This window comes from Serratia marcescens, from assembly GCF_029846115.1.
GTDB classification, from domain to species: Bacteria; Pseudomonadota; Gammaproteobacteria; order Enterobacterales; family Enterobacteriaceae; genus Serratia; species Serratia marcescens_L.
The window spans coordinates 684,864-1,607,609 of the sequence record NZ_JARVZZ010000001.1 but is presented as its reverse complement, the minus strand read 5'-3'; the positions used below and the strand labels follow the sequence as shown (position 1 = coordinate 1,607,609).

Below are 922,746 nucleotides of genomic sequence, written 5' to 3'. Positions count from 1 at the left end.
CAGCCTGCGGCGTGGCGATGGGCGGGCGCATTCGCCAACCGGCCGGCGTCCGCCGCCAGCAGCTGCTGCACCAGCTCGACGCAGCGCAGGAAACGCTCTTCGTAATCGCTGGACTCAACGTGCACATACTCGATGTTGTTGGCGCGCAACATCTCCTCCAGCAGGTGCTGGAACGCCAGGCGATCGGCGGTGCTGCCGAGGCTGCGCAGGCCGTCCGCCACCCACGGCGTGTTGTTTTCCAGCAGGATCACCAGATCGAAACGGTATTCGTCGATCAGCGCCTGCACGAAGGGATGCTCACGCCCCTCGTACTTTTTGCAAAACGCCTGGGTGGTGACGAAATCGGTATCGATAAACGCCACCTTGTTGGCGTACTTGACCGCGAAATCCACGTATTGCGCCTGCCCCAGGGCAATTTTGTCGTAGTCGGAGTACTGCAGTGCCATCTCGTCGCCGCCCAGGTGCGAAAACACGTAATCGCGGCCATATTCCCAGGCGCTGGTGGTGTTGAAGATGTTGGCCAGCTTGTTGACCAGCGTCGACTTGCCGCTCGACTCGCCGCCGAGGATCGCCACGGTGCGCACGAAGAACGGCTTCACCTCGGTCGGGATGTAGTCCCAATAGCGGAACGGATCCTGGCGGATCTGATTGCCGCTGATGTTCATGAACGAACGCTCGGGATCGACCAAGATGGTTTCGATGCCCAGATGCTCGCGGTAGCGCGGCGCATCCTGCGCTTCGCTGGAATAGATGAAGCTCGGCACGATGCCCTTCTGTTCCATAAAGGCCTTCATGCCGTCACTCCACACGTTCCACCCGTGCGGATAGGGCTCGATCCCCTGCTCGTCGAACGAGTGGATATGGATGTTTTTCTGGTACTTGAAGGTCTGCAGCAGCCAGCGCAGGCGATCGCTGACCGTTGGCTGTTGCGACATCGAACTGTTCTCGAACAGCTCGCGGTCGCGTGGCTCGTCGTGGCACAAGATAACGTGCAGTTCGTCCACCTGGCTGCAGGCGCGCTGGATCAGGTAGATGTGGCCGGTGTGCAGCGGGTAAAATTTACCAAACACCACGCCGACTTTAACCTCTTTACGCGGGAACTCCAGCCCGAGAAAACGGTGCAGCGCTTCGAGCTTTTGCGCGCTCGGACTTTTGATCTTGTCGTTCAACAGCTGGCTCAGATAGCCCTTGGTCATGCCGCTGGCATCCGCCACCTGCTGCAAAGTACAGCCCTTTTGCTTAATGGACGTCTTCAGGTAATCAAATTGCGGCATGGCCACCTCCGTTTAGTATGCTAAACAAAATAGCATATCTTTCTCGCCGTCGGCGACATTAATAAAACTCTTCCAGCACGTCGAGCGCGTCCGCCAGCTTCTTGACCCCGAACACCTGCATGTTGGCCGGCGGCTTCTTCGGCATATTGCCGTGCGGCACGATGGCGCGCTTGAAGCCGTGCTTGGCCGCTTCGGAGATGCGCTCCTGGCCGCTCGGCACCGGACGGATTTCTCCCGCCAGCCCCACTTCGCCGAACACCACCAGATCGTTTGGCAGCGGCCGATCGCGCAGGCTCGAGACCAGCGACATCAGCAGCGCCAGATCGGCGCTGGTTTCACTGACCTTCACCCCGCCGACCACGTTGACGAACACGTCCTGATCCGACATCTGCAGCCCGCCGTGGCGGTGCAGCACCGCCAGCAGGATCGCCAACCGGTTCTGCTCCAGGCCTACCGCCACGCGGCGCGGGTTGGACATCATCGAGTGATCCACCAGCGCCTGGATCTCCACCAGCAGCGGCCGGGTGCCTTCCCACACCACCATCACCGAGCTGCCGGAAGTGACTTCATCGCCGCGGCTGAGGAAGATTGCCGAAGGGTTGCTGACTTCGCGCAGCCCCTGTTCGGTCATGGCAAACACCCCCAGCTCGTTGACCGCGCCGAAGCGGTTCTTGTGGCTGCGCAGGGTGCGGAAGCGGGAATCGGCGTCGCCGTCCAGCAGTACCGAACAGTCGATGCAGTGTTCCAGCACTTTTGGCCCGGCCAGCGAGCCGTCTTTGGTGACGTGGCCGACCATGACGATCGCCACGCCGCGCGTCTTGGCGAAGCGCGTCAGATAGGCGGCGGTTTCCCGCACCTGCGCCACGCTGCCCGGCGAAGACTGAATGTCCGCCATGTGCATCACCTGAATCGAGTCGATCACCATCAGCTTTGGCTGCTCCTGCTCGGCGATCAGGCAGATCTGCTCGATGCTGGTTTCCGACAGCATGTTCAGGCCGCCGGTCGGCAGCCCCAGACGGTGAGCGCGCATCGCCACCTGCTGCAGCGACTCCTCGCCGGTGACGTACAGGGTTTTCATCTGTTCGGACAGTTTGCACAGCACCTGCAGCAACAGGGTGCTCTTGCCGGCGCCGGGGTTACCGCCGATCAGAATGGCGCTGCCGGGCACCACGCCGCCGCCCAGCACGCGGTCGAACTCGAGAAAGCCGGTGGTGAAGCGCGGCAGCGCCTCAAGGCTGATTTCCGACAGCTTCTGTACCTTGCTGACGCCGGCGTCACCGGCATAGCCGCTGAGGCGATCGTTGCGCGCCGCTGCGGGCGACGCGGCCAAACGCACTTCCGTGATGGTGTTCCAGGCATGGCAGGCGCTGCACTGCCCCTGCCAACGCGGATAGTCCGCCCCGCACTCATTGCACACAAATGCCCGTTTTGCCGCTTTTGCCACGTCTTACCTCAATCTTTCGTTATCGCACTTCGTGTTTCAGGCTGCCGGTGAGAATACACAGCACGCCCATCAGATCCGCATGCCGGATCGCCACCTGCGCTTTTTCATACACTTTCGGTTTGGCGTGGTAGGCGATGCCCAACCCCGCCGCCTGCATCATTTTCAAATCGTTGGCGCCGTCGCCGATGGCCACGGTCTGCGCCAGCGGGATCTCCAGCTTCTCTGCCAGCCGCAGCAGCGTGTCGGCTTTGAACTGTGCGTCCACCACCGGGCCCAGCACTTCGCCGGTCAGCTTGCCGTCGCGGATCTCCAGCTCATTGGCCGCTGCCGCCACCAGCCGCAGCCGGTTGCGCAGGTATTCGGCGTAGTAGGTGAAGCCGCCGGAGGCGATCGCCACATGCCAGCCCATCGCCTGCAGCTTGCCCACCAGGCTGGTCAGCCCCGGCATCAGCGGCAGCTCGTCGCGCACCTGCTTGAGGATGTTGGCGTCGGCCCCTTTCAGCGTGCCGACGCGCTGGCGCAGGCTGGCGGTAAAGTCCAGCTCGCCGCGCATCGCGCGTTCGGTGACTTCCGCCACCTGCTCGCCGACGCCCGCCAGCTTGGCGATCTCGTCGATGCACTCGATCTCGATCGCCGTCGAATCCATGTCCATCACCAGCAGCCCCGGCGTGCGTAGGTGTGGGATCTTGCCGAGCGGCGCCACGTCCAGCCCGCTCTCCGCCGCCAGCAGCTTGGCGCGCGGCGTCAACGTGCCCGCCAGGCGCACCACCTGATAATCGTCCACGCCCCAGGCGGTGACGATCACCATCGCCGCGCCCAGCTTGCGTTGGAATTGCGTAATGCGCGCCTTGTCCAGCTTTCTGCCGTATAACAGCCACCCGGTATTGCCCGCCCGGTAGTCCAGCGGCATCACTTCGTCGCCGCTGAGCGAAAGGGGAAGACCCGGCCATTGGGAGATCTCCGCCGGAAGATCGCAATAGGTCAGACTGTTTGACATCATTGACTCCTGAATGGACAAAAACGCTGCATGATAAAACGACGCATCAAGCTATCCTATCGCCAGCGGTTCTGGCAACATAAAGTGTCCCCGATGCCCAAGGAACCTGCATGGCTCGCGCTAAACTGAAATTTCGCCTGCACCGCACCGCTATTATCCTGATTTGCCTGGCTTTGCTGGTGCTGCTGATGCAGGGCGCCTCTTATTTTAGCCTGAGTCACCAAATGGCGCGATCCGAGCAGGTTGAAGAGTTGGCGCAGACGCTGACCAAACAGGTCGCCTACAGCCTGGCGCCGCTGCTGGACGACGACGGCAACACCCCGCGCATCGACGCCATCCTCAAGCAGCTCACCGATCACAGCCGCATTCTCGACGTCAGCGTGTATCAGCTGGACGGCACGCTGGTCTCCCACGCCGGGGAGCAGATAAGTATACGCGATCGCCTGTCGCTCGACGGCAAACGCGCCGGCAGCTACTTCAACCACCAGTTGGTCGAATCCATTCAGGGCAAAGACGGCCCAATCGGCTTTATCCGCATCACCCTCGACACCCACGTGCTGGCGACCGAATCCAAGCAGGTGGACAACACCACCAACCTGCTGCGCCTGATGATCCTGCTGGCGCTGGCGATCGGCATCATTCTGGCGCGCACCCTGCTGCAACACCGCCGCAGCCGCTGGCAGCAGTCGCCGTACCTGTTGACCGCCAACACGCCGTTGGCAGAAGGCAATACGGTGGAAGACGACGAAGAGGATGCGTCGGAAACAAAACAGGAAGCGCCGAAGAAGGGGTAACTCAAGCCAGGCGCTGAATGCGCTCGTGCAGCTTCTGCAGTTGCACCAACATTTGCTCGGCAATCGCCCGGAACGCCTCGCTGATGTCGTCATGTTGCGCGGTTCGCCGCCAGAACTCGAGAGCCAATAGCTCCGCTTGCCGCCAGACGGCGCCGCTCACCTCGTTGCTCAAACGGATCTCCACCGCGTCGCGGCGCAGATTACCGCTGCTTGCCGGGGCAAAAGCCATCGGCAACATATCATACAAAGGCGCCAACATGACCGGCCGCTGGGTTATTCGCAAGAACGACAGGTTGCCTTGATGCATATCACTGTTGGCGATCAACCGGCCAAAGGCCCAATACAGGGCAATCCGTTGGTAGACTGAGTGATTGATCACCCCTTGCTGCAATAGCCGCTCGGCGGCCACGACCCAGTTGGCGTGGCCGCTGCCGCTGAACTCGGCATCCAGTGCCTCCAGCGACACCATCGCGACCCGCCCTTCTTCACCGATGCGATCAAAGCGCTCAATCTCTAAAAAACATTGCCGGTCGGCGCCGAACAGGATTTGCGCCGATGCGGCAGGCAATCCCGCAGCGGCGACCGTCTGCAACGCCAGTGACTCGGCGATCAGCAAATCGCTCCAGCGCTGTGCAATGACATGCGTCGGCGCCAGGCTGAACTTCACCAACACATGCGCGCGGTGCCCAGGCGCCAGCTCAGCATAGGCGGCAAATTTGGGTTGCTCGCCACCGACGGAAGAGCCCACCAGTTCCCCGGCCAGCGCCTGGACAGACAATGCGGCGTAACGCTCGGTTTTATCTTCCACCGTGATGGCGACGGCAGTATCCCGCATTAACCAACGCTGATAGCTGTCGGCACCAGGCAGCAGATCGCCGGTTATGTCCTCGCCATAACGGCAGAGCGCCAACAAGCGTTGACCTTCATCCCATCGCCGCACATCCTCCGGCAAATTCAACTCGCGCGCCGCTGCTTTTCCCCAGGCTCGCCCGAGAAAGCCAATCGGCCGCAGGTCGTTCAAATACCATGGCATGCCGTCATAAAGCTGCCACTCTCCGCTGCGCTCATCGCACACCGCACAGTTATCGGCAGGATACAGCGGGTAAAGTGTGGCAAACAGGTGCGCCTTACCCCGTTCATCAACCCGATACAGCGGAAACTGCCTCTCACCGCCGATCCCGCGCCGCAATACATAGCGCGTCGCCTTACCTTTACCGAGGATCAATACTGCGCCCGCCAGTTCGCGGATACGGCGCGATAGCGTCGGCTGGCTGATGCCTAACGCTTCTGTCAGTTGACGAGCCGTAGCTGGCCCATGACGCAAAACTTGTTCAACGGTGATCATCAGATGAATAGATTGATGAATAGATTGATAGAGGAAGTAATAGCGTTAAACGGCAGAAAGGTAAAGCGTTAGCCAAAACTGGCCAAGCGGAATGAATAGATTGACAGGCGGGCGCCATGATGACGCCCGCCGGAGTATTACGCTTTGTCGCCCAGCAGTACGGATTCCAGCGCGATAACGATCATTTCGTTAAAGGTGGTCTGGCGTTCCGCCGCCGTGGTCGCCTCGTGACGCAGGATGTGGTCGGACACGGTGCAGATGGTCAGCGCCTTGCAGCCGAACTCTTCGTACAGCTCCGCCGCCACGCCGTAGATGCCGGCCGCTTCCATTTCCACGCCCAGGATGCCGTACTTCTTCATCACCTGGAACATGTCCGGATCCGGCGTGTAGAACAGATCGGCGGAGAAGATGTTGCCCACGCGCGCCGGGATGCCCTGCGCCGCCGCCGCGTCGACCGCATTGCGCACCATGTCGAAGTCGGCGATCGCCGCGTAGTCGTTGTCCTTGAAGCGCAGACGGTTCACCTTGGAGTCGGTGCACGCGCCCATGCCGATCACCACGTCACGCAGTTTGATATCGTCACGCACCGCGCCGCAGGAGCCCACGCGAATGATCTTCTTCACGCCGAATTCGGCGATCAGCTCGCGCGCATAGATGGAGCAGGACGGGATGCCCATGCCGTGGCCCATTACGGAGATGCGGCGGCCTTTGTAGGTGCCGGTGAAGCCCAACATGCCGCGCACGTTGTTCACTTCCACCGCGCCTTCCAGGAAGGTTTCGGCGATGTATTTTGCACGCAGCGGATCGCCCGGCATCAGTACTACGTCAGCGAAATCACCCATCTCAGCATTAATGTGCGGCGTAGCCATAATTTTCTTCCTTTAGAAATCTTATTTAATAAAAACGTCAAACATCTAAGCCTTGAATTTCGAGTTGCAGCTAGGCAGCTAGCGGGTGAATCCCCAGGAGCTTACTTGAGTAAGTGACTGGGGTTCACGCGTGAAGCTAACAACGCTGCGGCTTGAAAGACAGGGCTTAGAACAGGGTCTTACCGTAATCCATCGGCGACAGGCCAAAGTAATTGGCGACGGTCTGGCCGATGTCGGCGAAGGTCTCGCGGTGGCCCAGTGAGCCCGGCTTCACTTTCGGGCCGTAAACCAGCACCGGGATATGTTCGCGGGTGTGGTCGGTGCCCGGCCAGGTCGGGTCGCAGCCGTGGTCGGCGGTGAAGATGATGATGTCTTCGTCTTTCACCAGCTTCAGCAGCTCCGGCAGGCGGCGGTCGAACAGCTCCAGCGCGGCGGCGTAGCCCGCCACGTCGCGGCGGTGGCCATAGGAGGAGTCAAAGTCCACGAAGTTGGTGAACACGATGGTGTTGTCGCCGGCCTTTTCCATTTCGATCAGGGTCGCGTCGAACAGCGCGTCGATGCCGGTCGCCTTCACCTTCTTGGTGATGCCGACGTTGGCGTAGATGTCGGCGATTTTACCGATCGACACCACTTCACCGCCCTTCTCGTCCACCAGCTTTTTCAGCACGGTCGGCGCCGGCGGCTCTACCGCCAGATCGTGGCGGTTGCCGGTGCGCTGGAAGTGGCCCGGCTTGTCGCCGACGAACGGACGCGCGATCACGCGGCCGATGTTGTACCCGCCTTCGGTCAACTCTTCACGCGCGATTTCGCACAGCTCGTACAGGCGATCCAGGCCGAAGGTTTCTTCATGACAGGCAATCTGGAACACCGAGTCGGCGGAGGTATAGAAAATCGGCTTGCCGGTTTTCATGTGCTCTTCGCCCAGCTGATCGAGGATCACGGTGCCGGATGAGTGGCAGTTGCCCAGGTAACCCGGCAGCTTGGCGCGCTCCACCAGCTTATCCAGTAGCGCCTGCGGGAAGCTGTTGTGCTCGTCCTTGAAGTAGCCCCAGTCGAACAGTACCGGTACGCCGGCGATTTCCCAGTGGCCCGACGGCGTGTCTTTACCGGAAGAGAGTTCGCTGGCGTAAGCGTAAGCGCCGATGATGTCGGCGTTGCGATCCAGCCCCTGCGGGAAGTTGCCGGTGGATTCTTCCGCTGCTTTACCGAGGCCCAGACGGCTGAGGTTAGGCAGCGTCAGCGGCCCCTGGCGGCCCACGTTGGCCTCACCGCGCGCGCAAACCTCGGCGATGTGGCCCAGGGTGTCGGAACCCTGGTCGCCAAAACGTTCGGCGTCTTCGCTGGCGCCGATGCCGAAGGAGTCCAATACCATAATAAATGTGCGTTTCATCTGTGCTCTCCTGCGTGTTCTCACGCTATTGCGACCGCAAGACTGCAATCGCCCTTATTCTCTAAATTTAGACCCAATGGATTTCAAGTTGTAGCTAGGCGGCTAGCGCGTGTATCCCCAGGAGCTTACTCAAATAAGTGACTGGGGTGCACGCGTGCAGCCAACAACGCTACGGCTTGAAAGACGAGGGTCATCACGCTTGAGTGATGCGCTTATACACCACCGGCGTCGCCTCCGGCGCCTTGTCGCTCAGCGTCATTGCGCTGCGCACCGCATCGGCCGCCTGCTGCCAGCTCTCTTCATCGTTGGCGTGGATCATCGCCAGCGGCTGCTGGGCATCCACTTTATCGCCCAGGCGCGCCACCTCGGTCAGGCCAACGCTGTAGTCGATGGCGTCGCTCGCCCGACGACGGCCGCCGCCCAGCGACACCACCGCCATGCCCAGCGCGCGGGTATCCATGGCGCTGATGATGCCCGACTTTTCAGCATACACCGGCTTGCTCAGCGTTGCCGCCGGCAGATAGCTATCGTAGCGTTCGACGAAGTCTATCGGCCCCTGCTGCGCCGCCACCATGCGGCCAAACACCTCCGCCGCCTTGCCGTTGTCCAGCACCGCCTGCAGTTTGGCGCGCGCATCGGCCTCGTCTTGCGCCAGGCCGCCGGACAGCAGCATTTCCACGCACAGCGCCAGCGTCACTTCCAGCAGGCGCGGGTTGCGGTATTCGCCGGTCAGGAAGCGCACCGCTTCGCGCACTTCCACCGCGTTGCCGGCGCTGGAGGCCAGCACCTGGTTCATGTCGGTCAGCAGCGCGGTGGTCTTGCAGCCCGCGCCGTTGGCCACGCCGACGATCGCCTGCGCCAAGTCTTGCGACAGCGCATAGGTCGGCATAAAGGCGCCGGAGCCGACCTTCACGTCCATCACCAGCGCATCCAGCCCTTCCGCCAGCTTCTTGGCCAGAATGGAGGCGGTGATCAGCGGGATCGAATCCACGGTGGCGGTAATGTCGCGAGTGGCGTAGAAACGTTTGTCCGCCGGCGCCAGCGAACTGGTCTGGCCGATGATCGCCACGCCGACGTCCTGAATGATTTTGCGGAAGGCGTTATCGTCCGGGAAAATATTGAAGCCCGGAATGGCTTCCAGCTTGTCCAGCGTGCCGCCGGTATGCCCCAGGCCACGGCCGGAGATCATCGGCACATAGCCGCCGCAGGCCGCCACCATCGGGCCAAGCATCAGCGAGGTCACGTCGCCCACGCCGCCGGTCGAATGCTTGTCGACGATCGGGCCATTCAGCGCCAGACTCTTCCAATCCAGCACGGTGCCGGAATCGCGCATCGCCATGGTGAGCGCCACGCGCTCCGGCATGCTCATGTCATGGAAGTAAATGGTCATCGCCAGCGCGGCGATCTGCCCTTCCGACACCACGTTGTCGCGAATGCCGTTGATGAAAAAGCGGATTTCCGCTTCGCTTAACGGCTGGCCGTCGCGTTTCTTACGAATAATTTCTTGAGCCAGGAACAAGGCATCCCCCTGTGTCGCCGAGAGTCGGTGCAGACGGGCGCGCCTGGCGCCCGCCAACGAAATCGATCAGTAGCCGCCGCCGGCGGTCTGGGTCTGGTGGCCCAGCGCGGTCAGCAAGCTGGCCAGCAGGCTGGAAGCGCCAAAGCGGAAATGCCGCGCATCGGCCCAGCCTTCGCCCAGAATACGATCGGCAAGTTGCAGATAATGCAGCGCGTCTTCCGCGGTGCGCACGCCGCCGGCCGGCTTGAAGCCCACGGTCTTCGCCACGCCCAGATCGCGGATCACCGACATCATCAGCTCGGCGCTCTCCAAAGTGGCATTGACCGACACCTTACCGGTGGAGGTCTTGATAAAGTCCGCCCCGGCCTTGATGGCAATCTCGGACGCCTTGCGGATCAGGTCGGCCTGCTTCAGCTCACCGGTTTCGATGATCACTTTCAGCAGCACGTTGGCCGCCTGACAAGCCTGCTTGCACTGTTTCACCAGCTCGAAGCCGACCTGTTCGTTGCCGGCGATCAGCGCGCGGTAAGGGAACACCACGTCCACTTCATCCGCGCCATAGGCGATGGCCGCGCGGGTTTCCGCCAGCGCGATGTCGATATCGTCGTTGCCATGCGGGAAGTTGGTCACGGTGGCGATACGGATATCCGGCGTGCCTTGCTCGCGCAGCGCCTTGCGCGCTACCGGAATAAAACGCGGGTAGATACAGATGGCCGCCGTGTGGCCGGCCGGGCTGTTGGCCTGACGACAGAGGGCGATCACTTTCTCGTCGGTGTCATCATCATTCAGCGTGGTTAAATCCATCAGGTTCAGCGCACGTTGCGCTGCTGCGGTTAATTCGGTCATAAAACTCTCCAACTGAGTACCTGGGTGTTGGCGAGCGGACTTGGTTCCATGAAGATAGCGCAGGGGAACGGCGTTCCCGCGGCGGCAACTGAGATCCTTCTCACCGCACATGGCCACCCGCCTTGCGGCCGGCCAGTAATAGCTATTTGAACACGAATGCCGGGGGCGATTCGCGTTCATCGTCACACTATATGAAATAGCACTGTAACAGACCGGAATTATATGTGAAGAACATCACAAAATAACGCGATATCGTTCACAAATTCGCTAAAGAAGCGGCTGAAGATCGCGGGTGCGGCAAGCACCCGCGTTGCTTAGAGTATAGGCGGAGTCCCGCGATCGGTCGCGCCGTCGCGGGCTCCGGGATGGCTTACAGCGCCAGGAAGAAACCGGCGATGGTAGCGCTCATCAGGTTGGACAGCGTGCCCGCCGCGACGGCCTTCAGACCGAAACGCGCGATGTCGTGGCGACGGTTGGGCGCCATGCTGCCCAGACCGCCCAGCAGGATCGCCACCGAGGAGAGGTTGGCGAAGCCGCACAGCGCGAAGGAGATGATCGCCTTGGTATGGGCCGACAGCACCTGCAGGCCTTCCGCCGCCACCACGTCGTCCGGACGCAGATAGGCGCCGAAGTTCATGTAGGCGACGAACTCGTTGACGATGATCTTCTGGCCGATAAACGAACCGGCGGTCATCGCCTCGCTCCACGGCACGCCGATCAGGAAGGCGATCGGCGAGAACACCCAGCCGAGGATCAGTTCAAGCGACAGCTGCGGGTAATCGAACCAACCGCCGATGCCACCGAGAATGCCGTTGAGCAGGGCGATCAGCGCGATAAACGCCAGCAGCATCGCACCGACGTTCAGCGCCAGCTGCATGCCGGAAGCCGCGCCGGAAGCCGCCGCGTCGATCACGTTGGCCGGACGCTCTTCTTCGGCGATCAGTTTCATCGCATCGTCTTTATCGTGGGTCTGCTCGGTTTCCGGCACCATCAGCTTGGCGAACAGCAGCCCGCCCGGCGCGGCCATGAAGGACGCGGCGATCAGGTATTCCAGCGGCACGCCCATCTGGGCGTACCCCGCCAACACCGAACCGGCTACCGAGGCCAGGCCGCCGCACATCACGGCGAACAGTTCTGACTGGCTCATGGTGGCGATATACGGACGCACCACCAGCGGCGCTTCGGTCTGGCCAACGAAAATGTTGGCGGTCGCCGACAGCGATTCGGTGCGCGAGGTGCCCAGCAGCTTGTGCAGGCCGCCGCCCAGCACGCGGATCACCAACTGCATGATGCCGAGGTAGTACAGCACCGCAATCAGCGAGGAGAAGAACACGATCACCGGCAGGACGCGCAGCGCGAACACGAAGCCGCCGCCGCCGAACACCTCGAACATCTTGTCGGACACCAGCCCGCCGAAAATGAACGAAATGCCCTGATTGCCGTAGGCGATAACGTTTGCCACACCGTTAGACATACTGCCGAGGATGCTGCGGCCCAGCGGCACGTACAGCACCAGCGCACCGATGCCGACCTGGATGATGAACGCCCACACGACGGTGCGCAGTTTGATGGCCCGGCGGTTGCTGGAGAGCAGCACCGCAATGGCGATCAGCACCGCCATGCCAACCAGACTCATGATGAGTTGCATGCAAAGTTTCCCTGTTGCAAAAAATAAAATACATCCCTGCTCATGAAGAGAGGTCTGCTATTGGAGAGTTTCGGGGGGGATTATACTGAGCGAGGTCACCCTCGCACCGATTTATGTCACAAATGTATACAACGAGACGCAAATGAAAATCCTATAACGTGACACAAGTCACGTTATGTTGATCTCAATTCGGCATGACGAACAGCGTTTGGGTATTGCGTTGCAGGTGAGCGGCGATCTCATCGGCCGGTTCCGGCCGCAGCTCGCACAGCGTCTGAAACACCTCGGCGGCGCGTTCGGGGCGATTCGGCTGCCCCTGATAGCCGGCCAGCGGCATGTCCGGCGCATCGGTCTCCAACAGCAGCGCCTCGAGCGGCAGCTGCGCCATCACGCCGCGCGTTTTCTGCGCCCGCTCATAGGTGATGGTGCCGCCCACGCCGATGTAATAGCCGAGGCGGATAAACGCCTGCGCCTGCGACAGGCTACCGGCGAAGCCGTGCACCACGCCGCGACGCGGCAGCTGCATGCGCCGCAGCGCCGCAGCCAGCTGATCGTGGGTGCGGCGCGAATGCAGGATCACCGGCAGGTCATGCTGTTTCGCCAGCTTCAACTGGGCCAGTAGCACGCTGTGCTGGCGCTCGAACTGCGGGTTGTCCATATACAGATCGAGCCCAATCTCCCCTACCGCCACCAGCTTGCGCGGCCGCTCGGCCAGCAGCGCCGCCAACTGTTCCAGCTGCGGCTCATGATGCTGCGCGATATACAGCGGGTGTAGCCCCAGCGCGGCGAACAGCGGTGCGTGATCCTGCGCCAGCCGCAGCACCCGGGCAAAGCGATCGGCGATGACCGTCGGGACGATGATGCGCTGCACGCCGGCGCTTGCCGCCCGCGTCAGGCTCTCGGCCTCATGCCCGGTAAAGGGCGGAAAATCGAAATGGCAGTGGGTATCGGTAAAGGCGTAACTCACAGCGCGCCCCCTTCACCCGGCGGCAAATCGCCCGGCAGAATGATCTTCGGTGCCGCCACGGCGGCCTCCGGCTGCGCTGCCAGATCGGGCGGCATGACGATGTCGGTCACGATCGGCGAAGGCATTCTGACGTTCTCCGGCTGGATCAGGCGGCGCGACAGCGTTTTTTTCACCTTCATGCCGTCCGGCTCCGGCTGCGCCATCCACTGGCCGACGGTGGCCAGGAAGTAACGGCCGCAGCGGCGCCCCAGGTGATAATCCTGATTGAGCGACCCCAGTCGGCTGCCCAGCGCATTGCTGGCCAGCGGTTTCGGCGGAAAAATTTCGAAGATGCGCAGCTTGCCCGGCGGCTTCTCGATAAAGCGCTGGATGCGGTGATAGCTTTGCTCGTGATGCTGCAGGATGCGCACCATCTGCTGCAGGCTGCTGTCGCTCAGCCAGTGCTCCATGCGCTTCATCCACTGCGGGGTGTAGTACATCTGCGAAGGTACGGTGCGGATCACCACGATGGTGTCGGCACCGCGACGATAGGCCTCTTCCACCGGGATCGCATCGCTGATGCCGCCATCCTGGTAGCTGATGCCGTCCAGCTCCACGCCCTGGCGATAAAAACCGGGAATGGCGCTGGATGCCTTGATGGCCGGCAGCCAGCGTTCGCGCTGCGCCGGCAGATAGGTCGGTTCGAAATCGTCGCTGCGACAGGCACACAGCAGGAACTCGCGTCCGTCGGTAAGATGCTGTTCCGCCACGTCCATCGCCAGCGGCATCTGTGCCGCCGCCGTATCAACCAGCCAATCGAGATCGATCAGATGCCCGCCGCGCACGAAGCGCAGCGGATTGAAGAATTGGGCCGAGGTGGTGTAACGGGTGATCACCCGGCGCGCGTAGCCCATCTGCCCGCAGATATAGGCAGACAGATTCTGGGCGCCGGCCGATGTGCCGATCATCAGGTCGAAAGGGTTAAAGCCCGCGCGCTGAAACTCGTCCAGCACGCCGGCGGTGAAAATGCCGCGCTGGCCGCCGCCTTCGCAGACCAGCGCCATCTTGCCTGGCCGAAAGGGTTTAGACGCCAGCGGTTCTATATTGCCGAGCGTGATGGGTATTCTGTATCCCAACTTGGCATCCTCAGTGAGACGTTTTCTCCGAGGATACCGCGTCTCGCTCTCTTCCGTAATCCTCTTGCAGCACACCGGCGAGGAAATCATTACTGCCGGCCAGCCAGGCGCAATCGCTGCCGGACCATTCGGCCAATGCCTGCCATACCTGGCCTTTCAGCTGTTTCCAGCGCCCGACGATGATGTCGCTGTTCATGGCCGGCCCTCCCCGACGTGAGAAAAGGAATTAAGCTTTGTTACAGTTTGCAGGAAAAAGCCGGCCGGCTAAGGGCGCCGACGGCCGGTGAACAGGCTGACCAGGAACAGGATGATACCGACGACGAACACGATTTTAGCCGCCCAGGCAGCAGTGCCCGCCAACGAACCGAACCCTAACGCCGCAGCGATAAGCGCGATAACTAAAAAGATAATGCCCCAACGAAACATAAGCTTCTCCTTACCATTGTGAAAAATTCGCTGCTGCCTACCGCCCCGACAACGGGACGTCGGCGGCAAATCAGTTTCTTTTTTTGGTGGTACATGCCGGGCCGCCTTCACGGCCCGACAGATGTGGCTTGTTGTTGCTTGTTACGGGCGCCTGGCGGGGTTACTGCTTGACCACCAGGTCGTTTTTCACGCTTTTCACGCCGTCGATGGCCTTGGCGATGCTTTCCGCACGTTCAGACTGCGCCTGCGTTTTCACCTCACCGGACAGCTGCACCACGCCATCGGTGGTTTCCACTTTCACATTGCGCGACGGCACGATGTCATCGGCCAACAGCTTGGCTTTCAGCTCGCTGGTGGTGGCGGTGTCGCCGGCATACGATTTGATCGACTGGTTGGCTTCATCTTTCACGTGCAGCTTGTCGCTGACGGTCTTGACGCCTTCCACCTTACCGGCGACCGCGACCGCATGCTCCGCCTGCGCCTGGCTGCCGACGAACCCGCTCAGGATCACGGTGCCTTTTTCGGTCTTCACCGAAATGTCGGCGCTTTTGATGGTCTTATCTTCCACCAACGCACTTTTAACTTTAGCCGTTATCGCGCTGTCATCCATGTAACCATCAACTTTTTTCATGGAGCTATCGATTTTGGCACCGGCACTATCCGCGGCGTTAGACGCCTTGTTGAGCAGACTGTCTTCGGCCAGCGCACTGCCGCTTACCAAAACAGAACCCAATACGACAGCCATCAGCGAGTGTGCAAATTTGGTCTTTTTCATCGATCTCTTCCTTTTGTTGGGGGCCCGTAGCGCCAGAGCGCCGGAACCCTGCGGCCACCTTCACGCGGCCTTCTCGGTAAATACTTCATCATCGCTATACGATTAAGCGTTCACGACAGGAATATTGCAACAGCCGTGCCAACTCAAGAAATACCTTAATTATCAAATAGAAAAATATTTCAGTCGGATTTTTAATCAAAAAACTGTCGTCTATTGACGACAGGCTAAGTTACACAAAACTGAAATATAGCTATCTCATTGATATTTAAAGACACTGACTATCTCCAATCGGCAACACATCAGAATAACTCACCAAACAAATAACGTATTACAGTGATTTACTCTCAAGCAATGTGCGGACATCTCGTTAAAGATAGACCATCAGACGGAAAACGCAGGCCGAACGAACATCGCCTGGCGATAGCGGTTCGCAGGATAAAATATGAGGAAGGTTTATTAATTAGCGCAGTGAGGATGGAGGAAACGTGCAGGGCGCACTGGGCGCCCTGCCGAGCAATCAGTGTTCGCGCGTCTTGCGGAAGGTCACGTCAGGATAGCGTTCCTGCGTCAGGTTGAGGTTCACCATGGTCGGCGCGATGTAGGACAGGTTGTCCCCACCGTCCAGCGCCAGGTTGAGCTCGTTCTTGCGCTTAAACTCTTCGAACTTCTTCACGTCGTCGCACTCGACCCAGCGCGCCGTCGACACGTTGACCGATTCATACAGCGCTTCCACGTTGTACTCGCTCTTCAAACGCGCCACCACCACGTCGAACTGCAGCACCCCGACCGCGCCGACGATCAGATCGTTATTGGCGATCGGACGGAACACCTGCACCGCGCCCTCTTCGGACAGCTGCACCAGCCCCTTCAGCAGCTGTTTCTGCTTCAGCGGATCGCGCAGGCGAATGCGGCGGAACAGTTCCGGCGCGAAGTTCGGGATACCGGTGAACTTCATGTCTTCACCCTGGGTGAAGGTATCGCCGATCTGAATGGTGCCGTGGTTGTGCAGGCCGATGATGTCGCCCGGATAGGCTTCTTCCACGTGCGAACGGTCGCCGGCCATAAAGGTCAGCGCGTCGGAGATCACCACGTCTTTGCCGGTGCGCACCTGGCGCAGCTTCATGCCCTTCTCGTAGCGGCCGGAAACCACGCGCATAAAGGCCACGCGGTCACGGTGTTTCGGATCCATGTTGGCCTGGATCTTGAACACGAAGCCGGTGAATTTCTCTTCCGCCGCCGTCACTTCGCGGGTATCGGTTTTGCGCGGCATCGGTGCCGGCGCCCAGGCCACCAGGCCGTCCAGCATGTGATCCACGCCGAAGTTACCGAGTGCGGTACCGAAGAATACCGGGGTCAGCTCACCGCTCAGGAAAGCTTCCTGATCGAACTCGTGGGAAGCGCCCTGCACCAGCTCCAGCTCATCGCGCAGCTGCGCCGCCAGATCTTCGCCTACCGCCGCATCCAGCTCCGGGTTGCTCAGGCCTTTGACGATGCGCACTTCCTGAATGGTGTGGCCTTTACCGGTCTGGTACAGGTAGGTTTCATCCTTGTACAGGTGGTAAACGCCCTTGAACAGTTTGCCGCAGCCGATCGGCCAGGTGATAGGCGAGCAGGCGATCTTCAGTTCGCGCTCGACTTCATCCATCACTTCCATCGGATCGCGGATGTCGCGGTCCAGTTTGTTCATGAAGGTCAGGATCGGCGTATCGCGCAGACGGGTCACTTCCATCAGCTTACGGGTACGATCCTCAACGCCCTTGGCGGCATCGATCACCATCAGACAGCAGTCGACGGCGGTCAGCGTACGATAAGTATCTTCGGAGAAGTCTTCGTGCCCCGGAGTATCCAGCAGGTTGACCAGACTGTCGCGGTACGGGAACTGCATCACGGAGGTGGTGATCGAGATCCCACGCTGCTTTTCCATTTCCATCCAGTCGGATTTGGCGTGCTGGCTGGAGCCGCGGCCTTTTACCGTACCGGCGGTCTGGATCGCCTGTCCGAACAGCAGCACTTTTTCGGTAATGGTGGTTTTACCGGCATCGGGGTGCGAGATGATGGCGAAAGTTCTTCTTTTAGAGACTTCGCGGGCAAATTCACTAGGAGACATGGTTTTCAGGTTCTACGGTTAGTCCGCCCTGCGACATCATCAGAACGCGCCGATCGCGGCGCCGGGCAAAGCGGTGAATAAAAGATAACAGCCGGGCATTTTCGCCGATTTGCCAACCGGTGACAATCAATGCTTTTTCCGGCCAGGCGGATTACGCCAGCGGCAGCGCCATCACGATCGCGTCTTCGCGGCCGTGGGCGCTCGGGTAATAATTGCGGCGCACGGTGACCTCGTTAAAACCGAGATCTTCATACAGCGCGATCGCCGCCTGGTTGGAAGCGCGAACCTCCAGCCACAGCGTGACTACGCCGCGGCTCTCCAGCTGTTCGATCACCGCGTTGAGCAGCAGGCGGCCAAAGCCCCGACGCTGGTACTGCGGATGAATAGCGATGTTGAACAGCGTGGCTTCGTCCAGCACGATCTGCGTGATGGCGAACCCCGCCATCTCCCCGTCGGCGTTCAGCTTCAGGTTAAGGTAGCGATCGCCCTGGTTGCTGGCGAAGGTGGTTTCCGTCCAGGGGAAAGCGTGGCTGGCTTGCTCAATGGTGAAGGCCGTGGCCAGGTCGGCCGCCGTCAGGGTAGAAATCGTGTTCATGATGACAAATCTGCTGCCAGAGGGCACGTTTGGCCCCCGCGTCTTGGGAAAGCTCGGCCAGCGCCGGGCTGTGTAGCTGCGCGCCGGCGACCGCAAGCGGCTCCGCCACGCCCAGCCGCCAACTGTTGCATGCGGTCTCTTCAGGCAGCATCGCCGCCTGTTCCGGCGTCAGGCTGTAGGTTTGCGCCGGCGTCAGCCCCAGGCTGCGCAGCACGTCGCAAAACAGCGGATCGTCGGGTGCGGGCAGCGTCTGTGCCACCACCAGCAGGCGCGCCTCGGGCGGCAGACTGACCGCCACTTCGCCCTGCAACACGCCCGGGCGGCGCAATGTCCACTGCGTAATACCCAGTTGTTGTAACAGCCAGTCGCGTTTTGATGCCATGCCGATTCCTACCCGTTGTAGTGCGCCATGCCTGCCATGCGCCGCGCTATGCTAACAAACCCGCGCAGCCCGCGCCAACAAACCCGTCGAACATATCGCCACAAAGCTCTATAATCCCCGGTCTCATTTCCAGGAGCCAATATCTGATGTCTGCATTAACCCCCGCCAGTGAAGTCATGCTGCGCCACAGTGATGAATTTATCGAACGCCGCGTGCTGTTTGCCGGCGACCTGCAGGACAGCCTGCCGGCCCAATTCGAGGCCGCGGACGTGCGCGTCCACACTCAGCATTACCATCACTGGCAGTTACTGAACCGGACGATGGGCGATAACGTGCAGTTCGGTTTGACCGTCGATCCCGCTTTCGTCGCCGACTGCGACACGCTGGTTTACTACTGGCCGAAGAGCAAGCAGGAAGCGCAATTCCAGCTGTGCAACCTCCTGGCGCTGTTGCCGGTAGGCGTGGACGTGTTCGTGGTCGGTGAAAACCGCAGCGGCGTGCGCAGTGCCGAGCCAACGCTGGAAGGCCACGCCACGCTGGTGAAAATCGACAGCGCGCGCCGCTGCGGCCTGTATCACGGCCGCCTGGACGCACAGACCGAGTTTGACCTGAACGACTGGTGGGACAGCTATCAGCTGCACGATCTGGAAGTGAAAACGCTGCCGGGCGTGTTCAGCCGCGACGGCCTGGACGTCGGCAGCTCGCTGCTGCTGTCGACGCTGGAAAAACACATGAAAGGCAAGGTGCTGGACATCGGCTGCGGCGCCGGCGTGATGGCCTCGGTGATGGCCAAGCTGTCGCCGAAGGTGAAACTGACCCTCAGCGACGTCAACGCCGCCGCGGTGGAATCCAGCCGCGCGACGCTGGCCGCCAACGGCATCGAAGGCGAAGTGATCGTCAGCAACGTTTACTCCGACATCACCGGTCGTTTCGACATGATCATCTCCAACCCGCCGTTCCACGACGGGCTGCAGACCAGCCTGACCGCCGCCGAAACCCTGATCCGCGGCGCGGTGAAACACCTGCCGATCGGCGGCCGGCTGCGCATCGTCGCCAACGCCTTCCTGCCGTACCCGGACATTCTGGACGCCACCTTCGGCAGCCACGAAGTGCTGGCGCAAAACGGCCGCTTCAAGGTGTACCAAGCCACCGTCGGCCGCCCGCCGCGCGCGCCGAAGAAAAAATAATTCGCCGTTGGCGGAAAACGACAGAGCGCGGCCTGAGGCCGCGCTTTTTTTAACCGTTGATATAGGTCATCGACTCGGCGCCATAGCGTTCGCCGGCCGCCGCCCTCAGCGGGAACACCGCTTCGATCGCAGCCAGTTCGGCCGCGCTCGGCGTTATCTCCGCCGCCGCGACGTTCTCTTCCAGATAGCGACGGCGTTTGGTGCCAGGGATCGGCACGATGTGCTCGCCCTGCGCCAACACCCAGGCCAGCGCCAGCTGTGAAGGCTTGACGCCCTTCTGCGCCGCCAGTTCGCCCACCTTCTCCACCAGCGCCAAGTTGCGGGCGAAGTTTTCCCCCTGGAAGCGCGGATTGCCGCGGCGGAAATCGTCCTCGGCCAGATCCTCCGGCCGCCGGATAGCACCGGTAAGGAAACCGCGCCCTAACGGGCTGTAAGGCACAAAACCGATACCCAGGCGCTCACAGGCCGCCAGCACGCCCTGTTCGGCATCGCGCGTCCACAGCGAATACTCGGTCTGCAGCGCCGTGATCGGATGCACCTTGTGCGCCCGCTCCAGCGTGGCGACCGACGCCTCGCTCAGGCCGATATAGCGGATCTTGCCTTCGCGGATCAGATCCGCCATCGTGCCCACGACGTCTTCGATCGGCACCTGCGGATCGACCCGATGCTGATAATAAAGATCGATCTCCTCTACGCCCAAGCGCCTCAGGCTGCCCTCGACGGAGCGCCGGATATACTCGGGCCGGCTGCTGACGCCGCGCGCCGAAGGATCCGCCGGATCGCGCAGGATGCCGAACTTGGTGGCCAGGAACACCTGTTGCCGTTTGCCCTTGATCGCTTCCCCCACCAACTCTTCGTTGGTGTGGGGGCCATACATGTCGGCGGTGTCGAGCAGCGTGACGCCCAGCTCCAGCGCCCGGTGCAGCGTGGCGATGGCCTCCTGCCGATCGGCGCCGGTGGAGTAAAAGTCGCTCATGCCCATGCATCCCAGCCCCAGGGCGGAGACGACGGGACCGTGGGAACCCAGTTTACGATGTTGCATTGTGCTGCCCTCATGCGATGAATGGATAACGCAGCAAAGTCTGGTTATTTACGCTACAAAGATAAATAATGCAGATTGCACATCACTGTTCAAAAATCACCAACAATCCGGAGTGGACATGGATCAGGTTCAAGCCATGCGCATTTTTACCCGCATCGTCGAACTGGGCAGCTTCAGCCGGGCGGCCGAGCGTCTGCAGCTGCCGCGCGCCACGGTCAGCAACGCGCTGAAACGGCTGGAGCAGCGGCTGGGCGTGCGCCTGCTGATCCGCACCACCCGCCAGGTACAGGTGACCAGCGAAGGCAGCCTTTACTATCAACGCTGCGTACAGCTGCTGGGGGCGCTTGAGGAAGCAGACACGCTATTCAGCCACCATAAGCTGCAGCCGTCCGGCAAGGTGCGCATCGACATGCCCCATTCGCTGGCGCGCCAGATCGTCATTCCGGCGTTGGACGACTTTTACCGCCGCTATCCCGACATCACCCTGGCGCTGGGTGCCAACGACACCCACGTTGATCTGTTGCGCGAAGGCGTAGACTGCGTGCTGCGCGCCTGGGAAACCGAAGACGACAGCCTGGTGGCGCGGCGCATCGCCCAATTGCCGCAGGTCACCTGCGCTTCCCCCGCTTACCTGCAGGCCCACGGCACGCCGCTCGACATCGATAGCCTGGCGCCGCACCGCGCGGTGGGGTATTTTTCCCTGGCCAGCAACCGCGATTACCCACTGGAATTCTGCCGCGGCGGCAAAGTGGAACTGCGCGAGCTGCCTGCCCGCCTGAGCGTCAGCGGTGCCGATGCCTACATCGCCGGCGCACGGGCCGGCATGGGATTGATTCAGGCGGCGCGCTATTCGCTTGCCCCCTGGCTGGAACGGGGCGAACTGGTGGAAGTGTTGGCAGGCACGCCGCCCCCGCCGATGCCGATTTACATCATGTATCCGCCCGGCCGTTTCCTGGCGCCACGGGTCAGGGTGTTGATTGATTGGCTGATTTGGCTGTTTGACCAGCAGAAAAGCGTCGATATGGCTGTTTTTCCAGCAAACGCCTGCAAAGCGGGGAAATAACTGTTGACGTGCCCGCCAAAATCTCTAGAATTCGCCTCCGTGGTAACGTTACTCCGGTAATGTTTCTGGTACGCGAAGGTGGCGGAATTGGTAGACGCGCTAGCTTCAGGTGTTAGTGTCCTTACGGACGTGAGGGTTCAAGTCCCTCTCTTCGCACCAAATAACCACATGATTTATATTGCACTCAGCATCGATGCGAAGGTGGCGGAATTGGTAGACGCGCTAGCTTCAGGTGTTAGTGTTCTTACGGACGTGAGGGTTCAAGTCCCTCTCTTCGCACCAAGCTGGCGACGTAATATAAATCAAAGCAACAACATCGACTGTGCGAAGGTGGCGGAATTGGTAGACGCGCTAGCTTCAGGTGTTAGTGTCCTTACGGACGTGAGGGTTCAAGTCCCTCTCTTCGCACCAATTGATGATCTCTCCGGTAATTACTTCAAAAAAATCCCAACACATTGATAATAAACACGCCTAAGCGTGGTTTTGCCGTTTCCGGCGTTTCACCCGAAGCTGAAGTTGAGGCTGATTGCCGCCAGGCCGCCCGCCAGCGCCATGCAGGAAGGCAGCAGCAGATAGTGGCGCAGCCGGCTGTTGAACAGCATCACCAGCGTCGCCAACATCGCTATCACAATCAGGGTGCGCAGCTGCATCATATCCAGATCGATCAAGGCCAGCAGCGGCATCAGCGCGCATGGCAGCAAAACGCCCCAGGCGCTGGCCAGGCGATCGCCGAGGCACCAGCTGACGCCCCACAGTCCACACGCGGCAATCATGGCAGTGAGCATGACAACCCCCTTAAGTGATAATGATAACCAATATCATATAACACTTTTTTGGCCGCCGCATCATTTTCACTGCAGTGACCAAACCCAGATGACACCAGCAGGAAAAAATGATAATTTGACATAAGAAAATTCCTAGTCCTGTTTGCATGATAATAATCACAATCATCAACCATGCAACTTCCGTGGATATTTCGCGCCGAGGGAATGCTTCTCAACCTTAATTATTCGACAGTACGACTTTGCAAAGAGTGACCTCCGTATGAACGCCCGTTCTTATCAGGAATTACTGAACAGCAAGCAGCGCCTGGCATTATTTCTTTTTCTAATGATGAATGCCGCCTCTTCCATATTTACGTTATTGTTCCCTTTTAGGGATGTCCCTTCTTTTACTCTGCCTTTATTATGCATACCGTTATTTTGTCTGGCGGCGGCGCTATTTTCTCTGCACGCGCCGCGGCAATACCTGTGCAAACTCAACCTGTTCGCCAGCGTGCTCGGCCTGCTGTGGGCTGCACATATCTACGTTAAAAGTCAATATTGCCTGCCGAATAACCAAGATTTTTTATTAATTAGTTTGTTCAGCATCTTTTTTATCAGCGCTATTTCTCTGACGGATAACTTTACCGCCTTTTGTTTACACGCCGTGCCTTCCGCAATGATGATCCTGGCATTAGATGGCATGCATAATACCCTGCGGATATTATTCACCACGCTATTACCTATTATCGCTTTCTCCATTCATCACCTGATGTTGAAACGCAGTGAAATCTTTACCCACGCGCTGGTGGCCAACCTGTATAACGAACGGGACAAATTCAATAATTTGAGCATGCTCGATCCCCTGACCGGCCTTTATAACCGTCGCGGACTGGAGAATAAGATCAACATGCTGCTGGAACCGCAAACCGGCCGCCACTACGTGCTGCTGCTGGATATCGACCATTTCAAGGTCTACAACGACAGCTACGGCCACGCCATGGGCGACCGGGCGCTGGTGCAGGTGGCGATCGCCATCCGCGATGCGGTGCGTTCGCGCGACATCGTGGTGCGCTACGGCGGGGAAGAGTTTTTGGTGCTGCTGACCAACGTGCACGAAGGCTATGCGGCGCAGCTGGCCGAGCGGGTGCGCCAACGGGTGGCGGAACTGAATATCCCGCACGGCGCCAGCCCGCAGCACAGCGGCACGCTGACGCTCAGCGCCGGCATCTCCGCGCTGGAAAAGCTGGACGTCGAATCGGCGATCGGCGCGGCCGACGCCGCGCTCTATCATGCAAAAAACAACGGCCGCAACAATATTCAGCTGGCGCAAAACGTTCAGCCCGTCGTCATTCACCCTTAAGCCGCCGCCGAAACGGCGCGGCGGCCGCCAGTAAAACTTAAGCGGGGATGAAACGCAGCCCGTTCAGCAACAGATTCAAACTGGCCAAGGCCTGCTCCAGCGCTGCGTCTTTTTCCGGGTGATGGGCGACCCACAGCGCGGCATCCATCAGGCCGCCATTGATCAAATGCGCCAGCGATTCCGGCTCGGCGACGGCAATGCGCCCTTGTACCATCAACGCCTGCAATGCGCCCGTCATCCAGACAATGCACGCCAGCTTACTGGCCTGCAGATACTCAGCCCCCAGTACCGAAGGTGAATCGCGCAGCAGAATGCGCTGCGCTTGCGGCTCCGTCATCATGATCAAATAACCGCGACAACGCGCCGCAAACGCCTCCCAGTCATCCGCCGCACTTGCGGTAATGTCGGCCAGACACGCATCCATTTCAGCGTCAATCGCCTTCACCACTGCCAGGAACAACCCCTTTTTATCGCCAAAATGGTGATAGAGCGCGCCGCGCGTCATGCCGGCTTGCGCGGTAAGTTCATCCATCACCGTCTCGGCATACCCCACGCTACCAAACTGCTGACGGGCCGCCGCCACCAGCTTTTGTCGGGTTTCTTCAATCATTTCGGTGCGCGCTTTACGTGCCATGGGTCCACTCCCATCTCGTTATTGATGACGTTATAATTGACATACATGACGTATGTCAATTAACGTAACATACGTGGCGTATGTCAATGACGAACATTGAGCGAATACTGAGCCGCCAACATTCCGGAGCCCTATCCATGGCAAATCCTTATTTCAACCTGTTCAACGCCCCGGGCAGCAAGGCGTTTTCCTCCGCCGGGCTGATCGCGCGCCTGCCGGTCTCAATGACCGGCATCGGCATCATCACCATGCTCTCGCAGGTACGCGGCTCTTATTGGTTGGCGGGCGCGGTGGCGGCGACATTCGCCTTTTCCATGGCGCTGCTTGCGCCGCAAATCGCGCGCGCGGCGGATCGTCACGGCCAAAGCCGCGTGCTGCCATATGCCACTGGAGTCAGCGCGATCGCCCTGCTACTGCTGCTGCTCTGCACCCACTATCGGGCGCCGGACTGGACGTTGTTCATCTTCGCCGCACTCGCGGGCGGTATGCCCAGCATCTCCGCGATGGTCAGGGCCCGCTGGAGCGAAATTTATCGCGGCACGCCACAGCTGCACACGGCATTTTCATTCGAGTCCGTGTTAGACGAAGTGGCCTTTATCATCGGCCCACCGATCGCCGTGGGGCTTAGCGTTTCACTCTTCCCTGAAGCTGGCCCTCTGGTGGCCGCGCTGCTTCTGGTGGCAGGCGTTGCGGCATTCGCCTCGCAAAAAAGCACCCAGCCCCCGGTTTACACCCGCAATAACCAGCGGCAGCGCGCCATCCTGGCCATGCCGTCGATGCAGATCCTGGTGGTGGCGCTGATCGCCCTCGGTACCATCGTCGGCACCGTGGACGTCATCAGCGTGGCCTTCGCCGAGCAGCAAGGGCAACCGGCCGCCGCCAGCATCGTGCTATCGGTTTACGCGTTCGGCTCCTGCCTGGCCGGGCTGATGTTCGGCGCAATGAAGATCCCCATCCCCTTGCCTCGTCTGTTCTTATACGCGGCGCTCGCCACCGCCTTCACCATCTTGCCGCTGCTGTGGGTGCACAATGTCTTGACGCTGGCGGCGGCGATGTTTGTTGCCGGATTGTTTTTTGCGCCGACCATGATCATTGCCATGGGGCTGGTTGAAAACATCGTGCCGCCCTCCCGGCTGACGGAGGGGTTGACCTGGATGGTCACCGGTCTGGGGATAGGCGTGGCGCTCGGCGCCGCATTGGCGGGCCTGGCGATCGATGCCGCCGGGATAACGGCCGGTTTCAGCGTCACGCTCACCGCCGGACTGATCGTGCTGCTGGTGGCGGCCGGCGGCTACCGCTTAATGCGGCGAACGCTGGCCTTGAAAGCGGCGTGAATCGCCCGCGCTAAGCAGTTTCCCAAATCGCCTTGCCCTGCCAGCGCCGTTCGATCGCCGCCAGGAACAGTTTCACCTTGGGGGAGAGATGGCGCCGGCTGGGGTAGACGGCGCAGATCGGCGGCCCCGGGCGACAATAGCGCTCCAGCACCGGCACCAGCGTGCCGGCCGCAATCTGTTCGCCGACCAGAAACGCCCCCACCTGGCACAGGCCGGCCCCGGCGACAGCCGCATCCCGCAAGGCCTCGACGTTATTGAAACGCATCCGGCCACGCACCGGCCGTTCGTGCAGTTGGCCGTTGACCAAATAGCGCCAGGGCGCCGGCAGCCCCTGATGGCTGAAGACCAGCGTCTCGTGATCGCCCAGCGCCTCCGGTTTCGCAGGCGTACCGTGCCGCGCCAGATAATCCGGCGCCGCGCAGGTGATCAGGCGATGCGGCGCGAGCACCCGCCGCACCAGCCGGCTGTCGTCGCTGCCGCCGACGCGGACAGCCACGTCGATGCCGTCGCGCACCAGATCGCTGTACTCATCGGAGAAGCTGACGTCGGCGTCCACCTCCGGCCACTGCGCCAAAAACTCCCGCAGAATCGGCAAGATATGCAATCGCCCCAACGAGACCGGCAGATCCAGCCGCAGCCGCCCGCGCGGTGTTTGCCGCCGCGTATTCAGCGCCGTTTCCGCCTCTTCGGCCTGCGACAAGATGCGCTGCGCATACTCGTAAAACACCGCGCCATCTTCGGTCAGGCTGACGCTGCGCGTGGTGCGCTGCAGCAGCCGGGTGGCCAATCGCTCCTCCAACCGGTTCACGCATTTGCCCGCCGCCGATCGGGAAATGCCCAGCCTCTCGGCCGCCAGCGTGAAGCTGCAGGCGTCGGCGACGCGAATGAACACCAGCAAGTCGGTCAGATTATCCAACGGCATAGACGGTAAATTAGCCACGATGTGTCCCCAATGTTGCGCATTCAGACCAGTTTATCAGCCATTTTGGCGCGGATACACTGAGGCTCTTCATCTGTTGGGAGAGTCATTATGAGTGCCTTACACGCCGACGGCGGCGCAAAGCCCTGGCTGGCGACCTTCGCGATCGGCCTGTCCACCTTTACCGTCGTCACCGCAGAAATGCTGCCCGTCGGGCTGCTGACTCCGATCGTCAGCACCTTGAACGCATCGATAGGCCGCGCCGGGCTGCTGATTTCCCTGCCTGCCCTGTTTGCCGCGCTGTTCGCCCCGCTGGTGGTGCTGGGCGCCCGGCGCACGGATCGCCGCAGCCTGCTGATCGCCTTTCTGCTGCTGCTGATCGCCGCCAACCTGCTGGCCGCCGCCGCCACCTCCATGGCGCTGCTGTTCGCTGCGCGCATCCTGCTGGGTTTTTGCATCGGCGGCATCTGGGCCATCGCGGGTGGGCTGGCGGAACGTCTGGTGCCGCCGGCTTCCGTCGGATTGGCGCTGTCCGTCATCTTCGGCGGCGTAGCGGCGGCCTCGGTGTTCGGCGTGCCGCTCGGGGTGTTCCTCGGCGAAGCGCTGGGCTGGCGCATGGCGTTTCTGGCCGTCGCCGTCCTCGCGGCGCTGACCCTGCTCCTGCTGCTGTGCGTGCTGCCGCCGCTGCCGGTCACGCAGGCGATAAGCTGGCGGTCATTCACCGCGCAGCGTGCGAATCGTCGGCTGCTGACCGGGCTGCTACTGACGTTTCTGCTGGTCGCCGGCCACTTTATGGCTTACACCTTTGTCCGCCCGCTGCTGCAGACGGTCGCCGGCATCGAGGGCCGCTGGGTGGGGCCGCTGCTGTTCGCCTACGGCGTCGCCGGTATCGCCGGGAATTTCATCGCCGGCCAGGCCGCCGCCAAACGGCTGTGCCGCACCCTGGCGCTGATCGCCCTCGGGCTGGCGCTCGCCGTCCTGCTGCTGCCGCTGCTGGGCCACGCCCCGATGAGCGGCGGCGCCTTCCTCCTGCTGTGGGGCATCGCCTATGGCGGCGTTTCCGTTTCGCTGATGGCGTGGATGCTCAAGGCGGCCCCTGGCGCGGTCGAGGTCGCCTCTTCGCTGTATATCGCGCTGTTTAATCTGGCGATTTCCTGCGGTTCACTGGCGGGCGGGCTGGTGGTGGACGCCGGAGGTTTGACGATAAACGGCGTGCTGTCCGGCATGGTGCTGCTGCTGGCGTTGGCGATCCTGATGCGAACGCGCCCGCAGGCGCTGACAACGGCGGCGAAGGCCGATTCGCCGCCGGGTTGAATCAGGCGCGGCGCTGCCGCAGGCCGTAAACCAGCACCACCGCGAAGCACAGCAGCGGCAGCAGATAAGAGAGCGCGGTGCTGTAACGGTCGGCCAGCGCGCCCATAAAGTACGGCATGATGGCGCCGCCGACGATCGCCATGATCATAAAGGAACTGGCGCGCTTGGTGTGTTTACCCAGGTTTTTCACCCCCAGGGCGAAAATGGTCGGGAACATGATCGACATAAAGAAGAATACCGCGATCAGCGCCACCACCGACACGCCGTCAACGCTCAGCATCACCACGCCGCACAGCGCGATGTTGATCAGCGCATAGGCCGCCAACAGCGTCGCCGGCTTGACTCGCCCCATCAGCCAGGTGCTGAAGAAGCGCCCGACCATAAAGCAGATCATGGCGATTGACAGCAGGTAAGAAGCGCTCTGGTTAGACACCTCGCGCCAGTGTTCGGTGGCGTAGTTGATGAAAAACGCCCCCACGCCCACCTGCGCCGCCACGTAAAAGAACTGCGTGATAACCCCGCCGACGAAATGCGGATGCTGCCACAATCCCTGCGCTATCACGCCGTGCACCGGTTTTTCCTCTTCGCGGATCGCCGGCAGCCGGGTGCGGCTGAACAACAGCGCGATCAGCAGCACCAGCACGGCGATCGCCACATAGGTCATCTTCACCGCGCTCTGATCGCCGCCGCCGGCGGACTGGCTGGCAGAGAAGAACAGCGTGCCGCCGATCAACGGGCCGATAAACTGCCCGAGGCCGTTGAACGACTGGGCCAGATTCAGCCGCCGTTCGGCGCCCTGCGCGTCGCCCAACACCGTGGCGTACGGGTTGGCGGCCGTTTCCAGGCAGCCCAAACCGCTGGCGATAACGAACAGCGCGAACAGGAACACGCCGAAGCTGTTGGCCGACGCCGCCGGCACGAACAGCAGCGCCCCCAGCGCATACAGGCACAGCCCGACCAGAATGCCCGCCTTATAGCCCTTGCGGTCCATAAAGTATCCGGCGGGCAGCGCCACCAGGAAATAGGCGCCGAAATAGGCCGCCTGCAACAAACCCGACTGCGCCTTGGTAACGTGCAACGTCTCCTGAAAATGTTTGTTTAATACGTCCAGCAGGCCATAGGACAGCCCCCACATAAAGAACAGGCTGGTGACCAGGATAAAGGCCCAGCGCAGATTGGCGGTCACGGCGACGCCCGGCTGCGCGGAGGCCGCACTTTTTTCAGCAAGCATGGTGATACCCTCGTATCGTCTGGCGATGATGATGTTGGCGTTATTGCTGTTGCAGAGAAAATATCCGCGCCATTTCCACCCATTTTTCGCCCTGCGGCGTCCAGGGGGTGGCGGCCTGGTAGTGCCACATCAGCGCTTCCCATCGCTGTACTTCGGGGTTGTTCAGGCTGGCGGCGTCAAAACGCGCGGCGTCGAAATCGGCGCTGACCTCCACGATCATGAACAGCCGGGTGCCCAACCGGTAAATCTCCATGTCCAGAATGCCGTGCTCACGCAAATGCGCGGCGATGCCCGGCCAGATGCGCTGATGCTGCTGCTGGTACTCCGCAATCAGCGCCGGTGAGTCAATCAGATCGAGCGCCTGGCAGAAACGGCGCCGCCCTGCCGCCGCGCCGCTCACGTCAGCGCCCGATCGAGATGCAGGTAACCGCCGTCCACCGACAGCCACTGCCCGGTGGTGTGCGACGACCGCGACGACAACAGGAACGCCACGGTATCGGCGATCTCCTGCGGCGTGGTCATGCGCTGCCCGAGCGGAATGCGCGCGGTGATTTTCTCCATCTGCCGCTGCGGCTCGGCGAAGGTGTTGAGCCAGCGCTGGTACTGCGGGGTGATCACCTCCGCCGGCACCACCGCGTTCACCCGCACGCCGTCATGGCGCAGCGACACCGCCCATTCACGCGTCAGCGCCAGCACCGCGCCCTTGGCGGCGGTGTAACCGCTGGTGCCGCCCTGGCCGCTGAGTGCGGTCTTGGAGGCGATATTGACGATGGCGCCCCGGCTCTCCTGCAGCGCCGCCTGGCACAGGTGCGCCATCAGGTAGTAGTGCACCAGGTTCTTTTCCAACGAGCCGACGAACGCTTCGCGCCCCGCCTCCAGCCCGACGCCGTCGTTGACCCCGGCGTTGTTTACCAGTCCGTCAATACGGCCGAAGGTCGCCAGCGTCTGGCTGACCGCGCGGCGGCAGGCCGCCTCGTCGCACAATTCGGTGAGGATCACCTCGGTGCGCGGCTGCAGCCGCTGCAAATCGGCCAGCAGCGCCGCCTCCGGCGCGGCGTTGGTGACCAACACCGGGATCGCCCCTTCTTCGGCCAGCACATGAGCAATCGCCGCGCCGATGCCGGCACCACCGCCGGTGACCAGCACCACCTTATCTTGCAGATACAGATCCATAACCAGACTCCGTTAAACCGTAAATTCGCCAGGCGGTGTCGCCCCAAATCGCCGCCTGCTCGGCGGCCCCCAGCGTCAACAGCGCCCGTTCGCACAGTTGCACCACCTGGCGGTAGTCGCCGGCCAGCAGGCACACCGGCCAGTCGGAGCCGAACATCAGCCGCTGCGGGCCGAACGCCTCCAGCGCGGCGTCGAAGAACGGCAGCAGTTCTTCCGCCCGCCACCGGCCACCCGGCGCCTCGGTGATCAGCCCCGATAGCTTGCAGGCCACGTGCGGCAGCGCCGCCAGCGGCCGGATTTGCTGCGCCCAGTGCCGCGCGCCGCGCGCGATGTCCGGCTTGCCGAGATGATCCAACACCAGCCAGTGCTCATCGTGGCGGGCGGCGAACGCCGCCGCAGCCGCCAGATGCCGGTGCGTCACCAGGATCTCGTACACATACCCGGCGCGCTGCAGCGTTTGCATGCCGCGCCCCACTTCCGGCCGCGCCAGCCAGGCCGCCGGATCCGCTTCGTCCTGCACCTGATGGCGCACCCCGCGCAGCGCGGTATACGGCCGCAAAGTCTCCAGACGCTGCGCCAGCTGCGGCGCGGCGATATCCAGCCAGCCCACTACGCCGCATACGCCCTCGCCCTGTTCAGCCAGCGCCAGCAGGGCCAGCGTCTCGTCCTCGCTGGGGCACGCCTGCACCGCCAGCGCGCCGTCGAAACCGTGTTCCTGCAACCGCGGCCGCAGCCGGGGCGGATCGAAATCCTGCCGCAGCACGCTCATCCGCTCGTCGATCCACGGGTAGTGCCGTGGGTGATAGCGCCAGTAGTGCTGGTGAGCGTCGATGCGCGGCACGCGATCCTCCCGCCTCACCCGCGGAACCGATACTGCGCGATCGACGACGGATGCATCTCGATCGAATAGCCGGGACGGCTCGGCGGCATGTAGGCCGCGCCTTTGATCACGCAGGGATCGACAAAGTGTTCATGCAGATGATCGACATACTCGATCACCCGGCCTTCGTGGGTGCCGGCAATGCACAGGTAGTCGATCATCGACAGGTGCTGCACGTACTCGCACAGCCCGACGCCGCCGGCGTGCGGGCAGACCGGCAGCTGGTATTTGGCCGCCATCAGCATCACCGCCAGCACTTCGTTGACGCCACCGAGGCGGCAGGCGTCGATCTGCACCACGTCTACCGCGCCGCGCATGATGAACTGCTTGAACATGATGCGGTTCTGGCACATCTCACCGGTGGCCACCTTGACCGGTGCCACCCCTTCGCGAATGCGGCGGTGCCCTTCCACGTCGTCCGGGCTGGTCGGCTCTTCGATAAACCAGGGTTTGGCGAACGCCAGATGCCTCACCCACGGAATGGCTTCATCCACCTCCCACACCTGGTTGGCGTCGATCATCAGCCGGCGATCCGGGCCGATCACCTCGCGGGCGATGCGCACCCGGCGAATGTCGTCTTCCAGATCGCGCCCGACCTTCAGCTTCAGGTAGGAGAAACCGGCGTCGACCGCTTCCTGGCACAGCCGGCGCAGCTTGTCGTCCGGATACCCCAGCCAGCCGGCGGAGGTGGTGTAACAGGGATAGCCCTCCTGCAGCAGCCGCGCCAGGCGCTCTTCTTTGCCCTCGGCCCGCTGCTTGAGCAGCGCCAGCGCTTCCTGCGGCGTGATGCAGTCGGTGATGTAACGGAAGTCGATGCAGCGCACCAGCTCCTCCGGCGTCATCTCCGCCACCAGCCGCCACACCGGCTTGCCGACCGATTTGGCCCACAGATCCCACACCGCGTTGACCACCGCGCCGGTCGCCAGATGGATAGCGCCTTTGTCCGGCCCGATCCAGCGCAGCTGGCTGTCGCTGGTGAAGCGCCGCCAGAAGGCGCCCATGTCGGCGGCGATATCCTCCAGCCGCTCGCCGACGATCTGATGCTCCAGCGCGCGGATCGCCGCGCAGCAGATCTCGTTGCCGCGGCCGATGGTGAACGTCAGCCCGTGGCCGCTGAGATCCGCGCGATCGGTCTCCAGGATCACGTAGGCGGCGGAATAGTCGGGATCCGGATTCATGGCGTCGGATCCGTCCAGCCCCAGCGAGGTGGGGAAACGAATGTCTTCAACCCGCAGTGCGGTAATGGTGGTCATGGCGGCGCTCCCGGTTAGGCCTGTACGGTTTGCTGGCGCTGTTCGCCCAGCCCTTCGATGCCCAGACGCATTGTCTGGCCCGCCCGCAGGTAGATGGGCTGCGGTTTCTGCCCCATGCCGACGCCCGGCGGCGTGCCGGTGGAGATCACGTCGCCCGGCTGCAGGCTCATAAAGCGGCTGAGGTAGCTGACGATCTGCGGAATGCGGAAGATCATGGTGCTGGTGTTGCCGTCCTGATAGCGCTTGCCGTCCACCTCCAACCACAGGTTCAGGCTGTGCGGATCGGCGATCTCATCGGCGGTGACCAACCAGGGGCCGATCGGCCCGAAGGTGTCGCAGCCTTTGCCCTTGTCCCAGGTGCCGCCGCGCTCAATTTGATATTCGCGTTCTGAGACGTCGTTGATCACGCAGTAACCGGCGACGTGGCGCATCGCGTCTGCTTCGCTGATGTAGCGCCCGCCCTGGCCGATCACCACGCCCAGCTCCACTTCCCAGTCGGTTTTCTGCGAGCCGCGCGGGATCTCCACCCGATCGTGGGGGCCGACCACCGCGCTGGTCCATTTGTTGAACACCACCGGTTCTTCAGGAATGGCCGCACCGGTCTCCGCCGCATGATCGGCGTAGTTCAGGCCGATGCAGATAAACTTGCCGATGCCGCCGACGCAGGCGCCGAGGCGCGGCTGCCCCTCGACCAACGGCAGCGCGGCGCTGTCCAGCGCACGCAGTTTGGCGAGCGATGCCGGCAATAACGCGGCGCCCCCCACGTCGGCGATATGCTGCGACAGATCGCGCAGGCGGCCCTGCGCATCCAACATGCCGGGGCGCTCTTGCCCGGGTTGCCCGTAACGTAAAAGTTTCATGCCTTCCTCTCTCAAAAATGGCGGCTCAGTTGCTCCAGCCGCCGTCGATGATCTGCACCGTGCCGGTGGTGTACGAACTGGCGTCGGAGGCCAGATACAGCGCCAATTGGGCGATTTCCTCGGTGGTGCCGATGCGCCCGATCGGCTGACGGGCGACGAACGCCTGATACACCTCTTGCTCGCTGCGCCCCTGCTCGCGCGCCTGCTCGGCGATGCGCTGGCGCAGCGACGGCGACTCTACCGTGCCGGGGCAGATGGCGTTGCAGCGGATGCCCTGCGTGACGTAGTCCGCCGCCACCGAGCGCGTCAGGCCGATCACCGCCGCCTTGCTGGCGCTGTAAGCGAAGCGATTTGGCACCCCCTTCACGCTCGAGGCCACCGAGGACATGTTGATGATCGAGCCTTTGCCGCGCGCCAACATGCCCGGCAGGAAGGCGCGGATCATGCGGAACATCGCGGTGACGTTGAGATCGAGCGCGAACGCCCACTGATCTTCGCTGCAATCGAGGATCGATCCGCTGTGCACCACGCCGGCGCAGTTGAACAGCACGTCGATCGGGCCGATCGCTTCCGCCGCCGCCGCGATGGCGGCCGGATCGGTGACGTTCAGCGTCAGCGCGCGGATCCCGGCAGAGCCCTGCAGGCGCTCGAGGTTGATATCGCTGGCGATCACTTCGGCGCCGGCGGCGGCGAACAGCCTGGCGGTGGTAAAACCGATCCCTTGCCCGGCGGCGGTGATCAGTACGCGTTTCCCGGTTAAATCCATCTTGACTCCTCGGCCTAAAGGTCTAATGGTCAGTCCACTAAAGGCGGTTAAAGGTCAGGCCTCTAACATGACAAAAGACGCTTTACGCGTTATCGTTGGGGGAAGAAGTTAATAAAACAGCCTTGAAACCGCATTTCAATTAACCATTTTTTTACACTTGAATAACGATTACTCAAGCGCCTTATCGCATAATTGTGCGCCAAATCACTGAACGCCGAATCGTCAAAGGTCAAAAATGCCGATTACCCGACTGGAAAACCCAAGGATTTACAGACAGATAGCTGACCAGCTCAAACGTCTTATCGAGAATAACGAATTTCCGCCGGGCAGCCGCCTGCCCTCGGAGCGGGATCTCGCCCAGCAGTTGCAGGTCAGTCGCGCGTCGGTGCGCGAGGCGCTTATCGCGCTGGAAGTGATCGGCCTGGTGGACGTCAAGGTCGGCAACGGGGTGATCGTGCGCTCGCCAACGCCGCTGGCGCCGTCGCAGGAGCCGGTGATGGCCCAGGCCGGCCGTAACCAGTGGGCGGAGATCGACGACGAACTGAACATCGAGCTGGATTTCAACGCCGAGCTGCCGCCGTTTTCTCTGCTGCAAACCCGTCTGCTGATCGAACCGGAGACCGCCGCGCTGGCCGCGCGCCACGCCACCGACGAAGAGCTGGCGGGCATCCGCGCCGCCTATGAGCAGAACTGCCGCGATAACCGCGCCGGTTCCGCCACCCACCCCGGCGATCGGCTGTTCCACATCCGCATCGCCCAGGCCAGCGGCAACCCGGCCTATGCATTCATCATCGGCCACCTGCTCGGCCACCGTTACGGCAGCATGTTCCGCGTGCTGCAGCGCCACTATACGCCGGATGACATGCCGCATCGTTCCGAGCTGGAACACCGGGCGATCCTGGCGGCGATCGAAGCGCGCGACGTGCGCGGCGCCCGCAAGGCGATGAAGGCGCACCTCGATGAAGTGATCGCCATTTTCGCCCGCGCGCAGTAGGCCGCCGGCGGTGAAAAAATTTTATCGCCACCGCTCTTTTTTCTACATGCAGCCGGGGCCTGAGCGCATTACACTGGGCGACGAATAAGCCCTTTCCCCGCTGCATTGTTAAATGGATAACGACCGTTGAAGAACTCTGTCTCCGCTTTATTGCTGGCGCTGGGCCTGTGCGCCGCGCCGCTGGCCGTGCAGGCCGCGCCCCCGCAGCTGGCTTCGCAAATCGTCGACCAGTATGCCGAACATATTTTCTACAACAGCGGCGCCACCGGCATGGCGCTGGTGGTGATCGACGGCAATCAGGTGGTTAACCGCAGCTTTGGCGATACCAAACCCGGTAACAACCTGCGCCCGCGTCCGGATTCGCTGATTCGCATCGCCTCGATCACCAAGCTGATGACCAGCGAAGTGATGGTGAAAATGGCGGCGGCAGGCCAGGTCAAACTGACCGACCCGCTGCGCAAGTACGCCCCCAAAGGCGCCTATGTGCCGGCTTACAACGCCGGCCAACCGATCACCCTGCTGAACCTGGCGACGCACACCAGCGCGCTGCCGCGCGAGCAGCCGGGCAAAAAGCCGCCGAAGACGCCGGTGTTCACCTGGCCGACCAAGGCCCAGCGCTGGCAATGGCTGGCGCATGCCAACGTTACGGTGCCGCCGGGCGTACGCGCCGCCTACTCCAACCTGGCGTATGACCTGCTGGCCGACGCGCTGTCGCGCGCCGCGGGCAAGCCCTACAACGCGCTGCTGAAAGAGAAAATCACCGCGCCGCTCGGCATGGTCGACACCACGCTGACGCCGAGCCCTGAACAATGTTCGCGTCTGATGGTGGCGGCCGCCGGTCCGAGCGCCTGCCGCGACACCACCGCCGCGGCCGGCAGCGGCGGCGTCTACTCCACCCCGCGAGACATGCAGCGCTGGATGCAGCAGTTCCTCTCCTCCAGCGCCAGCGGCCCACGCAAAGCCACCGCCGCCAGTGAGCAAACCATGTACTTCCAGCGTCACGATCTGGTGTCGCTGAAGGGCATGGACGTGCCGGGGCAAGCGGATGCGTTGGGGTTGGGCTGGGTGTATATGGCGCCGAAGGACGGGCTGCCGGGCATCATTCAGAAGACCGGCGGCGGCGGCGGGTTCATTACCTACATGGCAATGATCCCGGCGAAAAACGTCGGGGTGTTCGTGGTGGTGACCCGCTCTGAGCTGAGCAAGTTCACCAACATGAGCGATCCGGTCAACCGCCTGGTGAGCGACCTGGCGACCAACAAGAGTTGAAACGTGGGGCGCAACAGGCTGCGCCCCAACGCCTCAGGCCGGCACCGCCATCTGGTGGATCACCGAATGGAAATTGCGCTTGAAGTAGATCAGCCCGTTGCCGGCTTCACTCAGCGCGATCTGCTTGATCTGCACCAGGTACATCTGGTGGGTGCCAATGCTCTGGATCTGCTCGATCTCCCCTTCCAGGCTGGCCAGGGTATTGCGCAGCACCGGCTGCCCCAGCGCGCCGAGCTGCCACTCTTCCAGCCGGAAACGATCTTCCATGCTGACGCCGGTCATGCCGGCGAAGTGGCGCGCCATCAGCTCCTGCTCGTGGTTGAGCACGTTGACGCACAGCCTGCGGTTTTCCTGAAACACCGGGTTCATCGCGCTATTGCGGTTGATGCACACCAGCAGCGTCGGCGGCGTATCGGTTACCGAGCACACCGCCGTGGCGGTGATGCCGCAGCGCCCCGCCGGGCCGTCGGTGGTGACGATATTCACCGCCGCCGACAGGCTGGCCATGGCGTCGCGAAAGCGCAGGCGCTGTTCATTTTCCTGAGACATACAACCTCCTCCTGAATTACTTCAGCAGATTATCCAACTGATTAATATCGTCATTGTTCCGCAAGTGCGGCACCTTCCATCCGTGCTGATCGTAATCGGCCAGGCACTTGTCGACCATCTGCATCATGCGATCCATGTTGCCGGATCCCTGCGCGTGGCGCAGGCACTGCAGGCGGATCTCATCCTGACTGCCGGCGTAGTTGATCTCATACAGCTCGTGACGGCCGCCGAATTCGCTGCCGATCGCATCCCACATCAGCTTGAGGATCTTGATGCGTTCGACGTGATCCATACCGTCCGATCCGCGCACGTAGCGCGCCAGGTACTTGTCGATTTCTGGGTTGTTCATGTCGCGCACGCTGGACGGCAGGTAGATCAGGCCGCTGGTGACGTTCTTCTCGATGATGTGTTTCACCTTGGTGTAGGCCATCGGCGCCATCACGCGGTAGGTTTGCAGCGCGGCGGAATCCGGCAGGTAGGCGCCATTTTCCCATTTTGTGGCTTCGGCGCACATCGCGTCGCTCAGCGACCAGAACAGGTTGCGCCAGGCCACCACTTCGCCCAGATCCGCCTGCACGCCGCGGAACTCCAGCACGCCGGTGCAAGAGAGGCTCTTTTGCAGCAGCGCGGTGATAAAGTCCATCTTCACCGCCAGGCGCACGCAGGCCTGCAGCGGGAACAGCCGGGCGAAACCGCCCTGGGTGCTCCAGCGGCGGCAGCGGTCGAAATCGCGGTAGATCAGCACGTTTTCCCACGGGATCAGCACATGATCCATAATCAGGATCGCGTCGTTCTCGTCGAAGCGGCTGGAGAGCGGGTAGTCGAACGGCGATCCGGTGGCGCCGGCCACCAGCTCGTAGGAGGCGCGCGAAATCAGCTTCACCCCTTCGGCGTCCATCGGTGCCACGAACATCAGCGCGAAGTCCGGGTTATCGCCCATCACCTGCGCCGAACCGAAGCCGATGAAGTTGTAGTGGGTCAACGCCGAGTTGGTGGCCACCACTTTGGCGCCGCTGACCACGATGCCGGCGTCGGTCTCTTTCTCCACCTGAATGTAAACGTCCTTCACCTCGTTGACCGGCTTGTGGCGGTCGATCGGCGGGTTGACGATGGCGTGGTTGAAGTAGAGCCCGGTTTCCTGAATGCGTTTGTACCAGTGGCGCGCGTTGTCGGCGAACTGGCCGTAGAACTCCGGATAAGCGCCCAGCGCGCAGCCGAAGGCCGCCTTGTAGTCCGGCGTGCGTCCCATCCAGCCGTAGCTTTGGCGCGACCAGTCGGCGATGGCGTCGCGCTGCTGGCGCATCTCTTCCGGGCTGCGGGCATAGCGGAAGAACTTGTGGGTGTAGCCGCCGTTGCCGGTGTCGGTATTCCAACACAGGCGATCCTGGCTGGCCGGATCGTGCAGCGCGTCATACAGCTGGCCGACAGACGCCGCTGCGTTGCGGAATGCCGGGTGGGTGGTGACGTCTTTCACGCGCTCGCCGTAAATATAGATTTCGCGGCTGTCCTGCAAACTTTTCAGGTATTCGGCGCCGGTGAACGGGCGTTTGCTGTCGGCACGAAAGTCTTCTGGTTTCATCGGGTCTTCCTCGTCATCGGCATTTTTCAGGCCGTGGAGTCGGCCATTTGTTAAAATAATGTTTTCTTTTGGTTGCTTAATTGAAGCTGCCAAAGCCGGTTTCGAGAAGAGACTTTTGCGGCAATCGCCGGTACTTTTCAGGTCAGTTTGCCGCTTTCGCGGCAAACTGTGATCGCGGTTACGAAAGGGCGTGTTGCGCCGCGCGGTAGGTCGAGGGGGAACAGCCTTCCAGCCGATTGAAAAAACGGGCGAAATAGGCCGGATCCTTGAAGCCGAGGCTGTAGGCAGTTTCATGCACCGTACAGGCGCTGAACAGCAGCATGCGTTTGGCCTCGCGCAGCAGCCGATCGAAGATCAGCCGCTTGGGCGGCCGGTTGGCGAAGCGCCGGCACAGGTCGTTGAGCCGCGATTCGGTCACTCCCAGCGCCTGCGCATACTCCGGCACCGGCAGGTGTTCGCGAAAACGCTCGTCCACCATCTTGTTGAACCGCTGAAACAGCTGCAGTTCGCCGCGCACGCCGCTGTTGGCGCTGTCTTCCAGCGCGGTATTGCGCAGCAGCAGCGTGAACACCGCCTGCGCCAGCAGCGCCAGCGTCTGTTCGCGCCCGGCCAGGTTCTGGCCGAACTCGCGGCGGATCAGCGCCCAGTAGTGGCTGAGCGCCGTCAGCTCCTGCGGCGCGTCAGCCAGCGACAGGCAGATGCCCGGCATGTCCAGCGCCAGATTGCTGCCGGGATACAGGCGCTCCAGCAGCGGCCAAATAAGCTCCTGGCGCACCGTCAGCACATGGCCGTCGCTGTCCGGTTCGGTGAAGAACGCATGCGGCACCGACGGCGGCGTGAGGATGAACAGCGGCGCCTGCACCGAATAGTGCTGATCGTCGAGCTGCAGCTCTATCTTGCCGGTCTCCAGGAAATGCACCTGGAAGAAGCAGTCGTGCCAATGCACCTGCATGTCGCGGCCGAAGAATGCCGCCAGCCCGGCGAAGGTTTCGTAGTGCACCTCGTCGGCAGCGTAGCGCGCGTCATACTCTTTGCAAATATCGATGTTGGCGATAAAGCCGGTACTTTTCCGCACCTCATGACCTCCTGCAATCATGCCCACTTGCGCATCAAGGCGTCGCTCTCGGGCGCGAATCCTTCATCGGAATGCGCCATACCAACACGGCGCCGACGATCAACAGCGCCGAGACGAAATACAGCCCGGAGTTGAAGCTGCCGGTCAGATCCTTGAACCAGCCGATCAACAGCGGGCTGAGCGCCGATCCGATGTTGCCGGTAGCGTTGATCACCGCGATCCCCACCGCCCGCGCTTCCAGACTGATCGACTGATCCGGCGTGGTCCAGAAGATCGCCATGGCGGTAAAGGAGCCGACCGAGGCCATCACGATCCCGAGTAACTGGATCAGGCTGTGATCGGTGGCGGACGCCAGCAGCCAGCCGGCGGCGGCGAACAGGTACGGCAGCGCGGTGTGATGCTTGCGCTCCTGCAGCCTGTCGGATCGTTTACTCCACCACACCATGCCGGCGATGGTGCAGATCTGCGGGATCGCCGCCAGAATGCCGATCGTCACGTTGCTGCTGCCCTGGTTGAAGCTTTGCAGGATCTGCGGCGTCCAGATGTTGATCGCGCTCAGGGTGTTGGTCAGGCAGAAATAGGCCAGCGTATACATCAGCACGATCGGCGTGCAGATCTCACGCCACAGGCTGCGTTGCTGCAGCGCGCGGTGGCTGCTCGGCCCATTGGGTTGCACCAGTTGCAGCTTGTCGGCCTCCATCATCGCCTGCAGGCTGGTTTTTTCCTCGTCGGTCAGCCACTTGGCCTTGGCCGGCGTATCGTCGAGGTAGAACCACACCACCACGCCCAGCAGCACCGACGGAATGCCTTCCACCAGGAACAGCCACTGCCAGCCCTTCAGGTTCATCACCCCGTCCAGCGCCAGGATATAGCCGGAGACCAGCGAGCCGATCGCCATGGTCACCGGCATGGCGATCATGAACAATGCATTGGCGCGAGCGCGGTAGAACGCCGGGAACCAGTAGGTGAGGTACACCAGAATGCCCGGCAGGAAACCGGCCTCGGTGATGCCGACGATCATGCGCAGCACGTACAGGCTGGTCGGCCCGGTGGCGAACATGGTGCAGGTGGAGGCGATGCCCCACAGCACCATGATGGTGGCGATCCAGCGCCGCGCGCCGACCCGGCTCAGCATCATGTTGCTCGGAATGCCGAAGATCACGTAGGTGACATAGAACAACGTCGCCGCCAGCCCGAACATGGTCGAGCTGAGGCCGAGATCTTTGCCCATCGTCAGCCCGGCGAAGCCGATGTTGATGCGATCGAGGAAAGAGAAAACAAACAACACGAACAGGAAAATGATCAGGCGCCGAAACAACTTTTTAATCACCGATTGCTCGGCGGCGGTTAACGCTTTATGTTGCTGCGCCGGGTTGGCCGGCGGCAGCGAATCGACGTGGTTCATGGTTCAGTAGACTCCCGATGAAGGCGCTTGCGCCCCGCCCTGTTTGAACTCGTCCGCCAGGGCTTCCGCCGCCCGCGCCAGCAGGGTGGTATCCACCCCCACCGCAACGAACAGCGCGCCGGCCGCCAGATAGCGCTGCGCCAGCGCCTTGTTGGCCATCAAAATGCCCGGCGCCTTGCCGGCGGCGCGGATGCGCGCGATGGCGTCGTCGATGGTGCGCTGCACCTCCGGGTGCTGCGGATTGCCGGCAAAGCCCATGTCGGCGCTGAGATCCGCCGGGCCGATAAACACGCCGTCCACCCCTTCCACCTGCAAAATAGCGTCGAGGTTTTTCACCGCTTCGCGGGTTTCAATCTGCACCAGCACGCACATCTGCTCGTCGGCCTGCTGCAGGTAATCGGGCACCCGGTTCCAGCGCGAAGCGCGCGCCAGAGCGCTGCCGACGCCGCGCACGCCGTGTGGCGGATAGCGCGTGGCGCGCACCGCGTCGCGCGCCTGTTCGGCGTTTTGAATCATCGGGATAAGCAAGGTTTGCGCGCCGACGTCCAGCAGTTGCTTGATGATCACCGCATCGTTCCACGGCGGCCGCACCACCGGCTGGCTCGGGTAAGGCGCGACTGCCTGCAACTGCCCCAGCACCGTTTGCACGTTGTTGGGCGCATGTTCGCCGTCGATCAGCAGCCAGTCGAAACCGGCGCCGGCCAGCAGCTCGGCGCTGTAGCTGCTGCACAGCCCGAGCCACAGCCCGATCTGCGGGCGTTTTTCCTGCAGCGCACGCTTGAAGTGGTTGGTTAACATCGCATTCTCCCTGACAAGCGGGCGCAGCGCGTGGCCCCGCCCGGTTTATTGCGGCCCGGTTCGCCGAGCCTGCTTTTTAGACGAAGCGGCAGCTGATGCAGCCCATCGGGCCGTAGTCGACGTGGAAGGTATCACCGCGCCGCGCCGGCACCGGCCGGGTGAAGGAGCCGCCGAGGATCACCTGCCCCGCTTCCAGCTCCACCTCATACGGCGCCAGCTTGTTGGCCAGCCAGGCCACGCCGTTGGCCGGATGGTTGAGCACCGCCGCCGCCACGCCGGATTCTTCAATCACGCCGTTGCGGTACAGCAGCGCGGAGATCCAGCGCAGATCCAGCGCATCCGGCTTGATCGGCCGCCCGCCCATCACCACCCCGGCGTTGGCGGCGTTGTCGGAGATGGTGTCGAACACCTTGCGCGGCCGCTGAGTCTCGGGATCGACGTTGTGGCTGCGCGCGTCGATGATCTCCAGCGCGGGAATGACGTAGTCGGTGGCGTTGTAGACGTCGAACAGCGTGCAGTTCGGCCCGCGCAGCGGCTTGGCCAGCACGAACGCCAGCTCCACCTCCACCCGCGGCACGATAAAGCGATCGATCGGAATGTCGCTGCCGTCATTGAAGAACATGTCGTCCAGCAGCGCGCCGTAGTCCGGCTCGGTGATCTGCGAGCTCACCTGCATGGCGCGCGAGGTCAGGCCGATCTTGTGGCCTTTAAGCGTGCGACCCTCGGCGATCTTCAGCTCCACCCACTGCCGCTGAATGGCATAAGCGTCTTCGATGGTGATCTCGGGATGATCGAGCGACAGCGCGCGGATCTGCTCACGACTCTTTTCCGCCTGATGCAGGCGCTGCACGGCGCGGTTAACCTGCTCTTTATCCAGCATTTACGACCCCTTATTCACGCCTTGTTGAACAGCGCGTGGACATTGTTCTGTTTGTAATTCAGCACCGGATCCAGCTCTTCCATGGTGAAAGAGAGCGCCAGGTAACGCTGCGCCATCAGCGCGGCGAAGTGTTCCTTGATCAGCGCAAACAGCATCTCGCCCACCTGCTGTCGGCTTTCCAGACTGCGGCCGTGGCCGATCTTCAGCGTCATGTGCACGAAGGCGTAGTCCTGCTTGCCGTCGGCCATCTGCCAGGTGTCGAGCCAGATGGCGCGGCTGCGCACGCCGGCCAGCGGAAAGATGCCGGTCGCCGCCAGCGCCTCATTGACCTTGGCGAACAGGGTGGGCAAATCCGCCTCGCGGCGGATGTTGTCGGTACATTCAGCGTAAAAATGGGGCATAGCGTTCTCCAGACGGCGCATAGGCGCGGGCGCAGGCGCGGCCCGCGCAGCGGCATTTACAGCGTATTGCCAAGCTTGAAACCTTTTTCCGTATCGCCCTCACGGGTATAGGAAAAACCGTCTGCGCCGATGGTGACGGCCATTTCGCTGGGCGCACTGCGCTCGATGACCGGCTGTGGCTGCCCATCGAGATCCAGCACCAGCGAACCTTCGGTATACCAGCTCGGCACCACCGGATTGCCCCACCAGTCGCGGCGCTGGTTGTCATGCACATCCCAGGTCACGGTCGGGTTGTCCGGATCGCCGGTGTAGTAATCCTGCGTGTAGATTTCCACGCGGTGGCCATCGGGATCGCGCAGGTAGAGGTAGAACGCGTTGGAGACGCCGTGACGGCCGGGGCCGCGTTCGATCAAATCGGATTTGCGCAGCGCGCCGAGCTTGTCGCAGATGGCCAAAATATTGTGCTTTTCATGGGTGGCGAAGGCGATGTGGTGCATGCGCGGCCCGGCGCCACCGGTCATCGCGGTATCGTGCACCGTCGCCTTGCGGCGCATCCAGGCGGCGTAAACCACGCCGTCTTCATCGCGGATGTCTTCCGTTACGCGAAAGCCCAGCCCCTGGATGTATTCCACGGCGCGCGGCACATCAGGGGTGATTTGGTTAAAATGGTCGAGGCGCACCAGCGCGCCCGGCGTATACAGATCGTAGCGCCAGGCCAGACGCTCGACGTGCTGCACGTCGTAGAAAAACTCATACGGGAAACCGAGCGGATCCTCTACCCGCACCGCATCGCCGATGCCTTTGGCGAACCCGTTCACCCGACGCTCGGTACGGCAGCCAAGCGCCTTGAAATACGCTTCGGCGCGATCGACGTCTTCCGGCGTGCGCACTCGGAAAGCAAACGCCGCAACGGCGGCGACCGGGCCTTCGCGCAGCACCAGGTTATGGTGAATGAACTCCTCCATCGAACGCAGGTAGAGGGTTTTATCCTCTTCGGCGGTCACGACCAGGCCGAGGATATCGACGTAAAATTCACGTGCGGCTTTAAGGTTCGTGACCTGAATTTCCATGTAGGCACAGCGCACGACGTCGGGAGCAGGGACAGCATCAGTGGTAAGTTTTGTCGTCATTGTTCTCATCTCTTTCGTTATTATTGTGGCCTGAGGCTCAAACGCCCCATTTCGGGATCGGGTGGTCGCCCATGGAAATGCACACGTTCTTCATTTCGGCGAACACTTCGAAGCTGTATTCGCCGCCTTCGCGGCCGGTGCCGGAGGCTTTCACGCCGCCGAACGGTTGGCGCAGATCGCGTACGTTTTGGGTGTTGACGAAAACCATGCCCGCTTCAATGCCGCGGGCCAGGCGCAGAACCTTGCTCACATCCTGCGTCCAGATGTACGACGCCAGGCCGTACTCCACGTCGTTGGCCATGCGCAGGCCGTCTTCTTCTGACTTGAACGGCAACAGGCAGGCCACCGGCCCGAAGATCTCCTCCTGCGCCACGCGCATCCGGTTGTCGACATCCGCCAGCACCGTCGGGCGCAGGAAGTTGCCGTGGCTCAAGCCGGCCGGTTTGTCCGGGCCGCCGGCCAGCAGGGTCGCCCCTTCTTCCACCCCGAGGCGGATATAGCCGGAGACTTTTTCCCAGTGCTGCGGGCTGATCAGCGCCCCCACCTGGGTGTTGGGATCTTGCGGATCGCCCACGCGCAGGCGGTTGGCGCGCTCGGCAAAGCGTTTGACGAATTCCGGGTAGATGCTCTCCTGAATGAAGATGCGCGAACCGGCGGTGCAGCGTTCGCCGTTGATCGAGAAGATGGTGAACAGCGCGGCGTCGAGCGCCCGCTCGATGTCGGCGTCTTCAAAGATCAGCACCGGCGACTTGCCGCCCAGCTCCATGGAGAATTTCTTCAGCCCGGCGCTTTCGATGATGCGACGGCCGGTGGCGGTGCCGCCGGTGAAGGAGACCGCGCGCACGTCTTTATGGCGCACCAGCGCGTCGCCGGCGGTGGCGCCGTAGCCCTGCACCACGTTCAGCACCCCGGCCGGAATGCCGGCCTCCAGCGCCAGCTCGCCCAGACGATCGGCGGTCAACGGCGACAGTTCGGACATCTTCAGCACCGCGGTATTGCCCAGCGCCAGGCAAGGCGCGGTTTTCCAGGTGGCGGTCATGAACGGTACGTTCCACGGCGACACCAGCGCGCACACCCCCACCGGCTGCACCAGCGTGTAGTTGAGCATCTTGTCGTCCACCGGGTAGGTCTTGCCGTTCATCTGCTGGCACACCTCGGCGAAGAACTCGAAGTTGTGCGAAGCGCGCGGGATCAGCACGTTTTTGGTCTGGTGGATCGGCAGGCCGGTGTCGGCGGTTTCCAGTTCGGCGATCTGCGGCACGTTCTGGTCGATCAGCTCGCCCAGGCGGCGCATCAAGCGCGCGCGCTCTTTCATCGGCGTGTTGGCCCACTTGGGGAACGCCTCTTTCGCCGCCGCCACCGCCTGGTCGATCTCTAGCTGACCGCCGGAGGCCACCTCCGCCAGCACCTCACCGTTCGCCGGGTTGGAGGTGGTGAAGTACTCTTTGCTGGCGACGTTCTTGCCGTTGATCCAGTGGTTGATGGTTTTCATCGCAGGCTCTCCTCGTAATCTTTTTCACTGATAATGTGGTTAACCAGACGGCCGACGCCCTCGATCTCCACCACCACTTCGTCGCCCGGCTGCACGTCGGCCAGCCCTTTCGGCGTGCCAGTGGCGATCATGTCGCCCGGCTGCAGCGTCATGAATTCGCTCAGGTAGGCGACCAGGAACGGAATGTCGAAAATCATGTCGGCGGTGCTGCCGCGCTGGCGCAGCTCGCCGTTGACGTAGGTGCTGAGCGCCAGCCGGTGCGGATCGGCGACGTCGTCGCGATCGACGATGTAAGGCCCGATCGGCGTCAGGGTGTCGCGGCTCTTCACCCGCAGATTCGGCCGGTAGTAATTCTCCAGGTAATCGCGGATGGCGTAGTCGTTGCACAGGGTGTAGCCCGCCACATACTCCATGGCGTGCTCGCGGCTAACGTTGCGCGCGGTCTTGCCGATCACCGCCACCAGCTCGGCTTCGTAATGCATGTACTCCACGCCGGCCGGGCGCACCGACACCTGGCGGTGACCGGTCAGGGTATTCGGCGCCTTGAGGAACACCAGCGGCTCTTCCGGCGCCTTGAATGCCAGCTCGCTGGCGTGGTCGGCATAGTTCAGCCCCAGGGCGAACACCGTACCCTGCGCCGGCGGTAACCATTCCACTTCGCGCTCCTGCAGCACCTCGCCGTTCGGCAGCGTGACGCGCAGTTGCTCGTCCACCTGCACGTTGAAGACCTGGCCATGATGGCGAATACGGGCATGTTTCATGATGCGGCTCCTGCCTGAGTGACGCGGTTGGTCAGCGTGGGCAGGCCGGCGGCGCGCACCGTCACCTCATCCCCCGGTTTGATCTCCACCCGCTGATGAGGGGTGCCGATCAGCACCGCATCGCCCGGCTGCAGGGTGATGAAATCGCTGATGGCGGCGATCAGCTCCGGCACCGAGCGCACCAGATCGGCGGTGGACCAGCGGTCCTGCTCCACGCCGTTGATCTCGGTGACGATCTCCAGCCGATCGGCAGTCTCCAGTTGGCCGATCTCTCCCAGCGGGCAGAACCCGTCGCGGCATTTGGCCTTGATCGCCGGGCGGTAGAAGCTGCTCTCCGGCAGGCTGACGTCGTTGGCCAGCGCGTAACCGGCCAGATAATGGCTCACCTGCGCCGCCGGCACCTTGCGCGCGGTATCACCGATGATCACCGCCAGCGTGCCGCCGCTGTGCACGGTTTCACCGGCCGGAAACGGGATCGCCCCGCCGTTGGCGAGGTGGGTGTTGCGCGGTTTGATAAACCACACCGGGGTTTTGGGTGGGGTCTGATACGGCGGCTGGTGAAACGCCTGATCCCAGGCGTCCAGTTGGCTACGGTGATTCAGCGCAACGGAAAAAACGGTGCCTTTCATGCGAACTCCTCCAATGGCAAAACATGACAACCGGCATTCATTAACATATTAATGATTACTTTTATACGCTGTGCAGCTTTTACGCAACGCGCTTGGAGTGATTTGTGATCGTGATAACAAAATATTCACAAATAACGAACATTAGCGTGATTATTCAATGCATTAATCATTTTTTGCGCCATTTTTCGCTGCGCCACGCATTTTTGCTTTATCCCTACGGGTAACTTTGGCTACTATTAAGTTATTAACAAAATCGGGCTTTGTGGGGCAGGCGCCCCCATAACGAGCGCCGTAACAACGAACACCTTGATAGCTAAGGCCAAACTTATGCATGAATCGTTAACCATCGCCCTGCTGCAGGCGCGTGAAACCGCCATGGGGTTCTTCCGCCCGATCCTGAAAAGCCACAATTTGACCGAACAGCAGTGGCGCATCATCCGCGTGCTGGCCAACAGCCGCTCGATCGAATTCCACGAGCTGGCGGCGGAAACCTGCATCCTGCGCCCCAGCCTGACCGGCATTCTGTCGCGCATGGAGCGTGATAAGCTGATCTTCCGCCTTAAGCCGGTTAACGATCAGCGCAAGCTGTACGTGTCGCTGACCCAGCAGGGCCAGGATCTGTATGAAGTGGCGCGCCATCAGGTGGAACAGGGCTACGCCGAGATTGAAGCCGCTTTCTCGCGGCAGAAAATGGACCAACTGATGACGCTGCTGGACGAGCTGATCACCCTGGGCGACAGCCTGCCCGCCAACGTCACCGCGCATCCCGCCAAGAAGTGATTTAACCAACCGGAATTCTCAAATTAATTGGCGTTGCAGCGAGGCGGCCAAGGCGTAAATCCCCAGGAGCTTACTCAAGTCAGTGACTGGGGTGCGCGCCTGCAGCCAACAACGCTGCAGCGTCAAGTAAGCAGAGAATTCGTTTCCGGCAGCAGCGCGCCGCCGTCCACCACCAGCGTCTGTCCGGTGATGTAGGCCGCCGCCGGCGAGGCGAGAAACACCATCGCCGCGGCAATGTCTTCCGGTTCCCCCAGCCGCCCGAGCGGCACCGAGGCGGCGATCGCCTGATTCACCTGCGCGTCGCCCAGGTTGGCCATCGCCGGCGTGCGGATCATCCCCGGTTCCACGCCGTTGACGCGAATGTTCTCCGCCGCCAGTTCCAGCGCCGCCGCGCGAATAAACCCGTTCACCCCGGCCTTGGAGGCGGCGTAGTGCGCCAGCCCCGGGTAGGCTACCCGCGGGCCGGTCACCGACGAGGTCACCAGAAGGCAGCCGCCGCCCCGGCGGCGCATCCACGGCAGTGCCGCCTGCGCCAAAAAGAACGGCGCCATCAGATTGACGCTCAGCGTGCGTTGCAGCAAGGCCGCGTCAATGGCGGCGAACGGCGTCAGCGGAAAGTAAGCGGCGTTGTGGATCACCACGTCCAGCCGTTGATGCCGCTCACCCACCATCGCCACCAACTCGGCGATCTGCCCCGGTTCGGCCAGATCGCAAGCCAGCGCCTGCACGCTCAGCCCTTCGTCCCGCAGCGCCTGCGCCGCCACCTGCGCCTGCGGCAGCTGCACGTCCGCGATCGTTACCTCGGCGCCCAGCCGGGCAAAAGCGCTGACGATCGCCAGCCCAATGCCCTGAGCGCCACCGGTCACCAGCACCGCCTGCCCCGCGAAGGCGTCAGCCGCATAGGTTGCGCTCATCGCCCTATCCTCGCGGGTGGCGCGTGGTGTTCAGCACCTGCGCATGGGCGCCGACCGCAAAGTTGCTCAGCGCGCTGAAATCGCTGCCCTGATAACCGAGGATCTTGCCGTCGGTGCGCATGCCCTGCAGATCGATCATCACCACGCCCAGCGTCGGGATGATCTTCTCGCGCCAGACGAACAGATAAAGCTGCTCCGCCACCTTCACGTAGTGGCAGCGATCGACATCCGCCAGCCCTTTCTCCACCCCGTCCAGACACTGCCAGGCGTAGAAGTTGTCGTTCAGGTAGATGTGCTCGTACCGTTCGGTCGGGCTGTAGGTGTACATATTGCGCATGCCGATCAGCTCATCGGTAAAGCCCGGTGGCGCCACGTCGGCGTCTTCCAGCGTGCCGAAGCGGAATTCGGCCTCGACCGCGGTCAGCGGCAGCCCCTGCTCCACCCGGCTGAAGGCGTCGAGCCGCGCCTGCGCTTCGTCCGGCAGTTGGCCATACACCGCGGTGAAGTTGCCCTGATTGCGGTCGCACACCAGCGTAATGCTGGCGTTGGCGCGGGCAGGATCGAGAAAATCGATGAACAGCACGCCGGGGCGAATGCTGGTGGCGCGATAGGCAACGCCGCGCCGTTCGCCCCACTCCAGCGTCTGCTCGTCGGTAAACCGGCAGCGCTGCGTCGCGCCGTCGCTAAAGCGCAGCGTCAGCGTGCTGCCCGCCAGCCCGTGCTGCCGTTCCAGCGTATTGCTGTGCGGCGCAAAGCCTTCCGCCAGCGCGCCAACCTGAATGAATACCGCTTCTGAACTCATGGAAATGCTCCTTACAGGGAAGTGAAAGCCAGGGTCGGCACATCGACGATGGTGGAGCCGCCGTCGGCCACCAGCGCCGCGCCGGTAATGATTGAAGCCTCGCTGGAACAGAGGAAACGGCAGACGCGGGCGATCTCCTCGGCGCTAGCCGGGCGGCGCAGCGGCACGTCGCGGCAGACCATCTGGTAAGCCTGCTCCAGCGAAATCTGATGGGCATCCATCAGCAGTTGCATCTCTTCGTCCGCCATCGGCGTGGTCACCCAGCCGGGGCACACCGCGTTGGCGCGCACGCCCAGCGGGCCATAGTCGCGGGCGATGGAACGCATCAGCCCGATCAACGCATGCTTGGCGGTAACGTAACCGCAGACCTCCGGCCCGGCGGCCAGCGAGGCGATCGAGGCCACGAACAGCAGGTTGCCGCCGCTTTTAATCAGCGCCGGCAGGCAGGCGCGCGCGCTGGCGAAAGCGCTGTTGAGGTTGCTGTCCATCGCCCCTTGCCACTGCGCATCGGTCATATCGGTGATGCGCTTGAAGCCCATGCCGCCGGCGCTGCCGATCAGGCAGTCGATGCGCCCGGCGTCGCGCAGAATGGCCGGCAGCAACGTGTGGTTCCAGCTCTCGCCGCTGGCGGCATCGCCCACCAGCGCCTGCGCGCCGATCTCTTGCGCCAGCGCCGCCAGCGGTTCCGGGCGGCGGCCGATGATGAACACCCGATCGCCCTGCGCCGCCAGCAGACGGGCGCAGGCAGCGCCGACGCCGGTGCCGCCGCCGGTAATCACAACCACTCTATTCATGATTCAGCTTCTCCATCAGTTGGCCGATCATCAGCAGACTGCTCAACAGCAGCCGCCGCTGTTCGGCATCCAGCCGCAGGTAGCGGCGGCCGGCCGGCAAACGGCTGACCACCTCCGATGCGGCGAAATGCTCAATCTCCACCTGCCAGCGCCCGTCTTTCACCGTCAGCCGCACGCGGCGAAAATCCAGCTGCGCCAGCGTCTCGCCGATCTGCGGGTAGCGCTGCAGGCCGTCATGCACCCGCTGCGCGGCCGCATGACGCTGGCGCAGCAGATAACGCACCCCGCGCCGCCGCAGCCAGCCGCCGGTCACCACGTCCAGCGTCAGCGGAAGTTGCATCGCGCTCGCGCCCTGCAACCGAAAGCGGTGGCTGACGATATGCGCCATAAACAGCCCCTGCACCTGTTCGCCGATCTCGATCTGTGGCCCCTGCGGCAGCGTCAGCCGCAGCAGGCTCGGTGCCAGGCGTTCGCACACGTAGGGTTCCAGGTTGCGTGCCAGACGATCCAGCGCGGCGCCCGGCCGATAGCCCGACGGCGCTCGCCGCCAGGCGCGATTAAGTGAGGGAAGTAAGCCGATCAAACTGCGCCTCCTCGTTTTCACCCTTGGCGAACGCGTTCTCCAGCACCTGCTCGACCGGCACCGGCTTGAACGGATTCACTTTTTGCACGCACAGCGTCCAGAACAGCGCATAGGCGGCGGTCAGGCCGATCATCCAGCCGAAGGGAATGTAGATATCGCTCGGGTTCATTCCCGGCGGCGTGATGTAAACGATGGCCAGCACGATGCCAACGCTGGAAACGATCTGCGGCAGCGGGAACCACGGCGATTTATAGGCGCGCGGTAGATCGGGGCGGCGTACGCGCAGGATCACCACCGAGCAGGTCACCAGCAGGTAGGCCACGCCCCAGGCGCACACCGCCGCCAGCACCAGCGGAATGATCCTGTCGAGGTTGCCCTGAATGGCGAAGGCGTGTACGCAGGGGATTAACACCGCCACCAGAATGCCGACCACCGGCGTTTTAAAGCGCGGGTGCAGATAAGCGAACATGCGCGGCAGCGCGCCGTCCAGCGCCATGCCGTACAGAATGCGCGGCACCGCCGCCATCAGCGTGTTGATGGTCGCAGCGCCCGCCAACAGCAGGCCGACGCCGAGCCAGTATTTGCCGAACTGGCCCATCACCTGGCCGGCGAACGCCGGGATGGCCATCGGCGTTTCCAGCAGGCGCGTGCCGCTGGCGGCGTCGATCACCACGTTTTCCACCTGGTGGCTGAGCGCCGCGCCATACAGCGCCATGCACACCGCCACGCCGCACAGCCCCAGCGCCATCGCGCGCGGGATCACTCGATCGCAGCGTTTGATCTCAGGCGCCATCGGCGTCACCAGCTCACAGCCGACGAACATGAACATCGCCATGCCGATCAGGCTGAACACCGCGAAGGGATCGTTCAGGTTCAGCGTGCTGCCGAACCAGCCCTCGAGCGGCACCGCATGCGGCGACAGCAGCCCGACGATGCCGAAAATCACCAGCGTGCTCCACATGGCGAAGGTCAGCACGATCTCCGCCTTGCCGAAGGCCTCGATGCCGAACGCGTTGAGCAGGCCGAACACGATTACCAGCCCGACGCCGACCATCCAGGAGGCGTTGTGGCTTTCCATCAGGGTGTTGAGGTGTTCGAAGTTCACCAGCGCCATGATGCCGGAGAGAATGGTCTCGGCGGTGCCGGCGAAGATGTGCACGATCAGGTAGGCCGACAGCGCGCCGGTGATGGCGAAAAAGCGCCCCATGCCGCAGGAGATGTAGTCGTAGACCGAACCGGAGGTCGGCAGCAGCGCCGCCGCTTCGGAGAAGGTGGTGAGCTGCGCCTGCATCATGATGAAGGCGATCAGCATCGCCAGCGCGAAGGTGTCGCCGCCGATGCCGAAGCCGCTGGTGACCGTCAGGATCACCGGGCTGGCCATGATCACCCCGACCGAACTGGCCAGGGTGGTGGGAAAGCCGACCTTGCCTCGAGCCAGGTGGGCGTGCAACCGCGACGACAGGTTCATGGTTATTTCCTCTTATAGTTTTGGCCTGATGCATGCAGGTGCTTGCAGGTTTTTCGCCGCCAGCGGCGGTAATCTCACTATAGAGAGGAAAGGAAAATGCTGACTATCGTCCTTAAGGACGAGACGCTTTCAACCTGCGGCGGCGCTCACGGCGGCGCGCCACTGCCTCGCCCCCTGCGGGCTGCGCGGGTAGGCGCGCAGCGGCGCCAGCAGCGCGGAAAAGAAGGCGTAATAGCCGGCGCAAAGCCGGTTGTAGCGATCTTCGCCCACGTGCGCCGGGCAGCCGCCCTGGCAGACGCTTTTCACGCTGCAGCGTTGGCACTCGCGGCGCAGGCTCTTGTTTTTACCGAACGGCATCTCCGCCGCCCTTGCCGCCAGGGTGGCGAGCGGCGTGTGGCGATCGGCATGGCCGAGCAGGTGCTGCGCGTTGATCAGATGATCGCAGGCGTAAAGCCGCCCGTCCGGCTCCATCACCAGATTGCCGCCGCAGCGTTCGGCGTGTACGCAACTGGGGCTGACGTGGGTGAAATACTGCGCGTAGACCTGCTCGATGTTCATCACGAAGACCTGGCCGACGTGCCCGCGGCTGCGCCAGCGGCGGTATACCGCCAGCATGAAGCGCCCCCAGTTGGCGGCGCTCAGCCCATAGCCGGCGGTGGGCGCATCCCCTTCCAGCATCAGCGGCTGGAACTGCAAATAGCGCGCCCCGATCGCCACCGCATGATCGTAGATCGCCTCGGCGCGATCCGCGACGCCGTCGTGCACCACCATCAGCAGGTTGAAGTCGATCTGATGGCGCTGCAACAGCGCAATGCCGCGCAGCGCCGCGTCATAGCTGGCGCCGCCGCGCTTGTCCGGCCGGTGGGCGTCCTGCACCTCGCGGTCGCCGTCCAGGCTGACGCCGAGGATAAAGTGATGCTGCCGGAACAGCCGGCACCAGGCGTCGTTCAGCAGGGTACCGTTAGTCTGCAGGCTGTTGCTGATCCGCACGCCCGGCGGCGCGTAGCGGCGTTGCAACGCCAGCGCCCGCTTGTAAAAACCAATCCCCGCCAGCAACGGCTCACCGCCCTGCCAGACGAAGTTGATCTCGCGGCTGTAACGCGGCTGGGCGGCGATATAGCCGCGAATAAATTCCGCCAGCAGGTCGTCGTCCATCTTGCGCGTCCGCTCTGGCTGGCGCTGCGGATAGTAGCAGTAGCGGCAGCCCAGGTTGCAGCCGGCGCCGATCGGCTTCACCAGCAAATGAAAAGGCGCCGCCGCGCGCGGTTCGCTCTCTACCGGGATCTGCTGCGCCCGCAGCTGGGCCAGGTTCATGGCGCCGCCTGCGGCAACGGTTTGTGGGTCTGCGGATCCAGGCCGATGTAGTCACCGGTGCTGGCGTCTACGCCGAGGTAGTCGATCGCTGCGCCTTTGGCTTCAATAATCATGCCCTGCTGCGCAAAGCGGCGATACGCCTCGCTCAGCCGTTTGACTTGATCCGGGTTGGCGGCGGCCAGATCGCGCGTTTCCAGCGGATCGTCATGCAGGTTGAACAGCCCCCACGGCGCCATCTGCGCCGTCGGCCCGGCCTTCACCAACCGCCGCAGCTTCCAGATACCGTCCACATAGGCGGCCTGGTTATGCAGCTCCACGCCGTAGGTCGCGCGCGGCACACCGTCGGCCTCGCCGCTGAAATAGCGCTTGAAGCTGACGCCGACCATCGGCAGCGTCGGTTTGGCCTTCAGCGATTTGTTGGCGTCGATGCCGGCATAGTCATACAACGTCGGCGCGATGTCATACACCGCCATCGGCGTGCGGTCGATGCCACCACGCCCTTTCAGCCGTGGCGCGGAGATGATGAAATCGGTATTGATGCCGCCCTGCGCGCTGGTGGTTTTGTGGTAGTTGGCGTACGGCGCATTGCTGACGTTGGCCCAGTGCGGCCCGTAGGAGATGAACGATCCCTTGCGGCCGAGGTTGGCGTAGCTGTTGTCGAACTGCCGCCAATACTCCGGCTTCGAGCCGTAGTAGAAGCCGCTGGCGGGGTTGGCGCCGTTGTCGGTGGCGAACACGATCACCGTATTTTGGTCGCGGCCGGTCTGCTTCAGGGTGTTCAGCACCGCGCCGACCTGATCGTCCATGTAAGCGATCATCGCCGCGTACACCTGCATGGTCTTGGCTTCATATTTTTGCTGCTCGGGCGTCAGCGCATTCCAGGCCTTATCCAGCGCCAGCGTCGGCATCGGCGTGCGATCGGAGATCAGCCCCAGCGCCTTCAGGCGCTGAATGCGCCGCTGATAGGCCTGCTGGTAACCGGCGTCGTATTTGCCGTCGAATTTGGCGATCCAGTCATCCGGCGCCTGCAGCGGATCGTGCGGCGCGGTAAACGCCAGATAGGCGAAGACGGGCTTGCTCTGCGGCGTATCGCGGATCCACTGTTCCAGCTGATCGGCATAGGCCTTGCTGGAATAGAAATCTTTGGGCAACGGCACGCGTTTGCCGTTCAGGGTGTAGAAGGTATGGAACGCCTCCACGGTGCCCAGCGGTTTCGCATCGTCGAAATGGCTGGTGCCGCCCCCCATAAAGGCGAAGGCGCGCTCGAAGCCGCGATCGGTCGGTTTGGCGCCGTCGACATAGCCCAGGTGCCATTTGCCCGCCATCATGGTGGCGTAACCCGCGTCGCGAAAACGCTCCGGCAATGTGGTCACGCGGTCGGTCAGCCGCATTTCATAGCCCGGCTGCGCGGCGGTGCTCTCATACCACCACATGCCACCCATGCCGGCCTGCTGGTTGGTGTTGCCGGTCATCAGCATCGACCGCGCCGGCGCCGACATCGGCGAGGTATAGTACTGGCTCATGCGCACGCCCCGTTCGGCCAGCGCCTGCAGGTTGGGCGTCGGTATCTCGCCGCCGAACGGGCTGATGTCGGAGTAGCCCATGTCGTCCACCAGAATGATCAGCACATTGGGGCGATCGGCGTCCGCCCCCTGCGCCAGGCCCGATAAGGCGCCGCTCAACGCCACCGCCAACGTTTTTTTCTGCATCGTTCGTTCCCCGTATGGTCATGCGGACTGAACAACCCGACGCCTCAGCCCGAGAAAGGTCATCATTTTTTCGTCTTATACGTTTGGCGCCGCCTGGCGCTATCTTCAATTCGCAGTGTAGGAAGCAGCGGAAAAGCCTGGCTATCGTTCTTAAGAACGAGGAACGGCTCCACTCGTGCCGGTTGTAGCACGCGCAGGGTGGCGAGGGCTTCGTCCGGGCAAGCACTGAAAAGCGCTGTAAATTCAGCGGGAAAAGTGGTGAATTATTTCATTAACCTATTAATGAAAATCGCGGAAAATCCGCCATGAAAAGCCCTGATTAACGCAGTGTCATCTTGTTATTTATGTGTTTTATTGCAATCGGCCTCACGTTGTTAATATGTTTTTATTGTGTTGCCAAATTGCTACAACTATGCTTGTATCGTTCATATATTGACCGGCAACCTTCTCCAGATTGAATGATAAAGGGAGGAACACGAATCATGCACAGCACCGCATCCGATGCCTTTATCAACAGTTGTTTGGCGACCATTACGCACCTGATCCCGGTGTCTGCCGGGGTGTTTTATCTGGTCGATCGCGACCTGCGGCCGGATCACTACATCCTGCACGGCATGCCCGATAAAACGCATCAGCAGTACCTGAACCACTTCCAGCAGATAGATCCGCTGCAGCCGGCCAATTTCCATCGCCAGGACATCACCATGGTCGGCATGAGCCCGGCGGCGATCGCCGGCAACCGCCGCTATTACCACGACTTTATGCTGCCGAACGACATGCGCGACATGACGGAGATCTTCATCCGCCAGCGCAAGCGCATCGTCGCCGGGGTATCGCTGATCCGCGATACGCCGTTCACTGAAGTGGAGCGCGGCCGCCTGCGCGCGGTGCTGCCGCTGATCGAGCTGGCGACGCGCGATCTGTTGCCCGACAGCGAGGCACAGTTGCTGACCGCCAAAGAGCAAGAGATTGTCAACCTGGTGCGCGAAGGCGCCAGCAATAAGCGCATCGCCCTGAAGCTGGGCATTTCGCTGTCCACGGTGAAAACCCATATGCGCAATATTTTCGCCAAAACCGACGTGGTGAACCGCACCGAACTGGTCGCCGGCGGCTTTCTCGCCCACGGTTAACGCCTGATCACGGCCGCCGCTGCCGGCGGCCGGAAAATAACGCCAGAACGTATTCGCCATTTATGGCGCGGCCTCCCCTTGCCCGCAATCGGGCCAGGCGGGTTATTTCATCGTCACTTAACGCTTGGGGAATAAGGTTTATGTCCAGTGATTCGGTTTCCGCGCCCGCCGTCGGCGCGGCGCTCCCCTGCCCGCCGCGGCTGCTGACCGCCATTATCGTCTTCGCCGCCATCGCGCCGGGCATTCTGATGACCGCCCCCGCCGTGGCCGCCCAGCTCGCCGCGCAGTGGCAGCTCGGCCCGGCGCAGATCGGCCACCTGTTCTCCACCGAACTCGGCGCCATGAGCCTGGCCACGCTGCCGGCGTGGTGGTGGATCGGGCGCATCAACTGGCGGCGGGTCGCGACGCTGTCGGCGCTGGTGTTTATCGTCGGTAACCTGGTTTCGGCACTGGTGCAAGATTTTACCCTGCTGCTGCCGCTGCGCTTTATCGCCTCGCTGGCGGGTGGCACTCTGATGATCCTGTGCATCACCTGCGCCGCCGGCACCGCCAACCCCAGCCGGGTCTATGCCTTCTGGGTGCTTGGCCAGCTGGTGCTGGGCGCGGTCGGGCTGCTGGTGCTGCCGCCGCTGTTCGCGCATTTCGGCCTGATGGCGGTCTACCTGATTCTGGCGGCCATCATGCTGTGCTGCCTGCCACTCATCCCGGCGTTCCCCAACGGTTTCACCGCCGCCCGCTCCGCCCGCAGCGGCCCCGCCGCCTCGCTGGCGCGCAAGCTGTGCGCCGTGCTGGCGGTACTGACCTTTTACATCAGCCTGAGCGCGGTCTGGACTTTTATCGGCGGCATCGCCGCCGGCGCCGGGCTGTCGCCAGCCCACAGCGGCCAGGTGCTGGCCGTCGCCACCTTGCTCGGCATCGTCGGCGCGGGGGCCGCGGCGTTGATCGGGGCGCGCTTCGGCGGCGGACGCCTGATCGTACTGGGGTACGCCCTGCTGCTGGCCAGCGTGGCGCTGCTGACGGGCCAGCCCCTGCTGCTGCGCTTCGCCCTGGCGGCCCTGCTGTTCAAATTCACCTGGACCTTCGTGCTGCCGTTCATTCTGGCGCGGGTCGCCGGGTTGGATAACGACGGCAAGCTGATGAACGGCATCAACCTGGTGATCGGCGGCGGCATGGCCATCGGCCCGACGCTGGCCGGCTCTCTTATCGAATCTTTCGGCGGTTTCAACGCCTTGCTGTTCGGCGCGCTGGGCTGCGCGCTGCTGTCGCTGCTGTTGATTTCGCTGGCTTCACCGCGCGCACCGCGCCGTATAACAGGAGGAGAAAGGTGAAAAGAACAACCGGTTTCTTGTTTGATGAACGCTGTTTCTGGCACAGCACCGGCCTGCACGCCACCACCTTGCCGGTCGGCGGCTGGGTGCAACCGCCCTCGGGCGCCGGCCATGCCGAGTCGCCGGAAACCAAACGGCGCATGAAGAACCTGATGGACGTATCCGGCCTGTCGCGCCAGCTCACCCTGCTGAGCGCCGAACCGGCGACGGAAGAAGACCTGCTGCGCATTCACCCCGCCCACTACCTGCAGCGCTTCAAACAGGTGAGCGACAGCGGCGGCGGCCTGCTGGGGGAGGAAGCGCCGCTGGGGCCGGGCAGCTATGAAATCGCCAAACTCTCCGCCGGGCTGGCCTGTGCGGCGGTGGAGGCGGTGCTGCAGGGCGAACTGGATAACGCCTATGCGCTGTCGCGCCCGCCGGGCCACCACTGCCTGCCGGATCAATCGATGGGCTTCTGCTTCCTTGCCAATATTCCCATCGCCATCGAGCGCGCCAAGGCCCGCCATGGCCTCGGCAAGGTGGCGGTGCTCGACTGGGACGTGCACCACGGCAACGGCACCCAGCACATCTATTGGCAACGCGGCGACGTGCTGACGCTGTCGCTGCATCAGGACGGCTGCTTCCCGGCGGGCTATTCCGGCGAGCAGGATCGCGGTGAAGGTGACGGGGCGGGCTGCAACGTTAACGTGCCGATGCTGGCCGGCGCCGGCGACGACGGCTACCTGCACGCCATGCGGCGCATCATCATCCCGGCGCTGGAAAAATTCGAGCCGGAGCTGATCATCGTCGCCTGCGGCTACGACGCCAACGCCCTCGATCCGCTGGCACGCATGCAGTTACACAGCGACAGCTTCCGCGCCATGACTGCGCTGGTGCAGGACGCCGCCGACCGGCTGTGCAGCGGAAAGCTGGTGATGGTGCACGAAGGCGGCTACGCCGAATCCTACGTGCCGTTCTGCGGGCTGGCGGTGATGGAACAGCTGAGCGGCGTGCGCACTGAAGTGCAGGATCCGCTGCTGGCGTTTATCCAGCAACAGCAGCCGCGCGACGCCTTCAACCGCTTCCAGCGCGAAGCGCTCGATGCGCTGGCGCGCCAGTTCGGTTTGTAACCTCCTCTCTGCGGGCGCCGCACCCGGCGCCCCTGACAACCTCGCTGCCAGCCGCTACGCTGAAGGGCAACCCTACCCACCATGAGAACAATAACATGCCCGAACAAACCGTCAGCTTTATCAAAGGCCGTCACGGCGACATTGCCGTGCACGACTGGGGAAACGACCAGCCGCGCTATCTGGCGCTGCTGATACACGGCTACGGCGAGCATCTCGGCCGTTACCAATACGTGGCGCGCACGCTGCAGGCGCAGGGCGCGCGGGTGTTCGGCCCCGACCATCTCGGCCACGGCCTGTCGCAGGGCGAACGCGTGCTGATCGAGGATTATGACGCCGTGGTCGACGACGTGCAGCGCGTAGTCAGCCATTTTCGGCAGCAATACCCCACCTTGCCGCTGGTGGTGATCGGCCACTCGATGGGCGGCATGATCGCCACCCGCTACGTGCAGCGCTACGGCGAGGAAGTGCACGCATTGGTGTTGTCCGGCCCGCTGCTCGGCGACAGAACGGCGATCTCCGACCTGGCCGAACTGCCGGCGATCCCCGACGCGCCGCTGGATACCGCCACCCTGGCGCGCGATCCGGCGGTTGGCGCGGCGTATCAGGAAGATCCGCTGGTGTGGCACGGGCCGTTCAAGCGCCCCACCCTGCGCGCCATGCAGCGGATCCTCGCCGCCATCAACGCCGGGCCGGGCTTCGGCGCACTGCCCACGCTGTGGATCCACGGCGACGACGATCGGCTGGTGCTGATGAGCGAAACGCAAACCGCGCTCGATCGTCTGCGCGGCAACGATTTCGAACGGATGATCAATGCGGGCGGGCGGCACGAGAGCTTTAACGAAACCAATAAGGATCAGATCCTCAAGCGGGTGACCGATTTTATTGCGCGGGCGTTAGGCTAAGGTGCTCCCCCTCGGCATTCAGCATGCTGAGGGGGCATGACGACGTCAGCCTTCGACGATGGCGAGGTAGTGTTTGACGAAGCGATCCGAGGTGATGTCCCAGCGCACCGGGGTGCCCTTCTCGACGAACCAGGAATCGCCGGCCTGATACTGCATCGATTCGCCGGTGCGTTCGTTGGTCAGGGTCGCGCTGCCTTCCCACACCGTGGCGTGCTCGGCAAACGGATACTCCATCACGAAGCTGCCGCGGGTGCAGCTGAACACGCCGCAGTTCAGGTTATCGGTCGGTTCGCCGAAGATGCTGGCCACGCCGACGGTCGGCGTGCCGGCGATCACCGTGGCGCCCAGGTTGCTGACGCTGCCGATCTCCAGCAGTTCCGGCAGCGGTTGTTTAAGCAGTAACGGTTTCATGTCATTCTCCTCTGAGGGTTAACGGCGGCCTTTCCAGTAGCCGGATGTCTGGTGCCAAACCTTACCGGCGGTGGTCATCACCCGCCGCAGCTTGTCCTTGCCGAAGATGTTGACGTGCGGGATCGAGCTCATCAGATCGTAACGATCGGATCCTTCGCTCATGCCCTCCGCCAGCACCTTGCACACGATGTGGCTCGGCGTCACGCCGAAGCCGGAGTAGCCCTGCACGTAAAACACATTGTCGCGATCCGGCAGCGTGCCGATCTGCGGGAACAGGTTGGCGCTGCAGCACAGCGGGCCGCCCCAGGCCAGATCGATCTTCACGTCTTTCAGGTACGGGAACACCTTCAGCATCAGGTTGCGGTTCCAGGCCTTGAGATCCGACGGGAAATATTCGATCAGGCGGGTGGCGCTGCCGAACAGCAGCCGGTTTTCGTTGGTCACCCGGTAATAGTCGATCACCGGGCGGATGTCGCTGTAGGCGCCGCGGATCGGGCTGATCTGGCGGATCAGATCGTCAGACAGCGGCTCGGTGGCCAGCTGGAAGGCGTAGGTATTGATGGTCTTGCGGTAGATCTGCGGCTCCATGCCGTTGAGGAAGCCGTTGCAGGCCCACAGCATCTTGTTGGCGCGCACCGAGCCCATGGCGGTGCGCACCGTGATGCGCGGCCCGTACTCCACGTTGAGCACGCTGCTGTTCTCGAAGATTTTCACCCCGTAGCCGCTCAGCGCCTTGGCCTCGCCCAGCAGCAGGTTGAGCGAATGCACGTGGCCGCCGCCCATGTGTTTCAGCGCGCAGGTGTAAGCGTCGGAGCCCACCACCTGCTTCACCTCCGCCCCGGTGTAGAGCTCAATCTCCTCCTGCGGCGCTACCGCCTTGAACTCCTTCAGCCAGCCGCGCAGGGTCTTCTCCTGGCGCGCGTTGCTGCCGAGATAGCCGTAGCCGAAGCAGAAGTCGGCGTCGATGTCATATTTCTTGATGCGCTCGCGGATAATGCCGGCGCCGAGGTTGCTGATTTTGAAGATGGTTTCCAGCCCGGCCGGGCCAACGTGGCGCTTGATCTTCTCCAGATCGTGGCCGATGCCGGCCATCACCTGACCGCCGTTGCGCCCGGTGCCGCCGTAGCCCAGATAGCGGCCTTCGAGAATGGCGATGTTGGTGATGCCCTTCTCCGCCAGCTCCAGCGCGCTGTTGATGCCGGAGAAGCCGCCGCCGATGATCACCACGTCGACGTCCAGATCCTCTTCCAGCGTCGGGAAGCGCAGATCGTATTTTTTGGTCGCCGCGTAGTAGGTTAAGGACTCGATTTCGTTGTTCACTGCCGCACTCCCGATTGCCTATGCTATGACATCGGATTATCGGGAGCAGTGGATTAGTCCGCTATGTCCCCTTAGGGACATTCGCTACAAAAAATTAACATTCACGCGCTGCGGCGCTGCGGGGCGGTCAGCAACAGGCTGAACAGTTCGGCCTGCGAGCCGATGTTCAGCTTGCCGTAGATGTTCTTGCGGTGATTTTTTACCGTGCCGAGGCTGATGAACAGCCGGTCGGCAATCTGCTGCGAACCGCAGCCGGCGAGGATCAGATCGACGATCTCGCGCTCGCGCGGCGTCAGCAGATAACGCGCCTGCGCGCCATCGTCGTTCCCCATGTCGGCCTCGGCCGGTGCCGCCACCACTTCGCCGTGCAGCCGCGCCACGCTTTTCACCAGCGTCAGCGCGCTGCGCAGATCCGCCCGCTGCGGGTAGCGCACCGCCACCGTGCGGCACGCCGAGCCGAAGAACACCCCCAGCCCGCGCTCCGGCGTCAGCTGCAGCAGTACGCCGGCCTCATCGTGCCAGCCGGTCTTGCGATAAAAATTACGGTAATAGTCGCTGTGATAAAACCCGCAGGGCGCCAGCTGGCGCAGCGTGAGCACCTCGCCTTCGCCGCCGTCGTTCAGCGCGCGGTAAAACGGATCCTGCAGATAGGCGCCCTGTTGGTAGATCTGGTTAACCGCATCGCTGTTTTCCCGCTCGGTTTTGATCAGGCAGCGCGGCGGCCGGCCGCGTTCGAAGGCATAGACGATGGCGTTGTCGAAGGCGAAAAAACCTTCCAGCCAATTCAACAGGCTGGGATAAAAGCGCGGGCTGGCCACCGCATCGATCACCGCAGACAAGCGTTCAACCTGAATATCCATACCCGCCTCGCCATTATTAATACATTAACAATCTACCGATTTCGGATGGGGTTAGCCGCATGGCGGCCAGTACTGTTAAAAAAAGCATCCGGCGCGCCGAAATGCAAGAACGCGATCGTTTACATGTTAAACAACTCACAAGTTGCCGCAGCGGGGAAAGCGGTGGCCGCTCCGCGCCCGCTGGCTTATGCTGTGGCATCGCGCCCTGCAACGCCGTCAAGGAGACCTCATGTCCGTCAGCCACATCATCGCCAACCGTCAGACCTGGTTCGGCCACGGCAGCATCCAGCAGCTGCCGCCGCTGCTGCTTGCCGATCCGCAGCCGACGCTGCTGTTCAGCTGCCGATCTTTTCTCAACGGCCCGGTGTACGCCGGCCTGCGCGAATCGCTGACGCCGCTGCTCATCGGCACCGAGATCGTCAGCCACGAGGCGTCGCCGCAGGAAATAGACGCCTGGGTGGCGCGCTGGCGCGGCCAGGCACGGCGCGTGGTGGCCATCGGCGGCGGCAGCGTGCTGGATGCCGCCAAGGCGTTCTCCGCGCTGGTGGAGCATCCGCTGCCGACGCTGCGCTATATGGAAAAAGTGGGCGACAGCAAAATCAGCGGCGCCACCCTGCCGCTGATCGCCATTCCCACCACCGCCGGCACCGGCAGCGAGGTGACGCAGAACGCGGTGATCACCGACACCCAGGTCAGCAAAGTGAAAGCCTCGCTGCGCCACAATAACTTCGTGCCGTACACCGCCATTCTCGATCCGCAGCTGCTGGCCGGCGCGCCGGACAAGGTGCTGGCCTACTGCGCCATCGACGCTTTTACCCACCTGTTCGAGGCCTATCTGTCGAAAACCGCCGGCGCCATGACGCGCGACATGTCGCTGAGCGGCATCCGCCATTTCCTTGCCGCCTGGCCGGCGCTCAACCGCAGCGACGCGGCGCGCGAAGCGATTATGCAAGCTTCGTACCTCGGGGGGCTGACGCTGAGCGCCGCCGGGCTGGGGGTGATCCACGGCATCGCCGGCGAGATCGGCGCGCTGCGCGACTACCACCACGGCCAGGTCTGCGGCCGCCTGCTGCTGCCGTTCCTTGCCCTGCTGGAAAGCAGCGAACAGCCGCAGCAACGCGCGCTGATGGCCGAGCTGGCCGCGCGCCTGTACCCGCACTGGCAGGGCAGCCCGGAGAGCTACCTGACCGATTTCATCACCCGCCACGCCATCGCGCCGTTCTGGCAGGACGATTTGCCGATTTCCGGCCAGGAATTGGCGGTGGCGCTGGAGAAATCCAACAGCAAGAATTCCTGGATCGACTATGCGCCGGCACAGCGGCAACGGATGATCGAAGAGGCGTTTCGCGTCGAATGATTATTTCTACCCTAAATAGTTGGAGCTGCATCCCGGCGGCAAGAGGTGGCTCGCCAGGAGCTTACTCAAGTAAGTGACTGGCGTACGCACTCGCAGCCAACACAGATGCAGTTTCAAGTATGACGGGTATAATCAGATCAACGTACTAGCAGGAGTTAAGGAAATGGGCATCATCGGCTGGATCTTCGCCGGCATCGCGGTCGGCATCCTGGTCGGCGCGCTGATCAGAATCTTCGGCAAGAAGAAAGAGCAGTAAGCGACTTTTCAACAACAAGCAGCATCAACTGCCTGCTCGACAATACCGTCTTTTCTCAACAAATAGCGGCGGTGTGTTCCCAGTTCGAGCAGGCAAAGCGCCCCACGGTTGGCGATATCAAACGCGCCATAATCCAGGTTGCACATATTGCCCAATTGGCGTGCACCTTCACTTGGCGTATGCCCGCACAGTACATAACCGACATTCATTATTGGCCCATCGTATTTGGCACGGTTACGCCGGCGCCCAAAAAGACAGCTATGCGTACTCACCGGGTCTCCAGATTGCAACCCTGTAAGGAACGTTTCGAGGCAATCTATTTCAGGAGGCACCTCAGCATGAATCACGCAATAATCGACTTGAGCGACGGTGAGTTTAATCACCCAAGGGAGCATCATGGCTAGCTGCTGGCAGCGGTACCGCATCGCATCGTCCAGTTCAAAAAACCAATCCCCGCCCATCATCTTCCATCTCTGAGCGATCTCACTTTGCCGTTGGCTCTCGGTCGCTTGCCTATAATCAAGCAGCACTTTCTCATGATTGCCCAATACAGAAAAAAACCAGGGCTGCTCAAGTAATGTCAGACACCCCAAACTGTTCGTGCCACGATCGATTAAGTCACCCACGGCAACCAGACGATCACGGCGTGTGTCGAACCCGACATGCTCAAGCAGCACACGTAACTCATCCAGGCAGCCGTGCAGATCGCCAACGGCAAAATCTCGTCCCTGTTCATTCTTGGCCAATTCGGTAATCATCCTTCCTCACCTGTCGAGTAATCACTTGCAGCACACCACTTTTGTTCATAGTATTAATTCGTTCACGACTCATGAACAAAAGGAGAGTATGAACAAATGTATAAACCAGGAACCGAAGATGCACTTTTGACAGCAGTAAGCGCGAATTTGCCGACCAACCTGCACCTGACGGTGAAACGCTCTTTGAACAATGAGGGCTACGACGGTCTGGCAATCCTGACTGTCGGACGCGATCAAACCTTTGACTTCAAGATAGAGATAAAATCGATTCACCGGAAAGAAAATCTCTTTTTGCTGAAAAAAGCATGGCACGACGATGCAACAGACCAACGTCTGCTTATCTGCCCTCACCTAACCGCCGCTCAAGCCGAGATTTGTGAAGAACTGCGTCTCAATTTTATTGATGCCGCCGGTAATGCCAGCATCGTTACTAAAGGGCTGTTTCTGCGTATTTCCGGCAAAAAGCCGGTTAAATCCCTCACTAATAGTGATAATAGTGCAGCCAGAATCAGTGAAGGAACACTAAAACTGCTGCTGGTGTTGTTAAACGACGAACAGGCGATCAATGCAACCTATCGCGAACTCTCCGCCGCTGCGGGCATCTCACTGGGGATGGTCAGTAAGGCATTCGAGTATCTGGAAAGTCAGCGCTATTACCGCAAATCGAAAAGCGGACGCAGATTATTGTCACCTGAATCGCTGACGGCGCTTTGGCTGCGTGAATATGCAGTCATGATCCGACCAAAGTTAAAAAGGCTAAATCTGGTAGCACCAACAAACTGGCAAGACCTGACGTTGAAGCCAAACGAGATTTGGGGAGGAGAAGCGGCCGCGGCGCTGCTAACCGAAGGTTATCTTTACCCCGAGACCCTGATGCTGTTTACCCACACCCCATTGCAGCAACGTAGAAAAGAGCTGGGTATGCTTCCTCAGCAACATGGCGGGCTGCAAATGACCGGTGCATTTTGGGGTGAGACGCTGAAACTCACCCTACGTTCTCAGGCCATGCTCAGCATCGCTGAATTACTCGCCAGCCGAGATAGCCGTAATCTCGAAGTCGCCAGGATGATAAATGACAAATACCTTGGTCTTACAGATAGCGCTCTCTTCAGAGACTGAAAGGCTGCTCACGCAAATTGTCACCGTTTGCGCGCAGCAAAATGTGGCTTTCTTCGTTGCGGGCGCAACGGCACGCGAAGTGCTGATACATCATATCCATGGCCGAAGGCCGGGGCGCAGGACCAGCGACATTGATATCGCCATCTTTGTCGATGATTGGTCGTCGTTTACGGACCTGCAGACGGCTTTCATCGCCGAAGGCGCAACAACCACAAAAGGCAACCCGCACCATTTGATCTGGGCGGAAAACCACTTGGATATCATTCCGTTCGGCGGCGTAGCGGAAGAGAATAAAATCGCCTGGCCTCCCGACCGAGCGATAGTCATGAATGTCGACGGCTTCCGGGAAGCCTTTGAGCATACGGTCGTCGTGCGCTTGTTTAACGGTGCTGAACTGCCGTTTTGCTCTTTACCGGGATTAGCCATGCTAAAAATTTTCGCCTGGCAAGCCCGCGGACATGGGAACGGGAAGGACGCCATCGACCTTTTCACCATCATTAGCGAATATGGCAATATTGAAGAAGAACGCATTTGGGACGCCCCGCTTGAAGAGGAAGACCTGGGCACGGATCTGGAGAGAATGGGTGCATTTCTGCTTGGTCTCGATATTGCCGCACTTCTGCAACAAAGTTCACACGGCATTACTGCCGCTCAATTATTGTCGCTGCAAAGCCATAAAATTGTCGATGCGATTGTCTCCCAAAATACCCGGGAAACCCCAGATCGCATTGAACAACTGGTCGAGGATTTTTGGCACGGCATCGCGTTCAGGGAATAATCCTCATTCCATTCCGTGGGCCGCCAGCAGGCACTCATGGAACAGCTTCACCACCCGCTGCGGCACCGGCGAGCGGCGCAGCACGCTGGAGTATTCGCAGTGATAGCGGAACAGCGCCGGTTTGATCGCCCGCATCAGGTTCTGCGCCACGAAAAACGCCGCGTAGTGATCCGGCAAAAAGCCGACGTATTTGCCGGACAGGATCAGCGTGGCGATCGACTCCTGCGCGAACCCCGTCGCCTTGCGATGCAAATGTTGCTGCAGGCTCAGTTCCATATTCGGCGAATGGTAGCCTAATCCGGCGAAGGCATAATTGTGCAGCAGATCCCAATTTAACGTTTCATGGGGGGCGGAAAATAATTCATGCTGCGCGCCGCAATATAAGAACATCCTCTCACTGAATAACGAATGATAAGATAAACTTTCCGCGCTGCGATGCATGGGAATAACGCCAACCTGAAATTGTCCGTCAATGACGCCGCGTTCAATGGTATTAATCGGCTCCACGTACATTTGCAAAGAAACCTCCGGCGCACGCTCGCTGAATAACGCGATGGCCCGGCCGATCTGCGCCTGCGGATTGCTGACCGTATGGTCGAAGATCGCCACGTGCAGCTGCCCACCCATGCGCTGGTGCACCTCGTCCACCCCGCGCCGGAACGCCTCGGTGGCCGCCAGCAGGTTGACGGTTTCCTGGTAGATCAACAGCCCCTCATCAGTGACTGCAAAGCCCTCACGCCCGCGCTGACACAGCGTCAGACCCAGCCGCTGCTCCAGATCCTTGATGTGCTTGCTGATGGTCGACAGGCTGATGTTCAGCTCCAGTTCGGCGGCGCTCATGCCGCCGCAGTCGACCACGGCCTTGAATACCCGCAGCAAACGCAGATCCATATCCGACAATTGCCCTAACAGCGCGCGCTTTTTTACTTGCATAAAACCTTAAGTAAGTTTCGACATATGATTATTCACAGTAGAGAACAAGCGGTACATAGTCAATTTCGCACAACAATTCGTTAACAACTCGGTTTATTTCATTAATCGCTCTTATTTTCCTGTTCGGAGGAAAACATGGCCGCTGAAAATCACCCGCTAAATAGTCTCGATGCCGAAGGGTTAGAGGCCCATTGGATGCCTTTTACCGGTAACCGTAATTTTAAAGCGCAGCCGCGCATCATTACTCAAGCCGCGGGGGCGTATTACACCAGCCATGACGGCAGAAAGATTTTCGACGGCCTGTCCGGATTATGGTGTTGCGGATTGGGGCACGGCCGGCAGGAAATCACCGACGCCGCCCAGCGCCAGCTGGCGACGCTGGATTACTCGCCGGCGTTTCAATTCGGCCACCCGCTGTCGTTCGAACTGGCCAACAAGATCAAGACACTGACGCCGGCAGGGTTGGATTACGTGTTCTTCACCGGCTCCGGATCGGAAGCGGCGGACACCTCGCTGAAAATGGCGCGCGCTTACTGGCGCGCCAAAGGCCAGGCGGGCAAAACCTGCTTTATCGGCCGGGAAAAGGGCTATCACGGCGTTAACTTCGGCGGTATCTCGGTCGGCGGCATCGCCGGCAACCGCAAGACGTTCGGCGCAGGCGCCGAGGCGGACCACCTGCCGCACACCCTGCTGGCCGGCAACGCCTTTTCGCGCGGCATGCCGCAACAGGGGGCAGAGCTGGCGGAAGAGCTCAACCGCATCATCGCGCTGCGCGACGCCTCAACGATCGCTGCGGTGATCGTCGAACCCTTCTCCGGCTCCGCCGGGGTGATCGTGCCGCCGGTCGGCTACCTGCAGCGCCTGCGCGAGATCTGTACCCAGCATGACATCCTGCTGATCTTCGACGAAGTGATCACCGCCTTCGGCCGCTGCGGCGCGATGACCGGCGCCGAGGCGTTCGGCGTCACACCGGACATCATGAACATCGCCAAACAGGTGACCAACGGCGCGCAGCCGATGGGCGCGGTGGTGGTGCGGCCGGAGATCTACCACACCTTCATGAACGGCGGCGAGCCGGACTACCAGCTCGAATTCCCGCACGGCTACACCTACTCCGCCCACCCGGTCAGCTGCGCGGTCGCGCTGGCGACGCTGGACATCCTGCAGCGCGAACAGATGGTGGAGCGCGTACAGGCGCTGGCGCCCTACTTCGAGCGCGCGGTGCACAGCCTGCAGGGAGCCAAACACGTCGCCGACATTCGCAACATCGGCCTGGCGGCCGGCATTACGCTGGCGGCACGGCCCGGCGAACCGGCGCGGCGCCCCTTCGAGGCGGCGATGCGCTGCTGGGAAAGCGGGTTTTACGTGCGCTACGGCGGCGACACCCTGCAGCTGGCGCCGCCGTTCATCAGCAGCGAAGCGCAGATCGATGCGCTGATCAACGCCGTGGGCGACGCCCTCAACGCCACCGAATAAGGAGAGAACCATGACCATTACCCATTGGATCAACGGCGAGCCCGCCGCCGGCGGCGAACGCAGCCAGCCGGTTTACGACCCGGCCACCGGCCAATCGGCGCAGGAGGTGCAGCTGGCCGACCGCGCCACGGTGGAGCGCGCCATTGCCGCCGCCGAACAGGCCTATCCCGCCTGGCGCGACACCCCGCCGCTGAAGCGCGCGCGCATCATGATGAAGCTCAAGGATCTGCTGGAGCAGCACGCCGACGCCATCTGCCAACTGATCACCGCCGAGCACGGCAAGGTGCTCAGCGACGCCCTGGGCGAACTGCAGCGCGGCATCGAGAATATCGAATATGCCGGCTATGTGCCGGAGCTGCTGAAGGGCGAACACAGCAAAGAGGCCGGCCCGGGCATCGACAGCTGGAGCGAGTTTCAACCGCTGGGGGTGGTGGCGGGCATCACGCCGTTCAACTTCCCGGCGATGGTGCCGCTGTGGATGTGGCCGATGGCGGTGGCGTGCGGCAACACCTTCGTGCTGAAGCCTTCCGAGCGCGTGCCTTCCGCCGCGCTGTATATCGCACGGCTGGCGGCGGAAGCCGGGCTGCCGCCGGGGGTGCTCAACGTGGTCAACGGCGATCGCGAAGCGGTGGAGACGCTGCTGCATGACGGGCGCGTCAAAGCGATAAGCTTCGTCGGTTCGACGCCGGTGGCGGAACACATCTATCACACCGGCTGCGCGCAGAACAAACGGGTGCAGGCGTTGGGCGGCGCCAAGAACCACGCGGTGGTGCTGCCGGACGCCGATATCCCCGGCGCGGTCGGCGCGCTGATGGGCGCCGCCTTCGGCTCCTGCGGCCAGCGTTGCATGGCCATCCCGCTGGTGGTGGCGGTGGGCGACGGCACCGCTGAAGCGCTGATCGCCGGGCTACGGAAACAGATGGCCGCCATGCGCGTCGGCCCCGGCAGCGACAACCGCAACGACATGGGGCCGCTGGTGACCCAACAGCATTATCAGAAGGTCAAAGGCTATATCGATCAGGGCGTGGCCGAAGGCGCCGAGCTGCTGGTGGACGGCCGCGAACTGAGCGTGATCGGCGCCGACGGCCGCCCCAGCCAGGGGTATTTCCTCGGCCCGACGCTGTTCGATCGCGTGACGCCCGGCATGCGAATCTATCAGGAGGAGATCTTCGGCCCGGTGCTCGGCGTGGTGCGCGCGGCGTCGCTGCCGGAGGCGATGGCCTTGATCGACGCCCACGAATACGGCAACGGCACCTGCCTGTTCACCCGCGACGGCGAAGCGGCGCGCTACTTCTCCAGCCGCATTCAGGTCGGCATGGTGGGGATCAACGTGGCGCTGCCAGTGCCGGTGGCCTACCACTCGTTCGGCGGCTGGAAACGCTCGCTGTTCGGCGATCTGCACGCCTACGGCCCGGACGCGGTCAGGTTCTACACCAAACGCAAGACCGTGACCCAGCGCTGGCCGGCCTCCGGCGATGCCCGGCGCGCCAGCTTCAGCTTCCCGTCGGGACAGGGGTAATCCCAGCATAACGAAAAGTCCCTTCCGGGGAAGTTCGCTTCCCCGGTATTTCCACGCGCTCCATTTCATCTTTACGCAGGACAACAGAGTCGCCCTTCTGGCGACAACAACAATTCACCCAAGCGTTAATGGAGTAGTTCCCAATGAAAGAGTCCGCCCCTGAACACACCTTCAAAGGCAATCTCAGCGTCCTCGACGTGGTGATGATCACCGCGTCCGGCGTGACGCCGGCCAGCTCCATCTTCGTCATCGCGCCGCTGGCGATCGCCAGCGCCGGCAGCGGCGCCTTTCTGTCGTTTCTGATCGCCGCCTGCGTCGCCGCCGCCATCGCGCTGTGCTATGCCGAGCTCGGCGCCGCACACCCCAGCGCCGGCGGTGAGTACAGCATCATCAAGCGCCTGTTCGGCACCCTGTGCGGGTTGCAGACCTACCTGTTTATCCTCAGCGCCTCGCTGTTCGTGCCGGCGGTGCTGGCGACCGGCGCGGTGCCCTACCTGAACACCGCGCTGGGCACCCAGTTCGACGCCTCGACCGCCGGCATGCTCACCGTGCTGGTCGGCGGCATCTGCGCCATTTTCAACATCAAGGCCAACGCCCTGCTGACCGGCGCCTTTCTGGTGGTGGAAGTGGCGGTGCTGGCGCTGATCGCCTGGCTCGGCTTCAGCCACCCGCATCAGAGCACGGAGATCCTCACCGCGCCGGTGATGCTGGACGCGCAAGGTAGCCTGGCGCCGGTATCGCTGCCGCTGATCGTCGCCATGGTCGGGGTCGCGCTGTTCTCCTACAACGGCTACGGCGCGGCGGTGTACATGGCGGAAGACATGCGCGAACAGGGCAGGCCGATGGCGGTCGCGATCATGCTGACGCTGGTCATCGTGGTGCTGGTGGAACTGGTGCCGTTCACCGCCCTGCTGCTCGGCTCGCCGTCGCTGACGGAGATGGCCAAACAGGCCGATCCGGTCGGCTATGTGGTCACCGAGCTCGGCGGCCCGACGCTGGCGCGGGTGGTAAGCGGCGCGATTTATCTGTCGGTGTTCAACGCCATCATCGCCATCGTGGCGCAGTTTAGCCGCATGATGTTTGCCAGCGGGCGCGACGGTTTCTGGCTGCCGACGTTTAACCGGGCGCTGAAAATCATCCACCCGCGCTTCGGCACCCCCTGGATCGCTACCCTGCTGTTCGGCGTGCCCTCGGCGCTGCTGGCGTTTTGCTCCGATCTCGAATCGCTGACCTCGTTCACCGTGATCCTGCTGCTGCTGGTGTACATCATCATGGCGGTGGCGGCGCTGATCAGCCGCCGTCGCCGCCACTTCCACCACCCGTACCTGATGCCGCTGTGGCCGCTGCCGGTGGTGGTGGCGCTGCTGTGCTGCCTGTACGTGCTGTGGACGATTTTGATCGCCAGCAGCCTGAAAGACTTTATTATCATTGCCGGCATCATCGGCTTCGGGCTGGCGCTGAACCATCTGCGCGGCCGCCAGGCGGCGCCCCTCGCCGCCCCCTCAATAGAAGGAGAATAACCATGACGCAGCGCGCTCAGGATCTGGGCATTATCATCGGACAGGGCACGCCCGGCCCGCTGAACGCCATCACCGACGTGCCCGGCGTGCGCGTCGGCCATGCCAGCATTCATGCCGATTTAGCGGACGGGCGCAGCGTGCGCACCGGCGTGACGCTGATCGAACCGCGCCCCGGCTCCGCCCGCCACGCCCCCTGCTTTGCCGGCGTGCACGTGCTGAATGGCAACGGCGACGCCACCGGCCTGGAATGGGTGCGCGAAGCGGGCCTGCTGACCAGCCCAATCGCCTTCACCAATACCCACAGCGTGGGCGTGGTGCGCGATGCGCTGATCGCGCTGGAGCGTGAAACGCTGCCCGCGGGCGACCACGCGGTGTACTGGAATATGCCGGTAGTGATGGAAACCTTCGACGGCCTGCTCAACGACATCAACGGCTTTCACGTCAAGGCCGAGCACGTGCGCCAGGCGCAACAGGCGGCCCAGGGCGGCTTGCCGCAGGAAGGCGCGGTCGGCGGCGGCAGCGGCATGATCTGCCATGAATTCAAAGGCGGCAGCGGCACCGCATCGCGCCGTTTGCCCGCCGATCAGGGCGGCTGGACGGTGGGCGCCATCGTGCAGGCCAACCACGGCAAGCGCGAGTCGCTGCTGGTCGGCGGTTACCCGGTAGGCCGGCATCTGGGGCATCTCCCCTCGCCGTTCACGCCGCAGTTGCCGCATCCCGGCATGGGCTCCATCGTGGTGGCGCTGGCGACCGATGCACCGCTGCTGCCGCACCAGTGTGCGCGGCTGGCGCAGCGCGCCAGCATCGGCATCGCCCGCACCGGCGGCGGCACCGAGGACTCGAGCGGCGACATTTTCATCGCCTTCGCCACCGGCAACGACGGCCTGCCGCCCGCCGACTACGCCAATAAAGGCGCCTTCACCACGCCGCTGCGCATGGTGAACAACGACTACATTTCGGCGCTGTTCGCCGCGGCGGCGGAAGCGGTGGAGGAAGCGATCGTCAATGCGCTGCTGGCGGCCAATACCGTCAGCGGCAACGGCCACCGGGCGGAAGGGTTAAGCGCCGAACAGCTGGTGAGGGCGCTGGAGAAAACCGGCTGGCGGCGGTAAAAAAATCAGGGCGCGGGGGTTAACCGCGCCCTGCTTATCAGGATTCGCCGCCCGGCTTGGGCGTCGGGTAGTCGTAATCCAGCCGCAACGGTTCGGCGTAGACGCTGTTCCACAGCTGTTGGTACAGCTGGTCCAACCGCCCGCTCATCGCCGCGCTGCGCATCACCAGCTCCAGATTGCGCGAGTTGTCCAGATAGCCGCCGGTCCAGTTGCTGGTGCCCACCCAGGCAATCTCATCGTCGATGGTCATCAGCTTGCTGTGGATCACCCGGGCAAACGGAATGAAGCCACTGCTGGCCGGTGGAATGGTCACCACTTTGATCTGCACGTTCGGCACCAGCGCCAGGCTCTTCAGCCAGGCGATATCCGGCTTTTTGGTGTTCCAGTTGGCCACCATCAGTTCGATCTGCACCCCGCGCGCCGCCGCGCTGCGCAGCGCGTTGTCGATCACCGCGTAGAAGGGGCGACTGCGCTCCGGGCCGAACGACAGCGGCGCGTAGTCCATCACCTGCACCCGCACTCGCCGTTTGGCGTCGGCCAGCAGACGCGGCAACTCGGCCTGCGAGTCAATCACCCCCTCCGGATTGTAGGCGCGCGGGCTGGCCACCAGATAGTTGCCCTGCGGCTGCGCCGTCGTCGGCGAATCGGGCAGCGCCGGCACCGGCTTATCCTGCGCCAGCAGCGCCTGCGCCCGCCAATCCTGCTCGAAGATCGCCTGGATCTGCCCCACCACCTTGACGTCGCTGATGCGCAGCCCTGTTTCGTGAATGTGCTCCAACGCGCGCCAGTCGAAGTTCTGGCTGCCGACGAACGCCTGCTCGCCGTCCACCAGCAGATATTTGGCATGCAGAATGCCGCCGCTCAGCTTCTGATAAGGAATGATGCGCAGCTCCAGATTGGGGATCGCCTTCAGCTGTTCCAGCGTCTCGGCGGTAGAAATGCGAAGGCCCTTCTCTTCCACCAAAAAGCGAATTTTCACCCCGCGTTCGCCGGCCGCCTTCAGGTGCTGCAGCACGCCGTCCAGCAGCGAACCGTCCTGATTCGCCACGTAGAACTGCCCCAGATCGATGCGGGTTTTCGCCGCGTCGAACATCTCGCGCCACACCTCGGCGGTGTTGCGCAGGTCGTCGGCCTGCAGCGCGGTTTCCACCGGCGCGGTGTACACCAACTCATAGCCGGGAATAGCAAAACGCGCCGCAGCGCTCTGGCTCAACATCAATAAACAACCGCCCCACAATGCCGTATAAAGGCGGCCGAGCGGCCGCCGTACTGGATGGCCATTAGGCATAGCGCGGCGCCCCGCTGTCAACCCATTGTTCACCGCTGCCGCTCTCCGGGCGGCTGGCCGGTTGGCCGGCGCGGATCAACAGCACCTTCAGCAGTTCGTTGATGCGCTCCATGCGGCTCTGCAGGAAGTTGTTGGCCACCAGGCACAGCAGCGCGATGGCGATGCCGAGGCCAGTGGCGTACAGCGCGGTGCCCATCCCGGCCGACACCAGGCTCGGCTCGGACACCCCCGAGGCGGCCAGCGCCTTGAAGGTTTCGATGATCCCCATCACGGTGCCGAGCAGCCCCAGCAGCGGCGCGGCGGTGACCACGGTTTCCAGCAGCCACAGGCCGCGCGCCATCGGCGGCTTGCTCAGCAGGTACTGGGCGTCGATCAGATCGCCGATCGCCTCACGGTCGCCGGCGTGGTGTTTCTGCGCCAGCACCGGCGCGATCACCGCCATCGGTAGGCTGTTGCGCTGGGTCAGCTCGTCCGGCAGATCGGCGGTGCGGCGCACGTCCGGCGTCAGCGCCTGCTCCAGCTTGCGCGCCTGGCGTTGGGTGTAGGCGAAGTACAGCGTGCGTTCGATGATGATCACCAGCGCAATCGCCAGCGCGGCGTACATCACGTAGAAAATAATGTCGTGCAACAGATTGGCGTCCATACAGAGTTCCTCTTCCCCGCCGCCCGGCAGGCGACGGGGTATTCAGTTAAAAGGTGGCTTCCAACGAGACGCTGAAGGTGCGTTCTTCGCCGACGTTGTAATACGGCGTGCTGGCCTTCACGCCGCCGTAAGGCGCCGCGTTGAAGGTGGTGGTGCGCGCCGAGGTCAGGTATTCCTTGTCAAACAGGTTGCTGATGCCAAAACGCAGCGCGGCGCTCTTGACGATTTTCTTGTCCACCGGCAGATGCACGCCCGCCGCCAGATCGAACACCGTCCGGCCGCCGATCTTCTCGTCGTTAGTCAGATCGCCGTAGAACGAACTGACGTACTTGCCGCTGACGCTGCCGTAATACCGCCCGTCGTCATAACCCAGCGTCATGTTCAGCAGGTTTTTCGGCACGTTCGGCACCTCTTTGCCGGAGGTCGGCAGTGGCAACCCGTTGCTGACGATGTCGCTCTTCTGCTTCGATTCGGTGTAGGTATAAGAGGTGTAGTAGTTGAAGTTATGCGGCAACTGGCCGCTCCACTCCAGCTCCAGCCCTTTGTTCTCCACGTTGCCGATGTTCATCATCTCGTAGTCGCCCGACGAGTTGGTGGTGGAGATTTGGCGATCGCTGTAACGCATGTAGAACAGCGTGGCGCTCAGCAGCATGTCTTCCTGCTGGAAACGCCAGCCCAATTCATGGTTCCAACTCAGTTCCGGCTTGGTGCTGAGCGAGTCTCCGGCGTTGTACAGCACGTAGTTCGGCGGCGTGCGCATGTTGCGCGTCAGGTTGTAGAACACCTGATTTTCCTGATTCACCTTATAACTGGCGCTGAAGTTCGGCAGGAACTCATGGTAAGTGGCGTTTTTGCTGTCCGGCCGCTCGGTCAGGCTGCCGTACCGCTGTCCCTTGCGCTCAACGTATTGATAGGCTAACCCACCGACGAAGGTCCAGTCCGGCGTGGCGAACCAGGTATCCTGCAGCCACACCTTCTGCGCCGGGGTGATGGTGTACTGATTGCGCCCCTGCACCGTATTGCCGTTGGCGTCCTTCACCTGATCGGAACCGCCCGGTTTACCCGAGATTTGCGCCGGATTGCCATCATCTTTGATGCTGATGAACGGTTGGGTCTGCAGCTGGCGCGCGCGCTCGTACCAGTAACCGATGTCCAGGCTGTGCTGATCGTTGATGTCCCACTTCAGCTTGGTAGTGATACCCGGCCGCCAGGTTTGGGTCCACGACGGGCGGTAATAGGTATTGGACTGCAGATTGCTGAGGTCATACTGCCCGGCCTTGCTGGAGGTGCTGGACAGCACCGACGCCGTCTGGCCGTTGAAGCTGCCGCCGTTGCCCCAGTAGTAATACGGTTGCAGAGTCAGCGACAGGTTGTCGCGCAACTGCAGCTTCTGGCTGAACGACAGAGTGAAGGTTTCGAACGGGTTGCGCTCGATCTTGTAGTACTTGTTCAACTGCCCTTTGCTGTTGTACTCCGGCGTGGTGGCGTAGTCGGTATCACGGCCATCGTTTTGGAACTGCGCCTTGCTCAGGGTGTTGTAGTTGGTGTTGTTCTGGCGGTTGTACTTCATGATCAGGTTGCTGCTGTTGCCGTTGCCGTCTTCGTACAGCGAGTTCATTTCGAACTTGTCGGAGTACAGGCGCCCTTCACCGCGCCATTTCTTCGCCTCGGTGTGCGAATAAGATATCCAGTTGCTGAAGCCGTTGTACTCGCCGGTCTCCAGGCGGGCAAAGGTTTTGCTCAGGTTATTGCTGCCCAGCGTCTGCTTGAGGAAACCGCCGAAGTCTTTCGCCGGGCGGCGCGTCACCAGGCCAATGTTGCCGCCGCTGGAACCGATGTGCGGGCCATCCGCTTCGGAGGAGCCCTGGGTGACGAACACCTCCTCCAGGTTTTCCGCATCGCCCAGCAGGTTCGGGTACACCGCGTAGTTGCCGGAGTCGTTGATCGGAATGCCGTCCATCGACAGGCCGATCTGATCCGAGTTCATACCGCGCATGGTGTAGTCCACGCCGCTCAGGCCACTGGCGTCGTTGCTGTTGACGTTCAGGCCCGGCGTGTATTTCAGCTTATCGATGGCGTTGCCCGCCGCCGGCATTTTTTCCATCGCCTCTTTGGTGACGGTGGAGCGCGCCTTGGCGCTGTCATCCTGCACCATCATGCCGCCGCCGAGCGACTGCCCCTTGACGCTGATGGTGCCGACATCGGTGGCGTCGGCCGCCAGCGCGGTGCCCGGCAGCATCGCCGACATCACCGCCAGATAGATCCCAGAACGATTAAACGATTTCATTGTGTGCATCCCATAAAAATCAAACGATTAACCCTTGCGCTAAGGCGCCTGATAATTGAACGTTGCGGTAAATCTTTTGGTTGTTTGCCCGGCGAATGCCTCGCTCGGGAACGGCTTTACTGAACTGATGCTTTGCAGGCTGCTCATCGCCGCGCGGTTCAGCAACATGCTGGCGGCTTTGTTGGCGATGCCGGAAGAGAGCACCCGCCCGCTGCGATCGACTTCCAGCCACACTTCGACGTTGCCCTGCGGGCGCTCGAGCGAAGCCTGGCGCCCGCTGGGGTAGCGCTTGCGCTGTTCCAGCTCGCGGCGCAAGGCCAGCAGATAGCCGTTTTCAATCGCCTGTGCGTTCACCTTCGGCGCAGCCGGGGCGGCCGGTGCGGGCTGCGCCGCCGGTTTGCTGACCAGCGCACGCGGGGCGGCAGGCGCCGGCGTCGGTTTAGGCTTCTCTACCGGTTTGGCTTTCTCTTTCACCGGTTTGGGTTTGGGTTTCGGCTGCGGTTTCGGCACCGGCTTGGCTTCTACGATCGGCTCCGGCGCCGGCACCACCGGTTCGGGGAGTGGCTCCGGCTCGGGCGGCGGCGGTTCGGGCAGGGGTTCCGGCGGCGTTTCCGGTTGGGGTTCAGGCGCCGGTTCAGGCTCCACCAGCGCCAGTTCGATGGCGGTTTCGTCGTAGCGCGGTTGGATCTTCAGCGCCGCCTGCTGGCTGGCGAACAGCAGGCAACCGGCGACAATCAGCGCCGGCAGCCAGCTGAAAAGATGACGTGAGCGATAGAGCAGATACATGTCACAGCTTCCGTGTCGCGATGGAGACGGAAAAGAAACCGCCCTGGCGCAGGTTGTCCATGACCGCCACCAGCCGCTCAACCGCCACGCCCTTGTCGCTGTTGACGATGATGGTGGTGGTCTGGTTAGCCTGCTGCTGTTGCTTCAGCGTGTTGACCAACGCGCCGAGCGCGATCGGTTGGCCATCCAGCTGCAGCTGTTCGTCGGCCCCCAGCGTGATGATCGCTTTCTTCTGCGGTTTCAGCTGCTGCGCGCTGCCGGCAGACGGCAGCTGCGTTTTCAGCCCGAGCGCCGGAATGACGTTCAGGCTAATCAAGACGAAAAACACCAATAAAAACATCATCACGTCGATCATCGGGATCAGCTCGATGTGCGCTTTATTCTTTTTCGGTTCGTTCCAGTTACGCATGACACTCCCTCCCAAAAGCGAAGCAGCCAATATAGGAGGGGTTTGTTTACCTTTTGTTACGCTTGTGTGATCTTATTTTCACAGTGTGGATTTTTTGCGAGAATTTTTTCAATGGCAGGCGATAACGGAGAAGATATAACTTATTAATTAGCGATAGTTTTTATTGGAATAATTGCGATGCGGGCATTTCAGAGAATCAAAGCCAGAGGGGATAATGTGATAATAGTGACAGCCCAAACGGTCACTACAACAAGACCTCAAGCCCGTGCTTGCGTACGATCGAAAGCAGCTTAAGCGACACGCCCCCCGGCCGCTTCACCCCCGTTTCCCATTTCTGTACGGTCGACACGCTGGTATTCAGATAACGGGCAAAAACCGGTTGGCTTAAACGTAACTGCTCGCGCAACGCTTTGATCTCCTGGGGCTGCAACATCTCGACCGGAGCAAGGCAAGACTCGTCGAAACTACGTAGGGTTTCCAGAGAAATGGCGCCAGTACGATGCAATCCTTCAGCCGCGCTGTGAATCGCCTCAAAGGCCGGACTCCGAAACGTTTTTTCCTTCTTCATGGCAAATCTCCATCCATTCGTTCTTCACGACCAAGGATTGGAGCATTTCGTCGCTCAACGCGCCAAAATGCACCGCCAACTTGCGAAAAGCTTGCAATTCCGCCCCAGAGATATTGGCCTGGACCTGCTTGGCAAACAAAAAAACATACACCCAATGCCGACCGTTTTTCGCTAATACCAACGCGCGGTCCCGATTGTGATTAAGACGTTTTTTAAATACACCACCGCCTAAATCCACAGCCAAACCCCGTTGTACATCGTGTACCGCCCGACATAATGCCTTATCGGTAATGCCGTGCGCCTGAGCCTTCTTGCTAAACCAGCGAGTTTTAAATGTACGCATTGCGATGAGTTTCCCGTAAAAACATAGCACTTAGTGAAATGCTTTTCCAGAGCATTCCTTCCCGTCAGCATCACCTCAAACGTCGATGATGACCACCATGAGAAACCCGATTTGCATGATGGCGCGCATCATGATTTCTTGCTGTGCAACGTTGAGGGCATCATTGCGCACGCACACGCAACAGCATGTTTTGCATGTTTTACGGGCATAAAAAAAGACGCCCGCAGGCGTCTTCTTGGCATTTTCACTGAGGCCGGAGGCAATCAGTTCACTTTCACCGGCATACCGGAACGGGCTTTGATCGCCGCGTCCACTTCGCTCTGGTTGACGCCGGCGTCCATCAGCACTTTGCCGACCGGCGCGGAAATGGTCAGCGGCACCGGATCTTTCGATTGCAGCTGCTCTTCGTTGGCCGACAGCGGGTTGTGCACTTCCACGTAGCGCGAGCCGTCCGGTTCGACGGTGGCTTTCATCGGTTCGTTGATGAACTGCACGCGGGTGCCGACCGGCACGTTATCGAACAGGTACTTGATGTCGTCGGCGCGCAGACGCACGCAGCCGTGGCTCACGCGCAGGCCGATGCCGAAGTTGGCGTTGGTGCCGTGGATGGCGTACAGGCGGCCGACATACAGCGCATACAGCCCCATCGGGTTGTCCGGGCCGGCCGGGAACACCGCAGGCAGGATTTCACCGTCGGCCGCGTATTCGGCGCGCATCTTGGCGGTCGGCGTCCAGGTCGGGCCGTCTTTCTTGCGCTGCACGGTGGTGGTCCAGTTCAGCGGGGTGTCTTTACCCAGCTGGCCGATGCCGATCGGCAGCACCACCACGGTGTTGGACCCTTTCGGGTAGTAGTACAGACGCATCTCGGCGCTGTTGATGATGATGCCTTCACGCGGCGCGTCCGGCAGGATCAACTGCTGCGGAATGGTCAGGGTGCTGCCGGCCTTTGGCAGGAACGGATCCACGCCCGGGTTGGCCTCCAGCATGTTGCTCAGCCCCATCTGATACTGGGCGGCAAAGCTTTCCAGCGGCAGTTTGCTGTCTTCCGGTACGGTGATTTGGATATTCTCGCCCACCAAACGGCTGTCTTTTGGCGGCAGCGGGTAGACGACGGCGAAGGCAGCCTGGCTGAATGCAACCAGTGCCGTAAACAGGGTTAATAACGCGCGAATGCTCATTTTCATCTTCGTGTTGGTCAAGGCCACTGGCGATTAGGGATATCGGTTTCTACGGCCACCTTGCCCCGATGAATTTCAGCCGGCAGCCAACGGCGCTGCGGCCTGAAAAGCCAGGGGGATTTGACCGGATGCGCATTATATGTGCACATCAATCAAAGTGTGAACCATTACCGATGTAATATCGCAATTTTTTGTAACCTGACGCGCCATGATGGCGATTTTTTGCGAGAACCGCCGCCTAACCGGCGGCGGCCAACGCTTCCACCCGCCGGATAGGGATCAGATACTCGCAGCGGATCGCCGCGCCGCCAAGCGGGCAGCTGCCCTCCTGCGCTGGGTAGAAACGCTCGATATCCTGCCCCGGCCGGCGGACGGCGTTCATCTGCGGCATCGCGGTGTCATACAGCCGCGCGATAAAGTTTTGTAACCCTTCCGCCTGCCCTTGATAGGTGAAACGGGCATACTCCCCCTGTTCGATAGTCACCCGCTCCCCCATCGCCCCTTCGTCCGGCAGAGCGGCGGTATAGGCCATGCGCGGGTTACCCCGGCGTTGCCTGTCAACCTCCAGACTGGTGAGGCCGTATACCACCTCCGGCAGCGCCTGCGGCTGCAGCAGTTGCCGCCAGGCGTGGCGGCGCAGCTCGCACTTGGAAGCCGCCAGCTGCCCCAGCGTAAAGCTGCGACGCTGGGTGTTGCCCACCAGCTGCATGGCGGGCAGCGTCACGATATCGGCCTGCGGCAACGGCGTTTCGGTCAGCCGCAGCGGCGGCTGCAGACCGTAGCTCGACCAATCCTGGCTGCGGCGATAGCTGGCCGGCGGCAGACCGAACTGCTTGCGGAAGCAACGGGTGAAGGTCTGCTGCGAATCGAACTGGTAAGTATCGGCGATGCAGGCCACGCTGGTGCCGGTCAGGCGCAGTTCGCGCGCGGCGGCGGTCAGCCTTCTGCGACGGGCGTAAGTGCCGAGAATATGGCCGGTATGCTGCTTGAACATTCGCTGCAAATGCCACTTGGAGTAGCCGGACTTGGCGGCAATGTCGTCCAGCGTCAGCGGCTGATCCAGGCTCTGCTCGATCCAGGCCAGCAGCTGTTCAATCACCTGTTGCTGGTGCATGGTATTCCCCTTATTTTAACAATAACGTCTGCGCCAATACCCGCCCTGCGGCTTCATCGGCGGCCACCAGCACCGGATAGCCCCAGAACTTGGCGCCGTATTCGGCGAATTCTTCCGCCGCCGCGCGTTTGGCGTCGTCCGGTTCCAGCATGATCATGCCTTTCACCCACAGCTTCAGCGCCTCGCGGTTATCGCGCTTCCACAGCGCGACCTGGGTGCGGGCATCGCGGTCATGTTCTTGTTCTTCATCGCCGACGCTGCGGTCGGTCATCAGGACAAAGGGTTCGGCGCGCGCCAGCAGCGCGCTGAATTCGGCCAGCTCGGCCTGGGTATCGCGCCCGTTTTGGCGCATCCATACCAGCGGAAAATCGGCGGTATCCAATGACATAATCAGTTTCCTCACGAAATGGTTTAGGACTGGCGCTTACTTTATCGGCACCGGCGCTAGACCACATTGCGCAATCAGGACATAATACTTTTCAATTCCGCCAAATTGAGAATTGTTCTCATGAAAGTACAGATCCCCCGTCACTGTCTGGATATCGATCAGGTGCCGCGTCCGCTGTTTGCCCTGCAAGGTTCGACCCTTGAGCAGGATTGGGAAGTCGAGCCGCACCGCCACCAGAAGGCGCAGTTGATCTATACGGTACGCGGCATGATCCGCTGCGAAGTGGAAAACGGGCTGTGGCTGGTGCCGCCGCAGTGCGCGCTGTGGATGCCGGGCAACGTGTTGCACAACGCCCAAGGCGCCGGCTCCACCGAAGCCTACTGCCTGTTCGTCGATCAACATGCCGCCGCCGGTCTGCCGCAAAACTGCTGCACGCTGTCGGTCTCGCCGCTGCTGCGCGAGCTGCTGCTGCAGGCCAGCACCTTCGAGCCGCTCTACGACGAACAGGGCGCCGAGGGGCGCCTGACTGCGGTACTGCTGGACCAGCTGGCGGCCGCGCCGATCGAGAATCTGCACCTGCCGGTGTCCGACGACGCGCGCATTCGGCAGTTGACCGAAGGCATGCTGAGCAGCCCGGCGGACAAATCCACCCTCGGGCAGTGGGCGCAGCGCATCGGCATGAGCGAGCGCTCCCTCAGCCGCACCTTGCAACAGCAGATGGGCATGAGCTTCGGCCACTGGCGGCGCCAGCTGCACGTGATGCTGGCGCTGCAGCGCCTGACGCAGGGCGAGAGCGTACAGACGGTGGCGCTGGATCTGGGCTACGAGAGCGCCAGCGGCTTCGTCACCATGTTCAGAAAGGCGGTAGGCAAACCGCCGGCGCGCTACCTGGCGGAGCGCAACGCCTCTGGAGAGACCCTGGGCGGCGCAATCACCATGTGAAAAAGCCGGCGCAGGCGCCGGCTTGAAGCAGGTGAGAATCAGAAGTCGTAGAACACCGTAATCCAGGTGGAGTCCGGCTCGTTGTCGCTGCTGTTGGCCAGCGTGCGCTCCACATACACCGACAGACCGTAACCGATGGTGGTGCCCGCGCCGAGGTAAACGTGGTTGGCGTGATACGCCTCGTCACCCTTCAGCCGCAGCGAGTCCGCCGCCACGTAAGGCTGGATCGATTTGAGGAACGGCTTGTCGATATTGAAGGTGTAACCGACAAAGCCTTCCAGCCCGTAGCCGTCACCGGCGAAGAAGTGCGACAGCGTGCGCTGGCGGGTGCTCGGCACATAGTCTTTGTAATAGCTGGCGGTGCCGACGATGTACCAGTTGTTCGGCTGCCAGGTTAACGCGGTGCCGGACAGCTGCTGGTGATAATCCTTTTCGCTGTACAGATTGTCTTTGATCTTCGCGTCGGTATAACTGTAGGCCGCGCTGAAGGTAAAATCTTTCGTCACCTTGTAATCGAAGCCCAACCCGCCACCGCCCTTGCGGCGATAAATCAGGTTATCCGCGGTGTGCAGATCGTCTTCCGGCAATAAATAGTTGGCGTACAGCGTTACCGGCCCGAAATCATTGGTGTACTTGATGCTGTTTTTCGGTTTATTGCCGCCGTCGTAGTCGCCGGAAATACCGATGCCGGTGCCGCCCGCATGGCCATCGTTATCCCAGACGTCGCTTTTGATGCCGACCACCGAATAATAGATGCCGTATTGATGGCCGTAGGTCAGGGTGCCGTAACGATCGTCTTTGAAACCGGCGTACAGCTGGCGCTGATAGTCGCGCTTGCCGTCTTCGTTATAGTGCCCGTCCCAGCTGAGCGCGTGCGCCAGATCGACGCCCCACTCGTAATAGCCGATGATCGAGGTGTCCTGCGTCAGCGCATAGTCGCCGCTGAAGCGAAAACGCGTGCCGCCGTCGTGGCCGTTTTTGTCATAGCCCGGCTCAGGGCCGTTATTGAAGATCCACTCGGGGCGAATGCTGCCGCCCACTTTTACACTGAGCGGCGCCAGCAACACATTGCTTTGCGGGTTTTTATCCAGAATGGTGATCTCGGCCTGTGCGCCAGCGGATAACGCCGACAGCAAGACGCCGCCAATGAATATTGGCGTTGTATTTTTTCTCATTATTACCCCTGCCCGAAAAAATTATTGTTATAAACACGGTGGTCTTAAGCCACGCAGAAATAATTACCCGATGTGAACAGCGCACGCAAGATATAAAAATTCACGCCATAACCTGTCATTATTTCAGGTTGGATTTAATTTCAGCAAAAACGTGTTCATCTGTAACGCGGAGAAAAATAATGTAATAGCCGCAGCACGAAATAAACCAATCCGCACGTTTCACCCAAAATAAACCGGCGTGATTATCCGGGAATAAAAATAGCAAATAACAAATAAATATTATTGCCGCAGGTAAACCGTCACGCAGGGGAATTAACTGATGAGGGGAAATAACGACGGAGCGCGTTGCGCGCTCCGAGAGAGAATTCACTACTGCGCCAGCCAACCGCCGTCCATGTTCCAGGCGGCACCGCGCACCTGCGCCGCCGCATCGCTGCACAGGAACAGCGCCAGCTCGCCGAGCTGCTCTGGCGTGACGAACGCTTGCGAAGGCTGCTTCTCCGCCAACAGCTCATCGCGCGCCCGCTGCGGATCGGTCCCGGCGGCAATGCGTTTGTCGATCTGCTGCTGCACCAGCGGCGTCAGCACCCAGCCGGGGCAGATGGCGTTGCAGGTGACGGGCGTGCGTGCAGTCTCCAGCGCCAGCGTCTTGGTCAGCCCCACCACGCCGTGCTTGGCCGCCACATAGGCCGACTTGTCTTTCGACGCCACCAGCCCGTGCACCGACGCCACGTTGATGATGCGCCCCCAGTTGCGCTCGCGCATCCCCGGCAGCGCCAATCGGCAGGTGTGGAACACCGCCGACAGGTTGATGGCGAGGATGGCGTTCCATTTCTCCACCGGGAACTGATCCAGCGGCGCCACGTGCTGAATGCCGGCGTTGTTCACCAGAATGTCCACGCCGCCGAACTCGCGTTCGGCATACTGCATCATGTCCGCTATCTGGGCCGCATCGCCGAGATCGGCGCCGTGATACCCCGGCGCGGCGCCCAGCCGCGCGACCTGCGCTTGCGCCTGCTCCACGTCGCCGAAGCCGTTGAGGATCACGCGCGCGCCGGCGGCGGCCAACACGGACGCTATCCCGAGGCCGATGCCGCTGGTCGAGCCGGTCACCAGCGCGGTTTTGCCTTGTACACTCATGGTATCGCTCCTTTAAACAATGCCGGTCAGGTAGAACACGCCGATCACGAACAGCACCGCGGCGCTCTTGATCAGGGTGATGGCGAAGATGCCGCCATAGGCCTGCCGGTGGCTGAGGCCGGTGATCGCCAGCAGGGTGATCACCGCGCCGTTGTGCGGCAAGGTGTCCATGCCGCCGCTGGCCATCGAGGCCACCCGGTGCAGCACCTCCAGCGGAATCTGTGCCGCATGGGCGGCGGCGATAAAGCTGTCGGACATCGCCGCCAGCGCGATGCTCATGCCGCCGGAGGCCGATCCGGTGATGCCGGCCAACAGGGTGACGCTGATCGCTTCGTTCAGCAGCGGATTGGGGATCGCCGACAGCGCCTGCGACAGCACCAAAAAGCCCGGCAGCGCGGCGATCACCGCGCCGAAGCCGTATTCGGAGGCGGTGTTCATCGCCGCCAGGATCGCGCCGCCGACCGCCGTCTTGCTGCCTTCCGCCAGCCGGCCGCGAATATTGCGAAAGCCGAACACCACCACCAGCAGAATACCCGACACCAGCGCCGCTTCCACCGCCCAGATGGCGGTGATCTTCGCCACGTCGGTGGCGATCGGCTTGGCCAGCCCCGGCAGCGTCAGCTCATGGCTGGCGCCGTACCACTGCGGGATCCAATGGGTGAAGCCAAGGTTGAATACCCCGACCAAAATCAACGGCAGGATGGCGATCAGCGGGTTCGGCAGGTTGATGTCGTCCGGGGTTTCCGGCTCGTTCAGCAGATCGGTGCCGTATCCCTCTCCCTTCAGCTGCGCCTTGCGCCGCTGGCGTTCAAGATACAGCAGACCGACCGCGATGATGAACAGCGAGCCGATCAGCCCCAGCCAGGGCGCGGCCCAGGCATTGGTGCCGAAGAAGCTGGTCGGGATGATGTTTTGGATCTGCGGCGTGCCCGGCAAGGCGTCCATGGTGAAGGAGAAGGCGCCGAGCGCCACGGTGGCCGGGATCAGCCGCTTGGGGATACCGCTCTGGCGGAACAGCTCGGCGGCAAACGGATAGACCGCGAACGCCACCACGAACAGCGACACCCCGCCGTAGGTCAGCAGCGCGCACACCAGCACGATCACCGGAATGGCGTGACGCCGGCCGAGAATGCGGATCGCCGCCGCGACGATCGAACGGGAAAAGCCGGACAGCTCGATCAGCTTGCCGAACACCGCCCCCAGCAGGAACACCGGGAAGTAGAGCTTCACGAAGCCGACCATCTTCTCCATAAACAGCCCGGTGAAGGTCGGCGCCACCGCGCCGGGATCGGTCAACAGCACCGCGCCCAGCGCGGCGATCGGGGCGAACAAAATCACGCTGTAGCCGCGGTAGGCGGCCAGCATCAGTAATCCCAGTGCTGCCAGGGCAATCAAAACGCTCATCGGTCACCTCAGTATCGTTGTTATTGTCAGGTACGGAGTGCGAAATTACGGTTTCAGCGCAAAGCGCAGCTGATGCGCCCGTCGCCGTTGAATGCGTTCCCTGCGTGCGTCATCCCAAAGATAAAATCCCCGGCCGCTGCGCTGGCCGGTATCGCCGCGCTGCAGCCGCTGTTCCACCAGCGCCATCATCTCGTCGCCGGTCGCCAGTTCCGGGAACAGGTGGCGGACGATGTCCGCCACCGTCGGCAGCCCGGTCATGTCGGCGGCCTCCAGCGGGCCGACCATGGCGTAGCGCCGGCCCAGCGAGGCGCGCATCACCTGATCCACCACCTCGGCGCTGGCGATGCCGCTGTGGACGATGTGCAGCGCCTCGCGCAGCACCGCAAACTGCAGCCGGTTGCCGACAAACCCCGGCGCGGCGCGCTCCAGCAGCACCGCCTCCAGCGCCATCCCGCCGAGCAGCGCCTGCACCGCCGCCAGATGGCGCGGATCGGTGGCGCGGCCGGGCACGATCTCCACCAGCGGGATCAGGTGCGGCGGGTGCCAGAAGTGGGCAATCAGCAGGCGCTGCGGGTGGGTCATGCGCGCCGCCAGCTCGTCCGGCGGCAGGCCGCTGGTGTTGCTGGCAATCACCGCGTCGTCGGCGATCAGCCCTTCCAACTGCTCATACAGCGCGTGCTTCAGCTCGAGCCGTTCCGGGATCGCCTCGATAAGCAGCCGGGCGCGCGCCACGTCGTTCAGCTCGCCGGTCACGCGCAGGCGCGCCAGCGCCGCGTCGCGCTCATCGTTATCAAACTGCCCAACGTCGCTCAGCTCGGCCAGAATGCCGCTCGCCACCGCCGGCGCCTCCACCCGGCGCTGCGGATCCGGGTCATACAGCAGCACCTCATGGCCGTGGCGAATAAAGTGGGTGGCGATGCCCACCCCCATCAATCCGGCGCCCAGTACCGCATAGTCAGATGACTGCATCGTGCCCTCCTCGGTTGTTTACGGGCGCTCTACCGCCAGCGCCACGCCCTGCCCGCCGCCGATGCACAGCATCGCCAGCCCCTTGTTCACCCCGCGGCGCTGCATTTCGTACAGCAGCGACACCAAGATGCGACAGCCGGACGCGCCGATCGGATGCCCCAGCGCGATCGCTCCGCCGTTGACGTTGACCCGCTCCGCCTCCCAGCCCAGTTCTTTGCCCACCGCCAGCGCCTGCGCAGCGAAGGCTTCGTTGGCCTCGATCAGATCGACCTCGTCCAGCCGCCAGCCGGCCTTTTCCAGGCAGCGGCGCGCGGCCGGCACCGGGCCGATGCCCATGATCGCCGGATCGACGCCCGACGAGGCGTAACCGGCGATGCGCGCCAACACCGGCAAGCGCAGCGCGGTGGCTTTTTCCGCGCTCATCAGCAGCACCACGGCGGCGCCGTCGTTGAGCGATGAGGCGTTGCCGGCGGTTACCGTACCCTCCTTGCGAAACGCCGGGCGCAGCCGCGCCAGCGCCTCCAGGCTGGTGTCGCGCGGCTGTTCGTCGTGCTTAACAAGCAACGCTTCGCCCTTCGGCTTCGGCACCGTCACCGGCGTGATCTCCTGCGCGAAACGCCCGGCCTGCTGCGCCGCCTGCGCCTTCTGCTGCGAGCGCAGCGCAAAGCTGTCCTGTTCGGCGCGGCTGATGGCGTATTTCTCCGCCAGGTTCTCGGCGGTGATGCCCATGTGGTAGTCGTTGAACGCGTCCCACAGGCCATCGTGGATCACGCTGTCCACCATCTGCGCGTGGCCGAGGCGCAGACCGGCGCGCGCACCGGCCATCAGGTAAGGCGACTGGCTCATGCTCTCCTGGCCGCCGGCGATCACCGCCTCGGCGTCACCGCTGCGGATCGCCTGCACCGCCAGATGCACCGCCTTCAAACCAGAGCCGCACACCTTGTTGATGGTCAGCGCCGGCGTTGTAACGGGCAGCCCGGCATTCAGCGCGGTCTGGCGCGCCGGGTTCTGCCCGCAGCCGGCGGTCAGCACCTGGCCGAGGATCACTTCATCGATCTGCTGCGGCGCCACCCCGCTTTGCGCCAGCAGCCCTTGCACCGCCGCCGTGCCCAGTTCCACCGCCGTCAACGGCGCCAGCGCGCCGTGAAAACTGCCGACCGGCGTGCGCGTTGCCGCCACGATCACCACTTCACGTTGTTGCACATTCACCTCCCGATTCAGAAACGCATTTCCGGCACTTGCTCCGGCACGATCAGCCGGCCGGCGGTTTTGGCGACAATCTCCGCCACGCTGACGCCCGGCGCGCGTTCGCGCAGCACGAAGGCGCCGTCTTCAATTTCCAGATAGGCCAGATCGGTCAATACCTTGCGGATGCAGTTGGCGCCGGTCAGCGGCAGCGTGCAGCGCGGCAGCAGCTTGGACTCGCCGCCTTTCGCGGCGTGGGTCATCACCACGATGATGTTCTCCGCCCCCGCCACCAGATCCATCGCACCGCCCATGCCCTTGACCATCTTGCCGGGGATCATCCACGAGGCGATGTTGCCCTCGACGTCCACTTCAAACGCCCCCAGCACGGTCAGATCGACGTGGCCGCCGCGGATCATGGCGAACGACTGCGCCGAATCGAAGATCGACGCGCCGAGGCGTGCGGTGACCGTCTGCTTGCCGGCGTTGATCATGTCTGCGTCCAGCTGCTGCTCGGTCGGGAACTCGCCCATCCCCAGCAGGCCGTTTTCCGACTGCAGCATCACGTCCATGCCCGCCGGCACGTAGTTGGCCACCAGCGTCGGGATGCCGATGCCCAGGTTGACGTAGTAACCGTCCCGCAGCTCTTGCGCCACGCGCTGCGCCATTTGTTCACGGGTAAGCATGCAAATTCTCCTTATGCCCGCAGGGTGCGTTGTTCGATACGCTTCTCGAAGGTGCCCTGGATCAGCCGATCGACGTAGATGCCGGGGGTGTGGATCGCCGCCGGATCCAGCTCGCCCGGCGCGACGATCTCTTCCACTTCCACCACCGTGATGCGCCCGGCGGTCGCCATCAGCGGATTGAAGTTCTGTGCGGTGTGGCGGTAGATGACGTTGCCGAAGTGATCGGCCTTCCAGCCTTTAACGATGGCGAAATCGCCGGTGATGGCGGTTTCCATGATGTAAGGGCGGCCGTTGAACTCGCGCACCTCTTTGCCTTCGGCGATCGGCGTGCCGTAACCGGTGGCGGTGAAGAACGCCGGGATACCGGCGCCGCCGGCGCGGATCTTCTCCGCCAACGTGCCCTGCGGCGTGAGATCCACCTCCAGTTCGCCGCTGAGCGCCTGCTGCTCGAACAGCGCGTTTTCGCCGACGTAAGATCCCACCACCTTGCGGATCTGCTGGGTTTCCAGCAGCCGCCCGAGGCCGAATCCGTCGACGCCGCAGTTGTTGGAGACCACCGTCAACCCGCGCACGCCGCGCCGGCGGATCTCTTCGATCAGGTTTTCCGGGATGCCGCACAGGCCAAAGCCGCCCGCCAGCACCGTCATGTTGTCCGTCAGGCCTGCCAGCGCTTCCTGGTAGCTGCCGACGCGTTTGTCGAGCCCTGCCATATCGTTGCCCCTGCATGTTGCGGCGCAGGGCGAAATGCCCTGGCTTGCGTGAGGGCATCTTCAGGTCACAAAAATGATTTGTTAATTTTGTTTTTATGCCGCATTCATTTAGAATTTTTATTAATCAGTCGTTAACCGACAATTAACAAAGAGTTAACGCCAGCCAAAATGAAAATGAGCATCAAACAGTTACGTGCGTTTTTAGCGGTAGCTCACACTCTGAACTTCGCCCAGGCCAGCGAGCGGCTGAATATTTCTCAGCCGGCGCTCAGCCTGGCGATCCGTGGGCTGGAAGACGCACTGGGCGGGCCGCTGCTGCTGCGCACCACCCGCCGGGTGACGCTGACGCCGGAGGGGGAAACCTTCTTCCCGATGGCGCGCCAGCTGCTGGCGGATTGGGACAACGCGGAAGAGGCGATGCGCCAGCGCTTCACCCTGCAGATGGGCAAGGTGGCGATCGCCGCCATGCCGTCGTTCGCCGGCAACCCGCTGCCGCCGATCCTCAAGGCGTTTCGCGATCGCTACGCCGGCATCAACGTGGCGGTGCACGACGTCATCAACGAGCAGGTGTTTGAAATGATCCGCGAAGGGCGGGTGGAGATGGGCATCGCCTTTGAACCGGAGCCGAGCGACACCCTGCACTTCACCCCGCTGTGCCGCGATCGCTTTCTGGCGGTGGTGCCGAAGGATTCGGCGCTGGCGCGCAAGGCGCAGGTAAGCTGGAAAGAGCTGCTGACGCTGGATTTCATCACCCTGCAGCGGCCATCGGCGGTGCGGCTGCTGCTGGAGCAGGAGCTGGCCCGCAGCGGGCGAACGCTGGAGGTGGCGTTTGAAAGTCACCAGCTGGTGACGGTCGGGCGCATGGTGGCCAACGGCCTCGGCGCAAGCGCGGTGCCGGCGCTGTGCGAGAAACAGATGGATGAGCTGGGGGCGGTCTGCGTGCCGCTGATCGGCCCGATCATCGAACGGCGCGTGGGCCTGATCCGCCTGGCGCAGCACCAACTCTCATCCGCCGCGCAGGCGCTGGCGACGGTGATCGAACGGGAAATGGCGGGGAGTGGCGCACAGCCTGCACTTAAACCGTAAACCCGACGTGCTTGCCGCCCGGCAGCTCAACGTCCAGGCGCAGCGTGCCGCCCATCGCTTCCACGTAGCGTTTCAGGGTCGAAATCTTCAGCTCATTGCCGCGCCCTTCGATGGCCGCGACAGAAGGCTGGGAAATGCCCAGCGTTTTCGCCAGTTCCTGTTGGGAAATATTCAGCGCTTCCCGCAGCTGGTGCAGGTGCGCTTCAAACAGCATCTCTTCGGCCATTTCCTCGATGCGCCGGCGGCTCTCCGGGGTGCGGGAGGCCAGCAGTTGCTTTAAGGTGCTCATGGGTTACTCCTTGCAAACTCTTTCGTTGTCATTACCGTCCACATGGCATCGCCTGATTATAGAGTACAATCTATGACAAGACGATAGACCGGAATATATAATTTTCTCCAGACCGCCATTGGCGTTTTGCCTGGCTGCTCGAAAAAACAGTGATGATTGCCTTGCGGCTTGAGCATGGAATGCGACGAGATACGGGAACAGCGGCATCAGTATCGGCCAGAGAAGAAAACATGCGGATTTGGGGAGGCAATAAAGCACGCAACCCGGCGTTTTTATTTTTGAATATATATAAAAGAAATAAAATCATTTTTCATATCAATCAATAGATTGCACCCAGCATCCATTTGCCTTTCCATCTTGTGAGCGAACGCAAAAGATTGTGACAAAGTGGGTTAATCATGTCTGAACTTTCGCTATGGTGTTTTTTTCATGTTTTAACGGATTAAAACCATGGCCACAACTCAAGGAAACGCCAGAAAACTTACGGCCGGTGAACACCGATTTTATCTCTCTTTGCTATGCGCACTGCTACTGAACGGCTGTCAATCCACTCCCCCCTGGTACCATCCGTTGGATGTCTCGCTAAAAGACAACCAACCTTGCTTTGCCGTGCCTATCAACAGCGTTCGCAGCGGCGACAGCCTGCAAAACCGGGGAGTGATCGTCTCACGACAGGAACAACAGCAATGGCATATCGTCTGGACCTCACCAGAAGTCACTCCGTTGCCTGACCTGAAACCCGGGCAATGCGTCACTTATCCGCAAGTAAACTGGGCTGAGGGAGAATACTCGGTCTTGCTCGGCGTCTCGATGAATAACGATACGGAAAGGCGTAAATACATGAGAACCTTTACTTTGAGCATCGAGCATAATGGAAAGACACTATTACGTAGCGATCATTAAGCTACCCATCGTTGTATTTTCAGATGATACTTCGGCCGCGAACAGGAGTGCGCCAAGATCGCGGTTAAGGGATACAGTCATTTTGCGGCAAGTACTGCGGCAGGTATTTTGGGGGGTGAAGGTGGTGCGATGTTAGCAATGACGGCTTGTAGTATCGTCTTAGGCGCCTCCACGTTTGGTACCGGTATTTTAGCTTGTGGTATAGCAGGCGCTGCTCTGGGTGGCGCAGCTGGCAGTTGGGGTGGCGGTGCAGCCGCCGACAGCATTACTGGTTTCATTTTTGGTGAATAATGAAAATCGCTATCGTTCTGTTCTTCACTCTGGCATTGATTAGTGCCCTGGTTCAGTATTTTTACTATCGGCGCTATAAAGACGAATTTTCTGAATTCTATCAACGTTATGTGCAAAGCGCCCACCCCTTGCCTCCATTTGTCATCTTCGCGGATAACCTTGGTTTGCTCGGTGTATCTATCAAAGCGCAATGGTTCCATTGGATATTGAATGGCAGAAAAATAAAGATAGGGAAAAACGCTTTTCTGAGCCCAAAAACCTACGAATTCGTGAATGAAAATACATCTCAACGCCTCAAAAACTGGCTTCGAAAAGACTTCATCTTAAGCGTGCTGAAAATGGGGTGTTTGGCGTTGATGTGTATCTTTGCTTTTTTGAGCAAGGCATAACGCCCCTTGAACCTTAGCCGGCGGCTTATGAAAACAGCATCACTTATTGCAGCCGCGCTGCTCTTACTTTGTTGGCTTGTTCAAGATATTTACTCTCGTCGCTATAAACGCGAGTTCGATGTTTTTTATCAACGCTATATCCAACAGGGCCACTTTGTCCCTGCTCACGTCGCGATTGCCGATGGCCTCGGCTCTTTAGGTACTTCCATCAAAGCCCAATGGTTCAGATGGATCCTTTGCGGCAAGAAAATCAAGGTAAAAAAAAACCAATATCTTCCCGCCAAGACCTATGAATTTGTTCGTCTTTCATCATCTGAACGCTTGCAGACCTGGATGAAAAACAACGGCACGTTTTTGGCGCTGGAAGGCATGCTCTTCATCATGGCATTGATCTTTATGATAATAGCGAGAATGTCGTGATTCAGGCTACTCAATGAAAACCCTTGTCATATTATGCTTAACGCTGCTGGTTTTAAGCGCCTTCATCCAATTCATTGGCTACCGTCGCCATAAAAAAGAGTTTGACGCTTTCTATCAGCGTTACGCCGGCAGCGGACATTTTATTCCGCCCTATGTCGCCTTTGCCGACGGCCTCGGCATGCTAGGTATCTCATTAAAGGCACAGTGGTTTCTTTGGATCCTGAAGAGGAAAAAAATCAAGATTAGGAATCAGGTTTGGCTCGATGCGAAAACCTACGACTTCGTGCAAAAAACCACCTCTCTTGAGCTACAAAAGTGGCTGGCGATGGATTTTATACTTTTGCTCGTAGAGGTCGTTATTATCGCCGTGGGTTGTATTTTTATTTACCTCATCAAGCATCAAGGTTGAGCAGACGCGTTGCTCCCCTCCACCGCCTGCACCGCCGCCTTCTGCGTGGTGCGCTGATATAAGCACAGCTCCCTGCCCGGCTTGTTTTTCATAAACGGCTGCGGGTAGCGCCCGCCGATAAACAGCGCCGAATAGCCGACGTCATCACCGTAGTGAACGATCGCCCCTTCCACCCTGGCGTTTTTTAGCCCGCTGACTTTCAGGCAGGCGACGCGCATCGCCCTTTCGCTCTCGGCCCACGCCTGTGGGGAAGACGCGGTGGCGTTGAACGCGGCCAGCGCGGCGATAAGCAGCCCTATTTTCTTCATCATTATCTCTCCTTCAACGGCCCGTCTCGCCAGTATAGACCGTGCCGGCGCGGCCAACCCGCCAACGCCGCCGCACTCTTTACGGCATTTTTATTCCGCGCCCCGTTAACGTTACGGCGTTTTTACAGACAGTTTTTGCCGCCGCAGATACCCTTTTCACATCGCCACTATGGCCTCACAAGAGAGTTGTCCCATGCGTTTATCCCTGCCTCTAGCCGTGATCGGTCGTCGTTCTGGAGCACGCCATGCATGCTAATATCATCGGCTTCAATCCGCTGCTGGCGGAGCTGCCCGCTTCGCCAACGCGCGCCTTCCACAAAGAGCTGGAACACTACCTGCAGCGCTATCCGCAGACCGAACAGCTGGATATTTATCTGCACGATCTGAACGGCCAGCTGCGCGGCAAGCGGCTGCCGATCGCCGAAGCCTTTGGGCTGGAGAAAGGCTGCTACTTCCCGCTGTCGATTTACGCCCTGGATCTGCACGGCCGGGTGATCGAAGAAAGCGGGCTGGGGCAGCGGGCGGGCGAGCCGGACCGTCTGTGCCTGCCGGTGCCCGGCACGCTGCGCCCCTGCGCGCGCGATCCCGAACGCCACGCCCAGCTGCTGCTGACGATGCAAAACGCCGACGGCGGCGCCTGCGAGCTGGAGCCGCGTGTGGTGCTGCAACGGGTGCTGAAGCGCCTGCACGAGCGCAACTGCTTCCCGGTGGTGGCGGCCGAACTGGAGTTCTACCTGCAGGATCCACAGCATCCCGCCGAGGCGGAAACCTGCCCAACGCAGAGCTTCGCGGTGGATGCGCCCGAGCGCCACCATGCGCTGCTGAGCGACATCGAACGGCACGCGCGCCTGCAAAACCTGCCGTTGACCGGCGTGGTGGCCGAAGCCGCCTCCGGCCAATACGAGCTGAATCTGCATCACAGCCGGCGCGTGCTGGAAGCCTGCGACCAGATCATGGCGCTGAAGCGCCTGACGCGGCAGATTGCCGAGCAACACCACCAGCACGCCTGCTTTATGGCCAAGCCCTGCGCCCACGCCGCCGGCAGCGGGCTGCATTTCCACATCAGTTTGCAGGACGAGCACGGCGAGAACCTGCTGACCGGCGCGCCGGGCGAACTAAGCGACAACATGCAGCAGGCGATGGCGGGCATGCTGGCGCTGATGCCGGCGTCGATGGCGATCCTGGCGCCCAACATCAATGCGTTCCGCCGCTTCCGCCCCGGCATGCACGTGCCGCTGCGCGCCTCCTGGGGCCACAACAACCGCACGGTGGCGCTGCGCCTGCCCTGCGCCGACAGCGCCAACCAGCGCATCGAATACCGCCTGGCCGGCGCCGACGCCAACCCCTATCTGGCGCTGGCGGTGATGCTCGGCGGCCTGCTGCACGGCCTGGAAAACCCGCTGCCGCTGCCGCCCGCGGCCAACGGCTGCGAGAGCGACAACGCCGCGCCCTTGCCACTCGGCCAACAGGAGGCGCTGACGCTGTTCCGCCACAGCGATCCGCTGCGTGAGCTGCTCGGCCCGGCGTTCTGCACCCTGTGGCACACCTGCAAAAGCGCCGAACTACGCCGCTTCGAGGAACAGGTCACCGCCGCCGAACTCGGCTGGATGCTGTAACCACCGGTTCATTAACCTAAGGATAATCATGAATATGCAACCGCAACGGGCGTCCGCACAGCCGCTGCTCTGCTGGCGCAAAGGCGTTTTTCATATCAGCACCGATCGGCAGTTGCTGGATATCGATGCGATCCAGCGTTTCCTCAACCTGCCGGATCGGGCGGCGGCCGAGCGCCTGGCGCGCCACGGCCTGTGCTTCGGGCTGTATCGCAAGTGCCACCTGCTCGGTTTCGCCCGCATGGTGACCGATTACGCCACCTTCGCCTCGGTGAGCGAACTGTTCGTCAGCGCCGAATACCGCGGCGTCGGGCTGGGAAGCTGGCTGACGCGCTGCTGTCTGGCGCATCCGGCCTTGCGCGGCCTGCGCGTCACGCTGCCCGCGCTGCAAGCGCCCTGGCGCGCCGATGGTTCGGCGCACGCCCTGCGCGCCCTTCACTGATAAGGAGACCCCCAATGTCTCGTTTGGTGCTGATTTCCAACAAGCAGTGCGACGGTAAGGATCTGGCCTGCGCCGGCCAGACGCTGGCGGCCGACGCCGAACCGGGGCTGTGGCTCGGCTGGAACGGCGACGTGCAGAATTTCGCACAGCGCCCGATCAGTTGCCGCCAACGCACCGGTTACGATCAGGTGACCTTTCCGCTGTCGATCGAGGAGTTTCGCCGCCACTATCAGGGCTATTACCACGACGGCCTATGGCCGGTGTTCCACAACCAGCCGGAGAAGGCGCACTTCACGCCGGAAAACTACCGCGCCTACCGGCAGCTGAACCGCCGTTTTGCCGATATCGCCTGCGAGCACCTGTGCCCCGGCGACACCGTCTGCATCGACGACTACCAGCTGCTGCCTTGCGCCCAGGCGCTGAAGGAACAGGGGCTGCTGAACGCCTGCGCGTTCTTCTTCCACCTGCCGTTCCCGTCGGCGGCGCTGCTGCGGCGCATCCCGGAACATCGCCAGCTGATCGCGTCGCTGCTGTTCTACGATCTGATCGGCTTTACCACCACGGACGATCGCAACGCCTTTCTCAGCTGCCTGACGGCCGAGTTCCCGCTGGAGATGCTGCCCGACGATCAGATCCAGGCCAACGGGCATATTTTCGCCACCGGCATTTTCCCCGCCGGCATCAACGGCAGGCAGGTTTATTGATTTACGGCGGCGCCCCCCCTTCAGGCGCGCCGTTTTATTTCGCCGTGATTTATTTCCCCGTCTTTATCGCCACCACCATGCGTTATTTTATTTTCCGGATATAGCGATTAAAAAATGAATATTTATCCTGTTACACATCAACCGTAAAAACCCTACGCCGCCAATTGCTTTTTATTAGCGAAAAACATTACCCTCTTCCTGCCATATTTAAACCGAGGAGGGCCCCATGGGCGATGAAAGTTTTAGTTTTACGCTAATGCTATTGGGCGTCTTTCAGTAATGCCATCCAGGTTGCATTCTGAAAGACACGGAATGCGGCAACCGCTCCCCTTCTGACGGCCTTTCCCGCTCTGCCGGCCCACCCATCGCCCCGCTGCGAAAACAACGTCTGTCTCAACCGCTACGGCGGTATTTATCTGGTGTCGCCGGGCATATTCCCCGAGCGGCGACGGATTTCTTATGGGAAAAATAAGGTATTGCGTTATGCAAAATAACCGGGGTACATCTGTTTTCAAAAAGTCGTATTTAAATGACTTTATCGTTATCGCCATCGGTGTTTTTTTCATTGCCTTTTTTATTCGTGCCTGGGGTGACATGCACGGTGACTTCAATGAACAAAACGTCTCTGCCATCAGTCTTGATGCCTGGAACCTGCTTTATTATTCGCTCAGAACCAGCATGCGCTTTCTCCTCGGCATGGCCTGGTCGTTGCTGTTTTCTGTGGTTTTCGCCGTGCTGGCCGCGCGCTATACGCCGCTGCGCCGGGTGATCCTGCCCTTCGTCAACTTTATGGAGTCGGTGCCGCTGGTGGGGTTCCTGACCTTCACGACCGTGTATTTTCTCAACCTCTACCCGCACAGCGTGATGGGGCTGGAGTGCACCGCCATCTTCGCGGTGTTTACCGGCCAGGCCTGGAACATGATGCTGACGCTGTATCAGACGCTGCGCATCGTGCCCAAAGAGCTGGATGAAGCCGCACGCAGCTTCAATTACAACCCGTGGCAACGCTTCTGGCGGCTGGAGTTCATCTATTCAGTGCCGGGCCTGCTGTGGAACGCCATGGTGTCGCAATCCGCCGCCTGGTTCGCCCTGGTGGCCTCCGAGGCCATTCCGGTCGGCGATCGCTCGGTCGAACTGCCCGGCGTCGGTTCCTACATCGCCGAAGCGCTGGCGCAGCAGAACGTGCCGGCGATCCTGTATGCGATCGTCGCGCTGGCCGCCAACATCGTGCTGCTCGATCAGCTGGTTTTCCGCCCGCTGGTGCGCTATACCGCGCGCTTCAAATACGAAGACGTCACCGCCAATCGGCCGCTCGGCAATCCGTGGTTTTACAACAGCCTGGCCTTCTCGCACGTCGGTGCGGCGCTGGGCCACACGCTGCGCGCGCTGGCTGACCTGTGGCTGTTCAAGCTGCCGCGGCTGTGGTATGCCCTCGGCCTGCACCGCCTGTTCAGGCTCGCCGCCAAGGGGAACTGGCTGTGGCGCAGCCTGTGGTATCTCGGCGTGGTGCTGGCCTGCGTCTGGTTCGGTTACCGGCTGTGGGAATACTTCCCCAAACAGTACTTCGCCATGCTGCCGGAATGGATGCTGCTCACCACCGCGCGCGTGGCCGCGGCCATGCTGCTCAGCGTGGCGATCTTCACGCCGCTGGGGGTGTGGATCGGCATGAATCCGCGGCTGGTGAAGATCTTCCAGCCGATCATCCAGATCCTGGCGGCCATTCCGCCCAACATTTTCTACCCGCTGATCGCCGCCTTCATCGCCATTTATCATCAGGATCTCGGCTGGTGGGCCATCCCGATGATCATGTTGGGCACCCAGTGGTACGTGTTGTTTAACGTGATCGCCGGCGTTTCCGCCATTCCGACGCAGATCACCGAGGTCAGCGAAACCTTCGGGCTGCGCCGCTTCCGCTGGTGGCGCTACTACATGCTGCCGGCAATTTTCCCCTACATCGTGACGGGCATCATCTCCGCCGCCGGCGGCGCCTGGAACAGCGCCATCGCCGCCGAGGTGATCCAGTGGGGCAGCACCACCCTCAGCGCCACCGGGCTGGGCGCGTTCATTTCCGTCGTCACCGACGCCGGCAAGAACCCGGAGTCCGCGCTGGGCTGCGCCGCGATGTGCGCGCTGGTGGCGCTGTGCATCATCTTCGTCTGGCAACCGCTGTATCGCATCGCGGAAACCAAATTCAAATATGACTGATCAAAGGGGAACAACATGGTGACTCAAGAGGTGATTATCAGCGCCCGTCGGCTGAACAAGACGTTTATCGGCGAAAACAAGCGCCCCAACCCCGTGCTGCGCGACGTGACGCTGACCGTGCACGCCGGCGAGTTCGTCACCATTCTGGGGCAATCCGGCTCGGGCAAGTCCACGCTGCTGCGCATGCTGGCCGGGCTGATCCCACCGGACAGCGGCACACTCACGCTGGCAGGCAAACCGGTCGACGGCCCAAGCGCCAACGTCGGCATGGTGTTTCAGTCCTACGCGCTCTATCCCTGGCTAACGGTGTACGACAACATCGCCTTCGGGTTGCTGGCGCAACGGCTGCCGCCGCAGACGATCGCCGAGCGGCTGGGAGCGCTGCTGCGCCTGGTGGGCCTGACCGGCTATGAGCACGCCTGGCCGCGCGAGCTCTCGGGTGGCATGCGTCAACGGGTGGGCTTCGCCCGGGCGTTGGCGGTAGAGCCCGACCTCTTGCTGCTGGACGAACCCTTCTCCGCCCTCGATATCTTTACCGCGCAAAAACTGCGGGGCGACCTGCTGGCGCTGTGGGGAGACAACCGGCTGCGCACGCGCGCCATGGTGATGGTGACGCACGACGTCGAAGAAGCGGTGCTGATGTCCGATCGGGTGCTGATCCTGGACGCGACCAGCAAACGGATCGACGACGAATTCAGCGTCAACCTCCCGCGTGCGGTGCGCAACCGGGAGAGCCTGCGGCACCTCACCGATCGGATCCGCAGCTGCCTGTACAAAAAAATCGCGCAAGCGCAATCGGCCGGTTAACGGCCCTGTTTTCATTCACTTGGGGAACTGAAATGAACCATAAAAGCGTGCTGATGACGCTGTTCATCCTGCTGCCGGCCGCCGCCACCGGCGCAGAAATCGTCAATAAAGACGGCAATAAACTGGATCTGTACGGCCAACTGAACGGCGTGCATGACTTCAGCAGCGACGCCGACAATAACGGCGACCGCTCCTATACCCGCTTCGGCTTCAAAGGCGAGACGCAGATCGGCGACGGGCTGACGGGGTATGGCCAATGGGAATATCAGGCAGGGCTCGATCAGCCGGAGAGCGCCGGGCCGGGCGACAGCTATACCCGCCTGGGCTTTGCCGGATTGACGTTCGGCCACTGGGGCAGTCTGGATTACGGCCGCAACTACGGCCTGCTGTATGACGTGGCCGGCTGGACGGACGTGCTGCCTGAATTCGGCAACGACAGCTACGAAGCGGCCGACAACTTTATGACCGGCCGCGCCAACGGCCTGCTGACCTACCACAACCGCAGCCTGGGCGGTCTGGTCGACGGCCTGGATCTCGGCCTGCAATATCAGGGGAAGAATCGGGGGGACGACGCTCAACGGGCGAAGGATATCCAGACGCAAAACGGCGATGGCTACGCCTTTTCCGCCACCTACAACACCGGCGTGGGGCTCAACGTTGGCGCCGCCTACGCCAACTCTGCGCGCACCCTGGCGCAACAGCGCTTCGGCCTGGCTGACGGCGATCGCGCCCGGGCCTGGACGCTGGGGCTGAAATACGACCAGGACAACCTCTACCTGGCGGCAAGCTACGCGCGTACCGAGAACATGACCTACGTCGACGGCGATCGCTACGCCGGCTTCGCCCCCCGCGCGGACGCCGTCGAGGCGGTCGCGCAGTATCACTTCGATTCCGGCGTCACGCCCTCGCTGGCCTACCTGCAAACGCGCGGCCGCAACCTGCCCGGCATCGGCGACGCCGATCTGGTCAAATACCTGGATCTGGCGCTGAATTACAGCTTCAACGCCAACATGTCTACCTACGTGGAGTACAAACTCAACCTGCTGCAACAGCAGAACGCCGTCGGCGCCGGCGCCGACGACATCGTCGAAACCGGCATCATGTATCAGTTCTGATCCCCATCCCGGCCGGAGGGCGCTCTCCGGCCGGTTTATTATGTGACTTTCCGCTCGCCTCTTATTCTCTCGTTTAATTCAGGTTTATATTTCCGTAAAATGATGCCTATATTCATTCTTGCGCCTTCCGTTTACGCCCCGTTTAATGAATAAAGAAAATCTTTCCCGCATTCATATTAAATTACATTTTGCCGCCATAATTCGGCGTAACCACATTGAATAACAGGCTATGGCACGCGTATTATGGCCACACGAAAAATAACGGGAGAATGATATGGACGGCGACAGTTGGTTGTTTATTTTATTGTTGGAATCGCTGAGGTCACAGGAGCAATAGTCATCCCATTGCATCCTGAAAGTGTCAGGATATGAGTCAGTTATAGCATCCCTTCGCTTTACCCTTCAGCCTCTGGCCTGCGCGCATGCCGCACCGGCACGCCCGATGGGCTAACCCCTCCAGCATAAGCGTATTAACAGTCCGATAACGGTCAGGCTTATTTGCACCCGCATTTATTTTACGCCTGCCCGGCGATAAATATCGGCCCTTTTTCCATGCTCATATTTTTAATTGGGTGGAGACGGATCATGATGGTAAAAAAAACCACGCTGCTGACGGTCAATAACGTCAGCAAAAGCGTTCAGCCTACCGGTAAAGAAAAACGTCTGGTACTGAATGAAATCAATTTGCGCCTTTACGACAACGAGGTCGTCAGCATCTTGGGGCAGTCCGGCTCGGGCAAATCCACCCTGCTGCGCATTCTTTCCGGCCTGATCGCGCCGGATCTGGGCACCGTGATGCTGGGGGATAAAAAAGTCTCGGGGCCGAATCCGCAGATCAACATGGTGTTCCAGACCTTCGCCATTTTCCCGTGGCTGAATGTCTACCAAAATATCGCCTTCGGGCTGCAGGCGCAGGATCTGCCGCCGCAGGTGGTCGAAGCCCAAACGCTGAAAATGCTCGATCTGGTCGGGCTCGCGCCCTACCGCGACGCCTACCCGCGCGAGCTTTCCGGCGGCATGCGCCAGCGGGTCGGCTTCGCGCGCGCGCTGGCGGTAGAACCGATGCTGCTGTTGCTGGACGAGCCCTTTTCCGCGCTGGACGTCTATACCGGCGAACACCTGCGCAGCGATCTGCTGCGTATCTGGAGCACGCGCCAGATCAAAACCCGCTCCATCGTACTGGTCACCCACAGCGTAGAGGAAGCGGTGATGATGTCTGACCGCATCCTCCTGCTGGGCGCCGGCACCCTCGACGGCTGCTATCACATCACGCAGCGCCGCGAGGCGCGCACCCGCGAGGGGATGCAGCCGCTGACGGACAAAATCAGCGAGACGCTCAGCCGGCAGATCGCCGCCGCGCACTGAGCGCCGCCGCGCACTGAGCGCCGCCCTGGACTGGCGGGACGGAATCCCGCCAACTTAACTACCTGTTTATCAAGAGTTACCCCGCCACGGGTGGCTCATGATAAGCGGATAATACATCGAGTTATTATCATGCATTTCATTCATACACTGCTGACGCTGCTGACCGCGTCCGTTCTGGGCGCCGCCATCGGCTACGAAAGACAGTTCCGCCAGCGCACCGCCGGGCTGCGCACCAACACGCTGGTGGCCACCAGCGCGGCGATCTTCGTCCATCTGGCCATGACCATCGACGGCAGCGGCGGCGCGGTGCGCGTCATTTCCTACGTGGTCTCCGGCGTCGGCTTTCTCGGCGCCGGGGCCATCATGAAGGAAGGGATGAACATCCGCGGCCTGAACACCGCCGCCACGCTCTGGGGCTCCGCGGCGGTCGGCGCCTGTGCCGGCTGCGGCCTGTACGGCGATGCGCTGGCCGCCACGCTGTTCGTGCTCGCCGCCAACACCCTGTTGCGCCCCCTGGTCAATATGGTCAACAAACAACCCTTCAATGACGTTAACGGCGAATCCACCTACCAGATTTGCGTCATTGCCTTCGAGCATGAGCAGCGTGAGGCGCTGGCCAAATTCAAACAGGTGCTGCAAGGGGAAAACTGCTTTATCTCGCATCTGGATATCGAACCCTTTGGCGACGACGACGTGGAGATCACCGCCACCTTGATGCCGGCCTCCGTCACCACGCCGGTGCTCGACCAGACCATCAATAAATTGCTGAACGACAGCATGATGAAACAGGCCTATTACAGCCGCATCGCCGGCTCCGGCTGATGCCGTTCACTTCCAGGGAGATCAACCATGAAAACCATGCCGAAGCTGGCTCATCTGACGATGTTCAAAGACATTGTCCACTGTGGAAGCTTGCACGAGGCCGCGAAAAAGCTGGCCATCTCGCAGCCGACGCTCAGCCGGGTGCTTAAAGAGCTGGAAATGACCATCGGCGCGCGGCTGCTGGAGCGCAGCAACCGCGGCGTGCGCCTGACGGCGGTCGGTGAGCTGTTTTACCGGCGGATAGACGCCGCCACCAATCAGTTGCTCAACGCGTTTGACGAACTGCGCGGCCTGAGCGCTGACGGCGAGAAGCGCCTGCGGGTGGGGATGAGCGTCGATCCGCTGCTGTGCTACCTGCCTCAGGTGCTCGAAGGCTTCAACCGCCGCTACCCGCATACCCGGGTGACGGTGGTGGAAGACGGCCCGGAAGGCCTGCTGGCCCGGCTGCGAAACTGCGAGCTGGATTTGGCGGTCAGCAGCCTGAACGGCGCGGCGGGCGGCGCCGATCTGACCATGCAGGCGCTGAAAAGCGAGCGATTCTCGCTCTATCAGGGAGGCGACCGTACCGCAGCCGGGCAGCCGCCGGCCGAAGCCAAATGGGTGGTGCCGCGCTCCTGCTCGGTGGGGCATGCCGCCATCCGCGAGATCGCCGAACGCTACACGCCGCATGGCCAGATCGTCGAGACCGACTCCTTTCTGGCGACCTGGTGCCTGGTCAGGCAGCAGGGCTATATCGCGCTGCTGAGCGATCGGGTGGTCGCACACTACGCCCCGCAGCTGCACCTGCAGAAAATCCCGACGCAGGAGATCGACATCAGCGCGCGCTTTTACGTCTTTACCCGCCATGAGCCGGCCACGCCGCCGCTCAGCGCCGCGTTTATCCACCTGCTGCAGGCCATGCAGACGGTTTGAGGAGACAGGCCGCCGCCCGCCGGCGGCCGACTCTCTTCTCCTGGCCGCCAACCGCTTACTCCGCCAATCCAACCGTTCACCCGGCGGATCTGACCGCTGAGCGAAATACGCCTGTCTTCCCCCCTTACCCCCGGCGATGATGAGCTGTTCCTAAACCCGCCTTACCTCGGGAAAGACGCTACGGCTCACCGCGCCACTCTGACATCTCTTACAAGCGGATGAGTTCATTCATATTTGCAGACTGGAATTAAGGATACCTCATGAAACGAGAGGGGATTTTAAAGCACATTCCGTGGATGCTGCTGGGGATACTCGGCGCAGCCTGCCTCGGCGTGGTAGCGCTGCGCCGCGGCGAACACATCAGCGCGCTGTGGATCGTCGTCGCTTCGGTGGCGGTGTATCTGGTGGCCTACCGCTACTACAGCCTGTACATCGCCACCAAGGTGATGAAGCTGGACGCCGGCCGCGCCACCCCGGCGGTGGTCAACAACGACGGCCTGAACTACGTACCGACCAACAAGAACGTGCTGTTCGGCCACCACTTCGCCGCCATCGCCGGCGCCGGACCGCTGGTGGGGCCGGTGCTGGCCGCGCAGGTCGGCTACCTGCCCGGCACGCTGTGGCTGCTGGGCGGCGTGGTGCTGGCGGGGGCGGTGCAGGACTTTATGGTGCTGTTCATCTCCTCGCGCCGCAACGGCGCCTCGCTCGGTGAGATCATCAAAAAAGAGATGGGGCCGGTACCGGGCACCATCGCGCTGTTCGGCTGCTTCCTGATCATGATCATCATCCTGGCGGTGCTGGCGCTGATCGTGGTGAAAGCGCTGGCGGAAAGCCCGTGGGGCGTGTTCACCGTCTGCTCCACCGTGCCGATCGCGCTGTTTATGGGCATCTACATGCGCTATCTGCGCCCCGGCCGCGTGGGTGAAGTGTCAATCATCGGCATCGTGCTGCTGGTGGCCGCTATCTGGTTCGGCGGCGTGGTGGCGCACGACCCGTACTGGGGCCCGGCGCTGACCTTTAAAGACACCACCATCACCTTCACGCTGATCGGCTACGCGTTCATCTCCGCCCTGCTGCCGGTGTGGCTGATCCTGGCGCCGCGCGACTACCTGGCCACTTTCCTGAAAATCGGCGTGATCGTCGGGCTGGCGATCGGCATCGTGATCCTCAACCCTGAGCTGAAAATGCCGGCGGTCACCCAGTTCGTCGACGGCACCGGCCCGGTGTGGAAAGGTACCCTGTTCCCGTTCCTGTTCATCACCATCGCCTGCGGCGCGGTCTCCGGCTTCCATGCGCTGATCGCCTCCGGCACCACGCCGAAGCTGCTGGCCAATGAGACCGACGCGCGCTTTATCGGTTACGGCGCAATGCTGATGGAGTCCTTCGTCGCCATCATGGCGCTGGTGGCGGCTTCTATCATCGAGCCGGGCCTGTACTTCGCCATGAACACCCCGCCGGCGGCGCTGGGCATCACCATGCCGGATCTGCACCGCTTAGGCACCGAAGACGCGCCGATGATCATGGCTTCGCTGAAGGACGTGACCGTGCACGCGGCGGCGGCGGTCAGCTCCTGGGGCTTCGTCATCAGCCCGGAACAGATCCTGCAGACCGCCACCGACATCGGCGAACCTTCGGTGCTGAACCGCGCCGGCGGCGCGCCAACGCTGGCGGTGGGCATCGCCCACGTGTTCCATCAGATCATCCCGGGCGCCAACATGGGCTTCTGGTACCACTTCGGCATTCTGTTCGAAGCGCTGTTCATCCTGACCGCACTGGACGCCGGCACCCGCTCCGGCCGCTTTATGCTGCAGGATCTGCTGGGCAACTTCGTGCCGTTCCTGAAGAAAACCGACTCGCTGGTGGCCGGCATCGTCGGCACCGCCGGCTGCGTCGGGCTGTGGGGCTACCTGCTGTATCAGGGCGTGGTGGATCCGCTCGGCGGCGTGAAGAGCCTGTGGCCGCTGTTCGGCATCTCCAACCAGATGCTGGCCGCCGTGGCGCTGGTGCTGGGCACCGTGGTGCTGATTAAGATGAAGCGCACCCAATACATCTGGGTGACCGTGCTGCCGGCGGTGTGGCTGCTGATCTGCACCACCTACGCGCTGGGGCTGAAGCTGTTCAGCGACAACCCGCAGCTGGAAGGCTTCTTCTTCCTGGCCGGCGAGTATAAGCGCAAGATCGCCGAAGGCGGCGCCGAGCTGAGCGCCCAGCAGATCGCCAACATGAACCACATCGTGGTGAACAACTACACCAACGCCGGGCTGAGCATTCTGTTCCTGCTGGTGGTGTACAGCATCATCTTCTACGGGGTGAAAACCGCGATGGCGGCGCACAAGAACCCGAAACGCACCGACCAGGAAACGCCTTACGTGCCGGTGCCGCAGGCCGCACCCGCCGACGGCGTAACTGAGGGGGAGGTCAAAGTTTCGACCCAGCATTGATGTGATTTAACGGATACCCTGCATAATGAAATCAGTTATGCAGTACCGACATGAAAGCTAACCGGTACCCAAAGGATTTCGGGCCGCAGCAAGGCGGCAAGTGAGCGAATCCCCAGGAGCTTACTCAAGTAAGTGACTGGGGTTCGGGAATGCAGCCAACACCGCTGCGGTTCGAAAGACGAAGGGTAAGCAGGGTATTTGGGAGTAAGAAACTATGTTCGGAAATCTCGGCCAGGCGGGGAAGTACCTCGGGCAGGCGGCGCGCATGTTGGTGGGCGTGCCTGACTACGATACCTACGTCCAGCACATGAAAGACAACCACCCGGACAAGCCGGTGATGACCTATAAAGAATTTTTCCGCGAGCGCCAGCAAGCGCGCTACGGCGGCGACGGCAAAGGCGGCATGCGCTGCTGTTAACCCGCAGTCACAAGGACCTGTATGAAACCCATTGCAGTCACCATCCTGACCGGCTTTTTGGGCGCCGGCAAAACCACCCTGCTGCGCCACATCCTGAACGCCGAACACGGCTATAAAATCGCGGTCATCGAGAACGAGTTCGGCGAAGTGCCGATCGACGACGCGCTGATCGGCGATCGCGCCAGCCGCATCACCACGTTGAGCAACGGCTGCATCTGCTGCAGCAAGTCCAACGAACTGGCGGACGCGCTGCTGGATCTGCTGGACGGCGTCGACAGCGGCCTGCTGGCGTTCGATCGGCTGATCATCGAATGCACCGGCATGGCCGATCCCGGCCCGATTACCCAGACCTTTTTCTCGCACGAGATCCTGTGCGAGCGCTTCCTGCTGGACGGCATCATCACCCTGGTGGACGCGGCGCACGCCGAGCAGCAGCTGAGCCAGTTCAGCATCGCCCAGGCGCAGGTGGGCTACGCCGACCGCCTCCTGTTGACCAAAACCGACGTGGCGCCGGACTGCGAGGCGCTGATCCAGCGGCTGCAGCGGATGAACGCTCGCGCGCCGGTCTACCAGGTAACGCACGGCGATATCGATCTGAGCGTGCTGTTCGACATCGAAGGTTTTACGCTGAACGACAAGCTCAACCTGACGCCGCCCGCCCCGCTGTTCCGCCGCATCCCGCAGCCGCAGAGCGACATCCGCTCGATCGTAGTGACGCTGGAGCGCCCGCTGCCGCTGATGCAAATCTCCGACGTGATGGAAGGCCTGCTGCTGGAATACGCCGACAACCTGCTGCGCTACAAAGGCATTCTGTCTATCGAAGACGAGCCGCGCCGCCTGCTGTTCCAGGGCGTACAGCGGCTGTATAACGCCGACTGGGATCGGGAATGGCTGCCTGAGGAACAGCGCAAGAGTACGCTGGTGTTTATCGGCGTGGATCTGCCGGAGGAGGAGATTCGGGGAAGGATTGGGGGGCTGGGGTAAGGGCGAAAAACCGCGCCCACGGGGCACGCTGACGCATCGCAACGCGCTGCGCTTTAGCGACATCGCCGTGTTGGCATGCTAAAATATGACCAATAATGGAGGATGCCCCATGACCCAAAGAGCTATCGTTAACGTTGCCAGCTATGTCCATAAACTGGCTAAAGACCATGAAATTACACATTACCGCGACGGCATGAGCCGTATGGCGGTGGCCATTACCGGTCTGGCTGACGATGCTGTCGAATTGGATGAGGTGGAACAATTACTGGTTAACCTTAAACGAAAAGGTGTCCTGACCAAGTCTGAAATTCTCAGTCTTCAGGGGCGTTATTTCCGCGAACAGAGAGCCGTTCGCAAGAAATTCAAAGCATGATGTTTGATCCTTTCGGCGATTTTGATGCCAACGGCTATCTGCAAAATAAGGCCTGGATGGCTTGGATAAAGAAAATATCTCCTACGGCAGCATGGACGATCCTGAAGTACAGAAAATTTACATGACTTACCGTGGCGAAGAATAAGCCAATCCGACCGTTTTACCTCTTTTGAAAATACGGCCCCGCCGCCACCGAGTCGCGCTCGATCAGGCTGGCCGGGAAGCTGGGGCGTTTGCTCAGCTCGCCGCCGTCCAGCATCGACAGCAGGCGGTTGATGGTCTCCTGGATCATCTCGGTGACCGGCATCTTCATGCTCGACAGCGACGGCACGGTATAGGGCGCCAGCGGGATGTCGTCGAAGCCGATGACCGATACCGCCTCCGGCACCGCTACGCCGCGCTCCGCCAGCCGCTTCATCGCACCGATGGCCATCTCGTCGTTGCCGGCGACGATAGCGCTGAACGGTTGCCCGCCGGCCAGCAGCGCATCGACCGCCGCCACGCCGCTTTGCGCATGCCATTTCCCCTCGACGATCAACGCCTCGTTAACCGCGATGCCCTGCTGCGCCAGCGCGGATTTGTAGCCGGAAAGCCGCTCCAGCCCGGTGGGGGAATCGAGCGAACCGGTGATAAAGGCGATGTCGCGATGCCCGCGCACGATCAGGTGCGCCACCGCCGCCGCGCCGGCGGCGTGCTGATCGCTGAAGATGCAGTAGCTGTCGTTCAGCCGCAGCCGCCGGTTGATCACCAGAATCGGCTGGCGGTGTTGGGAGACGATCTCGTCCATTTCCGCAATCGACAGAAAACGCGGATAGATGATCACCCCGTCGCAGCGCAGATCCAGCAAAAACTGAATGGCGGCCCGCTCCTCTTCGGCGGTGTGCTTGCCGTCCGCCAGGATCAGCTGGCGGCCGTTCGCCTCCATGATGCGCGCCGACTGCGCCATCAGTTCGCTGAAATAGTTGCCGCTGTAGAGGGTGTTGGTGACCACCAGGCCGAGGGTTTGAGTGGTGTTGGTCGCCAGGCTGCGCGCCAGCAGGTTGGGCCGATAGCCGGTTTCCGCGATGGCTTTATCCACCAACGCGCGTTTCTCCTCGCTGACATAGCCGCTGCCGGACAACACGCGCGACACCGTCGCCTTTGAAACGCCGGCCTTTTTCGCCACCTCGAGTATCGTTGCCATCTGTGCGCCGCCAAAATCCATGGGTTCAGCGCAGTCTACCCAAGACGCCCGGCGTTTGGAACGCTTTCACGCCCCTGTGCGTCGATGCGTACTTACCTCTGGCGATCCAGATCACGAAAACGAAACACCAAAAATCATAGTTCTTGCCAACAACAAAACACCAATACATGATTTTGTGAAACCGGTTTCTTATGGGCGTTTCATACGAATGGAACGACGGATCGCCCAGGCAGTAAATATTCGCCTTTGGGCTATCCGAATTGCTATCTGAGAGACGACACGCCATGCCGAAGAACTACGCAGAGATCTCGCACGCCATCGTGGCCGCCCTGGGCGGCACGGGCAATATCGAGGCCATGACCCACTGCATGACCCGCCTGAGATTCGTGGTGAAAGACAAAACCCAGATCGACACGCCGGCACTGAAGGCCATCGATGGCGTGCTGGGCGTGGTGCACAACGGCGAGCAGTGCCAGGTGATCATCGGCAACGAGGTGGCCAAGGCCTATCAAGCGGTGCTGGCACTCGGCATGCCGAGCCCGGCGGCCCCCGCTACCCCGGTAAAACGCCAGCTCACCCTCAAGGGCATCGGCGCCGGCATTCTCGACGCGCTGGTGGGCACCATGTCGCCCCTGATCCCCGCCATCATCGGCGGCTCGATGGTGAAGCTGCTGGCGATGATCCTGGATATGGCTGGGGTATTCGAAAAAGGCTCCTCGACCCTCGTCATCCTCAACGTGATCGGCGACGGCGCGTTCTTTTTCCTGCCGGTGATGGTCGCCGCCTCGGCGGCGCTGAAGTTCAAAACCAACATGTCATTGGCGATCGCCATCGCCGGGGTGCTGGTGCATCCCAACTTTATCGATCTGATGGCCAAGGCGGCGCAGGGCCAGGCGGTGGAATTCGCCTTCATCCCGGTGACGGCGGTGAAATACACCTACACGGTGATCCCGGCACTGGTGATGACCTGGATCCTGTCGCACATCGAACGCGGGGTGGATCGCATCACCCCGGCGGTGACCAAAAACTTCCTCAAGCCGATGCTGATCGTACTGATCGCCGCGCCGATCGCCATTCTGCTTATCGGCCCGCTCGGCATCTGGATCGGCAGCGGCATCTCTGCGCTGGTCTACACCGTGCACGGCTACCTGGGCTGGCTCTCCGTGGCCATCATGGGGGCGATTTGGCCGCTGCTGGTGATCACCGGCATGCACCGGGTGTTCACCCCGACCATCATCCAGACCATCGCCGAGACCGGCAAAGAGGGCATGGTGATGCCTTCGGAGATCGGCGCCAACCTGTCGCTGGGCGGCGCTTCGCTGGCGGTGGCGCTGAAAACCAAGAACCGCGAGCTGCGCCAGACCGCGCTGGCCGCTGCCGCCTCCGCCATCGTGGCGGGGATTTCCGAACCGGCGCTGTACGGCGTGGCGGTGCGCCTGAAGCGGCCGCTGATCGCCAGCCTGATCAGCGGCTTCGTCTGCGGCGCGGTCGCCGGCATCGGCGGGCTGGCCAGCCATTCGATGGCCTCGCCCGGGCTGTTCACCAGCGTGCAGTTCTTCGATCCGGCCAACCCGATGAGCATCGTGTGGGTGGTGGCGGTGATGGCGCTCTCGGTGGTGCTGTCGTTCGCGCTCACGCTGATGCTGGGCTTCGAGGATCTGCCGGAAAACGCCGCCGCGCCCGGCCAAACCGCACCGGCGGCGAACGCCGCCAGCGCAACGCATTAACGTATATTTATACCCTAAATAGTTGGAGCGGCATCAAGGCGGCAAGAGAGCGAATCCCGATGAGCTTACACAAGTAAGTGATTCGGGTGAGTGAACGCAGCCAACACGGATGCAGCTTCAAGTATGACGGGTATTGAGGATTGCATGTCTGACTCAACATTCCCTAAAGGATTTTTATGGGGCGGCGCTTTAGCCGCCAACCAGGCGGAAGGCGGCTATCGCGAGGGCGGCAAAGGGCTGACCACCGTCGATATGATCCCGCACGGCCCGCACCGCATGGCGGTCAAACTCGGGCTGGAGAAGCGTTTTAGCCTGCGCAACGACGAGTTTTACCCCAGCCACGACGCCATCGATTTCTACCATCGCTACCGCGACGACATCGCGCTGATGGCGGAGATGGGCTTTACCGTGTTCCGCACCTCCATCGCCTGGAGCCGGATTTACCCCAACGGCGACGAGCTGGCGCCCAACCCCGAGGGCATCGCCTTCTACCGCAGCCTGTTCGAAGAGTGCCGCCAATACGGCATCGAGCCGCTGGTGACCCTGTGCCATTTCGACGTGCCGATGCACCTGGTGACCGAATACGGCTCCTGGCGCAGCCGCAGGATGGTGGAGTTCTTCACCCGCTACGCCCGCACCTGCTTCGAAGCCTTCGACGGGCTGGTGAAATACTGGCTGACCTTCAACGAGATCAACATCCTGCTGCACAGCCCGTTCTCCGGCGCCGGGCTGGTGTTTGAAGCGGACGAGAACCCCGAACAGGTGAAATACCAGGCCGCGCACCACGAACTGGTGGCCAGCGCGCTGGCGACGCGCATCGCCCACGAAGTGAACCCCGCTAACCAGGTGGGCTGCATGCTGGCCGGCGGCAACTTCTACCCGTGGTCCAGCAAGCCGGAAGACGTGTGGGCCGCGCTGGAGAAAGACCGCGAGAATCTGTTCTTTATCGACGTGCAGGCGCGCGGCGCTTACCCCTCCTACGCCGCCCGCGTCCTCCGCGATAAAGGCGTGAGCATCGCGATGGCGCCGGAAGACGCCGACATCCTGAAGCACACCGTCGACTTCGTCTCCTTCAGCTACTACGCCTCGCGCTGCGCCTCCGCCGACATGAACGACAACAACAGCAGTGCCGCCAACGTGGTGAAATCGCTGGCGAACCCGCACCTGCCGCGCAGCGACTGGGGATGGGGCATCGATCCGCTGGGGCTGCGCATCACCATGAACATGATGTATGACCGCTACCAAAAGCCGCTGTTCCTGGTGGAAAACGGCCTGGGCGCGCACGACGAGTTCAATGCAACAGGCGAGATTGAGGACGACTACCGCATCAGCTACCTGCGCGAACACATCCGCGCCATGGCCGACGCCATCGCCGACGGCGTGCCGGTGATGGGTTACACCACCTGGGGCTGCATCGACCTGGTGGCCGCCTCGACCGGCGAAATGAGCAAGCGCTACGGCTTTGTCTACGTCGACCGCGACGACCAGGGCAACGGCACTCTCGCCCGCACCCGTAAGAAATCGTTTTGGTGGTATAAGAAAGTGATCGCCAGCAATGGGGGGGATTTGGGGTAGGTTGAGGCTGATAAGGTTTGAGCGGTGGGGTTGGGGGGCTTAAATTCGTTTAAGCTGCTCCAGCTTTTGCTCTGTTTTTCGTTGCAATATGGCAAAGAACGCTACCGCTGTAGTGCCCCAGCTCTCCGGCATAAATTCATCTGAAAAATGCTCCGCCATGCCCTCGTTTATACGCCCCGCATAGGCGGCCTGAAATTCTTTAGTCTCCTCGAGGATATCGCGGATGACTTGACTGCCGTTTTGCTCAAGGAAGCCGTCAGTCACCCCCTCGGCCGTGTCGGCATCAGTAAACAGATCATAATCCTGACCGAAGTAAATACTGAATAAGCTACTGAGCTCGCTGAAGTGATTGCGAATCACGATGGTGCCCAAAGCGCTTTCACTGCAGCGCTTCTGGCCTGTTGCAGGAATGCGGAAACCGTGGTTCCCCATAGCTCCGGGCTGAAGGTAAAGCCGAAACGTTGATTGAATAATGACTCCACATTATCCTGCGCCAGTAGCTCATCGATCTCATTGACCAAAGCCTCGCGCTGCTGACGAGTCGCCAGACGAATGTACTCTGCGATCAGCGCAGTAATATCGCCCTCTGCATTTATCAGGTCATAATCTTGACCAAAATAAACGACGATCAGGTTATCAAGTTCGCTGGTTTTCATCGGCTTATCTCGCAGGGAAAGCGCTAAGGATAAAGTAAGGTTTGCCATTATAGCGGGTAAATTCAATCACAACGCCAACCCGGTGACATTGATAGACGTCAGCACTGCCGCGTAACACGCCGTAACCTACGGATTCTGTGAAATTGTGATACACGCTCAGACGACTGCCGGGAGACGCGTACCTCATCCAATTCACAATATCTGCGCGGTTCGCCTTTACCGTGACAGAAACATACTTTTCGGCCTCCTTTACCGATCTGAAGGTGCTTGCTGCGATCAGTTTCGGGCGCCTGGCTAGCCTGGCAATAAGCGCTTCCGGAGCTATGTTTATATGTCGAGCCAATGTGTGCCCGCCCGGATATTTACCGCTAACGGACTCGTGCTCAATCAGCTTAACCCGCCCCATGCGCACGGATGCGACTCTGGCTGCGCCAACCGCTCCGGCAAAGACAAAAGGCACGGCAATATCGACCGTTAAACCGACGTTATAGGCCGTTTCCCGATCGGCACCCAGTGTTTGCGCCAATAAAACGGCAGACTGATAAGTGTCAGTCGTCGTTGGCTGCCCGGTAATCATCTGGTTGGAAGCGGCCTTGATGCTGTCCAGGCTATGCGTTCCCACCACCACGCACCCGACTTTGGTGATAAACGTCGGATCCGGCGTATAGCACAACACCCCCGCCCCCATCAGCTCAACGACACCACCGGCAAGCCCCAAACCGCCGAGCAGACGGTTACTGAGCGTTTCACCTTCAGTGACACTCTCATCAGAAAGCACCGCCGCAAGCTGCACTGGCGATAAGGCAATACGCAGCTCATCTTCATTCGCCATGTTCGTTCATCCGTGAATTAGCAAAGCCGTATGAGTAACATAAGCTCTAGAAAGGATAAATACTGGAACGGTTAACGCCAAATTGACCTGCACCTTATCTGCAAGATTCGGACATCACTGAAGCACTGTTATTTCAATAGAGCGCCTCGTTATTGGATGTTTTCGATAGCAAAGTGATTATTGAATCTTTTCACTTTGAAGTGAGCGATAAAGGCCCTGCCGGAAACATCCTGCAGATTTCTGCGCTTATCAATCGGTATAAAATTCAGCCTCATGCTGTAGATATGATTTTCATGAAACGGGTAATCGTTCTGCGTAACGCAAATGCCCTTTTTCAGATCCTGATTCGCCACCTCAATCAATTTCTCATCCGTATCACCAATGAGATAGAGCGTATCTTGCATTTCGTTTTCCTTTGGTGACGGATAGATGCAGATGTCGCCATTCGCTTTAGCATGGGCAGTGATAGGGGTGTCCGGCGCATAGCGCTGATCGAGGCAGTCGCCAGTGCAGGCGCTCAGTAATGCTGCCCCGAAAGCGATAAGTAAGAAATTAGCTTTCATCATATTCCATTATTTATACATTTTCATGAATAAATATAATCCATGAATGGATGACTAATAATTCAACGCAAAGATGATATGCCGAATTGCGAGGTACATTCCAATCCTAAAAGTAAATAAACTGTAATTCCATACAGCTTATTTTTTCCTTTTACTGATAACGTTATAGTTTTTCCGCTGCGGCCAAATCCGCAGCCGGAGTTAGCGTTCCGAATCTGACATACTACCGCTGTATTATGTAATAATGCAGCAGCTTTAGTTCACTCCAAATAATGGTGGCTCAGGCGGGGGCTTCGCAAGAAGCGCCGGTTCGTATGTCCCGGTGACGCTAACCCCGTCTGGGCTACCACCCGAGTTTAGCGTCTCTGGTGATAGTCATTAACTAATGACATACGGAGATGCACCCATGACAAAGGTTCCCACTACAGAATCCGTTGCAAGCCCCCTTACCCTCTACCGCCAACTGTTTAACCACCTCGATCTTAGCGCTTTCAATCCCTCAGAACTTTTAGACCTGGCCGCCCTCTCTGCCGAACAGGCGGAAGGTTTGTGCCACGGGCTGATGCTGTTCGGCCACTTGCTGCAAAAGCACCCACAGCTGGATGCCGAAAACTGGGAGCAAATGAATCACTACCTCAACGCCACGGCACATCTGGTTCCTGCGTTGTGTAACCTGTATGGGCGGGCGTTGCGGGAGATGGAAGCCTGCGGCTAACATAAATGGCAATCAGGGCGATGCTCATCGCCCTTCCCACTCAGGATTTACAATAGATCTGACTGACATATCACAACAAAAGCATTCATCAAGGTAGGCATTTCCTCCCCTACCTGGCATAGTTAACGCATTCGGTAAATCGATGAGTTAACTGCTGGGTATTGATGCATACTGCTCTCGTCAGCAAGCACATTGCTCAGAGTCTACTCGGCAATGTGAGGGAGTGGTTTTGGCAACTGCAATAGAGGCGTTATCTTCAAAAGAATCCGTTTTAAAAGCCATCGAAGAATATAAAAAACTTGGCCGAGATGAATTCTTAAAACAACATAAAATTAAGCGATTTAAAAAACACACCCTTCTTTATAATGGCGAGAAGTACGATATACGAGGCATTGCCGCTAGAGCATACAGTGAGCAGCATGGCTATCCGTTAAAGGGAATCAACACCGATAGCGGAACGGAAAAAGCCATCCAATTTCTCAAAGTTCTCGGTTTTGAGATCGTCGAAACGCCACATCCTTTTGACTATTTAACCGAAGGCAAACTGTACACACGCAAAGCGCTGATCGAGCTCTACGGCGGGCAGCTGCAAGGCGGTATCTGGACCCCGCGGGAATTCTCGGTGATCTTTATCTTCACCGGAGAAAGCGGCGAAACCTACGGCTATAAAGATGGATGGACAGCCGAAGGCAGCTTCTCTTATACGGGAGAAGGCCAAAAAGGCCCTATGGAATTTATTCGGGGTAATAAATCCATCCGCGACCATAAAAAAGACGGCAAAGACATCTTCCTGTTCGAAGACAACAAGAAAGAAAAAGGCGTCCGCTATCTTGGCATGTTTGAGTGCGATTCTTGGGATCATATTCAGTGCTTAGACTTAGAAAATAACCTGCGGCAAGGCATTACCTTTAACTTGTTTAAAGTCTCATCACTGCACGCGGTTGAAGAAGAAGCAGAAACCGATGAAGCCGATACGCAGACAGAAACGCTCGAACAGTTGCGCAAGAAGGCACTGCAGTCCTCACAGCAATCTGGCCAGCGCCAACAGAGCGACAGCAAAAAATCCTGGTTCAAACGCAGCGAAGACGTAAAAAAATACGTGCTCAAGCGCGCCAATGGTATCTGTGAAGCCTGCGACCAGCCGGCCCCATTCAAGAGAAGGAACGGCGAGCCCTACCTCGAACCCCACCACACCAAACGCTTAGCCGACGAAGGCCCCGATCACCCGCAGTGGGTGGGCGCCATCTGCCCGACTTGCCATCGGCGGATTCATAGTGGGGTGGATGGGAAAGAAGTGAATAAGCAGCTGATGGGGAAGTTGGAGCTGAAAGAGTCTATAGAAAAATAGTTATACCATCCTATTTTTAAAAATATCATTTAATTTTATTTTCACCATAGCCGAAACGAAAATAGCTTCACATAAAATTTATTTATAAATCAAATAATTACAAGAAATCAGTAAAGCTCAGGGCTAACATCGTTAGCCCCATTTCAATAGAACTATATACTTGAATTCACCTCACCCAATAGTAACCAACATTAACTACTCCAGACACAATAAATATAAAACCAATAATTACACCCCTGACTTAAATAAGTGAAAAATAGTATAAAACAGATTCACTTACTCATTTTAATTTGTTATAAACCATTATATTGATAATTTATAAAGCGGAGATTTTCTTATGATTACTCGGCGTATAGCTTATGCTTATTATGATCCTAACTGGGACAAACGGATCCATGGTATTCCACTACTTATCCGTAATGAAGTTGAACCACTTGACTATCAATTAGTTATGAAAAGTCATTTAATTTGCCCTCAATGCTACGAACCCCTCATAAGAGTACCTTCAGATCCTGAATCGTCTATAATGTCTAATGGCCGAGACGCTTTATTTCGTCATTTGCCAGATCTTGATGCTCCTTTCTGCTTACTTAGAAGCGGGTCCGTTACAGGGAAACGTTACTCTAACGAAGAAGAGGCCAAGAAAGCTGTTGAGGACGAGGAATTAATCGTTATCAATGGATTTTTGCAAGAGAAGCCTGAGAATGCTCCTCGTGAACCTCACAATGGTGACGAACAGCCGATTGACACCTACTATGAAAGTAAAGATGGTCCGATTGTCAATGTCCCTGTAGCACGACATAATGGCCAAACATTTAAATTACCCAGCAAAATAACAAGCATTCAATCTCTTTGTGCCAATTTTAGAAAAAACTATTATAGGGAGATATTCATTGTTGATGAGTCAGGTCACTCTCTTCGCTATCTTTTCTGCGATACTTTAAAGGATGTCAATCACATAAACAATGAAGTTGAAATCCCTAATTTTTACTTTGGTCAGGTTTCTAAAATAGACAAGCATATTAATCACTCAACCATTTGGATTAAATTAGCAACTCCGAAGAGCTATGCCGATTTTAGAGTGAGAGTCCCGAATAAAGTCGCTGAGCCAAGAGGTATTGTTTCAGGTAAAGCTGAAAACCGCATAGTGGTGTTCTATGCATCAATTGAATCAGTAGGAACAGGATATTGGACCAAAGAACTTACCTGGGGTGAGGTTGCACTTTTACCTGACAAATACAAAGATTTTCTTCTGAACGATTATGAAAGAAAACTAAAAAATTATAAATAAATCATATAGTTATATGAAATATACTCATTAAATTAATTCTTAGACAAACGGTCCTTACATATCAGTAAGAACAGTTTGTCTAGTTTTAACAAATAAAACTAACTTTCCATCTGCCGTTCAAAAGCTTGAGTCACCAATGCCATTATATAAGATAAATCTTCTTTATTTTCAAAAGCAACCTCAACATCACCGTTCCCCCAGCGGCCTAACTTCGTCACGTCTCGACTCAAACCTCGAGGATCCTCGAGCTCCGAAATCGGAATGTTTAGAGAAAGTAATATACGCTTAGCCTGAGGAATAACATCCACAAAATTAACTTCGGCTTTATAAGCAATATAGAGTTTAAGGAACACTTCAGATACACAAGGATCAAGCGCTAATACTGCTTTTCGAAATACCTCAAACAGCACATTCACCTGCTCTTTTGCTAAGTGTGGATGATCGTCAATACTGTAGGAACGACTGATTTCATCTTCAGGTTTGTATGTATTAAGAACCTCTACGGACAGATCCACTGCTGGCCATACAATACTGGCTTTCTCAGCCATCGTTTTGGCTCGAGCTTGAATTGCAGGCTCGTCCCAGTTTTCTACAATGGATAATCCCTCATTCAAGCGAAGTGGGCTGTGCTTAAATCCACCATCCATGTCGCGCTTTTCAGTAAAGGATTTATTACTATACTCAGAGTTATAACCAGTCAACGTTAAGTTACCTAGTGTATGGCGCCAAGTTTCCCACACACGTTGCCATTCGGTACCGAGCGTCTTCTGCCATACTAAAGGTACTTTCTCCACATTATTATTACACTGAGGCATGATATGTTCGATGGTATATTCTTCGACATGAACACGCTCTTTGTGATTAAAGTTCTCAAATTTTCTAAGCCAATAACTACGACTTCTAAAATTATACAGATCGCGATGAGTTATTTCTCGTTTAAACTCGTCATCACTAGGAAAACGACGATATGAAGGAAGCATAATAAATGCCGCTTGAACACTTTCCAGATAGCGATCTTTTTTGAAACATTTACTGAGACCGGCAAACGTTTTATTCATTGAGTTGGTAGGAATAGCACATACTGCCCGACGGAAAACATAGCTTTCTATTAATCGCAAAACAGTAACGAACTCAGAATGTTGTAGCTTTTCACCCTGGTAATCATTATACAGCTCTAAAATGAGTGGATATGCCACGTCCATACGCAGTTCACGGATGTCCTGGAATACCTCTTTTAGTTTTTTGTCTTTTTCTACTCCGAGTACAATGGCGCAATAATACACCGCATATTGGTAAATATCAGCAACAACGGAATCAACTGACTGTTTACTCCGGTAGAAATGTTGCTTGAATGTCTCATAAACGTCGTCAACCTTCGGAATCTCGCCGGTTTTAACCGTTAAATAATGACGCATGAAGAAATCAAACTGTTCTGAGTAAGCCTCTTGGCCAAAAAGCAGTTCCATTTTTCGCCAGTAGTCATTATACAGCTCAGTTTGACTTTCGTTATCCAGCCCCATTAAAATGTAGTTTCTGATCAAATCAGCCTGACTCAACTTCTTCCCTGTTGAGTTCATACTCTCAAAAATCAACTGTGGATTGTCATAACCACGCTGCAATGAAATATCGACCACAATAAGCTTGTTAAGTCCTTTACATACTGTTTCCTGTAACTCTTTATTTTTTAATTTATCTTGGAAAAACTCAAAATTTTCTTTAATCCTGATCGAGTAAGCTTCCGGCTGCGATTTCCTGTCAACAATAGCGCGTAACGTTGCATTATCCGTTTGAGACAATACTAATTTATAACGTTTTTCGCCAGACAACAGCGGGTTGGTCAAATAAAATCCGCGTAGTTGTTCCTGATTAAACCCCTCGATAAACTCGTCTTGTCCTACAGCCTCAGCTAAGGCTGCGATTAACAAAGAGGCTGTAGTAACACGCTGTTGTCCATCGATTATGAGTAACGGAGACTGTGACGTAACAGAATAAAGGCCATGCTCAATATACACTACTGAACCAATAAAATGACCGTTATTACTTTCATCTTTACCGCAGCGAATAATATCGTCCCACAACTGCTCACACTCTTTCAAACTCCAAGAATAAAGACGCTGATAGATAGGTATAACTAACTGCGGGGCTGTGCGTAGAAAATCGAGTAATTTTGCTTCTTTGGCTTTCATCCTGATTATTCTCTTTTTGATATCCTGATTACATGCAGGCCAGTGCAAATGTGCACCTACTGACGTCACTTGAACTGGGCCTTGCTCAAGGGTTGATCAGGTAAGGAAAACAATCAAGGGTAAACATCACAAACATTACATAGTTTTATCTTTTTGATTAAAAACACCCGCTGACAACGTGACCTGCTACCCACGGATTTTTACAATACTTGAGATAATGGTCTCGCATCTATCCCCATTTGAGGCGGCAATCAGTCACACATGAGACTTCATACCAAACCTCAAATTGATAAATCAGCTATGCAAATACTTCTTAAAGTTTTCCGCCTGCTCCAGCACGCTCTTGTAGACCTCATCATTGGCTACCGGGGGGAAGCCATAGCGGTGTAGGAGAAGGATAAGATCTACTTTCAGTTTAGCCTTGATGTCGTCGCGGTTGCTCCAGTCGGGGTATTGAGCGCTGTCATCGACAATCACCTTCATATCCTTGGCCAATTCCAACATCTTATCCTTGTCATAGGTGAAATCGTACTTCTCGCACATATGCGCCAGGATATCGAGAAAGGCCTTCTCTTCCATGTCGATGCCGATATCAGCAAACGACATCATCTCGGTCTTAATGTCGTAGATCATGTCGGCCATCTGCTGGGTGAAAGCGTCGAACTCTTCGCCGTTGAGCACGTCGTTCTCTTTACGCTGATTGTACTGTTCAACCAATGCTTGGAAACGCTTGGAGAAATTGATGCCCTGAAGCTGGTTCACCTTTTGAAAATCACTAATAGCTTTTGCCAGCATCTTTTGCAGCAGTTGCATCCGGGTATTAGGCAGCTTGATCTTGCCAATGCGAGCCATGTACTCATCATCAAAGATATCGATGGTCTCAGCTTTATCTTCGCCTAAGGTGAAGATCTCCTCTACTCCTTCAGCCTTGAGCGCCTCGGCAATCATCTCACGCACTTCCTGGTTCATCTGCGCGGTGTCCGGCGCATCGCCCTTTGTAAGCTTGTAGACGATAGAACGCACGGCCAGATAGAAATGAATTCGCTCACGCTCTTCCTGGGTGATCTCTTCACTGCCAACGCAAACGTCATAGGCGGCTTTCAGGCGTTTCACCAATCCCATAAAACGAAGCTCAATTTTCTTGGTCTGCAGGGCAAACTCGGCGGCCCTATTGAGGCAGTCTAGTTGCAAAGTGGGTGTCCCAGAGAAGTAATCACGGCTGTCGAACGTATGAAATATCTGAGCAAGCAGATGCAGGTGATTACGCACCTCAATCAGTGACTGTTGGACATCTTCAAAGTTGGATTTATCAGCCTTCGAGTACATGGCCAATGCCATGTTCATCCGGCTTTTAATGCCGATGTAATCGACTACCAACCCCTTTTCCTTACCCTCAAACCGGCGGTTTACACGCGAGATAGTTTGGATCAGGTTGTGCTTTTGCAGCGGCTTATCGATGTAAATGGTATCTAGTTCAGGCACGTCAAAACCGGTCAGCCACATGTCCACCACAATGGCAATTTTGAAGTTGGACTTAGGATTCTTGAACTGCTTGTCCAGCTCCCGGCGGTACTCCTTAGTACCGAGCAAGTTATACATGGCCTCTTCATCATCCTGGCCCCGGGTCATGACCATATTGACCAGAGGAAGACTCATCAATTCTTTTTTCTCTTGCTCGGTAAGAGTGGCACCATCGATAGCCTGTTTCGCCTCGAACCAATCGGGGCGCTGTAGCTTCAGACTCTTATAGAAATCGTAGGCAATCTCGCGGCTGGCACAAACAAACATCGCCTTGCCTTTAATGGTCGAGCCTTCTGTTACCCGTTTTTCGTAATGCTGGGCGAAATCCTTGGCCAATGCTTCGATGCGATCCGGATCGCCCAAGATGGAATTCATATTGGCCGTGGTTTTCTTGCTCTCTTCAATCTGGTGTTCACTGGCACCCAGTTTTTCGCATTCTTGATAATACTGCTCGATCTCTTCCAGCTTACTGTTATCAAGCACCACTTTGGCAGCTCGCCCTTCGTAGACAATCCGCACCGTGATTTCATCGTTAACCGACTCGGTCATAGTGTAGCTATCGATGGTGGGGCCAAATACATCCAGAGTGGCGTCGATAGGGGTGCCGGTAAAGCCAACATAGGTAGCGTTAGGCAACGAGTCGTGTAGATACTTAGCAAAGCCGTAGGTCTTTTTCACCGTTCCGGTTTCAGCATCGATGCTGATCTTCAGGTCGAGGTTTATCTGGCTTCGGTGGGCTTCGTCAGAAATACAGATAATATTGCTGCGATTGGAGAGCAGTTGAATATCTTCAGTAAACTTGTGGATGGTGGTCAGGAATACCCCGCCGCTGGCGCATCCGGCCAGCTTATCTCGCAGATCCTGACGGCTGGTGACCGGTTCAATCACCGCATCGCCGATAAAAGCGGTAGCATTGCAGAATTGCTTCGCGAGCTGTTCATCGAGATCGGTGCGGTCGGTAATGAGAACAATGGTCGGACTGGCAAAATCGACGCTCTTCATCAACAACCGGGCAAGGAACTGCATGGTATAGCTTTTGCCGCAGCCCGTGGCACCAAAGTAGGTTCCCCCTTTACCGGTGCCACCAATATTCTCCCCAATGGCCGTTATCTGCTTGCGCTCTTTTTTAATGTTGTAGTAAAGCTTGCGGGCGGCGTAATACTGCGGGTAGCGACAGCAGATCTTCACTTCCTGTTTGCTGGTGTCTGGGAAGAAAACGAAGTTCTTCAACACGTCCAGCAAACGGACCGGATGAAATAACCCCTGGATGAGGGTGTAGAGACCACTGATGCCATCTTGCTCGGTGGATTCGTTACCGTTCACCTTACGCCAAGCGTAGTAGAACTCGTAAGGTGCAAACAGGTTTCCCAGCTTATTATTCACCCCATCGCTGAGAATACACAGCGCGTTATAGACAAACAACCTAGGAATATCGCGCTTGTAACGCACACAAAGTTGGCGCCAGGCGTCATAGGTGGTGGCTTCTTCTTCACGTACCGCCGATTTAAACTCGAATACTACCAGCGGCAAGCCGTTCACATACAAGATGCCATCGGGGATGCGCAGTTGCAGCCCGCCGTCACCGGTCTGACCTTCTATCTCCAATTGATTAACCAACCGGTAGATATTATTACCCACCTCGACCATCTCTTCGCCATGCCCTGTAAATAAGCAGGCTAACTGCTCTGACAAGGTGCTGGTATCCATCAGCTCGATATAGAGGTCTTTCTTATTACGATCTTCACGTTTAAGTAAAAAGCCGTTGCTGAGCCAGTGGCAAAAGATTTTATTGCTCTGATAGAGATCGCTGGCAGGAAGCGTCTGCAACTGGTGGAGGATGTGAGAAATCTCCCCTTGCGTGATCCCCTCAGCCTGATACTGGTTGGCCAGATACTGGCGCAGGTCATCCGTAATCAGCACCTCACTTTTATCTTTTCGCGGCACATTGCTACCGACAAAATGAGGGTAACAGGGTTGGCCTTCCGCATTCGAGCGCTGCCCTAGTAGGGAGATAATGGCCTGTTCCAGCTTCGCTTCCGTGAAAATATGGCTCATGGCAATGGCTTATTGTTCGGTTGTTAATGGTTATAGGGCTACGTAACCCATCGCTACATCGCCCCGCGTACTTAACTGACGAGTTCGGTCTCAATTTCATCGAGGTGAAGTTCACCAGAAATCAGTTTGGGTAGAAGAGTATCTCGTACTTTTAAAAGACTTTGAGACTGCTCATTACTCGAGCTGCCCCATTCAATAAATGATTTGACCCGCTGATGAAACAAATGTTGTACTTCTTTTGTAGGCAAAACTATAGGTTTTCGGTCTAGCGAACCTTTCCACTTAGCATATGGGATGGTTGATCCTTCACAATGAAGGGTTGCATATTTCACAGTTGATTCTTGATATGCTTGGAAAAAAGAGAAATATAGGGATTCCGAATCTTTAGCTGTGAGAGTAAAAACTGTTGAGCGAGTAACTCCATTAAATGGAGCAATGCATACCTTATGGAAATATGGACGCATTGCTCCGAATAGAATATCCCCTTCCTTAAACAAAATCAGACTACTGTTAGCTTCTTCACCAGATTTTGATTCTGAAAGGAGTGGTTCCTTTGTACCAATGCATTCAATTGGCACATATGGAATACGTCTAGTTTCACTCGATGGTTTTATCCGTTCATTTCTTAGTAAAAGAACATCACCTAGTTCTCCAGCCTGCCAACCTTTAGGTATCCATCCTTCCAAACCCAATGAAGGCTCGACGCACTCTTCAAAAGCGGCAGGGAATTGCTGACGAATATCGTTCGATAATGGCTTGAAATCGCTGCTTTCACGCGCAGCTTTACGGAACTCAGCACGGCGCAGTAACTCATCAGAAAACTCTAAATCCTGCTCGAAAAAACCTGCATCCAAGGCGTTATCGACCACCGGATCAAAGTCAACAAACCAAGATTTAAACAGCGCTTGTGCCATTTGCTCTAGGGTTTGGTTGATTTGGCGGTTGAGGGTGATCTTTACATCTAACGCATCAAGAGTTTTTGAAACTTTTACTTGTTCATCAATAGGTGGCAACTCAACTAGGAAGTCGCCAATTTTTTTCACTGGGACTCGCGCCTGATTAGCGCTACCTTGCGCTACATTAACCACCCATTCAGAAAAGCATTTTGTTTTCAGTAAATAGTAAAGGTAATTTTGGTTAACTAAGTCACCTGGAATAACGCTACATGTATTTTGATTCTGTATTGCGCCCTGCGTTTCTATCGGAGCCCTTACTACCTTGCCAACAACAGATGACCAGTTAGGTGGCCAAGAACCAACAGTCGCAATTAAAATGTCATTAGCTTTTATTCGATGGGAAACCCACTTTCTTGCATGCTCAATATCAACCTTTGTAACACCGGTAATATCAATGGAGTCTTTTGTAAAATTTGATACCTTTATAAGGTCTATACCAAATTGATCATCGGTAAAATATTCTTGCTTTATGGCCGCCCCGTTGCGTAGGCTGACTAGGTCAATTAGCTTATAAATTTTTCTCTTACTCTCCATAACCCAACGCCTCCATATTGGCACGGATCGCTTGATCCAGCGTTGCCGCTTCATCCAACTGTCGATAAAGAGTTTGGGTCAGCTCCTGCATCTTGGTTTCAAAAGCGATGCCGTCATCCTCAATATCAGCTGCACCCACGTAGCGGCCAGGAGTCAGCACAAAGTCGTTAGCCTTCATCTCATCAAGGGTCGCAACCTTACAGAAACCGGCTTGGTCCAGATACTTCTCAACACCGAGCTCCTTGGCCTCGATGCGGCGCTTGAGTTCACTCTCGCTGCTGCGCCAAGCGTGGAAGGTATCAGCGATGCTAGCGATATCCTCTTTAGTCAGCTCTTTTTGGGTGCGGCTCACCATAGCGCCAAGATTACGGGCATCGATAAACAAGGTCTCGCCGCGACGATCGCGGTAGCCATATTGAGGATTGGCTTGCTTGCTTCTGCTGATAAACCATAGGCAGACCGGGATCTGGGTAGTGAAGAACAACTGCCCCGGCAAGGCAATCATGCATTCGATACGGTCATCTTCAATCAGCTTTTGACGGATCTCTCCTTCGCCGCTGGTATTCGAGCTCATGGAGCCATTGGCCAGTACAAAGCCCGCAGTGCCGTCTTCGCTCAGCTTGGAGAGCATGTGCAGGATCCAAGCATAGTTAGCGTTGCCGGTAGGAGGAGTGCGAAAACCTGCAAAACGCGGATCGTTGGTAAGCTCAGCCTCGTTACGCCAATCCTTCAGGTTAAAGGGTGGATTGGCCATGATGAAATCGGCCTTGAGATCTGGATGCTGATCGGCAAAGAAGGTATCGGCCGGACGCTCTCCCAGATTGCCGGAAAGCCCGCGCACCGCTAAGTTCATTTTGGCCAGCTTATAAGTGGTACTGGTCAGCTCCTGGCCGTAAATAGCGATGTCTTTACTCTTACCTTGATGGCTTTCAACAAATTTGAGGGACTGCACAAACATACCGCCTGAGCCGCAGCAGGGGTCGTAGATCTTGCCCTGATAAGGTTCAAGCATTTCAGCCAGCAGGGTCACTACTGCTTTGGGGGTGTAGAACTCGCCACCACCTTTGCCTTCGCTTGCTGCAAACTTGCCAAGGAAATATTCGTAAACCCTACCTACCAAGTCCTCCTCGGTCAGATCGCATTCGTTGGCGAGGGTGTCTATGTTCTCAATGGTATCAATGAGAGAAGCGAGCCTTTTCACCTCTAATCCCTGACGGGAGAAGTAGTTATCCGGCAGGGCACCGGTCAGCGACGCATTGCGTTTTTCTATAGTAGAAAGGGCCGTGTCGATAATCACCGCGATGTCATCTTGCTTCGCTCGGGCTTTGACATAAGACCAGCGGGCTTCTGGTGGCAGGAAGAAGACGTTATCCTGCTGATAGAAAACATCCATATCGACAAAGGCTTCCTGGCCGTTGGCGATCAGTTGCTTGCACTTGGCTTCGAACTTGTCGCTGATAAATTTCAGGAATACCAGACTCAACACTACGTGCTTGTATTCGGAGGATTCCACGCTGCCACGCAGCTGATTGGCGGTATCCCAAAGTGTTTCTTCGAAGCCTTTGCCAGCTTTCTTGGTTGGTGATTTAGTCATGTAAATGCGTTCTCTTTTTTATGAAAAACAATCGGTTCCCTCGATTTGGGAGCGAACCCCTGATGAGAGGAAACCTCATTATGGGTTAATCCCTATGCTAGTGGTCGCCAATGTATACAAAGCGATATTGACTGTGATTATCTCATAAATGCTGCCGGACTTAATTGTCGTAAGCCAAAATGGGTACAAATTTTCTGAAGCTCAGCTTTGAGCCAAAAGTGTAGAAAACTTCACGAGGACGCTTGCCTGATGCCAAATTGCTAAAAAGTATCTGATGAGCTTACGACTCCTACTAGAGTCCTGAGAAAAGATGAGCATTACATGGTCCTATAGGCTGCACACACTTAATGCATGTCTCTCGCTCTAACTGAGTGTAATCTCTGTTAATTAACGAAAGGATAAAAAAACACGCCATGACAGCTCCTTCCCAAATTGACACAACCAGCTTACTCACAATACTGGGCGTCATCGCCGCTGTATGGGCGTTGATATCTCCTACGAGCAGACTACGACTTCGATTCTGCATGGCTTGGTGGGATTGGTGTATCGGTGGCGTGGTCTTTCTCCTCATTCACTATTTAGTATTTGCTCCTGTTTTAGAGAAGCTTGGGCTGTACTACAGCCTAGGGCCATGGAAATGGGGGCTCAATAGCTCAAGTGCGGTTTACCTACTTCTTCTCTCTGTCGCCTTATACTACTTTTGGCGCACAAGGTCTCCTAAACTGGCCAGAGGAAGAGTTCGCATCTTCCGCGAGCTAATTGAAAATTTTCATCTTACAAAGCGTTACGACGAGTTGGTGTTGCTAGTTGAACCCCAATTGTCGAAACTTATTTCCTTAACTAAGCAGCAATCTTGGCTTGTTCGCATAATTAATCATCTAGACAAACCCAACATTGACATGTCTGCTCTATTTAACGGGATTAAACCTAAAGCAAGACCAGCTTGGCGCGTATACATAAGCCCTTTACTCCAGTATTTGAAGTCGTGCCGTTTGGCTCGCAAAGAGGCCAACATAGAAGCCCGTGAAATCCTCTTAAATCTAGTCACCTCTCCTGAGCTGACAATTCACCTGGCTCTTAGCCACCCGCATTTTTGTCTCAAGCTCCTTCAAGCCGACGAAGTGATACGCTCCGACTTCATTGAAAACTACATGGATGCGTTACTCGATGCACCGGGAAGCCGCCTCTACGTGGAGTTAAAGAATAACCAAAATCTGCATCGTGGAAATCGTCTGCTGCTACCGGAGAACAACCGATTACTTCGATTCTTCTTCGCCGATGCAACTTTGGCGATGAATAACGGTCTGGATAATGCCATTGGCACTGCGGTGTGTCGGCGACTGGATGAAGATAACAAACTAGCCGAGAGGTTGAACAAATCATTGGGATCCTACTATGACTCAGGAAGATTTCGTTGCCCGATCAATTCGGGCTTAACGCTCTTTGAGATCATGGTCCATGAGGGTATTCATCAGGGCCTGCAAGACCATATGTGGTTGCATTACTTCGGGCACTTCGCAGAAAAAATTTTGAAGCAAATGGATACGTCACCCGATGAAGAAACCTATCAGGAATGGCCGACACCGTTTCATTATCTTCTTTACCGCTTAATTAGTATCGCTACCGATTGGGCCGAACAGTGTGCGCTCATTGATGATTCAGAGATTCCGGAGGCGACACGCTCCGCTGATAAATTTGACCAGCACTATATTTCTAAAGAAGCGACCAAAGTCCTTGGGGTGATGCTCGAATACATCATCCCAAGCGAGAAATTATCTCCTGCATTCAAGAGATATCTGGTGGAAGTGGTCGTACGTTGTTACATCAAACTTGAGAACAATCCCAGGTTGTCTGATGTCGCATTGGCACTCTTGACTAACGTAATTATGGGTAAGGATCTTCCGACAAAAATCTCTTATCGTTTCAAACTTCGGGATGAATTTAGGAGTATTGACCACATAATGAGGAAGGATGCTTTGAGGTTTGAACAAACCTTAGATGAATCACTTGCGTGATGTCCAAAACGGATTAGAGTGAAAAGTTAGCATAAGCTATTAATCCTCTGAAAGCGCATGACTTACTTAAGCCTGCGTTGCTGACATTCACGTGAACTCAGGGAAAAAATTTGCCTATAAAAAACCTGCTTGTAAGCTGGCTTTTTGGCTCTTTTGACTTAGGTCACCGTTGCTTGAGACGCATAACCAAAAAAATGCAACACCTTGAATAAAAAATAATTAATGCCAAATGTGTTGTGGTTTTCACCACTTTTTTGGCGTATGAAGCAACCATTGGGTTAACGTAATCGTAGCTTTAAAATTTGGTTGAGCCTAGCTAAGGTATCTGTTCTATGGACGAGTAATCTATTGGAGGTTGCATTGATCGTTCCTCTTCAAAAAAAAACTGAGGCTGGAAAACCTTACACACGTATACCTGAAAATGAAATCAGGTTGGTGGAACTTAGCTCTGTTTCAGATGGAGATCTGGTAGAGCTGTGTCGGCAGAGTAGGACACATCCGCAATACGTTCCCATCGAATGTCTTCTTTACTACGTCCGACGCTGCGCATCAACTAACCCATCCCTTTTTGAACAGCTCTTCAAGGTTCTTTCAGAACGAATACTTAGGAAGCTTCCGAGATCCCAAAGCCAAGGCGGAAATACCGTATCAATGACAAATAGCGACATCCGAGAAGGTGTGTATGACCGCTTCATTGAGATGCTTATGATCGACAAAGCAGGCTACGAGGAACGATTGGACATGTTCGAAGTGCGTTTTGATCTGGCTTTATCGAGATTAAAAAAAGACGCTCAAAGGAAATTTTATCGGGCTGAGAATAGAAATACCGATTTGGGGTTTGATGATGATTCGGCCGACCTTAATCCAGAAGTTGAGACTACATCTGAGGGGTATGATCCTTTTGAGGCAACAGATATCGACAATTATCGTTACCGTTGTAGGCTTGATGCAGCGATTGAGACTCTACCTGAATTACAGCAGAGAATCATTGAAATGACCCGATTAGATATTCCAATAGACTCGATTGACCCAAATGAGGTGACTATTTCCAGGGCACTCGATAAGGTTGAGAAGACCATTCGTAATCAAAAAAAGAAGGCACTCGCAAGTCTTCGTATACTGCTTCAAGGGGACCTATGATGACAGGACTTTCACCTCAAGCATCCCTGGAAGAGGTACTAGAGTCATTCTCTATAGAGCATGATGTAGGTACAGCAACCTTGCAAAAATATCTTACTGCATATCCAGCATTTTCCAATGAAATCATCGATCTATCTCGTGAAATGGCAAGAACATTAGCAGAGGATGAGGAACCGCTATCTGAATATGATCGCTGCTTGATCAGTTCGGCCGTCACACGCATCCAAAATGCTCCAGGAAAAACGATGATAGATCCATTCGCTGATCTCTCAGTTCAAAAAATGCGTGATATCTCCAAAACACTAAACTTACCTCGACAGGTAGTCATGGCATTTAGGGAGCGAACCGTAGCTCCCGGATCTATTCCTCAGCGATTTTTAAGCAGATTCGCTGAACTGCTGCAAAGCAGTGTACAGCAGCTCACAACCTCACTTGAACAGCCACCCATGGCGGTTGCAGGAAGTTATAAGTCCGACGGAAAACCGTGCAATGTGCAGAAGATTACGTTCGAACAACTCCTTCGAGATGCTGATTTGTCTGAAGAAGATATCGCTACCTTAATAGAAGAGGACATTTAACGTGCAAGCCGTGGAATTGGCCCGCGAGGCCGCTGCTGTTCTACATGATCAAGCTGTAGCTTCCGGACATGACCCATGGAGACCATACGAGTTTGCTGTTGCAGAGGCGGACAGAAGAGGCTTTGACGTAGAGAGCACAAAGAAAGGCTCACCCAGCCTCAGAGGCGCGCGAGCACGTTTCTTCCCAATGGAGAAGTTCATTCTCCACGAAAAATGCACAACCCTTTTTGAACAAGCGTTCCTAGTTGCCCATGAAATCGGTCACGCTGAACTTGGCGACGGCATTGAAGAGGATGACCAAGGTTATACTATAGACCCAACAAGAACCTCAGAAGCTTCTCCGATGGGGGCTGAGCGGGTTGTAGACTATAGTCGCAGGCAGCGTCGAGAGGTCCAAATGGATCTATTTGCGCGTGAGTTTCTGCTTCCCCGGCATGTAGTAAAAACGCTTTATCTGGATGGGATAAGTGCGTTAAGTATTGCAGAGAAGCTTGGTGCGCCATTCGATGTGGTTGCGCAACAGATCTTTGATGCATTGTTACTCCCCCCACCTTTACCTGAAGATACAAAGCCCGCAATTGAATACCCATTGAACGCTGAGCAGGAGAAAGCCGCCGCCCATCGAGGCCCCGCCTTTCTGCTTGAGGCCGGGCCTGGTACGGGCAAGACTCAGACTTTAGTGGGACGGGTAAAAGGATTGCTTGCCGATGGCGTAGATCCACGAAAAATCCTTTTGCTGACTTTCTCTAACAAAGCTGCGGGAGAAATGGCTGAAAGGATCGCTCGCGTTGACGCGGAATCTGCGGCTGCAATGTGGATTGGCACTTTCCACTCATTCGGCCTCGATCTGATTCGTCGATTCCACGACGAACTGAATCTGCCGCTCGATCCTCGGCTGCTGGACCGGACGGAAGCAGTAGAACTGCTGGAGCATGAGTTTCCCATATTAGATCTGGTTCACTATCGCAATCTTTACGATCCAACTCGGATTATTGCTGACATCCTCACCGGCATCTCGCGTGCCAAGGACGAGGTAGTCGATGCAAATACCTACCTCGCGTTGGCACAGGCCATGCGCGATAGAGCTGTTGGGATTGAAGATATAGCAACGGCAGAAAAAGCCATTGAAGTCGCCAGGGTATACGCTACTTACGAAACCCTTAAAAGGCAGGCTCGATGCGTTGACTTTGGGGACCTGGTTTCATTGCCAGTGAAGCTTCTTGAAGAAAATGAAGCCATTCGATCTCACATCCAATCCACTTATGAGCACGTTCTAGTCGATGAATATCAGGATGTGAACCATAGTAGCGTACGACTGCTAAAAGCCCTTTGTGGCGATGGCGAAAACTTGTGGGTGGTTGGAGACGCTAAGCAGTCAATCTATCGCTTCAGAGGCGCTTCGTCGTTCAACATGATTCGTTTTGGGAATGAGGATTTCCCTGGCGGGTTGCGATATCGTTTAAAAATGAACTACCGCTCCGTACCCGAAATAGTGTCGGCGTTTTCAAATTTTGCACTGAATATGGCTGTAGGGGATGCTGACAGCGGTTTATGCGCAGAACGGACAAGTGATGCCCAGAAAACTGAGCTGCGTTGCGTGGATCAAGGACTTCTTCAAATACCCTCTATTGCGGACGCGATAAAGGAGATGCTGGACTCTGGTTACAAATACAGTGATCAGGCAATCCTGTGCACAGGTAATGAGAAGCTCTCAGAAATCGGCCAACAGCTTGAGCTCTTAGGCATCCCTGTACTTTATTTGGGAAGTGTATTTGAGCGTCCCGAGATTAAGGATTGGCTGACGCTGCTCTCCCTCTTAGTAGATCGTCGTGCAATGGGCTTGGTGCGAATAGCTTGCCTGCCTGAGTTTACGATGTCACTGGATGATGTTGGCAGTATCCTTACACATTTACGGGAAGATGAAACCGGAAGTGACTGGAAAACCAAAATCGATGACTTTCAAATCTCAGACAATGGGCGCACAGCCTTAGATCGGCTTGCCAAAACACTGAGAGGTCTTAGCGCAAATGACTCCCCCTGGAGCGTACTGGCAACTGTACTTTTAGACAGGACGCGAATCGCGGCCCGTATGGCAACATCAACAGACTGCAGTGTCCGCTCCCAATGTATTGCAACTTGGCAGTTGCTCAATTTTTTACGAGCACAACCATCCAGCGGTGAAGGGGCATTTATCACTCGCACATTAGATCGCATCCGCCGTTTGGTTCGGCTAGGGGATGATCGCGATCTTCGGCAGCTTCCGGCGGCAGCACAAAGCATTGATGCAGTGCGCCTCATGACCATTCATGGAGCAAAGGGGCTCGAATTCCCTGTGATTCACGTACCCGGCATGAACGCAGACACTTTACCCGGTAATCCGCAGAAGCAGGTTTGCCCACCACCCAATGGCATGATTGCAGGTGGTGAGTCCAACGCCAAGGAGCAATTTAATCTGGAATATAAGGCGGAGAGAGAATGCTTATTCTACGTTGCCTTGTCCAGAGCTGAAGATCGGCTATTTCTCTATGCTACTACGCGGAACGCTGCTGGCAGCACCCGAAAGTTATCCGACTTTTTAAACCGTATAGGGTCCAGCTTGGTTCAAAATAACGTGGAGCCTCTACATGCGGTAATCGAAAAGCCCGAGTCATTACCTGTGGATTGGGTTGTCAGCGGAGACCTAGTTCTAAGTGGTGCTCAGATTTCCCTGTATGAGTCCTGCCCTCGCCGTTTCTTCTATACGCACATTCTCCAAATTGGAGGACGACGTACTCCAACGCCATTCCTAAAGATGCACGATGCTGTTCGCAATGTATTCCAAGAGTTGGTCAACACTGCGCCCGTAAAAATAACGGACATAGAAGACAGGGTCACGCAGGCATTTACTGTCGAAGGCCTAGCTGAACACGGTTACGCTCCTGAATTTAAATCACTAGCTATTGGCATGGTTAGCTATTTCGCTTCGATCAGGGAAAGCCACAACTCTGAAGCAACCTGTGCCTTCACAATGAAGCTTGGGGAAACCTCTATCACCATAAAACCTGACGATGTATTGGTTCATCCAGATGGACGTAAAACATTTCGCCGGGTGAGGACAGGACATAAAAGAGATAAAGAAGAATCTGACTTAGGCGCGGCTGCCTTTGTACTCGCAGCACGGCAGGCTTTTCCAGATGCGATAGTGGAGTTAGTACACCTTTCTGACCAAACAGTGACCCCAATCGATCTGACCGCTAAGCAGTTGGATAATAGGTATAAAAAAATTCTTACTACCCTTGACTCAATAGTTAAAGGAGTCTTTCCAGCAGAGTCATCATCTCGAGTATGCCCCTCCTGCCCGGCATTTTTTGTCTGCGGATTGACTCCTGCAGGCGTACTTCAAAAAAATCTAAAAAAAATTTACCGGTCTGATTGACCTGCATCGATTGAGTAGTAGAGCCAGACATCGTCTGGCCAAACTCAAAAGGTGATGCAAAATGAATACTGAAAATATAAACGATATTGACGATGTAGGAGAAGCGATTCGCGAAGGCCGTGCTCTGCGTTCGGCACGCACCTACCGCATCCTGTTCGCACAGGAAAACCTGGTTTTTCGCGCAATCGAAGTCAATGATCCTGTGCCACTGGGTCGTCAGATACTGATTGCTGCTGGTCTACGTGCAAATGATGATTATAGCCTGTTTGCCATTCTGGAAACGGGGGATTTCGAAGACTTGCGCCTTGATGAAACCTTCGATTTACGCGGTCGTGGCGCAGAGCGCTTTGTGGCCTTCCAGACCGATCGCGATTTCAAACTGACTATTAATGAGAGTCAAGTATCATGGGGCAAGCCCGCAATTACAGGCTCCGCGTTATACGACCTGGCGAAACCCAGTGACGGAGATGCCGTTTTCATGGTTATTCGTGGTGGAAACGATCGTCAGATTGAACCGAACGAGGCCGTAGATCTTACCGCCCCGGGAGTTGAGCACTTCATCACTGCGCCAAAGCGCAAACCGAAGATTGACATCGTAGTCAATGGCCGTGAAGTCCAGGTATGTGATAGTCACCAAACTTTCGAGCAGTTAGTCGCTATCGCTTACCCAGGTGAAGCTCCAGCACCTGAGATTGTGTACTCAATTACATATCGCGGCGTGGCCTCAAAGCCACATAGTGGTGAATTGGCCGCTGGTGGCTTTGTTGAAGTAAAAAATGGGAGCGTAATCAATGTCAGCCGCACCATTCAGTCTTAATAGTGACCTTAAGCGCTTGCGTGAGGAAGGATACTACGTCCAAATCGTGGGTGGCTTCTTGGTAATGCGTGAAGTGCCGTACGTTAACGCGCAGTTGGAAGTTAAGACCGGCACACTCATCTCAAGCCTTTGCATGTCTGGAAACGTTACTCAAAAACCAGAACCGCACACGATTCACTTCGATGGAGACTATCCGTGCACATCCCAGGGTACGCCCATCCAAGCTATTGCACATCAGAGCGTAGCGGTGGATCTGGGGCATGGGTTAAGTGCTCAGCACATGTTCTCCAGTAAACCCGGGCCAGAGGGTTACAGCGATTATCATCAGAAGATGACGACGTACGCGACAATCATTTCTGGCCATGCAGCTATCCTCAGACCTGACGCTACTCCACGTGTGTTTAAAAATCCCGACGAGGAGGATGGCTGTGTATTTAACTATCTGGAAACTGCTTCAGATCGGGTGGGAATAGGGGCGTTGACCGCACGACTTGAAGGTCAACGTATTGCTATCCTTGGTACTGGTGGAACAGGATCCTATGTGCTGGACCAGTTGGCGAAAACACCAGTGAGCGAGATACGTCTCATCGACGGTGATGATTTTCTTCAACACAACGCTTTTCGTGCGCCAGGCGCACCGTCGATAGACACTCTCCGTGAGGTACCAAAGAAGGTGGATTACCTAGCGAGTATCTACAGTAAGATGCATCGCCATATCGTGCCACATGCGGTGCAGATGGACATAGATAACCTCAACCTTCTGGATGGAATCAACTTCGCTTTCCTTTGCATGGACGCTGGCGAGCCGAAGCGCCTGGCTGTGCAGAAGCTAGAGGATATGGGAGTATCCTTCGTAGACGTGGGAATGGGCCTCGAGCTGGTAAACGGCTCGCTTGGTGGCATTCTCCGTGTGACGGCAAGTACCCCAAATAAGCGCGATCACATTCGCAAGCGCGTGTCTTTCGAAGGTGGGGGAGCAGAAAATCTTTACGCGTCAAATATCCAAGTCGCAGAACTAAATATGATGAACGCGGCACTTGCCGTAATTAAATGGAAGAAACTCCTCGGCTTTTATCGTGACTTAGAAAACGAACATCACTGTTCCTATACGACCGACGGAAATATGCTGCTGAATGGTGACTCGCTATGATTCGTCATAACCAGCTTACCCCCAGCTTTGTAAAGGGGGTACCGCGTATACTTGAACCTGGCATTTTGTACGTTTCAATGGAATACGGTACCGTGGTCCACAGTTGCTGTTGTGGCTGTGGCCTTGAAGTAGTGACACCTCTGACTCCAACGGACTGGAGGCTAACCTTTGATGGCGAAGCAATTTCGCTTTGGCCATCGGTCGGCAACTGGAATTTACCCTGTCGATCGCACTATGTGATTCAAGGTAATCGAGTGGTAGAGGCTGGGCCTTGGGACAAAGCTCAGATTGATGCAGAGAAGCGTCGCGACAAAGCAGCGAAGGCGCGCTACTACTCGCAGATTGAATCCTCTGGGGACCTGAAAGAGTTGAAACCGAAGCCTACCAATGGGCCTGCTATGGCGACGGGGAAGAGAGAGACCATTTGGTCCAAGTTACGGCGGTGGTTAGGTTAGGGTCATGGCTTCAAAATTTTTTCATGTTGCTGCGGTTGGCTTAATGGGCGCGGTTCAATTAATGCATTTTTATACGGCAATAACCGTAACCGTCGACCGCATTTAGAACTTAGTGGGCAAAATTCGCCAATTGGTGGTGGGGTTGAATGAGTAAACCTAGGACTATACTCGGCATTAGGTGTTACTAAACCACTATCATGTACGGGCTTTTCACAGGCAATACATCGTAATTCAGGATATTTTTCCCGTGAGATGCCCTCCACCCTCCGCTCAAAATCTTCAAGGTCAGTTTCAACCCAACAATTCCTTACTCTGACTTCTGCTTTATCCATAATGTCTTGTCTTTAATAATGTTGATCTAATCACTTTATGAGCAGTAAACATCACTGAATCAAAATGAAGCCGCAAGCTATTTTTGCTGTAACCCTCCCGCAGTTAATCAAATTGTTAATTACTACACCTCAAGCTTTCCCATCCCACATCCTTGTGATGTTATTCGAAAATCTATTTTCTCAAAGTGCCAACTTTCCCAAAATCGAACGGACTCACCCCCTTCTCCCGATTAGCATCCAGATAATCAGCCCACCATTGCACCATCAGCCTCCGCTCCCCTAAGTGCTCGGCCTTATGAATATAAGCCGCACGCACAGAGTTACGTTCCTGGTGACTCATCTGCCGCTCTACCGCATCCTTCGACCACAATCCCGACTCAATCAATGAACTACAAGCCATTGTTCTAAAACCGTGACCACAAACTTCCACCTTCGTATCGTAGCCCATTACTCGTAGTGATTTATTAACCGTGTTCTCACTCATCGGTTTACGTGGATCATGGTCACCAACGAAAATCAGCTCACGGTTTCCACTCATGCTTTTGATCTTTTCTAGAATGGCGAGAGCTTGCTGCGATAAAGGAACAAGATGAGGAGTACGCATCTTTGATCCTCGATGTGAATGCTTCACACCTTCAAGCGGATCACGCTCCCCCGGAATCGTCCACATAGCAGTTTCAAAATCTACTTCTGACCAGCGTGCGAAACGCAGTTCACTAGATCGTATGAATACTAATAGCGTTAGTTCCACCGCCAGTCGAGTGAGAGGTCTGCCAGTGTAGGTATCAATTCGATGAAGTAGTTCAGGAATGCGATTAAGTTCTAACGCAGCGCGATGCTGTCGCTTAGCTGTAGCAACCGCTCCAGCGATCTCTTGTGCGGGGTTGTAATCGATTAAACCGCTCTGCACGGCAAATCGCATAATTGCTGTTGTTCGTTGTTGTAGACGCGCTGCCACCTCAAGACGTCCAGACATCTCTACGGCTTTAATCGGTGTAAGCAGATCTCGGGTTTTTAACTCTGCGATACTTCGCTTACCAATCGCATCGAACAAATTATCTTCCAGACTTTTAAGAACACGGCCACGATGCGACTCAGACCACTTTTGATTGCTGGCGTGCCAGTCTCTGGCTACCACTTCAAACGTTATCGCCTCTTGCTCCTGCTCTACCTTAACGGCTTTCTTGCTCTCACTGGGATCCATGCCATTAGCTAACTGCTTACGCGCATCGTCACGTCGTGCCCTTGCATCCGCCAGCGACACTTCAGGGTATTTCCCCAATGCCAGCATCTTTTCTTTACCACCGAAGCGATAGCGTAACCGCCAGTATTTCGAGCCGTTAGGGTGAACCAGCAATACCATGCCTTCACCGTCAGTAAGTTTATAGGCTTTTTCTTCAGGCTTAGCCGTACGAACCTTTACATCACTCAGAGCCATGTTGAGTATCCTTTCAAGGGTTCTGTGTGGGTACAAACATTATCGAACCGGGTTATACCCACATTTGTACCCGCATCAGTAAGTTGATGTAGATTGAATCAGGTTGACTTATGTTGACTGAAAAAGCGAGAGGAGCCTTGCGGGGACTGGATTTTAGGCATAAAAAAAGACCTCAGTTGAGGTCTATTTACATACTAATGGTGCCGAAGGCCGGACTCGAACCGGCACGTATCTCTACGGTTGATTTTGAATCAACTGCGTCTACCGATTTCGCCACTTCGGCACTGAAGTAGTATGCGGAAAACGGGTGAATTATACCTTCCCGCGACCAGCACGCAACACTTATCCGTTGTTCAATGAGTTAAGTGTCGAAAAAACCGCCGCAACGCGCGTTTGCCCGCCCCGCCTTCCCGCTGCGCGCCCTTCACAACCCTGTGATGATGAGCATGCTACATCCACAGGCTGTTGCAATGAGCATCCAGGATCAGCGTAATACCGTCCGATTCCAGATTCCAGCATCGTTGCACAAAGCAATGATGGCTCATGTGCCGAGCGCCACTCACTCTCAGTAGCCAGAACCGCTCGCCCAACTGGCGAAACAAGTTCAGGAGTCCGCCACGCCGTTGGCCACACCGGCCTCCCCCATCACCACTGTCTCACCCAGCGTCTATCAAAAACAAAATAATCCCCAGCCGCAATGGCAATGCTGCAAATAATTGCATACTCATGTGTCAGCGAATAAAGAATGAGGTTACGTAACATTCCGTGAACACTATTTTTTCATTGGTTAATATCAGACAGGAAATAAAAGCGTGGAATAACGCCATTAAGAAAGAGACGGTATTTTCGGCTGGATAGGCTTCTAACTAAAATCACCAGAAAATAGCGTACATACGTAACAAAATAGCCACTCAAGGCCTAAAAACCAGCTGAGATCGCTTGCCTCTGCGGAGTTAATAGCTTTAAGATGGTGCAAGAAAATTTTCCCTGGTGTTGGCCAATATTGGCAACCTGGCCCTACGCGGTCAGGTTTTTTTTTGTATTTTTATCAAAATATTACCGGGAAGTGTATCGCCTCAAGGAATGAAAAACTAGTTAGACTAAAGTGCAGTCCCTTACTAGACCTTTATCAGTTCATGCATGTTATTATTTCATATTGCAGAGATCAGGGCAGGCACTCTATATTACGTCCTCAACGTGAACCGACACGCGGCCAAATCAATACCAATTAACGCTCGTCATTTCCCGAATCGAAAGACGCTGTTTGCTAGCCGATATTTTCTACCTTCTCAGACGTCCCCCGGCCGATGAGTTCTGCGCAGCCGTGGGCTAGCGTACCTGTCATTCCACCGGCTTAATCAGCCGAAGCTCCATCCCCAGGCGCACGGCATGTCGGGCATTCGTTACCCCCAGCTTTTTGACGACGTTGGACATATGAAACTTGATGGTGCCGGTCTTTATGCCCAGGATCATCGCCGTTTCCTGGTAGGTTTTACCCACGCTGGCCCAATAGAGAATTTCGTTTTCCCTGTCGGTAAAGCGGGCGTTGCTCTCCAGGGCTGCGGCGTTTTTTTCTGACAGTCGTGACAGCGCCAGATAGGACTCGTGTATCGAGGCCAGCAATACCGAGATTTCACCTTTACGTTCGATAAGCGCCGGGATGGCTTCCGCTCTCTGCTCAAGGTTGAAGGCAAAGGAAAGCGTGACGAGGTTATCGTTATAATCGTGCAGCACGAAGGTATAACCGTGCGTCACACCAAACTCGCGCGCCTGCTCGAACAGTTCGGGAAAGTGCAGCCCCGCGTCGGCCATGATTTGCTCGTCCCAGGCGAACGGAGTCAGGCGGTTGCGGGCGGTAAGCACCACCGGATCAATGTACTGTAACCCCTGTTCTTGATACTTTTTTACCCAGTCACTCGGGTAGTTGGTGACGCCAAAGATGCAGGCAATGTCCTTTTTGGATAACACCACATACGCCCACAGGAGATCGCCCAACTCCCCAAGTGCCGCTTCCAGGCGCTTGCCGATGATATTGCTGAGATTATATTCATCTTCCATTGACTGCCCGCTCCCTCTATCCGCATGCCGCTGGGTTGACTATAGCACGACGAAAAGCGACAGGTCGGGGGACGGTTTTATCGGGAGGCATGTCGCACCCACAAAAAAGGCGCGGCCCCACGGCCACGCCTTTCTTCACTACCGATTGCCCTGCTATTTGCGCTTGAGCAGCATATACACGCTGATCAGCAGGAACAGCATGCTCGGCAGCAGCGCACCCAGCACCGGCGGCATGCTGTATACCATGCTCAGCGGGCCGAAGATCTGATCCAGCACGTAGAACAGGAAGCCGAAGCTAATGCCGGTCACCACGCGGATGCCCATCGGCACGCTGCGCAGCGGGCCGAAGATGAACGACAGCGCCATCAGCATCATCACCGCCACCGACAGCGGCGAGAAGATTTTGCTCCACATGTTGAGCTGGTAACGGTTGGATTCCTGGCCGCTCTGCTTCAGGTACTTCACGTAGTTGTGCAGCCCGCTGATGGAGAGCGAATCCGGATCCAGCGCCACCACGCCCAGCTTGTCCGGGGTCAGGTTGGTTTTCCATTCGCCGGTCAGCGTCTGGGTGCCGGTCACCTGTTTCGGGTTGGTCAGATCCGAGGTGTCCACCTGCGAAAGCTGCCACAGGCCGTTCTCGAAGCTGGCGGTAGCGGCATAGCGCACCGTCTCGAGGCGACGCTGGTCGTTGAAGTGGTAGATGTTCACGCCGGAGAGTTCTTTGTCGCCGGAGACGCGCTCGATGTAGATGAAGTCGTTGCCGTCCTTCGCCCACAGCCCGCTCTTGGTGGAGAGCAGCGAGCCGCCGTACATCTGCTGGGCGCGGTAGTTGCGCGCCATCTGCTCGCCCTGCGGCGCCACCCACTCGCCGATCGCCATGGTCAACAGCACCAGCGGAATGGCGGTTTTCATCACCGAGCCGGCGATCTGCATGCGGGTGAAGCCGGAAGCCTGCATCACCACCAGTTCGCTGCGCGTCGCCAGTTGGCCCAGGCCGAGCAGCGCACCGAGCAGCGCCGCCATCGGGAAGAAGATCTCGATGTCTTTTGGTACGCTCAGCAGGGTGTACATGCCGGCGCTCAGCGCGGTGTATTCGCCCTGGCCGACCTTGCGCAGCTGATCGACGAACTTGATGATGCCGGACAGCGACACCAGCATGAACAGCGTCATGATGATGGTGTTGAAAATCGTTTTACCGATATACCGGTCTAATACGCCAAACATCAGGCCGCTCCTCTCAGGCGTGCGCGCAGCTTGCGCATCGGCACGGTATCCCACAGGTTCAGCGCCAGCGCAATCGCGAAGTAAACGCCGTTAACCAGCCACAGCCACAGCATCGGATCCAGCTTGCCCTTGCCGGCGTTGGAGCGCAGCGAGGTCTGCAGCAGGAAGAAGATCAGATACAGCAGGATGGCCGGCAGCATGCTCAGCACGCGGCCCTGGCGCGGGTTCACCACGCTGAGCGGCACCACCAGCAGCGCCATCAGCGCCACCGACACCACCAGCGTCAGGCGCCAGTGGAACTCCGCGCGCGCGTCCGGATCGTCGGATTCCCACAGCGTCTGCATCGACATCTGTTCGGATTCGGTGTTGTCCGCCGCCACGGTGCGGTGGCCAATCACCGCCTTGTAGTCGGTGAAGTCGGTAATGCGGAAGTCGCGCAGCAGCGCGGTGCCTTCAAAGCGGGTGCCCTTGTCGAGCGTCACCACCTGCGAGCCGTCTTTCTGCTGCACGATGTTGCCGTGCTCGGCCACCACCACCGACGGGCGTTGGTTGCCGTTCGGCCGCAGCTGCGCCAGGAACACGTCGTTGAAGGTGCTGCCCTTCACGTTGCCGATAAACAGCACCGCGTTGCCGTCCTGCGAGGGTTTGAACTGCCCTTCCGCCAGCCCGGCGATGCTCGGGTTGGCCTTGGCTTCGTTCACCACCACGTCCTGATAGCGCGAGGCCCAGGGGCCGGCCCAAAACACGTTCACCGCTGCGACCGCAGAGGTGAGCAGCGCCAGGATCATGGCGGCGATAATCAGGGTGCGTTTGCCCAGCCCGCAGGCGTGCATAACGGTGATTTCGCTCTCGGTATACAACCGCCCAAGCGTCATCAGCAAGCCGAGAAACAGGCTCAAAGGCAGGATGAGCTGCGCCATTTTCGGCACGCCCAACGCGAGCAGGGAGAGTACTAAGTTTGTCGGGATATTGCCGTCCACCGCGTCGCCCAACACCCTGACCAGGTTCTGACAAAAGAAGATCAGAAGCAGGATGAACAGGATGGCGATTTGGCTCTTGAGCGTTTCCCGTACCAGATATCTTATGATGATCACGCTTATTACGCCTGTGAAAACTTGTCTTTTTGCAGGAAAATCGATAATTTCATCGTTAATCCGCCATTTATTCTCATCATATGGCAACCTTCACAGCTAAAATAGTATTACAACATCAAGCCGTTTGGGTGTCCTATAGGAACTTGCTTATAGTCGCCAAAACAGAGCAATTTATGCCGTTCAGGTTAACATAATCCGTTAACTCAAATGGCAGGAGATCGTTACGGAGTCGGTTATTCTAGCCGTAGCGTCCGCCTTTGTCTTTAAGATTCAGGAGAGTGCATGGAGTTCAGTGTAAAAAGCGGTAGCCCGGAAAAACAGCGCAGTGCCTGTATTGTAGTCGGCGTTTTCGAACCGCGCCGCCTGTCCCCTATCGCAGAACAACTCGACAAAATCAGTGATGGTTATATCAGCGCATTGCTGCGCCGTGGCGAACTGGAAGGCAAGGTCGGGCAGACGCTGCTACTGCACCATGTGCCCAACATTCTCTCCGAGCGCATCCTGCTGATCGGCTGCGGCAAAGAGCGCGAGCTCGATGAGCGCCAATACAAGCAGGTGATCCAGAAAACCATCAATACCCTCAACGACACCGGCTCAATGGAAGCGGTCTGCTTCCTGACCGAGCTGCACGTGAAAGGCCGCAATACCTACTGGAAAGTGCGTCAGGCGGTGGAAACCGCCAAAGAGACGCTCTACACCTTCGATCAGCTGAAAAGCAACAAGGTGGAGCCGCGTCGTCCGCTGCGCAAAATGGTGTTCAACGTGCCGACCCGCCGTGAGCTCACCAGCGGCGAGCGCGCTATCCAGCACGGCCTGGCGGTGGCTTCCGGCATCAAGGCGGCCAAAGATCTCGGCAACATGCCGCCGAACATCTGTAACGCCGGCTACCTGGCCTCGCAGGCCCGCCAGCTGGCGGACGCCTTCAGCACCCACATCACCACCCGCGTCATCGGCGAACAGCAGATGAAAGAGCTGGGCATGAACGCCTATCTGGCGGTCGGCGCCGGTTCGCAGAACGAATCATTGATGTCGGTGATGGAATATAAGGGCAACCCAAATCCGGACGCTAAGCCGATCGTGCTGGTAGGCAAAGGGCTGACCTTCGACTCCGGCGGCATCTCGATCAAACCGGCCGACGGCATGGACGAGATGAAATACGACATGTGCGGCGCGGCGACCGTGTACGGCGTGATGCGCGTGGTGGCGGAGCTGAACCTACCGCTGAACGTGATCGGCGTGCTGGCCGGCTGTGAAAACATGCCGGGCGGCCGTGCGTATCGTCCGGGCGACGTGCTGACCACCATGTCCGGCCAGACCGTCGAGGTGCTGAACACCGACGCCGAAGGCCGCCTGGTGCTGTGCGACACCCTGACCTACGTCGAGCGCTTCGAACCGGAGCTGGTGATCGACATCGCCACCCTGACCGGCGCCTGCGTGATCGCCTTGGGCCATCACATCACCGGCCTGATGTCGAACCACAATCCGCTGGCGCACGAGCTGCTGGGCGCTTCCGAGCAGGCCGGCGACCGCGCCTGGCGCCTGCCGATGGCCGACGAGTACTACGAGCAGCTGGACTCCAACTTCGCCGACATGGCGAACATCGGTGGCCGCCCTGGCGGTGCCATCACCGCCGCCTGCTTCCTGTCGCGCTTCACCCGCAAGTACACCTGGGCGCACCTGGATATCGCCGGCACCGCCTGGCGTTCCGGTAAAGCCAAGGGCGCGACCGGCCGCCCGGTGGCGCTGCTGTCTCAGTTCTTGCTCAACCGTGCAGGCCTGAACGGCGACGATTAAATCTGAGCGGTAATTCAGGTATAATCCCAAGGGGCACAGCATGCTGTGCCCCTACATTTTTTTATCGGCAGCGGTGGATCTTTAATGAAACAGGCGACGTTTTATTTGCTCGACAACGCGGAACCGTCAGGCGCGCTCAGCGCCCATGAGGCCGTGGCCTGCGCCGTTGCCGCCGAACGCTGGCGCGCCGGCAAGCGGGTGCTGATCGCCTGCGAGAGCCAGGAGCAGGCCCAGCGGCTGGACGAAGCGCTGTGGCAGCGCGAGCCGCATGAATTCGTGCCGCACAACCTGGCCGGCGAAGGGCCGCACTATGGCGCGCCGGTGGAACTGTGCTGGCCCGGCAAGCGCGGCAACGCCCCGCGCGATCTGCTGATCGCCCTGCTGCCGCAGTTTGCCGATTTTGCTACCGCTTTCCATGAAGTGGTAGACTTCGTTCCTTACGAAGACACTCTGAAACAGTTGGCGCGCGACCGTTACAAGGCCTATCGCAGCGTCGGCTTCCATTTGACCACGGCTACGCCGCCAACTCACTGAATACGATAAAGAATGGAAAAGACAAACAGTCAGCTCGACACCGCATACGACCCAAAACAGATCGAACAGAAGCTGTACGATCACTGGGAGAATCAGGGTTACTTCAAGCCGAACGGCGACACCAGCCAGGAAAGCTTCTGCATCATGATCCCGCCGCCAAACGTCACCGGCAGCCTGCACATGGGCCACGCGTTCCAGCAGACCATCATGGACACCATGATCCGCTATCAGCGCATGCAGGGTAAAAACACCCTGTGGCAGGCGGGCACCGACCACGCCGGCATCGCCACCCAGATGGTGGTGGAGCGCAAGATCGCCGCGGAAGAAGGCAAAACCCGCCACGACTACGGCCGTGACGCGTTCATCGACAAAATCTGGCAGTGGAAGGCGGAATCCGGCGGCACCATCACCCGCCAGATGCGCCGTCTGGGCAACTCCGTGGACTGGGAGCGCGAGCGCTTCACCATGGACGAAGGCCTGTCGAACGCGGTGCGCGAAGTGTTTGTCCGTCTGCACAAAGAAGACCTGATCTACCGCGGCAAGCGCCTGGTGAACTGGGATCCGAAGCTGCGCACCGCCATCTCCGATCTGGAAGTGGAAAACCGCGAGTCCAAAGGTTCCATGTGGCACCTGCGCTACCCGCTGGCCGACGGCGCGAAAACCGCCGAGGGCAAAGACTACCTGGTGGTCGCCACCACCCGTCCGGAAACCGTGCTGGGCGATACCGGCGTGGCGGTCAACCCGGAAGATCCGCGCTATAAAGACCTGATCGGCAAAGAGATCATTCTGCCGCTGGTCGGCCGCCGCATCCGCATCGTCGGCGACGAACACGCCGATATGGAAAAAGGCACCGGCTGCGTGAAGATCACCCCGGCGCACGATTTCAACGACTACGAAGTCGGCAAACGCCACGGCCTGCCGATGATCAACATTCTGACCTTCGACGGCGACATACGCCAGGAAGCGGAAGTGTTCAACACCCTGGGCGAAGTCTGCACCGACTACTGCAACGAGATCCCGGCCGAGTTCCGTGGCCTGGAGCGCTTCGCGGCGCGTAAAGCAGTGGTTGCCGCCTTCGAAAATCTGGGCCTGCTGGACGAGGTTAAACCGCACGACCTGACGGTGCCTTACGGCGACCGCGGCGGCGTGGTGATCGAGCCGATGCTGACCGACCAATGGTATGTGCGCACCGCGCCGCTGGCCAAAGTGGCGGTGGAAGCGGTCGAACAGGGCCAAATCGAGTTCGTGCCGAAGCAGTACGAAAACATGTACTTCAGCTGGATGCGCGACATTCAGGACTGGTGCATCTCGCGCCAGCTGTGGTGGGGCCACCGCATCCCGGCCTGGTATGACGTGAACGGCAAAGTCTACGTGGGCCGCAGCGAAGAAGAAGTGCGCAGCGAGAACAACCTGGGCGCCGACGTGGTGCTGACCCAGGACGAAGACGTGCTGGACACCTGGTTCTCATCCGGCCTGTGGACCTTCTCTACCCTGGGATGGCCGGAGCAGACCGACGCGCTGAAAACCTTCCACCCGACCAGCGTGATGGTCAGCGGCTTCGACATCATCTTCTTCTGGATCGCGCGCATGATCATGCTGACCATGCACTTCATCAAGGATGAAAACGGCAAGCCGCAGGTGCCGTTCAAGACCGTCTACATGACCGGCCTGATCCGCGACGACGAAGGCCAGAAGATGTCCAAGTCGAAAGGCAACGTGATCGATCCGCTGGACATGGTCGACGGCATCTCGCTGGAAGACCTGCTGGAAAAACGCACCGGCAACATGATGCAGCCGCAGCTGGCGGAGAAAATCCGCAAGCGCACCGAGAAGCAGTTCCCGAACGGTATCGAGCCGCACGGCACCGACGCCCTGCGCTTCACCCTGGCGGCGCTGGCCTCGACCGGCCGCGACATCAACTGGGACATGAAGCGCCTGGAAGGCTACCGCAACTTCTGTAACAAGCTGTGGAACGCCAGCCGCTTCGTGCTGATGAACACCGAAGCGCACGACTGCGGCTTCAACGGCGGCGAGAAAGTGCTATCGCTGGCGGATCGCTGGATCCTGGCCGAATTCAACCGCACGGTGAAAGCCTACCGCGAAGCGCTGGACACTTACCGCTTCGATCTGGCGGCCAACATCCTGTACGAATTCACCTGGAACCAGTTCTGCGACTGGTATCTGGAGCTGACCAAGCCGGTGGTGAGCAACGGCAGCGAAGCGGAACAGCGCGGCACCCGCCACACGCTGATCACCGTGCTGGAAGCGCTGCTGCGCCTGGCGCACCCGATCATTCCGTTCATCACCGAGACCATCTGGCAGCGCGTGAAGCCGCTGACCGGCACGACCGCAGACACCATCATGCTGCAGCCGTTCCCGGCCTATGACGCCGCGCTGGAAGACGAGCAGGCGCTGAACGATCTGGAGTGGATCAAGCAAACCATCATCGCCGTGCGCAACATCCGCGCCGAGATGAACATCGCGCCTAGCAAAGCGCTCGACGTGCTGCTGCGCAACTGCAGCGCCGACGCCCAGCGCCGCGTGCAGGAGAACCAAAGCTTTATCGCCCGTCTGGCGCGCCTGGAATCCATCGCGCTGCTGCCGGCCGGTGAGAAAGGCCCGGTCTCCGTCACCAAGCTGGTGGACGGCGCCGAGCTGCTGATCCCGATGGCCGGTTTCATCGACAAGGACGCCGAGATCGCGCGCCTGGCGAAAGAGATGGGCAAACTGGATGCGGAAATCGCCTCGATCGAAGGCAAGCTGGCGAACGAAGGCTTCGTGGCGCGCGCGCCGGAAGCGGTGGTCGCCAAAGAGCGCGATCGTCTGGCGGCCTGCAAAGAAGGCAAAGTGAAGCTGCAGGAACAGCAGGCGACCATTGCCGCGCTGTAATCCACCGGCTCATGCCAACGCCTGAAAAACAGCGGGGTCTTCCCCGCTGTTTTTTTATCGCCGTTGCATCCGGGCCGGGTTAGATGTTATTACAAGATATTACTGCTGCAGGGACGCCGCCGGGAAATAACCCCCGGCGCGTTTCGTGCTGCGATAAAAATGAAAAACGAACGTGGTCTCTTTCAATGGCGAGTGTAAACATGACAACAGCAACCCCGGCGCGCCTGCTGGTGCGCCCCATCACGGCGGAAGATAATCCCGCCATTGCTCACGTCATTCGCGAAGTCTCCGCCGAGCACGGCCTGACGGCGGATAAAGGCTATACCGTCTCCGATCCCAATCTGGACGCCCTGTATCAGCTCTACAGCCTGCCGCGCAGCGCTTACTGGGTGATCGAGGTGGACGGCCAGGTCGCCGGTGGCGGTGGCATCGCGCCGCTGCAGGGCGGCGCAGACGATATTTGCGAATTGCAGAAGATGTATTTCCTGCCGGTGTTGCGCGGCAAGGGATTGGCGAAACGCCTGGCGCTGCAGGCGCTGGATTTCGCCCGCCAGCACGGCTTCCGCTGTTGTTACCTCGAGACCACCGCCAGCCTGACGCAGGCCGTTGCGCTGTACGAACACCTGGGCTTCGAACACATCGACCACGCGATGGGCGCCACCGGCCACGTCGATTGCGAAGTCACCATGCTGAAAACGCTGTAATCGCCCCCGCCTGCACATCAGGGCGCAGCTTGCTGCGCCTTTTTATTAATATCGCAATCAATCAGTAAAACTCACTATAACGCCGTTTTTCAAGCAGATAAACTGACGTTAAAAACCACTACGTAAATTTAATGTGAAGTTCGTTAATAAATTAACGATCGTAAATTGACCGCTTTTCCCCCCGCGTTACTCTGCCAGTATCCCAATCGCGCACGGAGAGCTGTCATGTCGGAAAATACCTTTGATTACATCATCGTCGGCGCCGGTTCCGCCGGCTGCGTGCTGGCGGCTCAGCTGATCCGCCGCACCCAGGCGCGGGTGCTGCTGATGGAAGCCGGCGGCGACGACAATAACCTGTTCATCAAGATGCCGGCCGGCGTGGCCAAGATCATCGCTAAAAAGAGCTGGCCCTACGAGACGGAACCGGAACCGCACGCCAATAACCGCCGCATGCAGATCGCGCAGGGCAAGGTGCTGGGCGGCAGCAGTTCGGTCAACGGCATGATCTACCTGCGCGGCCAGCCGCAGGACTACGACGACTGGGCCGACCGCTACGGCTGCACCGGCTGGAGCTACCGCGAGGTGCTGCCCTATTTTAAACGCGCCGAGGCCAACGAAAGCCTGTCGGACGACTACCACGGCGCCGACGGGCTGCTGCCGGTCAGCGAAAACCGCTACCGTCACCCGCTCAGCATGGCGTTTATCCGCGCCGGCCAGGAGCTGAACCTGCCCTACCGCAACGACTTCAACGGCGACAGCCAGCACGGCGTCGGCTTCTACCAAACCACCACCCACAACGGCGAACGCGCCAGCACCGCCCGCACCTACCTGAAGGCGGTGCGCGACGAACGGCGGCTGGTGGTGAAACTGAACGCGCTGGCGCACCGGCTGACCTTCGAGGGCAACGTCGCCACCGGCGTGGTCTACAGCCAGAACGGCGGCGCAGAAGTCACCGCGCACGCCACCAAAGAGGTGATCGTCAGCGCTGGCGCGGTCGGTTCGCCGAAGCTGCTGATGCTCTCCGGCATCGGCCCGCGCGACCACCTGCAGCAGTTGGGCATCGAGGTGCGGGCGGATCTGCCGGTGGGCAAAAACTTCCACGACCACCTGCACATGTCGATCAACGTCAGCACCCGCGAACCGATCAGCCTGTTCGGCGCCGATCGCGGCCTGCAGGCGCTGAGCCACGGTGCGCAGTGGCTGGCGTTTCGCAGCGGCGTGCTCTCGTCCAACGTGCTGGAAGGCGCCGCCTTCACCGACAGCCAGGGCGACGGCCGGCCGGATGTGCAGATCCACTTCCTGCCGCTGCTGGACAGCTGGGACGACGTGCCCGGCGAGCCGCTGCCGAACATTCACGGCTTTACGCTCAAGGTCGGCTACCTGCAGCCGAAGGCGCGCGGCGAAGTGCTGCTGCGCAGCAGCAACCCGCACGATCCGGTCAAGCTGCACGCCAACTACCTTGGCCACCCGGACGATCTGGCCGGCAGCGTGCGCGCGGTGAAGTTCGGCCTGGGCTTCCTGCAAACCGCGGCGCTGAAGCCGCTGATCAAAGATCTGCTGATGCCGCAGCCGGAGTGGACGCGCGATGAGGCGCAGCTGGAAGCCTTCGTGCGCAACTTCTGCAAGACGGTGTATCACCCGGTGGGCAGCTGCCGCATGGGGCTGTCGCCGCAGGACGCGGTGACCGATCCGCAGCTGCGGGTGCACGGTTTTGAACAGCTGCGGGTGATCGACTGCTCGGTGATGCCGCAGCTCACCAGCGGCAACACCAATGCGCCGACCATCATGCTGGCAGAAAAGGCGGTGGATCTGTTGCTGGGCGCGCCGCAGTAGGGGCGCCCTTCAACGTCAGGCGGCGGCGGGCACGCCGCTGTGGAAACGCAGTTCGCTGTCCGGCGACAGGATCAGTTCAGCCTCAAGGCGGCCGAAATGCGCCACCCGTTCGCTGATGTCGCCGCCGGCGATCTGCTCGGCCAGCGTCAGGTAGTCCTGATAGTGCCGCGCTTCGGATCGCAGCAGCGAGACGTAAAAGCGGTTCAGCTCGTCGTCCAGATGCGGTGCCAGCTTGGCGAAGCGTTCACAGGATCGCGCTTCGATGTAGGCGCCGCAGATCAGTTTGTCGATCAGCGTCGCCGGATCGTGAGTGCGGATCTCGCGGATCATGCCCTTGGCGTAGCGGCTGGCGGTGATCTTGCGATACGGGATCCCGCGCGCCTGCATGATCTCCAGCACCTGCGAGAAGTGATGCAGCTCTTCCTTGATCAACAGCACCATGCGATCCGCCAGATCCTGGCCGTAGGCCGAGCCGTTTTTCGGCAGGATCTTGCGGGTGAACTGGCCCTGGCGGAACAACGTGTCCGGCGCGCTCTGCGCCTCGTGCAGAAACGCCTCGTAGGGCCGCAGCAGCGCCAACAGCGCGTCGCCGCTCTCTTTGTCCGCCACGTAGCGGCGGATCAGCCACATGCCGGTCTGCGCGGCTTTCAGCTCGCACACCAGGTGGTCGGTCAGCAACAGCTGCAGGTTTTCCGGACGGCGCGCGGCGTCGATCCAGGCGTCGGGCGTTTCACAGTGCAGGAAGCTTAAAATCGGGGCTAACAGGGATTGGTATGTCATGGCGTTTATCAGGGGCCGGCGAGAACCGGCCCATGTGAATAAGCGGGGTTAATCAGTGGCGTTTGCCGTCGTCGTCTTCGTCGATGTAGTCGCCGTCTTCGTCTTCCTCACCGTCTTCACCGTTCGGATCTTCGAAGTAGGTGCCCCAGCCGTCATAGTTGACGCCGCAGCGTTCCGCCAGCGCCACCAGCTGCTCGACCTGAGCGTCGATCAGCTCGGCGTTCAGGCCGACTTCGCTGATCACGTCGCAGCACATCACCATCGAACCGTCTTCCACTTCCAGCTCCTCGGCGTCGGTCACTTCGTAGCCCAGCTTGAAGGCTTCAACGGCGGCCTGCTCCAGAACCTCAAATTTCTCGGCGGACAGATGGTGCTCGATGGTGTAGAGCGCGTCCGGATCGCTGCCGTCTTCCAGCAGTTCTTCGATGATCAGGCGGGTCTCTTCACGTTGTTCTTCCAGCAATTCGCGGTTTGCCATGCCTATATCCTCAAGTCAAATGGCCTTCATTCCTTCTATTTTCACACACCGCCGACATTGCTTCCACGATAAACGTGAAAGATTTCCTCGCTGGGGTTGAAATTGAATATTCATACATATAAAGTGAATTTTAATTCAATTAAGCAATCAGGGAATCGGACTATGAGCACCGGCAATGCGTTCTACCAACGTCACTTTCTGAGGTTAATGGATTTCACCCCCGCCGAGCTGCAGGCGCTGCTGCGGCTTTCGGCCGATCTGAAGCAGGCCAAGAAGCAGGGGCAGGAACAGCGCCGGCTGCAGGGCAAAAACATTGCGCTCATCTTCGAAAAAGACTCGACCCGCACGCGATGCTCTTTCGAAGTTGCCGCATTCGATCAGGGTGCGCAGGTCACTTACCTCGGCCCAAGCGGCAGCCAGATCGGCCATAAAGAGTCGATGAAAGACACCGCCCGGGTGCTGGGCCGCCTGTACGACGGTATTCAGTACCGCGGCTACGGCCAGGCGCTGGTGGAAACCCTGGCGGAACACGCCGGCGTGCCGGTATGGAACGGCCTGACCGACGAGTTTCACCCTACCCAATTACTGGCGGATCTGCTCACCGTGCAGGAGCACCTGCCGGGCAAGGCGCTGAGTGAAGTGAAGCTGGCGTACGTCGGCGACGCGCGCAACAACATGGGCAACACGCTGCTGGAAGCCGCCGCGCTGGCGGGTATGGATCTGCGGCTGGTGGCGCCGAAGGCCTGCTGGCCACAGCCGGAGCTGGTGGCCGAGTGCCAGGCGCTGGCGCAACAAACCGGCGCGAAACTCACCCTGACCGAAGACATCGCCGAAGGGGTGCAAGACGCCGACTTCCTCTACACCGACGTCTGGGTTTCGATGGGTGAACCGAAAGAGACCTGGCAGGAGCGTATCGCGCTGCTGCGGCCGTATCAGGTCAACATGGCGATGCTGAAGCTGAGCGGCAACCCGAACGTGAAGTTCCTGCACTGCCTGCCGGCGTTCCACGACGATCAAACCACGCTCGGCAAGCAGATGGCGCAACAGTACGATCTGCACGGCGGCATGGAAGTGACCGACGAAGTATTCGAATCGGCGCACAGCGTGGTGTTCGATCAGGCGGAAAACCGGCTGCACACCATCAAGGCGGTGCTGGTCGCCACGCTGAGCGAAACCCTCTGATTGTCCCCCCTCCGCCCTGGCGCCCCCGGCCAGGGCGGCTAATATATTCCTGGAATATCAAATAGCGGATTGACCTTTGCCCGCCGCCGGCAAAGGTTCTACCGTGACAGGCCGACGGCGCCCGCGCCGTAAAAACCAACGATAACAAACCGTTCTCAGCGCCGCCTTGCGGCGCCTTCAGGGGATACACATCGATGAAAACCAAACTCTTGCCGCTGTTCCTGCTCGCTGCCCTGCCCGCCGCCGCGTTAGCCGCCACGCCGCCGAATACGCTGGTGGTGGTGCAATCGCTGGATGACATCGTCAGCCTCGATCCGGCAGAAGCCAACGAACTCTCCAGCATCCAGACGGTGCCCAGCCTGTACCAGCGATTGGTGCAGGCGGATCGCGACGATCCGGCCAAGGTGGCGCCGGTGCTGGCGGAAAGCTGGCAGAGCGATACGGCGGCCAAAACGCTGACGGTGAAACTGCGGCCGCAGGCGACGTTTGCCTCCGGCAACCCGCTGACCGCCGACGACGTGATCTTTTCCTACAGCCGCGCGGTCAAAATGAACAAATCGCCGGCGTTCATCCTCAACGTGCTCGGCTGGCAGCCGGACAACATCGACGCGCAGCTGAAGAAGATCGACGAACATACGGTGCAGCTGCGCTGGACGGCGGACGTCAGCCCGGCGGTAGCGTTGAATATCCTCTCGACGCCGATCGCCTCGATCGTCGACAGCAAAGCGGCGCTGGCCAACGTCAAAGACGGCGACTTCGGCAACGCCTGGCTGAAAATGCACTCCGCCGGCAGCGGCCCGTTCAAAATGCGCGTCTATCAGCCGCATCAGGCGATCGTGCTGGACGCCAACCCCACCACGCCGGGCGACAAGCCGCAGCTGAAAAACATCATCATTAAAAACGTGCCGGATCCGGCCACCCGCCGCCTGCTGATCCAGCAGGGCGACGCCGATATCGCCCGCGAACTGGGCGCCGATCAGACCGACACGCTGAAAAACCAGCCGGGCGTCAAGGTGCTGGAGATCCCGTCCGCCGAGCAAAACTACCTGGTGTTCAACACCGGCAACGGCGCCAATCCGCTGCTGAATAACCCGGCCTTCTGGGAAGCGGCGCGCTACCTGGTGGATTATCAGGGCATCACGAAGGATCTGCTGAAGGGCCAATACTTCGTGCACCAGAGCTTCCTGCCGGTCGGGCTGCCGGGCGCGCTGGAGACCAATCCGTTCCGCTACGATCCGGCCAAGGCGAAAGCCATCTTGGCCAAGGCGGGCATCACCCACGCCGCCTTTACGCTGGACGTGGAGAACAAGCCGCCGTTCATCACCATCGCGCAGGCGCTGCAGGGCAGCTTCGCCGCCGCCGGCGTGAAGGTCGAGCTGCTGCCGGCCGCGGGCAGCCAGGTTTACTCCCGCGTGCGCGCCAGGCAGCATCAGGCGGCGATCCGCCTGTGGATCCCGGATTACTTCGACGCCCACTCCAACGCCAGCGCCTTCGCCTACAACGACGGCAAAAGCAGCACGGTGGCCGGGCTGAACGGCTGGCAGATCCCGCAGTTGAACCAGCAGACGCTGGCGGCGCTGGCCGAAGCCGATCCGGCCAAGCGCCGCGCGCTGTACACCGCCATGCAGCAGGAACTGCAGCGCAGTTCGCCGTACGTGTTTATCGATCAGGCCAAAACCGAAGTGGTGCTGCGCGACAATGTCAAAGGCTACCAACAGGGGCTGAACGCCGACATGGTCTACTACGATCGCGTCAGCAAATAGCCGGCGGGCGGCCATCGCCGGCCAATCGATTGCGGGGCGGCAAAAAACGGCGTTTTAACGCTTGCAGTGGCGAAAAGCGCGAGTATAATGCGCCACAATTTGCCAGGAGAAAGCATGAAAAACGACGTTTGTTTTGTTAGCCGCAATCGACAAAACCGACTGCCTATCGGCGGCCAGCTGCCGTTGTTTCTCCTGTTGCTAAACCGATCGTTTCAAGCCCCTCATTGAGGGGCTTTTTTTTGCCTTAAAAAATTATGCCCGAAAGATTTCGGGGCGCAGCCAGGCGGCAACCGCTGGAGTCCCCAGGAGCTTAGACCACTAAGTGATTGGGGTGACGGCGGGCAGCCAACGCCGCTGCGGCTTGAAAGATAAAGGGCATACCCAAAGTCCCGCGCCACGGGCACGCGTCGAGGAGGAGTGAAAAATGGCCAACCCGCTGTATCACAAACACATCATCTCTATTAACGATCTCAGCCGCGAGGATCTGGAGCTGGTGCTGCGCACCGCCGCCGGTCTGAAAGCCAACCCGCAGCCGGAACTGTTGAAACACAAGGTGATCGCCAGCTGCTTCTTCGAAGCCTCGACCCGTACCCGCCTGTCGTTCGAAACCTCGATGCACCGCCTCGGCGCCTCGGTGGTCGGTTTCGCCGACGGCAGCAACACCTCGCTCGGCAAGAAAGGCGAAACCCTGGCCGACACCATCTCGGTGATCAGCACTTACGTGGACGCCATCGTGATGCGTCATCCGCAGGAAGGCGCGGCGCGCATGGCCTCGGAGTTCTCCGGCAACGTGCCGGTGCTTAACGCCGGCGACGGCGCCAACCAGCACCCGACCCAGACCCTGCTGGATCTGTTCACCATCCAGGAAACCCAGGGGCGCCTGAGCAATCTCAGCATCGCCATGGTCGGCGACCTGAAGTACGGCCGCACCGTGCACTCGCTCACCCAGGCGCTGGCCAAGTTCGAAGGCAACCGCTTCTACTTCATCGCCCCGGACGCGCTGGCGATGCCGGCCTACATCCTGAAAATGCTGGAAGAGAAAGGCATCGAGTACAGCCTGCACAGCAGCATTGAAGAAGTGGTGCCGGAGCTGGATATTCTCTACATGACCCGGGTACAGAAAGAACGCCTCGATCCTTCCGAGTACGCCAACGTGAAGGCGCAGTTCGTCCTGCGCGCTGCGGATCTGGCCGGCGCGCGCGCCAACCTCAAGGTGCTGCACCCGCTGCCGCGTATCGACGAGATCGCCACCGACGTGGATAAAACGCCGTACGCTTACTACTTCCAGCAGGCGGGCAACGGCATCTTCGCCCGCCAGGCGCTGCTGGCGCTGGTACTCAACGCCGATTTGGCTCTTTAAGGGGGAACCGCCATGACTCACGACAACAAACTGCAGGTCGAAGCGATCAAATGCGGCACGGTGATCGACCACATTCCGGCGCAGATCGGTTTTAAACTGCTGACGCTGTTCAAGCTGACCGCCACCGACCAACGCATCACCATCGGCCTGAACCTGCCCTCCAACGAGCTGGGCCGCAAGGATCTGATCAAGATCGAGAACACGTTTCTGACCGAGCAGCAGGCCAACCAGCTGGCGATGTACGCGCCGAAGGCCACGGTGAACCGCATCGACAACTATGAAGTGGTGCGCAAGCTGACCCTCAGCCTGCCGGATCACATCGACGGCGTGTTGACCTGCCCGAACAGCAACTGCATCAGCCGCAGCGAGCCGGTGGCGTCGAGCTTCAGCGTGAAGCCGCGCGACGGCGAAGTGCACCTGAAGTGCCGCTACTGCGAAAAAGAGTTCGAGCATCAGGTGGTGTTGCAGGCCGACTGAATTCTGCCCTTTTAACGGGAGCGGCGCTGTTAATCTGCGCGTCACTCCCTATAATAGGTGCCTGAAAATAACTCTACCCACGTTGCTACCCACCGAATTTCAAGCTGCGGCCGACCGCGCGGCGGCGTGAAAGACAACGGGTCTATCAGGAGAAAACATGTCACGTAACATCAGCACTGAACTCGCCCCGGCAGCCATTGGTCCTTACGTGCAGGGCGTTGATTTGGGCAGCATGATCATCACTTCCGGCCAGATCCCGGTCGATCCGAAAACCGGCGCCGTTGCCGACGACGTCGCCGCTCAAGCGCGCCAGTCGCTGGACAACGTCAAAGCGATCGTCGAAGCCGCCGGCCTGATCGTTGCCGACATCGTGAAAACCACCGTGTTCGTGAAAGACCTGAATGACTTCGCCACCGTCAACGCCGCGTACGAAGCCTTCTTCACCGAGCACAGCGCGCCGTTCCCGGCCCGCTCTTGCGTAGAAGTGGCGCGTCTGCCGAAAGACGTGAAGATCGAAATCGAAGCCATCGCCGTGCGTCGTTAATCGGCACGCTTGCGAATGACGGTCAGCTTCGGCTGGCCGTTTTTATTGATAAGAATTTTATTAATCCAATTAATTTATAGCGATAGCGCAATATTGTTCACATTTACAATTCCACAATAAAAATACGCCTATAATTGTTTTTCACCCGGCCGGGTCATTGCTGTTTCATTTCGTTCACCCCGTGAATAATGACAGGAGATAACCATGGCACCTAGCGTATTGGATTATTTTATCCAACAAGCTTCCCGTTATCCGGAAAAACTTGCCGTCGTCGGCGATAATAAGCGCCTGACCTACCGTCAATTGGATGAAGCCAGCAGCGCACTGTGCGCGCTGTTGCGACGGCGGGGCGTGGCGCCCGGCAGCTATGTGCCGCTCGTCACGCTGCGCACGCCGGAAATGCTGATCGGTATGTTGGCGATCGTCAAAGCCGGCGCAGGCTATATTCCCATCGATGCCCGTTACCCGGAAAAAAGAATACAGGATATCGTTACGCAAAGCGGCTCCCCTTTAATACTCGCCAGCAACGCGACGATAGCGCTTTCGGAAAATAACTTCAGCGAGGATATTATTTATATTGATAATATATCAACTTCTTCGCAGGAGCATATAACGTTAATTTCTCCGTCTCCCGATGCCATCGTTTATCTCATTTTCACTTCAGGCACCACCGGCAAACCGAAAGGTGTGCTGATAGAACATCAGTCGCTGCTGAATTTAATTCTCTGGCATAACAAGCAATTCGCTATGGATGCCGAAAGTCGTTCTACGCTGATCGCCGGCTTGAGTTTCGACGTCGCGCAATGGGAGATCTGGTCGCCTCTGACCAGCGGCGGCACATTGTATCTGCCGCCGGAAGACGCTCGCCTGCAGCCGGAAGTCCTGCTGGCCTACTTTGCCGAACAGGGCATTACCCACGCCAGCCTGCCCGCCGTACTGGTCGCCGACGTGGTCGGCGCGCCGCAACCGGCCAATCTGGCGCTGCGGTATCTGTTCAGCTCAGGGGAGAAACTTCATCCGGTCGATCTGCGCGGCATCGATTATTCATTGATCGATTACTACGGCCCGACAGAAGCCACCATATTCGTCACCTGCAACCGGGTGGCTTGCGCCACGCAAAACCCGCCCGCCAGCATTGGGCGGCCCATCGGCGATACCGAAATATTCATCCTCGATGACCAACTACAGCCCGTGATCGGCGATCGCCCCGGCGAGCTGTATATCAGCGGTCGTTGTCTGGCGCGCGGCTACCTGAACAATCCGGCGTTGACCGCCGAGCGCTTCATCACCCCGCCTCACTTCGCCGGGTTACGTCTGTACCGCAGCGGCGATCGGGCTCGCTGGCTGGCGGATGGCCGCATTCAATATCTGGGCCGTATCGACGATCAGGTCAAAATCCGCGGCAATCGCATTGAACTGGGCGAAATCGAAAACGCCATGCTGCAGGTGGCGGGCGTTCGTAAAGCGGTGGCCGCCGTGGCGATGGCAGATGATCCGCTGGGCAAGAAAATCGTGGCGTTTCTGATCGCGAAGAGTGACGGCGAAAGCGTGATCGCACGCGTCCGACAGAAACTGAAAGAAACGCTGCCCAGCGCATTTCTGCCCGCCGATTATCGTTTACTGCAACACATGCCGCTGAACAACAACGGCAAGATAGACAAAGCGGCCCTGTTGGCGCATTACCAACCGGTCAGCGCCGGCGTTGCGCAGCCGCTGACCGCCGACCAGCGCGTCGTCGCCGATCTGTGGCGCTCGTTGCTGAAAGTGGAACAGCCTGCAACCGACGATGATTTTTTCTCGCTGGGCGGCCACTCGCTGTTGGCGGCCAAGCTGATGGCGGCGCTGGCCAAGGCGTTCGCCGTCGAGACCTCGGTGCACGACATCTATGAATATCCCACTCTGGGTGCCCTGGCGCAGGCACTGGCACAACGCAGAGACCGGCAACCGACACAGCGGCAAGGCGCAGCGCGTGCCTTGCAAGATGATGTGTATTTGCCGTCGGATCTCGTCATCGATCCGACGTTCGATCCGCGGCAAATCAGCGCGCCGCGCGCCATTTTGCTCACCGGCGCCACCGGTTTCGTCGGCGCGCATCTGTTGGCCGATCTGCTGCGCACCACCGATGCCGAGCTGTACTGTCTGGTGCGCGACGGCGCCAAACTGCCGCCGAGACAGCGGCTTGAGGCAGTGCTGCAGCGCTACCGGATCGCGCTGAACGCCAGCCAGCACGCGCGCATTCATATGGTGCCTGGCAACGTCGCGGAACACGACTTTTCGCTGACGCCTGCGGCCTACAGGACGTTAAGCCGAGATATCGACCTGGTTTACCATTCGGCCAGCGCGGTGAATTTTATCCAGCCTTACGCCTACATGAAGCGCGACAACGTGCAGGGCCTGCGGGAAATCATTCGCTTCGCAGCGCAGAGCCGCACCAAACCGCTGATGCTGCTGTCGACCATCTCCGTTTACAGCTGGGGGCATCTGCACACCGGCAAACGGGTGATGCGGGAAAACGACGATATCGATCAAAACCTGCCGGCGGTCAGCCGCGATATCGGCTACGTACGCAGCAAATGGGTGATGGAAAAGATCGCCGATTTGGCGGCGGCGCAAGGCCTGCCGCTGATGACCTTCCGCCTGGGCTACGCCACCTGCCACAGCCGTACCGGCGTCAACGCCGATTACCAATGGTGGGGGCGGCTGGTGAAAACCTGCATCAGCAGCGGCACGGTGCCGGATTTACGGGATATGCGCGAAGGGTTGACCACGGTGGATTACATGACCCGGGCCATCGCCCACGTCTCTCGCAATCCGCAAGCGCTGGGGCAGAAATTCAACCTGATCCATCAAAGTGACAATAATCTGACGCTGCGTGAGTTTTTCAGCCTGCTGGAGCGCGAGTTCGGTTATCGTTTTCGCCCCTTGCCCTTCGCACAGTGGCGGGCCCAATGGGAAAACGACAGCGACGCGCCGCTGTACCCGCTGCTCAGCCTGTTCAAGGACCACATGGTAGACGAGCTATCGACGGTGGAGCTCTATCAAGACACCTATCGGTGGGACTGCAGCAACCTGCAACGCTTCCTGCAGGGCAGCGGCATTGATGAGCCGCGCTTCACCCGCCAGCTGCTGCTGAATTATCTGCAGCACGCCATCGGGTATGCGCCGCTGTCGCTACGGGCGTAACAAAACCGGGGCTCAGCTGGCCGAGCCCCGTCACCCTCACTCCGTTTTAAGGCCGCGCAGCAGCGCCTCCAGCGGGTACACCGCCGCAATCACCACTTCGTCGCGCGTCTGCGCCGCCGCATCCAGCCGGCGCTGCGCTTGCTCGGCCTCGGCCCGGCTCAGCGGTTTGCCCTGCTGATAGCGATCCAGCAGCGTTAAGCCCAGCGTGGCCAAAGCGTCAACGTCCTGCGCCACCGGCGCCAGCTCACGCAGCGTGCGGTTGCCCGCGATCGCCGTCTGCACTGCCGCGCCGTTCGCCTGCCAGCGCTGCAGCCGTTCGCGCAGCGCCTGCGCCGCCGCCTTATCGCGCTTATCCTTCAGCAAGGCCGCGACCTGGGCATGCATGTCGCGTACCGCGCCGCTCTCCGGCGGCAGCGCATCGGCAAAGCGGTTCAGCGGTTCGAACTGGTGATAGTTGCCGGCCTGGAACTTCAGGTGCTGGCGGGTGTAATACTGCGCCGGCTCCACCGCCTCGGCCAGGATCTGCAGCGGCAGGATCTGCACGCTGTTGCTCAGCCGGGTGAATTCGCGCGCCGTTTCCGCGTGCTGCTGCAGGCCGACCGACACCACCGACCAGGCGTCGATCGCCGCCAGCCGCCGGTACATGTTGCTTTCGTCGGTGACGTCCTGTGCCGACCACAGCCGCTCCGCCACCGCGAAGGCGCGCGGCCACAGCTTGAGATCGAGAAGCGGCGCACGCACGTTTTCCGCCCACAGCGCCGCTTCACCGCCGAGAATGTTGGCTTGCCCTTTCTCGTCCGGCACCACCGGCATCTTGCCCGCCGGCACCGCCGCCAGTTTGTCGCCCTGGGTGGGGTAGCGCACGTTGCCGACCAACATATAGCCGCTGAGCTTGTCCTGCTGCAGCGTGAACACCGGCCGCGTGTCACCCATCCAGGTATCGACGCGGAACGTCACCTGCTGCGGCGTGCGCCAGACGATGTCGTGCACCGCGCGGCGCGATTTGCCGGTGAAATCGATAAAGCCGCGCCAGCCCTGTTTGCCCTCGATCAGCGTGAAGCTGCCCTCCACCGCGCTGCCCTTCAGGCGCGGCATGCTGAAGCGCCAGCTTTGCGCCTGCTCGCCAGGTTGCACCGCCGTCTCGACCCCCAGCGGCTGCGGCAGAATTTCATTGCGGTAGTGATAGGCGGTGCTTTGCGGCTGATCGAGGTAGAAACCGGTGGAGAGAATGCCCTGATAGCCGTCCTGCGCGCTGGCGCCCAGCGAGTCTTGCCCCTGCCAGGACTGAATGACGATCGAGCGCGGCAGCGACGGATGGTAGATCTCGTCCCAGCCAACCATCTGCCGTTGGTGTTTCTCGAGGATCTTTTCCAGCTTCTGGTTGAAGTAGGCCTGCAGCGCATGGGTATCCGCCAGCCCGTTCTTCTGCATAAACGCCTGAATCGACGGCGACGCCCGCCACTGGCTGGCGTCAACTTCGTCGCCGCCGATGTGCAGATAAGGATCGGGGAAGATCGCCGCCAGCTCGCCGACGATCGTGTCGACAAACTGATACACCTCGTCGCGGGTCGGATCGAGCGTCGGCTTATGCACGCCCCACTCGCGCTCCATGCGATACGGCCCCGGCGCGCTCATCAGGTCGGGATAGGCCACCGCGATGCTGGAGGCGTGCCCCGGCATGTCGATTTCCGGCACCACGCGAATGCCGCGCGCCGTGGCGTAAGCCACCACCTGCCGCATCTGCTCGCGGGTATAGAACTGGCCGTCGCTGGCCTGCTGCTGAAGCTTGGGGTAATGCTCAGAGGCAAAGCGCCAGCCCTGATCGTCGGTCAGGTGCCAGTGGAACACGTTAAGCTTGGCCGCCGCCATGCCGTCGAGCTGGCGCAGAATGTCCGGCAGCGGCAGGAAATGACGCGCCGAATCCAACAAAACGCCGCGCCACGGGAAGCGCGGCACGTCGCGGATATCCACCAGCGGCAGGAAGGTATTTTGCCCGTCGGTCTGCAGCAGCTGCAGCAGGGTTTCCATACCGCGCAGCGCGCCGAATCGGGTGTTGGCGGTCAGCGTGGCGCCCTGCGGCGTGACCGCCAGCCGGTAACTCTCGTCGCTGCCCGGCAGCGGCTGCGCCGCCACCCGGTCTTTAATCATCACCCTGATCGCCGCGCCGTCCTTCGCTTCACCCGCCGGCGCCAGTGTCCAGCCGGTCTGCAGTTCGATGCGCTGGCGCCAGCGCGGCAGCGCGTCGCCCAAGTCGTCACCCTGCAGCGTCAGGGACAAACGGTGATCCAGCACCAGCTTGCCCGCCGGTTGCGTCACTTCCACCTGCTGCGGCCAGGGCATCAGCGGCAGATCGCCAGCCGGCTGCGCCAGCGCGCCGCAAGAAAACCATAACGATGAAGCCAGTAGCGTATAACGGAAAGGTCTGTGCATCGGAAATTCCTCAGAGGAAAAAAACAAAATATCCCCAATGAATTTCAAACCACCGCTAGGCGGCAAGCGCCCGCATCCCCAAGCGCTTAGGTCTGCTAAGTCACTGGGGGGCGGGCGTACAGCCAACAACGCGGTGGCTTGAAAGGCGCAGGGGAAAACAGCCAACGCTGTAGATAAAGACTCAGCCCAGAACAGATGTCCAACCGTTGCGGTGAAAAAGCGGACGGGATCACAGTTGCCCCCTCCCGGCCGGAGGGGGCGAACGGGTTATTGCCAGCCGTAGCGGCGCACGAACCAGCCTTTCACGCACTGGGTCAGCACCATGTAACCGGCGAGGATCAGCACCAGCCACGGGAAGTAGCCGAGCGGCAGCGCCTGCAGCTGCAGGAAGCCGGCCAGCGGCGAGAACACCAGGCCGATGCCGGTGGCGATCACCGCCAGCGTCATGATGCACAGCGGCCAGGACGGGCGGCTCTGGATAAACGGAATTTTGCGCGTGCGGATCATGTGCACGATCAGCGTTTGCGACAGCAGCCCTTCCACGAACCAGCCGGACTGAAACAGCGTCTGCATGTCCGGCGTATTGGCCTTGAATACCCACCACATCAGGCTGAAGGTCAGCACGTCGAAGATCGAGCTGATCGGCCCAAAGAACACCATAAACCGCCCCAAATCGGCGGAGTTCCAGCGCTGCGGCTGGGTGATCTGATCGTCGTCGACGTTATCGAACGGGATGGCGATCTGCGAGATGTCGTACATCAGGTTCTGAATCAACAGGTGCAGCGGCAGCATCGGCAGGAACGGCAGGAAGGCGCTGGCGATCAGCACGCTGAATACGTTACCGAAGTTGGAGCTGGCGGTCATCTTGATGTATTTCAGCATGTTGGCGAAGGTACGGCGCCCTTCGATCACTCCCTGCTCCAGCACCATCAGGCTTTTTTCCAGCAGGATGATGTCCGCCGCTTCCTTGGCGATGTCCACCGCCGAATCGACGGAGATGCCGATATCGGCCGCGCGCAGCGCCGGCGCGTCGTTGATGCCGTCGCCCATAAAGCCCACCACGTGCCCCTGGCGGCGCAGCAGTTTGACGATGCGCTCTTTGTGCAGCGGCGTCAGCTTGGCGAACACCGTGGTGCGCGCCGCCGCCTGCGCCAGCTGCTCGTCGTCCATCTGTTCGATCTCGCTGCCGCGCAGCAGGTGCTCGGCCGCCAGCCCGACGTCCCGGCATACTTTGGCGGCCACCAGCTCGTTGTCGCCGGTGAGGATCTTCACCGTGACGCCGTTCTGTTTCAGCGCCGCCAGCGCTGGGGCAGTGCTCTCCTTCGGCGGATCGAGGAAGGCAACGTAGCCTTCGAGGATCAGATCCGACTCGTCCGCCACGCCGTATTCATGGGTTTGCGCCGGCAGGACCTTGTTGGCCACCGCCACCACCCGCAGCCCCTGCTGGTTGAGATCGTCGGTGATGCGGCGAATGCGCGCCAGCAGCGCCTCGCTCAGCGGGATCACCTCGTCTTCGTGGCGCACGTGGCTGCAAATCGCCAGCATCTCTTCCAGCGCGCCCTTGCACACCAGCTCGTGATACTCGTTGTCCTTGGCCACCACCACCGACATGCGGCGGCGCACGAAATCGAACGGGATCTCGTCCACCTTGCGGTAGTTTTGCAACGCTTCCGGCTGCCGATTCTGCTCAGCGCAGCTCAGCACCGCCACGTCGAGCAGGTTTTTCAGCCCGGTCTGGTAGAAGCTGTTCAACCAGGCGTAGCGCAGCACCCGCTCGCTGCCGGCGCCGAACGCATCGGTGTGGCGCTCCAGCACGATCTTGTCCTGGGTCAGGGTGCCGGTCTTGTCGGTGCACAGAATGTCCATGGCGCCGAAGTTCTGAATGGCGTCCAGGCGTTTGACGATCACCTTCTGGCGCGACAGCTTCACCGCCCCTTTGGCCAGCGTCGAGGTGACGATCATCGGCAGCATTTCCGGCGTCAGCCCGACCGCCACCGACAGCGCGAACAGCGCCGCCTCCCACCAGTCGCCCTTGGTGTAGCCGTTGATCAGCAGCACGATCGGCGTCATCACCAGCATAAAGCGGATCAGCAGCCAGCTGACCTTGCTGATGCCGCTCTGGAAGGCGTTCGGCTGCTCATCCTGGCTGGTGACGCGCTGCGCCAGCTGGCCAAAATAGGTGCCGCCGCCGGTGCCGATCACCATCGCCAGCGCGGTGCCGCTGACCACGTTGGTGCCCATGAAGCACAGGTTGCGGCAGTCGAGGGGATCGGCCGCCAGCGCCTGCGGCGCCGCGGATTTTTCCACCGGCAGCGATTCGCCGGTCAGCGCCGCCTGGCTGATGAACAGATCCTTGGCCGACAGCAGGCGCAGATCCGCCGGGATCATGTCGCCGGCCGCCAGCTTGACGATATCGCCCGGCACCAGCTGCGCGATTGGCAGCTCCACGTGTTCGCTCTTGCCGGTGAGCGCATCGCTGCGGATCACCGTGGCGGTGTTGCTCACCATCGCTTTCAGCGCATCAGCCGCCCGGTTGGAGCGCGCCTCCTGGATGAAGTTCAGCAGCGTGGAGATCAGCACCATCAGCGCGATCACCAACGCGCCGGTGAGATCCTCGGTGGCGTAAGAGATCATGCCGAGCGCGGTCAGCAGCAGGTTGAACGGGTTGCGGTAGCAGTGCCAGAGGTGCTGCCACCAGGCCTCTTTCTGCTGATCGTCGATGACGTTCTCGCCGCAGCGCCGGCGCATCTGTTCCGCCTCATGGGCGGTGATGCCTTCCGGGTGGCTGTGGAAACGCTCAAACAGCTGCATTGTCTCTGCGGCGGCACAGTCCAGCCGCTGCTGCGCCAGGCCGGCCGGCATATCGCGCGCAGCGCCGCCGACGCCGTCCAGCAGGCTGTCGCGGCGCACCAAACGGCGCGGAAGGCCGCGGGCGAACAGGCCCAGCAGCTGACGGGGGAGTTTTTTCAGTTTCATGGTTCGCACCTCGTCGCCCGGTGCCTCACGGCAGCGGGTAAACGGGGATCGTCACCGGCCGGGCGGATGGCGGGCACGCCAAAAAGCCTCTGCCAACGCAGATCCTTATTCTTTTTCAGCAGCAGGAGCGAACGACGAAGCGCGCGCCACCGGTTACCGTGATGTACTTCACCGGTAAAACAGCAGCGCCAGGCGGAGAGGTTTTACCGGTGAACCGAGTGAGTGTCTAAAGCAGTCGGGTCGGGGTCCATATGGGGAATAACCTCCGGTAAAGGGAAAAACAGAGCGGCAGGAGCGGCCGTTCATCGCAATGTCACAATCCCGTTTTGCCTCAAGATCCGCGTGGGAAAATGAGCTATGCTGACGGGCATTGTTTTACAGGCCGTTATGTTACGCCTGTCCACTTCAACGAAAAGTAAACCATGCAAAACCGGCTGACCATCAAGGACATCGCACGCCTGAGCGGCGTAGGCAAATCCACCGTCTCACGCGTGCTGAACAATGAAGGCAGCGTGAGCCCGCAAACCCGCGAACGGGTGGAAGCGGTGATCCGTCAGCAAGGGTTTACCCCCTCCAAGTCGGCGCGCGCCATGCGCGGCCAGAGCGACAAGGTGGTGGGCATCATCGTTTCCCGTCTCGATTCGCCGTCGGAAAACCAGGCGGTGCGCACCATGCTGCCGCTGCTGTACCAGCAGGGCTTCGACCCGATCGTGATGGAGAGCCAGTTCGAAACCCGCCTGGTGCAGGAGCACCTGCACGTGCTGCGCCAGCGTAACGTCGACGGGGTGATCCTGTTCGGCTTCACCGGCCTGACTGCGGCGATGCTCAAACCGTGGCAGGAAAAAATGGTGGTGATGGTGCGTGAATACGACGGCTTCTCGTCCGTCTGCTACGACGACGCCGGCGCGGTGAACCTGCTGATGGATCGCCTGTACCGGCAAGGGCACCGGCATATCGGCTATCTGGGGGTGCAGCTCAGCGACGCCACCACCGGCCAGCGCCGCTATCAGGCCTACCTCGACGCCTGTGAACGCCTCAAGCTCACGCCGCGCGCCACGTTGGGCGAGCTGAGCTACCAGAGCGGTTTCCAGCACGCCGCCGAAGTGATTGATACACACACCAGCGCACTGATCTGCGCCTCCGACAGCATCGCCCTGGGGGCGATAAAGTACCTGCAGCAGCAGCCGGCGCGCGCCATTCAGGTATGCGCCATCGGCAACACCCCGCTGCTCAGCTTCCTGTTCCCCGATACCCTGTCGGTCGAGTTCGGCTACGGCAGCGCCGGCCTGCTGGCGGCGCAGCAGCTGCTGGCGCAGCTCAGCGGCGAACAGGGGATCCGCCGCTTGGTGGTGCCCAGCAAACTTTCCTGATTAAAAAGCGACCATTTTTTGTCATTTTGTGATCCTCGCCCCAAACCGGGAACGTTCCCATTCCATTAAAAAAGCCGAGTGACTAAGCTTTGATCATTACTCAGTCAACACCTCTGCAGGTATCCCATAATGAGCAAAGTAAAACAGCAGGATATTGACCGCCTGATTGTTTTGGTCGGCGGCCGCGAGAATATCGCCACCGTCAGCCATTGCATTACCCGGCTGCGTTTCGTCCTCAATGACCCCAGCAAGGCCAGCCCCAAAGAAATCGAAGAGCTGCCGATGGTCAAAGGTTGCTTCACCAACGCCGGGCAGTTCCAGGTGGTGATCGGCACCGACGTCGGCGACTACTATCAGGCGCTGATCGCCAGCACCGGCGTCAACGAGGCCGACAAAGAACAGGCCAAGGTCGCCGCGCGCCAGAACATGACCTGGACCGAGCGCACCATCTCCCACTTCGCCGAGATCTTCTTCCCGCTGCTGCCGGCGCTGATCAGCGGCGGTCTGATCCTCGGCTTCCGCAACGTGATCGGCGACATCCCGATGTCCGACGGCCAAACGCTGGCGCAGATGCACCCGGCGTGGAAAACCGTTTACGACTTCCTGTGGCTGCTCGGTGAAGCGATCTTCATGTTCCTGCCGGTGGCCATCTGCTGGTCGACGGTGAAAAAGATGGGCGGCACGCCGGTGCTCGGCATCGTGCTGGGCGTCACCCTGGTGTCGCCGCAGCTGATGAACTCCTACCTGCTCGGCCAGCAAACGCCGGAAGTGTGGAACTTCGGCTGGTTCGTGATCCAGAAAGTCGGCTATCAGGCGCAGGTGATCCCGTCGATCCTGGCGGGCATGGCGCTGGGCTGGATCGAGACCCGGCTGAAAAAGATCGTCCCCGATTATCTCTATCTGGTGGTGGTGCCGGTGGTTTCGCTGCTGCTGGCGGTGTTCCTGGCGCACGCGCTGATCGGGCCGTTCGGCCGCATGATCGGCGATGGGGTTGCCTGGGCGGTGAAAGCGGTGATGACCGGCAGCTTCGCCCCGGTGGGCGCCGCGCTGTTCGGCTTCCTGTATGCGCCGCTGGTGATCACCGGCGTGCACCAGACCACGCTGGCCATCGACATGCAGATGATCCAGAGCATGGGCGGCACCCCGGTGTGGCCGCTGATTGCGCTGTCCAACATCGCGCAGGCCTCGGCGGTGCTCGGCATCATCATCATCAGCCGCAAGGCCAACGAGCGTGAAATCTCGGTGCCGGCGGCGATCTCCGCCTACCTCGGCGTGACCGAACCGGCGATGTACGGCATCAACCTCAAATACCGCTTCCCGATGCTGTGCGCGATGATCGGCTCCGCGATCGCGGGCCTGATCTGCGGCCTGGACGGCGTAATGGCCAACGGCATCGGCGTCGGTGGCCTGCCGGGCATCCTGTCTATCAAGCCGCAGTTCTGGCTGATTTACTCGCTGGCGATTCTGGTGGCGATCGTCATCCCGCTGGTGCTGACCATCATGGTCTACAAACGCAAGGCCGCCCGCGGCGAGCTGCCGGTTTGATTGACGCAAAATACGCAACATGAATGTAGGGGCTGGAAATACCCTATAGCTTTCGAGCTGTAGCTAGGCGGCAAGGGTGCAAATCCCCAGGAGCTTACTCAAGTAAGTGACTGGGGTGCAGCGCCAGCAGCCAACAACGCTGCAGTTTGAAAGATGAAGGGTACAGGCCCGTTGTCACGATTCAAAGGTATTGATCTATGAGCAACCCAACCCCCTGGTGGCAGAACGGCGTCATCTACCAAATTTATCCGAAGAGTTTTCAAGACAGCACCGGCAACGGCTACGGCGATTTGGCCGGCGTGACCCGGCGGCTGGACTATCTGCAGGAGCTGGGCGTCGACGCCATCTGGCTGACGCCGGTCTACGTCTCACCCCAGGTGGACAACGGCTATGACGTGGCGGACTACTGCGCCATCGATCCGGCTTACGGCACCATGGCGGACTTCGAGCAGCTGGTCGCCGCCGCCCACCGGCGCGGCATCCGCATCGTGATGGACATGGTGTTCAACCACACCTCGACCGAGCACCCGTGGTTCAAGGCCGCGCAGGATCGCCACAGCCCGTATCGCCAGTTTTACGTCTGGCGCGACGGCGAGGGGGATACGCCGCCGAACAACTGGCGCTCCAAATTCGGCGGCAACGCCTGGCAGTGGCACGCCGACTGCGGCCAGTACTATCTGCACCTGTTCGCCGTCGAGCAGGCGGATCTCAACTGGGAACACCCGCCGGTGCGCGAAGAGCTGAAGAAAGTGTGTCAGTTCTGGGCGGACAAAGGCGTCGACGGCCTGCGCCTCGACGTGATCAACCTGGTGTCCAAGCAGCAGGATTTCCCGTCCGACAGCCAGGGTGACGGCCGCCGCTTCTACACCGACGGCCCGCGCATTCACGAGTTCCTGCAGGAAATGAGCCGCGACGTGTTCCAGCCACGCGGCCTGATGACGGTGGGCGAGATGTCCTCCACCACGCTCGAGCATTGCCAGCAGTACGCGGCGCAGAGCGGCGAAGAACTGTCGATGACCTTCAACTTCCACCACCTGAAGGTGGACTACGCCGGCGGCGAAAAATGGACGCGGGCGGCGCCGGATTATGTGGAACTGAAGCAGATCTTCCGCCACTGGCAGCAAGGGATGCATAACCGCGCCTGGAACGCGCTGTTCTGGTGCAACCACGATCAGCCGCGCATCGTGTCGCGCTTCGGCGATGAAGGCGCACTGCGAGTGCCGGCCGCCAAAATGCTGGCGATGGTGCTGCACGGCATGCAGGGCACGCCTTATATCTATCAGGGTGAAGAGATCGGCATGACCAACCCCGGCTTCCGCGCCATCGAGCAGTATCGCGACGTGGAAAGCCTGAACATGTACGCCGAACTGAGCGCCCAGGGCCGCGGCGACGCCGAACTGCTGGCGATCCTGGCGGACAAATCGCGCGACAACGGCCGCACGCCGATGCAGTGGAGCTCCGCGCCGCACGCCGGTTTCACCACCGGCACGCCGTGGATCGGCTGCGCCGAGAACTACCCGCAGATCAACGCCGACGCGGCGCTGGCCGATCTCGACTCGGTGTTTTACGCCTACCGCCAACTGATCACCCTGCGCAAGCAGTATCCGCTGCTGACCCACGGCGACTATCAGGATCTGGCGCCGGATCACCCGGCGCTGTGGTGCTATCAGCGCAGCTGGAACGGCCAGCGCCTGCTGGTGGTGGCCAACCTGAGCCGCGAACCGCTGGCCTGGGCGGCGGAAGGCGTGGAAGCCTCCGCCCAGTGGCGCCCGCTGATGAGCAACTACAGCGACTCGGCGGATCAGCCGCAGGCGCTGACGCTGCGGCCGTTCGAAGCGGTGTGGTGGCTGCTCGAAGACTAACCCCGCAGGGCGCGGCGAGCGCTGCGCCCTACAATGTCTCCATCAGCGCCACCACCCCGGCGGCCGCTTGCGCCAACTGCTCATCGCTCATGTCGGTCACGCCCTGCACCAGATGCGGCGGCAGATAATCCATGCCGGTCAGGTTAGCCAGCGCGTGGAACGGCAGCAGCAGATCCTGCACCGGATAGCGGTTGTAGCCTGCCGGCGTGTAGGCCTGCGCGTTGCCGCCGGTGCTCACCACCAGCTGCAGCGGCTTGCCGTGCAGTTTAGTGCCCTCGCTGCCGTAGGCGAAACCATAGGTTAATACCGCGTCCTGCCATTCGCGCAGGATCGCCGGCGAGCTGTACCAGAAAAACGGGAACATCATCACCACCGCATCATGACTTTCCAGCAGCTCCTGTTCACGCGCCACGTCGATGCGGTAATCCGGGTAAGCGCGGATAAGCTCGTGCACGGTCACGTTAGGCAGCGGGCGCACGGCCTCGATCAGCGCCTGGTTGATGCGCGACTCGTCGGGGGTGCGGTGGGCGGTTAACACTAAAATGCGTGACATAAAGGATTCCTTGAACGTAAAGAAGATGAGGCATTTTTCCATTTCTGCCGCTTCGGGTGTAGGCTGTTCAAGGTCACTTCAATTTCAACCGAAAGTATCAACCACTATGTCGCTGCCCTTTGACGTGCACCGCCTGCTGCCGGCCTTCCTCGCCGCCGCGCAGGCGCAAAATTTCTCCGCCGCCGCCCGCCAGCTGGGCGTCACGCCGGCGGCGGTCAGCAAAAATATCCGCGCGCTGGAAGAGAAGCTGGCGCTGCGGCTGTTTCAGCGCAACACCCACAACGTGCTGCTGACCGACGAGGGCAAAGCGCTGCTGGCGCAGGTGGCGCCGCTGTGGCAGGCGTTGGCGGCGACGCTGGAAAGCGCCGGCGGCGAACGGCAGGCGCCGGCCGGGGTGGTGCGCGTCACGATGATCCCCGGCTTCGGCCGCCAGATGCTGATGCCGTTGATCCCGCAATTTCTGGAGCGCTACCCGCAGATCGATCTCGATCTGTCGCTGGACGCCCGGGTGGTGAATCTGGTGGGCGAAGGTTTCGACGTCGGCATCGGCAGCCGGGTCGATCCCGACAGCCGGCTGGTGGCCCGCCCGCTCTACCCGATGCACATGGTGCTGGCGGCGTCGCCCGACTATCTGGCGCGGCGCGGTGAACCGCAAACGCCACACGACCTGCTGCGGCACGACTGCCTGCTGCACCGTAACCCCAGCAACGGCCGCCACGTCAAATGGCAGCTGCGCCATCAGGGTGAAACGCTGGCGCTGGATCTGAACGGCCGATTGGTGGTGAGCCGCCCGGAAATGTTGCTGGATGCGGCGCTGGCCGGGCTGGGCATCGTCAACCTGGCGCGCTGGTACCTCGAAAAGCACTTTGAGCAGGGCACGCTGCGGCCGGTGCTGGCGGAGTGCTGGCCGCGCCCGGTGCAGCTGTGGCTCTATTACGCCTCGGCGGATCTGCCGCCGCGGGTGCGCGTCTGGGTCGACTTTCTGCTGGAACATTTTCGCGATCGGCCAGTGAGCGATTGACGACTGTTCAGCTTGCGCACGCTCTTCCGATTTCCTTGTCCTACATCAAAAGAATCGCGCCAATATCTATATATAGTGCATTAAGAATTGCGAACACCTATATATAGTAGTTATCCACAAAATCATCCACACGCCGCCACAGCCCTTGCGCGCTGCGGCTTTGCCCTGTGGATAAGCGAAATTTGACGGTTGCTCGCCACGCCAGGCGGGTATGAACGCTCCCTCGGGGAACAAGGAGTACAACGTGAAACCAGTAGTGATTAAGCGGGACGGTTGCCAGGTACCTTTTGACGAAGCGCGCATCGCGCAGGCCATCGAGCGCGCCGCGCTGGCGGTGGGCGTGGTCGACGCCGACTACTGCGCCACCGTCGCCCGCGTGGTCGCTCAGCGCATGGAGCAGCAGCCGCGCGTCGATATCCACGAGATCCAGCAGGCGGTGGAAAACCAGCTGATGGCCGGCGAGTACAAACAGCTGGCGCGCGCCTATATCGAATACCGCCACGATCGCGACGTGGCGCGCGAGCTGCGCGGCCGCCTGAACCAGGAGATTCGCGGCCTGGTCGAGCAGAGTAACCGCGCGCTGCTGAACGAGAACGCCAACAAGGACAGCAAGGTGATCCCCACCCAGCGCGACCTGCTGGCGGGCATCGTCGCCAAACACTACGCCAAGCAGCACATCCTGCCACGCGACGTGGTGCTGGCCCATGAACGCGGCGAAATTCACTACCACGATCTCGACTACTCACCGTTCTTCCCGATGTTCAACTGCATGCTGATCGATCTGAAAGGCATGCTGACCAACGGCTTCAAGATGGGCAACGCCGAAATCGAGCCGCCGAAGTCGATCTCCACCGCCACCGCCGTGACCGCGCAGATCATCGCCCAGGTTGCCAGCCATATCTATGGCGGCACCACCATCAACCGCATCGATGAAATTCTGGCGCCGTTCGTCGACGAGAGCTTCCGCAAACACCTGCAGGTGGCGGAGGAATGGCAGATCCCGGACGCCAAAGGCTATGCCATGGCGCGCACCGAGAAAGAGTGTTACGACGCCTTCCAGTCGCTGGAGTACGAGGTCAACACCCTGCACACCGCCAATGGCCAGACGCCGTTCGTCACCTTCGGCTTCGGCCTCGGCACCAGCTGGGAGTCGCGCCTGATCCAGCGCTCGATCCTGAAAAACCGCATCGCCGGGCTGGGCAAAAACCGCAAGACCGCCGTGTTCCCCAAGCTGGTGTTCGCCATCCGCGACGGCCTCAACCACCAGTACGGCGATCCGAACTACGACATCAAGCAGCTGGCGCTGGAGTGCGCCAGCAAGCGCATGTACCCGGACATCCTCAACTACGATCAGGTGGTGAAGGTCACCGGCTCGTTCAAAACGCCGATGGGCTGCCGCAGCTTCCTCGGCACCTACGAGCAGGACGGCGAACTGGTGCACGACGGCCGCAACAACATCGGCGTCATCAGCCTCAACCTGCCGCGCATCGCGCTGGAGGCGATGGGCGATGAGTCGCGCTTCTGGGCGCTGCTGGATCAGCGCCTGCAGCTGGCGAAAAAGGCCCTGATGACGCGCATCGCCCGGCTGGAAGGCATCAAGGCGCGGGTGGCGCCAATCTTGTACATGGAAGGCGCCTGCGGCGTGCGGCTCAAGGCCGACGATAACATCGCCGACATATTCAAGAACGGCCGCGCTTCAATTTCGCTGGGCTATATCGGCCTGCACGAGACCATCAACGCGCTGTTCGGCGGCGAAAACCACGTGTATGACGACGAAGCGCTGCGCGCCAAAGCGGTGGCGATCGTCGCGCGCCTGCGCGCCGCCGTCGACGCCTGGAAAGACGAGACCGGCTACGGCTTCAGCCTCTACAGTACGCCGAGCGAGAACCTGTGCGATCGCTTCTGCCGGCTGGACACCGCCGATTTCGGCGTGGTGCCGGGCGTCACCGACAAGGGCTATTACACCAACAGCTTCCACCTTGACGTGGAGAAGAAGGTCAATCCGTACGACAAGCTGGACTTCGAAGCGCCCTACCCGCCGTTGGCCAGCGGCGGCTTCATCTGCTACGGCGAATACCCGAACCTGCAGCACAACCTGAAGGCGCTGGAAGACGTGTGGGACTACAGCTACAGCCGGGTGCCTTACTACGGCACCAACACGCCGATTGACGAGTGCTACGAATGCGGCTTCACCGGTGAATTCTCCTGCACCAGCAAAGGCTTCACCTGCCCGAAATGCGGCAACCACGACTCGGCCAAGGTCTCGGTCACCCGTCGGGTGTGCGGCTATCTCGGCAGCCCCGATGCCCGGCCGTTCAACGCCGGCAAGCAGGAAGAGGTGAAGCGCCGGGTGAAACACCTCGGCAACGGGCAGCTTGGTTGAAAGGCACCGCGCAGCTTATGCAGAAGCCTGTTCATCAGGCGTGATTGTCGCCGCCAGTTTGCCTTCGGCCAGCGCGCACCAACCGGAGCGTACACGCAGTACGTGAGGATTGGCAGCACTGCCCGGAGGCAAAATGGCCAGTAAAATAGCCTGATGGGCAGGCCTCACATGAATTATCACCAGTACTACCCGATTGACGTCGTCAACGGCCCCGGCACCCGCTGCACGCTGTTTGTCGCCGGCTGCGTGCACCAGTGCCCCGGTTGCTACAACAAAAGCACCTGGCGGCTCAACTCCGGCCAGCCGTTTACCCCGGCGCTGGAAGACCGCATCATCACCGATCTGAACGATCCGCGCGTGCCGCGCCAGGGGCTGTCGCTCTCCGGCGGCGATCCGCTGCATCCGGCCAACGTGCCGAGCATATTGCAGTTGGTGAAACGGGTGCGCGCCGAATGCCCCGGCAAGGATATCTGGCTGTGGACCGGCTACCGGCTGGCGGAACTGGACGCGCAGCAAATGCAGGTGGTGGACAGGATCAACGTGCTGATCGACGGCAAGTTCGTGCAGGATTTGAAAGACCCGGCGCTGATCTGGCGCGGCAGCAGTAACCAAGTGGTGCATAGGTTGCGATGAGCTAGCAGTATGTATCTCAACAGTGTTGATCCAGAGTCGACTGGAGACGGCTACGGCATAAAGCAAATCTGACGGACGGGTATTGTATGTGCCTGGAGCAGAGGTTGCTAGGAGGCATGTCAGTCAATGATTGTTTTATTGGGACGCTTATACCAACAACTAATTTTTACTTTTAAGGCCCTAACTTTAGGGCCATTATTTTAAATTTTTTAGCACTAGGATTTTAGCAACACGCTAGAAATTTCATCAATAATCGCTGAGTACTTGGTAATTTCTTTTTCGTGAAAACATCCAAATTTCTCATTAAATTTCACCAATGAAATTAAATAAGAACGATAACCAGCCAGCTTATTATGAAACTGAGAGTTATAAAACTTCATTACAAATTGATCTGCATTATTTTTGTACTTAACACTTGGTGGTTTTACTGAGAATACCTTTTGGCAGATATGTTCTTTAGAATACCCTTTTTTATATTTATCCAATGCTTTCCTTATCAAGTAGGTCTTCCCATTAGATATTCTCAAGCTTCCTCGCTCACCTCCTCCATCTTTATTCTCAATCACATAACCATTCAGTGAAACAATACCTCTTTTAAATATTTTTTTATGTACATTGAGGTTCAGTCCTGCAATGTTAACAATGGAGGATATTTCTTTATCAAAATGCTCGCTTCCAAGAAGGTTGTCTTTTCCAGAACTTGAAAAAAGCATATCATCGGCATAGCGCGTGTACATAATGCTTCTTTTGTCACACAGATTTTTAATTAAAATATCTAACTTTCTGAAAATTATATTGGATATAAATGGTGATGTAGAAAATCCCATTGGGAATATTCTTTTTTTCTTATCATTGAGTTCTACTTCAACAGATAAACTATTCAAAAAAGCGTCAACAACTTTTATTTTTTTATTTACTAAATATTCATCTTCAAAGTAGGATTTAAAACATTCTCTTGCATAATCGTAGTTTATATTATGAAAAAAATTACACAAGTCAATTCGACAAAAATTTTCACCATAGATATGAGGTTCTAAAAAATGTAAATAACTTAATTTCTTACGATAGGCAATTGCGGGTGAACTAAGGGGTACCTTTTGCAGGAAATTTCTTATGATTCTTTCTTGTATTTTTTTATGTGGAGAGTTTTGTTTAATAGAGAAAAACACTCTATTGTTAAATGAAATATTTTGATATTCACTATTGGTAATATTAGGAACTCCGTGAGTCATAATAATATCATCGGTGAACGTTTCTCTAAGGTAAAAATTTTTGTAAAAATCACTGCTAATTTTCGTAATTTTGTGCTTCATAAAAAAGCTTCCTCTTCGATACCAATAACATCTTTACACCCCGTGAGGCTTAAAGCGGCTTGGCGGACGCAAGATAATCCGAGCTAGTGTTTGCTGGAGCAAGTGACGGCATGCGTCAACTCATTTGAGTCCTCCAGCTTCTATCGAAGAAGAAGCATGATCAATAATATGTGATAATTCAGGGAAAGCCAAGCGAAAATTTTTTCCGACATTTTCTTTATCTAGGCTTACATAATGATTTATACTAAAATCAATGAAGCTAGTGACCCAACCAGAAGTCTTTCCCATGTAAGAGTTCAAAAAAGAGAAATTTTCCGACTTCAGTTTTTTAATATAATCTAATATATCTTGACAAATCGGTTTTTGAGCAATTTTGTAATGCATTTCAAGACTTACTAATGTTTCTGTTTTGCCGCTAAAAGCAAGGCGAAGAATAGCCAGCTGATCCTTTACATCAGGGATATTTTCTTTAAACTCTTCAATTATTTCTTTCACATATCTAATTTTAATAATATTCAATAGTCTCATATGACGTAATGACAAGTCATGATTAGATCGACAATTCGAAAATATTTTTAAAAATAGATGTTTAGATTGAGTTTTAATGTCATATTTACGCAATAAGGCATCAATCATTTTGGAGGGGTTATTATTATTTATACCAAAATCCTTCATTATTAAATCTCTAATCCATAAAGAGAATAAGTCTAAAGAAGATTCATTAATCAATGAGCCTTCTATAGTTGTAGATGTATAATAAACATTATCTCTAGAGGATAGAAAATTAACTGCATTTATAACTCTGGCGATACTAAACCGTCTAAATCTTAAGCCATTATCACTAAATGCCACTTTTCTTCCATCTTGACTTTCAAGAAACTTAGCTGTATCAAAAAAAGGTTTTCTATGTTTTGAAAAATAAGTTAGCCTGTCATTCTTTATGCATTTATTGATAATTGCCTTTCCCTTTGCATTAAATCTAAACCTCCCTTGCTCGAAGTCAATTACAGCAATCTGATCAATATCTTTTACTATCAGAAATGGAATTGCTGCATTTGAATAGCTTGGCTTTATATTTTTCAACATTACTTCATCGCAATCATACACATCTAACCTTTTAAACACAGGAAACAACTTTTGCAAATTATAATTTCTAAATAATTCAACTTCAGTAGAACCCTCTACAAACAGTATATATTCACTAAAGAAAAGACGAGCCTCATTATCGCTAAGCATATTTATAAACCTAGCATCATCATATTTGGAATTTAATTTCGATACTATGGTCGAGCCATCACTTCCTTTTGAAAAATGTAAAACCTGTTGCTTTCTTAAAAAAGATTTTAATGTTAGCTTTAGCAAACTCGAAGAGTGAGTGCTAAATATAAATGTTGGATATGGCGTTGAATATTTATTAATTTCAATTTCTTTAGAAGTTTTATCGTACTTTTTATATGTCAGGCTTAAGTTTTCAATAAAACTCTCACTTAGTTTTGGATGCAACCCAATTTCAGGTTCATCAATATATATAATTGGGTTGATGAATTCTGTTCTCGTTAATGAAATTAATAAGTTAAGTATAACTTCAAGGTATTTATGGGAATTTGTACCATCAGACTGAACATGTAACTCTTCACCTTTGTTTGTAAAAATATCACCATCTAAAACTATCTTGAGATAATTAACAACTTTATCTTTATATGTATAAGGTTTCGTGTGAATTACATTTTCAACTCTTTCTATATACTTCTTGTAACTCCCTCGTTTAGTTGATATTTTCTCATCCAAGAACTCGAGAAGGTCTTCTTTCTTAATTTCAGAAAAATTAAACGAATTTATACTACTCACCATTTTCCAAATACTATTCCAATCGTATAAATTAATATGTCTGGTTTCAATATGGAAAAAAGGGAATAAAGTTTTAATTAAACGTCGAGCATTTTGATCTTTAATAGACCAAGTTATAGAATCATCTTTGGAAATTGTGAGAGTTATACTATAAGTACTTTTACTCTGAAAACTAAAAGGGAAAGTAAAAGGGAAAACTAATTCATGTGGCTTTCGGATAAATGATTGTGGCCTAAACAATGTGTTATAAATATGTTTATGGAAGCGACCATTATTGTTGGGATTCATTGCAATCTTCTTTATTCTTGTCACATCATAGGTTAATGTTATTGATCCTGAGGGAGTGTAACTAGAATTAAAGTCGGGAGGTATTACTTTTATATCATCAAGTTTGTCATAAAAATATCTCAACATTTTCATAAGATTAGATTTTCCAGCATTATTCATTCCTATAATGCAATTGACATCCTCTAACGAACTTATTGTTACATCATCAAAGGATAGCAAATTCTTTATTCTTATACTTTGCAAGCCCATAAAAGACACTCCTTATAAAAATAAGATTTTATATTTCTACACACCGGTTAGTATCTCAACCGCCCGTCCGGGATAGTTCTAGTTTATTTTTCAAACTGTGGCTTTGATTATTATATATGAATGATACATTTACAAATCCTATTTTTATTTGATAACTACTTCCACACAAATAATATAATTTCTTTTATATGCAGCGTCGGCTTCTCACTCAAACCTGCTGCCAGATAAAATTCTGCTCTATCCACAGAACCTGCCAGCCCTGCACAAATCCCCCTCAATCCCCCCGCCAATAACGCCCCCGGACTTTCGCTTTAAAGATAGCCATTCGTTTTTCTACCTCCGAATGGCTGAGATAAACCGCGGTGCCGTTTCTTAAGCGTTCAAGGGCGGCATCTACCCTTTCACGCAACGCTTGCTCCAGGAACATCGCCTCTACGTCCATTTCAGATTTATTCCGCTGTTCCATTGCCATCTCCTCCTTGAGACAGCATCGGGCCACTCAGCAACAGCGGTAAGTTACACCAACCCCATCCCCACCACGCCGGTCAGTACGCCGCACAGCGCCACCAGCGCCGCCGTCAGGCACAGCGCCCGGGCGGAGAAGGCCTTGTTGAGCATCAGCAGCGAAGGCAGGCTGACTGCCGGCAGGGTCATCAGCAGCGCCAGCGCCGGGCCGGCGCCCATGCCCGCCAGCATCATGGTCTGTACGATCGGGATTTCCGCCGCGGTGGGGATAACGAACAGGCAGCCGACGATCGCCAGCGCGATGATCCACAGCAGGCTATTGTCGACGGCGCTGTCGGCGTGTGGGAACAGCCAGACTCGCGCCGCGCCCAGCGCCAGCACCGCCAGCACGTAGATCGGGATGGTCGACCAAAACAGCGCCCACAGCGCTTTGCCCCAGCGGGCAAGGAACGGCCGCTCGTCGCTCTGCGCCGTCATCACCAGCGGCTGCGGCGCGGCAGGCTGCGGATCGTTGGCGGTCATGCGCTGCACCAGCCAGGCGATGCCCAGCACCATCACCACGCCCGCCACCAGGCGGATGGCGGCGAACGGCCAACCGAGCACAAACCCCATGAATACCAGCGTCGCCGGGTTCAGTACCGGGTTGGCGAGCCAAAAGGCCAGCGCGGCGCCGCTGGATACCGACTGGCGGCGCATGCCGGCGGCGACCGGCGCGGCGCAGCAGGTACACATCATGCCCGGCAGCGCGATCAGCGCCCCCAGCACGGTGCCGGAAAAACGCCGGTGGCCAAGCGTGCGCGCCAGCCAGTCGCGCGGGATCAGCACCTGCACCAGCGAACCTAACAGCACCCCGAGCAGCGCCGCCTTCCATACCGCGGTGAAGTAGACCAGCGCGTACTGCCAGGCCGCCAGCCAGGGGCTCGCGGCGCCGTCGGCCAGGATCGATTTGCCGATCGAGTGGCTGTCCGCCGCCACGAAGGCCTTGCCGTAGTAAGGCTGCCATTTGACGTAGTAGAGGCCGACGGCCACCACCAGCAGAAACAGGATCGGTTTCCACAGCGGCCAGGCGCGTGGGGCGTGTTCAGGGGCGTTCAGAGATTGCGGCATGGTAGCGGCCAGAGTCAGTCAACAGTGGCGCCAGCATAGCGCGCCGCCGCCGCCCGTGCACGCCCGGGCTGTCCTAAATAGTTCATCTGTTCGCCACCGAGGCGTAACGCGATTGTCATCTGTGCCCGGCACCATGATGCCAACTTGAAAACCACAGGGTAGACGCACGATGAAACGCACCGCTTCCGCCTTCATCGCACAGCCATCGGTATGACGAGGTTTTTATTATGATGGAGTTATCTAGACATCCGACCACTTACCCCACCCGCTATCAGCAGATCGCCGCGCAGCTGGAACAGGAGCTGCGCACGCAGTACCGCTGCGGCGACTACCTGCCTTCGGAACAGCAGCTGGCCGAACGTTACCAGGTCAATCGCCACACCCTGCGCCGCGCGGTGGATCAGCTGGTGGAGCGCGGCTGGCTGCAGCGCCGCCACGGCGTCGGCATTCTGGTGCTGATGCGGCCTTACGACTACCCGCTGCACGCCAATACCCGCTTCAGCCAGAACCTGTTCGAGCAGGGCAGCCACCCCACCAGTGAGCGCTTACTCGCTGTCTTGCGCCCGTGCAATGGGCATGTCGCCAGCGCACTCTCGCGTGAAGAAGGCGAAATGGTGATCCACCTGCGCACCCTGCGCCGGGTCAACGGCGTGCCGATGAGCGTGATCGACCACTATCTGCCCGATCTGGACTGGTGGCCAGCGCTGCAGCAGTTCCACAGCGGTTCGCTGCACCAGTTTATCGAACAGCACCTCCAGCAGCCGCTGACCCGTCGCCAGACGCGCATCAGCGCGCGCCGCGCGCAGGCCAAAGAGAGCCGGCTGCTGGAGATCGCCACCCACGCGCCGCTGCTGTGCGTGCGCACCCTTAACGTCCGCAGCGGCGGCGAAGACGTGGCGGAATACTCCGTCAGCCTGGCCCGCGCCGACATGATTGAACTGACGATGGAGCACTGAATGCAAGCCTTAGAGTCGAGACAACGCTGGATGTCGGTGCTGGCGCACAGTCGGCCCGAGCAGCTGCGCAGCCACTGGCAGGCGCTGAACCTCAGCCCGGGTTACCGCAGCATCCGCGCGCCGGAGATCGGCCTGGCCCAGCTGCAGGGGCGCATGGGCGCCACCGGCCGCCGCTTCGTGCTGGGGGACATGACGGTCACCCGCGCGGTGGTGCAGCTGGACAACGGCGGCTACGGCTACAGCTATATCGCCGGGCGCGACAAGGCGCACGCCGAGCTGTGCGCGCTGGCCGATGCGCTGCTGCAACAGCCGGAACACGGCGAACGCCTGCAACAACAGCTGATCGCGCCGCTGGCCGCGCTGCAGCACGAGCAGCGCCAGCTGCGCGCCCGGGCGATCGCCGCCAGCCGGGTGGATTTCTTTACGCTGGTGCGAGGGGATTAAGCCATGAGTTTATTGACCGGTTTTGAGCAACCGATAGACCAATCGCAGCACGCTTTCCGTTTGATTCTTAAAGCCTTGAGCGAACCGGGCCACCGGGTGACGCTGCCGAACGGCCCGGCCTGGGCGCCGCTGAACGCCGCCAGCACCGCCGCGCTGCTGACGCTGGCCGATCAGGAAACGCCGCTGCAGCTGTGCACTGCGCTAAAAAGTGAGCAAGTGCTAACAAACATTCGTTTTCACAGCGGTGCGCCGCTGGCCGCCACGGCGCAGGAGGTCTGTTTTGCCCTGTTCGATGAGCAGCTGCAGGCCGCCGATCTGCAGGCGTTGCCGCACGGCACTGAAATCTCGCCGGAGTTCGGCGCCACGGTCATCGTGCAGCTCACCGAGCTGGAGAACGGCGCCGCGCTGCGCCTGACCGGCCCCGGCATCGAGAGCCAACGCCTGATCGCGCCACGCCTGCCGCCGGCGCTGCTGGATTACCTGGTCAACCGCCCGCAGCGCTTCCCGCTGGGGCTGGATATTTTGCTGACCTGCGGCGATCGCCTGCTGGCGATCCCGCGGACCACCCGCGTGGAGGTGTGCTGATGTACGTAGCGGTAAAAGGGGGCGAAAAAGCCATTGAGGCCGCCCATCAGCTGCAGGAACAGCTGCGGCGCGGCGACGACGCGCTGCCGGCGATCGGCGCGGAACAAATCGAACAGCAGCTGGGGCTGGCGGTGGATCGGGTGATGACCGAAGGCGGCATCTACGATCGCGAGCTGGCGGCGCTGGCCATCAAACAGGCCAGCGGCGATCTGGTGGAGGCGATCTTCCTGCTGCGCGCCTATCGCACCACCCTGCCGCGCCTGGCGGTCAGCGAGCCGCTGGCCAGCGAAAACATGCGGCTGGAGCGGCGCATCTCGGCGGTTTACAAGGACTTGCCCGGCGGGCAGGTGCTGGGGCCGACCTACGACTACACCCACCGGCTGCTGGACTTCGCGCTGCTGGCGGAAGGCGAGGCGCCGCGTGCGCCGCAGGCCGACGAACCGCTGCCGGACAACTGCAGCCACGTGTTCGATCTGTTGTGTCGCCAACAGCTGGCGCGGGAGGAACAGGACGACGGCAGTACGCCGGACGACATCACCCGCAACCCGCCGGTTTACCCCTGCTCGCGCTCGGCGCGCCTGCAGCAGCTGGTGCGCGGTGACGAAGGTTTTCTGCTGGCACTCGGCTACGCCACCCAGCGCGGCTACGGCCGCAACCACCCGTTCGCCGGCGAGATCCGCACCGGCCACGTTTCGGTGGAGATCGTGCCTGAAGAGCTCGGTTTCGCCATCGATATCGGCGAAATCCTGCTGACCGAGTGCGAAATGGTCAACGGCTTCGTCGATCCAAAGGATCACCCGCCGCACTTCACCCGCGGTTACGGGCTGGTGTTCGGCCGCGCCGAACGCAAGGCGATGGCGATGGCGCTGGTGGACCGCGCATTGCAAAGCCCGGACTACGGCGAAGGCGTCGCCGGCCCGGCGCAGGACGAAGAGTTCGTGCTGGCCCACGCCGACAACGTCGAGGCCGCCGGGTTCGTCTCCCATCTCAAGCTGCCGCACTACGTCGACTTCCAGGCCGAACTGGAACTGCTCAAGCGGCTGCGACAGGAATACAGCGAGCGTCAGGAGGCCCGCGATGAGTGAAGTATTGACCGGCTATAACCTCGGCTATCTGGACGAGCAGACCAAGCGCATGATCCGCCGCGCCATCCTCAAGGCGGTGGCGATCCCCGGCTATCAGGTGCCGTTCGGCGGCCGCGAGATGCCGATGCCCTACGGCTGGGGCACCGGCGGCATTCAGCTCACCGCCAGCGTCATCGGCCGCGCCGACGTGCTGAAGGTGATCGACCAGGGCGCCGACGACACCACCAACGCGGTGTCGATCCGCCGCTTCTTCCAGCGTGTCGCCGGGGTGGAAACCACCGAACGCACGCCGGAGGCTACGCTGATCCAGACCCGTCACCGCATCCCGGAAACCGCATTGCGCGAAGACCAGATCCTGATCTATCAGGTGCCGATCCCGGAGCCGCTGCGCTTTATCGAACCGCGCGAAACCGAGACCCGCAAGATGCACGCGCTGGAGGAGTACGGCGTGATGCAGGTGAAGCTGTATGAAGACATCGCGCGCTACGGCCATATCGCCACCACCTACGCCTACCCGGTGAAGGTCAACGATCGCTACGTGATGGATCCGTCGCCGATCCCGAAATTCGACAACCCGAAAATGCACATGATGCCGGCGCTGCAGCTGTTCGGCGCCGGGCGCGAGAAACGCATCTACGCCCTGCCGCCGTTCACCAAGGTGGAGAGCCTGGACTTCGACGACCACCCGTTCAGCGTGCAGCAGTGGGACGAACCCTGCGCGCTGTGCGGCTCGCGCCACAGCTACCTGGACGAGGTGGTGCTCGACGATCGGGGCAACCGCATGTTCGTCTGTTCGGACACCGACTACTGCCGGCAGCAGCTGGCGCAATCTTCGCAAGAGGCGCAGCACTGATGACTTCCACCCCTTTGAGCACCACCCCGCAGCTGTCGGTGAACCGGCTCACCCACCTGTACGCCCCCGGCAAGGGCTTCAGCGACGTGTCGTTCGACATCTACCCCGGCGAAGTGCTGGGCATCGTCGGCGAATCCGGCTCCGGCAAAACCACGCTGCTGAAATCGATCTCGGCGCGGCTGGCACCGCAGCGCGGGCAGATCCTTTACCGCCCGCAGGCGGGCCAGGAACAGGATCTGTACGCCATGGCGGAGAGCGATCGCCGCCGCCTGCTGCGCACCGACTGGGGCGTGGTGCACCAGCACCCGCTCGACGGGCTGCGGCCGCAGGTCTCCGCCGGCGGCAACATCGGCGAGCGGCTGATGGCCATCGGCCAGCGCCACTATGGCGACATTCGCCGCCAGGCCGGCCAGTGGCTGGAAGACGTCGAAATCCCGCTGTCGCGCCTCGACGATCTGCCGACCACCTTCTCCGGCGGCATGCAGCAGCGGCTGCAGATCGCCCGCAATCTGGTGACCCACCCCAAGCTGGTGTTTATGGATGAGCCGACCGGCGGGCTGGACGTGTCGGTGCAGGCGCGCCTGCTCGATCTGCTGCGCAACCTGGTGGTGGAGATGCAGCTGGCGGCGGTGATCGTCACCCACGATCTCGGCGTGGCGCGGCTGCTGGCCCACCGCCTGCTGGTGATGAAACAGGGCGAAGTGGTGGAGAGCGGCCTGACCGACCGGGTGCTGGACGATCCGCACCATCCCTACACCCAGTTGCTGGTTTCTTCGGTGCTGTCGTAACCCAAGGCGATAACAGATGACTATGCAAATCCGAGTTGAACATCTCAGTAAAACCTTTGTGCTGCATCAGCAGTACGGCACCCGCCTGCCGGTGCTGCACGACGCCAACCTGACGGTCCACGGCGGCGAATGCGTGGTGCTGCACGGCCACTCCGGCAGCGGCAAATCCACCCTGCTGCGCTCGCTGTACGCCAACTACCTGCCGGACAGCGGCCATATCTGGATCAACCACCAGGGCGACTGGCTGGACATGGTCAGCGCCGATGCGCGTCAAATTCTGGCGGTGCGCCGCCATACGCTGGGCTGGGTCAGCCAGTTCCTGCGGGTGATCCCGCGCATCAGCGCGCTGGAGGTGGTGATGCAGCCGCTGCTGGAACAGGGCGTCGAGCGCGCCGAGTGCCGTGAACGCGCCGAAGCGCTGCTCGCCGCGCTCAACGTGCCGCAGCGCCTGTGGCCGCTGGCGCCGTCCACCTTCTCCGGCGGCGAGCAGCAGCGGGTGAACATCGCGCGCGGCTTTATCGTCGATTACCCCATTCTGTTGCTGGACGAACCGACCGCCTCGCTCGACAGCCGCAACAGCGCGGCGGTGGTGCAGCTTATCGAACGCGCCAAGGCGCGCGGCGCGGCGATCGTCGGCATTTTTCACGATGAAGGCGTCCGCCAACAGGTCGCCGACCGGCTTTATGACATGCAGGCGCCGCAGGCGCTGGAGGCCCTCTGATGATCGTCAATAACGTTAAGCTGGTGCTGGATGACCAGGTGGTGCAAGGCTCGCTGGAGATGCAGGACGGCGTGATCCGCAGCTTCGCCGACGGCCCGAGCCGGCTGCCGCAGGCGCTGGACGGCGACGGCGGCTGGCTGCTGCCGGGGCTGATCGAGCTGCATACCGACAACCTGGACAAGTTCTTTACCCCGCGCCCGAACGTTGACTGGCCGGCCCATTCCGCGATGAGCAGCCACGACGCGCTGATGGTGGCCAACGGCATCACCACGGTATTGGACGCGGTGGCGATCGGCGACGTGCGCGACGGCGGCCACCGGCTGGAAAACCTGCAGAAGATGATCGACGCGGTGATCCACAGCCAGCGCGCCGGGGTGAACCGCGCCGAGCACCGGCTGCACCTGCGCTGCGAGCTGCCGCACGAGAGCACCCTGCCGCTGTTCGAACAGCTGATGGACAAGCCGGGCGTGTCGCTGGTGTCGCTGATGGACCACTCGCCGGGCCAGCGTCAGTTCGCCTCGCGCGAAAAGTATCGCGAATACTATCAGGGCAAATACCACCTCAACGACCAGCAGATGAGCGAGTACGAGGAGGAGCAGGTCGCCCTGTCCGCCCGCTGGGCCGCGCCGAACCGCGAGGCGATCGCCGCCCACTGCCGCGCGCGCCGCATCTCGCTGGCCAGCCATGACGACGCCACCGCCGCGCACGTGGCCGAATCCTGCGCGCTGGGCAGCGCCATCGCCGAGTTCCCCACCACCGAGGCGGCCGCCCGCGCCTCGCACCAGCAGGGCCTGCAGGTGCTGATGGGCGCGCCGAACATCGTGCGCGGCGGCTCCCACTCCGGCAACGTGGCGGCGCACCATCTGGCGGCGCTGGGGGTGCTGGATATCCTCTCTTCCGATTATTACCCGGCCAGCCTGCTGGACGCGGCGTTTCGCCTCGCGGCGGACGAGCGCAACGCCTACGATCTGCCCCAGGCGGTGCGCATGATCACCCGCAACCCGGCGCGGGCGCTGGATCTGCAGGATCGCGGCACCCTCGCCGAAGGGCTGCGGGCGGATCTGGTGCTGGCGCGGCCGCACGGTGAGCACGTTTATGTGCAGAACGTGTGGCGCCAGGGCAGGCAGGTGTTCTGATGGCGCAGCTCATCTACCTGATGGGGCCTTCCGGCGCAGGCAAGGACAGCCTGCTGGCCGCGCTGCGGGCCGACGCCGACCGCGCGCCGCTGGTGGCGCACCGTTACATCACCCGGCCGGCGGACGCCGGCTGCGAGAATCATATCGCGCTGAGCGAACCGGAATTTCTGCGCCGCCGCGCCAAGGGGCTGTTCGCGCTCGACTGGCAAGCGCACCAGCAGCGCTACGCGTTCGGGATCGAAGTGGATCTTTGGCTGCTGCAGGGGATCGACGTGGCGGTCAACGGTTCGCGCGCCCACCTGCCGCAGGCGCAGCAGCGCTATGGTGCGCAGCTGCTGCCGGTGTGCCTGCAGGTCAGCGCCGCGATCCTGCGCCGGCGCCTGCAGGATCGCGGACGAGAAAGCGCCGAACAGATCGAGCAGCGCCTGGCGCGGGCGGCGGAATATCAGCAGAGTCTGCCCGCCGGCTGCCGGGTGCTGCACAACGACGGCCCACTCGACGACACTCTGGCGGCGCTGCTGGCGCTGCTGCCTACCGCCACCCGACAAGCTCAGGACGCGACGCCATGAACGACTTTGCCCAGCCGAAAATCGGCGACAACGTGACCCTTAACCGCACCCGGCTCGGCCAATATGTGCATCTGGCCGACGATGCGATCCTGGAAGAGGTGGAAATGGGGGACTACTCCTACACCGCCGGGCACAACCAGATCTTTTACGCCACCATCGGCAAGTTCGTCTCCATCGCCTCCTATGCGCGCATCAATCCCGGCAACCACCCGACCTACCAGCGCATCGCGCAGCACCACTTTACCTACCGCGCCTCTGAATACGGGCTGGGGGAAGACGACGCGGCGTTCTTCGACTGGCGGCGCGAGCACCACGTCACCGTTGGCCACGACGTGTGGATCGGCCATAACGCCATCCTGATGCCGGGCGTCAGCGTCGGCAACGGCGCGGTGATCGGCAGCGCGGCGGTGGTCACCAAGGACGTGGAGCCTTACAGCATCGTCGCCGGCGTGGCGGCCAAGAAGATCGGCATGCGCTTTGACGACGCGCTGATAGAACGCATCGAACGCAGCCAGTGGTGGCACTGGGATCACGCCACGCTGCAGGCGCGGCTGGTGGATTTTCGCGACATCAACCGCTTTGCCCAGAAGTACCTTTAACGGAGGGGAGCGATGCAACTGACCTTTCTCGGCACCGGCGGCGCGCAGCAGGTGCCGGTGTTCGGCTGCGACTGCCTGATCTGCCAACGGGCGCGGCGCGAACCGGCATTTCGGCGGCGAGCGTGCAGCGCCATGCTTAACTATCAGGGGGAAACGACCTTATTGGATGCGGGATTGCCGGCTTTGGAGCGGCGATTTTCGGCGGGGCAAATTCAACGTTTTTTACTGACACATTACCACATGGATCACGTTCAGGGGTTATTTCCTTTGCGTTGGGGGTGCGGAAATTCCATTCCGGTGTATGGCCCGCCGGATGAACAGGGCTGCGACGACCTGTTCAAACACCCCGGCATTCTGGCGTTTCAGCCGCCGCTGGCGCCCTTTGCCACCGTCGAGCTGGGCGGCATGCGCATCACCCCGCTGCCGCTGCAACACTCCAAACTGACCCACGGCTATCTGATCCAGGCGGCGGGCGCTGCGCTGGCCTACCTGACCGACACCGTCGGCCTGCCGCCGGCCACCGCCGACTATCTGCAAAACGTGGCGCTGGATCTGCTGGTGCTCGATTGCAGCCTGCCGCCTCAGCCGCAGGCGCCGCGCAACCACAACGACCTGACCCGCGCGCAGGAGACGCAGCGGTTGCTGCAGCCCAAACGCACGCTGCTGACGCACATCAGCCATCATCTCGATCTGTGGCTGCTGGACAACGAACTGCCCGCCGGGCTGGAGCTGGCGTTCGATCACCTCAGCGTCAGCCTCGGTAGCAGTGCAGCCGATCCGACTCCAGCACCCTGACCCCTTCGCCCGGCGTGAACGCCTGTTGCAGCAGCGTTTGCGCCACGTCTTTGGCGGAGACGGCACGCCATTTACCGGGCAGCAGCCTGAACAGCGGCAGCGTGAGACGCTCCATCAGGCGCGGCGCGGGGCGATCCCCCACCAGCATGGAAGGCCGCACCAGCGTCAGGCGCGGCCAGTGCTGTTCGCGCAGCGCCTGCTCCATCTCGCCTTTGGTGCGGTTATACAGGAAGGTGGAATCCGCGTTGGCACCCAACGCGCTCACCACCAGGCAGTGCTGCGCCCCCAAGCGGCGGCCGGTCAGCGCGCTCTCCACCACCAGTTGATAATCGACGTAGCGGAAGGCATCGGCGCTGCCCGCCGCCCGGCGGGTGGTGCCCAGGCAGCAGAACACCAGATCAACCGGTTGCTGTAGGCTACTCAGCAACTCGAACAGCGCATCGCCGATCGGATTGGTCAGCTTGCCGTGCGGCGGCAGCGGCGTGCGCGTCGGCGCCACGATGGCCGTTATCTGCGGATCGCTTTGCAACAACTGCAACAACTCGCGCCCCACCAGCCCGGTTGCGCCGACTAACAGTGCTCGCGCCATGCAATCTCCCGTTGTAATCAATACGTCGACTTAAAGTATAGACCGCGCCCAATGCAGCTTCTTGCCGAAGCCGAGGGTGTTGTCGGTCATCTTCACCTCGTGCAGATCCAGCCGCCAAACCGAGGCCTTCATCGCCCTGGCGATCGGGAAGCGCTTGCAGTAACGCGCGCGCGCCGCCTCGGCTTCTTCGCCGCTCAGCAGCACCGCCTCGGCGCGGTACTGCACGCCGCGGATCAGCGCGATGCTTTTCGGCTTCGGCGCGATGGTGCCGACCACCCGGCCGTTGTTCAGCATCAGCCCGCCGTGGCGGGTGTGCGGTTCGGTCATCAGCCACAGCGCCATCGTCGCGGCGTCGAACACGTAAAAACAGTTGGCGCACCACATGTCGAGACCGTCGCCGGCGCACAGCGTCAACACGTGCTGTTTGCCGATGAAATCCGCAATCTGCTGCCGTTGTTCTGGGGTATTCAAGGTTACTCGCCTCCCTGTTCACTCACTTCATCTTACCCTGCGTTGTTGAGGCGAGTCACAAATAACGATAATCATCAAAAACTAAAAATGAATATAAAAACACAATAAATGCATTTTTATCAATTTAAGCCCAAAGCGGCTTTATAACATAAAAAATACAAGACGGATTTATTTGATCGTTATGCAACCGGTTAATCGAGCGATTTTATTGTTCCCATCCTGATGGTACGTAAATTTAGTGCCCCCGTCCGGAGCCGATTATCAATTCGTTTACATGCCCGCTAGCCCGCCAGAACGCTGTTTATGCAACTCATTGCATAACAGGTGAATAGTTATTTATAAATACCGGCATTTATGTGACTACCATCACAATTTTTAGCCCGCCTTGCGTTAAAATAGCGCCATCTTTTCACTCAGCAAGGTGGATTAGAAAATGGAAAACAATAACCGCAAAATGGCGCATATCAGGCGCACAACCCATATTATGATGATGGCTCATCGCAGCTGCTTTAGCTTCGCATTCTTCAACTACAGATAACCCTCCCCCCTCGCTCTTACGCCGTTAATAAGAGTGTCATTGCGTTTTTATTTATTCTCCGCACTCCGGTGATAATACCTCTTTCTCGCTAACCGGGAAGGACACGCAATTCATTCTTAATTTCGGCCAAGCGCATCCAAGCTAAATAAAACAGCGAACACAGTTAATGCCTTTCGGCATCACTGGGTTCTCGCACACCTTTATTTTCGTGAAGGCGTTAGCGGCAAATGGAATTATTTGCCGGCGGACGGCCTTTGCCTGAAGAATGAGAAAAATGAAAAAATTAAAAATTGCCGCCAACACCCAAACCCTCGGCTGCTTTGAAACTGAACGCGACATCGTCGATGTGCATCACAGCGATTTTAATGACGTCGCCGCCATCGTGCTGTCGGTAGATGATGTCACGCAAGGTATGTTGGCGCGCATCGAAGAACACGGCCTGAACATTCCGCTGTTCGTCGCCGTCTGCTGCGAAGAAGAGCTGGATAACGCCGTATTGCCGGCGCTGCACGGCGTGTTTGAGCTGTGCGGCAAGAATACCCAGTTCTACGGCAAACAGCTGGAGGCCGCCGCCGCCAAATATGAGAGCGAGCTGCTGCCGCCGTTCTTCAACACGCTGACGCAGTATGTGGAAATGGGCAACGCCACCTTCGCCTGCCCCGGCCACCAGGGCGGCGAGTTCTTCCGCAAACACCCGGCGGGCCGCCAGTTCTTTGACTTCTACGGCGAAACGCTTTTCCGCTCCGACATGTGCAACGCCGACGTCAAACTGGGCGATCTGTTGATCCACGAAGGCGCGCCTTGCGCCGCTCAGCAGCACGCCGCCAAGGTGTTCAACGCCGACAAGACCTACTTCGTGCTCAACGGCACCTCGGCCTCGAACAAGGTGGCGACCAACGCCCTGCTGACGCGCGGCGATCTGGTGCTGTTCGACCGCAACAACCATAAATCCAACCACCACGGCGCGTTGATCCAGGCCGGCGCCACGCCGGTTTACCTGGAAACCGCCCGCAACCCGTTCGGCTTTATCGGCGGCATCGACGCGCACTGCTTCGACGAACGCTACCTGCGCCAACAGATCCGCGAAGTGGCGCCGGAACGCGCCAACGAAGCCCGCCCGTTCCGCCTGGCGATCATCCAGCTCGGCACCTACGACGGCACCATCTACAACGCCCGCCAGGTGGTCGACAAGATTGGCCACCTGTGCGACTACATCCTGTTCGACTCCGCCTGGGTGGGCTATGAGCAGTTCATTCCGATGATGAAAGACTGCTCGCCGCTGCTGCTGGAGCTGAACGAGAACGATCCTGGCATCATCGTCACCCAGTCGGTGCACAAACAGCAGGCCGGTTTCTCGCAGACCTCGCAGATCCACAAAAAAGACAAGCATATCAAAGGGCAGAGCCGCTACTGCAACCACAAGCGCTTCAACAACGCCTTTATGCTGCACGCCTCCACCAGCCCGTTCTATCCGCTGTTCGCCGCACTGGACGTCAACGCCAAGATGCACGAGGGCAAAAGCGGCCAGCGCCTGTGGCAGGAGTGCGTGCGCGTGGGGATCGAAGCGCGCAAAATGCTGCTGGACACCTGCACGATGATCAAACCCTTCGTGCCGGATCAGATCGACGGCAAACCGTGGCAGGCCTATGACACCGCGGCGATGGCCAACGATCTGCGCTTCTTCAACTTCGTGCCCGGCGAAAAATGGCACGCCTTTGAGGGCTATGCCGAATCGCAGTACTTCGTCGATCCGTGCAAACTGCTGCTCACCACGCCGGGCATCGATACCGCCACCGGCAGCTACAGCGAGTTCGGCATCCCGGCGACCATTCTGGCCAACTACCTGCGTGAAAACGGCATCGTGCCGGAAAAATGCGATCTCAACTCGATCCTGTTCCTGCTGACGCCGGCGGAAGACATCGCCAAGATGCAGCATCTGGTGGCCCTGATCGCCCGCTTCGAGAAGCACATCGAGCAGAACTCCCTGCTCAGCGAGGTGCTGCCTGCGGTCTATAAAAACCACCAGCAGCGCTACAAAAACTACACCATCCGCCAGCTGTGCCAGGAAATGCACGACCTTTACGTCAGCTACGACGTTAAAGAGCTGCAAAAAGAGATGTTCCGCAAAAGTTATTTCCCGCGCGTGGTGATGAATCCTCAGGACGCCAATACCGAGTTCGTGCGCGGCAATGTGGAATTGGTCTCGCTGGCAAAAGCCGAGGGCCGCATCGCCGCCGAAGGCGCCCTGCCTTACCCGCCTGGCGTGCTGTGCGTCGTGCCCGGTGAAATTTGGGGTGGCGCCGCGCAGCGTTATTTCCTGGCATTGGAAGAAGGCATCAACTTATTGCCGGGATTCGCACCGGAATTGCAGGGCGTTTATATCCAACAGGATGAGGACGGCTGGAACCGCGCTTACGGCTACGTCATGAAAAATTAATCACCTTACGGGGCGGCGATTATTCTCGCCGCCCGGATCGCATCCTAAAAGAGAAAATGATCATGAGTAAGTCCAATAATAAAATGGGGGTCGTGCAATTAACGATCCTGACCGCCGTGAATATGATGGGTTCCGGCATAATTATGCTGCCGACCAAGCTGGCCGAAGTGGGCACGATTTCGATCGTTTCCTGGCTGGTGACCGCCGTCGGCTCGATGGCGCTGGCCTACGCGTTCGCCAAATGTGGCATGTTCAGCCGTAAATCCGGCGGCATGGGCGGCTACGCCGAATACGCCTTCGGCAAATCAGGCAACTTTATGGCGAACTACACCTACGGCGTTTCGCTGCTGATCGCCAACATCGCCATCGCCATTTCCGCCGTCGGCTACGGCACCGAGCTGTTTGGCGCTACGCTCAGCCCGCTCGGGATCTGTATCGCCACCATCGGCGTGCTGTGGCTGGCGACCGTCGCCAACTTCGGCGGTGCGCGCATCACCGGCAAAATCAGCGGCATCACCGTCTGGGGCGTGATCATTCCGGTGGTGGGCATCTCGGTTGTCGGTTGGTACTGGTTCAGCGGCAGCGCCTACGTCGCCGCCTGGAACCCACATCAGGTGCCGACCTTCGAAGCCATCGGCGCCTCGATCTCGATGACCCTGTGGGCGTTTCTGGGGCTGGAATCCGCCTGCGCCAACACCGACGTGGTGGAAAATCCGGAGCGCAACGTGCCGATCGCCGTACTGGGCGGCACCCTCAGCGCGGCGGTGATCTATATCATTTCGACCAACGTGATCGCCGGCATCGTGCCGAACATGGATCTGGCCAACTCCACCGCCCCGTTCGGGCTGGCGTTCTCCCACATGTTCAACCCGACGGTCGGCAAGATCATCATGGCGTTGATGGTCATGTCCTGCGTCGGCTCGCTGCTCGGCTGGCAGTTCACCATCGCTCAGGTGTTCAAATCCTCCGCCGACAGCGGCTTCTTCCCGAAAATCTTCTCCAAGCTGAGCAAGGCCGACGCGCCGGTTAAAGGCATGCTGACCATCGTCGTCATCCAGAGCGGCCTGTCGCTGATGACCATCAGCCCGTCGCTGAACAAGCAGTTCAACGTGCTGGTGAACCTGGCGGTGGTGACCAACATCATCCCTTATATCCTGTCGATGGCGGCGCTGGTCATTATTCAAAAAGTGGCGAAAGTGCCGGACAACAAGGCGCGCATCGCCAATATCATCGCCGGCATCGGCGCGCTGTACAGCTTCTACGCGCTCTACAGCTCCGGTGAGGAAGCGATGATGTGGGGCGCCATCGCCACCTTCCTCGGCTGGACGCTGTACGGCATCGTCTCGCCGCGATTTGAGCTGGCGGGAAAAAAGGGGTAAAGCGGTAGGGCACCGGCGGCCGGGGATGGGATTGTGATGGCGAACATGCCATCATACGCCGACCCTGGCCACCAAAACGGCGTACGATGACCGACAACTCCCCCACTCCCTGGCACCTCTACATGCTGCGTTTACCGAGTGGCATGCTGTATACCGGCATCACCACCGACGTGGCGCGCCGCCTGGCGCAGCATCAGGCCGGCAAAGGCGCCAAGGCGCTGCGCGGCAAAGGGGAATTAACGCTGGCGTTTCACTGCCAGGTGGGGGATCGCTCAACGGCGCTGAAGCTGGAATACCGCGTCAAACAGCTGAGCAAAATACAAAAAGAGCGGCTGGTGAATCACCCGCCGCTGTCGTTGGAGTATCTATTACCCGTCGTCGTTAAAAGCGATTAAACGGCGCCGAAAAAGCCACTTCGCCGCTGACGCCATTCAGGGCATCTTCCGCCAGCGGATACACCTGGAACGAGTTTTCCGTCTCCGACCAGCGGCAGTGCAGGCCATAGGCGGCGGCCGGTTTAAAGCCGAAGCGGCCGTAGTAGGCCGGCTCGCCCAGCACCACCACCGCGGCGTAGCTGAATTCGTTCAGCGAATCCAAGCCTTCATACACCAGCTTTTCAGCCAGCCCCTGGCGGCGCAGGCTTTCGTCTACCGCCAGCGGCGCCAGCGCCACCCATTGGCGGTCTTCGCCGGCCACGTCCACCGGGCTGAACGCGGCATAACCCACTACCCCGCCTTCGTCGTCAGTGGCGACCACGCCCAGCGTCAGCAGGCCGTCTTCCCGCAGCTGCTGCACCAGATCGGCTTCGTCGTCGCGGCCAAAGGCGCGGCGCAGCAAGGCGTCGATGCCCGCCGCGTCTACCGGGATCTCTACGCGGATCAGCATGATACCGCCACACGGGAAGCCGACGCCGTGCCCTCCTGCAACCCTGCTTCGACAAAATCAGCCAACTGCAACAGCCCCATGCGCAGCGGCGCGGGCATGCTTTCCAGCTCGATGGCGTCCATCAAATTTTTCACATACAGGCCCAATTCGGTATCCCCTTCAATCTGCAGCCGACGCTGAAAGAACAGCGTATCCGGATCTTGCTTGCGCGCCGCGATCAGGATCAGATCGTTGGCGTCACCGCTGAAGCTGACGTCCGCTTCGGCGTGCTGGCTGACCACCAGTTTGTCGTTTTCTACCGTCATAAACCATTGTAGCGCCAGATCGCGAACTTCGATCTTCAGCCAGCGCGATTCGAGAAATTCCAGATCCCCATCCGCCAACGCCTGGCGGAACTGCCAGCTCAGCACCTGTTGCAGCAGCTGACGCTGCAGGGCGAACGGCGTGAATTTCAGCGGGATGCGCAGCAGCGACGGCCCCTGGCGCACAAGGCGTGCTCGTAGTTGTTCCAACACGGTCATCCACTCCTTTCAATACGGACTACCGCTATTTTGCCACACTGGCGCGCGGCTTCAGCGGTCTATATCAACAAATAGTGCATTTCACCGCCATGTTTATCAATACGCCATAAGCTGCCTCAAATCAAAACCTGTGTGCGCCCCTTTGCCTAAAATGGCCTCCCCGATTCGCGTTTGCCGGCGGAACACCGCCGTCGGCAACCTTTAAAAGACAGCGTGCGCCCGGCCGGGCGCACGGCTAAGCCAGGATAAATCTATGGAGCTGCTTTGTCCCGCCGGCAACCTGCCGGCCCTGAAGGCCGCGGTGGATAACGGCGCCGACGCCGTTTACATCGGCCTGAAAGACGATACCAACGCGCGCCACTTCGCCGGCCTCAACTTCACCGAGAAAAAGCTGCAGGAAGCGGTCGATTACGTACACCGCCACGGCCGCAAGCTGCATATCGCCATCAACACCTTCGCCCATCCCGACGGCTACGCCCGCTGGCAGCGCGCGGTGGATATGGCGGCCCAACTGGGCGCCGACGCGCTGATTCTGGCGGATCTGGCGATGCTGGAATACGCCGCCCAGCGCTACCCGCAGCTGGAGCGCCACGTTTCGGTGCAGGCCTCCGCCACCAACGAGGAAGCGATCCGCTTCTACCAACGCAACTTCGAGGTGGGCCGGGTGGTGCTGCCACGCGTGCTGTCGATGCATCAGGTGAAACAGCTGGCGCGCACCAGCCCGGTGCCGCTGGAAGTGTTCGCCTTCGGCAGCCTGTGCATCATGGCTGAGGGGCGCTGCTATCTCTCTTCCTACCTGACCGGCGAGTCGCCGAACACCGTCGGCGCCTGTTCGCCGGCGCGCTTCGTGCGCTGGCAGCAAACCCCGCAGGGCATGGAGTCGCGCCTGAACGACGTGCTAATCGACCGCTATCAGGATCATGAAAACGCCGGTTACCCGACGCTGTGCAAGGGCCGCTATCTGGTGGATGACGTGCGCTACCACGCGCTGGAAGAGCCCACCAGCCTCAATACGCTGGAGCTGCTGCCGGAGCTGCTGGCCGCCAACATCGCCTCGGTGAAGATCGAAGGCCGCCAGCGCAGCCCGGCTTACGTCAGCCAGGTGGCACGCGTCTGGCGCCAGGCGATCGACCGTTGCCAGGCCGATCCGGCCGCCTACCGCGCCGACGCCGCCTGGATGGAGACGCTGGGCGCGATGTCCGAGGGCACCCAAACCACGCTGGGCGCCTATCACCGCAAATGGCAGTAGCCGGAGGAAACATGAAATACGCACTGGGGCCGGTACTCTACTACTGGCCGAAAAACGACATCGCGGCGTTCTATCAACAGGCGGCGGAGAGCAGCGCCGACATCATTTACCTCGGCGAGAGCGTCTGCACCAAGCGGCGCGAGATGAAGGTCGGCGATTGGCTGGCGCTGGCGCGCGAGATCGCCCGCAGCGGCAAGCAGGTGGTGATCTCCACGCTGGCGCTGCTGCAGGCGCCGTCCGAACTGAATGAGCTGAAACGCTATGTGGAGAACGGCGAGTTCCTGCTGGAAGCCAACGATCTGGGCGCGGTGAACATGGCGGCGGAACGCGGCTTGCCGTTCGTCGCCGGCCATGCGCTGAACTGCTACAACGCCTATACCCTGCGCCTGCTGCGCCGCCAGGGCATGATGCGCTGGTGCATGCCGGTCGAACTGTCGCGCGACTGGCTGGCCAACCTGCTGGCGCAGTGCGACGAGCTGGGCTTCCGCCACGATTTCGAGGTGGAGGTGTTGAGCTACGGCCATCTGCCGCTGGCCTACTCGGCGCGCTGCTTCACCGCGCGTTCGGAGAACCGCGGCAAGGACGAGTGCGAAACCTGCTGCATCAAGTATCCGCAGGGCCGCATGATGCGCTCACAGGAGCAACAGCAGGTGTTCGTGCTCAACGGCATTCAGACCATGAGCGGCTACTGCTACAACCTCGGCAACGAGCTGCCGAGCATGCAAGGACTGGTAGACATCGTGCGGCTGTCGCCGCAGGGCGCCGAGACGCTGGCGCAAATCGATGCCTTCCGCGCCAACGAACGCGGCGAGCAACCGCTGGCCTTGACCGACCACGCCGACTGCAACGGCTACTGGCGCCGGGTGGCGGGGTTGGAGTTGGTGGGGTGATCCTCGCTCCCCTCCTCACGGAGGGGAGTTTTCAATCAATTCGCCCGACGCTTCCTGAACATCCCGCGCAGCGCCACGCTGTTGCGCAAGAAGCCGACGCCAAAGCCCAGCAGGGTGTAGACCACGCCGAGCACCAGCATCATCATCACGTCGCCCCACACTTCGTTCAGCGACAGCCCCATCTGGTTGACGCCGGCGATCGCCTTGGTGCCCCAGGTGGAAGGAATGCTGTACGAGATGGCGCGCACCCAGGCCGGCATCGACTGCAGCGGCCAGATGGTGCCGGACAGGTAGAAGATCGGCGTGGTGATGAACGCCAACGTCAGGTAGATCATTTCGACGCTGCGCAGGCACTCGGTCACCAGCTTGCCCAGCCCCAGTACCGCCAGCAGGAACGGGAAGGTCAGCAGCAGCAGTTCGGCGATGTTCGCCGTCTGCCGATAGCCCAATACCCACGGCCACAGCACGAACAGCACGATCGACAGGAACAGCCAGATCGGCAGCAGCGCCGTCAGCCCGCCGAGGTGCGCCGCCAGCGGCGCCTTGCCGCCGGGCATGCTCTTCATGGCGATGTTGACGCGGATACAGGCGATCAGCAGCGAGTGCTGCAACAGCATCACCAGCAGGCCGGGGAAAATGATCGCCGCGAAGCTGATGCCGGGGTTAAACACGTCCAGCGTTTGCCCCAGTATCGGCGTCAGCAGTATCTGCGCCTGCCGTTCGCTGAAGCCGCTGCGCAGCAGCAGGCCGTTATTGTACTCCGTCAGCAGCTGCTGGTAGGCCGCCACCACGTCCTGTTGGATCTGGCCGTTGGCCAGGCGGTTGGTGGCATCGCCGTACACCGGCACCACGATGTTCTGCCCGCTGAGGATCTTCTTCTCCAGATCCACCGGCATGATGATCACCGCAAACAGCTTGCGCCAACTGAGATCGCGCTGCGCCTGCTCCAGGCTGTCGTAGGTTTCAATCGCGATCTTGGAGGTGGCGTCCAGCTGGCGGATCAGCTGCCGGCTGGCGGTGCTGTGATCCTGATCGACCACCCCCACCGGCAGATCCCACACCGTGCGATTGGCGTACACCATGCTCATGATGCACAGCGACAGGATCAGCATCAGCCACACCGGCCGCTCGAGCATGCCGAGCAGCACCTTAACGAAGGTTTGCCAATAGAGCTTCATCCGGCGTTCCCCTCTTTTGCCAGCCGCGCCGGCAGGCGATTACGCACCAGCAGCGCGGCCACCAGCGGATAGACCGCCAGCAGCGCACACACGCTGAAGATGGCGCTGGCGTGCACCTGCCGCAGGAACACGTCGAACATCGCGTACAGCGCGTGGGTCAGCGGCTCGATGTTGGAAATGATACGCGCCGGCAGCGGCATCGACAGCTCAGGCACCGCCATGCCGGAGAAGGTCATCGCGATACTGACCAAAATACCGATCAGGCTGTAAGCGGTGATAGTGCTGCCGGTAAAGGTATACAGCAGCAGGCCGATGCTCTGCGCCGCCATCACGTAAAACAGGCCGATCATCAGCATAAACAGCGGATTGCCGCTGACGCGGGCGTCAAAGATGCCCACCAGCGCCGCGATCTCCACCATCAGCAGGGTGGTGAAACACAGCGTGTAAGGCGCCAGCTTGCCGAGCAGCGCCAGGCTGAACGGCTTGGCCTGCAGCAGCGACTTGCTGCGCGCCAGCACGTAGATCATGCAGGTCACCGCGAACAGCTGCAGCAAATGGATGGTGGCGGCGAACTGCTGGTAATAGATATAGCTGCCGCTGGCGTTGAACAGGCTGCCGTAGGAGAGCGTCACGTCCGCCAAGGGCGGCAGCGTTTTGCCCATCTCGGTGGCGATGATGCTGCGGGTGCTGGCGTTGATTTCGTTCATCAGGCCGCCAAAGTCCTGGGTGGAGTACAGCCCGGCGCCGTAGAACAGCGCATTGTAGTACATCACCACGCTCGGCTGTTTGCCCGACAGCGCGTTGGCCTCAAAGTCCGGCGGGATGTACAGCAACGCGTAATCCTGTGCGCTGCGCAGGCGGCTCAGCGACTCCGGCAGCCCACCGCCGTAGGCCTCGACGTGGGCGTGCGACCCGGCGTCCAGCCGCCGCGTCAGCGATTTGGAGAGCGGGCTATGATCGCTGTCCACCACCGAGACCGGCAGATCGAGCAGCGTGCCTTCGGAGAAGTTGCTGCTGATCAGCCCAAACAGGATCAGCGGAAAGATCCAGCTCAGCCAGTGCACTACCGGGCTGCGAAAGGCGACGCGGCACTCTTTATCGAACGCGTGACTGAAGCAGCGCCAGCCGGCCCTTACTCTTTCCATTGCCATAAGGTGCTCATCCCCGGACGCAGGCCGTCCACCGGCTGTGACGGATACAGGCGCACTTCGAAGGTTTTCAGGTCGAAGTCGCCGGTGGCGCGGGTGGCGCGTTTGGTGGCGTAATCCCCCAGCGGCGCGATGTAGCGCACCTCGGTGTCGATCATTTTATCCTTCAGCGCCGGCACCCGCAGCTTGACCTTGTCACCTTTGCGCACGTGGGCCAGGATGTCTTCGCGCAGGTTAAACACGAAATAGGCATCCGGTACCCGGATCAGCGTCACCAGCGGGCTGCCGGCGTTCAGCAGCTCGCCCACTTCGGCCGGAATCGGCCCCACTTCGCCGTCCACCGGCGCTTTCACCTGCAGATCGTCGCTCTGCGCCTGGATCTGCAGCAGGTTCTCTTCCGCCGCCCGCAGCGCCGCCGCATATTGCTGCCGCTGCTCGACGCGGTCGCCGTTAATGCCTTCATCCAGGTTAGCCTTGGCGGCCTGCACCTGCTGGAAAGCGGTGTCGCGCGCCCGGCGCGAAGCGTCCAGCTCGGACTTCGAGATATAGCCCTTGCCGGCCACGCTCAGATTGCGGTTGTAGTCGTTTTGCGCATTGCGGTACTGCGCCTCGGCCTGCGCCAGGTTGGCGCGCAGGTTGCGGATGCTCTCTTCACGGGTGCCGTGCAGCGACAGCTCAAGCTGCGCCTTGGCCTCGTCGCGCGTGGCCTGCGCGGAACGCAGCTGCGCCATCAGTTCGGGGCTGTCGAGCTGGATAATCAGCTGGCCGCTTTTCACGTCGTCGCCGCGTTCAATCAGGCGTTCAACCACCCGGCCTTTCGCCTTGGAAGCGACGATCACTTCGGGGGCATCCACTTCACCCTGCAGTAACAGATCCTGATTGTGTGCGCGGAACAAGATCGCCAATGCGATCGCCACCATCATCAGCAACAGGGTAAACAGCGTCTTTTTTTTCATTATGTCGGCTCCCGGAACGGTAAGCGGCGGGCGGGGATCATCATTTCCATGTCTCAAATTGCTCCAAAAAACACCATTGCTCTCATGAGGATATCACAAGCACATATCTCCTCTTTTATAACTATAAATTGGATTATGCTTTTAACACTAAAAAGCATCATTTTCGGCTTTTTGGTATGCAGACTCCTGCAATCGCCCTTTAAGCGATCCACTCTCTGATGGACGATGTCATGACTGAAAACACTGCCGTACCGCTGTCGGTACTGGATTTATCGCCAATCCCGCAAGGGGCCAAAGCGCGCGACGCTTTCCACTGTTCGCTGGATTTGGCGCAGCATGCCGAACGCTGGGGCTACCGGCGCTACTGGCTGGCCGAGCATCACAACATGACCGGCATCGGCAGTGCCGCCACCTCGGTGCTGCTGGGCTATCTGGCCGCCGGCACCCAGAGCATTCGCCTCGGCTCCGGCGGCGTGATGCTGCCGAACCATGCGCCGCTGGTGATCGCCGAGCAGTTCGGTACGCTGGAGTCGCTCTATCCCGGCCGCATCGATCTGGGGCTGGGCCGCGCGCCCGGCACCGATCAGCGCACTATGATGGCGCTGCGCCGCCACCTGTCCGGCGATGTGGATACCTTCCCGCGCGACGTGCAGGAGCTGCAAAACTACTTCTGCGACGCGCAGCCCGGTCAGCCGGTGCAGGCGGTGCCGGGCCAGGGGCTGCACGTGCCGCTCTGGCTGCTCGGCTCCAGCCTCTACAGCGCGCAGCTGGCGGCGCAGCTCGGCCTGCCGTTCGCCTTCGCCTCGCACTTCGCCCCGGATATGCTGTTCCAGGCGCTCCAGCTGTACCGCGAGAACTTCAAACCGTCCAAACAGCTGGCACAGCCGCACGCCATGGTGTGCGTCAACGTGATCGCCGCCGACAGCGATAGCGATGCGCGCTTCCTGTTCAGCTCGATGCAGCAGCAGTTCATCAACCTGCGCCGCGGTTCGCCCGGCCCGCTGCCGCCGCCGGTGGATAACATCCACGCGCTGTGGACCGCCGGTGAGCAATACGGCGTCGAGCAGGCACTACGGATGTCGATCGTCGGCGATGAAAAAACCGTGCGCCACGGGCTGCAAACGCTGCTGCGTGAAACCGATGCCGACGAGATCATGGTCAACGGCCAGATCTTCGATCATCAGGCGCGGCTGCGTTCGTTCGAGATTGTCGCCGGGGTGCAAGGCGACATCGTGAAGGGATAAAACGCGAAAAGGCGGTGGGGAGCTCCACCGCCTCGGCGTTAACGCTGGATCAGATAGCGGATGGTCGGCCCGTCCTGCTGGATATCCAGCACCTTATAGCCGTGGTTGCGCGCGTCGAGCGGAATGTTGTTGATCGACTGCGGACAATCGCTGATCACCTCCAGGATTTCCCCCGGCTTCAGCTGCGGCATCGCCTCCAGCGTCGCCACCGCCGGGTACGGGCAAGGCTCGCCCAGCATGTCCAGCCGGTAGTCCGGCACTATCGTCGTCTCTTTCATGGCAGGCTCCTCAAATTCACCACCTGCGCCTCAGGCCGGGCGCGGAAAAAGCGTTTCTCCCACCACAGCATGGCGGCGAAAGTCAGCGCCAGCAGCAGGTAGGTCACCAGCAGGCCGCCGATCGGGCCGAAGGTGTCGAGCAGGTTTATCTTGTCGTAGTCGGTCGCCAGCGCCGGCGCCAGATCGTCCCAGTAATAGGCCAGCAGCGTGGCGCCGATGATGTTGCCCAGCCCCACCCACCAGTAGTGCACCTGCCCTTCCACCGCGCGGTACATCCAGCCGGTCTCGCAACCGCCGGCCAGCACGATGCCGAAGCCGAACAGCAAGCCGCCCAGCACCGCATTCGGGCCGGCCCACATGATCTTCGGCGCCACGCCGAGCTGCACATAGCTGAATATGCCGATGGCGCTCACCGCCATGCCGATGATGATGGCTTTCGCCATGTGGGTGCGGCCGGTGATCCACAGATCGCGGAACGCCGAGGTGAAGCAGATCTGCGCGCGTTCGATCAGCAGACCGAAGCCGATGCCGAACAGCATGGCGATGCCGAGCTTCGGCGCATCGAACAGCGTCCACAGCGACCAGGCCACCGCCAGGCCGAAGACCGCCATGCCCAGACGGAAGCGGCGGCGCGCCTGCTCAGGCTTCTGCGTCAGCGGCGCGGCGGCCTTCACCTTTTGCAATTTGACCGGGATGCGGAACATTGGCAGCAGCGTGAATTTAGCGCCGAAGTACGAACCTGCAGCGGTCGCCAGCGCGAAGAACCAGGCGTGCAGCGAAAACTGAGGAATACCGGTGAAAAACGCCGCCAGGTTGCACCCCATCGCCAGGCGCGCGCCGAAACCGGCGATGATGCCGCCCAGCAGCGCCTGCACGATACGAATGCGGTGCTGCGGCTGGCGCAGCTTGATGTTGTTGGCCCACAGCGCGGCAGCGATGCAGCCGGCGAACATGCCGATGATCATGCGACCGTCGATGCGCTCCAGCGGCGTGCCCTGCAGGCCGATAACCTTGAAATAGCCCCACTGCTCGGGGTGCAGGCCGAACCACTGCAGCACATGGCCGCCCCAGCGGGTGAACTCGCCGGTCACCGCCCAGAAGGTGCCGGTCATGCCGAAGTAGTAGGTAGAAAGGATCCCGGCGGCGATCACCGCCGGCAGCGGCGCCCAAAAGCGCACCAGGTATTGAGATTTGAACTGCTGCCAACTCATGGCATCTCCCGTGCATATCATCCGTAAGAAAAAACCTTATGAATGATACGCCATTCAGGGACGTTTGACGGCAACTTTCAGGCATAAAAAAACCAGCCCGCAGGCTGGTTTTTCAGAGCGCTTCATTCATCGCGAACGATGCGTCGGCAATTACGCGTCGCCGAAACGACGACGAGGTGCAGCAGGTGCTGCGTCATCACGGCGTGGTGCCGGCTTGCCGTCACGGTTGAAGTTACCGCCACGACGCTCGCCGCCGTTACCGCCTTCACGACGTTCGCCGAAGGAACGACGTGGGCCGCCTTCGCGACGTTCGCCGTTGAACGGACGACCGTTACCGTTGCCGCGACGCTCGCCACCGTTGCCACCGTCACGACGCTCGCGACGTTCGAACGGCTGTGCATCGCCCAGCAGCTGCATGTTCATCGGCTTGTTCAGGATGCGAGTGCGAGTGAAGTGATTCAGGATCTCGCCCGGCATGCCTTTTGGCAGCTCGATGGTGGAGTGGGAAGCGAACAGCTTGATGTTACCGATGTAACGGCTGCTGATGTCGCCTTCGTTAGCGATCGCGCCAACGATGTGACGGACTTCTACGCCATCGTCACGGCCCACTTCGATGCGGTACAGCTGCATTTCGCCAACGTCACGACGTTCGCGACGCGGACGGTCGCCGTCACGGCTATCGCGGCTGTCGCGACGGTCGCCACGATCACCGCGACGATCGTCACGGTCGTTGAACTCGCGGCGCTGGCGCGGTTTGAAGACCGGATCCGGCGGCAGGATCAGCGGACGTTCGCCCTGTGCCATTTTCAGCAGCGCGGCGGCCAGGGTTTCCATATCCAGCTCTTCTTCCGGCTGCAGTTTGGTCAGCAGTGCGCGGTACAGATCCAGATCGCTGCTTTCCAGCTGCTGCTGAACTTTCGCGGCGAACTTGGCCAGACGACGCTCGCCCAGCAGTTCTGCGTTCGGCAGTTCCACTTCCGGGATGGTCAGCTTCATGGTGCGTTCGATGTTGCGCAGCAGGCGGCGTTCGCGGTTTTCCACGAACAGCAGCGCGCGGCCGGCGCGGCCCGCACGACCGGTACGGCCGATACGGTGAACGTAAGACTCGGAGTCCATCGGGATGTCGTAGTTAACAACCAGGCTGATGCGCTCAACGTCCAGGCCACGGGCCGCAACGTCGGTCGCGATCAGGATATCCAGACGACCGTCTTTCAGGCGCTCCAGGGTCTGCTCACGCAGCGCCTGGTTCATGTCGCCGTTCAGCGCGGCGCTGCTGTAACCACTGCGCTCCAGCGCTTCGGCCACTTCCAGGGTCGCGTTCTTGGTACGGACGAAGATGATCGCCGCGTCAAAGTCTTCAGCTTCCAGGAAACGCACCAGCGCTTCGTTTTTACGCATGCCATACACCGACCAGTAGCTCTGGCTGATGTCCGGACGGGTGGTCACGCTGGACTGGATGCGCACTTCCTGCGGCTCTTTCATGAAGCGGCGGGTGATGCGACGGATCGCTTCCGGCATGGTGGCGGAGAACAGCGCGGTCTGATGTTCAGCCGGGATCTCAGCCATGATGGTTTCTACGTCTTCGATAAAGCCCATGCGCAGCATTTCGTCGGCTTCATCCAGCACCAGACCGCTCAGGTTAGAGAGGTTCAGGGTGCCGCGCTTCAGGTGGTCCAGCAGACGGCCTGGGGTACCCACAACGATTTGCGGGCCCTGACGCAGAGCGCGCAGCTGCACGTCGTAACGCTGGCCGCCGTAAAGGGCTACCACGTTGACGCCGTTCATGTGTTTGGAGAAATCGGTCATCGCTTCGGCAACCTGAACCGCCAGTTCGCGGGTCGGTGCCAGCACCAGGATCTGAGGTGCTTTCAGGTCTGCCTGCAGGTTGTGCAGCAGCGGCAGCGAGAACGCTGCAGTTTTACCACTACCGGTCTGTGCCATGCCCAGCACGTCGCGGCCGTTCAACAGGTGAGGAATACACTCAGCCTGGATCGGAGATGGTTTTTCATAGCCCAGATCGTTCAGGGCGGAAATGATTGGAGCAGACAGCCCCAGATCAGCAAAAGAGGTTTCAAACTCAGTCGTCATGTACACGTGCCTCATTAATAATGGCAGCCAGTCTACATAACTCGTCGAGAAAATTTTCAGTCATTTTCATTGAAAAGTGTGAACCGGCTCAAATTAGATTATAAAACGAACAAAAAAGCCCTCGCCCGTTAAGGCGATAACTTTGGTTAAAAACCAATGTTCATCAGGCTGATTGGTGTTCGTCAGCTATTGCTGGTCCGATTCCGATAGGTCGTCTTGCTCTTGGCCCAAAAGCGCCAATTCCAACAATGCATAGCGGTGCTCAACGAAGTTATGAACGTTGTTAGACACCGTCAGTTTGAACAGCGCCGAAGCGGTGTCCTTGTCCCCCAGACTCAGGTAGTGTTTACCCAAATAGAAGTCAGTTTCACTGAGATGCTCAGCGAGCGAAGTGTTATCCGTTGCATCTGCCTTGAGGCGTTCCATCAGCGTTTTTTCGCTGATCTTGCCCAGGTAGAATTCGACAATATTCCATCCCCATTGCCCTCTGTCCGCTTTGTCATAGCGCTGCTGAAGCGCTACCTCGGCCTTCTTGGGATCGATTTCTCGCTCCACCAGATACAGCCATAACGAACGGAAGGGATCGTTTGGGTCGTCTTGATAAAACGCCTGCAGATCATCCTGCGCCAACGGGAAGCGGCCGCCATAATACAGTGCGATGCCCCGGTTTAAACGCGCGTAATTGTAAGTTGGATCAAGCTCTAGTACAGAATCAAACGCTTCATAGGCAGCATCAAAATTGCCTGCCTGCGTTAAGTAAATGCCCAGGTAGTTGAAAACTTCCGGCATGTCGGGACGTATCGCCAGCGCCTGCGAGAAATCATTGCGCGCTAATGCACGTAACCCGAGGCTATCATACAGCACACCGCGCTCATATAAAAGCTGTGCGCGTTCGTCGTCCGTCAGTGCCCGACTGGCAAGAATTTGTTCCATGCGCGCCAGGATCACTTCCTGCTGCAACGTAGGCTGCAACGGGATTGCCAAAACTTCGTCTTTACGCCAATCATGGTTGCTGCATCCTGCCAGCATGAGTGCTGTCGCAACGTAACACCAGCGCAAGAAAGGCTTCATTTCCCACTCCCGAAGACAAACATTGGATGAACGTCCTGTCCTCCGTTTGCTAATACGCGGGCATCCTACCCGCGCGATACGAACAGCTCCCAACCCCGTGGCGGGGAGCTGTAAAACTATCTATACAGTTATTCTGCTTCAGGCGCAGGTGAACCCGCTTCTGGCGCCATCGCTTCTTTGATGCTCAGACGCACGCGGCCCTGACGGTCAACTTCCAGTACCTTAACCGGCACTTCCTGACCCATCTGCAGATAGTCGGTCACTTTCTCGACGCGCTTGTCGGCGATCTGAGAAATGTGTACCAGACCTTCTTTACCACCGCCGATGGCGACGAATGCGCCGAAATCAACGATACGGGTCACTTTACCCTGGTAGATACGGCCCACTTCGATCTCTGCCGTGATCTCTTCGATACGACGGATAGCGAATTTCGCCTTCTCACCGTCGGTCGCAGCGATTTTAACTGTACCATCATCTTCGATTTCGATGGTAGTGCCAGTCTCTTCGGTCAGCGCGCGGATAACGGAACCGCCCTTACCGATCACGTCTTTGATTTTATCCGGGTTGATGCGGATAGTATGAATACGCGGTGCGAATTCGGAGATATCGCCGCGCGGGGAGCTGATAGCCTGTTCCATCACGCCCAGGATGTGCAGACGCGCGCCCTTGGCCTGGTTCAGAGCCACCTGCATGATTTCGCGGGTGATGCCTTCGATTTTAATGTCCATCTGCAGCGCGGTGATACCGTCGCGGCTACCGGCCACTTTAAAGTCCATGTCACCCAGGTGATCTTCGTCACCCAGAATGTCTGACAGAACCACAAAGTTATCGGCTTCTTTCACCAGGCCCATCGCGATACCCGCAACGGCAGCCTTGATTGGCACACCGGCGTCCATCAGCGCCAGAGACGCGCCGCACACGGAAGCCATGGAAGAAGAACCGTTGGATTCGGTGATTTCAGACACTACGCGAACTGTGTACGGGAAATCTTCCGGTTTAGGCATCATAGCCAATACGCCGCGTTTCGCCAGGCGACCGTGACCGATTTCACGACGCTTAGGAGAACCGACCATGCCGGTTTCGCCTACGGAGTACGGAGGGAAGTTGTAGTGGAACAGGAAGCTGTCGGTCTTCTCGCCCATCAGCTCGTCCAGGTTCTGCGCGTCGCGCGCGGTGCCCAGGGTCGCGGTAACCAGCGCCTGAGTTTCACCACGGGTGAACAGCGCGGAACCGTGGGTGCGCGGCAGTACGCCGGTGCGCACGTCCAGGCCACGGATCATGTCTTTTTCACGGCCGTCGATACGCGGCTCGCCACGCAGTACGCGGCTACGCACCACGTTCTTCTCGACGTTGCCCAGGATATCCTGGATTTCGCCGGCGTCCAGCGTTTCGTCCTGCGCCAGCAGGGTTTCAACAACGCTGTCTTTGATCGCGTCAACCTGAGCGTAACGCTCTTGTTTTTCGGTGATGTGGTAAGCGTCGCCCAGGCGAGCTTCAGCCAGTTCAGCCACGCGCGCGTGCAGCGCTTCGTTGACCGCTGGGGCCTGCCAATCCCACTTCGGCTTACCGGCTTCGGCAACCAGGGAGTTGATGTTTTCAATAACCACTTGCTGCTGGTCGTGGCCGAACACCACGGCGCCCAGCATCTGATCTTCGCTCAGCACTTCCGCTTCGGATTCAACCATCAGCACCGCGCCGGCAGTACCGGCAACCACCAGGTCCAGACGGCTTTCTTTCAGCTCGTCAGTCGTCGGGTTCAGCACGTACTGATCGTTGATGTAACCTACGCGCGCTGCGCCGATCGGGCCGTTGAACGGAATGCCGGACAGGCTCAGGGCGGCAGAGGCGCCGATCATCGCAACGATGTCCGGGTTCACCTGCGGGTTAACGGAAACCACGGTCGCGATCACCTGAACTTCGTTCAGGAAGCTGTCCGGGAACAGTGGGCGGATCGGACGGTCAATCAGACGGGAAGTCAGCGTCTCGCCTTCGCTCGGACGGCCTTCGCGACGGAAGAAGCTGCCTGGGATACGGCCGGCGGCGTAAGTACGCTCTTGGTAGTTAACGGTCAGCGGGAAGAAGCTCTGGCCCGGTTTGGCTTTTTTCTGGCCAACGACGGTAACGAATACGGCGGTGTCATCCATGCTCACCATAACGGCGGCGGTGGCCTGACGAGCCATCATACCGGTTTCGATGGTGACGGTATGCTGGCCATACTGGAATTTGCGAATGATCGGTGTCAGCAAAATTATATCCTTGATTAGCGGCGCGCAATCGCATTGACGACTCGACACGCCTGTGACTCGATTTGCCTTCTCACTACATCCTCGCGACTAATGACAATCCTTATCTCAGGCGGGAGATAAAGCCTCTCATTAGCCGCGCGAACCTCTGTAACGGAAGAACCTGTTTGGAAACATCAGTAATACATTAACCTGATTTGCTTATGCTTCCTAGAAGAAAGGGGCCAAAATAGGCCCCTTTCCACTGAAACTTGCTAGATTAGCGACGCAGACCCAGACGCTCGATCAGGCTGGTGTAACGTGCTACATCTTTACGCTTCAGGTAGTCCAGCAGCTTACGACGCTGAGAAACCATACGCAGCAGACCACGACGGCTGTGGTGATCTTTTTTGTGCTCGGAGAAGTGGCCTTGCAGATGGTTGATCTGCGCAGTCAGCAGGGCAACCTGAACTTCGGTAGAACCGCTGTCGTTAGTACCACGACCGAAATCAGCTACGATTTGAGCTTTAGCTTCAACACTTAGAGACATTGTAATACTCCAGATTATAGATAATAAAAACAGGCGCCGATCTCTAATTCAGCAACCCAATGCATAAGCTGCGCCATTCTACTCTTAGCGCAGTGCGATCGCAAGGCGACGCAGTGCCCCGCCGTCAGTCGAAATGCTCGACCACCAGGCGGCGCGGCGCCACGCGACCATCCTCGGCGATGTCGCCAACGCCGATGAATTTTCGCTCTTCACCCTCGGTGATGCGCACCAGGCCGGAAGCCGGCGCGCCGGCCACTTGCACCGGTTGCCCCTGCTTGACGTAGCCCGCTACCACCGGCAGCAAATTCACTTCCGGATAGTTCTCAACCGGGCTGTCCATCGGCATCAGCAGCGGATCGAGCAGCTCGCCGGGCGCGATCGCCTGTTCCTGCGCCTGCGCCAGCAAGGCGTTCAGCTGTTCCAGCGTCACCATGCGCGCGATCGGGTAAGTCGCCACCTGCAGGCGGCGCAGATAGATCACGTGCGCGCCGCAGCCCAGCAGCTCGCCGAGATCGTCGGTGATGGTGCGGATGTAGGTGCCTTTCGAGCAGTGGATCTCCAGCTCCAGCTCATCCCCTTCCCAGCGGATAAACTGCAGCTCGTACACCGTGATGCTGCGCGCTTCGCGCGGCACTTCAATGCCCTGGCGCGCATACTCGTAGAGTTTCTTGCCCTGGTATTTCAGCGCCGAATACATCGACGGCACCTGCTGGATATCACCGCGGAAGGTGTCCAGCGCCGCATCGAGCTGCGCCTGAGTGAAATTCACCGGGCGCTCCTGCACGATCTGGCCGTCGGCGTCGGAGGTATCGGTACGCTGCCCCAGCTTGGCGATCACCCGATAACGCTTGTCGGAATCGAGCAGGTATTGCGAAAACTTGGTTGCTTCGCCCAGGCAGATAGGCAGCATGCCGGTCGCCAACGGATCGAGCGCGCCGGTATGGCCCGCCCGGTTGGCGTTGTACAGGCGTTTTACTTTTTGCAGCGCATCGTTGGACGACAAGCCCTGTGGCTTGTCCAGCAACAGCACGCCGTGGATATCACGGCCGCGGCGACGAGGGCGACTCATTAATCCTCCTTGTCATCGCCTGAGGCGGAACGGCGCTCGGCGTCGTTCTTCACCACGTTGGTCACCAGGTTGGACATGCGCATGCCTTCCACCAGGGAGTTGTCGTAGGCGAAGGTCAACTCCGGCACCACGCGCAGGCGCATCGCTTTGCCCAGCAGGGTGCGGATGTAACCGGAAGCGTCCTGCAACGCTTTAATGCCGTTGGTGACCAGATCCGGATCGTGGTTCTCGGTCAGCACGTTCAGGAAGGTGACGTAAACCTTGGCATACGCCAGGTCACGGGACACTTCCACGCCGGAAACGGTCGCCATGCCGACGCGCGGATCTTTCACTTCACGCTGCAGAATGATCGCAATCTCTTTCTGCATCTCTTGCGCCACGCGTTGACCGCGGCTGAATTCTTTTGCCATTTTGGATTCTCCAGACAAATCGGGGGGCACAAAGGCCCCCCGTAAACAGATATAAGCAGATGTGCAATCGTTAAGCGATGGTGCGTTGGATCTCAATGATTTCGAACACTTCGATCATGTCGCCGACGCGCACGTCGTTATAGTTCTTAACGCCGATACCACATTCCATGCCGTTACGGACTTCGTTAACGTCATCCTTGAAGCGGCGCAGGGATTCCAGCTCGCCTTCATAGATAACCACGTTGTCGCGCAGTACACGGATTGGGTTGTGACGCTTGATGGTCCCTTCGGTAACCATACAGCCGGCGATAGCACCGAACTTAGGCGATTTGAACACGTCGCGCACTTCGGCCAGGCCGATGATCTGCTGCTTGTATTCCGGCGCCAGCATACCGCTCATCGCCTGCTTCACTTCGTCGATCAGGTTATAGATCACGGAGTAGTAACGCAGATCCAGGCTTTCCGCTTCGATTACGCGGCGCGCAGAAGCGTCGGCACGCACGTTGAAGCCCAGGATGATGGCGTTGGATGCCGCAGCCAGCGTCGCGTCGGTTTCGGTGATACCACCTACGCCGGAGCCGACAATCTTCACCTTCACTTCGTCGGTGGAGAGTTTCAGCAGCGAGTCGCTGATCGCTTCGCAAGAACCCTGTACGTCGGACTTCAGTACGATGTTCAGCTCGGACACTTCGCCGTCGGTCATGTTGGCGAACATGTTTTCCAGCTTGGACTTCTGCTGACGCGCCAGTTTGACTTCGCGGAATTTGCCCTGACGGTACAGCGCCACTTCACGCGCTTTCTTCTCATCACGCACCACGGTCGCTTCGTCACCCGCTGCAGGCACGCTGGACAGACCCAGGATTTCCACAGGGATAGACGGACCGGCGGAGGTCACGTCACGGCCCAATTCGTCGCGCATCGCACGCACACGGCCGTATTCGAAGCCGCACAGAACGATATCGCCCTTGTTCAGCGTACCTTCCTGAACCAGCACGGTAGCCACAGGGCCACGGCCTTTATCCAGGAAGGACTCGATCACCACGCCGCTCGCCATGCCGCTGCGAACTGCTTTCAGTTCCAGAACTTCGGCCTGCAGCAGGATAGCCTGCAGCAGCTCGTCGATACCGGTACCGGCTTTCGCGGACACGTGGACGAACTGCGCTTCGCCGCCCCACTCTTCCGGCATAACGCCGTACTGAGACAGTTCCTGCTTAACGCGGTCCGGATCGGCTTCCGGCTTGTCGATTTTGTTCACCGCAACCACCAACGGCACCTGCGCCGCTTTCGCGTGCTGGATAGCTTCGATGGTCTGTGGCATCACGCCGTCGTCGGCCGCCACCACCAGAACCACGATGTCAGTCGCCTGAGCACCGCGAGCACGCATCGAGGTAAACGCGGCGTGGCCCGGAGTATCCAGGAAGGTGATCATGCCGTTCTCGGTTTCTACGTGGTAGGCACCGATGTGCTGGGTAATGCCGCCGGCTTCGCCCGCCGCCACTTTGGTGGAGCGGATGTAGTCCAGCAGAGAGGTTTTACCGTGGTCAACGTGGCCCATGATGGTCACGACCGGCGCGCGCGGCTCGGCCGCAGCGCCCGTATCACGGTCGCTCATCAGCGCTTCTTCCAGCTCGTTTTCACGGCGCAGGATAACTTTGTGCCCCATCTCTTCGGCAACCAGCTGTGCGGTTTCCTGGTCGATAACCTGGTTGATGGTGGCCATGGCGCCCAGCTTCATCATCACTTTGATGACCTGAGAACCTTTTACCGCCATCTTGTTGGCCAGCTCGGCCACGGTGATGGTTTCGCCGATCACCACGTCACGGTTAACCACCTGCGCCGGCTTGTTGAAGCCCTGCTGCAGAGCGCTAGGCTTGCGTTTGCCTTTACCGCCACGGGTAACGGCACGCGCCTCTTCACGATCCGCTTTGGATTCGGACAGCTTGTTGCCTTTCTTCTGCTTGGTGGCTTTGCCGCCGCGGGTGCGGCTGCGACGATCGCCTTCAACTTTGGCGTCGTTTTCGTCTTCAGCGGCACGGGCGTGCTGAGAGGTGGTCACGTGATAGTCGGCGCTTTCAACCGCGGCGCTTGCCGCGTCTGCCTGGGCCCACTTCTCGCCGTTCTCTTCGGCCATGCGGCGGGCTTCTTCCGCCACGCGCTTGGCTTCCTCTTCAACCTTGCGGCGCACTTCCTCTTCCGCTTTGCGTTTCAGTTCCGCGGCTTCGGCTTCACGGCGTGCTTTTTCCGCCTGAGCTGGCTTGGTCATTTCGTCGGTATGTTGATTGGTCACTTTTTCTTTTTCCGCTGAATTACGCTTAGCAATCTCCGCGGCCTCACGTTTGGCTTGCTCTTCGGCTGCGCGCTTCGCTTCCGCTTCGCGTTTTACGAGCTCTTCCGCTTCGCGCCGTGCCTGCTCTTCCGCTTCACGCTGTGCCTGCTCTGCCGCTTCAGCCAACTGGGCTTCCTGCGTATCGCGATTTACATAAGTGCGTTTCTTGCGGACCTCAATTTGCACCGATTTACTTTTACCGCCGGTGCTCGGGATATTCAAGGTGCTGCGCGTTTTGCGCTGCAAAGTGAGTTTACCCGGCGCGCTGCCGTGTTCACGGTTCAGGTGCGCCAGCAATGTTTCTTTTTCTTGCTGGGTAACAGAGTCCGACTCGGACTTGTTGATCCCTGCATCAGCAAACTGCTGTACCAGGCGATCAACCGGAGTCTGAATCTCTGCTGCCAGCGATTTTACGGTTACATCTGTCGTCATGCTGTTCCTTCCTGCTACAGTTATTACGCGTTGTCGCCAAACCAACAGATATTGCGTGCAGCCATGATCAGCTCACCGGCTTGCTCGTCGCTAAGCCCTTCAATATCAGCCAGATCGTCAACACCCTGCTCGGCAAGATCTTCCAGCGTACAAACCCCACGCGCGGCCAGTTTAAAGGCCATGCTGCGCTCAAGACCCGGCAGGTTGAGCAAATCGTCGGCCGGTTTGTTGTCGCCCAGGCTTTCTTCTTGTGCCAGGGCCAGCGTGGTCAATGCAGCTTTGGCGCGTTCGCGCAATGCTTCAACCGTATCTTCATCCAGACCGTCGATTTCCAACAGCTCTTTGATCGGCACGTAGGCCAGTTCTTCCAGCGTGGAGAAGCCTTCTTCAACCAGTACGGTGGCGAAATCTTCGTCGATATCAAGATACTTGGTGAAGGTATCAATAGCGGCATGAGCCTCGGCCTGGTGCTTGGCCTGCAGGTCGTCCGCCGTCATCACGTTCAGTTCCCAACGATCGTCGCCGCGGTGTTGTTTCAGCAGCTGGGAAGCCAAACGCACGTTTTGGCCGTTACGGCCGATCGCCTGTGCCAGGTTGCTGGCTTCAACGGCGATATCCATGGTGCAGTTATCTTCATCTACCACGATCGACGCGACGTCGGCCGGCGCCATGGCGTTGATGACGAATTGCGCTGGGTTATCATCCCACAGGATGATGTCGATGCGTTCGCCGCCGAGCTCGCTCGACACGGCCTGAACGCGCGCACCGCGCATACCTACGCAGGCGCCGACCGGGTCGATGCGCTTGTCGTTGGTTTTCACTGCAATTTTCGCGCGGGAGCCTGGATCGCGGGCTGCCGCTTTAATTTCGATCACTTCTTCGCCGATTTCCGGCACTTCGATGCGGAACAGCTCTTTCAGCATTTCCGAGCTGGAACGGCTGACGAACAGCTGCGCACCGCGAGCTTCAGGACGCACGGCGTACAGTACGCCGCGAATGCGGTCGCCCGGACGGAAGTTTTCGCGCGGCAGCATGTCTTCACGGCCAATCACCGCTTCAGCGTTGTTGCCCAGATCCAGCGCGATGCTGTCACGGTTCACTTTCTTCACCACGCCGGTGACGATCTCACCTTCGTGCTCACGGAAAGCGTCGACCACCATCGCACGCTCGGCTTCACGCACTTTCTGCACGATAACCTGCTTGGCGGTTTGGGTGGTGATACGGTCAAAGGTCACGGATTCGATCTGATCTTCGACGTAGCCGCCGAGCTCGATGCTCGGATCTTCAAACTGAGCGGCTTCCAGCGTGATTTCACGCGTTGGCTGAGTCACCTCGTCTACGGCGACCCAACGGCGGAAGGTGTCGAAATCGCCGGTTCTGCGGTCAATGCTGACGCGCACGTCGATTTCCTGCTCGTATTTTTTCTTGGTTGCGGTGGCTAATGCAGTTTCCAGCGCTTCGAAAATCTTCTCGCGCGGAAGGGATTTTTCATTGGAAACTGCTTCAACAACAGCCAGAATCTCTTTGTTCATCCTAGTTGCCTCTTCCAAACTTTAAAAGTGGGGTACCAGGTTCGCTTTCTGGATGTTGCTCAGCGCGAACACTTCATCTTTCCCTTCCACAGTAACCGTGATCATCTCGCCTTCGACAGACTTGATAATACCCTGCCACTTGCGACGGTTCTGTACCGCCATGCGCAGGACCAGGCTGACTTCTTCACCGAGGTAACGCGTATAGTGTTCTGCGGTGAACATCGGGCGATCAAGGCCAGGAGAGGAGACTTCCAAGTTGTAAGCGACCGTGATTGGATCTTCGACGTCCAATACAGCGCTGACCTGGTGGCTGACATCAGCGCAATCATCAACATTGATGCCGTTATCACTATCAATATAGATGCGGAGCGTCGATTGGCGCGCACGAATGAATTCGATGCCTACAAGCTCAAAGCCCAACGCTTCTACCGGTGCCGAAAGCATCTCTGTTAACTGTTGCTCTAATGTGGACAAGCCCACCCCCAAGACATAAAAAAAGGGCTAAATAGCCCAGTGATTCTGTTGCCAAATAACAAAAAACCCCGAAAAATCGGGGCTTTATGCAACTGGACCCTGTTTGCCGCTAGGCGGCCTCGGTACAACTTTCGAGCAAGTGTCATTTTCAAATGTTGATCGAGAAAAGCGGGTTTCAATCGAAAAGTGTATTTGAAAATAAACACTTAAAGGAAAGTGGTTGCGGGGGCCGGATTTGAACCGACGACCTTCGGGTTATGAGCCCGACGAGCTACCAGGCTGCTCCACCCCGCGTCCGAAAACGTGGCAAATACTACGCCGATAATCGCAAAATTGCAAGTTATCTCTGGGATTTGGTACCGAGGATGGGACTCGAACCCACAAGCCCGTTAGGGCACTACCACCTCAAGGTAGCGTGTCTACCAATTCCACCACCTCGGTACTGATTCTTACTGCTAACGGCCGTTGTTTTTTCGAGTTCACAACCACCGTTTACAAACTTTTTTGCGGCTTACTGCGGGATGTCGCTGCTCGGCTTGGCAGGTGCTGCCGGCGCGGTTGTCTGCTCAGTTTTCACTGGCTGACCCAGGTTTTCCCACTCGCTGCCTTTCTTGCTTTGGTTGCTGCTGAGGTTGCCCAGAATCAGGCTGATGACGAAGAACAGCGTCGCCAGCACAGCAGTCATGCGGGTCATAAAGTTACCGGAACCACTCGAACCGAACAATGTGCCTGATGCACCTGCTCCGAAAGAGGCTCCCATGTCAGCGCCTTTACCTTGCTGCAACATAATCAGAGCAACCAGCCCGATTGAAATCAGCAGGAAAATTACCAGAAGAGCTTCGTACATAGTAGTACCCGTATCCTTGCGGCCTCACCGCATGCCAAATGCTTCACACTCATCAAGCAGGCGTTTTTATAAACTGCCTACTGAAGCGGGTGTGAATACTAACCAAAGCCGCCAACCCGCGCAAGGGCAATTTGCAGCCGCCGGCGCGTTTGCGGAAAAAAACGCCAACAATCGCCTCTCCGGGCTCAGCTTTACCGAGCCCGGCGGCTAACTGACTGTTTTAACCGGCGGATTTCACCGCGTCGGCGATGCGATGCGCCAGCGTGGTCACCTGCTGCTCGTCCTCGCCTTCCACCATTACGCGGATCAGCGGTTCGGTACCCGATTTGCGCAGCAGCACCCGGCCGCGGCCGGCCAGTTCGGCTTCCACCTGCTCGGTGACTTTACGCACCGCTTCAGACTCCAGCGGATTGTGATCGCCGGCGAAGCGCACGTTGACCAGAATCTGCGGCAGCAGCTTCATGCCGCTGCACAGGTCATGCAGGCTCATGTGGTTGCGCACCATGGCGGTCAGCACCTGCAGCCCGGCCACGATGCCGTCGCCGGTGGTGGTTTTGTCCAGCAGGATCACATGACCGGAGTTTTCCGCACCGATGCGCCAGCCCAGCTCCTGCAGCTTCTCCAACACATAGCGGTCGCCCACTTTGGCGCGAGCGAACGGAATGCCCAGCTGTTTCAGCGCCAGCTCCAGCCCCATATTGCTCATCAGAGTGCCGACTGCACCACCGCGCAGCTGGCCCTGACGCAGGCCTTCGCGGGCAATGATGTACAGGATCTGATCGCCGTCCACCTTGTTGCCCAGGTGATCCACCATCATCACGCGGTCGCCGTCGCCGTCAAACGCCAGGCCCACGTGCGCTTTTTCCTGCAGCACGCGCTCCTGCAGCTGACGCACGTCGGTAGCGCCGCATTTTTCGTTGATATTCATGCCGTCCGGCTCAACGCCGATGGCGATCACCGTGGCGCCCAGCTCGCGCAGCACGCTCGGTGCGATGTGGTAAGTCGCTCCGTTGGCGCAGTCGACCACAATTTTCAGCCCCTTCAGGCTCAGCTCGCTCGGGAAGGTGCCTTTGCAGAATTCGATGTAGCGGCCGGCGGCGTCGATGATGCGGCTGGCTTTACCCAGCTCGGCGGACTCCACGCAGGTCAGCGGCTTTTCCATCTCGGCTTCGATAGCTTCTTCGACGTTGTCCGGCAGCTTGGCCCCGTCGATCGAGAAGAACTTGATGCCGTTGTCATAAAACGGGTTATGCGAAGCGGAGATGACGATGCCCGCTTCAGCGCGGAAAGTGCGCGTCAGATAAGCCACCGCCGGGGTTGGCATCGGCCCGGTGAAAGAGGCGGACAACCCTGCAGCCGCCAGGCCGGCTTCCAGAGCGGACTCCAGCATATAGCCGGAGATGCGCGTATCCTTACCGATGATGATCTTGCGGGAACCGTGACGCGCCAGCACTTTACCGGCCGCCCAGCCCAGCTTCAGCACGAAGTCCGGCGTGATGGGGCTGTCCCCGACCTTGCCACGGATGCCGTCGGTGCCAAAATATTTGCGCTCGCTCATGTCTCTACTGTCCCTTAGCTGAAAGTGTTGCCTCGACGACACGCATCGCCTCGACGGTTTCTTTAACGTCATGCACTCTGACAATCTGCGCGCCCTGCATCGCCGCGATTACCGCGCAGGCCACGCTGCCGATAACCCGTTGATCCGGTGGTACGTTCAGCAGTTGTCCTACCATCGATTTGCGCGACATGCCGACCAACAGCGGCAAACCGAAACGATGAAACTCCGACAACCGTGCCAGAAGCTGATAGTTGTGCGCCAAATTTTTACCGAAACCGAAGCCTGGGTCGAGCAGCAATTTCTGATTTGTTATCCCCGCCTCGTTACAGCGCCGGATATGGTGCTCGAAAAACGCCTGAACGTCGGCAATCAGGTCATCGTAGTGCGGCGCCTGTTGCATGGTGCGCGGCTGCCCTTGCATATGCATCAGACAGACCGGCAGCTCGCTTTCCACCGCCGCCGCCAGGGCACCCGGCTCCTGCAGCGAACGAATGTCGTTGATCAGATGTGCGCCGGCGTGCGCCGATTCGCGGATCACGCCCGCTTTCGAGGTATCGACAGAGATAAAGACTTCAAAACGCTGCGCCAGCGCTTCCACCACCGGCACGACCCGCTCAAGTTCCTCCTCTTCGCTCACTTCCGCCGCCCCCGGTCTTGTCGATTCACCGCCGATATCGATCATCGTGGCGCCGGCCGAAATCAGCGCATGCGCATGCACCAGTGCCTGGTTCAGGGTGTTGTGGCGGCCGCCGTCGGAAAACGAATCCGGCGTCACGTTGAGGATACCCATCACCTGCGGATGGGAGAGATTGAGCGTCATGTCGCGCACGGTTAACTGCATGGTTGGTCCACCTTACTGTTGCCTGGTTCACTGCCCGCCGGGCAAAAAAAAACCCCGGCATGCCGGGGTTTGATGTTATTACACAGCCGCTGTTACTTGTCGAGCTGTTCGGACATGGTGTTGCCCGGCGTTGGGGTGCGAGGCTCATCTACCGGCGTCGGGGCTTTCGGGGTGCCACCGTTGTCAGAGCTGTTGCCTTTGTTCGCATCGTCCCAGCCCGCCGGCGGACGCACGTCTTTGCGGTTCATCAGATCGTCGATCTGCGGCGCATCGATGGTTTCATACTTCATCAGCGCATCCTTCATCGAGTGCAGGATGTCCATGTTTTCCATCAACAGCGAGCGAGCACGCGTGTAGTTACGCTCGATCAGCGACTTCACTTCCTGGTCGATAATACGCGCGGTTTCATCCGACATGTGCTTCGCCTTGGCCACGGAACGGCCCAGGAACACTTCGCCCTCTTCTTCCGCATACAGCAGCGGACCCAGCTTCTCGGAGAAGCCCCACTGGGTCACCATGTTGCGGGCGATGGAGGTCGCCACTTTGATGTCGTTCGACGCACCGGTAGAGACTTTTTCCGGCCCGTAGATGATCTCTTCCGCCAGACGGCCGCCGTACAGGGTGGAGATTTGGCTCTCCAGCTTCTGACGGCTGGCGCTGATCGCATCCCCTTCCGGCAGGAAGAAGGTCACGCCGAGCGCACGGCCACGAGGAATGATCGTCACCTTGTGTACCGGATCGTGTTCGGGAACCAGGCGGCCAATGATGGCGTGGCCCGCTTCGTGATACGCGGTCGACTCTTTCTGCGCTTCGGTCATCACCATGGAGCGGCGTTCCGCACCCATCATGATCTTGTCTTTGGCTTTCTCGAACTCCACCATCGACACCACGCGCTTATTGCCACGGGCGGCGAACAGCGCCGCTTCGTTGACCAGGTTAGCCAGGTCAGCACCGGAGAAGCCCGGCGTACCGCGCGCAATGACGGAGGCGTCGATGTCTGCGGCTAACGGCACGCGGCGCATGTGCACCTTCAGGATCTGCTCACGGCCACGCACATCCGGCAGCCCGACCACGACCTGACGGTCGAAACGGCCCGGGCGCAGCAGCGCCGGGTCAAGCACGTCCGGACGGTTGGTAGCCGCGATGACGATGATGCCCTCGTTGCCTTCGAAACCGTCCATCTCAACCAGCATCTGGTTCAGAGTCTGCTCGCGCTCATCGTGACCGCCACCCAGGCCGGCGCCACGCTGGCGGCCGACGGCGTCGATTTCATCGATGAAGATGATGCACGGCGCGGCTTTCTTCGCTTGTTCGAACATGTCGCGCACGCGGGATGCACCCACGCCGACGAACATTTCGACGAAGTCGGAACCGGAAATGGTGAAGAACGGTACCTTCGCTTCGCCGGCGATCGCTTTCGCCAACAGCGTTTTACCGGTCCCCGGCGGGCCAACCATCAACACGCCTTTCGGGATCTTGCCGCCCAATTTCTGGAAACGGCTCGGCTCGCGCAGGTATTCCACCAGTTCGCTCACCTCTTCTTTCGCTTCGTCACAACCGGCGACATCGGCGAAAGTGGTCTTGATCTGGTCTTCCGTCAGCATGCGGGCCTTGCTCTTGCCGAAGGACATCGCGCCCTTGCCGCCGCCGCCCTGCATTTGCCGCATAAAGAAGATCCAGACCCCGATCAGCAACAGCATCGGGAACCAAGAGATAAAGATAGAAGCCAGCAGGCTCGGCTCTTCAGGCGGCTCGCCGACAACTTTCACATTCTTCGTTAACAACGTATCCAGCAACTTAGGATCGTTGACAGGGATGTAGGTCGTGTATTTGTTACTGTCTTTCTTGGTAACGTTAATTTCACGTCCGTTGATTCGCGCTTCGCGAACCTGATCTTGGGTCAGTTCGGACATGAAGGTAGAGTAATCCACCCTACGGCCATTCGACTCGCTGGGCCCAAAGCTCTGGAATACAGACATCAACACTACCGCGATGACTAACCAGAGAATTAGGTTTTTCGCCATGTCACTCAAGGGATTAACCTCATCTTACAACTGTGTTAACAAACAGCGTTAGGGTACTACAGTTTGCGCCCTGTCGCTACAATGTACACTTCGCGCGAACGAGCGCGGGAAGCGTCTGGCTTACGAATCTTAACCTTCGTAAACAGGGAGCGAATTTCCCGTAGGTACTCGTCAAAGCCATCTCCCTGGAACACCTTCACCAGGAAACTTCCACCTGGTGCGAGGACATCACGACACATATCCAGCGCCAACTCCACCAGATACATCGACCTTGGAATATCGACCGCCGGGGTGCCACTCATATTCGGGGCCATATCGGACATGACCACCTGAACCTTACTCTCGCCTACTCGTTCCAACAGCGCCTTCAGCACCAGTTCATCACGAAAATCGCCCTGAAGGAAATCGACGCCAACGATAGGATCCATTGGCAAAATATCACAGGCGATGATACGCCCGGTACCGCCGATTTGGGTGACCACATACTGCGACCAGCCACCCGGCGCGGCACCGAGATCAACCACGGTCATGCCCGGTTTGAACAGTTTGTCGCTCTGCTGTATTTCATCAAGTTTAAACCAGGCACGGGAACGCAGTCCCTTTTTCTGCGCCTGCTGTACATATTTATCGCTAAAGTGTTCTTGTAACCAGCGACTGGAGCTAGCCGAACGCTTTTTATTAGCCATCTCGTTTTCCAACTATCATAAAAAGAGTCTTATGTCAGGGTCGCTGCTCACGTAGACTCACACCGGTGAAGACCGATTTGGTGATATACATGAGATGGCGGTAGAATGTACCGTTTTCAATCCCAACTTAAGCAAAAAAGACAATGAATCTGAATAATAAACAAAAACAGCACCTGAAAGGCCTGGCGCATCCGTTAAAACCGGTGGTGATGCTGGGCAATAACGGTCTTACCGAAGGGGTGCTGGCTGAAATTGAACAGGCTCTGGAGCATCATGAGCTGATCAAGGTAAAAATCGCCGCTGAAGATCGCGAAACCAAAACCCTGATCGCCGATGCTATCGTGCGTGAAACGGGTGCCTGCAATGTGCAAGTTATCGGCAGTACGCTTATTCTTTACCGCCCGTCGAAAGAGCGCAAGATCAGTCTACCGCGTTAATAACCATCAGGTTAACGAAAAGGTGCCATGCGCCTGACCAAGATAAAAGGCCGCTCGCGGCCTTTTTCCTATCTTTACAAAACGTTGGCGCATTAGTGACCAACGGCCTCGATCAGAGATACTCGACCTTCAGGATCTCATACTCAACGTCGCCGCCGGGGGTTTTGATCACCACTACGTCGTCTTGCTCTTTGCCGATCAGGCCGCGCGCCATCGGTGAGTTTACCGAAATCAGATTTTTCTTGAAATCGGCCTCATCGTCACCAACGATGCGGTAAGTCACTTCTTCTTCACTGTCCAGATTCATCACCGATACGGTGGCTCCGAAGATCACTCGGCCGGTGTTCGGCATCTTGGTGATATCGATCACCTGAGCATTGGACAGCTTGGCTTCGATTTCCTGAATGCGGCCTTCGCAGAAACCCTGCTGTTCGCGGGCGGCGTGGTACTCGGCATTCTCTTTCAAATCGCCGTGCTCACGGGCGTCAGCGATATCCGCAATGATTTTCGGGCGGCGCACGCTTTTCAGATATTCGAGCTCTTCGCGCAGTTTTTCAGCGCCAAACAAGGTCATCGGAATTTGGTTCATCGTATAAATACCTCTAAATCTTTCCTGTTCAAATAACCGTCATCCTGACGTATTCGTATGAAAACACGGTTGGCATACCGCCACCCGCCTCCAGGCGACAAACAAAAGAAACCTGACTCGGAACGAGGCCCAAGCCAAGATTGGTTTTGCATTTTGATACGCATTTTAGCCTAGAGTTCCTTGAGGGTCATCGTTTACTTTTTCCCTGATTGCACCGTAGTATGACGGCACGTTATCCAGCTGTTATCCCGAGATTATGCGTTTTTCACGAATTGTCAGTGCATTGGCTTGCGCATTTGTTCTGAATGCGAATGCGGCCCCGGTTGAAGAGTACACACAATATCTGCCTGATGGGGCCAACCTTGCCCTGGTCGTTCAGAAAATCGGTGCCGGCGCGCCGACGATCGATTATCACTCTCAGCAGATGGCGCTGCCGGCCAGTACCCAAAAAGTGCTGACGGCGCTGGCGGCATTGCTGCAACTCGGGCCCGATTACCGTTTCACCACCACGCTGGAGAGCCAGGGCGATATCCGCGACGGCGTGCTGCGCGGCAACCTGATCGCCCGCTTCAGCGGCGATCCGACCTTCAAACGCCAGAGCCTGCGCAATATGGTGGCCGTCCTGAAGAAACAGGGCGTGCGCCAAATCAGCGGCGACGTGCTGGTCGACACCTCGGTCTTCGCCAGCCATGACAAGGCGCCCGGCTGGCCGTGGAACGATCTAACGCAGTGCTTCAGCGCACCGCCGGCCGCCGCCATCGTCGATCGCAACTGTTTCTCGGTCTCGCTCTACAGCGCGCCGAATCCGGGCGACATGGCGTTTATCCGCGTCGCCTCCTATTATCCCGTCAATATGTTTAGCCAGGTGCGCACCCTGGCGCGCGGCTCTGCAGACGCGCAGTACTGCGAGCTGGACGTGGTGCCGGGCGAGCTGAACCGCTTTACCCTGACCGGCTGCCTGACGCAGCGCAGCGAACCGCTGCCGCTGGCCTTCGCCATCCAGGACGGCGCCAGCTATGCGGGCGCCATCTTGAAAGACGAACTGACGCAGGCCGGTATCCAGATCGACGGGCATTTGAAACGCCAGACGCGCCCTGGCATCACCGGCACGGTGATCGCGCAAACCCAGTCGGCGCCACTGCACGATCTGTTGAAGATTATGCTGAAGAAATCGGACAACATGATCGCCGATACCGTCTTCCGCACCATCGGCCACGAACGCTTCGGCGTACCGGGCACCTGGCGAGCGGGTTCCGATGCGGTGCGGCAGGTGCTGCGCCAGAAGGCCGGCATCGATCTGGGCAATACCATCATCGCCGACGGTTCCGGCCTGTCGCGCCACAACCTGCTGGCGCCGGCGACCATGATGCAAGCGTTACAGTACATCGCGCAGCACGACAACGAGCTGAACTTCATCTCGATGCTGCCGCTGTCCGGCTATGACGGCACCTTGCGCTACCGCGGCGGCCTGCACGAAGCCGGCGTCGACGGCAAAGTGTCGGCCAAAACCGGCGCGCTGCAGGGCGTGTACAACCTGGCGGGCTTCATCACCACCGCCAGCGGCCAGCGCATGGCGTTCGTGCAGTATCTTTCCGGTTACGCCGTACCGCCGGAAGATCAGAAACAGCGCCGCGCACCGCTGGTACGCTTCGAAAGCCGCCTGTATCGGGATATTTACCAAAACAACTGAGGATCGCCATGAAGCTGCTGGTCGTTGAGGATGATGAACTGCTGCAACAGGGGCTGGCGCTGGCGCTGACCGGCGAAGGCTACGTCTGCGACTGCGCCGCCACGGCGGCGGAGGCCAACAGCCTGCTCATCACCAGCCAATACAGCATGGTGATCCTGGATCTCGGCCTGCCGGACATGGACGGCGCCGCGCTGCTGCGTCAGTGGCGCCGCCAGCAGATCGATCTGCCGGTGCTGATCCTGACCGCCCGCGATGCGCTGGAAGACCGCGTCGACGGGCTGGATGCCGGCGCCGATGACTACCTGGTCAAACCCTTCGCGCTGGTCGAATTGCAGGCGCGCGTGCGCGCCCTCCTGCGGCGCTACCAGGGCCACAGCGACAATCTGATGCAGGTGGATGACCTGCAGTTGAACCTCTCCAGCCAGCAGGTCTATCTGCAGCAGCAGCCGGTGGAGGTCACGCCGAAAGAGTTCGCCATTCTGGCGCGTCTTATCATGCGTGCCGGCCAAACGGTCAACCGCGAACTCCTGCAACAGGACCTCTACACCTGGCAGGACGACTTGGGTTCCAACACGCTGGAAGTGCACATCCACAACCTGCGCCGCAAACTGGGCAAGGATCGCATCCGCACCGTGCGCGGCATCGGCTACCGCCTGGAACCCTCGTCATGATCAGCATGCGCCGCCGCCTGCTGCTGATGCTGGCGCTGATCCTGCTGGTCACGCAACTCATCAGCGCCTTTTGGCTGTGGCACGAAAGCCAGGAGCAGATCAGCTTCCTGGTGGACGAAACCCTGTCCGCCAAAGTGCGTACCGAACGCGTCGATACCGAGATCGCCGAGGCCATCGCGTCGCTGCTGGCGCCTTCGCTGATCATGATGGTCGTCACGCTGCTGGCGTCGTTTTGGGCCATCAGTTGGATCATCCGCCCGCTCAACCAATTGCAGCAGCGGCTGGAAAAGCGCTCTGCCGATAACCTGACGCCGCTGCCAATCACCAGCGACAGCCAGGAAATGGTGGCGGTCACCAATGCACTCAATCAGCTGTTTTCACGGCTGGATAACACCATTCAACAGGAACGCCTGTTCACCGCCGACGCCGCCCATGAGCTGCGCACGCCGCTGGCCGGCATCCGCCTGCATCTGGAACTGATGGAAAAGCAGGGCGTCAAGGGCAGCCAGGCGCTGATCGCCCGCATCGATCAGCTGATGCACACCGTCGAGCAGTTGCTGATGCTGTCGCGCGCCGGGCAAGACTTCGCCAGCGGCCATTATCAGCATTTCGATTGGGTAGCCGATGTGATTCAACCGCTGCGTGAAGAGCTCGACGAAATGACCGCCCAACGCGGGCAGACGCTGGATTGGCAATTGCCGGCCGTCGCCGCGGTGAACGGCGATCCGGTGCTGCTGCGGCTGCTGCTGCGCAACCTGGTCGAAAACGCCCACCGTTACGGCCCGGAAGGCGGGGCGATACAGGTGCGGTTAACGCCGCAAGACAACGGCTATCTGCTGCAGGTCATCGACGATGGCCCAGGTATCAAGGAGGAGATGGTCGGGGAGCTGACACAGGCGTTTCGCCGCATGGATCAACGCTACGGCGGCAGCGGACTGGGCTTGAATATCGTGATCCGCATCGCGCAACTGCATCAGGGCCGTTTGACGCTGGAAAACCGCCGCGATGTGCGCGGCCTGAACGCCCAGTGTTGGCTGCCGGAAAAGGCGCTTAAATAACAAGGGCCCAGCGTTGCTGAGCCCTTTATCACCGAATCACTTCTGGTAAATGATTTCGACGCCTTCGTCGTCGTCTTCGTCCCAGTCGTCATCCCAGTCATCTTCCGCTTCGGCTTCCACTTCCGCGATTTGCTCGCGGTGGTAGTCATCCCACATGAATTCGACTTTTTCCGGTGCGCTTTCTTCGATCGCCATCGCTTTCGGCTGAGTGTTGATGAAGTTCATCACGTCCCAGCACAGCGCATTGACGCCTTCGCGGTTGGCGGCGGAGATCATGTAGTACTTCCCTTCCCAGCCCATGCCTTCCACAATCGCTTTGGCGCGTTCGGCGGCTTCTTCCTCACCAATCACATCAATTTTGTTGAACACCAGCCAGCGCGGCTTCTGCGCCAGATTTTCGCTGTATTGGTTCAACTCGTTGATGATCACTTTGGCGTTTTCCACCGGATCGGTTTCGTCGATCGGCGCGATATCCACCAGGTGCAGCAGCACGCGGCAACGCTCCAGGTGTTTCAGGAAGCGAATGCCCAGGCCCGCGCCTTCGGAGGCACCCTCGATCAACCCCGGAATGTCGGCAACCACAAAGCTCTGCTCGTGGTCCATGCGCACCACGCCCAGGCTCGGCACCAGCGTGGTAAACGGATAATCGGCCACCTTCGGCTTGGCGGCGGACACCGCGCGGATGAAGGTCGATTTACCGGCGTTCGGCAGCCCCAGCATGCCTACATCGGCCAGCAGCAACAGCTCCAGCAACAGGTCGCGCGCTTCGCCGGCGGTACCCAGCGTTTTCTGACGCGGTGCACGGTTGACCGAAGATTTGAAACGGGTGTTGCCCAGGCCGTGCCAGCCGCCTTTGGCGACCATCAGCTTCTGCTCATGGCGGGTCATGTCGCCGAGGATCTCGCCGGTGCCCTGATCCTTCACGCGCGTGCCGACCGGCACCTTGATGATGACGTCTTTACCGCGTTTACCGGTACAGTCGCGGCTCTGGCCATTCTGGCCGCGCTCGGCGCGGAAAGACTTCTCAAAACGGTAGTCGATCAGGGTGTTGAGGTTCTCGTCCGCCAGCAGGTAGACGTCGCCGCCGTCGCCGCCGTCGCCGCCATCAGGCCCACCGTTGGGGATATATTTTTCGCGGCGGAAGCTGACGCATCCGTTACCGCCGTCGCCTGCAACGACCAGAATCGCTGCTTCATCTACAAACTTCATTTACCGTCTCCGTAAATCATTCACCGGGCTGCTTCAAAGGAGCAACCAGGGGGGGTTCTGCCCGTCGCGGCCACCACCGGTGACCAATTGCGGAAAACATGGCGCCCGCCACAACCACAAACGCACCGACATAGCCGACGATGTTCAGCGTCGGCGCGGCGAAAGTCTGGGGCCAGGCCAGCGCCAATAAATCTGAAAACAGCAGGGTAAACAGCGGGGTCAGCGTAACCAACGCGCTCACCTGCGCCGCCTGCCAGCGCGCCATCGCCTCTGCCAGCGCGCCATAGCCGATCAGCGTGTTGGCGCCGCAAAACAGCAGACACGCCAATTGCCAGCCGCTCAGCTGGAAAATCACCTCGGGTTTGGCCAGAGGGAACAACGCTATCGCACATAAAGTGTACAACATAACCAGGATCTGCGGCGAAGCCAGTCGGCGCAGCAACACCTTCTGGGCCACGCCGTAGCTCACCCAGACCATCGCCGCGCACACGCCCAGCATGACGCCCAGCGTGTAGTCCGTCAGCCGGGTGAAGATCTCTATCAGACTGACGTTGAAAAACAGCATCAGTCCGCAAATCAGCATCAGGGCGCCAATGACCTGGGTGATACGCATGCGTTCTTTTAAAATCAGCACGCTGGCGAACATCATGCCGACCGGCGACAGCTGGCCAATCACCTGCGACGCCGTCGGGCTCAGGTATTGCAGCGAGGAACTGAAGAACACAAAGTTGCCCAGCAGCCCCGCCGTCGCGATCGCCAACAGCAGCAGCCAACGCGGCTGGCGGAACATCGTCAGCGGCGGCAGCTTGCCGCGCACCGCGAGGATCACGCCCAAGCCGATGGCGGCCATGGTAAAGCGATACCAGACAACGGTAAACGGCTCCATCACCACCAACACTTCTTTCATCGCGATCGGCAACGCGCCCCAGCAAACCGCCGTGGTTAACGCCAGAGAAATGCCAACGCCGACCTGCTGCTTCGTATCCATATCACCTTCGCCAACGCTGACGGGCCTGCCCTCAGGCAACCCATAAATGTAAAAAGCCCCGCAACGAATTGCGGGGCTTACATCTATTTCGTAAGGCTCGAAAAATTATTCAGCTTCGATGCTGATGAATTTACGATTGCTCGGGCCTTTAACTTCGAATTTGACTTTACCGTCTTTCAAAGCAAACAGAGTGTGGTCTTTGCCGCAACCCACGTTGGTACCAGCGTGGAATTTGGTGCCCCGCTGACGAACGATGATGCTGCCTGCCAGTACTGCTTCGCCGCCAAAGCGTTTTACGCCCAGACGTTTAGCTTCTGAATCGCGACCGTTACGAGTCGAGCCGCCAGCCTTTTTGTGTGCCATTAATCCGCTCTCCTAACTTAAGCGCTGATGCCGGTGATTTTAACGTCAGTGAACCACTGACGGTGGCCCTGCTGCTTACGGTGGTGTTTACGACGACGAAACTTAACAATTTTAATTTTCTCGCCACGACCGTGAGCAACAACTTCAGCTTTGATCTTGCCGCCATCGACGAAAGGAACGCCGATTTTGATATCTTCGCCATTAGCGATCATCAGAATCTGGTCAAACTCAACCGCTTCACCAGTTGCGATGTCCAGCTTTTCCAAGCGAACGGTCTGACCTTCGCTTACTCGGTGTTGTTTACCACCACTTTGGAAAACCGCGTACATATAAAACTCCGCTTTCCGCGTGCCCGACTGTGTTAGTTCAGAGCGCGCTATAAATATTCACAATAGGGCGCGAATTCTACGCAAAAAAGCAGCGCATGACAAGAGCAGAATAAGACCAGAACAAGAAAAAAGAAGAAAAAAAGCGCAGTTTCTTTCGTGGCGTTTATCTGAACCGTTTTTCAAGTACAATCATAGGGACAGTTACCGCCATGTACCGATGTGAGCAGCGATCTCAACGCGGTGAAGAGAAACACAGCTGAAAAAAACACAATGAACCTAGAGCAAATTACCGAGTTAACCGCGCAAGATATGGCGGCCGTGAACGCAACAATTCTCGAACAGCTGAATTCCGATGTCACGCTCATCAATCAGCTTGGCTATTACATTATCAGTGGTGGCGGTAAGCGCATCCGGCCGATGATCGCCGTTCTGGCGGCGCGGGCGTTGGGCTATGAAGGCAACAAGCACGTCACCGTGGCCGCCCTGATCGAATTCATCCATACCGCCACGCTGCTGCATGACGACGTCGTCGACGAATCGGACATGCGCCGCGGCAAAGCCACCGCCAACGCGGCGTTCGGCAACGCCGCCAGCGTGCTGGTCGGCGACTTTATCTATACCCGCGCCTTCCAGATGATGACCAGCCTGGAATCCCTGCGCGTGCTGGCGCTGATGTCGGAGGCGGTCAACGTCATCGCCGAAGGTGAAGTGCTGCAGTTGATGAACGTGCACGATCCCGACATCACCGAAGAAAGCTATATGCGGGTGATCTACAGCAAAACCGCCCGCCTGTTCGAGGCGGCGGCGCAATCGTCGGCGATCCTGTCCGGCGCCAGCGCCGAACAGGAGCAGGCGCTGCAAGACTATGGCCGCTACCTCGGCACCGCTTTCCAGCTGATCGACGATCTGCTCGACTACAGCGCCGACGGCAGCACCCTGGGTAAAAACACCGGCGACGATCTGAACGAAGGGAAACCGACCCTGCCGCTGCTGCACGCGATGCACAACGGCGACGACGCGCAGCGTGACATGATCCGCGGTGCGATTGAGCAAGGCAACGGTCGTCACCTGTTGGAGCCGGTACTGCAGGCGATGCAACAATGCGGTTCACTGGAGTACACCCGCAAACGCGCCGAAGAAGAAGCCGACAAGGCGATCGCCGCGCTGCAGGTCTTGCCGGCATCGGAGCACCGTACGGCGCTGGAAGGCCTGGCCCATCTGGCGGTGCAACGCGATTTTTAAGAAATAAATATTTCTTAAAAAACATCAGGCCCGCGTACGCGGGCCTGCCTAGCTATTGCTCTCTTCGTCGATGCGCGCCAACAGGCCGCCGATCCCTTCCCGCATCAGGAAAGCCACCATTTTCTCGCGCTCGCTCTCCGTCAAATGGTAGTAATACTCGATCCAGACCGCCAACGGTTCCTGGCGTTCTACGTCATATGCCGCCCCGTCTTCCTTCAGCACCAGCAGGTTACGCACACCTGAAGGCAGGCTGTCGATATGGTACTCCAACGCTTTTCCCTGCACGCCTTTACGCCTGCGGCTGACCCAGCCTTCGCGCCGGGCCATCAGATTGATTCCCTGTGGTGAGGAGGGTAATCCTGCGATGCCTGTCAGTTCCTTGGCGGCAAACCACTCGTTTTTCATAGCCATCATCTCTGGGCAATAGTGGGCAACGTCATTTTTTGGAAATTACTCGGGTATTTTTTAGGAAATTTAATGGTATTCTGGTTTCCTAATAAGCGTTTCACGTTGTTCAAGCACTTAACCTTGACCCGTTAGTTATACCACTAACGCAACTTTGGCTAATCAGAAAAGGAATGTAAACATGAATTCAAGGAACCCAGATTGGCACCCGGCAGATATCATCGCGGCGCTACGCAAGCAGGGCACCACGCTGGCGGCAGTGTCGCGCAAGGCCGGATTGAGCTCATCGACGCTGGCCAACGCGCTATCGCGCCCGTGGCCGAAGGGGGAATGGCTGATCGCCGAAGCGATAGGCATCCACCCTTCGGAAATCTGGCCAAGCCGCTATTACGATCCGCACAACGATTGCCTCCTGGATCGTAAGGCACGCATAAAATCGTGAACGCGGAGCAAAAAAAACCGCCGGAACAGCGTCCGGCGGCGTTTATCGGCTGACTATCGGCAACGATCAGTTATTGATGAACTTCTCGCCCAGCTCGATATCTTTGTGCAGCACGTCCAGCATCTCGTTAAGCGCTTTCTGCTCGAAGGCGCTTAAGGTGCCGATATCTTTGCGTTCTTCAACGCCGTTCTTGCCAAGCACCAGCGGCTGCGCGAAGAAGCGAGCGTATTTACCGTCGCCTTCAACGTACGCGCATTCCACCACGCCTTTCTCGCCCTGCAGCGCACGCACCAGAGACAGACCGAAACGGGCGGCCGCCTGGCCCATGGACAGCGTTGCAGACCCGCCGCCGGCTTTGGCTTCCACCACTTCGGTGCCGGCGTTCTGAATGCGTTTGGTCAGATCCGCCACTTCCTGATCGGTGAAGCTCACACCAGGGATCTGCGACAGCAGAGGCAGGATGGTCACGCCAGAGTGGCCGCCGATGACCGGCACGTTCAGCTCTTCCGGCTGCTTGCCTTTCAGCTCGGCCACGAAGGTGTTGGAACGGATGATATCCAGCGAAGTCACGCCGAACAGTTTGTTCTTGTCGTAAACGCCGGCTTTTTTCAGCACTTCCGCCGCGATGGCGACCGTGGTGTTAACCGGGTTGGTGATGATGCCGATGCAGGCTTTCGGGCAGGTTTTCGCCACTTGCTCAATCAGGTTACGCACGATGCCGGCGTTAACGTTGAACAGATCAGAGCGATCCATGCCTGGCTTACGGGCCACGCCGGCGGAAATCAGCACCACGTCCGCACCGTGCAGAGCCGGGGTCGCGTCTTCGCCGCTGAAGCCTTTGATTTTAACTGCGGTTGGGATGTGGCTTAAGTCGACGGCAACGCCTGGGGTAACAGGGGCAATGTCGTAGAGAGAGAGTTCAGAACCTGAAGGAAGCTGGGTTTTGAGTAGAAGGGCGAGGGCCTGGCCGATACCGCCAGCAGCACCGAGAACTGCAACTTTCATCCTATACTCCTTTATTATCTTAAATATATAAAGCGCCGTGAATGTGTTGGTTACGGACCTTAAGTTATTACACCTTTAAAAACAATAAATTAGCCAATTCTTGCCTGCAGGTGTAATAAAACGGCCGCTGTCGCGCCCATTTTAGATTAAATCGCTTACGCATGAAGGGCATAGCGCACACTAATCAAAAATAGTGCGAGGTTATTCACGAGCAAGTTAACCGGCCGTTACATTACACCCTTACGCAACATCAGAACAACATCATTTTAATAACATTTTATTTACCACCGCAGGCCGATTTTCCGTCGCCAAAAGGGCATATTCATCGCGGCCGCATTTTGTTAAAATGGCGCCCTTTCCTCGCCGCCCGGTCATGTTTATTTTCTTTGGGTCGGCCTTTGTTGCATAAAAATTCATCTATATGCATAATCATGACTTCCACTATCAACATTCCACGGTGCAAAATGCGTAATCCCGCAAAACAGGAAGATCTGATCAAGACGTTCAAAGCGTTATTGAAAGAAGAAAAATTCAGTTCTCAAGGCGAGATCGTTTTGGCGCTGCAAGAAGAAGGCTTCGAAAACATTAACCAATCCAAAGTATCGCGCATGCTGACCAAGTTCGGCGCGGTACGTACGCGCAATGCCAAAATGGAAATGGTGTATTGCCTTCCTGCCGAACTCGGCGTGCCGACCACTACCAGCCCATTGAAGAATCTGGTGCTGGACGTCGACCATAACGACGCCGTCGTGGTGATCCACACCAGCCCAGGCGCCGCACAGCTGATCGCCCGCCTGCTCGACTCATTGGGTAAATCCCAGGGCATCCTCGGCACGATTGCCGGCGACGATACGATTTTCGTCACCCCGTCCAACGGCTTTACCGCTCAGAAACTGCATGAAGCTATTCTGGGCGTATTCGAGCAAGAGCTGTGAAACCTGGCGCTAACAAAGTACGGCTGTAGCCCGCACTTTGTTAGCGCTTCTTTAACCTTCGCCTTACCTTTCCTACCCGCCACCGCGTTTAACACTGCTTTTTTATCCCTCAGCAACACATTTCCATGACATCTCCATGTAACCAGCAGTACCCACTGTGATCTTCCGCACTTTTGGTCAAAAGCACTTACCTCATTGAAATTACATAAATTTAACATCAAAAGATCGTTTTATGAGCGTTTTTTATTCCTTGTGGTTATAAAAAATAAGGATCATGAGGTTAAAGTTTCACTAGCAACTGTTAGCGAACTATTAATTTTTCACGTTACTAGCTGTATACTCATTTCCGTGAACTGAATCACAGTTCGTTGGAACTGATAAAAGAATACGATGAGGTGAGATGATGAAAATTAAAACTACCGTTGCAACCCTGAGCGTTCTGTCCATGCTTTCATTTGGTGCATTCGCAGCACAATCTGTTGACGCAACTCAGGCCGCAAAACTGCAGCCGGCCGGTGTGATCACCGTGAGCGGCGTCGCCGCTGCGCCTTCTGACATTCGTCAGGCGCTGTCCGACAAAGCTGACGCCAAAGGGGCGACCGCTTACCGCGTGATCGAAGCCCGCAATGAAGGCAACTTCCACGCAACCGCTGAAATCTACAAATAAGTACCGGCATTACCCGGCAACGGGCAATACATCTCTGGAATCAAACGCTGTCGTAACGGCCTTCAAGAATAAAAATCGCTGCCAAGCCCTTCCAGGCTGTTATGACCAAGGATCGCTACCATGAACATGAAAACTACTCTTGCTGCATTCGGCCTGCTGTCTGTCATCGCCTTCGGCGCGTCTGCCGCCCAGCTGGTGACTAACGATCAGACCGCCAACCTGCAATCTATCGGCACCATTACCGTCAGCGGCATCGACGGCGCGCCGACCGACATTCGCCAGGCGTTGTCGGAGAAAGCCGACGCTAAAGGCGCGACCGCCTACCGCGTGATCGAAGCGCGTAACGAAGGCAACTACCACGCCACCGCCGAGATTTACAAATAACAACTCTGGGAACGGCTTTGCAGAGCTGATTACCCTCGTCACTGCCACTGCCGAGTTCTGACGCAAACGCCGATTTCCCAGAGACCCTCTCGTCGTCCTATCCGACGAACCCCGTTGCCCTCGCTCGCGAGGGCTTTTTTATGGGCGAAAAAAAGGCCGCGAACGCGGCCCTTGATGTGGTTGAGCGATCAGTAGGTGACTTTCGGTTCCTGCTTTTTCGCCAGCGCGTCCAGCAGACGATCGTGAATACCGCCGAAACCGCCGTTGCTCATCACCAGAATGTGATCGCCCGGCTGTGCGGTTTTCACCACCATGTCCACCAACGTGTCGAGATCCGCGCTCCAGTGCGCCGGCTGCACGCAGGCATCCGCCACTTCCGCCACCTGCCACGGAATGTGGTGCGGCTGGAACAGGAACACTTCGTCGGCACGGCCGAGCGAAGGCGCCAGATCGTTTTTGCTGATGCCCATTTTCATGGTGTTGGAGCGCGGTTCCAGCACCGCCAGAATGCGCGCCGTGCCGCCGACCTTGCCGCGCAGCGCGGCCAGGGTAGCGAGGATCGCCGTCGGGTGGTGCGCGAAGTCGTCGTAAACCGTGACGCCGTTGGCTTCGCCACGCAGCTCCAGGCGGCGGCGGGCATTGATGAAATCGCCCAACGCGCGGCAGGCGTCCGCCGGCTGTACGCCGACATGACGGGTGGCGGCGATGGCCATCAGGCCGTTATGCATGTTGTGCTCGCCCACCAGCGCCCAGTTCACTTCACCGACCTGTTCGCCGTCGAGGAACACCGCGTAATGACTGGCGTCCGGCGTCAGCTTCTGCGCGCGCCAGGTACCCTCTTCCCCCACCAGCTCCTGCTCGCTCCAGCAGCCCATCGCCATCACCTGCTTCAGGTGGCTGTCGTTGTCCGGCAGGATGATCTTGCCTTTGCCCGGCACCAGGCGCACCAGGTGGTGGAACTGTTTCTGGATGGCTTTCAGATCGTCGAAGATATCGGCGTGGTCGAACTCCAGGTTGTTCATGATCAGCGTGCGCGGGCTGTAGTGCACGAACTTGGAACGCTTGTCGAAGAACGCGCAGTCATACTCGTCGGCCTCGATCACGAAGAACGGGCTGCCGCCGAGGCGGGCCGATACGTCGAAGTTGCCCGGCACACCGCCGATGACGAAGCCGGGCTGATAGCCGCAGGCCTCGAGGATCCAGGTCGCCATGCCGGCGGTGGTGGTTTTGCCGTGGGTGCCGGCGACCGCCAGTACCCAGCGATCGCGCAATACGGCGTCGTGCAGCCACTGCGGGCCGGAAACGTAAGGGATACCACGCTCCAGCACCGCCTCCACGCACGGGTTACCGCGCGTCATGGCATTGCCGATGATCACCAGATCCGGTGCCGGATCCAGCTGGGCTGGATCATAACCCTGAATAAGATCGATCCCCTGGTTCTCCAGCAGCGTGCTCATCGGCGGATAGACGTTGGCGTCCGAACCGGTGACGTCATGCCCCAGTGAACGCGCCAGCATCGCCAGCCCGCCCATAAAGGTGCCACAGATCCCAAGAATGTGAATGCGCATAGGTTTCTCATGTGAGTGCATCGAATGTCGGCATATTCTAACGCTCAGAATCGTCCAGAAGAAATGGATTTGCCTATGAATAACGCGCATCTTTGGGCTACACTGCACGCGAAAACGTTGGCGGTTTGTTAACAGGCCGCTATCCATCCGTAGATTCAGGGATTGTGTCATGAAAACGTTAGGCGAATTTATCGTCGAGAAACAGCACGACTTCTCTCACGCCACCGGCGAGCTGACCGCGTTACTTTCTGCAATTAAACTGGGCGCCAAAATCATCCACCGCGACATCAACAAGGCCGGCCTGGTTGATATTCTGGGAACCAGCGGGGTGTCCAACGTACAGGGCGAAGTTCAGATGAAACTGGACCTGTACGCGAACGAAAAACTGAAAGCGGCGTTGAAAGCGCGTGGTGAAGTTGCGGGTATCGCTTCCGAAGAAGAAGATGAAATCGTGATATTCGACGGCGAGCGAGCTGAAAATGCCAAGTATGTCGTTTTGATGGATCCGTTGGACGGTTCGTCCAACATCGATGTCAACGTCTCGGTCGGTACGATTTTCTCTATCTACCGTCGCATCACGCCGGTCGGCACGCCGGTGACCGAAGAAGACTTCCTGCAGCCGGGCAGCGCCCAGGTCGCAGCGGGTTATGTGGTTTACGGTTCGTCCACCATGCTGGTGTACACCACCGGTTACGGCGTCCACGCCTTTACTTACGACCCGTCTCTGGGCGTATTCTGCCTCTCCCACGAGAAAGTGCGCTTCCCGGCGAGCGGCAACATGTATTCCATCAACGAAGGCAACTACATCAAGTTCCCTCTCGGCGTGAAGAAATACATCAAGTACTGCCAGGAGCAGGATGAAGCGACGCAGCGCCCTTACACCTCGCGCTACATCGGTTCCCTGGTGGCGGACTTCCACCGCAACCTGCTGAAAGGCGGCATCTACATCTACCCAAGCACCGCCAGCCACCCGCAAGGCAAGCTACGCCTGCTGTACGAATGCAACCCGATGGCGTTCCTGGCCGAACAGGCCGGCGGTAAGGCCAGCGACGGCAAAAACCGCATTCTGGACATCACGCCGGTGAAACTGCACCAGCGCGCACCATTCTTCGTCGGCACCAAGTCGATGGTAGAAGACGCGGAACGCTTCATCGCCGAAAACCCGGACGAGTAACGCATTTCTGGCAAGGGTTCGGCGCCGCGCCGAACCCTTATCGCCTTACAGCTTGAACGCCGCCATGCTCTGCGCCAGCAGCTGAGCCTGATCTTCCAGCGAGCGCGTCGCCGCCGCCGACTCTTCCACCAGCGCCGCATTCTGCTGCGCCACCTGATCCATCTGCGCCACCGCCAGGTTCACCTGTTCGATACCGCTGCTTTGTTCGCGCGTCGCTGCCGAGATCTCACGCATCAACGCCGTCACCCGGCCTACTTCGCCGGTAATGCCGCTCATGGTCTGCGCCGCCGATTCCACCATCTGCTCGCCTTCCTGCACCCGGTTTTGCGACGCTTCGATCAACCCTTTGATCTCTTTCGCCGACTGGGCGCTGCGCTGCGCCAGGCTGCGCACTTCGCCAGCCACCACCGCGAAACCGCGGCCCTGTTCGCCGGCCCGCGCCGCTTCTACCGCCGCGTTCAGCGCCAGGATATTGGTTTGGAAGGCGATGCCGTCCATCACGCTGATGATGTCGGCGATGCGGCGCGAACTGTCGGTGATCGCCTGCATCTTGCTCATCACCTGGCTGACCACGTCGCTGCCCTGGTTGGCGATATCAGACACGCTCAGCGCCAGCTGATTGGCCTGCTCGCAGTTCTCGGCGTTCATTTTCACCGTCGAAGTCAGCTGTTCCATGCTGGCGGCGGTTTCTTCCAGCGAAGCGGCCGATTCTTCGGTGCGCTGCGCCAGATGCAGGTTGCCGGCCGCCAGTTCGCGTGAACCGGTGTCGATCTGGCTGCTGGCGTCGCGCACTTTGCTGACCGAACTGGCCAGCGCCTGCTGCATGCGCTGCATCGCTCGCACCAGGCGGCCCATCTCGGTATCGCCCTCGCCGCGGATCTCATGGGTCAGATCGCCGCCGGCGATGTGTTCCAGCTGCGCGATGGATTCGTCCAGCGGACGCAGAATGATCACCCGCAGCGCGAACCAGGTCAGCACCGCCAGCAGCACGCTGAGCAGGCCCGCCACCACGATCAACGAGATCTTGGTGTTGGCGTTGCTTTCCGCGTCATACACCTGCTGCGCGCCGAGCTTCATGGCAAAGCTGCGGAAATCGCTGAGATCCTTTTCAAACGCGATGCTCAACGCGGAGATGCGCGTCTCCTGAATGTGATAATACTCATCAATCTTGCCGGCTTTGATAGCGGCGGCCATCGGCTTCACGCCCTGCTCCAGATAGGCGTGATAGCTGTTTTGCAGACGATTGGAGAGTTCGCGGCCGCGATCGGTCACGGTGCCGACGCCGACAAAGCGCGCCATTTCCTTGTTCGACTGTTCGAGGTAACCGTAGATGCGGCCCACGGTGGCATCGGACACATCGGTCTGGCCTATCTCCCGTTGGCGCACCGCCAGCGAGGCGGCGGTTCGGGCGCGCAGCGTCAGATTGGAGCTGTTGGCCAGCGAGCCCAGCTCTTCGCCGAGGATCTGGTTCAAGGTATGGATCGAGCGCGATCCTTCGTTAATCGCGTTGACGCCAATAACGCTGACCATGATCAGCAGCATGGTCATCAGGCTCAGCAGGGCGATCAGCCCAGCCTTCACCGTAATCTTTTTTAGCATGAGTTCTTCCCGGCTTCAGAATAGTGAGATCAGACGTAGTAGGGGTGGCAAAACGCGGAGCCAGCTTTGCTGGCTCATTATTGTTTGTTGAAGTTATCGGCAGGCGGAGGCAAAACTTCATGCCGCGGCGGGATTAATCTGGAAATTCTCCGTGCGCCGGCACGCTGGGTTTTCAACGATGAAAAGGGCAGGAAATCGCAAAAGAGTCCGCTATAATAGCCGCCACTCCATTTCTGGTTTGATGATTAAAGGAAACCGACATGAGCTTGAATCTGGTCCCTGCTGGCAAAGACCTGCCGGAAGACATCTACGTAGTAATCGAAATCCCGGCCAACGCCGATCCAATCAAATACGAAATCGACAAAGAAACCGGCGCGCTGTTCGTTGACCGTTTCATGTCCACCGCGATGTTCTACCCGTGCAACTACGGCTACATCAACCACACCCTGTCTCTGGACGGCGACCCGGTTGACGTGCTGGTTCCAACCCCATACCCGCTGCAGCCGGGCTCCGTGATCCGCTGCCGTCCGGTTGGCGTGCTGAAAATGACCGACGAAGCCGGTGAAGACGCCAAGCTGGTTGCGGTACCGCACAGCAAGCTGACCAAAGAGTACGATCACGTGAAAGACGTGAACGACCTGCCGGAACTGCTGAAAGCCCAGATCGCTCACTTCTTCGAGCACTACAAAGATCTGGAAAAAGGCAAATGGGTGAAAGTGGAAGGCTGGGCAGACGCTGCCGCGGCTAAAGCGGAAATCATCGCCTCCTTCGAACGCGCCGCCAAGAAGTAATTTCGCCGCCGTCCGATGAAAAAACACCGCTCATTGAGCGGTGTTTTTTTTTCTTACTGTTCTTCGAGGCGTTTCAGCCAGTCACCGCTGGTAATTCGCGGGTAACCATCCACGCTGTGTTTATACAGGTAGATCCACGCACTCCCATAAGGCGTCTGAATCAGCTCGCGCTTATAGTCCTTGGTGTTGCTTTTCAGTTCGTCCAGCTCTGCCAGAATCGATGAGTTAATACGATACACCTCGCAATGTATCGTGCCCTCTCCAGGGATCGCCGCCGGGTAATGGCCCAGATTATAAATCTGGTAGCCTTCGAGCTCGTGCTCGCCGAGCCATTGGGCGTTGGTCATCCAATGGCTGTTTCCCTGTTTGCGCCGTAAACTGCCGTAGACAATTATTCGCATCGCTAAAACTCAAACTGATAGAGCAAATCTAATGCCTGGTCGAGACCAGACACCGCTTCAAGATACAACTTAGGCATCAGGCGATAACGCAACGTCAGCGTGGCCAGCGAGTCGAAAATGCCCACCCCATATTTTACTTGTAAGCCTGGGAGGACATAGCCGCTCACGACAACTTGGGAATTGTCGCCAACCCCTTGGGTGTCCAGAGCCAAATTACTCACGCCGAATGCCTCGCCGATTTTACCCACAAGTTGACCACTTTGTGCAACCCCCATGCCGATTAACATCGACGTCATGGCGTTGCCGTCGGCGCCGGAGCTGCTCAAGCCCTGACCGCGCAGCAGATAAGACAAGGCTTCCTGCTGCGATTTGGCCGGATCGGAGAACACTTCCAGCTTCGGTGCATCCGCCAGGCCGGTCACGCGCACGCCGGCGGTCACATCATCCTCGGTAGATTCCGGGTTGCGGATCGCTTCGATATTGAGCAGCGGCTGATCCGGCGGGCCGGAGAACATCAGTTGCCCTTTACGCACGATCAAATCCTGACCATAAGCATGGAAGCGACCGGAAGGGATGTCAATCTGGCCATTGAGGCCCAACCCTTTCTTGTCCTGCACCACTTTCAAATCGCCCTTCAGCCGGGCTTTCAAGCCGAAGGCATCCAGCCGCACGTCGTTACCGACGTGGATCATCAGGTTGCTGTTGATCGGGATCGAGGCGGTCTTCGGTTGAATCGGCTTGAGTTGGTCGTCCAGCATCACCTCATCGGAAGAAACGCCCACCGCGCTTTCCGGCAGCTCCTGCACCGTGATGCGCGCCCAGGGAATGTCGACCTTGCCGTTGAGCGAGAACAGCTGCGGCGTGGCTTCAAACACCAGATCCGGCGACACATCGATGCGGATCATCGGCGGCACCGTCACCCGCAGCTTGTCGCCTTTGGCGGCAATCCGCGCACGCCAGGCGTTGATGTCACGCCAGTCGGCGTCGCCCGCCAAATTCAGCTGGCCGCGCGTGGTGCTGAGCAACCCTTCCAGCGTCGAGGTCATGCCGTTGAAATTTACCGCCAGCCGCGCGTCGGTCATGTCGAACGGCATCCAGTGCCCCTGCACCTTCGCCCGATCCAACGCCAGGCGCCCGAACACCAGCGGCTTCTGCGCGCTGCCGCCCAGGCGCAGGTTGGCATTCAGCATGCCCGCCGCGCTTTCGCCCTTCATCAGCGCCGGGTTGATCAGCGCCAGCGAGATATTGGTGATATTGACGTTGCCGCTAATGGTGCGCCGCACCTGCGGATCCGCCACCTGGATATTGCCGTCGAACTGGCCGTTGTTGGTCAGCTTGATCCGCCAGTCGGCCTGCGCGCGGCCGTTGTTCAGGCCGGCGTTGAGGGTCAGCGTATCGAAGGCGATCGGCAGCGCGTTGCCCTGCACCTGCTGCACCACCTTGACGCCGTTGCCGGCCAGCGTGACTTTCGCCTCCGGCAGCGCGCCGCCCGGCTTCCAGCTGACGTCGGCCCGGCCGGTGAACACGCCGCTCAGAGCGGTTTCCGGGCCGAGGAACGGCTTGATCATCGCCAGGTCGAACCGGTTGAGCACCACGCTGGCCTGGCCGCTCTGGCCGGCTTCAATGGTCTTAGGCACACACAGCTCGGCGTTCGGGTTCTGCCAACAGTGCGGCCCGACGCTGATTTTCTGCTCGGTGTTCAGGTAGTCCAGCGCGATGGCGCGCGTCAGGCGCCATTCCCCGACCGGCGTATCGAAGCGGGTGTTGTTCAGATTGCCGCGCCAACGCTGCTGCTGACGATCGAAACTGCCCTGCAACGCTAACTGGCCGGAGACCGGCTTGCCGTCAATCTTCAGCTGCAGCTGGTGCTGCTTCTCGCTGCCTTTGGCGTCGAGGGTCAGCAAGCTGACCTCCAGCGCGTCCTGCTTCAGCTGTTCGACGCGTACCGCCAACTGCCCCTGGATCTGATCCGTGGAGCGCACGTCGCCGTCTATTTTCACGCGGTTAATGCGCAGCGCCTGCCACTGCAAGCCGGAAGCGGTCAAATCTGCCAGCAGCTGCGGCGCCTGCAGATTGCCGCGCAGCTTCAGCAGCCCTTTGGCGGTGCCGCCCAGGCCCGGCAGCGCGCCGTCCAGACGCGGCGCGTCGATGTTGGCGTCCAGGTTCCAGCTCTTCTCGTCCAATTGCCCTTTGACGTTCAGTTGGTTACGCCCCAGCGCCAGATCGATGCCGGGGATTTTCCACTGCCCGGCGGCGTTGCCGCTCAGCGTACCGCGCGCCGTGACCTTGTTCTGCTTCACGTTGCCGTCCAGCTGCAGCACCGGCACCTGCAGCTGCCAGCTGCCGCCGTGCAAACTGCCGCGCGTGGTGATCTTGCCGTCGAGTTTCGCCGGCCATTCCGGCCACTGCTTGGCGGTATTGATGCCGCTCAGCGTCAATTGCGAGGTCCAGCTGATGGCTTTGCTCCAGTCCACCAGCGCGGTGAGATCGGTATTGCCCTGCAGCGCCGCCAGCCGCAGTCGCTCCAGCTTGAACTGCTCGACGTTGCCTTTGCCGTCCAGCGTCAGCACCGCCGACGGCAGATCCTGGCCTTTCAGATTGGCACGCGTCGACAGCGCATAGTCGGTCGCCTTGCCGTTAAAACGCAGGCGGAAATCGTTGACCTGGTATTGCGCCTCACCGCTCAGCGGCCATTTCAGCTGTTTGCTCTGCAGCGTCAGCGCCAGCGGCAGGCCGGCTTCGGCCAGCCGGGTTTGCACATCAAGCTGGGCGCCGACCGGGCCGGACAGGTTCAGCGCGACCTTCAGCTCGTCGCGCAGCCCGCCGCCGATGTTCAGCTTCACCTTCTCGCCCTTCAGCGGCTCAATGTTCAGCGCGCTATTGGCGGTCAGGGCCACCGGCCAGCCGCCGGTCAGGGTCGCCTGCCCCTGCACCGACAGCGTGCCCTGCGGCGACTTCACGTCGAAGTTCTCCAGCTGGATATGTTGATCCTGCGTGCTGGCCTGCAACAACAGGCTCGTGATCAGCACGTCGGTATCGCCGGTCAAGCGCAGCTGCTCGCCGCGGATCTCTTTCACGGTGATATCCAGCGGCAGCCGAATGTCCGGCAGATCCGGCAACAGCGGTTTGGCAAACAGCTCCTTCAGCGTTTCGCCCAGCGGCTTCTCTTCCGGCTGCGGTGCCGGCTTCGCCGCGTCGGTAACCTGTTCGCCGACCTTTTTCGCCACCTCGGCCGCCGGCTGCATCGCTTCCGGCAACGGGTTTTGCGGCGTTTTCGGCAATGCGATCAGCAGCGAGCCGATCTTGGTCGGCATCAGCGTCAGCGCGCGCTCTTGCCACTGCGCGCCGGTGCGGAACTCGGCCAGCGAGATGGCGGTATCGTCGACGGTGACCTTGACGTTGTTCAGCGCCAACAGGCGCAGGGTGATCGGATAAGGGGTGCTGAGATTGGTGGTCGGCTCACTGCTCTCCTCCACCGGCGCGGAGGGCGCCATCTCTTTGGTGTTCACCGCCACGTCCACATCCTGGGCGGTCAAGGCGTTGACGCACAGCGAGCTGCGCTTAAAACAGGACAGGTCAAGGGACAGATGGAACTGCCCGGCGTTGACCGTCACGCCCGGCATCTGATACTTCACGCCCTTCAGCGTCAAATCGCGCCAGCCGCCGCTGACGCCGGCGATCTCCAGCCCCGGCACCCAGCGCGCCGCGCCGTTGATGACCATATGCAAACCGGTGGTGGTACCCACCAGGAAGGCCAGACCGCCGATCAGCAACAGCAGAACGACCAGAAATCCGAGACAAATCTTTTTAACCAGGCTCATAGTTCAGGCCCCAAACCGATGTAGAACTGCATCCCGTGGGTGTCCTTGTCCCCCACGGGCGCGGCGATATCCAGCTTCACCGGCCCCACCGGCGACTGCCAGCGCACGCCTACGCCGGCGCCGGTCTTGAAGTTGCTCTTCTTGATATCGTTCACCGCTTCACCGGAGTCGACGAACATCGCCCCCCACCACTTGCCGGTCACGTTGTATTGGTACTCCAGCGATCCGGTCAGCATCTTGGAGGCGCCGGTCAGCTTGCCGTCGTCATCGCGCGGCGAAATGTCTTTGTATTTGTAGCCGCGAATGCTGCGGTCACCGCCGGCGAAGAAGCGCAGATCCGGCGGCACCTTGTCGAAGTCGTTGGTTTCGATCCAGCCCACCTGCCCGCGCGCCACGAAACGGTGCTTGTCGGCCAGGGTACGGATCCAGACGTTTTGCGCCTGCATCAGCGCGAAGTCCACGCCGGAACCCCAGGTGGTGTCGGACACGTCGATAGAGTAGCGCTGGCTGTCGCCCCAGGTCGGCATCAGGCCGCCGCGCGAGCGGGTGCGGTTGAAGCTGACGCCGGGGTACAGCAGCATGGTGGTGTTGCTGACGTTACCCTGGGTAAAGTTATCCCAGCGCCAGGTCAGGTTGATCGCCCGCTGCCAGCCGCTGGAAAGATCCCAGTTGCGCGAGGCCACAACTTTGGAGGTGACGGATTTAGTGTCGTTAAGATTGACGTTCTTGAGGCCGCCCTGCAGCAGGTAATACTGCTCCAGCGGGTTCTTCAGCAGCGGGATCTTGTAAGTCAGATCCAGCTGCTGCTCCGGCGCCGACACGCTGGCGCTGGTTTCCAGGCTATGCCCGCGATCGTTGAGCCAGGGCTTTTTCCAGGTGCCTTTCACCCGCGGGCCGACGTCGGTGGAGTAACCGATACCGGTTTCGACGGTGTTGCGCGTGCGCGGCGTCACCAGCGCGTCCAACGGCAAAATCTTGTTCTCTTTGGCATCGTTGAAATCAGGGGACACCACCACCGAGTTGAACCAGTTGGTGGCGGACAAACGGCGGTTCAGCTCGGCCAAATCCTCCGAACTGTAGTAATCCCCCTGATGAAAGGGCACCAGATTTTGCAGATAGTCTTCGCGGATTTGCGAACCGGTGAATTTCACCTTGCCGAAGCGGTAACGTTCGCCGCTGTTGAAATCGATATCCCAAAACGCCTTGTGCAAATCTTCGGCCACGCCGAGCTGGCTTTTGGTCATATCGGCATCGAAATAACCTTTGCGCAGCGCCAGGCCGGTGAGCGAGCCTTTGAAGCTGTCATACTTGCCGTGGTTGAGGATCTCGCCGATGGTCGGCCGGCCCTTCTTTACCAACGTCAGGTAATCCTCATCGGTTTTCGCGCCACCTTCCAGCACGATGTTGGCGCCGGCGATACGCACCGGTTCGCCCGGATTGACCTTGGCATGCAGCACCGGGCGCGACATCCCCGGCCGGTCGTCCAGCGTAAACTCGATGGTCGGCTGGTAATAGCCAAGCGCGCGCAGCCCCTGGCGCACCGCCTCATCCACCCGCGCGCGGAAGCGGCCGTCGGTGCCGACCTCTTCAGGCGTGATCGACGACAGGCGCACCCGGACGTTTTTTTCCAACTCTCCGCTTAACCCCTCCACCTGCAACCGCACGTTCGCCGCATAGGCCGCAGGTGCCGCAAGCAACACAGCTATCAAGCACATGACCGGGTACTTTGGCACGTGTTCTCCTTATTGATTTTACTTTCCTGTTATGGTGTTCGCTCCGGGGCCAGGGCAGACTCCGCGCTATCATGACGGCAGCCCTCTTCAGCCTTGTTCCGGACGCCGCCCGCCGCGCTTTGCCACCGCCGCGCAACAGGCGAATTCTTCACTTTTGGCGCTCAAAATACTGCGTTAAGCTTATACAAAATCCAACTTGCCACTTATTGTGGGCAAAGACGCGGTGAGATACAACCGAACCGCCGCCATGTAGGGTCAATTCTTACTGTGACAACAGGAGTCAACCGTGGTGCCATTTTTTGATAAATCACAAACCGTCGATAAGGCAAGCGCGCTGCCAGGCCGCACCACGCCAATGCCTGTCGCAACGCTCAACGTGGTCACCGAACACTCGATGACCCAGGTGCCGGCAGGCATGGAGGTGGCGATCTTCGCCATGGGCTGTTTCTGGGGCGTCGAGCGCCTGTTCTGGCAGCAGCCGGGCGTCTACAGCACCGCCGCCGGCTACAGCGGCGGCTATACGCCGAACCCGACCTACCGCGAAGTGTGCAGCGGCCAGACCGGCCATGCCGAAGTGGTGCGCGTGGTGTTCGATCCGCAGGTCGTCAGCTACAAACAGCTGCTGCAGGTGTTCTGGGAAAATCACGATCCGGCGCAGGGCATGCGCCAGGGCGGCGACGTCGGCACCCAGTACCGCTCGGCGATTTATACGCTGAGCCCGGAGCAGCAGGCCGAGGCGGAGAGCAGCCTGCAGCGCTTTCAGCAGGCGATGGACGCGGCGGGCGACAAGCGCGTCATCACCACCGAGATCGCACCGGCGCTGCCGTTCTATTACGCGGAGGACGATCATCAGCAGTACCTGTTCAAGAATCCGGAAGGCTACTGCGGGCTGGGCGGCATCGGCGTTTGCCTGCCGCCACAGGGCTGATCCGATGCCGGCCGGCGGCACTTTTTTAACCGCTGGCGGCCCCTGTGGGGCAACTGCTATACTATGCGGGCCGCTTCTGCGGCCCGATAGCTTCCCTTCTGGTTGTTATCGCTGCTTTTTTTACTATGTACTACCCTTCCTCAAGAGCGCCGGCATCCCGTCGGCACGTATGGATAGATTATGTTAAACAGTATTTTACTGATTCTTTTTCTGATCGCGGTGAGTGCGTTTTTCTCACTGTCGGAAATCTCTCTGGCCGCCTCGCGCAAGATCAAACTGAAGCTGATGGCGGACGAAGGCAACATCAACGCCGCCAGAGTGCTTAAACTGCAAGAAACCCCAGGCATCTTCTTCACCGTGGTGCAGATCGGCCTGAACGCCGTGGCCATCCTCGGCGGTATCGTCGGCGACGCGGCTTTTTCTCCCACTTTCAAGGTGTTGTTCGATCGTTTCCTGTCGCCCGAACTGGCGGAACAGGTCAGCTTCATCTGCTCCTTCGTGCTGGTGACCAGCCTGTTTATCCTGTTCGCCGATTTGACCCCGAAGCGCATCGGTATGATTGCACCAGAGACGGTCGCCGTCCGGATCATCAACCCGATGCGTTTCTCCATCATGATCTTCCGCCCGCTGGTGTGGTTCTTCAACGGCATGGCCAACCTGATCTTCCGCATGTTCAAGCTGCCGATGGTGCGTAAAGACGACATCACCTCCGACGACATCTACGCGGTGGTGGAAGCCGGCGCCCTGGCGGGCGTGCTGCGCAAGCAGGAGCACGAGCTGATTGAAAACGTGTTCGAACTGGAATCGCGCACCGTGCCGTCTTCGATGACCTCGCGCGAAAGCGTGGTGTACTTCGATTTGCGCGAAAGCGAAGAAAGCATCAAGGAGAAGGTCTCGACCCATCCGCACTCCAAGTTCCTGGTGTGCGACGGCCATATCGATCAGGTGGTCGGTTACGTCGATTCCAAAGACCTGCTGAACCGCGTGCTGGGCAACCAGAGTCTGGTGCTGAGCAGCGGCGTGCAGATCCGCTCGGCGCTGATCGTGCCGGATACGCTGACGCTGTCCGAAGCGCTGGAAAGCTTCAAGACCGCCGGCGAAGACTTCGCGGTGATCCTCAATGAATATGCGTTGGTGGTGGGCATCATCACCCTTAACGACGTGATGACCACGCTGATGGGGGATTTGGTCGGCCAGGGCCAGGAAGAGCAGATCGTGGCGCGCGACGAAAGCTCATGGCTGATTGAAGGCGGCACGCCGATCGACGACGTGATGCGCGTGCTGGATATCGACGAGTTCCCGCAGGCGGGCAACTACGAGACCATCGGCGGCTTTATGATGTATATGCTGCGCAAGATCCCGAAACGCACCGACTTCGTCAAATACGCCGGCTACAAGTTCGAAGTGGTGGATATCGACAGCTACAAGATAGACCAACTGCTGGTCACCCGCCTGAGCGACAAACCGGCGGCGGTGCTGCCGAAAGCCCCGGAAGACACCCCGGCGGCTTGACGGCAGCCGGCAAAAACATCAGCGGCCCCATCGGGGCCGCATTTTTTTTACCGCTGTCAGCGAGGTGTTACCCCATCTCGGTCTGCAACAGCAGCACCTGACGGTTCACTTCAGACATCACGCTGAAATGGCGCTTGTCACGAATCTTCGGCGGCAGGATTTTCCCCTCGTCGAATTCAAATGCGCCTACGTCCTTGATATACAGCCTTCCGCGAAACAGGGTCTTAACGTACTTTGCCACTTTCAAAGGGTTATAACGCTGGAAGATTCTCATTCTTTTACGCTCCTCCCGTTGATCCATGCGCTCAGCGAGCCGCCAAAAGTGGCAGCCTCGAAATTCAGAACGCAACTTGATTGCATGTAGTAGACCCAGTAAAGACCAGAACGTTCACTTCTGCCCGGATATCTACGCTGGATTTACACTTTTTGACAGAATTGTATATGATAATTTATAACGTTTTCAGGATATCCCTTCAAAATCTGATGATTAGCGAACCAAGGGAAAATCTGCGATCCGGTTAACAGGACAGACCTCTTATCACATCCTATGCTTTAGGCTGTCGAAGTGCTGTCGCACAAATTCCCCCCATTACAAGGAGAAAGCATGAAAACAAGTCGCATGCTGATGGTATCCCTGCTGCTCGCCCCGCTTTTCGCTTCCGCGCACAACTTCCAGCTCCAGCAGCGCGTGGCGCCGGTTGGCGTCAGCGACAAAGGAGAGCTCAATTACGCTGACGGTAATTTTAGCTACCAGAACTGGAACAGCGCGCAGCTCAGTGGAAAAGTGCGAGTGATACAACATATTGCCGGCCGCAGCTCCGCCAAAGACATGAACGACCCACTGATTGAAGCGATCAAGAAGGCGAAGCTACCACACGATCGTTACCAAACGACGACAATCGTCAACACCGACGATGCCCTGATGGGCACCGCGATGTTCGTGCGCAGCAGCATTGAAGACAGCAAGAAGGAGTTCCCGTGGTCGCAGTTTATCGTCGACAGCGACGGTAACGTGCGCAAGGCCTGGGATCTGCAGCCGAAAGGCTCCGCCATCGTGGTGCTGGATAAGCAAGGGCGTATTCAGTTTGCCAAAGACGGCGCGCTGACGCCGGAAGAGGTGCAGCAGGTGATGTCCAAGCTGCACCAGCTGTTGGCGAACTAACTCAGAACAGCGACACCCGGAAGCCGGGGTTGAGGAAGGATTCACGCGGGGTATAGAGCAACGGCTTGCCCTGCCAATCGTGAATTTGCGCCCCGGCGGCCACCGCCACCGCATGCCCTGCGGCGGTATCCCAAATGTTGGTCGGCCCGAAGCGCGGATAAAGCTGCGCCTTGCCTTCCGCCACCAGGCAGAACTTCAGCGAGGAGCCGACGGACACGGTCTGGTGCTCGCCCAGTTGCTGTAAATAATCTTTCAGCTCGTCGTCGATATGCGAGCGGCTCACCACCACCAGCGGCGGATGCGCGTTGCTGACGCCGATTGCCTGCCGCACGCCCTTCTCTTCTTTCCAGGCCTTGCCGCGCTCTGCCAGATACAACACGTCGATCGCCGGGGCATACACCACCCCCATCACCGCCTGCCCCTCTTCAATCAGGGCGATATTGACCGTGAACTCACCGTTGCGGTGCAAAAACTCTTTGGTGCCGTCCAGCGGATCGACCAGCCAGTAACGCGTCCAGTTGCGGCGCTCTTCCCACGCCGGCGGATCTTCTTCAGACAACAGCGGCACCTCCGGCGTCAGCGCCGCCAGGCCGCGCTTGATGATGTGATGCGCCGCCAGATCGGCCGCCGTCACCGGTGAGTCATCTTTTTTCTGTGCGACATCAAGCGGTTGTTCACCGTCGTACACCGCCATGATCGCCGCCCCCGCCTCGCGGGACAGTTGGCAAATTCGCTCTAACATCATGCACCTCAACTCTGCATCTCCGTGGGAAATTTCCCTCTGTCTCTGCTAGCAGACTAGTTTTTTTTACGCCGAATATCCATCTCAACCGGCTAACCCCCAGGAATTCCTCAGATCTTGTTGGGCACAACTGTGAACTTCCCCGCGTTACCTGCTACCGTTTTCTGCCACACTTCACAGTTTGCTGTGGCAAGCAGTGTTAATTACATTTCCCTCTGCGATAACACTCGAATAATGGAATGGAGAGAGCCCAAAATGATGAAGCATCCCCTGACGCTGTCCGCGCTTGCGCTACTGGTATGCGCCTCGGCGCAGGCGGCCACCGTCGACCTGCGCGTGCTGGAAACTACCGACCTGCACAGCAACATGATGGACTTCGATTACTACAAGGACACACCGACCGATAAGTTTGGTCTGGTACGCACCGCCAGCCTGATCCAGCAGGCGCGCCAACAGGTTACCAACGCGGTATTGGTGGACAATGGCGACATCATTCAGGGCAGCCCGCTCGGCGACTACATGGCGGCCAAGGGGCTGAAACCGGGCGACGTGCACCCGGTCTATAAGGCGATGAACACGCTGAACTACGTGGTCGGCAACATCGGCAACCATGAGTTCAACTACGGGTTGGACTACCTGAAGAACGCCATCACCGGCGCCAAATTCCCGTACATCAACGCCAACGTCGTCGACGCCAAAACGCAAAAACCGCTGTTCACGCCGTACATCATCGTCGATACGCCGGTGAAAGACCGCGACGGCAAGGCGCATACGCTGCGCATCGGCTACATCGGCTTCGTGCCGCCGCAGATCCTGGTGTGGGACAAGGCCAACCTGCAGGGCAAGGTGACGGTGGACGACATCACCGCCACCGCCAAACGCTACGTGCCGGAAATGCGTAAACAGGGCGCCGATCTGGTGGTGGCGATCCCGCATTCAGGCCTGTCCAGCGAGCCTTACAAGGCAATGGCGGAAAACTCGGTCTACTACCTCAGCCAGGTACCGGGCATCGACGCCATCATGTTCGGTCACGCTCATGCGGTGTTCCCGAGCAAGGACTTCGCCAATATCAAAGGCGCGGATATCGATAAAGGCCTGCTGAACGGCGTACCAGCGGTAATGCCGGGCCAATGGGGCGATCATCTCGGCGTGGTCGACCTGCAGCTCAACAACGATAGCGGTAGCTGGAAAGTGACCGCCGCCAAAGCGGAAGCACGGCCGATCTACGACAAAGAGAACAAGAAATCGCTGGCGGTGGAAGACGCCGCGCTGGTGAAAGTGTTGGCGGACGATCACAAGGGCACGCGCGAGTTCGTCAGCCAGCCGATCGGCAAATCAGACGGCAACATGTACAGCTACCTGGCGCTGGTGCAGGACGATCCGACGGTGCAGATCGTCAATAATGCGCAGAAGGCCTACGTTGAACATTACATTCAGGGCGATCCGGATCTGGCCGATCTGCCGGTGCTGTCGGCGGCGGCGCCGTTCAAGGTCGGCGGCCGCAAGAACGATCCGGCCAGCTTCGTCGAAGTGGAAAAGGGCCAGCTCACCTTCCGCAACGCCGCCGATCTCTATCTCTACCCCAATACCCTGGTAGTGGTGAAGGCCAGCGGCAAAGAGGTGAAAGAGTGGCTGGAGTGCTCCGCCGGCCAGTTCAACCAGATCGACGTCAACAGCGCCAAGCCGCAGGGTTTGATCAACTGGGACGGCTTCCGTACCTATAACTTCGACGTGATCGACGGCGTCAACTACCAGATCGACGTCAGCCAGCCGGCGCGCTACGACGGCGAATGCCAGTTGATCAACGATAAGGCGGAGCGCATCAAGCAGCTGACCTTCAATGGCAAGCCAATCGATCCGAACGCCACCTTCCTGGTTGCCACCAATAACTACCGCGCCTACGGCGGCAAGTTTGCCGGCACCGGCGACAAACACATCGCCTTCGCTTCGCCGGATGAGAACCGTTCGGTACTGGCGGCCTACATCAGCGCCGAAACCCAACGGCACGGCGCGGTACACCCGCAGGCGGACAACAACTGGCGTTTGGCGACCTTCAGCAGCAAGCAGCCGCTGGATATCCGCTTCGAGACCTCGCCGTCGGACAAAGCGACGGCGTTTATCAAGGAGCACGCTCAATATTCGATGACCGCCGAGGGCAATGACCGCATCGGTTTCGCGGTCTATCGCATCGATTTAAGCGCGAAATAATCACCCGGCCGGGGCAATTCCCCGGCCATCTTCGCTATTTTCCCACTGGCGCGCCCTTTAAATTGCATTTAAAATGCATGTTATAAAATTCCTTCGTTTAAAGAGGCACTACCATGGATTACCGCAACCAATCCCTTGGCGCGCTCGCTATCGCCATTCCCCGGGCATCCCGTCTGTTTCGCCAGCATCAGCTGGATTTCTGCTGCGGCGGCCGGCAATCGCTGGCACGCGCCGCCGAGCGCAAAGGGCTGGACATCGACCAGTTGGAGAACGCGCTGGCCGCTCTCGCCGCCACGCCGGAGCAAAGCCGGGACTGGCGCACGGCGCCGCTCGGTGAGGTGATCGATTACATTCTGCCGCGCTTTCATCAGCGGCACCGCGAGCAATTGGCCGAACTGGTGCTGATGGCGGAAAAAGTCGAACGTGTGCACGGTGACAAACCCACCTGCCCGCGCGGACTGGCGAAGCAGCTGAACCTGATCCGTCTGGATCTGGAGAATCACATGATGAAAGAGGAGCAGATCCTGTTCCCGCTGATCAAACAGGGCATGGGACCGCAGGCCGCCGGACCGATCTCGGTGATGGAGCATGAACATGACGAGGCGGGTGAACAGCTGGAGGTGGTGAAGTTCCTCACCGATAACGTCACGCCACCGGAGGGCGCCTGCACCACCTGGCGGGCACTGTACAACGGCATCGACGAGTTCATCGGCGATCTGATGGAGCACATCAGCCTGGAAAACAATCTGCTGTTCCCGCGCGCGCTGCGCGGCGCATAAAATAAGGGCGCCACGAAGGCGCCCGGAGCAATCCTCGGTGGGATTACAGAATTTCCAGCAGTTCGACGTCGAACACCAGCGCGCTGAACGGCGGGATGGACGCGCCTGCGCCACGCTCGCCGTAGGCCAAGTTGTGCGGGATATACAGCTGCCATTTGGAGCCGACCGGCATCAGGGTCAGCGCTTCGATCCAGCCTGGGATCACGCCGCTGACCGGGAATTCTGCCGGCTGACCGCGCTCGACCGAGCTGTCGAACACATCACCGTTGATCAGACGACCGGTGTAGTGCACACGCACGCGATCCTGACGGGACGGGATTGGGCCGTTGCCCTGCTCCAGCACGGAGAACTGCAGGCCGGACTCGGTCAACGTCACGTCGTCGCGCTTGGCGTTGTCATCCAGGAATTTCTGGCCTTCAACGGCCATCGCCTGCTGGCGCTCACGGCGCACCGCGTCCGCACGCTCGTGGATTTCACGCAGCGCACGGTGCACCACGTCTACCGGAACCGCCGGGGCATTCCCTTCCAGCGCGTCACGCAGGCCCGCCAGCAAAGCTTCCGGTTGCAAACCTTCCAGCCCGGACTCTTGCAGCTGCTGGCCGACCTGTAAACCAATCCCGTAACTTGCTTGCGCTTCAACGCTGTCAAAAGAAGGGGTTGTCATGGGGTTTTCCTTAAGTCTGTAAAAAGTCGAAAGCGCAGCATAACAGCGCGTCAATGCCGGGTAAAATCTTGTGTGGAGAATGATGACTTTTGTCGTAGAAAAAGAAACAATAACCTTCTGTTAACGCCCGCAGCCGCAAACCCCGGCCCTGCCGCTCAGCCGCCTTTCACTTCAATCAGTTAGCGGACTATACTGAAAGCAGGATATCGGGCAGGCGACGCGCTTGCCGCGCCGCGCTCATTATTACGCCGTCGAAGAGAGGTCACCATGGGCAGAATCGCGCCCAGGAGAAGGAAAACCACCCGCATCTACCAGCCGCTGCTGCGCACCTGGCTGAACGTCAGCCAGCGCCTGAAATCGGGCGCAGCACCCACGTCTGAAGGCGCGGAACCGCCATCGGAGCCACCGCCGGCCAACGATAAAATGCAGCAGGTCAAAGCGCTGCTGGCCAAAGTCTGGCATCTGCCGGACGGTTTCCATTGGATGGAGCCGCTGCCCTACTTCCACCGTCGCTGGGTGCTGATCTTCGGCATCATCCTGCTGTTGGCCCTGCTGTGGCCCTACTCGCCCGAAAGACAGCCGTTCCCTGTTTCCCAGCAGGAAACCAGCGTGCCGCTGCAGGCCGATCTGCAAAACGGCGGCGGCGCCACTTCAGCCAACGAACCGACACCGGCGGGCAACTGGCAGCGTTATCAGATCCAGCCCGGCCAGACCCTGGCCCAGCTTTTTCGCGACAACAATCTGCCGGTAAATGAAGTGTTCGCCATGGCGCAGGTGGAAGGCGGCGACAAGCCGCTGAGCAACATGAAAGCCGGCCAGGAAGTGCGCATCGAACGCGATGCCAACGGCGTGATTAACGCGCTGTCGGTCACCACGGTGGACAACAGCCAGGCGCTGTTCCGCCGCCAGGCCGACGGCAGCTACCGCCGGGAACGCTAATCCCTACAGCTGCGCCAGCAAAAACTCGCGCAGCACCACGCCCTGGTTGTGCTCGGTATCTTTGCTGCCATACAGCAGCGTCAGCGCTTGCCCCTGCCGTAACAGCACCACCAGCGGCTGCCAGGCGTCGTTGGCCGCCAGCTGTTGGCGGTAACGCGCCTCGAAGACCGCCCACTGGTCGGTATGCTGATGGAACCACTTGCGCAGCTCATCATCCGGCGCCACCTGTTTCAGCCACTGCACGCCCGTCAGCCGCGCCTTGCTGATGCCGCGCGGCCATAGCCTGTCTATCAGATAACAGTGTTCCGGCGCCGGCGCGCTGAAATCGTAAACCCGCTGTAGCGTAATCTTTGCCATCGCACGCTCTCCTTTTTATCCCGTCTTCAAGCGTAGCGCGTTTTGCCGGACGCAGAAAAGCAAAACGCCAGCACGAGGCTGGCGTTTTAACCGGGTTAACAGCAGCGTAAATTACGCTTCTGCAACCACAACTACATTCAGCTGTGCGAACACGTCGCTGTGTACCTGGAAGTGCACTTCGTGCTCGCCAGTGGTACGCAGAACGCCGTTCGGCAGACGAACTTCGCTCTTGGCAACTTCAACGCCTGCCGCAGTCACTGCGTCAGCGATGTCGCGGGTGCCGATAGAGCCGAACAGTTTACCTTCGTCGCCAGATTTGGAAGCGATGGTGACTGAACCCAGTTCGTTGATCTTGGTTGCGCGAGCTTCAGCAGCAGCCAGAACGTCAGCCAGTTTGGCTTCCAGTTCAGCACGGCGTGCTTCGAAGAACTCAACGTTTTTCTTGGTAGCAGGAACAGCTTTGCCCTGTGGTACCAGGAAGTTACGAGCGTAGCCCGCTTTAACGTTAACTTGATCACCCAGGCTGCCCAGGTTTGCTACTTTATCAAGCAGAATAACTTGCATTACCTTATCCTCTCAAAGTCGTTAATGGACAGTGGCCGATTACTGATGACGATCAGTGTACGGCAACAAAGACAGGTAGCGCGCGCGCTTGATAGCACGGGCCAGCTGGCGCTGATATTTTGCACGAGTACCGGTGATACGGCTCGGTACAATTTTACCACTTTCGGTGATGTAGTTTTTCAGCGTAGCGATGTCTTTATAGTCAATCTCTTGAACGCCTTCCGCGGTGAAACGGCAGAACTTGCGACGACGGAAATAACGTGCCATTTGGCTAGTCTCCAGAATCTATCAATTCAATCTGCTCGGCATGCAGAACCAATTTGCTCAGCCCGTTGCGCCCTTGATGGCAGCTTACAAAGCCTTGCACGGTAATCTGACTGCCGACCGTTAATCTTTGAGTTAGTGCTTGTGACTGTTGTCCGCTGACAACCACGGGCATTCGGCACCATGCTTGTCTGCTGAATCCGGCTTCCGTCTGCTGCGAACGGTGCTCTAGCACAAATTGGCAGTGCGGTATCCCGGAAGGACTCACTTTTCGAACCGGCGCCTTGCACACAGTGCCCGACAAAACCAGACGATTAGCCGTCACGGCGGCAATTACTCTTCAGAATCCCCAGCATCTGCATCATCTGCGGTTTCGTTAGCGAAGTCTTCGCGGCGATCGCCACGACGTTCGTCTTTCGCTTTAACCATCGGAGATGCTTCAGTTACCGCGTGCTTAACGCGCATAACCATGCTGCGGATAACGGCGTCGTTGAAGCGGAAGTTAGTTTCCAGCTCATCGATCGCTTCCTGCGGCGCTTCAACGTTCAGCAGAACGTAGTGAGCCTTGTGCAGTTTGTTGATCGGATAAGCCAGCTGACGGCGGCCCCAGTCTTCCAGACGGTGAATCTGACCTTGCGCGTTAGTGATGGTAGCACTGTAACGCTCGATCATGCCCGGAACCTGTTCGCTTTGGTCAGGATGGACCATAAAAACGATTTCGTAATGACGCATCGAATTGCTCCTTACGGATTATTCAGCCTCCTGTCAGGGTCAACCGCGGCCCATGGAAGCAAGGAACGTGTTTAGTGTGCGGCTGAAAAATGACGCGTAATCATACTGACGCAGGGCGGGAAACTCAAGGACTGCGTGGGTTTTATTCGCGTTAATGCGAGGCGTTATGGGAAATAGCACGATTTGCTCGTGGGAGAACCTATGTACGCCGATCCATCGGTTTCAAAAATCTTTCAATGAAATCAGCGCTGAGTCACAAATCTATTTCACTTTTTTTGAAGGAGGCCATCAAAAGACCCCGCTTTTTAATCCACCGCAACGGACTAAAATTAACCTTATCCGCCGCAGACAGCGCGACGAAAAAGATTCCAGGTTATTCAATGCAGATAAATGACTTTTTGCCGCAGCGACACTCGCTGTCAGGCCGTAACGGCAAAAGTAAGAGAGGCACTATGAAACGCATCATTCTCGCGACGGCGCTGGCCGCCCTTTTCTCCGCCAACGTGATGGCCGCGACGGAGATTACCTCGCACCAGGCCGATCAACGCCAGAGCGTCGGCTTCGTCACCCTGAACCAGAACGTGGTTTCGCCGGATGACGCCAGCAGCCAGGTCAGCAAAATCGCCGATCAACGCGGCGCAAGCTCTTATCGCATCATCGCCCTGCACGAACCGGGCGACAACAGCACGATGCACGTCAGCGCCGAGCTGTACCGCTAAAGAAACGCACCACGCCAGGGAAATCCCCAGGGCTTCATCAGAAAGCCCGTCCAGCCCGCATCGGAGCGCCGCTCGTTGGGCGCTCCGCTTCTCTCATCAGAGTTTGAGCAGCGTCGGCATGCTGAACGCCTTGCCCGGATTGTGCAATTGCAGCGCCGTCCGCAGATAGTTCGTTCGCGTTTGCAGCAGCTCGGCGCTTTCCATCAGGGTCGCCCGCTGTTCGAACGAGAGCGTACCGGCTGCCGCGGGGTGAATGGGCGCCGCTTTCGGCGCGGAGGCAAACAGCGCCGTCATGTTTTGCACCGTCTGCGCGGTGATGCGCGACAGCGGATTCGCCTTGTTTTGCCGCGCCTTGCCGTCGACGCTCCCCAACATCTCGCTGAATGCCACTGAGTTAAGCTCGGTGCGCGCTTTCATCGTTCCCATTAAACCGGCCGTACTGCCGATGTTTTTTATCATGCCCTCTGCTCCTTGCTGCCCTGAAAGAATTCACGCTGACATTCTCCCCATCATTCGGCCAAACGATGGCCGAAACAGCAGGCACAGAGCGGTGCAATTCCAGGCATCGCGCCCGGCGCTGCATCACAGTTCGCGGCGGAAAAAGTCGGCCGTGGCGGACAGCGCCAGCGGCGTGATGCGGTGCTTCACCCCCGGTTCGACGAGCGAGGTCAAACGGCTGTCCGCACCTTGCTGCCGCAGTTCAGCCGCCAAACGCAGGCTGTCCGCCGCCGGCACCACGTCGTCCGTCTCGCCGTGCCACAGCAGCAGCGGCCGCCCGGCGATCGCCGCCAAACGCCCTTCCAGCTCATACTCCGCCAGCACGGCGGTGCGCGCCGCAAACGCCGCCGGCGAGAGCGCCTCGCCCTCTTCGCCCAACGGCGGGAACAGCGTTTGCGCCAGCGAACGGTAATAGCCGGAACCCATCAGGCTGGCGGCCGCCCGGACCCACGGGAAGCGCACGAAGGCGCCAAGCGCGGTCATGCCGCCCATTGAGGCGCCGGCCATGCCGATGCGCCCGTCGGCAATCAGGCCGAGCCGCTCAAAATGCGCCTTGATCTGCGGCAGCTCGTCGATATTGCTGCGCAGGATCTCCCAAAACGTGGCCAGACGCCGCGCCTCATCGCCGTCGAAGCGCTCGCCGTGCCGATCGGCATCCGGCAACACCACCCGAAAACCGGCGCGCGCCAGCGCATAAGCGAAGTACGCGTACACCTCTTTTGACGAGGTATAGCCATGACAGAAGAACACCGTCGGCAACGGCCGATGGTACTGCCCCGCCGGCACAGCATGGATCACCGCGATATCGCCCGCCCGCTCGTCATGAATTTCGATCATCCGTTCATCCTCACTCACCTGTTGGCTTTCATCATGACAAACTTGCGCCAGCCAGCGTTAGCTCAATCTGTTCCAGCTTATATTGCGTTACACTGAAGCCATCTACCGGCTCTTTCGAGGTCACCATGACGCTTGCCCGCACACTCATCGCCCTGACGCTGGCCGCACAGCTTTCTGCCTGCGGCATCATGACCACCACGCCGAAACCGCCGCCGCCGCCCACCGCACAGGCGCAGGAGATCGTGCGCGCACAGACCGCCGAGCTGGTGAAAATGGGCAGCGTCACCGCCGTGGTGCGCGGCAGCCCGATGGACGTGGAAGCGGAGATCCAACGCAAGGCCACCGCCGCCGGCGCCCGGTATTACGTGATCATCATGAACAGCGAAACCATCGTGCCGGGCCAGTGGTATTCCCAGGCGATCCTGTATCGTTAAGGCGGGGATTTTTTAAGCAGATTTACACTGGCTTTGCACTGGCTGAAGAAGGGTGTTGCACACTGAGGGACAGCATGCCGCATGTTGCGGGTGTCGATTCAGGATCTGACGAAGGGGAACGCCATGAAACGCTCCACCGCACTCACCTCCCTCCTGCTTTCAGTAGGGCTGCTCAGCACCGGCGCACAGTCCGCCGAGCTGGCGCCCGCCGATCGCGTGACGCCGCTCAGTGAAATCGCCGAGATCACCTTCAGCGATCTGCCCGGTTCGCCGCAGGAGGCGGAGCAGGCCATCGCCCGCACCGCCGGCCAACACGGCGCCAGCTATTACCGCATCCTGCGGATGGAAGAACAGGCGCACCCGCTCGGCTGGCGCGCCTCGGCCATCTTATACCTTTAGTAGCTCATGCAAGCCGCATTCAACACGCCGCCGCTGACGGAGACGCCCCCCAGGAAAATCCCGGCGGCCAGATGATTCGCTTCGATCTTTTCGCTGATGCGCGGCATGTAGATCTTCACGGCCGCGAACAGCAGCAATTGCACCACCAGCGCCACTACGCCCCACAGCAGGTAATCCAGCAGGCTGATCGAGTTGATCGCCGCGCTGGCCAACGGGATCACATACCCCAGGCAAGCGCCGATGAAAGCAAAGGCGGCGGATGGATTATCGGCCTTGATCAGCGCCCATTCGTCGTGCGGGGTGATGCGGGTATAGACGAACAGAAACACCAAAATCATGGCGAAACCGCTGAAGAAATAAGAGGCGAACGCCGCCAACGCGCTGAGAATATCCATGTGCATTTTCCTGTCAGAGTGAGGCTGAATTAAAAAGGTTTTCGCCGCCGCGCGCCACCCTTTTCCCTAACCGCCGATAGCGCGGTTGAGCAGCAGTTCGCACACCTCGGCCGACAGCAGGCTCTCGCCGCGGTGATCCAGCGTCAGGTGGCACCAGGCGTCGGCTATCTGCGGGCTGGCGTGCAGCAGCAGCTGCGCGGCGCAGCACAGGTCGAACAGCTGCTGGGTCAACAGCCGCCCCATCTCTTCACGCGGTTGCCGGGCACGCTGCTGCCACTGCCGCCAGGCGTGATCGAACAACCGATTCTGGCCGCGCACCGGCTGCAGCTCGAACTGCAGCATCTCGAGCGCGCCCGGCAGCTTGTGCAGGCTGCGCAACACGTCCAGGCACATGATGTTGCCGGAACCTTCCCAGATGCTGTTGACCGGCATCTCGCGATACAGACGCGGCAGCTCGCTCTCTTCGCAGTAGCCGATACCGCCCAGCACCTCCATCGCCTCAGCGATGAACGGCATGCCCTGACGGCAGATGCTGTATTTGGCCGCCGGGGTCAGCAGACGGCTGTAGATCAGCTCGCCTTCATTGCTGCGGCTCTCCCAGGCGCGGGCCAGCCGGAACAGCAACGCGGTATGCCCTTCCAGCCGCAGTGCCATGCGCGCCAGAACCTGACGCATCAGCGGTTGTTCGATCAAGAGCTTGCCGAACGCCTGCCGCTGCAGCGCATGATACAGCGCCACCGACAGCCCGCGGCGCATCAGGCCGTGGCTGCCGAGCGAACAGTCGAAACGGGTCAGGCCGCCCATTTTCAGGATATGCCGCACGCCGTCGCCCTCATCCCCCAACAGCCAGGCGGTGGCGTCCTGAAACTCCACTTCGCTGCTGGCATTGGAGCGATTGCCCAGCTTGTCTTTCAACCGTTCCAGGCGAATGGCGTTGCGGCTGCCGTCGGGCAAAATACGCGGCAGGAAGAAACAGGACAACCCGCCTTCGGCCTGCGCCAGCACCAGGTGCGCATCGCTCTGCGGCACCGAGAAGAACCACTTGTGCCCCACTAGCCGGTAGGCCTCACCCGGCCCGCGCGCGCCGAGCGGCGCGGCGGTGGTGGTATTGCTCAAGACATCGGAGCCGCCCTGTTTCTCCGTCATGCCCATGCCGATCAGCAGGCCGCGCTTTTGCCCGCCCGGCAGCAGGTGAGCGTCATAACGATCCGACAGCAGCGGCGTCAGCCAGGAGCGAAACTCAGCCGGCAACGCCTGCAGCAACAACGGTGTGGCGCCGAAGGTCATGGTCACAGGGCACAGCGTGCCGGCCTCGACCTGCGCATGCAGCATAAAGCGCGCGGCGCGCGCCACGAAGGAACCGATGCGCGCATCCTCCTGCCAGGGCAGGTTGTGTACCCGGTTGGCGATCAGCCCCTGCATCAGGATATGCCAGGCGGGGTGAAAACGAACGTCGTCCAGCCGCTGGCCGGTGGCGTCGTAGCGCAGCAGCTCCGGCGGGTTGGCGTTGGCCAGGCGCCCCAGCTCCAGCGACTCCTGGGTGCCGAGCTGCTGGCCCAGCGAGGCCAATACCTCGGCGTCCCAGCCGCCCTGCTCGCGCTGCAACGCTTCGCGCAGCGGCGTATCGGAGAGAAACAGGTTGCTGTTGCCCAGCGGCTTGGGTTGGTTAAAAACGGTGTGCGTAGTCCAGACCATGAGAGTGCTCCCTGAGAAAAGCGTCAGGAGTAAGTATGGTCGGCGCAGAGATTTCTGCCGAAGGCGGGATCACAAGAGGGGGAATTAACGGGGGCGCAGGCCCCCGTCAGGAGAATCAGCCGCGCTGACGCACCGCTTCGAACAGGCAGATGCCGGTAGCGACCGACACGTTCAGCGAAGAGACGGTCCCGGCCATCGGAATGCTGATCAGCTCGTCGCAGTGTTCACGGGTCAGACGGCGCATGCCTTCGCCTTCCGCGCCCATCACCAGCGCCATCGGGCCGGTCATTTTGCTTTGATACAGCGTATGGTCGGCTTCGCCGGCGGTGCCCACCACCCAGACATTCATTTCCTGCAACAGACGCAGCGTGCGCGCCAGGTTGGTCACGCGGATCAACGGCACGTTTTCGGCGGCGCCGCAGGCCACTTTCTTGGCGGTGGCGTTCAGCTGGGCGGAGCGGTCGCGCGGCACGATCACCGCGTGTACGCCGGCAGCGTCGGCGCTGCGCAGGCAGGCACCGAGGTTGTGTGGGTCGGTCACGCCGTCCAGCACCAGCAGGAACGGGGTCTCCACGCTTTCCAGCAGGCCCGGCAGGTCGTTCTCCTGATACTGGCGCCCTTCGCGCACCCGGGCGATGATCCCCTGGTGCACCGCGCCTTCAACCTTGTCATCCAGCCACTGGCGGTTCGCCACCTGGATCACGATGCCGGTCGCTTCCAGCTCGGCGATCAGCGGTTGCAGACGGCGATCTTCGCGGCCTTTCAGAATAAACACTTCCAGGAAGCGTTGCGGGTCGCGCTCTAACAGGGCTTTGACGGCGTGGATGCCGTAAATAATTTCGCTCATGATGCTCTTTTAAATTCGTGCGGCCGGCGATAACCGGCCGATGATAACGATGTGCGGCAGGTTAGGCCTGCTCGGCACCTTTCTTCTTGGCTGCGCGTTTGGCTTTGGTCGCCGCCGCGATTTTCCGCGTTTTGTCGGACGCTTTCTTGGCTTTCTTCTTCGCCTTCTTCACGTTGTCCGCGGGCTTGGCGTCATCCTGCTTGCGGAAGGCGCTGTCCGGCTCGAAGTTGGCCGGCGGTTTGCCGCCGCGACGCTTGCCGCGCCCCGCGCTGCCGTTGTCGCGCAGCGTACGCTGGCCGCCCTTCTTGGCGCGATCGCGCTCGGTTTTGCCTTCACCGCGCGCTTTGCGGGTGCTGGATACCAGCGCGAAATCGATCTTGCGCTCGTCCATATGCACCGCGTCCACGCGGATCTCCACCGTATCTCCCAGGCGATAGACCGTGCCGGAAGACTCGCCGATCAGGCGCTGGCCGATATTATCGTAGCGATAGTAATCATTATCCAGCGTTGATACGTGCACCAGCCCGTCGATGAACAGATCGTTCAGGCGCACGAAGAAGCCGAAGCCGGTCACGCTGGAGATGATGCCGCTGAACACTTCACCGACGTGATCCTGCATGAAGTCGCACTTCAGCCAGTCAGCGACGTTGCGCGTCGCTTCGTCCGCGCGGCGCTCGGTCATCGAGCAGTGTTCGCCCAGCTGCAGCATCTCTTCGAATTCGCTGTGCCAGCCGCCGGTCGGCGTCCAGCGCTCTTTCGGCTCGCCGTGTTCTTTGGCCAGTTGGTATTTGATCGCGCGGTGCAGCGCCAGATCCGGATAACGGCGGATCGGCGAGGTGAAGTGGCCGTAAGACGCCAACGCCAGGCCGAAGTGGCCGCGGTTTTCCGGATCGTAAATCGCCTGCTTCATCGAGCGCAGCAACATGGTTTGCAGCATTTCGTGGTCAGGGCGTTCAGACACTTCATCCATCAGCACCGCATAGTCCTTCGGCTGCGGCTTGTTGCCGCCGCCCAACGTCAGCCCCAGCTCGCTCAGCACGCTGCGCAGCGCGGAGATGTGGTCGTCGCTCGGACGATCGTGCACGCGGTACAGTGCCGGCTCGTTGTGTTTCTCGACGAAGCGCGCGGCCGCCACGTTGGCCATGATCATGCACTCTTCGATCAGCTTGTGGGCGTCGTTGCGCACCGTCGGCTCCACGCGCTCGATGCGGCGTTCGGCGTTAAAGATGAATTTGGCTTCTTCGGTTTCAAATGCGATGCCGCCGCGCTCGGCGCGCGCCTTATCCAGCACCTTGTACATCGCATGCAGCTCTTCCAAGTGCTTGACCAGCGGATGGTAATGCTCGCGCAGCTCCTGATCGCCCTGCAGAATGTGCCACACCTTGTTGTAGGTCAGGCGGGCGTGAGAACTCATCACCGCCTCGTAGAACTTGGCCGTGGACAGGCGCCCCTGAGCGGAGATGGTCATCTCGCACACCATGCACAGGCGATCGACCTGCGGGTTCAGGGAGCACAGCCCGTTGGACAGCACTTCCGGCAGCATCGGGATCACCTGCGACGGGAAGTACACCGAGTTGCCGCGGCTGCGCGCTTCATCGTCCAGCGCGGTGCGCGGGCGCACGTAGTAACTGACGTCGGCGATCGCAACCCACAGACGCCAGCCGCCGCCGCGTTTTTTCTCGCAGTACACGGCGTCATCGAAGTCGCGCGCGTCTTCACCGTCGATGGTGACCAACGGCAGCTTGCGCAGATCGACGCGGCCCTTCTTGGCCGCTTCCGGCACCTGTTCGCTGAGATCGGCCACCTGCTTTTCCACCTGCGGCGGCCAGGTATGCGGGATCTCATGGGTGCGCAGCGCGATGTCCACCGCCATGCTGGTGCCCATCTTGTCGCCGAGGATCTCGACGATCTTGCCGACCGCCTTGGTACGGCGGGTCGGACGCTGAGTCAGCTCCACCACCACCATAAAGCCCATGCGCGCGCCGCTGACGCTGTCTGCCGGGATCAGAATATCGAAGCTCAGACGGCTGTCGTCCGGCACCACGAAGCCGGTACCGGCATCCATGAAGAAGCGGCCGACAATCTGGCTGGTTTTCGGCACCAGCACGCGCACGATGCGCGCTTCGCGGCGCCCTTTGCGATCCGCGCCCAAGGCCTGCGCCAGCACCACGTCACCGTGGATCGCCATTTTCATCTGTTCGGCAGACAGGTACAGATCGTCTTTGCTGCCTTCAACGCGCAGGAAGCCGTAGCCGTCGCGGTGGCCGATCACCGTGCCGCGCAGCAGATCCAGACGTTCCGGCAGCGCGTAGCACTGGCGGCGGGTAAACACTAACTGGCCATCGCGCTCCATGGCGCGCAGGCGGCGGCGCAGCGCTTCCAGCTGCTCTTCACCGCTGAGGCCCAGTTCGTTGCCCAGCTCTTCGCGGCTGGCCGGCGTTTCTCGTTTCGCCAAATGGGCCAGGATATATTCACGACTGGGGATAGGGGATTCGTATTTTTCTGCTTCTCGTTCCAGGAATGGATCTTGTGACATTGCGGTTCCTCCGTTGTCATCAGCAGGATGACGTTGAGCCTTGTCTTCTCAACGTCGTTTTATTCGACAAGCAATAGCTTGTAGAGCGGCGGATTGTCTTCGACCATGTCGGCCAACGTATGCTTATCCAGCTCTTCAAGGAAATTCTGTACGCCCTGGTGGAGCACCTGCTTCAATCGGCAGGCAGGGGTGATGTGGCAAAAATCACTGCTGCAGTTAACCAGCGCAAGCGGCTCCAGCGCCCGCACCACGTCACCGAGGCGGATGCTCTCGGCCGGTTTGCCCAATCGAATGCCGCCATGCTTGCCGCGCACCGCCGTGACAAAACCTACCCGGCTCAACTGATTGATGATCTTCACCATATGGTTGCGAGACACGCCATAAACCTCGGTCACTTCCGAGATGCTGGTCATCTTGTCCTGCGGCAACGAGGCCATGTAGATCAACGCCCGCAGACCATAATCAGTAAAACTTGTTAACTGCACATCTTACCTCTGGGTATCACTTTACCCGTCTGATACGCCGCTTTTCGGCGCTATTCAAAAGATTACTCATTGGATAATAAACCAGCCGGAGAGTTCGTCGCTAATTATTTAGCGAATCCCGCGCCCTAAGGCGGGTTTATGAAAGGATTTTTTGACGTGAAACCGCAATCGGAGGGAGTCAGGATAAAAACAAACCGGGACGCGCCCGGTTTGTTTAATGCCGCAAAGCCTGATTATGCGTCGAACGGGTCGCGCAGGATCATGGTTTCGCTGCGATCCGGGCCGGTAGAGATAATGTCTACCGGTACACCGGTCACTTCTTCGATGCGCTTGATGTAGTTCAGCGCAGCCTGAGGCAGCTTGCTGTGCTCTTTCACGCCAAAGGTGGTTTCGCTCCAGCCTGGCATGGTTTCGTAGATAGGCTCGATGCCTTCCCAGCCTTCAGCCGCCAGCGGAGTGGTATCCACTTCACGGCCGTCCGGCATGCGGTAGCCCACGCAGATCTTCACTTCTTTCAGGCCGTCCAGGACGTCCAGTTTGGTCAGGCAGAAGCCGGACAGGGAGTTGATCTGCACGGCGCGACGCACCGCTACGGCGTCCAGCCAGCCGGTACGACGACGACGGCCGGTGGTGGCGCCGAACTCGTTACCCTGCTTGCACAGGTACTCGCCGGTTTCATCGAACAGTTCGGTTGGGAACGGGCCTGCACCCACGCGAGTGGAGTAGGCTTTCACGATGCCCAGCACGTAGTCCACATAACGCGGGCCGATGCCGGAACCGGTAGCCACGCCGCCGGCAGTGGTGTTGGAAGAGGTGACGTACGGGTAAGTACCGTGGTCGATATCCAGCAGGGTGCCCTGAGCGCCTTCGAACATGATCAGATCGCCACGCTTGCGCGCGCCGTCCAGCAGTTCAGAAACGTCAACCACCATGGCGGTCAGGATGTCGGCGATAGACAGCACGTAGTCCAGCGTCGCCTGATAATCGACGGCTTCAACTTTGTAGTAGTTGACCAGCTGGAAGTTGTGGTAATCGACGATCTCTTTGAGCTTAACGGCGAAGGTTTCTTTGTTGAACAGGTCGCTGACGCGCAGGCCGCGACGAGCCACTTTATCTTCGTAAGCCGGGCCGATGCCGCGACCGGTGGTGCCGATCGCTTTCGCGCCGCGCGCTTTCTCACGCGCGTTGTCCAACGCGACGTGGTAAGGCAGGATCAGCGGGCAAGCTTCAGAGAGTAACAGACGTTCGCGTACCGGGATGCCACGCGCTTCGAGTTCACCCATTTCTTTCATCAACGCGTCCGGCGCCAGAACAACACCGTTGCCGATGATGCTGGTGACGTTTTCACGCAGAATACCTGAAGGAATTAAATGAAGGACGGTTTTTTCACCGTTGATTACCAGAGTGTGGCCAGCGTTATGGCCACCTTGGTAGCGCACAACATATTGAGCCCGTTCAGTCAGCAGGTCTACAACCTTGCCTTTACCTTCGTCACCCCATTGGGTGCCCAGTACGACGACGTTCTTACCCATTTTTCAAAATCACCGATTGCTTAAAAATGGATTCTACCACCGTAATTTTCGATTTTCAGCACTTTTAGCATACGATTGCATAAATTTTGGGCTAGACTTTAAAGACCCGTGCGGCCGCTCAACATGTAGTAGATCACGCAGCCCGCAACCACTATTCCACCGCCAAATCGCCGCAGCGTCGCGTCCGGCAGCTGCGACATCGCCACGATCATTTTGCGCCAGGCCTGCGGAAACAGCATCGGCCCCAATCCTTCCAACACCAGAACCAGCCCGAGCGCCAGCCAAATCGTTGAGTTCATGCATCCCCCAAAAACGAGAAAGGGCCCGCGTAAACGGGCCCTCGATCAGATTGCCTGCCGCGCTTATTTGCGCAGGGTATCAGGCGACTTCATGTAGCGGAAGAAATCGCTGTCCGGGCTCAGTACCAGCACGTCCTGGTTGTCCTTGAAGCTGGCTTCATAGGCACGCAGGCTACGGATAAAGGCATAGAAGTCCGGATCCTGGCTGAACGCGTTGGCGAACAGCTTGGCCGCTTCGGCATCGCCTTCACCGCGGGTGATACGCGCCTGACGCTCGGCTTCCGCCAGGGTACGGGTCACTTCGTAGTCCGCGCTGGCGCGCAGCTTCTCGGCTTCTTCCTGGCCCTGCGAGCGCAGACGACGGGCTACCGCTTCACGCTCGGCGCGCATACGCTGGTAGATGGCGTCGGACACTTCCGCTGGCAGGTTGATCTGCTTGATACGCACGTCGATCACTTCGATGCCCAGCGCCGCCATGCTGTTCGGGTTAACCTGCGGCTGTTTGCCGGTAGTTTCCCGTTCAACGCGCGCCGCCGCAGAGGCGATAGCGTCATCGGCTTCGGTGGTCGCCACTTCTTCGCCGTCACCCACGGTGCCGGTGTTCAGCGCATCACGCACATCGGACATCAGCTTGCCGCGCGAGTCGGTCACGATGTCTTTCACGTCCAGGCGGCCGATTTCAGAACGCAGACGGTCGCTGAACTTGCGTTTCAGCAGCACTTCGGCCTGGGAGACGTCGCCACCGCCGGTCGCCAGATAGTAACGGCTGAAGTCGCTGATGCGCCACTTCAGATAGGAGTCAACGATCAGGTCTTTCTTCTCGCTGGTCACGAAGCGATCGGCCTGGTTGTCCATGGTCTGGATGCGCGCATCCAGGTTCTTCACGGTCTCGATGAACGGGATCTTGAGGTGCAGACCCGGCGCATACACCAGCGGCTTGTTTTCGCCGTCGCGCAGAACCTTGCCGAAGCGCAGCACGATGCCGCGCTGGCCTTCCTGCACCACGAACAGCGAAGCGTACAGCACCACCAGCACCGCGAGGACAATAACTACAAAAGACTTACGCATTGATTACTCTCTCCCTACGCGAGTGGTGTCGTCACGCTGCGCATTCGCCCGGCGCTGATCCATAATCGAACCGCCGCTGGTGCGCGGGGCGCTGCTGTTGGCAGCCGGCGCAGGATTCGGATTGAGGCGAATCAGGCTGGTATCCTTGTTGCCGCTCTCCGGCGCCGCGCCTTGACCGCGCAGCATCTGATCCAGCGGCAGCACCATCAGGTTGTTGCCTTTGTCGCTCACCAACACCTTACGGGTATGGCCCAGCACTTTTTCCATGGTTTCGATATACAGACGCTCGCGGGTGATCTGCGGTGCGGACTTGTATTCCGGCAACAGCTTGGCAAAGCGCGCCACCTCACCCTGAGCTTCCAGGACGGTACGGTCCTTATAAGCCTTGGAGTCTTCCAGCAGACGCTGCGCCTGGCCGTTCGCACGCGGCTGAACTTCGTTGGCGTAAGCTTCCGCTTCACGAATGTATTGCTGCTCGTTCTCACGCGCGGCAATCGCATCGTCGAACGACGCCTTCACCTCTTCCGGCGGACGCGCCGCCTGGAAGTTGACGTCCAGCAGCGTGATGCCCATGTTGTAAGGACGGATGGTCTCTTCCAGCATGCGCTGCGTATCGTTACGCACCACGGTACGGCCTTCGGTCAGGATGCGGTCCATCGAGTATTTGCCGATCACGCCGCGCAGGGCGCTGTCGGTCGCCTGGCTCAGGCTGTCGTCGGCATTGACGACGCTGAACAGGTACGCTTCCGGGTTGGTCACGCGGTATTGCACGTTCATTTCCACGCGCACCACGTTTTCATCGGAGGTCAGCATCACGCCGGACGCCGCCAGCTCGCGCACGGATTCCACGTTCACCGGACGCACGTCGTCGATGAAGGTCGGCTTCCAGTTCAGGCCCGGCTGCACCAGGTGGCTGAACTTGCCGAAACGCGTCACGACGCCGCGCTCGGCTTCCTTGATGGTGTAGAAGCCGCTGGCGGCCCAGATCACCACCACGGCCACCGCCGCGATACCGATAATGCGGCCGCTGAAGCCCGGACCAGAGGTGCCGGTGCCGCCGCTATTGCTGTTGGAGCCTTTGCCCCCGCCGAAACCGCTCAATTTCTTGCTCAGTTTGCGGAAGATATCGTCCAAATCAGGTGGCCCTTGATCACGACCGCCTTTGTTGTTACCGCCAGAGTTGCCGCCATTGTTATTGCTGCTCCCCCACGGGTCGCGGTCCTGTCCGTTATTACCGGGCTGATTCCACGCCATGTTTTAGCTCCATATTCTGTGATTGGGTACTTCAGGCTTTCGCGAAGCATAAATGTAACAGGATATGATCATACGATAAAGTCAATCAGGTCCTGTTCTTGCTTGCAGAGACGACGCCATTCGACGATCGGCATTCGCACCACCACGCCAATGCTGCCGTCTTCTTCGTTCCACTCTTTTTCAATCGCCTGAAGCTGGTAAAAACGGCTGCGAAGACGGCCTGCCCGTGGCGGTAAGCGCAATTCGTAATGCGCGATCTCCCCCGATAAGCGCTCCGTCAACGCCTGATACAGCAACGGAATTCCCTCTCCGCTGGCGGCGGACAGCCACACCCGGATCGGCAGGTTTTCGTCGTTGCGGTCGATACGCGGCACAAAATCGTCCAGCATATCTATTTTGTTCATCACTAACAGTGTAGGGATTTCATCCGAGTCTATCTCCGCCAGCACGGTGTTCACCGCTTCGATGTTCTCATCGACGCGCGGATCTGCGGCATCGATGACGTGCAGCAGCAGAGATGCCTGGCGCGTTTCCTGCAGCGTTGCCTTGAAGGCGGCCACCAGATCGTGCGGCAGGTGCCGGATAAAGCCTACGGTATCCGCCAACACGGTATCTCCTACGTCCGGCACGTCGATGCGCCGCAACGTAGGATCCAGGGTGGCAAATAGCTGGTCCGCCGCATACACCTCGGCAGACGTTATTCGATTAAACAGGGTGGATTTGCCGGCGTTGGTGTAGCCCACCAGCGATACGGTCGGCACATCGGCGCGGGTCCGCGCACGTCGGCCTTGTTCACGCTGCTTTTCTACCCGCTCCAGGCGGCGCAGAATCAAGCTGATGCGATCGCGCAACAGGCGACGGTCGGTCTCAAGCTGGGTTTCCCCCGGCCCGCGCAGGCCAATCCCCCCTTTTTGCCGCTCCAGGTGCGTCCAGCCGCGTACCAGACGCGTGGCAATGTGACGCAACTGCGCCAGCTCCACCTGCAGCTTACCTTCATGGGTGCGGGCACGCTGGGCGAAGATGTCTAAAATCAGCCCGGTGCGATCGATCACCCGGCATTCGCACAGGCGCTCGAGGTTTCTTTCCTGCGCCGGGGAAAGGGAATGATCAAACAGGACAACAGACGCGCCGCTGGCTTTCACCGCATCTGCAATTTCTTCGGCCTTTCCTTCGCCGACAAAGTACTTCGGATGCGGGGCTTTGCGGCTACCAGTCACCACTTGCAAAGCTTCGACACCGGCTGAGGAAACCAACGACTCGAACTCGTTGAGGTCTTCCGTATCTTTGTCTTGCGAGAAATAGATATGAACCAGTACGGCCTGCTCACCGGCTTCATAACGGTCAAACAAGCGTGCAACCTCTCAAACGGACACTCACCGTGAGTTTGGGGGACATAAACAGCCCGCGGCTGCTTATGCTCCCCGTCATGGTTGACTTGCAACGCGCTTTATTCAGCGTCATCGCTTTCCTGCTGCGGCTGTTGCTGCGCAGACGGATTGTTGCCATGGTGATAGTTGCTTGAACCGCCGCTCGGGTTGTTGCTGTGATGCGAAACCGGGCGTGACGGGACAACGGTAGAGATAGCGTGCTTGTACACCATCTGGCTCACCGTGTTCTTCAACAGGATGACAAACTGGTCAAAAGACTCAATCTGGCCTTGCAGCTTAATACCATTCACCAAATAAATAGAAACCGGAACACGTTCACGACGCAATGCGTTCAGGAACGGATCTTGCAAAGATTGCCCCTTAGCCATTCTATCTTTTCCTTATTTGCTTGTTGTTTGTAACTAAGAACCTGTCGGCTCTAAAATAAACGACGTAAAAAATTTGCGCGCTGAATACTCAGCAATTGTACACAATCACCCAACCTATGCACTAACAACCTGTGTCACCGAGTCCAAAGCCTCTCCCGGCTTTTCACTGTCCAACCAATGGACCGACTCCCAACCCCGTAACCAGGTCATCTGGCGTTTAGCCAACTGACGTGTTGCGCAAATACCACGATAAACCATCTCATCGTAACTAATTTCACCAGACAAGTATGACCACATCTGGCGGTAACCGACACAGCGAATGGAGGGCAAGTCCGTATGCAAATCACCCCGTGCGAAAAGTGCACGCGCTTCCGTCTCAAAACCCGCCGCCAACATTTGATGGTACCGCAGCTCGATGCGTTGATGGATCAACTCACGGCTGGTCGGCGCTATCGCAAATTGGTGAACTTGATACGGTAACGATTCACCCGAAATTTTAGTCAGTTCCGTTAAAGTTTTACCCGAAATAAAAAAAACTTCCAGTGCTCTGGACAGTCTCTGCGGATCATTCGGATGAATTCTCACTGCCGCGACCGGATCGATCGCCTGTAACTGGCGGTGCAACGCCTCCCAGCCCTGCTCCGCCGCTTGCCGTTCGATGCGCTCGCGCACCGCGGGATCGGCGGACGGCAGCGGCGACAATCCTTCCAGCAACGCCTTGAAATACAACATGGTGCCGCCAACCAGCAGCGGAATGCGCCCGGCGGCGGTGATGTCGGCCATCTCCTTCAGCGCGTCGGCGCGGAACTCCGCGGCCGAGTAAGCTTCGGCGGGATCGCGGATATCGATCAGCCGATGCGGCGCCTGCGCCAATTCTTCGGCGCTCGGCTTGGCGGTGCCGATATCCATGCCGCGGTAGATCAGCGCGGAATCGACGCTGATCAGTTCCACCGGCAGGCGTTCGCGCAGCGCGATCGCCAGCGCGGTCTTGCCCGAGGCGGTCGGCCCCATGATGAAAATAGCCGGGGGACGTGGTGTCATTTCAGTGTTAGTCATGCTTGAGGGCCGCCAGTGCGACCTGTAAATCAACGGGTTGTAAAAGTCCGCTCGGTGGCGATTTGACCAGCTGCGGGCAAAGTCGTTCAACGTCGGTCAGCAATTGTATCGCTTGCGAGGTGTTCCACTGTTCATGCTCGCTGCCAAGACGGCGAGCGAGCCAGGTGGCCAGCACCGCGGGCGACATCTCCTGATGTTCGGCCAGATAGCCTAACAGTTCGGGTATCAGTTTTTGTAAATTTTGTTGGCGTAATGGTAAAGGCACTGCGCGCAGCGTCACACGGCCGTGATCCGCCTGCAGATCCAGCCCCATCATCGTCAGCAGCGCCTGATGCCGTGCAATGGCCGCCGCTTCGCTCTTTTCCAACGTCAGCTTGACTGGGATCAGCAGCGGCTGCGGCCGCAGCCCTTCCGTCGGCGGGTTGAGCTGCGCCTGGCGCAGCCAGCGCTCGGCCACCGTCAAATTGAGCAACGCCGGCTGCTGGCGCTGTTCAATCAACGCGTAGCACGGCGGATGAATCATCAGCACCCGGCCAAAACTGTGCGAGCCGCCCGCCAACGGCGTTTCCGCTGCGGCTTTCGCCGGCGGGAACAGCGGCGGCTTGCTTGAGACTTCCGGCGCCGCATCGGCCTGCGGCTCGGCGACGGGCTGCATCAGTTTACCGTACAGCTCGCCTTCGCGTTTCTGGTAACCGCCGGTCGTTTGCCAACCCGGCTGCGGTGCACGCTCGCGGGCGGTGCCGGCCGGTGGCGGCGTTTCGCGACGCGGCGCAGGCTGAGAAAAATGGTTGCCGCCGGCGGCGACGCGGTTTTCCTGCTGCCAGACCGGCGCGGGCGCTTCGTCAGGCGTTTCCGCCAGCGGCAGCGGCGGCGTCTGACCGGCCTGCTGCAGCACGGTGGTTACCGCCTGGTAGATAAAATCGTGCACCAGCCGCGCCTGATGGAAACGCACCTCGTGCTTGGCGGGATGAACGTTGACGTCCACCTGGTGCGGGTCGACCTCCAGATACAGCACGTAAGCGGGCTGCTGATCGTCCTTCAGCTGATCCTGATAGGCCTGACGAATAGCGTGATTGATCAAGCGATCGCGCATCATGCGGCAGTTGACGTAGCAGTATTGCATTTCACCCAGTTGGCGCGCCCCGGCCGGATCCGCTACCCAACCGCGGATGCTCAGATCGCCGTGCTGCCAGTCGATGTTCAGCGCATGCTGCAAAAACGCCGGGCCGCAGATACTGCCCAAACGGCGCTCGTGCTGGCTTTCTTCTTTCGCCGCCCGGTATTGGCGGATCAGTTTGCCGTTGTGGCTGAGATTGATCGCCACATCGAAACGCGCCAGCGCGATGCGCCGCACCACTTCATCGATATGGCCGAATTCGGTTTTCTCGGTGCGCATGAACTTGCGGCGCGCCGGGGTGTTGTAAAACAGATCCAGCACTTCCAGCGTGCTGCCGACCGGGTGCGCGGCGGGTTTGACGGTGACCGCCTGCTCGCGCCCTTCGGCATAGGCTTGCCACGCTTCACTCTGCTCGGCGGTGCGTGACGTCAGGGTCAAACGGGAAACCGAGCTGATACTGGCCAGCGCTTCGCCGCGAAAACCGAGGCTGACGATCGCTTCCAGATCGTCGAGCGTGCTGATTTTACTGGTAGCGTGCCGCGCCAGCGCCAGCGCCAGATCGTCCTTGCCGATGCCGCAGCCGTTGTCGCGAATGCGGATCAGCTTGGCGCCGCCGCGTTCAATATCGATATCGATGCGCGTCGCCCCGGCGTCCAGGCTGTTTTCCACCAGCTCCTTGACGACCGACGCGGGGCGTTCAACCACCTCTCCGGCGGCGATCTGGTTGGCAAGCTGTGGCGGTAACACCTGGATAGGCATGCTGACTCCTGTAGCGATGGCGCTAGGCCTGCGGAATGGTCAGCGTCCGATCCAGCGGCGCGACGTCCGACTTCAGATTATTGACCCGTTTCAGATCGCCGACGCTGACCCCGTAGCGAGAAGCGATGGAGGAGAGCGTATCCCCGCGGGTCACTTTATGTTTAGACGGCTTCTTGGCCGGCGTTTTCGCCTTGGCGACGGTGGTGACGGCGGCGGCTTTCCCCGCCGGCACCTTCAGGCGTTGCCCCACCCACACGCCGTCTTTCTTCAGTTTGTTCAGATCCCGCAGCGCCGCCATGGTCGTGCCGTAGCTGTCGGCGATGCCGGACAGCGTTTCCGCCCGCTTCACCACGTGGATCTGGGTCTTGCCGCTTACGCTGCGGCTCGCGCCGGCCGAGCTGACGATAGGCTCAGGCTGGCGCACGTCTGGTGTTGAGGTGTTAACCGCCGCTGCGACGTCCAGCGGTCGGTTTTCCACCTTTGGGTCGGCTTGCAGCGGATGCGCCAGGAAGTAGCTGCGCAGGCCGTTATGAATGGCCTTGGCAATCTTCTCCTGATACGCGCTACTGCCCAGCAGCCGCTCCTCCGTGCTATTACTGATAAATCCTGTTTCCACCAGCAGCGATGGAATATCCGGCGAACGCAGCACGCCCAGGCTGGCGTGTTCCGGCCGGCGTTTATGCAACGATCCGACGCTCTGCAACTGCTGCAGCACTTTCACCGCCACATCGTACCCGACGCGCTGCGAGTGGCCGAACTGCAGATCCAGCACCGCCTGGCTCAGATAAGGATCGGCCTGGCTGTTGGCCAGCAGATCGCCGGCACCGCCGAGCAGTTCGGATTGCTTCTCATGCTGTTCAAGCCAGCCGGCCATTTCGCTGTTGGCGCGGCGATTGGACAGCACCCAGACGGAGGCACCGCTGGCGCTGCGGTTTGGCGCGGCGTCGGCATGGATGGAGACCAGCACGTTGGCGCCCTGTTTACGCGCAACGTCGGAGCGCCCCATCACCGAGATGAAATAGTCACCGGTACGCGTCAGCACCGGTTTGAACTGCGGATCGGCGTCCAGCATCGCCTGCAGGCGACGCGCGATGGCGATGGTGACATTCTTTTCTTTCAGCCCGCTAGGGCCAATGGCGCCCGGATCCTGGCCGCCGTGGCCGGCGTCGATCGCCACCACCACCCGATCGCCGGAACCGGCGGAAACGCGGCTGCTGCGCGGCGTGACCTCTGTGGCGGTGCCTGCAACCACGGTCTGTTTATGGGTAAAGGGATTCGATCCCGCCGGCGTTTTGCGCAGCGGCGGCTCCGGCGCTTCACGCACCACGACCGGCGCCTGACGCGGCGGTGGGTTGACCGCAACCGGCGCAGGCGTTTGCACCGGCGCCTTGCGCACCACCGTATTGGCACTGCCTTCGGCCGTAATGGTGAACACCACGGTATGCACCCCGCCATTCTGGCGGGTGGCGACGCGGGTTTTGGCGCGCTGGGTCAGATCAAACACCAGGCGCACGCTCTGAGCGTCTTTCGGCGCGCTGGAGCGAATGCTTTTCACCAGGTTTTGCCCGCTGAAATTGAGCGGCAGGCCGCCGACCTTGCCCTTCTGGTTAACGTCCAGCACCACGCGTTCCGGGCCGTGCAACGGGAAAAACGCGTAGTCCGGCGGGCCATTGAAGCTCACCGACACCGTCGCTTCGCGTTGGGCGTTCGACACTTTGATATCGGACAGCGAGGACGCCGCCAGCGCGTTCAGCGCGCCGAGCGGCCCCAGCACGGCGATCAGCATGATGACCGCAAATTTTTTCAACACGTGCGTCATTGCAGCATCATCCCTGTGATCCATGAATGCGGTCTAACAGCCGGCTGCCATAAGCAGAAATCGCCTCGATCTTCGCCTCTCGCCCCTCGCCCTGATAGCAAAGATGCAGCGCCAGATCCGGCTCCGGCAGCACGCCGGTGCCCTGCTGCGGCCATTCGACCAGGCAGATGGCGTCTTGCGCGAAGTAATCGCGAATGCCCATGAATTCAAGCTCTTCCGGATCGGCCAAGCGATACAGATCGAAGTGATACACCGCCAGCGGCTGCAAGGCATAGGGCTCCACCAGCGTATAGGTCGGGCTTTTGACATTGCCCTGATGCCCTAACGCCTGCAGGAAACCACGGCTGAAGGTGGTTTTACCGGCGCCCAGGTCGCCGTAGAGATAGATGACGCTGGCACGATCGCAGGCCTTGGCCAAAGTGGTGCCCAAAGCGACAGTCGCTGCCTCGTCTGGTAGAGGTAAAACGAGTTCTTTCATTCGATAAAGTCTATTTTGCCCACTCAGGGTTAACGAAATGAAGGATGTCCGGCAGTAAATCGGTCGCCAACATGCCTCTTGTTCCTTGTCTTTCCGCTACGCGATCGCCGGCCGCGCCATGTACGACGCAGCCCGCACAGGCGGCATCATACAGCGAGAGCTTTTGCGCCAGCAAACCGCCGATGATGCCCGACAGCACATCGCCCATGCCGCCGGAGGCCATGCCGGCGTTGCCGACGTCGGCAATCGCCATCTGCCCCTGCTCATCGGCGATCAGCGTACCGGCGCCTTTCAGCACCGCCACGCCGCCGTAGCGCGCCGCCAGCTTGCGCACGGCAAGTAAGCGATCACTCTCGATGTCGGCAGTGCTGCAGCTCAACAGCCGCGCCGCCTCTCCAGGATGCGGAGTCATCACGCGATTCTGCCGTTTCTCGGGATTTAATGCCAGCAAGTTCAGCGCATCGGCGTCCCACAAGGCCGGTTTATCGCTGGTTTGCAGCACGTTCAAGGCGTTTTTGCCCCATTCAGCCTGGCCCAGTCCCGGGCCAATCACCAGCACATCCGCCCATTGCATCGCCTGCCGCAGCGTCGCCTCGTCCAGCGCCTGCGCCATCAGCTCCGGCCGGGCCGCCAGCAGCGGTGCGACGTGATCCATGTGAGTAAGCACTCGCACCAATCCCGCCCCGCTGCGTAGCGCCGCCTCCGCCGCCATGCGAATGGCGCCGCCGAACCCGCGGTCGCCACCCACCAACAGCAGGCGGCCATGCTCGCCCTTATGGGCGCAGGGACGACGCGGATGCAGCCAGCGCGGCAATACCTCGGCGGTAAGCCGCTGAATCTGCTCCGGTTGCTTCGCCAACCAACCCGATAAGCCTAGCGCATTCTGATGAAGTTGCCCGACCCAGTCGCGCGCCTGGCCGGTCAGCAACCCCGGTTTGAGGCCGATGAACGTGACGGTGTGCGCGGCACGCACGACCGCGCCCGGCGCCGCGCCACTTTCCGCCAGCAGGCCGGACGGGATATCGAGCGCTACCACCGGCGCCGCATGGCGGTTGGCGGCCTCTATCAGCGCGTCGTAAGGCGCACGCGGCGCGCTGCCCAGGCCAGTGCCTAACAGGCCGTCGATGATGAGAGAGACGGACGCCGGCCAGCGGCTGTTTGCAGGCAGAATATCACCGCCGGCGGCCAGCCAGGCCTGACGGGACGCTGCGGCTTCCGGCGGCAAAGGCCGTGCGCCTTCGCAGGCGATCAACGTCACCTGCAGGCCCGCCGCCTTCGCCAGGCGCGCCACCACATAGCCGTCGCCGCCGTTGTTGCCGTGGCCGCACAGCACCAGCCAGTGGTCGCGGGAGGGGTACGCGTTGCGCGCCAATGCGTAGGCCGCCTGACCGGCGCGCTGCATCAAATCGTAAAGAGAAATACCGAGCGAGGCCGCCGCCGCGGGTTCCGAGCGCCGGATCCAATCCGCAGGCCAGACAGAGTGTGGTAAACTGTCAGCGTATGCTTTTTCACTGTGGCCCGTCATGACGCACCCCCTCGATCTTCATCAACTCGCCCAACATATCAAGCAATGGGGGCAATCGCTAGGATTCCAACAGGTTGGCATCTGCGATACCGATCTGAGCCTTGAAGAGCCGAAACTGCAGGCCTGGCTCGACAAGCAGTACCACGGCGAGATGGCATGGATGGCGCGCCACGGCATGCTGCGCGCGCGCCCTCACGAACTGTTGCCGGGCACGCTGCGAGTGATCAGCGTACGCATGAACTACCTGCCGGCCAAGGCGGCGTTTGCCAGCACCTTGCAAAACCCGCAACTGGGCTACGTCAGCCGCTATGCGCTGGGGCGCGACTATCACAAACTGTTGCGCCAGCGTCTGAAAAAGCTGGGCGATCAGATCCAGGCCTATTGCGGCGAGTTGAATTTTCGCCCCTTTGTCGATTCTGCGCCGGTGATGGAACGCGCGCTGGCCGCCAAAGCGGGCATCGGCTGGGTTGGTAAACACTCACTAATTCTCAACCGTGAAGCCGGGTCGTGGTTTTTCCTCGGCGAACTGCTGATCGACCTGCCGCTGCCGGTCGATCAGCCGCAGGAAGAGCAGTGTGGCCGCTGCGTCGCCTGTATCACCACCTGTCCGACCGGCGCCATCGTCGCCCCCTATACCGTCGACGCCCGGCGCTGTATCTCCTACCTGACCATCGAGCTGGAAGGCGCGATCCCGGAGGAGTTCCGCCCGCTGCTCGGCAACCGTATCTATGGCTGCGACGACTGCCAGCTGATTTGCCCGTGGAACCGCTTTTCACAGCTCACCGACGAAGACGATTTCAGCCCGCGCGCCACGCTGCATGCGCCGCAACTGATCGATCTGTTCAACTGGACGGAAGAAAAGTTCCTGCGCATCACCGAAGGCTCGGCGATACGCCGCATCGGCCACCTGCGCTGGCTGCGCAATATCGCCGTGGCGCTGGGCAATGCGCCCTACGGGGACAGCGTCGTGCTCGCACTGCGCACGCGCCTGGGTCAGGATGCCATGCTGGACGAACATATCCACTGGGCGCTGACGCAACAGCTCGCCCGCCGCGAAGCGCAGGGCGTCGAGGTGCAGACGGCGCAGAAAAAACGGCTGATACGGGCTGTGGAAAAAGGTTTGCCGAGGGACGCCTGACGGCGTGCGCCGCGCGGCCATCTCACCGGATGTCTCACTCTGTGGATTTGTGCATAAAAATAAAAACACGTTGTCTTTCAACTGCAACAAAAAGAGCAAGTGATCGGCATAACGTTTTGGGATAAATAAATAAACTTATAAATCAGAGAGATAAATATTTAATTTGTATGACGTTGATTTTTCAGGCAGACGAGTTTATGTACAGAGGCTGTGGATAACTCTGTTCACAACATTTTTACGAGGCATGTAAAAGGGACAAAAACCCGCGCCGGATAAGGCGTTGGATTTGAGTTTGAAACGAAGAGAAAATTGGAGCGGGAAACGAGACTCGAACTCGCGACCCCGACCTTGGCAAGGTCGTGCTCTACCAACTGAGCTATTCCCGCATTGAGATGCTTTTGGCATCCGGCCACCAAACACTGGCGTGACCTTTGAATTTTTGGAGCGGGAAACGAGGCTCGAACTCGCGACCTCAACCTTGGCAAGGTTGCGCTCTACCAACTGAGCTATTCCCGCGTCGCATAGGTACTGCTTTATTTATTCATCATGCCGCATCGCGACATTGTTGAATAGAAAATAGGAGATAAGACAGATTACTTATCCCTATCTGATTGATTTTATTGAAATTTTCAAACAAAGCTCAATCGATGGACAGCATTATGGACTAGTCATCGCGCCTTGGCAACCCCCCCTATGGTGAAAAATGCAAAATACGGGGCGTTTGCTCAATTTGCAATCGAAGATACCGTTAAACCGGCGACCATGTAACACGGAGACCGGCCAAGGGGGGTATCGCGGCGTCACCCTACCTGATACTCCCCCGTCGGGATCGTTAGAATCGGTAGCGCGCGTTCAGCATCCCACCGTAACCCTGCTGGCCATTATGACCCGCCTGCCCGAACACATGCCCGGATATCTGCAGTTTCTCTCCTGCATTTCCCGCTGCGCCAAGCTTCATCTCCAGTATGTTGCGCGCTGGCGAAGCCCTCATGCCGGAACTGCCCATTTGTACCGAAGCCTTTTCATCATGATGCAGCCAATTGGTTTCCAGGAAAGGGCGAATGCCTGTTTCATTCTGGGGGTAGAGACGTAAACCGGCGCGAGCAAACCACGTGTTGTCTACGTTATTCCTCATCCGTGTGCCTTGCAACACCGCATCCGAGGCGCGGTAATCGCTGTAGACCAGTTGGGCATTCGGTTCTATGACCAGGCCACCCAACGCGGATCCGGTTGCGAATGACGTTACCGCATACCCCATCTCCAGAGAACCGGACCATACATTCGAATGGTAGCCTACCGTTCCGAGCTCGCTGCCGATTTGATTGGAGTAACGGCCATATTGCAACCATGCGTCCGCATACCCTCCATGATGGGTTACGTCGTTTTCATAAACAGTGGCATACAACCCTACCGTATACCCTGACATTTTCCCTTTTGCTTTTGCCTGTGCGCTGACATCGTTACCAGGCAACATCAGGGTAGAAACCGAGTGCGTACGCACCGTGCCATACCCGCTCATGACGCCTGCATGGGCTGCGCCATTGTGACTCAGAGGGAAATGGATAACATCCCCGCCCAATTGCAGAAGCGTGCTGTCTGATTTCATGTTGACCCTCCCCTCCGCGAGGCTCATCCCTTTGTCATGCCGCCCCTGGGAGCGAATCCACAATCCCTGTTCGTCTGCTGCAAGATGGCCCTCTGTAGAAACCGGAACGCGATCTCGCAGGTTATGGATAAACAGCCTGACGCCGGCAAGCTGATTGCCGATATAAGCGCCGCTTTCCGGTGACACATTGCTCACACCGGGAACCACCGGGGGCATAATAATTTCCCCTGGCGGTGCAACTGGCGGCGGCACGATAGCCGGAGGCTCTGTGATTGGAGGGGTTACCACCGGGGGTTCCACCGTGGGAGGCGTGACCGGCGGCGTATAAGCCGAGGTCAGATACCAGTCATCCGGCACGCCTTGATTCCCGCCGCGCACCAGACTGTAATCGTAGCCATTGATGGCCAGAGTAGCCGTTCCCGCTCGATAACCTGTTGAACCTGCATCAAGTCGAAACGCGTCTACATTCGTTGTGCCACCGTTAATCGTCTCGACCAGGCGTATGCCGCGCTGAGTAAAATCGCCGCTACCACCGGCATTGATAACGCGTAATTTGCTTTTCCCCTCCGCCTTTCCGCCATCAATCACCAGCCGGTCAGTCGGCGAATTGTCATCACCGAGCCGGGTATTCAGCACCAACGTTCCGTTGCCCTGGTAGTGATTAACCGCCACCGTTTTGAAATGGCCATTGCCACCTGGCGCCAAGAAGGTCACTGTGCCGTCATTTTCCAATCTCTCCAGCGTGGAATTATTCCGTACATCCCAGCGACTGTCGTTGTCTAGCGCCAAAAGTTTAACGCGACCTTGTTCTCGTTGATTCACGGCGCCGACCCACAGGGAAGCGTTGCTCAATAAAATGTTGGCAGAGCCACTATCAATCAGAATATCGCCCGTTAGTTGGCTATGCTTCGCATCCAACAAGACAGTGCCCGTTTGAATCTCTTTTTCTTCGCCTTGTTCGGTAATCCTGGCTGATTTGGCATACAGCAGTAGACCTCGATCTTCGTCGCCTTCCGTTCTTGCCGTGATGGCTGACTGCTCCAGGAAGAACGCATGATTGCCGCCGTTGGCAAATAACCCTAGGCCATCTTGCGTCTCGACCTGCGACCCCTTGGTCAAAAAGAGAGTATTAGTGGTATCCTCGGCGGTGGCATAGCTCCAGATACCGTGTGATTGCTTCCCTGTCGTCGTTAAGTGGACATTATTCAAGTTGACCGTTGGGCTGTTGCCGATGAACAAACCGGCCGAGGAAGCCCCTAAGGCCGTGACCGTCGTGTTTAGCGCTGTCAGACTGGCCCCTTTCCCAACAGCATAGAGGCCGTAAGCCTCGGTGCCGTAGGTCTTGATGTTCACGTCTTCAAGAGCGAGTGACGAGCCGCTGAATCGCGACAACGCGCCGACTGCCCCCGCACCCTGTGTTTCTATCTGCACTTTTTTCGCCGTGGTCGAGGCCTTGTTATTGGCTAAGGCAGCCACATAAAGCGCATGGCCACTGCGGCCTTCCGTCGTCAAAACGCCCTCATCCAATAAGACCGTTCCTGCACGATTATCTATACCGAGATAAGCGGCGCGAATATCGAAGCGGTTTGCCGTCAGGCGGGTACCGACTGAAGGTAACCAGGCGCCGGAACCATAAGGACCCTGCGCAAGGATCTGCACATTTTCAATGTCGGCGCGCGAATTCTTCGTATTGAGATTGAGACCATAGCTAAACTCGCCGCCTGTAATCAGTTTGGCGTCGCTTATCGTTATCGTGGGAGAAGGGCCGTTATAGAGAGCCGTCAGTCTGACCACATCACCCGCCGCCGTCAGCGTGCCTCCCGTAATGTCGACGGTGCCGCTCTGCACAATGACGGCGGGCCCTTTTGCTGAAGAGACGTCGGTATCCTGCAGGGTAATCAACGCGTTTGCACCACTCGCATAAATCGCCGCTTCATTGTCTCCTTGAGTGGTGACGGTTGAATGGTCCAAACGAATCGAAGCCCCTGGACCTGCGTAGGCGCCTCTCCCTTTAGCTGAGCTGATCGTCACGTTTTTCACCGTAATGTTGGCTTTTGCGTCTTTCGCGTACAAACCACTACTTGAGGCCCCCGTCACCGTGATAACTCCGCCATTTAATATGATCTTTCCGCCGGCCTGCGCCATCGCACCGTGCGAATTGGGCCCTTCTGTGGATAATGTGACGCCCGTACCTGCAATACTGCTGCCAACATCTCGTGCATACAGTGCGTGGGCATTATTGCCGGTTCCGACGCCTTCGACGGTACTCTTGCTCAAGAACACCACGCCACCAGCCCGCGCCAACACGGCAGGGGTATCACCGCTATCAGTGGAGTCCGCGCGAATGGTGATGTTGTCGCCGGCAAAACTATTGCCAACCTGAGATACCAAAACGGCGGCCCCGTGACCAGTGTGGTTCACCGTATCGCCGGGAGCGAGAATGAGTTGGACATTGCCTTTAGGATCGTCCAAAACGATTTGCCCATGCTCCTCAGCAACGCTGAAACCCGAACTAAATAACGCCAGCGTGACGGCACTATAGCGGAATACGGGATGCGTAAGGGCTTGGGGTAAAGGAGCTCCCCCCCTCTCCTGCCCATTATTACCGCGCCCTGCGGTCAACTCAGACACGGCCTGAAATACTTGCAAAGCCGAATTGAATACGCTGCGAAATACATGATTCATTATTATTTCCTCCAGCCTTCCGCGCACGCCGGCAGCGATTCAAATATTATTGAATCGTTTCGAAACGCACCAAAAAGGTCGTCTGACAAATTTCCATTTCATGAGGCTCCGTGTGCCGAGCACTTGCAACGTCTGACTTAGGGAACGCAAACCGCTTGCAATGACTGCCTGGACTCGCCGGAAGGGCGGAGCTTGTCGAATGCGGACGCAACATGCTCCGCCATGTAAAACGAACGGGATCGCAAATTCAGCTATGGATTTTCTTGATTCAATCCCCATCGTATTTACATCACCAGGGATGATATCCGCCTGGTTTCATTCAACATAACATTGAAAACCCAATATAAAGAAACGATAGATTCCCAAAAATCGAAAATTCAGAAACTCCTTAACTTATCAGGCGGGATTTAATAAAAATAAATAATGATAAAAAATAATTCATTTTAATTTTTTATTAAATAAGCACGAGAGAAACCGCCTGGCTATATATACCCGAGTCAACAACAGAGAAAGAACGGTATGATGCAGAGAGGTGTTTAAACGAAAGAAACACCGTAAGATGGGCCATTCGACGTTGCGGCACATGACAGGCGCGGGAGAAATACAAAAACGAAAAAGGGGCAAAAGCCCCTTTCTCGTCATCTGCAGAAAACTCTACAGCGTATAATTTTGGAGCGGGAAACGAGACTCGAACTCGCGACCCCGACCTTGGCAAGGTCGTGCTCTACCAACTGAGCTATTCCCGCCCGGCGTATCGATGGTGGAACGTTACGAAATTCTTCATCGGTACGGGGTGCGCATTATACGAGAAATCCTTTTTGTCGCAAGCCCCTGAAAGCAAAAAAACGCGATTTTTGTTTGATTGCCGATTAAAGCGCCAGATTGGCGAATTAAGCGGCTAAACCGGCGTTTTTTCCCCAGAGGGGCCGCCATCGCCTTAAAGCTGAATGAAATGTTCGCGGTAATAAGCCAGTTCGGCCACCGATTCGCGGATGTCATCCAGCGCCTGATGGGTGCCCTGCTTCTTAAAACCGGCGAGAATTTCCGGCTTCCAGCGGCGCGCCAGCTCCTTCAGCGTGCTGACGTCCAGGTAGCGGTAATGGAAGTAGGCCTCCAGCTCCGGCATATAGCGGAACAGGAAACGGCGGTCCTGGCCCACGCTGTTGCCGCAGATCGGTGATTTGCCGGCCGGCACCCACTGTTGCAGGAAGGCTATCGTTTCCAGCTCGGCGGCGCGATCGTCCTGGCGGCTGGCTTTCACCCGCTCCACCAGCCCGCTGCCGGTATGGGTGCGCACGTTCCACTCGTCCATCAGCGCCAGCTGCTCGTCGGACTGGTGCACGGCGATCACCGGCCCTTCCGCCAGGATGTTCAGGTTAGCGTCGGTGACCAGCGTGGCGATCTCGATAATGCGGTCACGCTCGGGATCCAGCCCGGTCATCTCCAAATCGATCCAAATCAGGTTATTTTCGTTTCCTGTCATGATGTTTCCTGCCTAAAAGCCGAGAGAAAAACGCTGTGCGGACGAGACGACGGGCGCCGCCGGTGGCGACGCGCCGCAGCCGGCGGCTAACAACGGTTATTTAATATAAAATAGCGTGTATCATAGTCTTTTTGGTCGCCCTGGGCGACATATACCCCTATGGGTTCAAGGCTGCGGCCGGGGAAATCCCCTACCGCCGCCGTACGTGTAAAGGTATAAAACCGAGTCAAGTGAGGCGCAGTGAGTAAGAACAAACTGTCCAAAGGTCAGCAACGCCGCGTGCAGGCGAACCATCAGCGTCGCCTGAAGCGCACTGATAACAAACCGGAACCGGATGATTCCCAACTGGGCGAGCCGCAGGAAGGCATCGTCATCAGCCGTTTCGGCATGCACGCCGACGTTGAGGCGCCGGATGGCACTCAGCACCGCTGCAACATCCGCCGCACGCTGCGATCGCTGGTCACCGGCGATCGCGTGGTGTGGCGCCCCGGCCTGGGCACCCATGAAGGGGTGAAGGGCATCGTGGAGGCGGTGCACGAGCGCACCTCGGTGCTGACGCGCCCAGACTTCTACGACGGCGTGAAGCCAATCGCCGCCAATATCAATCAGATCGTCATCGTGTCGGCGATCCTGCCCGAGCTGTCGCTGAACATCATCGATCGCTATCTGGTGGCCTGCGAAACGCTCGAAGTCGAGCCGCTGATCGTGCTCAACAAAATTGACCTGCTGGATGCCGAAGCGCGCAAGTTGGTCGACGGCATGATGGATATCTATCGCAAGATTGGCTACCGGGTGCTGGAAGTCTCCAGCCAAACGCGGGAAGGCATGGCGGAGTTCGAACAGGCGCTGGCCGGGCGCATCAGCATCTTCGCCGGCCAGTCGGGGGTCGGCAAGTCCAGCCTGCTTAACGCGCTGCTGCCGCCGTCTGATGAGCAAATTCTGGTAAATCAGGTTTCCGACGTCTCGGGCCTCGGGCAACATACCACCACCGCCGCGCGGCTGTACCATTTCCAGCACGGCGGCGACGTGATCGACTCCCCAGGGGTGCGCGAGTTTGGCCTGTGGCACCTGGAGCCGGAACAAATTACCCGCGGATTTGTCGAATTCCGTGATTATTTAGGCGGTTGCAAATTCCGTGACTGCCGCCACGATACCGATCCCGGCTGCGCCATCCGCGCGGCGATGGAGAAAGGCGATATCGCGGAAGAGCGTTTCGACAACTATCACCGCATTCTGGAAAGCATGGCGCAGGTGAAGGTTCGCAAGAACTTCACGGACGCCGCAGACTGACACTGACGGGCGGGCATTGACGACGGCGGAACCCTCGTTACAATGCGCGCCCTTTACCCTGATTCACGAGGTTAACGTGCTGGATAGCATTAAGATTAAATTGCAATATTGGCTGCCGAAGCTGGCGCTGACCCGCCTGGCGGGCTGGGGCGCCGACAAACGGGCCGGCTGGCTGACCCAACTGGTGGTCAAGGCCTTCGCCCGCTTCTACCGCGTCGATATGCAGGAAGCGAAAAATCCGGACCTGGCGTCTTACGCCACCTTCAACGACTTCTTCGTGCGCCCGCTGCGCGACGGCGCGCGCCCGATCGTCGCCGACGCCAACTGGCTGGCGCTGCCCGCCGATGGCGCCATCAGCCAGCTCGGCCCGATCCGCGAGGACCAAATCTTCCAGGCCAAAGGCCACCATTACAGCCTGGAGGCGCTGCTGGCCGGCAACTACCTGCTGGCCGAGCCGTTCCGCAACGGCCTGTTCGCCACCACCTATCTGGCGCCACGCGACTACCACCGCGTGCACATGCCGTGCGCCGGCGTGCTGCGCGAAATGATCTATGTGCCGGGCGATCTGTTCTCGGTCAACCCGCTCACCGCCGCCAACGTGCCTAACCTGTTCGCGCGCAATGAGCGCGTGATCTGCGTGTTCGACACCGACATCGGGCCGATGGTGCAAATCCTGGTCGGCGCCACCATCGTCGGCAGCATCGAGACCGTCTGGGCCGGCACCGTTACGCCGCCGCGCGAAGGCATCATCAAACGCTGGACCTACCCGGCCACCGGTGAAGAAGGCGCCATCGCGCTGGAAAAAGGCGCCGAGATGGGCCGTTTCAAACTCGGCTCCACGGTGATCAACCTGTTTACCGCAGGTAGCGTGCAGTTCGCGCCGCAGTTGCATAACGGCAGCGTCACCCGCATGGGTGAGGCCTTCGCCGAAATCCCGGCCGCCGCTAAAACACCACAGACCCCGATCTAAAGGAATCGACGCCGTGCGCCTGATCATCACGCTTTTGCTCGGTTGCCTGCTGTGGCAACCGGCGCTGGCCGCCCCCGTGCCGACCGAGAACCAGCTCAAACAGGAGCTGAAGCAGGCGGAAAGCAGCAAAAACGCGCCGAATCAGGCGGAGACCACCGAGGCGCTGCAAAGCGCCCTCAACTGGCTGACGGAGCGTAAAGAGTCGCAGACTCGCTCCGAGCAGTATCAGAGAGTGATCGACGATTTCCCGAAGATGACGCAGGAACTGCGCCGTCAGCTGGTACTGGAAAGCAACAAGATCCTGCCGAACGGCGACGATCTGCCGGCCGCCGAGCTGGAACAGCAGATCCTGCAAACCAGCAGCCTGCTGCTGGAACAGGCGCGCCTGCTGCAACAAGAGCAGGATCGCACGCGGGAAATCAGCGATTCGCTCGGCCAACTGCCGCAGCAGCAGACCGACGCCCGCCGTGCGCTGACGGAAGTGCAGCGCCGTCTGCAAGCGCAGCCCGCCAACCCGACCACGCCATACGCGCAGGCCGCTCTGGCCCTGCTGCAGACCGAAGCCGCAGCGCGCAAAGCCAAAGTGGACGAGCTGGAGCTGGCGCAGCTGTCGGCCAACAACCGTCAGGAGTTGGCGCGTATGCGCGCCGAAGTCTATAAAAAGCGCCACGAGAAAATAGACGTTCAGCTGCAGGCGCTGCGCAACAACCTCAATGCCCAACGCCAACGCGAAGCGGAACTGGCGCTGGAAAAAACCGAGCAGTTGGCCGAGCAGAACGGCGATTTGCCAAAAAGCATCAGCCAACAGCTGCAGATCAACCGCGAACTGTCCGCCGCGTTGAACAGCCAGGCTCAGCGCATGGATCTGATTTCGTCGCAGCAGCGGCAGGCGGCGGCGCAGACGCTGCAGGTGCGTCAGGCGCTGAGCACCATCATCGAACAGGCCCAGTGGCTCGGCTCATCGTCGGCTTTGGGGGAAACCCTGCGCGCCCAGGTGGCGACGCTGCCGGAAATGCCCAAACCGCAACAGCTGGACGGCGACATGGCCCAGCTGCGCGTGCAGCGCCTGCAGTTTGAAAATCAGCTGGAAAAACTGTCGCAGCGCGAATTCAAACGTGACGACGGCAGCGCGCTGACCAACCAGGAGCAGCGCATCGTCGATGCCCAATTGCGCACCCAGCGCGAGCTGCTGAACTCGCTGCTGTCCGGTTGCGACACCCAAATCCTCGAGCTGACCAAGCTGAAGGTGGCCAACACCCAGCTGATCGAAGCGTTGAACGAAATTCGCGACGCCACCCACCGCTATCTGTTCTGGGTGCCGGACGTCAATCCGATCAACTTCTCTTATCCGCTCAACGTGGCGCACGATCTGACGCGCGTCCTGTCGCTGGACACGCTGTCGCAGCTCGGCGGCGCCTTCATGATGATGGTGACCAGCCGCGAAACGCTGATCCCGATCTTCGGCGCCCTACTGCTGGTGATTTTCAGCATCAGTTCGCGCAAGCACTATCACGCTTTCCTCGAGCGCGCCAGCAGCCGCGTCGGCAAGGTGACGCAGGACGAATTCTTCCTGACGGTGCGCACCGTGTTCTGGTCGATTCTGGTGGCAATGCCGCTGCCGGTGCTGTGGGCCGCGCTCGGTTACGGCCTGCAGAGCGCCTGGAACTACCCGGTGGCGGAAGCGATCGGCAAAGGGGTGACCGCCACGCTGCCGATCCTGTGGCTCTGCATGATCTGCGCCGCCTTTGCCCACCCGCAGGGGCTGTTCATCGTGCACTTCCGCTGGCCGGCGAAGCAGGTTTCGCGCGCCATGCGCTACTACAAGATGTCGATCTGGCTGATCGTGCCGCTGATCATGGCGCTGATCACCTTCGATAGCCTGAAAGAACGCGAGTTCGCCAACACGCTGGGGCGGCTGTGCTTCATCCTGCTGTGTCTGGCGCTGGCGCTGGTCACCCATAGCCTGAAGCGCGCCGGCATCCCGCTGTATCTGGATAAAAACGGCTCCGGCGACAACATGCTCAACAGCGCCTTCTGGGGGCTACTGCTGTCGGCGCCGCTGCTGGCGGCGCTGGCCTCGACCGTCGGTTACCTCACCACCGCGCAGGCGCTGTTGGCGCGCCTGGAAACCTCGGTGGCGATCTGGTTCCTGCTGCTGGTCATCTACCACATCATCCGCCGCTGGATGTTGATCCAACGGCGGCGCATCGCCTTCGATCGCGCCAAACAGCGCCGCGCCGACATTCTGGCCCAGCGCGCCCGCGGCGAAGACGAAACCTCGCACACCCCGAACAGCACCGAAGGAGCCATCGATCCGGACGATTCGGACTTCGATCTGGACACCATCAGCGCCCAGTCGCTGCGGCTGGTACGTTCGATCCTGACGCTGATCGCGCTGGTGTCGGTGATCGTGCTGTGGTCGGAGATCCACTCCGCGTTCGCCTTCCTGGAAAACATCTCGCTGTGGGACGTGACCTCGACGGTGAACGGCGTGGAAACCGCCCATCCGATCACCCTCGGTGCGGTTCTGATCGCCATTCTGGTGTTGATCATCACCATGCAGCTGGTGCGCAACCTGCCGGCGCTGCTGGAGCTGGCTGTGCTGCAGCACCTGGATCTGACGCCGGGCACCGGCTACGCCATCACCACCATCACCAAGTACCTGCTGCTGGTGTTCGGCGCGGTGCTCAGCTTCGCCTGGATCGGCATCGAATGGTCGAAACTGCAATGGGTGGTTACCGCGCTCAGTCTGGGGTTGGGCTTCGGCATGCAGGAGATCTTCTCCAACTTCATCTCCGGCCTGATCATCCTGTTCGAGAAACCGATCCGCATCGGCGACACCGTGACGATCCGCAACCTGACCGGCACCGTCACCAAGATCAACACCCGCGCCACCACCATTTCAGACTGGGACCGCAAAGAGATCATCGTGCCGAACAAAGCCTTCATCACCGAGCAGTTCGTCAACTGGTCGCTGTCGGATAATCTGACCCGTGTGGTGCTGACCGTGCCGGCGCCGGGCGAAGCCAACAGCGAAGAGGTGACCAAGATCCTGATGAACGCCGCCGAGCGCTGCTCGCTGGTGCTGGATAACCCGGCGCCGGAGGTTTACCTGGTCGATCTGCAACAAGGTATCCAGATCTTCGAGATGCGTATTTACGCCGCCGAGATGGGCCACCGCATGCCGCTGCGCCACGAGATCCACCAGCTGATCCTGGCGGGCTACCGCGAGCACGGCATCACACTGCCGTACCCGCCGTTCCAGGTGCGCACCGAGACGCTGTCGCGGCTGACCAACAACGGCCGTACGCCACCGTCTACACCGGCGCCGAACACCAAGCGCGACGCCGGGGGCCTGTAAGCGCTTCTCGCGATAAAAAAAGGGCCGGCAAATGCCGGCCCTTTTGCTTTTCTCACCGCCTGAAACGTCAGGCGATCCCGACCGGGAAGGCCAACACGTCGCTCAGGCTCTCGGCGCCCAGCGCCAGCATCACCAGGCGATCCACGCCCAGCGCCACGCCGGAACATTCCGGCATGCCGTGCTGCAACGCCGCCAGCAGGTTGTAGTCGATCGGCTGCTGCGGCAGGCCGCGCTCCGCGCGTTTGCGATTGTCCTGCTCGAAGCGCTGCTGCTGTTCACGACCGTCGGTCAGCTCGCGGAAACCGTTCGCCAGCTCAATGCCCTTGAAGTACACCTCGAAACGCTCCGCCACGCGGTGATCCTCGGTGCTGATCTCCGCCAACGCCGCCTGGCTTGCCGGGAAGTGGTAAACGAACGCCGGCTTTTCACGGCCGATATGCGGCTCCACGCCCACGGTGAACAGCAGCTGCAGCAGCGTATCGCGATCTTCTTCGGTATCGGCGATGTTGCTCAAGTCGAGTTTGGCCGCCGCTTCGCGCAGCTGCGCCTTCTCCGCCGACAGCGGATCGATGTCCAGATGGCGCAGGAACGCCTGCTGATAAGACAGGGTCTCCGCGCTCTCGCAGTCCAGCACCTGTTGCAGCAGATCGTCCACTTCGTTCATCAGGCGGTACATGTCGTAGTGCGGACGGTACCACTCCAGCATGGTGAATTCCGGGTTGTGATGCCGCCCGGCTTCTTCATTGCGGAAGCTGCGCCCCATTTGGTAGATCGGGCCGCTGCCCGCCGCCAGCAGGCGCTTCATGTGATATTCCGGGCTGGTCATCATGTATAGCGTCAGGCCCTCTGCCGCCCCCGGCCCGACGAAACGCGTCTCGAACGGGAACAGGTGAACGTCGGTGACCGTCGCCTGGCTCATGGTGGGCGTCTCAACTTCCAGCACGCCACGATCGGCGAAGAAACGCCGGATCTCAGCCAGAATCGCTGCGCGTTTCAACAAATTGGCGATGGGTGCACTAGGCTGCCAGCTTGCCGTTTCGCTCATGGTAATTAACTCCGAAATCAAACAGGGGATGCAGTCTACTCGCATCCTTGCAGCCAAACAAATTCTTCACGATGTACAACCGGCCATAACGCCAATTTCCGATAAATGGGCGGCAAAAGCGCGTTAAAAAGGGTAAAGCAGGCCGAACGCGCAAAAAAACAGACAAGCCTGTTGGGCTAGCGTTAATCGACAAAACAATCGATCACATCAAATTTCGACTACTTAACTTTAGGTATAGTTAATTCCCCATTATTGGTGGGAGATATCTATCCTTAACCTTTAAGCAACATTAATCGGTTCAATTAGTTAGCACCCGAAGAGTTCGCTAAATTTTAAGCATAGATATTTAACTTGCCGTTCTTAACAAGAACATTGGAGGAATGCAGTGCAAACCTTTAACGCCGATCTTGCCATTATTGGGGCCGGGGGCGCTGGTTTACGTGCAGCAATAGCCGCAGCGGAAGCCAATCCCCAACTAAAAATCGCGCTGATCTCTAAGGTCTACCCGATGCGCAGCCACACGGTCGCCGCCGAGGGGGGCTCCGCCGCCGTCACCCAGGATCACGATACCTTCGACTACCACTTCAACGACACCGTCGCCGGCGGCGACTGGCTGTGCGAGCAGGACGTGGTCGATCACTTCGTGCATCAGTGCCCGCGCGAGATGACCCAGCTTGAGCAATGGGGCTGCCCGTGGAGCCGCAAACCGGATGGTTCAGTCAACGTTCGGCGCTTCGGCGGCATGAAGATCGAACGCACCTGGTTCGCCGCCGACAAGACCGGCTTCCACATGCTGCACACCCTGTTCCAGACCTCGCTGAAATACCCGCAGATCCAACGCTTCGACGAGCACTTCGTGCTGGATATCCTGGTGGATGACGGCCAGGCGCGCGGCCTGGTGGCGCTCAACATGATGGAAGGTACCCGCGTGCAGATCCGCGCCAACGCGGTGGTGATGGCCACCGGCGGCGCCGGGCGCGTTTACCGCTACAACACCAACGGCGGCATCGTTACCGGCGACGGCATGGGTATGGCGTTCCACCACGGCGTGCCGCTGCGCGACATGGAGTTCGTGCAGTATCACCCGACCGGCCTGCCCGGTTCCGGCATCCTGATGACCGAGGGCTGCCGCGGCGAAGGCGGCATCCTGGTAAACAAGGACGGCTACCGCTATCTGCAAGATTACGGCATGGGCCCGGAAACCCCGCTGGGCGAACCGAAGAACAAATACATGGAGCTGGGCCCGCGCGACAAAGTGTCCCAGGCCTTCTGGCACGAATGGCGCGCCGGCCGCACCATCGCCACCCCGCGCGGCGACGTGGTCTACCTCGATCTGCGCCACCTGGGCGAGAAAAAGCTGCTGGAGCGGCTGCCGTTCATCTGCGAATTGGCCAAGGCCTACGTCGGCGTCGATCCGGTGAAAGATCCGATCCCGGTGCGCCCTACCGCGCACTACACCATGGGCGGCATTGAAACCGACCAGAACTGCGAAACCCGCATCAAGGGGCTGTTCGCGGTCGGCGAATGCTCCTCCGTCGGCCTGCACGGCGCCAACCGTCTCGGCTCCAACTCGCTGGCAGAACTGGTGGTGTTCGGCCGCGTCGCCGGTGAGCAAGCGGCCCGCCGCGCGCTGGAAACCGCGCCGGCCAACGGCAGCGCGCTGGATGCGCAAACCCGCGACGTCGAAACCCGTCTGAGCAACCTGATGAAGCAGGAAGGCAATGAAAACTGGGCGAAGATCCGCGACGAAATGGGGCTGTCGATGGAAGAAGGCTGCGGCATCTACCGCACGCCGGAGCTGATGCAAAAAACCATCGATAAGTTGGCGGAGCTGAAAGAGCGCTTCAAGCGCGTCAACATCACCGACAACTCCAGCGTGTTCAACACCGATCTGCTGTACACCATCGAACTGGGCTACGGCCTGGACGTCGCCGAATGCATGGCGCACTCCGCGTTTAACCGCAAAGAGTCGCGCGGCGCTCACCAGCGCCTGGACGAAGGCTGCACCGAGCGTGACGACGTCAACTTCCTCAAACATACGCTGGCGTTCCATAACCCGCAGGGTGCGCCACGCCTCGAATACAGCGACGTGAAAATCACCAAGCTGCCGCCGGCCAAACGCGTCTACGGCGCAGAAGCCGAAGCGCAGGAGAAAAAGAATAAGGAGCAGGCAAATGGCTGAGATGCAAACCCTGAAGATCGAAGTCATGCGCTATAACCCGGAAAGCGACGCCGAGCCGCATTTCGTCACCTACGCCGTGCCTTACGACGAACAGACCTCGCTGCTCGACGCCCTGGGCTACATCAAGGACAACCTGGCGCCGGATCTCTCCTACCGCTGGTCCTGCCGCATGGCGATCTGCGGCTCCTGCGGCATGATGGTCAACCGCGTGCCGAAGCTAGCGTGCAAAACCTTCCTGCGCGATTACGTCGGCGGCATGAAGGTCGAAGCACTGGGCAACTTCCCGATCGAGCGCGATCTGGTGGTGGACATGACCCACTTCATCGAAAGCCTGGAGGCGATCAAGCCGTACATCATCGGCAACGATCGCAAACCGGAGGACGGCCCGAACGTGCAGACCCCGGCGCAGATGGCCAAGTACCACCAGTTCTCCGGCTGCATCAACTGCGGCCTGTGCTACGCCGCCTGCCCGCAGTTCGGCCTCAACCCTGAGTTTATCGGCCCGGCGGCGATCACGCTGGCGCACCGCTACAACCTGGACAACCGCGACCACGGCAAGAAACAGCGCATGCCGCAGCTTAACGGCCAAAACGGTGTCTGGAGCTGCACCTTCGTCGGCTATTGCTCCGAAGTCTGTCCGAAACACGTCGATCCCGCCGCCGCCATCCAGCAGGGCAAGGTGGAGAGCGCCAAAGACTTCATGATCGCCATGCTGAAGCCGCAATAAGGGAGAAAATTGCCATGACAACTCAACGTAAGCCCTATGTGCGCACCATGACGCCCACCTGGTGGCAAAAACTCGGCTTCTACCGTTTCTACATGCTGCGCGAAGGCACCTCGGTGCTGGCGGTCTGGTTCAGCATCGTGCTGCTCTACGGCGTGTTCGCGCTGAAGGGCGGCGCCGAGAGCTGGGCCGGCTTCGTCGGCTTCTTGCAGAACCCGTTGGTGCTGTTGATCAACGTCGTCGCCCTGCTGGCGGCGGCGCTGCACACCAAAACCTGGTTCGATTTGGCGCCGAAGGCCGCCAATATCGTGGTCAACAGCGAGAAAATGGGACCGGGCCCCATCGTGAAAGGGCTGTGGGCCGTCACGATCGTCGTCAGCGTGGTCATCCTGGCCGTGGCCCTGATCTAATCCGGAGGAAACATGATAAATCAAGCACCTAAACGCTCCGACGAGCCGGTTTTCTGGGGATTGTTCGGCGCCGGCGGCATGTGGGGCGCGATCGTCGCGCCGGCCATCGTGCTGCTGGTCGGCATTCTGCTGCCATTGGGGCTGTTCCCCGGTGAAGCACTGGGTTACGAGCGCGTGCTGGCGTTCTGCCAGAGCCTGATCGGCCGCCTGTTCCTGCTGCTGATGATCATTCTGCCGCTGTGGTGCGGCCTGCACCGCATCCACCATGCGATGCACGATCTGAAGATCCACGTACCGGCCGGCAAATGGGTGTTCTACGGTCTGGCGGCGATCCTCAGCGTGGTCACCGTTATCGGCGTCGTCACCCTGTAAACCGCTCAGGCGGCCAACGCCCGTTGGCCGCCCTTTGCTCATCGGCTACACTGTCTACTCGCCCCCGGTAAACAGGAGTCACCGATGCGTTTATGGTCAAAGCTTAGCGTCATGCTTTCCGCCCTGCTCTCCGTCGCCTGCAGCGTCTCCCCGCCCAAAGACATCAAGGTCGTGAACAATTTCGACAGCCAGCGCTATCTCGGCACCTGGTACGAAATCGCGCGTCTGGATCATCGTTTTGAACGCGGTTTGCAGCAGGTGACCGCCCACTACAGCCCACGCGCCGACGGCGGGCTGAAAGTCATCAATCGCGGCTTCAATCCGCAGAAACAGCAATGGCAAGAAAGCGAAGGCAAAGCCTACTTTATCGGCTCACCGCAGGTCGCGGCGCTGAAAGTGTCGTTCTTCGGCCCCTTCTACGGCGGCTATAATGTGATTGCCCTGGACCCGGACTACCGCTACGCGCTGGTTTGCGGCCCTAACCGCGACTATCTATGGATCCTGTCGCGCACTCCGACGCTTGACGCCGGCGTACGCGACAGCTTATTGCAGACGGCCAAAGGCTACGGTTTCGCCACCGATGCGCTGATCTGGGTGCAGCAATCCGCCGATCAGTGACTGCTGAACTTCAGCCCGAGGATGCCGACCACGATCAGGCACAGGCTGATGATACGCGCGATATTGGTCGATTCCCCCAACAGCACCATGCCCATGATGGCCGCGCCCACCGCGCCGATGCCGGTCCACACCGCATAGGCGGTGCCGGCGGGCAGCGTTTTCATGGCGTTGGCCAACAGCAACATGCTGACCACCATCGCGGCGATGGTGATGATGCTCGGCGTCAGCCGGGTAAAACCGTGGGTGTATTTCAGACCGATAGCCCAAACCACTTCGAGCAAACCGGCGATAAGCAGAATAATCCAGGCCATGAGACGGCCTCCTACCACTGGGGTCGTCCCCGATATAATGACGCGTAAACGGGTCGTCCCGTTCAGCGGGGTGATAAACGGCGGGTAACCTCACCCGCACTGCGGCAGGATAGCAGCAGCGTTAACGCTCAGGCAAGAGGAGGAAATGCGGCGGCCCTCCGCGCGCGGAACGCCGCCGGGTGGAGAACGGATTATTCCGCGCTGCGCTGAATGGCCTTGCCGCCGGCCTGAATGTCCTCACCCACACCGCGGGTGGTGTTACAGGCAGTCAACGAGGTCAAAATCATCAAAGAGAAGATCGCGATAATACTTTTCTTCAGCATAAGAAAGTCCTTATTTGTCGTTGATGAAAAAGTACGGCTTTCTAAGCTTAGTCAAAATTGGCGCGGGGAGTGGGATCGCCACCGGCTTTGTGGCGCAAATACATCGGGTTAAAGGGCGGAATCAGCTGGCCGTGCGAGAGATGGCGCCGCCGAGATGCTGAACGTCTTCGCCGAAACCGCGAAACGTATTGCAACCGCTAAGGGAGAAAAGGAACAACAGGGAGAGCACGGCCAACAACGTTTTCTTGAACATGCGGATTTTCTGCCAACGAACGGGGATGGGATAAAACAGAGGAACCGCGGGGGTTCCTCTGCTTTGAAACTTACTTAACGCGAGAGACGTATTCGCCAGAGCGAGTGTCAACCTTGATCACTTCGCCGATCTGGACGAACAACGGCACTTTTACCACGGCGCCGGTGCTCAGGGTAGCCGGCTTGCCGCCAGTCCCTGCGGTATCGCCTTTCAGGCCAGGATCGGTATCGGTGATTTCCGCTTCGATGAAGTTCGGCGGCTGAACGGCGATTGGACGGCCATCCCACAGGGTGATGATGCACTCTGCGTTATCCTGCAGCCATTTGGCCGCGTCGCCGACGGTTTTACCGTCAACCTGATGCTGTTCGAAAGACTCAGGGTGCATGAAGTGGTAGAACTCACCGTCGCTGTACAGGTAGTTCATGTTGGTGTCCATCACGTCTGCGCCTTCGCAAGAATCGGTAGACTTGAAGGTTTTTTCCACGCGGGTGCCGGTCAGCAGACGACGCATTTTCACGCGTGCAAACGCCTGGCCTTTACCTGGTTTCACGAACTCGCTGGCTTCGACGGCGTAAGGTTCGCCCTCGAACATGATTTTAAGACCCGGACGGAAATCGTTGCTAGAATAAGTCGCCATGATGGCCCTCTGAATATTTGAACTGGTAGCTTAGCCAAAAAAATGGCACACATTATAACCCAAAGTACGGCACATAGAGAAGATTGGTTGCATCAACTCGCCGATGTTATTACCGATCCTGATGAATTACTGCAGCTTTTGTCACTGAATACGCACCCGGAACTGCCGCAGGGGCGCGATGCCCGCCGGCTGTTCGCCCTGCGCGTGCCGCGCGCCTTCGCCGCACGCATGCGCCCCGGGGATGCCAACGACCCGCTGCTGCGCCAGGTGCTGACCGCCAGAGAGGAGTTCATCAACGCCCCAGGGTTCACCACCGATCCGCTCGATGAGCAGCGCAGCGTGGTGCCGGGCTTGCTGCACAAATACCGCAATCGCGCACTGCTGCTGGTCAAGGGCGGCTGTGCGGTCAACTGCCGTTACTGCTTCCGCCGCCACTTCCCCTATCAGGATAATCAGGGCAATAAGAACAACTGGCGGCAGGCACTGGATTATATCCGCCAACACCCGGAACTGGACGAGATCATTTTTTCCGGCGGTGATCCGCTGATGGCCAAAGACAGCGAGCTAGAGTGGCTGGTCGATGAGCTGGAGGCCATCCCGCACCTGAAACGCCTGCGCATTCACACCCGTTTGCCGGTGGTGATCCCGGCGCGCATCACGCCGGCGCTGTGCCGCCTGCTGTCGGCCTCGCGCCTGCAGGTGCTGATGGTCACGCACATCAACCACGCCAACGAAATCGACCGCGATCTGCAGAGCGCCATGGCGCAGCTGCGTCTGGCCGGCGTCACGCTGCTCAATCAGAGCGTGCTGCTGCGCGACGTCAACGACGATGCCGACACGCTGGCGGCGCTCAGCAACGCGCTGTTCGACGCCGGTATCCTGCCCTACTACATCCACGTGCTGGACAAGGTGCAGGGCGCGGCGCACTTCATGGTCAGCGACGATGAAGCGCGCGCCATCATGCAGGCGCTGCTGAGCAAGGTGTCCGGTTATCTGGTGCCGCGCCTGACGCGCGAAGTGGGCGGCGAACCGAGCAAAACGCCGATCGACCTGCGCCTGATGCAGGAGTGACGCACGCCCAATGCCGTAACGAAAAGAGGAATGCCGGGGCATTCCTCTTTTTTTATCTCTTTGCGGCTGCGGCCTCAGCGCCTTAAGGGCACTTGTAAACCTGGCCGACCATTTTGCTGTCCAGCGGTGCGAAGCTGGAGAGCAGATTCTGGCTCGGGCTGTTAGCACCGTAGATCACGTTGCCGCCCATGGCCGCCGCCTTATTGCGCAGATCGTTGGCCGCACCGCGCATGGAGCTGCCTTCACCGCCGTTGCCGGACAGCCAGTTGCTCTGGGTGCCGGTCACTTCCCCCAGCAGTTGGCATTCCGCCGCCGGCTTGCTGTCGGTGAACTTGATCTGCTGACCCGCAGCGGTCAGTTCATGAGTGGTGCTGCAACCCGCCAGCAGCATCGCTGCCGAGAGACCCAGTAAGGCTTTAATCCGCATCTTGTTCCCCATTCGATGTTGAGAATTACGCAAAAGCTTATCAGAAAGCGATGCCATCTCTTAAGCATCCGTTGCCACGCGAGCGGGCCAACGTCTTGAGCGACAGCTGATGACTTACCAGTTTACCAGCTAAATCGCCCCCGGCGGCAAAAATATCATCAAATACAGTGCGGCGGCGAGCAGGCATAAAAAAACCCCGGCCATTTGACCGGGGTTCTCAGCACACAAGCGTGTGGGGGATGATTACATCATGCCGCCCATGCCGCCCATGCCGCCCATGCCGCCTGCTGCGCCCATATCCGGTGCGTCAGCTTTCGGCAGGTCGGTGACCATGCATTCGGTGGTGATCATCAGGCCAGCCACGGAAGCCGCGTACTGCAGAGCAGAACGGGTCACTTTGGTTGGATCCAGGATGCCCATCGCGATCATGTCGCCGTATTCTTCGGAGTAAGCGTTGTAGCCGTAGCTGCCTTCGCCCGCTTTCACCTGGTTGGCGATAACGGAAGCTTCTTCACCGGCGTTGACCACGATCTGACGCAGAGGGGCTTCCATTGCGCGCAGCGCAACTTTGATACCCACGTTCTGGTCTTCGTTGTCGCCTTTCAGCGCGGCGATTTTGCCTGCAACGCGGATCAGCGCTACGCCACCGCCGGCCACCACGCCTTCTTCCACTGCGGCGCGGGTCGCGTGCAGGGCGTCTTCAACGCGGGCTTTCTTCTCTTTCATTTCAACTTCAGTGGCTGCGCCAACCTTGATAACGGCAACGCCGCCGGCCAGTTTCGCTACGCGCTCCTGCAGTTTTTCACGATCGTAGTCAGAGGTCGCTTCTTCGATCTGCTGACGGATCTGAGCAACGCGGCCCTGGATGGTCGCTTCGTCGCCCACGCCATCGATGATGATGGTGGTGTCTTTGTTGATGACAACGCGTTTCGCCTGGCCCAGGTCTTCCAGGGTGGCTTTTTCCAGCTCCAGACCGATCTCTTCAGAGATAACGGTACCGGCAGTCAGGGTCGCGATGTCCTGCAGCATGGCTTTACGGCGGTCGCCGAAGCCAGGCGCCTTAACGGCAGCCACTTTCACGATGCCGCGCATGGTGTTGACCACCAGGGTCGCCAGCGCTTCGCCTTCTACGTCTTCAGCGATGATCAGCAGCGGTTTGCCTGCTTTGGCAACGGCTTCCAGCACCGGCAGCATTTCGCGGATGTTGGAGATCTTCTTGTCAGCCAGCAGGATGAACGGGCTTTCCAGCTCAACAGAACCGGTTTCCGGCTTGTTGATGAAGTATGGGGACAGGTAACCGCGGTCGAACTGCATACCTTCAACCACGTCCAGCTCGTCTTGCAGGCCGGTGCCTTCTTCAACGGTGATAACGCCTTCTTTGCCCACTTTCTCCATCGCTTCCGCGATCAGTTTACCCACGGTTTCGTCGGAGTTGGCGGAGATGGTGCCTACCTGAGCGATAGCTTTGGAATCGGAGCAAGGTACGGACAGTTTTTTCAGTTCTTCAACCGCAGCGATAACCGCTTTGTCGATGCCGCGCTTCAGATCCATCGGGTTCATGCCTGCAGCAACCGCTTTCAGGCCTTCGGTGATGATGGATTGCGCCAGTACGGTTGCCGTGGTGGTACCGTCGCCCGCCGCGTCATTCGCTTTGGAGGCCACTTCTTTCACCATCTGTGCGCCCATGTTCTCGAACTTGTCTTCCAGTTCGATTTCACGCGCAACGGAAACGCCGTCTTTGGTGATGGTCGGTGCGCCGAAAGATTTATCCAGCACTACGTTGCGGCCTTTCGGGCCCAGGGTCACTTTTACTGCATCAGCGAGAACATTCACGCCGCGGAGCATTTTCACGCGAGCGTCATTGCCGAATTTTACGTCTTTAGCTGCCATTGGTATTTCCCTTCAACTCGTTCAGTTCAGAAGATAAAGCGCAATTACGCTTCAACAATTGCCAGAATGTCGCTTTCGGACATGATCAACACTTCTTCATTGTCGATCTTCTCTGCTTTCACGCCGTAGCCGTCGTTGAAAATCACGATATCGCCAACTTTCACATCCAGCGGTTGGATGTTGCCGCTTTCCAGCACACGCCCTTTACCCACTGCAACCACTTCACCGCGAGTGGATTTACCCGCAGCGGAGCCAGTCAGGACGATGCCGCCAGCAGATTTTGATTCAACTTCTTTGCGCTTGACGATAACGCGGTCATGCAATGGACGAATACTCATTGAACGCTCTCCTGTAAGAAGGTCTCTATCAGATTTAGGGTTGTACACCGGAAGGTTGTTATTACCGGCCTCGTGGGATTTGAGATGGGGGCGTTCCAGCCCCCTTCAAGGGGGCTAGCGAAAAAAATTTCGCATTTTGGGTCGCGCGGGTGCGACAGAGATGAAAAACGCGGCCTGAGCCGCGTTTGCTTAACGATCGTGAGGCTTGCGCTCCTCGTCCGGGCGGTGTTCCAGCACCGGGCGCTCGTCCTCCTTGCGCTGGAATTCGCCGTCGAAGGTGTTGCCATTGGCGGCGTCGCCCCCCGTCCAACCGCCGGGGCGATAAACCGACAGATGCGGCATCAGCTTCAGCGTCAACGATTTTTGCACCGGCGGCAGCAGCAGCAACAGGCCGAGGAAGTCGGTGAAGAAGCCCGGGATCAGCAGCAGGAAGCCCGCCAGCACCAGCGAAACGCTTTTCACCATTTCCGCCGCCGGGCTTTCGCCGGCCGCCAGTTTTTGCTGCATCTGCACGAAGGTTTTCATGCCCTGATTGCGCACCAGCGAAATGCCGACGCAGGAGCTGAACACCACCAGCAGCAGGGTGACAGCCACGCCGAGCACGGCGGCGACTTTGATAAAGATGGATATTTCTATGTAAGCCAGCAGAAATATCAGCAGTAGCGGTAACCAGCGCACCTGGTTCTCCTATCGGTAGGTAAAGCGCGGCCGCCACGGGGCGACGGCGCGAAAAAAGAGGCCGTAAACGGCCGACACCATTACAATGAGGGCATCACCCCACCATTTCAACCGAGAGCCGGTTTTTATTGCTAAAGTTCACAAACGTGAAAGAAGTCACAGAACCGGAAAAGGGCATATCCTTAAACACCATAAGGTGATCTGGATTCAGTCATTTCTTACCAACCAGCATATGATCTGGGCAGCAACGGGCGATTTGGTTAATCGTTTCACGCCCCAAGCCTTCGGCAATATTAATTTAGGCTGTGCCCTTACTAGCCTTGACCTGACAAATTATTAATTCGGCAGCAACACATAGAGAAGGTTCTCATGTCAAACAACATTCGTATCGAAGAAGACCTGTTAGGAACACGTGAAGTCCCCGCAGACGCTTACTACGGAGTTCACACTCTGCGTGCGATTGAAAACTTCTACATCAGCAACAGCAAAATCAGCGATGTCCCCGAGTTCGTTCGCGGCATGGTGATGGTGAAAAAGGCCGCGGCGATGGCCAACAAAGAACTCAAAACCATCCCGCGCAAAATCGCCGACGTGATCATCCAGGCCTGCGACGAGGTGCTGGATAAAGGCAAATGCATGGATCAGTTCCCGGTGGACGTGTTCCAGGGCGGCGCAGGCACCTCGCTGAACATGAACACCAACGAAGTGCTGGCGAACATCGGCCTGGAGCTGATGGGCCACCAAAAAGGCGAATACCAGTATCTGAACCCGAACGATCACCTCAATAAATGCCAGTCCACCAACGACGCCTACCCGACCGGGTTCCGCATCGCGGTGTACGCCTCCAACCAGAAACTGATCGACGCCATCAACCAGCTGCGCGAAGGCTTCGACCGCAAGGCGAAAGAGTTCGAAACCATCCTGAAAATGGGCCGCACCCAGCTGCAAGACGCAGTGCCGATGACCCTCGGCCAGGAGTTCCACGCCTTCAGCGTGCTGCTGAACGAAGAGACCCGCAACCTGCACCGCACCGCGGAGCTGCTGCTGGAAGTGAACCTGGGTGCCACCGCCATCGGCACCGCGCTCAACACCCCGGAAGGCTACCAGCCGCTGGCGGTGCAAAAACTGGCGGAAGTCAGCGGCCTGCCGGTGGTGCCGGCGGAAGACCTGATCGAGGCCACCTCCGACTGCGGCGCCTACGTGATGGTGCACAGCGCGCTCAAACGCCTGGCGGTGAAACTGTCCAAAATCTGTAACGACCTGCGGCTGCTCTCCTCCGGCCCGCGCGCCGGCCTGAACGAAATCAACCTGCCTGAGCTGCAGGCAGGCTCGTCCATCATGCCAGCCAAAGTGAACCCGGTAGTGCCGGAAGTGGTCAATCAGGTGTGTTTCAAGGTGATTGGCAACGACACTTGCGTTACCATGGCGGCCGAAGCGGGCCAGCTGCAGCTGAACGTGATGGAGCCGGTGATCGGCCAGGCGATGTTCGAGTCGATCCACATCCTGACCAACGCCTGCTACAACCTGCTGGAAAAATGCATTAACGGCATCACCGCGAATAAAGAAGTCTGCGAACACTACGTCTTCAACTCGATCGGTATCGTCACCTATCTGAACCCGTTCATCGGCCACCATAACGGTGACATCGTCGGGAAGATCTGCGCCGAAACCGGCAAGAGCGTGCGTGAGGTGGTGCTGGAACGCGGCCTGCTGACCGAAGCCGAGCTGGATGACATCTTCTCCGTGGAGAACCTGATGCACCCGGCCTATAAAGCCAAACGCTATACGGATGAAAATGAACAATAACAGACCTACCCGGTAGCCCTGAAAGGCACGCTAAATCCTCTGGATAGCGTGCCTTTTTACTTTCCGGCGCCCACAAAATTTTAACGTTTTATTTTCAATTTACACCCTAAATCATTGGGACTGCATCAAGGCGGCAAGCGCGCAAGCCCCGGGAGCTTACTCAAGTAAGTGACTGGGGTGAGCGCTCGCAGCCAACACCGATGCAGTTTCAAGGATGACGGGAAATCTCATTTTAAGGAGTAAACACTATGCTAGCCTTGGAATTGGTTATCGTTCTGCTGGCCATCTTTTTAGGGGCCAGGTTGGGCGGTATCGGTATCGGGTTCGCGGGGGGATTGGGCGTTCTGGTCCTGGCGCTGATCGGCGTCAAGCCGGGCAGCATTCCCTTCGACGTGATTTCCATCATCATGGCGGTGATCGCGGCGATCTCCGCGATGCAGGTCGCCGGGGGGATGGATTACCTGGTGCAGCAGACCGAAAAGCTGCTGCGCAAGAACCCCAAGCACATCACCATTCTCGCCCCTATCGTCACCTACTTCCTGACCATCTTCGCCGGCACCGGCAACATCTCGCTCTCGGCGCTGCCGGTGATCGCCGAAGTGGCGAAAGAACAGGGCATCAAGCCTTGCCGCCCGCTGTCGACCGCCGTGGTGTCCGCCCAGATCGCCATCACCGCCTCGCCGATCTCCGCCGCGGTGGTGTACATGTCTTCGGTGATGGAAGGCCACGGCGTCAGCTACCTGCACCTGCTGATGGTGGTGATCCCGTCCACCTTCTGCGCCGTGCTGGTGATGTCGCTGCTGGTGACCTGGCTGTTCGACTCCAAGCTGTCTAACGATCCGGTGTACCTGAAACGCCTGGAAGAAGGCCTGATCACCCTGCGCGGCAACAACGCGCTGGCGATCAAACCGCGCGCCAAAGCCTCGGTGCTGCTGTTCCTGCTGGGCGTGCTGTGCGTGGTCGCCTACGCCATCATCAACAGCCCAGGCTTGGGCCTGGTGGCCAAGCCGCTGATGAACACCACCAACGCCATCCTGATCATCATGCTGAGCGTCGCCACGCTGACCACTCTGCTGTGCCGCGTCGACACCGACATGGTGCTGAACTCCAGCACCTTCAAGGCCGGCATGAGCGCCTGTATCTGTATCCTCGGCGTCGCCTGGCTGGGCGATACCTTCGTGCAGGCCAACATCGACTGGATCAAAGAAACGGCCGGCAGCGTCATTCAGGCACACCCGTGGCTGCTGGCAGTGATCTTCTTCTTCTGCTCGGCGCTGCTGTACTCGCAGGCCGCCACCGCCAAGGCGCTGATGCCGATGGCGCTGGCGCTGAACGTATCGCCGCTGACCGCCGTCGCCTCCTTCGCCGCCGTCTCCGGCCTGTTCATCCTGCCAACCTACCCGACGCTGGTCGCCGCGGTGCAGATGGACGATACCGGCACCACGCGCATCGGCCGCTTCGTGTTCAACCATCCGTTCTTCATTCCCGGCACCATGGGCGTGATCTTCGCGGTGGTATTCGGCTTCCTGCTCGGCAGCATCATGCTGTAACGCTTCGACCGGGGCTGCGGCCCCGGTTTTCCTCCTGACGATAAACTCGCCTTCTAGCCAATCCGCCTTCAGGGTATAGTGCCCATTCGAACCGATGAGAGGGCTGAAGATGTCTGATTGCGAAGCTGTCGTCATACTCTGTACCGCACCCGATGAAGCCAGCGCCCAGGAACTGGCGGCGCGGGTCCTGGGCGATAAGCTGGCGGCCTGCGCCACGCTGCTGCCCGGCGCCACCTCGCTGTATTACTGGGAAGGGAAACTGGAACAGGAATACGAAGTGCAGATGCTGTTCAAAAGCGATCGCCGCCGTCAGCAGGCCCTGCTCGACACCCTGAAACAACATCACCCTTACCAGACGCCCGAGCTGCTGGTGCTGCCGGTGATGGCCGGAGATAAAGACTACCTGTTATGGATCAACGCTTCCTTAAACTGATTTTGCTGCTGTGCTGCCTGTTCTTCCTGCCGCAGGCGGTGCAGGCTTCGCTGTTCGCGCCGAAGGGCGGCAGCCAGTTCGTGCCTGTCGATCAGGCCTTCGCCTTCGATTTCAAACAGCAAGGCAGCCAAGTAATACTGAACTGGCAGATCCGCCCCGGCTACTACCTGTATCGCCAGCAGATCAAACTGGTGCCGCAGCAGGCTACGCTCGGCGCCTTTACCCTGCCCGAAGGGTTGAGCCACAAGGACGAGTTCTTCGGCGAAGTGGCGATTTTCAAACAGCAGCTGAATCTGCAGGTGCCGTTGCAACAGGCGGCGGCCAACGCCAGCCTCAGCGTCACCTATCAGGGCTGCGCCGAGGCCGGCTTCTGCTATCCGCCGGAAACCCGGATCATCCCGCTGGACGCTGTCAGCGCCGGCGCGGCCGCCCCGCTCCCGGCAGCTACCTCTGTGCCAATCGAACAGCCCGCTACACCGGCCAGCCTGCCGTTCTCGCCGCTGTGGGCGCTGCTGATCGGCATCGGCATCGCTTTCACGCCGTGCGTGCTGCCGATGTACCCGCTGATCTCCGGCATCATCCTCGGCCGCGATCGGCCGCAAAGCAGCGGCCGCATTCTGGCGCTGGCGGTGGTTTACGTGCAGGGCATGGCGCTCACCTACACCCTGCTGGGCCTGGTGGTGGCCGCCGCCGGATTGCAGTTCCAGGCGGCGCTGCAGCACCCTTACGTGCTGATCGGCCTGTCGGTGCTGTTCATCGCGCTGGCGCTGTCGATGTTCGGCCTCTATTCCCTGCAGCTGCCCTCGACGCTGCAAACCCGGCTGGCGAACTGGAGCAACACCCAGCGCGGCGGCTCGCTGACCGGCGTGTTTCTGATGGGCGCCCTGGCCGGGCTGATTTGTTCCCCCTGCACCACCGCGCCGCTCAGCGCCATCCTGCTGTATATCGCCCAGAGCGGTAACCTGTGGGCCGGCGGCGGCACACTGTACCTGTACGCACTGGGAATGGGCATTCCGCTGGTGATCGTCACCCTATTCGGCAACCGCCTGCTGCCGCGCAGCGGCCCGTGGATGCAGTACGTGAAAGAGGCCTTCGGCTTCGTCATTCTGGCGCTGCCGGTGTTCCTGCTGGAACGGGTGATCGGCGATTTGTGGGGCATGCGCCTGTGGAGCCTGCTCGGCCTGGCGTTCTTCGGTTGGGCCTTCGCCCTGAGCCTGAGAAGCGCGCGCGGCTGGGCGCGCGCCCTGCAACTACTGCTGCTGGCGGCGGCGGTGATCGCCGCGCGGCCGCTGCAGGACTGGGTTTTCGGCGCCGACCAGGCGCAGCAGGCGGCTCAACCGCATCTGGCCTTTACCCGCATCAACAACGTCGAGCAGTTAGATCTGGCGCTGCAAAAGGCGCGGGGCAAGCCGGTGATGCTGGACCTGTATGCCGACTGGTGCGTAGCCTGTAAAGAGTTCGAAAAATACACCTTCAGCGATGCGGCGGTGCAGGCGAGCCTGGCCAACGCGGTGCTGCTGCAGGCGGATGTGACCGCCAACGGTGCGGAACAGGCGGCGCTGCTGAAGCACCTGCAGGTGCTGGGGCTACCGACGATCCTGTTCTTCGATCCGGCGGGCCAGGAGCTGACGGCCCAGCGGGTCACCGGTTTCATGAAGGCAGAAGCCTTCAACGCGCATTTGCAGAAAGTGATGCGACATACCCTATAGCTTTCGAGTTGCAGCTAGGCGGCAAGCACAGGAGTCCCCAGGAGCTTACTAAAGTAAGTGACTGGGGTGACAAATCTGTCGGGAGTAGATTTGAACACTGCCTACAGTGGCCCCGCAAGGGGTGAGGCCCATGGAGGGGCCGAATAACGGTGAGCAGCCAACAACGCTGCGGCTCGAAAGATGACGGGTATAATAAATAACACTGAGGTTCTGAACTGAAGAGGAGGAAGCACAAGTGCAACGTGAACACGTCCTTGATACCGCGCTGGGCCTGTTGGAACAACAGGGCCTGGCGACCGCCACATTAGAGATGCTGGCGGAAAAACTCGACGTTCAGCCCGGCGATCTCAAACGGTTTTGGCCGGATCGCGAAGCGCTGCTGTACGACTGCCTGCGCTACCACGGCCAACAGATTGACACCTGGCGCCGCCAGCTGTTGCTGGACGAAAACCTGAGCCCGCAGCAAAAGCTGCTGGCACGCTATGACGTGCTGGCGGAATACGTGCAGCAAGACCGCTATCCCGGCTGCCTGTTTATCGCTGCCTGCAGCTTTTTCCCGGAAACGGATCACCCGATCCACCAACTGGCGGAGCAGCAAAAGCTGACCTCGCTGGAGCTGACCCGCGAACTGCTGCGTGAAATGGACGCCGACGACGCCGACATGGTGGCGCATCAAATGGAATTGATTCAGGAAGGCTGCCTGAGCAAACTGCTGGTAAAACGCCAGCTCCAGGATGTATCGGTCGCCAAACGGCTGGCGGAAGACATCTTGCAGGTGGCACAGTGCCGCCGCAACGGGGCGCTGAGCTAAGCGAGCCGCGCTTGCGGCGCCGCCAACCCAAGGTGATAGCCGGAACAGGCGCATTTTTTGCGCCCTTTGCCTGAAAAGCCAGCAACCGGTGGCATTTTAACGTCTTTCACGCATAAAGCCGTTGACGGCCATCGGCCAATACGGTTTAATGCTGCGCGTTGCCCGGATAGCTCAGTCGGTAGAGCAGGGGATTGAAAATCCCCGTGTCCTTGGTTCGATTCCGAGTCCGGGCACCATATTTAGAGAACCCAGCCTATGGCTGGGTTTTTGCTTTTCAGGGACAGGACTCTCCATCGAACTGCGTTCGATTATTCGGCCAAAGGCCTCACCCTGCGGGCCAGCGCTAAAGCGCTGTTCAATCCGGCACATGCACCGGTTGTCCGAGTCCGGTCGCCCTATTTAGAGAACCCAGCCTATGGCTGGGTTGCTACTTTTTAGCGTGGGGAACTCGTCCTGGTCATTGAAACTCGTCTCCCCACTACCGCAATCCCCCTGAAACCTCTATTTTCCTGCTGCATCAATCGCCGTCTTTTTATATGTTTCGCATGCTGAAAAAATGAATAAAGGCTCAAAAAAAACAAGAATACTGCCAGAAATAACAAATTCATTTTACCTTCCTTGGGCAGCGTTTACTGACCCTCGTTATTTCAAAAGAAACCTCACGAGATACCGGAACGATATTACTCCCCGGCTTATCTGTAATGCCAAGCTGATAGCTTTTTAAGTGGGGTAGAAAAAATCAGGCCTACCCCTGTAGTTCAAGACGGATAATTACTGTCGGCAGATGGCGGCATATTTTTTCATGAAGGGTGAAGAACAAACGGATTTTAACGTCTCACTCCGCTCTTTTTCTTTGGGTTTGGCGGTGCCGTTACTTTCCCCTACGCACTGCCCGGCATTTTGGCCATTGCCATTAATGCATACCCCGACATTGTTGTTGCCGGCACCGTCGCCTGCCCCCTCATTTCCCGATACTCCTTGATTGCCGTTGAACCCGGCATAAGTCTGCGGTGCCATAAGCAGGCAAGCCACAATAAATGGCAGCGTCGTTTTCCACATAAATAGTATTCCCTGAAAATGAATAGTTAGAAAAATAAAATTCACACCATCAATTTATTGATAGCATTCATTTCATATCGTCAGGCATCACAAAGACAAGATAACAAAAACCTGAAAATAGACTATCCCTCGTAAAAGTTAAGAACATTCTCCCTCTTGAGAGAGCAACCAGTAAATAAAATCATGATGCCGGCTCAGCATTAATTTTTTCATCACCGCTCGCTTATGGCTATGCACCGTTTTGACGCTCACGCCCAACACTCGAGCGGTTTGCGACTGGTCAAACCCTCTTCTGAGGTAATTCACCACCTGACGCTCACGACGCGTAAAAGGCTGATATTCAAAACGGTCCGCAATTCGGGTATTGCCCAGCGTATCGGCCAACAGCTTAAACAATTTCTCCGGACTATCCGTTCGGTACAGCACGCAGAACGCTTCATGCGCAGTCACCGGCCTATCCTCTATGGTGACAACGGGCGGCCCCCCTTCATCATAGGCCGCTCTGCGCCAGCGCTGAGCGATGCGCCTTGATGAAATGAACATCACATCCGGCCGCACTGCCGCACCCTGCTTTAAAAAACAAATGGCCTTATTATTGGTTTTGGCATATTCGTTTATGCTGCTTTGCAGACCCGCGGAAAAATAGCTATTATCATCATCAATGATGATATTGATTGCCTTCATCCTTAACCTCTCTAATAGTCACAGTGCCGTAGAGTCTGCAATAAAATGCAGCGTCTGCCTGCCGTTATGACGACAGGCGTGAAGTTTCCCCGCCATTTTTAATAGCCAGCGTAGGTTTTCAATTCCTGACAGGCAGCAAAAAACCGCCCAATCATTGCTTAATAAGCATTGATGATTAGAATGCCATTACCGCTGAACGGACCTTCTTCAATATTACCGACGGTATGCAGGGTAGATTCCAAATCAATGGGCACACCACCCGTCGGAATGGTGATTTTCTTGCCGGTAATGCCAGGCACACCATCCACGGTGATGGTGGAATAGAGGCTGCCGTCGCCTTTTAACATGATTTTTTCATTGGCATTATTGCTCACCACCGACACTTCCGCGTTAGCCGGGTAGGTGCAGGAGATGCGGAAGCTCTCTCTTTTCCGATGGCCATTTACCTCGTCGGTGCCTAACTGACCGTGATCCAGCGTGACGGCGCCCGCATCAATGTTGCATTCATTATTGGGCGGCGTCGGGCCAATACAGCCTTGCCCAGGAAACACGTAATAGTAAGACGATGAAACTTTACGATAAACCAATGCATGACAGACTTTTGAATAGGCTTCCCACCTATTTTTAATAATGCATCCTGATGCCGGGTTAACGCTAGGGTCACAATAATTCCGCACACCCCCGTACCCTCTGCTCTCCATACCCACCTGCAGCTTGCCATAATATCCATTTTGACTTAGAAAAGTATACAGTTCCCCCATGGTCTTCTTTTTCAGGATATCAGGGTAATTCGTCGAGCTCCAGGTGGGCGCCGTGGCGGAAGGCACATACTCCAGCGGAAACTGGGTGTAATTATGAAAAACGCCAAACGTTATGAAGCAGCTTTCATTAGTACTAACAAGATTATTACAAGGATTCGGCGTCGGATCGTTGAAATCGATACTCACCAGTCGCCCTAACGCGCCATAGGAATAAGTGACTGCCTGGTTAATCAGCCCATCGACGATAGGCGCCTTCTCGGTGTGCCACACCATGCCGGCACCGGCTTTAGCGGTAAAAAAAACCATCAAAAAAGAAAACAAAACAAACTTACCTTTCCATGCAAGCTTATTTTTAAAAAAACATAAATTATAATAATTCATGGGGACCTCTTAAATGAACACCGGTGCATCAAAAAAAAAAAATAAAACAAACACTAACGCAATCATTAACCCGCATTCAGGTTAACGCACACAGAAAAATTGCCCTGCGTATCACTACGCCTTACTGCCCCCGACTAAGCGCCATACCCTCACGCCACGCCATCACCGCTTTGCCTGTTGAGCCTTTCACGCCACCCGCCCTGGTTTCCTGCAACCCGGCGTAGGCCACCCAGTTGCAGGAACCGTGATTACTCATACTCTGCAGTTAACGTCGCCGTTCCGGTAAAATTGGCCCCCACCAAAATGGTGCTTGGGCGCGCAATCGGCACCGCGTACAGTTTGGTCGGGTTGGCGGCATCAATGATCAGTTTGGTATCGCTGACGTAGGTGGTATCACCCGAGCCTTGCGTGATGCGCAGCCCCAGATTGCCCACGCTGGATTGCAGCGGTTTGCCATCGCCCCAGGACACTGGCGCAAAGCTCAGCTTCACTTTCAGATCGCCGGCATTCGGCGAACCGCCGCTACAGGAAACGCTGTAGGGGATTTCCATTTTTTTGTACGCGACGCCGTCAATTTTATTAATGACGACGTTGGCAAAATCCACGCTAATGTCTTTGCCATCATTCAGCGTACAGGTCGGTTGCTCCACCAATGTCCCGTTGAACTTGACGTTCACCGCTTGCGCAGGCTCCAGGTTCAGCATGCCCATGCAAAGCACCGCCGCTATGCCAGAGAAACGCATCACCTTCATTTTTTCCATATTCATTATCTTCATGTTCATCTCCTTATTATTGAACTTCTACGACTAATGTGGCGCTACTGGAAAAGCCCATTCCTTTCAGCGTGGCGCCGCTGCGTTTCACCGGCACGGCATATAACGGCGGTACGATCGGGTAGGTAAAATTAAGCCAGCCATTTAACCGCAGCTGTTGACCGTTCTCTTGCAGCAGCTTAATCGCCAAATCGTTATTACTGGTACGTAACAAGCCGTCACCAAAATCCGGCCCCAGCCCCTGCAGGCTCACTTTCAACAACCCGGCGGTCCCGGACGTATTGCCGCTGCAGCTCACCCCGTACGGAATCGGCCGCTTGCCGTATTTTTCGCCATCTATTTTGGTGGTGATCAGCTCATTGAAGTTCACGAAAATATCCTGGCCGCCGTTAACTTCGCATTTCGGCTTAGCGACAACGACCCCTTTCACCGTGACTATCGCCGTCGCCGCCCACCCGCTTTGGCTGAGCAACAACACCGCCAATACCGTGAGCGCCGAGGCGGCCGTCATGGTGGCCGCCAGGGCGCAGAAAAGCCGCAGACTTTCCCCCGCCCTTCGCCATGCGCTGCCCATCGCTTTCGCCTCAGTCATAGTTCATCCGAAAGTCAATGGCGGCCTGATAGGCGCCGGCCACCAGAGGCGCGCGCGTGCGCTCCGCCATCACATAGAAATTCAGCGCGTCGCTTCCCACCGCCAGCAACTGTGGCCGGCTGCGGCTGCCCATGCGCACATCGTTTCTTTCGCTATCCACTAAGCGCAACGCCAGCCCGCCGGCCCCGCGCACCTTAACCAACTGTGGGTTATCCGCATCCGCAGGCGCATTGAAACTCACCGTCACAGCCGGCTGGTAAGCATCCCAAACCTGGCTGCCCCGGCGTTGATCCTGCGTTGCCGCCCCCGCGCGCAGGCAGTCTCTCAGACGAAGCTGGAAAGCGACCGGCGGAGTGCGAGCCCCGACGTTGGCCAGGCTGCCCGTCGTCGCTTCCCCCAGCCCAACGTCCTGGTATGCCGAGGCCATATCCAGCCGGCAAGCCCCCTCCGTCAATGCGCCATGAACGAATAACACGCCGTGATTCCCTTCTTCCGCCTTCGCGGAACCGGCCATCAACCAGGTCAGCGCCAACATGACGCCCAGGCCGCTTCGCCGCTTCAAAAAATCGCCCTTCACATTGCGATCCCCTTCGTCCTTTCCTTGCATGGCTTCCTCCCCGCTTGCTGCAACCGATAAACAGGCCACCGGTTTCGGTTACCCTTTGGCGTCAGGCACAACCTGGCAATCACTGGCGCCGCATTTGAAGGTCAACGCAGGGCGACCGCCGTAATCATTGATGTAGGTCAGCACCGGCGCATTACCCAGCCCAGTGGCCCCCAGCGCGATGCTTCCCTTCGGCGGCACCATCAACGGTTCAAAGCCCTGCGCCGTTGTTCCCTTTTTGCTGCTGCTGGCATCGACCAGCGTGATGTAATAAGGCGTAGGATTATTCACCTGGAAGCCCGCCCCCTGGCGCGTCAGCGTTAACTTCTCCTGCCACGGCGCAAAGGCGCTGCCTTTGTCTGGCGCAATCGCCGCCGGGCGGTAGAACAGCTTGATGCGGGTCTGCAAGGCGATTTGCAGGGTGTTAGCCTTCTCGCTTTTCGGCGGTATTTCTCGCAGGTTGAAATAGAACAGGGTTTCACGATCCTGGGCCAGCAGATTGACGGCCGGCGTCGCCTGCACTTTTATTTGGCTCTGCGTGCCTGGTTCCAGGCGCTGCACCGGCGGCAAGACCACCAGCGGACTGGTAATCTTCTTGCCCTCGGCATCTTCCAGCCAGCCCTGCGCCAAATACGGCAACTGGGTATTTTTATTGCTGATATTCAGGCTTACCGATTTCTCCGCACCGTTAAAAACCACGCGGGTCCGGTCCAGTGCGATGGCGGCCTGGGCCTGGCTGCTCAATACCGTTGCCGACAGCACGCCAGCCACTGTGAATGTTTTTACCATGTTGTTTTTCATAAAATTGTTCCGTTTCATCACGCTTGTTCTTACTGAAATGGTCCTGGGCGCGGCGGCTTACTCCGCCCTCGCCTCGGTATGCTCCCGGCATGGCAACAGCAGGTTGCTCAACGCGATATCCGTGCGTATCTTCGGCAATAAGATCCGGCATTGCGCTTTGCCATCCCAATTCACCGTCATCTCCGTGTCGGGCTGAATGCCGCTCAGGTACACGCTGCCATCATCATTGACCAGGCCGGTTTGTTGACGCCTGCTGTTGTAGACCAGGGCGCCAAACGGCGGAGCGCTACCGTCAGCCAGGCGGATCACCGCCATCGCCTTTTGCCCGGAAATTACGTTGAAGCGCCGATAGCCAATCGCCCCTTCGGTCAGCGTCGCCTGCACCACCGACTGCGTGGCATCCGCGTTATCCGGCAAAGTGTTGAGATCGATACTCGCCTTGCTGCGGTAATAACTGCTGACGTCCGCAACCACCGCCTTGCCAAACCTGTTAGTACGCGTCGTCGCGCCAAATCCGCGAACCGGCACGTCGGCCACGCCTTCGGTATCCAGCAACAGACGCGTTCCGCCATAAATGCTATTCCGGTGCAGCGCCGCCCCTTTGGCGGTGGCCGTCATCCCGCCTTGCAAAGAGAGCCCCATAGATGAGTAGCTGCCCCCCTGGTAACTGGCGTTGGCACCTATGCGCGCGTTATCCCCCTCATGGTTATAGAAACCGCTGGCTGAGCCTCCCCGGCGCGAAAGACCGGTACTCAACTGATAGTTGTTGTGCTCATCCAACCGTTCGTAATACCCCACCCGCTGTGTGTTTTCGTTGCGGTTCCACGCGCTGCTGTAACTGACGTTGGCATTCACCCCCCACGGCAAGGTGAAGGACAAATACAGGCCATCGTCATTGGCCCCCTGATATTTATTTCGAAACGCCGTGATCGACGCGCTGATATTTTTCATCGGCCCCATATCGAAATAGCGAGAAAGCGCCAGGTTGTAGCGTTCATTCACGGGCTGATCCCAATACGTCTGGTGGCTGTAATTGAGATAAGCGCTTAGGCCCAAATCACGAAACTGTTTATTCAACGTGATGGTGTACATTTCCCGGCTTTTCCCGAGGCGGCTATCCCCATAGCGGGCGTCGAGGTATTCACTCATCGTCATAAAGTTCTGCTCAGAGAAACGGTAGCCGGCAAAGGTGATTTGGCTGTCGTATTCGTCAAAACTCTTGGAATAACTGACCCGGTATGATCCCCCGCCTTTAGTGCCGCCCTGTTGCGGCACTTCCGCGCGCGATTGCGTGGAATCGAACGACAGCGCCCCGAATGCCAGCAGGTCACGGCCTACCCCCATGGATAAGGCCTTGTAATCCCCGCCTGCCAGTGCCCCACCGTACAGCGACCACCCGTTGCTCACCCCCCAGGAGAATTCACCGGTGGCGAACAGAGGGCCATTGACATGGTGATTCCAGTCCGAAGGCCTGCCGCCGGCAAATTTGTAACGCACCGTGCCGGGCCGCGTCAGATAAGGAATATTGGCGGTATCGACTTTAAATTCCTGTACGCTGCCATCTTGCTCTTCCACCCGGACATCCAACTGCCCGTTGATCGAGTCATTAATGTCCTGAATGCGGAATGGCCCCGCCGCGACCCGGGTTTCATACAGCACGCGCCCCATCTGGCTAATCACGACCTTGGCGTTGCTTTTGGCAATCCCCGTTACCTCCGGCGCGTAGCCGCGCAGGTTGGGCGGCAGCATGCTGTCATCTGAACTCACGCTGAAACCGGTGTAACGGAAGCTGTCGAAGATATCCGTCGTCAGATAATCCTCACCCAGACTCAGCCGGGCCCCCCAGTTAGGCAGTGCGCGGAACGCGTAGTACCGGCTCCAGTCGAAATCTTGCTGCGTCGATAAACCGGAACCGGTTTGATGATTGATGTTCATCTGCCAGTCGGCCCGTAAACGCCAGGCCCCCAGATTGGCCCCCGTCGTTCCGTTTCCGCTGAGGCTATAAGACTGTTGGCTATTTTGCTGAGTGCGTTGCACCTGTGAATTAAGGTTGTAATCCAGCAGCAACCCCGGAATGCCTTCATCCCAGCGTGACGGGGGATCCCAGTCTGGTGATGAATACTCCAGGTAGGCCTGCGGAACGTTCAAATACAGAGTGGACGTCGCCAGATCGCCTTTTGCTTCCAGACCATTAAGGCTGGTGAGATCCAGACACTGTTCGTCATGCCACCAGCGCAACTTTGCCAAGGCATCTGACTTAAACCCGAGCTTTTCAACCAGCGCCGGCGAGATGCAAACCTCACTGCCTTTGGCATCATTTTCCGGCGCATAGAATGCGACAGGTTCTTCAGGTAACACCTGCGCGTTCAGGCTCACCGACATGACATAGTTCCCCGGCATGATGAAACCACCGCGAGAAAACTGGCTCAGATCGATGTTTTTTCTGTCATTAAGCTCTAACACGTCGATGTTAAATTGCACCTCCTCACTCGCCTGCAATTGAAAAGGGACGCTGCCTATCGCCAAAGCAACACACATGCCCAGCAGGCTCAATGAAGGTGTCTTTGAGTTATTCGCGTTCGATTTCATCGTTCCGCCAGCCTTTAACTTATTTATAATCAGTAGTAATTCAATTTAAAACGGATAGCGGTTCTATAATCCCCGGCACGCAAAATCTGGCGATTAGCCACCAGTTGCATGGAATAATTTACGTAATTCTCTTTTATCGCGGTGCCATCAATTGGCATGGCCGAACCGGGATAAATAATATTGCCGACGCTGTCTGAAATGCGTAATGCGATTCCCTTTGCCTCGCCTGTCACTCCGAATAACCCATTATCGGTTTGACCATCAAAGGTCATTTGAAAATGTTGGCGACCAGGCTGTATTCCCCCCACGTCCGACACACTGCAATTTAATAACCGCAAACTGAATGCTTTGGTCAGGCCATGACCCTCACGGGCAATTTGCTCTACCGGTAATGTTTGCATATCGATGGTTTGATCGCGGCTTGCCGCTTCAATAGCGCACGCGGCATTAACAATGGCACCTTCCATATTGACCTTTCCCCACCCAATCACAGCACTCTGCGCCACCGATGGCTGGGTAATAAAAAATGTGATCAACAGGGAAGGGGCCACTAAGATATGGGCTTTCCGAAACATAGCGCGTTCCTGGCAATGAGATTCCATTTAAAAAAGCATGCGGTTAACCCGCATGCTGGATACGTTTATAACTATTGCTTATTGATAATCCAGGGCGAAGTTAACCACGCTGGTGAAGGCACCTGGAACGATGGTGTCCAGAGCGCCGCCATTCCCTTTCAGGAAGGCCTGGAATTTCAGCTCAGCCTGGGTGGTACCGACATCGAGCAGCTGACCGGCAGTCGCAGTGCCCAGCTCAATTGGCTTATTGTTATCGGTAATCACAACGCTTGCGCCTTTAGCGGTGCTGCCGCTGCCAAAAGCAACCATTTTCTTGTCAGCGCCGGTAGTGCCGCCCGGTGCACCGGTAAAGGTGGTTTTCACTGTCTTAGCCGTTGCAAAAGCACAGTCTTCCAATTTGATCGAGAAGTCTTCCTTCACGTCAGACTCACGGCCATCTTTCAGGCTCAGGTTAGAAATTTGGCCCAGCGGAATGGTTTGGTCGATATTGTCAGCAGCAATAGAACATGGCGCATCGATAATTTCACCGGTGAAGGTAACGGAACCGCTGCCCTGATTTGCCGCGTTAGCGAAAGAGGAGACACCCATAGCCATCACTGCGGCCAGCATAATTTTATTCAGTTTCATATAAAGCCCTTACATTCCTTAGCAAGAAGAGGATTCAATCCAATTTATAAGTCATCACTTCGACTTCAACATTCAACGCCACCGTTTTAATACCGGCCACGTTTCTTGTGGTCGCTGAGACGTAACGTTTACCGCTCCGTTTCAGTGGGAACAAATTTACCCTCTCAAAACAGAAAATAAAATGTTATGTCGTGAAAATACAAAAACACAGGATTTTTATAAAAAAAATAGCAAACAAATAGATTTTAACACCATAAAATACAGATTAATTATCAATATTTATTTTAAAAAACTTGTCAATTAATAAACACTTCACGCTATATATACCCATATAGAGAAAAATCTGATTTACACCTGTCAGCAAGGATTGAAAAAAGCCTGAATAGGTCTCAGAATCATCTCTCGACAGGAAGGTTGATGGGTAAATAAAATGATTTACTGTATAAATGACAGCATCCTCTATAACGAGGAGGAAGGGACATTGGCGCATATCGATAACGTCAATAATAAAATAGCTTTACTCAAACCTGCCAGTCGCCTGCTTTCCTTATTTATCAGGAATAATAATAAGCTGCTGCTTCGTGATAGATTACTTAATGAGGTTTGGGTTGAGCATGGATTGAAAGCGTCTAATAATAACCTGAACAACTACATTTCAGGATTACGCAAGTCGCTGGCGCAGTTCGGTGCGGAGGAAATTGTTATCACCTACCCGCGACAGGGGTTTAAATTCAGCGCCAAAAATATTCATGAAATGAATATTCACCAAGAGGAGTCAAACAACCGGGATGAAAGTACAATTGAAAATATGACCCTGCCCGCTTCCCAAAGGAGCGACCCCAGCATGCGGCACGCTATACAGCGATTAATTATGATCGCCGCCGCGTGTTTAGTGCCGTTTGCCGCGGTCGTATTATACCAAAACAGCACGCGCATTAATGTTTATCCGCTGGGTAACTATCAGCACTGTCAAATCTATAGCATGACGCTAGGCAACGGAAATATAGAAAAAGTTAAACGTATGATTCAACAGGCGGGCCTCAGCTGCCAACAACGGGCGGATGTCTATTACTACGATAGTATTCTTAACGAGAGCTCACAACGCCATGAGGAGCAAATAACCTTCTGCCCGCGCGATGCCCGTAGCCCATGTATCAATAACTACAAAGATCATAACGAGCGCTAGTCTTTTTTACTTTATCCAACCAGGTGTGAACGTGTTTATGGGTTCCCTTCATTGCCAAGGGAACCCCCTATTACGAGGCCACGGTACAGACAAATAACGGTTCCGAATTACTGACGAACAGGAAATGTCGGCTGTCTATCTGCTCAATACGTAAATGATACTGCTGGCCCACCATAGGCAAGCGCCGATTCAGCTCCGGTAATGTTAAAGAATCATGGGGCCTTTTGTTGTTCGCTACCATCGTGAAAGTATAGTTGTTGCCCTGCCGCTGATAGTCCGCCACCACGACCCGGTCAATGCTGTATCGAGCATCCCCGACAAAAAAGCTGCCGTTGACGATCAGATTGGCGCGCCGCGCCCCGTTCGGCACGACGCTGATCAATAACGCACGCCGCAGCGTTTCGCCTTCCAGCCGATTCGTTGCCCATATTACCGCCCGACATTCTGGGATCTGAGGTTTGAACCACAACGAGTAACAGGCCACTGCACCACCGAGCAACGCCAAAAGCGCCAACAGCACATAGCGATAACGATGGAAAAATTTATAACCCGCTGTTTTCATGGAAATTCTCGCATTGTACCTGGCCGGCCTTCATCTGCGCCTGTGGGCAGTAGTAGAAGTAAGACACTCTCACCCGCCCCGTGGTATTCGGTGTTATCGAAAGGCTGTCGTAATAAAACAGCGTGCCGGGCTCGCTGCAGTTGATGTGATTCCGCTGTTCCAGCAGCGTTTTCAAATGTGCCAAATCGACCTCACCGGGCCCCGGTTTATGGTAGGAAGAGACGAAGCGGACTTCACAGCTGCCGATTTTCCCCACCGGGATTGCGCTGACAGGAGGATAGCCCGCCTCCAGCCACGCCCAAATACCGCTGCCTAAGGCCAACAGAACCAGCGCCACGGCGGCGAGTTTCCACCACGGGCTTTGCACAGCGCCAGAAGAAAGCGCCGCCTTTTCTGGCGGTGTCGGTACCGCCTCCACCGTTTGCAAGCTTTCCGCCAGGCTATCGGCCGTATTCAGCTCACCGGCGGTAAACATAAATCCCTGCCGCGGCAGGGTGACGATGATCTCTTCCTCGCCGAGCGAAGAAAACGCTTTGCGCAGAATCGAAATGGTGTTGTTGAGGTTGTTGCCGGAGGCGACCTGGCCGTGCGCCTCCCACACCTGCATCAACAGCGTTTCGCGGGAAAGCACCAGGTTATTGTTGCGCACCAGCGCGGAAAGCAGGCGGTTCAGCGTGGCCGTCAGCACAATCGGCGGGGTATCGTCATGCAGCGAGACCAGCTCCGATCTATCTTCATGATATTTAATATTATTATTAATTATGTATCTCATAATTCCCTGCGCGATAAACTTATTAACGCCAATTATCCCCTACCAAACATGGCGATATTAGCATAGCGCAGAGGATAAGAAAATTCTTAACAAAATACACAAAGAATATATAAAACAAATACATAAAAATAAATCATCCGTAGTATTAGAAAGAATATTTTGCCGTATAGCCATAATCCAGTGAGCCCCTAAAGGGGTTAACAACCTGAACATAAATAAAAAAACCCGCCATAAGGCGGGCCTGATCAACGTCGGAAAATACTCAGCGCAGGCGGCGAATTTGCCGGTCTTGCCAACCGGCGAACAGCAGCAAACCGCATAGCGCGCCGAGCAACGCGCAGAACATGTCGGACTGGGTATCCCACGGGTCGCCCTGGGTGCCGAGAAACTCGTCGGCGCCCTGGCCCAGCGCCAGCGCCGCCCACCACTCGATCAGCTCATACACGGCGCTGATGGCCAGCGCGATGCAACACACCACAAAGCCCAGCATCTTGCGGCCCTGCACATAACCGCCGCGCTGCAGGATCTCGCGCGCCACCAGCGCCGGCACCAGCCCCTGGAAGAAGTGCCCCAGTTTGTCGTACGGGTTGCGGTCAAGATCCAGCCACTGCTGCACCTCAAACCCCAGCGGCACGCGGGCGTAGCTGTACATGCCACCGAAAATCAGGATCAACGCATGGAAGAAAATCAGCGTATAGAGCAGCGGCGTCAGCGGATAACGGCGATGGGTCAGCCACAGCAGCGGCAAGGCGATCAATACCGGCGCCACCTCCATCAGCCAGGTGGTGCGATCGTAAGGGCGAATGCCGCTGTGGATCAGCGCGGCCAGCAGCATCAGGGTGATAATGGACAACAACAGCGGGGTACGCGAGGCGGACATAACCAACGTTCCTTCGGGTTAACGGATCAATGCACTCTTTATACCGCAGATCCTGGGGCGAAAAAAAACAGGCGAAGCGTCGCCGCTTCGCCTGTTCGATGTGCGCTTACCCTGCGTGGGATTATTTCAGCGCTACGCGGATCACATCGTCCGGCGCGGTGGCTTCTTTCTCGCGGCTGGAGGCCTGCTTGACGCTGACGTACAGCGTCTGGCCGTCCGGCGACAGCGCCAGGCTGTTCGGGTGGGTCGGCGTCTTGATGGTGTTCAGCACCTTGTAGCTCTTGGCGTCGATTACGCTCACTTCACCCGCCTGGCGATGGGTGACGTAAACTTCATTGCGCGCCGGGTTGAACAGCACCGCCAGCGATTCCGGCACGTCGATCTTGCTCAGGATGTTGCCGTTGCGCGTATCCACCACCAGCACCTGCGGCTGCTTGGAATCGGTGATGAACGCGCGATGGGTAGCGGTATCCAGGCTGATGTTCAGGAAGAAGTGCTCTTTGGACTCATCCAGCTTCTTGCGCGACAGCACCTTGTTGGATTGGGTGTCGATGGTCACCAGCTCGCCGTCGGCGTTGGTGACGTACAGGCGTTTGGCGGCGGCGTCCAGCGCCAGGCCGGTGCCGTATTTGCCGGTGTCGGTCACGGTGGCGCGCAGGGTCAGATCCTTGCCGTCCACCACCCACACCACGCTGGATTCACCCAGCCCGGTGATGTACAGGGTATCGCTGTCGGCATCCGCCACCAGTTCGCGCGGCGCCAGCGGCTTGACGGTCTCGGAACGCTTGCGCGCGTCCAGCACCAGGCGGCCTTTCACGTCGCCGGTCTTGGCGTCGATGGCGGTCACCGAGTTATTGACGGTGTTGCCGAAGAACAGCGTGCCGGTCTTGGCGTTAACGGCGGCGCCGAACGGCTTGATGTCGTTATGGATAATTTGGGTCACGTCCAGCGTGGTCGGATCCAGACGGTAAACGATGCCGCCCTTGTCCAGCTTGCGGCTCTGCGACGTTGCCAGGTAGAGCGCGTTCTCGCTCGGGCTGTAGGCCATTTCATAGGCGCCCTTGCCAACCGGCTTGCGCAGCACTTCCGGCGCGGTCTGCGCCAGCAGCGAGTTGGAGAACAGCAGCGTGGACAACAGCATCAGCGGAAATGCCGCACGTTTTCCCTTGGTGATCAACGTATTCATTAAAATCTCCTTATAGAGCCAACGGGGCGGCCGCTCGGCCGCCCTCTCTCGTTATTAAAATCAGGCTTTCTCTTCGGAAAGCAGCGCCCACCAGCTGTCGATGGTCGGGTTGCGCGCCAGCGCGATAAAGTCGATGTCGCCGCGGATCTTGCGCCAGCGGGTCGCCAGCTCCATGATGCGCACCGAATCCAGGCCGTAATCGATCAGGTTCTCATCGTTGCCCATGTCTTCGCTGTCTTCGTCCAACAGCGGCAGGATCTGCTGACGCAGCGCATCGATGCTGGCGATACCGGCAGTCGGCAACAGAGACGCGGTGGTCACTACCCGGCCGCAGCGGCCGGCGGTGTAACGCAGCGCCATCAGGTGTTCGTCGCGCGAGAAATCCGCCAGGCCGTCGGCCACCATGAACGGCTGGATGTTGCGCATGAAGGCGTCGATGGCGGTGGTCAGGCAGCCGATGTGCGCATACACGCCGCAGATGATCAGCTGATCGCGGCCGGACTCCTGCAGGATCTCCTGCAGCGGCGAGCGGTGGAAGGCGCTGTAGCGCCATTTCACCAGCACCGTGTCGTCTTCGTCCGGCGCCAGCGCGGCGGTCACCGCCTGCTGCTCGGGGTGTTTGTTCAGGCCCGGCCCCCACATGTCGTTCAACAGCGCGCGATCTTCATCGCTCTGCTGGTTCGGCTGCGCGGTATAGAACACCGGAATGCCCTGCTGTTTGCAGTAGCGGCGCAGGCTGGCGATGTTCTCCACCACCTGTTTAATCAGCGCACTGTCTTCGCCCCAGAAATTGAGGAAATACTGCTGCATGTCGTGGATCAGCAGCGCGGCGCGCTGCGGTTCTACCTGCCAGGTGACTTTATTTTGCGGCAGTTCGTCCGCCGTCGGCAGCGCGTAATCATTAAGTTTTGGAATGGCCATCGATTAATCTCCCTGAGCCTGAGTCTGTAGTTGCGCGTCGAGCTGCTGGCGCAGCCGTTTTTTGTCCACTTTGCCGACCGGGGTCAGCGGCAGGCTGTCCACCTGAATAAAACGATCCGGCAGTTTGAAGTCCGCCACGCCCTGCTCGCGCAGGTGGCGGCGTAGCACCACCGGTTTCAGCGGCGCGTTGGCGATAATATAGGCGCAGCTCTTCTCCCCCATCAGCGCGTCCGGCATCGACACCAGCGCGGCGTTGATCACGTCCGGATGACGCAGCAGCAGGTTCTCGATCTCCTCGGCGGCGATCTTTTCCCCGCCGCGGTTGATCTGGTCTTTCTGCCGCCCCTGCACGGTGATGTAGCCGTCTTCGCTGATGCTGATCAGATCGCCGGAGCAGTAGAAACCGTCGGCGTCGAAGGCATCGGCGTTGTGCGCCGGGCTCTGGTAGTAACCGCGGAAGGTATAAGGCCCGCGCGTCATCAACCGGCCGACCTCGCCCGCCGGCAATGAATTGCCGTCGTCATCCGCCACCCACACCTCGTCGTCCGGCGACATCGGCCGCCCTTGCGTCGCCAGGATGTGGCGTTCGTCGTCGTCCAGCCGGGTGTAGTTCACCAGCCCTTCCGCCATGCCGAACACCTGCTGCAGTTGGCAGCCGATTTCGTTCTGAATGCGCGCTGCCAGCGTCTCGCCCAATTTGGCGCCGCCCACCTGCAGCAGTTTCAGGCTGGCGAGCTGGGCATTGCCACCCCACTCTTCGATCGCCTGCAGCCACAGCGTGACCGCCGGCGGCACCAGCGCCGTCACGTTGATTTGGTACTGTTCGATCAGGCGGAAGCACTGCCCGGCGTCCGGATCGGCGGCGAACACCACCAGCCCGGCGCCATAAAACACGCCCAGCACGCCCGGCGAGCTCATCGGGTAGTTGTGCGCCACCGGCAGCGCGCACAGATAGCGGGTCTGCGCGTCGAAACGGCAGATCTCCACGCTGCGGCGAATGCTGTAGTAGTAATCATTGTGGGTACGCGGGATCAGCTTCGGCGTACCGGTGCTGCCGCCGGAAAGCTGGAAGAACGCCACCTGATCGGCCGCGGAAGGCTGCGCGACGAAACCGTCGCTGGCTTCGCCCAGCCAGGCGGCCAGCGCCAGCTCGCCCTCGGGCTGGCTGCGCAGCGCCACAACCCGCAGCGAAGGATGCGCATCGCGAAAGGCGTTCAGGAATTGATCGTCGGCAAACAGCGCGTGCTGGCGATCGGCGATCAGCAGCGCCGGTTTGATCTGCTCGGCATAGGCGTTCAGCTCGCTGCGCTGGTGGCTGAACAGCGCGTTGACCGGCGCCACGCCAATTTTCAGCAGCGCGAAGAACACGATATAGAACTCCGCCACGTTGCCCAGCTGCACCAGCGCGGTGTCGCCGGATTTCACGCCGCGGCGCTGCAGAGCGGCCGCCAGGCGATCGGCGCGCTGCTGCAGCTCGCGGTAGGTCAGGCTGCCCTGGGCGTCGATAATCGCCGGGGCGTCGTTGTTGGCCTGGCGGTCGAGAATTTCGGTCAGCGGCTTGTCAATCCAGTAGCCGCGCTCGCGATAGCGGCTGGCGAACTCCGCCGGCCAGGGGGTAAAGGCAATGCTCATCTTGTCGTTATCCTTGATTCATACCAAAGGCACGCAGAATGGTGCTGAGTTTGGTGCCTGTTTCATGCCATTCAGATTCGGGTGAAGAGTCTTCCACGATGCCGGCGCCGGCGAACAGCCGCACCCGGTTGCCGTCAACGGTGCCGCAGCGGATAGTCACTACCCACTCGCCGTTGCCTTCGTCGTCGCACCAGCCGACGATGCCGCCGAACAGGCCGCGATCGAACGGCTCCAGCTTGCCGATCAGGGCGTGCGCCTCGGCCGTCGGCATGCCGCACAGCGCCGGCGTCGGGTGCAGCAGGCAGGCCAGCGACAGGGCATTTTCGTCTGGAGACGCCGCCTCGCCGTCGATCGGCGTGGAGAGGTGCCACAGCGTCGTGGTGGTCAACAATTCGGGGGTGTGCGGCACATTCAGGTAGCGGCAGCGGCCGGCCAGCACGTCACGCATGCTTTCGGTGACGATGCGATGCTCGTGGCGATCTTTCGCCGAGGCCATCAGCCGCTCTCCCACTTCGCGATCGCGTTGCGGGTCGGCCTCGCGCCGGGCGGAACCGGCCAGCGGGTTGGAATAGAAACGGCCGCCGTCCTGGCGCAACAGCAGCTCTGGGCTGGCGCCCAACAGCGCGCCCTGCTCCAGCGGCACATGGAAATGGAAACCGTGCGGGTTCTGGGCAATCACGCGCGCCATCAGCGCATGGCGATCCACCGGCTGACGCGTTTCGATCTCCAGCAGGCGCGACAGCACCACTTTATCCAGCTCACCGGCCTTCATCGCGTCAACGGCATCGCTGACCATGTTCATGAACGGCTGCTGCGGCGGCAGCTCCGTCACGCCGGCCAGTTCAGGGCCGTTCGCCGCCGGCCGAACGCCGGCCATAAAGGCGGCGCGATCGAACCAGCGGCTCTGCTGTGGAATAAACAGCGCCGAAGGCTGCCGGGTATCGAACGGGATGGCGCCGCACAGCAGCGGGTTTTTGATGCCGGCCTGACGGGCATCGGCAAACGCCTGCCGCACGCTACGCTGGAACTCGCCGTTCAGATCGGCGCCGTCCGCGGCCGGCAGGCGAATGCGGCTGAAACAACCGGTGGTGGTCAAGCTGCGGAAAGGGGAGGTAAAGAAGAAGCCCGACGCCGGAGAAAAATCAGCGGCGAACCGGTGTTCTTCGCGCTCCTGCATTTCCTTTCGATTGATGTCGTTCACGGCAGTATCCATCGCTTCGCCCTCAAGGATTTGAAGTGATAACCAATATAATAATGATTATCATTTGAGTTAATTCCGCGCTAAATTACTCGCCGATATTTGCTATGTCAATAAACGTAAGCACTTCTTTCATTTCGAAATCATGACATAAACGCTGTGGGTTTTACGCATGCCGATGATAAGCATTGCTATTTGATCCCACAGCGTCGCATTAGCGCATGACGTTACTTTTCGCTGGCTGGTTGCGCCTCGTTCTGCGGTTCCGGTTTGTGCAGCGTCACCTGGCGCAAACCGGTCATGGCGAACAGCAACAGGATGCCGAGCAGCGCCGCGCCGAAGCCGAAACCGCTGGCGCTCATCGCCGGCAGCATGAAGGCGCCCATCGCCCCCAGCAGCAACGCGCCCAGCGCATCACCCACCACGTTCTGCGCCGTCCACAGGCCGTTGATGCGGCCGAGGAAGTTGTCCGGCGTCAGGCTCTGGATCAGGCCGTATTGCAGCAGCGAGTTCAGTGCGCTCAGGTAGCCGAACGCCACCAGGCACAGCAACGCCAGGCTGTACCACGGCATCAGGCCGAACAGGCCAATGGCGGCGAACGCCGCGATCGCTGTCAGCAGCATCACCCAGCCGGGGCGCGCCACGTGCGCCACGCGCCCGCTGGTGAACGCACCGATGGCCGCGCCGAGCGGCACGGCGGCGTACATATAGCCGAGGTGGGCAGCGTCGATGTGCCAGCTTTCCGCCATCGCCGGGTACAGCACGCGCACTGCGCTGGCCATGGTCAGCAGCGCGCCGATCAGCGCCACCATGCCGATCACCTTGTTCTGGAACAGGAAGGCGAAGCCGCCCGCCAGCGCGCGCAGCGGGTGTTCACGCGGCTGCGGCGGCGGCATCAGCTGCGGCAGGCTCAGCAGCGGCAGCAGCGTCAACAGGGTGCCAAACGCCGCCAGGCCGTAGTTCCAGGCAATGCCCATATGGGCGATCACCAGACCGCCAATCGCCGGGGAAAGAATCGAGCCGAAGCGCACCGTCAGCATGCTGATGGCGCCCGCCTGCACGATGTTTTCGCGGCCCACCAGCGCCGGCGTGGCCGCCAGCAGCGCCGTCACCCCCACCGCGCCGAAGAAGCCGTCCCACACCGCCAGCAGATAAATGGCCGCCAGCGAAGGCGACGGCAACAGGGCGTTGAGGCACAGGCCGACGAAGCCGACGCCGCAGGTAGAACGCGCGAACAGGATCAGCCGGCGCCGCTCATAGCGATCGGCCAATACGCCCCCCATCAGCAGCCCGGCGAACATGCCGCCGCCGGCCAGCGTCACCGCCAGCCCGACCTGCAGGGTGGAACCGGTCAGCGCCTGGATCTGCACCGGGATGGCGATCGCCATCAGACCCAGCGCCACAATGGAGATAAAGCGCGCGCAGAATACCGCGCGGAAAGCCCGGTTGGTTTTCAACAGGCTAAAATCAAGCAGGATGGAGGGTTTGCTACTCATCGGTTGTTCACCACATCTTTAAACGGGGATTCTGCAGTTGCGGGGCGCTATGCTAGCACAGATGACGAAATCAATAATGATAATAAAACTCATTGATATTCAACTGTGAGCGACCGCAAGAAACGCCGCCACACGCGGGGTCATCCCCGTGCCTGGCGGCGAGATAACGGCGCGATTACAGCGTGCGCAAGATCCGGTTCAGCAGCGGCCCCAACACTTTGAACGACGCCGGCGAAACGATATCGACATGCGCGCAGTCCAGCTCGTGCACCTGCAGCGCATCGACGTACTGCGACCAGGTCTGATGCACGTCCATTCCTTCCTGCAATGTGCGTTTGGCGACGAACAGCGTCGCCTGGCCGAGGAAACGGGCGGTGCGCGTGTGCGACAGCAACCGCACCGAATCGGCGTAGTTGGCCTCGATGTTGTCGAACATCGCGGTGCGCGTCTCGCCCAGCGCCGGATCGAGCGTATCCTGCGACACCGCCAGGAACTGCTCGCGCTCGCGCTGCACTTCCTTCAACACGTTGTCGTCCAGCATCACGTCCCAGTTTTGGGTCTCCGGCGGATAGGTATCCAACAGGCCGAGGAACGCCACCTGCTCGCCGCGCGCCTGCAGCCGGGCGGCGATGCCCTGCGCCAGCGTGCCGCCCAGCGAGTAGCCGATGAAGTGGTATGGCCCGTGCGGCTGTACCTGCAACACCGTCTGCAGGTGGGCATCCACCACCTGATCCATATCTTCGCTCAGCGCCAACGGGCCGTCCGGCCGCGGTGACTGGATACCGACCAGCGACCAGTGCTGATCGAGATAGCGCGGCAATACGCTGAACTGCCAGGAGAAACCGGACGCCGGGTGCAGACAGAACAGCGTCGGCCCCTCGGTGACGCGCAGCGGCAATACGCTGTCGAAGCCGCTGCGATCGGCCTCTTCCTGCGTGCGATCTTCCGCCAGCAAGGCGGCCAGCTGCTCAACGCGCGACGCCACCATCACCTGGCCGACGGACACCGCCTTGCCCAGATCGCGGCGCAGCTCCGCCGCCAGCCGCATCGCCAGCAGCGAATGGCCGCCGAGCGCGAAGAAATCGTCGTCGGCGAACACCTGCTCGCGCTGCAGCAAACGGGCGAATACCGCCGCGATCTCGCTTTCCAGCCCGGCCTGCGGCGGCCGTCCTGCCTTGCGTTCACCGCCCTGCGGCTGCGGCAAGGCCTTGCGATCCAGCTTGCCGTTGGCGCTCAGCGGCAAATCGCTCATTTCCACCAGCGCCACCGGCACCATGTGCGGCGGCAGGCGGTCGGCCAGCGCCGCACGCAGGGCTTCCGCATCCCAGCTCGCGCCGGGCTGCATCACCAGGTAACCCACCAGTTGGCGCGCATCGCCGCCAGCGTCCACCGGCGTGCCCTGCAGCACCAGCGCGTGCGTCACCGCCTGGCGCACGCCCGGCAGCGACAGCAAGGCGTGGTCGATTTCGCTCAGCTCGATACGCTGCCCGCGGATCTTCAGCTGATCGTCGCTGCGGCCCAAATATTCCACCGCACCGTCCGGCAGCCAGCGCGCCACGTCGCCGGTGCGGTACATGCGCCCGCCCTCGCCGAACGGATCGGCGACAAAGCGGCTGGCGGTCAGATCCGGCCGGCCAAGGTAGCCGTGCGCCAGCTGCACGCCGGTCAGATACAGATCGCCCGCCACGCCCGGCGGTACCGGCCGCAGGCGCGCGTCAAGAATGCGCAGCCCGGTGTTCCACACCGGCAGGCCGATCGGCACGTTGGCGCCGGTCACCTTCGCCAGCGCGTCGCCGTAGGCCGGATGCCAGGTCACATCCACCGCCGCTTCGGTCGGGCCGTAGAGGTTGTGCAACGGCACCGCCGTGCGGCTTTGCCACAGGCGGCACAGCTCCGCCGGCAGCGCTTCGCCGCTGCAGAACACCTGGCGCAGCGCGGCGCAGCTCGCCACCGCCGCGTCGTCGTCCAGGGCGGCCACAAAAGCCGCCAGCATCGACGGCACGAAGTGCAGCGTGGTAATGCGGTGTTGCGCGATCAGCTGTTGCAGCTGCTGCGGGTCGCGATGCGCCTCCGGCGGCGCCATCACCAGCCGGGCGCCGACCATCAGCGGCCAGAAGAATTCCCACACCGAGACGTCGAAACTGCACGGCGTTTTCTGCAGCACCGCGTCGTCCGCCCCCAGTGGATACTGGTGCTGCATCCACAGCAGGCGGTTGACGATCGCCTGATGGCCGACCAGCACGCCTTTCGGACGCCCGGTGGAGCCGGAGGTAAAGATAATATAGGCCGCATGGTCCGGCGTCGGGCCCGCAATCGCCACCCCGGCGGCGTGATCGGCCGCCAGCGGCGCGTCATACAGCAAGATTTCGCCCTTGTCGGCGAAACGCGCCTGCTGCGCCGGGTTGGTGATGACCAGCCGCGGCGCGGCGTCTTCCAGCATCATCGCCAGCCGCTCGTCCGGATAACCGGTGTCCAGCGGCAGATAGGCGGCGCCCGCTTCCACGATCGCCATCAACGCCAGCGACAGGAACACCGAACGCGGCAGCGCCACTGCCACAATGTCGCCCGGCCGCACGCCCTGCGCCACCAGCTCGCGCGCCAGCGCCGTAACCTGCTCGCGCGTTTCGCGGTAGGTAAAGCTGAAATGCGCATCCGCCAGCGCCGGTGCGTCCGGCGTGGTTTGCGCCTGCTGCGCCAGCAGCTGGCTCAGCGTGGTCGCCGGCACCGGGTGCACCGTGTCGTTGACCCGCGCCAGCAGCGCGTGATCGTCGGTGGTCAGCATATCGGCTTCGCCGATCGGCAACGTTGCCTGCGCGGCGAACTGCGCCAGCAGCAGCGGCAGCCGCTGCAGGTGCGCCTGCAGTTCCTGGCGGCTGTATCGCTCGGCGTTGGCCAGCAGCTCCACCTTCAACTGATGGTGTTCGTCGATAAACAGCGCAATCTCCAGATCGCGCACCGGTCCGGAGGCCAGATCGTGGGTGATGCCTTCGATACCGGCGAAGTCCAGCTGGTAATCGAACATTTTGAAGTTGAAGACCGTGCCGTACAGCGGTTCGCCGTCGCCGATGCGCCCCAGATCGCGCTGCACCTGTTCGGCGTCGTAGCGCTGATGGCGGCGCACCGTTTTCAGCTCGCGGCTGATGCGGGCGGCGGCCTCATACAGCGTGGCCTGCGGCTCGAGGTGCATTTCCATCGGCAGCACGTTGATCACCGGGCCGGCGGCGCACAGGGCGGCCGATCCGGTGCGGCGCATGAAGATAAAACCGGCGCTGAAGCTCGGTTGGCCGCTCAGGCGCGATACCCACAGCGCCACCAGCGCCACCGCCATATCGGCGGCGTTCAGCTTCTGCTGCGCGCCGCACTGCACCAGTTCGGCGAAGGCCTGCGGATCGCAGCGCTGTTCCAGCCGGTGGATGCGCGGCGTGGGGGTTTGCCCGGCCAGCGGCTGCGGGCAGAGCGTGGCCGGCGGCGGCAGCTGCCGCGCTTTTTCGAGCCAGAAATCGGCGTCGCGTTGCCAGGCCGGCGCCTCCCGGTAAGCCTGGTATTCCGCCACCACGTCACTGAACGCCGTGAAAGGCGTCGGTTCCAGCGCGTCGCCGCGGCAAAGATGGGTGTAAATCGCCGCCACGCGGCGAGCGATGGCGGTGAAGCTGAAACCGTCCACCAGCAGATGGTGATAGCGCTGATACCAGAACCAGCGGTCATCCGCCAGACGCATCACCACATGGCGATACAGCGGCGCGCCGCTGCCGGCGCGCAGATCGCTCGCCAGATCGATATCCATCAGCGCGCGCGCGGCGGCTTCGGGATCCGGCGACGTCGTCAGATCGACGAGTTCCGGCTCATGCACCGACAGCGCGTCGTCCAGCCATTGCACCGGCACGCCGTCGCGTTCCGCAAAACGCAGGCGCAGCATATCCACCTCGCCCAGGCCCTGGATGATGGCCTGCAGCAGAGGCTCTACGGCAATGGGGCCGTTGAGTTCGATGGCATGGGCCACCGCATAGGCATTGCGATGTGGAGAAATTTGATCGGCGACCCAAATGCCGGGTTGCGCCGCGACCAGCGGCCATTCGCCCGCAAGCGCCGGGCCGCTGAGAGAGTTAGGGGTGTGTGACACTGCTTATTGCTCCCGTGATTACCTGGCGCCGGTCACGCCTCGCGTGCTGCGACCGGCAGAATGCCTTGCCAATGCTGTTCCAGCCATTCGGCGCACGCGGTGTGCGCCGCCGGGCCGAAGACGATCGTCCAATCGGACGGAATGGCGCGGAAATCCGGCCACAAACTGTATTGTTGTTGTACGTTGCGCAGCACCAGGCTGCGCTGCTGTGGATCATCGAACGGATTCAGGCTTTCCATCATGTGTTCCTCGTGCCGTCGCCGATGCCGGGTAAGCGGTGGCGAAAGCGGAGGCCCAGACCGCCTGCAGCCCGTCGGTCAGGCCACTGCGCCAGCACAGCGCGTCGTGCCCGCCTTCCACCACCCGGTAGTGCACCCGATGGCCGGCGTCGCTCAGGCGCGCCGCCATTTCGCCGCTGACCCGGTGCACCAGCTTTTCCTGCGAACCGGCTTCCATAAATACCTTCAGCGCGCCGTGGTTGCCCAAGCCGTGCCGTTCTACCTGCTGCATCAGCCAGCAGGCGTCGTCGGGAATGCTCGGCAGCTGCAGCATGTCGCGCCGCGGCCACCAATAGGAACCGGACTGGGTGATCACCGCGCCGAAACGCTGCGGCCAGCGCAGCCCGGCATACAGGGAGGCCAGACCGCCAAAGCTTTGCCCCGCCACCACCGTATCGGCCGGTTTGTCGCTGTGCGGCGCCCAGTCGGCCAGCTGCGGCATCAGTTCTTCCTGCACCGCCAGCCAGAAATCGTCCTTGCAGGTTAATTCTCGCGCCCGGTGCGGCAGATCGATGATGTCGATCAGCACATACACCGCTTCCGGCAACGCCCCCTCGCGGGTCAGTTGCATCAGCGGCTCCCAGACCGGCATCTGCTTCGCCCAGAACTGGCCGTCGAGCAGGATAGCCAACGGACGCTCGGCCGGCTTGCTGTCGCCTGTCGTGTAGATCCAGACATCGCGGCTGTTGCCCAGGCGTTCGCTCTGCCAGGTATGGCGCTGCAAACGCGCCGGCAACGGCGGCGTGCAGCGCCCGCTGGCGATCTCGTACTCGTCGAACGAGCGCCATACCGGCTGCGGCGGCGCATCCGGCATGTGCAGGCCGGAGACGCTGTGGCCGCTGGCGCTTTGCCAGGAGCGATACGGGTTGAGCAAATCGGGGGTGGCGCTGGCGAACACCTGATGCCACCAGTGGCGCAAGTTGTGCATGTTGGCGTGCGCATCGTCGCCGCTGAACGCCGGCGGCCGCTCGTCAAAGCAGGGGATAAAGCAGTAGCTGCCGCGCCAGGCGCCGCTCAGCTCGGTCTGCCAGTACCACACGTCGGTGCCGGCCAAACGCTGCAGGCTTTGCGGCGGATTCGGCTGATGATGGTCGGTCAGGCAGTTAATGTTGATCCACACGCGACGGTAGGCGGAGGTCAATTCGCATCCCTGAGGATCGCGCCAGAAAAAGGTGGTTCGCCAGCGGCCGTTACCCGCCGGTTCTACCCATGGCGTACCGCGCCGTGCCACCGTCAACCACCACCCTGGACTGCCCGCATTGCTGCTGGCCAATAATCTGCTGCTTTCTGACTGTAGTTCTGTATTCACAACGCCTACCCATTTTGTAGTTGGCGGCACCGGGAACGTCGACTTTTCCCTATCGCCGGCCACCGCCCGAACGCACTGTACGCCAAATACTATTGATAATAATTTGCATTTGCAATAGTGTGTAAGGCTTGGAGATCGTGCTGGTATTGCGCGCAACGGACAGGGATCGGGGATATATCAATGGCATCCCTTGCCGCAGCCGATTTTCTATTTCCGACTACACAAAAACTACAACCGCCCTTCCCCCCGTTCGGCGAGGGATGGCAGCAAGGTAGGACACTCAAATGAAAAGCAAGCTATCACGTTATTCTTTAGCCACTCTTATCGGCTTGGGATTGGGCGCGTCCGCGTTCGCCAACGCCGCACAGCAGACCGACACCCCCACCACGGAAGAAAACAGCGGCGCAGCGGATAAAAAACCGCGCGGCGAAGACACCATCGTGGTGACCGCCGCCCGGCAGAACCTGCAGGCACCGGGGGTGTCCACCATCACCGCCGACGAGATCCAAAAACGCCCGCCGGCGCGCGACATCAGCGAACTGATCCGCACCATGCCCGGGGTTAACCTGACCGGCAACTCCACCAGCGGCCAGCGTGGCAACAACCGCCAGATCGATATCCGCGGCATGGGCCCGGAAAACACCCTGATTCTGATCGACGGCAAGCCGGCCTCCAGCCGCAACTCGGTGCGCCAGGGCTGGCGCGGCGAGCGCGACTCGCGCGGCGATACCGCCTGGGTGCCGCCGGAAATGATCGAGCGCATCGAAGTGCTGCGCGGCCCTGCCGCAGCGCGCTACGGCAACGGCGCCGCGGGCGGCGTGGTCAACATCATCACCAAGAAGGCCGGCGATGCGCTGCACGGCTCGCTGAACGGCTACTTCAACGTGCCGCAGCACAAGCAGGAGGGTGCCACCAAGCGCACCGACTTCAGCCTGTCCGGCCCGCTGAGCGATTCCCTGAGCTTCCGCCTGTTCGGCGGCTACAGCAAAACGCAGGCCGATGCCTGGGACATTAACGAATCACACAAGTCCGAACGCGTCGGCGCCTACGCCAACAGCGTCCCGGCCGGGCGCGAAGGGGTAGTCGATAAAAACATCGACGCCTTGCTGCACTGGGACTTCGCCCATCTGCAGTCGCTGGAGTTCGAGTACGCTTACGGCCGCCAGGGCAACCTGTACGCCGGCGATACCCAGAACACCAACACCAACGCCCTGGTGCAGAGCAACTACGGCGAAGAGACCAACCGCATCTACCGTGAAACCTTCGGCCTGACCCACCGCGGCGCCTGGGACAACGGCGTGAGCACCAACAACTACGTTCAGTTTGAACGCACCCGCAACACCCGCCTGAACGAAGGGCTGGCCGGCGGCACCGAAGGCATCTTCGACACCAAAAACACCGGGTTCGGCACCACCAAACTGGACGACTTCCTGGCGCACAGCGAAGTCAGCGTGCCGTTTGAACTGGGCGTCGCCCAGACCGCCACGCTGGGTACCGAGTGGACCCAGCAGCGGATGAAAGACGGCACGTCCACCAGCCAAACGCTGATGGGCGGCACCATTCCCGGCATGACTACCGGTACGCGCAGCCCTTACGCTTCCGCGCATATCTTCTCGCTGTTCGCCGAAGACAATATCGAGCTGACCGACACCACCATGCTGACGCCGGGCCTGCGTTACGATCTGCATTCCGAATCCGGCAACAACTGGAGCCCGGCGCTGAACCTGTCGCAGGAACTGGGCGACTACTTCACGCTGAAGATGGGCATCGCGCGTTCCTATAAAGCCCCGACGCTGTTCCAGACCAACGGCAACTACCTGCTGTACAGCAAAGGCCAGGGATGTGCCGGCAGCGATACCAAAAACGGCTGCTACCTGCTGGGCAACGACGATCTGAAAGCGGAAACCAGCGTCAACAAAGAGATCGGGCTGGAATTCCATAACGAAGGCTGGCTGGCCGGCGTGACCTACTTCCGCAACGATTACCACAACAAGATTGAGGCGGGTAACTCTCGCATCGCCACCAGCAGTACCGGCACGGCGGTCTATCAGTGGGAAAACGTACCGAAAGCGGTGGTACAAGGGCTGGAAGGCTCGTTGAACGTGCCGGTCAGCGAGACCGTCACCTGGAGCAACAACGCCACCTACATGATCGAGAACAAGAACAAGACCACCGGCGATTACCTGTCGGTGATCCCGAAGTTCACCGTCAACTCGACCCTCAGCTGGCAGGCCACGCAGGATCTGTCGATGCAGTCCACCCTGACCTGGTACGGCCGTCAGAAACCGAAGAAGTACAACTACCAGGGTAAACCGGCCACCGGCGGCGAAACCCGCGAGGTCAGCCCTTATGCCGTCGTCGGCGCCAGCGCGACCTATGACCTGACCAAAAACGTCAGCCTCACCGCCGGCATCGACAACCTGTTCGACAAACGCCAGTTCCGCGCCGGCAACGCGCAGAACGTGGGCGATCCGAACACCGGCGCGATTAACATCGCCGGCGCGGGCGCGGCCACCTACAACGAACCGGGCCGTACCTACTACATGAGCATCAACACCCACTTCTGATGACATGGTCCAATAACAAAGGGGCGCCGCGGCGCCCCTTTTTATTTTCGCTTTTTCGTTACCTGGTATGCAGCTGAATACGCACCACGCTTTCCGGCTTACCGGCCTTGGTGGAAGCGCCGTCGTTTTTCACCGTCACGAACAGCGCGTCGCCTTTCGGATCCAACGCCAGGCTGTTAGGGTGCGGCGGCAGGTCTACGGTTTGCAGGCGCTTGAGCGTCTTGGCGTCGAACACCGTCAGCGTCCCGGCGCCATGATCCACACGCACGCCTTTGCGGTTGGCGACATACAGCCGCTGGCTGCGCTCGTCGAGCAGCAGGCCGATCGGCACCTCATCCGTCAGCTCGCTGGCCAGCACCTTGCCGCTGTCCGCATCCAGCGCAAACACCCGATGGCCGCTGCTGCGCTTCACGTAGTCGTGCCCCAGATGATGGTTGCGGTAGTCGTCGCGATCGATGCCCTGATCGACGCCCAACAGGCGATTGCTCGCCGGATCATACACCAGGTTCAGCAGCTGATCGGCCTGTACTTCGTGCGTGGCGGTGATCGCCAGCGTGTCGGCGTTCAGGGTGATCACCTGCCCCTGCATGTTGGAGACGAATACCCGACGGCCCTTCTCATCCAGCGTGATGCCCACCGCGTTGTAGCCGAAGCCCGGGATCACTTTCTCCAGCTTGCCGGCCTTGGTATCGACCACGTACAGCACGCTGTCGACGCCGAAGCCCAGGCCCGGCAGGAACAGACGGCCGCTTTGCGCGTCATACTTGAGCTCGCGGAGGCGGTACAGGTAGTCCTCGGTGATTTTGAATTTCTTCAGCTCCGCCAACAGGAAATCCAGGCGCTTGCCGCTGATGCCCGCCTGCTTGTAAGCCTGCTCCAGCACCGCTTTGTCCAGCAGCTTGATGCTGCCCAGCGCGTGGTTGGTGGTGGTGTCCACCACCCCGACTTCGCCGTTGAAGGCCTGCGTCAGGTATAGGCGATTGCCCGCATCGTTCAGCGCCACGCCGAAGCCTTTCACCTGCAGCGGGATCTCCGCTTTGATCGCCAGGGTGTTGGGATCCAGCCGCAGCACGCGGGAGCGCGCCTCTTCCTTCCAGTCTGGTGCGCTGACGAACAGCGCCTGTTGCGAGGTGCTGTAGGCCATCTCCACCACCGTCGACGACAGCGCCTCGCGCTTGATGTCCTGCGGTTTGATGCCGGCATCGTCGGCCTGCGCGGCGCCGGCGACCACCAGAGAGGCCGCCACCAGCAGCGACAGTAACGCGCGCGGGGTTGCTAGGGTTCCAGACATCCTTTTATCTCCTTGAAAATCATGCTTTCGGTTAGAGTGAAACAACGTCATGCGGGCGGCAGCGCCGCCAGAGCGATATCGCCAGCGATGTGCTGCGCAAACTGGGTAAAGACGTGCTGAACGCCGTCGGCGATCAGATTGGCCTGCTCCCGGCTGTAGTGGTCCTGGCGGTAGGTCATCATCACCCGCAGGGATTTCTTCCCGGCCAGATCGTCTTCCATCACCTCAAACTGCAGGCCGAGCAACGATTCGGCTTTCTCCGGCTCCACCTGACGGTAGGCGATCGCGCTGCCGTCCTGCAGCCGGAACTCGCCGTTCAGCTTGATGCGGCTGTGGATTTGGATGAACACTTCGAACATGTGGTTCTTGCGGTCGGCGTCCACGCCGAACAGCCCTTCCTCCACCAGATCGATCGGAATGTCGGTGTACGGCAGCGAGCCGTTGATGGTGTTTTTCACCTGGCTGACCAACCCGGCCACCGTCAGCCCTTCGTCGAAGCGCACGCGGTGCACCACCACGGTGGTGAAGTAGCCGACGGTATCGAAGAACTCGGCGTCGTTACGGCCGGAGGTCGAGGTGCCCACCAGCAGATCCGCCGGGCCGCCGAGCAGGCGCAGCGCCGAGGTAATCCCGGCATACACCACGTTGAACAGCGAAGCGTTGTTGCGGCGGGCAAGCTGATACAGGCCTTCCGCCACGGCAGGATCGACCTCGAACTCCAGCCAGCCGCCGTTGACGTCCGCCGGTGCCGGCACCGCCGGGTGGGTGGATGCTTCTTGCCGGAAGATCGGCTGGCCGACCGGTGCGCCGCGCAGCGCATCGAGCCAGTAGTCCAGATGTTGCTGCTGCACCCCGGAGGCCCGCTGCTGACGGGCGAAGGTGTGGAACTGCGGTGGTTGCCCACTCCACTGCGGTGCCTGGCCGACGACGCGATGGCGATAGGCGACGCCCAGCTCGTCCATCATCAGGTTGAGCGACCATTCATCCAGCACCACATGGTGGAACAATAGCGACAGCAGCTGCTGGCCGTTGTCCGCATCGCGCAGCAGCGTGGCGCGCAGCGGCAGCTCGGCGGCCAGATCGAACCGGTGCTGGCCGGCGTCGGCCAACAGGGCGGCGGCGTTGCCCGCCGGCGTTTCGTGGGAGAAGCGGAACCACGAGTAATCCGAGAGTTCGGCGGCCGGCACCACCACCTGTACCACCTCTCCCTGCTGCTCGACGAAGCGTGAACGCAGCACGGTATGGCGAGTCATGACGTCGATAAACGCCTGACGCAGCGCCGTTTCGTCTACTGCATCGAAGAAGCGCAGAGAGAACGGCAGGTTGAAAATCTCGTCATGGCCGAAGGCTTCATACACCTTCCACAGCGATTCCTGCGCCAGCGACAGCGGCGCCTGCGCGCGATCATGATCGTCGGCGGTGGCCACCGCGGCATTCGGCTGCGCGACGTTCAGGCGTTTGGCGTAGCCCGCCAACCCGCGCGCCGTCGGATGGCTGAACAGATCGTTAATGTTGATTTCGATCTGATGCAGGCTCAGCAAGCGACCGATCACCCGGGTGGCGACCAGCGAATGGCCGCCGCGATCGAAGAAGTCTTCATCCAGGGTCATTTCCGGCGCCACCAGCGCCTCACGGAACTCCTGCAAAATCAGCGGTGCAACGCTTTCGTCCGCGTCGCCGTTCGCCGCCGGCGCGGCCATCGCCGGGGAAGCGGCCTCAGCCGCCGGCAGTGCGACGGCAATCCGCTGCCCGGCCAGGAAGGCGCTGAACTGCTCCAGCAAGAAAGGTGCCACATGGGGAGACAGGCGCGGGTCGGTGACCAGCTCGAGCGTCAGCGCTTCCGCTTCCGGCAAGCCCAGCAGCAGCGCCAGTTCGAACGGCGTATGCAGCGGCGGCAGCAACAGGCGTTCGGCGTGAACGCCTTCCAGCCGCCACTCTGCGGCCAGATCGTCGCGCCAGGCCACCAGCAGTTGCGCCCGTTGCGGGTCCGGCTGTTCAGCCACGGCCTGCGCCAGCAGCCGCTGCCCGACGTCGCTCTCGCCATGCTGCACGGTCAAACGCATCAGCGGCGGCGCCGTCAGGCCCAGCTCCAGGCCGACGCACTCCGCCGTCTCCGCCGCCGGCACGCACAGCTGCACCGCTTGGCCGCCGGCCTGCGCGGCGACGAATTCGGCAAACCGTGCCGCCACCGCCGCCAGCAAGGCCCGCGGCGTGTCGTTGGCGAGCAACAGCGAGCGATCAATGCGCGTGACCACGCGCGAGCCCACCGGCGGCAACGCATCAGCGCGCTGCGCCGGGCTGCGATAATCCTGCAGCGAGACCGCCTGGCGCACCCACGGCAGCTGCGGCTCCGAGGTTTCCGCCAGCTCGACCGGTTCCACCGCGAAAGGCAGAGGCATCACATCCCCGTTATAACGGGCGGACAGCATCGCCGGCAGGTGGCGCCACGGCAGCGTTTCCGCCAGGATGTCATGCAAGACCACGCCCAAAATCACCGCATCGCCCGGCGTGAGCAACAGCAGGCAGCGCAGCGGCGCTTCGTTTTCCAGCTCAAACGGCGTTGCCTGCGCTTGCAGCAGGCAACCCATGGCGTGTGGTTCGTCCACCACCTGACGAAGGCTCACCGGCAACGGCGCCGAGCCGGCGGGGCGTTTCTCAAGACCGTTTTCGTCATCAAAAACGTAATGCACGTCCACGCCCGGCGTTTCCCGCACCAACGCCTGCAGCGCCGCCGTCAGTTGGGCGATATCCACGTCCCCCGTCAGGCGCCAGGCCAGCGCCCGCTGCCCGCGAGCGTCACCCTGTTGCAGATGGGCGAACCACGCCCGCTCTTCGGCTTCGCTTACCGGCCGATCGCCGTTCACCGACGCCGCGCCCAGCGCCTGAAAGGCGCTCTCCAGCCGCTGGGCCTCTTCATCGCTCAGAATGCTGTCAAAATCACCGATCACTGCGTTATCTCCTTTGCCCGGCCGTGCCGGGATGACGCATGAAACGGGGGACATTCGTCCCCCGTCATCGCGATAGCGTTAGAAATTCAGCTCAACTGCTGCGCCGACCAGACGGCCTCGCTGGAGAGTCGCCGTGTAGATGTCGTTGCTTCTGACCATCTCGCGGCGGTCTGAATCAAACAGGTTTTTCGCATACAGCGTGGCGCGACCGTAGTCGAAGGTGTAAGCCAGCTGGGCGTTGGCCGTCCAATAGGAGCCGATGCGCCCGCGCGAATCGTTGTCGTATTGCGAATAGTAGGAGTCGGTAAACGCCACGTTGCTGCTCAGCTCCCACCCTTTCAAGAACTGATATTTAGCACCCATGTTGGCGGTGTAAGCCGGTGCGCGCGCCAGCTCATGCCCTTCCACGCCGCTGCCCGAGAACTTCTTGATGTCGGTTTTCAGCAGGCCGAGGTTGCCGAACAGTTCGAAGTCCCAACGCGGCTGCCAGGTGGCGCCGATTTCCGCGCCGTAGGTTTCCACCTTGTCGGCGTTACGGATCACGCTGGAGTTCTCACCCAACGAGTACGGCAGCTGCATATCTTTGTAATCGTTGTAGAAGACGTTAGCGGTCAGCACCACGTTGGCGTCTTTCAGATGGTGGCGAGTGTACAGCTCGTAGTTCCACACGTACTCGGAACCGTAGGTGTAGCTGACCACCGGCGTGCCGATCGTGATGCCGCCGCCGCCGGCGTTATAGCCGCGCGCGATCTTGGCACCGTAGGTTTGGGTATCCGTCGGTTTCCAGGCCACGTCCAGCTTCGGCAGAAACACGGTATAGGTTTCATCAAAGTCGATGCGCACCGCCTGGCTGCCGCCATCGCGGCGACGGTGTTCGCGTTCCAGACGGCTGGCGGCGGTCACGTCCACCTGCGGCGTCAGCGCATAGGTCAGCTCGGCGAACGCCGAATGGGTATCGGTTTTATCCTTGAAGGTCGATCCGCCGAAGATGTTGACGAACTCATCCTGCGTGCCGTGGAAGTAACGCAGCCCCGCCAGCCCGTGCAGGCGGCTGTCCGCGCCGCCGAAGCGCACCACCGGCTCTACGTGAACTTCCTGGCCATCGATCTCGGCGTACTGGATATTGTAAGCCGTCGGACGGTTGATGTTGAAGTCGGTGTAGATAACGCGGTTTTCAAACGTCAGCGCATCGGAGGCCTCCCAGGCCAGATCCCAGATGGTGCTGTTCATGTTGCTTTTGAACACGGCGCGGCGCGGATCGTGGCGCGGATTGGTCGGGTGCGGCTGCGGGTTGAGGCTTTCGTTCTGTGGCGCGGTGCTGCCGAAGTGGTTAAAGGTCAGCTTGGTGGTCAGGTCGCGCAGGCCGGCCGGGTTGAACAACAGCTTGGCGCGGGCGGTGGTGGCTTCCACTTCACGCGGATCGCCCACCGGCGCATAGGCCGGCAGGTCAGCCTCGCTGCGGCGGCGCTGGCGATCGACGCTGACGCGGAACGCCAGCTGATCTTCCACCAGCGGGCCGGACGCCATGGCCGCCAGCTGTGAAGAGTGCTGGTTGCCGGCCCCGCCCTTGAAGGCGCTTTCCCATTCGAAGGTCGGATCTTTACTGGCCATGACGATGGCGCCGGCGATGGCGTTGCGTCCCTGAATATAGCTTTGCGGGCCGAGGAACACTTCGACACGATCCAGATCCCACAGCGACTGTGGGCCGAACGCCTGTTCGTTATAGGTCAGCGAACGGCCGTCCAACGACAGATTGAGGCGCGGGCGGGTGCCGCTGAGGAAGGCGTTGGCGCCGACGTTCGGGCCGGAGCCGTCGATGCCGCGCACGGTCGGGAGTTCGTTGCCGATGCCCAGATCCACCACGTTGGGGGTCATGCGCAGCAGATCGGGGATCTGTACCGCGTCGGGCATCGAGGCGATACGGTTGCTGTCGAACACCTGCACGCTGGAGCCGGTGTCGAAAATGGAACGTTTGATCTTCTCACCGGTGACCAGCAGCGTTTCCGCGTCCTGGTAGGTTTCGTTGCTCTTGGTTTCCGCCGCGTTGACGTTACCGATCGCCAGTGAACAAACCCCTAAAAATACGGAGGAAAACGCCCCAATGGCTTTCAACCCCGCTTTTTCCCCGTTTCCTACGCTTTCATGCCGTTGAGCCGCAAAATGCTTGCCCATAGATGTCTTCTCCTTTCATCCCAGAGGTGCACAAAATTTGATTTTTTTTACACAACCTACATCGACACTCACACAGACCTTGACGCTCCGGCCTTCCCGGCCTTTGTGTTGCTTATCCCTGCGGCAAACCCATGCCTTGCGCGGCCGAACGGGCGCGGCCCCGTCCACGGCCAAGCCGCCGGCGGAGCGGCCGGCGGCTTGTATAAAAACGTAAAATAATGTTAAGAATGATAATATTTTGCATTTTCTAATGCAAATCATTATCAACAAAGATGAGGGGCCGAGCACGCAAACAGCCAGAAGGCCTTATACTTTTGCAGGTAAAACACGCGCTGCAATAACAAGCAATCATTGCAATGCTAAGAATAATATAAATAAATTATTCACACTCAACACCATCTGCGCCATCCACCGCTAAAACCCCTTATAGATAGCACCTCCGCGTCAAATGGATCAAATAATAATAATTTTCATTCCTATTAACATTTGGATATATTCTTGCAGTCTCGTTGGCTGAATCAAAATGGATACCCGATGAAAGCTTTAACCACGATGCAGGCCGCCTATTGGGTAGGCCGACAGTCCGCTCCTCCTCTCGGCGGCATGGCCGCCCACCTGTACGCGGAATTCGACGGCGGCGAGCTGGACATCGCCCGATTGCGCCAGGCCGTCGATGCGTTGTACCTGCATCATCCGCTGTTACGCCTGCGCATTACCGATGATGGCCGCCAGACCATCGCGCCTCCCGGCCCCCGGCATACTTTGCATCTCGACGACTGGCGGCACGCCGATACAGCGACGCTGGCGGCCGCGCTCGCCGCCAAACGCCAGGCGAAAAGCACCCAGTTGCTACCGCTGGAACAGGGCGTGCCCTGCGATATCAGCCTGAGCCTGTTGCCGGAAGGGCGCAGCCGCCTGCATGTCGATCTCGATATGATCGCCGGCGATGCCATGAGCTTTCGCCTGTTGATGGAAGATCTGACGGCGTTTTATCACCAGTGCCCACCGTCCCCCTCCCATGACGCGCTACCGGCCTACTTCGACCACCTCGAACGGCGCGACGCCGACGAGGCGCTGCGCCAGCGGCGCGAACGCGGCCAGCGTTGGTGGCGTGAACGCCTGGCGCAGGTGCCCCCGGCGCCGCGCCTGCTGCGCACGCCGGACCGCTGCCGCAGCGATCGCCTGGCCGTACAGCTGAATGCGGAAGAAAGCCGCGCGCTGGAGAACGTCGCCAAACGGCACCACACCTCGCTCTCGACGCTGTTTTTAGCGCTGTTCGCCCTGGCCGTCGGCCAGGGTTGGAACATGACGCGCTTCCGGCTCAACGTGCCGCTGTTCCACCGCGAGAGTGAACGGGAGGACGCGCATCGCCTCATCGGCGATTTCTCCAACCTGGTGCTGCTCGGCGTGGAACTGAATCCGACGGAAAATCTGAGCGCCTTCTGCCGGCGCCTGATGACGCAGCTGGCGGAATTGATCGAGCATGCGGATTACCCCGGTGTGAGCGTGATGCGCGATCTGTCGCGCCTGCACGGCAGCCTGCAGCCTTCGCCGGTGGTGTTTACCGCCGGTTTTGGCATCCGCGGCAAGACGCTGTTTTCCGAACGGGTCACCGACACCTTCGGCCGTCTCGGCTGGGTCATCTCTCAGGGGCCGCAGGTGGCGCTGGATGCGCAGGTCGCCCACGTCGACGACGGCATTCTGATCAACTGGGACGTGCGGCTGGATGCGTTCCCCGAGCAGGTGCTGCCACGCCTGCTGGCCTGTTACCGGGCGCTGCTGCACCTGGCCGCGCGGCAAACGGCGGCGTTCGATCGCCCGCTGTCGCAGCTGCTGGCGCAATGCACGCCCGACGCGCTGGCGCAGCAAGCGCCGGTGCGCCTGGTGCTGCACCGGCTGCTGGCGCGAGTGGCCCCCGAGGCTAGCTTGCACGACCACGACGATATCCGCCGCTTGGCCTTGCCGGATGCCGGGGTGAACGCGCTGCTGACGGTGCTCAACAAGTATCTGGCGGCAGCGCTGACGGCGCAGGATCTGGCGGCGCACTCCTCCCCTGCGGCGCTGGCGGCGCTGATCTGCCAACGCTCGCCCGAGGCAGGACGGCATGCGAAAACGCTGCTCGCCGCGCTGGCGCCGCAGCACTGAGATCGGTTTCCGGGCGCGCGACGCCCGGCTCGTTTTAATCGGTTAGCGACTATAGGGAAGTACCATGGAGACAGCATTAACCGCACTGCAGCAGGCCTATCTTCTGGGCCGCAGCGATCGATGGCCGCTCGGCGGCGTGGCGATGCACGACTTTCGCGAATACCGCGCCCGGCAGCTGGATGTACCGCGCCTTGAAGCGCGCCTGACCGAGCTGGTACAGCACTACCCAGCGTTGCGCACCTGCATCGATGTGCAGCGCGGCACGCAGCACGTACGCCCGGAGGTGACGCTGCATCTGGATCGTCACGATCTGCGCGCCCTTGATGGCGAAGCGTCGCAGCGCCAGGTCGAACAACTGCGCGAGCGATACTCCCACCAGCGCCACGATCCGAGCCAACCGCTATGGCGCATCGCCGTGATCCAACGGGCCGAACAGCAGGATCCGACGGGATCGCCGTACGATACGCTGATCTTCACCAGCTTCGATGCGTTGATCCTCGACGGCCAGGGGATCTCCACCGTGATCGCTCGCCTGTTTGACGATCGCCCTCTGGCGCCGACCGCCGCTGCGCTGCCGCTCCCCGCCGCACCGGCGGCGCAGCGGCAGGCCGATGCCGCCTACTGGCGCGAAAAGCTGCAGGATGTCACCACCCCGTCGGCATTGCCGTGGCGCGCCCCGCTCGCCAATCTCTCCTCGTCACGCTATCGCCGCGTCAGCCTGACGCTGCCGCACGATACGATAAAACAACTCGGCCGTCTGGGATCGCCGCATGCTCTGCTGCGCAACAGTCTGCTGTCGGCGCTGATCCTCGATACGCTGGCCCACTGGACCACCGACGGCGAGCTGTGCGTCGGCGTGCCGGTGGCATTCCCCGCCGCCGACGGCGCCCTGGGTAACGCCTCCAGCTTCGTGGCGGTGCGCTATTCCCGTCACGGCGAAGATTTTATCCAGCGCGCGCAAGCCCTGCAGGACGACGTGCTCGGCGCGCTCGACCACCTGACGTTTTCCGGCGTCGATCTGGCGCGGCAGTTGCTCGGCCAAAGCCAGGGCGGCCCGGCGCTGCCGGTGATCCTGACCAACTGTCTGGGCTGGGAAACGCTGCCGGCCGAAGCGCCGGTACGCTTCCACGACGGCCTGACCCAAACGCCGCAGGTCGCCATCGACATTCGCCTGACGCTGGACAGCGAAAAAAACCTGCAGCTGTGCGTGGACTACGCCGAGCAGGCGCTGCATGGCGAGCAGGTAGAAGCCATGCTGGCGGCATTGCAGCGACGCATCCTGCACAGCTGCCAACGGGCCGACCTGGCGATCGCACCGCGGGACTTCATCGATCTGGCGCATTACCGTCACAACGACAGCGAAGCGAATTACGCACCTTATCCTTATCTGGCGCAGCTGGCCGAGCGGCTGTTTGGCGCACAAAACGGCGGCAACGCGCTGATCTGCGGTGAACAGACGCTGACCTACCGCGAGCTGGGCCAGCGGATCGCCACGGCGATCGCCAACCTGCAGAGCCGCGGCGTGCAGCCGGGCAACGTGGTGGCGCTTTATCTGCCGCGCAGCCCGGAACAGATCATCCTCAGCCTCGCCTGCGCCCTGCAGGGCGTGATCTGGGTGCCTGTCGATATCAACTCGCCGCCGGAACGCACCGCCTACCTGCTGGAAAACTGCCGGCCGACGCTGGTGGTGCACGGCGGCGATCTGGAGACGCCGATCGGCGTGACGCCGGCGACCCTGCTGACGCCGACGGATCGCGCGCCTGCGCTGCCGGATGAGCAGACGCTGGTTGAACGCAGCGCCAGCCTGGCCGCGAGCTACTACCTGTATACCTCCGGCACCACCGGTAAGCCCAAATGCGTGGTGCTCAACAACCGCGCTACCGCCAACGTCGTCCACCAGACCCAGCAGCGCTGGGCGGTCACCGCCGACGACGTCTTCATTTCCGTCACGCCGCCGCACCATGACATGTCGATGTTCGATCTGTTTGGTTCGCTGTGCGCCGGCGCCACGCTGGTGCTGCCGGCGCCGCATCAGGAAAAAGACGCCATCAGTTGGAACCAGTTGGTGGAAAAGCACCGGGTTAGCCTGTGGTGTTCGGTGCCCGCCATTCTGGAGATGCTGCTCACCTGCAAAACGGCCGACAGCCTGCGCTCGCTGCGCCTGGTGGCGCAAGGCGGCGACTACATCAAGCCAGCGACGGTGCAAACCCTGCGCACCTTGCGCCCGGATCTCGCGCTGTTCTCACTCGGCGGACCGACCGAAACCACCATCTGGAGCATCTGGCACCCAATCGCCCCGCAGGAGAGCGGCACCGTGCCTTACGGCCGCCCGCTGCCGGCCAACCGCTACTTCATCTGCCATGACGACGGCAGCCACTGCCCGGCCGGCGTGGTCGGCCGCATTCATACCGCCGGGGTGAACCTGGCGTTAGGCTATCTGGAACAGGGGGAGCTGAAGCAGCATGACTTCGTCACCCTCGAAGGGCCGGACGGGCAACCGCTGCGCGCTTTCCGCACCGGCGATCAGGGCTACTACCGAACGGACGGCAACATCATGTTCGCCACCCGGGTGAACGGCTATGTGAAGATCCGCGGCGTGCGCGTCTCGCTGCCGGAAATCGAAGACGTGCTGCGCCGCCATCCGGCGATCCTGGATATGGTGGTGGTGGATTACCCCAGCGGAGAGAACAACGAGGCGGCGCTCGGCGCCCTGTATCTGACCCGCGACGGCAAACCACTGCCGCTGTCCGAGATCCGCGCCTTCGCCACCGGCTATCTGCCCTGTACCCATATTCCTACGCGCTTTATCCATGCCGAGGCGCTGCCGTTGTCCGCCAACGGTAAAACCGACCGCCATCGTATCCGCGCCGACATGAGCCACCAGCAAACCGCACCGGCGTTGAACGCCTGCGCGGCCCCGCCGCCGAACGCACCGTTGGCCCGCAGCGCAGAGATCCTGACCATTTACTGGCAGGCGATCGGCGTGACGCCGCGCCCGGAATGGGGGGAAGAGACGGCGTTTATCGCCATGGGGCTGAAGCTGCCGCATATCAAACAGGTAGCGGCACGCCTCAATGACGCTTTCGGCACCCGTCTGGTAAGCAGTTCGCTCCTGCCGTGCAAGAACGCGCGCGAAGTGGCGGCGTTGCTGGCCAGCTGAAACCACATCACTCGGGCGGGGTCATCCCCCGCCCGCATTTTATCAGGCGGGCAACGCCGTCAGGGCCGCCAGCGGTTGCTCCCAGGCCTCCCGCTGCAGCGCGCGCATCAGAAACTCTTGCAGCGCCTCGCCATAGTCCAGCGCATCCTCCGTCGGGAACTGCTCCAGATAGATATCGATATCCACCTGCAGATCGCGGGCGTCGGTGCGGCCGCGATAAGTCAGGTTAAAACCGTCGCCCGAGCCGCCGGCCAATACGCTGCGGGTGCCGCTACAGCCGGTAAAGCGGGGCGCATCGAAGGGTTGCACATTGATGAAGGGGGAAATAAAGAAGCGCGAACCTGGCTCCACGCCGCGATCGGCGGCCAGTTGACGCAGGCGGTAGCCGGCATGGCTGCGCAGCTCCCGCAGCAGCTGCGCCATCATCGTCAGAAAATCTCCCAGCGTCGCCGACGGGGGTGGCGACACCAGCAGCGGCAGAGTGTTGACCGCCAATGAAGGCACGTTGGTGGCGGCCTGCCCGCGGCGATTCATCGCCGGCATCCACATCGGCAGCGTATCGCCTTGCCGGGTGTCGCGCGGCATCACCTGAAACAGCCAGGCCGCCGACAGCGCCACCAGCAAGTCGGGCCAATTGATGCCGCTGCGCTCCGCCAGCTGCGCCAGTCGTTGCGATACCGCCGCCGGCAGCCGGTGGTGGGTGCTCAGACGCCGCACGCCATAGGCCTCACCGCCCTTGCGCACCGTCGGCAGCGCCTGCGACAGCGGCAGGTAGGTTTGCCAAAAGCGCCGATCGCGCTCGCATCGCTCAGAATCAGCGTAGGCCAGCTCGGCCTGTTGAAAGACGTCGAAGGTGCCCAGGGGCATACCCGCGCTGCCTTCACCCAGATAGTGCGCATATAACGCGGCGCAGCGGTGTTCAATCAAGGCCATGCCGAAGCCATCAACCAGAATATGGTGCGCACGCACGTACCAGAGGTAGCGCTCCGGCCCCAGCTTGAGCAGCCAGGCGGCGGCTAGCGGCTCGCTGTGCAGCGCCCGGCGCTGCGCGATATCTTCGCGCATCAGGTTTTGCGCCGCCTGCCAGGGATCGCCGTGCGTTTGCAGATCGATGCGTTGTAATGGCGGTATGCGCTGTGGATCGTGCCGTAACGGCGGAGGAGCATCGCCACGCCGCTCACCAAAGCGCAGGGCAAACGCCTGCGTCTCGGCGAGGGTGGTGGCGATCGCCCGGCAGAGCGTCTCTTCCTCTACCGCACCGCACAGTTCGGTGCAGTGTGCGACGGTGGACAGGGTCTGCCCGGGGTGCAAGGTGTGTTCTTCCCAGAAATCAAGCTGCGCTGGCGCCAGCGGCAACCATTCAGAGGCCAAAGCGGTGTCCGACATGTTACCTACCTTTGATAAGCCCGAATAAAGACGCCGAACGGGCGTAACCCGCCGTTCAACGGCTTTTGCGTGTCTCCATACATCATCAAATGAAAATGATAATAACATCTATTATCATTTCTATTAATTTGGTAACACTTTAGATTCTGTTAAGCGGGGATGCAAGTCACGCAGTAGGGACGGAGGAAAGAAAGTGACGGGTAGAAGGCTCATAAAAGCAAAACGCCCCGGCACAGCTGCCTGGGGCGTTTTAACGTCGGCGATGTTCGATGATTAGGCCTGATTGGCCGGCTTCACCTTCTGCGCCAGAAACTCCGTTTCGTAGGCCAGCGCCTTCTTGCGATCGAACTGGTGTTCCCACTTGGCGATCACCAGCACCGCCAGCGCGTTACCCACGACGTTCAGCGCGGTGCGCGCCATATCCAGGATACGGTCCACGCCGGCGATGAACGCCAGGCCTTCCAGCGGAATGCCGACGCTGCCCAGCGTAGCCAGCAGCACCACGAACGAGACGCCCGGCACGCCGGCAATCCCTTTCGAGGTGACCATCAGCGTCAGCACCAGCACGATCTCTTGCCCCAATGACAGCTCGATGCCGTACAGCTGGGCGATAAAGATAGCGGCGATGCTCTGGTACAGCGTCGAGCCATCCAGGTTAAAGGAGTAGCCGGTCGGCACCACGAAGCTGGTGATCGACTTGGGCGCGCCGTAAGCCTCCATCTTTTCGATGATGCGCGGCAGCACCGTTTCCGAGCTGGCGGTGGAATAAGCCAGGATCAGTTCGTCTTTCAGGATGCGGATCAGCGTCCAGATGCGCAGGTTGCACAGCCGGGCGACCGCCCCCAGCACCACCAGGGCGAAGAACGCGATGGCGAAGTATACCAGCACCACCAGCTTGGCCAGCGGCAGCAGCGAAGCGAAACCGAAGTTGGCTACCGTAACCGAAATCAGGCCAAACACCCCGATAGGCGCATAGCGCATGATCATGTGGGTGACTTTGAACATGCTTTCGGACACCGCCTTGAACACCTTCAGCAACGGCTCTTTGGTCTCTTTCGGCAACGACGACAGCCCCAGACCAAACAGCACCGAGAAGAAGATAATCGGCAGCATGTCGCCCTTGGCCATCGACGAGAAGACGTTCGACGGGATCAGCGACAGAATGGTCGCCACCAGACTGTGCGAACCGCTTTGCACCTGTTCGGTGGTTTTCTCATATTGCGAAATATCCACCGTGGTCAGCGTCGACATATCGATGCCGTGGCCAGGTTGGAATACGTTGGCCAACGTCAACCCCACCACGATGGCGATGGTGGTGATCACTTCGAAGTAAATAATGGTTTTCAATCCGATGCGGCCCAGCTTTTTCGCATCCCCCACGCCGGCAATACCGACGATCAGCGTGGAAATAACGATCGGCACCACAATCATCTTGATCAGGCGAATAAAGATATCACCCGCCGGGCTGAGAATATTGCTCACCAGCCACTCACGAGATTCGGTCTGGTTGTGCAACACTGCGCCAACAATAATACCCAGTACCAACGCGATCAGGATTTGCCAAGCCAGGCTAATTTTTACACTTTTCATACCCAAAAAGTCCTCAAAGACTCTTTTCACCGTACAAAGTCGCAACACGGCGAAAAGAATACTTAATCATTTATTACAGGCTTATGTTAATTCAGTGGAAGCGTTCACCGGCCCTAGGTGCAACGCAGTATAAATCTGTATCATCCGGGCGGCATGCTCTGCAAGCCTTGATTTGTCAGGGTTGAGCGCTGAATCGAATCACAAAAAATTTCGCGTAACTATTTCAAACGGCATAATTGGTTGTTATTAAAAACATAATTTTTCATACAATGAAGTACATAACCGCGCCGACGACGTTTTTTTGAACACAATTGAAATGCGTTATTTTTCGCCCATTCTGCATATTTAGTCCGCGTTAAATGTTTATATTTTGTTACTTAAAAGTCAAATAAATGAGAATTGGCCGAGTGACATGCTCCTCTATAAATGCAGAGCTACTTTATATTGCGATTAAAAAACGAACGATATTGCAGGCTGAATATCCTCGGGTATCTCCCGACCTTTCATCAGGAATTAAAGGTTAATAAAACGTTATTTCACGATATGCCGTCCATCGTTATATCGCGTTAATACCAACTTCGAATATTAATAGCGAAAAATAATCCAAAAAGATTTATAGCGCGAAATAACGCAGGCCTTTCCACCGATTTATTTGGCACGGGGCAAATAACTTTACCTTTGTTTATTCTTTTTTGTTCTTTAGATAAGTGTTTTTGGCTAAAAACACGGGTTTATGATGATTTAAACGCCAAAGAGATAGATACGTCCTGCAAATGCGACAGAACGATTACAAATCAATATCTTTGTTGCGTGATCTGCCGCGCAAAAAAGAAACAAAGAATCGTAGCAAACTATACTTAACCTTCAGTTGACATATCATTAACAACTTCAAGGAGAAAAGCTATGAGCCAACTGCATAAACACGCTATTCCTTCTGCAATTGCAGAACGCGCCCTGATTAATCCGGCACAATACCAACAGTATTATCAACAGTCGGTTCAAGACCCAGAGGCTTTCTGGGGTGAGCATGGCAAAATCCTGGACTGGATCAAACCCTATACCAAAGTCAAAAATACCTCGTTCGATCCCGGCCACGTCAGCATTCGTTGGTTTGAAGACGGCACGTTGAACCTGTCAGCCAACTGTTTGGACCGCCATCTGGCTGAGCGCGGCGACCAGACCGCCATTATCTGGGAAGGCGATGACCCGACCCAATCCAAGCACGTGACTTACAAACAGCTGCACCATGACGTCTGCCAGTTCGCCAACGTGCTGAAAAAGCTCGGCGTGAAAAAAGGCGACGTGGTGGCTATCTATATGCCGATGGTGCCGGAAGCGGCGGTCGCGATGCTGGCCTGCGCGCGCATCGGCGCCGTACATTCGGTGATCTTCGGCGGTTTCTCGCCGGAAGCGGTCGCCGGGCGCATTATCGACTCCAACGCCAAACTGGTCATCACCGCCGATGAAGGCCTGCGCGCCGGCCGCGCCGTACCGCTGAAAAAGAACGTCGACGATGCGCTGAAAAATCCCGGCGTGGTCAGCGTGGCCAACGTGGTGGTATTCCAGCGCACCGGGAAACCGGGTTACTGGCAGGAAGGGCGCGATCTGTGGTGGCATGAGCTGACCGAGGGCGTTTTCGCCGACTGCCCGCCGGAAGAAGTGAACGCCGAAGATCCGCTGTTTATCCTGTACACCTCCGGCTCGACCGGCAAGCCGAAAGGTGTGCTGCACACCACCGGCGGCTACCTGGTGTACGCCGCGATGACCTTTAAGTATGTGTTCGACTATCACGACGGCGACATTTACTGGTGTACCGCCGACGTGGGCTGGGTCACCGGCCACAGCTATCTGCTGTACGGCCCGCTGGCCTGCGGCGCCACCACGCTGATGTTCGAAGGCGTGCCTAACTATCCGGGCGTCAATCGCCTGTCGCAGGTGATCGACAAGCACCAGGTCAACATTCTGTATACCGCGCCGACCGCCATTCGCGCCCTGATGGCCGAAGGCGACAAGGCGATCGAGGGCACCCGACGCGATTCGCTGCGCATCATGGGCTCGGTCGGTGAACCGATCAACCCGGAAGCCTGGGAGTGGTATTACAACAAGATAGGCAACGCAAAGTGCCCGATCGTCGATACCTGGTGGCAAACCGAAACCGGCGGCTTCATGATTACCCCGCTGCCGGGCGCTACCGAGCTGAAGGCCGGTTCCGCCACGCGGCCTTTCTTCGGCGTGCAGCCGGCGCTGGTCGATAACGTCGGCACACCGCAGGAAGGCGCCTGCGAAGGCAACCTGGTGATCGTCGACTCCTGGCCGGGCCAGGCACGTACCCTGTTCGGCGATCATGACCGCTTCGAGCAAACCTACTTCTCGACCTTCAAAGGCATGTACTTCAGCGGTGACGGCGCTCGCCGCGACGAGGACGGTTACTACTGGATCACCGGCCGCGTCGACGACGTGCTGAACGTCTCCGGCCACCGTCTGGGTACCGCCGAGATCGAGTCTGCGCTGGTATCGCACCCGAAAATCGCCGAAGCGGCAGTGGTCGGTATTCCTCACAACATCAAAGGCCAGGCGATCTACGCCTACATCACGCTGAACCACGGCGAAGAACCGACGCCGGAGCTCTATACCGAAGTGCGCAACTGGGTGCGCAAAGAGATAGGGCCGATCGCCACGCCGGACGTGCTGCACTGGACAGATTCGCTGCCCAAAACGCGCTCCGGCAAGATCATGCGGCGTATCCTGCGCAAAATTGCCGCCGGCGACACCAGCAACCTGGGGGACACCTCCACGCTGGCGGATCCGGCCGTAGTCGACAAGCTGTTGGAAGAAAAACAATCAATGAAAGTGCCGTCATAATTTACGCCGCTTCAGGCCGCTCATTCGGATAACGTGCCGTTGAGCGGCCCTGGCGCGGCGTACTCTCTCAATACCGACTGGAGACACTCTGATGAATGACACCATTTATCAAGGGATTGAAGAAAACCCGCGCTTTAAAGAGCTGGTGAGAAAACGCGGCCGGTTCGCCTGGCTGCTTTCACTGATTACGCTGGCGCTGTACGTCGGCTTTATTCTGTTGATCGCCTTCGATCCGCAATGGCTCGGCACGCCGATCGCCGCCGGATCGACCATCACCCGCGGGATCCCGGTCGGTGTCGGGCTGATCGTGATCTCTTTCGTCTTGACAGGGATCTACGTGTTTCGCGCCAACGGCGAGTTCGATCGCCTCACCGCAGAAATCCTGCGTGAGGTGAAACAATGAAGCGCTTATTGTCCACCGCCGCGCTGCTGTTGCTGCCCGGTCTGGCCTGCGCCGACGCCATCGGCGGCGAAGTGCATCGTCAACCGCTGAACATCCAGGCGATCGTGATGTTTATCCTGTTTGTCGGCGCCACCCTGTACATTACCTATTGGGCTTCCAAACGCACCCGTTCCCGCCAGGACTACTACACCGCGGGCGGGCGCATCACCGGCCTGCAAAACGGCCTGGCGATCGCCGGCGACTTCATGTCCGCCGCTTCGTTCCTCGGTATCTCCGCCCTGGTCTACACCTCCGGCTATGACGGCCTGATCTACTCCATCGGCTTCCTCATCGGCTGGCCGATCATTCTGTTCCTGATCGCGGAGCGCCTGCGCAACCTCGGCCGTTATACCTTTGCCGACGTCGCCTCTTACCGTCTGCAGCAGAAACCGATCCGCACCCTGTCGGCCTGCGGCTCGTTGGTGGTGGTGGCGCTGTATCTGATTGCGCAGATGGTCGGTGCCGGCAAGCTGATCCAGCTGCTGTTCGGGCTCAACTACCACGTGGCGGTGATCCTGGTCGGCATTTTGATGGTGCTGTATGTGCTGTTTGGCGGCATGTTGGCCACCACCTGGGTGCAAATCATCAAGGCGGTGCTGCTGCTGGCCGGCGCCAGCTTTATGGCGCTGATGGTGATGAAGTCGGTTAACTTCGACTTCAATACCCTGTTCGCCGAAGCGGTGAAGGTGCACCCGAAAGGCATCGCCATCATGAGCCCCGGCGGCCTGGTGTCCGATCCGATTTCCGCGCTGTCACTCGGCCTGGCGCTGATGTTCGGCACCGCCGGTTTGCCGCATATCCTGATGCGCTTCTTCACCGTGAGCGACGCCAAAGAAGCGCGCAAGAGCGTGTTCTACGCCACCGGTTTTATCGGTTACTTCTATATTCTGACCTTTATCATCGGCTTCGGCGCCATCTTGCTGGTCAGCGCTAATCCGGCGTTCAAAGACGCCACCGGCGCGCTGCTGGGCGGCACCAACATGGCGGCGGTGCACCTGGCCAATGCCGTTGGCGGCAACTTCTTCCTCGGCTTTATCTCGGCAGTGGCCTTTGCCACCATTCTGGCGGTCGTCGCGGGCCTGACGCTGGCCGGCGCCTCGGCCGTTTCCCATGACCTGTACGCCAGCGTGATGAAAAACGGCAAGGCAACCGAGCGCGACGAACTGAGAGTATCCAAGATCACCGTTGTGGTGCTAGGCATTGTCGCCATTGCCCTGGGGATTTTATTCGAGAAGCAGAACATCGCCTTTATGGTCGGGTTGGCGTTCTCCATCGCCGCCAGCTGTAACTTCCCTATCATCATTCTGTCGATGTACTGGTCACGTTTGACTACCCGCGGCGCGATGATTGGCGGCTGGCTGGGCCTGTTGACGGCGGTGATTCTGATGATCCTCGGCCCGACGATCTGGGTGCAGATCCTAGGCCATGAAAAACCGATTTACCCGTATGAATACCCGGCGCTGTTCTCGATGATCGTGGCCTTTGTCGGTACCTGGCTATTCTCGATCACCGACAGTTCGCTGGCCGGGCAGCAGGAGCGGGAACGCTTCCGGGCTCAGTTTGTCCGTTCGCAGACCGGGCTGGGCATCTCTCAGGGCAGCTCGCATTGACCGAATAATAAGTGAAAAAAGCAAACACACCCTAATCAAAGGCCCTTCGGGGCCTTTTCTCTGGCTGTCTGTCGGAGAGAAGCTGGGAAAAGCAGCGCAGCGTAGCTGCGCTTTTTTGCGTTTTACGCATAGCAAAAAGCCCTGAACGTCAGTTCAGGGCTTTCGGCTTGGTTTGATGCCTGGCAGTGTCCTACTCTCGCATGGGGAGACCCCACACTACCATCGGCGCTACGGCGTTTCACTTCTGAGTTCGGCATGGGGTCAGGTGGGACCACCGCGCTATTGCCGCCAGGCAAATTCTGTTTCATTCCAACCGCTTCACTCTCGTGTCGCCATCAGAACCAATCTGTAAACAAGCTGAATATTGTCTCGGTCTCACCAAAACACCTTCGGTGTTGTAAGGTTAAGCCTCACGGATCATTAGTACTGGTTAGCTCAATGCATCGCTGCACTTACACACCCAGCCTATCAACGTCTTAGTCTTAAACGTTCCTTCAGGGACCTTAAAGGCCCAGGGAAGACTCATCTTGAGGCAAGTTTCGCGCTTAGATGCTTTCAGCGCTTATCTTTTCCGCACTTAGCTACCGGGCAATGCCATTGGCATGACAACCCGAACACCAGTGGTGCGTTCACTCCGGTCCTCTCGTACTAGGAGCAACCCCTCTCAATCTTCCAACGCCCACGGCAGATAGGGACCGAACTGTCTCACGACGTTCTAAACCCAGCTCGCGTACCACTTTAAATGGCGAACAGCCATACCCTTGGGACCTACTTCAGCCCCAGGATGTGATGAGCCGACATCGAGGTGCCAAACACCGCCGTCGATATGAACTCTTGGGCGGTATCAGCCTGTTATCCCCGGAGTACCTTTTATCCGTTGAGCGATGGCCCTTCCATTCAGAACCACCGGATCACTAAGACCTACTTTCGTACCTGCTCGAGCCGTCACTCTCGCAGTCAAGCTAGCTTATGCCTTTGCACTAACCTCACGATGTCCGACCGTGATTAGCTAACCTTCGTGCTCCTCCGTTACTCTTTGGGAGGAGACCGCCCCAGTCAAACTACCCACCAGACACTGTCCTCACCCCGGATCACGGGGCCGAGTTAGAACATCAAACATTAAAGGGTGGTATTTCAAGGATGGCTCCACGCAGACTGGCGTCCACGCTTCAAAGCCTCCCACCTATCCTACACATCAAGGCTCAATGTTCAGTGTCAAGCTATAGTAAAGGTTCACGGGGTCTTTCCGTCTTGCCGCGGGTACACTGCATCTTCACAGCGAGTTCAATTTCACTGAGTCTCGGGTGGAGACAGCCTGGCCATCATTACGCCATTCGTGCAGGTCGGAACTTACCCGACAAGGAATTTCGCTACCTTAGGACCGTTATAGTTACGGCCGCCGTTTACTGGGGCTTCGATCAAGAGCTTCGCCTTGCGGCTGACCCCATCAATTAACCTTCCAGCACCGGGCAGGCGTCACACCGTATACGTCCACTTTCGTGTTTGCACAGTGCTGTGTTTTTATTAAACAGTTGCAGCCAGCTGGTATCTTCGACTGGCTTCAGCTCCATCCGCAAGGGACTTCACCTACATGCCAGCGTGCCTTCTCCCGAAGTTACGGCACCATTTTGCCTAGTTCCTTCACCCGAGTTCTCTCAAGCGCCTTGGTATTCTCTACCTGACCACCTGTGTCGGTTTGGGGTACGATTTAATGTTACCTGGAGCTTAGAGGCTTTTCCTGGAAGCAGGGCATCAACTACTTCTGCACCGTAGTGCATCGTCATCACGCCTCAGGGTTAGTATGCAACCGGATTTACCAGGTCACACCCCCTACACGCTTAAACCGGGACAACCGTCGCCCGGCTAGCCTAGCCTTCTCCGTCCCCCCTTCGCAGTAACACCAAGTACAGGAATATTAACCTGTTTCCCATCGACTACGCTTTTCAGCCTCGCCTTAGGGGTCGACTCACCCTGCCCCGATTAACGTTGGACAGGAACCCTTGGTCTTCCGGCGAGCGGGCTTTTCACCCGCTTTATCGTTACTTATGTCAGCATTCGCACTTCTGATACCTCCAGCAACCCTCACAGGCCACCTTCAACGGCTTACAGAACGCTCCCCTACCCAACAACGCCTAAGCGTCGCTGCCGCAGCTTCGGTGCATGGTTTAGCCCCGTTACATCTTCCGCGCAGGCCGACTCGACCAGTGAGCTATTACGCTTTCTTTAAATGATGGCTGCTTCTAAGCCAACATCCTGGCTGTCTATGCCTTCCCACATCGTTTCCCACTTAACCATGACTTTGGGACCTTAGCTGGCGGTCTGGGTTGTTTCCCTCTTCACGACGGACGTTAGCACCCGCCGTGTGTCTCCCGTGATAACATTCTTCGGTATTCGGAGTTTGCATCGGTTTGGTAAGCCGGGATGGCCCCCTAGCCGAAACAGTGCTCTACCCCCGAAGATGAGTTCACGAGGCGCTACCTAAATAGCTTTCGGGGAGAACCAGCTATCTCCCGGTTTGATTGGCCTTTCACCCCCAGCCACAAGTCATCCGCTAATTTTTCAACATTAGTCGGTTCGGTCCTCCAGTTAGTGTTACCCAACCTTCAACCTGCCCATGGCTAGATCACCGGGTTTCGGGTCTATACCTTGCAACTAATCGCCCAGTTAAGACTCGGTTTCCCTACGGCTCCCCTATACGGTTAACCTTGCTACAAAATATAAGTCGCTGACCCATTATACAAAAGGTACGCAGTCACACCACGAAGGTGCTCCCACTGCTTGTACGTACACGGTTTCAGGTTCTATTTCACTCCCCTCGCCGGGGTTCTTTTCGCCTTTCCCTCACGGTACTGGTTCACTATCGGTCAGTCAGGAGTATTTAGCCTTGGAGGATGGTCCCCCCATATTCAGACAGGATGTCACGTGTCCCGCCCTACTCATCGAACTCACGACCTGTGCATTTTAGTGTACGGGGCTATCACCCTTTGCTGCGCGACTTTCCAGACGCTTCCACTAACACACAAGCCGATTCAGGTTCTGGGCTCCTCCCCGTTCGCTCGCCGCTACTGGGGGAATCTCGGTTGATTTCTTTTCCTCGGGGTACTTAGATGTTTCAGTTCCCCCGGTTCGCCTCATGCCACTATGTATTCATGACATGATAGTGTGTCGAAACACACTGGGTTTCCCCATTCGGGTATCGCCGGTTGTAACGGTTCATATCACCTTACCGACGCTTTTCGCAGATTAGCACGCCCTTCATCGCCTCTGACTGCCTAGGCATCCACCGTGTACGCTTAGTCACTTAACCTCACAACCCGAAGATGTTTCCATCGTTCGCGCTGCAAACATTTGAGAGACTCTATGACAGGTTACTCTTTATCCCAATACATCTACGGAGGGATAAATTTCAGCCGTCATGTTTCAATTTTCAGCTTGTTCCAGATTGTTAAAGAGCAAAATACTTCGCAGCATACTGTTTCCAATATACTCTGAAGTATTGAAATACCGGACTATATGGTGGAGCTAAGCGGGATCGAACCGCTGACCTCCTGCGTGCAAGGCAGGCGCTCTCCCAGCTGAGCTATAGCCCCATACAGTCACGTGCAGTACCTTTTCCACTTCGAAGAAGTGGTAGGCCTGAGTGGACTTGAACCACCGACCTCACCCTTATCAGGGGTGCGCTCTAACCACCTGAGCTACAAGCCTATAAAGGTATTTCTGCTCGTTACTTTCTATCAGACAATCTGTGTGAGCACGCCACTCGAATCAATATCTTTAGGTAAGGAGGTGATCCAACCGCAGGTTCCCCTACGGTTACCTTGTTACGACTTCACCCCAGTCATGAATCACAAAGTGGTAAGCGCCCTCCCGAAGGTTAAGCTACCTACTTCTTTTGCAACCCACTCCCATGGTGTGACGGGCGGTGTGTACAAGGCCCGGGAACGTATTCACCGTAGCATTCTGATCTACGATTACTAGCGATTCCGACTTCATGGAGTCGAGTTGCAGACTCCAATCCGGACTACGACATACTTTATGAGGTCCGCTTGCTCTCGCGAGGTCGCTTCTCTTTGTATATGCCATTGTAGCACGTGTGTAGCCCTACTCGTAAGGGCCATGATGACTTGACGTCATCCCCACCTTCCTCCAGTTTATCACTGGCAGTCTCCTTTGAGTTCCCGGCCGAACCGCTGGCAACAAAGGATAAGGGTTGCGCTCGTTGCGGGACTTAACCCAACATTTCACAACACGAGCTGACGACAGCCATGCAGCACCTGTCTCAGAGTTCCCGAAGGCACCAAAGCATCTCTGCTAAGTTCTCTGGATGTCAAGAGTAGGTAAGGTTCTTCGCGTTGCATCGAATTAAACCACATGCTCCACCGCTTGTGCGGGCCCCCGTCAATTCATTTGAGTTTTAACCTTGCGGCCGTACTCCCCAGGCGGTCGATTTAACGCGTTAGCTCCGGAAGCCACGCCTCAAGGGCACAACCTCCAAATCGACATCGTTTACAGCGTGGACTACCAGGGTATCTAATCCTGTTTGCTCCCCACGCTTTCGCACCTGAGCGTCAGTCTTCGTCCAGGGGGCCGCCTTCGCCACCGGTATTCCTCCAGATCTCTACGCATTTCACCGCTACACCTGGAATTCTACCCCCCTCTACGAGACTCTAGCTTGCCAGTTTCAAATGCAGTTCCCAGGTTGAGCCCGGGGATTTCACATCTGACTTAACAAACCGCCTGCGTGCGCTTTACGCCCAGTAATTCCGATTAACGCTTGCACCCTCCGTATTACCGCGGCTGCTGGCACGGAGTTAGCCGGTGCTTCTTCTGCGAGTAACGTCAATTGATGAACGTATTAAGCTCACCACCTTCCTCCTCGCTGAAAGTGCTTTACAACCCGAAGGCCTTCTTCACACACGCGGCATGGCTGCATCAGGCTTGCGCCCATTGTGCAATATTCCCCACTGCTGCCTCCCGTAGGAGTCTGGACCGTGTCTCAGTTCCAGTGTGGCTGGTCATCCTCTCAGACCAGCTAGGGATCGTCGCCTAGGTGAGCCATTACCCCACCTACTAGCTAATCCCATCTGGGCACATCTGATGGCAAGAGGCCCGAAGGTCCCCCTCTTTGGTCTTGCGACGTTATGCGGTATTAGCTACCGTTTCCAGTAGTTATCCCCCTCCATCAGGCAGTTTCCCAGACATTACTCACCCGTCCGCCGCTCGTCACCCAGAGAGCAAGCTCTCCTGTGCTACCGCTCGACTTGCATGTGTTAAGCCTGCCGCCAGCGTTCAATCTGAGCCATGATCAAACTCTTCAATTAAAAGCTTGATTTGCTTCCACTCGAGAAGCGATGCTCAAAGATTTACTGCATGAATTTTACTTCAGTTAGTCACTCTTCAAGACTTGATATTTTTTTGCATCCGAAGATGCTGGATATCGTCTTGTGGAGTGCCCACACAGATTGTCTGATAAATTGTTAAAGAGCAGTGAGTTAGGTGCTTTCGCTTGCTAACTCGAGGTGGCGTATATTACGCTTTCCTCTTTCAGAGTCAACCCTAATTTTCAGGATTTTTTCTCTGCGACCCCCGGATACTCTGTGAAGTTGTTCACATGTTCCGTGTCGATGGAGGCGCATTATAGGGAGTTCCTCGCAGGCCGCAACAGGTATTTTCAGCAAAAACGATCGTTCGCTGCATTCCACAGCAAAACCCCGCCTTATACCCACTTGCACACAGTGTTATCCACAGATGCGATTTGTACGGAAAATTTACGAGCGCCACGCAAACGTTTTCGCTACAATTCCCCGCGACGAAACGATCCCCCTTTTTATGGGGGCGTTACCTGAATATGTGCCTGACCCTCCCTTTATAAGGCAAAAACCCTTCCTTATAGAGAGAACGAGGTGGACATTCACGTAACGCTCTTTAATTGCGACTCAAAGCCAAGGGATAAAACCATGCAACAACCTCGTCCAATCCGCCGGGCCCTGCTCAGCGTGTCTGACAAAGCCGGTATCGTTGAATTCGCCGAAGCGCTTTCCCAGCGCGGCGTTGAACTGCTCTCCACCGGCGGCACCGCTCGCCTGCTGGCAGACGCCGGTCTGCCCGTTACCGAAGTTTCCGACTACACCGGCTTCCCGGAAATGATGGACGGACGAGTTAAGACCCTGCACCCGAAAGTTCACGGCGGTATCCTTGGCCGCCGCGGCCAGGACGACGCCGTCATGAATCAGCATGACATCAAGCCTATCGACATGGTGGTCGTCAATCTGTATCCGTTCGCCCAAACCGTGGCGCGCGCGGACTGCTCGCGGGAAGACGCGGTCGAGAATATCGATATCGGCGGCCCGACCATGGTGCGCTCCGCCGCCAAGAACCATAAAGACGTCGCCATCGTAGTGAAGAGCAGCGACTACGCCGCCATCATTACCGAGATGGACAACAACGACGGCTCGCTGCGCTATGCCACCCGCTTCGATCTCGCCATCAAGGCCTTCGAGCACACCGCCGCCTACGACAGCATGATCGCCAACTACTTCGGCGCGCTGGTGCCGGCGTACCACGGCGAGACCGAACAGCCGTCCGGCCGCTTCCCGCGTACCCTGAACCTCAACTACATCAAGAAGCAGGATATGCGCTACGGTGAGAACAGCCACCAGCAGGCCGCCTTCTATATAGAAGAAGAGGTAAAGGAAGCGTCCGTCGCGACCGCCGAGCAGCTGCAGGGCAAGGCGCTGTCTTATAACAACATCGCCGATACCGACGCCGCGCTGGAATGCGTGAAAGAGTTCGCCGAGCCGGCCTGCGTGATCGTCAAACACGCCAACCCTTGCGGCGTGGCGATCGGCGACGACATCCTGGCCGCTTACGAGCGCGCTTACCAAACCGACCCAACCTCCGCCTTCGGCGGCATCATCGCCTTTAACCGCGAGCTGGATGCCGCCACCGCGCAGGCGATCATCAGCCGCCAATTCGTGGAAGTGATCATCGCGCCAAACGTCACCCAGGAAGCACGCTCCCTGCTGGCCGCCAAACAGAACGTGCGCGTGCTGGCCTGCGGTCAGTGGCAGCAACGCGTGGCGGGGCTGGACTTCAAGCGCGTCAACGGCGGCCTGCTGGTGCAGGATCGCGATCTGGGCATGGTGACCGCCGCCGAACTGCGTGTGGTATCCGAGCGCCAGCCGACCGAGCAGGAACTGCGCGACGCGCTGTTTTGCTGGAAAGTGGCCAAGTTCGTGAAATCCAACGCCATCGTTTATGCACGTGACAACATGACCATCGGCATAGGTGCCGGCCAGATGAGCCGCGTTTATTCCGCCAAGATCGCCGGCATCAAAGCAGGCGACGAAGGGCTGGAAGTGAAAGGGTCCGCCATGGCCTCCGACGCCTTCTTCCCGTTCCGCGACGGCATCGATGCCGCGGCGGCGGTCGGCATCACCTGCGTGATCCAGCCGGGCGGCTCGATCCGCGACGACGAAGTGATCGCGGCCGCCAACGAGCACGGCATCGCGATGCTCTTCACCGACATGCGTCACTTCCGCCATTAATTCCTTTTGCCGCGTGCGCTCCGGCGCACGCCATTCGTGGAGCCCCTGATGAACATTTTGATTATCGGCAACGGCGGGCGCGAACACGCGCTGGCCTGGAAAGCCGCCCAGTCTCCGCTGGCGGACAAAGTCTACGTTGCGCCGGGCAATGCCGGCACCGCGCTGGAAGCCAATCTGGAAAACGTGGCGATCGCCGCCACCGACATCCCTGCCCTGGTCGCTTTCGCCCAGAGCCATGACATCGGTCTGACCATCGTCGGGCCGGAAGCGCCGCTGGTGATCGGCGTGGTCGACGCCTTCCAGGCCGCCGGCCTGAAAATCTTCGGCCCGTCGCAGGCCGCCGCGCAGCTCGAAGGCTCCAAAGCCTTCACCAAGGATTTCCTGGCGCGCCACCGCATCCCGACCGCCGAATATGAAAACTTCACCGAGGTAGAGCCGGCACTGGCCTATGTGCGCCGCAAAGGCGCGCCGATCGTCATCAAGGCCGATGGCCTGGCGGCCGGTAAAGGCGTGATCGTCGCAATGACGCTGCAAGAAGCGGAAGAAGCCGTGCGTGACATGCTGGCCGGCAACGCCTTCGGCGACGCCGGTCATCGCATCGTCGTGGAAGAATTCCTCGACGGCGAAGAAGCCAGCTTCATCGTGATGGTCGACGGCGAGAACGTGGTGCCGATGGCCACCAGCCAGGACCACAAACGCGTCGGCGACGGCGATACCGGCCCGAACACCGGCGGCATGGGAGCCTACTCCCCGGCGCCGGTCGTGACCGACGAAATCCACCGGCGCGCCATGGACCAGGTGATCTGGCCGACGGTGCGCGGCATGGCGGCGGAAGGCAACACCTACGTCGGCTTCCTGTACGCCGGCCTGATGATCGCCGCCGATGGCCAACCGAAAGTGATCGAGTTCAACTGTCGTTTTGGCGATCCCGAAACCCAGCCCATCATGCTGCGCCTGCGTTCCGATCTGGTGGAGCTGTGCCTGGCGGGTGCCGAAGGCCGCCTGAACGAGAAGAGCTCTGACTGGGACGAACGCCCTGCGCTCGGCGTGGTGCTGGCGGCCGGCGGTTATCCGGGCGACTATCGCAACGGCGAGGTGATCCAGGGATTGCCGCAGCAGGAAAGCGCCGACGGCAAGGTCTTCCATGCCGGTACACGCCTGCAAGGCAATGACGTCGTCACCAGCGGCGGCCGCGTGCTGTGCGTAACCGCGCTGGGCGACACCGTGGCGCAGGCGCAGCAACGCGCCTACCAGCTGGCCGAAGGCATTGAGTGGCCGGGCAGCTTCTGTCGCAAAGACATCGGTTATCGCGCGATTGCGCGCGGCAAGTGATTTGACCGTATAAGGTCATGACGAGAGGCTCCGCAGCGCGGGGCCTTTTTTATAGCTGGTCTTCTTTCGGTTCCCAACTGCAGAAATCGTCGTTCGCCACCAGCAGCAGTTCGCTGCCTTCCGGCGCTTCCAGCCAGGCGACGCTCACCGGCCGGCTGCTGCTGCGGGCACGCTTCTCGATCCAGACGATGGAGGCGGCGTCCAGCCCCGGTTTCATGCGTTGGCCGTCGCAGGTTTGCACCTCGCCCTGCATCCAACGCCCCTGCAGCAATTTGACCTTGCCGGCGCGCAGTGCATTGCTCACTTCGAGGATCCGCCGCGCCTGATATTGGTACAGGGCGATTTCATCGCTGGTCAGCGGTTCGCGGCGTGTCGCCAGCTGGCGCTGCATAAAGCTCACCGTGCCGTCATCGGCAAAGCGCAGTTGAATAGAGTCCCGATCGCCGTCGGCGTCGTTACGTTTGATTTGGCGCAGCACGTCGCCCTGATAGGTGTACAGCGTGGTGATGGTACCCGGCCCCCGGTAGGGGCTATAGACGCTGACCAGCACCTGCGGGCGATGTTGCTCATCGTCTTTACGCCACAGGCGTATCACGCCCTGATCGGCCACAAAGCCGCTGGCGGTAAAGCTCGGAATATCGGAATGGAAACTGCAGGCGCTCAGACCGAGGGCGATGCCGGCGGCCATGAGCACCCGACGAGTAAACAAAAGGGGCGCCATCGCCCCTCTGTTTAATCTTTTCACCGAGGCGCGGTCTTATTTAACAGCGTCTTTCAGTGCTTTGCCAGAAACGAACGCAGGCACGTTGGCTGCTGCGATTTTGATTTCTTTGCCAGTCTGTGGGTTGCGGCCAGTGCGCTCGCTACGATGGTTTACTTTGAAAGTACCGAAGCCAACCAATTGTACTGCATCACCTTCTTTCAGAGACTCAGTAATAGCAGCCAGGGTGGATTCCAGAGCCAGTTTAGCTTGTGCTTTGGAAAGGTCAGCCTTGTCCGCGATTACATCAATCAGTTGAGTCTTGTTCATAAGTTATCCTTACAGTGTGTTTATCGTTTGCAAAGCATCGAGTGCGACGGATATGCCGATTGACAGCACTCTCCTGCATACACGCACCGATAGCCACTTTTTTTACGCCCCCCAAATGTAGACCAGACAGGGTGCGGATGTGAAGCCTTAAGGCATGACAAATCAGGCGTTAAATCACGTTTTGTTGCCTTATTGCGCTAAATTTATCCCGATGTTGCTGACACCCGCCTCTCGCAGGTCGGATCGCAGCCCCTTGATCAGGTCTATATCGCGCTCTTCACAGGCGTCCAACAGGCGGAAAATTTCCCATTGAATGTCCCATTCTTCCTCTACCGCAGGCAAACTTCCCAACTCTTCGTCGGTCATTTCCTTACCGGCTTGAGTCATTTCCAACATCGCCACGGTGCGAATCGATGTTTCGCTGATGGCGATGGCGTGCTCCAGCGTCTCCCCGCCGAGCCGCGAATGGATCAGTTCCCCTAATGCGATACAGGCATCAATTGCCGGGTAAACGCCGTAAAGATCGTAATCTTCCGCCGACGGAATCGCCTCTTCCAACTTCTCGAGCTGGCTGTCGAAGTTGACCTTGGCGTCCTTCACCACCAGCGTTTCCCACACCAAATCCAGAATGCGGCGATAAACCGCCGGATCGCCAAACTCGGTCTGTTTGCAGAACATCTGGTAATTCGGGTACATACGCTCGCACAAACTGGCCATAAAGGTCAAATGTTGCCAAGCCTCGTGCCGTTCCAGACGTAAATGAATCGGGTTACGTAGCATGCTTTACTCTCTTACGCGTTATCTGCGGCGCAGTGTACCCGAAATCGCTCATGGCGACACCTCCGGATGCTGCTGCAACCAACGCTGAAACGCCGGGCGCCGCGACGCGATAGCGTCGGCCCAGCGGGTCGGCTCCGGTAAACGGTAGCCCGCCATGCAGCGTTGCACCCACGCCAGCGCGCTGTCGACGCTCACGCGATGGCCGGTAGAGATGAACAGCGGGTTGCAACGCGCCTTGCTGCGCCACACCCAGCCCAGCTGTTCACCCTTGTCTTCCAACGGCGTCAGCGCGCCGACGGCGGCGTCCAGCGGCGCAAATTTGCCGCACAGGCGCTTCTTGGCCACGCCGATGGTCGGCACATCGACCAGCAGGCCGAAATGGCTGGCGACGCCGAGACGCCGCGGATGCGAAATACCGTGCCCATCGACGAAGATCAGCCCCGGTTTCTGCTGCAGCTGCGCCCAGGCGGCCAACAGCGCCGGGTATTCGCGAAACGACAGGAAGCCCGGGATATAGGGCATGACGGTGGCGATGCGCGCCACCTGATACTCCACCAGCTCCAGCGACGGATAGCGCAGGATGGCGATGGCGGCGCGCGTCACCGCCCCTTCTTGCTCGAAGCCCACGTCGGCGCCGGCGATGAAGGCCGGCGGTTCGGCCGGCAGATCGTCGTAGCGAATGACTTCAGCCGCGCGCCGCAGCTGTTCGGCGCGCAGGGCCGCCATATCGGTCACATCAGATCCTTAACGATGGTATTTTGCCGAGTGCGCGTGTACCGCCTCGACGAAGGCGCCGGCGTGCTCCGGCGGCACATCCTGATGGATGCCGTGGCCCAGGTTGAACACATGGCCGTTGCCGTGGCCGAAACCGGCCAGAATGGTCTCCACTTCTTCCGCGATGCGCGCCGGGGAGGCATAAAGCATCGACGGATCCATATTGCCCTGCAGCGCCACTTTGTCGCCCACGCGCCGACGTGCGTCGGCGATGTCGGTGGTCCAATCCAGCCCCAGCGCATCGCAGCCGGTGGCGGCCATCGCCTCCAGCCACTGCCCGCCGCCTTTGGTGAACAGCGTCACCGGCACGCGGCGGCCGTCGTTTTCACGCAGCAGCCCGTCGACGATCTTGTGCATGTAGTGCAAAGAGAACTCGCGATAATCGCGCCCGGTCAGCACGCCGCCCCAGGTGTCGAACACCATCACCGACTGCGCGCCGGCTTTGATCTGGGCATTGAGGTACAGGATCACGCTGTCCGCCAGCTTGTCCAGCAACAGGTGCAGCGTGGCCGGTTCGGCATACATCATCTTCTTCAGCTTGGTGAAGGCCTTGCTGCTGCCGCCTTCGACCATATAAGTCGCCAGCGTCCACGGGCTGCCGGAGAAGCCGATCAGCGGCACTTCGCCCTTCAGCTCGCGGCGAATGGTGCGCACCGCGTTCATCACATAGCCCAGCTCCACTTCCGGATCGAACACCGGCAGCTTATCGACGTCGGCGCGGCAGGTAACGGGAGAGCTGAAACGCGGGCCTTCGCCGGCTTCAAAGTACAGGCCGAGCCCCATGGCGTCGGGAATGGTGAGAATGTCGGAGAACAGGATGGCGGCGTCCAGCGCATAGCGGCGCAGCGGCTGCAGCGTGACCTCGCAGGCCAGCTCCGCGTTCTTGCACAGCGACATGAAATCACCGGCCTGGGCGCGGGTCGCCTTGTACTCCGGTAAATAACGACCGGCCTGGCGCATCATCCATACGGGGGTCACATCCACCGGCTGGCGCAACAGCGCGCGCAGGTAGCGATCGTTCTTCAACTCAGTCATTTATGGGGCTCCCTTAATAATCTGCCGGCCATTGTACATTATTCTGCCCGGCACAGCGCCACGGTGTCCTCAATCAACCGGCGCGCCACGGTGCCGGGCGGCGGCAACAGCGGCAATTGGTCGTAGCGATACCAGCCGGCGTTGAGCAGCTCCTTGGGATCGTGACGAATGTCACCCTGATGGTAATCGGCCATAAAGGCCATCATCAGCGAGTGCGGGAACGGCCAGGGTTGTGAAGTGACGTAGCGCAGGTTCTTGATTTCGATATTGCTCTCTTCCATCACTTCACGCGCCACCGCCTGTTCCAGCGTTTCGCCCACTTCGACGAAGCCGGCCAGCACCGTGTGGATGCCACCGCGATGACGCACGTGTTGCGCCAGCAGGATCTGATCCTCGCGCCGAATGGCGACGATTACGCAGGGTGCAATCTGCGGATAGTACCGCTCTTTGCAGTGGCCGCACAGGCAGGCGCTTTCGGAGCGACTGAGGTGCATCTCATGGCCGCAGTAGCCGCAGTAGCGATGGGAACGGTAGAAATCCGCCAGCTGCACGCCGCGCCCGGCAAGCTGGAACAGACCGCGATCCTGATCCAACAGCTGACGCACCGAGCCCATCTCCCGCGGCATCGCCTGGCGCACCAGCCAGACCGGCGCGCCCTCCCATTCACCGATGGTGCGCGCCATGTGGCCCCGCAGCCCAAGAGCGGCGGCAGTCCCCGACGGCAATTCACCGTTCGGTAACCAAAGTTTGCTTTCATGGCTGACAATCCACCAGCCGTTTTCATTGCCCGTTAATGCAAGTTCCATATCGTTGTTGCACAACCTCAGCTTCACTGGCACTCTACGAATCGGCTTTGTTACATTTTAATAACTTACCGGTTACTTTTATTACTTACACGGAGTCAAACATGCTCAACCGTTTGGAAAGGCTGACTCAGCGCGTTGGCGGTAGTAATGAATTAGTTGATCAATGGCTTCAGGCCCGCAAACAGTTGCTGGTCGCCTACTGCACGCTGGTAGGCCTCAAACCGAATAAAGAAAAGCATACGCCGCTGAATGAAAAAGCGCTGGAGAACTTTTGCCACAACCTGGTGGATTACCTCTCCGCAGGGCATTTTCATATCTATGACAGAATTATCAAACAAGTGGAAGGCGCAGCCAGTCCGAAAATGTCGCTGGCGGTGAACATCTACCCCAAGCTGTGGGCCAATACCGAACAGATCATGGCGTTCCACGATCGCTATACCGAAGTGGATATCGATCAGGAGGTTTGTCTGGAATTCCACCAGGCCTTGTCGGATATCGGCGAAACGCTGGCGGCGCGCTTTGCGCTGGAAGATAAGCTGATCCAGTTGGAGGCGGAAGCCGCACAGCAACCGCTGCCGGACCAGACGCTGGATCCGGCGCGTTAAAATTTTATAGTTTTTTTTCTTATCCCTCCTATACTGGGGGGCATCTTGTCGGAGTGCCTAGCGCCTGATTTGTTCATCGAATCAGCCAGGCTGAGACCGTTAATTCGGGATCCGCGGAACCTGATCGGGTTAATACCCGCGAAGGGAACAAGAGTAATCTATCGCCACAGGCACGGCCTTCCCCTTGTGGGCGCCCTGCCTGATCGGCCACCATCATTACTCCCTCCGAGCTCCAGACAAGCAACTTTCCCAACCCAACACACTGGTAGGAACTTGCTATGTCTAACGTTAATCCACCGCGCGCTCGTAAAGCGCAACGCGAAGCCGCCCAGCAGTTTATCGACACCCTGCAAGGCATGGCTTTCCCGAACTCACGCCGCATCTATCTGCAAGGCTCGCGCAGCGATATCCAGGTGCCGATGCGCGAAATTCAGCTCAGCCCGACCCTGCTTGGCGGCAGCAAAGACCACCCGCAGTATGAACCCAACGAGGCGATCCCGGTGTATGACACCGCCGGCCCCTACGGCGATCCGCAGGCCGAGCTCGACGTACACGCCGGCCTGGCCAAGCTGCGCGCCGACTGGATCGACGCGCGCGGCGATACCGCCACCCTCAGCGGCGCCAGCTCCGGCTTCACCCAACAGCGGCTGGCGGACGAGGGGCTGGATCACCTGCGCTTCGAGCAACTGCCGCTGCCGCGCAGGGCGCTGCCGGGCAAGTGCGTGACCCAGCTGCACTATGCCCGCGCCGGTATCGTCACCCCGGAGATGGAGTTCATCGCCATCCGTGAAAACATGGGGCGCGAGCGCATTCGGGGCGAGGTATTGCGCCACCAGCATCCGGGCCAGAGCTGGGGCGCCAACCTGCCGGACAACATCACGCCGGAGTTCGTGCGTCAGGAAGTGGCCGCCGGCCGCGCCATCATTCCCGCCAACATCAACCATCCGGAGGCGGAGCCGATGATCATCGGCCGCAATTTCCTGGTGAAGGTGAACGCCAATATCGGCAACTCGGCGGTCACGTCGTCGATCGAAGAAGAGGTGGAGAAGCTGGTGTGGTCCACCCGCTGGGGCGCGGACACCGTGATGGATCTCTCAACCGGTCGCTATATTCACGAAACCCGCGAGTGGATCCTGCGCAACAGCCCGGTGCCCATCGGCACCGTGCCGATCTACCAGGCACTCGAGAAGGTCAACGGCGTGGCGGAAAACCTCACCTGGGCGATGTTCCGCGATACGCTGCTGGAACAGGCGGAGCAAGGGGTCGACTACTTCACCATCCACGCCGGCGTGCTGCTGCGCTACGTGCCGATGACCGCCAAACGCCTGACCGGCATCGTGTCGCGCGGTGGCTCGATCATGGCCAAATGGTGTCTGTCGCACCATCAGGAAAACTTCCTCTATCAGCATTTCCGTGAAATCTGTGAGATCTGCGCCGCCTACGACGTTTCGCTGTCGCTCGGCGACGGCCTGCGCCCCGGCTCGATTCAGGACGCCAACGACGAAGCCCAGTTCGCCGAGCTGCATACGCTGGGCGAGCTGACCAAAATCGCCTGGGAATACGACGTGCAGGTGATGATCGAAGGCCCGGGCCACGTGCCGATGCAGATGATCCGCCGCAACATGACCGAAGAGCTGGAACACTGCCACGAAGCGCCGTTCTACACCCTCGGCCCGCTGACCACCGATATCGCCCCGGGCTATGACCATTTCACCTCCGGCATCGGCGCGGCAATGATCGGCTGGTTCGGCTGCGCCATGCTGTGTTACGTCACGCCGAAAGAGCACCTCGGCCTGCCGAACAAAGAGGACGTCAAACAGGGCCTGATCACCTACAAGATCGCCGCTCACGCCGCCGATCTGGCCAAAGGCCATCCGGGCGCGCAGATCCGCGATAACGCCATGTCCAAGGCGCGTTTCGAATTCCGCTGGGAAGATCAGTTCAATCTGGCGCTCGATCCGGCCACCGCGCGCGCCTATCACGACGAAACCCTGCCGCAGGAATCCGGCAAGGTCGCCCACTTCTGCTCGATGTGCGGGCCGAAATTCTGCTCGATGAAAATTTCGCAGGAGGTGCGCGACTACGCCGCCGCCCAGGAAGCCGCCAAGCCGATCGAAGTACAGCTGACCGGCATGGAGAAAATGTCCGCCGAGTTCCGCGCCCGCGGCAGCGAGCTGTATCACAGCGCCGGCACCCTGCAAGAGGAGACAAGCAATGACTGATATCACGACCCCCTTCCCGGCTACGCCCCACAAGCTGGGGCTTTACCCGGTCGTCGACAGCGTGGCGTGGATCGCTCGCCTGCTGGAGGCCGGCGTCACCACGATCCAGCTGCGCATCAAGGATCTGCCTGACGAGCAGGTCGAAGAGGATATCGCCGCCGCCATCGCGCTGGGCCAGCGTTATCAGGCGCGACTGTTCATCAACGACTACTGGCGGCTGGCGATCAAACACGGCGCCTACGGCGTACATCTGGGCCAGGAAGATCTCGATACCACCGATCTGGCGGCCATCCACCGCGCCGGGCTGCGGCTGGGCGTATCCACCCATGACGACGCCGAGCTGGCGCGCGCGCTGGCGGTGAAACCGTCCTACATCGCGCTGGGGCACATCTTCCCTACCCAGACCAAAGACATGCCTTCGGCGCCGCAGGGGCTGACGGAGTTGAAGCGCCATATCGCCGATTTGGCGGATTACCCGACGGTAGCGATCGGCGGGATCAGCATCGATCGCGTACCGGCGGTGCTGGCGTGCGGCGTCGGCAGCGTGGCGGTGGTCAGCGCCATCACCCAGGCGCCGGACTGGCGCGCGGCGACGGCCGAGCTGCTGCGGCTGATCGAAGGCGAGGATCCGAACGATGCTTAACGATCAGGAATTCCTGCGCTACAGCCGTCAGCTGCTGCTGGAGGACGTCGGCCCGGAAGGCCAGGAGAAACTCAAGCGCGCCACGGTGCTGATCGTCGGTTTAGGCGGGCTCGGTTCCCCGGCTTCGCTGTATCTGGCCGCCGCCGGCGTCGGCACGCTGCTGCTGGCCGACGACGACCAGCTGCACGTCACCAACCTGCAGCGGCAAATTCTCTACCGCAGCGCCGATACCGCCACCGGCAAGGCGGCGCTGGCGCAACGCCACCTGCAGGCATTGAACCCGTTGGTAGAATCCATCCCGCTGGCGCAGCGGCTGCAGGGGCAAGCGCTGCGCGACGCGGTCGCCCGCGCCGACCTGGTGCTGGATTGCTGCGACAATATGGCGACCCGCCATGAGGTCAATGCCGCCTGCATTGCCGCCGCCAAACCGCTGATCAGCGGCAGCGCGGTCGGTTTCAGCGGCCAGCTGCTGGTGCTCGAGCCGCCCTATGCGCATGGCTGCTACGCCTGCCTGTACCCGGAACAGGAAGAGCCGCAACGCAACTGCCGCACCGCCGGGGTGCTCGGCCCGGTGGTGGGCGTGATCGGCACTCTGCAAGCGCTGGAAGCCATCAAAATGCTGGCCGGCATGCCTTCCTCTCTCAGCGGTAAACTGCGGTTGTTCGACGGCAAGCAGCAGAGCTGGAGCACGCTGCAACTGAGCCAGGCCCGCACCTGCCCGGTATGCGGAGGCGCGGCATGAAGATCCGACTGAACGATCAACCGCTGGAGCTGGCGCAGCCGCTCAGCGTCGCCGCCCTGCTGACCCAGCTGGAACGCCACCAGCCGGGCACCGCGCTGGCGATCAACCAAACCATCATCCCACGCGCCGACTGGGCCGACCATCAGGTGCAGGACGGTGACGACATTTTGCTGTTTCAAGCGATCGCCGGAGGCTGACATGCTGAAAATCGCCGATACCACTTTTACCTCGCGCCTGTTCACCGGCACCGGCAAGTTCGCCACCCCGGCGCTGATGTTGGAGGCGCTGGCGGCCTCCGGCTCACAGCTGGTGACCATGGCCATGAAGCGCGTCGATCTGCGCGGCGGCAACGACGCCATTTTGGCGCCGCTGCAGCAGTTGGGCGTCAGGCTGTTGCCCAATACCTCCGGTGCCAAAACCGCCGCCGAAGCGGTGTTCGCCGCCCGGCTGGCGCGCGAAGCGCTCGGCACCCACTGGGTGAAGCTGGAGATCCATCCCGATGTGAAATACCTGCTGCCGGATCCGATAGAAACGCTGAAGGCGGCGGAAACGCTGGTGAAAGACGGTTTTGTGGTGCTGCCCTACTGCGGCGCCGATCCGGTGCTGTGCAAACGGCTGGAAGAGGTGGGCTGTGCGGCGGTGATGCCGCTCGGCGCCCCTATCGGCTCCAACCGCGGTCTGCGCACCCGCGACTTGCTCGAGATCATCATCGAACAGGCCAAGGTGCCGGTGGTGGTCGATGCCGGCATCGGCGCGCCGAGCCACGCGCTGGAAGCGATGGAGCTGGGCGCCGACGCGGTGCTGGTGAATACCGCCATCGCCGTGGCGCGCGATCCGGTAGGAATGGCACGGGCGTTTCGCCTGGCGCTGGAAGCCGGCGAGCTGGCGCGCAGCGCCGGATTAGGCTCAAGCCAGCGCAGTGCGGCCGCCTCCAGCCCGCTGACCGCCTTCCTCAGCCAGCCAGAGGAGGCACAGTGATGGCCGACGATTTCAGTAGCCGCTGGCAACAGCTGGATTGGGACGATATTACGCTGCGCATCAACGGCAAAACCGCACGCGACGTGGAACGCGCATTGAATGCCGACAAGCTGACGCGCGACGACTTTATGGCACTGATCTCCCCCGCCGCCGCGCCGTATCTGGAACCGCTGGCGCAGCGCGCGCAGCAGCTGACCCGTCAGCGCTTCGGCAACGTCGTCAGCTTCTATGTGCCGCTGTACCTCTCTAACCTGTGCGCCAACGACTGCACCTACTGCGGCTTTTCAATGAGCAACCGCATCAAGCGTAAAACGCTCGATGCGGCGGAGATCGCACGCGAGTGCGAAGCCATCAAGGCGCTGGGGTTCGAACACCTGTTGCTGGTCACCGGCGAGCATCAGACCAAGGTCGGCATGGACTATTTCCGTCAGCACATTCCGGCGATCCGCCGCCACTTCAGCTCGCTGATGATGGAAGTGCAGCCGCTCGCGCAGGACGAGTACGCCGAACTGAAAACGCTGGGCCTGGACGGCGTGCTGGTGTATCAGGAAACCTACCATCCGGCCACCTATCTGCAGCACCATCTGCGCGGCCAGAAGCAGGATTTCCATTGGCGCCTGGCCACGCCGGATCGCCTGGGGCGCGCCGGAATCGACAAGATCGGCCTCGGCGCGTTGATCGGCCTGTCCAACAGCTGGCGCACCGACTGTTACCTGCTGGCGGAACATCTGTTCTACCTGCAGCAAACCTACTGGCAGAGCCGCTACTCGATCTCGTTCCCGCGTCTGCGCCCCTGCGCCGGCGGTATTGAACCGGCGTCGATCATGAGCGAGCCCCAGCTGGTGCAGCTGATCTGCGCCTTCCGGCTGTTCGCGCCGGACGTTGAGCTGTCGCTGTCTACGCGTGAGTCGCCGTACTTCCGCGATCACATGATCCCGGTGGCGATCAACAGCGTCAGCGCCGGATCCAAGACGCAGCCCGGCGGCTATGCCGACGACGTACCGCCGGAATTGGAACAGTTCGAGCCGCACGACGGCCGCACGCCGCAGCAGGTCGCCGAGGCCATCAGCAATGCCGGGCTGCAGCCGGTGTGGAAAGACTGGGACGATTATCTGGGACGCAGCGCGCAATAAACGGCAACGTTTACCGCCGCGTGAAGAAAACGCTGGAACGGCCGCGCAATGCCGAACGGTGGCGCTGGCGCCGGCAAGCTCTCCGGCTATAGTGGCCTTGCCGGCCACCAAACCCGGTGCCGGCCGGGGCCGTCTCCCTCTCGATGGCCCCGCCTTATCCCATCCCGGATCGCGTCGGAGATTCTCTTGCGCGACGCCGGGCCCTCGTCCGCGGCAACGCGCATGTCGCGTATCACGGCTTGTAAAAGCGTACGGGCAGGTTGTCTTGTCGGCTAATGGGCAGTCAGAAAGATGGTCTAGTTGCGTTCGGTATTCACGCAGGAGTGATATTCATAGGGCGCTGTTACGGCAGAAAAGTGAGGAACGGGGAAAAAGAAGATACAGCGACGAAGAGAGGTTCGAATGGTCATCCCCGGTACTGCCAATGGCCCTGGTGTTGGCTGCAGAGCTTTTTTGCCGCCTGCTCCCTGCTTACGGACAAGAGCAGGCGGTTTATTTTGTGAGACTGGCACCCCCCCAGGACGCGAATCACACAGTATGTGCGCTAATTAACCATACAAACGATTAAATGTGAATGTCTTTTGAGTGTTTTTTTATTTGATATCGAGTGTGTTATGAGTTTGCCAAGGAAAATCAAACTGATATCGCCGCAACCGCCGGGGCATCATCTATAATCCAGCACGGGTCCTCGCGCAGGTTTTTCAGCGCTCGCGGTCAACATCAAAAAAAGCCAAGGTTGTCATGAAGAAAACGCCAAATTACATCGATGCAATCAGCGCGTTGCTCACTCTGAAAGGAGTTGGCGACAGAAAACATGCCTCCACGATGGCCAACATACTGAACCTTCAGTACAACAGCGCCAAACAGAAACTGGATGGCAAAAGGGGCATCACCCTCGATGAAGTCAAAAAGGTTTTCCAGTACTTCAACGAGCCCTTCGCCGGCCAAAGGACGCATAACGGCGTCTTTATCATGAACAGCATTCACAAGCGCTGCAGCATTGAAGTCGACGAGTGCCCAGTCACGCAAGCGGACAACGACGAAACCTACGCCTACAAAAAAGACGATCTTTTCATCATCAACACCAATCGGGAACATGCCGCCGAGGCTCCGCTGTACAAAGTCAACAAGATTGACTTTCTGCCGGCCCCGCGTATCGCGATCCTGGATAATGACGGCGATATTCTCGAACTGTTGAAGAAGATCGCCAGCCGATACGGCATCGAGACTGAGACCTTTCAGACGGCGGACGCCATGCTGGCCGCGCTGGAACAGCAGTCCTTTGAGGCGTTTATTCTGGACTGGCTGTTGGACTTCGGCGAGACCTCCGAACGCGTCGTGAAGAAAATTAAAGACGCCCTCGATCCGCACGCCCGCATCATCATTCTGACCGGCCAGCTGAATCACTACGAGAAAAACATCGGCGATATGATCTTGCACTATGACGTGCATCTGGTGGAAAAACCGACCAAGCCGCTGATTATCTCTTCGCTGCTGCTGTCGAACCTATTCTTTAATTAGTTTGACCGGGATGCGGACCAAGAACGATGAGCCCACCCCTTCGACGGATTTGGCTCTAATGGTGCCTTTCATCGTCGTGACGTAATTTTTGATAATGGTCAGCCCCAGCCCCAACCCCTGCCGCGTTTCCCTTTCCACCCCCTGATTGAACGCCTTATATAACCGATCCAGGTTATCGACGTTAAACCCGATGCCGGTGTCTTTTACCCGCAAATACAGATTACCGTGACACACCTTCACATTGAGGGCGATCGCGCCGTGGTGGGTAAATTTGTCCGCGTTGCTGAGCAGGTTGGCCAATATTCGGTAGAGCTTGTATTTATCAGAACCAATCAGGCCGGCATAAGACGAACGGTGAATCATGAGGCGATTGCCGCGCCCGGCGCCGATACCGGTTACGGCATCGTCCACCACCTCATTCAGCCGGAAGGTGGAAATATTGATTTTGACTTCCCCCATCTCAAGCCGTGAATAATCCATCACCTCGCGCGTTTGTTCGGCGATCTTATTACCGTGATAGGAGACCAGGCGGGCTTCTTTTTTCAACTCTTCCTGCGCCAGCTCGTGCTCCATGATATCCGCGGCAATGACGATGGCCTGGGTCGAACCGGCGATCTCGTGGTAGATGGAAGAGATAAAGATGTTCTTGTTCTTGATGATCTCTTTCAACGAGAAGGCATTTCTCAGCACCAGGAACATCATCAGGAATACCAAAATCAGCGAAAAGAGGGCGAACATCTCGGCTTTACTCGAGTTGTCCTGGATGATGCCTTTCACTTCGGTAAAGTTTTTAATCTGTATCCGATAAATAATTTCCTGGATATCGACCAGCGTGCCCTCAATATCATCCATATAAGAGAGAATGTCCGCCTTGTTTCTCTGCCCCACCAGCAAGCCGGCGGAGAGCTCATCCAACGTGCGGTACTGCTGCTTCAGCAGCGCGACATTCTTGATGAACTCGTCGTCGTAATAAAAAGAGTCGCTGAAGGTCGAACGGCTCTCCAGGATCTGAATCTTCGAGTAGAAGATTTTCTTTTTGATCTGGAAGGCGTCGTAGTCGTTGTTTTTACTGAGCAGCAGCGCGGTTTTGGTCCTTTCAAACGCCAGAAAGAGGATCTCGGCCACCGAGTAGTTGTCCAGATTGGGCTCGATCTGCTTATAGCGTTCTTTTACGCCGCCGAAGTTAATAGCAATCAACAAAATCAATAAGGAAAAGATGGCAACCAACGCGATAAGAGTACCGATCAGTTTTTTGCTCATCTTATTTCAGATCCAACCGTTTAACTTGCCAGACGGTTTTCGCATTCACATCCAGGTTATTCAGCTCGGCGTAGCCATCGCGCGGATAAATAATGGCGAACGGCCCCAGTTCCCCAACGTCGATCGGCTTACCGCCGCGCTGGTAGGCGACGATCACGCGGTATTTAATCATCTCATCGATCGGCATCGAATAGGAGTAATCATCCCAGGCGAAGGCGCGCACCGACTGGCCTTTCAGGTGATAGGCTTTCACCAGCTCCGCAAACTCAACGCCGGTGAACGTATCTTCCGGGGTGAAATTGGTCGAGGTTTTAATCGTATGCCGCGGCATCGCTTCCAGCATCTGCCGAGTTATCTTGATCTTCTCGCCGTCGAGCGGTTTGAGGTAAAAATAGTCAACGGCCGCATACAGCGGCGCGCTGAACAGCGAAAGCAGCAGGAACGTCATCAATCCTTTGATTGTCATTATTCACCCTCTTTGCGTTTCACCAGTTCGGCCTGGCCAAACTCATCCTGCCCGACCACGACCCAGCCATGATGTTGATAAAAGCCTTCGGCTTTGGAGCCGGGATCGGTGGTTAAGTGGATCGCTTCGGCGCCGTGCTCAAACATCCAGGTAGTGACCCGTGCCAGCAAGGCGGAGCCGATCCCCTTCGACTGGTATTCCGGCTTCACGAACAGGCCGCCGATCAGCGGTTCAGGGATGAATAACCCGAAACCAACGCCGGCATAGTCGTCGCCATGCTTGCAGATCCAGCCGCCGCCCTGGTCGATATCCTCCAGCGCCTGTTTGCGCTGCAGATACTGGATCTGATGCGGGTGCAGCAGGTTTTCTTCAACGGAAAAGCGGATCTCATACAGGTAAGGCAGGTGTTGCGCCGTCAGTTTCTCGAAGGTAATGAGGCTGTCCATGTTCGCACTGTCCTTGGTTATCAGGTAAAAAGCGCCGGTCAATTTCTGCTGTAACCATAGTAGCAAAGTTTGCTCTTCCCCGGCATGAGGCGAAAAAAAACCGCCCCCGAGGGGGCGGTTTATCTGGCGATGGGCCCGGCATGCCGGGCCCGCGGCGCGGATGACGATTACTCGTCGTCGCTGCCGCCCAGGCCTGCGTTGAGCAGCTCGGCCAGGTTAGCCGTCGCTTCTTCCGCGCTGACTTGCGGAACAACCGGCGCTTCACCCTGAGCACGACGACGCATGCGATCCTGATGATAAGCGTAACCGGTACCGGCTGGGATCAGACGGCCCACGATGACGTTCTCTTTCAGGCCACGCAGTTCATCACGCTTGCCGGCTACGGCAGCTTCGGTCAGAACGCGCGTCGTTTCCTGGAACGATGCAGCGGAGATGAAGGACTCGGTCGCCAAGGAAGCCTTGGTGATACCCAGCAGATCGCGCGAGAAGGTTGCCGCGATTTTACCTTCAGCTTCCAGCTGACGGTTGGCAATCTTGACGCGAGACACTTCAGCCTGCTCGCCTTCCAGGAACTCGGAGCCACCAGCGCTAACGATGGTGCCTTTACGCAGCATCTGACGAACGATAACTTCGATGTGCTTATCGTTAATCTTAACGCCTTGCAGACGGTAAACTTCCTGCACTTCGTTGGTGATGTAGCGGGTAACCGCATGCACGCCACGCAGACGCAGAATGTCGTGCGGAGACTCTGGGCCGTCAGAAACGACGTCGCCACGCTCCACCACTTCGCCTTCGAACACGTTGAGCTGACGCCATTTCGGAATCATCTCTTCGTAAGCGTCGCTGCCGTCCAGCGGAGAGATCACCAGGCGACGTTTACCTTTGGTCTCTTTACCGAACGAGATAATCCCGCTGATTTCAGCCAGGATTGCCGGCTCTTTCGGACGACGTGCTTCGAACAGGTCGGCAACGCGCGGCAGACCACCGGTAATATCCTTGGTACCGCCGGATTCCTGAGGAATACGCGCCAGGGTATCACCCGCACCGATCTGAATGCCGTCTTCCAGCTGAACGATCGCTTTGCCCGGCAGGAAGTATTGAGCAGGCATATCAGTACCTGGGATCAATACGTCTTCGCCCTGAGCGTCAACGATTTTCAGTGCCGGACGCAGGTCTTTACCGCTACCGGTACGCTCTGCGCTGTCCAGTACGACCAGAGAAGACAAACCGGTCAGTTCGTCGGTCTGGCGAGTAATGGTCTGGCCGTCAACCATATCCGCGAAGCGAATGAAGCCGCTGACTTCACTGATGACCGGCATGGTGTGCGGATCCCAGTTAGCGACGGTTTCGCCGCCGTTAACTTCTTCACCGTCGCCTTTGCCCATCACGGCACCGTAAGGCACCTTGTAGCTTTCTTTGGTACGGCCGAATTCGTCGATCAGTTTCAGTTCGGTGTTACGCGAGGTGATCACCAGCTTGCCCGCTGCGTTCATAACGAACTTCACGTTGCTCAGCTTGAGGCTACCCTTGTTTTTCACCTGGATGCTGGATTCAGCAGCCGCACGAGATGCCGCACCACCGATGTGGAACGTACGCATCGTCAGCTGTGTACCCGGCTCACCGATGGACTGGGCCGCGATAACGCCGATGGCTTCACCTTTGTTGATGATGTGGCCACGTGCCAGGTCGCGACCGTAGCAGTTTGCACACACACCAAAGTCGGTTTCACAGCTCACCACGGAACGGACTTTAACGCTGTCGACAGAGTTCTCTTCCAACAGGTCACACGCCTTCTCGTTCAGCAGGGTGTTGCGTGGCACCAGAATGTCCGCCGTACCCGGCTTGAGGACATCTTCTGCCGTCACACGGCCCAGAACGCGTTCACGCAGCGGCTCTTTCACGTCGCCACCTTCGATAACCGGAGTCATCAGGATGCCGTCGTGAGTGCCACAGTCGTCTTCGGTCACCACCAGATCCTGCGCCACGTCAACCAGACGACGAGTCAGATAACCGGAGTTCGCGGTTTTCAGTGCGGTATCCGCCAGACCTTTACGAGCACCGTGGGTGGAGATGAAGTACTGGAGTACGTTCAGACCTTCACGGAAGTTCGCGGTGATTGGCGTTTCGATGATGGAGCCATCCGGCTTCGCCATCAGACCACGCATACCGGCCAGCTGACGAATCTGAGCGGCGGAACCACGCGCACCGGAGTCGGCCATCATAAAGATGCTGTTGAAGGAAACTTGCTGTTCCACTTCGCCGTCACGGTTAACCACGTCTTCTACCGACAGGTTTTCCATCATCGCTTTCGCAACGCGTTCGTTCGCTGCTGCCCAGATATCGATCACTTTGTTGTAGCGTTCGCCGGCGGTAACCAGACCAGACTGGAACTGCTCCTGGATCTCGGCAACTTCGGTTTCCGCTTCTTCGATGATCTCCGCTTTCTTGGCCGGGATAACCATGTCGTCGATACCTACGGAAGCGCCGGAACGGGCTGCGTAAGCAAAACCGGTGTACATGATCTGGTCAGCAAAGATAACGGTCGGCTTCAGGCCCAGGATGCGGTAACAGGTGTTCAGCATCTTGGAGATCGCTTTCTTGCCCAAAGGCTGGTTAACGATCGAGTACGGCAGACCTTTCGGTACGATCATCCACAGGATGGCGCGGCCGATGGTGGTGTCGATGATGCTGGTCTGAGAAGTCCATTCGCCTTCGGCGTTCTTGACGTCTTCGGTGATACGCACTTTAACGCGCGCATGCAGAGACGCCAGGCCGGCGCGGTAAACACGCTCAGCTTCTTTGGAACCGTTCAGCACCATGCCTTCGCCCTTGGCGTTAACACAGTCGCGGGTCATGTAGTACAGACCCAGTACAACGTCCTGAGAAGGAACGATGATTGGCTCGCCGTTCGCTGGGGACAGGATGTTGTTGGTGGACATCATCAGCGCACGCGCTTCCAGCTGGGCTTCCAGCGTCAGCGGTACGTGAACAGCCATCTGGTCACCGTCGAAGTCGGCGTTATAGGCCGCACAAACCAGCGGGTGCAGCTGGATCGCTTTACCTTCGATCAGAACCGGTTCAAACGCCTGGATACCCAAACGGTGCAGGGTTGGTGCACGGTTCAGCAGTACCGGGTGTTCGCGGATCACTTCGTCCAGGATATCCCAAACGACGGCTTCTTCACGCTCAACCATTTTCTTGGCGGCTTTGATGGTGGTGGCCAGGCCACGCAGCTCCAACTTGCCGTAGATGAACGGTTTGAACAGCTCCAGCGCCATCTTTTTAGGCAGACCGCACTGATGCAGACGCAGGTATGGACCTACGGTGATGACGGAACGGCCGGAGTAGTCAACGCGTTTACCGAGCAGGTTCTGACGGAAACGACCCTGCTTACCTTTGATCATGTCGGCCAAAGATTTCAGAGGACGTTTGTTGGAACCGGTGATGGCACGACCGCGACGACCGTTATCCAGCAGGGCGTCTACCGCTTCTTGCAGCATACGCTTTTCGTTGCGCACGATGATGTCAGGCGCAGCCAGATCCAGCAGGCGTTTCAGACGGTTGTTACGGTTGATCACGCGGCGATACAGATCGTTCAGATCCGACGTCGCGAAACGACCGCCATCCAGCGGAACCAGCGGGCGCAGATCCGGCGGCAGTACCGGCAGCACGGTCAGGATCATCCACTCCGGCTTGTTGCCGGACTGTACGAACGCTTCCAGCAGCTTGATACGCTTGGTCAGCTTCTTGCGCTTGGTTTCGGAGTTGGTTTCGTTCAGCTCTTCACGCAGCTGCTCGCACTCGGCTTCCAGATCCATGTTTTTCAACAGGGCCTGAATGGCTTCCGCACCCATCTTGGCGTCGAATTCGTCACCGAACTCTTCCAGCGCGTCCAGATACTGCTCTTCGGTCAGGATCTGACGACGCTCGAGGTTGGTCATACCGCCTTCGACCACCACATAGGATTCGAAGTACAGTACGCGTTCGATGTCACGCAGCGGCATATCCAGCAGCAAACCGATGCGGGATGGCAGCGATTTCAGGAACCAGATGTGCGCGGTCGGCGAAGCCAGCTCGATGTGGCCCATGCGCTCACGACGCACTTTGGTCTGGGTCACTTCAACGCCGCACTTCTCACAGATCACGCCGCGGTGTTTCAAGCGCTTGTACTTACCGCACAGGCACTCGTAATCTTTTACCGGCCCGAAGATACGGGCGCAGAAAAGGCCGTCACGCTCAGGTTTGAACGTACGGTAGTTAATGGTTTCCGGCTTCTTAACTTCACCGAACGACCACGAACGGATCATGTCTGGCGAGGCCAGAGCAATCTTGATCGCATCAAACTCTTCGGTCTTAGTTTGCGCTTTCAGAAACTTCAATAAGTCTTTCACGGATTGGCTCCTGTCGGAGTTAAACCTGTTGGGTACCCACAACCGCAGTAGGTACCCGTGTGACCTGAACAACCACCCTCAGGCTCCCTTAGGCGGGGAGCCTGAGCCGGAATGACGATTACTCGTCTTCCAGTTCGATGTTGATGCCGAGCGAGCGGATTTCTTTCAACAGTACGTTGAAGGATTCCGGCATGCCTGGCTCCATCCGGTGGTCGCCATCCACGATGTTTTTGTACATCTTGGTACGGCCGTTAACGTCATCCGACTTAACGGTGAGCATTTCCTGCAGGGTATAAGCCGCGCCGTATGCTTCCAGTGCCCACACTTCCATCTCACCGAAGCGTTGACCACCGAACTGCGCTTTACCACCCAGAGGTTGCTGAGTCACCAAGCTGTAAGAACCGGTTGAACGGGCGTGCATTTTATCGTCAACCAAGTGGTTCAGTTTCAGCATGTACATATAGCCGACAGTAACCTGGCGCTCGAATTGCTCACCGGTACGGCCATCGAACAGCGTGATCTGACCGGAGGTCGGGATACCGCCCATTTCCAGCAGTTGCTTGATTTCAGTCTCTTTCGCACCGTCAAACACCGGCGTTGCGATCGGCATACCTTTTTTCAGGTTCTCTGCCAGACGCAGCACTTCGTCGTCGCTGAAGGTGTTCAGATCAACTTTCTGGCAAACGTCGTCGCCCAGATCGTAGGCCTTCTGGATGAACTCACGCAGCTTGGCCACTTCCTGCTGCTGCTTCAGCATCTGGTTGATCTTCTCACCGATGCCTTTCGCAGCCATACCCAGGTGGGTTTCCAGGATCTGACCGATGTTCATACGTGATGGTACGCCCAGCGGGTTCAGTACGATGTCTACCGGCGTGCCGTTTTCATCGTAAGGCATATCTTCGATCGGGTTGATCTTGGAGATAACACCCTTGTTACCGTGGCGGCCCGCCATCTTGTCACCCGGTTGGATCTGACGTTTAACGGCCAGATAAACCTTGACGATTTTCAGCACGCCCGGCGCCAGATCGTCGCCCTGAGTGATCTTACGACGCTTGGCTTCCAGCTTCTTCTCGAAGTCGGATTTCAGTTCGTCGTACTGCTCAGCCAGCTGTTCCAGCTGGTTTTGCTTCTCTTCGTCGGTCAGGCCCAGTTCCAGCCAGCGATCGCGCGGCAGCTTGCTCAGCTTGTCGGCTTCGATGCCACCGGCAACCAGCACCGCGTGGATACGCGCAAACAGGCCAGCTTCCAGGATCTGCAGTTCTTCAGTCAGGTCTTTCTTCGCCTGCTTCAGCTGCATCTCTTCGATTTCCAACGCACGCTTGTCTTTTTCCACGCCATCGCGGGTGAAGACCTGCACGTCAATAACCGTACCGGAAACGCCGTTCGGCACACGCAGAGAAGAGTCTTTAACGTCAGACGCTTTCTCACCGAAGATCGCACGCAGCAGTTTCTCTTCCGGCGTCAGCTGGGTTTCGCCTTTAGGCGTTACCTTACCGACCAGGATGTCACCGCCGGTCACTTCCGCACCGATATACACGATACCGGATTCATCCAGCTTGGAGAGCGCAGCTTCACCCACGTTAGGGATGTCGGCGGTGATCTCTTCAGGCCCCAGCTTGGTGTCGCGAGACACGCACGCCAGTTCCTGGATGTGGATGGTGGTGAAGCGATCTTCCTGCACCACGCGCTCGGAGACCAAGATGGAGTCTTCGAAGTTGTAGCCGTTCCAAGGCATGAACGCTACGCGCATGTTCTGGCCCAGTGCCAGTTCGCCCAGGTCTGTCGATGGGCCATCCGCCAGCACGTCGCCGCGCTCGATTGGCTCACCCAGACTCACACACGGCATCTGGTTGATGCAGGTGTTCTGGTTAGAACGGGTGTACTTGGTCAGGTTGTAAATATCGATACCTGCTTCGCCCGGGTACATCTCGTCTTCGTTAACTTTGATAACGATACGGGAAGCATCCACGTACTGGATCACACCGCCGCGTTTGGCAACGGCGGTTACGCCGGAGTCAACCGCTACAGCGCGTTCCATACCGGTACCGACCAGCGGCTTGTCAGCGCGCAGGGTAGGTACGGCCTGACGTTGCATGTTCGCACCCATCAATGCACGGTTGGCGTCATCGTGTTCCAGGAATGGAATCAGTGAAGCACCAACGGAAACAACCTGTTGGGTGGATACGTCCATGTAGTCAACCTGGTCGCGGCTGAACAGGCTTGATTCGCCTTTGCTGCGACAGGTGACCAGGTCTTCTACGAAGCGGCCTTCTTCATCCAGGTTGGAGTTCGCCTGGGCGATAACGAAGTTGCCTTCTTCAATAGCAGACAGGTAGTTGATTTCATCGGTCACCACGCCGTCACGCACGCGGCGGTACGGGGTTTCCAGGAAGCCATACTCGTTAGTCTGTGCGTACACGGACAGGGAGTTGATCAGACCGATGTTTGGACCTTCCGGCGTTTCGATTGGGCACACGCGGCCGTAGTGGGTCGGGTGTACGTCTCGAACTTCAAAGCCGGCGCGCTCACGGGTCAGACCGCCCGGGCCCAGTGCGGAGATACGACGCTTGTGCGTGATCTCGGACAACGGGTTGTTCTGGTCCATGAACTGGGACAGCTGGCTGGAGCCGAAGAACTCTTTCACCGCCGCCGAAATCGGCTTGGCGTTGATCATGTCCTGAGGCATCAGGGTATCCAGATCGCCCAGAGACAGACGCTCTTTCACCGCACGCTCAACACGCACCAGACCTACGCGGAACTGGTTCTCGGCCATTTCGCCGACGGAGCGGATACGACGGTTGCCCAAGTGGTCGATATCGTCCACTTCGCCCTTGCCGTTACGGATATCGATGAGCTTCTTCATCACTTCGATGATGTCGTCTTTGCTCAGGATGCCCGAACCTTCAATCTCGTCGCGCAGCAGAGAACGGTTGAACTTCATACGGCCAACCGCGGACAGGTCGTAGCGGTCTTCGGAGAAGAACAGGTTCTCGAACAGGCTTTCGGCAGCTTCGCGCGTTGGCGGCTCACCAGGACGCATCATGCGGTAGATTTCTACCAGCGAGCTCAGACGATCGCTGGTCGGATCGACACGCAGCGTTTCAGAGATGTACGCGCCGTGGTCCAGATCGTTGGTGAACAGCGTTTCGATGCGCTTGTGGCCGGACTGGCTCAGCTTGGCCAGCAGATCCAGCGACAGCTCCATGTTGGCTGCGCAGATCAGTTCGCCGGTATTGGTATCGATATAGTCTTTCGCGACCACTTTGCCCGCGATGTACTCTACCGGTACTTCAATGCTCTGAATGTCGTCTTTTTCCAGCTGACGGATATGACGAGCGGTGATGCGACGGCCTTTCTCTACGTAGATCTTGCCGTTGGCTTCGATATCGAACGAAGCGGTCTCACCACGCAGGCGCTCTGGCACCAGCTCCATCTGCAGCTTGTTGTCGCGGATTTCGAAGACGATCTTGTCAAAGAACAGGTCGAGGATCTGTTCAGTGGTGTAGTTCAGCGCGCGCAGAATGATGGTCGCAGGCAGTTTGCGGCGACGGTCGATACGCACGAACAGGTTGTCTTTCGGATCGAACTCGAAGTCCAACCATGAACCGCGGTAAGGGATGATGCGTGCGTTGTACAGCACTTTACCCGAGGAGTGGGTTTTACCCTTATCGCTGTCGAAGAATACGCCAGGACTACGGTGCAACTGAGATACGATAACCCTCTCAGTACCGTTGATCACAAAGGTGCCGTTTTCGGTCATGAGCGGAATTTCGCCCATGTAGACTTCTTGTTCCTTGATGTCTTTGACCGTACCTTCAGGCGCTTCGCGCTCATAGATAACCAGGCGCAGTTTTACGCGCAGCGGTGCAGAGAACGTCACACCACGGATCTGGCACTCTTTGACGTCGAAGACCGGCTCACCAAGACGGTAGCTAACGTATTGCAGCTCCGAATTGCCACTGTAGCTCTGGATAGGGAAAACAGAACGGAATGCGGCTTCAAGGCCGTACTGCCCTTCTGGATCTTGCTCGATAAACTTCTGGAACGAGTCAAGCTGGATAGAAAGGAGATATGGTATGTCCAGCACTTGTGGACGTTTACCAAAATCCTTACGAATACGTTTTTTCTCGGTATAGGAGTAAACCATAGGGTTCCTCAGCTCGCTGATCAGTGACCCAATCTGTCCGTCCGATTAGGGACAGTTCATGCAACACCGTTTTGTCGACCGGAAAGCGGGAACACTTTCCGCAATGTCTCTTGCTATCACGCTTAAACCATTTCATCGCGTCTTCCCCCAGAACTCCTGGTAGTGCAAAGACCGCGGTATATTAAGTCGTCAACAGAAACAAACATTGGGAGGCGAAACCAGCAGCCAAACAGTGTGAAACGCTACTGGCGCCCTACAGCGCAAAAAGGCTGGTGACTAAAAAGTCACCAGCCATCAGCCTAAAAGACTAGGCTGCAACCGGAAAGGTTGGCTTATTTAACTTCAACTTCTGCGCCAGCTTCTTCCAGAGATTTTTTCAGAGCTTCTGCGTCATCTTTGCTCACGCCTTCTTTCAGAGCGGCTGGAGCAGATTCAACCAGGTCTTTAGCTTCTTTCAGACCCAGGCCGGTAGCGCCACGTACTGCTTTGATAACAGCAACTTTGTTAGCGCCTGCAGCTTTCAGGATAACGTCGAATTCAGTTTTCTCTTCAGCAGCTTCAGCTGGGCCAGCAGCAACAGCTACAGCAGCAGCAGCAGAAACGCCGAATTTTTCTTCCATAGCGGAAACCAGTTCAACAACGTCCATTACGGACATAGCGGCAACTGCTTCCAGGATTTGGTCTTTAGTGATAGACATAACAATTGTTCCTAAAATTCAGAAATAGTTTAAATACGTTAGCAAAGGCTAAGAAAGAGTGGCTTACGCCGCTTCTTTCTGATCGCGTACTGCAGCCAGAGTGCGAACCAGTTTGCCGGCAGCGGCTTCTTTCATGGTTGCCATCAGGCGTGCGATTGCTTCATCGTAAGTTGGCAGCGTCGCCAGGCGGTCGATTTGCGCCGCAGGGATCAGCTCACCTTCAAAGGCCGCAGCTTTAACCTCGAATTTTGCATTCGCTTTCGCGAACTCTTTGAACAGACGAGCAGCAGCGCCCGGGTGTTCGTGAGAGAATGCAATCAAGGTAGGACCGACAAACGTGTCTTTCAGGCATTCGAATGGAGTGCCTTCAACTACGCGACGCATCAGGGTGTTGCGAACAACACGCATGTAAACGCCAGCTTCACGACCTGCTTTACGCAGTTCAGTCATTTTATCTACGGTAACGCCGCGGGAATCCGCAACAACCGCAGACAGCGCGCCTTTGGCTACTTCGCTGACTTCAGCAACAATCGCTTGTTTGTCTTGAAGATTTAATGCCATTAGCTTTTTGCTCCTGGATTAGCCGGGGAAAATTCCCCGGAACTCACTTCACTCAGCGCTTTGTCACACGCCACGCTGAGCGGCTTAACACGGTGAGCAGAATCCAGCAAAGACATTCTTTTATAAAAAAGAAAAATTTTCTTAGGCTCTGTCACCGTCTACGCAGGAAGGATTAAGTATCTTGCGATACACCTGCGGTCTTGGACGGAGGCCTGGATAGGCCAGGCTCCAACCGAAAAATCTTTGTTTTGCCTACGGCATAGCCAATAGCAAAACCTTGGGGCATAAGATTCTAGACAAATCTTGGCCCCAAGTCAAAGCGATAATCGCAAATGCGATTAGTTCGCTGCGGCAGACAGACCGCTCTGATCGATAGCAACGCCAGCACCCATGGTGGTGGAGAGGCTAACTTTCTTGATGTACATGCCTTTCGCCTGAGAAGGTTTTGCTTTTTTCAGCGCAACCAGCAGGGCTTCCAGGTTTTCTTTCAGTTTGTCTGCGTCGAAATCAACCTTACCGATAGTGGTATGGATGATGCCGTTTTTGTCGTTACGGTAGCGAACCTGACCTGCTTTAGCGTTTTTCACTGCTTCAGCAACGTTCGGAGTAACGGTACCCACTTTCGGGTTTGGCATCAGGCCGCGTGGACCCAGGATCTGGCCCAGTTGACCTACAACGCGCATTGCATCCGGGGAAGCAATAACAACGTCGAAGTTCATTTCGCCTTTCTTGATCTGGTCAGCCAGATCGTCCATACCTACCAGCTCTGCGCCGGCAGCTTTCGCTGCTTCAGCGTTAGCGCCTTGGGCAAATACGGCAACGCGAACGGAACGACCGGTACCGTGTGGCAGAACGGTAGCGCCACGAACGTTTTGGTCAGATTTACGAGCGTCGATGCCGAGGTTAACGGCAACGTCAACGCTTTCTACGAATTTAGCGGTGGCCAGCTCTTTCAGCAGAGCAACAGCTTCAGTGATGTCATACTGTTTAGTAGCATCAACTTTGTCACGGATCACGCGCATGCGCTTGGTCAGCTTAGCCATCTCTTAATCCTCCACTACCAGGCCCATGGAACGAGCGGTACCTTCGATGGAGCGAGTCATCGCTTCAACGTCAGAACCAGTCATGTCCGCAGCTTTGGTTTCTGCGATTTCACGTACCTGAGCACGGGTCACTTTACCTACTTTGTCTTTGTTCGGCTTACCGGAACCAGACTTGATACCAGCCGCTTTTTTCAGCAGAACTGCTGCTGGCGGGGTTTTGGTAACGAAAGTGAAGGAGCGATCAGAATAAACGGTGATAACAACCGGAATCGGCAGACCTTTTTCAACGCTGTCAGTCTTAGCGTTGAATGCCTTACAGAATTCCATGATGTTAACGCCCTGCTGACCCAGAGCTGGACCCACTGGTGGGCTCGGGTTCGCCATACCAGCTGCAACTTGCAGCTTGACGTAGGCTTGTACTTTCTTAGCCATTTAAATTTCCTCGGTTTGGGTAGTATCGCCTCGCAAGAGGCTCCCCGTGTTTCACCTCGCCCAACATGCGTCAGGCAAGGCATCTAAAAACAAAAGGCGCGAAATTGTAGTTCAATTTCGCGCCTTTGACAAGCGGCAACGGGCCACTCGTTGCTGATTATTCGATCAGCCTTTCTCAACCTGGCTGAAGTCCAGTTCCACCGGCGTTGCACGGCCAAAGATGGAAACGGAAACTTTCAGGCGGCTCTTCTCGTAGTCGACTTCTTCGACCACGCCGTTGAAATCGGCAAACGGGCCGTCGTTGACGCGCACCAGTTCGCCCGGTTCGAACAGCGTTTTCGGACGCGGCTTATCACCGACCTGCTGCAGGCGGTTCATGATCGCATCAACTTCTTTATCGCTGATCGGCGCTGGACGGTCAGACGTACCACCGATGAACCCCATGACGCGCGGTACGCTGCGCACCAGGTGCCAGCTGGCGTCATTCATCACCATCTGCACCAGCACATAGCCAGGGAAGAACTTGCGTTCGCTCTTGCGACGCTGGCCGCCACGGATTTCAACCACTTCCTCCGTAGGCACCATCACTTCGCCGAACAGCTCTTCCATATCGTGCAGTTTGATGTGTTCACGCAGCGATTGTGCTACGCGACCTTCAAAACCGGAAAACGCCTGAACGACGTACCAACGTTTTTTTGGAGCTTCAGACATTTTAGAACCTCAGGCCAGTAATAAACGACACCAGACGGACCAGAATACCATCCAGCCCCCACAGAATCAGTGACATCACGGCGGTTACCGCGGCAACGATCAACGTGGTGTGTAGCGTTTCTTGACGAGTTGGCCAAATCACTTTACGTACTTCGGTACGCGCTTCGCGGGCAAACGCAACGGTGGCTTTGCCTTTGGTGGTCATCAGAGCCACTGCACCTGCAACGGCGATGATCAGCACAACTGCCAGCGCGCGCAATGGCAGGCTTAAATCACGGTAGTAATAGTTACCGACAATAGCCACAACCAACAGAACGGCGACGATCAGCCACTTTGCCGCTTCCAGGCCGCGTCCGCTCCCTTGAGCCTCGGTATTCGCACTCATAAACCAACCTGTCACAATGATGATTCAGAACAAACAACTTTGCCTCGCAATGCGAGGCAAACCAAACCGATCGGATACCGCGTTAGCGATATCCCGGTGTTTTACGCTATGACGTATTTCAGTCAATACGGTTTAAGAGCCCATCTCACCAATGATTATGACTGCAAAATCGCTGATGAGATAGGTTCTAGTTCACAGCGTAGAAAAAGGGCATCAAATGATGCCCTTTTACCGCGTGTCGCGTCAAACTTTATCAGCGATTAAGCGATAACTTTAGCAACAACGCCTGCGCCAACGGTACGGCCGCCTTCACGGATTGCGAAACGCAGACCGTCGTCCATCGCGATTGGGTGAATCAGGGTGACAATCATGTTCACGTTGTCGCCTGGCATTACCATCTCTACGCCTTCTGGCAGTTCGATGGTACCGGTCACGTCAGTGGTACGGAAGTAGAACTGTGGACGGTAGCCTTTGAAGAATGGCGTGTGACGACCACCTTCATCTTTGCTCAGGATGTACACTTCAGATTCGAACTGGGTGTGTGGCTTGATAGAGCCTGGCTTAGCCAGTACCTGACCACGTTCGATGTCTTCGCGCTTGATACCACGCAGCAGAACACCTACGTTCTCACCCGCACGGCCTTCGTCCAGCAGTTTGCGGAACATTTCAACGCCAGTACAGGTAGACTTAACGGTGTCTTTGATACCAACGATTTCAACTTCTTCGCCAACTTTGATGATACCGCGCTCAACACGACCGGTAACAACGGTACCACGACCGGAGATGGAGAATACGTCTTCGATTGGCAGCAGGAACGGCTTGTCGATAGCACGCTCTGGCTCTGGGATGTAGCTGTCCAGGGCTTCGGCCAGTTCGATGATTTTCGCTTCCCACTCAGCTTCGCCTTCCAGCGCTTTCAGCGCGGAACCGCGGATTACTGGCAGGTCGTCGCCTGGGAAGTCGTAAGCGGACAGCAGTTCGCGAACTTCCATTTCTACCAGTTCCAGCAGCTCTTCATCATCAACCATGTCGCATTTGTTCATGAATACGATGATGAAAGGAACGCCAACCTGACGACCCAGCAGGATGTGCTCACGGGTCTGAGGCATTGGGCCGTCAGTCGCAGCTACTACCAGGATCGCGCCGTCCATCTGAGCGGCACCGGTGATCATGTTTTTCACGTAGTCGGCGTGCCCTGGGCAGTCAACGTGCGCGTAGTGACGAGTCGGGGTGTCATACTCAACGTGAGAGGTGTTGATGGTGATACCACGAGCTTTTTCTTCTGGCGCGTTATCGATCTGGTCGAAAGCACGTGCAGAACCGCCGTAGGTTTTAGCCAGTACGGTAGTGATCGCTGCAGTCAGGGTAGTTTTACCGTGGTCAACGTGGCCGATAGTACCGACGTTAACGTGCGGTTTTGTACGTTCAAACTTTTCTTTAGACATCGATTGTCCCTCTAAGACACGGATAAATCGGTGGTATCACCACATCAACCAAGCATTTGCTCGTTGAATCCAGAACAGAAAGAAAATCAGGGGGCGAGAAATTAAGAAGTGGTGCTGATAGGCAGATTCGAACTGCCGACCTCACCCTTACCAAGGGTGCGCTCTACCAACTGAGCTATATCAGCACATCTTGGAGCGGGCAGTGGGAATCGAACCCACATCATCAGCTTGGAAGGCTGAGGTAATAGCCATTATACGATGCCCGCATCCTGGAACTCGGCTACCTGATTTTTCTGTAGAATTTTGGGATGGAGCAGGATTGTTCATCACTCGGCTCGCATCCTTCGGGCCGCCTGCGCCTTGCGCTGCACAGCTCGAACCTTGCCGAAGGCTTCCGCCCTCTCCTCCCGCCATCAACCGTTGCGGCATTTATCGCATCTCAGTTAATCGCCGAAGGCAAGATTTGGTGGTGGGGGAAGGATTCGAACCTTCGAAGTCTGTGACGGCAGATTTACAGTCTGCTCCCTTTGGCCGCTCGGGAACCCCACCAGATTTTAATTACTTGTGACTTGAATGGTGCCGGCTACCGGAATCGAACTGGTGACCTACTGATTACAAGTCAGTTGCTCTACCTACTGAGCTAAGCCGGCATCAAGTGCAGCGCATTCTAGGTAGAGCGGGCGACCTATGCAACAAAAAAATTGCTTTACGCGCACTTTCGCTCATAAATCAGTCAATTTTGCATACTGTCATGCAATTCGCTGCCTGCGGCGTGCAAACATTCATCACTCGCGGCAATCATTCTCTACAATTTTATCCACTTTTTGCAAGCCTTGAGCGCCGCTTTCTCCGTGTCGGGCTTCTCAAAACACTTAACCCGCGACGGTAAACTGTGAGCGGGATCGATGCACCAAAAAGGGGATACCTGCCCCGGACTGCGGCGCGGGCTACACTGATCCCTTGCCCTTTTGCCGTCGCCATGCCTTTCACCGCTGTGGCTCAGTTATTGCTTCTCTTCATTACCCCGCTCCCAGGAGGAATGACCGATGAAAATAGTGCCTATCAACGCCGCTACGCTGCCGATTTACCGCGATGAATTGGCCCGCCTGTTGACCGATGCCGTCACGCACGGCGCTTCTGTCGGTTACGACACCTTAATTCCTCAGGAAGACGCCGAGAGCTACTTCCACAGTCTGCGACCGGCCTTGGCCAAAGGTGAACTGCTGCTGTGGATTGCCCGTGACGAGCGCGGCGTCGTTGGCACCGTGCAACTCGAGCTCTGCCAGAAGCCGAACGGCCGTAATCGTGCGGAGGTGGTGAAGCTGTTGGTGCATAGCCGCGCTCGTCGCAACGGCGTAGGTCAGGCTCTGATGAAAACACTGGAGCACGCGGCACTGCAACAGCAGCGCGGGCTATTGTACCTGGATACGCAGGCCGGTTCGGCGGCAGAAGCGCTTTATCGCAGCCTGGGTTATCGCTGTTTGGGCGAGCTACCGGATTATGCGGCGGGGCCCGATGGGCATTACCATCCGACCGTCATTTATTACAAACGTCTGTTCAGCGTGAACCAACCCTCGCGCGCCATCGCCAGCTAGCCTTCAGGCGGTATCCGGCCCTGATGATACCGCCTTGCAACCCCGCTTTATCAACTGCGTGCCGCTTCGCACAATTGACATAAACTGCTGCCTATCGACAACTTTTGCGAAAAAAGTCTACGCCAAAAACGAAGCTGTCTATAATATGCAGCTTGTTTATTCTCTGGAGTTGGCGTCCGCCGCCTTTCCCAACCTGCGTTAACAGGCAGAATTTGGCTTATGATAAAAAGAGATCAATCTTTAGCAACGCCTTACCTACAGTTCGATCGTACCCAATGGGCTGCGTTGCGAGATTCGGTGCCGCTGACGTTGTCGGAAGAAGAGATCGTTAAACTGAAAGGGATTAACGAAGATCTCTCGTTGGAAGAAGTTGCGCAGATTTATCTGCCTCTGTCACGTCTGTTGAACTTCTATATCAGTTCCAACCTGCGCCGACAGGCGGTGCTCGAGCAATTCCTCGGCACCGACGGGCAAAAGATTCCCTATGTCATCGGCATCGCCGGCAGCGTAGCCGTAGGCAAGAGCACGACCGCACGTCTGTTGCAAGCGTTGTTGAGCCGTTGGCCGGAACACCGCAGCGTTGAGTTGATCACGACCGACGGCTTCTTGCATCCTAATAAGGTGCTGAATGAACGCGGTCTGATGAAGAAAAAAGGCTTCCCGCAGTCTTATGATATGCATAGCCTGGTGAAATTCGTGTCGGAAGTGAAATCCGGTGCCAAACGCGTCACCGCTCCGGTTTATTCGCATTTGATCTATGACGTTGTGCCCGAAGGTAATAAAGTCATCGAGCAACCGGATATTCTGATCCTGGAAGGGCTTAACGTATTGCAAAGCGGCATGGATTATCCTCACGATCCGCATCGCGTATTCGTTTCCGATTTTGTTGACTTCTCTATATATGTCGATGCTCCGGAGACGCTATTGCAAAGCTGGTATATCAATCGCTTCTTGAAATTCCGTCAAGGCGCATTTTCCAATCCCGATTCTTATTTCCATCACTATTCAAAATTGCCGGAACCGGAAGCAGTTAATATCGCCACCCAATTATGGAATGAAATTAACGGGTTGAATTTGCAGCAGAATATATTACCTACACGCGAACGCGCCAGCCTAATTATGACCAAAAGCGCTAACCACGCCGTTGAAAGCGTGCGTTTAAGAAAGTAAGCCTACCGATCGATTCAGGGGACGTTACCGTCCCCCTTTCTCTAACTATTCCGCACTTCGCAGCGATATCTCTCCACCGATGAAGGGTTTGATCTCCCCGTCTTGTTCCAGCAGCAGTGCGCCCTGCGCATCGATTCCTCGGGCGATACCCACAATCTGCCGCTCGCCAATCAGCAACTTGACCGGCCTGTCGATAAAGTTATCCAGGGTACGCCAGCGACCGATAAAGGGTGCCAGTCCGTCTATCTCAAACTGTTTCAACGACTGACGCAGTTCATTAAGCAGGGTTGCAGCCAGCTCATTGCGATCGATCTGAATTCCCGCTTCCTGTAGATTAATCCATCCCTGGGTAATGGCACTGGCATTGGTATCACGCATCGCCAGGTTGATGCCGGCGCCGATGACCAGTTGAGCCGCATCGCCGGTTTTTCCCGTCAGTTCGACCAAGATCCCAGCCAATTTACGATCGTTCAGATAAAGATCGTTAGGCCACTTCACGCGCACATCAGCCGCACCGAGACGCTGCAGAACTTCCGCCATCACCATCCCGATCACCAGGCTAAGCCCCATGGCCGCAGCCGGACCCTGCTCCAGCCGCCAGAACATCGACAGGTACAAATTAGCGCCGAATGGTGAGATCCACTGCCGCCCGCGGCGTCCTCGCCCTGCCTGTTGGTATTCAGCGACGCAGGCGTCACCAGAGTGCAATTCGGCGATGCGGTCCAGCAAGTATTGGTTGGTGGAATCGACCACCGGCAACACGCTTACGCGCTTGTCTTCCAGCAGGCTGAGGATGCGCTCGGCTTCCAACAGCTGGATGGCGCCAGGCAGGCTGTAGCCTTTTCCGGGCACGGTAAAGACATCCAGTCCCCATTCGCGAATGGTCTGAATATGCTTATTGATCGCCGCACGGCTCATGCCCAGTGACTCACCGAGATGTTCCCCGGAATGGAATTCGCCGTCGGCCAGCAGTGCGATCAGTTTTAACGGAACCTTGGTATCTTTCATGACAGCACCGCTACGGCATTCAGCTCACCGGTCGCGCCAATAAAACGCACCTCAGGTTCCAGCCACACACCGAATTTATCGGCCACCGTCTTGCGTACGTGGCTCGCCAACGCCACCACATCCTGACTGTGAGCGTTGTCGATGTTCACCAGCACCAGCGCCTGCTTGCGGTGTACCGCAGCACCACCGATACGATATCCTTTCAGTTCGCATTGATCGATAAGCCATCCGGCCGCAAGCTTCACCTGGCCATCCTGCTGCGGATAATGCGGCATGCCGGGGCATTTGGCGATGAGTTCTGCGGCTTTCTCTGCGCTCACCAGCGGATTCTTGAAGAAGCTGCCGGCATTGCCTGTTTCACGCGGATCGGGCAGTTTGCTGCGGCGCATGGCGCATACGGATTCAAATACCTGAAGTGGCGTCACCGTGGCAGGATCCAGCTTGGCCAGATCGCCGTAGCTCAATTTGGGTTGCCATTGTTTATTGAGACGAAGACCCAGCCCAACAATGACATGCCCGGTTTGGAAACGGTGTTTAAAAATACTTTCCCGGTAGCCAAAACCACACTCGGCAGCCGGAATGCGATCGATAGCACCGGTAGAGAAGTCCAGCAGATCGACATATTCGCAGACGTCTTTCAATTCGACGCCGTAGGCGCCGATGTTCTGGATAGGGGCGGAGCCCGCTAATCCAGGAATCAACGCCAGGTTTTCCAGGCCACAGATCCCGGCCTGCAACGTATATTGCACCAGGTCATGCCAATTTTCACCGGAGCTGACGTGGAGATGCCAACCATCGCTATCTTCCCGAACGTCGATACCCTTCAACTGATTGACCATTACCGTGCCAGAAAAATCCTCCAGGAACAGCACGTTGCTACCTTCACCGAGAATCAGTAGCGGCTCCTGACGCTTGCGCGTTTGTTGCCACACCTTGAGCATCAGCTCAATTCTATCGGCTATGATCAGGTGCGCTGCGTTGACCGGGAGCGCAAACGTATTGTGGTTTTTTAAAGACGCGCTTTCAGTAGACATAACGTTCAGTACCCATACGGAAATAATCTTTCGCCTAGTCTACTCGATTCGAGGCGTCTGGCTAATATTTGTTTTAATTAACGTGAAATTCATCGACTAATACACTGAAGAATTAAGATTTATCTTTGATATATCCGGATAATTCTCATCAACATGTTCATAGATAGATATTTTTATTATTTAAATAATAATCTGGAGCTATCAATTATATATTGAGCTAGCCACTTTTCTGGCAAAAAACATTATGCTGCCTTATAAGACTAAGCTACATATGCCAAAAAAGCTATTTCCCAAAGTAATAGATACAGTCAGGATATTTATTTTATGCATAGCAAAAAGCCCTGAACGTCAGTTCAGGGCTTTCGGCTTGGTTTGATGCCTGGCAGTGTCCTACTCTCGCATGGGGAGACCCCACACTACCATCGGCGCTACGGCGTTTCACTTCTGAGTTCGGCATGGGGTCAGGTGGGACCACCGCGCTATTGCCGCCAGGCAAATTCTGTTTCATTCCAACCGCTTCACTCTCGTGTCGCCATCAGAACCAATCTGTAAACAAGCTGAATATTGTCTCGGTCTCACCAAAACACCTTCGGTGTTGTAAGGTTAAGCCTCACGGATCATTAGTACTGGTTAGCTCAATGCATCGCTGCACTTACACACCCAGCCTATCAACGTCTTAGTCTTAAACGTTCCTTCAGGGGCCTTAAAGGCCCAGGGAAGACTCATCTTGAGGCAAGTTTCGCGCTTAGATGCTTTCAGCGCTTATCTTTTCCGCACTTAGCTACCGGGCAATGCCATTGGCATGACAACCCGAACACCAGTGGTGCGTTCACTCCGGTCCTCTCGTACTAGGAGCAACCCCTCTCAATCTTCCAACGCCCACGGCAGATAGGGACCGAACTGTCTCACGACGTTCTAAACCCAGCTCGCGTACCACTTTAAATGGCGAACAGCCATACCCTTGGGACCTACTTCAGCCCCAGGATGTGATGAGCCGACATCGAGGTGCCAAACACCGCCGTCGATATGAACTCTTGGGCGGTATCAGCCTGTTATCCCCGGAGTACCTTTTATCCGTTGAGCGATGGCCCTTCCATTCAGAACCACCGGATCACTAAGACCTACTTTCGTACCTGCTCGAGCCGTCACTCTCGCAGTCAAGCTAGCTTATGCCTTTGCACTAACCTCACGATGTCCGACCGTGATTAGCTAACCTTCGTGCTCCTCCGTTACTCTTTGGGAGGAGACCGCCCCAGTCAAACTACCCACCAGACACTGTCCTCACCCCGGATCACGGGGCCGAGTTAGAACATCAAACATTAAAGGGTGGTATTTCAAGGATGGCTCCACGCAGACTGGCGTCCACGCTTCAAAGCCTCCCACCTATCCTACACATCAAGGCTCAATGTTCAGTGTCAAGCTATAGTAAAGGTTCACGGGGTCTTTCCGTCTTGCCGCGGGTACACTGCATCTTCACAGCGAGTTCAATTTCACTGAGTCTCGGGTGGAGACAGCCTGGCCATCATTACGCCATTCGTGCAGGTCGGAACTTACCCGACAAGGAATTTCGCTACCTTAGGACCGTTATAGTTACGGCCGCCGTTTACTGGGGCTTCGATCAAGAGCTTCGCCTTGCGGCTGACCCCATCAATTAACCTTCCAGCACCGGGCAGGCGTCACACCGTATACGTCCACTTTCGTGTTTGCACAGTGCTGTGTTTTTATTAAACAGTTGCAGCCAGCTGGTATCTTCGACTGGCTTCAGCTCCATCCGCAAGGGACTTCACCTACATGCCAGCGTGCCTTCTCCCGAAGTTACGGCACCATTTTGCCTAGTTCCTTCACCCGAGTTCTCTCAAGCGCCTTGGTATTCTCTACCTGACCACCTGTGTCGGTTTGGGGTACGATTTAATGTTACCTGGAGCTTAGAGGCTTTTCCTGGAAGCAGGGCATCAACTACTTCTGCACCGTAGTGCATCGTCATCACGCCTCAGGGTTAGTATGCAACCGGATTTACCAGGTCACACCCCCTACACGCTTAAACCGGGACAACCGTCGCCCGGCTAGCCTAGCCTTCTCCGTCCCCCCTTCGCAGTAACACCAAGTACAGGAATATTAACCTGTTTCCCATCGACTACGCTTTTCAGCCTCGCCTTAGGGGTCGACTCACCCTGCCCCGATTAACGTTGGACAGGAACCCTTGGTCTTCCGGCGAGCGGGCTTTTCACCCGCTTTATCGTTACTTATGTCAGCATTCGCACTTCTGATACCTCCAGCAACCCTCACAGGCCACCTTCAACGGCTTACAGAACGCTCCCCTACCCAACAACGCCTAAGCGTCGCTGCCGCAGCTTCGGTGCATGGTTTAGCCCCGTTACATCTTCCGCGCAGGCCGACTCGACCAGTGAGCTATTACGCTTTCTTTAAATGATGGCTGCTTCTAAGCCAACATCCTGGCTGTCTATGCCTTCCCACATCGTTTCCCACTTAACCATGACTTTGGGACCTTAGCTGGCGGTCTGGGTTGTTTCCCTCTTCACGACGGACGTTAGCACCCGCCGTGTGTCTCCCGTGATAACATTCTTCGGTATTCGGAGTTTGCATCGGTTTGGTAAGCCGGGATGGCCCCCTAGCCGAAACAGTGCTCTACCCCCGAAGATGAGTTCACGAGGCGCTACCTAAATAGCTTTCGGGGAGAACCAGCTATCTCCCGGTTTGATTGGCCTTTCACCCCCAGCCACAAGTCATCCGCTAATTTTTCAACATTAGTCGGTTCGGTCCTCCAGTTAGTGTTACCCAACCTTCAACCTGCCCATGGCTAGATCACCGGGTTTCGGGTCTATACCTTGCAACTAATCGCCCAGTTAAGACTCGGTTTCCCTACGGCTCCCCTATACGGTTAACCTTGCTACAAAATATAAGTCGCTGACCCATTATACAAAAGGTACGCAGTCACACCACGAAGGTGCTCCCACTGCTTGTACGTACACGGTTTCAGGTTCTATTTCACTCCCCTCGCCGGGGTTCTTTTCGCCTTTCCCTCACGGTACTGGTTCACTATCGGTCAGTCAGGAGTATTTAGCCTTGGAGGATGGTCCCCCCATATTCAGACAGGATGTCACGTGTCCCGCCCTACTCATCGAACTCACGACCTGTGCATTTTAGTGTACGGGGCTATCACCCTTTGCTGCGCGACTTTCCAGACGCTTCCACTAACACACAAGCCGATTCAGGTTCTGGGCTCCTCCCCGTTCGCTCGCCGCTACTGGGGGAATCTCGGTTGATTTCTTTTCCTCGGGGTACTTAGATGTTTCAGTTCCCCCGGTTCGCCTCATGCCACTATGTATTCATGACATGATAGTGTGTCGAAACACACTGGGTTTCCCCATTCGGGTATCGCCGGTTGTAACGGTTCATATCACCTTACCGACGCTTTTCGCAGATTAGCACGCCCTTCATCGCCTCTGACTGCCTAGGCATCCACCGTGTACGCTTAGTCACTTAACCTCACAACCCGAAGATGTTTCCATCGTTCGTGCTGCAAACATTTGAGAGACTCTATGACAGGTTACTCTTCATCCCAATACATCTACGGAGGGATAAATTTCAGCCGTCACGTTTCAATTTTCAGCTTGTTCCAGATTGTTAAAGAGCAAAATACTTCGCAGCATACTGTTTCCAATATACTCTGAAGTATTGAAATACCGGACTATATGGTGGAGCTAAGCGGGATCGAACCGCTGACCTCCTGCGTGCAAGGCAGGCGCTCTCCCAGCTGAGCTATAGCCCCATACAGTCACGTGCAGTACCTTTTCCACTTCGAAGAAGTGGTAGGCCTGAGTGGACTTGAACCACCGACCTCACCCTTATCAGGGGTGCGCTCTAACCACCTGAGCTACAAGCCTATAAAGGTATTTCTGCTCGTTACTTTCTATCAGACAATCTGTGTGAGCACGCCACTCGAACTAATATCTTTAGGTAAGGAGGTGATCCAACCGCAGGTTCCCCTACGGTTACCTTGTTACGACTTCACCCCAGTCATGAATCACAAAGTGGTAAGCGCCCTCCCGAAGGTTAAGCTACCTACTTCTTTTGCAACCCACTCCCATGGTGTGACGGGCGGTGTGTACAAGGCCCGGGAACGTATTCACCGTAGCATTCTGATCTACGATTACTAGCGATTCCGACTTCATGGAGTCGAGTTGCAGACTCCAATCCGGACTACGACATACTTTATGAGGTCCGCTTGCTCTCGCGAGGTCGCTTCTCTTTGTATATGCCATTGTAGCACGTGTGTAGCCCTACTCGTAAGGGCCATGATGACTTGACGTCATCCCCACCTTCCTCCAGTTTATCACTGGCAGTCTCCTTTGAGTTCCCGGCCGAACCGCTGGCAACAAAGGATAAGGGTTGCGCTCGTTGCGGGACTTAACCCAACATTTCACAACACGAGCTGACGACAGCCATGCAGCACCTGTCTCAGAGTTCCCGAAGGCACCAAAGCATCTCTGCTAAGTTCTCTGGATGTCAAGAGTAGGTAAGGTTCTTCGCGTTGCATCGAATTAAACCACATGCTCCACCGCTTGTGCGGGCCCCCGTCAATTCATTTGAGTTTTAACCTTGCGGCCGTACTCCCCAGGCGGTCGATTTAACGCGTTAGCTCCGGAAGCCACGCCTCAAGGGCACAACCTCCAAATCGACATCGTTTACAGCGTGGACTACCAGGGTATCTAATCCTGTTTGCTCCCCACGCTTTCGCACCTGAGCGTCAGTCTTCGTCCAGGGGGCCGCCTTCGCCACCGGTATTCCTCCAGATCTCTACGCATTTCACCGCTACACCTGGAATTCTACCCCCCTCTACGAGACTCTAGCTTGCCAGTTTCAAATGCAGTTCCCAGGTTGAGCCCGGGGATTTCACATCTGACTTAACAAACCGCCTGCGTGCGCTTTACGCCCAGTAATTCCGATTAACGCTTGCACCCTCCGTATTACCGCGGCTGCTGGCACGGAGTTAGCCGGTGCTTCTTCTGCGAGTAACGTCAATTGATGAGCGTATTAAGCTCACCACCTTCCTCCTCGCTGAAAGTGCTTTACAACCCGAAGGCCTTCTTCACACACGCGGCATGGCTGCATCAGGCTTGCGCCCATTGTGCAATATTCCCCACTGCTGCCTCCCGTAGGAGTCTGGACCGTGTCTCAGTTCCAGTGTGGCTGGTCATCCTCTCAGACCAGCTAGGGATCGTCGCCTAGGTGAGCCATTACCCCACCTACTAGCTAATCCCATCTGGGCACATCTGATGGCAAGAGGCCCGAAGGTCCCCCTCTTTGGTCTTGCGACGTTATGCGGTATTAGCTACCGTTTCCAGTAGTTATCCCCCTCCATCAGGCAGTTTCCCAGACATTACTCACCCGTCCGCCGCTCGTCACCCAGAGAGCAAGCTCTCCTGTGCTACCGCTCGACTTGCATGTGTTAAGCCTGCCGCCAGCGTTCAATCTGAGCCATGATCAAACTCTTCAATTAAAAGCTTGATTTGCTTCCACTCGAGAAGCGATGCTCAAAGATTTACTGCATGAATTTTACTTCAGTTAGTCACTCTTCAAGACTTGATATTTTTTTGCATCCGAAGATGCTGGATATCGTCTTGTGGAGTGCCCACACAGATTGTCTGATAAATTGTTAAAGAGCAGTGCCGAGAAACTCATCGGCGCGGGCTGCGTATACTACGCTTTTCGCCCTGAGAGTCAAGCGTTTATTTCGCTTTCCTCTCGCTGACCCGGCGGCTTGTCAGTCGTTGTTCCCGGTCAGTGGAGGCGCATTATAGGGAGTTCTCGGCGGGCCGCAACCCCTAAATGCAAAAAACTTTTCAAACGCGGTTTTTTTCGGCAAAACGCTGGCCAAACCCGCGTTTTTGTCACTTTTCGTACTGGATCTGGCTAAATTCCTGGGCGAAACGGTCGACCTGCTGCCAATCGGTGTACTCTACTTCCTTACTGGTATCCGTTTCACCGCCCGTCATACGCATAATAAATTGAATCATGATGCGGTCGAACCAGCGATAACGCGGATAACGCAATGCGCCGGCAAACACCGCGCACTGTTTTGGCTGCCACGGCGAGGCCAGCAGGAACTTGCGGGTATAAGCGTTGGTTTGCGGCGAGCGCTTTTCCGGTTTACGCGCGGTCAGGTTCACGGCAAAGAACGCGCTCGGCATTCGATTCAGTTGCTCGGCATGCCGTTTGACGAATTTATCCAGCGCCGGGTTAAAGTGCCCGTAACGGATAGAAGCGCCGATCATCACCTGCTGATACTGGCTAAGATCGACCTGTTCCGCCTGCAGCAGATCGATCACCTCACAACGCAGCGTGTCCTGCAGCTTGCTTGCTATATAAGAAGCGATAGCGCGTGTTTGCCCGTCACGGCTCGAATAAAGTATCAATGCCTTCATGGCGTACTCCTTATATCAGGCTCACTCACGCCAGAAGGTTGGCGTGAACAGCACCAGCAATGTAAACACTTCCAGGCGCCCGAACAGCATCGTCACCACCAGGATCCACTTGGCCGCCGCCGGCATCGTGGTGAAGTTATCCGCCACCACGCCCAGGCCGGGGCCGAGGTTATTGAGCGTTGCCGTCACTGCGGCGAACGCGGAAAAGTCGTCGACGCCAGTGGCAATGATCGCCAGCATGCTGACAATAAACACCAACGCATAGGCGGAGAAGAATCCCCACACCGCCTCCAGAATACGTTCCGGCAGCGCACGATTGCCCAATTTGATGGTATAGACCGCGTTGGGGTGCACCAGCCTTTTCAACTCGCGCGAGCCCTGCAGGTACAGCAGCAGGATACGGATCACTTTCAGGCCGCCGCCGGTCGAGCCGGCGCAACCGCCGATGAACGCCGAACACAGCAGCAACATCGGTAAGAACAGCGGCCACTTGGCGATACTATCGGTCGTAAAACCGGCCGTGGTAGCCATCGATACCACCTGGAAAAATGCCTGATTGAGCGTTTCCATACCGCTCTTATAGACGCCATGTCCCCAGAGCACCAGCGTGCACACCACCACCAGCGTTAGTTGAACGAAGATGAACATGCGGAATTCAGGATCGCGCCCGTACACCTTCAGACTGCGCCCGCTTAGCAAAGCGAAGTGCAGGCCGTAGTTACAGCCGGAAATCAGCAGGAACACGGCGATGATGGTATTAATGGTCGGACTGGCGTAATAACCGATACTGGCGTCGTGGGTAGAAAACCCGCCGATGGCGATGGTCGAGAAACTGTGGCCGATGGCGTCGAACACCGACATCCCAGCCCCCCAGAGCGCCAGCGCACAGGCGACGGTCAGCAACACATAGATTAACCACAGGGTCTTGGCGGTTTCGGCGATGCGTGGACGCATCTTGTTATCTTTCAGCGGCCCGGGCATTTCTGCCCGATACAGCTGCATGCCGCCGACGCCGAGTATCGGCAGTATCGCCACCGCCAATACGATGATCCCCATGCCCCCCATCCATTGCAGCATTTGGCGATAGAACAGAATGGCCTTCGGCAACGAGTCCAACCCCACCAACGTCGTCGCACCCGTGGTCGTCAATCCCGAGAAGGATTCAAAGAAGGCGTCGGTCAGCGACAAGTTGGGCCGCTCCGAAAACAGGAACGGCAATGCCCCTACGCTGCCCAGCACGGTCCAGAACAACACGACGATCAGGAAGCCTTCACGGGGCTTCAGTTCGTGTTTTTGTTTGCGGTTCGGCCACCACAGCATCAGACCGATGATCAGCGCCACGAAGAAGGTTTGGCTGAACGCGCGCCCCGCCCCATCGCGGTAAATCAATGCCACCAGGCCGGGAATAAACATCGTCCCGGAGAACAGGATGACCAGCAGACCAACGATACGGGTTATGGCGCGAAAATGCATTTCAGCACGATCCTTAGCAATTCAATTGGGAGGAATTATTGCGAAATGGGGGTTAATTGCAAATTACCGCGACTGAGATCACGCAATTTATTTCCAAACAACTCGACCTCGGTGGCCGGCAACGCCAGATGCAGCACGACGGCGGCACCGTATTCGCCCTGCAGGATCCGACCTGCGGTTTGCTGCAGCAAGTTCTCCACCAGCGCCAATTGAGCATAGTCGCACTGCAAGATATATTCGGCTTCCGGCACCTTTTGTACCAACGCCAACTGCTTCAACGCCTGTTGAACACCGTTACCATAGGCTTTCACCAGCCCGCCGGTACCCAGCTTGACGCCGCCATAGTACCGGACGACCACGGCGGTCAATTCGCCGATACCGCTGCCCATCAGCTGCGCGAGGATCGGTTTGCCGGCGGTGCCCGACGGTTCTCCATCGTCGGAGAACCCCAGCAGCTGCGAGTCATCAGGGCTGCCGGCGACGAAAGCCCAACAATGGTGCCTCGCCGCCGGGTGCTCATCCCGCACCTGCTGAATAAACGCCTTTGCCGCCTCCACCCCGCTGGTCGGCGCCAGCAAGGTGATGAAACGGCTCTTCTTTATTTCTTCGGTAAAGCGGGTTGCTTCCGCCGGTATCGGGTACGGCCGCATCAGGCCAGGTTCAGATCGCGCGTCATGTTCTCGATACGCTTTTCGTGGATCACAATGTTGTCTTCAATACGGATGCCACCATACGGCTTCAGCGCATCGATGCGATCCCAGGCGAAGTGCTGCTTGAACTCACCGCTGCGCCACGGCGCCAACAGAGATTCGATGAAGTACAGACCCGGCTCGATGGTCAACACCATGCCCGGCTGCAACACGCGGGTGCAACGCAGGAACGGATACCTGGACGGCGCCGCCAGATGGGTGCCTTGCTCGTCCTGCATAAAGCCGGCGGCGTCGTGCACCTGCAGGCCCAGCGGATGGCCCAGCCCGTGCGGCAGGAACGGCGTGGTAATACCCGTTTCAACCATCGCCTCTTCACTGAGGCCGTTCACCAACTTGTGACTCTTGAGCAGCTTGGCGATGCGCTGATGCATTTGCACATGGTAGTCGGTATAGCGCACGCCGGTCTTGATGGTGTCGATCAGCGCCAGCTGTTCACCGTTGAGATCTTTCACCAGGTGGGCGAACTCGCTGCCGCTTTGCGCCGCGTAGGTGCGGGTCAGATCGGCGGCGTAGCCGTTATATTCCGCGCCGGCGTCGATCAGGAAACTCAGGGATTCGGCCGGCGGCTGATGATCCAGCTTGGTGTAGTGCAATACCGAAGCATGTTCGTTCAGCGCCACGATGTTGTCGTAAGGCACGTCGGTATCGCGGTGGCCGGTCGCCGTCAGGTAGGCCAGGTTGATGTCGAACTCGCTCATGCCGGAGAGGAAGGCCTCATGCGCCGCACGATGGCCGGTTACCGCCGTCTTCTGCGCTTCGCGCATGCAGGCCAGCTCATAGCCGGTTTTGATCGAACGGTGGAAATCCAGGTAGTTCAGCACCGTTTTCGGGTTGATGTTCTCAGAAGGGATGCCGAGATCGCGGGCGCGCTGTTGCGCATAACCGATATAGCCCACGCGTTCGCGCTGCGGCGGAAGCTGCTGGGCGATGGCGTCAGCGTTGGCCAGCGGCATCAATTCAAGGGATTTGGTCCAGAAACTGTCCGGCAGCGGCTCTACGCTGTGCCAGTAGTCGACCGGGGAGTAGAACCACAGCTTCGGCTTATTGACACCGTCGATCCACAACCAGCAGTTCGGCACCGACGTCACCGGCACCCAGGCTTTGAAATGCGCGTTCACTTTGAACGGATAGCTATGGTCGTCCAAAAATACCTTTTGCAGTTCCCCGGAGTGAATCAGCAGCGCATCCAATTTGTTGCGCTCCAGCACTTCGCGCGCGCGTTTTTGCAGCTCTGCCAGGTGGTCGTTATACAAAGAAGCCAGCGTTTCCATCACAGTACCCTTATGCCTTAGCACGAAAGAAGTCATCTTAACACAGCGCTCCGACGCACCAACCTCATCGCGTTGGGCATGCGGAGCAGCTCGCAATTCCCTGCAAATGCCGTTACATCCGCAGTTTAACCATTAGCCAGCCGGCCAGGCCGAGCAACGCTATCGCCAGCGCCCATAGGCCATGATGCTCCAACAATACCGCGCCGGCCGCGGCGACGCCCGCCAGACTCTGCTGCAGAAAGCCGCACAGCGCCATCGCATAGGCGCCGTACTCTTTGGCGTCGCTGACCGCCATCGCCATGCTGTTGGGAAATAACACTGCCTGGCCAAAAATAGTCAGACAATACAACGCGATGAATAATGCCATACCGGAAAGGCCAGCCAGGATATCGCTCCACCACAACAGCAGGATCGCCGCCGTCGCCAGAGCGACGATACCGCTGCCGGTTTGCATCAGTTTTTTCCCGCCGACACGCGCCACCGTGCGGTTCACCGTCAACGCGCCGCTAAAGTAGGCAATGCCGAGCACCAATCCCAGCGCGCCAAACGCCGTGACGTTGAGGCCAAAACCCTGCTGCATGACGAACGGGCTCACCTCCTGCAGCGTCACCGTGGTGGCGAAGCCCAGCCCACCGGCGCAGGTCGGCCAAAAAAATCCCGGCCGCCGCAGGATGGCGAAGTAGGTGGCCGCCATCGCCGGGCGTGGCCCGCATGCGCGCCCCGCCTCCAGCGGCAGCGTCGCCATCAGCGCCAGAATGGCCAAACCGGTGACGCCCATCAAGACGAAGCCCATCTGCCAGTGCGAATATTGGCTGAGCAGGCCGCCGACAAACTGACCGCCGCCCAGCGCGGTGATAAAAGCGATGGAGAGCACCGACAAACGCCGCGCCAGCTCGTCGCCGCTCCAGTTATCCCGCACGATGATACGCGCAATGATCGCCGCACCACCGGCGCCCACGCCCTGCAGCGCACGCAGCGTCAACAGCTGAGTGCCGTTGCTGCACAGCGCCAACAGCCCGCTGCAGCCAATAAAAAGAAGCAGGGAAAGCATCAGCGGCGCTCGGCGGCCAAAGCGATCGGCGGCCGCGCCCCAGAACAGCACCGGCAAGGCAGCGCCGATGACGAAGATCGAAATGGACAGCTCGGTGGCGCGCCGGCTCATTGCCAGCTCGTGCATCACCGTCGGCAGAGAAGGCAGATACACGGTCGTCGCCATTTGCGCCATAAACACCAACAGACACGCCAGCGTCATGGTTCTGGCGGGAATGCTCCATAAGCCGCTGCGTTTAACACAAGCCGCTTTATTCATGCCTCACCTCGTCTGAATGATAAATCGCTGCAGGCAAGTGTATGAGGGCTGACAAACTCCAGCAAATGCCGATAGCACATAAAATATAACTTCTTTTTAAATCAAAACACTAACTTGGTGAGATGTGATCAGACCTGCAAATATGCAATCTCTCATTTGCATATTTTTAACATAAAAACCACACTCCTCATCATCTGGTCATACCAGATCATACGCTGATTCAGGAGATAGACATGCTCTACCAAGGCGAAACATTACAACTGCACTGGCTCGATAACGGCATCGCCGAGCTGGTGTTTAACTCACCGGGCTCGGTCAACAAGCTGGACACCCGCACCGTCGCCAGCCTGGGCGAAGCGCTCACCGTGCTGGAAAACCAGCCTGAGCTGAAGGGGCTGTTGCTGCGCTCCTCCAAAGCCGCGTTTATCGTCGGCGCCGATATCACCGAATTCCTTTCTCTGTTCGCCGCACCGGCTGAAAAGCTGCACGAGTGGCTGGTGTTCGCCAACAACGTCTTTAACCGACTGGAAGATTTGCCGGTGCCGACCATTTCGGCCATTAACGGCTATGCGCTCGGCGGCGGTTGCGAATGTATTCTGGCGACCGATTTCCGCGTCGCCTCACCGGACGCGCGCATCGGCCTGCCGGAAACCAAATTGGGCATCATGCCGGGCTTCGGCGGTTCCGTCCGCCTGCCGCGCCTGCTGGGTAACGACAGCGCGCTGGAAATCATCGCCGCCGGCAAAGACGTCAGCGCCAAAGACGCGTTGAAAGTCGGCCTGGTGGATGCGGTGGTGGCACCAGAAAAACTGGCCGAAGCAGCGCTGAAAATGCTGCAACAGGCGATCGACGGCAAGCTGGACTGGCGCGCCGCGCGTCAACCTAAGCTGGAGCCGCTGAAACTCAGCCCGATTGAAGCAGCGATGAGCTTCACCACCGCCAAAGGCATGGTGCTGCAGACCGCCGGTAAACATTACCCGGCGCCGATGACCGCAGTGAAGACCATTGAAGCCGCCGCCAAACTGGGCCGCGATGAAGCGCTGAAACTGGAAACCGCCAGCTTTGTGCCGTTGGCGCGTTCCAACGAAGCGCGCGCGCTGGTCGGTATCTTCCTTAACGATCAGTTCGTGAAGGGCCTGGCGAAAAAGCTGGCCAAGAATGTGGATGCGCCGAAACAGGCGGCAGTGCTGGGCGCCGGCATCATGGGCGGCGGCATCGCTTACCAATCGGCGCTGAAAGGCGTGCCGGTGATCATGAAAGACATCAGCGACAAGTCGCTGACGCTGGGCATGAACGAAGCGGCCAAGCTGCTCAATAAGCAACTGGAGCGCGGCAAGCTGGATGGCCTGAAAATGGCGCAGGTGCTCTCGACCATTCAGCCGACGCTGGACTACGCCGGCATCGAGCGCGCGCAGGTGATCGTTGAAGCGGTCGTCGAGAATCCGAAGGTCAAAGCCGCCGTGCTGTCGGAAGTGGAAAACCTGATCGGTGAGGACACCGTGCTGGCGTCGAACACCTCGACCATTCCGATTAATCACCTGGCAAAATCGCTGAAGCGCCCGCAAAACTTCTGCGGCATGCACTTCTTTAACCCGGTACACCGCATGCCGCTGGTTGAAATCATCCGCGGCGAGCTGACCAGTGACGACACTATCGCCAAAGTGGTGGCCTACGCCAGCCGCATGGGCAAAACGCCGATCGTGGTGAACGACTGCCCGGGCTTCTTCGTCAACCGCGTGCTGTTCCCGTATTTCGCCGGTTTCAGCCTGCTGCTGCGCGACGGCGCCGACTTCCGTCAGATCGATAAAGTGATGGAAAAACAGTTCGGCTGGCCGATGGGCCCGGCCTACCTGCTCGACGTCGTGGGCATCGACACCGCGCACCACGCGCAGGCGGTAATGGCCGCCGGCTTCCCGGATCGCATGAGCAAAGACTATCGCGACGCCATTGACGTGATGTTCGACAACCAGCGCTTCGGTCAAAAAAATCAATTGGGCTTTTACCGCTACAGCCAAGACAGCAAAGGCAAACCGCGCAAGGACAACGACGAGCAGACCGATGCGCTGCTGGCCGAAGTGAGCCAACCGCGCCAGACCATCAGCGACGAAGAGATCATCGCGCGCATGATGATCCCGATGATCAACGAAGTGGTTCGCTGCCTGGAAGAGAAGATCGTCGCCAGCCCGGCGGAAGCCGATATGGCGTTGGTCTACGGCATCGGCTTCCCTCCGTTCCACGGTGGCGCGTTCCGCTACCTGGATACGCTCGGCACCGCCAACTACGTTGAGCTGGCCCAGCGTTACGCACACCTCGGCGCCCTGTACCAGGTGCCGGCCGGTCTGCGCGCCAAGGCCGAACGCAATGAAAGCTACTACCCGGTGGCGACACCGCTGTCCGACGTCGCTACCCGCCAACCGGCATGAGGTCATAAAGATGGAAAACGTAGTTATTGTTGATGCCGTACGCACGCCGATGGGCCGCTCCAAGGGCGGCGCCTTCCGTCAGGTACGCGCCGAAGATCTCTCCGCTCACCTTATGCGTGAAGTGCTGAGCCGCAACCCGGCGCTGGACGCCGCCGAGATCGATGACATTTACTGGGGCTGCGTGCAGCAGACGCTGGAACAAGGCTTCAACATCGCCCGCAACGCCGCGCTGCTGGCCGAGATCCCGCACCGCGTGCCGGCGGTAACCGTCAACCGCCTGTGCGGGTCGTCGATGCAGGCGCTGCATGACGCAGCGCGCGCCATCATGGTTGGCGACGCGCACGTCAGCCTGATCGGCGGCGTGGAACACATGGGCCATGTGCCGATGAACCACGGCGTGGATTTCCATCCGGGGCTGAGCCGCAGCGTGGCCAAAGCCGCCGGGATGATGGGGCTGACCGCCGAAATGCTGGCCAAGATGCACAACATCAGCCGCCAGATGCAGGATGAGTTTGCCGCCCGCTCCCACCAGCGCGCGCATGCGGCGACGCTGGCCGGTTACTTCAAAAACGAGATCATTCCGACCAACGGCCACGACGCCGATGGCGTGCTGACCCGTTACGATTTCGATGAAGTCATTCGCCCGGAAACCACCGTCGAAAGCCTGTCGGCCCTGCGTCCGGCGTTCGATCCGGTCAACGGCACCGTCACCGCAGGCAGTTCTTCCGCCCTGTCGGACGGCGCTTCCGCCATGCTGCTGATGAGCGAATCGCGCGCCAAAGCGCTCGGTTTGAAGGCGCGCGCCCGCATCCGCTCGATGGCGGTCGTCGGCTGCGATCCTTCCATCATGGGTTACGGCCCGGTGCCGGCCAGCAAGCTGGCGCTGAAACGCGCCGGTCTGAGCGTGCAGGACATCGATCTGTTCGAGCTGAACGAAGCGTTCGCCGCCCAGTCGCTGCCGTGCATCAAGGATTTGGGGCTGATGGACAGCATCGACGACAAGATCAACCTGAACGGCGGTGCCATCGCGCTCGGCCACCCGCTGGGGTGTTCAGGCTCCCGCATCTCGACCACCCTGTTGAACAACATGGAACGTCGCGACGCACAGTTCGGCCTGGCGACCATGTGCATCGGCCTGGGCCAGGGTATCGCCACCGTCTTTGAACGCGTTTAGCTGTGTCTATCTTGGGATGACCGCGTCACCACTTCAAATCGCGGCATCCCGCCAAGTTTAGTTGCCGTTCTTCCCGCCTGTCAGGGGCGGGTTTTTTATGCCTGAAGTTTGCCGGCGCCCAAATAAAAACGGGGCGACACTCGGCCACCCCGTTCACTGCGCATCGCATCGGTCAGATAAACGAAAACGCGTCGCCGAACATATGCGCTTCCAGCGCGCCGCGCTCGGCGCAGAAACGCTCACGGGCGATTTTCGCCATCTCGAAACGCCCGGCGATATAGATGTCGTGCTCCGCCAGCGTGCCGAAATCCTGCAGCACCGCGCTGAGCACGGTGCCGCTGCGGCCGCGCCATTCGGCTTCCGGCTGCTCGACCACCGGGATCACCTTCAGATTCGGGTGCTGCAACGACAGCGCTTCCAGCTCGCTCAGATCGTACAGGTGCTTCAGCTCGCGCCCGCCCCAGTAGATAGAAATGTCGCGATCGGGCTGCTGCTCCAACGCGGTCAACAAGATTGAACGCGCGTAGGAGAAACCGGTGCCGCCGGCTATCAGCACCAGCGGACGGCTGCCCTCTTCCCGCAGCCAGGCGTCGCCGTGCGGCATATCGACGGTGATCGCCTGCTCTTTCAGGATGCGATCCATCACCGCCATGGCGTACAGATTCAGCTCCGAAGCGCCGATGTGCAGCTCGATGTAATCTTGCTGCGTCGGGGTAGATGCCAGCGAGAACGGGCGCTTGTCGCGCTCGTCCATCACCACCATCAGATATTGCCCTGCCTTGAAAGAAAACGGCTGCTCAGGCACCAGACGTACCCGATAAACCGTATCGGTAATGGCCTCTACCGAGGTCACTTTACAGCTCAATATTGTCATGCGTTCCCTCTGTCGGGTCATCAATGCAAAGCTGAGAACAGGGCCTGACGCTACAGCGTCGGTTCCCTGTCACTGAAGATTGCGAGCTCATCCCAGATTTCGTCGACGCGCGCACGTACCTTTTCATCCATCTGAATCGGACGGCCCCATTCGCGATCGGTTTCACCCGGCCATTTATTGGTGGCGTCCAGCCCCATCTTCGAACCCAGGCCGGAAACCGGCGAGGCGAAGTCCAGATAGTCGATCGGCGTATTCTCCACCAGAACGGTATCCCTTGCCGGATCCATTCGTGTGGTGATCGCCCAAATCACGTCGTTCCAGTCGCGCGCATTGACGTCGTCATCGCAGACGATAACAAATTTGGTGTACATAAACTGCCGCAGGAACGACCAGACGCCCATCATCACGCGTTTAGCGTGGCCAGCGTACTGTTTCTTCATGGTCACTACCGCCAGGCGGTACGAGCACCCTTCCGGCGGCAGATAGAAATCGACGATTTCCGGGAACTGTTTTTGCAGGATCGGCACGAACACTTCATTCAGCGCCACGCCCAGGATCGCCGGCTCATCCGGCGGGCGGCCGGTGTAGGTCGAGTGGTAGATCGCGTTGCGGCGCTGGGTGATGTGGGTGACGGTGAACACCGGGAACTGGTCGATTTCATTGTAGTAACCGGTGTGGTCGCCGTAGGGGCCTTCCGGCGCCATTTCACCCGGCTCGATATAGCCTTCCAGCACGATTTCGGCGCTGGCTGGCACTTCCAGATCGTTGGAAAGGCACTTGACCACTTCGGTTTTATTGCCGCGCAACAGCCCGGCAAAAGCGTATTCAGACAGGGTATCCGGCACCGGCGTAACCGCACCGAGGATGGTGGCGGGATCGGCGCCCAGTGCAACCGCGACCGGGAAACGCTCGCCGGGGTGCGCCTGGCACCATTCCTGATAATCCAGCGCGCCGCCGCGATGCGACAGCCAGCGCATGATCACTTTATTCTTGCCCAGCACCTGCTGGCGATAGATACCGAGATTTTGCCGCTCCTTATGCGGGCCGCGAGTCACCGTCAGCCCCCAGGTGATCAGCGGCGCAGCGTCTTCCGGCCAGCAGTGCATCACCGGGATACGGCCCAGATCGACATCATCACCCTGCCATACCTGCTCCTGACAAGGCGCGGAACCCAGCACCTTGGTCGGCATGTTCAGCACCTGCTTGAACTTCGGCATTTTGTCGAACAGATCGCGGAAGCCTTTCGGCGGCTCCGGTTCTTTGAGGAACGCCAGCAGTTTGCCGACTTCGCGCAGCGCGCTGATGTCTTCCTGCCCCATGCCCATCGCCACGCGATTGGCGGTGCCGAACAGGTTGCACAGCACCGGCATGTCGTACCCTTTCGGGTTTTCAAACAGCAATGCCGGGCCGCCTGCCCGCAGGGTGCGATCGGCAATCTCCGTCATTTCCAGGTAAGGATCGATCGGCTGGCTGATGCGTTTTAGTTCACCTCTCTTCTCCAGCAACGAGAGGAAATCGCGTAAGTCACGGTATTTCATGCTGATCATTATAACGGCCAGTGGGGAGGGCATTATAAGCCCTCTTCACGGTTGTTGCTGCAATTTTGTTAACGCCGCCCGCTGCCGGGTGGCCCTCAGCCACAGTTGAACGGCACCAGCGTGGCCAGCGCACGCGTATCCTGATATTCGCGCGTCTCCTCGCCGTGGCGGAACACCTTGAAGCCTTGCCCGTTAGCGCTGAAGTAACGCAGCGCATTGCCTTCAACGTGCAGCAGGCTGCCTTCACGCAGCGCCACCACCGATTCGCTCGGGTTGATCGCGCAAAACTCCGCCAGGCGCTCGTCACGGGTTTCGCCCATGTGGCCGCTGATATGCGCGTCGATATAATGCGGGTTGATCTGCACCGGGAACAGCCCCAGCGCCGGCAGCACCACGCTGCAGCGCACCGGCATATCATTGGTGGTGCGAATGCTCGGCGTGGCCACGTTGCAACCGGCGCTCCAGCCGACGTAAGGCACCTCACGCTCGCGCACCGCGCGCTGGATGGGCACAATCAGGCCTTGCTCGTGCAGCATTTGGTTCAGCAACCAGGTATTGCCGCCGCTGACCAAAATGCATTCCGCCTGCGCGATCGCCGCTGCCGGCGAAGCGGCGTGGTGGATGCTGGTGACTTCGATGCCCAGCGTTTGCGCCAGCTCCTGCGCACGCTGGTCGTAGTCGTAACGGATCAGCGCATAAGGGATAAAGACGGCGGATTTGATGCCGCGACGCGCAATCATCGCCAGCAGTTGGCTTTTGGCGTACCCCAGCAGCTCGGCTTCGCCAGACAGCTTGCCGTTGCTCAACAGAAACAGCTCCATTTCTTTTCCCCCTCGGTCAAAAACGATGAATAGCGTCACAGCCGGTGGCATAACGCCTTGTCATACTGTGACGGTAACAAATTTTTAGCCCTCTGTTATACCAGCGCCGCATCGATAAGTGTGTGACCCCTCGCTAATAGCCGCATATTCATAGAGATAGGTGATGTTACACGCTGAAACTTGCATCACTATGTATCCGGAATAGCTTTTGATATGCTTACCGGCTGGCAGAAAGGCATGTGAAATTATGGAATCCTGGTATCTACTTTATTGCAAACGCGGTCAGCTGTTGCGAGCGCAGGAACATCTGGAACGGCAGCAGGTAAACTGCCTCAGCCCGATCATCACGCTGGAAAAGATCGTGCGTGGCAAGCGCATCGCGGTCAGCGAACCCCTGTTTCCCAACTATCTGTTTGTGGAGTTCGACCCGGAGCGCATTCACACCACCACCATCAGCGCCACCCGCGGCGTCAGCCACTTCGTGCGTTTCGGCGCGCTGCCGAGCGTCATCCCGAGCAAGGTGATCGATGAGCTGCGCACGCACGCCAGCGAAACCTACGTCGATCCGGAAACCCCGCAGCCGGGGGATACCGTCCTGATCGTCGACGGCGTGTTCGAAGGGCTGCAGGCGATCTACACCGAGCCGGACGGCGAGGCCCGCTCGATGCTGTTGCTCAACCTGATCAACAAACAGGTCAGTCAAAGCATCGACAACCGACAGTTCCAGAAGATGTAATGCAAAAGGCGCCCTCAGGCGCCTTTTTGTTGGCTCATTTTGCGCTTAACGACGCATCGCGTCGTCGTGCAACCACTGGGCAACACGCTTGGCGAAGTAGGTCAGCACACCGTCGGCACCGGCGCGTTTGAAGCACATCAACGACTCCATCACCGCAGGTTGCTCCTGCAGCCAGCCGTTCTGAATCGCCGCCATATGCATGGCGTACTCGCCGGACACCTGATAAGCGAAGGTTGGCACGCCGAAGGTATCCTTCACGCGGCGCACAACGTCGAGGTACGGCATGCCCGGTTTCACCATCACCATGTCCGCACCTTCCTGCAGATCCTGTGCAATCTCCTGCAGCGCTTCGTCGCTGTTGGCCGGATCCATCTGATAAGTCTTCTTGTTGCCGCCCTTCAGGTTGCCGCTGGAGCCCAGCGCATCGCGGAACGGGCCGTAGTAGCAGGAAGCATACTTGGCGGAGTAGGCCATAATCTGGGTATTCACCAGGCCCTGCAATTCCAGACGATCGCGGATCGCCCCGATGCGGCCGTCCATCATGTCGCTCGGTGCCACGATTTCCGCGCCCGCTTCGGCATGGGACAGCGCCTGACGCACCAGAATGTCTTTGGTCACGTCGTTAATCACGTAACCCTGCTCATCGATGACCCCGTCCTGCCCGTGGGTGGTGTAAGGATCGAGCGCAACGTCGGTCAGAATGCCCAGCTCAGGCACCGCGTCTTTCAGCGCACGCACCGTGCGCTGCACCAGCCCTTCCGGGTTATAGGCTTCTTCCGCATGCAGCGATTTCAGACCCGGTTCGATCACCGGGAACAGGGAGATCACCGGCACGCCGAGTTTGGCGATGGTTTCCGCTTCCTTGACCAGCAGATCGATCGTCATGCGCGATACGCCCGGCATCGAGGCCACTTCTTCCTGGCGGTTGCTACCTTCCATGACAAACACCGGATAAATCAGGTCGTTGACCGTCAGTTGGTTCTCGGCCACCAGGCGGCGGCTGAAGTCATGACGGCGCACGCGGCGCATACGGCGACCTGGGAAGGTGCCCGGAAATGCATAGCTCATAGTTTTCTCCTAGCTCAAACCAGCCGGAATAGCCGGCGGGCGTTCTCATCGGTTTTTTGCCCCAACCATTGCGGCTCTTCCTGTCGCCAGACGGCGACCTGATGCACGATATGGGGCAGGAAACAGGGTTCGTTGCGGCGAGATGCGGGTTTAGGTTGTAAATCCCGGGGCAACAGATAAGGGGCGTCCGTTTCCAGCAGCAGACGCTCGGCCGGGATCTGCGGCAACAGGGCGCGCAATTCCAGGCCGCGCCGCTCGTCGCAGACCCAACCGGTAATCCCGATCGATAGGCCCAGCGCCAGGCAGCTTGTTAATTCTTCGGCGGTGCCGGTGAAGCAGTGCACCACGGCCGCGGGCAGTTTATCCAACCACGGCGTCAGTAGCTCGGCAAAACGTGCGTGTGCGTCGCGGCAATGAAGAAATACCGGCAGCGCCAATTCCGCCGCCAGCGCCAGCTGCGCGGTGAACGCCGCTTCCTGCTGCGCGGGTGTCGAGAAATTGCGGTTGAAATCCAGGCCGCATTCGCCGATCGCCGCCACTTCAGGGCGCGCGGCCAACGCATAAATCAGCTCGGCGGTGTGTTCATCCCAACCGCTGGCGTAGTGCGGATGCACGCCGGCGGTTGACCAACAGTAGCCCGCATGTTGCTGCGCCAGTTCGGCGGCCTCGCGGCTCTCCGCCAGATCGGTGCCGGTAATCAACATCCCTGTCACGCCCGCGGCGCGGGCGCGTTCCACCACCGCCTGGCGGTCTTTGGCGAATTGGCTGCTGGTGAGATTAACGCCGATATCAAACATGGTTTTTTCCAAAGCAAAAGCCGCCCAATGGGCGGCTTCGCAATCAATGTGGATCAAGGTGTTGGAGGTTCGTCACCCTCGTCTTCTTCTTCCGCTTGTGGACGACGTTTTCCGGTATAGAAGCGAGCGAAGAACACCCCCACTTCAAACAGCAGATACATCGGTATTGCCAACAGGGTTTGCGAGAACACGTCCGGCGGCGTCAACAGCATGCCGACCACAAACGCGCCGACCAACACATACGGCCGTTTCTTCTTCAGATCTTCCGGCGAGGTGACGCCGCTCCAGCACAGCAGAATAATGGCGACCGGCACTTCGAAGGCGACGCCAAACGCCATAAACAGCGCCATGACGAAATCGAGGTAGTTTTTAATGTCGGTCGCAATGGTCACCCCCATCGGCGCGGTCTTGGCAAAGAAGCCGAAGGCCAGCGGGAACACGATGAAGTAGGCGAAAGCCATGCCGAGGTAGAACAGCAGGCTGCTGGACACCAGCAGCGGCATCATCAGGCGGCGTTCATGCTTGTACAGCGCCGGTGCGATGAATGCCCACACCTGATACAGAATCATCGGCGCTGAGACGAACACCGAGACGATCATGGTCAGCTTGATCGGCGTAAAGAACGGTGACGCCACGTCGGTAGCGATCATGCTCGCCCCGGCCGGCAGCTGCTTGAGCAGCGGCGCAGAGACCAGCTGGTAGATGTCGTTGGCGAAAAACACCAGCACCACGAACACCGCCAGCACGCAAATAATCGAGTTCAACAGCCGCTTGCGCAGCTCTATCAGATGACTGATAAGGGGTTGGGTATCTTCAACAGCCATGTATTAACGATCGCCACTAGGTTGGTGAGACGCTGGGGTTTTATCCGCAACAGGGTCGACAGGTGCCGGCGCGGTTTCCACCGGCGCTTTAGCCTGCTGCGCTGGCACTGGCGCGGCCGGTGACACAGGCGCGACGGCCTCAGGCTCCGCTGCCGGTTTTGGCACGGCGGCGGGCGCGCTGGCGCTGGTTGCCGCTTCCGCCGGCGTCACGCCGTCGTGCAAGGCTTCCGGATCGGTGACCTGCGGGTTATGAATGGTGTTCGCCAGCTCTTCTTTCTCGCCCCGGTAGGTGCGTTTCAATGATTCCGCCGCGTCTTTCAGCTCATCCATTGACGCCTTCAGCTCCGGCGTCAGGTTCTGCAAACCGGCCTGTTCCGCTTTTTTCAGGCTGTCCTGCAGCTCCTGCAGCTTCAGTTCCTGAGACAGTTCGTGCTGCACCGAGGCCGCCAGCGAGCGCAGCGCGCGGATCCAGCCCGACACCGTTCTGACCGCGACCGGCAACCGTTCCGGCCCCAGAACAACCAGGCCGATCACCAGCACCAGCAGCAGCTCACTAAACCCAATGTCAAACACGGTTTATACCTGCTCTTTGTTCTTCGACTCTTCCGGTTTCACTTCCGGCTGCTTATCGGTAATAGGCTTGGCCGAGAAGTCAGCGTCATCCAGGCTGCTTTTCTCAGCCGTGTTGGGGGTCGACGGCGTGTCGTCGCCGATCGCCTTCTTGAAGCCCTTGATCGAGGCGCCGAGATCGGAGCCCAGCGTGCGCAGTTTTTTGGTACCGAACAGCAGCACCACGATCACTGCGATGATCAACAATTGCGTAATACTAATACCGCCCATTTTAATTACCTCTAATTTTAAAGGGTCTTTCAAAGCCAGCCCGCATTATAGGGCCGACTTTACCAGAGTGACGAATTAAATCAGGTGGTTCGCTTCCAGCCAATCACCCAGCATACGATGCCGGCGGCCATCATCCAGGCAGGAAACACCTCGATTTGCCCCAGCAGCAACAGCGTGCCGCTTACCAAGAGTGTAGCGCCAACGCCGAACAAATAACGTGACTGCCCCTGACGAACCCGCTGAGCCTGCATTTGGTTGGTCAGCTTATCAACGCTTTGTTGCAACAGTTTATGCTGCTGCAGGCTGTCGTAAAACAGCTCGGGCAGTTCCGGCAGCTTCTCCGCCCAGAACGGCGCTTTTTCTTTGAGCGCGCGCACCACGGCAGGGATGCCGACCTGATCGCGCAGCCAGCTCTCGAGGAACGGCTTGGCCGTGGTCCACAGATCCAGCTGCGGGTAGAGCTGGCGCCCCAGTCCTTCAACATACAGCAAGGTCTTCTGCAATAACACCAGCTGCGGCTGCACTTCCATATTGAAGCGGCGTGCGGTGTTGAACAGGTTCAGCAGCACGTTGCCGAAGGAAATCTCCGCCAGCGGTTTCTCGAAAATCGGCTCGCACACGGTGCGGATGGCGAATTCAAAGTCTTCCACATTAGTGTCGCGCGGCACCCAACCGGAGTCGACGTGCAGTTCCGCCACCTTGCGGTAATCACGGTTGAAGAAGGCGATGAAATTTTCCGCCAGGTAGCGTTTATCATCCTTGTTCAGCGAGCCGACGATGCCGCAGTCGATGCCGATATAGCAAGGATCTTCCGGATGTTCGTAGCTGACGAAAATATTACCGGGATGCATGTCCGCATGGAAGAAGCTGTCGCGGAATACCTGGGTAAAGAACACCTGAACGCCGCGTTCCGCCAACAGCTTCATGTTGGTGCCCTGCTGCTCCAGCGTGGCGATATCCGAGACCGGAATGCCGTAGATGCGCTCCATCACCAATACGCTTTCACGGCAGTAGTCAGAATAAACTTCCGGTACGTACAGCATCGGGCTGCCGTCGAAATTGCGGCGCAGCTGAATGGCGTTGGCCGCTTCGCGCAGCAGGTTCAATTCGTCCAGCAAGGTTTTCTCGTACTCACGCACCACTTCGCGCGGGCGCAGACGGCGGCCGTCCGGCAACAGCTTCGGCACCCAGCCGGCCAAACGGTACATCAGGCGCACGTCGGCCTTGATGATCGGCCCGATATCCGGCCGGATCACCTTCAGCACCACTTCCTGGCCGGTGGTTTTGAGCCGCGCGGTATGCACCTGCGCGATCGAAGCAGAGGCCAACGGCTGCTGATCGAAATCGTCGAACCAGGTTTCCAGCGGGCCGCCCATCGCCAGTTCAATATGTTTACGCGCCAGCGCGCCGTCGAAAGGCGCGACCCGGTCCTGCAACAAAGTCAGCTGATCGGCAATCTGCGGCGGAAACAGATCGCGGCGGGTCGACATCATCTGGCCGAACTTGATCCAGACCGGCCCCAGTTCCTGCAGCGCCAGCCGCAGGCGTTCACCCAGCGGCTTGTCCTTGTGCCGATTCGGCATCCAGAACAGCAGCCGGCGGCCGAAGCGCAGCGGCAGCGTCAAACGCATTTTAGGGATCAGTTCGTCCAGCCCATAGCTGAGAAAAACGCGGACGATAAAATACAAACGGCGCAGTTCGCCTGGGGTCATCGCTTGCCCTCCAACTTGTCCATGCGGGCAGACAGCGCTTCCGCGCTGCGGGCGAGTGCATCAACTTCCTCGTTGAACCACACCACTTCCAGCGGCCCCGGTGCCAGACGCCACTCTTCCGTCAATGCCTCCGCCATGTCCTGCTGCCGGCGCATAAAGCCGGTTTTCAGCAGCGAGGCGCCTTTTCCCAGCGCCTGCGTAATGCCCTGGGCGGCGATATCGCCGATATAGGGCGCCAGCCACTCCGCCGGATCCCACTCCGCCAGATCGAGCAGGCCAACCAGCTGTTGCACCACCTGAATATCGCCTTCCACCGTCAATTCGCCGCTGCGCATCAGCACCGGCAACTGCTGGCGATCGCGCAGCTTCAGTAAGGCGGGAATGCGGCTGCGCACGGTGCAATCGGCGCTGTCCTCAGACTGCCCCAGCACGTCCACGCGCAGTTCGCTGAACACCAGCACCAGCGGTGAAGCCAGCTCTTCCAGTTCGATACGCAGCACCTTGCCCGCCAGGCGTTGGCGAGCGGCTTTCATGCTGCGATCGCGAAACAGCAGATTATTCAGCGAGGTTTCCAGCGCACCGGTCAGCAGAGGGGTAAACAGCATCGGCATCTCCCTCTCAGAACTTGAAGCCGCGATGCAGGGCGACAATCCCACCGGTCAGGTTGAAATAGGTGACGTTTTCAAAACCGGCGTTGCCCATCATGCCCTTCAGAGTTTCCTGATCGGGGTGCATGCGGATCGATTCCGCCAGGTAGCGGTAGCTGTCCGGATCCTTCACCACCAGCTCGCCGATCTTCGGCAATACGTGGAACGAGTAGGCATCGTAAGCTTTGCTCAGCGGCGCCAGCAGCGGCTTGGAGAATTCCAGCACCAGCAGGCGGCCGCCCGGCTTCAGTACGCGGAACATCGAGCGCAGCGCTTTGTCTTTGTCGGTGACGTTGCGCAGGCCAAAGGAGATGGTGATGCAATCGAAGTAATTGTCCGGGAACGGCAGCGCTTCGGCGTTGGCCTGCACGTAATTGATGTTGCCGACGATGCCGCGATCGCGCAGCTTCTCGCGTCCCATCTTCAGCATCGAATCGTTGATGTCCGCCAGCACCACCTGCCCCTGCTCGCCGACCATGCGGGAGAACTTGGCCGCCAGATCGCCGGTACCGCCGGCCAGATCCAGCACGCGCTGCCCACGGCGCACGCCGCTGCAGTCAATGGTGAAACGCTTCCAGATACGGTGGATGCCGAACGACATCAGGTCGTTCATCACGTCATACTTTGCCGCTACCGAATGAAAAACGTCCGCCACCATGGCCTGTTTTTCGTCTCTAGCGACGGTGCGAAAACCGAAATCGGTGGTTTCCTGCGGTTGATCTGCCATTGTCCTGCCTGCTATTCAGTCAATTTTGTGTGGATGAGTGTACCAGAAGCCTGGGGAATACCCCACCTCGCCACGGCCTCAGCCGTGCGAAACGAAGCCCGGTTCCCCGGCGGTATCGTCATCGTCTTTCGTCTGCGGCAGCGCGGCGACATCATCGTCGTTCGCCTCTTCCGCTTCATCGTGTTGCGCGCCGGCTTGCTGCGCCAGCAGCGGGTTGATCGGCCGTTTGACCTCAACCCCCAACGCGCGGAAACCTTCAATTTGGCCGATAAGGTTACCACGGCCTTCGCTCAGTTTGTTCATCGCCTGACGATAACTGCCCTGCGCTTTGTCCAGGCTCTGCCCCAGCGCGGACATATCGTCCACGAACAGCCGCATCTTGTCATACAGTTTCGCCGCGCGATCGGCGATGCGCTGGGCGTTCTGGCTTTGATGCTCATAGCGCCACAGGTTGGTGATAGTGCGCAGCGCCACCAGCAACGTGGTCGGGCTGACCAGCATGATGTTGTGCTTGAGCGCTTCGCTGATCAGCTCCGGCTCGCGATCGATAGCCAGCAGGAAGGCAGGCTCGACCGGAATGAACATCAGCACATAATCCAGCGAGCGCAGCCCCGGCAGCTGCTGATAGTCCTTGCGGCCCAGCATGCGAATGTGGCCACGCAGCGAGGCGATGTGTTCGCTCAGCGCCGCTTCGCGCTCCACCTCGTCTTCACCGTTGAAATAGCGCTCGTAGGCGATCAGCGACATCTTGGCGTCGATCACCACGTCCTTGCCCTGCGGCAGGCGCACGATCACATCGGGCTGCATGCGGCTCTGGTGATCCACCCGCACGTTGACCTGCGTTTCATACTCGTGCCCTTCGCGCAGGCCGGAGGCCTCCAGCACCCGGCTCAGCACCACTTCGCCCCAGTTGCCCTGCGTTTTGTTGTCGCCTTTAAGCGCCTTGGTGAGGTTAATGGCCTCGCGCGCCATCTGTGCGTTCAACTGCTGCAGATTACGTATTTCGTGCGTCAGCGTGTGACGTTCCCGCGCCTCCTGACCAAAGCTGTCCTGCACCTGACGGCGGAAACCGTCCAGCTGTTCACGCAGCGGCAGCAGCAACCGATCCAAGCTTTGCTTATTTTGCTCGTCCACCTTGCGGCCGCTGTGTTCAAAAATGCGGTTGGCGAGGTTTTCAAACTGGGTGGTGAGGCGTTGTTCGCTGTTGATAAGCAGGCGCTGCTTCTCCTCCGCCGCCATGCGCGTCTCTTCCAGACGGATGGTGACTTCGCGCAGCTCAGCCTCCTGCGCGCTGTTAACCTCGCGCTGGGCGCGCAGCTCCTGGTTGAGCAATTCGCATTCGTTGCGCCAATGGTTGAGCTGTTGAAGCTTTTCATGCCCGGCCGCCAGCTGGCTGTGCAGGTTACGCAGCTCCAGCTCGCTCTGCCGCAGTTGCTGCTCGTGGCGCTGCAGAACCTCCTGCCGCGCCGCCGTTTCCTGCTGCGCCTGCTGCAACGCTTGCTCCAGCAACCGCAGTTCGGTTTCATGCTGCGCATTCGTCTGTTGCACCCGCAGACTGGCGATCAACCACCCCAACAGCATGCCGATCGTTACGCCGCCAATCCCATAAATCAGACTGGTATCCACCCTGCCTCCTGTTGCACCTTGCCGTTCCGGCGTTTCGCACGCCCATTGCCCGTCACGTTAAGGGGAGCCTGTATGGATGTCCAGCCTGATTTTGTTTCCCGCAATTAAATTAACTAAGTAGATGAGGCAGATGGAGATTAGAGTGGATTTGTTTTTGAAAAGACAAAAGCCGCATGAGCGGCTTTTGATAATGATGCTTTAGACAAAAATTTTTCTAATTAAACGTGCATATTTTTACAACTTAGCTTGTTGGGAAGTGTCGCTGCCACTCGCCGGGTGATTTTTTTGCTCTTACAGACTGGACCATCACCAAGGTGCTCGCACGAACCCACATCTCTCTCGAAATGCTTCATATTTAAAGAGCCAAGGGCGTATGTTGGCTCCAGAACAAAGGAACAAGCAAGGACTCTTCGTTTGTTCTGGGGAGACTATAAGGTATCCACTAACAGATTGCAAGTTAGCTAAGATCGCTTAGCAAACATACTGACTGAGTACAACTCACGTTGAACCGACTAAGCTCATTGGCCGCACTAACTAGAGTTGTACCGGTCGAAAGTAAATCATCAACAAGTATAACCTCAATTTCTTGCAAAACAGTAACATCGAACTGTGGATTCATCTTGAGGGGACAAAAATATTCCCTAACACGATTAGGGACATGTTTCATGGAAAAGATACTATTAACTGGCGCTTTAGTTAACTCAGCAATAACCTTATGAACATCTGATTTATGAGATTGCTTTATCATTGGTTTAGCAAGCTCAAAATCTGACAACATCTCGCCAGCCGTACGTTTTGAAAACGCATTTTTGATCAACTCACATCCAAGACCTCTGGCTACTTTCCGTGCGAATTGAAATACCAGCGGAGAAGATGAAGGCATCACGAGAACCACCCTTGGTCCCTGCGTTACTTTCGCTACTGTATTAGTGAGAATTGCATAAAAGGACGGCCTAAAACGGTATAAATCCGCATTTGTAATAGTATATCGATGTAACCCCTTAAGGGCATAGATGAGCGGGTTTCCATCGCGTTCGTAATCACCGGTTTTTGTTCGGCGATAAATACTAAAAACAGTAACCTTTGGATTTTTCCCTATCCGCTTGATTTTTGGATTCTTATCGATACTAGTTACGACTCTATGATCGTGCTCAGCATTAAATGTCACAATTCTATTGTGACTGACATCGACACCCAAGCTCCCACCATATACATAAATATTTTAATATTAAATTCTATCAGAGAACTCTTGTTTTATAAAAACATGAGAACCGTTATGTGAGCTATCAATCAAACTTCTAAACTGCATTACATTATGCAATTTAGCGAGAAATCAGCCCAGCCACTGGCTGAGCCACTTGATGCCGAATGCCCCCGGCGCCAGAATGCCGAACGCCCAGATCATCGCCGACGTGACGTTGGCCAACTGGAAATAACGCTGCGGCATCCCGCAAATGCCGCCCACCAGCGGCACCACGGCGCGCAGCGGGCCGAAGAAGCGGCCGATGAAGATGCCTAGCACGCCCCAGCGTTCAAAGAACGCGTGGCCGCGCGCCAGCAGTTGTGGATTGCGCGACAGCGGCCACATATGCGCCACGCGGTCCTGATAGTGATAGCCGATCCAGTAAGAGAGCCAGTCGCCGAAAAACGCCCCGACGGCGGCAGCGGCCCAAATCGGCCAAAAGGCGATGCCGCTTTCGCCGATCAGCGCGCCCAGCGCCAGCAGGATCACCGTGGCCGGCAGCAGCAGAGACAAAAACGCCAGCGACTCGCCGAACGCCAGGAAGAAGATGATGGGAATGGCCCAGCCTTCGTGCTGACGCACGACGTCGCTGACCCAGTTGATAACGTCATTGAGGCTCAATGCGGGGCTCCTGATACGCGATAATTCGCCGCCTAGGATAGGCCGGGGCGAGTTAAACCCCGGCTAAACGCGCGGCGATTTACTCGAGGTAGAACGCCTGCAGCGCTTCGCGCTGGGCCGCGCCCAGGCCGTATTCCGCTTCCAGCCAACGGTCGGTGGAACCGTATTGCTGACGGATGCAGCCCAACGCCGTCATCAGGAACTCCTCGCGCGCGCTGAGCACGTAGGCGAATTGCTCCAGCGCCGCCGCATTCAGCTTGATAGACAACTGATCCAGCATCTGCTCGCGGAAAGTGGCCAGCGTGGTTTCGGTCAGCAGATAGTCTTCCAGCACCGTCGCTTCGTCGGCGCCCAGCGCGAACAGCACCAGCGCCGAACCGACCCCGGTGCGATCCTTGCCGACCGCGCAGTGTTGCACGATGGCGCCACTGCCAGGATTACTCAACAGCTGTGCCAACCGCTGATAGGCCGCATTGCCGAACGGCAGGCGGCGATACAGCTCCAGCATGAACGCGCGGGCGTCGAAAGCGGCCAACGTTTCGTTGGTGAGCTTCTCCAGGTTGGCGTTGACTTCGCTGCTCAGCGGGTTGGCCGGCACGTGGTGATAGTCGGCGCCATTCCACAGAATATCCGGCTTGGCCTGCACCTCGTCGGCATCGCGGTAGTCCAGCACCGAGCGCACCGGCACGCCGGCGAGAAAGGTGCAGTCGTTTTCCGTCAGCCGCTCGAGGGAACCGGAGCGGAACAGCAGGCCGCGCTTGATGCGGCGCCCGTCGGCCACGCCGTTGCCGCCGAAGTCGCGAAAATTGATGCCGCCGTCGAGCGGCGCGAGCGAAGGATGAAGCAGGATCTGGGCGGTCATAAACGTCCTCGTTGTTTTTGTTATGACAACGCGCGGCAGCCATCGGCGCAGCGCTGAGGAGTATCACCGTAACAGATTCGCCGCGAATGGAAAAACGGGCCGCGTCGGCGGCCCATTGAGGGAATGGCGATTACAGCAGACGGCGGGCAGCGTCCACCACGATCTGCACCGCTTTGCTTTCGGTGTTTTTCATGGTCTCGGCGTTCGGGATCTCTTGCTGGGTGCGGTTCACGATCACCCCGGCCACCATGCCAGCACGCAGGCCCTGGCTGGCGCACATGGTCAGCAGCGTTGCGGATTCCATTTCATAGTTCATCACGCCCATCGCTTGCCATTCTTCCATCGAGCCTTTGAAACGGCTGACTACGCGGCCGGAGTAGGTATCGTAACGTTCCTGGCCCGGATAGAAGGTATCGGAAGAGGCGGTCACGCCAATGTGCGTGGTGGCGCCGCTGGCCTTGGCCGCTTCCACCAGCGCGGTGGTGCAGGCGAAGTCCGCGACCGCCGGGAACTCCATCGGCGCAAAGTGCAGGCTGGCGCCGTCGAGGCGTACCGCCGCCGTGGTGACCAGCACGTCGCCGACGTTGATGTTCGCCTGAATGGCGCCGGTGGTGCCGATGCGCAGGAAGGTGCGAATGCCCAGCTGCGCCAACTCTTCCACCGCGATAGAAGTAGAGGGGCCGCCGATACCGGTAGAGCAGACGATCACCGCCTTGCCGTCCAGCTCCGCGCGCCAGGTAGTGAATTCACGATGGGAGGCCAGATGCACCGGATTTTCCATCAGCTTGGCAATCTTCTCTACGCGCTGCGGATCGCCCGGCACGATGGCAAGCTGGGCCCCTTGTAAATCGTTCTTGGTGAGGCCGAGATGAAAAACGTCAGACTGAGACATACGAGACTCCTCATGGATCATGTTTATTGGGAGGAACAAAAAAGCACTCTACTGAAAATCGCCGCTTCATTTCGTGACGACAGTCACTATGAAAAGAGAAACAAATTACATGCTACATATTTTTTGTGATTTTTATCACAAAAAAAGCACTGTGACGCTCCCTGAAGGCACCGCTCTACCTCAGTCTAGCCGACAAATCTTGCCGCCCTCTGCCCGTTGATTGCCGGCTGAAACTATTTAGCTGATCAATTCAAAATACCCTCATCTTATCGGCTGCTTAGGGACAAAAAAGCCCTTTAACGCACCTTATGGCACTTACGCAGGCCAAAACGCGTAATAACATGATAAAAAGCGTTTAAAAATGCCGCAAAGCCAGATAATTAGCCGTTTTTTATCGACTTGTCCGAAAGTGCGCCACGCAGCGCCAATAATGGGTAATCTTTCCTATAGTTAATCTCAGCGCTTTTTTCTATTGCACGGAGACCGCAATGAAAACCGAACATGTGATGACATTAGAACAGGCTCAGGGGGGATTCGCCCCGGCCGCCGCGCCGTTGGCCGCCTCCGCGATTATCACCGACGAACAGGGCATTCACGCCGGGCAAACGACCATCCCTTCTCAGGGCGACGCCCTGCCGGCCTACGTCGCCAAACCCGCCGACCAGAGCGGCCCCTTCCCCATCGTCCTCGTGGTGCAGGAAATCTTCGGCGTCCATGAACATATTCAGGATCTGTGCCGCCGCCTGGCCAAGCAGGGCTATCTGGCGATCGCGCCCGAGCTCTATTTCCGCCAGGGCGACGCCAACGACTACACCGATATCGGCGAGCTGTTCCAGCAGCTGGTCACCAAGGTGCCGGATCGTCAGGTGCTGTCGGATCTGGATCACGCCGCGCACTGGGCTATCCGCCACGGCGGCGACGCCGGCAAGCTGGCGATCACCGGTTTCTGCTGGGGTGGCCGCATCACCTGGCTGTACGCGGCGCACAACCCGCAGTTGAAGGCGGCGGTCGCCTGGTACGGCAAACTGGTTGGCGAGAAAACGCTGAATTCACCGAAGCAACCGGTCGACGTCGCCACCCACCTGTCGGCGCCGGTGCTGGGGCTGTATGGCGGGCAGGATAGCGGCATCCCGCTGGAGACGGTGGAAACCATGCGTCAGGCGATCCGCGCCGCCAACGCCGAGGCCGAAATCGTGGTGTACCCCGAGGTCGGGCATGCGTTCAACGCCGACTATCGCCCCAGCTACAACGCCGAAGCGGCGCAAGACGGCTGGCAGCGCATGCTGGCGTGGTTCGCCCAGCACGGCGTCAAATAATTTCCTTCACATAAAAAAGGGCGCCGAAGCGCCCAATCATCACACCAGTAAATCTATAAGCGGCGGTTCATCCGCCGCACGGCATCACGCGTGCTCGCGCAGGCGCTGTGCCGCCAATACCATGTTGGCCAGCGACTGCCGGGTTTCTGGCCAGCCGCGGGTTTTCAGGCCGCAATCCGGGTTAACCCACAGGCGTTCCGCCGGGATGTTCTGCGCCGCTTTACGCAGCAGCGCTTCAATCCATTCCACGCTCGGCACGTTCGGCGAGTGGATATCGTAGACGCCCGGCCCGATTTCGTTCGGGTATTCGAACTCCTTGAAGGCTTCCAGCAGATCCATATCGGAACGCGAGGTCTCGATGGTGATCACGTCGGCGTCCAGCGCGGCGATGGAGTCCATGATGTCGTTGAACTCGCAGTAACACATGTGGGTGTGGATCTGGGTGTCGTCCCGCGCCACGGCGGCGTTCAGTTTGAAGGCGTCCACCGCCCACTTCAGGTAAGCGGCCCAGTCGGATTGACGCAGCGGCAGCCCTTCGCGCAGGGCGGGTTCGTCGATCTGGATGATGCCGATGCCGGCTTTTTCCAAATCCTCTACTTCGTCGCGCAGCGCCAGCGCAATCTGCTTGGCAATCACTTCGCGGGTCACGTCTTCACGCGGGAACGACCAGCACAGGATGGTCACCGGCCCGGTCAACATGCCTTTCACCGGCTTGTCGGTCAGCGACTGGGCGAATTTGGCCCATTCGACGGTGATGGCTTCCGGGCGGCTGACGTCACCGATGATGACCGGCGGCTTCACGCAGCGGGAGCCGTAGCTCTGCACCCAACCGTTTTGGGTAAACACGAAGCCGTCGAGGTTCTCGCCGAAATACTCCACCATGTCGTTGCGCTCGGCTTCACCGTGCACCAGCACGTCCAGCCCGAGGCGCTCCTGCTCGACGATCGCCTGTTTGATGTGCTCACCGATGCTGGTGCGGTAGTTGTTGCCGTCCAAACGGCCCTGTTTGAAGTCCAGACGCAGGCCGCGGATCTCGGTGGTCTGCGGGAACGAACCGATGGTGGTGGTCGGCCAGGCCGGCAGGTTGAAACGCTCGCGCTGCGCCCTGGCACGTTCGGCGTAAGCGCTATGGCGTTCGCTGTCCTGCGCGGTGATCGCGGCCAGGCGGCGCTCAACCTGTGGGTTATGCACGCGGCTCGACTGACGGCGGGCGCGAATCGGCGCACTGTAGGCGTCCAGTTCGGCCTGCTTGGCCCCGTCAGGCGCGTTCAGCGCCGCAGTCAGCAGTGCCAGCTCGGCGCATTTTTGCAGCGCGAAGGCGAACCAGCTTTTCACTTCTTCGTCCAGACGGCTTTCCACGCTCAGGTCGATCGGGCTGTGCAGCAGTGAACAGGAGGTGCCGATCCACAGCGGGCGGGTGCCCACCAGCGGCTGCAGACGTTCGAACCAGCGGCTCAGATCGGCGCGCCAGACGTTGCGGCCGTTGATCACCCCCAGCGACAGCAGCCAGTCGTTCGGCAATGCGGCACTCAGCGCGGCAATATCGTCATGGCCGGCGACCAGATCGACGTGCAGCCCCTGCACCGGCAGCGTGCGAATGGTGTCGAGGTTGTGGCCGACGCTGTCGAAATACGTGGTCAGCAGCAGCTTCACCTGCCCCTGCAGCGCGTCGTAAGCCGGTTTGAACGCATCCAGCCAGGCTTGCGGCAGCTCCAGCACCAGCGCAGGTTCATCAATTTGCACCCACTCGACACCGCGTTTCGCCAGCTCGGCCAGCACCTGTTGGTAAACCGGCAGGATATCTTTCAGCAGCGACAGACGGTCGAACGGCTCGCCCTTCACCTTACCCAGCCACAGATAGGTCAGCGGGCCCAGCAGCACCGGCTTGATGCGATGGCCGAGCGCCAGCGCTTCGTCCACTTCGTCCAGCAGCTGAGTCCAGCCCAGCTTGAACTGCTGGCCTTGCTGGAATTCGGGCACCATGTAGTGGTAGTTGGTGTTAAACCATTTGGTCATTTCCGCCGCGGCCGCCGGCTCGCCGGTCGGTGCTCGGCCACGGCCGATGCGAAACAGCGTGTCCAGATCGATCGAGCCATCCGCATTCTGATGGCGCGCCGGCACGTTGCCCAGCAGCAGGCTGGTAGTCAACACATGATCGTACCAGGCGAAATCGCCGACCGGCACCAAATCCACCCCGGCCTGCTGTTGCTGTTGCCAATGACGAGCGCGCAGCTCGCGGCCAACCGCCAACAGCTCTTCCTGCGTTGAGTTGCCGGCCCAGTAGCTTTCCTGAGCTTTTTTCAACTCACGTCGTAGCCCAACGCGAGGAAAACCCAGTGTGTGATTCAAAATTGCCATCGTCATATTCCCCATTTAGCCGTCCAGATGTTTACACATCCATAATCAGCAGGTACTGTATTAACCACAAGCGCAATTTATTCACTGTCAATGTGAAGGACTCTCATGATCGAACTGAAACATTTACGGACGCTGCAGGCACTGCGCAACAGCGGTTCGCTGGCGGGGGCGGCGGCCCAACTTCATCAGACGCAGTCTGCCCTGTCGCACCAGTTCAGCGATCTTGAGCAACGTCTGGGCTTCAAGCTGTTCGTACGCAAGAGCCAGCCCCTGCGCTTCACCGCCCAGGGCGAGATCCTGCTGCAGTTGGCGGAGCAGGTACTGCCGCAGATCCAACAGGCGCTGCAGGCCTGCCACGAGCCGCACCAGACCACGCTGCGCATCGCCATCGAATGCCACAGCTGCATTCAGTGGCTGACGCCGGCGCTGGACAACTTCCGTCAGCGTTTCCCGCAGGTGGTGATGGATTTCACTTCCGGCGTCACTTTCGATCCGCAGCCGGCCTTGCAACAGGGCGAACTGGATCTGGTGATGACGTCGGATATTCTGCCGCGCAGCGGCCTACACTACTCGCCGATGTTCGATTTCGAAGTGCGCCTGGTGCTGGCGCCGGATCATCCGCTGGCCGGTAAGCCGCACATCGAGCCGGAAGACTTGAGTGACGAAACGCTGTTGATTTACCCGGTGCAGCGCCAACGGCTGGATATCTGGCGGCATTTTCTGCAGCCGGCGGGCGTCAGCCCAGCGTTGAAGAACGTCGATAACACGCTGCTGCTGATCCAGATGGTATCGGCGCGGATGGGGATTGCGGCGCTGCCGCACTGGGTGGTGGAGAGTTTCGAACGGCAGGGGCTGGTGGTGACCAAAACTCTGGGTGACGGCCTGTGGAGCCGCCTGTACGCCGCCGTGCGCGATGGCGAACAGCGCCAGGCGGTGACCGAAGCCTTTATCCGCTCGGCCCGCCAGCACGCCTGCGATCATCTGCCGTTTGTGCGCGACGCGGCACGCCCCGGCACGACCGGCGCCAAAGCGTTGGCGGCCGGCGTATAAACGTTCGGGCGCCCCAGGCCGGGGTGCCCCGCCCGCTTAGCCGAGCTGTTTCGGCGCCACCCAGCGGCGGTGCACCCACAGCGAAGCGACTATCACCGCCCCCCCGATGATAAAGCTCGGCCAATGCGGCTGCTGCTGCCAGATGGCCAGGTTGACCAACAAACCGGCCGGCACATGCATATTGTTCATGATGCCGAGCGTGCCGGCATCGACCTGCGTCGCGCCATAGTTCCACATGAAGTAGCCCAGCCCCGACGCCACCACGCCCAGCCAGATCAACACGCCCCACTGCAGATTGGTGGTCGGCAGCTGCTGCGGATTGCCCCACAGGAACCAGGCCACCACTGCCACCACCGCCGCCCCCAGGTAGAACCAGGAAAAGGCGGTGTGCTGCGGCAAGGGGTGCACTTCCATCAGGCGCTTATAGCCGACCATACCGATGGCGAAGCTGATATTCGCCGCCTGCACCAACAGCAGCCCCCACCAGAAGTGTTCGCTCAACTGGTGATAGCGGATAATCGCCGCGCCCAGCACCGCCAGCAACGCGCTGAAGACGTAGCCCCAACGCAGGCGCCGGCCGCTCAGCAAGTCGTAGATCAGCGTGATATACAGCGGCGTCAGCACGGTGAACAGCAGGAATTCCGGCACCGTCAGGTACAGATAGGCGCGGAAGCTGAACAGGTACATGATGCCCAGCTGGAAGGCGCCCACCAGCATATACAGCAGGATCACCTTGAGTTTGATGTTGCGCCAACGCAGAAACGGCAGAAACACCAGCGCCGCCAGCCCGATGCGCACCAGCGCCGAGAACCCGCTGTCGACATGGCCCGCCAGGTACTCGCCAATCAGGCTGAAAGAAAATGCCCACAGGATGGTGGTTATAACCAAAAGCAGCACGATGGGTTCACCCTAAAAAGACCGAAAGGGCGATTGTAACGGAAGATGGGCGCATAAGGGGATGAAAGGCGGTTTACATCCGAACAAAAGATAAACTACCGGCAAAATTTCACCACTGGGTTAGGCTTAATAAAAAGGCGAGGTAACCATCATGAAAACTTCTCATATCCTGTTCGTCCTGCTGTGGCTGCCCGGCCTGGCTGCGGCGGCCAACGGCGTGACCGATCTGCGTTCACAGCAGCAGTTACTCAACCAAAACAGCCAGCAGACCCAGCAACAGCGCCTGTTGAACAATCGGCAAATGGACCAACGCCGCCTGCAGCAACAGCGGCAGCTCGACAATCAGCGGCAACAGCTGATGCAAACCACGCCGAACGGCGGACAACTGCTGCCTAACGGCAATCAGCCGCGCGATCCGTTCAATCGCACCGCGCCGGCGGTGCCGCAGGCGCCGATGCCGGCTACGCCCGCACGCCCATCACGGTGAGGATCAGCGGCGTGGTGATCGCCGCCAGCACGGTGGACATCACCAGGCTGGTGGCGGCCGGGCCGGTGAGCGTATTGAACTGGCGCGACATCAGGTAGACGTTCACCCCCACCGCCATCGACCCCAGCAGCACCACAACCCGGGTTTCCATCGGTGGCAAATCCATCATCCAGGCCAGCAGCCAAATCACTAGCGGTTGCACCAGCAGTTTCAGCACGCAGATGACGCTGCTCAGCTGCCAGCCTTCGCTGATGCGGTACTCGGCAAGCCCCATGCCCAGCACCACCAGCGACAGCGGCGCCGCCACCTGGCCGAGCATGCTGACCGGCCGATCGACGAAGGCCGGCAGCGGCAGGCCGGTCAGGCTGAACAAGGTGCCGGACAGGATACCGACGATCAGCGGATTGGTCAGCACGCTACGCGCGGTTTTAGCGAAACCGCTCAGCGTCGGCGAACCGTTGCGCGCCCATTCGATCGACACCGTCACCAGCGTCCACAGGATCAGGCCGTTGAACACCAGCACCAGCGCCACCGACGGGATCGCCGCCTCCCCCAGCATCACGCTGGCGATAGGCAAGCCGAGCATCACGTTATTGGAGAAAATACCGCCCAGCGCAAACACCGATCCGGCGACGCCATCCAGCCGGAAGAGATGCCGGGCGACGAGACGGCCAAGCACAAACACGATCAGGCAACTGCCGAAGAACGCGATCAGCAGCCGGGCATCGACCGTCGGGCGCTGCGAGAAGTCGCACATCATGCGAAACAGCATGGCGGGCAAGGCGAGAGAAAACACGAAGCGCGTCAGGCCATCGGTGATGCCGGCAGGCCATTTCCCCCAGCGAATCAGCCCATAACCCAACGCAATCAGAACAAACAGCGGTAAAGACAGCACGATCTGGTGCCACAGTGACAGGATAAAGCCAGGCATCGCATTCCTTCCGGTGGTGCGGCGGCAAGGCTTGTCGTCGCGGGGTTCATCGGCGCCGGATTAAAAATCCGGGCCGATCAAATCTATCCGGTCGGTGCAAATGCAGTCAACGCCCCAGTCGAGCAGCAGGCGCGCGCGATCCGGTTGGTTGACGGTATACACCAGAATGCGCAGCCCGGCGTCTTTCAACGCTTTCACCCGCTCGGCAGTCAGCGCTTTGTGGTCAATATGCAGCGAGACGCAGTCCAGGCGTTCGGTCAGCTCGCGCCAGTTGTCGTCCCAGGCCTCCAGCAGCAGGCCGCGCGGCAAGTCCGGCACGGTGCGTTGCGCCGCCGCCAGCGCTTCTACCGAGAAGGAGGAAAGCAGCGGATCGGTCTGCCCTTGCCACAGCAACCGCGCCGCCAGCGCCACCACCCGGCCGGTTTCATCGTCGCTGCCGGTGGTCGGCTTGATCTCGATATTGGCCATCAGGCCGCGTTCCTGGCAGCGTTCCGCCACTTCCGACAGCAGCGGCAACCGCTCGCCCTTGAAGGCCGAGCTGTACCAGTTGCCGGCGTCCAGCTGCACCAGTTTGTCCCACGGCAGCTCGCCCGCCACGCCCCAACCGTTGCTGGTGCGATCCAGGGTGTCGTCGTGCAGCAGGAAAATTTGCCCGTCCTGCGCCAGCTTGGCATCGAACTCGATCATCTTGTGGCCGTGGCGCGCGCCGACGTCGATCGCCGCCAGGGTGTTTTCCGGCGCCAGAGAACCGCCGCCGCGGTGGGCAACGATATGAGGGTAAGGCCAGGGTCTAGTCATCAATCCATCCGTAATCCGCTATGGGTGTCAAAGAAGTGCAGCGCCTGAGCAGGCAGCTGCAAATATAGCGTACTGCCCGCCGCCGGCAAGGTTTCATGCGACAGCCGCGCGATCACCCCGTGGCCGCCCCACTGGCCGTGCGCCAGATTGTCGGCCCCCAGCAGTTCCAGCGTCTGCAGCTGCAGCGGCACGCCCTGGCCTTGCGCCACCAGTTGAATATGCTCCGGCCGAATGCCCAGCGTCAACGGCCGCCCCGCCCACTGCGGTTTGGCCGCCGGCAACGGCAGCGCCATGCCGTCCGCCAGCAGCAGCTGGCCGCCGTCGGCGCTGAGGGTGCCGGGCAGCAGGTTCATCGCCGGTGATCCGATAAAGCCGGCGACAAACAGCGAAGCCGGCCGTTGGTACACTTCGCTCGGGGTGCCGATCTGCTCCGCCACGCCCTTGTTCATTACGATCACCCGCTGCGCCAGCGTCATCGCCTCCACCTGATCGTGGGTCACGTACAGGCTGGTGGTTTTCAGACGGCGGTGCAGCTGTTGCAGCTCCAGGCGCATCTGCACCCGCAGCTTGGCGTCCAGGTTGGACAGCGGCTCATCGAACAGGAATACCGCCGGTTCGCGCACGATGGCGCGCCCCATCGCCACGCGCTGGCGCTGGCCGCCGGAAAGCTCGCGCGGTTTGCGTTTGAGCAGCGGCTCCAGCTCCAGGATGCGCGCCGCCTCCTCCACACGCTGGCGGATATGATCCTTGCCGAAACCGCGGATCTTGAGGCCATAGGCCATGTTGTCGTACACGCTCATGTGCGGATAGAGCGCGTAGTTCTGGAACACCATCGCGATGCCGCGATCCTTGGGCTCCAGATCGGTCACGCGCCGGGTATCGATATAGATATCGCCGCTGGTGGTGCGTTCCAGCCCGGCCACCATACGCAGCAGCGTGGATTTGCCGCAGCCGGACGGGCCGACCATCACGATGAATTCGCCGTCCGCCACATCGAGGTCGATCTGTTTGATCACCGGCGTTTTACCGTCGTAAGACTTGGTGACCGCCTGTAGTTTTAATCCTGCCATCGTCGTTATTTCTCGCTATCAACCAGACCGCGCACAAACCAGCGCTGCATCAGAAGCACCACCGCCAGCGGTGGCAATAAAGTCAGAATCATCGCCGCCATCACCTGGTTCCACTGGGTCGGCGCGCCGGAAGTGGAGATCATGCTCTTGATGCCCGCCACCGCGGTGCCCATCGAGGCGTCGCTGGTGATCAGGATCGGCCACAGGTATTGGTTCCAGCCGTAGATAAAGGTGATGACGAACAGCGCCGCCAGATTGGTTTTCGACAGCGGCAGCACGATGTCCCAGAAGAAACGCATCGGCCCGGCGCCGTCGATGCGCGCCGCCTCCAGCAGCTCATCCGGCAGCGTCATGAAGAACTGACGCAGCAGGAAAGTGGCGGTGGCCGAGGCCATCAGCGGCAGCGTCAGGCCGGTGTAGCTGTCCAGCAGGTTGAGGTTGGAAATCACCTCCACCGTCGGGAAAATACGCACCTCCACCGGCAGCATCAGGGTGAGGAAAATCAGCCAGAAGAACAGGCTGCGCAGCGGAAAGCGGAAGTACACGATGGCGTAAGCCGACAGGACCGACACCGCGATTTTGCCGAAGGTGATCGCCAGCGCCATGATCACGCTGTTCAGCAGCAGCAGCGAGAACGGCACCTTGAGGTTGCCCACGCCGCCCTGCCAGATATTGCGGATGTTCTCCCACAGGTGGCCGCCGGGCACCAGCGTCATCGGCACCTGGAACACCTGCTTGTCGTCCAGCGTGGCGGCGACAAAGGCCACGTACAGCGGGAACAGCACCACCAGCACGCCGATAATCAGCATCACATGGCTGAAGATATCCAGCCCGCGTCGATTCTCAATCATTGATAGCGCACCTTACGTTCAACAAAGCGGAACTGGATCACCGTCAGGCCGATCACCAGCAGCATCAGGATCACCGACTGCGCGGCAGAGCTGGAGAGATCCAATCCGGCGAAGCCTTCGCGGTAGATCTTGTAGATCAACGTGGTGGTGGACTGCACCGGCCCGCCGCCGGTGGCGGCGTCGATCACCGGGAAGGTATCGAAGAAGGCGTACACCAGATTGACCACCAGCAGGAAGAAGCTCACCGGCGCGATCAGCGGCAGCACCAGATGGAAGAAACGCCGCACCGGGCCGGCGCCGTCGATGGCCGCCGCCTCCACCAGCGAGCGCGGGATCGACTGCAGCGCCGCGAGGAAAAACAGGAAGTTATAGCTTATCTGCTGCCATACCGAGGCCAGCACCACCAGGAACATCGCCTGGCCGCTGTTTTGCGCATGGTTCCAGTTATAGCCCAGCCCGTTGAGGAAATGGGTGATCAACCCCAGGCCGGGGTTGAACAGAAAGATCCACAGCACCGCCGCCACCGCCGGCGCTACCGCATAGGGCAGGATCATCAGCGTGCGGTAGAGGCGGCTGCCGCGCAGTACGTAGTCCACCAGCGCGGCGAAGAACAGCGACACCGCCAGCCCGATGCCCGCCACCAGGAAGCTGAAGATCAGCGTGGTGTAGAACGAGTCAAGGTAGTAAGGATCCTGGAACAGCTGTTTAAAATTATCCAGCCCGACAAACTGGCTGGACAGGCCGAACGGATCGAGGCTCTGCACCGAATACCACAGCGCCTCGCCGGCGGGCCATAAAAAGAAGACGGCGGTAATCAGCAGCTGTGGCAGCACCAACGCATAGGGCAACCAGCTGCAGCCGAAACCGGGACGGGAAGATGACATAGCAGTTAAACCATTGATCGGGGAAGGAAGAATCGGCGTGAAGACGCGAGCCCGGTCTGCCGGGCTCGCGACGCAGGGTTACTTGGTCGATGCTTCGAAGCGGCGCAGCAGCACGTCACCGCGCTGCACGGCGGCGTCCAACGCCTGCTGAGGCGTTTTCTTGCCGGTCCACACGCCTTCCAGCTCTTCATCCACCACGCTGCGGATCTGCGGCATGTTGCCCAGGCGCAGGCCCTTGGTGAACGGCAACGGCGGCTTGTTCAGCATCTGGCGAGTAGCGACGTCGGCCCCCGGGTTTTTGTCGTAGAAACCCTGCTGCTTGGTCAGATCGTAAGCCGCGGTGGTGATCGGCAGATAGCCGGTCTTCTGGTGCCATTCGGCGGCGATTTCCGGCTGCGCCAGGTACTGCAGGAACTCGGCCACGCCCTTGTAGGTGGCGGCATCTTTGCCATTCATCACCCACAGGCTGGCCCCGCCGATGATGGCGTTCTGCGGCGCGTTTTTCGCGTCGGCGTCGTACGGCATCATGCCGACGCCGTAGTTAAATTTGGCGTAGTGCTTGATGTCCGCTAGCGAACCGGATGACGCGGTGGTGATGGCGCAGTCGCCGTTATAAAACTTCTCGGTGGATTCGTCTTTGCGGCCGAAGTAGGTGAAATCGCCCTTCTTGTTCATCGCCTCCAGCAGTTCGATATGCTTGACCTGCAGCGGCTGGTTGAACTCCAGCTTGGCGTTGGTGCCGCCGAAACCGTTGTTTTCGCTGGCGAACGGCACGCCGTGCCAGGCGCTGAAGTTCTCCAGTTGGATCCAGCCCTGCCAGCCGCTGGCGTAGCCGCACTTCATGCCGGCCTCACGCAGCTTGGCGGTATCCGCCGCCAGCTCCTGCCAGGTTTTCGGCGGCTGGTCCGGGTTCAGGCCGGCCTTCTTGAAGGCATCTTTGTTGTAGTACAGCACCGGCGTGGAGCTGTTGAACGGCTGCGACAGCAGATGGCCGCTCTTGTTGTCGGTGTAATAGCCGGCTACCGTCGGCACGAACACCGACTCGTCGAAGTTGATGCCGGCCTCTTTAAACACTTCGTAGACCGGTTTGATGGCCTTGCTGGCCATCATGGTGGCGGTGCCCACCTCGTACACCTGCAGGATCGCCGGCGCCTTGCCGGAGCGGTAAGCGGCGATGCCCGCCGCCAGGCTCTGTTCGTAGTTGCCTTTATAAACCGGCACAATCTTGACGTCGCTGTGCGATTGGTTGAAGCGATCCGCCAGGGAATCCACTTCCTTACCCAGTTCGCCTTCCATCGAATGCCAGAACGGGATCTCGGTCGCCGCCAGCGCCTGAGTGCTGACCGCCAAGGTCAACGCGACGCACAGCGTGGTTTTGCGAATAGCGTAGGTGAGCATGCCTAACTCCTGAAAAAGCGGGTGTAAAAGCGCGTGAGCGAAAAGAATCAATTCTTGATGAGGGAGTGCCCCCTATAGCTTTCGAGTTGCAGCCAGGCGGCAACCTGCTGGCACCCTGGAGCTTAGCTAACTAAGTGACAGGGGGGCAGCCGGGCAGCCAACAACGCTGCGGCTCGAAAGATGACGGGGGATAACATGCCATGCGCGGATGACAGAAAAATAACCGTTATATGACAGCCACATGACGGCAAGGTGAAGTGAAGATGGCGGTTTGATGTCGGCGGCGGGCATGGGCTCCGCCGCCGCGAGGATTACAGCGAACGGCGCAGGCGCGCCACCGCTTCCTGCATCTGCTGTTCGGTGGCGGTGGCGAACGACAGGCGGAAGGTCGAACGATCCGGGTTGTCGGAGAAGAAGTATTCCCCTGGCACGAACACCACACCCTGCTGCAAGGTCGTGTTCAGCCATTCGGTGGCGTTGAACGGCTGGCGGAAACGCGCCCACAGGAACATGCCGCCCTTCGGCTTATCGAAGGTGATGTAGTCGCCCAACTCCTGCTCCACCAAACCGGCCAGGATCTCGCCCTTTTGCTTGTAGGCGGCGCGGATCTTGTCGATCTGCGCCGGCAGGCGATCCAGGCCAAGGTAGCATTCGACGATGCTCTGCGACAGCGCGCTGGCGTGCAGATCCGCCGCCTGCTTGATGATCGCCACTTTATGCAGCAGGAACGGCGGCAGGATCGCCCAGCCCAACCGCAGTCCCGGCGCCAGGATCTTGGAGAAGGTCGAGGTATAGATGATGTGGTCGGTGTTGCCCAGCACCTGCTGCGACACCTGATGCAGCGTCGGGTGGCGCTCTTCGGTGAAACGCAGCTCGCCGTAAGGATCGTCTTCGATGATCAGGAAGTTATGTTCGGCGGCCAGCTTCACCAGCAGTTCGCGGCGCGCGGCGCTCAGGGTGATGCCGCTGGGGTTGCCGAAGTTCGGCACCACGTACACGCCCTTGATGCGTTGGGTTTTCAGCAGCTCGGCCAGCTCTTCCACCACCATGCCGTCGCTGTCGGACGAGACCGACATGATGTGGGCCTCCGCCAGTTCCAGCGTTTGCAGCGCCGCCAGGTAGGTCGGGCGCTCCACCACGAACACGTCGCCGGGATTGACGATGGCGCGCATCACCAAATCCAGGGCCTGCTGCGAGCCGGCGGTGACCATCACCTCTTCCGCGCCAGCGGTGACGCCGCGCTCGGCGCACAGCGCGCAAATGCGCTCACGCAGCAGTGGGCTGCCTTCGGTCAGGCCATACTGGAACGCGCTTTTCGGCTGTTCGGTGATCGCCTGCTGAGTGGCAATGCTCAATCCTTCGAAATCGAACAGCGCATCAGAGGGGATGCCGCCCGCCAGCGAAATGACGTGTTCCATCTTGCTGTGCTTAAGCAATTCACGGATGGCCGAACTTTTTACGTTAACGATGCGCTGCGCGAGTAACCCTTCTGTCTTCATTTCTTCTTCTCGTACCTGATTATTTTAATTCGTAGGGGGGCGGATTAACCGCCCAGATACGCCGACCTCACTGCTTCGTTGGCTAACAATGCAGCCCCCGTATCTTCCAACACCACGCGGCCGTTTTCCAGCACATAACCGCGGTCCGCCAATTTCAGCGCCTGATTGGCGTTTTGCTCCACCAGGAAGATGGTCATGCCCTCTTCCCGCAGCTGCTGAATGATGTCGAAGATCTGCTGGATGATGATGGGCGCCAGCCCGAGCGAGGGCTCGTCGAGCAGCAGCAGCTTCGGCTGGCTCATCAGCGCGCGGCCGATGGCCAACATCTGCTGTTCGCCGCCGGACATGGTGCCGGCGCGCTGGCTTCGGCGCTCCAGCAGGCGCGGGAACAGAGTGAACACCCGTTCGATACGCTGTTGATACTGCTGGCGATCGGCAAAGAAGCCGCCCATCGCCAGGTTTTCTTCTACCGTCATGCGCGAGAAGACGCGCCGCCCTTCCGGCACGATCGCCACCGCTTCGCGCATGATGCGCGAGGTTTGCCACTGGGTGATGTCCTGGTCCTGAAAGACGATGCTGCCTTCGCTGGCGCGGGGCTCGCCGCACAGGGTGCCGAGCAGCGTGGTTTTACCGGCGCCGTTGGCGCCGATTAACGTCACGATTTCACCCTGCTTGATCGTTAAACTGACCTGATGCAGCGCCTGAATTTTGCCGTAATGGGCGGATACCTGATTGAATGACAACATATTATTCTTCGCCCAAATAAGCCCGGATCACGTCCGGGTTGTTGCGGATCTCCGCCGGTGTGCCCTGCGCCAGCGGCGTGCCCTGATTCACCACGTAAATGCGGTCGGAGATGCCCATCACCAGCTTCATGTCGTGCTCGATCAGCAGCACCGATACCTTATGCCGATCGCGCAGCTCGGCGATCAGGTGGTCCAGCTCGTCGGTCTCTTTCGGGTTGAGGCCGGCAGCCGGTTCATCCAGCATCAGCAGCTCCGGCCGGGTCACCATGCAGCGGGCGATCTCCAGCCGCCGCTGCTGCCCATAGGCCAGGTTGCCCGCCGAACGGTTGGCCATCTCCAGCAGGCCGACGCGCTCCAGCCACTCCGCTGCTCGCGCCAGCGCCTCGGCTTCGGCGCGGCGGAAAGCCGGGGTTTTCAACAGCCCGGCGAACACGCCGCTTTTCAGGTGCTGATGCTGCGCCACCAGCAGGTTCTCAATCACCGTCATTTCACGGAACAGCCGCACGTGCTGGAAGGTGCGCACCACGCCCATGCGGGCGATGGCCTGCCCCGCCAACCCTTCCAGGTGGCGATCGCGCAATTTGATGGTGCCGCCGGTCGGGCGGTAAAAACCGGTCAGGCAGTTGAACACCGTGGTCTTACCGGCGCCGTTGGGGCCGATCAGCGACACGATTTCGCCCTCGTTCAGCGTCAACGCCACGTTGTTGACCGCCAGCAGCCCGCCAAAGCGCATCGACAGGCCTTCCACCTGCAGTAAAGGTTGAACGCTCATGCCTGCTCCCCCTTGCCCGCGTGAATGTCCGCCGCCTGCAGCTTCAGCTGCGGCCGTTTCATCGGCAACAGTCCCTGCGGCCGCCAAATCATCATCAACACCATCAGCGCACCCAGCAGCAACATGCTGTATTCATTCAGGTCGCGCATCAGCTCGCGCGACACCACCAGCAGGATCGCCGCCAGAATGACCGCGAACTGCGAGCCCATGCCCCCCAGTACGACGATCGCCAACACGAAGGCCGACTCGACGAAGGTGAAGGATTCCGGGCTGACGAACCCCTGGCGCGCAGCGAACAGCGTACCGGCAAACCCGGCGAAAGCGGCGCTGATGGTAAAGGCGGTCAGCTTGATGCGCGTCGGGCTGAGGCCCAGCGAGCGACAGGCGATCTCGTCTTCGCGCAGCGCTTCCCACGCGCGCCCCAGCGGCATGCGCAGCAGGCGGTTGATGACGAACAACGTCAGCACCACCAACAGCAGCGCCACCAGGTACAGGAACACGATGCGATCGCTCGGATCGTATTTCAGGCCGAAGAAGTTATGGAAGGTATCCCAGCCGCCGTCGCGCAAGCTGCGGTTAAACTCCAGGCCGAAGAAGGTCGGTTTCGGGATCTGGCTGATGCCGTTCGGCCCGCCGGTGATCTCGGTATTGTTCAGCAGCAGGATACGCACGATCTCACCGAAGCCGAGCGTCACGATCGCCAGATAATCGCCGCGCAGCCGCAGCACCGGGAAACCAAGCAGGAAGCCGAAGGCGGCGGTGACGATGCCCGCCAGCGGCAGGCTCTCCCAGAAGCCGAGGCCGTAGTAGTGATTCAGTAGCGCGTAGGTGTAGGCGCCGATGGCGTAGAAACCGCCGTAGCCGAGCACCAGCAGACCGGACAAACCCACCACCACGTTGAGGCCGAGGCCCAGCATCACGTAGATCAGCGTCAGGGTGGCGATATCCACCGTGCCGCGCGACACCAGGAACGGCCAGGCGACCGCCGCGACGATGAGCAGAGCCGCCAGCAGCTTTTGCCGCGGCGTAGTGCCGTCGAAGCTCGGCAACACGAACGCCGGGCCGGAGACTTTTTTCAATCCCTGCTGCAGCAGTGGGCGCAACAGCTGGAAGAAAAAGACGATGACGCAGCCGATGCCGATCCACATCCAGCGCACTTCCGCCGCGCCGTGCACCACCAGCTTGGTGCCATCCAGGCTGAGCTGCATGCCCATCAGGAACGACGCCATCACGAACAGCACCGCCGTGGCGATGAGCGCATTGAGCAGATTGAGTTTCATACTTTCTCAACCTCCGGACGCCCGAGGATGCCGGTCGGCATGATCAGCAGCACCACGATCAGCAACGCGAACGACACCACGTCTTTGTATTCGGTGCTCAGGTAGGCGGAGGTCAGCGCTTCCGCCACGCCCAGCACCAGGCCACCGATCATCGCGCCGGGAATGCTGCCGATGCCGCCCAGAACCGCCGCGGTGAAGGCTTTCATGCCGGCCATAAACCCGATGTAAGGGTTGATGACGCCGTAGAACTGGCCGAGCAACACTCCGGCCACCGCCGCCATCACTGCCCCGATGACGAAGGTCAGCGAGATCACCCGGTCAGTGTTGATGCCCAGCAGGCTGGCCATCTTCAGGTCTTCCGCACAGGCGCGGCAGGCGCGCCCCATGCGCGAATAGCGGATAAACAGCGTCAGCGCCAGCATCGCCAGGAAGGTTACAAGCCAGATGGTCAGCTGCATGGTGCTGATGGTGGCGGCGAAGCCGTTGCTTTCCCCCAGCACCCACTGGCCGGTCACCAGGCTGGGCAGCGCCAGATCGCGTGAGCCCTGCGTCAGGCTGACGTAGTTTTGCAGGAATATCGACATGCCGATGGCCGAGATCAGCGCAATCAGGCGCTTGGAGTTGCGCACCGGCTTGTAGGCCACCCGCTCGATGCTCCAGCCGTAGGCGCTGGCGATGACGATCGAGACCAGGAACGCGGCGCCGATCAGCAACCAGCCGACGTCGATGCCGAGCATCATCAGGGCGGCGATCACGATAAAGGAGACATAGCTGCCGATCATATACACCTCGCCATGGGCGAAGTTGATCATGCCGATGATGCCGTAAACCATGGTGTAACCGATGGCGATCAATGCATAGGTACTGCCCAACGTTAAGCCGTTGAACATCTGCTGCAGAAAATAGAGGAGTTGCTCTGACATACTCTGAACCCTTGGCTGCGAAACCCGCCGGCGGAGAACCGACGGGTAAAGGGAGACGGGGCCGGCAAGCCGACCCGCCGGGCGCAGCGAGCCGCGCCCCACCCTAATCATTATGGCTTATTTGATCGGTGTGGACGTGCCGTTGGCATGCCACTCGAACACGCCGAACTCGAAGCCTTTCAGATCGCCCTTGTCATCCCAGCTCAGCGGCCCCATCACGGTCTCCACCGGCTTGCCGGTTTTCAGATCCTTGACGATGTCCGCCGGTTCCTGGCTGCCGCTGCGCGCCATGCCGGTGGTCAGCGACTGCAGCGCGGCATAGGTAGTCCAGACGAACGGGCCGGTCGGATCCAGCTTCTTGGCTTTCAACGCATCGACGATCGGCTGGTTGGCAGGCACCTGATCGTAGCGTTTCGGCAACGTCACCAGCATGCCTTCCGAAGCGGCTCCGGCGATGTTGGACAGCGAGGAGTTGCCCACGCCTTCCGGCCCCATGAAGCGGGTGGTCAACCCGGCCTGCTTGGCCTGACGCAGGATCTGGCCCATTTCCGGGTAGTAACCGCCGAAGTACACGAAGTCGATATTTTCTTTCTTCAGGCGCGCCACCAGGGTGGAGAAGTCTTTGTCGCCGGCGGTGATGCCTTCGAACATCGCCACTTCGGTGCCCTGTTTTTTCAGGCTGTCGCGCACCGAGCGCGCCAGGCCTTCGCCGTATTGCTGCTTGTCGTGCACCACGGCGATGCGCTTCGGCTTGATGTCGCTGAGGATATATTTGGCGGCGGTCGGGCCCTGATCCGAGTCCAGGCCGGTGGTGCGCATGATCATCTTGTAGCCGCGGGTGGTCAGATCGGCGTTGGTGGCCGCCGGGGTAATCATGATCACGCCTTCGTCTTCATAGATATCGGACGCCGGCTGGGTGGACGAGGAGCACAGGTGGCCGATCACGTAGCGAATGCCGTCGTTGATCACCTTGTTGGCGACCGCAACCGCCTGTTTCGGGTCGCAGGCGTCGTCGTATTCCACGCCGACCAGCTTGTCGCCCTTGATGCCGCCCTTGGCGTTGATGTCGGCAATCGCCTGGCGCGCGCCGGTAAACTCCATGTCGCCATACTGCGCGACCGGGCCGGACATCGCCCCGACGATAGCCACCTTGATGTCTTTCGCCATGGCCGTCTGGCTCATGGCCATCGCAATACAACCCGCCAGCAGTGCCTTACCTGTTGTTAATTTCATCCGCAAATCCCCATCTGTCGTTGTGAACGTACCTGTTGTGTTTGCCTGCGCCCGATCGTTATTGACTGCTTTTGTTATAAGTAATAATGATTTAGGCGTTTTGTCGGCATTATTTTCTAATAAGACTTTATTTTTCATGCCATTAAACAGGAATTTTCTTCTGCAAATCAACTTCATCCGGCAGAAACAAGCGGTGTAAACAGGATAAAATTCGAATTAAATCTGCGCTCTTTACCTTGAGGCGTAGTGCGTTGTGCTGGTTAACAATCCGTTTACTAACTATTTACTCGGAAAATGCCCCGTGCAAAAAACATATTGCACAGTAATCGTACAGAAAAACTTACACAACGCTCTGCACAAGATCTATTACACTGTCGGCATCATTTAGCTGCGCGGAAATTCTGCATGAAACTGACCATCGAGCGCCTGACCGCGCTGTCCCCGCAAGACCTTATCGACCTCGGTAAAATTTGGCCGCACCAGCAGCCGGAACAGTGGCAGCGCTGGCTGAGCGACGACAAGGCGCTGTTCGCCGCCCGCTTCAACGAGCGGCTGCTGGGGGCGGTGAAAATCGCGCTGCAGGACGACCGCGCCGAGCTGCAGGACCTGCTGGTACGCGAAGTGACGCGCCGCCGCGGCGTCGGTCTTTATCTGGTGCAGGATGCGCAGCGTCAGCTGCCGCAGGTCGCCCACTGGCAGCTGTCGACCGCAGGCCTGGCACCGCGCGAACGTGGGGAAGTCGATAACTTCATGCGCGCCTGCGGCTTCGCACCGCAGGGCGATCTCTGGCAAAAATGAAACGCCGGCTGGCAGCGCTGATCTTGATTGCGCTGGGGCTGGCGGCCGCGCTCCTCGGGCGCCAGCAGGCGCTGCGCCTGGCCGCAGGCTGGGATCAGCAGGTTTATGTCTGGCAGCGGGTCTGGACGCCGCAGCACGCCGATGCGCTGGCGCACAGCCGCGATCTGTTCGGTGGGCTGCGCGTGCTGGCGCTGCAGGTGCATCCGCGCGAGGGCTGGCGGGAGATCCCGGCCGATCTCAGCTTGCTGAGGCAGGACGGCCGCCCGCTCTGGCTGGTGGCCCGCCTCGACGGCCAACTGCCGCAGCTGGACCAAGAAGCCATTATCCAGCGGCTGCTGGCGCTCACCCAGCGCTGGCAGGCGGCCGGGCTGCCCGTCACCGGCGTCGAGATCGATCATGACGCCGCCACCGCCCGCCTGCCGAGCTACCAACGCTTTCTGCAGCAGCTACGCCAACGGCTGCCCGCCACTTTGCAACTCGGCATCACCGCCCTGCCGGCCTGGATCGGCTCACCCGACCTGCCCGGCGTACTGCAACAGGCCGACAGCTCCGTCCTGCAGGTGCATGCCGTGCTCTCGCCGCAGCAGGGGCTGTTTGACGGCCCCTTGGCGCTGCGCTGGGTGCGGCAGTACGCCGCCGTCACACCGAAGCCCTTTCGCATCGCGCTGCCGGCCTATGGCATGGCGCTGCTGGGGTTTGATGCGCAGGGTGCGCAGGTGGAGAGCGAATCCTCGCTGCGCGTGGCGGGCAACGGCCGCGAGCTGGCGGTCGCACCGCAGCAGATCGCCGATTTTCTGCAGACGCTGGCGCAGCAAACGCCGCCCCGACTGCGCGGCATTATCTGGTTCCGCTTGCCGCTGACGGACGATCGACGCGCCTGGTCGCTCGCCACGCTGCGAGCGGTGATCGAACGGCAGCCGCTGAACGTCGACTGGCAGGTAAAATTTAGGCCTCAGCCACAGCAAAACGGGCTGTATGATCTGATAATTCATAACAACGGGCCGGTGGACGCCCCGCTGCCGCAAGAGGTGGTCATCCGCGCCGACGATTGCCTGGCCGCGGACGCGGTCGGCAACTACCGGCTGGAATCCGCACCGCAACGGCAACGCTTTATCCGCATCAGCGGCGACCAACTGCGCGCCGGGCAATCCCGGCCGCTGGGCTGGCTGCGCTGCCAACAACTGACGCCAGGAGGCACCCTTGTCACACCTTGATTCGCGCGCGGCACGGAACACCCGCCGCCTTCTTCCGCTGGCCATGCTGATCGGTGCCGCGCTGACGCTGCCGCTGAACGGCTATGCCTGCGGCCCGGATTTCCCTAACCGGCTGCTGATCGACCGCAACGGTACTCTGCTGTATATGCCGGAGGGCAATTTCGCCTTCGAAGCCGGCCGGCTGGTGCCGACGGATAAACAGTTGCCGCACTGGCAAGCCCCGCCGCCGCCGATGCCGCCGAAACCGATGCCGCAATCGCCGGAAACGGTGGCGATCGGTAAAATGCGCGCCGCCAAAACGGTGGAAGAAGCTGACGCCGTCAATACGCAGGGATTGTCCAACGCCGCGCGTCTCTATCAACTGGGCGCCGTCGCTTTCGCCAGCCACGATCCGCGCGCCACAGACTATTTCCAGCAGGTGCTGAAGCTCCCGGCCGCCGAGCAGGGTGACTGGGGGCTGCGGGCGCAGTATTCGCTTGGGCGGGTATTGATGGCTGACCACGGTACGCCGGTGAATGAATCGGGTGAAGCGGCTCCCGCCGCCGAGCATCCGCCTAAAGCCGAACTTGAACAGGCGCTGGCGGCGTTCCAGCAGGTGATCGATCGGGTGAAAAGCGGCGCCGCCGATCCCGATCAGCTGGCGCTGAGCAGCCTCGGGCAGCAGGCGCGCATCCATCTGTGGCTGGGTGACGTCGCCCCCGCCGCCCACCTGTACGCGCAACAGGCGGCGCAGGGCGATCCGAGCGGCGGGCAGTCGCTGCAGTACGTCTCCAGCTTCCTGGTCAATCCCGACCATCTTGAAACGCTGAAGCAGGTTATCGGCGATCCCTTAATCCAACAGCTGGTGACCATTGAACTGTTCGCCCGCAGCGGCAACCTGCAAATGGCGGATACCGACGGCAACGGCCGCTCCGCACAGATCATCAGCCAGATCCTGACGCTGCTGGACGGCACGGTGAAAAGCGGCTTCGCCGGCAGCGATCGGCTGGCGGCATTGGCCTACCGTTCCGGGCAGTACCCGATGGCGGCAAGCCTGCTGAAAAACGCCGGCGACAGCGGCCTGGCATGGTGGCTGCGCGCCAAAATGGCGCTGCGCGAGGGTGACGTGAAAGCCGCCACCGCCGCCTACGCCAAGGCGGCAAGCGCGTTCCCCGCCGACGAAAGCTGGGGCGAACAGCGCAACGCCGACTTTGTCGCGGAAACCATCGTCCCCGAGTGCCGGGTGGCCGGTGAACAGGCCATCCTGGCGCTGAACCGCGGCGATTATCTGCAGGCGATGGACCTGCTGTATCGCGGCAAGGCGATCTACTGGGCCGACGTGGCCGATGTGGCAGAGCGGGTGCTGACCGTCGATGAGTTGAAAGGCTTTGTCGATAAGCACGCCCCGGCGCCGACGACGCCGCTCAAACCGGTTAACCCGGACGACTACGGTGACGGCCAGCAAATCACGCCGGAAGTGCAGCTGCGCGAACTGCTGGCGCGACGGCTGATGCGCGCTGGGCGGGCCGTGGAAGCGCAAGCCTATTTCGATATCCCCAACTACCGGCAAGCGGCGCAGCAGTACGCCGATGAGTTGAAGGCCGCCCAGGATAAATCCGCCGCGCCGCTGACGCGCGCGCAGGCTTACTATCGCGCCGCCAACCTGCTGCGCGCCCAGGGGCTGGAGTTTACCGGCTATGAGATGACACCGGACTACGCCATCTATGGCGCCGGCTATTCCTATCTGGGGGATGCGTTCGATACTCGCGAGTTGAAGCATAAAAGCTGGATCGACAGCGCAGAAGCGGCGCGCGCCAAGGCGGCGCTGCCGGCGCAGGACAACCGTTTCCTGCACTATCGTTGGCAGGCGGTGGGGTTGGCGCAACAGGCGGCCGATCTGCTGCCGCCGAAAAGCCAGGCCTACGCCGCCGTGCTGTGTAACGCCGCCAGTTGGGTTATCAAGCGCGACGCCAAGACCGGCCGGGCGCTTTATCAGCGCTACATCAACACCGGCACCCGCTACCCGTGGGCGGCGAAATTCGGCTACGACTGCCCGGCGCCGGACTTCGCCGCCGTGGTGCCATAACGCCGAATTTCAGGCATGAAAAAGCCCGGCAAGCCGGGCTTTTTTTTCGAATATCGCATCGACTCAGGCTTCGATCGCCATTTTCAATTTCTTCATGGCATTCTTTTCCAGCTGGCGCACGCGCTCAGCGGAAACGCCGTACTGATCGGCCAACTCCTGCAGCGTCGACTTGTTGTCGTCGTCCAGCCAACGGGCGCGGATGATATGCTGGCTGCGCTCGTCCAGACCTTCCAGCGCATAGGCCAGTTTGTCTGCGGCGTTGCTTTCCCAGTTATCTTCCTCGATGCCTTCGGCGAAGTCCGAGCTCTTGTCCTGCAGGTACAGCACCGGCGCCATCGACTGGCCATCGCGAGCCTCGTCGTCCGGAGTCGGATCGAACGTCATGTCCTGCGCCGCCATGCGAGATTCCATCTCGCGCACGTCTTTGCTGGTTACGCCCAGCTCGCGGGCCACCAGCTCCACTTCGTCCTGGTTGAACCAGCCCAAACGCTGTTTGGTTTTGCGCAGGTTAAAGAACAGCTTACGCTGCGCTTTGGTGGTCGCCACTTTCACGATGCGCCAGTTGCGCAATACGTACTCGTGGATTTCCGCCTTAATCCAATGCACCGCAAAGGAAACCAGACGCACGCCGACTTCAGGGTTGAAGCGGCGAACGGCTTTCATCAGGCCGATATTGCCTTCCTGAATCAGGTCCGCCTGTGGCAGACCATAGCCTGAATAGTTGCGGGCAATATGAGCGACAAAGCGCAGGTGAGACAGGATGAGCTGCTTAGCGGCATCCAGATCGCCCTGATAATGCAGCCGTTCAGCCAGCTCCCGCTCTTCCTCTGCCGTCAGCATCGGATAGGCGTTGGCTGCCCGGATATAGGCTTCCAAGCTACCTTGGGGTACTAAGGCTAAAGTTTGCATTTCTTTGGTCATTCAAACCCTCTCTATGAGAATACAAAATCATGCAGGTGATTATTACAGCGGGGAAATGATTGATTCTACGGCAGTTGCTGAAGCAAAAGCGGTTCCACACGCCGGGCACCTTAACATTTGCTGCAATTTTTGACCGTACTCCGCCCTAAAAGTTCACCCTTTTTCGCAAGCATTGTTGCTGACAATACGTGACGAGGGTGCAGGCCGATAGGGAATTTGTGCGCTAAGAAGAGAGGGATGGTGCTGACTTCGCTTGAGGTCACTCTTCTCCCGCAACGCGATCAAAAGCAGCAGGAGAAGAGTATACCAAAAAAATCTTACTGTGGTGTAAATCGGCGTAAATGTTGCACCGTCGCCAGCCAGGCGGCGATCCAGCCGATCATCGCGGAGATGATCAGCAGCAGCAGCGCCTCATCCCAGCCCAGCCCGTGCAGGGTGAAGGTGGTGCCGAATACCTTGGCTACCCCGGCGACTACCGACTCCAGCTGCCACACCAGCGCACCGGACAGCACCAGCGACAGCAGCGCGCCGGCAAAGCCCAGCATCGCCCCGCCGTTGAGGAACGGCCGCAGAATAAAGCCGTCGGTGGCACCGATCAGCTTCATCACGTTAATGGTGTCGCGACGGCTGAAGATGCTCAGACGCACACTGTTGCCGATCACCAGGAACACCGCCACGATCATCAGCACGCCGATGATCGCCGCGATCTGGCCCGCCAGCCCGGTCAGTGCCGCCAGGCGGGCAAACCAGCTGTCATCCATACGCACTTCTTCCACGCCCTGCACCGCCGCCACGCGATCGCGCAGGGTGTTGAGGGTATCCGAACTCTGGAAGCTCATCTTCGGCGTGACGATGGCCACCGCCGGCAGCGGGTTCTCTTCCAGCATGTCCAACGCGCCACCAAAGCCCGACCAGTTGCGGAACTCCCCGCGCGCTTCTTCACGCGACAGGTAATTCACCTTCTCCACGCCGGCTTCCGCCTTGATGGCGTCGAGCACTTTCAGCGCCGCGTCGTCATCGAGCGATTTATCCAGGTAGACCGTCAGCTGCGGCGTCGGATACCACTGGCTGGCCGCGGTGCTGACGTTTTTCCACACGATGTAGCACACGCTCGGCAGCGTCAGGGAGATGGCGATCACCATCACCGTCAACAGCGTCGCCAACGGCTGGCGCAGCATGTCTTTGATGGCGTTCATCCAGGCGTAACGCCACTGTTCGCGCCAGCCGCCGCGCAGCGCCTTGCTCTTGGCGGTTTTTGCGTTATTGGCCATGGTGAGCGCCCCCTTGCATGCGGCCCTGGCTCAGCGTCAGGATGCGGTAATTGCGACGGGCGATAAGCCCGGTGTCGTGCGTCGCCATTAATACAGTGACGCCGACGCGGTTGAATTCTTCAAACAGGCGCAAAATGCCTTCCGACAGCGCGTCGTCCAGGTTACCGGTCGGTTCATCCGCCAGCAGCACCGCCGGCTTGTTCACCACCGCACGGGCAATGCCCACGCGCTGCTGCTCGCCGCCGGACAGCTGAATCGGGAAGTTCTTCGCTTTATCCAGCAAACCGACCTTGTCCAGCGCGGCGGAAACGCGGCGGCGGATGTCTTCGGTACTGGCACCGGCGATGATCAGCGGCATCGCCACGTTGTCATACACCGTGCGATCCAGCAGCAGGTGGTGATCCTGGAAGATCATGCCGATCTGCCGACGCAGGAACGGCACCTCGCGGTTTTTCAAACGACTGATGTCGTGGCCGCCAAACCAGATGTGGCCGGCGCTGGGCCGTTCTATACCGCAAATCAGTTTCAGCAGGGTACTTTTCCCCGCGCCGGAATGGCCGGTCAGAAACGCCATCTCCGCCGGGCGCAGATGGAAATCGACCCCCTGCAGCGCTTGCCGTCCGCCCAGATAAGCTTTACTGACCTGTTCAAAGCGAATCATCCGTATTAATCCTCTCGGGCAAAAAGTGCCTCAATAAAATCGTCAGCCTTAAACGGCCGCAAATCTTCGATGCCTTCCCCGACGCCGATATAGCGAATCGGGATACCGAACTGATCGGCGATGGCGAAGATCACCCCGCCCTTGGCGGTACCGTCCAGTTTAGTCAGCGTGATGCCGGTTAAGCCCACGGCCTCATTAAATAATTTCGCCTGACTGACCGCATTCTGGCCGGTGCTGGCATCGAGCGTCAGCATAACCTCATGGGGGGCCTGGTCGTCCAGTTTTTTCATGACGCGGACGATCTTCTTCAGCTCTTCCATCAGGTGCGATTTGTTCTGCAGACGTCCGGCGGTATCGGCGATCAACACGTCGACGCCGCGCGCCTTGGCGGCCTGCACCGCATCGAAGATCACCGATGCGGAATCCGCGCCGGTATGCTGCGCCACCACCGGGATGCGGTTACGTTCGCCCCACACCTGCAGCTGCTCCACCGCCGCGGCGCGGAAAGTATCCCCCGCCGCCAGCATCACCGACTTGCCTTCCGCCTGGAACTGACGCGCCAGCTTACCGATGGTGGTGGTTTTACCCACGCCGTTCACGCCGACCATCAGGATGACATACGGGGTTTTCCCGCTGACATCCAGCGGCTGATCGACCTTGGCCAGAATTTCGGACATTTCCTCCTTCAGCTTGCCGTACAGCGCTTCGGCGTCTTTCAGCTGCTTGCGGCTGGCGTGCTGGGTCAGGGAGGTGATGATCTTGCGCGTGGTATCCACGCCGACATCGGCGATCAGCAGCTGTTCTTCCAACTCGTCGAACAGGTCGTCGTCGATCTTTTTACCGCGGAACAGCCCCATAAAGCCGGAGCCAAGGTTTTGCTTGGTCTTCAGCAGGCTGCGTTTCAGGCGAGCAAAGAAGCCCTCTTTGGTCGGGCGCTCCTGCTCTTGCGCAGCGGCCGGCGCTACAGGTTCAAGCGGCTTTTCTTCTTCCGGTTCCGGTTCGACAACCGGCTCAGGTTCAACGACCGGCTCTGGCTCAACAACTGGCTCTGGCTCAACGACCGGCTCAGATTCGACAACCGGCTCAGGTTCAACGACCGGCTCGGGTTCAACGACCGACTCGGGTTCGACAACCGGCTCGGGCTCAACGACCGGCTCGGGTTCAACGACCGACTCGGGTTCGACAACCGGCTCGGGCTCAACGACCGGCTCGGGTTCGACAACCGGCTCGGGTTCGACGACCGGCTCAGGCTCAACGACCGGCTCGGGTTCGGCAACCGGCTCGGGTTCGACGACCGGCTGCTGTTGCGCCACCACCTGCTCGGTGACGCTGACGATCTCTTCGGCCAACGCGTGCGGCGCCGCCGGATGTTCAGCCGCCGCCGGCAGGTTTTCCGCGATGGGTTCGCCGGCCTGACCGTTATCCCACTCTCCCGGGGTGTCGACGGAGGCGGCAGGTTCAGATTCCTGGGCGGGGAGCTTGTCATCCAGCTTGGCGGCGGCCGGTTCAGCCGGCGTCTCCGCAGCCTGAGGCTCCGCCTGCTCTACCGGCTGCTCAGGTTGCTGTTGCTCTTCTTCCTTTTCCTTCTGGCCAAAGCCCAGCCAGGAGAAAAACCCACGTTTCTTATCTTTTGCCATGTTATGACTCTACTCCGTACCGAAGGCTCGCTTACCCTACATACCTGAAGGATATATGCTGACAATAATCCGCCGAGTCTATCACTTTCCCTCGCGCAGCAACACGCATCCGGCATGCTTTCCGGTGTGAAATCAGACAACAAAGTTTTACCGTTCCCCCCGACGCCCGTCACCGGTAGAATAGGGACAACTTTTCGTTAACCTCTGCGGCCCCGCGCCGTAAAAGAAATCAAACAACGCTTATGACAAGACTCTCGCCACGGGCGGCGGCCAAAAAACCGCCCCAGGCCGCAGCCGGACAGATCCGCATCATCGGCGGCCAATGGCGCGGTCGCAAGCTTCCGGTGCCGAACAGCCCGGGGCTGCGCCCCACCACCGATCGGGTGCGTGAAACCCTGTTCAACTGGCTGGCGCCGGTGATTCAGGGCGCGCGCTGTCTGGACTGTTTCGCCGGCAGCGGCGCATTAGGGCTGGAAGCGCTGTCGCGCTACGCCGGCAGCGCCACGCTGCTGGAATTCGAACGGCCGGTGGCGCAGCAGCTGGAAAAAAATCTGGCGCTGCTGCAGGGCAAAGGGGTGGTTATCAACACCAACGCGCTGAGCTGGCTGGCGGGCGAGGGCCAACCGTTCGACGTGGTGTTCCTCGATCCGCCGTTTCGCAAAGGCCTGCTGTCGGAGACCGCCTTGCTGCTGGAGCAGCGAGGCTGGCTGGCCGACGAGGCCTGGATCTATGTAGAAGCCGAGGTGGAAAACGCCGCGGCGGACGTGCCTGCCAGTTGGCAGCTGCACCGGGAGAAGGTCGCCGGCCAGGTGGCTTATCGCCTTTATATTCGTTCGCAAGAGAAAACCGACCATGCTGATTAATCTGGGCCGCCTGCTGATGCTGTGCGTATGGGGCTTCCTGCTCTCTAACCTGTTCCACCCGTTTCCCAAGCCGCTGAAGTATTTCATCGACGTGGCGCTGTTCTTTATGGTGGTGATGCACGGCCTGCAGCTGGTGCTGTTGAAATCCACCCAGCCGAAGGATCAGCCAATCAGCTACTGGCAAGAAGCCAAGATCTTTATCTTTGGCGTGTTCGAGCTGTTGGCCTGGCAGAAGAAACAGCCACCCATCAAGAAAAAGTGACCGCTACGGCTGAACGGTGAAAGAAACGAAGCGCGTGCCCTGCATGTTCAACGTGCCCTGCGCGCCTTTTTCTATCGGGTTGTATTGCCACTGTTTCAGCCGCAGCTGGATATCTTCACCGCCCTGGTTCGGGCTGAACACCACCTCGTAATACATCGGCTCATTGACCAGCGGTTCGCGCTGCGGCGCACGGGTCTTGGCGACCGGGAAGCTGCGCTTGTCGCTCACCGTCACCTGCAGACTGCGCATCGGCGCACGATCGTTTTCCGCCTCCTGCTGGCGCTGTTTGAAATAGCGTTGCGTGGCCAGCACGGCAATCAACGCAATCACGGCGACAAAAAACAACGGTGGCTTGCTCATCGGTTTCCCATTTCCTTCACGGCCAAATCGGCGTAAACATAGCATTCTCAAGAAAGCATTGTCGATCGTCGGCAGGCTACCTACACTGAAATGAAGAAGTGACATTGGTGACAGTTTGGAGCCGGTTATTGCGGCTCCCTCATGCATAAGGAAGACATAAATGAGTTGGCCGTTCCTTGCCGTATTCTTTTCCGGTTGGCTGTTCGTCGACGCCTCTTACCGTGGCCCGCGCTGGCAGCGCTGGGTGTTCAAACCCGTCACGCTGCTGCTGCTGTTGCTGTTGGCCTGGCAGGCGCCGGTGCTCGGCGCAGCAGGTTATCTGATCGTGCTCGGCCTGCTGGCGACGCTGATCGGTGACGCGCTGCTCCTGCTGCCGCGCGAGCGGGTGCTGTACGCCATCGGCACCTTTTTCCTGTCCCACCTGCTGTATACCCTGAGCTTCGCCAGCCAGATGACGTTCAGTCTGTTCTGGCCGCTGCCGCTGGCGCTGCTGGCGATCGGCGCGTTGCTGCTGGCCACCCTTTGGACCCGGCTGGAAGAGATGCGTTGGCCGATCGCCACCTACGTGGCGATGACGCTGCTAATGGTCTGGCTGGCGGGCGAGCAATATTTCCTGCGCAGTACCGATTTCGGCTTCTCGTTGCTGACCGGCACCTCGCTGCTGCTGCTGGCCAACGTGGTTTGGCTGCTCAACCGCTACCGTTTCACCTTCCGCGCGGCGGACGCCATCGTGGCCTTCTGTTACTTCTCCGGCCACTTCCTGATCGTGCGTTCGCTCTACCTGTAACTCTCTGCCACGGGTTCGGTGCGCCGAACCCGTTTCTTCATTAAGCCAGCGCTTTCAACGTCAGGGCATCGTCGGCGCCCAGCTGATTGCGATACAGATCGCCGTCGCGCGAGAAGAAGGCCAGGGTGCTGCCATCCGCCCGCAGCAGCGCGATGCCGTCCGGCGCCGGGCGCCAGCCCACGACTTCCGCCGCAAACACGCTTTGCAGACACCGTTGCCGATCCACCAGCTGATAGCCGTTGGTCTCGCTTTGCTCATTCGCCAGAAACTCGATTTGGCATTGGCGTTCGCTATCGGCCACCTGCCATTGCCCCGCCAGCGACTGCGCGGTCGGCAACGCCAGGCTGCCGGCCATGACCGCACTTGTCATCATCATGCCGCCCGCCGCCAAAGCGGTGCGCGTTAAAGTACCTTTCATACCGGGCTCCCGCATTACGCCCGGCCGAGACTGCGCCGGGCGTTCCGTTGCTGCGTTACACGATAAAGTCAGTGGCGACGTCTACCTGGCCGACGATTTTCACCAGGAAGTCCGGCGCCTGATGGCCACCAATGTTCACCGACAAATCGGTCACGTTGTTGGAAGCGTTGTAGCTGAGCAGCGCTTCGCCGGCCGCGCCGCTGAAGTGATCGACGAAGTGAATGAAATCGCTGCTCTGCGCTTCTTTATTGAAGAACGACAGGTCAATTTTGTCGATCCCCTTCTGGAAGTCGCGGATCCAGTCTGAAGCGCCCGGTGCGGAATCGCTGGCGGCAGAGAACACGAAGATGTCTTTGCCGGCACCGCCCCACAGCTCATCCGCCCCGCCGCCGCCGAACAGCACGTCGTTACCTGCGCCGCCTTTCAGCACGTTGTTGGCCGCGTTACCGACGATCACGTCGTTGCCGGAACCGCCGATAGCGTTCTCGATGGTCACCCCGGCGGCGATCGAGACGTTGCCCTTCAGGCCACCCACGTCGGAGAACGATTTCTCGTTCAGGTTGATGCGCTGGTTCGCGGTGTAACCGGAGAAATCGAAGGTATCGTTACCGCCCGCATCCCAGGCTGCAAAGATCACTTTCTGCGAGTTGCTGGTCGTGCTGAGGAAATCGCGACCGGTGTTGGAGTTAAAACCGTACACGGTGTCGCCGGTGCGGGTCGACAGATTGGCGCCATAGAGATGCTGAATGGCGGCAATGTCATCCAGCAGCGGAGCCGCGGCATAGTGGCCGCCGTTGTCGCCACCGGTGTTGGTTTCACTCCAGTAGCTCATCAGGCTGAACTGGCGGGTATCCTCCGCATAGGTGACGTCGCGATAGGTCGGGTTACCCTCACCGGCGTTGTAGTCGCCCGGGTGGCTCAGGCCCAACGCATGGCCAATCTCATGGGTGAACGTCTGACGGCCGTAGTCTTCGGTCGCCGGATGCTTCACGTTGGATTGGTTGACGTTGTACCAGGTCTGGCCGCCCAGATCCTGGCCCTGCCAAATGGTGTTCGGCAGGAAGGCGTAGGCCTGGGTGCCGTAATCATAGTGGCCTGGGCGATCCTGGCTGTAGTTGCCGAAGGTGATGTTGGCCTTTTGACCGGCCGCCACTTCAGTGAAAGTGATATTGGCGACGTCGGCCCAGGACTGTAGCGACAGCTTAGCCTGCTGTTGCTGTTCCGCGCTGAACTTGCTCAGCCCGGTGTCGCCGGCGACGTTGGTGGAAGAGAACTTATAGTCCGGGAAGGAGAAGGTTAATTTAACCGGCTGGCCAAATACCTTGTAACCGTTCCAGGTTTGATTCTCGCGGGTAATAAACAGCCCAGCTTGCTCGTTAGAAAATGAATCCTTGCCATTAATCTGAATCCCGTTACCCCGCTCATGATAATGCAGCAGGTCGTCTACAGCATCGTAGCCGGTTGTTGCGGCTGCAAGGCTGGATTCAGTAATTTCAATTGCCTTTTTAGTAGATTGCATTGGTTCGATTCCACTCATTACCTGATTGATATCAATCAGACAGATAGACATAACCTCCCCGTAAGCCACGGTTAATGAACCTTAAGCTTGCTGGAAGGGGCTTATGCGCCGTTACCGGCAGTGTGTTAGGTAGAATTAATGCATATATATCAGCAAATAAGATCGCCATTAAAAATGGTAATCGATTCCAATTATAGGCAGGGCCGCAAAACTGCACATAAAATAATCAACCATTTATTATCGCAACGAAAGTTTGTTATGCTGCTTTTTAGGATTATTTACAAAACAAATGAAACTTGATGAGGATAAGTTGGCACCAAACTTCAATAGTAATGCGGCCTGCAGACTCAAGCGAATCATGCTGGCTTCGCACAGGGAAAAGGGTAAATTTTGCTAAAGCGTTATAGATTAATAACTCTTTATTATTAGGTCGCGCGATTTTTTAGTTTCTATAGGAATATTATTTTCTTATTTAAACTAACGGCGGCGAGCCTTTTCATCCCAATAGAGGATAAGAAAAGCCGATAGATTAAAATTCGCATTATTCATTATTGAATGAATACCCCTTTATAGGCTCGAACGCCGTTAGCAATAATTCTCATCCGGCGCTTGACTCTGGAGTTGACTCCAGGGTGTAGAGTCAGCTGAGCAAACCCGTTTAACAGCCCGAAGGGGGACGTTATGCACAATCAGCAAAACCATAATCATCAGGAACATCACCACGCCGAAGGCGGATGCGGCTGCAACCACAGCCACAGCAAAACTCAACATGGCTGCAGCAGCGAGCCGAAAAACGCCGCCGCACAGGCCGAACACGCCCACCACCATCACGATCATGGCGATAGCGGCAGCTGCACCGCCGCACCCGACGATCCGGACGAGGAAAGCGACAGGCTGGCCGCCGCTCCCCCTTCCGGTAGCCAACGTTTCAGCTGGAAAGTCACCGGCATGGACTGCCCCAGCTGCGCCAAGAAAATCGAAAATGCCGTCATTTCACTCCCCGGCGTCGACAGCGTGCGCGTGCTGTTCGCCACCGAAAAACTGGTGGTCGACGCACAGTCCGACATCAGCCTGCGGATCCAGGACGCGGTCGCCCAAGCCGGCTTTACCCTGCTCGGCACCCAGACCGCCAAAGCCCCCGCGCCGAAAACCTCACGCTTCGGCGAATTCGCACCGCTGCTGCTGTTAACCACCCTGATGATCGTCAGCTGGGTGCTGGATCGGGTTAACCCGGAGCTGGGCCGCATCGCCTTTATCGCCACCACGCTGGTCGGATTGGCGCCGGTCGCCACCAAGGCGCTGCGTCTGATTCGTTCCGGCACGCCGTTCGCCATCGAAACGCTGATGAGCGTGGCGGCCATCGGCGCGCTGTTCATCGGCGCCACCGCCGAGGCGGCGATGGTGCTGCTGCTGTTTATGGTCGGTGAGCTGCTGGAATCCTACGCCGCCAACCGCGCACGGCGCGGGGTGACGGCGCTGATGGAGCTGGTGCCGGAAGATGCGCTGCTGCTGCAAGGTGCGGAGCGCAAACGCGTGCCGGTCGCCAGCCTGCGTCCGGGCGATGTGATTGAAATCGCGCCCGGCGGGCGCCTGCCGGCCGACGCCGAGCTGCTCAATCCGTTCGCCAGCTTCGACGAAAGCGCCCTGACCGGCGAGTCGGTGCCGGTCGAGCGCCAACAGGGTGAGAAAGTGGCCGCCGGCAGCCTGTCCGTCGATCAGGCGGCGCAGATGAAGGTGATCTCCGAGCCCGGCAAAAACGCCATCGACCGCATTTTGCAGCTGATTGAAGAGGCCGAAGAGCGCCGCGCGCCGATCGAACGCTTCCTCGATCGGTTCAGCCGTTATTACACCCCGGCCATTATGCTGCTGGCCGTCGCGGTGATCCTGCTGCCGCCGCTGCTGTTCTCGCAGCCGTGGGATACCTGGATCTATCGCGGCCTGACGCTGCTGCTGATCGGTTGCCCATGCGCATTGGTGATCTCGACTCCGGCGGCCATTACATCCGGGCTGGCAGCCGCCACGCGGCGCGGCGCGCTGATTAAAGGCGGTGCGGCGCTGGAACAGCTGGGCCAGATACAAACCATCGCCTTCGATAAAACCGGTACCCTGACCGAAGGCAAGCCGACGGTGACCGACGTGCTGCCGATCGGCGCGCTCACCGAACAGCGGCTGCTGCAGCTTGCCGCCGCGGTAGAAGCCGGTTCACATCACCCGCTGGCGCAGGCGATCATCAACCGCGCCGCCGAAAGCGGGACTGAGCTGCCGCTGGCGCAGGCGCGCCGCGCGCTGGCCGGCGTCGGCGTGGAAGGGATCGTGGACGGCAAGACCGTGCTGATCAGCGCGCCGGGCAAGCTGGCACCGGGCCAGCTCGACGCTCAATGGCAGAGCCAGGTAGACAAGCTGGAAAACGCCGGCAAAACGGCGGTGGTGGTGCTGGAAGACGGCGCGCCCATCGGCTTGCTGGCGCTGCGCGATACGCTGCGCGGCGACGCCAAACAGGCGATAGCCGAACTGAACGCGCTGGGTATTCGCGGCGTGATGCTGACCGGCGACAACCCGCGCGCCGCCGCGGCGATCGCCGGCGAGCTGGGCCTCGACTATCGTGCCGGCCTGCTGCCGGAAGATAAGGTCAGCGCGGTCACCGAACTGAGCGAACTGCGCCCGACGGCGATGATCGGCGACGGCATCAACGACGCCCCGGCGATGAAGGCCTCCAGCATCGGCATCGCCATGGGCAGCGGCACCGACGTGGCATTGGAAACCGCCGACGCCGCCCTAACCCACAACCGGCTGGTAGGCGTCGCGGAGATGATCCGCATCTCGCGCGCCACCCACGCCAATATCCGGCAGAACATCACCATCGCATTGGGGCTGAAGGGGGTCTTCCTGATCACCAGCCTGCTGGGGCTGACCGGTTTGTGGCTGGCGGTGCTGGCCGACTCCGGCGCCACCGCGCTGGTCACCGCCAACGCGCTGCGGCTGTTGAAAAAGCGCAGCTAAGTTCGGAAAGCAATACGGGCGCGGCATAGCGCGCCCGTTGTCATTTCGGGGAAAGGGACTTTTCCTTCATCAACACGACCGTGTCGCCGTTATACACCTTTACGCAGCAGATAACGGTATGGCGCCTGCTCGGTCTCCTGCGCCACCAGCGTATGCTCCATAAAGCGGCAGAACCCCGGAATATCGCGGGTGGTGGCTGGATCGTCGGCGATAATCAGCAGCGTTTCGCCGTTGTCCATATGGCGCACGGTTTTACGCACCATCATTACCGGTTCCGGGCAACGCAGGCCCAGCGCGTCGAGCGTCTGGTCTGCCTGGGCAAATAAGTCAGTCATGCAATTTTTCTCGTTCAAAAACGATCGGCGAACGCTCGCCGCATCTCATTAGCGCCTAGTTTACGCCGGTAGTTTTTCTGCGCAAGATGCGTTAACGTTTGCGTTAAATTTAACCATTGCATTGGTTGCGCAAACGCGTATCATGCCGCCGCGCAGCGTTTTTTGCTGTTTTGACAAGACACACTGGGTTCCCTCACCCCACTGCTAAAAAGGCTACAATATGTATTCGTTTACCGCACAGCAGCGCTTCACGGCGTTGGTCTGGCTTTCGCTGTTTCATATCGCCATCATTACCTCCAGCAACTACCTGGTGCAGCTGCCGATCACCGTTTTCTGCTTCCATACCACCTGGGGCGCCTTTACCTTCCCGTTTATCTTCCTCGCAACCGATCTGACCGTGCGCATTTTCGGCGCGCCGCTGGCGCGGCGGATTATCCTGGCGGTGATGGTGCCGGCGCTGTTCATCTCTTACGTGATCTCCACCGTCACCTATCAGGGAGAATGGCAGGGCTTCGCGGCGCTGGGCAGTTTTAACCTGTTCGTGGCGCGCATTGCCGTGGCCAGCTTTATGGCCTACGTACTCGGCCAGATCCTCGACGTTCACGTCTTTAACCGCCTGCGCCAGCGCAGCGCCTGGTGGGTGGCGCCGGCGGCGGCGATGTTCTTCGGCAACATCAGCGATACGCTGGCGTTCTTCTTCATCGCCTTCTACAAGAGCAGCGATCCCTTCATGGCCAATAACTGGGTGGAGATCGCGCTGGTGGATTACAGTTTCAAGGTGATGATCTGCCTACTGTTCTTCCTGCCGATGTACGGCGTGTTGCTGAACATGCTGCTCAAACGCATCGCAGCGCGCAGCGGCAGCCTGCAGCCGAGCTGAGTCGTGTTATTCTGGGCGGCCCTATCCTTTGGAGGCCGCTCATGACCCCAATCGTCCGCACCGCCACGCTCGAAGAAATCCACCGCCTTTACCAACGCATCCCCGAATTCGGTGGCCTGCATAGCCTGGCCGATCTGCAGCGGCGTATCGGTGCCGCCCCCGCCAGCCTGTTGATCGCCGAGATAGGCGGGCAGCCGGCCGGTTTCAAACTCGGTTATCAACGGCAGGAAACGGTGTTTTACAGCTGGCTGGGTGGCGTGCTGCCGACATGCCGTCGCCACGGCGTGGCGCAGGCCTTGTTGGCCGAACAGGAACGCTGGGCGCGGGCGCAGGGCTATCGCCAACTGACGGTCAAAACCCGTAACCGGTTCCGCGCCATGCTGACGATGCTGCTCGCCCATCACTATCAGATTGTTCAGCTGGAAAAGATAGGCGAAGTGGCTGATTATCGGCTATTACTGGAAAAAAACTTGTGACAACATCTGCCTTGCATTTCAACCTGGAATAGGTTGCGATACGACAGTGAATCCCTACCGGAAAGGAAGAAGGAAGCCCGATGCGTAAAGTAGCGAAATTGATGGGTATCAGCCTGCTGGCGCTTGGCCTCGCGGCCTGCGACGGCAACACCAAAGACACCAAGGCAGCGCCAGACGGCGCAGCGGCCAGCGCGCCGGCTGGGCAGCAGGTCAGCCTGCTGGACGGTAAACTGGCGTTCACCCTGCCGGTTGGCATGGCGGATCAGAGCGGCAAGCTGGGCAACCAGGCCAACAACATGCATGTTTACGCAGACAGCACCGGCCAGCGCGCGGTGATCGTCATCCTGGGCGACAAGACCGCCGACAGCCTGGAGACCCTGGCCAAGCGCCTGGAGAATACCCAGCGCGCGCGTGACGCCAACCTGCAGGTGATCACCAACAAAGCGCTCGACGTCAACGGCGTGCCGCTGCGTCAGTTGGACAGCATCATCACCAGCGGCGGTGAAAAAGCTTATTCCTCCGTCCTGATCGGTTCGCTGAACAACAACATGCTGACCATTCAGGTGACGCTGCCGGCGGACAATCAGCAGCAGGCGCAGACCGAAGCCGAAGGCATCATCTCCACCCTGAAGCTGAAGCAGTAATCCCACAGAGGGCCGGCTTGCCGGCCCTTTCGTTTTTACGTCAGCGCCTGCGCCAGCAAGGTGATCGGATGTTCGCAGCGCTTGCTGGTGGACATTTCTATCTGCCATTTGCAGGTTTCGCAGTCGGTCACCACCAGATCCACCCCGCTCTCTTCGATCTGCCGGAACAGCGGCGCGCCGATACCTTGCGAAGTGGCGTAGTTCTCCGATTTAAACCCGTAGGTGCCGGCGATGCCGCAGCACTGCGAATCCAGCACCACCAGCTCCAGCCCCGGTATCTGCCGCAGCAGCTCCAGGGTGTAGGCGGTCCAGCCCATTTTCTCCATATGGCAAGGCGTGTGATAAGCCACCCGCAGCGGCGTGTGCTGCAGCGGCAGGCTGCGCCCCTGATTGATCAGGCGATAGAGATAGCGCGTCGCCAGCTCCACCCGATCGCGCACCGGGGTAGTGTCCACGTCCAGCAGATGCGGGTATTCGTCGCGCAGGGTGAAGGTGCAGCTCGATGAGGTCGCCACCACCGGAATGCCGCGTTCCAGCACCGCTTCATGCAGCGATTCGGCGTTGACCCTGGCCTGCTTTTTGGCCTGCTCGATAAACCCGTTGGCGATCAGCGGCACGCCGCAGCATTTCTCGCGTTTCAGTAGCTGCACGCCGATATCCAGCGCGTTGAACACCCGGATCAAATCCTTGCCCAGCTGCGGATGGTTATAGTTGACGAAGCAGCCGTGGAAAAACGCCACCTGCTCGGCATAACGCTGCTGAGCCTGCACCTGTTGCCGGTACCAGCGGCGGAAGGTGCCGAACGAGTATTTCGGCAGTTCGCGACGGTGATCGATCTTCAGCGCCTTGTCCAACAGCTTGCGCACCGGTTTCAGCCCGGTAGCGGCGTTGACGATCGGCGCGAACGGCGTCGACAGCGAGCCCATGATGTCGGTGTGGCTGAGGATGGCGTCGCGCAGCGTCGGCTTGTTCTGGGCGAAGTCGGCGCGGGCGCGTTGAATGATATCGCCGATTTTGACGTCGGACGGGCAGGCCACTTCACAACGTTTGCAGTTGGTGCAGTATTTCAGCGCTTCGTCGTACAACGCCGGATCTTTCAGCCGCAGCCGCTCGCCGTCCGGCCCCGCCTGTTTCGGCCCCGGATAGAGCGGGTTCACTTTGGCGACCGGGCAGTAGGTGGTGCAGACGGTGCATTTGATGCAGCTTTCAAAGCTGTGGTCCTGATGCAGGCTCATGCGTTTTCCTCCGCGGCGATCTGCTGCGCGACGTGCAGCGCACCGATCAATGACACGCCGGCGCCGCAGCCTTGCTGCAGCGGATCGTAGCCGCCGGCGACCGCGCCGATGGCATACAGATTGTCGAACGGCATTCCCTGTTTCATCGCCCGCAGCCTGCCATCGGTGCGCACGCCAAACTGCAGATAAGGCTGCGGTGCAAACAGCTCGCGCCGGCTCCAGTCGGCGCGATCCGCGCGGCTGTGTACGTCCAGCTCGAAGATTGGCTCGCGCACCCCGTCGAAATTCGCCACCAGCCCGTTGCTGAAGAAGCTGCCGCTGGCCAGCACCACCTGCTGCGCCCGCAGCGGAATATCGCCGTGGTTGCGGGTATACAGGCCGGTGACGCGGCCGGCTTCACACTCGGCGCGCAGCACGCTGTCGCCAGGCATGAAAACGCCGCCCAGCTGTTGGAAACGCCGCCGCAGCGCCTGATGCAAGCGCATGCCGGGCACCGAAGGCGGCAGCGTCGGCAGCAGCCGGATCGGCTTGCCGACCGCATCCTGCAACACCGCCAGCGACGCATCGTCCTCCAGGCCCAGACAGGCAGGCAGGAAGAGCGCCTCGGCTTCCCCCGCCAGCCGCCGCAGCTCTTCGGCCATCGGCGGCAGGCTTTCCATCAAATCCAGTACCCGGGCGATGTTTACCGCGCGGAACTCGCTGGGGTTATTGCGCAATCGGTCCAGCGCCGGCATGTGCAGATAGGCCACCTCCGTCTCTACGCCGAGCTCGCGGCTCAGGGAGTCGGCGGCCATCTGCGGCTGGAAGTCGAGGAATCCTTCGATGCCGATCACCGCGATGCGCCGCCACGGCAGTTGGCCGGTCAGCGGCAGCGTCGGGATCGCCTGCGGGCTGAGCCAGGTGGCGCGGCGCGTGCCGAGCGGCGTAATACGCAGATGATTGCTGGCTCCCTCGCCCTGCAGGTTCAGCCCGCAGCGCTCCAGCAGCCGCTGTGCGGCGGCGGACAGCGCCGCCACCCGGCCAGGCCCGATCAGGGCATACGGATGCTGCGGCGCCTGTTGCGCCAGCTGCGGTAACGCCGCCAGCGGCATCTCGACCGGCGTACCGTCCGGCAATCTCGCCAGCAGATCGAGCGAACCGGAGGAGAAGTAGAGCGCGCTCTGGCCGGAACTGACCACCGCACAACGCTTGCCCTGTTCGGCCACGGCAATGGCGCAGCTCAGACCCGCCAGGCCGCCGCCAATCACCACTACGTCAAATCGCATCATCCGCCTCCCGCTCTTTGTCGGCCTGGGCTTCAAGCCCGCATAACCCCTGGTAAACCCAACTGGTAAATTCACTCTCGCGCAGCGCGTCGCCCCAGGCGATCGGCCGCACGCCTTTCCAGCGTTCGTTGAGGAACTGCGACAGCTGCGCGATGGATTGCTGCGGCGTGCTGACGTTAAAGCGCGTCAGCAGCCCAGCGGCGCGGCAGGCGCAGAGTTCGCCCTGGCAGGTGCCCATGCCGACGCGGGTGCGGCGGCGCAGATCCACCAGGTTATTGACGGTCAGCGAGTTGACCGCATAACGCACTTCCCCGGCGGTCACCGCCTCGCATTCGCACACCAGGCTGGTATCGAGCCGATCGGCCGCCGGCACCTGGCTGGCGCGATCGCCGTGACGATAAATTGCCGAACCGCGAATGCTGGCGGGCAGAGAAACCACGCTGCGCACCGTTTCCTCCGCCGACTGGCGGGATCCGGGCAACGCGTCCTGCGCAGTGGTGCACGGGCGGTTTACGCCAAGCTTCTCGCACACCTTGTCGGTGGCCCACTCCGCCATCAGGCGGTAGGTCATCAGCTTACCGCCGGTGATGGTGATAAACCCTTCCAGCCCGTCGCGGCTGGCGTGATCGAGCAGCACGATGCCGCGGCTGACGTTGCGCCCGCTAGGGTCGTCGTCGCTGGCCACCAGCGGCCGCACCCCGGCATAGGCGCGCAGAATGCGGGTCTGCGCCAGGGTGGGCGCCAGCAGCGCCCCCTCGCGGATCAGAATGTCCACCTCCTGCGGGGTCACCAGCATGTTGTCAATTTGGTCGTAGTCGATATGGGTCGAGGTGGTGCCGATCAACGAGATGGTGTCGCCCGGCACCAGGATGTCGGCGTCTGCCGGTTTGCGGCAGCGGTTGATCACCATGTTGTTGATGCGATGGCCGAGGATCAGCAGCGCCCCTTTGGCCGGGAACATGCGGATGCGCAAGTCGGCGTATTCGGCGATCTGCTGGCCCCAGATGCCGGCGGCGTTGACCACCACCGGCGCATGCAGCTCATAACGCCGCTGATTCTGATGGTCGTAAACGCGCACGCCCGTCACCCGATCGCCGCTGCGCAACAATCCCACCACCTGGTGGTAGGTCAGGATCTGCGCGCCGTGTTCGCGCGCGTCCAACATGTTGGCGGCGGTCAGCCGGAAAGGATCGACGGTGCCGTCCGGCACGCGCACCGCGCCGATCAGCGCCGGGTTAGCCGCCGGCTCCAGCCGCAGCGCCAGCTGCGGGTCGATCGCCTCGGCGTCGATGTCGGCCTGGCGACAGGCGGCGATAAACTGTTGCTGATAGTCCAGCGAGTCCTGCGGCAGGGTGATGAACAGCCCATTGGTGCGCTCGATACAGTGATGAGCGATACGTTTCAGGATGCGGTTTTCTTCGATGCACTCGCGCGCCGACTCGCCGTCGGTCACCGCATAGCGCGCACCGCTGTGCAATAAACCGTGGTTGCGGCCGGTGGCGCCGGTGGCGATGTCGTGGCGCTCCAGCAAAATGCAACGCAAGCCGCGCCGCGCACAGTCGCGGGCGATGCCTGCGCCGGTGGCGCCGCCGCCGATGATGATCACATCCGTTTCGCCGCCGTCAAAATAGCTGCTCATGTCGCTCCCTCAGGATCGGTAGTTATGAGCCTATTGAGCCACGGTTATTAGGGTCTTTGTTTGATAAGGAACAATAACGAACATAAAACGAAATAAAAATGACCACAAAAAACCATCAATGTGATCATAATCACGATTTTTGGACGTTTTTCTATTTCATAACGTTAACGAATCGCTCAAAATCCGCCGTGGTTTCATGAAAGTGTAACAATTGCGCCATTCGTCACAGCGACACCAGGCGTATTTGTCGACAATGGCGCTCGTTATGGAACACAAAAACACCACATTCGATATCCGCTCAATCATCAAATGAACGTAAAAGGTCATATTGATGTGATAACAGATAAAGCCATCGGAGGCGCTCATGTTGAGTATTTTTAAGCCGGCCGCACACACCGCCCGTGTGCCGAGCGATAAGGTAGATCCGCTCTACCGTAAGCTGCGCTGGCAAATTTTCCTGGGGATCTTCTTCGGTTACGCCGCCTACTACCTGGTGCGTAAGAACTTCACCCTGGCCATGCCTTACCTGATCGAACAAGGCTTCAGCCGCGGCGACCTCGGCTTCGCGCTGTCAGGCATCTCCATCGCCTACGGCTTCTCCAAATTCATCATGGGCTCGGTCTCCGACCGTTCCAACCCGCGGGTGTTCCTGCCCGCCGGCCTGATCCTGGCGGCGGCGGTGATGTTGTTCATGGGCTTCGTGCCGTGGGCCACCTCCAGCATCGCGGTGATGTTCGTTCTGCTGTTCCTGTGCGGCTGGTTCCAGGGCATGGGGTGGCCGCCGTGCGGCCGCACCATGGTGCACTGGTGGTCGCAGAAAGAACGCGGCGGCATCGTTTCCATCTGGAACTGCGCCCACAACGTGGGTGGCGGCCTGCCGCCGCTGCTGTTCCTGCTGGGTATGGCCTGGTTCAACGACTGGCACGCGGCGCTGTACATGCCGGCCTTCGGCGCCATCCTGGTGGCCCTGATCGCCTTCGCCCTGATGCGCGACACCCCGCAATCCTGTGGCCTGCCGCCGATTGAAGAGTACAAAAACGACTATCCGGACGACTACAGCGAAAAAGACGAAGAAGAGCTGACCGCCAAGCAGATCTTCATGCAGTACATTCTGCCGAACAAGCTGCTGTGGTACATCGCGGTCGCCAACGTGTTCGTCTATCTGCTGCGTTACGGCATTCTGGACTGGTCGCCGACTTACCTGAAAGAAGTGAAACACTTCGCGCTGGACAAATCTTCCTGGGCCTACTTCCTGTATGAATACGCCGGTATCCCGGGCACCCTGCTGTGCGGCTGGATGTCGGACAAAGTGTTCAAAGGCAACCGCGGCGCCACCGGCGTGTTCTTCATGACGCTGGTGACCATCGCCACCGTGGTGTTCTGGATGAACCCGGCCGGTAACCCGACCGTGGACATGATCTGTATGCTGGTCATCGGCTTCCTGATCTACGGCCCGGTGATGCTGATCGGCCTGCACGCGCTGGAGCTGGCACCGAAGAAAGCCGCCGGCACCGCCGCGGGCTTCACCGGCCTGTTCGGCTACCTGGGCGGCTCGGTTGCGGCCAGCGCCATCGTCGGTTACACCGTGGACTTCTTCGGTTGGGACGGCGGCTTCATGGTGATGATCGGCGGCGGCGTGCTGGCGGTTATCCTGCTGCTGCTGACCATGCTGAACGAAAAGAAACACCACGCGGAAATCGCCGCCAAGCGCGGTTAAGCGTCACACGACTTTTGCATGATTTAAAGGCCGCCCTGCGGCCTTTTTACTACCCTGCCCCCAACAACACGGAGAAAAACGGAATGCGGACTCAAGTCAAAGCCCTGCTGACAGGGATCATTCTCGCCACCTCGATGGTCAGCGCCGCACAGGCGGCGGACAAAGTGGTGATCGCCCACCGTGGCGCCAGCGGCTACCTGCCGGAACACACCCTGCCGGCGAAAGCGATGGCCTACGCCCAGGGCGCCGATTACCTCGAACAAGATCTGGTGATGACCAAGGACAACGAGCTGGTAGTGTTGCACGATCATTACCTCGATCGCGTCACCGACGTCGCCGAACGCTTCCCGGACCGCGCGCGCAAAGACGGCCGCTACTACGCCATCGACTTTACGCTGGCGGAGATCAAATCGCTGAAGTTCACCGAAGGCTTTGAAATCGAAAACGGCAAGAAGGTACAGGGTTATCCTGGCCGCTTCCCGATGGGCAAATCCGACTTCCGCGTACACACCTTCCAGGAAGAGATCGAGTTCGTGCAGGGTCTGAACCATTCGACCGGCAAGAACATCGGCATCTACCCGGAAATCAAGGCGCCTTGGTTCCACAAACAGGAAGGCAAAGACATCTCCAGCAAAGTGCTGGCGGTGCTCAAGCAGTACGGCTATACCGGCAAAAACGACAACGTCTACCTGCAGTGCTTCGACGCCAACGAGCTCAAACGTATCAAGAACGAGCTGGAGCCGAAGCTGGGTATGGATCTGAAGCTGGTGCAGCTGATCGCCTATAACGACTGGCAGGAAACCTACGAGCAGAAAGCCGATGGCAAGTGGGTAGAATACGACTACGACTGGATGTTCAAACCAGGCGCGATGAAGAAAATCGCTCAGTATGCCGACGGTATCGGGCCGGACTACCACATGCTGGTCGTGGCGGATAAATCCAAGCCGGGCCACATCGTGCTGACCGACATGGTGAAAGAAGCGCACGCCAGCAAGCTGGCGGTGCATCCGTTCACCATCCGCGCCGATGCGCTGCCGAAGTATGTTACCGACGTGAACCAGCTGTATGACGTGATTTACAACCAGGCCGGCGTCGACGGCGTGTTCACCGACTTCCCGGACAAGGGCGTGCAGTTCCTGCAGAAACAGGGCCAGCACAAGTAATGTCAAGGGCGCCGCAAGGCGCCCTTATTATTTCAGAGGAACATCTTGCGCAGGTAGTGCGGCACCGCGTTATCGACGTTGGAACCGATCACCTCCAACTCCGGCAGCATATCCTTCAGGCGCTGATGCGCATCGCGCATGATGCAACCCTTGCCGGCCATCGACAGCATCTCCAGATCGTTCATGCCGTCGCCGAAGGCGATGCACTCTTGCAGCGTATAGCCGATGATCTTGGCCACTTCTTCCAGCGCATGCCCTTTCGACACGCCGCCCGCCATCACTTCCAGGCAGGTCGGGAACGAGAAGCTGACATTGACCCGATCGCCCCAGCGCGCGTTGATGGCGTCTTCCACCTGCAGCAAACGCTCGTGATCTTCACAGGTGAAGTAAACCTTGCAGACGCCGTCGGTTTCCAGCAGGCCCGGCTCAAACAGCTGATATTTGAACACCGACTCCTGGAAGAATTCTTCCTGCTCCGGGCTTTCGCGGTTGGTAAACCAATCGTCGTTACGGTAGACGTTGGTGGTGATCTCCGGATCGTCGTGCAGCATGCCGTACAGATCGCGGGCGATATCCCCGTCCAGGTTATGGCTGAAAATCAGCTCGCCGGCGGTGTTATGCACCCGCGCGCCGTTGGAAGTGATCATAAAGGCGCTGATCTCCAGGCTGTCGCGGATCTGCCCCACGTCGATATGGTGGCGGCCGGTGGCGAACACGAAATGCACGCCGCGTTGGGTCAGCAACTTCAGCGTTTCTTTGGCGTACGGCGACAGGGTATGGTCGGGAGACAGCAGCGTGCCATCTAAATCGGAAGCGACGACGTGATACATAGCGTTATGTTCTAACCTCTGATGGAGTTGTCGGCGGCAGCGCGCCGCCTAAGTGTTGAGCAAAGAAGCGCAGGATTGCGTTCAGTGCTTCGGCGCGCATCGCGTCCCGCTCGAACAGGATCTCATGGCGTGCGCCGTTGATAACCCACGGGAGCCCCCCTTCGCAAGGGCGCCCCGCGTCTGACAGAGCCTGACAAAAAGCCTGGTGCGAACGGTTGTCGACCACCCGCTCCTCACCGGCTTGCAAAAGCAACAGCGGCGTTGTTATCTCCCCGGCCTGAGCGATAATCTGCCGGCCGGCACGAATGCTCTCCCGCACCCAATGGTAGGTCGGCCCGCCCACCTGCAGCTCGGGGTAATCGGCATAATAGCGCAGGCTGCGCCGATAGCGTTCGCGGCTGTGGGTCAACACGTTAACCACATAGGGCAGCGGCCGCCACTGGCCGGTGCCCACCGCGTAATAGTCGCGGATCGCCGGGCGGGTCTCCGCCCAGTCGAGAATGCGGTCGGCCAGCCAGCCCGGCATCGGCAACTGGATGCCGAACATCGGCGCGCAAAACGCCGCCGCGTCGAACGCCTGCGGCCGACGCTGCAGGAACTGCGCCAGGATCGCGCCACCCATCGAATGCGCCAGCGCGAAGCGCTGCCGATAACCGCGCGATTCGACCTCGCGCTGCCAAAGCTGCTCGAAATCGTCCACGTAGTCGGCGAAGTTTACCACATGACCGCGGTGCGTATCCGCCAGTAAACGGCCGGAGCGCCCCTGGCCACGATGATCGACGATCACCACATCGTAACCGCAGTGGAACAGATCGTAGGCCACCTCGGGGTATTTCACGTAGCTTTCGATGCGGCCGGGGCTGACCACCACCACTCGCTGATGCCGTGCGGAGCGAAAACGCACAAAGCGGATCGGCACGCCGTCCACGCCGCTGAACTCGCCTTCTTCCCGCAGCCGCCAGAAGTCCAGCAGCGGCCCGGTGGCGAAGGCAGCGAACTGCGTTTCACGCGTTAACCAGTCATCGGAGCTGAGAGTGAACGAGGCCATCGAGAGCGTTTTCCCTGTGGGGCCGGCGGAAAATGTGACCGCTGGCACAAGAAATCATACTAGCGTATTGTGATTCAATTCTTACAAAAAACGGCGCCGCCTCGGCGCATTGTGGCACAAAACGACACTTTCAGGGAGCCGAGAACCATGACCTTGGACTGGTGGTTAACCTACCTGCTGACCACGCTTATCCTCAGCCTGTCCCCCGGCTCAGGCGCCATCAATACCATGAGCACCGGCATCAGCCACGGCTATCGCGGCGCCGCCGCATCGATCGCCGGGCTGCAGGTCGGGCTGAGCGCGCACATCGTGCTGGTGGGCATCGGCCTCGGCGCGCTGATTTCTCAATCGCTGCTGGCGTTCGAACTGCTGAAATGGCTGGGCGCCGCCTACCTGGTGTGGCTCGGCATCCAGCAATGGCGCGCCGCCGGGGCGCTGGATCTGCATGCGCTGGCGGGCAGCATGCCGCGCCGCCGTCTGTTCCGCCGTGCGGTGCTGGTCAACCTGACCAACACGAAAAGCATCGTGTTTCTCGCCGCGCTGTTCCCACAGTTTATCTTGCCCAATCAGCCGCAGGCCGAGCAGTATCTGGTGCTCGGTGTCACCACCGTGGTGGTGGATATTCTGGTGATGATCGGTTACGCCACCCTGGCGACGCGCATCGCCGGCTGGCTGAGAACCCCGCGCCAGATGCAACTGCTTAACCGGGTGTTCGGTTCGCTGTTCATTTTGGTGGCGGGGCTGCTGGCGACCGCCCGCAAAGCCTGACAAAAAAGGCCGGGCATCGCTGCTCGGCCTTTGGCGTTTCACTGCCGGTCAACGGGTAAAGATCAGGTGTAACCCGAAGCCGGTAAACAGCACGCCCGCCACCCCGTCTATCCACTTGGCCAACCGCTGATAGCCGCGGCGCATCGCCGGCAGCGCAAACACCACCGCCACCAGGCTGAACCAGACGAAGGTCTCGGCGACGATCAGCAAGAACAGCCCCCAGCGCGCCCCGGCGCCGACGCTGTCGCCGACGAACAGCGAGAACACGCTGCCGAAATAGATCACCGCTTTCGGGTTGGACAGATTGGTCAGGAAACCGCGAATAAAGCTGCGCCCGGCCTTCGGCAACGCCACCTGGGCCTCCGCCGCCGGCTGCGCTTGCTGCGCCCGCGCGGAGCGCAGCAGTTGCCACCCCATCCAGCACAGGTAAATGCCGCCGCCGACCATGATGATCTGATGCAGCCAGGCCATCTTCTGCAGGATCAGATGCAGCCCCATCAACGCCACGCCGGCCCACACCACGATGCCGAGCGAAATGCCGACTACGCCCATCATCGCCTCGCGGCGCGAGCGGCTGGCGGCGGTTTGCGACACGAAAAAGAAGTCCGGCCCCGGGCTCATCAGCGCAATCAGATGCACCAGCGCCACGGTGAGAAACAGCATCAGCATGATTTATCGCCCTCAGTCTTCATCATTGTCGAGATGGTCGCGGATCATCGCCATAAAGGGCGCGCCGAAACGCTCCAGTTTGCGCTGGCCGACGCCGTTGACGCTCAGCAGATCGCCGGCCTTAATCGGCATCTGTTCGGCCATTTCCAGCAGCGTGGCGTCGTTGAAAACCACGTAGGGCGGAATATTTTCTTCGTCGGCGATCGACTTGCGCAGTTTGCGCAGCTTGGCGAACAGCTTGCGATCGTAATTGCCGCCGTAGGATTTCTGGTTGGCGCTGCCGCGCGACTTCAGGCTCTGGATACGCGGCACCGCCAGCTGCAGCGCCACCTCGCCGCGCAACACCGGACGCGCCGCCTCGGTCAATTGCAGCGCCGAGTGCATGGCGATGTTCTGGGTGATAAAACCCAGGTGGATCAGCTGGCGCAGCACGCTGGTCCAGTGTTCGGTGGTTTGATCGCGGCCGATGCCGTACACCGGCAGCTTGTCGTGACCGTATTCGCGAATGCGCTGGTTGTTGGAGCCGCGCAGCACTTCCACAATGTACCCTAGGCCGAAGCGCTGACCGACGCGGTACACGCAGGACAGCGCTTTGCGCGCATCCTCCAGCCCGTCGTAACGTTTGGGGGGATCGAGGCAGATGTCGCAGTTGCCGCAGTTCTCGTGCTTGCCTTCGCCGAAGTAGTTGAGCAGCACCAGGCGGCGGCAGGTTTGCGCCTCGGCGAACGCGCCCATGGCGTTCAGCTTGTGGCGCTCGATGTCCAACTGCTGCCCGGCGGGTTTTTCCTCCAGGCAGCGGCGCAGCCAGGCCATGTCGGCCGGATCGTACAGCAGGATGGCTTCGGCCGGCAGGCCATCGCGCCCGGCGCGGCCGGTCTCCTGATAATAGGATTCGATATTGCGCGGGATGTCGAAATGCACCACGAAGCGCACGTTAGGTTTATTGATGCCCATGCCGAAGGCGACGGTGGCCACCACCACCTGCAGATCGTCACGCTGGAACGCTTCCTGCACCTGCGCGCGGCGATCGTTGTCCAGCCCGGCGTGGTAGGCGCCGACGCTCAGCCCGCGGCTTTGCAGGCGCGCGGCGGTGTCTTCCACCTTGGCGCGGCTGTTGCAATAGATAATGCCGCTCTTGCCGCGCTGATCCTGCACGAAGCGCCACAGCTGATCGAGCGGTTTGAATTTTTCCACCAGCGTGTAGCGGATGTTCGGCCGGTCGAAGCTGCTGACCTGCACCAGCGGATCCTGCAACGACAGCAGGCGCACGATATCACCGCGGGTGGACTCGTCGGCGGTGGCGGTCAGCGCGATCACCGGCATCGACGGGAAGCGCTGTTTCAGCTGACCCAGCGCGCGATATTCCGGCCGGAAGTCATGGCCCCACTGCGAAATACAGTGCGCCTCATCCACCGCCAGCATCGCCGGCGGGCAGTGGTCGAGCAGGTTGAGGAAGCTTTCCATCATCAGCCGTTCCGGCGCGATGTACAGCATCTTGATGGTGCCGTTGCGGCAGCCGGCCATGACGTCCAGCTGCTCCTCACGGGTTTGCGTCGAGTTATAGCAGGCGGCGGAAACGCCGTAGGCCAACAGTTGGTCGACCTGATCCTTCATCAGCGAGATCAGCGGGGAAACCACCAGCGTCAGGCCGTCCATCACCAGCGCAGGGATTTGGTAGCACAACGACTTGCCGCCGCCGGTCGGCATTACCACCAGGCAATCCTGCCCGCCGATCGCGGCGTTGATAATCGTTTGTTGGCCCGGACGGAATTGCTGGTAGCCGAAGGTATCGCGCAATACCTGCTCGGCCAGCAACTCTCTGTTAATCACTGCTGCGGTTGACACACACTTCCCCATTTTTTCATCGGTACACACCCACCGGGTATGATTACATAATATCGTTCAGCATGACACCAACGCCCACCCGTGTCTGCCGGAAGTTGTAGTCGATCAGCGATTCGCCGTAGCCGCTGAACACCTGGGTATAGAAACGCACGTTGCGGGTGATCGGATAGCTCCAGCCCAGCTCCGCGCCGCCGTAGCCGCTGTTCCAGTTATAGTGGCTGTCGACGCTGAACACGCTGTCGCCCCAGGCGTAACCGACCTTCAACCGGTAGTATCCCATGTATTTGGTGATGTCCGGGTTGTCATCGTTGCTCGAGCTCTCCGAGAAGCGGAACCAGGGCTTGAGATCCACCTGCCAGTTGCCGTTTTGCGCCATCAGCCGCGCATAGCCGCGATTCCAGCTGCGCGACGTCGGATCAGAGCGGCCGTTAGACTGGTGGTTAACGCCGATTTCAATATCGCGCAACGTCCAACCAGCAAAGCGGTAATCGGTCGCCCACCCTACGAACAGCTGCGGCTCGTAGTTGGTCTCGCGGAACGGTGAAGACTCGCCGCGGTTGGACAATTGCCACCAAGAGCGCTGAGTATAAGACGCGCCGAGCACCGAGTTGTCGCCGGCAATGCCCCGCCACAGCGGAAACGCCAGGCTAAGCTGGTATTTCACCTCGTCCTTGCGCGCCTTGTCGGCCCAGTTGTACGTCTTGATGGCTTCTTTGTTGATATCGCTGGTGTCGGTATACAGCAGGTAATTGGGATCGTAAGGATACAGCGTGAACGGATTATCGTGCTCCTGCAGCAGGTTGGCGATAATGCTGCCGCGCACCGCCGGCTTATCGTGAATCTGCTGCTCTTTGGCTTCCTCAGCCAATGCCAGCGCCGGCATCAGCAGCGTGGCGGAAACGATCCCTGACAAAATGCGCATAACCTCTCCTCACTCCAACGAAAAAGGGCAATCCCGGAAAAAATCAGGCCATTTTACACACAAAGGAGGCTTTCCCGCAGCGCAGGCCGGTTTTATTGGAATAGTCTGGAAAGCAACAAAGGTTAAGCATAAAATCAACATTCCATTAACCTGGACTGACCAGTTAGCTCCTTTAAAACGCAAAAGAAAAACGGAAACCCGCTATGTCGACCACAGCACTGACCCTGGAAGCCGCCCGCCGCAAGATCGGCGAAATCTTTGTCTACCACATGCCGTTCAACCGCGAGCTTGGCCTGGAGCTGCGCCGCTTCGACGATGATTACGTCGAGTTGAGCTTCACCAACCAGCGCAAGCTGGTGGGCAACGCCGCACAGGAGATTTTGCACGGCGGCGTGATCGCCGCGGTGCTTGACGTCGCCGCCGGATTGGCCTGCGCCGGCGGCGTGCTGACGCGCATGGAGCCGCTGATCGAAGAAGAGATCGCCGCCAAGCTGTCGCGCATGGGCACCATCGATCTGCGCGTCGACTATCTGCGCCCCGGCCGCGGCGAGCACTTCGTCGCCTCCGCCAGCGTGCTGCGCAGCGGCAACAAGGTCGCCGTCGCGCGCGTAGAACTGCATAACCACGACGGCCTGCATATCGCGACCGCCACCGCCACCTATCTGGTCGGCTGATGATTGTGTGCGGTGAGCGTCTTCAGTACACTCACCGCATCTTACGTTCCCCACCCGAGTGACGTCATGGACGCAAAGCAAACGCGTCAGGGCATTTTCTTCGCCCTGGCCGCCTATTTTATGTGGGGCATCGCCCCGGCCTATTTCAAACTGATCCAGCAAGTATCCGCGGACGAGATCCTCACCCACCGGATCATCTGGTCGTTTTTCTTCATGCTGGCGCTGATCACGCTGGGCCGCAACTGGCCGAAAGTGCGCGCCGCCTGCCAAAACCGCAAACGGCTGCTGCTGCTGGCAGTCACCGCGCTGTTGATCGGCGGCAACTGGCTGCTGTTCATCTGGGCGGTGAACAACCACCATATGCTGGAAGCCAGCCTGGGCTATTTCATCAACCCGCTGGTTAACGTGCTGTTGGGAATGCTGTTTCTCGGCGAGCGCTTCCGCCGCATGCAGTGGGTGGCGGTGGCGCTGGCGTTCACCGGGGTGCTGGTGCAGCTCTGGCAGTTCGGCTCGTTGCCGATCATCGGTCTGGGGCTGGCGTTCAGCTTCGCCTTCTACGGCCTGCTGCGCAAGAAAATCGCCATCGACGCCCAGACCGGCATGCTGATTGAGACGCTGTGGCTGCTGCCGGTGGCGGCGGCCTATCTGTTCCTGTTCGCCGACAGCCCCACCAGCCACCTGAGCGCCAACCCGTGGTCGCTGAACCTGCTGTTGGTCGCCGCCGGCATCGTCACCACCGTACCGCTGCTGTGCTTCACCGCGGCGGCTACCCGGTTGCGCCTGTCGACGCTGGGTTTCTTCCAGTATCTCGGCCCGACGTTGATGTTCCTGCTGGCGGTCACCTTCTACGGTGAGACCATCGGCCAGGATAAGCTGGTGACCTTCGGCTTTATCTGGGCGGCGCTGATCCTGTTCACCCTCGACGCGCTCTACACCCAGCGCAAGCTGCGCTGAGCCCGGCGCCGCCGGGTTACAGCCAGTTCTTGCGCTTGAAGTACAGGTATGGGGCCAGACCGGCCAGGATCATCAAGGTGATGGCGCCCGGATAGCCGAATGACCACCTCAGTTCCGGCATGAATTCGAAGTTCATGCCGTAGCTGGAAGCCACCAGCGTAGGCGGCAGGAACACCACCGACACCACCGAGAAGATCTTGATGATGCGGTTCTGTTCGATGTTGATGAAGCCCATCGCCGCCTGCATCAGGAAGTTCACCTTTTGGAACAGCGATTCGTTGTGCGGTAGCAGGGATTCGATGTCGCGCAGCACTTCACGCGCCTGCTCCAGCTGGCCGGTTGGCAGACGCGCCTTGCGCACCAGGAAGTTGAGCGCGCGCTGGGTATCCATCAGACACAAACGCACCTTCCAGCCGATATCTTCCAGCTCCGCCAGCGTCGACAGCGCGGCGTCGTATTCGTCGCCCTGATGCCCTTCCATGATCACCCGGCTGAGCTGTTCCAGATCGCTGTAGATGTTCTCTATCTCGTCCGCCAGCTGTTCAATCTTGGTTTCGAACAGATCCAGCAGCAGTTCGTAGGCGTTGCCTTCGAGCATGGTCTGGTTGCGGGCGCGCATGCGGTACAGGCGAAACGCCGGCAGTTCACGCTCGCGCAGGGTATACAGGCGGCCGTCGCGGATGGTGAACGCCACCGTGGAGTTGCCGGCGTGATCTTCCGCATCTTCAAAGTAGAAGAAGGAGTGGATATGCAGACCGTCTTCGTCTTCGAAGAAACGGGCGGAGGCTTCGATGTCGTCCAGTTCGGGACGCGTCGCCAGGCTTTGTCCCAGCTCATTCTGCACGCGCTCACGCTCGCCCTCTTCCGGCTCGACCAGGTCAACCCACAGCGATGACGTGAGATCATCCGAGTCGTCCAGCTCCAGACGGGACAAGCGGCGGTTATCTAATTTAAAAGCGCTCAGCATGTGCCAAAACTCCGTGAAGGTAACGGGTGCGGACAACGCGTTGAAGCACAGAAACAGAGGGGATGCGTATCACCGATTTGTTTCAGACCATGAAGAGATCTGACTCATAGCGACGCTTTGCGGGGTCGCCGACAACCACGAAGGCTATCAGCAAAAACGGAGAGCCTTAGAAGTTATACCTGCGGCGCAGGTCAGTGAGCCAGTATCTACTGGGTGTGTCCAAGGCGTCTGTCCTCAATGATAATAGTGCGCGCATGTTACGCCGAGAAGAAAAAGCCTGTCAACACGTTAGGCGGGATAATTGCGCAACAAATCATCACGATGATCAATGGCAGAAATGGCGCGTAAACCGTACTGAAAAAGTCGCGGCGATCGCTTACCGCCACCAAGAATGTTGCTAAGATGACATCACCCTGATGGTACGACAAGCATGCGGATTTAAACGATGAAACAGATTACCGCCCATGAACTGACCGCGATGAGCGAACAGGCCGCCAGCGTGGCCCGCCTGCGCGCGCACCGCACCTTACACGAAGAGCTGAGCGACCCAGTGCAACGCCTGGCGATCGCCATGGAACCCGGCACCTATATCCGCCCACACCGCCACCCGCAAACCTGGGAGCTGCTGACGCCGCTGCGCGGCCGTTTTGTCGTGTTGCAGTTCAACGATGACGGCGTCGTGACGCAGCGCACCCTGCTCGGCGAAGAAACCAAAGTGCTGGAGATGCCGGCATTTACCTGGCATGCGGTGCTGTCGGTCGATGCCGGCGGCGTGGTGTTCGAAGTGAAGCAGGGCCCGTATCAGGCGCTGACCGAAGAGGACTGCATGCAATGGGCGCCGCAGGAAGGCGGCGAAGGCACCGAAACGGTGATGCGCTGGTATGCCACCGCGCAGGTCGGCGATCGCTACCCTCACGGATGATAATGAACGATTGCAGGGGCGTGCCCCTGCAACTCTCCCCTCTCTTTATACCGTTTCCAGGCGAGCGTAGGCCGCCACCAGCCACTTGATGCCCTCGCCCGGGAAGGCGATCTGCAGCCGGCTGTGCTCGCCGCTGCCTTCCAGATTGACGATGGTGCCTTCGCCAAACTTGGGATGGCGCACGCGCTGGCCCAGCTTGTAGCCGGTATCGTTCTCGCTGATCGGCGTGCCCATGCGGCGGTGATTGACCGGCCGCGATACGCTGGCGCGCAGGCGCACTTCTTCCACGCACTCTTCCGGCAGTTCGCCGATAAAGCGCGACGGCCGATGGTAAACCTCTTTGCCGTACAGACGGCGCGTTTCGGCGTAGGTCAGCGTCAGCTTCTGCATGGCGCGCGTTACGCCCACATAGGCCAGACGGCGCTCCTCCTCCAGACGGCCGCCTTCATCCAGCGACATCTGGCTCGGGAACATGCCTTCTTCCATACCGACGATAAACACCAGCGGGAACTCCAGGCCCTTGGCGGAGTGCAGGGTCATCAGCTGCACCGCGTCCTGATAGGCGTCGGCCTGGCCTTCGCCCGCCTCCAGCGCCGCATGCGACAGGAACGCCTGCAGCGGCATCAGATCCTGATCTTCGTCCTGATAGCTGAACTGACGCGTCGCCGTCACCAGCTCCTCAAGGTTTTCGATACGTGCCTGCCCCTTTTCGCCCTTCTCCTGCTCATACATGATGAACAGCCCGGAATCGCGGATCACCCGGTCGGTCTGCACGTGCAGCGGCATATCGGCGGTTTCATGCGCCAGCGACTCCACCAGTTCGATGAAACGCTGCAGCGCCGAGGCGGCACGGCCGGCCAACACCTTGTCCTGCATCAGCTCGCGCGTCGCCTGCCACAGCGTCAGCTGGCGATCGCGCGCCGCCTGGCGCACCACGTCGAGGGTGCGATCGCCGATGCCGCGCGTCGGGGTGTTGACCACGCGCTCGAAGGCCGCATCGTCGTTGCGGTTGGAAATGAGGCGCAGATAAGCCAGCGCATCCTTGATTTCCTGACGTTCGAAGAAGCGCTGGCCGCCGTAGATGCGGTACGGCATCGCCGTCTGCAGCAGCGCCTCTTCCAGCACGCGCGACTGGGCGTTGCTGCGGTACAGGATGGCGCAGTCGTTCAGCGCACCGCCGTTGTCCTGCCAGGTCTTGATGCGGTTGACCACGAAGCGCGCTTCGTCGAGTTCGTTGAAGGCGCAGTAGATGGAAATCGGCTCGCCTTCGCCGCCTTCGGTCCACAGGTTTTTGCCCATGCGCCCGTCGTTGTTGGCGATCAGGGTGTTAGCCGCTTTCAGGATGTTGCTGGTGGAACGGTAGTTCTGCTCCAGGCGGATGGTTTCCGCGCCGGGGAAGTCCTTCAGGAAGCGCTGGATGTTTTCCACCTGCGCGCCGCGCCAGCCGTAGATCGACTGGTCATCGTCGCCGACGATCATCACGTTGCTGTTGCCGCCCGCCAGCAGGCGGATCCAGGCGTACTGGATGCTGTTGGTATCCTGGAATTCGTCCACCAGCACGTTGGTGAAACGTTCGCGGTAGTGGTTGAGGATATGCGGCTTGTTCAGCCACAGCTCGTGTGCGCGCAGCAGCAACTCAGCGAAATCCACCAGCCCCGCGCGATCGCAGGCTTCCTGGTAGGCTTGGTAGATGCGCAGCCAGGTGGCCTCTACCGGGTTGTTGTAGGTCTCGACGTGCTGCGGGCGCAGACCCTCGTCTTTCTTGCCGTTGATGTACCACATCGCCTGACGCGGCGGCCACTGCTTCTCGTCAACGTTCAGCGCCTTGATGATACGCTTGAGCAGCCGAAGTTGGTCGTCGCTGTCGAGGATCTGGAAATCTTGCGGCAGGTTGGCTTCCAGGTGGTGGGCGCGCAACAGACGGTGCGCCAGGCCGTGGAAGGTGCCGATCCACATGCCGCCCTGGCTGGTGCCGATCAGATGTTCGATACGGTGGCGCATTTCCGCCGCCGCCTTGTTGGTGAAGGTCACCGCCATGATCGAATACGGCGAACAGTTCTCCACCGACAGCAGCCAGGCGATGCGATGCACCAGCACCCGCGTCTTGCCGCTGCCCGCCCCGGCCAGAACCAACAGGTTGCTGCGCGGCGCCGCCACGGCTTCACGTTGTTTTTCATTCAGGCTGTCGAGCAGATCGGAGACGTCCATAGGCACCACTAATGGTTAAGGGAAAACCCGCCGGTGACGGGTTTTTCACTGGAAATTTATACAGAGTTCTGGCAGGGATTATAACAATGCTGTCAGCGATGCCAACTGCGAAATCTCAATATGCGGCAGCAGACGGCTGTCGGCGGCCTGCATCAGGCAGCGTTGCCGATCGTTGATCCAACAGGCCTGCAGCCCCGCGCGCAGCGCGCCGGCGACGTCGGTGGTCAGATCGTCGCCCACGTGCAGGATCTGCTCGGGCGCCACGCCCAGCCGCTCGACGGCCAGGTGATACATGTCCTGATACGGTTTGGCGCGCCCATCCGGCCCGGAGCGCAATACAAACTGGAAGTAACCGTCCAGGCCACACTGCGCCGGATCGGCGTTGCCGTTAGTGATCGCCACCAGCGGGTAGCGCGCGGCCAGCGCCTTCAGCGTGGCGTGGGTCGCTTCCGGCACCTCGATGCGGCTGCGCCACAGCGCGAAGTTCTGCATCGCCGCATCGGCCCCGATCGCCGCGTCGGCATCGCGCAGCCCCTGCCGGCTCAGCGCCAGATGAATGGCGCGCCAGCGCCACTGGGTGACATCGTGGTAGATCTCCGGATCCTGCTCACGCAGTTCCTGGCGCAGGCGGTGGAAATCCGCCGACTGGAAGCTGTTCAGGCCGGGATGGTAGCTCTGCAGGAAGGCCACCGACTGTTGTTCGGTCTGTCTAATCACCGGGCGATTGTCATACAGCGTATCGTCCAGATCGAAAGTCAGCGCCGCCAGCGGGCGCAGCGGGCGATAAAAATGCATCAGGATTTCCCCCGTTTGGCACGCGGATGCGCGGCATCGTACACGTTCGCCAGATGTTGAAAGTCGAGGTGGGTATAAATTTGCGTGGTGGTCAGGTTGGCGTGGCCGAGCAGCTCCTGCACCGCGCGCAGATCGCCGCTGGACTCCAGCATGTGGGTAGCGAAGGAGTGACGCAGCTTGTGCGGGTGGATATGGCTGTTGACGCCCTGTTTCACGCCCCATTCGGCGAAGCGCTTTTGCACGTTGCGCGTCGAGATGCGCCGCCCCTGATTGGACAGGAACATCGCGTCATCTTCCGGCCCGAACAGATCGCGCATCGCCAGCCAGTGTTCCAGCCAGGTGACGGCGGTGCGTCCGATCGGCAATTTGCGCTCTTTGCTGCCTTTCCCCATCACCCACACCTCGCCGGCGGCCATATCGACATGGCGGCAATCCAGCCCCACCAGTTCGGAGAGGCGCAGACCGGCGCCGTACATCACCTCCAGCATGGCGCGATCGCGCACCGCCAACGGATCGTTGAGATCGATCTCCAGCAGCTGGTTCATTTCATCAACGTCGATGTTTTTCGGTAGATGGCGGCCGCTGCGCGGCGTGCGGATGCCTTTGGCGGGGTTGGCGTGCAATACGCCCTGGCTGACCAGCCAGTCGAGGAAACTGCGCAGCGAAGAGAGCCGCAGCGCCAGGCTGGCGGACTGCAGGCCGCCCCGTTTGCTGCGCGCCGCCAGCATGCGTACCCGGGCGGCGTCCAGCGCCGCCCAGTCGGTGACGCCGATCTCCTGCGCCAGGCGCATCAGCGCCGCCAGCTGGCGCGAATAGCTGAGCTGCGTCAGCGGGCTGAGTTGCCGTTCTACCTTGAGATAACGCAGAAAAGCGTCCACCGGCTGCTGCAGGCTGGGCGCAATCGGCGTCATGCGCGTTCGACCCAGCGTTCCAGCAGCTCCGGCAGCATGCGCGCCAGTTGATTGAGCATCACCGTGCCCATGCCCTGCTGATAGTGTTGCGTATCGCGGCTGCTGAAGATCACCATGCCCAGTTCACCGTCGTCGCCCAACATCGACAGCGCCACCGAGCCAATCTGGCCAATCTGTTTGGCCTGCGGCAACAGCAGCAGCAGTTCGGGGCCGTTCAGGCCGCCGAGGTAGTGTTGTTCGCTGCCCAGCCGCTGAATGCGGAACGGCTCGAACGCCGAGCGCGTCAGCGCCAGGTGGGTAAAATCGGAAGGCGCGCCGATATTCCAGCGCTCGGCGAACAGGCGCACCGTGGCGCCGGCCAAACCGAACCCGCGCGCCCAGCGCTGCAGCCGGTTGAGCATGTCCTGCAGGCTGTCGGCGGTAGCCAGATCGGCCTGCAGGTGCAGCAGCCTGGCGAACAGCCCTTCGTTGGCGCTGGCCTGCTCCATCAACAGCGTGATCTCTTCTTCCAGCCGTTCGATGTGATTGCGCTGGCGGGCCAGATGCCATTCCACCAACGAAACGGTGCCGCGCACCGGGTGTGGCACGCGCATCTGCTCAACCTGGCGCGCGTTGCGAATAAAGAAATCCGGGTTCTGCAGCAGGTACTGCATCACGGTGTCGTCATCCAGCGCCAGGCCGGCGACGCTCTGTTCTTCTACGCTTTTCATAGATGAATAAATCCGTCATAGACATGGGTTGCCGGGCCGGTCATAAACAGCGGGTTGCCCGGCCCTTTCCAGCGAATATGCAGGCTGCCGCCCGGCAGTTCTACATGCACCTCTTCTGACAGCAATTCCTGTTGGATCCCCACCGCCACCGCCGCACAGGCGCCGCTGCCGCAGGCCTGCGTTTCGCCGGCGCCGCGCTCGTAAACGCGCAGCTTGATGTGATCGCGGCTGACCACTTGCATAAAACCGATGTTGGCCCGTTCCGGGAAGCGCTCATGCCCTTCCAGCACCGGGCCGAGCAGCTCCACCTTGGCGGTTTTTACATCGTCCACTTGCAGAACACAATGCGGGTTGCCCATCGACACCACGCCGCACAGCACGGTATGTTCCGCCGCGCGCATGATGTAGGTCTTTTCAGCCTTGGCGGCGCGGAACGGCACCGCCTGCGGGTCGAAGTTCGGCTCACCCATGTTGACGCACACCCGATCGTCGTCGGTGACGCTGAGCACCATGCGCCCGGTTTGGGTGCTGACGCGGATGTCGCGTTTGTTGGTCAGCCCTTTCAACCGCACAAAGCGCGCGAAGCAGCGCGCGCCGTTGCCGCACTGCGCCACTTCGCTGCCGTCGGCGTTGAAAATTCGGTAGTGAAAATCCAGCTCGGGATCGTAAGGCGGTTCTACCACCAGCATCTGGTCAAAGCCGACGCCCAGGTGCCGATCGGCCAGCCGGCGGATCAGCTCAGGTGAAAAATAGACATTCTGTGTAACGGCATCGACCACCATAAAGTCGTTGCCCAGACCGTGCATTTTGGAGAACTGCATATCATACTCCGCTATCTGGACGCGCTATCCGTCTTGATTTTGCGGCGGCGCTCGCTACCGCAAACAGGGTGTTACTGGTCGACCATCGACGGTTTTTGCTGAGAGCCAGACTGCTCCTGCTGGTTCTTTTGCACCTGATCGCCCGTTTGCACCGGCGGCTTGGCCGGTTTCTGGCTGGCGGGATCGGCAGGCGGGAAGTAAAGCGGGCCTTTCAGACCACAGCCGACGAGGCCGGTAACCAGAACTGCCATCAGCGCATAGCGTAGTTGTTTTTTCATTTGCATTAATGCCTGTAATTCATGCGTCCAAGGTCTCTATAATCGCAGGTGGATCATGAAAAGCAATAGGAATTGAATATGAACGACAGCGAGTTTCACCAGTTGGCCGACCAGCTGATGCTGAATATTGAAGAGACACTGGACGATTTTGACGGCGATGCGGATATCGATTACGAAACCAATGGCGGCGTAATGACGCTGAGCTTCGAAAACGGCACCAAAATCGTCATCAACCGCCAGGAGCCGCTGCACCAGGTGTGGCTCGCCACCAAGGCCGGCGGTTACCACTTCAACTACCGCGACGGCGTTTGGCTATGCGATCGCAGCGGGCAGCCGTTTTATCAGCTGCTCAGCGAAGCGGCCAGCGCGCAGGCCGGCGAGGAACTGCGTTTTTCCTGAGGCTAAGCAGGGCTCGGCAACCGAGCCCTTGCGGCGTCAATGCAGCTGGAACTGCTGTTTCAGCGGCTGAGCGGCGCCATCGGCCACCGTCACACACAGGCTGGACAGCACATTGCTGCGGAACGGGATTACCTGCGTGCGCCCATCGAGCTGCACGATCTGATAGAACTGCGGCAGGTTGAAGTTGATGAAGCTGGAGCCGTAGGTGAAGCGATCGTGCGACGAGGAATAGAAGCGGCTGACGTCGCGCACCAGCTCCTCTTTACTGCCCTCGCAGTGGTGATACACCTCTACCCGATTCGACTCATCCAGAATATAGATGTTGAAGCCCTTGTCGTCTGAGGTGTCTTCGAAGAAGAACTGGATGATCCCCTCGCTGGCGAAGCCATCCACCACCGGCGGCAAATGCACCTGATCGGTTTCCACCTTGATAGACAGGCCGTGCAGCTTGTTGTTGGAGATGGCGCCGTAAAACTCCACCGCATTCTCCAGCTTTTGCACCGATACGCTCAGGCGCTCGAAGAACAGCCCCCAGGTCTGCCCGGCGACGCGTACCGCCTTGAAGCGGCCGGGCTCCAGGCGGGTGCTGGACAGGCGCAGCTCGATGCACTCCGACACCAGCTGCTGGATACGGGTGCGGATCAGGCCGCGCAGGTGCTGGCTGTAGCAGAACACTTCCACCGACTCCGGCGGCGCGGCGTCCTGGTGCATTTTGCCGAGAATGGTTTTCAGCGCTTCCAGCACCGACTGCTCGCCGCTGAAATGCAGGGTACGCACTTCGTTCCAGGAGTTGCGGTACAGCAGATCGATGCTCCCCACCAGGCACTGTTGCTGCTGGCCGAAGCTGAACACGTCCAGCTTGCGGAAATCGAAGTGCACCACCTGATTGCGGAAGGCGGCGGTCGGATCGTTTTCCAGGTTGACGATGATCGCCAGATGGCGAATTTCACACGGGCTGTACAGCGCTTTCGGCGTCGGCGCCGGCAGGCGCAGCGGGAAGTGATGGGAAACGTCGGCCACCAGTTCCTGCAGCTTGGCGGTGTCGCACAGGTTGCCGCTCTTGATGTGCAGGCGGGTCTGCGGCGTCAGCAGGCCGTTGAAATAGGCCCAGGCCACCAGCTTGTTCAGGTAGCGGTTATATTCCAGCGGTTGATGGCTGACGATCGAATCCATAGCCGGCGCCTGATTATACAGGTACCAGCCGGTGCGGTTGGCGCGGCCAACCGGCACGTGAATAAAGGTTAAATCGTTTTCCGACAGGTCCGGCGAAATCTGCGGGTTCACCAGCGTCACCTTGCCGGGCAGCGCTTCGAACGCCGCGTACAGTTTGCGGGTCAGCACGCCGATATCCTGCGGGCTGGCGCTGACGCTGAGGTTGTTGCGGCGGGCGAAACGGATCAGGTTGCGGTAGCTCTGCATCATCGCGTCGAGCAACTCGTTATGCGCTTCGCGCACTCGCTCGATTTTCCAGTTGGCGCGGTTGTCCAGCATCGCAAGACGCTCTTCGCTCCAGCCCCACTCGCTGACCAGTTGGCTGAGGATCTCGCGCCGCCAGCCGACGCAGGCCTTGGCCAGCGACAGCTTTTCACACACTTTCAGGTAGAAGCAGCGGCGGGCCAGATCGAGGCGGGTGGTGTCGTTGATGTCGGTCAGGTAGCGGGTCACGCGCTCAAGCATCATGCAGTAGGCGTCGAGCCCGAAGCTGACGATCTCACCCTGATGCAGCCGGTGTTTGATGTCGGTCGCCAGCAGCTGGGTATTGGGGTATTCCCAGGAATAGGCTTCCAGCAGCAGGGTCTTCAGCACCGCCTTGTAAGGCGAATCGATGCTCTTGTACAGCTGCCACAGGCTGGCGCCGAAGTACTCTTCCGCCGACAGCGAACTCAGGCCGCCGAGATCCAGCCACTCGTTCGGCGTGAGCGCCCCCTGCGCGTACAGCGACAGCACGTATTCATCGTAGTGCGCTTCTTCTTCGCCCGGCACCATGTTCCACAGGATGCGTTTGCCGGCCAGGCGCACCGCGGTGCGATAGAATTCGTCGAGCAACAGGATATGCTGCGTCGAGCCGCAGTCTTCGCCGCCCAGGCTGCCGCTTTCATTATGGCGGAAGCGGTTTTCGTCGATCAGGAAGAAGCTGACTTCCACCCCCATCGAGGCGGCCCACTTCTCAAGCAGGCTGCATTTTTGTTGCAGGCGGGTGCGTTCTTCGTTGTCCAGCCAGGACTGGTGGCAGACCCAGATGTCGAGATCCGAGCTGCAGCTTTGGCCGATAGACGAGGTGCTGCCCATCGAATAGACGCCAGTGATCGGCAGCTCGCCGCTGGCCGGTTTGTCAAACGGGCTACCCCATTTGTCTTCTAAATCGTTCAGGTAATCTTGTTGAGTTTCATCAGGCGTGTAGAGGCAAATGCCGTGGGGAACGTTACCGTTCAGGTAACCCGGCATCAGCGGGTGGTGGTGGTGCAGTAAGGTGGGCAGCAGACTGTATACCCGTTGAAACGCGGGCTTCATAGCCGCCAGGGCGCGATCGACGCGTAGCTGATTGATCGCATCCAGTCTCTGCTTCAATGTCTCGATGTAGAGGTACAAGACGTCTCGCCTGATTATCCCGGTGTTTAGAAAAAAACCCGTATTCCATAAGCGCCGTTAGTGTAAGAAGAATATTTGGCGACTTATTGCTGGAAACGTGATCAATTTAACACCTTGCTGATTGACCGTAAAGGAGGTAACGCTTCACAATTATTGTAGCGCTTCCCTAAACGATTTACCCGCAGTGTTAACTGCCCCAAAGCACATCACACGTCCCTTTGATTCCGTTGTCCTTTTTCCGCCTCCGGCTTCTTGCACTGACAGTATTGGCTCTCAGTGGTAGGATGGATGGCGAAATATAAAAACGGTAACAAGCATGTTAGACAAAATTATTCGAATTGCCACCCGACAAAGCCCGCTTGCACTCTGGCAAGCACATTATGTGCAGCAACGTCTGATGGCCAACCATCCCGGCCTGCAGGTCGAGTTGGTGCCGATGGTGACGCGCGGCGACGTTATTCTGGATACGCCGCTGGCGAAAGTCGGCGGTAAAGGCCTGTTTGTTAAAGAACTCGAGCTGGCGCTGCTGGAAGGCCGCGCCGACATCGCCGTGCACTCGATGAAAGACGTGCCGGTCGATTTCCCTGCCGGCCTCGGTTTGACCACCATTTGCGAACGCGAAGATCCGCGCGACGCTTTTGTTTCCAATCGTTTCGCCTCGCTCGATCAACTGCCGCAGGGCAGCGTGGTCGGCACCTCCAGCCTGCGCCGCCAGTGCCAGCTGCGTGAACGCCGCCCGGATCTGATCGTGCGCGACCTGCGCGGCAACGTCGGCACTCGCCTGGCCAAGCTGGACAACGGCGACTACGACGCGATTATTCTGGCGGTGGCCGGTCTGAAACGCCTGGGCCTGGAGCAACGCATCCGCAGCCCGCTGAGCGCCGAAGAGTGCCTGCCGGCGGTCGGCCAGGGCGCGGTCGGCATTGAATGCCGCCTCGACGACAGCGTCACCCGCGCGCTGCTGGCGCCGCTGAACCATGCAGCTACCGAAACCCGCGTGCGCGCCGAACGGGCGATGAACACCCGTCTGGAAGGCGGTTGCCAGGTGCCGATCGGTAGCTATGCCGAACTGGATGGCGACAGCCTGTGGCTGCGTGCCTTGGTTGGTGCGCCGGACGGCAGCCAGATGGTGCGCGGCGAACGCCGCGGGCCGGCCACCGAGGCCGAACGGATGGGCGTTGAGCTGGCGGAAGAGCTGCTGGCGCGCGGCGCGCGCGAGATCCTGCGCGAGGTTTACCAGGGAAATCCGCCGGCATGACGATCCTGGTAACCCGTCCATCGCCTTCGGGCGAGCGGTTAGTGAGCCGGCTGCGCGCACTCGGCCGGGTTGCCTATCATGCACCGCTGATCGACTTCGCCCCCGGCGGCGATCTGCCTAAGCTGCCGCAGGCGTTGCAGCAGCTTGGCGCAGGCGATCTGGTGTTCGTGCTGTCTCAGCATTCGGTGAACTACGCCGATTCTGTCATCGGCCGCGCCGGGCTGAGCTGGCCCGCGCACCTGGCCTATTACGCTATCGGCCGCACCACCGGGCTGGCGCTGCACCGCATCAGCAGTTTGCCGGTGGAATACCCGCGCGAACGCGAGATCAGCGAAACGCTGCTGCTGCTGCCGGCGCTGCAAAAACTGGCGGGCAAACGCGCGTTGATTTTGCGCGGCAACGGCGGCCGTGAGCTGCTGGGCACGACGCTGAGCGAGCGCGGCGCCGACGTCAGCTATTATGAATGCTATCAACGTAGCCCGGTGCACTACGACGGCAGCGAGCAAAGCGCCCACTGGCAGCGTGCCGGTGTGGATACGCTGGTGGTGACCAGCGGTGAAATGTTACAACAGCTCTATACTTTAGTTCCTGATTACTATCGTTCTTCATGGCTGCTGCGTTGCCGCCTGGTAGTAGTGAGCGAACGCCTGGCTACCCTCGCCCGGGACTTGGGCTGGCGTACGATTCGGGTAGCTGACAACGCCGATAATGACGCGCTGATCCGCGCGCTACAATAATCTGACTATGGGATGTGCCACTATGACGGAACAAAATACCCCATCCGCCCCGGTTGAAGAGCCAACCAACGCGGTTGAGAGCTCCCAGCAGCCAGCCGCTGCCAGCCGCAAAGGCAAGAATACCGGCCCGGTGCTCGGCGCGATCGCTATCGTGCTGGTCATCGCCCTCGGCGCGGGCGGCTATTACCACACGCACAAGCAAGCGCAACAGCTGATCGCCGCCAATCAGGCGCTGCAGCAGCAGCTTGAAAGCGTGAAACAGAGCCAGCAGCAGGAAAGAAATGCGCTGGAAGGCCTGTTGCAGCAGCAGGGTAAAACCCTGGACGCCGCCGATCGCGAGCAGGCGAACCTGGCGCGCCAACTGAGCGAACTGCAGGAAAAAGTAGCGACCATCTCCGGCAGCGACGCCAAAACCTGGCTGCTGGCGCAGGCCGATTTTCTGGTGAAAATGGCCGGCCGCAAGCTGTGGAGCGATCAGGACGTGACCAGCGCCGCCGCGCTGCTGAAAAGCGCCGACGCCAGCCTGGCGGACATGAACGATCCGAGCCTGCTCGAGGTACGCCGCGCCATTACCGAAGACATCAGCACACTTGCTACACTGACCCAGGTCGATTACGACGGCATCATCCTCAAGGTCAATCAGCTGTCCAATCAGGTGGATAACCTGCGTCTGGCGGACAACGACACCGACGAAGCGCCGATGGATCAAAACAGCAGCGAGCTCTCCGGTTCGATCGGCGAATGGCGGCAGAACCTGGCCAAGAGCTGGCGCAATTTCATGGCCGACTTCATTACCATCCGCCGCCGCGATACCAGCGCCGAGCCGCTGCTGGCGCCGAACCAGGACATCTACCTGCGCGAAAATATCCGTTCGCGCCTGCTGGTGGCCGCGCAGGCCATCCCGCGCCACCAGAACGAGACCTACAAGCAGTCTCTGGAAACTGTCTCTACCTGGGTGCGCGCTTATTTCGACACCACCGATCCAGCGACCAAAGCCTTCCTGGAAGAGCTGGACAGCCTGAGCCAGCAGTCGATCTCGATGGACGTGCCGGATCAGCTGAAAAGCCAGCCGCTGCTGGAAAAAGTGATGCAGACCCGGGTGCGCAACCTGATGACCCAGTCCCCTGCCGCTCACCAGGAGGGTTAAGCCATGTTACGCGTGTTATTTCTGTTCCTGGTGGTGATCGCCAGCGTGGTGCTCGGGCCGATGTTGGCCGGGCATCAGGGCTATGTGCTGATCCAGACCGACAATTACAATATTGAAACCAGCGTCACCGGCCTGGTGATTATGCTGGTGCTGCTGTTCGTGGTGCTGCTGGCGATCGAGTGGATCCTGCGCCGTCTCTTCCGCACCGGCGCCCGCACGCGCGGTTGGTTTATCGGCCGCAAGCGCACCCGCGCACGCCAGCAAACCAAAGCCGCGCTGATCAAGCTGGCGGAAGGCGACTACAAGCAGGTTGAGAAGCTAATGACGCGCAACGCCGACCACGCCGAACAGCCGGTGGTGAACTACCTGCTGGCCGCCGAGGCCGCACAGCAACGCGGCGACGACTTCCGCACCAATCAGTATCTGGAGCGCGCTGCCGAAGCGGCCGACACCGATCAACTGCCGGTGGACATCACCCGGGTTCGCATCCAGCTGGCGCAGGGCGAGAACCACGCCGCGCGCCACGGTGTCGATCGCCTGCTGAATCAGGCGCCACGTCATCCGGAAGTGTTGCGTCTGGCGGAACAAGCCTATCTGCGCACCGGCGCCTACGCGTCACTGCTGGAAGTGCTGCCGTCGATGCGTAAAATCGAACTGCACAGCGAAGAACAACTACTGGCGTTGCAGCAGCAGGCTTACATCGGTCTGATGAATCAGGCGATGGCGGACGAAGGCAGTGAAGGCCTGAAGCGCTGGTGGAAAGATCAGAGCCGCAAGACGCGTCACGAGGTGCCGCTGCAAATCGCGATGGTGGAACACCTGATCGAATGCAACGACCACGAACTGGCGCAGGAGATTGTGCTCGACAGCCTGAAGCGCCAATACGACGAGCGCCTGGTGCTGTTGCTGCCGCGGCTCAAATCCGGCAACCCCGAGCAGTTGGAAAGAGCGCTGCGTCAGCAGATGAAACAACACGGCGCGACGCCGCTGTTGAACAGCACGCTGGGGCAGCTGTTGATGAAGCACGGCGAGTGGCAGCAAGCGGCCGACGCCTTCCGTGAAGCGCTGAAACAGCGCCCGGATGCTTACGACTACGCCTGGTTAGCCGATACGCTGGAGAAACTGCATCGTTCGGATGAGGCGGCGCAGATGCGCCGTGAGGGGCTGATGTTGACGCTGAAACAGAACGGCGGCGAATAACGCCCTGCCCGAGTGAGTGAGAAAAGCGCGGCCCCGATGCCGCGCTTTTTTTTGCCCCGGGGTTTTCTGTGGCGCAAAAAAAACACTTGCCGTAGGGCAAGTGTATAAAGAAGCAATCAGGTCTAGGACAACAGGGGCGGTGCCTCACTCAACGTTCTGCCCTGAGCGTGATGACGGGTTAGTCATCGTTCTCGTGGGCGATAGGCACCCTAAATCGGCTCTGCGTCATTCCCAGGGTTTATGAGGCCTAAGGCGAACATAAGAGGTGGAATGAGCATCTACGCTATAGATATTGCATTTGGCGTGCCAACTTTTAAATTGAGGCTCCCTCATAGGAAAATAGAGTTCAATATATTGAAAATATTGATTTTTTATTTAACTCTCCCTTTCCCGTCAAAAACGACTCTCTGGCGTTCCTTGTTAATGGCCTTTATCAAGTTGTCGCCTCAAAACGACGACTTAAGCCAAAGCCAATTTTATCTTTTTAAATCAATAAATTATTTGTCTCAACCTGACGACAGCGCGGGATGCCGTTGTCGCTGAAAACCAACACGTTTGTCGGCAGAGGCAACATGCTCATCCTTAGATACGCAAAAAGCCCGCGCATTACTGCGCGGGCCTGCCTTCTCGTCTCGCTTCGCGAGGCTCGAACCTCCTGCGGAGGTACTCATCCTCATAAACGACAGACGAAAAAAACCTGCTTTAAAAAGCAGGTTTTTCGAAAGTGGTCGGCGAGAGAGGATTCGAACCTCCGACCCACTGGTCCCAAACCAGTTGCGCTACCAAGCTGCGCTACTCGCCGATTTGTGTTGCTCATACTACCCGATTTATCAGACCGTTGTCCATATAAATCTTATATTTATCAGATATTTTGCGTGGTGCGAAGAGAGGGACTTGAACCCTCACGTCCGTAAGAACACTAACACCTGAAGCTAGCGCGTCTACCAATTCCGCCACCTTCGCACTGTCACAAAATACTGCTAAATCTTCACTTCTTAGGAAGTGGGGTGGCTAATGGGACTCGAACCCACGACAACTGGAATCACAATCCAGGGCTCTACCAACTGAGCTATAGCCACCATTACTACTTCTTACTCACGATGTTACCACCGCAGCTCCTGCGCACAAACTTAATGGCGCGCCCGACAGGATTCGAACCTGAGACCTCTGCCTCCGGAGGGCAGCGCTCTATCCAGCTGAGCTACGGGCGCGTAGCGCCGTTGCGGGAGGGGATACTACGGATTTACGCCAATTCTGTCTAGTGCTTTTTCGCAGAAATGTTGCGTTTGATTACGCTTTGCTCACTCCCGCGCAGGAAAGCGCACTCCGTAGCCCCTTTTCACCGTTTATTGCCGCGTTTCTACCCGATTTTCAGCCGGATGATGTTTCTTGTGCATGCCGAAAGCGAAGTAACACAGGCTGACGCCCGCTAAGAAAATCGCCCCGACCAACAGGGAAATTCGCGTATCCGGGTTGATTCCCATGCCGACCAGCACGCAAACCAGAAAAGCGATAGTCAGATAGTTCACATACGGGAACATGATCGACTTAAAGCTGTGGGTTTTGATCGCTTCCTTATGGGCGCGGCGGAAATAGAGCTGGCTTATCAGCACCACGAACCACGGCACCATGCCCGGCAGCACGCTGGCGCTGTAGACATACACGAACACCTGCTCCGGATTAGGGATGATGTAGTTCAGCGCGGAACCCACCAACAGACAGGCGATGGTGACGGCGATGCAGTTCACCGGCACGCCGCTGGCGGAAAGCTTGGTCAGCGCCGCCGGCAGTTGGCGGTTCTTGGCCAGGGCGTACAGCATGCGGCCACCGCTGTACATGCCGCTGTTGCAGCCGGAGAGCGCGGCGGTCAACACCACGAAGTTGATGATGCCGGCGGCAGCGACGATGCCGATCTTGGCGAAGGTCAGCACGAACGGGCTGCCGGTAGTGCCGATGCCGTTCCACGGGAAGATGGTAACGATGACGAAGATCGCGCCGACATAGAAGATCAGGATGCGCCACAGGATATTGTTGATCGCGCGTTTCAGCGTCACCTGCGGATTCTTGGCTTCCCCGGCGGTGATGCCCACCAGCTCAACCCCCTGATAGGACGCCACCACGATGCACAGCGCAAACAGGAAGCCTTTCCAGCCACCGGCAAAGAAACCGCCGTGCGCCGTCAAATGGGCGAAACCGATAGGTTCACCGCCGTTGCCGAAACCGAAGAAGATCACCCCCAACCCCACCAGAATCATCACGATGATGGTGGTGACCTTGATCATGGCGAACCAGAACTCCAGCTCCCCATACAGGCGCACCGCCGCCAGGTTGGCCAGCGCTACCATCGCCACGGCAATCAGCGCCGGCACCCACTGCGGTATTTCCGGGAACCAGAACTGCACATACACCCCGATGGCGGTGATCTCAGAAATACCGACGGCAATCCACATAAACCAGTAGCCCCAGGCGGTCAGATAACCGAAATAGGGATTCATGTACTTATGCGCGTAAACGGCAAACGACCCGGCGACCGGCTCAAGGAACAGCATCTCCCCCATCGAACGCATAATGAAGAACACGAACAGCCCGGCGATGATGTAAGCCAGCAGTACCGACGGCCCCGCCCATTTCAGCGTACTGGCTGATCCCATAAACAGGCCGACACCGATGGTGCCCCCCAGAGCGATAAGCTCGATATGCCGGGCCTCAAGGCCCCGGTGTAGCCCTTGCGGTTTCTCTTTGTGTGCCATAAATCCTCAATAATTTTTCTCGGGTTGTGTTTGCCTGCCGGCTGCTGCCGGTCGTTATTGTCATTATTAAAAGAATAAATCATCCCCTGCCGATCGGGTTGGCATCAACGGGTAGTCGGAGCGAAGTTACCGTGAGAAGGACATCGTTCAGCGCTGTCGCATCAGGCTTCAGCGGCCAGGGATAATTTCCGGGCGGTATCGTTTCGCATTTCGCCGCTATAAGCAAACCGCAATTTAAAACTTTATGGAATAAATGCGACGGCGTTTAGGGCCGAGGGTTATAGATATGCGGGAGAAACGCGCAAAAGCAGATTATTGGTACAGCAGACCGGAGCGGAACAGCACTTTCCGCCCCGGATGAGGGGTTACATCTTGCCGCTGTAGTAGTAGCCGACAAACTTCAACAGCTTCAACTGCCGGCCGATGCGGCTGGGCTGGCTGAGCAGGCGGTAGAGCCATTCCAGACCGAGGTTCTGCCACACCTTGGGCGCACGCTTCACATGGCCGGTAAAGACATCGTAGGTGCCGCCCACGCCCATATACAGCGCCTGCGGATGCACTGTGCGGCAGTCGCGCATCAGGATCTCCTGCTTCGGCGATCCCATCGCCACCGTCACGATAGCGGCGCCGCTGGCGCGAATACGCTCGAACAGCGCCTCTCGCTGCTCCGGTTTAAAATAGCCGTCCTGGCTGCCCACCAGGTTAACATTCCACTGGTTGCGCAGCTTTTGCTCGGTTTCCGCCAAGACTTCGGGCTTGCCGCCGACCAGGAAGACCGGCGTACCTTCACGGCCGGCGCGTTGCATCAAGGCTTCCCACAGATCGGCGCCCGCAACGCGCGAAACGTCCGCCGCCGGGTATTTGCGACGAATCGAACGCACCATGCTGATGCCGTCGGCGTACTTGTACTCCGCCTCATCCAGCAACGCGTGCAGCGACTGGTCCTCTTCCGCCTTCAGGATCTTTTCCGCATTCATGGCCACCAGCGTGCCCTGTTTTACCCGGCCGCCGTCGAACAAAAAGTCCATGCAGTGCGCCATATCGCGAAAGCCCCACAGGCTGAAACCGCGCAGCTCATACTGCGGCACCGAAATCTTTGCTTCCATCGTTCTCATTACCCTTACAAAAGACCGTTGGCCCGAGGCGGAGACGTCGGCGCGCGAGTGCGCGTCACTCTGGCCTTGATCAACCCGGCGGTATCGAACAGCCAATACAGCAACTTCGCCAGCACCAGACAGGCGCCGAAAATAATGCAGAAGAACACCACGCGCGACACGAATGAATCCACCCCTTCGCGCGCCAACACGATGATGTTGAACACCGCGCCGAAGCAGAACCCCTGCAGAATGGCCGCCTTATAGCGGTTCGGCTCGGTTTTGCCCAACTCATACAACCAGTCGAACCACTTGATGATCATGCCCACCAGAATCGCGCCGAGCGGGATAAACAGCGCGCCGCCCATCACCACCAGCGAACCGATCAACGTCGGCGAAATCGCCAGCCCGGAGTGGTTGTTCAGCACTTCCCAGGTGAAATAGTTGGCCGAGTTCAGCACCACGTCCGGCCGGCCCGGCCATAGCCAGGTTGGGATAAAGACGTAGAAATCACGCAAGATCGGTGCCAGGCCCTGGAAATCGATCTTGTCGTAATTTTGCAGCAGCAGCGCCAGGTTTTCCCACGGCGAGAAGGTATCGCGGGTCAGGTAGAGGAAGGTATAGAACGCTTCCGCGCCGCTGACATCCAGGCTATAGCGCTTCAACGCCAGCCAGAACATGCCGACCACGCCGAATATGCCCGCCGCCGCCAGCATCCACAGCGTGATCCAGCCGCGTACGATGCCGATAAACAGGAACAGCGCGAAGGCGATGATGATGTTGGCGCGGGTGCCGCCGACGATCACGTAGGTCAGAATACCGAACGCCACCGTCGCCACCAGGAACAAGAACCAGGCACGCAGATCCTGCCGCAGGAAATAGACCACCAGCATCGCCGGAATGAAGAAGTAGAAGAACCGCTTGAGCGCCACGCCAGACACGTCGCTGGAGAAGATCTGGCTGTAGGAATTGAGCTTGAACAGCAGGAAGCCGTTCTGCATGAAGAAGATCCCAACGGTACCGATCGCCACCAATGCCAGCAGCACCCAAGTCATATGAGTCTCTACCCGGTTCATGGTAAACAGCGCCGCGCGCGGCTGGGTGCGGCGCTTGCGCAGCCGGGTCTTGTAAGTGACGTAATAGATGGCGTAAAACGCCGTCGCCGACAGCAGGGCGTACAACAGGAACTCCACCGGCACCACCTCGACGTCAAACTGAAACACCAGCAAGCAGGTCAAAGGAAAACCGAAATAGAACGTCAGCAAATACAGCAGCGAGAAGAAGACGTTGAAGTTAAAGCGCACACGCCGAAACTCCTGGTAGGTCAGCGTCAGGATAAACGTCAGGCTGACCAGGTAGACGACAAACAGGCCGCCGAATTGCGCCAACGTCATGAGCTTTCTCCCGCCGCCAACGCCAGAGCTTGCTGCCAGCCGTCGACATAGTTCGGATTGAAGAAGGCGATCGCCTGTTTATCCACCGCCGCCAGCTGACGCTGCGCTTCACGCACCACCGCCTCGTCCAGCGAATCGCCGTAGAACAGCACCGGCAGATGCTGTTCCGCCAAATCCTGCCAGAACGGGTTTTGCCGGCTGAGCACAAAAGGCACGCCGAACTGAATCAGCAGGCACAGGGTGCCAATCCCCTGCTGGCGATTGAAAATGAAATAGCCCAGATCGCAGGCGCGCAGAATATTGAGGTAGTCCTCGAACGCCACCTGCTGCGTGAGCAGCTGCAGGTTTTTCTCGCCGAACAGCGGCAACCCGGCGGCGCGTACCTGCTCGATGTAGGCATCGTTGTTGGCCGGATAACCCATCGGCAGGATCACGCGCACGTCGGCGCCGAACTGCTGATGAATCGCCCGCAGCGCTTCGATATGCCGATTGCTGCGATCGCCGGAGTTACCCACCAGAATCGTCATCGGCCCGGCCAGGTTTTTCTCGACGTGAACGTCGGTCAGCGCCGGATCCATGCGGGTCGGGAAGTACAGCAGCGAGGCTGGCACCCGCGCATGGCGCTGCTGGTAGTGAATCACGTCGCCGCGAGTGGCAAACACATTCCCTACTCGCCCCTGCGCAATGCGGCGCAGCAGATAGAACAGACGGAATTTCCAGCTGGTGGCGTCTTCATACAGATCGGCGCCCCAGATATGCCAACTGACCTGACGCGCCTTGATCTTGCCGCTCAACAGCGCCAGCCACAGCCCCGGATTGAACTGGCCGTGCAGGAAGAAGCGCGCATCGCGATCGGCCTGGGCACGGGCGATGACCGCTGCCGCCAGGCTTTTCTTGTCTGCGTAGGGCTCAATGTTCAGGGCGGGGAAATCTCCCAGTGCCGCCACATCCTTGGCCGCCACCATAAAATGCCGCGTTTGCTCAGCAGGCAGACGCGGCGCCAGCACGTCGTTGAAGAAGCGCAGCACCGTCTGGTTATGATGCGGGATATCGGATCCCAGAACGTGAATCAGTGTGGTCATACTCGTCTACGATAAATAAGAAACACGCAGCTACAGAGCGCGAAATACACGATGTAGGTTGCCATATAGGCCTGAGCCGCCCCCAGCGCGCCATGCAGCGGGATCAGCCAGTGCGAGAACAGCGTCAGCAGCAGAAACTGGCTGACTTCCGTCAGGATATAGAAGCGCAGCGACGCTTTGGCGATCACCAGATAGCCGAACACATAGGCCCCGACTTTCAGCACGTCGCCCACCAGCTGCCAGGCAAACAGATCGCGCATGGCAACAAACTTGTCCGAGAACAGCAGCCAAATAGCGAAATCGCGCAGCACCCAAACCGTAAAGCTCGCCACCGCTACCGCCGGCAGCACGAATTTCAGCGAGCGCACGATCTCCCGCGAGATAGCGCCCTTGTCCGTAAGCCGCGACAGCGTCGGCAGCAGATAGACGGTAAACGAAGCGGTGATGAACTGCAGATAGGCATCGGAAATGCTGCTGACGCCCTGCCAAATCCCCACCTCATCCCAGCCGTAATGGGCAGCCAACAGGTTACGCATCATCACGTAGGCCACCGGCAGCGTGACCGAGGTGATCAACGCCATGAGGGTGAATTTGCCGAGGTTGCCGGCCACGAGTTTGTCCCAACGCGGCGCCAGATAGCGCAGCGGCAGCGTTTTGCGCCGCCACAGCATCAGCCCGGCAGGCAACACCACCAACGCCGGCACCAGCGCCAGCCCCGCCAGCGCGCCTTCATAGCCCCCCAGCTTGAAGCACAGGTAATAAGCTACCACGCCAATCAGGCTGCCGCCGATCACCGCCAGCGCATTGCCCATCGCATCGCGATAGCCTTTCAGCACCGCCATGAACAGGTTGGCGTAGGCGATGCCCATCTGAATGAAGGCGACGGCGCGCACTACATCGACGTAATCGGCATGCCCGAACAACCCAATGCTGATCGGTTCAGCAGCGAACAGAAACACCAGCGCCAGCAAGGTCGAAAAAACCAGCACGATGCTCGACGCGGTGCCCACCGCCAGACGCAGACGCTGCGGATCCTGGTGGTACTCCGCCACGTATTTGGTGATGCCGTTAAAAATGCCCGCGCCGGACAGCACGCCCAGCACGGTAATCAACTGGCGGAAGTTACCCGCCTGCCCCACCCCGCTGGGGCCAAACGCCACCGCCAGCAGTTTCACTACCAACAGCCCCACGCCGATTTTGATCAGCGTGGAGCCGGCGGTCCATATCGATGCTTTTGCCAACGACATATCAGGCGAAGAAGCTCAGAATGGTATTGATTACCGTACGCTGATTGACATCAGACATATTGTAGAACAGCGGCAAACGCACCAGGCGCGCGCTTTCCTGTGTGGTGTAACGATCTTCACCGGCAAAGCGACCGAACTGTTCACCGGCCGGGCAATCATGCAGCGGGATATAGTGGAACACCGCCATGATTTCGGCTTCCTTCAGGTAGTCGATAAAGGCCGTGCGCTCTTCGATATCACGCAGCTTGATATAGAACATATGCGCGTTATGCACGCAGTCCGCCGGCACGATCGGCAACTCGATGCGCCCTGACTGCGCCAACGGCAGGAAGCTGTCGTAGTACTTCTGCCACAGTGCCAAACGGCGCTGGTTGATGCGTTCCGCCACTTCCAACTGGCCCCACAGGTAGGCGGCCTGCAGGTCAGACATCAGATAGCTGGAACCGATGTCGCGCCAGGTATATTTATCGACCTGGCCACGGAAGAACTGGCTGCGGTTGGTGCCTTTTTCGCGGATGACTTCCGCCCGATCGATCAAGGCCGGATCGTTCACCAGCGTCGCGCCGCCTTCGCCGCCGGCGGTGTAGTTTTTGGTTTCATGGAAGCTGAAGCAGCCGATATGGCCAATGGTGCCCAATGCCTTGCCTTTGTAGGTCGACATCACGCCCTGCGCGGCGTCTTCCACCACGAACAGGTTATATTTCTTCGCCAGCGCCATGATGGTATCCATCTCGCAGGCAACGCCAGCATAGTGCACTGGCACAATCGCGCGGGTTTTATCGGTGATCGCCGCTTCGATTTTGGTTTCGTCGATGTTCATGGTGTCCGGACGCAGGTCGACGAATACCACTTTAGCGCCGCGCAGCACAAAGGCGTTGGCGGTAGAAACGAAGGTAAAGCTCGGCATGATCACTTCGTCACCCGGCTGAATATCCAGCAAGATGGCGGCCATTTCCAACGACGCGGTGCAGGAAGGCGTCAACAACACTTTCGCGCTGCCGAAACGCTGTTCCATCCACTGCTGGCAGCGACGGGTGAAACCGCCGTCGCCGCACAATTTGCCGCTGCCCATGGCAGCCTGCATATATTCCAGTTCAGTGCCAACAACCGGTGGAGCGTTAAATGGAATCATGTCTACCTCTGTATAACCAATACGCGGTGCTTTCAATCACGGCACCCTGTCGTTGATAGAGTCGTAATGCGGCGATATTGCTTATCTGGGTCGCAACCCGCAGGCGCTGCATCCCCTGCTGCCGACATTCGGCGATCGCCGCGGCCATCAGCCTGGCGCCCACGCCCCGGCCGGATGCGCCAGGGAAAGCCGCCAGCAGGCCGATACGCATTTCCTGACCGCCAATGTCACGCAGGCTGACAAAGCCTTCGGGTTGCCCCTGGTTGTCCAGAGCCAACAGGCACTGATGATCGAACGTGCCTAAAACGGCCTTTTCAATCCACAAAGCATAAAACCGGCCGCTGTCATCAGGTTGATACCAAGGTGCGCGAAAGCGGCTGACGGTGAACGCCTGAGCCGCCGCGGCACGCAATGCCGGGATATCGGACTCGGTTGCCAGACGGGAAGTCTGGGCTCCGTCGCCGGGTTCCGCCGCTCGTTCACGCTCAAGAGCCAGGACCAGATCGACCTCACCCTCAACCAGACGAAATCCCAAGCCGGCGAGACTATCCGCCAATGCCAGTTGCTGCGCGGGAATTTTTGCCTGCACCAGGGCATAAGCCGCCAGATCGGCTTCGACAAGCACCGGAGCCGAGGAGGAGAAGCCGAGTTTCGCGCTGTCTAGTGCGAAAAACTCGCTTTCCCATGACAAAGGCTCAATAGTGGCGTGGACGCGCATGCAGCAGATCCAGCAAATACTTGCCGTAGCCCGTTTTGGACAATGAGGTGGCGGCGCGTTTCAGCCCCTTGTCATCCAGCCAGCCGTTACGCCAGGCGATCTCTTCCAGACAGGCGATTTTAAAGCCCTGGCGCTTTTCTACCGTCTGCACGAAGCTGCTGGCTTCCAGCAGGCTGTCGTGAGTCCCGGTGTCCAGCCAGGCGAAACCACGCCCCAACAGCTCGACGGTCAGTTCACCACGCTCCAGATACATCTGGTTGATGCTGGTGATTTCCAGCTCGCCGCGTTCGGAAGGCTTCACCTGCTTGGCAAACTCCACCACCTGGCTATCGTAGAAGTACAGGCCGGTCACCGCCCAATCGGATTTCGGTTTCTTCGGCTTTTCTTCGATCGACAGCGCGCGGAAATTTTCGTCAAACTCCACGACGCCAAAGCGTTCGGGATCCATCACCTGATAACCGAACACGGTGGCACCTTCGGTGCGAGCCGCGACGGTTTTTAATTTCGGGCTGAAAGATTGGCCGAAGAAGATGTTATCTCCCAACACCAGGCAGCAAGAATCGCCGTTGATAAACTCCTCGCCGATCAGAAACGCCTGCGCCAGACCTTCCGGCTTAGGCTGCGCAGCGTAGCTGAGATTGACGCCGAACTGTTCGCCGTTACCCAACAAACGCTCGAAGGACGGCAGATCTTCCGGAGTCGAGATGATCAAAATGTCGCGGATCCCCGCCAACATCAGTACCGACATCGGGTAATAGATCATCGGCTTGTCATAAATCGGCAGCAGTTGCTTGGACACGCCACGAGTAATCGGATGCAGACGCGTACCGGAACCGCCAGCCAGAATAATACCTTTCATACTTACTCCAAAACCCGCCGCGCCGGCGCAAAGCGACGCGGCGTTAAATTAATCTGACAGCCCCAAACGCTCACCGGCATAAGAACCGTCTTGCACCCGGCGCCACCAGGTTTCGTTAGCCAGATACCAGGCCACCGTCTTGCGAATGCCGCTTTCGAAGGTTTCCTGCGGCCGCCAGCCCAACTCACGATCGATTTTGCCGGCGTCGATGGCATAACGCATATCGTGGCCAGGGCGATCCTTCACGTAAGTGATCAGATCGCGGTAGTTCGCCACGCCCTGCGGCTTATTCGGCGCGAGTTCTTCCAGCAGATCGCAAATGGTCTGCACCACTTCGATATTCTTGCGCTCGTTATGGCCACCGATATTGTAAGTTTCGCCCACCACGCCTTCGGTCACAACCTGATAGAGCGCGCGCGCGTGATCCTCGACATACAGCCAGTCGCGCACCTGCGCGCCGTTGCCGTATACCGGCAGCGGTTTGCCGGCTACCGCATTCAGAATCACCAACGGAATCAACTTCTCCGGGAAGTGATAAGGGCCGTAGTTGTTCGAACAGTTGGTCACAAGGGTCGGCAGACCGTAGGTGCGCAACCAGGCACGCACCAAATGATCGCTCGACGCTTTGGAGGCGGAATACGGACTGCTCGGCGCATACGGTGTGGTTTCGGTAAACAGATCGTCGGTGCCGTGCAGGTCGCCATACACTTCGTCGGTGGAGATATGATGGAAACGGAAAGCCAGCTTCTTCTCCGCCGCCAACGGCTGCCAGTAATGGCGCGCCGCTTCCAGCATAGTGTAAGTGCCAACCACGTTGGTCTCGATAAAGGCCGCCGGGCCGTCGATAGAGCGATCGACGTGGCTTTCCGCCGCCAGGTGCATCACTACGTCCGGCTGATACTGGGCAAATACCCGATCCAGCTCGGCGCGATCGCAGATGTCGACCCGCTCGAAAGCATAGCGTTCGCTCTCGGCCACCACCGCCAGCGACTCGAGGTTACCGGCATAGGTCAGCTTATCCACCACCACCACACTATCGCCGGTGGCCTCGATGATGTGCCGCACAACTGCGGAGCCAATGAAACCGGCACCACCGGTAACTAAAATACGTTTCAACGCCATACTCCTTTGGTATCAACAACCCATGTTTGTTTTACATCTTCCGGCCGGATGGCCTTGAACTGTTGGTGATCGACCAACATCACGATCACATCGGCCTGCTGCAACGCCTCAGCGATTGGCGTCAACGTCACATGACCCGTCAGCGACTTCGGCAACTGTTCGACGTTCGGTTCCACCGCCAGCGTTTCGCCGACGTGCCATTCAGCGATCAAATGGGCAACTTCCACCGCCGGGCTTTCACGCAGATCGTCGATATTCGGCTTGAAGGCCAGGCCGAAGCAGGCAATTTTCACCTCGGACGCGCGCTTGTCGGTGGCGGCCAGGCAATCGGCCACCGCCGCTTTCACCCGGTCGACCACCCACAACGGTTTACCGTCGTTCACCAGGCGAGCGGTGTGGATCAGGCGCGCCTGCTGCGGGTTCTGCGCCACGATAAACCACGGATCGACGGCGATACAGTGACCGCCGACGCCCGGCCCCGGCTGCAGAATATTCACCCGTGGATGGCGATTCGCCAGGCGGATCAGTTCCCAGACGTTGATCCCCTGTTCGGCGCAAATCAACGACAATTCGTTGGCAAAGGCGATATTCACGTCGCGGAAGCTGTTTTCCGTCAGCTTGCACATCTCGGCAGTGCGCGAGTTGGTGATCACGCATTCGCCCTCGAGGAAAATCTTGTACAGCGCGCTGGCACGTTCCGAGCACTTCGGCGTCATGCCACCGATCACCCGGTCGTTTTGAATCAGTTCCACCATCACCTGCCCCGGCAGTACGCGCTCTGGGCAGTAGGCGATATTCACGTCCGCCGCTTCGCCCGCTTGTTGCGGGAAGCTAAGATCGCTGCGCGCCTGCGCCAGCCATTCCGCCATCTGTTCGGTGGCACCTACCGGCGAGGTGGACTCCAGGATCACCAGATCGCCTTTTTTCAGCACCGGCGCCAGCGATTTCGCCGCCGTTTCGACATAGGCCAGATCCGGCTCGTGATCGCCCTTGAACGGCGTAGGCACCGCGATCAGGAACGCATCGGCCGCCAGCGGTTTGGTCACCGCTTGCAGGAAACCGCCGTCGACGGCGTCCTTGACCACTTTGTCCAGATCCGGCTCGACGATGTGGATCGCACCGCGGTTAATGGTATCTACCGCATGTTGGTTAACATCTACACCCACCACTTTTTTCTTGCGGGAAGCGAACGCCGCCGCCGTTGGCAAGCCGATATAACCCAGGCCGATAACCGAAATAGTGTCAAAACTCATAGTGTCACCTGATGATTCTTTAAAGCTTCGAGGATACGCTGACAGGCATGTCCGTCACCGTATGGGTTATGCGCCCGACTCATCGCGTGATATTCGCTTTCGTCCGTCAACAGCCGGGTCACCGCTTCAACAATTTTGGCTACATCGGTGCCGACCAGGCGTACCGTGCCCGCATCTATCGCTTCCGGGCGTTCGGTGGTGTCGCGCATCACCAGCACCGGTTTGCCTAACGATGGCGCCTCTTCCTGAATACCGCCGGAATCGGTCAGGATCATATAGGCCTGAGTCATCAAATAGACAAACGGCAGATAATCCTGCGGCTCGATCAGCATGACGTTGTCGATACCTTTCAAGATGCGATTCACCGGCTCACTGACGTTCGGATTGAGATGCACCGGATACACTACCTGCACTTCCGGATGGTTGCGGGCAATCTCCGCCAGCGCGCTGCAAATTCGCTCAAAGCCGCCGCCAAAGCTTTCGCGGCGATGGCCGGTGACCAGAATCAGTTTCTTGTCGGCATCGAGGAACGGGTAACGCTGCGCCAGGTCAGCTCGCAGCGCGGCATCGCTCATCACACGGTCACGCACCCAGAACAGCGCATCGATCACCGTATTGCCGGTCACGAAAATACGGTTGTCCGGCAGCAGCTCGCGCAACAGATTTTGTCGCGAGTTTTCGGTTGGCGCGAAATGGTACATCGCCAGATGGCCGGTCAGTTTGCGGTTGGCCTCTTCCGGCCACGGAGAATACAGATTGCCGGTGCGCAGCCCGGCCTCGACATGCCCAACGGGAATGCGTTGATAGAACGCCGCCAGGCTGGTCGCCAGCGTGGTAGTGGTATCGCCGTGCACCAGCACCACGTCCGGTTTGAAGTCTTCCAACACCCCTTTCAGCCCTTCCAGGATGCGACAGGTGATTTCCGTTAACCCCTGGCCGGGTTTCATGATGTTCAGGTCGTAATCCGGCGTGATCTCAAACAACCGCAATACCTGATCCAACATCTCACGATGCTGTGCCGTTACGCAGACTCTTGCGTCAAAGGCCTCATCCTGGGCCAGTGCATGTACCAGCGGCGCCATTTTAATGGCTTCAGGTCTGGTGCCGAAAACAGTCAACACTTTCACAGCGAATCTCTTTTGGTCGGTTAATCGCAGGCCCCGCCTGCGAATGGGGCGCTCACGCGCCCTGCATCAGATTATTATATTATTTTTAACTACGCGGCCGACGCGCCAAGGCAACACCCGCGCCAACCAAAGCACCCATCGCGCCCCACAAAATCAGCCAGAAGACCCGGCGCGGGCTGTCGCGTTTTACCGGCTCTTCCGGCGTGCGCAAATAACGATAGGTCTGGAACTTCTCATCCAAGGTCGGGCCAACGTTCAGCGTCGCCAGCATCGCACGGTTCTGATCGTAATCCAGGTCATAGGTCGGGCCGGAGGCCTGCAGGCCTTCCAGACGCGCCTGCAGCATTGGCCGGCCCAGCAGGAACAGATCCGAATCCGGCAGTTGCTCGGCCGGAGTGTCGGTTTGCGTGCGGCTGATCCCTTGGCTTTCGGCGATTTTCAGCGCCTGCTGCGTGGTGTTCAGCTCGCGCTTGTAAACCGACTCCGCCACCGCTTCCTGGCGCTTAACCTGCGCTTTCATCGAGGTGGTGCGAGCGGCCCACGCCCCCTGAATCTCTTCATTCAGGTGCAGGGCAGCGCGGTGGCTGGCGAAGGCCACGTATTGACGCAGCAGGCGGTTGGCGTCCGCAGCGGTTTCCGCCGTCAGCTTCACGCCGTCGTTCGGCACTTTTTTGTCGTCGCGCGGCGTGAACAGGATGTTGTTGATCAGCTCGTCGAGCAGCGCCGCATCGGCGCGGGCATCCCCTTCCTGACGTTGCTTGTAGTAATCGCTCTGCAGCCAGAAATCGCGACGCGTATCGTAAGCCGCCAGCTGCATGATGAACTCATTGTAAGCTTCATCCGCGATGCTCGGCTGATCGCCGGCCGTCGCCGGCAGCGTGCGCACGTCCAGATTACGCAGGAACTGCTGCTGGGAGTAGTAACCGCCCAACGCATTCACCGTGGGCTTATCGGTGATTGCGGTCGCGCTCCACTCTTGCTTAACCAGATAAGAGACGATCAACGCGACCGCCGCGAACAGCACCGCAATGCCGATAATCCACGGTTTGCCACGCCACAGGGTGCAGCACAGGCCGCGGATATCGAGTTCGTTATCCACCGTCGGGATATGCTTGTCAGACGTTGTTTCTGGATTCATCACAGCCAAAAAGCCTCTGGTTAAGATACTTGCTTGTTATCGCTCGAACGCCGCAGGCGACGCTTGATACGCTTAATGTACCGCGCAACCCGCCAGGCGCGCTTGATGCAGTAACCGTACAGGAAGAAAGCAAGCAAGAATAATGCCAACATAACCCACTCTGGGATAAAAGTCAGGCGTTCGCCGATCACGCCAACCGCCGCCAGCAATGCGGCCGCCAGGGTGATCAACACGAAAGCCTGCCGCGGCGTAAAGCCGGCGCGCATGATCAGGTGGTGAATATGTTGACGATCGGGAGAGAAGGGGCTCATCCCCTTGCGTAAACGACGATACATGATTGCTATCATGTCCATCAGCGGAATAGCGATGATCCACAGCGCGGTCACCGGGTTAATCGAGTGTGCCTTACCCTGCGAGCTTTGCAGCAGCAGCCAAATGGCGGTAAAGCCGATCAGGGTACTGCCGGCGTCCCCCATGAACACCTTATAACGGCGGCCGAGGATGCCGAGGTTGAGCAAAATATAGGGAACGATGGTGGCGATCATCGCAAAGCACCAGAAGGCCATCTCATGGTGGCCACTCAGGTACAGCAACAGACCCAGCGCGCCGAAGGAGACGCACGACAGCCCACCCAGCAAGCCATCAATGCCGTCGACCATGTTGAAGGCGTTGATCGCCGCCCATACCGCGAACAGCGTCACCAGATAGCCGAACGGCCCCAGCAACATCTCCCAGTCGCCCAGCACATGGCCGAAGCTGCGCAGATACAGACCGGCGAACACCATCATGGCAATGCCGACCAACGCCTGCACCAAGGCGCGGATTTTAACGCTGATGTCGAAACGATCGTCGAGCGCGCCCACAAACACCAGAATGCCGGCGCAGGTAAGATAAAGCTTGGCGTGCGCGATAGGTTGTTCCGAAATCCAAAACGCGAAGCACAGTCCGGCATAAACGGAAATACCGCCGACCAGCGGAATCAGCCCCTGATGGCGTTTGCGATAATTGGGTTTATCTACCAGACCAATACGTTTTGCCGCCTTGCGGGCAACAAAGAGAAAAGCCAAAGAAAACAGGAAAACAAATAGAATTTCAGTACTCATAGTGAGTAAGTTCACAGTTAACAGATCTCTGTAGAAGATAAGGCAGCTTACCACGGGCAATAGCTTGTGCCATCGGCCCCCGCCACCTTTCGGTCATTTCCTATGACAACGGTGATTCATGCCTATTTTCTTCGCATCAGCTGACAAAACGACAGCAGCAAAGCCGACCGGCGCAGAGCCGACCGACAAACAAGATGAATTCTCAATAAGTCGAGGAAACAACTTACTTTTCCATTACTGCTACTTATCGTATCCGCCAAAAGCAAAAAACGCCACGACTAGGCGTGGCGTTCAGCGAATTTTTTAACGAATTATGAGCGTTTCATCATATCGAAGAATTCATCGTTGGTTTTAGTCATCGCCAACTTATTAATGAGGAACTCCATCGCGTCAATCTCACCCATCGGGTGAATGATCTTGCGCAGGATCCACATTTTTTGCAGCTCTTCGGAGGTGGTGAGCAGCTCTTCTTTACGGGTACCGGAGCGGTTGTAATCGATCGCAGGGAATACGCGTTTCTCGGCGATTTTACGCGCCAGGTGCAATTCCATGTTGCCGGTACCTTTAAATTCTTCGTAGATCACTTCGTCCATCTTCGAACCGGTATCAACCAGCGCGGTCGCGATGATGGTCAGGCTGCCGCCCTCTTCCACGTTACGTGCCGCACCGAAGAAACGCTTCGGACGATGCAGGGCGTTGGCGTCCACACCACCGGTCAGCACCTTGCCGGAAGCCGGTACCACGGTGTTGTAGGCACGTGCCAGACGGGTGATGGAGTCGAGCAGAATGATCACGTCTTTCTTGTGCTCAACCAGGCGCTTGGCCTTCTCGATTACCATTTCGGCCACTTGCACGTGGCGCGAAGCCGGTTCGTCGAAGGTCGATGCGATCACTTCGCCTTTCACCAGGCGCTGCATCTCGGTCACTTCTTCCGGACGTTCGTCGATCAGCAGCACCATCAGCACGCAGTCTGGGTGGTTGTAAGCGATGCTCTGCGCAATGTTCTGCAGCAGCATGGTTTTACCGGCTTTCGGCGGTGCCACGATCAGGCCACGCTGGCCGCGGCCAATCGGTGCCGCCAGGTCCAGTACGCGCGCCGTCAGGTCTTCGGTCGAGCCGTTGCCGCGCTCCATCCGCAGACGGGAATTGGCGTGCAGCGGCGTCAAGTTCTCGAACAGGATCTTGCTGCGGGCGTTTTCCGGCTTGTCGTAGTTGACTTCGTTGACTTTCAACAGGGCAAAATAGCGCTCGCCTTCTTTTGGCGGACGAATCTTACCGGAAATGGTGTCACCTGTGCGGAGGTTGAAACGGCGGATTTGGCTAGGGGATACATAGATGTCGTCGGGACCGGCGAGGTAGGAACTGTCTCCAGAGCGGAGGAAACCGAATCCATCCTGCAATATCTCGAGCACGCCGTCGCCGAAGATATCTTCCCCGCTTTTCGCATGTTGCTTCAGAATGGAGAAGATAATGTCCTGCTTGCGCATGCGGGCAAGGTTTTCCAGCCCCATATTTTCGCCGAGAGTAATCAGCTCAGAAACCGGCGTATTCTTTAATTCGGTAAGATTCATAGTGGTGGGTTCTTAAACTCGGGGTATGTCTCGAACTTGTATCGTGAATGGTATGGCAGCGAAATGCGTGCCTGTTTACTGGACGTTCGATCACCGGGCGCAGAGCCGTCGCGGTAAGAAATGGCTTACATCGGGCGCACGCATTGACGGTTGAAGATCGAAGGTACCTTAAAAATGATTTTTGCAAAACCGTTTGATTGCCAAAACACGGGCTGAGTTCAGTTTACTTTCAACGCCAGTGGTTCGACACAGAGTATAGCTTTAGATTCAAACTCTTTAGATTTAAAACTTCGGGCAAGTTCTATATGCAGTGTGGTTAAACTTAACACGCTTCTTGGCAGGCGTCTAGCGGTGAATTGAACATCACCGCCAGGCGCCTGATACGGGGCTTCCCGCCCGATTACAGATTCGCGTTCAGGAAATCTTTGAGCTGACCTTTGGACAACGCGCCAACCTTGGTCGCGGCCACTTCACCGTTCTTGAACAGCAACAGCGTAGGGATGCCACGGATACCGTACTTAGGCGCGGTAGCCGGGTTCTGATCGATATTCAGCTTGGTGATGGTCAGTTTGCCTTCGAACTCTTCGGCAATCTCATCCAGAATCGGAGCAATCATCTTGCACGGCCCACACCATTCAGCCCAGAAATCGACCAGGATCGGCCCTTCCGCTTTCAGCACGTCAGCTTCGAAGCTGCTGTCAGTCAGGTGAATAATTTTATCGCTCATGTTCTACTCCACAGGATTATGTCTACCTTGTTGGTGTAGCATTAACCAACTCAAGGTGATTTTAATGCACCGCGTTTATTTCAACGGATGTGCTTTCGTAAAGCAATAGTTAGCTGATATTCTACCACACTATGAGCAAAACACACTTGACCGAACAGAAGTTTTCCGACTTCGCCCTGCACCCGTTAGTCCTTGAAGCCCTTGAGAAAAAAGGGTTTCACAATTGCACGCCCATCCAGGCGTTAGCATTGCCGCTCACGCTCTCCGGGCGTGACGTTGCAGGTCAGGCGCAAACCGGTACCGGAAAGACGCTGGCGTTTTTGGCGTCTACTTTTCACTATTTGCTGACTCACCCGGCGAAACAGGATCGCCAGACCAATCAGCCGCGCGCCTTGATCATGGCGCCTACGCGTGAACTGGCGGTGCAAATCCACTCCGATGCAGAAGCGCTCTCCCAGAGCACCGGCCTGAAACTGGGCCTGGCCTACGGCGGCGACGGCTATGACAAACAGCTGAAAGTGCTGGAAAGCGGCGTGGACATTCTGATTGGCACCACCGGCCGTTTAATCGATTACACCAAGCAGAACTATGTCGATCTCGGCGCGATGCAGGTCGTCGTGCTGGATGAAGCCGATCGCATGTACGATCTCGGCTTTATCAAAGACATCCGTTGGCTGTTCCGCCGTATGCCTACGGCCGATCAACGCCTGAACATGCTGTTCTCCGCCACTCTGTCCTATCGCGTACGCGAACTGGCCTTCGAGCAGATGAACAACGCCGAATATGTTGAAGTGGAACCGGAACAGAAAACCGGCCACCGCATTAAAGAAGAGCTGTTCTACCCGTCCAACGAAGAAAAAATGCGTCTGCTGCAGACGCTGATCGAAGAAGAGTGGCCGGATCGCGCCATCATCTTCGCCAACACCAAGCACCGCTGCGAAGACATCTGGGGCCATCTGGCCGCCGACGGTCACCGCGTCGGCCTGCTGACCGGTGACGTGGCGCAGAAAAAACGCCTGCGCATCCTCGACGACTTCACCAAAGGCAACCTCGATATTCTGGTCGCCACCGACGTCGCCGCGCGCGGTCTGCACATTCCTGCCGTCACCCACGTCTTCAACTACGATCTGCCTGACGATTGCGAAGATTACGTGCACCGCATTGGCCGTACCGGCCGTGCAGGCGCCAGCGGCCACTCCATCAGCCTGGCATGTGAAGAGTACGCGCTCAACCTGCCGGCGATCGAGACCTATATCGACCACAGCATTCCGGTGAGCAAGTACAACAGCGATGCGCTGCTGACCGATTTGCCGGCGCCGAAGCGCCTGTCGCGCCCGCGCGGCGGCAACGGCCCACGTCGCAACTCCGCGCCTCGTCGCGGCGGCGCGCCGCGCAACAACCGTAAACGCCCGAGCTGATTGCCATGCTCAGCTCCAGCACGCTTTATGCTGCCATCGATCTCGGCTCCAACAGCTTCCACATGTTGGTGGTGCGCGAGGTGGCCGGCAGCATTCAGACTCTGGCGCGGATCAAGCGCAAGGTGCGCCTGGCGGCCGGGCTGGATCAGAACAATCACCTGTCGCATGAGGCCATGCAGCGCGGCTGGCAGTGCCTGCGGCTGTTCTCCGAACGCCTGCAGGACATCCCGCGCGAGCAGATCCGCGTCGTCGCTACCGCCACGCTGCGCCTGGCGTCTAACGCCAATGAGTTCTTGCAGGTCGCCGAGCAAATCCTCGGCTGCCCGGTGCAGGTGATCAGCGGCGAAGAAGAGGCGCGGCTGATTTATCACGGCGTCGCGCACACTACCGGCGGGCCGGAGCAGCGGCTGGTCGTCGACATCGGCGGCGGCAGCACCGAACTGGTCACCGGCACCGGCGCACAGGCATCGCAGCTGTATAGTCTGTCGATGGGCTGCGTCACCTGGCTGGAGCGCTACTTCAGCGATCGCAATCTTGGGCAAGAAAACTTCGAGCGCGCCGAACAGGCCGCACGCGAAATGGTGCGGCCGATCGCACCGCAGCTGCGCCAGCAAGGTTGGCAGATCTGCGTCGGCGCTTCCGGCACCGTGCAGGCGCTGCAGGAGATCATGGTGGCGCAAGGCATGGATGAACGCATCACCCTGTCCAAGCTGCGCCAGCTGAAACAGCGCGCCATTCAGTGCGGCAAGCTGGAAGAGTTGGAGATCGAAGGGTTGACGCTGGAGCGCGCGCTGGTCTTCCCGAGCGGCCTGTCCATTCTGTTGGCCATCTTCCAGGAGCTGGGCATCGAGAGCATGATGCTGGCCGGCGGGGCGCTGCGTGAAGGCCTGGTTTACGGCATGCTGCATCTGCCGGTGGAGCAGGATATTCGCATCCGCACCATCCGCAACCTGCAGCGCCGTTACCTGATCGACACCGAGCAAGCCGAGCGCGTCAGCCAGCTCGCCGCCAATTTCTCGCAGCAGGTCGCCAACGAGTGGCAGCTGGACGCACGATGTCGCGAGCTGTTGCACAGCGCCAGCCTGATCCACGAACTCGGCCTTAGCGTCGATTTCAAGCAGGCGCCGCAACACGCCGCCTACCTGATCCGCCACCTGGACTTACCCGGCTTTACCCCGGCGCAGAAAAAACTGCTGGCCACCCTGCTGCAAAACCAGAGCAACCCTCTCGACCTGTCGCTGTTGAACCAGCAAAACGCCCTGCCGCCGCGTACTGCGCAGCGTCTGTGTCGCATTTTGCGCCTGGCGATCATCTTCGCCAGCCGCCGCCGCGACGACACGCTGCCGGCGGTGCGTTTACGCGCCAATCAGGACGATGAACTGACGGTGATCTTGCCGCCGGGTTGGTTGGAACAGCATCCGCTGCGCGCCGAGGCGCTGGAGCAGGAAAGCCACTGGCAGAGCTACGTCCACTGGACGCTGCGGTTGGAAGAACAACGTTAAAATGACCAGGGCGCGATGAGCGCCTGAGGTTAATGGCAAACCTGATGACATTGCCAAGTTTCAGAAGACAGCATATAAAAAATAAGGAAAATCAATTCATTGATTTTCGGCTGATAACCACAAAGGAGGAAAAACCACGCTTTTTCCTCCTTTGTCAGTAATCTAGCCCTGTCTTTTTAATTCCCGCCTTTAGCCTTGGCCAACTGGGCGCGTATATTGGCCAGATGGCTCTGTCCCTTCTGCATCCGCTCCTGCGGGCTCACCACTTTGCGCTCGGTTTCCCACGCCAAATCGTCCTGCGGCAGCTCCAGCAGGAAGCGGCTCGGCTCCGGCCGCACCAGCTCGCCATACTGACGGCGCTCGCGGCACAGGGTGAAAATCAGCTCTTTTTGCGCGCGGGTGATCCCCACATAGGCCAAACGCCGCTCTTCATCGACATTGTCTTCATCGATGCTGCTCTGATGCGGCAGCAGGCCTTCTTCCATGCCCACCAGGAACACGTAGGGGAACTCCAGCCCCTTGGAGGCATGCAGCGTCATCAGCTGTACCTGATCCAGCTCTTCTTCACTTTCGCCGCGCTCCATCATGTCGCGCAGGGTGAAGCGCGTCACCACCTGGGTCAGCGTCATCGGCTCGTCCAGATCGTTGCCTTCCAACATCTCCGTCATCCAGCCGAACAGCGTGTTGACGTTCTTCATCCGCATTTCGGCGGCCTTCGGGCTGGTCGAGGTTTCAAACAACCAGCTCTCATAATCCACTCCGCGGATCAGATCGCGCACCGCCGCCACCGGCTCACGTTCCGCCTGTTGGGCGATGCCGCCCAGCCAGTGGGTGAAACGCTGCAACGATTCCAGCCCGCGACCGGTCAAGTGCTGGCTCAGCCCCAGATCGAAACTGGCGTGGAATAAACTCTTGTTGCGCTGGTTGGCCCATTCGCCGAGCTTCTGCAGCGTCGCCGGGCCGATCTCGCGCTTGGGGGTATTGACGATGCGCAGGAAGGCGCTGTCGTCCTCCGGGTTGGTCAGCACGCGGAGGTAGGCCAGCAAATCCTTGATCTCGGGGCGCGAGAAGAACGACGTACCGCCGGAAATCTTGTACGGAATGCGGTTCTGCATCAGCATCTTTTCAAACACCCGCGACTGGTGATTACCGCGGTACAGGATCGCATAGTCGCCGTAGTGGGTCTTTTTCACGAAGTGGTGGGCGATCAACTCCCCCACCACCCGCTCGGCTTCGTGATCCTCGTTGTTGGCGGTCACCACCTTCAGCTCTTCGCCATATCCCAGCTCGGAAAACAGCCGTTTTTCAAACACGTGCGGGTTATTGGCGATCAGAATGTTGGCCGCCTTCAGAATGCGCTCGCTGGAACGGTAGTTTTGCTCCAGCTTGATCACCTGCAGCGCCGGGAAATCTTCCTTCAGCAGCACCAGGTTCTGCGGCCGCGCGCCGCGCCAGGAGTAGATCGACTGGTCGTCGTCACCCACCACGGTAAAGCGCGCGCGGTTACCCACCAGCAGCTTCACCAGCTCGTACTGGCTGGTGTTGGTATCCTGGTACTCATCCACCAGCAGGTAGCGGATGCGCTGCTGCCAGCGTTCGCGCACCTCTTCGTTGCGTTGCAACAGCAGCGTCGGCAACAGGATCAGGTCGTCGAAGTCCAGCACGTTGCACGCCCGCATATGGGCGTGGTACAGGCTGTAGCAGTGGGCGAACAGCTTGTCGCGCTCCGAGCGCGCCAGCTCCGCCGCTCGCTGAGGATCGATCAGGTCGTTTTTCCAGTTGGAGATGGTCGAAATCAGCTGCGCCACCAGCGTTTTGTCACTTTCCAGCCATTTTTCGGTCAGCTCTTTCAACAGCGCCAGCTGATCCTGATCGTCGAACAGCGAGAAGTTGGACTTCATCCCCAGCGCCACATATTCCCGCTTGATGATCTCCAGCCCCAGCGTATGGAAGGTGGAAATCATCAGCCCGCGCGCCTCTTTGCGCCCCAGGGTTTGCGACACGCGCTCTTTCATCTCGCGCGCGGCCTTGTTGGTAAAGGTTACGGCGGCGATGTGCCGCGCCTGATAGCCGCAATGGTGGATCAGGTGGGCTATCTTGTTGGTGATAACGCGCGTCTTGCCGGAACCGGCACCGGCCAACACCAGGCAGGGCCCGGTAACGAATTCGACGGCTTGTTGTTGGCTGGGGTTTAATCGCATGGTGCTGGCTTGCTCGGCTGTAAAACGTGGAAGGGAATTGTAGCAGAAAGCGCCGATGAGATTTAGCGGGTATAATCAGCGCAATTTTCGCATCGACAAAGGCAATACCATGGCAAAAACGGCGTGCGCCCTGCACATTCTGGTAGACAATGAAAAGCTGGCCAACGAGCTGCTGGCCAAGCTGAAGCGCGGCGTCAGCTTCGACACGCTGGCGCGCAAATACTCGAGCTGCCCGTCAAAACGCAACGGCGGCTCGCTGGGCGAATTCAACAAAGGCGCGATGGTGCCGGCGTTCGATAAAGCGGTGTTCAGCATCCCGCTGCTCAAACCTTACGGCCCGGTCAAAACCCAGTTCGGTTACCACATCATCAAGGTGCTATACCGCAACTGAGGGGGCCTGAGCCCCCTGCCTGCGGCTAATTATTGCGCGCTGGCGTCCGTCGCCGGCGCTGCCACCGCGGTGTCGGCCGGTTTGGCTTCTTCCGTCACCACCGCCGGCGCCGGCATCATGATGCCGTCATAGGTTTCCTGCAGCTGCTTCATGCTCATTTCCGGCTCGCCTTTCGGCTGCATCAGCACCAGCGTCGCGTCCTGAGACAGCTGCAGCTTCAGCGCCTGATTCAGCGTCTCCAGCGTCAGGCTGGACAGGAACTCCTGGCGCAGCTTCTGATACAACTCCGGTGCGATATCCACCACCCCGCTCTGCTGCGAACGCAGGCGCTGGCTCATCAGCACGTCGGTATCGGTGCGGGCGTAGGTGGCGAACAACTTGCTCAGCTGATCGTTTTTCTGCGCCAGCAACGCATCGAATTCCTCTTTGGACAGGCCGTTGTCACGCACGTTGGCCAGCTCGCGGGCGATAAAGCCCAGGCTGCCGTTCAGGTTGTTGTTCGGCGTATCCAGATGGATGGCGCACTGCCCGCGCTGGTACTGCACGCGACAGTCAAAGCCCAGATGCAGGCTCTTCTGGTCGCTTTTTTCCAGCGTCTGCTGAAGATGCCAGAACAGCGCCTCGCGGGCGAGATCGCCACGCCAGTAACGGAGCAGGCTCTGTGAATCGCGAATCGGGTGCCACGGCGAATCCCACATGATCGACAGCGTATCCTGTTTCACCTGCTCGCTGATCAGGCTCACCGGCTGCTGCGGCAGCGGTGTCAGCGTCGGCATCGGGGCCGGGGTTTCACGTTTGCCTTGCAGCGGCGAGAACGCCTTGTTGATCTGCTCGCCCAAGCTGCGGCTGTCAATCTTACCGACCACGAACAGCGTCATGGCGTCCGGGGTATACCACTGTTGATAGAATTTCTTCAGCTGCTCGAGGTTCACCGGCCGTTTCGCCGGCTGCGCAGGATCGTGCGCCAGCAGCGTCGAGCCTTTCAGGCGGTAACGCCACCAGACGTCTTGGGTATTGGGCGGGAAAGTGCCGACCGGATTGATGGTGGAATTCATCACCGCGTGCACCGTATGCTCGTCGATCGCCAGTTTGCCGGTGGTGTCCGCCAGCCAGGCCAGCGCTTCTTTCAGCAGGTCGGGCCGGTTGTTCGGCAGGCTGAGGTTATACATGGTGAAATCATACGAGACGATCGCCGGCGGCAGCGGCCGCTCGTTATCTACGCTCTGTTGCCACAGGGCGCGCAGCTGCGGCGCGGTAAAGCTTTCGCTTCGCGCCAATGCCAGCCGCGGCAGCAGATGGGCGAAGCCGGTCTGCTGCGAAGACTCCACCAGAGAGCCGGTATTGACGATCAGCCGCAGTTCCACGCGGTCGCTTGGCCGCTGCGGCGTATCGAGAATCTGCCATGAAAACCCGTTGGCCAGCGCCCCCTGCTGCCAGGCAGGATCGGGTTGTAGTGCTTCAGCCTGCACGCTGCTACTGGCGGCAGCCAATAGCAGCCCACCAACTATAAGATGAATTCTGGTGCCCTGCATGTGAACCCCTACTTAATGACTATCCAATTTCTTATGCAAATGCGTGTATTCCATTCAATGGAATCATAAAAATACGCCCTGAGTTTCACAGTGGGGCGGAAAGCAGAAAGTGTACCATCGTGTTAGACCGCGCGCCTTTGCGGATGTCACTCATTAGAGTGAAAAATAATAGATAGCGGGTTTTTTAATGCAAGAAATCGTTACGAGGCAGGGGTTGTACCTCACCGGCCGCGGCTGCGGCCGGTGATTTGCCGCCAATATCAGGCGGAAGGCTGCGTTTTGTCCGCGCCGGCGTTTTTGTTGTTCAGCGTGTCTTTCAGCTGTTTCTCATCCAGTTGGTTACACCATTTCGCGACCACCACGGTCGCCACTCCGTTACCCACCAGGTTGGTCAGCGCGCGGGCTTCCGACATGAAGCGATCGATGCCGAGGATCAGCGCCAGCCCGGCCAACGGCAGGTGGCCAACGGCGGAGATGGTGGCGGCCAACACGATAAAGCCGCTGCCGGTCACGCCCGCCGCGCCTTTGGAGGAAAGCAGCAGCACCACCAGCAGAGTAATCTGGTGCATGATATCCATGTGGGTGTTGGTCGCCTGCGCGATAAACACCGCGGCCATGGTCAGGTAGATAGACGTGCCGTCCAGGTTAAAGGAGTACCCGGTCGGGATCACCAGGCCCACCACCGATTTCTTGCAGCCCAGCTTCTCCATTTTATCCAGCATGCGTGGCAGCGCGGACTCTGACGACGAGGTTCCCAGCACGATCAACAGTTCTTCTTTGATGTAGTTGACGAATTTGAAGATGCTGAAGCCGTTGGCGCGGGCGATGCTGCCCAACACCACCACCACGAACAGGATACAGGTAATGTAGAAGCACACGATCAGCTGGCCGAGTTGCACCAGGGTGCCGACGCCGTATTTACCGATGGTAAACGCCATCGCACCGAAGGCCCCGAGCGGCGCCAGGCGCATGATCATGTTGATGATGCCGAAAATCACCCGCGAGAAGCTGTCGATCACGTTGTAGATCAGCTGCCCCTTATCACCCAGACGATGCAGGGCGAAGCCGAACAGCACCGCGAACAGCAGCACCTGCAGAATGTTGCCGCTGGCAAACGCGCCGATCACGCTGCCGGGGATGATGTCCAGCAGGAACGGAATGATGCCCTGCTGCTGCGCCTGCTCGGCGTAGACGGCCACCGCCTTGGCGTCAAGCGTGCCGGGATCGACGTTCATGCCGGCGCCCGGTTGCACCAGGTTGACGATCACCAGGCCGATAATCAGCGCGATGGTGCTGACGATTTCAAAATACAGCAGCGCGATGGCGCCGGTGCGGCCCACCGCCTTCATGCTTTCCATGCCGGCGATGCCGGTTACCACGGTACAGAAAATCACCGGGGCGATAATCATCTTGATCAGTTTGACGAAGCCATCGCCCAGAGGTTTCATCTCGGCGCCGAGGTCAGGGTAGAAATGGCCAAGCAGGATACCCAGCGTGATCGCCGTCAGCACCTGAAAATAGAGGCTCTTAAAGATCGTTGTTTTCATATGAACATCCTATGGGGGGAAGACACGCACCAGGCAGCAGTCTAAAAATCCAGCCTGTTCATTGCTTGCGCGGAAAATAACACCCACTTAACAACATGGAAATAATTTGTTGCACCCGCCCCTGGGAGTTGATGTGAATTTAAGAGCTGAAACGCGTCAGTCCGGGTGCAAAGCTGAAAATTGCGTAAGCCTTTGTTTGCACTAACGCAAAAGAGGTAGAGGAGAAATAGCGATTTTCGGACGGGGAAAAGTACCGGAAAGGTAAACGCGGCGCTTACGGCGCCGCGCGGCAAAACTCGGCTTCGAACGCTTCGCGCGGCAACGGACGGGCGAACAGGAATCCTTGCCCGCTGCGAATGCCGTGCTGCAGCAACCAATCGCGCTGCTCGGCGTTTTCCACGCCTTCGGCCATCACCGGCAACGCCAGCACTTCGGAGATCGAACTGACGATGCGCACCATCGCATCGTCAGCCGGCAGCCCCTGAATGAAGCTGCGGTCGATTTTAATCAAATCGATCGGCAGGGATTTCAAGCGGTTGAGATACTCCAGGCTGGAGTAGCCCATGCCGAAGTCGTCCAGCGCGATCGACAGCCCCAGATCGTGCAGCTCGCGCAGCAGCGCCAGCGCGCGGTCGAGATCGTCGATGCGTACCGTCTCGGTGATCTCCAGCAGCAGCTTGCGCGGGTCTATCCGATACTGCGCCAGCAGGTTTTTCAGATGCGGGACGAACGCTTCATCTTGCATCTGAATACCGGAAACGTTGACCGCCAGCGGCAGCGCAATGCCACGTTGCTGCCAGTCCGCCAGGATACGGCAGGATTCTTCCAGCACCCAGTTGCCGAGAGGCACAATCACGCCCAGCTCTTCCGCGAGCGGGATGACGTCGGCCGGCAAGGTATAGCTGCCGTCATACTGCTGCCAACGCAGCAGCGCTTCGGCGCCGATTACCTCGTTGGACTGCATGTCGATCTGCGGCTGCAGGAACAGCGTGAAATGCCGCTGTTCGATGGCGTGCAGGATCTCGCTCTCCTGCGTCAGCCGCTTCTGCGTGCGTTCCGTCAGGCTAGGCTCGAAGAACAGGATCTGATTTTTTCCTTCGCGGTGCGCGGACATCATCGCCGAGGTGGCGCTGCGCAGCAGCTGTTCCGCACTCTCCCCCTGATTGAGGTAGTGCGCGATGCCGATGCTGGCGTTGGGCCGCAGCGCCAGACCTTCCAGCGTCAACGGCGCGTTGATCTCCGCCATGATGCGCCGCGCCAGCTGCATGGCGTGGAACGGCCGCTCGATGCCCTTGGCCAGAATGGCGAATTCGGTATTGCTCAGCTGTGCCAGCACGCCGTTTTCGTCGATGCAGCCGCGCAGCTTCTTCGCCAGCGCCAACAGCAGCGCTTCACGCATCGCCGGGCTCATCACTCCAGAGGCTTCATGCAGCGTCTCGATGCCGATCACCAGCAGGTTAAAACGCTCGGGGCGCAGGCTGGAAGCGATATGCTGTTCCAGCAACGCATTCAGCAACGCCGGATTCGGCAGTTCGGTCACCGGATGGCGGGTGCTGAGGCGGCTCATGTCGGCATGCGCCTTGGCCAGCGTCTGTTGATTGCGATTGTAGTTGCGCACCAGCAGGCCAAGCTCGTCGTCCTGGTGCAGCGCCGGCAGCATCAGCTGGTGATAGGGCGCTTCGTCCTGCGAGATGTTTTCCAGCTCCTTGGCCATCGCGCGCAGCGGGTGCACCATCAGCCGGTTCATGCACCAGGTGATGGCCACCGACAGGATCAGCGCCAGCAGCAGGTAGGTCGAGAGCATGGTCGACAAAATGCTGAGGATAAACTGGTACATGCGGAACGAGTCGGCCTGCAGCACCAGATAGGCCAGCGGCTGCTGATTGGCCGGCACCCGCTCCAGCGAATAGAGCGGCACGGAAATTTGGATCGGCAGCTCAAACAGCCGGGCGATCAGCGTCGGCACCGGCCGCTCCGGCGGGAAATTGGCGTGCAGCGCCTGAAACTCGTTCGGCAAGACGATATCCGCCCGGCTGAGAATGCCGACCGGCAACAGCGTGTTCAGCACCCTTTTGGCTTCCGGCACGTCCATGCGCAGCACCGCTTCCGCCAGCGGCTGGCGCACGGAGTGAGCGATATTCTCCAGTTGCTGGGCGTAGTCATCCCTGCGCTGCTGCACAAAGTGGAATAACTGGATCACGATAAAGATGCAGATCGTGACCAGCGCCACACCGGACACCGTCGCCATCTGCTTAATCGTTAACGAACGCCTGACCCGCAAACCTGCTCTCCGTGAAATCGGGCTGAAACAAAAAAGGGGGCTGACTCTCACCCGCCCCCTCGAACCGGGCTGAGTATACTCGATCATCGGCTGTTTTTATCTGGCTATGCCGCAGGCAAAACCAAGAAAATCGCGGGTTTCAGTCTTTTCCTAAAGCGAACAAACGCGACCCGGACACAGGGTAACAAAACTCCCCGGCGTCCGACACTCCGAATCTTTCCCCTCCCGGTTACTTGAAGTCGGCGTAAGGCGTCAGCGGCTGCGGCGGCAAATCGAGATCACCCTGCCAACCGGCCAGGGAATAGCGCAGATAAATCAACGCATGGCTCGGCGTATAGTCCTTCGCCTGTTGAATGTCGATACCGGCGCCGAGCGTCCAGTGCGAACTGAGACGGCGTTCGACGATCGCCCGCAGGGTATAACCGACGCCGCTCGAGGCGCCGCCGTCCTCAACGGCGAACTTATCGGGCAGTGAATCCGGGATCAGCCCCTGCAGCGGATAGCGGCGCTGGCTGTCGGTTTTCGAATGGGACAGCGAAACCGAACCGCCCAGCTCCCACGACCAGTTCTCGGTGCGCTGGCGATAGTTAACCGGCAGCGACAGCGACAGATATTGCTGCGGGCTGTAATAGCCGCCCTGTCCCAGCGAATAGCCGCTCAAATCCTTCTGGTAGTGCCACAGCATGGTATTGAGCCCGACGCTCAGACGACGATTGTCTTCGTTGATCAGCTTGTAGTAGTAGCCGGCCATCAACCGCTGTCGCTGGTTGTCCGCCACGTTCTTGCCGGTAATCTGGTGCGCGCTGAGATCGGCCCACACGCCGTTCGCCTCGCCGCGATCGTAGCTGGCGCTCAGGCTGACGCCGGTGGCGCGCACGCCGCCCCAGGTAATGCCGGTATTCGGGTCTTTGGCGCCGCCAAATGCCAGCAGCGAGCTGGAGATCGGCCGCCGCGAAGCCGCCAGCGTCCAGCCGATGTGGTTCCAGTCGCCGCTGTAGGCCAGGCCGCCGGTCCAGTCGACCACCTCGAAGCCCATCGGCGTCGTGCCGATATCGGCGGCCCAGCGATCGTTTTTCCAGCCGGCCGCCACGCTGGTGCCGGTGGTTTTCTGGTGTTCATCGCCGCGGCACCCTTGCGTGTTGCAGGTACCGAAAGTCTCGTAATAGTGGCCGCTGCCGTCGGTCGAGAAACGCCCGGCATCCAGCTGCACGGTGTCGGTACGCAAGAAGGCGCGTCCGTCATACAGCGGCATGTCCACCTGCAGCATGGTGTCGTGTGCATTGAAGTCGGAAATGCCGCCGGTGCCGCTCGAGCGCCAGTAATCGTGATCGAGCGTGACGTTCACGTCTTGCTGCCGGTACAGATCCGCGGCGTCGGAACGAATACCGCGTTTCAGCCAGTCGTCGTTCGGATTATTGCGCGTCAAATAGGTGTAGCTGTCATTGTCCTGCGGCAGCGTCGGCGTGATGCCGCCGGCTACCATCGCCTGGCGATAATCCTGCTGTGCCCGCTCAGGCTGTTGCTGAGCCCTTTCCAGCCGGGCGGCGTCACGGTAAACAAGCGCCTTGGTCTGCCCGACGGGCTCCGAAGCCGCCGCCGTTTTCAGTCGGTCGAAGATAGCTTCGGCCTGCTGCGGATCGCCGACCGCGCCCCAGGCGTTGGCGACACGACGTTGGCTGTTGAGCGAAGCGTCCTGCGGCTGCGGTTCGGTTTTCAGCCGCTGGCGCGCCGCGTCCAGATCCCCTTGCGCCACATAAGCTTCGATCTCGCCCAGCTGTGCATCCGGGTTGTTCGGCTCACGCCGTTTCACCCGCTGATAGTCATCCAGCGCCGCCGCATACTCCCCGCGCGCCAGCGCCCAGTCGGCCAGCAGCAAATCGAGGCGGGTGTCCGCCGGCTGACGGCGCAGATAGGCTTCCGCCGCCGGTTCGTCACCGGCCGCCCGCAGCCGTTCGGCCTGCGCGATCACCGCCTGCATTTTCAGCCGCTGCGCCAGTTCGCGCATGTTGTCGTTCCACTGCGCGGCGGGCAGCGTATTGAGCTGCGCCAGCGCCTGGTCGTCGCGATCGCTGCCGGAAAGGTAGAGCGCATAGGCGTAGGTCAGCTGCGGATTGGCACGCTGACGCTGCGCCAGCTGCCGGAACAGAGCGTCCGCCTGCTGCGGCTGCCCGGCCTGACGCAGCGCCTGCGCATAGCGATAGGTCAGCCAGACGTCGTCGGGATCCATCGACTGAGCACGGCGGTAGATGTCCGCCGCCTGCTGCCACTGCTGCTGCGCCGCCAGCGTCTCCGCCTGCTGCTTCAACATATCGAGCCGCAGTCCGTCGAGGGTGCTGCGCAGCTTGGCCTGTTGGCTACGCGGCAGGCCGTTGAGGTAGACCAGCGCTTTTTCCGGCGACTGCCGTTGATAGAGATTCACCAGGCCGCGCAGCGCGCTGCCGTTGCCGGGGTCGCGCCGCAGCGCCTGCTGATAAAATCCTTCCGCCGCGGCGTCATCCTTGCTCGCCACCGCCACATCGCCCAGGCCGATAAACGCATCACCGTCGCTGTCGTCGAGCTGGCGCGCCTGCTGATATTTCTGCCGGGCCAGCGCGAGATTGCCGGCCTTCAGCGCTTTGTCGCCCTCGTCGATCGCCAGCCAGTAGCCGGTGCTCTTGATCAGGCTTTGCCACTTGCCGCTGTCGTAGCCGTTCTTGTCGGCGGCCAGCGCCTGTCGGAACAGTTTCAGCGCCTGCGGGCGGTTGCCGGCGCGCGAATAAGCCTGGCCGAGCGCGCCCAGCACCTCGGCGTCGTTCGGCGTCGCCGCCAACGCCGTTTGCAACGTCGGAATAGCCGCCCGGCTGCCGCCTTTATCCACCTGCGCCAGGCCGCGCACCCGTGCCTGATACGCCGGATCGGCCAACAGTTTCTGCTGCCTGGCCAGCTCTTCACGGGCGCTGGTCGCCTGATCGCCGGTGTCGAACACGCCGAGGAAACGGTTGAGCGCCGCCACGCTTTGCGCGCTGACCGGTATCGCTTTGACCTTATCCAGCCACAGATCGGCGGCATCGCCGCGCCCGGCCGGATCGGCGGCGATCTTCTGCAGCAGCTCATAGGCCTGCGCGTCCTGGTTCTGACTGAACAGCATGCGCGCCAGCGACATGCGCAGCGCCACGTTGCCGGAATATTGCTGGTCCAGTGCCTGCAGCTGCTTCAACGCCTTCGCTTCCTGCCCCGGCAAGCGCGCCACCAGCCGCCAATACTCCACCGCCAACTCGAGCGTCGGCGGCTCGCCGTGGAACAGCGCATCGTACTGCGCCTTGGCCTCCGGCAACCGGCCGGCGGTCGCCATCAGGCGAGCCTGCTGCAGCTTTTGCCGGGTTTCCGGCTGCGTCAGCAGCATATTCATTTGCGCCTGGCGATAGGCGCTGGACTGCGGCGCGAGGGTTTTCAGCTTGTCCAATTGCTGCTGCGCCAGCGCCATGTTGCCCTGCCGCAGCGCCAAACGCATGCGCGCGGCGATCACGTCCGGGTTGTTCGGATCCATCAGCTCGAGCCGGTACAGCGACTGGCGCACCAGATCGTCCTTGTTGCCGGCCTCGCCAATACGCACCTGTTCCAGCAACCACTGTTCCGGCGCCACAGCCTCCGCAGCGCGCGCCTGCGGCAACATCGCCAGGCTCAGCGGAATCAAATTCAGCCAGTTTATTTTGAAGTTGTGCATTGGCCGTCCCACGAGGGTTGCAATTCACCCTGACGATTAAAGCGATAACGTTGTTGATCCCACCCCTGACCGAACAGCGTCAGCGAGGCGCTGAAATAGGCGTCGTCACCCGGCGGATGTTCGCTGATGCGTTGCCGCTGTGTCGCCAGCGCCTCGGCCTGCGTCACCAACATCGGCAGCATCGAGGCAGAAAAGCCGACCGGGCCGGTGCCGGTGGTTTTGCCGCTGGCGGTATCGGTTTTTTCCGGCGGCACGCCCTGTTTGGCGGTGAGCTGCGCCATCGGCTGGAAGCGTTCGAGCAGCGCCGCCTTGTACTCATCGTCGTCCGCCAGCATGCCGGCCCACAGATAAACCCGAATGGCGTCGTAGCTGCCGACGTTCGGCTTGACGGTATCCGGCTGCCAGCCGGCGCCGACCCGCCACACCACCCAGTCCGGTGAGAAACCGTGCGGCGCGGTGTCCAGCCACAGCCGCTGGTTGACCTGGCGCATCGCGCGCCACGGGCCGTTCAACGCCGCAAAACGCGCCAGCAGCTGCGGCGGCAGGTAGCTGGGGTTCAACCGCCAGCGATCTTCCGCCACGAACCCGACTTTGCCCGGCAACAGCATCAGGCCCAGGCCGGGAATGTCGGCCACTTCCTCGCGGCCGATGCGTTGCAGCAGCAGCGTCCCCAGGGTTTGATAACGCCGGCTTTTCCACAGGCGGCCAGCCTCGAGCAGGTTGTAAGCAATCCACAGATCGGCGTCCGACGCCGAGTTGGCGTCCAGCACCTTCCACTGCTTGTCGTCGCTCTCGCCCCACAGCCAGGCAGGCAAACGGGCGCTGAGATCGCCCGCCGCCAGGTTGTTCTCCGTCCAGGCCAGCAGCCGATCGAAGGTCGGCCGGTCGTTGGCCACCAGGGCGAAGAACAGGCCGTAACTCTGCCCCTCGGAGGTGGTGATTTTGTTCGGGCTGCTCGGATCGATCACCCGCCCCTGCGGGCTGATGTAGTACTGCTTGTACTGTTGCCAGCCCGGCCACTCGCAGGCCGCCACCGCGCTGAACGCGCACAGCAGCAGCATGCCGAGCGACAGGCGTTGCAACATCGCGCTCACCGCCGTCAATCCCGATCTTCAGGCGCCAGACGACGCCGGCTGAAGGCCTTCAGGCCGCGCCACAGCATCAGCCCCAGGATCACCACCAGCACCACCGCGATCACCGCCAGCAGCACCGGATGGGTGGAGAGGGCATACCACAGCCGCTCCCACCACGGCAGGTGGCCGACATAGTAAATATCGCCGACGCGCAGGCTGTTGACCCCCGATTCGCGGATCACCGCCACCGAGCCGAACACCGCGGCGCGCTTGCCGCTGTCCAGCAAGGCATTGTTCAGCAGCTCATAGCCGCGCGGGCTGTCCGCCAGCAGCGCCACGATGCTGCGCTGGTCGTTAAACGGCGACTGCACGCCGATGATCGCCGACATCGCCCCCTCGGAGCTGACGGTGGTCTTGCTGTCCGGTTTGGTATCTTCTGCCAGCACTTCCGCGCTAGGCAGCGGCGGCTGCCGCGTCGGCTGTTTCACCCAGCTTTGGGTCGCGTCCACCAGCAGGCTGATTTTCTTGTCGTCGCGCAGCTCCGGCGGGATGGTGCCGACCATCAGGATATCGTCGTCGCGATCCTTGGCCTGCGACCAGTCGTCGCTGAGCGTGAAGGCCAGCGCCGGGTAGCCGGTTTGCGCGCCGATCACCCCCAGCGCGTTCAGCAGCGCGCTGACCTGCGCCGGCTGCGGTTTCTGGTTCACCAACACCAGCGTTTGCGACAGATCCGCCAGGCGGCTGAACGGGAAGCCGGCGTTGGCGAAGGCGCGCAGGTCCGGCATCGCCATAAAGTGGCGGTAGCCGGAGAAATCGATGGTAGACGCGCCGTCGATCACCGCATGGTTTTGCGTGAAGGAGTAGGTTTCGCAGCGCCCTTCCGCGCCGCTGGCCAGCAGCGTGGTGTAATCGAAGTCAAAGCGCAGCTGGTTGGTGGCGCCCAGCCGCAGCGCCGGAATACTGACGTTCTTGTCGGAGTCGAGCAGCCCCTGCGTCAGCGGCAGGCGCAGCAGCTGCGCGCCCTGCTCGTGTTCCGGCACCAGCGAGTACGCCTGCACGAACTGGTTGTTCAGGCTGACGCTCAGCCGCGAACCGTCTTGAATGCGCGGCGCGGTGTAACGGTATTTCAGGTGCATGTCGATGCCGGTGCTGCGGATCAGGAACAGATCCGGCGGCAGGTTCATGGTCAGCGAAATCGGGCCGGGCTCGATGCCGCTGGTTTGCAACTGTTCGGCGTATTGCTGCAGCTCGGCGAAGGTCATCGGCCGATCGGTGCGCACCCAGTTCGGCGCGTCGTAAGGCTGGCGCGGCGCGAGCTGCTCCACCTTGTCCACCGTCACGTTCTGGCCGCGGAACAGGATGTTGCCCTGCGCGATGCCCTTCACCGCGGTGATCAAATCGTTGTCGTCACGTCCCTGAATCAGCAGCAGTTTGACGTACGGATTGTCCGGGTGGCTGATCATCTCCACCGTCGGGCCGTTGACCGCCGGATAATCGCGCAGGAAATCCGGGCGCTGCGAGTTGGTAGCGAACACCACCGCGTGCTGCGTCGGCAGCGCGTTGTACAGCGTCGGGAAGGATTGCCCGCGCCACTGTGCCTTGCTGCCAAACCAGGACGCCAGAATGCCCGCCGCGCGCTGCTGGGCCAGATCCGGCTGGCCGGCGAACACCATCGGCAACGTCAGCGGCCGATTATCGCGGCTGTCGAAGAACGGCTCAGGGAAGTGCGACAGCTCGTTTTTCACCGGCAGCGTCTGGAAACGCAGCTTCAGCGCGCTGGATTTGCTGACGTCTAGCCACAGCGAGGTGCTGGCCGGGTTTTCGCAGATGTTCTGATAATGGCCGACGAACACCAACCGGACGCGGTTAAAATCGGTGATATAGCGCGGATCGATCGCCATCTGGATGCGATTGGGCTTGCCCAGCTGCTCTTTGGCGAGGGTGGTCACACCCATCAGTTCGTCGTTCAGGTAGACCTTGACGTGCGACTCCACCGGGATCAGCGCCGGCGACGGCGTAAACTCCATATCGAGCATCGCCTGCGAGACCACTTCATCGCTGCGCACGCCGAATTCGATCTGTCCGTCCGGCCGGGTGCCGCGCAGGATAAAGGTGCCCGGCGGCGGCGCTATCTGCGCAAACGACAGCGACACGTCGCGCACCGGCGCATTCGGATCTTGCGGCGCGGCGGCCGGCGGTGGCGGGGCTGTCGTATCGGCCGCCGCGGCGATCGGCGGCTGGGCCGCCACGGTCGGCACGGTGGCGGTTTCGGCCTGCGACAGGGTACTGATGCCTAAGGCCAGAGCAGTTAACCAGGTTATTTTTCTCGTCATCGTATCATCATCAATGTTGGAGCCTGTTCACCGGGCGAGTGAGCGGGCGGTTGAACTCGCAGCTAACCCACTGTTTCTTGTTGACCCAAGGTCGGATCCCTGCCGACGCCGCGCGGAATAAACGACACTACCCAGGCGGTCAGCGACGTGACCCCGACCAGCAGACCGCGCACCAGCGGCGGCGCGTAGTCCGCCATGCGTACATACCCCCGGAAGCCCAGCGCCAGCACGTCGCGCAGACTTTCGATCGGCCGGTCTTCAGGGAACCCGTCCTGCCACAGCGCCCAGGTATCGGCGCGGGCGAAGGTGCACTGAATGAAATCGATGTGTTCACGGGTGGAGAGGTCGATCAGGCGCACCCCCACCTTGTTGCCGAAGGCGCGCGTCACCACGCAGGGGAAGCTGTACTCCTGCTGGCCGCGCTTGAGCAGCAGCGAGACTTTGTCGCCGTCTTTCAACGCGTTTTCCACCCGCATCTCAATGCCCACGCCACCGTCGGAGTAATCGCGCAGCGTGCAGGGATACAGATGGCCGTCGGCGCGCGCGATCGCTGCCGGCATGGCGATTTCCACGCGGTGTGCCTGACGCACCTGCTTGGCCTCCACCGCCACCGCCACCGCGCCGCCGAGAATCGTCATGTTGTACAGCACCCACACCAGGCTGATGATCACCGTCATCACCTCGTCCGTCGGGCCATAGGCCAACCGCCAGACGCCGAATGCCAGCCCGGCCAGGTTCAGGATCACCAGGAACATGTAAGGCCGGGTGATCACCCAGTCGACGTGCTCCTCCTCCACCAGCCCGCCCTTGGCGGTGACGTTGAATTTGCCCTTGTGCGGATTGAACAGCGCCACCGTCGTCGGCCGCGCGATATACCAGGCCAGCACGGTTTCATAGATTTCGCTCCAGAACGAATGGCGGTATTTCCCCTGGATACGCGAGTTGGTCAGGCTGGCGTGGATCATGTGCGGCAGCACATAAAGCGCGATCGCCAGCGCCGGCGCGAAGATGATGTAGGCGTGCAGCAGCAAAAACGCCAGCGGCGCGGTGAGGAAGATCAGTCGCGGAATGCCCGACAGGAAGTGCAGCATGGCGTTGGCGTAGCACAGGCGCTGCGCCAGTTTCAGCCCCTTGCCCAGCAGCGGGTTGTCCAGCCGGAAGATCTGCACCATGCCGCGCGCCCAACGAATGCGCTGGCCGATGTGCGCCGACAGGCTCTCGGTCGCCAGCCCAGCGGCCTGCGGAATGCGAATATAGGCCGAGGTGTGCCCGCGCCGGTGCAGGCGCAGCGAGGTGTGGGCGTCTTCGGTGACAGTTTCCACCGCGATGCCGCCGATCTCGTCCAGCGCGCTGCGGCGCAGAATGGCGCAAGAGCCGCAGAAGAAGGTGGCGTCCCACATGTCGTTGCCGTCCTGCACCAGCCCGTAGAACAAGGTGCCCTCGTTGGGCGTCTGGCGGAAACGGCCCAGGTTGCGCTCGAACGGATCCGGCGAGAAGAAGTGGTGCGGGGTTTGCAGCATCGCCAGCTTTTTGTCTTTGAAGAACCAGCCCATGGTCAGTTGGAGGAAGGAGCGCGTCGGCACGTGGTCGCAGTCGAAGATCGCCACGAACTCGCCGGTGGCCTGCTTCAGCGCATTGTTGATGTTGCCGGCCTTGGCGTGTTCGTGGGTCGGCCTGGCGATGTATTTCACCCCCACTTCGTCAGCGAACGCCCGGAATTCAGGGCGGTTGCCGTCGTCGAGGATATAGATGTTCACCTTCTCTTTCGGCCAGTCGATGCCTAGCGCCGCGTAGATGGTGGGCTTCACCACCCCGAGATCTTCGTTGTAAGTCGGCACCATCAGATCGATGGTCGGCCAGGTGGCGCTATCGGCGGGCAGCGGCACCGGCTGGCGGTTAAGCGGCCAGACGGTCTGGAAATAGCCCAGCACCAACACCACCCAGGCGTAGGTTTCCGCCACCAGCAGCAATAGGCCGCAGACCAGGCTGAGCGGATCGTCCCAGTTCAGGGTGGCGGTATAGCGCCACCACAGGTAGCGACAGGATACAGTCAGCGACAGCACGATCAGCATCAATCCCGGCAAGCGCCCCGGCACCCGGCGCACCACCATCGCGATCCCCCACAGCAGCAGAACGAACACGAACTGCGCCGGCAGATCGAACGGCTGCGAGATGCACAGCATGGCGAGGATCGCCGCCAGCACGCTGACCAGGATAAACAGCGCGCGCCGCATACCGCGGCTCATGCGGCCGAGGCGCTCCACCGAGCGCTGCTCCACGCCGGCGTTCTTCAGCCGTTGCGGCAGGCCTTGCAGCCCGTCGGCGTAGCGCTGCTGCAGCCGCCGCCAACCGGCGAAATAGTCGCGCTGCACCGGCGCGCGGCCGCTGCGAAACAGCAGCAGCCACAGCCCCTGCAGCAGATAACGCAGCGCATCCGCCGGGCGCGGGCGATCGGCGGACAGATGCGGGAACCAATAAGCGCGGCCGGCACGCACGCGCTGCCAGGCCGGCGATTCGAAGCGCAGCAGCAGCCAGCCCAACGCCACCAGCAGCGTGGCGAAAAAGGCGGTCAGCGCCGACGCGCCGTTGCGCCGATAGCCGCGGTAGCGAGTCTGCACCGTCTGACGCACCGGCGGCACCAGCAGCAGGCTCAGCACCCGGCTCATGGCGCAACGCCCCGTTTGAGGTTGATCAGGCACCAGTTGGCCAGCGTCAGCACTTCATCCGCCGCCAGGCTCTCGGGGCGGTACTCGCCCAACGGCTGTTTGACCGCCAGCGCTTCCGCCAACGCTTCGTCGCGGTGGATCACCACCGGCAGCAGACCGCTCAGGGTTTGCAGCCACAGCTGATGCAGATCCTGCTGCAGCTGGCTGGCGGAGGAGTAGTGATTGACCAGGAAACGGCAGTCGTTCGGCAGCGTCTGCTGATGGAGCCGCACCTGGCAGTTGGCGTCGGGGTTCAACAGCACGAACACGCTGTCGGCAAGCTGCAGCGCCTGCTGCGCCAGAACGCCGTCCCCGACCGGGACATCCAGCAGGATCCAGCGCTGCGGATCGCCGGCGATCAGTTGGCGCACGTTGTCGCGCCAGCGTTCCGGCTGCTCCCGACACTGACTCTGCACTTCCAGCCGTTCCAGCGCATTCAGGCGGCCAAAGGGCAGAAAGTCGAGGTTTTCACAATAACGCAGCGCCCCTTCCTGCCAGCGCCCGCCGTCCCGCTCTGCGCGGGCCCAGCCGCGCGCCAGCTCGAACGGCGTGTTGAAATGCAGGCGCAGCAGATTGTCCGACGTGAAATCGATCGCCAACACCGACTCGCCCAGCTGCTGCAACGCCCAGGCGAGCGCCGCCGTGACCGACGTCGTCCCCATTCCACCCCGCAACCCTTGCAGCGCGATCACCGGCATAGATCAGTGGCTCCCCGTGGTCTGCGCCAATTCGGCCAACAGTGGCCAGCGCGTCATCATTTGCGTTAACCGCTCCTGCCGCGAAATATCGACATAGCTTAATTTCGGCAATGAAAAAGCCTGACTGAGCGCCTGCAGGTCATCCTGGCTCTCCCCAGGCGCCGCTGCACGAAAATGGGTGGATGCGTTATTCATTTTTCCGCCTTGGCGAAAATAGGCTATGTTAATTAACTATAGCAACGATACAAAAAGAGAGAGGCAATAAGATGATTCTCAACAAATATTGTTGTGGAGCGTCGGAGATTTGTTATTGCCAGAGCAAAAATGACTATCTTTAAATATAAACGCCTTTAGTCGGCTTTCAACGAAAGTAGAACACATCCTATGGCGCACTCTTTTTCTCTAGGCATTCGGCAGATTTGGGAAGAGCTGTCGGTGATGCAGGCCCCCGGGCTGTATTGGATCAATATCGACAGGCAAAGCGACGCCGCGCTGCTGTGTCGCCAGGTCATCGCCGCCCAGCCGGCCACCCACAAAGTCGCCCTGATCTGCAGCGGCGATAAACCCGATCGCTTGCTGGCCGAGCTGGCTTCGCCTGCTTTGCAGAAACTGCCGCTGTATCAATTACCGGAGAAAAAAGCCGCGCTGACGCAGCTGAGCGACGATCTGATGCGCGCCCTGCGGCCGCAAAATCGCTTACTTATCCTGCTGGCCCACGCCAGCCTGTGGCAAACCTTCACCACCGAAGAGCTGCGCGAGTGGACCCGCGCCCTCGCCGCGTGGCTGCGGCGGCAAGGGTGTACGCTGTTGATCCTCAGCCACGGCGGCGGCATCAATAAGCTCAAGGGGCAGCTCAGCGCGCAGCATCGCATCCTGAACGGCCTGTCCAGCCTGCAATGGCAGCAGGACAGCGCGCAATACCTGGTGAACTGGTGGAGCACCGAAAACGGCATCAACGCCAATCAGCTGCTGACGCTGTACGCCGCAGCAGGCGTTTGGCAGGGCGAGGATGAAAATAGCCAACCCTCCCCCACCGCCTTGCGCAGCGACGAAGGCCTGTATCTGGCCGAGCGCAGCATCCTGGAAGGCGCGCCGCCGCTGTCCGCCAACTGGCAGCTGCTGGAGAACAACGACGAACTGGCGCAACACGGCATGTTGAGGCTCTCGGCGACGTTGATTTTCGCGTTGTACCAAAGCGACCAAATCGATCACCTGGCGCACCAGATCCACACCCTGCGCCGCAGCCGCGGGAGTGGCCTGAAAATCGCGGTGCGCGAGATGAGCGCCAGCCTGCGCTACAGCGACGAACGCCTGCTGCTGGCCTGCGGCGCCAACCTTATCGTGCCGCACGTTGCGCCGCTGTCGCGTTTTCTGACCATGCTCGAGGGCATTCAGGGGCAGCGCTTCTCACGCCATGTGCCCGCCGACATCGATGCGCTGCTGGCCGGCTTGCGCCCGCTGCAGCTCAAAGGCTATATGCGGCCGGAACCGTTCAGTCAGGCGGTGCTGTCGCTGATGGGCAACACGCTGCTGCCCGAGGACGGCAAAGGGGTGATGGTGGCGCTGCGGCCGGCCACCGGCCTGCGCGCCGAACAGGCGATGACCCTGTGCCACCTGCGGCGTTTCGGCGACGTGATGACCGTGGTGCAGGGGCGGCTGGTGCTGTTCCTCTCCACCTGCCGCATCAACGATTTGGATACCGCGCTGAAGTTCATTTTCCGCCTGCCGGTGGATGAAGCCTTCAGCAACCGGGTGGTATGGCACCAGGACGTCGATATCATTTCGGAAATCAAACGCATGGCCCAGGGCCGCTGGCAGATTTCGGCCACCGGCACCGCCGGCGCCACGCCGCGCCCCAGCGTGAAAGCGGCCGAGGTGCCCGCAGAACGGCGGCAGCCGGTCGCCCTCACGCTGCCGCTCGGCCCGCAGGAGACCCCGCATGCTGAACCTTAACGACATCGTGCAACTGATCCTGCTGTGCGCGCTGATCTTCATTCCGCTGGGCTACGCCTTTCACCGGCGTTTTCCGCATTTGCGTCAATACTGGCAAAACCTGTTGTTATCGCCGCGCTATTTGAAATCCGCCGGTTTATGGGTGCGCACAGGCTCCTCATCTCAGATTAAACGTAAGAAGCAGCCATGAATCCAAACTCGAAGACGCAACCCGATAACGCTCTGTGGCGCTACTGGCGTGGGCTGGGCGGTTGGAACCTCTATTTTCTGGCCAAATTCGGCCTGCTGTGGTTCGGCTACCTGAACTTCCACGCGCTGCCGAACCTGGTGTTCATGGCGTTTCTGCTGATGCCGATCCCGTCGCAGCGCCTGCACCGCTGGCGTCACTACCTCGCTATCCCGATCGGCATCGCGCTGTTCTACCACGACACCTGGCTGCCGGGCATCAACAGCATTCTCAGCCAGGGTTCGCAGCTGGCCGGCTTCAGCGCCCAATATCTGCTGGAGCTGATCAACCGCTTTATCAACTGGCAGATGGTCGGCGCCGCCTTCGTGCTGCTTATCGCCTACCTGTTCGTCGCGCAGTGGGTGCGCGTCACGGTGTTCACCGTGGCGGCGCTGGTGTGGCTCAATATCGTCAACATCGCCGGGCCGGCGGTCTCACTGCTGCCCGCCCCCTCCACGGCCTCAGCCAGCGGCGCCAATACGCCGGCCACGTCGGCGCCGGCGGCGGGAGACGCTGCGCCGGCAGACAGCCTGCCGCCGACCAGCGCCAACCTGACGGCCTACCTGAATCAGTTCTACGAGCGGGAAAAAGGTCGCGCTACCGCGTTCCCGGCCACCTTGCCCGCCGACGCCCAGCCGTTCGATCTGCTGGTGATCAACATCTGTTCGCTGGCCTGGGCCGATATGGACGCGGTCAACCTGCAGAATCACCCGCTGTGGTCGAAAATGGACATCATGTTCGACAGCTTCAACTCGGCCACCGCCTACAGCGGCCCGGCGGCCATCCGTTTGCTGCGCGCCAGCTGCGGCCAGCTTTCGCATCACGATCTGTATCAGCCGGTGAACCAGCAGTGTTACCTGTTCGACAACCTGGCGAAGCTCGGCTTCAAGGAACAGCTGATGCTCGATCACTCCGGGGTATTCGGCAACTTCCTGAAAGAACTGCGTGAACAGGGCGACATGCAGGCGCCGCTGATGTCGCAGGCCGGCGTCGGCAACGAGCTGACGTCGTTCGACGGCGAGCCGATTTATAACGATCTCGAATTGCTGACCCGCTGGCTGGATCAGCAGCAAAAAGGCGGTGACGGCCGCACAGCCACCTTCTTCAACATCATTCCGCTGCACGACGGCAACCGCTTCGTCGGCTCCAACAAGAGCGCCGACTATCGGCCGCGCGCCCAGAAGCTGTTCGATCAGCTGAACACCTTCCTCGAGCAACTGGAGAAATCCGGCCGCAAAGTGGTGGTGGTGATCGTGCCGGAACACGGCGCGGCGTTGGTGGGCGACAAGATGCAGATGTCTGGCCTGCGCGATATTCCCAGCCCGAACATCACCCATACGCCGGTCGGCATCAAACTGGTGGGCATGAAGGCGCCGCATCAGGGCAGCCCTCTGCAGATCAAAACGCCGAGCAGCTATCTGGCGCTGTCTGAACTGGTGTCGCGCCTGGTGGACGGCAAGGTCTTCAGCGAATCCAGCGTCGACTGGCAGGCGCTGACCCAGGGGCTGCCGCAGACCCCGGTCATCTCCGAAAACGACAACGCCATCGTGATGCAGTATCAGGGCAAGCCCTACATTCGCCTGAACGGCGGCGACTGGGTGCCTTATCCGCAATAAACGCGGCCTCATCCACCCAAAGCACGCCGCCGGCGTGCTTTTTTATTGGGCTACTTATAATAAAACAGTGAAGCCGCTCGACCGATAGAATGCTATTAACAACAAGTCGTTAAATTCTATTATTCGATTATTATTCTCATGCGAAGATTCTTAAAAAAATAACATTTATCAGGATTTAATTAGGAAATTAATTAAAACAACGGACTATGGCGCCCTCTACTTATTAACCCTTTGATTGAATAATAAAAAACGCCGGCGTGAAGCCGGCGTGAATTTAAGCGGTGACGTTCGGCACCTTACGCCCCCGGATGTTCGTCCTGATCGACCGCAAAGCAGGCCACCATCTGCTCGCCGTACTGTTTCAGCTGCGGCTGCAGCTGCACGCAGGTGCCGAAGGCGCGGCGGCAGCGGGCGTTGAACGCACAGCCCGGCGGCGGGTTCATCGGGCTGGGCAGTTCGCCGGTCAGCTTGATACGCTCGCGGCGCATATCCGGGTTCAATCGCGGCGTTGCCGACAGCAGTACCTGAGTGTACGGATGGCGCGGATTGTTGAAGATCGCCTCTTTGCTGCCCTTTTCCACACAGCGGCCGAGGTACATCACCATCACCTCGTCGGCGATGTGCTCCACCACCGACAGATCGTGCGAGATGAACACATAGGACAGCCCCAGCTCCTGCTGCAGATCCATCATCAGGTTCAGCACCTGAGCGCGCACCGACACGTCCAACGCCGACACCGGCTCATCGGCGATCACCACGTCCGGGTTCAGCATCAGCCCGCGGGCGATGGCGATACGCTGACGCTGGCCGCCGGAAAACATGTGCGGGTAGCGGTCGTAATGCTCGGTCTTCAGGCCGACCTTCGCCATCATCTCCAGCGCTTTTTCCCGCCGTTCGGCGGCGCTGAGCGAGGTATTGATCAACAGCGGCTCCTCGAGGATCTGCCCGACCTTCTTGCGCGGGTTGAGCGAACCGTAAGGATTCTGGAACACGATTTGGATCTTCTGGCGGCGCAGTTTCTCGGCTGAGACGTCCGGCTTCAGCAGATCTTGCCCCTGATAGTACAGCTCGCCGCCGGTCGGCACTTCGATCATCGTCAGCAGACGGCCGAGCGTCGATTTGCCACAGCCCGACTCGCCGACCACTGCCAGCGTTTTGCCACGCTCCAGGGTGAAGGAGACGCCGTCCAGCGCCTTGACCAGCCGCTCCGGCGCGAACAGGCCCTTTTTCACCGGGTAATGCTTCTTCAGGTCAATCGCCTGCAGTAAAGGTTGATTCTGGCTCATACGGTCGGCCTCCCCGCATCATCCAGCGGTGTGTGACATTTAACCTGACGGCCGGGAATGCTGCGCAGTTCCGGCTCCTCGTTGCGGCAGCGCTCGTTGGCGTAGGGACAACGCGGGTTGAGCAGGCAGCCGGTCGGGCGATCGTATTTGCCCGGCACCACGCCCGGCAGCGAAGCCAGCCGCGCCTTGTCGGCGGCGAACTCCGGCAGCGCGCGCAGCAGCGCCTGGGTGTACGGGTGGCGCGGCGCGCGGAAAATCTCCGCCGCCTTGCCGGATTCCACCACCTGGCCGGCGTACATCACGATGATGTGGTGTGCGGCTTCCGCCACCAGCGCCAGATCGTGAGTGATCAGCAACAGCGCCATGTTTTCACGCTGCTGCAGGTCCAGCAGCAGTTCGATGATCTGCGCCTGGATGGTCACGTCGAGCGCGGTCGTCGGCTCATCGGCGATCAACAGCTTCGGCCGACAGGCGATGGCCATGGCGATCATCACGCGCTGGCTCATGCCGCCGGAAAGCTGGTGCGGGTACACGTCCAGCCGCGAGGCCGGATCGGGAATGCCCACCTGGGTCAGCAGGTCGATAGCGCGCTGGCGGCGAGTGCGGCGGTTGCCGCCCTGATGCACCTTCAGCGCCTCCATGATCTGGTAACCGACGGTATAGCACGGGTTCAGGCTGGTCATCGGATCCTGGAAGATCATCGCCACTTCGGAGCCCACCAGCTGGCGGCGCTCTTTTTCGGAGATCTTGCGCAGATCCTGGCCGTTGAACTCCAGTTTGTCGGCCATCACCTTGCCGGGGAAATCGATCAGGCCCATGATCGCCAGCGAGCTGACGGATTTGCCGGAGCCGGATTCACCGACAATGCCGACCACCTGACCTTGCTCCACGCTGTAACTGATACGGTCTACCGCGCGGAACGGGGTGCCTTCGTCACCGAAGTGCACCGAAAGCTTGTCTACATTCAATAACGCCATCTCTCTCGTCCTCTGTTACTGCTTGAGTTTGGGGTCGAGAGCGTCACGCAAACCGTCCCCCATCAGGTTGAATGCCAGCACCGTCAGCAGGATCGCCACGCCGGGGAAGGTCACCACCCACCAGGCGCTTTGCGCGAACTGCAGCACGTCGGAGAGCATGGTGCCCCACTCCGGCGTCGGCGGCTGCGCGCCCATGCCCAGAAAGCCGAGAGCGGCCATGTCCAGAATGGCGTTCGAGAAACCGAGAGAAGCCTGCACGATCAAAGGCGCCAGGCAGTTAGGCAGAATATTGACGAACATCTGGCGCAGCGCGCCGGCACCCGCCACCCGCGAAGCGGTGACGTAGTCGCGGTTCACCTCCACCAGCACCGCTGCGCGCGTCAGACGCACATAGTGCGGCAGGGCGACGAAGGTCAGCGCCAGCGAGGCGTTGACGATCGACGGCCCGAACACCGCCACCAGCACCAGCGCCAGCAGCAGGCTCGGCAGGGCCAGCATGATGTCGACGACGCGCATGATAATCGCGTCCACCACGCCGCCGAAGTAACCGGCCAGCAGGCCGAATATCACGCCCATGATCAGCGACAGCACCACCACCAGGCAGCCGACCAGCAGCGACAGGCGCGCACCGTACATCAGGCGCGACAGCACGTCGCGGCCCACGTCGTCGGTGCCGAGAAGATATTGCCAGCTGCCGCCCTCTTGCCACACCGGCGGCTTGAGCAGCGCGTCGCGGAACTGGTCCGCCGGCGCATGCGGCGCCAGCACCCCGGCGCCGAGCGCGATCACCAGCATCAGAACGATATACACCAGGCCGACCACGGCCCCTTTATTGCGCTTGAAATAGTGCCAGAACTCCTGAAACGGGGTCATCGGCTTCGGCGCACCTTTAACTGCAGACTCAGTGATTTGAGACATGAGAGCGCCCCTTATTTCTTGTGGCGAATACGCGGGTTGACCACGCCGTAGAGCACGTCTACCAGCAGGTTAACCAGAATGATCATACAGGCGACCAGCAACACCCCGCCCTGCACCACCGGGTAATCGCGGCGCTGCAGCGCGTCGATCAGCCAGCGGCCCAGTCCCGGCCAGGAGAAGATGGTTTCGGTCAGAATGGCGCCGGCCAGCATGGTGCCGACCTGCAGCCCGATCACCGTCACTACCGGCAGCAGCGCGTTGCGCAGCGCGTGAACGACGATCACCCGCATGCGGCTCACGCCCTTGGCGCGGGCGGTGCGGATGTAGTCTTCACCCAACACCTCCAGCATCGAGGAGCGGGTCATGCGCACGATCACCGCCAGCGGAATGGTGCCCAGTACGATGGCCGGCAGGATCATGTGCATCACCGCGTCGATAAAGTCGCCCTGCTCGCCCCAGATCAGGGTGTCTATCAGCATAAAGCCGGTCAGCGGCTGGCTGTCGTCGAGGAATACCGTGTCGCTGATGCGCCCCGACACCGGCGTCAGGTTAAGCTGCACCGACACCAGCATGATCAGCATCATGCCCCACCAGAAAATCGGCATCGAATAGCCGGTCAGCGAGATGCCCACCGCGGTATGATCGAAGACCGAGCCGCGTTTGACCGCCGCCAGCACTCCGACCGGGATGCCTACCAGCACCGCGAAAAGCATCGCGCAGAAGCCCAGCTCCAGCGTGGCCTGAAAGCGCGGAACGAACTCGCTCCAGACGGAGATGCGGCTTTTGAGTGAGGTGCCCAGATCGCCGTGCAGCACGTTGGACACATAGGAGAAATATTGTTGATAGAGCGGCTTGTCCAGCCCCATTTCCGCCATCAGCTGCGCGTGGCGCTCGGCGGAGATACCGCGTTCCCCGGCCATGATGGTCACCGGGTCGCCGGGGATCATATGGACGAATGCAAAAGTCAGCAATGTAATGCCGATAAACGTTGGGATAACTAACCCCAAACGTCGGAGTATGAACTGCAACATATCCCGAACTCTCTGTATCAATGCCCGGCAGCTCATCGTCCGCCAGGCTTATTAACGCTCACATGCCTTTGAACGATTCGACGGCCATACGCCGGAGACTGGTCAGCAGGGGCGCAAACCTGTTGCGCCCCTGCAAGTCCATTCGTGCGTCTCCGGTAAAGCGGTCGAAATCAGTCTACAGAGACATTCTCGAAGTGATGCTTACCGAGTGGATCCACGACGTAGCCTTTCACTTCCTTACGCACAGGCTCGTACACGGTGGAGTGTGCGACAATCAGAGCCGGAGCCTGATCGTGCATCACCACCTGCGCCTGCTTGTACAGTTCGATACGCTTGTCGTGGTTGGATTCGGCGCGCGCCGGTTGAATCAGATCTTCAAACGGCTTGTAGCACCAGCGGGAGTAGTTGGAGCCGTCTTTCGCCGCCGCGCAGCTGAACAGCGTGGCGAAGAAGTTATCCGGATCCCCGTTGTCGCCGGTCCAGCCCATCATCACCGTCTGATGCTCGCCCGCTTTGGCGCGCTTGAGGTATTCACCCCACTCATAGGTCACGATTTTGGCTTTCACGCCGATCTTGGCCCAGTCGGCCTGGATCATTTCCGCCATGCGGCGCGCGTTCGGGTTGTATGGGCGCTGTACCGGCATCGCCCACAGGTCGATGCTGAAACCGTCGGCCATGCCCGCTTCTTTCAGCAGTGCTTTCGCCTTGGCCGGATCGTAAGCGTAATCCTGCACCGCGTCGTTATAGCCCCACATGGTCGGCGGGATCAGGTTCTTGGCCGCCTGGCCCGCGCCCTGATAAACCGCGTCGATGATCGCCTGCTTGTTGACCGCCATGGTCAACGCCTGGCGCACCTTCAGGTTATCCAGCGGCTTTTTCTCGACGTTGAACGACAGGTAGCCCACGTTCAGGCCCGGCTGTTCCATCAGGTTGATGGACTTGTCTTGCTTCATGCGGGCGATATCGGCCGGGTTCGGGTACGGCATCACCTGGCATTCATTTTTCTGCAGTTTGGCGTAGCGCACGGAGGCGTCAGGCGTGATGGAGAACACCAGGCGATCGATCTTCGGCTTGGTGCCCCAGAAACCGTCGAATGCCTTGTACAGGATCTTGGAGTCTTTCTGGTATTGCAGCAGCTGGAACGGGCCGGTGCCGATCGGGTTCAGGTCGACTTTCTCCGGCGTGCCGGCTTTCATCATCACGTCGGCGTATTCGGCGGACAGGATGGACGCGAAGTCCATACCCAGGTCAGCCAGGAACGGCGCCTCCGGGCGGTTCAGCACGAAGCGCACGGTGTTGTCGTCCACTTTTTCAATCTTGGCGATCAGCTTAGGCATGTCCATGCCTTCAAAGTATTCGTAGCTGCCGCCGGACACTTTGTGGTAAGCGTTGTTCGCATCCAACTGGCGCTCAAAGGAGAACACCACGTCGTCGGCGTTGAAATCGCGCGTCGGTTTGAAGTCTTTGTTGCTCTGCCACTTCACGCCTTTGCGCAGGTGGAAGGTGTAGGTTTTGCCGTCTTCGCTGACGTCCCACTTCTCAGCCAGGCCCGGCTGCAGTTCGGTGGTGCCGATTTTGAATTCGACCAGGCGGTTGTAGATCGGTACCGAGCTGGCGTCATAGGTGGTGCCGGAGGTAAACAGCTGCGGGTTGAACCCTTCCGGGGAACCTTCAGAACAGTAAACCAACGTCTTGGCCTGTACGCTGGCCGCTACGGTCAACGCGATCAGCCCAATACCGAATTTCAGAATCCCCGATTTACCCAAGGAACGTGTCATCGTTAGTGCTCCATTGTGTGATGTGATGTGTGTAATTGCCGCCAGACCTGTATTTTTTATTGCGTGGCCTGTGCGATCGGCGCCCGAAGGCAGAAGGCGTACGAGGAGAGAATGCCGGATGGAACGCATCGCGGCGGGGACGTCTGAGCGCGTGGAATTCACTCAAACAACTCTCGCTCTTACCCCTGAGGCTATCAAGTTGCCAACTGTTTGGGGTGTCGTCAATATAACCAGTGGGGATTTACGCAGACTGTGAGAAACAGCAAACAAACATAAAAAAAACCTTTTGTTAACAGTTACAGCATGAAAATTTATGCTAAGCGGTCATTTTTAGCGCATTGGTCTGACCCTCACAAACTTACTGGTTTTTAACTCCGTTAAAAAACGCCAAAACTTTGTTGCTGAATGATGAATATCTGAACGGTTATTTTTGTGATCGCCGTTAAAGACAGGAGGAAATGCTGAGGGATTACCCAAAAGGGTGAGTCCGATGAGCGCGTTTTGCGCCGGGCAGGCCCACAATCTGTGCGGCGTAAAAAAACTTTCGGCGGCGAAAAAGCCGGGGGCGAAAGGATATCCCCCGGCAACGCACTGCAACCGATTATTGAACGCCGGCGCTGTTACCCAGGCTGGCGTTCATGCTGTTGAGAATATCGCCGTTGTCCGCGTCGATCTCCCAGGAGAACAGGCCGCCCAACTGCTTATCCAACACGTACTTGCCTTTGGCCTGCACCGAGCGGACATCGTCGAAGGTGATCAGATCGCCGGTGGACGGTTTGAACACGTAAGGCGCTTCCGCCGTGGCGTCGTAGGTGTACTGCCACTCGCCGCTCATGAACTGGCTGGCGATTTGGCGGTAGTCCACGATGCCGTTCTCCCAGGTGCCTTTAACCGGCCCGGTGGCGGTGCCGGTGAACGGAATGTTGTTCTGGTAGCCGTTCACCCCGGTCCAGCCACGGCCATACATGGCGGTGCCGACGACGATTTTGCCCGGCTTGACGCCCTGCGTCAGCAGCGCATTCACGCCGTTCACCGTGGTGTAGGCGGTGTCCGGTTTCCAGGCCGGCGCATTCAGCGCGGTCTGATGCCCCAGGTTCTTCAGATCGAAGGCGCCATAGAAGTCGTAGCTCATCAGGAAGATGTGATCCATCGAGTTCTGCGCGACGTTGTAAGCCACCTTGTCGATCTTGTCCTTACCGGCGCTGATGGCGGAGGTCAGCTCATACTTGCGGCCGGTTTCCGCCGACAGCTGATCCAGCATCGCCCGCAGCTCCTTCATCAACAGCACATAGGTTTCCCCGTCCTGCGGGCTGCCCAGGTTCGGGTTGGCGCCGTTGCCGCCCGGGAACTCCCAGTCGATATCCACGCCATCGAAGAACTTCCAGGTCTGCAGGAACTCTTTCACCGAACCGACGAAGCGATCGCGCTTCACCTTGTCGCCCATGAAGAAGAACGGGTCGGACAGCGTCCAGCCGCCGATCGACGGCAGGATTTTCAGGTCAGGATGCGCCTGCTTCAGCGCCATCAGCTGGCCGAAGTTGCCCTTGTAGGGGTCATCCCAGGCGGTCACGCCCTTCTGCGCTTTTTGCAGCGCGGCGAACGGATCGTGGATCGAGACTTTGAAGTCCTCGCGGCCCTGGCAGGAGCGCTGCAATGCCTGGAAGCTGCCTTCGATCTCTTTCAGGCTGTCGTTGATGCCGTTGCCGCCGCAGATCGGGATAAAGCCGTACAGCAGGTGGGTCAGGTTTTGCGCCGGGATCTTGTCGACGGTGAAATTGCGCCCGTAAACGCCCCACTCGACGAAATAAGAACCGACCACTTTGCCGGAGTTCTGTTTATACGGTTTATTCTTTTCCAGCAGCGGCTCTTTCAACGGCGCCAAATGGCTGCCGTCGGTGTCGGCCACCACAATTTCGGTGGCGTCGCTGGCGGTGCAGCCGTCGGCATTGCACAGTGCCACCTGCATTTGATAACGGCCGCCTTTATTGACTTTAAAATTCGCCGTACCGGAAGAACCGGTTGAAGGACCACTCCACGCCTCTTTGCCATTTAATAAAATTTTTGCCGTCGTGCCGGTGTCGCCATTCCATAAATTCCAGGATACCGAAACGTCGGCGGCATTTTTTACCTTCACCAGATTATTATAAGCGGTGGCCGCCTGATCGACTTCGACGATGGCGAACTTGGTGTTGCCCCAGGCGATGGTCGGCTTGCCCGGCGCAGCGGCCTGCGCCGCGGAACACAGCGTGCTGCCGATCAACAGCGCCAACAGCGGTTTATTAAATTTGCGCATAACTGATTCCTTTATTCCGAGAGGATAAACATAAAAGAGTTAATCGACGCCACGCATTGCCGGAGCGAAATGATTCCGCAATAATCCACGAAGATTAACATTAATAAATAGTCACGGTATTTTCCACGCGGCGGGAATAACATATCCCGCGTTGTCCATTCAGACTATAGGTAAAAAAAACGTGAAAACAAGAGCGCTATCAACCGGGTTTTATTCGGCAAGCATGAATTTATTTAAATATGAGAAAAAGAACCTAATGGGAATAAGGAGTGTGAATTAATTAAGCGTAAAGGATAAATATATTTCACGAGGACGGTGGATTGACGCGCGCCACAAAGCGAGGCCGGCAATGTCGGAGGAGGTGCTCATCCTCATAAACGACGGACGAAAAAAAACCTGCTTTAAAAGCAGGTTTTTCGAATGGTGGTCGGCGAGAGAGGATTACGCGCATCGTTGATGCGCGCCCTGCGGGCCGTTGCCAAAGCAACGTTGTCTCGCTTCGCGAGGCTCGAACCTCCTGCGGAGGTACTCATCCTCATAAACGACAGGCGAAAAAAAACCTGCTTTAAAAGCAGGTTTTTCGAATGGTGGTCGGCGAGAGAGGATTACGCGCATCGTTGATGCGCGCCCTGCGGGCCGTTGCCAAAGCAACGTTGTCTCGCTTCGCGAGGCTCGAACCTCCTGCGGAGGTACTCATCCTCATAAACGACAGGCGAAAAAAAACCTGCTTTAAAAGCAGGTTTTTCGAATGGTGGTCGGCGAGAGAGGATTCGAACCTCCGACCCACTGGTCCCAAACCAGTTGCGCTACCAAGCTGCGCTACTCGCCGATGCGGGGCGCATCTTACTGCTGGCGGTTATAGGCGTCAATCACTTTTTTGCCCCTGCATTTCAAGTGGTGATAAAAGCGCCATAATGCGCTGCGCCGGGGGCTGCGCAGCGTATTTTACTCAGGCGTTGGCCGGTTTCAGCGCCGGCGTCTGCGCACGCAGGAACGGCAGCAGGAACAGCGCCGACAGGCAGGCGGCGATGGAAATCACCACGAAGAAACCGTTCCAGTGCCAGATCTCCATCACCCGCGCAATCGGGTAGCCGGACAGCGCCGCGCCCAGGTAGGCGAACAGGCCGACGAAACCGGTCGCCGCGCCCGCCGCATCCTTGTGCGAGCACTCCGCCGCCGCCATGCCGATCAGCATCTGCGGGCCGAAGATGAAGAAACCGATGGCGAAGAAGCAGCAGGCCTGCAGCAGGTAGGTCACGCCGGGCATCAGCCACAGCGCCGCCACCGACAGGAAGATACCGATGGCGAAGATCAGGTTCATCGGGCCACGGTTGCCGCGGAACAGTTTGTCGGAGCCCCAACCGGCCACCAGCGAACCGATAAAACCGCCCACTTCAAACAGCGAAATGGCCGAGTTGGCGGTCATCAGCGAATAGCCCTTTTCCTGCGTCAGGTAGAGGTTGCCCCAGTCGTTGATCGCGGTGCGCACGATGTACACCAGCACGTAAGAGACCGCCAGCAGCCAGATGTACTTGTTGGTCAGCACGTAGCGTTTGATGATCTCGCGGTTGCTCAGCCCCTGGCCTTCCGATTCCTGCACCAGCTCCATGGCGTCGTTGCGCCATTTGCCGACGCTCGGCAGCCCCAAGGTGGATGGCTTATCGCGCAGGCGCCAGCACATCAGCAGCCCCAACACCACGCCGATGATGCCGGGAATGATCATGCCGTAACGCCAGCTGAAGTGCAGCGAGATAAAGCCCACCAGCAGCGGGATCAGCGCGCCGCCGACGTTGTGCGAGGTGTTCCAGATCGCCCACCAGCCGCCACGCTCGGAGCGCGAATACCAACTGGTGAGGATTTTGGAGCACGGCGGCCAGCCCCAGCCCTGGAAGAAGGCGTTGAGGATCCACAGCGTGCCCAGCATCAGCAGCGACGAGCTGAGGCCGAAGAAGATATTCAGCACCCCGGTCATGATCAGGCCCAGCCCCATAAAGTAACGCGGATTGGAGCGATCGCTGATCATGCCGGAAATGAATTTCGAGCAGCCGTAGGTGATGTAGAACAACGTGCCGAGGATGCCGACGTCGGACATCGTCAGGCCCAGATCGCTCAGCATCGCCGGCATGATGAAGTTGAAGCTTTTGCGCGTGAAGTAAAACGCGGCGTAGCCGATGTACATGGTGCACATCAGCTGGATGCGCCAATATTTGTAGCTGGCGTCGATCTGCCGTTGATCGGTGACCTGCGGCGCGTCCGAGCGGCTTTTAAGGAAAGACCACATGTGGAACCTCAGAGGATTGAATAAAGTGCCGCTATGATGCTCCTCGCGCGCGCGGGCGGCTTACGCCGGATTCCCGACGCGGTTAGGAGTTTTTCCTAGTTTTGCGCTTGCGCCGGTGAAACTGTGGGCAAGATCACACTCAAACAGGCGCCCCGTTCAGCGGTGAACCGCAGGCTGCCGCCGAGGGCGCTGATGCGCTCCTGCATGCCGCGCAGGCCGTACCCCGGCTGATGGTTTTCCGCCTCGAAGCCCACGCCGTTGTCGCGGATGGTCAGGGCGATCAGCGGCGCGGCGCCTTTGCGCGGCTGCAGGCGCGCGTCCAGCTCCAGGCGGCTGGCGCCGGCGTGGCGGCACACATTGGTCACCCCCTCCTGGCACACCCGGTACAGCGTGATTTTCAACGTTTCATCCAGCAGCTCGTCCGGCACCTGCCATTGCAGGCTGCTCACCAGCGATGCGTCCTGCGGCAGCGACTCCCGCAGCATCGCCGCCACCGCCGCCGACAGCGGCAGGTTATTCAGCGCCGCCGGCCACAGCTGGGTGAGCACGTCGTGCACCCCGTCGTAGACCCGCAGCGCCAACGCATCGATGGTGTCGGCGCAGCCGATCACCGCCGGTTCCGGCGCCAGGCGCTTGACGATGCTGGCCTGGGTGCGGATCACGGTGATGGTCTGCCCCACTTCATCGTGCAGCTCGCGCGCCACCTCGCGCCGGGTTTGCTCCTCCGCCGTCACCAGCGCCCGCGCCAGCTGCCGATTCTCCGCCAGCCGCAGCCGCAGCTGTTGATTCAGTTCGCGCTGGCGCTGAATGCCGGCGCCCAGCAGCAGCCCGGTCAGGCTTTGGGCCAACAGCGACAACAGCAGATCGCGGTGCGACTCCGGCTGCGGCGGCTCGTTGACCATCAGCGCCACGCCGTTGAGCAGCGTCGCCAACAGCGCGCCCTGCCAGCCATAGCGGTAAGACATGAACACGATAGGAATGGCCAGGCAGAACGGCGCGAAACGCCGCAGCTCGGCGGCGTTCACCTGTTGCTGCAGCCAGATGCTGAACGCAAACAGCAGCAGATAGCTGGCCAGGTGGCCCAAACGCAGCTCCACCGGCTTGTGGATCAGCCCCGGTTCCAGCGGCACCCAGATTTGGCGCGCCAGATAGTGCCACAACAGCAGGCAGGTCGGCGCGATGGTGAAACCGCCGGTCAGGCCGAGCAGCAGCGCGCGGGCGCCTTCGCCGCTCACCAGCTGCCATACCAACGCCTGCAGCAAGGCGGCGGCGGCGACCACCGCGCCCTGCAACAGCGGCCAACGCCATTCGCTGTCGCTCTGTTGATGGCGCAACAGCCACGGCGAGGCCAGCAGGCTGAGCAGCACCGTCAACACCAGCACCGCCACCGACGCCCACAGCGCCGGGCCGTAACCGAACTGATCCGCCAGCAACGCCATCAGCAGCAGATCGGCCAGCAGGATCCCCGGCCAAAAACGGTACGGGCTCTGCAGCAAAATGCCCATGCGCAGGCCGAACGGGAACAGCAGCAGCGCCTGCCAGGGCGGGTCGATCAGCGCGGTGCCGATGCCCCACAGGCAAAACGCGCTGGCGGCGTAGATGAAAAACAGCGCCAGCTGGGTGATCAGGCGCTGCGTCACAGGTTCAGCATCCGTCTGGCCAGCTCGACGTTGTTGTTGATGCCCAGCTTGGCGAACAGATTGGCACGGTGCACATGCACCGTCTTCGGCGACAGCCCCAAGGCGGCGGCGATCTCGCGCACCTCCTGGCCCTGCGCCAGCAATAGCGCGATCTCGCGCTCGCGGCGGGTCAACGGATCGACCCTCACCCGCGCCAGCTGCTGCGCGATTTCCGGCATCAGGTAGACGCCGCCGCCCGCGACGGTGCGCACCGCGGTGATCAGATCTTCCGGCTTGCAGCGCTTGGAGAGGAAGCCGCTGGCGCCGCGATCCAGCGCCATTTCCACCAGCGCCGGGTTATCGTGCATCGACAGCATCACCACGCGGATGCCGGAGGGAATGTCCGCCAGCAGATCCAGCCCGCTGCCGTCCGGCATCGAAATGTCGCAGATGCAGATTTCCGCCTCCAGCCCCGGCAGGCCGGCGCGCGCCTGCGCCGCGCTGCTGAACTCGCCCACCACCTGAATATCGGCCTCCAGCGACAGCAGCTGCACAAAGCCCGAACGCACAATGTCATGATCGTCGATAAACGCCACGCGCAGGGTCATGGAAATCTCCGGTTAGAAGGGGAAGTGCGCAAGTATACCGTATGCACACACCGGAATAATTGATGAAGAGAATGTATTGGGTGAAATTACCGGGTGCGCAAGGCAGGCACCCGGCGGGAGAGGTTACAGGCGGGCAGGCGCCGTTTTATCCTGCGGCAGATGGCACCAGTTGTTTTTATCCACGATGCCACCATCGGGAGACGTGTAGCCGAGACAGCCGAGGATAGTGTCAAACAGCTCGACGTGGCGATGCGTTTTGCCGATGCGTTGCTGCGCCTGCAGTTGCTCAAAGGCGCTGAGGTGCTGCGGGTTCTCGAGGAACTTGTCCGACGCCCATACGATCATCGGCACGCGGAACTGCTCCGGCGGCGCCATTTCGCGCGGCGTACCATGCAGGTGCGTGTTCTCGCCGATCGATTCGCCGTGATCGGCGGCATAGAACACGATCGCCTTCTTGTCGCGCACCTGGTCGATCACATTACTGATAAAGCTGTCGGTATACAGCACCGTATTGTCGAACGCATTGATCAGCTGCGCCTTGGTGCAGGAATCATCCACCCCCATACACTCCGGCTGATAGCGCGCATAGCTGCGCGGATAACGCTGCGAGTACAGGTAGTGCGAGCCTTTGGTATGCAGGATCACCAGGTGCTTGCCCTTCGGATAGCGCGCCAGCGACTCCTTCATTTCATCCACCAACAGCATATCGTCGACCGCCTTGCCGTCGTTGCGCTTCTCGGACGCGATCATCTCGCGGAACGAATAGTTGTTCACCTCGGTGTTGTTGTAGAACCACACCTCGCTCTGCATGGCGAACAGCTCGGAAGAGAAGCCCAGATCCTTCAGCACCGCGAACACGTTCTGCTCTTTCAACGTGCGCTGCGGATTATCTTCGGTGCCGCCTTCGCGCACGAACATACAGCGCAGCGACAGCTTGGTGGCGGTGTCGCACGACTCGCCGCGAAACGCCACCAGATTCTTCTCTTTAGACAGCCGCGGCGTAGTATCGCGCTCATAGCCCAGCATGCCCATATGATCCCAGCGCGTGGTCTCGCCGATGATGAACACCACGTAGGTATCGTCGATATCCGCCGGCGGTACGTAAGTGAAGTGTTTGCCCGGATCGAACATCGTGCTCTGGTCCTGACTTTCGTCATAACGGGTGTAGGCAAACAGCCCTAGCGCCGACAGCCAGTTGGACGGCAGATACGAGTGCGCCACCACGCCGCCGTAGCTCGGCAGATCGACGTTGGAGAGCTTCTCTTGCACGCTTTGCTCGTCGTCCAGCATGCGCAGCGGCAGCCAGACCAGTGCCACCACCGCCAGCAAGACCAGCAGCGGCTTGATGCGATGACCAGGGGTTTTCAGCTGTTCGATCAGGGTGTAACGCAGGCCGTTTTTCCAGATCAGCAGCAGCGGCAAGGCGCTGAGCGCCACCATCCACAGCACGAAATGCAGACCAACCACCTCTTTCGACAGATCGATGTCGGTGGTCATCACCGACACCACGATACCGTAACCGATCACCACGTTGAAAAACGTCATGTAGTAGCTGGCGGCAACAGAAATCAACACCAGCAGCGAGGCGACGATGCGATAAAACAGCCGGCCGCCGAGCGATACCAGCCGCATGATGAAGAACGTAAACAGGACGATAGCGATGACTTCCGTCACCGCCGAAATAAGCTTAATGCCCTGAATGCCGTGCGCCAGCGAATCAAAACGGCGATAGAAAACGGACAGGTTTAGAAATATGCCGATATAGATCGCTAACAATAACGATAAATTCTGCTGTGATAGCGATTTAACTTTGTTCATGTAACGCGGTGGCTCCGGGGACGGTGTAGCGGTTCTGACTCAGTCAGACACTGATTGCGGCTTCTGGTTCAGCCAACCGGCAATAAGCGTTATTTTGCGGGTAATAATCAAGAGAATTCTCACAAAACGGACAAAATTTACCGTTTTTTTGAGCGATTTTCAGGCAGGGCACGCAAGAAAATGGAGGGATAAACCCTCCATTTTTTCCAGATTTCGGCAAAAATCTTACTTAACGTTCAGAGTCACATCGATATTTCCACGGGTGGCGTTGGAGTATGGGCACACCACGTGCGCCTTTTTCACTAAATCTTCCGCCACGCTGCGCTCGATGCCCGGCAGCGAGATATCCAGCTGCACTTCGATGCCGAAACCGTTCGGGATTTCACCGATGCCGACGGTACCGTCGATCTTGGCTTCGGCCGGGATTTTGACCTTTTCTTTCGCCGCGACAAACTTCAGCGCGCCGAGGAAACAGGCCGAGTAACCGGCGGCGAACAGCTGCTCGGGGTTGGTGACTTCGCCGCCGGCGCCGCCCATCTCTTTCGGCACGCCCAGTTTCACGTCCAACACGCCGTCGGAGGAGGTCGCACGGCCGTCGCGGCCGCCGGTTGCGGTGGCGTGAGCGCGGTAAACCACTTTCTCAATAGACATCGTTCATTCCTTCTTGCTGGTTGGCGAGATGACTACGGCTTCCACGAGGTAAAGCCGGTCACATATTTATCTTTTGCGATTAAATCGCGCACTACTTATTTTAGGCACTTATTAACCAGTGTAGACCACCCGCGCCGTTCTTGCGTCCGGCGGCGGCGGGTCAAATCTGATCGATCAGGCTGCCGCGCAGCTTTTCCAGTTGCTGTTTGAGCGAGACGATCTCGTCCAGGCTGCAGTCGGTGGCGCACATCACCGCCTCGGGCACCGATTGCGCCCGCTCGCGCAGCGCGCGGCCGGCTTCGGTCAGGGCGATGATCACCTGCCGCTCGTCGGTGGTGGCGCGATAACGCACCAGCAAACCGGCGGTTTCCAGCCGCTTCAGCAGCGGCGTCAGCGTGGCGGAATCGAGGAACAGCCGCTCGCCGATATCCGATACCGTCACCCGATCGCGCTCCCACAGCACCATCATCACCAGGTATTGCGGGTAGGTGAGTTCGAGCTGGCTCAACAGCTTGCGATAAACTTTGTGCAGCGCCAGGTTGGCGGAGTACAGCGCGAAACAGAGCTGCTGATCGAGCTGCAGCAGGTTCTTCGCCTTGGGTTGTTCGGTCTCGGTGCTTTTCATGTGTGTGAATATAGATAGTGCACGATGTAATCGCAAGCTATTTCTTGTGAGGTATGCTACATTTTTTTCATGCAGAGGATGCTCGGAGGGAAAGGAAATGACGAACACGCTTGCAGAACGCGCGCGCCGCTACGCCACCAAGGCGCATGCGGCCATCGATCAGCGCCGCAAATACACCGACGATCCGTACATCGTCCACCCGCAGGCGGTGATGGAGCTGGTGCGCAGCGTACCGCACACCGAAGAGATGCTGGCCGCCGCCTGGCTGCATGATACGGTAGAAGACACGCCCACCACCCTCGGCGATATCGACAGCCATTTCGGGCCGAAGGTGGCAGAGCTGGTGCGGATGCTAACCAACGTCAGCCACGCCGAGGACGGCAACCGCTTCGAGCGCAAAAACCGCGATCGGCGCCACAGCGCCGGCGCATCGCCGCAGGCCAAAACCATCAAGCTGGCGGATCTTATCGACAACACCCGCTCGCTGCTGGACTACGACAGCCACTTCGCCCAGACCTACCTGATCGAGAAACAGCGCCTGCTGGAGGTGCTGACCGAAGGTGACCCGACGCTGTGGCGCCAGGCCAGCCATATCGTTGAACAGGGGCTGCTCAGGTTGCAGCAGCCGCCGCACAACGTGCCCGCCAGCTGGTTCGAGCACGCACGCCGGCGCTACCGCGAGAGCGACGCGGCCTGATCAGAAGGTCACCACCGTTTTCAACGCCGTCACCCAAGCGTCCTGCGTCTCGCTGACGCCCGCCGGGTGATGCCAGTACTGCAGGCCCGGCTGCAGCTGCAGCCACGGCGTGACGTTAACCCGGTAATACAGCTCCGCCGTCACCGAGTGGCCCGGTACCGGCCGGTAGTTCGGATCGTGATAATCGCTGATGCCGCTCATCTGGTTGAGATAACGCTGATTGTCTTTATAGCGGTCGCTCAGTTTCACCACCGACACGCCGAGCCCCAACCAGTCGTCCGGCCGCGCATCGAACAGCCCGCGATAGCGAATGCCGGTCGAGGTAGACCAGTGCAGGTAGTTGCTGCGCTGATCTCCCAGCCCCAGGCTGTAAAACACGCTCAGACCGCGGTTGACGTCATCCGCATGGCGCGTCACCTGCTGGTTGAAACCGGTATACAGGAACCAGGTGCGATCGTGGCTGCGATAGCCCTGCGGATCGCTGGCGCCCGGCCCGCCGGACACCCCTTCATAGAGATCGCTCTGGCGCGCGTTGGTGAACAGCACGCCCAGGTTATACACCCCCGGCAGCTGGTTGACGGCGTGGGTTTTCAGCTCCAGCTCCATCGGCAACAGGAAGCCTTTGCTGCCCTTGGTGGACCAGCTCCAGGCGTGGCTGCGGCTGGGGGCGCTCGGGTTCTGCTCCATCACGCCGCCCTTGAGGGTCAGGCCGTCGGTCAGCTTGTATTGCAGCGTGGTGCCCCAGTAATGCACGTTCCAGTTGTACCAGGTCAACGAGTTGGCGGACTTGCCGCCGCACAGCGTCAGCGTCTGAAAATCGCAGGGAATGATCTGATCGAAATCCTGCACCTTGTTCATCATGCCGATGCGCCACTGCAGCCGGCGATCGAGGAAGGAACGGCTGAAGGTCAACCAGCCCAGTCGGGTAATCGACTGCCCGCCAAAGCTCTCCTGCGACAGATCGGTCAGGCCGACGCGCGGATCCTGCAAGCGATCGCGGGTCAGGTTGTTATCATGGTTGCGGTTGACGATATTGCCTTCGATCGCCGCGTCCGGAATGCCGGTCAGCGCCTGCAAATCCTGGCTGAAGGTCAGCGAGAACTGGTCGATGTACGACGCCTGTTTGTCGTGGTTGTAACCGCCGCCGGCGTTATACGACAGCTGGCTGAGGTAGCCGAGGTTATAGTGGAAGCCGTGATCCTCCAGGATCGGCCTGATCCCCAGCATATCCCCCAACAGCCCGGGCTGTGGCGGCTCAAAGCCGAGCGCCACCCCTTCCCATTTGGCGGTGGGGGCTTCGACGTCCTTGCCGGTTTGCAGCGTTTCCGCCTGCGCCTGGCTACAGAGCAGCGCCAGCGCCGCCAGGGTCATGGAACGAGGTAATAAGCTTTTCATCATTATTATATTTCTCCGCATAACGGCTGACTGCGGGCAACAGCATTCCCTGGGAGAGAATTTCCCATCATGAACAGCAGCGAATAACGTTAGGTTAACGCCCGGCGCTTGCCGCCGGGCTTAGAGGCTAGCGCCGGTCTTTCAGGCTGGCGCCGTTGCTGTGGATCACATCGCGATACCAATAGAAACTCTTCTTGCGGCGGCGCTCGAGGCTGCCGTTGCCGGCATCGTCCCTGTCGACGTGAATGAAGCCGTAGCGCTTCGACATTTCCGCCTTCGAGGCGCTGACCAGATCGATCGGCCCCCAGCTGGTGTAGCCCATCACCTCGACGCCGTCGTCGATCGCTTCCGCCACCTGCACCAGATGGTCATTGAGGTAGTTGATGCGGTAGTCGTCGTGGATGCTGCCGTCGGCTTCGACGCGGTCTTTGGCGCCCAGCCCGTTCTCGACGATGAACAGCGGCTTCTGATAGCGGTCGTACAGCACGTTGAGCAGGTAGCGCAGCCCGATCGGATCGATTTGCCACCCCCACTCCGAGCTGGCCAGATGCGGGTTCGGCACCATATCGAGAATGTTGCCGCGCGCCGTCTCGTACTGCGCCGGATCGGCGGTGACGCAGCCGCTCATGTAATAGCTGAACGAGATGAAATCGATGGTTTCGCGCAGCGTTTGCCGATCTTCCTCGGTGATCGCCACCTGAATGCCGTTTTCACGGAAGAAGCGCTGCATATAGGCCGGGTAATAGCCGCGCGCCTGCACGTCGCCGAAGAACAGCCAGTCGCGGTTTTGCCGCTGGGTTTCCAGCAGATCTTCCGGCTTGCAGCTCAGCGGATACAGAATGCCGCCCAGCAGCATGTTGCCGATTTTGCCCTCCGGCACGATCTCGTGGCAGGCCTTCACCGCTCTGGCGCTGGCCACCAGCTGATGGTGGATCGCCTGATAGATGGCGCTCTTGTCGCTCTCCTGCGGCAGGCCGACGCCGGTGAAGGGCGCGTGCAGCGACATGTTGATCTCGTTGAAGGTCAGCCAGTGTTTGACCTTGTGCTTGTAGCGTTCGAACACGGTGCGCGCATAACGCTCGAAGAAATCGATGGTGCGGCGATCGCCCCAGCCGCCGTAGTGCTTCACCAGGCCGTAAGGCATTTCATAGTGCGACAGCGTGATCAGCGGCTGAATGCCGTACTTCGCCATCTCGTCGAACAGCCGATCGTAAAACGCCAGCCCGGCTTCGTTCGGCGTCTCTTCGTCGCCCTGCGGGAAAATGCGCGTCCAGGCGATCGAGGTGCGCAGGCACTTGAAGCCCATTTCGGCGAACAGCGCGATGTCCTCCGGATAGCGGTGATAGAAATCGATCGCCACGTCCTTGATGCCGCTGTCGCCCGCCGTGCGCGGCGTAATGGCGCCGAAGATGCCCTGCGGCTGCAGATCGGAGGTCGACAGCCCCTTGCCGTCGGCCTGATACGCGCCTTCTACCTGGTTCGCCGCTACCGCGCCGCCCCACAGAAAATGTTGCGGAAACTTGCCGTTCATCGCTTGCTCCTCAATTAGCGTAATAAAGTCAGCAGCGGCGCCTGTTCCTGCACCGGAGACAGGCCGCTGGTCAACACGTCCACGTAGTCATCGCTGTTGCTGATGATGATCGGCGTGGTGGTGTCATAGCCGGCGGCATGGATCGCCGCCTGGTCGAACTCAATCAGCAGATCTCCTGGAGCGATCCGCTCACCTTCCCGCACGTGGGCGGTGAAATGCGCCCCGTCCAGCTTCACGGTATCGATGCCGACGTGGATAAGAATCTCCGCGCCGTCGTCTGATTCGATGCCGATGGCGTGTTTGGTTTTGAACAGCGACGCCACGCTGCCGCTGACCGGCGCCACCACGCGCCCCTGCTGCGGCGCGATCGCCACCCCTTTCCCCAGCAGGCCGCTGGCGAAGGTCGCGTCGTTCACCTGATCCAGCGGCACAATGTCGCCGGCGATCGGGCTGAGAATGGCCTGTTTGCGGTTAAGCGGCGCGGCGGCTTCAGGCTGCGCCGCGTCTTCCGCCGGCGCAACGCCGAACAGGTAGCTGGCCAGCGCGGCAAACACGAACGACAGTAGGGTGCCGCCGATCGCGCCCCATACCGTGGCGTCGATGCCGCCGCCGGGGATAATCTGCGCGAAGGTGAATACGCTCACCAGGCCGAACGAGTAGACCGAGGTATGGAAGTAGCCGATCACCGCACCGCCCAGCGCGCCGCCGATGCAGCCGAAGATGAACGGGCGTTTGTTCGGCAGCGTGACGCCGTACACCGCCGGTTCGGTGATGCCGAAGATCCCGGCGCCGATGGCCGAAGCGGACAGCGCCCGCAGCTTGGCGTCGCGGGTGCGCAGCATCACGCCCAGCGTGGCGCCGACCTGCCCCATCACCGCCGGCAACAGCAGCGGCACCATGGTGTCGCGCCCCAGCACGCTCAGGTTATTGATCATCAACGGCACCAACCCCCAATGCAGGCCGAAGATCACGCACACCTGCCACATCGCCCCCATAAAGGCGCCGGCGATGATCGGGTTGAAGGCGTAAATGCTCTGATAGCCGTTGGCCAGCAGGTGGCTGAGCCAGGTCGCCGCCGGGCCGATCAGCAGGAAGGTCAACGGCACGGTGATCGCCAGGCACAGCAGCGGCGTGATGAAATTGCGCAGCGCGCTGTGGATCACCCGGTTAAACAGCGGCTCCAGGCGGCAGGATACCCAGGCCGCGAAAATGATCGGGATCACCGACGAGCTGTAGTTGATGAAGGTCAGCGGAATGCCGAAGAAGTATTCGCGCACCGCCCCCGGCTGCTGCGCCGCTTCGAACGCCGCCATCATCAGCGGGTGCGTCAACGCGCCGCCGATCGCCATGGTGACGAAGGGGTTGCCGCCGAATTTTTTCCCGGCGGTGTAGCCGAGCATGATCGGGAAGAAGTAGAACAGCGAGTCGCTGGCGGCGAACAGCATTTTGAAGGTGCCGCCGCTCTCCAGCAGCCAGCCGCAGGCCAGGCTCAGCGCCAGGAAACCTTTCAGGATCCCCGAAGCGGCCATCACCCCGAGCAGCGGAGTAAAAATGCCGGACACCAGATCGATAAAGCGGCTGAGCAGGTTGTCTTTTTTACCGTCCGCATCGCTGCCGTTCGACGCACCTTCGGCCAACCCGCCGACCCGATTGACCGCGTCGAACACCTCCGCCACGTGGTTGCCCACCACCACCTGGAACTGGCCGCCGCTCTCCACCACCATGATGACACCGGGGTTTTTCTTCAGCGCTGCCGCGTTGGCGCGGCTGTCGTCACGCAGCTTGAAACGCAGGCGGGTGGCACAGTGCACCAGGCTTTTCACATTGTCGCGGCCACCGACGCCGGCCAAAATCTCACTGGCTAATGTGTCATATTTCATACGGTTATCCTTAGACTTCGCGTTCTGCCGCTCCCCTCCCCGCGCTGGCCTGGCGCTGAGGCGGAATTCGGCGCAAAAAAAAACCTAAACCTCGCGGCCTCTGCCCCATCGGGGAACAGAAACGCGAGGTTTAGGTTTTGCCTGCCGTAGCAGTAACAACCCTAAATCGGTTGAGTTATGACGTTAACACCGCGGATTTTGCCGGGGCAAGGCTTTGCGCCGGCAAATTGCCGAACTGTGATCGCTTATACAAAATGGCCTCAATGCGCGAAATAATGCATGCCACCATCTACCGGGATCACCGCACCGGTGATATATCGCGCGAGCGGGGAACAAAGAAACGCCGCCAGATAGGCCATGTCTTCCGGTTCGCCGAAGTAGCCAATCGGGATATGTTGCGCAATGAACGCCTGGCGCGCTTCATCACAAGCGTATAAGCGCTCGCGGATCTGTTCACTGTTGATGCGCCCCGGCTGTAACGTATTGACGGTAATCCCCTGCGCAGCCACATCACCGGCCAATCCTTTGGCCCACAGATGCAATGCGCCCTTGGCGGCGCTGGCGGCGCTCAGGTTGCGCGGCTCCATCGAGCCGCTGATGTTGATAATCCGGCCCCAGCCTTGCGCCTGCATGGCCGGCAACAGCGCCTGAGTTAACCGCCGAGCCGGCGTGAAGTTCAAAGCAAAGGCGTCATCCCAGCTGCGATCGCTGTCGTTCAGCGTCGTGGGGTGAAACGCGCCGACCGCGTTGATCAGAATATCGACGGTCCCCACCTGGCGCAGCGCCTGCGCCGCCAAACGGGCGAGAGCCTCAGGCTCGGTCACATCGGCAACGATCACCAGCGGACGCGCCGCCCCTTGCCGTTCCACCTCATCCGCCAAGACCTGCAGCCGGTCACCGCGTCGTGCGGTGGCCACTACCTTGACCCCTTGAGCGGCCAATACCCTGACCATGCCGGCACCGATCCCTTCGCTGGCGCCCGTGACCAATGCCGTGCGTTGCTGCAATTGCAAATTCATAAGAAACCCTAATTGAATAATTCAATTTAAAAGGAAACGTTCACACATTGAATCACGCCGTTATTCGTGTGAATATTCCCGAAAATCGCATCATCAATGTGCAGGAATTCACCGATGTTTGACTGGCAGGATTTAAAATACTTCGTGGCGCTGGCGCGCACCGGTTCGTTGTCGGCGGCATCGCGGGAGTTGGGTTGCGATCACGCCACCGTCGGGCGACGCGTAGCGGCGCTGGAACAGGCGCTCGGCCTGCGTTTGATCGTACGGCTGCCGCGCAGCACACCGTTGACCCAGGACGGGCAGGCGATTGCCGGGCTGGCGGCGGAGATCGAGGCGCAAAGTCAGGCTATCGCCCGCCATGCGCGCAGCGCTGGCACAATGCCCCAGGCCGACGTGCGCATCAGTGCGCCGCCGTCGATCGCCGCGCATATTCTCGCGCCGCGCATCACCGAATTTAATCAGGCTTTCCCACAAATCGTCGTGACGCTGGCGGGTGAGTCCGCGCTCGCCGAGCTGGATCGCGGCGAAGCGGACATCGCCGTGCGCATGGTGCGCCCGCAGCAACCGGAGCTGCTGACGCAACGCATCGGCATGATGCGCTACGCGCTGTACGCCGCGCCAGAGCACGCCGCACTGCCCGATGCGGCGCGCCGCTTTCTCGCCTATGACCATCACTACCAACAGCAGCCGCATCAGCAATGGCTGCAACAGCTGTTACAGGGGCGACCCGTGGTCTTTCAGGCCAGCGATCTGTTTTCACTGCAGCAAGCGGCACGATCGGGGTTAGGCGCCGCCGTTTTACCGACGTTTGTCGCCGATGGCGATCCGGATCTGGTCCCGTTGCCCACGGCAAGCGCCGCGCCAACGCGCGAGCTTTGGCTGGTGACGTATCCCGATTTGGCGCGCACCGCCGCCGTGCGCGCGGTGATGAATTTCCTGGTCGAAACGCTCGGCAAAACGTGCCCATTGCCGGCATAAAGCATCAGCATGACTAATATAAATACTGGACAAAAGTCACGCGGGGGATTATTACTGGTCAACGCTTAATCGAAAGTAGGGATGGCAGTCACCATGGTGTTGCGTACTGATGTAGGACGGATTCTGATCACTGGCGCCGGCGGCCGGGTAGCCACGGCGTTTCGTCAGGCAATGGGCGATCGCTACCCGCTACGATTGGCGGAACGGGATATCAGCCTGCTGCGCGATCTGCAGCCCGGCGACGAAGTCATCAGCTTCAACATCGCCGATCTCGACGCCTGCCGCGCGGCCTGCGCCAATATCGACACCGTGTTGCACCTGGCGGCCGATCCCTCCCCCGACGCCGACTTCTGCGGCTCGTTGATGGACAACAACATTCTCGGCACCTTCAATATCTTCCGCGCGGCGAAAGACGCCGGTTGCCGCCGGGTGGTGTTCGCCAGCAGCGCACAGGCGGTGGAAGGCTATCCGCTCGATTACCAAATCCGCCCGGACGACGCGCCGAAGCCGAAGAATCTGTACGGCGCCAGCAAAGCCTTCGGCGAAGGCATTGCCGCCTACTTCGCCCATCAGGAAGGGCTTTCCGCCCTGTCGGTGCGTATCGCCAACTTCACCACCCTCAGCCCGGACGATCGGCTCAGTGCCCGCGACATGAGCGCGTTTCTCAGCCATCGCGACGCCGCCGATCTGCTGGAGCGCTGCATTCGCATCGAAGGGGTGCAATATGCGGTGGTGCACGGGGTTTCCAACAACCGCTACACGCGTTTATCGCTGGAAGAAACCCGCCGCCTGCTGGGTTACGCCCCGCAGGACGATGCGTTCAGCCTGCTCGGCTTTGCGTAGGTGCGGCGAGCAGGCCCGCCGCATCTGCGTATTTAGCCGTTGGCGTAAGCGACTTTTGCGGCGGTGCGGCTGGTGAACAACACCAACAGCAGCGCCAACCCGGCGATAATCGCCCCCATCACCGGCACGAAGCTGTAGCCCAAACCGGCGGAGACCACCGCGCCACCGGCGGCGGCGCCCAGCGCATTGCCCAGGTTGAAAGCGCCGATGTTGACCGAAGACGACAGGCCCGGCGCTTCGCTGGCCACGCGCATCACGCGCATCTGCAGCGGCGGCACCACGGCGAAGGTCGCCGCGCCCCAAATCACCATGCTCACCGCAGCGCCGATGTCACTGCGCGCCAGCAGCGGGATCACCAGCATGATGGCCACCAACAACAGCAGGAAGCCCTTCAGCGTCGCGCTCTCGGAACGGTCGGCGAACTTGCCGCCCAGGTAGTTGCCGATCGAGAAACCGACGCCGATCAGCACCAGCATGGTCGTCACGAACAGCGGCGTCGCCTCGGTGATGTGCTGCAATACCGGCGAGATATAGGTATAGAGCGTGAACATCGCGCCCGCCCCCAGCACGGTGGTCAGCAGCGCGGTCAGCACCTGCGGCCGCACCAGCACCGACAGCTCGCGTTTCACGTCAGGGCGCGCGCCGGCGCTGCCTTTCGGCAACGAGAACCACAGCCCCAGCATGGCGATCACGCCCAGCCCTGCCGTCGCCAGGAACGACATGCGCCAGCCGATGGTTTCACCCAGCCAGGTCGCGGCGGGCACCCCGCCGATATTGGCGATGGTCAGCCCCATAAACATGGTCGCCACGGCGCTGGCCTGTTTCTCTTTCGGCACCACGCTGGCGGCCACCACCGATCCGAGGCCAAAGAAGGCGCCGTGATTCAGGCTGGTGATGATGCGCGACAGCATCAGGGTGGTGTAATCCGGCGCGATGGCCGACAGCACGTTGCCCAGGGTAAAGATCGCCATCAGGAAAATCAGCGCGCTTCTGCGCGCCCGGTGCGACAACAGCAGCGTCATCAGGGGCGCGCCGACCATCACGCCGACGGCATAGGCGCTGATCAACATGCCGGCCATCGGAATGGAGACGTCCACCCCTTTGGCGATAGTCGGCAGCAAGCCCATGGGTGAGAATTCGGTAGTGCCGATGCCGAACGCCCCTACCGCCAGCGCTAACAAGGGATAATTCACTTTCATGCAACAACTCCGGTTTACCGCTGCCGAAGCGCGGGAACAGTTAAGATGCCGAAAGTATGACATTGATCACACCAAAGATAAGCAGGCGGGAGGCTAAAAGACTTTTGCAAATTTGTTAAAAGTACGTGGCAAGATCGGCGTAGGGTACCAGGGTTGCTTTACCGCGATCGCGGCGATGCGTGCGGAGGATGGTGATCGTATGTCTAAATGGTAAGCGCCAGGGAAGTCACTCCGCACTTGGGTTATTTATCCCCCGCATCCCATATTCGGGTAAATCCAATGAAAAACCTATGATATTACTTACTGACTATGCGCTATCGGCGATAGCGTGGAAAACGTCAGCTCTCACTACATGACTAAGAAGTGCGTAATGAAATTAGTCAACCAAATTAATTTTTATATATTTCGGATATGAATTATAAAGAAAAAATAGACACCATTAATGCCAGAGCACAGAAAATAAAACCAACATAATGAAATAAAAAGATATTTAATCGAAAATTATCAAAGCAATTAGATTTAAAAATAATTATCAAGAATGAATTAAGTTTATAAATAAGTTGACATTTAAAAGTCAAAAATACAAATAAAAAAGTCAAAACATCCAAATAGAGAATGGAAAAAACACCTATCCTCTATATTCACGCCAATGGGTTGAATATATAAGCGAACATGTAAATATCTTTATGTGCGGCGCTATGGTGGCGCCGCTTTGATTAAGGAAAGATCGTATGTCTAAATCACCTATTGGCACTACAGCCACGACAGGGCAGAAATGCCCGGAAAGCGGTGTGTGGGAAGTGGTTGGCAAACCCTCAACCACAGCGCCAATCGCTAAAGGCAATATCATGCCTCCCTATGGCGGCAAAGGCGTCACCTGGAAATTGATCCAACACGCCTAATCTGAGCCCATCCAGCCTCTTTCTTTGAAAGAGGCTCTTTATCTGACTATCGGCACCGCATCATTTAGCGCTTTTCATTGCGCACTTTGCCCGAGCGCATTTCGATATTCCGCTGCAGTTCGCGCAGCCCGCCGGCCAGGAAGCAGGCTTCCGCCAGCACGAACAGCGGGCCGATGATGAGGCCCGTCACGTCGTCCATAAACGCCGGTTTTCGCCCCTCCCAGAAATGCCCGACAAACTGAAACAGCCAGCCGATGACAAAGCCGCCGATACCGACGCTCAGCCACGCCACCGTCGACAGCGACGCCACCCAGGCGCCGAACACGAGGCACAGCAGCAGCAACGCCAGCATCATGATGCCAAGGCGCAGGTTCAGCCGCAGGTAATAGAGGGCCGCGACAATAACCACCGCGCAGGCCGGCGAAAACGGCAGCCCTCCCGCGCCCCACGCCGGCCGGGAGAGCAGCGCCAGCAGGCTGATGACGATCAACGGGATGCCGATAAAATGCGTGGCGATATTGCGCGCATCGCGGTGATAGGCGGCATAAGCGGCAAGTTGATCTTCCAGATTTCGCATGTTGACCTCCGGTATGTACGGCCTTCGTCGCCGAACGCGCGCCGCCGCATGCGGCTGCCCTTACCCATAGCTTAGCGCGGGATCACCAAGACCGGTTGGCCAATCTCATCCAGCAGGCCGCGCGTGACGGAGGCGTTCAGCCAGCGCCCCAACGAAGACAGGTGGCGGTGCGAGATGATCAGCAAATCGCAGTTGAACAACGCCATCTGTTCCGGGATCACCTCGATGGGCGCCCCCGCAGCCAGCAGGCCCTGGGCGTTGAAGCCCATCTGTTTCAACGCCCGCGTCACCTGCCCGACCTGCTTTTCCGCCAGCGCCTCTTCGCGCTGGGCGGCGGGATATTCTTCACGCTCGTCGCTGTCGAAACGCAGGCCGCTGCGGCTAAGCGTGAAGGCATTGTCTACCACCGTCAGTACGATCACGCCGCCGATGCTGCCTTGCAGGCGCGCCATCAAATCCAGCGCGTTGCCGCTGTGTTCAAAGCAGTCCACCGCCAATAACACTCTCTCAATCATAACCATCCTCATTCGCCCGAGTTAAATCGCGCCCTTGAAATTGGCTTCGCCCTTTTTCCAATAACCTTTGGCAAACAAGGCGGCGCGGGAGATGCCCATTTCGTTGATAAAACGCGCCTTCAGATAGGCGGCGACCTGGTGTTCGCAGGCCAGCCACACCTGCCCTTCGCCGGCCGGCAGCTCGCAGTGGCTGACGGCCTGCACCAGCGGGCTGTTCATCACGCTGTCGAAATGCCGGGTGCGTATTTGCCAGCTGTTCATCTGCAAAAAGGAGCAATCGACATCCTGAATCTCCTGCGCATCGCCCACTTCGGCGAACCACAGCACCGGCAGCGGGGCAGACAGCGAGGCGAGAATGGTGCGCATAGCGGGCAGCGCGGTCTCATCGCCCAGCAACAGCAGCCAGCGAGTTTGCGGCAACAACCGGAAGCCGCCGGAGCAAGGGCCGGCGAACCCCAGCTTGTCGCCCGGCATCGCGTCGCGCGCCCAGTTCGACGCCGGGCCTTCACCGTGCAGCACCATATCGATATCGAAGGTGCGGGCGAGTTTGTCGATGCCGCTCAGGGTATAAGCCCGCCCGGCCAGCGTGTCGCGCCACGGGAAGAACACCTTGACCCAGCAGGCCGGCTCCTGCGCGCGCGGATCGGCGATAAACTTATCCACATCGTCGCCGCTCAACGTGATGCGGCGGATCCGGGCGGTGACTTGCCGCACGGCGCTCACCCTGGCCTCGCGTTTGCGGCGGGTATCCCTTTCCAGCATCTCGTCGACCATCTTATTCAGCGTGTTGTGCATCAGCCTTCTCCTGTGGCGCCGCAGACGGGTAGGTGTGTTCCCAGCCGCCGCCCAGCGCTCGATAGATATTCACCACGGCGATCGCCGTCTCCTCCTGAGCAACAATTTGCGCGGACTGCAGATCCAGCAGCGCGCGCTGCGTGCTCAGAACGTGGATAAAATCGCTGGCGCCGTTCAGATAGCTGTCGCGCGCCAGCGCAAACGCGTGTCGGTTGGCGGCCAGCGCCTCGGCCAGGTGCGTCTGGCGGCGCTGCTGGGCGCGGTAACCGGAAAGCGCGTCGTCGATCTCATGCCAGGCGCGCAGCACCGTTTGCTGGTAGGCGATGGCCATTTCCTGCTGCCGGTATTCGCTCAGGCGCACCCGCTGGGTGATTTTCCCCCCGTCGAACAGCGGCAGATACAGGGCGGGGCCGATGGCGAAGGTATGCGTGGACCAACTGCCCATATCCGCCAGCGCCAGCGCCTGATAGCCCGCGTTGCCGGTCAGCGTGATGCGCGGATAGTAGTCGGCGGTGGCGACGCCAATCTCGGCGGTCGCCTGATGCAAACGCTCCGCCGCTTCGCGAATATCCGGCCTGCGCAGCGCCAGATCCGACGGCACGCCCATCGGCACGGCGTGCGCCAGCGTCGGCAGCGGCCCCGTTGGCGACAACATCGCTTTCAGCGCGCCCGGCCGCTCGCCCAGCAGCAGGCCGATGGCGTTGATCAAGCGTTCCTGCCTACCGAACAGCGCCGGCAGCAGGGCATCCACCTGCGCCAATTGCACCTGCGCCTGATCGATATCCAGTTCGTTGCCCGCACCGCTTTGATAACGGCTTTGCGTCAGTTGCAGCGTACGCAGCGCGGTGGCGCGGTTTTCCTGCGCCACCGCCAGCTGCTGCTGCGTGGCGCGCAGGCGCAGATAGTCGCTCGCCACCTCCGCCGTCACCGACGTCAGCAGCGCGCGCCGATTCTCCTGCGAAGCGGCGAAGCCGGCGCGCGCGCTTTCCGATGCGCGGCGCAGCTTGCCCCACATGTCCAGCTCCCAGGTGGCGCTGAATCCGCCGCGCCAGAGATGATAATCCGCCTCTCCGCCGTTGCCGGACGGATCCATGCTGCCCACCGAGGTGGCACGCTGGCGCTGATAGGCGCCGTCCAGGCTCAGATCCGGCATCAGCGCCGCCTCTGTCGCGCCCAGCAGTGCGCGGCTTTGCTGCATGCGCGCCGTGGCGAGCTGCAGATCCAGGTTGCCGGCCGCCGCGCGCTGCACCAGTTGCGACAGCGACGCATCGTTGAATATCGACCACCAAGCCACCGGCAGCACCCCGCCGCCGGCCTGCTCACCCCAGCTCTCGGGCAACGCGTTCTGCGGCCGAGCGTAGTCCGGCCCTACCGCCCGGCAGCCGCTCAGCGCCATCAACAGCAGCGGGATCACGGCCCTGTTCATTGCACGCCTCCGTCCAGCGTATTGATGCTGACGTCCGCGGACATGCCGACGCGCAGGGCGCTCAACAAGGCGGCGTGCTCTTTGTTGATATCAAACACAATCTTCACCGGGATGCGTTGAACGATCTTGGTGAAGTTGCCGGTGGCGTTCTCCGGCGCCACGGCCGCGAAGCTGACGCCGGAAGCAGGCGCAATGCTGTCCACCTGCCCTTTCAGCGTTTGTCCGGGAAAGGTATCGATATGGATGTCCACCGACTGCCCGTGCGCAATGTTTTCCAACTGGGTTTCCTGGTAGTTGGCGATGATGTACAGCTTGTCCTGCGGCACGATGGCCAGCAGCGCATCGCCCGGTTTGACGAACTCCCCGACCCGCAGGCTTTTCTTGCCGACCACGCCGCCGATCGGCGCGATGATGCGGGTATAAGACAGGTTCAGTTCAGCCATCGCTTTCTTCGCCTGCGCCAGCATCAGCTCGGCATCGCTGTCCGCCAGCTTGGCTTGCAGCACCTGCTCCATGTTTCGCGCCGCTTTGAGCGTCGCCTCCGCCTGCGCTACATTGGCGGAAAGCGTGTGCACCCGCGTTGTCGCCTGCTGCGCCGCCTGCTGTGAACCCGCGCCGCTGCTGGCCATTCTCTGATAGCGGTTCTGCTCCTGGCGCGCAAACGCCAGCTCCGCCTGCGCCGCCTGCCGCTCCGCCAACGCGGCAGCGATCAGCGCGCTCTGCCGGGTGAGGTTGGCCCTGGCGTCGTCCTGCCGGGCGCGGGCGGATTGCTCCTGCGCCGTTGCCTGCGCCAGCGCGACGTTGAATTCACGCGGGTCGATCACCGCCAGCAACTCCCCCTGTTTGACCCACTGGTTGTCCCTGACCAACACCTGCGCAATTTCACCGGCAATCTGCGGAGAAATACGCGAGATATCGGCACGAATATAGGCGTCGTTGGTATTCTGCTGTGTCTCTTTAATAAGGAATTTATTCATTAATAACCCCAGCGTAATGACGGTAACCGCCAATACGGCGACGGCGACTTTCTTGTTAGCCATAAAAGTGACTCCACTTAATATTTATTTCTGATGATAAAATGTCAGGCAGCGACCGAACGCGGCGGATAAATACGGGTCGGCATAACTAAAATCAGCGCGGTCAGTAATAACGCCAGGCCGGCAACCAACAGATAAAGATCGGCGCTGGCCAGCACGTGGCCCTGCCGAGCGGCAAGCTGCGCCAACTGCTCCGCCGACCCCGATGCGCGGCTGTAGGCCGAGCCAAAACCGTCGGCGATCGTGCCGGCGTGATAGTCCCCGCGCTGCCGGCTGAGCAGCGCGATGGCGCCGCCGGCCGCGGTGGCGGCGAAACCCTTCACCGCGTTGAACCAGGCCGCCGCAAACGGCCCGTCGGTCGGCAACAGCCCACCGGTCGCCTGCATCAGCAGGGGGATGATCGCCATCGGTTGAGCGATCGCCTGCAACAGCGCGATGACGCGAAATGTGTCGCCGTTCCATTCCGGCGTCAGCTGGGCGGCCAGCACGCAGGCGGTGGCCATCAACAGCAGGCTGATCGCCAGTACCCAGCGGCAATCCACCCGCGGCGTATTGCATATCATGGCGACAATCGGCAGCGTAATTAATTGCGGCAACGCCACCCACAGCATTAAGTCGGAGGTTTGTTCCTGACGGTAACCCTGAATCGCGGATAAATATCCCGACGTGATATTAACCAGTGACACCATAATTAACAGTACGCCACCCAGCGTAATTAAGGAGAAGGACAAATTCCTTTTGCTTAATAGCTGCAAATTGAAAAAAGGCAGCGGGTGATACCATTCATTAATCAGAAATAACGCCAATAATCCGCCGCCGCCCAATAATAAAACGTAGATCAGCGGCGAGTTCAGCCAGTCGAGGCGCTCCCCCTGAGAAATGCCCACTGTCAGCATGCCGAGCGCCACGCCGCCAAGCAGCAGGCCGCGCCAGTTGAACTGCCGCAGGCGCTCCAGCCGCAGCGGATCCTGCGGCAGACCGTAGCCGATGCACACGGCGGCGATCGCCATCAGCGGCAGGTTCCAGTAGAAGTACCCGCTCCAGCCCCAGTGAAAGGCGAAGGCGGCGGCGGTGGCGCCCAACGTGGCGCTCCAGGCAGAGACCCAGCCGTAGGCGCCCAACCCCAGCACCTTGATCAGCGGCGGCATAAAACGCAGCACCACCGTCATCAGCATCGGCGGCAACGCGCCGCCGGCGAAGCCCTGCAGACTGCGCACCGCCAGCAGCACGCCATACTGTTCTCCCAACCAGGGCGTCAGCAGCCCACCGGCCAGGTAAATACCGCACATCGTCAACGCCACCCGGCGCAGCGAAAAGGTCGGCCAAAAACAGGGCGTGAACCCGGAACCGATCACAAAGCCGGTGACGTAACAGGTGGTCAGCCAACTGCCGGCATCGAAGCTCAGCAGCATGCCGCCCTGTATATCCGCCAGCGCGAACTTGCTGGCGTTTTCCCCCACGCCGCTGGCCATCACCGCCAAAAACACGCCGAACAACCCCAGCCAGGTGCGGCCGTTGATTTCGCCGGCGCTGGCGAGCCATCGATTTTTGTGGTGCGGCGTAACAGACACCTCAACCATTCCCCACTCCTGCTGTTTCAGCCTCAATCTTTGTTGTCGTGGGCAGTATCCGGGCTTATTTCGATTGTTTAAAATGAAATGATGTAATTAACTAGTTGCACAAAACGCAATCCATTGAGCGCACCACCACCGGAGAGGCCATGCCGCAAAAAATTGATTTCAATCTGATCTATGCGCTGAATCTGCTGCTGGAAGAAGGGAGCGTGAGCGGCGCCGCCGAAAAAATGAACCTGAGCGCGCCGGCAATGAGCCGCATTCTGGGACGCATCCGCCGGCAGTTCGACGACCCGATCATGGTCAGAGCCGGCAAGCATCTGGTGCCGACGCCGCGCGCGCTGGAGTTGAAACGCCAGCTCGGCGACATCATCGAGCAGGCCGCCGCGCTGATCGCGCCGAATGAGTCCTTCGAGCCCGGCAAGCTGACCCGAACCTTCACCATTCGCGCCAACGACATTTTTATCGGCGCGCTAGCGGGCGGCTTGCTGGAAACGCTGCGGGACATGGCGCCGCTAAGCGGCCTGAAGTTTATCGCCGAAAGCGACGGCGAGGATGATGCGCTGCGCAGCGGCAAGGTGGATCTGGTGATCGGTTCCTCGCGCGACTGGCACCCGGAAATTAAGACGCAGAGCCTGTTCACCAGCACCTTTCAGGCGCTGGTGCGCCCTGGGCACCCGATCATCGGCCGGGTAACGCCCGAAACCCTGACCCATTACCCGCATATCAGCGTCTCGCGCCGTGGGCGCACGCAGGGGCCGATCGACGACGCGCTGCGCGATCTCGGCCTGCAGCGCAACGTCGCCCTGACCCTGCCGGGCTTTCATTCGGCGATGATGTTGACCATGAAATCGGACTTTATCCTGCCGCTGCCGCGCCACGTGCTGCAGGGGGTGAGCAACATTCATCTGCCGTTGGCGGAGATCGAGCTGCCGCTCGAGCTGGAATCGGTGTTTATCGTGCAGGCCTGGCACCCGCGCCTGGATCGCGACCCGGCGCACCGCTGGCTGCGGCAGACCATCAAGCAGTTCTTTTTGCAAAGGGAGTGAGGGGGTTAGGGGTTGGGGAGAAGAGACGCTCGCGGCAGAACCCAAATACGCCTGCCAGATAAGCCGGTAATATGGCATTTTGCCGAAGCCCTGCGCATACTCAGACGTCTTGGGTAAACCGCGCGACGCGGGCAATGGCATCGGTATTCCATTTCGCCAAGCACGAAACAGAAAGGAACTCATGTCCAGGGAGGCACAAATGACCAAAGCGTATTATTGGAAAAGTCAGGTGTGGGGCGTGACGTACTTTTTTATCGCGCTCTATTATATCCATCTCTTCCAGCCCAGCGTGAATGTCCCGCTCTCTCTGGTCGCCGCCATCCTGAGTCTGTTGCTGTATCCCTTCGCCAAAAAAGCCATTGAAACGGCCGCCCTGCAGTTCACGAGTGAAGAATTTTGGCACCGCGGACTGTTCGCCGATACCATAGGCAAAAATGGCGTGCTGATCCTGTATTATGCATTCTGTTATGTCATGGCCCTGCCGCTGGGCACCCTGTATCTGCTTGCCCTATTCCTCAGAAATAAAAAGGCCGCGTAAGCGGTTTTTACGTCAACGGTTTACTGCCTCGTCGTCCTTCTTCATGAACGTTTCTTCTACCCACACAAGCGGCGCTATCACAAAGCGAAAGAAGCAAACTCACTCTACCGGAGACGACAATCACAGAGGAGATTGGGAGCATCACAGGAGTCGCATTTGATAGCCAGTTCTATTGAATTTACTCAGTTTTATCCCGTTCGATTTTGAACCATGCCCCCTATTATGCCCCCAAATGATTTTGCTTGTGGGGTTTAAGGGTCAGTTTGGATATCGAAAATTATTGTACGTTAAGCTCATATTTTGACCGTTCGATTTTAGCTAATTGAAGGCGTGATAAATCCCCTGTTGGGTTTCAGCCCTCTCTCTTGTCTGTATTCCTCACCTTATGACGACAACTTCTTCGGTTTCAAAGGCGCTTGAGGCTTATGAAGAAAAACCAACAATGTCAATGTAACAATTTTTTAATATGCACATTTAATGCTATCTATTGTCATGTCGGCGAGTTTATTCAGGGGTTTGAGGGCCAATGGAACGAGATTGTACGTTATTGAATTAACTGTATGATATATAAACATAATTGGCATAGAAAAATGCCCTTAAAATGGTGTCTTTTTAATCGAAAATTGGCATTTAACGGACAGCGTTGTCTGCCAATCGATTTTTCAGACGTTCATTTTTAGCCTGCCGTACGTTTTCGTACGGTTGCCCCTCAAACCCCAAGGATATCTGAGGCCGTTAAAAGCGGCGTCAAAGGCAGAAAATATCTTAACGTGGGTTTTCGTTCCACTGAGCGTCAGGCCCCGTGTCCCCCCATCGAATTGCATGCATAAAAAACGCCACCCGTTCGGATGGCGCAAAGAACATATTCAAAGAATTCTCAGATGAATTTAAATTTTCTCAATGTTACTTCAGCTTCTTTTTTCAGCGTTTTTTCATCAATTTCAATTGATGAACGATCAGGATCTGATGTGTACCGCTCAGCCAAATCAAAAATTTCGTATAAACACCCACTAATCTCCTTGCTATCCTTTGCCAGTACCCCTGAATTACCCTCATCTCGCCATAACTTAAAAAAGCGAGATTCAAAATCTTCAGGTGAAACCTTGGATGACACTAAATCTTTCGTCAAATCAATTAATTTAATACTCATTTCAAACTCCCCGTTTTAATGTAAACCTCATATTGCGGTGTTCCCACAGTTAAATGCCACCCAGATATAAAATCACCATTTTTCTTCACAATAACGACGTTATTTGTTTTTGGATTAAAGAATACTTTTGATCCTTTTTCATGAAGGTAAGTCCCTTTCTCCACAGTTCCTTTATCCGCCAAATGCGCCTCAATAGCATCCCTGAACTTAGTCAACGTTTCACGATTTTTCTTCGTGTCACTAACCCCAAAATCACTAGCATGTTTGAGGTATTTTCTATCCAATTGTTTACGTGTAAATCGTCCAGAATCAAGCGGATCACTCAGCACCACATACACCGGCTCTACACCTGTCCCGGCCGCATCCGGACGCCAGTAGATAAAATCCTGTAGTCCGTTGTGGTCTGCGACCGGCGTCGTGGTCACCGTGATGGTGTCCATCGGTTTCACTTCCGTGCCAGTATGGACGGGGGTCACCGGGACCGGAGGCGGTGGTGAGCCGGTATTTGACGGCGCTGAGGGCGGCTGAGCCGGGTTAATCAGGATGGTCCGCGCAGGGACGCCTGCACCGGCAATTGCCGGAACGGTAATACGGTCCAGACCTGTTTTCGGATCACGCACCCCCGTCAGCACCTGCACCGCCGCCGGAATACCGCCGTTACCGGTTTTCAGCAGCTGCAGCGCCAGTTGCCCATTGCTCTTCACCAGACTCCCACGCGCCGGCATATTCACGGTTTTCATCCCAGCCTCTATCGCCTTCGCATCCGCCAGAGCCCGCGCCGGAAACGCAAACAGCGCAGGAACGTCGCGCCCTGGAACTTGATCACTACCCTGACCAGCAGCTTTTGAATGGAACCAAAGAGTCGCCATCGATGCCTTAAGAAGCCCCGGACTGACCGCCGGAACGGATAGTTTGGACAGCGCATTACTGAACCAGTTGGTAATACTGCCTGCCACATCACCGGCAGCTGTCCACACTCCAGCTCCGGCCAACGCTATCTGCGCCGTCCCCGGCGTCTGATTCAGCACCATAGCACCCGGCGCTTTGAGCGCCTTATTCGCTTCTGCTACCATCGCCGGTGTATACACGGGAGCGGGTTTCACCCCGGCTTTGTCGAACAAAGCCTTACGGGCTTCCTCGGTCTTACGGGCTTCCTCGGCCTTGCGGGCTTCCTCGGTCTTACGGGCTTCCTCGGCCTTGCGGGCTTCCTCGGCCTTACGGGCTTCCTCGGCCTTTCGGGCTTCCTCGGCCTTTCGGGCTTCCGCTTCGGCTTTCGCTCTTGCCTGCGCGTCCAGTTCCCGTTGTAACCCTTCGTTACGTTGTCCGCTGAATACATGGAGAAGTGGCGCAAACCGCTGCGTGTATATTCTTTTTGCGTTCGCACCATCGCCTCGACGACAGGCATCCAGCAATTCACGATAATGCTTGTCGTTTTTTATATATGGGCAATTTTTCTTTCCGCAGATAAAACAAATATTATTGGCCAGACATTCTTTGACTTTTTCATCCAACCCAGGGATCGGAATTGCAGTGACCGTCAGGGTCTCCTCTCCATTTTCCCAATTCCAAGATCCGTTTTGCCAATATAATCCGGGTTCAGGTGCCACCCCGTTATTATAATTATACGGATCGTATTTAACTTCCCATTTATGCTCCATAAAATCTCCTTTTTGATATCTGTCATTTTGCACACAAACACTGTGTTTATATATAGTGTTTGATGCTAAACCCTCCTCTCAAGCCCGTCAATTAAATGATAATCATTCTCGTCTGTGCCAAGCGTGACACAAAAAGCAGCCGCCTGCGACAGCTGTCACACTGACAAATGTGGGTTAATCCCGGCTGCACGCCCGTTCCCACTCCAGCTTCTGCAACCCGTCATACTCCCGGAGGATATTCTGAAGGGAGAGTAGAGAGCATTAAATTTCAACTTAAACAATTAATTATCTACTTAACGTACGTTTTCGTTCCATTGGTCCTCAAACCCCATTCACCCCAAACTTCCTCTCTTTTTTGTTTGATATACAGCACAACAACCAGCTGGGTTAATGACTTGTAAACTCCTTTAACTCTCGCTAAAAACTGGATGCACATACAGTATTCGTGTGCGATTTCAACAGGAGATGAGTTATGAGTGGTGGTGATGGTAAAGACAGCCGCGGTCCTGGCGGTGGGGTGAATGGTGGGCCGACGGGGCTGGGTGGGGGTGTGGATGCATCCGATCACTCTGGCTGGAGTTCGGAGAATAACCCATGGGGAGGTAAGGATAAGGACACTGGCGGGCATACTGGTGGTGGCAACAATGGTGGGGACAGGGATCCCGCCAACACCGGGAGCAACATTAACCTGAGTCTGTTTCCGGAAGCACAAGCGTCTGTCGCGGTGGGGACACAATTCAATCTTTCGTTGATCGACGGTGCGTGGGGATTCAGTCTGCTGAAATCCCAAACGGTGCAATCGTTTATCACGAAATCAATAGCCAAAGTGAAAACACTCGGCATCCCTACGGTTGGAACACTGTGGCGCGGTAGCCTTTGGGGATTGGTCGTGGAAGGCATTACGCCAACCAAAATCGCTCCTGATGATATGTCGATGGTGCGACATATCACGACGACGCTCCCTGCGGATTTGGTCACTCAGACGCCACCGGGCCAACTGCCCACTCAACCGGCAACCCTGGTCAGCGCCCGTATTGCTGACCTCGTTGACGAGGGGCAGCAGAAAGTGGCCATTGTTCGTTCACCGTCTTTGCCGATGAGCGTTCCGGTTGTGGAGGCTAAGCCCACCAAGCGACCGGACGTCTATACGGCGGGAATTGTACCAGGCATGCCTGATATTCATATTCGCGTCAATGCGCCGGCACCGCCAACCACGGCGAAACCCGTGGACGGTGTTACCGAGATAAATAATGCTGAAGCCAAACCGTTGCCAGCAACGCAGCCGGGCGGCAATACGCACGATGGTATCGTGGTGTTCCCCCCAGGCAGTAATTTGCCACCGGCTTATGTTGCCGTGGTGGAGATCATTCCGCTCAATGAAGTCAATGCCCGCGAGACCGAACGCAAAGCGCTTCTGAGTTATCAGGAAATCCGCCAGGAGCGTGAAGCAATGCAAAAGGCGCGCGAGGAAAAATCCAAGACATTTGGTTGGCTGTTGCCAGAAGATCTGGCAATCATACAGCGGCAAATTGCGGAAACGCAGGCGCAAATTGTTCTCGGGCAGGCTACCGCGCAACGCCAGTCGGTTCAGGAATCGAATGCCAGAGCCCGGAGCCAACCGGCTCAGGCTGACCAGTATCGCCGCGAGCTGACCCGGACCAATGCGTCTACGGAAGCACTGAATAATCAGCTGGCCTCGCAACGACAGGCGGAAACCGACAAACGTGCAGAAATTGCCGAATTCGAGCGCAGAGCACGAGAAAATATGAGCAAAATTCGTGCTCGGCAGCCGACCGATCCGGATATTGCTTCGTTGTCACCGCAAGCGCAAGCGGCGTTCTGGCGCAACCAGGCGAAGAAAGAATTCGTTCTTACGGTTGGCGATGGCGATTTGCCCAAATATCCGCCGGTCATGGGCAGCAAACCCAGTTCGCTGTTTCTGGAGCAGCCTGCCTACTTCTGGCGTGAAAGCGGATTTGTTATCAGCAACTATAATTCGGTAGCGGCGACGGAGACACTGGAAGCAGGTATCCGTGGCGCGTTTGCCCGGGCCTCGACGACATTGACGAAGACACCTGCGGAAAAACTGTATGCCAACGGGCAGGTCACCACGGCTGAGTTTGCTCAGCTCTCTTTTGTCTTTTCCGAGAGTTTGGACGTGCCGGCATTGAGCGTCATGTCATCCCTGGGTATCGGTCGGTTCGGATTGACACGAGACGATGTGAGGAATGCGCTCGGCAACTATAATTCGGTGCGGTTACCTTATCGACTGGTTTCTCGTGAGACGGGGGATGTCGGGGAAGAGAAAATCCACATCAATATCGTTCGCCCTGATGAGCGGAATGTAAAAGGTGCGGTGCCATTAAGGCCACTATCATGGGATGCGGTGAAAAGGGAGTTACGCTTTACCACTGATGACGGTGCTATCTCTCTGACCTGGACACCGGCGAATGACAAGGGCGTATCCGGTTATATTATTACCATCACGCCGGTTGGTGCGCCTGCAGGCAAGCTTACGACGGGGGGCAGTGTCGATGTGTCAGGGAAAGGAACGCTGACTGCATTGCCCAATGGTGATGTTCAGCAGATCCATGACTATATTTTGGTTCCACCGGTTGAAAGTGGTCTTGATCCGATTTATGTCATGTTCAACAAACCACGAAAAAAACCGGCCAAGGAGGATAAGCCTGAGCTTGTCAAACCCCGGAAAGGGTTGACAGAATTTGGGCATGGATATCATCGGCCTCCAAAAACAGAGGATATACACGGGCTGGGTGAACTCAAAAAAGGGGAGTCGAAGAATCCTGTTCAGGGGGGAGGAGGCCTTCGAGCACGCTGGTATGGCGACAAGGGACGTAAAATCTATGAATGGGATTCACGGCACGGTGAGCTGGAGGGATATCGAGCCAGCGACGGTACGCACCTAGGCGCATTTGATCCCACCACCGGTGAACGAACTGAAGAGCCGAAACCTGAACGTAACCTCAAAAAGAAATATCTGTAAGGAGATAGTCATCATGGGACTAAAATTAAATCTTGTTTGGTTTGAAATTGATTCACGTCAATTTGCAGGGGAAGAATACTCTAAGGACTTTGGGGATGATGGCTCAGTTATCGAAGGCTTAGGGTTGCCATTGGAAGATAATATTAATAATGGTGGGTTCAATGTTGAACGTGGTTGGATTCCATTGCTTCAACCGTATTTCAAGACAAAAATTTCCCCTGAAAAATTTGCCTACCAGATCTCGTTCGATTATCAGGATGGCAATTGGTAATCTGACATTTTACCCATAACAAATAACGCCCAACAATTGCAATATTGTTGGGTTTTTTGTTATTAATATCAATCCCCTAAGAATACCGTATAGTGCAGGAGTGCCCCTATTGCGATAACGGATTATGTTTAAAAAACATCCTTACCGTACAATAATTTCCGATCTCCAAACTCCCCCCTTTAAGGGGCTTTATGGACGCTTTTTGGTGTCTGTTTTCCACTGCAGTAAACCGGCAATATCCTGTTCCCCCGCCGCTTCTTTTAAGCGGCGCTGCTGCTCGGCATACTGGACATATTCAGCCTGCGCTTTTTCATCTGCCGCTTTCTTACTGACCGTGCCAGCACCTTGTAGAACGTCACGGTCGTTAAATTACAGAAACTGATCCAGCTTATCCTGCCAGTCACGCAGGAACATCTGTTGACGACGCCGCGCCTGATCTTCAGCGAAATCTGACCACATGTTGACCACGCGATTGAGTTCACTGACTTCGTCCTGATTGAGGTAATTTTTCGCCACCGTCACGTCGCTTTTGCGCACCTCCTCCCCCTTATAGCTGCTTAAGCCCATATGGGGCTGGCTGGCGTCAGCCCGCTGATGGATGAGTTCGGCAGCGGTGTGGCCGGTGCAGGCAAAATGCAGCTTGTTTTGGATAGTTTGGAAAAACAACGTTGTCTCTTTAAGTGACGGCTGATAGTCGGCGGCTAATGCGAAGATCTCCCTAACCCGCAAATAAACCTGACGCTCACTGGCACGGATATCACGGATGCACTCCAGCATCTCATCAAAGTAATCAGGCACTGCGGATGAACCCACGGGCGGATTTTTAAGCCGCTCGTCATCCATCACGAAGTCTTTTATCAGGTATTCCTGAAGCGTTTGGGTTGCCCACTGCCGGAACTGAGTTCCTCGAGGCGAACGAACACGATAACCAACGGCAAGAATAACGGGCAGACTATAGTGCAGGATATTGCGACTTACCTGACGTGACGGCCCCCTTCCTGCTGAACCTGTAAGTAAGACTTACAGGTTGCGTTTTGTTCAAGTTCCGCTTCTTCGTAGATCGCTTTGATGTGCTGCGTAATCGCCTGGGGAGTCACTTGATAAAGATTCGCGATGGTCGCCTGGGGCAGCCACAGCGTTTCTTGCTCAAAACGACATTCAACGCGCACTTTGCCGTCATCGCTGGCAAACATAACAAACTCACCTGCCGGTGATTGGGGTAAGTGCTTGTCTGCCATGTCGCCTCCGCTTTAATCTGAAATCTGACTTACAACGCTGTAGTTCGCTCAGTATGCCAGGGAACCACATCAAAGCTCATTACTCGAACAACGGTTATTTTCCCAAAAAAATATCTGCAAGCTGACTCGCTTGGATAGGATTTTGTTGAATTTAAGAAAGTGAGGGAAACAGTAATTTGGCGGAAGATCACAGGAGTCGAACCTGCCCAGGACCGCTGGCGGCCCCAACCGGATTTGAAGTCCGGCCGCCCCACCGGGGACGAGGATCTTCCTTGGAGAAGAGAAGAAGCAAGGCGCTGATTATAGCGCAGTTTGTTCGCTGCGCTAAGCGGGAAATGGCGGCCGCCGGCGATTCGGCGGCCGAGGAGCGCTACTTCAGGAAATCCTTCACGTCCAGCAGGATGAACTCGTTGTCATCCGCCATATTGGGCTGGCGGCTGGAGGAAAACGGGAAGTTGTTGTCGTTGCCGACGATGATGTGGTTGGCGTCCACCACGTCCACGTTCTCGATGGTGAAGAACGGGAAGGTCAACACGCCGTCGTTCAGCGGCTTGCGCGCCAGCTTGTGCGGATCCTGAATGTTCAGCAGGTCGATATAGCCCAGTTTCTCGACCGGTTTGCCGACGTTGGCGTCCGAGAAAGCGATTTTATACACTCGCTTGAACTTGGCTACCTGGCTGAAGCAGTTGTCGGTCGGCGCACCGGCGGCGCAGGCTTTATCCGGCGTGCCTTCGCCGTTGTCGCGCTCGATCACCAGCCCGTGGGTGGCGTCGATCATGTTGAAGTCGCCGATGGCGTTCTGGTTGTCTTCCAGCACGTACTGCCAGCTGCGGCCGGTCCAGGCCTGCTGTTTCACGTCGAACTCCAGCACCCGCAGGTAGCGTTTGCCGCCGACGTTCTCGAACTGCTCGCCGTCCCACAGCGCCCCTTCCAGCAGCGGGTATAGCTTGCTGCCGTCCGGCGAGGCGGCCATGCCTTCAAAGCCTTTGGAGCGTGCCACCTGGAAGTTCTGCTTGCCGTCCGGCGCGCCCGGCAGGGTCAGCGTCGGGTTGTCCGGCGATTTCACTACCTTGCCGTCCACCAGGGTGTCGAACACCGCCAGCACTTTGCCGTTCAGGTCGGCCTTGATCAGGTAAGGCCCAAACTCTTCGCCGATCCACAAGGCATCGTCGGCAAACTGGAAGCTTTCCGGATCGAAATCGCTGCCGGTCAGATAACGCTTCTCGGTGCTCTCGTTGATAATGTGGAACGGCACCTTTTTATCCGTATCGTGCAGGAACACCGTCTTCAGCGGCGCGACCGTGCCGTCTTTGAAATCGATCTTGTAGTGGTTGAGATACAGCATGGCGTCCGGTGAGTTGGCCTTGCTGCCGAAGCCGTTGTCGGTCAGCACCCAGTAGGTGCCGTCGGGCATGTGTTTGATGCCGGAGTGGCCCTGCAGCGGCTGGCCGTCGATCGGCAGGCCGAGGCCGGTCAGGCGATCGGCGGATTTGCCCGCCACGCTGCCCAGCTCGGTGACGCGTTTGCCGCTGGTGTATTTGCCGCTCTGCTGCAGATCGCTCGGCGCATCCTTCGGTGTGGAAACGGTGGATTTCACCGGCAGCAGCGCATGCCCGGCCAGCGTCGCTTGCACCGGCTGCGCGTCGGCCCACAGGTTGGCGCTCAGCGCCATGCAGCCGACCAGCAGCGCCAGCCGGGTTTTGGTGTTGTGCATGTCATTGTCCCTTTTCGTTGTTATCGCCCAGAAGTAAAAGCAACGTCACTATAGGGAGCGGCAATGACAGAAATATTATTCGGCGAACGCCCGCCGGTAGCTGTGCGGGTGGAAGCGCCAGGTGATGGCGATCAGCACCACCACCAGCAGCGCGTGGATCTGCCAGTCCAGCACGAAGCCGCCGCTGTAGTCGCGCAGCAGACCGGAGAGGTAGGGCGTCACGCCCGCCAGCAGGAAGCCGACGCCCTGCATAAAGGCCACCAGTCGCCCGGCCGCCGCCGGCTGATGCAGGTGATCGAGCGCCAGCACCAGGCACAGCGGGAACGCGCCGCCCAGCCCCAGCCCGGAGAGCAGCACCCACAGCCACGGCAGCGTCTGCGGCAGGTAAATCAGGCCGATAAAGCCGATCAATTGCATCATCAGCGCCAGCAGCAGCAGCGGCCGCCGGTCATGATTGCGCGCCAGCGCCGGCAGCAGCAGCGCGCCCACGACCTGGCCGAAGGTCATCAGCGCCAGCAGCGAACCGCTGGCCTGCGGCTGCCAACCGAGCTGCATGTAATACGGCGGCAGCCACGCAATCAGGCTGGTATAGCCGCCGTTGATCAGGCCGAAATAGGCGCCGAGCAGCCAGGCGCGCCGGTTGCGCAGCAGGCTTGGCCCGCGGTTTTCACCCGCCGCGCTCAGGCGAGACAACCCGCGGCTGACCGGCCACCAGGCCAGCAGCGCCACCAGCGCCGGCAATGCCCACCAGGCCAGCGCGCTGTGCCAGTCGTGCCCCGCACTCATCAACCACGGGGTGATCGCCGCGCCCAGCCCGCCGCCGCCCATCAGCGCCGCCGACCACAGCCCGGCCACCAGCGCCATGCTTTTGAGGAAATGATGCTTGATGATGCCGGGCATGACCGCCTGGATCACCCCGATGCCGAGCCCGCCCAGCACCGCGCTCATCAGCAGCTGCACGCTGCCGGGGGCCAGTTCGCGCCAAAGCGCGCCCAGCCCGATCGCCAATAAACTTAACGCCACGGCGCTGCGTTCGCAGAACAGCCGGTTGATGGCGCCACCCGCCAACGCCATCAGGCCCATCATCAACACCGGCAGCGTGGTCAGCAGCGCCGCGCCGCCAAAGCTCAGCCCGGTAGCCTGGCGCAGCGTCGGCAGCAACGGGCCAATCGAGGTCAACAGCGGCCGCATGTTCAGGCCGATCAACACCAGCGCCAGCAGCAGGGGATTGAACCAGCGGCGCGAAGAGGATGAATTAACAGAATGATTTAACACGGTATATTCCTGGTACTGCAAAATGAAGAGTGCGGCGTCACAGCGCGATCGCCGCAGCGTTGCGTTACTGTAGGCAACGCCGCTAGTATTGGGAAATTAAATAATAAAATAGCCAACAGTGGGAAAATGAATCGCTACCCGATGTTCAATCCGCAGCTGCTGCTCAGCTTCGTCGCCGTATGCGACAGCAACAGCTTCACCCGCGCCGCAGAGCGGGTGTTTTTGTCGCAGTCCACCGTTAGCCAGCAGGTGCGCCGGCTGGAAGAGATGCTGGGCAAGCCGCTGTTTGAGCGCTCCTCGCATCAGGTGCTGCTGACCGAAGAAGGCGTCAAGCTGTTGAGCTACGCACGCCGCATCATCGCGCTGAATGAAGAAGCCCACGACGCGCTGACCGGCATCTGGCGCGACGGCGTGCTGCGGATCGGCATGCCGGAGGATTTCGCCGTACCCACCACCGAGCTGCTGGCCGACTTCAGCCGCGAGCACCCGCACCTGCGGCTGGACGTCGCCAGCGGCCTGAGCGCCGATCTGCACAGTGCCTACGCGCGTGAAGAGCTGGATCTGATCCTGGTGAAGCAGCGCCGCCGGCAACCGCCGCGCGCCGCGCGGCCGGAACCGCTGCTGTGGCTGGACAGCCTGGCCTTCCCGGCCATCGAGCAATCGCCGGTGCCGCTGGCGGTATTTCCGCTCAGCGGCCTGTACCGCGACGAGCTGTGCCAGGCGTTGGACAACCTCGGCAAACGCTGGCGCATCGGCTACAGCAGCGCCAGTCTGGCGGCGCTAACCGCCGCTTCCGCCGCCGGGCTGGGCGTCACCCTGCTGCCGGCCGGCTGCCGTCTGCCCACGCATCGGGTGCTGGGCGAGGCCGAAGGATTGCCGCCGATAGACAGCTTCGAACTGGCACTCTACTACCGCGACGGCGCCCCCGCCGCCACGCTGGCGCTGGCCCAGCGGCTGGCGGTGTTTTGCGGGTTGAAATAAACGCCGGCAGACGCCGATCATTACCAAATCGAATAGTCACCAGTGGCAAATGTCGCTGCCAACCGGTCGATTCCTCTCCTAAATTGGGGGATGTTTTCACCCTCACCTCTGGATTAAGGAACCGAACGTGGAAAACCCTCAACAACCGGGCCGCAGAGCCTTCCTCAGCCAAACCGGCAAACTCACCACCGCCTGCGCGGTGATCGGCCTGACGGGCGGCATGGCGCAGGCCGCGTCACCGGGCGACGGGCAGTGCGCACCGGCACCGATGACCCTAACCGATCGCCACTACTGCCTGAGTGAGGTGCGGCTGGAAGACGGCTTTGAATACGACGGCGAAACGGTGATCGGCACCCGCACCGCGCTGTACACACTGGAGATCAAAGACGGCAAGATCGCCGCCATTCACGCCGCCAACGCCCCCCTGCCCGCCGGCGTGCCCCGCTATCAGGCGCAGGGCCAGCTGCTGCTGCCGGCGTTCCGTGATATGCACATCCACCTGGACAAAACCTTCTACAGCGGCCCGTGGCAGGCGCCGCGCCCGCGCCAGGGCAAGACCATCATGGACATGATCGCGCTGGAGCAGACGCTGATCCCGAAACTGCTGCCCACCTCGCAGCAGCGGGCGGAAAATCTGATCGCCCTGCTGCAGTCCAAAGGCAGCACCGTGGCGCGCAGCCACTGCAATATCGATCCGGTCAGCGGCCTGAAAAGCCTGGAACACCTGCAGCGCGCGCTGGAAAACCACCGGGCGGACTTCAGCTGTGAAATCGTCGCCTTCCCGCAGCACGGGCTGTTGCACTCCAAGGTCGATGCGCTGATGCGCGAAGCGATGCAGATGGGCGTGCAGTACGTCGGCGGGCTGGATCCGACCAACGTCGACGGCGCGATGGAGAAATCGCTCGACGCCATGTTCCAGATCGCCCTCGATACCGGCAAAGGCGTGGATATCCACCTGCATGAGACCAGCCCGGCCGGGGTCGCCGCCATCAACTATATGATCGCCACCGTGGAGCAAAACCCGGCGCTGCGCGGCAAAGTCACCATCAGCCACGCTTTCGCCCTGACCACGCTGACGCCGGGCGAACTGGCGGAAACCGCCACCCGGCTGGCGGCGCAGCAGATCACCATCGCCTCCACGGTGCCGATCGGCGGCCTGATGATGCCGCTGCCGCAGCTCAGCGAGAAAGGGGTGTTCGTGATGACCGGCACCGACAGCGTGATCGACCACTGGTCGCCGTTCGGCACCGGCGACATTCTGGAGAAGGCTAACCTGTATGCCCAGCTGTACCGCGGCTCCGACGAGTATCACCTGTCGCGCGCCATGGCCATCTCCACCGGCGGCGTGCTGCCGCTGGACGATAAGGGCCAGCGCGCCTGGCCGAAAGCCGGCGACGCCGCCGAGTTCGTGCTGGTCAACGCCAGCTGTTCCGCCGAGGCGGTCGCCCGCCTGCCGGCGCGCAGCGCCACCTTCCATCAGGGGCGTCTGGTGGCCGGCCAGGTGAGCAAAGCCTAAGGTCGGTCCGCTGTTGTCATCATGATGGCCGTTTTTGGCCTTCTGCCAGAGTAAGGCGCGGCGCAAGATGGTCGCTACACACACTGGCGGAGGGCCGAAAATGTCACAGAGCGCGTTATTGATCATCGATGTCCAGCAATCATTCCAGCACCGTCCATTCTGGCAGGAGGACGATCTGCCGGCGTTTCAGCAGGCGCTGACCCGCCTGATCGCGGGCTGCCAACAACGCGGCGCGGCACTGGTCGACGTGCTGCACGTTTCGCCGCAGGGGCCGTTCTCGCTGGCATCAGGCCACGTGCAGCGCCTGCCGTTCCTCACCCACCAGGCGGATATCACCGTGCATAAGCATGTGCACAATGCGCTGACCGAATCCGGCCTCGACGCCTGGCTGCGCGAGCGGGATATCAACCACCTGATCGTCTCCGGCATCCGCACCGAGCAGTGCTGCGAAACCACCACCCGGGTGGCGTCCGATCTCGGTTATCGGGTGACCTTCGTCACCGAGGCGACGCTGACCTTCCCGATGCGCCATCCCGACGGTGAAGTCTTTACCCCCGCGCAGCTGAAGCGGCATACTGAAACCGTACTGGTCGATCGTTTCGCCCGCATCGCCAGCGTGGATGAGGCGCTGGCGCAACTCGCACAGGAGTAACCATGTCGCAGGCCGTCTATTTTCTGCTGTTGCCCAACGTGCTGTCGCTGGACGTCAGCGGCCCGGCGGAAACCCTGCGTCTCGCGGGGCAGTTCAGCCTGCGTTATCTCAGCCCGGCGCCGCAGATCGTCTGCTCCATCGGCATGACGCTGAGCGGCCTGCAGCCGTTGCCCGAACGCCTGGAAGACGGCGCCATCCTGGTGCTGCCGGGCGTCGGCGATTCGCAGCGCTATTTCGCCGGGGAAGAGGCCGAGCAGGCGCGCCGCTGGCTGGCAACGCTGCAGCCCGATCTGCAGCGACAGCGCATCACCCTGGTGTGCATCTGTTCCGGCGCGCTGCTGGCGGCGCAGGCCGGGCTGCTCGACGGCTATCAGTGCACCACCCACCACGACGTCATCGAACGTATCCGCCTGCAGGCGCCGGCGGCGCAGGTGAAAGAGAACCGTATCTTCGTCGAAGATCGCGGCGTCTACACCAGCGCGGGCATCACCACCGGCATCGATTTGGCGCTGCACCTGGTGCACCGCCACTGCGGCTCCGGCCGGGCGCGCGACGTCGCCCGCGATATGGTGGTCTATTTCCGCCGCGCCGGCGACGATCCGCAGCTGTCGCCCTGGCTGCGCTACCGCAACCATCTGCACCCGGCGGTGCACCGCGCGCAGGACGTGATGGCCGCCGAGCCGGAGGCCGACTGGTCGGTGCCACAGGTGGCGGAAAAAGCGCACGTCAGCAGCCGCCACCTGGCGCGGCTGTTTCGCAGCCACGTCGGCATCAGCGTGCGGGAATATCATGAGCAGCTGCGGTTGGCGGTGGCGCAACAGCGCCTGCAGCAAGGATATGGGTTGGAGAAGGCCGCGCTGGCGGCCGGTTTTTCTTCCGGGCGGCAGTTGCGCCGCGCCCAGCAGCGTCAGCGCTCGCCGCTATGACACCAGCCGGCGGGTATCCAGCCGCTGCAGGCCGACAGACAGCAGCAGGCTGAGACCCAACGCCACGCCGAACACCCAGAAGATATCCAGCAGCGGGTGGCCGGTGAAATCCAGGTGCCGGCTGCGCATCACGTTGACGATCAGGGCGTGAAAACCGTAGATCGCCAGCGAATGGCGGGAGAACGCGCTCAGCCAGCCGATCGGCTGCGGCAAACAGTGTTTCACCCACACCAGCAGCGCCACCGCCGCCATAAACACCAGCGGACCGCTGTAGATGTAGTAGGTATCGGCGAAATTGCCGTTGATGAACAGCTGGTGTTTGGTGCCGCGCGCGATCAGCGCTACGCACAGCACAAATCCCAGCGCCGCCAGCCAGCCCACGGCGCGCCCGCGCGCCTCCATCATGCCAATCGCCCGCCCGGCCAGCGCATACAGCAGGTAGTAGAAGGTATCGCCGTAGATATACAGGTTAACCGGCAGCAGGTGCACGTTGCCGAAGGTCAGCTTGTCGGTATTCGGGTTGGCGATCGCCGCCAACACCACCAGCGCGGCGGCCAGGTAACGGCGCGATACCGGCTTGACGCTGATCAGCGGCGACAGCAGGTAAATCACCGCAATGGCATAGAAAAACCACAGATGATAGAACACCGGCTTTTGCAGGATGGCGCGCAGCGACGGCCAGAAGCCGATCTTGGTAAAGGCCGCGATATAGATCAGCGCGATGGCGCTGTAGAACAGAATGCAGCAGGCGATACGGGTGAAATGCCGCCGGCCGGCGCTCTTGTCGCCGAAAAACAGGTAGCCGGAAATCATGAAAAACAGCGGCACCGACACGCGCGACAGCGAGTTCAGCACGTTGGCAATATCCCAGTTGTGCAGCCCTATCGCCGCGCCGTTGGTGACGTAATAGGTGGTGGCGTGGATCATCACCACCATCATGCACGCCATCGCCCGCAGATTGTCTATCCAACCGATTTTCTCGCTCAAACGCTCGCCCGATCTTGTGTCATATTGATAGGTTAAGAAGAGGTTATCGGGCACGGCGTTCGGCGACAACCCAAAAGCGAAATATCAGAATGCACTTAAACAACACCTTATGATTGCGAAGGTGAACAATTGGCGGCAAAATAGCCGCCACAACTCGCTCAGTTTGCGCCTCCCGCCCTGGCAGTTACTTTTTCTCTTTTACTATCAGTACAATAAAATGAAAACAACATTACCACCTGCGGCACGTTTGGGCCGACAGGCGCTTTTATTCCCTCTTTGTCTGGTGCTGTTCGAGTTCGCCACCTATATCGGCAACGATATGATTCAGCCGGGCATGCTGGCCGTCGTGGCGGATTTCAACGCCGGCGAAGAGTGGGTACCCACCTCGATGACCGCCTATCTGGCCGGCGGCATCTTCCTGCAGTGGCTGCTCGGGCCGCTGTCGGATCGCCGCGGCCGTCGCCCGGTGATGCTGGCCGGGGTGGCGTTCTTTATCGTCGCCTGCCTGGCGATCCTGCTGGTCACCACCATCGAACAGTTCATCGCCATGCGTTTCCTGCAGGGCATCGGCCTGTGCTTTATCGGCGCCGTCGGCTACGCCACCATTCAGGAGTCGTTTGAAGAATCGGTGTGCATCAAGATCACCGCACTGATGGCCAACGTGGCGCTGATCGCCCCGCTGCTCGGGCCGCTGGCCGGCGCGGCGCTGATCCACGTCGCGCCGTGGCAGAGCATGTTCGTGCTGTTCGCCGCGCTGGCGGCCATCGCCTTCTACGGCCTGTGGAAAGCGATGCCGGAAACCGCCACGCTGCAGGGCGAGGCGTTTTCCGCCGCCAACCTGTGGCGCGACTACCGCCAGGTGTTGGGCAACCGCCGCTTCCTGTGCGGCGCCCTGGCGATCGGTTTCGCCAGCCTGCCGCTGCTGGCCTGGATCGCCCAGTCGCCGGTGATCCTGATCAGCGGTGAGTCGCTGTCGACGCTGGATTACGGCCTGCTGCAAATCCCGGTATTCGGCGCGCTGATCCTCGGCAACCTGACGCTGGCGCGCCTGACCGGCAAAAATAGCGTGGAGCGCCTGATCAAGCTGGGTGCAGGCCCGATGCTGTTGGGGCTACTGATCGCCGCGCTGGCGACCCAGTTCTCCAGCCATGCCTACCTGTGGATGACCGCCGGCCTGAGCCTGTACGCCTTCGGCATTGGCCTCGCCAACGCCGGCCTGTACCGCCTGACGCTGTTCTCCAGCAATGTCAGCAAGGGCACCGTGTCGGCCACCATGGGCATGCTGAGCATGATGGTGTTCACCGTCGGCATCGAACTGGCCAAGGTCGCCTACGTCTGGGGCGGCAGCGGGCTGTTCAACCTGTTCAACCTCATCAGCGGCCTGTGCTGGCTGACGCTGGTGGCGCTGTTTATCGGCAAACGCCGCAACGGCGACCCCACGCCGCAGCCGACCGGCGCGGCTTAAATGCCACGATAAAACGCCGGTCCGGTTTCCCGACCGGCGTTTTTTATGCGGCTTCAGCCAAACAGTGCCCACAACGCATATCCTACCCCTATCACCGCCACCCCCAACAGCAGCGACGCCGACAGGACAGAGATCGCCCGCCGCGCGCGCTGCAGCGCCGTTCCCGACAGCAGGGTGATATAGGCCAGCAAAATGGCGAAGTCCGCCAGCACCCACAGTGCGGTCAGCAGCGTCAGGCTGGCGCCGACCGAAGGGGTGACGGCAATGAACTGCGGGAAAAAGGCGACGAAGAAGATAATGTCTTTGGGGTTGGCGATGCCCACCAGAAAACCGTTCAGGATCGCCGAGCGTTTTTGCGGCGGCGCAACGGGCTGCGCATCGGGGGTTCGCGCGGATAAATCCTCATACAGCGAGACGATCGCCAAGCGGCCGATATACAGGCAGCCCAGCAGGCCTACCCACTGCAGCATGCGCATATCCACCGCGAACAGCCCGGTGACAATCAGCGCGGCGGTGCCGATCAGCAACAAGGAGGCCCCGTTGCTGCCCAGCGCGGTCAACAGCGCACGCCTGGCGCCAAAGCGCGCCGCGGTGTTGGCCACCATCGCCACCACCGGCCCCGGCGTGGCGATCAGCAAAAAAATGGCGGCGAAATACGCCGCCAGTAACGACAGATTCATCTTTATTTCACTCACATTCAGTCAGTTGGCGTCGCACCATTATCATGCCGCCGCCCCCGCCTTGAAAAAGGAGTAATCCTGTCGTTTACTGTGAATCAGACTCATTATTAGAGACGCCGCGATGGCCAGTTCCCTTCCGCCGCTTTACGCCCTGCGCGCCTTCGAGAGCGCCGCCCGCACCGGCTCGTTCACGCTGGCCGCCGAGGAGCTGCATCTCACCCCGAGCGCCGTCAGCAAGCACATCAAAACGCTGGAGCAGCACTTCGGCTGCCGGCTGTTCCAGCGCAACGGCCCGCGCATCGAGGTCACGCCGCAGGGGAAAATCTTCGCCGCCGAGCTGCAGCAAGGGTTTGGCCGCATCGAGCAAGCCTGCGAGCTGTTCAGAAGCCACCGCGATCTGCTGCGGCTGAAGGCGCCCTCCACCCTGACCCTGCGCTGGCTGCTGGACTGCCTGAGCCGGTTCCGGCAAACGGCGCAGGCGTTCGAGGTACAGGCAGTCAGCGTCTGGATGGACATCGACAGCGTGGATTTTTTCAGCGAACCCTACGACTGCGCCATCCTGCTCGGCAACGGCCATTTCGGCGCCAACACCGCCGCCGCCAAGCTGTTCGACGAATGGCTGATCCCAATTTGCGCCCCCGCGCTGCTCGCCGACGGGCAGTGCGATCTCGCCGCCTGCCCGCTGATCCATCCTTCGCCCGATCGGCGCGACTGGCGGCGCTGGCTGCAAAAAAGCGGGTCCGCAGTCCCGATCGATCTCATGCGCGGCCAGGTGTTCGATTCGCTGGAACAGGGCAATACGGCGGCCATCGCCGGGCACGGCATCTCGATCGGCGATCTGGCGCTGAGCCTGCGGACCATTGAGGAAGGGGTGTTGGCGCTGCCTTGTGACGCCGCCGTACGCACCGGCGACGGTTACTATCTGGTTTGGCCGGCGGAGTCGGCGAAACGGCCGCTGATCGAACGTTTACAGGCGTTTCTCGCCGCCCAAACACCCGACGTCAGCCGGGCCGCCGTCAGATTTATCGGCTAGGGGAATTCTGCCTATCGCTCTTCGCGGGTATGCCAAATACGCAGAACATAAATCGTTGCCGGCTTCACCTGGTAACGTATCTCATAGCGGCCGACCAGAATACGCCTCACTTCCTGCGGTAAAAACTCGTCCAGTCTTTCACCCAGGCGAGGATTATCGAGCAACGCTTTAGGCGCGGCGACCAAGGCCTTCACCGAATTCGCTGCCGCAGTGCGGTTAGCCAAGGCAAGAAACTCAAACAAACGCGCCAAATCCGATAGCGCCTTACTCGTCCATTTTAACTCCATCAGCGCGGTACCGGCAGCGGCTCGTCACTGTCCAGGCTGGCCGCCCAGGCTTCTACCGACTCATGATCGATAACGTTATGCTGTTCGACATCGGCCAGCGCCGCCAGCGTTAATCGGCGGCGCTCTTCCTCTTGCTCGAGCCAGGCGGTGAGGGCTTGCTTCACTATCCATCCCCGTGAGCGTTCAAGTTTGGCGGCCATTTCATCCACCTTTTCAGCCAAAGGCAGCGGGACATGAGCGGTGATGACTTTCGTATTCATCGTCTTGCTCCTCAGTACAATCAATATCAATCAAAGTGATTAAAGCTGATTATACCGCCATCAGAGAACAAAAAACACGCAATCAGTTGCCGAACAACCCACCGTCGCGCAGCGGATGCTCGTTACCCTTGCGGCGGGTAAAGCCGCTGCGATCGAAGAACTCCAGCACCTGGATCGCCAGCTTGCGCCCGACGCCGAGCCGATCGCGGAAGTCGGCGGCGTTGGCGCCGCCCCGCTCCGCATCCAGCTCGCGGATCAGCGCCGCGAACTGATCGATGCGTCGGCTGAGGTAGTAGCGATCCACCACCACCGCCGTCACATGGCCCAGCTGAGCCGCCTTGCGCAGCAGCGCTCGCACCCGGCTCTCCTCTTCGCCCAACTCGCTGGCCAGATCGCGCACCCACCACGGCTCGTCACCAAACAGCGGTTCGATGCGCGCCCACAGCGGCGCCTCGTCGGCGCTGAACGCCAGGCCGTGTTCCGGCAGGTGCAGCCAGCCGCGCGTATTGCGCAGCGCCCCGCCCTTCAGCAGCCGGTCGATCATCATAAACACCAACGCTTCCGGCTGCTGAGGCAACGCCATGCGCCGCAGGCGGGCGCGCCCTAACCCCAGCTGGTCGGCGTGCTGTTGGTGGTACTCCGCCAGCACCTGCAGCAGCCGGCTCTCCGCCTGTTGCACCTGATCCTGCGCGAGCGCCCGGTCACCGACGATCAGCAGATCGCGGTCCGCCAGCAGTGCCGCCAGGCCGTCGTCGGTCAACTGACGCGCCCAGGCGAACGCCGCCAGCGACAGCGCGCCCTGCGGCAGCTCAAGCGCCAGCGCCTGCGCATCGTCTTGCGCCTGCGCCAGAGCCTGCAGCCATGCCAGGTAGTCCGGCTGGCGCTTGCCGCGCTTGGGGGCGCTCAGCCTGAGCACCCGGGCCGCGCCCAGCGTTTGCCGTGCGCCGATGTCGCGCAGCACCAGCCGATCGTTTTCCGCCAGCCACAGCGGGCGATCGAGGATCAGTTCCGCCAACCCGTCGTTCAGCAGCGAAATGCGCCCGGTGATGTGGCTGGCGGCATGGTGCAGATGCAGCGGCTGCCAATGGCGGATCGGCCGATCCGCTTCCAGCGCCACCAGAATGCGTTCCGCCGCTTCCGGTGGACGCTGCGCCAGCAGCCAGTCGCCGCGCGCGATCCGGTCTTTATCGACATCGCCGCTGATGTTCAACGCAATGCGTTGCCCGGCCTGCGCCTGCTCCACGGTCTGATTTTGGGCGTGCAGGCCACGCACCCGCACCGGCGCGTCGGCGCCGGTCAGCCACAGCGTATCCCCCACCTGCACCCGACCGCCGAGCGCGGTGCCGGTCACCACCAGCCCCGCCCCTTTGACGCTGAACGCACGGTCTACCGCCAGGCGAAAACGGCGCGTCAACGCGTGCTCGCCGGAGGGCAGCGCCAGCAAATGCGCGCGCAGCGCCTCGATGCCTTCCCCCGCCGCCGCCGCGGTAACAAACAGCGGCGCATCGGGCCAGCCCTGGCGCACCAGTTCGTCGCGCACCTGGCGGCGTACCTCGTCGACACGCGCCGCGTCCACCCGGTCGGCCTTGGTCAACGCCACCGTCAGCGCCGGGCGCCCGCTCAGGCGCAGGATCGCCAGATGCTCGCGGGTTTGCGCCATCACGCCGTCGTCGCAGGCCACCACCAGCAATGCATGGTCGATACCGCCGACGCCCGCCAGCATATTGGCGAGGAATTTCTCGTGGCCGGGCACGTCGATAAAACCCAGCACCCGGCCGTCCGGCTGCGGCCAGTAGGCGTAACCCAGATCGATGGTCATGCCGCGGCGCTTTTCTTCCGGCAGGCGATCCGCGTTGATCCCCGAGATCGCCTGCAGCAGGGTGGTTTTGCCATGATCGACATGGCCGGCGGTGGCGATGATCATGAGGCGCTCAGCGCGTCGATCAGCGCCCCTTCCTGTTCCAGACAGCGCAGATCCAGCCACAGCCGGCCGTCGCCGAGGCGGCCGATCACCGGCTGCGGCAGGCGGCGCCAGCGTTCAGCCAACGCCTCCAGCGTGGCGCCACGGCCGTCGCGCGGCGTGAAGGTCAGCGCATAGCTGGGCAGGCGATCCACCGGCAGTGAACCGCTGCCAATCTGCGACCAGCACGGTTCGGCACGCAGCTCGAAATCGGCGGTGAACCGTGGCGTCAGCGCCACCAGCAGCCGCTCGGCCGCCTGTTGCATCTCCTGCTGCGGGCGGGTCAGCAGCCGCAGCGTCGGCAGCTGCTCAGCCAGTTTTTCCGGCTGCAGATAGAGCCGCAACGTGGCCTCCAGGGCCGCCAACGTCAGCTTACCGACGCGCAGCGCGCGTTTGAGCGGATGCTGCTGCAGGCGAGCGATCAGCGCCTTTTTGCCGACGATGATGCCGGCCTGCGGGCCGCCCAACAGCTTATCGCCGGAGAACGTCACCAGATCGATACCGGCGGCCAGCAGCCTCTGCGGCATCGGCTCGGCGGGCAGGCCGTACTGCGCCATGTCAATCAGCGAGCCGCTGCCCAGATCGGTGGCGGTCGGCACGCCCTGTTCGGCCCCGAGCTGCGCCAATTCGGCCTCGTCGACCGCCGCGGTAAAGCCCTGAATGCTGTAGTTGCTGGTGTGCACCTTCATCAACAGGCCGGTCTGCTCGTTGATGGCCTGGCGGTAATCCTTCAGATGGGTGCGGTTGGTGGTGCCGACTTCCACCAGTTGGCAGCCGGCCTGGCGCATCACGTCGGGAATGCGGAACGCACCGCCGATTTCCACCAGCTCGCCGCGCGACACCACCACCTCTTTGCCGGGGGCGATCGCCGCCAGCATCAGCAGCACCGCCGCCGCGTTGTTATTGACGATGCAGGCGTCTTCCGCGCCGGTCAGCCGGCACAGCAGATCTGCCACCGCCCGATCGCGATGGCCGCGCCCGGCGCCGTCCAGATCGTACTCCAGCGTCACCGCCTCTCCCATCACCGCGCTCACCGCCTCCTTCACCGGCTGCGCCAGCAGGGCGCGCCCGAGGTTGGTGTGCAATACGGTGCCGCTGAGGTTGAACACCGGCAGCAAAGCCGGGCGTTGCTGCCGGGCCAGCTCCGCCCGCAGCGCCTGCGGCCAGTCGCCGCACCAGGCGGGTAAACGTTGCTGTTGCTTGATAGCGGCGCGCGCCTCGGCCTGCAGCCGGCGCAGCAGTTCGCCGATCAGCGTCTGGCCATGCTGCGCCACCAGCGGTTCAATCGCGGGTTCTCGCAGCAGGCGGTCAATGGCGGGCAGTTGGCTGTAAAGAAGGTGGGATTCAGTGCTCATGGTCGCTCGGTTTTCAGTTTAGACGTATCGGCATAGCAAAACCCCGCCGCGGCGGGGAGAAAAGAACGTTCAGGGCGGCGCAGTGCGGGCGAAGCTTTCGCGAGCGAACAGGCGTTCAGCCAGCTTGACCAGCGCCGGGCGCTCGACGCACCAGTTCGGCAGGATGCGGCGGAAATTGAGGTAGCCCAGCGCGCAGCCGGTGGCGATATCCGCCAGCGTCAGCCGCTCGGCATTGAGCCACGTTTTTTCCCGCGCCAGCGCCTCGAGCGCATCCAACCCCTGCGTCAGCTTGTCACGCTGGCGCAGCATCCAGTTTTCGTCCTGTTTTTCCGGCGCGCGCCGGCTTTCGCGAAACAGGGTCGCCGCCGCGTCGGTCACGCCGTCCGCCAGCGCCGCCACCTGGCGAACGCGCAGCGCGGCGGCGCGTTCAGCCGGCAAAAACGCCGGCTCCACCGCCAGCAGCTCAAGGTATTCGGCCACCACCGGCGAGTCGTAAAACACCTCGCCGTCATCGGCGATCAGCACCGGCACCTTGGCGAGCGGGTTCAGCTCCTTCACCCGGCTGCCGGGCTCATACGGCGGATCGTTGACGAATTCGAACGCGATCCCCTTCTCCAGCAGCATCACGGAAATCTTGCGCACAAAGGGACTGGTGTAACTGCCGATAAGCTTCATCCGATCTCCTCCGCTTCGTCCTGGCCACGGCGCAATGCGCTTACTTCACCGCCAGGGTATCGATAATCCGCTGCACCAGCGCCTGATGCACTTCCGGCGTTTTGGCCGGCGACAGCATTTGCAGCGTCACTACCCGCTTGTTGAACACCGTCAACACCAGGGTGGAGACCACCTTTTGCCCGTTGACGGTCTGCTCGGTATCCACCCGGCGAAACTTCTGTTTGCCGACGCTGAAGTTCTCTTCTTTGGTGGTCTGGATATTCTGATAGCGTTCGGCCAGCACCGTGATGGCGCTCTGCGCCAGCTCTTTCAGCATTTTGTCGCTGGTGTTGAGCTTCATGCCGTCCGGCGGGATCACTTCGGACGAGACCGCGCTCTGGCGCGACTTGCCGTCGAGAAAGCGCTGAATGGTGGAGGTGCTGTCGTTGATGATGCCGCTGTTCAGCGTCTGATCGCTAAAGCCCGGCGGCAGCTCGAAGGTGATTTTGCCCTTCTGCAGCGAGACGTTCAGCCCCGGTGGCGCGGGCGGGGTTTCTACCGGCGCAGGCGGCGGCGGTGGCGCGGGCTGCGTCACGGTCGGCTTGGTGTCCGGTGGCGGCACCGCCGGTTTGGTGTCGTCCTTGTTGTCGCAGGCCGCCAGTCCAACCGCCAACACGGCGACCGCGGTCAGTTTTGCCAGGGTGTTTAACATCGTGGTTCCTTTCGCTTGGCGCGTTATGGCCTAAACGTAGCAACTCGCCCGGGCGAATGCCAGAAGCCCGTGCTGAAATTGCTGGTCCGGCCCCGCGCGAACGGGGCCGGGCGGTTACTCCGCCGGGAACAGGAACGGATTGATGCTGCTGCGGCCGAAGCCTTCTTCTTCCATGCGGGCGTCCAGCACCAGCGAAGCCAGATCGTCGGCCACCGCTTCGACCTGCGGGTCTTTTTCCTGATAGAGGATCTTCAGGTAAGTGCCGCAGTCGCCGCAGCTCTCCGCCTTCACCGCCGCCTGCTCGCTGTCCAGCGACCAGTAGTTGAGATCGCGGGTCTGCTCGCAGTTGCTGCACTTCACCCGCACCACGTGCCATTCGCTTTCGCACAGGTTGCAGTACAGGTAGCGCAGGCCGTTGACGGTGCCGATGTGCACCATGCTGGAGACCGGGATGCTGCCGCACACCGGGCAGAATTGGCGCTGCTCGCCGTATTCGGCGCGCGCCTTGCCGGGGATCAGGCTGGCCATCTGCGCCCAATAGAGCGACAGCGCGGCCCAGAGAAACGGCGCCTTCTCGCTGCCCACCTTGCCGAACTCGCGGTTGAGCAAGGCGTCGGCCATCAGCTCCAGCTCGTGCGCCGAGGCTTTCTCCAGGTTGTCCAGCACCGCCAGGATATGCTCCGGCGCCTGCGGGCGCAGCTCGGCGATCAGCGACGTCAGCAGCTTGCGCCAGTGCTCGCTGCGCGGGAACACGCTCAGATCGAGCGGCGGTTTGCCGCTGGCGGCGCCCTGCGCCAGCGCTTCGCTCAGATCGAGCTGCAACGGGTTATCGTGCAGCGCATGCTGCTGCGCCTGCGCCAGCTCGGCGGCGAAGTTCAGGTAGTCGCCCAGCGGATTGTCGACCGCCAGCTGACGCAGACGATCGGCGCGGCGGCTGTACAGGCTTTTCAGGTTGGCGAAAAGTAACGGCGGGATGTTCTCCGCCGTTGTGGACTTCTCACGCTGTGCCCCTAACTGCTCTTTAGGAACGATGCGGATACTCATCAGGGTTTATCTTCCTGTCGTTTCTCGCGGACCTCACGGTACCAGCGCGGATGATGTTTCTTGGCCCAGGCCGCCGGCACCCAGCCTTCCACCATCGCGGTAATGGTGCCTTTTACCCACAATGCGGCGTAAATGTGCACCATAATCACGATAATCAGGCCGACCGCGGCCAGCGAATGCACCAGCAGCGCGATGCGGATCAGCGGGATGGAGAACGACGGCGCAAAATACGGCCGCCAGATCACCACGCCGCTGGCCAGCAACAGCACCAGGCTGATAATCGCCGCCCAGAACACGCACTTCTGGCCGAAATTATAGCGCCCGGTGTCACCCACTTCCTCGTTCATGGCGATTTTGTGGATGTTCTTGGCCCAGACGATATCTTCCCGGTTGATCAGGTTATGCTTCCAGTAGCGCAGGAACATCAGCAGGAACGCGGCAAACATGATCACCCCGACAAACGGGTGCAGAATGCGCGCCAGCTGCGGCGTCCCGAAGATGTTCATCAGCCAGTTGAAGGAGGGGAAGAAGAACCCCAGCCCGCTGATGGCGGCGAACACGAAGCAGAACGCCACGATCCAGTGGTTGATGCGCTCCGGTGCGCTGTAACGCTGAATGGGCTTTTCCTTTCTCATTTGCGCGTCTCCTCGTCATGCGACTCGTCGTGCTCGTCCTCATCGTCGACGCGGTTAGGCCCGACGCCGACATAGTGGAACACGCTGGCCGCGAAGGTGGCGGCAAAGCCGATGGCCGCCAGGGGTTTCCACACGCCCTTCCAGAAGGTCACCGCCGGGCTGATGCTCGGGTTGTCCGGCAAACCGTGGTACAGCTGCGGTTTGTCGGCGTGGTGCAGCACATACATCACGTGCGTGCCACCCACCCCCGCCGGATCGTACAAACCGGCGTTCTGGTAGCCGCGGGTGTTCAGCTCGCTGACGCGATCCGCCGCCACCTGCTTCATCGCTTCCTTGGTGCCGAAGTGAATGGCGCCGGTCGGGCAGGTTTTCACGCAGGCCGGTTCCTGGCCGACGTCCACGCGGTCGACGCACAGGGTGCACTTGTACACCCGGTTGTCGTCCTTGTTCATGCGCGGCACGTCGAACGGGCAGCCGGCGATGCAGTAGCCGCAGCCGATGCAGTGCTCGGACTGGAAGTCGACGATGCCGTTGGCGTACTGAATGATCGCGCCTTCCGACGGGCAGGCCTTCAGGCAGCCCGGATCGGCGCAGTGCATGCAGCCATCCTTGCGGATCAGCCATTCCAGCTTGCCGTTTTCCTCCACCTCGGAGAAGCGCATCACCGTCCACGACTTGGCGGTCAGATCGGCGGGGTTATCGTACACCCCGACGTTGTGCCCCACTTCGTCGCGGATGTCGTTCCATTCGGAACAGGCCACCTGACAGGCCTTGCAGCCGATACAGGTGGTGACATCGATCAGCTTGGCCACTTCTTCCTGGTGGTCACGGGCGCGCGGCGCCGGCGTGAAACCATTGGTGGCGGATTTACGAATGATGTCTTGAGATTGCATGGCCATAATTCGTCTCCGTTACACCTTTTCCACGTTGACCAGGAACGCCTTGAACTCCGGCGTTTGCGTATTGGCGTCGCCGACGAACGGCGTCAGCGTGTTGGCGATAAAGCCTTTCTTCGCCACCCCTTCGTAACCCCAGTGGATCGGGATGCCGATGGTGTCGACTTCCTGGCCGTGCACCTGCAGTGTGCGAATACGCTTGGTCACCACCGCCTTGGCCTTGATGTAGCCGCGGTTGGAGCTGACTTTCACGGTGTCGCCCTGCTTGATGCCCTTCTTCTCCGCCAGCTTTTCGCCGATCTCCACGAACTGCTCCGGCTGCGCGATGGCGTTCAGCCGCGCGTGCTTGGTCCAGTAGTGGAAGTGCTCGGTCAGACGATAGGTGGTGCCGACGTAAGGGAACTTGTCGGATTTGCCCATCGCCGCCAGATCGTCCTTGAACACGCGCGCCGCCGGGTTGGACACCACGTTCGGGTGCAGCGGGTTGGTGCCGAGCGGCGTTTCGAACGGCTCGTAGTGTTCAGGGAACGGCCCTTCCGCCATCTTGTCGGTGGCGAACAGGCGGCCCATGCCTTCCGGCTGCATGATGAACGGCCCGACGTCGCTGCCCGGCGCGGCGGTGCTGTAGTCCGGGATATCGGCCCCGACCCACTTGGCGCCGTCCCACTCCAGCAGTTGGCGTTTCGGATCCCACGGTTTACCCTGCGGGTCCGCCGAGGCGCGGTTGTACAGGATGCGGCGGTTGAGCGGCCATGCCCAGGCCCAGCCCAGCGTATTGCCGAGGCCGGACGGATCGGCGTTGTCACGCCGCGCCATCTGGTTGCCGGCCGGCGTCCAGCTGCCGGCGAAGATCCAGCAGCCGCTGGCGGTGGTGCCGTCGTCACGCAGCTGCGCGAACGAGCTGAGCAGCTCGCCTTTTTTCACCAGCACTTTGCCGTCGGCATCCAGTAGATCCGCCAGCGCCTTGCCGTTGTTTTCCTGCGCCACCTCTTCCGGCGCCGGGTTGTCCGGCGTCAGGTAGTCCCAGGTCATGTTCAGCACCTGTTCTGGCACCGCACCGCCGTCGCGCGCATACATCTCGCGCAGGCGGCTGAAGATGCCCGCCAGGATCTCGCCGTCGTTCAGCGCTTCGCCCGGGGCGTCCGCGCCTTTCCAGTGCCACTGCAGCCAGCGGCCGGAGTTGACGATCGAGCCGTTTTCTTCGGCGAAGCAGGTAGACGGCAGGCGGAACACTTCGGTCTGGATCTGCGAAGGGTCTACCTCGTTAAACTCGCCGTGGTTCTGCCAGAAGTTGGAGGTCTCGGTGTTCAACGGATCGATGGTCACCAGGAACTTCAGCTTGGACAGCGAAGCCACTACCTTGTTTTTGTTCGGGAACGACGCCACCGGGTTAAAGCCCTGGCAGAAGTAGCCGTTGACCTTGCCCTGCGCCATCATCTCGAAGTACTGCAGCACGTCGTAGCCTTTGTCCCACTTCGGCAACCAGTCAAAGCCCCAGCTGTTGTCCTTCTGCGCCTTGTCGCCGTAGAAAGTCTTCATCATGCTGACGAAGAATTTCGGGTAGTTGCCCCAGTAGTTCACCTGGCCCGGCAGCAGCGCCTTCGGCGTGTTGGCCTTCAGGTAGGTCTCGAGATCGGTCTGTTTCTCCGACGGCAGCGTCATGTAGCCCGGCAGGCTCTGCGACAGCAGGCCGAGATCGGTCAGACCCTGGATGTTGGAGTGGCCGCGCAGCGCGTTGACGCCGCCGCCCGCCATGCCCATGTTGCCGAGCAGCAGCTGGATCATCGCCATGGTGCGGATGTTCTGCGCGCCGACCGAGTGCTGAGTCCAGCCCAGGGCGTACAGGAACGAAGCGGTTTTATCCGCGACGCAGGTTTCGGCGATGTATTCGCACACCTTGAGGAAATCGTCCTTCGGCGTGCCGCAGATGTTGGTCACCACGTCAGGCGTGTAGCGGCTCACGTGCTGCTTCAGCATGTTCCACACGCAGCGCGGATCCTGCAGCGTGACGTCGCGCTTGGCGAAGCCGTTCTCGTCGAACTGGTAATTCCAGGTGGTTTTGTCGTACTTGCGGTTTTCCGCGTCGTAGCCGCTGAACAAGCCGTCTTCGAAGGCAAAATCTTCCCGCACCAGCAGGCTGGCGTTGGTGTAGGCCTCGACGTATTCGCGGTTGAACTTGTTGTTGGTCATCAGATACAGCAACACGCCCGACAGGAAAGCGATGTCGGTCCCGGAGCGGATCGGCGTGTAGAAGTCCGCCACCGATGCGGTTCGGGTAAAGCGCGGATCGATCACGATCAGCTTGGCATTGTTGTGTATTTTGGCTTCCATCGCCCAGCGGAACCCCACCGGATGCGCTTCCGCCGCATTACCGCCCATGACGATAATCAAATTCGCGTTCTTGATATCAACCCAGTGGTTGGTCATCGCACCGCGACCAAATGTTGGAGCAAGACTTGCTACCGTTGGTCCGTGTCAGACACGCGCCTGGTTGTCTACGGCAAGCATGCCGAGAGCGCGACTAAATTTTTGCGACAGAAAACCGGTTTCGTTGCTGGCGGCCGAGGCGCACAGCATGCCGGTGGTCAGCCAACGGTTGACGGTAACGCCCTGATCGTTGGTTTTGATGAAGTTGGCGTCGCGGTCTTCTTTCACCAGCTTGGCGATGCGGGTGAAGGCGTCGTCCCAGCTGATGCGTTGCCATTTGTCCGACCCTGGCGCCCGGTATTCCGGGTACTTGAGGCGGCTTTCGCTGTGGATGAAGTCAACCAGACCGGCGCCTTTCGGGCAAAGCGCGCCGCGGTTTACCGGATGATCCGGGTCCCCTTCGATATGGAAAATGCTTTCTTTGGCGTTCTTGGCGCCATCACCAAGGCTGTACATCAACAGCCCACAGCCGACGGAACAATACGTACAGGTATTACGGGTCTCGCGGGCGCGCAGCAGTTTGTACTGCCGGGTTTCCGCCAACGCCACGTCGGGGGCAAAGCCCAGCGCGGCCACCGTCGTTCCTGCCATACCGCCAGCGCAGATCTTAAAGAACTGCCTTCTGCTGACCTGCATGGGGGTCTCCTTTACTCTCGATTGTCACATTGTTCAAATGCGCCTGCCCGCTAGCGCGGCAAACGCGAATGTCACTGTTGTTATGCTTGCTACGAACGCCGGCCATATTACCACAGCGTGCTTGTGGTTGTTACACACTCGTGCTCATTCAGTGAACGCATTGGCACATTTCGATACATTTCGGCGTTGGCGCTCCCTACAGTATAGAGAGTAACCCACGCGCCGGATCGACGGCTTGACACGGCCCCCCGCCGCCCTCTTCTATCAGTATGTTAGCGCAGCGACCCGCTCATTAACCACACAGTTCACAGGGCATTGATAATCATTTTCAATATCATTTAATTAACTATAATGATCCGACTGCTTACGCGGTGCTCGCCCTTTGCGCCGCCCATACACCACTGGAGATGATGATTATGAGTTATTCACTGCCATCCCTGCCGTACGCTTACGACGCACTGGAACCGCATTTCGACAAGCAGACGATGGAAATCCATCACACCAAACACCACCAGACCTACGTCAACAACGCCAACACCGTGCTGGAAGCCTACCCTGAGCTGGCCAAATACAGCGTTGAAGAGCTGATCCAGGATCTGGATAAAGTGCCTGCCGACAAACGCACCTTCATGCGCAACAACGCCGGCGGCCACGCCAACCACAGCTTCTTCTGGAAAAACCTGAAAACCGGCACCACGCTGGGCGGCGATCTGAAAGCGGCCATCGAGCGCGATTTCGGCAGCGTTGAGAAATTCCAGGAAGAGTTCGAGAAAGCCGCAGCCACCCGCTTCGGTTCCGGTTGGGCCTGGCTGGTGCTGAAAGACGGCAAACTGGCCGTGGTGTCTACCGCTAACCAGGACAGCCCGCTGATGGGCGAAGCCGTTGCCGGTGCTTCCGGTTTCCCAATCATCGGCCTGGACGTGTGGGAACACGCTTACTACCTGAAATATCAGAACAAACGTCCTGACTACATCAAGGCGTTCTGGAACGTGGTCAACTGGGACGAAGCCGCCGCACGCTTCGCCGCGAAGAAGTAATTCGCCCCCGTTGATGAAGATGCCCGCCACCGGCGGGTATTTTTTTGCCTGAAATCCGCTAAAGTTTGACCACTTCTTGCCGATGGTTTGTTCAATTGACGTTCGCCCGGAGAAGGAAAAACGCTATGGCGGCATTGCAAGCATTGGCAGGAAAGTTCACTCATCTCACCGTAGGTAAAAAGCTCGGTCTCGGCTTCGCGTTGTTGCTGCTGTTGGCGGTGGTCATCGCCGGCACCGGGGCGCAATATCTGCACATCATCGAATCCCGCGCCGATCGCATCGACTTCAGCAACCGGCTGAACGAGGAGATCAACCAGGCCAAATACAACCGCGCCATGTACGGCCAGACCTACCGGCCGGAGTACATTCAGAACAACCGCGCCAATATTGAGAACGCCGTCAAACTGATAGACCAGGGGCAGGCGCTGGACTGGGACGCCCAAAGCCGCAAGGATCTGCAGCGTCTGGTGACGCTGATCGGGGAATATCAACAGCAGCAAAAAGTCTTTGAGCAGGCGGTCACGGCGAAAGACGCGGTGCGCCAGAGCTGGAACATGTCGGAAGTGCAGGCCAGCCTGAGCCAGGTGGAACGCCAACTGACCAACGGCGATCTGCAGCTGGCCTTTATCCAACTGAACCAGAAGCTGACCCAGGTGCGCTACGGCGCGCGCGGCCTGCTGCTGAGCCTGAACAAGGAAACCGAAGCCCCACTGATGGCGGCCATCGACGACGCCCGCGACGCGGCCAACGCGCTGAGCCGCCGGGTCAGCGACGCGCAGCGCCCGCAGCTGCAGCCGCTGCTGGCCGCCCTGGACGATTACAAAAACCGCATCGCGGCTTACCTGCCGGCCTATGAGCACGAGCAGCAGATCAGCCGGCAGCTCGGCGAACGCGCGCAAGCGATCGGCATGCTGGTCAACGCCTTTATGCAGGACGAGCTGGTGCAGACGCGCAACAACATCAATCTGGCGCAGCTGCAAATGGGCATCACCACCCTGATCGCCATCATCGCCGGGGTGCTTATCGCCTGGCGCATCACGCTGCAGATCACCCGTCCGCTGCACAGCACCCTGGCGATGGCGGAGCGCATCGCCGGCGGCGACCTGCGCCAGGCGCAGACCAGCACCCGCCGCGACGAGCTGGGGCAGTTGCTGAACGCGGTGGCGGCGATGAGCCAAAACCTGCGCACCATGATTGAGAAGATCCAGATGGGGGTCAGCCAGGTTTCTACCGCCTCTGCGGAAATCGCCGCCGGCAACACCGATCTCTCTTCCCGCACCGAGCAGCAGGCGGCGGCGGTCGAGGAAACCGCTGCCAGCATGGAACAGCTGACCGCCACGGTGAAACAGAACGCCGACAACGCCCACCACGCCAATCAGCTGGCCACCGACGCCTCGCAGACCGCGCAACAGGGCGGCAAGCTGGTGGAGAACGTGGTCAGCACCATGCGCGATATCTCCAGCAGCTCGCAGCGTATCGCCGAAATTACCACCCTGATCAACGGCATTGCCTTCCAGACCAATATCCTGGCGCTCAACGCCGCGGTAGAGGCGGCGCGCGCCGGCGAACAGGGCCGCGGCTTCTCGGTGGTCGCCAGCGAAGTGCGCAGCCTGGCGAGCCGCAGCGCCCAGGCGGCCAAGGAGATCGAAGGGCTGATCGCCGAATCGGTCAGCCGGGTGAAAACCGGCACCGAACTGGTGGAAAGCACCGGCAACACCATGGAACAGATCGTCCGTTCGGTCACCCACGTGCGCGACATCATGGCCGAGATCGCCGCCGCCTCCGATGAACAGACACGCGGCATCGCCCAGATTGGCCAGGCAATCGTCGAGATGGACCACACCACCCAGCAGAACGCCGCGCTGGTGGAAGAGTCCGCCGCCGCCGCCGATTCGCTGGAAGAACAGGCCGACATGCTGCTGCAGAGCGTCTCGGTGTTCCGTTTGGCGGAGCAGACCGAACCCGCCGCCGTGAAAGCCGCCGCGGTGAAAGCCCCTGCCGTAAAACCCGCGACCGCCAACGCCGCAGCGGAAGAGAACTGGACCACCTTCTGACGCCCCGCCGCCCGCCCGAGGATTTTCGGGCGGGTTGTTATGTCCCCCCGGCACAACTCAGGCTATGCTGAGCCTTCGACGCGAGACACGGAGGCGCACATGCATCACCCAGACGTTTACATCGGCAATATTCAACCCTACGAAGGCGGGCGCCCCAGCGCCATCGCCAAACGCCAGGTGGATGGCGCCATCCGGCTCACGCCGCTCGGCCTGGAAGGCGACGAACAGGCGGAAAAAAGCTACCACGGCGGGCCGGACCGCGCGCTGTGCCACTACCCGCGCGAGCATTACGCCCACTGGCGCGAGCAGTTTCCGGCGCAGGCAGAGCAGTTTTGCGCCCCGGCCTTTGGCGAGAATATCTCCACCGAAGGGCTGACCGAACACAATGTGTTTATGGGCGACATCTTCCGCTGGGGCGAAGCGCTGATCCAGGTCACTCAGCCGCGCTCGCCGTGCTTCAAGCTCAACTATCACTTCGCCATCGAGGACATTTCGGTGCTGATGCAGCAAAGCGGCCGCTGCGGCTGGCTGTATCGGGTGGTGTCGCCGGGCGCGGTCAGCGGCGATCGTCCGCTGGAGCTGGCGGCGCGCAACAGCGACGTGTCGGTCGCCGAAGCCATCGCCATCGCCTGGCACATGCCGTTCGACGCGGAACAGTATCGCCGCCTGTTGGCGGTGGCCGGCCTCTCCGCCAGCTGGAGCAAGACCATGCTCACGCGGCTTACCGAAGGGCGCCTCGAGGACTTCAACCGCCGCCTGCTCGGCCGTTGAAATCGCGGGCGGAAAAGATGAAAAACGTGCGCCGAATGCCGCGTTAACCCTATTCTTCCGCCTATACTGTAGCCGCGTGTTTTTCAGCCAGGAGCCAGGTATATGACCACCCCGACCCATTCGATTCATCACGCCGCCGCCGAAGGCTATCAGGCCAATGCCGATCGCTATGTGAAGGGCCGGCCGGATTACCCGCCGGAAATCGCCGCCTGGCTGCGTGAGACTATCGGCCTGCACCCCGGCATGACGGTCATCGATCTCGGCGCCGGCACCGGCAAGTTCACCCCGCGCCTGCTGGAAACCGGCGCGCAGGTGATCGCCGTCGAACCGGTGCCGCAAATGCTGGAAAAACTGTCGGCGGCGCTGCCACAGGTGAAAACGCTGGCGGGCACCGCCGAGGCGATCCCGTTGCCGGACGAGTCGGTCGATGCGGTGGTGTGCGCCCAATCCTTCCACTGGTTCGCCACGCCGCAGGCGCTGGCGGAAATCCAGCGCATCCTCAAGCCCGGCGGCAAACTCGGTCTGGTGTGGAACATGCGCGATGCGCGCGTCGGCTGGGTGCGTAAACTGAATCAGATCGTCGATCGCCACGAAGGCGATGCGCCGCGTTTCTATACCGGCGAATGGCGCAAGTTCTTCCCGTTCAAAGGATTTGAACCGCTGCAGGAGCAGGTGTTTATGCTGGGTCACCGCGGCGCGGTGGAGGACGTGATCTACAACCGGGTGCGTTCAACCAGTTTTATCGCCGCGCTGCCGCAGCCGCAACAAGAGCAGGTTATCGAGCGGTTGCGCCAGCTGGTGGAGGAAGAAGAGGAACTGCGGGGCCAGGACACGGTCACCGTGCCCTATCAGACCAAGGCGTATTTCACCACCAAGGTCTGACGCCCGGGGGTTCAGAACGCTTTCTTGGCGTAACCGGTGACCGCTTTCAGGCCCATCTCGCGGCCCAGCGCGGTCATCGGGTGCACAACGATCAGCCCGCGCGCGCTTTTCTTCAGCGCGCCCATATCGGCCTGCTCTTTCTTGGTGATCTCGCGGCTGAACGGCAGTTTGCTCAGCTTCTGCGCTTCGGCGCTCAGCTTCTCGCCACGCACGTCTTTCAGGCGCTCGATCTCCGTCGCCAGTTTCTCTTTTTCTTTGGTGTGCTGCGCGATCAACTCAGGATTGCCCTGTTGGATCACGGTCGCATCTTTGTGGTTCAAGGCGTCCAGCAGGTCGCTCAGGCGCTTGATCTCTGCCTTTTCTTTCTCTTTCATGGTCTCTGGCCCGTTGTGCCCAAAATGGCACGCTAATCAATGATACCGGCATTGTAGCAAAAGGCGCGCGCCGTTACCCGTCCTGCGCAATACCGGGCGGCAGGCCGCTCATCTCGCAGGCCCTGGCGCCGAGCCGGGCCAGCGCCTGGGTGTAGCGTGCGTTGAACGGGTAGCAGCAGGAGAGCCGCAGCGCATTGCGGTAACGCCCGCTGGGGGAATACAGGGTGCCCGGCGTCAAACAGATCTGCTCCTCCAGCAGCTGATGGAACAGCGCCACGCTGTCCACGCCGGGGGGGAATTCGACCCAAAACACGAACCCGCCCGCCGGCTGCGTGGCCAGCGTGCCGCGCGGAAAATGCCGGGCGATCAGCGCCCGCGCCTCGTCCACCTGCGCCGCATAGCGCTTGCGCAGGTTGCGCAAATGGTGATCGTAGCCGCCGCTCTCCAGGAAGGTCGCCAGCGTTTCCGACAGCAGCTGCGACTCGGACATCGACGACACCGCTTTCAGCTTGCGCAACGCCTCGTGAAAGCGGCCGCCGCAGATCCAGCCGACGCGAAAATCCGGCGCCAGCGTTTTGGTAAAGCTGGAGCAAAACAGCACCCAGCCGTCGCGATCGAACGCCTTCACCGCCGGCGACAACGCGCCGCCGAACTGGATCTCGGCATACAGCCCGTCTTCAATCAACGGCACCTGATGATCGTTCATCAGCCGCGCCAGCCGCTTTTTCGCCGCCAGCGGCATGGTGCAGCCCAGCGGGTTTTGCACCGTCGGCATGGCGATCACCGCGTTCAGCCGTTTCTCGTTCAATAGCAACTCGAGCGCGTCCAGTGACAGCCCCAGCTGCGGGTCGGTGGGAATTTCCAGCGCTTTCAGCCCCAGGCTGGCCAGCAGCGGCAGCAGGTAGAAGTAGGTCGGTGACTCCAGCCCGACGCAGTCGCCCGGTTTGGTGGTGACGCGCAGCGCCAGCTGCAGCGCTTCCATGCAGCCGTGGGTCAACACCACGTCGCCCGGCTCCAGCAGCATGCCCAGCGTCATCGAGCGGCGGGCGATCTGCTGACGCAGCCGAAGGCTGCCGGGCGGCAACGGATACTGCCCGATCAGATCCGGCTGACGGCGCAGCTGAGAGGACAGCATGCGCCCCAGCTTGCCGCCGGGATAAAAATCGCTGGTCTGCGGGCAGGCCAGCGCAATGTTGGTGAAAGCCGGGTTTTGCTGGGCGGCAAACACGGTGTCGATCAGCGCCAGCACATCGTCCGCCGGCGGTTCGATGCGCCCGCTGGGCGCCGAGGCCATCTTCAGCGCCGGCAGCGTGCTGCGAACGTAAAACCCCGACTGCGGCCGCGCTTCGATCAGCCCGCGATCCTCCAGCGTGCGGTAAGCCGACACCACGGTATTGATGCTGACGCGATGGGTTTGCGCACAGCGCCGCACCGACGGCAAGCGGTCGCCGGGCCGCAGCGTGCCGCGGCGAATGGCCTCGGCCAGCGTATCCGCCAGCTGCAGGTAACGGGTATCCGGGGTTTCATCGAGCAGGGTCACAATTTCTCTCCAGGCAATGGGTACAGTTCACATTTTTCGAAACTGTAACCATGACAATATCCGATTTGTGGTTCTGTCACCATCCCATCGCAGCGATTAAGCTGATCCTCTCGTTATCACCGTCATTTTCAAGGAACCTGCCATGCTGGACTCCGCCTTTGTCAGCTACGTCACCGTCATGTCGATTACCCCCGGCCCCAACAACCTGCTGCTGGCCTCGTCGGGCGTCAACTTCGGCCTGCGCCGCACCCTGCCGATGCTGCTTGGCATCTGCGTCGGCTGTGCGGTGCAGCTGGCGATCATTATTCCGCTGCTGGCGCTGGCGCTGAGCTGGGCCGGTGTTATCCGCCTCCCGCTGGCGGTGATCGGCTGCGCTTATCTGCTGTGGCTGTCGTGGAAACTGTTCCAGGCGGCCTCGCCGGACGCCAAAGAGCAGGCGCGGCCGATGAGCCTGCTCAACGGCGCGCTGTTTCAGGCGGTCAATCCCAAGGCCTGGCTGATGGTGATCAACGTGGCGATCCTGTTCACCCCGCGCGAAGGCGCCACTTTCGTCCATACGCTGTCGGTCATCGCCGGCTTCGCGCTGCTGAACCTGCCGTGCGTGCTGCTGTGGGCGGTGCTGGGCGACCGGTTGCGCAACGCGCTGCGGGTCACCTGGAAGCTGCGCGCCTTCAACGGCGTGATGTCCGGCCTGATGGCCGCCACCGCGCTGTGGTTGTTGTTCGACGAGTGGCGCGCGGCCTTTGCTTAGCCGCGACCGAGAGGAGAGAGTCGGGAAGGTTGTTTGGCGCCGATACCGGCGATCAGATCGGTAATGGACAGCACCATGGTGGAGCGCACCATCTGCTGATAGCGCTGGCGCTGCATGGCGATCAGCGCTTCATCCGCTTCGCCCGGCTGCAGGAAGGTCGGCACCGGCGGCAGCGCGGCCACGCAGTGCAGCTCGCCGAACGGCCCGAGGATTTCGTCGTCGACGAAGCGGTATTCCGAGCCGTCGTGGTTCAGCTCTTCGCGCATCGCCATCAGCAGCTCGGCATCTTCATATTCGTGGCGGGAGATCACCCCCAGCCCGTACATCAGCTTCAGGCGCACCGACAGCTCCCCGAGCGGGCCGCTGCCGGACAATAGCGGTTCGACGGCATATTTCACCGCATAGTCGTCCTTGCGGAATACCTGCACCACCAGCACGTTGAGCGCTTCCGCCAGCAGCTCTACCGCCGCAATCAGGAAGCTGCGCACCGTTTTGCCCGCGTTCAGCTTTTCCAGAACCTGGTTTTCAAATGCCTGTGCTTCTTCCATCGTCGCTTTTCGAAAGGCGTGGGGAGGGCCGTCGATGCCGAACTCGGGTTGCAGGAGCGCAGCAAGCTGCGCTCGGGTGTTCATCATCACGATTCTACTTGTGCATGGCGTTATACACAGCAACGGCCTCTTCTACAACCTCGCTTTCCGCCGGCAGGCCGGAAATTTGCGCCAGCGCGGCTTTCGGCCCGAGCGTGTTCAGCAATTCCGCCAACTCCAGCGCCTGCGGATCCTGTTCGCTGCGGTAGCTCATGGCGGCGGCGATGCCCTGGATCAGGTTGGCGTGCGGCAGGCCGTATTCCAGCGTGCCCAGCAGCGGTTTGATCAGGCGATCGCCGGCGCTCAGTTTGCGCAGCGGCTGGCGCCCTACGCGCTCGACGTCGTCGTGCAGATACGGGTTTTCGAAGCGGCCGAGGATTTTGTTGATGTAGGCGGCGTGCTTGTCGGCGTCGAAGCCGTAGCGCTTGATCAACACCGCGCCGCTCTCTTCCATCGCCCCTTTCACTACGCGGCGGATCGCCGGGTCGAGAATGGCGTCGCGAATGGTTTGCAGCCCGGCCTGTTGGCCGAGGTAGGCGGTGATGGCGTGGCCGGTATTGAGGGTGAACAGCTTGCGCTCGACGAACGCCATCAGGTTATCGGTCAGCTCCATGCCGGCGATCGCCGGAGGCTGGCCTTTGAACTGGGTCTGATCGACGATCCATTCGCTAAAGGTTTCCACCGTCACTTCCAACGGGTCGTTACTGTCCGCCGGCGGCACGATGCGGTCGACCGCCGAATCGACGAAGCCGACGTGCTGCTCAACCCATGCCTGCTCGTCCTGCGGCAGCGCGGCGAACACATGCTGTTTCAGCTGGCTGGTGCCGCGCACCATGTTCTCGCAGGCGATGATGTTCAGCGGCTGCACATTGCCCTGCTGATGACGCAGCACCAGCCCTTTAGCGATCGTGCCGGCGATTTTGGCGAGAATTTGCGGGCCAACGGCGGTGGTCACCAGATCCGCCTCGGCGATCAGCGCCACCGCCGCCTCGCTGCCGCTGTTGACGGCGCTGACGTTGTTGACGCTCTCCACGCGTTCTTGCTCACCCACCACGTGCACCGCGTAGCTTTTACGGCTGTTCAGCAAATCCAGCACCGTTTGATTGACGTCGGCGAAGGTCAGCTCAGCCCCTGCGTCCGCCAGCAGCTTGCCGATAAAACCGCGGCCGATGTTCCCTGCGCCAAAATGTAATACTTTCATAACTCTACCTTCTTAATGTCGAAGGGTGCAGCAAGCTGCACCCTTTAAAATGATTCTGTTATCCGGCTTTTTTGCCGCCGAGCAGGTCCAGCACTTCCTGGACGCTGGTGGTATTCGCCAGCCGCTCAATCACGCTCTCGTCATCCAGCGCATTGGTCAGGCTGGTGATCACCTGAATATGCTCGTTGTTGCGTGCGGCGATGCCGATCACCAGGCGGGCCACTTCATCCTCTTCCTCGCCGAAGCGCACGCCCTGCGGGTACTGGCAGAACACCACGCCGGTGCGCAGCACCCGGTCTTTGGCCTCGATGGTGCCGTGCGGCACGGCGATAGACTCGCCCAGGTAGGTGGAGGTGAGTTTCTCGCGCTCCAGCATCGCCGGCACGTATTCCGCCTCGACGTAGCCGCCTTTCACCAGCTGCTCGCCGGCGAAGCGGATCGCCTGCTCTTTGTCGCTGGCCTGCAGGTTGAGGAACACGTTGCTCTCACTCAGCTTGAACAGGTTAGGCTCACCGGCTTCGAAACTGTCGTCCAGCGCGCCCAGCACCTTCTGTTGGTTGTCGCTGGTTTTGTTGGCCGCCAGCAAACGGTCGACCAGATCGCTGTACAGCTTGCTGTCGAGGAAGTTGGTCAGCGAGATGTGCTGGGCCTGCGGCGCGTGGCGCATCGCGCGCTCGGTCAGATCGCGGTGGGTGATCACCAGATCTACGTCGTCCGGTAGGCTGTTGATGGCGCTGTTGGTCACCGAGATGTTCTTCAGCCCGGCGTCGGCCACTTTCTTGCGCAGCACCCCGGCGCCCATGGCGCTGGAGCCCATGCCCGCGTCACAGGCGACGATGATTTTGCGCACGGTGCTCAGATCGCCATCGACCGATGCCGGCGCCGCTGCGCCGCCTTTGGACTGCGATTTCATCTCTTGCATGCGACGGGTTGCGGCTTCCAGATCGTCATCCTCTTTCACCTTGGAGGTTTTCAGCAGGAAAGCGGACACCACGAAGGAGACGGCAAAGGCTGCGCACACCGCCGCAATGTTGGCGAAGTAGGCGCCTTTCGGCGTCATCGCCAGCACCGCCAGGATCGAACCCGGAGAAGCCGGAGAAACCAGGCCGCCGTTCAGCATCGTCAGGGTGAAGACGCCGGTCATGCCGCCCAGGATCACCGCCAGCAGCAGGCGTGGATTCATCAGCACGTAAGGGAAGTAGATTTCGTGGATGCCGCCCAGGAAGTGAATGATTGCCGCACCGCCGGCGGATTGCTTGGCGCTGCCGCGGCCGAAGAACATGTAGGCCATCAGCACGCCCATGCCCGGGCCTGGGTTGGCTTCGATCAGGAAGAACACCGACTTGCCGGCTTCCGTGGCCTGCTGGATACCCAGCGGCGAGAAGATGCCGTGGTTGATGGCGTTGTTCAGGAACAGGATTTTCGCCGGTTCAACGAAAATAGACGCCAGTGGCAACAGGTTGTTCTTCACCATCACGTGCACGCCCGCCGCCAGCAGCTTGGAGAGCACCTCCACCAGCGGCCCGATGCCGAGGAAGGCCAGGATCGCCAGCAGCATGCCGATGATGCCGGCGGAGAAGTTGTTCACCAGCATTTCAAAGCCGCTTTTGATCTTGCCGTCCACCCAGCGGTCGAAATGCTTGATAGCCCAGCCGCCCAACGGGCCGGCGATCATCGAGCCGAGGAACATCGGCATGTCGGCGCCGACGATGACGCCCATGGTGGTGATGGCGCCGACCACGCCGCCGCGCTCGCCGCCCACCAGCCGCCCGCCGGTATAACCGATCAGCAGCGGCAGCAGGTAGGTGATCATCGGGCCGACCAGCTTGGCTAAGGTTTCATTCGGCAGCCAGCCGGTTGGAATGAATAGCGCGGTGATAATCCCCCAGGCGATAAAGGCGCCGATGTTGGGCATCACCATGTTGCTCAGGAAGCGGCCAAAGTTTTGCACTTTAACCTTGATGTCTGGTGAAAACATAAAACACACCCCTATTGTTACGCGCTGACAATAGAGCGCGTGATTATTGTTGTGACGATCCAGCCGTGTTGCCGCTGTATGCGAAACGGACTCTATCACGCTGTTTTTGTCACGCGAACTTCACGAATTTTTTGTGATACAAATCACACACAACACCCCAACAAACCACCCTTTATAGTGATTAAGATCACATTTATGGCGTGTAAAAAAAGCACAGTGAGAAAAAAACCGCCTCAAAACCCACGATAACGTGACAAAAATCACACTTTTAACTTGGTGGTTTGTTTTTAAATTGTGATAAACATCACAATTTATTTTTGGCTGCAGCGCCCGATCGCGGCGCTCTGTTTGATCTTCCCTGTGAGCACTCATCCCGCCGGGAACTAGCGAAGTGATGAATGAAAGAAAACTACATTGACGAATGAATGGATTAATTGAAGTGTAGTACAGAAGCCTGAGCAATAAACCAGCAAGCTATTGGAAACGCTGAGGGGAAATAAAACAGGCCGGCAATGCCGGCCTGCTGCGTGCGTGGAGGCGTTATTGCGTCACGCTTTGAATGGTTTTCTGCGCGTTTACCAGGTTCTGCTGTTTGGCCACCAGATTCGACATCATGGTGTTGTACTGCGCCACCTGCTGCGCGGTGCGGAACTGCACGCCGTTGTTGTTGAAGCTGACCTGATTGCCCTGGCTCTGCAGGAAATCGCCGACCTGCACCAGATCCTGCACGAAGCTGGCAGTGGTCGGGATCGCCGGCATCAAGGCGTTGGCCGGTGCGGTAACGATCTTGTCGTAGGCCTGGTTGTACACCGCTTTCAGATCGTCGGGCTGCTTCAGCGCCGCGTGGGCAGTATCCGCCTGCGATTTGGCGGACTGGATCTGCTGGCCCAGCAGGTTCAACGCCCCAACCGATTGCTGCAGCGCGTCGCGTTTGTTCAGGTAGTCCTGCGCGGTGCGGATCTGATTAATCTGATCCAGCGCCGGGGTCAGGCTGGCGCCGACCGATTTGGACAGCTGCTGAGAAAAACCGACCAAAATCGCGTAGTCACCGGCATAGTTGCCGAACTTCTGCTTCTGATCTTCGCTCAGCGTGGGGATGTTCGCCCCGCTGCGCATCACGGTATTCTGTAAGTAATCGATAAATGCTTTGCGCTGTTCCGGCTCTTTATCGCCGCAGGCGGTCAATTGCATGACCACCAACAATGCCAATACCGGTGCCAACCAACGCGCGAAACCTCTGCTCTGGATCCCTACCGCCATGTGACATAACTCCTGTTATAAACCTGCTTTTTCATTGGACTCCGCCCCTTTTTCCGCACTCCGTGCGCCTATAAGAATAGATCAACTGGCGGCGTTCCGATACGCGATTCCGCTTGCGATGAGCATTGCCCCGGCCGGATGCGGTTGAAAATCGTGCGCAAAACGCACTGAGGTTCATTGCCGTCGGCGACCGGACGCTTCAATTTCCCCAAGTCGCCCCCCAAGTCGCCCCCCAAGTCGCCAGGCGACCTTGCCTTCGCACCCAGGAAACGGAAATAAAAAAAGGCGCCCGCAGGCGCCTTTTCACAGCGGTTAATCGCTTACTGCAGCACGGAGATATCCGCCACCTGCAGGAACAGTTCGCGCAGCTTGCTCAGCAGCGTCAGACGGTTCACGCGCACTTCCGCATCGTCCGCCATCACCATTACGTTATCGAAGAACGCATCCACCGGCTCGCGCAGCGCAGCCAGCTCCACCAGCGCTTCCTGGTAGTTGCCCGCCGCGAAGTACGGCTGCAGCTTGTCGCGTAGCACCACCAGGTGAGTCGCCAGCTGAATTTCCGCTGCGTCCTTCAGCACCGAGGCACGCACGCTGTCGTTCAGCGTTTCGGTAGACTTCGCCAGAATGTTGGAAACGCGTTTGTTGGCCGCAGCCAACGCCGCCGCCTCGTCCAGCGTGCGGAAGTGAGACACCGCCTTGACGCGCGCGTCGAAGTCGGCCGGCTTGGTCGGACGGCGCGCCAGCACCGCCTGAATGGTATCGACCGCGTGGCCTTCTTCCTGGTACCAGGCGCGGAAGCGGCCCAGCATGAATTCCACCACCTCGTCGACCACCTTGGCGTTGGTCAGCTTGCTGCCGTACAGGCGCACGGCCTCTTCGGTCAGGGTCTGCAGATCCAGCGGCAGGTTTTTCTCGACGATGATGCGCAGCACGCCCAACGCGGCGCGGCGCAGCGCGAACGGGTCTTTATCGCCTTTCGGATGCTGCCCAATGCCGAAGATGCCGGCCAGGGTGTCCATCTTGTCGGCAATCGCCAGGGAACAGGCCACCAGCGACTGCGGCAGCGCATCGCCGGCGTAGCGCGGCTGATACTGCTCGTTCAGCGCAACGGCGACGTCTTCCGCCTCACCGTCGTGGCGCGCGTAGTGCATGCCCATCACGCCCTGGGTGTCGGTGAATTCGAACACCATGTTGGTCATCAGGTCGCACTTCGACAGCAGGCCCGCGCGGGTGGCGTGGTTGACGTCGGCGCCGATCTGGCCGGCAACCCAGCCCGCCAGCGCCTGAATACGATCGGTCTTGTCGCGCAGGGTGCCCAGCTGCTGTTGGAACAGCACGGTTTCCAGGCGCGGCAGATTGTCTTCCAGGCGTTTCTTGCGGTCGGTGTTGAAGAAGAACTCGGCGTCAGCCAGACGTGGGCGCACCACCTTCTCATTACCGGAGATGATCTGCTGCGGGTCTTTCGACTCGATGTTGGCCACGAAGATAAAGTTCGGCAGCAGTTTGCCCGCGGCGTCGTACACCGGGAAATACTTCTGGTCGCCCTTCATGGTGTACACCAGCGCTTCCGCCGGCACCGCCAGGAATTTCTCTTCGAATTTGGCGGTCAGCACCACCGGCCATTCCACCAGCGAAGCCACTTCTTCCAACAGGCTTTCACTCAGATCGGCCTTGCCGCCAATCTTCTGCGCCGCCAGTTCGGCATCGCGTTTGATAAGGGCCTTACGCGCTTCATAGTCGGCGACTACTTTGCCGCGCTCCAGCAGGATCTGCGGGTATTGGTCGGCGTTGTCGAGGGTGAACTCGGCTTCGCCCATGAAGCGATGGCCGCGCACGGTGCGCGCAGAGTCGATGCCCAGCACGGTGCCCGGGATCAGATCGGCGCCCAGCAGCATCGTGACGGTGTGCACCGGACGCACGAACTGCACGTCGGAGTCGCCCCAACGCATCAGTTTCGGGATCGGCAGTTTAGCCAGCGCGGTGCTGACCATGCCGGCCAGCAGTTGCTGCGCCGACTGGCCTTTGACGTGGGCGCGGTACATCAACCACTCGCCCTTGTCGGTCACCAGGCGTTCAGCCTGATCGACGGTGATGCCGCAGCCGCGCGCCCAGCCTTCGGCCGCTTTGCTCGGTTTGCCTTCGGCGTCGAACGCCTGGGCGATCGCCGGGCCGCGTTTTTCAATTTCGCGATCGGCCTGCGCCGCGCTCAGGTTGGCCACTTTCAGCGCCAGGCGGCGCGGTGCGGCGAACCAGCTCACGTCACCGTGTTCCAGGCCGGCGTTGTCCAGCTCGGCGGTGAAGTTGGCGGCGAAAGATTCCGCCAGGGAACGAAGCGCCTTCGGCGGCAGCTCTTCCGTGCCGATTTCCACCAGGAAAGTCTGTTGAGTCATGGCTGCCTCTTAGTTCTCGTTCTTCTTGTTGCACATCGGGAAGCCCAGCGCTTCGCGGGAAGCGTAGTAGGCCTCGGCAACGGCTTTGGTCAGCGTGCGGATGCGCAGAATGTAGCGTTGACGCTCGGTCACCGAAATCGCCTTGCGCGCATCCAGCAGGTTGAAGGTATGGCCCGCCTTCAGGATGCGTTCGTAAGCCGGCAGCGGCAGCGGTTTTTCCAGCGCCAGCAGCGATTGGGCTTCTTTCTCGTACTGCTCGAAGCAGGAGAACAGGAAGTCGACGTCGGCGTATTCGAAGTTGTAGGTGGACTGCTCCACTTCGTTCTGGTGGAACACGTCGCCGTAGGTGGTAACGCCCAGCGGGCCGTTGCTCCACACCAGATCATATACGCTGTCCACGCCCTGGATGTACATCGCCAGACGCTCCAGACCGTAGGTGATCTCACCGGTTACCGGCTTGCACTCCAGGCCGCCGACCTGCTGGAAGTAGGTGAACTGCGTCACTTCCATGCCGTTCAGCCACACTTCCCAACCCAGGCCCCAGGCGCCGAGCGTCGGGTTTTCCCAGTTGTCTTCCACGAAGCGAATGTCGTGGATGGTCGGATCCAGACCCAGCTCTTTCAACGAGCCCAGGTAGAGTTCTTGAATATTGTCCGGCGATGGCTTAATCACCACCTGGAACTGGTAGTAGTGCTGCAGACGGTTCGGGTTTTCACCGTAGCGGCCGTCGGTCGGGCGACGGGATGGCTGCACATAGGCGGTAGCCATCGGCTCCGGCCCCAGTGCGCGCAGGCACGTCATCGGGTGTGAGGTTCCCGCGCCGACTTCCATGTCCAATGGTTGAACGATGGTGCAGCCCTGGCGCGCCCAATAATCCTGCAGTGTCAGGATCAGGCCCTGGAAGGTCTTGGTATCAAACTTTTGCATGTTGAATTCGCACGCGATACAAGTGGATTTAGATGGAATGCGCCAGTATACCCTTTGACCGTAAGATATACAGCCAGAATCCGGCAACAAGTGCGAATCGGGGCGAGAAGCGCTGAATTTTCACCCTTCAGCCACGGAAACCGCCAGCGACATCAGTGCGGTAAATCCCCGGCACCGCCGCCACCGTCCTCAGAGGGCGAGGCAGACTCGGGTATCGGCTTGCTTGAGAGAGATGCCGCTTCATACCCTGCATGCTTTAACTACCGGCAGCTTAACGCCTCTTCGCCATACAACAGACGTGTTGAAAAACATTCAAATAAGTGAATGGAATGAAAAAAAACATAATTCAGTGTTATATATTTACTTTGTTTTCGCCGATGCCGCACCGGCTGAAATTTACTTGCCATAGTGACTCTGGTAGTATAATGAGAACAAATGACAGCCGCAGCTAAAAAACCATTTAAGTCGCTTAGGAAAAAGATTGAAAATGATAGAGCTCTTTGACGTAGACTATAATTTGCTGCCAGATAACAGATCGAAAGAACTGTTCTCTTTAAGAAAAAAAACGTTTAAAGACCGTTTAGACTGGCTCGTTAATTGTGAAAATAACATGGAGTTTGACGAATACGATAATCGTCACGCCACCTATATTTTCGGCACCTACCAAAATCACGTCATTTGCAGTTTGCGATTTATTGAAACGAAATACCCAAACATGATCAGCGATGGCGTGTTCGACACTTATTTTAACGATATAAAGCTCCCCGATGGAAATTACGTTGAAGCCAGCAGATTATTTATAGATAAGGCGCGCATTCAAGCACTTCAACTCCATCAAGCGCCGATTAGCGCCATGCTTTTTCTGTCGATGATAAATTATGCAAGAAACTGCGGCTACGAAGGCATTTACGCCATTATCAGTCACCCGATGCGCATCATTTTCCAACGTTCCGGTTGGCATATCTCGGTGGTAAAAACCGGATGTTCCGAAAAGAATAAAAATATTTACCTGATCTACATGCCGATAGACGATGCCAACCGAAACAGATTGCTAGCACGCATCAATCAACACGCCACAAAATGGGATAACCCTTTGGATTCATGGCCATTATCCTTCCGTGTCAGCGAGAAGCGGCCGGATGAGTTGCAGCTCCACACCTAACCTGATGGCATGTTTGGCATTGGTGACGCCAAGCTTTTTGACGGCGTTGCCAATGTGATATTTTACAGTGGTGAGTTTTATTCCCAGGATAAGCGCAATTTCTTGGTAGGACTTACCTAAGCTCGCCCAGTAAATAATCTCATTTTCACGCTTGGAGAAAAACTCCCGCTGATTCATCTTTTCAAAGTCAGCAGGCGTGCTCATTTCCTGGTAGAGCGTCGTCATTTTTCCGTGCATGGTGATCAGCAGCATTTGAATTTCGGCCTTATTATTGTCAATCTGCTGTTCAACATCTGCATCGCAATGCTTATCTAGCATAATGGATAACACCACCAGATTATGATGATGATCGTGCAAGACAAAAGTATATCCATTAATAATATTGTAGTTCTTAGCCATATCAAAAATCTTTGGCAACTTTAATCCTGCGCCTATTTCCAAATCTTTATCCCAGGTAAACGGAGTAATTCTATGTGAGGCGGTAATCAAAACAGGATCAATAAACTGATAGTTATTCTTAATATAAAACTCAAACCACTCCGTTCTATTGGAAATGATTGAGAAACTAGCCGGATTTCTTTTATTCATTATAGCATAGGCATATTTTATATTATTGTATTTACTCAGACCACGTTCTAACTCTTCTTTTATAGAGGCATTAATGGTTTCATTATTGAAAAAAAAGTTAGACACTCACCCATCCTCTTCAAGAAATAACAATACTATAAAACGGAGAAGAGTATAACCCGGTTGCGCTGCCAAGTAAATTAATCTGGCAGGCATAATAGGAAGCGTTAATAATGGCCATACGCCTTAAAGAGTAAATTTAAATAATTTCGGAGGGGAAATTAATTTAATCGTAAAATAAGCGCTTCACTGAAGAAGGGCCGATAGAAGGCATGGTACAGCGAATAAACATAAACAAAACAAAGCCATAACAACTCCGCATCATGACATGAATCTGACAAAAAGTGCTCTGTCGAGTTGAGGATGGGGGGATAAGGCAGGCAGGCGAAAACGCCCCTCATCCAAGGATGAAGGGAGAAAGCCATTGACAGTGGAGATTTGGATATACAATAATAACCAAAATTTTCCCTGGTGTTGGCCAAGTGGCTACCTGATCCTTTATAGGATCAGTTTTTTTTTGTGGCGCTATAATTTATCGTTATGCAACAACGATAAGAGCTTTTAGCGACAAATGATAGTTGTACTAAAGTACAGTCTCACTCACAGGCACCGCCTTGCCACCCCGCCTTCCATTAGCCCCATTCTCTGTCCGAGTCGTTCAAAAACGCGCGCTGACGCCGACGTTATACATAAACTGCTCGCCGCTGCTCAGCCCGCCGGTTTGCGAGACGGTGGCGAAGGCCGATACCCTGTCCGTCAACGGCATGTTGGCCCCCAGCGTGACATCCACCCAGTTTTTGTCCTGGCCCGCACTGTCGCGGGTGAACGAGGTTTGCGTCGATTTCAGGCCGCCACCGGCGCGGTAGACGTCGTCGCCGAACTGGTGCTGATAACTCACTTCCGCATAAGGGTTAAACACGCCGAATTGCGTATCCAGCCGCCAGCCCAACGCGCCGATCTGCGAGTGGTAGGTTTGATCGTTGAAGCGCATGGCGGTGCTGTCATCGCCGTCTTCGCTGTAGCCGGAAACGCGGCTGTAATCCCAGGCGAACTGCGCCACCGGCCCGGTAGTCAGGTAAGAAGCGATCGGGAAGTCATAGCCGGCGGTCACGCGTGCGCCCCACTGCTTGCCGGTGGTCGAACCGGTTTCGGTGCGCGTCAGCGGCCCCAGCCGCATGCTGCGGCGGATGTCGTCATAATCCATCGTCGCATAGTGTAGATCGGCGTTAACCCAGCCATGCTCGAATAGCGCCAGTGAACTGAAAGCCGACAGCAGCAGCCCGCGCGCCTTGTAATCAAAGCGGCTGGAAGGATGCTGATCGTCGTTGGAACCGGCGATCAACGCGCCGATCAGCCAGCCGTCGGTCAACTGATAGTCCACGCCGACGGTCAGGTTGTGGGTAGTGGCGTTGCCGTCCCCCGCTGCCCGGTTATCGGCATAGTCGTAGTGCTGGCCGGCATAACCGCCGAACACGCCCAGCGAGCCCTGCGGGTTGTCGCCGTGGCGCAGCTGCTGGAAGCGGCTGTCGAGCGTGGCGCGGCTGTCGCGCGCCATCGCCGCCGTCGCCTGATTCAGCGCCACCACCTGCGCCGGGCCATCCAACACCGCCTGGATATAATCCGCAATCAGCAGGTGCGCCTGCGGGCTCGGGTGGAAGTGATCGGAGAACAGATAGGACTGGCTGGCGTCGAAGCCGGGCATATCGGAGCGGCAGACCGCCGAGGAAATGCCCGGCGGGCAAGCCATGCCGGCGGTGTTGGCGAAGCCGAACTGCGCCGGATTGGCGATCGCTTCGGCGAACAGCTTGTTGACGTCCACCCGCACGATATTACCGCCGCCCTGCGCCAACAAACGGTCTTCACTTTGATTATAGAAATCGGTCAACTGGGCGGCCTGCGCGCTCAGGCTGTCATACGCCGCGATAAGCTGCGTGGCGATCGCCTGCTGCACCTGAGGAATGGCGCTGCCCTGCTTCGCCGCAGCGGCCAATGCCGCATGGATCGCCTGCGTGCGTGAAGCGTTGTCCGGTGTCGCCACCGAATTAAGCGTGGCATACGCCGCCTGAATCGCCGCCCCCTGCACCGGTGACAGCGCCTGTTGAATGATCAATTCCATCAGCTGCGGCGTGGAACCGATATTCGGTACCGTCGGCACGATCACCGTGCCGGCGCCGGCGTTCAGCAGCGAATGCACCTGCGCGGCAGCCGCGGCGGCGCTGTTATAGGCCACGCCGGGCGCGGTAGCGGCATTCAGTGCCGCCGCCGCCAGATCGTTGCCGCCGATCCAATGAATATACAAACCGTCGCCGTCGGCCTGGCCGTTGACCCGGTTCAGGTAACTCTGCACCTGGTCCTGGGTGTTGTCGGCCGGGTTCAGGCCCGGCACCGCCACGGCGCCGCCGGCGGCATAGTTCTCACCGCCGTTGTCCGAAGCCACCAGCGCCGCCCCGATGCGTTGCGCCAACGCTTCGTCGTACAGCAGGTGCTGGCTGCCGTCATAGGTGAACCGGCCGTTGTTGCCGGTATCGCTCAGGCTGTCGCCAAAGACGTAGAGTTGATCGTACGCCTGAGCCGGAAGGGTCACACTGCAAAGCAACGCCACTGCAAGCGCCGCCGGGCGGGGCATGCACGTTATTTTTAGAGGCATGAATCGACTCCTGAGAGCCTGCAAATGAAGGCAATGTCGTTTTTATCGTTGGCCGGTTTTCCACCGGCCATGTAGTAACTATTGTCGGCTTTTTCGTCACGTCAAGCGGGCTGATGACAAAACAATCAGAGGCTTGCCAAGTTCGGCGCTTCGAGCGATGATTACTGTTCATAAATACAGCATAAGGACAGTCAGGATGGCAGACGAACGTTGCGGTTGGGTGACGGCCGATCCGTTGTATCTCGAGTATCACGACAAGGAATGGGGCGCGCCCACCACCGACGCGCGCGAGCTGTTTGAAATGCTGTGCCTCGAAGGGCAGCAAGCGGGCCTTTCCTGGATCACCGTTCTGAAAAAGCGCGAGAACTACCGCCGCGCTTTCCACGGTTTCGATCCGCAGCGGGTCGCCGCCATGACCGAACAGGACGTGGAAAACCTGCTGCAGGACAGCGGCATCATCCGCCACCGCGGCAAGATAGAAGCCATCATCACCAACGCCAAAGCCTATCTGGCGATGGAGGCGGCCGGTGAGAATTTCGTTACCTTCATTTGGGACTTCGTCGGCGGCCAACCGCAGCTCAACCGCTGGCAGGCGCTGAACCAGGTGCCGGCCAAAACCGAGCAGTCCGACGCCATGTCCAAAGCGCTGAAGAAGCGCGGCTTCAAGTTTATCGGCTCCACCATTTGTTACGCCTTCATGCAGGCCAGCGGGCTGGTGAACGATCATCTGACGGGGTGTATGTGCTACCCAAAGCCACGGTGATCCGCCCCTGTGGCCCGGAGGATATCGAACGGCTGATGGCGCTGTGGCTGCCCAGCACCATCGCCGCCCATCCGTTCGTGGCGGAAAAGTACTGGCGTGAGAGCGCCGCGCTGGTGCGGGAAAACTACCTGCCGCGCGCACAAAGCTGGGCCTGCTGGCATGACGACGAGATCGTCGGCTTTATCAGCGTGTTGGATGAGCAGTTCATCGGCGCCCTGTTTGTCGATCGGGCGTTTCACGGTCGCGGCGTCGCCCAGGCGCTGATGACGCACGTGCAGCAGCGCTACCGCCGGCTCAGCCTGGAGGTGTACCAGCAGAACCTGCGCGCCTGCGCGTTTTACCACAGGCGCGGCTTTCAGATAACACAGCGCCTGTTCAATGAAGAAACCCAGGCCTATACGCTGATCATGAACTGGTCGGCAGTCGAAAATTCAACCCATTAGGCTTAAAAAAGGCGCATCCGCACCCCGGATGCGCACAATTCGGAATCCGCTGCATAGCGCCGCCCGGCGTTTTGCCGCATAACTCCCCCAGCTTTTCCCGCGCTCATCATTTGTCACGTTTTTCTCCGGAACTGCCGGCGAAAGCGCGCGTCATAGGTAGCGCGGCGACGCAGGCTCCCTGCGTCACCCACTTTTTTTGCGTCCCCGTTTTGGGCCGGCGCGTACAGATTCTGATGCCATTAAGGACAAGAACATGAAAAAACGCATTGCAATTATTGCCGGCGCCGTGAGCCTCACGCTCGCGCTGTCGGCCTGTACCACCAACCCTTACACCGGTGAATCCGAAGCCGGCAAATCCGGCATCGGCGCGGGCCTCGGCGCCGCACTGGGCGCCGGTGTCGGCGTGCTGTCCTCTTCCAAGAAAGATCGCGGCAAGGGCGCGCTGATCGGCGCAGCGGCCGGTGCAGCCCTCGGCGGCGGCGCAGGCTATTACATGGACGTGCAGGAAGCCAAACTGCGCGACAAGATGAAAGGCACCGGCGTCAGCGTCACCCGTCAGGGCGACAACATCGTGCTGAACATGCCGAACAACGTGACCTTCGACAGCAGCAGCGCCACGTTGAAACCGGCGGGCGCCAACACCTTGACCGGCGTCGCCATGGTGCTGAAAGAGTATCCGAAAACCGCGGTCAACGTTGTCGGCTACACCGACAGCACCGGCTCCCGCTCGCTCAACATGAACCTGTCGCAGCAGCGCGCCGACGGCGTAGCCAGCGCGCTGATCACCCAGGGCGTGGCGGCGAACCGTATCCGCACCACCGGTGCCGGCCCGGACAACCCGATCGCCTCCAACAGCACCGCGGAAGGCAAGGCGCAAAACCGCCGCGTCGAGATCACCCTCAGCCCGCTGCAGTAATCCCGTGCGGGGCGCCACCGGCGCCCCGCCGCCTCCCTGCGATTTTCTCCTTACCCTTCAACACTCCCGCCCGCACATCGGGTATGGTAGTCTCCTTGGCAATTAACCGCAGGAGGGATCGGCTGTGAGCACAGGCAAGGCAACGCGCGCCTCAGGGCGCGCCACCATCAGCGATGTGGCCAGCATCGCCAAAACCGGCAAGACCAGCGTGTCGCGCTATCTGAATGGTGAACAACACCTGCTTTCCGACGATCTCAAACAGCGCATCGAACAGGCGATCCAGCAGCTCGACTACCGGCCAAGCCAAATGGCGCGCAGCCTGAAGGGCGGCCAGACCCGCCTGATCGGCCTGATCCTCGCCGATATCACCAACCCCTATTCGGTGGACGTGATGCGCGGCATCGAGGCCGCCTGCCGCCAGCACGGCTTTACCTTGCTAGTGTGTAACACCAACAACGAAGTCAATCAGGAACAGCACTACCTGCAGCTGCTCAGCAGTTACCGGGTGGAAGGCATCGTGGTCAACGCGGTCGGCATGCGCGAGGAAGCGTTATCCACACTGCAACAGTCGATGCTGCCAATGGTGCTGATCGACCGCAAAATCCCCGACTTCGCCTGCGACGTGGTGGGCCTGAACAACCGCGAAGCCGCCACCGTCGCCACCGAACACCTGCTGCAACAAGGTTTCGAAGCGATCCTGTTCCTCAGCGAGCCGCTCGGTACGGTCAATACCCGTCTCGAACGCCTGCACGCTTTCAGACATACCATGGCGCAGCACCCCACGCTGTTGGCGGAGCAGGCCGAAACGCCGCTCAACGATCGGCAGAAGCTGGAGCAGGTACTGAGCGATTTCAGCGGCCGCCATCGCGGCATGCGCAAGGCGGTGATCTCCGCCAACGGCGCTCTGACGCTGCAGGTGGCGCGCGCCATGCGCCGGCTCGGCATCCAGTGGGGCAACGACATCGGCCTGCTGGGCTTCGACGAACTGGAGTGGGCGGAGCTGGCGGGCGTCGGCATCACCACGCTAAAACAGCCCACCTACCAAATGGGGCACGCGGCGCTGGAGCGGCTGGTGCAGCGCATTCAGGGCCTGGCCGCCCCCAGCGGCGAGCAGATGTTCTCCGGTGAGCTGATCGTCCGCGGCTCCACCACCCGCTAACCCACCCTCTCCGGGGCCGTTGCTCGCCCCGCCCTCATCGGCTGTTTTTTGCTCAGCTTCGTGATTGCGATCATATTTTTACACTCTCTCGCTTTTCGCTGGAACCGGTTCCATTTAACGTACCGGTAACAGCAGCGGCGGCGACTATGCCGCCTCAGGAGTCAAAATGAAAACAGAAATCATCGTGGTCACCGGCGCCTACGGCACCGATACCGTCAAACAACACGGCGGCCAGCGCGCGCTGTTACCCATCATCGCCGGAGCAGGCGCCGACGGGGTGGAAATCCGCCGCGAACTGTTCGCCGCCGGCGAATTGGACAGCCTGCCGGCCCTGGCGCAAGAGATTGAACGCCAACAGCTGTTCGCCGTCTACTCCGCCCCTGAGGCGCTGTTCACCCCGCAACATACGCTGAACCCCAACCTGCCGGCGCTGCTGGCAGAAGCACAGGCGCTGAACGCGCGCCAGCTGAAACTGTCCCTCGGCCATTTCCGCCCCGGCTTCGATTTTACCGAGCTGAAAGTGGCGCTGGAGCAACACCCGGTCAAACTGGTGGTCGAAAACGATCAGACGCCGGACTGCGGCATTTTGTCGATGCTGAACGCCTTTTTCCACGCCGCGGAAGATAGCCACCTGCCGGTCAGCATGACCTTCGATATGGCCAACTGGCTGTGGGTGGGGCAAGACGCCTTCGCCGCCGCCGAGCGCCTGGCCCGCCACGTCGGTTACGTGCACGTCAAAGCCGCCACCCAAGGCCCGCGCGGCTGGCGCGCCGTCGCGCTGGACGATACCGACGGCAGCTGGCGCGATCTGCTGGCCCGCCTGCCGCACGATGCGCCGCGCGGCATCGAATTCCCGTTGCAGGGCGATGATCTGGAAGCCGTCACCCGCCATTACGTCAATATTTTGCGTGCGGAGTAACCCCATGATGACAACGTTAACGGCAACGACGGCGCAGCAGGCGCCCCTGGATGTGGTCACGCTGGGCGAAGCCATGGCGATGTTCGTGGCGGCGCAAACCGGCGATTTGGCGGAAGTGGAAACCTTCACCAAACGCATCGCCGGCGCCGAATTGAACGTGGCGATCGGCTTGGCGCGTCTGGGCATGAACGTCGGCTGGGTCAGCCGCGTCGGCAACGATTCGTTCGGCCGCTTCACCCTGCAGCAGCTGAAAAAAGAAGGCATCAACTACCGGCAGGTGACGGTCGACGGCCACTATCCCACCGGTTTTCAGGTGAAATCCAAAACCACCGATGGTACCGATCCCAGCGTGGAATACTTCCGCAAAGGCTCGGCGGCCAGCCACCTGTCGGTCGCCGATTTCGACCGTGAGTATTTCGGTTCCGCGCGCCACCTGCACCTGAGCGGCGTGGCGGCGGCGCTGTCCAGCCAGTCGCTGGCGCTGTGCCACCATGCGGCGCGCGAGATGCGCGCCATGGGCAAAACCATTTCGTTCGACCCCAACCTGCGCCCGGTGCTGTGGCCCAGCCGCGAGGTGATGATCGAGCAGCTGAACCAGCTGGCGTTCGCCGCCGACTGGGTGCTGCCGGGGCTGAAAGAGGGGCAGATCCTCACCGGCCAATCGACGCCGGAAGGCATCGCCGATTTCTATCTGGAACACGGCGTGCAGGCGGTGATCATCAAAACCGGCCCGGACGGCGCCTGGTTTAAAACCGCCGCCGGCGACAAGGCGGCAGTGGCCGCGGTCAAGGTCGACAACGTGGTGGATACCGTCGGCGCCGGTGACGGCTTTGCCGTCGGCACCCTCAGCGCCCTGCTGGAAGGTAAAACGCTGATACAGGCGGTGCAGCGCGGCAACAAAATCGGCTCGCTGGCGATCCAGGCCATCGGCGACAGCGAAGGCCTGCCAACCCGCGCGGCGCTGGCCGAATAACAATAAAAAAAACGACTTCTCCGCATGACGTCAGCCTCTGGCCCTACAACCGGGACGCGTCGGGAGAGCATCTGCCCCGTCGTCTTGCATGCCCAGCGTGCCGGGCGAAGGGGATGCAACACCACTGAAGGATACTGAACATGAACAAAGCGACTGTCGCGGCCAAACGCTGGTGGTACATCATGCCCATCGTGTTTATCACCTACAGCCTGGCCTATCTCGATCGCGCCAACTTCAGCTTCGCCTCTGCCGCCGGCATCAATGAAGATCTCGGCATCACCAAAGGCATGGCCTCGCTGCTGGGCGCGCTGTTTTTCCTCGGTTATTTCTTCTTCCAAATTCCCGGCGCCATCTACGCCGAACGCCGCAGCGTCAAGAAATTGATCTTCTGGTGCCTGATCCTGTGGGGCGGCTGCGCCTCGCTGACCGGCGTGGTCAGCAATATCCCGATGCTGGCCGCCATCCGCTTTATCCTCGGCGTGGTGGAAGCGGCGGTGATGCCGGCAATGCTGATCTACATCAGCAACTGGTTCACCAAATCGGAGCGCTCACGCGCCAATACCTTCCTGATCCTCGGCAACCCAGTGACGGTGCTGTGGATGTCGGTGGTGTCCGGCTACCTGATCCACGCCTTCGGCTGGCGTGAAATGTTCATCATCGAGGGCATTCCGGCGGTTATCTGGGCGTTCTGTTGGTGGGTGCTGGCGAAAGACAAACCGGCGCAGGCCGGCTGGCTGAGCGCCGAGGAGAAACAGGCGCTGCAACAGCAGCTGGACGAAGAGCAGAAAGGCATCAAGGCCGTGCGCAACTACGGCGAAGCCTTCCGTTCGCGCAACGTGATCCTGCTGTGCGTGCAGTATTTCGCCTGGAGCATCGGCGTGTACGGCTTCGTGCTGTGGCTGCCTTCCATCCTGCGCAGCGGCATGCAGATGGGCATGGTGGAAGCCGGCTGGCTGTCCGCGGTGCCTTACCTGGCGGCGACCATCGCCATGATCGTGGTCTCCTGGGCGTCGGACAAAATGCAAAACCGCAAGCTGTTCGTCTGGCCGCTGCTGCTGATCGGCGCGCTGGCGTTCTTCGGCTCTTACGCCGTCGGCACCAACCACTTCTGGATCTCCTACGGCCTGCTGGTGGTCGCCGGCGCCGCGATGTACGCCCCCTACGGGCCGTTCTTCGCCATCATTCCGGAAATGCTGCCGAAAAACGTTGCCGGGGGCGCCATGGCGCTGATCAACAGCATGGGCGCGCTGGGGTCGTTCTTCGGTTCGTGGTTCGTAGGCTATCTGAATGGCGCCACAGGCAGCCCGGCGGCCTCTTACATGTTTATGGCCATCGCACTGGTGGTGGCGGTGGTGCTGACGCTGATCGTCAAACCCGCCCGCAACGAGATCCAGCCGCAATTGGCTTGATCCGGTTATACTTTCTCTCTGTTAACCCAACCGGGGGGGCGCCATGCCCCCTTTGGCCCAGCTGGAGTTCGTGATGAAGCCTTCTATCGTATTGTACAAAAGCCTGCCCGCCGATCTGCATGAACGTCTGGAACAGCACTTCACCGTGCACGCCTTCAACGGCCTGCAGCCGGAGAACCGCGACGAACTGCGCCAGGCGCTGCAGCAGGCCGAAGGGATCATCGGTTCCGGCGGTAAAATTGACGAAGCCTTCCTGCAGCAGACGCCCAAACTGCGCGCGGCCTCGACCGTTTCCGTCGGCTACGACAACTTCGACGTCGAGGCGCTCAACGCCCATAACGTGCTGCTGATGCACACCCCGACGGTGCTGACCGAAACCGTCGCCGACACCATCATGAGCCTGGTACTGGCCACCGCGCGCCGGGTGGTGGAAGTGGCGGAGCGGGTGAAGGCCGGCGAATGGCGCGGCAGCATCGGGCCGGACTGGTTCGGCGTCGACGTGCACCATAAAACCATCGGTATCCTCGGCATGGGGCGTATCGGCCTGGCGCTGGCGCAGCGCGCGCATTTCGGCTTCGGCATGCCGGTGCTGTACAACGCCCGCCGTATGCACGAAGAAGCGGAGCAGCGCTTTAACGCGCGCCGCTGCGATCTGGATACCCTGCTGGCCGAGTCGGATTTCGTGTGCATCACGCTGCCGCTGACCGAACAAACCTTCCACATGATCGGCCGCGATCAGCTGGCGAAAATGAAGAAAAGCGGCATTCTGATCAACGCTGGCCGCGGGCCGGTGGTGGATGAGCAGGCGCTGATCGAAGCGCTGCAAAACGGCGTGATCCACGCCGCCGGGTTGGACGTGTTCGAGAAAGAGCCGCTGCCGGCCAACTCGCCGCTGCTCAGCATGCCGAACGTGGTGGCGTTGCCGCACATCGGCTCCGCCACCCATGAAACGCGCTACGGCATGGCCGCCTGCGCGGTGGATAACCTGATCGCCGCGCTGACCGGCACGGTGAAAGAAAACTGCGTCAACCCGCAGCTGTTGCGGAAATAACTCAGCGCGGCCGGTGGTCTGCAGATAACCGGCCGTGTTGCTCTTCCTGCTGCGGCGCGAACAGCGCCTGCAGCTGATGTTCTTCGGCGAAGCGCTGCAATTCGGCATCCTGAATTGCCTGAACGATCTCTTCTCGCCAGTTTTTGTCCGTCATCGCTAACCTCCTTTGATGTTCATCGTTTAATCTGCCGCAGCGCGTGCGCAAAGCCAAGCCGAATCAATCCGAAAACGCTCCGCCCTTCCTCTCCTCCCCGAAAAACCCCCGCAGGGAGGAGGCCATTTTTTCACCGTTTGCCACACTGGGCGCTACCCTGAGAAAAAACGCTTCCTGCCGCGCGTAAGGAGAGCCATGAAACGGTTACCTCTGCCCTTGTTGATACTGCTGTCGCCTTCGGCGCTGGCCGGCTGGACGCTGCCGGGTTTCCCGGCCTTCGACGAAACTGCCGCCGGGCTGTTCGCCAGCCAGGCCGCGCTGCCCAAAGGCCAGCTGCCGCTGCGGCTGTATCAGGATAATCACTGCTGGCAGCCGGCCGAGGCGGTGAAACTTAACCAGACGCTGTCGCTGCAGCCCTGCGGCACTCATCCGCCGGTCAACTGGCGGCAGTTCCGCGCCGGCGACTATCAGGTGCGCATCGACACGCGCAGCGGCACGCCGACGCTGCAGCTCAGCCTGCACAGCGCGCCGGAAAGTGCCACCGTTGCCGTCCGCAGCTGCCCGCGCTGGGACGGCAAGCCGGTCACGGTCGACGTCGCCTCCACTTTCGCCGAAGGCGAAACGCTGCGCGATTTCTATTCCGGCCAAACGGCGCAGGTGAGCCAGGGGAAAATCACGCTGCAGCCCGCCGCCGCCAGCGGCGGTTTGTTGCTGCTGGAATCCGCCGCCACGGCGAAACCGGCGGCGTTCAGCTGGCATAACGCCACGGTCTACTTCGTGCTGACCGATCGCTTTGAAAACGGCAATCCGGCCAATGACCACAGCTACGGGCGCCGCAGCGACGGCCTGCAGGAAATAGGCACCTTTCACGGCGGCGATTTGGCCGGCCTGACGCAGAAGCTGGATTATCTGCAGCAGCTGGGCGTCAACGCCTTATGGATCAGCTCGCCGCTGGAGCAGATCCACGGCTGGGTTGGCGGCGGCACCAAAGGTGATTTCCCGCATTACGCCTATCACGGCTATTACGCGCTGGACTGGACTCGCCTCGACGCCAACATGGGCACCGAACAGGCGCTGCGCACACTGGTCGAGCAGGCGCATCGGCGCGGCATTCGTATTCTGTTCGACGTGGTGGTGAACCACGTCGGCTACGCCACGCTGGCGGATATGCAGGCGTTCCACTTCGGCTCGCTGTATCTGCAAGGCGCGGAGGTGGAGAAAACCCTGGGGAAAAACTGGGGCGACTGGCGCCCCGGGCCAGGGCAAAACTGGCACAGCTTCAACGACTACATCAACTTCAGCGACAAGGCGGGCTGGCGCCAATGGTGGGGGAAAAACTGGATCCGCACCGACATCGGCGACTATGGCTCGCCGGGCTATGACGATCTGACGATGTCGCTGGCCTTCCTGCCGGACATCAAAACCGAAGCGACCGGCGCCAGCGGCCTGCCGCTGTTCTACCGCCACAAGCCCGACACCGCCGCACACGACATGCCCGGCGCCACTACCCGCGATTACCTGACCGTCTGGCTCAGCCAGTGGGTGCGCGATTACGGCATCGACGGTTTCCGCGTCGACACCGCCAAGCACGTGGAAAAACCGACGCTGGCGCTGTTGAAACAGCGTGCCACGGCGGCATTGGCGGCGTGGAAAGCGGAGCATCCGCAACAGGCGCTGGATGATGCGCCGTTTTGGATGACCGGCGAGGCCTGGGGCCACGGGGTGATGAAAAGCGATTATTACCAAAACGGCTTCGACGCGATGATCAACTTCGATTTCCAGGATCAGGCGTCGCAGGCGTTGGGCTGCTTTGCCGATATCGACGCCACCTACCGGCAGATGGCCGAACGGCTGCAGGATTTCAACGTACTGAGCTACCTCTCTTCGCACGACACCCGGCTGTTCTTCGCCAGCGACGCCAAAGGCTCGCTGCCGCTGCAACAGCGGGCGGCGAACCTGTTGTTGCTGGCACCGGGCGCGGTGCAGATTTACTACGGCGATGAAAGCGGCCGTCCGCTCGGCCCAGCCGGTTCCGATCCACTGCAGGGTACCCGCTCCGACATGAACTGGCGTGAGCTGCAGGGAGAAAAAGCCCCGCTGCTGGCCCACTGGCAGCGGTTGGGGCAGTTCCGCGCTCGCCATCCGGCGATCGGCGGCGGCGTGCAAACCCCGCAGCCGGGCGCCGCCTACTATGCCTTCAGCCGCCGGCTCGGCGACGATAAGGTGATGGTGGTATGGGCCGGCGAACGGTCACAATAATCTAGCGTAATATGCTGAAAATTGGCCAAGGAGAGAAATTTGTGCCCACTGGTCGATTTGTCGGCCGCATTGCAGCGGGATTTGTCTGGCGGTATGGTGGGCGATTACCTGCTAAGAAACAGTACTGCTACACCTATGACTTTCTCACTTTTCGGCGAAAAATTTACCCGTTATGCGGGCATTACCCGTTTGATGGACGACCTGAACGAAGGCCTGCGCACCCCCGGTGCCATCATGCTCGGCGGCGGCAACCCGGCGCAGATCCCTGAGATGGAAGCCTACTTCAAACAGCTGTGCCAGGAGATGCTCGACCAGGGCAAACTGACCGAAGCGCTGTGCAACTACGACGGCCCGCAAGGCAAGGACGCGTTGCTGAAAGCGCTGGCCAATCTGCTGCGCGACGAGCTCGGCTGGGAGATTTCGCCACAGAATATTGCACTGACTAACGGCAGCCAAAGCGCGTTTTTCTACTTGTTCAACCTGTTCGCCGGCCGCTACGCCGACGGTTCGCGTCGCCGCGTGCTGTTCCCGTTGGCGCCGGAATATATCGGCTATGCCGACGCCGGGCTGGACGAAGGGCTGTTCGTCTCCGCCAAACCGAACATCGAGCTGCTGCCGGACGGTCAGTTCAAGTATCACGTTGATTTCGAACACCTCACTATCGGCGACGACATCGGTATGATCTGCGTTTCACGGCCGACCAACCCGACCGGCAACGTGATCACCGACGAAGAGCTGATGAAGCTCGACCTGCTGGCGCAGCAGCGCGATATTCCGCTGGTGATCGACAACGCCTACGGCGTGCCGTTTCCCGGCATCATCTTCAGCGACGCCACGCCGCTGTGGAACCCGAACACCATCCTGTGCATGAGCCTGTCCAAGCTCGGCCTGCCGGGCTCACGCTGCGGTATCGTGATCGCCGACGAGAAGGTGATCACCGCGCTGACCAACATGAACGGCATCATCAGCCTGTCGCCGGGCAGCATGGGGCCGGCGATGGCGACGGAAATGATCGCGCGCGGCGATCTGCTGCGCTTGTCGAACGAGGTAATTCGCCCGTTCTACAAACAGCGCGTCGAGCACACCATCGAGATTATTCGCCGTTACCTGTCGCCGGAGCGCTGCCTGATCCACAAACCGGAAGGGGCTATCTTCCTCTGGCTGTGGTTCAAAGATCTGCCGATCACCACCGAGGTGCTGTATCAGCGCCTGAAAAAACGCGGCGTGCTGATGGTGCCGGGCCACTACTTCTTCCCGGGGCTGGAGCACGACTGGCCGCACACCCACCAGTGCATGCGCATGAACTACGTGCCCGACCCGGAGAAAATCGAGCGCGGCGTGGCGATCCTGGCGGAAGAGATCGAACGCGCGCATCAGGAAGGCTAACGCCAGCTGATTGAAAATCGACCGATAAAGATATACGATGCATATATCGTATATCTTTTTGGGGAGGGCTAGCGATGACTCGCATCGTGATCGATTTACCTGAGGAAGACCTGCGGCAGCTCGACAATCTGAAAAATATCCGCCACGTTCCCCGGGCCGAAATCATCCGTCAGGCCGTATCCCGTTATCTGACGGAGAACCACGTTGAAGATCCCAGCAGTGCTTTCGGGCTCTGGTCCGGGGCGATGGGCGATGGCGTAGACTACGAAAATCGTCAGCGCGAGGAGTGGGAATAATGGTGGCTCAACGGGCGTTATTCGACACCAATATCCTGATCGATTATCTCAACGGCATTCCTCAAGCCAAAGACGTTCTGACCGAATACCACATCAACCCGGCTATTAGCGCCATCACCTGGATGGAAGTGATGGTGGGTGCCAAAAAGCAGGGGCCGTCGCTGGAGCTGAAAACGCGCCAGTTTTTAGGGCAATTCCTGCTGCTGCCTATTACCGATGAAGTTGCCGAACGCGCCGTAGAACTGCGCCACTCACAGCATGTGAAGCTGCCGGACGCCATTATCTGGGCCACCGCGCAGGTGGGGTTCCGGACGCTCATCTCCCGCAACCCCAAAGATTTTGGCACTGACAACGGCGTGTTAATGCCTTACCGGCTGTAGTCGGGCAGCGCTACAGCGTCCAGAACAGCACCGCCAGCAGCTGCGGCGACATGATGCGCAGGAACATCGCCAGCGGATACACGGTGGCGTAAGACAGCGCGGCGGCGCCGCTGGTGGGATGCAGGCCGTTGGCGAAGGCCAGCGCCGGCGGATCGGTCATCGATCCCGCCAACATGCCGGACAGCGTCAGGTAGTTCATCTTGCCCATCGTGCGCGCCAGAATACCGACGCTCAGCAGCGGAATGGCGGTGATCAGCGCGCCGTACCCGACCCACGTCAGCCCCTCGCCGTGCAACAACGTATCGATGAAGTTGCCGCCCGACTTCAATCCGACCACCGCCAGAAACAGCACGATGCCCAGTTCGCGCAGCGCCAGGTTGGCGCTCGGCGGCATAAACCAATACAGCTTGCCGATGCTGCCGATGCGCCCCAGGATCAGCGCCGCCACCAGCGGCCCGCCGGCCAACCCCAGCCGCAATGCCGCCGGGAAGCCCGGCACGAACAGCGGAATGGAGCCGAGCAGCACCCCGAGGCCGATGCCGATAAAGACCGGCAGCATCTGCACCTGCTGCAGTTTTTGTTGGGCATTACCGACGATTGCCGTCACCGCGTCGATGGCCTCCGGCCGGCCGACCAGGTTGAGAATGTCGCCGAACTGCAGCGTCACGTTGCTGCCGGCCACCAGCTCCACGCCGGCGCGGTTGAGGCGTGAAATCACCACGTCATATTTCTGCTTCAGGTTCAGATCGCGGATTTTCTTGCCCAGCACCTGCTCGTTGGTCACCACCGCCCTCACCACCTGCAGCGCGGTGCCGCGCGTCGACAGCGAGGCGTCCACCTCTTCGCCGATCACCAGCCGGGCATTTTCCAGATCTTCGCGTTTGCCCACCAGGTGCAGGTAGTCGCCAAGCTCCAGCCGCTCGTGCGGCGCAGGTACCATCAGCAACTCCCCGCGCTTGAGGCGCGAACAGACGATCGCTTCACCGTTGAGCAGCGGCACGCTTTTGATCGCCATACCCTGCAGATTGGGGTTGCGCACCGCCACGTTCATGGCGTGCAGCAGCTCACGCTGATTGCCCAGGCCGTTTTCAAACGCCTGCGCCTCGCGCTCGATATTGATGCGGAAAAACAGCCGGATCAGCCACATCACCAGCAGAATGCCACATATACCGAACGGATAGGCCATGGCGTAGCCCATCCCCATCCCGTCCACCAACGCCGGATCGGAACCGAGATCGGTCAGGATTTGTTGACCGGCACCCAGCGCCGGGGTGTTGGTGACCGCGCCAGAGAACACGCCGAGGATGATCGGCAGCGGCACGTCGAACAGCTTGTGCACCGCCGCCGCCACGACGCCGCCGGTCAGCACCAGCAGCACCGCGAAAGCGTTGAGGCGCAGACCTGAGACGCGCAGCGAAGAGAAGAAACCGGGGCCGACCTGAATACCGATGGTGTAGACGAACAGGATCAGGCCGAACTCCTGGATAAAGTGCAGCATGTCCCCGTTCAGGCTGATTTGCCCGCTCTGGGCGAAGTGACCGACCAGGATACCGCCGAACAGCACGCCGCCGATGCCCAGCCCGACGCCGTACAGCTTCCAGTTCCCCATCCACAGCCCAATGACGGCCGCCAGCGCCAACATGCTGACGGTCAGGGCGATATCGCTCATAGGTCACATCCTTGCCAAAGTTGAATCGGGAATTTGCGGCCAAAGACACACAATTAACAAGGATTATGACATCGGACTGTCGGGGGGACTGTGGCGTGCGCCACATAACGCAACGGGGGAGACCCGTCTGGATCTCCCCCGCATGATGATGACCGTTTTTCAGTCGGTTATTTGGCTTCCAGCTCCGGCGTCGCGCCGATGGCGATGCGCTGCGGCTGCAAGGCTTCCGGCACCTGACGCACCAGATCGATGTGCAACAGGCCGTTTTCAAATTTGGCCTCGGACACCTGCAGATGCTCCGCCAGGGTGAAGGTCAGCTGGAACTCTTTGCACACCAGGCCTTGATGCAGGTATTCGACCTGTTTTTCCGGCGGCGTAGGTTTACCGCTGACGGTCAACCGCGGCCCTTCCACCTCGATATTCAGTTCGCTCTGCCGGAAACCGGCCAGCGCCAGAGAAATGCGGTAGTGATTGTCATCGCTTTTCTCGATGTTGTACGGTGGGAACCCTTGGGGTTCCTGGCCACCCATTGAACTGGCCAATTTATCAAAACCAATCCACTGACGCAGAAGTGGGGATAAATCGTAATTACGCATAGGAACAACTCCTTTCATTAAGCGAGATGTGTTTATTCAGCCCCCTGACGGCAGGCTAGGTATTATTTGCCGGCAGCGTACCTGCCGGCGAAACGGAAATTTATTTAATTTCGATGCGGCGCGGTTTTAATGTTTCCGGCACGATGCGTTGCATGTCGATATACAACAGGCCATTCTCCAGTTTGGCGCCTTTAATTTGAATATGTTCGGCCAGCTGGAATTTACGCTCGAAATTACGCTCGGCGATGCCCTGGTATAAATAGGTTTTTTCTGCCGGTTCGTTATTGTGCGCCCCGCGCACGATCAGCAGATTATCTTGCGTGGTGATCTCCAGCTCCTGCTCGGCAAACCCGGCTACCGCGATGGCGATGCGATAATGATTTTCGTCCACCAGCTCGACATTATAAGGCGGATAACCGCCGTTGCCCTGACTCTGACCGGCTTCCAGCGCGTTGAACAAGCGATCGAAACCAATGGCGGAACGGTATAGCGGGGAAAGATCAAAATTACGCATAAAACAGCCTCCTAAGGCACTTCAGCGAGGTTGAAATAAATACGCCTTCCACTCTGGACAGGCTAATTAAGCCAGAATTCCCTTACGGCGAATTCTCAATTCGGCTCTGATGATAAAATGGGGGTTGATTTCATCAATTCAACAGGCGAGGATCAAAAAAACTTCGCACCGATTAGGCGAAAGTTTTTTTACCACTTACACTAAAGTGAGAGAGCCGCCACAGAGCGGGATTTTGCTTCTTTAAAAGCAGCAACAGGATGTTATAAATCAGCTTAATTTAGGGGAACAGCAACCCTGCAGGATGGATTAATGACGACGATGAAAGCGATAGCGACGGGCTGCATGTTGTTGGCGACCAGCGGTTGCTCCAGCGTGATGAGCCATACCGGCCCGAATCAGGGTTACTATCCCGGCACCCGCGCCAGCGTGGACATGCTGAAGGACGACAACACCAGTTGGGCAATGATGCCGCTGGTGGCGCTGGATCTGCCGTTCTCCGCGGTGATGGACACCGTACTGCTGCCTTACGACTATCTGCGTTCCGGCAACGACGCCACCGCAGACTCGCCAAAAGCGCGCATCCTGCGCAGCGAGCAGCAGAATCTGGCGGCAACCGGCAATCCCGGCGAAGGCAACGACAGCACCGCCACCCACTAATCACGCACGCAGCGGGCCGCCAGGCCCGCCTTACACCTCAACCACAAAGATCTGGTTGAACCCCGCTATCTCGCGCATAAACGCCACTTTCTTGCCATCCGGTGAAAACACCACGGCATCCCCCGACGGCGGCTGCACGCTGCGCTGCGTTAAACGCTGCAGGCGGCCGCCGGCGATCTCACACAGCATCACGCTGTTGTCACACACCAAGGCTATCGTCCCGCCCTGCGGGTGCCAGCTGAACGCCGACTGGATGTCATGCTCGCTGCGGCTCACCTGGCGCGGCTCCCCGCCGTTCGGCGATACCGTCCACAGCTGCACCACGCCGCCGTCGTCCTTCATCAGAAAAGCGATCTGGCTGCCGTCCGGCGAGCTGCGCAGCCAGTGGCGCGGCGCGCCGGCCACGCCCGGAAAACGACGATCGCCGGTAAAGGTCACTCGCCGCTGCCTGACGCCGTGCGGCGGTGCCGGCAGCTCGCTTTCCGTCCCCTGCAGCGGCAAAGCGCCCGCCCTGGCGTAATCGGCATCGTTCTCCGGCAGATCGACGATAAACACCTCCGGCAGCTTCACGCCGGCAGCGGACAGCGTATCGCCGATGAATGCCAGCGCCCAGCGCTGCCGGCTGCCGTCGGCCTTACGGTAGCCTTCGCGGCCGATCCAGCCTTCTTCGTAGGCGCGATTGATCTGATCGCTGCCCGGCTGCGGCTGCGGCACCGTCTCGCTGACCAGCACGCAATAGTGGCTGCCGTCATACTCGCGCGGATGTTGTTTCGGCGGATTGACTCCGTGCAGCGGCACGGCCACCCCGACGTTGCGCAGATCGCGCGCCGGGTCGTGTTCATGCATGACGTGATCGTTGTAGGTAAAGCTGAGGCGGCTGCCGTCCGGACTGAAAACGTGCACATGGCTGCCGCCGCGCAGCGCGCCGGGCGTATAGGGGGCGGTGATATCCAGCGCGTCGAGGGTGATGGCCAACTCGCGATCCGGTTCGCTGACGATCACCCCGCGGCGGTGGTGAAAATCATACTGCCAGGCGCTGTCCGGGTGCTCCGGGCCGTGGATAAAAGCATAACGCGCCGGCGCATCGGGGCTGACCGTGACCACGCCGACGTGGGCGCCGTGCTGGGCGCGATAAACCACCTCCACCGCGCCGCTGGCGACGTTGACCCGCTCGATGCTCAGACCGGTGAAAGAGGCGCCGCGCGGACGCACGTCATAAGCCAGCCATTGGCTGTCCGGCGTCCAGACGTTGATATTGGTTAACTGATGCCCGCGAGGGTCGAAAGTCAGTTGTTTTTCCCGATGGCTCATGGCGGTTCTCCTGCGCATGCCGGCACTGAGTCGCCATCTTACCGGATCGGCGACAGCGTTTCACATGGCCTGCGAGGGTAAGGCCGGAGGATTTTTCGGTTCGAAATGACGCAATTATTTTCAGCGTCTTATCATTTAAGCCGAACGACGGCGTCGGCAGGAAATAAGCGGCCGATTAGGCGCTCGCATTCCTGGCGGCGAAACTCAACGGCGCCCATGCCGTATCGGCGGATGCCACGAGCGCTATTTTTTCATTATCTTTTCCTTCATCAAAATAAATCAGCGACAGCACCTTTCTTAACGCAAATAAATAAAAAATCGTGTCGCTAAACGACAGGTTAATGATTATTTTCACCACCAACGCGATGATCTTCCCCGGCCGTTGCCGCTGGCTGGCCGGGTTGCCCGGCGGTCGGGCGACGGGGTTTACAAAAAATACAAAAAAGTACAAACTGGATTTTTAGTCCAAAATATTCTGGAGTTGGTATGAATCCCCTCTTCGATGCCATTGTTTCTGCCCATCAGCAACTGCGCCCTCAGGTACGGGTCACGCCATTGGAGCGCAGCGTGCTGCTTTCACAGCAGCTGGGCTGCGAGCTGTACCTGAAATGTGACCATCTGCAGCACACCGGCTCCTTTAAATTTCGCGGCGCCAGCAACAAGCTGCGGTTGCTGGATAGCGAGCAACGCCGGCGCGGCGTGATCGCCGCCTCAACCGGCAACCACGGCCAGGCGGTCGCCCTGGCGGGGCAACTGATGGGCGTTGGCGTCACGGTTTATGCGCCGGAGACGGCCGCGAGCATCAAGCTAGACACCATCCGCGCACTGGGCGGCACCGTGGAATTGGTGCCGGGCGATGCGCTGAACGCCGAACTGGCCGGGGAACAGGCCGCCCGCGAACAGGGAAAAACCTATATCTCGCCGTATAACGACGAGCAGGTCATCGCCGGCCAGGGCACCTGCGGCATGGAGCTGGTTGAACAACTCACCGGCCTGGACGCCGTGTTCGTGGCGGTGGGCGGCGGTGGCTATATCGCCGGTATCGGTACCGTTCTGCGGCAATTGTCGCCGAATACACAGCTTATCGCCTGCTGGCCGGAAAACGCCACCAGCATGTACAGCGCGCTGGAAGCGGGCCACATCTTCCCGGTGGAAGAACAAGAAACCCTGTCCGACGGCACCGCCGGCAGCGTCGAGCCGGGCGCCATAACCTTCCCGCTGTGCCAACAGCTGATCGACCGCAAAGTGCTGGTCAGCGAAACGGAGATCAAGCACGCGATGCGCCGGATCGCCGCCAGCGATCGATGGATTATCGAAGGCGCGGCCGGCGTGGCGCTGGCGGCGGCGATCAAGCTGGCGCCGGAATACCAGGGGAAAAAAGTGGCGGTGGTGCTGTGCGGTAAAAACATCGTGCTGGAGAAATACCTCAAGGCCGTCGCCGATGCACATCTTTAATCGGCAGCAAATCCTCGCCGCGTTCGACGCCGAGGCTATAACCCCGCTGCTGAAGCAGGGTTTTATCGCCTATTCGCAGCGGCGGGTGCAACAGCCGCCGGTGCAGCATTTCCTGTTCGAACAGGGCGCCGGCGATTGCTGCATCAAATCCGCCTGGCTGGAAGGTGACGAGCTGTTCGTGGTCAAGGTGTCCGCCGGTTTTTATCGCAACGCCGAACGCGGCCTGGCCAGCAATCAGGGGTTGGTGATGGCGTTCTCCGCCCAGACCGGCGAACCCCGGGCGCTGCTGCAGGATGAGGGCTGGCTGACCGCACTGCGCACCGCCCTGGCCGGCCGCATCGCCGCCGAGCTGTGCGCGCCGCCGCATATTCAGGCGATCGGCATGGTCGGCACCGGCCTGCAGGCGCGGCTACAGCTGCAATGTCTAAAACCGGTGACCGATTGCCGCGAGGTATGGGTGTGGGGCCGCAACGAACAGGCGCTGGCGGCGTATCGGCGCGATGCCGAGGCCGAAGGTTTTCGGGTGCTGACCACGCAGGACGCGGCAGAGCTGGCGGCGCACTGTCAGCTGATCGTGACCACCACGCCCAGCCGCGAACCGATCTTGCAGGCGGCGGATATCCGGCCCGGCACGCACATCACCGCCGTGGGCGCCGACGCGCCCGGCAAGCAGGAGCTGGCGACCGATCTGGTGGCTAATGCAGACGCGCTGCTGGTCGATGCGCTGGCGCAATGTGCTGACTATGGCGAGATCGCGACGGCTTATCGGCAAACTAGGCTCACTTCAACGCCAATTGTCGAAATGGGCGCCGTCTTGGCACAGGGTGGGCGGTTGCGAAGCGAGCCGCAGCATATCACCATCGCCGATCTTACCGGGTTGGCGATTCAGGATCTGCAGATCGCCAAAGGGGTGTTGGCGGCAATATAAAGGGGCGCCGCAGCGCCCCGCGTTCTCAGGCGTTGAGCACGAACTTCTCGATGGCGCGCGCTACGCCATCTTCGGTATTGGCGCTGGTGACAAACTGCGCCACCGCTTTCAGCTCGGGGATGGCGTTGCCCATCGCCACACCGACGCCGGCATACTCGATCATCGCCGTATCGTTGGCCTGATCCCCCAGCGTCATGATATTTTCCCGCGCCACGCCGAGGTGCTCGGCCAGCATTCTCACCCCAGCCCCTTTATCGACGTTCTTGTGCAGGATCTCGAGGAAATAAGGCGCGCTTTTCAGAATGGTGTAACGCTCGCGCGTTTCCGCCGGGATGCGCGCGATAGCGCGGTCCAGCAACTCCGGCTCGTCGATCATCATCACTTTCGGGAAACGCATCTGGCGATCCATTTCTTCCACGCTGCGGTATTTCAGCGGGATACCGGTCATTGCCGCCTCATGTATGGTGTATTTGCCGATGTCTTTGTTCGGGGTATACAGGGTGTCGAAATCGAACGCCTGGTAGTGAACGCCGAACTCGCGCGCCATCTGCTCGAAGTGCAGATAGTCCTCGAAGCCCAGCGTTTCCTGCAGGATGCAGGCGCCGTCGGCCGCGCGCAGCACCAGCGCGCCGTTGTAGGTTATGCAAAAATCGCCGGGGCCCTGAATGTCCAACTGGCGCAGATAGTCCTGCACGCCGACATAAGGCCGCCCGGTGGCCAGCACCACGTGCACCCCTTTGCGCCGCGCTGCCGCGATAGCCTGCTTTACCGCCGGCGTGATTTGGTGCTGCGGATCCAGCAACGTGCCATCCATGTCGATCGCAATCAGTTCAATAGCCATTCAACGCTTCTCCCAGTGGTTTTTTCCCATGCTAACGCGTTTCAGCCTCGGCTGTCAGCGCCAAAAAAGGCGCAAAAAAAATCCGCGCGGGTCGCCCGGCGCGGATTTCACAGCGATTAACGCATCAGATATCGATGTTCGCCGCTTTCAGGGCGTTTTCTTCGATAAAGGCGCGGCGCGGTTCAACCGCATCGCCCATCAGCGTAGTGAACAGCTGATCGGCAGCGATGGCGTCCTTGACGGTCACGCGCAACATGCGGCGGCTTTCCGGATCCATGGTGGTTTCCCACAGCTGTTCCGGGTTCATCTCGCCCAGACCTTTATAACGCTGCACCGACAGGCCGCGGCGCGACTCTTTCACCAGCCACTCCAGCGCCTGCTCGAAGCTGTCCACCGGCTGACGGCGTTCGCCGCGCTCGATGAACGCGCCCTCTTCGACCAGCCCGCGCAGCTTCTCGCCCAGCTGGCAGATCTTGCGGTATTCGCCGCCGTGGATGAAGTCGAAGTCCAGCTTATAGTCGGTATCCACGCCGTGGGTGCGGATGCGCAGCGCCGGCTCGAACATCTGGCGTTCGCGGTTCTCGAAGATCACGAAGTCATAGCTGCTGCCGTGCTGCTCTTTGTCGTTCAGCGCCTGCACCAGCGAAGCGATCCAGGTTTTCACCTTGGCTTCATCGCTGAGGTCGCTTTCGTTCAGCGTCGGCTGATAGATCAGGCTGTTCAGCAGCGCGCGCGGGTAGCGGCGCTCCATGCGGCCGATCAGCTTCTGCACGCCGTAGTGCTCGGCCACCAGTTTCTCCAACTGCTCGCCGCCCAGCGCCGGTGCGCTGGCATTGGTGTGCAGCGTGGCGCCGTCCATCGCGATGGCGATCTGGTACTGATCCATCGCCTCGTCATCTTTGATGTACTGCTCTTGCTTGCCTTTCTTCACCTTGTACAACGGCGGCTGTGCGATGAACACGTGACCACGCTCGATGATTTCCGGCATTTGGCGGTAGAAGAAGGTCAACAGCAGCGTACGGATGTGCGAACCGTCGACGTCGGCATCGGTCATGATGATGATGCTGTGGTAACGCAGCTTATCCGGGCTGTACTCGTCGCGACCAATGCCGCAACCCAGCGCAGTGATCAGCGTCGCCACTTCCTGCGAGGAGAGCATTTTGTCGAAACGCGCTTTCTCGACGTTGAGGATTTTCCCCTTCAGCGGCAAGATAGCCTGGTTCTTGCGGTTGCGCCCCTGCTTGGCAGAGCCGCCCGCGGAGTCCCCTTCCACCAGGTACAGTTCGGACAGCGCCGGATCGCGTTCCTGGCAGTCCGCCAGCTTGCCCGGCAGGCCGGCCAGATCCAGTGCGCCTTTGCGGCGGGTCATCTCACGTGCTTTACGCGCCGCTTCGCGCGCGCGCGCCGCGTCGATGATTTTGCCGACCACGATTTTCGCGTCGCCTGGATTTTCCATCAGGTAATCCACCAGCTTCTCGTTCATCAGCGTTTCAACCGCGGTTTTCACCTCGGAAGAGACCAGCTTGTCCTTGGTCTGAGAAGAGAACTTAGGATCCGGCACCTTCACCGACACCACGGCGATCAGACCTTCACGCGCGTCATCGCCGGTGGCGCTGACCTTGGCCTTCTTGCTGTAGCCTTCCTTCTCCATGTAGCTGTTCAGCGTACGGGTCATCGCGGTACGGAAACCGACCAGGTGCGTGCCGCCGTCGCGCTGCGGAATGTTGTTGGTGAAGCAGTAGATGTTTTCCTGGAAACCGTCGTTCCACTGCAGCGCCACTTCCACGCCGATATCGTCTTTCACGGTCGAGAAGTAGAACACGTTCGGGTGGATCGGGGTTTTGTTCTTGTTCAGGTACTCGACAAACGCCTTGATGCCGCCTTCGTAGTGGAAGTGGTCTTCACGGTCGGTGCGCTTGTCCTTCAGGCGGATAGACACGCCGGAGTTGAGGAAGGACAGCTCGCGCAGACGCTTGGCCAGAATGTCGTATTCGAATTCGGTCACATTGGTGAAGGTCTGGTGGCTCGGCCAGAAGCGCACCATGGTGCCAGTCTGTTCGGTTTCGCCCACCACATTCAGCGGCGCCTGTGGCTCGCCGTGGCTGTAAGTTTGTTCGTGCACTTTGCCTTCGCGGCGGATCACCAGCTCCAGTTTCTCCGACAGGGCGTTAACCACCGAGACGCCCACGCCGTGCAGGCCGCCGGAAACCTTATAGGAGTTGTCGTCGAATTTACCGCCGGCGTGCAGCACGGTCATGATGACCTCTGCGGCTGAAACCCCTTCTTCCGGGTGAATGCCGGTCGGAATGCCGCGGCCGTCATCCTGTACCGATACCGAGTTGTCGGCATGGATGGTGACCTGAATGTCACTACAGTGGCCCGCGAGCGCTTCGTCGATAGCGTTGTCCACAACCTCGAATACCATGTGGTGCAGACCGGTGCCGTCATCGGTATCGCCGATATACATGCCCGGGCGCTTGCGCACCGCATCCAGCCCTTTTAATACCTTGATACTTGAGGAGTCATAAGAATTCGACATCAACGTTTCTCGCTCATTTTAGTCCTGTGGTTGAACCTCTATTTTACCCTGTTCCACGCGGAACATCTTGCCCTTTTCACCGGCCATGTCGGTCACTTGTTCAGCGCTGACCGCGCTGACAAAAACCTGGGCCTGGGTGGCTTTCAGGCGATCGGCCAGCAACCGGCGACGGCCGGTGTCCAGCTCGGAGGCAAAATCATCAATCAGATACAGGCAACGCCGCCCGCTCTGCCGGGTGAGAAACTCACCCTGCGCCAAGCGCAACGCGCACATCAGCAATTTAAGCTGACCGCGCGATAACAAATCCTCTACCGGCGTGCCGTCGGCACGAATGCGGAAGTCCGCTTTATGCGGCCCCACCGCGGTATAGGTCAACGCCCTGTCGCGCTCGAACTGGCGCTCCAGCAGCTCGCCGTAGTCGCTCTCTTTGTCCCAGCCGCGCTGGAAGGAGAAGCTCAGGGCGAATTCAGGCAGAAACTGCGCGCAGGTCGCGGTGATATCCGCGGCGATCGCGTCGCTGTATTCCGCCCGCCATTCGCTGATGCGCTCCGCGAGCGGGATCAGTTCCTGATCCCAGGCGCGGATCTGCGCATAGCGACTCACCTGGCGCAGCGCGGCATTGCGCTGCTTCAGTAACCGTTTCAGGTTGCTCCAGGCGGTGAAAAAACCGGGTTCGTTATGAAAACAGCCCCAGTCCAGGAAAGCGCGCCGGAATTTCGGCCCGCCATTCAGCAGGGTAAAACCTTCGGGGGTGATCAGCTGCATGGGCAGCAGCTGCGCCAGCTCGGCCACCTTGTGGCCGTCGCTGCCATCGATGCGTACTTTGCTGTCACCCTGACGGCTCTTGCTCAATCCTATCGACAGCTCGCGCTCCGTACCTTCTATGCGGCCGTGCAGCACGAACTCCGGCTGGTCGTGGCGAATCACCCGACCGGCCTGCAGGCTGCGAAAGGCGCGGCCGTGCCCGAGCGTATACACCGCTTCCAGCACGCTGGTCTTGCCGCTGCCGTTGGCACCGACCAGGAAGTTGAATCCCGGTGCCAGCGCCAAATCCGCCGCCTCGATATTGCGGAAATCTTTAATCAATAAACGCGTTAATGCCATGCCAACTCTATCACCGGGAAACTACGCTCAATGTAAGGGCGTTATCGGCGCAGGCAGTTTACGTGCGGACAGCGCACAGCAACCGGAGCGTACACAGAGTACGTGAGGATTGCGAGCACTGCCCAAGCGTAAAATGGCAAGCAAGATAGCCCGGATATCGATCACAACCGCATTGGCATGACAACGTAGGCCGCCGCCTGGCTGGCGCCGTCTTCGATCTGCACGCTGGAGACCGAGTCGGTCAACAGCAGGCGCACGTCTTCACACTTGAGCGCGTTCAACACGTCCAGCACGTAGCTGACGTTGAAACCGATCTCCATCTCCGCGCCGTCGTAGCTGACGTCGAGGATCTCTTCCGCCTCTTCCTGCTCCGGATTGTTGGCGGTGATCTTCAGCTGGTTCTGGCTGACATACAGCCGCACGCCGCGGAATTTCTCGTTCGAGAGAATGGCCGCGCGGGCAAACGCCTGCTTGAGCAGATCGCAGCCGGCCTCCAGCGTTTTATCCGGGTTCTTCGGCAAGACGCGGCGATAGTCAGGGAAACGGCCGTCAACCAGCTTGGACGTGAAGATGAAATCGCCAACGTGGGCGCGGATGTTGTTGCTGCCGATCTGCAGCTGCAGCACCGAATCGCCGCCGTCCAGCAGACGCACCAGCTCCATCACCCCTTTACGCGGCACGATCACCGAATGGGACGGCAGCTGTTGGCCGATCGGCATCGAGCACACCGCCAGGCGGTGGCCGTCGGTCGCGACGGTGCGCAGCTCTTCGCCTTCGGTTTCAAACAGCATGCCGTTCAGGTAATAACGCACGTCCTGATGGGCCATCGAGAACTGGGTGGCTTCGATCAGGCGCTTCAGCGTCGCCTGCGGCAAGCTGAACTCCACCTCGCTCTGCCAATCGTCCAGGTTCGGGAAGTCCGCCGCCGGCAGCGTGGACAGCGAGAAGCGGCTGCGGCCGGACCGCACCAGCATGCGCTCGCTCTCCAGCGTGACGGCGATCTCCGCCCCTTCCGGCAGGCCACGGCAGATATCAAAGAATTTGCGCGCGGGCACGGTGGTCGCGCCCGGCTCGTGCGGTTGGGACAGGGCGACGCGTGCCACCATCTCCATCTCCAGATCGGTGCCGGTCAGCAGCAGGGAACCTTCCGTCACCTGCAGCAGCAGGTTGCCCAGGATCGGTAAGGTCGGGCGGCCGCCCAGCGGGCTGCTCACCTGTTGCAGCGGTTTTAGCAGATGCTCACGTTCAACGATAAATTTCATAGCGCTATGAAGATAATGTTCTGATTAAATTGGAGAAATCTTCTTTGATGTCGTGACTTTCCTCACGCAGCTGCTCGATCTTCCGGCAGGCGTGCAACACCGTGGTATGGTCGCGGCCACCAAACGCATCGCCGATTTCCGGCAGGCTGTGGTTGGTGAGTTCCTTCGCCAGCGCCATCGCCATCTGGCGCGGGCGGGCAACGGATCGCGAACGCCGCTTGGACAGCAAATCCGCGACTTTAATCTTGTAATACTCCGCCACCGTCTTTTGAATATTGTCGATGGTGACCAGCTTTTCCTGCAGCGCCAGCAGATCGCGCAGCGCTTCGCGCACGAAATCGATGGTGATGGCCCGGCCGGTAAAGTTGGCGTTGGCGATCACGCGGTTCAGCGCCCCTTCGAGCTCACGCACGTTGGAACGCAGGCGCTTGGCGATGAAGAACGCCACTTCGCCCGGCAGGCGGATGTCGTTTTCGTCGGCCTTTTTCATCAGGATCGCCACGCGGGTTTCCAGCTCCGGCGGCTCGATCGCCACCGTCAGCCCCCAGCCGAAGCGAGATTTCAGACGATCTTCCACCCCGTTGATCTCTTTAGGGTAGCGATCCGAGGTCAGGATGATCTGCTGATTGCCTTCCAACAGGGCGTTAAAGGTATGGAAGAACTCTTCCTGCGAACGCTCCTTGTTGGCGAAGAATTGGATGTCATCGATCAGCAAGGCGTCGACCGAGCGGTAGTAGCGCTTAAACTCTTCGATGGCATTGTTCTGCAACGCTTTGACCATGTCCTGCACGAAGCGTTCCGAGTGCATGTAGACCACTTTGGCGTTGGCCTTGCGCGCCATGATGCCGTTGCCGACCGCGTGCAACAGGTGAGTTTTACCCAGGCCAGTGCCGCCATACAGGAACAAAGGGTTGTAGGCGCCGCCCGGATTATCCGCCACCTGGCGAGCCGCCGCGCGCGCCAGCTGGTTGGACTTACCCTCGACGAAGTTGTCGAAAGTGTGTTTAGGGTTGACGTTGGAACGGTAAGAGAGCTCGGGTTGCGCCGCCGCGTTGTCCCAGCTCGGGCGCAAAGGCGCGGCCGTGCGCGCCGCCGGGGCCGCAGGGGCGCTGCTGACGCTGGCGGTCACGGTCTGGCTGATCACCTGCGTGATCGGCTTGCTGCCGACTTCAAAACGCAGCAAAGGCGCGTCCGTGCCGCAGAAATCATTCAGCAGACCATTGATGTTGTTTAAGTACTTATCGCGAACCCAATCCAGCACAAAGCGGTTAGGCGCATACAGCGCCAGGGTATTGTCACTCAGTTCCGCCTGCAATGGGCGTATCCACATACTAAATTCTGTGGCAGGTAACTCATCCTGCAATCGGGCAAGACACTGCTGCCAAAGCGAAAGTGACACGGCGGACTCCACTCGAACAAGATCAATAAAGAAAAGAAACGGGCAACTTTTTTATAACTCATGATTTTTGACACATACCCGGCATCGGCGGTTTGCCTGTGGGGGATGCGAACCGCCTTTCACGGTTTGTGTCCCTCACGATCCCGGTATGGGGGATCGCGATCGGAATGACGGATCATAGCGCAATCCGAGCAAGAGATCCTCCCCTTCCTCACAGATTAGATCCATTTTATCCACAGGCCGCGGCCAGCGGCGATCTTTTCACCGCCGGCGCCGAATGACCGCGCAGATCCCGGCCGCTGCGCCGCGTTTTTTACATTGTCAACCGGTTATACCCTGTTATCCACGCCGGATCCTGCGATCGCGCGCAAAGGATCTCACGGGGATCCTTGCGATTTCACCCCGAGTCCGTATAATCTTCGCCCTACGTGTGATACCTGGTTCCTTATGGTGCGTCATTAGCCAGACAGGATTCTGCGGTGACCACGGGCCAAGACCGGATTTTGTTCCGTTATTGGCAGACAACCAGGTAGGCTGGCGCGATGCGAATTGACTCAGGACTGTACAATTATTACAATCCCGCTTCTTTATGTATTGCGATTGAGGCGTCGGTCATCTTCACGCCGAGTAGCCAAACGCGTTTACTGATCAGTAATTATTTTAAGTTTAGGTAGAAATCGCTATGAAACGCACTTTCCAACCGTCCGTATTGAAGCGCAACCGTAGCCACGGTTTCCGTGCTCGTATGGCCACCAAAAATGGTCGTCAAGTTCTGGCCCGCCGTCGTGCGAAAGGCCGTGCTCGTCTGACTGTTTCTAAGTAATAAAGCTAACCCGCTGAGTGGTTAAGCTCGCTTTTCCCAGGGAGTTACGTTTGTTAACTCCCACTCATTTCACTTTCGTCTTCCAGCAGCCACAACGGGCTGGCACGCCGCAAATCACCATCCTCGGCCGCCTGAACCAGCTGGGGCATCCCCGCATCGGTCTTACCGTCGCCAAAAAACACGTCAAACGCGCGCACGAGCGTAATCGGATCAAACGCCTAACCCGCGAAAGTTTCCGCCTGCGCCAGCACGAATTACCGGCGATGGATTTTGTCGTGGTGGCCAAAAAGGGGATAGCGGATTTGGATAACCGCGCGCTGACGGAAGCTTTGGATAAATTATGGCGTCGCCACTGTCGCCAGGCTCCCGCATCCTGATCGGGCTGGTGCGGGCCTATCAGCTCGTCATCAGTCCGCTGCTAGGGCCTCGTTGTCGCTTCCAGCCGACATGCTCTCATTACGCAATTGAGGCATTAAGCAGGTTTGGCATGATAAAAGGCAGTTGGTTAGCATTGAAACGCGTATTAAAATGCCACCCTTTGAACCCAGGTGGCGATGATCCGGTGCCGCCAAAAACCGACGATAACAGAGAACTCTAACGATGGATTCGCAACGCAATCTTCTCCTCATCGCTCTGCTGTTCGTGTCTTTCATGATCTGGCAGGCATGGCAAACGGACAACGCTCCGCAGCCGGCCGCACAGACCACGCAACAGACTTCGAACGCAGTAGCCGGTGATGCCGCCAGCCAGGCCGTGCCAGCCAGTGGTCAGGGTAAGCTGATTACCGTGAACACCGACGTGCTGTCACTGACCATCAACACCCGTGGTGGCGATATCGAGCAGGCTAAACTGTTGGCCTACCCGGATACTCTGGGTTCATCGACTCCGTTCCAACTGCTGGAAACCACTCCGTCGTTCGTCTATCAGGCGCAAAGCGGCCTGACCGGTAAAAACGGCCCGGACAACCCGGCCAACGGCGAGCGCCCGCTGTATCAGGCGGCGCAGGACAGCTACACCCTGCCGGAAGGCCAGGACGAGCTGCGCATCCCGCTGAGCTACACCGATAAAGACGGCGCGATCTACACCAAAACCTTCGTGCTCAAACGCAATCACTATGCGGTCGGCGTGGATTACAGCATCGACAACAAAGGCGCGACGCCGCTGGAGCTGACCCTGTTCGGCCAGCTGAAGCAGACCACCGAATTGCCTAAGCACCGCGATACCGGCAGCAGCAACTTCGCGCTGCACACCTTCCGCGGCGCGGCGTACTCGTCCAGCGAGGACAAGTACCAGAAATACGCGTTCGACAAAGACGAAAACCTGAGCGTCACCACCAAAGACGGTTGGGTCGCCATGCTGCAACAGTACTTCGCCACCGCGTGGGTACCGGCGACCAAGGGTGACAACACCTTCTACACCGCCAAACCGGGTGACAACCTGTCCACCATCGGCTTTAAATCTACGCCGGTCGTGGTGCAGCCGGGCGCTCAGCAGCAGCTGAACGCGACCCTGTGGGTCGGCCCGGAGCTGCAGGATCAGATGGCCCAGCTGGCGCCGCATCTGGACCTGACCGTGGATTACGGCTGGCTGTGGTTCATCTCCCAGCCGCTGTTCAAACTGCTGAAGTTCATCCACGGCTTTATCGGTAACTGGGGCTTCTCCATCATCATCATCACCTTCATCGTGCGCGGCATCATGTACCCGCTGACCAAAGCGCAGTACACCTCGATGGCGAAAATGCGCATGCTGCAGCCGAAGCTGCAGGCGATGCGCGAGCGTATCGGTGACGACAAACAGCGCATGAGCCAAGAGATGATGGCGCTGTACAAGTCGGAGAAAGTGAACCCGCTCGGCGGCTGCCTGCCGCTGATCATTCAGATGCCGATCTTCCTGGCGCTGTACTACATGCTGATGGGCTCGGTTGAGCTGCGCCACGCGCCGTTCGCCCTGTGGATCCATGACCTGTCGGCGCAAGACCCGTACTACATCCTGCCAATCCTGATGGGCGTGACGATGTTCTTCATTCAGAAGATGTCGCCGACCACCGTGACTGACCCGATGCAGCAGAAAATCATGACCTTCATGCCGGTGATCTTCACAGTGTTCTTCCTGTGGTTCCCGTCCGGTCTGGTGCTGTACTACATCGTCAGTAACCTGGTGACCATCCTGCAGCAGCAGCTGATTTACCGTGGTCTGGAAAAACGCGGTCTGCACAGCCGCGACAAGAAAAAAAGCTAAGCGTATTGTAGGGGTTCGGCGCGCCGACCCTTGCAGTCACCCCAAAGGCGGTCATTAGACCGCCTTTTTGCATCTTAATCGTCAGAGAGAACCGTTATGAGCACCACCGATACCATCGTAGCCCAAGCCACCCCGCCGGGACGCGGCGGCGTCGGCATTCTGCGCATTTCCGGAAGCAAGGCCAAAGACGTCGCCCAGGCGTTGCTCGGCAAGCTGCCGAAGCCGCGCTACGCTGACTATCTGCCGTTCCGCGACGCCACGGGTGCCACCCTCGATCAGGGCATCGCGCTGTGGTTCCCGGGGCCGAACTCCTTCACCGGCGAAGACGTGCTGGAGCTGCAGGGCCACGGCGGGCCGGTGATCCTCGATCTGCTGCTCAAGCGCGTGCTGGCGCTGCCTGACGTGCGCATCGCGCGGCCCGGCGAGTTCTCCGAGCGCGCATTTCTCAACGACAAGCTCGATCTGGCGCAGGCCGAAGCGATCGCCGATCTGATCGACGCCAGCTCCGAGCAGGCGGCGCGTTCAGCGATGAACTCGCTGCAGGGGGCGTTTTCCACCCGTATCCACCAGCTCGTGGAAGCGCTCACTCACCTGCGAATCTACGTGGAAGCGGCGATCGACTTCCCGGACGAGGAAATCGACTTCCTGTCCGACGGTAAAATCGAGGCGCAGCTCAACGACGTGATGGCGGATCTGGATAACGTGCGTGGTGAAGCGCGCCAGGGCAGCCTGCTGCGCGAAGGAATGAAGGTGGTGATCGCCGGGCGCCCCAACGCCGGTAAATCGAGCCTGCTCAATGCGTTGGCCGGGCGCGAGGCGGCGATTGTCACCGATATCGCCGGCACCACCCGCGACGTCTTGCGCGAACATATCCATATCGACGGCATGCCGCTGCACATCATCGACACCGCCGGCCTGCGCGACGCCAGCGACGAAGTTGAGCGTATCGGCATCGAACGTGCGTGGAACGAGATCGAACAGGCCGACAGAGTGCTGTTTATGGTTGACGGCACCACCACCGCCGCCACCGAGCCGGCGGAGATCTGGCCGGAGTTTATGGCGCGCCTGCCAGGCACGCTGCCGATCACCGTGGTGCGCAACAAGGCCGACATCACCGGTGAAACGCTGGGTCTGACGGAAGTGAACAACCACTCACTTATTCGCCTGTCGGCCCGCACCGGCGAGGGTGTCGATGTGCTGCGCGATCATCTTAAACAGAGCATGGGCTTCACCAGCAACATGGAAGGCGGCTTCCTGGCGCGCCGTCGCCACCTGCAGGCGCTGGAACTGGCGGCACAGCACCTGGTGCAGGGCAAAGAACAGTTAGTGAGCGCTTACGCGGGCGAGCTGTTGGCCGAGGAATTGCGCCAGGCGCAGCTGGCCTTGAGCGAAATCACCGGCGAATTCACCTCCGACGACCTGCTGGGCCGCATCTTCTCCAGCTTCTGTATCGGTAAATAACACCGCCATAACGCTTTCACGGCCGGGACAAAACCCTTGTTCCGGCCGTTTTTCTTTCCCGCGCTCGCTCTGCGCGCCGGCTCACAGAGCCGCCGCAGCGCCCCGCGCTATACTGGAAAGTCAGGAATCTCACTCAGGAACGAGTCAACATGGCATTGACCCTCAAGGTACTGCTGGAAAACCGGCGTGCCGCCGGCACCGACCCACTATTGCAGGCCAAGGCCGGGCTAAGCCTGCTGATTGAGGATGAGACGACGTCCATACTGTTCGATACCGGCCCCGACGACAGCTTTCTGCGCAATGCGGCGCTGATGGGCGTCGATCTCTCCCGTATCACCGCAACGGTGCTCTCCCACGGCCACTATGATCACTGCGGCGGCGTCGCTTGGCTGCCGGACAACAGCCGCATCATCTGCCACCCGCAGGTCGGCGATGAGCGCTATGCGGCACTTAAGGTGCTGGGCTACAGCCAGAAGATCAAAAAGCTCTCTTTGGATATCGACTACGCGCGCCACCGCATGCACTACAGCCGTGAACCGCTGGCGATCGGCGATCGCTTTATGTGGTCAGGCGAGATCGCGGTGCCCGCCCCGCGCGCCTACGGGGTGATCGCCGGGGAAAATGCGGCGGTGGACTACGTGATCGACGAAGGGGTGCTGATTTACAAATCGGATCGCGGTCTGGTGATCGTGACCGGCTGCGGGCACCGCGGGATCATCAATATCGTGCGCCATTGCCAGAAAATCACCGGGATCGGTCGGATCCACGCCCTGATCGGCGGTTTTCATCTGCGCTGCGCTTCCCCGCGCACGCTCTGGCACGTCCGCCGTTTTTTGCGGCAGCATCAACCGGAAAAGATCATGGGCTGCCACTGTACCGGCGCCTGGGGCCGGCTATGGTTACCGGAAGCGATCGCGCCGGCCACTGGCGATAGCTGGATCCTGGAATAACGCCTGCGCCGCTCATGATTGAAATCGGCAACAAATCGGATAAAACGCATAGTGTTTTTTGATGATAAATCCTCAACTTAGTCTTAATCTAACACCCCTGCGTTCTTAGCGACCCTCTGTCATGGAGTGAACAATGGCGTGTCATTTTGCCCGATGGACCCCGGCCTCCGCTGTCCTGGATACCCAGAGACTCTCCGACGAAGTGATAGCCGCCACCCGCACCTTTTCCGTTAAACGCCGCACGCGCTTTCTGCAAGGGCGTATTCTGCTCGCCGAAATGATGTTCTACCTGTACGGCCTGCCGACGCTGCCCCCCATCGCCACCACGCCGACCGGCCGCCCCTGTTTCGCCGATCATCAGCTGCCCGATTTCAGCCTCGCTTACGCCAGCAACACCGTGGGCGTGCTGCTCAGCGACGAGGGCAAAGTCGGACTGGATATCGAAGTGATGCGGGCGCGCGGCACCCGGCAAACCGCGCTGCAACACGCGCATCAGACGCCGGCAGAAAGTGCCTGGATCGCCGCGCAGGACGATCGGCTAGAGGCAGAAACACAGCTGTGGAGCATCCGGCAAAGCGTGCTGAAAATTTCCGGCCTCGGCAACAGCGGCCAGGCTACGCTGCGTCTGCATCCCTTCTCCGGCCACCTGCGCTCCAGCGCCACGCCGGACGTTCAGGTGATGAGCGACGCCGACGAATACCTGAGCTGGGCCTGCGCCGGCAGCCCCGGCCTGGACCGCCTGCTGTGCTGGCGCTACGAAGAGCGCGGCGGACTGCGCAAAGACGGGGAAATCTCGCCGCGCAGCCTGGCGGCGTCCTCGCGCTTCGTCAAACTGACGGGCCTGAAGACGCCCGGTTAACGCAGCGCAAAGCGGATAACGCTGTCTTTATCGCACGAGTTGCTGGATTAAATTGTAAAGACAGCTAAATGTTGAGCAATCGCCTATTCTCGCACCGCGCTTTAGCCTACTATTCGCCCATGTTGTACGCTGAATCTGCTCATTCGAAAGGGAGAATCACCATGTCAGACCAAGCCTTGAAAATCGTCACTCTGCTCGGCAGCCTGCGCAAAGGCTCCTACAACGCCATGGTGGCCCGCGCCCTGCCTGGCCTCGCTCCACAAGGCGTCACCATTGAAGCGCTGCCTTCCATCCGCGATATCCCGCTGTATGACGCCGACATGCAACAGGGTGAAGGCTTCCCTGCCGCGGTCGAGGCGATCGCCGAACAGATCCGCCAGGCCGACGGCGTGATCATCGTCACCCCTGAATATAACTATTCCGTGCCCGGCGGGTTAAAGAACGCCATCGACTGGCTGTCGCGTTTGCCGAATCAGCCGCTGGCCGGCAAGCCGGTCGCCATTCAAACCAGCTCGATGGGGCCGATCGGCGGCGCGCGCTGCCAATACCATCTGCGCCAGATCCTGGTGTTCCTCGATGCGATGGTAATGAACAAGCCTGAGTTTATGGGCGGCGTGATCCAGAGCAAGGTCGATGAACAGGCCGGTGAACTGAGCGATCAGGGAACGCTGGATTTCCTGACCGGCCAGCTGTCCGCGTTCAGCGATTTTATTCGCCGCGTGGAGTGACCGTCTCGCGGCGCCCGCGGGGCGCCGCAACAGGACATGAAGTCCGTCAATTCATTGAAAATTAAAGCCATAGCATCATGTATTTTTTCATTTTAGCGTTATTTTTTGTTTCCATCACCAGTCCCGCTTTCGCCGCAGACATGCGTTATCCCGCCGGTGAAGAGCCGCTGGAGCTGCCGGCACACAGTGCGCTCAACGCCCAGCTGTCGCGATCCGCGCAAAACCAGGAAGACAAAAAGCTGGGCGCCATGTCGCTGTACCTGACGCTGATGCGCGAAGACGGCCGCAACGTCTGGGCGCCCTACCAGCTGGCGGTATCGTCGGCGGAGAAAGGCCAAACCGAGCTGGCGGAGCGCTACCTGCAGCTGAGCGCCGACCGCGGCCTGTGGTACTACTACAACCTGCTGGAGGACGACGCCTTCAACAGCATCCAACACTCCGCCACCTACCAATCGATCCTGGCCGCCACCAAAGCGCGCTATCTGCAGCACGCCCGCCACTATGAAGGCAAGGCCAGCTACGCGATGCCGGACGGCGAAGCGCCGCCAGAAGGCTGGCCAACGGTGATCTTCCTGCATACCTACGGCAAAGCCGCCGCCATCAGCCCGGAAGAACGGCTGCTGTTCGGCGAAATGGGCGTGGCCTACATCGAGATCAACGGCACGCAAATGCTGTCGGAAAACAGCTTCCGCTGGTCGAATTACAGCGATGAGAGCACCCACTCCGCCATTCAGCGTACGCTGCAACAGCTGGCTCCGCAGCTAAAGCTGAATACCCAACGGATTTACCTCAGCGCCCGCGGCCAGGGCGCACTGCACGCCGCCAACCTGATCGCGAAGTACCCGCAGTTTTATGCCGGCGCGCTCCTGATCGCCCCCAACGGCGAGATCAAGCCGGCCCAGCAGTCGCTGGCGGCGCAAAAGAAAATCGTGATGGCGTATTACGATCGGCAGAACTTCAGCGAGCAGGCGCTGGCATTACACTTCGCCAATCTGTTCGGGGAGGATAATCAGGTGCAGACGCTGCACTTCGCCCAGGGCGAGGATGCCGCCGGCAGTTGGCAGGCGCGCTTCAGGCGACCGTTGCAGTGGGTGTTGGATGGGGCGCCGGATGCGACGCCGGGCGTCTAGGGGTTCAGGGCCGACAGGCGTCGGCCCTTTGGCGGTCAATGACCGTCGACGAAGACGATCTTCAGCACGAACAGCAGCGCCACCACCACCACGCACGGGCTGATTTCACGCCAGCGGCCGGTGCCGAGCTTCATCACGCAGTAGGAGATAAAGCCGAGCGCAATGCCTTCGGTGATCGAGAAGCTGAACGGCATCATCACCGCGGTGACAAACGCCGGTACCGCTTCGGTCAGATCGTCCCACTTCACCCGCGCCAGGCTGGAGGTCATCAGCACGCCAACGTAGATCAGCGCGCCGGCGGCGGCGTAGGCCGGCACCATGCCCGCCAACGGCGACAGGAAGATCACCAGCAGGAACAGCAGGCCGGTGACCACCGCCGTTAAACCGGTGCGGCCGCCGACGGCGACGCCGGACGAACTTTCGATGTAAGCGGTCACGGAAGAGGTGCCCGCCAGCGAACCAGCCACCGAGCTGATGCTGTCTACGTACAGCGCCTGCTTCATGCGCGGGAATTTGCCCTGGCTGTCGGTCAGGCCGGCTTTATCGGTGACGCCGATCAGGGTGCCGGAGGAGTCGAACAGGTTCACCAGCATAAACGAGAAGATGATCCCGGCCAGCCCGATGTTCAGCGCGCCGGCCACGTCGACCTGGCCCACCACCGAGGTGATGCTCGGCGGCAGGGAGAACAGGCCGCCGTATTTCACGTCGCCCAGCATCCAGCCGATCAGGGTGGTGACCACGATTGACACCAGCACCGCCGCATGGAAGTTGCGCGAAGAGAGCACGGCGATGATGAAGAAGCCGAGTGCCCCCAGCAGCACATTGTGCGAGGTCAGGCTACCGATGGTCACCAGCGTGTCCGGGTTGGCCACCACGATGCCGGCGTTTTTCAGCCCCATCATGCCGATGAACAGACCGATGCCGCTGGTGATGCCGACCCGCAGGCTGACCGGTATGTTGGCGATCATCCAGTAGCGGATGCGGAAAATGGTCAGCAGCAGCAGGCCGACCGCCCCCCAGAAGATGGCGCCCATGCCCACCTGCCAGGAGATGCCCATCGCCCCGACTACCACGAAGGCGAAGAAGGCGTTCAGGCCCATCGCCGGCGCCAGCGCCACCGGCAGATTCGCCAGCAGGCCCATAAAGATGCTGCCAAAGGCGGCGATAAGACAGGTGGTGACAAATACCGCCTGGGTATCCATGCCCGCCGCGCCCAAAATTTGCGGGTTAACGAACACGATATACACCATGGTGAGGAAGGTGGTGATACCGGCAATCGTTTCCGTACGCGCCGTCGTGCCATGTTGCTTGAGTTTAAACACGCGCCCAAGCAAGCCTTGCTCAGCGTCAAGGCCAGATACTGGTTTGGTCATTATCAGAATTCCGAAAATGGGAATGGACAGTCGCCGGCTATCCTATAACAAAAAGTGGGGCTTTTGACGCCGGTCACAGGTTTTTTTCGCCGTCTTTACGGCTAAACGCCTCAACGGCTTGTATTTACAGGCATTCATCCCCCGTTGCCGCCCGCTGCGTTGCCGTTTGCCGGCACGGCCGATAAAATGGCCTATCGCATCTCTTACCCTACCCGCTAAAAAAACAGGAATCCGCATGTCTTCGACCTTTATCGATAAGCTCGCGTTGATCGCGCTGAAAGATGACAAAGTGGCGCTGGTGCGCTCACATAATAAGACGCTGTTTTATATGCCGGGCGGAAAACGCGAAGCGGGTGAAACCGACGAACAGGCGCTGTGCCGCGAAATCGACGAAGAGCTGACCGTTGCGCTGCTGCCGAACTCCATCGCATTTTACGGCGAGTTCGCCGGCCCGGCGGACGGCAAACAGGACGGCACCCAGGTGCGCATTCGCTGCTACCAGGCCGACTTTACCGGGCAGCTGCAGCCGGCCGCCGAAATCGCCGAGCTGAGATGGTGCGACAGCCGCGACTTGCCGCACTGCTCGCACGTCGCCGCACTGATTTTGCACGATCTTAAGGCGCGTAGCCTGATCAAGTGATCGCTGAGCGGCCTCAGCGGCGTTAACCCGAAGGAACCTGTCCCGCATGAATCAGATTGACTGCATTTTGTTCGACTGCGACGGCACGCTGGTGGACAGCGAAGTGCTGTGCAGCAAAGCCTATGTACACATGTTCGCCCACTACGGTATTCACCTGTCGCTGGAAGAGGTATTCAAGAAATACAAAGGGGTGAAGCTGTACGAGATCATCGATCGGGTCAACGCCGAGCAGGGCACTGACCTGGCAAAAGAGACACTGGAGCCACTGTATCGGCAGGAAGTGGCGCGGCTGTTCGACAGCGAATTACAGCAGATTGCCGGCGCCCGCGAGCTGCTGGCGCAGGTGACGGTACCTGTCTGCACCGTCTCCAACGGGCCGGTCAGCAAGATGCAGCACTCGCTCGGCCTGACCGGCATGCTGCCTTATTTTGATGACCGGTTGTTCAGCGGCTATGACATTCAGCGCTGGAAGCCGGATCCGGCGATCGTGTTTCACGCCGCCGAACAGATGCAGGTGCCGGTGACGCGCTGCATCCTGGTGGACGACTCGCCCGCCGGCGCCCAGGCCGGCATCAACGCCGGCATTCCGGTCTTTTACTTCTGCGCCGATCCGCATAACCCGCCGATCGATCACCCATTGGTAACGACCTTTGACAACCTGGCTCAGCTGCCCGCGCTGTGGCGCGAACGCGGCTGGCGGCTGACGGCCGATTAACTGGCCGGCAACGGCGGCTTGTTGCGCCACCAGCGCCAGGACCGTTTTAGCGCGCGGGTTTGCGCGCCGAAGCGGCGGTTGACCGCGTTGGCCAGCAGATCGAGCGCCAGACAGAACACGAAATAGACCAGCGCCACGAACAGGAACACTTCCATCGGGTAGACCATGCTGCGGTTGTTGACCTGGGTCGCCAGAAAGGTCAGTTCGCCAACGCCGACGATATAAGCCAGCGAGGTGTCTTTGATCAGGGAGATCCACTGGTTGATGAACGACGGCACCATCATGCGCAGCGCCTGCGGCAGCACGATCATGCGCAGCGTCTGCCAACGGGTCAGCCCCAGAGAAAGCCCGGCCTGCCACTGGCCGGGACCGATCGCGGCGATGCCGGCCTTCACCGCATGGGCCAGATAGGCCGAAGCGATCAGCGCCAGCGCGCACACCACGGTAGTGATTTCCGGGATCTCGACGCCAAACACCATCGGCAGCAGGAAATAGGTCCAAAAGATCAGCATGATGACCGGAATGGCGCGGAAAAAGCCCAGCACCGCCGCCAGCAGCCCGGCGGCGACGCCGCGCGACATCGCCAACGCCACGCCGAATAACGTGCCGAGCACCGCCGAGGCTACGCCAGCCATCAGGCTGATCGCCAACGTCAGCGCGGCGCCGCCTAATGGGCCATCCGGCCAGGTGCCCCACAGCAGGTAGCCCAGGTTATCGTGAATTACGCTGAAATCCATCTCAATGTCCTCCCAGGGGTTTACGCTGTTGGCGCCACATGCCCCAGCCTTCCAACAGCGCGATGATGGCGATATACAGCACCGTCGCCACGCCGAACGCCTGGAAGGTGCGCAACGTTTCGGTTTCGACCTGGCGCGAGGCGTAAGAGAGTTCGGCAACGCCGATTGCCATGGTCAGCGACGAGTTCTTGATCACGTTCATGTATTGGCCCAGCAGCGGCGGCAGCGCGATTTTCAGCGCCTGTGGCAGTACCACGTAGCGCATCGCCTGCCAGCCGGTCAGCCCCAGCGCCTGCGCGGCATATTTCTGCCCGCCGGCGACGCCGCGAATACCGGAACGAATCTCTTCGGCGATAAAGGCGGTGGAGTAGAGCGTCAGGCCGAAGAAACCGGCGAGAAACTCGAACGACGGCCACTCAAGCGGGCCAACCTGATGTGAACTGTTCAGCCATTGCATGGCGGCGGACGGCAGGATCTGCCCGGCGGCGAAGTACCAGAAGAACAGCTGCACCAGCAGCGGCGTATTGCGAAACAGCGAGCTGTACCCCATCGCCAGCCAGCGCAACGGCCGCAGGCTGCTGTCGCGCATCGCCGCCAGCACAAAGCCCAGCAGCGTGGCCGCCAGGCCCGCGCAGGCGGAAAGCCACAGCGTCAGCAGAAAGCCGTGCCACAGCCAGCTTAGGTATTGCGGCGCCAGCAGCCAGTCCAGGTTCATGTTCAATCCTTGTCTTGCAGAATGCATCAGGGGCGCAGCAAGCTGCGCCCCTCCGTGCCGATCTCAGCGCGAGCGGTTAAATCAGGCTTTCGGTTGCTGATCCAAAGGCGCGATTTTGAAATCGCCGCGCGGTTGGGCGGATTGGGTTTCCGGCCCGAACCAGCGATCGTAAATCTTAACCGCTTCGCCGTCTTTTTCCAGCGTGATCAGCGTCTCGTTCACCGCGGCGGTCAGGCGATCTTCGCCCTTGGGAATGCCGACGCCCTGGTATTCTTTGGTAAGACTGAACGGCGAAATTTCAAATTCCGCCTTCTGTGCCGCCGGCAGGTTGCCGAGCAGGCCGACCAGCTTGGCGTCATCCTGAGTGATCGCCTGCACGTTGCCGTTGCGCAGCGCCACGAACGCCAGCGGGGTGTCATCGTAGGAGATCACTTTCGCCGTCGGGAAACGCTCGCGCAGGGTGATTTCCTGCACCGTGCCCTTGTCCGCGCCGATGCGCAGCTTCTTGATGTCTTCCGGGGTTTTCAGCACGCCTTTGCGGGCGATGAATTTCTGGCCGGTGGCGAAGTACGGCACGCTGAAGTTCACTTCCTTGGCGCGCTCGTCGGTAATGGTGAAGTTGGCGGCGATCAGGTCAACCTTCTTCGACACCAGCAGCGGAATGCGGTTGGCCGGGTTGGTGGCGCGCAGCTCCACTTTTACCCCCAGCGCTTTGCCGATCGCGTCGGCGACGTCCACATCGTAGCCCACTAGCTTCTTGCTCTGCGGATCGATGTAGCCGAACGGCGGGTTGCTGTCGAACACCGCGATGCGCACCACGCCGGCTTGCTTGATATCGTCAAGTTTGTCCGCGTGCGCGGCGCCGGCGGCGAGGCCGGTCAGACTGGCTAACAACGTTAAGGCCAAAGCGCGATGTTTCATAGAAAGCTCCTAAGTGGTTGATGTCCTGCTGGCGGATAAGCTAGCAAGCGCCACATAGGTCAGGAAATAATATAAAAAGCTATATTTATAACCTTTTTATCTTTACGCGCTTAAGATGGAATAAAGGCGCGGGAAACCGCGCCTTTGAAGGATATTACCCGGAAAGAGTTAGTCGGCTTTTTCGTCTTTAGCGCCCGGAGAGAGCAGCTTTTCCAGGGCGTCGCCACCCAAATGACGGAAATCCTGCCCTTTGACAAAATAGAAGATAAATTCGCAGATGTTCTGGCAGCGGTCGCCGATGCGCTCGATAGAACGGGCGCAGAACAACGCGGTCAGCACGCTCGGGATGGTGCGTGAGTCTTCCATCATGTAGGTCATCAGCTGACGCACGATGCCTTCGTATTCCTGGTCGACCTTTTTATCTTCGCGGTAAATACGGATCGCCTCGTCCAGATCCATGCGCGCAAACGCGTCCAGCACGTCGTGCAGCATCTGCACAGTGTGGCGCCCCAGCGATTCCAGGCTGACCAGCAGCGGCTGGTGCTGGTGCGAGAACTTCTCCAGCGCGGTGCGGCAGATTTTGTCCGCCACGTCGCCGATACGCTCCAACTCGGAAATGGTTTTGATGATCGCCATGACCAGGCGCAGATCGCTGGCGGTCGGCTGACGCTTGGCGATGATGCGCACGCAGGCTTCGTCGATCGCCACTTCCATCATGTTGACCTTGGCGTCGCCTTCGATCACGCGCTTGGCCAACTCGCCATCCTGATTATGCATCGCGGTGATGGCGTCGGTCAGCTGTTGCTCCACCAGCCCGCCCATGGTCAGCACCTGGGTGCGGATATGCTCGAGCTCTGCGTTGAACTGGCCGGAAATGTGTTTGTTTAAATTCAGGTTATCCATGATGCTTCCTATCAACCATAACGGCCAGTGATGTAGTCTTCAGTCTGCTTTTTCTGCGGCGCAGTGAACAGGTTATCAGTATCACTGAACTCGATCAGCTCGCCCAGATACATAAATGCGGTAGAGTCGGAGCAGCGCGCCGCCTGCTGCATGTTGTGCGTTACGATCACCACGGTGTAATCGGCCTTCAGCTCGCTGATCAACTCTTCAATCTTGCCGGTGGAGATCGGATCCAGCGCCGAGCAAGGTTCATCCAGCAACAGCACTTCCGGACGAATGGCGATGCCGCGGGCGATGCACAGACGCTGCTGCTGGCCGCCGGAGAGGCTGTAGCCGCTCTGGTGCAGCTTGTCCTTAGTTTCGTTCCACAGCGCCGCCTTGGTCAGCGCCCACTGCACGCGTTCGTCCATATCGGCGCGCGACAGCTTTTCAAACAGGCGAACGCCGAAAGCGATGTTGTCGTAAATCGACATCGGGAACGGCGTCGGCTTCTGGAACACCATGCCGACCTTGGCGCGCAGCAGCGCGATATCCGAGTTGTCGGTCAGGATGTTCTGGCCGTCCAGCAGGATGCCGCCTTCCGCGCGCTGTTCCGGGTACAGCTGGTACATCTTGTTGAAGGTGCGCAGCAGGGTGGATTTGCCGCAGCCGGACGGGCCGATAAACGCGGTGACCTTGTTCTTGGCGATATCCAGCGTGATGTTCTTCAGCGCATGGAATTTGCCATAGTAGAAGTTCAGATCGCGTACCTGAATTTTGCTGCTGGAAGCGTCAGTAACCATACTCATCAAGACTTCTCTCTTTTCATCAGCGCCGCCAAAACGGCGCTCAAAATTTTATGAATGCTTTTTCTTGGCGAAAACCACGCGCGCCAGGATATTCAGTAACAGTACGCACAGGGTGATCAACAGCACCCCGGCCCAGGCCAGCTGTTGCCATTCGGCGAACGGGCTCATGGCGAATTTGAAGATGGTCACCGGCAGGTTGGCGATCGGCTGCATCAGGTCGGTGCTCCAGAACTGGTTCGACAGCGAGGTGAACAGCAGCGGTGCGGTTTCCCCCGCGATGCGCGCAATCGCCAGCAGCACGCCGGTGATGATGCCGGACACCGACGCCTTCAGCGTGATGGCGGAAATCATGCGCCATTTCGGCGTGCCCAGGGCGTAGGCGGCCTCGCGCAGCGTATCCGGCACCAGCTTCAGCATGTTTTCGGTGGTGCGAATGACGATCGGCACCTGCAGCAGCGCCAGCGCCACGATGCCGGCCCAGCCGGAGAAGTGTTCCATCTTCGCCACCACGATGGTGTAAACGAACAGGCCCACCACGATCGACGGTGCGGACAGCAGGATATCGTTGATAAAGCGGATCACTTCCGCCAGCCAGGATTTACGGCCGTATTCCGCCAGGTAGATGCCGGCCATGATGCCCAGCGGTGTACCGAAGAGGGTCGCCCACAGGATCAACAGGCCGCTGCCGGCGATGGCGTTGGCCAAGCCGCCGCCCGCGGTATTCGGCGGCGGGGTCATTTCGGTGAACAGCGCCAGCGACATACCGTCGAAGCCTTTGGTGACGGTGGCGATCAGGATCCAGATCAACCAGAACAGCCCGAACGCCATGGTCGCCATCGACAGGAACAGCGCGAGGCGGTTTTTTTGCCGGCGCCAGGCCTGCATTTTGCGGCGGCTTTCCGCCAGAACGACTGCGTTTTGCATATCCATCGTCGCCATGTTAACGCCCCTCATTCTTGGCCAGACGCATGATCATCAGTTTCGACAGCGCCAGCACGATAAAGGTGATAACAAACAGAATCAGGCCCAGCTCCATCAACGCGGCGGTGTGCACGCCGGACTCGGCTTCGGCGAATTCGTTGGCCAGCGCCGAGGTGATGCTGTTGCCCGGCATGTACAGCGAAGCGCTGTCGAGCTGGTAGGTGTTGCCGATGATAAAGGTCACCGCCATGGTTTCCCCCAGCGCACGGCCCAGGCCCAACATCACGCCGCCGATGACGCCGTTTTTGGTGAACGGCAGCACGATGCGCCAGATGACTTCCCAGGTGGTGCAGCCGATGCCGTAGGCCGACTCTTTCATCATTACCGGGGTCTGTTCGAACACGTCGCGCATGACCGCAGCGATGTAAGGAATGATCATGATCGCCAGGATCACCCCGGCGGCCAGGATGCCGATGCCGAAGGCGGGGCCGGAGAACAGCTCGCCGACGATCGGAATGCCTGACAGCACTTCGCCCACCGGCGTCTGGAAGTATTCGGCGAACAGTGGAGCGAACACGAACAGGCCCCACATGCCGTAGACGATGCTCGGGATGGCCGCCAGCAGCTCAATGGCGATGCCCAGCGGCCGCTTCAACCAGTTCGGCGCCAGTTCGGTCAGGAACAGCGCGATGCCGAAACTCACCGGCACGGCGATGATCAGCGCGATAAGCGAGGTGACCACGGTGCCGTAGATCGGCACCAGCGCGCCGAACTGCTCCGCCGGCGCATCCCACTCTTTGGTCCACAGGAAGGCGAAGCCGAATTTCTGCATGCTTGGCCAGGAGGCGAAGATCAGCGAAACGATGATGCCGCCCAGCAACAATAGGGTAATCAGCGCAGCCAGTCTCACCAGCGCGCTGAAAATGATGTCACCGTTTTTGCCCGGTGCTTTGATGGTCGGCTTGTACTCAGCCATAGATTACTCTCTGTTTGAACCCTGGCAGCCCCAACCGGGATCGGAGCCTGAAGAACTGTGTGGGGCGCGGCGAACCCGCGCCCCTGCGTTGTTAGTACAGCGCTTTACCTGAACTGTCTTTTACGTTGGTTTTCCAGGCCGCGCGCACCTGCTCAACCACTTCTGTCGGCAGGGTGGCGTAATCCAGCTCGTTCGCCTGCTTGGCGCCGGTTTTGTAAGCCCAGTCGAAGAACTTCAGCACTTCGGCGCCCTGAGCAGGGTTTTTCTGCTCTTTGTGCACCAGGATGAAGGTGGTGGAGGTGATTGGCCACACGTTGTCGCCTTTCTGGTCAGTCAGATCCTGAGCGAAGGTCTTGCTCCAATCCACGCCTTTGGCCGCGTTGCTGAAGCTCTCTTCGGTCGGGCTGACCGGTTTGCCGTCGGCGGAAACCAGCTTGGTGTAAGCCAGGTTGTTCTGCTTGGCGTAAGCGTATTCTACGTAGCCGATAGAGCCTGGCAGACGCTGAACGAAGGCGGCGATGCCGTCGTTGCCTTTGCCGCCCAGACCGGTCGGCCAGTTAACGGTAGAACCGGCGCCAATCTTCTCTTTCCACTGCGCGTTGGCCTTGGACAGGTAGCTGGTGAACACGAACGAGGTGCCGGAACCGTCGGCGCGGCGCACCACGGCGATGTTCTGGTCAGGCAGTTTCACGCCTGGGTTCAGCTTGGTGATAGCCGGGTCGTTCCATTTTTTGACGTTGCCCAGGTAGATATCGCCCAGGGTTTTACCGTCCAGAGTCAGTTCGCCGGATTTGATGCCCGGGATATTCACGGCCAGCACCACGCCGCCGATCACGGTCGGGAACTGGAACAGACCGTCGGCCGCCAGCTTGTCGTCAGACAGCGGGGCATCGGAGGCGCCAAAGTCAACGGTGTTGGCCACGATTTGCTTCACGCCGCCAGAGGAGCCGATGCCCTGATAGTTAACTTTGTTGCCGGTTTCTTTCTGATAAGAATCTGCCCACTTGGCGTAAACCGGAGCGGGGAATGTCGCACCTGCACCGGTCAGGCTGGCAGCAGCGAACGCGGACACGGCGGTCAGGGAGAAGGTCGCTGCCACAATACTGGCGACGGTGGTACGCATCAGTTTCATAATCCCTCCTAATGGGATACTTAAAATCGACTTCGAGTCGTTTTAATCAGAGTAAGTATTGCTGCAGGAGGGAAAATAGGACAGTTTGGTGACAGAAAAATGTACGCAATATGACAGTTATATTACAGTGTATTTGATGAGTAATGATTTATATAAAAATCAATTCGTTAAATTAAAAACAGCGCAATTGCCAAGCAATAAAAAAACCGTTTTGGCGCGGCCTATCCGCTTGAATATGACAACGTTTATCCCTGAATAGGCGCCGCAGTCATCTTTCGCGTTGCTCATGAAAAAAGCCGGCGCTAAGGCCGGCTTTTGCAGTTTACCTGCGGCAGATTACTCTACGGTGACAGACTTCGCCAGGTTGCGCGGCTGGTCAACGTCGGTGCCTTTGATCAGCGCCACGTGGTAAGACAGCAGCTGCAACGGCACGGTGTAGAAGATCGGCGCCACGATTTCCTCGACGTGTGGCAGAGGAATGATGGTCATGCCTTCGCTGCTGACGAAACCGGCGTCCTGATCGGCGAACACGTACAGCTGGCCGCCGCGCGCGCGCACTTCTTCAATGTTGGACTTCAGCTTTTCCAGCAGTTCATTGTTCGGCGCCACCACGATCACCGGCATATCGGCGTCGATCAGCGCCAGCGGGCCGTGTTTCAGCTCGCCCGCCGCATAAGCTTCGGCGTGAATATAGGAGATCTCTTTCAGCTTCAGCGCCCCTTCCATGGCGATCGGATACTGATCGCCGCGGCCGAGGAACAGCGCATGGTGCTTGTCGGAAAACCCTTCCGCCAGCGCTTCGATCTCTTTATCCATCGACAGCATCTGCTCGATGCGCGCCGGCAGCGCCTGCAGGCCGTGCACGATCTCCTGCTCCACGCTTTCCGCCATGCCTTTCAGACGGCCCAGACGTGCCACCAGCATCAACAGCACGGTGAGCTGCGTGGTGAAGGCTTTGGTCGAAGCTACGCCGATTTCCGTGCCGGCCTTGGTCATCAACGCCAGATCGGATTCGCGCACCAGCGAAGAACCCGCCACGTTACAAACGGCCAGCGAACCGAGATAACCCAGCTCTTTGGACAGGCGCAGCGCCGCTAATGTGTCGGCGGTTTCGCCGGATTGCGACAAGGTGATGATCAGGCTGCCTGGACGCACCGCCGATTTGCGGTAACGGAATTCGGACGCGATCTCGACATCGCATGGCACGCCGGCCAACGCTTCAAACCAGTAGCGCGCCACCATACCTGAGTGGTAAGAAGTGCCACAGGCGATAATCTGCACGTGCTGCACCTTGGCCAACAGCTCATCGGCACGCGGGCCCAGCTCGCTCAGGTTGATTTGGCCATGGCTGAAACGCCCTTCCAGGGTGTTTTTCAGCGCCAGCGGCTGTTCGTAGATCTCTTTTTGCATGTAGTGACGGTAAGCGCCCTTGTCGCCGGCGTCATACTGCACCTGGGATTCGATCTCAGGGCGCTCGATGGCGTTGCCCTGCTTGTCGAAGATGTTGACGGTGCGGCGAGTCACTTCCACCACGTCGCCTTCTTCCAGGAAGATGAAGCGGCGGGTGACCGGCAGCAGCGCCAGCTGATCGGAAGCGATGAAGTTTTCCCCGACGCCGCGGCCGATAACCAACGGGCTGCCGGAGCGCGCAGCGACCAATACGCTCGGATCGCGGCTGTCCATCACCACGGTGCCGTAGGCGCCGCGCAGCTGTGGGATCACGCGCTGAACCACTTCCAGCAGCGTACCGCCTTGCAGTTGTTCCCAGTGCACCAGGTGCGCAATCACTTCGGTGTCGGTTTCGGAGCTGAAGCGATAACCGCGTTCGATCAGCAGTTCGCGCAGCGGTTCGTGGTTTTCGATGATGCCGTTATGCACTACGGTAATGTAGTCGGAAACATGCGGGTGCGCGTTCGCCTCGGTCGGTTCACCGTGCGTTGCCCAGCGGGTGTGAGCGATGCCGGTACCGCCGTGTAGATCGGTTTGCTCCGCCGCTTCGGCCAGTTTTTGTACCTTGCCTACGCGGCGCAGGCGACTGACGTTGCCTTTCTCGTCGACCACCGCCAGACCGGCGGAGTCATAACCGCGGTACTCGAGACGACGTAAACCTTCCAACAGGATTTCTGCGATATCACGTTGCGCTACTGCGCCTACAATTCCACACATCAGTTATATTCCTAATGAACGCCCTTCATGGGCGCTTTCGATGCCTTGACCTGATTTTTGCCGGTTTTTACCGTGCGTCCCCCGAGCCTGTAGATGGTGGGGTTATTATGTTTTGTATTGGGCTCGTGAACGGAGCCCAACGCAAAACACACTATGACTTCTTCTTCACCGGACGTTGCCAGCCCTGAATGTGCACCTGCTTGACGCGGCTCAGCACCAATTCGTTCTCGGCGATATCGCGCGTCACCGTGGTGCCGGCGGCGATGGTGGAGCCTTTGCCGACTGACACCGGCGCCACCAGCTGAGTATCGGAACCGACGAATACGCCGTCGCCGATCAGCGTCTTGTGCTTGTTGGCGCCATCGTAGTTGCAGGTGATGGTGCCGGCGCCGATATTCACGTCATCGCCGATTTCGGCATCGCCCAGGTAGCTGAGGTGGCCGGCCTTGGAGCCTTTGCCCAGACGCGCTTTTTTCATTTCCACGAAGTTGCCGACGTGGGCCCCTGCCGCCAGCTCCGCGCCTGGGCGCAGGCGGGCGAACGGCCCCACGGTGCAGTCGGCCTCCAGCACGCTGTCTTCCAGCACGCTGTAAGGGCTGATCTCGCAGTCATCGCCAATCACGCAGTTTTTCAGCACGCAGCCGGCGCCGATTTTCACTCGGTCGCCCAGCTTGACGTGACCTTCGATAATCACATTCGCATCAATAGTGATGTCGCGGCCGTGAACAAGTTCCCCGCGCAGATCGAAACGCGCCGGATCCAGCAACATCACGCCGGCCAACAACAGCTTTTCAGACTGTTCCGACTGGAAGACGCGCTCCAGGGTCGCCAGCTGCAGGCGGTTGTTTACGCCTTCCACTTCACTCAGGCGCGACGGGTGCACAGCCTCGATTTTTTTGCCGTCGGCATGGGCCAACGCAATGATATCGGTGATGTAAAACTCGCCCTGTGCGTTGTCGTTATTCAACATCCCCAGCCAGCGCTTCAGATCGCGCCCGTTCGCCACCAGGATGCCGGTATTGATTTCGTTAATCTGGCGCTGCGCCTCGCTGGCATCCTTGTGTTCGACGATGCCCACCACGTTGCCCTGCTCGCGCACGATACGGCCGTAACCGCTCGGATCGTCCAACTTGACCGTCAGCAGACCAATGCCACCCTGCGGCTTGGCCGCCAGCAGGCGTTGCAACGTATCTACGGAGATCAACGGCACGTCGCCGTATAACATCAGCACGTCTTCATCGTCGGCAAAGTGCGGCGCAGCCTGCTGCATTGCATGACCGGTACCCAGTTGCTCGGCCTGCAGCACCCAGTTCAGCGCGCCGTCAGTCAGCGTGCTTTTCAACAAATCGCCGCCGTGGCCGTATACCAGGTGAACATGTTGCGCGCCCAGTTTCATCGCGGCATCAATGACGTGCTGCACCATCGGCTTGCCGGCCAAAGGATGCAACACTTTGGGAAGATCGGAATACATGCGCGTACCCTTGCCTGCGGCGAGGATGACCACGCTCATTGCGCTGTTCGACATAAGCAACCTGATAACTCCATTTTGATAGACGAAAGTAAAACCGTTTAGCGACGATATTACTACATATTTCTCATCACGAACCCGGCGCAGGCCGCGCGGCTCTTGGCCTGCCGCCACCATGGCCGATTCGGCTTCAGGACGAAAAAACTGTCGGCGTTCGGCGACGTTTCCTTCCCAATATCAGGGGTTATACACCACACCGCCCGCCGGGCTGAAATGCTTATTTTAAAGTAAAAAAAAAGCGACCCTATAGGCCGCTTTCTTAAAGTTGGGTGCAGAACACCCAAACATTACATCGCTTTTCTGGTGAGCTCGATAACGCGCAGTTTTGCGATCGCTTTCGCCAGTTCAGCGGATGCCTGAGCATAGTCGACATCGCCATGAGAGCTGCGAATGTGTTCTTCAGCTTTACGCTTAGCTTCCAACGCTCTCGCTTCGTCGAGGTCAGTACCACGGATAGCAGTGTCCGCCAGCACGGTAACCACGCTCGGCTGCACCTCAAGGATGCCGCCGGACAGGTAGATGAACTCTTCTTCACCGTGCTGCTTAACAATACGCACCATGCCAGGCTTGATGGCAGTCAGCAGCGGCGCATGGCCAGGGAAGATCCCCAGTTCACCTTCGCTGCCTGTCACCTGGATCTTCTGCACCAGGCCGGAAAACATCTGTTTTTCCGCGCTGACTACATCCAGATGGTAAGTCATAGCCATATCACCCTCCTCTCAAGGCGTTACAGTTTCTTGGCTTTTTCCACTGCTTCTTCAATGGTGCCAACCATGTAGAACGCCTGCTCCGGCAGGTGGTCATAGTCGCCGTCCATAATGCCTTTGAAACCACGGATGGTGTCTTTCAGCGATACGAACTTGCCCGGAGAACCGGTGAAGACTTCTGCCACGAAGAACGGCTGAGACAGGAAACGTTGGATCTTACGCGCACGGGATACGACCAGTTTGTCTTCTTCAGACAGCTCGTCCATACCCAGGATCGCGATGATATCTTTCAGTTCCTGGTAGCGTTGCAGAATGGACTGCACGCCACGCGCTACGTCGTAGTGCTCCTGGCCAACAACCAGCGGATCCAGCTGACGGCTGGTGGAATCCAGCGGGTCAACGGCCGGGTAGATACCCAGAGAAGCGATGTTACGGCTCAGTACCACGGTTGCGTCCAAGTGCGCAAAGGTGGTGGCTGGTGACGGGTCAGTCAAGTCATCCGCAGGAACGTAAACGGCCTGTACGGAAGTGATGGAACCGGTCTTGGTCGAGGTGATACGTTCTTGCAGAACGCCCATCTCTTCCGCCAGCGTTGGCTGATAACCTACCGCGGATGGCATACGGCCCAGAAGTGCGGACACTTCGGTACCGGCCAGGGTGTAACGGTAGATGTTGTCAACGAACAGCAGAACGTCACGGCCTTCGTCACGGAATTTCTCCGCCATGGTCAGACCGGTCAGCGCAACGCGCAGACGGTTACCTGGTGGCTCGTTCATCTGGCCGTAAACCAGGGATACTTTGTCCAGAACGTTGGAGTCGGTCATTTCGTGGTAGAAGTCGTTACCCTCACGAGTACGCTCGCCCACGCCCGCAAACACGGAATAACCGGAGTGCTCGATCGCGATGTTACGGATCAGCTCCATCATGTTTACGGTTTTACCTACGCCCGCACCGCCGAACAGACCGACTTTACCGCCCTTGGCGAACGGACAAATCAGGTCCATTACCTTGATACCGGTTTCCAGCAGTTCCTGGGAGCTGGACAGCTCTTCGTAGCTCGGCGCCGCGCGGTGAATCGCCCAACGCTCTTCTTCGCCGATGTCGCCTTTCATGTCGATCGGTTGACCCAATACGTTCATGATACGGCCCAGGGTAGCTTTACCCACCGGCACTTCAATCGGGTGGTCCAGGTTGTTCACTTTCAGACCGCGACGCAGACCGTCGGAGGTCCCCATTGCGATACAGCGAACCACGCCACCGCCCAGCTGTTGCTGAACTTCCAACACCAGTTTTTCGGTGCCGTTTTCTACCTCAAGGGCGTCGTACACTTTTGGTACGGCATCCTGAGGGAACTCGACGTCCACCACGGCGCCGATTACCTGGATAATCTTTCCAGTAGCCATCTTGAATCCTCTACGTAATTCGTAAACCTAGCTTAAACCGCGGAGGCTCCCGAAACGATCTCGGTGAGTTCCTGAGTGATGCTGGCCTGACGCGCCTTGTTGTATACCAACTGCAGCTCTTTGATCAGGCTACCGCCGTTATCGGTTGCGGCTTTCATCGCGACCATTCGTGCGGCCTGCTCGCTGGCCAGGTTTTCCACGACGCCCTGATAAACCTGCGACTCCACATAGCGGCGCAGCAAGGTATCAAGCAGCACTTTTGGATCGGGTTCATACAGGTAATCCCAAGGCGTTTTCTTCAGCTCTTCGTCATCGGCTGGCGGTAACGGCAGCAGCTGAAGCACCTGCGGCTCTTGGGACATCGTATTAACAAATTTGTTGCTGACAATGTACAGCTTGTCCAAACGACCTTCGTCGTAGGCCTGCAGCATCACTTTCACCGGCCCGATAAGATCCGACAGGGAAGGTTTGTCCCCCATGCCGGTCACTTGGGCAACCACGTTGCCGCCCACGGAGCCAAAGAAAGAGGCCGCTTTAGAGCCAATCAGCGCCAAATCGGTTTCGACGCCTTTTTCGGACCAGGCTTTCATCTCCGCCAGCAGCTTTTTGAACAGGTTGATGTTCAAGCCGCCGCAGAGACCACGGTCAGTAGACACCACCAGATACCCGACGCGCTTAACGTCACGCTCATCCAGGTACGGGTGCTTGTACTCCAGATTCCCTAACGCAAGGTGACCAATCACTTTGCGCATGGTCTCTGCATAAGGACGGCTGGCCGCCATGCGATCCTGCGATTTACGCATTTTGGAGGCGGCGACCATTTCCATCGCTTTAGTGATCTTTTGCGTGTTTTGCACGCTAGCGATCTTACTACGTATCTCTTTTGCGCCGGCCATCTCTGCTTCTCCTCAGTGCCAGACGGCCTGCTGTCTTTCAACAGCAGGACCGTTCGGCGTTACCAGGACTGGGTTTTCTTGAAGGTCTCGAGGATGTCTTTCAACTTGCCCTCGATCTCGTCATTGAAGTTGCCAGTTTGGTTGATGTGGTTCAGCAGCTCGGCGTGCTCGCGGTCCGCATAGGCGACCAGCGCGGCTTCGAAGCTCACCACTTTGGCGACTTCGACGTCGTTCAGGTAACCGCGTTCTGCGGCAAACAGCACCAGAGACTGTTGTGCGACCGACATCGGCGCATACTGTTTCTGTTTCAGCAGCTCGGTCACTTTCTGACCGTGGCTCAGCTGTTTGCGGGTCGCGTCGTCCAGATCGGAGGCGAACTGGGAGAACGCAGCCAGTTCACGATACTGCGCCAGCGCGGTACGGATACCACCGGACAGTTTCTTCATGATCTTGGTCTGCGCGGCGCCACCAACACGGGATACGGAGATACCCGGGTTAACTGCCGGACGAATACCGGAGTTGAACAGGTTGGATTCCAGGAAGATCTGACCATCGGTAATCGAGATTACGTTGGTCGGAACGAACGCGGAAACGTCACCCGCCTGGGTTTCAATGATCGGCAGTGCGGTCAGTGAACCAGTTTGGCCTTTAACTTCACCTTTGGTGAAGGCTTCAACGTATTCGGCGTTAACGCGCGCTGCACGCTCCAGCAAACGGGAGTGCAGGTAGAATACGTCGCCTGGGTAAGCTTCACGACCTGGCGGACGACGAAGCAGCAGGGAAATCTGGCGGTAAGCAACGGCCTGTTTGGACAGGTCATCGTACACGATCAGCGCATCTTCACCGCGGTCACGGAAGTATTCGCCCATTGCGCAACCGGCGTATGGCGCCAGGTATTGCAGTGCAGCGGATTCGGAAGCGGTCGCCACCACCACGATGGTGTTGGCCAGTGCGCCGTGCTCTTCCAGTTTGCGCACCACGTTAGCGATGGTGGACGCTTTCTGGCCGATAGCCACGTAAACGCATTTGATGCCGGAGTCGCGTTGGTTGATGATCGCATCGATCGCCAGCGCGGTTTTACCGGTCTGACGGTCACCGATCACCAGCTCACGCTGGCCACGGCCGATTGGAATCATGGCGTCAACGGATTTGTAGCCAGTCTGAACCGGCTGATCAACGGACTGACGCTCGATAACGCCTGGCGCGATAGCTTCTACCGGAGAGAAACCGTCGTTCTCAATCGGGCCTTTGCCGTCGATTGGCGCGCCCAGGGTGTTAACTACGCGGCCCAGCAGACCACGACCGACTGGAACTTCCAGGATACGGCCGGTACATTTAACCTTCATGCCTTCGGCCAGATCCGCGTACGGACCCATAACCACGGCACCGACGGAGTCGCGCTCCAGGTTCAATGCGATTGCGTAACGGTTGCCTGGCAGCGCGATCATTTCGCCCTGCATAACTTCGGCCAAGCCGTGTACGCGGATGATCCCGTCGCTGACGGAAACGATAGTACCTTCATTGTGAGCTTCGCTCACTACATTGAACTGAGCAATGCGCTGCTTGATCAGTTCGCTGATTTCGGTGGAATTCAGTTGCATGCTCCAGTCCCCTTAAGACTGCAAGACGTCTGTCAGGCGTTCAAGACGACCGCGAACGCTGCCATCAATCACCATATCGCCGGCGCGAACAACGATGCCGGCCAGTACAGACTTGTCAATTTTGCAATTCAGCTTAACTTTGCGTGACAGACGTTTTTCCATCGCAGCGGCGATTTTCGCCTGCTGTTCGTCGCTCAGCGCGCTCGCAGAGAGCACTTCGACTTCGACGGTGGATTCCAGCGAGGCGCGCAGTTCGATGAACTGCTGCAGCACGGCAGGAAGAACCAGTAAACGTCCATTTTCGGCCATTACACGGATAAAGTTCTGGCCATGTTCGTCGAGCCGATCGCCACAAACCGCGATGAACGTCTTGGACAGCGTTTCTGGCGCAACTGCGCCAGACAGCAGTTCAGAAATCTGTTCATTGCGAGTGACTTCAGCAGTAAACGCCAGCATTTCCTGCCAGCGCTCTACGCTTTGGTGCTCAACGGCAAAGTCAAAAGCTGCTTTGGCGTAGGGGCGAGCTACAGTTACAAATTCAGACATCAGCCCCTCCCTCCTTACAGTTCAGCGACCAGTTTATCAACGATGTCGCTGTTAGCAGCTTCATCCACGGAACGTTCGATGATCTTCTCGGCGCCGGCAATTGCCAGCATCGCGACTTGCTTACGCAACTCTTCACGAGCGCGCTTACGTTCGGCTTCGATCTCAGCCTGAGCCTGCGCCACGATTTTGTTACGTTCCTGCTCGGCTTCGGCTTTCGCTTCATCCATGATCTGAGCTTTGCGTTTGTTCGCTTGCTCGATGATCACCTGAGCTTCTGCTTTAGCAGTTTTCAGCTGGTCGGTCGCATTGGCTTGCGCTAAGTCCAGATCTTTTTTGGCACGCTCTGCAGAAGCGAGGCCGTCAGCGATTTCTTTCTGACGTTTCTCGATGGCAGCCATGATCGGCGGCCATACGTACTTCATGCAGAACCAGACAAACAGAACGAACGCGATGGCCTGGCCGAGGATTGTTGCGTTAAGATTCACAGCACAATGCCTCTTTAAAAGTTAATAGTTTGGTTACGTCGTAGAGGGTTGCTCTACTTACGCGACGGCGAACATCACGTACAGACCCAGACCTACAGCGATCATCGGGATGGCGTCGACCAGACCCATAACGATAAAGAACTGTGTACGCAGCAGAGGAATCAGGTCAGGCTGACGAGCAGCGCCTTCCAAGAATTTACCACCCAGGATGCCGATACCGATCGCAGCACCGATTGCCGCTAAACCCATCATCACAGCGGCAGCCATGTACAGCAGATCCATACTCAGGTTTTCCATGACAGTCTCCAGTTTGTTTCAGTTTAAAAGTGCAAGTGTTTTAAGAAAATCAGTGCTCTTCAGACGCCATCGACAGATAGACGATCGTCAGAACCATGAAAATAAAGGCTTGAAGCGTAATGATCAGGATGTGGAAGATAGCCCAAGGCAAGCTCAGGACCCACTGTGACCACCACGGCAACAGGCCGGCAATCAGGATGAAGATCAACTCACCCGCATACATGTTGCCGAACAGTCGCAGACCCAGTGAAACAGGTTTGGACAGCAGGCTGACACCTTCAAGAATCAGGTTGATAGGAATGAATACAGGGTGGTTGAACGGCTGCATGGTCAACTCTTTAACGAACCCGCCAACGCCTTTCATTTTGATGCTATAGAACAGAATCAGGATAAACACGCCCAGCGCCATAGACAGCGTGACGTTCACGTCAGCGGTAGGCACGACGCGCAGCGCAGGCAGACCGAGAACGTGGGTGCCGAGATAAGGCAGGAAGTCAACCGGGATAAGGTCCATCAGGTTCATCAGGAACACCCAGACAAACACGGTCAGTGCCAACGGCGCAATCACCTTGCTCTTGCCGTGGTACATGTCGCGCACGCTGCTGTCGACGAAACCGACCACCAGCTCCACGGCGGTTTGCAGTTTACCCGGCACGCCGCTGGTGGCGTTTTTGGCCACTTTACGGAAGATCACCAGGAAGAGCGCCCCGAGGACGACGGAGAAAAACATCGAGTCGAGGTTAATCGACCAAAACCCAGTCCCGACCTGAAGCTGCGTCAGGTGGTGACCGATATACTCCTGTGGAGTCAAGACTTCTCCTGCAGACATGATGCCTCTTACCCTTATTTAGTTAAGTTCGGTAACTGTTAATCACGGCTGGTGCCACTATCTGCACCACTAACACCGCTAAATAGGTCAGGCCAAGCGGTATAAACTCCGCCTTGAACACCCCCAGCGCCACGATCAGCAAAACGATGGTGATCACGACCTTTAGCCCCTCGCCGATGGCGAACGACCAGGCAACCCTACCGGGCGCCGGCGTTTGCGCCTGGTGGCGCAAGGCAAACAGCATAAACATTGCACTCGGCAACCAGGCGGCGAGACCGCCTGCCAGCGCCGAAGCGCTCCATTCCGGGCTTTTCAGCCAGAAAGCAACGCTGATCAGAACAAAAGTCATTAACTGCAAAAACAGCAGTTTGCGTGCGACTTTCCCGCTGTAAAGGGACACAGACATGACGTTTGTTCTCTCCGTACCCCTGAGGGGGTATGCTGAGTGACGTATACAACTGTTTTTGCTGTCCTGAGTCAAGCAGCAAAAAACGAGCAAATTATACGGGGCATACCAACGAATTCAATCGATAAGTAGCGAAAAGGTGAACAATTATTTAAATTTCCCTATTCCAGCCTATTTTCACAAGAAAACGGTCGGAATAATAGGGCGCATTTAATTGTCTGATTATTCCAGCGTTGCGTTTAGAAACGCGAAGCCGATCACAGTAATGTCCCTTCCTGATTTATAGCCGATGGTCAACCAAACCGTCTTTAGCAATTTGAGCGATCAAAAGATTATATAAATCAAAACATTATCAGTTAACTGTTCAAAAACAATCCGTATACCCGATGAAAACCTTTTATTGACAAGCAGCGGGGCAATATTCCAACAGCCAATTAACATTAGCAGCAAACGCCAATCTTTCGCACATGATTGCTAACGTGACTATTTCCAAATGCAATTACTCTATTGTCGCTAATTAGCCGCGCTTTTTGTGTTAATAGGAAGTAAATTAACTAAAAAAAGCGACCAACTAATTAGCCTGCTTATCTTTCTGATTGGTACCGCCTTTAATTCACGCTTGTTTGATCAAAAGCAAACTCAGTTTGCCTTAAGAATCACCAGATGGCGTTCGCCTTCCAGTTCAGGCACCTGCAACCGCACGATAGACTCCAGGCTAACGCCTGCCGGCAGCTGCGTCAGCTCTTCATCCGGGCGCACGCCTTTCAACGCGTAAAAACGCCCCTGCCCTTTCGCTGGCAGGTGATGACACCAGGACAGCATATCCTGCAGCGAAGCGAACGCGCGGCTGATCACGCCATCGAACGGCGGCTCGGCCGGAAAGGCTTCGACGCGGCTCTGCACCGGTTCGATATTGTTCAGACCCAGCTCATGCTGCACCTGGCGCAGGAAACGCACACGCTTGCCCAGGCTGTCGAGCAGCGTGAAATGTGCGTCCGGGCGCACGATCGCCAGCGGAATGCCCGGCAAGCCGGGGCCGGTGCCGACATCGATAAAACGCGAGCCCTGCAGATACGGGTTGACCACGATGCTGTCGAGGATGTGGCGCACCAGCATTTGTTGCGGATCGCGCACCGACGTGAGGTTATAAGCCTTGTTCCACTTATCCAGCATGCCGACATAGCCTAGCAGCTGCTGTTTCTGCTGATCGGGCAGCTCAATGCCTGCTGCAGCGAGCAGCGAGTCTAATTTTTTTTGCACAACGGATCCTCTGGCAGGCGCTGAACGACCAGCGGATGGTTAGCTGGCGCAATGAGGCGACTATGATAATTCAGGGCGCAAGTGATGTCAGCGGCCGTTTGGCTACGGGATGAACAAACGACCGCCTGGGTGCGAGATTTATGCGCTGCGGCGCAGCAGTCCCTGCTTTTTCAGCCAAATCAGCAAAATTGAGATCGCCGCCGGCGTAATGCCGGAAATGCGCGAAGCCTGGCCGATGGAGTTCGGTTTGTGATCGTTCAGCTTGGCGATCACTTCGTTCGACAGCCCCGAAACCTGACGGTAATCGAGATCCAACGGCAGCACGGTATTCTCGTTGCGCTGCTGTTTTTCGATCTCTTCCTGCTGGCGAGCGATGTAGCCTTCGTATTTGACCTGGATCTCGACCTGTTCGGCCGCTTGTACGTCGTCCAGCGGCGGCGCGAAAGCGTCGGTGCCGGTTAACTGCGCGTAATCCATCTCAGGGCGGCGCAGCAGCTCTTCGCCGTTCGCTTCACGCGACAACGGCGCTTTCAGCAGCGCATTGACCTGTTCGACGTTCTCGGCGTGCGGGTGCATCCAGATGTCGCGCAGGCGCTGACGTTCGCGTTCGATTCGCTCCAGCTTCTCGCTGTAACGCGCCCAACGGACGTCGTCCACCAGGCCCAGTTCACGGCCTTTTTCCGTCAGGCGGAGATCGGCGTTGTCTTCACGCAGCATCAGACGATACTCGGCGCGTGAGGTAAACATGCGGTATGGCTCTTTGGTGCCGAGGGTGCTGAGGTCGTCCACCAGCACGCCCAGATAAGCCTGATCGCGACGTGGCGCCCAGCCTTCCTGTTCGTCGGCGAAACGCCCGGCGTTCAGACCAGCCAGCAGGCCCTGCGCAGCGGCTTCTTCATACCCGGTAGTGCCGTTGATCTGGCCGGCGAAGAACAGCCCCTGAATGAATTTGCTTTCCAGCGTCGGCTTCAAATCGCGCGGATCGAAGAAATCGTACTCAATGGCGTAGCCAGGGCGAATAATACGCGCGTTCTGCATGCCTTCCATCGAACGGACGATCTGCATCTGCACGTCGAACGGCAGGCTGGTGGAGATCCCGTTAGGGTAAATCTCGTTGCTGGTCAGGCCTTCCGGCTCGAGGAAGATCTGGTGCGCATTGCGATCGGCAAAGCGCATGACCTTGTCTTCGATCGACGGGCAATAACGTGGGCCGATCCCTTCGATGATCCCGGCATACATCGGGCTGCGATCGAGGTTATTGCGGATCACGTCATGGGTTTTTTCGTTGGTATGGGTGATGTAGCACGCCATTTGTTCCGGGTGTTGGCTGGCATCGCCCAGGAACGAGAATACCGGCACCGGCGTATCGCCGTGTTGTGGCGCCAGTACGCTGAAATCGATAGTGCGGGCGTCGATGCGCGGCGGTGTACCGGTTTTCAGGCGGTTAACGCGCAGCGGCAGTTCTCGTAAACGCTGCGACAGCGAGATCGAAGGAGGATCCCCGGCGCGGCCGCCGCTGTAATTTTCCAGACCGATATGGATCTTGCCGTCCAGGAAGGTGCCTACGGTCAATACTACCGCCTTGGCGCGGAATTTCAGGCCCATTTGGGTGACAGCGCCGACTACGCGATCGTTTTCGACGATCAGATCCTCAACGGGTTGTTGGAAGATCATCAGGTTGGGCTGGTTCTCCAACGCGGTACGGATCGCCTGGCGATACAGTACGCGATCCGCCTGAGCGCGCGTGGCGCGAACGGCTGGGCCCTTGCTGGCGTTTAGTATCCTAAACTGGATGCCGGCATGGTCGATCGCCGTCGCCATCAGGCCACCGAGTGCATCAATTTCCTTAACCAGATGCCCTTTACCAATACCACCAATCGCCGGATTGCAGGACATCTGTCCCAGCGTATCGATATTGTGTGTCAATAATAAAGTCTGACGTCCCATGCGTGCCGCGGCCATGGCGGCCTCGGTCCCTGCATGGCCACCACCGATGATGATGACGTCAAATTGATCTGGATAAAACATGGAACTGCACCTCGCCGTATTGCGAACGATCGTATTTGCCCTGGGGTGGGGGATTCTACTCAAGTTTAGACGATCGACCAAGTGGTCAGGATCGTCGGTAATTAAAAGAAGATCTTTTTTATTTAAAGATCTCTTTATTAGATCTCTTATTAGGATCGCGATCCTCTGTGGATAAGTGACTATTCACGATGAAGATCAGCAGATTAAGGAGGATCTTTTGCTGTGAATGATCGGTGATCCCGAGGCAGATAAGCTGGGATCTAAAAGGCTTGTTATGCACAGGACAAAAAGCGTACTACGGTTGTTATTGGGATAACTACGGCTTTTACCCTGCTTTTAAGTATAGTTATCCACAATCGTTCGCACGATCTTTAGGCGAATTAGAGTAAATTAATCCAGTTTTTTACCCATTCCTCGGCCGGATCCTCGGGAATTTCATGTTCGGTCACGTCGATCTCGAGACGATCGCCGATCCTTTTCGCGCCTCTGGTGATCAACAGATCGTCGATCTGTTTGATCGCACCGCAGAAGGTGTCGTATTCCGAACTGCCCAAACCGACGGCGCCGAACTGCACCTCGGAAAGATCCGGCTGTTGTTCGGCGATCTGCTCCAGCAACGGCTGAAGGTTATCCGGCAGTTCGCCGGCGCCGTGCGTGGAAGAGACCACCAGCCAGCGGCCGGTCAACGGCAACTCATCCAGTTCAGGGCCGTGCAGCATCTCGGTAGAGAAACCCGCGTCTTCCAGCTTTTCAGCCAAATGTTCAGCCACGTATTCGGCGCTGCCAAGCGTACTGCCACTGATCAGAGTAATGTCTGCCATGAACCAACGATCCCAACCTTCTCACTCAAAGTGGCTGCATTGTACGCTGTGAATCGGCTGGGATCTACCTGTGGATAATGTGGGTATGCAATTTGACGGGTTACGGCACGATGGTGCGCATAATGGGGTTCTGCAGCGAGATCAGCGTTTCGGTAGACTGGATCTCGTCGATGGTCTGGATCTTGTTGATAAGTACCTGTTGCAGCGCGTCGATCGATCGGCACATCACCTTAATAAAGACGCTGTAGTGGCCGGTGGTGTAATAGGCTTCCACCACTTCTTCCAGGCTTTCCAGCTTCTTCAGCGCCGAAGGGTAGTCCTTGGCGCTCTTTAATATGATGCCGATAAAGCAGCACACGTCGTAGCCCAACTGTTTGGGGCTGACGTCGATGCGCGCGCCGGTGATGATCCCGGCCTGTTTCATCTTCTCTACCCGCACATGAATGGTGCCGGGGCTGACGGCGAAGTTTTTCGCCAGTTCGGCGTACGGCGTGCGCGCGTTGTCCATCAGGGCGTTGAGGATGCCGCGATCGAGATTATCGATCTGATAAATTTCCGCCATTTAATCCCCCATTAATTAACGATTGTTGAATTCTGTCCGGGTAAAAATGAACGATTAAAAGTGAAAAGGCAATATTGATTAGTGGATATTGAATTGGCGTATCATTTTGTTGCTTAATCGATGGCAACAGAGACAGGTTTACAAGAGATACGGCAATGAAAAAACAGTTTATCCAAAAACAACAACAAATCAGCCAGGTCAAATCCTTCTTTTCCCGCCAGCTGGAGCAACAGCTCGGCCTGATCGAAGTGCAGGCGCCGATCCTCAGCCGTCTGGGTGACGGCACGCAGGATAACCTCTCCGGCAGCGAGAAAGCGGTGCAGGTTAAGGTCAAAACCCTGCCGGACGCCACCTTCGAAGTGGTGCATTCACTGGCGAAATGGAAACGTAAAACCCTGGGGAGCTACGATTTCGGCGCGGGCGAAGGCCTGTACACCCATATGAAGGCGCTGCGCCCGGATGAAGATCGCCTGACGCCTATCCACTCGGTGTACGTCGATCAGTGGGACTGGGAGCGGGTGATGGGCGACGGTGAGCGCAGCCTGGACTACCTGAAAAGCACCGTGCGCAGCATTTACGCCGCCATCAAGGCGACGGAGGCGGAAGTCAGCCGCGAGCATGGCCTGACCCCGTTCCTGCCGGAACAGATCCACTTTGTGCACAGCGAAACCCTGCTGCAGCGTTACCCGGATCTGGATGCCAAAGGGCGCGAGCGGGCGATCGCCAAAGAGCTGGGCGCAGTGTTCCTTATCGGCATCGGCGGCAAGCTGTCGCATGGCAAATCGCACGATGTACGGGCGCCAGATTATGATGACTGGACCACCCCGGCGGCGGATGGCCTGGCGGGCCTGAACGGCGATATCGTGGTGTGGAACCCGGTGCTGCAGGACGCTTTCGAGCTGTCTTCTATGGGCATCCGCGTCGACGCCGCCGCGCTGAAACATCAGCTGGCGCTGACCGGCGATGAAGAGCGCATGAAGCTGGAGTGGCACCAATCGCTGTTGCGCGGCGATATGCCGCAGACCATCGGCGGCGGTATCGGTCAGTCGCGCTTGGTGATGCTGTTGTTGCAACTGTCGCATATCGGCCAGGTGCAGTGCGGCGTGTGGTCGCCGGAAGTGCGCGGGGCGGTCGAAGGCCTGCTTTAACTGCCTAGCGCCGCCAGCGGCGCATCAAACGGCTTTTCAGCCCGGTATCGAAGCGCCAGATATGATCGAAGATGCGCATGATGCCGGGTTTGCCGTAGGCGGACATCGCCACCGCATGGAAACGCTGCTGGTGGCTTTGCTGCTGCTGTTTCACCTTCTTTATTACCTCCTCCGGCAACCGCTGGGCGATAAAATCGGAAATGATCACCGCATCGGCGTCGAACCAGCCGCTTTCCGCCATTTTGGTGACGGTGGCGTTCAGGCAGGCCGCCAGATCGGTGCCGCCGCGAAACTGCTGGCCGAGAAAGCGCACCGCCTGTTCGATGCCGCTGGCGGCGGTGAGCTCGTAATGCACGATCTGGTTGGCGAACAGCATGATGTAGCAACGGCGGTTGTCCGCCAGCGCAATGCGCAGCAGCGCCAGGCAAAACGCCTTGGCGCACTGTTCGTTGAAGCCGCCCATCGATCCTGAGGTGTCCACGCAGACGATAAACGGCCCGCGCGGCTGTTGATCCTGCTGCTGGTGGGTGACCTGGCGGATCAGGATCTGCTCCTGCCAGACGTCGCCCTGCAGACGGTAGCTCAGCAGCCGCTTTTCCAACAGGCGGCGATAAAACTCGAACTCCAGCTCTTCAATCCCCAGCGTCGCCAGCTCCGGCGGCAGCAGGCGCAGGATGTCGTCGCTCTGATGAATGCCATTTACTTCTTCCGGCAGCGTGGCCGGCACCTGCACCATGACCCTGAACGGTTCCGGCTGCGCGTCCTGTTGCTGCACCGCCTTGGCCTGATAGCTGCGGCCAAGCTGCTGCGCCAGCTTTTTCAGCTCCGGCTGCTGCTGCAAAAAGTTGCCGTACTCCACCAGCCGTTGGTAATCGCCGCGCTGCAGCTGGCCTTTGCTCATGTCCCACAGCCTGCCGGCGGCGGTGTCATTTTCCGACAGCAGCGGCTCCAGCGCGCCGCTCAGCGCCAGGCGCTCCTGCAGTTCCGCCATCAGCTGCTCGCGCTCCTGTTCCAGCAGCTGGTGGTGCAGCATGGTGGCCTGCAGCGTCAGGCTGATGCGCCAGCGCTGCAGGAACAGGGTTTGAAAGCTGTCGTCCAGCGGATGGTTGGGCAGATCGGCTGCGTCCACCAGCGCGCGCGCCTGTTCATAAAACGGCGAGACCAGCTGGCGCAGCAGCTCCATCGTGTCGTTGAGGTTGTGATAGAACTGGGTGTTGTTCTCCAGTTGGCACTGTTGGTAGCGGTAAAATTCCTGCGCCAGCGCCGGTGGCACCATAGCCTCCTGCAGACGCTCCTTGAGCTGCAGTTTCCAGCGTGGCAGATCGCGATCCAGTGCCCGGCGAAGGGCCGGAAACTTTTTAAAGAACACCGACAGCTGCGGCGCCGCCAGCATGCCGACGATCATTTCCTCGATCATCTCGCCTTCGGTGATCGCCAGCAGCAGATCGAGCGTCTCCAGACTGAGCATGGTTACTGGCCGCGCATTTGCTGCTGTTGCTGTTTAACCTGCTCTGCCACCTGCAGCAGACTGGCTTCTATCTTGGCCAGGCCGGCGGCGGGCGTGAACAGACAGGGCTGATGCTGGCTGAAGGCGCGACGCTGTTCCGCCAGGCGCTGGGCCAACGCGTCCATTTCATCCAGCAGCGCCTGCGGCGTGGCGGTGGCCTGTTTGCCCGGCAGCGCCAGCAGCGACGGTTGGCGGCTGACGTCCAGCACCGTCAGGTGCAGTTGGTCGTCGACCTCCAAATCGATCGGCTGCGCGAAGCCGATGCCGTTCAGTTTGGCGCGCACGTCGCCGCCTTTTTGCAGCCAGTTGTCCAGCACGCTGCTCTCGATACTCAGATGGTTGACCTGAATGTCATGCAGCTGCAGCGGTTTTTGCAACAGCAGAGTGAGAGTGCCGCCGGCGAACGGCGTGGCTGGCGCATATTGCGGTTTACGGCTGAACATGCCGCCCTTTTTCACCAGGCTGATGGCCTGCCGATCGCTTTGCTGCTGCTGGTCCTGTAGCCAGCGGGTGTGGATTTGTTGCAACTGGATCAGCATCGACTGCTGCTGATAGGCCGATTCGGTCAGCAGCTGATCGATCTGCTGTTGCAGCAGCTTCAGCGAGGTGAGATCGTGCCACAGGCAGTCTTTCAGCAGCATCAGATCGAGCGGAGCGATGGCGTCGCGCCCGCTGAAGAAGGCGCAGGCCTGCAGCAGACGCAGGGCCTTTTTCCAGCGTCGGTCGGAGACGTACGGCGCCTGTTCCAGCGCGTCCAGCCGCTGGCGCAGCTGGAAAATCAATTCAAAGCAGGCTTCCGGCAGCGCCACCTTGTCTATCTGCGGTTGCCACTGCAGAAACTCTTCGTCGCTGATGCTCAGCGCCGCCGGCACCGGGTTTTGGCTTTCACTCTGGCGGTTGACCAGCAGCGAGCGGAAATTCTGTTTATCCTGCACCTTGTCCAGCCACAGGCGGATCAGCATGCGGTCATACAGGGCTTCGAGGCTGTTGTCCGCTTCGGGCAGTTCGTTGGAGGCAGTAACCAGCAAGCGCAGCGGGATCGGTTCTTCGCTGTTGCCGTTGCGAAAGCGCCGTTCGTTGATCGCCGTCAGCAGGGTGTTGAGGATCGCCGGGCCGGCCTTCCAGATTTCGTCCAGAAACACGATCTCCGCTTCCGGCAGATAGCCGGCGGTCAGGCGCTGGTAGCGCCCTTCATCTTTCAGCGCCTGAATAGAGAGCGGGCCGAAGACCTCTTCCGGCGTGGAAAAACGCGTCATCAGATATTCAAAGGAGCGGGCGTTGCGGAAGGCAAACTTCAGCCGGCGCGCGATCAGGCTCTTGGCGATGCCGGGCGGGCCGAGCAGGAATACGCTTTCGCCGCTCAGCGCCGCCAGCAGGCACAGGCGGATCGCTTCTTGCCGCTCATAAAGACCGCTCTCCAGCGCGCTGCTGAGGCGGGAAATTCGTTCTGCCAGAAGGGAGGATGGCGTCATATAATTGTCGCATTGTCCGAGAGTTAGCCAATCTTGGTCGATAATCCGATGATAAACCACCATTATTTTTAGTGGTATAGCTTATTGATTAGTAATATTTTTCTAAGTTGTGCCGGATATCCGGTTCACATTTTGTTTATTTTTCGGCTCTGATATAAGGGTAGGCAAGCCGCATAAATGGTGCATACTGTGCGGCTTTCTGGTGGGCGTGACGGATCTTTGAGCCCGTATTTTGCCTGATGCGGATGCATCGCTAACGGATGTTCTGATAAAGAAACGAATTATGAGCGCAGAGCATAAGCAGTCCTTATCGGCGGTAACCCTGGCGGCCATCGGCGTGGTCTACGGTGATATCGGCACCAGCCCTCTCTATACGCTGAGAGAGTGTTTCTCCGGCCATTACGGCTTCGATGTTCGTCCAGACGTGGTTTTCGGCTTCCTGTCGCTGATTTTCTGGATGCTGATCGTGATCGTTTCCCTCAAATATCTCACCTACGTGATGCGCGCGGACAACGCCGGCGAGGGCGGCATTCTGACGCTGATGTCGCTGGCCGGGCGCAATACCTCGGCGCGCACTACTGCGGTGCTGGTGATACTGGGCCTGATCGGCGGTAGCTTCTTCTATGGCGAGGTGGTAATCACCCCGGCGATCTCGGTGATGTCGGCAATAGAGGGGTTGGAAATCGCCGCGCCTGCGCTCGACGCCTATATCGTGCCGCTCTCCATTCTGGTGCTGACGCTGCTGTTTGTTATCCAAAAGCACGGTACCGGCAGCGTCGGTAAGCTGTTCGCCCCGGTAATGCTGCTGTGGTTCATCGTGTTGGCCGTGCTGGGTGCGCGCAGCATCATTTCGAACCCGGAAGTGCTGCAGGCGCTGAACCCCAAATGGGCGCTCAACTTCTTCATGGAATATAAGAAGGTGTCGTTCTTCGCGCTGGGGGCAGTGGTGCTGTCGATCACCGGCGTCGAGGCGCTGTATGCCGATATGGGGCACTTCGGCAAGTTCCCGATTCGCCTGGCCTGGTTCACCGTGGTGTTGCCATCGCTGGTACTTAACTACTTCGGCCAAGGCGCGCTGCTGCTGAAAAACCCTGAGGCGATCAAAAACCCGTTCTTCCTGCTGGCGCCCGACTGGGCGCTGATCCCGCTGCTGATTCTGGCGACCCTGGCGACGGTCATCGCTTCGCAGGCGGTGATTTCCGGCGTCTTCTCGCTGACCCGCCAGGCGGTGCGTCTGGGTTATTTGTCGCCGATGCGCATCATTCACACCTCGGAAATGGAATCCGGCCAGATCTATATTCCGGTGATCAACTGGACGCTGTACATCTCGGTGGTGCTGGTGATCATCGGCTTCGAGCACTCCAGCAACCTGGCGGCGGCATACGGCATCGCCGTAACCGGCACCATGGTGCTGACCAGCATTCTGGTCACCTCGGTGGCGATCAACAACTGGCACTGGAATCGCTTCCTGGCGATCGGCATCGTGGCCATCTTGCTGATCATCGACGTGCCGATGTTCTCCGCCAACGCCCTGAAGCTGTTCTCCGGCGGCTGGTTGCCGCTGACGTTGGCGCTGGTGATGTTCATCATTATGACCACCTGGAAGAGCGAGCGCTTCCGCCTGCTGCGCCGCCTGCATGAACACGGCAACTCATTGGAGGCGATGATCGCCTCGCTGGAGAAATCGCCGCCGGTGCGAGTGCCGGGTACCGCGGTGTTCCTGTCGCGCGCCACCAACGTCATTCCTTTTGCGCTGCTGCACAACCTGAAGCACAACAAGGTGCTGCATGAACGCGTGGTGCTGCTGACGCTGCGCACCGAGGATGCGCCTTACGTGCACAACGTGCGCCGGGTGACCATCGAACAGCTGTCGCCGACCTTCTGGCGGGTGGTGGCCAGCTACGGCTGGCGCGAAACGCCGAACGTCGAGGAAGTGTTCCACCGCTGCGGGCTGGAAGGGTTGCCGTGCCGCATGTCGGAGACCTCGTTCTTCATGTCCCATGAATCGCTGATCCTCACCAAGCGGCCGTGGTACCTCTACCTGCGCGGTAAACTGTTCGTCGCCCTGAGCCGCAATGCGCTGCGCGCGCCGGATCAGTTTGAGATCCCGCCGAACCGGGTCATCGAGCTCGGTACGCAGGTCGAGATCTAACCCGCCTGATAAGGGGCTCAGCATGGCTGAGCCCCTTTTGTTTGTGCATTGCCCGGGTGTGAACGAAACGTTTCGATAGCGATCACACTTCTGCATTGTCCCGGTTGCCTTCCCCTGCCGTTTTTTTAAACTCCCTCAGAGAGCGAAACGTTTCGCTGGTGGAGTGAGAAGATGAAAAAAGGCGTATTACTGAATTCCGACGTGTCTGCCGTGATTGCCCGGCTGGGGCATACCGACCAGCTCACCCTGTGCGATGCGGGCCTGCCGATACCGGCGGTGACGCAGCGCATCGATCTGGCGCTGACGCAGGGCGTGCCGACCTTCCTGCAGGTGTTCGCGGCGGTCACGCAAGAGATGCAGGTAGAAAGCGCCATCCTGGCGGAAGAGATCGTGAAACAGAATCCGTCGCTCCACGAGGCACTATTGGCTGAGCTGACCGCTCTGGGCCAACGCCAGGGTAACACCATCAGCGTGCGCTATATCAGCCATCAGGCGTTTAAAGCGCAAACCGAGCACAGCCGGGCGGTGATCCGCAGTGGGGAGTGTTCGCCTTATGCGAACGTGATCCTGTGCGCCGGCGTAACTTTCTGAGGCGCGTATGCAACCTTTACTGCAACTGAAAGGGATTGATAAAGCCTTTCCCGGCGTGAAGGCGCTTTCCGGCGCCGCCCTCAGTGTCTATCCCGGCAAGGTGATGGCGCTGGTGGGGGAAAACGGCGCCGGGAAGTCCACCATGATGAAAGTGCTGACCGGCATCTACCAGAAAGATGCCGGCAGCCAGTATTTTCTCGGTAACGAGGTGGTGTTCAACGGGCCTAAGGATTCGCAGGAAGCGGGCATCGGCATTATTCATCAGGAGCTGAACCTGATCCCGCAGTTGACGATTGCGGAAAACATCTTCCTCGGCCGCGAGTTCGTCAACCGTTTCGGCCGCATTGACTGGAAGCGCATGTATGCCGAGGCCGATCGCTTGTTGGCGCGTCTCAATCTGCGCTACAGCAGCCACCGGCTGGTGGGCGAGCTGTCGATTGGCGATCAGCAGATGGTGGAGATCGCCAAGGTACTGAGCTTCGAATCGAAAGTGATCATCATGGACGAACCGACCGATGCGCTGACCGACACCGAAACCGCCTCGCTGTTTAAGGTGATCAACGAGCTGAAGGCCGAAGGGCGCGGCATCGTTTATATCTCGCACCGCCTGAAAGAGATTTTTGAAATCTGCGACGACGTGACCGTGTTCCGCGACGGGCAGTTTATCGCCGAGCGGCCGGTGAGCGAGCTGCAGGAAGATTCGCTGATTGAGATGATGGTTGGCCGCAAGCTGGAGGAGCAGTACCCGCGCCTTGATTTGCCGCGCGGGGAAAAACGGCTGGAAGTCAGCCACCTTTCCGGTCCCGGCGTTGAAGACGTCAGCTTTACGCTGTACCGCGGCGAGATCCTCGGCGTGGCCGGGCTGATGGGCGCCGGGCGTACTGAATTGATGAAGATCCTGTACGGCGCCGCCCCGCGCAAGGCTGGCGCCGTCAACCTGGACGGCCGCGAGGTGGTCACCCATTCGCCGCAGGACGGGTTGGCGAACGGCATCGTCTATATCTCGGAAGACCGCAAGCGCGACGGCCTGGTGTTGGGCATGTCGGTGAAGGAAAACATGTCGCTGACTGCGCTGCGCTACTTCAGCCGCGCCGACGGCAGCCTGAAACAGGCTGACGAGCGGCAGGCGGTGGGGGATTTCATCCGGCTGTTCAATATCAAAACGCCCTCGATGGAGCAGCCGATCGGCCTGCTTTCCGGCGGCAACCAGCAAAAAGTGGCGATCGCCCGCGGTCTGATGACCCGGCCGAAGGTGCTGATCCTCGATGAGCCGACGCGCGGCGTCGACGTCGGCGCCAAAAAAGAGATCTATCAGTTAATCAACCAGTTCAAGCAGGAAGGGCTGAGCATCATTCTGGTGTCTTCGGAAATGCCGGAGGTGATGGGCATGAGCGATCGCATTCTGGTGATGCACGAAGGGCATCTCAGCGGCGAGTTCCCGATTGAACAGGCCACCCAGGAAGCGTTGATGGCGGCAGCCGTCGGCAAGCAATACGGCGTAAAGCAGGAGTAATCAGATATGAGTTCCCAGACTATCGCAGCTAAGCGCTGGTTCAGTAAAGAGTGGCTGTTAGAGCAGAAGTCGTTGATTGCGCTGCTGGTGCTGATCGCCGTGGTCTCTTCCATGAGCCCGAACTTCTTCACCCTGAACAACCTGTTCAATATTCTGCAGCAGACCTCGGTGAACGCCATCATGGCGGTGGGGATGACGCTGGTGATCCTCACCTCCGGCATCGATCTGTCGGTGGGATCGCTGCTGGCGCTGACCGGCGCGGTGGCGGCGTCGATCGTCGGCTTTGAGGTCAACGCGCTGGTGGCGGTGGCGGCGGCACTGGCGCTCGGCGCCGCGGTTGGCGCCTGCACCGGGGTGATCGTTGCCAAAGGCAAGGTGCAGGCCTTTATCGCCACGCTGGTGATGATGTTGCTGCTGCGCGGCGTCACCATGGTGTACACCAACGGCAGCCCGGTCAACACCGGTTTCACCGACGTGGCCGACACCTTCGGCTGGTTTGGCATCGGCCGCCCGCTGGGCGTGCCTACGCCGATCTGGATCATGGCGATCGTGTTCATCGCCGCCTGGTATATGCTGCACCATACGCGCCTGGGCCGCTATATTTATGCCCTGGGCGGCAACGAAGCGGCGACCCGTCTGTCCGGCATCAGCGTCGATAAAGTGAAGATTATCGTTTACTCGCTGTGCGGCCTGCTGGCGGCGCTGGCCGGGGTGATCGAAGTGGCGCGCCTGTCGTCGGCGCAGCCGACCGCCGGCACCGGCTATGAGCTGGACGCCATCGCCGCCGTGGTGCTGGGCGGCACCAGCCTGGCCGGCGGCAAGGGCCGCATCGTCGGTACGCTGATCGGGGCGCTGATCCTCGGCTTCCTGAACAACGGCCTGAATTTACTGGGTGTTTCTTCCTACTACCAAATGATCGTGAAGGCAGTGGTGATACTGCTGGCGGTTCTGGTAGATAACAAAAGCAACAAGTAACCTCCCCCTACAGGAATCACGATGATGAAAATGAAAAAACTGGCAACCTTAGCCTCCGCCATCGCGCTGAGCGCCACCCTGAGCGCCAATGCCATGGCCAAAGACACCATCGCGCTGGTGGTGTCCACCCTCAACAACCCGTTCTTCGTCTCGATGAAGGACGGTGCGCAGCAAGAGGCCAACAAGCTGGGTTACAACCTGGTGGTGCTGGATTCCCAGAACAACCCGGCGAAAGAGCTGGCCAATGTGCAGGATCTGATGGTGCGCGCGCCCAAGCTGCTGCTGATCAACCCGACCGACTCTGATGCGGTGGGCAACGCCATCAAGATGGCCAACCAGGCGAAGATCCCGGTCATCACGCTGGACCGTGTGGCGAGCAAGGGTGACGTGGTGAGCCACATCGCTTCTGACAACCGCGTGGGCGGTAAAATGGCCGGCGACTTCATCGCCAAGAAAGTGGGCGCCGATGCCAAGGTGATTCAGCTGGAAGGCATCGCCGGCACCTCCGCCGCGCGTGAACGCGGTGAAGGCTTCAAGCAGTCGCTGGATCAGAATAAATTCAAACTGTTGGCCAGCCAGCCGGCCGATTTCGATCGCACCAAGGGCCTAAACGTGATGCAGAACCTGCTGACCGCGCACCCGGATGTGCAGGCGGTGTTCGCCCAGAACGATGAAATGGCGCTGGGTGCGCTGCGCGCGCTGCAAACCGCCGGTAAAACCGACGTGATCGTGGTAGGCTTCGACGGCACCGCCGACGGCGTGAAAGCGGTCGAAGGCGGCAAGCTGGCGGCGACCGTGGCGCAGCGTCCCGATCAGATCGGCGTGATCGGTGTGGAAACCGCCGATAAAGTGCTGAAAGGCGAAAAAGTGCCGGCGACCATCCCGGTCGATTTGAAACTGGTCACTCAGTAAGTCATACCAGCGCCATCGGAACGGGGCGTTTACGATGGCGCGCAATTCAGGAATCAATGCGATGGAAACAGGTAAGCTGGTGGTTCTTGGCAGCATCAATGCCGACCATATCCTCAATATTGAACAGTTCCCCCACCCGGGCGAAACGGTGATAGGGAAGCAGTATAAGGTGGCGTTTGGCGGTAAGGGCGCGAATCAGGCGGTGGCGGCCGGGCGCAGTGGGGCGGAGATCGCCTTTATCGCCTGTGTGGGCGCCGACGATATCGGCGAACGTGTCCGCCGGCAGCTGGCGAGCGATCGTATTGATACCCAACCGATTGAAGCCATCGCCGACAGCACCACCGGCGTGGCGCTGATCTTCGTCAACGCCCAAGGCGAGAACGTGATCGGCATCGATGCCGGCGCCAACGCCGCGGTGACGCCGGATTACCTGGCGCGCTACCAACAAAAAGTGATCGATGCCGATGCCCTGCTGATGCAGCTGGAGTCGCCGCTAGAGACGGTGATCGCCGCCGCCCGCCTGGCGAAGCAGCATCACACGCAGGTGATCCTCAACCCGGCTCCGGCACGCGAGCTGCCGGACGAGCTGCTGGGCATGATCGATATGATCACCCCGAATGAAACCGAAGCCGAGCGCCTGACCGGCATCGCCGTGGACAACGACGCCGATGCGGCGCGCGCGGCGCAGGCGCTGCACGACAAGGGCATCGCGACGGTGATCATCACCCTTGGCAGCCGCGGCGTGTGGCTGAGCGAAAACGGCAACGGCAAACGGGTGCCCGGCTTCAAGGTGCAAGCGGTGGATACTATCGCTGCCGGCGATACCTTTAACGGTGCGCTGGTCACTGCCCTGTTGGAAGGCAAGATCATGGCCGACGCGGTGCGTTTCGCCCATGCGGCGGCGGCGATCGCCGTGACCCGCCCTGGGGCGCAGCCTTCGGTGCCGTGGCGTGAAGAGATTGACGCCTTCTTGCAGCAGCAGGGGTGATCCTTTGGCCACCATGAAAGATGTCGCCCGTCTGGCGGGCGTTTCAACCTCTACCGTTTCGCATGTGGTCAACAACAATCGCTTTGTCAGCGACAGCGTGCGCGACAAAGTCATGGCGGCCGTAGAACGGCTGAACTATGCGCCTTCCGCGCTGGCGCGCAGCCTGAAGCTCAACCAGACGCGTACCATCGGCATGCTGGTGACCGCCAGCAACAACCCGTTTTATGCCGAAGTGGTGCGCGGCGTGGAGCGCAGCTGCTATGAACGCGGCTACAGTTTAATCCTGTGCAATACCGAAGAAGACGCCGCGCGCATGAACCGCAGCATGGAGACGCTGCTGCAAAAGCGCGTCGACGGTTTGCTGTTGATGTGCACCGAAAACCACCGGCCATCGCAAGATGCCCTGAGCCGCTACCCGTCACTGCCGATCGTCATGATGGACTGGGCGCCGTTCGAGGGTGCCAACGACATTATTCAGGATAACTCGCTGCTGGGCGGCGAGATGGCGACCGATCATCTGATCGCCCGCGGCTACCGCAAGATCGCCTGCATCGCCGGCCCGCAGGATAAAACCACCGCTCGTCACCGACTGGAAGGCTATCGCAACGCGATGCGTCGCGCCGGATTGCCGGTTCTGCCTGGGTATGAAGTGCATTGCGATTTTGAGTTTGAGGGCGGCGTGAACGCCATGCACCAACTGCTGGCGCTGGATGAGCCGCCGCATGCGGTGTTCGCCGGTAACGACGCGGTGGCGGTGGGCGTTTATCAGGCGCTGTATCAGGCCGGGCTTTTCGTGCCGCAGGATATGGCGGTGATGGGCTACGATGACATTGAGCTGGCGCGTTATCTGGCGCCGCCGCTGAGCACCATTCATCAGCCGAAGGATTCGCTGGGCGAACTGGCGATCGATGCGCTGATCAACCGCCTGCAAAACCCGGAGCGCGCGCCCCAGGTGCTGGTGCTGACGCCCGAGCTGGTGGAACGCGCCTCGGTGGGCCGCCGTTAACTCGCCGCCTTAGCTTCTTTCTTGCTTTCCTGGCCGCTGATCAAATTGCGGCCATCCTTCCTTCTCAGCAACGTAAACACCAGCGCCGATGCCACGGTGACGATCCCCATGGTGATAAAGGTGTAATGGAAGTGGTCGATCATGGTGCCTAACGACAGGGATTCGTAAAAACGCAGCACCGCCGCGCTGATTGCCACGCCGAAGCTGATGGACAGCTGCTGGGTGACCGCCAGGACGCTGTTGCCGGCGCTGGCGTTGGCGTCGTTCAAATCCGCCAGGCTGATGGTGTTCATGGCGGTGAACTGGGTGGACATCGCCATGCCCAGCACGAACAGCGGCAGGATCATCAGCCACAGCGGCATGCCCGGGCTTTGCAGGGAGAATTGGGCGATCAGAACCCCGATGATGACGGTGATGCCGACCAGCGTTTTACGGTAGCCGAACCAGCGCAGCACCTGAGTGACGGTGGATTTCGCCATCAGCGAACCGATGGCGGTCGGCGCCATCATGCAGCCGGCGACGATCGCCGTGTAGCCGAATCCCACCTGCAGCATGAGCGGCATTAAAAACGGTACGCAGCCGGTGCCCAGCCTGGAGGCGACGTTGCCGGCGATGCCGACCGAGAAGGTGCGGGTTTTGAACAGGTCGAGACCGATCAGAGGCTGAGTATGGCGGCGGGCGTGCGCGATGTAACCGAACAGCATCACGAAGCCGCTGAGCAGAATACCCAGCGAAACATAGCTCGCCAGTACTCGCTCGCCAAACAGCTCCAGCCCGGTGGAGATCAGCACCAGGCTCAGGCCGAACAGCATAAAGCCAAGAAAATCGAAGCGGCGTTTGGGCGTGGTGAAGTCCGGCATGTATTTGCGCGCATAGAAGATGCCGAGCAGGCCGATAGGGATATTGATCAGGAAAATCCAGTGCCAGGTGGCGTAGGTGACCAGCCACCCGCCCAGCAGCGGCCCCAGAATCGGCCCGACCAAGCCGGGCATGGTGACGAAGTTCAGCACCGGCAGCAGTTCGCTGCGCGGGTAGGCGCGCAGCAGTGCCAACCGCGCGACCGGCATCATCATCGCGCCGCCGATGCCCTGCAGCACGCGAGAGGCAACCAGCACGCTCAACGTAGGGGACAGGGCGCACAGCAGCGAGCCGAGGGTGAATAACGTGACGGCGAAGATGAACACGCGCCGGGTGCCGAAGCGGTCTGCCAGCCAGCCGCTGACCGGGATCAGCATTGCCACCGTCAGCGTGTAGCTGATGACGGCCGATTGCATCGCCAACGGCGAACGCCCGAGGCTTTGGGCGATCGCCGGCAGCGCGGTGTTGAGGATAGTGGCGTCCAGCGCCTGCATAAAGAACGCCATTGCGGCGATCCACGGTAGTCCTGCCATACTGCGCGCGGATTGGGTCATGGTCGGTCCTGGTTAAATGGTCGTCTGTCCCTCGTCTCTTTCTTCTATATATAAGCGGGGAGCGTGTCTAGTCTTTCTCTTTCAGCAGCACCTGGCAGGCGACGAGCGCGCCGGTGCTGTCTCCGGCGAGTATCGCATCGACGATAGCCTGATGATGGCGCAGCTTGATCACTTCATTACCGGTGATGGCGCGGAAGTAGCTTTGGTACACCGAACTGAACAGGTTGGCGAATGAGGTCAGGAACGGGTTGCCGCTGGCCTCGTAGATGAGCTGGTGGAATTGGGTATCGACCTGGATCCAACGCTCGCGGTCAAACTGGGTATGCAGTGCGCGCATTTCCGCCATCAGCTCCGCCAGCAGCTTGGTTTGCTGCGGGCTGGCGTGGTTTGCCGCCAATGCGCAGGCTTGCGGCTCCAGCGAGGTGCGCAGGATAAGGAAGTGTTGCATTACCTGATCGAAGTTTTCCCGCGTCATCCACCAGGTCAATAAATCCTGATCGAGGAAATTCCATTGGCTCTGCGGCATCACGCGGGTGCCGATGCGCGGGCGCGGTAGCAACATGCCTTTGGCGGCTAACATTTTTACCGCTTCGCGTACTGCGGTGCGGCTGACGCCGAATTGCTCGCCCAGTTCCATTTCACCGGGCAGGATGCTGCCGGCCTGATAATTGCCCGCCAGAATTTGTTGGCCGAGTTTCTCTGCAAGCAGATAAGAAAGATTGCGTTGGGCGGCCTGTTGTTGTGCATTTAACGGCATGGCTGCGGGTCCTTACTGACATCGTTATTTCTATTTTACTCCAGTGATCGCCAGCTTTTATGGCTGTTTGCCTGAAAAAGTGACATAAATTCGCCGCTTTTTCGCCCTTTTGCCGAAAAAAACCGCGATTGAAAAGTTTTTTGCATTTAGGGGTTGCGGCCCGCCGAGAACTCCCTATAATGCGCCTCCACTGACCGGGAACAACGACTGACAAGTCGCCGGGTCAGCGAGAGGAAAGCGAAATAAACGCTTGACTCTCCGGGTGAAAAGCGTAATATACGCCACCTCGAGTTAGCAAGCGAAAGCACCTAACTCACTGCTCTTTAACAATTTATCAGACAATCTGTGTGGGCACTCCACAAGACGATATCCAGCATCTTCGGATGCAAAAAAATATCAAGTCTTGAAGAGTGACTAACTGAAGTAAAATTCATGCAGTAAATCTTTGAGCATCGCTTCTCGAGTGGAAGCAAATCAAGCTTTTAATTGAAGAGTTTGATCATGGCTCAGATTGAACGCTGGCGGCAGGCTTAACACATGCAAGTCGAGCGGTAGCACAGGAGAGCTTGCTCTCTGGGTGACGAGCGGCGGACGGGTGAGTAATGTCTGGGAAACTGCCTGATGGAGGGGGATAACTACTGGAAACGGTAGCTAATACCGCATAACGTCGCAAGACCAAAGAGGGGGACCTTCGGGCCTCTTGCCATCAGATGTGCCCAGATGGGATTAGCTAGTAGGTGGGGTAATGGCTCACCTAGGCGACGATCCCTAGCTGGTCTGAGAGGATGACCAGCCACACTGGAACTGAGACACGGTCCAGACTCCTACGGGAGGCAGCAGTGGGGAATATTGCACAATGGGCGCAAGCCTGATGCAGCCATGCCGCGTGTGTGAAGAAGGCCTTCGGGTTGTAAAGCACTTTCAGCGAGGAGGAAGGTGGTGAGCTTAATACGCTCATCAATTGACGTTACTCGCAGAAGAAGCACCGGCTAACTCCGTGCCAGCAGCCGCGGTAATACGGAGGGTGCAAGCGTTAATCGGAATTACTGGGCGTAAAGCGCACGCAGGCGGTTTGTTAAGTCAGATGTGAAATCCCCGGGCTCAACCTGGGAACTGCATTTGAAACTGGCAAGCTAGAGTCTCGTAGAGGGGGGTAGAATTCCAGGTGTAGCGGTGAAATGCGTAGAGATCTGGAGGAATACCGGTGGCGAAGGCGGCCCCCTGGACGAAGACTGACGCTCAGGTGCGAAAGCGTGGGGAGCAAACAGGATTAGATACCCTGGTAGTCCACGCTGTAAACGATGTCGATTTGGAGGTTGTGCCCTTGAGGCGTGGCTTCCGGAGCTAACGCGTTAAATCGACCGCCTGGGGAGTACGGCCGCAAGGTTAAAACTCAAATGAATTGACGGGGGCCCGCACAAGCGGTGGAGCATGTGGTTTAATTCGATGCAACGCGAAGAACCTTACCTACTCTTGACATCCAGAGAACTTAGCAGAGATGCTTTGGTGCCTTCGGGAACTCTGAGACAGGTGCTGCATGGCTGTCGTCAGCTCGTGTTGTGAAATGTTGGGTTAAGTCCCGCAACGAGCGCAACCCTTATCCTTTGTTGCCAGCGGTTCGGCCGGGAACTCAAAGGAGACTGCCAGTGATAAACTGGAGGAAGGTGGGGATGACGTCAAGTCATCATGGCCCTTACGAGTAGGGCTACACACGTGCTACAATGGCATATACAAAGAGAAGCGACCTCGCGAGAGCAAGCGGACCTCATAAAGTATGTCGTAGTCCGGATTGGAGTCTGCAACTCGACTCCATGAAGTCGGAATCGCTAGTAATCGTAGATCAGAATGCTACGGTGAATACGTTCCCGGGCCTTGTACACACCGCCCGTCACACCATGGGAGTGGGTTGCAAAAGAAGTAGGTAGCTTAACCTTCGGGAGGGCGCTTACCACTTTGTGATTCATGACTGGGGTGAAGTCGTAACAAGGTAACCGTAGGGGAACCTGCGGTTGGATCACCTCCTTACCTAAAGATATTAGTTCGAGTGGCGTGCTCACACAGATTGTCTGATGAAAAGTAACGAGCAAAGCGCTACCTGTTGATGCCATGAGTCATTCATGCTGATACGAACCGATTAAGTTATTCAGTTTAATCGGATTTTCGTGTCCCCATCGTCTAGAGGCCTAGGACACTGCCCTTTCACGGCTGTAACAGGGGTTCGAATCCCCTTGGGGACGCCATTCCGATAATGAGTGAAAGACATTATCACCGGTTAGCGATAACCGAAAAAATCTTAAAGATGACTTGCGAGTCATGTTTAAGATATTGCTCTTTAACAATCTGGAACAAGCTGAAAATTGAAACATGACGGCTGAAATTTATCCCTCCGTAGATGTACTGGGATGAAGAGTAACCTGTCATAGAGTCTCTCAAATGTTTGCAGCGCGAACGATGGAAACATCTTCGGGTTGTGAGGTTAAGTGACTAAGCGTACACGGTGGATGCCTAGGCAGTCAGAGGCGATGAAGGGCGTGCTAATCTGCGAAAAGCGTCGGTAAGGTGATATGAACCGTTACAACCGGCGATACCCGAATGGGGAAACCCAGTGTGTTTCGACACACTATCATGTCATGAATACATAGTGGCATGAGGCGAACCGGGGGAACTGAAACATCTAAGTACCCCGAGGAAAAGAAATCAACCGAGATTCCCCCAGTAGCGGCGAGCGAACGGGGAGGAGCCCAGAACCTGAATCGGCTTGTGTGTTAGTGGAAGCGTCTGGAAAGTCGCGCAGCAAAGGGTGATAGCCCCGTACACTAAAATGCACAGGTCGTGAGTTCGATGAGTAGGGCGGGACACGTGACATCCTGTCTGAATATGGGGGGACCATCCTCCAAGGCTAAATACTCCTGACTGACCGATAGTGAACCAGTACCGTGAGGGAAAGGCGAAAAGAACCCCGGCGAGGGGAGTGAAATAGAACCTGAAACCGTGTACGTACAAGCAGTGGGAGCACCTTCGTGGTGTGACTGCGTACCTTTTGTATAATGGGTCAGCGACTTATATTTTGTAGCAAGGTTAACCGTATAGGGGAGCCGTAGGGAAACCGAGTCTTAACTGGGCGATTAGTTGCAAGGTATAGACCCGAAACCCGGTGATCTAGCCATGGGCAGGTTGAAGGTTGGGTAACACTAACTGGAGGACCGAACCGACTAATGTTGAAAAATTAGCGGATGACTTGTGGCTGGGGGTGAAAGGCCAATCAAACCGGGAGATAGCTGGTTCTCCCCGAAAGCTATTTAGGTAGCGCCTCGTGAACTCATCTTCGGGGGTAGAGCACTGTTTCGGCTAGGGGGCCATCCCGGCTTACCAAACCGATGCAAACTCCGAATACCGAAGAATGTTATCACGGGAGACACACGGCGGGTGCTAACGTCCGTCGTGAAGAGGGAAACAACCCAGACCGCCAGCTAAGGTCCCAAAGTCATGGTTAAGTGGGAAACGATGTGGGAAGGCATAGACAGCCAGGATGTTGGCTTAGAAGCAGCCATCATTTAAAGAAAGCGTAATAGCTCACTGGTCGAGTCGGCCTGCGCGGAAGATGTAACGGGGCTAAACCATGCACCGAAGCTGCGGCAGCGACGCTTAGGCGTTGTTGGGTAGGGGAGCGTTCTGTAAGCCGTTGAAGGTGGCCTGTGAGGGTTGCTGGAGGTATCAGAAGTGCGAATGCTGACATAAGTAACGATAAAGCGGGTGAAAAGCCCGCTCGCCGGAAGACCAAGGGTTCCTGTCCAACGTTAATCGGGGCAGGGTGAGTCGACCCCTAAGGCGAGGCTGAAAAGCGTAGTCGATGGGAAACAGGTTAATATTCCTGTACTTGGTGTTACTGCGAAGGGGGGACGGAGAAGGCTAGGCTAGCCGGGCGACGGTTGTCCCGGTTTAAGCGTGTAGGGGGTGTGACCTGGTAAATCCGGTTGCATACTAACCCTGAGGCGTGATGACGATGCACTACGGTGCAGAAGTAGTTGATGCCCTGCTTCCAGGAAAAGCCTCTAAGCTCCAGGTAACATTAAATCGTACCCCAAACCGACACAGGTGGTCAGGTAGAGAATACCAAGGCGCTTGAGAGAACTCGGGTGAAGGAACTAGGCAAAATGGTGCCGTAACTTCGGGAGAAGGCACGCTGGCATGTAGGTGAAGTCCCTTGCGGATGGAGCTGAAGCCAGTCGAAGATACCAGCTGGCTGCAACTGTTTAATAAAAACACAGCACTGTGCAAACACGAAAGTGGACGTATACGGTGTGACGCCTGCCCGGTGCTGGAAGGTTAATTGATGGGGTCAGCCGCAAGGCGAAGCTCTTGATCGAAGCCCCAGTAAACGGCGGCCGTAACTATAACGGTCCTAAGGTAGCGAAATTCCTTGTCGGGTAAGTTCCGACCTGCACGAATGGCGTAATGATGGCCAGGCTGTCTCCACCCGAGACTCAGTGAAATTGAACTCGCTGTGAAGATGCAGTGTACCCGCGGCAAGACGGAAAGACCCCGTGAACCTTTACTATAGCTTGACACTGAACATTGAGCCTTGATGTGTAGGATAGGTGGGAGGCTTTGAAGCGTGGACGCCAGTCTGCGTGGAGCCATCCTTGAAATACCACCCTTTAATGTTTGATGTTCTAACTCGGCCCCGTGATCCGGGGTGAGGACAGTGTCTGGTGGGTAGTTTGACTGGGGCGGTCTCCTCCCAAAGAGTAACGGAGGAGCACGAAGGTTAGCTAATCACGGTCGGACATCGTGAGGTTAGTGCAAAGGCATAAGCTAGCTTGACTGCGAGAGTGACGGCTCGAGCAGGTACGAAAGTAGGTCTTAGTGATCCGGTGGTTCTGAATGGAAGGGCCATCGCTCAACGGATAAAAGGTACTCCGGGGATAACAGGCTGATACCGCCCAAGAGTTCATATCGACGGCGGTGTTTGGCACCTCGATGTCGGCTCATCACATCCTGGGGCTGAAGTAGGTCCCAAGGGTATGGCTGTTCGCCATTTAAAGTGGTACGCGAGCTGGGTTTAGAACGTCGTGAGACAGTTCGGTCCCTATCTGCCGTGGGCGTTGGAAGATTGAGAGGGGTTGCTCCTAGTACGAGAGGACCGGAGTGAACGCACCACTGGTGTTCGGGTTGTCATGCCAATGGCATTGCCCGGTAGCTAAGTGCGGAAAAGATAAGCGCTGAAAGCATCTAAGCGCGAAACTTGCCTCAAGATGAGTCTTCCCTGGGCCTTTAAGGCCCCTGAAGGAACGTTTAAGACTAAGACGTTGATAGGCTGGGTGTGTAAGTGCAGCGATGCATTGAGCTAACCAGTACTAATGATCCGTGAGGCTTAACCTTACAACACCGAAGGTGTTTTTAGAGAGATTTTCAGCGAAGTTCCGAGATTGGTTCTGATGGCGACACGAGAGTGAAGCGGTTGGAATGAAACAGAATTTGCCTGGCGGCAATAGCGCGGTGGTCCCACCTGACCCCATGCCGAACTCAGAAGTGAAACGCCGTAGCGCCGATGGTAGTGTGGGGTCTCCCCATGCGAGAGTAGGACACTGCCAGGTATCAAACCAAGCCGAAAGCCCTGAACTGACGTTCAGGGCTTTTTGCTATGCGTAAAACGCAAAAAAGCGCAGCTACGCTGCGCCTTTCAACCACTCGACAATAAAGTCGGCGATGCTTTCCGGTTGATTGAGATCCAACTGCTTAGCCGCGATGGATAGCGGCCGGTCGCTGGCTACCGCCACGACAAACTGATCCAGCATGTCTTCCAGCGGTCTGCCTATCGCGGCCCGATAAAGTAGGATCTTGCTGACCGGCTCATGTTTGAACCCTTCCACCAGAATCAAATCGACCTTATCGGCATCAAAACGTTCCGCCAGGTAGCGCAGGTCCAAAGGTTGTTGTTCCGGCGTTTCGGTCATCAATGCCCAACGGCGATCGCTGGCGACCAGCGTTTGGTCGGCACCCGCTTTGCGCAGCTCGTAGCTGTCTTTACCCGGCGTATCCACATCCATGTCATGATGGGTATGCTTTATCAGCCCAACCCGCACCTGGCGCTGTTTAAGCATCGGGATCAATAGCTTGAGCAGGGTAGTTTTTCCCGTACCGCTGTAAGCGCCGATGGCCAGTAAAGGGGGCAACGAACGATTCATTTCTTTAGCTCTCGTGCTTGCTGCCAGTTCCGGCAGTCTTCCGGCGTATTCAGGTTATGAAATGCCGCTTGTTGCCCGCTGAACACCACGCGTTGTGCGTTAATCTGATGCAAGAACAGCATCAGCTTGCGTTCACCACGCGCCAGATAGCCAGCCAACTGCGCCGCTACTTGGGTATGCAATAACGCCAGCGTAGGGTGATCCCGTTCGCCATCGCTGGCAAAGGCCGCTGGCGCAGCGCCTTTTTGCCGCCATAGCTGTGCGACTAAGTCGGCGGGAAAGTCGGGGACGTCACAAGGGACGAAAGCCACCCACTCGCTGGGAGATTGCTTGAGCCCGGCGAGCATCCCGGCCAACGGCCCGGCGAAATCGGGCGTCAGATCGCCAATCACCGGCAAACCGCTCGCCTGGTAACGTGCCTGATTGCGATTGGCGCTGATGGCCACGGAGGCCACCTGCGGGCGTAACCGAGCCAATACGTGTTGATAGAGTGCTATACCGCCAATTGACACCAGGCCTTTGTCTTCACCGCCCATGCGCGTGGCCCGTCCGCCGGCCAAAATGACGCCGCTGATTTCTTTATGCATCTCGTTTATCTCGCCTTGTCGATGCGCTGATTGTAGCGCTAAAGTCGGCGCGACATCAGGATTTACCTTTATTGACAAGCCGGTTCTTTCACTGCGTGGGTAAGCCTGTTACTTTGTGAGTTTATTCATGCTATTGGACGATATTGAGATGAAAACGCATCGCGTAAACGAGTTGATCGAGCTGTTGCACCCGGCCTGGCAGGAAGATCCCGATCTCAATTTGATGCAGTTTTTGCAAAAGCTGGCGAAGGAAGCGGGCTTCCAGGGCGAGTTGTCCGAGCTGAGCGACGATATTCTTATTTACCACCTGAAAATGCGCGGCAGCGCCGGCACGGATCAGATCCCGGGCCTGAAGAAAGATTACGAAGAAGATTTTAAAACGGCGCTGTTGCGCGCTCGCGGCGTTATCAAGGACTGATCCTCGTGCAGTGCGAGAAAGCATAGCGCGTGAAATGCGCCATTAATGCTACTATTTCTCATTCCCGGCACCGTGCTGTCAGCGATCAAACGAACGTTATGAATAACTCTGCTTTTAATTTCGACACCCTGTCGCCCGATTTGATTATGGACGCGCTAGAAGGGATTGGCCTGCGCGTCGACTCCGGTCTGACGGCGCTGAACAGCTATGAGAACCGCGTCTATCAGTTTATGGACGAAGATCGCCAACGCTACGTGGTGAAGTTTTACCGCCCGGAGCGCTGGAGCGCCGCGCAGATCGGTGAGGAGCACCAGTTCGCTCTGGATCTGGCGAAGGCGGAGATCCCGGCGGTAGCACCGTTGGCGTTGCAAGGCGCTACGCTGCATACGCACGCTGGGTTCTTCTTTACCCTGTTCCCCAGCGTGGGCGGGCGGCAGTACGAGATAGACAACCTGGATCAGTTGGAATGGGTGGGCCGTTTCCTCGGGCGCATCCATCAGGTCGGCGGTGAGCGTTTGTTCGCCGAGCGGCCGACGATGGGGGTTGAAGAGTATCTCACCGCCCCGCGTCAGGCGCTGGCCGGTTGCGAGCTGTTGCCGGCAGCGCAGCGTGATGCGTTTCTGCAGGCGACGGATAACCTGATCGCGGCGATCAAGCCGCACTGGCATCTGAACTGGCAGCCGCGCCGTTTGCACGGTGATTGCCATCCGGGCAATATTCTGTGGCGCGACGGTCCGCTGTTTGTCGATCTTGATGACGCGCGTAATGGCCCGGCGGTGCAGGACTTGTGGATGCTGCTGCATGGCGAACGGCGCGATCAATTGATGCAGCTGGACGTCTTGCTGGAAGCGTACGGCGAATTTGCCGAGTTCGACCAACGCGAGCTGGCGTTGATCGAGCCGCTGCGGGCGATGCGCATGGTGTATTACCTGGCCTGGGTCGCCCGCCGTTGGCAGGATCCGGCCTTTCCTAAGAGTTTTCCGTGGATGGCGGAGTCTGATTTCTGGTTGTCTCAGACTGCGGCCTTCACCGAACAGGTTAAGCTGTTGCAGGAGCCTCCTCTGCAGCTGACGCCAATGTATTGAAGCTTTAACACAATGGAGAGTTTAGTCTTATGAAAAAAATATGGTTGGCGCTCGTTGGCATGGTGATGGCATTCAGTGCCTCGGCGGCACAGTTTAGCGATGGCGCTCAGTACGTGACCCTGGACAAGCCGGTGACCGGCGAGCCGCAGGTGCTGGAGTTCTTCTCCTTCTACTGCCCGCACTGCTACCAGTTCGAACAGGTCTATCACGTGTCCGAGAACGTGAAGAAGGCGCTGCCTGCCGGCACCAAAATGACCAAGTACCATGTGGAGTTCCTGGGGCCGTTGGGCAAACAGCTGACTCAGGCATGGGCGGTAGCGATGGCGCTGGGCGTGGAAGACAAAGTCAGCCCGCTGATGTTTGAAGCGGTGCAGAAAACCCAGACCGTGCAAACGCCGGACGATATCCGTAACGTCTTTGTGAAAGCGGGCGTGACCGCCGCAGATTATGACGCGGCCTGGAACAGCTTCGTGGTGAAATCTCTGGTGGTTCAACAGGAGAAAGCCGCTGAAGATCTGCAGCTGCGCGGCGTGCCGGCGGTATTCGTGAACGGCAAATACATGGTGAAAAACGATGGCCTGGATACCAGCTCGATGGACGCTTACGTGAAGCAGTTCGCCGACGTGGTTAAATTCCTCAGCCAGCAGAAATAAGCCAGACTCAACATGAAAAACGCCGGCATTGCCGGCGTTTTTTTATCCATATTGCCGCTTCAATTTATCCAGCAACCGATCTTTTTCCTGCCACAGCGTATTCAGCCACAGCTGGAATCGCCGTTTGAACTGCTTGTCGTTGAAGTAGTCCCCGTGCAGGGTTTCATCGATCGGCAGCGTTTCTATTCTCACCACGATACGCGTCAGCCGCCCACACAGCATATCCATAAAGGGCCGTTGGTTATTTTCCGGATAGAGCAGGGTCACGTTCAGCACTTTGTCGAACTGATTGCCCAGTGCGCTGAGCGTAAACGCAATGCCGGCGGCTTTGGGTGCCAGCAAATTGCGATACGGCGAATTGCTTTTAATTTTCTTGGCTTCGGTGAAGCGTGAACCTTCGACGAAGTTGACGATGGTGGTTGGGCGCTGGCGGAATTTTTCGCAGGAACGGCGCGTGGTTTCGATATCCTTGCCGCGCTTCTCCGGATGCTTGAGCAAATAGGCGCGGGAGTAACGCTTCATGAATGGCATATCCAGCGCCCAGCAGGCCAGGCCGACAAAAGGCACCCAGGCGAGCTGTTGCTTGAGGAAATACTTATTCATTGGAATATGATTTCTGAACAGCACGCACAACACGACAATGTCCGACCAGCTTTCGTGATTACTGATTAGTAGATACCAGTTTTTGCGATCCAGCCCTTCCAGTCCTTCAATATCCCAACGCAATTGCCCGTTAATGCGCAATAACAGCGCCAGCCCCTGACACCAACACCACATCATGAAATCGGCGAAAGCCGAGATATATCGCCAGACGGCGGGAATGGGCACCAGGAGTTTCACGATGCCGGCCAGCGTGATGGGGATAGAACACAACACCGTCACCAGAATGGTGAGTATGATGGAAATGATAAAGATAACAGGCGTTAACAATCTTGGCATGGTTATGGGCTGACGGTTGTTGGGAACATCGTTGCATGCCGAAGCGCATGAACAAAAGCCTATTTTAACAGAGATCGTCGGGGTAAAGCGTCGCTAAAAATCACTGTTTTTCGCCTCGCCGGATAACCATTTGCCGAGTTTTTGTGCAACTTGTTCAGCTTGTGCTATGGTAATTGAGGTGCCGAATTTGATTAATAGTGCGATTAAAATCCGGCGAAAGTTATATCCACAAATTCAATAAAAGCCAGTAATAAAGCGTCGCCGGAATTCGTTCTTTTAACGCGGTGATTTAAATAGGAATTTTATTCGCCGTTATAACGATAATCACAACGTTATAATTCGGTCTCTTTTCTATGCACAAAGTTATCCACAGGTAAGATCTTGCGGATCCTCGCGCACAATCTCATCATTTTCGTCCGCAATGCACGCTAAGGTTCGTCTCCGGCGGCCAGCTATGGCATGCTTACCCCTATGTCCGATCACGATAAAGAAACGCTATGGCCCAGATTGCAGAAAACCCACTAATCCTGGTTGACGGTTCCTCCTACCTCTACCGTGCTTATCACGCCTTCCCGCCGCTGACCAACTCGGCGGGCGAGCCGACCGGCGCGATGTACGGCGTGCTGAATATGCTGCGCAGCCTGCTGCTGCAGTATCAACCGAGCCACGTTGCCGTGGTGTTTGATGCCAAAGGGAAGACCTTTCGCGATGATCTCTTCGCTGAATACAAGTCACACCGGCCACCGATGCCGGACGATCTGCGTGCGCAGATCGAGCCGCTGCACAGCATGGTCAAGGCGATGGGCCTGCCGCTGCTGGTGACGCCTGGCGTCGAGGCGGATGACGTCATCGGTACGCTGGCGCTGGAGGCCGAAAAGGCCGGCCACGCGGTGCTGATCAGCACCGGCGACAAAGACATGGCGCAGTTGGTGACGCCGAACGTCACCCTGATCAACACCATGAACAACACCATCCTCGGCCCGCAGGAAGTGTGCGACAAGTACGGTATTCCGCCGGAGCTGATCATCGACTTCCTGGCGCTGATGGGCGATTCATCGGACAACATTCCCGGCGTGCCGGGCGTGGGCGAGAAAACCGCCCAGGCGTTGCTGCAGGGCATCGGCGGGCTGGATGCGCTGTACGGCAATCTGGAGAGCATCGCCACGCTGAGCTTCCGCGGCGCCAAAACCATGGCGGCCAAGCTGGAGCAGAACAAAGAGGTCGCGTACCTCTCCTATAAGCTGGCGACGATCAAAACCGACGTCGAGCTGGATCTGACCTGCGCTGAGCTGACGGTGTCCGAGCCGGATGTCGATACGCTGCAACAGCTGTTCAAACAATACGAGTTCAAACGCTGGCTGGCGGACGTGGAAGCCGGCGTATGGCTGGAAAACAAGAAAGGCGTGGGTGCGAAAGCTGCCGGTGCCGCCAAACCGGCCGTCGCAGCGGAAGCGCCGAAAGCGTTGGCGGAGGCCAAGCTGTCTCAGGACGGGTATGTCACCATTCTGGATGAAGCGACCTTTACCGACTGGCTGGCGCGGCTGAAAAAGGCCGACGTGTTTGCCTTCGATACTGAAACCGACGGTCTGGATACGCTGACCGCCAACCTGATCGGCCTGTCCTTCGCGATCGCACCGGGCGAAGCGGCTTATTTGCCGGTAGCGCACGATTATCTGGATGCCCCGGTACAGCTGGATCGCGCCTACGTGCTGGAAGCGCTCAAGCCGCTGCTGGAGGACGATAAAGCACTGAAGGTCGGGCAAAACCTGAAGTTCGACATGAGCCTGCTGGCGCGCTACGGCATTGAGATGCGCGGCATCGCCTACGACACCATGCTGGAGTCCTATGTACTGGACAGCGTCGGCGGCCGTCATGATATGGACAGCCTGGCCGATCGTTATCTGGGCCACAAAACCATCACCTTCGAAGAGATCGCCGGCAAGGGCAAGAACCAGCTGACGTTCAACCAGATCGCGCTGGAGCAGGCGGCGCCTTACGCCGCCGAAGACGCGGATGTCACGCTGCAGCTGCATCTGGCGATGTGGCCGCAGCTGAAACAGAGCGCGGAGCTGCTGACGGTGTTCAACGAGATTGAAATGCCGCTGTTGCCGGTGCTGTCGCATATCGAGCGCACGGGGGTGCTGATCGATCCGGCCATTTTGTCGGCCCACTCCCAGGAGCTGGCCAAGCGTCTGGCGGAACTGGAGGCGCAGGCCCACGAGCTGGCGGAAGAGCCATTCAACCTGGCGTCGACCAAGCAGCTGCAGGCGATTCTGTACGAAAAACAAAAGCTGCCGGTGCTGAAGAAAACCCCAGGCGGAGCGCCTTCTACCAATGAAGAGGTGCTGGCTGAGTTGGCGCTCGACTACCCGCTGCCGAAGGTGATTCTGGAATATCGCGGCCTGGCGAAGCTGAAGACCACCTATACCGACAAGCTGCCGCTGATGATCAATCCGGTCAGCGGCCGGGTGCATACCTCGTACCATCAGGCGGTGACCGCCACCGGCCGTCTCTCCTCGAGCGATCCGAACTTGCAGAACATCCCGGTGCGCAACGATGAAGGGCGACGCATTCGCCAGGCCTTTATCGCGCCGGAGGGCTACCGCATCGTCGCGGCCGACTACTCCCAGATCGAGCTGCGCATCATGGCGCATCTGTCACAGGATGAAGGGCTGCTGAAGGCCTTCGCCGAAGGGAAAGACATTCACCGCGCCACGGCGTCGGAAGTCTTCGGCGTGCCGTTGGATAAAGTGACCGGCGAGCAGCGCCGCAGCGCCAAGGCGATTAACTTTGGCCTGATTTACGGCATGAGCGCCTTCGGCCTGGCGCGCCAGCTGGGGATCCCGCGAGGGGAAGCTCAGCGCTATATGGATCTGTACTTCGAGCGTTACCCGGGCGTGCTGGATTACATGGAGCGCACCCGCCAGCAGGCCGCCGAACAGGGCTATGTCAGCACGCTGGACGGTCGCCGTCTGTACCTGCCGGACGTCCGCTCCAGCAACGGCATGCGCCGCAAGGCGGCCGAGCGCGCCGCCATCAACGCCCCGATGCAGGGCACGGCGGCCGATATCATCAAGCGTGCGATGATCGAGGTCGACGCCTGGCTGCAAGGGCAGGAGAAACCGTTGGTGCGCGCAATCATGCAGGTGCACGATGAATTGGTGTTTGAGGTGCACGAGTCGGTGATCGAAGAAGCCAGCCAACGTATCCGCCAATTGATGGAAGGCAGCATGGCCCTGGCGGTGCCGCTGAAGGTTGACGTGGGCGTCGGCATGAACTGGGATGAGGCGCACTGATCGCCGGGTTATCGCCGGATGCGCTAACTGGCGATAACCTAAGCACTTTTCGTAATTAAGCTACAAGATGCGGCGATAGTTTCCCCAACTTCGCCGTTCTTGCGCCGCAAATTGTGTAAGTAAACTACAAAAAATTCTTTTGCCCTGCGAAAAAATGATGTAGAGTTACAGGCGTAGGGTACAGAGGTAAGATGTTCTATCTTTCAGACCTTTTACTTCACGTAATCGGATTTGGCTGAATATTTAGCCGCCCCAGTCAGTATTGACTGGGGCGTTTTTTATTGTAAAAACAGCGATAAACCATACGTTTTTCCTATCACTCCGCACCGCTTTTCGTTCCTGCTTCCACTCTCTCGACTCGCGTAATCCGGCGAGATAAGCCAGCCCTGGCGATAAGTTTTTATGATGGATTTATTTCAGAACTGTAATTAGATAACAAAAAATTCCGCCTGCGGCTGAACTGCGGACATAAAAAAGCCGATGCGGTGAGGCATCGGCTCTGGCGTTCGGCCTGAGCTTATTCGCCGGTTTCATCTTCCGGCAGCACTTCCGGCGGGATCTCGTTAAACCAGGTATCCAGCTTCTGGCGCAGCTTGTCGACGCCGATCTTCTTCAGCGACGAGAAGGCTTCAACCTGGATATCCCCCATAAACGGCAGCACCGCTTCACGCACCATATTGAGCTGCGCCTTGCGTGCGCCGGAGGCCAGCTTGTCGGCCTTGGTCAGCAGTACCAGCACCGGCGTGCCGACGTCGACCGCCCACTGGATCATCTGCTGGTCGAGATCTTTCAGCGGATGGCGGATATCCATCAGCACCACCAGGCCTTTCAGGCTGTTGCGCATCTGCAGGTATTCGCCCAACGCGCGCTGCCATTTGCGCTTCATCTCTTCCGGCACTTCGGCGTAGCCGTAACCCGGCAGGTCGACCAGGCGGATGCCGTCTTCCACTTCGAACAGGTTGATCAGCTGGGTGCGCCCCGGCGTCTTACTGGTGCGCGCCAGGCTTTTTTGGTTGGTCAGCGTATTCAGCGCGCTGGATTTCCCGGCGTTGGAACGGCCGGCAAAGGCGACTTCAATTCCTGCATCCCCCGGCAGATGGCGAATATCGGGTGCGCTGGTGACGAAATGGGTCACATGATAGTTGTAGTTCTTGCTGGTCAAAGTTTTTCGTCTCCGTGAGGATGGCTAACTGGTTGGCGATTATAACTGCATCAGCGGTAAAAATGGCGTGTTTCTCGGTTTTTAAGCGGCGGGACGCGATAAAACGACAGTTATGCCGCGCGTACGTTGTGAGACATTTGCCATTCGAATCGCGGGTAATGTCGCTTTATTCGAAAGTGATATTTCTGTTTTTGTTTTAAAAACAAAATGTTATTTTTTCGTTGTAGGGAAATGTCGCCCAAATCGACGTCAGGTGCCTTGAGCCTTCGCAACAATAACGTAAAGTAGTCGTTAACGCAGGGTTGCGCAGGATTAGGGAACATCCGGGAAGGATGACAAATCTCAAGGAACGCACAGGGCGTGCAATAAGTGCCAGGATGAACGCAAAAGGAAGTGACCCTTTCGCACCGGAATAGGCGGCAGGCACATCGGATGGTGAAGTATCGGCAATTTGGATGCCCGCAGGAAGCTCGCTCGGGAAGAGCGGATGCGAATGGATTGCGCCATGGACGATTTTTCTTTCAGGATGAAGGACGTAGTGGCAGGGAATGCGGTTATAGCAGAGGGAAAAACCGGGATGTTGCATGTACGCAAGGAGTGCGTAACAGGAATACCCTTCGCAAGAAGGTGCGAAATAGGCGGCAGGTTTAACCTGCCGCCTTTTTTCTTTGCCCGCTTTCTGCTAGATTCCGCCGCAATTCTATACTGAATCTACATACCTAAGAGCACACGCTATGAACCAGCCATCAAAAGCACCTCGCGGCAGCGCGGCGAAGTCAAAAACGAAAAAGAAAAGCCGTATGGAGCTCGATCAGGAAGCGCGTGAGCGCAAACGCCTGAAAAAGCGCCGTGGCCTCGCTTCCGGTTCGCGCACCCAGGTCGAGTCCGGCAGCCAGAAGAACAAATCGGCGGCAGAAGCCAAAGATCCCCGTATCGGCAGTAAAGTGCCGGTTGCGCTGGTGGTCGACGAAACCAAAGTGAAGGCCAAACCGCAGCCGAAGCCGAAGGCCGAAGCGAAACCGCGCCTGTCGCCGGAAGAAGAGTTGGCGAAGCTGGAAAATGACGAACGTCTGAACGCGCTGCTGGATCGCATCGACGACGGTGAAACGCTGAACGCGGAAGAGCAGACTTATGTCGACAAAACGTTGGATCGCATCGATGTGCTGATGGACGTGTTGGGCATCGAACTGGGTGAAGACGACGACGAAGAAGAAGAGAAGCAGGAAGATATTCTGAAGCTGCTGAAAGGCGGCAACCCGAAAGACGCCTTTTAACGCGCCATGTGGCTAATTCCGGCAATAGCCCTACTCTTGATGTGTTATCTGCTGTGGTTATTCGGTAAACTATGGCGGCTGTCTAAGCGCAAAGCGCGTTTTCGCAGCGCTTCCGTGGCCAGACAGCGCAGACAACCGCCTCTCTCCAGGCCCGGTAGAAAAAGATATCGGAAGGAGTGAGCATGTCAGAGCAGACGATTGTCTGGGATTTAGCCCTGATCCAAAAATATAACTACTCAGGGCCGCGTTATACTTCATACCCCACGGCGCTGGAGTTTAACCAGCGCTACGACGAAGCGGCGTTTCAACGCGCCGCTGCGCGCTACCCTGAGCGGCCGCTGTCGCTGTACGTGCATATCCCTTTCTGCCATAAGCTGTGCTACTTCTGCGGCTGCAACAAGCTGGTGACGCGCCAGACCCACAAGGCCGACGAATACCTGAACGTTTTGGCGCAAGAGATCGCCAGCCGTGCGCCGCTGTTCGCCGGCCGCAAGGTCGGCCAGATGCACTGGGGTGGCGGTACGCCAACCTACCTGGACAAAGCGCAAATCAGTCGGCTGGTGGCATTGCTGCGCGAACACTTTGATTTCCTGCCCGATGCGGAGATGTCGATCGAGGTCGATCCGCGCGAGATAGAGCTGGATGTGCTCGATCATTTACGCGCCGAAGGCTTTAACCGTCTGAGCATGGGGGTGCAGGATTTCAATAAGCAGGTGCAGCAGTTGGTCAACCGTGAGCAGGACGAAGCCTTTATCTTCGCCCTGATCGAGCGGGCCAAAGCGCTGGGCTTCCGCTCGACCAATATCGATCTGATCTACGGCCTGCCGAAACAGACGCCGGAAAGCTTCGCTTTCACGCTACAGCGGGTGGCTGAACTGAATCCCGATCGCCTCAGCGTGTTCAACTACGCGCATATGCCGAACTTGTTCGCCGCCCAGCGCAAAATCAAAGACGCCGATCTGCCGGGCGCGCAGCAGAAGCTGGATATCCTGCAGCAGAGCATCGCTTTCCTGACCGGCGCCGGCTATCAGTTCATCGGCATGGATCACTTTGCGCGCCCGGACGACGAGCTGGCAATCGCCCAACGCGAAGGTAAGCTGCATCGAAACTTCCAGGGCTATACCACCCAGGGCGACAGCGATCTGCTGGGGCTGGGCGTGTCGGCCATCAGCATGCTTGGCGACAGCTATGCGCAGAACCAGAAAGAGCTGAAGCGTTACTATGACAGCGTACAGGCGCAGGGTAATGCGCTGTGGCGTGGGCTGGCGCTGACGGATGACGATTGTCTGCGGCGCGATCTGATCAAAACCCTGATCTGCAACTTCCGGTTGGCGTATCAGCCGCTCGAACGGCAATACGGCATCGATTTCACCGCCTACTTCGCCGAAGACCTGCAGCTGCTGGCGCCGTTTGAACGCGATGGGCTGGTGGAGCGCGACGAGCAGGGCATTCGCGTCACGCCGCGCGGGCGCTTGCTGATCCGCAATATCTGCATGTGTTTCGACCGCTATCTGCGGCAACAGGCGCGCAGCCAGCAATTCTCACGGGTGATCTGAGGATGAAAAAACAGCCGCATCAGCGGCTGTTTTTTTTAACTGAAGAAGTTAATCAGCGCGGCGCACAACACCGCGGCAACCGCCGCCTGCGGGGTGTGGCTGGCGGCGGAGCCCAGCTCCGCGCCCTGAGAAATGAATACGATGAATGAGTCCAGCATCGTCAACCTCCAGAGTGTGCGACACGATCATACTGCGCCCGCACCGGCTGTAAAGCCTGCGGTTGGCGTTTTTTTGTGCGCCGGACTGCGTTTTTCATCATCCATCCCCGTTCCTATTCCATGCCCAGCTCTTTAAGCTTGCGGGTCAGGGTATTTCGCCCCCAGCCCAGCAGGCGCGCGGCTTCCTGTTTGTGCCCTTGGGTGTGGCGCAGCGCGGTGGTGAGCAGCGTGCGCTCCATTTCCGGCTGTGCTTCCGACAGCAGGTTTTGATGACCGGAACGCAGCGCGCGATCGGCCCACTGCGCCAGCAGCGTGGCCCAGCTGTCCGGCAAACTGTGGCTGGGGCTTTCCGGCGCGGCGGTTTCGAACAGTTCACCCGGCAGATCCTGAATCAGCACTTCCTGCCCGGCGGCCATCACCGTCAGCCAGCGGCAGGTGTTCTCCAACTGGCGCACGTTGCCCGGCCAGGGCAGGCGGGTCAGCGCGGTTTCGGTTTCCGGGTGCAGGTTTTTGGCCTCAACGCCTAACTCTTTGGCGGCGATCTGCAGGAAGTGGCGCGCCAGCCGCGGGATGTCTTCACGGCGCTCGCGCAGCGGCGGCAGGTGTACGCGGATCACGTTCAAGCGGTGGAACAGATCCTCGCGGAACTTGCCTTCCTGCACCCGCAGCTCCAGGTTCTGGTGCGTGGCGGCGATGATGCGCACGTCGACCTTCACCGGCGCATAGCCGCCGACCCGGTAGAACTGGCCATCCGCCAGCACCCGCAGCAGGCGCGTTTGCACGTCGAGCGGCATATCGCCGATCTCGTCGAGGAACAGCGTGCCGCCGTCGGCCTGTTCAAAGCGGCCCTGACGAATTTGATTCGCGCCGGTGAAGGCGCCTTTCTCGTGGCCGAACAGCTCGGACTCGATCAGATCTTTGGGGATGGCGGCCATGTTCAGGGCGATGAACGGCGACTTGGCGCGCGGGCTGTGGCGGTGCAGCGCATGCGCCACCAGCTCCTTGCCGGTGCCGGATTCGCCGTTGATCAACACGCTGATCGACGAACGCGAGAGCCGACCGATGATGCGAAACACGTCCTGCATCGCCGGCGCTTCGCCTATGATGTCCGCCGCCGGATCGCTGGCCGGCTGGCTGCGCACCGGCTGCTGCTGTTCCTGATAATGGCTGATGGCGCGCTCGACCAGCGCCACCGCTTCGTCGATGTCGAACGGCTTTGGCAGGTAGTCGAAGGCCCCTTGCTGATAGGCGCTGACGGCGGCGTCCAAATCCGAATGCGCGGTCATGATGATCACCGGCAGCATTGGGTGGCGCTGTTTGATCTGCTTGAGCAGCGCCAGGCCGTCTATACCCGGCATGCGGATATCGGACAGCAGCACGTCGGGGGTTTGCGTGGCCAAGGCTTCCAGCACGTCATTGCCGCCTTCGAAGGTGGCGCAGCTCAGGCCCGCGCCGGTGAGCGCGCGCTCAAGCACCCAGCGGATGGAGCTATCGTCATCGACGATCCAGACTATCCCTCGTTGCATAGCAAACCTCACTGACGAATGGGCAGGTAGACCGAGAATTCGGTATGACCTGGCCAACTGTTGAATTCAATTTTTCCGCAATGCTGATCGATAAGATTGCGGGCGATGGATAATCCCAGGCCGGTACCGCCCTCACGGCCGCTGACCATCGGGTAGAACAGCGTGTCCTGCAGCTGCGCCGGCACGCCGGGGCCGTCGTCTTCGACGTCGATGCGCGCCGCCAGGCGGTAGCGGGTGCCGTGCAACGTAATCTGAAACGCGGTGCGGGTGCGCAGCGTGATGGTGCCGCCCGCCTCGCCCAGCGCCTGCAGCGCATTGCGGGTGATGTTCAGCAGCACCTGTTCAATCTGATCCGGGTCGTGGGCCATTTCCGGCAGGCTCGGATCGTAGTCGCGCACCAGCGTGACGTTATCCGGCATTTCCAGCGACACCAGCTGGCAGACGCGCTCCGCGACCTGATGAATGCTCTGGGTAATGTGCTGACCGGGCCGCTGCGGGCCGAGCAGGCGATCCACCAGATTGCGCAGCCGATCGGCCTGCTCGATGATCACCTTGGTGTATTCGGTCAGCGCCGGATCGGGCAGCGCCTTGGCCAACAGCTGCGCCGCGCCGCGCAGGCCGCCCAGCGGATTTTTAATCTCGTGCGCCAAACCGCGTACCAGATCGCGGGCCGCCACCTGTTGAGCATGCTGCAGCTGTTCCTGGCTCAGGCGGCGCTGATTGTCCATCGGCGCCAGCTCGACCAGGATATAGCCTTCCGGCAGCGCCTGAGCGGTCAGAGAAAGGATGTGCGCGCGTCCGTCGACCACCAGGGTCACTTCGTTGTCGGTGAAGCCCTGACCGGCGCGCAGGCTTTCGCGCATCAAAGAGACGTTCAGCGAAAAATAACCGAGCAAATCGGGCAGCGGCGTGCCGAACAGCTTGCGGGAGCTTTGCGCCAGCAGCTGCTGTGCCGCCGGGTTGGCGTAGTGAACCGCCAGTGAGTCATCCAACAGCAGGATGCTGTTGATGAGTGAATTGAGGATCTGCCCAGCATCGGGCAGCTTGCCAGTTGCCATACAGCAGACTCCTGCACCTTTTTAGTGCATCTATCCTACTCCATCCGGGATCGGCGCGGTATGGAATAGTTTTGCAGAAAATACGGTGGAGAAAAAAACCCATCCGAAGATGGGCTGAAAGTTTCCACGGCAACAAAAAAGCGATAACAAAAATGTGGGCGCCGTCCGCCTGTGCAGACGGCGCGGGTAGGGCTTAGACGCTGTAGTACAGTTCGAACTCAACCGGGTGTGGCGTCATGCGAACGCGGTCCATCTCTTCTTTGCGCAGTTCGATGTAGGCATCGATCGCATCGTCGGTGAACACGCCGCCACGGGTCAGGAACTCGCGGTCTTCGTTCAGTGCGGCCATTGCCTCGTCCAGCGAGCCGGCCACTTTTGGGATCTCGGCTTCTTCTTCCGGCGGCAGGTCGTACAGGTTTTTGTCCATGGCGTCGCCAGGGTGGATCTTGTTGATGATGCCGTCCAGGCCGGCCATCAGCAGCGCGGCGAAGCACAGGTATGGGTTAGCCGCCGGATCCGGGAAGCGGGCTTCGATGCGGCGCGCTTTCGGGCTGGAGACCACCGGGATGCGGATGGACGCAGAGCGGTTACGGGCGGAGTAAGCCAGCATCACCGGCGCTTCGTAGCCTGGCACCAGACGCTTGTACGAGTTGGTGGTCGGGTTGGCCAGCGCATTGATCGCCTTGGCGTGCTTGATGATGCCGCCGATGTAGAACAGCGCGGTTTCAGACAGGCCGCCGTATTTGTCGCCGGCGAACAGGTTGGTGCCGTTCTTGGACAGCGACATGTGGCAGTGCATGCCGGAACCGTTGTCGCCGAACATGGGCTTCGGCATGAAGGTCGCGGTTTTGCCGAAGGCGTGCGCCACGTTGTGCACCACGTATTTGTAGATCTGAATTTCGTCGGCTTTCTTGGTCATGGTGTTGAAGCGGGTTGCCACTTCGTTCTGACCGGCGGTTGCCACTTCGTGGTGGTGCGCTTCAACCACCAGGCCCATCTCTTCCATGGTCAGACACATGGTGGAACGCAGATCCTGCGAAGAGTCGACCGGTGGAACCGGGAAGTAACCGCCTTTCACCGCCGGACGGTGGCCTTTGTTGCCGCCGTCGTATTTTGTACCGGAGTTCCAGGCGCCTTCGATGTCGTCGATGGCCACGTGGGACCCGCGGATGCTGCTGCCGAAGCGGATGTCATCGAACAGGAAGAACTCAGGCTCTGGCCCGAACAGCACGGTATCCGCGATGCCGGAGGAGCGCAGAAAGTCTTCGGCGCGTTTGGAGATGGAGCGCGGGTCGCGATCGTAGCCTTGCATGGTGCCCGGCTCGAGAATGTCGCAGCGAATGATCAGCGTTGGTTCTTCGAAGAACGGATCCAGAACCGCCGTGCTGGCGTCCGGCATCAGCACCATGTCAGATTCGTTGATGCCCTTCCAACCACCGATAGAGGAGCCGTCAAACATTTTACCTTCTTCGAAGAAGTCGGCGTTTACCTGGTGAGCCGGGATCGTCACGTGCTGTTCCTTACCCTTGGTGTCAGTGAAACGCAGGTCTACGAATTTCACTTCATGCTCATTCAGCATCGTCAAAACGTGTTCAGCGGACATACTTAACTCTCCCGGTTTATCATTGTCGTCGTGGAACGAATCTGTGGAACTGGCTTTTTTTCGCCTTGAAAAGACTAAAGCGAAAAGCGTGCCAACTTTTTAAAAAGGCGTTCATCGCCTTTCTGCGCGGGTTTTACCCAGCCACAGTATGCACCACCAACGATAATTTGCACTGTTATGGTGCAATAAGGGTGAGCGTGGGCACTGAAATGGTGCAAAAGTGCAACGATTGCGGCTTTTTGCACCGTGAAAGGGATCACAAACTGACCGGTACGCGGTTGTTTATAAGAGATGGTTGTGATCTTGTTTAGTCCCTCGCTTAATACGTGTACAATAGCGCGCTATTTCTAATGCCCGAGGCAAAGCTGTGATCGAAAATTTGCGTAACATCGCCATTATTGCCCACGTTGACCATGGTAAAACCACCCTGGTTGACAAGCTGCTGCAACAATCCGGTACTTTCGGAGAGCGTGCGGAAGCGACCGAACGCGTAATGGACTCCAACGATTTGGAGAAAGAGCGTGGGATTACCATCCTCGCAAAAAACACCGCCATTAATTGGAACGGTTACCGTATCAACATCGTGGATACCCCAGGACACGCCGACTTCGGCGGCGAGGTAGAGCGCGTGATGTCGATGGTTGACTCGGTGCTGCTGGTTGTGGATGCAATGGATGGCCCTATGCCGCAAACCCGCTTCGTGACCAAGAAGGCCTTCGCCAACGGTCTGAAGCCGATCGTGGTCATCAACAAGGTTGACCGTCCTGGCGCGCGCCCTGACTGGGTTGTGGATCAGGTGTTCGACCTGTTCGTGAACCTCGACGCGACCGACGAGCAGCTCGACTTCCCGATCATCTACGCTTCTGCGCTGAACGGCATCGCCGGCGTCGACCACACCGACATGGCGGAAGACATGACCCCGCTGTATCAGGCGATCGTCGACCACGTGTCTGCGCCGCAGGTTGAGCTGGAAGCGCCATTCCAGATGCAGATCTCCCAGTTGGACTACAACAACTACCTGGGCGTTATCGGCATCGGCCGCATCAAGCGCGGTAAAGTGAAGCCGAACCAGCAGGTCACCATCATCGACAGCGAAGGTAAAACTCGCAACGGTAAAGTGGGCAAAGTGCTGGGTCACCTGGGTCTGGAGCGTATCGACAGCACCCTGGCGGAAGCGGGCGACATCATCGCCATCACCGGCCTGGGCGAACTGAACATCTCCGACACCATCTGCGACACCAACGCCGTAGAAGCGCTGCCGGCGCTGTCCGTCGACGAACCGACCGTAACCATGTTCTTCAACGTCAACACCTCGCCGTTCTGCGGTAAAGAAGGCAAGTACGTGACGTCGCGTCAGATCCTTGATCGTCTGAACAAAGAGCTGGTGCACAACGTAGCGCTGCGCGTTGAAGAAACCGACGATGCGGACGCCTTCCGCGTCTCCGGTCGTGGCGAACTGCACCTGTCGGTGCTGATCGAAAACATGCGTCGCGAAGGTTTCGAGCTGGCGGTATCCCGTCCGAAAGTTATCTTCCGTGAAATCGATGGCCGCAAGCAGGAGCCATTCGAGAACGTGACGCTGGATATCGAAGAGCAGCATCAGGGTTCCGTGATGCAGGCGATGGGTGAGCGTAAAGCCGACCTGAAAAACATGGATCCGGACGGTAAGGGCCGCGTGCGTCTCGACTACGTGATCCCAAGCCGCGGTCTGATCGGCTTCCGTAACGAATTCATGACCATGACTTCGGGTACCGGCCTGCTGTACTCCACCTTCAGCCACTACGACGACGTGCGTCCGGGCGAAGTGGGTCAGCGCCAGAACGGCGTGCTGATCTCCAACGGCCAGGGCAAAGCGGTAGCGTTCGCGCTGTTCGGCCTGCAGGATCGCGGCAAGCTGTTCCTAGGCCACGGCGCAGAAGTGTATGAAGGCCAGATCATCGGTATTCACTCACGTTCTAACGACCTGACCGTAAACTGCCTGACCGGTAAGAAGCTGACCAACATGCGTGCTTCCGGTACTGACGAAGCGACTACCCTGGTTCCGGCCATCAAAATGACCCTGGAGCAAGCTCTGGAGTTCATCGATGACGACGAACTGGTAGAAGTGACGCCAACCTCGATCCGTATCCGTAAGCGTCACCTGACGGAAAACGATCGTAAGCGTGCCAGCCGCGGTCCTAAAGACGCTTAATCGCTGATTGAGTGTCTCATGCTTAGGGCGCGGTTCTCGCGCCCTGAGTTTTTTCCTCTGTTGTTCCCCGTTTGTGCGGCGCGCTATGCGCTTTTCCGTTCGCTCCCTGTTCAGCTGTTCCTTTTCCCGCTACAGTGAAATCTCACCGGCCCATCAGGAGAGGACTATGCTGTATATCTTTGATTTAGGTAATGTGATCGTCGATATCGATTTCAAGCGTGTGCTGGGCGTGTGGAGCAATTTGAGCGGCACGCCGTTGGCGGTGCTGTCCGATCGTTTCGCCATGGGTGAGGTGTTCCAGCAACATGAACGCGGTGAAATCAGCGACGAAGACTTCGCCGGCAAGCTGTGCGATGAAATGGGCATCGCGCTCAGCTTCGAGCAATTCGCCACCGGCTGGCAGGCGGTATTCGTCGCGCTTCGCCCGGAGGTGATCGACATCATGCAGCGCCTGCGCAACGAGGGTCACCGGGTGGTGGTACTGTCGAACACCAACCGTCTGCACTGCAACTACTGGCCGCAGCACTATCCTGAAGTGGCCGCCGCCGCCGATCATCTCTATCTGTCGCAGGATCTCGGCATGCGCAAGCCGGAAGCCAACATTTATCAGCATGTGCTGGCTGCGGAAAACACCGCCGCCGCCGACGCGGTGTTCTTCGACGATCACCCGGCGAATGTCCTCGCCGCGCAGGCGTTGGGGATCAAGACGGTGCATGTCACCGATCGCGACGTGGTGCCGGCCTATTTTGCTCAATGAGTGCGGAGCGCGTTAAGCTTAAGGCGTATCAACTGACATCAAGGAGTGACCATGTCGTTTTTCCGCCGCAAGAAGCTGCCCTCTGCGATTAAGCCCGGCGTCACCTTCGGACGGTTGCTGTACCAGCGTATCGATCACGATGGCCTGACGATGTTGGCGGGCCATCTCGCCTATGTTTCCCTGCTGTCGCTGGTCCCGCTGGTCACCGTGGTGTTCGCGCTGTTCGCCGCTTTCCCGATGTTTTCCGACATCAGCGAACAGCTGAAGAGCTTCATCTTTTCCAATTTCGTGCCGGCCGCCGGCAACGTCATACAGAACTACCTGGAACAGTTCGTCGCCAACTCCAACAAGATGACCGCCGTCGGCACCTGCGGGCTGATCGTCACCGCGTTGCTGTTGATCTCCTCGGTGGACAGCGTGCTGAACACCATTTGGCGCAGCAAGAACAAGCGGCCGATCGTCTTTTCCTTCGCCGTGTACTGGATGGTGCTGACGCTGGGGCCACTGCTGGTGGGCGCCAGCATGGCCATCAGCTCCTACCTGCTGTCGCTCAACTGGTTGGCGCAGACCGGCGTCAACGGTTTGGTGGATCAGGTGCTGCGTATCTTCCCGCTGATTTTGTCGTGCATCTCCTTCTGGCTGCTGTATTGCATCGTGCCGACGGTGCGGGTGCCGCCGAAGGATGCGCTGATTGGCGCGGTGGTGGCCGGATTGCTTTTCGAGCTGGGCAAGAAGGGATTTGCGCTGTACGTCACCATGTTCCCCTCCTATCAGCTGATTTACGGCGTGTTGGCGGTGATCCCGATTTTATTCCTGTGGGTCTACTGGAGCTGGTGTATCGTGTTACTCGGCGCGGAAATCACCGTGACCATCGGCGAATACCGCGACTACCGCCGGCAGAAGGCGGAGCAACAGGAACAAAAACCAGAAGGGCAGCAGGAATGATTGCGTTGATTCAACGGGTGTTAAACGCCAGCGTCACGGTGGGTGGCGAGACGGTAGGCAAGATTGGCCCCGGTTTGTTAGTGTTATTGGGCGTAGAGCAGGGCGATAACGAGCAAAAAGCGCAGCGCCTGTGTGAACGCGTGTTGGGATACCGCATTTTCGGCGACGAGAACGACAAGATGAATCTCAACGTCCAGCAGGCCGGGGGCAGCGTGCTGGTCGTTTCGCAGTTCACCCTGGCGGCGGACACCCAAAAGGGCATGCGGCCCAGCTTCTCGCGCGGCGCTGCGCCGCAGGAAGCCGATCGGTTGTATCAATATTTTGTTGGCCAGTGCCGCGAACGCGGCGTAGAGACCCAGACCGGCGAATTCGCCGCCGACATGCAGGTGGCGCTGGTCAACGATGGTCCGGTGACATTCTGGCTACAGGTCTAAGCATTCGGAGAACAGGCGTCTATGTATCACCTACGAGTACCCGTAACAGAGCAAGAACTGAAGGAGTATTACCAGTTTCGCTGGGAAATGCTGCGCAAGCCGCTGCACCAGCCGGTGGGTTCGGAAAAGGATGCCTATGACGCCATGGCCCATCACCAAATGGTGGTGGACGAGGCCGGTAAAATCGTCGCCATCGGGCGGCTGTACATTAATGCCGACAACGAGGCGGCGATCCGTTTTCTGGCGGTAGACCCGACGCTGCAGGATAAAGGGCTGGGGACGCTGGTGGCGATGACGTTGGAGTCCGTTGCGCGGCAGGAAGGTGTAAAGCGGGTGGTGTGTAGCGCCCGTGAGGACGCGGTGGATTTCTTCGCCAAGCTGGGGTTCGTCAATCAGGGGGAGATCACTGCGCCGCAGACCACCCCGATCCGCCACTTTTTGATGATCAAACCGGTAGCGACGCTGGACGATATCCTGCATCGCCCCGACTGGTGCGGCCAATTGCAGCAGGCCTGGTATGAACATATCCCGCTGAGCGAAAAGATGGGCGTGCGCATCAGCCAATACACCGGCCAGCGCTTTGTCACCACCATGCCGGAAATCGGCAACCAGAATCCGCACCACACGCTGTTCGCCGGCAGCCTGTTCTCGCTGGCGACGCTGACCGCCTGGGGGCTGATTTGGCTGCTGCTGCGCGAGCGCCATCTCGGCGGCACCATCATTCTGGCGGACGCGCACATTCGCTACAGCAAACCGATCACCGGCAGGCCGCGAGCGGTGGCGGATCTCGGCTCGCTGAGCGGCGATTTGGCGCGTCTGGCACGTGGCCGCCGCGCGCGCGTGCAGGCCGAAGTGCATCTGTTCGGCGACGAGGATAAGGGAGCGGTGTTCGAAGGCACCTACATGGTGTTGCCGGCCGAACCGGATGTGCCGCTGGATCAGGGCGGCTCTGAAGCGCTGGAAGAGTAAGGCGGCCCTGCCTTAAGGGCGGGCCGCGTAGTGCATTACGGCAGTTGTTGGTTCACCGCTTGGCCGTCGCCGGCGGTGGCCTGCAGATTGCCTTTCAACGAGGCTTTGAACGGCCCGTCGCTGTTCAGCAGCCCTTTCAACTGCAGTTCAAGGTTGCCGTCGCCCGTCAGCGGTACCGGCTGCCATCCCCATTGCTGCAAGGTGTTGATCGGTACCGAACGGCCGTGCAGCGTCAGTTGGAACGGCTTGCCCGGCAGCTGATCGACGGTCGCTTTGGCCTCAAGCAACCCATTAGGCATAAAGGCGCTGAGCTCGGTGACGTTAATCTGATTGGCGTCGGCGTTCAGCGCCAGCGAAGGGCGCCGCACGTCTATCTTGTTGAAGGTCGCCTCGCTGCCGTTCAGGTTCAGCGAGCCGGACCAGATGCCCCACTGGCGATCGCGCGCCAGCAGCAGGTTGCTGCCATAGCCGTCCAGCGCGGTGATCTGGAACGGGAAGGCCGGGTTGATATCGATGATCAGATTGCGGTTGGTGGTCAGCTTGGTGACGTACACCTCCGCCAGCCAGTCCGGCAGCGGTTTCAGCCACAGCTCGCGCCAGTCGATCGGCAGGGTGTACTCCAGCGCCGCCATGGCCACTTCGTCCAGCTGCAGGCGTTTGCCCGCGCGCAGCCAGTTGCCGGAGGTGCGCAGCAGCCCGCCTTCCCAGCGGGTGGTGAATTGCTGAATGGCGATGCCGGCGGAGGAGAGCCGCAGGGTGGCGATCGGATCGATCAGGTGGAAACTGCCGTTGATCACATCGCTGGCGTTGACGTTGAGCGAGCCGTCTTCGCTGCGCCAGTCGCCTTTTTCCATGCTGACGTTTTGCAGCGACAGATCGAGATCGTTAAACGCCCACGCCTTGCCTTCCAGGCGCGCGTCTATCAGATCGAAACGCTTGAGGGTGACCGGCGGCAGGGTAGTAAAGCGCTGCATGAATTCCGCCAGCGTCAACGGGGTTTGCAGGCGCACGCCGCTCAGCCGCAGGCGATCCACCTGCCAGCTGCCGTCGACGGCACGGCTGGCCACGCCGGTCAGGTCGCCCTGCGCCAGATCGGCGCCGAAGTTGTTCAACAGCAGCTGGCCCTGCTTTTGCTCCCCTTGCACCAACACCTTCGAGGCGGGGATGCCGTTCAGCGTCATCGAACCGGCGCTGAACTGAAACTGGTTGTTGTCCCCCAGCAGATGGCCGGCCAGCGGGCGCCACGGCGTGATGCCGGCAGTGACCTGCTGCGCGTTGAGCTGCCACTCGTTATCGTTGGACTGTAACGCCATGTTGCTCAGCTGCAGCACGTCGGCCTGTACAGGCAGCGCCGCCGCCTGCGGCTGCACGTTCAGCGTGCCGTCGCGCAGCGTGACGCTGTGGAAATAGCGCGGCTCGGTGATTTGGCGCAGGCTGAGGCCCAGATCGACGCGTTTGGCGACCAGCGCCTGCGGCTGGCCGTTACGTGCCAGCTGGACGTCTTCCAGACCGATCTGGTCCGGCTGGCTCCACGAATGGGTTATTTTTCCTATCGACAGGCGGTATTCGCTGTTGTCGCTGATCCAGGCGCTCAGGCGGCCTGCCGCCCAGCGGGTTTGCCCCACCAGGTACAGCACCACTACCGCCAGCACGATCAGCAGCAGCAACGTCAGCAACAGCTTTCCGATAAATTTCATCGTCTACATCCGCATCGGTCAAAAAAGATACCCTGTTTATGCCGCAATTGGCCGGGCATCTCAAGGGCAATGGTCTGATAGACAATAAAAAACGGCCGCAAGCGGCCGTTTGAACGTCAATGGGCGGGTTACTTCTTCTCGTGTTCCTGCGGGAACACCAGGTTCAGCACGATGGCGGTAATGCCGCCGGCGGCGATGCCGGAAGAGAGCAGGGTTTTCAGCCAGTCCGGCGCGAACTGCAGGATCAGCGGCTGCTGGGAGACGCCCATGCCGACGGCCAGCGACAGCGCCATGATCATGATGGCACGGCGGTTCAGACGCTCGCGCGACACGATGCGCACGCCGGAGGCGGCGATGGTGCCGAACATCACGATGGTCGCGCCGCCCAGGACCGGCTCGGGAATGTGCTGCACGAAGCCGGCCACCGCCGGGAACAGCCCCAGCGCGATCAGCATCAGCGCCACCACGAAGCCGACGTAGCGGCTGGCGACGCCGGTCAGCTGGATCACGCCGTTGTTCTGGCCGAAGCAGGAGTTAGGGAAGGTGTTGAACACCGCCGACAGCATCGAGTTCAGGCCGTTGGCCAGCACGCCGCCCTTCAGGCGCTTCATATACAGCGGCCCGCTGACCGGCTGTTCGGAGACGTCGGAGGTAGCGGTGATGTCGCCGATGGTCTCCAGCGAGGTGACCATAAAGATCAGCATCAGCGGCAGCAGCAGGTTCCAGTCGAAGCCCAGGCCGTAATAGAGCGGCGTGGGGATAGTGATTGCCGCCGTGGGGGCCGCAGGGGCATCGGCGGGCAGCATGTCCATCGCCCAGGCCAACAGATAGCCGACCGCCATGGCGATCACCAGCGAAGCCACGCGCAGGTAAGGATTGCGCTGGCGGTTCAGCAGGATGATCACGGCCAGCACCGCGCCGGCCAGCAGCAGGTTTTTCGGCGAGCCGAAGCTATGATCGTTCATCGCGGCGTAGCCGCCGCCGATCGAGGTCAGGCCGACCTGAATCAGCGACAGGCCGATGATCATCACCACGATGCCGGAAACCAGCGGGGTGATGATGCGGCGAGCCAGATGCAGCACGCGCGACAGCAAAATTTCGGTGCAGGAGGCGACCATCAGGGTGCCGAACAGCGCGGCCATCATGGTCGGCACATCGGCGCCGCCGTTTTTCAGCGCCAGACCGCCCATGATCAGCGGCGAAACGAAGTTGAAGCTGGTGCCCTGAATCGACAGCAGCCCGGAACCCACCGGCCCCCAGGTTTTGATTTGCAGAATGGAAGCCAGACCGGAGGCGAACAGCGACATGCTGATGATGTGCTGGGTATCCTGTGCCGGCAGGCCTAGCGCCTGGCAGATCAGCAGGGCCGGAGTGATCACCGCGACGAACATCGCCAACAGATGCTGGCCGGCGGCAAACAGCGTTTGCGGCAGCGGCGGGCGATCTTCCAGGCGATAAATCAGTTCACTGGCGCGGGGTTCTGAGGCGGCTTGGCGTGCGGCATCAAGCTCGGAGGATGACATGCTCATGGTGTGGCGTTTCCAGATACGGCAAAGCAGGCATTTTAATGCTCCTCCCCGCAAAAGCAAACGGTTGCGCGTAAATATTATGCTGCCGACTTTCTCGTTTATGTCGCATTTTCATTCATTTTTTCTTGTCATCTCAGCGTTTTTTACTTCTAATCCCGCACTCATCAAGTTTAAAAACTAAGTGGTTTTCTATAACTTATTATTTTTATTTGGATCTTTTCCCTTACATGGAGTACCTGGATGTTTCATCTTGATACTTATGGCACGTTAGTCGCGGCGACGCTGGTTTTGCTCCTCGGGGGCAAGTGCGTCAGAACCATTCCTCTGCTGCGAAAATATACCATTCCTGCTCCCGTCGCCGGCGGTTTGCTGGTGGCCCTTCTGCTGTTAGCCCTGAAAAAGCTCGTCAACTGGGAAATCAGTTTTGACATGTCGCTGAAGGACCCGCTGATGCTGGCCTTCTTCGCTACCATCGGTCTGAACGCCAACCTGGCGCGTTTGCGCGCCGGTGGCAAGGTGCTGGTGGTATTCCTGTTCGTGGTGCTGGGGCTGCTTATCGTGCAGAACGCCATCGGCATCGGCATGGCGAAAATGCTGGGGCTGGATCCGCTGATGGGCCTGATCGCCGGGTCGATCACCCTGTCGGGCGGCCATGGTACCGGGGCCGCCTGGAGCAAGCTGTTCATCGAGCGCTACGGTTTTGAAAACGCGACGGAAGTTGCCATGGCCTGTGCCACCTTCGGCCTGGTGCTGGGCGGCCTGATCGGCGGCCCGGTGGCGCGCTATCTGGTCAAACACTCCTCCACGCCGGAAGGCACCCCGGATGACAGCGTGCAGCCGAGCGGCTTCGAGAAGCCTGAAAGCGGCCGCCTGATCACCTCGTTGGTGATGATCGAAACCATCGCCATGATCGCCATCTGTCTGAGTCTGGGGCAACTGATTGCCGGCCTGCTGAGCGGCACGGTGTTTGAACTGCCGAACTTTGTTTGCGTGCTGTTCGTCGGGGTGATCCTCAGCAACACGCTGGCCTTCACCGGTTTCTATACCGTGTTCGAGCGCGCGGTATCGGTGCTGGGCAACGTGAGCCTGTCGCTGTTCCTGGCGATGGCACTGATGAGCCTGCGCCTGTGGGAGCTGGCCTCGCTGGCGCTGCCGATGCTGGCGATCCTGGCGGTGCAGACGCTGGTCATGGCGCTGTACGCGATCTTCGTTACCTACCGGGTGATGGGTAAAAACTACGACGCGGCGGTGCTGGCCGCTGGCCACTGCGGCTTCGGCATGGGCGCCACGCCGACGGCGATCGCCAACATGCAGGCGATCACCGATCGCTTCGGTCCGTCGCACGTGGCGTTTTTGGTGGTGCCGATGGTGGGGGCATTCTTTATCGATATCGCCAATGCCATCGTCATCAAGCTGTATCTGCTGCTGCCGGTGTTCCCGGCGGTGGGGTGATATCGCGAGTCATCACGGAAAGAGGGCGCCTGCGGCGCCCTTTTTTATGCGTTGGAATAACGCGCCTTCTCCGGCAGCCAGCGTTCAATCAGCGCCTGGGCGTGCTCCGGATAATGCTGATGGAGATGGCGAGCGACGCGCTGCACTTCGGGGATCATCGCCTGATCGCGCAGCAGATCCGCCACCTTGAATTCGGCGCTGCCGGTCTGGCGGGTGCCCAGCAGCTCGCCCGGACCGCGGATCTCCAGATCGCGCTGCGCGATGACGAAGCCATCGTTGCTGTCGCGCAGCACCTGCAGGCGCGTTTGCGCAGTCTTGCTCAGCGGCGTTTTGTACAGCAGCACGCAGTGTGAGGCCACGGCGCCGCGTCCTACGCGGCCGCGCAGCTGGTGCAGCTGCGCCAGGCCCAGCCGCTCCGGGTTTTCGATGATCATCAGGCTGGCGTTCGGCACGTCGACGCCGACTTCGATCACCGTAGTGGCGACCAGCAGCTGCAGCTCGCCCTGTTTAAACGCCTGCATCACCGCCTGCTTTTCCTGCGCTTTCATGCGGCCGTGCACCAGCGCCACCTTCAGCTCCGGCAGCGCGGTTTTCAATTCTTCCCAGGTGGCTTCCGCCGCCTGTGCTTCCAGCAGTTCGGACTCTTCGATCAGCGTACACACCCAGTAAGCCTGCCGCCCCTCTTCCAGACAGGCGCTCTTCACCCGTTGAATGATGTCGGCGCGGCGGGTATCGGGGATGGCGACGGTGGTCACCGGCGTGCGGCCCGGCGGCAGCTCGTCGATGACCGAGGTATCGAGATCGGCATAGGCGGTCATTGCCAGCGTGCGCGGGATCGGCGTGGCGGTCATGATCAGCTGATGGGCGTGGAAGCCTTGCTCTTCGCCTTTCTCCCACAGCGCCAGCCGCTGATGAACCCCGAAGCGGTGCTGCTCATCGATGATCACCAGCGCCAGCCCGTTGAACTGCACCTGCTCCTGGAAGATGGCGTGGGTGCCGACCACCATCGACACCTGGCCGCTGGCGATGGCTTCCTGCTGCGCGATGCGCGCCTTGCCTTTCTGTTTGCCGGCCAGCCAGCCGACCTCAAGCCCCAGCGGCTCGAACCACTGACGGAAATTGTTGGCGTGCTGCTCGGCCAGCAGCTCGGTCGGCGCCATCAGCGCCACCTGCTTGCCGTGCGCGATGGCGCGCAGTGCCGCCAGCGCCGCCACCAGCGTTTTGCCTGAGCCGACGTCGCCCTGCACCAGCCGCATCATCGGGAAGTCTTTTTGCATATCGGCTTCGATGTCGGCCACCACGCGCGTTTGCGCGCCGGTCGGCGAGAACGGCAACTGGGCGAGAAAACGGTTTTTGAGCCGATCGTCCGGCAGCAGCGGCTGCGCCTGATAACTCTGCGCGCCGGCGCGCACCGCCAGCATGCTGAGGTTATGCGCCAGCAGTTCTTCGAGGATCAGGCGTTTTTGCGCCGGGTGTTTGCCCAGCTCCAGATCCGCCAACTGGATGTCCGGCGGCGGGCGATGCAGGGTGTGCAGCGCCTGCGGCAGGCTCATCAGGCCGCCGCTCAGCTCCGGCGGCAGCAGCTCGGCGATGGCGCAGGTATCCAGCAGCTCCAGCGCCTGGTCGGTCAGCTTGCGCAGCGTGGCCTGCCGCACCCCTTCAGTGGTGGGGTAAACCGGCGTCAGCGACTCCTGCAGCTCGACCTCGCTGGCTTCGCCCTGAATGCGGTATTCCGGATGGATGATTTCCGCGCCGTGGTTGCCGCGCTTGATCTCGCCATAGGCGGTCACGCGGCGGCCGGTGGCCAGGCTGTTCTTCATTGCGGCGTTGAAGTTGAAGAACCGCATGGTGAGGATGCCGGTGCCGTCGCTGATCTGGCAGGTTAACATGCGGCGGCGGCCGAAGCTGATGTCGCTGCGCAGCACTTCCCCTTCTACCGTGGCGTAGATGCCCGGCAGCAGATCGTTGATCGGGTAGAGGCGAGTGCGGTCTTCGTAGCGCAGCGGCAGGTGCAGCAGCAGATCCTGAATGGTCTCGAGGCCAATTTTGGCCAGTTTGCCCGCCTGGCTGGCGCCAACCCCGGAAAGCGTGGTGAGTGGGACAGCATCCAGCAGGCGGCCTTTCATTTGCGCACCGTCGCCTGCATGGCCGCCCACCATTCGGCGCTGGCGACCACCTGGCCCTGCTCGTCAATCTGCGGGCGCGGCAGCCCTTTGCGCTTGGCCACGTTGGCCAGCACCGGGTAACCGCCTTCGAACAGCAGACGCTGCTGCTCTTCTTCATCCAGCATACTGTTGTCGCGGCGATACAGGCCGGCGTTCTGCCGCTGGCGCTGCGCTTCATACAGGATCAGTGCCGAGGCCACGGAGACGTTGAGCGATTGCACCATGCCGATCATCGGAATGACGATGTCCTGATCGGCCAGCGCCAGCGCTTCTTCGGTGATGCCGGTTTTTTCCTGGCCGAGCAGCACGCAGGTTGGTCGGGTGTAGTCCACCTCGCGGAAATCAACCGCGCGCGCAGACAGGTTGGTGGCCAGAATTTGCATGCCCTGCGCTTTCAGGTGACCGACCGCGTCGCCGATGGTGGGATGGGTTTTAACGCTGACCCAGCTGTTGCTGCCGGCGGCGGAGGAAACCAGGGTGCGCATACGGGTGGTGGGCCACACGGCGTGGACCTGATGCACGCCGACGGCGTCGGCGGTGCGGATAATGGCGGAGACGTTATGCGGCTTGTGCACTTGCTCCAGGCAGACCGTCAAATCCGGCTGCCGGGTCGCGAGCATTTCACAAATCCGCGCATAGCGTTCAGGACTCATAAGCGCTAGTTTCGGTTGCGGTTAACTTTGATCACATCCGGCATGATACGGATTTTACGCATAATGTTTGCCAAATGGATGCGATCGCGGGTGGTCAAGCGGATAAAGGCGCTATAAACCCGACCGTCTTTCTCTTCGGTGTTCAGGCTCTGAATATTGGACTCGGCCGCGTTGATCGCCGCCGTCAGGTTGGCCAGCGCGCCCTGGTGGTTAAACATATCCACCTTGATCTCGGCGATGAACTCCTGCTCGGTCTCTTTATCCCACTCGACCGCCATGAACTTCTCAGGCTCTTTCTGATAGCCGCGAATATTGCGGCAGGATTCATGGTGGATCACCAGCCCTTTGCCCGGGCTGACGTGAGCGATAATCGGGTCGCCCGGAATCGGACGGCAGCACTTGGCGAAGGTGATCAACACCCCGTCGGCGCCCTTGATGGCCAGGTTACGCACGCCGGAGGAGGTGCCCAGGCTGGACTGATCGCCCTGCAGGTTCTTCGCTACCACCACGCTCATGGCGTTGCCTAGGCCGATTTCCGCCAGCAGATCGTCCAGCGTCGCCAGCTTCATGCGGTCCAGCTCGTGCTGAATGTTTTCCTGCGGGATTTCGGCCAGCTTGCGGCTGCCGCCCAACGCATGGTTGAGCAGACGGCGGCCGAGGCCAACGGAGTCGTCACGCTTGAGGTTCTTCAACATCTGGCGGATTTTGGCGCGCGCTTTCGAGCTGACCACGAAGTTCAGCCAGGCGGCGTTGGGCCGTGCGCCCGGTGCGGTGATGATCTCGACGGTTTGGCCGCTGGTCAGCGACTGCGACAGCGGGTACGGCTGACGATCGACGCGTGCGCCGACGCAGGCATGGCCGATATCGGTATGCACCGCATAGGCGAAGTCGACCGGCGTGGCGCCGGCGGGCAGCTCGACGATGCGGCCTTCCGGGGTGAAAACGTAAATCTCATCCGGGAACAGATCGGATTTGACGCTCTCGATAAATTCAAACGAACTGCCGGCACTTTGCTGCAGCTCCAGCAGGCTTTGCATCCAGCGCTGGGCGCGGATCTGCGCCGTGGTGCCGGTTTCGCCCTGTTCTCTTTCCTTGTAAGCCCAGTGCGCGGCCACCCCCATCTCAGCCATCTGATCCATATCTTCGGTGCGGATCTGCACTTCGACCGGCACGCCGTGCGGGCCGATCAGCGAGGTATGCAGCGATTGATAGCCGTTGGCCTTGGGAATGGCGATGTAATCTTTTACTCGCCCCGGGCGCGGTTTGTACAGGCTATGCACCTGGCCGAGCACGCGGTAGCAGGTATCGACCTCTTTCACGATCACCCGGAACGCGTAGATATCCATGATGGAATGGAAACGCTGTTCTTTGAGGTGCATCTTGAGGTAGATAGAGTAGAGGTGTTTTTCCCGCCCGCTGACGCGACAGGCGATGCCGGCTTCGGTCAGCCGCCCTTCGATCTCGGAGAGGATTTTTTGAATCATCTCTTTGCGGTTGCCGCGCGCGGCCTTCACCACTTCCTTGATCACGCGATAGCGGTTCGGATACAGCGCCTCGAAACCCAGCTCTTCCAGCTCGGTTTTCAGGTGATGAATACCCAGACGGTGGGCGAGGGGGCTGTAGATTTCCAGGGTTTCACGCGCGATGCGCCGGCGTTTGTCGGGGCGCAGCGAACCAAGGGTGCGCATGTTGTGCGTACGGTCGGCCAGCTTGATCAGCACGACGCGGATATCCTGCACCATCGCCATGATCATCTTGCGGAAGTTTTCCGCCTGCGCTTCTTTCTTGTCCTGGAACTTCAGCTTGTCGAGCTTGGAGACGCCCTCAACCAGTTCGGCGACGCTCTTGCCGAACAGCTGTTCCATATCCTGATAGGTGGCTGGGGTGTCTTCGATGACGTCGTGCAGCAATGCCGCCATCAGCGTCTCGTGATCGAGACGCATTTCCGCCAGGATGCAGGCCACGGCGACCGGGTGAGTAATGTAAGGCTCACCGCTGGAGCGTGTCTGGCCCTCGTGCGCGTCGCGCGCGACGAGGTATGCCTGTTTGAGGCGCTTAATCTGCTCCTCGGGCAGGTAACGTTGAATCAGCAGATTCAGGCTTTCAAACAGGTACAAGGCGGACTCGCAGTCTAATTAACGACGACCTTCAGCAATCGCGGTAACCGCTTGAATCTCTGCGGCTTCCTGCTCTTGCTGTTCCTGGCGCTCACGCACGTCGAGGATCTGGCTGGTGATCAGGCCTTCTTCGATTTCGCGCAGGGCGATAACGGTGTACTTGTCGTTCTCTTCCGGAACCAGTGCATCTTTGCCGCCGGTCTGGATCTGACGCGCCCGACGAGCAGCGACCAACACCAGGTCAAAACGGTTACCAATTTTCTCTACAGCGTCTTGAACAGTTACGCGTGCCATATTTGTGCTACTCCACAGGTGACGAAAAGACTGGGCATGATACTGAAACTGCCTTCAGTCTGCCAATAGTTTGCTGATTAAAGCGTCATGCCGCAGCAACTGGCGGCCCAAACGCAGGCGTTCGGCGCGAATGATGGTCTTCAGATCGGACAGCGCCAGATCGAAATCATCGTTCACGATCAGGTAATCGTACTCCGCGTAATGCGTCATTTCCGCCACGGCCTGAGCCATGCGCTTGGCGATCACCTCTTCGGAATCCTGCCCGCGCCCGCGAAGGCGGCGGCCCAGTTCTTCCTTCGACGGCGGCAGAATGAAGATGCTGCGCGCCTGCGGCATTTTGGCGCGGATTTGCTGTGCGCCCTGCCAGTCGATATCCAGAAACACGTCTACGCCGGTTGCCAACACTTGTTCGATGGCGGCGCGCGAGGTGCCGTAATAGTTGCCGAACACTTCGGCGTGCTCAAGAAACGCGTCCTGCTCGATCATCCGGCGGAATTCGTCTTTCGAGACGAAGAAATAGTGTTCGCCGTGATTTTCACCTGGGCGGCTGTCGCGCGTGGTGTGCGAAACCGAAACCTGCGTGTCGTACAGCGGTTGCGTCTTTAACAAAGCCTGAATCAGACTTGATTTACCTGCGCCACTGGGAGCAGAGACAATATAAAGCGTGCCTTGAGCCATGATGATGTTCGTTGATAACGGTTGATATGCCAATAACAGCGGATGTGTATTTTCTCCGCACAGTATACACGGCTAACGCGCCGGGTGCAGCGTTAGCTCGCATTTTGCCCGCCGCTTTGCGCGGAAAAAGCGGCGAATGAGCGAATTTGCGCGTCGAAGGGCAACATTTCAGCAGTTTTGGCCTCGGCGGCGAGGCCATGTCAGATTACGGCGCGTCGGTAATGCGGGGGGCGGACGAAGGGGTTTCCCGTGCGGGGTGGCGGAGAAAGAGAAAGATAATGACGGCGGACGCCAGCGTCGTCAGGGCGAGTAGGTACAGCAGATTCTGGAAAGCCAGTTCGTAGGCGTGCTTCAGCCGTGCGGCGTCCGCATTGAGCAGGGCGGTCGCCCGCGGCATATCCCCCATGGCCAGGGCGTGCGCGCCGGCGGCGTTTGCGGTTGGGGGAGCGAGATGGCGCCCAACCAACAAAGCCAACAGGGCACCGACGATCGCCAATGCAATGCCTTCCCCCGCGACGCGAACGGTGCTGAAAATGCCGGTCGCCATGCCCGCTCGCTCTCGCGGCACGACGCTGACGGCTAAACCGTCCATCAATCCCCAGGGCAAGCTGATACCGCAACCGATGGTCAGCATCGGTAGCAGTAACCGCGCGAGCGATTGCCCCGGCGCATAGTGCGCCAGCCATGCCAGCCCGGCGGCGCAAATCAACAAGCCGAGGCTGGAAACGGCGCCGGCGGAAAAGCGGTGAGCGAATGCCCCGGTCAGCAGCGGCAGCACCAGCATTGGTGCGGACAACGTCAGCATCATCATGCCGGTTTCCACGGTGCTGTAACCCTCGATGCCGATAAATCGGAGGGGAAGTAGCACCAGCAACACCACGTACGAATAGGCCGGCGCTGCCGCCAACAGCTGTACGCCGACAAAGCGCGGGTAGCGAAACAGCGACAGATCGAGCATCGGCCGAGCGGTGCGGCGTTCAATCAGGATAAAAGCCAGCATAAACAGCAGCGCGCCGGTCAGCGGCCTAATGACTTGCGTGCTGCTCCAGCCGCTGTCGGGCGCCAGCAGCACGGCGTAAGTCAACAGCGACAGCGCCAGCGTAAAGACGATGGCGCCGGGCCAATCGAGGCGAGAGGCGGCGGGATCGCGCGATTCGGGCATATCGCGCTGGCCGCTGAACAATGCAATGGCGCTGAGCAGCGCCAGGCAGAGAAAAAGCGCGCGCCAGCCGAAGAGCTGCGTCAGCGTGCCGGCCAGCAGCGGCCCGAATGCCAGCCCGATGCCGAACGTGGTGCCCAGCAGGCTGAAGGCCTTGCTTCTCTCCGGCCCGTTAAATACCTGGGCCAGGCTTGCGGTGCCGCCGGCCAGCGCGGCCGCGGCGGAGATGCCTTGCAGCGCGCGTATCGCGTCGAAGGACATAATGTCTTGCGCTGCGCTCATGAGCAGGGCGCTGAGCGCGAGCGCCGCCAATCCACAGATAAATACGCGCTTGCGGCCAAAACGATCGGCGAGCGCTCCGGCGAGCATCAGGCTGCAGCCGAAGGTCAGCATAAACGCGTTGGTGACCCAACTGAGCGCGACCAGTCCGCCGCCCAAATCTTTGGCGATCGCGGTGAGCGCGACTGCGGGGCCGGTAAAGCTCAACGGCATGATCAGGCCTGCGAGACACACGGAAAAGAGTATGAGCCAGCGCTGCGGGTGCGCATTCCGGGATGGATGAGCGTTCATGGGCGATTCCTGATGCGGTGGTTTCGATGGGTATGGATGATAAATAAGACTGAATAGGTTAAAAATAAGGCTGAATTCCACACTTTCAGGACAAAAACGCTCTAATGGGGGCCATATGGAAAGTTTGAGCGGGCTGCTGGCGTTTGTTCGCGCTGCCGAATCGTGCAGCTTTGTCGCTGCTGGGGAGCGATTGGGGGTGTCAGCCTCGGCGGTGGGTAAAAGCGTGGCGCGGCTGGAGGCGTCGTTGGGCGTTAGGCTGTTCAACCGCAGCACCCGGCGCATCAATTTGACGGAGGAAGGGGCGCTATTTTACGAACGCTGCCGGCGTATTGTTAGTGATATCGAGAACGCTGAAGCCGAGATGGCACGTATTTCAGAGGCGCCGCGCGGCAAGCTGCGCGTCAGCATGCCCGCCATCGGTTACCGCATGCTGGTGCCGCTGTTGGCTGATTTTACCGCACGTTATCCTGAGATTGAGTTGGATGTGGACTTCAACGATCGCATCGCGGATCTGATCGCCGAGGGCGTTGATGTGGCGGTTCGCGGCGGAGAGCTGGCTGATTCCCGCCTGATGGCGCGGCGTCTTGGACCGTTTCGCCAGGTTTTGGTCGGCGCGCCGGACTACTTCCGCCGGCGCGGAACGCCGTTGAAACCGGCGGATCTGCTCGAGCATGCTTGTTTGCGTTATCGCTTCCCGGGCGGGCAGCAGTTGCAAGCGTGGCGGCTGAGCGCCGACGATGAGGCGCTGTTGTTAAGCTTGCCGGTGACGATGAGTTTCAGCAGCGTTGAGGCGCTAATCCATGCGGCGCAGCAGGGATTGGGCATCGCCTACCTGCCGGATTTCACTTTGAGCCAGGCTCTGCGCGGCGGGCAGCTGACGGCGGTGCTGCAAGACAGCACGCCCGAGCGCGGCGCGTTTTCTGCCGTGTGGCCCTCTAACCGGCACATGTTGCCGAAAGTCCGGGTGTTCGTGGATTATCTGGCACGGTACATGCTGCCGGACGATCAGTGATCCGGATGCTGGTAGTTGAACACCGGCAGGCCGAGGCGGAAGCGCAGGGCGATCAGGCGCGCGCTCAGGCCGGCGACCAACGTGAGGATCACCACCAGATTGTGCGGCAGGCTGAGGTGCTGCAGGCCGATATACAGCCAGGCGGCGCTGAAGGAGATGCCGGCGTAGATCTCTTTCTGGAAAACCAGCGGGATGCGGTTGCAGAACATATCGCGCAGCACCCCGCCGAAGACGCCGGTGATCACCGCGGCGATGGCGGCGATAATGGTGCTATGCCCCATATCCAGGGCTACCTGTGCGCCGATGATGGAGAAGACGATCAGGCCGACGGCGTCGAGCACCAGGAACAGGCGGCGCAGATGGCGCATCAGAGGAGCCACCCAGGTGGTGACGATCGCCGCTATCGCGACGATGACGATGTATTCCGGGTGTTTGACCCAGCCCAATGGAAAATGCCCGAGCAGCATATCGCGCACCGACCCGCCGCCGATCGCCGTGACCGAAGCGATGATGATCACGCCGAACATGTCCATTTGGCGGCGGCCGGCCGCCAGCGCGCCGGTCATGGCTTCGGCGGTGATGCCGATGATATAAAGGATGCTCAGTAACATAAGGGATTCACAGCGTACTTGCGTCAGAATGATGGCCGGCAGGGTAATCGCCGCCGATGGCGCGCGCCACTGAGTTTTTTTCACCGATGGCGTTTCGGATTAATTTAGCTAATCCAAACTCCGTTTTTATTGCCGGTAACCAGCCTTTTTTAACATCTGGCTGTTGATGAAAGCATTAGAAATTTCGCGCTGGTTTCCATCGCTGACTATGCTTTTTGCAGCTAACCCTTCAACCGAGAAACCGAGACTGCAGATGAAAAACTCCCCGAAACTGGCCGCCGGCGCCGTGGTAGCCGCCCTGCTGCTGAGCGGCTGCGTGGCACCAGGCCACCAGGCTGTGCCATCCGCCCTGGCTTGCCGTGCTGGCGATCCGCTGGTGCAAACAACGCTCTACTTCGGCCTGAATCGCCCGGCGGGGCCGACGATCACCGCGGCCGAGTGGCAAACCTTCGTCGACAGCCAGGTGACGCCCCGCTTTAAAGACGGGCTGACGGTCTTTGATGCCAAAGGGCAGTGGCTGGGCCACGACGGCAAGCTGGCGCGCGAGAACAGCAAGGCGCTGCTGTTGATCCATTCGCCGGGCAAAGAGAGCGAGGCGAATATCGAGGCGCTACGCAGCGGCTATAAGCAGCAGTTTGCGCAGGATTCGGTGATGCGGGTGGATGCACCGGTGTGCGTGGCGTTTTAAAGCGAACTCCCGGCCATGCGGCCGGGAGTGGGGATTACAGCACTAGGCCGGCGATGGCCGCCGACAGCAGGCTCACCAGCGTCGAGCCATAAACCAGCTTCAGGCCAAAACGGGAAACCACGTTGCCTTGCTGCTCGTTCAGCCCCTTGATGGCACCGGCGACGATGCCGATGGAGGCGAAGTTGGCGAACGACACCAGGAACACCGACAGAATGCCCAGCCCGCGCGGCGACAGCTCCGCCGCGATTTTCTTCAGCTCAATCATCGCCACGAATTCGTTGGCCACCAGTTTGGTCGCCATGATGCTGCCCGCCTTCAGCGCCTCTTCCGCCGGGATGCCGATCAGCCAGGCCAGCGGATAGAACACATAGCCGAGGATCTGCTGGAAGCTGATGCCGAGCACCGCGGAGAACAGCGCATTGACGGCGGAGATCAGTGCGATAAAGCCGATCAGCATCGCCGCGATGATCATCGCAATCTTGAAGCCGGCCAGAATGTACTCACCCAACATTTCGAAGAAGCTCTGATCTTCATGCAGTTTGTTCAGCTTCAGCTCCGGCTCGTCTTCGACCTGATACGGGTTGATGATCGACAGGATGATGAAGGTGCTGAACATATTAAGGATCAAGGCCGCCACCACATATTGTGCGTCGATCATCGACATGTAGGCGCCGACGATGGAGAGCGAAACCGTCGACATGGCGGTCGCGGCCATGGTGTACATGCGGCGCGGCGAGATATCGCCGATGATGCCCTTGTAGGCGATAAAGTTCTCCGACTGCCCCAGCACCAGCGTGCTGACGGCGTTGAACGACTCCAGCTTGCCCATGCCGTTGACCTTGGACAGCAGGGTGCCGACCAGGCGGATGATCAGCGGCAGGATACGGAAATGCTGCAAAATGCCGATCAGGGCGGAAATAAAGATGATAGGGCACAAAACGCCGAGGAAGATGAACGCCAGGCCATCCTTGCTCATGCCGCCGAACACGAACTCCGATCCTTGGGCGGCGTAGGCGAGCAGGGTGTCGAAGAAGCCGGCGACGTGTTTGATCACGCTGAGCCCGCTGGCGGAATGCAGGAAGAAATAGGCCAGCGCGCCTTCGATCACCAGCAGCTGGATGATATAGCGCAGGCGGATTTTCTTGCGATTATTGCTGACCAGCAGCGCCAGGGCGATGATCACCACCAGAGCCATAATAAATTGCAGAATTTGTGGCATAAACGGTCCGTACGGTTCACGGGCAGGAAAAAAACACATTTAGCCACAGCATCGTCGTCCTTTCATTACCTTGCGTGATAATTAGAACAAAATACTTATGGCATGCGGGATATCTTGCCAAATGTCATCCACACGCGCTGTCCGGCAGTTTTTCATAAGCTCCCCGGCGAGCCCTCTCCCCAGAGGCATGCCGGCTCGCAACCTGATGCAATCGCCGTCACTCGCGTGCAAACGCCTGGAACCTGGATCGCAATGAGTGATTTTTCCCGACGCAAAGCGTGGTTTTCTTGGCTGAGGCGGAGAAACATGTTTGGGAAAGGTGCCGTGACCGGCGCGCATTTTCTCGAACAAGGAGGCGAACGATGAATACCGGCACGTTGCTCAGGGCGCTGGCCAACGGCGTTAATCCCGATACCGGCGAGCTGTTGAGACCGGCTTCTGCGGCCTGTGCGCCGGAGGCTATCCGCCTGCTGTTCGCGTTGGCCAACGAGTTCGATGGCGAGTCCGAACTGCAGGAAAAAGCCCGGCTGACGCCGGAAGAGAAGCGGCAGAAAAATCGCACCGAGGGTCGGCCGGCCAATGCCTACTTCCCCTGGTCGGAAGAGGAAAAACTGCGGCTGCGCGAGAGCCATGCGGCCGGGGCGACGCTGGAAGCGCTGAGCGATGAGTTCGAGCGCTCAACCTGGAGCATTACGGTGCAGCTACAGAAAATGGGGCTGACGGGTGAAGAGCAGGCGGCCGCTTATCGCTGATCTGTAGCCATAAAAAAGCCCGCTTGGCGCGGGCTTGGTGGCGTGCGGAGCGGGATCACTCGATATTCTGGATCTGCTCGCGCATCTGCTCGATCAGCACTTTCAGCTCGATGGCGGAAGCGGTGACGTCGGCGTTGATCGACTTGGAGGCCAGGGTGTTCGATTCGCGGTTGAACTCCTGCATCATAAAGTCGAGGCGGCGGCCGACGGCTTCTTTCTTCTTCAGGATGTTGTGCGTCTCTTTCACGTGCGCTTCCAGACGGTCCAGCTCTTCGGCGACGTCGATGCGTTGCGCCATCAGCACCAGCTCTTGCTCCAGGCGGGTGTTTTCCAGCTGTACCTGCGCCTCTTCCAGCTTGCTGACCAGACGCTCGCGCTGCCATTGCAGGATGTTCGGCATCTGGGCGCGCACTTTGACCACTTCGGCACTGACGCCGTCGAGGCGTTGTTCGATCAGCGTTTTCAGCGCGGCGCCTTCGCTTTCGCGTGCGACGATGAAGTCATCCAGCGCACCGTCCAGCGACTGCATCAGCTCGGCGCTGATGGCGTCCAGATCCTGCTCCTGCGCGGACATCACGCCCGGCCAGCGCAGCACGTCGATCGGGTTGATTTCCCCTTCGTCGCTCTGCATTTTCACCCAGTTGGCGGCTTCGACCAGCTGTTTGGCCAGTTTTTCGTTCAGGATCAGCGAGCTTTGCGCGCTTGGATCCAGTTCGAAACGCAGGTTGCATTCGACTTTGCCGCGGGTCAGGCGGCCACGGATACGTTCACGGATCACCGGCTCCAGGCTGCGGAATTGTTCCGGCAGGCGGATGTAGGTTTCTAAGTAGCGCTGGTTAACGGAACGCAGCTCCCAGGCTGCGCTGCCCCATTCACCCTTGATTTCACGCCGGGCGTAGGCGGTCATGCTGCGGATCATTGATGCGTACCCGTAATAGGAAAAGATGGGGCGATTATAGCGTCGCGGCTGCGGGCAGGATAGGCATTACGTCACGAAGCCCGTATAATGCGCAGCCAATCGTTGATTTGAAGCCGGAGAGAGCCCATGCGTCCTGCAGGCAGAGCACCACAGCAAGTTCGCCCCCTGACACTGACCCGTCACTATACCAAACACGCTGAAGGTTCAGTGCTGGTTGAGTTTGGCGATACCAAAGTCTTGTGCACCGCCACGGTAGAAGAGGGCGTTCCGCGCTTCCTGAAAGGCCAGGGGCAAGGTTGGATCACCGCCGAGTACGGCATGCTGCCGCGCTCTACCCACAGCCGCAATGCCCGTGAAGCCGCCAAAGGCAAGCAGGGTGGCCGCACGCTGGAGATCCAGCGTCTGATCGCGCGCTCGCTGCGCGCCGCGGTGGATCTGAAAAAGCTCGGTGAATTCACCATCACCCTCGACTGCGACGTACTGCAGGCCGACGGCGGTACCCGCACCGCCTCCATCTCCGGCGCCTGCGTGGCGCTGGCCGATGCGCTGAACACGCTGGTGGCCAACGGCAAGCTGAAAGCCAACCCGATGAAGGGCATGGTGGCGGCGGTTTCCGTCGGCATCGTCAATGGCGAAGCGCTGTGCGATCTGGAGTATGTGGAGGATTCCGCGGCGGAAACCGACATGAACGTAGTGATGATGGAAGATGGCCGCATGATTGAAGTGCAGGGTACCGCCGAAGGCGAGCCGTTCAGCCACGATGAGCTGTTGGCGCTATTGGCGCTGGCCCGAGGGGGCATCGAAACCATCTTCCAGGCGCAGAAAGCGGCGCTGGCGGACTGATTTTTTAAGGCGACTGAGAAGTCGCCTTTTTTATGCCCGGCGATCGGGCGGCAGCAATGACAAGACCCAAGCAGATTCAGACGAGGAGAAGCAGTAATGAAAGCCTATCAGCGCCAGTTTATCGAGTTCGCGCTTAACAAGCAGGTATTGAAATTCGGCGAGTTCACCCTGAAGTCCGGCCGCACCAGCCCGTATTTCTTCAATGCCGGCCTGTTTAATACCGGGCGCGATCTTGCGCTGTTGGGGCGCTTCTACGCCGAAGCCCTGATGGACTCCGGCATCGATTTCGACCTGCTGTTTGGCCCGGCCTATAAAGGCATTCCTATTGCCACCACCACGGCGGTGGCGCTGGCGGAACACCATGAGCGCGACGTGCCTTACTGTTTTAACCGCAAGGAAGCCAAGACCCACGGCGAAGGCGGTTCGCTGGTCGGCAGCCCGCTGCAGGGGCGCGTGATGTTGGTAGACGATGTGATCACCGCCGGCACCGCGATCCGCGAGTCGATGGAAATCATCGGCGCCAGCGGCGCTTCGCTGGCGGGCGTGCTGATCTCCCTCGACCGTCAGGAACGCGGCCGCGCGGATATCTCCGCCATTCAGGAAGTGGAACGCGACTACCATTGCAAGGTGATTTCGATCGTGACGCTGAAGGACCTGATCGCTTATCTGGAAGAGAAGCCGGAAATGGCGGACCACCTGGCGGCGGTGCGCGCTTACCGCGAGCAGTACGGGGTGTAAGTAAAAACGCCGGGCATGCCCGGCGTTATCTTTATTGCAGCTGGGCCGCCAACAGCGGCCAGCGGGCGTCGAATTCCTGCGTTGGGCGATAGCGGAATTCCGAACGCACATAGCGCGACAACATGCCTTCGCAGAAGGCCAGCAGCTGGCTCGCCAGCAGCGTTTCATCGACGATAAAGCCTTTGCCTTCGCGCAATTTACGCTCTTTCAACACCTGGCGCAGCTGCGCCTCGATGCGTTCGAACAGCTGGTTGATGCGGCCCTGCAGGCGATCCTGTTCAAACATCAGCGCGTGGCCGGTCATGATGCGCGTCAGCCCCGGGTTGCGTTCCGCAAAGCCCAGAATCAGCAGTAAAATCAGGCGCAGACGATTAAACGTCTCTTTCTCGTCCTGCAAGATCAGGTTGATGCGGGTGATCAGACTGTCTTCGATAAACTCGATCAGGCTGTCGAACATCCGTGTCTTGCTGGGGAAATGCCGGTACAGCGCAGCTTCAGAAACACCCACGTTCGCGGCGAGCTTGGCGGTGGTGATGCGTTGGCTGCCGTCGCTGGACTCCAGCATCTGGGCTAACGCCTGCAATATTTCCTCGCGCCGATTCCTTTTCGTATTTTCTTTTTCTGCCATGTCTGATTAGACCCTTGCTAAAACTTAACTGACGGAAACCCGCGCACCGGCCGCTGCAGAGCAGGCTCTGTGCGGCTTATGTGATAGCTTTTTTACGATACTGGGGTCAGCGGCCTTAACGGCCTTTTTCCGCGCTGCCTGGTGTGCGCTGCAATTGTCGCGGTAAAACTTTGCCGCAGAGACATCCTTCTCCCCGGAAAGGCAAGGTTCAGGCGACGTTTCCCTGCCGGCCATCGTGCCTTGGATGGCGCTTAGTGGCGCCCCGAGTGGCCGAAGCCGCCTTCGCCGCGCTCGCTGCTGTCGAATTCTTCCACCAGGTTGAATTCGGCCTGCACCACCGGCACGAAGACCATCTGCGCGATACGTTCGCCCGGCTCGATGGTGAAGTGTTTCTGGCCGCGGTTCCAAACGGACACCATCAGCTGGCCCTGATAATCGGAGTCGATCAGGCCGACCAGGTTGCCCAGCACGACGCCGTGCTTGTGGCCCAGGCCGGAGCGCGGCAGGATCACCGCCGCCAGGCCGGCGTCGGCGATGTGGATCGCGAGGCCGGTAGGCAACAGCGTGGTTTCACCCGGCGCCAGCTCCACCGCGCTGTCCAGGCAGGCGCGCAGGTCGAGACCGGCGGAGCCCGGCGTGGCGTAGGTCGGTAGCGGGAAATCCTGACCGATGCGCGGGTCGAGGATCTTAACGTCGATTTTTTTCATCATAACGGCTGACTATCTCGTCTATTAAACGTTGGCCAAGGAGTGCCTTGTCGCTCAGCGCCAGGCGCTTTTCTCCATTCTGCCAAAAAAGGTGCAGGGCATTGGTGTCGCTGTTGAACCCGTGCTCTGCAAGCGATACATCGTTAGCGCAAATCAAATCCAGCTTCTTACGCGCCAGTTTTTGCCGCGCGTATTCTTCCACATTCTGGGTTTCGGCGGCAAACCCCACGACAAACGGTCGATTTTTGGTCATCGCCGCCACGCCGGCGACGATATCGGGGTTTTTTACCATCTTGAGGACGATTTCATCACCCTGTTTTTTTATTTTTTCATCGGCGATCTGCTCGGGGCGGTAATCGGCCACGGCGGCGCAGGAGATGAAAATCTGCTGCTGCGCGGCGCGCTGTTGCACCGCCTGCTCCATCTCCAGCGCACTGGTGACGTCCACTCGGGTGACCGATGGCGGCGTCGGCAGATTGACCGGCCCGGCGATCAGCGTCACCTGCGCGCCGCGGGCGGCGGCGGCGCGGGCAATCGCGAAGCCCATTTTGCCGGAGCTGTGGTTGCTGATGAAACGTACCGGATCCAGCGCTTCACGCGTCGGGCCGGCGGTGATCATAACCTGCAAATGTTGCAGATCCTGCGGGGCGGAGAAATGACCGTTCGCCAGGTCGACGATGTCCAGCGGATCCAGCATGCGGCCCGGACCGACGTCGCCGCAGGCCTGGCTGCCGCTGTCCGGCCCCCAGAGCAGCATGCCGCGCGCCTGCAGCGTTTGCAGGTTGGCCTGCGTGGCGGCGGCGCGATACATCTGCTGGTTCATGGCGGGGGCGGCGGCGATGGGGGCATCGGTCGCCAGGCAGACGGTGGTCAGCAGATCGTTGGCCATGCCGGCGGCGACGCGCGCCAGCAGATCGGCGGTCGCCGGCGCCAGAATCACCAGATCCGCCCATTTGCCGAGTTCGATGTGGCCCATGGCGGCTTCGGCGGCGGGATCCAACAGATCGTCGGACACCGGGTGGCCGGAAACGGCCTGCAGCGTCAGCGGCGTAATGAACGCCTTGGCGGCGTGGGTCATCACCACGCGCACTTCTGCGCCCCTGTCGCGCAGGCGGCGCACCAGCTCTGGGCATTTGTAGGCGGCGATGCCGCCGCTGATGCCAAGCACAATATGTTTGCCGGAAAGTCCCGTCATCATCATTGTCCGATTGAAAGCCGAAAGATGCGCCATTTTAGCATATCCGCCGTTCAGGTGAGTGATTCCGCAATGGCTGCAGGGTATTACATTGTGCTTTGCGAAACACTTCGCAATGTTATCAAACACCTGTCGAACGCGCCGGGTGGCACATGGCATGCTGTAGCCCTTTCAGGGAGGAATACGATGAGCAACCCGATTGTGGCGTGCTGGCCGGGTGCGCTGGCGCCGCGTGAAAAGCTGTTGATGCAGGGGGCGGCGGCGCTGTCCGACGCAGAGCTGTTGGCCATTTTCTTGCGTACCGGGTTGCCCGGCGTGCACGTGATGCAGCTGGCGGAGCAGCTGCTGCGTCGGTTCGGCTCGCTTTATCACCTGATGTCGGCCGACCATCAGGCTTTTTGCAGCCAAAAAGGTCTGGGGGACGCCAGCTATACGCAGCTACAGGCGATTGCCGAGCTGGCGCTGCGCTTCTTTTCCAGCCATTTGTCGCAGGAAAACGCCATGCTCAATCCGCGCGTCACCCAGCATTATCTGCAAAGCCTGCTGGCGCATCGCGAGCGAGAGGTCTTTTTGGTATTGTTTTTAGACAATCAGCACCGGGTTATTCGCCATCAGGAGATGTTTGCTGGTACCATCAGCAGCGTCGTCGTCTACCCGAGAGAAATTGTGCGTGAAGCGTTGAAGGCTAATGCCGCCGCGCTGATTCTCGCGCATAATCACCCTTCGGGTAAGGCTGAACCCAGTCATGCCGACCGTTTGATAACGGAACAGGTGGTGAAAGCCTGTCAGTTATTGGAGATCCGAGTGCTTGATCATTTGGTGATCGGTCGGGGTGAATGCGTCTCTTTTGCCGAGCGCGGATGGCTTTAAGCGATTTTTTCGCGATCCTTGTGGGATCTTTAGCTGTTCGGGACTTGAGCACTTACGCTTCAGAGCGTATACTACGCCACCTTTGAGAATCTTGGGTTTGGCGCAAGAGCCTATCTCAGCAGGTTTCTGACCTGATGTGTGGTTTCTACCTGATGACGAGAGTCTCCTCAGTATGAAGTTTGCTGAGATGGGCTCTAAAAGCCTGACGAGGCGGCCATACCCTATACGAAGCTCGAGCTGATTTGATTTTTGGAGAATAGACATGTCCCGAGTCTGCCAAGTTACTGGCAAGCGCCCGGTGAGCGGTAACAACCGTTCCCACGCAATGAACGCGACCAAACGCCGTTTTCTGCCTAACCTGCACTCACACCGTTTTTGGGTTGAGGCTGAGAAGCGCTTTGTAACTCTGCGTGTATCTGCTAAAGGTATGCGTGTTATCGATAAGAAGGGTATTGAGACGGTTCTGGCCGATCTGCGTGCCCGTGGTGAGAAGTATTAAGGAACTGAATCATGGCTAAAGGTGTTCGCGAGAAGATCAAGCTGGTTTCTTCTGCTGGTACTGGTCACTTCTATACCACCACGAAGAACAAGCGTACTAAGCCGGAAAAATTGGAACTGAAGAAATTCGATCCAGTTGTCCGTCAGCACGTAGTATACAAAGAAGCTAAAATTAAATAATTTTAGTGGATTAATGAAAAACCCGGCCTTGGCCGGGTTTTTTGTTTTATAAAGGGTAGAAAACGTCGGAGGGGAAGCCAGATGCCTGAATTACCGGAAGTTGAGACGAGCAGACGCGGTATAGAGCCTTATCTTGTCGGCCACAGCATTCAGTATGCGGTGGTGCGCAACGCGCGCCTGCGCTGGCCGGTTTCCGAGCAGATCCTGACGCTGAGCGATCGGCCGGTGCTCAGCGTGCAGCGCCGGGCCAAATACCTGCTGATCGAGCTGGAGAGCGGTTGGATTATCGTGCACCTGGGCATGTCGGGCAGCCTGCGCATACTGCGCGAGGAAAACGAAGATGAAGCCGGCAAACACGACCACGTCGATCTGGTGATCAGCAACGGCATGATCTTGCGCTATACCGATCCGCGCCGTTTCGGCGCCTGGCTGTGGTGCGAAGACCTGGCGGCCAGCAGCGTGTTGGCGCATCTGGGGCCGGAACCGCTGAGTGAAGCGTTCAACGGCGACTACCTGTATGAAAAATCACGTAATAAGCGCACGCTGATCAAACCGTGGCTGATGGATAATAAGCTGGTGGTCGGGGTCGGTAACATTTACGCCAGCGAATCGCTGTTCAGCGCCGGGATCTTGCCCGATCGTCCGGCGGGATCGTTGAGCAAAACCGAAGCGGAACTGCTGGTGAAGACCATCAAGGCGGTATTGCAGCGCTCTATCGAGCAGGGCGGCACGACATTGCGCGACTTTTTGCAGTCGGACGGCAAACCGGGGTATTTCGCGCAGGAGCTGCAGGTTTACGGGCGGGCGGGAGAACCGTGCCGCGCGTGCGGCACGCCGATCGAATCCGCCAAGCACGGGCAGCGCAGCACCTTCTTTTGCCGCCGCTGCCAGCGCTGAGCATCACTCGGCGGCGAGCTTCGCCATCAGCGCCTGGGTGACCACATCAGGCAGGAAAGGCGCGATATCGCCGCCGTGACGGGCGACCTCCTTCACCAGCGAGGAGGAGATGAACGACCACTCTTCGGAAGGCATCAGGAACACGCTTTCCAGCGTCGGCATCAAATGGCGGTTCATGTTCGCCAGCTGCAATTCATATTCAAAGTCAGACACCGCACGCAGGCCGCGCACCAGGATATTGGCATTCTGGTGAGCGGCGAAGTGCGCCATCAGCTCGCTGAAACCCAGCACTTCCACATTGCCCAGATGCGAGGTGACCTGCGTCGCCAACGCCACGCGCTCCTCCAGACTGAACAGCGGTTTTTTGCTCGGGCTGGCGGCGATGGCCAGAATCACGTGATCGAACATCAGTGACGCGCGCGTCACTAAATCCAGGTGGCCGTTGGTCATGGGATCGAAGGTCCCGGGATAGATGGCTTTGCTGGTCATGATTCACTTCTCTGAGTAGTTGCGGCCCAATGCCCATAATGCGGCATATTTATTGAAGGTATATTGCGCGTTGACCACCGCTAACAGCAACCCCTGTTTACCGTCGAGGAAGCCGGCACGCAGCAGCCAGGTTTTGACGAAGGCGCCGAGCGTGTGGGTCAGAATAGACAGGTAGCCGCAACGCTTGCCGGCCCGGTGGCGCTGCGTGGCCCACTCTTCGGCGTAACGCAGCTGTTTGCGCTGAAAGGCGAAGAAGTCGCGGCAGGTCAGGTGCAGCATATCGCCGCTGAGGGGGATCACCTTGGCGTCGCCGATATTCAGCGATTCGTGCACCAGATCGTCGTTATAGCGATAGCGTTGGTTGGCGTACAGGCGGTTGACGCGGTCGGGATACCAGCCGCTGTGGCGCATGAAGCGGCCTAGAAACAGGTTGCGCCGCGCACAGCTGTAGACGGCGCCATCGTCCGGCGCGTTCAACACCCGCTCGATGGATTGCCGCAGCTCGGGCGTGACGCGTTCGTCGGCGTCGATCATCAATACGTAGTCATGGCTGGCGTAGCTTTGCGCCAGCTGACGCTGCTTGCCGAACCCTTGCCAGTCGGTGTGCGTGAAGACTTTGGCGCCCAGGCTTTCGGCGACGGCGACGCTGTCGTCCTCGCTGCCGGAGTCCAGCACGATGATTTCATCGGCCCACTCGACCGAACGCAGACAGTCCGGCAACAGCCCGGCTTCGTTTTTGGCGATCATCACTACCGACAGGCTTTTGCGGCTGCTCATTCAGTGGCTCCGGGGCGGCAGGTGCGGTTCCAGCAGCTGCAGCAGGCGCTGCAACGCTCCCTGATTCTGATACAGCACTTCCACCGCATGGCGGCCGTAGTAACGACGGTAGTCTTCGTCGGTTAACAGGGTTTCCACTTCCTTCACCAGCGAATCCACATCGGTCACGGTGATCAGGCCTTCGGCCTGCGAGAGCTTGGCGCAGATGTCTTTAAAGTTGAAGGTATGCGGGCCCATCAGCACCGGGATGGCGTGCGCGGCGGCTTCCAGCGGGTTGTGCCCGCCGCGTTCCACCAGGCTGCCGCCGACAAAGGCCAGATCGGCGATGCCGTACAGCAGCATCAGTTCGCCCATGGTATCGCCGATCACCACCTGGGTGCTGCCGGACGGAATTTCGCCGCTACTGCGCAGGGTGTAGCTGAAGCCGGCTTTCTGCACCAGCTCCTTGGCGGTCGGGAAGCGTTCCGGATGACGCGGCACCAGGATCAGCAGCAGGTCGGGGTGTGTTTCCAGCAGTTTGCGGTGTGCTTCCAGCAGGATGGTTTCTTCACCGTCATGGGTGCTGGTGGCGATCCACACCGGGCGGCGCGGTGCCCATTGGCGGCGCAGCGTAACGGCGCGGGCGGCCAGCTCCGGGGTGACGGAGATATCGAATTTCAGGCTGCCGGTCACGGCCAGCTGCGAGCGCTTCAGGCCCAGTTCGATAAACCGATCGCCGTCTTCCTGGTTCTGTGCGGCGATCAGCGTAATGCGGCGCAGCATATCGCGCATGAACCCGCCAATTTTCTTATAGCCGGCGGCGGAGCGGGCCGACAGACGCGCATTGGCGATAACCAGGGGGATTTGCCGCTGGTGCAGCGCGTTAATCAGGTTAGGCCACAGCTCGGTTTCCATGATGATCACCAGCTTGGGATTCACCTGATCGAGGAAGCGGTTCATGGAACCGGGCAGATCGTAGGGCAGATAGACATGATGTACGTCTTTGCCGAAAGCAGACTGGACGCGTTCTGAACCTGTTGGGGTCATTGTGGTCACAGTTATCGGCAAAGCGGGGTAACGGTGGCGCAGCGCCCGTACCAACGGGATGGCCGCCAGCGTTTCGCCGACGGAGACGGAATGCAGCATGATGCCGCCTGGCACGACTTTCCCGGCGCAGAAGCCATAGCGTTCCGCCCAGCGTTTACGGTAGGCTGGAGCTTTGCGGCTGCGCAGCAGTAAGCGGAGCCAGATCAGGGGTTGGATGAGGTAGAGTAGTACCTGATATAAACGCAGCAACATTCTATCAATTTCATTTATATGGGTTATTCGGAATAGTACCATAACTGGAAGGGAAAGGCGCTAATTTGGTAACCTTGGGTGTCAGTTTCAGACAACCGGCGAGCGATTTCGCCGACAGGCTCGGAATGAAGAATATTTTAATTATTCGCCGCGACAACATCGGCGATCTTGTTTGCACCACGCCTCTGATTGAAGGGGTGAAAATTGCCTATCCGGACGCTAAAGTTTATCTGCTGATCAATAAAGTCAGCCAGGATGTCGTTAAAAACAATCCTCATCTCGAGAAAGTTTTTGTCTATAAAAAGGCCAAGCACAAGGCGAAGAATGAAACGACGTTGGGCGTTTATTTCGAACGCCTGATGATCTTCCTGAAGCTGCGAAAAATAAAGTTCGATGCGGTCATTCTGGCCAACCCGGTGCCTTGCAAATACAGTTTGCGTTTAGCGAAAATGGCCGGCGCCACCCATATCATCGGCGCCGATTTGGGCACGAAAGATATTCATCGCCCGTTCCGCAAGGACGATTTCCACGGTCAACATCAGGTCGAACATACCTACAGCTATTTATCGGCGATAACCGACCAATCCATACCGATCCCGCCGGTGCGGGTGTTTCTGACGCCTGAAGAGCGGCAATTGGCGGCGCAACGGCTACAAGAGCGTCTGCCGCCGGTCGAGCGCGTATGCGCCGTGCACATCAGCAGCCGCAGCCCGAAACGACGTTGGCCGGTTGAACGCTATGCCGAAATCATCAACCGTCTGGTTGCCGATCCCCACACCGGCGTGCTGATCTTCTGGTCGCCGCAGGGCACGCTGGCGCCGGACGACATCGGTGACCAGCAGCGCGCCGAGCAGCTGCTGGCGCTGTGTCAAAACGAACGCGTCGCGCTTTATCCGACGGCGTCGGTACGTGAGCTGTTGGGCGGGTTCGATTTATGCGACCGGGTGCTGTGCAGCGACGGTGGGCAGATGCATCTTGCCGCCGCGTTGAATAAGGACATGGTGGTGTTCTTTGGCGATACCGATAAAGCCTCCTGGCATCCATGGACCGGCCGTCATCATATTTTGCAGAGTGAGTCGGGGCACTGTGAGGATGTTTCTGTCGACGAGGTTTGGCAGAAAATGCAGGCGCTCAGCTAACGAGGAAAATAAGGCAGGTATCCCCTGCCTTATTTATTTCTCTATTATTTTTCTTTCAGCTCAATATATTGACGGCAAATAGGCTCCAGCCCATAACTCAGCAATTGCTGTTGATTTATCTGCGGCGGATTGGCGTAAATTTCCGTCATTTTTTCTGCCAGCGACGCTTCATTTAATTCCGTCAGCGCGTTAGCCATGCCGGCTTTTTCCAGAATTTCCGCAGGGCCGCCCGGGCAACGGGTGCTGACCACCGGCGTGCCGCACAGCAGCGATTCTACCAGCACGTTGCCAAACCCTTCGCTGTCGGAGCTGAGCACCAGCAGCGAGGCATGACGAATAAACGGGTAGGGATTGGCCTGGAAGCCGAGAAATCGCACGCGCTCTGCGATGCCCAGCTCTGTCGCCAGACGTTTGACCTCGGCGACTCTGGCGTCGTCCCCGGTGCCTATCAAGGCCAGCGGTGCCTGAATGCCCGAGAGCGCATAGGCTTTCAGCAGACGGTCATGCCGCTTGGTGGCGTGAAAGCGGCCGACGTGCACCAGATAGTCCTGGCCGGCCAGTTCGCAAGGCGCCGCCGCCTGTTGCTGGATGGCGTCGATGTCGAACGGGTTGTTGATGACCGCCAGCCGGCGTGGGCGAATCGGCAAGTTCTGCTGCAGATCGTCGCCAACCGCCCGTGAAACGGCGACGATATTTCTCCCCTGGTAAACGTTGGCGATTTTGCGTTGCTTCAGCCAGCGGTCCAGGCCCGTGCGGTGGCCGAGATAGGAGGTGGAGAGAATGCCGTGAATGCAGAACCACAGGCGATCCGCGGCCAACCGCTTGCTGCGGCTGACGATGCGATCGGTTTTATGCAGGTTGGAGAACACCAGATCGAACGCGCCGCGTTGGCGCTCGTGTTCGGCTATCGCCCGATCCAGCGCGGCGGCGCGGCGCGGCAGCTCGGTCAGCTTGCGCCAGGGGGCGCGGCTGCGATCGGCCACCACCTGATAATCAATGCCTGACGGGATAGGATAATTGCAGACGTCGCGCAGCGAGATCAGACTGACGTCATGCCCCTGTTGCTGCATGCCCTGGCACAGGGTCAGCACCACTTTTTCCGCGCCGCCTCCCGGCAGGCCGTCGATGATCATCAGAATACGCATAGCTAATCCAGTAACCGGTTATAGAGGGAAATCAGCTGTTCGGACAGATGCGCCGGCGTAGCCGTCATAATGCGCAATCTCGCCGCTTCGCCCATGGATGATCCCAGCGCCTGGCGCGGCAGCGCCCGAATGGCCTCCGTGATGGCCGGTACGTCGAGCGCGTCGGTCACGAAGCCGTTCTGGCCGGGGGTGATAAACTCGGCGCCGCCGCAGGTGGTGCTGGTGATAACCGGCAGGCCGCACGACATCGCTTCCAGAATCACATTCGGGAACGGATCGTACAGCGTCGGCAGCAGCAGCGCGTCCGCGGCCTGATAGAACGGCAAGGTCTGTTTCTGCACGCCCATAAAGTGAACCCGATCGCCGCAGCCCAGCGACTGCGTCAGCGCCCGGTAGCGTTTTTCGGCCTTGTCTTTGCCGACCACCAACAGGTGGCTGTCGGTCGCCGCCACGGCGCGGATGGCGGCGGCCAGCCCTTTGCGCTCAAAGCCGGAACCGACGAAGATCAGGCAGTGCGCCTGTTGCGGGATCTGATACTGCTCGCGCAGACGTTGGCGCTGGGCCTCGTCGGCGGGCGGGAATTTTTGATTGTCGATGGCGTTATAGATCACCGTGATTTTGTCGGCGGGTACGCCAAAGTCGGCGATGATTTCCTGCTTGATCATCTCGGCGTTGCAGATGACGGCTTTCAGCTCCGGTGCGGCGTACATGGCGCGTTCGGCGCACATCACATAGCGATGATAACGATTGGAGAACAGCCACTTGCGGCGCCATTCCGGCAGCAGGCGCGCGCGCTGCAGCAGCCAGCGGCGGTGCACGCCGTCGCCGGCGCGGTAGATGTCGCAGCCGGGAATGCGCTCGTGGCTTTGCACCAGATCGAAACGCTCTTTCTGCCACAGCGCCCTGGCCGCCACGGCGAAGCCCCGTTCACGGCTGATACGGCCGAGCTTTAACGGATTGCACAGGTGGATGTGCCAGTTGGGATTGGCGTCACCCTGCCATTCGCGAGTGATGACGTTCAGATCGAGATCCTGTTGCTCCAGCGCTTCCAGGGCGCGGGAAACGAAACGTTCGGCTCCGCCGTCTGGGCGGTACTTTTGGCGAACGATCGCCAAACGAAATGCTTTCATGCCAGCGTGCTCCGCGCGGCTGCAATCACCGCGTCTGTAGGAATAAGGTCGAGATACCGTTCGTCGGTGCCGGTATCGATGGCGTCCGGATCGGGCAGTTCGCCGAAGTCGCCGGCCCAGATCACGGCGCCGGTAGCCTGCCACGGCCGCCAAAACGTCAGCTTGGAAGGGCCGAACAGCGCCACGCACGGCGTTTGCAGCGCGGCGGCCATGTGCATCGGCACCGAATCCACGCCGATAAACAGCTTGGCGTGGTCGATCAGGGCGGCCAGTTGGCGCAGCGTCAGCTGGCCGGCCAACGAGATCACGCCCTGCGGCGGGCAGAGCGCCAAAATGCGTTCTACCATGGCTTGTTCTCTGGCGTCGGGGCCGGAGGTGATCACCAACTGGTGGCCGTCGGCCTGTAAGGCGGTGAGGGTGGCGGCCATTTTCTCTTCGCTCCAGCATTTGAAGAACCAGCGCGAGGTGGGCTGCACCACAATATAACTGCCGGCGACGCCCTGTTTCTGCAATTGTTGCTCACAGGTCTGCCAATCCTGCGGATCGTAACTCATGGTCACATGATCACTGAGCACGGGCAGGTTCAGCGGCGCCAGCAGCGAGAGGTTTTGTTCGACGGTATGCAGGTGGGCGTGATTGTCGACCGGCACCAGCTGCGTGTGGCAGTGGCGCCACAGGAAGCCGCGGCGTTTGGGGAAATCGAAGCCCAGACGGATGCGCGCGCCGGTCAGGCGCGTGATAATGGCGCTGCGCCACTGATCGGCCAGGTTGACCACCAGATCGTAGCGCTGCGCCTTCAGGCGGCGCAGCAGCGCCAGCTCGTGCCCCAGGTGCGCGCGGGTGCCCTGTTTTTTCCATTGGCGGTCGATGGCGAACAGCGTCGACAGTTCCGGATTGCTGGCCAGCATCTCCTGCGTTTCCTGATACAGCAGCACATCGATCTGCGCCTGCGGGTAGTTTTGCCGCAGGCTGCTGATGACCGGCGTGACCAGCAGCATATCGCCGTGATGGCGCAGTTTTATGATCAAAATACGCTGTACGGATGGGGCGGAAGTTGGGGCTGGCGCGTCGTTCATCATGAGTCGCTTTCTGGGAAACCAATCTTTGATTCTAAATGACCCGATCGCATGTGGCTACTGTTGCAAGGTTTTCTTGCCGGGCCGCAAAAAAATCGCCGAGCCGGGGACGAATGCGTTTCAACGTTGTCCAAACCAGGCAGCAAAGTCGTTTGCCCTGGCGAAACGGCCTGCGTAACATAGTGCATTCTGTTGATATCAGGCTCGATATTCATGACTAAACCGGCGTTTCTCATCACCATTGATACCGAAGGCGATAATCTGTGGCAAAACCACGATCGCATCGCGACCGAAAACACGCGTTTCTTGCCGCGCTTTCAGGCATTGTGCGAAAAATACGCCTTCAAACCGGTTTATCTCACCAACTATGAAATGGCAGTGGACCCGGCTTACGTCGAGTTCGCGCGTGATGTGATTGCCCGCGGCGCGGGTGAAGTGGGCATGCACCTGCATGCCTGGAACAGCCCACCGCTAACGCCGCTCACCGACGACGACTGGCGCTACAAGCCTTATTTGATCGAGTATCCCGCCGATCAGATCCGCGCCAAGGTCGATCACATGACCAAGCTGCTGGAAGATGCCTTCCAGACCAAAATGCTCAGCCATCGCGCCGGCCGCTGGGCGTTCAACGAATATTATGCCTCGCTGCTGCTGGAATACGGCTATCAGGTGGACTGTTCGGTGACGCCGCGGGTCAACTGGCAGTTTTCGCCGGGCAATCCGCAGGGCAACGGCGGCACCGATTACAGCCGGTTCCCGTCGCAGGCCTATTTCATCGATCCACAGAACATTGCCAAACCGGGTGCTTCGTCGCTGCTGGAAGTGCCGATGAGCATTCAGTACAAGCACTCGGCGCTGATGAACGCGTTCAAGCAAGGTTATGATCGGCTGCGTGGCAAGCGGCGTTCACCGTCCGTCAATTGGTTGCGGCCGAGTGGCGGCAACGTGGCCAAGATGATAAGTGTGGCTGAGGCGTCGCTGGCGCAGGGGCATGACTACGTCGAATTTATGCTGCACTCCTCCGAATTTATGCCGGGCGGCAGCCCGACGTTCAAAACCGAGCAGGATATCGAAGTGCTGTACCGCGATCTGGAGCAGCTGTTTGACTGGCTGCAGCAGCGCACGGTGGGCATGACGCTGGCCGAGTATTATCAACTTAAAGCGAATTAAGCACGCACATGTCGAAGAAATGGAAAATCAAGGTTGCAGACTGGTTCTTGCGTCGCTATACGGCGAAGTACGGCCGTTTTCAGGACAAGGCGACGTTCGACGGCGCCCAGCAGTTTGACAATATCGTTATCTATTCCACCACGGCGTTGGGCGACTTCATGTTCAACACGCCGGCATTGAGGGCGATGCGGGAACGCTATCCCAACGCGCACATCACGCTGGTGGTGCACAAGAAAAACCGCGAGCTGGTGGAAAACGGCCGCTATTACGATCGCGTGGTGTATTGGGACAGCAAGATCAAGACGATCCGCCCGTTGCTGAAATCGTTGCGCGAACATCAGCCGGATTTGGCGCTGATCCTGCACTCCCATCTGCCTTATGACATCATCAGTGCCGTACTGGCCGGGGCGAAGTACATTATCAGGGACAACTACAGCTCAGGCATTTGCGGGCTGGAGCCTTGGCTAACCAACTATATCTTCCATTATTACGGCCACTTCGTACGCCGCAAGCTGGAGCTGATTTCCATTTTAGGCTGCCGTAGCGACGATCCGACGATGGAAATTCCCGTGGATTATCAGCGCGGCGTCAAAAGCAGCGAGCATCCCACCATCGGTTTTCAACTGGGGGCGTCAACAGAGTCGCGTTGCTGGCCGGTTTCGCACTATGCGCGGCTGGCCGATGAGCTGGTGGCGAAGCACCCTAATGTACGCATCGTGCTGATTGGCGCACCGTTCGACGACGGCAAGGCCAAACAGTTTATGAGCCTGATCGGCCCGCAAACGCAGGCCTGCGTGGATAACCAGATCGGTAAAACGGGGCTGCAAGGCTTGCTGACGTTGCTCGACAGCTTCCATGTTCTGGTCACCGGCGATACCGGGCCGCTGCATCTGGCAGTGGCGTTGAAGGTGAAAACCATCAGCCTGTTCGTGACCGCCGACTCACGCTCCACCGGCCCGATTCAGGATGCGGAACTGCACCGCATCATTCAGGTGTCGCGTACCGGCTATACGATGCCACTGGAGGCAGAAAGCCCGATGGGGGTCATCCAGCCGCAGCGGATTTATGATGAGCTGGTCGCGCACGTGCCTTTGACACGCTGAAGGAGCGACGACGCATCGGCCGCCCGGCCGATGCGGTTAGCGCGGCTTGCGCCCGCGCAGCTTCGAAAGAAAGGTATCCACTCGCGCATAGCGCATCTGGCGGACTTTTTTGCCCGGCACGTCGCTGTTGCGGCAGATATCAGCGGTGCGGCGCAGGATGTGCAGCGTTGTCGGTGCGTAATGGTAATAGCCGTATACCGCCTTCGACATGCTTTTGACCTCGGAAAAGCAGTTGGCCAGCATCAGGGTGGCCAACCGGCGTAGCGGCTCATCCCCGGGATGCTGCGCCACAAAACGCAGCATCTTCTCCATGGCGAACAGCAGGTCTTCAATATCTTTAGGTTTGATATTGCGAGTGATGCCCTGGCTGTTGTCCCGATAGAAATAGAGCTCGCAGTCTAGATGGGCGATGCGGCGGGTTTTGAAATACTGAAAAGGCGTAAAAATCACGTCTTCATAGCGCCTGCCGTCTTCGAACGTTTCCCCTTCCAGCAGCGTGCGTTTATATACCCGGCTCCAGAGATGCCACATCGAGCGTGCGAAAAGCGGTTGCAGGCAGCTCGGCCCCAATTGTGAAAAGTCGTAGGCTACGGGCTGCGTCGCGCGGTTCTCTGATTTCGGCGGTTGTTCGGTGAACTTCTGATAATTAAAATCGATCAGGTCATATTCACCGGCGAGTAGCAGGGGGTGCAGGATGGCCAGATAGTCGTCGCTCAGCAGATCGTCGCCGTCGAGGAAGGTGAGATAGCGTCCGGTAGCCAATCGTAAGCCGACGTTGCGGGCGTGCGCAATGCCGCCGTTGGCCTGTGAAGTAAAGATCACGCGCGGGTGCCGCCGCTGCGCCAGATAGTGGCTGACCAGCGCGCCGGAGGCGTCGGTGGAGCCATCATCGATGATCACCACCTCGATATCGTCGCGAATCTGTGCAAATAACGAATCCAGCGCAGCGATAACGAACGCTTCGTTATTATAAAACGGCACGATAACGCTGAGCAGCGGTGGTTGAATTTTCACGCGGCCTGCTCCTGTGCGGAAGGCTGTCTCGCCACGGAGAGCACCCCGGCGATCAACGCCAGACAGAACATGGCGGTGCCTTCCGTGCTGAAGAAGATGACGTCGCTCAAGCCGTAGACAAACAGGCTGGCGCTGACGCTCAGCAGCAGCGCGTTGCGCTGCGGCCGGAACGAAGAGAAGAACAGGCAGATGTAGAGCGCCAGCAATAGCAGCCCCCCCCAAACGCCCTTGAGCGAATAGGTTTCCAGCAGTTCGTTATGCAGATGCACGTTGATATAGGGCATGACGCCAGACAGGCGAGGCTGCTGTGCGACCATGGTGCGGATCTCTTCTCCGCGCTGTTCGGCGGATTGGCCCCATGGAGCTTGTGAACCGGTGCGCCATGCCAGCGTTTGCATCGACAGCCGGGAAATGATCGAGTTTTCAGTCTGTGGCTGATCCATCAGGCGCATGTCGGTCTCAAAGGCCTGAATGCGTTCTTCTATCTGCGGCTTGAACACCAGGCCGCAGGCTATGAGCAGCAGCGGCACCGAGGCTACCAACGCGAGCTTGTGTTTCCTGGAAACCAGTTGTTTGGTCGCCAGCAGTGACAGGCAGACCGCCACCGGGTAGACCAACATGGCCGCACGCGTGCCGGTGAGCACCAGCGCAGAAAAGGACAGCAGAAACGCCGCGATGTACAACGCCAGGCGGTAACGGGTGCGCAGCATCAGGATGGCTTGCATCATCACCAGATCGATGGCGGTCATCAGGTAGGCGGCGACCGTGGCGCGATCGAAGTTGAGCTCTACGCGCGGGATATCGAGACGCAGCCCTTGATAGAGGGAATAACCGTTGATCGCCAGACCAGTGGTGAGGGCCACAACGATGAGCAACCGCTGTACGCACAGTCGCTCATTGAGCGCGATCAGCAAGATGAAAGCGGTCGCGAGCTGCAGTTTGCCGGTTGACATATAGGAACGATAAACATTGATATACTCGCCCGGCTGTTTGAAGTGATGCATCCAGAGGATGGTTCCCATGCCGACGCTGAACATCAGCGCGGGCAGCAGCAGATTTCTAACGTTGCTGAAGTAGTAGCGTGGGTACAGGCAAACGGCGATAAAGGCGATGTAGCTGGAAACGTAAAACAGATTGCGTCCGGTCGCGGAACCGAAAGGAATGGTACAAAAAGCGATGGCGCACCCCAGATAGATTAAATAGCTGAAGGCAGGGTGCGGCGTTCTGAGTTTTAGCATCGGGCGTGTTTTCCGGCTCACGTTTCAATTAAGCGATAAAGGATCGCAGCGTGTCGTCGAATTCAACTTTGAACTGAGCATAGTTGAAATGTTTCGCAGGATAGCGCCGCGCATTCAGACTCATGGTTTGATAGGTTCCCTGTTCCAACAGTGTTTCCACCGCATCCGCGCAGTCGATATGCGACAGCAGCTTGGGCGTCACCAGGCTGTCGGTCAACGGATCGTAGACCTCATGCGGGAAGTCGACCTCGATATTGGTGAGCTGTCGGTGCTGTTCGATGGTGACCGACGGCGTCAGGCCAATGCCACAGACCCCATCCCTGACCGCTTCCGGCTGGCCGTCAACCTGCGGGAAGATGACCGGCACGCCGAAATAGAGCGATTCCATACAGGACAAGCCGAACGGCTCGGTGATCGGCGTGCTCATGTAGATGTGCGTGCGATTGAAGAAGCCGGCGACGTCATCCTGATAACCGCTGAAAGTGATGCGGTCGCCGAGCTGAAGCCGAGCCGCCAGCGCCTCGAACGCCGCGCGATCCGGCCCTTTGCCGGCCACTTCCAGCGTGACGTCATGCCCGCGCCGCAGCAGTTCCTGCATCATCAATAATGAAACACTGATGCCTTTCAGGCTGACCAGGCGTGAGGCCGTGCCGATCCTGACCGGCTGCGACAGCATTTTCGGCGCAGTGTCGATCCCCGCCGGCGTCTTGATGCGGTTGATCACCACGTGATTTGGGCAAGGCAGATTAAAGCGCAGCTCCATCACCCGCTTTGACGCGTGTGAGGCGGAAATGACGCCGTCCAGCATGGCGAAGAAACGCAGCGTCTTTTTATTCTTGGGGTAACGCCAGGAGCAGCCGTGATCGTAATAAACCAGCTTGCCGCGCTTGGGTTTGGCCGCCAGCCCCGGCACCAGGTCCCAGACGATCACCACGTCGGCGTTCGCCCGCTCGATTTTCCGCTTCAGCAAATATTTGCGCAGGAACTGCGGGCAGCGCAACGGCAACGCATTGATCAGACGGTTGGCGAAGGTGACGGGCTGATGCGCAGGCAACTGGCGGCGGATCTCTTCGCCGATGTCACCGCTGATGCACAAGACCTGGTTGCTGCCGTCGGTGGTATCGTTGATGTACTGCAGGAACAGACGCTCGACGCCGCCCATTTTACCCAGGTTGATAATATGCAGTTTTTTCATGCTAGAACCTTTTGCAACGCCTGCCATGCCGTATCGGCGTCGATTGTCGCCATGCTTTTTTCCGGAGAAATCAACGAGTGCTGATTTTGCCCGTAGCCGCCGATCAGGCCGGGATCGGTTGGCCCGAACAGCGTGATGTTGGGTTTGTCGAGCGCGGCGGTCAAATGGCTGAGTCCGGTGTCGACCGAGACCACGCCCTTGGCGCCGGCCAGCACCTCGGCCACCTGCTGCAGGCTGAGCTTCGGCAGCACTTCGACATGAGAGAAACCTTCCGCCAAGCGCAGCGCGCGCTGATGTTCATGCTCCGCGCCCCACGGCAGTTTGATCTTCAGCCCGCTGTCCGCCGTCAGCGCGATCAGCTCACGCCAGTTTTGCTCCGGCCAATGTTTATCGTCACGGGTCGTCGCGTGCAGAAACACCAAATACTGCCCTGCATCGGCCGGCGGGTGGCTGAGAAAGCGTGCGGCGATGGCGTAATCGCCGTAGCTGCCCGGTTTATCGTAGCCGAGGCTTTTGGCGAACAGTTCGCGCGTGCGTTCCACCGCGTGCTGCTGCTTGTCTATCTCATGGCGCACGTTGTAGAACCAACTGGCGAACGGCTCGCGCGCGCTCTTGCAGTCCGGGCCATGTTTGTTGCCTTTGGCGATGCGCGTGATCAGCGCGGCGCTTTTGATCAGGCCCTGCGCGTCGATCACCACGTCGTAACGGCGTTCTTGCAGCGCGCGCTTGAAGTCGCAGCGCTGTTGTCGGGTGTCGTTGCCGAACCAGTTTTTGCGCCAGCGACGAATGGCTACCGGGATCACGCGATCCACCGCCGGGTGCCAGGTCGGGATTTGGCTGAAACCTTCTTCCACCACCCAGTCGAAGCGGATATCGGGAATGGCCTGCAGCGCGTCGGTCAGAGCGGGCAGCGTATGCAGCACGTCTCCCATCGAGGAGGTTTTTACGATTAACACCTGCATGACTATTCCTCGCTGGCGACAAGTAACGGCGTCAGCGCATCCAACACTTGCTGCGGCTGAATATCGATCAAACTTTGGTGGTATCCCTGCTCGGCATCGCCCTTACGCACCTTGTGGTAGCCGCTGATCAAGCGAATCACCCGCGCCTTGTCGGAGAGCGGCGGCGTGAAGTCGGGGCTGCTTGGGCCGTACAAGGCTATCAGCGGTTTGTTCAACGCTGCGGCAACGTGCATTAAACCGGAGTCGTTGCTGACCACCGCCCGGCAGGCCGCGATCAGGATCACCGCCTGCTCCAACTGGGTTTTTCCGGCCAGGTTAAGACAGAAATCGCGAGTGTTTTCCTGCAACGCGGCACGGATCTGTTCGCCGGCCTCGTGGTCTTTCGCCGAACCGAACAGCGCGACCTGATAGCCGCCCTCGATCAACTGCTGAGCCAGCGTCGCATAATGGTAGTGCGGCCAGCGTTTGGCGGGGCCGAACTCCGCACCTGGGCAGAAGCCGACGATCGGCCGGCTGTCGGTCAGGTTGAAGGCTGCGGTGGTGTCGGCGATCTCTTCGTCGCTCACCTGCAGCTGTGGCCACAGCAGCGGCTGCGGCAGATCGTCGGCGCGCTGAATGCGGCCTTTGTCATAGGCCAGCGCCACGTAGCGCTGCACCATCAGCGGAAAGGCCGCCTTGTCGAGCACGCGGACGTCGTTCAGCAGGCCGTAGCGCATTTCGCCCCGCCAGCCGGTGCGCTGCGGGATATCGGCGAAGAAGGGCACCAGCGCGGATTTGAACGAGTTGGGTAGAACGTAAGCGCGATCGTAACGGTTGGCGCGCAGGGCGCGCCCCAGGCGGCGGCGTTCGCCGAGCCCCAGCGCGCCATGGCCCAGCGGCATCGCCAGCGCCTGATTGACTTCCGGCATGCGCGCCAGCAGTGGGCGGCACCAGGCCGGCGCCATCACATCGATCTCCGCCGACGGGTATTCGGCCTTCAGGGTGCGATAGAGACTTTGCGACATCATCATGTCGCCAACCCAAGAAGGGCCGATAACCAGTATTTTCATACCCAGCGTTAATTCCTTCAGCTTATGCGGTGCGGTTCAACCAGGCCATGTACTCTTTCACGCCTTCGGCGACCGTTTTAAACGGTGCGTCGTAGCCGGCGGCGCGCAGCTTGGTCAGATCGGCCTGGGTGTACGCCTGATAGCGGCCCTTCAGCTTCTCCGGGAACTCGATATATTCCACCGCGCCCTTCTGGTGGAAGTCCACCACCGCGTCGGCCACCGCCTGGAAGGTTTCCGCCCGGCCGGTGCCGCAGTTGAAGATGCCGGATTTGCCGGTTTCCCAGAACCACAGGTTAACCGCCGCCACGTCGCCGACGTAGATGAAGTCACGCTTGAAGTTTTCGCTGCCGGCGAACAGTTTCGGGTTTTCGCCGCGGTTGATCTGGGTATTCAGGTGGAAAGCGACGCTGGCCATGCTGCCTTTGTGGCCTTCGCGCGGGCCGTAAACGTTGAAGTAGCGGAAGCCGCAGATCTGCGAGTCCGCTTCCGGCAGGATCTCACGCACGTACTGATCGAACAGGAATTTGGAGTAGCCGTACACGTTGAGCGGCGCTTCATACTGACGCTCTTCGATAAACTCTTCGCGGCCGCCGTAAGTGGCGGCGGAGGAGGCGTACAGGAACGGAATTTCGCGATCCAGGCAGTAGTGCAGCAGGTCTTTGGAGTACTGATAGTTATTGTCCATCATGTACTTGCCGTCCCACTCGGTGGTCGCGGAGCAGGCGCCTTCGTGGAAGACCGCCTCGATATCGCCCAGATCGTCGCCGGCCATGATGCTGGCGATAAAGTCTTCTTTATCGATATAGTCGGCGATGTCCAGATCGACCAGGTTGACGAACTTGGTGCCGTCTTTCAGGTTATCCACCACCAGGATATCGCGATATCCCTTGTCGTTCAGTGCCTTAATGATGTTGCTGCCGATCATGCCGGCGCCGCCAGTGACGATAATCATTGGGTTACCCCTGCTAAGCTGCTGGCGGGGCACAATGCCCCACGCTCAATGGCGGTTATCATAGCATTTCATGCCGCGGCAAACAGCGGAAGGGCTCCGAATATCCCGCATTGCCATTGAAGTCCGCTTTTTGCCGTGATATCTGCTGCAATTTTAATATTCTCTCCCGCGCATTCTCGTCAGTTTGGTTACAAATCAGTAAAATATGCCGCAAATAGCCCAATCCTGGAGATAACCGAATGTCAGCGTCTTTTTATCAGCAGTTGGAACAACAGCTTGCCGCCACTCGCAGTGAAGGGCTGTTCAAGGAAGAACGCATCATCACCTCCGCGCAACAGGCGGATATCGCCGTTGCCGACGGCAGCCATGTGATTAACTTCTGCGCCAATAACTACCTGGGCCTGGCCAACCACCCGGCGCTGATCGCCGCCGCCAAGTCGGGAATGGACAGCCACGGTTTCGGCATGGCGTCGGTGCGCTTCATCTGCGGCACCCAGGATAGCCACAAGCAGCTGGAACAGAAACTGGCGGCCTTTTTGGGCATGGAAGACGCGATCCTGTACTCCTCCTGCTTCGACGCCAACGGCGGGCTGTTCGAAACCCTGCTCGGCCCGGAAGACGCCATTATCTCCGATGCGCTGAACCACGCGTCGATCATTGACGGCGTGCGCCTGTGCAAGGCCAAACGCTATCGCTACGCCAATAACGACATGACCGAGCTGGCCGCGCAGCTGAAGCAGGCCAAAGCCGACGGCGCGCGCCACATTCTGATCGCCACCGACGGCGTCTTCTCGATGGACGGCGTGATCGCCAACCTGAAAGGGGTGTGCGATCTGGCAGACGAGTACCAGGCGTTGGTGATGGTGGATGACTCCCATGCAGTGGGCTTTGTCGGCGCCAACGGGCGCGGCACCCATGAATACTGCGAAGTGATGGGCCGCGTCGATATCATCACCGGTACGTTAGGCAAAGCGCTGGGCGGCGCGTCCGGCGGCTACACCGCGGCCAAGAAAGAAGTGGTGGAGTGGCTGCGTCAGCGTTCGCGGCCGTACCTGTTCTCTAACTCGCTGGCGCCGGCGATCGTCGCCGCGTCGATCAAAGTGCTGGAACTGCTGGAAGAGGGCGATGCCCTGCGCGATCGCCTGTGGGCCAACGCGCGTCTGTTCCGCGAAAAAATGACCGCCGCCGGCTTCACGTTGGCCGGTGCCGATCACGCCATCATCCCGGTGATGCTGGGTGAGGCGAAGTTGGCGCAGGAATTCGCCAATGCGTTGCTCAAGGAAGGCATCTATGTGACCGGTTTCTTCTATCCGGTGGTGCCGAAAGGCCAGGCGCGCATCCGTACCCAGATGTCCGCCGACCACACCCCGGAGCAAATCGAACGCGCAGTGGCGGCGTTTACACGTATCGGTAAGGATCTTGGCGTTATTGCATAAGGTAAAACCATGAAAGCACTGTCAAAACTGAAAGCGGAAGAAGGAATTTGGATGACCGACGTGCCTCAGCCGGAGCTGGGTCACAACGACATCATGATCAAAATCCGCAAAACCGCGATCTGCGGCACCGATGTGCATATCTACAACTGGGACGAGTGGTCGCAAAAAACCATTCCGGTTCCGATGGTGGTCGGCCATGAATACGTGGGCGAAGTGGTGGCGATCGGTCAGGAAGTCAAAGGCTTCAGCATCGGCGATCGCGTGTCCGGCGAAGGCCACATCACCTGCGGCCACTGCCGCAACTGCCGCGGCGGCCGCACGCACCTGTGCCGCAACACCGTCGGCGTGGGCGTGAACCGCCCGGGCAGCTTCGCGGAATACCTGGTGATCCCGGCATTCAACGCCTTCAAGATCCCGGATAACATCTCCGACGAACTGGCTTCGATCTTCGATCCGTTCGGCAATGCGGTGCACACCGCGCTGTCGTTCGATCTGGTCGGGGAAGACGTGCTGGTGTCCGGCGCCGGCCCGATCGGCATCATGGCGGCGGCGGTGTGCAAACACGTCGGCGCCCGCCATGTGGTGATCACCGACGTTAACGAATACCGCCTGGAACTGGCGCGCAAGATGGGTGTGACCCGCGCGGTGAACGTCAGCAAGGAAAACCTTAACGACGTGATGGCCGAGCTGGGCATGACCGAAGGGTTCGACGTCGGTCTGGAAATGTCCGGCGCGCCGCCGGCGTTCCGCACGCTGCTCAATGCGATGAACCACGGCGGGCGCATCGCCATGCTGGGCATTCCGCCTTCGGACATGTCGATCGACTGGAACCAGGTCATCTTCAAGGGGCTGTTTATCAAAGGGATTTACGGCCGCGAGATGTTTGAAACCTGGTACAAGATGGCGGCACTGATCCAGTCCGGTCTGGATTTAACCCCGATCATCACCCACCGATTCTCGATCGACGAGTTCCAGCAGGGCTTCGACGCCATGCGCTCCGGCAAGTCGGGTAAAGTGGTGCTGAGCTGGGATTGATTTCGCCAGATGTGAAAAGGGCCGGAATTCCGGCCCTTTTTTTATGTTTGCGGTTTGGCTTGCGTCCAGTGCTGCCAATGACGCTTGATGAAGGTCACCGGCGGCGAGGTGGCGATGCTGTCGGCGATGACGCCCAGCGCGGTGCCGGCGTTGGTTTTTTCCTTCGGCGGTTTGACCTTGCACTGCTTGATGCCGCCACTGAACGGGTTCTTCGGCTGCGGTTTTTGCGGTTTGACCGGCGGGACGTAGCTACCACCGCCGTTGCCCTGCGGTTCGTTCAGCAGCGCGCTCGGTTTAACCAGCACGATATCGGCGGGCAGCGACGGCAGCATCTGCTGCAGCACCTTCACCGTCGCCGGGCGCGGGTGGCCGATGGCGATGGCGGAGCCGTTGCGCCGCGCCAATTCGACCGCGCGATTGAACTGGCGGCGGATGTCGGCTTCGTTCGCGGTATCGTCGAGGAACACCTTGCGTTTGATCACCTTCACGCCGGTGCCGGCCGCGGCGCGGGTCGCTTGGCTGCTGCCGATGGTCATGCTGTCCAGAAAGTACAGGCGGTAGCTTTCGAGCGCCTGCATCACTTTCTGCATGCCCGGCAGGCTGGAGGTCATAGCGCTGCCCATGTGGTTGTTCATGCCGACCGCGTAGGGCACGTTGTTCACCGCATTGCGGATGATGCGCTGGATCTCTTCGCTGCTCATGGAGGGCTGCAGGGTATCGCGCTCCAGCGGCTGCTTACTGAGCGGCGCCATCGGCATGTGGATCAAGACTTCGCGGCCCTGGCTATGGGCGCGAGTGGCCATCAGGCGGGCATGCGGCGCGTTGGGCAACACCGCGACCGAGATCGCCGTCGGCATTTGCAGCACCGCGTTTTCTTCGTGAGGGCGGTAGCCCACGTCATCGATGACGATGGAGAGTTTTCCTGCCTGCGCAGCGTAAACCTGCAGCAGACAGCCTATTAACAGAGCTGTTCGGGTTTTGACATAGCGCAAATCTATCTTCCCAACCACGGCAGTGGGTTAACCGCCTGTCCCTGACGACGGATTTCGAAATAGAGCGACGGCGTTCCCTGGCCGCCGCTGGTGCCGACCAGAGCGATCGGCTGGCCGGCGCGCACCTGTGCCCCGACGTTGACCAACGCGCTTTGGTTGTAGCCGTACACGCTCATGTCGCCTTTACCGTGTTCGACCACCACCATCAGGCCATAGCCTTGCAGCCAGTCGGCCAGCAGCACGCGGCCATCGGCGACGGCTTTCACCTCGCTGCCTTCGCGGGCTTCGATCACCATGCCTTTCCAGCGTAGCTCGCCCTGCTGCTGTTCGCCAAAGCCGTGCAGCGTGCGGCCGCGCACCGGCCACATCAGCTGGCCGGCCGGGCGACCGAGGCCGCCGGTGCGCGCCATCAGCGAGCGATCGGCTTCGCTAGGTTTGTAGGTGGTGCCGGTTTTCTTCGCCTGCTGCTCCTTGATGCGCACCTGTTCGCGCACCTTGGCCGCTTCACGGGCTTCGCGTTCGGCGCGCGCACGGGCTTCGCGCTCCGCGCGAGCGATCTTGTCGCGCATGCGGGCTTCGTTCTGGCGCAGTTCCACCAGGCGTTGTTGGTCTTTTTCCAGCGAGGCTTCCAGCGCGGTCAGCGTTTTCTTGCGGGCGCCGCGCGCCTGCTCCAGCTTCTGCTGCTGCGTCTGTTGCTCGCCCAGTAAGGATTTTTGCTGGCCCTGTTTGGCCACCAGCGTGGTTTTTTGCTTCGCCAGCTCGGCGCGGGTCTGTTTCAGCTCTTCGATGGTTTTCTGGCGCGCTTCGTTCAGATAGCCGAAATAGGCCAGAATACGTTCGCTGCGCTGGCTTTCTTCACCGCTGAGGATCAGCTGCACGGCGCTGTGCTGTCCTTGCCGGAAGGCGGCGTCGAGCTGTTTGGCGAGGAGGTTTTGTTGGGCCGATTGCTGCTTTTGCAGTTTGGCTATCGAGGCGTTCAGGCCGGAAATGTCCTTGCCCAACTGGGTGAGCGTGCCCTGGGTGTCGCGCAACTGGCGGCTGGCCTGGGCGATGGTTTTTTCCTGCTGACGCAGCTGATCCTGCAGTGAGCTGCGCTGCTGTTGCTGCTGCTTCACCGCTTTTTCTTTCTCGGCGATGCTCTGCTGGATGTCTTTCAGCTGGGATTTATTGTCTTCCGCCGCCTGGCCGGCGAGCGGCAACAGCAAGACGCCAGCGCAAAATACGCTGGCGCACATGGCGGTGAACGTCCTTGGCGCGGTGCGTCCAGGCAGCGGTCGGCTGCCTGCGTTTGCGCTTCGGGTTACCCTTGATAGTGCAAAAAACGCCTTCTCCCTCATGGAGAAGGATTATTCCACGATGAACAGCGGCTTACCAGTCATCTCTTGCGGGATTTCCATTCCCATCAGCGTTAACAGGGTTGGCGCGATGTCCGAAAGCTTGCCGCCTTCGACCGCCCGCGCCGGTTTGCCGACGTAAATCAGCGGTACCGGCAGGCTGGTGTGGGCGGTGTGCGCCTGGCCGGTGGCCGGATCGCGCATCTGCTCGGCGTTGCCGTGATCGGCGGTGATCAGCAACTGGCCGTCGACGTCGCGCACCGCATCAACCACCTGGGCGATGCAGGCGTCCAGCGTCTCCACCGCTTTCACCGCCGCTTCATACACGCCGGTATGCCCTACCATGTCGCCGTTCGGGTAGTTGCAGATAATGGCATCATATTTGCCGCTGCGGATGGCGCTCAGCAGCTTGTCGGTCAGCTCGGCGGCGCTCATCTCCGGCTGCAGATCGTAGGTGGCGACCTTCGGCGAGTTGACCAGCACGCGGTCTTCGCCCTTGAACGGCGCTTCCACGCCGCCGTTATAGAAGAAGGTGACGTGGGCGTATTTTTCGGTTTCCGAGATGCGCAGCTGAGTTTTGTTGTGCTTCATCAGCCATTCGCCGAAGGTGTTGGACAGCGACGCCGGCGGATAGGCGCAGGCGGTCGCGATGTCGGCGGCGTATTCGGTCAGCATCACGAAATCGCCGAACTGCACCTGTTTGGCGCGTGGGAAACCGTCGAAATCCGCGTTCACGAAGGCACGGGTGATCTGGCGCGCGCGGTCCGCGCGGAAGTTCATGAAGATCAACGCGTCGCCGTCCTGCATCGCGGCATCGGCCTCACCGGCGGCGCGGATCACGGTCGGTCTGACGAACTCGTCGTTTTCACCGCGCTGATAGGCGGCCTGCAGCCCGGCGATCGCATCCTCGGCCACGGAGTCCCCTTTGGTCGCGGTCAGCAGGTCATAGGCCAGCTGCACGCGATCCCAGCGGTTGTCGCGGTCCATCGCGTAGTAGCGGCCGATCAGCGAGGCGATGCGCCCGACGCCCACCGCGGCGAAGGCGTCGCGGCAGCGTTGCAGCGGGGCTTCGGCGCTGCGCGGCGGGGTGTCGCGCCCGTCGAGGAAGGCATGCAGATAAACGGCTTTGGCGCCGCGTTGGGCGGCCAGCTTGATCATGGCCAGGATGTGCTCGTCGTGGCTGTGCACGCCGCCCGGCGACAGCAGGCCCATGATGTGCACCGCCTTGCCGGCCGCTACGGCCTTATCGACAGCGGCGGTCAGCACAGGGTTGGCGAAGAAGTCGCCGTCGGCGATAGCTTTGTCCAGCCGGGTCAGATCCTGGTACACGATGCGCCCGGCGCCCAGGTTGACGTGGCCGACTTCAGAGTTGCCCATTTGCCCGTCGGGCAGGCCGACATCCAGCCCGGAAGCGGCGATCAGCGTATGCGGCTGCTCCCGCCACAGGCGATCCATCACCGGGGTGCCGGCGTTCAGGATCGCGTTGTCCTGCCGCTCTTCACGATGGCCGTAACCGTCCAGGATCACCAGTACCATCGGTTTTTTGTTGCTCGACATTGCATTGACCTCTTATGAACCTTTTAAGCTGCGAATAGCCATGCGCCCGCCGCAAGCATGGCTATTCACCCTCGAAAAACCGGCTGATTTTACACCGCCGGCGGCGATAAATAGCCCAAAGAGATCAAGGTTGCGGCGAATCGCGCGGGCTTTTATGCTCTGACGTCGGGAATTTCTCAGCGCAGCCCGCAGTTTCTACAATCGCGCTTGCTTATTGGCTGTATTTGCCGCACTCGGCAGGTATACTCTGGAACCTTGACTTATTTATCCCTTAACTGACGGGAGTTGTTACACCCCATGCTGCAAGAAATTATGCCATTCGTAAGCAGACACCCTATTCTGAGCCTGGCTTGGATCGCTCTGCTGGTCGCCGTGATCGTCATGACCTTCAAAAGCCGTTTCTCCAAGGTCAAAGAGATCGCACGCGGTGAAGCTATTCGCCTGATCAACAAAGAAGAAGCCGTGGTGGTCGACACCCGCAGCCGCGACGATTTCCGCCGTGGTCACCTGGCCAGCGCCATCAACCTGACCGCCAGCGAAATCAAAAGCGGCAGCCTCGGCGAGCTGGAAAAACACAAAGCGCAGCCGATCATCGTTGTGTGCGCCAACGGCACCGCCTCCCGCGAGCCGGCGGAGAACCTGAGCAAGGCCGGTTTTGAAAAGGTGACGATGCTGAAAGACGGCATTTCCGGCTGGAGCGGAGAAAACCTGCCGCTGGTGCGCGGTAAGTAACCGTTTAACCTATTTGAGGTGGCAATCCATGGCTAACATTGATATCTACACCAAAGCGACCTGTCCGTTCTGCCATCGCGCCAAGGCGCTGTTGAACAGCAAGGGCGCGGCGTTTAACGAGATCGCCATCGACGGCGATAACGCCAAACGCGAAGTGATGATCGAGCGCAGCGGGCGTACCACGGTGCCGCAGATTTTCATCGACGGCCGGCATATCGGCGGCTGCGATGATTTATATGAACTCGATGCTCGCGGCGGCCTGGATCCGCTGCTTTAAGCAGCCTGCCGGTTCACCGAGTGTCAATAAGGACGTTTAACCAAGGGTATTACTCACATGTCAGAACAAAACAGCACCGAAATGGCTTTCCAGATCCAACGTATTTATACCAAGGACATCTCCTTCGAAGCGCCGAACGCGCCGCAGGTTTTCCAGCAGGAATGGCAGCCGGAAGTTAAACTTGATCTGGATACCGCGTCCAGCCAGCTGGCTGACGAAGTGTATGAAGTGGTACTGCGCGTAACCGTGACGGCGAGCCTGGGCGAAGAAACTGCGTTCCTGTGCGAAGTGCAACAGGCGGGCATCTTCTCGGTAGCAGGCATCGAAGGCACGCAGCTGGCGCATTGCCTGGGTGCATACTGCCCGAACATCCTGTTCCCGTATGCGCGCGAGTGCATCACCAGCCTGGTTTCCCGCGGTACATTCCCGCAGCTGAACCTGGCACCGGTCAACTTTGACGCGCTGTTCATGAACTATCTGCAGCAGCAGGCGGAAGGCGAAGGTGCCGCACCACATCAGGATGCCTGATGAACACCGTCAATGCTTCAATGACTGTCATCGGTGCCGGCTCGTACGGCACCGCATTGGCCATTACGCTGGCGCGTAACGGCCACGCCGTGGTGCTGTGGGGGCACAACCCCGCGCAAATTCAAACGTTGCAGCAAGATCGCTGCAATCAGGCGTTTCTGCCCGACGTTCCCTTCCCCGATACCCTGCTGCTTGAAGCCGATTTGGCGCGTGCGCTGGCGGCCAGCCGCGACGTGCTGGTGGTGGTGCCGAGCCACGTGTTCGGCGACGTGCTGCGCCAGCTGAAGCCGCATCTGCGCCCGGACGCCCGCATCGTGTGGGCTACCAAGGGACTGGAAGCGGAAACCGGCCGGTTGCTGCAGGACGTGGCGCGTGAGGCGTTGGGCGAGACGATCCCGCTGGCGGTGCTCTCCGGGCCGACGTTCGCCAAAGAGCTGGCCGCCGGCTTGCCGACGGCGATCGCGCTGGCGGCGACCGATGCGCAGTTCGCCGACGATTTGCAACAGCTGTTGCACTGCGGCAAGAGCTTCCGCGTCTACAGCAATCCCGACTTCATCGGCGTGCAGCTTGGCGGCGCGGTGAAGAACGTGATCGCCATTGGCGCCGGCATGTCCGACGGCATCGGTTTCGGCGCCAACGCCCGCACCGCGTTGATTACACGCGGGCTGGCGGAAATGAGCCGTCTGGGTTCTGCGCTGGGCGCCGATCCTTCGACGTTCATGGGCATGGCGGGGCTGGGGGATCTGGTGCTAACCTGCACGGACAACCAATCGCGCAACCGCCGCTTCGGCATTATGCTGGGGCAAGGCAAAGGCGTGCAGGAAGCGCAGGACAGCATCGGCCAGGTGGTCGAGGGCTATCGCAATACCAAAGAGGTGTTGGCGCTGGCGCAGCGGCACGGCGTGGAAATGCCGATCACCGAACAGATTTATCAGGTGCTTTACTGCCACAAGGACGCCCGCGAAGCGGCGCTGAGCCTGCTGGGGCGAGCCCGAAAGGACGAAAAACCCAGCGCGTGACATAAAACGATATGCCGGGGCAGCAGAATGCTGACCCCGCAAATGACCTGGGCCGCTTCGCGCTACTGTGCGAAGCGGCCCGTTTGGCAAGGTAAAGGGGTATGTGATGTCGTCAGAAGAGTTGGAACAGGTCTGGAACAGCATTAAATCAGAAGCGCGAGCACTGGCTGATTGTGAACCGATGCTGGCCAGCTTTTTCCATGCGACGTTGCTCAAGCACGAGAACCTGGGCAGCGCGCTCAGCTATATGCTGGCCAACAAGCTGGCGACGCCGATCATGCCCGCCATCGCGGTGCGCGAGGTGGTGGAAGAGGCCTACAAGTCCGACAACCAGATGATCGTTTCGGCGGCACGCGATATTCTCGCGGTGCGGTTGCGCGATCCGGCGGTCGATAAATACTCAACGCCGCTGCTTTACCTGAAAGGGTTCCATGCGCTGCAGGCTTACCGCATCGGTCACTGGCTGTGGCAGCAAGGGCGGCAAGCGCTGGCTATCTACCTGCAAAATCAAATTTCCGTCGCCTTCGGCGTGGACATCCACCCGGCGGCGACCATCGGCTGCGGCATCATGCTCGACCACGCCACCGGCATCGTGATCGGTGAAACGGCGGTGGTGGAGAACAACGTCTCTATCCTGCAGTCGGTTACCCTGGGCGGTACCGGTAAAACCAGCGGCGACCGTCACCCGAAAATCCGCGAAGGGGTGATGATTGGCGCCGGCGCCAAAATTCTCGGCAATATCGAAGTGGGCAAGGGTGCGAAGATCGGCGCGGGCTCGGTGGTCTTGCAGGCGATACCGCCGCACACCACCGCCGCCGGCGTGCCGGCGCGCATCGTCGGGCGGCCGGAGAGCGATACGCCGTCGATGGATATGGACCAATACTTCAACGGTAGCAATCACGGCTTCGAGTACGGCGACGGTATTTGAGCGCCGCCTGCGCAGCCATTCAGGGGGAGCTTCGGCTCCCCCTGCGTTTTTCAGGTGGCGGTCAGCCCTGTTTCGGGAAGTTGGTGATATCGGTAACGATGTCGTCGATCGCCGCCTTGACGTCATCCGCCGTGACCGGCGTGCTGTCGTTGTTGACGGTTTTACCGTAGGCCTTGCGTACCACTTCCATCACCGTTTTACCGGTATCCTGGTCGATCAGCTCACCTTCGATATACAGCGCGGTATTTTGCGTCCGGTGCCCGGTCGCTGCCATGGTGCTGGCGACCACCGCGGCGACCGGCACCACCTCATAGAACTTCATGTCTTCATTTTCGGCGGAAACGGCGGTGATGGCGAGCTTGGCCACCAGCACGCGTGAGCCCGTCGGGCTTGGCAGAATGGTAAAGCGATTCTGCAGCGCGGTTTTGATCCGCTGGGTCGCGTAGGCCTTAATCTTGTTCAACGTGTCCTGGCTGACGCGCGCCGTGGGCTTCTCCGCCGGGAAATAGACCACCGGTTGGAAATAGATGCCGCGATAGTTGGATTCCTTGTAGCTTGGGTCTACCCATCGCAGCGTTTTATGGCCGCTTGGCGAGGTGGTTTCCTGCAGCTTGCTGTAATCGGACAAGAAGCCCGAATACTGCGACGTTTGGGTGACTTTGGACGAACAGCCTGCCAGCAACAGGCCCGCTGCCAGAACCGCCATGGCAACGCTCAAGCGTTGTTTCTTCATATGGTTTCCTATGATGAGTGGTGATTACCCTTACAAAACATAGCGCATTATCTGCGCCTCATCGGGCATTTTCGGGGCCGGGCGTGCCCTGCCGTGGCCTTTTTTCAGGATCGTGATGCGCCGCTGGTTTTCGCCGCCAGCGCCGACGATAAGGCGGCGAGTAAGGCGTTCGCGCTGGCCAGCGCCAGGCGTTGCTCAGTTTGCCATTGGGCCAACAAGGGCCAGAGATCCGCCTGATGTTCTGCCTGCAGGCACCAGACCTCCCGATCGTGCCAATCGCCGAGGGCGTTCTGCGCCGCCTTGAGGCTCGCCATCGCGGTGGGAGAGAGGGGGAGGCGTTGCGGATAGGCTTCGGCCGCGTAACGCAGGCGTTTTATCAGCAGCCGCAGGCGGTGGCGGTCGTAGCCGGTATCGGCCAGTGCCCGGCGCAATTGCCGCTGCTGGCGCTGCAGGCGTCGATTTAGGCGGTGTTTGGCGGTGCGTCGCGCGGTGCGGCGGAAGCGGCGCGGCCAGGCGTGCAACAGCGAGGGAAAGTCGATGAGCTGCGGATGGGTGAGCAGTTGACGGCAGCGAGCCTGAAGATCGCTCCGGCGCACGTTGGCCTGCCAATCGAGGCGATGGCGTGTCAGTTCGGCGATCAGCACCTCGAGATCGCGCAGCGGCGTCGTGAGCCGCCCTAACTCGGCGGCGGCCCGATCGAGCCGGGTTGCGCCGGGGCAGCCGCGCAACGGACGCAGCAGGCTGCGAATGCGGCGCAGACAGACGCGTAAGTCGTGCAATGCTTCGGTGTCTTGCGCCTGTTGCAGCCGCAACAGCGCCTCGTTCAGCGCCGGTTCGAGCCGGCGAAGCTGGGTAACAATATCTGCAACGAAAGCCATGTGCCGTGCCTGGAGAGGTTAACCTTTCCAGTATGGCGCGTCGTCGCGGATTACGCCTTGATCAGCGCGCCGGCATAGTCCAGCTGCCGCCAGGCTTCATACACCACCACCGATACGGCATTCGACAGGTTCATGCTGCGGCTTTGCGCCTGCATCGGGATGCGGATTTTTTGCTGCGCGGGCAGCGCATCGAGGATGTCGGCAGGCAATCCACGCGTTTCCGGGCCGAACAGCAGGTAGTCGCCGGCCTGGTAGCTGACGGCACTGTGCGCCGGCGTGCCCTTGGTGGTGAGAGCAAACAGCCGCTGCGGGTTTTCGGCGGTGAGAAAGGCGGCGTAATCGGCATGACGGCTGACGCGGGTGAACTCATGGTAGTCCAGCCCGGCGCGGCGCAGGCGCTTGTCGTCCCACGGGAATCCCAGCGGTTCGATCAGGTGCAGGTTAAAGCCGGTATTGGCACACAGGCGGATGATATTGCCGGTGTTGGGTGGAATTTCGGGTTCAAATAAAACGATGTTCAGCATGTTGCAGGCCCCTCGTGAACGAGGGGCGCAGGATAGCAAACTCTTACTGTTCTGTCTTAGTCGACAAACGTTGATGATGCAGCGGCAGCCACAGCACCAGTCGCAGGCCGCCAAGCGGGCTGTCTTCGGCCTTCACCCAGCCGCGATGTTGATTGACCGCCGCTTCGACGATCGCCAGGCCGAGGCCGGTGCCACCGGATTCGCGGTCGCGCGCTTCATCGGTGCGGTAGAACGGACGGAAGATCTGTTCGCGATCTTCGGCGCTGACGCCGGGGCCGTCGTCGTCAACCTGGATGGTCACGCCCTGATTGTCGGCGCTGAACGCCACGGCAATGCGGGTGTGCGAATAACGCAGGGCGTTGCGCACGATGTTTTCCAACGCGCTGTCCAGCGCACTCGCGTTGCCGAACAGCGTCCACGGGCCTGGCGGCGCGGTGATTTCCAACTGCTTGCCCATCTGTTCCGCTTCGAAACGGGCGTTGTCCAGCACGTCGGCCCACAGGTCGTTGGCCTTCAGCTGCTCGCGCGCCAGTTCGCCTTTTTGCTGTCCGCGCGACAGCGCCAGCAGATCGTTGATCATCGAATCCAGCCGCTGCGCTTCTGTTTCGATGCGCGCCAGCTCGTGCCCTTCGCCGTGGCGGCGGCGCATCAGCGCGGTGGCCAGCTGCAGACGCGTCAGCGGCGTGCGCAGCTCGTGCGAGATGTCCGAGATCAGCCGTTGCTGCGCGTTCATCATGCGCTCCAGCGCGCTGACCATCTGGTTGAAGCTGGCGCCGGTGGCCAGAAACTCCTGCGGGCCGGCCTCCAGTTCCGGATGCTGCTTCAGGTTGCCGCGCGCCACGTCATCGGCGGCGTTTTTCAGTTTGCGTGCCGGTTTCGCCAGGCTCCAGGCCAGCCACAGCAGCAGCGGGGCGCTGATCAGCATGGTGACGATCAGCAGCAGCAGCGGCCGGTCGAACATCAGGTTGATGAAATCGGATTGCGGGCTGTTGGCGGGACGGATCAGGTACAGCTGATAGTTGTCTTCGCCGTCGCGCACGGCGAACGGCCCGACCAGCTCAACGCGGCCGTACTTTTTCTTCTTGGGATGATCCGAATTATCGGATTGGCCGATGAAGTTGCGGACGATCTGCATTTCGTTGCGCTGCGCGCCGATCACCCGGCCTTCGCTGGTGACCAGCAGCAGGCGTTGGCCCGGCGGCGCCCATTTGTCGATGGCGCGGAACAGGCGGCGCCACCACATCAGATCGTTGGCCGGATCGTTTTGCAACTCGGCCTCGACGTGCTGTTCCAGCATCAACCCCTGCCGCTGCTCGCTGTCGAGCAGAGAGGTCATTTGACGGGAGTCGAGCTTGGGCACCATCAGCACCAGCATTAGCACCAGGGCTAACGTGAACCAGAAAATGGCGAAGATGCGTGCCGTCAAACTGTTGATCATGTTGCAGATACCATCAAATAACCCCGCCCGCGCAGGGTTTTGAACCACGGATGCCCGTCTTTGCGGTCCGGCAGCTTACGCCGCAGGTTGGAGATATGCATGTCGATGGCGCGATCGAACGGGGTCAGGCGTTTGCCCAGCACTTCCTGGCTCAGCAGTTCGCGCGACACCACCTGGCCGAGATGCTGCGCCAGCAGGTAAAGCAGGGTGAATTCGGTGCCGGTCAGATCCAGCACCTGGCCGTCGAAGCTGGCCTCCTGGCGGCCGGGGTTCAGCTGCAGGCCATCGACATCCAGCGTCGGGGCGCCGCTGTCGACCTGCTGCTGTTCGCTCCAGTTGGAACGGCGCAGAATGGCGCGAATGCGCGCGACCAGCTCGCGATCGTTGAAGGGTTTCGGCAGATAATCATCGGCGCCCAGCTCCAGGCCCAGCACGCGGTCCAGTTCGCTGCCGCGGGCGGTCAGCATGATGACCGGCGTCTGGTGATGTTGGCGCAGTTCTTTCAGCGTATCGATGCCGTTTTTCTTCGGCATCATGATGTCGAGCAGCAGCAGATCGATGGAGCTGTCCAGCAGCGACAACGCCTGCTCGCCATCGTGCGCGACGACGATATTAAAACCTTCCATTTCAAGCAGTTCTTTTAACAGCGAGGTCAACTCGCGGTCGTCGTCAACTAACAGAATCTTGTTCATTATGATTTACCTCCAGACGCAAAATACGTCATCAACTGTTGCCATTCCATGACTTTACGTAGTTTTACATGCACTGACGCAGGTTTTCAGGTGTAGCGGTACACTGCTCCTCGTTGATTCGCAAAGTGAGAAAGCTTGAGGAGTTGAAATGCGTAAGGTGACCGCATTAGTTATGGCATCACTGCTGGCAATTGGTTCGACCGCTGCCTTCGCTGCCGACACTATACCGGACACAGCCCAACCTCCCGGCAACGACGCGATGACCCGAATACCCGGCCAGCACCATATGTTCGACGGTGTCAGCCTCAGCGAACAGCAGCGCCAGCAAATGCGCGATTTGATGCGCCAGGCCCGGCACGATCTGCCTGGTGTCAATGTAGCTGAAATGGAAGCCATGCATAAACTGGTGACCGCAGAGAAATTTGACGAAGCCGCCGTGTATGCCCAGGCGGAAAAGATGGCCCAGCAGCAGGTCAAGCGCCAGGTCGAAATGGCCCGGGTGCGCAACCAAATGTATAACCTGCTGACGCCAGAGCAAAAAAGTGTTTTAGACCAGAAACATCAGCAGCGTATGCAGCAGATGGAGCAACAAATTTCTGGTTTGCAGCAAGCTTCTGCCCAGAAGTGAAGTACGACTGAGTAGTCCCCTGTTTTTCCTTGCCATAGACACCATCCCTGTCTTCCCCGCCATGATGGCGGGGTTTTTTTTATCCGACATTTCGCTATATTGAGCGCCATACCTTTTGACCGGGATCCCTTAATGGAACAGCGCTATGCACGCCTGGTAAAGTCCGCTGCGTTGGCCGCTACCGCGCTGGCGTCGTCGCTGCTGTTAATCAAAATCGTCGCCTGGTACCACACCGGTTCGGTCAGCCTGCTGGCGGCGCTGGTGGATTCGCTGGTCGATATCGCCGCCTCCCTGACCAACCTTCTGGTGGTGCGCTATTCGCTGCAGCCGGCCGATGCCGAGCACACCTTTGGCCACGGCAAAGCGGAGTCGCTGGCGGCGCTGGCGCAAAGCATGTTTATTTCCGGCTCCGCCCTGTTTCTGTTCCTCACCGGCTTCCAGCATTTGTATGCGCCGCAAACGCTGCGCGATCCCGGCGTTGGGGTCGTCGTGACGGTGATCGCGTTGATCAGTACCCTGATTCTGGTCACCTATCAACGTTGGGTGGTCAGAAAAACGCGCAGCCAGGCGGTGCGCGCAGATATGCTGCATTATCAGTCAGATGTCATGATGAATGGTGCTATTCTTATCGCTCTTGGGCTAAGCTGGTACGGCTTCCGGCGGGCGGACGCGCTGTTCGCGCTGGGCATCGGCGTTTACATCCTGTATAGCGCGCTGCGCATGGGCTACGAAGCGGTGCAGTCGCTGCTGGATCGGGCGTTGCCGGATGACGAACGCCAGGCGATTATCGAGGTGGTTTCCTCCTGGCCCGGGGTGAAAGGCGCGCACGATCTGCGCACGCGGCAGTCGGGGCCGACGCGTTTCATCCAGCTGCATCTGGAGATGGAAGACTCGCTGCCGCTGCGCGAGGCGCACCGGTTGGCCGATCAGGTGGAACAGGCGCTGCGGCGCCGTTTTGCGGGGGCGGACGTCATTATTCACCTGGACCCGTGCTCCGTGGTGCCGCCGGGTAGGCAGGGACATTGGGAGCTATAATCAGATAGAGGCATAGATCGAAGTATTATCATGAATATCTGAGTTAGCTCAGCGTGCCATGCGGTGTTTTTACCGTTATATTGCGTGACTTGAATCAATTCAGCTGGGTGTTTTTGATATAATATCCAGCAATAAGCCGTAAAGCTGGTTTTCTGCAGCCGGAGAGGTTTCAAGACGATCGGCGGAGACAGAATTCTTAAGAAATTGCATCTACACAGTTCAGAGGTAGTCATGATCAAGAAAATCGGTGTACTGACGAGCGGCGGTGATTCGCCGGGTATGAACGCTGCAATCCGCGGCGTTGTGCGTTCTGCGCTTTCAGAAGGTCTGGAAGTTTTTGGTATTTACGATGGCTACCTTGGCTTGTACGAAGATCGCATGGAGCAGCTGGATCGCTATAGCGTGTCCGACATGATCAACCGCGGCGGCACCTTCCTTGGCTCGGCCCGCTTCCCGGAATTCAGGGATGAGAACGTACGCGCCAAGGCGATTGAAAACCTGAAGAATCGCGGCATCGACGCGCTGGTGGTGATCGGCGGCGACGGTTCCTACATGGGCGCCAAACGCCTGACGGAAGAAGGCTTCCCGTGCATCGGTCTGCCGGGCACCATCGATAACGACGTTGCCGGCACTGACTACACCATCGGTTACTTCACCGCGTTGGAAACCGTGGTGGAAGCGATCGACCGCCTGCGCGATACCTCCTCTTCGCACCAGCGTATCTCCATCGTGGAAGTGATGGGCCGTTACTGCGGCGATCTGACGCTGGCGGCGGCGATTGCCGGCGGTTGCGAATTCATCGTGCTGCCTGAAATCGAATTCAACCGCGAAGATCTGGTGTGCGAAATCAAGGCCGGTATCGCCAAGGGTAAAAAACACGCCATCGTGGCGATCACCGAGCACATCTGCGACATCGATGAGCTGGCGCGCCACATCGAGCAGGAAACCAAGCGTGAAACCCGCGCCACCGTGCTGGGCCATATTCAACGCGGCGGTTCACCGGTTGCCTACGACCGCATCCTGGCCTCGCGCATGGGCGCCTACGCCATCGAGCTGCTGCTGCAGGGCTACGGCGGCCGCTGTGTCGGTATCCAGAACGAAAAAATGGTGCACCACGACATCATCGACGCGATCGAAAACATGAAGCGTCCGTTCAAGGGCGACTGGCTGGAAACGGCGAAAAAGCTGTACTGATACGCCGCTCATCGTACGACAAAAAAGCCTCCGCTCGCGGGGGTTTTTTTATGCCCGTTGGCGATATATTCCGGAATCATCTATCCCAAAATTTTTTATTCTTTAATTGCCGGGAAAGTTTCTGGCAGGCTCTGATGCTAAATCAACCGATTAAGGTTGCGCTTAATTTTCTGGGAGAGCCTGTCGATGCGTAAATGGGGTGTAGGTCTGACATTGGTGCTGTTGGCGTCCGGCGCCATGGCGAAGGATATTCAGTTGCTGAACGTGTCATACGATCCGACGCGTGAGTTCTATCAGGCTTACAACACGGCATTCAGCAAGCACTATCAGGCGGAAACCGGCGACAAGGTGACGGTGCGCCAGTCGCACGGCGGTTCCGGCAAACAGGCGACCTCGGTGATCAACGGCATCGAGGCCGATGTGGTGACGCTGGCGTTGGCCTATGACGTCGACGCCATTGCCGAACGCGGGCGTATCGAGAAAGACTGGATCAAACGCCTGCCGGACAACTCGGCGCCTTACACCTCGACCATCGTCTTCCTGGTGCGTAAAGGCAACCCGAAACAAATTCACGACTGGCCCGATTTGCTCAAGCCGGGCGTGTCGGTGATCACCCCGAACCCGAAAACCTCCGGCGGCGCCCGCTGGAACTACCTGGCCGCCTGGGGCTACGCGTTGCACCACAACAACAACGATAAGACCAAGGCGCAGGACTTCGTCAAAAACCTGTACAAGAACGTCGAAGTGCTGGATTCCGGCGCGCGTGGCTCGACCAACACCTTCGTTGAGCGCGGCATCGGCGACGTGCTGATCGCCTGGGAAAACGAAGCGCTGCTGGCGGAGAAAGAGCTAGGCAAAGACAAATTCGAGATTATCACCCCGAGTGAATCGATCCTGGCCGAACCGACGGTGTCGGTGGTGGATAAGGTGGTCGATAAACGCGGTACCCGCGACGTGGCGACCGCCTACCTGAAGTATCTGTATTCGCCGGAAGGGCAGACCATCGCGGCACAGCACTATTACCGTCCGCGCGATGCGGCGGTGGCGGCCAAGTTTGCCGGGCAGTTCCCGCAGTTGAAGCTGTTCACCGTGGATGATACCTTCGGCGGCTGGACCGAAGCGCAGAAGGTGCACTTCGCCACCGGCGGCGTGTTCGACGAGATAAGCAAACGCTGATGCCGGTTGAGCGGCAATAAAAAACCCCGGCAAGCCGGGGTTTTTTTATGGCAAGCCTAAGGCAATCAGGCTTTTTTCGCTGCGGCAGCGGCTTTGACGATCACGGCGAAAGCGTCGGCTTTCAGCGAGGCGCCGCCAACCAGCGCACCGTCGATGTCTGGCTGACCGAACAGCTCTGCGGCGTTCTTGTCGTTCACCGAACCGCCGTACTGGATGATGATTTCAGCGGCAACCGCGGCATCGTGCTTGGCGATGTGGTCACGGATAAATTTGTGTACGGCCTGCGCCTGCGCAGGGGTAGCGGACTTGCCGGTGCCGATGGCCCAGACCGGCTCATAGGCGATCACGGTGCCTTTCATCGCCGGCGCGCCCAGCGTTTTCAGCACGGCGTCGATCTGGCGTGCGCACACTTCTTCGGTTTTGCCCGCTTCGTTTTCCGCTTCGGTTTCACCGATGCACAGCACCGGGATCAGGCCGGCTTCTTTCAGCACGGCGAATTTCTCGGCGATGACTTCGTCGCTTTCTTTGTGGTAGGTGCGACGCTCGGAGTGGCCGATGATGATGTACTGGGCGCCGACGTCTTTCAGCATGTTGGCGGAAACTTCACCGGTGAAGGCGCCGGACAGGTTAACGTCCACGTTCTGTGCGCCCAGCGCGATGCGGCTGCCGGCCAGCGCGTGCTTGGCCTGATCCAGGTACATCACCGGCGGGGCGATGGCGACGCCACAGCCGTCAACGCTGCTCAGCTCATTGCGCAGGCCGGCGATCAGTTCGTTGACCATGTGGGTGCTGCCGTTAAGCTTCCAGTTACCCATAACTAATGGATGACGCATGTTTTTTCCTCCAACTAGGGAACGCGAGAGTCGAAATGACAACTGCCGGACCGGCAGTTTACCTGCCCAACAGTATAGAGATCATTAAGCGCGAAGGCTTTGCTTTTCGTCATTAAATGCCGCGCCGTTACGGCTCGGAAAGCGCCAGCTTAATCGGTTCAACCGCGAAGGTTACGCCTTTATCGCCGTTGTCCGAGACGACATAGCGAATGGCGCCGACCTGCTGTTGGTAAAAACGCGATCCTTTGCCTTTTTCCAGCAGGCTGTTCACCTTGTTCTGGCTCTGTTCCACCGTCAATGCCGGTTCGAACTGGCGCATCAGCGCCGCCATATAGCTGATGGCGATGGCGCGCGCGGCTTTTTCTTCATTGGCCTGCTGCAGCGGCAGGTGAGTGATCTGCAACGTTTTGATTTTACCTGTGCCTTTCTCCAGCGCGGTGGAGGCGTACAGGTTTTCGTTGAGTTTGCTGGCGGCGCGCGTCAGCAGTGGCGAATCGTCTTCGGCGGCGGGAATGGCGCGGAATTCGCCAATCGGCAGCTTCGGGTTGTCGCGATTGTATTTTTCGCGGAATTTGACCACCGTCAGATCGAACGTCGGCGCCCCGGCCAGCAGGTAAGGTGCGGCGGGCGTTGCATCGGCGGGCGGCGGATCGGCCCAGGCGTTGGCGGCGGCCTGCAACAGGCAGGCGATGACGAGGGTTTTTCTCAGCATGGCGTATGGCATCAAGGACAAAGATGGCTCCGATTAAAGCGATAACCCGCGGGGCTTGTCAAAGATCCCACGCCATTATCGGTTCGCTGACGAGAAAGCTGTGCGGCGCACCGCGTTATACGAGGCGGAAAACTCGGCCTGGCAGCGCCTATGTTACACTGCGGCGCAGAATATGGGCAGGCTTAGAGCGCAGGAATCGATGACGTTACAACAGTGGTGTTTTTCTTTTAAGGGCCGCATCGGGCGGCGCGACTTCTGGATTTGGATGGGGCTGTGGTTGGTGCTGATGGCGGTGGCGTTTACGCTGGCCAATTATCAGCTGATCGCCATCCAATCCATCGCCTTCTTTATCGTGGCGCTGCTGTGGCCGACGGCGGCGGTGCTGGTCAAACGCCTGCACGATCGCAACAAGGCCGGCTGGTGGGCGCTGCTGCTGATCCTGGCATGGATGCTGGCGGCGGGGAACTGGCAGATGCTGGCGCCGATCTGGCAATGGGGCGTCGGGCGTTTCATCCCGACGCTGATTATCGTGATGATGATGATCGATCTGGGCGCCTTCGTCGGCACGCCGGGAGACAATCGGTTCGGCCCGGAAGCCGAACCGGTGAAGTTCCGCTGATCCCCTTCGGGTTACCAGTAGTGTTCGCTGGTGATGTGGCCCGGCTTGCGGCGCAGATGCTTGCGCATCTCGCGGTGATCTTTCAGCGTTTGCTGCGTGTCCCGCACCATTTGCGGGTTGCCGCACAGCATCACGTGGCTGGTTTCGGCGTCGATGGTCAAGCCGATCGCCGCTTCCAGCCGGCCGTCCTCGATCAGCGCCGGTACGCGGCCGGTCAGTGAACCGGGTGTTTCTTCGCGACTGACGACGGTCTGGATGCGCAGCTTGCCGTTGTAGCGCTGCCGCAGTTGCTGCATCAGCGGCAGGTAGCTGAGGTCACGCGCAAAGCGCGCGGCGTGCACCAGCACCAGGTTGTTAAAGCGCTCCAGGCCGATGCCCTGCTGCAGAATCGATAAATAGGGGCCGATGGCGGTGCCGGTCGCCAGCATCCACAGCGTGTCGCAGTCGGGCACCTCGTCCAGCACGAAGAAGCCGGCCGCTTCTTTGGTTACCATCACGTCCGATCCCGGCTGCAGCTGACTGAGGCGCGGGCTCAGTTTGCCTTCCGGCACGGTGACCAGATAGAACTCCAGATTAGCGTCGTCGGGGGCATTGACGTAGGAGTAGGCGCGCTGCACCCGTTCGCCGTCGATCTCCAGCGCCAGCTTGGCGAATTGCCCGGCGGTGAAAGGATCGATGGGGGCATTGACCACCAGGCTGAACAGCCCGTCGGTCCATTGTTTTACCTGCGTAACCTTGCCGTTTACCCATTCAGCCATACTCTAAAGCTCCCGTGGTCGAATCAAATAAGCACAATGTCGTGAGCCGGAAATGGCGTGCGCGGTGCGCTCTACCCGGTAGTCGTTGCCGAACAGGCGGTGAAACAGCTGCAGCTCGGAATTGCACAGGCTGCTGCAGTTGGAGCCGGCCACGCCGATCGGGCAGTGGTTTTCCACCAGCAGCGCGCCGTGCGGGTGGTCGAGCAATTCGGCCATGTAACCGTCGTGTTGCCGCAGGCGCACCAGGCGGGCTAACCGGTCCTGATGGCTGCGCTCGGCGGACAGCTCTTCGGCATAACGCAGATAAAGCTGCTCTTCGCGCGCGCTGAGCAACGGCTCCACCCCGGCGCCGCCAAACAGCTCCAGCGCGGATGCCCGCAGCCGCTCCTGATCGGCGGCGGCAAAGGCATGCCCTCGCTCGGTCAGTGACCAGTAACGCGTCGGGCGGCCGACCTTGCTACGCGCTTCTTCGTAACAAACCAACTCACGTTTTTCCAGGGATTGCAGATGTTGTCGGATGCCCATCGGCGTGATGTCCAGACGCTCCGCCAGCATTTTGGCCGAGTGCGGGCCGAGAGCCTTTAACTGCAATAAAATCAGCTCAGGTGTTTTCATGAACCAAATCCCTATGGTGTTATTTTATTTCAAGTTGATGAAAATAATTATCGATTAAATGCTAAAGCGCGGCTACTGCAAGGGCGCTATTTTTAACTCTAAAGCGTTAGACGTACAGTTTAATTTACGAGCCTGGTCGGGTTTGCTGCCAGTGTGACCTGGATCAATATCTGCCTGAAACTCGCTAAAAAAATCAGATTTGATTAGTTTATGCCGCCATAGAGGGCTGCTCGCCGTTCTGGCTGCTGCAACGGCCATACCGGGACGCTGTGACGAGTTGAAACGTTAACGAAGATAATGAGAAAACTAGAAAATTTTCACCTGCTGGTGATGCTTATCCTGTTAGTCGCCGTCGGCCAGATGGCGCAAACCATTTATGTTCCCGTTATTGCTGATATCGCCCACGATCTGTCGGTTCGCACCGGCGCCGTGCAACGGGTGATGGCGGCATATCTGCTGACCTACGGTTTCTCCCAGCTGATTTACGGGCCGATATCGGATCGTATCGGGCGTCGCCCGGTGATCCTGACCGGCATGATGATCTTCCTGGTCGGCGCGCTGGGCGCGCTGCTGTCCACCAACCTGACGATGCTGGTCGCCGCCAGCGCCATCCAGGGGATGGGCACCGGCGTGGCGGGCGTGATGGCGCGCACTATGCCGCGCGATCTGTATGCCGGCACCGCGCTGCGCTATGCCAACAGTTTGTTGAACATGGGGATTTTGGTCAGCCCGCTGCTGGCGCCGGTGATCGGCGGCGCATTGGCGATAGTGTTCGGCTGGCGTGCCAGCTACGCCTTCCTGCTGGCGCTGTGCGCCTGCGTCGCCTTCGCCATGTTCCGCTGGCTGCCGGAAACCCGCCCGGGGCAAACGGAAAAACGCCGTATGCTGGCCAGTTTCCGCCAGCTGCTGGGCGACAGCACCTTCAGCTGCTATCTGGTGATGCTGATCGGCGCGCTGGCGGGCATTGCGGTATTCGAGGCCAGCTGTGGCGTGTTGATGGGCGGCGTGTTGGGGCTCAGTGGCCTGACCGTCAGCATCCTGTTCATTCTGCCGATCCCGGCGGCGTTTTTCGGCGCTTGGTACGCCGGGCGCGACGGCAAGACCTTCCACACGCTGATGTGGCATTCGGTGATTAGCTGCCTGCTGGCGGGGGCGATGATGTGGATCCCGGGCTGGTTCGGCGTGATGAACATCTGGACGCTGATCGTGCCGGCTGCGCTGTTCTTCTTCGGCGCCGGCATGCTGTTCCCACTGGCGACCACCGGGGCGATGGAGCCGTTCCCTTACCTGGCCGGCGCGGCGGGCGCGCTGGTGGGCGGCATGCAGAATATGGGATCGGGGCTCGCGACCTGGCTTTCTGCCATGCTGCCGCAAACCGGGCAGTTCAGCCTCGGATTGCTGATGTTCGCGATGGCGCTGCTGATCCTGCTGTGCTGGTGGCCGCTGTCCAACCGGATGCAACATCAGGGGCATACCGCATAACACCCTTCCCGAACCGGTGCAGGCCTTAGTCTTGCAAGACGACTAAGGTCATGCCGCCGGTTTTGACCCAGATTATTACTGCGCTGCGGCGATCGGTATACACTTTACCGACAGTGTTTTTCCGGGTTATTCGCTATGTCATCACTGCAGTTCATTCAACGTGTTCCCGTCGGCTTCTTTGGGATGGTTCTGGGGGTTTTCGGCCTCGGCAGCGCCTGGCGATACGCCGCCACGCTCGGCTATGGGCCCGGCTGGCTGGGCGAGTCGCTCATCTTTCTCGGCAGTGCCATCTGGCTGGTGCTGGCGCTGGTCTATCTCTGTCGCGGCCTGACAGATCCACGCGCGGTGCGTGACGAGTTTCGCAGCAACACTCAGTTCAGTTTTATCAGCTTGCTCCCGGCGGGCGGCGTGCTGGTGTCCATCGGCCTGCACCCCTACAGCCTGCCGTTGGCGAATGGGCTGATGGTCACGGGCTCCATCGGCCAGCTCATTTTCTCGGCCTGGCGCTGCGCGCCGTTGTGGCGCGGCGAGTTCGCGTCGGAGGCCACGACGCCGGGATTCTACCTGCCGACGGTGGCCGCTAACTTTATCTGTGCGATGGCGTTTGGCACCGCCGGCCATCATGATATCGGCATGATGTTTCTTGGCGCCGGTTTGATTTCATGGCTGACCCTCGAACCCGCCATCATCCACCGCCTGCGCACCAAGACCGCGCTGCCGGCCGCTGCCCGCGGCGTTATCGGTATTCAGCTGGCTCCGGCCTTTGTCGCCTGCTATGCGTGGTTATGCGTCAATGGCAACGACTTCGATACGTTCGCCTTAATCCTGTTGGGCTACGGCCTGCTGCAGCTGTTTTTTATGTTCAGGTTGGTGCGTTGGTTTTTTGCCGGTGGCTTCAGCCCGGGCATGTGGGCTTTCTCGTTCGGCTTATCGGCGATGGCGAACGCGTCGCTGCGGTTGCTGCAGAGCCAGCGCGGAGCAGATATGCAAGTGCTTGCCTGGGGGCTGTTCGCGTTGGCCAACCTGCTGCTCATCGGCCTGATGGTGAAGACGCTGTGGCTGCTGTTGCGTGGAAAACTGCTGCCCGCCAAAACGCCGGTGGCGGGATGAACCCGCCCTCAGCGGCGGCTGGGGGCGGTCTCTTGCCGGCTTACAGCAAAAATTCGTGCAGCGCCGGGTCCTTGCGATCCAGATAGTGGGTTGAGCGGATGCGGCGGATGGTGCGCGACTTGCCGCGGATCAGCAGGGTTTCGGTCGTGGCCATGTTGCCCTGGCGGCTGATGCCCTCCAGCAGATCGCCCTTGGTGATGCCGGTGGCGGAGAAGATCACGTTGTCGTTGCGCGCCATCTGGTCCATGCGCAGCACCTGACCGGCCTCGATACCCATTTCCCGGCAGCGCGCTAGCTCCTGTTCGCCGATGCGGCGGTTCTCGGCGCTGTCGCCTTTCACCTTATGGCGCGGCAGCAAACGCGCCTGCATGTCGCCGTCCAGCGCGCGGATCACCGCCGCGGAGATCACCCCTTCCGGCGCGCCGCCGATGCCATACATCACATCGACCTCGCTTTCCGGCATGCAGGTGAGAATGGAGGCCGCCACGTCGCCGTCAGGAATGGCGAACACCCGCACGCCCAGCTGCTGCATCTGCGCGATGACGCCGTCGTGGCGCGGTTTGGCCAAGACGATCACCGTCAGCTGAGACAGCGGTTTGCTCAGCCGTGCGGCGACGTTCTGCAGGTTCTCCGCCAGCGGCAGGTCGAGATCGATGGCGCCGCGCGCCGCCGGGCCGACCACCAGCTTCTCCATGTACATGTCCGGCGCGTGCAGGAAGGTGCCGCGATCGCCCACCGCCAATACCGCCAGCGCATTGGACTGGCCCATGGCGGTCATGCGGGTGCCTTCGATCGGATCGACCGCGATGTCGATCGCGTCGCCCTGGCCGGTGCCGACCTGTTCGCCGATATACAGCATCGGCGCTTCGTCGATCTCGCCTTCGCCGATCACGATGCGGCCATCGATATCCACTTTGTTGAGCATGATGCGCATGGCGTGGACCGCCGCGCCGTCGGCGGCGTTCTTGTCGCCGCGTCCCAGCCATTTGTAGCCCGCCAGCGCGGCGGCTTCGGTAACGCGGGAGAATTCGATGGCTAATTCACGTTTCATGGCAAACCTGTCTGTGAGAAAGGGAAGAAAATATCGGCAAAGTCTATCACAGCGCAGCGGTGGCGGGGCGGGGCAAAAAAAAGCGCCGCCCGCAGGCAGCGCAATTTGGGGGGAACGACAAGGCTGGGTTTAGTCGTGATCTTCCCACGCCTGAGCGCGAGCCACCGCTTTTTTCCAGCCGCTGTAGCGGTAGTTACGTTCGGTGGTTTCGATGCTTGGGCGGAATTCACGCTCAATCACCGCTTTGCTCTTCACTTCATCCAGATCGTTCCAGTAGCCGATGGCCAGGCCCGCCAGGAACGCGGCGCCCAGCGCCGTCGATTCACGCACTTCAGGGCGTTCCACGCGGGTGCCGAGGATATCGGACTGGAACTGCATCAGGAAGTTGTTGGCGACCGCGCCGCCGTCCACGCGCAGCGATTGCAGGCGGGTGTCGGCGTCGGCCTGCATGGCGTCCAGCACGTCACGGGTCTGGAAGGCGATGGATTCCAGCGTGGCGCGGATGATGTGGTTGCTGTTGGCGCCACGGGTCAGGCCGAAGATGGCGCCGCGAGCATACGGATCCCAGTAAGGGGCGCCCAGGCCGGTGAAGGCCGGCACCACATAGACGCCGTTGCTGTCTTTCACCTTGGTGGCGAAGTATTCGGAGTCGGCGGCGTCGCTGATCAATTTCAGCTCGTCGCGCAGCCACTGGATAGACGCACCGCCGATGAACACCGCGCCTTCCAGCGCATAGTTCACTTCGCCGCGCGGGCCGCAGGCGATGGTGGTCAGCAGGCCGTTTTTCGAGCGCACCGCTTCTTTGCCGGTGTTCATCAGCAGGAAGCAGCCGGTGCCGTAGGTATTCTTCGCCATGCCCGGTTGAACGCACAGCTGGCCGTACAGCGCCGCCTGCTGGTCTCCGGCGATACCGGCGATAGGAATACGCGTGCCGCCCTTACCGCCGATGTTGGTCTGGCCGTATACCTCGGAGGAAGGACGGACTTTCGGCAGCATGGCGCGCGGGATATCCAGCACTTCCAGCATGCGCTCATCCCAGTCCAGCTCGTGGATGTTGAACATCATGGTGCGTGAGGCGTTGGTGTAATCGGTGACGTGTACGCGCCCCTGGGTCATTTTCCACACCAGCCAGGTATCGACGGTACCGAACAGCAGTTCGCCGCGCTTGGCGCGCTCGCGGGCGCCTTCGACGTTGTCCAGGATCCACTTCACCTTGGTGCCGGAGAAGTACGGGTCAACCACCAGGCCGGTGTTGTGACGGATGTACTCTTCCAGACCGTCGCGCTTGAGCTTCTCGCAGATGTCGGCGGTGCGGCGGCACTGCCAGACGATGGCGTTGTAAATCGGCTTGCCGGTCTCTTTTTCCCAGACGATGGTGGTTTCGCGCTGGTTGGTGATGCCGATGCCGGCGATCTGATCGGAACTGATGTCGGCTTTCGCCAGCACTTCTACCAGCGTCGAGCTTTGCGACGCCCAGATCTCCATCGGGTCGTGCTCAACCCAGCCGGCCTTTGGATAGATCTGCGGGAATTCGCGCTGCGATACCGCAACGATGTTGGCGTCGTGATCGAGCACGACGGCGCGTGAACTGGTGGTCCCTTGGTCGAGTGCGACAATGTATTTTTTTTCTACAGTCATGGTAATTATCCTGCTGTTGTTAACCGTTTAAAACTGCACCCATCACGCTTTGCGCTGCTGGGTCTTGGCATCAGGCTCTTCTTCCGTCACGCAGACGTCGCACGGCAGGTGGCGGCCAATCAGCGCGCGGTAACCGAAAGCGCCCAGGCCACAGCCGACGATAGGGGCGAAGATCGGCACCAGGAAGTACGGGATGTCGCGTGCGCCGGTGAAGGCGACTTTGCCCCAGCCGGCCAGGTAGGCGAACAGTTTCGGCCCGAAGTCGCGCGCCGGGTTCAACGCAAAGCCGGTCAATGGTCCCATGGAGGCGCCGATCACGGCAATCAGAATACCGATCAGCAGCGGCGCCAGCGGGCCGCGCGGAATGCCGTTGCCGTCGTCGGTCAGCGCCAGGATCAGGCACATCAGAATGGCGGCGATCACCATTTCTACCAGGAAGGCCTGGCCGACGGAGATGTGCGCGTTAGGGTAAGTCGAGAAGATGCTGGCCAGTTCGAGGCTTTCGTTGCTGCCGCGCACCATGTGGTGAGCCGCTTCGAAGTCGAAGAACAGGTTGTAGTACAGCCCATAGACCAGGGCGGCGGCGCAGAAGGCACCGGCGACCTGCGCAATGATGTAAGGCACCACTTTGCGCCCGTCGAAGCAGGCGAACAGCCACAGGGCGAGGGTGACCGCGGGGTTGAGATGCGCGCCGGAAATGGCGGCGGTCAGATAGATGGCCATGGCGACGCCCAGGCCCCAAATGATGCTGATTTCCCACTGGCCGAAGCTGGCGCCCGCCAGTTTCAGCGCGGCAACGCAGCCTACGCCAAAGAAGATCAGCAGCGCCGTGCCGAGGAACTCGGCGATGCACTGGCCTTTTAATGTCGGACTGGTGGTTTGGCTCATAATGTTGTTGTCCTGCAAAACGGCGGTTGTTGGTTTATAGGCTCAGTTGGGTATACATCCGGCCTATGGGCACAGTTTTTTTCATCTCGTCCAATTATTGAATAAGGACGTGATGTAAATTTATCGTTAACGAACATAAACGAGAAATAGCGAAATCAAAATGTGTGTGGCGCGTCATAAAATTGAGCGATTTCGCGTCGTTTAGTGTTCTTTCTGAGCCATAAAAGTGTGATCTGACCAGTGGTTTGGCGAGGGTTGTTAACAACTCGCGGTGGCGGCGGCGGGGATTTTCAGTTTTTGCTGATGGCGGGGGCAGGAAAATTGCAACAGACTGCGCGATGATCCGGTATGTTGCTAGACAGGCGGAGACTGGCTACTTACAATCGTTTTTAACGAATCGAGACTGGCGCGCCTTCCGTAACGGCGCGCGTCACTGAGCGCGATGCAATATTCGCAGTAGCTGCAGCCGATGTTGCGGCCGCTACTTATAGATGTACGCCTTGCTATCATGAGGGGACTGAAGCATGTCATTTGAAGTATTTGAGAAACTGGAAGCAAAAGTACAGCAGGCGATTGATACCATCACCTTGTTGCAGATGGAAATTGAAGAGCTGAAAGACAAAAACAATTCTCTGTCGCAGGAAGTTCAGGCTGCCTCCGGCAACCACGAAGCGCTGGTGCGCGAAAACCAACAGCTGAAAGAAGAACAGCACGTATGGCAAGATCGCCTGCGCGCTCTGCTGGGCAAAATGGAAGAGGTCTGATTCCTCACGCCATGCAGCAACGAAAAGGGCGCCTCAGGCGCCCTTTTTCATGACCGAAAATCACTCGATGTCGAGCGGGTCTTCGGAGAGGATGATGCCGGTGTTGTCGGCATACAGGTGATCGCCGGAGAAGAAGGTGACGCCACCGAAGTTGACGCGGATATCGCTTTCGCCCACGCCTTCGCTCACGGCACCCACCGGGATCGCCGCCATCGCCTGAATGCCGATGTCGAGCTCTTCCAGATCGTCCACCTGACGCACCGCGCCGTACACCACGATGCCTTCCCATTCGTTCTGGGCGGCCAGGCGCGCCAGTTCGGCGTTGATCAGCGCCCGGCGTACCGACCCGCCGCCGTCGACCAACAGCACGCGGCCGCGGCCGTTTTCTTCAAGCAGATCGAACAACAGGCCGTTATCCTCAAAGCATTTCACCGTGGTGATCTGCCCGCCAAATGAAGTACGCCCGCCAAAATTGGAGAACAGAGGTTCAACAACGTTCACCTCTTCATGATAGATGTCGCAAAGTTCGGAAGTATCGTATTTCATAGGATTTTACGTCTGTTTGCCGCTGGAATGTTCAGTATATCCCTTTATTCGCCCTGTTGGCAAAATCATCAGTTTTTAACTGAGCGCCACGCCGATGGCGAACAGCAGGTTGGCCAGCAACGCCGCCTTGACCATGTGCTCCAGCATCGGCCGCATGCCGACCGGCGTCGGATCGCGCAGTACGCGCAGGCCGTGACGCACCAACAGCGGGATCGCCAGCACGAACAGCCAGCCCCACGGGCTGTGGAGATTGAACAGCGTAAACAGCGCGAAACACAGCACCGCGCCGCCGAGCAGCAGGGCATGGTAAATGCGCGCCTTGTGCGGGCCGAGACGCACCGCCAGCGTGTTCTTGCCGTTTTCGCGATCGCTCTCGATATCGCGCAGATTGTTGATGTTGAGCACCGCCGTCGCCAGCAGACCGCAGGCGGTGGCCGGCAGCATCACGACGCTGTCGAAGGTGTGCGTTTGCAGATAGTAGGTGCCGGCTACGCTTAGCCAGCCGAAGAACACCAGCACCGAGATGTCGCCCAGCCCCAAATACCCGTAGGGCTTGTTGCCGACGGTATAGGTGATGGCCGCCACGATAGACAGCCCGCCCAGCACCAGGAAGCCCACTACGTCGCTGGGTTGCTCGCAGGCGACGGCGATCAGCGAACAGCCGGCGAGGGCGATCAGCACCACCGTCACCACCAGCGCCCGTTTCATCTGCGCCTGGGTGATCATGCCTTTTTGCATGCCGCGCAAGGGCCCGATGCGATCTTCTTTGTCGCTGCCTTTGACCGCATCGCCGTAGTCGTTCGCCAGGTTGGAGAGGATCTGCAGCAGGCCGGCGGTCAACAGCGCCAGCAGCGCCACTTCAGGTTTCAGGCTGCCGTGCCAGGCGGCGATGGCCGAGCCGACCACGATGGAGGCAAAAGCCAACGGCAGGGTGCGGGGGCGTAGACTTTCCAGCCAGGCGGAGATCGGGGTGGTGGAGGTTGATGAGCTCATGTTTCGCTTCTGTGTCCGTTACAAATAATTGTGGGAGGCAATGCCTCCCACACAGATGACTGACAAGACAATGATTGAGCGATTATAGGATAAAACGACTCAAATCTTCATCCGCCACCAGTTCATCCAGATGACTGCGCACGTAATCCGCATCAATTGTAATGGATTGGCCATTAATTTCACTCGCATCGTAGGAAATATCTTCCATCAGACGCTCCAGCACGGTGTGCAGACGACGCGCGCCGATGTTCTCGGTGCTTTCGTTGACCTGCCACGCGGCTTCGGCGATGCGGCGGATGCCGTCGGCGGTGAACTCGATGTTGACGCCTTCGGTGCCCATCAGCGCTTTGTACTGCTCGGTCAGCGACGCGCTCGGTTCGGTCAGGATGCGCTCGAAGTCTTCGGTAGTCAGCGCCTGCAGCTCAACGCGGATCGGCAGACGGCCCTGCAGTTCCGGGATCAGATCCGACGGATTGGCGGTCTGGAATGCGCCGGAAGCGATGAACAGGATGTGGTCGGTCTTCACCATACCGTGCTTGGTCGACACGGTGCAGCCTTCCACCAGCGGCAGCAGATCGCGCTGCACGCCTTCGCGCGAGACGTCCGGGCCGGAGCTCTGGCCGCCGCGCTTACAGATTTTGTCGATCTCGTCGATAAACACGATGCCGTGCTGTTCAACCGCTTCGATCGCCTGCTCTTTCAGCTCTTCCGGGTTCACCAGCTTGGCGGCTTCTTCTTCCACCAGCAGCTTGAAGGCTTCTTTGATCTTCACCTTGCGCGGCTTTTGCTTCTGGCCGCCGAGGTTCTGGAACATCGACTGCAGCTGGTTGGTCATCTCTTCCATGCCCGGAGGCGCCATGATTTCCACGCCCATCGGCGCGGCGGCCAGATCGATTTCGATCTCTTTGTCGTCCAACTGGCCTTCGCGCAGTTTCTTGCGGAATGCCTGGCGGGCGGCGGACGGCTCCTGATGCTCTTCCGGCTGGCCCCAGTTGTTCTTGGCCGGCGGGATCAGCACGTCGAGAATGCGCTCTTCGGCCAACTCTTCGGCACGGGTGCGGTTTTTCTCGATCGACTGCATGCGCACCATTTTGATGGCGGCATCGGTCAGATCGCGGATGATGGAATCCACTTCTTTGCCCACATAGCCCACTTCGGTGAACTTGGTGGCTTCAACCTTGATGAACGGCGCGTTGGCCAGCTTCGCCAGACGACGGGCGATTTCGGTTTTACCGACACCGGTCGGGCCGATCATCAGAATGTTTTTCGGGGTCACTTCGTGGCGCAGCATCTCGTTGAGCTGCATCCGGCGCCAGCGGTTGCGCAGGGCAATGGCGACAGCGCGTTTGGCCTTGTTTTGGCCAATGATATAGCTGTCCAGTTCGCTGACGATCTCGCGCGGGGTCATTTCAGACATGGTATTCGATCCTTACGCTTTGGAAGGCAATTCTTCAATGGTGTGGAAATGGTTGGTGTAAATACAGATGTCGCCGGCGATGTTGAGGGATTTCTCAACGATGTCGCGGGCGCTCAGCTCGGTATTTTCCAACATGGCGCGGGCTGCGGCCTGGGCGTACGGGCCGCCGGAGCCGATGGCGATCAGATCGTTTTCCGGCTGCACCACATCGCCGTTGCCGGTGATGATCAGCGAAGCGTTTTCATCGGCGACCGCCAGCAGCGCTTCGAGCTTGCGCAGCATGCGATCGGTGCGCCAGTCTTTCGCCAGCTCGACGGCGGCTTTCACCAGATGGCCCTGATGCATTTCCAGTTTGCGTTCAAACAGTTCAAACAGCGTGAAGGCGTCAGCGGTGCCACCAGCGAAACCGGCGATCACTTTGTCGTTATACAGGCGACGCACTTTCTTGACGTTACCCTTCATCACCGTATTACCCAGGGTTGCCTGGCCATCACCACCGATGACGACCTGGCCGTTGCGGCGTACGCTTACAATTGTTGTCACGAGCAGACCCTCGTTAAAGACGGAAAGAAGTCCCCGCAGCGCCTGCTTTCGCAGACGCTACGAGGCATATTGAGAGTATAGATGGGGGGGGATTGACGCTTTTCAACCCCCAACGGAGAGGGGAATGCAACTCGACATGCCGACGCCCTTCAGGCGCGAAAGGGTTTTGTCCGCGGCGGCGCGGCTGCTGTAAGGGCCGAGCACGACGCGATTCCAACCGCCGCCGGCGGTGATGCGGCTCTCGATGCCTTCGAACGCCAGGCGCGCGCGCACGGATTCAGCCTGATCGGTGGCGCGGAATGAACCGCATTGCACCATCCACTTCTGCTTCGACTCCGGTTTGGTTTCCTGCTTGGCCGTTTCCTGTTTCACTTCCGGTTTCGGCTCCGGCTTCGGTTGCGGCTTCGGCTCAGGCTGTTTCACCTGCACCGGTTGTTGGGTAGTCGGTTTTGGCTGCGGGTGCTGCTGCACCGGCGCGGTGGTGGCCCCGTTGTTGAACGGGTTGCGCGGCGGCTGGCTGACCTGCACAGGTTGCTGCTGCATTTGCTGTTGTTGCATCTGCTGCTGCTGGCGGTTGCTGCGCGCGTTGGCCTGGCCCGGATCGTTATACGGCACTTCGTTCAGCTGCGTCGGGCGCTGCTGCATGTCGGCCTGCATCTGCTCCAGCAGCTGCCGCTGTTCGGCGGTCAACTGAGTTTTGGAGTTGAGCTCGCCGCCGGCCGTCGGTTCGGTCGGGGTTTGCACGCCGATCTGCCGATTTTCCAGCTCTTTGATGTAGCGCCAGCGCTCTTCCGGCTTCGGCGGCAGGCCGTTGCCGGGGCGCGTGGTGTGCGCAGGCAACAACGGCGCGTCTTCCGGCTTGTTGTGCGTAATGAAATAGAGGCCACCGACAAAGACAACCAGCAACGCGGCGGCTAACGCCAGCACGGTTTTGGAAACCTTCGGAGAACTGCGTTTTTTACGGCTGGGGGTTTTACGCTTAGCTCCTGCTGCGCGCCCACGGCTTACATAGTCTTTTTGTGCCACTATTATTCCGCTGTGTCCTGATGAAAGGATAAGTCCGTCATGTTACTGAACCCTAAAATATTTGACTAGCGTTTCGGGGCAGCGGTGCTGCCTCTGATAATCAATTCACTGTCCAATAGCCGGGAGCCGCTGGCCACCGTCTGGCCGTTCAACTGCTCCAACAGCAACAACATCGCCTGCTGGCCGATCTGGAAGCGCGGCTGCGCCACCGTGGTCAGCGGCGGATCGCAATACTGCGCCAGCTTGAGGTCGTCAAAGCCGACGATCGACAGATCCTGCGGTACCCGCAGCCCCATTTTCTTCGCCTGGGACAGCACGCCGATCGCCATGACGTCGCTGTGGCAGAACACCGCCGTCGGCGGTTTCGGCTGAGCTATCAGCGCCGTCAGCGCTTGCGCGCCGGCTTCGTAGGTAAAATCACCCCGGGTAATATAGCTGCTTTCGACGGTAATGCCATTACGACGTAGCGCTTGAACGTAACCCTGCAGCCGATAATGGCTCAGCGGCATCTGTTCCGGCCCGGCGATACAGGCGATCTGCCGGTGGCCCAATTGATGCAAATAATGCACGGCTTCAAAGGCGGCGGTCAGGTTGTCGATATGCACCGTCGGCAGTTCCAGCTCGGGGGCGAATTCGTTGGCCATCACCATCGGCGGCAGGTTGCGCTGTTCTTCCTTGCTGGCGTCGAACGGCAGGTTGGAGCCCAGCAGCAACATGCCGTCGATCTGTTTGGTGATGATCAGATTGACGAAGGTACGCTCTTGCTGATTTTGCTGGGCGCAGTCGCCGATCAGCACCAGATAGCCTTGCTGGGCAGCGGTCTGTTCGATCCCCTGGATCACATCGGCGAAAAACGGATCGCAGATGTCGGGCACGATCACCAGGATGGTGCGGGATTCGTTGCGCTTGATATTGCGTGACAGAGCATGAGGAGAATAACCCACGGCCAGCACGGCCTGTTCCACCTTTTGGCGCGTCGGCGTTGACACCTTTTCCGGGTTCATCAGCGCACGCGATACGGTAGCCGTTGAAACGCCCGCCATTTCGGCGACGTCTTTCATGGTCGCCATGGATAACTCTTTCTTGTGTTCCAACGCCTTTCTCCTTGCGTCAGCCCCATGCCGACGCCACTACTGCTGTTTGCTCACAATGTCCGGCATGCGGTGGCGAGATTGTTGTCATTGAGCGCCACTCGCGTTCGGGCACTCCGTCGCGCTGCGATGTGGCGACAAAATTTGCCCTCGCAGACATTCTAAACAGAATATGTCCCGCCTTTGTTACCTAATTTGCATAAAAAATGTGACCTGAGAAGGTTTTTTAGCGTTCGCTCGCAATTTCAAGGGTAAACGTTTGCACTGCGGCAGCTAAATCGGACTTTTCCGGGATCAGCTGTCGATCGGATCGACATCCAGCGTCCATTTCACCTTGCGCGTTTGCGGCAGGGTGCCGATCAGCGGCAGCGAGCTTTTCATCAGCTGTTGCAGGACGCGCCGCGTCGGGTGCTGCAGCAGCAGCTGCCAGCGGAAACGGCCGCCGCGTTTGGACTGCAGCGCCGGCACCGGTCCCATTACCCACAGCGAATCGTCCTTCAGCGGGCTGGCTTCCAGCAGGTTGCGCAGTTGCTGCAGGAATAGCGGAGCCTGCTGGTTATCGTGATCTTCGGCGCGCACGATGATGTGGCTGGTGTAAGGCGGCAGAAACACGCTGTTGCGCTCCGCCAGCGTCTGTTTGGCGAAGGCGTCGTAACCCTGTTGCAGCAGCACCTGCAGCAGCGGATGCTCCGGATGGTGGGTTTGCAGCAGCACTTCCCCCTGTTTGCCTGCGCGGCCGGCCCGGCCGGAGACCTGGGTATACAGCTGGGCGAAACGCTCGGCGGAGCGGAAGTCGGCGGAGAACAGCGCACCGTCCACGTCCAGCAACGCCACCAGGGTGACGTCGGGAAAATGGTGGCCCTTGGCCAGCATTTGCGTGCCGATCAGAATGCGCGCTTCGCCGCGATGGATATCCGCCAGGTGCTGCTCAAGCGCTCCCTTGCGGCTGGTGGTGTCGCGATCGATGCGGGTGATCGGCGTATCGGGGAACAGCGGCGCCAGCTCCTGCTCCAGCTGTTCGGTGCCGACGCCGACCGACACCAGGTGGGTAGAGCCGCACTGCGGGCACTGGTGCGGCACCGGCCGCTGGCTGTCGCAGTGGTGGCAACGCAGCTGACGCTGGTGCTGGTGGAAGGTGTAGTAGTGATCGCAGCGTTGGCACTCGGCGATCCAGCCGCATTCGTGGCACAGCAGCGCCGGGGCGTAACCGCGGCGGTTGAGGAACAACATCACTTGATTGCCGGCCTTTAAATGGTGCTGCATGCTCTTCAGCAGCGGTTGCGACAGGCCGACTTTCAGCGGCAGCCCCTTCAGATCGATCAGGTGCTGCGCCGCCGGTTTGGCGTTGCCCGCGCGCTGGGTGAGCTTCAACTGGCGATATTTGCCCAGTTGCACGTTGTGCAGCGTTTCCAATGCCGGGGTCGCGGAGCCCATCACCATCGGGATGTCCTCTTCCCGGGCGCGGAACACCGCCAGATCGCGGGCGTGATAGCGCCAGCCTTCCTGCTGTTTATAAGAGCTGTCGTGCTCTTCGTCGATGATGATCACGCCCAGCTGACGGAACGGCGTGAACAGCGCCGAACGGGTGCCGATGACGATGGCGGCTTCGCCGCTGCGCGCGCGCAGCCAAACCGCCAGCCGCTCGCTGTCGTTCAGCCCGGAGTGCAGCACGTCTACCGGCGCGTTGAAGCGCTCGCGAAAGCGGGCGATGGTTTGCGGCGTCAGGCCGATTTCCGGCACCAGCACCAGCGCCTGCCGGCCTTTGGCCAGCACGTTCTCCAGCACGCTGAGGTAGACCTCGGTTTTGCCGGAGCCGGTCACCCCGGCCAGCAGCCAGGCGGCGAACTGCTCATCCTCGCTTCTGATCGCCCCGACGGCGGTAGCCTGTTCAGTGTTCAGCCGCAGCCGCTCGCCGAGCACCGCGAAATTGGGGCGCCAGTCGTGCGTATCCGCGACCTGAGCGCGCAGATCGATCAGCCCTTTGGCACGCAGCGCCTGCAGGGCGCTTTCCGTCAGTTCCAGCTGGCTGACCTGATGGCGGTAGACCGGGCGTTGCAGCAGCGCCGCCAGCGCCTGCTGCTGTTTCGGCGCGCGTTTCAGGCTTTCGGGCGGGGTGGCGCGCCCCTCTTCGGTGGCGAACCATTGCCACAGCGGCGCGGCTTCGGCCGGTTTGCCTTGCCGCAGCAGGATCGGCAGCGCGTGAAACAGCACTTCGCCTATGGGGTAGTGATAGTAATCGCTGGCCCAGCGCAGGATGCGCCACAGGCTGGGGGAGAACAGCGACTCGGCGTCGATCACGCTGTCGATCGGTTTGAGCTTGTCCAGCGGCAGTTCGCTGGTGTCGCTGCAGCCGGTGACGATGCCGATCGCATGCTGCCTGCCCCAAGGGACGCCCACGCGCGCGCCGGCCACCGGCTGCATGCCGGGCGGCAGCAGATAGTCGAAGGTGCGGGCGAGGGGAACCGGCAAGGCAACGTGTACGACGGGCATGATCTCATCCAAATTGAAAAAAGTGGGCATCAGTTTACACGGCGCATCGGCAAATGTACGGTTCCGATTGCGCGCCCCGACTAATGCTGTATAATTTGCCGCCTTTGGTATAATTCGATACCAAAATTCTATTATCAACCACGTGTGGTGTCTGGCGAAACAGGGCTGGATAGCGACACGGCCTTAACTGAGGTTTCCCATGAAACAAGGTATCCACCCAAAATACGAAGAAGTTACTGCTAACTGCTCTTGCGGTAACGTGATGAAGATCCGCTCCACCGTGGGCCACGATCTGAACCTGGACGTTTGTGGCGCATGCCACCCGTTCTACACTGGCAAGCAGCGTGACGTTGCTACCGGTGGCCGCGTTGACCGCTTCAACAAGCGTTTCAGCGTACCAGGCGCTAAGAAATAAGATTTCTTATCGTCCGATGAAAAAGGCGCCTTTGGCGCCTTTTTTCGTTTCTGCCGCCGGCGTTCGCCGGGCGGTTCTCAATATTCCCAGGTATCGGGATCGACACCCAGTTCGCGCATCAACACTTTTGCGGCTTCCGGGATTTCATCGCTGCGCTCTTTGCGCAGGTCTTCATCGTTCGGCAGCGGCTGGCCGGTAAAGGCATGCAGAAACGCTTCGCACAGCAGTTCGCTGTTGGTGGCGTGGCGCAGGTTGTTCACCTGGCGACGGGTCCGTTCGTCGGTGAGGATTTTCAGGACCTTCAGCGGAATGGATACCGTGATCTTTTTGACTTGCTCGCTTTTTTTACCGTGTTCAGCGTAAGGGCTGACATACTCGCCGTTCCACTCAGCCATGGGACACCTTAACTTTGTCAGAAAAATTACAAAATTCTAAAAACCGGCCAATTATGCCCGATCTTCACTGTTCTCACTAAATAAATGTCAATTTTACGCGACCAGGGTCACTGAATGCCCCGCCTTGGCCGGACATTGTGGCTTAACATCTTATCGTCATGTCATATCGGCATAATTTTAGCGGGTATTGTGCCATTGCTCAATCTATACGCAGAGAAGTTTAGATGTCCAGATGTATTGACGTCTATCAATCCTGCGATTACTCTTTAGGCCTCATTCACCGAACCGAGAGCCGAGCGAGCCCATGACGCGTAAACCAGCCACGATTGCCGTACGCAGCGGCCTGAACGACGACGAACAGTATGGCTGCGTTGTCCCGCCGATTCATTTGTCCAGCACCTATAACTTTACCGACTTCAACCAACCCCGAGCCCATGATTACTCGCGCCGCGGCAACCCGACGCGCGACGTGGTGCAACGCGCGTTGGCGGAGCTGGAAGGCGGCGCCGGCGCGGTGATGACCGGCAGCGGGATGTCGGCGATCCATCTGGTGACCACCGTGCTGTTGAAGCCGGGCGATCTGCTGGTGGCGCCGCACGACTGTTACGGCGGCAGCTATCGGTTGTTCGACAGCCTGAGCAAGCGTGGCGCCTATCGCGTGCTGTTCGTCGATCAGGGTAATGAAGCCGCCCTGCAGCAGGCGCTGGCGCAAAAGCCGAAGCTGGTGCTGATTGAAAGCCCCAGCAATCCGCTGCTGCGGGTGGTGGACATCGCGGCGATCTGCGCCGCCGCACACGCGGCGGGCGCGTTGACGGTGGTGGACAACACCTTCCTCAGCCCGGCCCTGCAACAGCCGATCGAACTCGGTGCCGATCTGGTGGTCCATTCTTGCACCAAATACCTGAACGGGCATTCGGACGTGGTGGCCGGCGCGGTGATTGCCAAAGATCCCGAGCTGGCGGTCGAATTGGCCTGGTGGGCGAACAATATCGGCGTGACCGGCGGCGCGTTCGACAGCTATCTGCTGCTGCGCGGCATGCGCACGCTGTCGCCACGCATCAAGGCGGCGCAGCAAAACGCCGAAGCGATTGTCGGCTATTTACAGCAGCAACCGCTGGTGAAAAAGCTGTATCATCCCTCCCTGCCGGAAAATCCGGGGCATGAGATCGCCCGCCGGCAGCAGCGCGGCTTCGGCGCGATGCTGAGTTTTGAACTGGACGGCGATGAAGCGGTGCTGCGCCGTTTTCTCTCTGCCCTTGAGCTGTTTACTCTGGCAGAATCGCTGGGCGGCGTAGAAAGCCTGATCTCGCATGCAGCGACCATGACCCACGCCGGCATGGCGGCGGAGGCGCGGGCAGCGGCCGGCATCTCCGAGAGCCTGCTGCGCATTTCCGTGGGTATTGAAGACAGTGAAGATTTGATTGCCGATCTGGAACGCGCGTTCCAGGCGGCGGCAACGAGGTAAGCATGAATGCAATTGCTGTAGCAGGGCCGGTGAGCGGGCGTCAACTGCACAAGTTTGGCGGCAGCAGTCTGGCGGATGTGAAGTGTTATCTGCGTGTGGCCGGGATTATGGCGGAATACAGCCAGCCGGGCGACATGATGGTGGTATCGGCCGCCGGCAGTACCACCAACCAGTTGATCAACTGGCTGAAGCTCAGCCAGAGCGATCGCCTGTCTGCGCACCAGGTGCAGCAGACGTTGCGTCGCTATCACAGCGATCTTATCGGCGGCCTGCTGCCGGCGGAAAGCGCCGAGCCGCTGATCGCCGAGTTCATTCAGGATCTGGAACGTCTGGCGGTGCTGCTGGACGGCAAGGTCGACGAGGTGTGCTATGCCGAAGTGGTCGGGCACGGCGAGATCTGGTCGGCGCGCCTGATGGCGGCGGTGCTCAACCACCTGGATATGCAGGCGGCCTGGCTGGACGCGCGTGATTTCCTGCGCGCCGAGCGCGCCGCGCAGCCACAGGTGGATGAAGGCCGTTCTTATCCGCTGCTGCAGCAATTGTTGGCTCAACATCCGGGCAAACGCCTGGTGGTGACCGGCTTCATTTCGCGTAACGACGCCGGGGAAACCGTGCTGTTGGGACGTAACGGCAGCGATTACTCTGCCACTCAGGTCGGCGCGTTGGCCGGCGCGGCGCGCGTCACCATCTGGAGCGACGTGGCCGGGGTATACAGCGCCGACCCGCGCAAGGTGAAAGACGCCTGCCTGTTGCCGCTGCTGCGCCTGGACGAAGCCAGCGAGCTGGCGCGCCTGGCGGCGCCGGTGCTGCATACCCGTACCCTGCAGCCGGTCTCCGGCAGCGATATCGATCTTCAGCTGCGCTGCAGCTACCAGCCGGAGCAGGGCTCGACGCGCATCGAGCGCGTATTGGCGTCCGGCACCGGCGCCAAGATTGTCACCAGCCACGATGACGTGTGTCTGATTGAGCTGCACGTCGCCGCTCAGCACGACTTCAAACTGGCGCAGAAAGAGTTGGATCTGGTGCTCAAGCGCGCGCAGATCAAACCGCTGGCGGTGGGCATTCATCCTGACCGCAATCGGGTGCAGCTGTGCTACACCTCCGAGGTGGTCAACAGCGCGCTGGCGACCCTGCAGGCCTCGGCGCTGCCGGGTGAACTGCACCTGCGCGAAGGGTTGGCGCTGGTGGCGATGGTCGGCGCCGGGGTTTGCAAGAACCCGCTGCACAGCCACCGTTTCTATCAGCAGCTGAAAGATCAGCCGGTCGAGTTTATTTGGCAGGCGGAAGATGGCATCAGCCTGGTGGCGGTATTGCGCCAGGGGCCGACCGCGCTGCTGATTCAGGGGCTGCACCAAAGCCTGTTCCGCGCCGAGAAGCGCATCGGTCTGGTGCTGTTCGGCAAGGGCAACATCGGGTCGCGCTGGCTGGAGCTGTTTGCCCGCGAGCAGACCAATATTTCCGCGCGCAGCGGTTTCGAATTTATCCTGGCGGGGGTGGTGGACAGCCGCCGCAGCCTGCTGAACTACGACGGACTGGATGCCAGCCGCGCATTGGCGTTCTTTGAGGACGAGGCGCAGGCGCTCGACGAAGAGTCGCTGTTCCTGTGGATGCGCGCGCACCCGTTCGACGATCTGGTGGTGCTCGACGTGACCGCCAGCGAAGAGCTGGCCGGGCAGTATCTGGATTTCGCCAGCTACGGTTTCCACGTGATCGGCGCCAACAAGCTGGCGGGTGCCTCATGCAGCGATACCTATCGCCAAATTCGCGACGCCTTCGCCAAAACCGGCCGCCACTGGCTGTATAACGCCACCGTTGGCGCCGGCCTGCCGGTCAACCATACGGTGCGCGATCTGCGCGACAGCGGCGACAGCATTTTGGCGATCAGCGGCATCTTCTCCGGCACGCTTTCCTGGCTGTTCTTGCAGTATGACGGCACGGTGCCTTTCACCGAGCTGGTGGATCAGGCCTGGCAGCAGGGGCTGACCGAACCGGATCCGCGGGTTGATCTCTCCGGTCAGGACGTGATGCGCAAGCTGGTGATCCTGGCACGCGAGGCGGGCTACGACATCGAACCGAACCAGGTGCGGGTCGAGTCGCTGGTGCCGGCGGGCTGCGAGCAGGGTTCCGTCGATCAGTTCTTCGAGAACGGCGAGGCGCTGAACCAGCAGATGCAGCAGCGCTTTGAGGCCGCCAGCGAAATGGGCCTGGTGCTGCGTCACGTGGCGCGTTTCGACGCCAACGGCAAGGCGCGGGTCGGCGTGGAGGCGGTGCGTCCTGAGCATCCGCTGGCCTCGCTGCTGCCGTGCGACAATGTGTTCGCCATCGAAAGCCGCTGGTATCGCGATAATCCGCTGGTGATCCGCGGGCCGGGCGCCGGCCGCGACGTGACCGCCGGCGCGATCCAGTCAGACCTTAACCGGTTGGCGCAGCTGCTTTAATCCTCTGCGGGCGCGGGTTCACCGCGCCCCTTTGCTTTTACTGCCATACTTATCCCTGTCGCCGTCATGAAATTCCCTCGTTGAGCGGGTGAGGATTAATCATCTTATTCCCCTCATTTTCCTGTTGACTCTTTAGCCAACATGCGGCATTTTCTATCTAGACGTCTAAACGTATAGACGCTCATCAAGATGAAATAAAAACAGTGATCGATAAGAGGTGAGCAGGGTATGAGTTTTTTCCACGCAAACCAGCGGGAAGCGCTGAATCAGAGTCTGGCGGAGTTGAACGGCCAGATTAACGTATCATTCGAGTTCTTCCCGCCGCGCACCAGCGAGATGGAGGAGACCCTGTGGCAGTCGATCGATCGTCTGAGCATCCTCAAACCCAAATTCGTTTCCGTCACCTACGGTGCCAACTCCGGCGAGCGCGATCGCACCCACAGCATCATCAAGGGGATCAAGGAACGCACTGGCCTGGAGGCGGCGCCGCACCTGACCTGCATCGACGCCAGCCCGGCGCAGCTGCGCGACATCGCGACCGATTACTGGAACAGCGGCATCCGCCATATCGTGGCGCTGCGTGGCGATCTGCCGCCGGGCGGCGGCAAGCCGGAAATGTACGCGACCGATCTGGTGGCGCTGCTGAAAGACGTGGGCGACTTCGACATTTCCGTCGCCGCCTACCCGGAAGTGCACCCGGAGGCGAAGAGCGCCCAGGCCGATTTAATCAACCTGAAGCGCAAGATCGACGCCGGCGCCAGCCGCGCCATCACCCAGTTCTTCTTTGACGTCGAGAGCTACCTGCGTTTTCGCGACCGCTGCGTCGCCGCCGGTATCGACGTGGAAATCGTGCCGGGCATTCTGCCGGTGTCCAACTTCAAGCAGCTGCAGCGTTTCGCCACCATGACCAACGTGCGGGTGCCAAGCTGGATGACCAGCATGTTCGAAGGGCTGGACGACGATGCGGAGACCCGCAAAATGGTCGGCGCCAACATCGCCATGGACATGGTGAAGATCCTCAGCCGCGAAGGGGTGAAAGATTTCCACTTCTATACGCTGAACCGTGCAGAGATGAGCTACGCGATCTGCCACACGCTGGGCGTGCGCCCGGTGGCCGCCGCCTGACAGGCCTGTTCTGTTGAAAAAGGGCGCCGCTTTACCGCGGCGCCCTTTTTTTGTGGGGAAACATAAAAAAACGGCCCCGATAAACGGGGCCGCGATTAGGCTCACTAGCCGGTGTTGCGCATCCCGGCGGCGACGCCGGCGATGGTGACCATCAGCGCTTGCTCAACGCGGGCGTCCGGCTGATCCTGCTGGCGTGAACGGTGCAGCAGCTCGGCCTGCAAGACGTTCAGCGGGTCGGTATAAACGTTGCGCAGCGCGATGGATTCGGCGATCCACGGCAGGTCTTCCATCAGGTGGGCATCGTTGGCGATGGTCAGCACCACCTTGATGTCGCTTTCCAGCTGCTCGCGCAGCTGTTGGCCCAGCGGCCACAACGATTTATCCACCAGGCGCTGATCGTAGTATTCCGCCAGCCACAGGTCGGCCTTGGCGAACACCATTTCCAGCATGGCGATGCGGGTGGAGAAGAACGGCCAGTCGCGACACATCGCCTCCAGTTCCGCCTGCTTACCGGCTTTCACCGCTTCCTGCAATCCGGCACCGGCGCCGAGCCAGGCCGGCAGCATCAGGCGGTTCTGCGTCCAGGCGAAGATCCACGGAATGGCGCGCAGGCTCTCCACGCCGCCGTTCGGCTTGCGTTTGGCCGGGCGTGAGCCCAGCGGCAGTTTACCCAGCTCCAGCTCCGGCGTGGCCGCGCGGAAGTAAGGCACGAAGTCCGGGTTTTCACGCACGTAGCCGCGATACATCCGGCAGGAAGTCTCGGACAGGTCGTCCATCAACGCCCGCCATTCTTTCTTCGGTTCCGGCGGCGGCAGCAGGTTGGCCTCGAGGATCGCGCCGGCATACAGCGCCAGGCTGCTGATGGTGACCTCCGGCAGGCCGAATTTGAAGCGGATCATCTCACCCTGTTCGGTGACGCGCAGGCCGCCCTTCAGGCTGCCCGGCGGCTGCGACAGCAGCGCCGCATGCGCCGGTGCGCCGCCGCGGCCGATGGAGCCGCCTCGGCCGTGGAACAGCGTCAGCGCCACGCCGGCCTTTTCGCAGGTTTTGATCAACGCGTCCTGCGCACGGTACTGCGCCCAGGAGGCGGCCATCACGCCGGCGTCTTTCGCCGAGTCGGAGTAGCCGATCATTACCATCTGTTTGCCTTGAATAAAGCCGCGATACCAGTCGATGTTCAGCAACTGGGTCATCACGTCGTCGGCGTTGTTCAGATCGTCGAGGGTTTCGAACAGCGGGGCGACCGGCAGCGCGAACGGGCAGCCGGCCTCTTTCAGCAGCAGGTGCACCGCCAGCACGTCGGAAGGCGTGCGCGCCATCGAAATCACGTAGGCGGCGATCGAGCCCTGCGGCGCTTCGGCGATCACCCGGCAGGTTTCCAGCACTTCCTGCGTATCGGCGCTCGGTTGCCATTTCAGCGGCACCAGCGGGCGTTTGGAGTTCAGTTCGCGGATCAGGAACGCCTGTTTATCGGCTTCCGACCAGCTTTCATAGTCGCCCAGCCCCAGATAACGGGTCAGCTCGGCGATGGCTTCGGTATGGCGGGTGCTCTCCTGGCGCACGTCGATGCGCACCAGCGGCACACCGAAGCAGCGCACGCGGCGCAGGGTATCCAGCAGTTGACCGTTGGCGATGATGCCCATGCCGCAGGCCTGCAGCGACTGGTAGCAGGCATACAGCGGCTCCCACAGCTGCTCGTTGTTCACCAGCAGGTCGTGCGGTTTCAGTACGCGCTCGCCTTTCAGGCGGCCTTCCAGATAGGCCTGGGAGCTCATCAGCTGGCTGCGCAGCTGCTTCATGATTTCGCGGTACGGTTCCTGAACTTCGTCACCGCCGGCGCGGGCGCGCAGCTCCGGGGTGCATTCGGTCATCGACAGCTCGGAGACCAGCACCTGAATATCGCGGGTGAACAGGTCGCAGGCTTTCCAGCGGCTGAGCAGCAGCACATGGCGGGTAATTTCGGCGGTCACGTTCGGGTTGCCGTCGCGGTCGCCGCCCATCCAGGAGGTGAAACGCACCGGCACCGCTTCCGCCGGCAGGCTGTAATCGATGGAGTTTTCCAGCTGTTCGTTGAACTCGCGCAGGAACGCCGGCACGCCTTCCCACAGGCTGTTTTCCACCACCGCGAAGCCCCATTTGGCTTCGTCAATCGGGGAGGGGCGATGTTTGCGAATTTCATCGGTGTGCCACGACTGGGCCACCAGTTGGCGCAGGCGGCGCATGATCTTGTTGCGCTCGTAGTCGGCCAGATCGTTGTGATCGAGCTGGCTGAGGCAGGTGTTGACCTCCACCAGCTTGTGGATCAGGGTGCGGCGGGTGATCTCCGTCGGGTGTGCCGTCAGCACCAGCTCGATGGAGAGTTGCGACACCGCGTGCTGCAACTCTTTGTCGCTGAGCTTTTTGTCTTTGAGACGGCTGAACAGCTGAGCCAGCGCTTCCGGGTTGCTGGCGGCCTCGCCGTTGGGCGAAATGCTGTGGTACTGCTCGGCGACGTTGGTCAGGTTGAGGAACTGGCTGAAGGCGCGCGCCACCGGCAGCAGCTCGTCGTTGGACAGGTTCTGCAGGGTGGAGAGCAGCTCCTGGCGATGCGCTTCGTTGCCGGCGCGTGAGGATTTGGAAAGCTTACGGATGGTCTCAACGCGATCGAGAATATGCTCGCCCAGCGCTTCTTTGATGGTATCGCCGAGCAATTTGCCGAGCATACTGACATTACTGCGCATTGCCGAATATTGTTCGTTCATATAACCCCTGACCCAGTTCTGTATGATTTTTATCTTGTAAATAAATTTCACGCGTCAGGCGCAGACCGCCTGCCTGATCACATCGCGTTCCTGTCCAATCGTCAATTGACACTATTTTTAGCAAAAAAACATCAAAATCGGCGCTTTTTCTGAAATTTAATTACGCCGCGTCGGTTATCAGCGTGGCTTATTTCGCCGGTTTCTACTTATTTTGAGGTAGGGAAAAGCATAAAGCATTTCCCCTGTTAAATGTCGGGTTTATTGCCGGCAAAAGTGATTGACCAGCTGGCCCAACAGTTTGCGCGTCGGTTCGATAAACGCGGTGTCGAGGTATTCGTCCGGCTGGTGGGCCTGATCGATGGAGCCGGGGCCGAGTACCAACGTCGGGCAGACCTGCTGTACGAACGGCGCTTCGGTGCAGTAGTTGACCACCTGCGTGCGGGTGCCCAGCAGTTCCTCGATCACCGCCACCATGCGGTGGTCGGTCGGGCATTCGTAACCCGGCACCGACGCGTGCAGCTCTTCGATGGTCAGGCGGCCCGGCCAGCGTTGGCTCACCGGCTCCAATGCCTGATGCATCAGCTCGTTGATGTTGTCGAGCGTCATGCCGGGCAGCGGACGGATATCCAGGTGCAGCTCGCAGCAGGCACAGATGCGGTTGGCCGCGTCGCCGCCGCTGATATGGCCAAAGTTCATGGTGGGATAAGGCACGGCGAACGCCGGATTGTTGTAGCGTTCCTGCAGGGTTTTACGCAGCTCCATCAGGCGGCCGATGGAGTCGTGCATCAGATCGATGGCGTTGACGCCGCGCGCCGGATCGCTGGAATGGCCGGACTGGCCGACGATGCGAATGGCGTTGGCCATGTGGCCCTTGTGCGCGCGCACCGGCTGCAGCGAGGTCGGTTCGCCGATGATGGCGAAATCCGGACGAATGGCGGTGGAGGCGGCGAAATAACGCGCGCCGGCCATCGTCGTTTCTTCATCTGCGGTAGCCAGAATGTACAGTGGCTTGGTCAGTTTGCTCGCGTCGATGTCGCGCACCGCATCCAGAATAAAGGCGAAGAAGCCTTTCATGTCGGCGGTGCCCAGGCCGTAGAGCTTGTTGTCGTGCTCGGTCAGGGTGAAGGGATCGCGCGTCCAGCGGCCTTCGTCGTAAGGCACCGTGTCGGTATGGCCGGCCAGCAGCAGGCCGCCGCTGCCTTCGCCGATGCTGGCCAGCAGGTTGAATTTGTGGCGCGATTCCGGCACCGGCTGTACGTCGACGCGAAAGCCCAGGTCGGCAAACCATCCGGCCAGCAAGTTGATTAACGCCTCATTGCTCTGATCGAGGCCGGCATCGGTGGCGCTGATTGACGGAGTGGCGATCAACGCCCGGTACAGCTCAATAAATGGAGGTAATTTCATCTTCACTGTTGACAGCCTTTGGTTAGGATAGTATCAATATTCATGCATTTATTTTGAATAAAAATACAGTAAGCCGGTGCATAAGGGAACCCGATACCCAGATGTTTATAAAAGCATCAACGCCTGGCTCCGTGGGTGAACGGCGCAACAACGCTGGCTAGCCCTGTTACCTGGGTCGCAAGCGACCGCACGTCAGTTTAGAAGGTGAAAGGCCACATGTTGAATACGCTGATCGTTGGTGCCAGCGGTTACGCCGGAGCGGAGCTCACGGCTTACCTGAATCGCCACCCACACATGAACATAACCGCTTTAGCGGTTTCAGCGCAAAGTGCAGATGCAGGAAAGTTGCTTTCCGATCTCCATCCCCAGTTGAAAGGCATCGTCGATCTGCCGCTGCAGCCGTTGATCGACGTTGCCAAGGCGGCGCAGGGCATCGACGTGGTGTTCCTCGCCACCGCCCATGAAGTCAGCCACGATATCGCACCGGCCTTTCTGGCGGCGGGCTGCGTGGTGTTCGATCTGTCGGGCGCCTTCCGCGTGCAGGACGCCGGTTTTTATAGCCAGTACTACGGTTTCGAACATCAGCATGGCGCCCTGCTGGAGCAGGCGGTATACGGTCTGGCGGAATGGCAGAGCGACAAGATTAAACAGGCGCAGCTGATTGCCGTGCCGGGGTGTTACCCGACGGCGGCGCAGCTGGCGCTGAAACCGTTGATCGAAAAACAGCTGCTGAACCTCGACCAGTGGCCGGTGATTAACGCCACCAGCGGCGTCAGCGGCGCCGGGCGCAAGGCCAGCATGACCACCAGCTTCTGCGAAGTGAGCCTGCAGCCGTACGGTATTTTCACTCATCGGCACCAGCCGGAGATCGCCGCGCACCTGGGTGTGCCGGTCATCTTTACGCCGCACCTGGGCAATTTCCCGCGCGGCATCCTTGAAACCATCACCTGCCGCCTGAAGGCCGGCGTGACCGCGCAGGACGTCGCCGCCGCCTATCATGCCGCCTATGACGACAAGCCGCTGGTGCGGTTGTACGACCAGGGTGTACCGGCGCTGAAAGCGGTGGTGGGGCTGCCGTTCTGTGACATCGGTTTTGCGGTGCAGGGCGAGCATCTGATCGCCGTAGCGGTGGAAGACAACCTGCTGAAAGGCGCGGCGGCGCAGGCGGTGCAATGCCTGAATATCCGTTTCGGCTTCCCGGAAACCCAGTCACTCCTTTAAACCAGCGTGAGTAAACAGCAATGAACCCGTTAATTATCAAGTTAGGTGGCGTGTTATTAGACAGTGAAGAAGCGCTGGAGCGTCTGTTTACCGCGCTGGACAGCTACCGGCAGCAGCATCAGCGTCCGCTGGTGATCGTGCACGGCGGCGGCTGCGTGGTGGACGAACTGATGAAGCAGCTCGCTTTGCCGGTGGTGAAAAAGAACGGCCTGCGGGTCACGCCGGCCGATCAGATCGACATCATCACCGGCGCGCTGGCCGGCACCGCCAACAAAACGCTGCTGGCGTGGGCGATTAAACACCAAATCAACGCCGTCGGCCTGAGCCTGGCGGATGGCGGCAGCGCGGTCGTGACCCCTCTCGATCCGGCATTGGGCCACGTCGGCAACGCGCAGCCCGGTTCGCCCGCGCTGCTCAATACCCTGCTGAGCGCTGGCTACCTGCCGGTTGTCAGCTCCATCGGCATCACTGCCGAAGGGCAGTTAATGAACGTGAACGCCGATCAGGCGGCGACGGCGCTGGCGGCGACGCTGGGGGCGGATCTGATCCTGCTGTCGGACGTCAGCGGCATCCTCGACGGCAAGGGGCAACGCATTGCGGAAATGACGGCGCAAAAAGCGGAACAACTGATCGCGCAAGGCATCATCACCGATGGTATGGTGGTGAAGGTGAATGCGGCGCTCGACGCGGCCCGCACCCTCGGCCGCCCGGTGGATATCGCCAGCTGGCGCCATGCCGATCAGCTTTCTGCTTTGTTTAACGGCGTGTCGATTGGCACCCGGATCCTCGCTTAATTTTAGAATTAGAAAGGAATAGATCATGCAAAACCAAGGCATCAAAAAAATCGTTCTGGCGTACTCCGGCGGCCTAGATACCTCGGCCATCATTCCATGGCTGAAAGAGAACTACGGCGGCTGTGAAGTGGTGGCGTTCGTGGCGGACATCGGTCAGGAGCGCAGCGATCTGGAAGGCGTGGAGCAAAAAGCCCTGCAGTCCGGTGCCTCTGAATGTCACGTGGTCGATCTGCGTGAAGAATTTATCCGCGATTACGTTTATCCGGTGCTGCAGACCGGCGCCCTGTACGAAGGCAGCTACCTGCTGGGCACGTCGATGGCGCGGCCGATCATCGCCAAGGCGCAGGTCGAGCTGGCGCTGAAAGTGGGCGCCGACGCGCTGTGCCACGGTGCGACCGGCAAAGGCAACGACCAGGTGCGTTTCGAGACCACCTACACCGCGCTGGCGCCGCAGCTGAAAGTGGTGGCGCCGTGGCGTGAGTGGAACCTGCGTTCCCGTGAAGCGCTGCTGGATTACCTGAAAGAGCGCAACATCCCGACCACCGCATCGTTGGAGAAGATCTACAGCCGCGATGAAAACGCCTGGCACATCTCGACTGAAGGCGGCGTGCTGGAAAGCCCGTGGAATGCGCCGAACAAAGATTGCTGGGTGTGGACCGTCGATCCGCAGGAAGCGCCGGATCAGCCTGAGCAGGTGACCGTCACCGTTGAGAAAGGCCGCGTTGTGGCGGTTAACGGTAAAGCGCTGTCGCCGTACCAGTGCCTGGAAACCCTGAACGCGCTGGGCGCCAAGCACGGCGTCGGCCGTATCGACATCGTGGAAAACCGCCTGGTGGGCATCAAATCCCGCGGCTGCTATGAAACCCCGGGGGGCACCATCATGGTGGCGGCGCTGCGCGCCGTCGAGCAGCTGGTGCTGGACCGCGACAGCTTCAAATGGCGCGAGCAGCTGGGCCTGGAGATGTCTTATGTGGTGTACGACGGCCGCTGGTTTGCGCCGCTACGCCGCTCGCTGCAGGCTTCCGCCGAAGCGCTGGCTGAAGAGGTGAACGGCGAAGTCGTGCTGCAGCTGTACAAAGGCCAGGTGACGGCGACCCAGAAGAAATCGGCCAACAGCCTGTACTCCGAAGAGTTCGCCACCTTCGGCGAAGATGAAGTTTACGATCACAGCCACGCGGGCGGCTTTATCCGTCTGTTCTCTCTGTCTTCACGCATCCGCGCGTTGAACGAGAAAAAGAATAAATAATCGATTGGCGTGACTCTGCAAGGGCGCAGCATGCTGCGCCTTTTCGTATAAAATTCATACCCTAAATAATTCGAGTTGCAGGAAGGCGGCAAGGGCGAGAGTCCCGATGAGCTTACATCGGTAAGTGATTCGGGTGAGCGCTCGCAGCCAACACACCTGCGGCTCGAAGTATGACGGGGACAGGAGTAAGGTATGGCACTTTGGGGCGGACGGTTCACTCAGGCGGCGGATCAGCGGTTCAAGCAACTTAACGATTCGCTGCGGTTCGATTATCGCCTGGCGGAGCAGGATATCGAGGGCTCGGTGGCCTGGTCTAAAGCGCTGGTGACCGTTAACGTGTTGACGGCAACGGAGCAACAGCAGCTGGAACAGGCGCTGAATGCGCTACTGGCGGAAGTTCAGGCCGATCCTTTGGCGATCGTCCAAAGCGATGCCGAAGACATCCACAGCTGGGTGGAGCAGAAGCTGATCGAGAAGGTCGGCGATTTGGGCAAGAAGCTGCACACCGGCCGCAGCCGCAACGATCAGGTCGCGACCGATCTGAAGCTGTGGTGCAAACAGCAGATCGGCGATCTGCATCAGGCAATCGTCCAGCTGCAGCAGGCGCTGGTGGAAACCGCCGAAGCCAACCAGGATGCGGTGATGCCGGGGTATACCCACCTGCAACGCGCGCAGCCGGTGACTTTCGCGCACTGGTGCCTGGCCTATGTCGAGATGCTGGCGCGCGATGAGAGCCGTCTGCAGGATACCCTGAAGCGGCTGGACGTCAGCCCGCTGGGCAGCGGCGCGCTGGCCGGCACCGCTTATCCTATCGATCGCGAGCAGCTGGCCGGCTGGCTGGGCTTCGCCTCGGCGACCCGCAACAGCCTGGACAGCGTATCCGATCGCGATCACGTGCTGGAGCTGCTGTCCAACGCCGCCATCAGCATGGTGCACCTGTCGCGCTTTGCCGAAGATCTGATCTTCTTCAACAGCGGCGAAGCGGCGTTTGTCGAGCTGTCCGACCGTGTGACCTCCGGCTCTTCGCTGATGCCGCAGAAGAAAAACCCGGACGCGCTGGAGCTGATCCGCGGCAAATGCGGCCGCGTACAGGGCGCGCTGACCGGCATGATGATGACGCTGAAAGGCCTGCCGCTGGCGTATAACAAAGACATGCAGGAAGACAAAGAAGGGCTGTTCGACGCGCTCGACACCTGGATGGACTGCCTGCAGATGGCGGCGCTGGTGCTGGACGGCATTCAGGTGAAACGCCCGCGCTGCCAGGAAGCGGCGGAGCAGGGCTATGCCAACGCCACCGAGCTGGCGGATTACCTGGTCGCCAAAGGCGTGCCGTTCCGTGAAGCGCACCATATCGTCGGTGAGGCGGTGGTAGAAGCCATTCGCCAGGGCAAACCGCTGGAAGCGCTGCCGCTGGCGGATTTGCAGCAGTTCAGTGCGACGATCGGCGACGATGTTTACCCGATCCTGGCGTTGCAATCCTGCCTGGACAAGCGTGCGGCCAAAGGCGGCGTCGCGCCGCAGCAAGTGGCCGCGGCAATCGCCGCAGCGAAACAGCGTTTGGCCTGACGACGTCAAGGGCGGCCCGGCGCCGCCCTTGAACCTTTACCCCGCCAGGCGTGCGCACAGATAACGGTTCAGGCTCACGCCTTCCTCCATCGCGCCGATCGCCAGCCGCCGATGCTGTTCCGGCGTCATGCGCAACACCAGTTTTCCGCTGAAGTTTTTTTCCGCCAGCGCCTGCGGGGGCGTTTCGCCTTGCGCCAGCATGTCGGCGATTGTTTCGCTCACCACTTTTTCGATACCCTCCAGTGCGCCGGTACGCGTGGCGGCCAGCCAGGACAGCGAGGGGAATTCGGCGCACAGCCCGACATATTCACGATCTTCCGCTGACCAGGTGATGCGATAGGTATAGTGCTCATGCTTTTCCATGTTCTTCCTCCATTCTGGCTCCTTCCTTCATTTTGGTATCATTATTGGTATCATTTCAATGTCGAAGCATAAAAAATGAGCGCAGAAGGGCCGTGAGGCAAGAGGAGGAAGGAAAATGTGGAAAGTGCTGCGCAAAAAACCGGGCCTGAAGGCCCGGTGGGGTTGAACGGAGAATGAGAGGTTATTCGCCCGGACAGCGCTGGCAGCGCTCGATTTCGGTCACGCCGAGTTTGAGCTTCGCCTGCAGATCGCGCAGCGCGGTGCGCAAGCCTTCTTCAATCACCGGGTGATAGAACGGCATGTCCAGCATCTGATCGACGGTCATCTGCTGCTGGTGCGCCCAGGCCAGCAGGTGTGCGATGTGCTCGGCGTCTGGGCCGATCATTTCCGCGCCGAGGAAACGGCCAGTGCCTTGCTCGCCGTAGACGTGCAGAATGCCCTTGTTGCGCAGCATCACCCGCGAGCGGCCCTGATTCTCAAACGAGACGTTGCCCACTTCAAAGCAGCCGCAGGCGCTGAACTTCTCGCTCAGCTCGCGGAAGGTTGAGCCGACCATGGCGATCTGCGGATCGGAGAACACCACCGAAATCGCGCTGCGGCGCAGGCCCGGATTGATCTCTGGGAAGCTGCCGGCGTTGGCGCCGGCGATGCGCGCCTGATCGCTGGCCTCATGCAGCAGCGGCAGCTGGTTGCTGGCGTCGCCGGCGATGAAAATATGCGGCACGCTGGTTTGCATCGTCAGGCGGTCGGCCAGCGGCACGCCTCGGGCGTCGAGCTGCAGGCCGGTGTTGTCGAGACCCAGCCGATCGACGTTGGGGCGGCGGCCGGTGGCGGCCAGCACGTAGTCCACCAGGATCTCCTGCGGTTGGCCCTGCAAATCCTGATAGCGGATAAACACCTTGTCGCCTTCGCGCTGCATCATCTCTACCTTCACGTCGGCGTCGAGGTAGAACTCTTCCCCCAGCGCTTTGGCGGCGTAATCGCGCACGGCGCTGTCGGTCAGCGGCCCAACCGCGCCGCCGATGCCGAAGACCTTGGTGTCGACGCCGAGGCGGTGCAGCGCTTGCCCCAGCTCCAGCCCGATGACGCCGGGGCCGAATACCGCGACGGACTGTGGCAAATCATCCCAATTGAACAGATCGTCGTTGACGATCAGACGATCGCCCAGTTCGTTCCACGGCGCCGGCCAGCTGGGGCGAGAACCGGTGGCGATCACGATGCGCTGCGCCACGATGCGCGTATGCTCATCGACCTGCAGCGTGTTGTCGTCGATAAACCGGGCATAGCCCTGAATTTTGTCGCCGGCCGGGATCTCGTCCACGCCTTCCAGCACGAAGCCGACGAAGCGATCGCGTTCGCGCTTGACGCGCGCCATCATTTCGCGCCCGTCGATGCGGGTTTTACCGGTTGGGTGCACGCCAAAGCCCGGCGCGCGTTCGATTTGATGCACCGCTTCGGCAGCGGCGATCAGCAACTTGGATGGCATACAGCCAACGCGCGCGCAGGTGGTGCCGTAAGGCCCGCCTTCGATCATCACCACGCTGGGGGTAGACAGTTTGGCCGCGCGATAGGCGCCGAGCCCTGCGGTGCCGCCGCCGATGACCGCGACATCAACGTTCAACAGTTTCATATCCGCTCCTGAAAGGTAAAAAAAGGGCGGGCCGTAGCCCGCCAAAGTTCACGTTGGCTTTGTTATTACTTATTAAGCTGACAGGAAAGTTTCCAGATCGTCGCTGCCACCGATGTGACGGCCGCCGATGAACACTTGCGGCACCGTGGCGCGGCCGCTGACGGCGCGCAGGCTGACGGTGGTGGCGTCTTTGCCCAGTACGATCTCTTCATACTGAATGCCGCGCTCTTGCAGCATCTGCTTGGCTTTGGCGCAGAATGGGCAGCCCGGCTTGGTGAACAGGGAGACCGATTCCTGCACTTTGAATTCCGGCGCCAGGTATTTCAGCATGGTGTCGGCGTCGGACACTTCAAACGGGTCGCCCGGCTTGTTCGGCTCGACGAACATTTTCTCGACCACGCCGTCGCGCACCAGCATCGAGTAGCGCCATGAACGTGGGCCAAAGCCCAGATCCGCTTTCTCGACCAGCATGTTCATGCCTTTGGTGAATTCACCGTTGCCGTCCGGCACGAAGGTGATGTTTTCCGCATGCTGATCGGCCTTCCAGGCGTTCATCACGAAGGTGTCGTTCACCGAGACGCACAGAATGCCGTCGACGCCGTGCTGCTTGAATACGCTGGACAGCTCGTTGTAGCGCGGCAGATGGCTCGAAGAACAGGTTGGCGTAAACGCGCCCGGCAACGAGAACACGATAACGGTTTTGTTTTTGAACAGGTCATCAGTGGTCACATCAATCCATTGGTCGCCCTGACGGGTGTGGAAAGTAACCTGAGGAACTTTCTTGCCTTCTTGACTGGTAAACATTGATTAACCCCTTAATTAGGAAAAGTAATTTTTAGCATTTAGCGCGATATCGCTTCGTTGGGACACATTATTGTCGCTGGGGCTTGATAGATCTAATCGCTCATTGCTATCTTATCTATCGCCATGAGCTATCATGGAATGGAGGGAAACAATGAATATTCGTGATTTAGAGTATCTGGTCGCCTTGGCCGAGCACCGGCACTTCCGCCGTGCGGCCGATTCATGCCATGTGAGCCAGCCCACGCTGAGCGGGCAGATCCGCAAGCTGGAAGACGAGTTGGGCGTCATGCTGCTCGAGCGCACCAGCCGCAAGGTGCTGTTCACCCAGGCGGGTCTGCTGCTGGTGGAGCAGGCGCGTACCGTGCTGCGCGAAGTGAAAGTATTGAAGGAGATGGCCAGCCAGCAGGGCGAAGCCATGTCCGGGCCGCTGCACATCGGCCTGATCCCGACCGTGGGGCCTTATCTGCTGCCGCAGATCATCCCGACGCTGCACAAAACCTTCCCGAAACTGGAAATGTACCTGCACGAAGCGCAAACCCAGCAACTGCTGGCGCAACTCGACAGCGGCAAACTGGACTGCGCCATTCTGGCGCTGGTGAAAGAAACCGAGGCATTTATCGAAGTGCCTTTGTTCGATGAACCGATGAAGCTGGCGGTGTATTCCGATCACCCGTGGGCGCAGCGCGAGCGCGTGGCGATGCCGGATTTGGCGGGAGAGAAGCTGCTGATGCTGGAGGATGGCCACTGTCTGCGCGATCAGGCGATGGGCTTCTGCTTCCAGGCGGGCGCGGACGAAGATACTCACTTCCGCGCCACCAGTCTGGAAACGCTGCGCAATATGGTCGCGGCCGGCAGCGGCATTACCCTGCTGCCGTCACTGGCGGTGCCGCCGCAGCGCGAACGCGACGGCGTCTGCTATCTGGATTGCTACAAGCCGGAGCCGAAGCGCACCATCGCGTTGGTGTATCGCCCCGGTTCCCCACTGCGCAGCCGTTATGAACAGTTGGCCGAAGCGATCCGCGAGCACATGCAGGGTTACATCGACAACGCGTTAAAACAGGCGGTTTAAGCCGTTAAGCGCCGCCACCCGGTAGGCTTCGGCCATGGTCGGATAGTTGAAGGTCGTATTAACGAAATACTCGATAGTATTGCCTTCACCTTTCTGTTCCATGATCGCCTGGCCGATGTGGATGATCTCCGCCGCACGCTCGCCGAAGCAGTGGATCCCGAGGATCTGCAGGGTGTCGCGATGGAACAGGATCTTCAGGCTGCCGACGTTCATCCCGGCGATCTGCGCACGCGCCAGATGTTTGAACTGGGCGCGGCCCACTTCATACGGCACCTTCATCGCCGTCAGTTCCTGCTCGGTTTTGCCGACGGAGCTGATTTCCGGAATGGTGTAGATGCCGGTCGGGATATCTTCGATTAAGTGACCGCTGGCTTCGCCGGAAGCAATCGCCTGCGCGGCGATGCGACCCTGATCGTAGGCGGCGGAAGCCAGGCTCGGATAGCCGATCACGTCACCGACCGCGTAGATGTGCGACAGCGCGGTTTGGTACATGCTGTTCACCTTCAGCAGCCCGCGGCTGTCCGATTCCAGGCCGACGTTTTCCAAGCCCAGCGAGTCGGTGTTGCCGGTACGGCCGTTGGCGTACAGCAGGCAGTCCGCTTTCACCTTCTTGCCGGACTTCAGGTGCACGATCACGCCGTCTTCGGTGCCTTCAATCTTCTCGAACTCCTCGTTGTGGCGGATCACCACGCCGTTGTTCCAGAAGTGGTAAGAGAGCGAATCCGACATCTCCTGATCGAGGAACGCCAGCAGGCGATCGCGGGTGTTGATCAGATCCACCTTGACGTTCAGGCCGCGGAAGATAGACGCATACTCGCAGCCGATCACCCCGGCGCCGTAAATGATCACGTGGCGCGGTTCATGACTCAGCTCGAGAATGGAGTCGCTGTCGTAGATGCGCGGGTGATTGAAATCGACGCTGGCCGGATGGTAAGGGCGCGAGCCGCAGGCGATCACGATGTGGTCGGCGCGGATGGTGTCCTGGGTGCCGTCCATATAGCTGACGCTAACGGTGTTGGCGTCGATGAAGCGCGCGTCGCCGGCGAACAGTTTGCACTGGTTCCGCTCATAGAAGCCTTGGCGCATGCGGGTCTGCTGGCTGATGACGTTATCGGCGTGGCGTAAAATGTCAGGGAAGGTCGCGCTGAGTGTGCGCGAGTTGTTGTAAAGCGGGTTCTGGTTGAATTCGATAATGCGGCTGACGGCGTGGCGGAGGGCTTTGGAAGGGATGGTGCCCCAGTGGGTACATCCGCCGCCTACGTTGTTGTACCGTTCGATAACGGCCACGCGGGCACCCTGTTTCACCAGCCCCATGGCGGCACCTTCACCACCAGGGCCCGAGCCAATCACAATGGCATCAAATTGATAGTGCTGTTGCATGTAGGAGAGACCTGTTTTTTTATACAAGATTACAACGGTATCTTAACATCATAGCGCTGCTCACCCAATCACCATTAGGCTTTTTGAGGCAAAGCACAATCGGCTCAGGGCGGAAGTGTGATAGAGCGCGTTAGTATAAATGCTGTTGCAATAAAATTTGCTATATTGCCGAGTCTAGGGCGTTAGACTGAGAGAATGGAACCTATCCGGATATGCATATGGGCGTCAGAGCACAACAAAAAGAACGGACTCGTCGTTCCCTGATCGAAGCCGCATTCAGCCAGCTGAGCGCCGAACGCAGCTTCGCCAGCCTGAGCCTGCGGGAAGTTTCACGCGAGGCGGGCATCGCGCCCACGTCGTTTTACCGCCATTTCCGCGATGTGGATGAGCTGGGGCTGACCATGGTGGACGAAAGCGGCCTGATGCTGCGTCAGTTGATGCGCCAGGCGCGCCAACGCATCGCCAAGGGCGGCAGCGTGATCCGCACCTCGGTGTCCACCTTTATGGAATTTATCGGCAACAACCCGAATGCCTTCCGTCTGCTGTTGCGCGAGCGTTCCGGTACGTCGGCGGCATTCCGTGCGGCGGTGGCGCGCGAGATCCAGCATTTCATCGCCGAATTGGCGGACTACCTCGAGTTGGAAAACCACATGCCGCGCAGCTTTACCGAAGCGCAGGCGGAGGCGATGGTCACCATCGTGTTCAGCGCCGGCGCGGAAGCGCTGGATATCGACGTCGAGCAGCGGCAGCAGTTGGAAGAACGGCTGGTGCTGCAACTGCGGATGATCTCCAAAGGGGCGTATTACTGGTATCGCCGCGAACAAGAAAAAGCTTCTGTGTCCCACGTATAAAAAGGTAAAAAGTGATGGAAAAACCAGGCCGTGAAAATGGCACCTTACTGCTGGCGTTGATTGCCGGCCTTTCGATCAACGGTTCCTTTGCCGCGCTGTTCAGCTCGGTAGTGCCGTTTTCGATCTTCCCGCTGATCGCATTGGTGCTGGCGGTGTACTGCCTGCATCAGCGTTACCTGAACCGCGCCATGCCGGACGGCATGCCGAAGCTGGCGGCGGCCTGCTTCCTGCTGGGGCTGCTGATGTACAGCGCCATCGTGCGCGCCGAATACCCGCAGATCGGTTCCAACTTCCTGCCGTCGGTAATCTGCGTGGCGCTGGTGCTGTGGATCGGGGTCAAGCTGAAGGCGCGCAAGGCGCCGGATGCGCCGACTCAAGAGTCGTAATGAAACGGGGCGCCATGATGGCGCCCCTGTCGTATCAGCGGTGCTTTTCCAGCAGCACGCCGCATTCCATGTGATGGGTATACGGGAACTGATCGAACAGCGCCAGGCGGCTGACCCGGTGCGTGGTCTGCAGCGTTTCCAGATTGGCGCACAGCGTTTCCGGGTTGCATGAGATATACAGAATGCGCGGGTAAGCCTGCACCATCTTCACCGTTTCAGCATCCAGCCCACTGCGCGGCGGATCGACGAAAATCGTCTCGCAGTTGTAGCCGCTCAGATCGATGCCTTTCAATCGGTTGAATTCGCGCACTCCGTTCATTGCCTGAGTGAAGTCTTCTGCCGCCATGCGGATGATCTGCACATTGTCGATATGGTTGGCAGCGATGTTGTATTGCGCCGCCGCCACCGACGGTTTGGCGATCTCGGTCGCCAGCACGCGCTCGAAATTGCGCGCCAGCGCCAGCGAGAAGTTGCCGTTGCCGCAATACAGCTCCAGCAAATCGCCTTTGGAACCGGCGGTCACCGCCAGCGCCCATTCCAGCATCTGCACGTTCATGGCCGCGTTGGGCTGAGTAAAGCTGTTCTCCACCTGGCGGTAGATCATGTCGCGGCCGGCGACCGGCAGCACTTCGTCAACATAATCCTGGTCGAGCATGATTTTGGTCTTCGACGCCCGGCCGATCAGTTGCAGATCGAAACCCTGAGCGCGCAGTTCGTCGCGCAGCTGCTCGGCGCGCCGTTGCCAAACGTCATCCAGCTTGCGGTGGTACAGCAGCGAGGCGATGATTTTGCCGCTTTGCGTCGACAGATAATCGATCTGGAACAGCTTGTGACGCAGGATCGGCTCCGGTTTCAGTGCGGCGATCAGGGCGCTCATCAGGCGGTTGATCAGTTCGCTGGCGGCAGGGAACCGATCGACGCGAATACGCTGCTTGGTCTGCTGATCGAACATGATGTGGTACATGTCGTCCGCGTCGTGCCAGATGCGGAATTCGGCGCGCATGCGGTAGTGGTCGACTGGCGAGCGGAACACTTCCGGCTCGGGCGCCGCGAACGGTGACATCAACGTCTTCAGGCGGGCGACTTTCTCCGCCAGTTGGTCATCGTAACGTTCAATAGGCAAATTCTCGGGCGTCATGTGTGTCTTCTCGTCAGGCAAATTTGATCAGCGGGGATTGTAGGGAATCAGCCCGTGAAGTCCAGTTTTGTCGCGTTTATTATTTGTAACATTAGTAGCAGTCTAGACATCTATTTTCATTGATCGTAGCATTGCCGTCCGGCCTCAAGCAGCGAGTGAAAAGGGAATCCGGTGTGAATCCGGAGCTGACGCGCAGCGGTAAGGGGAAGTCACGGCGATAGCGTTTCGACGCAGACACTGTCCACTGCAGGATGGGAAGTCATCGCCCGTTGCCGGTCGCGCCCCGCGGCCCGCAAATCCCAAGCCCGAAGACCTGCCGGTGTTACGTCGCAATGTCCGTGGCCGTCGCGAACTACCGGCCATGATCCTGCGGCATCCGCCAATTAAGTTTGGATGCTTTTCTCATGACAATTACAAAAAATACGCTGCTGGCGGTGGTCTCCTCCGTCACGGCTTTTTCTGGATGGGCGCAAGACAACACGACAGCCACGAATGGCGATAACCTGGTGGTGACCGCCAACCGCTTCCCGCAGCCGGTTTCTTCCGTGCTGGCGCCGACTTCCATCGTCACCCGCAACGATATCGATCGCTGGCAGGCCAAGAGCCTGACCGACGTGATGCGCCGCCTGCCGGGCGTGGATATTTCGCAGAATGGCGGCCTGGGGCAACAAAGTTCGCTGTTTATTCGCGGCACCAACTCCAGCCATGTGCTGGTGCTAATTGACGGCATTCGTCTTAATCAGGCGGGCGTCAGCGGCTCTTCCGATCTCAGCCAAATCCCGATTTCGCTGGTGCAGAAAGTCGAATACATTCGCGGCCCGCGTTCGGCGGTGTACGGCTCCGACGCCATCGGCGGCGTGGTCAACATCATCACCACCCGCGAAAAGAACGGCACTACGCTCTCCGCAGGCGTCGGTTCCAACGGCTATCAGTCCTATGACGCGTCGACCCAGCAACAGCTTGGCGACAGCACCGTGGCGACGGTGGCAGGGAATTACACCTATACCAAAGGATATAATGTAGTGGCTAATTTGCCGGACAGCTTCGGCAATCCGGCGCAGCCTGACCGCGACGGTTTCATGAGCAAATCTCTGTATGGCGGCATTGAGCACAAGTTCAATGAGGCGTTCAGCGGCTTTGTTCGTGGCTATGGTTATGACAATCGCACGGCTTATGACGGTAATTACAGTTATGCGGATCCGGCACATTTGGATGCGTTGCCCGACACTCGCCAACTCTATAGCCAAAGTTGGGATAGCGGTCTGCGCTATCAGGACGGCATCTATGCTGCGCAGTTGATCGCGAGCTATAGCCATACCAAAGACTATAACTATGATCCCAAATACGGCCCTTATTCTGCATCTGCAACCCTGGATGATTCCACGCAATACAATGTGCAGTGGGGCAATACGTTCCAGGTTGCTCAAGGCCATATCAGTACGGGTGTCGATTGGCAGAATCAAAAAATCGAGCCGGGTACGGCTTACATCACTGATAGCAAGAGCCAACGTAATACCGGGCTTTATCTGACGGCGCAGCAACAAGTGGATGCCTTTACTTTGGAAGGTGCGGTGCGCGGTGACGATAACTCGCAGTTTGGTTGGCATGGTACTTGGCAAACCAGCGTGGCTTGGGAGTTTGTTGAGGGCTATCGTGCCATCGCGTCTTATGGTACTGCGTTTAAAGCGCCGAATTTGGGGCAACAGTACGGCAGCTTTGGCGGCAACCCAGATTTGAAACCGGAAGAAAGCAAACAGTGGGAAGGGGGATTTGAGGGGCTGACCGGCCCGGTTACCTGGCGCGTCACCGGTTATCGCAATGATATAGATAATCTGATCAGCTATGCATCAAGCGGTTCAGGTTCTGCCTATTACAATGTTAATCAGGCAAGGATTAAAGGTATTGAGGCAACGGCGTCTTTTGATACCGGCCCGTTGACGCACCAGATTGGCTATGACTATGTCGATCCTCGCAACGCCAAGACCAACGAAGTGCTGCTGCGCCGTGCCAAACAGCAGGTGAAATATGAGCTGGACTGGCAGTTGTATGACTTTGACTGGGCGGTAACCTACCAGTATCTGGGAGAGCGCTACGACGGTGATTACAGCGGCTACACTACGCGTACGGTTAAACTTGGCGGCGTGAGCCTGTGGGATCTCGCAGTTTCGTATCCGGTCACATCTCATCTGACAGTTCGTGGTAGAATTGCCAACCTGTTTGATAAAGATTATGAGACGGCCTATGGCTACGCTACTCCAGGAAGAGAATATTACCTCACTGGAAGCTATACCTTCTAACAGTACCGCCACACCTCGCCCGACGGTGCTGGTTTTCGATTCCGGCGTCGGCGGGCTGTCGGTATATCAGGAGATTCGGCAGTTGCTGCCGGATCTCCACTATATATACGCTTTCGACAACGTGGCGTTCCCCTACGGCGAGAAGTCCGAAGAGTTTATCGTTGAGCGCGTACTGGAGATTGTCGGCGCGGTGCAGCAGCGGCATCCTCTGGCGATTGTCGTCATTGCCTGCAACACCGCCAGCACCGTTTCCTTGCCGGCCCTGCGCGAGCGTTTCAGTTTCCCGGTCGTGGGCGTGGTGCCCGCCATCAAGCCTGCCGCCCGTCTTACCGTCAACGGCATTGTCGGCCTGTTGGCGACCCGCGGCACCGTACAGCGCAGCTACACCCACGAACTGATTTCCCGTTTTGCTACCGACTGCAAGATTGAACTGCTGGGCTCTTCAGAGCTGGTGGAGCTGGCGGAGGCCAAGCTGCACGGCGAAGCCGTGCCGTTGCCGGTGCTGAAGAAGATCCTGCATCCGTGGCTGAGCATGCGCGAGCCGCCGGATACCGTCGTGCTGGGCTGTACCCATTTCCCTCTATTAGCTGAAGAGCTGATGCAGGTGTTGCCGGAAGGCACCCGGCTGGTGGATTCCGGCGCAGCGATTGCCCGTCGTACCGCCTGGCTCATCTCGACGCAGGAAAATCTGGTCTCAAGCCAGGAAGAGAATCTGGCGTATTGCATGGCGTTAAATGAAGATACTGACGCTTTATTACCCGTTTTGCAGGGCTACGGCTTTAAATCGTTGAAAAAACTGCCACTTTAACGGTGTTTTGGTCAAACATTCAACGGTCGGAAAAAATATTGAAAATAGGGGTTGCGGCCCGCCGAGAACTCCCTATAATGCGCCTCCACTGACCGGGAACAACGACTGACAAGTCGCCGGGTCAGCGAGAAGAAAGCGAAATAAACGCTTGACTCTCAGGGCGAAAAGCGTAATATACGCAGCCCGCGCCGATGAGTTTCTCGGCACTGCTCTTTAACAATTTATCAGACAATCTGTGTGGGCACTCCACAAGACGATATCCAGCATCTTCGGATGCAAAAAAATATCAAGTCTTGAAGAGTGACTAACTGAAGTAAAATTCATGCAGTAAATCTTTGAGCATCGCTTCTCGAGTGGAAGCAAATCAAGCTTTTAATTGAAGAGTTTGATCATGGCTCAGATTGAACGCTGGCGGCAGGCTTAACACATGCAAGTCGAGCGGTAGCACAGGAGAGCTTGCTCTCTGGGTGACGAGCGGCGGACGGGTGAGTAATGTCTGGGAAACTGCCTGATGGAGGGGGATAACTACTGGAAACGGTAGCTAATACCGCATAACGTCGCAAGACCAAAGAGGGGGACCTTCGGGCCTCTTGCCATCAGATGTGCCCAGATGGGATTAGCTAGTAGGTGGGGTAATGGCTCACCTAGGCGACGATCCCTAGCTGGTCTGAGAGGATGACCAGCCACACTGGAACTGAGACACGGTCCAGACTCCTACGGGAGGCAGCAGTGGGGAATATTGCACAATGGGCGCAAGCCTGATGCAGCCATGCCGCGTGTGTGAAGAAGGCCTTCGGGTTGTAAAGCACTTTCAGCGAGGAGGAAGGTGGTGAACTTAATACGTTCATCAATTGACGTTACTCGCAGAAGAAGCACCGGCTAACTCCGTGCCAGCAGCCGCGGTAATACGGAGGGTGCAAGCGTTAATCGGAATTACTGGGCGTAAAGCGCACGCAGGCGGTTTGTTAAGTCAGATGTGAAATCCCCGGGCTCAACCTGGGAACTGCATTTGAAACTGGCAAGCTAGAGTCTCGTAGAGGGGGGTAGAATTCCAGGTGTAGCGGTGAAATGCGTAGAGATCTGGAGGAATACCGGTGGCGAAGGCGGCCCCCTGGACGAAGACTGACGCTCAGGTGCGAAAGCGTGGGGAGCAAACAGGATTAGATACCCTGGTAGTCCACGCTGTAAACGATGTCGATTTGGAGGTTGTGCCCTTGAGGCGTGGCTTCCGGAGCTAACGCGTTAAATCGACCGCCTGGGGAGTACGGCCGCAAGGTTAAAACTCAAATGAATTGACGGGGGCCCGCACAAGCGGTGGAGCATGTGGTTTAATTCGATGCAACGCGAAGAACCTTACCTACTCTTGACATCCAGAGAACTTAGCAGAGATGCTTTGGTGCCTTCGGGAACTCTGAGACAGGTGCTGCATGGCTGTCGTCAGCTCGTGTTGTGAAATGTTGGGTTAAGTCCCGCAACGAGCGCAACCCTTATCCTTTGTTGCCAGCGGTTCGGCCGGGAACTCAAAGGAGACTGCCAGTGATAAACTGGAGGAAGGTGGGGATGACGTCAAGTCATCATGGCCCTTACGAGTAGGGCTACACACGTGCTACAATGGCATATACAAAGAGAAGCGACCTCGCGAGAGCAAGCGGACCTCATAAAGTATGTCGTAGTCCGGATTGGAGTCTGCAACTCGACTCCATGAAGTCGGAATCGCTAGTAATCGTAGATCAGAATGCTACGGTGAATACGTTCCCGGGCCTTGTACACACCGCCCGTCACACCATGGGAGTGGGTTGCAAAAGAAGTAGGTAGCTTAACCTTCGGGAGGGCGCTTACCACTTTGTGATTCATGACTGGGGTGAAGTCGTAACAAGGTAACCGTAGGGGAACCTGCGGTTGGATCACCTCCTTACCTAAAGATATTAGTTCGAGTGGCGTGCTCACACAGATTGTCTGATGAAAAGTAACGAGCAAAGCGCTACCTGTTGATGCCATGAGTCATTCATGCTGATACGAACCGATTAAGTTATTCAGTTTAATCGGATTTTCGTGTCCCCATCGTCTAGAGGCCTAGGACACTGCCCTTTCACGGCTGTAACAGGGGTTCGAATCCCCTTGGGGACGCCATTCCGATAATGAGTGAAAGACATTATCACCGGTTAGCGATAACCGAAAAAATCTTAAAGATGACTTGCGAGTCATGTTTAAGATATTGCTCTTTAACAATCTGGAACAAGCTGAAAATTGAAACATGACGGCTGAAATTTATCCCTCCGTAGATGTACTGGGATGAAGAGTAACCTGTCATAGAGTCTCTCAAATGTTTGCAGCACGAACGATGGAAACATCTTCGGGTTGTGAGGTTAAGTGACTAAGCGTACACGGTGGATGCCTAGGCAGTCAGAGGCGATGAAGGGCGTGCTAATCTGCGAAAAGCGTCGGTAAGGTGATATGAACCGTTACAACCGGCGATACCCGAATGGGGAAACCCAGTGTGTTTCGACACACTATCATGTCATGAATACATAGTGGCATGAGGCGAACCGGGGGAACTGAAACATCTAAGTACCCCGAGGAAAAGAAATCAACCGAGATTCCCCCAGTAGCGGCGAGCGAACGGGGAGGAGCCCAGAACCTGAATCGGCTTGTGTGTTAGTGGAAGCGTCTGGAAAGTCGCGCAGCAAAGGGTGATAGCCCCGTACACTAAAATGCACAGGTCGTGAGTTCGATGAGTAGGGCGGGACACGTGACATCCTGTCTGAATATGGGGGGACCATCCTCCAAGGCTAAATACTCCTGACTGACCGATAGTGAACCAGTACCGTGAGGGAAAGGCGAAAAGAACCCCGGCGAGGGGAGTGAAATAGAACCTGAAACCGTGTACGTACAAGCAGTGGGAGCACCTTCGTGGTGTGACTGCGTACCTTTTGTATAATGGGTCAGCGACTTATATTTTGTAGCAAGGTTAACCGTATAGGGGAGCCGTAGGGAAACCGAGTCTTAACTGGGCGATTAGTTGCAAGGTATAGACCCGAAACCCGGTGATCTAGCCATGGGCAGGTTGAAGGTTGGGTAACACTAACTGGAGGACCGAACCGACTAATGTTGAAAAATTAGCGGATGACTTGTGGCTGGGGGTGAAAGGCCAATCAAACCGGGAGATAGCTGGTTCTCCCCGAAAGCTATTTAGGTAGCGCCTCGTGAACTCATCTTCGGGGGTAGAGCACTGTTTCGGCTAGGGGGCCATCCCGGCTTACCAAACCGATGCAAACTCCGAATACCGAAGAATGTTATCACGGGAGACACACGGCGGGTGCTAACGTCCGTCGTGAAGAGGGAAACAACCCAGACCGCCAGCTAAGGTCCCAAAGTCATGGTTAAGTGGGAAACGATGTGGGAAGGCATAGACAGCCAGGATGTTGGCTTAGAAGCAGCCATCATTTAAAGAAAGCGTAATAGCTCACTGGTCGAGTCGGCCTGCGCGGAAGATGTAACGGGGCTAAACCATGCACCGAAGCTGCGGCAGCGACGCTTAGGCGTTGTTGGGTAGGGGAGCGTTCTGTAAGCCGTTGAAGGTGGCCTGTGAGGGTTGCTGGAGGTATCAGAAGTGCGAATGCTGACATAAGTAACGATAAAGCGGGTGAAAAGCCCGCTCGCCGGAAGACCAAGGGTTCCTGTCCAACGTTAATCGGGGCAGGGTGAGTCGACCCCTAAGGCGAGGCTGAAAAGCGTAGTCGATGGGAAACAGGTTAATATTCCTGTACTTGGTGTTACTGCGAAGGGGGGACGGAGAAGGCTAGGCTAGCCGGGCGACGGTTGTCCCGGTTTAAGCGTGTAGGGGGTGTGACCTGGTAAATCCGGTTGCATACTAACCCTGAGGCGTGATGACGATGCACTACGGTGCAGAAGTAGTTGATGCCCTGCTTCCAGGAAAAGCCTCTAAGCTCCAGGTAACATTAAATCGTACCCCAAACCGACACAGGTGGTCAGGTAGAGAATACCAAGGCGCTTGAGAGAACTCGGGTGAAGGAACTAGGCAAAATGGTGCCGTAACTTCGGGAGAAGGCACGCTGGCATGTAGGTGAAGTCCCTTGCGGATGGAGCTGAAGCCAGTCGAAGATACCAGCTGGCTGCAACTGTTTAATAAAAACACAGCACTGTGCAAACACGAAAGTGGACGTATACGGTGTGACGCCTGCCCGGTGCTGGAAGGTTAATTGATGGGGTCAGCCGCAAGGCGAAGCTCTTGATCGAAGCCCCAGTAAACGGCGGCCGTAACTATAACGGTCCTAAGGTAGCGAAATTCCTTGTCGGGTAAGTTCCGACCTGCACGAATGGCGTAATGATGGCCAGGCTGTCTCCACCCGAGACTCAGTGAAATTGAACTCGCTGTGAAGATGCAGTGTACCCGCGGCAAGACGGAAAGACCCCGTGAACCTTTACTATAGCTTGACACTGAACATTGAGCCTTGATGTGTAGGATAGGTGGGAGGCTTTGAAGCGTGGACGCCAGTCTGCGTGGAGCCATCCTTGAAATACCACCCTTTAATGTTTGATGTTCTAACTCGGCCCCGTGATCCGGGGTGAGGACAGTGTCTGGTGGGTAGTTTGACTGGGGCGGTCTCCTCCCAAAGAGTAACGGAGGAGCACGAAGGTTAGCTAATCACGGTCGGACATCGTGAGGTTAGTGCAAAGGCATAAGCTAGCTTGACTGCGAGAGTGACGGCTCGAGCAGGTACGAAAGTAGGTCTTAGTGATCCGGTGGTTCTGAATGGAAGGGCCATCGCTCAACGGATAAAAGGTACTCCGGGGATAACAGGCTGATACCGCCCAAGAGTTCATATCGACGGCGGTGTTTGGCACCTCGATGTCGGCTCATCACATCCTGGGGCTGAAGTAGGTCCCAAGGGTATGGCTGTTCGCCATTTAAAGTGGTACGCGAGCTGGGTTTAGAACGTCGTGAGACAGTTCGGTCCCTATCTGCCGTGGGCGTTGGAAGATTGAGAGGGGTTGCTCCTAGTACGAGAGGACCGGAGTGAACGCACCACTGGTGTTCGGGTTGTCATGCCAATGGCATTGCCCGGTAGCTAAGTGCGGAAAAGATAAGCGCTGAAAGCATCTAAGCGCGAAACTTGCCTCAAGATGAGTCTTCCCTGGGCCTTTAAGGCCCCTGAAGGAACGTTTAAGACTAAGACGTTGATAGGCTGGGTGTGTAAGTGCAGCGATGCATTGAGCTAACCAGTACTAATGATCCGTGAGGCTTAACCTTACAACACCGAAGGTGTTTTTAGAGAGATTTTCAGCGAAGTTCCGAGATTGGTTCTGATGGCGACACGAGAGTGAAGCGGTTGGAATGAAACAGAATTTGCCTGGCGGCAATAGCGCGGTGGTCCCACCTGACCCCATGCCGAACTCAGAAGTGAAACGCCGTAGCGCCGATGGTAGTGTGGGGTCTCCCCATGCGAGAGTAGGACACTGCCAGGCATCAAATAAACGTTATCAGTGTGACGACTGGTAATGCGCAAATCGCAGAGCGCGAATTTGCCGGCATCGAGAGATGCGACGTAAAAGAATCGGTGGAGCGGTAGTTCAGTTGGTTAGAATACCTGCCTGTCACGCAGGGGGTCGCGGGTTCGAGCCCCGTCCGTTCCGCCACTTATTTAATTATGCCTGCTGATAAAGCAGGCATAATGTTAAGCGAGATTTAGGGGCGTAGCTCAGTTGGTAGAGCACCGGTCTCCAAAACCGGGTGTCGCGAGTTCGAGTCTCTCCGCCCCTGCCATATTAAGAACCCTTTGCGAAAGCAAAGGGTTTTTTTTTGCCTATTATTTCTCTTCTTTACCGTTTTGGAACAGATCTCATGGGCGCTATGTGCCGATGTTTACCCGATCCTGGTTGCTTCATGTTCCTCCGAACTCTGCCCTGCCGGCCTCCTGATTCTTATATCGTTTTGCATTATCTTCTCTCAGAAGGCGATGAGCGCGTTTTTGCGTGATAGACAGTCATTACCACGATGACGGCGTTTAAGGCCGTCATAACGCTTTAGGCTGCGGTATTTAAAGGTATTTTAAGTAATTGCCGAATCAAAGGCTGTTGATCGCTATTTTGCAACCAGACGGCATACAGCGGGCGGATAATCGGCGGGATCTCGGCGGCGGCCACCAGCTGTGGATACTCTTTTTCCCACTGGCTGGGCAGGAAAGCGCATCCGCCCGTGGTTTCCAACAGCTGACGCGTCAGGTGGGCAGAGGTGGTGGTAAGCACCGGCACGTTATCACCTTCCAACATGCGGTTTTCCTGTTGGTGGAAGTCGGCTCCCCATTCCAGCTTGATGTAGGGCATTGGGGCCTGTTTGTCACGATAAGCGGATGAGAACAGGCGTAATGAGAAATTGCTCAGCTGCTGGCTGGCCAACTCATCCATCTTCGGCGGTTCAGTGGTGATCAGTAAATCGAGCTGCCTTTCATGCAGTTGTTTTACCAAAGAGTGCCTTAATGCCACCCTGGCTTCTAGCTGCAGCGCCTCGCGTTGTTGATAGAGCGCTTGCAACCAGGGGGTCAGATAGGCCTCCCACAGCGAAGCGGTAGCGCCGATCGACAACTCGGTGTGTTGCAGCGAACGCACGACCTCCTTCTTCGCCAACTGCCAGGTGTTCATCAGGCTCTCGGCATAGGGCAGAAGCCGCTCGCCGGCAGGCGTCAGGCGGATATTATTGCGATGACGGGTAAATAAATTGGCGCCCAACTGGTTTTCTAACTGACGGATGCGGAAACTGACCGCGGATTGCGTTAAGTACAAAGATTCTGCGGCTCTGCCAAAGTGACGCGTTCTACTGACCTCCAAAAAGGTTTTCAGTAATTCGGTATCCACACCTATCTCCAAAAAAATTTGTCGTTAAGATTTAAATGTTTTGTTTTACACGCTGTCAAGCCTATCTAATACTCCGCGCCATAAACAGCACGGCCATAAGAGAATTAGGAGCGTGTCAGATGGCGGATAGCTTCACCACGACCAATCGTTTTTTTGATAATAAACATTACCCTCGCGGGTTCTCCCGTCACGGCGATTTCACCATTAAAGAGGCGCAATTGCTAGAGCGCTTCGGCTACGCGTTTAACGAGCTGGACTCGGGCAAACGCCAGCCAGCCACTGAAGAAGAACAGCTGTTCGTCGCAGTGTGCCGCGGTGAGCGCGAAGCGGCTACCGAGCAGGAAAAAGTATGGGCTAAATATCTGGCGCGCACACGTCGCCCGAAGAAATTCCATACTCTGTCAGGCGGTAAACCGCAGGCTGACGCTGTAGAAGATTACAGCGACAGCGAAGACTAAAGACGATGGGGCCTGCGGGCCCCATTTTCATTCCAGACTACGATGCAGTTGTAACAGCAACCGGTCCATACAGCGATAGCCCAGCGCTTCGCTGAGGTGGCATCTGTCGAGCTCAGCATCTCCCGCCAAATCCGCCAGCGTGCGCGCCACTTTCAAGATGCGCTGCCAGGCGCGAACCGATAACCCCAGCGCGTTTAATGTCGCTTCCAAAAACTCGGCGTCTGCCGCCTGCAGAACGCAATCTCGTTCCACTTCGCGGTTGCTCAACAGCGCGTTGACTTTACCGGCGCGTTCGAGCTGCCTGGCGCGTGCCTGTTGCACCCTTTTCCGCACTTGTTCGCTGCTTTCTCCATGCGTTTTCCGCTGACTGAGTGTACCCGGCGGCAACAGCGGGACTTCGATAGACAGATCGAAACGGTCGAGAAAAGGCCCTGACAGCCGGGCCAGATAGCGCAACACCTGCTGCGGTGAGGCGCGATTGTGCAACCCCTGATAATGCCCTGTCGGGCTGGGGTTCATTGCCGCGATCAGTTGTACTCTGGCGGGGAAACAGACCTTGGCGTTGGCGCGTGAAATCACGATCTCACCGGATTCCAACGGCTCACGCAGCGCATCCAGTACCTTACGCTCGAATTCCGGCAGTTCATCCAGAAACAGCACGCCGTTATGCGCCATCGAGATCTCACCCGGTCGCGGCAGTGAACCGCCGCCGACCAATGCCGCCATCGAGGCGCTGTGGTGCGGTGCGCGAAACGGCCTCTGGCGCCATGGTAGGGCAGCGGGAATGTGATGCTGCAAGCTGGCGACCGCCAGGCTTTCCAGCGCCTCATGCTCCGTGAGCGGTGGCAGTAGGCCCGTTAGGCGGCTGGCCAGCATGGTTTTACCGGTGCCGGGCGGCCCAATCAGCAATAGGTTATGCCCGCCGGCGGCGGCGATCTCCAGTGCCCGCTTGGCCTGCTCCTGGCCGATGATGTCGCGCAGATCGGCGCTGTCGCAGGCGGTGTCCGCAGCGGGAGGCGTGGCCGCCACCGGCAGTTCGCCCTGGCCGAGCAGAAAAGCGCAGACTTCCAACAGGTGCTGGGCGGTATGGGAGTGTGACTGCGCGATCAGGCCGACTTCGGCGGCGTTGTCCGTCGAGAGGATCAGTTGCCGCCCGGCATCAGCCGCCGCCAGCGCCGCCGGGATCGCGCCCCTGACCGCGCGCAGTGAGCCGGACAGCGCGAGCTCGCCAAGAAACTCGTAGCGCGCCAACGGTGCGAGGGGTAATTGCTCGGAGGCGGCGAGGATCGCCAGCGCTATCGGCAGATCGTAACGTCCGCCTTCTTTCGGCAGATCGGCGGGGGCCAAATTAACGGTGATGCGCCGGGCGGGAAAGGTGAAACCGTTGTTGATCAGGGCGCTGCGCACCCGATCGCGCGCCTCTTTTACCGTGGTTTCCGGCAGGCCGACCAGCGTCAGGCCGGGCAGGCCATTGCTGATATGCACCTCCACCGTCACGGAAGGGGCCTGAACGCCGATGATGGCGCGGCTATAGATTACCGCCAGTGACATGTCGCTCTCCTTGCTGAGGGCGACATGATGCGCGATTCATCCTGGCATTGCGCGACATTATTGGTGATTTTTCCATGAATTTCGCAGCCTAATCGCAGATTTTCATCTCAGTAAATGAGATTGTGCGAGCCGCCTCGCAACCTGCGGCAATACCCATTAACAATTCGCTGAAGGCTGCAACATATTAGCGGCCCATACGCATTGCAACCATAGGGTTAACGGGTGTATTTAACAATTGATTAAAAGAAAAATCACTTCTTTAACAAACCCCGACCGCCGCCGCATTCTGCCCGGCAGCCGCTAAACCTCCTGACTTCGTACTCTACGGTAGGGATAACACTATGTTTGGTTGGACCCCGCTGCAACGCAACGCGGCAATCGCCAGCTTTTCAAGCTGGACGCTCGACGCTTTCGATTTTTTCGTGTTGGTATTCTTACTTAGCGACATCGCGCAATCCTTTCACGTCGGCCTGGAACAGGTCACGCTGGCGATTCTGCTCACGCTGGCGGTGCGCCCGATCGGCGCGCTGATCTTCGGGCGTGCGGCGGAAAAATATGGCCGTAAGCCGATCCTGATGTTGAATATTGTCTTCTTCTCGGTGTTTGAGCTGCTCTCCGCCGCTGCGCCCTCGCTGACGGTCTTCTTGCTGTTGCGGGTGTTGTACGGCGTTGCGATGGGCGGCATCTGGGGCGTGGCGTCGTCGTTGGCGATGGAAACCATACCGGACCGCTCACGCGGCCTGATGTCGGGCATTTTCCAGGCCGGCTATCCGTTCGGTTATCTGCTGGCGGCGGTGGTGTACGGCCTGCTGTTCGAAACGGTCGGCTGGCGCGGAATGTTCGTTATCGGCGCGGCGCCGATCCTGCTGCTGCCGTTTATTTATTATTGCGTGCAGGAGTCGCCGGTGTGGCTGGCGGCGCGTGAACGCAAAGAAAGCACCGCCTTGCTGCCGGTATTGAAGAGCCACTGGAAGCTGTGCTGCTATCTGGTGCTGTTGATGGCGGCGTTCAATTTCTTCTCCCACGGCACACAGGATCTGTATCCGGTATTTTTGAAAGTTCAGCACGGTTTCGATCCAAAAACCGTCAGTATTATCGCTATTAGCTACAATATCGCGTCAATTATCGGCGGCGTCTTCTTCGGTTCGTTATCGGAAAAGATCGGCCGCAAAAAAGCGATCATCATCGCCGCGTTGCTGGCGCTGCCGGTGATCCCGCTGTGGGCGTTTTCCAGCGGCTCACTGATGCTGGGGATCGGCGCTTTCCTGATGCAGTTCATGGTGCAGGGCGCTTGGGGCGTGATACCGACCTACCTGACCGAATTGGTGCCGGCCAACACGCGCGCGGTGCTGCCGGGGTTTGTGTACCAGCTGGGTAACCTCATCGCCTCGGTCAACGCCACGCTGCAGGCGACCATCGCCGAACATCATGGTCAGAACTATGGCCTGGCGATGGCGATCGTCGCCGGTTCGGTGGCGGTGGCGATCGCCCTGTTGGTGTTCTTCGGCAAGGATACGCGCGGCAAGGCGATCACCGACGCGGTGAAAAATCCGGACATGCGCGCCAACGTGTGAAATCCGGGCGATTAGCGTGAGGTATGACCAGATTGCGCCGAATAATAACGCAAAAAAAGTGTTGTCATGCCGCGCGCGACTATGGTACCTCTGTAAGCATTAGTTCTGAATGAGCACAGTGAACAAACCCATTATGAAAGCCTTTGCCCAAGTGATTAGCCTAGTCGTGATTAGCGTGGTGGTGATTATTATCCCACCGTGCGGGGCTGCACTTGGACGAAGAAAGGCTTAGCAAACAAGCCGGAATCGCAAGAGAACCCCCGCACCGTCAGGTCCGGGGGTTTTTTATTGGCAAGAGAAAAGTGGAGCAAGAGGCAGAGCATGAAAAACAGAACAAAATCCTGCGGTTGTCGAAGTAAGGCGGGGAAATAACTATGAATGGCGCTCAGTGGGTAGTTCAAGCGTTGCGTGCGCAGGGTGTGGATACCGTATTCGGCTATCCGGGTGGGGCAATCATGCCGGTGTACGATGCGCTGTACGACGGCGGTGTGGAACACCTGCTGTGCCGCCATGAACAGGGCGCCGCGATGGCCGCCATCGGCTACGCTCGCGCCACCGGCAAAGTCGGCGTTTGCATCGCCACCTCCGGCCCTGGCGCCACCAACCTGATCACTGGCCTGGCTGATGCGCTGCTCGATTCCGTTCCCGTTGTCGCCATCACCGGTCAGGTGGGTTCCGCGCTGATCGGCACCGATGCCTTTCAGGAGATCGATGTTCTCGGCCTGTCTCTGGCCTGCACCAAGCACAGCTTCCTGGTGGAGTCGCTGGACGCCTTGCCGGGCATCATGGCGGAAGCCTTTGCCATCGCTGCGGGCGGCCGTCCCGGCCCGGTGCTGATCGATATCCCGAAAGACATCCAGCTGGCGCAGGGCGACTTGCACCCGCATCTGATGCCGGTCGACGAAGCGCCGATGTTCCCGGCGACGGCGTTGGCAGAAGCGGCCGAGCTGCTGGCGCAGGCGCACAAACCGATGCTGTACGTCGGCGGCGGCGTGGGCATGGCGCAGGCGGTGCCGGCACTGCGTGAATTTATCGCCGTGACCCGTATGCCGAACGTCGCCACCCTGAAGGGACTGGGCGCGCCGGATGCGCAAGATCCGCTGTACCTCGGCATGTTGGGCATGCACGGTACCAAGGCTGCCAACCTGGCGGTACAGGCGTGCGATTTGCTGATTGCCGTCGGCGCGCGTTTCGATGATCGCGTGACCGGCAAACTGAACGCCTTCGCACCGCATGCCAAAGTGATCCACATGGATATCGACCCGGCGGAAATGAGCAAGCTGCGCCAGGCGCATGTCGCCCTTCAGGGCGATTTGAAAACGTTGCTGCCGGCGTTGCAGCGCCCGCTGAACATCGCCGCCTGGCAGCAGCAGGTGACGGCGCTGAAAGCCGAGCACGCCTGTCGCTACGATCACCCCGGCCAGCCGATCTACGCGCCGCTGTTCTTGCGCCAGCTGTCCGCCCGCAAGCCGGCCAACAGCGTGGTGACCACCGACGTGGGGCAGCACCAGATGTGGAGCGCGCAACACATGACGTTCGAACGCCCGGAGAATTTCATCACCTCCAGCGGCCTCGGCACCATGGGGTTCGGCGTGCCGGCGGCGGTAGGGGCCCAGATCGCGCGCCCGCAAGATACGGTGATCTGCGTCTCGGGCGATGGCTCCTTCATGATGAACGTGCAGGAGCTGGGCACCATCAAGCGCAAACAGCTGCCGCTGAAGATCGTGCTGCTGGACAACCAGCGCCTCGGAATGGTGCGTCAATGGCAGCAGCTGTTCTTCGACGGTCGCTACAGCGAAACCAACCTGTCCGATAACCCCGACTTCCTGATGCTGGCCGCCGCCTTCGGCATTCCCGGCCAGCGCATCAGCCGCAAGGATCAGGTGGAGGGCGCGCTCGAGGCGCTGTTCAACACCGAAGGCCCTTATCTGCTGCAGGTCTCTATCGACGAACTCGAAAACGTCTGGCCGCTGGTGCCGCCGGGCGCCGGCAACGAAACCATGTTGGAGGAAATATCATGATGCAGCATCAACTCTCGATCCAGGCGCGTTTTCGCCCCGAAATGTTAGAGCGCGTATTGCGGGTCGTGCGTCATCGCGGCTTTCAGGTTTGTGCTATGAATATGGTTTCCCCGGCCAACGCCGACAGCATCAATATCGAATTGACCGTTGCCAGCCCGCGTCCGGTCGCCCTGTTGTCATCTCAGTTAAGCAAACTGCTGGACGTCTCCTGCGTCGAGATCCAGCAGCCAACATCACAACAAATACGCGCCTGAGGCGCCGAGAAGGATAAATAACAATGACAAAGAAAGCCGATTACATTTGGTTCAATGGTGAGATGGTTCCTTGGGCCGAGGCCAAAGTGCACGTGATGTCGCACGCGCTGCATTACGGCACGTCGGTGTTTGAAGGCGTACGCTGCTACGACTCGCACTTGGGGCCGGTGGTATTCCGTCATCGCGAGCATATGCAGCGTCTGCACGATTCGGCGAAAATCTACCGTATGCCGGTTTCGCAAAGCGTCGATGAGCTGATGGAAGCCTGCCGCGCCACGCTGCGCAAGAACAACCTGGTCAGCGCGTATATTCGCCCGCTGGTGTTCGTCGGTGATGTTGGCATGGGCGTCAACCCGCCGGCCGGTTACAAAACGGACGTGATTATCGCGGCGTTTCCTTGGGGCGCTTATCTGGGTGAAGAGGCGCTGGATCAAGGCATCGACGCGATGGTCTCCTCCTGGCACCGCGTCGCACCAAACACGATCCCCACTGCGGCCAAGGCTGGCGGCAACTATCTTTCCTCTCTGCTGGTGGGCAGCGAAGCGCGTCGCCACGGCTATCAGGAAGGCATTGCGCTCGACGTCCACGGTTACATTTCCGAAGGGGCGGGCGAGAACCTGTTTGAAGTGAAAGACGGCGTGATTTACACCCCGCCGTTTACCTCTTCGGCGCTGCCGGGCATCACCCGCGACGCGATCATCAAGCTGGCGAAAGACATGGGCTTCGAAGTGCGTGAGCAGGTGCTGTCGCGCGAATCGCTGTACCTGGCCGACGAAGTGTTCATGTCCGGCACCGCGGCGGAAATCACGCCGGTGCGCAGCGTGGACGGCATTCAGGTCGGCATCGGCAAATGCGGCCCGGTGACCAAACAGATCCAACAGGCGTTCTTCGGCCTGTTCAGTGGCAAGACAGAAGACAAATACGGCTGGCTGGATCCGGTAAATCCGTAACGACAAGACAGACAGATAAGAATATCCAGGCGGTTCGTTCGCCGCCTGTCATAAATACATTTGGAGTGAAAAGAGCATGCCTAAGTACCGTTCCGCCACCACCACCCACGGCCGCAATATGGCGGGTGCCCGCGCATTGTGGCGCGCGACCGGGATGACCGACGCCGATTTCGGTAAGCCGATCATCGCCGTGGTCAACTCCTTTACCCAGTTCGTGCCGGGCCACGTGCATCTGCGCGATCTGGGCAAACTGGTTGCCGAACAGATCGAAGCCTCCGGCGGCGTGGCCAAAGAGTTCAACACCATCGCGGTGGATGACGGCATCGCCATGGGCCACGGCGGCATGCTCTATTCCCTGCCTTCGCGCGAGCTGATCGCCGACTCGGTCGAATACATGGTGAACGCCCACTGCGCCGACGCGATGGTGTGCATCTCCAACTGCGACAAAATCACCCCGGGCATGCTGATGGCGGCGTTGCGCCTGAATATTCCGGTGATCTTCGTCTCCGGCGGCCCGATGGAAGCCGGCAAAACCAAACTCTCCAACCAGATTATCAAACTGGATCTGGTGGACGCGATGATCCAGGGCGCTAACCCGAACGTCAGCGACGCCGACAGCGAGCAGATCGAGCGTTCCGCCTGCCCGACCTGCGGCTCCTGCTCCGGCATGTTCACCGCCAACTCGATGAACTGCCTGACTGAGGCGCTGGGCCTGTCGCAGCCGGGCAACGGCTCGCTGTTGGCCACTCATGCCGATCGCAAAGCGCTGTTCCTCAACGCCGGCAAGCGCATCGTCGAGCTGACCAAACGCTATTACGAGCAGGACGACGAGCGCGCGCTGCCGCGCAACATCGCCAACAAGGCGGCGTTTGAGAACGCCATGACGCTGGACATCGCCATGGGCGGCTCGACCAACACCGTGCTGCACCTGCTGGCTTCGGCGCAGGAAGGCGAGGTGGACTTCACCATGGAAGACATCGATCGCCTGTCGCGCAAAGTGCCGCATCTGTGCAAGGTGGCGCCGAGCACGCAGAAATACCATATGGAAGACGTGCACCGCGCCGGCGGCGTAATCGGCATCCTCGGCGAGCTGGATCGCGCCGGCTTGCTGAACCGCGAGGTGAACAACGTGCTGGGGCTGACCCTGCCGCAGACGCTGGAAGCCTACGACGTGATGCTGACCCGCGACGAAAGCGTCAAGAAAATGTACTCCGCCGGGCCGGCTGGTATCCGCACCACGCAGGCATTTTCGCAGGATTGCCGTTGGGATTCGCTGGACACCGACCGCAAAGAGGGTTGCATCCGTACCCGCGAGCACGCCTACAGTCAGGACGGCGGGTTGGCGGTGCTGTACGGCAACCTGGCGGAAAACGGCTGTATCGTCAAAACCGCCGGCGTAGACAAGGAAATCCTCACTTTCCGCGGCCCTGCCAAAGTCTATGAAAGCCAGGATGATGCGGTAGAAGCGATCCTCGGCGGCAAAGTGGTGGCGGGCGACGTGGTCGTTATCCGTTACGAAGGGCCGAAAGGCGGGCCGGGCATGCAGGAAATGCTTTACCCAACCACATATCTGAAATCGATGGGGCTGGGCAAGGCGTGCGCGTTGATCACCGACGGGCGTTTCTCCGGCGGCACCTCCGGGCTGTCCATCGGCCACGCCTCGCCGGAGGCGGCCAACGGCGGCCTGATCGCCCTGGTGCAGGACGGCGACATGATCGCGATCGACATTCCTCATCGCGGCATCCAACTGGATGTCAGCGAGCAGGAGCTGGCGGCGCGGCATGAGGCGGAACTGGCGCGCGGCGATGCGGCCTGGACGCCGAAAAACCGTGAACGTCAGGTGTCCTTCGCGCTGCGCGCCTACGCCTCGTTGGCCACCAGCGCCGACAAAGGCGCGGTGCGCGACAAGAGCAAACTGGGGGGATAAGCAGCATGGCGGTCTCTCAACCCCTACCCAGCGCCCCCTGCGGCGCGGAATATCTGCGAGCGGTACTGCGCTCGCCGGTCTACGAGGTGGCGCAGGTCACCCCGTTGCAAGCCATGAGCAAAATTTCTTCGCGCCTCGGCAACACCATTTTGGTGAAGCGCGAAGATCGCCAGCCGGTGCACAGCTTCAAGCTGCGCGGGGCCTATGCGATGATCGCCGGGCTGGACGAAGAGCAGAAGGCGCGCGGCGTCGTAACGGCTTCGGCCGGCAACCACGCGCAGGGCGTCGCCTTCTCCGGTAAACGGCTGGGCATCAAAACGCTGATCGTGATGCCGGTGTCCACCGCGGACATCAAGGTGGATGCGGTGCGCGGTTTCGGCGGCGAAGTGCTGCTGCACGGCGCCAATTTCGACGAGGCGAAAGCGAAGGCGATCGAGCTTTCCCAACAGCAAGGAATGACCTTCGTGCCGCCGTTCGATCACCCGACGGTGATCGCCGGCCAGGGCACGTTGGCGATGGAGCTGCTGCAGCAAGACGCGCATCTTGATCGCGTCTTCGTGCCGGTCGGCGGCGGCGGCCTGGCTGCCGGGGTGGCAGTGCTGATCAAGCAACTGATGCCGCAGATCAAAGTGATTGGCGTCGAAGCGGAAGACTCCGCCTGCCTGCGCGCGGCGCTGGATGCCGGCCATCCGGTGGATCTGGCGCGCGTCGGGCTGTTCGCCGAAGGCGTGGCGGTGAAGCGCATCGGCGACGAAACCTTCCGCCTGTGCCGTGAGTATCTGGACGACGTGATCACCGTGGACAGCGACGCTATCTGCGCGGCGGTCAAAGATCTGTTCGAGGACGTGCGTGCGATTGCTGAACCTTCCGGCGCGCTGGCGCTGGCGGGGCTGAAAAAGTACGTCCAGCAGCACAACATTCAGGGTGAGCGTCTGGCGCACGTGCTGTCCGGTGCCAACCTCAACTTCCATGGGCTGCGCTACGTTTCCGAACGTTGCGAACTGGGCGAACAACGCGAAGCGCTGTTGGCGGTAACCATTCCGGAACAGCAGGGCAGCTTCCTCAAGTTCTGCCAGCTGCTGGGCGGCCGCTCGGTGACCGAATTCAACTACCGCTACGCCGATGCCGACAACGCCTGTATTTTTGTCGGTGTGCGCCTGACGCGTGGGCACGCCGAAAGGCGGGAAATCATCGACGAGCTCAACGCTGACGGTTATCAGGTGGTGGATCTGTCGGATGACGAGATGGCCAAGCTGCACGTGCGCTACATGGTGGGCGGGCGTCCGTCGAAGCCGCTGCGTGAACGGCTGTACAGCTTTGAGTTTCCGGAGTCGCCGGGCGCGCTGCTGAAGTTCCTGCAGACGCTGGGTACGCACTGGAACATTTCGCTGTTCCACTATCGCAGCCACGGCACCGACTTCGGCCGGGTGCTGGCGGCCTTCGAACTGGCGCAAACCGAGCCGGAATTCGAGCGGCACCTGCAGGCGCTGGGCTACGATTGCCACGACGAAACCGACAACCCGGCGTTCCGCTTCTTTTTGCAGGGGTGAGTCGGATTGATAAGCAACCGTGACGCGTTAGTCAGTTTATGGGTTGCATGGTTGTGATTTTGTCGTGCATTTTTATACTGCCAAGACTTCTGACGTATAGGGATGCACGACAATGAAAACCGCTTTTTCTACGCCGTTCGGTTCCCCCGAAGACGATTTGACCAACGCCGAGTTTGCCCGCCTGTTGGGCAATACCGGCGTACAAGAATTCTATCGCGATATTAATCTGCAAGCCTTGCAGGACTCGCTGGACTGCAGCCTCGCCTTTCATGGGGTGGGCATTATTTTTTCCGACGGGCAGAACTCATTTTTAGTCCGCCCGACGCAGCACACCGGTTACTCGAACGCTTCGCAGGTTACCCACGTGGTCATCAGCAAAACGGTGGCTCATACTTCACGCGTTGCCGCGACCAATACGTTGTCGGAAGCGTTGAGCAAACCCAGCGTCAGCAAAGAGTTGGCCTCGGCCGCGCTGTCGTGCGGAACGCTGCTGGTATCGGTGTTTTTACTGGCGTCGGGCAGCGTCGCCGTGCCGTTTACCGGCGGCACCAGCTCTGCGGTGGCTTATCTGGGCTATGCCGGCATGGCCGCCAGCGCGTTGCAGTGCGGCAATGGGCTGTACCGCGTCAACAAGCTTTATGACGGGAAAGGCGATGAACTGGCTCAGCTCGACTCAGAACAGTGGTATATCGCCACCAGTACCGTGCTCGATGTGATCTCGCTGGCCAGTGCCGGGGCTGCCCTGAAGGAAGCGGCGATGACCTACCGCGCCATGCGCCGCATTTCGGCGCGCAAGGCGACGGAATGGCTGAAAAGCATGCCCCGTAGCGAAAGGAAGCGGCTGACCGAAAACATCATTCGGGCGGAAAATCCGGGAATTTCCAATAACGTCTTGAAAGAGATGGTGAAGAACGGCTTATACCCGAAGCGCTACCCGACGGAAGCGATCCAAAACGGGCTGCGCCAGCAATTGCATTCGGCGCTCAATAACTCATTGACGTTCGTGGGCAGCGGCATCAGCGGCACCCTGTCTGCGCCGGTGAATGTGAAAACCACCGGGCAGTATTTTGTGGGCATTATGCAGAAATTGCCGCAGATGGTGAGGTAATGGCGGACTGGATGATTAAACGCCTGATCGCGCAGGGCCGGGAGATGGAACGCCAAATCGCGGCGCGCGATCGCGCGCTTTTCGCCGGCGTGGATGCGCCGCTCGAGCAGCATTTCCTGACGCCGGGCCAGCGGCTGTCGCCGCCGGGCGTCGGCAATGTCATGTTGCTGATGGTATGCCTGACGCTGGGGCTGGCGGGCGTGATGGGCCTGGCCACGGACGTGGCGGCCGCCTGGAGCGGCAAGACTTCCGCCGCCGTTCTCATGTGCAGCGGCGCGATCGTGGCGGTGTGGATGACGTTGATCCTGTTCCAACTGGTGCAGGGTAAAAACAGCGGGGTAGTATTGTTGCAATATTACCTTGGCATGCTCGGCCTGTTTTGCCTTGGCGCCGTGGCGGCGTGGGCGGCGGGGACGACCGGCATCGCCACTGTCGCCATGCTGCTGGGGGGCGTGGTTGGCGGTGCGCTATTCAGCAACCGGGCGGCGTTCTATCTCTATGTCGCTTATTTTCGCACGCGTCGGCGCGTATTTATCAAACGCCGTTGGCAGAGAGAAGATCTGCGCAACACCCGATAAACCGTCAGAACGGAAAAACTTATGACGCAACCCTTCTCCGGCTTTAGCCAGCAGGGTCTGAATTTCCTGCAGCAGGTGCGGATCGAGAACGATAAGGCGTGGTTCGACGGCAACCGCGACATCTACGATCGCGAGCTGCTGGCGCCGTTTCGCGCGCTGGTGGAGCAGCTGGCTCCCGGCATGCTGGCGATCGATCCGCTGTTCGAGACTCGCCCGGCTATCGGCAAAACGCTGTCGCGCATTCATCGCGATACGCGCTTTTCACATGACAAATCGCGCTACCGCAGCCGCATGTGGCTGACGTTCAAGCGCCCGAGCAAAGACTGGAAAGACGCGCCGGTCTACTTTTTCGAACTGGGGCCGGACATGCTGCGCTATGGGCTCGGCTACTACAGCGCCAACAAGCCGACCATGGATCTGTTCCGCCATACGCTGAGGCAGCGGCCGCAGCCTTTCCTTGAGGTGGCCGCCTGCTGCCGGCCGCCATTCGAGCTGGTGGGCGAAAGCTACAAGCGCCCGCTGGTTAAGGAGCAGGCGGCGGAGATCGCCACCTGGTACAACCGCAAATCGTTCGCGGTGATGGTGACTGACAGCGAAGTGGAAAAGCTGTTCAGCGCCGAACTGGCGCCGCTGCTGGCCGGGGCATTTTTGCAGCTTGAGCCGCTCTACCACTGGCTGATGCAGGTAGAGGCGATGAAGCAGGTCGATCCGGCGGACCTTTAAAAGCCCCGCGTTAGCGGGGATGCAGCAAGCGCCAAAAGGCATCGATCAGCGGATCGCTGAGGCGCTTTTTCTGGACGCAGACCCCCAGCTCGAACGGTTCGACCATCGAGATGTTATCCAGCTGCGAGATGCGGTTGCGTACCGGCTCTGGGCTATTGTCCACCACCACGCTCGGGATCAGTGCGATGCCGCAGCCCAGAGCGACCATCGACACGATGGCTTCGTGGCCGCCGACGGTGGCGTAAATCAGCGGATTGCTGATGCGGTGGCGGCGGAACCACAGCTCGATGCGTTTTCGCGAAGGGCCGTGCTCCGGCAGGATGAACGGGATTTCGGTCCAGTCGGGCTTGTCGGCGAACGCCTGGCTGCGCACCGCGCAGGGCAGCGCCGGCGCGATCAGCACCAGCGGAATTTCGCCGATTTTGGTGAACGCCACGCTGGTGGGCAGCGTTTCCGGCCGGCCGGCGATGCCGAGATCGGCCTCGTTGGATTGCACCTTGTCGACCGCATCGGCAGCGTCGCCGGTGGTCAGCTTAATCTCAACCAGCGGGTGCTGAGCGCGGAAGCGATCGAGGATCGGTGGCAGGTGGCTGTACGCCGCGGTCACCGAGCAGAACAGCCGCAGTTCGCCGCTCAGCGAAGGGCCGTGCTGGCCGAGCGAGTGCTTCAGCTGCTGATACTGCAGCAGCGTTTGCTGGGCGAATTCTTTCAGCTGTTCGCCGGCGTCGGTCAGCTGCACGGTGCGGTTATCGCGCAGGAACAGCGGCTGCCCGAGGATCTCTTCCAGCCGCTGGATCTGGCGGGAGAGCGTCGACGGGCTGACGTGCATCGCCTTGGCGGTGCGCCCGAAGTGATGGCTTTCGGCCAGATGCAGGAACAGCTTTAAATCACGTAAATCCATATCGATGCGCTCGCAGTGAGAGTGTTGCAAAAATTGCAATGTCACGTTCTCAATATATCAATTTAAGCAACGCATTTCCTGTTATACATTGAGTTTAACGAATCTCCGCACAGACAGGGCGGGGAATGAAAATAACAATGCAAGACAACATCAAACCGGAGTACCACCATGGCTAACTATTTCAACACATTGAACCTGCGTCAGCAGTTGGCGCAATTGGGTAAATGCCGCTTTATGGCGCGCGACGAATTTGCTGACGAAGCCGGCTACCTGAAAGGTAAAAAAGTGGTGATTGTCGGCTGTGGCGCCCAGGGTCTGAACCAGGGGCTGAACATGCGCGATTCCGGTCTGGACGTTGCCTATGCCCTGCGCAAAGAAGCGATCGACGAGAAGCGCGCTTCCTGGCGCAAGGCGACCGAAAACGGCTTTAAGGTCGGCACCTACGAAGACCTGATCCCGCAGGCGGATCTGGTGGTCAACCTGACCCCGGACAAGCAGCACTCTTCCGTGGTGCGTGCGGTGCAGCCGCTGATGAAAGACGGCGCTGCGCTGGGTTACTCCCACGGCTTCAACATCGTTGAAGTGGGTGAGCAGGTGCGTAAAGACATCACCGTGGTGATGGTCGCGCCGAAATGCCCGGGCACCGAAGTGCGCGAAGAGTACAAACGCGGCTTTGGCGTGCCGACCCTGATTGCGGTTCACCCGGAAAACGATCCGAAAGGCGAAGGCATGGCGATCGCCAAGGCCTGGGCGGCGGCGACCGGCGGCCACCGCGCCGGCGTGCTGGAGTCCTCCTTCGTCGCCGAAGTGAAATCCGACCTGATGGGCGAGCAGACCATTCTGTGCGGCATGCTGCAGGCGGGTTCGCTGCTGTGCTTCGACAAGCTGGTTGCTGAGGGAACCGATCCGGCTTACGCCGAGAAACTGATTCAGTTCGGCTGGGAAACCATCACCGAAGCGCTGAAGCAGGGCGGTATCACCCTGATGATGGATCGCCTGTCCAACCCGGCCAAGCTGCGTGCCTATGCGCTGTCCGAACAGCTGAAAACCATCATGGCGCCGCTGTTCCAGAAGCACATGGACGACATCATCTCCGGCGCTTTCTCGAGCGGCATGATGGCCGACTGGGCGGAAGACGATGTGAAATTGCTGACCTGGCGCGAAGAGACCGGCAAAACCGCGTTCGAGAATGCGCCGCAGTTTGAAGGAAAAATCAGCGAGCAAGAGTACTTCGATCACGGCGTGCTGATGGTGGCGATGGTGAAAGCGGGCGTTGAGCTGGCGTTCGAAACCATGGTCGATGCCGGCATCATCGAAGAGTCGGCTTACTACGAGTCGCTGCACGAGCTGCCGTTGATCGCCAACACCATTGCGCGTAAGCGTTTGTATGAAATGAACGTGGTCATCTCCGATACCGCAGAGTACGGCAACTACCTGTTCGCCAACGCGGCGGTGCCGTTGCTGAAGGACTTCATGACCACCCTGCAGGCGGGCGATTTGGGTAAAGCCGCGGCGGGTACGGCGGTGGACAACGCGCAGCTGCGCGACGTGAACGAAGCGGTGCGCAGCCACCCTATCGAAACCGTCGGCCGCAAACTGCGTGGCTACATGACCGACATGAAACGCATCGCCGTTGCGGGCTGATTTTCCGCAAGGCAAATAACAAAACGCCGGCTGCGATGCCGGCTTTTTTTATGCCTCCGGCATGACCGCGGCGGGAATGATGGCGCCGCGATGTTGGATCACCGTCGCGGCAAGCCGGTGGCCGCGCTGAGCCGCCTGCCGGGCGCTGCCGCCGTTCAGGCGTTCCGCCAGATAACCGGCGCTGAAAGAGTCGCCCGCCGCGGTGGTATCCACCACGCGCTCCGGCGGCAGCGTGATCGCCGGTACCTCAAGCCGCTCTCCCTCCACGCTGAATACCAGGCAGGCATCCGCGCCGCGTTTGATCACGATCTCACCGACGCCGAGCGCCTGCGTGCGTGCCACCACCTGTTCAACCGGCTGTGCGCCCCACAGCAGCTCTTCGTCATCCAGCGTCAGGAAGGCGATGTCGGTGCAGGCCAGCACCTCACGGTAGGCCTGCTGCGTTTCCTCATGGCTGGGCCACAGGCGCGGGCGATAGTTGTTATCGAAGATAACCTGGCCGCCGTTGGCGCGGCAGCGGCGCAGCAGCGCCAGCAACTTCGCGCGGTCGGCAGGCGCGAGGATCGCCAGGCTAATGCCGCTGAGGTACAGGTAATCGAACTGCGCCAGCCGGGCGCACAGTGCCTCGGCCTGGGGGCCCGCCAGCCAATACCGGGCGGCGGCGTCGTTGCGCCAGTAGTAAAAGGTGCGTTCGCCGGCGGCGTCGGTTTCGATCACGTACAGGCCTGGCAGTTTGTTTTCCAACTGCTGAATCAGCCCGGTCTCGATCTTCTCTTGCCGCCAGGCCTGCAGCATCTCGCCGCTGAAGCTGTCGGTGCCGAGTGCGGTGACGTAATGCACCTGCAGCGCCTGTTCCGGCATTTGGCGGGCGAGGTAGACGGCGGTGTTGAGGGTATCGCCGCCAAAGCCGCGCGTCAGCTGCGCACCCTGCTGCGACAGTTCGATCATGCATTCGCCGATCACGGCGAGATTTCGGATAGACATCGTCAATAAGCCCTGGCTAAAGAAGAAGCAACAACCGCCAGTCTCCATGCAAGGCGGTGGGGTAGTCAATAAATTAAAACAGTGTTTTGATTTTTTATGATCGCGATCGGCCCATGCCAAAACAGGGTGAAGAAGAAACCGTGCGGCAATTCGTGCTTAAAGTTTTACGCGACGCGGCCGATAAGTTGGGTAAAGAAACAGCGGCAGCGCTCTCACTTCCCCGCCACGGCGATAGTACCGATGATAACCAACCTGATCTCGGGTCTGCTGGCGCCCTGTTTTGCCCTCTATGCCTGCGCCAAATCGCGGCGCTACTGGCGGCAATGCCGGCGCTTGTATACCTTCCAGCCGATTTATCGCACCAGCGGCGCGTTGCTGGCGGTGGAACTGCTGACGGCGGTATATCACCCGAATGAGCCGGACAAACGACAATCCCCCGAACAGTATTTCGCCTCGCTCGGCGTCGCACAGCGTTTGCGGGTGATCCAGGAGCAGCTGGCGCTGTTGCAGCGCTGGCAGGCGTTGTTCATTCGCCACGCGGTGATGGTGTCAGTCAATATCGACGGTATGGCGCTGCAAGCGTTGCAGCGCCATAGCGAGCTGCAACGGCAGATCGCCGAGATGCCCTATCTGCGCTTCGAGCTGGTGGAGCACGCCGAAACGGCGTCAAACCGCCCGTTGCAGCAGATTGTCGGCGGCGAACGGCTGTGGCTGGACGATTTCGGCAGCGGGCTGGCCAACTTCTCCGCCGTCGGCGCCTGGCGCTATCAATACATCAAGGTGGCGCGCGAGTTGTTCACCTTGCTTAAACAGTCTGAAGAGGGCGTACAGTTGCTCGGCACCCTGATCAAGATGATGAACCAGCACAGCGACGGGGTGATCGTTGAAGGCGTGGAAACCGAGCAGGAGTGGCGGCTGGTGCAGCGTTCCGGCGCGTTGGCTGCGCAGGGTTACTATCTTTCCCGCCCTGCGCGCTTTGAAACTCTGCACAGCGTACCGACGTTGTTCGCCGCGCCCGGCGCGCCGGCGTGAACTCCGGCCTATCCTCAGCTAGGCTTAAACGGGGCTGCTCATTCCTTTTCCTTTCATTCGGCAGCCCGGTTTATGTGCTGAGGGAGCCCTATGACAAGAACAGGAAAGGTTTTCAGCTGGCTTGGCGGCATTGTGCTGCTGGCGATCGTTGCGCTGGCGATCTTCATCGCTACCTTCGACTGGAATCGACTCAAACCCACCATCAACGACAAAGTGTCGGCCGAGCTGCGGCGGCCGTTCGCCATCCGCGGCGATCTGGGCGTCGACTGGTCGCGTAACCGGGATGAGGGCGGCTGGCGCGCCTGGGTGCCCTGGCCGCATATTCACGCCGAAGACGTGTGGCTGGGTAACCCGAAAAACATGCCCGGCGACAGTATGGTGACGCTGCAGCGCGTCGACGCCAGCATCGCACCGCTGGCGCTGCTGAGAAAAGAACTGCTGATCCCGCGCATCTGGCTCAAGCAGCCGAATGCGTCGTTGCAACGGCTGGCTAACGGCGACAACAACTGGACGTTTGACCTGGCCGCTGGCCAGGATCCGCAGCAACCGCCTTCCACTTGGTCGTTCACCGTTCATGACATCGTGTTCGACAAGGGGCAGATCGCTTTTAAAGACGCCACCCTGAAGGCGGACTTCCGCGCCGTCATCGACCCGCTCGGCAAACCGCTGCCGTTCAGTGAAATGACCGGCAAACAGAGCGGCGGCAAGGCCGCCACCCCTGACTACGTCTTCGGTTGGCAGGTCAAGGGCAAATATAACGGCGAACCGCTGAGCGGCAGCGGCAAGATTGGCGGCATGCTGTCGCTGCAGAGCGCCGATTTGCCGTTCCCACTACAGGCCGACGTGCGCTCCGGCAGCACCCGGGTGGCGGTGGCGGGCACCTTGTCCGATCCGCTGAATCTCGGCGGCCTGGACGTGCAGCTGAAATTTTCCGGCGAAAGCCTGGGTAACCTCTATGGCTTGACCGGCGTGCTGCTGCCGAACACGCCGCCGTATGCGACCGATGGCCATCTGATTGCCCGCCTGCATCAGCCGGGCGGCGCCGTGTTCGAATATCAGAAATTCGACGGCAAAATCGGCGACAGCGACATTCACGGCGACTTGAAATACGTTGCCGGTAAACCGCGGCCGACGCTGAGCGGTGCGGTGAGCTCCCGGCAGCTGAGGTTGGCGGATCTGGCGCCGCTGATCGGCGCGGACTCCAACGCCGCCAAAGCCGGGCGCGGCGAGAAGAGCCGCCAGCCGGCGGATAAAGTGCTGCCGGTCGAACAGTTCGATACGCAAAGCTGGCGCAAGATGGATGCGGACGTGAAGTTTGCCGCCGCACGCATTGAACGCGGCAGCGATTTGCCGCTGAGCGATTTGGCCACGCACCTGAAGCTGAACAATGGCGAACTGCGCCTGGATCCGCTGCGCTTCGGCATGGCGGGCGGCAGCCTGAACGCCGTCGTGCGCCTCGACGGCGGCAAAAAGCCGATGCGCGGCCAGGTGGATATGCACGCGCGCAAACTCCAGCTCAAACAGCTGTTGCCGAACGTAGCGGCGATGAAGCGCAGCCTCGGACAGATGAACGGCGACGCCAGGCTGGCGGGCAGCGGCAATTCGGTGGCCGAGCTGCTGGCGACCAGCAACGGCGACCTGCGCCTGTTGATCAATAACGGGGTGATCAGCCGTAGCCTGATGGAGATCCTTGGCCTGAACGTCGGCAACTATCTGGTGGCGCAACTGTTCGGCGACGACGTGGTGGGCATCAACTGCGCGGCGGCGGACGTCGGCATCCGCAGCGGCGTCGCCGCGCCGCGGCTGTTCGTGTTCGACACCGAGAACGCGGTGATCAACATCACCGGCAACACCAACCTCGCCACCGAACGGCTGGATTTATCCATCGATCCGGAAAGCAAGGGGATGCGCGTGCTGACCCTGCGTTCGCCGCTGTACGTGAAAGGCACCTTCAAGCACCCGGACGCCGGGGTGAAAGCCGGGCCGCTGATCGCGCGCGGCGCGGCGGCGGTAGCGTTGGGGGCGGTGCTGACGCCGGCGGCGGCGCTGCTGGCGCTGGTCTCGCCCAGTGAAGGCGGCGAGGAGAACCAGTGCGGGCAGATCCTGCGGGAGATGAAAGGCAAAAAATAATCAGGCGCGCGGCGGCGGCGTGAGCAGCCGGCAGTCGTGATCCTGGATCTCTTCCGCCGAGGCCAGGGTGAACGGCAGCAGGCTGCGCTCGGTCGCCAGCAGCAGGAAATCACCATCCGGCAGCGCGGTCATCGCCAGGCCGAAGCTGCCCATGCGCCCGTCGGCGCGCGGCAGGCCGGAGGCCAACAGGCGGAAGGCGCCCTGTTGTTCCAGCTCGGCGGGGGTCACCCGCCGTCCCAGATAATCATGCCCCAACAGACCACCGGGCAGCGGTTGCCATTGATCGATGAAATCGGGGCCGATCTGCGCCAGCCGCTGTTTGACCGCCGGCAACAGGCAGGAGATATGAATATGCAGCTGGTTTTGCGTGCGGCCATATTCCGAGTTGATCGCCAGTGAAATATCGCCGTCGTCAATCGGTTTGCCATAGCGTTCCGCCATCACGTGGCGCGCGCGCCAGGCCTGGGCGAAGAAATTCGGCGTGTCGGCGTCCAGCACCGCCGGGCTTTCTATCCCGGTGATTTTGGCGCTGGGCATCAGCAGGTATTGCAGCGGTCCGTTGCGATCTTTAAACACCACGAAGCCGGCCGGCACATCCACCTGCGCGCAGGGCGCCGGGTTGTCATGCGCTTGTTGATTGGGTAGACATTGCTGGCTGACGATGCGCCACAGCGCATCGGGATGGTCAGGTTTCAACCCGTAATAGAGCGCGATGGCGAGAGCCGCCAGCAGCGCAACGCAGATAAATACCCCACGACGCAGAGACATCGGCCGATCCTATTACCGAGATAAACATCCAGCATAGCCCGGTTTTATGACAGGAAACGAACAACGCGTGCGGCCCCCCGCAGTGAGGGAGGCCATAGGGGATCACAGCGACTGGTGGCGGGTTTCTTTCATCAGCAGCAGGGCCAGCAGCGTCAGCCCGGCCATTGCCGCCAGGTACATGCCGACGTAGAACAGCCCGTAATGAGCCGCCAGCCAGGTGGCGATATAAGGCGCCACGGACGCGCCGAGGATCGACGCGACGTTGTAGGAGAACGACGCGCCGGTATAGCGCACTTCGGTAGGGAACAGCTCCGGTAGCAGCGCGCCCATCGGGCCAAAGGTCAGCCCCATGATGCTCAGGCCGCACAGCAGGAAGCCCATCACCAGCGCCTGGTTACCGGAACCCAGCAGGGTCGGGAACAGGAACGCGAAGCCGATCATCAGCAGGGTAATGGCGATCATGGTCTTGCGGCGGCCGAACGCGTCCGCCAGCAGGCCGGCGATCGGTACCATCACGCCGAAACCGATTACCGCCACCATCAGCATCCACAGGAAGCTGTTGCGGGAGTAGCCGAGCCCCAACGGCTGCGGCGTGGTGCCGTAGGTCATCGAATACACCGTCATCAGATAAAACAGCGTGTAGGTCGCCAGCATGATGAAGGTGCCGAGGATGGTGGCTTTCAGATGCTTGCTCAGCAGCGTGCCGAGCGGCACTTTCACCTGTTTGCCGGCCTTGGCCGCTTTGGCGAACACCGGCGTTTCATGCAGCGATACCCGAACATACAGGCCAATCAGCACCAGCGCCGCGGAGAGGATGAACGGCACGCGCCAGCCCCATTCCATAAATTGCTGGTCGCTCAGCAGCCAGGAGAGCAGCAGGAAAGTGCCGTTGGCGAAGAAGAAGCCGATCGGCGCACCCAACTGGGGGAAAGAGCCGTACAGCGCGCGCTTTTTGGCCGGCGCGTTCTCCGTCGCCAGCAGGGCGGCACCGCCCCACTCACCGCCCAGCCCCAGGCCCTGGCCAAAGCGCGCCAGCGCCAGCAGGATAGGGGCGAAGATGCCGATGGTTTCATAGCTCGGCAGCAGGCCGATCAGCACGGTGGAAACCCCCATGGTCAGCAGCGAGGCGACCAGCGTCACCTTGCGCCCCACGCGATCGCCGAAGTGGCCGAACAGCGCTGAACCGATAGGGCGCGCGACAAAGGCGACGGCGAAGGTGGCCAGCGACTGCAGCGTCGCGGTGGTCGGGTCGCCCTGCGGGAAGAAAATATGCGGGAACACGATCACGGCCGCGGTGGCATAGATGTAAAAGTCGAAGAACTCGATGGCGGTGCCGACCAGTGAGGCGACGATGACTTTCCCGCGGGAGTTCACCGGTGTGGATGCCTCGTCGGCGTCGAGTGGGGGTGCGATGGTGGCTTGCATAATATTTCTTATTGTTGGAGGGGGTAAAAATCCATCTTAGTGACAGCATGCGGCGTTTTCAACGCGGGCGCTTTGGGCAATGCCGCGCCTAACCGGTTAAAAAGACTAATGTTTTACCAGAATTCTTTTCTGCAGCGTTAAACGTTGAGAAATGGCTTTCGTGCAGAGGGAATGGCTGAAAAAACGGCAAAGAAAAGTGATGGGGCAGTTTGTTATGCTGGTTTGCCGGATGGCTTACCGCACGATTCAGATGAATTGACTGGTTTTTTGGTTATTAACCAGGGGAAAGTGCCGGTGTGTACGATAACACCGGCATGATTGCATGGCTTCAGCGCGCCGGCGGCTCGCGTTCCGGCAACGCTTTGTCGCCTTTGTAGTCGGCGGTCGCGATCCAGGCGGCGCAAAACAGCGTCAAACGGGCGAAGAAGTAGAAGAACGCCATCAGTCCGATCACCGAACCGAAGGCCGCGCCGGAAGGCGACTTCGCTACCTGCGGCAGCGTCATCGTCATCACGAACTTGATCACCTCAAAGCCGATGGCGGCGAGCAAGGTGCCGCGCAGCAGCGCTTTTTTCTTCGGTTTGTGGCGCGGCAGCATCCAGAAAATCCACAGGAACAGCAGATAGTTGGCGAAAATCGAGATCGACAGCGCGATCAGCGTCAGCGCCGGCCGCAGCCATTCGATGCCGTCCAGCCCCAGCGCATTGACGATCGCCGCCTGCGCCGACCCGGCGACCGAAGTCAGCGACAGCGTAATGATCAGCGCGACCACCAGGCCGGTCAGCGAGATGAAGTCGCGGGTGTACTTGAAGTAGATTTTCTCCTGATCCTGCGGATTGCGCTCCCAGACATCGCGCGACTGCGCGCGGATCGCTTCACGCAGGTTGCCCATCCAGCTGATGCCGGAATAGAGCGCCAGCGCCAGACCGGTCAACCCCACGGTGGTGCGCTGCTGAATGGCGGTGTTGACGGTGTTCTTCAGCGTGCTGGCCAGCGTCGGATCGCTGATGCTGCCGACGATGCGGTTGATCAATCGGGCCAGCAGATCCGGATTGGAGGCCAGCACGAAGCCGGCGGCGGCGAACGACACCATCAGGATCGGGATCAGCGAAAGGAATGAAAAATAGGTGATGGCGGCGCCAAACTGGCTACCCAGCCGATCGTTAAAGCGTTCGGCCGCACGCAGCAGGTGCGCCACGCTCGGCCAGGCTTTGATGCGTTCAATCAGACGTGAAAAACCACCGATGCGGCGGTCGAGGGTCTCATGGCCGGTCTTGATGGCGATAAGCGGCTTCGGCGGCGTGTTTTGTGAGGGCTGGCGCTGTTCCTGGTCTGGTCCTGTAGGCATTACTTCACGATTTCCTTAACGTTAAACGGCATGTTTCAGCATTGATTATAGCCAAAGCCCCGCGGCGTTTTGAGCGCCGGGGCGGCAAACGGTTATTTTCCGAGCTTAGCGCGTTAGCGCCCGGCATGAAATGCCGGGGAGGGACCGATAGGTAAAATTCTTATGAAAACCGCGTGGCGCCTCGGTTTTTTTCACTTCCCTACCTCCAATTTTTATCTGTTTCGTCGGCGAGAAAGCGTTTACTCATGATGTGGCGTCGCGCTTTGCCGACCGCCGCTCCGCTGCAGCCGTAGGGGCTGGAACGGTCTCATCCGTCATCAACAGAAAAACTGGAAGGTCTTATGAAATTGCTTAATCATCCCACCTGCCGTCCGTTTACCGAAGCGGGCAATCTGTCGCAGCTTTCCGCCTACTATGAAGAAGGGCGGCACATTATGTGGATGCTGCTGCGCGCCGCGCCGCGCCCCTGCTTCAACCAGGCGCTGATCGAAGACATCATGACGCTGGCGCAGGCGGCGAAGGAGTCTTCGCTGCGGTTCGATTTTTGGGTCACCGGCTCGCTGGTGCCGAACATGTTCAACGTCGGCGGCGATCTGCAGTTCTTCGCCGAAGCGATCAAAAACCGCAAGCGCGAGGCGATGATGGCCTACGCGCGCGCCTGCATCGACTGCGTGCATGCGGCGGCGCGCGGTTTCGACACCGGCGCGGTCAGCATTGCGATGATCGAGGGCAGCGCGTTGGGCGGCGGTTTTGAAGCGGCGCTGGCGCACCATTTCGTGCTGGCGCAGAACAACGCGCGCATGGGGTTTCCGGAGATCGCGTTCAACCTGTTTCCCGGTATGGGCGGTTACTCGCTGGTGGCGCGCAAGGCGGGCATGCGCTTGGCCGAGGAGCTGATTTGGGGCGGTGAGTCGCACACCGCAGAATGGTTCGAGAGCCGCGGGTTGGTGGACCAGCTGTTCCAGCCCGGCGACGCCTACATGGCGACGCGCACCTTTATCGATACCATCCGGCCGAAGCTCAATGGCATGCGCGCCATGCTGCGGGCGCGTCAGCGCGTGTTGCAGCTGACGCGTTCGGAGCTGATGGACATTACCGAAGATTGGGTGCACTCGGCCTTTACCATCGAGGAAAAAGACCGCGCCTACATCGAGCGGTTGGTGATGTTGCAGGATCGCCATACTCTGAACCTGCGTCGTGCCGGCTAACGTTAACGCGCCCGCCTCATGCGGAGGGTGAGCGCGGGCGATAGGACTGCAGCCAATGCTCCAGCTGTTCCGGGAGCATTGGCCGCGCAAACAGAAAGCCCTGTTTTTCATCCACGCCGACCTCGTCGAGGAACTGGTTTTCGCTCTCGGTCTCCACCCCTTCGGCGATCACGCGGAAGGCCAACGCCTCCGCCGCCGCGACGATCGCGCGCACCAGCGATTGCGATACTGGGTTGAAATTCACCCCGCGCACGAAGCTTTTATCCAGCTTGATGGCATCCAGCGGAATGCGCGCCAGCTGCGCCAGCGACGAATAGCCGGTGCCAAAGTCGTCGAGATGCACCTGTGCGCCCAGTTCGCGCAGCCGGGTGATCAGTGAGCGCGCGCGGTTCTCGTCTTCAATCAGGCTGCTTTCGGTCAACTCGAAGTCCAGCAGACAGGGGGCCATACGGTGACGGCGCAGCACCCCGAGCAAGTCGTTGACGATGCTGTCATCGGCCAGCTGCCGGGCAGAGAGGTTGACCGCCACTCGCAGATTCAAGCCCTGTTCTTGCCACTGCGCCGCCTGCCCGGCGGCGGTCTGCAGCACCCATTGGCCGAGCGGGCCGATCAGGCCGGACTCCTCGGCGTAGGAAATGAACTGCAGCGGCGGGATCAGACCGCGCTCCGGCGAATCCCAGCGCACCAACGCTTCCACGCTGTGCACTTCGCCGCTGCGTGCGTCGATTTTAGGCTGGTAATACAGCACCAGCTGATTTTGCTCCAGCCCTTTGCGCAGGTTGGTGTCCAGCCACATGTACTCGGCGACGCGCTTGTTCATCTCCGGCGAGAAGACGGTATAGGTGCGTTTGCCATGCTCCTTGGCGACGTACATGGCGGTATCGGCGCTGCGGATCAGGCTGTCGAGATCGTTGCCGTGCTCCGGGCACAGCGCGATGCCGATTGAACAGCCGGTATACACCTCAATCAGACCAATGCGGAAAGGGGTCTTCAGCCTGTCGATAATGCGCTGCGCCAGCGTTTGCAGGCGCTCGCGATCGGTTTGCGGCGCCAGCACCAAGAATTCGTCGCCGCCGAGGCGGGCGAGCACCTGATCCGGGCTCAGGCAGCCGAGGATCGCCAGCGCGACCTCGACCAGCAGCCGATCGCCGAACATATGGCCGTAGGCGTCGTTGACCTTTTTGAAGTTGTCGAGATCGAGGTACACCAGGCCGAAACTCTCTTCGCCGCGCGTGGCGATGGCGTGATTGATCTTGTCCTGTATGGCGTTACGGTTTGGCAGGCCGGTGATGAGATCGGTGTTGGCCAGCACCCGCAGCCGTTCCTGCGCCCGGCGTTCTTCGGTGATGTCGGTACCGGAGCAGATAAGATATACCTCGTTTTTGCCGCTGCCGCTGTGCACGAATTTGTTGCGGAACAGGAACAGCCGTTCACCCTTGACCGTCTTTACCCAGCGTTCCACCTCATAGGACGAACCGTTGCGAAAGAAGCCGGCGATGTTGCGCCGCGAGGCGGCGGCTTCTTCCGGGCTCATAAACAGCTGGAAAACGTTTTTGCCGATCACCTCGTGTTCGCGCAGCCCGGTGTACTCCTCGCTCAGCCGGTTGAAACGCTGAATGCGGCCGTGCTGATCGACGATCACGATCACCGAGTTGGCTTCGGACACCACCTGCTCGGCGAAGGAGAGACCGTGCACCAGGTCGCGCGCCACGGATTGGGTGTCGCTGAAGGCGGAAGCGGTGCCCGCCCATTCGAGGTTGTTGACGCGGCGCCCGACCAGATGCAGATGCAGCGGTTCACCGGCTAGCGTAATGGTCAGCTCGAGACTGGCGGTCACGCCGGTCAGACGGCGGATTTTCGCCGCTTCCATGGCGCTGAGCGCCACCGCGACGTGGGCTTTGCCCTTAACGGCGGACAGCTCCAGGGCATGGCTGTCAAACGCCAGCCGCCAGTGGGGGCTTTGGGTGCCGAAGTGAGCGCTAAGAAGCTCAGGGCCTTGGTCTGCGGGCATGACAATTCCTCAAAAGAGCACGGGCGGACGGCCGGCGCAGCTCCGGGCAGTCTGTTGGCCCGAAAGCGATCGCCGTACGCCTCTGTGCATCATATAACAGGTTTTCACAGGCGGGGCGGGTGATAGAAACTATTATATAAGCAATGATTAGTTTTGCGGTGTAAACGTCGCCCGGCGGCCGCTTGTCTTCAAGTGTAGGAGAACATCGGATCGTATGATGCTTGTACTGATTTCCCCTGCTGTCGGAAAACGGTTGATGCAAGGTTGCCTTGCAGGCGAGTAAATTATAGCGGTGAGGGGAAAACGGAAAAATAACTCCACCGGGGGGATTTTTGCCGGGAAATTAAAATTTCCATCAAATAAACGCCATCTTCATAGTTTTCTCATAATTGCTGAATAAATCCGAGACGGGTTTTAAAAAGTTTACACACCCTCTCATTACTTGAAATTTATCAGCCTATTATTATCTCCGACGACGATGAGCCTGTTAACGTACAGCGCTCCTGATGAAGAAAAACTTTTAAGGAAATGATTATGCGTAAATTGACGGCTTTATTTATTGCTTCCACGCTGGCTCTGGGTTCTGCTTCCGCAGCGTTCGCTGCAGACACCACTGCCCCGGCGGCGGACGCGGCACCGATGAAAATGATGCATCACAAGGGTGAAGGCAAAGGCGGCCCGTTCGCCGGGCTGAACCTGACCGAGCAGCAGCGCCAGCAGATGCGCGATATCATGAAAGAGTCGCACCAGAAGCGCGGGCCGGGCATGAAAGAGGAGCGCCAGGCGCTGCACAATCTGGTCGCTTCCGACAGCTTTGACGAAGCGAAGGCGAAGGCGCAAATTGACGCGATCGGCAAAGCGCAATCCGAACGCATGCTGGAGCGCGCCAAAGCGGAAAATAAAATGTATAACCTGCTGACGCCTGAGCAGAAAAAACAATACAATGAGAATTATCAGAAACGTGAGCAAAAGATGATGGACCACATGAATAAAATGAAGGAGCAGATGTCCTCCGGTCAGTAATATCCGCTCGCGATGAATAAAAAAGGGCCAGACTATTTGTCTGGCCCTTTTTCTATTTGGCGTTATCACTGGCAGGCTATGCAGTGAGTGATAATCATTCTCCGCCGACAATGTACCGGAACTGTTCGGCTACGGCCTGGGCAAAGCATGGGTCGTTAATATGATAAGGCGTTTTTATCACCCGGCGTTTGTCGGTGGCGTGTACCGTTTCTTCCAGCGCTTGCATAAAGGCGGCCAGCGCCGCCGGATCCCAGAACGGTTGTCCGGGCGCATCCAAAGCCGATACGCCGCCCGTTGGGATAACGAAACGCACTTCGCCTACGCAGGCATTGATCTTTTCGCCCATCCAACGCCCCATTAACGCATTCTCCCGCACGCTGGTGCGCACCAGCGTCACTTGCGGGTTGTGAGGGTGACGCAGACGGTTGGTATAGCGAGCCGGTACCGTATGCGGCGCGCCGAAGTTAATCATGTCTATCGCGCCGCAGGAAAGCACGCACGGGATGCCGGTACGTGCGATGGCGCCGAAACGATCTGTAGTGCAGGGCAGCACGCCGCCAAACAGGTAATCGGCCACTTCGGTGGTGGTCAAATCGATGGCGCCGTGCAGCTGGCGGTTATCGATCAGTTTTTCCAACGATCTGCCGCCGCTGCCGGTCGCATGAAACGTCAGACAATCCCATTGCGATCCCAGTTCGGCAACTAACGCCTGAACGCAGGGTGTGGTAACACCAAACGTCGTCAGGCCGATCGCGGGTTTGTGGTCGTCATAGTCGACGGCGGCGAAGTGCACTGCGCCGGCTATCTGTCGCGCCGCATTGCCGAGCACCCGTCGCGAGATGCGGTTCAGGCCGGCGAGATCGGTGACCGAATACAGCATGTTGATATCACTGGCGCCGACATAGGGGGAAACGTCTCCCGCCGCCATGCTTGAGACCATTATTTTCGGCAGGCCGATCGGCAGCAGCTGCATGGCCGGCGTGATGATGGCGGTGCCGCCGGAGCCGCCCAGACCAAGCAAGGCAGCAATATCGCGGCGCGTTAGGATAAAGCGTTCGAAAGCGGTTGCCATGGCCGCGATCGCCTGGCCGCGGCTGGCGCAGAAGACCGCGCCGGCGCCTGCCGGATGGTGGCGGGCAACGTCCTCTGGGCTGATATCGGCGGGGGAATCAAACGGCAGGCTGCGGGTGGAGAGATCGACGGTTCGCGTAGGTAAATTCAGGGCAGCGATCAATCGCTGTACGTACTCCAACTCTTGTCCTTTGGTATCTGCTGTGGTAGCAATATAGACAAAACTTGAAGTGTTTCTCATGTATTTTTCCGAGAGGATTATAATTTTTATTTGAAAATTAATATATTATATTTTTTTAGTGCCCTGGCGTTGGCATTTAAATTAAATTGATTAATGTATTTATATAATGAGACGGCAGTATCATTTTTGCAAGGGCTGCTCGATGCAAAATGGGACTTCTGTCTCATTTTTGAGCTTTTCAATGTGGCCGGCGCTTTGCCGGCGGCCAGTCGACAGAGGCGCATCCTCTGTTGCGCAAGCGTGTGCAGATGCATGAGGTTTATGTGCCGATAGATGCTTTTTCCACTCCGTTCGATCCTTCATTGACCTCCACCCGGGCAAAAACCTACCGTTTGTTGCTGGCCAGCGCGATGGCGTTGTATGACGAAGGGGCGTTTCCTTCGATCACCGAACTGGCGACGCATGCACAGGTCTCGCGCGCGACGGCTTATCGCTACTTTCCGACCCAGAGTGCGCTGATTAGCGCCGTGGTGGCGGAAAGCCTGGGGCCTATTCTGGAATGGCGCCCGCAAGACGATGATGCCCTGAAGCGCATCCAGCAGTTGCTGACCTTCGCCTATCCTCAGATGGAGCGGCACGAGGGTGCATTGCGCGCGGCACTGCAGCTCTCTTTGCAGCAGTGGGCGAACGCCACGCCGGGTGAAAAATTCGTGCGCGGCAACCGCAAGCGTTTGTTGACGCTGGCGGTAGAACCGCTGCAGGGCAAACTGCCGCCGGACTCTCTGCAGAGAGTGATTTATGCTTTCTCGCTGATTTACGGCTCGGAAGTGTTCTTGGTGCTGAAAGATATCTGGGGGCTGGAGCTTGAAAGCATTCAGGATGTCACGCAATGGATGGCCAAAGCCATCCTGCGTCAGGCGGAAGAGGACGCGATGAACCGCAAAAAAACATCAGCAGGATAATCCAATTTTTGCCGATGGCTGAGTGAAAATCCAGCATAATTCACTAAGTGAATATTGGCAAAATTTATAATAAAAAGTGATAAAAGACGCCTGTGAAGCACTTTTCAGGCGGCCACGTTCATCACTCCATTCTGAATTATATCTTTATTTATTAGTGAATTATAATTTATTTCTCCACTTGTTATTGCCGCTTCGATGCCGGTAAGCGTCATTGCCATTTCTTATCGGCACTGGCCTGATTCACCCCTGAAACTTTCTCTCCTCCCTCCTGACTGCCGGATGACACATTAAGCGCACTTGAGATTGTTGTGCTTTATTTATTTGGTGTTACCAAACTGTTACACAAAAAATCTTATAAAACATTTGCAAACAACAACGGACGGTATCTGGGATGGAGAAGAAACTTAGAGGAGTCAAATCCGCTCGGGCGGCCTTCGGCTGGCCTGAAATCGGAGTTCATCGCGCACAATGGAGCGCGATGCTGATCTGCCTGACGGCGATCGGCGGGGCGCAGGCTGCCACCTATATAGAGAACGGCAAAGCGGGCGATCCGGCCAGCTGGCGCAGCAGTGAATTCAACGCGGAATGGGGGCTGGGGGCGATCCACGCCGACCAGGCCTACGCCGCCGGTTATACCGGCAAAGGCATCAAACTCGGCATTTTCGATCAGCCGGTCTACGCTAAGCACCCCGAATTTGCCGGTGAGAATAAGGTGATCAATCTGGTCACCGAAGGCATTCGTGAATACACCGATCCCTATATTCCGGTAAAAAAAGGCGACGTTTTCCGTTATGACGGTACGCCGAGCGTGGATTCCGATGGCACGCTCGGTTCGCATGGCACTCACGTGGGCGGCATCGCCGCCGGCAGCCGCGACGGCGGCGCTATGCACGGCGTGGCGTTCAATGCGCAGATCATCAGCGCCGAAAACGGCGATCCCGGTCCAGAAGACGGCATCATCCTCGGTAACGACGGCGCGGTTTACCAGGCCGGTTGGAATGCGCTGGTGGCCAGCGGCGCGCGCATCATCAACAACAGCTGGGGCATTGGCATCACTGAGAAGTTCGATAAAGGCGGGTATGACCCGGCTTATCCGCACTTCACGGTGAACGACGCGCAAAAGCAGTTCGATCAGATTAGCGTGATCCTGGGCACCAAGCCCGGCGGCGCCTATCAGGGCGCGATCGATGCGGCGCGTAGCGGCGTGGTCACCATCTTCGCCGCCGGCAACGACGGCAACCTCAACAACCCGGACGCCATGGCCGGCCTGGCGTATTTCGTGCCGGACATCGCGCCGAACTGGCTGTCGGTCGCCAGCCTGCAGGATCCCACCAATACCGGCGATTACAGCATCAGCACCTTCTCTTCCCGCTGCGGCTACACCGCCAGTTTGTGCGTCTCGGCACCGGGCACCCGGGTATACAGCTCGGTAATCGAAGGCACCAGCGTGGAGAATCTGACGACCGGCTACGCCAAATACAGCGGCACCTCGATGGCGGCGCCGCACGTGGCCGGCAGCGTTGCGGTGCTGATGGAGCGTTTCCCGTATTTGAATGGCGCACAGGTGGCGGAAGTGCTGAAAACCACCGCCACCGACATGGGCGCGCCGGGCATCGACGCGCTCTACGGCTGGGGGATGATCAACCTGGGCAAGGCCATCAACGGCCCGGGCATGTTGGTGACCGTCGAGGATATTCCTGCGGAGTTCCGCATCCCGGATCCGACGGGTGTGGCCTACGGCCCGACCCAGTTCGTGGTGGATTTGCCGGGCGTCGGCGCGGTGCTGGACAAGGGCAAACCGACCGAGCGCGTCTGCAGCGATGTACTGTGCGGCCTGGACTTCTGGAACAACGACATCTCCGGCCACGGCGGCCTGACCAAGCAGGGCATCGGCACCCTGGTGCTGACGGGTAACAACACCTATGCCGGCCCGACGCTGGTCAATCAGGGGCGGCTGGCAGTCAACGGCTCGGTCACCTCGGCCGTCAGCGTGCAGAACGGCGGCATCGTCGGCGGCAGCGGCACGGTCGGTTCGCTGACCGCCCGTCAGGGCGGCACCGTGGCGCCGGGCAACTCGATCGGCACCCTGAACGTGGCGGGCAACGTCAGCTTCGAACCGGGGTCGCGCTACGCGGTGGAAGTGGGGGCGAATGGCCAGAGCGATCGGATCCAGAGCAGCGGATCGGCGACGATCGGCGGCGGCGAGGTGGCGGTGACGCTGGAGAACAGCCCCAACCTGCTGACGCAAAGCGAAGTGCGCAGCCTGCTGGGCCAGCAGTACACCATCCTGAGCGCGCAGCAGGGGGTGAGCGGGCAGTTTGATGCGGTGGCGCTGAACTACCTGTTCCTCGGCACCGGGCTGAGCTACCAGCCGACCGGAGTAACGCTGAGCGTCGGGCGCAATGGCACCAGCTTCGCCAGCGTGGCGCAGACGGCGAACGAGCGGGCGGTGGCGGCGGCGGCGGATGCGCTGGCGGCGGGCAACCCGGTGTACGAAAGCCTGCTCAACAGCGGCACGGCGGGCGAGGCGCGGCAGGCGTTCCGTCAGCTGTCGGGGCAAATCCATGCGGATATCGCGTCGGCGCTGGTGAACGACAGCCGCTACCTGCGTGAGGCGCTGAACGGGCGTCTGCGTCAGGCGGAAGGGCTGGCGAGCTCGTCGGCCATCAAGGCGGATGAAGGCGGGGCCTGGGCGCAGCTGCTGGGGGCGTGGGACCACGCGTCGGGCGACGCCAACGCCACGGGTTATCAGGCCTCGACCTACGGGGTGCTGGTGGGGCTGGACTCGGCGGCGGCGGACGACTGGCGGCTGGGGGTGGCGACCGGCTACACCCGCACCTCGCTGCACGGCGGGTACGGGTCGAAGGCGGACAGCGACAACTACCACCTGGCGGCGTACGGCGACAAGCAGTTCGGGGCGCTGGCGCTGCGCGGCGGGGCGGGCTACACCTGGCATCGCATCGACACCAAGCGGTCGGTGAACTACGGGATGCAGTCGGACCGCGACACGGCGAAGTACAGCGCGCGCACCGAGCAGCTGTTCGCGGAAGCGGGCTACAGCGTGCAGGGTGAGTGGCTGAACCTGGAGCCGTTTGTGAACCTGGCGTACGTGAACTTCGAGAACAACGGCATCGCGGAAAGCGGCGGCGCGGCGGCATTGCGCGGCGACAAGCAGCACACGGATGCGACGGTGTCGACGCTGGGCCTGCGTGCGGACACCGCCTGGCAGGTGAGCCCGGGCACGACGGTGGCGCTGCGCAGCGAGCTGGGGTGGCAGCACCAGTATGGCGGTCTGGAGCGAGGCACCGGGCTGCGGTTCAACGGCGGCAATGCGCCGTTCGTGGTGGACAGCGTACCGGTCTCGCGCGACGGGATGGTGCTGAAGGCGGGAGCGGAAGTGGCGGTGAACGAGAACGCCACGCTGTCGCTGGGCTACGGCGGGCTGCTGTCGCAGAACCACCAGGACAACAGCGTCAACGCCGGCTTCACCTGGCGCTTCTAAGCACAAGCACCATCGACTCAATCCTTGTAGGGGAACCGTCTGCGGGCGGTTCCTTTTTCACATCCTGCTAATGAGAACCCGGCGCACCTGGGGCGTCGGCCAATAACAAGCAAAAGGTAAGGAAATGACAACAACAATGGGTTTTGATAACAAAGGAAACGCTCGTCGCTCGCCGTGGCGGCTGAACGCGCTGGTCTGCTGCATGGCGCTGGCGGGGTATGCGCAGGCGGCGCCGCACGAGGTGAACGGTCAAGCCGGCGATCCGGCCAGCTGGCGCAACGCCGAATTCAACGCCAACTGGGGGCTGGGGGCGATCCACGCCGATGAGGCCTATGCCGCCGGCTATACCGGCAAAGGGCAGAAGGTGGGCATTTTCGATACCCCGGTCAACCGCCATCCCGAGTTCGCCGGCGACGGCAAACTGATCAACGTGGTCACCGAAGGCTATCGCGCCTACACCGATCCGCACCGGCCGGGCATTAACGCCGGTGACCGCTTTTACTTCGACGGCACCTTCCACTTCTACAGCGGCTCACAGGGCATGCTGAGCAATCACGGGGTGCACGTTGCGGGCATCAGCGCCGCCAACCGCGACGGCGTCGGGATGCACGGCGTGGCCTTCGATTCGCAGGTGATCAGTGTCGATAACGACAACGACGGCCCGGCCTACGGCGAATTCCTCGGCCTGGACGGCGCCGTCACCAATGCCGGCTGGCAGGCGATGATCAACAGCGGCGTGCGGGTGATCAACAACAGCTGGGGCGTCAGTATTCCCGACTTTCTGTCCGATGGCGGCCGCGATCCTAACGCGCTGCACTTTGAGCTGAAGGATGCGCAGGAACAATTCGATCAGGTCAAACCGCTGCTCGGCAGCCTGGCCGGCGCAGGCTATCAGGGCGCTATCGACGCGGCGCGCAAAAATATTCTGGTGCTGTTCGCCGCCGGGAACGACGGCAACTACAACCAACCGGATGTGATCAGTGGGCTGGCCTACTTCGTGCCGGACATTGCGCCGAATTGGCTATCGGTCGCCAGCGTGGCGCAGGATGCGGCATCGACCAACAGCGTGCCTTACACCATCAGCAGCTTCTCTTCCCGCTGCGGCTATACCGCCAGCTTCTGCGTCTCGTCGCCGGGCAGCAAAATCTACAGCACCGTGGCCAACGGTTCCGATCCGGCCAACCTGGTGTCGGACTACGGCAATAAAAACGGCACCTCGATGGCGACGCCGCACGTCACCGGCGCGGTGGCGGTGTTGCTGCAGCGCTTCCCGTACATGAGCTCGGCGCAGATTGCCGACGTGCTGAAAACCACCGCCACCGACATGGGCGCGCCGGGCATCGACGCGCTCTACGGCTGGGGGATGATTAACCTGGGCAAGGCCATCAACGGTCCGGGCATGTTCTATACCGTCGACGATATTCCTGCGGAGTTCCGCATCCCGGATCCGACGGGCGTGGCCTACGGCTCGACCCAGTTTGTCGCCAATATTCCGGGCCTGGGTGCCGAGGTGGATGCCGGCACGCTGCACGCCAGGAAGTGTGACGACATCAGCTGCGAGCTGGAAGTTTACTCCAACAACATCTCTGGCCACGGCGGCCTCACCAAAGAAGGGATGGGCACGCTGGTCATGACCGGCGCCAACACCTATGCCGGCCCGACGCTGGTCAATCAGGGGCGGCTGGCAGTCAACGGCTCGGTCACCTCGGCCGTCAGCGTGCAGAACGGCGGCATCGTCGGCGGCAGCGGCACGGTCGGTTCGCTGACCGCCCGTCAGGGCGGCACCGTGGCGCCGGGCAACTCGATCGGCACCCTGAACGTGGCGGGCAACGTCAGCTTCGAACCGGGGTCGCGCTACGCGGTGGAAGTGGGGCCGAATGGCCAGAGCGATCGGATCCAGAGCAGCGGATCGGCGACGATCGGCGGCGGCGAGGTGGCGGTGACGCTGGAGAACAGCCCCAACCTGCTGACGCAAAGCGAAGTGCGCAGCCTGCTGGGCCAGCAGTACACCATCCTGAGCGCGCAGCAGGGGGTGAGCGGGCAGTTTGATGCGGTGGCGCCGAACTACCTGTTCCTCGGCACCGGGCTGAGCTACCAGCCGACCGGAGTAACGCTGAGCGTCGGGCGCAATGGCACCAGCTTCGCCAGCGTGGCGCAGACGGCGAACGAGCGGGCGGTGGCGGCGGCGGCGGATGCGCTGGCGGCGGGCAACCCGGTGTACGAAAGCCTGCTCAACAGCGGCACGGCGGGCGAGGCGCGGCAGGCGTTCCGTCAGCTGTCGGGGCAAATCCATGCGGATATCGCGTCGGCGCTGGTGAACGACAGCCGCTACCTGCGTGAGGCGCTGAACGGGCGTCTGCGTCAGGCGGAAGGGCTGGCGAGCTCGTCGGCCATCAAGGCGGATGAAGGCGGGGCCTGGGCGCAGCTGCTGGGGGCGTGGGACCACGCGTCGGGCGACGCCAACGCCACGGGTTATCAGGCCTCGACCTACGGGGTGCTGGTGGGGCTGGACTCGGCGGCGGCGGACGACTGGCGGCTGGGGGTGGCGACCGGCTACACCCGCACCTCGCTGCACGGCGGGTACGGGTCGAAGGCGGACAGCGACAACTACCACCTGGCGGCGTACGGCGACAAGCAGTTCGGGGCGCTGGCGCTGCGCGGCGGGGCGGGCTACACCTGGCATCGCATCGACACCAAACGGTCGGTGAACTACGGGATGCAGTCGGACCGCGACACGGCGAAGTACAGCGCGCGCACCGAGCAGCTGTTCGCGGAAGCGGGCTACAGCGTGCAGGGTGAGTGGCTGAACCTGGAGCCGTTCGTGAACCTGGCGTACGTGAACTTCGAGAACAACGGCATCGCGGAAAGCGGCGGCGCGGCGGCATTGCGTGGCGACAAGCAGCACACGGATGCGACGGTGTCGACGCTGGGCCTGCGTGCGGACACCGCCTGGCAGGTGAGCCCGGGCACGACGGTGGCGCTGCGCAGCGAGCTGGGGTGGCAGCATCAGTACGGCGGTCTGGAGCGAGGCACCGGGCTGCGGTTCAACGGCGGCAATGCGCCGTTCGTGGTGGACAGCGTACCGGTCTCGCGCGACGGGATGGTGCTGAAGGCGGGAGCGGAAGTGGCGGTGAACGAGAACGCCACGCTGTCGCTGGGCTACGGCGGGCTGCTGTCGCAGAACCACCAGGACAACAGCGTCAACGCCGGCTTCACCTGGCGCTTCTGACCTTCAGCGGCAATCTCAAGGACAACGGAGCCGGCATGCCGGCTCCGTTTTTATTTGCGGCTGTGGGGTGAGTCCGTATGATGGCGCGGCGCCAGGGCAATAAAAAACCGGGACCCTGACGGATCCCGGCTTAAAAGTGGGTAAAACAGATTAGCGCTAAAGGCTCAAGCCCCGTTTGATTTGCGCAGTCCAAGCGATGTGCTCATCGTCTCAGTAGCGGCAACGGAACAAATTTTCCCTGGTGTTACTATGGTTATTATTAAAAAACGTGCTGGTGTTATTTTTTATAGTGTATTGCTGTATGTCTCTTTTGATACCATGTTTGACGATGCAACATGGTATGTCAAGCAACGTTTTTAACGCATAATTGCATGAGATGCTAGTTTTTGATGTGGCTTTTTCAGCGGAAATAATCAAAACGACTGATAAATCAGTAAAAAAAATCGAAGGAACAAATGGATAACAATCACCAAAAATTCGATTCACAGTCGATTGCCAATCGGGTCAGGGAGCTGTTTTTACATTACGGAATTGGAAAACGTCAGCATGCTCGCGAACTCAGCCGCATCTTGGATCTGAGTTTTTCACATGCGCACCGCAAACTGAAAGGGCAAAGCCCCTGGACGCTGGAACAGATCAACAGCGTCGCGGCCGCGTTGGGAGAAACGCCGGCGGCGATCGCCGATTTGAGCGCCGAACACGAACCCACCGAGCCAAACATGGCGCGCGATGCCATCTTTTTCGTGGCGGGTGTGGCGATACCTTGCGTCGGGCACGTCAGCGACGAGCTTCCTGCCGGGCGGCCGGCGGAATTTGTGGCGCTGCGCGTGGAAGGGCAGTGGCATATCTATCGCGCCGATGAGGCGCCGGCAGGCCCGCGTTACGGCGTCGATCTGATCGAAATCCGGCCCGGCTTCGGTGACGACGAGCGGCTGAGCATCGCGGTATTGGACGATTCGCATCAGGCGGCCGATGAGCTGGCCAAGTATCTCGGCGGCTGCGGCTTCAACGCGGTGGCGTTTTACGACGTCGACAGCTTCTGTCAGGCGTTGCAGCAAAGCCTGTTCGACGGCTACGTGGTGGACTGGCTGATCGGTGAGGAAACGGCGGATCGCTGTATTGCCACCATCCGCGCCTCCGACAACCCGGACGCGCCGGTACTGGTGCTGACCGGCGAGCTGGGGACCGACCGACGTGAGTCGGAGATCGCTCAGGCGATGCGCGAGTACGACGTGCTCGGCCCTTATGAAAAGCCGGTGCGGCTCCATGTGATCGAAGCCGCACTGCAACGCTGTTTTAATCTTTAGCGGGGAACACCTCGGCCAGCGCGCTCGACAGCGCATCCAGCCGGACCGGCTTCATCAGGTAGTTGTCGAACAGGGCGCGCTGGTCCGCCGTCAGCTGCTCAGGCGTATAGGCGCTGATGCCGATGATCGGCACATGGCGGTTGGGGCCGCGACGGTTGCGCAGCTGCCTGGCCAGGGCGGCCCCGTCGATGCCCGGCATCTGCAGATCCAGCAACAGCGCGTCGTAAGGGCGTCTGAGCAGCTTCTGCAGCGCGCGTTCCGGCGAGTCGCACAGTTCGTGCTGATAGCCCAGCTTGTCCAATAGCGCCGCAAAGGCGTCACCCACCGACTTGTTGTCATCCACCACCAGCACCTGCTGCGGCTTCTGCTGCAGAGAGGCATTGGCGGCGGCGGGCTCGTCGGCACGTTCGTCTTCACTGATCTGCACCGGAATGCTGACGATAAAGGTGCTGCCCTTCTTGATTTCGCTGTATACCGTGATGGTGCCGTTGAGCAGCGTCACCAGGCCGTGCACGATCGCCAGCCCCATCCCGACGCCGGCATACTGTTTGGTATGCGACTGATCCAACTGGGTAAAGGGTTTGAAGATCTGATCGAGCTGGTCTTTTTCGATACCGATGCCGGTGTCGGTCACTTCGATAATCAACGAATTGCCGCCCGGCTGGCGGCGCAGGCAGCTGTGCAGCGTAATGCTGCCGCTTTCGGTGTATTTGTAGGCGTTGGTCAGCAGGTTGACGATAATCTGCCGGATGCGCAGCGGATCGGAGTGTACCAGCAGGTGGCTGCATTCCACTTCACAGCTCAGTTTGACCTGCTCTTTGCGGGTCAGGGTGGCGATTTCGTTGGCGGTTTCCGCGATCAGCTTCTGCGCGTCGAACGGCACGATGCGCAATTCCATCATGCCGCTGTCGAGGTGCGCGTAGTCGGTCAGATCTTTCATCTGGCTTTCGATTTGCTGCGCGGCGGTCTCCAGCCGCTGGAAAGTGTCCGCATGCTCCGCCGACACCCGGGTGTTCACCAGCACGTCGATGGCCGACATCACACTCTGCAATGAGGTGCGCAGTTCGTGGCCGATGGCGCCGAGGAAGGCGTTTTTGGTGCGTGTCGCTTTCTCCGCCTCAATGGCCTTGGCCTGCTGGCGAATGGTCAGCCGCTGCTGACGGAACACGATCAGGGTGATGGCGATCAGCGCGATCACCGAGAACATGACGATCACCAACCCATAGAAAATGATGTGCCGTTTCTCGATGTAATCCTCATAGGCGGCGGTGCGCTGCTTCACCTCTGCGTGGTCGGTCAGGTTGGCCATTTCGATGGCGTAAGGTTTGATGGCCCTCATGGCCGCGGACACTTGGCTGAAGTCGATTTTCGGGCTGTCCAGCAGCTTATCGATGCGATCCATCTGCAGGCGCATCTGTTTGACCACTTCCGGGTAACCCGGCTCGGCGTACAGCGGCTGGGTCGATTCGGAGACGGTTTCCAGCACGTAAAAGCGCGAATAGAGGATTTCGAACCGCAGCCGCAGGTTGTCGTTGTCCACCTGCGCGGCATGGCTTTGCTGCTCGACCAGCGTGTCGAACTCCGCCAGCTTGATGGAGAACTTGGCGATCGACCACGAGTAGTTCTCCTGCGTGCCGGCGATGGCATACAGCCCTTTCTTCGACAGAGTGGCGCTGTAGTAATAGAGCGTGACGGTCGAAGCCACTAAAAACAGCGCGGCGAAGATGGCCGGGATCGCCAGCCTGCTGCCGTTCTTAAAGGTCGTCAGCTTCATTTGATCACGATCCTGTCGACTTGCCAGATAAAGCGCGAATTGTACAACGGCGAGTTCAGTTCAGGCCCGGCGGCGTCGCGCGGGTACACCAGGAACAGCGGGCCGAAGTTTCTGAGCTTCAGCATCTCCCCGTCCATCTTGTAGGCCAGGATCATGTTGTATTTCTTGACGTCGGACAGCGGCACGTCGATGTAATAATCGTTCAGCGCGTAGAAGGTCAGCGTCTCGCCCTTGGCGCCGACGCGCTCCAGGATATCGGCCACCGAGATCCCTTCGAATTTTCTCTGCGGCGTCCAGGACGTGGAGGTGGTGATGCTGCGCACCGGCATCGCCAACAGCTGCTTATCGGTGAACAGATAGCTTTTTTTGACCGGGTCGGTCACGTTGTCGATCTTGCCCGCCACTTCCAGGGTAAAGCTGAGCGCGCTGCTCTGGGCGATAATCAGGGCCACACAGGCCATCGCAAGGGTTTTGCATAGTTTGAACAGCATCGGTGTTCTCCAGAGGCGCGGGGAGGTTGTATCAGTCCCGCTAATTTATCAGGCAGAATAATGGCAGAAAAAGCAGGCGGGTGCGAAGGGAATAGTAAACCGCACAAAAAGAACAGGCCTGAGCCGGACGACCCGTGCGCGTAACCTTTCCCTTCCGTTTGTCAGCCGTTCCGATGTGCTTTCAACAGCTGCGCCAGCTGCGTCAGGCCTGCCGTTAGTTCGTCCAACGAAGGGGAACCCAGGCACAGGCGAATGCCCGTTGCCCGTTCGTCGCGGTCCACCATCACGGTGTCCGGCGGCGTCACTTTTATGTTGGCCAATGCGGCGGCGGCCACAGACTCGGCGGTTTCGCGCGGCATCGGCAGCCAGACATGATAAGCGTCGGGATGCGATACGCATTCGCCGGCGTCGAATATCGAGGTGGCCAGATGCACTCTGCGCTGAGCCTCATGGCGCAACGCTTGCGGTATCGCCTCGATCGCGCCGCTGGACAGCCACTCCCCCACCACTGCGCAAGACAGTGGCGAAGGCGCGAAGGGAATATCTTGCAAGGCTTCTTCCGCCGCGTTTTGCATACCGGGCGGCAGAGTCAGCATACCGATCCGCAGCCCCGGGCCGAGCGTTTTCGACAGACCATTGACATGGAACACCCGCTCGGGTGCCAATGTCGCGAGCGCAGGCGCTGCTGAATGCCCCTGGGCATACACGCCATCCTCGATGATCCAGACATTCGCCTGCCGGCATATCTCGATGATAGCCTGCCTGCGCTCGGCGCTCATGGTGGCCGTTGTCGGGTTATGCAGCGTCGGGGTCAGATAGACCGCAGTATGGCCGCAGGAAACACGCTCAAGCGCGCTAGACAGCGCTTGCGGCACCATGCCTTGCGCATCGATATCGATGCCGATCAAGCAATGGCCTTGGCGCCGGGCCAGCGCGATCGCGCCGGGATAGGTGATTCTCTCCGTCAGTATCGTCCCGCGTGGCCCGCAGGCCAGGTCAAAAGCCAGTGAAATTGCCTGACGGGCATTGCTGGTCAGCGCCAGATTCGATGGTTCGATCGTGACGCCGACGTTTTCGAGCCAGCGGGTCAACAAACGTCGGTGCTCCAGATGCCCGGTCGGAGGGGCATAGATGTTCAAATGGTTCGCATCCATTTTCCGCGCAATACCGGCCAGCGTGCGCGCCAGCAAACGATCGGTCAGCATCGCCGGCGGCGCATTGGACGAAAGATCGATTTCGCGTTTTTCACGGGCGCGGCGAATCGCCACGAACATCCCGCGGCCTTTCACGCTGCGTACCAACCCGCGTCGTTCGAGGATGGCATAGGCTTTGGTCACCGTGCCCAGACCGATCTCCAATTGCCAGGCGAGCGTACGGTGGGCCGGCAGACGATCGCCACCCTGCAGTTTACCCTCGATAATGTCGTCGCCTAACGCCAGCACCAGCCGCTCGACGGTGGTGACTTCCGCATTGGCCAGGCGAGGTTGCCAGGGCGATTGAAGCCGCATGGTGATGCTCCGAAAAACGAATAGTGTCACGTGACACTATTTAAATAGGTGAAAAGTGTAACACATACTATGTTGGTGAAGAGTCCCTGAGTTTTCAACAACGTCTCGGCCGCAAGGCGGGTCAGCGGAGTTTTTCCATGAATGTCAGTCAGCTTGCGTTGGTTTATGGCGCATACCTTCTCGCTACTGCCAGCCCGGGCCCCAGCAACATGGCGATCATGGGCGTGGCGATGCGTGACGGCCGCTCACCCGCACTGGCGCTGGCGGCCGGGGTGGTGACCGGATCGCTGTGCTGGGCACTGTTGGCGGCGACCGGTCTTTCCGCCGTGCTGGCCAGGTATGCGCAGGCGCTGCGGGCCATCAAAATCGTCGGCGGCGTGTATATGCTGTATCTGGCGCTGCGCGCCGGCCAATCCGCATTACGGGCGTCTCCCGTCTCGACAGGGATAGCGGCAGGGGATGGCGGGCGATCTTATCGGAAGTTGTATCGGCAGGGCGTGCTGATGCATCTCGGTAATCCCAAGGCCATCATGTCCTGGATGGCGATCATGTCGCTGGGTTTGCGACAAGGGGCGCCTGAAGGTGTTTTACCGGCGATTATCGGCGGTTGTGCGTTGCTCGGCGTGACGATTTTCGGGGGGTATGCCCTGCTGTTCTCAACGGCGCCGATGATCGCGTTTTATACCCGGGTGAGGCGCTGGATTGAAGGCATGCTTGCGTTGTTGTTTGCTTGCGTGGGCCTGGAGCTGTTGATATCGCGGGGGTAATCACGCACGCCCGGCGTTAACCTGAGGAGAGAAGCGATGGTTTTTGGCATGCAGATGGTGGATGTCTTTGGCGCCGGGCCACTCGCCGGCAATCCGTTGGCGGTGATCGCGGGCGCCGGAGCGTTGTCGACGGAGGACATGCAGCGCTTGACGCGTTGGTTCAACCTGTCGGAGACGGCCTTTTTACTGCCGCCGACGCACCCGCAGGCGGATTACCGGGTGCGAATATTCACGCTGGATCGTGAAATGCCGTTTGCCGGGCATCCGACGTTGGGCAGTTGCCATGCCTGGCTCGCTATGGGAGGGGCGCCCAGCAACGAGACGGAGATCATCCAGGAGTGCGGAGCAGGATTGGTGAGCATTCGTCGCGCGGGCGGGCGGTTATGTTTTGCCGCGCCACCGTTGATTCGTTCCGGGGCGCCGTCAGGAGAGACGTTAGCCGACGCGTTGCGATTTTTGGGGATCGCGTCTGATGAGGTGCTCGATGCCGCCTGGATCGATAATGGCCCGGGGTGGCTGGGGATCCGGCTGGCCAGCGCCGAGCGGGTGCTTTCCCTGACGCCGGCGAGAAGCTGGCCGCGCAGAGTGGACATTGGCGTCGTCGGCCCACATGCTGAGGGTGACGCAGCCTTCGAAGTGCGCGCTTTTTTGAGCGATCATCTTGGCGCTATCGTCGAAGATCCGGTCACCGGCAGTCTCAATGCCTCCCTGGCCCAGTGGTTGTTCGCAAGCGGCGTGGTCAGCGGCGGATATATTGCCGCTCAGGGCCGCTGTCGTGGGCGCAACGGGCACGTGCATATCACCCGCGACGAGGGGGGCCGGATTTGGGTGGGCGGCAATACACGCACTCAGGTCGAAGGGCGGTTGCAAGGGATTGGCACGGCGTAGAACGCGTCGCCGCACTGCGTGCGACTGAACGGAATATCGATTTTCATCCGATAAGGAGTGAGCAGTATGTCTGCAACGGCCATCGATACCTTGAAAATGCTGGTGCGTTACAAAGCCTGGGCGAACGCCTTGACCTTTGACTGTGTGGCGGCCTTGCCGGCCGGTGAAGCCTTGCGGCAGCGGCCGACCCGTTTTGGCAATATGGTGCATACCTTGAATCATGTGTATGTGGTGGACGATATCTTCAGGCACCATCTGCAAGGTCGAAAACATGGCTACCTCGCGCGCAACACCGAGCAAACGCCTGCGCTTGACGACTTGCGGTGTGCGGTGGAGGAAATGGACCGCTGGTATATCGAACAGGTGGACAACTGGTCACCCGAGGCGCTGGCGCAGGTGGTGCATTTCGAGTTCGTCGGCGGGGGGGAAGGCCGCATGACGCGCCATGAAATCGTGCTGCATGTCGTCAACCACGCGACCTATCATCGCGGTTTTGTCGGCGATATGCTCTATCAGGTGCCCTTCGCCTCGCCGGCGAACGATTTGCCGGTGTTTCTTCGCGATCATTACCGCCGGGCGCCGTGAGGCGAGCGAGATAAATAAAAAAGCCAGACGCTTGCGCGCCTGGCCTGTTACGCGCCGGAACCCGGCGAGGTTGCGCCTCAGCGCATGGTAACGAACTCTTCCGCCGCGGTCGGGTGGATGGCCACGGTGTTGTCGAAGTCCTTCTTGGTGGCGCCCATCTTCACCGCTACCGCGAAGCCCTGCAGGATTTCATCCATGCCGAAGCCGATGCCGTGCAGGCCGACGATCTTCTCTTCCTTACCTGCGCACACCAGCTTCATGCGGCACGGCTGGCGGTGCTGCGTCACAGCGCTGTACATGGCGGTGAAGGAGGATTTGTACACCTTCACGTTGTCCGCGCCGAACTTCTCGATAGCTTCCGGCTCGGTCAGGCCGATAGTGCCGATCGGCGGGTGGCTGAACACCACGGTGGCGATATTGCTGTAATCCAGGTGTTCGTCCGGCTTGTTGTTGAACAGGCGCTCGGACAGGCGGCGGCCGGCGGCCACGGCGACCGGGGTCAGCTCTACCGCGCCGGTGTTGTCGCCCACCGCGTAGATGCCTTTGACGTTGGTGTTCTGGAACTTATCGACGTCAATGTAGCCCTGCTCGTTGGTCTTCACCCCGGTAACGCCGAGGTTCAGGTTGTCGGTCGCCGGTTCGCGGCCGATGGCCCAAATCAGGCAGTCGACGGTGAATGCTTTGCCGTTTTCCAGCTGCAGCGTCAGGCTGCCGTCGGCGTTCTTGACGATCGCTTTCGGCACCGATTCGGTGTGCAGGCTCGGCCCTTCGGTGTTCATCACTTCCACCAGGGTTTCGACGATCATCGGATCGAAGGTGCGCAGCGGCGCGTGCTTGCGCACGAACAGGTGCGTTTCCGCGCCCAGCGCGTTCAGCACGCCGGCGATCTCCACGGCGATATAGCCGGCCCCGACTACGGCGACGCGCTTCGGCATGGCGTCCAGCTCAAAGAAGCCGTCGGAGTCGATGCCGTATTCCGCGCCCGGAATAGCCGGGTGGCTCGGGCGGCCGCCGGTGGCGATCAGGATGTGGTCGGCGGTGATGGTCTCGCCGTTCACTTCCACGGTGTGCGCATCCACGAAGCGCGCGAAGCCTTTGATCACGTCGACCTTGTTCTTGCCCAGCACGTTATCGTAGGAATTGTGGATGCGGTCGATATAGGCGGTGCGGTTGGCGACCAGCTTCTTCCAGTCGAAGGCGTTGACGGTGGTGTCGAAGCCGTAGTCCGGGCCGTACTGATGGATGGCCTCGGCGATCTGCGCCGCGTGCCACATGACTTTTTTCGGTACACAACCCACGTTTACACAGGTGCCGCCCAGCTCTTTGGCTTCAATCAGCGCACACTTTTGGCCGTACATGGCTGCCCGGTTGATCGATGCGATACCGCCGCTGCCGCCGCCAATTGCTAGATAATCGTAATGTTTCGTCATCTGGGATTTCCATGAGTTGTGAATTTGAAGAGGGTAAGAGTTTAACGCCTGACCGGGGTTTGTCGCAAAGATTGCGTCGATGGCTGCGATAGGTGGACGCAGGGCGCGGCGAACCGCGCCCTGCTGGGGATTATTCCGGTACCACCCAGTTCACCAGATGGTGGCCGATGCCCGACGGCACCAACGTCTTGTGCAGCCACGGCAGCACGTTTTTCATCTGCTGTTCCAGCTTCCACGGCGGGTTGATGACGATCATGCCGGAGGCGGTCATGCCGCGCTGATCGCTGTCGGGTTTCACCGCCAGTTCGATCTGCAGAATGCGGCGAATGCCGGTGGCTTCCAGATCGCGCAGCATGCGTTTGATCTGCTGGCGCATCACCACCGGGTACCACAGCGCGTAGGTGCCGGTGGCGAAACGCTTGTAGCCTTCCTGAATGCCTTTGACCACGTCCTGGTAATCGGTCTTCATTTCATACGGCGGGTCCATCAGGATCAGGCCGCGGCGCGACAGGGGCGGCAGCTGGGATTTCAGCTGCTGATAGCCGTCGGCGCGCTGCACTTTGGCGCGCTCGTCTTTCTGGAATTCGCTGCGCAGCAGCGGGTAGTCGCTCGGGTGCAGCTCGGTCAGGTGAATTTTGTCCTGCGGGCGCAGCAGCTGGCGGGCGATCAGCGGCGAACCGGGATAGTAGCGCAGCGTGCCGGAACGGTTGAAGTTGTGCACCACGCTCATGTAGGCCGCCAGCTCTTCCGGCAGATCGTCGCGCTGCCACAGCAAGCCGATGCCTTCCAGGTATTCGCCGGTGCGCTCGGCGTGTTCGCCGCTGAGCTGATAACGGCCCGCCCCCGAGTGGGTATCCAGATACAGGAACGGCTTCTCTTTTTCCTTCAGCGACTCGATGATCAGGCTCTGAACGGTGTGCTTGAGCACGTCGGCGTGGTTGCCGGCGTGGAAACTGTGGCGATAACTTAACATGACGGGTGGCGGTTCCTTGTGCTCCGCAGACGGAGCATTCAATGCAATAAGGCTTATAATCTGCACAGTATAAACTGTCTGGCCGGGAAAAACCGGACTCCGTTGCCGCAGACGTTCACAGAAAGGGACAGGACGATGAGCAAACAGGCGATTTTGGCGAACTACCCCGACGCGGCGCGCTGGGCGTTCGGCGACGGCCCCGAGTTGGCCGACGAACTGTTGCAGTTGGTGCTGAGCGGGGAAAAGACCGCCACCTGCAGCTCCTATGCGAGCTATCGCCGGGAGCAAGCGCCGATGATCGGCGACGATAGCATTATTCTCGACGGCCGCGGCCAACCGGCCTGCGTGATCAAAACCCTGGCGCTGCGCCTGGTGCGCTACGACCAGGTGACCGCCGAGATGGCAGCCAAAGAGGGCGAAGGCGACAAAAGCCTGGCGTTTTGGCGCGAGGGGCATCAGGCGTTCTTTACCCGCGAGGGCACTTTTGCGCCGGACATGTGGCTGGTGTTCGAAGAGTTTGCGCTGGTGGAGATTTTATAGCGGCCCCAGCGCGGCCACCACCTGCTCGCGCAGCCAGCTGTGGGCCGGGTCGAGATGGGAGCGTTCATGCCATACCATCACCATGTCGTAACCCGGCATCTCCAGCGGAGCCGCGCAGGTGCGCAATTCCCCCAACAGTTCCCCCAGCATGCGCGAAGGCAGCATGGCGACCATATCGGATTTCGCCAGCAACGCGGGAATAAACAGGAAGTGCGGCACCGACATTACGACCCGTCGGGTTAACCCCTGTGCGGCCAGCAGCGTATCGATCTGGGTACGAAAACCGCCGCCATCTTGCGAAACCATCACAAACTCAAGCTGGCAGAACTGTTCGAGTGAGGGCGGCCGTTGCAACAGCGGGTGATCCCGGCGGCCGACCAGTAGGTAGTTCTCGTGAAACAGCGGCCGATGGCGCAGCTCCGCCGGCGCTTCTTCCCGGCTCAGAAAACCGAGATCGATCACCCCGTCCGCCAAATCGCGGCTCATGCGTTTGGGCGCCGCTTCGCGGATCGCCAGACGGGATTTCGGCGCCGCCAGCCGCAGACGGGGCAGCATCGGCAGCAAAATTGCGTATTCAGCGGCATCGGCGGCGGCCAGCTGCCAGGTGACTTCCGCCTGCCGCGGATCAAAGGGCTGCTCCGGCGCGACCAGGCGGCCCACATCGGCCAGCGTTTGGCGCAGCGGTGCCAACAGGCCGAGCGCGCGCGCCGTCGGCAGCATGCCGCGCGGGTTCGGCAGCAGCAGCGGGTCACGGTAGATCTCACGCAGCTTGGCAAGCTGAATGCTGACCGAAGGCTGGCTGAGATTGAGGCGCGCCGCCGCCCGCGTCACGCTGCGCTCGCTGAGCAACGCTTCCAATGTGACCAAAAGATTGAGATCGAGCCGCTTTAAATTGTTGATAACTATTCCCCGAATTAAATCTATCAATTTCAACTATAGCGCCGATCTCCCTACCGTGGAACGGACGCCGGAACAGACCGGTGAAACCGCAACGGAGAGGGGGACGATGATGAAATTGAGCGAATACGTGAGCTACGATGCGCTGGGATTGGCCGAATTGGTGCGGCGTGGCGAGGTCAGCGCAGCGGCGCTGCAACAGGCGGCGCGGGCCGCCGTCGAGGCGGTGAACCCGGCGATTAACGCGGTGGTGGAACACTGGGAACAGCCGCCGGAACAAGACGACGGGCCTTTGTCGGGCGTGCCTTTCCTGATCAAGGACATCGCCATCAGCATGGCAGGCAAGCGCGTTGAGCTGGGCAGCCGGTTGGCGCAGGGCAGCGTCGCCGCCGCCGACAGCCATCTGATGAGCAATATCCGCCGGGCCGGGCTGGTGACCTTTGGCCGCACCAGCATGCCGGAAATGGCGTTCAGCACCACCACCGAGGCCGTGCTTTACGGTGCAACGCGCAACCCCTGGAACCTGGATTTCAGCGCCGGTGGATCCAGCGGTGGCGCCGGTGCGGCGGTTGCCGCCGGTATGGTGCCCATCGCTCACGCCACCGACGCCGCCGGCTCGATTCGCGTACCGGCTTCGTCAAACGGGGTATTTGGTCTCAAGCCTACGCGCGGTCGGGTGCCGCATGGCCCGGTGATGGATGAGGTCTTCAACGGCTTTGGCGTCCAGCTGGGGCTCAGCCGCACGGTGCGTGACAGCGCCGCGTTGCTGGATGCGATGCAGCGTCCTCACGTTGGCGAGCCGTATTACACGGCGCCGCCGGCGCACAGCTGGTTATCGCAGGTGACGCGGCAACCGGGCAGGCTGCGCATCGGCATGATGACCGAGGCGTGGAACGGCGGAAAAACCGAGTCGAACATCGCCGGCGCCACGGCGGAAACGGCGGTGTTATTGGCGGCGTTGGGGCATCAGGTCAGCGAAACGGAAATGGCGATCGGCGTCAGTTGGCAAGAGTTGGTGTTCGCCAATGCGCAAATCTGGTGCGCCAATCTGGTTGGCTGGGTCGATGGTCTGAGCCAAGCGAGCGGACGGGCTATTTCAAGCGAAACGCTGGAGCCGGAAACGCTGGCCTGCTATCGCTACGGCCAGGCGGCCAGGGCGGTGGATATGGTGCGTGCGCTCGAGGTACGCAACCGGGTGACTCGCGCAGTCGGCGCCTATTTCCAGCAATACGACCTGCTGCTGACGCCGACGCTACCCGACCTGCCCTGGCGGCTTGGCCGTTATGGCGCGAATGCGGCGAATATGGACGGGCTGGAATGGACGGCGCATTTGTTCGATCATTCACCGTTCACCCCGGTATTTAACGTCGCCGGCGTACCGGCGATGTCGGTGCCGCTGGCCCAGGATGCGCAGCATAACCTGCCGATAGGCATGCAGTTTGTCGCCGGTTTTGGCCGTGAGGATCGGTTGTTGCAGCTGGCCGGACAGCTGGAACGCGCCGCGCCCTGGCATGGGCGGCGTCCGGCGATTTGGGCGGGGAATGCCGTTTAATAGCGGTAAAAAAGCAAAATATCCGCTATGTTGCCGAGAGGTGTTTGATGGCGGGCCGTCGGCTCGACGCTGCACCCTGGAGGCGATATGAGCTGCATTTTTTGCGATATCGTGGCGGGCAAGGCGCCGTGCCATAAAATCTGGGAAGACGACGACCATCTGGCGTTCCTGTCCATCTTTCCCAACACCGACGGCTTCAGCGTGGTGATCCCCAAGGCGCACCACCCGAGCTACGCCTTTGACCTGCCGGACGAGGTATTGAGCGCGCTGATGCTGGCGACCAAGCGGGTGGCGAAGCAGCTGGATCGCGCATTCGACGACGTCGGCCGCTGCGGCATGGTGTTCGAGGGCTACGGCGTCGACCATGTACACGCCAAACTGATCCCGCTGCACGGCACCGCGTCGCTGGCACAGTGGCGGCCGATCGAATCGACCTCGCCGAAGTTTTTCGCGCGTTACGAAGGCTATATCTCCTCCCACGACGCCGCGCGCGCCGACGACGAGCAACTGGCGGCGCTGGCCGCCCGCATCCGCCAAAGCGCCGTTTAAGGCACGAACGATCAACGCCGGGCATTGATTTTCCTGTTGTCTGGCTCCATGTTAGAGATTCATACGCATTTTAAGGCTCGCCCCCGCGGCGGGCCCCAACGCTAATCAGGACTGCCCTATGACAAATCCGTTGCTGACCCCGTTTTCCCTGCCGCCGTTCTCGGCGATCCGCCCTGAAGATATCGTGCCTGCGGTGCAATCCGCACTGGCGGACTGCCGCGCCGCGGTAGAGCGCGTGGTCGCGCAGCCGGGGCCGTTCACCTGGGATAATCTGTGTCAGCCGCTGGCGGAGTCAGACGATCGCCTGTCGCGCATCTGGTCGCCGATCGGCCACCTGAACTCGGTGAAAAACAGCCCGGAGCTGCGCGCCGCCTATGAACAGGCGCTGCCGCTGCTGTCCGAGTACGGCACCTGGGTCGGCCAGCACGAAGGGCTGTACCAGGCCTACCGCAGCCTGAAAGAAGGCGCGGCGTTCGAGGCGCTGAGCGTGCCGCAGCGCAAGGCGGTTGACAACGCGCTGCGCGATTTTGAACTGTCGGGCATCGGCCTGTCGGCGGATAAACAGCAGCGCTACGGCGAGATCGTCGCGCGCCTGTCCGAACTGGGTTCCACCTACAGCAACAACGTGCTCGACGCCACCATGGGCTGGAGCAAACTGATTACCGACGAAGCCGAGTTGAGCGGCCTGCCGGAAAGCGCCCTGGCGCAGGCGCAGGCGATGGCGCAGGCCAAAGAGCAGGACGGCTGGCTGCTGACGCTGGACATGCCGAGCTACCTGCCGGTGTTGACCTATGCCGACAACCGCGCGCTGCGTGAAGAGATGTACCGCGCCTTCGCCACCCGCGCCTCTGACCAGGGGCCGAACGCCGGCAAATGGGACAACAGCGAAGTGATGGCGGAAACGCTGGCGCTGCGCCACGAGCTGGCTCAGCTGCTGGGCTTCGACACCTACGCCGACAAGTCGCTGGCGACCAAAATGGCGGAGAGCCCGGAGCAGGTGATCGGCTTCCTGAGCGATCTGGCCAAGCGCGCCCGCCCGCAGGCCGAGCAAGAGCTGGCGCAGCTGCGCGCCTTCGCCAAACAGCACTATGGCGTGGACGAGCTCGACGCCTGGGACATCACCTATTACGGCGAAAAACAGAAGCAGCACCTGTTCTCCATCAGCGACGAGCAGCTGCGCCCGTACTTCCCGGAGCAGCGGGTGGTGGAAGGGCTGTTCGAAGTGGTGAAACGCATCTACGGCATCACCGCTAAAGAGCGTAAAGACGTGGAAACCTGGCATCCGGACGTGCGTTTCTTCGATCTGTTCGACGCTAACGGCGAGCTGCGCGGTAGCTTCTACCTCGATCTGTACGCCCGCGAAAACAAACGCGGCGGCGCCTGGATGGACGACTGCGTCGGCAGCCTGCGCAAGGCCGACGGCACGCTGCAAAAACCAGTCGCTTACCTGACCTGCAACTTCAACCGCCCGCTGGGCGACCAGCCGGCGCTGTTCACCCATAACGAAGTGACCACGCTGTTCCACGAGTTCGGCCACGGTCTGCATCACATGCTGACGCAGATCGATACCGCCGGCGTCTCCGGCATCAACGGGGTGCCGTGGGATGCGGTCGAACTGCCGAGCCAGTTTATGGAAAACTGGTGCTGGGAGCCGGAAGCGCTGGCGTTTATCTCGGGCCACTACCAGAGCGGCGAGCCGCTGCCGAAGGCCATGCTCGACAAGCTGCTGGCGGCCAAGAATTACCAGGCGGCGCTGTTCATCCTGCGCCAGCTGGAGTTCGGCCTGTTCGATTTCCGCATGCACTTCGAATACAGCCCGGAAAAAGGGGCGCAGATCCTGCCGACGCTGGCGGAAGTGAAGAAAATGGTGGCGGTGGTGCCTTCGCCGAGCTGGGGCCGTTTCCCGCACGCCTTCAGCCACATCTTCGCCGGCGGCTATGCGGCCGGTTACTACAGCTACCTGTGGGCGGAAGTGCTGTCGGCAGACGCCTACTCGCGCTTCGAAGAAGAGGGGATCTTCAACGCCGAAACCGGCAAATCCTTCCTCGACAACATTCTGTCGCGCGGCGGTTCGGAAGAGCCGATGGCGCTGTTCAAACGCTTCCGTGGCCGCGAGCCGCAGCTGGATGCTATGCTGCGCCATTACGGCATTAAAGGATAACCCGACACGTGAGCGTGTGTTTATTGTGTGAAGCAGGCGCCGATCCCGGCGCCTTGTCTGTTTTGGCGCAGCGCTGGCAACTGACGTCCGACGACGACGCGCTGATGGCGCTGGTACTGACCCCGCAGCGGCTGGAGCTGCGTAAGCGCGACGAGCCGAAGCTCGGCGGGATCTACGTCGATTTCGTCACCGGCGCCATGGCGCACCGGCGCCGCTTCGGCGGCGGCCGCGGCGAGGCGGTGGCCAAAGCGGTCGGCATCAAGGGCAGCTATCTGCCGGACGTGGTGGACGCCACTGCCGGGCTGGGGCGCGACGCCTTCGTGCTGGCGGCGCTGGGTTGCCGGGTACGGATGCTGGAGCGCAATCCGGTGGTGGCGGCGTTGCTGGACGACGGCCTGCAGCGCGGCTATCAGGATGCGGAAATCGGCCCGTGGCTGCGCGAGCGCCTGACGCTGCTGCACGCCTCCAGCCTGACGGCGCTGGTGGATCTCAGCCCGCGCCCCGAGGTGGTGTATCTCGATCCGATGTTCCCGCACAAGCAGAAAAGCGCGCTGGTGAAGAAAGAGATGCGGGTGTTTCAATCGCTGGTGGGCAGCGACGATGACGCCGACGGCCTGCTGGAGCCGGCGCGCCGTTTGGCGACCAAGCGCGTGGTGGTGAAACGCCCGGACTACGCGCCGCCGCTGGCCGACGTGCCGGCGCACGCCGCCACGCTGACCAAAAGCCACCGTTTCGATATCTACATGCCCCTGTAATGTCTGCCGGGCCCGCCGTGTCGGGCCCTCAGTTTTCCTCCCGCAAGCTTTTCCCCACGCCGCCGCCCGGATGCACCGCCAGCAAGGTATCCTTGTCGTAACCGCTGCGCGCCATCAGGCAGGCGCAGGCGGCGTCGAAGATCGCCAACACCAGCACAATTGAGGTGGTGGCCAGCATGTTCAGCGGATCTATCTCCTTTTGCACCCCGGTGGCGATCGTCAGCTGCGCCGCCTGCGCGATGGCGGAATGCGGGTTTTCCGTCACCGCGATCAGCGTCACGCCCTTGGCCTGCAGCGTCGGCAGCAGGCGGGTCAGTTCGTCGGAGTTGCCGCCGCGCGAGATCAGGATCAGCAGATCGTCGGCACGCAGAAAACCCAGATCGCCGTGCGCCGCGCCGGTGGCGTCGAGGTAGACCGCCGGCCGTTCCACGCAGGCGAGCATGTGGGCTATCTTGCGCGCCGCAATTCCCGAGGTGCCGACGCCGGTGACGGCGATTTTACCGCGGCAGTCGGCCAGCAACGCCAGCAGCCGTTGCCAGGTGCGTGCGTCGAGGCGCTCGCCCAGCTGCGCCAGCTCCTGGCTGTAGGTTTGCCAACCCTGCACGGCCTGCCGCCATTCCTGCTGCATCACGCCTCCTCCTGCATCAACCGGCGGTATTTCATGTGGTCGTTGTACAGCTCGTGGAATACCCGGTATTTGCGGTCGTAGTAGCTTTTTATCTGGTTGGTCTGCGGCGTGACCGTCTTGCCGATGCGGCTCATGGCGCTCATTGCCTCCGGCAGGGTGTCGAACACGCCCGCCGCCACGGTGCCCATCATGGCGCCGCCGAGCAGCATCGCTTCGCTCTCCTCCGGCAACAGCATGGCGCAGCCGGTGGCGTTGGCGTGCTCCTGCACGAAGATTGGGTTCTTGGTGCCGCCGCCGCTGGCCATGATGGTGTCGATGCAGTAGCCGCTGTGGTTCATGGTTTCGATGATGTGGCGGGTGCCGAGCGCGATGGCCTGAATGGTGGCCAGGTAGTGCAGCGCCATGTCCTCCGGCGTGCGCGACAGCTTCAGCCCGGTCAGGATGCCGGTCAGCGTCGGGTTGGCGCGCGGCGAGCGGTTGCCGTGGAAATACGGCAGCATATGGATGTCCTGCGTCAGGAAGGCGATATTCTCCGGCTCGCCGGCCATGCGGCGCAGAATGGCGTTCAGCACCTCATAGATGGTCTGCCCCTGGGTTTTCGCCTGCGCCAGCAGCTCTGGGTAGCACGGGTGCGACTGGATGACGTGGTCTATCAGTGCGCCGGTGGCGGACTGGCCGCCCTCGTTCAGCCAGTATTCCGGCAGGATCGCCGAGTAATACGGCCCCCAGACGCCGCCGATAAAGCGCGCGGTGCGCGACATCGCCATGTGGCCGGTAGAGGTGCCGCCGATCAGCGCGACGCGGCGGTTGAAGTCGGCCACCTCACCGGAGACGCCGGTGGCGCCCAGCGTGCCGAGGGTGCCGGCGTGGGCGTCGATGATCGACACGCTCACCGCCGTGCCGGCGATCAGCCCCATCTCGCTGGCGGCGCGCTGGGTCAGGCCGTGGCCCAGTGGCTCGCCCATCATTTTGACATCGCTGCCGATCTTGGCCGCGTCATGTTCCAGCACGTCTTCCAGCCCGATCTGCTGGAAGTAGCTCTTGTCCCAGCGCTGTTCGTGGCCGAGATAGGTCCACTTGCACACCGTCGAACACAGCGAGCGGGTGGCGTCCTGGGTAGCGCGCCAGGTGAGGAAGTCCGGCAGATCGAACAGGTAGCCGGCGTTGGCCCAGGTGGTGGGCATGTGCTGTTTCAGCCACAGCAGTTTCGGCGTCTGCATCTCCGGCGAGATAATGCCGCCGACGAAGTCCAGCACCCGATGTTTGGTGGCGTTGATGCGCTCGGCCTGGGCGATCGCCCGGTGATCCATCCACACGATGATGTTCTGTTCGGTGCGGCCAGAGGGGCTGACGGTCAGCGGCTTGCCCTCTTTATCCAGCACCACCAGCGAACAGGTGGCGTCGAAGCCCAACCCCTTGACCTGGATCGGGTTGATGTCGGCCTGGTTGACCGCGTCGCGCACCGCATTGCACACCGCCTGCCAGATATTATCCGACGACTGCTCGACGAAATCCGCCTTCGGCCGGTACAGATCGATGGCCCGGCTGGCCTGGCCGACCATGCGGCCGTTGAGATCGAATACGCCTGCGCGCGCGCTTCCGGTGCCCACATCTACGCCAATAAAATAGCTCGCCATTATTTTCTCCTCAGGCTTTTCGATTCTGTAACGCGATAAACAGGATCAGCACGCCGCCCCACAGGGCCATGGTCAGGTAGCTGCTGACCCCCAGCAGATTGAGGCCGCTTTCCAACATTTGCAGCACGATCAGCGCCAGCACCAGCCCCAGAATACGGCCGAAACCGCCGTCCGGATTAATGCCGCCCAGCACCGAGGCCAGAATGGTCACCAGCAGATAAGATTCGCCGTAGCCGGCCTTGGCCGAGTTGAACTTGGCCATCATCAGCAGCGCGGCGCCCCAGCCGAGCAGCGCCGACAGGATATACACCGCGATCTGCACCCGCGCGGTATTCACGCCGCTGAAGCGGGTAGCCTGCTCGTTGGAGCCGATCAGGTACAGGCTGCGGCCCAGCGTGGTGTGCTCCAGCAGCAGCCACAGCCCGGCCGCCACCAGCAGGAACAGGATCAGCGCCACCGGCACGCCGAGCACGGCGCCGTTGCCGAGAAATTGAATCGCCGCCGGGAAGCCGGAGATCACCGCGCCGTTGGACAGCAGGATATTCAGGCCGGTGATCAGCGTCATGGTGCCGAGCGAGGCGAGGATCGGGGAGACGCCGATCCAGGCCACCAGCGCGCCGTTCAGCGCGCCGATCGCCACCGCCACCAGCAGGCCGGCCAACAGCGCCAGCACCAGGAACAGCGGCTGGTCGGGATGGCTGACGATGATCGCCGCCATCACCAGCGAACAGGCGTTGGCGCCGGCGATGATCGACAGGTTGATGCCGCCGGTCAGCATGGTGATGCCCATGCCGAGCGCCAGCAGGCCGAGGATCGGCAGCTGCGAGGCGATCGACTGGAAGTTGCCGAGGCTGAAGAAGCGCGATCCGAGCAGCCCGGCGAAGAGCAGCGCCACCGCGATGATGATCGCGCCCTGCAGGCGAATGATCCGATCGCTTGGGATCAACCGAGTTAACTGCGTCATGTCAGATCTCCTTGAGCAGTTTGCGTTTTTCGTTCCAGGCGGTGGTGCTGATGCTGATCAAAATGATCGCGCCGCTGAACACCTGGTGCCAATAGGCCGAGACGCTGAGCAGCGTCAGCCCGTTTTGCAGGAAGGCCAGCAGCACCACGCCGAGCAGGGTGCCGGTCAACGAGCCGCGGCCGCCGCTCATGCTGGTGCCGCCCAGCACCACCGCCGCCAATACCGTCAGCTCGAAGCCGAGCAGAGAATTGGGGGCCACCGACTGGGTAATCTGCGCCTGCACCACCGCCGCGACGCCGGCCAGAATGCCCATGTAGCCGTAGACGCAAAAATGCAGCCGCAGCAGGTTCAACCCCAGGCGCGACGCCGCGTCGCGGTTGCCGCCCATGGCGTAGATCTGGCGCCCCAGCCGGGTGCGGTTCATCAGCACGCCGGTGACGACGATGGTCGCCAGCAGGCACAGCAGCGGCAGCGTCAGGCCGTAGTCGTAGCCGTCGGCGCCCTGGAACGAGAACCAGTTGATACCGTTCATGAACCAGTCCGGGAAGCCGTACAGCCAGGTGCCGTTGGTGACGTACACCAGCAGGCCGTAGAACAGGTTAAGGGTGGCGATGGTGATGATGATCGCCGGCACTTTCAGCCAGTACACCAGGAAACCGTTCACCAGCCCGAGCAGCAGGCCGACGCCAATCGCCAGGGCGAACGCCAGCGGGAAGCTGCCGCCGTGCTGGATCACCCAGCTGGCCATCACATACTGGGCGATGGCGGTGACCGCCGGGAACGAAATGTCGATGCCGCCGGCGATCAGCACCACGAACAGCCCGCAGGCCAGGATGCCGAGAATGGCGTAGCTGGTGGCGACGTCGGTCAGGTTGCCGAGCGTCAGAAATTCGTCGGTGCCGGCGCTCAGGCCGATCGCCAGCAGCAGCACCAACAGGCCGAGATAAAACTCGTGCCGCCCCGCCAGGCGGGCCAATAATGACTTATCCATTCACCACCTCGGCGATCTGTTGCTCGGTACTCTGGTGCGGCGCAAACTCGGCGATCAGTTCGCCCTTGCGCATCACCATCACCCGATGGCTGTTGTAATAGGCTTCCGGGATCTCGTCGCAGATCATCAGCACCGCCATGCCCAGCTGCGCCAGATCGCGGGCGATCTGGTAGATCCCCTCTTTGTTGGCGATGTCCACGCCGACGGTGGGTGAGTCGAGGATCAGGATCTTCGGCTGGGTCGCCACCCATTTGGCGATGGCGATGCGCTGGGCGTTGCCGCCGGACAGGGTTTTCACCGGCAATGCGCTGTCGGACACCTTGATGTTCAGATCGCGGATCAGCCGGTTGACCAGCTCGGTCGCCTTGGCGTGATCCAGCAGCCCGAGCGAGGTATGCAGCCGATCGAAGACGGTGACGATGGTGTTGTCGTAGATCGATTGTTCCATGATCAGCCCCTGCGTCAGGCGATCCTCCGACACATAGCCGATGCCGTGGCGCACCGCTTCGCGGTTGTTGTGCAGTTGCACCGCCCGGCCCTCGATGCGGATCTCGCCGCTGTCCGGCCGCGTCATGCCGAACAGGCTGAGGCACAGTTCGGTACGGCCGGCGCCGAGCAGGCCGACGATCGAGACGATCTCGCCGCCGCGCAGCGCCAGATTGACGTTGCGGTATTTCTCGCCGCGGCTGAGGTTGCGCACCTCGAGCAGCGGTGCCTGTTCGGCCGGCGGCAGCGGCGGCAGCGGGCTGTAGTGGAAGCGTTGGCCGGTCATCAGGAACGCCAGTTCATGGCTGTCCAGTTCGCTGGCCGGCCAGGTGCCTACCAGCTTGCCGTCGCGCATCACGCTGATGCGATCGGCGACTTCCATCACTTCGTCCAATCTGTGGCTGACGAATACCACGCAGATGCCGGCCGCCTTCAGCTCGTTGACCACCCGCAGCAGGCCGTCGACCTCCTGGCGGGTCAGCGAGGCGGTCGGTTCGTCCATGATAACCAACCGCGCCTCGGCGGCGATGGCGCGGCAAATCGCCACCAGCTGCCGATCGGCGATCGACAGTTTTTCCACCTTTTTATCGGGATCGATGCGTATGCCGACCCGCGCCATGGCGTCGAGTGCCGTCTGGCGCATCACCCGCTTACGCACCCAGAAATGGCCGCCGGGCAGGTAACGGTGGATGGCGATGTTCTCCGCCACCGTCAGGTTGGGGAACAGCGACAGGTCCTGGTAGATCACCTGTATGCCGTAATAACCGGACAGCTGCGGCGTCAGGGCGTGGAAGAGTTTGCCTTCCAGCGAAATGTTGGCGCCTTTTTCCGGCTGATAGACGCCGGAGATGATTTTAATGATGGTGCTTTTGCCGCAGCCGTTTTGCCCGGCCAGGCAGTGCACTTCGCCTTTATTCAGCGTCAGGTTGATCTGGTCTAATGCCAGCACGCCTGGGAATCGCTTGCTGATATTCTCCAGGGTGATAAATGCGGGGGAGGCTGTCATAACGTTAACCTGTGCTTGCGTAGCGGCCGAAGCCCTGGGCGCAGCAATGCTGCGCCCCTACGAGGGTTTAACTACTTTCCCGGTGTGGCGAAATTACGCGAAAAATCAGAATCCAAGCGATTGGGCGTTGTCTTTGGTCACTTCCAAAATCTTATTAAACCGAATCACTTTGTGTTCCATGTCGACGTCGGCCTTGCCGAGGCCCTCGATCGACAGGTCCTTATTCACTTCCTTGCCCTGCAGCAGCTGGTCGGCCACCGTCACCAGCGCATAACCGGCGTCTTTCGGATCCCACAGCAGCGCTTTCTTGATGTCGCCGCGCATCAGGTAAGGGGCGGCCTGCGCCGGCATGGCGATGCCCACTACCGCGATCTTGTCCTTGGCGCGTTTCTTGGCCACCGCCTGGCCGGCGCCGATCGGGCCGAGTGAACCGAAGCCGATGATGCCCTTCATCTGCGGATAGGTTTTCATCAGATCCAGCGTGGTGGCGTAAGATTTGTCGATGCTTTCCGCCACCGGCAGGCGCGAGGTGACTTCAAACATGTCCGGGTATTTTTCTTTCTGGTATTTGATGGCGGAGTCGGCCCAGGCGTTGTGCAGCGGCACGGTCAGCGAGCCGACGTAGATCGCGTAGCCGCCTTTGCCGCCCATGTCTTTCGCCAGCTCATCGACGTTGGCCTGCGCGTATTTCTCGCTGTCGATGGTCTCGATGTCCCACTGGCCGATCTGCTGGTCCGGGGATTCATGGGTCAGCACCACGATGCCTTTGTCGCGCGCTTTTTTCAGCACCGGCTCCAGCACCTTGGCGTCGTTCGGCACCACGATGATGGCGTTGACGTTCTTGGCGATCAGATCCTCAATCACCTTGACCTGCGCGGCCGGATCCGGCGTAGAAGGGCCGGTTTGGTAGGCGTTGACGTCGAGTTTTTTCGCCGCTTCGTTGACGCCCACTTCCATGCGGTTGAACCACGGAATGCCGGTCACTTTAGCGACCACGGCAATCTCATACTTATCAGCGGCGAACACAGGTGTTGTCGATAACATGCACGCAGAAACCACACATGCATTTAATAATGCGAGGTTAAATTTCATTAGCTGTACCTTTTTTTATCTGTAGGGGTGGCGGTTTTTCCACCGCTGCAGATTACAAAGGAATGGAAGAGGGGGCGTAGCTGAAGTTAATGAAATGTGATCTGCGCACATTTAAGTAAAATAATGGCGTATTTAATGTTAAATAAATGTTTAATTATTTGGTGGTGGTAAATTTACTACCGATTAAGAAGCAATAAATAACCTATTATTAACTTTTATTTAACGTATCGGCATCATTTGGATGGCGTGAAAGCATAAAAAAATGCCGGCGCAGAGGCCGGCATTGAAGCATTTAATCGATGTGTGAACAAGATCACCTTTAAGGCGGATTACAGCACGCCCTGCGCCAGCATGGCGTCCGCGACCTTGACGAAACCGGCGATATTCGCGCCGTGCACGTAGTGGGTTTGCTTGCCTTCGCCGCCGTATTCCACGCAGGCGTGGTGAATATCGGCCATGATATGTTGTAAACGTACATCCACTTTCTCTGCCCGCCAGCCGATGCGCGCGGCGTTTTGCGCCATCTCCAGCCCCGAGGTGGCCACCCCGCCGGCGTTGGCCGCCTTGCCCGGCGCGAACAGCACGCCGGCGTCGAGGAAGGCGTCGGTGGCCTGGATGGTGGTCGGCATGTTGGCGCCTTCCGCGACCGCCTTCACTCCGTTGCGGATCAGCGTCTGCGCCGCCTCGAGATCCAGTTCGTTCTGGGTGGCGCACGGCAGGGCGATATCCACCGGCACGTTCCACGGCTGCTGGCCCGCCAGATAGGTCAGGCCGCGTTCGCGGGCGTAGTCCGCCACCCGGCCGTAGCGCTGGTTTTTGATCTCCGCCAGGTGCGCCAGCTTCTCGGTGGTGAAGCCGTCTTCGTCCACCAGGGTGCCGCCGGAATCCGACACGGTGATCACGCGCGCATCCAGCTCCAGCGCTTTCTCGATGGTGTACTGCGCCACGTTGCCGGAGCCGGATACCGCCACCCGCATGCCCTCAAAGCCCAGGCCGTGGCGCTGCAGCATGGCGTCGGTGAAGTACACCAGGCCATAGCCGGTCGCCTCGGGGCGGATCAGGCTGCCGCCGAAGGAGAGGCCCTTGCCGGTAAATACGCAGGCGGTATTGTTGGACAGTTTTTTCATCATGCCGGCCATAAAGCCGACTTCGCGGCCGCCGACGCCGATATCGCCGGCCGGCACGTCGGTGTCCGGCCCCAGATGGCGGTACAGCTCGGTCATCAGCGCCTGGCAGAAGCGCATGATCTCGCCCTGGCTTTTACCCTTGGGATCGAAATCGGAACCGCCTTTGCCGCCGCCCATCGGCAGGGTGGTCAACGCGTTCTTGAAGGTCTGCTCAAAACCGAGGAACTTCAGGATCGACAGGTTTACCGACGGGTGGAAGCGCATGCCGCCCTTGTAGGGGCCGATGGCCGAGTTGAACTGTACGCGGAAGGCGCGGTTGACCTGCACCTGGCCGCGATCGTCCACCCAGCTGACGCGGAACTGAATGACGCGCTCGGGCTCCACCAGGCGCTCCAGCAGCGCCTGTTCGCGATAGCGCGGGTTGCGTTCGATAAACGGCCACAGCGAGGTGAATACTTCGCGCACCGCCTGCAAATATTCCGGCTGGTGGGGGTTATGGCGTTGTAACGAGGACAGGAAAGACTCTACCGATACGGCATATTCCATGGATAACTCCTTTTCGCATTAAATTTCCCCCGCTATTTCTTATAGATATGGGTATAGGCGATGCCCGGGGGAGGATGTTGTGTCTTTAGCGACTATATCATCGGAGGGCGGTTGATTATCAAGCGATTAATCGGCATGGCGGCATGAAAAACGCCCGCAGGGCGCGGGCGTTGGGCAATTAAGTTAGCAAGTGCTTACTTTATTCGTCTTCTTCATCGCGCAGCGGCACGATCAGCATATCGATGTGCACGGTATTGATCAGCTGGCGAGCGGAAGACATCAGCTTGCTCCAGAAGTCCTGGTGGTGGCCACACAGCACCAGGTCCATGTCGTATTTCTTGATGGCATCGACCAATACCTGCGCCAGATCGCCGCTGCCGCTCAGGGTCTCGGTGATCGGGTAGCCGGCGTTCTGCGACAGCTCGGTCAGCGCCTGATGGGTTTCCTCGGAGATGCGTTTTTGCATGTCGCCGAGATTGACGTCGATAAGGCCGGTATAGAGGTCGGAATAGTTGACATCGACGTGGATCAGAGAAACTTTAGCGTTGTACGGCCGCGCCATCGAGACGGCTTTTTCTACCAGGATCTTGCTTTCCGGGGATAGGTCCACCGCGATCAGTATGTGTTTGTAAGCCATAAGAATACTCCTTCCATAAACATGCCGATTAAAAAGGGTTAGCAGGCGTTCCGTTTACCCGCCTGGCGCTTTTGGTTCCATAGTATCATTCGGATAACGCAATGATATGTTGGGGCGATCACACTGCGCCGCATCGAAAATCTCTCCGCCCGATACCTTTCGTTGTACACCCGCGCGGCGTAAAAGCCTATGGGTTATGCGGATGCTGACGGTCTGACCGCTTGAATTATAAGCGTTATTAAACAAAGTATAGCGCTAAATGTGCAATCAGCGCTCCAGATGCGGCTGCAGCAGGCTTTCAAACCACTCATGAAACACCGCCAGGCGGCGCGATCGCTGGCGGCGATGGGGGTAGATCAGGGCGATCGGCATGGAGGCGGCGCGGTAACCGGGCAGGACTTCTACCAGTTCACCGGCGTCGAGCAGGTGTTGCACGTCGTAGCGCGGGATCTGCATCAGCCCCAGCCCGGCGCGGCAGCAGGCGATGTAGCTTTCGGCGTTGTTGACCACCACCCGGCTGGGCAATTCGAGCCGTTGCGTATGGCCGTCGTCGGTCAGGTATTCCCAGGGGGACTCACGGCCGGTTTTGGGCGAGGCGTAGCCGATGCTCCAGTGCCCCTCGACGAGATCGCCGGGCTGGCGCGGATGGCCGAATTCGCTCAGGTAGGCGGGGCTGGCGCAGTTGATCAGCGCGATATGGCCGAGCGGGCGCATCACCAGGCTGCTGTCGTGCAGATCGCCGACGCGCACCGCGCAGTCGACCCCTTCCTGGACCAGATCGATGGCGCGATCGGCGGAGCCGAGTACCAGCTGCAGATGAGGGTGGCGCCGCAGCAGGCCGGGCAGCGCCGGGGCGATCATCCGGCGGGCGATGCGGCTCGGCACATCGACGCTGAGCCGGCCGGAGGCCTGGCGCTGGCTGGCCTGAAATGACTGATCGATGTCTTCCACCTCGGCCAGCAGCGGGCGCAGCCGCTCGAGCAGCTGTTCGCCGTCGGCGGTCAGCCGCACCTGCCGCGTGGTGCGGTGCAGCAGGCGCACGCCCAGCTGCGTTTCCAGTTGTTGCACGGCGGCGGACACCGAGGCGCGCGGTATCTCCAGCGCATGGGCTGCCCGGATAAAGCTGCCCATTTCCGCCACCTGTACGAATACGCGGTATTGATTGAATCTGTCCATTGGTGCGCCTGTATTGTCCTTGTTGTTGTTTAATGTCTTCCAGCGGAGTTATCCGGAAAACCCTCCTTGTTCCAGGAAGGCTTGCTCCTGCTCAGTCGTATCGCGCAGCAGCAGCCGATTGCGATGCGGGAAACGACCGAAACGGCGGATGATATCGCGGTGCTCCTCGGCATGCGCACGTTCGGCCGACCCCAGTTGAGAGTTTAGCGCTACGGACAGATCCTGATCGGCGAGATTTTCCGAGTGGGCGAACGGCAGGCAAAAAAACAGGCGCAACGCCGGCTCGACGGCCTGCATGTAGCTCGCCGTAACGGCGATGCGGGCGAAGCGGCGTGCCAGCGGATCGGTGGCGTACATGTGGGCGGTATTGCGAAAAGCATTGCGTGGAAATTGGTCGAGCAGGATTATCAGCGCCAGCGCACTTTCCGGCGCTTTGAGCCAGTCGTCACGTTCACGCCGGGCCGCCGCCAGATGCAGGCCCAAAAAGCGTGTACGAAAATGTTGGTCGAAGCGCAGATCCTGCCGGAACCATTGACCGGCGCCGGCGTCTCGCCAAAACCGAATCATCTCATCGGCCGTTTGATTATTGGCCGCGAGCGCATCGCTGCGCCGGCGGAAAAAGGTCTGCATGCCAGTCATTCCTTCTTCGTTTTGGTCGGCGCATTGCCCAAAATCATCGATGTGCCGGCGTAAATGCCGCCGGACACTTCCATCGCCAAACGTTCGGCGTCCTTGCGCCGTAGTTCGGCCATCAGGTCCGTAGCGGTTTCCGGATCGGTGCCCAATGCCATGACGGCCTCATGCCCGAAAGACATGGCGGACTCGAAGGTGGCGCGAATTTGGTAATCCACGTCGGCCTTGATCAAAGCGATGGCATGTTCGCGATCGTAAGCGCGAGCCAGCACGCGGGCTTGTGGGAAATGGCTTTTGGCGTGTTCGACAATCTGCGTGGCAGCGAGCGGATCGTCAAGGCAAACCAAGATGGCGCGGGCGTGATCGGCACCTGCCGCATGCAGCACATCTATGCGTGCGCCGTCGCCATAGTAAACCTTGAAGCCGAATTCTTGCGCGTCGCGGGCAACCTGGGGTTCGTGGTCGATGATGGCGATATCGGCGCCCATCGCCAAAACGTGCTGGCTGACTATCTGGCCAAAGCGGCCGAATCCGACGATCAGCACGCTGTTGGTCAAGCCTGCGGGCTGTTCAGCGCCGTCCAACGAGGCGCCGGACGAGGCGCGCAGCCGTTGGTGAATCAGCACCACCAGCGGTGTCAACGCCATCGACAGCACCACGACGGCCGTCATGTTGGCGTTGGTTTCCGCTGGCAGCACATGGTTGGCCAGCGCGGCGGCGAACAGCACAAAAGCGAATTCTCCCCCTTGTGCCATGAGCACGGCACGGTCGAGAGCATCGCCGTGCGAGCTTCTCGCCAACCGCGCCACGCAGTAGATGCACAGGCCTTTGATCAACATCATCGCCAGCACGCCGCTGACGATCAGCGGCCAGTTGCGCGCCACCACGGCCAGATCGAGCGACATGCCGACGCCGAGAAAGAACAACCCCAACAGCAAACCGCGAAAGGGCTCAATGTCGGCTTCGAGTTGATGGCGGAACGTCGATTCCGACAGCAGCACGCCGGCCAAAAAGGCGCCCATGGCCATGGAGAGGCCACCCAGTTGCATCAGCAAAGCGGCGCCGAGCACCACCAGCAGCGCGGCTGCGGTCATCACTTCGCGCGCTTTGGCGTTCGCCAGAATGCGAAACAGCGGGTTCAGCAGCCAGATGCCGGCCGCCACCAGCGCGGCCAGCGCACCGGCGGCGATGGCGATGCCGCCCCAGGCGGAACCGGATACCGGCGTTGATGAATCGGCCGGCGAGAGGAACGCCACCAGCGCCAGCAGCGGGACAATCATCAGATCTTCAAACAGCAATACGGCGACGATTTTCTGCCCGCGCGGGCTGGCGATGTCGCCGCGCTCGCCCAACAGCTGCATGACGATGGCGGTAGACGTCAGCACGAACCCCATGCCGCAAACGAACGAGATGGCCAGTGAAAAACCGAAGACCACGCCGATGGCGGTGAGCAGCAGCCCGCAGCTCAACACCTGCAGGCTGCCCAGGCCGAAAATGTCGCGCCGCATGTTCCACAGATGAGAAGGCCGCATCTCCAGGCCGATGACGAAGAGAAACATCACCACCCCAAGCTCGGCGGTGTGCAGGATGGTCTGCGCGTCGTTGAACAAACCGAAGCCGAACGGCCCAATCGCCAAACCGGCGGCCAGATAACCCAGCACCGAACCCAGCCCCAACCGTTTGAACAGCGGCACGGCCACCACCGCGGCGCCCAGTAGCGTCACTACGTTGAGCAGATCGCCGGCGCTTTCAGACATGAACGAGGCGCCAGAATACCAGCGCGGCGATGGCGGCGGGGATCGCGAACACCAGCAGCAGGATCGGCAATTCTGCCCGCACGCTGTAGCCCGCGTGGGCGACGCCTACCCACATATTGACTCCTGCGATCAGCAGCCAGGCCGGCACGAAAATTTTGGCCGCCAGCGCCATACCCGCCGCGCTGGCGCCCCAGAGCCAGCCAAACAGCACGAACACTCCCAGGAGAACCGCGCCTCCACCAATAACCATCAGCATGTGCATTGCAATATCCTCTACGCTGCGCTTTCTGGCTGGGGCGGTGCCAGACGCGCCGCCCCCATTCAGCGTTATTTGGTGGTGTAGCCGCCGTTGATCAGGATGGTTTGGCCGGTTATCCACCAGCCGTCGCTGACCAGGTGGCGAACGAACGGCACCACATCCTGGATGTCGGTCAGGCCGGTTTTACTGAACGGTGACAACGCGGCTGCGCTTTGGTGATACGCCACTGCATCGGCGCCTTCGGCCGGATAGAAGAACGGCGTATCCATTGGGCCCGGGCCGATGGCGGTCACGGAGATGCCGCGTTCACCGAACTCTTTGGCGGCGGCGCGGGTGAAGTGTTCCACCGGCGCCTTGGTGCCGGCGTACGCGGCGTAAAACGGCGTAAAGGCGCCGAGCAGCGAAGTGACCAGCGTGCAGATTTTACCGTTGTCGTTGAGATGCTTGCCCGCCTCTTTCAGGAAGAAGAACGCGCTTTTGGCGTTGACCGCCGTCATCTCGTCGTACTCGGCTTCGCTGATGTCGACCATGGGTTTTTTCAGCACTTTGCCGACGGTATTGATGGCGATATCCGGCTTGCCGACGGCGGCGACCGCATCGGCGAACAGCTTCTCGACGGCGCCCGCGGTGGTCAGATCGGCCTGCAGCGCGACGCCTTGCGCCCCGGCGGCCTGGATGGCGGCGACAGTCTTATCCGCCTCGGCTTTGGAGGCGGCGCTGTTGTAGTGGATCACCACCGCTTTGGCGCCTTGTTCCGCTAAATCGCGTGCGATCAGCCCGCCGAGATTTTTGGCGCCGCCGGCGATCAGGACGGTTTTTCCTTTGATTGAATGGTTGGCCATAACAGTTTCCTTGGGTGCGGGTGAATGTAACGGAAACTTGAGTCTAACCAGCGTTGGGCGAAAGATCAGCGGCGTGGGGCGGGATAGACTATCCAGGAAAAACGACTAATTGCAGACGGACGATTATCACTTATAACGGCCCGGTGGGTGACTTCCCGGCGCGTGGCGGTAAATTTTATCCACTGATCAGGCCAGTTTGCGTTTCATTAACCTACAATGATGGATATGGGCCTCATCATTTCCCCTCTGAGTGGAACCTCGCTGTGCAAATCTCTCTGTGCGGTGCGGTAACGTCTCCGGAGGCGGTGGGTTATGGGCGTGGCCCGTGCAGGCAAAAAAGGGGATGAGAGCGGTAAGCTCCAGCAGAGTATCGGGTAATGAGGTAGGGCGGTTGGACCCGGCGGATGGCCGAGGATAACAACGCCTTGAGGGGGCAATCATGATCAGTACCGTCGCGCTGTTTTGGGCCTTATGTGTGGTGTGTGTGGTAAACATGGTGCGGTATTACTCTTCTCTGCGCGCGCTGCTGGTGGTATTGCGCGGCTGTGACCCGTTGCTGTACCAATACGTCGACGGCGGCGGTTTCTTCACCGCCCACGGGCAACCCAGCAAGCAGCTGAGGCTGGTGCGCTATATCTTTGCGCAGCGCTATGTCGAGCACCACGATCCGGAGTTTATTCGCCGCTGCGAGCGGGTGCGCGGGCAGTTTATGCTGACCTCGGCCCTGTGCGGCCTGGTGGTCATCAGCCTGATAGCGCTGATGATCTGGTATTAATGCCTTTCTGTTTCCCTTGATGCAGGCAAAAAAAAGGCGGCCCTGCGGCCGCCTTTCTCATGCTTATCGCTTTTATCGCTTAGATCAGCTTCAACGCAACCCAATACAGCGCACCGGAAAGCAGAATCGAGATTGGCAGGGTCAGTACCCAGGCCAACAGGATGTTCTTCACGGTTTTGCTCTGCACGCCGCCGCCGTCCACGATCATCGTCCCGGCAACCGCCGAAGAGAGGACGTGGGTGGTGGAGACCGGCATGCCGGTATAACTCGCCACGCCGATCGACAGCGCCGCGGTCATCTGGGCCGATACGCCCTGGGCATACGTCATGCCTTTCTTGCCGATCTTCTCGCCGATGGTGGTGGCTACGCGTTTCCAGCCCACCATAGTACCGAGCGACAGTGCCAGCGCGACGGCGACGATGATCCACATCGGCGCGTACTCGACGGTTTGCAGCAGATCCTGACGCAGGTTCTTCAGGAAGCGCTGGTCGGCGGATGAGGTTTCCGGCAGCTTGGCGACTTTATCCGCCGTGTCGGTTACGCACATCAGCAGGCGGCGCAGGTGGCTGCGCTGGTCAACCGTCAGCTGATCGTAGCTCTGCAGGTTGGTCAGCATGCCCTGAGCCAGCTCGATCGCCGGCATGGCGCGCGAACTGTCGCAGTGGAACTCGGCCGGCTTGTTAGGCGCGGCTTCGTCATCCGGGCTTGGCACCAGCGGCGTCAGCGACACCGCATGCGACAGCGCGTCGCCGTGCTGCTGGTAATATTGCTGCAGGTGGGCCACGGCATCACGCGTACGGGTGATGTCATAACCGGTTGCATTCATATTGACCACGAAGCCGGCCGGCGCAACGCCGATCAGCACCAGCATGATAAGGCCGATGCCTTTCTGGCCGTCGTTGGCGCCGTGCGAGAAGCTGACGCCAATCGCCGACAGGATCAGTGCGATACGGGTCCAGAACGGCGGCTTGCGTTTGCCGTCGACCTTTTCACGTTCCGCAGGGGTCATGTGGATACGCTGGCGTTTCTTGGTGCCACTCCAATAGCGGCGCAAGGCGAACACCATCACTCCCGCCACCATCATGCCGACCAGCGGCGAGAACAGCAGAGAAAGGAAAATGCCAATCATTTTCGGGACGTTAAGCGCATCCACCACCGAAGTGTGGGTCATCAGGGCGTTGGTTAAACCGACACCGATGATTGCGCCTATCAGCGTATGGGAACTGGAGGCCGGCAGACCGAAATACCAGGTGCCGAGGTTCCAGATGATTGCCGCCAACAGCATGGAGAAGACCATGGCTAATCCGTGTGCTGAACTGACGTTCAACAACAGATCGGTAGGCAGCAAATGGACGATGGCGTAAGCAACACTCAAACCGCCGAGCATTACGCCAAGAAAGTTGAACAAACCTGCCATCACGACCGCAAGTTGCGAGCGCATGGCGCGGGTATAAATAACTGTAGCGACCGCATTGGCCGTATCATGAAAACCGTTGATGGCTTCATAAAACAACACGAACAACAATGCGAGAATTAACATCAGGCCGGTATGGAAATCCAGGCCAGCGAACAAATGCAGCATAAGCGTTACGCCAGTTTGTGGACATGAACGCCGCGCATTATCAGTGACAACCGGGGCCGGGGAAAAGGAAAATATGACGTTTTTTTGATTTGGACATGACGAAACGATGACGCGCCTATAACAAAAATATGGAATATCAACGCGTTAATCTCCTCTGACCTCTGTAATATTTTCTTACTATGGCGTTGGCGACGCCGGGGCTTTACAATCTGCCGCCGTGAATTTGGCGGTGACCGGCGGCGAAACGGCGTAATATGGCGCTCTTTTGTCGCGATTGTGGTTTTGATAAGTGAGGCTCAGGTGGAACAGTTTGATGTCGTAGTGATTGGGGCGGGCGCCGCCGGCATGTTTTGCGCCGCGCAGGCGGGGCAACTCGGTTGCCGCGTGTTGCTGCTCGACAACGGCAAAAAACCGGGCCGCAAGATCCTGATGTCCGGCGGCGGGCGCTGCAACTTTACCAATATGTACGCCGAGCCGGCGGCCTATCTGTCGAACAACCCGCACTTCTGCAAGTCGGCGTTGGCGCGCTACACCCAGTGGGACTTCATCGATCTGATCAACCGCTACGGCATCGCCTACCATGAAAAAACGCTGGGGCAGCTGTTCTGCGACGACTCGGCGCAGCAGGTGGTGGATCTGCTGGTCAAAGAGTGCGAGCTGGGCCAGGTGACGATGCGCCTGCGCAGCGAAGTGCTGGGCGTGGAGAAAACCGAACATGGCTACTCGCTGGCGCTGAATGGTGAAAAAGTGAGTGCTCGCTCACTTGTGGTGGCCAGCGGCGGATTGTCCATGCCGGGGCTGGGCGCTTCGCCGTTCGGTTACAAGCTGGCGGAGCAGTTCGGCCTCAAGGTGCTGCCGACGCGCGCCGGGCTGGTGCCTTTTACCCTGCATAAGCCGCTGCTGGAGCATGTGCAGACGCTGTCCGGCGTCTCGGTGCCGGCGGTGATCACCGCCGAGAACGGTGTCAGCTTCCGTGAAAGCATCCTGTTTACCCATCGCGGCCTGTCCGGCCCGGCGGTGCTGCAGCTGTCCAGCTACTGGCAACCGGGTGAGTATGTGAGCGTTAACTTACTTCCTGAGCTGGATTTGGCGGCCTTCCTGGATGATCAACGCCGAGAGCACCCGAACCAAAGCCTGAAAAACACCCTGGCGCTGCAATTGCCGAAGCGGCTGGTGGAGTGCTTGCAGACCCTGGGACAACTGCCGGAGGCCACGCTGAAGCAGCTGAATGCGCCGCAGCAGGCGGCGCTGGTGGATCTGTTGCAGAACTGGCGCGTGCAGCCGAACGGCACCGAAGGCTACCGCACGGCGGAAGTGACGCTCGGTGGCGTCGACACCAGTGAACTTTCCTCCAAGACGATGGAGGCCCACAAGGCGCCGGGGCTCTACTTCATCGGCGAAGTGGTGGATGTGACCGGGTGGTTGGGCGGTTACAACTTCCAGTGGGCGTGGAGCTCGGCCTGGGCCTGCGCCCAGGCGCTGGCGGCACAGGGGCGTTAAAACCTGCTCAGCCTTGAAACGTGCCGGGTCACATTGACCCGGCCTTGAGCTGATTCATTAATTTCATTTTAGTGTCGCCGTCGAGAAAACTCGCCTCCAGCGCCTGTCGGTTGCTGCGGTTAAAATCGTCATCCTGCCAGCCGAAGGCGTCATGCAACAGCTGGTACTCCTTGTTCAGCGTGGTATCGGCGACGGTGCGCGCATCGGTATTCACGTTCAGCCGCACTCCCATTCTTTTCAGCCGGTCTATCGGGTGACTGTCGATGCTGTCGAACAGATTGCAGACGAGATTGCAGCTGGGGCAGATCTCGAGCAGGACGCCGGTGGCTATCAGGCGCTCGATAAGCGCAGCATCCTCGATGCTCCTGACGCCGTGGCCGATGCGCGACACCTGCAGCCTATCCAGCGTTTCCCGTACGCTGTCGGCGCCCTTCGCCTCGCCGGCGTGGGCGATGACGTTGCCGCCGGCTTCGCGCACCGCCCGAAAGGCCGCTATGTGATTGGCCAGCGGGTAACGCGCTTCGTCGGCGGCCAAATCCAGCGCCACCACGCCGCGGCCCAGATAGTTAATCACGAGCCCGGCGGTTTGCAGGCTGGCGGCCGCATCGAAATGCCGCAGCGTGCACAGGATCAGCCCGGCTGCGACGCCGTAAGTTTGCGCGGCGTCATGCATCGCGGCGAGCACCGTCTCGACCACCGCTTCACCGCTTAATCCCATCCGGGTATGCAGCAGCGGGGCAAAGCGCACTTCCGCATAGATGACGTTATCTGTCGCCAGCTGCGCGAACAAGTCATCGACGGCCAGCGCTATCGCCTGGCGCGTCTGCAAGAGGTCTATTTGCGGCGCGATCTTGCTTAAAAAGTCCCCCAGATCGGCGCATCGCTTCGGCGCGATAAATTGCCGATTAAAGGCCGTTCTGGTTAATTGCGGGTCGATCTTTTTGACATAGTGGTAGCTCAAGCACGTATCTAAATGGACGTGTAATTCCACTTTTTTTAATTTGCTCGGATCGAAATTCATGGCAGCCACCTCTTTCATTCGCGGTGAGATAACAGTGAGAACAGTTTTTCTTTAAACAGGCCGGGTTTAATGCGGGTAATCACGCGCGCATTGGCCGGTTCGCCGGTCAGGTGGGTGGAATCAATGACGTAATGGCCGTAAGACCGTTCACTTTTATATTCTACCCAGGAATACGCCTCCAGACTGGTCTCGACAATGTCCGGGTAGAGCGCCACCGCCATGGTGGTCGGATCGGGCAAATCAAAGCCTTTACGCTCGGTGCGCCCGGCGTTGAACGCCATCAGCGTGCGGTTGCAGCGCACGGCAAAGCGGCCCAGATCGCTGAGATCATTCAATCGTGCTATATCGCGTTGGTCGATAAATGCTTCCCCCATGCCGATTTCCCAGCCGACAAGGGTGAGTGGCAGCCCGGCAGTGAGCACCACATGCGCGGCTTCGGCGTCGACGTAAAAATTAAATTCGGCCAGCGGAGTGATATTGCCGGGCGTCAGCCCGGAACCGCCCATGACATAAACCCTTTTCACTTGTTCGGCCAGCGCGGGCGCTTTCAGCACCGCCATCGCAAGATTGGTCAGCGGCCCGAGGGTGACGATTTCCAGCTCGCCATTGAGCCGTGCGGCGCAGTCGATGATGGCGTCTACGGCATGAATGGGTGCGGCGGTCAGCTGTGGATCGGGCAAGGCCATGTCGCCCATGCCGTCTTCACCGTGAATGTGGTGCGAGTGATAACGCGTTCGGAACAGCGGTTTCGCCATGCCGGCATAAACCGGGGGCGTATAGGTTCCCGCTTTTTCCACGCAGATAAGCGCATTTTTGACGCATTGTTCAAGCGGGCAGTTGCCTGCGACCGTGGTGATCGCTTCCACCCTCACGTCAGGCTCGCGCAACGCCATCAGCAGGGCGACGGCATCGTCGGAGGCGGTATCGGTATCTATCAAAATATGTCGCATATCAATCTCCCCTGGTTGGTCTTCAGGAGAACATACCCACGCGGCTTAGGGTGAAAAAGGTCAGATGTCCTGTTTCTTTCTGAAGCGCCCCGGCTATTCTGGGCGCAGCCGAAAAGATAGGATGCAAGACGTTAACGGATAAGCCCTGGGAGTGAATCGCCGTGAAAACTGTCGGTGACAGCAAGCTAAAAGAAGCGTTTATCGAAGCTCACGATCTGCGAACGGCGCTTTCGCCCCCGCTGCTGGCCGCCTTGCGCTTGGTCAGGGTCGAGGCCGGTGAATACCTGGTGACGCAAAGCGATCGGTTGACCCACCTGTTTTTTCTCGTGCAGGGAAAATTGCAGGTTGAGAATTACGATGTGAACGGCATGCACATCGTCTTTTCCTTCGAAACGGATTTCTCCGTGATAGGCGATCTGGAGCTGTTCTCCCAGGCGCAGCGGGCGGTGTTCAGCACCGTACAGGCGGTCACGGACGCGCTGATCTTCACGCTGCCTATCGAGGTCATCAAAGAGCGGGCCATGCACGATCCTGTTTTCCTCGCCTTTATGTGCCGCCAGTTGAGCGACAAGCTGCTTAACGCTTCATTGCTGCATGCGAGCGGCGGCTTAACGGCAGAATATAAGCTGCGCAAATTTTTGTTATTTAAAATAAAGCAGGAAGGCGTGCAGATTCAGCTCGAAAACAGGGAGTTGTTGGCGGGCAGATTAGGGATCTCCGTCAGGCAACTGAGCCGCGCGCTGGCGCGGCTCGCGGCGGACGGTATTATTCAGTTTAAAAACAAATCGCTACGGGTGGTGGATAGCCAACGGCTGGCCGACATCAACGGGAGTGCCAGGATCTAGCCGATCGCCGGCCCCTTAAGCTCTATGCGGTTGCCGTCCGGATCGTTGAAGTAAATCGACGGCCCGTCGCCTTCCGCGCCGTAGCGAGATTCAGCGGGATCGACGGCGATCCCTTGCGATCGCAGATAGGTCAACAGCTCGTCTTCGTTGAAAGGATCGATGCGCAGGCAGAGGTGATCGACATTTTGCCGGTGAGGATCGGGCGCGTCGCCGCCTTTTTTTCCAAGCTGGCCGTTAACGTCGACCAGATCAATCATGGCCGCCCCGGCGCGCAGGTGCACCAGCCCCAAATCGGGCCGCCGTTTGGCGATGTCGCAACCCAGCGTCTGGGTATAGAACCGCAGGCTTTTTTCCGCATCGCGCACGCGTAACACCACATGATCGATAGTCTTCAGGCTGAAAGGGGGCATGATTTTCTCCCAGAATCGCTGCGTTACTCATCAGCATAATCGGCAACGCCCTATTTATCCTGTTTTCGCCCCCTATTGCTGCCAGAGCTGCCGCTTATCGCAGAGTTGCCACGATCTCTTCCAACGCCGCGCGCTGCGCCTCGCCGAGCGCGCTTTCCGTCGCTGCATTCTCCGCCAGCAGGGTTTGCAGGCCGATCAGCCAATCATAGATATAAAACGCGGTATTTTTGGTCGGCGTCGGCGCCAGCCGGGTTAGCCGCTGCTGGCCGCTCCAGTCCACCGCCGGCTGCGGCGGCGGGGTAAAGATCGGCTGGCCGGGATTGACGCGGCTCTCGGGGCGCGTTGCCGCATCGCGCCGCTGGAAGCCGAGCCAGGCGACGAAGTCGCCCAGTAGCGCCAGCGCCTGGCTGATTTGCCGATCTTCGCTCTGTTCCGGCAGGCCCCCGGCGCACAGCGCGCGTTCCAGCTCATCATTGAGCTGCAGGCGACAGGCGGCGCCGATCAGCGCATCGACCAGCAGTTCCAGATGCGGCTTTTCGACGCCGAGCAGCTCCAGCAACCGGCGGCTGTCCGGCAGGCTGCGCAGATGGTTGATCCAATCTGCGAATACCCGCGCGGCAAAGGATGACCCGGGGGACTCACCGGGCGCCGGGGTTTCCGGTGCGCCGAACAGATCGATATCGAGCCCGAACGGCGCAGGCGTCGCCGCCGGGGCCGGTACGGCGTGCTGCTGTTGCTGATAAAGTTGGCGCAACGTATCGCGCTGGGGCAACAGCCGCTCCAGCAGTTCGCCGTGGCGGCCGGCCTGCGCCTGCAGCGCGCGCAGCAGCTGTTGGCCGCGTTGCTGCGCCGCGTGTGGATCGGCGGCGGTGAGCCAGTTGCCGAGCAGGCTTTCCGTCAGTTCGCGCTGCAACTCTTCGCGCTGTTCGAGCAGGCGCGCTTGCTTCTGGACCGGGCGCGCCTGGGCGGCCAGGTAGCTCACCATGCGGCGGCAATCCTGTTCATCCAGCGCTAGCAGCGTGGCCCAGCTGTCGCCGGGCTCGCCGACCTGGCGCTGTACGGCGTCGTCGGGACGCGCTTTGCCTTCCCCGCGTTGATCGAACGGTGTGATCGCCCAGATCAGGCCAGGCTTGCGGCGCTGGCGCAGCGTCGGGGTTTCCCCCTGAGTCTGGTTGACCCAGTTGGCGAGCGCCTGGCCGATGCGGGCGGCATCCTGCGGCGTGGCGGCCGCATCGGCCACCAGCAGCAGGTTGGCGTGCAGGCCGTCTGCGCAGCGGGTCAGCAAATGGGCGCGTTTCGCCTGTTGCAGCCGCTGCGTTGGTTCCGCCTGCGGGCAGGCGTGGCTGCCGGGCAGGTCGATCAGCGCCACGTCGGCGGGCAGGCCCGCCTGCGCCGTTTGCGGCAGAACGGTGGTGACTTCGGCGGTCAGCCAGATCAGATCGCTCAGCGCGATCTCCCGTTCACCGCCGTGTTCGGCCATCACGACGATCGTCGCGTTTTCCGCTGCGGCGCTCGCGGTCAGCAGCGGCAAGACGCGGTGCGGGGCATGAACCTGTCGGCTGCCGCCGAGGGCATGCAGCGTGTGTGCCAACTGGCGATAACGCGCCGTCAGCGTTGTTTCCTCTCCCCACAGCGGCGCAAACAGGCGCGCGCGATCGTCAATGCTCAACTGCGGCGCCAGCGCCACGGCCTGCGGCCAGAAATGCCTGTCCAGCGTCTGTTGCCCCTTGTCGCCGTGGCGGCGTTGGCTATCCCACAGCGTCAGCACATCGCTGTCGCTGAGGCCGTCGAGGGCGACGGCTTGGCGGTGGCGTGCCAACGCTTGCAGGTGGCTGGCGATCGCGCGGGCGTCCCAGTCCAGCCGGAAGCCGCCCATCGCGGCGGCATCGAGCGTGATGGCCAGCCACTGCGCTTCATCGAGCAGCGCGAGGGCGAGAGGATACTCGGCGCACGGCGACGGCGCGGCGGCGCAGTAACGCACCGCCAGCGCGGCGTCTGCGTGCAGCCTTTCTGCGCCGGGGGCCAGCGCCGCCAGCAGGTGGGCCTTGGCGGTGGCGTTGTGGCCGTACAGGCCGATAGCGACCTGCTCAGGTTGCGCATTCGCCAATTGCAGCGCGCGGTTATGGCAACGGCGCAGGCGCAGCGTCAGGCGATCCGCCTCCTGTTCCAAACGGGTGGACTGCCGGCGTGCGGCGTCCACCCAGGCGATCGCCTGCAGAATGCCGGTGCTGAGTGCGTGGTTCGGGGCCGATTGGGCGGTAGTGGTGGCTTTCATCGTGGGTAAATGCTCCCGCTGTCTATCCAGTAGTGGGTCGCGCCGGAGGCGCTGGCAGCCAGGGTATTGAGTTTCAGTTGCAGGTGGTGCGCCGGGACGGGGCTGCCGTCGGCCAACAACGCCTGCGCGATCTTGACGCTTTCTGCGCCCTGTTCGGCGCTGGCGGTAATAGCCAGCCGCAGGGTGATCACCGCATCGCCGGCCAGTTTGCGCGCCAGCTGGGCGTCATTGATGGTCAGCGTATAGAGCGGCGAGGCCGGCCAGCGCTCGTTGTCCAGTTGGCGGAAGCCCAGGCGCAGCGGGCCGCGCAGCTGGAAGCTGCCGGCGGGGTCGAGCGCGAAGTCGGCGCGATCCAGATCGATGTCGCGGTAATAGACGTTATCGTCCGCCAGCATGTTATTGCCGTCCAGCATGCCCAGATGGCGAATGGTGGAGTAGGGCTGGAAATCGCCGACGTTGAAGTAAAAGCTCTCCAGCCGCAGGTCGATCGCCAGCAGGCACAGCATGGCGCCCACCGCGGCGGTGGATTTCGGGTTGTCGATGCGGCCGCGTTTGTTGAACGGGTACCAGCTGCGGGTGTGGTAGCCCTCGAGCGGCAGAATGCGGCTGGCGGGCAGCGGTTGCAGATGGCGCAGCAGCGCCTGCACGCCGGGGAAACGCGCCGGGCGGCCGGTCAACAGCAGCACGTCGCAGGTATACAGCGCCACCACCTCGGCCAGCAGGCGCAGGCAGCGGCCGATGCCGATGCGATCGGACAAGAAGGCGGCGTGCAGGTCGGCCAGGCGGATCACCAGCGGGGTGTGCAGAATATTGAAGGCGTCGCTGTCGGCTTCGCGCTGCACTTCGCCGTTGATAAACGCCAGCACCTGCGGCGTCGGCGGCTGCGGCAGCAGATCGCCGAGGCTGGCGGCGATTTCCGCCCGGCTGTCCAGCGGATCGTATTCTTCATAGGCGCCGAGCAGCGCGCGTCCGGCGGGCATGAAAATCTGCAGCGCGGCCTGCTGACGTAGGGTGGAAAGCCCGTCCATGCGCCCTTCGTTGCCGAACAGTTTGTCCATCAGCGCCGCGGCGGCACTCACGCCGGCGGCTTCGAACGCCTGCTGCACGGCGGGCAGGATAAACTGCTGGATGGCGTCCAGCAGGATGTCGTCGCCGGCGACTTTAAAGCCCTCGCGGAACAGCAGGCGCGGGTTGATTTTGATGTTGTTGCCCACGCCGTCGTCGAGCGAATAGTGCGTGATCGCCAGATCGGTGGTGCCGCCGCCGATGTCGATGGAGGCGATGCGCAGCGTTTTACCCGCCTGCTCGTCCGGCGCCAGCGGCCGGTCTGGCCGGGCCATGGCGGCGAAAAAGGCGTCGGTGCGGCCGGCGAAGTTCACCTGGGTTTCGTTGTACAGATAGACCATCTGGCCGCAGGTGGCCTCGTCCCACTCCATCTGCACCTGCGGCACCGGGAAGTGGGCGTGCGCGCCGTCGAACGGCGCATCCTGCGGGTGCCAGCCGAGGGCCTTCCACACCAGCCCGATCGCCTCCTGCATGCGGCGGCGGAAGATCTCGCGCTCGGGCTTCGGCATGGCCGAAGGCAGCGTCAGGATGATGGCGCGCAAACGGCGCGGCGCGGCGGCGTTCGGCATGCGGCTGCGTTGGGCGATGCTGTTGATCTGCATCAGCGCCTGCGCCAACAGCTCGCTCAGCATCAGCGTCATCACCGCGCTGCGGCTGTAATGGGCGGCGAACACCGGCAGCCGTTGCGCCGTCTGCAGGGCGGGCAGTGGCACGCCTTCGTCGTTGATGAGGGCGGTCAACGGTGCGGCGGCGGCCATCGGCTCGTGCCGCTCGTTGAAGCGCCAGCCGGGCGCATAGCGCTCCTCGTCCCACAGGTAGCGGCGCGGGCTGGAAATGCCGGTAGTGCCTTCATGGCCTGTTCGCCGCTGCGCCAATTGCGCGGCTTCGCGGCCGACGCGGGTGATGGAGGGCCACTGGAAGGCGTCGTCGCGCCCGCTCTGGAACGACAGATGCGGCTTGCCGAAGCTGACCTGAGAAAACTCCACCCGGCTCTCGAACAGTTCGTTGTAGACGCGGTGCGGTTCGGACAGCGAACGCAGCTGCAGCTCGTAGGTTTGCTTCAGGCCGTTGCTCTCTTCCGGGTGGTCTTCGACCAGCACGCCGCAGGTGTGAGAATTGCCGACGTCCAGCACCAGATCGACGTCGATCGCCGGTTGCTGCAGCGTCGCCGCCACCATCTTTATCTGCGGCACCGCGAGCTGGTGGCCGAGCATGTGCAGCAGGTTGAGGTAGTGCGCCTGATACTCGAAGGTTTTCAGCCCGGCGTTGATCTCCACTTCGGCGCGCTGCTCCCGCTCGGCGGCGCGCTGGCTGAACGCCTCGCGCAGCCAGCCGTCTACCCAGGTCAGATCGAGAAATTCGCCCAGCTCGTGGTTGCGGTGCGCCAGCGCGAAGTTCAGTCCGGTGCCGAGATCGCTTTCGCCCGGCGCCAGCGCCTCCTGGCCGGGCGCGGCGGCACGGGTGTCGAAGGCCAGCACCACGCGCAGCAGGTTGCCGTCCTGATCCGGTTCATCCAACTGCACCACCTGCAGGCGCGCCCAGTTGTCCGGGCCCGACAAAAACAGGCCCGCCGGGGTGTGGCGCAAGAAGGGCAGCGGCAGCCAGAGCTTATCCAGCAGGCGCAGCGACTGCTGCAGCGGATAGCTGAACTCCGGCCGCACCACTTCGGCGGCCTGGTCGCTCACGGCCGGCAGCTGGTATTTGCCGCTCTCGGCCTCCCATTGCAGGCGCAGCAGCGGGCCGCTGGCGGTCTTGCGCACGAATTTGCCGGGAAACTCGGCGTCCAGCAGCGGCGTCAGGGCAAAGTCCAGAAACTGAATGCCGCTGTCCTGAATCAGCGTAATGCCGTGTTTGTAGTCCGTAAGGGGTGCCAGCATCATTTACTCTCGCGCTTGAACGTCATGGGATAGGTGGTGTCCGCATCGTAGCGGCCGGTGCACTCCGCCGCGCCGGTTTCGCCCTGGCGGCAAACGATCTCCGGGATCTGGTAGCGGCTGCCGTCGCTGCAGCGCGCCTTGGTGCGGCTGTTGATCACCAGATTGCCGGACTGCATCAGCCCGGCTTCGACCGCCACCCGGCAGCTGACGCCGTCGCCGTAGGCGATGATGGCGTTGCCTTTGCCTGCGTTCAGGCGGTATTGCAGGCTGGGGCGTTTGCCGGTGATCGGATCTTTCAGCGCCACCGTGGCGCGCCATTTGCCGTTAAGGAAACGGGTGGAGCCGGCCTTCACCGCCTCGGGCGGCAGCACCAGCGCATTTTTGTCCGCCGGCTGCGGGATGACCGGCGCCGATGGCGGCGGCATCAGCGTCGCGTGCGCCAGCGGCAAACGCAGCTTAGGCAACGGCGCGGCGGTTTTTTCCGGCGGCGCCGGATGCTGCACCTCAGTCGGCATCGCCGGTTGCGGCGGTGGTGAGCGATGCAGCCAGGCGGCCAGCGCCGCACTGCCTAGCAGCAGTACGGGCAACAGCCACAGCGCGTGGCGCCGGCGTGGGCGAACGGCGGCAGGGGATTCGATAGGCGCTGCCGGGGCAGGCACCGGTTCGGACTCGGCGGCCGGGGCCGGTTTTACCGGTTCGACAATGGCCGGTTTACGCGGAGCGGCGGCGATCGGCGCCGGTTTTTCCACTTCGACTTTCACCTCTGCTTCGATCGGGCGCAGGCAGGCCAACGGATCGTCCGGGCTCTGCGCCTGCGGCTTGATAAAGCCCCAGAAGGTCAGCACCGGCCGGTCGTCCACCAGATAAACGTGGTTGGGATCGGGCATGTGCATCGCTTTGGCCAGCAGCGCGCCGAACAGGCGATGGCTGGGGTGATCGGTCGCCTGGGCCTGTTCCGTCAGGCTGCGGAAGGTCGTCAGGCAGTGTTCCAGGTGGCGCACCGCCTGCGCGCGCTGGGCGTCGCTCGCCGCTAGCCAGGAGGTGACTTTGCCGGGGAAGGGCGCATACCAGTCGATGCGGGTGCCGCTTTCGTTCGGTTGGGGGATCGCCAGACAGTCGGCGGCCTGCTGCTGCCGGCGAAGACGCAGGGTTTCCCGCAGCTGCTGCGCACAGGCGTAAACCGGTTGCCCGTTTTCGCCTAAAGCCAGCACATCATCCAAACTGCCACTGCGTAAGAAGGGTTTCACCACGGCACCGCACCTTGTCCTGTTCTGCAAAAACGCATAAAAGTCCATGATACCCCGCAGGCCGAGCCGCCAAACGGCCAAGGACAGCCCGAAAAACGCCCTTCTTTGGCGTTAGCGGCATGCTTTGCTAACCGGCACAGTGAAAATCTCGCTATCTGGACCTGTCTGTGAACCGCTTTATCTGAAAAATAGAACCTGGCCCCGGCAAGCGACGCCGGGGAACGATGTTCTCTTTCACTATGACATCGCCTCGCGGGTTGCCGATTTCGGTATGCCTCAGGCGTGCGGAGCGTTCACATGACGGACAGTCAGTCTGAAAAAACTCTCGTTGTTCCCCCTGCACATCCCGCTGCCGGGCAGTCGGCCCAGGGCTGGATGAACGGTTTCCTCGGCATGATGATCTTCAGCGGCTCGCTGCCCGCCACGCGAGTGGCGGTGCTGGAGCTCGATCCGCTGTTTCTGACGGCGGTCAGGGCGGCGATCGCCGCCTTGCTGGCCCTGTGTGCGTTGCTGATCACCCGGCAGGCGCGGCCGACGCGGGCCGATTTGCCGCCGCTGCTGTTTGTGGCGCTCGGCGTGGTCATCGGTTTTCCGCTGCTGACGGCGCTGGCGCTGCAGCACACCACGTCGGCGCATTCGTTGGTGTACATCGGTCTGCTGCCGCTGGCGACCGCCGGTTTTGGCGTTTTGCGCGGCGGAGAACGGCCCAAGCCCGCTTTTTGGGCTTTTTCAGGCGTCGGCGCCGTGCTGGTGGGCGCTTTCGCGTTGAGCCAGGGGAGCGGCGGTGCCTGGCAAGGGGATGCGCTGATGGTCGGGGCGGTGTTGCTGTGCGGCCTGGGTTATGCCGAAGGGGCGGTGCTGTCGCGCCGGATCGGCGGCTGGCAGGTGATCTCCTGGGCGCTGGTGGTGGCGTTGCCGTTGACGCTGGCGGCCACCTGGCTGGCGGCGCCGGCCGGTTGGCCCGTGATCAGCGGCGCCGCCTGGCTGTCGCTGGTTTACGTCTCGGTGTTCAGCATGTGGATTGGGTTTATTTTCTGGTATCGCGGCCTGGCGCAGGGCGGCATCGCCGCCGTCGGGCAGTTGCAGCTGCTGCAACCGTTCTTCGGCCTGGCGCTGGCGGGCTGGCTGCTGCATGAGACCGTCCAGCCGATGATGATCGCCGTGATGGCCGGCGTGGTGGTTTGCGTGTTTGGCGCCAAACGTTTTTCCCGCTAGGCGCTGCTGCCGGCGCAGGCCAGGATCACCTGTCCAAGCCGTTCCACCGCCTGTTGCACCTGGCGGTCGGCGTAACCGCCCAATCCCAGCACCAGGCCCGGTTCACCGTGGCCGGGTGCATACATCGGCGACACCGCCCGCAGCGCCAATCCGGCTTCGTTGGCGCACTGGGCGACCCGCACGTCATCGAGATCTTTTCTCAGCCACAGCACCATGTGCACGCCCTGATCGCAGGGCTGCACTACCGCCAGCTCAGCGGGGATGTGCGTGTTGATCGCCTCGATCAGCACCCGGCGTTTCTCGGCGTAGACGCCGCGCATTTTGCGGATATGCCGGTCGAGATACCCTTCGGCGATAAAGGCGGCCAGCACGTGTTGGTCCGCGCTGGGCGGATGGCGATCCATCAGGATCCTGGCGCCGCAAAAGGCGTCGACCAGCGGCGGCGGCACGATGGCGTAACCCAGCCGCAGCGAAGGGAACAGCACCTTGCTGAAGGTGCCGAGATAGAGCGTCCGCTCGGGCGCCAGCCCCTGCAGCGAAGGGAACGGGTGGCCGGCGTAGCGCATCTCGCTGTCGTAATCGTCTTCCACGATCCAGGCCTGCCGCTCTTTGGCCCAGGCCAGCAGGGCGCTTCTTTTCGCCATGCTCATCGGCATGCCCAGCGGATATTGATGCGACGGCGTGACAAAGGCGGCGCGGGCGTCGGCGGCCAGACGCACGCCGGCGGTAACGTCGATGCCGTCGTCGGCGACGGGCACCCTAATCATGCGCCGATCGCGAAACAGACTGTCGAAAATGGCGGTAATGCCAGCGTAGGCGGGATCTTCGACCCAGGCGCTGTCGCCGGCGTCCAGCAGGATCTGGGCGGCCAAATAGAGCCCTTGTTGCGTGCCGGAGGTAATGAGGATTTGCTGCGGCGTGCAGTTTACCGAGCGGGAACGGCGCACGTAGTCGCAGATGGCTTCGCGCAGCGGCAACGCGCCCAGCGGATCGCCGTAACCTGACGGGGCGCCGGGGCCACGCGCCCGGATGCGGTTGCCGAGCCGCCGCCAGACATCGTCGGGCGCGGTATCGCCGATCGGCACCGAGACGGTGAATGGCACCGGCGGCAGCGCCCGCGCCTGGGCGGCGAAGCGGGCCAGATGCTGCGCCTGTGGAGAAAGCGGCACCGCTATCGCCGAGCTCGCCTGCACCTTGGCGTGCGGCGTGCTGCGCTGCGCCTGATAGTGAGCGACCCGGGTGCCGGAGCCGGGCTGCGGTTCGAGAAAGCCTTCCGCCGTCAGCTGAGCAAATGCTTCCAATACCGTACCGCGCGCCAGATTCAGCGCCGCCGACAGCCGACGCGTCGAAGGCAGCAGGTCGCCCGCTTTCAGATCGCCCCGGTGGATGGCCTGGCGCAGGGCCTGCGCCAGCTGGTGGCTAAGCTGGCCCGCCTGACGATCGAGTTCGCCGAGGGCGGGGACGTCAACGACTTTGGCTGTTCTTGGCATGGATTCCGGCTCGCTTTACAGTACGAAAATGAGTATTCAGAGTAAACCACTCTGGTGTCACTCGCGAGCCTGTTGTCGCTCAGCCAAGCCCCCGCTGATTCAGCAGCACCTTATTCAACTCGCTGTTTTTCCGCACGTTCAGCTTGCGCATTGCCGAGCGCTTATGGGCGCTGATGGTTTTCTGGCTGCGCTGCAGCAGGCCGGCGATGCGGCAGGCGGACATGCCGCTGCTCATCAACCCCAACACCTTTTTTTCGCAGTGGCTGAGTGCAGCGATGCGGCAAGCCTGGCATTTCCACACGCCGGCGGCATGCAGCGCCATCCACGGATGCTGGATGAATTTTTCCAGCGCCATCTGCAGCTTGAGGCGGATGGCGTAAGCCGAATCGCGGCGATGGATACTGAACAGCTGCGGCAGGTTTTTCACCTGTTGTTGGGTCGCATCGTCGAGGATCAGCAGGGTCAGCTGCCGCTGGAGCGGGATGCCGTAGGGGCTCTGGTAGCAGCAGGCGCAACCCCAACGTTCTTCCGGCGTGCGGAACACGATTTCGATGTTATCCAGCGTCTGCAGCGCCAACGGCGCGAACTGAGGGTACAGGCGGTGGCATTCGTTCAGGGAGTGCAGATAATCCTGCAGCAGCAGGTGCAACCCCTGCCGGTAGAAGTTATCGCTGTCGAACAGCGTGAAGCGAATATCTGGCATGGAGGGCTCCTTTAAAAGGTCGTCGTACCGGGCCGTGGCGAACGGTAACGACCCATCGCCGGCAAGGGGCGCCGGCGTTTTCCTGATTTCCCTGGGGTAGTGCGAGCTTATTGGTACGCCAGCACAAAATTGGCGACTGAACTGAATGCGCCTTCGGTAAGGGTTTTATCTTTAATCGCGCTCGGCCGGGCCTGGACATAGGCGCTGAACCTCAGGGCATTGGGTCCGTCTTGCAATGTCACCGCATCAGCCGGCGTACCCAGCTCAATCGCTTTGCCCGCACCGTCGAACAGCGCGATGGCGGCGCCGTTGGCGCCATTGTTGATCGCCAGTTTGCCCGGCAGTTCGGCATCTTCAGTGCCGGTAAAGGTGGCGGTGACCGATTTGAAAACGGCGGTTTTACAGTCGGTTAAGCGAATGGAAAATGACACGGGGTTGGTGTGGCCGTAGCGGTACAACGTTTTGATCAACACCGTATCCATCTCGACGGTCTGGTGAAGAGACTGCGGGTCGATATTGCAGGGCCTGCTTACCACGGAGCCGAAAAAGTCTATTTCCTTATTTTCCGCCGCGACTGCGGAGGAAAATAGAAAACCGATGCTGCACAGAAGGGTGATTGTCCGATAGTTATTCATCATCACCCCCCTTAAATATAATTAATCAGCAAGATTACGGTCTTACGGAAATTGCCTTCCTGTCCTTCCCCGGTGGCCTGCAATGAGGCGCTGTAGGATTTTTGCACCTGATCGCGACCATTCATGTCGGCGAAGCTGTCGAACTGATTGTATTTAATCCATTTGGGGTTGGAATTATCGTGGATGCGCAAGGTTGAACCATTGTCCATATTCAAGCCGGTAGCGTCGGTCAGCGTGCCGTTTTTCACCATGAAATTGGCGTCCAGCGCGAAGCTGTCGCTGCAGCCGTTTTTACGGATCAAGATGCTGAAATCCTTGCTCGCTACGGTGCCCGCATTGGGTTTCCAGGTGGGGATTTCACCGAAATCAACGCCTTCCGGGGTTGAAAGTTCCACCGAAGCGGCGCACTGGATGACCTTGATTTTATCCAGCCCGGTTAGGGTGAAACGGTAATTTTTCCCTGGGTGGACGTTGATGCCGCCTACGCCATCGAGCTGAAAAACGGCGATCTGGCTGGCGCCTCCCGCGATGATTTCTCCGGTTTTTTGCAAATAAACCTGGTAATTGACGTGACCGAGCTCCCGTTGCTTGGGGGTACGAAACATATCGGTTTGTACCCGGGAATTGATCAGGCCAAGATCCTGGCCGTTATAAATCACCCCCATGGAGATGCCGGCGGCGAATTGCCGGCTGTCCGGATTGGGATAGAAATAAACCCATTCCCCTTTGGGTTTGCTGGAGTGCGCCCAGCACATAACGTCGCGGCTCATCGGTTTAGAGGTCCAAAGCCGGCTGCCGACCGGTAAGGTGGCCGGTATTGTCAACCGGCCGATATCCTCACTCTCTTCGGTAATGCCGTTCTCGGTATTCAGGTGGCATTCCAGCGCCTGAGCGCCGAATGGCGTCGCCAGGCAACCCAGCAACGCCAGGCGTTTATAAATAGACCAACTGGACATGCACCACTCCTTTGAATTGGTTTGCTTCGATGAACTGACGGGTTGATTCCAACTGAGCGCTGAACCACAACGTATTGCCGCCGGGCTGCAAGACATAGGGGGCGCCGGGTTGGTTGAGGGACAATGCGCGGCCCCGTTGATCTTTCAGCCGCAGGCCAACGCCTTGTACGCCGCCGTGCAGCTTCAGCAACTGCGGATTGTCGGGATCGCTTTCACCGAGGAACACCAGCGTGGCGGCCTGCTCCCCCCGCAGGTAGAGCAGGCCGGCATCGCCATTGCGCATCCCGGCCGGATTGTCTGCCAGCGCCCTGGCGCCCAGCAGGCAATGGTTAAAGGCGAGACGAAAACGTACCGGCGCGCTTTGATCGCCGACATGCCGGAAGGCGATCGTGCCGATCTCACCGAGATCGACTGACTGATCGCGGCTATCCGGCGCCAGGCTGCAGGGAGAGCTCAGCAGAGCGCCCTGAAAACCGACGGTGCCGCTGGTGCCCTGAACCTCTCCCGGCGGAGAGGCCATTGCGGCGGCGTTGCCGAGCAGCAAGGCGCCGATCAGCAGAGGCCGCAGGCGGCCGGTGAAGTCAGCCATGCCGTATCTCCTTATTTTTTCCCGGTTGCGGCGGTGCAGAGGTTAACGCTGCAGGTGAAGCGCAACTCGGGGTGGCCGCCGAAATCATTGATATAGGTGACGACGAAGGCGTCGAACCCATTGTCGCGCAAACGCACTTTTTCGCTGGATTTGGGGGACAGCATCACCGGCTGAAAATCGCCGATCGCGCCACCGCCTTGTTTCTGCGTCTGACGGGCGATGCCGGTCAGCGTGATGTGGAACGGCGTCGGGTTTTCGATGGTGAAACCGTCGGCGGTTTTGTGGAACACCAGCTGCTCTTGCCATATCTCACCCTGCGGGGCGACGATGGCCTTCGGGCGGAAGAACAGTTTGATCTGCGTTTGCAGCGCCAGCTGCATCACGTTGGCTTTGCTGCTTTTGGGCGGAATTTCGCGCAAATTGAAATAAAACACCGATTCGCGATCTTGCGGCAATAGCTCGGCTTCCGGCGTTTTGGTAATGCGCACGACGCTGCGTTCCCCGGCTTCCACCCGTTGCAGCGGCGGCAATACCACCAGCGGCGAAACGATCTTTTGATGTTGCGCATTCTCGATCCAGGCCTGAGCAAGAAATGGCAACTCTTTGTTCTCATTGGTTATGTTAAGGCTGATCGATTTGGCGTCGCTCACATAGATGGCGCGCGTGCGATCCAACGCGATCGCCGCGTCGGCCGTCGAAACCAGCGTCATCAACGCCAGGCTGCCCGCGGTTACTGCTATCGAATGTTTGTTCATGTTATTCGTCTACTCTCAATGTGTTGCGGATTACGGTTTGGCGCACGGCAACAGCAGCCGGTCCAGCGGTTTGGCGGCGCCTGGGATGGCGATGCGGCACTGACGGCGGCCTTCCCAGGCGACGTCCAACCGTTCTTCCGGTTGGACGCCGGTCAGATACACCGATCCGCCGTCGTTCACCACCGCGATCTCCCGTCCGGTCGCACTCAGCACCGTGGCGCCGAACGGCGGTTCGCTGCCGTCCGCCAGCTTGATGGTGGCCAACAGCTTGCTGCCTTTCACCACCTCGAAGTGGCGATAACCGATGGCGCCTTCAGTCAGCGTGCCCTGCACCACCGCGCGTGTGGCTTCAACGTCGTCCGCCAGCTTGTTGACGTCGATGCGCGTATCGGTGTTGTAGTAGCTGGTGATATCCGAGATCACCGCCAACCCGAAGCGGTTGCTGTAAGCGCGGCCGTTGTTGATCGGCACGCCGGCGACACCGTTGGTATCCAGCATCATGCGGCTGCCGCCGTTGCTGGCGTTCTGGTGCGCGGCGACGCCGTGCCGGGTAGCGGTCAGGCCGCCGCGGAAAGTTCCGCCTATCGAGGAGTAACTGCCCTGCTGATAAGACGCGTTGGCGTTGAGCGTGCCGAACGACGCGTTATGGGTGTAGTAACCGCTCGCCGTCGGTTTGCCGGACTGGGTGACGCCGCTGCCGACCTGCCAGGTATTGTTGATGTCGCTGTTGTCGGTGTAGGTCGCCGTTTGGGTCACGTCGTGGTTATTGACCTGCAGCGCGTAGCCCAGGCGGTTGTGCTCGCCGATAGGCACGGTGAAATTGAGCATCGCGCTATCGTCGGTGCGGCCCCGATAGTGAGTGCGATAGGCCGCCAACGAGGCGGTGATATTGCTGATCCCGCCGAAGTCGAACAGCTTGCTGGTCGACATGCCGTAGCGATTTTGCGCACCGGCGTCCCAGTAAGTCTGGTGTGAGTAGGTCAGATAAGCGGTGATCGCCTGAGCGCTGTCCTCCGCCATAAAGGTTTTGCTGGCGGTGACGGTATACAACTCTTTTTGTCGGCCGCTGTAGCGATCGTCAATGTCGCCGTAGCGTGCCTGCAGGTACTGCGACATGGTCATAAATTTGCGCTGCGAAAAGCGGTAGCCGGCAAAGGTGATTTGGCCGTTGAGTTCGTCGAAACGTTTGGCGTAGTTGACCTTGAATGACATGCCTTTGGCGCTGGGTTCATTGGGCAGGCGCGCGATCGACTGCGTGGCGTCCACCGACAGGGCGCCGAACAGGTTCAGGTCACGCCCCAGGCCGAGGGCCCAGGCGTTGTAATCGCCGCCGATCAGTGCGCCGCCGTATAGCGACCAGGCGTTGCTCAACCCCCAGGAGAAATCGCCGGCAGAGAACACCGACCCTTGCGTGCGGTGATCGTAGGCAGACGGCTTGCCCAGCGCCATGTTATAGCGCACGTAGCCGGGGCGGGTCAGATAAGGAATGCTGGCGGTATCTACCTGAAAAGTGGAAACGCTGCCGTCTTGTTCTTCCACTTTCACATCCAGTTTGCCGCGTACCGAACTGCTGAGATCCTGGATGGCGAACGGCCCGGCGGGCACTGTGGTTTGATACAGCGTGCGGCCTTCCTGAGAGACGGTGATCCGGGCATTGCTTTTGGCGATGCCGCGTACTTCAGGCGCGTAACCCTGCAGGTTGGGCGGCAGCATGCGTTCGTCGCTGGCGAGGTTGAGGCCGGTAAAACGGTAGGCGTCGAACACCGGCGAATTCAGGTAGATTTCGCCCAGCGTCAGCCTGGCGGCCTGCATCGGCAGCGCGCGGTATGCGTAGATCTGATTCCAGTCGAAATTGCTGTCGCGCCGGCCGTATTGTTGGTTGAAGTCGGTCTGGTAATCGGCGCGCAGGCGCCAGGCGCCCAGGTTGGCGCCCAACGTACCGTAGCTGCTGAGGCTTTCGGTGGTTCCGTTGTCGTGGTGCTGTTTGCCGATTTGGCCGCTGAGATTGTAATCCAGCAGCATGCCGGGGATGCCATCGTCCCACTGCTCGGGCGGCGTCCAGTCGGGATCGGAATATTTCATCCAGGCCTGCGGAATGGTGATCGCCAGTACGCCGCCGCTGATGCGGTCGGAAATGGTTGCGCCTTTGATGCCGCGAATGTCGGCACACTGGTTGTCGTGCCACAGGGTGACTTTTTTGGCCACTTCTTCTTTCAGCGCCATTTTTTCCACCAGGTCAGGCGGCAGGCACACCTGGCTGCCGCTCTTGTCATCCGGCGACGGGAAATACTGAATGCTGCGCTGGGGCAGCGTTTTCTGGTTGATTTTGATATCCAGCAGATAGGTGCCCGGCATGACGTAACCGGCGTCGGAAAAGCGGGATAAGTCCACTTTGCTGCGTTCGCCGATATCCAACACGTCGGTATTGAATTCCGTGGCGGAAAAGACCGGTTTTGCCCAGAGAAAAGAGAGAATGACGATGATGGGCGTTTTTTTTATTGTCAGTAAAGACGTCATAGAATGATCACTCATGGCAAATCCGCGCCTAATAGCAGGTCATCCCGTACGACCTGAATACGTAATGCTGTACAGCGTTCCTAACGAAAACCGGCTACAGATAAGACAGGGTAAATTTGGCCAATGAGCTGAAACCGCCCGCCCGTGCCCTGTCGGGGTGAATGCGCAACTGGGCGCCAAAGCGCAGCGTGTTGTCGCCGGCGACGATCAGATAATCTGCGGTCGTGCTGCCGAGCGGGATCGGGGTACCGGCGTCGGTCAGCAACTCGATAGCCATGCCGCGCGCCTCGCCCTGGACGGCGAGCCATTGCGGATCTTGGCTATCCGCGATGCCGCTGAAGGTGAGGTTGGCCGCGCGATAAATAAAATCGGGCTTTATCTGGCTGGCCAGTTCGCAGTTCACCAGCCTGATGGCGAAGTGGCGGCGGCTTCCGATGAGGCTCGGCTGGGCATCCCGCCCGGCGTCGCTCATTGAAACCAGCCCGAAATCAACGGTTTGATCCAGACTGTCACCGGCGATGTTGCATGGCGTTTCGACGATTTCGCCGCCCAGGCTGACTTTGCCGTGGCCCTGAGTTTTCGCCGTGGCGCTAGCGCTGCCGATGCTGAGCGCGATCAGCAATGCGCCTCGCCAATGGATGGTCATGCTGGCTTCTCCCTGTCGAGATCGGTTCCTTTGCCGGAGCCGGCGTCGTTAAGCATGGGGATGCCCGTGCCGGCATCCCCAACGAGGCTTACTGATAAGCCAGGGTAAAGTTCGCCACGCTGGTGAACTTGCCCGGCACGACGGCGCCGGAAGCGCTGTTGCCTTGCAGGTATGCGGCGAATTTCAGGGCGTTGTTGCCTTCGTTCAGGCCCTGGCCGTCCGTTGCGGTGCCCAACTCAACGTCCTTGGCGTGCAACTGGTCGTAAATCACGATGCCCGCGCCGCTGGCGGAACCGCTCAACGCCAGCAGTTTGCTGTTGACGGCATCCGGCGTGCCGGTGAAGGTCACCTTGACGTTTTTCATGGTGTTGAGCGCGCAGTCTTTCAGCTCAATGCTGAAGGGTTCGGCACTGGATTTGCCTTCTTTGGCCAGGATGCGGCTGCTGATCTGGCCCATCGGGACGGTTTGATCGACGGAGTCCGGCGTGATGCTGCAAGGCGCATCGATAATTTCACCGCTAAAGGTCACGGTGCCGCTGCCCTGGTTAGGCGCCGCATGTGCAACGGAGGCGGTGGAAAAAGCAATGACGGTCGCCAGCATTAATTTATTCAGTTTCATTTCTCAGGTTCCTGTAGAGAGTATTTAAATAAAAAGAAAAGCACACCTAAATCCCCGCAGAGCGGCAACGCCTTGTCAGCTGCGCTGCGATGGGAGCCAGATCCTTTTGCTTTGGGCAATACGCACACCCTTCGTTATTTGTTTTCAATAACGAAATGGTTATGTGATGTTTAGTCGGTTTTATTTGATTTTAAAAACCGAATGTCGGCATGGCGTTTTGCTGGGAATATTCTTGCAAACAATAGCATTGCTTGGAAATAGATTTTATTAAAATAAGTCAAATTCAGAATATAAAACCAAAAGGAAAAAGTTAAATATAAGATCAAAAACCAATAGATCGTATGTAAATATTATCCAGAATAAATCACTGTATAAATAAGGTTATGCGAGATATTAGATCGACTGGAATAGCTGTTGCCCTACAATGCGCAATATCGCTTTGCTAATATTCCGCTTTGACGGTCATTGAAAAATTTTCTTTATGAAACAAAATGAAAAACATAAGCATTTGTTTTATATAATTTTGTGTGATTAGTTGTCCGTATGGCGTTCCAACGCCAATTCCTGGGGTGACGACGTGTTTTTAACAAAAAAATAACAATATGATGGAGGGGAGATTATTCTTATCCGATGCTATTTTTTTGACGCATTTATGTTATTTAACCCATTGTGATTAACCAGAAAAGGGCAGGAAATGCCATGTTCATCATATAATAATGACCTAAGTGATAATGAAAGGATGATCAATGGAATGATTACTGAGATTAATGCTTTTAGCAGAGGTAAGGCGAATGCGTTGACGATGTTGGTAATTATTTCTTTGCGGTTCGTTATGGGATTGTTTAAACATCTTCGTACCATGATAACCGTGAAAAAAATTGCACAGAAAAATCCTAGTGAAAAATCCGAGGGTCAATGCATGACATTTTATCTGCAAAGGTTGGATTCATTAATAAATATTCATTCTCGCGGTGTTCGACAGCGCCAGGTCTATTTTATCGGAACAACGCCGTTTGCGCGGACACCGCCGTGATTTATCCCCCTGCGCATCGCTGACGTGCAGCCATGAGCGGGGAGCTCAGCAGTAACCACTCAGGAGGAATGCTATGGCCAAGGTGCCGAAAACGTTTGAAAGTAGAAAATCGCTGATGCTGGATGTGTTGCAAGGATTGTGCAGGGAGCGTGTGGAAGGGGCCGGGGGCCATCATCCCCCGCCGGAGCAATGGCCGAAGACGCGTGAACTGGCGGATAAATGCGGTGAAAACATTTATACCACCCGCACCCTGCTGCTGGCGCTGGAAAAGGAGGGCAAGGTTCACTGCACCCACCGCAGCATCAACAATTCTCTACGCTGGT

808 protein-coding genes, 28 tRNA genes, 12 rRNA genes, 3 other RNA genes, 1 pseudogene and 2 riboswitches (2 of these 854 running past the window's edge) are annotated in these 922,746 nt (G+C 59.5%); of the genes and pseudogenes, 330 read left to right on the top strand and 522 right to left on the bottom strand.

Annotation, left to right across the window (positions count from 1 at the left end):
• The 3 genes in view from nadR to serB are tightly spaced (at most 58 nt apart) and all read right to left on the bottom strand, a layout consistent with a single transcriptional unit that may run on beyond the window.
• A protein-coding gene (gene nadR / locus QDT79_RS07435) for a multifunctional transcriptional regulator/nicotinamide-nucleotide adenylyltransferase/ribosylnicotinamide kinase NadR (protein ID WP_063991463.1) crosses the window boundary here: on the bottom strand, window positions 1-1,274 show its 5' portion. Its footprint begins 1 nt before the window's first position; 1,274 of the gene's 1,275 nt are visible here — the first part of the coding sequence; the start codon lies at window positions 1,272-1,274; only part of the stop codon is in view: it crosses the left edge, with 2 bases visible at window positions 1-2.
• Window positions 1,275-1,332: 58 nt separating this feature from the next.
• Complete coding sequence (radA, locus tag QDT79_RS07430; RefSeq protein ID WP_025159617.1) at window positions 1,333-2,718, bottom strand: DNA repair protein RadA; 1,386 nt, start codon at window positions 2,716-2,718, stop codon at window positions 1,333-1,335.
• A gap of 19 nt (window positions 2,719-2,737) precedes the next feature.
• On the bottom strand, window positions 2,738-3,715 hold the full coding sequence (serB, locus tag QDT79_RS07425) for a phosphoserine phosphatase (protein WP_016929162.1): 978 nt from the start codon (window positions 3,713-3,715) through the stop codon (window positions 2,738-2,740).
• A gap of 110 nt (window positions 3,716-3,825) precedes the next feature.
• Here serB and QDT79_RS07420 point away from each other — a divergent pair, with 110 nt between their 5' ends.
• On the top strand, window positions 3,826-4,509 hold the full coding sequence (locus QDT79_RS07420) for a YtjB family periplasmic protein (protein WP_107226729.1): 684 nt from the start codon (window positions 3,826-3,828) through the stop codon (window positions 4,507-4,509).
• Window position 4,510: 1 nt separating this feature from the next.
• Here QDT79_RS07420 and yjjJ read toward each other — a convergent pair whose 3' ends face one another.
• The 14 genes from yjjJ to QDT79_RS07350 all read right to left on the bottom strand — a co-directional run bounded on the left by yjjJ (window position 4,511) and on the right by QDT79_RS07350 (window position 18,493).
• A complete protein-coding gene (gene yjjJ, locus QDT79_RS07415) occupies window positions 4,511-5,854 on the bottom strand; it encodes a type II toxin-antitoxin system HipA family toxin YjjJ (RefSeq protein WP_308316358.1) in 1,344 nt (447 codons plus the stop codon).
• A 137-nt stretch (window positions 5,855-5,991) separates the two neighbouring features.
• The gene (deoD, locus tag QDT79_RS07410; RefSeq protein WP_004933059.1) at window positions 5,992-6,723 is read right to left on the bottom strand and encodes a purine-nucleoside phosphorylase; all 732 of its coding nucleotides are present in this window, start codon (window positions 6,721-6,723) and stop codon (window positions 5,992-5,994) included.
• 166 nt (window positions 6,724-6,889) lie between these two features.
• On the bottom strand, window positions 6,890-8,113 hold the full coding sequence (gene deoB / locus QDT79_RS07405; RefSeq protein ID WP_063991466.1) for a phosphopentomutase: 1,224 nt from the start codon (window positions 8,111-8,113) through the stop codon (window positions 6,890-6,892).
• 193 nt (window positions 8,114-8,306) lie between these two features.
• Window positions 8,307-9,632, bottom strand: a complete 1,326-nt coding sequence (gene deoA / locus QDT79_RS07400) for a thymidine phosphorylase (RefSeq protein ID WP_063991467.1) — start codon at window positions 9,630-9,632, stop codon at window positions 8,307-8,309.
• 66 nt (window positions 9,633-9,698) lie between these two features.
• A complete protein-coding gene (gene deoC / locus QDT79_RS07395; RefSeq protein WP_142109245.1) occupies window positions 9,699-10,478 on the bottom strand; it encodes a deoxyribose-phosphate aldolase in 780 nt (259 codons plus the stop codon).
• A 370-nt stretch (window positions 10,479-10,848) separates the two neighbouring features.
• Window positions 10,849-12,126 (bottom strand): NupC/NupG family nucleoside CNT transporter, encoded by a 1,278-nt coding sequence (locus QDT79_RS07390; RefSeq protein WP_063991469.1) that lies wholly within the window; start codon window positions 12,124-12,126, stop codon window positions 10,849-10,851.
• Between the two features lie 184 nt (window positions 12,127-12,310).
• Window positions 12,311-13,093, bottom strand: coding sequence for a TatD family hydrolase (locus tag QDT79_RS07385; RefSeq protein WP_308316357.1), 783 nt, complete (start codon window positions 13,091-13,093; stop codon window positions 12,311-12,313).
• Entirely contained in the window at window positions 13,090-14,208 is a 1,119-nt protein-coding gene (locus QDT79_RS07380; protein ID WP_107226726.1) for a patatin-like phospholipase family protein, read from the bottom strand. Before QDT79_RS07380 ends, QDT79_RS07385 begins: the two co-directional genes overlap by 4 nt.
• Window positions 14,209-14,218: 10 nt before the next feature.
• A complete protein-coding gene (locus QDT79_RS07375; RefSeq protein WP_063991472.1) occupies window positions 14,219-14,404 on the bottom strand; it encodes a CsbD family protein in 186 nt (61 codons plus the stop codon).
• Window positions 14,405-14,472: 68 nt separating this feature from the next.
• A complete protein-coding gene (locus QDT79_RS07370; RefSeq protein ID WP_004857650.1) occupies window positions 14,473-14,634 on the bottom strand; it encodes a DUF1328 domain-containing protein in 162 nt (53 codons plus the stop codon).
• Between the two features lie 160 nt (window positions 14,635-14,794).
• Complete coding sequence (gene osmY / locus QDT79_RS07365; protein WP_063991473.1) at window positions 14,795-15,409, bottom strand: molecular chaperone OsmY; 615 nt, start codon at window positions 15,407-15,409, stop codon at window positions 14,795-14,797.
• Between the two features lie 517 nt (window positions 15,410-15,926).
• Window positions 15,927-17,516, bottom strand: coding sequence for a peptide chain release factor 3 (prfC, locus tag QDT79_RS07360; protein WP_063991474.1), 1,590 nt, complete (start codon window positions 17,514-17,516; stop codon window positions 15,927-15,929).
• Window positions 17,517-17,667: 151 nt separating this feature from the next.
• Window positions 17,668-18,111, bottom strand: coding sequence for a ribosomal protein S18-alanine N-acetyltransferase (rimI, locus tag QDT79_RS07355; RefSeq protein WP_107226725.1), 444 nt, complete (start codon window positions 18,109-18,111; stop codon window positions 17,668-17,670).
• Window positions 18,056-18,493, bottom strand: a complete 438-nt coding sequence (locus tag QDT79_RS07350) for a DNA polymerase III subunit psi (RefSeq protein WP_033637012.1) — start codon at window positions 18,491-18,493, stop codon at window positions 18,056-18,058. The genes rimI and QDT79_RS07350 overlap by 56 nt, the downstream gene beginning before the upstream one ends.
• Window positions 18,494-18,639: 146 nt before the next feature.
• Between QDT79_RS07350 and rsmC the strand changes: the two genes are divergently transcribed.
• Window positions 18,640-19,680 (top strand): 16S rRNA (guanine(1207)-N(2))-methyltransferase RsmC, encoded by a 1,041-nt coding sequence (gene rsmC, locus QDT79_RS07345; protein ID WP_107226723.1) that lies wholly within the window; start codon window positions 18,640-18,642, stop codon window positions 19,678-19,680.
• Window positions 19,681-19,729: 49 nt separating this feature from the next.
• Here rsmC and QDT79_RS07340 read toward each other — a convergent pair whose 3' ends face one another.
• Entirely contained in the window at window positions 19,730-20,722 is a 993-nt protein-coding gene (locus QDT79_RS07340) for an aldo/keto reductase (protein ID WP_308316356.1), read from the bottom strand.
• Between the two features lie 118 nt (window positions 20,723-20,840).
• On the opposite strand from QDT79_RS07340, the gene QDT79_RS07335 reads away from it, so the two are divergent.
• The 4 genes from QDT79_RS07335 to QDT79_RS07320 all read left to right on the top strand — a co-directional run bounded on the left by QDT79_RS07335 (window position 20,841) and on the right by QDT79_RS07320 (window position 22,196).
• Window positions 20,841-21,785: a LysR family transcriptional regulator gene (locus QDT79_RS07335; protein WP_130017865.1), complete on the top strand. Its 945-nt coding sequence runs from the start codon at window positions 20,841-20,843 to the stop codon at window positions 21,783-21,785.
• Window positions 21,786-21,857: 72 nt separating this feature from the next.
• A tRNA-Leu gene (locus tag QDT79_RS07330) sits at window positions 21,858-21,944 on the top strand.
• Between the two features lie 36 nt (window positions 21,945-21,980).
• A tRNA-Leu gene (locus QDT79_RS07325) sits at window positions 21,981-22,067 on the top strand.
• 42 nt (window positions 22,068-22,109) lie between these two features.
• Window positions 22,110-22,196 (top strand) — tRNA-Leu (locus QDT79_RS07320).
• A gap of 89 nt (window positions 22,197-22,285) precedes the next feature.
• Here QDT79_RS07320 and QDT79_RS07315 read toward each other — a convergent pair.
• Window positions 22,286-22,570, bottom strand: a complete 285-nt coding sequence (locus QDT79_RS07315; RefSeq protein ID WP_063991479.1) for a DUF1435 domain-containing protein — start codon at window positions 22,568-22,570, stop codon at window positions 22,286-22,288.
• A 442-nt stretch (window positions 22,571-23,012) separates the two neighbouring features.
• On the opposite strand from QDT79_RS07315, the gene QDT79_RS07310 reads away from it, so the two are divergent.
• Window positions 23,013-23,909, top strand: a complete 897-nt coding sequence (locus QDT79_RS07310; protein ID WP_369919392.1) for a GGDEF domain-containing protein — start codon at window positions 23,013-23,015, stop codon at window positions 23,907-23,909.
• Window positions 23,910-23,946: 37 nt separating this feature from the next.
• On the opposite strand, the gene QDT79_RS07305 is transcribed toward QDT79_RS07310, so the two are convergent.
• Complete coding sequence (locus tag QDT79_RS07305; RefSeq protein WP_063991481.1) at window positions 23,947-24,543, bottom strand: TetR/AcrR family transcriptional regulator; 597 nt, start codon at window positions 24,541-24,543, stop codon at window positions 23,947-23,949.
• A gap of 137 nt (window positions 24,544-24,680) precedes the next feature.
• Between QDT79_RS07305 and QDT79_RS07300 the strand changes: the two genes are divergently transcribed.
• Window positions 24,681-25,877 (top strand): MFS transporter, encoded by a 1,197-nt coding sequence (locus QDT79_RS07300; RefSeq protein ID WP_308316355.1) that lies wholly within the window; start codon window positions 24,681-24,683, stop codon window positions 25,875-25,877.
• Between the two features lie 10 nt (window positions 25,878-25,887).
• On the opposite strand, the gene QDT79_RS07295 is transcribed toward QDT79_RS07300, so the two are convergent.
• On the bottom strand, window positions 25,888-26,799 hold the full coding sequence (locus QDT79_RS07295; protein WP_063991483.1) for a LysR family transcriptional regulator: 912 nt from the start codon (window positions 26,797-26,799) through the stop codon (window positions 25,888-25,890).
• Window positions 26,800-26,907: 108 nt separating this feature from the next.
• Between QDT79_RS07295 and QDT79_RS07290 the strand changes: the two genes are divergently transcribed.
• Complete coding sequence (locus QDT79_RS07290) at window positions 26,908-28,110, top strand: MFS transporter (RefSeq protein ID WP_308316354.1); 1,203 nt, start codon at window positions 26,908-26,910, stop codon at window positions 28,108-28,110.
• 1 nt (window position 28,111) lies between these two features.
• On the opposite strand, the gene fucP is transcribed toward QDT79_RS07290, so the two are convergent.
• Genes fucP through QDT79_RS07255 form a run of 7 tightly spaced genes read right to left on the bottom strand, consistent with a single transcriptional unit; the run spans window position 28,112 to window position 34,273 of the window.
• Window positions 28,112-29,341, bottom strand: a complete 1,230-nt coding sequence (fucP, locus tag QDT79_RS07285) for an L-fucose:H+ symporter permease (RefSeq protein ID WP_033641777.1) — start codon at window positions 29,339-29,341, stop codon at window positions 28,112-28,114.
• A gap of 40 nt (window positions 29,342-29,381) precedes the next feature.
• Window positions 29,382-29,741 (bottom strand): L-rhamnose mutarotase, encoded by a 360-nt coding sequence (locus QDT79_RS07280; RefSeq protein ID WP_033636999.1) that lies wholly within the window; start codon window positions 29,739-29,741, stop codon window positions 29,382-29,384.
• Window positions 29,738-30,514, bottom strand: a complete 777-nt coding sequence (locus QDT79_RS07275; RefSeq protein ID WP_043136096.1) for an L-fucose dehydrogenase — start codon at window positions 30,512-30,514, stop codon at window positions 29,738-29,740. Before QDT79_RS07275 ends, QDT79_RS07280 begins: the two co-directional genes overlap by 4 nt.
• Entirely contained in the window at window positions 30,492-31,355 is an 864-nt protein-coding gene (locus tag QDT79_RS07270; RefSeq protein ID WP_308316353.1) for an amidohydrolase family protein, read from the bottom strand. The genes QDT79_RS07275 and QDT79_RS07270 overlap by 23 nt, the downstream gene beginning before the upstream one ends.
• Window positions 31,356-31,369: 14 nt before the next feature.
• Window positions 31,370-32,647: an L-fuconate dehydratase gene (locus QDT79_RS07265; RefSeq protein ID WP_063991487.1), complete on the bottom strand. Its 1,278-nt coding sequence runs from the start codon at window positions 32,645-32,647 to the stop codon at window positions 31,370-31,372.
• Between the two features lie 14 nt (window positions 32,648-32,661).
• Complete coding sequence (locus QDT79_RS07260) at window positions 32,662-33,507, bottom strand: fumarylacetoacetate hydrolase family protein (RefSeq protein ID WP_063991488.1); 846 nt, start codon at window positions 33,505-33,507, stop codon at window positions 32,662-32,664.
• Between the two features lie 25 nt (window positions 33,508-33,532).
• Window positions 33,533-34,273, bottom strand: coding sequence for an SDR family oxidoreductase (locus tag QDT79_RS07255; RefSeq protein ID WP_043136107.1), 741 nt, complete (start codon window positions 34,271-34,273; stop codon window positions 33,533-33,535).
• A 235-nt stretch (window positions 34,274-34,508) separates the two neighbouring features.
• Here QDT79_RS07255 and QDT79_RS07250 point away from each other — a divergent pair, with 235 nt between their 5' ends.
• A complete protein-coding gene (locus QDT79_RS07250; RefSeq protein WP_025305190.1) occupies window positions 34,509-35,267 on the top strand; it encodes a FadR/GntR family transcriptional regulator in 759 nt (252 codons plus the stop codon).
• A 126-nt stretch (window positions 35,268-35,393) separates the two neighbouring features.
• Window positions 35,394-36,536, top strand: coding sequence for a D-alanyl-D-alanine-carboxypeptidase/endopeptidase AmpH (gene ampH, locus QDT79_RS07245; protein WP_063991490.1), 1,143 nt, complete (start codon window positions 35,394-35,396; stop codon window positions 36,534-36,536).
• Between the two features lie 33 nt (window positions 36,537-36,569).
• On the opposite strand, the gene hpaC is transcribed toward ampH, so the two are convergent.
• The 11 genes from hpaC to QDT79_RS07190 all read right to left on the bottom strand — a co-directional run bounded on the left by hpaC (window position 36,570) and on the right by QDT79_RS07190 (window position 47,235).
• Window positions 36,570-37,085, bottom strand: coding sequence for a 4-hydroxyphenylacetate 3-monooxygenase, reductase component (hpaC, locus tag QDT79_RS07240; RefSeq protein ID WP_004933156.1), 516 nt, complete (start codon window positions 37,083-37,085; stop codon window positions 36,570-36,572).
• 16 nt (window positions 37,086-37,101) lie between these two features.
• Entirely contained in the window at window positions 37,102-38,664 is a 1,563-nt protein-coding gene (gene hpaB / locus QDT79_RS07235; RefSeq protein WP_033636988.1) for a 4-hydroxyphenylacetate 3-monooxygenase, oxygenase component, read from the bottom strand.
• A gap of 178 nt (window positions 38,665-38,842) precedes the next feature.
• Window positions 38,843-39,739 carry a 4-hydroxyphenylacetate catabolism regulatory protein HpaA gene (gene hpaA / locus QDT79_RS07230; protein ID WP_038878427.1) on the bottom strand — a complete coding sequence of 299 codons (897 nt, stop codon included), beginning with the start codon at window positions 39,737-39,739 and terminating at the stop codon, window positions 38,843-38,845.
• Window positions 39,740-39,773: 34 nt separating this feature from the next.
• Window positions 39,774-41,144, bottom strand: a complete 1,371-nt coding sequence (hpaX, locus tag QDT79_RS07225; RefSeq protein ID WP_063991491.1) for a 4-hydroxyphenylacetate permease — start codon at window positions 41,142-41,144, stop codon at window positions 39,774-39,776.
• 3 nt (window positions 41,145-41,147) lie between these two features.
• Window positions 41,148-41,942: a 4-hydroxy-2-oxoheptanedioate aldolase gene (hpaI, locus tag QDT79_RS07220; protein ID WP_063991492.1), complete on the bottom strand. Its 795-nt coding sequence runs from the start codon at window positions 41,940-41,942 to the stop codon at window positions 41,148-41,150.
• Window positions 41,943-42,018: 76 nt separating this feature from the next.
• The gene (gene hpaH, locus QDT79_RS07215; protein WP_004933170.1) at window positions 42,019-42,822 is read right to left on the bottom strand and encodes a 2-oxo-hept-4-ene-1,7-dioate hydratase; all 804 of its coding nucleotides are present in this window, start codon (window positions 42,820-42,822) and stop codon (window positions 42,019-42,021) included.
• A gap of 14 nt (window positions 42,823-42,836) precedes the next feature.
• Entirely contained in the window at window positions 42,837-43,223 is a 387-nt protein-coding gene (locus QDT79_RS07210) for a 5-carboxymethyl-2-hydroxymuconate Delta-isomerase (protein ID WP_004933172.1), read from the bottom strand.
• 56 nt (window positions 43,224-43,279) lie between these two features.
• Window positions 43,280-44,353, bottom strand: a complete 1,074-nt coding sequence (hpaD, locus tag QDT79_RS07205; protein WP_089180517.1) for a 3,4-dihydroxyphenylacetate 2,3-dioxygenase — start codon at window positions 44,351-44,353, stop codon at window positions 43,280-43,282.
• A gap of 37 nt (window positions 44,354-44,390) precedes the next feature.
• A complete protein-coding gene (gene hpaE / locus QDT79_RS07200; RefSeq protein ID WP_063991493.1) occupies window positions 44,391-45,845 on the bottom strand; it encodes a 5-carboxymethyl-2-hydroxymuconate semialdehyde dehydrogenase in 1,455 nt (484 codons plus the stop codon).
• Window positions 45,842-46,606 carry a fumarylacetoacetate hydrolase family protein gene (locus tag QDT79_RS07195; protein ID WP_063991494.1) on the bottom strand — a complete coding sequence of 255 codons (765 nt, stop codon included), beginning with the start codon at window positions 46,604-46,606 and terminating at the stop codon, window positions 45,842-45,844. The genes hpaE and QDT79_RS07195 overlap by 4 nt, the downstream gene beginning before the upstream one ends.
• On the bottom strand, window positions 46,603-47,235 hold the full coding sequence (locus tag QDT79_RS07190) for a fumarylacetoacetate hydrolase family protein (protein WP_308316352.1): 633 nt from the start codon (window positions 47,233-47,235) through the stop codon (window positions 46,603-46,605). The genes QDT79_RS07195 and QDT79_RS07190 overlap by 4 nt, the downstream gene beginning before the upstream one ends.
• A 327-nt stretch (window positions 47,236-47,562) precedes the next feature.
• On the opposite strand from QDT79_RS07190, the gene hpaR reads away from it, so the two are divergent.
• A complete protein-coding gene (hpaR, locus tag QDT79_RS07185) occupies window positions 47,563-48,015 on the top strand; it encodes a homoprotocatechuate degradation operon regulator HpaR (protein ID WP_015376534.1) in 453 nt (150 codons plus the stop codon).
• Window positions 48,016-48,137: 122 nt separating this feature from the next.
• On the opposite strand, the gene QDT79_RS07180 is transcribed toward hpaR, so the two are convergent.
• The 7 genes from QDT79_RS07180 to QDT79_RS07150 all read right to left on the bottom strand — a co-directional run bounded on the left by QDT79_RS07180 (window position 48,138) and on the right by QDT79_RS07150 (window position 55,599).
• Entirely contained in the window at window positions 48,138-48,929 is a 792-nt protein-coding gene (locus tag QDT79_RS07180; protein ID WP_308316351.1) for an SDR family oxidoreductase, read from the bottom strand.
• 4 nt (window positions 48,930-48,933) lie between these two features.
• Entirely contained in the window at window positions 48,934-49,731 is a 798-nt protein-coding gene (locus QDT79_RS07175; RefSeq protein WP_308316350.1) for a molybdenum cofactor biosynthesis F family protein, read from the bottom strand.
• A gap of 11 nt (window positions 49,732-49,742) precedes the next feature.
• Window positions 49,743-50,525, bottom strand: a complete 783-nt coding sequence (locus tag QDT79_RS07170) for an SDR family NAD(P)-dependent oxidoreductase (RefSeq protein ID WP_149558923.1) — start codon at window positions 50,523-50,525, stop codon at window positions 49,743-49,745.
• Window positions 50,518-51,108, bottom strand: a complete 591-nt coding sequence (locus QDT79_RS07165) for a DUF3156 family protein (protein WP_308316349.1) — start codon at window positions 51,106-51,108, stop codon at window positions 50,518-50,520. Before QDT79_RS07165 ends, QDT79_RS07170 begins: the two co-directional genes overlap by 8 nt.
• Window positions 51,083-52,576, bottom strand: coding sequence for an APC family permease (locus tag QDT79_RS07160; protein ID WP_169318022.1), 1,494 nt, complete (start codon window positions 52,574-52,576; stop codon window positions 51,083-51,085). Before QDT79_RS07160 ends, QDT79_RS07165 begins: the two co-directional genes overlap by 26 nt.
• A 129-nt stretch (window positions 52,577-52,705) precedes the next feature.
• Window positions 52,706-53,890 carry an anaerobic sulfatase maturase gene (locus tag QDT79_RS07155; RefSeq protein WP_063991500.1) on the bottom strand — a complete coding sequence of 395 codons (1,185 nt, stop codon included), beginning with the start codon at window positions 53,888-53,890 and terminating at the stop codon, window positions 52,706-52,708.
• Window positions 53,887-55,599, bottom strand: a complete 1,713-nt coding sequence (locus QDT79_RS07150; RefSeq protein WP_308316348.1) for an arylsulfatase — start codon at window positions 55,597-55,599, stop codon at window positions 53,887-53,889. The genes QDT79_RS07155 and QDT79_RS07150 overlap by 4 nt, the downstream gene beginning before the upstream one ends.
• Window positions 55,600-56,081: 482 nt before the next feature.
• Between QDT79_RS07150 and QDT79_RS07145 the strand changes: the two genes are divergently transcribed.
• From QDT79_RS07145 to QDT79_RS07130, 4 genes are all read left to right on the top strand, one after another.
• Window positions 56,082-56,729 (top strand): helix-turn-helix transcriptional regulator, encoded by a 648-nt coding sequence (locus tag QDT79_RS07145; RefSeq protein ID WP_049294794.1) that lies wholly within the window; start codon window positions 56,082-56,084, stop codon window positions 56,727-56,729.
• Between the two features lie 140 nt (window positions 56,730-56,869).
• Window positions 56,870-58,057 (top strand): MFS transporter, encoded by a 1,188-nt coding sequence (locus QDT79_RS07140; RefSeq protein WP_107226708.1) that lies wholly within the window; start codon window positions 56,870-56,872, stop codon window positions 58,055-58,057.
• Window positions 58,054-59,166 (top strand): histone deacetylase-like amidohydrolase, encoded by a 1,113-nt coding sequence (locus QDT79_RS07135; protein ID WP_063991503.1) that lies wholly within the window; start codon window positions 58,054-58,056, stop codon window positions 59,164-59,166. Before QDT79_RS07140 ends, QDT79_RS07135 begins: the two co-directional genes overlap by 4 nt.
• A gap of 95 nt (window positions 59,167-59,261) precedes the next feature.
• Window positions 59,262-60,068 carry an alpha/beta hydrolase gene (locus QDT79_RS07130; RefSeq protein WP_107226707.1) on the top strand — a complete coding sequence of 269 codons (807 nt, stop codon included), beginning with the start codon at window positions 59,262-59,264 and terminating at the stop codon, window positions 60,066-60,068.
• Between the two features lie 45 nt (window positions 60,069-60,113).
• On the opposite strand, the gene QDT79_RS07125 is transcribed toward QDT79_RS07130, so the two are convergent.
• The 3 genes from QDT79_RS07125 to QDT79_RS07115 form a co-directional block, all read right to left on the bottom strand.
• Window positions 60,114-60,479, bottom strand: coding sequence for a cupin domain-containing protein (locus QDT79_RS07125; RefSeq protein ID WP_103774085.1), 366 nt, complete (start codon window positions 60,477-60,479; stop codon window positions 60,114-60,116).
• 18 nt (window positions 60,480-60,497) lie between these two features.
• Window positions 60,498-61,799: an NAD(P)/FAD-dependent oxidoreductase gene (locus tag QDT79_RS07120; protein ID WP_063991505.1), complete on the bottom strand. Its 1,302-nt coding sequence runs from the start codon at window positions 61,797-61,799 to the stop codon at window positions 60,498-60,500.
• 101 nt (window positions 61,800-61,900) lie between these two features.
• Window positions 61,901-62,659: a helix-turn-helix transcriptional regulator gene (locus tag QDT79_RS07115; RefSeq protein WP_063991506.1), complete on the bottom strand. Its 759-nt coding sequence runs from the start codon at window positions 62,657-62,659 to the stop codon at window positions 61,901-61,903.
• Window positions 62,660-62,888: 229 nt separating this feature from the next.
• On the opposite strand from QDT79_RS07115, the gene QDT79_RS07110 reads away from it, so the two are divergent.
• The gene (locus QDT79_RS07110; RefSeq protein WP_308316347.1) at window positions 62,889-64,016 is read left to right on the top strand and encodes an iron-containing alcohol dehydrogenase; all 1,128 of its coding nucleotides are present in this window, start codon (window positions 62,889-62,891) and stop codon (window positions 64,014-64,016) included.
• Window positions 64,017-64,280: 264 nt separating this feature from the next.
• On the opposite strand, the gene QDT79_RS07105 is transcribed toward QDT79_RS07110, so the two are convergent.
• A complete protein-coding gene (locus QDT79_RS07105) occupies window positions 64,281-65,030 on the bottom strand; it encodes a metallophosphoesterase (RefSeq protein ID WP_308316346.1) in 750 nt (249 codons plus the stop codon).
• Between the two features lie 96 nt (window positions 65,031-65,126).
• Here QDT79_RS07105 and QDT79_RS07100 point away from each other — a divergent pair, with 96 nt between their 5' ends.
• Complete coding sequence (locus tag QDT79_RS07100; RefSeq protein ID WP_308316345.1) at window positions 65,127-66,149, top strand: type IV toxin-antitoxin system AbiEi family antitoxin; 1,023 nt, start codon at window positions 65,127-65,129, stop codon at window positions 66,147-66,149.
• Window positions 66,103-66,927 (top strand): nucleotidyl transferase AbiEii/AbiGii toxin family protein, encoded by an 825-nt coding sequence (locus tag QDT79_RS07095; protein WP_063991510.1) that lies wholly within the window; start codon window positions 66,103-66,105, stop codon window positions 66,925-66,927. The genes QDT79_RS07100 and QDT79_RS07095 overlap by 47 nt, the downstream gene beginning before the upstream one ends.
• Window positions 66,928-66,930: 3 nt before the next feature.
• Here the strand turns inward: QDT79_RS07095 and QDT79_RS07090 are convergent, their stop codons facing one another.
• Window positions 66,931-67,860, bottom strand: a complete 930-nt coding sequence (locus QDT79_RS07090; protein WP_063991511.1) for a LysR family transcriptional regulator — start codon at window positions 67,858-67,860, stop codon at window positions 66,931-66,933.
• A gap of 135 nt (window positions 67,861-67,995) precedes the next feature.
• Here QDT79_RS07090 and aptA point away from each other — a divergent pair, with 135 nt between their 5' ends.
• The 4 genes from aptA (at window position 67,996) to QDT79_RS07070 (ending at window position 73,487) form a co-directional block, all read left to right on the top strand.
• Window positions 67,996-69,336, top strand: a complete 1,341-nt coding sequence (gene aptA / locus QDT79_RS07085; RefSeq protein ID WP_308316344.1) for an omega-aminotransferase AptA — start codon at window positions 67,996-67,998, stop codon at window positions 69,334-69,336.
• Window positions 69,337-69,346: 10 nt separating this feature from the next.
• The gene (locus tag QDT79_RS07080) at window positions 69,347-70,855 is read left to right on the top strand and encodes a CoA-acylating methylmalonate-semialdehyde dehydrogenase (RefSeq protein WP_107226703.1); all 1,509 of its coding nucleotides are present in this window, start codon (window positions 69,347-69,349) and stop codon (window positions 70,853-70,855) included.
• A gap of 143 nt (window positions 70,856-70,998) precedes the next feature.
• Window positions 70,999-72,375, top strand: coding sequence for an APC family permease (locus QDT79_RS07075; protein WP_063991514.1), 1,377 nt, complete (start codon window positions 70,999-71,001; stop codon window positions 72,373-72,375).
• Window positions 72,376-72,377: 2 nt separating this feature from the next.
• Entirely contained in the window at window positions 72,378-73,487 is a 1,110-nt protein-coding gene (locus QDT79_RS07070; RefSeq protein ID WP_130018706.1) for a DmpA family aminopeptidase, read from the top strand.
• A gap of 37 nt (window positions 73,488-73,524) precedes the next feature.
• On the opposite strand, the gene QDT79_RS07065 is transcribed toward QDT79_RS07070, so the two are convergent.
• The 10 genes from QDT79_RS07065 to QDT79_RS07020 all read right to left on the bottom strand — a co-directional run bounded on the left by QDT79_RS07065 (window position 73,525) and on the right by QDT79_RS07020 (window position 82,491).
• On the bottom strand, window positions 73,525-74,775 hold the full coding sequence (locus QDT79_RS07065; protein ID WP_308316343.1) for a phospholipase D-like domain-containing protein: 1,251 nt from the start codon (window positions 74,773-74,775) through the stop codon (window positions 73,525-73,527).
• Window positions 74,768-75,418, bottom strand: a complete 651-nt coding sequence (locus tag QDT79_RS07060; RefSeq protein WP_107226700.1) for a MotA/TolQ/ExbB proton channel family protein — start codon at window positions 75,416-75,418, stop codon at window positions 74,768-74,770. Before QDT79_RS07060 ends, QDT79_RS07065 begins: the two co-directional genes overlap by 8 nt.
• A gap of 46 nt (window positions 75,419-75,464) precedes the next feature.
• Entirely contained in the window at window positions 75,465-77,705 is a 2,241-nt protein-coding gene (locus tag QDT79_RS07055) for a TonB-dependent receptor family protein (RefSeq protein WP_308316342.1), read from the bottom strand.
• Window positions 77,706-77,744: 39 nt separating this feature from the next.
• The gene (locus QDT79_RS07050) at window positions 77,745-78,491 is read right to left on the bottom strand and encodes an energy transducer TonB family protein (protein ID WP_107226698.1); all 747 of its coding nucleotides are present in this window, start codon (window positions 78,489-78,491) and stop codon (window positions 77,745-77,747) included.
• 1 nt (window position 78,492) lies between these two features.
• Window positions 78,493-78,900, bottom strand: a complete 408-nt coding sequence (locus QDT79_RS07045) for an ExbD/TolR family protein (RefSeq protein ID WP_033636945.1) — start codon at window positions 78,898-78,900, stop codon at window positions 78,493-78,495.
• Window positions 78,901-79,144: 244 nt separating this feature from the next.
• Window positions 79,145-79,468, bottom strand: coding sequence for a helix-turn-helix domain-containing protein (locus QDT79_RS07040; protein WP_063991520.1), 324 nt, complete (start codon window positions 79,466-79,468; stop codon window positions 79,145-79,147).
• Entirely contained in the window at window positions 79,431-79,811 is a 381-nt protein-coding gene (locus QDT79_RS07035; RefSeq protein WP_033641319.1) for a type II toxin-antitoxin system RelE/ParE family toxin, read from the bottom strand. The genes QDT79_RS07040 and QDT79_RS07035 overlap by 38 nt, the downstream gene beginning before the upstream one ends.
• Window positions 79,812-80,074: 263 nt before the next feature.
• A complete protein-coding gene (locus QDT79_RS07030) occupies window positions 80,075-80,995 on the bottom strand; it encodes a L,D-transpeptidase family protein (RefSeq protein ID WP_063991649.1) in 921 nt (306 codons plus the stop codon).
• A gap of 232 nt (window positions 80,996-81,227) precedes the next feature.
• Entirely contained in the window at window positions 81,228-82,103 is an 876-nt protein-coding gene (locus tag QDT79_RS07025; protein WP_308316341.1) for a helix-turn-helix domain-containing protein, read from the bottom strand.
• A 10-nt stretch (window positions 82,104-82,113) separates the two neighbouring features.
• A complete protein-coding gene (locus QDT79_RS07020) occupies window positions 82,114-82,491 on the bottom strand; it encodes a hypothetical protein (protein ID WP_049202336.1) in 378 nt (125 codons plus the stop codon).
• Window positions 82,492-82,611: 120 nt separating this feature from the next.
• Between QDT79_RS07020 and QDT79_RS07015 the strand changes: the two genes are divergently transcribed.
• Window positions 82,612-83,433, top strand: coding sequence for an AraC family transcriptional regulator (locus QDT79_RS07015; RefSeq protein ID WP_019453262.1), 822 nt, complete (start codon window positions 82,612-82,614; stop codon window positions 83,431-83,433).
• 38 nt (window positions 83,434-83,471) lie between these two features.
• Here QDT79_RS07015 and QDT79_RS07010 read toward each other — a convergent pair whose 3' ends face one another.
• The 8 genes from QDT79_RS07010 to QDT79_RS06975 form a co-directional block, all read right to left on the bottom strand.
• A complete protein-coding gene (locus QDT79_RS07010) occupies window positions 83,472-84,608 on the bottom strand; it encodes a porin (protein ID WP_060440835.1) in 1,137 nt (378 codons plus the stop codon).
• 118 nt (window positions 84,609-84,726) lie between these two features.
• The gene (locus QDT79_RS07005) at window positions 84,727-84,993 is read right to left on the bottom strand and encodes a hypothetical protein (protein ID WP_130018711.1); all 267 of its coding nucleotides are present in this window, start codon (window positions 84,991-84,993) and stop codon (window positions 84,727-84,729) included.
• Window positions 84,978-85,748, bottom strand: coding sequence for a 3-hydroxybutyrate dehydrogenase (locus tag QDT79_RS07000; protein WP_038878344.1), 771 nt, complete (start codon window positions 85,746-85,748; stop codon window positions 84,978-84,980). The genes QDT79_RS07005 and QDT79_RS07000 overlap by 16 nt, the downstream gene beginning before the upstream one ends.
• 12 nt (window positions 85,749-85,760) lie before the next feature.
• Complete coding sequence (locus QDT79_RS06995; protein ID WP_063991522.1) at window positions 85,761-87,152, bottom strand: GntP family permease; 1,392 nt, start codon at window positions 87,150-87,152, stop codon at window positions 85,761-85,763.
• Between the two features lie 45 nt (window positions 87,153-87,197).
• Window positions 87,198-88,121 carry a 3-hydroxyacyl-CoA dehydrogenase family protein gene (locus tag QDT79_RS06990; RefSeq protein ID WP_308316340.1) on the bottom strand — a complete coding sequence of 308 codons (924 nt, stop codon included), beginning with the start codon at window positions 88,119-88,121 and terminating at the stop codon, window positions 87,198-87,200.
• 18 nt (window positions 88,122-88,139) lie between these two features.
• On the bottom strand, window positions 88,140-89,324 hold the full coding sequence (locus QDT79_RS06985) for an acetyl-CoA C-acetyltransferase (RefSeq protein ID WP_063991523.1): 1,185 nt from the start codon (window positions 89,322-89,324) through the stop codon (window positions 88,140-88,142).
• 14 nt (window positions 89,325-89,338) lie between these two features.
• Complete coding sequence (locus QDT79_RS06980) at window positions 89,339-89,992, bottom strand: CoA transferase subunit B (protein ID WP_025305151.1); 654 nt, start codon at window positions 89,990-89,992, stop codon at window positions 89,339-89,341.
• 11 nt (window positions 89,993-90,003) lie between these two features.
• Window positions 90,004-90,702 carry a CoA transferase subunit A gene (locus QDT79_RS06975; RefSeq protein WP_049212496.1) on the bottom strand — a complete coding sequence of 233 codons (699 nt, stop codon included), beginning with the start codon at window positions 90,700-90,702 and terminating at the stop codon, window positions 90,004-90,006.
• A 168-nt stretch (window positions 90,703-90,870) separates the two neighbouring features.
• On the opposite strand from QDT79_RS06975, the gene QDT79_RS06970 reads away from it, so the two are divergent.
• The gene (locus QDT79_RS06970; protein WP_063991524.1) at window positions 90,871-91,788 is read left to right on the top strand and encodes a LysR family transcriptional regulator; all 918 of its coding nucleotides are present in this window, start codon (window positions 90,871-90,873) and stop codon (window positions 91,786-91,788) included.
• Here QDT79_RS06970 and QDT79_RS06965 read toward each other — a convergent pair.
• Window positions 91,778-92,077 (bottom strand): helix-turn-helix domain-containing protein, encoded by a 300-nt coding sequence (locus QDT79_RS06965; RefSeq protein WP_019453270.1) that lies wholly within the window; start codon window positions 92,075-92,077, stop codon window positions 91,778-91,780. The two genes, QDT79_RS06970 and QDT79_RS06965, sit on opposite strands and share 11 nt — an antisense overlap.
• Before the next feature lie 450 nt (window positions 92,078-92,527).
• Here QDT79_RS06965 and QDT79_RS06960 point away from each other — a divergent pair, with 450 nt between their 5' ends.
• The 5 genes from QDT79_RS06960 (at window position 92,528) to QDT79_RS06940 (ending at window position 94,489) form a co-directional block, all read left to right on the top strand.
• Window positions 92,528-92,980 carry a putative T6SS immunity periplasmic lipoprotein gene (locus QDT79_RS06960; protein WP_308316339.1) on the top strand — a complete coding sequence of 151 codons (453 nt, stop codon included), beginning with the start codon at window positions 92,528-92,530 and terminating at the stop codon, window positions 92,978-92,980.
• Window positions 92,981-93,109: 129 nt separating this feature from the next.
• Window positions 93,110-93,271, top strand: a complete 162-nt coding sequence (locus QDT79_RS06955; protein WP_230200983.1) for a hypothetical protein — start codon at window positions 93,110-93,112, stop codon at window positions 93,269-93,271.
• Complete coding sequence (locus QDT79_RS06950) at window positions 93,271-93,660, top strand: hypothetical protein (protein ID WP_308316338.1); 390 nt, start codon at window positions 93,271-93,273, stop codon at window positions 93,658-93,660. The genes QDT79_RS06955 and QDT79_RS06950 overlap by 1 nt, the downstream gene beginning before the upstream one ends.
• Window positions 93,661-93,687: 27 nt before the next feature.
• Window positions 93,688-94,080, top strand: a complete 393-nt coding sequence (locus tag QDT79_RS06945; RefSeq protein WP_308316337.1) for a hypothetical protein — start codon at window positions 93,688-93,690, stop codon at window positions 94,078-94,080.
• Window positions 94,081-94,093: 13 nt separating this feature from the next.
• Window positions 94,094-94,489, top strand: a complete 396-nt coding sequence (locus QDT79_RS06940; protein ID WP_107226691.1) for a hypothetical protein — start codon at window positions 94,094-94,096, stop codon at window positions 94,487-94,489.
• On the opposite strand, the gene QDT79_RS06935 is transcribed toward QDT79_RS06940, so the two are convergent.
• Complete coding sequence (locus tag QDT79_RS06935) at window positions 94,480-94,797, bottom strand: hypothetical protein (RefSeq protein ID WP_107226802.1); 318 nt, start codon at window positions 94,795-94,797, stop codon at window positions 94,480-94,482. The two genes, QDT79_RS06940 and QDT79_RS06935, sit on opposite strands and share 10 nt — an antisense overlap.
• A gap of 245 nt (window positions 94,798-95,042) precedes the next feature.
• Here QDT79_RS06935 and QDT79_RS06930 point away from each other — a divergent pair, with 245 nt between their 5' ends.
• The 13 genes from QDT79_RS06930 to QDT79_RS06870 all read left to right on the top strand — a co-directional run bounded on the left by QDT79_RS06930 (window position 95,043) and on the right by QDT79_RS06870 (window position 108,998).
• Complete coding sequence (locus tag QDT79_RS06930; protein WP_063991528.1) at window positions 95,043-96,413, top strand: glutamine synthetase family protein; 1,371 nt, start codon at window positions 95,043-95,045, stop codon at window positions 96,411-96,413.
• A gap of 28 nt (window positions 96,414-96,441) precedes the next feature.
• The gene (locus QDT79_RS06925; protein WP_308316336.1) at window positions 96,442-96,852 is read left to right on the top strand and encodes a GNAT family N-acetyltransferase; all 411 of its coding nucleotides are present in this window, start codon (window positions 96,442-96,444) and stop codon (window positions 96,850-96,852) included.
• A gap of 14 nt (window positions 96,853-96,866) precedes the next feature.
• Window positions 96,867-97,556, top strand: a complete 690-nt coding sequence (locus QDT79_RS06920; RefSeq protein ID WP_197816860.1) for a trehalose-6-phosphate synthase — start codon at window positions 96,867-96,869, stop codon at window positions 97,554-97,556.
• A 594-nt stretch (window positions 97,557-98,150) separates the two neighbouring features.
• The gene (locus QDT79_RS06915) at window positions 98,151-99,761 is read left to right on the top strand and encodes an ABC transporter permease (RefSeq protein WP_308316335.1); all 1,611 of its coding nucleotides are present in this window, start codon (window positions 98,151-98,153) and stop codon (window positions 99,759-99,761) included.
• A gap of 15 nt (window positions 99,762-99,776) precedes the next feature.
• Entirely contained in the window at window positions 99,777-100,568 is a 792-nt protein-coding gene (locus QDT79_RS06910; protein ID WP_308316334.1) for an ABC transporter ATP-binding protein, read from the top strand.
• A 32-nt stretch (window positions 100,569-100,600) separates the two neighbouring features.
• Entirely contained in the window at window positions 100,601-101,683 is a 1,083-nt protein-coding gene (locus tag QDT79_RS06905; RefSeq protein WP_308316333.1) for a porin, read from the top strand.
• A 585-nt stretch (window positions 101,684-102,268) separates the two neighbouring features.
• Window positions 102,269-103,048 carry an ABC transporter ATP-binding protein gene (locus QDT79_RS06900; protein WP_063991534.1) on the top strand — a complete coding sequence of 260 codons (780 nt, stop codon included), beginning with the start codon at window positions 102,269-102,271 and terminating at the stop codon, window positions 103,046-103,048.
• A gap of 129 nt (window positions 103,049-103,177) precedes the next feature.
• The gene (locus QDT79_RS06895; protein WP_019453282.1) at window positions 103,178-103,870 is read left to right on the top strand and encodes an MgtC/SapB family protein; all 693 of its coding nucleotides are present in this window, start codon (window positions 103,178-103,180) and stop codon (window positions 103,868-103,870) included.
• Between the two features lie 27 nt (window positions 103,871-103,897).
• Window positions 103,898-104,782 carry a LysR family transcriptional regulator gene (locus QDT79_RS06890; RefSeq protein WP_063991535.1) on the top strand — a complete coding sequence of 295 codons (885 nt, stop codon included), beginning with the start codon at window positions 103,898-103,900 and terminating at the stop codon, window positions 104,780-104,782.
• 260 nt (window positions 104,783-105,042) lie between these two features.
• Complete coding sequence (locus QDT79_RS06885; RefSeq protein WP_308316332.1) at window positions 105,043-107,223, top strand: carbon starvation CstA family protein; 2,181 nt, start codon at window positions 105,043-105,045, stop codon at window positions 107,221-107,223.
• Window positions 107,224-107,437: 214 nt separating this feature from the next.
• Window positions 107,438-107,641 (top strand): YbdD/YjiX family protein, encoded by a 204-nt coding sequence (locus tag QDT79_RS06880; RefSeq protein ID WP_004953088.1) that lies wholly within the window; start codon window positions 107,438-107,440, stop codon window positions 107,639-107,641.
• Between the two features lie 21 nt (window positions 107,642-107,662).
• The gene (gene yjiA, locus QDT79_RS06875; RefSeq protein WP_308316331.1) at window positions 107,663-108,625 is read left to right on the top strand and encodes a GTPase; all 963 of its coding nucleotides are present in this window, start codon (window positions 107,663-107,665) and stop codon (window positions 108,623-108,625) included.
• 109 nt (window positions 108,626-108,734) lie between these two features.
• Window positions 108,735-108,998 (top strand): hypothetical protein, encoded by a 264-nt coding sequence (locus tag QDT79_RS06870; protein ID WP_063991538.1) that lies wholly within the window; start codon window positions 108,735-108,737, stop codon window positions 108,996-108,998.
• 160 nt (window positions 108,999-109,158) lie between these two features.
• Here QDT79_RS06870 and QDT79_RS06865 read toward each other — a convergent pair whose 3' ends face one another.
• Window positions 109,159-110,181, bottom strand: coding sequence for a LacI family DNA-binding transcriptional regulator (locus QDT79_RS06865; RefSeq protein ID WP_308316330.1), 1,023 nt, complete (start codon window positions 110,179-110,181; stop codon window positions 109,159-109,161).
• Between the two features lie 284 nt (window positions 110,182-110,465).
• Here QDT79_RS06865 and ascF point away from each other — a divergent pair, with 284 nt between their 5' ends.
• Both ascF and QDT79_RS06855 read left to right on the top strand, forming a co-directional pair.
• Window positions 110,466-111,908: a PTS cellobiose/arbutin/salicin transporter subunit IIBC gene (ascF, locus tag QDT79_RS06860; protein WP_308316329.1), complete on the top strand. Its 1,443-nt coding sequence runs from the start codon at window positions 110,466-110,468 to the stop codon at window positions 111,906-111,908.
• 144 nt (window positions 111,909-112,052) lie between these two features.
• On the top strand, window positions 112,053-113,483 hold the full coding sequence (locus QDT79_RS06855; protein ID WP_308316328.1) for a 6-phospho-beta-glucosidase: 1,431 nt from the start codon (window positions 112,053-112,055) through the stop codon (window positions 113,481-113,483).
• A gap of 39 nt (window positions 113,484-113,522) precedes the next feature.
• Here the strand turns inward: QDT79_RS06855 and QDT79_RS06850 are convergent, their stop codons facing one another.
• The 4 genes from QDT79_RS06850 to QDT79_RS06835 all read right to left on the bottom strand — a co-directional run bounded on the left by QDT79_RS06850 (window position 113,523) and on the right by QDT79_RS06835 (window position 115,534).
• Complete coding sequence (locus QDT79_RS06850; RefSeq protein ID WP_308316327.1) at window positions 113,523-113,855, bottom strand: contact-dependent growth inhibition system immunity protein; 333 nt, start codon at window positions 113,853-113,855, stop codon at window positions 113,523-113,525.
• A complete protein-coding gene (locus QDT79_RS06845) occupies window positions 113,840-114,139 on the bottom strand; it encodes a contact-dependent growth inhibition system immunity protein (RefSeq protein ID WP_308316326.1) in 300 nt (99 codons plus the stop codon). The genes QDT79_RS06850 and QDT79_RS06845 overlap by 16 nt, the downstream gene beginning before the upstream one ends.
• 4 nt (window positions 114,140-114,143) lie before the next feature.
• Entirely contained in the window at window positions 114,144-114,971 is an 828-nt protein-coding gene (locus tag QDT79_RS06840) for an RNase A-like domain-containing protein (protein WP_308316325.1), read from the bottom strand.
• Window positions 114,972-115,120: 149 nt separating this feature from the next.
• A complete protein-coding gene (locus QDT79_RS06835) occupies window positions 115,121-115,534 on the bottom strand; it encodes a putative T6SS immunity periplasmic lipoprotein (RefSeq protein WP_308316324.1) in 414 nt (137 codons plus the stop codon).
• Between the two features lie 406 nt (window positions 115,535-115,940).
• On the opposite strand from QDT79_RS06835, the gene QDT79_RS06830 reads away from it, so the two are divergent.
• From QDT79_RS06830 to QDT79_RS06820, 3 genes are all read left to right on the top strand, one after another.
• The gene (locus QDT79_RS06830; protein WP_308316323.1) at window positions 115,941-116,249 is read left to right on the top strand and encodes a hypothetical protein; all 309 of its coding nucleotides are present in this window, start codon (window positions 115,941-115,943) and stop codon (window positions 116,247-116,249) included.
• 229 nt (window positions 116,250-116,478) lie between these two features.
• Window positions 116,479-117,597, top strand: coding sequence for an HNH endonuclease (locus tag QDT79_RS06825; protein WP_308316322.1), 1,119 nt, complete (start codon window positions 116,479-116,481; stop codon window positions 117,595-117,597).
• A 337-nt stretch (window positions 117,598-117,934) separates the two neighbouring features.
• Window positions 117,935-118,888: a hypothetical protein gene (locus tag QDT79_RS06820; RefSeq protein WP_308316321.1), complete on the top strand. Its 954-nt coding sequence runs from the start codon at window positions 117,935-117,937 to the stop codon at window positions 118,886-118,888.
• A 98-nt stretch (window positions 118,889-118,986) separates the two neighbouring features.
• Here QDT79_RS06820 and QDT79_RS06815 read toward each other — a convergent pair whose 3' ends face one another.
• From QDT79_RS06815 to QDT79_RS06800, 4 genes are all read right to left on the bottom strand, one after another.
• Complete coding sequence (locus QDT79_RS06815; protein ID WP_110157250.1) at window positions 118,987-121,074, bottom strand: DUF262 and DUF1524 domain-containing protein; 2,088 nt, start codon at window positions 121,072-121,074, stop codon at window positions 118,987-118,989.
• A gap of 294 nt (window positions 121,075-121,368) precedes the next feature.
• Window positions 121,369-124,650, bottom strand: coding sequence for a type I restriction endonuclease subunit R (locus tag QDT79_RS06810; protein WP_308316320.1), 3,282 nt, complete (start codon window positions 124,648-124,650; stop codon window positions 121,369-121,371).
• Between the two features lie 71 nt (window positions 124,651-124,721).
• Window positions 124,722-126,140 carry a restriction endonuclease subunit S gene (locus tag QDT79_RS06805; RefSeq protein WP_308316319.1) on the bottom strand — a complete coding sequence of 473 codons (1,419 nt, stop codon included), beginning with the start codon at window positions 126,138-126,140 and terminating at the stop codon, window positions 124,722-124,724.
• The gene (locus QDT79_RS06800) at window positions 126,130-127,734 is read right to left on the bottom strand and encodes a class I SAM-dependent DNA methyltransferase (protein WP_308316318.1); all 1,605 of its coding nucleotides are present in this window, start codon (window positions 127,732-127,734) and stop codon (window positions 126,130-126,132) included. The genes QDT79_RS06805 and QDT79_RS06800 overlap by 11 nt, the downstream gene beginning before the upstream one ends.
• A 524-nt stretch (window positions 127,735-128,258) precedes the next feature.
• Here QDT79_RS06800 and QDT79_RS06795 point away from each other — a divergent pair.
• From QDT79_RS06795 to QDT79_RS06765, 7 genes are all read left to right on the top strand, one after another.
• Window positions 128,259-129,749, top strand: coding sequence for a hypothetical protein (locus tag QDT79_RS06795; protein WP_507200859.1), 1,491 nt, complete (start codon window positions 128,259-128,261; stop codon window positions 129,747-129,749).
• A gap of 360 nt (window positions 129,750-130,109) precedes the next feature.
• The gene (locus QDT79_RS06790; RefSeq protein ID WP_261138081.1) at window positions 130,110-130,889 is read left to right on the top strand and encodes an RNA polymerase sigma factor; all 780 of its coding nucleotides are present in this window, start codon (window positions 130,110-130,112) and stop codon (window positions 130,887-130,889) included.
• Window positions 130,886-131,467 (top strand): hypothetical protein, encoded by a 582-nt coding sequence (locus QDT79_RS06785; protein ID WP_261138082.1) that lies wholly within the window; start codon window positions 130,886-130,888, stop codon window positions 131,465-131,467. Before QDT79_RS06790 ends, QDT79_RS06785 begins: the two co-directional genes overlap by 4 nt.
• A gap of 10 nt (window positions 131,468-131,477) precedes the next feature.
• Complete coding sequence (locus QDT79_RS06780) at window positions 131,478-134,882, top strand: UvrD-helicase domain-containing protein (RefSeq protein ID WP_308316316.1); 3,405 nt, start codon at window positions 131,478-131,480, stop codon at window positions 134,880-134,882.
• A gap of 61 nt (window positions 134,883-134,943) precedes the next feature.
• On the top strand, window positions 134,944-135,699 hold the full coding sequence (locus QDT79_RS06775) for a multiubiquitin domain-containing protein (RefSeq protein WP_308316315.1): 756 nt from the start codon (window positions 134,944-134,946) through the stop codon (window positions 135,697-135,699).
• A complete protein-coding gene (locus QDT79_RS06770) occupies window positions 135,674-136,849 on the top strand; it encodes a ThiF family adenylyltransferase (protein WP_261138086.1) in 1,176 nt (391 codons plus the stop codon). Before QDT79_RS06775 ends, QDT79_RS06770 begins: the two co-directional genes overlap by 26 nt.
• Window positions 136,846-137,304, top strand: coding sequence for a ubiquitination-like system serine protease family protein (locus QDT79_RS06765; RefSeq protein ID WP_261138089.1), 459 nt, complete (start codon window positions 136,846-136,848; stop codon window positions 137,302-137,304). The genes QDT79_RS06770 and QDT79_RS06765 overlap by 4 nt, the downstream gene beginning before the upstream one ends.
• A gap of 504 nt (window positions 137,305-137,808) precedes the next feature.
• On the opposite strand, the gene QDT79_RS06760 is transcribed toward QDT79_RS06765, so the two are convergent.
• From QDT79_RS06760 to lptF, 5 genes are all read right to left on the bottom strand, one after another.
• A complete protein-coding gene (locus tag QDT79_RS06760) occupies window positions 137,809-139,074 on the bottom strand; it encodes a tyrosine-type recombinase/integrase (protein WP_308316314.1) in 1,266 nt (421 codons plus the stop codon).
• A 198-nt stretch (window positions 139,075-139,272) separates the two neighbouring features.
• A tRNA-Leu gene (locus QDT79_RS06755) sits at window positions 139,273-139,357 on the bottom strand.
• Window positions 139,358-140,415: 1,058 nt separating this feature from the next.
• Window positions 140,416-141,132, bottom strand: a complete 717-nt coding sequence (locus tag QDT79_RS06750; protein WP_107226661.1) for a LuxR family transcriptional regulator — start codon at window positions 141,130-141,132, stop codon at window positions 140,416-140,418.
• A gap of 153 nt (window positions 141,133-141,285) precedes the next feature.
• Window positions 141,286-142,356 (bottom strand): LPS export ABC transporter permease LptG, encoded by a 1,071-nt coding sequence (lptG, locus tag QDT79_RS06745; protein ID WP_107226660.1) that lies wholly within the window; start codon window positions 142,354-142,356, stop codon window positions 141,286-141,288.
• Entirely contained in the window at window positions 142,356-143,450 is a 1,095-nt protein-coding gene (gene lptF, locus QDT79_RS06740; RefSeq protein WP_044029829.1) for an LPS export ABC transporter permease LptF, read from the bottom strand. Before lptF ends, lptG begins: the two co-directional genes overlap by 1 nt.
• A 282-nt stretch (window positions 143,451-143,732) precedes the next feature.
• Between lptF and pepA the strand changes: the two genes are divergently transcribed.
• From pepA to QDT79_RS06715, 5 genes are all read left to right on the top strand, one after another.
• The gene (gene pepA / locus QDT79_RS06735; protein ID WP_033636874.1) at window positions 143,733-145,244 is read left to right on the top strand and encodes a leucyl aminopeptidase; all 1,512 of its coding nucleotides are present in this window, start codon (window positions 143,733-143,735) and stop codon (window positions 145,242-145,244) included.
• Window positions 145,245-145,328: 84 nt separating this feature from the next.
• On the top strand, window positions 145,329-145,778 hold the full coding sequence (locus QDT79_RS06730; protein WP_019453292.1) for a DNA polymerase III subunit chi: 450 nt from the start codon (window positions 145,329-145,331) through the stop codon (window positions 145,776-145,778).
• Window positions 145,779-145,790: 12 nt separating this feature from the next.
• Window positions 145,791-148,667: a valine--tRNA ligase gene (locus QDT79_RS06725; protein ID WP_107226659.1), complete on the top strand. Its 2,877-nt coding sequence runs from the start codon at window positions 145,791-145,793 to the stop codon at window positions 148,665-148,667.
• 200 nt (window positions 148,668-148,867) lie between these two features.
• Window positions 148,868-149,371, top strand: a complete 504-nt coding sequence (locus QDT79_RS06720; RefSeq protein WP_004933360.1) for a GNAT family N-acetyltransferase — start codon at window positions 148,868-148,870, stop codon at window positions 149,369-149,371.
• A 225-nt stretch (window positions 149,372-149,596) separates the two neighbouring features.
• The gene (locus QDT79_RS06715) at window positions 149,597-151,204 is read left to right on the top strand and encodes a GMC family oxidoreductase (protein ID WP_308316313.1); all 1,608 of its coding nucleotides are present in this window, start codon (window positions 149,597-149,599) and stop codon (window positions 151,202-151,204) included.
• Window positions 151,205-151,219: 15 nt separating this feature from the next.
• Here QDT79_RS06715 and miaE read toward each other — a convergent pair whose 3' ends face one another.
• Together miaE and rraB are read right to left on the bottom strand one after the other, a co-directional pair.
• The gene (miaE, locus tag QDT79_RS06710; RefSeq protein WP_063991571.1) at window positions 151,220-151,984 is read right to left on the bottom strand and encodes a tRNA isopentenyl-2-thiomethyl-A-37 hydroxylase MiaE; all 765 of its coding nucleotides are present in this window, start codon (window positions 151,982-151,984) and stop codon (window positions 151,220-151,222) included.
• A gap of 52 nt (window positions 151,985-152,036) precedes the next feature.
• Window positions 152,037-152,462, bottom strand: a complete 426-nt coding sequence (gene rraB / locus QDT79_RS06705; RefSeq protein WP_063991572.1) for a ribonuclease E inhibitor RraB — start codon at window positions 152,460-152,462, stop codon at window positions 152,037-152,039.
• Between the two features lie 162 nt (window positions 152,463-152,624).
• Between rraB and argF the strand changes: the two genes are divergently transcribed.
• The 6 genes from argF to QDT79_RS06675 all read left to right on the top strand — a co-directional run bounded on the left by argF (window position 152,625) and on the right by QDT79_RS06675 (window position 160,971).
• The gene (argF, locus tag QDT79_RS06700; RefSeq protein WP_308316312.1) at window positions 152,625-153,644 is read left to right on the top strand and encodes an ornithine carbamoyltransferase; all 1,020 of its coding nucleotides are present in this window, start codon (window positions 152,625-152,627) and stop codon (window positions 153,642-153,644) included.
• 194 nt (window positions 153,645-153,838) lie between these two features.
• The gene (locus QDT79_RS06695) at window positions 153,839-155,407 is read left to right on the top strand and encodes an ABC transporter substrate-binding protein (RefSeq protein ID WP_308316311.1); all 1,569 of its coding nucleotides are present in this window, start codon (window positions 153,839-153,841) and stop codon (window positions 155,405-155,407) included.
• Window positions 155,408-155,831: 424 nt separating this feature from the next.
• Window positions 155,832-156,767 carry an aspartate carbamoyltransferase gene (gene pyrB, locus QDT79_RS06690; RefSeq protein WP_049271187.1) on the top strand — a complete coding sequence of 312 codons (936 nt, stop codon included), beginning with the start codon at window positions 155,832-155,834 and terminating at the stop codon, window positions 156,765-156,767.
• A gap of 12 nt (window positions 156,768-156,779) precedes the next feature.
• On the top strand, window positions 156,780-157,244 hold the full coding sequence (gene pyrI, locus QDT79_RS06685; protein WP_038879023.1) for an aspartate carbamoyltransferase regulatory subunit: 465 nt from the start codon (window positions 156,780-156,782) through the stop codon (window positions 157,242-157,244).
• Window positions 157,245-157,401: 157 nt separating this feature from the next.
• Window positions 157,402-157,788 (top strand): 2-iminobutanoate/2-iminopropanoate deaminase, encoded by a 387-nt coding sequence (ridA, locus tag QDT79_RS06680; RefSeq protein ID WP_308316310.1) that lies wholly within the window; start codon window positions 157,402-157,404, stop codon window positions 157,786-157,788.
• A gap of 204 nt (window positions 157,789-157,992) precedes the next feature.
• Complete coding sequence (locus tag QDT79_RS06675; RefSeq protein WP_308316309.1) at window positions 157,993-160,971, top strand: non-ribosomal peptide synthetase; 2,979 nt, start codon at window positions 157,993-157,995, stop codon at window positions 160,969-160,971.
• 36 nt (window positions 160,972-161,007) lie between these two features.
• On the opposite strand, the gene QDT79_RS06670 is transcribed toward QDT79_RS06675, so the two are convergent.
• Both QDT79_RS06670 and mgtA read right to left on the bottom strand, forming a co-directional pair.
• Window positions 161,008-163,401 carry a beta-N-acetylhexosaminidase gene (locus tag QDT79_RS06670; RefSeq protein WP_308316308.1) on the bottom strand — a complete coding sequence of 798 codons (2,394 nt, stop codon included), beginning with the start codon at window positions 163,399-163,401 and terminating at the stop codon, window positions 161,008-161,010.
• 267 nt (window positions 163,402-163,668) lie between these two features.
• Entirely contained in the window at window positions 163,669-166,377 is a 2,709-nt protein-coding gene (gene mgtA / locus QDT79_RS06665; protein ID WP_308316307.1) for a magnesium-translocating P-type ATPase, read from the bottom strand.
• A 422-nt stretch (window positions 166,378-166,799) separates the two neighbouring features.
• On the opposite strand from mgtA, the gene treR reads away from it, so the two are divergent.
• From treR to treC, 3 genes are all read left to right on the top strand, one after another.
• Complete coding sequence (gene treR, locus QDT79_RS06660) at window positions 166,800-167,747, top strand: trehalose operon repressor TreR (RefSeq protein ID WP_043148219.1); 948 nt, start codon at window positions 166,800-166,802, stop codon at window positions 167,745-167,747.
• Window positions 167,748-167,876: 129 nt separating this feature from the next.
• Entirely contained in the window at window positions 167,877-169,292 is a 1,416-nt protein-coding gene (treB, locus tag QDT79_RS06655) for a PTS trehalose transporter subunit IIBC (protein WP_049198760.1), read from the top strand.
• Between the two features lie 197 nt (window positions 169,293-169,489).
• Window positions 169,490-171,154, top strand: a complete 1,665-nt coding sequence (gene treC / locus QDT79_RS06650) for an alpha,alpha-phosphotrehalase (protein WP_308316306.1) — start codon at window positions 169,490-169,492, stop codon at window positions 171,152-171,154.
• A gap of 28 nt (window positions 171,155-171,182) precedes the next feature.
• Here the strand turns inward: treC and QDT79_RS06645 are convergent, their stop codons facing one another.
• Window positions 171,183-171,707, bottom strand: coding sequence for an NAD(P)H-dependent oxidoreductase (locus QDT79_RS06645; RefSeq protein WP_308316305.1), 525 nt, complete (start codon window positions 171,705-171,707; stop codon window positions 171,183-171,185).
• A 106-nt stretch (window positions 171,708-171,813) separates the two neighbouring features.
• Between QDT79_RS06645 and QDT79_RS06640 the strand changes: the two genes are divergently transcribed.
• The 3 genes from QDT79_RS06640 to nrdG all read left to right on the top strand — a co-directional run bounded on the left by QDT79_RS06640 (window position 171,814) and on the right by nrdG (window position 175,744).
• The gene (locus tag QDT79_RS06640) at window positions 171,814-172,728 is read left to right on the top strand and encodes a LysR family transcriptional regulator (RefSeq protein WP_308316304.1); all 915 of its coding nucleotides are present in this window, start codon (window positions 171,814-171,816) and stop codon (window positions 172,726-172,728) included.
• Between the two features lie 244 nt (window positions 172,729-172,972).
• Window positions 172,973-175,111, top strand: coding sequence for an anaerobic ribonucleoside-triphosphate reductase (gene nrdD / locus QDT79_RS06635; RefSeq protein ID WP_004933403.1), 2,139 nt, complete (start codon window positions 172,973-172,975; stop codon window positions 175,109-175,111).
• A 168-nt stretch (window positions 175,112-175,279) separates the two neighbouring features.
• Window positions 175,280-175,744 carry an anaerobic ribonucleoside-triphosphate reductase-activating protein gene (gene nrdG / locus QDT79_RS06630; protein ID WP_130017456.1) on the top strand — a complete coding sequence of 155 codons (465 nt, stop codon included), beginning with the start codon at window positions 175,280-175,282 and terminating at the stop codon, window positions 175,742-175,744.
• Window positions 175,745-175,959: 215 nt separating this feature from the next.
• On the opposite strand, the gene QDT79_RS06625 is transcribed toward nrdG, so the two are convergent.
• The 4 genes from QDT79_RS06625 to QDT79_RS06610 form a co-directional block, all read right to left on the bottom strand.
• Entirely contained in the window at window positions 175,960-177,057 is a 1,098-nt protein-coding gene (locus QDT79_RS06625) for a reverse transcriptase domain-containing protein (RefSeq protein ID WP_308316303.1), read from the bottom strand.
• Between the two features lie 120 nt (window positions 177,058-177,177).
• Window positions 177,178-179,442: a retron Eco8 family effector endonuclease gene (locus QDT79_RS06620; RefSeq protein WP_308316302.1), complete on the bottom strand. Its 2,265-nt coding sequence runs from the start codon at window positions 179,440-179,442 to the stop codon at window positions 177,178-177,180.
• Between the two features lie 274 nt (window positions 179,443-179,716).
• Complete coding sequence (locus QDT79_RS06615) at window positions 179,717-179,908, bottom strand: hypothetical protein (RefSeq protein WP_308316301.1); 192 nt, start codon at window positions 179,906-179,908, stop codon at window positions 179,717-179,719.
• A 50-nt stretch (window positions 179,909-179,958) separates the two neighbouring features.
• Window positions 179,959-181,014, bottom strand: coding sequence for a permease (locus QDT79_RS06610; RefSeq protein WP_308316300.1), 1,056 nt, complete (start codon window positions 181,012-181,014; stop codon window positions 179,959-179,961).
• A gap of 227 nt (window positions 181,015-181,241) precedes the next feature.
• Between QDT79_RS06610 and phnF the strand changes: the two genes are divergently transcribed.
• Genes phnF through phnP form a run of 11 tightly spaced genes read left to right on the top strand, consistent with a single transcriptional unit; the run spans window position 181,242 to window position 189,545 of the window.
• Complete coding sequence (gene phnF / locus QDT79_RS06605) at window positions 181,242-181,970, top strand: phosphonate metabolism transcriptional regulator PhnF (protein WP_015376439.1); 729 nt, start codon at window positions 181,242-181,244, stop codon at window positions 181,968-181,970.
• A complete protein-coding gene (gene phnG, locus QDT79_RS06600; RefSeq protein WP_019453314.1) occupies window positions 181,971-182,414 on the top strand; it encodes a phosphonate C-P lyase system protein PhnG in 444 nt (147 codons plus the stop codon).
• A 3-nt stretch (window positions 182,415-182,417) separates the two neighbouring features.
• Window positions 182,418-182,999 (top strand): phosphonate C-P lyase system protein PhnH, encoded by a 582-nt coding sequence (phnH, locus tag QDT79_RS06595; protein WP_308316299.1) that lies wholly within the window; start codon window positions 182,418-182,420, stop codon window positions 182,997-182,999.
• Window positions 182,999-184,084 (top strand): carbon-phosphorus lyase complex subunit, encoded by a 1,086-nt coding sequence (locus QDT79_RS06590; RefSeq protein WP_041037630.1) that lies wholly within the window; start codon window positions 182,999-183,001, stop codon window positions 184,082-184,084. Before phnH ends, QDT79_RS06590 begins: the two co-directional genes overlap by 1 nt.
• On the top strand, window positions 184,077-184,937 hold the full coding sequence (locus QDT79_RS06585) for an alpha-D-ribose 1-methylphosphonate 5-phosphate C-P-lyase PhnJ (RefSeq protein WP_004933420.1): 861 nt from the start codon (window positions 184,077-184,079) through the stop codon (window positions 184,935-184,937). Before QDT79_RS06590 ends, QDT79_RS06585 begins: the two co-directional genes overlap by 8 nt.
• Window positions 184,937-185,725: a phosphonate C-P lyase system protein PhnK gene (phnK, locus tag QDT79_RS06580; RefSeq protein WP_308316298.1), complete on the top strand. Its 789-nt coding sequence runs from the start codon at window positions 184,937-184,939 to the stop codon at window positions 185,723-185,725. The genes QDT79_RS06585 and phnK overlap by 1 nt, the downstream gene beginning before the upstream one ends.
• A gap of 16 nt (window positions 185,726-185,741) precedes the next feature.
• Window positions 185,742-186,446, top strand: coding sequence for a phosphonate C-P lyase system protein PhnL (gene phnL / locus QDT79_RS06575; RefSeq protein WP_047729228.1), 705 nt, complete (start codon window positions 185,742-185,744; stop codon window positions 186,444-186,446).
• On the top strand, window positions 186,446-187,582 hold the full coding sequence (gene phnM, locus QDT79_RS06570; protein ID WP_102985544.1) for an alpha-D-ribose 1-methylphosphonate 5-triphosphate diphosphatase: 1,137 nt from the start codon (window positions 186,446-186,448) through the stop codon (window positions 187,580-187,582). Before phnL ends, phnM begins: the two co-directional genes overlap by 1 nt.
• A complete protein-coding gene (phnN, locus tag QDT79_RS06565) occupies window positions 187,582-188,151 on the top strand; it encodes a ribose 1,5-bisphosphokinase (protein WP_063991588.1) in 570 nt (189 codons plus the stop codon). The genes phnM and phnN overlap by 1 nt, the downstream gene beginning before the upstream one ends.
• A complete protein-coding gene (locus tag QDT79_RS06560; protein ID WP_308316297.1) occupies window positions 188,148-188,750 on the top strand; it encodes a DapH/DapD/GlmU-related protein in 603 nt (200 codons plus the stop codon). The genes phnN and QDT79_RS06560 overlap by 4 nt, the downstream gene beginning before the upstream one ends.
• A 12-nt stretch (window positions 188,751-188,762) precedes the next feature.
• Window positions 188,763-189,545, top strand: a complete 783-nt coding sequence (gene phnP / locus QDT79_RS06555; RefSeq protein ID WP_033641671.1) for a phosphonate metabolism protein PhnP — start codon at window positions 188,763-188,765, stop codon at window positions 189,543-189,545.
• Here phnP and QDT79_RS06550 read toward each other — a convergent pair.
• Both QDT79_RS06550 and QDT79_RS06545 read right to left on the bottom strand, forming a co-directional pair.
• A complete protein-coding gene (locus tag QDT79_RS06550) occupies window positions 189,502-190,134 on the bottom strand; it encodes an NAD(P)H-binding protein (protein WP_149558994.1) in 633 nt (210 codons plus the stop codon). The genes phnP and QDT79_RS06550 overlap by 44 nt on opposite strands.
• Window positions 190,135-190,164: 30 nt before the next feature.
• The gene (locus tag QDT79_RS06545) at window positions 190,165-190,605 is read right to left on the bottom strand and encodes a YhbP family protein (RefSeq protein WP_015376428.1); all 441 of its coding nucleotides are present in this window, start codon (window positions 190,603-190,605) and stop codon (window positions 190,165-190,167) included.
• A gap of 433 nt (window positions 190,606-191,038) precedes the next feature.
• On the opposite strand from QDT79_RS06545, the gene speFL reads away from it, so the two are divergent.
• The 4 genes from speFL (at window position 191,039) to QDT79_RS06525 (ending at window position 195,354) form a co-directional block, all read left to right on the top strand.
• Window positions 191,039-191,143 (top strand): leader peptide SpeFL, encoded by a 105-nt coding sequence (gene speFL, locus QDT79_RS06540; RefSeq protein ID WP_004933443.1) that lies wholly within the window; start codon window positions 191,039-191,041, stop codon window positions 191,141-191,143.
• Window positions 191,144-191,417: 274 nt separating this feature from the next.
• On the top strand, window positions 191,418-193,580 hold the full coding sequence (gene speF / locus QDT79_RS06535; RefSeq protein ID WP_048232506.1) for an ornithine decarboxylase SpeF: 2,163 nt from the start codon (window positions 191,418-191,420) through the stop codon (window positions 193,578-193,580).
• Between the two features lie 62 nt (window positions 193,581-193,642).
• Entirely contained in the window at window positions 193,643-194,959 is a 1,317-nt protein-coding gene (gene potE / locus QDT79_RS06530; protein ID WP_063991656.1) for a putrescine-ornithine antiporter, read from the top strand.
• Between the two features lie 86 nt (window positions 194,960-195,045).
• The gene (locus tag QDT79_RS06525) at window positions 195,046-195,354 is read left to right on the top strand and encodes a GIY-YIG nuclease family protein (RefSeq protein WP_146158865.1); all 309 of its coding nucleotides are present in this window, start codon (window positions 195,046-195,048) and stop codon (window positions 195,352-195,354) included.
• Here QDT79_RS06525 and QDT79_RS06520 read toward each other — a convergent pair.
• Window positions 195,341-195,844, bottom strand: coding sequence for a GNAT family N-acetyltransferase (locus QDT79_RS06520; RefSeq protein WP_308316296.1), 504 nt, complete (start codon window positions 195,842-195,844; stop codon window positions 195,341-195,343). The genes QDT79_RS06525 and QDT79_RS06520 overlap by 14 nt on opposite strands.
• Window positions 195,838-196,359, bottom strand: coding sequence for a ubiquinone anaerobic biosynthesis accessory factor UbiT (gene ubiT / locus QDT79_RS06515; RefSeq protein WP_039567957.1), 522 nt, complete (start codon window positions 196,357-196,359; stop codon window positions 195,838-195,840). Before ubiT ends, QDT79_RS06520 begins: the two co-directional genes overlap by 7 nt.
• Before the next feature lie 259 nt (window positions 196,360-196,618).
• On the opposite strand from ubiT, the gene ubiU reads away from it, so the two are divergent.
• Both ubiU and QDT79_RS06505 read left to right on the top strand, forming a co-directional pair.
• The gene (gene ubiU / locus QDT79_RS06510) at window positions 196,619-197,614 is read left to right on the top strand and encodes a ubiquinone anaerobic biosynthesis protein UbiU (RefSeq protein ID WP_015376422.1); all 996 of its coding nucleotides are present in this window, start codon (window positions 196,619-196,621) and stop codon (window positions 197,612-197,614) included.
• 11 nt (window positions 197,615-197,625) lie between these two features.
• Complete coding sequence (locus QDT79_RS06505; RefSeq protein WP_107226642.1) at window positions 197,626-198,504, top strand: U32 family peptidase; 879 nt, start codon at window positions 197,626-197,628, stop codon at window positions 198,502-198,504.
• A 35-nt stretch (window positions 198,505-198,539) separates the two neighbouring features.
• On the opposite strand, the gene QDT79_RS06500 is transcribed toward QDT79_RS06505, so the two are convergent.
• The 3 genes from QDT79_RS06500 to QDT79_RS06490 are packed head-to-tail and all read right to left on the bottom strand — an operon-like array spanning window position 198,540 to window position 201,786.
• Window positions 198,540-199,682 carry an ABC transporter permease gene (locus QDT79_RS06500; protein ID WP_107226641.1) on the bottom strand — a complete coding sequence of 381 codons (1,143 nt, stop codon included), beginning with the start codon at window positions 199,680-199,682 and terminating at the stop codon, window positions 198,540-198,542.
• Complete coding sequence (locus tag QDT79_RS06495) at window positions 199,679-200,833, bottom strand: ABC transporter permease (RefSeq protein ID WP_060422719.1); 1,155 nt, start codon at window positions 200,831-200,833, stop codon at window positions 199,679-199,681. Before QDT79_RS06495 ends, QDT79_RS06500 begins: the two co-directional genes overlap by 4 nt.
• Window positions 200,815-201,786, bottom strand: a complete 972-nt coding sequence (locus tag QDT79_RS06490; RefSeq protein WP_049277639.1) for an HlyD family secretion protein — start codon at window positions 201,784-201,786, stop codon at window positions 200,815-200,817. Before QDT79_RS06490 ends, QDT79_RS06495 begins: the two co-directional genes overlap by 19 nt.
• A gap of 230 nt (window positions 201,787-202,016) precedes the next feature.
• Here QDT79_RS06490 and QDT79_RS06485 point away from each other — a divergent pair, with 230 nt between their 5' ends.
• Window positions 202,017-203,030, top strand: a complete 1,014-nt coding sequence (locus QDT79_RS06485) for a luciferase-like monooxygenase (protein WP_175089862.1) — start codon at window positions 202,017-202,019, stop codon at window positions 203,028-203,030.
• A gap of 38 nt (window positions 203,031-203,068) precedes the next feature.
• On the opposite strand, the gene yedF is transcribed toward QDT79_RS06485, so the two are convergent.
• The 19 genes from yedF to rlmE all read right to left on the bottom strand — a co-directional run bounded on the left by yedF (window position 203,069) and on the right by rlmE (window position 222,649).
• Complete coding sequence (yedF, locus tag QDT79_RS06480) at window positions 203,069-203,308, bottom strand: sulfurtransferase-like selenium metabolism protein YedF (protein WP_004933486.1); 240 nt, start codon at window positions 203,306-203,308, stop codon at window positions 203,069-203,071.
• Window positions 203,305-204,519 carry a selenium metabolism membrane protein YedE/FdhT gene (gene yedE, locus QDT79_RS06475; protein ID WP_107226639.1) on the bottom strand — a complete coding sequence of 405 codons (1,215 nt, stop codon included), beginning with the start codon at window positions 204,517-204,519 and terminating at the stop codon, window positions 203,305-203,307. The genes yedF and yedE overlap by 4 nt, the downstream gene beginning before the upstream one ends.
• Window positions 204,520-204,669: 150 nt before the next feature.
• Window positions 204,670-206,607, bottom strand: a complete 1,938-nt coding sequence (locus QDT79_RS06470) for a DEAD/DEAH family ATP-dependent RNA helicase (protein WP_063991603.1) — start codon at window positions 206,605-206,607, stop codon at window positions 204,670-204,672.
• Entirely contained in the window at window positions 206,597-206,671 is a 75-nt protein-coding gene (gene yrbN / locus QDT79_RS25085) for a protein YrbN (protein WP_223182019.1), read from the bottom strand. The genes QDT79_RS06470 and yrbN overlap by 11 nt, the downstream gene beginning before the upstream one ends.
• A 122-nt stretch (window positions 206,672-206,793) precedes the next feature.
• Window positions 206,794-207,678 carry a lipoprotein NlpI gene (nlpI, locus tag QDT79_RS06465; RefSeq protein ID WP_004933495.1) on the bottom strand — a complete coding sequence of 295 codons (885 nt, stop codon included), beginning with the start codon at window positions 207,676-207,678 and terminating at the stop codon, window positions 206,794-206,796.
• A gap of 128 nt (window positions 207,679-207,806) precedes the next feature.
• Window positions 207,807-209,924 (bottom strand): polyribonucleotide nucleotidyltransferase, encoded by a 2,118-nt coding sequence (gene pnp, locus QDT79_RS06460; RefSeq protein ID WP_025305055.1) that lies wholly within the window; start codon window positions 209,922-209,924, stop codon window positions 207,807-207,809.
• 256 nt (window positions 209,925-210,180) lie between these two features.
• Window positions 210,181-210,450: a 30S ribosomal protein S15 gene (rpsO, locus tag QDT79_RS06455; RefSeq protein ID WP_004933502.1), complete on the bottom strand. Its 270-nt coding sequence runs from the start codon at window positions 210,448-210,450 to the stop codon at window positions 210,181-210,183.
• A gap of 124 nt (window positions 210,451-210,574) precedes the next feature.
• Entirely contained in the window at window positions 210,575-211,519 is a 945-nt protein-coding gene (truB, locus tag QDT79_RS06450) for a tRNA pseudouridine(55) synthase TruB (RefSeq protein ID WP_039567792.1), read from the bottom strand.
• The gene (gene rbfA / locus QDT79_RS06445) at window positions 211,519-211,929 is read right to left on the bottom strand and encodes a 30S ribosome-binding factor RbfA (protein ID WP_004933508.1); all 411 of its coding nucleotides are present in this window, start codon (window positions 211,927-211,929) and stop codon (window positions 211,519-211,521) included. The genes truB and rbfA overlap by 1 nt, the downstream gene beginning before the upstream one ends.
• 70 nt (window positions 211,930-211,999) lie before the next feature.
• Window positions 212,000-214,687 carry a translation initiation factor IF-2 gene (infB, locus tag QDT79_RS06440; protein ID WP_063991605.1) on the bottom strand — a complete coding sequence of 896 codons (2,688 nt, stop codon included), beginning with the start codon at window positions 214,685-214,687 and terminating at the stop codon, window positions 212,000-212,002.
• Window positions 214,688-214,710: 23 nt separating this feature from the next.
• Window positions 214,711-216,219 (bottom strand): transcription termination factor NusA, encoded by a 1,509-nt coding sequence (gene nusA / locus QDT79_RS06435; protein ID WP_019453340.1) that lies wholly within the window; start codon window positions 216,217-216,219, stop codon window positions 214,711-214,713.
• A gap of 21 nt (window positions 216,220-216,240) precedes the next feature.
• Window positions 216,241-216,693, bottom strand: coding sequence for a ribosome maturation factor RimP (gene rimP, locus QDT79_RS06430; RefSeq protein WP_004933515.1), 453 nt, complete (start codon window positions 216,691-216,693; stop codon window positions 216,241-216,243).
• Between the two features lie 217 nt (window positions 216,694-216,910).
• Window positions 216,911-216,987 (bottom strand) — tRNA-Met (locus QDT79_RS06425).
• A 60-nt stretch (window positions 216,988-217,047) separates the two neighbouring features.
• Window positions 217,048-217,134 (bottom strand) — tRNA-Leu (locus tag QDT79_RS06420).
• A 70-nt stretch (window positions 217,135-217,204) separates the two neighbouring features.
• On the bottom strand, window positions 217,205-217,540 hold the full coding sequence (secG, locus tag QDT79_RS06415) for a preprotein translocase subunit SecG (RefSeq protein ID WP_004933519.1): 336 nt from the start codon (window positions 217,538-217,540) through the stop codon (window positions 217,205-217,207).
• A 220-nt stretch (window positions 217,541-217,760) separates the two neighbouring features.
• Window positions 217,761-219,098 (bottom strand): phosphoglucosamine mutase, encoded by a 1,338-nt coding sequence (glmM, locus tag QDT79_RS06410; protein ID WP_063991606.1) that lies wholly within the window; start codon window positions 219,096-219,098, stop codon window positions 217,761-217,763.
• Window positions 219,099-219,102: 4 nt separating this feature from the next.
• Window positions 219,103-219,939, bottom strand: a complete 837-nt coding sequence (gene folP / locus QDT79_RS06405) for a dihydropteroate synthase (protein ID WP_063991607.1) — start codon at window positions 219,937-219,939, stop codon at window positions 219,103-219,105.
• A gap of 92 nt (window positions 219,940-220,031) precedes the next feature.
• Entirely contained in the window at window positions 220,032-221,963 is a 1,932-nt protein-coding gene (gene ftsH / locus QDT79_RS06400; RefSeq protein ID WP_004933529.1) for an ATP-dependent zinc metalloprotease FtsH, read from the bottom strand.
• 56 nt (window positions 221,964-222,019) lie between these two features.
• On the bottom strand, window positions 222,020-222,649 hold the full coding sequence (rlmE, locus tag QDT79_RS06395) for a 23S rRNA (uridine(2552)-2'-O)-methyltransferase RlmE (protein WP_004933533.1): 630 nt from the start codon (window positions 222,647-222,649) through the stop codon (window positions 222,020-222,022).
• 143 nt (window positions 222,650-222,792) lie between these two features.
• Here rlmE and yhbY point away from each other — a divergent pair, with 143 nt between their 5' ends.
• The gene (gene yhbY / locus QDT79_RS06390; protein ID WP_004933536.1) at window positions 222,793-223,086 is read left to right on the top strand and encodes a ribosome assembly RNA-binding protein YhbY; all 294 of its coding nucleotides are present in this window, start codon (window positions 222,793-222,795) and stop codon (window positions 223,084-223,086) included.
• Between the two features lie 112 nt (window positions 223,087-223,198).
• Here yhbY and greA read toward each other — a convergent pair whose 3' ends face one another.
• Complete coding sequence (gene greA / locus QDT79_RS06385; RefSeq protein WP_025305051.1) at window positions 223,199-223,675, bottom strand: transcription elongation factor GreA; 477 nt, start codon at window positions 223,673-223,675, stop codon at window positions 223,199-223,201.
• A gap of 256 nt (window positions 223,676-223,931) precedes the next feature.
• Here greA and dacB point away from each other — a divergent pair, with 256 nt between their 5' ends.
• Genes dacB through pmrB form a run of 3 tightly spaced genes read left to right on the top strand, consistent with a single transcriptional unit; the run spans window position 223,932 to window position 227,094 of the window.
• On the top strand, window positions 223,932-225,365 hold the full coding sequence (dacB, locus tag QDT79_RS06380) for a serine-type D-Ala-D-Ala carboxypeptidase (RefSeq protein WP_025305050.1): 1,434 nt from the start codon (window positions 223,932-223,934) through the stop codon (window positions 225,363-225,365).
• An 8-nt stretch (window positions 225,366-225,373) separates the two neighbouring features.
• Window positions 225,374-226,036, top strand: a complete 663-nt coding sequence (gene pmrA / locus QDT79_RS06375) for a two-component system response regulator PmrA (protein ID WP_019453348.1) — start codon at window positions 225,374-225,376, stop codon at window positions 226,034-226,036.
• Window positions 226,033-227,094, top strand: a complete 1,062-nt coding sequence (pmrB, locus tag QDT79_RS06370) for a two-component system sensor histidine kinase PmrB (protein WP_063991608.1) — start codon at window positions 226,033-226,035, stop codon at window positions 227,092-227,094. The genes pmrA and pmrB overlap by 4 nt, the downstream gene beginning before the upstream one ends.
• 36 nt (window positions 227,095-227,130) lie before the next feature.
• On the opposite strand, the gene cgtA is transcribed toward pmrB, so the two are convergent.
• The 4 genes from cgtA to rplU all read right to left on the bottom strand — a co-directional run bounded on the left by cgtA (window position 227,131) and on the right by rplU (window position 229,983).
• Window positions 227,131-228,303 carry an Obg family GTPase CgtA gene (gene cgtA / locus QDT79_RS06365; protein ID WP_025305047.1) on the bottom strand — a complete coding sequence of 391 codons (1,173 nt, stop codon included), beginning with the start codon at window positions 228,301-228,303 and terminating at the stop codon, window positions 227,131-227,133.
• A 16-nt stretch (window positions 228,304-228,319) separates the two neighbouring features.
• Window positions 228,320-229,291, bottom strand: a complete 972-nt coding sequence (locus tag QDT79_RS06360) for a DMT family transporter (RefSeq protein ID WP_063991609.1) — start codon at window positions 229,289-229,291, stop codon at window positions 228,320-228,322.
• Window positions 229,292-229,396: 105 nt separating this feature from the next.
• Entirely contained in the window at window positions 229,397-229,654 is a 258-nt protein-coding gene (gene rpmA, locus QDT79_RS06355; protein ID WP_004933559.1) for a 50S ribosomal protein L27, read from the bottom strand.
• A 17-nt stretch (window positions 229,655-229,671) separates the two neighbouring features.
• A complete protein-coding gene (rplU, locus tag QDT79_RS06350) occupies window positions 229,672-229,983 on the bottom strand; it encodes a 50S ribosomal protein L21 (protein WP_004933561.1) in 312 nt (103 codons plus the stop codon).
• 270 nt (window positions 229,984-230,253) lie between these two features.
• On the opposite strand from rplU, the gene ispB reads away from it, so the two are divergent.
• Window positions 230,254-231,225, top strand: coding sequence for an octaprenyl diphosphate synthase (ispB, locus tag QDT79_RS06345; protein ID WP_063991610.1), 972 nt, complete (start codon window positions 230,254-230,256; stop codon window positions 231,223-231,225).
• 48 nt (window positions 231,226-231,273) lie between these two features.
• Here ispB and QDT79_RS06340 read toward each other — a convergent pair whose 3' ends face one another.
• The gene (locus QDT79_RS06340) at window positions 231,274-231,630 is read right to left on the bottom strand and encodes a DNA-binding protein (protein ID WP_063991611.1); all 357 of its coding nucleotides are present in this window, start codon (window positions 231,628-231,630) and stop codon (window positions 231,274-231,276) included.
• 181 nt (window positions 231,631-231,811) lie between these two features.
• On the opposite strand from QDT79_RS06340, the gene QDT79_RS06335 reads away from it, so the two are divergent.
• On the top strand, window positions 231,812-232,072 hold the full coding sequence (locus QDT79_RS06335; RefSeq protein ID WP_016929333.1) for a helix-turn-helix domain-containing protein: 261 nt from the start codon (window positions 231,812-231,814) through the stop codon (window positions 232,070-232,072).
• A 66-nt stretch (window positions 232,073-232,138) separates the two neighbouring features.
• Here the strand turns inward: QDT79_RS06335 and mdh are convergent, their stop codons facing one another.
• Window positions 232,139-233,077 carry a malate dehydrogenase gene (gene mdh, locus QDT79_RS06330; protein WP_004933569.1) on the bottom strand — a complete coding sequence of 313 codons (939 nt, stop codon included), beginning with the start codon at window positions 233,075-233,077 and terminating at the stop codon, window positions 232,139-232,141.
• A gap of 464 nt (window positions 233,078-233,541) precedes the next feature.
• Between mdh and argR the strand changes: the two genes are divergently transcribed.
• The 3 genes from argR (at window position 233,542) to yhcN (QDT79_RS06315) (ending at window position 235,063) form a co-directional block, all read left to right on the top strand.
• Entirely contained in the window at window positions 233,542-234,012 is a 471-nt protein-coding gene (gene argR / locus QDT79_RS06325; RefSeq protein WP_004933572.1) for a transcriptional regulator ArgR, read from the top strand.
• 403 nt (window positions 234,013-234,415) lie between these two features.
• Window positions 234,416-234,679, top strand: coding sequence for a peroxide/acid stress response protein YhcN (gene yhcN / locus QDT79_RS06320; RefSeq protein ID WP_063991659.1), 264 nt, complete (start codon window positions 234,416-234,418; stop codon window positions 234,677-234,679).
• A gap of 120 nt (window positions 234,680-234,799) precedes the next feature.
• Window positions 234,800-235,063 carry a peroxide/acid stress response protein YhcN gene (gene yhcN, locus QDT79_RS06315; protein WP_063991612.1) on the top strand — a complete coding sequence of 88 codons (264 nt, stop codon included), beginning with the start codon at window positions 234,800-234,802 and terminating at the stop codon, window positions 235,061-235,063.
• Between the two features lie 188 nt (window positions 235,064-235,251).
• On the opposite strand, the gene mpl is transcribed toward yhcN (QDT79_RS06315), so the two are convergent.
• Window positions 235,252-236,631: a UDP-N-acetylmuramate:L-alanyl-gamma-D-glutamyl-meso-diaminopimelate ligase gene (gene mpl / locus QDT79_RS06310; protein WP_033636810.1), complete on the bottom strand. Its 1,380-nt coding sequence runs from the start codon at window positions 236,629-236,631 to the stop codon at window positions 235,252-235,254.
• Between the two features lie 169 nt (window positions 236,632-236,800).
• Here mpl and fbp point away from each other — a divergent pair, with 169 nt between their 5' ends.
• A complete protein-coding gene (fbp, locus tag QDT79_RS06305; protein WP_004933587.1) occupies window positions 236,801-237,805 on the top strand; it encodes a class 1 fructose-bisphosphatase in 1,005 nt (334 codons plus the stop codon).
• 45 nt (window positions 237,806-237,850) lie between these two features.
• Here fbp and QDT79_RS06300 read toward each other — a convergent pair whose 3' ends face one another.
• The gene (locus QDT79_RS06300) at window positions 237,851-239,404 is read right to left on the bottom strand and encodes a methyl-accepting chemotaxis protein (RefSeq protein WP_308316295.1); all 1,554 of its coding nucleotides are present in this window, start codon (window positions 239,402-239,404) and stop codon (window positions 237,851-237,853) included.
• 260 nt (window positions 239,405-239,664) lie between these two features.
• Between QDT79_RS06300 and ppa the strand changes: the two genes are divergently transcribed.
• Window positions 239,665-240,195, top strand: coding sequence for an inorganic diphosphatase (gene ppa / locus QDT79_RS06295; RefSeq protein ID WP_004933594.1), 531 nt, complete (start codon window positions 239,665-239,667; stop codon window positions 240,193-240,195).
• 53 nt (window positions 240,196-240,248) lie between these two features.
• Here ppa and QDT79_RS06290 read toward each other — a convergent pair whose 3' ends face one another.
• The 3 genes from QDT79_RS06290 to tamA are packed head-to-tail and all read right to left on the bottom strand — an operon-like array spanning window position 240,249 to window position 246,132.
• Window positions 240,249-240,596 carry a gamma-glutamylcyclotransferase family protein gene (locus QDT79_RS06290; RefSeq protein ID WP_025159589.1) on the bottom strand — a complete coding sequence of 116 codons (348 nt, stop codon included), beginning with the start codon at window positions 240,594-240,596 and terminating at the stop codon, window positions 240,249-240,251.
• Between the two features lie 2 nt (window positions 240,597-240,598).
• A complete protein-coding gene (gene tamB, locus QDT79_RS06285; protein WP_308316294.1) occupies window positions 240,599-244,417 on the bottom strand; it encodes an autotransporter assembly complex protein TamB in 3,819 nt (1,272 codons plus the stop codon).
• Window positions 244,414-246,132, bottom strand: a complete 1,719-nt coding sequence (gene tamA / locus QDT79_RS06280) for an autotransporter assembly complex protein TamA (protein WP_373275487.1) — start codon at window positions 246,130-246,132, stop codon at window positions 244,414-244,416. The genes tamB and tamA overlap by 4 nt, the downstream gene beginning before the upstream one ends.
• Window positions 246,133-246,436: 304 nt before the next feature.
• Here tamA and msrA point away from each other — a divergent pair, with 304 nt between their 5' ends.
• Both msrA and paeA read left to right on the top strand, forming a co-directional pair.
• The gene (gene msrA / locus QDT79_RS06275) at window positions 246,437-247,078 is read left to right on the top strand and encodes a peptide-methionine (S)-S-oxide reductase MsrA (protein WP_043139288.1); all 642 of its coding nucleotides are present in this window, start codon (window positions 246,437-246,439) and stop codon (window positions 247,076-247,078) included.
• 180 nt (window positions 247,079-247,258) lie between these two features.
• Window positions 247,259-248,590 carry a polyamine export protein PaeA gene (gene paeA / locus QDT79_RS06270; protein WP_049270169.1) on the top strand — a complete coding sequence of 444 codons (1,332 nt, stop codon included), beginning with the start codon at window positions 247,259-247,261 and terminating at the stop codon, window positions 248,588-248,590.
• A gap of 67 nt (window positions 248,591-248,657) precedes the next feature.
• On the opposite strand, the gene QDT79_RS06265 is transcribed toward paeA, so the two are convergent.
• Window positions 248,658-248,864, bottom strand: coding sequence for a DUF1107 domain-containing protein (locus QDT79_RS06265; protein ID WP_004933604.1), 207 nt, complete (start codon window positions 248,862-248,864; stop codon window positions 248,658-248,660).
• Between the two features lie 330 nt (window positions 248,865-249,194).
• Between QDT79_RS06265 and QDT79_RS06260 the strand changes: the two genes are divergently transcribed.
• A complete protein-coding gene (locus QDT79_RS06260) occupies window positions 249,195-249,752 on the top strand; it encodes a YtfJ family protein (protein ID WP_025159587.1) in 558 nt (185 codons plus the stop codon).
• 1 nt (window position 249,753) lies between these two features.
• On the opposite strand, the gene cysQ is transcribed toward QDT79_RS06260, so the two are convergent.
• The gene (cysQ, locus tag QDT79_RS06255) at window positions 249,754-250,494 is read right to left on the bottom strand and encodes a 3'(2'),5'-bisphosphate nucleotidase CysQ (RefSeq protein ID WP_063991660.1); all 741 of its coding nucleotides are present in this window, start codon (window positions 250,492-250,494) and stop codon (window positions 249,754-249,756) included.
• A gap of 255 nt (window positions 250,495-250,749) precedes the next feature.
• Here cysQ and QDT79_RS06250 point away from each other — a divergent pair, with 255 nt between their 5' ends.
• Window positions 250,750-252,702 carry a bifunctional 2',3'-cyclic-nucleotide 2'-phosphodiesterase/3'-nucleotidase gene (locus QDT79_RS06250; RefSeq protein WP_308316292.1) on the top strand — a complete coding sequence of 651 codons (1,953 nt, stop codon included), beginning with the start codon at window positions 250,750-250,752 and terminating at the stop codon, window positions 252,700-252,702.
• A gap of 113 nt (window positions 252,703-252,815) precedes the next feature.
• Window positions 252,816-253,481, top strand: a complete 666-nt coding sequence (ytfE, locus tag QDT79_RS06245; RefSeq protein ID WP_107226632.1) for an iron-sulfur cluster repair protein YtfE — start codon at window positions 252,816-252,818, stop codon at window positions 253,479-253,481.
• Window positions 253,482-253,524: 43 nt separating this feature from the next.
• Here the strand turns inward: ytfE and bamJ are convergent, their stop codons facing one another.
• Window positions 253,525-254,145, bottom strand: coding sequence for a BamJ family beta-barrel-assembly machinery protein (gene bamJ / locus QDT79_RS06240; RefSeq protein WP_004933618.1), 621 nt, complete (start codon window positions 254,143-254,145; stop codon window positions 253,525-253,527).
• A 267-nt stretch (window positions 254,146-254,412) separates the two neighbouring features.
• Here bamJ and QDT79_RS06235 point away from each other — a divergent pair, with 267 nt between their 5' ends.
• Window positions 254,413-255,084 carry an OapA family protein gene (locus QDT79_RS06235; protein ID WP_107226631.1) on the top strand — a complete coding sequence of 224 codons (672 nt, stop codon included), beginning with the start codon at window positions 254,413-254,415 and terminating at the stop codon, window positions 255,082-255,084.
• Between the two features lie 3 nt (window positions 255,085-255,087).
• Here QDT79_RS06235 and QDT79_RS06230 read toward each other — a convergent pair whose 3' ends face one another.
• The 5 genes from QDT79_RS06230 to rpsF all read right to left on the bottom strand — a co-directional run bounded on the left by QDT79_RS06230 (window position 255,088) and on the right by rpsF (window position 257,001).
• A complete protein-coding gene (locus QDT79_RS06230; protein ID WP_063991620.1) occupies window positions 255,088-255,441 on the bottom strand; it encodes a DUF488 domain-containing protein in 354 nt (117 codons plus the stop codon).
• A 111-nt stretch (window positions 255,442-255,552) separates the two neighbouring features.
• Window positions 255,553-256,005: a 50S ribosomal protein L9 gene (rplI, locus tag QDT79_RS06225; protein ID WP_004933629.1), complete on the bottom strand. Its 453-nt coding sequence runs from the start codon at window positions 256,003-256,005 to the stop codon at window positions 255,553-255,555.
• Between the two features lie 39 nt (window positions 256,006-256,044).
• A complete protein-coding gene (gene rpsR / locus QDT79_RS06220; protein WP_000135199.1) occupies window positions 256,045-256,272 on the bottom strand; it encodes a 30S ribosomal protein S18 in 228 nt (75 codons plus the stop codon).
• Between the two features lie 4 nt (window positions 256,273-256,276).
• On the bottom strand, window positions 256,277-256,594 hold the full coding sequence (priB, locus tag QDT79_RS06215) for a primosomal replication protein N (protein ID WP_004933632.1): 318 nt from the start codon (window positions 256,592-256,594) through the stop codon (window positions 256,277-256,279).
• An 8-nt stretch (window positions 256,595-256,602) separates the two neighbouring features.
• On the bottom strand, window positions 256,603-257,001 hold the full coding sequence (gene rpsF, locus QDT79_RS06210; RefSeq protein ID WP_004933634.1) for a 30S ribosomal protein S6: 399 nt from the start codon (window positions 256,999-257,001) through the stop codon (window positions 256,603-256,605).
• Window positions 257,002-257,453: 452 nt separating this feature from the next.
• Between rpsF and QDT79_RS06205 the strand changes: the two genes are divergently transcribed.
• Window positions 257,454-257,720, top strand: coding sequence for a YdgH/BhsA/McbA family protein (locus QDT79_RS06205; RefSeq protein WP_004933636.1), 267 nt, complete (start codon window positions 257,454-257,456; stop codon window positions 257,718-257,720).
• Window positions 257,721-257,816: 96 nt separating this feature from the next.
• Here the strand turns inward: QDT79_RS06205 and QDT79_RS06200 are convergent, their stop codons facing one another.
• A complete protein-coding gene (locus QDT79_RS06200; protein WP_308316291.1) occupies window positions 257,817-258,179 on the bottom strand; it encodes a hypothetical protein in 363 nt (120 codons plus the stop codon).
• A gap of 123 nt (window positions 258,180-258,302) precedes the next feature.
• Entirely contained in the window at window positions 258,303-259,055 is a 753-nt protein-coding gene (gene yjfP, locus QDT79_RS06195) for an esterase (protein WP_063991622.1), read from the bottom strand.
• 125 nt (window positions 259,056-259,180) lie between these two features.
• Here yjfP and bsmA point away from each other — a divergent pair, with 125 nt between their 5' ends.
• Window positions 259,181-259,489, top strand: a complete 309-nt coding sequence (gene bsmA / locus QDT79_RS06190; protein WP_063991623.1) for a biofilm peroxide resistance protein BsmA — start codon at window positions 259,181-259,183, stop codon at window positions 259,487-259,489.
• A 123-nt stretch (window positions 259,490-259,612) separates the two neighbouring features.
• Complete coding sequence (locus QDT79_RS06185) at window positions 259,613-259,888, top strand: YdgH/BhsA/McbA family protein (RefSeq protein ID WP_063991661.1); 276 nt, start codon at window positions 259,613-259,615, stop codon at window positions 259,886-259,888.
• Here the strand turns inward: QDT79_RS06185 and QDT79_RS06180 are convergent.
• The 16 genes from QDT79_RS06180 to nnr form a co-directional block, all read right to left on the bottom strand.
• On the bottom strand, window positions 259,885-260,283 hold the full coding sequence (locus tag QDT79_RS06180; RefSeq protein WP_063991624.1) for a DUF350 domain-containing protein: 399 nt from the start codon (window positions 260,281-260,283) through the stop codon (window positions 259,885-259,887). The two genes, QDT79_RS06185 and QDT79_RS06180, sit on opposite strands and share 4 nt — an antisense overlap.
• Window positions 260,284-260,349: 66 nt before the next feature.
• Window positions 260,350-261,978 (bottom strand): isovaleryl-CoA dehydrogenase, encoded by a 1,629-nt coding sequence (locus tag QDT79_RS06175; RefSeq protein WP_063991625.1) that lies wholly within the window; start codon window positions 261,976-261,978, stop codon window positions 260,350-260,352.
• A 115-nt stretch (window positions 261,979-262,093) separates the two neighbouring features.
• Entirely contained in the window at window positions 262,094-262,825 is a 732-nt protein-coding gene (gene rlmB / locus QDT79_RS06170) for a 23S rRNA (guanosine(2251)-2'-O)-methyltransferase RlmB (RefSeq protein ID WP_004933653.1), read from the bottom strand.
• Window positions 262,826-262,886: 61 nt separating this feature from the next.
• Window positions 262,887-265,361, bottom strand: a complete 2,475-nt coding sequence (rnr, locus tag QDT79_RS06165; RefSeq protein ID WP_063991627.1) for a ribonuclease R — start codon at window positions 265,359-265,361, stop codon at window positions 262,887-262,889.
• Between the two features lie 59 nt (window positions 265,362-265,420).
• Entirely contained in the window at window positions 265,421-265,846 is a 426-nt protein-coding gene (gene nsrR, locus QDT79_RS06160; RefSeq protein WP_033636784.1) for a nitric oxide-sensing transcriptional repressor NsrR, read from the bottom strand.
• A gap of 233 nt (window positions 265,847-266,079) precedes the next feature.
• A complete protein-coding gene (locus QDT79_RS06155) occupies window positions 266,080-267,378 on the bottom strand; it encodes an adenylosuccinate synthase (protein ID WP_033648701.1) in 1,299 nt (432 codons plus the stop codon).
• A gap of 98 nt (window positions 267,379-267,476) precedes the next feature.
• Window positions 267,477-267,677, bottom strand: a complete 201-nt coding sequence (locus QDT79_RS06150; RefSeq protein WP_004933666.1) for a DUF2065 domain-containing protein — start codon at window positions 267,675-267,677, stop codon at window positions 267,477-267,479.
• A gap of 63 nt (window positions 267,678-267,740) precedes the next feature.
• On the bottom strand, window positions 267,741-268,745 hold the full coding sequence (gene hflC, locus QDT79_RS06145; protein WP_004933669.1) for a protease modulator HflC: 1,005 nt from the start codon (window positions 268,743-268,745) through the stop codon (window positions 267,741-267,743).
• 3 nt (window positions 268,746-268,748) lie between these two features.
• Window positions 268,749-269,999 (bottom strand): FtsH protease activity modulator HflK, encoded by a 1,251-nt coding sequence (hflK, locus tag QDT79_RS06140; RefSeq protein ID WP_033636782.1) that lies wholly within the window; start codon window positions 269,997-269,999, stop codon window positions 268,749-268,751.
• A 68-nt stretch (window positions 270,000-270,067) separates the two neighbouring features.
• Window positions 270,068-271,348, bottom strand: coding sequence for a ribosome rescue GTPase HflX (hflX, locus tag QDT79_RS06135; protein ID WP_004933675.1), 1,281 nt, complete (start codon window positions 271,346-271,348; stop codon window positions 270,068-270,070).
• 98 nt (window positions 271,349-271,446) lie between these two features.
• The gene (hfq, locus tag QDT79_RS06130; protein WP_004933678.1) at window positions 271,447-271,755 is read right to left on the bottom strand and encodes an RNA chaperone Hfq; all 309 of its coding nucleotides are present in this window, start codon (window positions 271,753-271,755) and stop codon (window positions 271,447-271,449) included.
• 114 nt (window positions 271,756-271,869) lie between these two features.
• Complete coding sequence (gene miaA, locus QDT79_RS06125; RefSeq protein WP_063991628.1) at window positions 271,870-272,811, bottom strand: tRNA (adenosine(37)-N6)-dimethylallyltransferase MiaA; 942 nt, start codon at window positions 272,809-272,811, stop codon at window positions 271,870-271,872.
• On the bottom strand, window positions 272,804-274,687 hold the full coding sequence (mutL, locus tag QDT79_RS06120) for a DNA mismatch repair endonuclease MutL (protein WP_107226630.1): 1,884 nt from the start codon (window positions 274,685-274,687) through the stop codon (window positions 272,804-272,806). The genes miaA and mutL overlap by 8 nt, the downstream gene beginning before the upstream one ends.
• 22 nt (window positions 274,688-274,709) lie before the next feature.
• Window positions 274,710-276,506 (bottom strand): N-acetylmuramoyl-L-alanine amidase AmiB, encoded by a 1,797-nt coding sequence (gene amiB / locus QDT79_RS06115; protein WP_063991630.1) that lies wholly within the window; start codon window positions 276,504-276,506, stop codon window positions 274,710-274,712.
• A gap of 7 nt (window positions 276,507-276,513) precedes the next feature.
• Window positions 276,514-276,984: a tRNA (adenosine(37)-N6)-threonylcarbamoyltransferase complex ATPase subunit type 1 TsaE gene (tsaE, locus tag QDT79_RS06110; RefSeq protein ID WP_063991631.1), complete on the bottom strand. Its 471-nt coding sequence runs from the start codon at window positions 276,982-276,984 to the stop codon at window positions 276,514-276,516.
• Window positions 276,985-276,994: 10 nt separating this feature from the next.
• Entirely contained in the window at window positions 276,995-278,509 is a 1,515-nt protein-coding gene (gene nnr, locus QDT79_RS06105; RefSeq protein ID WP_063991632.1) for a bifunctional ADP-dependent NAD(P)H-hydrate dehydratase/NAD(P)H-hydrate epimerase, read from the bottom strand.
• Between nnr and queG the strand changes: the two genes are divergently transcribed.
• Window positions 278,508-279,647, top strand: a complete 1,140-nt coding sequence (gene queG / locus QDT79_RS06100) for a tRNA epoxyqueuosine(34) reductase QueG (RefSeq protein ID WP_308316290.1) — start codon at window positions 278,508-278,510, stop codon at window positions 279,645-279,647. The genes nnr and queG overlap by 2 nt on opposite strands.
• Before the next feature lie 310 nt (window positions 279,648-279,957).
• Here the strand turns inward: queG and QDT79_RS06095 are convergent.
• The 5 genes from QDT79_RS06095 to orn form a co-directional block, all read right to left on the bottom strand.
• Window positions 279,958-280,033, bottom strand: a tRNA-Gly gene (locus QDT79_RS06095).
• Between the two features lie 54 nt (window positions 280,034-280,087).
• Window positions 280,088-280,163: transfer RNA gene (locus QDT79_RS06090), tRNA-Gly, on the bottom strand.
• Window positions 280,164-280,479: 316 nt separating this feature from the next.
• A complete protein-coding gene (locus QDT79_RS06085; protein ID WP_308316289.1) occupies window positions 280,480-283,938 on the bottom strand; it encodes an autotransporter outer membrane beta-barrel domain-containing protein in 3,459 nt (1,152 codons plus the stop codon).
• 670 nt (window positions 283,939-284,608) lie between these two features.
• Window positions 284,609-284,684 (bottom strand) — tRNA-Gly (locus QDT79_RS06080).
• Window positions 284,685-284,875: 191 nt separating this feature from the next.
• Window positions 284,876-285,421, bottom strand: a complete 546-nt coding sequence (gene orn / locus QDT79_RS06075; RefSeq protein WP_033636776.1) for an oligoribonuclease — start codon at window positions 285,419-285,421, stop codon at window positions 284,876-284,878.
• Between the two features lie 240 nt (window positions 285,422-285,661).
• Here orn and rsgA point away from each other — a divergent pair, with 240 nt between their 5' ends.
• The 3 genes from rsgA to mscM all read left to right on the top strand — a co-directional run bounded on the left by rsgA (window position 285,662) and on the right by mscM (window position 291,042).
• Window positions 285,662-286,711, top strand: a complete 1,050-nt coding sequence (rsgA, locus tag QDT79_RS06070; protein WP_308316288.1) for a small ribosomal subunit biogenesis GTPase RsgA — start codon at window positions 285,662-285,664, stop codon at window positions 286,709-286,711.
• A 76-nt stretch (window positions 286,712-286,787) separates the two neighbouring features.
• On the top strand, window positions 286,788-287,681 hold the full coding sequence (asd, locus tag QDT79_RS06065) for an archaetidylserine decarboxylase (RefSeq protein ID WP_308316287.1): 894 nt from the start codon (window positions 286,788-286,790) through the stop codon (window positions 287,679-287,681).
• 13 nt (window positions 287,682-287,694) lie between these two features.
• Window positions 287,695-291,042, top strand: coding sequence for a miniconductance mechanosensitive channel MscM (gene mscM / locus QDT79_RS06060; protein WP_107226624.1), 3,348 nt, complete (start codon window positions 287,695-287,697; stop codon window positions 291,040-291,042).
• A 67-nt stretch (window positions 291,043-291,109) separates the two neighbouring features.
• Here the strand turns inward: mscM and epmA are convergent, their stop codons facing one another.
• A complete protein-coding gene (gene epmA, locus QDT79_RS06055; protein WP_004929681.1) occupies window positions 291,110-292,087 on the bottom strand; it encodes an elongation factor P--(R)-beta-lysine ligase in 978 nt (325 codons plus the stop codon).
• A gap of 385 nt (window positions 292,088-292,472) precedes the next feature.
• On the opposite strand from epmA, the gene frdA reads away from it, so the two are divergent.
• The 5 genes from frdA to blc all read left to right on the top strand — a co-directional run bounded on the left by frdA (window position 292,473) and on the right by blc (window position 296,393).
• A complete protein-coding gene (frdA, locus tag QDT79_RS06050) occupies window positions 292,473-294,269 on the top strand; it encodes a fumarate reductase (quinol) flavoprotein subunit (protein ID WP_063991637.1) in 1,797 nt (598 codons plus the stop codon).
• On the top strand, window positions 294,262-294,996 hold the full coding sequence (locus QDT79_RS06045; RefSeq protein ID WP_033648713.1) for a succinate dehydrogenase/fumarate reductase iron-sulfur subunit: 735 nt from the start codon (window positions 294,262-294,264) through the stop codon (window positions 294,994-294,996). Before frdA ends, QDT79_RS06045 begins: the two co-directional genes overlap by 8 nt.
• A gap of 14 nt (window positions 294,997-295,010) precedes the next feature.
• On the top strand, window positions 295,011-295,403 hold the full coding sequence (frdC, locus tag QDT79_RS06040) for a fumarate reductase subunit FrdC (protein ID WP_004929673.1): 393 nt from the start codon (window positions 295,011-295,013) through the stop codon (window positions 295,401-295,403).
• A 12-nt stretch (window positions 295,404-295,415) separates the two neighbouring features.
• On the top strand, window positions 295,416-295,775 hold the full coding sequence (gene frdD, locus QDT79_RS06035; RefSeq protein WP_004929672.1) for a fumarate reductase subunit FrdD: 360 nt from the start codon (window positions 295,416-295,418) through the stop codon (window positions 295,773-295,775).
• A gap of 84 nt (window positions 295,776-295,859) precedes the next feature.
• Window positions 295,860-296,393 (top strand): outer membrane lipoprotein Blc, encoded by a 534-nt coding sequence (gene blc / locus QDT79_RS06030; RefSeq protein ID WP_141957765.1) that lies wholly within the window; start codon window positions 295,860-295,862, stop codon window positions 296,391-296,393.
• On the opposite strand, the gene sugE is transcribed toward blc, so the two are convergent.
• The 4 genes from sugE to efp all read right to left on the bottom strand — a co-directional run bounded on the left by sugE (window position 296,387) and on the right by efp (window position 297,917).
• A complete protein-coding gene (gene sugE, locus QDT79_RS06025) occupies window positions 296,387-296,704 on the bottom strand; it encodes a quaternary ammonium compound efflux SMR transporter SugE (RefSeq protein ID WP_004929669.1) in 318 nt (105 codons plus the stop codon). The two genes, blc and sugE, sit on opposite strands and share 7 nt — an antisense overlap.
• A gap of 191 nt (window positions 296,705-296,895) precedes the next feature.
• Window positions 296,896-297,027 carry an entericidin A/B family lipoprotein gene (locus QDT79_RS06020; RefSeq protein WP_033636766.1) on the bottom strand — a complete coding sequence of 44 codons (132 nt, stop codon included), beginning with the start codon at window positions 297,025-297,027 and terminating at the stop codon, window positions 296,896-296,898.
• A gap of 121 nt (window positions 297,028-297,148) precedes the next feature.
• The gene (locus tag QDT79_RS06015) at window positions 297,149-297,280 is read right to left on the bottom strand and encodes an entericidin A/B family lipoprotein (RefSeq protein ID WP_019453400.1); all 132 of its coding nucleotides are present in this window, start codon (window positions 297,278-297,280) and stop codon (window positions 297,149-297,151) included.
• Between the two features lie 70 nt (window positions 297,281-297,350).
• On the bottom strand, window positions 297,351-297,917 hold the full coding sequence (gene efp, locus QDT79_RS06010; RefSeq protein ID WP_004929666.1) for an elongation factor P: 567 nt from the start codon (window positions 297,915-297,917) through the stop codon (window positions 297,351-297,353).
• A 42-nt stretch (window positions 297,918-297,959) separates the two neighbouring features.
• On the opposite strand from efp, the gene epmB reads away from it, so the two are divergent.
• Window positions 297,960-298,988 (top strand): EF-P beta-lysylation protein EpmB, encoded by a 1,029-nt coding sequence (gene epmB, locus QDT79_RS06005; protein ID WP_107226622.1) that lies wholly within the window; start codon window positions 297,960-297,962, stop codon window positions 298,986-298,988.
• 82 nt (window positions 298,989-299,070) lie between these two features.
• On the opposite strand, the gene QDT79_RS06000 is transcribed toward epmB, so the two are convergent.
• The 4 genes from QDT79_RS06000 to QDT79_RS05985 all read right to left on the bottom strand — a co-directional run bounded on the left by QDT79_RS06000 (window position 299,071) and on the right by QDT79_RS05985 (window position 302,321).
• Window positions 299,071-299,415 (bottom strand): DUF4156 domain-containing protein, encoded by a 345-nt coding sequence (locus QDT79_RS06000; RefSeq protein WP_025305007.1) that lies wholly within the window; start codon window positions 299,413-299,415, stop codon window positions 299,071-299,073.
• Between the two features lie 243 nt (window positions 299,416-299,658).
• Window positions 299,659-301,305, bottom strand: coding sequence for a chaperonin GroEL (gene groL, locus QDT79_RS05995; RefSeq protein ID WP_063991640.1), 1,647 nt, complete (start codon window positions 301,303-301,305; stop codon window positions 299,659-299,661).
• A 44-nt stretch (window positions 301,306-301,349) separates the two neighbouring features.
• Window positions 301,350-301,643 carry a co-chaperone GroES gene (locus QDT79_RS05990; RefSeq protein WP_004952634.1) on the bottom strand — a complete coding sequence of 98 codons (294 nt, stop codon included), beginning with the start codon at window positions 301,641-301,643 and terminating at the stop codon, window positions 301,350-301,352.
• Between the two features lie 189 nt (window positions 301,644-301,832).
• Window positions 301,833-302,321, bottom strand: coding sequence for an FxsA family protein (locus tag QDT79_RS05985; RefSeq protein WP_063991641.1), 489 nt, complete (start codon window positions 302,319-302,321; stop codon window positions 301,833-301,835).
• Window positions 302,322-302,690: 369 nt separating this feature from the next.
• Here QDT79_RS05985 and aspA point away from each other — a divergent pair, with 369 nt between their 5' ends.
• The 6 genes from aspA to QDT79_RS05955 all read left to right on the top strand — a co-directional run bounded on the left by aspA (window position 302,691) and on the right by QDT79_RS05955 (window position 308,866).
• Window positions 302,691-304,127: an aspartate ammonia-lyase gene (aspA, locus tag QDT79_RS05980; protein ID WP_004929659.1), complete on the top strand. Its 1,437-nt coding sequence runs from the start codon at window positions 302,691-302,693 to the stop codon at window positions 304,125-304,127.
• 248 nt (window positions 304,128-304,375) lie between these two features.
• Window positions 304,376-305,677, top strand: coding sequence for an anaerobic C4-dicarboxylate transporter (locus QDT79_RS05975; protein WP_038879248.1), 1,302 nt, complete (start codon window positions 304,376-304,378; stop codon window positions 305,675-305,677).
• A 109-nt stretch (window positions 305,678-305,786) separates the two neighbouring features.
• Window positions 305,787-306,110 carry a divalent cation tolerance protein CutA gene (cutA, locus tag QDT79_RS05970; RefSeq protein WP_004929657.1) on the top strand — a complete coding sequence of 108 codons (324 nt, stop codon included), beginning with the start codon at window positions 305,787-305,789 and terminating at the stop codon, window positions 306,108-306,110.
• A complete protein-coding gene (locus QDT79_RS05965) occupies window positions 306,086-307,819 on the top strand; it encodes a protein-disulfide reductase DsbD (protein ID WP_308316286.1) in 1,734 nt (577 codons plus the stop codon). The genes cutA and QDT79_RS05965 overlap by 25 nt, the downstream gene beginning before the upstream one ends.
• Window positions 307,820-308,054: 235 nt before the next feature.
• Window positions 308,055-308,630: a division control transcriptional repressor DicD gene (gene dicD, locus QDT79_RS05960; RefSeq protein WP_063991643.1), complete on the top strand. Its 576-nt coding sequence runs from the start codon at window positions 308,055-308,057 to the stop codon at window positions 308,628-308,630.
• 160 nt (window positions 308,631-308,790) lie between these two features.
• Window positions 308,791-308,866 (top strand) — tRNA-Phe (locus tag QDT79_RS05955).
• A 535-nt stretch (window positions 308,867-309,401) separates the two neighbouring features.
• Here the strand turns inward: QDT79_RS05955 and QDT79_RS05950 are convergent.
• The 10 genes from QDT79_RS05950 to QDT79_RS05905 form a co-directional block, all read right to left on the bottom strand.
• Window positions 309,402-309,689 (bottom strand): hypothetical protein, encoded by a 288-nt coding sequence (locus QDT79_RS05950; RefSeq protein ID WP_146158864.1) that lies wholly within the window; start codon window positions 309,687-309,689, stop codon window positions 309,402-309,404.
• 138 nt (window positions 309,690-309,827) lie between these two features.
• Complete coding sequence (locus tag QDT79_RS05945; protein WP_063988431.1) at window positions 309,828-310,373, bottom strand: LuxR C-terminal-related transcriptional regulator; 546 nt, start codon at window positions 310,371-310,373, stop codon at window positions 309,828-309,830.
• A 158-nt stretch (window positions 310,374-310,531) separates the two neighbouring features.
• Entirely contained in the window at window positions 310,532-311,515 is a 984-nt protein-coding gene (locus tag QDT79_RS05940) for an MrpH family fimbial adhesin (RefSeq protein WP_308316285.1), read from the bottom strand.
• Between the two features lie 248 nt (window positions 311,516-311,763).
• Window positions 311,764-312,291 (bottom strand): fimbrial protein, encoded by a 528-nt coding sequence (locus tag QDT79_RS05935; protein WP_308316284.1) that lies wholly within the window; start codon window positions 312,289-312,291, stop codon window positions 311,764-311,766.
• Window positions 312,292-312,304: 13 nt separating this feature from the next.
• Window positions 312,305-312,880, bottom strand: coding sequence for a fimbrial protein (locus QDT79_RS05930; RefSeq protein WP_080473346.1), 576 nt, complete (start codon window positions 312,878-312,880; stop codon window positions 312,305-312,307).
• Window positions 312,873-313,487 (bottom strand): fimbrial protein, encoded by a 615-nt coding sequence (locus QDT79_RS05925; protein ID WP_308316283.1) that lies wholly within the window; start codon window positions 313,485-313,487, stop codon window positions 312,873-312,875. The genes QDT79_RS05930 and QDT79_RS05925 overlap by 8 nt, the downstream gene beginning before the upstream one ends.
• Window positions 313,488-313,535: 48 nt before the next feature.
• Window positions 313,536-314,285, bottom strand: coding sequence for a fimbria/pilus periplasmic chaperone (locus QDT79_RS05920; protein ID WP_063988426.1), 750 nt, complete (start codon window positions 314,283-314,285; stop codon window positions 313,536-313,538).
• A 57-nt stretch (window positions 314,286-314,342) separates the two neighbouring features.
• A complete protein-coding gene (locus QDT79_RS05915; RefSeq protein ID WP_308316282.1) occupies window positions 314,343-316,874 on the bottom strand; it encodes an outer membrane usher protein in 2,532 nt (843 codons plus the stop codon).
• A 29-nt stretch (window positions 316,875-316,903) separates the two neighbouring features.
• The gene (locus tag QDT79_RS05910) at window positions 316,904-317,449 is read right to left on the bottom strand and encodes a fimbrial protein (RefSeq protein ID WP_063988424.1); all 546 of its coding nucleotides are present in this window, start codon (window positions 317,447-317,449) and stop codon (window positions 316,904-316,906) included.
• Between the two features lie 78 nt (window positions 317,450-317,527).
• On the bottom strand, window positions 317,528-318,076 hold the full coding sequence (locus tag QDT79_RS05905) for a fimbrial protein (protein WP_107226614.1): 549 nt from the start codon (window positions 318,074-318,076) through the stop codon (window positions 317,528-317,530).
• A gap of 481 nt (window positions 318,077-318,557) precedes the next feature.
• On the opposite strand from QDT79_RS05905, the gene QDT79_RS05900 reads away from it, so the two are divergent.
• Window positions 318,558-319,262: a winged helix-turn-helix domain-containing protein gene (locus tag QDT79_RS05900; RefSeq protein ID WP_233221884.1), complete on the top strand. Its 705-nt coding sequence runs from the start codon at window positions 318,558-318,560 to the stop codon at window positions 319,260-319,262.
• 70 nt (window positions 319,263-319,332) lie between these two features.
• On the opposite strand, the gene QDT79_RS05895 is transcribed toward QDT79_RS05900, so the two are convergent.
• The 11 genes from QDT79_RS05895 to fes form a co-directional block, all read right to left on the bottom strand.
• Entirely contained in the window at window positions 319,333-319,824 is a 492-nt protein-coding gene (locus QDT79_RS05895; protein WP_149559019.1) for a hypothetical protein, read from the bottom strand.
• The gene (locus QDT79_RS05890; RefSeq protein ID WP_149559020.1) at window positions 319,805-320,596 is read right to left on the bottom strand and encodes a winged helix-turn-helix domain-containing protein; all 792 of its coding nucleotides are present in this window, start codon (window positions 320,594-320,596) and stop codon (window positions 319,805-319,807) included. The genes QDT79_RS05895 and QDT79_RS05890 overlap by 20 nt, the downstream gene beginning before the upstream one ends.
• Before the next feature lie 262 nt (window positions 320,597-320,858).
• Complete coding sequence (locus QDT79_RS05885) at window positions 320,859-321,476, bottom strand: DUF2238 domain-containing protein (RefSeq protein WP_149559021.1); 618 nt, start codon at window positions 321,474-321,476, stop codon at window positions 320,859-320,861.
• A 121-nt stretch (window positions 321,477-321,597) separates the two neighbouring features.
• A complete protein-coding gene (gene yncE, locus QDT79_RS05880) occupies window positions 321,598-322,662 on the bottom strand; it encodes a 7-bladed beta-propeller protein YncE (RefSeq protein ID WP_060425210.1) in 1,065 nt (354 codons plus the stop codon).
• Between the two features lie 60 nt (window positions 322,663-322,722).
• Window positions 322,723-323,583 carry an isochorismatase gene (locus QDT79_RS05875; protein ID WP_063988417.1) on the bottom strand — a complete coding sequence of 287 codons (861 nt, stop codon included), beginning with the start codon at window positions 323,581-323,583 and terminating at the stop codon, window positions 322,723-322,725.
• Window positions 323,584-323,586: 3 nt separating this feature from the next.
• The gene (locus tag QDT79_RS05870) at window positions 323,587-325,215 is read right to left on the bottom strand and encodes a (2,3-dihydroxybenzoyl)adenylate synthase (RefSeq protein WP_308316281.1); all 1,629 of its coding nucleotides are present in this window, start codon (window positions 325,213-325,215) and stop codon (window positions 323,587-323,589) included.
• 7 nt (window positions 325,216-325,222) lie between these two features.
• Window positions 325,223-326,428: an isochorismate synthase gene (locus tag QDT79_RS05865; protein ID WP_130018647.1), complete on the bottom strand. Its 1,206-nt coding sequence runs from the start codon at window positions 326,426-326,428 to the stop codon at window positions 325,223-325,225.
• Between the two features lie 212 nt (window positions 326,429-326,640).
• Complete coding sequence (entS, locus tag QDT79_RS05860) at window positions 326,641-327,909, bottom strand: enterobactin transporter EntS (RefSeq protein WP_063988415.1); 1,269 nt, start codon at window positions 327,907-327,909, stop codon at window positions 326,641-326,643.
• A 175-nt stretch (window positions 327,910-328,084) separates the two neighbouring features.
• The gene (locus tag QDT79_RS05855) at window positions 328,085-332,029 is read right to left on the bottom strand and encodes an enterobactin synthase subunit F (RefSeq protein WP_063988414.1); all 3,945 of its coding nucleotides are present in this window, start codon (window positions 332,027-332,029) and stop codon (window positions 328,085-328,087) included.
• Window positions 332,030-332,061: 32 nt separating this feature from the next.
• Window positions 332,062-332,268 carry an MbtH family protein gene (locus tag QDT79_RS05850; protein WP_308316280.1) on the bottom strand — a complete coding sequence of 69 codons (207 nt, stop codon included), beginning with the start codon at window positions 332,266-332,268 and terminating at the stop codon, window positions 332,062-332,064.
• On the bottom strand, window positions 332,243-333,616 hold the full coding sequence (gene fes / locus QDT79_RS05845) for an enterochelin esterase (protein ID WP_072265060.1): 1,374 nt from the start codon (window positions 333,614-333,616) through the stop codon (window positions 332,243-332,245). The genes QDT79_RS05850 and fes overlap by 26 nt, the downstream gene beginning before the upstream one ends.
• Window positions 333,617-333,900: 284 nt before the next feature.
• Between fes and QDT79_RS05840 the strand changes: the two genes are divergently transcribed.
• Window positions 333,901-336,183, top strand: coding sequence for a TonB-dependent siderophore receptor (locus QDT79_RS05840; protein WP_197816795.1), 2,283 nt, complete (start codon window positions 333,901-333,903; stop codon window positions 336,181-336,183).
• A 58-nt stretch (window positions 336,184-336,241) separates the two neighbouring features.
• Here the strand turns inward: QDT79_RS05840 and QDT79_RS05835 are convergent, their stop codons facing one another.
• The 3 genes from QDT79_RS05835 to QDT79_RS05825 all read right to left on the bottom strand — a co-directional run bounded on the left by QDT79_RS05835 (window position 336,242) and on the right by QDT79_RS05825 (window position 342,594).
• Entirely contained in the window at window positions 336,242-337,474 is a 1,233-nt protein-coding gene (locus QDT79_RS05835) for a YncE family protein (RefSeq protein ID WP_063988410.1), read from the bottom strand.
• A gap of 47 nt (window positions 337,475-337,521) precedes the next feature.
• Window positions 337,522-340,422, bottom strand: coding sequence for a condensation domain-containing protein (locus QDT79_RS05830; protein WP_308316279.1), 2,901 nt, complete (start codon window positions 340,420-340,422; stop codon window positions 337,522-337,524).
• 78 nt (window positions 340,423-340,500) lie between these two features.
• The gene (locus QDT79_RS05825; RefSeq protein ID WP_063988408.1) at window positions 340,501-342,594 is read right to left on the bottom strand and encodes a TonB-dependent receptor; all 2,094 of its coding nucleotides are present in this window, start codon (window positions 342,592-342,594) and stop codon (window positions 340,501-340,503) included.
• Between the two features lie 534 nt (window positions 342,595-343,128).
• Here QDT79_RS05825 and QDT79_RS05820 point away from each other — a divergent pair.
• Both QDT79_RS05820 and QDT79_RS05815 read left to right on the top strand, forming a co-directional pair.
• Window positions 343,129-344,739, top strand: coding sequence for a condensation domain-containing protein (locus QDT79_RS05820; RefSeq protein WP_308316278.1), 1,611 nt, complete (start codon window positions 343,129-343,131; stop codon window positions 344,737-344,739).
• A gap of 64 nt (window positions 344,740-344,803) precedes the next feature.
• Window positions 344,804-347,899, top strand: a complete 3,096-nt coding sequence (locus QDT79_RS05815) for an amino acid adenylation domain-containing protein (protein ID WP_308316277.1) — start codon at window positions 344,804-344,806, stop codon at window positions 347,897-347,899.
• A 42-nt stretch (window positions 347,900-347,941) separates the two neighbouring features.
• Here the strand turns inward: QDT79_RS05815 and QDT79_RS05810 are convergent, their stop codons facing one another.
• A complete protein-coding gene (locus QDT79_RS05810) occupies window positions 347,942-349,285 on the bottom strand; it encodes a condensation domain-containing protein (RefSeq protein WP_063988405.1) in 1,344 nt (447 codons plus the stop codon).
• Between the two features lie 273 nt (window positions 349,286-349,558).
• The gene (gene gltP, locus QDT79_RS05805) at window positions 349,559-350,875 is read right to left on the bottom strand and encodes a glutamate/aspartate:proton symporter GltP (RefSeq protein ID WP_063988404.1); all 1,317 of its coding nucleotides are present in this window, start codon (window positions 350,873-350,875) and stop codon (window positions 349,559-349,561) included.
• A gap of 903 nt (window positions 350,876-351,778) precedes the next feature.
• Between gltP and acs the strand changes: the two genes are divergently transcribed.
• From acs to actP, 3 genes are all read left to right on the top strand, one after another.
• Window positions 351,779-353,737 carry an acetate--CoA ligase gene (gene acs / locus QDT79_RS05800; protein ID WP_308316276.1) on the top strand — a complete coding sequence of 653 codons (1,959 nt, stop codon included), beginning with the start codon at window positions 351,779-351,781 and terminating at the stop codon, window positions 353,735-353,737.
• 91 nt (window positions 353,738-353,828) lie between these two features.
• Window positions 353,829-354,140, top strand: coding sequence for a DUF485 domain-containing protein (locus tag QDT79_RS05795; RefSeq protein WP_004930047.1), 312 nt, complete (start codon window positions 353,829-353,831; stop codon window positions 354,138-354,140).
• Window positions 354,137-355,789, top strand: a complete 1,653-nt coding sequence (actP, locus tag QDT79_RS05790) for a cation/acetate symporter ActP (RefSeq protein ID WP_063988402.1) — start codon at window positions 354,137-354,139, stop codon at window positions 355,787-355,789. Before QDT79_RS05795 ends, actP begins: the two co-directional genes overlap by 4 nt.
• Before the next feature lie 177 nt (window positions 355,790-355,966).
• Here the strand turns inward: actP and rrf (QDT79_RS05785) are convergent.
• The 5 genes from rrf (QDT79_RS05785) to QDT79_RS05765 form a co-directional block, all read right to left on the bottom strand.
• A 5S ribosomal RNA gene (gene rrf, locus QDT79_RS05785) occupies window positions 355,967-356,082 on the bottom strand.
• Between the two features lie 106 nt (window positions 356,083-356,188).
• Window positions 356,189-359,096 (bottom strand): 23S ribosomal RNA (locus tag QDT79_RS05780).
• A gap of 207 nt (window positions 359,097-359,303) precedes the next feature.
• A tRNA-Ala gene (locus QDT79_RS05775) sits at window positions 359,304-359,379 on the bottom strand.
• Between the two features lie 38 nt (window positions 359,380-359,417).
• Window positions 359,418-359,494 (bottom strand) — tRNA-Ile (locus tag QDT79_RS05770).
• Window positions 359,495-359,568: 74 nt separating this feature from the next.
• Window positions 359,569-361,110: ribosomal RNA gene (locus QDT79_RS05765) — 16S ribosomal RNA — on the bottom strand.
• Window positions 361,111-361,746: 636 nt separating this feature from the next.
• Between QDT79_RS05765 and purH the strand changes: the two genes are divergently transcribed.
• Complete coding sequence (purH, locus tag QDT79_RS05760; protein ID WP_154806022.1) at window positions 361,747-363,336, top strand: bifunctional phosphoribosylaminoimidazolecarboxamide formyltransferase/IMP cyclohydrolase; 1,590 nt, start codon at window positions 361,747-361,749, stop codon at window positions 363,334-363,336.
• Window positions 363,337-363,384: 48 nt separating this feature from the next.
• Window positions 363,385-364,668, top strand: coding sequence for a phosphoribosylamine--glycine ligase (gene purD / locus QDT79_RS05755; RefSeq protein ID WP_060425337.1), 1,284 nt, complete (start codon window positions 363,385-363,387; stop codon window positions 364,666-364,668).
• 49 nt (window positions 364,669-364,717) lie between these two features.
• Here the strand turns inward: purD and QDT79_RS05750 are convergent, their stop codons facing one another.
• The 6 genes from QDT79_RS05750 to nudC form a co-directional block, all read right to left on the bottom strand.
• Window positions 364,718-365,389 (bottom strand): DUF1481 domain-containing protein, encoded by a 672-nt coding sequence (locus QDT79_RS05750; protein WP_080473446.1) that lies wholly within the window; start codon window positions 365,387-365,389, stop codon window positions 364,718-364,720.
• Between the two features lie 36 nt (window positions 365,390-365,425).
• The gene (gene hupA, locus QDT79_RS05745) at window positions 365,426-365,698 is read right to left on the bottom strand and encodes a nucleoid-associated protein HU-alpha (RefSeq protein ID WP_004929874.1); all 273 of its coding nucleotides are present in this window, start codon (window positions 365,696-365,698) and stop codon (window positions 365,426-365,428) included.
• A 189-nt stretch (window positions 365,699-365,887) separates the two neighbouring features.
• Complete coding sequence (locus QDT79_RS05740) at window positions 365,888-366,478, bottom strand: YjaG family protein (RefSeq protein ID WP_025304951.1); 591 nt, start codon at window positions 366,476-366,478, stop codon at window positions 365,888-365,890.
• Between the two features lie 48 nt (window positions 366,479-366,526).
• A complete protein-coding gene (nfi, locus tag QDT79_RS05735) occupies window positions 366,527-367,213 on the bottom strand; it encodes a deoxyribonuclease V (protein ID WP_063991775.1) in 687 nt (228 codons plus the stop codon).
• A gap of 9 nt (window positions 367,214-367,222) precedes the next feature.
• Window positions 367,223-368,287, bottom strand: coding sequence for a uroporphyrinogen decarboxylase (hemE, locus tag QDT79_RS05730; RefSeq protein WP_033636735.1), 1,065 nt, complete (start codon window positions 368,285-368,287; stop codon window positions 367,223-367,225).
• 38 nt (window positions 368,288-368,325) lie between these two features.
• The gene (gene nudC / locus QDT79_RS05725) at window positions 368,326-369,093 is read right to left on the bottom strand and encodes an NAD(+) diphosphatase (RefSeq protein WP_063991785.1); all 768 of its coding nucleotides are present in this window, start codon (window positions 369,091-369,093) and stop codon (window positions 368,326-368,328) included.
• Between the two features lie 101 nt (window positions 369,094-369,194).
• Between nudC and QDT79_RS05720 the strand changes: the two genes are divergently transcribed.
• The 8 genes from QDT79_RS05720 (at window position 369,195) to QDT79_RS05685 (ending at window position 376,937) form a co-directional block, all read left to right on the top strand.
• The gene (locus QDT79_RS05720; RefSeq protein ID WP_016929420.1) at window positions 369,195-369,698 is read left to right on the top strand and encodes an Rsd/AlgQ family anti-sigma factor; all 504 of its coding nucleotides are present in this window, start codon (window positions 369,195-369,197) and stop codon (window positions 369,696-369,698) included.
• A 39-nt stretch (window positions 369,699-369,737) separates the two neighbouring features.
• A riboswitch (TPP riboswitch) is annotated at window positions 369,738-369,862 on the top strand.
• Window positions 369,863-369,976: 114 nt separating this feature from the next.
• Window positions 369,977-371,920, top strand: a complete 1,944-nt coding sequence (thiC, locus tag QDT79_RS05715) for a phosphomethylpyrimidine synthase ThiC (RefSeq protein ID WP_063991776.1) — start codon at window positions 369,977-369,979, stop codon at window positions 371,918-371,920.
• The gene (gene thiE / locus QDT79_RS05710; RefSeq protein WP_063991777.1) at window positions 371,913-372,563 is read left to right on the top strand and encodes a thiamine phosphate synthase; all 651 of its coding nucleotides are present in this window, start codon (window positions 371,913-371,915) and stop codon (window positions 372,561-372,563) included. The genes thiC and thiE overlap by 8 nt, the downstream gene beginning before the upstream one ends.
• Window positions 372,556-373,305: a HesA/MoeB/ThiF family protein gene (locus QDT79_RS05705; RefSeq protein WP_063991778.1), complete on the top strand. Its 750-nt coding sequence runs from the start codon at window positions 372,556-372,558 to the stop codon at window positions 373,303-373,305. The genes thiE and QDT79_RS05705 overlap by 8 nt, the downstream gene beginning before the upstream one ends.
• Window positions 373,302-373,502, top strand: a complete 201-nt coding sequence (gene thiS / locus QDT79_RS05700; protein ID WP_016929423.1) for a sulfur carrier protein ThiS — start codon at window positions 373,302-373,304, stop codon at window positions 373,500-373,502. The genes QDT79_RS05705 and thiS overlap by 4 nt, the downstream gene beginning before the upstream one ends.
• A gap of 1 nt (window position 373,503) precedes the next feature.
• Window positions 373,504-374,283 (top strand): thiazole synthase, encoded by a 780-nt coding sequence (locus QDT79_RS05695; protein ID WP_308316275.1) that lies wholly within the window; start codon window positions 373,504-373,506, stop codon window positions 374,281-374,283.
• Window positions 374,283-375,416 (top strand): 2-iminoacetate synthase ThiH, encoded by a 1,134-nt coding sequence (gene thiH / locus QDT79_RS05690; protein WP_060442886.1) that lies wholly within the window; start codon window positions 374,283-374,285, stop codon window positions 375,414-375,416. The genes QDT79_RS05695 and thiH overlap by 1 nt, the downstream gene beginning before the upstream one ends.
• Before the next feature lie 825 nt (window positions 375,417-376,241).
• Window positions 376,242-376,937, top strand: coding sequence for a helix-turn-helix domain-containing protein (locus QDT79_RS05685; RefSeq protein ID WP_233221947.1), 696 nt, complete (start codon window positions 376,242-376,244; stop codon window positions 376,935-376,937).
• On the opposite strand, the gene QDT79_RS05680 is transcribed toward QDT79_RS05685, so the two are convergent.
• The 17 genes from QDT79_RS05680 to QDT79_RS05600 form a co-directional block, all read right to left on the bottom strand.
• Entirely contained in the window at window positions 376,923-378,197 is a 1,275-nt protein-coding gene (locus QDT79_RS05680; RefSeq protein ID WP_308316274.1) for a sensor histidine kinase, read from the bottom strand. The genes QDT79_RS05685 and QDT79_RS05680 overlap by 15 nt on opposite strands.
• Before the next feature lies 1 nt (window position 378,198).
• On the bottom strand, window positions 378,199-378,663 hold the full coding sequence (locus QDT79_RS05675; RefSeq protein WP_107228113.1) for a putative pterin-binding protein: 465 nt from the start codon (window positions 378,661-378,663) through the stop codon (window positions 378,199-378,201).
• The gene (locus QDT79_RS05670; protein WP_063991786.1) at window positions 378,663-379,109 is read right to left on the bottom strand and encodes a GNAT family N-acetyltransferase; all 447 of its coding nucleotides are present in this window, start codon (window positions 379,107-379,109) and stop codon (window positions 378,663-378,665) included. Before QDT79_RS05670 ends, QDT79_RS05675 begins: the two co-directional genes overlap by 1 nt.
• 167 nt (window positions 379,110-379,276) lie before the next feature.
• Entirely contained in the window at window positions 379,277-383,500 is a 4,224-nt protein-coding gene (rpoC, locus tag QDT79_RS05665) for a DNA-directed RNA polymerase subunit beta' (RefSeq protein ID WP_025304939.1), read from the bottom strand.
• 118 nt (window positions 383,501-383,618) lie between these two features.
• Window positions 383,619-387,647: a DNA-directed RNA polymerase subunit beta gene (rpoB, locus tag QDT79_RS05660; RefSeq protein WP_063991784.1), complete on the bottom strand. Its 4,029-nt coding sequence runs from the start codon at window positions 387,645-387,647 to the stop codon at window positions 383,619-383,621.
• Between the two features lie 332 nt (window positions 387,648-387,979).
• Window positions 387,980-388,345, bottom strand: a complete 366-nt coding sequence (gene rplL / locus QDT79_RS05655; protein WP_004929903.1) for a 50S ribosomal protein L7/L12 — start codon at window positions 388,343-388,345, stop codon at window positions 387,980-387,982.
• Window positions 388,346-388,408: 63 nt separating this feature from the next.
• Window positions 388,409-388,906, bottom strand: coding sequence for a 50S ribosomal protein L10 (gene rplJ, locus QDT79_RS05650; RefSeq protein WP_047729348.1), 498 nt, complete (start codon window positions 388,904-388,906; stop codon window positions 388,409-388,411).
• A gap of 338 nt (window positions 388,907-389,244) precedes the next feature.
• Window positions 389,245-389,949, bottom strand: a complete 705-nt coding sequence (gene rplA, locus QDT79_RS05645) for a 50S ribosomal protein L1 (RefSeq protein ID WP_019456443.1) — start codon at window positions 389,947-389,949, stop codon at window positions 389,245-389,247.
• 3 nt (window positions 389,950-389,952) lie between these two features.
• On the bottom strand, window positions 389,953-390,381 hold the full coding sequence (rplK, locus tag QDT79_RS05640) for a 50S ribosomal protein L11 (RefSeq protein ID WP_015376316.1): 429 nt from the start codon (window positions 390,379-390,381) through the stop codon (window positions 389,953-389,955).
• Between the two features lie 165 nt (window positions 390,382-390,546).
• Window positions 390,547-391,092 (bottom strand): transcription termination/antitermination protein NusG, encoded by a 546-nt coding sequence (nusG, locus tag QDT79_RS05635; RefSeq protein WP_004929914.1) that lies wholly within the window; start codon window positions 391,090-391,092, stop codon window positions 390,547-390,549.
• A gap of 1 nt (window position 391,093) precedes the next feature.
• A complete protein-coding gene (gene secE, locus QDT79_RS05630) occupies window positions 391,094-391,477 on the bottom strand; it encodes a preprotein translocase subunit SecE (RefSeq protein WP_004929916.1) in 384 nt (127 codons plus the stop codon).
• 260 nt (window positions 391,478-391,737) lie between these two features.
• Entirely contained in the window at window positions 391,738-392,922 is a 1,185-nt protein-coding gene (gene tuf / locus QDT79_RS05625) for an elongation factor Tu (RefSeq protein ID WP_055314187.1), read from the bottom strand.
• A gap of 109 nt (window positions 392,923-393,031) precedes the next feature.
• Window positions 393,032-393,107, bottom strand: a tRNA-Thr gene (locus tag QDT79_RS05620).
• 6 nt (window positions 393,108-393,113) lie between these two features.
• Window positions 393,114-393,188, bottom strand: a tRNA-Gly gene (locus QDT79_RS05615).
• Between the two features lie 36 nt (window positions 393,189-393,224).
• Window positions 393,225-393,340: non-coding RNA, RtT sRNA (locus tag QDT79_RS05610), on the bottom strand.
• A 46-nt stretch (window positions 393,341-393,386) separates the two neighbouring features.
• A tRNA-Tyr gene (locus tag QDT79_RS05605) sits at window positions 393,387-393,471 on the bottom strand.
• A 25-nt stretch (window positions 393,472-393,496) separates the two neighbouring features.
• A tRNA-Thr gene (locus tag QDT79_RS05600) sits at window positions 393,497-393,572 on the bottom strand.
• Window positions 393,573-393,968: 396 nt separating this feature from the next.
• Here QDT79_RS05600 and QDT79_RS05595 point away from each other — a divergent pair.
• A complete protein-coding gene (locus tag QDT79_RS05595) occupies window positions 393,969-394,517 on the top strand; it encodes a GNAT family N-acetyltransferase (RefSeq protein ID WP_063988436.1) in 549 nt (182 codons plus the stop codon).
• Between the two features lie 219 nt (window positions 394,518-394,736).
• Window positions 394,737-395,687 (top strand): type I pantothenate kinase, encoded by a 951-nt coding sequence (gene coaA / locus QDT79_RS05590; RefSeq protein WP_107228142.1) that lies wholly within the window; start codon window positions 394,737-394,739, stop codon window positions 395,685-395,687.
• Between the two features lie 45 nt (window positions 395,688-395,732).
• Here the strand turns inward: coaA and birA are convergent, their stop codons facing one another.
• From birA to QDT79_RS05530, 12 genes are all read right to left on the bottom strand, one after another.
• On the bottom strand, window positions 395,733-396,695 hold the full coding sequence (birA, locus tag QDT79_RS05585) for a bifunctional biotin--[acetyl-CoA-carboxylase] ligase/biotin operon repressor BirA (RefSeq protein WP_063988434.1): 963 nt from the start codon (window positions 396,693-396,695) through the stop codon (window positions 395,733-395,735).
• The gene (gene murB / locus QDT79_RS05580; protein ID WP_107228143.1) at window positions 396,692-397,729 is read right to left on the bottom strand and encodes a UDP-N-acetylmuramate dehydrogenase; all 1,038 of its coding nucleotides are present in this window, start codon (window positions 397,727-397,729) and stop codon (window positions 396,692-396,694) included. The genes birA and murB overlap by 4 nt, the downstream gene beginning before the upstream one ends.
• Window positions 397,730-398,106: 377 nt before the next feature.
• Window positions 398,107-398,222 (bottom strand): 5S ribosomal RNA (gene rrf, locus QDT79_RS05575).
• A 106-nt stretch (window positions 398,223-398,328) separates the two neighbouring features.
• Window positions 398,329-401,236: ribosomal RNA gene (locus QDT79_RS05570) — 23S ribosomal RNA — on the bottom strand.
• Window positions 401,237-401,443: 207 nt separating this feature from the next.
• A tRNA-Ala gene (locus tag QDT79_RS05565) sits at window positions 401,444-401,519 on the bottom strand.
• Window positions 401,520-401,557: 38 nt separating this feature from the next.
• Window positions 401,558-401,634: transfer RNA gene (locus QDT79_RS05560), tRNA-Ile, on the bottom strand.
• Between the two features lie 74 nt (window positions 401,635-401,708).
• Window positions 401,709-403,250 (bottom strand): 16S ribosomal RNA (locus tag QDT79_RS05555).
• A 391-nt stretch (window positions 403,251-403,641) separates the two neighbouring features.
• Window positions 403,642-404,175 (bottom strand): menaquinone-dependent protoporphyrinogen IX dehydrogenase, encoded by a 534-nt coding sequence (hemG, locus tag QDT79_RS05550; RefSeq protein ID WP_025304933.1) that lies wholly within the window; start codon window positions 404,173-404,175, stop codon window positions 403,642-403,644.
• 21 nt (window positions 404,176-404,196) lie between these two features.
• The gene (trkH, locus tag QDT79_RS05545; RefSeq protein ID WP_063989034.1) at window positions 404,197-405,648 is read right to left on the bottom strand and encodes a Trk system potassium transporter TrkH; all 1,452 of its coding nucleotides are present in this window, start codon (window positions 405,646-405,648) and stop codon (window positions 404,197-404,199) included.
• A gap of 35 nt (window positions 405,649-405,683) precedes the next feature.
• Entirely contained in the window at window positions 405,684-406,298 is a 615-nt protein-coding gene (locus QDT79_RS05540; protein WP_063989035.1) for an IMPACT family protein, read from the bottom strand.
• Window positions 406,298-407,629, bottom strand: coding sequence for a Xaa-Pro dipeptidase (gene pepQ / locus QDT79_RS05535; protein ID WP_308316273.1), 1,332 nt, complete (start codon window positions 407,627-407,629; stop codon window positions 406,298-406,300). The genes QDT79_RS05540 and pepQ overlap by 1 nt, the downstream gene beginning before the upstream one ends.
• 112 nt (window positions 407,630-407,741) lie before the next feature.
• Entirely contained in the window at window positions 407,742-408,938 is a 1,197-nt protein-coding gene (locus QDT79_RS05530; RefSeq protein WP_308316272.1) for an MFS transporter, read from the bottom strand.
• A gap of 233 nt (window positions 408,939-409,171) precedes the next feature.
• Here QDT79_RS05530 and fadB point away from each other — a divergent pair, with 233 nt between their 5' ends.
• Window positions 409,172-411,361 carry a fatty acid oxidation complex subunit alpha FadB gene (gene fadB / locus QDT79_RS05525; RefSeq protein ID WP_308316271.1) on the top strand — a complete coding sequence of 730 codons (2,190 nt, stop codon included), beginning with the start codon at window positions 409,172-409,174 and terminating at the stop codon, window positions 411,359-411,361.
• A 10-nt stretch (window positions 411,362-411,371) separates the two neighbouring features.
• On the top strand, window positions 411,372-412,535 hold the full coding sequence (fadA, locus tag QDT79_RS05520; protein WP_025304928.1) for an acetyl-CoA C-acyltransferase FadA: 1,164 nt from the start codon (window positions 411,372-411,374) through the stop codon (window positions 412,533-412,535).
• Between the two features lie 172 nt (window positions 412,536-412,707).
• On the opposite strand, the gene fre is transcribed toward fadA, so the two are convergent.
• The 3 genes from fre to pepE form a co-directional block, all read right to left on the bottom strand.
• Entirely contained in the window at window positions 412,708-413,409 is a 702-nt protein-coding gene (gene fre / locus QDT79_RS05515; RefSeq protein ID WP_107227480.1) for an NAD(P)H-flavin reductase, read from the bottom strand.
• A gap of 50 nt (window positions 413,410-413,459) precedes the next feature.
• A complete protein-coding gene (gene ubiD, locus QDT79_RS05510; protein WP_048326642.1) occupies window positions 413,460-414,980 on the bottom strand; it encodes a 4-hydroxy-3-polyprenylbenzoate decarboxylase in 1,521 nt (506 codons plus the stop codon).
• 62 nt (window positions 414,981-415,042) lie between these two features.
• Window positions 415,043-415,768, bottom strand: coding sequence for a dipeptidase PepE (pepE, locus tag QDT79_RS05505; protein ID WP_047729368.1), 726 nt, complete (start codon window positions 415,766-415,768; stop codon window positions 415,043-415,045).
• Window positions 415,769-416,015: 247 nt separating this feature from the next.
• Here pepE and rfaH point away from each other — a divergent pair, with 247 nt between their 5' ends.
• Window positions 416,016-416,504, top strand: coding sequence for a transcription/translation regulatory transformer protein RfaH (gene rfaH / locus QDT79_RS05500; RefSeq protein ID WP_004934466.1), 489 nt, complete (start codon window positions 416,016-416,018; stop codon window positions 416,502-416,504).
• 45 nt (window positions 416,505-416,549) lie between these two features.
• On the opposite strand, the gene hemB is transcribed toward rfaH, so the two are convergent.
• The 13 genes from hemB to udp form a co-directional block, all read right to left on the bottom strand.
• Window positions 416,550-417,572, bottom strand: a complete 1,023-nt coding sequence (gene hemB / locus QDT79_RS05495; protein WP_033636707.1) for a porphobilinogen synthase — start codon at window positions 417,570-417,572, stop codon at window positions 416,550-416,552.
• A gap of 14 nt (window positions 417,573-417,586) precedes the next feature.
• Window positions 417,587-418,369, bottom strand: coding sequence for a 3'-5' ssDNA/RNA exonuclease TatD (gene tatD, locus QDT79_RS05490; protein ID WP_308316270.1), 783 nt, complete (start codon window positions 418,367-418,369; stop codon window positions 417,587-417,589).
• A gap of 53 nt (window positions 418,370-418,422) precedes the next feature.
• Window positions 418,423-419,193: a Sec-independent protein translocase subunit TatC gene (gene tatC, locus QDT79_RS05485; RefSeq protein WP_047729370.1), complete on the bottom strand. Its 771-nt coding sequence runs from the start codon at window positions 419,191-419,193 to the stop codon at window positions 418,423-418,425.
• Between the two features lie 3 nt (window positions 419,194-419,196).
• Complete coding sequence (gene tatB, locus QDT79_RS05480) at window positions 419,197-419,766, bottom strand: Sec-independent protein translocase protein TatB (protein WP_197653105.1); 570 nt, start codon at window positions 419,764-419,766, stop codon at window positions 419,197-419,199.
• 3 nt (window positions 419,767-419,769) lie between these two features.
• Complete coding sequence (tatA, locus tag QDT79_RS05475) at window positions 419,770-420,033, bottom strand: Sec-independent protein translocase subunit TatA (RefSeq protein ID WP_004934452.1); 264 nt, start codon at window positions 420,031-420,033, stop codon at window positions 419,770-419,772.
• Between the two features lie 80 nt (window positions 420,034-420,113).
• Window positions 420,114-421,745, bottom strand: coding sequence for a ubiquinone biosynthesis regulatory protein kinase UbiB (gene ubiB / locus QDT79_RS05470; protein ID WP_038874180.1), 1,632 nt, complete (start codon window positions 421,743-421,745; stop codon window positions 420,114-420,116).
• The gene (gene ubiJ / locus QDT79_RS05465; RefSeq protein WP_060424142.1) at window positions 421,742-422,350 is read right to left on the bottom strand and encodes a ubiquinone biosynthesis protein UbiJ; all 609 of its coding nucleotides are present in this window, start codon (window positions 422,348-422,350) and stop codon (window positions 421,742-421,744) included. The genes ubiB and ubiJ overlap by 4 nt, the downstream gene beginning before the upstream one ends.
• 13 nt (window positions 422,351-422,363) lie before the next feature.
• Complete coding sequence (gene ubiE, locus QDT79_RS05460; protein ID WP_025304918.1) at window positions 422,364-423,119, bottom strand: bifunctional demethylmenaquinone methyltransferase/2-methoxy-6-polyprenyl-1,4-benzoquinol methylase UbiE; 756 nt, start codon at window positions 423,117-423,119, stop codon at window positions 422,364-422,366.
• Window positions 423,120-423,197: 78 nt separating this feature from the next.
• Window positions 423,198-424,745: a DNA recombination protein RmuC gene (gene rmuC, locus QDT79_RS05455; protein WP_126192494.1), complete on the bottom strand. Its 1,548-nt coding sequence runs from the start codon at window positions 424,743-424,745 to the stop codon at window positions 423,198-423,200.
• 457 nt (window positions 424,746-425,202) lie between these two features.
• On the bottom strand, window positions 425,203-425,943 hold the full coding sequence (locus tag QDT79_RS05450; RefSeq protein WP_126192493.1) for a phosphoribosyltransferase: 741 nt from the start codon (window positions 425,941-425,943) through the stop codon (window positions 425,203-425,205).
• Between the two features lie 135 nt (window positions 425,944-426,078).
• Window positions 426,079-426,609: a DedA family protein gene (locus tag QDT79_RS05445; protein ID WP_019455291.1), complete on the bottom strand. Its 531-nt coding sequence runs from the start codon at window positions 426,607-426,609 to the stop codon at window positions 426,079-426,081.
• A 79-nt stretch (window positions 426,610-426,688) separates the two neighbouring features.
• A complete protein-coding gene (locus QDT79_RS05440) occupies window positions 426,689-427,471 on the bottom strand; it encodes a tyrosine-protein phosphatase (RefSeq protein WP_308316269.1) in 783 nt (260 codons plus the stop codon).
• Window positions 427,472-427,601: 130 nt separating this feature from the next.
• Window positions 427,602-428,363 (bottom strand): uridine phosphorylase, encoded by a 762-nt coding sequence (gene udp / locus QDT79_RS05435; RefSeq protein WP_004934432.1) that lies wholly within the window; start codon window positions 428,361-428,363, stop codon window positions 427,602-427,604.
• A 488-nt stretch (window positions 428,364-428,851) separates the two neighbouring features.
• Between udp and QDT79_RS05430 the strand changes: the two genes are divergently transcribed.
• On the top strand, window positions 428,852-429,679 hold the full coding sequence (locus QDT79_RS05430) for a dienelactone hydrolase family protein (protein WP_038874174.1): 828 nt from the start codon (window positions 428,852-428,854) through the stop codon (window positions 429,677-429,679).
• Between the two features lie 84 nt (window positions 429,680-429,763).
• Here the strand turns inward: QDT79_RS05430 and metE are convergent, their stop codons facing one another.
• Window positions 429,764-432,052, bottom strand: coding sequence for a 5-methyltetrahydropteroyltriglutamate--homocysteine S-methyltransferase (gene metE / locus QDT79_RS05425; RefSeq protein WP_165384366.1), 2,289 nt, complete (start codon window positions 432,050-432,052; stop codon window positions 429,764-429,766).
• A 90-nt stretch (window positions 432,053-432,142) separates the two neighbouring features.
• On the opposite strand from metE, the gene metR reads away from it, so the two are divergent.
• On the top strand, window positions 432,143-433,087 hold the full coding sequence (metR, locus tag QDT79_RS05420; RefSeq protein ID WP_063989046.1) for an HTH-type transcriptional regulator MetR: 945 nt from the start codon (window positions 432,143-432,145) through the stop codon (window positions 433,085-433,087).
• A gap of 36 nt (window positions 433,088-433,123) precedes the next feature.
• On the opposite strand, the gene QDT79_RS05415 is transcribed toward metR, so the two are convergent.
• A complete protein-coding gene (locus QDT79_RS05415) occupies window positions 433,124-433,984 on the bottom strand; it encodes a carboxylate/amino acid/amine transporter (protein ID WP_025304913.1) in 861 nt (286 codons plus the stop codon).
• Between the two features lie 151 nt (window positions 433,985-434,135).
• On the opposite strand from QDT79_RS05415, the gene QDT79_RS05410 reads away from it, so the two are divergent.
• Window positions 434,136-434,471: a hypothetical protein gene (locus QDT79_RS05410; protein WP_308316268.1), complete on the top strand. Its 336-nt coding sequence runs from the start codon at window positions 434,136-434,138 to the stop codon at window positions 434,469-434,471.
• On the opposite strand, the gene QDT79_RS05405 is transcribed toward QDT79_RS05410, so the two are convergent.
• The 12 genes from QDT79_RS05405 to QDT79_RS05350 all read right to left on the bottom strand — a co-directional run bounded on the left by QDT79_RS05405 (window position 434,446) and on the right by QDT79_RS05350 (window position 446,856).
• Complete coding sequence (locus QDT79_RS05405) at window positions 434,446-435,402, bottom strand: AEC family transporter (RefSeq protein ID WP_308316267.1); 957 nt, start codon at window positions 435,400-435,402, stop codon at window positions 434,446-434,448. The two genes, QDT79_RS05410 and QDT79_RS05405, sit on opposite strands and share 26 nt — an antisense overlap.
• 60 nt (window positions 435,403-435,462) lie before the next feature.
• The gene (gene ugpQ / locus QDT79_RS05400) at window positions 435,463-436,200 is read right to left on the bottom strand and encodes a glycerophosphodiester phosphodiesterase (protein WP_063989049.1); all 738 of its coding nucleotides are present in this window, start codon (window positions 436,198-436,200) and stop codon (window positions 435,463-435,465) included.
• Window positions 436,200-437,270 carry a sn-glycerol-3-phosphate import ATP-binding protein UgpC gene (locus QDT79_RS05395; protein WP_079450405.1) on the bottom strand — a complete coding sequence of 357 codons (1,071 nt, stop codon included), beginning with the start codon at window positions 437,268-437,270 and terminating at the stop codon, window positions 436,200-436,202. Before QDT79_RS05395 ends, ugpQ begins: the two co-directional genes overlap by 1 nt.
• 5 nt (window positions 437,271-437,275) lie before the next feature.
• Window positions 437,276-438,121 carry a sn-glycerol-3-phosphate ABC transporter permease UgpE gene (ugpE, locus tag QDT79_RS05390; protein ID WP_019455301.1) on the bottom strand — a complete coding sequence of 282 codons (846 nt, stop codon included), beginning with the start codon at window positions 438,119-438,121 and terminating at the stop codon, window positions 437,276-437,278.
• Window positions 438,118-439,005, bottom strand: a complete 888-nt coding sequence (gene ugpA, locus QDT79_RS05385; RefSeq protein WP_015376293.1) for a sn-glycerol-3-phosphate ABC transporter permease UgpA — start codon at window positions 439,003-439,005, stop codon at window positions 438,118-438,120. The genes ugpE and ugpA overlap by 4 nt, the downstream gene beginning before the upstream one ends.
• 78 nt (window positions 439,006-439,083) lie before the next feature.
• Window positions 439,084-440,403 carry a sn-glycerol-3-phosphate ABC transporter substrate-binding protein UgpB gene (ugpB, locus tag QDT79_RS05380; protein WP_107227484.1) on the bottom strand — a complete coding sequence of 440 codons (1,320 nt, stop codon included), beginning with the start codon at window positions 440,401-440,403 and terminating at the stop codon, window positions 439,084-439,086.
• A 311-nt stretch (window positions 440,404-440,714) separates the two neighbouring features.
• Window positions 440,715-441,902 (bottom strand): aminotransferase-like domain-containing protein, encoded by a 1,188-nt coding sequence (locus QDT79_RS05375; protein WP_149559677.1) that lies wholly within the window; start codon window positions 441,900-441,902, stop codon window positions 440,715-440,717.
• A 44-nt stretch (window positions 441,903-441,946) separates the two neighbouring features.
• Window positions 441,947-442,648, bottom strand: a complete 702-nt coding sequence (gene livF / locus QDT79_RS05370; protein WP_063989053.1) for a high-affinity branched-chain amino acid ABC transporter ATP-binding protein LivF — start codon at window positions 442,646-442,648, stop codon at window positions 441,947-441,949.
• A 1-nt stretch (window position 442,649) separates the two neighbouring features.
• On the bottom strand, window positions 442,650-443,420 hold the full coding sequence (gene livG, locus QDT79_RS05365; RefSeq protein ID WP_063989054.1) for a high-affinity branched-chain amino acid ABC transporter ATP-binding protein LivG: 771 nt from the start codon (window positions 443,418-443,420) through the stop codon (window positions 442,650-442,652).
• Window positions 443,417-444,700: a high-affinity branched-chain amino acid ABC transporter permease LivM gene (locus tag QDT79_RS05360; protein ID WP_025304903.1), complete on the bottom strand. Its 1,284-nt coding sequence runs from the start codon at window positions 444,698-444,700 to the stop codon at window positions 443,417-443,419. Before QDT79_RS05360 ends, livG begins: the two co-directional genes overlap by 4 nt.
• The gene (gene livH, locus QDT79_RS05355; protein ID WP_015376290.1) at window positions 444,697-445,623 is read right to left on the bottom strand and encodes a high-affinity branched-chain amino acid ABC transporter permease LivH; all 927 of its coding nucleotides are present in this window, start codon (window positions 445,621-445,623) and stop codon (window positions 444,697-444,699) included. Before livH ends, QDT79_RS05360 begins: the two co-directional genes overlap by 4 nt.
• 117 nt (window positions 445,624-445,740) lie before the next feature.
• A complete protein-coding gene (locus QDT79_RS05350; RefSeq protein ID WP_063989055.1) occupies window positions 445,741-446,856 on the bottom strand; it encodes a branched-chain amino acid ABC transporter substrate-binding protein in 1,116 nt (371 codons plus the stop codon).
• A gap of 405 nt (window positions 446,857-447,261) precedes the next feature.
• Between QDT79_RS05350 and panM the strand changes: the two genes are divergently transcribed.
• From panM to QDT79_RS05335, 3 genes are read left to right on the top strand one after another with little or no spacing between them, the layout of a single operon-like run.
• Entirely contained in the window at window positions 447,262-447,654 is a 393-nt protein-coding gene (gene panM, locus QDT79_RS05345) for an aspartate 1-decarboxylase autocleavage activator PanM (RefSeq protein ID WP_063989056.1), read from the top strand.
• The gene (locus tag QDT79_RS05340) at window positions 447,651-448,868 is read left to right on the top strand and encodes a DUF3142 domain-containing protein (RefSeq protein WP_308316266.1); all 1,218 of its coding nucleotides are present in this window, start codon (window positions 447,651-447,653) and stop codon (window positions 448,866-448,868) included. The genes panM and QDT79_RS05340 overlap by 4 nt, the downstream gene beginning before the upstream one ends.
• A 43-nt stretch (window positions 448,869-448,911) precedes the next feature.
• Complete coding sequence (locus QDT79_RS05335; protein WP_373275486.1) at window positions 448,912-450,933, top strand: hypothetical protein; 2,022 nt, start codon at window positions 448,912-448,914, stop codon at window positions 450,931-450,933.
• 63 nt (window positions 450,934-450,996) lie between these two features.
• Here QDT79_RS05335 and rpoH read toward each other — a convergent pair whose 3' ends face one another.
• From rpoH to ftsY, 4 genes are all read right to left on the bottom strand, one after another.
• Window positions 450,997-451,854: an RNA polymerase sigma factor RpoH gene (gene rpoH, locus QDT79_RS05330; protein WP_004934345.1), complete on the bottom strand. Its 858-nt coding sequence runs from the start codon at window positions 451,852-451,854 to the stop codon at window positions 450,997-450,999.
• Window positions 451,855-452,171: 317 nt separating this feature from the next.
• Complete coding sequence (ftsX, locus tag QDT79_RS05325) at window positions 452,172-453,125, bottom strand: permease-like cell division protein FtsX (protein ID WP_033636680.1); 954 nt, start codon at window positions 453,123-453,125, stop codon at window positions 452,172-452,174.
• Window positions 453,115-453,786 (bottom strand): cell division ATP-binding protein FtsE, encoded by a 672-nt coding sequence (gene ftsE, locus QDT79_RS05320; protein WP_004934337.1) that lies wholly within the window; start codon window positions 453,784-453,786, stop codon window positions 453,115-453,117. The genes ftsX and ftsE overlap by 11 nt, the downstream gene beginning before the upstream one ends.
• Before the next feature lie 5 nt (window positions 453,787-453,791).
• A complete protein-coding gene (gene ftsY / locus QDT79_RS05315) occupies window positions 453,792-455,423 on the bottom strand; it encodes a signal recognition particle-docking protein FtsY (RefSeq protein WP_308316264.1) in 1,632 nt (543 codons plus the stop codon).
• A 242-nt stretch (window positions 455,424-455,665) separates the two neighbouring features.
• Between ftsY and rsmD the strand changes: the two genes are divergently transcribed.
• Together rsmD and QDT79_RS05305 are read left to right on the top strand one after the other, a co-directional pair.
• Complete coding sequence (gene rsmD / locus QDT79_RS05310) at window positions 455,666-456,286, top strand: 16S rRNA (guanine(966)-N(2))-methyltransferase (RefSeq protein WP_063989060.1); 621 nt, start codon at window positions 455,666-455,668, stop codon at window positions 456,284-456,286.
• A complete protein-coding gene (locus tag QDT79_RS05305; protein ID WP_004934327.1) occupies window positions 456,276-456,548 on the top strand; it encodes a DUF1145 family protein in 273 nt (90 codons plus the stop codon). Before rsmD ends, QDT79_RS05305 begins: the two co-directional genes overlap by 11 nt.
• Window positions 456,549-456,551: 3 nt before the next feature.
• Here QDT79_RS05305 and QDT79_RS05300 read toward each other — a convergent pair whose 3' ends face one another.
• A complete protein-coding gene (locus QDT79_RS05300) occupies window positions 456,552-456,908 on the bottom strand; it encodes a DUF2500 domain-containing protein (protein ID WP_130017529.1) in 357 nt (118 codons plus the stop codon).
• A gap of 160 nt (window positions 456,909-457,068) precedes the next feature.
• Here QDT79_RS05300 and QDT79_RS05295 point away from each other — a divergent pair, with 160 nt between their 5' ends.
• Window positions 457,069-457,695, top strand: a complete 627-nt coding sequence (locus QDT79_RS05295) for a lysoplasmalogenase (protein ID WP_308316263.1) — start codon at window positions 457,069-457,071, stop codon at window positions 457,693-457,695.
• 40 nt (window positions 457,696-457,735) lie between these two features.
• Here the strand turns inward: QDT79_RS05295 and QDT79_RS05290 are convergent, their stop codons facing one another.
• Both QDT79_RS05290 and QDT79_RS05285 read right to left on the bottom strand, forming a co-directional pair.
• Window positions 457,736-458,113 carry an AprI/Inh family metalloprotease inhibitor gene (locus tag QDT79_RS05290; RefSeq protein ID WP_063989063.1) on the bottom strand — a complete coding sequence of 126 codons (378 nt, stop codon included), beginning with the start codon at window positions 458,111-458,113 and terminating at the stop codon, window positions 457,736-457,738.
• A gap of 55 nt (window positions 458,114-458,168) precedes the next feature.
• Entirely contained in the window at window positions 458,169-459,632 is a 1,464-nt protein-coding gene (locus QDT79_RS05285) for a serralysin family metalloprotease (protein ID WP_063989064.1), read from the bottom strand.
• A gap of 681 nt (window positions 459,633-460,313) precedes the next feature.
• Here QDT79_RS05285 and QDT79_RS05280 point away from each other — a divergent pair.
• The gene (locus tag QDT79_RS05280) at window positions 460,314-462,632 is read left to right on the top strand and encodes a zinc/cadmium/mercury/lead-transporting ATPase (RefSeq protein WP_308316262.1); all 2,319 of its coding nucleotides are present in this window, start codon (window positions 460,314-460,316) and stop codon (window positions 462,630-462,632) included.
• An 89-nt stretch (window positions 462,633-462,721) separates the two neighbouring features.
• Here QDT79_RS05280 and tusA read toward each other — a convergent pair whose 3' ends face one another.
• On the bottom strand, window positions 462,722-462,967 hold the full coding sequence (gene tusA, locus QDT79_RS05275) for a sulfurtransferase TusA (protein WP_025304890.1): 246 nt from the start codon (window positions 462,965-462,967) through the stop codon (window positions 462,722-462,724).
• A 220-nt stretch (window positions 462,968-463,187) separates the two neighbouring features.
• On the opposite strand from tusA, the gene QDT79_RS05270 reads away from it, so the two are divergent.
• From QDT79_RS05270 to QDT79_RS05260, 3 genes are all read left to right on the top strand, one after another.
• Window positions 463,188-463,847: a 7-cyano-7-deazaguanine/7-aminomethyl-7-deazaguanine transporter gene (locus QDT79_RS05270; RefSeq protein ID WP_308316261.1), complete on the top strand. Its 660-nt coding sequence runs from the start codon at window positions 463,188-463,190 to the stop codon at window positions 463,845-463,847.
• 41 nt (window positions 463,848-463,888) lie between these two features.
• The gene (locus QDT79_RS05265) at window positions 463,889-464,323 is read left to right on the top strand and encodes a GNAT family N-acetyltransferase (RefSeq protein WP_063989066.1); all 435 of its coding nucleotides are present in this window, start codon (window positions 463,889-463,891) and stop codon (window positions 464,321-464,323) included.
• 80 nt (window positions 464,324-464,403) lie between these two features.
• Window positions 464,404-464,967 carry a DcrB family lipoprotein gene (locus QDT79_RS05260; RefSeq protein WP_025304887.1) on the top strand — a complete coding sequence of 188 codons (564 nt, stop codon included), beginning with the start codon at window positions 464,404-464,406 and terminating at the stop codon, window positions 464,965-464,967.
• A 35-nt stretch (window positions 464,968-465,002) separates the two neighbouring features.
• Here the strand turns inward: QDT79_RS05260 and glpC are convergent, their stop codons facing one another.
• From glpC to glpA, 3 genes are read right to left on the bottom strand one after another with little or no spacing between them, the layout of a single operon-like run.
• Window positions 465,003-466,202 carry an anaerobic glycerol-3-phosphate dehydrogenase subunit GlpC gene (gene glpC, locus QDT79_RS05255; RefSeq protein ID WP_063989067.1) on the bottom strand — a complete coding sequence of 400 codons (1,200 nt, stop codon included), beginning with the start codon at window positions 466,200-466,202 and terminating at the stop codon, window positions 465,003-465,005.
• Entirely contained in the window at window positions 466,199-467,467 is a 1,269-nt protein-coding gene (gene glpB, locus QDT79_RS05250; RefSeq protein WP_197817060.1) for a glycerol-3-phosphate dehydrogenase subunit GlpB, read from the bottom strand. Before glpB ends, glpC begins: the two co-directional genes overlap by 4 nt.
• Entirely contained in the window at window positions 467,457-469,106 is a 1,650-nt protein-coding gene (gene glpA / locus QDT79_RS05245; RefSeq protein ID WP_308316260.1) for an anaerobic glycerol-3-phosphate dehydrogenase subunit A, read from the bottom strand. The genes glpB and glpA overlap by 11 nt, the downstream gene beginning before the upstream one ends.
• 364 nt (window positions 469,107-469,470) lie before the next feature.
• Between glpA and glpT the strand changes: the two genes are divergently transcribed.
• Both glpT and glpQ read left to right on the top strand, forming a co-directional pair.
• Window positions 469,471-470,823, top strand: coding sequence for a glycerol-3-phosphate transporter (glpT, locus tag QDT79_RS05240; protein ID WP_063989070.1), 1,353 nt, complete (start codon window positions 469,471-469,473; stop codon window positions 470,821-470,823).
• Between the two features lie 83 nt (window positions 470,824-470,906).
• Window positions 470,907-471,986 carry a glycerophosphodiester phosphodiesterase gene (gene glpQ / locus QDT79_RS05235; protein WP_019452531.1) on the top strand — a complete coding sequence of 360 codons (1,080 nt, stop codon included), beginning with the start codon at window positions 470,907-470,909 and terminating at the stop codon, window positions 471,984-471,986.
• A gap of 32 nt (window positions 471,987-472,018) precedes the next feature.
• On the opposite strand, the gene yigL is transcribed toward glpQ, so the two are convergent.
• Together yigL and pldB are read right to left on the bottom strand one after the other, a co-directional pair.
• Window positions 472,019-472,816, bottom strand: coding sequence for a sugar/pyridoxal phosphate phosphatase YigL (gene yigL, locus QDT79_RS05230; RefSeq protein ID WP_063989071.1), 798 nt, complete (start codon window positions 472,814-472,816; stop codon window positions 472,019-472,021).
• A 4-nt stretch (window positions 472,817-472,820) separates the two neighbouring features.
• Window positions 472,821-473,864 carry a lysophospholipase L2 gene (gene pldB / locus QDT79_RS05225; RefSeq protein WP_308316259.1) on the bottom strand — a complete coding sequence of 348 codons (1,044 nt, stop codon included), beginning with the start codon at window positions 473,862-473,864 and terminating at the stop codon, window positions 472,821-472,823.
• A gap of 147 nt (window positions 473,865-474,011) precedes the next feature.
• Between pldB and rhtB the strand changes: the two genes are divergently transcribed.
• Window positions 474,012-474,632, top strand: a complete 621-nt coding sequence (rhtB, locus tag QDT79_RS05220; protein WP_308316258.1) for a homoserine/homoserine lactone efflux protein — start codon at window positions 474,012-474,014, stop codon at window positions 474,630-474,632.
• A 48-nt stretch (window positions 474,633-474,680) separates the two neighbouring features.
• Here rhtB and rhtC read toward each other — a convergent pair whose 3' ends face one another.
• The 3 genes from rhtC to pldA are packed head-to-tail and all read right to left on the bottom strand — an operon-like array spanning window position 474,681 to window position 478,068.
• Window positions 474,681-475,301 carry a threonine export protein RhtC gene (rhtC, locus tag QDT79_RS05215; protein WP_016929486.1) on the bottom strand — a complete coding sequence of 207 codons (621 nt, stop codon included), beginning with the start codon at window positions 475,299-475,301 and terminating at the stop codon, window positions 474,681-474,683.
• Window positions 475,302-475,313: 12 nt separating this feature from the next.
• Window positions 475,314-477,146: an ATP-dependent DNA helicase RecQ gene (gene recQ, locus QDT79_RS05210; RefSeq protein WP_033636658.1), complete on the bottom strand. Its 1,833-nt coding sequence runs from the start codon at window positions 477,144-477,146 to the stop codon at window positions 475,314-475,316.
• Window positions 477,147-477,189: 43 nt separating this feature from the next.
• Window positions 477,190-478,068, bottom strand: a complete 879-nt coding sequence (gene pldA / locus QDT79_RS05205; protein ID WP_063989073.1) for a phospholipase A — start codon at window positions 478,066-478,068, stop codon at window positions 477,190-477,192.
• A gap of 203 nt (window positions 478,069-478,271) precedes the next feature.
• Here pldA and QDT79_RS05200 point away from each other — a divergent pair, with 203 nt between their 5' ends.
• Both QDT79_RS05200 and rarD read left to right on the top strand, forming a co-directional pair.
• The gene (locus tag QDT79_RS05200; RefSeq protein ID WP_004934267.1) at window positions 478,272-478,742 is read left to right on the top strand and encodes a thioesterase family protein; all 471 of its coding nucleotides are present in this window, start codon (window positions 478,272-478,274) and stop codon (window positions 478,740-478,742) included.
• Window positions 478,743-478,808: 66 nt separating this feature from the next.
• Complete coding sequence (rarD, locus tag QDT79_RS05195) at window positions 478,809-479,696, top strand: EamA family transporter RarD (protein ID WP_025304876.1); 888 nt, start codon at window positions 478,809-478,811, stop codon at window positions 479,694-479,696.
• 16 nt (window positions 479,697-479,712) lie between these two features.
• On the opposite strand, the gene corA is transcribed toward rarD, so the two are convergent.
• Complete coding sequence (gene corA / locus QDT79_RS05190; RefSeq protein WP_063989074.1) at window positions 479,713-480,663, bottom strand: magnesium/cobalt transporter CorA; 951 nt, start codon at window positions 480,661-480,663, stop codon at window positions 479,713-479,715.
• 445 nt (window positions 480,664-481,108) lie between these two features.
• Here corA and QDT79_RS05185 point away from each other — a divergent pair, with 445 nt between their 5' ends.
• Window positions 481,109-481,585 carry a WbuC family cupin fold metalloprotein gene (locus QDT79_RS05185; RefSeq protein ID WP_063989075.1) on the top strand — a complete coding sequence of 159 codons (477 nt, stop codon included), beginning with the start codon at window positions 481,109-481,111 and terminating at the stop codon, window positions 481,583-481,585.
• 45 nt (window positions 481,586-481,630) lie between these two features.
• On the opposite strand, the gene uvrD is transcribed toward QDT79_RS05185, so the two are convergent.
• The 6 genes from uvrD to lptM all read right to left on the bottom strand — a co-directional run bounded on the left by uvrD (window position 481,631) and on the right by lptM (window position 487,308).
• Window positions 481,631-483,793, bottom strand: coding sequence for a DNA helicase II (gene uvrD, locus QDT79_RS05180; RefSeq protein ID WP_033649640.1), 2,163 nt, complete (start codon window positions 483,791-483,793; stop codon window positions 481,631-481,633).
• A gap of 78 nt (window positions 483,794-483,871) precedes the next feature.
• Complete coding sequence (gene yigB, locus QDT79_RS05175) at window positions 483,872-484,588, bottom strand: 5-amino-6-(5-phospho-D-ribitylamino)uracil phosphatase YigB (protein ID WP_038874105.1); 717 nt, start codon at window positions 484,586-484,588, stop codon at window positions 483,872-483,874.
• Window positions 484,588-485,499 (bottom strand): tyrosine recombinase XerC, encoded by a 912-nt coding sequence (xerC, locus tag QDT79_RS05170; protein ID WP_308316257.1) that lies wholly within the window; start codon window positions 485,497-485,499, stop codon window positions 484,588-484,590. The genes yigB and xerC overlap by 1 nt, the downstream gene beginning before the upstream one ends.
• The gene (locus tag QDT79_RS05165) at window positions 485,496-486,209 is read right to left on the bottom strand and encodes a DUF484 domain-containing protein (protein ID WP_049203609.1); all 714 of its coding nucleotides are present in this window, start codon (window positions 486,207-486,209) and stop codon (window positions 485,496-485,498) included. Before QDT79_RS05165 ends, xerC begins: the two co-directional genes overlap by 4 nt.
• A complete protein-coding gene (dapF, locus tag QDT79_RS05160; RefSeq protein ID WP_063989077.1) occupies window positions 486,206-487,030 on the bottom strand; it encodes a diaminopimelate epimerase in 825 nt (274 codons plus the stop codon). The genes QDT79_RS05165 and dapF overlap by 4 nt, the downstream gene beginning before the upstream one ends.
• 71 nt (window positions 487,031-487,101) lie before the next feature.
• On the bottom strand, window positions 487,102-487,308 hold the full coding sequence (gene lptM, locus QDT79_RS05155) for an LPS translocon maturation chaperone LptM (protein ID WP_301336322.1): 207 nt from the start codon (window positions 487,306-487,308) through the stop codon (window positions 487,102-487,104).
• A 78-nt stretch (window positions 487,309-487,386) separates the two neighbouring features.
• On the opposite strand from lptM, the gene cyaY reads away from it, so the two are divergent.
• Window positions 487,387-487,707 carry an iron donor protein CyaY gene (cyaY, locus tag QDT79_RS05150; protein WP_015376263.1) on the top strand — a complete coding sequence of 107 codons (321 nt, stop codon included), beginning with the start codon at window positions 487,387-487,389 and terminating at the stop codon, window positions 487,705-487,707.
• A gap of 36 nt (window positions 487,708-487,743) precedes the next feature.
• On the opposite strand, the gene QDT79_RS05145 is transcribed toward cyaY, so the two are convergent.
• Entirely contained in the window at window positions 487,744-490,296 is a 2,553-nt protein-coding gene (locus QDT79_RS05145) for a class I adenylate cyclase (protein WP_019452546.1), read from the bottom strand.
• 316 nt (window positions 490,297-490,612) lie between these two features.
• Between QDT79_RS05145 and hemC the strand changes: the two genes are divergently transcribed.
• The 4 genes from hemC to hemY are packed head-to-tail and all read left to right on the top strand — an operon-like array spanning window position 490,613 to window position 494,638.
• Window positions 490,613-491,554: a hydroxymethylbilane synthase gene (gene hemC / locus QDT79_RS05140; RefSeq protein WP_308316256.1), complete on the top strand. Its 942-nt coding sequence runs from the start codon at window positions 490,613-490,615 to the stop codon at window positions 491,552-491,554.
• On the top strand, window positions 491,551-492,291 hold the full coding sequence (gene hemD, locus QDT79_RS05135; protein ID WP_063989080.1) for a uroporphyrinogen-III synthase: 741 nt from the start codon (window positions 491,551-491,553) through the stop codon (window positions 492,289-492,291). The genes hemC and hemD overlap by 4 nt, the downstream gene beginning before the upstream one ends.
• A 22-nt stretch (window positions 492,292-492,313) precedes the next feature.
• The gene (gene hemX / locus QDT79_RS05130) at window positions 492,314-493,438 is read left to right on the top strand and encodes a uroporphyrinogen-III C-methyltransferase (RefSeq protein WP_197817057.1); all 1,125 of its coding nucleotides are present in this window, start codon (window positions 492,314-492,316) and stop codon (window positions 493,436-493,438) included.
• 3 nt (window positions 493,439-493,441) lie between these two features.
• Entirely contained in the window at window positions 493,442-494,638 is a 1,197-nt protein-coding gene (gene hemY / locus QDT79_RS05125) for a protoheme IX biogenesis protein HemY (RefSeq protein ID WP_063989082.1), read from the top strand.
• 725 nt (window positions 494,639-495,363) lie between these two features.
• Here hemY and QDT79_RS05120 read toward each other — a convergent pair.
• The 19 genes from QDT79_RS05120 to trxA all read right to left on the bottom strand — a co-directional run bounded on the left by QDT79_RS05120 (window position 495,364) and on the right by trxA (window position 512,955).
• A tRNA-Pro gene (locus QDT79_RS05120) sits at window positions 495,364-495,440 on the bottom strand.
• Between the two features lie 74 nt (window positions 495,441-495,514).
• A tRNA-Leu gene (locus QDT79_RS05115) sits at window positions 495,515-495,601 on the bottom strand.
• Window positions 495,602-495,641: 40 nt separating this feature from the next.
• A tRNA-His gene (locus tag QDT79_RS05110) sits at window positions 495,642-495,717 on the bottom strand.
• A 55-nt stretch (window positions 495,718-495,772) separates the two neighbouring features.
• A tRNA-Arg gene (locus QDT79_RS05105) sits at window positions 495,773-495,849 on the bottom strand.
• Between the two features lie 135 nt (window positions 495,850-495,984).
• On the bottom strand, window positions 495,985-497,388 hold the full coding sequence (gene thrP / locus QDT79_RS05100; RefSeq protein ID WP_308316255.1) for a bifunctional threonine/serine APC transporter ThrP: 1,404 nt from the start codon (window positions 497,386-497,388) through the stop codon (window positions 495,985-495,987).
• Window positions 497,389-497,753: 365 nt separating this feature from the next.
• Window positions 497,754-498,494 carry a lipopolysaccharide N-acetylmannosaminouronosyltransferase gene (gene wecG / locus QDT79_RS05095; protein ID WP_130017535.1) on the bottom strand — a complete coding sequence of 247 codons (741 nt, stop codon included), beginning with the start codon at window positions 498,492-498,494 and terminating at the stop codon, window positions 497,754-497,756.
• Window positions 498,495-498,508: 14 nt separating this feature from the next.
• On the bottom strand, window positions 498,509-499,876 hold the full coding sequence (gene wzyE, locus QDT79_RS05090; RefSeq protein ID WP_308316254.1) for an ECA oligosaccharide polymerase: 1,368 nt from the start codon (window positions 499,874-499,876) through the stop codon (window positions 498,509-498,511).
• Window positions 499,873-500,958 carry a TDP-N-acetylfucosamine:lipid II N-acetylfucosaminyltransferase gene (locus QDT79_RS05085; RefSeq protein ID WP_197817056.1) on the bottom strand — a complete coding sequence of 362 codons (1,086 nt, stop codon included), beginning with the start codon at window positions 500,956-500,958 and terminating at the stop codon, window positions 499,873-499,875. Before QDT79_RS05085 ends, wzyE begins: the two co-directional genes overlap by 4 nt.
• The gene (wzxE, locus tag QDT79_RS05080) at window positions 500,955-502,205 is read right to left on the bottom strand and encodes a lipid III flippase WzxE (protein WP_107227497.1); all 1,251 of its coding nucleotides are present in this window, start codon (window positions 502,203-502,205) and stop codon (window positions 500,955-500,957) included. Before wzxE ends, QDT79_RS05085 begins: the two co-directional genes overlap by 4 nt.
• A 1-nt stretch (window position 502,206) precedes the next feature.
• Window positions 502,207-503,337: a dTDP-4-amino-4,6-dideoxygalactose transaminase gene (rffA, locus tag QDT79_RS05075; protein ID WP_063989087.1), complete on the bottom strand. Its 1,131-nt coding sequence runs from the start codon at window positions 503,335-503,337 to the stop codon at window positions 502,207-502,209.
• Entirely contained in the window at window positions 503,324-504,055 is a 732-nt protein-coding gene (rffC, locus tag QDT79_RS05070) for a dTDP-4-amino-4,6-dideoxy-D-galactose acyltransferase (protein WP_063989088.1), read from the bottom strand. Before rffC ends, rffA begins: the two co-directional genes overlap by 14 nt.
• On the bottom strand, window positions 504,033-504,914 hold the full coding sequence (rfbA, locus tag QDT79_RS05065) for a glucose-1-phosphate thymidylyltransferase RfbA (RefSeq protein WP_063989089.1): 882 nt from the start codon (window positions 504,912-504,914) through the stop codon (window positions 504,033-504,035). Before rfbA ends, rffC begins: the two co-directional genes overlap by 23 nt.
• Window positions 504,915-504,962: 48 nt before the next feature.
• Window positions 504,963-506,036, bottom strand: coding sequence for a dTDP-glucose 4,6-dehydratase (gene rffG, locus QDT79_RS05060; protein ID WP_172837467.1), 1,074 nt, complete (start codon window positions 506,034-506,036; stop codon window positions 504,963-504,965).
• Window positions 506,027-507,289: a UDP-N-acetyl-D-mannosamine dehydrogenase gene (gene wecC, locus QDT79_RS05055; protein ID WP_130017539.1), complete on the bottom strand. Its 1,263-nt coding sequence runs from the start codon at window positions 507,287-507,289 to the stop codon at window positions 506,027-506,029. The genes rffG and wecC overlap by 10 nt, the downstream gene beginning before the upstream one ends.
• Window positions 507,286-508,416, bottom strand: a complete 1,131-nt coding sequence (wecB, locus tag QDT79_RS05050) for a non-hydrolyzing UDP-N-acetylglucosamine 2-epimerase (RefSeq protein WP_063989091.1) — start codon at window positions 508,414-508,416, stop codon at window positions 507,286-507,288. The genes wecC and wecB overlap by 4 nt, the downstream gene beginning before the upstream one ends.
• 85 nt (window positions 508,417-508,501) lie before the next feature.
• Window positions 508,502-509,554 (bottom strand): ECA polysaccharide chain length modulation protein, encoded by a 1,053-nt coding sequence (wzzE, locus tag QDT79_RS05045; RefSeq protein ID WP_063989092.1) that lies wholly within the window; start codon window positions 509,552-509,554, stop codon window positions 508,502-508,504.
• Between the two features lie 20 nt (window positions 509,555-509,574).
• Window positions 509,575-510,672, bottom strand: a complete 1,098-nt coding sequence (gene wecA, locus QDT79_RS05040) for a UDP-N-acetylglucosamine--undecaprenyl-phosphate N-acetylglucosaminephosphotransferase (RefSeq protein WP_049233749.1) — start codon at window positions 510,670-510,672, stop codon at window positions 509,575-509,577.
• 296 nt (window positions 510,673-510,968) lie between these two features.
• Window positions 510,969-512,228: a transcription termination factor Rho gene (gene rho, locus QDT79_RS05035; protein ID WP_004934188.1), complete on the bottom strand. Its 1,260-nt coding sequence runs from the start codon at window positions 512,226-512,228 to the stop codon at window positions 510,969-510,971.
• A 400-nt stretch (window positions 512,229-512,628) separates the two neighbouring features.
• Window positions 512,629-512,955, bottom strand: coding sequence for a thioredoxin TrxA (gene trxA / locus QDT79_RS05030; RefSeq protein ID WP_004934187.1), 327 nt, complete (start codon window positions 512,953-512,955; stop codon window positions 512,629-512,631).
• 131 nt (window positions 512,956-513,086) lie between these two features.
• Here trxA and rhlB point away from each other — a divergent pair, with 131 nt between their 5' ends.
• Both rhlB and ppx read left to right on the top strand, forming a co-directional pair.
• Window positions 513,087-514,373 carry an ATP-dependent RNA helicase RhlB gene (rhlB, locus tag QDT79_RS05025; RefSeq protein WP_063989093.1) on the top strand — a complete coding sequence of 429 codons (1,287 nt, stop codon included), beginning with the start codon at window positions 513,087-513,089 and terminating at the stop codon, window positions 514,371-514,373.
• A 5-nt stretch (window positions 514,374-514,378) separates the two neighbouring features.
• Window positions 514,379-515,875, top strand: coding sequence for an exopolyphosphatase (ppx, locus tag QDT79_RS05020; protein ID WP_149559660.1), 1,497 nt, complete (start codon window positions 514,379-514,381; stop codon window positions 515,873-515,875).
• Window positions 515,876-516,051: 176 nt separating this feature from the next.
• On the opposite strand, the gene rep is transcribed toward ppx, so the two are convergent.
• On the bottom strand, window positions 516,052-518,076 hold the full coding sequence (gene rep / locus QDT79_RS05015; protein WP_308316253.1) for a DNA helicase Rep: 2,025 nt from the start codon (window positions 518,074-518,076) through the stop codon (window positions 516,052-516,054).
• 109 nt (window positions 518,077-518,185) lie between these two features.
• Here rep and ppiC point away from each other — a divergent pair, with 109 nt between their 5' ends.
• Window positions 518,186-518,467 (top strand): peptidylprolyl isomerase PpiC, encoded by a 282-nt coding sequence (ppiC, locus tag QDT79_RS05010; RefSeq protein ID WP_004934175.1) that lies wholly within the window; start codon window positions 518,186-518,188, stop codon window positions 518,465-518,467.
• A gap of 29 nt (window positions 518,468-518,496) precedes the next feature.
• On the opposite strand, the gene QDT79_RS05005 is transcribed toward ppiC, so the two are convergent.
• The 9 genes from QDT79_RS05005 to bcsR all read right to left on the bottom strand — a co-directional run bounded on the left by QDT79_RS05005 (window position 518,497) and on the right by bcsR (window position 534,534).
• Window positions 518,497-519,999, bottom strand: a complete 1,503-nt coding sequence (locus QDT79_RS05005; RefSeq protein ID WP_308316252.1) for a M16 family metallopeptidase — start codon at window positions 519,997-519,999, stop codon at window positions 518,497-518,499.
• Between the two features lie 260 nt (window positions 520,000-520,259).
• Window positions 520,260-521,546, bottom strand: a complete 1,287-nt coding sequence (locus QDT79_RS05000) for a dicarboxylate/amino acid:cation symporter (RefSeq protein WP_063989097.1) — start codon at window positions 521,544-521,546, stop codon at window positions 520,260-520,262.
• 274 nt (window positions 521,547-521,820) lie between these two features.
• A complete protein-coding gene (hmsP, locus tag QDT79_RS04995; protein ID WP_063989098.1) occupies window positions 521,821-523,827 on the bottom strand; it encodes a biofilm formation regulator HmsP in 2,007 nt (668 codons plus the stop codon).
• A 229-nt stretch (window positions 523,828-524,056) separates the two neighbouring features.
• Window positions 524,057-527,530 (bottom strand): cellulose synthase complex outer membrane protein BcsC, encoded by a 3,474-nt coding sequence (gene bcsC / locus QDT79_RS04990; protein WP_308316251.1) that lies wholly within the window; start codon window positions 527,528-527,530, stop codon window positions 524,057-524,059.
• On the bottom strand, window positions 527,512-528,624 hold the full coding sequence (bcsZ, locus tag QDT79_RS04985; protein WP_063989197.1) for a cellulose synthase complex periplasmic endoglucanase BcsZ: 1,113 nt from the start codon (window positions 528,622-528,624) through the stop codon (window positions 527,512-527,514). The genes bcsC and bcsZ overlap by 19 nt, the downstream gene beginning before the upstream one ends.
• Window positions 528,625-528,629: 5 nt before the next feature.
• The gene (bcsB, locus tag QDT79_RS04980) at window positions 528,630-530,936 is read right to left on the bottom strand and encodes a cellulose biosynthesis cyclic di-GMP-binding regulatory protein BcsB (protein WP_130017542.1); all 2,307 of its coding nucleotides are present in this window, start codon (window positions 530,934-530,936) and stop codon (window positions 528,630-528,632) included.
• Between the two features lie 62 nt (window positions 530,937-530,998).
• Window positions 530,999-533,602: a UDP-forming cellulose synthase catalytic subunit gene (bcsA, locus tag QDT79_RS04975; protein WP_308316250.1), complete on the bottom strand. Its 2,604-nt coding sequence runs from the start codon at window positions 533,600-533,602 to the stop codon at window positions 530,999-531,001.
• Window positions 533,599-534,339, bottom strand: coding sequence for a cellulose biosynthesis protein BcsQ (gene bcsQ, locus QDT79_RS04970; RefSeq protein ID WP_063989102.1), 741 nt, complete (start codon window positions 534,337-534,339; stop codon window positions 533,599-533,601). Before bcsQ ends, bcsA begins: the two co-directional genes overlap by 4 nt.
• 3 nt (window positions 534,340-534,342) lie before the next feature.
• A complete protein-coding gene (gene bcsR, locus QDT79_RS04965) occupies window positions 534,343-534,534 on the bottom strand; it encodes a cellulose biosynthesis protein BcsR (RefSeq protein WP_063989103.1) in 192 nt (63 codons plus the stop codon).
• 189 nt (window positions 534,535-534,723) lie between these two features.
• Here bcsR and bcsE point away from each other — a divergent pair, with 189 nt between their 5' ends.
• From bcsE to bcsG, 3 genes are read left to right on the top strand one after another with little or no spacing between them, the layout of a single operon-like run.
• Window positions 534,724-536,292, top strand: coding sequence for a cellulose biosynthesis protein BcsE (gene bcsE / locus QDT79_RS04960; protein ID WP_107227502.1), 1,569 nt, complete (start codon window positions 534,724-534,726; stop codon window positions 536,290-536,292).
• Window positions 536,279-536,482 (top strand): cellulose biosynthesis protein BcsF, encoded by a 204-nt coding sequence (gene bcsF / locus QDT79_RS04955; RefSeq protein ID WP_004934139.1) that lies wholly within the window; start codon window positions 536,279-536,281, stop codon window positions 536,480-536,482. The genes bcsE and bcsF overlap by 14 nt, the downstream gene beginning before the upstream one ends.
• The gene (bcsG, locus tag QDT79_RS04950; RefSeq protein WP_308316249.1) at window positions 536,479-538,134 is read left to right on the top strand and encodes a cellulose biosynthesis protein BcsG; all 1,656 of its coding nucleotides are present in this window, start codon (window positions 536,479-536,481) and stop codon (window positions 538,132-538,134) included. The genes bcsF and bcsG overlap by 4 nt, the downstream gene beginning before the upstream one ends.
• 296 nt (window positions 538,135-538,430) lie before the next feature.
• Here bcsG and dppF read toward each other — a convergent pair whose 3' ends face one another.
• From dppF to QDT79_RS04875, 15 genes are all read right to left on the bottom strand, one after another.
• Window positions 538,431-539,420, bottom strand: a complete 990-nt coding sequence (gene dppF, locus QDT79_RS04945; protein ID WP_308316248.1) for a dipeptide ABC transporter ATP-binding subunit DppF — start codon at window positions 539,418-539,420, stop codon at window positions 538,431-538,433.
• Window positions 539,417-540,397, bottom strand: a complete 981-nt coding sequence (gene dppD, locus QDT79_RS04940) for a dipeptide ABC transporter ATP-binding protein (protein WP_004934132.1) — start codon at window positions 540,395-540,397, stop codon at window positions 539,417-539,419. The genes dppF and dppD overlap by 4 nt, the downstream gene beginning before the upstream one ends.
• 15 nt (window positions 540,398-540,412) lie before the next feature.
• Window positions 540,413-541,315: a dipeptide ABC transporter permease DppC gene (gene dppC / locus QDT79_RS04935; protein ID WP_063989106.1), complete on the bottom strand. Its 903-nt coding sequence runs from the start codon at window positions 541,313-541,315 to the stop codon at window positions 540,413-540,415.
• 11 nt (window positions 541,316-541,326) lie between these two features.
• On the bottom strand, window positions 541,327-542,346 hold the full coding sequence (dppB, locus tag QDT79_RS04930; RefSeq protein ID WP_149559655.1) for a dipeptide ABC transporter permease DppB: 1,020 nt from the start codon (window positions 542,344-542,346) through the stop codon (window positions 541,327-541,329).
• Between the two features lie 170 nt (window positions 542,347-542,516).
• Window positions 542,517-544,124, bottom strand: coding sequence for a dipeptide ABC transporter periplasmic-binding protein DppA (dppA, locus tag QDT79_RS04925; RefSeq protein ID WP_107227504.1), 1,608 nt, complete (start codon window positions 544,122-544,124; stop codon window positions 542,517-542,519).
• Between the two features lie 601 nt (window positions 544,125-544,725).
• On the bottom strand, window positions 544,726-546,417 hold the full coding sequence (gene chiA, locus QDT79_RS04920) for a chitinase ChiA (protein ID WP_308316247.1): 1,692 nt from the start codon (window positions 546,415-546,417) through the stop codon (window positions 544,726-544,728).
• A 424-nt stretch (window positions 546,418-546,841) separates the two neighbouring features.
• A non-coding RNA gene (locus QDT79_RS04915) (RtT sRNA) lies at window positions 546,842-546,970 on the bottom strand.
• Window positions 546,971-547,005: 35 nt separating this feature from the next.
• A non-coding RNA gene (locus tag QDT79_RS04910) (RtT sRNA) lies at window positions 547,006-547,134 on the bottom strand.
• Between the two features lie 35 nt (window positions 547,135-547,169).
• Window positions 547,170-547,246: transfer RNA gene (locus QDT79_RS04905), tRNA-Pro, on the bottom strand.
• A gap of 120 nt (window positions 547,247-547,366) precedes the next feature.
• Complete coding sequence (locus QDT79_RS04900; protein WP_107227505.1) at window positions 547,367-548,698, bottom strand: MFS transporter; 1,332 nt, start codon at window positions 548,696-548,698, stop codon at window positions 547,367-547,369.
• 95 nt (window positions 548,699-548,793) lie between these two features.
• Window positions 548,794-550,338: a signal transduction histidine-protein kinase/phosphatase UhpB gene (gene uhpB / locus QDT79_RS04895; RefSeq protein WP_063989110.1), complete on the bottom strand. Its 1,545-nt coding sequence runs from the start codon at window positions 550,336-550,338 to the stop codon at window positions 548,794-548,796.
• The gene (gene uhpA, locus QDT79_RS04890) at window positions 550,335-550,925 is read right to left on the bottom strand and encodes a response regulator transcription factor UhpA (RefSeq protein ID WP_038875895.1); all 591 of its coding nucleotides are present in this window, start codon (window positions 550,923-550,925) and stop codon (window positions 550,335-550,337) included. Before uhpA ends, uhpB begins: the two co-directional genes overlap by 4 nt.
• Window positions 550,926-551,048: 123 nt before the next feature.
• A complete protein-coding gene (eptB, locus tag QDT79_RS04885; RefSeq protein ID WP_063989111.1) occupies window positions 551,049-552,743 on the bottom strand; it encodes a kdo(2)-lipid A phosphoethanolamine 7''-transferase in 1,695 nt (564 codons plus the stop codon).
• Between the two features lie 225 nt (window positions 552,744-552,968).
• Entirely contained in the window at window positions 552,969-553,394 is a 426-nt protein-coding gene (locus tag QDT79_RS04880) for an organic hydroperoxide resistance protein (RefSeq protein ID WP_004934114.1), read from the bottom strand.
• A gap of 160 nt (window positions 553,395-553,554) precedes the next feature.
• Complete coding sequence (locus tag QDT79_RS04875) at window positions 553,555-554,019, bottom strand: MarR family winged helix-turn-helix transcriptional regulator (protein ID WP_049202597.1); 465 nt, start codon at window positions 554,017-554,019, stop codon at window positions 553,555-553,557.
• Between the two features lie 97 nt (window positions 554,020-554,116).
• On the opposite strand from QDT79_RS04875, the gene QDT79_RS04870 reads away from it, so the two are divergent.
• On the top strand, window positions 554,117-554,716 hold the full coding sequence (locus QDT79_RS04870) for an HD domain-containing protein (RefSeq protein ID WP_049274352.1): 600 nt from the start codon (window positions 554,117-554,119) through the stop codon (window positions 554,714-554,716).
• Here QDT79_RS04870 and QDT79_RS04865 read toward each other — a convergent pair whose 3' ends face one another.
• The 4 genes from QDT79_RS04865 to QDT79_RS04850 all read right to left on the bottom strand — a co-directional run bounded on the left by QDT79_RS04865 (window position 554,717) and on the right by QDT79_RS04850 (window position 560,541).
• The gene (locus QDT79_RS04865) at window positions 554,717-556,087 is read right to left on the bottom strand and encodes a carbohydrate porin (RefSeq protein WP_369803993.1); all 1,371 of its coding nucleotides are present in this window, start codon (window positions 556,085-556,087) and stop codon (window positions 554,717-554,719) included.
• Window positions 556,088-556,238: 151 nt separating this feature from the next.
• The gene (locus tag QDT79_RS04860; RefSeq protein WP_038875902.1) at window positions 556,239-557,642 is read right to left on the bottom strand and encodes a glycoside hydrolase family 1 protein; all 1,404 of its coding nucleotides are present in this window, start codon (window positions 557,640-557,642) and stop codon (window positions 556,239-556,241) included.
• 14 nt (window positions 557,643-557,656) lie between these two features.
• On the bottom strand, window positions 557,657-559,522 hold the full coding sequence (bglF, locus tag QDT79_RS04855; RefSeq protein ID WP_107227506.1) for a PTS beta-glucoside transporter subunit IIABC: 1,866 nt from the start codon (window positions 559,520-559,522) through the stop codon (window positions 557,657-557,659).
• Between the two features lie 260 nt (window positions 559,523-559,782).
• Window positions 559,783-560,541, bottom strand: a complete 759-nt coding sequence (locus QDT79_RS04850; RefSeq protein WP_063989114.1) for an SDR family NAD(P)-dependent oxidoreductase — start codon at window positions 560,539-560,541, stop codon at window positions 559,783-559,785.
• A gap of 114 nt (window positions 560,542-560,655) precedes the next feature.
• On the opposite strand from QDT79_RS04850, the gene QDT79_RS04845 reads away from it, so the two are divergent.
• Together QDT79_RS04845 and QDT79_RS04840 are read left to right on the top strand one after the other, a co-directional pair.
• The gene (locus tag QDT79_RS04845; protein ID WP_308316246.1) at window positions 560,656-561,519 is read left to right on the top strand and encodes a LysR family transcriptional regulator; all 864 of its coding nucleotides are present in this window, start codon (window positions 560,656-560,658) and stop codon (window positions 561,517-561,519) included.
• 93 nt (window positions 561,520-561,612) lie between these two features.
• Complete coding sequence (locus QDT79_RS04840) at window positions 561,613-562,362, top strand: NAD-dependent epimerase/dehydratase family protein (RefSeq protein WP_308316245.1); 750 nt, start codon at window positions 561,613-561,615, stop codon at window positions 562,360-562,362.
• 32 nt (window positions 562,363-562,394) lie between these two features.
• Here QDT79_RS04840 and QDT79_RS04835 read toward each other — a convergent pair whose 3' ends face one another.
• Window positions 562,395-563,561, bottom strand: coding sequence for an MFS transporter (locus QDT79_RS04835; RefSeq protein WP_063989117.1), 1,167 nt, complete (start codon window positions 563,559-563,561; stop codon window positions 562,395-562,397).
• Between the two features lie 731 nt (window positions 563,562-564,292).
• On the opposite strand from QDT79_RS04835, the gene QDT79_RS04830 reads away from it, so the two are divergent.
• A complete protein-coding gene (locus QDT79_RS04830; protein WP_165384400.1) occupies window positions 564,293-564,463 on the top strand; it encodes a hypothetical protein in 171 nt (56 codons plus the stop codon).
• A 64-nt stretch (window positions 564,464-564,527) separates the two neighbouring features.
• Here the strand turns inward: QDT79_RS04830 and QDT79_RS04825 are convergent, their stop codons facing one another.
• The 6 genes from QDT79_RS04825 to QDT79_RS04800 form a co-directional block, all read right to left on the bottom strand.
• Complete coding sequence (locus QDT79_RS04825; RefSeq protein WP_130018479.1) at window positions 564,528-565,040, bottom strand: Mpo1 family 2-hydroxy fatty acid dioxygenase; 513 nt, start codon at window positions 565,038-565,040, stop codon at window positions 564,528-564,530.
• A gap of 71 nt (window positions 565,041-565,111) precedes the next feature.
• On the bottom strand, window positions 565,112-565,555 hold the full coding sequence (locus QDT79_RS04820) for a universal stress protein (RefSeq protein WP_308316244.1): 444 nt from the start codon (window positions 565,553-565,555) through the stop codon (window positions 565,112-565,114).
• Between the two features lie 21 nt (window positions 565,556-565,576).
• Window positions 565,577-566,350 (bottom strand): siderophore-interacting protein, encoded by a 774-nt coding sequence (locus QDT79_RS04815; RefSeq protein WP_130018480.1) that lies wholly within the window; start codon window positions 566,348-566,350, stop codon window positions 565,577-565,579.
• Complete coding sequence (locus tag QDT79_RS04810) at window positions 566,331-567,776, bottom strand: efflux transporter outer membrane subunit (protein ID WP_063989119.1); 1,446 nt, start codon at window positions 567,774-567,776, stop codon at window positions 566,331-566,333. The genes QDT79_RS04815 and QDT79_RS04810 overlap by 20 nt, the downstream gene beginning before the upstream one ends.
• Entirely contained in the window at window positions 567,773-568,816 is a 1,044-nt protein-coding gene (locus tag QDT79_RS04805; protein WP_063989120.1) for an HlyD family secretion protein, read from the bottom strand. The genes QDT79_RS04810 and QDT79_RS04805 overlap by 4 nt, the downstream gene beginning before the upstream one ends.
• A gap of 41 nt (window positions 568,817-568,857) precedes the next feature.
• On the bottom strand, window positions 568,858-570,393 hold the full coding sequence (locus QDT79_RS04800) for an MFS transporter (protein ID WP_308316243.1): 1,536 nt from the start codon (window positions 570,391-570,393) through the stop codon (window positions 568,858-568,860).
• Window positions 570,394-570,533: 140 nt separating this feature from the next.
• On the opposite strand from QDT79_RS04800, the gene QDT79_RS04795 reads away from it, so the two are divergent.
• Together QDT79_RS04795 and QDT79_RS04790 are read left to right on the top strand one after the other, a co-directional pair.
• Window positions 570,534-571,436: a LysR family transcriptional regulator gene (locus tag QDT79_RS04795; protein ID WP_033649994.1), complete on the top strand. Its 903-nt coding sequence runs from the start codon at window positions 570,534-570,536 to the stop codon at window positions 571,434-571,436.
• A 199-nt stretch (window positions 571,437-571,635) separates the two neighbouring features.
• Window positions 571,636-571,974 carry a colicin E1 family microcin immunity protein gene (locus QDT79_RS04790; protein ID WP_308316242.1) on the top strand — a complete coding sequence of 113 codons (339 nt, stop codon included), beginning with the start codon at window positions 571,636-571,638 and terminating at the stop codon, window positions 571,972-571,974.
• An 877-nt stretch (window positions 571,975-572,851) separates the two neighbouring features.
• On the opposite strand, the gene QDT79_RS04785 is transcribed toward QDT79_RS04790, so the two are convergent.
• Window positions 572,852-573,124 carry a colicin immunity domain-containing protein gene (locus tag QDT79_RS04785; protein ID WP_072270057.1) on the bottom strand — a complete coding sequence of 91 codons (273 nt, stop codon included), beginning with the start codon at window positions 573,122-573,124 and terminating at the stop codon, window positions 572,852-572,854.
• Window positions 573,121-574,782 (bottom strand): S-type pyocin domain-containing protein, encoded by a 1,662-nt coding sequence (locus QDT79_RS04780; protein ID WP_308316241.1) that lies wholly within the window; start codon window positions 574,780-574,782, stop codon window positions 573,121-573,123. Before QDT79_RS04780 ends, QDT79_RS04785 begins: the two co-directional genes overlap by 4 nt.
• A 472-nt stretch (window positions 574,783-575,254) precedes the next feature.
• On the opposite strand from QDT79_RS04780, the gene QDT79_RS04775 reads away from it, so the two are divergent.
• Window positions 575,255-577,786, top strand: a complete 2,532-nt coding sequence (locus QDT79_RS04775) for a colicin-like bacteriocin tRNase domain-containing protein (RefSeq protein WP_107227509.1) — start codon at window positions 575,255-575,257, stop codon at window positions 577,784-577,786.
• A 13-nt stretch (window positions 577,787-577,799) separates the two neighbouring features.
• The gene (locus QDT79_RS04770) at window positions 577,800-578,057 is read left to right on the top strand and encodes a colicin E3-like toxin immunity protein (protein WP_107227510.1); all 258 of its coding nucleotides are present in this window, start codon (window positions 577,800-577,802) and stop codon (window positions 578,055-578,057) included.
• 189 nt (window positions 578,058-578,246) lie between these two features.
• Here the strand turns inward: QDT79_RS04770 and QDT79_RS04765 are convergent.
• The 4 genes and pseudogenes from QDT79_RS04765 to QDT79_RS04750 form a co-directional block, all read right to left on the bottom strand.
• Window positions 578,247-579,295: pseudogene (locus QDT79_RS04765) on the bottom strand (virulence RhuM family protein).
• Between the two features lie 177 nt (window positions 579,296-579,472).
• Window positions 579,473-579,567: transfer RNA gene (locus tag QDT79_RS04760), tRNA-Sec, on the bottom strand.
• Between the two features lie 98 nt (window positions 579,568-579,665).
• Complete coding sequence (locus QDT79_RS04755) at window positions 579,666-581,009, bottom strand: esterase-like activity of phytase family protein (RefSeq protein ID WP_308316240.1); 1,344 nt, start codon at window positions 581,007-581,009, stop codon at window positions 579,666-579,668.
• 75 nt (window positions 581,010-581,084) lie between these two features.
• Window positions 581,085-582,284 carry a cyanate transporter gene (locus tag QDT79_RS04750; RefSeq protein ID WP_308316239.1) on the bottom strand — a complete coding sequence of 400 codons (1,200 nt, stop codon included), beginning with the start codon at window positions 582,282-582,284 and terminating at the stop codon, window positions 581,085-581,087.
• Between the two features lie 126 nt (window positions 582,285-582,410).
• On the opposite strand from QDT79_RS04750, the gene QDT79_RS04745 reads away from it, so the two are divergent.
• From QDT79_RS04745 to QDT79_RS04730, 4 genes are all read left to right on the top strand, one after another.
• On the top strand, window positions 582,411-583,265 hold the full coding sequence (locus tag QDT79_RS04745) for a LysR family transcriptional regulator (protein WP_041037265.1): 855 nt from the start codon (window positions 582,411-582,413) through the stop codon (window positions 583,263-583,265).
• Between the two features lie 127 nt (window positions 583,266-583,392).
• Window positions 583,393-584,781, top strand: coding sequence for an amidohydrolase family protein (locus tag QDT79_RS04740; RefSeq protein WP_107227519.1), 1,389 nt, complete (start codon window positions 583,393-583,395; stop codon window positions 584,779-584,781).
• A gap of 100 nt (window positions 584,782-584,881) precedes the next feature.
• On the top strand, window positions 584,882-585,433 hold the full coding sequence (locus QDT79_RS04735) for an isochorismatase family protein (protein WP_060441240.1): 552 nt from the start codon (window positions 584,882-584,884) through the stop codon (window positions 585,431-585,433).
• A gap of 2 nt (window positions 585,434-585,435) precedes the next feature.
• On the top strand, window positions 585,436-586,359 hold the full coding sequence (locus QDT79_RS04730; protein WP_308316238.1) for a GlxA family transcriptional regulator: 924 nt from the start codon (window positions 585,436-585,438) through the stop codon (window positions 586,357-586,359).
• On the opposite strand, the gene QDT79_RS04725 is transcribed toward QDT79_RS04730, so the two are convergent.
• Window positions 586,354-587,346 (bottom strand): acyltransferase, encoded by a 993-nt coding sequence (locus QDT79_RS04725; protein ID WP_063989138.1) that lies wholly within the window; start codon window positions 587,344-587,346, stop codon window positions 586,354-586,356. The genes QDT79_RS04730 and QDT79_RS04725 overlap by 6 nt on opposite strands.
• A 217-nt stretch (window positions 587,347-587,563) precedes the next feature.
• Between QDT79_RS04725 and QDT79_RS04720 the strand changes: the two genes are divergently transcribed.
• Window positions 587,564-588,811 carry an MFS transporter gene (locus tag QDT79_RS04720; RefSeq protein ID WP_063989204.1) on the top strand — a complete coding sequence of 416 codons (1,248 nt, stop codon included), beginning with the start codon at window positions 587,564-587,566 and terminating at the stop codon, window positions 588,809-588,811.
• 53 nt (window positions 588,812-588,864) lie between these two features.
• Here QDT79_RS04720 and QDT79_RS04715 read toward each other — a convergent pair whose 3' ends face one another.
• Window positions 588,865-589,491: a LysE family translocator gene (locus QDT79_RS04715; protein WP_063989139.1), complete on the bottom strand. Its 627-nt coding sequence runs from the start codon at window positions 589,489-589,491 to the stop codon at window positions 588,865-588,867.
• A gap of 121 nt (window positions 589,492-589,612) precedes the next feature.
• Here QDT79_RS04715 and QDT79_RS04710 point away from each other — a divergent pair, with 121 nt between their 5' ends.
• Window positions 589,613-590,524 (top strand): LysR family transcriptional regulator, encoded by a 912-nt coding sequence (locus QDT79_RS04710; RefSeq protein WP_149559913.1) that lies wholly within the window; start codon window positions 589,613-589,615, stop codon window positions 590,522-590,524.
• Window positions 590,525-590,535: 11 nt separating this feature from the next.
• Here the strand turns inward: QDT79_RS04710 and QDT79_RS04705 are convergent, their stop codons facing one another.
• The 10 genes from QDT79_RS04705 to fdnG form a co-directional block, all read right to left on the bottom strand.
• A complete protein-coding gene (locus QDT79_RS04705; RefSeq protein ID WP_063989141.1) occupies window positions 590,536-590,811 on the bottom strand; it encodes a type II toxin-antitoxin system RelE/ParE family toxin in 276 nt (91 codons plus the stop codon).
• A complete protein-coding gene (locus tag QDT79_RS04700) occupies window positions 590,811-591,071 on the bottom strand; it encodes a CopG family ribbon-helix-helix protein (protein ID WP_063989142.1) in 261 nt (86 codons plus the stop codon). The genes QDT79_RS04705 and QDT79_RS04700 overlap by 1 nt, the downstream gene beginning before the upstream one ends.
• Window positions 591,072-591,153: 82 nt before the next feature.
• Complete coding sequence (gene selB / locus QDT79_RS04695) at window positions 591,154-592,995, bottom strand: selenocysteine-specific translation elongation factor (protein ID WP_308316237.1); 1,842 nt, start codon at window positions 592,993-592,995, stop codon at window positions 591,154-591,156.
• Window positions 592,992-594,386, bottom strand: a complete 1,395-nt coding sequence (selA, locus tag QDT79_RS04690) for an L-seryl-tRNA(Sec) selenium transferase (protein WP_308316236.1) — start codon at window positions 594,384-594,386, stop codon at window positions 592,992-592,994. Before selA ends, selB begins: the two co-directional genes overlap by 4 nt.
• Window positions 594,387-594,455: 69 nt before the next feature.
• Window positions 594,456-595,061: a glutathione S-transferase gene (locus tag QDT79_RS04685; protein WP_063989145.1), complete on the bottom strand. Its 606-nt coding sequence runs from the start codon at window positions 595,059-595,061 to the stop codon at window positions 594,456-594,458.
• A 40-nt stretch (window positions 595,062-595,101) separates the two neighbouring features.
• Window positions 595,102-595,752, bottom strand: coding sequence for a DcrB/PsbP domain-containing protein (locus QDT79_RS04680; protein WP_033636562.1), 651 nt, complete (start codon window positions 595,750-595,752; stop codon window positions 595,102-595,104).
• A 114-nt stretch (window positions 595,753-595,866) separates the two neighbouring features.
• Window positions 595,867-596,796 carry a formate dehydrogenase accessory protein FdhE gene (gene fdhE / locus QDT79_RS04675; RefSeq protein ID WP_308316235.1) on the bottom strand — a complete coding sequence of 310 codons (930 nt, stop codon included), beginning with the start codon at window positions 596,794-596,796 and terminating at the stop codon, window positions 595,867-595,869.
• On the bottom strand, window positions 596,796-597,431 hold the full coding sequence (gene fdoI / locus QDT79_RS04670) for a formate dehydrogenase cytochrome b556 subunit (RefSeq protein WP_004934017.1): 636 nt from the start codon (window positions 597,429-597,431) through the stop codon (window positions 596,796-596,798). Before fdoI ends, fdhE begins: the two co-directional genes overlap by 1 nt.
• Entirely contained in the window at window positions 597,428-598,330 is a 903-nt protein-coding gene (gene fdxH / locus QDT79_RS04665) for a formate dehydrogenase subunit beta (protein ID WP_033649532.1), read from the bottom strand. The genes fdoI and fdxH overlap by 4 nt, the downstream gene beginning before the upstream one ends.
• A gap of 12 nt (window positions 598,331-598,342) precedes the next feature.
• Window positions 598,343-601,390, bottom strand: a complete 3,048-nt coding sequence (fdnG, locus tag QDT79_RS04660; protein ID WP_107227524.1) for a formate dehydrogenase-N subunit alpha — start codon at window positions 601,388-601,390, stop codon at window positions 598,343-598,345.
• A 416-nt stretch (window positions 601,391-601,806) separates the two neighbouring features.
• On the opposite strand from fdnG, the gene sodA reads away from it, so the two are divergent.
• The 4 genes from sodA (at window position 601,807) to QDT79_RS04640 (ending at window position 606,134) form a co-directional block, all read left to right on the top strand.
• Entirely contained in the window at window positions 601,807-602,427 is a 621-nt protein-coding gene (gene sodA, locus QDT79_RS04655; protein WP_004934003.1) for a superoxide dismutase [Mn], read from the top strand.
• A 125-nt stretch (window positions 602,428-602,552) separates the two neighbouring features.
• Window positions 602,553-604,481 carry a methyl-accepting chemotaxis protein gene (locus QDT79_RS04650; RefSeq protein ID WP_308316234.1) on the top strand — a complete coding sequence of 643 codons (1,929 nt, stop codon included), beginning with the start codon at window positions 602,553-602,555 and terminating at the stop codon, window positions 604,479-604,481.
• A gap of 99 nt (window positions 604,482-604,580) precedes the next feature.
• Complete coding sequence (yiiM, locus tag QDT79_RS04645; RefSeq protein WP_308316233.1) at window positions 604,581-605,252, top strand: 6-hydroxyaminopurine reductase; 672 nt, start codon at window positions 604,581-604,583, stop codon at window positions 605,250-605,252.
• Window positions 605,253-605,354: 102 nt separating this feature from the next.
• On the top strand, window positions 605,355-606,134 hold the full coding sequence (locus QDT79_RS04640) for a class I SAM-dependent methyltransferase (RefSeq protein WP_063989148.1): 780 nt from the start codon (window positions 605,355-605,357) through the stop codon (window positions 606,132-606,134).
• An 11-nt stretch (window positions 606,135-606,145) separates the two neighbouring features.
• Here the strand turns inward: QDT79_RS04640 and QDT79_RS04635 are convergent, their stop codons facing one another.
• Both QDT79_RS04635 and QDT79_RS04630 read right to left on the bottom strand, forming a co-directional pair.
• Complete coding sequence (locus QDT79_RS04635) at window positions 606,146-606,508, bottom strand: YibL family ribosome-associated protein (protein WP_025304785.1); 363 nt, start codon at window positions 606,506-606,508, stop codon at window positions 606,146-606,148.
• 73 nt (window positions 606,509-606,581) lie between these two features.
• On the bottom strand, window positions 606,582-608,048 hold the full coding sequence (locus tag QDT79_RS04630) for an aminotransferase-like domain-containing protein (RefSeq protein ID WP_038875970.1): 1,467 nt from the start codon (window positions 608,046-608,048) through the stop codon (window positions 606,582-606,584).
• Between the two features lie 142 nt (window positions 608,049-608,190).
• On the opposite strand from QDT79_RS04630, the gene QDT79_RS04625 reads away from it, so the two are divergent.
• Window positions 608,191-608,799, top strand: coding sequence for a LysE family translocator (locus tag QDT79_RS04625; protein ID WP_063989150.1), 609 nt, complete (start codon window positions 608,191-608,193; stop codon window positions 608,797-608,799).
• On the opposite strand, the gene QDT79_RS04620 is transcribed toward QDT79_RS04625, so the two are convergent.
• The 6 genes from QDT79_RS04620 to glyQ all read right to left on the bottom strand — a co-directional run bounded on the left by QDT79_RS04620 (window position 608,796) and on the right by glyQ (window position 617,142).
• Window positions 608,796-609,347: an MltR family transcriptional regulator gene (locus QDT79_RS04620; protein ID WP_016929575.1), complete on the bottom strand. Its 552-nt coding sequence runs from the start codon at window positions 609,345-609,347 to the stop codon at window positions 608,796-608,798. The genes QDT79_RS04625 and QDT79_RS04620 overlap by 4 nt on opposite strands.
• Before the next feature lie 94 nt (window positions 609,348-609,441).
• Window positions 609,442-610,587, bottom strand: a complete 1,146-nt coding sequence (locus QDT79_RS04615) for a mannitol-1-phosphate 5-dehydrogenase (protein WP_308316232.1) — start codon at window positions 610,585-610,587, stop codon at window positions 609,442-609,444.
• A 58-nt stretch (window positions 610,588-610,645) separates the two neighbouring features.
• Complete coding sequence (locus QDT79_RS04610; RefSeq protein WP_063989152.1) at window positions 610,646-612,565, bottom strand: PTS mannitol transporter subunit IICBA; 1,920 nt, start codon at window positions 612,563-612,565, stop codon at window positions 610,646-610,648.
• A gap of 540 nt (window positions 612,566-613,105) precedes the next feature.
• Window positions 613,106-613,825 (bottom strand): DUF3053 domain-containing protein, encoded by a 720-nt coding sequence (locus QDT79_RS04605; protein ID WP_107227528.1) that lies wholly within the window; start codon window positions 613,823-613,825, stop codon window positions 613,106-613,108.
• A gap of 320 nt (window positions 613,826-614,145) precedes the next feature.
• Window positions 614,146-616,215, bottom strand: a complete 2,070-nt coding sequence (gene glyS, locus QDT79_RS04600) for a glycine--tRNA ligase subunit beta (protein WP_308316231.1) — start codon at window positions 616,213-616,215, stop codon at window positions 614,146-614,148.
• 9 nt (window positions 616,216-616,224) lie between these two features.
• Window positions 616,225-617,142, bottom strand: a complete 918-nt coding sequence (gene glyQ / locus QDT79_RS04595; protein ID WP_043140757.1) for a glycine--tRNA ligase subunit alpha — start codon at window positions 617,140-617,142, stop codon at window positions 616,225-616,227.
• A 487-nt stretch (window positions 617,143-617,629) separates the two neighbouring features.
• Between glyQ and QDT79_RS04590 the strand changes: the two genes are divergently transcribed.
• Entirely contained in the window at window positions 617,630-618,304 is a 675-nt protein-coding gene (locus QDT79_RS04590; RefSeq protein ID WP_063989155.1) for an acyl-homoserine-lactone synthase, read from the top strand.
• Here QDT79_RS04590 and QDT79_RS04585 read toward each other — a convergent pair.
• Together QDT79_RS04585 and QDT79_RS04580 are read right to left on the bottom strand one after the other, a co-directional pair.
• Window positions 618,251-618,997 (bottom strand): helix-turn-helix transcriptional regulator, encoded by a 747-nt coding sequence (locus QDT79_RS04585; protein ID WP_063989156.1) that lies wholly within the window; start codon window positions 618,995-618,997, stop codon window positions 618,251-618,253. The two genes, QDT79_RS04590 and QDT79_RS04585, sit on opposite strands and share 54 nt — an antisense overlap.
• A 592-nt stretch (window positions 618,998-619,589) precedes the next feature.
• The gene (locus tag QDT79_RS04580; RefSeq protein WP_063989157.1) at window positions 619,590-621,578 is read right to left on the bottom strand and encodes an autotransporter outer membrane beta-barrel domain-containing protein; all 1,989 of its coding nucleotides are present in this window, start codon (window positions 621,576-621,578) and stop codon (window positions 619,590-619,592) included.
• Window positions 621,579-621,774: 196 nt separating this feature from the next.
• Here QDT79_RS04580 and QDT79_RS04575 point away from each other — a divergent pair, with 196 nt between their 5' ends.
• The 8 genes from QDT79_RS04575 (at window position 621,775) to ghrB (ending at window position 629,211) form a co-directional block, all read left to right on the top strand.
• Window positions 621,775-622,341 (top strand): DNA-3-methyladenine glycosylase I, encoded by a 567-nt coding sequence (locus QDT79_RS04575; RefSeq protein ID WP_033631404.1) that lies wholly within the window; start codon window positions 621,775-621,777, stop codon window positions 622,339-622,341.
• Window positions 622,338-622,784 (top strand): N-acetyltransferase, encoded by a 447-nt coding sequence (locus QDT79_RS04570; RefSeq protein ID WP_063989158.1) that lies wholly within the window; start codon window positions 622,338-622,340, stop codon window positions 622,782-622,784. Before QDT79_RS04575 ends, QDT79_RS04570 begins: the two co-directional genes overlap by 4 nt.
• A gap of 253 nt (window positions 622,785-623,037) precedes the next feature.
• The gene (locus QDT79_RS04565) at window positions 623,038-623,700 is read left to right on the top strand and encodes an OmpA family lipoprotein (RefSeq protein WP_033631402.1); all 663 of its coding nucleotides are present in this window, start codon (window positions 623,038-623,040) and stop codon (window positions 623,698-623,700) included.
• 124 nt (window positions 623,701-623,824) lie between these two features.
• Entirely contained in the window at window positions 623,825-624,859 is a 1,035-nt protein-coding gene (locus QDT79_RS04560; protein ID WP_063989159.1) for a LacI family DNA-binding transcriptional regulator, read from the top strand.
• Between the two features lie 166 nt (window positions 624,860-625,025).
• A complete protein-coding gene (locus tag QDT79_RS04555; RefSeq protein ID WP_049200595.1) occupies window positions 625,026-625,778 on the top strand; it encodes a sugar phosphate isomerase/epimerase family protein in 753 nt (250 codons plus the stop codon).
• Between the two features lie 7 nt (window positions 625,779-625,785).
• Complete coding sequence (locus QDT79_RS04550) at window positions 625,786-626,751, top strand: sugar kinase (RefSeq protein ID WP_308317173.1); 966 nt, start codon at window positions 625,786-625,788, stop codon at window positions 626,749-626,751.
• 140 nt (window positions 626,752-626,891) lie between these two features.
• Window positions 626,892-628,160 (top strand): MFS transporter, encoded by a 1,269-nt coding sequence (locus QDT79_RS04545; RefSeq protein ID WP_055317378.1) that lies wholly within the window; start codon window positions 626,892-626,894, stop codon window positions 628,158-628,160.
• 73 nt (window positions 628,161-628,233) lie between these two features.
• Window positions 628,234-629,211, top strand: a complete 978-nt coding sequence (ghrB, locus tag QDT79_RS04540; RefSeq protein WP_308317172.1) for a glyoxylate/hydroxypyruvate reductase GhrB — start codon at window positions 628,234-628,236, stop codon at window positions 629,209-629,211.
• Between the two features lies 1 nt (window position 629,212).
• Here the strand turns inward: ghrB and QDT79_RS04535 are convergent, their stop codons facing one another.
• On the bottom strand, window positions 629,213-629,365 hold the full coding sequence (locus QDT79_RS04535) for a hypothetical protein (RefSeq protein ID WP_165384406.1): 153 nt from the start codon (window positions 629,363-629,365) through the stop codon (window positions 629,213-629,215).
• Window positions 629,366-629,560: 195 nt separating this feature from the next.
• Here QDT79_RS04535 and QDT79_RS04530 point away from each other — a divergent pair, with 195 nt between their 5' ends.
• The 4 genes from QDT79_RS04530 (at window position 629,561) to QDT79_RS04515 (ending at window position 633,686) form a co-directional block, all read left to right on the top strand.
• Window positions 629,561-631,624: an alpha-amylase gene (locus QDT79_RS04530; protein ID WP_308316230.1), complete on the top strand. Its 2,064-nt coding sequence runs from the start codon at window positions 629,561-629,563 to the stop codon at window positions 631,622-631,624.
• A 135-nt stretch (window positions 631,625-631,759) separates the two neighbouring features.
• Complete coding sequence (locus QDT79_RS04525) at window positions 631,760-633,010, top strand: valine--pyruvate transaminase (protein ID WP_004933935.1); 1,251 nt, start codon at window positions 631,760-631,762, stop codon at window positions 633,008-633,010.
• A gap of 74 nt (window positions 633,011-633,084) precedes the next feature.
• Window positions 633,085-633,306 (top strand): ribbon-helix-helix domain-containing protein, encoded by a 222-nt coding sequence (locus QDT79_RS04520; RefSeq protein WP_063989162.1) that lies wholly within the window; start codon window positions 633,085-633,087, stop codon window positions 633,304-633,306.
• Window positions 633,306-633,686 (top strand): type II toxin-antitoxin system VapC family toxin, encoded by a 381-nt coding sequence (locus tag QDT79_RS04515; RefSeq protein ID WP_063989163.1) that lies wholly within the window; start codon window positions 633,306-633,308, stop codon window positions 633,684-633,686. The genes QDT79_RS04520 and QDT79_RS04515 overlap by 1 nt, the downstream gene beginning before the upstream one ends.
• A gap of 10 nt (window positions 633,687-633,696) precedes the next feature.
• Here the strand turns inward: QDT79_RS04515 and QDT79_RS04510 are convergent, their stop codons facing one another.
• The 3 genes from QDT79_RS04510 to ibpA form a co-directional block, all read right to left on the bottom strand.
• Window positions 633,697-635,355, bottom strand: coding sequence for a putative transporter (locus QDT79_RS04510; protein ID WP_107227533.1), 1,659 nt, complete (start codon window positions 635,353-635,355; stop codon window positions 633,697-633,699).
• Between the two features lie 167 nt (window positions 635,356-635,522).
• Window positions 635,523-635,951 (bottom strand): small heat shock chaperone IbpB, encoded by a 429-nt coding sequence (gene ibpB, locus QDT79_RS04505; protein ID WP_004933922.1) that lies wholly within the window; start codon window positions 635,949-635,951, stop codon window positions 635,523-635,525.
• A 100-nt stretch (window positions 635,952-636,051) separates the two neighbouring features.
• A complete protein-coding gene (gene ibpA / locus QDT79_RS04500) occupies window positions 636,052-636,465 on the bottom strand; it encodes a small heat shock chaperone IbpA (protein ID WP_004933919.1) in 414 nt (137 codons plus the stop codon).
• A 309-nt stretch (window positions 636,466-636,774) separates the two neighbouring features.
• Between ibpA and QDT79_RS04495 the strand changes: the two genes are divergently transcribed.
• Complete coding sequence (locus tag QDT79_RS04495) at window positions 636,775-637,122, top strand: YceK/YidQ family lipoprotein (protein WP_016929593.1); 348 nt, start codon at window positions 636,775-636,777, stop codon at window positions 637,120-637,122.
• A gap of 30 nt (window positions 637,123-637,152) precedes the next feature.
• Here QDT79_RS04495 and QDT79_RS04490 read toward each other — a convergent pair whose 3' ends face one another.
• Window positions 637,153-638,433 (bottom strand): YidR family protein, encoded by a 1,281-nt coding sequence (locus QDT79_RS04490; protein ID WP_308316229.1) that lies wholly within the window; start codon window positions 638,431-638,433, stop codon window positions 637,153-637,155.
• Window positions 638,434-638,608: 175 nt separating this feature from the next.
• Window positions 638,609-638,884, bottom strand: a complete 276-nt coding sequence (locus QDT79_RS04485; RefSeq protein WP_107227535.1) for a hypothetical protein — start codon at window positions 638,882-638,884, stop codon at window positions 638,609-638,611.
• 35 nt (window positions 638,885-638,919) lie between these two features.
• Here QDT79_RS04485 and QDT79_RS04480 point away from each other — a divergent pair, with 35 nt between their 5' ends.
• Complete coding sequence (locus QDT79_RS04480) at window positions 638,920-639,888, top strand: threonine/serine dehydratase (protein ID WP_063989167.1); 969 nt, start codon at window positions 638,920-638,922, stop codon at window positions 639,886-639,888.
• Window positions 639,875-640,816 (top strand): ornithine cyclodeaminase family protein, encoded by a 942-nt coding sequence (locus tag QDT79_RS04475; protein ID WP_063989168.1) that lies wholly within the window; start codon window positions 639,875-639,877, stop codon window positions 640,814-640,816. The genes QDT79_RS04480 and QDT79_RS04475 overlap by 14 nt, the downstream gene beginning before the upstream one ends.
• 25 nt (window positions 640,817-640,841) lie before the next feature.
• On the opposite strand, the gene yidA is transcribed toward QDT79_RS04475, so the two are convergent.
• The 5 genes from yidA to dnaA all read right to left on the bottom strand — a co-directional run bounded on the left by yidA (window position 640,842) and on the right by dnaA (window position 647,961).
• Window positions 640,842-641,657 carry a sugar-phosphatase gene (gene yidA, locus QDT79_RS04470; RefSeq protein ID WP_149559896.1) on the bottom strand — a complete coding sequence of 272 codons (816 nt, stop codon included), beginning with the start codon at window positions 641,655-641,657 and terminating at the stop codon, window positions 640,842-640,844.
• Window positions 641,658-641,781: 124 nt separating this feature from the next.
• A complete protein-coding gene (gyrB, locus tag QDT79_RS04465; protein ID WP_149559895.1) occupies window positions 641,782-644,196 on the bottom strand; it encodes a DNA topoisomerase (ATP-hydrolyzing) subunit B in 2,415 nt (804 codons plus the stop codon).
• 18 nt (window positions 644,197-644,214) lie between these two features.
• Entirely contained in the window at window positions 644,215-645,300 is a 1,086-nt protein-coding gene (gene recF / locus QDT79_RS04460) for a DNA replication/repair protein RecF (protein ID WP_107227538.1), read from the bottom strand.
• A 161-nt stretch (window positions 645,301-645,461) separates the two neighbouring features.
• Window positions 645,462-646,562 carry a DNA polymerase III subunit beta gene (gene dnaN / locus QDT79_RS04455; protein WP_107227539.1) on the bottom strand — a complete coding sequence of 367 codons (1,101 nt, stop codon included), beginning with the start codon at window positions 646,560-646,562 and terminating at the stop codon, window positions 645,462-645,464.
• Window positions 646,563-646,566: 4 nt separating this feature from the next.
• The gene (gene dnaA / locus QDT79_RS04450) at window positions 646,567-647,961 is read right to left on the bottom strand and encodes a chromosomal replication initiator protein DnaA (RefSeq protein ID WP_071826153.1); all 1,395 of its coding nucleotides are present in this window, start codon (window positions 647,959-647,961) and stop codon (window positions 646,567-646,569) included.
• A gap of 682 nt (window positions 647,962-648,643) precedes the next feature.
• Here dnaA and rpmH point away from each other — a divergent pair.
• The 9 genes from rpmH (at window position 648,644) to QDT79_RS04405 (ending at window position 656,150) form a co-directional block, all read left to right on the top strand.
• A complete protein-coding gene (gene rpmH / locus QDT79_RS04445; RefSeq protein ID WP_000831330.1) occupies window positions 648,644-648,784 on the top strand; it encodes a 50S ribosomal protein L34 in 141 nt (46 codons plus the stop codon).
• A 17-nt stretch (window positions 648,785-648,801) separates the two neighbouring features.
• Entirely contained in the window at window positions 648,802-649,161 is a 360-nt protein-coding gene (gene rnpA / locus QDT79_RS04440) for a ribonuclease P protein component (protein ID WP_004933883.1), read from the top strand.
• Window positions 649,125-649,382 carry a membrane protein insertion efficiency factor YidD gene (yidD, locus tag QDT79_RS04435; protein ID WP_074181168.1) on the top strand — a complete coding sequence of 86 codons (258 nt, stop codon included), beginning with the start codon at window positions 649,125-649,127 and terminating at the stop codon, window positions 649,380-649,382. Before rnpA ends, yidD begins: the two co-directional genes overlap by 37 nt.
• 2 nt (window positions 649,383-649,384) lie before the next feature.
• On the top strand, window positions 649,385-651,022 hold the full coding sequence (gene yidC, locus QDT79_RS04430; protein ID WP_063989172.1) for a membrane protein insertase YidC: 1,638 nt from the start codon (window positions 649,385-649,387) through the stop codon (window positions 651,020-651,022).
• Window positions 651,023-651,118: 96 nt separating this feature from the next.
• Window positions 651,119-652,483: a tRNA uridine-5-carboxymethylaminomethyl(34) synthesis GTPase MnmE gene (gene mnmE / locus QDT79_RS04425; protein WP_004933873.1), complete on the top strand. Its 1,365-nt coding sequence runs from the start codon at window positions 651,119-651,121 to the stop codon at window positions 652,481-652,483.
• Window positions 652,484-652,632: 149 nt separating this feature from the next.
• The gene (locus QDT79_RS04420; RefSeq protein ID WP_308316228.1) at window positions 652,633-653,433 is read left to right on the top strand and encodes an MBL fold metallo-hydrolase; all 801 of its coding nucleotides are present in this window, start codon (window positions 652,633-652,635) and stop codon (window positions 653,431-653,433) included.
• A 133-nt stretch (window positions 653,434-653,566) separates the two neighbouring features.
• Window positions 653,567-654,292, top strand: coding sequence for a 4'-phosphopantetheinyl transferase family protein (locus tag QDT79_RS04415; protein ID WP_308316227.1), 726 nt, complete (start codon window positions 653,567-653,569; stop codon window positions 654,290-654,292).
• Window positions 654,293-654,453: 161 nt separating this feature from the next.
• A complete protein-coding gene (locus tag QDT79_RS04410; protein WP_025304752.1) occupies window positions 654,454-655,020 on the top strand; it encodes an NADPH-dependent FMN reductase in 567 nt (188 codons plus the stop codon).
• A gap of 77 nt (window positions 655,021-655,097) precedes the next feature.
• On the top strand, window positions 655,098-656,150 hold the full coding sequence (locus QDT79_RS04405; RefSeq protein ID WP_308316226.1) for an alpha/beta hydrolase: 1,053 nt from the start codon (window positions 655,098-655,100) through the stop codon (window positions 656,148-656,150).
• Window positions 656,151-656,185: 35 nt separating this feature from the next.
• Here the strand turns inward: QDT79_RS04405 and QDT79_RS04400 are convergent, their stop codons facing one another.
• Entirely contained in the window at window positions 656,186-657,523 is a 1,338-nt protein-coding gene (locus QDT79_RS04400; protein WP_063989176.1) for an NCS2 family permease, read from the bottom strand.
• 235 nt (window positions 657,524-657,758) lie between these two features.
• Between QDT79_RS04400 and QDT79_RS04395 the strand changes: the two genes are divergently transcribed.
• On the top strand, window positions 657,759-658,163 hold the full coding sequence (locus QDT79_RS04395) for an NUDIX hydrolase (RefSeq protein ID WP_063989177.1): 405 nt from the start codon (window positions 657,759-657,761) through the stop codon (window positions 658,161-658,163).
• Between the two features lie 46 nt (window positions 658,164-658,209).
• Entirely contained in the window at window positions 658,210-658,878 is a 669-nt protein-coding gene (gene yieH, locus QDT79_RS04390) for a 6-phosphogluconate phosphatase (RefSeq protein WP_063989178.1), read from the top strand.
• Here the strand turns inward: yieH and QDT79_RS04385 are convergent.
• From QDT79_RS04385 to asnC, 23 genes are all read right to left on the bottom strand, one after another.
• On the bottom strand, window positions 658,875-659,615 hold the full coding sequence (locus QDT79_RS04385; protein ID WP_049200565.1) for an amino acid ABC transporter permease: 741 nt from the start codon (window positions 659,613-659,615) through the stop codon (window positions 658,875-658,877). The two genes, yieH and QDT79_RS04385, sit on opposite strands and share 4 nt — an antisense overlap.
• Before the next feature lies 1 nt (window position 659,616).
• The gene (locus tag QDT79_RS04380) at window positions 659,617-660,330 is read right to left on the bottom strand and encodes an amino acid ABC transporter permease (RefSeq protein ID WP_025304748.1); all 714 of its coding nucleotides are present in this window, start codon (window positions 660,328-660,330) and stop codon (window positions 659,617-659,619) included.
• 81 nt (window positions 660,331-660,411) lie between these two features.
• The gene (locus QDT79_RS04375) at window positions 660,412-661,251 is read right to left on the bottom strand and encodes an ABC transporter substrate-binding protein (RefSeq protein WP_063989180.1); all 840 of its coding nucleotides are present in this window, start codon (window positions 661,249-661,251) and stop codon (window positions 660,412-660,414) included.
• A gap of 168 nt (window positions 661,252-661,419) precedes the next feature.
• Window positions 661,420-662,154, bottom strand: coding sequence for a phosphate signaling complex protein PhoU (gene phoU, locus QDT79_RS04370; RefSeq protein ID WP_063989181.1), 735 nt, complete (start codon window positions 662,152-662,154; stop codon window positions 661,420-661,422).
• A gap of 11 nt (window positions 662,155-662,165) precedes the next feature.
• Entirely contained in the window at window positions 662,166-662,936 is a 771-nt protein-coding gene (gene pstB / locus QDT79_RS04365) for a phosphate ABC transporter ATP-binding protein PstB (RefSeq protein ID WP_016929614.1), read from the bottom strand.
• A gap of 54 nt (window positions 662,937-662,990) precedes the next feature.
• Window positions 662,991-663,881, bottom strand: a complete 891-nt coding sequence (gene pstA / locus QDT79_RS04360) for a phosphate ABC transporter permease PstA (protein ID WP_025304746.1) — start codon at window positions 663,879-663,881, stop codon at window positions 662,991-662,993.
• Between the two features lies 1 nt (window position 663,882).
• The gene (pstC, locus tag QDT79_RS04355; protein WP_004933822.1) at window positions 663,883-664,839 is read right to left on the bottom strand and encodes a phosphate ABC transporter permease PstC; all 957 of its coding nucleotides are present in this window, start codon (window positions 664,837-664,839) and stop codon (window positions 663,883-663,885) included.
• A 91-nt stretch (window positions 664,840-664,930) separates the two neighbouring features.
• On the bottom strand, window positions 664,931-665,971 hold the full coding sequence (pstS, locus tag QDT79_RS04350) for a phosphate ABC transporter substrate-binding protein PstS (RefSeq protein WP_043140725.1): 1,041 nt from the start codon (window positions 665,969-665,971) through the stop codon (window positions 664,931-664,933).
• A 336-nt stretch (window positions 665,972-666,307) separates the two neighbouring features.
• Window positions 666,308-668,137 carry a glutamine--fructose-6-phosphate transaminase (isomerizing) gene (glmS, locus tag QDT79_RS04345; protein WP_049200563.1) on the bottom strand — a complete coding sequence of 610 codons (1,830 nt, stop codon included), beginning with the start codon at window positions 668,135-668,137 and terminating at the stop codon, window positions 666,308-666,310.
• Window positions 668,138-668,288: 151 nt separating this feature from the next.
• Window positions 668,289-669,662: a bifunctional UDP-N-acetylglucosamine diphosphorylase/glucosamine-1-phosphate N-acetyltransferase GlmU gene (gene glmU / locus QDT79_RS04340; protein WP_063989183.1), complete on the bottom strand. Its 1,374-nt coding sequence runs from the start codon at window positions 669,660-669,662 to the stop codon at window positions 668,289-668,291.
• A 290-nt stretch (window positions 669,663-669,952) separates the two neighbouring features.
• The gene (locus tag QDT79_RS04335) at window positions 669,953-670,372 is read right to left on the bottom strand and encodes a F0F1 ATP synthase subunit epsilon (RefSeq protein ID WP_004933814.1); all 420 of its coding nucleotides are present in this window, start codon (window positions 670,370-670,372) and stop codon (window positions 669,953-669,955) included.
• A 20-nt stretch (window positions 670,373-670,392) separates the two neighbouring features.
• Window positions 670,393-671,775: a F0F1 ATP synthase subunit beta gene (atpD, locus tag QDT79_RS04330; RefSeq protein WP_004933813.1), complete on the bottom strand. Its 1,383-nt coding sequence runs from the start codon at window positions 671,773-671,775 to the stop codon at window positions 670,393-670,395.
• A 32-nt stretch (window positions 671,776-671,807) separates the two neighbouring features.
• Window positions 671,808-672,671, bottom strand: coding sequence for a F0F1 ATP synthase subunit gamma (gene atpG / locus QDT79_RS04325; RefSeq protein WP_004933811.1), 864 nt, complete (start codon window positions 672,669-672,671; stop codon window positions 671,808-671,810).
• A 59-nt stretch (window positions 672,672-672,730) separates the two neighbouring features.
• Complete coding sequence (atpA, locus tag QDT79_RS04320) at window positions 672,731-674,272, bottom strand: F0F1 ATP synthase subunit alpha (protein ID WP_004933808.1); 1,542 nt, start codon at window positions 674,270-674,272, stop codon at window positions 672,731-672,733.
• Between the two features lie 12 nt (window positions 674,273-674,284).
• Complete coding sequence (gene atpH / locus QDT79_RS04315) at window positions 674,285-674,818, bottom strand: F0F1 ATP synthase subunit delta (RefSeq protein WP_025304741.1); 534 nt, start codon at window positions 674,816-674,818, stop codon at window positions 674,285-674,287.
• 14 nt (window positions 674,819-674,832) lie between these two features.
• Window positions 674,833-675,303: a F0F1 ATP synthase subunit B gene (atpF, locus tag QDT79_RS04310; RefSeq protein WP_004933804.1), complete on the bottom strand. Its 471-nt coding sequence runs from the start codon at window positions 675,301-675,303 to the stop codon at window positions 674,833-674,835.
• A gap of 57 nt (window positions 675,304-675,360) precedes the next feature.
• Entirely contained in the window at window positions 675,361-675,600 is a 240-nt protein-coding gene (gene atpE, locus QDT79_RS04305) for a F0F1 ATP synthase subunit C (protein ID WP_004093904.1), read from the bottom strand.
• A gap of 49 nt (window positions 675,601-675,649) precedes the next feature.
• A complete protein-coding gene (gene atpB / locus QDT79_RS04300) occupies window positions 675,650-676,429 on the bottom strand; it encodes a F0F1 ATP synthase subunit A (protein ID WP_025160299.1) in 780 nt (259 codons plus the stop codon).
• Window positions 676,430-676,451: 22 nt separating this feature from the next.
• Entirely contained in the window at window positions 676,452-676,835 is a 384-nt protein-coding gene (atpI, locus tag QDT79_RS04295) for a F0F1 ATP synthase subunit I (RefSeq protein ID WP_004933796.1), read from the bottom strand.
• Window positions 676,836-677,474: 639 nt separating this feature from the next.
• Window positions 677,475-678,095 carry a 16S rRNA (guanine(527)-N(7))-methyltransferase RsmG gene (gene rsmG / locus QDT79_RS04290; protein ID WP_308316225.1) on the bottom strand — a complete coding sequence of 207 codons (621 nt, stop codon included), beginning with the start codon at window positions 678,093-678,095 and terminating at the stop codon, window positions 677,475-677,477.
• A gap of 138 nt (window positions 678,096-678,233) precedes the next feature.
• Entirely contained in the window at window positions 678,234-680,123 is a 1,890-nt protein-coding gene (gene mnmG / locus QDT79_RS04285) for a tRNA uridine-5-carboxymethylaminomethyl(34) synthesis enzyme MnmG (RefSeq protein WP_033631384.1), read from the bottom strand.
• 380 nt (window positions 680,124-680,503) lie between these two features.
• Entirely contained in the window at window positions 680,504-680,944 is a 441-nt protein-coding gene (gene mioC, locus QDT79_RS04280) for an FMN-binding protein MioC (RefSeq protein ID WP_107227542.1), read from the bottom strand.
• Between the two features lie 100 nt (window positions 680,945-681,044).
• Window positions 681,045-681,506, bottom strand: a complete 462-nt coding sequence (gene asnC / locus QDT79_RS04275) for a transcriptional regulator AsnC (protein WP_004933786.1) — start codon at window positions 681,504-681,506, stop codon at window positions 681,045-681,047.
• Between the two features lie 155 nt (window positions 681,507-681,661).
• Here asnC and asnA point away from each other — a divergent pair, with 155 nt between their 5' ends.
• The gene (gene asnA, locus QDT79_RS04270) at window positions 681,662-682,654 is read left to right on the top strand and encodes an aspartate--ammonia ligase (RefSeq protein ID WP_041037361.1); all 993 of its coding nucleotides are present in this window, start codon (window positions 681,662-681,664) and stop codon (window positions 682,652-682,654) included.
• Window positions 682,655-682,658: 4 nt separating this feature from the next.
• On the opposite strand, the gene viaA is transcribed toward asnA, so the two are convergent.
• Window positions 682,659-684,122 carry an ATPase RavA stimulator ViaA gene (gene viaA / locus QDT79_RS04265; RefSeq protein WP_063989186.1) on the bottom strand — a complete coding sequence of 488 codons (1,464 nt, stop codon included), beginning with the start codon at window positions 684,120-684,122 and terminating at the stop codon, window positions 682,659-682,661.
• A 2-nt stretch (window positions 684,123-684,124) separates the two neighbouring features.
• Window positions 684,125-685,633: an ATPase RavA gene (gene ravA / locus QDT79_RS04260; protein WP_107227545.1), complete on the bottom strand. Its 1,509-nt coding sequence runs from the start codon at window positions 685,631-685,633 to the stop codon at window positions 684,125-684,127.
• A 283-nt stretch (window positions 685,634-685,916) separates the two neighbouring features.
• Between ravA and kup the strand changes: the two genes are divergently transcribed.
• The 7 genes from kup to rbsR all read left to right on the top strand — a co-directional run bounded on the left by kup (window position 685,917) and on the right by rbsR (window position 693,770).
• On the top strand, window positions 685,917-687,785 hold the full coding sequence (gene kup, locus QDT79_RS04255) for a low affinity potassium transporter Kup (protein WP_130018602.1): 1,869 nt from the start codon (window positions 685,917-685,919) through the stop codon (window positions 687,783-687,785).
• A 171-nt stretch (window positions 687,786-687,956) separates the two neighbouring features.
• On the top strand, window positions 687,957-688,376 hold the full coding sequence (gene rbsD / locus QDT79_RS04250) for a D-ribose pyranase (protein WP_308316224.1): 420 nt from the start codon (window positions 687,957-687,959) through the stop codon (window positions 688,374-688,376).
• Window positions 688,377-688,383: 7 nt separating this feature from the next.
• Window positions 688,384-689,889 (top strand): ribose ABC transporter ATP-binding protein RbsA, encoded by a 1,506-nt coding sequence (gene rbsA / locus QDT79_RS04245; protein ID WP_063989190.1) that lies wholly within the window; start codon window positions 688,384-688,386, stop codon window positions 689,887-689,889.
• Between the two features lie 6 nt (window positions 689,890-689,895).
• Complete coding sequence (gene rbsC, locus QDT79_RS04240; RefSeq protein WP_019455467.1) at window positions 689,896-690,864, top strand: ribose ABC transporter permease; 969 nt, start codon at window positions 689,896-689,898, stop codon at window positions 690,862-690,864.
• A gap of 24 nt (window positions 690,865-690,888) precedes the next feature.
• Complete coding sequence (gene rbsB, locus QDT79_RS04235) at window positions 690,889-691,776, top strand: ribose ABC transporter substrate-binding protein RbsB (RefSeq protein ID WP_025160300.1); 888 nt, start codon at window positions 690,889-690,891, stop codon at window positions 691,774-691,776.
• Window positions 691,777-691,837: 61 nt separating this feature from the next.
• Entirely contained in the window at window positions 691,838-692,764 is a 927-nt protein-coding gene (gene rbsK, locus QDT79_RS04230) for a ribokinase (protein WP_063989191.1), read from the top strand.
• Window positions 692,765-692,768: 4 nt separating this feature from the next.
• Complete coding sequence (rbsR, locus tag QDT79_RS04225; RefSeq protein ID WP_107227546.1) at window positions 692,769-693,770, top strand: ribose operon transcriptional repressor RbsR; 1,002 nt, start codon at window positions 692,769-692,771, stop codon at window positions 693,768-693,770.
• Here the strand turns inward: rbsR and mdtD are convergent.
• Together mdtD and QDT79_RS04215 are read right to left on the bottom strand one after the other, a co-directional pair.
• On the bottom strand, window positions 693,767-695,182 hold the full coding sequence (gene mdtD / locus QDT79_RS04220; protein ID WP_063989193.1) for a multidrug transporter subunit MdtD: 1,416 nt from the start codon (window positions 695,180-695,182) through the stop codon (window positions 693,767-693,769). The two genes, rbsR and mdtD, sit on opposite strands and share 4 nt — an antisense overlap.
• A gap of 67 nt (window positions 695,183-695,249) precedes the next feature.
• Window positions 695,250-695,939, bottom strand: a complete 690-nt coding sequence (locus tag QDT79_RS04215; protein ID WP_130018599.1) for a FadR/GntR family transcriptional regulator — start codon at window positions 695,937-695,939, stop codon at window positions 695,250-695,252.
• Window positions 695,940-696,422: 483 nt separating this feature from the next.
• On the opposite strand from QDT79_RS04215, the gene QDT79_RS04210 reads away from it, so the two are divergent.
• From QDT79_RS04210 to rrf (QDT79_RS04195), 4 genes are all read left to right on the top strand, one after another.
• A 16S ribosomal RNA gene (locus QDT79_RS04210) occupies window positions 696,423-697,964 on the top strand.
• Between the two features lie 139 nt (window positions 697,965-698,103).
• Window positions 698,104-698,179 (top strand) — tRNA-Glu (locus QDT79_RS04205).
• Window positions 698,180-698,413: 234 nt separating this feature from the next.
• Window positions 698,414-701,321, top strand: a 23S ribosomal RNA gene (locus tag QDT79_RS04200).
• A 99-nt stretch (window positions 701,322-701,420) separates the two neighbouring features.
• Window positions 701,421-701,536 (top strand): 5S ribosomal RNA (gene rrf / locus QDT79_RS04195).
• 72 nt (window positions 701,537-701,608) lie between these two features.
• Here rrf (QDT79_RS04195) and mobB read toward each other — a convergent pair.
• Together mobB and mobA are read right to left on the bottom strand one after the other, a co-directional pair.
• Window positions 701,609-702,127, bottom strand: a complete 519-nt coding sequence (gene mobB / locus QDT79_RS04190; protein ID WP_308316223.1) for a molybdopterin-guanine dinucleotide biosynthesis protein MobB — start codon at window positions 702,125-702,127, stop codon at window positions 701,609-701,611.
• On the bottom strand, window positions 702,124-702,714 hold the full coding sequence (gene mobA / locus QDT79_RS04185) for a molybdenum cofactor guanylyltransferase MobA (protein WP_308316222.1): 591 nt from the start codon (window positions 702,712-702,714) through the stop codon (window positions 702,124-702,126). Before mobA ends, mobB begins: the two co-directional genes overlap by 4 nt.
• A gap of 148 nt (window positions 702,715-702,862) precedes the next feature.
• On the opposite strand from mobA, the gene QDT79_RS04180 reads away from it, so the two are divergent.
• From QDT79_RS04180 to dsbA, 3 genes are all read left to right on the top strand, one after another.
• Window positions 702,863-703,132, top strand: coding sequence for a YihD family protein (locus QDT79_RS04180; RefSeq protein ID WP_004931268.1), 270 nt, complete (start codon window positions 702,863-702,865; stop codon window positions 703,130-703,132).
• 98 nt (window positions 703,133-703,230) lie between these two features.
• Window positions 703,231-704,217, top strand: a complete 987-nt coding sequence (locus QDT79_RS04175; protein WP_063991280.1) for a serine/threonine protein kinase — start codon at window positions 703,231-703,233, stop codon at window positions 704,215-704,217.
• A gap of 29 nt (window positions 704,218-704,246) precedes the next feature.
• Window positions 704,247-704,870 carry a thiol:disulfide interchange protein DsbA gene (dsbA, locus tag QDT79_RS04170; protein WP_004931264.1) on the top strand — a complete coding sequence of 208 codons (624 nt, stop codon included), beginning with the start codon at window positions 704,247-704,249 and terminating at the stop codon, window positions 704,868-704,870.
• Window positions 704,871-704,912: 42 nt separating this feature from the next.
• Here dsbA and yihG read toward each other — a convergent pair whose 3' ends face one another.
• A complete protein-coding gene (yihG, locus tag QDT79_RS04165) occupies window positions 704,913-705,809 on the bottom strand; it encodes a 1-acylglycerol-3-phosphate O-acyltransferase, YihG family (RefSeq protein WP_063991281.1) in 897 nt (298 codons plus the stop codon).
• Between the two features lie 497 nt (window positions 705,810-706,306).
• Between yihG and polA the strand changes: the two genes are divergently transcribed.
• Together polA and spfP are read left to right on the top strand one after the other, a co-directional pair.
• On the top strand, window positions 706,307-709,105 hold the full coding sequence (gene polA, locus QDT79_RS04160) for a DNA polymerase I (protein ID WP_308316221.1): 2,799 nt from the start codon (window positions 706,307-706,309) through the stop codon (window positions 709,103-709,105).
• Between the two features lie 191 nt (window positions 709,106-709,296).
• The gene (gene spfP / locus QDT79_RS25120) at window positions 709,297-709,344 is read left to right on the top strand and encodes a small protein SpfP (protein WP_071892919.1); all 48 of its coding nucleotides are present in this window, start codon (window positions 709,297-709,299) and stop codon (window positions 709,342-709,344) included.
• A gap of 278 nt (window positions 709,345-709,622) precedes the next feature.
• Here the strand turns inward: spfP and yihA are convergent, their stop codons facing one another.
• Window positions 709,623-710,267 carry a ribosome biogenesis GTP-binding protein YihA/YsxC gene (gene yihA / locus QDT79_RS04155; protein WP_025304719.1) on the bottom strand — a complete coding sequence of 215 codons (645 nt, stop codon included), beginning with the start codon at window positions 710,265-710,267 and terminating at the stop codon, window positions 709,623-709,625.
• A 734-nt stretch (window positions 710,268-711,001) separates the two neighbouring features.
• Here yihA and yihI point away from each other — a divergent pair.
• Window positions 711,002-711,541 carry a Der GTPase-activating protein YihI gene (gene yihI / locus QDT79_RS04150; RefSeq protein ID WP_072008264.1) on the top strand — a complete coding sequence of 180 codons (540 nt, stop codon included), beginning with the start codon at window positions 711,002-711,004 and terminating at the stop codon, window positions 711,539-711,541.
• A gap of 182 nt (window positions 711,542-711,723) precedes the next feature.
• Entirely contained in the window at window positions 711,724-713,097 is a 1,374-nt protein-coding gene (hemN, locus tag QDT79_RS04145) for an oxygen-independent coproporphyrinogen III oxidase (RefSeq protein ID WP_308316220.1), read from the top strand.
• Between the two features lie 35 nt (window positions 713,098-713,132).
• Here the strand turns inward: hemN and QDT79_RS04140 are convergent, their stop codons facing one another.
• The 4 genes from QDT79_RS04140 to glnA all read right to left on the bottom strand — a co-directional run bounded on the left by QDT79_RS04140 (window position 713,133) and on the right by glnA (window position 717,442).
• Complete coding sequence (locus QDT79_RS04140; protein ID WP_015379453.1) at window positions 713,133-713,255, bottom strand: YshB family small membrane protein; 123 nt, start codon at window positions 713,253-713,255, stop codon at window positions 713,133-713,135.
• Window positions 713,256-713,368: 113 nt separating this feature from the next.
• Entirely contained in the window at window positions 713,369-714,781 is a 1,413-nt protein-coding gene (gene glnG, locus QDT79_RS04135) for a nitrogen regulation protein NR(I) (protein WP_015379452.1), read from the bottom strand.
• 8 nt (window positions 714,782-714,789) lie between these two features.
• Entirely contained in the window at window positions 714,790-715,839 is a 1,050-nt protein-coding gene (glnL, locus tag QDT79_RS04130) for a nitrogen regulation protein NR(II) (protein WP_004931246.1), read from the bottom strand.
• Between the two features lie 193 nt (window positions 715,840-716,032).
• Complete coding sequence (gene glnA, locus QDT79_RS04125; protein ID WP_019452181.1) at window positions 716,033-717,442, bottom strand: glutamate--ammonia ligase; 1,410 nt, start codon at window positions 717,440-717,442, stop codon at window positions 716,033-716,035.
• Between the two features lie 367 nt (window positions 717,443-717,809).
• On the opposite strand from glnA, the gene typA reads away from it, so the two are divergent.
• From typA to fabY, 5 genes are all read left to right on the top strand, one after another.
• On the top strand, window positions 717,810-719,633 hold the full coding sequence (gene typA, locus QDT79_RS04120; RefSeq protein ID WP_004931243.1) for a ribosome-dependent GTPase TypA: 1,824 nt from the start codon (window positions 717,810-717,812) through the stop codon (window positions 719,631-719,633).
• Window positions 719,634-719,799: 166 nt separating this feature from the next.
• Window positions 719,800-720,390 carry a glucose-1-phosphatase gene (gene yihX / locus QDT79_RS04115; protein ID WP_063991285.1) on the top strand — a complete coding sequence of 197 codons (591 nt, stop codon included), beginning with the start codon at window positions 719,800-719,802 and terminating at the stop codon, window positions 720,388-720,390.
• A 51-nt stretch (window positions 720,391-720,441) separates the two neighbouring features.
• Complete coding sequence (locus tag QDT79_RS04110; RefSeq protein ID WP_049201866.1) at window positions 720,442-721,335, top strand: virulence factor BrkB family protein; 894 nt, start codon at window positions 720,442-720,444, stop codon at window positions 721,333-721,335.
• The gene (gene dtd / locus QDT79_RS04105; RefSeq protein WP_025304712.1) at window positions 721,332-721,769 is read left to right on the top strand and encodes a D-aminoacyl-tRNA deacylase; all 438 of its coding nucleotides are present in this window, start codon (window positions 721,332-721,334) and stop codon (window positions 721,767-721,769) included. Before QDT79_RS04110 ends, dtd begins: the two co-directional genes overlap by 4 nt.
• 21 nt (window positions 721,770-721,790) lie before the next feature.
• Window positions 721,791-722,738 (top strand): fatty acid biosynthesis protein FabY, encoded by a 948-nt coding sequence (gene fabY / locus QDT79_RS04100; protein WP_063991286.1) that lies wholly within the window; start codon window positions 721,791-721,793, stop codon window positions 722,736-722,738.
• Between the two features lie 35 nt (window positions 722,739-722,773).
• Here the strand turns inward: fabY and QDT79_RS04095 are convergent, their stop codons facing one another.
• Window positions 722,774-724,435, bottom strand: coding sequence for an AsmA family protein (locus QDT79_RS04095; RefSeq protein WP_107228047.1), 1,662 nt, complete (start codon window positions 724,433-724,435; stop codon window positions 722,774-722,776).
• Window positions 724,436-724,563: 128 nt separating this feature from the next.
• Window positions 724,564-725,964: a nucleobase:cation symporter-2 family protein gene (locus QDT79_RS04090; protein WP_019452186.1), complete on the bottom strand. Its 1,401-nt coding sequence runs from the start codon at window positions 725,962-725,964 to the stop codon at window positions 724,564-724,566.
• A 240-nt stretch (window positions 725,965-726,204) separates the two neighbouring features.
• On the opposite strand from QDT79_RS04090, the gene gltS reads away from it, so the two are divergent.
• Window positions 726,205-727,416: a sodium/glutamate symporter gene (gene gltS, locus QDT79_RS04085; RefSeq protein ID WP_033649747.1), complete on the top strand. Its 1,212-nt coding sequence runs from the start codon at window positions 726,205-726,207 to the stop codon at window positions 727,414-727,416.
• A gap of 44 nt (window positions 727,417-727,460) precedes the next feature.
• Here the strand turns inward: gltS and recG are convergent, their stop codons facing one another.
• The 6 genes from recG to QDT79_RS04055 all read right to left on the bottom strand — a co-directional run bounded on the left by recG (window position 727,461) and on the right by QDT79_RS04055 (window position 735,052).
• A complete protein-coding gene (gene recG / locus QDT79_RS04080; protein WP_063991288.1) occupies window positions 727,461-729,542 on the bottom strand; it encodes an ATP-dependent DNA helicase RecG in 2,082 nt (693 codons plus the stop codon).
• A complete protein-coding gene (gene trmH / locus QDT79_RS04075) occupies window positions 729,539-730,234 on the bottom strand; it encodes a tRNA (guanosine(18)-2'-O)-methyltransferase TrmH (protein WP_033639122.1) in 696 nt (231 codons plus the stop codon). Before trmH ends, recG begins: the two co-directional genes overlap by 4 nt.
• Window positions 730,235-730,239: 5 nt before the next feature.
• Window positions 730,240-732,351: a bifunctional GTP diphosphokinase/guanosine-3',5'-bis pyrophosphate 3'-pyrophosphohydrolase gene (gene spoT, locus QDT79_RS04070; RefSeq protein ID WP_004931224.1), complete on the bottom strand. Its 2,112-nt coding sequence runs from the start codon at window positions 732,349-732,351 to the stop codon at window positions 730,240-730,242.
• A gap of 18 nt (window positions 732,352-732,369) precedes the next feature.
• Window positions 732,370-732,645, bottom strand: a complete 276-nt coding sequence (gene rpoZ / locus QDT79_RS04065; RefSeq protein ID WP_004931221.1) for a DNA-directed RNA polymerase subunit omega — start codon at window positions 732,643-732,645, stop codon at window positions 732,370-732,372.
• A 54-nt stretch (window positions 732,646-732,699) separates the two neighbouring features.
• Window positions 732,700-733,323, bottom strand: coding sequence for a guanylate kinase (gene gmk, locus QDT79_RS04060; RefSeq protein WP_004931218.1), 624 nt, complete (start codon window positions 733,321-733,323; stop codon window positions 732,700-732,702).
• A 205-nt stretch (window positions 733,324-733,528) separates the two neighbouring features.
• A complete protein-coding gene (locus QDT79_RS04055; protein WP_063991289.1) occupies window positions 733,529-735,052 on the bottom strand; it encodes an MFS transporter in 1,524 nt (507 codons plus the stop codon).
• Window positions 735,053-735,167: 115 nt separating this feature from the next.
• On the opposite strand from QDT79_RS04055, the gene QDT79_RS04050 reads away from it, so the two are divergent.
• Window positions 735,168-736,064: a LysR family transcriptional regulator gene (locus QDT79_RS04050; protein ID WP_107228045.1), complete on the top strand. Its 897-nt coding sequence runs from the start codon at window positions 735,168-735,170 to the stop codon at window positions 736,062-736,064.
• On the opposite strand, the gene QDT79_RS04045 is transcribed toward QDT79_RS04050, so the two are convergent.
• Window positions 736,058-736,675 carry a trimeric intracellular cation channel family protein gene (locus tag QDT79_RS04045; protein ID WP_107228054.1) on the bottom strand — a complete coding sequence of 206 codons (618 nt, stop codon included), beginning with the start codon at window positions 736,673-736,675 and terminating at the stop codon, window positions 736,058-736,060. The two genes, QDT79_RS04050 and QDT79_RS04045, sit on opposite strands and share 7 nt — an antisense overlap.
• A gap of 253 nt (window positions 736,676-736,928) precedes the next feature.
• On the opposite strand from QDT79_RS04045, the gene QDT79_RS04040 reads away from it, so the two are divergent.
• The gene (locus QDT79_RS04040; protein ID WP_063991291.1) at window positions 736,929-737,363 is read left to right on the top strand and encodes a DUF3574 domain-containing protein; all 435 of its coding nucleotides are present in this window, start codon (window positions 736,929-736,931) and stop codon (window positions 737,361-737,363) included.
• 34 nt (window positions 737,364-737,397) lie between these two features.
• Here the strand turns inward: QDT79_RS04040 and QDT79_RS04035 are convergent, their stop codons facing one another.
• Window positions 737,398-738,582, bottom strand: coding sequence for a NupC/NupG family nucleoside CNT transporter (locus QDT79_RS04035; protein WP_004931212.1), 1,185 nt, complete (start codon window positions 738,580-738,582; stop codon window positions 737,398-737,400).
• 362 nt (window positions 738,583-738,944) lie between these two features.
• Between QDT79_RS04035 and QDT79_RS04030 the strand changes: the two genes are divergently transcribed.
• On the top strand, window positions 738,945-739,334 hold the full coding sequence (locus QDT79_RS04030; protein WP_107228044.1) for a hypothetical protein: 390 nt from the start codon (window positions 738,945-738,947) through the stop codon (window positions 739,332-739,334).
• A 55-nt stretch (window positions 739,335-739,389) separates the two neighbouring features.
• Here QDT79_RS04030 and QDT79_RS04025 read toward each other — a convergent pair whose 3' ends face one another.
• Window positions 739,390-740,253, bottom strand: a complete 864-nt coding sequence (locus QDT79_RS04025) for a YicC/YloC family endoribonuclease (protein WP_063991293.1) — start codon at window positions 740,251-740,253, stop codon at window positions 739,390-739,392.
• 126 nt (window positions 740,254-740,379) lie between these two features.
• Between QDT79_RS04025 and rph the strand changes: the two genes are divergently transcribed.
• Together rph and pyrE are read left to right on the top strand one after the other, a co-directional pair.
• Window positions 740,380-741,096: a ribonuclease PH gene (gene rph, locus QDT79_RS04020; protein WP_025160305.1), complete on the top strand. Its 717-nt coding sequence runs from the start codon at window positions 740,380-740,382 to the stop codon at window positions 741,094-741,096.
• A gap of 96 nt (window positions 741,097-741,192) precedes the next feature.
• Window positions 741,193-741,834, top strand: coding sequence for an orotate phosphoribosyltransferase (pyrE, locus tag QDT79_RS04015; protein ID WP_004931204.1), 642 nt, complete (start codon window positions 741,193-741,195; stop codon window positions 741,832-741,834).
• A 31-nt stretch (window positions 741,835-741,865) separates the two neighbouring features.
• Here the strand turns inward: pyrE and slmA are convergent, their stop codons facing one another.
• The 3 genes from slmA to coaBC form a co-directional block, all read right to left on the bottom strand.
• Window positions 741,866-742,462, bottom strand: a complete 597-nt coding sequence (gene slmA / locus QDT79_RS04010) for a nucleoid occlusion factor SlmA (protein WP_025304700.1) — start codon at window positions 742,460-742,462, stop codon at window positions 741,866-741,868.
• Between the two features lie 251 nt (window positions 742,463-742,713).
• Window positions 742,714-743,172 (bottom strand): dUTP diphosphatase, encoded by a 459-nt coding sequence (gene dut, locus QDT79_RS04005; RefSeq protein WP_016929680.1) that lies wholly within the window; start codon window positions 743,170-743,172, stop codon window positions 742,714-742,716.
• On the bottom strand, window positions 743,150-744,367 hold the full coding sequence (gene coaBC / locus QDT79_RS04000) for a bifunctional phosphopantothenoylcysteine decarboxylase/phosphopantothenate--cysteine ligase CoaBC (protein ID WP_063991342.1): 1,218 nt from the start codon (window positions 744,365-744,367) through the stop codon (window positions 743,150-743,152). Before coaBC ends, dut begins: the two co-directional genes overlap by 23 nt.
• A gap of 183 nt (window positions 744,368-744,550) precedes the next feature.
• On the opposite strand from coaBC, the gene radC reads away from it, so the two are divergent.
• From radC to mutM, 4 genes are all read left to right on the top strand, one after another.
• Window positions 744,551-745,234 (top strand): RadC family protein, encoded by a 684-nt coding sequence (radC, locus tag QDT79_RS03995; protein WP_025304698.1) that lies wholly within the window; start codon window positions 744,551-744,553, stop codon window positions 745,232-745,234.
• 262 nt (window positions 745,235-745,496) lie between these two features.
• The gene (gene rpmB, locus QDT79_RS03990) at window positions 745,497-745,733 is read left to right on the top strand and encodes a 50S ribosomal protein L28 (RefSeq protein ID WP_004931195.1); all 237 of its coding nucleotides are present in this window, start codon (window positions 745,497-745,499) and stop codon (window positions 745,731-745,733) included.
• An 11-nt stretch (window positions 745,734-745,744) separates the two neighbouring features.
• Entirely contained in the window at window positions 745,745-745,912 is a 168-nt protein-coding gene (gene rpmG / locus QDT79_RS03985; RefSeq protein ID WP_002442576.1) for a 50S ribosomal protein L33, read from the top strand.
• 81 nt (window positions 745,913-745,993) lie between these two features.
• Complete coding sequence (gene mutM / locus QDT79_RS03980) at window positions 745,994-746,809, top strand: bifunctional DNA-formamidopyrimidine glycosylase/DNA-(apurinic or apyrimidinic site) lyase (RefSeq protein WP_107228043.1); 816 nt, start codon at window positions 745,994-745,996, stop codon at window positions 746,807-746,809.
• Between the two features lie 3 nt (window positions 746,810-746,812).
• Here the strand turns inward: mutM and coaD are convergent, their stop codons facing one another.
• The 3 genes from coaD to waaA are packed head-to-tail and all read right to left on the bottom strand — an operon-like array spanning window position 746,813 to window position 749,353.
• Window positions 746,813-747,298, bottom strand: a complete 486-nt coding sequence (coaD, locus tag QDT79_RS03975) for a pantetheine-phosphate adenylyltransferase (protein ID WP_063991295.1) — start codon at window positions 747,296-747,298, stop codon at window positions 746,813-746,815.
• A 3-nt stretch (window positions 747,299-747,301) separates the two neighbouring features.
• Window positions 747,302-748,075 (bottom strand): glycosyltransferase family 2 protein, encoded by a 774-nt coding sequence (locus QDT79_RS03970; protein ID WP_063991296.1) that lies wholly within the window; start codon window positions 748,073-748,075, stop codon window positions 747,302-747,304.
• Entirely contained in the window at window positions 748,076-749,353 is a 1,278-nt protein-coding gene (waaA, locus tag QDT79_RS03965) for a lipid IV(A) 3-deoxy-D-manno-octulosonic acid transferase (RefSeq protein WP_060453241.1), read from the bottom strand. It lies immediately after the preceding gene.
• Window positions 749,354-749,478: 125 nt separating this feature from the next.
• Here waaA and QDT79_RS03960 point away from each other — a divergent pair, with 125 nt between their 5' ends.
• Complete coding sequence (locus QDT79_RS03960; RefSeq protein ID WP_049201837.1) at window positions 749,479-750,492, top strand: glycosyltransferase family 9 protein; 1,014 nt, start codon at window positions 749,479-749,481, stop codon at window positions 750,490-750,492.
• A 44-nt stretch (window positions 750,493-750,536) separates the two neighbouring features.
• Here QDT79_RS03960 and QDT79_RS03955 read toward each other — a convergent pair whose 3' ends face one another.
• The 3 genes from QDT79_RS03955 to rfaQ are packed head-to-tail and all read right to left on the bottom strand — an operon-like array spanning window position 750,537 to window position 753,846.
• Complete coding sequence (locus QDT79_RS03955) at window positions 750,537-751,637, bottom strand: glycosyltransferase (RefSeq protein WP_149559987.1); 1,101 nt, start codon at window positions 751,635-751,637, stop codon at window positions 750,537-750,539.
• A gap of 2 nt (window positions 751,638-751,639) precedes the next feature.
• Window positions 751,640-752,767: a glycosyltransferase family 4 protein gene (locus tag QDT79_RS03950; protein WP_063991298.1), complete on the bottom strand. Its 1,128-nt coding sequence runs from the start codon at window positions 752,765-752,767 to the stop codon at window positions 751,640-751,642.
• The gene (gene rfaQ, locus QDT79_RS03945; protein ID WP_107228039.1) at window positions 752,764-753,846 is read right to left on the bottom strand and encodes a putative lipopolysaccharide heptosyltransferase III; all 1,083 of its coding nucleotides are present in this window, start codon (window positions 753,844-753,846) and stop codon (window positions 752,764-752,766) included. Before rfaQ ends, QDT79_RS03950 begins: the two co-directional genes overlap by 4 nt.
• A 210-nt stretch (window positions 753,847-754,056) precedes the next feature.
• On the opposite strand from rfaQ, the gene QDT79_RS03940 reads away from it, so the two are divergent.
• Both QDT79_RS03940 and QDT79_RS03935 read left to right on the top strand, forming a co-directional pair.
• Window positions 754,057-755,013, top strand: coding sequence for a polysaccharide deacetylase family protein (locus tag QDT79_RS03940; RefSeq protein ID WP_063991300.1), 957 nt, complete (start codon window positions 754,057-754,059; stop codon window positions 755,011-755,013).
• A gap of 8 nt (window positions 755,014-755,021) precedes the next feature.
• A complete protein-coding gene (locus QDT79_RS03935) occupies window positions 755,022-756,116 on the top strand; it encodes a glycosyltransferase family 9 protein (RefSeq protein WP_063991301.1) in 1,095 nt (364 codons plus the stop codon).
• Between the two features lie 36 nt (window positions 756,117-756,152).
• Here the strand turns inward: QDT79_RS03935 and QDT79_RS03930 are convergent, their stop codons facing one another.
• The 6 genes from QDT79_RS03930 to rfaD are packed head-to-tail and all read right to left on the bottom strand — an operon-like array spanning window position 756,153 to window position 762,526.
• A complete protein-coding gene (locus QDT79_RS03930) occupies window positions 756,153-757,130 on the bottom strand; it encodes a glycosyltransferase (protein WP_308316219.1) in 978 nt (325 codons plus the stop codon).
• Window positions 757,127-758,368 carry an O-antigen ligase family protein gene (locus QDT79_RS03925; protein ID WP_107228037.1) on the bottom strand — a complete coding sequence of 414 codons (1,242 nt, stop codon included), beginning with the start codon at window positions 758,366-758,368 and terminating at the stop codon, window positions 757,127-757,129. Before QDT79_RS03925 ends, QDT79_RS03930 begins: the two co-directional genes overlap by 4 nt.
• Window positions 758,369-758,396: 28 nt before the next feature.
• Window positions 758,397-759,563 carry a glycosyltransferase gene (locus tag QDT79_RS03920; RefSeq protein WP_107228036.1) on the bottom strand — a complete coding sequence of 389 codons (1,167 nt, stop codon included), beginning with the start codon at window positions 759,561-759,563 and terminating at the stop codon, window positions 758,397-758,399.
• Complete coding sequence (gene rfaC / locus QDT79_RS03915) at window positions 759,560-760,525, bottom strand: lipopolysaccharide heptosyltransferase RfaC (RefSeq protein WP_063991305.1); 966 nt, start codon at window positions 760,523-760,525, stop codon at window positions 759,560-759,562. The genes QDT79_RS03920 and rfaC overlap by 4 nt, the downstream gene beginning before the upstream one ends.
• Before the next feature lie 2 nt (window positions 760,526-760,527).
• Window positions 760,528-761,574 (bottom strand): ADP-heptose--LPS heptosyltransferase RfaF, encoded by a 1,047-nt coding sequence (gene rfaF, locus QDT79_RS03910; RefSeq protein ID WP_149559992.1) that lies wholly within the window; start codon window positions 761,572-761,574, stop codon window positions 760,528-760,530.
• A 22-nt stretch (window positions 761,575-761,596) separates the two neighbouring features.
• On the bottom strand, window positions 761,597-762,526 hold the full coding sequence (rfaD, locus tag QDT79_RS03905; protein ID WP_060453247.1) for an ADP-glyceromanno-heptose 6-epimerase: 930 nt from the start codon (window positions 762,524-762,526) through the stop codon (window positions 761,597-761,599).
• A 239-nt stretch (window positions 762,527-762,765) separates the two neighbouring features.
• On the opposite strand from rfaD, the gene kbl reads away from it, so the two are divergent.
• Entirely contained in the window at window positions 762,766-763,962 is a 1,197-nt protein-coding gene (kbl, locus tag QDT79_RS03900) for a glycine C-acetyltransferase (RefSeq protein ID WP_004931154.1), read from the top strand.
• A gap of 9 nt (window positions 763,963-763,971) precedes the next feature.
• Entirely contained in the window at window positions 763,972-764,997 is a 1,026-nt protein-coding gene (tdh, locus tag QDT79_RS03895) for an L-threonine 3-dehydrogenase (RefSeq protein ID WP_025304682.1), read from the top strand.
• 41 nt (window positions 764,998-765,038) lie between these two features.
• On the opposite strand, the gene QDT79_RS03890 is transcribed toward tdh, so the two are convergent.
• The 3 genes from QDT79_RS03890 to gpmM are packed head-to-tail and all read right to left on the bottom strand — an operon-like array spanning window position 765,039 to window position 768,880.
• Window positions 765,039-765,989, bottom strand: a complete 951-nt coding sequence (locus tag QDT79_RS03890; RefSeq protein WP_063991307.1) for a divergent polysaccharide deacetylase family protein — start codon at window positions 765,987-765,989, stop codon at window positions 765,039-765,041.
• 2 nt (window positions 765,990-765,991) lie between these two features.
• Window positions 765,992-767,326: a murein hydrolase activator EnvC gene (gene envC, locus QDT79_RS03885; RefSeq protein ID WP_063991308.1), complete on the bottom strand. Its 1,335-nt coding sequence runs from the start codon at window positions 767,324-767,326 to the stop codon at window positions 765,992-765,994.
• Between the two features lie 9 nt (window positions 767,327-767,335).
• Window positions 767,336-768,880: a 2,3-bisphosphoglycerate-independent phosphoglycerate mutase gene (gene gpmM / locus QDT79_RS03880; RefSeq protein WP_107228033.1), complete on the bottom strand. Its 1,545-nt coding sequence runs from the start codon at window positions 768,878-768,880 to the stop codon at window positions 767,336-767,338.
• A gap of 297 nt (window positions 768,881-769,177) precedes the next feature.
• Between gpmM and QDT79_RS03875 the strand changes: the two genes are divergently transcribed.
• From QDT79_RS03875 to cysE, 5 genes are all read left to right on the top strand, one after another.
• Entirely contained in the window at window positions 769,178-769,612 is a 435-nt protein-coding gene (locus QDT79_RS03875) for a rhodanese-like domain-containing protein (protein ID WP_063991310.1), read from the top strand.
• 28 nt (window positions 769,613-769,640) lie between these two features.
• Entirely contained in the window at window positions 769,641-769,889 is a 249-nt protein-coding gene (gene grxC / locus QDT79_RS03870; RefSeq protein WP_004931142.1) for a glutaredoxin 3, read from the top strand.
• Window positions 769,890-769,946: 57 nt separating this feature from the next.
• Entirely contained in the window at window positions 769,947-770,417 is a 471-nt protein-coding gene (gene secB, locus QDT79_RS03865; protein WP_025304678.1) for a protein-export chaperone SecB, read from the top strand.
• Window positions 770,417-771,436, top strand: coding sequence for an NAD(P)H-dependent glycerol-3-phosphate dehydrogenase (gene gpsA, locus QDT79_RS03860; RefSeq protein ID WP_025304677.1), 1,020 nt, complete (start codon window positions 770,417-770,419; stop codon window positions 771,434-771,436). The genes secB and gpsA overlap by 1 nt, the downstream gene beginning before the upstream one ends.
• 106 nt (window positions 771,437-771,542) lie before the next feature.
• Window positions 771,543-772,364 (top strand): serine O-acetyltransferase, encoded by an 822-nt coding sequence (gene cysE, locus QDT79_RS03855; RefSeq protein ID WP_063991312.1) that lies wholly within the window; start codon window positions 771,543-771,545, stop codon window positions 772,362-772,364.
• Between the two features lie 61 nt (window positions 772,365-772,425).
• On the opposite strand, the gene QDT79_RS03850 is transcribed toward cysE, so the two are convergent.
• The 5 genes from QDT79_RS03850 to cpxR all read right to left on the bottom strand — a co-directional run bounded on the left by QDT79_RS03850 (window position 772,426) and on the right by cpxR (window position 776,629).
• The gene (locus QDT79_RS03850; RefSeq protein ID WP_063991313.1) at window positions 772,426-773,097 is read right to left on the bottom strand and encodes a DUF3313 domain-containing protein; all 672 of its coding nucleotides are present in this window, start codon (window positions 773,095-773,097) and stop codon (window positions 772,426-772,428) included.
• Between the two features lie 104 nt (window positions 773,098-773,201).
• The gene (locus QDT79_RS03845) at window positions 773,202-773,975 is read right to left on the bottom strand and encodes a CHAD domain-containing protein (protein WP_308316218.1); all 774 of its coding nucleotides are present in this window, start codon (window positions 773,973-773,975) and stop codon (window positions 773,202-773,204) included.
• A 50-nt stretch (window positions 773,976-774,025) separates the two neighbouring features.
• Window positions 774,026-774,499, bottom strand: a complete 474-nt coding sequence (gene trmL, locus QDT79_RS03840) for a tRNA (uridine(34)/cytosine(34)/5-carboxymethylaminomethyluridine(34)-2'-O)-methyltransferase TrmL (RefSeq protein ID WP_063991315.1) — start codon at window positions 774,497-774,499, stop codon at window positions 774,026-774,028.
• A gap of 43 nt (window positions 774,500-774,542) precedes the next feature.
• Window positions 774,543-775,937: an envelope stress sensor histidine kinase CpxA gene (gene cpxA / locus QDT79_RS03835; RefSeq protein WP_048232185.1), complete on the bottom strand. Its 1,395-nt coding sequence runs from the start codon at window positions 775,935-775,937 to the stop codon at window positions 774,543-774,545.
• Window positions 775,934-776,629, bottom strand: coding sequence for an envelope stress response regulator transcription factor CpxR (gene cpxR / locus QDT79_RS03830; RefSeq protein ID WP_063991316.1), 696 nt, complete (start codon window positions 776,627-776,629; stop codon window positions 775,934-775,936). Before cpxR ends, cpxA begins: the two co-directional genes overlap by 4 nt.
• Before the next feature lie 148 nt (window positions 776,630-776,777).
• Here cpxR and cpxP point away from each other — a divergent pair, with 148 nt between their 5' ends.
• From cpxP to QDT79_RS03810, 4 genes are all read left to right on the top strand, one after another.
• On the top strand, window positions 776,778-777,257 hold the full coding sequence (cpxP, locus tag QDT79_RS03825; RefSeq protein WP_004931122.1) for a cell-envelope stress modulator CpxP: 480 nt from the start codon (window positions 776,778-776,780) through the stop codon (window positions 777,255-777,257).
• A gap of 132 nt (window positions 777,258-777,389) precedes the next feature.
• Entirely contained in the window at window positions 777,390-778,292 is a 903-nt protein-coding gene (gene fieF / locus QDT79_RS03820) for a CDF family cation-efflux transporter FieF (RefSeq protein WP_130017755.1), read from the top strand.
• Between the two features lie 231 nt (window positions 778,293-778,523).
• Entirely contained in the window at window positions 778,524-779,486 is a 963-nt protein-coding gene (pfkA, locus tag QDT79_RS03815; RefSeq protein ID WP_004931116.1) for a 6-phosphofructokinase, read from the top strand.
• Window positions 779,487-779,672: 186 nt separating this feature from the next.
• Complete coding sequence (locus QDT79_RS03810; RefSeq protein WP_063991318.1) at window positions 779,673-780,662, top strand: sulfate ABC transporter substrate-binding protein; 990 nt, start codon at window positions 779,673-779,675, stop codon at window positions 780,660-780,662.
• A gap of 65 nt (window positions 780,663-780,727) precedes the next feature.
• Here QDT79_RS03810 and tpiA read toward each other — a convergent pair whose 3' ends face one another.
• Window positions 780,728-781,495 (bottom strand): triose-phosphate isomerase, encoded by a 768-nt coding sequence (tpiA, locus tag QDT79_RS03805; protein WP_063991319.1) that lies wholly within the window; start codon window positions 781,493-781,495, stop codon window positions 780,728-780,730.
• Window positions 781,496-781,622: 127 nt separating this feature from the next.
• Window positions 781,623-782,207 carry a DUF1454 family protein gene (locus QDT79_RS03800; RefSeq protein ID WP_063991320.1) on the bottom strand — a complete coding sequence of 195 codons (585 nt, stop codon included), beginning with the start codon at window positions 782,205-782,207 and terminating at the stop codon, window positions 781,623-781,625.
• Between the two features lie 199 nt (window positions 782,208-782,406).
• Here QDT79_RS03800 and QDT79_RS03795 point away from each other — a divergent pair, with 199 nt between their 5' ends.
• A complete protein-coding gene (locus QDT79_RS03795; RefSeq protein WP_063991321.1) occupies window positions 782,407-782,826 on the top strand; it encodes a DUF805 domain-containing protein in 420 nt (139 codons plus the stop codon).
• Window positions 782,827-782,837: 11 nt separating this feature from the next.
• On the opposite strand, the gene fpr is transcribed toward QDT79_RS03795, so the two are convergent.
• Together fpr and QDT79_RS03785 are read right to left on the bottom strand one after the other, a co-directional pair.
• Window positions 782,838-783,584 (bottom strand): ferredoxin--NADP(+) reductase, encoded by a 747-nt coding sequence (gene fpr / locus QDT79_RS03790; RefSeq protein WP_063991322.1) that lies wholly within the window; start codon window positions 783,582-783,584, stop codon window positions 782,838-782,840.
• 3 nt (window positions 783,585-783,587) lie between these two features.
• Window positions 783,588-784,199: a helix-turn-helix transcriptional regulator gene (locus QDT79_RS03785; RefSeq protein WP_063991323.1), complete on the bottom strand. Its 612-nt coding sequence runs from the start codon at window positions 784,197-784,199 to the stop codon at window positions 783,588-783,590.
• A 297-nt stretch (window positions 784,200-784,496) separates the two neighbouring features.
• Between QDT79_RS03785 and emrD the strand changes: the two genes are divergently transcribed.
• Window positions 784,497-785,681: a multidrug efflux MFS transporter EmrD gene (gene emrD, locus QDT79_RS03780; RefSeq protein ID WP_063991324.1), complete on the top strand. Its 1,185-nt coding sequence runs from the start codon at window positions 784,497-784,499 to the stop codon at window positions 785,679-785,681.
• A 135-nt stretch (window positions 785,682-785,816) separates the two neighbouring features.
• Window positions 785,817-786,791 carry a dicarboxylate transporter/tellurite-resistance protein TehA gene (gene tehA, locus QDT79_RS03775; RefSeq protein ID WP_063991325.1) on the top strand — a complete coding sequence of 325 codons (975 nt, stop codon included), beginning with the start codon at window positions 785,817-785,819 and terminating at the stop codon, window positions 786,789-786,791.
• A 40-nt stretch (window positions 786,792-786,831) separates the two neighbouring features.
• Here tehA and glpX read toward each other — a convergent pair whose 3' ends face one another.
• The 3 genes from glpX to QDT79_RS03760 form a co-directional block, all read right to left on the bottom strand.
• Window positions 786,832-787,842: a class II fructose-bisphosphatase gene (glpX, locus tag QDT79_RS03770; protein WP_308316217.1), complete on the bottom strand. Its 1,011-nt coding sequence runs from the start codon at window positions 787,840-787,842 to the stop codon at window positions 786,832-786,834.
• Between the two features lie 129 nt (window positions 787,843-787,971).
• A complete protein-coding gene (gene glpK, locus QDT79_RS03765) occupies window positions 787,972-789,480 on the bottom strand; it encodes a glycerol kinase GlpK (protein ID WP_063991327.1) in 1,509 nt (502 codons plus the stop codon).
• Window positions 789,481-789,522: 42 nt separating this feature from the next.
• Entirely contained in the window at window positions 789,523-790,368 is an 846-nt protein-coding gene (locus QDT79_RS03760) for an MIP/aquaporin family protein (protein WP_039569603.1), read from the bottom strand.
• A 524-nt stretch (window positions 790,369-790,892) separates the two neighbouring features.
• On the opposite strand from QDT79_RS03760, the gene zapB reads away from it, so the two are divergent.
• Complete coding sequence (zapB, locus tag QDT79_RS03755; RefSeq protein ID WP_004931092.1) at window positions 790,893-791,132, top strand: septal ring assembly protein ZapB; 240 nt, start codon at window positions 790,893-790,895, stop codon at window positions 791,130-791,132.
• A gap of 60 nt (window positions 791,133-791,192) precedes the next feature.
• Here zapB and rraA read toward each other — a convergent pair whose 3' ends face one another.
• The 7 genes from rraA to priA form a co-directional block, all read right to left on the bottom strand.
• Window positions 791,193-791,678, bottom strand: coding sequence for a ribonuclease E activity regulator RraA (gene rraA, locus QDT79_RS03750; protein ID WP_038872664.1), 486 nt, complete (start codon window positions 791,676-791,678; stop codon window positions 791,193-791,195).
• 75 nt (window positions 791,679-791,753) lie between these two features.
• Window positions 791,754-792,671 (bottom strand): 1,4-dihydroxy-2-naphthoate polyprenyltransferase, encoded by a 918-nt coding sequence (locus tag QDT79_RS03745; RefSeq protein ID WP_015379416.1) that lies wholly within the window; start codon window positions 792,669-792,671, stop codon window positions 791,754-791,756.
• 82 nt (window positions 792,672-792,753) lie between these two features.
• Window positions 792,754-794,088 carry an ATP-dependent protease ATPase subunit HslU gene (gene hslU / locus QDT79_RS03740; protein ID WP_025304663.1) on the bottom strand — a complete coding sequence of 445 codons (1,335 nt, stop codon included), beginning with the start codon at window positions 794,086-794,088 and terminating at the stop codon, window positions 792,754-792,756.
• A gap of 12 nt (window positions 794,089-794,100) precedes the next feature.
• Window positions 794,101-794,631 carry an ATP-dependent protease subunit HslV gene (gene hslV / locus QDT79_RS03735; protein ID WP_033649891.1) on the bottom strand — a complete coding sequence of 177 codons (531 nt, stop codon included), beginning with the start codon at window positions 794,629-794,631 and terminating at the stop codon, window positions 794,101-794,103.
• 102 nt (window positions 794,632-794,733) lie between these two features.
• A complete protein-coding gene (gene ftsN / locus QDT79_RS03730; protein ID WP_063991328.1) occupies window positions 794,734-795,657 on the bottom strand; it encodes a cell division protein FtsN in 924 nt (307 codons plus the stop codon).
• A 65-nt stretch (window positions 795,658-795,722) separates the two neighbouring features.
• Window positions 795,723-796,751 (bottom strand): DNA-binding transcriptional regulator CytR, encoded by a 1,029-nt coding sequence (cytR, locus tag QDT79_RS03725; protein WP_308316216.1) that lies wholly within the window; start codon window positions 796,749-796,751, stop codon window positions 795,723-795,725.
• A gap of 291 nt (window positions 796,752-797,042) precedes the next feature.
• Complete coding sequence (gene priA, locus QDT79_RS03720) at window positions 797,043-799,238, bottom strand: primosomal protein N' (RefSeq protein ID WP_033654545.1); 2,196 nt, start codon at window positions 799,236-799,238, stop codon at window positions 797,043-797,045.
• 199 nt (window positions 799,239-799,437) lie between these two features.
• On the opposite strand from priA, the gene rpmE reads away from it, so the two are divergent.
• On the top strand, window positions 799,438-799,653 hold the full coding sequence (rpmE, locus tag QDT79_RS03715) for a 50S ribosomal protein L31 (protein WP_004931078.1): 216 nt from the start codon (window positions 799,438-799,440) through the stop codon (window positions 799,651-799,653).
• A 77-nt stretch (window positions 799,654-799,730) separates the two neighbouring features.
• Here rpmE and metJ read toward each other — a convergent pair whose 3' ends face one another.
• The gene (metJ, locus tag QDT79_RS03710) at window positions 799,731-800,048 is read right to left on the bottom strand and encodes a met regulon transcriptional regulator MetJ (protein WP_006317756.1); all 318 of its coding nucleotides are present in this window, start codon (window positions 800,046-800,048) and stop codon (window positions 799,731-799,733) included.
• A gap of 304 nt (window positions 800,049-800,352) precedes the next feature.
• On the opposite strand from metJ, the gene metB reads away from it, so the two are divergent.
• The 3 genes from metB (at window position 800,353) to metF (ending at window position 805,076) form a co-directional block, all read left to right on the top strand.
• Window positions 800,353-801,513, top strand: coding sequence for a cystathionine gamma-synthase (gene metB / locus QDT79_RS03705; protein WP_025304659.1), 1,161 nt, complete (start codon window positions 800,353-800,355; stop codon window positions 801,511-801,513).
• Between the two features lie 2 nt (window positions 801,514-801,515).
• Window positions 801,516-803,951, top strand: a complete 2,436-nt coding sequence (locus QDT79_RS03700) for a bifunctional aspartate kinase/homoserine dehydrogenase II (protein ID WP_107228026.1) — start codon at window positions 801,516-801,518, stop codon at window positions 803,949-803,951.
• 228 nt (window positions 803,952-804,179) lie between these two features.
• On the top strand, window positions 804,180-805,076 hold the full coding sequence (gene metF / locus QDT79_RS03695) for a methylenetetrahydrofolate reductase (RefSeq protein WP_033645217.1): 897 nt from the start codon (window positions 804,180-804,182) through the stop codon (window positions 805,074-805,076).
• 104 nt (window positions 805,077-805,180) lie between these two features.
• Here the strand turns inward: metF and ppc are convergent, their stop codons facing one another.
• Together ppc and argE are read right to left on the bottom strand one after the other, a co-directional pair.
• Window positions 805,181-807,817: a phosphoenolpyruvate carboxylase gene (ppc, locus tag QDT79_RS03690; RefSeq protein WP_308316215.1), complete on the bottom strand. Its 2,637-nt coding sequence runs from the start codon at window positions 807,815-807,817 to the stop codon at window positions 805,181-805,183.
• Between the two features lie 258 nt (window positions 807,818-808,075).
• Window positions 808,076-809,221: an acetylornithine deacetylase gene (gene argE, locus QDT79_RS03685; RefSeq protein WP_199200150.1), complete on the bottom strand. Its 1,146-nt coding sequence runs from the start codon at window positions 809,219-809,221 to the stop codon at window positions 808,076-808,078.
• Between the two features lie 216 nt (window positions 809,222-809,437).
• Between argE and argC the strand changes: the two genes are divergently transcribed.
• The 4 genes from argC to argH all read left to right on the top strand — a co-directional run bounded on the left by argC (window position 809,438) and on the right by argH (window position 814,048).
• On the top strand, window positions 809,438-810,442 hold the full coding sequence (gene argC / locus QDT79_RS03680; RefSeq protein WP_063991332.1) for an N-acetyl-gamma-glutamyl-phosphate reductase: 1,005 nt from the start codon (window positions 809,438-809,440) through the stop codon (window positions 810,440-810,442).
• 20 nt (window positions 810,443-810,462) lie between these two features.
• Complete coding sequence (argB, locus tag QDT79_RS03675) at window positions 810,463-811,236, top strand: acetylglutamate kinase (RefSeq protein ID WP_063991333.1); 774 nt, start codon at window positions 810,463-810,465, stop codon at window positions 811,234-811,236.
• A gap of 25 nt (window positions 811,237-811,261) precedes the next feature.
• On the top strand, window positions 811,262-812,482 hold the full coding sequence (locus QDT79_RS03670; protein WP_019452247.1) for an argininosuccinate synthase: 1,221 nt from the start codon (window positions 811,262-811,264) through the stop codon (window positions 812,480-812,482).
• A gap of 192 nt (window positions 812,483-812,674) precedes the next feature.
• The gene (argH, locus tag QDT79_RS03665) at window positions 812,675-814,048 is read left to right on the top strand and encodes an argininosuccinate lyase (RefSeq protein ID WP_149560005.1); all 1,374 of its coding nucleotides are present in this window, start codon (window positions 812,675-812,677) and stop codon (window positions 814,046-814,048) included.
• Between the two features lie 36 nt (window positions 814,049-814,084).
• Here argH and QDT79_RS03660 read toward each other — a convergent pair whose 3' ends face one another.
• The 3 genes from QDT79_RS03660 to QDT79_RS03650 all read right to left on the bottom strand — a co-directional run bounded on the left by QDT79_RS03660 (window position 814,085) and on the right by QDT79_RS03650 (window position 816,845).
• Window positions 814,085-814,411 (bottom strand): type II toxin-antitoxin system HicB family antitoxin, encoded by a 327-nt coding sequence (locus QDT79_RS03660; RefSeq protein WP_019452249.1) that lies wholly within the window; start codon window positions 814,409-814,411, stop codon window positions 814,085-814,087.
• 181 nt (window positions 814,412-814,592) lie between these two features.
• A complete protein-coding gene (locus QDT79_RS03655) occupies window positions 814,593-816,041 on the bottom strand; it encodes a dihydrolipoyl dehydrogenase (RefSeq protein ID WP_308316214.1) in 1,449 nt (482 codons plus the stop codon).
• 72 nt (window positions 816,042-816,113) lie between these two features.
• Entirely contained in the window at window positions 816,114-816,845 is a 732-nt protein-coding gene (locus QDT79_RS03650; RefSeq protein ID WP_019452251.1) for a glutathione peroxidase, read from the bottom strand.
• A 151-nt stretch (window positions 816,846-816,996) separates the two neighbouring features.
• On the opposite strand from QDT79_RS03650, the gene oxyR reads away from it, so the two are divergent.
• Window positions 816,997-817,914, top strand: coding sequence for a DNA-binding transcriptional regulator OxyR (oxyR, locus tag QDT79_RS03645; RefSeq protein WP_033636422.1), 918 nt, complete (start codon window positions 816,997-816,999; stop codon window positions 817,912-817,914).
• On the opposite strand, the gene sthA is transcribed toward oxyR, so the two are convergent.
• A complete protein-coding gene (sthA, locus tag QDT79_RS03640) occupies window positions 817,897-819,294 on the bottom strand; it encodes a Si-specific NAD(P)(+) transhydrogenase (RefSeq protein WP_004931047.1) in 1,398 nt (465 codons plus the stop codon). The two genes, oxyR and sthA, sit on opposite strands and share 18 nt — an antisense overlap.
• A 218-nt stretch (window positions 819,295-819,512) precedes the next feature.
• On the opposite strand from sthA, the gene fabR reads away from it, so the two are divergent.
• Both fabR and QDT79_RS03630 read left to right on the top strand, forming a co-directional pair.
• On the top strand, window positions 819,513-820,145 hold the full coding sequence (fabR, locus tag QDT79_RS03635) for an HTH-type transcriptional repressor FabR (protein WP_004931044.1): 633 nt from the start codon (window positions 819,513-819,515) through the stop codon (window positions 820,143-820,145).
• Between the two features lie 14 nt (window positions 820,146-820,159).
• Window positions 820,160-820,531 carry a YijD family membrane protein gene (locus QDT79_RS03630; RefSeq protein WP_049201879.1) on the top strand — a complete coding sequence of 124 codons (372 nt, stop codon included), beginning with the start codon at window positions 820,160-820,162 and terminating at the stop codon, window positions 820,529-820,531.
• A 34-nt stretch (window positions 820,532-820,565) separates the two neighbouring features.
• On the opposite strand, the gene trmA is transcribed toward QDT79_RS03630, so the two are convergent.
• Entirely contained in the window at window positions 820,566-821,669 is a 1,104-nt protein-coding gene (gene trmA, locus QDT79_RS03625; protein ID WP_107228019.1) for a tRNA (uridine(54)-C5)-methyltransferase TrmA, read from the bottom strand.
• A 115-nt stretch (window positions 821,670-821,784) separates the two neighbouring features.
• Window positions 821,785-822,004: riboswitch (cobalamin riboswitch) on the top strand.
• Between the two features lie 69 nt (window positions 822,005-822,073).
• Here trmA and btuB point away from each other — a divergent pair.
• The 8 genes from btuB (at window position 822,074) to QDT79_RS03585 (ending at window position 830,559) form a co-directional block, all read left to right on the top strand.
• Window positions 822,074-823,966 carry a TonB-dependent vitamin B12 receptor BtuB gene (gene btuB / locus QDT79_RS03620; protein WP_107228018.1) on the top strand — a complete coding sequence of 631 codons (1,893 nt, stop codon included), beginning with the start codon at window positions 822,074-822,076 and terminating at the stop codon, window positions 823,964-823,966.
• Window positions 823,911-824,774 (top strand): glutamate racemase, encoded by an 864-nt coding sequence (murI, locus tag QDT79_RS03615; protein ID WP_107228017.1) that lies wholly within the window; start codon window positions 823,911-823,913, stop codon window positions 824,772-824,774. Before btuB ends, murI begins: the two co-directional genes overlap by 56 nt.
• A gap of 373 nt (window positions 824,775-825,147) precedes the next feature.
• A 16S ribosomal RNA gene (locus QDT79_RS03610) occupies window positions 825,148-826,689 on the top strand.
• 139 nt (window positions 826,690-826,828) lie between these two features.
• A tRNA-Glu gene (locus tag QDT79_RS03605) sits at window positions 826,829-826,904 on the top strand.
• Window positions 826,905-827,138: 234 nt separating this feature from the next.
• A 23S ribosomal RNA gene (locus QDT79_RS03600) occupies window positions 827,139-830,046 on the top strand.
• A 99-nt stretch (window positions 830,047-830,145) separates the two neighbouring features.
• Window positions 830,146-830,261 (top strand): 5S ribosomal RNA (gene rrf / locus QDT79_RS03595).
• 94 nt (window positions 830,262-830,355) lie between these two features.
• A tRNA-Asp gene (locus QDT79_RS03590) sits at window positions 830,356-830,432 on the top strand.
• Window positions 830,433-830,483: 51 nt separating this feature from the next.
• Window positions 830,484-830,559, top strand: a tRNA-Trp gene (locus QDT79_RS03585).
• Between the two features lie 260 nt (window positions 830,560-830,819).
• Here the strand turns inward: QDT79_RS03585 and hdfR are convergent.
• Window positions 830,820-831,647 (bottom strand): HTH-type transcriptional regulator HdfR, encoded by an 828-nt coding sequence (gene hdfR, locus QDT79_RS03580; protein ID WP_063990789.1) that lies wholly within the window; start codon window positions 831,645-831,647, stop codon window positions 830,820-830,822.
• Between the two features lie 119 nt (window positions 831,648-831,766).
• Here hdfR and QDT79_RS03575 point away from each other — a divergent pair, with 119 nt between their 5' ends.
• A complete protein-coding gene (locus QDT79_RS03575; protein WP_004929946.1) occupies window positions 831,767-832,105 on the top strand; it encodes a MaoP family protein in 339 nt (112 codons plus the stop codon).
• 27 nt (window positions 832,106-832,132) lie between these two features.
• Here the strand turns inward: QDT79_RS03575 and QDT79_RS03570 are convergent, their stop codons facing one another.
• Window positions 832,133-833,656: a YifB family Mg chelatase-like AAA ATPase gene (locus tag QDT79_RS03570; protein ID WP_107228014.1), complete on the bottom strand. Its 1,524-nt coding sequence runs from the start codon at window positions 833,654-833,656 to the stop codon at window positions 832,133-832,135.
• Window positions 833,657-833,997: 341 nt separating this feature from the next.
• Here QDT79_RS03570 and QDT79_RS03565 point away from each other — a divergent pair, with 341 nt between their 5' ends.
• The 10 genes from QDT79_RS03565 to QDT79_RS03520 all read left to right on the top strand — a co-directional run bounded on the left by QDT79_RS03565 (window position 833,998) and on the right by QDT79_RS03520 (window position 844,341).
• Window positions 833,998-835,230 (top strand): MFS transporter, encoded by a 1,233-nt coding sequence (locus QDT79_RS03565; RefSeq protein ID WP_063990791.1) that lies wholly within the window; start codon window positions 833,998-834,000, stop codon window positions 835,228-835,230.
• Window positions 835,231-835,363: 133 nt separating this feature from the next.
• Window positions 835,364-835,462, top strand: a complete 99-nt coding sequence (gene ilvL / locus QDT79_RS03560) for an ilv operon leader peptide (RefSeq protein ID WP_013814970.1) — start codon at window positions 835,364-835,366, stop codon at window positions 835,460-835,462.
• A 142-nt stretch (window positions 835,463-835,604) separates the two neighbouring features.
• On the top strand, window positions 835,605-837,251 hold the full coding sequence (gene ilvG, locus QDT79_RS03555) for an acetolactate synthase 2 catalytic subunit (RefSeq protein ID WP_063990792.1): 1,647 nt from the start codon (window positions 835,605-835,607) through the stop codon (window positions 837,249-837,251).
• A complete protein-coding gene (gene ilvM, locus QDT79_RS03550; protein WP_038874702.1) occupies window positions 837,248-837,505 on the top strand; it encodes an acetolactate synthase 2 small subunit in 258 nt (85 codons plus the stop codon). The genes ilvG and ilvM overlap by 4 nt, the downstream gene beginning before the upstream one ends.
• A 23-nt stretch (window positions 837,506-837,528) precedes the next feature.
• Window positions 837,529-838,455, top strand: coding sequence for a branched-chain amino acid transaminase (locus QDT79_RS03545; protein ID WP_033636413.1), 927 nt, complete (start codon window positions 837,529-837,531; stop codon window positions 838,453-838,455).
• Between the two features lie 76 nt (window positions 838,456-838,531).
• The gene (gene ilvD / locus QDT79_RS03540; RefSeq protein WP_063990793.1) at window positions 838,532-840,382 is read left to right on the top strand and encodes a dihydroxy-acid dehydratase; all 1,851 of its coding nucleotides are present in this window, start codon (window positions 838,532-838,534) and stop codon (window positions 840,380-840,382) included.
• A gap of 5 nt (window positions 840,383-840,387) precedes the next feature.
• Complete coding sequence (gene ilvA, locus QDT79_RS03535) at window positions 840,388-841,932, top strand: threonine ammonia-lyase, biosynthetic (protein WP_033654502.1); 1,545 nt, start codon at window positions 840,388-840,390, stop codon at window positions 841,930-841,932.
• A 112-nt stretch (window positions 841,933-842,044) separates the two neighbouring features.
• Complete coding sequence (gene ssp4, locus QDT79_RS03530; RefSeq protein ID WP_063990795.1) at window positions 842,045-843,040, top strand: Ssp4 family T6SS effector; 996 nt, start codon at window positions 842,045-842,047, stop codon at window positions 843,038-843,040.
• The gene (gene ssi4, locus QDT79_RS03525; protein ID WP_107228013.1) at window positions 843,040-843,618 is read left to right on the top strand and encodes an immunity protein Sip4; all 579 of its coding nucleotides are present in this window, start codon (window positions 843,040-843,042) and stop codon (window positions 843,616-843,618) included. Before ssp4 ends, ssi4 begins: the two co-directional genes overlap by 1 nt.
• 21 nt (window positions 843,619-843,639) lie before the next feature.
• Window positions 843,640-844,341, top strand: coding sequence for a DUF2461 domain-containing protein (locus tag QDT79_RS03520; RefSeq protein ID WP_063990797.1), 702 nt, complete (start codon window positions 843,640-843,642; stop codon window positions 844,339-844,341).
• A gap of 10 nt (window positions 844,342-844,351) precedes the next feature.
• Here the strand turns inward: QDT79_RS03520 and ilvY are convergent, their stop codons facing one another.
• Complete coding sequence (ilvY, locus tag QDT79_RS03515; protein WP_063990808.1) at window positions 844,352-845,242, bottom strand: HTH-type transcriptional activator IlvY; 891 nt, start codon at window positions 845,240-845,242, stop codon at window positions 844,352-844,354.
• Window positions 845,243-845,410: 168 nt separating this feature from the next.
• Between ilvY and ilvC the strand changes: the two genes are divergently transcribed.
• A complete protein-coding gene (gene ilvC / locus QDT79_RS03510) occupies window positions 845,411-846,886 on the top strand; it encodes a ketol-acid reductoisomerase (RefSeq protein ID WP_038874693.1) in 1,476 nt (491 codons plus the stop codon).
• A gap of 48 nt (window positions 846,887-846,934) precedes the next feature.
• Here ilvC and kdgK read toward each other — a convergent pair whose 3' ends face one another.
• Window positions 846,935-847,870, bottom strand: coding sequence for a 2-dehydro-3-deoxygluconokinase (kdgK, locus tag QDT79_RS03505; protein WP_308316213.1), 936 nt, complete (start codon window positions 847,868-847,870; stop codon window positions 846,935-846,937).
• 240 nt (window positions 847,871-848,110) lie between these two features.
• Between kdgK and pdeH the strand changes: the two genes are divergently transcribed.
• Window positions 848,111-848,902 carry a cyclic-guanylate-specific phosphodiesterase gene (pdeH, locus tag QDT79_RS03500; RefSeq protein ID WP_308316212.1) on the top strand — a complete coding sequence of 264 codons (792 nt, stop codon included), beginning with the start codon at window positions 848,111-848,113 and terminating at the stop codon, window positions 848,900-848,902.
• Between the two features lie 90 nt (window positions 848,903-848,992).
• The gene (locus tag QDT79_RS03495; RefSeq protein ID WP_308316211.1) at window positions 848,993-851,032 is read left to right on the top strand and encodes an AsmA family protein; all 2,040 of its coding nucleotides are present in this window, start codon (window positions 848,993-848,995) and stop codon (window positions 851,030-851,032) included.
• On the opposite strand, the gene QDT79_RS03490 is transcribed toward QDT79_RS03495, so the two are convergent.
• Together QDT79_RS03490 and QDT79_RS03485 are read right to left on the bottom strand one after the other, a co-directional pair.
• On the bottom strand, window positions 851,033-851,800 hold the full coding sequence (locus tag QDT79_RS03490) for a CDP-diacylglycerol diphosphatase (RefSeq protein WP_107228010.1): 768 nt from the start codon (window positions 851,798-851,800) through the stop codon (window positions 851,033-851,035).
• 102 nt (window positions 851,801-851,902) lie between these two features.
• Window positions 851,903-853,225: an MFS transporter gene (locus QDT79_RS03485; RefSeq protein ID WP_308316210.1), complete on the bottom strand. Its 1,323-nt coding sequence runs from the start codon at window positions 853,223-853,225 to the stop codon at window positions 851,903-851,905.
• A gap of 171 nt (window positions 853,226-853,396) precedes the next feature.
• On the opposite strand from QDT79_RS03485, the gene QDT79_RS03480 reads away from it, so the two are divergent.
• Complete coding sequence (locus QDT79_RS03480) at window positions 853,397-853,543, top strand: hypothetical protein (protein ID WP_308316209.1); 147 nt, start codon at window positions 853,397-853,399, stop codon at window positions 853,541-853,543.
• A 10-nt stretch (window positions 853,544-853,553) separates the two neighbouring features.
• Here the strand turns inward: QDT79_RS03480 and yhjD are convergent, their stop codons facing one another.
• The gene (gene yhjD, locus QDT79_RS03475) at window positions 853,554-854,573 is read right to left on the bottom strand and encodes an inner membrane protein YhjD (protein ID WP_063990803.1); all 1,020 of its coding nucleotides are present in this window, start codon (window positions 854,571-854,573) and stop codon (window positions 853,554-853,556) included.
• Window positions 854,574-854,914: 341 nt separating this feature from the next.
• Between yhjD and QDT79_RS03470 the strand changes: the two genes are divergently transcribed.
• Window positions 854,915-855,781, top strand: a complete 867-nt coding sequence (locus tag QDT79_RS03470) for a crotonase/enoyl-CoA hydratase family protein (RefSeq protein WP_063990804.1) — start codon at window positions 854,915-854,917, stop codon at window positions 855,779-855,781.
• 16 nt (window positions 855,782-855,797) lie between these two features.
• Here the strand turns inward: QDT79_RS03470 and pdeR are convergent, their stop codons facing one another.
• Complete coding sequence (gene pdeR, locus QDT79_RS03465; protein ID WP_063990805.1) at window positions 855,798-857,792, bottom strand: cyclic di-GMP phosphodiesterase; 1,995 nt, start codon at window positions 857,790-857,792, stop codon at window positions 855,798-855,800.
• A 534-nt stretch (window positions 857,793-858,326) separates the two neighbouring features.
• On the opposite strand from pdeR, the gene spy reads away from it, so the two are divergent.
• The gene (gene spy / locus QDT79_RS03460; protein ID WP_063990806.1) at window positions 858,327-858,815 is read left to right on the top strand and encodes an ATP-independent periplasmic protein-refolding chaperone Spy; all 489 of its coding nucleotides are present in this window, start codon (window positions 858,327-858,329) and stop codon (window positions 858,813-858,815) included.
• 94 nt (window positions 858,816-858,909) lie between these two features.
• Here the strand turns inward: spy and QDT79_RS03455 are convergent, their stop codons facing one another.
• Complete coding sequence (locus tag QDT79_RS03455) at window positions 858,910-860,127, bottom strand: Tm-1-like ATP-binding domain-containing protein (RefSeq protein WP_130018748.1); 1,218 nt, start codon at window positions 860,125-860,127, stop codon at window positions 858,910-858,912.
• 248 nt (window positions 860,128-860,375) lie between these two features.
• Between QDT79_RS03455 and QDT79_RS03450 the strand changes: the two genes are divergently transcribed.
• The 4 genes from QDT79_RS03450 (at window position 860,376) to QDT79_RS03435 (ending at window position 869,067) form a co-directional block, all read left to right on the top strand.
• Window positions 860,376-861,029, top strand: coding sequence for a TetR/AcrR family transcriptional regulator (locus QDT79_RS03450; RefSeq protein WP_063990809.1), 654 nt, complete (start codon window positions 860,376-860,378; stop codon window positions 861,027-861,029).
• A gap of 478 nt (window positions 861,030-861,507) precedes the next feature.
• Window positions 861,508-864,531, top strand: coding sequence for an autotransporter outer membrane beta-barrel domain-containing protein (locus QDT79_RS03445; RefSeq protein WP_308316208.1), 3,024 nt, complete (start codon window positions 861,508-861,510; stop codon window positions 864,529-864,531).
• Between the two features lie 202 nt (window positions 864,532-864,733).
• Window positions 864,734-867,760: an autotransporter outer membrane beta-barrel domain-containing protein gene (locus tag QDT79_RS03440; RefSeq protein WP_373275485.1), complete on the top strand. Its 3,027-nt coding sequence runs from the start codon at window positions 864,734-864,736 to the stop codon at window positions 867,758-867,760.
• Between the two features lie 455 nt (window positions 867,761-868,215).
• Complete coding sequence (locus QDT79_RS03435; RefSeq protein ID WP_063991767.1) at window positions 868,216-869,067, top strand: helix-turn-helix domain-containing protein; 852 nt, start codon at window positions 868,216-868,218, stop codon at window positions 869,065-869,067.
• Here QDT79_RS03435 and QDT79_RS03430 read toward each other — a convergent pair.
• From QDT79_RS03430 to QDT79_RS03420, 3 genes are all read right to left on the bottom strand, one after another.
• Window positions 869,057-870,841 (bottom strand): ATP-binding response regulator, encoded by a 1,785-nt coding sequence (locus QDT79_RS03430; protein ID WP_107228005.1) that lies wholly within the window; start codon window positions 870,839-870,841, stop codon window positions 869,057-869,059. The genes QDT79_RS03435 and QDT79_RS03430 overlap by 11 nt on opposite strands.
• Window positions 870,838-871,332 carry a putative pterin-binding protein gene (locus QDT79_RS03425; RefSeq protein ID WP_033631849.1) on the bottom strand — a complete coding sequence of 165 codons (495 nt, stop codon included), beginning with the start codon at window positions 871,330-871,332 and terminating at the stop codon, window positions 870,838-870,840. The genes QDT79_RS03430 and QDT79_RS03425 overlap by 4 nt, the downstream gene beginning before the upstream one ends.
• A gap of 161 nt (window positions 871,333-871,493) precedes the next feature.
• Entirely contained in the window at window positions 871,494-872,840 is a 1,347-nt protein-coding gene (locus QDT79_RS03420; RefSeq protein WP_308316207.1) for an aminotransferase-like domain-containing protein, read from the bottom strand.
• A 137-nt stretch (window positions 872,841-872,977) separates the two neighbouring features.
• Between QDT79_RS03420 and QDT79_RS03415 the strand changes: the two genes are divergently transcribed.
• The 3 genes from QDT79_RS03415 to QDT79_RS03405 all read left to right on the top strand — a co-directional run bounded on the left by QDT79_RS03415 (window position 872,978) and on the right by QDT79_RS03405 (window position 875,080).
• Window positions 872,978-873,607, top strand: a complete 630-nt coding sequence (locus QDT79_RS03415; RefSeq protein ID WP_308316206.1) for a LysE family translocator — start codon at window positions 872,978-872,980, stop codon at window positions 873,605-873,607.
• A gap of 36 nt (window positions 873,608-873,643) precedes the next feature.
• Entirely contained in the window at window positions 873,644-874,495 is an 852-nt protein-coding gene (locus QDT79_RS03410) for a PhzF family phenazine biosynthesis protein (RefSeq protein ID WP_063991763.1), read from the top strand.
• A gap of 66 nt (window positions 874,496-874,561) precedes the next feature.
• Window positions 874,562-875,080, top strand: a complete 519-nt coding sequence (locus tag QDT79_RS03405; protein WP_063991762.1) for a DinB family protein — start codon at window positions 874,562-874,564, stop codon at window positions 875,078-875,080.
• A gap of 77 nt (window positions 875,081-875,157) precedes the next feature.
• Here the strand turns inward: QDT79_RS03405 and gorA are convergent, their stop codons facing one another.
• Together gorA and QDT79_RS03395 are read right to left on the bottom strand one after the other, a co-directional pair.
• Window positions 875,158-876,510 carry a glutathione-disulfide reductase gene (gene gorA / locus QDT79_RS03400; RefSeq protein ID WP_063991761.1) on the bottom strand — a complete coding sequence of 451 codons (1,353 nt, stop codon included), beginning with the start codon at window positions 876,508-876,510 and terminating at the stop codon, window positions 875,158-875,160.
• A 130-nt stretch (window positions 876,511-876,640) separates the two neighbouring features.
• On the bottom strand, window positions 876,641-877,483 hold the full coding sequence (locus QDT79_RS03395; protein WP_063991760.1) for a 23S rRNA (adenine(2030)-N(6))-methyltransferase RlmJ: 843 nt from the start codon (window positions 877,481-877,483) through the stop codon (window positions 876,641-876,643).
• Between the two features lie 135 nt (window positions 877,484-877,618).
• On the opposite strand from QDT79_RS03395, the gene QDT79_RS03390 reads away from it, so the two are divergent.
• On the top strand, window positions 877,619-878,023 hold the full coding sequence (locus QDT79_RS03390) for an ASCH domain-containing protein (RefSeq protein ID WP_063991759.1): 405 nt from the start codon (window positions 877,619-877,621) through the stop codon (window positions 878,021-878,023).
• Here the strand turns inward: QDT79_RS03390 and QDT79_RS03385 are convergent.
• Window positions 878,018-878,923: a LysR family transcriptional regulator gene (locus tag QDT79_RS03385; RefSeq protein ID WP_033649404.1), complete on the bottom strand. Its 906-nt coding sequence runs from the start codon at window positions 878,921-878,923 to the stop codon at window positions 878,018-878,020. The two genes, QDT79_RS03390 and QDT79_RS03385, sit on opposite strands and share 6 nt — an antisense overlap.
• Window positions 878,924-879,029: 106 nt before the next feature.
• Between QDT79_RS03385 and QDT79_RS03380 the strand changes: the two genes are divergently transcribed.
• The 4 genes from QDT79_RS03380 (at window position 879,030) to rsmJ (ending at window position 883,937) form a co-directional block, all read left to right on the top strand.
• A complete protein-coding gene (locus QDT79_RS03380) occupies window positions 879,030-880,472 on the top strand; it encodes an amidase (RefSeq protein ID WP_233221942.1) in 1,443 nt (480 codons plus the stop codon).
• 87 nt (window positions 880,473-880,559) lie between these two features.
• A complete protein-coding gene (locus QDT79_RS03375; RefSeq protein WP_308316205.1) occupies window positions 880,560-881,021 on the top strand; it encodes an HIT family protein in 462 nt (153 codons plus the stop codon).
• Between the two features lie 118 nt (window positions 881,022-881,139).
• Complete coding sequence (gene prlC / locus QDT79_RS03370) at window positions 881,140-883,182, top strand: oligopeptidase A (protein WP_063991757.1); 2,043 nt, start codon at window positions 881,140-881,142, stop codon at window positions 883,180-883,182.
• A gap of 8 nt (window positions 883,183-883,190) precedes the next feature.
• The gene (gene rsmJ, locus QDT79_RS03365) at window positions 883,191-883,937 is read left to right on the top strand and encodes a 16S rRNA (guanine(1516)-N(2))-methyltransferase RsmJ (RefSeq protein ID WP_308316204.1); all 747 of its coding nucleotides are present in this window, start codon (window positions 883,191-883,193) and stop codon (window positions 883,935-883,937) included.
• Between the two features lie 28 nt (window positions 883,938-883,965).
• On the opposite strand, the gene QDT79_RS03360 is transcribed toward rsmJ, so the two are convergent.
• From QDT79_RS03360 to QDT79_RS03300, 13 genes are all read right to left on the bottom strand, one after another.
• On the bottom strand, window positions 883,966-884,565 hold the full coding sequence (locus QDT79_RS03360) for a KpsF/GutQ family sugar-phosphate isomerase (RefSeq protein ID WP_060433490.1): 600 nt from the start codon (window positions 884,563-884,565) through the stop codon (window positions 883,966-883,968).
• Window positions 884,565-886,202, bottom strand: coding sequence for an FGGY-family carbohydrate kinase (locus QDT79_RS03355; RefSeq protein WP_063991755.1), 1,638 nt, complete (start codon window positions 886,200-886,202; stop codon window positions 884,565-884,567). Before QDT79_RS03355 ends, QDT79_RS03360 begins: the two co-directional genes overlap by 1 nt.
• A 10-nt stretch (window positions 886,203-886,212) precedes the next feature.
• Complete coding sequence (locus tag QDT79_RS03350; RefSeq protein ID WP_049202888.1) at window positions 886,213-887,166, bottom strand: ABC transporter permease; 954 nt, start codon at window positions 887,164-887,166, stop codon at window positions 886,213-886,215.
• 1 nt (window position 887,167) lies between these two features.
• Entirely contained in the window at window positions 887,168-888,157 is a 990-nt protein-coding gene (locus QDT79_RS03345; RefSeq protein WP_063991754.1) for an ABC transporter permease, read from the bottom strand.
• A complete protein-coding gene (locus QDT79_RS03340) occupies window positions 888,150-889,649 on the bottom strand; it encodes a sugar ABC transporter ATP-binding protein (protein WP_063991753.1) in 1,500 nt (499 codons plus the stop codon). The genes QDT79_RS03345 and QDT79_RS03340 overlap by 8 nt, the downstream gene beginning before the upstream one ends.
• 105 nt (window positions 889,650-889,754) lie before the next feature.
• Complete coding sequence (locus QDT79_RS03335) at window positions 889,755-890,741, bottom strand: autoinducer 2 ABC transporter substrate-binding protein (RefSeq protein WP_033636379.1); 987 nt, start codon at window positions 890,739-890,741, stop codon at window positions 889,755-889,757.
• 329 nt (window positions 890,742-891,070) lie between these two features.
• A complete protein-coding gene (gene gdhA, locus QDT79_RS03330; protein WP_033649380.1) occupies window positions 891,071-892,414 on the bottom strand; it encodes an NADP-specific glutamate dehydrogenase in 1,344 nt (447 codons plus the stop codon).
• A 199-nt stretch (window positions 892,415-892,613) separates the two neighbouring features.
• Window positions 892,614-893,051 carry a universal stress protein UspA gene (gene uspA, locus QDT79_RS03325; protein ID WP_004930988.1) on the bottom strand — a complete coding sequence of 146 codons (438 nt, stop codon included), beginning with the start codon at window positions 893,049-893,051 and terminating at the stop codon, window positions 892,614-892,616.
• Window positions 893,052-893,318: 267 nt separating this feature from the next.
• A complete protein-coding gene (locus QDT79_RS03320; RefSeq protein ID WP_063991750.1) occupies window positions 893,319-894,227 on the bottom strand; it encodes a LysR family transcriptional regulator in 909 nt (302 codons plus the stop codon).
• Between the two features lie 48 nt (window positions 894,228-894,275).
• Complete coding sequence (locus QDT79_RS03315) at window positions 894,276-894,857, bottom strand: DUF924 family protein (RefSeq protein WP_175089973.1); 582 nt, start codon at window positions 894,855-894,857, stop codon at window positions 894,276-894,278.
• A 5-nt stretch (window positions 894,858-894,862) separates the two neighbouring features.
• A complete protein-coding gene (locus QDT79_RS03310) occupies window positions 894,863-896,617 on the bottom strand; it encodes a monovalent cation:proton antiporter-2 (CPA2) family protein (RefSeq protein WP_308316203.1) in 1,755 nt (584 codons plus the stop codon).
• Complete coding sequence (locus tag QDT79_RS03305) at window positions 896,610-896,879, bottom strand: hypothetical protein (protein ID WP_308316202.1); 270 nt, start codon at window positions 896,877-896,879, stop codon at window positions 896,610-896,612. The genes QDT79_RS03310 and QDT79_RS03305 overlap by 8 nt, the downstream gene beginning before the upstream one ends.
• 65 nt (window positions 896,880-896,944) lie before the next feature.
• Window positions 896,945-897,718, bottom strand: a complete 774-nt coding sequence (locus tag QDT79_RS03300) for an SDR family oxidoreductase (protein ID WP_063991746.1) — start codon at window positions 897,716-897,718, stop codon at window positions 896,945-896,947.
• A 439-nt stretch (window positions 897,719-898,157) separates the two neighbouring features.
• Between QDT79_RS03300 and uspB the strand changes: the two genes are divergently transcribed.
• Window positions 898,158-898,493: a universal stress protein UspB gene (gene uspB, locus QDT79_RS03295; protein WP_016930435.1), complete on the top strand. Its 336-nt coding sequence runs from the start codon at window positions 898,158-898,160 to the stop codon at window positions 898,491-898,493.
• A gap of 79 nt (window positions 898,494-898,572) precedes the next feature.
• On the opposite strand, the gene pitA is transcribed toward uspB, so the two are convergent.
• Entirely contained in the window at window positions 898,573-900,075 is a 1,503-nt protein-coding gene (gene pitA / locus QDT79_RS03290) for an inorganic phosphate transporter PitA (RefSeq protein ID WP_063991745.1), read from the bottom strand.
• Window positions 900,076-900,375: 300 nt separating this feature from the next.
• Here pitA and QDT79_RS03285 point away from each other — a divergent pair, with 300 nt between their 5' ends.
• A complete protein-coding gene (locus tag QDT79_RS03285) occupies window positions 900,376-901,575 on the top strand; it encodes a BaiN/RdsA family NAD(P)/FAD-dependent oxidoreductase (RefSeq protein WP_107227997.1) in 1,200 nt (399 codons plus the stop codon).
• A 28-nt stretch (window positions 901,576-901,603) separates the two neighbouring features.
• Here the strand turns inward: QDT79_RS03285 and add are convergent, their stop codons facing one another.
• Both add and QDT79_RS03275 read right to left on the bottom strand, forming a co-directional pair.
• Window positions 901,604-902,596 (bottom strand): adenosine deaminase, encoded by a 993-nt coding sequence (gene add / locus QDT79_RS03280; RefSeq protein ID WP_063991770.1) that lies wholly within the window; start codon window positions 902,594-902,596, stop codon window positions 901,604-901,606.
• A gap of 14 nt (window positions 902,597-902,610) precedes the next feature.
• A complete protein-coding gene (locus QDT79_RS03275; RefSeq protein ID WP_107227996.1) occupies window positions 902,611-903,546 on the bottom strand; it encodes a nucleoside hydrolase in 936 nt (311 codons plus the stop codon).
• A 161-nt stretch (window positions 903,547-903,707) separates the two neighbouring features.
• Here QDT79_RS03275 and QDT79_RS03270 point away from each other — a divergent pair, with 161 nt between their 5' ends.
• Complete coding sequence (locus QDT79_RS03270; RefSeq protein WP_063991742.1) at window positions 903,708-904,391, top strand: Crp/Fnr family transcriptional regulator; 684 nt, start codon at window positions 903,708-903,710, stop codon at window positions 904,389-904,391.
• Here QDT79_RS03270 and QDT79_RS03265 read toward each other — a convergent pair.
• The 4 genes from QDT79_RS03265 to QDT79_RS03250 form a co-directional block, all read right to left on the bottom strand.
• On the bottom strand, window positions 904,388-904,801 hold the full coding sequence (locus QDT79_RS03265; protein WP_063991741.1) for a VOC family protein: 414 nt from the start codon (window positions 904,799-904,801) through the stop codon (window positions 904,388-904,390). The two genes, QDT79_RS03270 and QDT79_RS03265, sit on opposite strands and share 4 nt — an antisense overlap.
• A 94-nt stretch (window positions 904,802-904,895) precedes the next feature.
• Window positions 904,896-907,076 carry a virulence factor SrfC family protein gene (locus QDT79_RS03260; RefSeq protein ID WP_107227995.1) on the bottom strand — a complete coding sequence of 727 codons (2,181 nt, stop codon included), beginning with the start codon at window positions 907,074-907,076 and terminating at the stop codon, window positions 904,896-904,898.
• Window positions 907,073-910,018: a virulence factor SrfB gene (locus tag QDT79_RS03255; RefSeq protein WP_308316201.1), complete on the bottom strand. Its 2,946-nt coding sequence runs from the start codon at window positions 910,016-910,018 to the stop codon at window positions 907,073-907,075. The genes QDT79_RS03260 and QDT79_RS03255 overlap by 4 nt, the downstream gene beginning before the upstream one ends.
• Window positions 910,018-911,268 carry an SrfA family protein gene (locus QDT79_RS03250; RefSeq protein ID WP_107227993.1) on the bottom strand — a complete coding sequence of 417 codons (1,251 nt, stop codon included), beginning with the start codon at window positions 911,266-911,268 and terminating at the stop codon, window positions 910,018-910,020. Before QDT79_RS03250 ends, QDT79_RS03255 begins: the two co-directional genes overlap by 1 nt.
• A gap of 372 nt (window positions 911,269-911,640) precedes the next feature.
• Between QDT79_RS03250 and QDT79_RS03245 the strand changes: the two genes are divergently transcribed.
• Window positions 911,641-912,480 (top strand): DMT family transporter, encoded by an 840-nt coding sequence (locus tag QDT79_RS03245; RefSeq protein WP_308317170.1) that lies wholly within the window; start codon window positions 911,641-911,643, stop codon window positions 912,478-912,480.
• Here QDT79_RS03245 and pdxR read toward each other — a convergent pair.
• The 9 genes from pdxR to QDT79_RS03200 form a co-directional block, all read right to left on the bottom strand.
• Entirely contained in the window at window positions 912,477-913,970 is a 1,494-nt protein-coding gene (pdxR, locus tag QDT79_RS03240; RefSeq protein ID WP_308316200.1) for a MocR-like pyridoxine biosynthesis transcription factor PdxR, read from the bottom strand. The genes QDT79_RS03245 and pdxR overlap by 4 nt on opposite strands.
• Window positions 913,971-914,049: 79 nt before the next feature.
• Window positions 914,050-914,673: a LuxR C-terminal-related transcriptional regulator gene (locus QDT79_RS03235; protein ID WP_063991736.1), complete on the bottom strand. Its 624-nt coding sequence runs from the start codon at window positions 914,671-914,673 to the stop codon at window positions 914,050-914,052.
• A gap of 107 nt (window positions 914,674-914,780) precedes the next feature.
• Window positions 914,781-915,311, bottom strand: coding sequence for a fimbrial protein (locus tag QDT79_RS03230; protein WP_233221940.1), 531 nt, complete (start codon window positions 915,309-915,311; stop codon window positions 914,781-914,783).
• An 8-nt stretch (window positions 915,312-915,319) separates the two neighbouring features.
• Window positions 915,320-916,264, bottom strand: a complete 945-nt coding sequence (locus QDT79_RS03225; RefSeq protein WP_063991734.1) for a fimbrial protein — start codon at window positions 916,262-916,264, stop codon at window positions 915,320-915,322.
• Window positions 916,242-916,853 (bottom strand): fimbrial protein, encoded by a 612-nt coding sequence (locus QDT79_RS03220; RefSeq protein WP_308316199.1) that lies wholly within the window; start codon window positions 916,851-916,853, stop codon window positions 916,242-916,244. Before QDT79_RS03220 ends, QDT79_RS03225 begins: the two co-directional genes overlap by 23 nt.
• 11 nt (window positions 916,854-916,864) lie before the next feature.
• Window positions 916,865-917,608 (bottom strand): fimbrial biogenesis chaperone, encoded by a 744-nt coding sequence (locus QDT79_RS03215; RefSeq protein ID WP_063991732.1) that lies wholly within the window; start codon window positions 917,606-917,608, stop codon window positions 916,865-916,867.
• 30 nt (window positions 917,609-917,638) lie between these two features.
• Entirely contained in the window at window positions 917,639-920,140 is a 2,502-nt protein-coding gene (locus QDT79_RS03210; protein ID WP_308316198.1) for a fimbria/pilus outer membrane usher protein, read from the bottom strand.
• A gap of 79 nt (window positions 920,141-920,219) precedes the next feature.
• Window positions 920,220-920,771 carry a fimbrial protein gene (locus QDT79_RS03205; RefSeq protein WP_060424946.1) on the bottom strand — a complete coding sequence of 184 codons (552 nt, stop codon included), beginning with the start codon at window positions 920,769-920,771 and terminating at the stop codon, window positions 920,220-920,222.
• An 88-nt stretch (window positions 920,772-920,859) separates the two neighbouring features.
• A complete protein-coding gene (locus QDT79_RS03200) occupies window positions 920,860-921,390 on the bottom strand; it encodes a fimbrial protein (RefSeq protein WP_063991730.1) in 531 nt (176 codons plus the stop codon).
• 751 nt (window positions 921,391-922,141) lie between these two features.
• Here QDT79_RS03200 and QDT79_RS03195 point away from each other — a divergent pair.
• Window positions 922,142-922,423 (top strand): hypothetical protein, encoded by a 282-nt coding sequence (locus tag QDT79_RS03195; protein WP_154806021.1) that lies wholly within the window; start codon window positions 922,142-922,144, stop codon window positions 922,421-922,423.
• 73 nt (window positions 922,424-922,496) lie between these two features.
• Window positions 922,497-922,746: the 5' portion of a FaeA/PapI family transcriptional regulator gene (locus QDT79_RS03190; RefSeq protein ID WP_063991729.1), read on the top strand. It continues 38 nt past the right edge of the window; only the first 250 of its 288 coding nucleotides appear in the window; the start codon lies at window positions 922,497-922,499; its stop codon lies off the right edge, out of view.

Bases quoted from the DNA above. Each gene is read 5' to 3' on its own strand.
- serB (WP_016929162.1), bottom strand. From the start codon at position 3,715: ATGTCAAACAGTCTGACCTATTGCGATCTTCCGGCGGAGATCTCCCAA.
- QDT79_RS07420 (WP_107226729.1), top strand. From the start codon at position 3,826: ATGGCTCGCGCTAAACTGAAATTTCGCCTGCACCGCACCGCTATTATC.
- yjjJ (WP_308316358.1), bottom strand. From the start codon at position 5,854: ATGATCACCGTTGAACAAGTTTTGCGTCATGGGCCAGCTACGGCTCGT.
- deoD (WP_004933059.1), bottom strand. From the start codon at position 6,723: ATGGCTACGCCGCACATTAATGCTGAGATGGGTGATTTCGCTGACGTA.
- deoB (WP_063991466.1), bottom strand. From the start codon at position 8,113: ATGAAACGCACATTTATTATGGTATTGGACTCCTTCGGCATCGGCGCC.
- deoC (WP_142109245.1), bottom strand. From the start codon at position 10,478: ATGACCGAATTAACCGCAGCAGCGCAACGTGCGCTGAACCTGATGGAT.
- QDT79_RS07390 (WP_063991469.1), bottom strand. From the start codon at position 12,126: ATGCAACTCATCATGAGTCTGGTTGGCATGGCGGTGCTGATCGCCATT.
- QDT79_RS07375 (WP_063991472.1), bottom strand. From the start codon at position 14,404: ATGAACAGCGACATCATCGTCGGGCGCTGGAAACAGCTGAAAGGCCAG.
- QDT79_RS07370 (WP_004857650.1), bottom strand. From the start codon at position 14,634: ATGTTTCGTTGGGGCATTATCTTTTTAGTTATCGCGCTTATCGCTGCG.
- osmY (WP_063991473.1), bottom strand. From the start codon at position 15,409: ATGAAAAAGACCAAATTTGCACACTCGCTGATGGCTGTCGTATTGGGT.
- prfC (WP_063991474.1), bottom strand. From the start codon at position 17,516: ATGTCTCCTAGTGAATTTGCCCGCGAAGTCTCTAAAAGAAGAACTTTC.
- rimI (WP_107226725.1), bottom strand. From the start codon at position 18,111: ATGAACACGATTTCTACCCTGACGGCGGCCGACCTGGCCACGGCCTTC.
- QDT79_RS07350 (WP_033637012.1), bottom strand. From the start codon at position 18,493: ATGGCATCAAAACGCGACTGGCTGTTACAACAACTGGGTATTACGCAG.
- rsmC (WP_107226723.1), top strand. From the start codon at position 18,640: ATGTCTGCATTAACCCCCGCCAGTGAAGTCATGCTGCGCCACAGTGAT.
- QDT79_RS07340 (WP_308316356.1), bottom strand. From the start codon at position 20,722: ATGCAACATCGTAAACTGGGTTCCCACGGTCCCGTCGTCTCCGCCCTG.
- QDT79_RS07335 (WP_130017865.1), top strand. From the start codon at position 20,841: ATGGATCAGGTTCAAGCCATGCGCATTTTTACCCGCATCGTCGAACTG.
- QDT79_RS07315 (WP_063991479.1), bottom strand. From the start codon at position 22,570: ATGCTCACTGCCATGATTGCCGCGTGTGGACTGTGGGGCGTCAGCTGG.
- QDT79_RS07305 (WP_063991481.1), bottom strand. From the start codon at position 24,543: ATGGCACGTAAAGCGCGCACCGAAATGATTGAAGAAACCCGACAAAAG.
- QDT79_RS07300 (WP_308316355.1), top strand. From the start codon at position 24,681: ATGGCAAATCCTTATTTCAACCTGTTCAACGCCCCGGGCAGCAAGGCG.
- QDT79_RS07295 (WP_063991483.1), bottom strand. From the start codon at position 26,799: ATGCCGTTGGATAATCTGACCGACTTGCTGGTGTTCATTCGCGTCGCC.
- QDT79_RS07290 (WP_308316354.1), top strand. From the start codon at position 26,908: ATGAGTGCCTTACACGCCGACGGCGGCGCAAAGCCCTGGCTGGCGACC.
- fucP (WP_033641777.1), bottom strand. From the start codon at position 29,341: ATGCTTGCTGAAAAAAGTGCGGCCTCCGCGCAGCCGGGCGTCGCCGTG.
- QDT79_RS07275 (WP_043136096.1), bottom strand. From the start codon at position 30,514: ATGGATCTGTATCTGCAAGATAAGGTGGTGCTGGTCACCGGCGGTGGT.
- QDT79_RS07265 (WP_063991487.1), bottom strand. From the start codon at position 32,647: ATGACCACCATTACCGCACTGCGGGTTGAAGACATTCGTTTCCCCACC.
- QDT79_RS07260 (WP_063991488.1), bottom strand. From the start codon at position 33,507: ATGAAACTTTTACGTTACGGGCAACCCGGGCAAGAGCGCCCCGGCATG.
- QDT79_RS07255 (WP_043136107.1), bottom strand. From the start codon at position 34,273: ATGGATTTAACCGGGAAACGCGTACTGATCACCGCCGCCGGGCAAGGG.
- QDT79_RS07250 (WP_025305190.1), top strand. From the start codon at position 34,509: ATGCCGATTACCCGACTGGAAAACCCAAGGATTTACAGACAGATAGCT.
- hpaC (WP_004933156.1), bottom strand. From the start codon at position 37,085: ATGTCTCAGGAAAATGAACAGCGCCTGCGCTTTCGCGACGCCATGGCC.
- hpaB (WP_033636988.1), bottom strand. From the start codon at position 38,664: ATGAAACCAGAAGACTTTCGTGCCGACAGCAAACGCCCGTTCACCGGC.
- hpaX (WP_063991491.1), bottom strand. From the start codon at position 41,144: ATGAACCACGTCGATTCGCTGCCGCCGGCCAACCCGGCGCAGCAACAT.
- hpaI (WP_063991492.1), bottom strand. From the start codon at position 41,942: ATGTTAACCAACCACTTCAAGCGTGCGCTGCAGGAAAAACGCCCGCAG.
- hpaH (WP_004933170.1), bottom strand. From the start codon at position 42,822: ATGCTGGATAAAGAGCAGGTTAACCGCGCCGTGCAGCGCCTGCATCAG.
- QDT79_RS07210 (WP_004933172.1), bottom strand. From the start codon at position 43,223: ATGCCCCATTTTTACGCTGAATGTACCGACAACATCCGCCGCGAGGCG.
- hpaD (WP_089180517.1), bottom strand. From the start codon at position 44,353: ATGACGACAAAACTTACCACTGATGCTGTCCCTGCTCCCGACGTCGTG.
- hpaE (WP_063991493.1), bottom strand. From the start codon at position 45,845: ATGAAAACCATCAACCACTGGATCAACGGCAAGAACGTCGCCAGCAAA.
- QDT79_RS07195 (WP_063991494.1), bottom strand. From the start codon at position 46,606: ATGAAACATGCCCGTATTCGCCATCATGGCCAGGTCTTCAACGTGCAG.
- QDT79_RS07190 (WP_308316352.1), bottom strand. From the start codon at position 47,235: ATGAAAGGCACCGTTTTTTCCGTTGCGCTGAATCACCGTAGCCAACTG.
- hpaR (WP_015376534.1), top strand. From the start codon at position 47,563: ATGCATGAATCGTTAACCATCGCCCTGCTGCAGGCGCGTGAAACCGCC.
- QDT79_RS07180 (WP_308316351.1), bottom strand. From the start codon at position 48,929: ATGAGCGCAACCTATGCGGCTGACGCCTTCGCGGGGCAGGCGGTGCTG.
- QDT79_RS07175 (WP_308316350.1), bottom strand. From the start codon at position 49,731: ATGAGTTCAGAAGCGGTATTCATTCAGGTTGGCGCGCTGGCGGAAGGC.
- QDT79_RS07170 (WP_149558923.1), bottom strand. From the start codon at position 50,525: ATGAATAGAGTGGTTGTGATTACCGGCGGCGGCACCGGCGTCGGCGCT.
- QDT79_RS07160 (WP_169318022.1), bottom strand. From the start codon at position 52,576: ATGAACCTGTCGTCGCGGTTGCACGCCCACCTGGCTCGAGGCAAGGTC.
- QDT79_RS07155 (WP_063991500.1), bottom strand. From the start codon at position 53,890: ATGAACCTGGCCCAGCTGCGGGCGCAGCAGATCCCGGTAGAGAGCGAA.
- QDT79_RS07150 (WP_308316348.1), bottom strand. From the start codon at position 55,599: ATGCAGAAAAAAACGTTGGCGGTGGCGTTGAGCGGCGCCTTATCGGGC.
- QDT79_RS07145 (WP_049294794.1), top strand. From the start codon at position 56,082: ATGCACAGCACCGCATCCGATGCCTTTATCAACAGTTGTTTGGCGACC.
- QDT79_RS07140 (WP_107226708.1), top strand. From the start codon at position 56,870: ATGTCCAGTGATTCGGTTTCCGCGCCCGCCGTCGGCGCGGCGCTCCCC.
- QDT79_RS07130 (WP_107226707.1), top strand. From the start codon at position 59,262: ATGCCCGAACAAACCGTCAGCTTTATCAAAGGCCGTCACGGCGACATT.
- QDT79_RS07125 (WP_103774085.1), bottom strand. From the start codon at position 60,479: ATGAAACCGTTACTGCTTAAACAACCGCTGCCGGAACTGCTGGAGATC.
- QDT79_RS07115 (WP_063991506.1), bottom strand. From the start codon at position 62,659: ATGGATATTCAGGTTGAACGCTTGTCTGCGGTGATCGATGCGGTGGCC.
- QDT79_RS07110 (WP_308316347.1), top strand. From the start codon at position 62,889: ATGTCCGTCAGCCACATCATCGCCAACCGTCAGACCTGGTTCGGCCAC.
- QDT79_RS07105 (WP_308316346.1), bottom strand. From the start codon at position 65,030: ATGATTACCGAATTGGCCAAGAATGAACAGGGACGAGATTTTGCCGTT.
- QDT79_RS07100 (WP_308316345.1), top strand. From the start codon at position 65,127: ATGTATAAACCAGGAACCGAAGATGCACTTTTGACAGCAGTAAGCGCG.
- QDT79_RS07095 (WP_063991510.1), top strand. From the start codon at position 66,103: ATGACAAATACCTTGGTCTTACAGATAGCGCTCTCTTCAGAGACTGAA.
- QDT79_RS07090 (WP_063991511.1), bottom strand. From the start codon at position 67,860: ATGCAAGTAAAAAAGCGCGCGCTGTTAGGGCAATTGTCGGATATGGAT.
- aptA (WP_308316344.1), top strand. From the start codon at position 67,996: ATGGCCGCTGAAAATCACCCGCTAAATAGTCTCGATGCCGAAGGGTTA.
- QDT79_RS07080 (WP_107226703.1), top strand. From the start codon at position 69,347: ATGACCATTACCCATTGGATCAACGGCGAGCCCGCCGCCGGCGGCGAA.
- QDT79_RS07075 (WP_063991514.1), top strand. From the start codon at position 70,999: ATGAAAGAGTCCGCCCCTGAACACACCTTCAAAGGCAATCTCAGCGTC.
- QDT79_RS07070 (WP_130018706.1), top strand. From the start codon at position 72,378: ATGACGCAGCGCGCTCAGGATCTGGGCATTATCATCGGACAGGGCACG.
- QDT79_RS07065 (WP_308316343.1), bottom strand. From the start codon at position 74,775: ATGCCTAATGGCCATCCAGTACGGCGGCCGCTCGGCCGCCTTTATACG.
- QDT79_RS07060 (WP_107226700.1), bottom strand. From the start codon at position 75,418: ATGGACGCCAATCTGTTGCACGACATTATTTTCTACGTGATGTACGCC.
- QDT79_RS07055 (WP_308316342.1), bottom strand. From the start codon at position 77,705: ATGAAATCGTTTAATCGTTCTGGGATCTATCTGGCGGTGATGTCGGCG.
- QDT79_RS07050 (WP_107226698.1), bottom strand. From the start codon at position 78,491: ATGTATCTGCTCTATCGCTCACGTCATCTTTTCAGCTGGCTGCCGGCG.
- QDT79_RS07045 (WP_033636945.1), bottom strand. From the start codon at position 78,900: ATGCGTAACTGGAACGAACCGAAAAAGAATAAAGCGCACATCGAGCTG.
- QDT79_RS07040 (WP_063991520.1), bottom strand. From the start codon at position 79,468: ATGAAGAAGGAAAAAACGTTTCGGAGTCCGGCCTTTGAGGCGATTCAC.
- QDT79_RS07035 (WP_033641319.1), bottom strand. From the start codon at position 79,811: ATGCGTACATTTAAAACTCGCTGGTTTAGCAAGAAGGCTCAGGCGCAC.
- QDT79_RS07030 (WP_063991649.1), bottom strand. From the start codon at position 80,995: ATGAAAATGAGCATTCGCGCGTTATTAACCCTGTTTACGGCACTGGTT.
- QDT79_RS07025 (WP_308316341.1), bottom strand. From the start codon at position 82,103: ATGCACCAGCAACAGGTGATTGAACAGCTGCTGGCCTGGATCGAGCAG.
- QDT79_RS07020 (WP_049202336.1), bottom strand. From the start codon at position 82,491: ATGTCATTGGATACCGCCGATTTTCCGCTGGTATGGATGCGCCAAAAC.
- QDT79_RS07015 (WP_019453262.1), top strand. From the start codon at position 82,612: ATGAAAGTACAGATCCCCCGTCACTGTCTGGATATCGATCAGGTGCCG.
- QDT79_RS07010 (WP_060440835.1), bottom strand. From the start codon at position 84,608: ATGAGAAAAAATACAACGCCAATATTCATTGGCGGCGTCTTGCTGTCG.
- QDT79_RS07000 (WP_038878344.1), bottom strand. From the start codon at position 85,748: ATGAGTGTACAAGGCAAAACCGCGCTGGTGACCGGCTCGACCAGCGGC.
- QDT79_RS06995 (WP_063991522.1), bottom strand. From the start codon at position 87,152: ATGAGCGTTTTGATTGCCCTGGCAGCACTGGGATTACTGATGCTGGCC.
- QDT79_RS06990 (WP_308316340.1), bottom strand. From the start codon at position 88,121: ATGCAGTCATCTGACTATGCGGTACTGGGCGCCGGATTGATGGGGGTG.
- QDT79_RS06980 (WP_025305151.1), bottom strand. From the start codon at position 89,992: ATGCTTACCCGTGAACAAATGGCGCAGCGCGTGGCGCAAGAGCTGCGG.
- QDT79_RS06975 (WP_049212496.1), bottom strand. From the start codon at position 90,702: ATGGCAGGGCTCGACAAACGCGTCGGCAGCTACCAGGAAGCGCTGGCA.
- QDT79_RS06970 (WP_063991524.1), top strand. From the start codon at position 90,871: ATGAAAATGAGCATCAAACAGTTACGTGCGTTTTTAGCGGTAGCTCAC.
- QDT79_RS06965 (WP_019453270.1), bottom strand. From the start codon at position 92,077: ATGAGCACCTTAAAGCAACTGCTGGCCTCCCGCACCCCGGAGAGCCGC.
- QDT79_RS06960 (WP_308316339.1), top strand. From the start codon at position 92,528: ATGGCCACAACTCAAGGAAACGCCAGAAAACTTACGGCCGGTGAACAC.
- QDT79_RS06955 (WP_230200983.1), top strand. From the start codon at position 93,110: ATGTTAGCAATGACGGCTTGTAGTATCGTCTTAGGCGCCTCCACGTTT.
- QDT79_RS06950 (WP_308316338.1), top strand. From the start codon at position 93,271: ATGAAAATCGCTATCGTTCTGTTCTTCACTCTGGCATTGATTAGTGCC.
- QDT79_RS06945 (WP_308316337.1), top strand. From the start codon at position 93,688: ATGAAAACAGCATCACTTATTGCAGCCGCGCTGCTCTTACTTTGTTGG.
- QDT79_RS06940 (WP_107226691.1), top strand. From the start codon at position 94,094: ATGAAAACCCTTGTCATATTATGCTTAACGCTGCTGGTTTTAAGCGCC.
- QDT79_RS06935 (WP_107226802.1), bottom strand. From the start codon at position 94,797: ATGAAGAAAATAGGGCTGCTTATCGCCGCGCTGGCCGCGTTCAACGCC.
- QDT79_RS06930 (WP_063991528.1), top strand. From the start codon at position 95,043: ATGCATGCTAATATCATCGGCTTCAATCCGCTGCTGGCGGAGCTGCCC.
- QDT79_RS06925 (WP_308316336.1), top strand. From the start codon at position 96,442: ATGAATATGCAACCGCAACGGGCGTCCGCACAGCCGCTGCTCTGCTGG.
- QDT79_RS06920 (WP_197816860.1), top strand. From the start codon at position 96,867: ATGTCTCGTTTGGTGCTGATTTCCAACAAGCAGTGCGACGGTAAGGAT.
- QDT79_RS06915 (WP_308316335.1), top strand. From the start codon at position 98,151: ATGCACGGTGACTTCAATGAACAAAACGTCTCTGCCATCAGTCTTGAT.
- QDT79_RS06910 (WP_308316334.1), top strand. From the start codon at position 99,777: ATGGTGACTCAAGAGGTGATTATCAGCGCCCGTCGGCTGAACAAGACG.
- QDT79_RS06905 (WP_308316333.1), top strand. From the start codon at position 100,601: ATGAACCATAAAAGCGTGCTGATGACGCTGTTCATCCTGCTGCCGGCC.
- QDT79_RS06900 (WP_063991534.1), top strand. From the start codon at position 102,269: ATGATGGTAAAAAAAACCACGCTGCTGACGGTCAATAACGTCAGCAAA.
- QDT79_RS06895 (WP_019453282.1), top strand. From the start codon at position 103,178: ATGCATTTCATTCATACACTGCTGACGCTGCTGACCGCGTCCGTTCTG.
- QDT79_RS06890 (WP_063991535.1), top strand. From the start codon at position 103,898: ATGAAAACCATGCCGAAGCTGGCTCATCTGACGATGTTCAAAGACATT.
- QDT79_RS06885 (WP_308316332.1), top strand. From the start codon at position 105,043: ATGAAACGAGAGGGGATTTTAAAGCACATTCCGTGGATGCTGCTGGGG.
- QDT79_RS06880 (WP_004953088.1), top strand. From the start codon at position 107,438: ATGTTCGGAAATCTCGGCCAGGCGGGGAAGTACCTCGGGCAGGCGGCG.
- yjiA (WP_308316331.1), top strand. From the start codon at position 107,663: ATGAAACCCATTGCAGTCACCATCCTGACCGGCTTTTTGGGCGCCGGC.
- QDT79_RS06870 (WP_063991538.1), top strand. From the start codon at position 108,735: ATGACCCAAAGAGCTATCGTTAACGTTGCCAGCTATGTCCATAAACTG.
- QDT79_RS06865 (WP_308316330.1), bottom strand. From the start codon at position 110,181: ATGGCAACGATACTCGAGGTGGCGAAAAAGGCCGGCGTTTCAAAGGCG.
- ascF (WP_308316329.1), top strand. From the start codon at position 110,466: ATGCCGAAGAACTACGCAGAGATCTCGCACGCCATCGTGGCCGCCCTG.
- QDT79_RS06855 (WP_308316328.1), top strand. From the start codon at position 112,053: ATGTCTGACTCAACATTCCCTAAAGGATTTTTATGGGGCGGCGCTTTA.
- QDT79_RS06845 (WP_308316326.1), bottom strand. From the start codon at position 114,139: ATGAAAACCAGCGAACTTGATAACCTGATCGTCGTTTATTTTGGTCAA.
- QDT79_RS06840 (WP_308316325.1), bottom strand. From the start codon at position 114,971: ATGGCGAATGAAGATGAGCTGCGTATTGCCTTATCGCCAGTGCAGCTT.
- QDT79_RS06835 (WP_308316324.1), bottom strand. From the start codon at position 115,534: ATGAAAGCTAATTTCTTACTTATCGCTTTCGGGGCAGCATTACTGAGC.
- QDT79_RS06830 (WP_308316323.1), top strand. From the start codon at position 115,941: ATGACAAAGGTTCCCACTACAGAATCCGTTGCAAGCCCCCTTACCCTC.
- QDT79_RS06820 (WP_308316321.1), top strand. From the start codon at position 117,935: ATGATTACTCGGCGTATAGCTTATGCTTATTATGATCCTAACTGGGAC.
- QDT79_RS06815 (WP_110157250.1), bottom strand. From the start codon at position 121,074: ATGAAAGCCAAAGAAGCAAAATTACTCGATTTTCTACGCACAGCCCCG.
- QDT79_RS06810 (WP_308316320.1), bottom strand. From the start codon at position 124,650: ATGAGCCATATTTTCACGGAAGCGAAGCTGGAACAGGCCATTATCTCC.
- QDT79_RS06805 (WP_308316319.1), bottom strand. From the start codon at position 126,140: ATGGAGAGTAAGAGAAAAATTTATAAGCTAATTGACCTAGTCAGCCTA.
- QDT79_RS06800 (WP_308316318.1), bottom strand. From the start codon at position 127,734: ATGACTAAATCACCAACCAAGAAAGCTGGCAAAGGCTTCGAAGAAACA.
- QDT79_RS06795 (WP_507200859.1), top strand. From the start codon at position 128,259: ATGGCTTGGTGGGATTGGTGTATCGGTGGCGTGGTCTTTCTCCTCATT.
- QDT79_RS06785 (WP_261138082.1), top strand. From the start codon at position 130,886: ATGATGACAGGACTTTCACCTCAAGCATCCCTGGAAGAGGTACTAGAG.
- QDT79_RS06775 (WP_308316315.1), top strand. From the start codon at position 134,944: ATGAATACTGAAAATATAAACGATATTGACGATGTAGGAGAAGCGATT.
- QDT79_RS06770 (WP_261138086.1), top strand. From the start codon at position 135,674: ATGTCAGCCGCACCATTCAGTCTTAATAGTGACCTTAAGCGCTTGCGT.
- QDT79_RS06765 (WP_261138089.1), top strand. From the start codon at position 136,846: ATGATTCGTCATAACCAGCTTACCCCCAGCTTTGTAAAGGGGGTACCG.
- QDT79_RS06760 (WP_308316314.1), bottom strand. From the start codon at position 139,074: ATGGCTCTGAGTGATGTAAAGGTTCGTACGGCTAAGCCTGAAGAAAAA.
- QDT79_RS06750 (WP_107226661.1), bottom strand. From the start codon at position 141,132: ATGGAAGATGAATATAATCTCAGCAATATCATCGGCAAGCGCCTGGAA.
- lptG (WP_107226660.1), bottom strand. From the start codon at position 142,356: ATGTTTGGCGTATTAGACCGGTATATCGGTAAAACGATTTTCAACACC.
- pepA (WP_033636874.1), top strand. From the start codon at position 143,733: ATGGAGTTCAGTGTAAAAAGCGGTAGCCCGGAAAAACAGCGCAGTGCC.
- QDT79_RS06730 (WP_019453292.1), top strand. From the start codon at position 145,329: ATGAAACAGGCGACGTTTTATTTGCTCGACAACGCGGAACCGTCAGGC.
- QDT79_RS06725 (WP_107226659.1), top strand. From the start codon at position 145,791: ATGGAAAAGACAAACAGTCAGCTCGACACCGCATACGACCCAAAACAG.
- QDT79_RS06720 (WP_004933360.1), top strand. From the start codon at position 148,868: ATGACAACAGCAACCCCGGCGCGCCTGCTGGTGCGCCCCATCACGGCG.
- QDT79_RS06715 (WP_308316313.1), top strand. From the start codon at position 149,597: ATGTCGGAAAATACCTTTGATTACATCATCGTCGGCGCCGGTTCCGCC.
- miaE (WP_063991571.1), bottom strand. From the start codon at position 151,984: ATGACATACCAATCCCTGTTAGCCCCGATTTTAAGCTTCCTGCACTGT.
- rraB (WP_063991572.1), bottom strand. From the start codon at position 152,462: ATGGCAAACCGCGAATTGCTGGAAGAACAACGTGAAGAGACCCGCCTG.
- argF (WP_308316312.1), top strand. From the start codon at position 152,625: ATGAGCACCGGCAATGCGTTCTACCAACGTCACTTTCTGAGGTTAATG.
- QDT79_RS06695 (WP_308316311.1), top strand. From the start codon at position 153,839: ATGAAAACCAAACTCTTGCCGCTGTTCCTGCTCGCTGCCCTGCCCGCC.
- pyrB (WP_049271187.1), top strand. From the start codon at position 155,832: ATGGCCAACCCGCTGTATCACAAACACATCATCTCTATTAACGATCTC.
- pyrI (WP_038879023.1), top strand. From the start codon at position 156,780: ATGACTCACGACAACAAACTGCAGGTCGAAGCGATCAAATGCGGCACG.
- ridA (WP_308316310.1), top strand. From the start codon at position 157,402: ATGTCACGTAACATCAGCACTGAACTCGCCCCGGCAGCCATTGGTCCT.
- QDT79_RS06675 (WP_308316309.1), top strand. From the start codon at position 157,993: ATGGCACCTAGCGTATTGGATTATTTTATCCAACAAGCTTCCCGTTAT.
- QDT79_RS06670 (WP_308316308.1), bottom strand. From the start codon at position 163,401: ATGCACAGACCTTTCCGTTATACGCTACTGGCTTCATCGTTATGGTTT.
- mgtA (WP_308316307.1), bottom strand. From the start codon at position 166,377: ATGAAACTGAAAAAACTCCCCCGTCAGCTGCTGGGCCTGTTCGCCCGC.
- treR (WP_043148219.1), top strand. From the start codon at position 166,800: ATGCAAAACCGGCTGACCATCAAGGACATCGCACGCCTGAGCGGCGTA.
- treB (WP_049198760.1), top strand. From the start codon at position 167,877: ATGAGCAAAGTAAAACAGCAGGATATTGACCGCCTGATTGTTTTGGTC.
- treC (WP_308316306.1), top strand. From the start codon at position 169,490: ATGAGCAACCCAACCCCCTGGTGGCAGAACGGCGTCATCTACCAAATT.
- QDT79_RS06645 (WP_308316305.1), bottom strand. From the start codon at position 171,707: ATGTCACGCATTTTAGTGTTAACCGCCCACCGCACCCCCGACGAGTCG.
- QDT79_RS06640 (WP_308316304.1), top strand. From the start codon at position 171,814: ATGTCGCTGCCCTTTGACGTGCACCGCCTGCTGCCGGCCTTCCTCGCC.
- nrdG (WP_130017456.1), top strand. From the start codon at position 175,280: ATGAATTATCACCAGTACTACCCGATTGACGTCGTCAACGGCCCCGGC.
- QDT79_RS06625 (WP_308316303.1), bottom strand. From the start codon at position 177,057: ATGAAGCACAAAATTACGAAAATTAGCAGTGATTTTTACAAAAATTTT.
- QDT79_RS06620 (WP_308316302.1), bottom strand. From the start codon at position 179,442: ATGGGCTTGCAAAGTATAAGAATAAAGAATTTGCTATCCTTTGATGAT.
- QDT79_RS06615 (WP_308316301.1), bottom strand. From the start codon at position 179,908: ATGGAACAGCGGAATAAATCTGAAATGGACGTAGAGGCGATGTTCCTG.
- QDT79_RS06610 (WP_308316300.1), bottom strand. From the start codon at position 181,014: ATGCCGCAATCTCTGAACGCCCCTGAACACGCCCCACGCGCCTGGCCG.
- phnF (WP_015376439.1), top strand. From the start codon at position 181,242: ATGATGGAGTTATCTAGACATCCGACCACTTACCCCACCCGCTATCAG.
- phnG (WP_019453314.1), top strand. From the start codon at position 181,971: ATGCAAGCCTTAGAGTCGAGACAACGCTGGATGTCGGTGCTGGCGCAC.
- phnH (WP_308316299.1), top strand. From the start codon at position 182,418: ATGAGTTTATTGACCGGTTTTGAGCAACCGATAGACCAATCGCAGCAC.
- QDT79_RS06590 (WP_041037630.1), top strand. From the start codon at position 182,999: ATGTACGTAGCGGTAAAAGGGGGCGAAAAAGCCATTGAGGCCGCCCAT.
- QDT79_RS06585 (WP_004933420.1), top strand. From the start codon at position 184,077: ATGAGTGAAGTATTGACCGGCTATAACCTCGGCTATCTGGACGAGCAG.
- phnK (WP_308316298.1), top strand. From the start codon at position 184,937: ATGACTTCCACCCCTTTGAGCACCACCCCGCAGCTGTCGGTGAACCGG.
- phnL (WP_047729228.1), top strand. From the start codon at position 185,742: ATGACTATGCAAATCCGAGTTGAACATCTCAGTAAAACCTTTGTGCTG.
- phnM (WP_102985544.1), top strand. From the start codon at position 186,446: ATGATCGTCAATAACGTTAAGCTGGTGCTGGATGACCAGGTGGTGCAA.
- phnN (WP_063991588.1), top strand. From the start codon at position 187,582: ATGGCGCAGCTCATCTACCTGATGGGGCCTTCCGGCGCAGGCAAGGAC.
- QDT79_RS06560 (WP_308316297.1), top strand. From the start codon at position 188,148: ATGAACGACTTTGCCCAGCCGAAAATCGGCGACAACGTGACCCTTAAC.
- phnP (WP_033641671.1), top strand. From the start codon at position 188,763: ATGCAACTGACCTTTCTCGGCACCGGCGGCGCGCAGCAGGTGCCGGTG.
- QDT79_RS06550 (WP_149558994.1), bottom strand. From the start codon at position 190,134: ATGGCGCGAGCACTGTTAGTCGGCGCAACCGGGCTGGTGGGGCGCGAG.
- speFL (WP_004933443.1), top strand. From the start codon at position 191,039: ATGGAAAACAATAACCGCAAAATGGCGCATATCAGGCGCACAACCCAT.
- speF (WP_048232506.1), top strand. From the start codon at position 191,418: ATGAAAAAATTAAAAATTGCCGCCAACACCCAAACCCTCGGCTGCTTT.
- potE (WP_063991656.1), top strand. From the start codon at position 193,643: ATGAGTAAGTCCAATAATAAAATGGGGGTCGTGCAATTAACGATCCTG.
- QDT79_RS06525 (WP_146158865.1), top strand. From the start codon at position 195,046: ATGACCGACAACTCCCCCACTCCCTGGCACCTCTACATGCTGCGTTTA.
- QDT79_RS06520 (WP_308316296.1), bottom strand. From the start codon at position 195,844: ATGCTGATCCGCGTAGAGATCCCGGTAGACGCGGCGGGCATCGACGCC.
- ubiU (WP_015376422.1), top strand. From the start codon at position 196,619: ATGGAGCTGCTTTGTCCCGCCGGCAACCTGCCGGCCCTGAAGGCCGCG.
- QDT79_RS06505 (WP_107226642.1), top strand. From the start codon at position 197,626: ATGAAATACGCACTGGGGCCGGTACTCTACTACTGGCCGAAAAACGAC.
- QDT79_RS06500 (WP_107226641.1), bottom strand. From the start codon at position 199,682: ATGAAGCTCTATTGGCAAACCTTCGTTAAGGTGCTGCTCGGCATGCTC.
- QDT79_RS06495 (WP_060422719.1), bottom strand. From the start codon at position 200,833: ATGGCAATGGAAAGAGTAAGGGCCGGCTGGCGCTGCTTCAGTCACGCG.
- QDT79_RS06490 (WP_049277639.1), bottom strand. From the start codon at position 201,786: ATGAAAAAAAAGACGCTGTTTACCCTGTTGCTGATGATGGTGGCGATC.
- QDT79_RS06485 (WP_175089862.1), top strand. From the start codon at position 202,017: ATGACTGAAAACACTGCCGTACCGCTGTCGGTACTGGATTTATCGCCA.
- yedF (WP_004933486.1), bottom strand. From the start codon at position 203,308: ATGAAAGAGACGACGATAGTGCCGGACTACCGGCTGGACATGCTGGGC.
- yedE (WP_107226639.1), bottom strand. From the start codon at position 204,519: ATGAGTTGGCAGCAGTTCAAATCTCAATACCTGGTGCGCTTTTGGGCG.
- QDT79_RS06470 (WP_063991603.1), bottom strand. From the start codon at position 206,607: ATGACGACTGAGTTTGAAACCTCTTTTGCTGATCTGGGGCTGTCTGCT.
- nlpI (WP_004933495.1), bottom strand. From the start codon at position 207,678: ATGAAGCCTTTCTTGCGCTGGTGTTACGTTGCGACAGCACTCATGCTG.
- rpsO (WP_004933502.1), bottom strand. From the start codon at position 210,450: ATGTCTCTAAGTGTTGAAGCTAAAGCTCAAATCGTAGCTGATTTCGGT.
- truB (WP_039567792.1), bottom strand. From the start codon at position 211,519: ATGAGTCGCCCTCGTCGCCGCGGCCGTGATATCCACGGCGTGCTGTTG.
- rbfA (WP_004933508.1), bottom strand. From the start codon at position 211,929: ATGGCAAAAGAATTCAGCCGCGGTCAACGCGTGGCGCAAGAGATGCAG.
- infB (WP_063991605.1), bottom strand. From the start codon at position 214,687: ATGACGACAGATGTAACCGTAAAATCGCTGGCAGCAGAGATTCAGACT.
- nusA (WP_019453340.1), bottom strand. From the start codon at position 216,219: ATGAACAAAGAGATTCTGGCTGTTGTTGAAGCAGTTTCCAATGAAAAA.
- secG (WP_004933519.1), bottom strand. From the start codon at position 217,540: ATGTACGAAGCTCTTCTGGTAATTTTCCTGCTGATTTCAATCGGGCTG.
- glmM (WP_063991606.1), bottom strand. From the start codon at position 219,098: ATGAGCGAGCGCAAATATTTTGGCACCGACGGCATCCGTGGCAAGGTC.
- folP (WP_063991607.1), bottom strand. From the start codon at position 219,939: ATGCAGTTAACCGTGCGCGACATGACGCTCAATCTCTCCCATCCGCAG.
- ftsH (WP_004933529.1), bottom strand. From the start codon at position 221,963: ATGGCGAAAAACCTAATTCTCTGGTTAGTCATCGCGGTAGTGTTGATG.
- rlmE (WP_004933533.1), bottom strand. From the start codon at position 222,649: ATGGCTAATAAAAAGCGTTCGGCTAGCTCCAGTCGCTGGTTACAAGAA.
- yhbY (WP_004933536.1), top strand. From the start codon at position 222,793: ATGAATCTGAATAATAAACAAAAACAGCACCTGAAAGGCCTGGCGCAT.
- greA (WP_025305051.1), bottom strand. From the start codon at position 223,675: ATGAACCAAATTCCGATGACCTTGTTTGGCGCTGAAAAACTGCGCGAA.
- dacB (WP_025305050.1), top strand. From the start codon at position 223,932: ATGCGTTTTTCACGAATTGTCAGTGCATTGGCTTGCGCATTTGTTCTG.
- pmrA (WP_019453348.1), top strand. From the start codon at position 225,374: ATGAAGCTGCTGGTCGTTGAGGATGATGAACTGCTGCAACAGGGGCTG.
- pmrB (WP_063991608.1), top strand. From the start codon at position 226,033: ATGATCAGCATGCGCCGCCGCCTGCTGCTGATGCTGGCGCTGATCCTG.
- cgtA (WP_025305047.1), bottom strand. From the start codon at position 228,303: ATGAAGTTTGTAGATGAAGCAGCGATTCTGGTCGTTGCAGGCGACGGC.
- QDT79_RS06360 (WP_063991609.1), bottom strand. From the start codon at position 229,291: ATGGATACGAAGCAGCAGGTCGGCGTTGGCATTTCTCTGGCGTTAACC.
- rpmA (WP_004933559.1), bottom strand. From the start codon at position 229,654: ATGGCACACAAAAAGGCTGGCGGCTCGACTCGTAACGGTCGCGATTCA.
- rplU (WP_004933561.1), bottom strand. From the start codon at position 229,983: ATGTACGCGGTTTTCCAAAGTGGTGGTAAACAACACCGAGTAAGCGAA.
- ispB (WP_063991610.1), top strand. From the start codon at position 230,254: ATGAACCTAGAGCAAATTACCGAGTTAACCGCGCAAGATATGGCGGCC.
- QDT79_RS06340 (WP_063991611.1), bottom strand. From the start codon at position 231,630: ATGAAAAACGAGTGGTTTGCCGCCAAGGAACTGACAGGCATCGCAGGA.
- QDT79_RS06335 (WP_016929333.1), top strand. From the start codon at position 231,812: ATGAATTCAAGGAACCCAGATTGGCACCCGGCAGATATCATCGCGGCG.
- mdh (WP_004933569.1), bottom strand. From the start codon at position 233,077: ATGAAAGTTGCAGTTCTCGGTGCTGCTGGCGGTATCGGCCAGGCCCTC.
- argR (WP_004933572.1), top strand. From the start codon at position 233,542: ATGCGTAATCCCGCAAAACAGGAAGATCTGATCAAGACGTTCAAAGCG.
- yhcN (WP_063991659.1), top strand. From the start codon at position 234,416: ATGAAAATTAAAACTACCGTTGCAACCCTGAGCGTTCTGTCCATGCTT.
- yhcN (WP_063991612.1), top strand. From the start codon at position 234,800: ATGAACATGAAAACTACTCTTGCTGCATTCGGCCTGCTGTCTGTCATC.
- mpl (WP_033636810.1), bottom strand. From the start codon at position 236,631: ATGCGCATTCACATTCTTGGGATCTGTGGCACCTTTATGGGCGGGCTG.
- fbp (WP_004933587.1), top strand. From the start codon at position 236,801: ATGAAAACGTTAGGCGAATTTATCGTCGAGAAACAGCACGACTTCTCT.
- QDT79_RS06300 (WP_308316295.1), bottom strand. From the start codon at position 239,404: ATGCTAAAAAAGATTACGGTGAAGGCTGGGCTGATCGCCCTGCTGAGC.
- ppa (WP_004933594.1), top strand. From the start codon at position 239,665: ATGAGCTTGAATCTGGTCCCTGCTGGCAAAGACCTGCCGGAAGACATC.
- QDT79_RS06290 (WP_025159589.1), bottom strand. From the start codon at position 240,596: ATGCGAATAATTGTCTACGGCAGTTTACGGCGCAAACAGGGAAACAGC.
- tamB (WP_308316294.1), bottom strand. From the start codon at position 244,417: ATGAGCCTGGTTAAAAAGATTTGTCTCGGATTTCTGGTCGTTCTGCTG.
- tamA (WP_373275487.1), bottom strand. From the start codon at position 246,132: ATGTGCTTGATAGCTGTGTTGCTTGCGGCACCTGCGGCCTATGCGGCG.
- paeA (WP_049270169.1), top strand. From the start codon at position 247,259: ATGTTAAACAGTATTTTACTGATTCTTTTTCTGATCGCGGTGAGTGCG.
- QDT79_RS06265 (WP_004933604.1), bottom strand. From the start codon at position 248,864: ATGAGAATCTTCCAGCGTTATAACCCTTTGAAAGTGGCAAAGTACGTT.
- QDT79_RS06260 (WP_025159587.1), top strand. From the start codon at position 249,195: ATGAAAACAAGTCGCATGCTGATGGTATCCCTGCTGCTCGCCCCGCTT.
- cysQ (WP_063991660.1), bottom strand. From the start codon at position 250,494: ATGTTAGAGCGAATTTGCCAACTGTCCCGCGAGGCGGGGGCGGCGATC.
- QDT79_RS06250 (WP_308316292.1), top strand. From the start codon at position 250,750: ATGATGAAGCATCCCCTGACGCTGTCCGCGCTTGCGCTACTGGTATGC.
- ytfE (WP_107226632.1), top strand. From the start codon at position 252,816: ATGGATTACCGCAACCAATCCCTTGGCGCGCTCGCTATCGCCATTCCC.
- bamJ (WP_004933618.1), bottom strand. From the start codon at position 254,145: ATGACAACCCCTTCTTTTGACAGCGTTGAAGCGCAAGCAAGTTACGGG.
- QDT79_RS06235 (WP_107226631.1), top strand. From the start codon at position 254,413: ATGGGCAGAATCGCGCCCAGGAGAAGGAAAACCACCCGCATCTACCAG.
- QDT79_RS06230 (WP_063991620.1), bottom strand. From the start codon at position 255,441: ATGGCAAAGATTACGCTACAGCGGGTTTACGATTTCAGCGCGCCGGCG.
- rplI (WP_004933629.1), bottom strand. From the start codon at position 256,005: ATGCAAGTTATTCTGCTTGATAAAGTAGCAAACCTGGGCAGCCTGGGT.
- rpsR (WP_000135199.1), bottom strand. From the start codon at position 256,272: ATGGCACGTTATTTCCGTCGTCGCAAGTTCTGCCGTTTCACCGCGGAA.
- rpsF (WP_004933634.1), bottom strand. From the start codon at position 257,001: ATGCGTCATTACGAAATCGTTTTTATGGTCCATCCTGACCAAAGCGAA.
- QDT79_RS06205 (WP_004933636.1), top strand. From the start codon at position 257,454: ATGAAACGCATCATTCTCGCGACGGCGCTGGCCGCCCTTTTCTCCGCC.
- QDT79_RS06200 (WP_308316291.1), bottom strand. From the start codon at position 258,179: ATGATAAAAAACATCGGCAGTACGGCCGGTTTAATGGGAACGATGAAA.
- yjfP (WP_063991622.1), bottom strand. From the start codon at position 259,055: ATGATCGAAATTCATGACGAGCGGGCGGGCGATATCGCGGTGATCCAT.
- bsmA (WP_063991623.1), top strand. From the start codon at position 259,181: ATGACGCTTGCCCGCACACTCATCGCCCTGACGCTGGCCGCACAGCTT.
- QDT79_RS06185 (WP_063991661.1), top strand. From the start codon at position 259,613: ATGAAACGCTCCACCGCACTCACCTCCCTCCTGCTTTCAGTAGGGCTG.
- QDT79_RS06180 (WP_063991624.1), bottom strand. From the start codon at position 260,283: ATGGATATTCTCAGCGCGTTGGCGGCGTTCGCCTCTTATTTCTTCAGC.
- QDT79_RS06175 (WP_063991625.1), bottom strand. From the start codon at position 261,978: ATGGTCTGGACTACGCACACCGTTTTTAACCAACCCAAGCCGCTGGGC.
- rlmB (WP_004933653.1), bottom strand. From the start codon at position 262,825: ATGAGCGAAATTATTTACGGCATCCACGCCGTCAAAGCCCTGTTAGAG.
- rnr (WP_063991627.1), bottom strand. From the start codon at position 265,361: ATGTCACAAGATCCATTCCTGGAACGAGAAGCAGAAAAATACGAATCC.
- QDT79_RS06155 (WP_033648701.1), bottom strand. From the start codon at position 267,378: ATGGGTAAGAACGTCGTCGTACTGGGCACCCAATGGGGTGACGAAGGT.
- QDT79_RS06150 (WP_004933666.1), bottom strand. From the start codon at position 267,677: ATGAACTCAACGATTTGGCTGGCGCTCGGGCTGGTTCTGGTGTTGGAA.
- hflC (WP_004933669.1), bottom strand. From the start codon at position 268,745: ATGCGTAAGTCTTTTGTAGTTATTGTCCTCGCGGTGCTGGTGGTGCTG.
- hflK (WP_033636782.1), bottom strand. From the start codon at position 269,999: ATGGCGTGGAATCAGCCCGGTAATAACGGACAGGACCGCGACCCGTGG.
- hfq (WP_004933678.1), bottom strand. From the start codon at position 271,755: ATGGCTAAGGGGCAATCTTTGCAAGATCCGTTCCTGAACGCATTGCGT.
- miaA (WP_063991628.1), bottom strand. From the start codon at position 272,811: ATGACTAACACTGAAATGACACCACGTCCCCCGGCTATTTTCATCATG.
- mutL (WP_107226630.1), bottom strand. From the start codon at position 274,687: ATGCCTATCCAGGTGTTACCGCCACAGCTTGCCAACCAGATCGCCGCC.
- amiB (WP_063991630.1), bottom strand. From the start codon at position 276,506: ATGACGCACGTGTTGAAAAAATTTGCGGTCATCATGCTGATCGCCGTG.
- tsaE (WP_063991631.1), bottom strand. From the start codon at position 276,984: ATGAAAGAACTCGTTTTACCTCTACCAGACGAGGCAGCGACTGTCGCT.
- queG (WP_308316290.1), top strand. From the start codon at position 278,508: ATGACGCACCCCCTCGATCTTCATCAACTCGCCCAACATATCAAGCAA.
- nnr (WP_063991632.1), bottom strand. From the start codon at position 278,509: ATGACGGGCCACAGTGAAAAAGCATACGCTGACAGTTTACCACACTCT.
- QDT79_RS06085 (WP_308316289.1), bottom strand. From the start codon at position 283,938: ATGAATCATGTATTTCGCAGCGTATTCAATTCGGCTTTGCAAGTATTT.
- orn (WP_033636776.1), bottom strand. From the start codon at position 285,421: ATGACAGGAAACGAAAATAACCTGATTTGGATCGATTTGGAGATGACC.
- epmA (WP_004929681.1), bottom strand. From the start codon at position 292,087: ATGAGCGAAACGGCAAGCTGGCAGCCTAGTGCACCCATCGCCAATTTG.
- QDT79_RS06045 (WP_033648713.1), top strand. From the start codon at position 294,262: ATGGCTGAGATGCAAACCCTGAAGATCGAAGTCATGCGCTATAACCCG.
- frdC (WP_004929673.1), top strand. From the start codon at position 295,011: ATGACAACTCAACGTAAGCCCTATGTGCGCACCATGACGCCCACCTGG.
- frdD (WP_004929672.1), top strand. From the start codon at position 295,416: ATGATAAATCAAGCACCTAAACGCTCCGACGAGCCGGTTTTCTGGGGA.
- blc (WP_141957765.1), top strand. From the start codon at position 295,860: ATGCGTTTATGGTCAAAGCTTAGCGTCATGCTTTCCGCCCTGCTCTCC.
- sugE (WP_004929669.1), bottom strand. From the start codon at position 296,704: ATGGCCTGGATTATTCTGCTTATCGCCGGTTTGCTCGAAGTGGTTTGG.
- QDT79_RS06020 (WP_033636766.1), bottom strand. From the start codon at position 297,027: ATGCTGAAGAAAAGTATTATCGCGATCTTCTCTTTGATGATTTTGACC.
- QDT79_RS06015 (WP_019453400.1), bottom strand. From the start codon at position 297,280: ATGTTCAAGAAAACGTTGTTGGCCGTGCTCTCCCTGTTGTTCCTTTTC.
- efp (WP_004929666.1), bottom strand. From the start codon at position 297,917: ATGGCGACTTATTCTAGCAACGATTTCCGTCCGGGTCTTAAAATCATG.
- epmB (WP_107226622.1), top strand. From the start codon at position 297,960: ATGGCACACATTATAACCCAAAGTACGGCACATAGAGAAGATTGGTTG.
- QDT79_RS06000 (WP_025305007.1), bottom strand. From the start codon at position 299,415: ATGCGGATTAAAGCCTTACTGGGTCTCTCGGCAGCGATGCTGCTGGCG.
- groL (WP_063991640.1), bottom strand. From the start codon at position 301,305: ATGGCAGCTAAAGACGTAAAATTCGGCAATGACGCTCGCGTGAAAATG.
- QDT79_RS05990 (WP_004952634.1), bottom strand. From the start codon at position 301,643: ATGAGTATTCGTCCATTGCATGACCGCGTTATCGTCAAGCGCAAAGAA.
- aspA (WP_004929659.1), top strand. From the start codon at position 302,691: ATGTCAAACAACATTCGTATCGAAGAAGACCTGTTAGGAACACGTGAA.
- QDT79_RS05975 (WP_038879248.1), top strand. From the start codon at position 304,376: ATGCTAGCCTTGGAATTGGTTATCGTTCTGCTGGCCATCTTTTTAGGG.
- cutA (WP_004929657.1), top strand. From the start codon at position 305,787: ATGTCTGATTGCGAAGCTGTCGTCATACTCTGTACCGCACCCGATGAA.
- QDT79_RS05965 (WP_308316286.1), top strand. From the start codon at position 306,086: ATGGATCAACGCTTCCTTAAACTGATTTTGCTGCTGTGCTGCCTGTTC.
- QDT79_RS05950 (WP_146158864.1), bottom strand. From the start codon at position 309,689: ATGTGGAAAACGACGCTGCCATTTATTGTGGCTTGCCTGCTTATGGCA.
- QDT79_RS05945 (WP_063988431.1), bottom strand. From the start codon at position 310,373: ATGAAGGCAATCAATATCATCATTGATGATGATAATAGCTATTTTTCC.
- QDT79_RS05940 (WP_308316285.1), bottom strand. From the start codon at position 311,515: ATGAATTATTATAATTTATGTTTTTTTAAAAATAAGCTTGCATGGAAA.
- QDT79_RS05935 (WP_308316284.1), bottom strand. From the start codon at position 312,291: ATGAAGATAATGAATATGGAAAAAATGAAGGTGATGCGTTTCTCTGGC.
- QDT79_RS05930 (WP_080473346.1), bottom strand. From the start codon at position 312,880: ATGACTGAGGCGAAAGCGATGGGCAGCGCATGGCGAAGGGCGGGGGAA.
- QDT79_RS05925 (WP_308316283.1), bottom strand. From the start codon at position 313,487: ATGCAAGGAAAGGACGAAGGGGATCGCAATGTGAAGGGCGATTTTTTG.
- QDT79_RS05920 (WP_063988426.1), bottom strand. From the start codon at position 314,285: ATGAAAAACAACATGGTAAAAACATTCACAGTGGCTGGCGTGCTGTCG.
- QDT79_RS05915 (WP_308316282.1), bottom strand. From the start codon at position 316,874: ATGAAATCGAACGCGAATAACTCAAAGACACCTTCATTGAGCCTGCTG.
- QDT79_RS05910 (WP_063988424.1), bottom strand. From the start codon at position 317,449: ATGTTTCGGAAAGCCCATATCTTAGTGGCCCCTTCCCTGTTGATCACA.
- QDT79_RS05905 (WP_107226614.1), bottom strand. From the start codon at position 318,076: ATGAAACTGAATAAAATTATGCTGGCCGCAGTGATGGCTATGGGTGTC.
- QDT79_RS05895 (WP_149559019.1), bottom strand. From the start codon at position 319,824: ATGAAAACAGCGGGTTATAAATTTTTCCATCGTTATCGCTATGTGCTG.
- QDT79_RS05890 (WP_149559020.1), bottom strand. From the start codon at position 320,596: ATGAGATACATAATTAATAATAATATTAAATATCATGAAGATAGATCG.
- QDT79_RS05885 (WP_149559021.1), bottom strand. From the start codon at position 321,476: ATGTCCGCCTCGCGTACCCCGCTGTTGTTGTCCATTATCACCCTGATG.
- yncE (WP_060425210.1), bottom strand. From the start codon at position 322,662: ATGAATACGTTGATCACCAAGGGAAAACGTGCGGCATTTCCGCTGATG.
- QDT79_RS05875 (WP_063988417.1), bottom strand. From the start codon at position 323,583: ATGGCCATTCCAAAACTTAATGATTACGCGCTGCCGACGGCGGACGAA.
- QDT79_RS05870 (WP_308316281.1), bottom strand. From the start codon at position 325,215: ATGAGCATTGCCTTTACCCCCTGGCCGGCGGAGTTCGCCAGCCGCTAT.
- QDT79_RS05865 (WP_130018647.1), bottom strand. From the start codon at position 326,428: ATGGATACTGCCGTGAACGACATCAATCGAAAGGAAATGCAGGAGCGC.
- entS (WP_063988415.1), bottom strand. From the start codon at position 327,909: ATGAGTAGCAAACCCTCCATCCTGCTTGATTTTAGCCTGTTGAAAACC.
- QDT79_RS05850 (WP_308316280.1), bottom strand. From the start codon at position 332,268: ATGGAAAGCCTGAATCCGTTCGATGATCCACAGCAGCGCAGCCTGGTG.
- QDT79_RS05840 (WP_197816795.1), top strand. From the start codon at position 333,901: ATGAAAAGCAAGCTATCACGTTATTCTTTAGCCACTCTTATCGGCTTG.
- QDT79_RS05835 (WP_063988410.1), bottom strand. From the start codon at position 337,474: ATGTCTGGAACCCTAGCAACCCCGCGCGCGTTACTGTCGCTGCTGGTG.
- QDT79_RS05825 (WP_063988408.1), bottom strand. From the start codon at position 342,594: ATGGGCAAGCATTTTGCGGCTCAACGGCATGAAAGCGTAGGAAACGGG.
- QDT79_RS05820 (WP_308316278.1), top strand. From the start codon at position 343,129: ATGAAAGCTTTAACCACGATGCAGGCCGCCTATTGGGTAGGCCGACAG.
- QDT79_RS05815 (WP_308316277.1), top strand. From the start codon at position 344,804: ATGGAGACAGCATTAACCGCACTGCAGCAGGCCTATCTTCTGGGCCGC.
- QDT79_RS05810 (WP_063988405.1), bottom strand. From the start codon at position 349,285: ATGTCGGACACCGCTTTGGCCTCTGAATGGTTGCCGCTGGCGCCAGCG.
- gltP (WP_063988404.1), bottom strand. From the start codon at position 350,875: ATGAAAAGTGTAAAAATTAGCCTGGCTTGGCAAATCCTGATCGCGTTG.
- acs (WP_308316276.1), top strand. From the start codon at position 351,779: ATGAGCCAACTGCATAAACACGCTATTCCTTCTGCAATTGCAGAACGC.
- QDT79_RS05795 (WP_004930047.1), top strand. From the start codon at position 353,829: ATGAATGACACCATTTATCAAGGGATTGAAGAAAACCCGCGCTTTAAA.
- actP (WP_063988402.1), top strand. From the start codon at position 354,137: ATGAAGCGCTTATTGTCCACCGCCGCGCTGCTGTTGCTGCCCGGTCTG.
- purH (WP_154806022.1), top strand. From the start codon at position 361,747: ATGCAACAACCTCGTCCAATCCGCCGGGCCCTGCTCAGCGTGTCTGAC.
- purD (WP_060425337.1), top strand. From the start codon at position 363,385: ATGAACATTTTGATTATCGGCAACGGCGGGCGCGAACACGCGCTGGCC.
- QDT79_RS05750 (WP_080473446.1), bottom strand. From the start codon at position 365,389: ATGGCGCCCCTTTTGTTTACTCGTCGGGTGCTCATGGCCGCCGGCATC.
- hupA (WP_004929874.1), bottom strand. From the start codon at position 365,698: ATGAACAAGACTCAACTGATTGATGTAATCGCGGACAAGGCTGACCTT.
- QDT79_RS05740 (WP_025304951.1), bottom strand. From the start codon at position 366,478: ATGCTACGTAACCCGATTCATTTACGTCTGGAACGGCACGAGGCTTGG.
- hemE (WP_033636735.1), bottom strand. From the start codon at position 368,287: ATGACTGAGTTGAAGAACGATCGCTACCTGCGCGCGCTGTTGCGCCAG.
- nudC (WP_063991785.1), bottom strand. From the start codon at position 369,093: ATGGAACTTGCATTAACGGGCAATGAAAACGGCTGGTGGATTGTCAGC.
- QDT79_RS05720 (WP_016929420.1), top strand. From the start codon at position 369,195: ATGCTCAACCGTTTGGAAAGGCTGACTCAGCGCGTTGGCGGTAGTAAT.
- thiC (WP_063991776.1), top strand. From the start codon at position 369,977: ATGTCTAACGTTAATCCACCGCGCGCTCGTAAAGCGCAACGCGAAGCC.
- thiE (WP_063991777.1), top strand. From the start codon at position 371,913: ATGACTGATATCACGACCCCCTTCCCGGCTACGCCCCACAAGCTGGGG.
- QDT79_RS05705 (WP_063991778.1), top strand. From the start codon at position 372,556: ATGCTTAACGATCAGGAATTCCTGCGCTACAGCCGTCAGCTGCTGCTG.
- thiS (WP_016929423.1), top strand. From the start codon at position 373,302: ATGAAGATCCGACTGAACGATCAACCGCTGGAGCTGGCGCAGCCGCTC.
- QDT79_RS05695 (WP_308316275.1), top strand. From the start codon at position 373,504: ATGCTGAAAATCGCCGATACCACTTTTACCTCGCGCCTGTTCACCGGC.
- thiH (WP_060442886.1), top strand. From the start codon at position 374,283: ATGGCCGACGATTTCAGTAGCCGCTGGCAACAGCTGGATTGGGACGAT.
- QDT79_RS05685 (WP_233221947.1), top strand. From the start codon at position 376,242: ATGGCCAACATACTGAACCTTCAGTACAACAGCGCCAAACAGAAACTG.
- QDT79_RS05680 (WP_308316274.1), bottom strand. From the start codon at position 378,197: ATGAGCAAAAAACTGATCGGTACTCTTATCGCGTTGGTTGCCATCTTT.
- QDT79_RS05675 (WP_107228113.1), bottom strand. From the start codon at position 378,663: ATGACAATCAAAGGATTGATGACGTTCCTGCTGCTTTCGCTGTTCAGC.
- QDT79_RS05670 (WP_063991786.1), bottom strand. From the start codon at position 379,109: ATGGACAGCCTCATTACCTTCGAGAAACTGACGGCGCAACACCTGCCT.
- rpoB (WP_063991784.1), bottom strand. From the start codon at position 387,647: ATGGTTTACTCCTATACCGAGAAAAAACGTATTCGTAAGGATTTTGGT.
- rplL (WP_004929903.1), bottom strand. From the start codon at position 388,345: ATGTCTATCACTAAAGACCAAATCCTGGAAGCAGTTGCCGCTATGTCC.
- rplJ (WP_047729348.1), bottom strand. From the start codon at position 388,906: ATGGCATTAAATCTTCAAGACAAACAAGCGATTGTTGCTGAAGTCAGC.
- rplA (WP_019456443.1), bottom strand. From the start codon at position 389,949: ATGGCTAAGCTGACCAAGCGCATGCGCGTGATCCGTGACAAAGTTGAT.
- rplK (WP_015376316.1), bottom strand. From the start codon at position 390,381: ATGGCTAAGAAAGTACAAGCCTACGTCAAGCTGCAAGTTGCAGCTGGT.
- nusG (WP_004929914.1), bottom strand. From the start codon at position 391,092: ATGTCTGAAGCTCCAAAAAAACGTTGGTACGTCGTTCAGGCGTTTTCC.
- secE (WP_004929916.1), bottom strand. From the start codon at position 391,477: ATGAGTGCGAATACCGAGGCTCAAGGGAGCGGACGCGGCCTGGAAGCG.
- tuf (WP_055314187.1), bottom strand. From the start codon at position 392,922: ATGTCTAAAGAAAAGTTTGAACGTACAAAACCGCACGTTAACGTCGGT.
- QDT79_RS05595 (WP_063988436.1), top strand. From the start codon at position 393,969: ATGAAAATAGTGCCTATCAACGCCGCTACGCTGCCGATTTACCGCGAT.
- coaA (WP_107228142.1), top strand. From the start codon at position 394,737: ATGATAAAAAGAGATCAATCTTTAGCAACGCCTTACCTACAGTTCGAT.
- birA (WP_063988434.1), bottom strand. From the start codon at position 396,695: ATGAAAGATACCAAGGTTCCGTTAAAACTGATCGCACTGCTGGCCGAC.
- murB (WP_107228143.1), bottom strand. From the start codon at position 397,729: ATGTCTACTGAAAGCGCGTCTTTAAAAAACCACAATACGTTTGCGCTC.
- hemG (WP_025304933.1), bottom strand. From the start codon at position 404,175: ATGAAGGCATTGATACTTTATTCGAGCCGTGACGGGCAAACACGCGCT.
- trkH (WP_063989034.1), bottom strand. From the start codon at position 405,648: ATGCATTTTCGCGCCATAACCCGTATCGTTGGTCTGCTGGTCATCCTG.
- QDT79_RS05540 (WP_063989035.1), bottom strand. From the start codon at position 406,298: ATGCGGCCGTACCCGATACCGGCGGAAGCAACCCGCTTTACCGAAGAA.
- pepQ (WP_308316273.1), bottom strand. From the start codon at position 407,629: ATGGAAACGCTGGCTTCTTTGTATAACGACCACCTGGCAGAGCTGCAA.
- QDT79_RS05530 (WP_308316272.1), bottom strand. From the start codon at position 408,938: ATGAATAAAGCGGCTTGTGTTAAACGCAGCGGCTTATGGAGCATTCCC.
- fadB (WP_308316271.1), top strand. From the start codon at position 409,172: ATGCTCTACCAAGGCGAAACATTACAACTGCACTGGCTCGATAACGGC.
- fadA (WP_025304928.1), top strand. From the start codon at position 411,372: ATGGAAAACGTAGTTATTGTTGATGCCGTACGCACGCCGATGGGCCGC.
- fre (WP_107227480.1), bottom strand. From the start codon at position 413,409: ATGACAATATTGAGCTGTAAAGTGACCTCGGTAGAGGCCATTACCGAT.
- ubiD (WP_048326642.1), bottom strand. From the start codon at position 414,980: ATGCCCTCCCCACTGGCCGTTATAATGATCAGCATGAAATACCGTGAC.
- pepE (WP_047729368.1), bottom strand. From the start codon at position 415,768: ATGGAGCTGTTTCTGTTGAGCAACGGCAAGCTGTCTGGCGAAGCCGAG.
- rfaH (WP_004934466.1), top strand. From the start codon at position 416,016: ATGGAATCCTGGTATCTACTTTATTGCAAACGCGGTCAGCTGTTGCGA.
- hemB (WP_033636707.1), bottom strand. From the start codon at position 417,572: ATGAGCTATGCATTTCCGGGCACCTTCCCAGGTCGCCGTATGCGCCGC.
- tatD (WP_308316270.1), bottom strand. From the start codon at position 418,369: ATGTTTGATATCGGCGTTAATCTCACCAGCAGCCAATTCGCCAAAGAC.
- tatC (WP_047729370.1), bottom strand. From the start codon at position 419,193: ATGGCTGTTGAAGATACCCAACCCCTTATCAGTCATCTGATAGAGCTG.
- tatA (WP_004934452.1), bottom strand. From the start codon at position 420,033: ATGGGCGGTATTAGTATTACGCAATTGTTGATCATCGCAGTGATCGTG.
- ubiB (WP_038874180.1), bottom strand. From the start codon at position 421,745: ATGACCCCAGGCGAACTGCGCCGTTTGTATTTTATCGTCCGCGTTTTT.
- ubiJ (WP_060424142.1), bottom strand. From the start codon at position 422,350: ATGCTGTTTACCCCTCTGCTGACCGGTGCGCTGGAAACCTCGCTGAAT.
- ubiE (WP_025304918.1), bottom strand. From the start codon at position 423,119: ATGGCAGATCAACCGCAGGAAACCACCGATTTCGGTTTTCGCACCGTC.
- QDT79_RS05440 (WP_308316269.1), bottom strand. From the start codon at position 427,471: ATGACCGCCCAGATCCTGCTTCATCCTTCGCTCGCGCCGCTCGACGGC.
- udp (WP_004934432.1), bottom strand. From the start codon at position 428,363: ATGTCTCAGTCTGACGTTTTTCATCTCGGCCTCACCAAGAACGATTTA.
- QDT79_RS05430 (WP_038874174.1), top strand. From the start codon at position 428,852: ATGAAAACCGAACATGTGATGACATTAGAACAGGCTCAGGGGGGATTC.
- metE (WP_165384366.1), bottom strand. From the start codon at position 432,052: ATGGGGAATATGACGATGGCAATTTTGAATCACACACTGGGTTTTCCT.
- metR (WP_063989046.1), top strand. From the start codon at position 432,143: ATGATCGAACTGAAACATTTACGGACGCTGCAGGCACTGCGCAACAGC.
- QDT79_RS05410 (WP_308316268.1), top strand. From the start codon at position 434,136: ATGAAAACTTCTCATATCCTGTTCGTCCTGCTGTGGCTGCCCGGCCTG.
- QDT79_RS05405 (WP_308316267.1), bottom strand. From the start codon at position 435,402: ATGCCTGGCTTTATCCTGTCACTGTGGCACCAGATCGTGCTGTCTTTA.
- ugpQ (WP_063989049.1), bottom strand. From the start codon at position 436,200: ATGACTAGACCCTGGCCTTACCCTCATATCGTTGCCCACCGCGGCGGC.
- QDT79_RS05395 (WP_079450405.1), bottom strand. From the start codon at position 437,270: ATGGCAGGATTAAAACTACAGGCGGTCACCAAGTCTTACGACGGTAAA.
- ugpE (WP_019455301.1), bottom strand. From the start codon at position 438,121: ATGATTGAGAATCGACGCGGGCTGGATATCTTCAGCCATGTGATGCTG.
- ugpA (WP_015376293.1), bottom strand. From the start codon at position 439,005: ATGTCATCTTCCCGTCCCGGTTTCGGCTGCAGCTGGTTGCCCTATGCG.
- ugpB (WP_107227484.1), bottom strand. From the start codon at position 440,403: ATGCTCACCTACGCTATTCGCAAAACCACGCTGTGCGTCGCGTTGACC.
- QDT79_RS05375 (WP_149559677.1), bottom strand. From the start codon at position 441,902: ATGAAGACAGAAGGGTTACTCGCGCAGCGCATCGTTAACGTAAAAAGT.
- livF (WP_063989053.1), bottom strand. From the start codon at position 442,648: ATGTTGTCATTCAATCAGGTATCCGCCCATTACGGCAAAATTCAGGCG.
- livG (WP_063989054.1), bottom strand. From the start codon at position 443,420: ATGAGCGTTCAACCTTTACTGCAGGTGGAAGGCCTGTCGATGCGCTTT.
- QDT79_RS05360 (WP_025304903.1), bottom strand. From the start codon at position 444,700: ATGAAACTCAATCTGCTCAATGCGCTCATCGCCACGGCGGTGCTGTTC.
- livH (WP_015376290.1), bottom strand. From the start codon at position 445,623: ATGTCAGAGCAACTCCTCTATTTTCTGCAGCAGATGTTCAACGGCTTA.
- QDT79_RS05350 (WP_063989055.1), bottom strand. From the start codon at position 446,856: ATGAAATTAACAACAGGTAAGGCACTGCTGGCGGGTTGTATTGCGATG.
- panM (WP_063989056.1), top strand. From the start codon at position 447,262: ATGAAACTGACCATCGAGCGCCTGACCGCGCTGTCCCCGCAAGACCTT.
- QDT79_RS05340 (WP_308316266.1), top strand. From the start codon at position 447,651: ATGAAACGCCGGCTGGCAGCGCTGATCTTGATTGCGCTGGGGCTGGCG.
- QDT79_RS05335 (WP_373275486.1), top strand. From the start codon at position 448,912: ATGCTGATCGGTGCCGCGCTGACGCTGCCGCTGAACGGCTATGCCTGC.
- rpoH (WP_004934345.1), bottom strand. From the start codon at position 451,854: ATGACCAAAGAAATGCAAACTTTAGCCTTAGTACCCCAAGGTAGCTTG.
- ftsX (WP_033636680.1), bottom strand. From the start codon at position 453,125: ATGGCCAATAACGCAAAAACCGCCAAGAGCAAGGCGCTGCGCGGCGGC.
- ftsE (WP_004934337.1), bottom strand. From the start codon at position 453,786: ATGATTCGCTTTGAACAGGTCAGTAAAGCTTATCTGGGCGGACGGCAA.
- ftsY (WP_308316264.1), bottom strand. From the start codon at position 455,423: ATGGCAAAAGATAAGAAACGTGGGTTTTTCTCCTGGCTGGGCTTTGGC.
- rsmD (WP_063989060.1), top strand. From the start codon at position 455,666: ATGACAAGACTCTCGCCACGGGCGGCGGCCAAAAAACCGCCCCAGGCC.
- QDT79_RS05305 (WP_004934327.1), top strand. From the start codon at position 456,276: ATGCTGATTAATCTGGGCCGCCTGCTGATGCTGTGCGTATGGGGCTTC.
- QDT79_RS05300 (WP_130017529.1), bottom strand. From the start codon at position 456,908: ATGAGCAAGCCACCGTTGTTTTTTGTCGCCGTGATTGCGTTGATTGCC.
- QDT79_RS05295 (WP_308316263.1), top strand. From the start codon at position 457,069: ATGAGTTGGCCGTTCCTTGCCGTATTCTTTTCCGGTTGGCTGTTCGTC.
- QDT79_RS05290 (WP_063989063.1), bottom strand. From the start codon at position 458,113: ATGAAAGGTACTTTAACGCGCACCGCTTTGGCGGCGGGCGGCATGATG.
- QDT79_RS05285 (WP_063989064.1), bottom strand. From the start codon at position 459,632: ATGCAATCTACTAAAAAGGCAATTGAAATTACTGAATCCAGCCTTGCA.
- QDT79_RS05280 (WP_308316262.1), top strand. From the start codon at position 460,314: ATGCACAATCAGCAAAACCATAATCATCAGGAACATCACCACGCCGAA.
- tusA (WP_025304890.1), bottom strand. From the start codon at position 462,967: ATGACTGACTTATTTGCCCAGGCAGACCAGACGCTCGACGCGCTGGGC.
- QDT79_RS05270 (WP_308316261.1), top strand. From the start codon at position 463,188: ATGTATTCGTTTACCGCACAGCAGCGCTTCACGGCGTTGGTCTGGCTT.
- QDT79_RS05265 (WP_063989066.1), top strand. From the start codon at position 463,889: ATGACCCCAATCGTCCGCACCGCCACGCTCGAAGAAATCCACCGCCTT.
- QDT79_RS05260 (WP_025304887.1), top strand. From the start codon at position 464,404: ATGCGTAAAGTAGCGAAATTGATGGGTATCAGCCTGCTGGCGCTTGGC.
- glpC (WP_063989067.1), bottom strand. From the start codon at position 466,202: ATGAGCCTGCATCAGGACCACAGCTTTGAAAGCTGCATCAAATGCACC.
- glpB (WP_197817060.1), bottom strand. From the start codon at position 467,467: ATGCGATTTGACGTAGTGGTGATTGGCGGCGGCCTGGCGGGTCTGAGC.
- glpA (WP_308316260.1), bottom strand. From the start codon at position 469,106: ATGAGCAGCTATTTTGACGGCGGCGAAACGGATGTGATCATCATCGGC.
- glpT (WP_063989070.1), top strand. From the start codon at position 469,471: ATGTTGAGTATTTTTAAGCCGGCCGCACACACCGCCCGTGTGCCGAGC.
- glpQ (WP_019452531.1), top strand. From the start codon at position 470,907: ATGCGGACTCAAGTCAAAGCCCTGCTGACAGGGATCATTCTCGCCACC.
- yigL (WP_063989071.1), bottom strand. From the start codon at position 472,816: ATGTATCACGTCGTCGCTTCCGATTTAGATGGCACGCTGCTGTCTCCC.
- pldB (WP_308316259.1), bottom strand. From the start codon at position 473,864: ATGGCCTCGTTCACTCTCAGCTCCGATGACTGGTTAACGCGTGAAACG.
- rhtB (WP_308316258.1), top strand. From the start codon at position 474,012: ATGACCTTGGACTGGTGGTTAACCTACCTGCTGACCACGCTTATCCTC.
- rhtC (WP_016929486.1), bottom strand. From the start codon at position 475,301: ATGCTGATGCTGTTTCTCACCGTGGCGCTGGTGCATCTGATTGCGCTG.
- pldA (WP_063989073.1), bottom strand. From the start codon at position 478,068: ATGCGCATTTTGTCAGGGATCGTTTCCGCCACGCTGCTGATGCCGGCG.
- QDT79_RS05200 (WP_004934267.1), top strand. From the start codon at position 478,272: ATGTCGACCACAGCACTGACCCTGGAAGCCGCCCGCCGCAAGATCGGC.
- rarD (WP_025304876.1), top strand. From the start codon at position 478,809: ATGGACGCAAAGCAAACGCGTCAGGGCATTTTCTTCGCCCTGGCCGCC.
- corA (WP_063989074.1), bottom strand. From the start codon at position 480,663: ATGCTGAGCGCTTTTAAATTAGATAACCGCCGCTTGTCCCGTCTGGAG.
- QDT79_RS05185 (WP_063989075.1), top strand. From the start codon at position 481,109: ATGAAACAGATTACCGCCCATGAACTGACCGCGATGAGCGAACAGGCC.
- uvrD (WP_033649640.1), bottom strand. From the start codon at position 483,793: ATGGACGTCTCCGATCTGCTCGACAGCCTGAATGAAAAACAACGTGAA.
- yigB (WP_038874105.1), bottom strand. From the start codon at position 484,588: ATGCATTTTTATCGCCCGCTGCGCCCGCTGGCGGCGCTGACTTTCGAT.
- xerC (WP_308316257.1), bottom strand. From the start codon at position 485,499: ATGACGCCGATTGCGCCCAGCCTGCAGCAGCCGGTGGACGCTTTTCTG.
- QDT79_RS05165 (WP_049203609.1), bottom strand. From the start codon at position 486,209: ATGAAAAGCGTAGAAGAACAGAGCGTCGCCGGCCTGGCGCTGGATGAC.
- dapF (WP_063989077.1), bottom strand. From the start codon at position 487,030: ATGCAGTTCTCCAAAATGCACGGTCTGGGCAACGACTTTATGGTGGTC.
- lptM (WP_301336322.1), bottom strand. From the start codon at position 487,308: ATGAAAAAACAACTACGCTATGCGCTGATGGCAGTTCTGGTTACCGGC.
- cyaY (WP_015376263.1), top strand. From the start codon at position 487,387: ATGAACGACAGCGAGTTTCACCAGTTGGCCGACCAGCTGATGCTGAAT.
- hemC (WP_308316256.1), top strand. From the start codon at position 490,613: ATGTTAGACAAAATTATTCGAATTGCCACCCGACAAAGCCCGCTTGCA.
- hemD (WP_063989080.1), top strand. From the start codon at position 491,551: ATGACGATCCTGGTAACCCGTCCATCGCCTTCGGGCGAGCGGTTAGTG.
- hemX (WP_197817057.1), top strand. From the start codon at position 492,314: ATGACGGAACAAAATACCCCATCCGCCCCGGTTGAAGAGCCAACCAAC.
- hemY (WP_063989082.1), top strand. From the start codon at position 493,442: ATGTTACGCGTGTTATTTCTGTTCCTGGTGGTGATCGCCAGCGTGGTG.
- thrP (WP_308316255.1), bottom strand. From the start codon at position 497,388: ATGGCACACAAAGAGAAACCGCAAGGGCTACACCGGGGCCTTGAGGCC.
- wecG (WP_130017535.1), bottom strand. From the start codon at position 498,494: ATGGAAGCAAAGATTTCGGTGCCGCAGTATGAGCTGCGCGGTTTCAGC.
- wzyE (WP_308316254.1), bottom strand. From the start codon at position 499,876: ATGACGTTGGCGCAATTCGGCGGCCTGTTTGTCGTCTACCTGGTCAGC.
- QDT79_RS05085 (WP_197817056.1), bottom strand. From the start codon at position 500,958: ATGACCACACTGATTCACGTTCTGGGATCCGATATCCCGCATCATAAC.
- wzxE (WP_107227497.1), bottom strand. From the start codon at position 502,205: ATGTCGTTGGCAAAAGCATCGATATGGACCGCCGGCTCCACGCTGATC.
- rffA (WP_063989087.1), bottom strand. From the start codon at position 503,337: ATGATTCCATTTAACGCTCCACCGGTTGTTGGCACTGAACTGGAATAT.
- rffC (WP_063989088.1), bottom strand. From the start codon at position 504,055: ATGCGCGTCCACGCCACTATTGAGCCTTTGTCATGGGAAAGCGAGTTT.
- rfbA (WP_063989089.1), bottom strand. From the start codon at position 504,914: ATGAAAGGTATTATTCTGGCTGGCGGTTCCGGTACGCGTCTGCATCCG.
- rffG (WP_172837467.1), bottom strand. From the start codon at position 506,036: ATGGCGTTGAAACGTATTTTAGTTACCGGTGGTGCCGGTTTCATTGGC.
- wecC (WP_130017539.1), bottom strand. From the start codon at position 507,289: ATGAGTTTTGACACTATTTCGGTTATCGGCCTGGGTTATATCGGCTTG.
- wzzE (WP_063989092.1), bottom strand. From the start codon at position 509,554: ATGAATCCAGAAACAACGTCTGACAAGCATATCCCGACGGTGGATAAC.
- rho (WP_004934188.1), bottom strand. From the start codon at position 512,228: ATGAATCTTACCGAATTAAAGAATACGCCGGTTTCTGAGCTGATTACT.
- trxA (WP_004934187.1), bottom strand. From the start codon at position 512,955: ATGAGCGATAAAATTATTCACCTGACTGACAGCAGCTTCGAAGCTGAC.
- rhlB (WP_063989093.1), top strand. From the start codon at position 513,087: ATGAGCAAAACACACTTGACCGAACAGAAGTTTTCCGACTTCGCCCTG.
- ppx (WP_149559660.1), top strand. From the start codon at position 514,379: ATGCTCAGCTCCAGCACGCTTTATGCTGCCATCGATCTCGGCTCCAAC.
- rep (WP_308316253.1), bottom strand. From the start codon at position 518,076: ATGCGATTAAACCCCAGCCAACAACAAGCCGTCGAATTCGTTACCGGG.
- ppiC (WP_004934175.1), top strand. From the start codon at position 518,186: ATGGCAAAAACGGCGTGCGCCCTGCACATTCTGGTAGACAATGAAAAG.
- QDT79_RS05005 (WP_308316252.1), bottom strand. From the start codon at position 519,999: ATGCAGGGCACCAGAATTCATCTTATAGTTGGTGGGCTGCTATTGGCT.
- QDT79_RS05000 (WP_063989097.1), bottom strand. From the start codon at position 521,546: ATGAAAACAACGATCTTTAAGAGCCTCTATTTTCAGGTGCTGACGGCG.
- bcsC (WP_308316251.1), bottom strand. From the start codon at position 527,530: ATGCACAACTTCAAAATAAACTGGCTGAATTTGATTCCGCTGAGCCTG.
- bcsB (WP_130017542.1), bottom strand. From the start codon at position 530,936: ATGACGAGAAAAATAACCTGGTTAACTGCTCTGGCCTTAGGCATCAGT.
- bcsA (WP_308316250.1), bottom strand. From the start codon at position 533,602: ATGAGCCGGGTGCTGAGCCTGCTGCTGGTGCCGCCGGTGCGTCAGACG.
- bcsQ (WP_063989102.1), bottom strand. From the start codon at position 534,339: ATGCCGGTGATCGCGCTGCAAGGGTTGCGGGGTGGAATGGGGACGACG.
- bcsR (WP_063989103.1), bottom strand. From the start codon at position 534,534: ATGAATAACGCATCCACCCATTTTCGTGCAGCGGCGCCTGGGGAGAGC.
- bcsE (WP_107227502.1), top strand. From the start codon at position 534,724: ATGGCGCACTCTTTTTCTCTAGGCATTCGGCAGATTTGGGAAGAGCTG.
- bcsF (WP_004934139.1), top strand. From the start codon at position 536,279: ATGCTGAACCTTAACGACATCGTGCAACTGATCCTGCTGTGCGCGCTG.
- bcsG (WP_308316249.1), top strand. From the start codon at position 536,479: ATGAATCCAAACTCGAAGACGCAACCCGATAACGCTCTGTGGCGCTAC.
- dppF (WP_308316248.1), bottom strand. From the start codon at position 539,420: ATGAGCCAGAATCAACCTTTACTGCAGGCGATTGACCTGAAGAAGCAT.
- dppD (WP_004934132.1), bottom strand. From the start codon at position 540,397: ATGGCGTTATTGAATGTAGACAAGCTTTCGGTGCACTTCGGTGACGAA.
- dppC (WP_063989106.1), bottom strand. From the start codon at position 541,315: ATGTCTCAAATCACTGAGTCTGCAGTTAAAGGTGCGCCGAAGCCGATG.
- dppB (WP_149559655.1), bottom strand. From the start codon at position 542,346: ATGTTGCAGTTCATACTCCGACGTTTGGGGTTAGTTATCCCAACGTTT.
- dppA (WP_107227504.1), bottom strand. From the start codon at position 544,124: ATGACACGTTCCTTGGGTAAATCGGGGATTCTGAAATTCGGTATTGGG.
- chiA (WP_308316247.1), bottom strand. From the start codon at position 546,417: ATGCGCAAATTTAATAAACCGCTGTTGGCGCTGTTGATCGGCAGCACG.
- QDT79_RS04900 (WP_107227505.1), bottom strand. From the start codon at position 548,698: ATGTGGTCTTTCCTTAAAAGCCGCTCGGACGCGCCGCAGGTCACCGAT.
- uhpA (WP_038875895.1), bottom strand. From the start codon at position 550,925: ATGACCCTGCGCGTGGCGTTTATCGACGATCATGACATTGTGCGTTCG.
- eptB (WP_063989111.1), bottom strand. From the start codon at position 552,743: ATGAACAAAGTTAAATCGCTATCACAGCAGAATTTATCGTTATTGTTA.
- QDT79_RS04880 (WP_004934114.1), bottom strand. From the start codon at position 553,394: ATGTCTATTGAGAAAGTGGTTTACCGCGCTCACGCCACCGCAACCGGC.
- QDT79_RS04875 (WP_049202597.1), bottom strand. From the start codon at position 554,019: ATGAAAAGCACCGAGACCGAACAACCCAAGGCGAAGAACCTGCTGCAG.
- QDT79_RS04870 (WP_049274352.1), top strand. From the start codon at position 554,117: ATGACGAACACGCTTGCAGAACGCGCGCGCCGCTACGCCACCAAGGCG.
- QDT79_RS04865 (WP_369803993.1), bottom strand. From the start codon at position 556,087: ATGACCCTGGCGGCGCTGGCGCTGCTCTGTAGCCAGGCGCAGGCGGAA.
- QDT79_RS04860 (WP_038875902.1), bottom strand. From the start codon at position 557,642: ATGAACGGCAAGTTTCCGCAACATTTTCTGTGGGGCGGCGCGGTAGCG.
- bglF (WP_107227506.1), bottom strand. From the start codon at position 559,522: ATGAAATATGACACATTAGCCAGTGAGATTTTGGCCGGCGTCGGTGGC.
- QDT79_RS04850 (WP_063989114.1), bottom strand. From the start codon at position 560,541: ATGAATTTGCAATTGCAGCAACGCACGGCATTGGTCACGGGCGCCAGC.
- QDT79_RS04845 (WP_308316246.1), top strand. From the start codon at position 560,656: ATGTTTGACTGGCAGGATTTAAAATACTTCGTGGCGCTGGCGCGCACC.
- QDT79_RS04840 (WP_308316245.1), top strand. From the start codon at position 561,613: ATGGTGTTGCGTACTGATGTAGGACGGATTCTGATCACTGGCGCCGGC.
- QDT79_RS04835 (WP_063989117.1), bottom strand. From the start codon at position 563,561: ATGAAAGTGAATTATCCCTTGTTAGCGCTGGCGGTAGGGGCGTTCGGC.
- QDT79_RS04830 (WP_165384400.1), top strand. From the start codon at position 564,293: ATGTCTAAATCACCTATTGGCACTACAGCCACGACAGGGCAGAAATGC.
- QDT79_RS04825 (WP_130018479.1), bottom strand. From the start codon at position 565,040: ATGCGAAATCTGGAAGATCAACTTGCCGCTTATGCCGCCTATCACCGC.
- QDT79_RS04820 (WP_308316244.1), bottom strand. From the start codon at position 565,555: ATGATTGAGAGAGTGTTATTGGCGGTGGACTGCTTTGAACACAGCGGC.
- QDT79_RS04815 (WP_130018480.1), bottom strand. From the start codon at position 566,350: ATGCACAACACGCTGAATAAGATGGTCGACGAGATGCTGGAAAGGGAT.
- QDT79_RS04810 (WP_063989119.1), bottom strand. From the start codon at position 567,776: ATGAACAGGGCCGTGATCCCGCTGCTGTTGATGGCGCTGAGCGGCTGC.
- QDT79_RS04805 (WP_063989120.1), bottom strand. From the start codon at position 568,816: ATGGCTAACAAGAAAGTCGCCGTCGCCGTATTGGCGGTTACCGTCATT.
- QDT79_RS04800 (WP_308316243.1), bottom strand. From the start codon at position 570,393: ATGGTTGAGGTGTCTGTTACGCCGCACCACAAAAATCGATGGCTCGCC.
- QDT79_RS04795 (WP_033649994.1), top strand. From the start codon at position 570,534: ATGCCGCAAAAAATTGATTTCAATCTGATCTATGCGCTGAATCTGCTG.
- QDT79_RS04790 (WP_308316242.1), top strand. From the start codon at position 571,636: ATGACCAAAGCGTATTATTGGAAAAGTCAGGTGTGGGGCGTGACGTAC.
- QDT79_RS04785 (WP_072270057.1), bottom strand. From the start codon at position 573,124: ATGAGTATTAAATTAATTGATTTGACGAAAGATTTAGTGTCATCCAAG.
- QDT79_RS04780 (WP_308316241.1), bottom strand. From the start codon at position 574,782: ATGGAGCATAAATGGGAAGTTAAATACGATCCGTATAATTATAATAAC.
- QDT79_RS04775 (WP_107227509.1), top strand. From the start codon at position 575,255: ATGAGTGGTGGTGATGGTAAAGACAGCCGCGGTCCTGGCGGTGGGGTG.
- QDT79_RS04770 (WP_107227510.1), top strand. From the start codon at position 577,800: ATGGGACTAAAATTAAATCTTGTTTGGTTTGAAATTGATTCACGTCAA.
- QDT79_RS04755 (WP_308316240.1), bottom strand. From the start codon at position 581,009: ATGCACAACACCAAAACCCGGCTGGCGCTGCTGGTCGGCTGCATGGCG.
- QDT79_RS04745 (WP_041037265.1), top strand. From the start codon at position 582,411: ATGAATCGCTACCCGATGTTCAATCCGCAGCTGCTGCTCAGCTTCGTC.
- QDT79_RS04735 (WP_060441240.1), top strand. From the start codon at position 584,882: ATGTCACAGAGCGCGTTATTGATCATCGATGTCCAGCAATCATTCCAG.
- QDT79_RS04730 (WP_308316238.1), top strand. From the start codon at position 585,436: ATGTCGCAGGCCGTCTATTTTCTGCTGTTGCCCAACGTGCTGTCGCTG.
- QDT79_RS04720 (WP_063989204.1), top strand. From the start codon at position 587,564: ATGAAAACAACATTACCACCTGCGGCACGTTTGGGCCGACAGGCGCTT.
- QDT79_RS04715 (WP_063989139.1), bottom strand. From the start codon at position 589,491: ATGAATCTGTCGTTACTGGCGGCGTATTTCGCCGCCATTTTTTTGCTG.
- QDT79_RS04710 (WP_149559913.1), top strand. From the start codon at position 589,613: ATGGCCAGTTCCCTTCCGCCGCTTTACGCCCTGCGCGCCTTCGAGAGC.
- QDT79_RS04705 (WP_063989141.1), bottom strand. From the start codon at position 590,811: ATGGAGTTAAAATGGACGAGTAAGGCGCTATCGGATTTGGCGCGTTTG.
- QDT79_RS04700 (WP_063989142.1), bottom strand. From the start codon at position 591,071: ATGAATACGAAAGTCATCACCGCTCATGTCCCGCTGCCTTTGGCTGAA.
- selB (WP_308316237.1), bottom strand. From the start codon at position 592,995: ATGATCATCGCCACCGCCGGCCATGTCGATCATGGCAAAACCACCCTG.
- selA (WP_308316236.1), bottom strand. From the start codon at position 594,386: ATGAGCACTGAATCCCACCTTCTTTACAGCCAACTGCCCGCCATTGAC.
- QDT79_RS04685 (WP_063989145.1), bottom strand. From the start codon at position 595,061: ATGAAGCTTATCGGCAGTTACACCAGTCCCTTTGTGCGCAAGATTTCC.
- QDT79_RS04680 (WP_033636562.1), bottom strand. From the start codon at position 595,752: ATGTTAAACACCCTGGCAAAACTGACCGCGGTCGCCGTGTTGGCGGTT.
- fdhE (WP_308316235.1), bottom strand. From the start codon at position 596,796: ATGAGTATCCGCATCGTTCCTAAAGAGCAGTTAGGGGCACAGCGTGAG.
- fdoI (WP_004934017.1), bottom strand. From the start codon at position 597,431: ATGAGAAAGGAAAAGCCCATTCAGCGTTACAGCGCACCGGAGCGCATC.
- fdxH (WP_033649532.1), bottom strand. From the start codon at position 598,330: ATGGCCATGCAATCTCAAGACATCATTCGTAAATCCGCCACCAATGGT.
- sodA (WP_004934003.1), top strand. From the start codon at position 601,807: ATGAGTTATTCACTGCCATCCCTGCCGTACGCTTACGACGCACTGGAA.
- QDT79_RS04650 (WP_308316234.1), top strand. From the start codon at position 602,553: ATGGCGGCATTGCAAGCATTGGCAGGAAAGTTCACTCATCTCACCGTA.
- yiiM (WP_308316233.1), top strand. From the start codon at position 604,581: ATGCATCACCCAGACGTTTACATCGGCAATATTCAACCCTACGAAGGC.
- QDT79_RS04640 (WP_063989148.1), top strand. From the start codon at position 605,355: ATGACCACCCCGACCCATTCGATTCATCACGCCGCCGCCGAAGGCTAT.
- QDT79_RS04635 (WP_025304785.1), bottom strand. From the start codon at position 606,508: ATGAAAGAGAAAGAAAAGGCAGAGATCAAGCGCCTGAGCGACCTGCTG.
- QDT79_RS04625 (WP_063989150.1), top strand. From the start codon at position 608,191: ATGCTGGACTCCGCCTTTGTCAGCTACGTCACCGTCATGTCGATTACC.
- QDT79_RS04620 (WP_016929575.1), bottom strand. From the start codon at position 609,347: ATGGAAGAAGCACAGGCATTTGAAAACCAGGTTCTGGAAAAGCTGAAC.
- QDT79_RS04615 (WP_308316232.1), bottom strand. From the start codon at position 610,587: ATGAAAGTATTACATTTTGGCGCAGGGAACATCGGCCGCGGTTTTATC.
- QDT79_RS04610 (WP_063989152.1), bottom strand. From the start codon at position 612,565: ATGTTTTCACCAGACATCAAGGTTAAAGTGCAAAACTTTGGCCGCTTC.
- QDT79_RS04605 (WP_107227528.1), bottom strand. From the start codon at position 613,825: ATGGCGGTAGGGATCCAGAGCAGAGGTTTCGCGCGTTGGTTGGCACCG.
- glyS (WP_308316231.1), bottom strand. From the start codon at position 616,215: ATGACTCAACAGACTTTCCTGGTGGAAATCGGCACGGAAGAGCTGCCG.
- glyQ (WP_043140757.1), bottom strand. From the start codon at position 617,142: ATGCAAAAGTTTGATACCAAGACCTTCCAGGGCCTGATCCTGACACTG.
- QDT79_RS04590 (WP_063989155.1), top strand. From the start codon at position 617,630: ATGATAGAGCTCTTTGACGTAGACTATAATTTGCTGCCAGATAACAGA.
- QDT79_RS04580 (WP_063989157.1), bottom strand. From the start codon at position 621,578: ATGCCTCTAAAAATAACGTGCATGCCCCGCCCGGCGGCGCTTGCAGTG.
- QDT79_RS04575 (WP_033631404.1), top strand. From the start codon at position 621,775: ATGGCAGACGAACGTTGCGGTTGGGTGACGGCCGATCCGTTGTATCTC.
- QDT79_RS04565 (WP_033631402.1), top strand. From the start codon at position 623,038: ATGAAAAAACGCATTGCAATTATTGCCGGCGCCGTGAGCCTCACGCTC.
- QDT79_RS04555 (WP_049200595.1), top strand. From the start codon at position 625,026: ATGAAAACAGAAATCATCGTGGTCACCGGCGCCTACGGCACCGATACC.
- QDT79_RS04550 (WP_308317173.1), top strand. From the start codon at position 625,786: ATGACAACGTTAACGGCAACGACGGCGCAGCAGGCGCCCCTGGATGTG.
- QDT79_RS04545 (WP_055317378.1), top strand. From the start codon at position 626,892: ATGAACAAAGCGACTGTCGCGGCCAAACGCTGGTGGTACATCATGCCC.
- ghrB (WP_308317172.1), top strand. From the start codon at position 628,234: ATGAAGCCTTCTATCGTATTGTACAAAAGCCTGCCCGCCGATCTGCAT.
- QDT79_RS04535 (WP_165384406.1), bottom strand. From the start codon at position 629,365: ATGACGGACAAAAACTGGCGAGAAGAGATCGTTCAGGCAATTCAGGAT.
- QDT79_RS04530 (WP_308316230.1), top strand. From the start codon at position 629,561: ATGAAACGGTTACCTCTGCCCTTGTTGATACTGCTGTCGCCTTCGGCG.
- QDT79_RS04525 (WP_004933935.1), top strand. From the start codon at position 631,760: ATGACTTTCTCACTTTTCGGCGAAAAATTTACCCGTTATGCGGGCATT.
- QDT79_RS04520 (WP_063989162.1), top strand. From the start codon at position 633,085: ATGACTCGCATCGTGATCGATTTACCTGAGGAAGACCTGCGGCAGCTC.
- QDT79_RS04515 (WP_063989163.1), top strand. From the start codon at position 633,306: ATGGTGGCTCAACGGGCGTTATTCGACACCAATATCCTGATCGATTAT.
- QDT79_RS04510 (WP_107227533.1), bottom strand. From the start codon at position 635,355: ATGAGCGATATCGCCCTGACCGTCAGCATGTTGGCGCTGGCGGCCGTC.
- ibpB (WP_004933922.1), bottom strand. From the start codon at position 635,951: ATGCGTAATTACGATTTATCCCCACTTCTGCGTCAGTGGATTGGTTTT.
- ibpA (WP_004933919.1), bottom strand. From the start codon at position 636,465: ATGCGTAATTTTGATCTTTCCCCGCTATACCGTTCCGCCATTGGTTTC.
- QDT79_RS04495 (WP_016929593.1), top strand. From the start codon at position 636,775: ATGACGACGATGAAAGCGATAGCGACGGGCTGCATGTTGTTGGCGACC.
- QDT79_RS04490 (WP_308316229.1), bottom strand. From the start codon at position 638,433: ATGAGCCATCGGGAAAAACAACTGACTTTCGACCCTCGCGGGCATCAG.
- QDT79_RS04480 (WP_063989167.1), top strand. From the start codon at position 638,920: ATGAATCCCCTCTTCGATGCCATTGTTTCTGCCCATCAGCAACTGCGC.
- QDT79_RS04475 (WP_063989168.1), top strand. From the start codon at position 639,875: ATGCACATCTTTAATCGGCAGCAAATCCTCGCCGCGTTCGACGCCGAG.
- yidA (WP_149559896.1), bottom strand. From the start codon at position 641,657: ATGGCTATTGAACTGATTGCGATCGACATGGATGGCACGTTGCTGGAT.
- gyrB (WP_149559895.1), bottom strand. From the start codon at position 644,196: ATGTCGAATTCTTATGACTCCTCAAGTATCAAGGTATTAAAAGGGCTG.
- recF (WP_107227538.1), bottom strand. From the start codon at position 645,300: ATGGCATTAACGCGTTTATTGATTAAAGATTTCCGCAATATCGAGGCG.
- dnaN (WP_107227539.1), bottom strand. From the start codon at position 646,562: ATGAAATTTATCGTTGAACGTGAGCATCTGCTAAAACCGCTGCAACAG.
- rpmH (WP_000831330.1), top strand. From the start codon at position 648,644: ATGAAACGCACTTTCCAACCGTCCGTATTGAAGCGCAACCGTAGCCAC.
- yidD (WP_074181168.1), top strand. From the start codon at position 649,125: ATGGCGTCGCCACTGTCGCCAGGCTCCCGCATCCTGATCGGGCTGGTG.
- yidC (WP_063989172.1), top strand. From the start codon at position 649,385: ATGGATTCGCAACGCAATCTTCTCCTCATCGCTCTGCTGTTCGTGTCT.
- mnmE (WP_004933873.1), top strand. From the start codon at position 651,119: ATGAGCACCACCGATACCATCGTAGCCCAAGCCACCCCGCCGGGACGC.
- QDT79_RS04420 (WP_308316228.1), top strand. From the start codon at position 652,633: ATGGCATTGACCCTCAAGGTACTGCTGGAAAACCGGCGTGCCGCCGGC.
- QDT79_RS04415 (WP_308316227.1), top strand. From the start codon at position 653,567: ATGGCGTGTCATTTTGCCCGATGGACCCCGGCCTCCGCTGTCCTGGAT.
- QDT79_RS04410 (WP_025304752.1), top strand. From the start codon at position 654,454: ATGTCAGACCAAGCCTTGAAAATCGTCACTCTGCTCGGCAGCCTGCGC.
- QDT79_RS04405 (WP_308316226.1), top strand. From the start codon at position 655,098: ATGTATTTTTTCATTTTAGCGTTATTTTTTGTTTCCATCACCAGTCCC.
- QDT79_RS04400 (WP_063989176.1), bottom strand. From the start codon at position 657,523: ATGACCAAACCAGTATCTGGCCTTGACGCTGAGCAAGGCTTGCTTGGG.
- QDT79_RS04395 (WP_063989177.1), top strand. From the start codon at position 657,759: ATGTCTTCGACCTTTATCGATAAGCTCGCGTTGATCGCGCTGAAAGAT.
- yieH (WP_063989178.1), top strand. From the start codon at position 658,210: ATGAATCAGATTGACTGCATTTTGTTCGACTGCGACGGCACGCTGGTG.
- QDT79_RS04385 (WP_049200565.1), bottom strand. From the start codon at position 659,615: ATGGATTTCAGCGTAATTCACGATAACCTGGGCTACCTGCTGTGGGGC.
- QDT79_RS04380 (WP_025304748.1), bottom strand. From the start codon at position 660,330: ATGAACCTGGACTGGCTGCTGGCGCCGCAATACCTAAGCTGGCTGTGG.
- QDT79_RS04375 (WP_063989180.1), bottom strand. From the start codon at position 661,251: ATGAAACATCGCGCTTTGGCCTTAACGTTGTTAGCCAGTCTGACCGGC.
- phoU (WP_063989181.1), bottom strand. From the start codon at position 662,154: ATGGATAACCTGAATTTAAACAAACACATTTCCGGCCAGTTCAACGCA.
- pstB (WP_016929614.1), bottom strand. From the start codon at position 662,936: ATGGTTACTGACGCTTCCAGCAGCAAAATTCAGGTACGCGATCTGAAC.
- pstA (WP_025304746.1), bottom strand. From the start codon at position 663,881: ATGGCGACGATGGATATGCAAAACGCAGTCGTTCTGGCGGAAAGCCGC.
- pstC (WP_004933822.1), bottom strand. From the start codon at position 664,839: ATGGCTGAGTACAAGCCGACCATCAAAGCACCGGGCAAAAACGGTGAC.
- pstS (WP_043140725.1), bottom strand. From the start codon at position 665,971: ATGAAACTGATGCGTACCACCGTCGCCAGTATTGTGGCAGCGACCTTC.
- glmS (WP_049200563.1), bottom strand. From the start codon at position 668,137: ATGTGTGGAATTGTAGGCGCAGTAGCGCAACGTGATATCGCAGAAATC.
- glmU (WP_063989183.1), bottom strand. From the start codon at position 669,662: ATGTCGAACAGCGCAATGAGCGTGGTCATCCTCGCCGCAGGCAAGGGT.
- QDT79_RS04335 (WP_004933814.1), bottom strand. From the start codon at position 670,372: ATGGCTATGACTTACCATCTGGATGTAGTCAGCGCGGAAAAACAGATG.
- atpD (WP_004933813.1), bottom strand. From the start codon at position 671,775: ATGGCTACTGGAAAGATTATCCAGGTAATCGGCGCCGTGGTGGACGTC.
- atpG (WP_004933811.1), bottom strand. From the start codon at position 672,671: ATGGCCGGCGCAAAAGAGATACGTAGTAAGATCGCTAGCGTGCAAAAC.
- atpA (WP_004933808.1), bottom strand. From the start codon at position 674,272: ATGCAACTGAATTCCACCGAAATCAGCGAACTGATCAAGCAGCGCATT.
- atpH (WP_025304741.1), bottom strand. From the start codon at position 674,818: ATGTCTGAATTTGTAACTGTAGCTCGCCCCTACGCCAAAGCAGCTTTT.
- atpE (WP_004093904.1), bottom strand. From the start codon at position 675,600: ATGGAAAACCTGAGTATGGATCTGCTGTACATGGCTGCCGCTGTGATG.
- atpB (WP_025160299.1), bottom strand. From the start codon at position 676,429: ATGTCTGCAGGAGAAGTCTTGACTCCACAGGAGTATATCGGTCACCAC.
- atpI (WP_004933796.1), bottom strand. From the start codon at position 676,835: ATGTCTGTGTCCCTTTACAGCGGGAAAGTCGCACGCAAACTGCTGTTT.
- mnmG (WP_033631384.1), bottom strand. From the start codon at position 680,123: ATGTTTTATCCAGATCAATTTGACGTCATCATCATCGGTGGTGGCCAT.
- mioC (WP_107227542.1), bottom strand. From the start codon at position 680,944: ATGGCAGACATTACTCTGATCAGTGGCAGTACGCTTGGCAGCGCCGAA.
- asnC (WP_004933786.1), bottom strand. From the start codon at position 681,506: ATGGCGGAAATTTATCAGATCGATAATCTCGATCGCGGCATCCTCAAC.
- asnA (WP_041037361.1), top strand. From the start codon at position 681,662: ATGAAAAAACAGTTTATCCAAAAACAACAACAAATCAGCCAGGTCAAA.
- viaA (WP_063989186.1), bottom strand. From the start codon at position 684,122: ATGCTCAGTCTGGAGACGCTCGATCTGCTGCTGGCGATCACCGAAGGC.
- ravA (WP_107227545.1), bottom strand. From the start codon at position 685,633: ATGACGCCATCCTCCCTTCTGGCAGAACGAATTTCCCGCCTCAGCAGC.
- kup (WP_130018602.1), top strand. From the start codon at position 685,917: ATGAGCGCAGAGCATAAGCAGTCCTTATCGGCGGTAACCCTGGCGGCC.
- rbsD (WP_308316224.1), top strand. From the start codon at position 687,957: ATGAAAAAAGGCGTATTACTGAATTCCGACGTGTCTGCCGTGATTGCC.
- rbsA (WP_063989190.1), top strand. From the start codon at position 688,384: ATGCAACCTTTACTGCAACTGAAAGGGATTGATAAAGCCTTTCCCGGC.
- rbsC (WP_019455467.1), top strand. From the start codon at position 689,896: ATGAGTTCCCAGACTATCGCAGCTAAGCGCTGGTTCAGTAAAGAGTGG.
- rbsB (WP_025160300.1), top strand. From the start codon at position 690,889: ATGAAAATGAAAAAACTGGCAACCTTAGCCTCCGCCATCGCGCTGAGC.
- rbsK (WP_063989191.1), top strand. From the start codon at position 691,838: ATGGAAACAGGTAAGCTGGTGGTTCTTGGCAGCATCAATGCCGACCAT.
- mdtD (WP_063989193.1), bottom strand. From the start codon at position 695,182: ATGACCCAATCCGCGCGCAGTATGGCAGGACTACCGTGGATCGCCGCA.
- QDT79_RS04215 (WP_130018599.1), bottom strand. From the start codon at position 695,939: ATGCCGTTAAATGCACAACAACAGGCCGCCCAACGCAATCTTTCTTAT.
- mobB (WP_308316223.1), bottom strand. From the start codon at position 702,127: ATGAATCGTTCGTTGCCCCCTTTACTGGCCATCGGCGCTTACAGCGGT.
- mobA (WP_308316222.1), bottom strand. From the start codon at position 702,714: ATGCATAAAGAAATCAGCGGCGTCATTTTGGCCGGCGGACGGGCCACG.
- QDT79_RS04180 (WP_004931268.1), top strand. From the start codon at position 702,863: ATGAAAACGCATCGCGTAAACGAGTTGATCGAGCTGTTGCACCCGGCC.
- QDT79_RS04175 (WP_063991280.1), top strand. From the start codon at position 703,231: ATGAATAACTCTGCTTTTAATTTCGACACCCTGTCGCCCGATTTGATT.
- dsbA (WP_004931264.1), top strand. From the start codon at position 704,247: ATGAAAAAAATATGGTTGGCGCTCGTTGGCATGGTGATGGCATTCAGT.
- yihG (WP_063991281.1), bottom strand. From the start codon at position 705,809: ATGCCAAGATTGTTAACGCCTGTTATCTTTATCATTTCCATCATACTC.
- polA (WP_308316221.1), top strand. From the start codon at position 706,307: ATGGCCCAGATTGCAGAAAACCCACTAATCCTGGTTGACGGTTCCTCC.
- yihI (WP_072008264.1), top strand. From the start codon at position 711,002: ATGAACCAGCCATCAAAAGCACCTCGCGGCAGCGCGGCGAAGTCAAAA.
- hemN (WP_308316220.1), top strand. From the start codon at position 711,724: ATGTCAGAGCAGACGATTGTCTGGGATTTAGCCCTGATCCAAAAATAT.
- QDT79_RS04140 (WP_015379453.1), bottom strand. From the start codon at position 713,255: ATGCTGGACTCATTCATCGTATTCATTTCTCAGGGCGCGGAGCTGGGC.
- glnG (WP_015379452.1), bottom strand. From the start codon at position 714,781: ATGCAACGAGGGATAGTCTGGATCGTCGATGACGATAGCTCCATCCGC.
- glnL (WP_004931246.1), bottom strand. From the start codon at position 715,839: ATGGCAACTGGCAAGCTGCCCGATGCTGGGCAGATCCTCAATTCACTC.
- glnA (WP_019452181.1), bottom strand. From the start codon at position 717,442: ATGTCCGCTGAACACGTTTTGACGATGCTGAATGAGCATGAAGTGAAA.
- yihX (WP_063991285.1), top strand. From the start codon at position 719,800: ATGCTGTATATCTTTGATTTAGGTAATGTGATCGTCGATATCGATTTC.
- QDT79_RS04110 (WP_049201866.1), top strand. From the start codon at position 720,442: ATGTCGTTTTTCCGCCGCAAGAAGCTGCCCTCTGCGATTAAGCCCGGC.
- dtd (WP_025304712.1), top strand. From the start codon at position 721,332: ATGATTGCGTTGATTCAACGGGTGTTAAACGCCAGCGTCACGGTGGGT.
- fabY (WP_063991286.1), top strand. From the start codon at position 721,791: ATGTATCACCTACGAGTACCCGTAACAGAGCAAGAACTGAAGGAGTAT.
- QDT79_RS04095 (WP_107228047.1), bottom strand. From the start codon at position 724,435: ATGAAATTTATCGGAAAGCTGTTGCTGACGTTGCTGCTGCTGATCGTG.
- QDT79_RS04090 (WP_019452186.1), bottom strand. From the start codon at position 725,964: ATGAGCATGTCATCCTCCGAGCTTGATGCCGCACGCCAAGCCGCCTCA.
- gltS (WP_033649747.1), top strand. From the start codon at position 726,205: ATGTTTCATCTTGATACTTATGGCACGTTAGTCGCGGCGACGCTGGTT.
- recG (WP_063991288.1), bottom strand. From the start codon at position 729,542: ATGAAAGGCCGCCTGCTGGATGCTGTCCCACTCACCACGCTTTCCGGG.
- trmH (WP_033639122.1), bottom strand. From the start codon at position 730,234: ATGAGTCCTGAACGCTATGCGCGGATTTGTGAAATGCTCGCGACCCGG.
- rpoZ (WP_004931221.1), bottom strand. From the start codon at position 732,645: ATGGCACGCGTAACTGTTCAAGACGCTGTAGAGAAAATTGGTAACCGT.
- gmk (WP_004931218.1), bottom strand. From the start codon at position 733,323: ATGGCTCAAGGCACGCTTTATATTGTCTCTGCTCCCAGTGGCGCAGGT.
- QDT79_RS04055 (WP_063991289.1), bottom strand. From the start codon at position 735,052: ATGAACGCTCATCCATCCCGGAATGCGCACCCGCAGCGCTGGCTCATA.
- QDT79_RS04050 (WP_107228045.1), top strand. From the start codon at position 735,168: ATGGAAAGTTTGAGCGGGCTGCTGGCGTTTGTTCGCGCTGCCGAATCG.
- QDT79_RS04045 (WP_107228054.1), bottom strand. From the start codon at position 736,675: ATGTTACTGAGCATCCTTTATATCATCGGCATCACCGCCGAAGCCATG.
- QDT79_RS04040 (WP_063991291.1), top strand. From the start codon at position 736,929: ATGAAAAACTCCCCGAAACTGGCCGCCGGCGCCGTGGTAGCCGCCCTG.
- QDT79_RS04035 (WP_004931212.1), bottom strand. From the start codon at position 738,582: ATGCCACAAATTCTGCAATTTATTATGGCTCTGGTGGTGATCATCGCC.
- QDT79_RS04030 (WP_107228044.1), top strand. From the start codon at position 738,945: ATGAATACCGGCACGTTGCTCAGGGCGCTGGCCAACGGCGTTAATCCC.
- QDT79_RS04025 (WP_063991293.1), bottom strand. From the start codon at position 740,253: ATGATCCGCAGCATGACCGCCTACGCCCGGCGTGAAATCAAGGGTGAA.
- rph (WP_025160305.1), top strand. From the start codon at position 740,380: ATGCGTCCTGCAGGCAGAGCACCACAGCAAGTTCGCCCCCTGACACTG.
- pyrE (WP_004931204.1), top strand. From the start codon at position 741,193: ATGAAAGCCTATCAGCGCCAGTTTATCGAGTTCGCGCTTAACAAGCAG.
- slmA (WP_025304700.1), bottom strand. From the start codon at position 742,462: ATGGCAGAAAAAGAAAATACGAAAAGGAATCGGCGCGAGGAAATATTG.
- dut (WP_016929680.1), bottom strand. From the start codon at position 743,172: ATGATGAAAAAAATCGACGTTAAGATCCTCGACCCGCGCATCGGTCAG.
- coaBC (WP_063991342.1), bottom strand. From the start codon at position 744,367: ATGATGACGGGACTTTCCGGCAAACATATTGTGCTTGGCATCAGCGGC.
- radC (WP_025304698.1), top strand. From the start codon at position 744,551: ATGAGCAACCCGATTGTGGCGTGCTGGCCGGGTGCGCTGGCGCCGCGT.
- rpmB (WP_004931195.1), top strand. From the start codon at position 745,497: ATGTCCCGAGTCTGCCAAGTTACTGGCAAGCGCCCGGTGAGCGGTAAC.
- rpmG (WP_002442576.1), top strand. From the start codon at position 745,745: ATGGCTAAAGGTGTTCGCGAGAAGATCAAGCTGGTTTCTTCTGCTGGT.
- mutM (WP_107228043.1), top strand. From the start codon at position 745,994: ATGCCTGAATTACCGGAAGTTGAGACGAGCAGACGCGGTATAGAGCCT.
- coaD (WP_063991295.1), bottom strand. From the start codon at position 747,298: ATGACCAGCAAAGCCATCTATCCCGGGACCTTCGATCCCATGACCAAC.
- QDT79_RS03970 (WP_063991296.1), bottom strand. From the start codon at position 748,075: ATGAGCAGCCGCAAAAGCCTGTCGGTAGTGATGATCGCCAAAAACGAA.
- waaA (WP_060453241.1), bottom strand. From the start codon at position 749,353: ATGTTGCTGCGTTTATATCAGGTACTACTCTACCTCATCCAACCCCTG.
- QDT79_RS03960 (WP_049201837.1), top strand. From the start codon at position 749,479: ATGAAGAATATTTTAATTATTCGCCGCGACAACATCGGCGATCTTGTT.
- QDT79_RS03955 (WP_149559987.1), bottom strand. From the start codon at position 751,637: ATGCGTATTCTGATGATCATCGACGGCCTGCCGGGAGGCGGCGCGGAA.
- QDT79_RS03950 (WP_063991298.1), bottom strand. From the start codon at position 752,767: ATGAAAGCATTTCGTTTGGCGATCGTTCGCCAAAAGTACCGCCCAGAC.
- rfaQ (WP_107228039.1), bottom strand. From the start codon at position 753,846: ATGATGAACGACGCGCCAGCCCCAACTTCCGCCCCATCCGTACAGCGT.
- QDT79_RS03940 (WP_063991300.1), top strand. From the start codon at position 754,057: ATGACTAAACCGGCGTTTCTCATCACCATTGATACCGAAGGCGATAAT.
- QDT79_RS03935 (WP_063991301.1), top strand. From the start codon at position 755,022: ATGTCGAAGAAATGGAAAATCAAGGTTGCAGACTGGTTCTTGCGTCGC.
- QDT79_RS03925 (WP_107228037.1), bottom strand. From the start codon at position 758,368: ATGCTAAAACTCAGAACGCCGCACCCTGCCTTCAGCTATTTAATCTAT.
- QDT79_RS03920 (WP_107228036.1), bottom strand. From the start codon at position 759,563: ATGAAAAAACTGCATATTATCAACCTGGGTAAAATGGGCGGCGTCGAG.
- rfaC (WP_063991305.1), bottom strand. From the start codon at position 760,525: ATGCAGGTGTTAATCGTAAAAACCTCCTCGATGGGAGACGTGCTGCAT.
- rfaF (WP_149559992.1), bottom strand. From the start codon at position 761,574: ATGAAAATACTGGTTATCGGCCCTTCTTGGGTTGGCGACATGATGATG.
- rfaD (WP_060453247.1), bottom strand. From the start codon at position 762,526: ATGATTATCGTCACTGGCGGCGCCGGCATGATCGGCAGCAACATCATT.
- kbl (WP_004931154.1), top strand. From the start codon at position 762,766: ATGTCAGCGTCTTTTTATCAGCAGTTGGAACAACAGCTTGCCGCCACT.
- tdh (WP_025304682.1), top strand. From the start codon at position 763,972: ATGAAAGCACTGTCAAAACTGAAAGCGGAAGAAGGAATTTGGATGACC.
- envC (WP_063991308.1), bottom strand. From the start codon at position 767,326: ATGAGGGAGAAGGCGTTTTTTGCACTATCAAGGGTAACCCGAAGCGCA.
- gpmM (WP_107228033.1), bottom strand. From the start codon at position 768,880: ATGTCGAGCAACAAAAAACCGATGGTACTGGTGATCCTGGACGGTTAC.
- QDT79_RS03875 (WP_063991310.1), top strand. From the start codon at position 769,178: ATGCTGCAAGAAATTATGCCATTCGTAAGCAGACACCCTATTCTGAGC.
- grxC (WP_004931142.1), top strand. From the start codon at position 769,641: ATGGCTAACATTGATATCTACACCAAAGCGACCTGTCCGTTCTGCCAT.
- secB (WP_025304678.1), top strand. From the start codon at position 769,947: ATGTCAGAACAAAACAGCACCGAAATGGCTTTCCAGATCCAACGTATT.
- gpsA (WP_025304677.1), top strand. From the start codon at position 770,417: ATGAACACCGTCAATGCTTCAATGACTGTCATCGGTGCCGGCTCGTAC.
- cysE (WP_063991312.1), top strand. From the start codon at position 771,543: ATGTCGTCAGAAGAGTTGGAACAGGTCTGGAACAGCATTAAATCAGAA.
- QDT79_RS03850 (WP_063991313.1), bottom strand. From the start codon at position 773,097: ATGAAGAAACAACGCTTGAGCGTTGCCATGGCGGTTCTGGCAGCGGGC.
- QDT79_RS03845 (WP_308316218.1), bottom strand. From the start codon at position 773,975: ATGGCTTTCGTTGCAGATATTGTTACCCAGCTTCGCCGGCTCGAACCG.
- trmL (WP_063991315.1), bottom strand. From the start codon at position 774,499: ATGCTGAACATCGTTTTATTTGAACCCGAAATTCCACCCAACACCGGC.
- cpxA (WP_048232185.1), bottom strand. From the start codon at position 775,937: ATGATCAACAGTTTGACGGCACGCATCTTCGCCATTTTCTGGTTCACG.
- cpxR (WP_063991316.1), bottom strand. From the start codon at position 776,629: ATGAACAAGATTCTGTTAGTTGACGACGACCGCGAGTTGACCTCGCTG.
- cpxP (WP_004931122.1), top strand. From the start codon at position 776,778: ATGCGTAAGGTGACCGCATTAGTTATGGCATCACTGCTGGCAATTGGT.
- fieF (WP_130017755.1), top strand. From the start codon at position 777,390: ATGGAACAGCGCTATGCACGCCTGGTAAAGTCCGCTGCGTTGGCCGCT.
- pfkA (WP_004931116.1), top strand. From the start codon at position 778,524: ATGATCAAGAAAATCGGTGTACTGACGAGCGGCGGTGATTCGCCGGGT.
- QDT79_RS03810 (WP_063991318.1), top strand. From the start codon at position 779,673: ATGCGTAAATGGGGTGTAGGTCTGACATTGGTGCTGTTGGCGTCCGGC.
- tpiA (WP_063991319.1), bottom strand. From the start codon at position 781,495: ATGCGTCATCCATTAGTTATGGGTAACTGGAAGCTTAACGGCAGCACC.
- QDT79_RS03800 (WP_063991320.1), bottom strand. From the start codon at position 782,207: ATGCTGAGAAAAACCCTCGTCATCGCCTGCCTGTTGCAGGCCGCCGCC.
- QDT79_RS03795 (WP_063991321.1), top strand. From the start codon at position 782,407: ATGACGTTACAACAGTGGTGTTTTTCTTTTAAGGGCCGCATCGGGCGG.
- fpr (WP_063991322.1), bottom strand. From the start codon at position 783,584: ATGGCTGAATGGGTAAACGGCAAGGTTACGCAGGTAAAACAATGGACC.
- QDT79_RS03785 (WP_063991323.1), bottom strand. From the start codon at position 784,199: ATGAAAACACCTGAGCTGATTTTATTGCAGTTAAAGGCTCTCGGCCCG.
- emrD (WP_063991324.1), top strand. From the start codon at position 784,497: ATGAGAAAACTAGAAAATTTTCACCTGCTGGTGATGCTTATCCTGTTA.
- tehA (WP_063991325.1), top strand. From the start codon at position 785,817: ATGTCATCACTGCAGTTCATTCAACGTGTTCCCGTCGGCTTCTTTGGG.
- glpX (WP_308316217.1), bottom strand. From the start codon at position 787,842: ATGAAACGTGAATTAGCCATCGAATTCTCCCGCGTTACCGAAGCCGCC.
- glpK (WP_063991327.1), bottom strand. From the start codon at position 789,480: ATGACTGTAGAAAAAAAATACATTGTCGCACTCGACCAAGGGACCACC.
- QDT79_RS03760 (WP_039569603.1), bottom strand. From the start codon at position 790,368: ATGAGCCAAACCACCAGTCCGACATTAAAAGGCCAGTGCATCGCCGAG.
- zapB (WP_004931092.1), top strand. From the start codon at position 790,893: ATGTCATTTGAAGTATTTGAGAAACTGGAAGCAAAAGTACAGCAGGCG.
- rraA (WP_038872664.1), bottom strand. From the start codon at position 791,678: ATGAAATACGATACTTCCGAACTTTGCGACATCTATCATGAAGAGGTG.
- QDT79_RS03745 (WP_015379416.1), bottom strand. From the start codon at position 792,671: ATGAGCTCATCAACCTCCACCACCCCGATCTCCGCCTGGCTGGAAAGT.
- hslU (WP_025304663.1), bottom strand. From the start codon at position 794,088: ATGTCTGAAATGACCCCGCGCGAGATCGTCAGCGAACTGGACAGCTAT.
- priA (WP_033654545.1), bottom strand. From the start codon at position 799,238: ATGCCCGTCGTACACGTTGCCTTGCCGGTTCCCCTCGCCCGCACCTTC.
- rpmE (WP_004931078.1), top strand. From the start codon at position 799,438: ATGAAACAAGGTATCCACCCAAAATACGAAGAAGTTACTGCTAACTGC.
- metJ (WP_006317756.1), bottom strand. From the start codon at position 800,048: ATGGCTGAGTGGAACGGCGAGTATGTCAGCCCTTACGCTGAACACGGT.
- metB (WP_025304659.1), top strand. From the start codon at position 800,353: ATGACGCGTAAACCAGCCACGATTGCCGTACGCAGCGGCCTGAACGAC.
- QDT79_RS03700 (WP_107228026.1), top strand. From the start codon at position 801,516: ATGAATGCAATTGCTGTAGCAGGGCCGGTGAGCGGGCGTCAACTGCAC.
- metF (WP_033645217.1), top strand. From the start codon at position 804,180: ATGAGTTTTTTCCACGCAAACCAGCGGGAAGCGCTGAATCAGAGTCTG.
- ppc (WP_308316215.1), bottom strand. From the start codon at position 807,817: ATGAACGAACAATATTCGGCAATGCGCAGTAATGTCAGTATGCTCGGC.
- argE (WP_199200150.1), bottom strand. From the start codon at position 809,221: ATGAAATTACCTCCATTTATTGAGCTGTACCGGGCGTTGATCGCCACT.
- argC (WP_063991332.1), top strand. From the start codon at position 809,438: ATGTTGAATACGCTGATCGTTGGTGCCAGCGGTTACGCCGGAGCGGAG.
- argB (WP_063991333.1), top strand. From the start codon at position 810,463: ATGAACCCGTTAATTATCAAGTTAGGTGGCGTGTTATTAGACAGTGAA.
- QDT79_RS03670 (WP_019452247.1), top strand. From the start codon at position 811,262: ATGCAAAACCAAGGCATCAAAAAAATCGTTCTGGCGTACTCCGGCGGC.
- argH (WP_149560005.1), top strand. From the start codon at position 812,675: ATGGCACTTTGGGGCGGACGGTTCACTCAGGCGGCGGATCAGCGGTTC.
- QDT79_RS03660 (WP_019452249.1), bottom strand. From the start codon at position 814,411: ATGGAAAAGCATGAGCACTATACCTATCGCATCACCTGGTCAGCGGAA.
- QDT79_RS03655 (WP_308316214.1), bottom strand. From the start codon at position 816,041: ATGAAACTGTTGAACGTTGATGTCGCGGTCATCGGCGGCGGCACCGCA.
- QDT79_RS03650 (WP_019452251.1), bottom strand. From the start codon at position 816,845: ATGTTTACCAGTCAAGAAGGCAAGAAAGTTCCTCAGGTTACTTTCCAC.
- oxyR (WP_033636422.1), top strand. From the start codon at position 816,997: ATGAATATTCGTGATTTAGAGTATCTGGTCGCCTTGGCCGAGCACCGG.
- sthA (WP_004931047.1), bottom strand. From the start codon at position 819,294: ATGCAACAGCACTATCAATTTGATGCCATTGTGATTGGCTCGGGCCCT.
- fabR (WP_004931044.1), top strand. From the start codon at position 819,513: ATGGGCGTCAGAGCACAACAAAAAGAACGGACTCGTCGTTCCCTGATC.
- QDT79_RS03630 (WP_049201879.1), top strand. From the start codon at position 820,160: ATGGAAAAACCAGGCCGTGAAAATGGCACCTTACTGCTGGCGTTGATT.
- trmA (WP_107228019.1), bottom strand. From the start codon at position 821,669: ATGACGCCCGAGAATTTGCCTATTGAACGTTACGATGACCAACTGGCG.
- btuB (WP_107228018.1), top strand. From the start codon at position 822,074: ATGACAATTACAAAAAATACGCTGCTGGCGGTGGTCTCCTCCGTCACG.
- murI (WP_107228017.1), top strand. From the start codon at position 823,911: ATGGCTACGCTACTCCAGGAAGAGAATATTACCTCACTGGAAGCTATA.
- QDT79_RS03575 (WP_004929946.1), top strand. From the start codon at position 831,767: ATGGCGGATAGCTTCACCACGACCAATCGTTTTTTTGATAATAAACAT.
- QDT79_RS03570 (WP_107228014.1), bottom strand. From the start codon at position 833,656: ATGTCACTGGCGGTAATCTATAGCCGCGCCATCATCGGCGTTCAGGCC.
- QDT79_RS03565 (WP_063990791.1), top strand. From the start codon at position 833,998: ATGTTTGGTTGGACCCCGCTGCAACGCAACGCGGCAATCGCCAGCTTT.
- ilvL (WP_013814970.1), top strand. From the start codon at position 835,364: ATGAAAGCCTTTGCCCAAGTGATTAGCCTAGTCGTGATTAGCGTGGTG.
- ilvG (WP_063990792.1), top strand. From the start codon at position 835,605: ATGAATGGCGCTCAGTGGGTAGTTCAAGCGTTGCGTGCGCAGGGTGTG.
- ilvM (WP_038874702.1), top strand. From the start codon at position 837,248: ATGATGCAGCATCAACTCTCGATCCAGGCGCGTTTTCGCCCCGAAATG.
- QDT79_RS03545 (WP_033636413.1), top strand. From the start codon at position 837,529: ATGACAAAGAAAGCCGATTACATTTGGTTCAATGGTGAGATGGTTCCT.
- ilvD (WP_063990793.1), top strand. From the start codon at position 838,532: ATGCCTAAGTACCGTTCCGCCACCACCACCCACGGCCGCAATATGGCG.
- ilvA (WP_033654502.1), top strand. From the start codon at position 840,388: ATGGCGGTCTCTCAACCCCTACCCAGCGCCCCCTGCGGCGCGGAATAT.
- ssp4 (WP_063990795.1), top strand. From the start codon at position 842,045: ATGAAAACCGCTTTTTCTACGCCGTTCGGTTCCCCCGAAGACGATTTG.
- ssi4 (WP_107228013.1), top strand. From the start codon at position 843,040: ATGGCGGACTGGATGATTAAACGCCTGATCGCGCAGGGCCGGGAGATG.
- QDT79_RS03520 (WP_063990797.1), top strand. From the start codon at position 843,640: ATGACGCAACCCTTCTCCGGCTTTAGCCAGCAGGGTCTGAATTTCCTG.
- ilvY (WP_063990808.1), bottom strand. From the start codon at position 845,242: ATGGATTTACGTGATTTAAAGCTGTTCCTGCATCTGGCCGAAAGCCAT.
- ilvC (WP_038874693.1), top strand. From the start codon at position 845,411: ATGGCTAACTATTTCAACACATTGAACCTGCGTCAGCAGTTGGCGCAA.
- kdgK (WP_308316213.1), bottom strand. From the start codon at position 847,870: ATGTCTATCCGAAATCTCGCCGTGATCGGCGAATGCATGATCGAACTG.
- pdeH (WP_308316212.1), top strand. From the start codon at position 848,111: ATGATAACCAACCTGATCTCGGGTCTGCTGGCGCCCTGTTTTGCCCTC.
- QDT79_RS03495 (WP_308316211.1), top strand. From the start codon at position 848,993: ATGACAAGAACAGGAAAGGTTTTCAGCTGGCTTGGCGGCATTGTGCTG.
- QDT79_RS03490 (WP_107228010.1), bottom strand. From the start codon at position 851,800: ATGTCTCTGCGTCGTGGGGTATTTATCTGCGTTGCGCTGCTGGCGGCT.
- QDT79_RS03485 (WP_308316210.1), bottom strand. From the start codon at position 853,225: ATGCAAGCCACCATCGCACCCCCACTCGACGCCGACGAGGCATCCACA.
- QDT79_RS03480 (WP_308316209.1), top strand. From the start codon at position 853,397: ATGGCTGAAAAAACGGCAAAGAAAAGTGATGGGGCAGTTTGTTATGCT.
- yhjD (WP_063990803.1), bottom strand. From the start codon at position 854,573: ATGCCTACAGGACCAGACCAGGAACAGCGCCAGCCCTCACAAAACACG.
- QDT79_RS03470 (WP_063990804.1), top strand. From the start codon at position 854,915: ATGAAATTGCTTAATCATCCCACCTGCCGTCCGTTTACCGAAGCGGGC.
- pdeR (WP_063990805.1), bottom strand. From the start codon at position 857,792: ATGCCCGCAGACCAAGGCCCTGAGCTTCTTAGCGCTCACTTCGGCACC.
- spy (WP_063990806.1), top strand. From the start codon at position 858,327: ATGCGTAAATTGACGGCTTTATTTATTGCTTCCACGCTGGCTCTGGGT.
- QDT79_RS03455 (WP_130018748.1), bottom strand. From the start codon at position 860,127: ATGAGAAACACTTCAAGTTTTGTCTATATTGCTACCACAGCAGATACC.
- QDT79_RS03450 (WP_063990809.1), top strand. From the start codon at position 860,376: ATGCATGAGGTTTATGTGCCGATAGATGCTTTTTCCACTCCGTTCGAT.
- QDT79_RS03445 (WP_308316208.1), top strand. From the start codon at position 861,508: ATGCTGATCTGCCTGACGGCGATCGGCGGGGCGCAGGCTGCCACCTAT.
- QDT79_RS03440 (WP_373275485.1), top strand. From the start codon at position 864,734: ATGGCGCTGGCGGGGTATGCGCAGGCGGCGCCGCACGAGGTGAACGGT.
- QDT79_RS03435 (WP_063991767.1), top strand. From the start codon at position 868,216: ATGGATAACAATCACCAAAAATTCGATTCACAGTCGATTGCCAATCGG.
- QDT79_RS03430 (WP_107228005.1), bottom strand. From the start codon at position 870,841: ATGAAGCTGACGACCTTTAAGAACGGCAGCAGGCTGGCGATCCCGGCC.
- QDT79_RS03425 (WP_033631849.1), bottom strand. From the start codon at position 871,332: ATGCTGTTCAAACTATGCAAAACCCTTGCGATGGCCTGTGTGGCCCTG.
- QDT79_RS03420 (WP_308316207.1), bottom strand. From the start codon at position 872,840: ATGCGGCTTCAATCGCCCTGGCAACCTCGCCTGGCCAATGCGGAAGTC.
- QDT79_RS03415 (WP_308316206.1), top strand. From the start codon at position 872,978: ATGAATGTCAGTCAGCTTGCGTTGGTTTATGGCGCATACCTTCTCGCT.
- QDT79_RS03410 (WP_063991763.1), top strand. From the start codon at position 873,644: ATGGTTTTTGGCATGCAGATGGTGGATGTCTTTGGCGCCGGGCCACTC.
- QDT79_RS03405 (WP_063991762.1), top strand. From the start codon at position 874,562: ATGTCTGCAACGGCCATCGATACCTTGAAAATGCTGGTGCGTTACAAA.
- gorA (WP_063991761.1), bottom strand. From the start codon at position 876,510: ATGACGAAACATTACGATTATCTAGCAATTGGCGGCGGCAGCGGCGGT.
- QDT79_RS03395 (WP_063991760.1), bottom strand. From the start codon at position 877,483: ATGTTAAGTTATCGCCACAGTTTCCACGCCGGCAACCACGCCGACGTG.
- QDT79_RS03390 (WP_063991759.1), top strand. From the start codon at position 877,619: ATGAGCAAACAGGCGATTTTGGCGAACTACCCCGACGCGGCGCGCTGG.
- QDT79_RS03380 (WP_233221942.1), top strand. From the start codon at position 879,030: ATGATGAAATTGAGCGAATACGTGAGCTACGATGCGCTGGGATTGGCC.
- QDT79_RS03375 (WP_308316205.1), top strand. From the start codon at position 880,560: ATGAGCTGCATTTTTTGCGATATCGTGGCGGGCAAGGCGCCGTGCCAT.
- prlC (WP_063991757.1), top strand. From the start codon at position 881,140: ATGACAAATCCGTTGCTGACCCCGTTTTCCCTGCCGCCGTTCTCGGCG.
- QDT79_RS03360 (WP_060433490.1), bottom strand. From the start codon at position 884,565: ATGCAGCAGGAATGGCGGCAGGCCGTGCAGGGTTGGCAAACCTACAGC.
- QDT79_RS03355 (WP_063991755.1), bottom strand. From the start codon at position 886,202: ATGGCGAGCTATTTTATTGGCGTAGATGTGGGCACCGGAAGCGCGCGC.
- QDT79_RS03350 (WP_049202888.1), bottom strand. From the start codon at position 887,166: ATGACGCAGTTAACTCGGTTGATCCCAAGCGATCGGATCATTCGCCTG.
- QDT79_RS03345 (WP_063991754.1), bottom strand. From the start codon at position 888,157: ATGGATAAGTCATTATTGGCCCGCCTGGCGGGGCGGCACGAGTTTTAT.
- QDT79_RS03340 (WP_063991753.1), bottom strand. From the start codon at position 889,649: ATGACAGCCTCCCCCGCATTTATCACCCTGGAGAATATCAGCAAGCGA.
- QDT79_RS03335 (WP_033636379.1), bottom strand. From the start codon at position 890,741: ATGAAATTTAACCTCGCATTATTAAATGCATGTGTGGTTTCTGCGTGC.
- gdhA (WP_033649380.1), bottom strand. From the start codon at position 892,414: ATGGAATATGCCGTATCGGTAGAGTCTTTCCTGTCCTCGTTACAACGC.
- uspA (WP_004930988.1), bottom strand. From the start codon at position 893,051: ATGGCTTACAAACACATACTGATCGCGGTGGACCTATCCCCGGAAAGC.
- QDT79_RS03320 (WP_063991750.1), bottom strand. From the start codon at position 894,227: ATGGACAGATTCAATCAATACCGCGTATTCGTACAGGTGGCGGAAATG.
- QDT79_RS03315 (WP_175089973.1), bottom strand. From the start codon at position 894,857: ATGCAGACCTTTTTCCGCCGGCGCAGCGATGCGCTCGCGGCCAATAAT.
- QDT79_RS03310 (WP_308316203.1), bottom strand. From the start codon at position 896,617: ATGTCTGAAAGCGCCGGCGATCTGCTCAACGTAGTGACGCTACTGGGC.
- QDT79_RS03305 (WP_308316202.1), bottom strand. From the start codon at position 896,879: ATGCACATGCTGATGGTTATTGGTGGAGGCGCGGTTCTCCTGGGAGTG.
- QDT79_RS03300 (WP_063991746.1), bottom strand. From the start codon at position 897,718: ATGGCCAACCATTCAATCAAAGGAAAAACCGTCCTGATCGCCGGCGGC.
- uspB (WP_016930435.1), top strand. From the start codon at position 898,158: ATGATCAGTACCGTCGCGCTGTTTTGGGCCTTATGTGTGGTGTGTGTG.
- pitA (WP_063991745.1), bottom strand. From the start codon at position 900,075: ATGCTGCATTTGTTCGCTGGCCTGGATTTCCATACCGGCCTGATGTTA.
- add (WP_063991770.1), bottom strand. From the start codon at position 902,596: ATGAATTTCGATCCGAGCAAATTAAAAAAAGTGGAATTACACGTCCAT.
- QDT79_RS03275 (WP_107227996.1), bottom strand. From the start codon at position 903,546: ATGCGACATATTTTGATAGATACCGATACCGCCTCCGACGATGCCGTC.
- QDT79_RS03265 (WP_063991741.1), bottom strand. From the start codon at position 904,801: ATGCCCCCTTTCAGCCTGAAGACTATCGATCATGTGGTGTTACGCGTG.
- QDT79_RS03260 (WP_107227995.1), bottom strand. From the start codon at position 907,076: ATGAAAGCCACCACTACCGCCCAATCGGCCCCGAACCACGCACTCAGC.
- QDT79_RS03255 (WP_308316201.1), bottom strand. From the start codon at position 910,018: ATGCTGGCACCCCTTACGGACTACAAACACGGCATTACGCTGATTCAG.
- QDT79_RS03245 (WP_308317170.1), top strand. From the start codon at position 911,641: ATGAACGGTTTCCTCGGCATGATGATCTTCAGCGGCTCGCTGCCCGCC.
- pdxR (WP_308316200.1), bottom strand. From the start codon at position 913,970: ATGCCAAGAACAGCCAAAGTCGTTGACGTCCCCGCCCTCGGCGAACTC.
- QDT79_RS03235 (WP_063991736.1), bottom strand. From the start codon at position 914,673: ATGCCAGATATTCGCTTCACGCTGTTCGACAGCGATAACTTCTACCGG.
- QDT79_RS03230 (WP_233221940.1), bottom strand. From the start codon at position 915,311: ATGATGAATAACTATCGGACAATCACCCTTCTGTGCAGCATCGGTTTT.
- QDT79_RS03225 (WP_063991734.1), bottom strand. From the start codon at position 916,264: ATGTCCAGTTGGTCTATTTATAAACGCCTGGCGTTGCTGGGTTGCCTG.
- QDT79_RS03220 (WP_308316199.1), bottom strand. From the start codon at position 916,853: ATGGCTGACTTCACCGGCCGCCTGCGGCCTCTGCTGATCGGCGCCTTG.
- QDT79_RS03215 (WP_063991732.1), bottom strand. From the start codon at position 917,608: ATGAACAAACATTCGATAGCAGTAACCGCGGGCAGCCTGGCGTTGATG.
- QDT79_RS03210 (WP_308316198.1), bottom strand. From the start codon at position 920,140: ATGAGTGATCATTCTATGACGTCTTTACTGACAATAAAAAAAACGCCC.
- QDT79_RS03205 (WP_060424946.1), bottom strand. From the start codon at position 920,771: ATGACCATCCATTGGCGAGGCGCATTGCTGATCGCGCTCAGCATCGGC.
- QDT79_RS03200 (WP_063991730.1), bottom strand. From the start codon at position 921,390: ATGAAACTGAATAAATTAATGCTGGCGACCGTCATTGCTTTTTCCACC.
- QDT79_RS03195 (WP_154806021.1), top strand. From the start codon at position 922,142: ATGATTACTGAGATTAATGCTTTTAGCAGAGGTAAGGCGAATGCGTTG.